The 901100-nt window shown below is 61.6% G+C and carries 870 protein-coding genes, 14 tRNA genes, 9 pseudogenes and 2 riboswitches (2 of these 895 running past the window's edge); of the genes and pseudogenes, 373 read left to right on the forward strand and 520 right to left on the reverse strand.

Annotation, left to right across the window (positions count from 1 at the left end; all coding sequences use genetic code 11):
• The 6 genes from ABIE33_RS00810 to ABIE33_RS00835 all read right to left on the reverse strand — a co-directional run.
• A protein-coding gene (locus ABIE33_RS00810) for a lysophospholipid acyltransferase family protein (RefSeq protein ID WP_429120233.1) crosses the window boundary here: on the reverse strand, positions 1–402 show its beginning. It extends 438 nt beyond the left edge of the window; only the first 402 of its 840 coding nucleotides appear in the window; the start codon lies at positions 400–402; the stop codon falls past the left edge of the window.
• A gap of 183 nt (positions 403–585) precedes the next feature.
• On the reverse strand, positions 586–2568 hold the full coding sequence (gene thrS, locus ABIE33_RS00815) for a threonine--tRNA ligase (protein ID WP_429120236.1): 1983 nt from the start codon (positions 2566–2568) through the stop codon (positions 586–588).
• A 128-nt stretch (positions 2569–2696) separates the two neighbouring features.
• Positions 2697–3236: a DUF1697 domain-containing protein gene (locus tag ABIE33_RS00820; RefSeq protein ID WP_429120239.1), complete on the reverse strand. Its 540-nt coding sequence runs from the start codon at positions 3234–3236 to the stop codon at positions 2697–2699.
• A gap of 18 nt (positions 3237–3254) precedes the next feature.
• Positions 3255–3683 (reverse strand): DUF2267 domain-containing protein, encoded by a 429-nt coding sequence (locus ABIE33_RS00825; protein WP_429120242.1) that lies wholly within the window; start codon positions 3681–3683, stop codon positions 3255–3257.
• The gene (gene yidD, locus ABIE33_RS00830; RefSeq protein WP_429120245.1) at positions 3680–4054 is read right to left on the reverse strand and encodes a membrane protein insertion efficiency factor YidD; all 375 of its coding nucleotides are present in this window, start codon (positions 4052–4054) and stop codon (positions 3680–3682) included. The genes ABIE33_RS00825 and yidD overlap by 4 nt, the downstream gene beginning before the upstream one ends.
• A gap of 3 nt (positions 4055–4057) precedes the next feature.
• On the reverse strand, positions 4058–4504 hold the full coding sequence (locus ABIE33_RS00835; protein WP_429120247.1) for an iron-sulfur cluster assembly scaffold protein: 447 nt from the start codon (positions 4502–4504) through the stop codon (positions 4058–4060).
• Between the two features lie 342 nt (positions 4505–4846).
• On the opposite strand from ABIE33_RS00835, the gene folE reads away from it, so the two are divergent.
• From folE to ABIE33_RS00850, 3 genes are all read left to right on the forward strand, one after another.
• Positions 4847–5464 carry a GTP cyclohydrolase I FolE gene (folE, locus tag ABIE33_RS00840; protein ID WP_429120250.1) on the forward strand — a complete coding sequence of 206 codons (618 nt, stop codon included), beginning with the start codon at positions 4847–4849 and terminating at the stop codon, positions 5462–5464.
• Between the two features lie 23 nt (positions 5465–5487).
• Positions 5488–5940: a phosphoribosyl-AMP cyclohydrolase gene (hisI, locus tag ABIE33_RS00845; RefSeq protein ID WP_429120252.1), complete on the forward strand. Its 453-nt coding sequence runs from the start codon at positions 5488–5490 to the stop codon at positions 5938–5940.
• A 404-nt stretch (positions 5941–6344) separates the two neighbouring features.
• Positions 6345–7310, forward strand: coding sequence for a patatin-like phospholipase family protein (locus ABIE33_RS00850; RefSeq protein ID WP_429120255.1), 966 nt, complete (start codon positions 6345–6347; stop codon positions 7308–7310).
• A gap of 156 nt (positions 7311–7466) precedes the next feature.
• Here ABIE33_RS00850 and ABIE33_RS00855 read toward each other — a convergent pair whose 3' ends face one another.
• Both ABIE33_RS00855 and ABIE33_RS00860 read right to left on the reverse strand, forming a co-directional pair.
• Positions 7467–7895 (reverse strand): CBS domain-containing protein, encoded by a 429-nt coding sequence (locus ABIE33_RS00855; protein WP_429120257.1) that lies wholly within the window; start codon positions 7893–7895, stop codon positions 7467–7469.
• Positions 7896–8158: 263 nt separating this feature from the next.
• Positions 8159–8890, reverse strand: a complete 732-nt coding sequence (locus ABIE33_RS00860; protein ID WP_429120259.1) for a rhomboid family intramembrane serine protease — start codon at positions 8888–8890, stop codon at positions 8159–8161.
• Between the two features lie 344 nt (positions 8891–9234).
• Here ABIE33_RS00860 and ABIE33_RS00865 point away from each other — a divergent pair, with 344 nt between their 5' ends.
• The 6 genes from ABIE33_RS00865 (at position 9235) to ABIE33_RS00890 (ending at position 15015) form a co-directional block, all read left to right on the forward strand.
• Positions 9235–9843, forward strand: a complete 609-nt coding sequence (locus ABIE33_RS00865) for a PAS domain-containing protein (RefSeq protein WP_429120262.1) — start codon at positions 9235–9237, stop codon at positions 9841–9843.
• A 109-nt stretch (positions 9844–9952) separates the two neighbouring features.
• Positions 9953–10561: a PilZ domain-containing protein gene (locus ABIE33_RS00870; RefSeq protein ID WP_429120264.1), complete on the forward strand. Its 609-nt coding sequence runs from the start codon at positions 9953–9955 to the stop codon at positions 10559–10561.
• A gap of 733 nt (positions 10562–11294) precedes the next feature.
• Entirely contained in the window at positions 11295–11903 is a 609-nt protein-coding gene (locus ABIE33_RS00875) for a transglutaminase-like cysteine peptidase (RefSeq protein WP_429120267.1), read from the forward strand.
• Positions 11904–12233: 330 nt separating this feature from the next.
• Positions 12234–12968, forward strand: a complete 735-nt coding sequence (locus tag ABIE33_RS00880; protein ID WP_429120270.1) for a hypothetical protein — start codon at positions 12234–12236, stop codon at positions 12966–12968.
• Between the two features lie 184 nt (positions 12969–13152).
• A complete protein-coding gene (locus tag ABIE33_RS00885) occupies positions 13153–14670 on the forward strand; it encodes an SPOR domain-containing protein (protein ID WP_429120273.1) in 1518 nt (505 codons plus the stop codon).
• 75 nt (positions 14671–14745) lie between these two features.
• Positions 14746–15015, forward strand: coding sequence for a hypothetical protein (locus ABIE33_RS00890; RefSeq protein ID WP_077498392.1), 270 nt, complete (start codon positions 14746–14748; stop codon positions 15013–15015).
• A 148-nt stretch (positions 15016–15163) separates the two neighbouring features.
• Here the strand turns inward: ABIE33_RS00890 and ABIE33_RS00895 are convergent, their stop codons facing one another.
• Positions 15164–15601 (reverse strand): DUF1489 family protein, encoded by a 438-nt coding sequence (locus ABIE33_RS00895; protein ID WP_429120276.1) that lies wholly within the window; start codon positions 15599–15601, stop codon positions 15164–15166.
• A gap of 77 nt (positions 15602–15678) precedes the next feature.
• Complete coding sequence (locus ABIE33_RS00900) at positions 15679–17079, reverse strand: L-serine ammonia-lyase (RefSeq protein WP_429120279.1); 1401 nt, start codon at positions 17077–17079, stop codon at positions 15679–15681.
• A gap of 690 nt (positions 17080–17769) precedes the next feature.
• Between ABIE33_RS00900 and ABIE33_RS00905 the strand changes: the two genes are divergently transcribed.
• The 3 genes from ABIE33_RS00905 (at position 17770) to ABIE33_RS00915 (ending at position 20080) form a co-directional block, all read left to right on the forward strand.
• On the forward strand, positions 17770–18462 hold the full coding sequence (locus tag ABIE33_RS00905) for a DUF599 domain-containing protein (RefSeq protein WP_429120280.1): 693 nt from the start codon (positions 17770–17772) through the stop codon (positions 18460–18462).
• 133 nt (positions 18463–18595) lie between these two features.
• Positions 18596–19603 (forward strand): DUF1624 domain-containing protein, encoded by a 1008-nt coding sequence (locus ABIE33_RS00910; RefSeq protein ID WP_429120282.1) that lies wholly within the window; start codon positions 18596–18598, stop codon positions 19601–19603.
• 3 nt (positions 19604–19606) lie between these two features.
• Positions 19607–20080, forward strand: coding sequence for a methyltransferase family protein (locus tag ABIE33_RS00915; RefSeq protein WP_429120284.1), 474 nt, complete (start codon positions 19607–19609; stop codon positions 20078–20080).
• Between the two features lie 78 nt (positions 20081–20158).
• Here ABIE33_RS00915 and ABIE33_RS00920 read toward each other — a convergent pair whose 3' ends face one another.
• Positions 20159–20545 carry a MerR family transcriptional regulator gene (locus ABIE33_RS00920; RefSeq protein ID WP_025426710.1) on the reverse strand — a complete coding sequence of 129 codons (387 nt, stop codon included), beginning with the start codon at positions 20543–20545 and terminating at the stop codon, positions 20159–20161.
• Between the two features lie 69 nt (positions 20546–20614).
• Entirely contained in the window at positions 20615–22036 is a 1422-nt protein-coding gene (mgtE, locus tag ABIE33_RS00925) for a magnesium transporter (RefSeq protein ID WP_429120286.1), read from the reverse strand.
• A 288-nt stretch (positions 22037–22324) separates the two neighbouring features.
• Between mgtE and ABIE33_RS00930 the strand changes: the two genes are divergently transcribed.
• The 4 genes from ABIE33_RS00930 (at position 22325) to ABIE33_RS00945 (ending at position 24942) form a co-directional block, all read left to right on the forward strand.
• Entirely contained in the window at positions 22325–22834 is a 510-nt protein-coding gene (locus ABIE33_RS00930) for a peptide deformylase (protein WP_429120288.1), read from the forward strand.
• A 120-nt stretch (positions 22835–22954) separates the two neighbouring features.
• Positions 22955–23215 carry a hypothetical protein gene (locus tag ABIE33_RS00935; RefSeq protein WP_429120290.1) on the forward strand — a complete coding sequence of 87 codons (261 nt, stop codon included), beginning with the start codon at positions 22955–22957 and terminating at the stop codon, positions 23213–23215.
• A gap of 161 nt (positions 23216–23376) precedes the next feature.
• Positions 23377–23664, forward strand: a complete 288-nt coding sequence (locus ABIE33_RS00940) for a hypothetical protein (RefSeq protein WP_429120293.1) — start codon at positions 23377–23379, stop codon at positions 23662–23664.
• A 504-nt stretch (positions 23665–24168) separates the two neighbouring features.
• Entirely contained in the window at positions 24169–24942 is a 774-nt protein-coding gene (locus ABIE33_RS00945; protein WP_429120295.1) for an adenylate/guanylate cyclase domain-containing protein, read from the forward strand.
• 66 nt (positions 24943–25008) lie between these two features.
• On the opposite strand, the gene ABIE33_RS00950 is transcribed toward ABIE33_RS00945, so the two are convergent.
• Positions 25009–25560 carry an AAA family ATPase gene (locus ABIE33_RS00950; RefSeq protein WP_429120297.1) on the reverse strand — a complete coding sequence of 184 codons (552 nt, stop codon included), beginning with the start codon at positions 25558–25560 and terminating at the stop codon, positions 25009–25011.
• Positions 25561–25876: 316 nt separating this feature from the next.
• Here ABIE33_RS00950 and ABIE33_RS00955 point away from each other — a divergent pair, with 316 nt between their 5' ends.
• Entirely contained in the window at positions 25877–27643 is a 1767-nt protein-coding gene (locus tag ABIE33_RS00955; protein ID WP_429120300.1) for a peptidoglycan D,D-transpeptidase FtsI family protein, read from the forward strand.
• A gap of 23 nt (positions 27644–27666) precedes the next feature.
• Positions 27667–28263: a cation transporter gene (locus ABIE33_RS00960; RefSeq protein WP_429120303.1), complete on the forward strand. Its 597-nt coding sequence runs from the start codon at positions 27667–27669 to the stop codon at positions 28261–28263.
• A gap of 140 nt (positions 28264–28403) precedes the next feature.
• Here ABIE33_RS00960 and ABIE33_RS00965 read toward each other — a convergent pair.
• Positions 28404–28488: transfer RNA gene (locus ABIE33_RS00965), tRNA-Leu, on the reverse strand.
• A 194-nt stretch (positions 28489–28682) separates the two neighbouring features.
• On the opposite strand from ABIE33_RS00965, the gene lipB reads away from it, so the two are divergent.
• A complete protein-coding gene (lipB, locus tag ABIE33_RS00970) occupies positions 28683–29402 on the forward strand; it encodes a lipoyl(octanoyl) transferase LipB (RefSeq protein ID WP_429123017.1) in 720 nt (239 codons plus the stop codon).
• Between the two features lie 92 nt (positions 29403–29494).
• On the opposite strand, the gene ABIE33_RS00975 is transcribed toward lipB, so the two are convergent.
• The gene (locus ABIE33_RS00975; RefSeq protein ID WP_429120304.1) at positions 29495–30439 is read right to left on the reverse strand and encodes a DMT family transporter; all 945 of its coding nucleotides are present in this window, start codon (positions 30437–30439) and stop codon (positions 29495–29497) included.
• 248 nt (positions 30440–30687) lie between these two features.
• Here ABIE33_RS00975 and ABIE33_RS00980 point away from each other — a divergent pair, with 248 nt between their 5' ends.
• The 9 genes from ABIE33_RS00980 to ABIE33_RS01020 all read left to right on the forward strand — a co-directional run bounded on the left by ABIE33_RS00980 (position 30688) and on the right by ABIE33_RS01020 (position 37240).
• Positions 30688–31086, forward strand: a complete 399-nt coding sequence (locus tag ABIE33_RS00980; protein ID WP_429120306.1) for a helix-turn-helix domain-containing protein — start codon at positions 30688–30690, stop codon at positions 31084–31086.
• 81 nt (positions 31087–31167) lie between these two features.
• Positions 31168–32295 carry an S-(hydroxymethyl)glutathione dehydrogenase/class III alcohol dehydrogenase gene (locus ABIE33_RS00985; protein ID WP_077498405.1) on the forward strand — a complete coding sequence of 376 codons (1128 nt, stop codon included), beginning with the start codon at positions 31168–31170 and terminating at the stop codon, positions 32293–32295.
• Between the two features lie 80 nt (positions 32296–32375).
• A complete protein-coding gene (locus ABIE33_RS00990; RefSeq protein WP_429120309.1) occupies positions 32376–32816 on the forward strand; it encodes a YaiI/YqxD family protein in 441 nt (146 codons plus the stop codon).
• A gap of 40 nt (positions 32817–32856) precedes the next feature.
• Positions 32857–33504 (forward strand): DUF1345 domain-containing protein, encoded by a 648-nt coding sequence (locus ABIE33_RS00995; RefSeq protein ID WP_429120312.1) that lies wholly within the window; start codon positions 32857–32859, stop codon positions 33502–33504.
• Between the two features lie 25 nt (positions 33505–33529).
• The gene (gene fghA / locus ABIE33_RS01000; protein WP_429120314.1) at positions 33530–34363 is read left to right on the forward strand and encodes an S-formylglutathione hydrolase; all 834 of its coding nucleotides are present in this window, start codon (positions 33530–33532) and stop codon (positions 34361–34363) included.
• Between the two features lie 26 nt (positions 34364–34389).
• Positions 34390–34767 carry a fluoride efflux transporter CrcB gene (gene crcB, locus ABIE33_RS01005; RefSeq protein ID WP_429120317.1) on the forward strand — a complete coding sequence of 126 codons (378 nt, stop codon included), beginning with the start codon at positions 34390–34392 and terminating at the stop codon, positions 34765–34767.
• 37 nt (positions 34768–34804) lie between these two features.
• Positions 34805–35797 carry an RluA family pseudouridine synthase gene (locus ABIE33_RS01010; RefSeq protein ID WP_429120320.1) on the forward strand — a complete coding sequence of 331 codons (993 nt, stop codon included), beginning with the start codon at positions 34805–34807 and terminating at the stop codon, positions 35795–35797.
• Positions 35797–36462, forward strand: a complete 666-nt coding sequence (locus tag ABIE33_RS01015; protein ID WP_429120323.1) for an HAD-IA family hydrolase — start codon at positions 35797–35799, stop codon at positions 36460–36462. Before ABIE33_RS01010 ends, ABIE33_RS01015 begins: the two co-directional genes overlap by 1 nt.
• Positions 36455–37240, forward strand: coding sequence for an ATP12 family chaperone protein (locus ABIE33_RS01020; protein ID WP_429120326.1), 786 nt, complete (start codon positions 36455–36457; stop codon positions 37238–37240). Before ABIE33_RS01015 ends, ABIE33_RS01020 begins: the two co-directional genes overlap by 8 nt.
• Before the next feature lie 60 nt (positions 37241–37300).
• On the opposite strand, the gene sugE is transcribed toward ABIE33_RS01020, so the two are convergent.
• From sugE to ABIE33_RS01035, 3 genes are all read right to left on the reverse strand, one after another.
• A complete protein-coding gene (gene sugE / locus ABIE33_RS01025; protein WP_429120329.1) occupies positions 37301–37615 on the reverse strand; it encodes a quaternary ammonium compound efflux SMR transporter SugE in 315 nt (104 codons plus the stop codon).
• A 226-nt stretch (positions 37616–37841) separates the two neighbouring features.
• Entirely contained in the window at positions 37842–39149 is a 1308-nt protein-coding gene (locus ABIE33_RS01030; RefSeq protein ID WP_429120332.1) for a replication-associated recombination protein A, read from the reverse strand.
• On the reverse strand, positions 39146–40543 hold the full coding sequence (locus ABIE33_RS01035; protein WP_429120335.1) for a DegQ family serine endoprotease: 1398 nt from the start codon (positions 40541–40543) through the stop codon (positions 39146–39148). The genes ABIE33_RS01030 and ABIE33_RS01035 overlap by 4 nt, the downstream gene beginning before the upstream one ends.
• Before the next feature lie 198 nt (positions 40544–40741).
• On the opposite strand from ABIE33_RS01035, the gene msrP reads away from it, so the two are divergent.
• Together msrP and msrQ are read left to right on the forward strand one after the other, a co-directional pair.
• Positions 40742–41689, forward strand: a complete 948-nt coding sequence (msrP, locus tag ABIE33_RS01040; protein WP_429120338.1) for a protein-methionine-sulfoxide reductase catalytic subunit MsrP — start codon at positions 40742–40744, stop codon at positions 41687–41689.
• A gap of 2 nt (positions 41690–41691) precedes the next feature.
• Positions 41692–42354, forward strand: coding sequence for a protein-methionine-sulfoxide reductase heme-binding subunit MsrQ (gene msrQ, locus ABIE33_RS01045; RefSeq protein WP_429120341.1), 663 nt, complete (start codon positions 41692–41694; stop codon positions 42352–42354).
• Positions 42355–42394: 40 nt separating this feature from the next.
• Here msrQ and rplQ read toward each other — a convergent pair whose 3' ends face one another.
• The 31 genes from rplQ to rpsL form a co-directional block, all read right to left on the reverse strand.
• Positions 42395–42820 (reverse strand): 50S ribosomal protein L17, encoded by a 426-nt coding sequence (rplQ, locus tag ABIE33_RS01050; protein ID WP_025426687.1) that lies wholly within the window; start codon positions 42818–42820, stop codon positions 42395–42397.
• 44 nt (positions 42821–42864) lie between these two features.
• A complete protein-coding gene (locus ABIE33_RS01055) occupies positions 42865–43875 on the reverse strand; it encodes a DNA-directed RNA polymerase subunit alpha (protein WP_025426686.1) in 1011 nt (336 codons plus the stop codon).
• 103 nt (positions 43876–43978) lie between these two features.
• Positions 43979–44368 (reverse strand): 30S ribosomal protein S11, encoded by a 390-nt coding sequence (gene rpsK / locus ABIE33_RS01060; RefSeq protein WP_003536496.1) that lies wholly within the window; start codon positions 44366–44368, stop codon positions 43979–43981.
• Between the two features lie 228 nt (positions 44369–44596).
• On the reverse strand, positions 44597–44965 hold the full coding sequence (rpsM, locus tag ABIE33_RS01065) for a 30S ribosomal protein S13 (RefSeq protein WP_429120344.1): 369 nt from the start codon (positions 44963–44965) through the stop codon (positions 44597–44599).
• A 231-nt stretch (positions 44966–45196) separates the two neighbouring features.
• Positions 45197–45775 (reverse strand): adenylate kinase, encoded by a 579-nt coding sequence (locus tag ABIE33_RS01070; RefSeq protein WP_429120346.1) that lies wholly within the window; start codon positions 45773–45775, stop codon positions 45197–45199.
• Positions 45772–47112: a preprotein translocase subunit SecY gene (gene secY / locus ABIE33_RS01075; RefSeq protein WP_429120348.1), complete on the reverse strand. Its 1341-nt coding sequence runs from the start codon at positions 47110–47112 to the stop codon at positions 45772–45774. The genes ABIE33_RS01070 and secY overlap by 4 nt, the downstream gene beginning before the upstream one ends.
• Before the next feature lie 233 nt (positions 47113–47345).
• Positions 47346–47816 (reverse strand): 50S ribosomal protein L15, encoded by a 471-nt coding sequence (gene rplO / locus ABIE33_RS01080; RefSeq protein ID WP_025426682.1) that lies wholly within the window; start codon positions 47814–47816, stop codon positions 47346–47348.
• Positions 47817–47829: 13 nt separating this feature from the next.
• Complete coding sequence (gene rpmD / locus ABIE33_RS01085) at positions 47830–48033, reverse strand: 50S ribosomal protein L30 (protein WP_025426681.1); 204 nt, start codon at positions 48031–48033, stop codon at positions 47830–47832.
• Positions 48034–48045: 12 nt separating this feature from the next.
• Positions 48046–48615 (reverse strand): 30S ribosomal protein S5, encoded by a 570-nt coding sequence (gene rpsE, locus ABIE33_RS01090; protein WP_025426680.1) that lies wholly within the window; start codon positions 48613–48615, stop codon positions 48046–48048.
• A 128-nt stretch (positions 48616–48743) separates the two neighbouring features.
• Positions 48744–49106 (reverse strand): 50S ribosomal protein L18, encoded by a 363-nt coding sequence (gene rplR / locus ABIE33_RS01095; RefSeq protein WP_429120351.1) that lies wholly within the window; start codon positions 49104–49106, stop codon positions 48744–48746.
• A 12-nt stretch (positions 49107–49118) separates the two neighbouring features.
• Positions 49119–49652 carry a 50S ribosomal protein L6 gene (gene rplF, locus ABIE33_RS01100; protein ID WP_429120354.1) on the reverse strand — a complete coding sequence of 178 codons (534 nt, stop codon included), beginning with the start codon at positions 49650–49652 and terminating at the stop codon, positions 49119–49121.
• A 40-nt stretch (positions 49653–49692) separates the two neighbouring features.
• Entirely contained in the window at positions 49693–50091 is a 399-nt protein-coding gene (rpsH, locus tag ABIE33_RS01105; RefSeq protein ID WP_025426677.1) for a 30S ribosomal protein S8, read from the reverse strand.
• Positions 50092–50103: 12 nt separating this feature from the next.
• On the reverse strand, positions 50104–50409 hold the full coding sequence (gene rpsN, locus ABIE33_RS01110) for a 30S ribosomal protein S14 (protein WP_025426676.1): 306 nt from the start codon (positions 50407–50409) through the stop codon (positions 50104–50106).
• A gap of 34 nt (positions 50410–50443) precedes the next feature.
• A complete protein-coding gene (gene rplE / locus ABIE33_RS01115; RefSeq protein WP_077498423.1) occupies positions 50444–51001 on the reverse strand; it encodes a 50S ribosomal protein L5 in 558 nt (185 codons plus the stop codon).
• Complete coding sequence (gene rplX, locus ABIE33_RS01120; RefSeq protein WP_025426674.1) at positions 50994–51305, reverse strand: 50S ribosomal protein L24; 312 nt, start codon at positions 51303–51305, stop codon at positions 50994–50996. Before rplX ends, rplE begins: the two co-directional genes overlap by 8 nt.
• A 14-nt stretch (positions 51306–51319) precedes the next feature.
• On the reverse strand, positions 51320–51688 hold the full coding sequence (gene rplN, locus ABIE33_RS01125; protein ID WP_003536525.1) for a 50S ribosomal protein L14: 369 nt from the start codon (positions 51686–51688) through the stop codon (positions 51320–51322).
• 178 nt (positions 51689–51866) lie between these two features.
• Entirely contained in the window at positions 51867–52103 is a 237-nt protein-coding gene (rpsQ, locus tag ABIE33_RS01130; protein WP_077498424.1) for a 30S ribosomal protein S17, read from the reverse strand.
• A 12-nt stretch (positions 52104–52115) separates the two neighbouring features.
• On the reverse strand, positions 52116–52316 hold the full coding sequence (gene rpmC, locus ABIE33_RS01135) for a 50S ribosomal protein L29 (RefSeq protein ID WP_025426672.1): 201 nt from the start codon (positions 52314–52316) through the stop codon (positions 52116–52118).
• 12 nt (positions 52317–52328) lie between these two features.
• Positions 52329–52742, reverse strand: coding sequence for a 50S ribosomal protein L16 (gene rplP / locus ABIE33_RS01140; protein WP_011975175.1), 414 nt, complete (start codon positions 52740–52742; stop codon positions 52329–52331).
• Between the two features lie 38 nt (positions 52743–52780).
• A complete protein-coding gene (gene rpsC / locus ABIE33_RS01145) occupies positions 52781–53494 on the reverse strand; it encodes a 30S ribosomal protein S3 (RefSeq protein ID WP_053247115.1) in 714 nt (237 codons plus the stop codon).
• Complete coding sequence (rplV, locus tag ABIE33_RS01150; RefSeq protein ID WP_025426669.1) at positions 53494–53883, reverse strand: 50S ribosomal protein L22; 390 nt, start codon at positions 53881–53883, stop codon at positions 53494–53496. Before rplV ends, rpsC begins: the two co-directional genes overlap by 1 nt.
• Before the next feature lie 2 nt (positions 53884–53885).
• A complete protein-coding gene (gene rpsS, locus ABIE33_RS01155; RefSeq protein ID WP_025426668.1) occupies positions 53886–54164 on the reverse strand; it encodes a 30S ribosomal protein S19 in 279 nt (92 codons plus the stop codon).
• 15 nt (positions 54165–54179) lie between these two features.
• On the reverse strand, positions 54180–55019 hold the full coding sequence (gene rplB / locus ABIE33_RS01160; RefSeq protein ID WP_025426667.1) for a 50S ribosomal protein L2: 840 nt from the start codon (positions 55017–55019) through the stop codon (positions 54180–54182).
• A gap of 43 nt (positions 55020–55062) precedes the next feature.
• Positions 55063–55356, reverse strand: a complete 294-nt coding sequence (locus ABIE33_RS01165; RefSeq protein ID WP_025426666.1) for a 50S ribosomal protein L23 — start codon at positions 55354–55356, stop codon at positions 55063–55065.
• A complete protein-coding gene (gene rplD, locus ABIE33_RS01170) occupies positions 55353–55973 on the reverse strand; it encodes a 50S ribosomal protein L4 (protein WP_025426665.1) in 621 nt (206 codons plus the stop codon). The genes ABIE33_RS01165 and rplD overlap by 4 nt, the downstream gene beginning before the upstream one ends.
• A gap of 12 nt (positions 55974–55985) precedes the next feature.
• Entirely contained in the window at positions 55986–56672 is a 687-nt protein-coding gene (gene rplC, locus ABIE33_RS01175; protein ID WP_025426664.1) for a 50S ribosomal protein L3, read from the reverse strand.
• A gap of 140 nt (positions 56673–56812) precedes the next feature.
• Positions 56813–57121, reverse strand: a complete 309-nt coding sequence (gene rpsJ, locus ABIE33_RS01180) for a 30S ribosomal protein S10 (protein ID WP_003507767.1) — start codon at positions 57119–57121, stop codon at positions 56813–56815.
• A 315-nt stretch (positions 57122–57436) separates the two neighbouring features.
• Positions 57437–58612 carry an elongation factor Tu gene (gene tuf, locus ABIE33_RS01185; protein WP_077498427.1) on the reverse strand — a complete coding sequence of 392 codons (1176 nt, stop codon included), beginning with the start codon at positions 58610–58612 and terminating at the stop codon, positions 57437–57439.
• Between the two features lie 72 nt (positions 58613–58684).
• Positions 58685–60784 carry an elongation factor G gene (gene fusA, locus ABIE33_RS01190; protein WP_429120366.1) on the reverse strand — a complete coding sequence of 700 codons (2100 nt, stop codon included), beginning with the start codon at positions 60782–60784 and terminating at the stop codon, positions 58685–58687.
• A 29-nt stretch (positions 60785–60813) separates the two neighbouring features.
• Positions 60814–61284, reverse strand: a complete 471-nt coding sequence (gene rpsG / locus ABIE33_RS01195; protein WP_025426662.1) for a 30S ribosomal protein S7 — start codon at positions 61282–61284, stop codon at positions 60814–60816.
• Between the two features lie 79 nt (positions 61285–61363).
• Positions 61364–61735: a 30S ribosomal protein S12 gene (rpsL, locus tag ABIE33_RS01200; protein ID WP_003507760.1), complete on the reverse strand. Its 372-nt coding sequence runs from the start codon at positions 61733–61735 to the stop codon at positions 61364–61366.
• Between the two features lie 663 nt (positions 61736–62398).
• On the opposite strand from rpsL, the gene ABIE33_RS01205 reads away from it, so the two are divergent.
• Positions 62399–62695 (forward strand): hypothetical protein, encoded by a 297-nt coding sequence (locus tag ABIE33_RS01205; protein WP_025426661.1) that lies wholly within the window; start codon positions 62399–62401, stop codon positions 62693–62695.
• 121 nt (positions 62696–62816) lie between these two features.
• Here the strand turns inward: ABIE33_RS01205 and rpoC are convergent, their stop codons facing one another.
• The 12 genes from rpoC to ABIE33_RS01265 form a co-directional block, all read right to left on the reverse strand.
• The gene (gene rpoC / locus ABIE33_RS01210) at positions 62817–67022 is read right to left on the reverse strand and encodes a DNA-directed RNA polymerase subunit beta' (protein ID WP_429120370.1); all 4206 of its coding nucleotides are present in this window, start codon (positions 67020–67022) and stop codon (positions 62817–62819) included.
• 184 nt (positions 67023–67206) lie between these two features.
• Positions 67207–71346 (reverse strand): DNA-directed RNA polymerase subunit beta, encoded by a 4140-nt coding sequence (gene rpoB / locus ABIE33_RS01215; RefSeq protein ID WP_429120373.1) that lies wholly within the window; start codon positions 71344–71346, stop codon positions 67207–67209.
• Between the two features lie 266 nt (positions 71347–71612).
• Positions 71613–71990 (reverse strand): 50S ribosomal protein L7/L12, encoded by a 378-nt coding sequence (gene rplL, locus ABIE33_RS01220; protein WP_025426658.1) that lies wholly within the window; start codon positions 71988–71990, stop codon positions 71613–71615.
• Positions 71991–72048: 58 nt separating this feature from the next.
• Positions 72049–72567, reverse strand: coding sequence for a 50S ribosomal protein L10 (gene rplJ / locus ABIE33_RS01225; protein ID WP_429120376.1), 519 nt, complete (start codon positions 72565–72567; stop codon positions 72049–72051).
• Between the two features lie 332 nt (positions 72568–72899).
• Positions 72900–73598 (reverse strand): 50S ribosomal protein L1, encoded by a 699-nt coding sequence (gene rplA / locus ABIE33_RS01230; RefSeq protein ID WP_429120379.1) that lies wholly within the window; start codon positions 73596–73598, stop codon positions 72900–72902.
• Between the two features lie 4 nt (positions 73599–73602).
• Positions 73603–74031 (reverse strand): 50S ribosomal protein L11, encoded by a 429-nt coding sequence (gene rplK, locus ABIE33_RS01235; protein WP_429120382.1) that lies wholly within the window; start codon positions 74029–74031, stop codon positions 73603–73605.
• A 208-nt stretch (positions 74032–74239) separates the two neighbouring features.
• Positions 74240–74770, reverse strand: coding sequence for a transcription termination/antitermination protein NusG (nusG, locus tag ABIE33_RS01240; RefSeq protein ID WP_429120385.1), 531 nt, complete (start codon positions 74768–74770; stop codon positions 74240–74242).
• A gap of 16 nt (positions 74771–74786) precedes the next feature.
• The gene (secE, locus tag ABIE33_RS01245; RefSeq protein WP_025426653.1) at positions 74787–74987 is read right to left on the reverse strand and encodes a preprotein translocase subunit SecE; all 201 of its coding nucleotides are present in this window, start codon (positions 74985–74987) and stop codon (positions 74787–74789) included.
• 196 nt (positions 74988–75183) lie between these two features.
• Positions 75184–75259, reverse strand: a tRNA-Trp gene (locus tag ABIE33_RS01250).
• Between the two features lie 464 nt (positions 75260–75723).
• Positions 75724–76899, reverse strand: a complete 1176-nt coding sequence (gene tuf / locus ABIE33_RS01255; protein ID WP_077498427.1) for an elongation factor Tu — start codon at positions 76897–76899, stop codon at positions 75724–75726.
• A 274-nt stretch (positions 76900–77173) separates the two neighbouring features.
• Positions 77174–77247: transfer RNA gene (locus tag ABIE33_RS01260), tRNA-Gly, on the reverse strand.
• A 23-nt stretch (positions 77248–77270) separates the two neighbouring features.
• Positions 77271–77355, reverse strand: a tRNA-Tyr gene (locus ABIE33_RS01265).
• Between the two features lie 218 nt (positions 77356–77573).
• Between ABIE33_RS01265 and ABIE33_RS01270 the strand changes: the two genes are divergently transcribed.
• Positions 77574–78449: a TrmH family RNA methyltransferase gene (locus tag ABIE33_RS01270; RefSeq protein ID WP_429120388.1), complete on the forward strand. Its 876-nt coding sequence runs from the start codon at positions 77574–77576 to the stop codon at positions 78447–78449.
• 266 nt (positions 78450–78715) lie between these two features.
• Here the strand turns inward: ABIE33_RS01270 and ABIE33_RS01275 are convergent, their stop codons facing one another.
• Both ABIE33_RS01275 and ABIE33_RS01280 read right to left on the reverse strand, forming a co-directional pair.
• Positions 78716–79012 carry a hypothetical protein gene (locus ABIE33_RS01275; protein ID WP_429120391.1) on the reverse strand — a complete coding sequence of 99 codons (297 nt, stop codon included), beginning with the start codon at positions 79010–79012 and terminating at the stop codon, positions 78716–78718.
• 130 nt (positions 79013–79142) lie between these two features.
• Positions 79143–79763, reverse strand: coding sequence for an FMN-dependent NADH-azoreductase (locus ABIE33_RS01280; RefSeq protein WP_429120394.1), 621 nt, complete (start codon positions 79761–79763; stop codon positions 79143–79145).
• Positions 79764–79902: 139 nt separating this feature from the next.
• Here ABIE33_RS01280 and ABIE33_RS01285 point away from each other — a divergent pair, with 139 nt between their 5' ends.
• Positions 79903–80844 carry a LysR family transcriptional regulator gene (locus ABIE33_RS01285; protein ID WP_429120395.1) on the forward strand — a complete coding sequence of 314 codons (942 nt, stop codon included), beginning with the start codon at positions 79903–79905 and terminating at the stop codon, positions 80842–80844.
• A 207-nt stretch (positions 80845–81051) separates the two neighbouring features.
• Here the strand turns inward: ABIE33_RS01285 and ABIE33_RS01290 are convergent, their stop codons facing one another.
• Both ABIE33_RS01290 and ABIE33_RS01295 read right to left on the reverse strand, forming a co-directional pair.
• Positions 81052–81276: a hypothetical protein gene (locus ABIE33_RS01290; RefSeq protein WP_429120398.1), complete on the reverse strand. Its 225-nt coding sequence runs from the start codon at positions 81274–81276 to the stop codon at positions 81052–81054.
• Positions 81277–81464: 188 nt separating this feature from the next.
• Positions 81465–81540: transfer RNA gene (locus ABIE33_RS01295), tRNA-Thr, on the reverse strand.
• A 159-nt stretch (positions 81541–81699) separates the two neighbouring features.
• Here ABIE33_RS01295 and ABIE33_RS01300 point away from each other — a divergent pair.
• Together ABIE33_RS01300 and ABIE33_RS01305 are read left to right on the forward strand one after the other, a co-directional pair.
• Entirely contained in the window at positions 81700–82473 is a 774-nt protein-coding gene (locus tag ABIE33_RS01300) for an NAD kinase (protein WP_429120400.1), read from the forward strand.
• A gap of 113 nt (positions 82474–82586) precedes the next feature.
• Positions 82587–83096 (forward strand): hypothetical protein, encoded by a 510-nt coding sequence (locus ABIE33_RS01305; RefSeq protein WP_429120403.1) that lies wholly within the window; start codon positions 82587–82589, stop codon positions 83094–83096.
• A gap of 94 nt (positions 83097–83190) precedes the next feature.
• On the opposite strand, the gene prfB is transcribed toward ABIE33_RS01305, so the two are convergent.
• The 3 genes from prfB to ABIE33_RS01320 all read right to left on the reverse strand — a co-directional run bounded on the left by prfB (position 83191) and on the right by ABIE33_RS01320 (position 88471).
• Positions 83191–84322 (reverse strand): peptide chain release factor 2 gene (gene prfB, locus ABIE33_RS01310; RefSeq protein WP_429120406.1). Its coding sequence is split into 2 segments (ribosomal slippage): positions 83191–84252 and positions 84254–84322, totalling 1131 coding nucleotides; the frame shifts between segments, so codons are not numbered across the junction.
• A gap of 97 nt (positions 84323–84419) precedes the next feature.
• Positions 84420–86873 (reverse strand): penicillin-binding protein 1A, encoded by a 2454-nt coding sequence (locus ABIE33_RS01315; RefSeq protein ID WP_429120408.1) that lies wholly within the window; start codon positions 86871–86873, stop codon positions 84420–84422.
• A 356-nt stretch (positions 86874–87229) separates the two neighbouring features.
• Entirely contained in the window at positions 87230–88471 is a 1242-nt protein-coding gene (locus ABIE33_RS01320) for an N-acetylmuramoyl-L-alanine amidase (protein WP_429120411.1), read from the reverse strand.
• Between the two features lie 760 nt (positions 88472–89231).
• On the opposite strand from ABIE33_RS01320, the gene ABIE33_RS01325 reads away from it, so the two are divergent.
• The gene (locus ABIE33_RS01325; RefSeq protein ID WP_429120414.1) at positions 89232–92051 is read left to right on the forward strand and encodes an Rne/Rng family ribonuclease; all 2820 of its coding nucleotides are present in this window, start codon (positions 89232–89234) and stop codon (positions 92049–92051) included.
• A 163-nt stretch (positions 92052–92214) separates the two neighbouring features.
• Here ABIE33_RS01325 and ABIE33_RS01330 read toward each other — a convergent pair whose 3' ends face one another.
• Positions 92215–93327, reverse strand: a complete 1113-nt coding sequence (locus ABIE33_RS01330; RefSeq protein ID WP_429123020.1) for a pyridoxal phosphate-dependent aminotransferase — start codon at positions 93325–93327, stop codon at positions 92215–92217.
• A gap of 278 nt (positions 93328–93605) precedes the next feature.
• Here ABIE33_RS01330 and ABIE33_RS01335 point away from each other — a divergent pair, with 278 nt between their 5' ends.
• The 5 genes from ABIE33_RS01335 to aat all read left to right on the forward strand — a co-directional run bounded on the left by ABIE33_RS01335 (position 93606) and on the right by aat (position 97406).
• The gene (locus ABIE33_RS01335; protein ID WP_429120417.1) at positions 93606–94373 is read left to right on the forward strand and encodes a DsbA family protein; all 768 of its coding nucleotides are present in this window, start codon (positions 93606–93608) and stop codon (positions 94371–94373) included.
• A gap of 118 nt (positions 94374–94491) precedes the next feature.
• A complete protein-coding gene (gene aroQ / locus ABIE33_RS01340) occupies positions 94492–94938 on the forward strand; it encodes a type II 3-dehydroquinate dehydratase (RefSeq protein ID WP_053247093.1) in 447 nt (148 codons plus the stop codon).
• A 23-nt stretch (positions 94939–94961) separates the two neighbouring features.
• Positions 94962–95426, forward strand: a complete 465-nt coding sequence (accB, locus tag ABIE33_RS01345; protein ID WP_429120420.1) for an acetyl-CoA carboxylase biotin carboxyl carrier protein — start codon at positions 94962–94964, stop codon at positions 95424–95426.
• 12 nt (positions 95427–95438) lie between these two features.
• A complete protein-coding gene (gene accC / locus ABIE33_RS01350) occupies positions 95439–96782 on the forward strand; it encodes an acetyl-CoA carboxylase biotin carboxylase subunit (protein WP_429120423.1) in 1344 nt (447 codons plus the stop codon).
• Positions 96783–96791: 9 nt separating this feature from the next.
• Positions 96792–97406 carry a leucyl/phenylalanyl-tRNA--protein transferase gene (aat, locus tag ABIE33_RS01355; RefSeq protein ID WP_429120426.1) on the forward strand — a complete coding sequence of 205 codons (615 nt, stop codon included), beginning with the start codon at positions 96792–96794 and terminating at the stop codon, positions 97404–97406.
• A 390-nt stretch (positions 97407–97796) separates the two neighbouring features.
• On the opposite strand, the gene ABIE33_RS01360 is transcribed toward aat, so the two are convergent.
• From ABIE33_RS01360 to gatB, 5 genes and pseudogenes are all read right to left on the reverse strand, one after another.
• Positions 97797–98249: a DUF2155 domain-containing protein gene (locus ABIE33_RS01360; RefSeq protein WP_429120429.1), complete on the reverse strand. Its 453-nt coding sequence runs from the start codon at positions 98247–98249 to the stop codon at positions 97797–97799.
• A gap of 128 nt (positions 98250–98377) precedes the next feature.
• Positions 98378–98773, reverse strand: coding sequence for an NADH:ubiquinone oxidoreductase subunit NDUFA12 (locus ABIE33_RS01365; protein ID WP_053247087.1), 396 nt, complete (start codon positions 98771–98773; stop codon positions 98378–98380).
• 108 nt (positions 98774–98881) lie between these two features.
• Positions 98882–99341, reverse strand: a pseudogene (locus ABIE33_RS01370) (GNAT family N-acetyltransferase).
• Between the two features lie 147 nt (positions 99342–99488).
• Positions 99489–99986 carry an N-acetyltransferase family protein gene (locus ABIE33_RS01375; RefSeq protein ID WP_429120432.1) on the reverse strand — a complete coding sequence of 166 codons (498 nt, stop codon included), beginning with the start codon at positions 99984–99986 and terminating at the stop codon, positions 99489–99491.
• Positions 99987–99989: 3 nt separating this feature from the next.
• Positions 99990–101492 carry an Asp-tRNA(Asn)/Glu-tRNA(Gln) amidotransferase subunit GatB gene (gene gatB / locus ABIE33_RS01380; protein WP_429120435.1) on the reverse strand — a complete coding sequence of 501 codons (1503 nt, stop codon included), beginning with the start codon at positions 101490–101492 and terminating at the stop codon, positions 99990–99992.
• Between the two features lie 149 nt (positions 101493–101641).
• Between gatB and ABIE33_RS01385 the strand changes: the two genes are divergently transcribed.
• Positions 101642–101953, forward strand: a complete 312-nt coding sequence (locus ABIE33_RS01385) for a DUF1294 domain-containing protein (protein WP_429120437.1) — start codon at positions 101642–101644, stop codon at positions 101951–101953.
• Positions 101954–102128: 175 nt separating this feature from the next.
• Complete coding sequence (locus ABIE33_RS01390; RefSeq protein WP_429120440.1) at positions 102129–102383, forward strand: YjhX family toxin; 255 nt, start codon at positions 102129–102131, stop codon at positions 102381–102383.
• A 95-nt stretch (positions 102384–102478) separates the two neighbouring features.
• Here ABIE33_RS01390 and ABIE33_RS01395 read toward each other — a convergent pair whose 3' ends face one another.
• The 5 genes from ABIE33_RS01395 to ABIE33_RS01415 form a co-directional block, all read right to left on the reverse strand.
• Entirely contained in the window at positions 102479–103942 is a 1464-nt protein-coding gene (locus tag ABIE33_RS01395; protein WP_429120443.1) for a diguanylate cyclase, read from the reverse strand.
• A 134-nt stretch (positions 103943–104076) separates the two neighbouring features.
• Positions 104077–104580 carry an N-acetyltransferase family protein gene (locus tag ABIE33_RS01400; protein ID WP_429120446.1) on the reverse strand — a complete coding sequence of 168 codons (504 nt, stop codon included), beginning with the start codon at positions 104578–104580 and terminating at the stop codon, positions 104077–104079.
• A 101-nt stretch (positions 104581–104681) separates the two neighbouring features.
• A complete protein-coding gene (gene gatA, locus ABIE33_RS01405) occupies positions 104682–106163 on the reverse strand; it encodes an Asp-tRNA(Asn)/Glu-tRNA(Gln) amidotransferase subunit GatA (RefSeq protein WP_429120449.1) in 1482 nt (493 codons plus the stop codon).
• Between the two features lie 52 nt (positions 106164–106215).
• Positions 106216–106503 carry an Asp-tRNA(Asn)/Glu-tRNA(Gln) amidotransferase subunit GatC gene (gene gatC / locus ABIE33_RS01410; protein WP_053247080.1) on the reverse strand — a complete coding sequence of 96 codons (288 nt, stop codon included), beginning with the start codon at positions 106501–106503 and terminating at the stop codon, positions 106216–106218.
• 110 nt (positions 106504–106613) lie between these two features.
• Positions 106614–107318 carry a metal-dependent hydrolase gene (locus ABIE33_RS01415; RefSeq protein ID WP_429120452.1) on the reverse strand — a complete coding sequence of 235 codons (705 nt, stop codon included), beginning with the start codon at positions 107316–107318 and terminating at the stop codon, positions 106614–106616.
• An 82-nt stretch (positions 107319–107400) separates the two neighbouring features.
• Between ABIE33_RS01415 and ruvX the strand changes: the two genes are divergently transcribed.
• Positions 107401–107889 (forward strand): Holliday junction resolvase RuvX, encoded by a 489-nt coding sequence (gene ruvX, locus ABIE33_RS01420; RefSeq protein ID WP_429120455.1) that lies wholly within the window; start codon positions 107401–107403, stop codon positions 107887–107889.
• Here ruvX and ABIE33_RS01425 read toward each other — a convergent pair.
• Both ABIE33_RS01425 and ABIE33_RS01430 read right to left on the reverse strand, forming a co-directional pair.
• A complete protein-coding gene (locus ABIE33_RS01425; protein WP_429120457.1) occupies positions 107832–108176 on the reverse strand; it encodes a DUF6105 family protein in 345 nt (114 codons plus the stop codon). The genes ruvX and ABIE33_RS01425 overlap by 58 nt on opposite strands.
• Positions 108173–108328 (reverse strand): hypothetical protein, encoded by a 156-nt coding sequence (locus ABIE33_RS01430; RefSeq protein ID WP_161491372.1) that lies wholly within the window; start codon positions 108326–108328, stop codon positions 108173–108175. The genes ABIE33_RS01425 and ABIE33_RS01430 overlap by 4 nt, the downstream gene beginning before the upstream one ends.
• A 242-nt stretch (positions 108329–108570) precedes the next feature.
• Here ABIE33_RS01430 and ABIE33_RS01435 point away from each other — a divergent pair, with 242 nt between their 5' ends.
• Positions 108571–109506, forward strand: a complete 936-nt coding sequence (locus tag ABIE33_RS01435; RefSeq protein WP_429120460.1) for an AEC family transporter — start codon at positions 108571–108573, stop codon at positions 109504–109506.
• On the opposite strand, the gene ABIE33_RS01440 is transcribed toward ABIE33_RS01435, so the two are convergent.
• On the reverse strand, positions 109488–111140 hold the full coding sequence (locus ABIE33_RS01440) for an acyl-CoA dehydrogenase family protein (protein ID WP_429120463.1): 1653 nt from the start codon (positions 111138–111140) through the stop codon (positions 109488–109490). The genes ABIE33_RS01435 and ABIE33_RS01440 overlap by 19 nt on opposite strands.
• A gap of 157 nt (positions 111141–111297) precedes the next feature.
• On the opposite strand from ABIE33_RS01440, the gene ABIE33_RS01445 reads away from it, so the two are divergent.
• The 10 genes from ABIE33_RS01445 (at position 111298) to rpmG (ending at position 123288) form a co-directional block, all read left to right on the forward strand.
• Positions 111298–112239: an aspartate carbamoyltransferase catalytic subunit gene (locus ABIE33_RS01445; protein ID WP_429120466.1), complete on the forward strand. Its 942-nt coding sequence runs from the start codon at positions 111298–111300 to the stop codon at positions 112237–112239.
• Entirely contained in the window at positions 112236–113525 is a 1290-nt protein-coding gene (locus ABIE33_RS01450; RefSeq protein ID WP_429120469.1) for a dihydroorotase, read from the forward strand. Before ABIE33_RS01445 ends, ABIE33_RS01450 begins: the two co-directional genes overlap by 4 nt.
• 27 nt (positions 113526–113552) lie before the next feature.
• On the forward strand, positions 113553–114164 hold the full coding sequence (plsY, locus tag ABIE33_RS01455) for a glycerol-3-phosphate 1-O-acyltransferase PlsY (RefSeq protein WP_429120472.1): 612 nt from the start codon (positions 113553–113555) through the stop codon (positions 114162–114164).
• Positions 114164–115315 carry a DNA-processing protein DprA gene (gene dprA, locus ABIE33_RS01460; protein WP_429120475.1) on the forward strand — a complete coding sequence of 384 codons (1152 nt, stop codon included), beginning with the start codon at positions 114164–114166 and terminating at the stop codon, positions 115313–115315. The genes plsY and dprA overlap by 1 nt, the downstream gene beginning before the upstream one ends.
• Positions 115316–115581: 266 nt before the next feature.
• Positions 115582–118257: a type I DNA topoisomerase gene (gene topA, locus ABIE33_RS01465; protein ID WP_429120478.1), complete on the forward strand. Its 2676-nt coding sequence runs from the start codon at positions 115582–115584 to the stop codon at positions 118255–118257.
• Between the two features lie 2 nt (positions 118258–118259).
• Positions 118260–120629 (forward strand): ribonuclease R, encoded by a 2370-nt coding sequence (gene rnr, locus ABIE33_RS01470; RefSeq protein ID WP_429120481.1) that lies wholly within the window; start codon positions 118260–118262, stop codon positions 120627–120629.
• Between the two features lie 37 nt (positions 120630–120666).
• Complete coding sequence (locus tag ABIE33_RS01475; protein WP_429120483.1) at positions 120667–121128, forward strand: DUF983 domain-containing protein; 462 nt, start codon at positions 120667–120669, stop codon at positions 121126–121128.
• Entirely contained in the window at positions 121125–121829 is a 705-nt protein-coding gene (locus tag ABIE33_RS01480; RefSeq protein ID WP_429120485.1) for an NUDIX hydrolase, read from the forward strand. The genes ABIE33_RS01475 and ABIE33_RS01480 overlap by 4 nt, the downstream gene beginning before the upstream one ends.
• Positions 121830–121842: 13 nt before the next feature.
• A complete protein-coding gene (locus tag ABIE33_RS01485) occupies positions 121843–123027 on the forward strand; it encodes an MFS transporter (protein ID WP_429120488.1) in 1185 nt (394 codons plus the stop codon).
• Positions 123028–123120: 93 nt separating this feature from the next.
• A complete protein-coding gene (gene rpmG / locus ABIE33_RS01490; RefSeq protein WP_003547442.1) occupies positions 123121–123288 on the forward strand; it encodes a 50S ribosomal protein L33 in 168 nt (55 codons plus the stop codon).
• Positions 123289–123847: 559 nt separating this feature from the next.
• Here the strand turns inward: rpmG and ABIE33_RS01495 are convergent.
• Together ABIE33_RS01495 and ABIE33_RS01500 are read right to left on the reverse strand one after the other, a co-directional pair.
• The gene (locus ABIE33_RS01495) at positions 123848–125215 is read right to left on the reverse strand and encodes a PleD family two-component system response regulator (RefSeq protein WP_429120506.1); all 1368 of its coding nucleotides are present in this window, start codon (positions 125213–125215) and stop codon (positions 123848–123850) included.
• A 17-nt stretch (positions 125216–125232) separates the two neighbouring features.
• A complete protein-coding gene (locus ABIE33_RS01500) occupies positions 125233–125604 on the reverse strand; it encodes a response regulator (protein ID WP_025426610.1) in 372 nt (123 codons plus the stop codon).
• Between the two features lie 156 nt (positions 125605–125760).
• Here ABIE33_RS01500 and ABIE33_RS01505 point away from each other — a divergent pair, with 156 nt between their 5' ends.
• The 4 genes from ABIE33_RS01505 to ABIE33_RS01520 all read left to right on the forward strand — a co-directional run bounded on the left by ABIE33_RS01505 (position 125761) and on the right by ABIE33_RS01520 (position 129578).
• On the forward strand, positions 125761–126033 hold the full coding sequence (locus tag ABIE33_RS01505) for a DUF3572 domain-containing protein (protein WP_429120509.1): 273 nt from the start codon (positions 125761–125763) through the stop codon (positions 126031–126033).
• Positions 126030–126677: a hypothetical protein gene (locus tag ABIE33_RS01510; protein WP_429123023.1), complete on the forward strand. Its 648-nt coding sequence runs from the start codon at positions 126030–126032 to the stop codon at positions 126675–126677. Before ABIE33_RS01505 ends, ABIE33_RS01510 begins: the two co-directional genes overlap by 4 nt.
• Positions 126678–126839: 162 nt before the next feature.
• Positions 126840–128132 carry a DNA polymerase IV gene (locus ABIE33_RS01515; RefSeq protein ID WP_429120512.1) on the forward strand — a complete coding sequence of 431 codons (1293 nt, stop codon included), beginning with the start codon at positions 126840–126842 and terminating at the stop codon, positions 128130–128132.
• A 207-nt stretch (positions 128133–128339) separates the two neighbouring features.
• The gene (locus ABIE33_RS01520; RefSeq protein WP_429120515.1) at positions 128340–129578 is read left to right on the forward strand and encodes a L,D-transpeptidase family protein; all 1239 of its coding nucleotides are present in this window, start codon (positions 128340–128342) and stop codon (positions 129576–129578) included.
• Between the two features lie 97 nt (positions 129579–129675).
• Here ABIE33_RS01520 and dnaE read toward each other — a convergent pair whose 3' ends face one another.
• Positions 129676–133173: a DNA polymerase III subunit alpha gene (gene dnaE, locus ABIE33_RS01525; protein WP_429120518.1), complete on the reverse strand. Its 3498-nt coding sequence runs from the start codon at positions 133171–133173 to the stop codon at positions 129676–129678.
• A 241-nt stretch (positions 133174–133414) separates the two neighbouring features.
• A complete protein-coding gene (locus tag ABIE33_RS01530; protein ID WP_429120521.1) occupies positions 133415–133621 on the reverse strand; it encodes a hypothetical protein in 207 nt (68 codons plus the stop codon).
• On the opposite strand from ABIE33_RS01530, the gene ABIE33_RS01535 reads away from it, so the two are divergent.
• The gene (locus ABIE33_RS01535) at positions 133620–134192 is read left to right on the forward strand and encodes a hypothetical protein (protein WP_429120524.1); all 573 of its coding nucleotides are present in this window, start codon (positions 133620–133622) and stop codon (positions 134190–134192) included. The two genes, ABIE33_RS01530 and ABIE33_RS01535, sit on opposite strands and share 2 nt — an antisense overlap.
• Positions 134193–134272: 80 nt before the next feature.
• A complete protein-coding gene (locus ABIE33_RS01540; protein WP_429120526.1) occupies positions 134273–134740 on the forward strand; it encodes a DUF5680 domain-containing protein in 468 nt (155 codons plus the stop codon).
• Between the two features lie 64 nt (positions 134741–134804).
• On the opposite strand, the gene ABIE33_RS01545 is transcribed toward ABIE33_RS01540, so the two are convergent.
• The 25 genes from ABIE33_RS01545 to ABIE33_RS01665 form a co-directional block, all read right to left on the reverse strand.
• Positions 134805–135491 carry an ABC transporter ATP-binding protein gene (locus ABIE33_RS01545; RefSeq protein WP_429120528.1) on the reverse strand — a complete coding sequence of 229 codons (687 nt, stop codon included), beginning with the start codon at positions 135489–135491 and terminating at the stop codon, positions 134805–134807.
• A 16-nt stretch (positions 135492–135507) separates the two neighbouring features.
• A complete protein-coding gene (locus tag ABIE33_RS01550) occupies positions 135508–136818 on the reverse strand; it encodes a lipoprotein-releasing ABC transporter permease subunit (protein ID WP_429120531.1) in 1311 nt (436 codons plus the stop codon).
• A 20-nt stretch (positions 136819–136838) separates the two neighbouring features.
• The gene (proS, locus tag ABIE33_RS01555; RefSeq protein ID WP_429120534.1) at positions 136839–138167 is read right to left on the reverse strand and encodes a proline--tRNA ligase; all 1329 of its coding nucleotides are present in this window, start codon (positions 138165–138167) and stop codon (positions 136839–136841) included.
• Positions 138168–138948: 781 nt separating this feature from the next.
• Entirely contained in the window at positions 138949–139218 is a 270-nt protein-coding gene (locus ABIE33_RS01560) for a DUF1467 family protein (RefSeq protein ID WP_025426599.1), read from the reverse strand.
• Between the two features lie 129 nt (positions 139219–139347).
• A complete protein-coding gene (mce, locus tag ABIE33_RS01565) occupies positions 139348–139752 on the reverse strand; it encodes a methylmalonyl-CoA epimerase (RefSeq protein ID WP_429120538.1) in 405 nt (134 codons plus the stop codon).
• A 168-nt stretch (positions 139753–139920) separates the two neighbouring features.
• Positions 139921–141588, reverse strand: coding sequence for a ribonuclease J (locus ABIE33_RS01570; RefSeq protein WP_429120541.1), 1668 nt, complete (start codon positions 141586–141588; stop codon positions 139921–139923).
• 23 nt (positions 141589–141611) lie between these two features.
• Positions 141612–142379 carry a biotin--[acetyl-CoA-carboxylase] ligase gene (locus ABIE33_RS01575; RefSeq protein WP_429120544.1) on the reverse strand — a complete coding sequence of 256 codons (768 nt, stop codon included), beginning with the start codon at positions 142377–142379 and terminating at the stop codon, positions 141612–141614.
• Positions 142376–143821 carry an NADH-quinone oxidoreductase subunit NuoN gene (gene nuoN / locus ABIE33_RS01580; protein ID WP_429120547.1) on the reverse strand — a complete coding sequence of 482 codons (1446 nt, stop codon included), beginning with the start codon at positions 143819–143821 and terminating at the stop codon, positions 142376–142378. The genes ABIE33_RS01575 and nuoN overlap by 4 nt, the downstream gene beginning before the upstream one ends.
• A gap of 18 nt (positions 143822–143839) precedes the next feature.
• Positions 143840–145351 (reverse strand): NADH-quinone oxidoreductase subunit M, encoded by a 1512-nt coding sequence (locus ABIE33_RS01585; protein ID WP_429120550.1) that lies wholly within the window; start codon positions 145349–145351, stop codon positions 143840–143842.
• Entirely contained in the window at positions 145351–147345 is a 1995-nt protein-coding gene (nuoL, locus tag ABIE33_RS01590) for an NADH-quinone oxidoreductase subunit L (protein WP_429120553.1), read from the reverse strand. Before nuoL ends, ABIE33_RS01585 begins: the two co-directional genes overlap by 1 nt.
• Positions 147346–147352: 7 nt before the next feature.
• The gene (nuoK, locus tag ABIE33_RS01595) at positions 147353–147661 is read right to left on the reverse strand and encodes an NADH-quinone oxidoreductase subunit NuoK (protein ID WP_025426592.1); all 309 of its coding nucleotides are present in this window, start codon (positions 147659–147661) and stop codon (positions 147353–147355) included.
• A 28-nt stretch (positions 147662–147689) separates the two neighbouring features.
• Positions 147690–148304, reverse strand: coding sequence for an NADH-quinone oxidoreductase subunit J (locus ABIE33_RS01600; protein ID WP_429120556.1), 615 nt, complete (start codon positions 148302–148304; stop codon positions 147690–147692).
• A gap of 136 nt (positions 148305–148440) precedes the next feature.
• Positions 148441–148932 carry an NADH-quinone oxidoreductase subunit NuoI gene (gene nuoI, locus ABIE33_RS01605; protein ID WP_025426590.1) on the reverse strand — a complete coding sequence of 164 codons (492 nt, stop codon included), beginning with the start codon at positions 148930–148932 and terminating at the stop codon, positions 148441–148443.
• A 64-nt stretch (positions 148933–148996) separates the two neighbouring features.
• Positions 148997–150040 (reverse strand): NADH-quinone oxidoreductase subunit NuoH, encoded by a 1044-nt coding sequence (nuoH, locus tag ABIE33_RS01610; protein ID WP_025426589.1) that lies wholly within the window; start codon positions 150038–150040, stop codon positions 148997–148999.
• Between the two features lie 20 nt (positions 150041–150060).
• Entirely contained in the window at positions 150061–152142 is a 2082-nt protein-coding gene (gene nuoG, locus ABIE33_RS01615) for an NADH-quinone oxidoreductase subunit NuoG (RefSeq protein WP_429123025.1), read from the reverse strand.
• 104 nt (positions 152143–152246) lie between these two features.
• Positions 152247–152921, reverse strand: coding sequence for an NADH:ubiquinone oxidoreductase (locus tag ABIE33_RS01620; RefSeq protein WP_429120559.1), 675 nt, complete (start codon positions 152919–152921; stop codon positions 152247–152249).
• A gap of 6 nt (positions 152922–152927) precedes the next feature.
• On the reverse strand, positions 152928–154232 hold the full coding sequence (nuoF, locus tag ABIE33_RS01625; protein ID WP_429120562.1) for an NADH-quinone oxidoreductase subunit NuoF: 1305 nt from the start codon (positions 154230–154232) through the stop codon (positions 152928–152930).
• Between the two features lie 11 nt (positions 154233–154243).
• Positions 154244–155371, reverse strand: coding sequence for an NADH-quinone oxidoreductase subunit E (locus tag ABIE33_RS01630; protein WP_429120564.1), 1128 nt, complete (start codon positions 155369–155371; stop codon positions 154244–154246).
• 16 nt (positions 155372–155387) lie between these two features.
• Positions 155388–155642, reverse strand: a complete 255-nt coding sequence (locus ABIE33_RS01635) for a hypothetical protein (RefSeq protein ID WP_429120566.1) — start codon at positions 155640–155642, stop codon at positions 155388–155390.
• A complete protein-coding gene (locus ABIE33_RS01640; protein WP_429120569.1) occupies positions 155642–156832 on the reverse strand; it encodes an NADH-quinone oxidoreductase subunit D in 1191 nt (396 codons plus the stop codon). The genes ABIE33_RS01635 and ABIE33_RS01640 overlap by 1 nt, the downstream gene beginning before the upstream one ends.
• A 57-nt stretch (positions 156833–156889) precedes the next feature.
• A complete protein-coding gene (locus tag ABIE33_RS01645; protein ID WP_429120572.1) occupies positions 156890–157495 on the reverse strand; it encodes an NADH-quinone oxidoreductase subunit C in 606 nt (201 codons plus the stop codon).
• Positions 157496–157513: 18 nt separating this feature from the next.
• A complete protein-coding gene (locus ABIE33_RS01650) occupies positions 157514–158092 on the reverse strand; it encodes a NuoB/complex I 20 kDa subunit family protein (RefSeq protein ID WP_077498495.1) in 579 nt (192 codons plus the stop codon).
• Positions 158083–158448: an NADH-quinone oxidoreductase subunit A gene (locus ABIE33_RS01655; protein ID WP_112809915.1), complete on the reverse strand. Its 366-nt coding sequence runs from the start codon at positions 158446–158448 to the stop codon at positions 158083–158085. Before ABIE33_RS01655 ends, ABIE33_RS01650 begins: the two co-directional genes overlap by 10 nt.
• A 296-nt stretch (positions 158449–158744) precedes the next feature.
• Positions 158745–158821: transfer RNA gene (locus ABIE33_RS01660), tRNA-Asp, on the reverse strand.
• Between the two features lie 75 nt (positions 158822–158896).
• Positions 158897–158973 (reverse strand) — tRNA-Asp (locus ABIE33_RS01665).
• A 471-nt stretch (positions 158974–159444) separates the two neighbouring features.
• Between ABIE33_RS01665 and ABIE33_RS01670 the strand changes: the two genes are divergently transcribed.
• A tRNA-Val gene (locus tag ABIE33_RS01670) sits at positions 159445–159520 on the forward strand.
• Positions 159521–159814: 294 nt separating this feature from the next.
• Here the strand turns inward: ABIE33_RS01670 and ABIE33_RS01675 are convergent.
• The 3 genes and pseudogenes from ABIE33_RS01675 to ABIE33_RS01685 form a co-directional block, all read right to left on the reverse strand.
• On the reverse strand, positions 159815–160213 hold the full coding sequence (locus ABIE33_RS01675; RefSeq protein ID WP_429120577.1) for a (R)-mandelonitrile lyase: 399 nt from the start codon (positions 160211–160213) through the stop codon (positions 159815–159817).
• Between the two features lie 53 nt (positions 160214–160266).
• A pseudogene (locus tag ABIE33_RS01680) lies at positions 160267–163729 on the reverse strand (AAA family ATPase).
• A complete protein-coding gene (locus tag ABIE33_RS01685) occupies positions 163729–165006 on the reverse strand; it encodes a metallophosphoesterase family protein (protein WP_429120579.1) in 1278 nt (425 codons plus the stop codon). Before ABIE33_RS01685 ends, ABIE33_RS01680 begins: the two are co-directional and overlap by 1 nt.
• A 376-nt stretch (positions 165007–165382) precedes the next feature.
• Between ABIE33_RS01685 and ABIE33_RS01690 the strand changes: the two genes are divergently transcribed.
• Both ABIE33_RS01690 and ABIE33_RS01695 read left to right on the forward strand, forming a co-directional pair.
• Positions 165383–167221 carry a HAMP domain-containing methyl-accepting chemotaxis protein gene (locus ABIE33_RS01690; RefSeq protein WP_429120582.1) on the forward strand — a complete coding sequence of 613 codons (1839 nt, stop codon included), beginning with the start codon at positions 165383–165385 and terminating at the stop codon, positions 167219–167221.
• A gap of 183 nt (positions 167222–167404) precedes the next feature.
• The gene (locus ABIE33_RS01695; protein ID WP_429120585.1) at positions 167405–167878 is read left to right on the forward strand and encodes a MarR family winged helix-turn-helix transcriptional regulator; all 474 of its coding nucleotides are present in this window, start codon (positions 167405–167407) and stop codon (positions 167876–167878) included.
• Positions 167879–167968: 90 nt separating this feature from the next.
• On the opposite strand, the gene ABIE33_RS01700 is transcribed toward ABIE33_RS01695, so the two are convergent.
• The 9 genes and pseudogenes from ABIE33_RS01700 to ABIE33_RS01740 all read right to left on the reverse strand — a co-directional run bounded on the left by ABIE33_RS01700 (position 167969) and on the right by ABIE33_RS01740 (position 180178).
• Positions 167969–170176: an esterase-like activity of phytase family protein gene (locus ABIE33_RS01700; RefSeq protein WP_429120588.1), complete on the reverse strand. Its 2208-nt coding sequence runs from the start codon at positions 170174–170176 to the stop codon at positions 167969–167971.
• Positions 170177–170260: 84 nt separating this feature from the next.
• Positions 170261–170431, reverse strand: a pseudogene (locus ABIE33_RS01705) (EamA family transporter); the annotation flags it as partial.
• A gap of 259 nt (positions 170432–170690) precedes the next feature.
• A riboswitch (FMN riboswitch) is annotated at positions 170691–170945 on the reverse strand.
• A gap of 121 nt (positions 170946–171066) precedes the next feature.
• Complete coding sequence (gene hupB, locus ABIE33_RS01710; protein ID WP_034803616.1) at positions 171067–171342, reverse strand: DNA-binding protein HupB; 276 nt, start codon at positions 171340–171342, stop codon at positions 171067–171069.
• 222 nt (positions 171343–171564) lie between these two features.
• Positions 171565–173985 (reverse strand): endopeptidase La, encoded by a 2421-nt coding sequence (gene lon, locus ABIE33_RS01715; protein WP_429120591.1) that lies wholly within the window; start codon positions 173983–173985, stop codon positions 171565–171567.
• A 378-nt stretch (positions 173986–174363) separates the two neighbouring features.
• Positions 174364–175641, reverse strand: coding sequence for an ATP-dependent Clp protease ATP-binding subunit ClpX (gene clpX, locus ABIE33_RS01720; RefSeq protein ID WP_025426570.1), 1278 nt, complete (start codon positions 175639–175641; stop codon positions 174364–174366).
• 293 nt (positions 175642–175934) lie between these two features.
• Positions 175935–176567 (reverse strand): ATP-dependent Clp endopeptidase proteolytic subunit ClpP, encoded by a 633-nt coding sequence (clpP, locus tag ABIE33_RS01725; protein ID WP_025426569.1) that lies wholly within the window; start codon positions 176565–176567, stop codon positions 175935–175937.
• Positions 176568–176856: 289 nt separating this feature from the next.
• Complete coding sequence (locus ABIE33_RS01730) at positions 176857–178416, reverse strand: phospholipase D family protein (protein WP_429120593.1); 1560 nt, start codon at positions 178414–178416, stop codon at positions 176857–176859.
• A 22-nt stretch (positions 178417–178438) separates the two neighbouring features.
• Positions 178439–179296 (reverse strand): endonuclease/exonuclease/phosphatase family protein, encoded by an 858-nt coding sequence (locus tag ABIE33_RS01735; RefSeq protein ID WP_429120596.1) that lies wholly within the window; start codon positions 179294–179296, stop codon positions 178439–178441.
• A 234-nt stretch (positions 179297–179530) separates the two neighbouring features.
• The gene (locus ABIE33_RS01740; RefSeq protein WP_429120598.1) at positions 179531–180178 is read right to left on the reverse strand and encodes a VOC family protein; all 648 of its coding nucleotides are present in this window, start codon (positions 180176–180178) and stop codon (positions 179531–179533) included.
• 257 nt (positions 180179–180435) lie between these two features.
• On the opposite strand from ABIE33_RS01740, the gene ABIE33_RS01745 reads away from it, so the two are divergent.
• Positions 180436–181683 carry a cytochrome P450 gene (locus ABIE33_RS01745; RefSeq protein ID WP_429120601.1) on the forward strand — a complete coding sequence of 416 codons (1248 nt, stop codon included), beginning with the start codon at positions 180436–180438 and terminating at the stop codon, positions 181681–181683.
• A 95-nt stretch (positions 181684–181778) separates the two neighbouring features.
• Here the strand turns inward: ABIE33_RS01745 and ABIE33_RS01750 are convergent, their stop codons facing one another.
• The gene (locus tag ABIE33_RS01750) at positions 181779–182597 is read right to left on the reverse strand and encodes an SDR family NAD(P)-dependent oxidoreductase (RefSeq protein WP_429120604.1); all 819 of its coding nucleotides are present in this window, start codon (positions 182595–182597) and stop codon (positions 181779–181781) included.
• Between the two features lie 126 nt (positions 182598–182723).
• On the opposite strand from ABIE33_RS01750, the gene ABIE33_RS01755 reads away from it, so the two are divergent.
• Complete coding sequence (locus ABIE33_RS01755; RefSeq protein WP_429120607.1) at positions 182724–183212, forward strand: MarR family winged helix-turn-helix transcriptional regulator; 489 nt, start codon at positions 182724–182726, stop codon at positions 183210–183212.
• A gap of 10 nt (positions 183213–183222) precedes the next feature.
• On the opposite strand, the gene ABIE33_RS01760 is transcribed toward ABIE33_RS01755, so the two are convergent.
• The 3 genes from ABIE33_RS01760 to ABIE33_RS01770 all read right to left on the reverse strand — a co-directional run bounded on the left by ABIE33_RS01760 (position 183223) and on the right by ABIE33_RS01770 (position 185551).
• The gene (locus tag ABIE33_RS01760; protein ID WP_429120609.1) at positions 183223–183567 is read right to left on the reverse strand and encodes a cupin domain-containing protein; all 345 of its coding nucleotides are present in this window, start codon (positions 183565–183567) and stop codon (positions 183223–183225) included.
• Between the two features lie 55 nt (positions 183568–183622).
• Positions 183623–184906 carry an O-acetylhomoserine aminocarboxypropyltransferase gene (locus ABIE33_RS01765; protein WP_429120612.1) on the reverse strand — a complete coding sequence of 428 codons (1284 nt, stop codon included), beginning with the start codon at positions 184904–184906 and terminating at the stop codon, positions 183623–183625.
• A 216-nt stretch (positions 184907–185122) separates the two neighbouring features.
• On the reverse strand, positions 185123–185551 hold the full coding sequence (locus ABIE33_RS01770; protein WP_429120615.1) for a CoA-binding protein: 429 nt from the start codon (positions 185549–185551) through the stop codon (positions 185123–185125).
• Positions 185552–185750: 199 nt separating this feature from the next.
• Between ABIE33_RS01770 and ABIE33_RS01775 the strand changes: the two genes are divergently transcribed.
• Positions 185751–186587: an EamA family transporter gene (locus ABIE33_RS01775; protein ID WP_429120618.1), complete on the forward strand. Its 837-nt coding sequence runs from the start codon at positions 185751–185753 to the stop codon at positions 186585–186587.
• Between the two features lie 3 nt (positions 186588–186590).
• Here ABIE33_RS01775 and ABIE33_RS01780 read toward each other — a convergent pair whose 3' ends face one another.
• Positions 186591–187412 (reverse strand): enoyl-CoA hydratase, encoded by an 822-nt coding sequence (locus ABIE33_RS01780; RefSeq protein ID WP_429120621.1) that lies wholly within the window; start codon positions 187410–187412, stop codon positions 186591–186593.
• A 171-nt stretch (positions 187413–187583) separates the two neighbouring features.
• Between ABIE33_RS01780 and ABIE33_RS01785 the strand changes: the two genes are divergently transcribed.
• From ABIE33_RS01785 to rpsI, 3 genes are all read left to right on the forward strand, one after another.
• Positions 187584–188015: a PaaI family thioesterase gene (locus ABIE33_RS01785; RefSeq protein WP_429120624.1), complete on the forward strand. Its 432-nt coding sequence runs from the start codon at positions 187584–187586 to the stop codon at positions 188013–188015.
• A gap of 225 nt (positions 188016–188240) precedes the next feature.
• Positions 188241–188705 carry a 50S ribosomal protein L13 gene (gene rplM, locus ABIE33_RS01790; RefSeq protein ID WP_025426557.1) on the forward strand — a complete coding sequence of 155 codons (465 nt, stop codon included), beginning with the start codon at positions 188241–188243 and terminating at the stop codon, positions 188703–188705.
• On the forward strand, positions 188705–189172 hold the full coding sequence (gene rpsI / locus ABIE33_RS01795) for a 30S ribosomal protein S9 (protein ID WP_025426556.1): 468 nt from the start codon (positions 188705–188707) through the stop codon (positions 189170–189172). The genes rplM and rpsI overlap by 1 nt, the downstream gene beginning before the upstream one ends.
• Positions 189173–189226: 54 nt before the next feature.
• Here rpsI and ABIE33_RS01800 read toward each other — a convergent pair whose 3' ends face one another.
• A complete protein-coding gene (locus ABIE33_RS01800) occupies positions 189227–189700 on the reverse strand; it encodes an Lrp/AsnC family transcriptional regulator (RefSeq protein ID WP_429120629.1) in 474 nt (157 codons plus the stop codon).
• A 112-nt stretch (positions 189701–189812) separates the two neighbouring features.
• On the opposite strand from ABIE33_RS01800, the gene ABIE33_RS01805 reads away from it, so the two are divergent.
• Positions 189813–190604: a phenylalanine 4-monooxygenase gene (locus ABIE33_RS01805; RefSeq protein ID WP_429120632.1), complete on the forward strand. Its 792-nt coding sequence runs from the start codon at positions 189813–189815 to the stop codon at positions 190602–190604.
• 183 nt (positions 190605–190787) lie between these two features.
• Positions 190788–191750 (forward strand): agmatinase, encoded by a 963-nt coding sequence (gene speB, locus ABIE33_RS01810; RefSeq protein ID WP_429120635.1) that lies wholly within the window; start codon positions 190788–190790, stop codon positions 191748–191750.
• Between the two features lie 13 nt (positions 191751–191763).
• On the opposite strand, the gene ABIE33_RS01815 is transcribed toward speB, so the two are convergent.
• The gene (locus tag ABIE33_RS01815) at positions 191764–193449 is read right to left on the reverse strand and encodes a sulfatase-like hydrolase/transferase (protein ID WP_429120638.1); all 1686 of its coding nucleotides are present in this window, start codon (positions 193447–193449) and stop codon (positions 191764–191766) included.
• Positions 193450–193749: 300 nt separating this feature from the next.
• On the opposite strand from ABIE33_RS01815, the gene argC reads away from it, so the two are divergent.
• On the forward strand, positions 193750–194682 hold the full coding sequence (gene argC, locus ABIE33_RS01820; RefSeq protein ID WP_429120641.1) for an N-acetyl-gamma-glutamyl-phosphate reductase: 933 nt from the start codon (positions 193750–193752) through the stop codon (positions 194680–194682).
• Positions 194683–194758: 76 nt separating this feature from the next.
• On the opposite strand, the gene ABIE33_RS01825 is transcribed toward argC, so the two are convergent.
• Positions 194759–195862 carry a COX15/CtaA family protein gene (locus ABIE33_RS01825; protein WP_429120643.1) on the reverse strand — a complete coding sequence of 368 codons (1104 nt, stop codon included), beginning with the start codon at positions 195860–195862 and terminating at the stop codon, positions 194759–194761.
• 179 nt (positions 195863–196041) lie between these two features.
• Between ABIE33_RS01825 and ABIE33_RS01830 the strand changes: the two genes are divergently transcribed.
• The 3 genes from ABIE33_RS01830 to ABIE33_RS01840 all read left to right on the forward strand — a co-directional run bounded on the left by ABIE33_RS01830 (position 196042) and on the right by ABIE33_RS01840 (position 198399).
• Positions 196042–196254 carry a DUF2842 domain-containing protein gene (locus tag ABIE33_RS01830; RefSeq protein ID WP_025426549.1) on the forward strand — a complete coding sequence of 71 codons (213 nt, stop codon included), beginning with the start codon at positions 196042–196044 and terminating at the stop codon, positions 196252–196254.
• 16 nt (positions 196255–196270) lie between these two features.
• Positions 196271–197014, forward strand: a complete 744-nt coding sequence (locus ABIE33_RS01835) for a metallophosphoesterase family protein (RefSeq protein ID WP_429120646.1) — start codon at positions 196271–196273, stop codon at positions 197012–197014.
• 137 nt (positions 197015–197151) lie between these two features.
• A complete protein-coding gene (locus ABIE33_RS01840; RefSeq protein ID WP_429120649.1) occupies positions 197152–198399 on the forward strand; it encodes a GNAT family N-acetyltransferase in 1248 nt (415 codons plus the stop codon).
• Positions 198400–198423: 24 nt separating this feature from the next.
• On the opposite strand, the gene ABIE33_RS01845 is transcribed toward ABIE33_RS01840, so the two are convergent.
• On the reverse strand, positions 198424–200616 hold the full coding sequence (locus ABIE33_RS01845) for a GumC family protein (RefSeq protein WP_429120652.1): 2193 nt from the start codon (positions 200614–200616) through the stop codon (positions 198424–198426).
• A 205-nt stretch (positions 200617–200821) separates the two neighbouring features.
• On the opposite strand from ABIE33_RS01845, the gene ABIE33_RS01850 reads away from it, so the two are divergent.
• Genes ABIE33_RS01850 through ABIE33_RS01870 form a run of 5 tightly spaced genes read left to right on the forward strand, consistent with a single transcriptional unit; the run spans position 200822 to position 206621 of the window.
• Positions 200822–201397 (forward strand): polysaccharide biosynthesis/export family protein, encoded by a 576-nt coding sequence (locus ABIE33_RS01850; RefSeq protein WP_025426545.1) that lies wholly within the window; start codon positions 200822–200824, stop codon positions 201395–201397.
• 5 nt (positions 201398–201402) lie between these two features.
• A complete protein-coding gene (locus ABIE33_RS01855; RefSeq protein WP_429120655.1) occupies positions 201403–202575 on the forward strand; it encodes a glycosyltransferase family 4 protein in 1173 nt (390 codons plus the stop codon).
• A 58-nt stretch (positions 202576–202633) separates the two neighbouring features.
• Positions 202634–204196 (forward strand): undecaprenyl-phosphate glucose phosphotransferase, encoded by a 1563-nt coding sequence (locus ABIE33_RS01860; protein ID WP_429120658.1) that lies wholly within the window; start codon positions 202634–202636, stop codon positions 204194–204196.
• Positions 204193–205437 carry an O-antigen ligase family protein gene (locus tag ABIE33_RS01865; protein ID WP_429120661.1) on the forward strand — a complete coding sequence of 415 codons (1245 nt, stop codon included), beginning with the start codon at positions 204193–204195 and terminating at the stop codon, positions 205435–205437. The genes ABIE33_RS01860 and ABIE33_RS01865 overlap by 4 nt, the downstream gene beginning before the upstream one ends.
• Positions 205434–206621: a glycosyltransferase family 4 protein gene (locus ABIE33_RS01870; RefSeq protein WP_429120664.1), complete on the forward strand. Its 1188-nt coding sequence runs from the start codon at positions 205434–205436 to the stop codon at positions 206619–206621. The genes ABIE33_RS01865 and ABIE33_RS01870 overlap by 4 nt, the downstream gene beginning before the upstream one ends.
• A gap of 117 nt (positions 206622–206738) precedes the next feature.
• Here ABIE33_RS01870 and ABIE33_RS01875 read toward each other — a convergent pair whose 3' ends face one another.
• On the reverse strand, positions 206739–207440 hold the full coding sequence (locus ABIE33_RS01875; protein ID WP_429120667.1) for an FkbM family methyltransferase: 702 nt from the start codon (positions 207438–207440) through the stop codon (positions 206739–206741).
• Between the two features lie 262 nt (positions 207441–207702).
• On the opposite strand from ABIE33_RS01875, the gene ABIE33_RS01880 reads away from it, so the two are divergent.
• Together ABIE33_RS01880 and ABIE33_RS01885 are read left to right on the forward strand one after the other, a co-directional pair.
• Positions 207703–208695, forward strand: coding sequence for a glycosyltransferase family 2 protein (locus ABIE33_RS01880; RefSeq protein WP_429123028.1), 993 nt, complete (start codon positions 207703–207705; stop codon positions 208693–208695).
• Between the two features lie 12 nt (positions 208696–208707).
• Positions 208708–209550 carry a glycosyltransferase family 2 protein gene (locus ABIE33_RS01885; protein WP_429120670.1) on the forward strand — a complete coding sequence of 281 codons (843 nt, stop codon included), beginning with the start codon at positions 208708–208710 and terminating at the stop codon, positions 209548–209550.
• Positions 209551–209660: 110 nt separating this feature from the next.
• Here ABIE33_RS01885 and ABIE33_RS01890 read toward each other — a convergent pair.
• Positions 209661–209737, reverse strand: a tRNA-Pro gene (locus tag ABIE33_RS01890).
• Between the two features lie 352 nt (positions 209738–210089).
• On the opposite strand from ABIE33_RS01890, the gene ABIE33_RS01895 reads away from it, so the two are divergent.
• Positions 210090–210323 (forward strand): hypothetical protein, encoded by a 234-nt coding sequence (locus ABIE33_RS01895; protein ID WP_429120673.1) that lies wholly within the window; start codon positions 210090–210092, stop codon positions 210321–210323.
• A 505-nt stretch (positions 210324–210828) separates the two neighbouring features.
• On the opposite strand, the gene ABIE33_RS01900 is transcribed toward ABIE33_RS01895, so the two are convergent.
• The 6 genes from ABIE33_RS01900 to ABIE33_RS01925 all read right to left on the reverse strand — a co-directional run bounded on the left by ABIE33_RS01900 (position 210829) and on the right by ABIE33_RS01925 (position 215358).
• The gene (locus tag ABIE33_RS01900) at positions 210829–211365 is read right to left on the reverse strand and encodes a MerR family transcriptional regulator (RefSeq protein ID WP_176352049.1); all 537 of its coding nucleotides are present in this window, start codon (positions 211363–211365) and stop codon (positions 210829–210831) included.
• A 138-nt stretch (positions 211366–211503) separates the two neighbouring features.
• Entirely contained in the window at positions 211504–211842 is a 339-nt protein-coding gene (locus ABIE33_RS01905; protein WP_025426536.1) for an integration host factor subunit alpha, read from the reverse strand.
• Positions 211843–211934: 92 nt separating this feature from the next.
• Entirely contained in the window at positions 211935–212906 is a 972-nt protein-coding gene (locus tag ABIE33_RS01910; RefSeq protein ID WP_429120676.1) for a beta-ketoacyl-ACP synthase III, read from the reverse strand.
• Positions 212907–212910: 4 nt separating this feature from the next.
• Complete coding sequence (gene plsX, locus ABIE33_RS01915; RefSeq protein WP_429120679.1) at positions 212911–213969, reverse strand: phosphate acyltransferase PlsX; 1059 nt, start codon at positions 213967–213969, stop codon at positions 212911–212913.
• A 201-nt stretch (positions 213970–214170) separates the two neighbouring features.
• The gene (locus tag ABIE33_RS01920; protein ID WP_429120682.1) at positions 214171–214722 is read right to left on the reverse strand and encodes a YceD family protein; all 552 of its coding nucleotides are present in this window, start codon (positions 214720–214722) and stop codon (positions 214171–214173) included.
• A gap of 96 nt (positions 214723–214818) precedes the next feature.
• Positions 214819–215358 carry a ubiquinol-cytochrome C chaperone family protein gene (locus ABIE33_RS01925; RefSeq protein ID WP_429120685.1) on the reverse strand — a complete coding sequence of 180 codons (540 nt, stop codon included), beginning with the start codon at positions 215356–215358 and terminating at the stop codon, positions 214819–214821.
• Between the two features lie 138 nt (positions 215359–215496).
• Between ABIE33_RS01925 and ABIE33_RS01930 the strand changes: the two genes are divergently transcribed.
• Positions 215497–216003 (forward strand): outer membrane protein assembly factor BamE, encoded by a 507-nt coding sequence (locus ABIE33_RS01930; RefSeq protein ID WP_082366698.1) that lies wholly within the window; start codon positions 215497–215499, stop codon positions 216001–216003.
• A 71-nt stretch (positions 216004–216074) separates the two neighbouring features.
• On the opposite strand, the gene ABIE33_RS01935 is transcribed toward ABIE33_RS01930, so the two are convergent.
• The 4 genes from ABIE33_RS01935 to ribH all read right to left on the reverse strand — a co-directional run bounded on the left by ABIE33_RS01935 (position 216075) and on the right by ribH (position 220586).
• Entirely contained in the window at positions 216075–218210 is a 2136-nt protein-coding gene (locus tag ABIE33_RS01935) for a sodium-translocating pyrophosphatase (RefSeq protein WP_429120688.1), read from the reverse strand.
• 198 nt (positions 218211–218408) lie between these two features.
• Entirely contained in the window at positions 218409–219614 is a 1206-nt protein-coding gene (locus ABIE33_RS01940) for an MFS transporter (protein WP_429123031.1), read from the reverse strand.
• 31 nt (positions 219615–219645) lie between these two features.
• Positions 219646–220128, reverse strand: a complete 483-nt coding sequence (gene nusB, locus ABIE33_RS01945) for a transcription antitermination factor NusB (protein WP_025426528.1) — start codon at positions 220126–220128, stop codon at positions 219646–219648.
• Positions 220125–220586, reverse strand: a complete 462-nt coding sequence (ribH, locus tag ABIE33_RS01950) for a 6,7-dimethyl-8-ribityllumazine synthase (RefSeq protein ID WP_429120692.1) — start codon at positions 220584–220586, stop codon at positions 220125–220127. The genes nusB and ribH overlap by 4 nt, the downstream gene beginning before the upstream one ends.
• Before the next feature lie 278 nt (positions 220587–220864).
• Here ribH and ABIE33_RS01955 point away from each other — a divergent pair, with 278 nt between their 5' ends.
• The 5 genes from ABIE33_RS01955 to ABIE33_RS01975 all read left to right on the forward strand — a co-directional run bounded on the left by ABIE33_RS01955 (position 220865) and on the right by ABIE33_RS01975 (position 223499).
• Positions 220865–221578: an HAD family hydrolase gene (locus ABIE33_RS01955; protein ID WP_429120695.1), complete on the forward strand. Its 714-nt coding sequence runs from the start codon at positions 220865–220867 to the stop codon at positions 221576–221578.
• Positions 221579–221751: 173 nt separating this feature from the next.
• Positions 221752–222252 carry a cupin domain-containing protein gene (locus tag ABIE33_RS01960; RefSeq protein ID WP_429120697.1) on the forward strand — a complete coding sequence of 167 codons (501 nt, stop codon included), beginning with the start codon at positions 221752–221754 and terminating at the stop codon, positions 222250–222252.
• A 37-nt stretch (positions 222253–222289) separates the two neighbouring features.
• Complete coding sequence (locus ABIE33_RS01965) at positions 222290–222865, forward strand: GNAT family N-acetyltransferase (RefSeq protein ID WP_429120700.1); 576 nt, start codon at positions 222290–222292, stop codon at positions 222863–222865.
• Between the two features lie 284 nt (positions 222866–223149).
• Entirely contained in the window at positions 223150–223314 is a 165-nt protein-coding gene (locus tag ABIE33_RS01970) for a hypothetical protein (protein ID WP_429120703.1), read from the forward strand.
• Between the two features lie 5 nt (positions 223315–223319).
• On the forward strand, positions 223320–223499 hold the full coding sequence (locus ABIE33_RS01975; protein ID WP_429120706.1) for a hypothetical protein: 180 nt from the start codon (positions 223320–223322) through the stop codon (positions 223497–223499).
• A gap of 80 nt (positions 223500–223579) precedes the next feature.
• On the opposite strand, the gene ABIE33_RS01980 is transcribed toward ABIE33_RS01975, so the two are convergent.
• From ABIE33_RS01980 to ABIE33_RS02010, 7 genes are all read right to left on the reverse strand, one after another.
• Positions 223580–224200 (reverse strand): riboflavin synthase, encoded by a 621-nt coding sequence (locus ABIE33_RS01980; RefSeq protein ID WP_429120709.1) that lies wholly within the window; start codon positions 224198–224200, stop codon positions 223580–223582.
• Positions 224200–225291, reverse strand: a complete 1092-nt coding sequence (gene ribD, locus ABIE33_RS01985; protein WP_429120712.1) for a bifunctional diaminohydroxyphosphoribosylaminopyrimidine deaminase/5-amino-6-(5-phosphoribosylamino)uracil reductase RibD — start codon at positions 225289–225291, stop codon at positions 224200–224202. Before ribD ends, ABIE33_RS01980 begins: the two co-directional genes overlap by 1 nt.
• 18 nt (positions 225292–225309) lie before the next feature.
• Positions 225310–225783, reverse strand: coding sequence for a transcriptional regulator NrdR (nrdR, locus tag ABIE33_RS01990; protein ID WP_003529310.1), 474 nt, complete (start codon positions 225781–225783; stop codon positions 225310–225312).
• 10 nt (positions 225784–225793) lie between these two features.
• On the reverse strand, positions 225794–227089 hold the full coding sequence (glyA, locus tag ABIE33_RS01995; RefSeq protein ID WP_429120719.1) for a serine hydroxymethyltransferase: 1296 nt from the start codon (positions 227087–227089) through the stop codon (positions 225794–225796).
• Positions 227090–227274: 185 nt separating this feature from the next.
• Positions 227275–228600 (reverse strand): L,D-transpeptidase family protein, encoded by a 1326-nt coding sequence (locus tag ABIE33_RS02000; RefSeq protein WP_429120722.1) that lies wholly within the window; start codon positions 228598–228600, stop codon positions 227275–227277.
• A gap of 495 nt (positions 228601–229095) precedes the next feature.
• Positions 229096–229608 (reverse strand): transcriptional regulator LdtR, encoded by a 513-nt coding sequence (ldtR, locus tag ABIE33_RS02005; protein ID WP_025426518.1) that lies wholly within the window; start codon positions 229606–229608, stop codon positions 229096–229098.
• A gap of 130 nt (positions 229609–229738) precedes the next feature.
• Positions 229739–230176 (reverse strand): DUF6163 family protein, encoded by a 438-nt coding sequence (locus ABIE33_RS02010; RefSeq protein WP_429120725.1) that lies wholly within the window; start codon positions 230174–230176, stop codon positions 229739–229741.
• 180 nt (positions 230177–230356) lie between these two features.
• On the opposite strand from ABIE33_RS02010, the gene hemB reads away from it, so the two are divergent.
• The 4 genes from hemB to ABIE33_RS02030 all read left to right on the forward strand — a co-directional run bounded on the left by hemB (position 230357) and on the right by ABIE33_RS02030 (position 233769).
• On the forward strand, positions 230357–231373 hold the full coding sequence (gene hemB, locus ABIE33_RS02015) for a porphobilinogen synthase (RefSeq protein WP_429120728.1): 1017 nt from the start codon (positions 230357–230359) through the stop codon (positions 231371–231373).
• A gap of 102 nt (positions 231374–231475) precedes the next feature.
• Positions 231476–231940 carry an RDD family protein gene (locus tag ABIE33_RS02020; RefSeq protein ID WP_429120731.1) on the forward strand — a complete coding sequence of 155 codons (465 nt, stop codon included), beginning with the start codon at positions 231476–231478 and terminating at the stop codon, positions 231938–231940.
• A 134-nt stretch (positions 231941–232074) separates the two neighbouring features.
• Positions 232075–232863, forward strand: coding sequence for an arginyltransferase (locus ABIE33_RS02025; RefSeq protein WP_429120733.1), 789 nt, complete (start codon positions 232075–232077; stop codon positions 232861–232863).
• Between the two features lie 3 nt (positions 232864–232866).
• A complete protein-coding gene (locus ABIE33_RS02030; protein WP_429120736.1) occupies positions 232867–233769 on the forward strand; it encodes a DMT family transporter in 903 nt (300 codons plus the stop codon).
• A gap of 46 nt (positions 233770–233815) precedes the next feature.
• Here the strand turns inward: ABIE33_RS02030 and ABIE33_RS02035 are convergent, their stop codons facing one another.
• Together ABIE33_RS02035 and parC are read right to left on the reverse strand one after the other, a co-directional pair.
• Positions 233816–234145 (reverse strand): helix-turn-helix domain-containing protein, encoded by a 330-nt coding sequence (locus ABIE33_RS02035; protein WP_429120738.1) that lies wholly within the window; start codon positions 234143–234145, stop codon positions 233816–233818.
• Between the two features lie 249 nt (positions 234146–234394).
• A complete protein-coding gene (parC, locus tag ABIE33_RS02040; protein ID WP_429120741.1) occupies positions 234395–236671 on the reverse strand; it encodes a DNA topoisomerase IV subunit A in 2277 nt (758 codons plus the stop codon).
• Between the two features lie 452 nt (positions 236672–237123).
• On the opposite strand from parC, the gene ABIE33_RS02045 reads away from it, so the two are divergent.
• From ABIE33_RS02045 to groL (ABIE33_RS02065), 5 genes are all read left to right on the forward strand, one after another.
• Positions 237124–238317 carry a hypothetical protein gene (locus ABIE33_RS02045; protein WP_429120743.1) on the forward strand — a complete coding sequence of 398 codons (1194 nt, stop codon included), beginning with the start codon at positions 237124–237126 and terminating at the stop codon, positions 238315–238317.
• A 557-nt stretch (positions 238318–238874) separates the two neighbouring features.
• Positions 238875–240305, forward strand: coding sequence for a cytochrome P450 (locus ABIE33_RS02050; protein WP_429120746.1), 1431 nt, complete (start codon positions 238875–238877; stop codon positions 240303–240305).
• On the forward strand, positions 240295–241302 hold the full coding sequence (locus tag ABIE33_RS02055) for a lysophospholipid acyltransferase family protein (RefSeq protein ID WP_429120749.1): 1008 nt from the start codon (positions 240295–240297) through the stop codon (positions 241300–241302). The genes ABIE33_RS02050 and ABIE33_RS02055 overlap by 11 nt, the downstream gene beginning before the upstream one ends.
• Before the next feature lie 170 nt (positions 241303–241472).
• Positions 241473–241691 carry a hypothetical protein gene (locus ABIE33_RS02060; RefSeq protein WP_025426507.1) on the forward strand — a complete coding sequence of 73 codons (219 nt, stop codon included), beginning with the start codon at positions 241473–241475 and terminating at the stop codon, positions 241689–241691.
• Between the two features lie 118 nt (positions 241692–241809).
• A complete protein-coding gene (gene groL / locus ABIE33_RS02065; protein WP_429120752.1) occupies positions 241810–243435 on the forward strand; it encodes a chaperonin GroEL in 1626 nt (541 codons plus the stop codon).
• 69 nt (positions 243436–243504) lie between these two features.
• On the opposite strand, the gene ABIE33_RS02070 is transcribed toward groL (ABIE33_RS02065), so the two are convergent.
• On the reverse strand, positions 243505–244155 hold the full coding sequence (locus tag ABIE33_RS02070) for a TetR/AcrR family transcriptional regulator (protein WP_429120755.1): 651 nt from the start codon (positions 244153–244155) through the stop codon (positions 243505–243507).
• 66 nt (positions 244156–244221) lie between these two features.
• On the opposite strand from ABIE33_RS02070, the gene ABIE33_RS02075 reads away from it, so the two are divergent.
• Positions 244222–245427 (forward strand): serine hydrolase domain-containing protein, encoded by a 1206-nt coding sequence (locus ABIE33_RS02075; protein ID WP_429120758.1) that lies wholly within the window; start codon positions 244222–244224, stop codon positions 245425–245427.
• 78 nt (positions 245428–245505) lie between these two features.
• Here ABIE33_RS02075 and aspS read toward each other — a convergent pair whose 3' ends face one another.
• On the reverse strand, positions 245506–247293 hold the full coding sequence (gene aspS / locus ABIE33_RS02080; RefSeq protein ID WP_429120761.1) for an aspartate--tRNA ligase: 1788 nt from the start codon (positions 247291–247293) through the stop codon (positions 245506–245508).
• Between the two features lie 314 nt (positions 247294–247607).
• Here aspS and ABIE33_RS02085 point away from each other — a divergent pair, with 314 nt between their 5' ends.
• The 4 genes from ABIE33_RS02085 (at position 247608) to ABIE33_RS02100 (ending at position 252826) form a co-directional block, all read left to right on the forward strand.
• Complete coding sequence (locus ABIE33_RS02085; RefSeq protein ID WP_429120764.1) at positions 247608–248846, forward strand: MFS transporter; 1239 nt, start codon at positions 247608–247610, stop codon at positions 248844–248846.
• Between the two features lie 100 nt (positions 248847–248946).
• Positions 248947–250347 (forward strand): multicopper oxidase family protein, encoded by a 1401-nt coding sequence (locus ABIE33_RS02090; RefSeq protein WP_429120767.1) that lies wholly within the window; start codon positions 248947–248949, stop codon positions 250345–250347.
• A 78-nt stretch (positions 250348–250425) separates the two neighbouring features.
• A complete protein-coding gene (gene rnd / locus ABIE33_RS02095; RefSeq protein ID WP_429120770.1) occupies positions 250426–251577 on the forward strand; it encodes a ribonuclease D in 1152 nt (383 codons plus the stop codon).
• A gap of 172 nt (positions 251578–251749) precedes the next feature.
• On the forward strand, positions 251750–252826 hold the full coding sequence (locus ABIE33_RS02100) for an adenylate/guanylate cyclase domain-containing protein (protein WP_429120771.1): 1077 nt from the start codon (positions 251750–251752) through the stop codon (positions 252824–252826).
• Here ABIE33_RS02100 and ABIE33_RS02105 read toward each other — a convergent pair.
• Positions 252801–253208, reverse strand: a complete 408-nt coding sequence (locus ABIE33_RS02105; RefSeq protein ID WP_429120774.1) for a DUF2000 family protein — start codon at positions 253206–253208, stop codon at positions 252801–252803. The genes ABIE33_RS02100 and ABIE33_RS02105 overlap by 26 nt on opposite strands.
• Between ABIE33_RS02105 and ABIE33_RS02110 the strand changes: the two genes are divergently transcribed.
• Together ABIE33_RS02110 and ABIE33_RS02115 are read left to right on the forward strand one after the other, a co-directional pair.
• Entirely contained in the window at positions 253207–254103 is an 897-nt protein-coding gene (locus ABIE33_RS02110; protein ID WP_429120777.1) for an AraC family transcriptional regulator, read from the forward strand. The genes ABIE33_RS02105 and ABIE33_RS02110 overlap by 2 nt on opposite strands.
• A 205-nt stretch (positions 254104–254308) precedes the next feature.
• Positions 254309–255667, forward strand: coding sequence for an esterase-like activity of phytase family protein (locus ABIE33_RS02115; protein ID WP_429120778.1), 1359 nt, complete (start codon positions 254309–254311; stop codon positions 255665–255667).
• 58 nt (positions 255668–255725) lie between these two features.
• On the opposite strand, the gene ppx is transcribed toward ABIE33_RS02115, so the two are convergent.
• The 4 genes from ppx to ABIE33_RS02135 all read right to left on the reverse strand — a co-directional run bounded on the left by ppx (position 255726) and on the right by ABIE33_RS02135 (position 261351).
• Entirely contained in the window at positions 255726–257249 is a 1524-nt protein-coding gene (gene ppx, locus ABIE33_RS02120; protein ID WP_429120781.1) for an exopolyphosphatase, read from the reverse strand.
• Between the two features lie 11 nt (positions 257250–257260).
• On the reverse strand, positions 257261–259447 hold the full coding sequence (locus ABIE33_RS02125; protein ID WP_429120784.1) for an RNA degradosome polyphosphate kinase: 2187 nt from the start codon (positions 259445–259447) through the stop codon (positions 257261–257263).
• Positions 259448–259512: 65 nt separating this feature from the next.
• Complete coding sequence (gene hdaA / locus ABIE33_RS02130; protein WP_429120787.1) at positions 259513–260202, reverse strand: DnaA regulatory inactivator HdaA; 690 nt, start codon at positions 260200–260202, stop codon at positions 259513–259515.
• 27 nt (positions 260203–260229) lie between these two features.
• Positions 260230–261351, reverse strand: a complete 1122-nt coding sequence (locus ABIE33_RS02135) for an AI-2E family transporter (RefSeq protein WP_429120790.1) — start codon at positions 261349–261351, stop codon at positions 260230–260232.
• A 260-nt stretch (positions 261352–261611) separates the two neighbouring features.
• Between ABIE33_RS02135 and purM the strand changes: the two genes are divergently transcribed.
• Positions 261612–262682 carry a phosphoribosylformylglycinamidine cyclo-ligase gene (gene purM / locus ABIE33_RS02140; RefSeq protein ID WP_429120792.1) on the forward strand — a complete coding sequence of 357 codons (1071 nt, stop codon included), beginning with the start codon at positions 261612–261614 and terminating at the stop codon, positions 262680–262682.
• On the forward strand, positions 262679–263353 hold the full coding sequence (purN, locus tag ABIE33_RS02145) for a phosphoribosylglycinamide formyltransferase (protein WP_429120795.1): 675 nt from the start codon (positions 262679–262681) through the stop codon (positions 263351–263353). The genes purM and purN overlap by 4 nt, the downstream gene beginning before the upstream one ends.
• A gap of 11 nt (positions 263354–263364) precedes the next feature.
• On the opposite strand, the gene ABIE33_RS02150 is transcribed toward purN, so the two are convergent.
• The 5 genes from ABIE33_RS02150 to ABIE33_RS02170 all read right to left on the reverse strand — a co-directional run bounded on the left by ABIE33_RS02150 (position 263365) and on the right by ABIE33_RS02170 (position 271150).
• Positions 263365–264750, reverse strand: a complete 1386-nt coding sequence (locus ABIE33_RS02150) for a virulence factor family protein (protein WP_429120798.1) — start codon at positions 264748–264750, stop codon at positions 263365–263367.
• A complete protein-coding gene (gene mprF, locus ABIE33_RS02155) occupies positions 264747–267356 on the reverse strand; it encodes a bifunctional lysylphosphatidylglycerol flippase/synthetase MprF (RefSeq protein WP_429120801.1) in 2610 nt (869 codons plus the stop codon). Before mprF ends, ABIE33_RS02150 begins: the two co-directional genes overlap by 4 nt.
• Before the next feature lie 103 nt (positions 267357–267459).
• A complete protein-coding gene (locus ABIE33_RS02160; protein ID WP_429120804.1) occupies positions 267460–268056 on the reverse strand; it encodes an NUDIX domain-containing protein in 597 nt (198 codons plus the stop codon).
• Positions 268057–268104: 48 nt separating this feature from the next.
• On the reverse strand, positions 268105–268998 hold the full coding sequence (locus ABIE33_RS02165) for a cation diffusion facilitator family transporter (protein WP_429120806.1): 894 nt from the start codon (positions 268996–268998) through the stop codon (positions 268105–268107).
• Between the two features lie 16 nt (positions 268999–269014).
• Complete coding sequence (locus ABIE33_RS02170; protein WP_429120809.1) at positions 269015–271150, reverse strand: molybdopterin-containing oxidoreductase family protein; 2136 nt, start codon at positions 271148–271150, stop codon at positions 269015–269017.
• A gap of 69 nt (positions 271151–271219) precedes the next feature.
• Between ABIE33_RS02170 and ABIE33_RS02175 the strand changes: the two genes are divergently transcribed.
• The 4 genes from ABIE33_RS02175 (at position 271220) to ABIE33_RS02190 (ending at position 274004) form a co-directional block, all read left to right on the forward strand.
• Positions 271220–272092, forward strand: coding sequence for a 23S rRNA (adenine(2030)-N(6))-methyltransferase RlmJ (locus ABIE33_RS02175; protein WP_429120811.1), 873 nt, complete (start codon positions 271220–271222; stop codon positions 272090–272092).
• Between the two features lie 47 nt (positions 272093–272139).
• A complete protein-coding gene (locus tag ABIE33_RS02180) occupies positions 272140–272586 on the forward strand; it encodes a hypothetical protein (protein WP_429120813.1) in 447 nt (148 codons plus the stop codon).
• A gap of 2 nt (positions 272587–272588) precedes the next feature.
• Positions 272589–273305, forward strand: coding sequence for a ribonuclease T2 family protein (locus tag ABIE33_RS02185; protein ID WP_429123034.1), 717 nt, complete (start codon positions 272589–272591; stop codon positions 273303–273305).
• Positions 273306–273413: 108 nt separating this feature from the next.
• Positions 273414–274004: a glutathione S-transferase gene (locus ABIE33_RS02190; protein WP_429120816.1), complete on the forward strand. Its 591-nt coding sequence runs from the start codon at positions 273414–273416 to the stop codon at positions 274002–274004.
• A gap of 44 nt (positions 274005–274048) precedes the next feature.
• Here the strand turns inward: ABIE33_RS02190 and ABIE33_RS02195 are convergent, their stop codons facing one another.
• Positions 274049–274687, reverse strand: a complete 639-nt coding sequence (locus tag ABIE33_RS02195; RefSeq protein WP_429120818.1) for an outer membrane protein — start codon at positions 274685–274687, stop codon at positions 274049–274051.
• Positions 274688–275051: 364 nt separating this feature from the next.
• Between ABIE33_RS02195 and ABIE33_RS02200 the strand changes: the two genes are divergently transcribed.
• The 5 genes from ABIE33_RS02200 to ABIE33_RS02220 all read left to right on the forward strand — a co-directional run bounded on the left by ABIE33_RS02200 (position 275052) and on the right by ABIE33_RS02220 (position 279381).
• Positions 275052–275816, forward strand: a complete 765-nt coding sequence (locus ABIE33_RS02200) for an SDR family oxidoreductase (protein ID WP_429120821.1) — start codon at positions 275052–275054, stop codon at positions 275814–275816.
• A complete protein-coding gene (uvrC, locus tag ABIE33_RS02205) occupies positions 275813–277837 on the forward strand; it encodes an excinuclease ABC subunit UvrC (RefSeq protein ID WP_429120824.1) in 2025 nt (674 codons plus the stop codon). The genes ABIE33_RS02200 and uvrC overlap by 4 nt, the downstream gene beginning before the upstream one ends.
• A gap of 230 nt (positions 277838–278067) precedes the next feature.
• Positions 278068–278655 carry a CDP-diacylglycerol--glycerol-3-phosphate 3-phosphatidyltransferase gene (gene pgsA / locus ABIE33_RS02210; protein ID WP_429120827.1) on the forward strand — a complete coding sequence of 196 codons (588 nt, stop codon included), beginning with the start codon at positions 278068–278070 and terminating at the stop codon, positions 278653–278655.
• Positions 278652–278912 carry a molybdopterin converting factor subunit 1 gene (gene moaD, locus ABIE33_RS02215; protein ID WP_429120830.1) on the forward strand — a complete coding sequence of 87 codons (261 nt, stop codon included), beginning with the start codon at positions 278652–278654 and terminating at the stop codon, positions 278910–278912. Before pgsA ends, moaD begins: the two co-directional genes overlap by 4 nt.
• A gap of 4 nt (positions 278913–278916) precedes the next feature.
• Complete coding sequence (locus tag ABIE33_RS02220; RefSeq protein ID WP_429123036.1) at positions 278917–279381, forward strand: molybdenum cofactor biosynthesis protein MoaE; 465 nt, start codon at positions 278917–278919, stop codon at positions 279379–279381.
• A 28-nt stretch (positions 279382–279409) separates the two neighbouring features.
• Here the strand turns inward: ABIE33_RS02220 and ABIE33_RS02225 are convergent, their stop codons facing one another.
• Positions 279410–280306, reverse strand: coding sequence for a branched-chain amino acid ABC transporter permease (locus ABIE33_RS02225; RefSeq protein ID WP_429120833.1), 897 nt, complete (start codon positions 280304–280306; stop codon positions 279410–279412).
• 67 nt (positions 280307–280373) lie between these two features.
• Between ABIE33_RS02225 and ABIE33_RS02230 the strand changes: the two genes are divergently transcribed.
• Both ABIE33_RS02230 and ABIE33_RS02235 read left to right on the forward strand, forming a co-directional pair.
• On the forward strand, positions 280374–280937 hold the full coding sequence (locus ABIE33_RS02230; protein ID WP_429120836.1) for a CGNR zinc finger domain-containing protein: 564 nt from the start codon (positions 280374–280376) through the stop codon (positions 280935–280937).
• The gene (locus tag ABIE33_RS02235; RefSeq protein ID WP_429120838.1) at positions 280934–281443 is read left to right on the forward strand and encodes a hypothetical protein; all 510 of its coding nucleotides are present in this window, start codon (positions 280934–280936) and stop codon (positions 281441–281443) included. Before ABIE33_RS02230 ends, ABIE33_RS02235 begins: the two co-directional genes overlap by 4 nt.
• A gap of 74 nt (positions 281444–281517) precedes the next feature.
• Here the strand turns inward: ABIE33_RS02235 and ndk are convergent, their stop codons facing one another.
• Together ndk and ABIE33_RS02245 are read right to left on the reverse strand one after the other, a co-directional pair.
• Positions 281518–281940, reverse strand: a complete 423-nt coding sequence (gene ndk / locus ABIE33_RS02240; protein WP_429120840.1) for a nucleoside-diphosphate kinase — start codon at positions 281938–281940, stop codon at positions 281518–281520.
• A gap of 103 nt (positions 281941–282043) precedes the next feature.
• On the reverse strand, positions 282044–282733 hold the full coding sequence (locus tag ABIE33_RS02245; protein WP_429120843.1) for a glutathione S-transferase family protein: 690 nt from the start codon (positions 282731–282733) through the stop codon (positions 282044–282046).
• Between the two features lie 141 nt (positions 282734–282874).
• Between ABIE33_RS02245 and ABIE33_RS02250 the strand changes: the two genes are divergently transcribed.
• Positions 282875–283387, forward strand: a complete 513-nt coding sequence (locus ABIE33_RS02250) for a DinB family protein (protein ID WP_429120845.1) — start codon at positions 282875–282877, stop codon at positions 283385–283387.
• On the opposite strand, the pseudogene ABIE33_RS02255 reads toward ABIE33_RS02250, so the two are convergent.
• A pseudogene (locus tag ABIE33_RS02255) lies at positions 283328–285987 on the reverse strand (AMP-binding protein). The gene ABIE33_RS02250 and the pseudogene ABIE33_RS02255 overlap by 60 nt on opposite strands.
• A 249-nt stretch (positions 285988–286236) precedes the next feature.
• On the opposite strand from ABIE33_RS02255, the gene ABIE33_RS02260 reads away from it, so the two are divergent.
• On the forward strand, positions 286237–287322 hold the full coding sequence (locus ABIE33_RS02260) for a GGDEF domain-containing protein (RefSeq protein WP_429120848.1): 1086 nt from the start codon (positions 286237–286239) through the stop codon (positions 287320–287322).
• A 22-nt stretch (positions 287323–287344) separates the two neighbouring features.
• Here ABIE33_RS02260 and ABIE33_RS02265 read toward each other — a convergent pair whose 3' ends face one another.
• The 3 genes from ABIE33_RS02265 to ABIE33_RS02275 all read right to left on the reverse strand — a co-directional run bounded on the left by ABIE33_RS02265 (position 287345) and on the right by ABIE33_RS02275 (position 288539).
• Positions 287345–287815, reverse strand: coding sequence for a MarR family winged helix-turn-helix transcriptional regulator (locus ABIE33_RS02265; protein ID WP_429120851.1), 471 nt, complete (start codon positions 287813–287815; stop codon positions 287345–287347).
• 88 nt (positions 287816–287903) lie between these two features.
• Entirely contained in the window at positions 287904–288182 is a 279-nt protein-coding gene (locus tag ABIE33_RS02270) for a hypothetical protein (protein WP_429120853.1), read from the reverse strand.
• A 69-nt stretch (positions 288183–288251) separates the two neighbouring features.
• Entirely contained in the window at positions 288252–288539 is a 288-nt protein-coding gene (locus ABIE33_RS02275) for a hypothetical protein (RefSeq protein ID WP_429120856.1), read from the reverse strand.
• A 325-nt stretch (positions 288540–288864) separates the two neighbouring features.
• Between ABIE33_RS02275 and ABIE33_RS02280 the strand changes: the two genes are divergently transcribed.
• Positions 288865–290754, forward strand: coding sequence for an ABC-F family ATP-binding cassette domain-containing protein (locus ABIE33_RS02280; protein WP_429120859.1), 1890 nt, complete (start codon positions 288865–288867; stop codon positions 290752–290754).
• A gap of 42 nt (positions 290755–290796) precedes the next feature.
• Here the strand turns inward: ABIE33_RS02280 and ABIE33_RS02285 are convergent, their stop codons facing one another.
• Entirely contained in the window at positions 290797–291639 is an 843-nt protein-coding gene (locus tag ABIE33_RS02285) for a GNAT family N-acetyltransferase (RefSeq protein WP_429120862.1), read from the reverse strand.
• A gap of 228 nt (positions 291640–291867) precedes the next feature.
• Between ABIE33_RS02285 and ABIE33_RS02290 the strand changes: the two genes are divergently transcribed.
• Positions 291868–292794, forward strand: coding sequence for a Gfo/Idh/MocA family protein (locus tag ABIE33_RS02290; RefSeq protein ID WP_429120865.1), 927 nt, complete (start codon positions 291868–291870; stop codon positions 292792–292794).
• Positions 292795–292871: 77 nt separating this feature from the next.
• Here ABIE33_RS02290 and ABIE33_RS02295 read toward each other — a convergent pair whose 3' ends face one another.
• Together ABIE33_RS02295 and ABIE33_RS02300 are read right to left on the reverse strand one after the other, a co-directional pair.
• Positions 292872–293321, reverse strand: a complete 450-nt coding sequence (locus ABIE33_RS02295) for a DNA polymerase III subunit chi (RefSeq protein WP_429120868.1) — start codon at positions 293319–293321, stop codon at positions 292872–292874.
• Positions 293322–293362: 41 nt separating this feature from the next.
• Positions 293363–294853 carry a leucyl aminopeptidase gene (locus ABIE33_RS02300; protein ID WP_429120871.1) on the reverse strand — a complete coding sequence of 497 codons (1491 nt, stop codon included), beginning with the start codon at positions 294851–294853 and terminating at the stop codon, positions 293363–293365.
• A 325-nt stretch (positions 294854–295178) separates the two neighbouring features.
• On the opposite strand from ABIE33_RS02300, the gene lptF reads away from it, so the two are divergent.
• From lptF to rsmA, 6 genes are all read left to right on the forward strand, one after another.
• A complete protein-coding gene (lptF, locus tag ABIE33_RS02305) occupies positions 295179–296348 on the forward strand; it encodes an LPS export ABC transporter permease LptF (RefSeq protein ID WP_429120874.1) in 1170 nt (389 codons plus the stop codon).
• Entirely contained in the window at positions 296345–297427 is a 1083-nt protein-coding gene (gene lptG / locus ABIE33_RS02310) for an LPS export ABC transporter permease LptG (protein ID WP_429120876.1), read from the forward strand. The genes lptF and lptG overlap by 4 nt, the downstream gene beginning before the upstream one ends.
• Positions 297427–299775: an LPS-assembly protein LptD gene (locus ABIE33_RS02315; RefSeq protein ID WP_429120879.1), complete on the forward strand. Its 2349-nt coding sequence runs from the start codon at positions 297427–297429 to the stop codon at positions 299773–299775. Before lptG ends, ABIE33_RS02315 begins: the two co-directional genes overlap by 1 nt.
• Positions 299776–299959: 184 nt before the next feature.
• Positions 299960–300901 carry a peptidylprolyl isomerase gene (locus ABIE33_RS02320; protein WP_429120882.1) on the forward strand — a complete coding sequence of 314 codons (942 nt, stop codon included), beginning with the start codon at positions 299960–299962 and terminating at the stop codon, positions 300899–300901.
• A gap of 15 nt (positions 300902–300916) precedes the next feature.
• A complete protein-coding gene (gene pdxA / locus ABIE33_RS02325; protein ID WP_429120885.1) occupies positions 300917–301945 on the forward strand; it encodes a 4-hydroxythreonine-4-phosphate dehydrogenase PdxA in 1029 nt (342 codons plus the stop codon).
• Positions 301945–302772, forward strand: a complete 828-nt coding sequence (gene rsmA / locus ABIE33_RS02330; protein WP_429120888.1) for a 16S rRNA (adenine(1518)-N(6)/adenine(1519)-N(6))-dimethyltransferase RsmA — start codon at positions 301945–301947, stop codon at positions 302770–302772. Before pdxA ends, rsmA begins: the two co-directional genes overlap by 1 nt.
• Before the next feature lie 146 nt (positions 302773–302918).
• Here rsmA and gmk read toward each other — a convergent pair whose 3' ends face one another.
• From gmk to fabD, 7 genes are all read right to left on the reverse strand, one after another.
• Positions 302919–303578, reverse strand: a complete 660-nt coding sequence (gene gmk, locus ABIE33_RS02335) for a guanylate kinase (RefSeq protein WP_429120890.1) — start codon at positions 303576–303578, stop codon at positions 302919–302921.
• Positions 303579–303581: 3 nt separating this feature from the next.
• A complete protein-coding gene (locus ABIE33_RS02340) occupies positions 303582–304469 on the reverse strand; it encodes a YicC/YloC family endoribonuclease (RefSeq protein WP_429120893.1) in 888 nt (295 codons plus the stop codon).
• Between the two features lie 100 nt (positions 304470–304569).
• Complete coding sequence (mltG, locus tag ABIE33_RS02345; RefSeq protein WP_429120896.1) at positions 304570–305757, reverse strand: endolytic transglycosylase MltG; 1188 nt, start codon at positions 305755–305757, stop codon at positions 304570–304572.
• 366 nt (positions 305758–306123) lie between these two features.
• Positions 306124–307389 (reverse strand): beta-ketoacyl-ACP synthase II, encoded by a 1266-nt coding sequence (gene fabF, locus ABIE33_RS02350; protein WP_429120899.1) that lies wholly within the window; start codon positions 307387–307389, stop codon positions 306124–306126.
• Positions 307390–307609: 220 nt separating this feature from the next.
• Positions 307610–307846 carry an acyl carrier protein gene (locus ABIE33_RS02355; protein WP_003531676.1) on the reverse strand — a complete coding sequence of 79 codons (237 nt, stop codon included), beginning with the start codon at positions 307844–307846 and terminating at the stop codon, positions 307610–307612.
• Between the two features lie 336 nt (positions 307847–308182).
• Positions 308183–308920 (reverse strand): 3-oxoacyl-[acyl-carrier-protein] reductase, encoded by a 738-nt coding sequence (fabG, locus tag ABIE33_RS02360; RefSeq protein WP_429120902.1) that lies wholly within the window; start codon positions 308918–308920, stop codon positions 308183–308185.
• A gap of 27 nt (positions 308921–308947) precedes the next feature.
• Entirely contained in the window at positions 308948–309892 is a 945-nt protein-coding gene (gene fabD / locus ABIE33_RS02365; protein WP_429120905.1) for an ACP S-malonyltransferase, read from the reverse strand.
• Between the two features lie 249 nt (positions 309893–310141).
• Here fabD and ABIE33_RS02370 point away from each other — a divergent pair, with 249 nt between their 5' ends.
• The 6 genes from ABIE33_RS02370 (at position 310142) to rplI (ending at position 314474) form a co-directional block, all read left to right on the forward strand.
• A complete protein-coding gene (locus ABIE33_RS02370; protein ID WP_429120908.1) occupies positions 310142–311185 on the forward strand; it encodes an aldo/keto reductase in 1044 nt (347 codons plus the stop codon).
• Positions 311186–311199: 14 nt separating this feature from the next.
• The gene (locus ABIE33_RS02375) at positions 311200–311712 is read left to right on the forward strand and encodes a ClbS/DfsB family four-helix bundle protein (RefSeq protein WP_429120910.1); all 513 of its coding nucleotides are present in this window, start codon (positions 311200–311202) and stop codon (positions 311710–311712) included.
• Positions 311713–311996: 284 nt separating this feature from the next.
• Positions 311997–312443, forward strand: a complete 447-nt coding sequence (gene rpsF / locus ABIE33_RS02380; RefSeq protein WP_025426449.1) for a 30S ribosomal protein S6 — start codon at positions 311997–311999, stop codon at positions 312441–312443.
• Between the two features lie 27 nt (positions 312444–312470).
• A complete protein-coding gene (gene rpsR, locus ABIE33_RS02385; RefSeq protein WP_025426448.1) occupies positions 312471–312719 on the forward strand; it encodes a 30S ribosomal protein S18 in 249 nt (82 codons plus the stop codon).
• Positions 312720–312980: 261 nt separating this feature from the next.
• On the forward strand, positions 312981–313865 hold the full coding sequence (locus tag ABIE33_RS02390; RefSeq protein WP_429123039.1) for a DUF2232 domain-containing protein: 885 nt from the start codon (positions 312981–312983) through the stop codon (positions 313863–313865).
• 33 nt (positions 313866–313898) lie between these two features.
• Positions 313899–314474 (forward strand): 50S ribosomal protein L9, encoded by a 576-nt coding sequence (gene rplI, locus ABIE33_RS02395; RefSeq protein WP_429120913.1) that lies wholly within the window; start codon positions 313899–313901, stop codon positions 314472–314474.
• 72 nt (positions 314475–314546) lie between these two features.
• On the opposite strand, the gene ABIE33_RS02400 is transcribed toward rplI, so the two are convergent.
• The 3 genes from ABIE33_RS02400 to ABIE33_RS02410 all read right to left on the reverse strand — a co-directional run bounded on the left by ABIE33_RS02400 (position 314547) and on the right by ABIE33_RS02410 (position 317779).
• Entirely contained in the window at positions 314547–315611 is a 1065-nt protein-coding gene (locus ABIE33_RS02400; protein ID WP_429120916.1) for an HlyD family secretion protein, read from the reverse strand.
• Between the two features lie 18 nt (positions 315612–315629).
• Positions 315630–317210 carry an MFS transporter gene (locus tag ABIE33_RS02405; RefSeq protein ID WP_429123041.1) on the reverse strand — a complete coding sequence of 527 codons (1581 nt, stop codon included), beginning with the start codon at positions 317208–317210 and terminating at the stop codon, positions 315630–315632.
• A gap of 125 nt (positions 317211–317335) precedes the next feature.
• On the reverse strand, positions 317336–317779 hold the full coding sequence (locus ABIE33_RS02410) for a MarR family winged helix-turn-helix transcriptional regulator (protein ID WP_429120919.1): 444 nt from the start codon (positions 317777–317779) through the stop codon (positions 317336–317338).
• Positions 317780–318109: 330 nt separating this feature from the next.
• Between ABIE33_RS02410 and ABIE33_RS02415 the strand changes: the two genes are divergently transcribed.
• Positions 318110–319612: a replicative DNA helicase gene (locus ABIE33_RS02415; RefSeq protein WP_429120922.1), complete on the forward strand. Its 1503-nt coding sequence runs from the start codon at positions 318110–318112 to the stop codon at positions 319610–319612.
• 18 nt (positions 319613–319630) lie between these two features.
• Here ABIE33_RS02415 and ABIE33_RS02420 read toward each other — a convergent pair whose 3' ends face one another.
• From ABIE33_RS02420 to ABIE33_RS02430, 3 genes and pseudogenes are all read right to left on the reverse strand, one after another.
• Complete coding sequence (locus ABIE33_RS02420) at positions 319631–319936, reverse strand: AzlD family protein (protein ID WP_429120924.1); 306 nt, start codon at positions 319934–319936, stop codon at positions 319631–319633.
• Positions 319933–320589 (reverse strand): AzlC family ABC transporter permease, encoded by a 657-nt coding sequence (locus ABIE33_RS02425; RefSeq protein WP_429120927.1) that lies wholly within the window; start codon positions 320587–320589, stop codon positions 319933–319935. The genes ABIE33_RS02420 and ABIE33_RS02425 overlap by 4 nt, the downstream gene beginning before the upstream one ends.
• 123 nt (positions 320590–320712) lie before the next feature.
• A pseudogene (locus ABIE33_RS02430) lies at positions 320713–321569 on the reverse strand (AraC family ligand binding domain-containing protein).
• Positions 321570–321723: 154 nt separating this feature from the next.
• On the opposite strand from ABIE33_RS02430, the gene alr reads away from it, so the two are divergent.
• The 5 genes from alr to ABIE33_RS02455 all read left to right on the forward strand — a co-directional run bounded on the left by alr (position 321724) and on the right by ABIE33_RS02455 (position 327568).
• Complete coding sequence (gene alr / locus ABIE33_RS02435; protein WP_429120930.1) at positions 321724–322863, forward strand: alanine racemase; 1140 nt, start codon at positions 321724–321726, stop codon at positions 322861–322863.
• A 156-nt stretch (positions 322864–323019) separates the two neighbouring features.
• Positions 323020–324423 carry a DNA repair protein RadA gene (radA, locus tag ABIE33_RS02440; RefSeq protein ID WP_209791167.1) on the forward strand — a complete coding sequence of 468 codons (1404 nt, stop codon included), beginning with the start codon at positions 323020–323022 and terminating at the stop codon, positions 324421–324423.
• A 133-nt stretch (positions 324424–324556) separates the two neighbouring features.
• Positions 324557–325180 carry a CvpA family protein gene (locus tag ABIE33_RS02445; RefSeq protein WP_429120934.1) on the forward strand — a complete coding sequence of 208 codons (624 nt, stop codon included), beginning with the start codon at positions 324557–324559 and terminating at the stop codon, positions 325178–325180.
• Between the two features lie 144 nt (positions 325181–325324).
• On the forward strand, positions 325325–326815 hold the full coding sequence (gene purF, locus ABIE33_RS02450; RefSeq protein WP_429120936.1) for an amidophosphoribosyltransferase: 1491 nt from the start codon (positions 325325–325327) through the stop codon (positions 326813–326815).
• Between the two features lie 12 nt (positions 326816–326827).
• Positions 326828–327568, forward strand: coding sequence for an SDR family NAD(P)-dependent oxidoreductase (locus ABIE33_RS02455; RefSeq protein ID WP_429120939.1), 741 nt, complete (start codon positions 326828–326830; stop codon positions 327566–327568).
• A 77-nt stretch (positions 327569–327645) separates the two neighbouring features.
• Here ABIE33_RS02455 and pssA read toward each other — a convergent pair whose 3' ends face one another.
• From pssA to ABIE33_RS02475, 4 genes are all read right to left on the reverse strand, one after another.
• Complete coding sequence (pssA, locus tag ABIE33_RS02460; protein ID WP_429120942.1) at positions 327646–328521, reverse strand: CDP-diacylglycerol--serine O-phosphatidyltransferase; 876 nt, start codon at positions 328519–328521, stop codon at positions 327646–327648.
• 9 nt (positions 328522–328530) lie between these two features.
• Entirely contained in the window at positions 328531–329229 is a 699-nt protein-coding gene (locus tag ABIE33_RS02465; RefSeq protein WP_429120945.1) for a phosphatidylserine decarboxylase, read from the reverse strand.
• 114 nt (positions 329230–329343) lie between these two features.
• Positions 329344–331254, reverse strand: a complete 1911-nt coding sequence (locus ABIE33_RS02470; RefSeq protein WP_429120948.1) for an ABCB family ABC transporter ATP-binding protein/permease — start codon at positions 331252–331254, stop codon at positions 329344–329346.
• Between the two features lie 202 nt (positions 331255–331456).
• Positions 331457–333232 carry a LysM peptidoglycan-binding domain-containing protein gene (locus tag ABIE33_RS02475; protein WP_429120950.1) on the reverse strand — a complete coding sequence of 592 codons (1776 nt, stop codon included), beginning with the start codon at positions 333230–333232 and terminating at the stop codon, positions 331457–331459.
• 243 nt (positions 333233–333475) lie between these two features.
• Between ABIE33_RS02475 and ABIE33_RS02480 the strand changes: the two genes are divergently transcribed.
• A complete protein-coding gene (locus tag ABIE33_RS02480) occupies positions 333476–334096 on the forward strand; it encodes a TIGR00730 family Rossman fold protein (RefSeq protein WP_429120952.1) in 621 nt (206 codons plus the stop codon).
• A 180-nt stretch (positions 334097–334276) separates the two neighbouring features.
• On the opposite strand, the gene rarD is transcribed toward ABIE33_RS02480, so the two are convergent.
• From rarD to cysS, 8 genes are all read right to left on the reverse strand, one after another.
• Positions 334277–335215 (reverse strand): EamA family transporter RarD, encoded by a 939-nt coding sequence (rarD, locus tag ABIE33_RS02485; protein ID WP_429120955.1) that lies wholly within the window; start codon positions 335213–335215, stop codon positions 334277–334279.
• A 333-nt stretch (positions 335216–335548) separates the two neighbouring features.
• A complete protein-coding gene (gene cimA, locus ABIE33_RS02490; RefSeq protein WP_429120958.1) occupies positions 335549–337165 on the reverse strand; it encodes a citramalate synthase in 1617 nt (538 codons plus the stop codon).
• Between the two features lie 26 nt (positions 337166–337191).
• A complete protein-coding gene (pip, locus tag ABIE33_RS02495) occupies positions 337192–338154 on the reverse strand; it encodes a prolyl aminopeptidase (protein ID WP_429123043.1) in 963 nt (320 codons plus the stop codon).
• A 2-nt stretch (positions 338155–338156) separates the two neighbouring features.
• A complete protein-coding gene (locus ABIE33_RS02500) occupies positions 338157–338654 on the reverse strand; it encodes a GFA family protein (protein WP_429120960.1) in 498 nt (165 codons plus the stop codon).
• Positions 338651–339127, reverse strand: a complete 477-nt coding sequence (locus ABIE33_RS02505) for a GFA family protein (protein WP_429120962.1) — start codon at positions 339125–339127, stop codon at positions 338651–338653. Before ABIE33_RS02505 ends, ABIE33_RS02500 begins: the two co-directional genes overlap by 4 nt.
• Complete coding sequence (locus tag ABIE33_RS02510) at positions 339124–339615, reverse strand: GFA family protein (protein ID WP_429120965.1); 492 nt, start codon at positions 339613–339615, stop codon at positions 339124–339126. Before ABIE33_RS02510 ends, ABIE33_RS02505 begins: the two co-directional genes overlap by 4 nt.
• A complete protein-coding gene (locus ABIE33_RS02515) occupies positions 339612–340007 on the reverse strand; it encodes a VOC family protein (RefSeq protein WP_429120968.1) in 396 nt (131 codons plus the stop codon). Before ABIE33_RS02515 ends, ABIE33_RS02510 begins: the two co-directional genes overlap by 4 nt.
• A 110-nt stretch (positions 340008–340117) precedes the next feature.
• Positions 340118–341509, reverse strand: a complete 1392-nt coding sequence (cysS, locus tag ABIE33_RS02520) for a cysteine--tRNA ligase (RefSeq protein ID WP_429120971.1) — start codon at positions 341507–341509, stop codon at positions 340118–340120.
• A 418-nt stretch (positions 341510–341927) separates the two neighbouring features.
• Here cysS and ABIE33_RS02525 point away from each other — a divergent pair, with 418 nt between their 5' ends.
• On the forward strand, positions 341928–342074 hold the full coding sequence (locus ABIE33_RS02525; protein WP_429120974.1) for a hypothetical protein: 147 nt from the start codon (positions 341928–341930) through the stop codon (positions 342072–342074).
• A gap of 11 nt (positions 342075–342085) precedes the next feature.
• On the opposite strand, the gene ABIE33_RS02530 is transcribed toward ABIE33_RS02525, so the two are convergent.
• On the reverse strand, positions 342086–342865 hold the full coding sequence (locus ABIE33_RS02530) for an SOS response-associated peptidase (protein WP_429123046.1): 780 nt from the start codon (positions 342863–342865) through the stop codon (positions 342086–342088).
• A gap of 58 nt (positions 342866–342923) precedes the next feature.
• On the opposite strand from ABIE33_RS02530, the gene ABIE33_RS02535 reads away from it, so the two are divergent.
• From ABIE33_RS02535 to ABIE33_RS02575, 9 genes are all read left to right on the forward strand, one after another.
• Positions 342924–343394, forward strand: a complete 471-nt coding sequence (locus tag ABIE33_RS02535; protein WP_429123049.1) for an NUDIX hydrolase — start codon at positions 342924–342926, stop codon at positions 343392–343394.
• The gene (locus ABIE33_RS02540; protein WP_429123053.1) at positions 343394–343846 is read left to right on the forward strand and encodes a TIGR02301 family protein; all 453 of its coding nucleotides are present in this window, start codon (positions 343394–343396) and stop codon (positions 343844–343846) included. The genes ABIE33_RS02535 and ABIE33_RS02540 overlap by 1 nt, the downstream gene beginning before the upstream one ends.
• Before the next feature lie 159 nt (positions 343847–344005).
• The gene (locus ABIE33_RS02545) at positions 344006–344275 is read left to right on the forward strand and encodes a hypothetical protein (RefSeq protein ID WP_429120977.1); all 270 of its coding nucleotides are present in this window, start codon (positions 344006–344008) and stop codon (positions 344273–344275) included.
• A gap of 16 nt (positions 344276–344291) precedes the next feature.
• Positions 344292–345062, forward strand: coding sequence for a hypothetical protein (locus ABIE33_RS02550; RefSeq protein ID WP_429120979.1), 771 nt, complete (start codon positions 344292–344294; stop codon positions 345060–345062).
• Between the two features lie 341 nt (positions 345063–345403).
• Positions 345404–346249: a YgfZ/GcvT domain-containing protein gene (locus ABIE33_RS02555; protein WP_429120982.1), complete on the forward strand. Its 846-nt coding sequence runs from the start codon at positions 345404–345406 to the stop codon at positions 346247–346249.
• Positions 346246–346854 (forward strand): YfbR-like 5'-deoxynucleotidase, encoded by a 609-nt coding sequence (locus tag ABIE33_RS02560; protein WP_429120985.1) that lies wholly within the window; start codon positions 346246–346248, stop codon positions 346852–346854. Before ABIE33_RS02555 ends, ABIE33_RS02560 begins: the two co-directional genes overlap by 4 nt.
• A 1-nt stretch (position 346855) precedes the next feature.
• The gene (locus ABIE33_RS02565; protein WP_429120988.1) at positions 346856–347395 is read left to right on the forward strand and encodes a tyrosine phosphatase family protein; all 540 of its coding nucleotides are present in this window, start codon (positions 346856–346858) and stop codon (positions 347393–347395) included.
• Positions 347382–348377 (forward strand): NUDIX hydrolase, encoded by a 996-nt coding sequence (locus tag ABIE33_RS02570; RefSeq protein ID WP_429120991.1) that lies wholly within the window; start codon positions 347382–347384, stop codon positions 348375–348377. Before ABIE33_RS02565 ends, ABIE33_RS02570 begins: the two co-directional genes overlap by 14 nt.
• A gap of 246 nt (positions 348378–348623) precedes the next feature.
• Complete coding sequence (locus tag ABIE33_RS02575) at positions 348624–348872, forward strand: hypothetical protein (protein ID WP_429120994.1); 249 nt, start codon at positions 348624–348626, stop codon at positions 348870–348872.
• A gap of 97 nt (positions 348873–348969) precedes the next feature.
• Here the strand turns inward: ABIE33_RS02575 and nadC are convergent, their stop codons facing one another.
• The 5 genes from nadC to ABIE33_RS02600 form a co-directional block, all read right to left on the reverse strand.
• Positions 348970–349878: a carboxylating nicotinate-nucleotide diphosphorylase gene (nadC, locus tag ABIE33_RS02580; RefSeq protein WP_429120997.1), complete on the reverse strand. Its 909-nt coding sequence runs from the start codon at positions 349876–349878 to the stop codon at positions 348970–348972.
• Between the two features lie 56 nt (positions 349879–349934).
• Positions 349935–351533: an L-aspartate oxidase gene (locus ABIE33_RS02585; RefSeq protein WP_429121000.1), complete on the reverse strand. Its 1599-nt coding sequence runs from the start codon at positions 351531–351533 to the stop codon at positions 349935–349937.
• A 55-nt stretch (positions 351534–351588) separates the two neighbouring features.
• Complete coding sequence (gene nadA / locus ABIE33_RS02590; RefSeq protein ID WP_429121004.1) at positions 351589–352668, reverse strand: quinolinate synthase NadA; 1080 nt, start codon at positions 352666–352668, stop codon at positions 351589–351591.
• 169 nt (positions 352669–352837) lie between these two features.
• Positions 352838–354076 (reverse strand): MFS transporter, encoded by a 1239-nt coding sequence (locus ABIE33_RS02595; RefSeq protein ID WP_429121006.1) that lies wholly within the window; start codon positions 354074–354076, stop codon positions 352838–352840.
• Between the two features lie 106 nt (positions 354077–354182).
• Entirely contained in the window at positions 354183–355049 is an 867-nt protein-coding gene (locus ABIE33_RS02600; protein ID WP_429121008.1) for a helix-turn-helix domain-containing protein, read from the reverse strand.
• 126 nt (positions 355050–355175) lie between these two features.
• Between ABIE33_RS02600 and ABIE33_RS02605 the strand changes: the two genes are divergently transcribed.
• Complete coding sequence (locus ABIE33_RS02605) at positions 355176–356099, forward strand: phytanoyl-CoA dioxygenase family protein (protein WP_429121010.1); 924 nt, start codon at positions 355176–355178, stop codon at positions 356097–356099.
• Positions 356100–356130: 31 nt separating this feature from the next.
• Here ABIE33_RS02605 and ABIE33_RS02610 read toward each other — a convergent pair whose 3' ends face one another.
• The 5 genes from ABIE33_RS02610 to recO all read right to left on the reverse strand — a co-directional run bounded on the left by ABIE33_RS02610 (position 356131) and on the right by recO (position 362149).
• On the reverse strand, positions 356131–356982 hold the full coding sequence (locus tag ABIE33_RS02610; protein WP_429121012.1) for an MOSC domain-containing protein: 852 nt from the start codon (positions 356980–356982) through the stop codon (positions 356131–356133).
• Positions 356983–357061: 79 nt separating this feature from the next.
• Entirely contained in the window at positions 357062–357718 is a 657-nt protein-coding gene (locus tag ABIE33_RS02615; RefSeq protein ID WP_429121015.1) for an HD domain-containing protein, read from the reverse strand.
• A 9-nt stretch (positions 357719–357727) separates the two neighbouring features.
• The gene (locus tag ABIE33_RS02620; protein ID WP_429121017.1) at positions 357728–360559 is read right to left on the reverse strand and encodes a DUF2339 domain-containing protein; all 2832 of its coding nucleotides are present in this window, start codon (positions 360557–360559) and stop codon (positions 357728–357730) included.
• 269 nt (positions 360560–360828) lie between these two features.
• The gene (locus tag ABIE33_RS02625) at positions 360829–361338 is read right to left on the reverse strand and encodes a PaaI family thioesterase (protein ID WP_429121019.1); all 510 of its coding nucleotides are present in this window, start codon (positions 361336–361338) and stop codon (positions 360829–360831) included.
• Positions 361339–361402: 64 nt separating this feature from the next.
• Positions 361403–362149, reverse strand: coding sequence for a DNA repair protein RecO (gene recO, locus ABIE33_RS02630; protein WP_429121020.1), 747 nt, complete (start codon positions 362147–362149; stop codon positions 361403–361405).
• Positions 362150–362385: 236 nt separating this feature from the next.
• On the opposite strand from recO, the gene ABIE33_RS02635 reads away from it, so the two are divergent.
• Positions 362386–363123: a L,D-transpeptidase gene (locus ABIE33_RS02635; protein WP_429121023.1), complete on the forward strand. Its 738-nt coding sequence runs from the start codon at positions 362386–362388 to the stop codon at positions 363121–363123.
• A gap of 16 nt (positions 363124–363139) precedes the next feature.
• On the opposite strand, the gene ABIE33_RS02640 is transcribed toward ABIE33_RS02635, so the two are convergent.
• Positions 363140–363496: a hypothetical protein gene (locus tag ABIE33_RS02640; protein WP_429121026.1), complete on the reverse strand. Its 357-nt coding sequence runs from the start codon at positions 363494–363496 to the stop codon at positions 363140–363142.
• A 13-nt stretch (positions 363497–363509) separates the two neighbouring features.
• On the reverse strand, positions 363510–363992 hold the full coding sequence (locus tag ABIE33_RS02645) for an SRPBCC domain-containing protein (protein WP_429121028.1): 483 nt from the start codon (positions 363990–363992) through the stop codon (positions 363510–363512).
• A gap of 49 nt (positions 363993–364041) precedes the next feature.
• Between ABIE33_RS02645 and ABIE33_RS02650 the strand changes: the two genes are divergently transcribed.
• The 3 genes from ABIE33_RS02650 to rkpK all read left to right on the forward strand — a co-directional run bounded on the left by ABIE33_RS02650 (position 364042) and on the right by rkpK (position 366873).
• Positions 364042–364374 (forward strand): ArsR/SmtB family transcription factor, encoded by a 333-nt coding sequence (locus tag ABIE33_RS02650; protein WP_429121030.1) that lies wholly within the window; start codon positions 364042–364044, stop codon positions 364372–364374.
• Between the two features lie 69 nt (positions 364375–364443).
• Complete coding sequence (locus tag ABIE33_RS02655; protein WP_429121032.1) at positions 364444–365487, forward strand: NAD-dependent epimerase; 1044 nt, start codon at positions 364444–364446, stop codon at positions 365485–365487.
• Positions 365488–365559: 72 nt separating this feature from the next.
• Entirely contained in the window at positions 365560–366873 is a 1314-nt protein-coding gene (rkpK, locus tag ABIE33_RS02660; RefSeq protein ID WP_429121035.1) for a UDP-glucose 6-dehydrogenase, read from the forward strand.
• A gap of 70 nt (positions 366874–366943) precedes the next feature.
• Here rkpK and ABIE33_RS02665 read toward each other — a convergent pair whose 3' ends face one another.
• The 4 genes from ABIE33_RS02665 to ABIE33_RS02680 form a co-directional block, all read right to left on the reverse strand.
• Positions 366944–367261, reverse strand: a complete 318-nt coding sequence (locus tag ABIE33_RS02665; RefSeq protein WP_429121038.1) for a hypothetical protein — start codon at positions 367259–367261, stop codon at positions 366944–366946.
• A 209-nt stretch (positions 367262–367470) separates the two neighbouring features.
• Complete coding sequence (locus ABIE33_RS02670; protein WP_429121041.1) at positions 367471–369777, reverse strand: Tex family protein; 2307 nt, start codon at positions 369775–369777, stop codon at positions 367471–367473.
• A 171-nt stretch (positions 369778–369948) separates the two neighbouring features.
• Positions 369949–371205, reverse strand: coding sequence for a class I SAM-dependent methyltransferase (locus ABIE33_RS02675; protein ID WP_429121044.1), 1257 nt, complete (start codon positions 371203–371205; stop codon positions 369949–369951).
• Between the two features lie 295 nt (positions 371206–371500).
• Positions 371501–372547, reverse strand: coding sequence for a glutathione S-transferase family protein (locus tag ABIE33_RS02680; RefSeq protein ID WP_429121047.1), 1047 nt, complete (start codon positions 372545–372547; stop codon positions 371501–371503).
• 173 nt (positions 372548–372720) lie between these two features.
• Between ABIE33_RS02680 and ABIE33_RS02685 the strand changes: the two genes are divergently transcribed.
• Positions 372721–373353, forward strand: a complete 633-nt coding sequence (locus ABIE33_RS02685) for a hypothetical protein (RefSeq protein WP_429121050.1) — start codon at positions 372721–372723, stop codon at positions 373351–373353.
• Between the two features lie 101 nt (positions 373354–373454).
• On the opposite strand, the gene era is transcribed toward ABIE33_RS02685, so the two are convergent.
• The 8 genes from era to rpoZ form a co-directional block, all read right to left on the reverse strand.
• Positions 373455–374384 carry a GTPase Era gene (gene era, locus ABIE33_RS02690; RefSeq protein WP_429121053.1) on the reverse strand — a complete coding sequence of 310 codons (930 nt, stop codon included), beginning with the start codon at positions 374382–374384 and terminating at the stop codon, positions 373455–373457.
• A gap of 8 nt (positions 374385–374392) precedes the next feature.
• Positions 374393–375109 (reverse strand): ribonuclease III, encoded by a 717-nt coding sequence (rnc, locus tag ABIE33_RS02695; protein ID WP_429123056.1) that lies wholly within the window; start codon positions 375107–375109, stop codon positions 374393–374395.
• The gene (gene lepB / locus ABIE33_RS02700; RefSeq protein ID WP_429121055.1) at positions 375109–375852 is read right to left on the reverse strand and encodes a signal peptidase I; all 744 of its coding nucleotides are present in this window, start codon (positions 375850–375852) and stop codon (positions 375109–375111) included. The genes rnc and lepB overlap by 1 nt, the downstream gene beginning before the upstream one ends.
• A 164-nt stretch (positions 375853–376016) precedes the next feature.
• Complete coding sequence (gene acpS, locus ABIE33_RS02705) at positions 376017–376436, reverse strand: holo-ACP synthase (RefSeq protein WP_429121058.1); 420 nt, start codon at positions 376434–376436, stop codon at positions 376017–376019.
• Positions 376433–376897 carry a DUF2062 domain-containing protein gene (locus tag ABIE33_RS02710; protein WP_429121061.1) on the reverse strand — a complete coding sequence of 155 codons (465 nt, stop codon included), beginning with the start codon at positions 376895–376897 and terminating at the stop codon, positions 376433–376435. Before ABIE33_RS02710 ends, acpS begins: the two co-directional genes overlap by 4 nt.
• Before the next feature lie 284 nt (positions 376898–377181).
• Entirely contained in the window at positions 377182–377334 is a 153-nt protein-coding gene (locus ABIE33_RS02715) for a DUF3563 family protein (protein ID WP_067698885.1), read from the reverse strand.
• Between the two features lie 354 nt (positions 377335–377688).
• On the reverse strand, positions 377689–379914 hold the full coding sequence (locus ABIE33_RS02720; RefSeq protein WP_429121063.1) for a RelA/SpoT family protein: 2226 nt from the start codon (positions 379912–379914) through the stop codon (positions 377689–377691).
• Between the two features lie 103 nt (positions 379915–380017).
• Positions 380018–380425: a DNA-directed RNA polymerase subunit omega gene (gene rpoZ, locus ABIE33_RS02725; RefSeq protein ID WP_025426382.1), complete on the reverse strand. Its 408-nt coding sequence runs from the start codon at positions 380423–380425 to the stop codon at positions 380018–380020.
• Between the two features lie 470 nt (positions 380426–380895).
• Here rpoZ and ABIE33_RS02730 point away from each other — a divergent pair, with 470 nt between their 5' ends.
• Positions 380896–381477, forward strand: a complete 582-nt coding sequence (locus ABIE33_RS02730) for an NYN domain-containing protein (RefSeq protein WP_053246865.1) — start codon at positions 380896–380898, stop codon at positions 381475–381477.
• A 79-nt stretch (positions 381478–381556) separates the two neighbouring features.
• Here ABIE33_RS02730 and smpB read toward each other — a convergent pair whose 3' ends face one another.
• Both smpB and dapA read right to left on the reverse strand, forming a co-directional pair.
• A complete protein-coding gene (gene smpB, locus ABIE33_RS02735; RefSeq protein ID WP_025426380.1) occupies positions 381557–382036 on the reverse strand; it encodes an SsrA-binding protein SmpB in 480 nt (159 codons plus the stop codon).
• A complete protein-coding gene (gene dapA, locus ABIE33_RS02740; RefSeq protein WP_429121067.1) occupies positions 382036–382920 on the reverse strand; it encodes a 4-hydroxy-tetrahydrodipicolinate synthase in 885 nt (294 codons plus the stop codon). The genes smpB and dapA overlap by 1 nt, the downstream gene beginning before the upstream one ends.
• 295 nt (positions 382921–383215) lie before the next feature.
• Between dapA and ABIE33_RS02745 the strand changes: the two genes are divergently transcribed.
• The 3 genes from ABIE33_RS02745 (at position 383216) to ABIE33_RS02755 (ending at position 387003) form a co-directional block, all read left to right on the forward strand.
• The gene (locus tag ABIE33_RS02745) at positions 383216–385282 is read left to right on the forward strand and encodes a transglycosylase SLT domain-containing protein (protein WP_429121070.1); all 2067 of its coding nucleotides are present in this window, start codon (positions 383216–383218) and stop codon (positions 385280–385282) included.
• A gap of 107 nt (positions 385283–385389) precedes the next feature.
• The gene (locus tag ABIE33_RS02750) at positions 385390–385890 is read left to right on the forward strand and encodes a BA14K family protein (RefSeq protein WP_429121073.1); all 501 of its coding nucleotides are present in this window, start codon (positions 385390–385392) and stop codon (positions 385888–385890) included.
• 234 nt (positions 385891–386124) lie between these two features.
• Positions 386125–387003, forward strand: a complete 879-nt coding sequence (locus ABIE33_RS02755; RefSeq protein WP_429121075.1) for an alpha/beta fold hydrolase — start codon at positions 386125–386127, stop codon at positions 387001–387003.
• A gap of 114 nt (positions 387004–387117) precedes the next feature.
• Here ABIE33_RS02755 and ABIE33_RS02760 read toward each other — a convergent pair whose 3' ends face one another.
• From ABIE33_RS02760 to ABIE33_RS02770, 3 genes are all read right to left on the reverse strand, one after another.
• Positions 387118–388158, reverse strand: a complete 1041-nt coding sequence (locus ABIE33_RS02760) for a porin (protein ID WP_429121078.1) — start codon at positions 388156–388158, stop codon at positions 387118–387120.
• 666 nt (positions 388159–388824) lie between these two features.
• A tRNA-Ser gene (locus ABIE33_RS02765) sits at positions 388825–388914 on the reverse strand.
• Positions 388915–389117: 203 nt separating this feature from the next.
• Positions 389118–391337 carry a caspase family protein gene (locus ABIE33_RS02770; RefSeq protein ID WP_429121080.1) on the reverse strand — a complete coding sequence of 740 codons (2220 nt, stop codon included), beginning with the start codon at positions 391335–391337 and terminating at the stop codon, positions 389118–389120.
• A gap of 118 nt (positions 391338–391455) precedes the next feature.
• Here ABIE33_RS02770 and ABIE33_RS02775 point away from each other — a divergent pair, with 118 nt between their 5' ends.
• From ABIE33_RS02775 to ABIE33_RS02785, 3 genes are all read left to right on the forward strand, one after another.
• A complete protein-coding gene (locus ABIE33_RS02775) occupies positions 391456–392016 on the forward strand; it encodes a hypothetical protein (RefSeq protein WP_429121082.1) in 561 nt (186 codons plus the stop codon).
• Positions 392017–392225: 209 nt separating this feature from the next.
• Positions 392226–392600, forward strand: coding sequence for a PilZ domain-containing protein (locus ABIE33_RS02780; RefSeq protein ID WP_429121085.1), 375 nt, complete (start codon positions 392226–392228; stop codon positions 392598–392600).
• Between the two features lie 232 nt (positions 392601–392832).
• Positions 392833–393957, forward strand: a complete 1125-nt coding sequence (locus ABIE33_RS02785; RefSeq protein ID WP_429121088.1) for a pyridoxal phosphate-dependent aminotransferase — start codon at positions 392833–392835, stop codon at positions 393955–393957.
• Between the two features lie 67 nt (positions 393958–394024).
• On the opposite strand, the gene ABIE33_RS02790 is transcribed toward ABIE33_RS02785, so the two are convergent.
• Complete coding sequence (locus tag ABIE33_RS02790) at positions 394025–394291, reverse strand: sel1 repeat family protein (protein ID WP_065787316.1); 267 nt, start codon at positions 394289–394291, stop codon at positions 394025–394027.
• Between the two features lie 594 nt (positions 394292–394885).
• On the opposite strand from ABIE33_RS02790, the gene ABIE33_RS02795 reads away from it, so the two are divergent.
• The 5 genes from ABIE33_RS02795 (at position 394886) to ABIE33_RS02815 (ending at position 397882) form a co-directional block, all read left to right on the forward strand.
• Positions 394886–395227: a DUF2147 domain-containing protein gene (locus ABIE33_RS02795; RefSeq protein WP_429121092.1), complete on the forward strand. Its 342-nt coding sequence runs from the start codon at positions 394886–394888 to the stop codon at positions 395225–395227.
• Positions 395228–395517: 290 nt separating this feature from the next.
• Positions 395518–395691, forward strand: coding sequence for a hypothetical protein (locus tag ABIE33_RS02800; protein ID WP_429121095.1), 174 nt, complete (start codon positions 395518–395520; stop codon positions 395689–395691).
• Positions 395692–395704: 13 nt separating this feature from the next.
• The gene (locus tag ABIE33_RS02805) at positions 395705–395881 is read left to right on the forward strand and encodes a hypothetical protein (protein ID WP_162174731.1); all 177 of its coding nucleotides are present in this window, start codon (positions 395705–395707) and stop codon (positions 395879–395881) included.
• Between the two features lie 93 nt (positions 395882–395974).
• A complete protein-coding gene (locus ABIE33_RS02810; RefSeq protein WP_429121098.1) occupies positions 395975–396295 on the forward strand; it encodes a YnfA family protein in 321 nt (106 codons plus the stop codon).
• A gap of 84 nt (positions 396296–396379) precedes the next feature.
• Positions 396380–397882, forward strand: a complete 1503-nt coding sequence (locus ABIE33_RS02815; protein ID WP_429121100.1) for an AMP nucleosidase — start codon at positions 396380–396382, stop codon at positions 397880–397882.
• Between the two features lie 48 nt (positions 397883–397930).
• Here ABIE33_RS02815 and ABIE33_RS02820 read toward each other — a convergent pair whose 3' ends face one another.
• Positions 397931–398884: a lysylphosphatidylglycerol synthase domain-containing protein gene (locus tag ABIE33_RS02820; protein ID WP_429121101.1), complete on the reverse strand. Its 954-nt coding sequence runs from the start codon at positions 398882–398884 to the stop codon at positions 397931–397933.
• Positions 398885–399031: 147 nt separating this feature from the next.
• Here ABIE33_RS02820 and ABIE33_RS02825 point away from each other — a divergent pair, with 147 nt between their 5' ends.
• Together ABIE33_RS02825 and ABIE33_RS02830 are read left to right on the forward strand one after the other, a co-directional pair.
• Positions 399032–400009 (forward strand): glycosyltransferase family 2 protein, encoded by a 978-nt coding sequence (locus ABIE33_RS02825; RefSeq protein ID WP_429121103.1) that lies wholly within the window; start codon positions 399032–399034, stop codon positions 400007–400009.
• The gene (locus tag ABIE33_RS02830; protein WP_429121106.1) at positions 400002–401486 is read left to right on the forward strand and encodes an ArnT family glycosyltransferase; all 1485 of its coding nucleotides are present in this window, start codon (positions 400002–400004) and stop codon (positions 401484–401486) included. Before ABIE33_RS02825 ends, ABIE33_RS02830 begins: the two co-directional genes overlap by 8 nt.
• Here the strand turns inward: ABIE33_RS02830 and ABIE33_RS02835 are convergent.
• Positions 401476–402387: a diacylglycerol/lipid kinase family protein gene (locus ABIE33_RS02835; protein ID WP_429121109.1), complete on the reverse strand. Its 912-nt coding sequence runs from the start codon at positions 402385–402387 to the stop codon at positions 401476–401478. The two genes, ABIE33_RS02830 and ABIE33_RS02835, sit on opposite strands and share 11 nt — an antisense overlap.
• Before the next feature lie 184 nt (positions 402388–402571).
• Positions 402572–403039 (reverse strand): Lrp/AsnC family transcriptional regulator, encoded by a 468-nt coding sequence (locus tag ABIE33_RS02840; protein WP_429121111.1) that lies wholly within the window; start codon positions 403037–403039, stop codon positions 402572–402574.
• 151 nt (positions 403040–403190) lie between these two features.
• Between ABIE33_RS02840 and ABIE33_RS02845 the strand changes: the two genes are divergently transcribed.
• Positions 403191–404102: a DMT family transporter gene (locus ABIE33_RS02845; protein ID WP_429121114.1), complete on the forward strand. Its 912-nt coding sequence runs from the start codon at positions 403191–403193 to the stop codon at positions 404100–404102.
• A gap of 67 nt (positions 404103–404169) precedes the next feature.
• On the opposite strand, the gene ABIE33_RS02850 is transcribed toward ABIE33_RS02845, so the two are convergent.
• The 3 genes from ABIE33_RS02850 to ABIE33_RS02860 form a co-directional block, all read right to left on the reverse strand.
• Entirely contained in the window at positions 404170–405057 is an 888-nt protein-coding gene (locus ABIE33_RS02850; RefSeq protein ID WP_429121116.1) for an ABC transporter permease, read from the reverse strand.
• Between the two features lie 224 nt (positions 405058–405281).
• Positions 405282–406280 carry an ABC transporter substrate-binding protein gene (locus ABIE33_RS02855; RefSeq protein WP_429121119.1) on the reverse strand — a complete coding sequence of 333 codons (999 nt, stop codon included), beginning with the start codon at positions 406278–406280 and terminating at the stop codon, positions 405282–405284.
• Between the two features lie 391 nt (positions 406281–406671).
• Positions 406672–408336, reverse strand: a complete 1665-nt coding sequence (locus ABIE33_RS02860) for an electron transfer flavoprotein-ubiquinone oxidoreductase (protein ID WP_429121122.1) — start codon at positions 408334–408336, stop codon at positions 406672–406674.
• A 479-nt stretch (positions 408337–408815) separates the two neighbouring features.
• Here ABIE33_RS02860 and ABIE33_RS02865 point away from each other — a divergent pair, with 479 nt between their 5' ends.
• The 5 genes from ABIE33_RS02865 to ABIE33_RS02885 all read left to right on the forward strand — a co-directional run bounded on the left by ABIE33_RS02865 (position 408816) and on the right by ABIE33_RS02885 (position 413110).
• Positions 408816–410114 (forward strand): Hsp70 family protein, encoded by a 1299-nt coding sequence (locus tag ABIE33_RS02865; RefSeq protein ID WP_429121124.1) that lies wholly within the window; start codon positions 408816–408818, stop codon positions 410112–410114.
• Positions 410115–410155: 41 nt separating this feature from the next.
• Positions 410156–411067 (forward strand): uracil-DNA glycosylase, encoded by a 912-nt coding sequence (locus ABIE33_RS02870; RefSeq protein WP_429121127.1) that lies wholly within the window; start codon positions 410156–410158, stop codon positions 411065–411067.
• A 142-nt stretch (positions 411068–411209) separates the two neighbouring features.
• On the forward strand, positions 411210–411386 hold the full coding sequence (locus ABIE33_RS02875; RefSeq protein ID WP_139110001.1) for a hypothetical protein: 177 nt from the start codon (positions 411210–411212) through the stop codon (positions 411384–411386).
• A gap of 65 nt (positions 411387–411451) precedes the next feature.
• Positions 411452–411607, forward strand: a complete 156-nt coding sequence (locus tag ABIE33_RS02880) for a hypothetical protein (protein WP_167590825.1) — start codon at positions 411452–411454, stop codon at positions 411605–411607.
• Between the two features lie 210 nt (positions 411608–411817).
• Positions 411818–413110, forward strand: coding sequence for an MFS transporter (locus tag ABIE33_RS02885; protein ID WP_429121131.1), 1293 nt, complete (start codon positions 411818–411820; stop codon positions 413108–413110).
• Positions 413111–413122: 12 nt separating this feature from the next.
• Here the strand turns inward: ABIE33_RS02885 and ABIE33_RS02890 are convergent, their stop codons facing one another.
• Positions 413123–414061, reverse strand: coding sequence for a DMT family transporter (locus ABIE33_RS02890; protein WP_429121134.1), 939 nt, complete (start codon positions 414059–414061; stop codon positions 413123–413125).
• 421 nt (positions 414062–414482) lie between these two features.
• Here ABIE33_RS02890 and pepN point away from each other — a divergent pair, with 421 nt between their 5' ends.
• Both pepN and ABIE33_RS02900 read left to right on the forward strand, forming a co-directional pair.
• Complete coding sequence (pepN, locus tag ABIE33_RS02895) at positions 414483–417131, forward strand: aminopeptidase N (RefSeq protein WP_429121137.1); 2649 nt, start codon at positions 414483–414485, stop codon at positions 417129–417131.
• Between the two features lie 183 nt (positions 417132–417314).
• Positions 417315–419675: an ATP-binding protein gene (locus tag ABIE33_RS02900; RefSeq protein WP_429121140.1), complete on the forward strand. Its 2361-nt coding sequence runs from the start codon at positions 417315–417317 to the stop codon at positions 419673–419675.
• Here ABIE33_RS02900 and ABIE33_RS02905 read toward each other — a convergent pair.
• From ABIE33_RS02905 to ABIE33_RS02960, 12 genes are all read right to left on the reverse strand, one after another.
• On the reverse strand, positions 419654–422611 hold the full coding sequence (locus ABIE33_RS02905) for a bifunctional [glutamine synthetase] adenylyltransferase/[glutamine synthetase]-adenylyl-L-tyrosine phosphorylase (protein WP_429121142.1): 2958 nt from the start codon (positions 422609–422611) through the stop codon (positions 419654–419656). The genes ABIE33_RS02900 and ABIE33_RS02905 overlap by 22 nt on opposite strands.
• Before the next feature lie 32 nt (positions 422612–422643).
• Positions 422644–424050: a sensor histidine kinase gene (locus ABIE33_RS02910; RefSeq protein ID WP_429121145.1), complete on the reverse strand. Its 1407-nt coding sequence runs from the start codon at positions 424048–424050 to the stop codon at positions 422644–422646.
• Positions 424047–424748: a response regulator transcription factor gene (locus tag ABIE33_RS02915; RefSeq protein WP_429121147.1), complete on the reverse strand. Its 702-nt coding sequence runs from the start codon at positions 424746–424748 to the stop codon at positions 424047–424049. Before ABIE33_RS02915 ends, ABIE33_RS02910 begins: the two co-directional genes overlap by 4 nt.
• A gap of 136 nt (positions 424749–424884) precedes the next feature.
• Complete coding sequence (locus ABIE33_RS02920; RefSeq protein WP_429121148.1) at positions 424885–426441, reverse strand: Do family serine endopeptidase; 1557 nt, start codon at positions 426439–426441, stop codon at positions 424885–424887.
• A 216-nt stretch (positions 426442–426657) separates the two neighbouring features.
• The gene (locus ABIE33_RS02925; protein ID WP_429121151.1) at positions 426658–427113 is read right to left on the reverse strand and encodes a cytochrome c-type biogenesis protein; all 456 of its coding nucleotides are present in this window, start codon (positions 427111–427113) and stop codon (positions 426658–426660) included.
• Positions 427110–429107 carry a heme lyase CcmF/NrfE family subunit gene (locus ABIE33_RS02930; RefSeq protein ID WP_429123059.1) on the reverse strand — a complete coding sequence of 666 codons (1998 nt, stop codon included), beginning with the start codon at positions 429105–429107 and terminating at the stop codon, positions 427110–427112. The genes ABIE33_RS02925 and ABIE33_RS02930 overlap by 4 nt, the downstream gene beginning before the upstream one ends.
• A gap of 62 nt (positions 429108–429169) precedes the next feature.
• Complete coding sequence (gene ccmE, locus ABIE33_RS02935) at positions 429170–429622, reverse strand: cytochrome c maturation protein CcmE (protein ID WP_429121153.1); 453 nt, start codon at positions 429620–429622, stop codon at positions 429170–429172.
• Positions 429619–430767, reverse strand: coding sequence for a c-type cytochrome biogenesis protein CcmI (ccmI, locus tag ABIE33_RS02940; protein WP_429121156.1), 1149 nt, complete (start codon positions 430765–430767; stop codon positions 429619–429621). The genes ccmE and ccmI overlap by 4 nt, the downstream gene beginning before the upstream one ends.
• A gap of 91 nt (positions 430768–430858) precedes the next feature.
• Positions 430859–431302, reverse strand: coding sequence for a hypothetical protein (locus tag ABIE33_RS02945; protein WP_429121159.1), 444 nt, complete (start codon positions 431300–431302; stop codon positions 430859–430861).
• A gap of 163 nt (positions 431303–431465) precedes the next feature.
• The gene (locus ABIE33_RS02950) at positions 431466–432851 is read right to left on the reverse strand and encodes an ATP-binding protein (protein WP_429121162.1); all 1386 of its coding nucleotides are present in this window, start codon (positions 432849–432851) and stop codon (positions 431466–431468) included.
• A complete protein-coding gene (gene feuP, locus ABIE33_RS02955) occupies positions 432841–433512 on the reverse strand; it encodes a two-component system response regulator FeuP (RefSeq protein WP_053246831.1) in 672 nt (223 codons plus the stop codon). The genes ABIE33_RS02950 and feuP overlap by 11 nt, the downstream gene beginning before the upstream one ends.
• 42 nt (positions 433513–433554) lie before the next feature.
• Complete coding sequence (locus ABIE33_RS02960) at positions 433555–433809, reverse strand: hypothetical protein (protein ID WP_429121166.1); 255 nt, start codon at positions 433807–433809, stop codon at positions 433555–433557.
• A gap of 1195 nt (positions 433810–435004) precedes the next feature.
• Here ABIE33_RS02960 and ABIE33_RS02965 point away from each other — a divergent pair.
• Both ABIE33_RS02965 and ABIE33_RS02970 read left to right on the forward strand, forming a co-directional pair.
• Positions 435005–435145 carry a hypothetical protein gene (locus tag ABIE33_RS02965; protein ID WP_429121169.1) on the forward strand — a complete coding sequence of 47 codons (141 nt, stop codon included), beginning with the start codon at positions 435005–435007 and terminating at the stop codon, positions 435143–435145.
• A gap of 312 nt (positions 435146–435457) precedes the next feature.
• A complete protein-coding gene (locus tag ABIE33_RS02970; protein ID WP_429123061.1) occupies positions 435458–435793 on the forward strand; it encodes an MmcQ/YjbR family DNA-binding protein in 336 nt (111 codons plus the stop codon).
• Between the two features lie 65 nt (positions 435794–435858).
• Here ABIE33_RS02970 and ABIE33_RS02975 read toward each other — a convergent pair whose 3' ends face one another.
• Positions 435859–436368, reverse strand: a complete 510-nt coding sequence (locus ABIE33_RS02975; RefSeq protein ID WP_429121171.1) for a GNAT family N-acetyltransferase — start codon at positions 436366–436368, stop codon at positions 435859–435861.
• A 111-nt stretch (positions 436369–436479) separates the two neighbouring features.
• Positions 436480–436947, reverse strand: coding sequence for a YcgN family cysteine cluster protein (locus ABIE33_RS02980; protein WP_429123064.1), 468 nt, complete (start codon positions 436945–436947; stop codon positions 436480–436482).
• A 265-nt stretch (positions 436948–437212) separates the two neighbouring features.
• Here ABIE33_RS02980 and ABIE33_RS02985 point away from each other — a divergent pair, with 265 nt between their 5' ends.
• The 3 genes from ABIE33_RS02985 to ABIE33_RS02995 all read left to right on the forward strand — a co-directional run bounded on the left by ABIE33_RS02985 (position 437213) and on the right by ABIE33_RS02995 (position 440693).
• A complete protein-coding gene (locus ABIE33_RS02985; protein WP_429121174.1) occupies positions 437213–439417 on the forward strand; it encodes a transglycosylase domain-containing protein in 2205 nt (734 codons plus the stop codon).
• Positions 439418–439567: 150 nt separating this feature from the next.
• Entirely contained in the window at positions 439568–440155 is a 588-nt protein-coding gene (locus ABIE33_RS02990) for a DUF1214 domain-containing protein (protein WP_429121177.1), read from the forward strand.
• On the forward strand, positions 440148–440693 hold the full coding sequence (locus ABIE33_RS02995; RefSeq protein WP_429121180.1) for a DUF1254 domain-containing protein: 546 nt from the start codon (positions 440148–440150) through the stop codon (positions 440691–440693). The genes ABIE33_RS02990 and ABIE33_RS02995 overlap by 8 nt, the downstream gene beginning before the upstream one ends.
• 268 nt (positions 440694–440961) lie before the next feature.
• Here ABIE33_RS02995 and ABIE33_RS03000 read toward each other — a convergent pair whose 3' ends face one another.
• The 3 genes from ABIE33_RS03000 to ABIE33_RS03010 form a co-directional block, all read right to left on the reverse strand.
• The gene (locus tag ABIE33_RS03000; protein ID WP_429121183.1) at positions 440962–441135 is read right to left on the reverse strand and encodes a hypothetical protein; all 174 of its coding nucleotides are present in this window, start codon (positions 441133–441135) and stop codon (positions 440962–440964) included.
• Between the two features lie 314 nt (positions 441136–441449).
• The gene (locus ABIE33_RS03005) at positions 441450–441734 is read right to left on the reverse strand and encodes a hypothetical protein (RefSeq protein WP_429121186.1); all 285 of its coding nucleotides are present in this window, start codon (positions 441732–441734) and stop codon (positions 441450–441452) included.
• A gap of 157 nt (positions 441735–441891) precedes the next feature.
• Positions 441892–442635 carry an SH3 domain-containing protein gene (locus ABIE33_RS03010; RefSeq protein WP_429121189.1) on the reverse strand — a complete coding sequence of 248 codons (744 nt, stop codon included), beginning with the start codon at positions 442633–442635 and terminating at the stop codon, positions 441892–441894.
• 449 nt (positions 442636–443084) lie between these two features.
• On the opposite strand from ABIE33_RS03010, the gene ABIE33_RS03015 reads away from it, so the two are divergent.
• Entirely contained in the window at positions 443085–444158 is a 1074-nt protein-coding gene (locus ABIE33_RS03015) for a DUF2336 domain-containing protein (protein ID WP_429121192.1), read from the forward strand.
• Positions 444159–444199: 41 nt separating this feature from the next.
• On the opposite strand, the gene ABIE33_RS03020 is transcribed toward ABIE33_RS03015, so the two are convergent.
• From ABIE33_RS03020 to ABIE33_RS03030, 3 genes are all read right to left on the reverse strand, one after another.
• On the reverse strand, positions 444200–444559 hold the full coding sequence (locus ABIE33_RS03020; protein WP_429121195.1) for a DUF1491 family protein: 360 nt from the start codon (positions 444557–444559) through the stop codon (positions 444200–444202).
• Between the two features lie 248 nt (positions 444560–444807).
• Positions 444808–445773 carry a peptidoglycan-binding domain-containing protein gene (locus tag ABIE33_RS03025; protein ID WP_429121198.1) on the reverse strand — a complete coding sequence of 322 codons (966 nt, stop codon included), beginning with the start codon at positions 445771–445773 and terminating at the stop codon, positions 444808–444810.
• Positions 445745–447316, reverse strand: coding sequence for a sensor histidine kinase (locus ABIE33_RS03030; RefSeq protein WP_429123067.1), 1572 nt, complete (start codon positions 447314–447316; stop codon positions 445745–445747). The genes ABIE33_RS03025 and ABIE33_RS03030 overlap by 29 nt, the downstream gene beginning before the upstream one ends.
• Before the next feature lie 636 nt (positions 447317–447952).
• On the opposite strand from ABIE33_RS03030, the gene ABIE33_RS03035 reads away from it, so the two are divergent.
• From ABIE33_RS03035 to ABIE33_RS03045, 3 genes are all read left to right on the forward strand, one after another.
• Positions 447953–448408 (forward strand): DUF5330 domain-containing protein, encoded by a 456-nt coding sequence (locus ABIE33_RS03035; RefSeq protein ID WP_429121201.1) that lies wholly within the window; start codon positions 447953–447955, stop codon positions 448406–448408.
• A 211-nt stretch (positions 448409–448619) separates the two neighbouring features.
• On the forward strand, positions 448620–449360 hold the full coding sequence (locus tag ABIE33_RS03040) for a hypothetical protein (protein WP_429121204.1): 741 nt from the start codon (positions 448620–448622) through the stop codon (positions 449358–449360).
• A gap of 193 nt (positions 449361–449553) precedes the next feature.
• Positions 449554–449976, forward strand: a complete 423-nt coding sequence (locus ABIE33_RS03045; protein ID WP_429121207.1) for a SufE family protein — start codon at positions 449554–449556, stop codon at positions 449974–449976.
• 208 nt (positions 449977–450184) lie between these two features.
• On the opposite strand, the gene ABIE33_RS03050 is transcribed toward ABIE33_RS03045, so the two are convergent.
• The 9 genes from ABIE33_RS03050 to ABIE33_RS03090 all read right to left on the reverse strand — a co-directional run bounded on the left by ABIE33_RS03050 (position 450185) and on the right by ABIE33_RS03090 (position 457658).
• Positions 450185–450634 carry a helix-turn-helix domain-containing protein gene (locus ABIE33_RS03050; RefSeq protein WP_429121209.1) on the reverse strand — a complete coding sequence of 150 codons (450 nt, stop codon included), beginning with the start codon at positions 450632–450634 and terminating at the stop codon, positions 450185–450187.
• A gap of 252 nt (positions 450635–450886) precedes the next feature.
• Positions 450887–451318 carry a MucR family transcriptional regulator gene (locus ABIE33_RS03055; protein ID WP_429121211.1) on the reverse strand — a complete coding sequence of 144 codons (432 nt, stop codon included), beginning with the start codon at positions 451316–451318 and terminating at the stop codon, positions 450887–450889.
• Between the two features lie 404 nt (positions 451319–451722).
• Positions 451723–452073, reverse strand: a complete 351-nt coding sequence (gene mnhG / locus ABIE33_RS03060; protein WP_025426321.1) for a monovalent cation/H(+) antiporter subunit G — start codon at positions 452071–452073, stop codon at positions 451723–451725.
• A gap of 8 nt (positions 452074–452081) precedes the next feature.
• Positions 452082–452465, reverse strand: coding sequence for a cation:proton antiporter (locus tag ABIE33_RS03065; protein ID WP_429121212.1), 384 nt, complete (start codon positions 452463–452465; stop codon positions 452082–452084).
• Positions 452462–452935, reverse strand: coding sequence for a Na+/H+ antiporter subunit E (locus ABIE33_RS03070; RefSeq protein ID WP_429123070.1), 474 nt, complete (start codon positions 452933–452935; stop codon positions 452462–452464). The genes ABIE33_RS03065 and ABIE33_RS03070 overlap by 4 nt, the downstream gene beginning before the upstream one ends.
• Complete coding sequence (locus ABIE33_RS03075) at positions 452935–454497, reverse strand: Na+/H+ antiporter subunit D (protein ID WP_429121215.1); 1563 nt, start codon at positions 454495–454497, stop codon at positions 452935–452937. The genes ABIE33_RS03070 and ABIE33_RS03075 overlap by 1 nt, the downstream gene beginning before the upstream one ends.
• 7 nt (positions 454498–454504) lie before the next feature.
• The gene (locus tag ABIE33_RS03080; RefSeq protein ID WP_429121218.1) at positions 454505–454882 is read right to left on the reverse strand and encodes a Na+/H+ antiporter subunit C; all 378 of its coding nucleotides are present in this window, start codon (positions 454880–454882) and stop codon (positions 454505–454507) included.
• Positions 454882–455301: a Na(+)/H(+) antiporter subunit B gene (locus ABIE33_RS03085; protein ID WP_429121220.1), complete on the reverse strand. Its 420-nt coding sequence runs from the start codon at positions 455299–455301 to the stop codon at positions 454882–454884. The genes ABIE33_RS03080 and ABIE33_RS03085 overlap by 1 nt, the downstream gene beginning before the upstream one ends.
• Positions 455298–457658: a putative monovalent cation/H+ antiporter subunit A gene (locus ABIE33_RS03090; RefSeq protein WP_429121222.1), complete on the reverse strand. Its 2361-nt coding sequence runs from the start codon at positions 457656–457658 to the stop codon at positions 455298–455300. The genes ABIE33_RS03085 and ABIE33_RS03090 overlap by 4 nt, the downstream gene beginning before the upstream one ends.
• A gap of 568 nt (positions 457659–458226) precedes the next feature.
• On the opposite strand from ABIE33_RS03090, the gene ABIE33_RS03095 reads away from it, so the two are divergent.
• Entirely contained in the window at positions 458227–459843 is a 1617-nt protein-coding gene (locus ABIE33_RS03095; RefSeq protein WP_429121225.1) for an EAL domain-containing protein, read from the forward strand.
• A 201-nt stretch (positions 459844–460044) separates the two neighbouring features.
• Here the strand turns inward: ABIE33_RS03095 and ABIE33_RS03100 are convergent, their stop codons facing one another.
• A complete protein-coding gene (locus ABIE33_RS03100) occupies positions 460045–461154 on the reverse strand; it encodes an endonuclease/exonuclease/phosphatase family protein (RefSeq protein WP_429121228.1) in 1110 nt (369 codons plus the stop codon).
• 161 nt (positions 461155–461315) lie between these two features.
• Here ABIE33_RS03100 and msrB point away from each other — a divergent pair, with 161 nt between their 5' ends.
• Both msrB and ABIE33_RS03110 read left to right on the forward strand, forming a co-directional pair.
• Positions 461316–461723, forward strand: a complete 408-nt coding sequence (gene msrB / locus ABIE33_RS03105; protein ID WP_429121231.1) for a peptide-methionine (R)-S-oxide reductase MsrB — start codon at positions 461316–461318, stop codon at positions 461721–461723.
• Positions 461724–461837: 114 nt separating this feature from the next.
• Positions 461838–462362, forward strand: coding sequence for a hypothetical protein (locus ABIE33_RS03110; protein WP_429121234.1), 525 nt, complete (start codon positions 461838–461840; stop codon positions 462360–462362).
• Between the two features lie 18 nt (positions 462363–462380).
• Here the strand turns inward: ABIE33_RS03110 and trhA are convergent, their stop codons facing one another.
• The gene (gene trhA, locus ABIE33_RS03115) at positions 462381–463043 is read right to left on the reverse strand and encodes a PAQR family membrane homeostasis protein TrhA (protein ID WP_429121237.1); all 663 of its coding nucleotides are present in this window, start codon (positions 463041–463043) and stop codon (positions 462381–462383) included.
• Between the two features lie 240 nt (positions 463044–463283).
• On the opposite strand from trhA, the gene ABIE33_RS03120 reads away from it, so the two are divergent.
• Positions 463284–463763 carry a GNAT family N-acetyltransferase gene (locus ABIE33_RS03120; protein ID WP_429121240.1) on the forward strand — a complete coding sequence of 160 codons (480 nt, stop codon included), beginning with the start codon at positions 463284–463286 and terminating at the stop codon, positions 463761–463763.
• An 82-nt stretch (positions 463764–463845) separates the two neighbouring features.
• Here the strand turns inward: ABIE33_RS03120 and ABIE33_RS03125 are convergent, their stop codons facing one another.
• On the reverse strand, positions 463846–464190 hold the full coding sequence (locus ABIE33_RS03125) for a TraR/DksA family transcriptional regulator (protein WP_429121243.1): 345 nt from the start codon (positions 464188–464190) through the stop codon (positions 463846–463848).
• A gap of 65 nt (positions 464191–464255) precedes the next feature.
• Positions 464256–464678 carry a universal stress protein gene (locus tag ABIE33_RS03130; protein ID WP_429121246.1) on the reverse strand — a complete coding sequence of 141 codons (423 nt, stop codon included), beginning with the start codon at positions 464676–464678 and terminating at the stop codon, positions 464256–464258.
• 305 nt (positions 464679–464983) lie between these two features.
• Between ABIE33_RS03130 and ABIE33_RS03135 the strand changes: the two genes are divergently transcribed.
• On the forward strand, positions 464984–465871 hold the full coding sequence (locus ABIE33_RS03135; protein ID WP_429121249.1) for a VOC family protein: 888 nt from the start codon (positions 464984–464986) through the stop codon (positions 465869–465871).
• 52 nt (positions 465872–465923) lie between these two features.
• Here the strand turns inward: ABIE33_RS03135 and ABIE33_RS03140 are convergent, their stop codons facing one another.
• On the reverse strand, positions 465924–466283 hold the full coding sequence (locus ABIE33_RS03140; protein ID WP_429121252.1) for a winged helix-turn-helix transcriptional regulator: 360 nt from the start codon (positions 466281–466283) through the stop codon (positions 465924–465926).
• Positions 466284–466418: 135 nt separating this feature from the next.
• Between ABIE33_RS03140 and ABIE33_RS03145 the strand changes: the two genes are divergently transcribed.
• Together ABIE33_RS03145 and ABIE33_RS03150 are read left to right on the forward strand one after the other, a co-directional pair.
• Complete coding sequence (locus ABIE33_RS03145; protein ID WP_429121254.1) at positions 466419–467258, forward strand: SDR family oxidoreductase; 840 nt, start codon at positions 466419–466421, stop codon at positions 467256–467258.
• Between the two features lie 279 nt (positions 467259–467537).
• Entirely contained in the window at positions 467538–469694 is a 2157-nt protein-coding gene (locus ABIE33_RS03150; protein WP_429121257.1) for an inverse autotransporter beta domain-containing protein, read from the forward strand.
• 54 nt (positions 469695–469748) lie between these two features.
• Here ABIE33_RS03150 and ABIE33_RS03155 read toward each other — a convergent pair whose 3' ends face one another.
• From ABIE33_RS03155 to ABIE33_RS03165, 3 genes are all read right to left on the reverse strand, one after another.
• Positions 469749–470507: a class I SAM-dependent methyltransferase gene (locus ABIE33_RS03155; protein ID WP_429121260.1), complete on the reverse strand. Its 759-nt coding sequence runs from the start codon at positions 470505–470507 to the stop codon at positions 469749–469751.
• Positions 470508–470662: 155 nt separating this feature from the next.
• Positions 470663–471034: an SH3 domain-containing protein gene (locus ABIE33_RS03160; protein WP_429121263.1), complete on the reverse strand. Its 372-nt coding sequence runs from the start codon at positions 471032–471034 to the stop codon at positions 470663–470665.
• Positions 471035–471259: 225 nt separating this feature from the next.
• Positions 471260–471532, reverse strand: a complete 273-nt coding sequence (locus ABIE33_RS03165; RefSeq protein WP_429121266.1) for a DUF2798 domain-containing protein — start codon at positions 471530–471532, stop codon at positions 471260–471262.
• 149 nt (positions 471533–471681) lie between these two features.
• Here ABIE33_RS03165 and ABIE33_RS03170 point away from each other — a divergent pair, with 149 nt between their 5' ends.
• Positions 471682–472602 (forward strand): LysR family transcriptional regulator, encoded by a 921-nt coding sequence (locus tag ABIE33_RS03170; RefSeq protein ID WP_429121269.1) that lies wholly within the window; start codon positions 471682–471684, stop codon positions 472600–472602.
• 27 nt (positions 472603–472629) lie between these two features.
• On the opposite strand, the gene ABIE33_RS03175 is transcribed toward ABIE33_RS03170, so the two are convergent.
• Positions 472630–473031, reverse strand: a complete 402-nt coding sequence (locus tag ABIE33_RS03175) for a winged helix-turn-helix transcriptional regulator (protein WP_429121271.1) — start codon at positions 473029–473031, stop codon at positions 472630–472632.
• A 135-nt stretch (positions 473032–473166) separates the two neighbouring features.
• Here ABIE33_RS03175 and gstA point away from each other — a divergent pair, with 135 nt between their 5' ends.
• From gstA to ABIE33_RS03200, 5 genes are all read left to right on the forward strand, one after another.
• A complete protein-coding gene (gene gstA / locus ABIE33_RS03180) occupies positions 473167–473781 on the forward strand; it encodes a glutathione transferase GstA (protein WP_429121274.1) in 615 nt (204 codons plus the stop codon).
• Positions 473778–474173: a nuclear transport factor 2 family protein gene (locus tag ABIE33_RS03185; RefSeq protein ID WP_429121276.1), complete on the forward strand. Its 396-nt coding sequence runs from the start codon at positions 473778–473780 to the stop codon at positions 474171–474173. Before gstA ends, ABIE33_RS03185 begins: the two co-directional genes overlap by 4 nt.
• Positions 474174–474183: 10 nt before the next feature.
• Positions 474184–474396: a tautomerase family protein gene (locus tag ABIE33_RS03190; RefSeq protein ID WP_429121278.1), complete on the forward strand. Its 213-nt coding sequence runs from the start codon at positions 474184–474186 to the stop codon at positions 474394–474396.
• Positions 474397–474579: 183 nt separating this feature from the next.
• Entirely contained in the window at positions 474580–476700 is a 2121-nt protein-coding gene (locus ABIE33_RS03195; protein ID WP_429121281.1) for a S9 family peptidase, read from the forward strand.
• Positions 476701–476706: 6 nt separating this feature from the next.
• Positions 476707–477234, forward strand: coding sequence for a DUF1697 domain-containing protein (locus tag ABIE33_RS03200; RefSeq protein WP_429121284.1), 528 nt, complete (start codon positions 476707–476709; stop codon positions 477232–477234).
• 3 nt (positions 477235–477237) lie between these two features.
• On the opposite strand, the gene ABIE33_RS03205 is transcribed toward ABIE33_RS03200, so the two are convergent.
• Entirely contained in the window at positions 477238–477855 is a 618-nt protein-coding gene (locus ABIE33_RS03205; RefSeq protein WP_429121287.1) for a TetR/AcrR family transcriptional regulator, read from the reverse strand.
• A 239-nt stretch (positions 477856–478094) separates the two neighbouring features.
• Between ABIE33_RS03205 and ABIE33_RS03210 the strand changes: the two genes are divergently transcribed.
• Entirely contained in the window at positions 478095–479051 is a 957-nt protein-coding gene (locus ABIE33_RS03210; RefSeq protein ID WP_429121290.1) for a homocysteine S-methyltransferase family protein, read from the forward strand.
• A 159-nt stretch (positions 479052–479210) separates the two neighbouring features.
• Entirely contained in the window at positions 479211–480716 is a 1506-nt protein-coding gene (locus ABIE33_RS03215) for a protein adenylyltransferase SelO (RefSeq protein WP_429121293.1), read from the forward strand.
• Between the two features lie 46 nt (positions 480717–480762).
• Here the strand turns inward: ABIE33_RS03215 and ABIE33_RS03220 are convergent, their stop codons facing one another.
• A complete protein-coding gene (locus tag ABIE33_RS03220) occupies positions 480763–481371 on the reverse strand; it encodes a TetR/AcrR family transcriptional regulator (protein WP_429121296.1) in 609 nt (202 codons plus the stop codon).
• 143 nt (positions 481372–481514) lie between these two features.
• Here ABIE33_RS03220 and ABIE33_RS03225 point away from each other — a divergent pair, with 143 nt between their 5' ends.
• From ABIE33_RS03225 to ABIE33_RS03240, 4 genes are all read left to right on the forward strand, one after another.
• Positions 481515–482075 (forward strand): GFA family protein, encoded by a 561-nt coding sequence (locus tag ABIE33_RS03225; protein WP_429121299.1) that lies wholly within the window; start codon positions 481515–481517, stop codon positions 482073–482075.
• Positions 482059–482358, forward strand: coding sequence for a DUF6958 family protein (locus ABIE33_RS03230; protein WP_429121302.1), 300 nt, complete (start codon positions 482059–482061; stop codon positions 482356–482358). Before ABIE33_RS03225 ends, ABIE33_RS03230 begins: the two co-directional genes overlap by 17 nt.
• A 354-nt stretch (positions 482359–482712) precedes the next feature.
• On the forward strand, positions 482713–485040 hold the full coding sequence (locus ABIE33_RS03235; protein ID WP_429121305.1) for a glucose/quinate/shikimate family membrane-bound PQQ-dependent dehydrogenase: 2328 nt from the start codon (positions 482713–482715) through the stop codon (positions 485038–485040).
• 105 nt (positions 485041–485145) lie between these two features.
• Positions 485146–485616 carry a hypothetical protein gene (locus tag ABIE33_RS03240; protein ID WP_429121306.1) on the forward strand — a complete coding sequence of 157 codons (471 nt, stop codon included), beginning with the start codon at positions 485146–485148 and terminating at the stop codon, positions 485614–485616.
• Between the two features lie 279 nt (positions 485617–485895).
• On the opposite strand, the gene bla is transcribed toward ABIE33_RS03240, so the two are convergent.
• Positions 485896–486786, reverse strand: a complete 891-nt coding sequence (gene bla / locus ABIE33_RS03245; RefSeq protein WP_429121308.1) for a class A beta-lactamase — start codon at positions 486784–486786, stop codon at positions 485896–485898.
• Positions 486787–487179: 393 nt separating this feature from the next.
• Between bla and ABIE33_RS03250 the strand changes: the two genes are divergently transcribed.
• From ABIE33_RS03250 to ABIE33_RS03265, 4 genes are all read left to right on the forward strand, one after another.
• Entirely contained in the window at positions 487180–488046 is an 867-nt protein-coding gene (locus ABIE33_RS03250; RefSeq protein ID WP_429121311.1) for an alpha/beta fold hydrolase, read from the forward strand.
• Between the two features lie 112 nt (positions 488047–488158).
• Positions 488159–488572, forward strand: coding sequence for a MerR family transcriptional regulator (locus ABIE33_RS03255; protein WP_429123072.1), 414 nt, complete (start codon positions 488159–488161; stop codon positions 488570–488572).
• Positions 488573–488833: 261 nt separating this feature from the next.
• Positions 488834–489337, forward strand: coding sequence for a GNAT family N-acetyltransferase (locus ABIE33_RS03260; protein WP_173419327.1), 504 nt, complete (start codon positions 488834–488836; stop codon positions 489335–489337).
• 10 nt (positions 489338–489347) lie between these two features.
• Positions 489348–489929, forward strand: a complete 582-nt coding sequence (locus ABIE33_RS03265) for a DJ-1/PfpI family protein (RefSeq protein ID WP_429121313.1) — start codon at positions 489348–489350, stop codon at positions 489927–489929.
• 180 nt (positions 489930–490109) lie between these two features.
• Here the strand turns inward: ABIE33_RS03265 and ABIE33_RS03270 are convergent, their stop codons facing one another.
• The 4 genes from ABIE33_RS03270 to ABIE33_RS03285 all read right to left on the reverse strand — a co-directional run bounded on the left by ABIE33_RS03270 (position 490110) and on the right by ABIE33_RS03285 (position 493332).
• Positions 490110–490784 carry a nitroreductase family protein gene (locus tag ABIE33_RS03270; protein ID WP_429121316.1) on the reverse strand — a complete coding sequence of 225 codons (675 nt, stop codon included), beginning with the start codon at positions 490782–490784 and terminating at the stop codon, positions 490110–490112.
• A gap of 177 nt (positions 490785–490961) precedes the next feature.
• Entirely contained in the window at positions 490962–491876 is a 915-nt protein-coding gene (locus tag ABIE33_RS03275) for a c-type cytochrome (protein ID WP_429121318.1), read from the reverse strand.
• A gap of 163 nt (positions 491877–492039) precedes the next feature.
• Positions 492040–492486 carry a c-type cytochrome gene (locus ABIE33_RS03280; RefSeq protein ID WP_429121321.1) on the reverse strand — a complete coding sequence of 149 codons (447 nt, stop codon included), beginning with the start codon at positions 492484–492486 and terminating at the stop codon, positions 492040–492042.
• 207 nt (positions 492487–492693) lie between these two features.
• Complete coding sequence (locus ABIE33_RS03285; protein WP_429121323.1) at positions 492694–493332, reverse strand: LysE family translocator; 639 nt, start codon at positions 493330–493332, stop codon at positions 492694–492696.
• 132 nt (positions 493333–493464) lie between these two features.
• Here ABIE33_RS03285 and ABIE33_RS03290 point away from each other — a divergent pair, with 132 nt between their 5' ends.
• Positions 493465–494160 (forward strand): helix-turn-helix transcriptional regulator, encoded by a 696-nt coding sequence (locus tag ABIE33_RS03290; protein WP_429121326.1) that lies wholly within the window; start codon positions 493465–493467, stop codon positions 494158–494160.
• Here ABIE33_RS03290 and ABIE33_RS03295 read toward each other — a convergent pair.
• Positions 494126–495010 carry a metallophosphoesterase gene (locus ABIE33_RS03295; RefSeq protein ID WP_429121329.1) on the reverse strand — a complete coding sequence of 295 codons (885 nt, stop codon included), beginning with the start codon at positions 495008–495010 and terminating at the stop codon, positions 494126–494128. The two genes, ABIE33_RS03290 and ABIE33_RS03295, sit on opposite strands and share 35 nt — an antisense overlap.
• 124 nt (positions 495011–495134) lie before the next feature.
• On the reverse strand, positions 495135–495737 hold the full coding sequence (locus ABIE33_RS03300) for a superoxide dismutase (protein ID WP_429121331.1): 603 nt from the start codon (positions 495735–495737) through the stop codon (positions 495135–495137).
• A gap of 222 nt (positions 495738–495959) precedes the next feature.
• Between ABIE33_RS03300 and ABIE33_RS03305 the strand changes: the two genes are divergently transcribed.
• The 3 genes from ABIE33_RS03305 (at position 495960) to ABIE33_RS03315 (ending at position 497791) form a co-directional block, all read left to right on the forward strand.
• Positions 495960–496295, forward strand: a complete 336-nt coding sequence (locus ABIE33_RS03305; protein WP_429123074.1) for a hypothetical protein — start codon at positions 495960–495962, stop codon at positions 496293–496295.
• A gap of 166 nt (positions 496296–496461) precedes the next feature.
• Complete coding sequence (locus ABIE33_RS03310) at positions 496462–496791, forward strand: hypothetical protein (RefSeq protein ID WP_429121333.1); 330 nt, start codon at positions 496462–496464, stop codon at positions 496789–496791.
• A 118-nt stretch (positions 496792–496909) separates the two neighbouring features.
• On the forward strand, positions 496910–497791 hold the full coding sequence (locus ABIE33_RS03315; RefSeq protein ID WP_429121336.1) for a phosphotransferase family protein: 882 nt from the start codon (positions 496910–496912) through the stop codon (positions 497789–497791).
• Between the two features lie 22 nt (positions 497792–497813).
• On the opposite strand, the gene ABIE33_RS03320 is transcribed toward ABIE33_RS03315, so the two are convergent.
• Positions 497814–498695, reverse strand: coding sequence for a branched-chain amino acid aminotransferase (locus ABIE33_RS03320; protein ID WP_429121339.1), 882 nt, complete (start codon positions 498693–498695; stop codon positions 497814–497816).
• A gap of 160 nt (positions 498696–498855) precedes the next feature.
• Between ABIE33_RS03320 and ABIE33_RS03325 the strand changes: the two genes are divergently transcribed.
• The 4 genes from ABIE33_RS03325 (at position 498856) to tam (ending at position 502199) form a co-directional block, all read left to right on the forward strand.
• A complete protein-coding gene (locus tag ABIE33_RS03325; protein WP_429121341.1) occupies positions 498856–499896 on the forward strand; it encodes a zinc-dependent alcohol dehydrogenase family protein in 1041 nt (346 codons plus the stop codon).
• A gap of 113 nt (positions 499897–500009) precedes the next feature.
• Entirely contained in the window at positions 500010–500570 is a 561-nt protein-coding gene (locus ABIE33_RS03330) for a phosphatase (protein WP_429121343.1), read from the forward strand.
• A 180-nt stretch (positions 500571–500750) separates the two neighbouring features.
• Complete coding sequence (locus ABIE33_RS03335; protein WP_077504090.1) at positions 500751–501413, forward strand: haloacid dehalogenase type II; 663 nt, start codon at positions 500751–500753, stop codon at positions 501411–501413.
• A gap of 12 nt (positions 501414–501425) precedes the next feature.
• On the forward strand, positions 501426–502199 hold the full coding sequence (gene tam / locus ABIE33_RS03340) for a trans-aconitate 2-methyltransferase (protein WP_429121346.1): 774 nt from the start codon (positions 501426–501428) through the stop codon (positions 502197–502199).
• Between the two features lie 62 nt (positions 502200–502261).
• Here tam and ABIE33_RS03345 read toward each other — a convergent pair whose 3' ends face one another.
• On the reverse strand, positions 502262–503155 hold the full coding sequence (locus tag ABIE33_RS03345) for a LysR family transcriptional regulator (protein ID WP_429121348.1): 894 nt from the start codon (positions 503153–503155) through the stop codon (positions 502262–502264).
• 140 nt (positions 503156–503295) lie between these two features.
• On the opposite strand from ABIE33_RS03345, the gene ABIE33_RS03350 reads away from it, so the two are divergent.
• From ABIE33_RS03350 to ABIE33_RS03360, 3 genes are all read left to right on the forward strand, one after another.
• Positions 503296–504477 (forward strand): MFS transporter, encoded by a 1182-nt coding sequence (locus ABIE33_RS03350; protein ID WP_429121351.1) that lies wholly within the window; start codon positions 503296–503298, stop codon positions 504475–504477.
• An 88-nt stretch (positions 504478–504565) separates the two neighbouring features.
• Positions 504566–505402 carry an aldo/keto reductase gene (locus tag ABIE33_RS03355; RefSeq protein ID WP_429121354.1) on the forward strand — a complete coding sequence of 279 codons (837 nt, stop codon included), beginning with the start codon at positions 504566–504568 and terminating at the stop codon, positions 505400–505402.
• 118 nt (positions 505403–505520) lie between these two features.
• Positions 505521–506681, forward strand: a complete 1161-nt coding sequence (locus ABIE33_RS03360) for an MFS transporter (protein ID WP_429121357.1) — start codon at positions 505521–505523, stop codon at positions 506679–506681.
• Positions 506682–506690: 9 nt separating this feature from the next.
• On the opposite strand, the gene ABIE33_RS03365 is transcribed toward ABIE33_RS03360, so the two are convergent.
• Positions 506691–507599 (reverse strand): LysR family transcriptional regulator, encoded by a 909-nt coding sequence (locus ABIE33_RS03365; protein WP_429121360.1) that lies wholly within the window; start codon positions 507597–507599, stop codon positions 506691–506693.
• Here ABIE33_RS03365 and ABIE33_RS03370 point away from each other — a divergent pair.
• From ABIE33_RS03370 to ABIE33_RS03385, 4 genes are read left to right on the forward strand one after another with little or no spacing between them, the layout of a single operon-like run.
• On the forward strand, positions 507598–507738 hold the full coding sequence (locus ABIE33_RS03370; RefSeq protein ID WP_429121362.1) for a hypothetical protein: 141 nt from the start codon (positions 507598–507600) through the stop codon (positions 507736–507738). The two genes, ABIE33_RS03365 and ABIE33_RS03370, sit on opposite strands and share 2 nt — an antisense overlap.
• On the forward strand, positions 507735–508367 hold the full coding sequence (wrbA, locus tag ABIE33_RS03375; protein ID WP_429121365.1) for an NAD(P)H:quinone oxidoreductase: 633 nt from the start codon (positions 507735–507737) through the stop codon (positions 508365–508367). Before ABIE33_RS03370 ends, wrbA begins: the two co-directional genes overlap by 4 nt.
• A complete protein-coding gene (locus tag ABIE33_RS03380; RefSeq protein WP_429121368.1) occupies positions 508367–509575 on the forward strand; it encodes a CynX/NimT family MFS transporter in 1209 nt (402 codons plus the stop codon). The genes wrbA and ABIE33_RS03380 overlap by 1 nt, the downstream gene beginning before the upstream one ends.
• Complete coding sequence (locus ABIE33_RS03385) at positions 509575–510219, forward strand: MBL fold metallo-hydrolase (RefSeq protein ID WP_429121370.1); 645 nt, start codon at positions 509575–509577, stop codon at positions 510217–510219. Before ABIE33_RS03380 ends, ABIE33_RS03385 begins: the two co-directional genes overlap by 1 nt.
• Before the next feature lie 189 nt (positions 510220–510408).
• On the opposite strand, the pseudogene ABIE33_RS03390 reads toward ABIE33_RS03385, so the two are convergent.
• Positions 510409–510807: pseudogene (locus ABIE33_RS03390) on the reverse strand (hypothetical protein); the annotation flags it as partial.
• A gap of 340 nt (positions 510808–511147) precedes the next feature.
• Between ABIE33_RS03390 and ABIE33_RS03395 the strand changes: the two are divergent.
• Positions 511148–512710 (forward strand): helicase HerA-like C-terminal domain-containing protein, encoded by a 1563-nt coding sequence (locus tag ABIE33_RS03395; RefSeq protein ID WP_429121373.1) that lies wholly within the window; start codon positions 511148–511150, stop codon positions 512708–512710.
• Positions 512711–512814: 104 nt separating this feature from the next.
• Positions 512815–513027 (forward strand): alkylphosphonate utilization protein, encoded by a 213-nt coding sequence (locus ABIE33_RS03400; RefSeq protein WP_025426258.1) that lies wholly within the window; start codon positions 512815–512817, stop codon positions 513025–513027.
• Positions 513028–513072: 45 nt separating this feature from the next.
• Here ABIE33_RS03400 and ABIE33_RS03405 read toward each other — a convergent pair whose 3' ends face one another.
• Complete coding sequence (locus tag ABIE33_RS03405; protein WP_429121377.1) at positions 513073–513312, reverse strand: hypothetical protein; 240 nt, start codon at positions 513310–513312, stop codon at positions 513073–513075.
• A 209-nt stretch (positions 513313–513521) separates the two neighbouring features.
• Between ABIE33_RS03405 and ABIE33_RS03410 the strand changes: the two genes are divergently transcribed.
• Entirely contained in the window at positions 513522–513809 is a 288-nt protein-coding gene (locus ABIE33_RS03410) for a DUF1236 domain-containing protein (RefSeq protein WP_429121380.1), read from the forward strand.
• 77 nt (positions 513810–513886) lie between these two features.
• On the opposite strand, the gene ABIE33_RS03415 is transcribed toward ABIE33_RS03410, so the two are convergent.
• A complete protein-coding gene (locus ABIE33_RS03415; RefSeq protein ID WP_429121383.1) occupies positions 513887–514309 on the reverse strand; it encodes an organic hydroperoxide resistance protein in 423 nt (140 codons plus the stop codon).
• 116 nt (positions 514310–514425) lie between these two features.
• Between ABIE33_RS03415 and ABIE33_RS03420 the strand changes: the two genes are divergently transcribed.
• Entirely contained in the window at positions 514426–514902 is a 477-nt protein-coding gene (locus tag ABIE33_RS03420) for a MarR family winged helix-turn-helix transcriptional regulator (RefSeq protein WP_429121385.1), read from the forward strand.
• 146 nt (positions 514903–515048) lie between these two features.
• Here ABIE33_RS03420 and ABIE33_RS03425 read toward each other — a convergent pair whose 3' ends face one another.
• From ABIE33_RS03425 to ABIE33_RS03440, 4 genes and pseudogenes are all read right to left on the reverse strand, one after another.
• Entirely contained in the window at positions 515049–515822 is a 774-nt protein-coding gene (locus ABIE33_RS03425) for a L,D-transpeptidase family protein (protein WP_429121387.1), read from the reverse strand.
• Positions 515823–516003: 181 nt separating this feature from the next.
• Positions 516004–518323, reverse strand: a pseudogene (locus ABIE33_RS03430) (sensor domain-containing protein).
• Positions 518324–518491: 168 nt separating this feature from the next.
• The gene (locus ABIE33_RS03435; RefSeq protein WP_429121390.1) at positions 518492–519868 is read right to left on the reverse strand and encodes a PepSY-associated TM helix domain-containing protein; all 1377 of its coding nucleotides are present in this window, start codon (positions 519866–519868) and stop codon (positions 518492–518494) included.
• Between the two features lie 160 nt (positions 519869–520028).
• Positions 520029–520424, reverse strand: a complete 396-nt coding sequence (locus ABIE33_RS03440) for a hypothetical protein (RefSeq protein ID WP_429121393.1) — start codon at positions 520422–520424, stop codon at positions 520029–520031.
• A 181-nt stretch (positions 520425–520605) separates the two neighbouring features.
• On the opposite strand from ABIE33_RS03440, the gene ABIE33_RS03445 reads away from it, so the two are divergent.
• Positions 520606–521265 (forward strand): glutathione S-transferase family protein, encoded by a 660-nt coding sequence (locus ABIE33_RS03445; RefSeq protein WP_429121395.1) that lies wholly within the window; start codon positions 520606–520608, stop codon positions 521263–521265.
• A gap of 49 nt (positions 521266–521314) precedes the next feature.
• Here ABIE33_RS03445 and ABIE33_RS03450 read toward each other — a convergent pair whose 3' ends face one another.
• The gene (locus ABIE33_RS03450) at positions 521315–522256 is read right to left on the reverse strand and encodes a LysR substrate-binding domain-containing protein (protein WP_429121397.1); all 942 of its coding nucleotides are present in this window, start codon (positions 522254–522256) and stop codon (positions 521315–521317) included.
• Positions 522257–522346: 90 nt separating this feature from the next.
• On the opposite strand from ABIE33_RS03450, the gene ABIE33_RS03455 reads away from it, so the two are divergent.
• Both ABIE33_RS03455 and ABIE33_RS03460 read left to right on the forward strand, forming a co-directional pair.
• Positions 522347–522550, forward strand: coding sequence for a hypothetical protein (locus tag ABIE33_RS03455; RefSeq protein ID WP_429121400.1), 204 nt, complete (start codon positions 522347–522349; stop codon positions 522548–522550).
• A complete protein-coding gene (locus tag ABIE33_RS03460; RefSeq protein ID WP_429121403.1) occupies positions 522520–522933 on the forward strand; it encodes an MmcQ/YjbR family DNA-binding protein in 414 nt (137 codons plus the stop codon). Before ABIE33_RS03455 ends, ABIE33_RS03460 begins: the two co-directional genes overlap by 31 nt.
• A gap of 143 nt (positions 522934–523076) precedes the next feature.
• Here ABIE33_RS03460 and ABIE33_RS03465 read toward each other — a convergent pair whose 3' ends face one another.
• Both ABIE33_RS03465 and ABIE33_RS03470 read right to left on the reverse strand, forming a co-directional pair.
• On the reverse strand, positions 523077–523607 hold the full coding sequence (locus ABIE33_RS03465; RefSeq protein WP_429121406.1) for a GrpB family protein: 531 nt from the start codon (positions 523605–523607) through the stop codon (positions 523077–523079).
• 113 nt (positions 523608–523720) lie between these two features.
• Positions 523721–524299 (reverse strand): dihydrofolate reductase family protein, encoded by a 579-nt coding sequence (locus ABIE33_RS03470; protein WP_429121409.1) that lies wholly within the window; start codon positions 524297–524299, stop codon positions 523721–523723.
• A gap of 236 nt (positions 524300–524535) precedes the next feature.
• On the opposite strand from ABIE33_RS03470, the gene ABIE33_RS03475 reads away from it, so the two are divergent.
• Both ABIE33_RS03475 and ABIE33_RS03480 read left to right on the forward strand, forming a co-directional pair.
• Entirely contained in the window at positions 524536–525462 is a 927-nt protein-coding gene (locus ABIE33_RS03475; protein ID WP_429121412.1) for a bestrophin family protein, read from the forward strand.
• A gap of 128 nt (positions 525463–525590) precedes the next feature.
• On the forward strand, positions 525591–526007 hold the full coding sequence (locus tag ABIE33_RS03480) for a hypothetical protein (protein ID WP_429121415.1): 417 nt from the start codon (positions 525591–525593) through the stop codon (positions 526005–526007).
• 9 nt (positions 526008–526016) lie between these two features.
• Here the strand turns inward: ABIE33_RS03480 and ABIE33_RS03485 are convergent, their stop codons facing one another.
• Positions 526017–526637 carry a glutathione S-transferase family protein gene (locus ABIE33_RS03485; protein WP_429121418.1) on the reverse strand — a complete coding sequence of 207 codons (621 nt, stop codon included), beginning with the start codon at positions 526635–526637 and terminating at the stop codon, positions 526017–526019.
• 140 nt (positions 526638–526777) lie between these two features.
• Here ABIE33_RS03485 and ABIE33_RS03490 point away from each other — a divergent pair, with 140 nt between their 5' ends.
• Positions 526778–527509, forward strand: a complete 732-nt coding sequence (locus ABIE33_RS03490; protein ID WP_429121421.1) for a DUF4198 domain-containing protein — start codon at positions 526778–526780, stop codon at positions 527507–527509.
• A 107-nt stretch (positions 527510–527616) separates the two neighbouring features.
• Here the strand turns inward: ABIE33_RS03490 and ABIE33_RS03495 are convergent, their stop codons facing one another.
• Positions 527617–527988 carry a DUF4406 domain-containing protein gene (locus ABIE33_RS03495; protein ID WP_429121424.1) on the reverse strand — a complete coding sequence of 124 codons (372 nt, stop codon included), beginning with the start codon at positions 527986–527988 and terminating at the stop codon, positions 527617–527619.
• Between the two features lie 93 nt (positions 527989–528081).
• Here ABIE33_RS03495 and ABIE33_RS03500 point away from each other — a divergent pair, with 93 nt between their 5' ends.
• Positions 528082–528834, forward strand: a complete 753-nt coding sequence (locus ABIE33_RS03500) for a DeoR/GlpR family DNA-binding transcription regulator (RefSeq protein WP_429121427.1) — start codon at positions 528082–528084, stop codon at positions 528832–528834.
• Positions 528835–528914: 80 nt separating this feature from the next.
• On the opposite strand, the gene ABIE33_RS03505 is transcribed toward ABIE33_RS03500, so the two are convergent.
• Complete coding sequence (locus tag ABIE33_RS03505; RefSeq protein ID WP_429121430.1) at positions 528915–529922, reverse strand: asparaginase; 1008 nt, start codon at positions 529920–529922, stop codon at positions 528915–528917.
• Positions 529923–529994: 72 nt separating this feature from the next.
• Between ABIE33_RS03505 and ABIE33_RS03510 the strand changes: the two genes are divergently transcribed.
• Complete coding sequence (locus ABIE33_RS03510) at positions 529995–530732, forward strand: DUF3750 domain-containing protein (RefSeq protein WP_429121433.1); 738 nt, start codon at positions 529995–529997, stop codon at positions 530730–530732.
• A gap of 369 nt (positions 530733–531101) precedes the next feature.
• Here the strand turns inward: ABIE33_RS03510 and ABIE33_RS03515 are convergent, their stop codons facing one another.
• The 3 genes from ABIE33_RS03515 to choX are packed head-to-tail and all read right to left on the reverse strand — an operon-like array spanning position 531102 to position 533936.
• Complete coding sequence (locus ABIE33_RS03515) at positions 531102–532112, reverse strand: NAD(P)H-quinone oxidoreductase (RefSeq protein WP_429121435.1); 1011 nt, start codon at positions 532110–532112, stop codon at positions 531102–531104.
• A 37-nt stretch (positions 532113–532149) separates the two neighbouring features.
• Positions 532150–532998, reverse strand: a complete 849-nt coding sequence (locus ABIE33_RS03520) for an alpha/beta fold hydrolase (RefSeq protein ID WP_429121437.1) — start codon at positions 532996–532998, stop codon at positions 532150–532152.
• A 2-nt stretch (positions 532999–533000) separates the two neighbouring features.
• Positions 533001–533936 carry a choline ABC transporter substrate-binding protein gene (choX, locus tag ABIE33_RS03525; protein WP_429121440.1) on the reverse strand — a complete coding sequence of 312 codons (936 nt, stop codon included), beginning with the start codon at positions 533934–533936 and terminating at the stop codon, positions 533001–533003.
• 103 nt (positions 533937–534039) lie between these two features.
• On the opposite strand from choX, the gene betI (ABIE33_RS03530) reads away from it, so the two are divergent.
• Positions 534040–534627, forward strand: coding sequence for a choline-binding transcriptional repressor BetI (betI, locus tag ABIE33_RS03530; protein WP_429121443.1), 588 nt, complete (start codon positions 534040–534042; stop codon positions 534625–534627).
• Positions 534628–534682: 55 nt separating this feature from the next.
• On the opposite strand, the gene ABIE33_RS03535 is transcribed toward betI (ABIE33_RS03530), so the two are convergent.
• From ABIE33_RS03535 to ABIE33_RS03545, 3 genes are all read right to left on the reverse strand, one after another.
• A complete protein-coding gene (locus tag ABIE33_RS03535) occupies positions 534683–536479 on the reverse strand; it encodes an EAL domain-containing protein (protein WP_429121445.1) in 1797 nt (598 codons plus the stop codon).
• Between the two features lie 200 nt (positions 536480–536679).
• Positions 536680–537117, reverse strand: a complete 438-nt coding sequence (locus tag ABIE33_RS03540) for a DUF3995 domain-containing protein (RefSeq protein WP_429121449.1) — start codon at positions 537115–537117, stop codon at positions 536680–536682.
• A 34-nt stretch (positions 537118–537151) separates the two neighbouring features.
• Entirely contained in the window at positions 537152–537553 is a 402-nt protein-coding gene (locus ABIE33_RS03545; protein ID WP_429121452.1) for a hypothetical protein, read from the reverse strand.
• An 85-nt stretch (positions 537554–537638) separates the two neighbouring features.
• Between ABIE33_RS03545 and ABIE33_RS03550 the strand changes: the two genes are divergently transcribed.
• Positions 537639–538220 carry a TetR/AcrR family transcriptional regulator gene (locus tag ABIE33_RS03550; protein WP_429121454.1) on the forward strand — a complete coding sequence of 194 codons (582 nt, stop codon included), beginning with the start codon at positions 537639–537641 and terminating at the stop codon, positions 538218–538220.
• Here the strand turns inward: ABIE33_RS03550 and ABIE33_RS03555 are convergent.
• Positions 538217–538765, reverse strand: a complete 549-nt coding sequence (locus ABIE33_RS03555) for an HdeD family acid-resistance protein (protein WP_429121456.1) — start codon at positions 538763–538765, stop codon at positions 538217–538219. The genes ABIE33_RS03550 and ABIE33_RS03555 overlap by 4 nt on opposite strands.
• Positions 538766–538910: 145 nt before the next feature.
• Here ABIE33_RS03555 and betI (ABIE33_RS03560) point away from each other — a divergent pair, with 145 nt between their 5' ends.
• From betI (ABIE33_RS03560) to ABIE33_RS03585, 6 genes are all read left to right on the forward strand, one after another.
• The gene (betI, locus tag ABIE33_RS03560) at positions 538911–539513 is read left to right on the forward strand and encodes a transcriptional regulator BetI (protein WP_429121458.1); all 603 of its coding nucleotides are present in this window, start codon (positions 538911–538913) and stop codon (positions 539511–539513) included.
• Positions 539510–541045: a choline-sulfatase gene (betC, locus tag ABIE33_RS03565; RefSeq protein ID WP_429121461.1), complete on the forward strand. Its 1536-nt coding sequence runs from the start codon at positions 539510–539512 to the stop codon at positions 541043–541045. The genes betI (ABIE33_RS03560) and betC overlap by 4 nt, the downstream gene beginning before the upstream one ends.
• 1 nt (position 541046) lies before the next feature.
• A complete protein-coding gene (gene betB, locus ABIE33_RS03570) occupies positions 541047–542510 on the forward strand; it encodes a betaine-aldehyde dehydrogenase (protein ID WP_429121464.1) in 1464 nt (487 codons plus the stop codon).
• A gap of 224 nt (positions 542511–542734) precedes the next feature.
• A complete protein-coding gene (betA, locus tag ABIE33_RS03575; RefSeq protein ID WP_429121466.1) occupies positions 542735–544384 on the forward strand; it encodes a choline dehydrogenase in 1650 nt (549 codons plus the stop codon).
• A gap of 234 nt (positions 544385–544618) precedes the next feature.
• A complete protein-coding gene (locus tag ABIE33_RS03580; RefSeq protein ID WP_429121469.1) occupies positions 544619–545515 on the forward strand; it encodes a sigma-70 family RNA polymerase sigma factor in 897 nt (298 codons plus the stop codon).
• 162 nt (positions 545516–545677) lie between these two features.
• Positions 545678–546313 (forward strand): flavodoxin family protein, encoded by a 636-nt coding sequence (locus tag ABIE33_RS03585; RefSeq protein ID WP_429121471.1) that lies wholly within the window; start codon positions 545678–545680, stop codon positions 546311–546313.
• A gap of 8 nt (positions 546314–546321) precedes the next feature.
• On the opposite strand, the gene ABIE33_RS03590 is transcribed toward ABIE33_RS03585, so the two are convergent.
• A complete protein-coding gene (locus tag ABIE33_RS03590) occupies positions 546322–546801 on the reverse strand; it encodes a DUF2214 domain-containing protein (protein ID WP_429121473.1) in 480 nt (159 codons plus the stop codon).
• A complete protein-coding gene (locus ABIE33_RS03595) occupies positions 546798–547187 on the reverse strand; it encodes a DUF6152 family protein (RefSeq protein ID WP_429121476.1) in 390 nt (129 codons plus the stop codon). The genes ABIE33_RS03590 and ABIE33_RS03595 overlap by 4 nt, the downstream gene beginning before the upstream one ends.
• Before the next feature lie 269 nt (positions 547188–547456).
• Here ABIE33_RS03595 and ABIE33_RS03600 point away from each other — a divergent pair, with 269 nt between their 5' ends.
• From ABIE33_RS03600 to ABIE33_RS03625, 6 genes and pseudogenes are all read left to right on the forward strand, one after another.
• A complete protein-coding gene (locus ABIE33_RS03600) occupies positions 547457–547852 on the forward strand; it encodes a hypothetical protein (protein WP_429121479.1) in 396 nt (131 codons plus the stop codon).
• A gap of 77 nt (positions 547853–547929) precedes the next feature.
• Positions 547930–549294: pseudogene (locus ABIE33_RS03605) on the forward strand (methyl-accepting chemotaxis protein); the annotation flags it as partial.
• Between the two features lie 234 nt (positions 549295–549528).
• Positions 549529–550284, forward strand: coding sequence for a phosphoadenylyl-sulfate reductase (locus ABIE33_RS03610; protein WP_429121481.1), 756 nt, complete (start codon positions 549529–549531; stop codon positions 550282–550284).
• Between the two features lie 46 nt (positions 550285–550330).
• Entirely contained in the window at positions 550331–551284 is a 954-nt protein-coding gene (cysD, locus tag ABIE33_RS03615; protein ID WP_429121484.1) for a sulfate adenylyltransferase subunit CysD, read from the forward strand.
• Positions 551284–552789, forward strand: a complete 1506-nt coding sequence (cysN, locus tag ABIE33_RS03620; protein ID WP_429121487.1) for a sulfate adenylyltransferase subunit CysN — start codon at positions 551284–551286, stop codon at positions 552787–552789. Before cysD ends, cysN begins: the two co-directional genes overlap by 1 nt.
• A gap of 148 nt (positions 552790–552937) precedes the next feature.
• Positions 552938–553132, forward strand: a complete 195-nt coding sequence (locus ABIE33_RS03625; protein ID WP_429121489.1) for a hypothetical protein — start codon at positions 552938–552940, stop codon at positions 553130–553132.
• Positions 553133–553163: 31 nt separating this feature from the next.
• Here ABIE33_RS03625 and ABIE33_RS03630 read toward each other — a convergent pair whose 3' ends face one another.
• Together ABIE33_RS03630 and ABIE33_RS03635 are read right to left on the reverse strand one after the other, a co-directional pair.
• Positions 553164–553307, reverse strand: coding sequence for a hypothetical protein (locus ABIE33_RS03630; RefSeq protein ID WP_173419267.1), 144 nt, complete (start codon positions 553305–553307; stop codon positions 553164–553166).
• A 456-nt stretch (positions 553308–553763) separates the two neighbouring features.
• Positions 553764–554723, reverse strand: coding sequence for a bile acid:sodium symporter family protein (locus ABIE33_RS03635; RefSeq protein WP_429121492.1), 960 nt, complete (start codon positions 554721–554723; stop codon positions 553764–553766).
• A gap of 209 nt (positions 554724–554932) precedes the next feature.
• Here ABIE33_RS03635 and ABIE33_RS03640 point away from each other — a divergent pair, with 209 nt between their 5' ends.
• The gene (locus ABIE33_RS03640; protein WP_429121494.1) at positions 554933–555112 is read left to right on the forward strand and encodes a hypothetical protein; all 180 of its coding nucleotides are present in this window, start codon (positions 554933–554935) and stop codon (positions 555110–555112) included.
• A gap of 168 nt (positions 555113–555280) precedes the next feature.
• On the opposite strand, the gene ABIE33_RS03645 is transcribed toward ABIE33_RS03640, so the two are convergent.
• Together ABIE33_RS03645 and ABIE33_RS03650 are read right to left on the reverse strand one after the other, a co-directional pair.
• Complete coding sequence (locus ABIE33_RS03645; RefSeq protein ID WP_429121497.1) at positions 555281–555700, reverse strand: hypothetical protein; 420 nt, start codon at positions 555698–555700, stop codon at positions 555281–555283.
• Between the two features lie 325 nt (positions 555701–556025).
• Positions 556026–556102: transfer RNA gene (locus ABIE33_RS03650), tRNA-Pro, on the reverse strand.
• A 250-nt stretch (positions 556103–556352) separates the two neighbouring features.
• Here ABIE33_RS03650 and ABIE33_RS03655 point away from each other — a divergent pair.
• Positions 556353–556475 carry a hypothetical protein gene (locus tag ABIE33_RS03655; protein WP_429121500.1) on the forward strand — a complete coding sequence of 41 codons (123 nt, stop codon included), beginning with the start codon at positions 556353–556355 and terminating at the stop codon, positions 556473–556475.
• Between the two features lie 380 nt (positions 556476–556855).
• Positions 556856–557290, forward strand: a complete 435-nt coding sequence (locus ABIE33_RS03660; RefSeq protein ID WP_429121502.1) for a hypothetical protein — start codon at positions 556856–556858, stop codon at positions 557288–557290.
• Positions 557291–557646: 356 nt separating this feature from the next.
• Here the strand turns inward: ABIE33_RS03660 and ABIE33_RS03665 are convergent, their stop codons facing one another.
• Both ABIE33_RS03665 and ABIE33_RS03670 read right to left on the reverse strand, forming a co-directional pair.
• The gene (locus ABIE33_RS03665) at positions 557647–558048 is read right to left on the reverse strand and encodes a hypothetical protein (protein ID WP_429121505.1); all 402 of its coding nucleotides are present in this window, start codon (positions 558046–558048) and stop codon (positions 557647–557649) included.
• A gap of 154 nt (positions 558049–558202) precedes the next feature.
• Positions 558203–558277, reverse strand: a tRNA-Gln gene (locus ABIE33_RS03670).
• A 214-nt stretch (positions 558278–558491) separates the two neighbouring features.
• Here ABIE33_RS03670 and ABIE33_RS03675 point away from each other — a divergent pair.
• Genes ABIE33_RS03675 through ABIE33_RS03685 form a run of 3 tightly spaced genes read left to right on the forward strand, consistent with a single transcriptional unit; the run spans position 558492 to position 560184 of the window.
• Positions 558492–558788 (forward strand): cupin domain-containing protein, encoded by a 297-nt coding sequence (locus tag ABIE33_RS03675; protein WP_429121507.1) that lies wholly within the window; start codon positions 558492–558494, stop codon positions 558786–558788.
• A 17-nt stretch (positions 558789–558805) separates the two neighbouring features.
• A complete protein-coding gene (locus tag ABIE33_RS03680) occupies positions 558806–559729 on the forward strand; it encodes an MBL fold metallo-hydrolase (RefSeq protein WP_429121508.1) in 924 nt (307 codons plus the stop codon).
• A gap of 2 nt (positions 559730–559731) precedes the next feature.
• Positions 559732–560184 carry a thiol-disulfide oxidoreductase DCC family protein gene (locus ABIE33_RS03685; RefSeq protein WP_429121510.1) on the forward strand — a complete coding sequence of 151 codons (453 nt, stop codon included), beginning with the start codon at positions 559732–559734 and terminating at the stop codon, positions 560182–560184.
• A gap of 21 nt (positions 560185–560205) precedes the next feature.
• Here ABIE33_RS03685 and ABIE33_RS03690 read toward each other — a convergent pair whose 3' ends face one another.
• Positions 560206–561114 (reverse strand): DUF1499 domain-containing protein, encoded by a 909-nt coding sequence (locus ABIE33_RS03690; RefSeq protein ID WP_429121513.1) that lies wholly within the window; start codon positions 561112–561114, stop codon positions 560206–560208.
• 260 nt (positions 561115–561374) lie between these two features.
• Here ABIE33_RS03690 and ABIE33_RS03695 point away from each other — a divergent pair, with 260 nt between their 5' ends.
• Both ABIE33_RS03695 and ABIE33_RS03700 read left to right on the forward strand, forming a co-directional pair.
• On the forward strand, positions 561375–561764 hold the full coding sequence (locus ABIE33_RS03695) for a hypothetical protein (RefSeq protein ID WP_429121516.1): 390 nt from the start codon (positions 561375–561377) through the stop codon (positions 561762–561764).
• A gap of 361 nt (positions 561765–562125) precedes the next feature.
• Positions 562126–562407, forward strand: a complete 282-nt coding sequence (locus ABIE33_RS03700) for a hypothetical protein (RefSeq protein WP_429121519.1) — start codon at positions 562126–562128, stop codon at positions 562405–562407.
• A gap of 172 nt (positions 562408–562579) precedes the next feature.
• On the opposite strand, the gene ppdK is transcribed toward ABIE33_RS03700, so the two are convergent.
• Both ppdK and ABIE33_RS03710 read right to left on the reverse strand, forming a co-directional pair.
• Positions 562580–565246: a pyruvate, phosphate dikinase gene (gene ppdK, locus ABIE33_RS03705; RefSeq protein ID WP_429121521.1), complete on the reverse strand. Its 2667-nt coding sequence runs from the start codon at positions 565244–565246 to the stop codon at positions 562580–562582.
• 137 nt (positions 565247–565383) lie between these two features.
• Complete coding sequence (locus ABIE33_RS03710; protein ID WP_429121524.1) at positions 565384–566094, reverse strand: hypothetical protein; 711 nt, start codon at positions 566092–566094, stop codon at positions 565384–565386.
• A gap of 165 nt (positions 566095–566259) precedes the next feature.
• Between ABIE33_RS03710 and ABIE33_RS03715 the strand changes: the two genes are divergently transcribed.
• Entirely contained in the window at positions 566260–567309 is a 1050-nt protein-coding gene (locus tag ABIE33_RS03715) for a helix-turn-helix domain-containing protein (protein ID WP_429121526.1), read from the forward strand.
• A 162-nt stretch (positions 567310–567471) separates the two neighbouring features.
• A complete protein-coding gene (locus ABIE33_RS03720; RefSeq protein WP_429121529.1) occupies positions 567472–569292 on the forward strand; it encodes a caspase family protein in 1821 nt (606 codons plus the stop codon).
• Positions 569293–569309: 17 nt separating this feature from the next.
• On the opposite strand, the gene smc is transcribed toward ABIE33_RS03720, so the two are convergent.
• The 3 genes from smc to ABIE33_RS03735 form a co-directional block, all read right to left on the reverse strand.
• A complete protein-coding gene (smc, locus tag ABIE33_RS03725) occupies positions 569310–572771 on the reverse strand; it encodes a chromosome segregation protein SMC (RefSeq protein WP_429121532.1) in 3462 nt (1153 codons plus the stop codon).
• Between the two features lie 102 nt (positions 572772–572873).
• Positions 572874–573710 carry a DsbA family protein gene (locus tag ABIE33_RS03730; RefSeq protein ID WP_429121534.1) on the reverse strand — a complete coding sequence of 279 codons (837 nt, stop codon included), beginning with the start codon at positions 573708–573710 and terminating at the stop codon, positions 572874–572876.
• 120 nt (positions 573711–573830) lie between these two features.
• Positions 573831–574337 carry a DUF721 domain-containing protein gene (locus ABIE33_RS03735; protein ID WP_429121537.1) on the reverse strand — a complete coding sequence of 169 codons (507 nt, stop codon included), beginning with the start codon at positions 574335–574337 and terminating at the stop codon, positions 573831–573833.
• Between the two features lie 93 nt (positions 574338–574430).
• Between ABIE33_RS03735 and mutY the strand changes: the two genes are divergently transcribed.
• A complete protein-coding gene (gene mutY, locus ABIE33_RS03740) occupies positions 574431–575519 on the forward strand; it encodes an A/G-specific adenine glycosylase (RefSeq protein ID WP_429121540.1) in 1089 nt (362 codons plus the stop codon).
• A 24-nt stretch (positions 575520–575543) separates the two neighbouring features.
• Positions 575544–576161, forward strand: a complete 618-nt coding sequence (locus ABIE33_RS03745) for an HAD family hydrolase (RefSeq protein ID WP_429121542.1) — start codon at positions 575544–575546, stop codon at positions 576159–576161.
• A gap of 207 nt (positions 576162–576368) precedes the next feature.
• Here ABIE33_RS03745 and ABIE33_RS03750 read toward each other — a convergent pair whose 3' ends face one another.
• From ABIE33_RS03750 to ABIE33_RS03765, 4 genes are all read right to left on the reverse strand, one after another.
• Complete coding sequence (locus ABIE33_RS03750) at positions 576369–576569, reverse strand: hypothetical protein (protein WP_429121545.1); 201 nt, start codon at positions 576567–576569, stop codon at positions 576369–576371.
• A 393-nt stretch (positions 576570–576962) separates the two neighbouring features.
• Positions 576963–578093: a site-specific DNA-methyltransferase gene (locus ABIE33_RS03755; RefSeq protein ID WP_429121546.1), complete on the reverse strand. Its 1131-nt coding sequence runs from the start codon at positions 578091–578093 to the stop codon at positions 576963–576965.
• A gap of 138 nt (positions 578094–578231) precedes the next feature.
• On the reverse strand, positions 578232–578579 hold the full coding sequence (locus tag ABIE33_RS03760) for an antibiotic biosynthesis monooxygenase family protein (protein WP_429121549.1): 348 nt from the start codon (positions 578577–578579) through the stop codon (positions 578232–578234).
• A 4-nt stretch (positions 578580–578583) separates the two neighbouring features.
• A complete protein-coding gene (locus ABIE33_RS03765; RefSeq protein ID WP_429121552.1) occupies positions 578584–578904 on the reverse strand; it encodes an NIPSNAP family protein in 321 nt (106 codons plus the stop codon).
• A gap of 81 nt (positions 578905–578985) precedes the next feature.
• Here ABIE33_RS03765 and ABIE33_RS03770 point away from each other — a divergent pair, with 81 nt between their 5' ends.
• Positions 578986–579666 carry an ArsR/SmtB family transcription factor gene (locus ABIE33_RS03770; protein ID WP_429121555.1) on the forward strand — a complete coding sequence of 227 codons (681 nt, stop codon included), beginning with the start codon at positions 578986–578988 and terminating at the stop codon, positions 579664–579666.
• Here the strand turns inward: ABIE33_RS03770 and ABIE33_RS03775 are convergent.
• The 3 genes from ABIE33_RS03775 to ABIE33_RS03785 form a co-directional block, all read right to left on the reverse strand.
• Entirely contained in the window at positions 579646–580101 is a 456-nt protein-coding gene (locus tag ABIE33_RS03775; protein WP_429121558.1) for a DUF1284 domain-containing protein, read from the reverse strand. The two genes, ABIE33_RS03770 and ABIE33_RS03775, sit on opposite strands and share 21 nt — an antisense overlap.
• Positions 580098–580691, reverse strand: a complete 594-nt coding sequence (locus tag ABIE33_RS03780) for a biotin transporter BioY (protein WP_429121561.1) — start codon at positions 580689–580691, stop codon at positions 580098–580100. The genes ABIE33_RS03775 and ABIE33_RS03780 overlap by 4 nt, the downstream gene beginning before the upstream one ends.
• Before the next feature lie 225 nt (positions 580692–580916).
• A complete protein-coding gene (locus ABIE33_RS03785; protein ID WP_429121564.1) occupies positions 580917–581585 on the reverse strand; it encodes a GntR family transcriptional regulator in 669 nt (222 codons plus the stop codon).
• A 180-nt stretch (positions 581586–581765) separates the two neighbouring features.
• Between ABIE33_RS03785 and ABIE33_RS03790 the strand changes: the two genes are divergently transcribed.
• Entirely contained in the window at positions 581766–582461 is a 696-nt protein-coding gene (locus ABIE33_RS03790; protein WP_429121567.1) for an HAD family hydrolase, read from the forward strand.
• Between the two features lie 228 nt (positions 582462–582689).
• Positions 582690–583796: an ABC transporter substrate-binding protein gene (locus ABIE33_RS03795; protein ID WP_429121570.1), complete on the forward strand. Its 1107-nt coding sequence runs from the start codon at positions 582690–582692 to the stop codon at positions 583794–583796.
• 96 nt (positions 583797–583892) lie between these two features.
• On the opposite strand, the gene ABIE33_RS03800 is transcribed toward ABIE33_RS03795, so the two are convergent.
• Positions 583893–584441, reverse strand: coding sequence for a hypothetical protein (locus ABIE33_RS03800; protein WP_429123077.1), 549 nt, complete (start codon positions 584439–584441; stop codon positions 583893–583895).
• A gap of 279 nt (positions 584442–584720) precedes the next feature.
• Here ABIE33_RS03800 and thrC point away from each other — a divergent pair, with 279 nt between their 5' ends.
• From thrC to ABIE33_RS03820, 4 genes are all read left to right on the forward strand, one after another.
• Positions 584721–586121: a threonine synthase gene (thrC, locus tag ABIE33_RS03805; RefSeq protein ID WP_429121572.1), complete on the forward strand. Its 1401-nt coding sequence runs from the start codon at positions 584721–584723 to the stop codon at positions 586119–586121.
• A gap of 16 nt (positions 586122–586137) precedes the next feature.
• On the forward strand, positions 586138–587439 hold the full coding sequence (locus ABIE33_RS03810; RefSeq protein WP_429121574.1) for a M16 family metallopeptidase: 1302 nt from the start codon (positions 586138–586140) through the stop codon (positions 587437–587439).
• Positions 587440–587735: 296 nt separating this feature from the next.
• Entirely contained in the window at positions 587736–588347 is a 612-nt protein-coding gene (locus ABIE33_RS03815; RefSeq protein WP_429121577.1) for a GNAT family N-acetyltransferase, read from the forward strand.
• A complete protein-coding gene (locus ABIE33_RS03820; RefSeq protein ID WP_429121579.1) occupies positions 588347–591253 on the forward strand; it encodes an EAL domain-containing protein in 2907 nt (968 codons plus the stop codon). Before ABIE33_RS03815 ends, ABIE33_RS03820 begins: the two co-directional genes overlap by 1 nt.
• A gap of 104 nt (positions 591254–591357) precedes the next feature.
• Here the strand turns inward: ABIE33_RS03820 and ABIE33_RS03825 are convergent, their stop codons facing one another.
• Positions 591358–591951 (reverse strand): YqgE/AlgH family protein, encoded by a 594-nt coding sequence (locus ABIE33_RS03825; RefSeq protein WP_371412230.1) that lies wholly within the window; start codon positions 591949–591951, stop codon positions 591358–591360.
• 180 nt (positions 591952–592131) lie between these two features.
• Between ABIE33_RS03825 and ABIE33_RS03830 the strand changes: the two genes are divergently transcribed.
• Both ABIE33_RS03830 and ABIE33_RS03835 read left to right on the forward strand, forming a co-directional pair.
• Positions 592132–592980 (forward strand): protein-disulfide reductase DsbD domain-containing protein, encoded by an 849-nt coding sequence (locus ABIE33_RS03830; protein WP_429121583.1) that lies wholly within the window; start codon positions 592132–592134, stop codon positions 592978–592980.
• Between the two features lie 142 nt (positions 592981–593122).
• Positions 593123–593608 (forward strand): peroxiredoxin, encoded by a 486-nt coding sequence (locus ABIE33_RS03835; RefSeq protein ID WP_429121586.1) that lies wholly within the window; start codon positions 593123–593125, stop codon positions 593606–593608.
• A gap of 46 nt (positions 593609–593654) precedes the next feature.
• Here ABIE33_RS03835 and rnhA read toward each other — a convergent pair whose 3' ends face one another.
• The 13 genes from rnhA to coxB form a co-directional block, all read right to left on the reverse strand.
• A complete protein-coding gene (rnhA, locus tag ABIE33_RS03840; RefSeq protein WP_429121588.1) occupies positions 593655–594119 on the reverse strand; it encodes a ribonuclease HI in 465 nt (154 codons plus the stop codon).
• A complete protein-coding gene (locus ABIE33_RS03845) occupies positions 594116–595096 on the reverse strand; it encodes a homoserine kinase (protein ID WP_429121591.1) in 981 nt (326 codons plus the stop codon). Before ABIE33_RS03845 ends, rnhA begins: the two co-directional genes overlap by 4 nt.
• A 38-nt stretch (positions 595097–595134) precedes the next feature.
• Positions 595135–596142, reverse strand: coding sequence for a 4-hydroxy-3-methylbut-2-enyl diphosphate reductase (gene ispH / locus ABIE33_RS03850; RefSeq protein ID WP_429121593.1), 1008 nt, complete (start codon positions 596140–596142; stop codon positions 595135–595137).
• A gap of 3 nt (positions 596143–596145) precedes the next feature.
• Positions 596146–596511, reverse strand: coding sequence for a DUF1304 domain-containing protein (locus ABIE33_RS03855; RefSeq protein ID WP_429121596.1), 366 nt, complete (start codon positions 596509–596511; stop codon positions 596146–596148).
• A gap of 54 nt (positions 596512–596565) precedes the next feature.
• Positions 596566–597309, reverse strand: coding sequence for an SURF1 family protein (locus tag ABIE33_RS03860; RefSeq protein WP_429121599.1), 744 nt, complete (start codon positions 597307–597309; stop codon positions 596566–596568).
• Complete coding sequence (locus ABIE33_RS03865) at positions 597302–597685, reverse strand: DUF983 domain-containing protein (RefSeq protein WP_429121602.1); 384 nt, start codon at positions 597683–597685, stop codon at positions 597302–597304. The genes ABIE33_RS03860 and ABIE33_RS03865 overlap by 8 nt, the downstream gene beginning before the upstream one ends.
• Positions 597682–598176, reverse strand: coding sequence for a L,D-transpeptidase family protein (locus ABIE33_RS03870; RefSeq protein ID WP_429121604.1), 495 nt, complete (start codon positions 598174–598176; stop codon positions 597682–597684). The genes ABIE33_RS03865 and ABIE33_RS03870 overlap by 4 nt, the downstream gene beginning before the upstream one ends.
• Positions 598177–598275: 99 nt before the next feature.
• Positions 598276–599154 carry a cytochrome c oxidase subunit 3 gene (locus tag ABIE33_RS03875; protein WP_429121607.1) on the reverse strand — a complete coding sequence of 293 codons (879 nt, stop codon included), beginning with the start codon at positions 599152–599154 and terminating at the stop codon, positions 598276–598278.
• Positions 599155–599218: 64 nt separating this feature from the next.
• On the reverse strand, positions 599219–599818 hold the full coding sequence (locus tag ABIE33_RS03880; protein WP_429121610.1) for a cytochrome c oxidase assembly protein: 600 nt from the start codon (positions 599816–599818) through the stop codon (positions 599219–599221).
• 11 nt (positions 599819–599829) lie between these two features.
• Positions 599830–599970, reverse strand: a complete 141-nt coding sequence (locus ABIE33_RS03885; RefSeq protein ID WP_429121612.1) for a hypothetical protein — start codon at positions 599968–599970, stop codon at positions 599830–599832.
• Complete coding sequence (locus tag ABIE33_RS03890; RefSeq protein WP_429121614.1) at positions 599970–600926, reverse strand: heme o synthase; 957 nt, start codon at positions 600924–600926, stop codon at positions 599970–599972. The genes ABIE33_RS03885 and ABIE33_RS03890 overlap by 1 nt, the downstream gene beginning before the upstream one ends.
• Before the next feature lie 98 nt (positions 600927–601024).
• Positions 601025–602713 (reverse strand): cytochrome c oxidase subunit I, encoded by a 1689-nt coding sequence (gene ctaD, locus ABIE33_RS03895; protein WP_077498062.1) that lies wholly within the window; start codon positions 602711–602713, stop codon positions 601025–601027.
• Between the two features lie 21 nt (positions 602714–602734).
• Positions 602735–603619, reverse strand: a complete 885-nt coding sequence (coxB, locus tag ABIE33_RS03900; protein ID WP_429121617.1) for a cytochrome c oxidase subunit II — start codon at positions 603617–603619, stop codon at positions 602735–602737.
• Between the two features lie 355 nt (positions 603620–603974).
• Here coxB and ABIE33_RS03905 point away from each other — a divergent pair, with 355 nt between their 5' ends.
• The gene (locus tag ABIE33_RS03905; RefSeq protein ID WP_025426170.1) at positions 603975–604505 is read left to right on the forward strand and encodes an invasion associated locus B family protein; all 531 of its coding nucleotides are present in this window, start codon (positions 603975–603977) and stop codon (positions 604503–604505) included.
• Positions 604506–604646: 141 nt separating this feature from the next.
• On the opposite strand, the gene ribB is transcribed toward ABIE33_RS03905, so the two are convergent.
• The 3 genes from ribB to ABIE33_RS03920 form a co-directional block, all read right to left on the reverse strand.
• Complete coding sequence (ribB, locus tag ABIE33_RS03910; protein ID WP_429121621.1) at positions 604647–605747, reverse strand: 3,4-dihydroxy-2-butanone-4-phosphate synthase; 1101 nt, start codon at positions 605745–605747, stop codon at positions 604647–604649.
• 130 nt (positions 605748–605877) lie between these two features.
• On the reverse strand, positions 605878–606978 hold the full coding sequence (gene aroC / locus ABIE33_RS03915) for a chorismate synthase (protein WP_429121624.1): 1101 nt from the start codon (positions 606976–606978) through the stop codon (positions 605878–605880).
• A 121-nt stretch (positions 606979–607099) separates the two neighbouring features.
• Positions 607100–610279: a bifunctional diguanylate cyclase/phosphodiesterase gene (locus ABIE33_RS03920; RefSeq protein ID WP_429121627.1), complete on the reverse strand. Its 3180-nt coding sequence runs from the start codon at positions 610277–610279 to the stop codon at positions 607100–607102.
• 297 nt (positions 610280–610576) lie between these two features.
• On the opposite strand from ABIE33_RS03920, the gene ABIE33_RS03925 reads away from it, so the two are divergent.
• Positions 610577–610837: a DUF1344 domain-containing protein gene (locus ABIE33_RS03925; RefSeq protein WP_053250645.1), complete on the forward strand. Its 261-nt coding sequence runs from the start codon at positions 610577–610579 to the stop codon at positions 610835–610837.
• Between the two features lie 65 nt (positions 610838–610902).
• Here ABIE33_RS03925 and ABIE33_RS03930 read toward each other — a convergent pair whose 3' ends face one another.
• The 4 genes from ABIE33_RS03930 to ABIE33_RS03945 form a co-directional block, all read right to left on the reverse strand.
• Positions 610903–611487: a histidine phosphatase family protein gene (locus ABIE33_RS03930; protein ID WP_429121631.1), complete on the reverse strand. Its 585-nt coding sequence runs from the start codon at positions 611485–611487 to the stop codon at positions 610903–610905.
• Positions 611488–611536: 49 nt separating this feature from the next.
• Positions 611537–612355, reverse strand: a complete 819-nt coding sequence (gene fabI, locus ABIE33_RS03935; protein ID WP_429121634.1) for an enoyl-ACP reductase FabI — start codon at positions 612353–612355, stop codon at positions 611537–611539.
• Between the two features lie 205 nt (positions 612356–612560).
• Complete coding sequence (locus ABIE33_RS03940; protein ID WP_429121637.1) at positions 612561–613619, reverse strand: DnaJ C-terminal domain-containing protein; 1059 nt, start codon at positions 613617–613619, stop codon at positions 612561–612563.
• A gap of 215 nt (positions 613620–613834) precedes the next feature.
• The gene (locus ABIE33_RS03945; protein ID WP_429121640.1) at positions 613835–614287 is read right to left on the reverse strand and encodes an RT0821/Lpp0805 family surface protein; all 453 of its coding nucleotides are present in this window, start codon (positions 614285–614287) and stop codon (positions 613835–613837) included.
• Between the two features lie 140 nt (positions 614288–614427).
• Here ABIE33_RS03945 and pdxH point away from each other — a divergent pair, with 140 nt between their 5' ends.
• Positions 614428–615048 carry a pyridoxamine 5'-phosphate oxidase gene (pdxH, locus tag ABIE33_RS03950; RefSeq protein ID WP_429121643.1) on the forward strand — a complete coding sequence of 207 codons (621 nt, stop codon included), beginning with the start codon at positions 614428–614430 and terminating at the stop codon, positions 615046–615048.
• Between the two features lie 18 nt (positions 615049–615066).
• On the opposite strand, the gene ABIE33_RS03955 is transcribed toward pdxH, so the two are convergent.
• Positions 615067–616116, reverse strand: a complete 1050-nt coding sequence (locus ABIE33_RS03955) for a polysaccharide deacetylase family protein (protein WP_429121646.1) — start codon at positions 616114–616116, stop codon at positions 615067–615069.
• 312 nt (positions 616117–616428) lie between these two features.
• On the opposite strand from ABIE33_RS03955, the gene ABIE33_RS03960 reads away from it, so the two are divergent.
• The gene (locus ABIE33_RS03960) at positions 616429–617688 is read left to right on the forward strand and encodes a serine hydrolase (RefSeq protein ID WP_429123079.1); all 1260 of its coding nucleotides are present in this window, start codon (positions 616429–616431) and stop codon (positions 617686–617688) included.
• A gap of 183 nt (positions 617689–617871) precedes the next feature.
• Here the strand turns inward: ABIE33_RS03960 and ABIE33_RS03965 are convergent, their stop codons facing one another.
• The 3 genes from ABIE33_RS03965 to ABIE33_RS03975 all read right to left on the reverse strand — a co-directional run bounded on the left by ABIE33_RS03965 (position 617872) and on the right by ABIE33_RS03975 (position 621211).
• Positions 617872–618429 carry a hypothetical protein gene (locus ABIE33_RS03965; protein ID WP_429121649.1) on the reverse strand — a complete coding sequence of 186 codons (558 nt, stop codon included), beginning with the start codon at positions 618427–618429 and terminating at the stop codon, positions 617872–617874.
• Positions 618430–618518: 89 nt separating this feature from the next.
• Positions 618519–619934, reverse strand: coding sequence for a metalloprotease TldD (gene tldD / locus ABIE33_RS03970; RefSeq protein ID WP_429121652.1), 1416 nt, complete (start codon positions 619932–619934; stop codon positions 618519–618521).
• Between the two features lie 77 nt (positions 619935–620011).
• Entirely contained in the window at positions 620012–621211 is a 1200-nt protein-coding gene (locus ABIE33_RS03975; protein ID WP_429121655.1) for a winged helix-turn-helix domain-containing protein, read from the reverse strand.
• A gap of 114 nt (positions 621212–621325) precedes the next feature.
• Here ABIE33_RS03975 and ABIE33_RS03980 point away from each other — a divergent pair, with 114 nt between their 5' ends.
• The 5 genes from ABIE33_RS03980 to ABIE33_RS04000 are packed head-to-tail and all read left to right on the forward strand — an operon-like array spanning position 621326 to position 625877.
• Entirely contained in the window at positions 621326–622006 is a 681-nt protein-coding gene (locus ABIE33_RS03980) for an energy-coupling factor ABC transporter ATP-binding protein (protein ID WP_429121658.1), read from the forward strand.
• Positions 622000–622605 carry an energy-coupling factor transporter transmembrane component T family protein gene (locus tag ABIE33_RS03985; RefSeq protein WP_429121660.1) on the forward strand — a complete coding sequence of 202 codons (606 nt, stop codon included), beginning with the start codon at positions 622000–622002 and terminating at the stop codon, positions 622603–622605. The genes ABIE33_RS03980 and ABIE33_RS03985 overlap by 7 nt, the downstream gene beginning before the upstream one ends.
• A gap of 36 nt (positions 622606–622641) precedes the next feature.
• Complete coding sequence (locus ABIE33_RS03990) at positions 622642–623205, forward strand: biotin transporter BioY (protein WP_429121663.1); 564 nt, start codon at positions 622642–622644, stop codon at positions 623203–623205.
• A 4-nt stretch (positions 623206–623209) separates the two neighbouring features.
• Entirely contained in the window at positions 623210–624706 is a 1497-nt protein-coding gene (locus ABIE33_RS03995; protein WP_429121666.1) for a class I adenylate-forming enzyme family protein, read from the forward strand.
• Positions 624690–625877: a thiolase family protein gene (locus ABIE33_RS04000; protein WP_429121668.1), complete on the forward strand. Its 1188-nt coding sequence runs from the start codon at positions 624690–624692 to the stop codon at positions 625875–625877. Before ABIE33_RS03995 ends, ABIE33_RS04000 begins: the two co-directional genes overlap by 17 nt.
• A 12-nt stretch (positions 625878–625889) precedes the next feature.
• Here ABIE33_RS04000 and ABIE33_RS04005 read toward each other — a convergent pair whose 3' ends face one another.
• Positions 625890–626291, reverse strand: a complete 402-nt coding sequence (locus ABIE33_RS04005; protein WP_429121670.1) for an acyl-CoA thioesterase — start codon at positions 626289–626291, stop codon at positions 625890–625892.
• A 16-nt stretch (positions 626292–626307) separates the two neighbouring features.
• Here ABIE33_RS04005 and ABIE33_RS04010 point away from each other — a divergent pair, with 16 nt between their 5' ends.
• From ABIE33_RS04010 to dxs, 5 genes are all read left to right on the forward strand, one after another.
• Positions 626308–627282, forward strand: coding sequence for a zinc-dependent alcohol dehydrogenase family protein (locus ABIE33_RS04010; protein WP_429121673.1), 975 nt, complete (start codon positions 626308–626310; stop codon positions 627280–627282).
• A 63-nt stretch (positions 627283–627345) separates the two neighbouring features.
• Entirely contained in the window at positions 627346–628275 is a 930-nt protein-coding gene (locus ABIE33_RS04015; RefSeq protein ID WP_429121676.1) for a histone deacetylase family protein, read from the forward strand.
• A gap of 2 nt (positions 628276–628277) precedes the next feature.
• On the forward strand, positions 628278–628529 hold the full coding sequence (locus tag ABIE33_RS04020; RefSeq protein ID WP_025426149.1) for an exodeoxyribonuclease VII small subunit: 252 nt from the start codon (positions 628278–628280) through the stop codon (positions 628527–628529).
• A 219-nt stretch (positions 628530–628748) separates the two neighbouring features.
• Positions 628749–629672, forward strand: coding sequence for a pirin family protein (locus ABIE33_RS04025; protein ID WP_429121680.1), 924 nt, complete (start codon positions 628749–628751; stop codon positions 629670–629672).
• A 212-nt stretch (positions 629673–629884) separates the two neighbouring features.
• Positions 629885–631822 (forward strand): 1-deoxy-D-xylulose-5-phosphate synthase, encoded by a 1938-nt coding sequence (dxs, locus tag ABIE33_RS04030; protein WP_429121683.1) that lies wholly within the window; start codon positions 629885–629887, stop codon positions 631820–631822.
• A 138-nt stretch (positions 631823–631960) separates the two neighbouring features.
• On the opposite strand, the gene ABIE33_RS04035 is transcribed toward dxs, so the two are convergent.
• Positions 631961–634174, reverse strand: a complete 2214-nt coding sequence (locus ABIE33_RS04035) for a methyl-accepting chemotaxis protein (RefSeq protein ID WP_429121686.1) — start codon at positions 634172–634174, stop codon at positions 631961–631963.
• A 248-nt stretch (positions 634175–634422) separates the two neighbouring features.
• Here ABIE33_RS04035 and ABIE33_RS04040 point away from each other — a divergent pair, with 248 nt between their 5' ends.
• Both ABIE33_RS04040 and ABIE33_RS04045 read left to right on the forward strand, forming a co-directional pair.
• Positions 634423–635193, forward strand: coding sequence for a TlyA family RNA methyltransferase (locus tag ABIE33_RS04040; RefSeq protein WP_429121689.1), 771 nt, complete (start codon positions 634423–634425; stop codon positions 635191–635193).
• A complete protein-coding gene (locus tag ABIE33_RS04045) occupies positions 635190–636440 on the forward strand; it encodes a class I SAM-dependent RNA methyltransferase (protein WP_429121692.1) in 1251 nt (416 codons plus the stop codon). Before ABIE33_RS04040 ends, ABIE33_RS04045 begins: the two co-directional genes overlap by 4 nt.
• Before the next feature lie 54 nt (positions 636441–636494).
• On the opposite strand, the gene mcpU is transcribed toward ABIE33_RS04045, so the two are convergent.
• From mcpU to ABIE33_RS04060, 3 genes are all read right to left on the reverse strand, one after another.
• Positions 636495–638573 (reverse strand): methyl-accepting chemotaxis protein McpU, encoded by a 2079-nt coding sequence (gene mcpU / locus ABIE33_RS04050; RefSeq protein ID WP_429123081.1) that lies wholly within the window; start codon positions 638571–638573, stop codon positions 636495–636497.
• A 363-nt stretch (positions 638574–638936) separates the two neighbouring features.
• Positions 638937–639689, reverse strand: a complete 753-nt coding sequence (locus ABIE33_RS04055; RefSeq protein WP_429121695.1) for a crotonase/enoyl-CoA hydratase family protein — start codon at positions 639687–639689, stop codon at positions 638937–638939.
• A gap of 11 nt (positions 639690–639700) precedes the next feature.
• A complete protein-coding gene (locus tag ABIE33_RS04060; protein ID WP_429121700.1) occupies positions 639701–641482 on the reverse strand; it encodes an acyl-CoA dehydrogenase in 1782 nt (593 codons plus the stop codon).
• A 198-nt stretch (positions 641483–641680) separates the two neighbouring features.
• On the opposite strand from ABIE33_RS04060, the gene ABIE33_RS04065 reads away from it, so the two are divergent.
• The gene (locus ABIE33_RS04065; protein WP_429121703.1) at positions 641681–642670 is read left to right on the forward strand and encodes a transporter; all 990 of its coding nucleotides are present in this window, start codon (positions 641681–641683) and stop codon (positions 642668–642670) included.
• Positions 642671–642737: 67 nt separating this feature from the next.
• Here ABIE33_RS04065 and ABIE33_RS04070 read toward each other — a convergent pair whose 3' ends face one another.
• Positions 642738–643169, reverse strand: a complete 432-nt coding sequence (locus ABIE33_RS04070; RefSeq protein WP_429123084.1) for a BA14K family protein — start codon at positions 643167–643169, stop codon at positions 642738–642740.
• A gap of 417 nt (positions 643170–643586) precedes the next feature.
• Here ABIE33_RS04070 and ABIE33_RS04075 point away from each other — a divergent pair, with 417 nt between their 5' ends.
• Positions 643587–644648, forward strand: a complete 1062-nt coding sequence (locus ABIE33_RS04075; protein ID WP_429121706.1) for a glycoside hydrolase family 25 protein — start codon at positions 643587–643589, stop codon at positions 644646–644648.
• A 49-nt stretch (positions 644649–644697) separates the two neighbouring features.
• Here ABIE33_RS04075 and ABIE33_RS04080 read toward each other — a convergent pair whose 3' ends face one another.
• Both ABIE33_RS04080 and ABIE33_RS04085 read right to left on the reverse strand, forming a co-directional pair.
• Positions 644698–645795 (reverse strand): 2Fe-2S iron-sulfur cluster-binding protein, encoded by a 1098-nt coding sequence (locus tag ABIE33_RS04080; protein WP_429121709.1) that lies wholly within the window; start codon positions 645793–645795, stop codon positions 644698–644700.
• A 1-nt stretch (position 645796) separates the two neighbouring features.
• Positions 645797–647041, reverse strand: coding sequence for an aromatic ring-hydroxylating oxygenase subunit alpha (locus tag ABIE33_RS04085; RefSeq protein ID WP_429121712.1), 1245 nt, complete (start codon positions 647039–647041; stop codon positions 645797–645799).
• Positions 647042–647147: 106 nt separating this feature from the next.
• Positions 647148–647349, reverse strand: a riboswitch (cobalamin riboswitch).
• A 316-nt stretch (positions 647350–647665) separates the two neighbouring features.
• On the opposite strand from ABIE33_RS04085, the gene ABIE33_RS04090 reads away from it, so the two are divergent.
• From ABIE33_RS04090 to ABIE33_RS04100, 3 genes are all read left to right on the forward strand, one after another.
• Positions 647666–648265 carry a DUF6656 family protein gene (locus ABIE33_RS04090; RefSeq protein ID WP_429121715.1) on the forward strand — a complete coding sequence of 200 codons (600 nt, stop codon included), beginning with the start codon at positions 647666–647668 and terminating at the stop codon, positions 648263–648265.
• A gap of 92 nt (positions 648266–648357) precedes the next feature.
• Positions 648358–649332 (forward strand): L-threonylcarbamoyladenylate synthase, encoded by a 975-nt coding sequence (locus ABIE33_RS04095; protein ID WP_429121718.1) that lies wholly within the window; start codon positions 648358–648360, stop codon positions 649330–649332.
• A 47-nt stretch (positions 649333–649379) separates the two neighbouring features.
• Positions 649380–650813, forward strand: a complete 1434-nt coding sequence (locus ABIE33_RS04100) for an FAD-binding oxidoreductase (protein WP_429121720.1) — start codon at positions 649380–649382, stop codon at positions 650811–650813.
• A gap of 48 nt (positions 650814–650861) precedes the next feature.
• Here the strand turns inward: ABIE33_RS04100 and ABIE33_RS04105 are convergent, their stop codons facing one another.
• Entirely contained in the window at positions 650862–653348 is a 2487-nt protein-coding gene (locus tag ABIE33_RS04105; protein WP_429121722.1) for a DUF1217 domain-containing protein, read from the reverse strand.
• Between the two features lie 289 nt (positions 653349–653637).
• On the opposite strand from ABIE33_RS04105, the gene ABIE33_RS04110 reads away from it, so the two are divergent.
• The gene (locus ABIE33_RS04110) at positions 653638–654204 is read left to right on the forward strand and encodes a DUF6101 family protein (RefSeq protein WP_429121725.1); all 567 of its coding nucleotides are present in this window, start codon (positions 653638–653640) and stop codon (positions 654202–654204) included.
• Between the two features lie 477 nt (positions 654205–654681).
• Here ABIE33_RS04110 and ubiA read toward each other — a convergent pair whose 3' ends face one another.
• The 3 genes from ubiA to ABIE33_RS04125 all read right to left on the reverse strand — a co-directional run bounded on the left by ubiA (position 654682) and on the right by ABIE33_RS04125 (position 657505).
• Entirely contained in the window at positions 654682–655641 is a 960-nt protein-coding gene (gene ubiA / locus ABIE33_RS04115) for a 4-hydroxybenzoate octaprenyltransferase (RefSeq protein WP_429121727.1), read from the reverse strand.
• A gap of 75 nt (positions 655642–655716) precedes the next feature.
• The gene (locus ABIE33_RS04120) at positions 655717–656523 is read right to left on the reverse strand and encodes a MipA/OmpV family protein (protein WP_429121729.1); all 807 of its coding nucleotides are present in this window, start codon (positions 656521–656523) and stop codon (positions 655717–655719) included.
• Positions 656524–656689: 166 nt separating this feature from the next.
• A complete protein-coding gene (locus ABIE33_RS04125; RefSeq protein WP_429121732.1) occupies positions 656690–657505 on the reverse strand; it encodes an AraC family transcriptional regulator in 816 nt (271 codons plus the stop codon).
• A 107-nt stretch (positions 657506–657612) separates the two neighbouring features.
• Between ABIE33_RS04125 and ABIE33_RS04130 the strand changes: the two genes are divergently transcribed.
• The 5 genes from ABIE33_RS04130 to ABIE33_RS04150 all read left to right on the forward strand — a co-directional run bounded on the left by ABIE33_RS04130 (position 657613) and on the right by ABIE33_RS04150 (position 664467).
• On the forward strand, positions 657613–658812 hold the full coding sequence (locus ABIE33_RS04130; RefSeq protein ID WP_429121735.1) for an MFS transporter: 1200 nt from the start codon (positions 657613–657615) through the stop codon (positions 658810–658812).
• A gap of 171 nt (positions 658813–658983) precedes the next feature.
• Entirely contained in the window at positions 658984–660024 is a 1041-nt protein-coding gene (locus ABIE33_RS04135) for a polyamine ABC transporter substrate-binding protein (RefSeq protein ID WP_429121738.1), read from the forward strand.
• On the forward strand, positions 660021–662384 hold the full coding sequence (locus ABIE33_RS04140; protein ID WP_429121741.1) for a putative bifunctional diguanylate cyclase/phosphodiesterase: 2364 nt from the start codon (positions 660021–660023) through the stop codon (positions 662382–662384). The genes ABIE33_RS04135 and ABIE33_RS04140 overlap by 4 nt, the downstream gene beginning before the upstream one ends.
• 150 nt (positions 662385–662534) lie before the next feature.
• Positions 662535–663806, forward strand: a complete 1272-nt coding sequence (purD, locus tag ABIE33_RS04145) for a phosphoribosylamine--glycine ligase (RefSeq protein ID WP_429121744.1) — start codon at positions 662535–662537, stop codon at positions 663804–663806.
• 208 nt (positions 663807–664014) lie between these two features.
• On the forward strand, positions 664015–664467 hold the full coding sequence (locus tag ABIE33_RS04150; protein WP_429121747.1) for a plant virulence effector HPE1-like domain-containing protein: 453 nt from the start codon (positions 664015–664017) through the stop codon (positions 664465–664467).
• A gap of 143 nt (positions 664468–664610) precedes the next feature.
• Here the strand turns inward: ABIE33_RS04150 and ABIE33_RS04155 are convergent, their stop codons facing one another.
• The 5 genes from ABIE33_RS04155 to ABIE33_RS04175 all read right to left on the reverse strand — a co-directional run bounded on the left by ABIE33_RS04155 (position 664611) and on the right by ABIE33_RS04175 (position 671413).
• A complete protein-coding gene (locus ABIE33_RS04155; protein WP_429121749.1) occupies positions 664611–665114 on the reverse strand; it encodes a DUF523 domain-containing protein in 504 nt (167 codons plus the stop codon).
• Between the two features lie 13 nt (positions 665115–665127).
• The gene (gene glyS / locus ABIE33_RS04160) at positions 665128–667293 is read right to left on the reverse strand and encodes a glycine--tRNA ligase subunit beta (RefSeq protein ID WP_429121752.1); all 2166 of its coding nucleotides are present in this window, start codon (positions 667291–667293) and stop codon (positions 665128–665130) included.
• A gap of 113 nt (positions 667294–667406) precedes the next feature.
• Complete coding sequence (locus ABIE33_RS04165) at positions 667407–669347, reverse strand: DUF2207 domain-containing protein (RefSeq protein ID WP_429121755.1); 1941 nt, start codon at positions 669345–669347, stop codon at positions 667407–667409.
• Positions 669348–669501: 154 nt separating this feature from the next.
• Entirely contained in the window at positions 669502–670770 is a 1269-nt protein-coding gene (gene aroA / locus ABIE33_RS04170; RefSeq protein WP_429121758.1) for a 3-phosphoshikimate 1-carboxyvinyltransferase, read from the reverse strand.
• A gap of 94 nt (positions 670771–670864) precedes the next feature.
• Positions 670865–671413, reverse strand: coding sequence for a LemA family protein (locus ABIE33_RS04175; protein WP_429121761.1), 549 nt, complete (start codon positions 671411–671413; stop codon positions 670865–670867).
• A gap of 250 nt (positions 671414–671663) precedes the next feature.
• Between ABIE33_RS04175 and ABIE33_RS04180 the strand changes: the two genes are divergently transcribed.
• On the forward strand, positions 671664–671861 hold the full coding sequence (locus tag ABIE33_RS04180; RefSeq protein ID WP_429123086.1) for a hypothetical protein: 198 nt from the start codon (positions 671664–671666) through the stop codon (positions 671859–671861).
• Between the two features lie 3 nt (positions 671862–671864).
• Here ABIE33_RS04180 and ABIE33_RS04185 read toward each other — a convergent pair whose 3' ends face one another.
• The 6 genes from ABIE33_RS04185 to ABIE33_RS04210 form a co-directional block, all read right to left on the reverse strand.
• On the reverse strand, positions 671865–672419 hold the full coding sequence (locus ABIE33_RS04185; protein WP_429121764.1) for an AAA family ATPase: 555 nt from the start codon (positions 672417–672419) through the stop codon (positions 671865–671867).
• Positions 672416–673378 (reverse strand): glycine--tRNA ligase subunit alpha, encoded by a 963-nt coding sequence (locus tag ABIE33_RS04190; RefSeq protein WP_429121766.1) that lies wholly within the window; start codon positions 673376–673378, stop codon positions 672416–672418. Before ABIE33_RS04190 ends, ABIE33_RS04185 begins: the two co-directional genes overlap by 4 nt.
• 110 nt (positions 673379–673488) lie before the next feature.
• Entirely contained in the window at positions 673489–673680 is a 192-nt protein-coding gene (locus ABIE33_RS04195; RefSeq protein WP_025426113.1) for a membrane protein, read from the reverse strand.
• Positions 673681–673819: 139 nt separating this feature from the next.
• Entirely contained in the window at positions 673820–674686 is an 867-nt protein-coding gene (locus tag ABIE33_RS04200) for a S49 family peptidase (protein WP_429121769.1), read from the reverse strand.
• 76 nt (positions 674687–674762) lie between these two features.
• A complete protein-coding gene (locus tag ABIE33_RS04205; protein WP_429121772.1) occupies positions 674763–675554 on the reverse strand; it encodes a tRNA1(Val) (adenine(37)-N6)-methyltransferase in 792 nt (263 codons plus the stop codon).
• Positions 675555–675591: 37 nt separating this feature from the next.
• On the reverse strand, positions 675592–675813 hold the full coding sequence (locus ABIE33_RS04210) for a DUF2007 domain-containing protein (protein ID WP_429121775.1): 222 nt from the start codon (positions 675811–675813) through the stop codon (positions 675592–675594).
• A gap of 108 nt (positions 675814–675921) precedes the next feature.
• On the opposite strand from ABIE33_RS04210, the gene ABIE33_RS04215 reads away from it, so the two are divergent.
• The 4 genes from ABIE33_RS04215 (at position 675922) to moaB (ending at position 680398) form a co-directional block, all read left to right on the forward strand.
• Positions 675922–676938, forward strand: coding sequence for a polyprenyl synthetase family protein (locus tag ABIE33_RS04215; protein ID WP_429123089.1), 1017 nt, complete (start codon positions 675922–675924; stop codon positions 676936–676938).
• A 164-nt stretch (positions 676939–677102) separates the two neighbouring features.
• A complete protein-coding gene (locus ABIE33_RS04220; protein WP_429121778.1) occupies positions 677103–678935 on the forward strand; it encodes a tetratricopeptide repeat protein in 1833 nt (610 codons plus the stop codon).
• Between the two features lie 7 nt (positions 678936–678942).
• Positions 678943–679854, forward strand: a complete 912-nt coding sequence (locus ABIE33_RS04225; protein WP_429121781.1) for a 4-(cytidine 5'-diphospho)-2-C-methyl-D-erythritol kinase — start codon at positions 678943–678945, stop codon at positions 679852–679854.
• Position 679855: 1 nt separating this feature from the next.
• On the forward strand, positions 679856–680398 hold the full coding sequence (moaB, locus tag ABIE33_RS04230; protein WP_429121784.1) for a molybdenum cofactor biosynthesis protein B: 543 nt from the start codon (positions 679856–679858) through the stop codon (positions 680396–680398).
• Between the two features lie 440 nt (positions 680399–680838).
• On the opposite strand, the gene ABIE33_RS04235 is transcribed toward moaB, so the two are convergent.
• Positions 680839–681366, reverse strand: coding sequence for a glycosyl transferase (locus tag ABIE33_RS04235; RefSeq protein ID WP_429121786.1), 528 nt, complete (start codon positions 681364–681366; stop codon positions 680839–680841).
• 197 nt (positions 681367–681563) lie between these two features.
• On the opposite strand from ABIE33_RS04235, the gene ABIE33_RS04240 reads away from it, so the two are divergent.
• Both ABIE33_RS04240 and ABIE33_RS04245 read left to right on the forward strand, forming a co-directional pair.
• Positions 681564–682721, forward strand: a complete 1158-nt coding sequence (locus ABIE33_RS04240) for a PA0069 family radical SAM protein (protein ID WP_429121788.1) — start codon at positions 681564–681566, stop codon at positions 682719–682721.
• A gap of 430 nt (positions 682722–683151) precedes the next feature.
• Positions 683152–683802 (forward strand): ribonuclease HII, encoded by a 651-nt coding sequence (locus tag ABIE33_RS04245; protein ID WP_429121791.1) that lies wholly within the window; start codon positions 683152–683154, stop codon positions 683800–683802.
• Positions 683803–684177: 375 nt separating this feature from the next.
• Here ABIE33_RS04245 and ABIE33_RS04250 read toward each other — a convergent pair whose 3' ends face one another.
• The 12 genes from ABIE33_RS04250 to ABIE33_RS04305 form a co-directional block, all read right to left on the reverse strand.
• A complete protein-coding gene (locus tag ABIE33_RS04250) occupies positions 684178–684663 on the reverse strand; it encodes a F0F1 ATP synthase subunit B (RefSeq protein ID WP_429121793.1) in 486 nt (161 codons plus the stop codon).
• A 13-nt stretch (positions 684664–684676) separates the two neighbouring features.
• On the reverse strand, positions 684677–685294 hold the full coding sequence (locus tag ABIE33_RS04255; protein WP_429121794.1) for a F0F1 ATP synthase subunit B: 618 nt from the start codon (positions 685292–685294) through the stop codon (positions 684677–684679).
• A gap of 76 nt (positions 685295–685370) precedes the next feature.
• Entirely contained in the window at positions 685371–685598 is a 228-nt protein-coding gene (locus tag ABIE33_RS04260) for a F0F1 ATP synthase subunit C (protein ID WP_025426100.1), read from the reverse strand.
• Between the two features lie 82 nt (positions 685599–685680).
• Positions 685681–686433, reverse strand: coding sequence for a F0F1 ATP synthase subunit A (locus ABIE33_RS04265; protein ID WP_429121797.1), 753 nt, complete (start codon positions 686431–686433; stop codon positions 685681–685683).
• 60 nt (positions 686434–686493) lie between these two features.
• Complete coding sequence (locus ABIE33_RS04270; RefSeq protein ID WP_025426098.1) at positions 686494–686853, reverse strand: AtpZ/AtpI family protein; 360 nt, start codon at positions 686851–686853, stop codon at positions 686494–686496.
• 298 nt (positions 686854–687151) lie between these two features.
• On the reverse strand, positions 687152–688327 hold the full coding sequence (locus tag ABIE33_RS04275) for a cell wall hydrolase (RefSeq protein WP_429121800.1): 1176 nt from the start codon (positions 688325–688327) through the stop codon (positions 687152–687154).
• A gap of 343 nt (positions 688328–688670) precedes the next feature.
• A complete protein-coding gene (locus ABIE33_RS04280; RefSeq protein WP_429121803.1) occupies positions 688671–690572 on the reverse strand; it encodes a potassium transporter Kup in 1902 nt (633 codons plus the stop codon).
• Between the two features lie 17 nt (positions 690573–690589).
• Positions 690590–691567, reverse strand: a complete 978-nt coding sequence (locus ABIE33_RS04285; protein ID WP_429121806.1) for a magnesium transporter CorA family protein — start codon at positions 691565–691567, stop codon at positions 690590–690592.
• 424 nt (positions 691568–691991) lie between these two features.
• Complete coding sequence (apbC, locus tag ABIE33_RS04290) at positions 691992–693152, reverse strand: iron-sulfur cluster carrier protein ApbC (RefSeq protein WP_429121809.1); 1161 nt, start codon at positions 693150–693152, stop codon at positions 691992–691994.
• A 432-nt stretch (positions 693153–693584) separates the two neighbouring features.
• Positions 693585–694340 (reverse strand): LuxR family transcriptional regulator, encoded by a 756-nt coding sequence (locus ABIE33_RS04295; RefSeq protein WP_429121812.1) that lies wholly within the window; start codon positions 694338–694340, stop codon positions 693585–693587.
• Positions 694341–694509: 169 nt separating this feature from the next.
• Positions 694510–695250: a helix-turn-helix transcriptional regulator gene (locus ABIE33_RS04300; RefSeq protein ID WP_429121814.1), complete on the reverse strand. Its 741-nt coding sequence runs from the start codon at positions 695248–695250 to the stop codon at positions 694510–694512.
• A gap of 194 nt (positions 695251–695444) precedes the next feature.
• Positions 695445–696257 carry an IclR family transcriptional regulator gene (locus ABIE33_RS04305; RefSeq protein ID WP_429121816.1) on the reverse strand — a complete coding sequence of 271 codons (813 nt, stop codon included), beginning with the start codon at positions 696255–696257 and terminating at the stop codon, positions 695445–695447.
• A gap of 167 nt (positions 696258–696424) precedes the next feature.
• Between ABIE33_RS04305 and ABIE33_RS04310 the strand changes: the two genes are divergently transcribed.
• From ABIE33_RS04310 to ABIE33_RS04330, 5 genes are all read left to right on the forward strand, one after another.
• Positions 696425–697195: an SDR family NAD(P)-dependent oxidoreductase gene (locus ABIE33_RS04310; protein ID WP_429121820.1), complete on the forward strand. Its 771-nt coding sequence runs from the start codon at positions 696425–696427 to the stop codon at positions 697193–697195.
• The gene (locus ABIE33_RS04315) at positions 697195–698112 is read left to right on the forward strand and encodes a 2-dehydro-3-deoxygalactonokinase (protein WP_429121823.1); all 918 of its coding nucleotides are present in this window, start codon (positions 697195–697197) and stop codon (positions 698110–698112) included. Before ABIE33_RS04310 ends, ABIE33_RS04315 begins: the two co-directional genes overlap by 1 nt.
• 16 nt (positions 698113–698128) lie before the next feature.
• Positions 698129–698764, forward strand: coding sequence for a 2-dehydro-3-deoxy-6-phosphogalactonate aldolase (locus ABIE33_RS04320; protein WP_429121826.1), 636 nt, complete (start codon positions 698129–698131; stop codon positions 698762–698764).
• Complete coding sequence (locus tag ABIE33_RS04325; RefSeq protein ID WP_429121829.1) at positions 698764–699648, forward strand: SMP-30/gluconolactonase/LRE family protein; 885 nt, start codon at positions 698764–698766, stop codon at positions 699646–699648. The genes ABIE33_RS04320 and ABIE33_RS04325 overlap by 1 nt, the downstream gene beginning before the upstream one ends.
• A gap of 81 nt (positions 699649–699729) precedes the next feature.
• Positions 699730–701454: an IlvD/Edd family dehydratase gene (locus ABIE33_RS04330; protein WP_429121832.1), complete on the forward strand. Its 1725-nt coding sequence runs from the start codon at positions 699730–699732 to the stop codon at positions 701452–701454.
• A 62-nt stretch (positions 701455–701516) separates the two neighbouring features.
• On the opposite strand, the gene ABIE33_RS04335 is transcribed toward ABIE33_RS04330, so the two are convergent.
• Entirely contained in the window at positions 701517–702614 is a 1098-nt protein-coding gene (locus tag ABIE33_RS04335; protein WP_429121835.1) for a hypothetical protein, read from the reverse strand.
• A 366-nt stretch (positions 702615–702980) separates the two neighbouring features.
• Here ABIE33_RS04335 and ABIE33_RS04340 point away from each other — a divergent pair, with 366 nt between their 5' ends.
• On the forward strand, positions 702981–703619 hold the full coding sequence (locus tag ABIE33_RS04340) for a PRC-barrel domain-containing protein (RefSeq protein WP_429121838.1): 639 nt from the start codon (positions 702981–702983) through the stop codon (positions 703617–703619).
• Positions 703620–703676: 57 nt separating this feature from the next.
• Here the strand turns inward: ABIE33_RS04340 and ABIE33_RS04345 are convergent, their stop codons facing one another.
• Positions 703677–705725: an NAD(P)-binding protein gene (locus ABIE33_RS04345; RefSeq protein WP_429123092.1), complete on the reverse strand. Its 2049-nt coding sequence runs from the start codon at positions 705723–705725 to the stop codon at positions 703677–703679.
• Positions 705726–705821: 96 nt separating this feature from the next.
• On the reverse strand, positions 705822–707372 hold the full coding sequence (locus tag ABIE33_RS04350; RefSeq protein WP_429121841.1) for a trimethylamine methyltransferase family protein: 1551 nt from the start codon (positions 707370–707372) through the stop codon (positions 705822–705824).
• A gap of 90 nt (positions 707373–707462) precedes the next feature.
• Here ABIE33_RS04350 and ABIE33_RS04355 point away from each other — a divergent pair, with 90 nt between their 5' ends.
• Positions 707463–708395, forward strand: a complete 933-nt coding sequence (locus ABIE33_RS04355; protein WP_429121844.1) for a LysR substrate-binding domain-containing protein — start codon at positions 707463–707465, stop codon at positions 708393–708395.
• Positions 708396–708416: 21 nt separating this feature from the next.
• On the opposite strand, the gene ABIE33_RS04360 is transcribed toward ABIE33_RS04355, so the two are convergent.
• Positions 708417–709763 (reverse strand): putative bifunctional diguanylate cyclase/phosphodiesterase, encoded by a 1347-nt coding sequence (locus ABIE33_RS04360; protein ID WP_429123095.1) that lies wholly within the window; start codon positions 709761–709763, stop codon positions 708417–708419.
• A 265-nt stretch (positions 709764–710028) separates the two neighbouring features.
• The gene (locus tag ABIE33_RS04365; RefSeq protein WP_429121847.1) at positions 710029–711753 is read right to left on the reverse strand and encodes a response regulator; all 1725 of its coding nucleotides are present in this window, start codon (positions 711751–711753) and stop codon (positions 710029–710031) included.
• Positions 711754–712161: 408 nt separating this feature from the next.
• Between ABIE33_RS04365 and mutL the strand changes: the two genes are divergently transcribed.
• Positions 712162–713970: a DNA mismatch repair endonuclease MutL gene (mutL, locus tag ABIE33_RS04370; protein WP_429121850.1), complete on the forward strand. Its 1809-nt coding sequence runs from the start codon at positions 712162–712164 to the stop codon at positions 713968–713970.
• Positions 713971–714065: 95 nt separating this feature from the next.
• A complete protein-coding gene (locus ABIE33_RS04375) occupies positions 714066–714299 on the forward strand; it encodes a DUF2093 domain-containing protein (protein ID WP_053250845.1) in 234 nt (77 codons plus the stop codon).
• Between the two features lie 187 nt (positions 714300–714486).
• Here ABIE33_RS04375 and lpxK read toward each other — a convergent pair whose 3' ends face one another.
• Positions 714487–715527, reverse strand: coding sequence for a tetraacyldisaccharide 4'-kinase (lpxK, locus tag ABIE33_RS04380; RefSeq protein WP_429121853.1), 1041 nt, complete (start codon positions 715525–715527; stop codon positions 714487–714489).
• A gap of 159 nt (positions 715528–715686) precedes the next feature.
• Positions 715687–716352, reverse strand: coding sequence for an ArsR/SmtB family transcription factor (locus tag ABIE33_RS04385; RefSeq protein WP_429121856.1), 666 nt, complete (start codon positions 716350–716352; stop codon positions 715687–715689).
• Between the two features lie 122 nt (positions 716353–716474).
• Here ABIE33_RS04385 and ABIE33_RS04390 point away from each other — a divergent pair, with 122 nt between their 5' ends.
• Positions 716475–716969, forward strand: coding sequence for a DUF2938 domain-containing protein (locus ABIE33_RS04390; RefSeq protein WP_429121859.1), 495 nt, complete (start codon positions 716475–716477; stop codon positions 716967–716969).
• A gap of 59 nt (positions 716970–717028) precedes the next feature.
• Here the strand turns inward: ABIE33_RS04390 and ABIE33_RS04395 are convergent, their stop codons facing one another.
• The 5 genes from ABIE33_RS04395 to ABIE33_RS04415 all read right to left on the reverse strand — a co-directional run bounded on the left by ABIE33_RS04395 (position 717029) and on the right by ABIE33_RS04415 (position 721683).
• A complete protein-coding gene (locus ABIE33_RS04395) occupies positions 717029–717733 on the reverse strand; it encodes an HAD family hydrolase (RefSeq protein WP_429121862.1) in 705 nt (234 codons plus the stop codon).
• A 25-nt stretch (positions 717734–717758) separates the two neighbouring features.
• Positions 717759–719072 carry a lipid IV(A) 3-deoxy-D-manno-octulosonic acid transferase gene (gene waaA, locus ABIE33_RS04400; protein ID WP_429121864.1) on the reverse strand — a complete coding sequence of 438 codons (1314 nt, stop codon included), beginning with the start codon at positions 719070–719072 and terminating at the stop codon, positions 717759–717761.
• 91 nt (positions 719073–719163) lie between these two features.
• Positions 719164–719400, reverse strand: a complete 237-nt coding sequence (locus ABIE33_RS04405) for a DUF4170 domain-containing protein (protein WP_053250851.1) — start codon at positions 719398–719400, stop codon at positions 719164–719166.
• A gap of 58 nt (positions 719401–719458) precedes the next feature.
• Positions 719459–720274, reverse strand: coding sequence for a 3'(2'),5'-bisphosphate nucleotidase CysQ (locus ABIE33_RS04410; protein WP_429121866.1), 816 nt, complete (start codon positions 720272–720274; stop codon positions 719459–719461).
• A 62-nt stretch (positions 720275–720336) separates the two neighbouring features.
• A complete protein-coding gene (locus tag ABIE33_RS04415; protein ID WP_429121868.1) occupies positions 720337–721683 on the reverse strand; it encodes a TldD/PmbA family protein in 1347 nt (448 codons plus the stop codon).
• Positions 721684–721833: 150 nt separating this feature from the next.
• Between ABIE33_RS04415 and ABIE33_RS04420 the strand changes: the two genes are divergently transcribed.
• Complete coding sequence (locus ABIE33_RS04420; protein ID WP_429121870.1) at positions 721834–723669, forward strand: monovalent cation:proton antiporter-2 (CPA2) family protein; 1836 nt, start codon at positions 721834–721836, stop codon at positions 723667–723669.
• A gap of 24 nt (positions 723670–723693) precedes the next feature.
• Here ABIE33_RS04420 and ABIE33_RS04425 read toward each other — a convergent pair whose 3' ends face one another.
• From ABIE33_RS04425 to ABIE33_RS04435, 3 genes are read right to left on the reverse strand one after another with little or no spacing between them, the layout of a single operon-like run.
• Positions 723694–724578, reverse strand: coding sequence for a patatin-like phospholipase family protein (locus ABIE33_RS04425; RefSeq protein ID WP_429121872.1), 885 nt, complete (start codon positions 724576–724578; stop codon positions 723694–723696).
• Between the two features lie 60 nt (positions 724579–724638).
• Complete coding sequence (gene rsmD / locus ABIE33_RS04430; protein WP_053250856.1) at positions 724639–725199, reverse strand: 16S rRNA (guanine(966)-N(2))-methyltransferase RsmD; 561 nt, start codon at positions 725197–725199, stop codon at positions 724639–724641.
• A gap of 6 nt (positions 725200–725205) precedes the next feature.
• On the reverse strand, positions 725206–727197 hold the full coding sequence (locus ABIE33_RS04435) for a pseudouridine synthase (protein WP_429121875.1): 1992 nt from the start codon (positions 727195–727197) through the stop codon (positions 725206–725208).
• Positions 727198–727270: 73 nt separating this feature from the next.
• Here ABIE33_RS04435 and ABIE33_RS04440 point away from each other — a divergent pair, with 73 nt between their 5' ends.
• Positions 727271–727720, forward strand: coding sequence for a nucleoside deaminase (locus ABIE33_RS04440; protein WP_429121878.1), 450 nt, complete (start codon positions 727271–727273; stop codon positions 727718–727720).
• Between the two features lie 12 nt (positions 727721–727732).
• Here ABIE33_RS04440 and ABIE33_RS04445 read toward each other — a convergent pair whose 3' ends face one another.
• The 5 genes from ABIE33_RS04445 to ABIE33_RS04465 form a co-directional block, all read right to left on the reverse strand.
• Positions 727733–728212, reverse strand: a complete 480-nt coding sequence (locus tag ABIE33_RS04445) for an N-acetyltransferase family protein (protein ID WP_429121880.1) — start codon at positions 728210–728212, stop codon at positions 727733–727735.
• A gap of 3 nt (positions 728213–728215) precedes the next feature.
• Positions 728216–728836, reverse strand: coding sequence for a hypothetical protein (locus ABIE33_RS04450; RefSeq protein WP_429121882.1), 621 nt, complete (start codon positions 728834–728836; stop codon positions 728216–728218).
• 128 nt (positions 728837–728964) lie between these two features.
• Positions 728965–731874 (reverse strand): isoleucine--tRNA ligase, encoded by a 2910-nt coding sequence (gene ileS / locus ABIE33_RS04455; protein WP_429121885.1) that lies wholly within the window; start codon positions 731872–731874, stop codon positions 728965–728967.
• 342 nt (positions 731875–732216) lie between these two features.
• Entirely contained in the window at positions 732217–733200 is a 984-nt protein-coding gene (locus tag ABIE33_RS04460) for a bifunctional riboflavin kinase/FAD synthetase (protein ID WP_429121888.1), read from the reverse strand.
• 13 nt (positions 733201–733213) lie between these two features.
• Positions 733214–734062 carry a TIGR01459 family HAD-type hydrolase gene (locus ABIE33_RS04465; RefSeq protein WP_429121890.1) on the reverse strand — a complete coding sequence of 283 codons (849 nt, stop codon included), beginning with the start codon at positions 734060–734062 and terminating at the stop codon, positions 733214–733216.
• A 491-nt stretch (positions 734063–734553) separates the two neighbouring features.
• Between ABIE33_RS04465 and groES the strand changes: the two genes are divergently transcribed.
• The 3 genes from groES to ABIE33_RS04480 all read left to right on the forward strand — a co-directional run bounded on the left by groES (position 734554) and on the right by ABIE33_RS04480 (position 737658).
• Positions 734554–734850 (forward strand): co-chaperone GroES, encoded by a 297-nt coding sequence (gene groES / locus ABIE33_RS04470; RefSeq protein WP_004675403.1) that lies wholly within the window; start codon positions 734554–734556, stop codon positions 734848–734850.
• Positions 734851–734912: 62 nt separating this feature from the next.
• Positions 734913–736550 carry a chaperonin GroEL gene (gene groL, locus ABIE33_RS04475; RefSeq protein WP_053250862.1) on the forward strand — a complete coding sequence of 546 codons (1638 nt, stop codon included), beginning with the start codon at positions 734913–734915 and terminating at the stop codon, positions 736548–736550.
• Between the two features lie 661 nt (positions 736551–737211).
• On the forward strand, positions 737212–737658 hold the full coding sequence (locus ABIE33_RS04480) for a hypothetical protein (protein ID WP_429121894.1): 447 nt from the start codon (positions 737212–737214) through the stop codon (positions 737656–737658).
• 167 nt (positions 737659–737825) lie between these two features.
• Here the strand turns inward: ABIE33_RS04480 and ABIE33_RS04485 are convergent, their stop codons facing one another.
• From ABIE33_RS04485 to ABIE33_RS04495, 3 genes are all read right to left on the reverse strand, one after another.
• Complete coding sequence (locus tag ABIE33_RS04485; RefSeq protein ID WP_429121897.1) at positions 737826–740618, reverse strand: bifunctional diguanylate cyclase/phosphodiesterase; 2793 nt, start codon at positions 740616–740618, stop codon at positions 737826–737828.
• Between the two features lie 218 nt (positions 740619–740836).
• Positions 740837–742060 (reverse strand): NAD(P)/FAD-dependent oxidoreductase, encoded by a 1224-nt coding sequence (locus ABIE33_RS04490; protein ID WP_429121900.1) that lies wholly within the window; start codon positions 742058–742060, stop codon positions 740837–740839.
• A gap of 93 nt (positions 742061–742153) precedes the next feature.
• Positions 742154–742861, reverse strand: coding sequence for a glutathione binding-like protein (locus ABIE33_RS04495; protein WP_429121903.1), 708 nt, complete (start codon positions 742859–742861; stop codon positions 742154–742156).
• Between the two features lie 187 nt (positions 742862–743048).
• Between ABIE33_RS04495 and ABIE33_RS04500 the strand changes: the two are divergent.
• A pseudogene (locus ABIE33_RS04500) lies at positions 743049–743099 on the forward strand (hypothetical protein); the annotation flags it as partial.
• A gap of 26 nt (positions 743100–743125) precedes the next feature.
• Positions 743126–743248, forward strand: a complete 123-nt coding sequence (locus ABIE33_RS04505) for a hypothetical protein (RefSeq protein WP_429123161.1) — start codon at positions 743126–743128, stop codon at positions 743246–743248.
• A gap of 43 nt (positions 743249–743291) precedes the next feature.
• Here ABIE33_RS04505 and hisG read toward each other — a convergent pair whose 3' ends face one another.
• The 3 genes from hisG to hisS are packed head-to-tail and all read right to left on the reverse strand — an operon-like array spanning position 743292 to position 746646.
• Entirely contained in the window at positions 743292–743987 is a 696-nt protein-coding gene (hisG, locus tag ABIE33_RS04510; protein WP_429121906.1) for an ATP phosphoribosyltransferase, read from the reverse strand.
• A complete protein-coding gene (locus ABIE33_RS04515; protein WP_429121909.1) occupies positions 743984–745126 on the reverse strand; it encodes an ATP phosphoribosyltransferase regulatory subunit in 1143 nt (380 codons plus the stop codon). The genes hisG and ABIE33_RS04515 overlap by 4 nt, the downstream gene beginning before the upstream one ends.
• A 5-nt stretch (positions 745127–745131) precedes the next feature.
• A complete protein-coding gene (hisS, locus tag ABIE33_RS04520) occupies positions 745132–746646 on the reverse strand; it encodes a histidine--tRNA ligase (protein WP_429121912.1) in 1515 nt (504 codons plus the stop codon).
• A 448-nt stretch (positions 746647–747094) separates the two neighbouring features.
• Between hisS and copM the strand changes: the two genes are divergently transcribed.
• Complete coding sequence (gene copM / locus ABIE33_RS04525) at positions 747095–747475, forward strand: CopM family metallochaperone (protein ID WP_429121915.1); 381 nt, start codon at positions 747095–747097, stop codon at positions 747473–747475.
• Between the two features lie 24 nt (positions 747476–747499).
• Here the strand turns inward: copM and ABIE33_RS04530 are convergent, their stop codons facing one another.
• Complete coding sequence (locus ABIE33_RS04530) at positions 747500–748135, reverse strand: DNA-3-methyladenine glycosylase I (protein WP_429123098.1); 636 nt, start codon at positions 748133–748135, stop codon at positions 747500–747502.
• A 251-nt stretch (positions 748136–748386) separates the two neighbouring features.
• Between ABIE33_RS04530 and ABIE33_RS04535 the strand changes: the two genes are divergently transcribed.
• Both ABIE33_RS04535 and ABIE33_RS04540 read left to right on the forward strand, forming a co-directional pair.
• Positions 748387–749157 carry a L,D-transpeptidase gene (locus ABIE33_RS04535; RefSeq protein WP_429121918.1) on the forward strand — a complete coding sequence of 257 codons (771 nt, stop codon included), beginning with the start codon at positions 748387–748389 and terminating at the stop codon, positions 749155–749157.
• Positions 749158–749338: 181 nt separating this feature from the next.
• On the forward strand, positions 749339–750034 hold the full coding sequence (locus tag ABIE33_RS04540; protein ID WP_429121920.1) for a L,D-transpeptidase: 696 nt from the start codon (positions 749339–749341) through the stop codon (positions 750032–750034).
• Positions 750035–750086: 52 nt separating this feature from the next.
• On the opposite strand, the gene glcF is transcribed toward ABIE33_RS04540, so the two are convergent.
• The 4 genes from glcF to ABIE33_RS04560 all read right to left on the reverse strand — a co-directional run bounded on the left by glcF (position 750087) and on the right by ABIE33_RS04560 (position 754564).
• Positions 750087–751382: a glycolate oxidase subunit GlcF gene (gene glcF / locus ABIE33_RS04545; protein WP_429121923.1), complete on the reverse strand. Its 1296-nt coding sequence runs from the start codon at positions 751380–751382 to the stop codon at positions 750087–750089.
• 120 nt (positions 751383–751502) lie between these two features.
• Positions 751503–751883, reverse strand: coding sequence for a DUF4870 family protein (locus ABIE33_RS04550; protein WP_429121926.1), 381 nt, complete (start codon positions 751881–751883; stop codon positions 751503–751505).
• Between the two features lie 33 nt (positions 751884–751916).
• Positions 751917–753128: a glycolate oxidase subunit GlcE gene (gene glcE, locus ABIE33_RS04555; protein ID WP_429121927.1), complete on the reverse strand. Its 1212-nt coding sequence runs from the start codon at positions 753126–753128 to the stop codon at positions 751917–751919.
• Positions 753125–754564, reverse strand: a complete 1440-nt coding sequence (locus ABIE33_RS04560; protein ID WP_429121930.1) for an FAD-linked oxidase C-terminal domain-containing protein — start codon at positions 754562–754564, stop codon at positions 753125–753127. Before ABIE33_RS04560 ends, glcE begins: the two co-directional genes overlap by 4 nt.
• A 106-nt stretch (positions 754565–754670) precedes the next feature.
• Between ABIE33_RS04560 and ABIE33_RS04565 the strand changes: the two genes are divergently transcribed.
• On the forward strand, positions 754671–755567 hold the full coding sequence (locus tag ABIE33_RS04565; RefSeq protein WP_429121933.1) for a LysR family transcriptional regulator: 897 nt from the start codon (positions 754671–754673) through the stop codon (positions 755565–755567).
• A 3-nt stretch (positions 755568–755570) separates the two neighbouring features.
• Here the strand turns inward: ABIE33_RS04565 and ABIE33_RS04570 are convergent, their stop codons facing one another.
• A complete protein-coding gene (locus ABIE33_RS04570; RefSeq protein WP_025426040.1) occupies positions 755571–756845 on the reverse strand; it encodes a DUF3422 family protein in 1275 nt (424 codons plus the stop codon).
• 185 nt (positions 756846–757030) lie between these two features.
• Between ABIE33_RS04570 and ABIE33_RS04575 the strand changes: the two genes are divergently transcribed.
• From ABIE33_RS04575 to ABIE33_RS04600, 6 genes are all read left to right on the forward strand, one after another.
• Positions 757031–757819 (forward strand): FadR/GntR family transcriptional regulator, encoded by a 789-nt coding sequence (locus tag ABIE33_RS04575; RefSeq protein ID WP_429121935.1) that lies wholly within the window; start codon positions 757031–757033, stop codon positions 757817–757819.
• A 205-nt stretch (positions 757820–758024) separates the two neighbouring features.
• A complete protein-coding gene (locus ABIE33_RS04580) occupies positions 758025–758531 on the forward strand; it encodes an NUDIX hydrolase (RefSeq protein WP_429121938.1) in 507 nt (168 codons plus the stop codon).
• 114 nt (positions 758532–758645) lie between these two features.
• Positions 758646–760151 carry an inorganic phosphate transporter gene (locus tag ABIE33_RS04585; protein ID WP_429121940.1) on the forward strand — a complete coding sequence of 502 codons (1506 nt, stop codon included), beginning with the start codon at positions 758646–758648 and terminating at the stop codon, positions 760149–760151.
• 13 nt (positions 760152–760164) lie between these two features.
• Positions 760165–760902: a 16S rRNA (uracil(1498)-N(3))-methyltransferase gene (locus tag ABIE33_RS04590; protein ID WP_429121943.1), complete on the forward strand. Its 738-nt coding sequence runs from the start codon at positions 760165–760167 to the stop codon at positions 760900–760902.
• 145 nt (positions 760903–761047) lie between these two features.
• Positions 761048–762421 (forward strand): glutamate--cysteine ligase, encoded by a 1374-nt coding sequence (locus ABIE33_RS04595; protein WP_429121944.1) that lies wholly within the window; start codon positions 761048–761050, stop codon positions 762419–762421.
• Positions 762422–762513: 92 nt separating this feature from the next.
• On the forward strand, positions 762514–763341 hold the full coding sequence (locus ABIE33_RS04600; RefSeq protein WP_429121947.1) for a DUF937 domain-containing protein: 828 nt from the start codon (positions 762514–762516) through the stop codon (positions 763339–763341).
• 353 nt (positions 763342–763694) lie between these two features.
• Here the strand turns inward: ABIE33_RS04600 and ABIE33_RS04605 are convergent, their stop codons facing one another.
• A complete protein-coding gene (locus tag ABIE33_RS04605) occupies positions 763695–763991 on the reverse strand; it encodes a DUF1127 domain-containing protein (protein WP_429121949.1) in 297 nt (98 codons plus the stop codon).
• A gap of 208 nt (positions 763992–764199) precedes the next feature.
• On the opposite strand from ABIE33_RS04605, the gene ABIE33_RS04610 reads away from it, so the two are divergent.
• Positions 764200–765150, forward strand: a complete 951-nt coding sequence (locus ABIE33_RS04610) for a LysR substrate-binding domain-containing protein (RefSeq protein WP_025426032.1) — start codon at positions 764200–764202, stop codon at positions 765148–765150.
• A gap of 223 nt (positions 765151–765373) precedes the next feature.
• Here the strand turns inward: ABIE33_RS04610 and ABIE33_RS04615 are convergent, their stop codons facing one another.
• The 5 genes from ABIE33_RS04615 to ABIE33_RS04635 all read right to left on the reverse strand — a co-directional run bounded on the left by ABIE33_RS04615 (position 765374) and on the right by ABIE33_RS04635 (position 770936).
• Complete coding sequence (locus tag ABIE33_RS04615; protein ID WP_429121952.1) at positions 765374–766249, reverse strand: dienelactone hydrolase family protein; 876 nt, start codon at positions 766247–766249, stop codon at positions 765374–765376.
• A 140-nt stretch (positions 766250–766389) separates the two neighbouring features.
• Positions 766390–767418, reverse strand: coding sequence for an alcohol dehydrogenase AdhP (gene adhP, locus ABIE33_RS04620; RefSeq protein WP_429121955.1), 1029 nt, complete (start codon positions 767416–767418; stop codon positions 766390–766392).
• Positions 767419–767722: 304 nt separating this feature from the next.
• Positions 767723–768139, reverse strand: coding sequence for an MAPEG family protein (locus tag ABIE33_RS04625; RefSeq protein WP_429121958.1), 417 nt, complete (start codon positions 768137–768139; stop codon positions 767723–767725).
• Positions 768140–768246: 107 nt separating this feature from the next.
• Positions 768247–769749 (reverse strand): IMP dehydrogenase, encoded by a 1503-nt coding sequence (guaB, locus tag ABIE33_RS04630; RefSeq protein ID WP_429121961.1) that lies wholly within the window; start codon positions 769747–769749, stop codon positions 768247–768249.
• Between the two features lie 194 nt (positions 769750–769943).
• Entirely contained in the window at positions 769944–770936 is a 993-nt protein-coding gene (locus tag ABIE33_RS04635) for an MBL fold metallo-hydrolase (RefSeq protein ID WP_429121965.1), read from the reverse strand.
• 281 nt (positions 770937–771217) lie between these two features.
• On the opposite strand from ABIE33_RS04635, the gene ABIE33_RS04640 reads away from it, so the two are divergent.
• Positions 771218–772627, forward strand: a complete 1410-nt coding sequence (locus ABIE33_RS04640) for a DHA2 family efflux MFS transporter permease subunit (RefSeq protein ID WP_429121968.1) — start codon at positions 771218–771220, stop codon at positions 772625–772627.
• Between the two features lie 25 nt (positions 772628–772652).
• Here the strand turns inward: ABIE33_RS04640 and ABIE33_RS04645 are convergent, their stop codons facing one another.
• From ABIE33_RS04645 to ABIE33_RS04655, 3 genes are all read right to left on the reverse strand, one after another.
• Positions 772653–773036 carry a VOC family protein gene (locus ABIE33_RS04645; RefSeq protein WP_429121971.1) on the reverse strand — a complete coding sequence of 128 codons (384 nt, stop codon included), beginning with the start codon at positions 773034–773036 and terminating at the stop codon, positions 772653–772655.
• Between the two features lie 3 nt (positions 773037–773039).
• A complete protein-coding gene (locus ABIE33_RS04650; protein ID WP_429121974.1) occupies positions 773040–773777 on the reverse strand; it encodes an RlmE family RNA methyltransferase in 738 nt (245 codons plus the stop codon).
• Positions 773778–773889: 112 nt separating this feature from the next.
• Positions 773890–775437, reverse strand: coding sequence for a Ppx/GppA phosphatase family protein (locus tag ABIE33_RS04655; protein ID WP_429121975.1), 1548 nt, complete (start codon positions 775435–775437; stop codon positions 773890–773892).
• A gap of 329 nt (positions 775438–775766) precedes the next feature.
• Between ABIE33_RS04655 and ABIE33_RS04660 the strand changes: the two genes are divergently transcribed.
• A tRNA-Gln gene (locus ABIE33_RS04660) sits at positions 775767–775840 on the forward strand.
• A 246-nt stretch (positions 775841–776086) separates the two neighbouring features.
• On the forward strand, positions 776087–776893 hold the full coding sequence (locus tag ABIE33_RS04665; RefSeq protein ID WP_429121978.1) for a hypothetical protein: 807 nt from the start codon (positions 776087–776089) through the stop codon (positions 776891–776893).
• Positions 776894–777099: 206 nt separating this feature from the next.
• Here the strand turns inward: ABIE33_RS04665 and ABIE33_RS04670 are convergent, their stop codons facing one another.
• Positions 777100–777738: a class I SAM-dependent methyltransferase gene (locus ABIE33_RS04670; protein WP_429121981.1), complete on the reverse strand. Its 639-nt coding sequence runs from the start codon at positions 777736–777738 to the stop codon at positions 777100–777102.
• A gap of 189 nt (positions 777739–777927) precedes the next feature.
• Here ABIE33_RS04670 and ABIE33_RS04675 point away from each other — a divergent pair, with 189 nt between their 5' ends.
• Positions 777928–778110, forward strand: a complete 183-nt coding sequence (locus ABIE33_RS04675; protein WP_025426020.1) for a YegP family protein — start codon at positions 777928–777930, stop codon at positions 778108–778110.
• 124 nt (positions 778111–778234) lie between these two features.
• Here the strand turns inward: ABIE33_RS04675 and ABIE33_RS04680 are convergent, their stop codons facing one another.
• Complete coding sequence (locus tag ABIE33_RS04680) at positions 778235–779374, reverse strand: fumarylacetoacetate hydrolase family protein (RefSeq protein WP_429121985.1); 1140 nt, start codon at positions 779372–779374, stop codon at positions 778235–778237.
• A 253-nt stretch (positions 779375–779627) separates the two neighbouring features.
• Between ABIE33_RS04680 and ABIE33_RS04685 the strand changes: the two genes are divergently transcribed.
• Positions 779628–780002, forward strand: a complete 375-nt coding sequence (locus tag ABIE33_RS04685; RefSeq protein ID WP_429121987.1) for a hypothetical protein — start codon at positions 779628–779630, stop codon at positions 780000–780002.
• A 189-nt stretch (positions 780003–780191) separates the two neighbouring features.
• Here ABIE33_RS04685 and ABIE33_RS04690 read toward each other — a convergent pair whose 3' ends face one another.
• Positions 780192–780821 (reverse strand): TetR/AcrR family transcriptional regulator, encoded by a 630-nt coding sequence (locus ABIE33_RS04690; protein WP_429121990.1) that lies wholly within the window; start codon positions 780819–780821, stop codon positions 780192–780194.
• A gap of 99 nt (positions 780822–780920) precedes the next feature.
• Between ABIE33_RS04690 and ABIE33_RS04695 the strand changes: the two genes are divergently transcribed.
• Positions 780921–781667: an SDR family NAD(P)-dependent oxidoreductase gene (locus tag ABIE33_RS04695; RefSeq protein WP_429121993.1), complete on the forward strand. Its 747-nt coding sequence runs from the start codon at positions 780921–780923 to the stop codon at positions 781665–781667.
• Positions 781668–781836: 169 nt separating this feature from the next.
• On the opposite strand, the gene ABIE33_RS04700 is transcribed toward ABIE33_RS04695, so the two are convergent.
• The 3 genes from ABIE33_RS04700 to ABIE33_RS04710 all read right to left on the reverse strand — a co-directional run bounded on the left by ABIE33_RS04700 (position 781837) and on the right by ABIE33_RS04710 (position 783982).
• On the reverse strand, positions 781837–783090 hold the full coding sequence (locus ABIE33_RS04700; RefSeq protein WP_429121995.1) for an NAD(P)/FAD-dependent oxidoreductase: 1254 nt from the start codon (positions 783088–783090) through the stop codon (positions 781837–781839).
• 60 nt (positions 783091–783150) lie between these two features.
• Positions 783151–783654: a TIGR00645 family protein gene (locus ABIE33_RS04705; RefSeq protein WP_429121997.1), complete on the reverse strand. Its 504-nt coding sequence runs from the start codon at positions 783652–783654 to the stop codon at positions 783151–783153.
• Between the two features lie 163 nt (positions 783655–783817).
• The gene (locus ABIE33_RS04710; RefSeq protein WP_037105882.1) at positions 783818–783982 is read right to left on the reverse strand and encodes a DUF1328 domain-containing protein; all 165 of its coding nucleotides are present in this window, start codon (positions 783980–783982) and stop codon (positions 783818–783820) included.
• A 210-nt stretch (positions 783983–784192) separates the two neighbouring features.
• On the opposite strand from ABIE33_RS04710, the gene ABIE33_RS04715 reads away from it, so the two are divergent.
• Positions 784193–784387: a hypothetical protein gene (locus tag ABIE33_RS04715; RefSeq protein WP_429122000.1), complete on the forward strand. Its 195-nt coding sequence runs from the start codon at positions 784193–784195 to the stop codon at positions 784385–784387.
• Between the two features lie 112 nt (positions 784388–784499).
• Here ABIE33_RS04715 and ABIE33_RS04720 read toward each other — a convergent pair whose 3' ends face one another.
• A complete protein-coding gene (locus ABIE33_RS04720; RefSeq protein ID WP_429122003.1) occupies positions 784500–784697 on the reverse strand; it encodes a CsbD family protein in 198 nt (65 codons plus the stop codon).
• Positions 784698–784764: 67 nt separating this feature from the next.
• Positions 784765–785094, reverse strand: coding sequence for a hypothetical protein (locus tag ABIE33_RS04725; RefSeq protein WP_429122006.1), 330 nt, complete (start codon positions 785092–785094; stop codon positions 784765–784767).
• Between the two features lie 531 nt (positions 785095–785625).
• On the opposite strand from ABIE33_RS04725, the gene ABIE33_RS04730 reads away from it, so the two are divergent.
• Positions 785626–785874 carry a glycine zipper domain-containing protein gene (locus tag ABIE33_RS04730; protein ID WP_173419074.1) on the forward strand — a complete coding sequence of 83 codons (249 nt, stop codon included), beginning with the start codon at positions 785626–785628 and terminating at the stop codon, positions 785872–785874.
• Positions 785875–785932: 58 nt separating this feature from the next.
• On the opposite strand, the gene ABIE33_RS04735 is transcribed toward ABIE33_RS04730, so the two are convergent.
• A complete protein-coding gene (locus ABIE33_RS04735; RefSeq protein WP_429122009.1) occupies positions 785933–786139 on the reverse strand; it encodes a NepR family anti-sigma factor in 207 nt (68 codons plus the stop codon).
• Between the two features lie 177 nt (positions 786140–786316).
• On the opposite strand from ABIE33_RS04735, the gene ABIE33_RS04740 reads away from it, so the two are divergent.
• Positions 786317–787114 carry a response regulator gene (locus tag ABIE33_RS04740; RefSeq protein ID WP_429122011.1) on the forward strand — a complete coding sequence of 266 codons (798 nt, stop codon included), beginning with the start codon at positions 786317–786319 and terminating at the stop codon, positions 787112–787114.
• A gap of 19 nt (positions 787115–787133) precedes the next feature.
• On the opposite strand, the gene ABIE33_RS04745 is transcribed toward ABIE33_RS04740, so the two are convergent.
• The 8 genes from ABIE33_RS04745 to ABIE33_RS04780 all read right to left on the reverse strand — a co-directional run bounded on the left by ABIE33_RS04745 (position 787134) and on the right by ABIE33_RS04780 (position 794708).
• Entirely contained in the window at positions 787134–788264 is a 1131-nt protein-coding gene (locus tag ABIE33_RS04745; protein ID WP_429122014.1) for an AI-2E family transporter, read from the reverse strand.
• A 57-nt stretch (positions 788265–788321) separates the two neighbouring features.
• Positions 788322–788492, reverse strand: a complete 171-nt coding sequence (locus tag ABIE33_RS04750) for a hypothetical protein (RefSeq protein ID WP_429122016.1) — start codon at positions 788490–788492, stop codon at positions 788322–788324.
• Between the two features lie 276 nt (positions 788493–788768).
• Entirely contained in the window at positions 788769–789116 is a 348-nt protein-coding gene (locus ABIE33_RS04755; RefSeq protein ID WP_060516475.1) for a RidA family protein, read from the reverse strand.
• A 177-nt stretch (positions 789117–789293) separates the two neighbouring features.
• Positions 789294–790121: a dipeptide ABC transporter ATP-binding protein gene (locus ABIE33_RS04760; protein ID WP_429122019.1), complete on the reverse strand. Its 828-nt coding sequence runs from the start codon at positions 790119–790121 to the stop codon at positions 789294–789296.
• A complete protein-coding gene (locus ABIE33_RS04765; protein WP_429122022.1) occupies positions 790118–790972 on the reverse strand; it encodes an ABC transporter ATP-binding protein in 855 nt (284 codons plus the stop codon). Before ABIE33_RS04765 ends, ABIE33_RS04760 begins: the two co-directional genes overlap by 4 nt.
• A gap of 2 nt (positions 790973–790974) precedes the next feature.
• Complete coding sequence (locus ABIE33_RS04770) at positions 790975–791883, reverse strand: ABC transporter permease subunit (RefSeq protein WP_429122025.1); 909 nt, start codon at positions 791881–791883, stop codon at positions 790975–790977.
• 10 nt (positions 791884–791893) lie between these two features.
• Entirely contained in the window at positions 791894–792898 is a 1005-nt protein-coding gene (locus ABIE33_RS04775; RefSeq protein WP_429122027.1) for an ABC transporter permease subunit, read from the reverse strand.
• A gap of 214 nt (positions 792899–793112) precedes the next feature.
• Complete coding sequence (locus tag ABIE33_RS04780; protein WP_429122030.1) at positions 793113–794708, reverse strand: ABC transporter substrate-binding protein; 1596 nt, start codon at positions 794706–794708, stop codon at positions 793113–793115.
• A gap of 658 nt (positions 794709–795366) precedes the next feature.
• Between ABIE33_RS04780 and ABIE33_RS04785 the strand changes: the two genes are divergently transcribed.
• Together ABIE33_RS04785 and ABIE33_RS04790 are read left to right on the forward strand one after the other, a co-directional pair.
• The gene (locus tag ABIE33_RS04785) at positions 795367–796080 is read left to right on the forward strand and encodes a helix-turn-helix transcriptional regulator (protein ID WP_429122033.1); all 714 of its coding nucleotides are present in this window, start codon (positions 795367–795369) and stop codon (positions 796078–796080) included.
• A 158-nt stretch (positions 796081–796238) separates the two neighbouring features.
• On the forward strand, positions 796239–796628 hold the full coding sequence (locus ABIE33_RS04790; RefSeq protein ID WP_025425999.1) for a response regulator: 390 nt from the start codon (positions 796239–796241) through the stop codon (positions 796626–796628).
• An 87-nt stretch (positions 796629–796715) separates the two neighbouring features.
• On the opposite strand, the gene rirA is transcribed toward ABIE33_RS04790, so the two are convergent.
• Entirely contained in the window at positions 796716–797180 is a 465-nt protein-coding gene (gene rirA, locus ABIE33_RS04795; RefSeq protein WP_429122037.1) for an iron-responsive transcriptional regulator RirA, read from the reverse strand.
• 192 nt (positions 797181–797372) lie between these two features.
• Between rirA and ABIE33_RS04800 the strand changes: the two genes are divergently transcribed.
• Positions 797373–798413, forward strand: a complete 1041-nt coding sequence (locus ABIE33_RS04800) for a Fe(3+) ABC transporter substrate-binding protein (protein ID WP_429122039.1) — start codon at positions 797373–797375, stop codon at positions 798411–798413.
• A gap of 105 nt (positions 798414–798518) precedes the next feature.
• Here the strand turns inward: ABIE33_RS04800 and ABIE33_RS04805 are convergent, their stop codons facing one another.
• The 3 genes from ABIE33_RS04805 to ABIE33_RS04815 form a co-directional block, all read right to left on the reverse strand.
• A complete protein-coding gene (locus ABIE33_RS04805; protein WP_429122042.1) occupies positions 798519–799574 on the reverse strand; it encodes a M48 family metallopeptidase in 1056 nt (351 codons plus the stop codon).
• Positions 799564–800670, reverse strand: coding sequence for a YjgN family protein (locus ABIE33_RS04810; RefSeq protein WP_429122045.1), 1107 nt, complete (start codon positions 800668–800670; stop codon positions 799564–799566). The genes ABIE33_RS04805 and ABIE33_RS04810 overlap by 11 nt, the downstream gene beginning before the upstream one ends.
• Positions 800671–800975: 305 nt before the next feature.
• On the reverse strand, positions 800976–802472 hold the full coding sequence (locus tag ABIE33_RS04815) for a CoA-acylating methylmalonate-semialdehyde dehydrogenase (RefSeq protein ID WP_429122047.1): 1497 nt from the start codon (positions 802470–802472) through the stop codon (positions 800976–800978).
• 116 nt (positions 802473–802588) lie between these two features.
• Between ABIE33_RS04815 and ABIE33_RS04820 the strand changes: the two genes are divergently transcribed.
• Positions 802589–803470 carry a LysR family transcriptional regulator gene (locus ABIE33_RS04820; protein WP_429122049.1) on the forward strand — a complete coding sequence of 294 codons (882 nt, stop codon included), beginning with the start codon at positions 802589–802591 and terminating at the stop codon, positions 803468–803470.
• 98 nt (positions 803471–803568) lie between these two features.
• Here ABIE33_RS04820 and ABIE33_RS04825 read toward each other — a convergent pair whose 3' ends face one another.
• The 4 genes from ABIE33_RS04825 to ABIE33_RS04840 form a co-directional block, all read right to left on the reverse strand.
• A complete protein-coding gene (locus ABIE33_RS04825; RefSeq protein WP_429122051.1) occupies positions 803569–804249 on the reverse strand; it encodes a peroxiredoxin-like family protein in 681 nt (226 codons plus the stop codon).
• A 300-nt stretch (positions 804250–804549) separates the two neighbouring features.
• The gene (locus tag ABIE33_RS04830; RefSeq protein WP_429122054.1) at positions 804550–806313 is read right to left on the reverse strand and encodes an adenylate/guanylate cyclase domain-containing protein; all 1764 of its coding nucleotides are present in this window, start codon (positions 806311–806313) and stop codon (positions 804550–804552) included.
• A 389-nt stretch (positions 806314–806702) separates the two neighbouring features.
• Positions 806703–806779: transfer RNA gene (locus ABIE33_RS04835), tRNA-His, on the reverse strand.
• Positions 806780–806927: 148 nt separating this feature from the next.
• Positions 806928–807377 (reverse strand): phasin, encoded by a 450-nt coding sequence (locus tag ABIE33_RS04840; protein ID WP_429122057.1) that lies wholly within the window; start codon positions 807375–807377, stop codon positions 806928–806930.
• 230 nt (positions 807378–807607) lie between these two features.
• Here ABIE33_RS04840 and ABIE33_RS04845 point away from each other — a divergent pair, with 230 nt between their 5' ends.
• The gene (locus ABIE33_RS04845; protein WP_429122060.1) at positions 807608–811243 is read left to right on the forward strand and encodes an ATP-binding protein; all 3636 of its coding nucleotides are present in this window, start codon (positions 807608–807610) and stop codon (positions 811241–811243) included.
• A gap of 202 nt (positions 811244–811445) precedes the next feature.
• Complete coding sequence (locus ABIE33_RS04850) at positions 811446–813128, forward strand: ABC transporter permease (RefSeq protein WP_429122063.1); 1683 nt, start codon at positions 811446–811448, stop codon at positions 813126–813128.
• Positions 813129–813494: 366 nt separating this feature from the next.
• On the opposite strand, the gene ABIE33_RS04855 is transcribed toward ABIE33_RS04850, so the two are convergent.
• Positions 813495–815447, reverse strand: a complete 1953-nt coding sequence (locus ABIE33_RS04855) for an acetoacetate--CoA ligase (RefSeq protein WP_429122066.1) — start codon at positions 815445–815447, stop codon at positions 813495–813497.
• Between the two features lie 176 nt (positions 815448–815623).
• Between ABIE33_RS04855 and ABIE33_RS04860 the strand changes: the two genes are divergently transcribed.
• Entirely contained in the window at positions 815624–817447 is a 1824-nt protein-coding gene (locus ABIE33_RS04860; protein WP_429122069.1) for an AsmA family protein, read from the forward strand.
• Positions 817448–817499: 52 nt separating this feature from the next.
• Here the strand turns inward: ABIE33_RS04860 and ABIE33_RS04865 are convergent, their stop codons facing one another.
• The 4 genes from ABIE33_RS04865 to ABIE33_RS04880 form a co-directional block, all read right to left on the reverse strand.
• Positions 817500–818315, reverse strand: a complete 816-nt coding sequence (locus tag ABIE33_RS04865; RefSeq protein ID WP_025425984.1) for an ABC transporter permease — start codon at positions 818313–818315, stop codon at positions 817500–817502.
• A 3-nt stretch (positions 818316–818318) separates the two neighbouring features.
• Complete coding sequence (locus tag ABIE33_RS04870; RefSeq protein WP_429122071.1) at positions 818319–819230, reverse strand: ABC transporter permease subunit; 912 nt, start codon at positions 819228–819230, stop codon at positions 818319–818321.
• Between the two features lie 4 nt (positions 819231–819234).
• Positions 819235–820377: an ABC transporter ATP-binding protein gene (locus ABIE33_RS04875; RefSeq protein WP_429122073.1), complete on the reverse strand. Its 1143-nt coding sequence runs from the start codon at positions 820375–820377 to the stop codon at positions 819235–819237.
• Between the two features lie 102 nt (positions 820378–820479).
• Positions 820480–821574, reverse strand: coding sequence for a polyamine ABC transporter substrate-binding protein (locus ABIE33_RS04880; RefSeq protein WP_429122075.1), 1095 nt, complete (start codon positions 821572–821574; stop codon positions 820480–820482).
• A gap of 340 nt (positions 821575–821914) precedes the next feature.
• Between ABIE33_RS04880 and ABIE33_RS04885 the strand changes: the two genes are divergently transcribed.
• A complete protein-coding gene (locus tag ABIE33_RS04885) occupies positions 821915–822868 on the forward strand; it encodes a fatty acid desaturase family protein (RefSeq protein WP_429122077.1) in 954 nt (317 codons plus the stop codon).
• On the opposite strand, the gene ABIE33_RS04890 is transcribed toward ABIE33_RS04885, so the two are convergent.
• A complete protein-coding gene (locus ABIE33_RS04890; RefSeq protein WP_429122079.1) occupies positions 822862–824271 on the reverse strand; it encodes a helix-turn-helix domain-containing protein in 1410 nt (469 codons plus the stop codon). The two genes, ABIE33_RS04885 and ABIE33_RS04890, sit on opposite strands and share 7 nt — an antisense overlap.
• Positions 824272–824499: 228 nt before the next feature.
• Between ABIE33_RS04890 and aceA the strand changes: the two genes are divergently transcribed.
• The 3 genes from aceA (at position 824500) to ABIE33_RS04905 (ending at position 827490) form a co-directional block, all read left to right on the forward strand.
• Positions 824500–825789, forward strand: coding sequence for an isocitrate lyase (gene aceA, locus ABIE33_RS04895; protein WP_429122080.1), 1290 nt, complete (start codon positions 824500–824502; stop codon positions 825787–825789).
• Between the two features lie 82 nt (positions 825790–825871).
• A complete protein-coding gene (locus ABIE33_RS04900) occupies positions 825872–826111 on the forward strand; it encodes an SMc00767 family acetate metabolism repressor (RefSeq protein ID WP_053250421.1) in 240 nt (79 codons plus the stop codon).
• A 272-nt stretch (positions 826112–826383) separates the two neighbouring features.
• Positions 826384–827490, forward strand: coding sequence for a helix-turn-helix transcriptional regulator (locus tag ABIE33_RS04905; RefSeq protein WP_429122082.1), 1107 nt, complete (start codon positions 826384–826386; stop codon positions 827488–827490).
• A 5-nt stretch (positions 827491–827495) separates the two neighbouring features.
• On the opposite strand, the gene ABIE33_RS04910 is transcribed toward ABIE33_RS04905, so the two are convergent.
• Positions 827496–828365, reverse strand: coding sequence for a LysR family transcriptional regulator (locus tag ABIE33_RS04910; RefSeq protein WP_429122084.1), 870 nt, complete (start codon positions 828363–828365; stop codon positions 827496–827498).
• Between the two features lie 88 nt (positions 828366–828453).
• Between ABIE33_RS04910 and ABIE33_RS04915 the strand changes: the two genes are divergently transcribed.
• Positions 828454–828666 (forward strand): hypothetical protein, encoded by a 213-nt coding sequence (locus tag ABIE33_RS04915; RefSeq protein ID WP_429122086.1) that lies wholly within the window; start codon positions 828454–828456, stop codon positions 828664–828666.
• Positions 828667–828695: 29 nt separating this feature from the next.
• On the opposite strand, the gene ABIE33_RS04920 is transcribed toward ABIE33_RS04915, so the two are convergent.
• From ABIE33_RS04920 to ABIE33_RS04930, 3 genes are all read right to left on the reverse strand, one after another.
• Positions 828696–831221: a methyl-accepting chemotaxis protein gene (locus ABIE33_RS04920; protein ID WP_429122087.1), complete on the reverse strand. Its 2526-nt coding sequence runs from the start codon at positions 831219–831221 to the stop codon at positions 828696–828698.
• 351 nt (positions 831222–831572) lie between these two features.
• A complete protein-coding gene (locus tag ABIE33_RS04925) occupies positions 831573–831719 on the reverse strand; it encodes a hypothetical protein (RefSeq protein ID WP_429122089.1) in 147 nt (48 codons plus the stop codon).
• Between the two features lie 233 nt (positions 831720–831952).
• The gene (locus tag ABIE33_RS04930; RefSeq protein ID WP_429122091.1) at positions 831953–833137 is read right to left on the reverse strand and encodes an NAD(P)/FAD-dependent oxidoreductase; all 1185 of its coding nucleotides are present in this window, start codon (positions 833135–833137) and stop codon (positions 831953–831955) included.
• A gap of 123 nt (positions 833138–833260) precedes the next feature.
• Between ABIE33_RS04930 and ABIE33_RS04935 the strand changes: the two genes are divergently transcribed.
• The 5 genes from ABIE33_RS04935 (at position 833261) to edd (ending at position 840278) form a co-directional block, all read left to right on the forward strand.
• Positions 833261–834697: a glutamine synthetase family protein gene (locus ABIE33_RS04935; protein ID WP_429122092.1), complete on the forward strand. Its 1437-nt coding sequence runs from the start codon at positions 833261–833263 to the stop codon at positions 834695–834697.
• Between the two features lie 16 nt (positions 834698–834713).
• Complete coding sequence (locus tag ABIE33_RS04940; protein ID WP_429122094.1) at positions 834714–836000, forward strand: NAD(P)/FAD-dependent oxidoreductase; 1287 nt, start codon at positions 834714–834716, stop codon at positions 835998–836000.
• Between the two features lie 98 nt (positions 836001–836098).
• Entirely contained in the window at positions 836099–837574 is a 1476-nt protein-coding gene (gene zwf, locus ABIE33_RS04945; protein WP_429122095.1) for a glucose-6-phosphate dehydrogenase, read from the forward strand.
• Positions 837575–837581: 7 nt separating this feature from the next.
• Positions 837582–838280, forward strand: coding sequence for a 6-phosphogluconolactonase (gene pgl, locus ABIE33_RS04950; protein ID WP_429122096.1), 699 nt, complete (start codon positions 837582–837584; stop codon positions 838278–838280).
• Positions 838281–838457: 177 nt separating this feature from the next.
• Positions 838458–840278 (forward strand): phosphogluconate dehydratase, encoded by a 1821-nt coding sequence (gene edd / locus ABIE33_RS04955; RefSeq protein WP_429122099.1) that lies wholly within the window; start codon positions 838458–838460, stop codon positions 840276–840278.
• A 97-nt stretch (positions 840279–840375) separates the two neighbouring features.
• Here the strand turns inward: edd and ABIE33_RS04960 are convergent, their stop codons facing one another.
• The 7 genes from ABIE33_RS04960 to ABIE33_RS04990 all read right to left on the reverse strand — a co-directional run bounded on the left by ABIE33_RS04960 (position 840376) and on the right by ABIE33_RS04990 (position 847895).
• The gene (locus ABIE33_RS04960; RefSeq protein ID WP_429122102.1) at positions 840376–840741 is read right to left on the reverse strand and encodes a GFA family protein; all 366 of its coding nucleotides are present in this window, start codon (positions 840739–840741) and stop codon (positions 840376–840378) included.
• A gap of 152 nt (positions 840742–840893) precedes the next feature.
• The gene (locus ABIE33_RS04965; RefSeq protein WP_429122104.1) at positions 840894–841304 is read right to left on the reverse strand and encodes a hypothetical protein; all 411 of its coding nucleotides are present in this window, start codon (positions 841302–841304) and stop codon (positions 840894–840896) included.
• A 126-nt stretch (positions 841305–841430) separates the two neighbouring features.
• A complete protein-coding gene (locus ABIE33_RS04970; RefSeq protein WP_429122107.1) occupies positions 841431–842519 on the reverse strand; it encodes an ABC transporter ATP-binding protein in 1089 nt (362 codons plus the stop codon).
• Between the two features lie 35 nt (positions 842520–842554).
• Positions 842555–844207 (reverse strand): alpha-glucosidase family protein, encoded by a 1653-nt coding sequence (locus tag ABIE33_RS04975; RefSeq protein ID WP_429122109.1) that lies wholly within the window; start codon positions 844205–844207, stop codon positions 842555–842557.
• Positions 844208–844236: 29 nt separating this feature from the next.
• Positions 844237–845385, reverse strand: coding sequence for a carbohydrate ABC transporter permease (locus tag ABIE33_RS04980; RefSeq protein WP_429122111.1), 1149 nt, complete (start codon positions 845383–845385; stop codon positions 844237–844239).
• Position 845386: 1 nt separating this feature from the next.
• Positions 845387–846397 (reverse strand): carbohydrate ABC transporter permease, encoded by a 1011-nt coding sequence (locus ABIE33_RS04985; protein WP_429122115.1) that lies wholly within the window; start codon positions 846395–846397, stop codon positions 845387–845389.
• 139 nt (positions 846398–846536) lie between these two features.
• On the reverse strand, positions 846537–847895 hold the full coding sequence (locus ABIE33_RS04990) for an ABC transporter substrate-binding protein (RefSeq protein WP_429122118.1): 1359 nt from the start codon (positions 847893–847895) through the stop codon (positions 846537–846539).
• 290 nt (positions 847896–848185) lie between these two features.
• Between ABIE33_RS04990 and ABIE33_RS04995 the strand changes: the two genes are divergently transcribed.
• Positions 848186–849217, forward strand: coding sequence for a LacI family DNA-binding transcriptional regulator (locus ABIE33_RS04995; protein WP_429122121.1), 1032 nt, complete (start codon positions 848186–848188; stop codon positions 849215–849217).
• A gap of 151 nt (positions 849218–849368) precedes the next feature.
• On the opposite strand, the gene folD is transcribed toward ABIE33_RS04995, so the two are convergent.
• Positions 849369–850268, reverse strand: coding sequence for a bifunctional methylenetetrahydrofolate dehydrogenase/methenyltetrahydrofolate cyclohydrolase FolD (gene folD, locus ABIE33_RS05000; protein ID WP_429122124.1), 900 nt, complete (start codon positions 850266–850268; stop codon positions 849369–849371).
• A 197-nt stretch (positions 850269–850465) separates the two neighbouring features.
• The gene (locus tag ABIE33_RS05005) at positions 850466–852493 is read right to left on the reverse strand and encodes a GumC family protein (protein WP_429122127.1); all 2028 of its coding nucleotides are present in this window, start codon (positions 852491–852493) and stop codon (positions 850466–850468) included.
• A gap of 141 nt (positions 852494–852634) precedes the next feature.
• Between ABIE33_RS05005 and ABIE33_RS05010 the strand changes: the two genes are divergently transcribed.
• Positions 852635–853930 carry a lipopolysaccharide biosynthesis protein gene (locus ABIE33_RS05010; RefSeq protein ID WP_429122129.1) on the forward strand — a complete coding sequence of 432 codons (1296 nt, stop codon included), beginning with the start codon at positions 852635–852637 and terminating at the stop codon, positions 853928–853930.
• 13 nt (positions 853931–853943) lie between these two features.
• Here the strand turns inward: ABIE33_RS05010 and ABIE33_RS05015 are convergent, their stop codons facing one another.
• Genes ABIE33_RS05015 through ABIE33_RS05025 form a run of 3 tightly spaced genes read right to left on the reverse strand, consistent with a single transcriptional unit; the run spans position 853944 to position 856878 of the window.
• Complete coding sequence (locus tag ABIE33_RS05015) at positions 853944–854840, reverse strand: DUF6492 family protein (protein ID WP_429122132.1); 897 nt, start codon at positions 854838–854840, stop codon at positions 853944–853946.
• Positions 854834–855649 (reverse strand): WecB/TagA/CpsF family glycosyltransferase, encoded by an 816-nt coding sequence (locus ABIE33_RS05020; RefSeq protein WP_429122135.1) that lies wholly within the window; start codon positions 855647–855649, stop codon positions 854834–854836. The genes ABIE33_RS05015 and ABIE33_RS05020 overlap by 7 nt, the downstream gene beginning before the upstream one ends.
• Positions 855646–856878 carry a glycosyltransferase family 4 protein gene (locus ABIE33_RS05025; protein WP_429122138.1) on the reverse strand — a complete coding sequence of 411 codons (1233 nt, stop codon included), beginning with the start codon at positions 856876–856878 and terminating at the stop codon, positions 855646–855648. The genes ABIE33_RS05020 and ABIE33_RS05025 overlap by 4 nt, the downstream gene beginning before the upstream one ends.
• A gap of 159 nt (positions 856879–857037) precedes the next feature.
• Here ABIE33_RS05025 and ABIE33_RS05030 point away from each other — a divergent pair, with 159 nt between their 5' ends.
• Positions 857038–858027, forward strand: coding sequence for a glycosyltransferase family 2 protein (locus tag ABIE33_RS05030; RefSeq protein ID WP_429122141.1), 990 nt, complete (start codon positions 857038–857040; stop codon positions 858025–858027).
• 7 nt (positions 858028–858034) lie between these two features.
• Here ABIE33_RS05030 and ABIE33_RS05035 read toward each other — a convergent pair whose 3' ends face one another.
• The 21 genes from ABIE33_RS05035 to ABIE33_RS05135 all read right to left on the reverse strand — a co-directional run bounded on the left by ABIE33_RS05035 (position 858035) and on the right by ABIE33_RS05135 (position 877093).
• Positions 858035–858601, reverse strand: a complete 567-nt coding sequence (locus ABIE33_RS05035; RefSeq protein ID WP_429122143.1) for a hypothetical protein — start codon at positions 858599–858601, stop codon at positions 858035–858037.
• Positions 858601–858969 carry a hypothetical protein gene (locus ABIE33_RS05040; protein ID WP_025425950.1) on the reverse strand — a complete coding sequence of 123 codons (369 nt, stop codon included), beginning with the start codon at positions 858967–858969 and terminating at the stop codon, positions 858601–858603. Before ABIE33_RS05040 ends, ABIE33_RS05035 begins: the two co-directional genes overlap by 1 nt.
• 14 nt (positions 858970–858983) lie before the next feature.
• Positions 858984–859535 carry a rod-binding protein gene (locus ABIE33_RS05045; RefSeq protein WP_025425949.1) on the reverse strand — a complete coding sequence of 184 codons (552 nt, stop codon included), beginning with the start codon at positions 859533–859535 and terminating at the stop codon, positions 858984–858986.
• Between the two features lie 113 nt (positions 859536–859648).
• A complete protein-coding gene (locus ABIE33_RS05050; protein ID WP_429122146.1) occupies positions 859649–860062 on the reverse strand; it encodes a hypothetical protein in 414 nt (137 codons plus the stop codon).
• Positions 860063–860066: 4 nt separating this feature from the next.
• Positions 860067–860819: a flagellar biosynthetic protein FliR gene (gene fliR, locus ABIE33_RS05055; protein ID WP_429122149.1), complete on the reverse strand. Its 753-nt coding sequence runs from the start codon at positions 860817–860819 to the stop codon at positions 860067–860069.
• A complete protein-coding gene (flhA, locus tag ABIE33_RS05060) occupies positions 860816–862903 on the reverse strand; it encodes a flagellar biosynthesis protein FlhA (protein ID WP_429122151.1) in 2088 nt (695 codons plus the stop codon). Before flhA ends, fliR begins: the two co-directional genes overlap by 4 nt.
• A 112-nt stretch (positions 862904–863015) precedes the next feature.
• The gene (gene fliQ, locus ABIE33_RS05065) at positions 863016–863282 is read right to left on the reverse strand and encodes a flagellar biosynthesis protein FliQ (protein ID WP_025425945.1); all 267 of its coding nucleotides are present in this window, start codon (positions 863280–863282) and stop codon (positions 863016–863018) included.
• Positions 863283–863289: 7 nt separating this feature from the next.
• Positions 863290–863706, reverse strand: a complete 417-nt coding sequence (gene flgD, locus ABIE33_RS05070) for a flagellar hook assembly protein FlgD (protein WP_429122154.1) — start codon at positions 863704–863706, stop codon at positions 863290–863292.
• On the reverse strand, positions 863697–864146 hold the full coding sequence (flbT, locus tag ABIE33_RS05075) for a flagellar biosynthesis repressor FlbT (RefSeq protein WP_025425943.1): 450 nt from the start codon (positions 864144–864146) through the stop codon (positions 863697–863699). The genes flgD and flbT overlap by 10 nt, the downstream gene beginning before the upstream one ends.
• A complete protein-coding gene (flaF, locus tag ABIE33_RS05080; protein WP_025425942.1) occupies positions 864143–864490 on the reverse strand; it encodes a flagellar biosynthesis regulator FlaF in 348 nt (115 codons plus the stop codon). Before flaF ends, flbT begins: the two co-directional genes overlap by 4 nt.
• A 35-nt stretch (positions 864491–864525) precedes the next feature.
• A complete protein-coding gene (locus ABIE33_RS05085; protein WP_429122157.1) occupies positions 864526–865578 on the reverse strand; it encodes a flagellar hook-associated family protein in 1053 nt (350 codons plus the stop codon).
• A 2-nt stretch (positions 865579–865580) separates the two neighbouring features.
• Positions 865581–866996, reverse strand: a complete 1416-nt coding sequence (gene flgK, locus ABIE33_RS05090) for a flagellar hook-associated protein FlgK (protein ID WP_429122160.1) — start codon at positions 866994–866996, stop codon at positions 865581–865583.
• Between the two features lie 23 nt (positions 866997–867019).
• Positions 867020–868231, reverse strand: a complete 1212-nt coding sequence (locus ABIE33_RS05095; protein WP_429122163.1) for a flagellar hook protein FlgE — start codon at positions 868229–868231, stop codon at positions 867020–867022.
• A gap of 91 nt (positions 868232–868322) precedes the next feature.
• The gene (gene rem, locus ABIE33_RS05100; protein ID WP_429122166.1) at positions 868323–868994 is read right to left on the reverse strand and encodes a transcriptional activator Rem; all 672 of its coding nucleotides are present in this window, start codon (positions 868992–868994) and stop codon (positions 868323–868325) included.
• A 270-nt stretch (positions 868995–869264) separates the two neighbouring features.
• Positions 869265–869822 carry a transglycosylase SLT domain-containing protein gene (locus tag ABIE33_RS05105; RefSeq protein ID WP_429123101.1) on the reverse strand — a complete coding sequence of 186 codons (558 nt, stop codon included), beginning with the start codon at positions 869820–869822 and terminating at the stop codon, positions 869265–869267.
• Positions 869773–871233 carry a flagellar hook-length control protein FliK gene (locus ABIE33_RS05110; protein ID WP_429122169.1) on the reverse strand — a complete coding sequence of 487 codons (1461 nt, stop codon included), beginning with the start codon at positions 871231–871233 and terminating at the stop codon, positions 869773–869775. The genes ABIE33_RS05105 and ABIE33_RS05110 overlap by 50 nt, the downstream gene beginning before the upstream one ends.
• Positions 871230–872540, reverse strand: a complete 1311-nt coding sequence (gene motC, locus ABIE33_RS05115; RefSeq protein ID WP_429122172.1) for a chemotaxis protein MotC — start codon at positions 872538–872540, stop codon at positions 871230–871232. Before motC ends, ABIE33_RS05110 begins: the two co-directional genes overlap by 4 nt.
• Before the next feature lie 5 nt (positions 872541–872545).
• Entirely contained in the window at positions 872546–873760 is a 1215-nt protein-coding gene (locus ABIE33_RS05120; RefSeq protein WP_429122175.1) for a MotB family protein, read from the reverse strand.
• Entirely contained in the window at positions 873757–874410 is a 654-nt protein-coding gene (locus ABIE33_RS05125) for a hypothetical protein (protein WP_429123104.1), read from the reverse strand. Before ABIE33_RS05125 ends, ABIE33_RS05120 begins: the two co-directional genes overlap by 4 nt.
• 454 nt (positions 874411–874864) lie before the next feature.
• A complete protein-coding gene (locus ABIE33_RS05130; RefSeq protein ID WP_429122177.1) occupies positions 874865–875833 on the reverse strand; it encodes a flagellin in 969 nt (322 codons plus the stop codon).
• A 333-nt stretch (positions 875834–876166) separates the two neighbouring features.
• Entirely contained in the window at positions 876167–877093 is a 927-nt protein-coding gene (locus ABIE33_RS05135; protein WP_429122180.1) for a flagellin, read from the reverse strand.
• A 27-nt stretch (positions 877094–877120) separates the two neighbouring features.
• Here ABIE33_RS05135 and ABIE33_RS05140 point away from each other — a divergent pair, with 27 nt between their 5' ends.
• A complete protein-coding gene (locus ABIE33_RS05140; protein WP_429122183.1) occupies positions 877121–877357 on the forward strand; it encodes a hypothetical protein in 237 nt (78 codons plus the stop codon).
• Here the strand turns inward: ABIE33_RS05140 and ABIE33_RS05145 are convergent.
• Together ABIE33_RS05145 and ABIE33_RS05150 are read right to left on the reverse strand one after the other, a co-directional pair.
• The gene (locus ABIE33_RS05145) at positions 877354–878274 is read right to left on the reverse strand and encodes a flagellin (protein ID WP_429122185.1); all 921 of its coding nucleotides are present in this window, start codon (positions 878272–878274) and stop codon (positions 877354–877356) included. The two genes, ABIE33_RS05140 and ABIE33_RS05145, sit on opposite strands and share 4 nt — an antisense overlap.
• A 260-nt stretch (positions 878275–878534) precedes the next feature.
• On the reverse strand, positions 878535–879464 hold the full coding sequence (locus tag ABIE33_RS05150; protein WP_429122188.1) for a flagellin: 930 nt from the start codon (positions 879462–879464) through the stop codon (positions 878535–878537).
• A gap of 393 nt (positions 879465–879857) precedes the next feature.
• On the opposite strand from ABIE33_RS05150, the gene ABIE33_RS05155 reads away from it, so the two are divergent.
• A complete protein-coding gene (locus ABIE33_RS05155) occupies positions 879858–881783 on the forward strand; it encodes a glycosyl transferase (protein WP_429122191.1) in 1926 nt (641 codons plus the stop codon).
• A gap of 371 nt (positions 881784–882154) precedes the next feature.
• Here the strand turns inward: ABIE33_RS05155 and fliP are convergent, their stop codons facing one another.
• From fliP to ABIE33_RS05225, 14 genes are all read right to left on the reverse strand, one after another.
• A complete protein-coding gene (gene fliP / locus ABIE33_RS05160) occupies positions 882155–882892 on the reverse strand; it encodes a flagellar type III secretion system pore protein FliP (RefSeq protein ID WP_053250460.1) in 738 nt (245 codons plus the stop codon).
• A gap of 8 nt (positions 882893–882900) precedes the next feature.
• Positions 882901–883398 carry a flagellar basal body-associated FliL family protein gene (locus ABIE33_RS05165; RefSeq protein ID WP_429122194.1) on the reverse strand — a complete coding sequence of 166 codons (498 nt, stop codon included), beginning with the start codon at positions 883396–883398 and terminating at the stop codon, positions 882901–882903.
• A gap of 18 nt (positions 883399–883416) precedes the next feature.
• Positions 883417–884127 (reverse strand): flagellar basal body L-ring protein FlgH, encoded by a 711-nt coding sequence (gene flgH / locus ABIE33_RS05170; RefSeq protein ID WP_429122197.1) that lies wholly within the window; start codon positions 884125–884127, stop codon positions 883417–883419.
• The gene (locus ABIE33_RS05175) at positions 884124–884660 is read right to left on the reverse strand and encodes a MotE family protein (protein ID WP_429122199.1); all 537 of its coding nucleotides are present in this window, start codon (positions 884658–884660) and stop codon (positions 884124–884126) included. The genes flgH and ABIE33_RS05175 overlap by 4 nt, the downstream gene beginning before the upstream one ends.
• Positions 884657–885772, reverse strand: a complete 1116-nt coding sequence (locus ABIE33_RS05180) for a flagellar basal body P-ring protein FlgI (protein WP_429122202.1) — start codon at positions 885770–885772, stop codon at positions 884657–884659. The genes ABIE33_RS05175 and ABIE33_RS05180 overlap by 4 nt, the downstream gene beginning before the upstream one ends.
• Positions 885769–886281 carry a flagellar basal body P-ring formation chaperone FlgA gene (flgA, locus tag ABIE33_RS05185; RefSeq protein ID WP_429122205.1) on the reverse strand — a complete coding sequence of 171 codons (513 nt, stop codon included), beginning with the start codon at positions 886279–886281 and terminating at the stop codon, positions 885769–885771. The genes ABIE33_RS05180 and flgA overlap by 4 nt, the downstream gene beginning before the upstream one ends.
• Positions 886282–886298: 17 nt before the next feature.
• Positions 886299–887087 carry a flagellar basal-body rod protein FlgG gene (gene flgG, locus ABIE33_RS05190; protein ID WP_112808902.1) on the reverse strand — a complete coding sequence of 263 codons (789 nt, stop codon included), beginning with the start codon at positions 887085–887087 and terminating at the stop codon, positions 886299–886301.
• Between the two features lie 11 nt (positions 887088–887098).
• Positions 887099–887440: a flagellar hook-basal body complex protein FliE gene (locus ABIE33_RS05195; protein WP_429122208.1), complete on the reverse strand. Its 342-nt coding sequence runs from the start codon at positions 887438–887440 to the stop codon at positions 887099–887101.
• The gene (gene flgC / locus ABIE33_RS05200; protein WP_429122211.1) at positions 887440–887859 is read right to left on the reverse strand and encodes a flagellar basal body rod protein FlgC; all 420 of its coding nucleotides are present in this window, start codon (positions 887857–887859) and stop codon (positions 887440–887442) included. The genes ABIE33_RS05195 and flgC overlap by 1 nt, the downstream gene beginning before the upstream one ends.
• A 5-nt stretch (positions 887860–887864) precedes the next feature.
• Positions 887865–888245 carry a flagellar basal body rod protein FlgB gene (gene flgB / locus ABIE33_RS05205; RefSeq protein ID WP_429122214.1) on the reverse strand — a complete coding sequence of 127 codons (381 nt, stop codon included), beginning with the start codon at positions 888243–888245 and terminating at the stop codon, positions 887865–887867.
• Between the two features lie 174 nt (positions 888246–888419).
• Entirely contained in the window at positions 888420–888977 is a 558-nt protein-coding gene (locus tag ABIE33_RS05210; protein ID WP_429122217.1) for a flagellar protein, read from the reverse strand.
• On the reverse strand, positions 888977–890377 hold the full coding sequence (fliI, locus tag ABIE33_RS05215) for a flagellar protein export ATPase FliI (protein ID WP_429122220.1): 1401 nt from the start codon (positions 890375–890377) through the stop codon (positions 888977–888979). The genes ABIE33_RS05210 and fliI overlap by 1 nt, the downstream gene beginning before the upstream one ends.
• Before the next feature lie 18 nt (positions 890378–890395).
• Complete coding sequence (gene flgF / locus ABIE33_RS05220; RefSeq protein ID WP_429122222.1) at positions 890396–891121, reverse strand: flagellar basal-body rod protein FlgF; 726 nt, start codon at positions 891119–891121, stop codon at positions 890396–890398.
• A 2-nt stretch (positions 891122–891123) separates the two neighbouring features.
• Positions 891124–891903 (reverse strand): DUF1217 domain-containing protein, encoded by a 780-nt coding sequence (locus tag ABIE33_RS05225; RefSeq protein ID WP_429122225.1) that lies wholly within the window; start codon positions 891901–891903, stop codon positions 891124–891126.
• Between the two features lie 184 nt (positions 891904–892087).
• On the opposite strand from ABIE33_RS05225, the gene motA reads away from it, so the two are divergent.
• The 6 genes from motA (at position 892088) to ABIE33_RS05255 (ending at position 897430) form a co-directional block, all read left to right on the forward strand.
• Positions 892088–892966 (forward strand): flagellar motor stator protein MotA, encoded by an 879-nt coding sequence (gene motA / locus ABIE33_RS05230; protein ID WP_053250472.1) that lies wholly within the window; start codon positions 892088–892090, stop codon positions 892964–892966.
• A gap of 4 nt (positions 892967–892970) precedes the next feature.
• Positions 892971–893918: a FliM/FliN family flagellar motor switch protein gene (locus tag ABIE33_RS05235; RefSeq protein WP_429122228.1), complete on the forward strand. Its 948-nt coding sequence runs from the start codon at positions 892971–892973 to the stop codon at positions 893916–893918.
• Between the two features lie 60 nt (positions 893919–893978).
• A complete protein-coding gene (gene fliN / locus ABIE33_RS05240) occupies positions 893979–894608 on the forward strand; it encodes a flagellar motor switch protein FliN (RefSeq protein ID WP_429122230.1) in 630 nt (209 codons plus the stop codon).
• Positions 894609–894637: 29 nt separating this feature from the next.
• Entirely contained in the window at positions 894638–895669 is a 1032-nt protein-coding gene (fliG, locus tag ABIE33_RS05245; protein WP_025425910.1) for a flagellar motor switch protein FliG, read from the forward strand.
• Positions 895670–895904: 235 nt separating this feature from the next.
• Positions 895905–896984, forward strand: a complete 1080-nt coding sequence (gene flhB / locus ABIE33_RS05250) for a flagellar biosynthesis protein FlhB (RefSeq protein WP_429122234.1) — start codon at positions 895905–895907, stop codon at positions 896982–896984.
• 5 nt (positions 896985–896989) lie between these two features.
• On the forward strand, positions 896990–897430 hold the full coding sequence (locus ABIE33_RS05255; protein WP_025425908.1) for a hypothetical protein: 441 nt from the start codon (positions 896990–896992) through the stop codon (positions 897428–897430).
• Between the two features lie 114 nt (positions 897431–897544).
• On the opposite strand, the gene visR is transcribed toward ABIE33_RS05255, so the two are convergent.
• From visR to fliF, 3 genes are all read right to left on the reverse strand, one after another.
• Positions 897545–898285, reverse strand: a complete 741-nt coding sequence (gene visR / locus ABIE33_RS05260; protein ID WP_429122237.1) for a transcriptional regulator VisR — start codon at positions 898283–898285, stop codon at positions 897545–897547.
• Between the two features lie 12 nt (positions 898286–898297).
• A complete protein-coding gene (visN, locus tag ABIE33_RS05265) occupies positions 898298–899038 on the reverse strand; it encodes a transcriptional regulator VisN (RefSeq protein WP_429122240.1) in 741 nt (246 codons plus the stop codon).
• Positions 899039–899873: 835 nt separating this feature from the next.
• Positions 899874–901100, reverse strand: partial view of a flagellar basal-body MS-ring/collar protein FliF gene (gene fliF, locus ABIE33_RS05270; RefSeq protein ID WP_429122243.1) — the 3' portion only. 450 nt of this gene lie beyond the right edge of the window; only the last 1227 of its 1677 coding nucleotides appear in the window; its start codon lies off the right edge, out of view; its stop codon occupies positions 899874–899876.

The raw sequence follows: 901100 nt of genomic DNA on the forward strand, positions 1-901100 counted from the left end.
TTCCTTCGTTTCCTCGAAAGACACCGGCAGCGAATAGGGCGCCATCTCCGGCACCTTCAACAGTTCGTTGTTGATCAGCACCCGAAACGGCCGGCCGAGTTGTTCGGCAAGCGCCAGAACGGCAATGCCATCGCCGATGCCGAAGGGATGATTGGCAACGATAACCAGAGGGGTGTCCGGCAGATGCCGCGGTGGCCATTCGCCCTGTAGCCGCAGGCGCACATCGATCAGCTGCAGCATCTCGGCGAAGATCCGGTCGCTCTTGCCGACGATGTCGCACCGCCACCGCGCATAAAGCTTGGCGTATCGGTTGCGACCCGCCAAGCCCTCCATGGAGCGGATGAGCCAGCGCTTTAGGCGCCGGTCATTTTCGTTTGCGTAAGACAGCTCTTTGAACTGCACGGAAGTCTCCGATGGATGGCCTACTGCATGTTTCCTTAAATCGTACCCGCTTTGAGGATAAAAACATGCAGCAACTCAAGGTACTACAGCGGCCTTTGCGCGTCTGATAAGACGCGCGGCGCTGTAGTACCCGGATATTCCGCTAATATGACAGTTTGCAGACAGAGCGAAGGTCCCGGGGTCTTAACCCCGGGCTTTCTTTTCAGCCTTGCGCTTGAGATCAGGCGCCGTGGCCTCAGCCGAGAGCGAAGCGATCGCCTCGTCGAGCGACATCGCCGTCTGGGCCTGCGAGCCGAGACGCCGGATGTTGACCGAGCGCTCTTCCGCCTCGCGCTTGCCGCAAACGACGATGACCGGGACCTTGGTCACCGAATGCTCACGAACCTTGTAGTTGATCTTCTCGTTGCGGAAGTCGGTCTCGACGGTAAGTCCGGCATCACGCAGGAGCTCCGCGACCTCGCGGCCATAGTCGTCTGCCTCGGAGGTAATCGTCGCGACGACGACCTGCAGCGGCGAAATCCACAGCGGCATATGGCCGGCGAAGTTTTCGATCAAAATACCGAGGAAGCGTTCCATCGAACCGCAGATCGCCCGGTGGATCATCACCGGCTGACGCTTCTCGGAATCCTTGTCGATATAGAAGGCGCCAAAGCGCTCCGGCAAGTTGAAGTCGACCTGCGTCGTGCCGCACTGCCATTCGCGGCCGATCGCGTCCTTCAGCGTATACTCGAACTTCGGACCGTAGAAGGCGCCCTCGCCCGGCAGAATGCCGGTCTTGATGCGGCCTTCGGACTGCGCCTCGATCGTCTTCAGCACGTCGGTCATGACGCTTTCGGCGCGATCCCAGAGCTCGTCGGAACCGACGCGCTTGTCCGGACGGGTCGACAGCTTGACGACGACTTCCTTGAAACCGAAGTCTTCATAGACCGAGAGGATCAGATCGTTGATGCGCAGGCATTCGGCCGCCATCTGCTCGTCGGTGCAGAAGACGTGGGCATCATCCTGAGTGAACCCGCGCACGCGCATCAGCCCGTGCAGCGCGCCGGACGGCTCATAACGATGGACGTTGCCGAACTCGGCCAGACGTACCGGCAATTCACGGTATGACTTCAGGCCATGCTTGAAGATCTGGATATGGCCCGGGCAGTTCATCGGCTTCAGCGCGAAGACACGCTCGTCATCGGTGTCGTCGCCGGCAACCGTCACCTTGAACATGTTGTCGCGGTACCAACCCCAGTGACCGGAAGTTTCCCACAGCGACTTGTCGAGCACCTGCGGCGCGTTGACTTCCTGGTAGGTGTTGGCGAGCCGGCGGCGCATATAGGCCGTCAGCGTCTGGAACAGACGCCAACCCTTCCCGTGCCAGAAGACGACGCCCGGACCCTCTTCCTGGAAATGGAAGAGATCCATCTCGCGGCCGAGGCGGCGATGGTCGCGCTTTTCCGCTTCGGCCAGGATGTGCAGGTACTGGTCAAGCTCTTCCTGCGTATGCCAGGCCGTGCCGTAAATGCGGGTCAGCATCGGGTTGTTGCTGTCGCCGCGCCAATAGGCTCCGGCAACCTTCATCAGCTTGAATGCCGTGCCGATCTGACCGGTGGAGGCCATGTGCGGTCCACGGCAGAGGTCGAACCAGTCGCCCTGATAGTAGATCTTGAGATCCTGACCTTCCGGGATAGCGTCGACCAGCTCGACCTTGTAGGCCTCGCCCTTGTCGGCGAAGATCTGGCGTGCCTTTTCGCGCGGCCACACTTCCCTGGTGAACGGTTTGTTGCGAGCGATGATCTCCTTCATGCGCTTCTCGATGACCGGCAGGTCGTCGGGCGTGAAGGGTTCGTTCTTGGCAAAGTCGTAGTAGAAGCCGTTGTCGATCACCGGACCGATGGTCACCTGCGTGCCCGGCCACAGCTCCTGAACGGCTTCCGCCATCACGTGCGCAGCATCGTGGCGGATCAGCTCAAGCGAACGCTTGTCGTCGCGGGTGACGATCTCGATGCGGCCATCAGCAATGGTATCGGACAGGTCGCGCAGCTCGCCATCGAGCGCAATGGCGACAGCCTTCTTGGCCAGCGACTTCGAAATCGACTCGGCGACATCGCGCCCGGTCGTGCCCGGGGCGTATTCGCGGACAGAGCCATCAGGAAATGTAAGGGAAACGGGATTCGACATCATGATCTCCTATCCAGTCCCGCCAACGAATGCGGGTGGTATGGTGTGGTATGACTGACCGGCTTCCGCCGGTTATTTGACGCAGGCCTGATAGAGGTTTTTCGAAGCGGAGTAAAGGCAAGGACAGCCTAGGTGCTGAGCATCGCGGCAAGGCCCTTCACCGTGTTCCAGTTGCGAAACGTGCCGATGCCGAGACGTTTTTTGGTCAAGACCCCGAGCAGTTTCGATTCGTTTGCCTGGCCGGTGAAATGAACCCAAAGGTCGCCATCGACGACCGCCAGACGCTCGCCCGCGCTGCAATAGCGTTCGAAATCAGAGGTAATCTTGCCGGAAAGTGGCTCGCGCATCACGCGAACATGAACGCGGCTGCCATCCTCCTCGCCTTCAACGTGAAACGGATTGGATGCGGCGAGCCTCAGCCAATCGGAGCCGGGACGAACGATGATGTCGACATGCCGGCCGAACGTCGCGGCGAATGCCGCCTCGAGCGTCGCCTCCAGCTCTCCGACGGCGACCCTTTCCGCTTCGAACAGCAGGTTGCCCGTGGCGACGAGTGTGCGCGGTGACCGGTGACCAAGCCGCTCGGCCATGGCTTTCAGATCAGCCATGACAACGCGCCGCCCTTCGCCGAGCACGATACTATGGAGCAGCGCGACGTAGCTGTTCACTCAGGGGAACTCCTTGGCTCATGCACGCCAGAAGTCGGCGGCACCGGCCGGCAAGTGGGCCAATACGCGATCGAGCTTCGCTCCGTCGATGTTCTTCCGCAAGGCGGCCGCCACATCGGCAATCGCCGTATCCGGCGAAATATTGTGGTCTCCACGCAGCGCCTGCACTTCGAGCGTCATAGCCGTCCTTCCCGAAAATGGGCTTGTGGGCTCTTCGAGATCCCACTCGGCGATGAAAACCGCTCTTAGAACCGGCGGCAGCACGTCGGCAAACAGGATCGCATCCTCGACATCCAGCCGGCGGCGAAAGGTCTGCAGCACCGCCTGAACCATCGTATAAGCCTGGTTCGTCGTCTGGAGTCCTGCGATATCGCGGGCATCGACGATGAAGCGGTCGAAATCGACCGAAGCCTGCCGATATTCCATCGGGATCGTCATCGTGTTCATCCGCCCTTGGGCCGCGGCTGCCAGTAGCGCCACGGTGCATACCAAAGATGCCTGTCCTTCAGGCGCTCGGGAACCGGGTCGAACCCATGGGTGCCGCCCGGGCCACAACGTGCGACGCGGAAAAGCGTCATCCAACCGCCGGCCCACAGGCCGTGGCGTGCGATTGCCTCATAGCCATATTCCGAACAGGTCGGCAGGTGCCGGCAGGCATTGCCGATGAAACTGGACAGGGTCAACTGATAGGCGCGGATAAAGGCCATGCCAAGCAGGCGCCCCGGTGTCTTGCGGAAAGGACCGGACCAATTGCGCCCGCCGCCCACAGACGCAGAACCGGCCGCTGGCGGATGTTCGCAATGCGGATCCCGGCACATGGCTCAGACGGCCGTCGCCAGACGCCTGGCCTCGATCTGGCCAATCGCATCGACGACAGCATCGAAAGTGAGCATGGTCGAGGCATGCCGGGCCTTGTAGTCCTTCACCGGCTTCAGGAAGCGCATATCCTCGAAACGGCCAGAGGGACCCTCGCCGTCGGCCTTCAGCATCGCCAGCATCTCATCGCGGGCCCTTCGGATTTCGCCCACCTGCGCGCCGACGACATGACGCGCCATGATCGACGACGATGCCTGCCCGAGCGCGCAAGCCTTGACGTCATGGGAAAAATCCGTGACCACGTCGCCATCCATCTTCAGCCAGATCCGGACCTTCGAGCCGCAAAGCTTCGAATGCGCAACCGCTTCGGCATCGGCATTTTCCAGAACCCCGATACGCGGGATATTACCGGCGAAGTCGAGAATACGATTGTTGTAGATGTCATCCATCATTTGACGCGATCCGGCTGATTTTTCGCGGTTTTGGGTGATCGGCGCATGATTTTCTCCTGTAGGCAGGAAAAAAGCACGACGCAGTCCCCTCGGCCTCTTTCATCTCTATGGCACCATACTATATGCTATGTCGTGTTGGGGCGACAGTTCCGCAAGAGGATCAAATGTCGCCTGTTGTTTGGGAAACCGTGCCGGACGGTCCATTGCACTGCTAAGCAAGGACCAGAAAGCCCCGGAGCCCGCCGACGGAACCCAAGCCTGCAGGGTTAGGCGAATGGCCAGTGGCGAGTTGTCCGAAAGATAAAACGTCAAGCAATCCCCGTATTGCGCAAAGAGGCCATTATGGATGCCATAGTGAAGAATTTCCCCGTGCTCGACAATGCGAGCGACCGGCCGACGCAAAAAGAGGCCGAGGACGCCGTGCGCGTTCTGCTGCGCTGGGCAGGTGAGGATCCGAGCCGCGAAGGTCTGCTGGATACGCCGGCCCGCGTAGCCAAATCCTATCGTGAGCTTTTCAGCGGTTACGATCTCGCAGCCGAAGACGTGCTTGGCCGTACCTTCGAAGAGGTTGCCGGCTACGACGACATGGTGCTGGTGAAGGACATTCCGTTCTATTCCCATTGCGAACACCATATGGTGCCGATCATCGGCAAGGCGCACGTCGCCTATCTGCCGAATGGAAGAGTGCTTGGGCTTTCGAAGATCGCCCGCGTGGTCGATATCTATGGTCGCCGGCTGCAGACGCAGGAATCGATGACCGCCCAGATCGCCAAGGCTATCGACGAATCGCTGGCGCCCCGCGGGGTTGCGGTGATGATCGAGGCTGAACATATGTGCATGGCGATGCGCGGCGTTCAGAAGCAAGGCTCGACAACGCTGACCACCACATTTACGGGTACGTTCCAGACCGAACCGGCCGAACAGGCCCGTTTCATGACGATGCTGCGGGGCTTCAAGTAAGGCTCCTGCCAACGGAGCCTTTCATGACGCTCACATTCGAGACCCCCTCCTCCAACAAGGCCGAACTGGAAAACGGTCCGGCCTTCACGCCCCGGTTCGATGAAAAGGGGCTGATCACCGCCGTCGTCACCGACGCGCGCGACGGCGAGTTGCTGATGGTCGCGCACATGAACGCGGAAGCGCTGGCGCTGACGATCGAGACCGGCGTCGCCCATTACTACAGCCGCTCACGCAAGAGCCTCTGGAAGAAGGGCGAAAGCTCCGGCAACCTGCAGACGGTGAAGGAAATACGCACCGATTGCGACCAGGACGCCATCTGGCTCAAGGTTTCGGTCGCCGGACACGACGCCACCTGCCACACCGGACGCCGCTCCTGCTTTTATCGCACCGTCGGCGTCGATGGTGGGCGGGCCACGGTTACCATCACCGACGACCACCAGCATTTCGACCCGGCCGAGGTCTATGACAAAAATTAAGCATTGCGCACCTTTTTGAGGCGGGTGCATACTGCGTTTATATTTTGGTAACCCAGCGGGCGCCTAATCCTTAGCAAGGATGCAGTTTTCCTGGGGACGGCGGCAAGCCGGGCAGTATTGCAGACTGTAGCGAATGTTTATCGACCCCGCCGCGCTCGGCGACAGGATCGATGATAATCTGAGTAACGGTGCCAGTCTTTCAGCGATGAATGAGGACAAGGCCGGCACCAGCGCTGGCTTGGCAGGTTTTCCTCCAGACAAGAGCGCTCATAACTATTGCGTGGTTCCAGGATCGAATCAGGTCTTCGGAAGTTTGAGTTAATGCATGGAGTGCCACGACGCCCTTCGCGCATTCTGAAGGACGTGTTGCGCTGCCAAGTGTTCGGCGGTGTTGGAGGTGCCGGATGTTGAACTGGACTTTTACGCGTAGCAGCCAAATTGCCGACCTGACCGACCCGGACGGGTCATCACTCTCGACAACACCATCAGAACCCGCCGTACCGCCCAGGCCGCCCAAGATCGCAATCGCGCTTGGCGGCGGCGCCGCTCGCGGCTGGGCACATATCGGCGTGCTCAGAGCGCTTGACGAGGAGGGCATCGAAGTCGGCATGATCGCCGGCACGTCCATCGGCGCCCTTGTCGGCGGCTGCTATCTCGCCGGCAGGCTCGACGAGCTTGAGACCTTCGCCCGCTCGCTGACCGTACGTCGGATTGCCGGCCTACTCGATTTCGCCATCGGCGGCGCCGGCCTTTTCGGCGGGCTGCGCCTGACCAAGCGCATGCAGGAACACCTGCAGGGCCTGAGCATCGAAAACCTCGACCGACCCTTTATAGCCGTTGCAACCGAAGTGCACAGCGGCCACGAGGTCTGGCTGGAAAAGGGCTCTCTGATCACCGCCATCCGCGCATCCTATGCTCTTCCCGGTATCTTCGAACCGATCAAGGCCAACGGCCGGACATTGATGGATGGCGCGCTCGTCAATCCGGTGCCTGTCTCAGTCTGCCGCGCGCACGAGCAGCAACTCGTCGTCGCCGTGAACCTCAACTACGACCTCTATGGCCGCTCTGCCGTCGTCAAGCACAGCGCCGGCAACGAGACCCAGGATATGCCGATCAACAAGGAGCCGACGCACCACTCCGCGCGCATGGGCATGACCAGCGTGATGGTTCAGGCCTTCAATATTATCCAGGACCGCATCTCGCGGGCACGCCTTGCCGGCGACCCTCCGGATCTAGCCTTGCATCCGAAGCTCAACGACATCGGGCTCTCGGAATTCCACCGTGCCGGAGAAGCGATCGATCGCGGCTATCAGGAAGCGAAAGCCAAGCTTGCCGAAATCCGCCGGATGCAGGAAGTCCTGGTCCGCTGACAACGGCGCAACGCCAGGATTTCGCGCGGCCCCAAGGGCCACCGTAACGGTCGCATATTTCGCGATGGCAAAAAGTGTTGTCGCGCGCTCGGCACGGCTGTTCGAGATTGTGCCGAAGACGGGTGACAAAAGGGCGGCAGAAACCGCCCCTTTCAATTATCCAGCTATATAGGCCTTGATGTGCTCGGCCTCCTGCTCCATCGCGCGAATGTGATGCTTGATCACGTCACCGATCGAAATAATGCCGGCCAGATGCCCATTCATTTCTACTGGCAGATGACGGGCTCGCAACTTGCTCATCATTTCCATCAGCGTATCGACGGACATTTCCTCGGTGCAGCAATAGACGTTCTGCCACATGACGGCCGAAACCGGCTTCTCCAGACAGGCTGCGCCGTGTTTGGCGATGGCGGCGACGATATCGCGCTCCGTCAGGATGCCGGCGATCTGATCATCCGCATCGATGATGATCACCGCGCCGATATGATTGTCACGTAGAAGGACTGCGGCCTGTTGAACCGTCATGCGAGGACCAACGGTCACGACGTTCCGGCCCTTTTCATTGAGTATCGCTTTTACTGACATGCGCACTTCTCCCCGTTGCGACGACGCCGGGTCGGCGGGGAAGGTTCCAGCCTGTCGTGTGCGGCACAGTCGGGCAACGGAACCTATACCCATCCGGTGACTGCAAGGCTGACGCGCCGCTCCTCAGAGACGCACTATACCTATGAGCACCCGGCCTTCACGGGCCGCACCGTCGATGGACGATATCGGCCGTTTCAAATGGTGCGCCAGCGTTCCGGGGAAATCAAGCGTTCTGACAATGATCGCAACAGGATCGCGCGTTATCAATCGCGTGGGTCGAACAACGCGAACAGGAGGAATCCAAAGAGGAAACCGCCGATATGCGCTTCCCACGCCACGCTGTCGGCGCCGCCAGGCGTGAACATGCCGAACCCGACGAGGAAATTCGTCAGGAACCAGATGCCACTGAAAACGACGACTGAGCGATTGGAGAGCGCCTCGCTGACGGAAAGCCTGCGGTTGAGGTGGGCAAACTGGCGGCTGATGCGGCCGCTTGGCGAAAACACGAATCGCGCCGCACCACCCATGAAGCCCGAAACGACCCCCGAGGCGCCGACCACGACGATCATCTCGCCCCAGTGAAAAACCGTGTGAAGCGCGACGGCAGCGGCGGCCGAAAGAGCCCAGAAGACAGCCAGTCGCGCCATGCCGATGCGCCGGACCACCGGTGCACCAAAGGCAACCATCCAGAAGATATTGAAGATCAGGTGCTCCCAGCTGCCGTGCAGGAACGAATACGTCACCGGGCTCCAGAGCCACGCGAGACTCTGCTCAGCAAGCGGATGATCATAGCGCGCCGGAAGGAAGGCGAAGTTCAGGATAATTTCCTGGTCGAGACCGTTCGAGAAGACATAGGTGCGAAGCGCATGAATGGCGACGAGGAACAATAGGATGCACGTCAGCCCCGCCGGTAGGTTGAACGCGGGCTCGCGCGTGCGCTGGACGGCGCCTTCCCGCTCCGCCTCCGGTGGCGTCGCTGCCTGATCTCGTTCCATGGTTGCTGCTCTCTTCCGTCCGCATGTCCGTTTCAATCCGACCCAGTCGGCCGGGCAATTGTGCATCGCCGGACAGCGCGCCCAGCCATAAGCAAACAAAAAAAGACCGTCCAGTAAAAACTGAACGGTCGGTGAGCTCCCAATACCCCGAGCTCGAAATCTGTGCCTAAGGCAATCCTTCGTGAAGTGATGTTCATTCAAGTGCCAGCCCGCTGCGGCCGAAGCAATCGAAACCGTTTGTTAACCTTAATTTCCAGGTGGCACGGAATTCGCTCTGTCATCGGCACAACCGGAATGAGCGGTCGATTTTGTGCCGGATCGACACACAGATCGCGCGAAATGGAATGAACGACATCATGCGCAGCAAGACATCAACGCAGTTGTTCCAGTATTGGAACCTCATTCGTGGCGACCGTGAACTACCGCGTCGCGACGAAATCGAACCGTCGGCCATCCGCACACTCCTGCCTGACCTCTTCATCCTTGAGCGGGACCGTTTCGGCAGTATAAAATTCCGCCTTGCTGGAACGCATGTCTGCGCCCTCTTCGGCCAGGAACTGCGCGGCCAGCAGTTCGGCACACTCTGGTTCGGGACCCAGGCTGGTAGAACGCTTCAGGTCAGCCGGCAAGTGATGGCACGACACGTGCCCGTCATGCTGTCGGCGATGGCACTGACCGAAGACAGGAGAGAACTGGAGATCGAGGCGCTGCTCCTTCCCCTCGCCTCCAACGAAGGTCACAGTGACCGCATTCTCGGTTCTCTCTCGCCATTGTCGCGCCCGTACTGGTTGCACGCCGCACCCGTCAGCGGTCTCGATGTTAGGGGCCTCAGGGTGCTCGATCCCGATCGAACGGCGGCGCTCCTAAGGGAACCGGCCATGGACGATGCATTTCCTCCTGGAATCCGGCGGGTGCAGCACCTGCGCGTCTTTGAAGGCGGCCGCGACGCCTGAGACCACACACCTGTGTCAAGACCGGCGCAGACACCAACCGCAGGGCGAACATTCTATTAACCGGATCGCACTATGCTTCGCGTGCCAAGATACGCCATGCAGAGTGATCATGTTCTCGTTCCAGCAAGCTCAAAATACCGGTCCGAAGCCGCACCAGGAAGGCGCATTTCAGCGCGTTTCGGTGAATCTCACCGGGCGACTGATGCTTGCCAACCACGACGAATTCGACTGCACCGCCGTCGACATGTCACCCGGTGACGTGCTTTTGTCGTCGCCAGCCCGCCCGCGTGCCGGCGAACGCATCATTGCCTACATTGATCACGTCGGTCGGCTCGAAGGCACCGTGTCTCGGCTTGCCGAAAACGCCTTCGTCATCCAGCTCAACGCCACGGAACGCAAGCGCGAGAAGCTTGCGGCGCAATTGACGTGGATTGCCAACAAGCACGAACTCGGCCTTCCGGAAGATCGCCGCCACGATCGCCTTGCTCCGCGCAAGACGCTGACCGAGCTGACGCTCGATACCGGCGCCAAATATCCCTGCCGCATCATCGACCTTTCGATGTCCGGCGCTGCGGTGGATATTGAAAACCGCCCCCCGATCGGCACGCAGATCAAGCTCGGCAACATGAAGGGCAAGATTGTCCGTCATTTCCAGGAAGGCGTCGCCATCGAATTCTCGGGCGTCCAGTCCCGCGAAGCCCTGACGGAATTCCTCTAAACCGCATCGCGGCCCCTTCGCGGACTGCGCTTCAAACTCTAGTGATGCGCATGACAGTATCGCAAAGTCCCTGCGTCCTTTTGCACGTAGGCTTTGGGCGGACTCCGGTCGCCTCCTCAACGGCATTGCCGCCCCTCAATCGTGACAATTCGTCCTCGGCGGCATCCGTATGCGGCCGACCATAATCGGTAACGTCGGAGCGGTAAACCGCCCCGGGCCAGGGCCATTCCGGCCCCACACTCTCAACGATCGAAGTGATGTTTCCGCGCGTCCGCTCCGACCGCGGCGCCTTGTTGCTCCATTTCAGCACAGCCCGTATTCGCTTTACCGATTTTCGGGCACAACTTTTTTCAAATATTTTTTCTCAATATTTTCGCTCCTCGCGTTGATTTCACGTTGAAACCAAGCATCGGGGCCGAACGTAAAGTGGGGAAATTGCCCTTCCCCGGCACATCCCGCTGCCGCCATGCACCCACGCATCGGCACGCTATCCGTCGATATGGGCCCGCAAAACGCCATCCTTGCAACCATTTGGATACTTAACAGATTTCAGTTCTGTGATCGACGGCCGATCAAGATCGATAAAATTTGAATCAAATTCGACTAAAATATATCTCAAAATCTATTCTTATTTTATTCTGATACGATTTTCATTTGTACTTTGTTTTACCTCGCATGTTCGCCGGCGGTAAAAATGTCCGTGCCATTGTCGAACCATAACGGGGAGACAATCATGCTCAAGACAATCACCAAGATGATCGCTGTCGCCGCACTTTTCACCGGCGGCCTGATCGAAGGCGCAATGGCCCTTCCGGCGAACATGACCGTGACCGGTGCGACCAACCCGCCGATCGGCCACTATGAGTTCTGCAAGATCAATCCGGGCGAGTGCCGCTCGAACGGCGGCGATCGCGGCCCGATGGTTCTGACGCGGGAAGGCTGGCAGAAGATTCTCGAGGTCAACTACGACGTCAACCAGGCGATCACGCCAATGACCGACATGGAAATCCACGGCGTCGAAGAAAAGTGGTCCTATCCGGACAGCGTCGGCGACTGCGAAGACTACGTTTTGCTGAAGCGTCGCAAACTCATCGAAAGCGGCTTCTCCGCCTCTGACCTTCTGATCACCGTCGTCCTTCAGCCGAACGGCGATGGCCATGCGGTGCTGACCGTCCGCACCGATCGCGGTGACTTCATCCTCGACAACATGCGCAACAAGGTGCTGCTGTGGTCGGACACCGAATACACCTACCTCAAGCGGCAGTCGACAGAACATGCCGGCCGTTGGGTCAAGCTGCAGGATGGCCGTACGGTCGCGGTCGGCAGCGTCCGCACCCAGTAAGCCCTCATGGAACAAGCCGTGGCGCGGTTGGGTGATTTCCCGCGCCACTCTCAGCTATCCGGGCTTCGGTCAGTCCCATCCCCGTTTCAGATCAGGCCCTGGCCGGTTCCGCTGCCCCTCGGAACCGGCCTTTTCTATTCTCGGCTGCCCCACTGAGCCAAGATCAAATTCAAGTCGGCGGAAGACGTGTGCTGATTTCATCGAAAATTAACCGTCTTCGACCAGCGTCAGGCAAGTAAACCCTGCCAGAGTCCAACTGACGCTACCGACCGACCACCGGCAGCTGAACCGCCACATATCGCGCGGCTACCACAACGGGACGCCCCCTCGATGAGCACCTCTTCCAACGGGAACTCGGAGCCGGAATTCAGCCCGCTTCTATCAGGACGCTTCGTCTACAAAATCACCGCGGCAGTTGTCGCGCTCGCCGCAATCACCGCGGCACTTTCGCTCTCGGGGCGTTGGTTCGGTGAAAACCTCGCGCTGGCCGGCCACACGTCGAGCCTCACGCCCTACGATATCTTCATCGGCCAGGATCACCTGCGCCTGCCCGCAAACGTCATCCGTTTTGAAACCCAGCGGGCGACCTCGATCGCCGAACGCGTCGACATCTATCTGACCTGGCCAGCGCTCGAAGGCTACAGCGACGACAACCGCCAGCTCTTCAATGACCTCAATCGTCCGGAGACCCTGATCTTCCTGCAGATCTCGCAGAGCACGATGTCGCGCGACATGTCTGGCCGGCTCGAGCCTATCTACACCCAGGTCTTCGGCGGCGCAGCAAGTCCCGGCCCCAACGGGCTGACCCGGCACGACGTCAAGGCGACGTCGAGCTATGCCGGCGAGGCTTTCTTCACTGCCGCGCGCGAAAAGGAGCCGCCCTATGTCGTACGCTGCCTGGAGCCCGGCGCAAACGAGATCCCCACGAGCGCGGACTGCCAGCGCGATATCCATGCCGGCAAGGACCTGGTCGTTCTTTACCGCTTCTCCCGCAATCTGCTGCCGCAATGGCGCGAAATCGACAAGGCTGTGGGTGGCTTCGTGAAAAGCCATCTCGTGCCCTGATTTCGTCCAAGTGGTGTGGTGCTGGCTTCAGCGCCGCACCATTGCGCTACACCGGTATCACCTCTGTACAAATGCGTCGGATCCCGGAAACCAATCATTCATCATAAACCGATTGGTAACGCTATGCCGATACTGTCTCAGGAACGGTCGTTCCCGGAGGCGGCGTCCGGACAACACCCATGACATGAGAATGAAGAGTAGCGTAGTGTCCCAATCAGGTTTTCTTGATCTCGCGAAACGCCCGTTCGGCGCTTTTTCAAAGATGGTAGGACGGATCGTCCTTGCGGGCGCCGTCGCATCGGTTGCCTTCGCAGCACCCGCTTTGGCCAACCCGAAATATTCGGGCATCGTCGTTGACGCGAAGACCGGCAAGGTTCTCTACGGCGAAGATGCCGACGAGTTGCGCTACCCCGCTTCGCTGACCAAAATGATGACGCTCTATCTGGCGTTCGAGGCGCTCGAAGCCGGTCGGATCAGCAAGTCGACGCCGGTTCCCTTCTCGAAAAATGCCTCCGCCGAACCGCCATCGAAACTCGGCGTGCGCGCGGGGCAGTCGATCACGGTCGAGCAGGCGATCCTGTCGCTCGTCACCCGTTCCGCCAACGACGCCTCGACGGCGCTCGGCGAACTGCTGGGTGGCTCGGAGCAGCGTTTTGCCCGCATGATGACCAACAAGGCGCGTGCGCTCGGCATGACCCGCACCACCTATCGCAACGCCAACGGCCTGCCGAACACCGAACAGCGCACGACGGCGCGCGACCAGGCACGCCTCGGTCTCGCGCTTCGCCAGCATTTTCCGCAGTATTACGATTACTTCTCCACGCGCAGCTTCCGCTTCGGCAAGCAGACGATCGGCAACCACAATCGCCTGCTCGGCAATGTGCGTGGCGTCGACGGTATCAAGACCGGTTATACCCGCGCCTCGGGCTTCAATCTGGTGACCTCGGCCCAGCTCGAGGGTCGCAGCATCGTCGCTGTCGTCATGGGCGGTAGCTCCGGCGCCAGCCGTGACGCCCAGATGCGGCGCCTGGTGGCAAAATACATGCCGGCCGCATCGCGCCGCGGCGGTGGCAACCTGATCGCCGAAACCGCACCGACGCCGGCCGCCCCCGTGGCCGAACAGCCGATCGCTGTCGCACAGGTCGCGGAAACACCGGTCGCCAGCCCGGTCGCAGCCGCCGCCGGCCTCGACCTGCCGAACACCGGACCGGTTCCGGCCGTGCGCTACGATGGCGAAAATACCAATAGTGTGCAGATGGCCTATGCCGGGACCAAGCGCGCATCGGACAACCCGGTCCTCTCGCCGAAGATCGTCCCCAATACGCTCGACGCCCAGAGCATCAAGCTGTCGCGCCAACCGGTCGCTGCAGGCATGGTCGACGCCCAGATCACCAATTCCGTTCCCAAGCGCGAGCCGGTTGCTGCCGAAGCCGAACCTCAAACTGTTCCGCAGCCTCAGGGTTGGGTCATCCAGATCGGTGCGACGCCGGATAAGGACCAGGCCATGACGCTGCTCGGCAACGCCAAGGACAAGGGTGGCAAGGCGCTTAGCAAGGCCACGCCCTTTACCGTCGCCTTCAGCAATGGCGGCGCTCAGGTCTACCGTGCGCGCTTTGGCGGGTTCGACGACCAGAATGCGGCGGTCAACGCATGCAGGGCATTGAAGAAGAAAGGTATTTCCTGCTGGGCCGCCCAGCAGTAGACGGCATCTAGTTTCGGTGGCCGATCTGTTAGTCCGGCCACCCTCCTCGGTTTTGTAAAGCGTACGAGGTTAGTTATGGCAATGAACGAGAATGTTCCGGGTGTCACTCCCTTGCCGGGGCGACGGGCGAAACCGTCGCGCATCAATCTGCATCCGCTGCATGAAGCAGCGATGCGCATTGCCGATCTCGGTCTGAACCGCCCGAAAGCGAAGACCAAGGATCTGGTGGGCATGCTGCTGACACATGGCGCAAGGGCCTGGCGCTCGACACAGCCACGCGCCGGCATCCATCTTCACGTGACGGCGCCCGGTCGTCGCCAGCCGCTGAAGATGCGCATCCTCTGAATATTCTGAGATTGAAAGGCGGCTTCGGCCGCCTTTTTCGTCTGGCTAGAGCACTTCCGTCTTAAACGGAGTCATTGAAGCGTTCAATTTCTTTGGTTTTTCGCATTTCCTTGCGGAAAACCGCTTCGCACTTTTCCTGGAAAGGCTCTTAGAGCAGGCCGAGTTCCGCGAGCTCGCGCCGGAGTTCGAGAGGCATTTCGGCTCCATCGCCCGAAAGCGACGCCAGATCTCGAGGCGCTTCGTTAGCCTTGAGATAGCGCCAGCCCTGGAATGCCCGCCGCGGCTGCAACTCCGTTTCAACGACTTCGGGCCCGAGCAGCAGATTGCAGCGACCGATCCCCTCACCGTCCGTAAAGGTCTCGATGCCGATCAGCGGCTGGCGCGCCTGAACCTGGCCTTTGATGACCCAATAGAGCGAGCCGCCTTCCAGCAGCTCGTCCGTTCGCTTCGGGACCATGCGCGTCGTATGGTACGAATGCGGTTCAAGGCCGGCGGCAATCGCGGTCAAGGCCTTGCGCGAAACCCATTCGCGCAGATCCTCGATCGATTCCGCTCCGACGCAGAGCTTTATGAGATGCAGAGACATGGCTGTTTTTGAACACCCGTCCGGCCGTCACGGTCAAGCGAATTGCGCAGCGTCATCCACAATCACTCGTGCGCCACTCAACATTCGACGACATTGACCGCCAGGCCGCCGGTCGAGGTTTCCTTGTATTTCTCGTTCATGTCGACGCCGGTCTGGCGCATGGTTTCGATGCAGGCGTCAAGCGGCACAAAGTGCTGACCATCGCCCTTGAGCGCCAGCGACGCTGCGGTTACGGCCTTGACGGCGCCGAGCGCGTTGCGTTCGATACAAGGCACTTGCACCAGACCGGCGACCGGATCGCAGGTCATGCCGAGGTGGTGCTCAAGCGCGATCTCAGCCGCGTTTTCGATCTGCTCGGGCGAACCGCCCATGACGGCGGCAAGTCCCGCTGCCGCCATGGCCGAGGCGGAACCGACCTCGCCCTGACAGCCGACTTCGGCGCCCGAAATCGACGCGTTGTGTTTGATGATGCCGCCGATGGCAGCTGCCGTCAGCAGATAGTCGCGAACGCCGTGCTGATCGGCATCGTCGTGGAAATGCATGTAGTAGCGGATGGTCGCTGGAACAACGCCGGCGGCACCGTTCGTCGGCGACGTCACCACGCGCCCGCCAGCCGCGTTTTCTTCATTGACCGCCATGGCGTAGACGCTCAGCCAATCGTTGGCGAGCAGCGGGTTGATCTTGTTGGAGCGCCATTCTTCTTGCAGCTTGTCGTGAATGGAACGGGCGCGGCGGCGCACCTTCAGACCACCCGGCATGATACCATCCTGGCTGAGGCCACGATCGATGCAGCTGCTCATGGCGCCCCATATACGGTCGAGCCCCTCATTCAGTTCCTGGGGCGACATGGTGCATTCTTCGTTTGCCCGCTTCATCTGCGCGATCGTCATGCCCGACCGAGCCGCCATATCCAGCATTTCCTGGGCGGTGCTAAACGGGAACGGCACCTTGACGCCGGCAGGCTTGTTCTTGGAAGCACGCATGGCGTCGAGTTCCGTGTCGGTCACAACGAAACCGCCACCGATCGAATAATAGATGCGCTTGAGCAGAAGGCGGCCGTCCTTGTCGAAGGCCGAGAACGACATGCCGTTGGCGTGGCCCGGCAACGGCACCTTCTTGTCGAAGATCAGATCGGTCTTCGGCTGAAATTCATAAGACGGATGGCCCGGCGGCGTTATGCGCCCGGTGCGCTCGACTTCATCGATCAGCACATCCATGCGGTCGGGATCGACGCGATCGGGACGCTCACCGACCAGCCCGAGCACAACTGCCCTGCCCGAGCCATGGCCGATGCCCGTGTGGGCAAGCGAGCCGTGCAGGCTGACCTTGATGGCGGCGACGGAGGCATGCGACGGACGCGGCCATTCGTCGGACAGGATGAGTTCGAGAAAACGATTGGCGGCCGACATCGGGCCCATCGTATGCGAACTCGAAGGACCAATGCCGATCTTGAAGACGTCGAAGACGGAAAGAAACATGAATTGCCTGCCCGGAGCCTGAACATATGCCGCCCAGCCCATCGCCGGATGCCGTCATATGCATGATTGCACAGTCGATACAAACCTCGATCTCTCAGGACCGAAGCAGTACCCTCACCCTTAGATATAGGATCAAACCCTAAGCCATCCTATCCCTGTCGATCAGGCGATCAACCGACATCTGATCCCGTTGGTGCGACATTGCCCTGGCGAACTGGGCAGCAGCCACCGGGCCTGACGATACGATCGCCGGAATCAAAACAGCGCGGCTTCTGCGAAGCCGCGCTGTCAATCAGAGGACTTTTGGGTATCAAAGGCCGCCGAAAAGATAAGCAAGAACAAGAACGCCAGCGAAACCGGCTACGGCGCGAGCAGTCACGCCCCAGCAAGACTTCTGTATTGTATTGTCCATGATGTCTCCGAAAAACTCTCAACGGCTGCGGGCCACACATCAAGGGCCCGTGCATGGCGCCACCCATACTGAAGAAAGTGTAAAGACGCAACGGTGAAATATGGCGGAAAGGTGACAGGGAGGCATCCGCTCTCCAGCCAACACAGCAAACGTTGGAGTTCGCGCATTTTTGCCGGAAGAAATTCCGCCGCAATTTCATCACACTAGTTGATGCGGCGCCGATTCTACACAGGCTCGCCGACCTTGCAATTTCCAAAAGCCATGCCAAAAACACGTGTATGACCTTCGAAGATTACATAGCACTTACCGTGTTCATCCTGCTGTGGGCCGGCTTCAGCTGGGCGACAGACGGTACCCGTGGCTTCAAACGCATCAGTCTCACGCGACTGATGAACGAGCACCGTGGCCGGTGGATTCGCAATTCTCTCAACCGCGACCTGAAGATGATCGATACGCAGATCATTGCAGGGCTGCAGGCTGGAACCGCGTTCTTCGCCTCGACAACGATCTTCGCGCTCGGCGGTTGCTTCGCTCTCCTGGGCGCGACCGAGCAGGCACAGATGATCTTCGCCGACATGCCCTATGTCTTTCACGGGGGCCGGACGGCCTTCGAGCTGAAGGTCGCAGGGCTCACCTGCCTCTTCGGCTATTCCTTCTTCAAGTTCGGCTGGTCCTATCGCCTGTTCAACTACTGTTCCATCCTCATGGGCGGCATACCGATGACGGCAGACATGATACGCGACCGGCACGCCGCCGAAATTGCGGCCGAACGCGCGGTGCGCATGAACGTACTGGCGGCCAAGCACTTCAATGCCGGCCTCAGGGCAATCTTCCTGTCGATCGGCTATCTCGGCTGGTTCATAAGCCCCTACGCGTTCGTCGGCCTGACAGTCTTCGTCATCTTCGTTCTGACGCGCCGGCAGTTCTTCTCCGAGGCGCGCGCGGCCCTGTTGGAAGATGCCGCCCGCTAAGCTACCGCTGCGATACGCCCCGGACATCCCAGGACGGGGATCCAGGCGCAATCTCATTTTCCAAGCAATCAAAGCCGGTCTGGCGCAAGCCTGACCTGCCAGTCTCATTTGCGCCAACAGGATGGCGAACACCATGTCCGATACCAACATGAGCTCAACCGTTGAACCGCAGCCGACGACCAGCGCCCGTCGCCGACTCGTCTTTATCGATGTGGCGCGCGGCCTGGCGCTGGTGGCCATGGCGCTCTACCATTTCGTCTGGGATCTGGAATTCTTCGGCTATGTCGCGGCCGGGACCGCCGGCACCGGTGGATGGAAGATGTTTGCGCGCCTGATCGCCAGCAGCTTCCTGTTTCTGGCTGGTTACAGCCTGGTGCTCGGGCAACGGCCGAGGATCCGTTTCGATGCCTTCATGCTTCGTTTTGCCAAGATTGCCGGCGCTGCCGCACTGATCAGCATTGCGACCTGGTTCGCCTTCCCTAACACCTTCATATTTTTCGGCATCCTCCATTCTATTGCCGCGGCGAGCCTTGTCGGCCTCCTCTTCCTCCCCCTTCCGGCGATCGTTTCGTTCGCGGCCGCAGCGGCCGCCTTTGCCGCTCCGCTCTATCTCCGCTCCGCGATCTTCGACGCGCCCTATCTCTGGTGGGTCGGCCTTTCCGAAACGATCCCGCGCTCGAACGACTATGTGCCGCTGCTGCCGTGGCTCGCACCTTTTCTCCTCGGCCTCGGCACCGCAAAACTGGTGCATGCGCGCCTGGCAACAGCCCTTGCAAAGCGCCCGACCGACGACGGAAAGACACGGCTGTGGACGAAAGCACTGGTCTTCGGAGGACGTCACAGTCTGGCCATATACCTCCTCCACCAGCCGCTGCTTATCGGATTGGTCTATCTCTTCTCGCTGATCTCACCGCCGACACTGCCGGATCCCAAGCAAGCCTACCGCACGAACTGCGTCGAGGCATGCAGCCGTGGCAATCCGGCCGTGCCCTGTGACGCCTTCTGCGGATGCACCCTCGACCAGCTGGTGGAACAGAACCTGTTCGACGACCTGAACAGGGGAAAGATCAACGTGAACACGGATGAACGCATTGCGCGAATCGCCGGCCAATGCACAATGGACGTGCAATCAGGGGACTAGGACATGAATGCCTATCGTGCCAAGCCGCTGAGTTTCCCATGGCCGGCCCTGCTCTACGGGACCGCCACCATCGCAGCCTTGCTGCTTGCACGATACTCACCCATCCCGGTGGCTCATGGCCACGGCTGGGTACCCTGGATTTCAGGCGGCATCCTTATCGCGACAGCAATCTGGCTTGATCTGTGGGCTGTCAAGACGCTGCTGGACCGCCACACGGCCGTGCTTCCGCACCGATGCGCCACGTGCCTCGTCACTTACGGACCGTTCCGCTTCACCCGCAATCCGATCTATCTCGGCTACACGCTGATGATGATCGGCTTCGGCCTGATCACGCTCAATCCGTGGTTCTTCATCATGGCAGTTGCAGCGGTGATGCTCACAACGATCTTCGCCATCCGCCACGAAGAGCGGCATCTGCTTTCGCGTTTCGGCTTCGAGTTCGAGCGCTACTGCCGGCATACGAGCCGCTGGATCTGATCGGCCAAGCCAAGGCAACAAAAAAGGCGGCCAAGAGCCGCCCTTCTCAATCCCTAAACCTGCTGACGAGGCACTCGATCAGGTGCCGACGCCAATCTCGGCGAGACGCGTCAGACATGCCTCCTCGACATTGTCGAGTTCGGTGAGCGTGTCCTCGATATCCTTGCGCTTCTGCCGTAGCTCTTCGCGCTTGGCCTCGACGCGGCTCATCAGCAACTGCAACTGACCGAGTTCGCCCGGTGGGTCCTTGTAGACCTGAATGATCTCGCGAATTTCGGCGATCGTGAAACCGATGCGGCGGCCCCGGAGAATCTCCTGTATCAGCCGGCGATCCGCCGGTCGAAACATGCGGGTCCGTCCGCGACGCTCCGGGTGAATGAGGCCCTCGTCCTCATAGAACCGCAGCGTTCGGGTCGAAATGCCGAATTCCCGCGTCAATTCGGTAATGCTATAGTACTTATTCACGCTGCCATTCCATGATTTCTTGACATTCACTATCGTTGACCTTGACGTAAAAGTCAAACAACCGCGATGTCACGTGACGTGAAACCACCATGTGGCGATGCCGAGAAAACTGGAGAAGCCGGTAATATCGGTAATCGCCGTCACGAACACGGCGGAAGACACCGCGGGGTCGGCCCCGAAACGTTCCAGAAGCAGCGGAACCATGATGCCGGCAAGCGCTGCGGCCATCATGTTGATGAGCATGGCGGTCGCGATGATGCCGCCGATATTCGGATCCTGAAACCAGAGGCCGGCCAGAAGGCCGATCAACGTGCCGAAAATCATGCCGTTGAGCAGGCCTACCCCCGCTTCACGCCGGATGATTCTCGGTGCGTTGTGAATGTCGAGGCCGCGGGTCGCAAGCGCGCGGACCGTCACGGTCATGGTCTGCGAGCCGGCATTGCCGCCCATGCCGGCGACGATCGGCATCAAAATGGCAAGCGCCACGATCTGCTGGATCGTCGCATCGAAAATGCCGATAACCGAGGCGGAGATACACGCCGTCATCGAATTGATGAACAGCCACGGCACGCGTGAGCGCGAAGCCTCGGCGACCGAGTCCGACAACTCCTCATCGCCGACGCCGCTCAGACGCAGCAAGTCTTCCTCCGCCTCTTCCTGGATGACGTCGACGACATCGTCGATGGTCAGAACCCCGACGAGCCGGCCGTTGTCGTCGACTACGGCTGCCGAGAGAAGATCGTATTGCTCGAAAAGCTGCGCTGCCTCTTCCTGGTCCATCTCGGCCGGAATGGCATGGCTGGTGTCGCGCATGATGGCGTCGACCTTGATCGAGCGCTTGGAGCGCAGAACCTTGTCGAGATCAACGGCGCCCAGGAGCTTGAAGGTCGGATCGATGACGAAAATCTGCGTGAAACTCTCCGGAAGGTCCGCGTCCTCACGCATGTAGTCGATCGTCTGGCCGATGGTCCAGAACGGCGGCACCGCGACGAACTCCGTCTGCATGCGCCGGCCGGCTGTGCTCTCGGGATAGTCCAGCGAACGGCGCAAGCGAACGCGTTCGGTAAAAGGCAGCTTCGCCAGGATCTCGTCCTGGTCCTCCTGATCGAGATCCTCGAGAATGTAGACGGCATCGTCCGAATCCATCTCGCCGAGCGCCTCGGCGATCTGCTCGTTGGGCAAATGCTCGACGATGTCGAGGCGGATGGCCTCATCGACTTCGGTCAGCGACGAAAGGTCGAAGTCCTTGCCAAGCAGCGAGACGAGCGCCAGGCGCTGGTCCGGCTGGATCGCCTCAAGCAGGTCGCCCATTTCCGACGAATGCAGGCCGGCGACATGTTGGCGTAGATAGATGGTATCGCGATCGGCAATCGCCGCACCGACATGCATCAGGAAGTCGGAACGCACCGAACCATCGTCGGCATAGATGTCCGCCCCGTCATAGGCGGGGATTTCTTCGGAACCGCGGTCGTCGTCGCCGGTATTGCTCATGAGCGCGCCCTCGAAACGATTGCCAACTTTCCAGCCCGCGATGCGCGGGCTCGGAAAGGGTACATCACTGTCGGTTTTGCTGCCCAGATCCTCCTCTAGGAATTGGGCCTTACAGCCCTGCTAGCGCAAAGCCTTGCCAAGGTCCACATCGCAGACGCAGACGTCGCCGCTGTGGCAACAGATTTATTCAAGCTGTTGCAAATACATGGGAAACGCTCATACGCGTCAACAGTCGACATCAACGGGGCGATCGGATAGCACTATGCGGCCGCAGCCGAGGAGCTTCAGATGGCGATCCGCCCCATTCTTCGTTTTCCAGATCCGTTGCTGAGCCGGGAAGCAAAGACCGTCGAGCAGTTCGACTCCGCCTTGCGCGCGCTCGCGGACGACCTTCTCGACACGATGCGCGCAGCGCCGGGGATCGGTATCACTGCGCCGCACATCGGCATCCTGCAACGCTTGACGGTGATCGAGCTCGACCGCGAAAGCGGTGTGCGTATCTTCGTCAATCCCGAGATCGTCTCGCGCTCGAACGACATGGTGAAACACGCCGAGGGTAGCGTTTCTATGCCGGGAATTTCCGAAGATATCGAGCGCCCTGGAGCCGTCCGCATTCGATATCAGACGCTCGATGGCGCCACGGTCGAAGAAGACGCGGATGGCCTGATGGCGATCTGCCTCCAGCATGAAATCGACCAACTCGACGGTATCTTCTGGACACAGCGCCTGTCGCGGCTAAAGCGGGAGCGCGCCATTAAGAAGTTCGAGAAGGCCACGAAGGAGTTGGCGCGAAACTAAGATGCCAAGCGCCCGCGTTCAGCAGGTCGAGCGGCGGGCAGGTTGTCGACCGAAGCCCGGATCTTCTGCTCGAAGAGAGCACGGCTAACTTCAAACACAGTTCAATTAAAGGATCAGCCTATGAGACCGACGCATGTCGCTATCGTCACCCTTCTCGCGCTCGCGGGATGCAACAGCGCATCCCCTAATCTGGAGCCGCTACCGGGCAGCCTCACCTACGGTGAGACCGGTCCAATGCGTAAGACGATAGCGGCGCCGGGCACTATGATCCAGAACCGCTTTATGCATCAGGGCACGATGGTCTTCGAGACATACGAAGTTCAGCCTGACCACACATATAAACTCCTGCGCCGGACAGTGGCCGATACCTGGTCGAACTGAAAACGCGGCTTTCTCGTAGAATGACAGAGGACGCCGGATCGCCAATTCGTTGGCATTTCGGCTTCTCTCATGCTTCGCAAACGCGGCTGCGATTTTGCCTCAAGATGGAACATTGTCGTTCGAATCCCGTTGTTTACGATGGCAACAACGGAGGTCATCCAATGAGCAAGAATCTGGATGAACGAGGCGATCCCAGCTCAGCAACACATGGCGCCGATCGGGAGAGTTTCACGGCGCGCGAAAGCCGTCAGGGTCCGCTGGGCGTGCGTGTTCTGGCAATCCTCGGTGCCGGCCTGTTCCTGGCGCTGCTTGTCTGGGGTGGCGCCGAAATCTGGGGCGAGAACAACGACAACGACCGGACCACGGCAGTCGATCAGGTCCAGCCACTACCATCGCCGGAACAGACCGGCAGTATCGAACAAGCAGGGCCGGGTCGTGGCACCGACTGACACCGCGCCGACCGCTGGTTCAAGCACTGGCGGTGAAACACAACAGGTTTCGCCCGACGGCACGGTTAAATGACAGAAGGTGCCCGTTCGGCTTTTCGCTGAGTAATGAAGATACCCCAACGCGCGCCCATCCTCGAAACGGAAGCCCGAAGACCGGTTGAAGCGCGATAAGCGAAAGCTTGGGGAAACTGGACAATGAACAATCCAGCTTTCGATAGGCGGAGAGCGCCGCGTCTCCGCCGGTCAGCCACCCCTTGCGCAGATCGCCAATGGGCAAACGCATCCGCCGCCTCCCTCTCCCCCTCGCACTCTTCGGTTCGCCAACGAAAACGGCTGTTTAGCGGGCAGCGGCAGACTGACTTTGCGGCGCCAGACATGCAGCAGAATGGGCAGCGTCTTTATTGCCGCCTGATTCAAACCCATGAGTTGCCAAAAGCAACTGAATATTAGAAGTTTATTGGCGCGCGACCATAAGGTTTCCGCGGCCTGACGAGATTGCAGGGCATGACGACTGCCTCTTTCCCCGAGCCTGCCCATCACAGCAACGCCAACATCTGCCGGGGCTGCTGGGATCAGATGCGTGTGCCTATTCCAATCCGCGGTCCGCTTGCCCTTCCCTTCCGCGCATTCGGCATCACCCGAAGCAAGATGAACCCGAACATCTGCACGATCTGCGAACGCTCCTTCCGCTACGTCAAGAAGCAACGCCACATAACCACCCGCGCCACCATCCTGTTTGCGGATATGCGGGGGTTCACGCACCTGTCGGAACGGATCGAAGCGCTTGAACTGAGCGAAATTGTCAGCCTTTTCCAGGATCGCTGCGCGCAGGCGGTTTGGGCCCATGACGGCATCGTCAACAAGCAGATGGGCGACGGCCTGATGGCGATCTTCAATTTCCCGATCGAGATAAAGGACCATGCTCGTGCTGCGATAAAGGCGGCGATGGACATTCAGCGATATCACGCTGCTAGGCTGGACGGCTCGAACCTGGCCCTCGAGGGCACACTTGGTCATACGCTCGGCGTTGGTGTCGGCATACATACCGGCGATGTCGAGATTGGCGAATTCTCAAGCTTCCGCAGCGATTTCACCGCAATCGGCGGCACCGTCAATCAAGCTGCAAGGCTCGAATCCCAGGCCGGGGCCGGCGAGATCCTTGTATCAGCGGAGACGGCGGCCCAAGCGCCGGACTTCCTCGACGGATCCGAGACCCGCTTGCTTTCGCTGAAGGGTATAGAACACCCGGTGCAGGCGAACGTACTTAAAACGAGTTGATCGTCGGCCGTGCGGTTTTCCGCATTTCCTGGCGCAAAACCGCCTCGCACTTTTTCCGGAAAGGCTCTACTTCGGCTGCTGACCGGCACTCAACCAGCCAATTAAAACCGCTTCCGCAAGCTCCTGCGGCGACTTGCCGTCCGTGGGCACAACGACTAGGCCCTCGGCGTCTTCACCCGCAATGCGCCTTGCCTGTCGAAGGGAGCGCTCCATCTGACCTTCCGCGCCGGCACCGATCTCTCGCTGTGCCAGCCGCGCCAGCAAGGCAGGTTCGCTCGCAATCAGGCGGACGACGGTGATCTGTGCGTCCGGTATGGCTGCAAGTATCCACCGCCGGTCAAAGCGCAAATGCGTCATCACGCCGGACATGATCAACCGCGAATGCCCTAGTTTTTGGTATGTCGACCAGATGGTGGCGAGGTTGATGCTGCTGACATCAGTGGTGCCGGGCTGGATTTGATCCAGTTCACCGGAACTGGGCTTAGGGAACACCCGATCGAGTTCGTCGCTTTCGATTACCGCATGAGCGATTTTTGCCTCAGCAAGTTGTGCACTCAATTCCCATGACAGCGTGGATTTGCCAACGCCTGCCGCCCCCGTGATCAGCAAAAGCTCCATGTCACCTCGATCATCCCATTCGACGCGCGGAACTTGCCGCGAAGCGCATGCGTTGACAAGCTCAGTGCTCCGATCGATTTCATCTGGGCGCGATCACTCTGCTCCAACCAAATTGCCATCAATCGACGCTTGTGAATCCAGCTCGAAGGAGTGCTTCAAATTAATCCGTCGTTAAGGATTGTAATGCAACGTTTGATTGCATTCAGCCATCCACAAAAGCTCTCGTTAACGTCGGATTTTACCGAGTGCTGACTTGTTCAGCGGCTGACAGACCGTCCAGATGCGCTTGCGGCTGGCATATGTGGATTTGTTCGAAATGACGATGATATCCCTTGCCGTACGGCTCAGGAGCCGCGCGCATTTTTCACTGAAGGGCAACATCAGTTCAAAGCCTGGGGCCATTATTGGCACCAGCGTCGGACGTCGAAATCAGGAAAGGCAACGGATCAGCATACTGATCGCCGCTTTCGCTGTGGTCTTTCTCGTGGTCGGTGCGCGGCTCACCCAATACGGGCTAGCGGAACCTATCGCGGCGGCATCGATCGGCAAGAGCACAGACGCCTTCGCATCGCGTCCCGACATCCTCGACCGCCACGGCGAATTGCTCGCGACCGACCTCAACATGGTCTCACTTTATGCGGAGCCGCGAAAGATCGTTGATGCTGATGAAGTCGTCGAGAAGCTCGCAACTGTTATTCCCGATCTCGACTGGCGCGATACGCACAGGAAGCTGCAATCCGGTTCCGCGTTCCAGTGGCTCAGACGACAGCTCAGTCCGCGCCAGCAGGCGGATATTCTGGCACTAGGCATTCCCGGCATTGGATTTCGGCCGGAGAAGCGACGTTTCTATCCCGGTGGCCCAACGGCGGCGCATATTGTCGGCCACGTGAATGTCGACAACCAGGGCCTGGCAGGCATGGAGCGCTACATTGACCAAGAGGGCCTTGCCGACCTTCGCGCGGCAGGAATGACGAGTGAGACGCCGCTTGAACCGATAAAGCTGTCGATCGACCTTCGTGTTCAGAATATTGTTCGCGAAGCCGTCGCGCGGGCGATGAGTGCCTATCAGGCTGAAGCGGCTGGTGCCGTGGTTCTGGATGTGGAGACCGGCGAGGTTCTCGCCATGGCCTCGGTGCCTGACTACGATCCGAACGAACCCTCCCGAACACTGCCCGATGGCAAGGTCGACAAGGCATACGAGAACGGCTGGTTCAACCGGATGAGCAATGCGACGTTCGAGATGGGCTCGACGTTCAAGAGCTTTACCCTTGCCATGGGCCTGGACGCCGGCAAGATCAACCTCAACTCGGTCGTGGACGCATCACGTCCCATCCGCATGGGCGGATTCACCATCAAGGACTTTCGCGGGAAATATCGGCCGCTGACTATCCCGGAGGTCTTTCAATACTCCTCCAATATCGGAACCGCAGCGGTTGCCGACATGGTGGGTATCGCGGGCCATCAGGCATTTCTGACCAGGCTTGGACTTCTGTCCAAAATGGAAACGGAGCTACCGGGAGTGGCCACCCCCACACAGCCGCGCACCTGGAAGAAAATCAATTCGGTCACCATTTCGTTCGGTCATGGTGTGGCAACGACACCGCTGCAAACCGCGGTTGCCGCAGCCGCCCTCTTGAACGGCGGCGAGCTTATATCGCCGACCTTCCTCCCGCGGTCCCGCGACGAGGCAAAGGCGAATGCCCAACAAGTCATACAGGCGACGACCAGTGCCGACATGCGTTATCTCTACAATCGAAATGGCGTGATGGGCTCTGGTCGAAGTGCCCAGGTTCCGGGCTTCCATGTCGGCGGCAAGACCGGCACTGCCGACAAGGTGATAAACGGGAGGTATGCCACGGACCTGAATTTCAATGCCTTTCTGGCGGGCTTCCCGATGGACAAGCCGCGATACATCGTCCTTTCAATCATCGACGCGCCGCTGACGGGCGAGAAAGGCGGACGCCAGGCGGCGTACACCGCAGCGCCGATCGTGAGAGAGATCATCGGCCGCGCCGGTTCATTCCTTGGCGTTCAACCGCGCTTCGGCCCGGAAACGGCCCCTCAATTGCTTGCCGACTTCTGAGGGGAGCATGTATCTCGGCAGCTATGAGGGACCGCTTAGTGGATAACAATCTACGCCGCGTCGTGCTTGTCGTCGCCTTATTGAATCTAGGCTACTTCGGGGTTGAATTCCTCGTTGCGCTTGCCATCGGCTCTGTATCCCTCTTCGCCGATAGTGTCGATTTCCTCGAAGACGTGTCCGTGAATATCCTGATTTTCTTTGCGCTGGCCTGGACGGCGCGGAGCCGCGCACGGGTCGGTATGGCGATGGCATTCATTCTTCTTGTTCCCGCGCTGGCCTTCTTATGGACGGCTTGGGCGAAATTCATGGAGCCAATCCCGCCTGAGGCCTTTGCACTATCCCTGACTGGCTTTGGCGCGCTCCTGGTCAACCTATTCTGTGCATACCTTCTCGCCGCGTACCGCCATGGAAGCGGCAGCCTCACGCGGGCGGCATTCCTGTCTGCTCGCAATGATGCCTTTGCCAATGTCGCCATCATCGGCGCGGGTCTGGCGACGGCTTACCTGTGGCAGTCAGCTTGGCCGGATTTAATTGTTGGGCTGGGAATCGCACTGATGAACCTGGATGCAGCGCGGGAAGTCTGGGAAGCTGCGCGCGAGGAACACGACGCCGTGGCGTAATCATCCGATTTGAAGCCGCACACTCGCGCTCGGCGCGATGGAACGAATAGATGTGTCCCACGCATGGTCCGGATGCGGGACACCTTTTTGCGCTAAGCATAGGATATAAAACAAAAAAACCTGCCGAAGCAGGTTTTCTTTGGTGCGGTCGAGAAGACTCGAACTTCCACGGGTTGCCCCACAGCGACCTCAACGCTGCGCGTCTACCAATTCCGCCACGACCGCATCGTGGTAGGCGCCGAATTGCTCCGGCGGGGCTGCATGTAGCAAAAGCCCCTGGGGTGCACAAGGGCATGACGACAGAAATTTGACGGGAAAAGAAACTATTTCAACACCCTCCTCGCGAAACCCTGCAAACGCTGGACTCTTGCCGCGCGCCGTCCCATGTACAGGGGACAAAAACAGGAATGCAGACGGAAATGCAGCGCGAAAATCTGAGCCAGGACATGTTCGCCCCCCCGGAATCACCCCCGGTTCGCTGGCGGATCGCCCATCACCTTGTCGATTATCCACAGGCAGTTGAAACGATGGAGCGCGAAGCCGCCGCCATTGCCGCCGGCACCGCCGACGAACTCGTCTGGCTGGTGGAACACCCGCCGCTTTATACCGCGGGCACCAGCGCCGACGCGGCCGACCTGGTGATGCCCGACCGCTTCCCGGTGTTTGCGACCGGCCGCGGCGGCGAATACACCTATCACGGCCCCGGCCAGCGGGTCGTCTATGTCATGCTGGATCTCAAGCGCCGGCGACAGGACGTACGCGCCTTTGTCGCCGCGCTGGAAAGCGTTGTTATCTCGACGCTCTGTTCGATGAACGTCAAAGGCGAACGGCGCGAGGATCGCGTCGGTGTCTGGGTTCGCCGACCGGAAAAACCATCACTCCCCGATGGGTCGATGGCCGAAGACAAGATCGCGGCGATCGGCATTCGCCTGCGCCGCTGGGTGAGCTTTCACGGCTTCTCGCTCAACGTCGATCCGGAACTCGACCACTTCGGCGGTATTGTTCCCTGCGGCATCCGCGGCTACGGCGTGACCAGCCTCGTCGATCTCGGCCTGCCGGTCATGGTTCCGGATGTGGACATGCGCCTGCGCGAAGCTTTCGAGACGGTCTTCGGCCCGACCCGCAACGACGAAGCGTGAGGCTGGGCATATGAGAACCCGGATCACGCGATCTGCGTTAGCCCCTTGAGACGCGCCTTCTGAAACCGCGGCGCGCCTTTGATCTACATCTGTCAGGGCGCCTCGATGGGTCGCTCGCCGGCCTGTCGCTCGCGCCAGATCATGAACAGCCCCGACACGACAATGATCGCGATGCCGAGCCATTTCGAGATCGATGGAAAATCGCCGAAGATGAGATAGCCAAGCGCCGTCGCGGTGACGATCTCGAAATAGGCAAACGGCGCCAACAGGGAAACGGGTGCGGCCTGGAAGGCCTTGACCACCAGCAGGTGGCCATAGCCGGAAAGCGAGCCGAGGATAACGACGAGCAGCCAGCCGAGCGCCGTCTTTGGCAAGGACGGCTCGAAATCCGCGACGCCCATGCCGTCGCCGATCGCAATCACGCCCACCATGAACAGCGTTCCGCCGATACCGGCGATCGTTTGCATCGTCAGCGGGCTGTCGGCCGTTCCGACCGCGCGATTCAAAAGGAGATAGAACGCAAAGACAGTGGCGCAGGCGACCGGCAGCAATGATGTTGCACCGAAGGCTGCGAAGCTCGGCTGGATGACGATCATCGCGCCGGCAAAGCCGATGGCGATCGCCAGCCAGCGGCGCCAGTCGACCCTCTCGCGCAGGATCAGCGCGGACAGGCAGGTCAGGATGAACGGCTCGACGAAATAGATCGCAAACACGTCTGCGAGCGGCATGTACTTCACCGAAATGAAAAAGAACAAGGCGGCTGCCGCCAGGAGAACGCCGCGCAGCAGATTGAGCCACAGCCGTTTCGGACGCAGCGCCCGGACACCCCCGACCGTGATGAGCAACGGCAGCGTCGCAACAAGCTGGAAGAAGAACCGATAGAACGTCACCTGGGCCGGCGCCATGCCCTCGACGACGGCCATATACTTGGCGATTACATCCATGCCCGGCAGGATCACCATGGCAAAGAGCATGATGGCAACTCCCTGCATCACCGTGTTCTGAGAAGTGGCTGCTGTCGATACCGGCGCGGTCATGGGGCTGTTCCGATTTGGATGCGCCACCTTAGAACGTTGGCGGGACTTTTCAACGCATGCGGGCCCACACGAAAAAGCGCATTTCATGGCCCGAGCCGCTTTTAACCGTGTTTTTGCCGCTCCGGGGTGGTCCACGACAGGCCGAATGCCTATAAGCTCACTCATCTTCCGCCCCGGAGGAGAAGCTCTCTCACTTCTCCGATCAGAAACCGGGACCTTTGAACGTGACCGTGGCAAAGGAGATATCCATGCGCTTGTCCACCGAAACGATGATTGCCCGCCTGCGCGATACCGGCGACGGAGATACGCTGGGCGGACGCATCTGGCGCGCGCGCGACGCGGCCAATCTTTCGACCAAGGACCTTGCCGATCAGCTCGGCGTCCGGGTGGAAACGGTCGCCGCCTGGGAACGCGACCGGGCGGAGCCGCGCACCAACCGCCTGTTCATGCTCGCAGGTGTGCTCGGCGTCACCCCCGCCTGGCTGATCGCCGGTATGGGCCGCGCGCCTGATGATGAGACAAAGACCGCTTCGGGCGAAAGCCTTCGCGAGCAGCTCGCACTCGTCAAGAAATTGCACGAACAGACCGGCAAGGCCATTGCCGCTCTTGAGATGGACCTCAATCGCGTTCAACAGACTATTCGTTAGTTCATTGCCGATTCCAACGGACGACATTGGCCGATGCACCGATGCCGCCCGAAATCATTGTTAGTTCAAGGGAGAAAATAGATGGATGTACGCGCCGCCGTCGCCGTTCAGGCAGGCAAGCCGCTGGAAGTGATGACCGTTCAGCTCGAAGGCCCGCGGGCCGGCGAGGTGCTGATCGAAGTCAAGGCTACGGGCATCTGCCACACCGACGATTTCACGCTGTCCGGCGCCGACCCCGAAGGCCTGTTCCCGGCGATCCTCGGCCATGAGGGTGCCGGTATCGTCGTCGATGTCGGCCCGGGCGTAACCTCGGTCAAGAAGGGCGACCACGTCATCCCGCTCTACACCCCTGAATGCCGCTCCTGCCCGTCATGCCTGTCGCGCAAGACCAATCTGTGCACGGCAATCCGCTCGACCCAGGGCCAGGGCCTGATGCCCGACGGCACCTCGCGCTTTTCGATCGGCAAGGACAAGATCCATCACTATATGGGCTGCTCCACCTTCGCCAATTATACCGTGCTGCCGGAGATCGCCGTCGCCAAGGTCAATCCCGACGCGCCGTTCGACAAGATCTGCTACATCGGCTGCGGTGTCACCACCGGCATCGGCGCTGTGATCAACACGGCCAAAGTCGAGATGGGGGCGACCGCGATCGTCTTCGGCCTCGGCGGCATCGGCCTCAATGTCATCCAGGGCCTGCGTCTTGCCGGTGCCGACATGATCATCGGCGTCGATCTCAACAACGACAAGAAGGCCTGGGGCGAACGCTTCGGCATGACCCACTTCGTCAATCCCAAGGAGGTCGGCGACGACATCGTGCCTTACCTCGTCAACATGACGAAGCGTGGCGCCGACCAGATCGGCGGCGCCGACTATACGTTCGATTGCACCGGCAACACCAAGGTGATGCGCCAGGCGCTCGAGGCCTCGCATCGCGGCTGGGGCAAATCGGTTGTCATCGGCGTTGCCGGTGCTGGCCAGGAAATCTCCACCCGTCCGTTCCAGCTCGTCACCGGCCGCAGCTGGATGGGCACCGCCTTTGGCGGCGCCCGCGGCCGCACCGACGTGCCGAAGATCGTCGACTGGTACATGGAGGGCAAGATCGAGATCGATCCGATGATCACCCACACAATGCCGCTCGAAGACATCAACAAGGGCTTCGAGCTGATGCACTCCGGCGAGAGCATCCGCAGCGTGGTTCTCTACTAAGCTTAAAATCCGATTCAGGAAGGCGCCGGAATCGATTGTATTCCGGCGCTTTTTCGACCCTTTTGAGAAGCTGATTCAAGATGATTTATGTCGATGCCGATGCCTGCCCGGTGAAGGCGGAAGTGCTGAAGGTGGCCGAGCGCCACGGCTTCGAGGTGACTTTCGTCGCCAATTCGGGCCTGCGGCCTTCGCGCGACCCGATGGTCCACCATGTCATCGTCTCGGCGAGCTTCGACGCCGCCGACGACTGGATCGCCGAACGCGCGCATGAGGGCGATATCGTCGTGACCGCCGACGTGCCGCTCGCGGCTCGTTGCGTGGCCGCCGGCGCCTTCGTCACCGGCCCGTCCGGACGCGTCTTCGACAAGAGCAATATCGGCATGGCGTCTGCCATGCGCGACCTTGGCCAGCACCTGCGCGAGACCGGCGAAAGCAAGGGTTATAATGCCGCCTTCACCCAGCGCGACCGCTCGACTTTCCTCGAGACACTTGACCGACTCGCACGCCAGACGAAAAAGTGAGGCGCGGCGCCAATCCGCGAGGGATTGCAAGGGCATTCCGATGACAGCGACGACAAGGCTCAGGCACTGGCCGTTCTACACCGCGTCGCTGTGCGCCTTCGCCAGCCTGCCGGTGACGTGGTTTCTCGCGCCAAGCTATGGTCTCGAGGTGGCGGCGATCACCTTCTTCTGCGTCTATCTCGTCATGAGCGGCCGAAGGCTCAGGATGATGACCGGCAAGCACCTGAAGACGCACGCGCGAAACACCGACGAACCCGAAGCGGTGATTTTCCTGGTCACCTTCGGAGCGGCCGCGACTTCGCTCATCTCCCTGTTCTTCGCGCTCAACGGACAGGGTTCAGGGCCGACGCTCGAGTTGGGGCTGGCCTTTGCCTCGGTCGTTCTTGGCTGGGCGACGATCCACGTGATGGCGGCCATGCACTATGCCCATGTCTATTGGGTGCCTGACGACAGCGGGCAAACCCCTGCCCCGCAGCGCGGCCTCGATTTTCCCGAGACGCCGGAACCCGGCGGCTACGATTTCCTCTATTTTTCCTTCGTGATCGGCATGACCGCCCAGACGTCTGATGTCGCCATCACCACTACGGCGATGCGGCGCATCAACATGATGCACGCCATCGTTTCGTTCTTCTTCAACACCGTGCTTGTCGCCGCTGCGGTCAACGCGGCCGTGCAACTCGCCGGCTGACCCCTCGATACCCAAGGAGCATTTGATGAAAGTCCTTTCTCAGAACACCGCATTCGGCGGCATGCAGGGCGTGTTTTCGCACGAGTCCACGGCCTGTAAGGGGGAGATGACTTTCGCCGTCTTCGTGCCGCCGCAGGCGATCAAGGAGCCGCGGCCGGTGCTATGGTATCTCTCGGGCCTCACCTGCACCCATGCCAACGTGATGGAAAAGGGCGAATACCGCCGCATGGCGGCCGAGCTCGGGCTGATCGTCGTCTGCCCCGACACCAGCCCGCGTGGCACGGATGTGCCTGACGAACTCACCAACTGGCAGATGGGCAAGGGCGCCGGCTTTTACCTCGACGCCACGCAGACGCCGTGGGCCGAGCACTATCAGATGTACAGCTACATCACCGAGGAGCTGCCGGCCTTTGTCAGCCAGCACTTCCGCACGGATATGAGCCGTCAGGGCATTTTCGGCCATTCGATGGGCGGTCACGGCGCATTGACCATCGCGCTCAAGAACCCGGACCGCTTCCGCAGCTGCTCGGCTTTTGCACCGATCGTCGAGCCGTCGACGGCCGACTGGTCCATCGGCGCCTTCGAGAAGTATCTCGGCGAGGATCGGGCCGCCTGGCGGCAATACGATGCCTGCGCACTGGTTAAGGACGGCGCCCGTTTCCCCGACTTCCTCATCGACCAGGGCAAGGCGGACAGCTTCCTCGACAACGGCTTGAGGCCGTGGCTCTTCGAGGAAGCGATCAAGGGAACCGACATCGATCTGACGCTGCGCATGCATGAACGCTACGATCACTCCTATTACTTCATCTCGACCTTCATGGACGATCATCTGAAATGGCACGCCGAGCGGCTGGCCTAATCCACGGGAAACGGCTGGAGTCTGCGATGTCGCATCTTCTCCTCGTCGGCGCCGGCGGCGCCATCGGATCGATAGCCCGATATCTCCTGGGCCTCTGGACGCTTCAGCGCTGGGGGCCGAGCTTTCCCTGGGGAACGCTTGGCGTCAACGTCACCGGCTCGTTCCTGATCGGCTTGCTTGCCGAGCTGATCATGCGCAAGTTCGGTGCTTCGGCGGAGATGCGGCTGTTCCTGATCACCGGCGTGCTCGGCGGCTACACCACCTTCTCGGCCTTTTCGCTGGACGCGATCATGCTGCTCGAGCGTGGCAATGCTGCACTTGCCATCACCTATATCGCGGCGAGCGTCGTGCTTTCGATCCTGGCGGTCTTTGCCGGGCTGGCCCTGATGCGCGCAATGGTCTAAAGGCTGCCTCTAAAGAACAGGAAGCAGGTTCGCTGAGATGGCAGGCATAGAACACAAGCAGGTGGACGGCGACGAGGCAGGCATGCGCCTCGATCGCTGGTTCAAGGTACATTTTCCCGGACTGGGTTTCGGTCCGCTGCAGAAACTACTGCGCTCTGGCCAGATCCGTGTCGACGGCGGTCGCGTCAAATCCGACACGCGCCTGCAGCCGGGCCAGACGGTCCGCATCCCTCCCCTCGGCGTCGACGCCAAGGAGATAAAGACCGGCCCGATCGCCGGACGTGACCTTCGCCACTCGCCCGACGGGGAATTGCTGTCGCGCATGGTGCTGCATGAGGACGCGAAGGTGATCGTGCTGAACAAGCCGGCTGGGCTTGCCGTACAGGGTGGCTCCGGCGTCAACCGGCACATCGACAAGATGCTCGAGGCATGGACCAACCAGCGTGGCGAAAAGCCTCGTCTGGTCCATCGTCTCGACCGCGACACCTCGGGCGTCCTGGTGATTGCCCGCACGCGTGGCGCCGCGCAGAAGCTGACGGCCGCCTTCCGCGAGCGCGACACGAAGAAGACCTATTGGGCGCTGGTGAAGGGCGTCCCGCGCAAGCGCGAAGACCGCATCTCGACCTGGCTGGTCAAGGAACAGACGCCAGATGGCGACCGTATGCGCATCGCCAAACACGGCGAAGACGGCGCTGACCACGCCATATCCTACTACCGCATTCGTGAGCAGGCGGCACAGAACCTCGCCTGGCTGGAGATGGAGCCCTATACCGGCCGGACCCATCAGCTGCGCGTGCATGCGCTGCACATCGGCCATCCTATCCTCGGCGACCCCAAATATTTCGACGCCGATATCAACTGGAGCCTGCCCGGCGGCATGCAGAACCGGTTGCATCTTCACGCCCGCCATATCGATATCCCGCATCCGGACGGCGGTCGCCTGCGGGTGACCGCGCCGCTGCCGCCGCACATGGTCCAGAGCTGGAACCTGCTTGGCTTCGAAGAAAACGAGCCTGGCGAGGACGACTGATGAAACTGGCGCTTTTCGATTGCGACGGCACGCTGGTCGACAGCGGCGGCCTGATCCACGAAGTGATGGCACGAACGTTCGAAGCCTTCGACCTCGATCGGCCCGAACTTTCCGCGACCAAGGGCATCATCGGCCTGACCCTCGACATCGCCATTGCCCGCCTGCTCGGACACGAGCATGTCGACGATCAGGCGCTGGCGATGACGGCGCACTACAAGGCGAGTTTTGCCGGCGTGCGTGGCGAAGCCGGCTTTCAGGAGCTGCTGTTTCCCGGCATCGCAGAGATGATGCAGACGCTTTCCGGCCGGGACGAGCTGCTGATTGGCGCGGTCACGGGCAAATCGCGCCGTGGCCTGACGCACATCGCCGCGACCCACGGCTTCGACCGGACGTTTTTCGTGTCGCGCACCGCCGACGATTGCCCTTCCAAACCGCATCCGGCGATGGTGATGGAATGCTGCTCGGAAGCCGGCATCGGTCCGCGCGATACTGTCGTTATCGGCGATGCGATTTATGATATGCAGATGGCGAAGGCCGCCGGCGCTGCCGCCATCGGTGTTGCGTGGGGCTATGCCGGCGTACCCGATCTCGTTAAGGCGGGAGCCGATTACATTGCACGGACGCCGGCCGACATCATTGAGTGGATGGAACAGTATCATGCCTGATATTCGCGATGAACTCATCGGCGCGTTGAGCCACGAGGACCCGGTCCGGCGCGCGCAGATCCAGATGCTGAAGCCGCTGCCCAAGCGCTTCTACAAAGACGTCGGCATCGGCACTTCGGAAGATGGCGGCCACAGTGTCCTGCTCGACGGCCGAGCGGTACGCACGCCGGCGAAAAATCCACTTTCGGTCCCGACCCTGAAGCTTGCTGAAATGCTGGCGGCTGAATGGGATGCACAGATCGAGGTCATCGATCCCGCCAGAATGCCGGTGACCCGTATCGCCAACACGGCGCTTGACGGCGTGGCGAAGGACCAGCGTTCGGTTTTCGAGGACATTCTGCGCTTTGCCGGAACCGATCTGCTCTGCTACCGCGCCGACAGCCCGGAAGGGCTGGTCGGACGGCAGAACGCGGTCTGGAATCCGGTGCTCGAATGGGCCGCACAGTCGCTGGGTGCCCGCTTCATTCTGGCCGAAGGCGTCATTCACCAGGAGCAGCCTGCCGAGGCAATCACGGCTTATGCCGAAGGTCTGCGCGCCTTTGCGACGCCGCTTGGTCTGACCTGCCTGCACACGATCACCACCTTGACGGGCTCGGCCCTGCTTGCGGTTGCGTTCGCCTCCGGCCGGCTGACTGCCGAACAGGCCTGGACGGCTGCGCATGTCGACGAGGACTGGCAGATCGAGCATTGGGGCACGGACGAGGAAGCGTTCAAGCGCCGCGAGCTGCGCTGGCAGGAAATGCAGGCCGCAACGGCAGTTCTCGACGCGCTGCGATAGCGGCGCGCGGGAACACGTTGCGAAAGTCAGTTGCTCCCGCGAGAGACTTCCGACGCCACGTTAGGCGGAAAGCTTCAGTCCGGCGATTCCGGCGACGATCAGCGTGATGCAGCCGAGGCGGACGAATGTTGCCGGCTCGGCAAAGAGGACGATGCCGAGGATGACGGTGCCGACGGTGCCGATGCCGGTCCACACGGCATAGGCCGTGCCGAGCGGCAGGGTTCTGACCGCCAGACCAAGCAAGGCGATGCTGACAATCATCGAACCGACGGTCAGGATCGTCGGCGTCAGCCGCGTGAAGCCATCAGTGTATTTGAGGCCGATTGCCCAGCCGATTTCGAGGATGCCTGCAAGCAGAAGGATTAACCAGGCCATTTCAAACTCCTAGAGGATGGAGCGAGGCCGTCCCCGCGGATGTTCGGTGTCGAAAGTCTCAAAACCGTGCAGCCGTCTGCAACGCGGCTTCTATCTCACGGTTCGCTGACGGCAGCAAGATATGCCCGGGCAAATCAGCCCTGCACGACCGGCAAGGCTCAAGCATTTCCAGGAAAAGTACGAAGCGGTTTCCCCTCAGGAGATGCGTCGCGACCGAGAGATAAAGTCAGCTCCGCTCCCGGCGCAGCTTCGCCCACCATTCCAGCCGCTTGCGGATCTCGCGCTCGAAGCCGCGTTCCGGCGGATCATAAAAGGTCTTACGTCCCATCTTTTCGGGGAAATAGTCCTGACCGGAGAACGCATCAGGCTCGTCGTGGTCATAGCGATAACCGTCGCCGTAACCTTCGCCCTTCATCAATTTGGTCGGCGCATTGAGAATATGTTTCGGCGGCAGAAGCGAACCGTTTTCTTTGGCTGCCCGCATCGCCGCCTTGTAGGCCATGTAAACGCCATTCGATTTCGGTGCGGTCGCGAGGTAGACGCAGGCCTGGGCAAGCGCCAGTTCCCCTTCCGGCGAACCGAGATAATCGTAGGCGTCCTTGGCGGCATTGCAGATCGCCAGCGCCTGCGGATCGGCAAGGCCGATATCCTCCACCGCCATGCGAACGAGCCGCCGCCCGAGATAGAGCGGATCCTCGCCGGCATCGAACATCCGGCAGAGATAATAAAGTGCCGCGTCCGGGTCGGAGCCGCGCACCGATTTGTGCAGCGCCGAGATCAGGTTGTAGTGACCGTCCTGCCCCTTGTCGTAGACGGGCGCCCGCCGCTGCACGATCTTCTGCAGCGCCTCGACGTCAAAGATCTCGTCGCGCCGCGCGGCGCGCCAGACCTCCTCGGCGAGCGTGAGCGAGGCGCGGCCGTCGCCATCGGCCATGCGGATCAGGCTGGCCCGGGCATCCGCGTCGAGCGGCAGGGGTTTGCCTTCCGTTTCCTCCGCGCGCTTCAGCAACTCCTGTAGGCTCTCTTCTCCATGCGGCTTGAACGTCAGCACACGGGCGCGGGACAAGAGAGCGGCGTTGAGCTCGAAGGACGGATTTTCCGTCGTCGCCCCCACCAGGATGACCGTGCCATCCTCCATGACAGGCAGGAAGCTGTCCTGCTGGGCACGGTTGAAGCGATGGATCTCGTCGACGAAGAGCAAGGTCTGGCGGCCGGACATCCGTCGCGCCCGTGCCGATTCGAAAACCTTCTTGAGGTCGGCGACACCGGAAAAGATCGCAGAGATCTGCTCGAAGGCCAGCCCCGCCTCGCCTGACAACAGCCGGGCAACCGTCGTCTTCCCGGTACCAGGCGGCCCCCAGAAGATCATCGAGCCTAGCGAGCCCGATGCGATCATGCGCGTCAACACGCCATCCTCACCCGTCAGGTGCTCCTGACCAGTGACTTCGGACAGCGTGCGCGGGCGCAGCCGATCGGCGAGCGGTCTTGCCGAAGTCATTTCCGGCGGCTCGGAGGATGAGAAGAGATCACTCATCGGAAGAACTGACGGATGATCTGGCCGTCTCGCTCGATCTCGACGCGCCAGAAGGAGGCGCCCTCAGCCATGACGGTCTCCAGGGTCTTCGAACTATCGATCGCTGCGCCGTTGACGGAGCGGATGATATCCTTCGGCGCCAGGCCAATGCGTGCAGCGGGCGAGCCGCGGTTGATTTCGGTCACGACGACGCCCTGCAGCGAGGTCGATATGCGCAGTTCCTCTGCCAGCCGCGGAGAGAGATTTGCCACCACCGCACCGGCAAACGGATTGCGGCCCTCGATGAGGCGCTCATCGCGGGGTGACGTCTCCGGTGCGCGGTCGAGCTTCAGGCTGACATCGTACGGCTTGCCGTTTTCCGAAACCGTGACGCGTGCCTCGTGGCCGATGCCGACCGTGGTCAATCGATAGCCGAGGGCATCGGGATGTTCGACGGCGATGCCGTTGACGGCCGTAATCACCTGCCCCGGCTTGATGCCGGCCGAGGCTGCCGGTCCGCCATTGACAACGGCGGTCACCAGCGCACCACGCGCACGCTCGAGCCCGAGCGCTTCTGCGACTTCCGACGTCACAGGCTCGAAGGACGCACCGATGAACGGACGCACGAAGGAGCCATTGCCGCCCTCGGCGGATGCGACGAAAACCTTCACCAGATTGGCAGGGATGGCAAAGCCGACGCCGTTCGAGCCGCCGCCCTTGGAGAAGATCGCAGTGTTGATGCCGATCAGTGCACCGTTCATGTCGATCAGGCCGCCGCCGGAATTGCCCGGGTTGATGGCAGCATCGGTCTGGATGAAGAAGCCGAAATCGCCTGATGATATCTGATTGCGGGCGAGGGCCGAGACGATACCGCTGGTCACCGTCTGGCCGACACCGAAGGGGTTGCCGATCGCCAGAACGATGTCGCCGACTTCGACCGCATCGGAATCGCCGATCGGGATGATGTTGAACGGGCCTTCGGACTGGATCTTCAGGACCGCGAGATCGAGGCGATCGTCCTTGAGCATGACCTTGCAGGGATATTCGCGGCCATCGGCAAGCGCCACCTTGATGTCGTCAGCGCCTTCGATGACGTGGTTGTTGGTGACGACGATGCCGTTCTTGCCGACGATCACGCCGGATCCGAGCGACGACTGCTTCTCGCTGCGGTTCGGCATGCGCTGCCCGAAGAACTCCTCGAAGAAGGGATCGCCTGAGAAGATCGATCGGCGCTCGACTACACGCTCGGCATAGACGTTAACGACGGCATTGGCCGTCTGCTTGACCAGCGGCGAGAAGGAAAGCTGCATCTCGGTGCGTGACTGGGGCACGACCTTGGCATCCTGCGCCATCGCCGGACAGGACAGGGAAACAGCAAGAATGAGCGTCGCAAGCGCTCTTTGACCAAAGATCATATGAAGCATTCTCCTATTCGTCGCGGCTACGTTCAGATAGGATTTCGCAGGAAAAAAGGCAAATGTCGCCGCGACATACACAAAGTCGGCACCATCACGTCCAACGCACGAAAACGTGGTTGTCCGCCTCTTTCTCAGTGATCGAAACTCTGGTCAGTTTGAGCAGACAAGACCCACACCTTCAAAGCGGAAAAGATCATGCCGGCTTATCGTCCACCGAGAATCGCATCGTCCGAAATCACACCGGAGGGCTGCTTTCTCTCACGCCGCGCTTTTCTGGCGACGACGGCTGGTGGTTTCCTGATTGCAGGCGCCGGCGCCGGCACTGCCCAAGCGGCCGCCCTTGCGGCACCCAAGGGCAAATACACCGTGGACGAGGATCTGACGCCGGAAGCCGACGTCACGGGCTACAACAATTTTTATGAGTTCGGGACCGGCAAGGCCGACCCTGCAGCGAACTCAGATACCTTCAAGCCGACGCCATGGACCGTGAAAGTCGACGGACTTGTCGCCAAGCCAAAGGACTTCGGGCTGGAGGAGCTTCTGGCACTTCCACTCGAAGAGCGCGTCTACCGGATGCGTTGCGTCGAGGCCTGGTCGATGGTCATCCCCTGGACCGGGTTTCCGCTCGCAGCCCTGCTCGACAAGGTCGAACCACTCGGCAATGCCAAATATGTCTCATTCGAAACCGTGGTGCGCCCCGAGCAAATGCCCGGCCAATCCGGCTTCTTCCAACCTTTGCCCTGGCCCTACCGAGAGGGCCTGCGCCTCGACGAGGCGCGTCATCCGCTGACCATTCTCTCAGTCGGCGTCTACGGCAAGACCCTGCCTAATCAAAACGGCGCACCGATCCGGCTGGTCACGCCTTGGAAATACGGCTTCAAGGGCATCAAGTCGATCGTGCGCATCTCGCTCACGGAAACACCGCCGCCTTCGACATGGAACCTGTCAGCACCTAATGAATACGGCTTCTATGCCAATGTTAACCCGGCGGTCGACCATCCGCGCTGGAGCCAGGCAACCGAAAACAGGATTGGCGGCGGCGGCTTCTTTGGTGCTAACCGGCGCGATACCCTGCCCTTCAACGGCTACGCGGACGACGTCGCCGGCCTCTATGCCGGCATGGACCTGAGAGCGAATTTCTGAGCATGCCCAAGCTGCCCGCCTTGCCGAAACGCTTTCACTCCGCGTCCGTCTGGGCACTGTACGGGCTGGGCCTCTGTCCGGCGCTTGCCGCTTTCTATCTCGGCGCCACCGGACGCCTGCCGGGAAATCCCGTCAAGGAATTCGAGCATCTGCTTGGCATCTGGGCGCTGCGCTTTCTGGTCGCCGCGTTGGCGATCACACCGATCCGCGATCTCCTCGGCATCAACTGGCTGCGCTATCGGCGCGCGCTCGGGCTGCTCGCGTTCTACTATGTGGTGATGCACTTCCTCGCCTATTTCCTGCTAGACCAGGTCCTGAACATCCCCGCCATCCTCGCTGACATCGCCCGGCGCCCCTTCATCACCATCGGGATGGCCGGTCTGGTTTTGCTGATCCCCCTGGCGCTGACATCGAACAATTGGTCGATCCGCCGGCTCGGCAGCAGGTGGAACCAGTTGCACAAGCTCACCTACATCATTGCCGCGGCAGGAGCGCTGCATTTCGCTATGTCGGTCAAGGTGGTTGGCCTCGAGCAGATGACCTATCTGGCTTTGGTCACCCTGCTTCTGTGCTGGCGTCTGGTGCGCAAACCCTATCTGAAGCACAAGCGGCAAGTCGGTGGCAGACCGATACGAGCGGCTGAAACAGAAAAAGCGGCCGGGTGACGAACACCCGGCCGCTTTCAAATTAGCTTACCTGAAAAGATCAGGCTGCTTCGGCAGCGTCAGCTTCAGCTGCGACGCGAGCGCGATCCTTCGCACCCTTTGCATCGGTGTCGCGGTCAACGAATTCGATGACAGCGAGAGCAGCATTATCGCCCTGGCGGAAGCCGGCCTTCATGATACGCAGGTAGCCGCCGTTGCGGGTGGCATAACGCGATGCAATCGTGTCGAACAGCTTCGAAACGACAGCGGCGTCGCGGATCTGCGAGATCGCCTGACGGCGAGCATGCAGGTCGCCGCGCTTGCCGAGGGTGACGAGCTTTTCAACGATCGGGCGGATTTCCTTAGCCTTCGGCAGGGTCGTAACGATCTGCTCGTGCTCGATCAGCGAAGCTGCCATGTTGGCAAACATCGCCTTGCGGTGGCTGGCGGTTCTATTCAGCTTGCGGCCGGCTTTACCGTGGCGCATTGCTATTCTCCTTCACTTGCAGGCATCTGCCCGCAGTCTAATGGTTAGTATTGGTCTTCGTAACGCTTGGCGAGATCTTCGATGTTCTCAGGCGGCCAGGACGGCACTTCCATGCCGAGGTGCAGGCCCATGGAAGCGAGAACTTCCTTGATTTCGTTCAGCGACTTGCGACCAAAATTCGGCGTGCGGAGCATTTCTGCTTCGGTCTTCTGAATGAGGTCGCCGATGTAGACGATGTTGTCGTTCTTCAGGCAGTTGGCCGAACGGACGGAGAGTTCCAGTTCGTCGACCTTCTTGAGAAGCGCCGGGTTGAAGGCGAGTTCGGTGACTGCCTCTTCCTCTGCTTCCTTCTGCGGCTCGTCGAAGTTGACGAAAACCGACAGCTGGTCCTGAAGGATGCGGGCCGCAAATGCGATCGCATCTTCACCGGTGACGGAGCCGTCCGTCTCGATGGACATCGTCAGCTTGTCATAATCAAGAACCTGGCCTTCGCGGGTGTTTTCCACCTTGTACGAGACCTTCTTGACCGGCGAGTACAGGCTGTCGACCGGGATGAGGCCGATCGGAGCATCTTCCGAACGGTTACGGTCAGCCGGAACGTAGCCCTTGCCGTTGTTGACGGTGAACTCCATGCGGATCTCTGCGCCCTCGTCGAGGGTGCAGATCACATGATTCGGGTTGAGGATTTCGATATCGCCAACCGTCTGGATGTCACCGGCGGTTACAACGCCTGGACCCTGCTTGCGCACAACCATGCGCTTTGCGTCGTCGCCATCCATCTTGATGGCGATTTCCTTGATGTTGAGCACGATGTCCGTCACGTCTTCCCGAACGCCCGGGATAGAGGAGAACTCGTGCAGGACGCCGTCGATCTGCACCGCGGTGACAGCAGCACCGCGAAGCGACGACAGCAGCACGCGGCGAAGCGCGTTGCCGAGCGTCAGACCAAAGCCGCGTTCAAGCGGTTCCGCGACCAACGTTGCCTTGGTGCGGCCCGAGGAGATGAACTCCACCTTGTTCGGCTTGATCAGTTCCTGCCAATTTTTCTGGATCATATTTTCTGCCTTCCGTTCGTTGTCACCATCCAATCGTGACAACCGAGCCCCGAAGTCCGGGAGCGCGCCGAAGCGCCCTCACCGGCATTTTGAACGCAAATGATCAGACGCGGCGCTTCTTGCGCGGGCGGCAACCGTTGTGCGGGATCGGGGTCACATCGCGGATCGAGGTGATCATGAAGCCCGCAGCCTGCAGCGCGCGAAGAGCGGATTCGCGGCCGGAACCCGGGCCGCAAACTTCAACTTCAAGCGACTTCATGCCGTGTTCCTGGGCCTTCTTGGCGCAGTCTTCAGCGGCGATCTGAGCGGCAAACGGGGTCGACTTACGCGAGCCCTTGAAACCCTTGGCACCGGCAGACGACCAGGCAATTGCGTTGCCCTGTGCGTCGGTGATGGTGATCATGGTGTTGTTGAACGACGAATTGACGTGCGCAACGCCAGACGTGATGTTCTTGCGTTCGCGACGGCGAACGCGGGTGGCTTCCTTGGCCATAGGATCCCTTTCTTAGATCTCTGCACCGCCGTAATTCCAGCGGCTCCACCGGGAAAGGAATTTTCGTCCCCTGCCCTGCTTCTTCGGTTTCATCCAGTACCGGCGGAACCGGTACTGCAGGCATTTCACGAAACCGATCAGGCTCCGCAACGGTCGGGCAACGCCCTTCCCAAACTGCAAAAGGAGGCCGGCGCGTGCGCCAGCCTCCCAATCTCCCTATTCGGGAAATTACTTCTTCTTACCGGCGATCGCCTTTGCCGGACCCTTGCGGGTGCGGGCATTGGTGTGGGTACGCTGACCGCGCACCGGCAGGCTGCGGCGATGACGCAGGCCACGGTAGCAGCCAAGGTCCATCAGACGCTTGATGTTCATCGACGTGTCGCGACGCAGGTCACCTTCAACCTGGTAGTCGCGGTCAATCGCTTCACGGATCTGAAGGACTTCAGCGTCCGTCAGCTGATGCACGCGGCGATCAGCCGGGATACCGACCTTCTCGACGATTTCCTGTGCGAATTTCGGTCCGATCCCGTGAATGTAGGTCAGCGCGATAACAACGCGCTTTGCCGTCGGGATGTTGACGCCAGCGATACGTGCCACGTCTATTCTCCTTGCGTTCCAGTTGCCATCCGGCAATAGGTGCTTCGTTACGCGACCTCAAGAGCCGCACGTTGATTGAGGTTCGAGACACGTCGAAAACGACCGTACCCGGACTTCGTTTCGTTGAAGACCGCGCCGATCGCTCCCATGTCGCGAGTTGGCGCTGTCTTTGGCGGAATCAGCCGGAAAAGTCAACTCCCCGGCGGTTCCTTTTCGGCAAAGACCCAAGGTCTAAGCCAGAATCTTCTCGATCTGTGCAGTCACGGCGTCAACATCGGCCATGCCGTCGACCGTCTTCAGTTCACCGGTGCCCGCATAGTGCTCCGACAAGGGTGCGGTCTTTTCCCGATATTCCGTCAGCCGACGCTTGAAGGCTTCCGGATTGTCGTCCGATCTAACCGAGCCGCCCGCAGCGATGGTTTCCGCTACGCGATTCTCCATGCGCTTTACAAGCGCAGTCTCATCGACCTTGAGCTCGATCACCGCATCGAGCCTCAAGCCCTTGCCCTCGAGCATCTTGCCGAGAGCGACCGCCTGCGGAACCGTGCGCGGATATCCATCGAGGATAAAGCCGTTGGCACAATCCGGGGCGTCGATCCGGTCCGACACGATCTCGTTGACGATTGCGTCAGAGACGAGCTGGCCGGCGTCCATGACAGCCTTGGCACGCTTGCCGACGTCGGTCGCCTGGGCGACGGCCGCCCGCAGCATGTCACCTGTGGAAAGCTGCGGAATACCGTACCTCTCCGTCAGAAGCTTGGCTTGCGTCCCCTTGCCAGCTCCGGGCGGTCCCAAAAAAATCAGTCTCATCGTCCCCTCTTTCCTCCGCGCAGCTTCGACTTCTTGATCAGCCCCTCATACTGCTGAGCAATGAGGTGACCCTGGATCTGTGCTACCGTATCAAGGGTAACGCTGACAACAATCAAAAGCGACGTACCACCAAGGTAGAACGGCACGCCGGTCTGCGCGATGAGGATTTCAGGCAGGATACAGACGAAGATCAGGTAGATCGCGCCGAGCACGGTGATGCGCGTCAGAACGTAATCGATGTATTCAGCCGTGCGCTCACCCGGGCGGATGCCCGGAATGAAGCCGCCATGCTTCTTCAGATTGTCGGCCGTGTCCTTCGGATTGAAGACGATGGCCGTGTAGAAGAAGGCGAAGAACGCGATCATGCCGCCGTAGAGCACCATGTAGAGCGGCTGGCCGTGACCGAGCGCGCTGACGATCGATGTCGCCCAATCCGGCAGCGCTGCGGTGTTGGCAAAGCCAGCGAGCGTCGCCGGCAGCAGCAGCAGCGACGATGCAAAGATCGCCGGGATGACGCCCGCGGTGTTGAGCTTCAGCGGCAGGTGCGACGTGTCGCCCTGGAACATGCGATTCCCGACCTGGCGCTTCGGATACTGGATCAGAAGACGACGCTGGGCCCGTTCGACGAAGACGATGAGCGCGATTACGCCAACAATCATGACGATGATCGCCAGGATCAGCGGGGTCGAAAGCGCGCCGGTGCGGCCAAGCTCGAGCGTTCCGGCAAGAGCCGTCGGCAGATGGGCAACGATGCCGGCGAAGATGATCAGCGAGATGCCGTTGCCGATACCGCGCGAGGTGATCTGCTCGCCAAGCCACATCAGGAACATCGTGCCACCGAGCAGCGAGATAACCGTGGAAATGCGGAAGAACCAACCCGGATCGTTCACGAGGCCGTTGCCGCTCTCAAGGCCGACTGCAATGCCATAGGCCTGCATGACGCCGAGAAGCACCGTGCCGTAGCGGGTGTACTGGTTGATGATCTTGCGACCCTGCTCGCCTTCCTTCTTCAGCTGTTCCAGCGCCGGAACGACGGAGGTCATCAGCTGAACGATGATCGAAGCAGAGATATAGGGCATGATGCCGAGCGCGAAGATCGCCATGCGCTCCACTGCACCGCCCGAAAACATGTTGAAGAGGCCGAGGATGCCGCCGCTCTGGCCCTGGAAGGCCTGCGCAAACGCGTCCGGGTTGAGGCCGGGCAGCGGGATATAGGTGCCAAGACGGTAGACCAAAAGCGCACCAAGCGTGAACCACAGTCGTTTCTTCAGATCTTCCGCCTTGGCGAAAGTCGAGAAATTCAGGTTCGAGGCGAGCTGTTCCGCTGCAGAAGCCATGCAATTCTCCGCGTACCAAATCTCGGAATCAGCGGGAGTACCCTGTCCGTTCCGGAAGGACTAACTTTTCGTCTTGAAAACCGGACGCGAGGCGATTGTGTCTGCAATCGGATGCCTCACCGTGGTTTCCGCTATGTCCGCCGAGGCGAGCGATTCGCCATCGCGGACGTGAGGCTCACATATGGGAGCAAAACCGCCCGGAGTGAAGCACCCCGGGCGGTCGATCAGTAATATTATTCGGCAGCAGCCGAAAGCAGCTTGATGGAGCCGCCAGCCTTCTCGATCTTTTCGATCGCCGGCTTGGAAGCACCTGCAACTTCGAGCGAGATCTTCGCCTTCAGTTCGCCATCGGCCAGAACGCGAACGCCGTCCTTTTCGCGACGAATCACGCCGGCAGCCTTGAGAGCTGCTGCATCGACGGTCTTCGAAGCGTCAAGCTTCTTGGCGTCGATCGCTGTCTGGATGCGGCCGAGCGACACGACAACAAACTCCGAAGCGAAGATGTTGTTGAAGCCGCGCTTCGGCAGACGACGGTAGATTGGCATCTGGCCGCCTTCGAAGCCGTTGATGGCAACGCCCGAACGAGCCTTCTGACCCTTCACACCGCGACCGGCAGTCTTGCCGGAGCCGGAACCGATGCCACGACCAAGACGCTTACGGTTCTTGGTCGAGCCTTCGTTGTCCTTGATTTCATTCAGTTTCATGAGCTTATCCCCCTCACTTCTCGTCGACGACGCGAACGAGGTGCTGGACCGACCGGATCATGCCGCGAACAGCTGGGGTATCTTCCAGCGTGCGAACCCGGTGCATCTTGTTGAGGCCCAGGCCGATGAGCGTCTGACGCTGTACGGCCGGACGGCGAATGGGGCTACCGATCTGCTCGACGGTAACCGTCTTCGCAGCGTTTTCTTTCTTAGCCATCTGTCAGCTCCCTTATTCTTCGGAAGCAGCGCCGGAGGAAACACGACGAGCCTGGAGCGTGGCGTACTTCATGCCGCGCTGAGCTGCGATGTCCTTCGGGTGCATCTGGTTCTTGAGGGCGTCGAACGTTGCACGAACCATGTTGTACGGGTTCGACGAGCCGGTCGACTTAGCGACGACGTCATGAACGCCGAGCGTTTCGAAGACGGCGCGCATCGGGCCGCCAGCGATGATACCGGTACCGGCCTTGGCCGAACGCAGGAGCACCTTGCCGGCGCCATGACGGCCGTGAACGTCGTGATGCAGGGTACGACCACCACGCAGCGGGACGAAGATCAGGTCGCGCTTGGCGGCTTCCGTTGCCTTGCGGATGGCTTCCGGCACTTCGCGCGCCTTGCCATGACCGAAGCCAACACGGCCCTTCTGGTCGCCAACGACGACGAGAGCTGCGAAACCGAACCGACGACCGCCCTTCACCACCTTGGCGACGCGGTTAATTGCTACGAGCTTGTCGACAAATTCGCTGTCGCGCTCTTCGCGGTTCTGGCGATCTTCGCGAGAACCCCTTCTTTCCTGTGCCATTGTCCTTTTCCTTTTTCTTTTCCGGGTGCAATCGGCAGATTGACAAAAGTCGCCCCCGTCACATGGATCGGAAGCGACCGGAAACTCATGAAGGTGCCAGGCGGACACAAGGCCCGCCTGGCAACCGATCAGAAGTTCAGACCACCTTCACGTGCAGCTTCGGCCAAAGCCTTGATGCGACCGTGATAGATGAAGGCGCCACGATCAAAGACAACGTCCTTGATGCCAGCCTTTACGGCGCGCTCAGCGATGAGCTTGCCGACGGCAGCAGCAGCTGCCGCGTCAGCGCCCGTCTTCAAAGACGAGCGCAGATCGGTGTCGAGCGTGGAGGCAGACGCAAGCGTCTTGCCGGCCACGTCGTCGATAACCTGTACGTAGATGTTCTTCGACGAGCGATGAACCGACAGGCGCGGACGGCCATTCGCGACCGCCTTGATTTGACGGCGCACGCGGTTGGCGCGACGCACAAGAGTATCTTTCCTGCTAGCCATTTCGCGTGATCCTTACTTCTTCTTGCCTTCTTTGCGGACAATCCGCTCTTCGGCATACTTGACGCCCTTGCCCTTGTAGGGCTCGGGGCCACGGTATTCGCGGATTTCCGCTGCAACCTGGCCGACCTGCTGCTTGTTGATGCCGGAGACGATGATTTCCGTCGGCTTCGGGACAGCGATCGTGATGCCTTCAGGCGTCTGGTAGACCACGTCGTGGCTGAAACCGAGCGCCAGCTGCAGGTTCTTGCCCTGCAGCGAAGCACGGTAACCAACGCCGTTGATTTCGAGCTTGCGCTCGTAACCGTCTTTAACACCCTTCAGAATGTTCTCGATCATCGTGCGGGACATGCCCCACTTCGAACGAGCATCCTTGCTCTGGTTGAGCGGTTGAATAACAACCGCATTGTCTTCGAGCGCTACCGATACTTCGTCGTTTGCAACAAAGAACAGTTCGCCCTTAGGGCCCTTCGCCGTTACCTTCTGGCCATCCACGCTTGCCGTGACGCCTGCAGGAACTTGAACGGGCTTCTTACCGATACGAGACATTTTTATACCTGTCTGTTCGCTATGGAGATCATGTTACGTCTTAGAAGACGGAGCAAAGAATCTCGCCACCAACATTCTGTTCGCGTGCCTGATGATCGGCCATCACACCCTTCGGGGTCGAAAGGATGGTGATGCCGAGGCCGTTCGCGACCTGCGGAATGGACTTAACCGAGACATAAACTCGGCGGCCCGGCTTGGAAACGCGTCCGATCTCACGGATTACGGAAGCGCCTTCGTAGTACTTCAGTTCGATATTCAGCTCGGCCTTGCCGTTGCCAAATACGACTTCAGAGTATCCACGGATGTAGCCTTCAGCCTGAAGGACATCCAGAACACGTGCGCGAAGCTTCGAAGCCGGCGTGGAAACGCTCGACTTGCGGCGTGCCGCGCCGTTACGGATACGGGTGAGCATATCGCCCAGCGGATCAGTCATTGCCATGTGCCCGTCTCCTTACCAGCTCGACTTGACAATACCCGGCACGCGGCCGGAATTGCCCAGTTCGCGAAGCGCAATACGCGACATGCGAAGTTTACGATAGTAGGCGCGCGGACGGCCCGTAACTTCACAACGGTTGCGGATGCGGGTCTTGGATCCATCACGCGGCAGTTCAGCCAGCTTGATGGTTGCCTTGAACCGCTCTTCGATCGGCAGAGACTGGTTCATGATGATTGCCTTAAGAGCGGCGCGCTTAGAGGCTTGCCCGGCAACCAGTTTGCGGCGGCGCTTGTTCTTTTCAACTGCGCTCGTTTTCGCCATAACAGTTATCCTTCTTTACGCTTGTCGTTACGGATTACTGACGGAACGGGAAGTTGAACTCTGTGAGCAGAGCGCGTGCTTCGTCGTCGTTAGTAGCCGTCGTGCAAACGATGATGTCCATGCCCCACATCTGATCAACCTTGTCGTAGTTGATCTCAGGGAACACAATGTGCTCCTTGACGCCCATGGCGAAGTTGCCACGGCCATCGAAGGACTTCGGGTTGAGGCCACGGAAGTCGCGAACGCGCGGAAGAGCGATGTTCACGAGACGATCCAGGAACTCATACATCCGAACGCCGCGCAGGGTAACCTTGGCACCAATCGGCATGTCTTCGCGAAGCTTGAAGCCAGCGATGGAGTTGCGAGCGCGGGTGATTACCGGCTTCTGACCAGCAATCGCAGCAAGGTCGGCAGCTGCGACAGTCGGCTTCTTGGAGTCGCCGGTCGCTTCGCCAACACCCATGTTGATGACGATCTTGTCGAGACGCGGGATCTGCATTTCGTTGGCGTAGGAGAACTTCTCCTGCATAGCCGCACGAATACGCTCGACATATTCCTTCTTGAGCCGGGGCTCGTAAGCGGACTTAGCCATCGATCACTACTCCCGAACGCTTGGCCACGCGGACCTTCTTGTCGCCATCGATCTTGAAGCCGACACGGGTCGGCTTGCCGTCCTTCGGATCGGCAATCGCGATGTTCGAAAGATGGATCGAGGCTTCCTTGTTGATAATGCCGGCTTCCTGGCTCTGGGTCTGGCGCTGGTGACGCTTCACCATGTTCACGCCACGCACTACAGCCCGATCTTCCTTCGGCATTACCTGTACGACTTCGCCGGTACGGCCCTTGTCCTTACCGGTGAGAACGACGACCTTGTCGCCTTTACGAATCTTTTGCATCTCTCAACGCTCCCTTAGAGTACTTCCGGAGCCAGCGAGATGATCTTCATGTGGTTCTTGGCGCGAAGTTCGCGCGGAACCGGTCCGAAGATACGGGTGCCGATCGGCTCTTTCTTGTTATCGATAAGAACGGCTGCGTTTGTGTCAAAACGAATGACGCTGCCATCCGCACGGCGGATGTCTTTCGCGGTGCGAACGACAACAGCCTTCATGACATCACCCTTCTTCACGCGGCCGCGCGGAATGGCTTCCTTGATCGAAACGACGATGATGTCGCCGATCGACGCGTACTTACGCTTGGAGCCGCCCAGCACCTTGATGCACATGACACGACGTGCGCCGGAATTATCCGCCACGTCGAGGTTTGTTTGCATCTGAATCATGTCAGGTCGCCTTCTTGTTGTTACCAGGCCGGTTGGGTCGGAACCCCCTCGCCCGGCTTATTGTGCCTATCTCAAAGCAAAAGAACGCCCGGACTCGAGCGTTCCTTTACTTCAATTGCGTGCTTCATACAGATATTTGCCCAAGACGCAAGGGTCTCGCGGTCAAATCCCGCAGAAATCAAGCCTGGGCGGCAACCACCGTCCAGCGCTTATCCTTGGAGATCGGCGCGCATTCCTCGATGGAAACAACGTCACCAACCTTGTACTGGTTGCTTTCGTCGTGCGCCTTGTACTTCTTCGAACGGCGAACGGTCTTCTGGAGAATCGGGTGCGCAAAGCGGCGCTCGACTCTGACGACGACGGTCTTGTCGTTCTTGTCGCTGACGACTGTGCCCTGCAGAATGCGTTTCGGCATATTTTGTGGTCCTTAGGCCTTGGCTTCTGCCGCCTTCTGGCGGGCAATTGTTTTGACGCGTGCGATGTCCTTACGGACTTCGTCAATACGCGACGACTTTTCGAGCTGGCCGGTTGCCTTCTGGAAACGCAGATTGAACTGCTCTTTCTTCAGCTTGGCAAGCTCTTCGTTGAGTTGATCGGCGCTCAGAGCGCGAACATCTGCGGCTTTCATGAGATTCACTCCTTACTCTGCGATACGCTGCACGAAGCGCGTCTTGACAGAGAGCTTGGCAGCACCAAGACGAAGTGCCTCACGGGCGAGTTCTTCGCTGACACCATCGATCTCGAACATCATACGACCAGGCTTGACCTTGCATGCCCAGTATTCAACCGAGCCCTTACCTTTACCCATGCGGACTTCGGTAGGCTTGGCGGTGACCGGAACGTCAGGGAACACACGGATCCAGACGCGGCCGGCACGCTTCATATGGCGGGTGATCGCGCGGCGGGCCGCTTCGATCTCGCGCGCATTGACGCGGTTTGGTTCTTGAGCCTTCAGGCCGAATTCACCAAAGGCGAGATCAGATCCGCCCTTGGCTACGCCCTTGATGCGGCCCTTGAATTGCTTGCGATACTTCGTACGCTTTGGCTGCAACATTTTTTTAATTCTCCGATATTGGCTGCCACGCGCGCATGTTACGCGTTTTCGCGACGACGATCTCTGCTGCTGCCGCCCTGGTTGTCACTCTCGATCGCGCGACGCTCGGAAGCCATCGGATCGTGCTCAAGGATCTCGCCCTTGAAGATCCAGACCTTGATGCCGCAGATACCGAAAGCGGTTTCGGCTTCAGACGTACCGTAGTCGATGTCCGCACGCAGAGTGTGCAGCGGAACGCGACCTTCGCGGTACCATTCCGTACGAGCGATTTCGGCACCACCGAGACGACCGGCGCAGGTGATCTTGATGCCTTCGGCGCCAAGACGCATGGCCGACTGAACAGCGCGCTTCATCGCACGGCGGAAAGCCACGCGGCGCTCGAGCTGCTGGGCGATCGACTGGGCAACGAGCGTTGCGTCAACTTCCGGCTTGCGCACTTCAACGATGTTGAGGTGGGTTTCGGAGTTGGTCATCTCGGAAAGCTTCTTGCGGAGCTTCTCGATGTCCGCACCCTTCTTGCCGATGATCAGACCCGGACGAGCCGAGTGGATCGTTACGCGGCACTTCTTGTGCGGACGCTCGATCACGACCTTGGCAATGCCGGCGGCCTTGAGCTCTTCCATCAGGTAAGCGCGGATCTTCAGGTCTTCATGAAGAAGCTGACCGTATTCCGCGTTATCAGCGAACCAACGGCTATCCCAGGTCCGGTTGATGCCGAGACGGAAACCGATCGGATTAATCTTCTGGCCCATTATGCGGCCTCCCCTTTGGCTTCCACTTCACGAACGACGATCGTCAAGTGAGAGAACGGCTTTTCAACACGCGATGCACGGCCGCGACCACGAGCGTGGAAGCGCTTCATCACAATCGACTTGCCAACATACGCCTCAGCGACGATGAGCGAATCAACGTCGAGGTCGTGGTTGTTCTCAGCGTTTGCGATCGCGGATTCAAGCGTCTTCTTGACCGTCTCGGAGATCCGCTTGCGCGAGAACTCGAGTTCGGCCAGAGCGCGCTCGACCTTCTTGCCGCGGATCATCGCGGCAACCAGGTTGAGCTTCTGGGGGCTGACGCGGATCGTGCGCGCAATTGCCTGCGCTTCATTATCCTTCAGCCGGCGTTCGGCTTTTGCCTTGCCCATTGTTACTTCCTCTTTGCCTTCTTGTCCGCACCATGACCGTAATAGGTCCGGGTCGGAGAGAATTCACCGAACTTGTGTCCGACCATTTCTTCTGACACCGAAACGGGAACATGCTTGTTGCCGTTGTAGACGCCGAAGGTGAGACCCACGAACTGCGGAAGGATCGTGGAGCGACGGCTCCACATTTTGATCACTTCGTTACGACCGCCGTCACGAACCTTCTCAGCCTTCTTGAGAAGATAGCCGTCAACAAACGGACCTTTCCATACTGAACGAGCCACTTGAGACTTCCTCTCTTACTTCTTGCGCTGGTGACGCGACCGCATGATGAACTTGTCGGTCGACTTGTTGGAGCGCGTCCGCTTGCCCTTCGTCGGCTTGCCCCAAGGGGTAACCGGGTGGCGACCACCGGACGTACGGCCTTCACCACCGCCGTGCGGGTGGTCAACCGGGTTCATGACGACGCCGCGAACGTGCGGCTTCTTACCGCGCCAGCGCGAACGACCAGCCTTACCGTCATTGATGTTGCCGTGATCGGGGTTCGATACAGCACCGATGGATGCAAGGCAAGAGCCGTGCACGAGGCGCTGTTCGCCCGAGTTCAGGCGAAGGATCGCCATGCCCTGGTCACGACCAACGAGCTGCGCGTAGGTACCGGCGGAGCGAGCCAGCTGGCCGCCCTTGCCCGGCTTCATTTCCACGTTGTGGATGATGGAGCCGACCGGGATGAACTGCAGCGGCATGGTGTTGCCGGGCTTGACGTCGACCGCTGCCTTTTCCGAAGCGATGACCTTGTCGCCGGCAGCGAGGCGCTGCGGAGCGAGGATGTAGGCCTGTTCGCCATCGGCGTAGGTTACCAGCGCGATGAACGCCGTGCGGTTCGGGTCATATTCCAGACGCTCGACGGTGCCTTCTACGTCGAACTTGCGACGCTTGAAGTCGACCAGACGGTAGGTCCGCTTGTGACCGCCGCCCTGGAAGCGAACGGTGATACGGCCGAGGTTGTTGCGACCGCCCTTGGAGTGCAGACCTTCAGTCAGCGCCTTTACCGGCTTGCCCTTGTAGAGGCCGGACCGGTCCACGATGACCAGCTGGCGCTGGCTCGGGGTCGTCGGATTGAAACTTTTCAATGCCATTTTATTGTTCCCTTTTGGGTTTTTACCCTAATGGGCCTATCCGTTAGAGACCGGTGGAGACGTCGATGGACTGACCGTCGGCGAGCGTGATGATCGCCTTCTTCACGTCCTTCTGCTTCCCGGTAAAGCCGCGGAAGCGCTTGGTCTTGCCCTTGCGGACGAGCGTGTTCACGGCAGTAACCTTGACGCCGAACAGAGCTTCGACAGCAGCCTTGATTTCAGGCTTCGAAGCGCCCTTGGCGACGTTGAAGACGATCTGGTTCTGTTCGGAAACCAGCGTCGACTTTTCAGTGATCGAGGGGGACACGATCACGTCGTAGTGGCGAAGATCCGTCATTTGAACCGCTCCTCCAGAGCTTCCACGGCAGCCTTGGAAAGCACGAGCTTGCCACGGCGCAGAATGTCGTAAACGTTGATGCCCTGAACCGGCAGAACGTCCACATTCGGGATGTTCTGGGCGGCGAGCTTGAAGTTGTTCTCGATTTCGGCGCCGCCGATGATCAGAGCATTGGTCAGACCGAGCGAGGCGAATACGCCAGCGAGGGTCTTGGTCTTTGCTTCTGCGGCAACGAGATCATCGAGAACGATGATGTTTTCAGCCTTCAGCTTGGCAGACAGAGCGTGGCGAAGGCCGAGTGCACGAACCTTCTTCGGCAGGTCATGGGCGTGGCTGCGAACAACCGGGCCATGAGCCTTACCACCGCCACGGAACTGCGGAGCGCGAGCGGAGTGGTGGCGGGCGCGGCCCGTACCCTTCTGCTTGTACATCTTGGCGCCGGTGCGCGAAACTTCTGCGCGGCCCTTGGCCTTGTGTGTGCCCTGCTGCTTCTTGGCGAGCTGCCAGCGAACGACGCGGGCGATGATGTCTTCACGGGGTTCGAGACCGAAAATGGCGTCCGAAAGGGAAACCTTTCCCGCGTCCTTGCCCTCGAGGGTTTTGACGGTGAGATCCATTATTCGGCTCCCTTACTTCGATGCTTCGGCGCGCACGGCCGCGGGGCGCGGTGCGCCTTCCGGGGTGCCCGACTTGATGGCGTCACGAACGACGATCCAGGCACCCTTGGAGCCGGGGACAGCGCCCTTGACCAGGATCAGACCGCGGTCTTCGTCGGTCGATACGACTTCGAGGTTCTGCGTGGTGACGCGCGTCTGGCCCATGTGACCAGCCATGCGCTTGCCCTTCCAGACGCGACCCGGATCCTGGTTGGAGCCGGTCGAACCATGCGAACGGTGCGATACGGAAACGCCGTGCGTTGCACGCAGACCGCCGAAGTTGTGGCGCTTGATGGCGCCGGCAAAGCCCTTACCGATCGTGGTACCGGTGACGTCGACGAGCTGGCCCGCAACGAAATGGTTGGCGGTCAGTTCGGAGCCGATGTCGATCAGATTGTCCGCGGAAACGCGGAATTCGACGAGCTTCGCCTTCGGTTCGACGTTGGCGGCAGCAAAGTGGCCGCGCATCGCCTTCGGCGTGTTCTTGACCTTGGCAGTGCCGGCGCCCAACTGGACAGCGGTATAGCCGTTCTTGTCGTCCGTGCGCTGGGCTACCACCTGGCAGTTTTCCAGCCGCAATACTGTTACCGGGATATGCTCGCCGGCGTCGTTGTAGACGCGCGTCATTCCCACTTTCTGTGCAATCACACCTGAACGCATCGGTTCATTCCTCTTGAGAGTTAACGTCGGGGCGAGCCCCTCCGCATCTCTTGTTTAAGGTCTCCCTCTGCTCCTTGCGGAACGTCGGGTCGCCCGTTTCTGGAAGCCGTTGGACCGAAGCCCACGTACCTTCCTTGTTATTAAAGCTTAATTTCCACGTCGACGCCGGCAGCGAGGTCGAGCTTCATCAGCGCGTCAACGGTCTGCGGAGTCGGATCTACGATATCGAGAAGGCGCTTGTGGGTACGCATTTCGAACTGCTCGCGGCTCTTCTTGTCGACGTGCGGCGAGCGGTTGACCGTAAACTTTTCAATGCGCGTCGGCAGCGGTACTGGACCGCGCACGCTTGCACCGGTGCGCTTGGCCGTCGACACGATTTCGCGCGTCGAGGCATCGAGGATCCGGTGATCAAACGCCTTGAGGCGGATGCGGATGTTCTGGCCGTTCATACGACTTATCCTTGTTCATGTTAGTTGCGATTTCCGTGGAGAAACACGCATTGAACTTCGTTTGATGTTCGGCCAGTCCGCTAATTTTTCAAAGATCGGAGGGACAAGGTTTCCCCTGCCCCTTCCTATTTGAGCGGCCGTGGCCGGCCTGTACTTTCGTGATCGCACTATGCCAACGCACCGTGCAAATCACGCTTGCGCGCCATTTGCACTATTTCGGCGTCGTCGGCAAGCCGTGCGACCAACTAAATCATGCTGGGCGGCTATGTCCGAGGCGCATAACGATGCGCCTCGTCTCATTCCGCCCGTCGCCGATTACTCGACGATCGAAGCGACGATGCCGGCGCCGACGGTACGGCCGCCTTCGCGGATAGCGAAGCGCAGCTTTTCTTCCATCGCGATCGGAACGATCAGCTCAACGGCAACCGTGACGTTGTCGCCAGGCATAACCATTTCCGTGCCTTCCGGAAGCGTGACGATACCCGTCACGTCCGTCGTGCGGAAGTAGAACTGCGGACGGTAGTTCGTGAAGAACGGCGTATGACGGCCGCCTTCTTCCTTCGTCAGGATGTAGGCTTCGGCCATGAACTTCTTGTGCGGCTTGACCGAACCCGGCTTGCACAGGATCTGGCCACGCTCAACGCCATCACGGTTAACACCACGGATCAGCGCGCCGATGTTGTCGCCGGCCTGGCCCTGGTCGAGCAGCTTGCGGAACATTTCAACGCCCGTAACCGTCGTCTTCGACGTGTCGCGGATGCCGACGATTTCAACTTCTTCGCCAACCTTGACGATGCCGCGCTCAACGCGACCGGTCACAACCGTACCACGGCCCGAGATCGAGAACACGTCTTCGATCGGCATCAGGAACGGCAGGTCGATCGGACGCTCAGGCGTCGGGATGTAGGCGTCAACAGCAGCCATCAGCTCGCGGATCGCGTCTTCGCCGATCTTCTTGTCCGAATCTTCAAGAGCAGCAAGTGCCGAACCCTTGATGATCGGAATGTCGTCGCCCGGGAATTCGTAGGACGACAGAAGTTCGCGAACTTCAAGCTCGACGAGCTCGAGAAGCTCGGCGTCGTCAACTTGGTCGACCTTGTTGAGGAACACGACAATTGCCGGAACGCCAACCTGGCGAGCAAGCAGGATGTGCTCGCGGGTCTGCGGCATCGGGCCGTCAGCAGCCGAGCAAACCAGGATCGCGCCGTCCATCTGCGCTGCACCGGTGATCATGTTCTTGACGTAGTCGGCGTGGCCGGGGCAGTCGACGTGCGCGTAGTGGCGGTTCGGCGTCTCATACTCAACGTGAGCCGTCGAAATCGTGATACCACGGGCCTTTTCTTCCGGAGCAGCGTCGATCTGGTCGTACGCCTTGTACTCGCCGAAGTACTTCGTGATCGCTGCCGTCAGCGACGTCTTGCCATGGTCAACGTGGCCAATCGTGCCAATGTTAACGTGCGGCTTGTTGCGCTCAAATTTGCTCTTTGCCATTTTCGGCTCTCCGTTTCCTGTCCCCTATCGGGGAAATCTTATCTAACTGTTTTCAGCGAAAGGGTATTCCGGTCACTTCTGACCGGAATACTTTGCCTGAATTTCCTGTGCGACGTTCGACGGGACCGGCGAGTAGTGATCGAAGGTCATCGTGTACTGGGCGCGGCCCTGAGACATCGAGCGCAGGTTGTCCACGTACTTGAACATGTTCGCCAGCGGGACGTTCGCGTTGATGACGACAGCAACACCGCGTGCTTCCTGGCCCTGGATCTGGCCACGACGCGAGTTCAGGTCGCCGATAACGTCACCGACGTAATCTTCCGGCGTTACGACTTCGACCTTCATCATCGGCTCGAGGAGCTGAGCGCCGGCCTTCTTGGCTGCTTCGCGGAAGCAAGCACGCGAAGCGATTTCGAACGCCAGAACCGACGAGTCAACGTCGTGGAAGGCACCGTCGATGAGCGTCGCCTTGACACCCAGCATCGGGAAGCCAGCCAGCGGACCCGAAGACAGAACGCTTTCGATGCCCTTCTGAACGCCCGGGATGTATTCCTTCGGAACAGCACCACCAACGATCTTGGACTCGAACTTGAACTCTTCGCCATCCGGGTTCGGTTCGAAGACGATCTTGACGCGCGCGAACTGGCCGGTACCACCGGACTGCTTCTTGTGCGTGTAGTCTTCTTCGTGCTGACGCGTGATGGTTTCGCGGTAGGCAACCTGCGGCGCGCCGACGGTTGCTTCGACCTTGAATTCGCGACGCATGCGGTCAACCAGGATGTCGAGGTGAAGTTCACCCATGCCTGCGATGATCGTCTGGCCGGACTCTTCGTCGGTCTTGACGCGGAACGACGGGTCTTCAGCAGCCAGGCGGTTGAGCGCGAGGCCCATCTTTTCCTGGTCGCCCTTGGTCTTCGGCTCGATCGCGATCTGGATGACCGGCTCCGGGAATTCCATGCGCTCGAGGATAACCGGCTTCAGCGGGTCGCAGAGCGTATCGCCAGTGGTGGTTTCCTTGAGGCCAGCCAGAGCCACGATGTCGCCAGCAAAGGCTTCTTCGATGTCTTCACGGCTGTTGGAATGCATCTGAAGCATACGACCGACGCGCTCGCGCTTTTCCTTGACCGTATTCATGACCGACGTGCCCTTTTCGAGCTTGCCGGAGTAGATGCGGGCGAAGGTGAGCGAACCGACGAAGGGGTCGTTCATGATCTTGAAGGCGAGCATCGAAAGCGGCTCGCTGTCGTCAGCATGACGCTCGGTCTCGGATTCCGTCTTGACGTCGATACCCTTGATCGCCGGGATGTCCAGCGGCGACGGCAGGTAGTCGACAACGGCGTCGAGAAGCGGCTGAACGCCCTTGTTCTTGAACGCGGTACCGCAGAACATCGGATGGAACTTCACGTCGATGGTGCCACGGCGAACGAGCGCGCGGATCTGCTCGTTGTCGGGCAGGTTGCCTTCCAGGTACGCTTCAGTGGCGGCTTCGTCGATCTCGACAACGGTCTCGATCAGAAGTTCGCGGTACTTCTGCGCTTCTGCCTTCATATCTTCCGGGATCTCGACGACGTCCCACTGAGCGCCGAGCGATTCGTCGCGCCAGATGAGTGCGTTCATCTCGATCAGGTCGATGACGCCCTTGAACTCGGTCTCAGCGCCGATCGGCAGCTGCATGACGACCGGGATCGCACCGAGGCGCGACTTGATCATCGAGACAGAGCGGTAGAAGTCAGCGCCGGTCTTGTCCATCTTGTTGCAGAAGATCATCCGCGGGACATTGTACTTCTCAGCCTGACGCCAGACGGTTTCCGTCTGCGGCTCAACACCGGCGTTGGCGTCGAGCAGCGCGATGGCGCCGTCGAGAACGCGCAGCGAACGCTCGACTTCGATGGTGAAGTCGACGTGGCCGGGGGTGTCGATGATGTTGAAGCGGCGGGTCTTGCCGTCACGGCCCTTCCAGAAGGTCGTGGTCGCAGCAGACGTGATGGTGATGCCGCGTTCCTGCTCCTGCTCCATCCAGTCCATGGTAGCGGCGCCGTCATGGACTTCGCCGATCTTATGGGACTTACCGGTGTAGTAGAGAATGCGTTCGGTCGTCGTCGTCTTGCCGGCGTCGATGTGCGCCATAATACCGAAATTGCGGTAGTCTTCGATTTTGTATTCGCGAGCCATAGGGACTCCCTTTCGAAATTGGTCGTCGATTACCAGCGGTAGTGCGAGAATGCACGGTTGGCGTCGGCCATCTTGTGCGTGTCTTCGCGCTTCTTGACGGCGCTGCCACGGTTGTTCGCAGCGTCCATGAGTTCGCCGCAGAGGCGATCAACCATGGTCGTTTCGTTGCGCTTGCGGGCAGCAGCAATCAGCCAGCGGATGGCGAGCGCCTGACGGCGTTCCGGACGAACGTCGACGGGAACCTGGTAGGTTGCACCACCAACGCGACGCGAACGGACTTCTACGTGCGGAGCAATGTTGTCGAGGGCCGAATGGAACACGGCAATCGGCTCCTGCTTCAGCTTGCCCTGAACGGCATCGAAGGCACCGTAAACGATGCTTTCAGCAACCGACTTCTTGCCATGAAGCATGATGGCGTTCATGAACTTGGTGACAACCAGATCGCCGAACTTCGGGTCCGGGTTGATCTCGCGCTTTTCTGCACTGTGACGACGTGACATACGTTTTGTCTCTCAACTGTTGACTGGCGCCTTAACACGCGGAGAACCTCGCGCAGCGCCGAATTCGTGAAACCCGAAATTACTTCGGACGCTTCGCACCATACTTGGAGCGGCGCTGCTTGCGGTTCTTGACACCCTGCGTATCGAGAACGCCACGGATGATGTGGTAACGGACACCCGGAAGGTCCTTTACGCGGCCGCCGCGGATCATAACAACCGAGTGTTCCTGAAGGTTGTGGCCTTCACCCGGGATATAGCCGATGACTTCAAAGCCGTTGGTCAGGCGAATCTTGGCGACCTTACGCAGAGCCGAGTTCGGCTTCTTCGGGGTCGTCGTGTAGACGCGGGTGCAAACACCACGCTTCTGCGGGTTTTCCTGCAGAGCAGGAACCTTGTTGCGCTTTACCTGTGCCTGACGCGGCTTGCGGATCAGCTGGTTTACGGTAGGCATGTAACCATCCCTTGCAAAATCTTGTCTCGTTACCCTTGCGGGCGGATCGTTGCCGTCGCCGGCGGTACGAACGCCTGTAAAATGCGCAAACGAGGACCGATCCGCTTTATCGCGGATGGCCCTACAAAAAGCAGAGGACACACCATTTCGCGCGTCATGCGTGCAGCATTTTTTGTAGTCAGCGTGCGTTTCGAACCTTGTTTGAGGCGAACTCCAGAACGCGACGTTCCGAACCAGCCAGCCTCACATGGGCTCCGATGCGGCGGGGTGTACTGATTTCAAGGCCGACAGTCAAGGGCAATTAACAAATATTCTCCGGCCAACAGGCCCGCCATGCCCGGAAAACAAGGGTTTGGCGCCTCTCGCGGTGGGTCAGGTTGACCCCACTGCACTTGAACACAGGCAGCTTCCGACAGGCTTAAGGAATCGGCAACCAGTTTGTGACGGTTTTCCACCGCCATGATTCTGCTCTACGGCGCCGCGCATCCAGCATGACGCGCAAAGGACGCTGTGGCGCCTTAAACTCGTTGCATAATTCCGTCCTTCAATCGATTTCGATCTATGGGATTCTGCAGTCGCCAAAGCCTGTGATCTTATAGCTATTTCTTTCGCACTGCACTGAAAAGGGCGCTAAAGTCAGCCACGCACTCGAAAGGATATTCAATGAGCGTCACGCCTGACAACGACAATGCACCGGACGAGCCGATGGTCTTTATCATCATCGGCAAGGCCTATGAGACCGACGGAGACGACGAAGGCGTCGACATTCACGTGATGTTGCGCGCACCCGACGACGATACGGCCGTGCGTGAGGCGCTGAACGCGCTCGCCGAGGAAGGCTTCCTGGAGGCCGACCTCGATCAGATCGGCACACTGACCGACGTGCCGAACGAGGAGCCGCATGCCTCGGCCTACCAGGGCGCCCTCGAAGGCGAAGTTGCGATCATCCGTTTCAGCTGAGGCCGTCGACGCCTGAGCGTCGCCTCCCCTTCCAGCCTTCCCCAATGAAAAAGCCGCCCGGATCGCTCCGGGCGGCTTTTTTTTGATTTGAGGAAACGAGGGCGAGAACGCCCTCCTCCCATTATTCGGCCGCTGCGTTTTCCTTCGCGAGATCGGCGAGCATCGGGGTTGCAACATCTGCGCCCGTGCCCTTGCGACGCTCTTCGAGAATCATCTCGTCGCGCGCCGTCGCGATGCGGCGGATCTGGGTCATCGTTCCGCCTGTACCAGCCGGGATCAGACGGCCGACGATGACGTTTTCCTTCAGACCCTGCAGACCGTCGACCTTGCCGGCGATCGCCGCCTCGGTCAGGACCTTGGTGGTTTCCTGGAACGACGCCGCCGAGATGAACGACGGTGTCTGCAGCGAGGCCTTGGTGATGCCGAGCAGGACCGGATCGCCGTATGCCGGCTTCTTGCCCTGTTCGATCAGGCCATCGTTGACGTCTTCGAGCTCGATGCGGTCGACATTGTCACCGACGATGTAGGTCGAGTCGCCGGCATCGGTGATTTCCACCTTCTGCAGCATCTGACGAACGATGACTTCGATGTGCTTGTCGTTGATCACAACGCCCTGCAGTCGGTAGACTTCCTGGATTTCGTTGACCAGGTAGGAAGCGAGTGCTTCCACGCCCTTGATCGCCAGGATGTCGTGCGGCGCCGGGTTGCCGTCGAGGATGTAGTCGCCCTTTTCGATGTAGTCGCCATCCTGAAGATGGAAAGGCTTGCCCTTCGGGATCAGGTATTCGACCGGCTCGACACCGTCTTCAGCAGGCTCGATCAGAACGCGACGCTTGTTCTTGTAGTCGCGGCCGAAGCGGATCGTACCATCAATCTCAGCGATGACGGCATGATCCTTCGGACGACGAGCTTCGAACAGTTCGGCAACGCGCGGCAGACCACCGGTGATGTCCTTGGTCTTGGCGCTTTCCAGCGGCGAACGTGCAAGCACGTCACCCTGGGAAACCTTCGTACCAGGCTCGACCGACAGAATGGCGTCGACCGAGAGCATGAAGCGGGCGTCGCCACCACGCGACAGCTTCATGACCGCACCGTTCTTGTCCTTGATGACGATCGCCGGCTTCAGGTCGGTACCGCGCGGCGTCGAACGCCAATCGATAACCTGACGCTTGGTGATGCCGGTGGACTCGTCGGTCGCTTCGAGCACGGAGATGCCGTCGACCACGTCTTCGAAGTGAACGGTACCTTCCACTTCCGTCATCATCGGACGGGTGTAGGGGTCCCACTCGGCAAGACGCTGACCGCGCTTCACCTTGTCACCATCGTCGACGAAGATCTTCGAACCGTAGGCGACACGCTGCGAGGAGCGCTCGACACCACGTTCGTCGAGGATCTGGACGGCCATGTTACGACCCATGGCGACGAGAATGCCGTCAGAGTTGCGCAGCATGTTGCGGTTCTTGATCTGAACCGTGCCTTCGTAGGACGCTTCCAGGAACGACTGGTCAACCACGGTCGCCGTACCGCCCAAGTGGAAGGTACGCATGGTGAGCTGGGTGCCCGGTTCACCGATCGACTGTGCCGCGATAACGCCAACCGCTTCGCCCATGTTGACCGGCGTACCACGTGCCAGGTCGCGGCCGTAGCAGACGCCGCAAACGCCCGTCTGGATTTCGCAGGTCAGCGCCGAACGGATGCGGATCGACTGGATGCCAGCCTTTTCGATCTCGATGACGTCGGGTTCCAGGATCATCCGGCCGGCGTCGACGAGACGAACGCCCGTGACCGGGTGATCGATGTCGTCCAGAGCCGTACGGCCAAGAATACGAGCGCCAAGCGAAGCCACAACCTGACCGGCATCGACGATCGCCGTCATGGTGAGGCCGTTTTCGGTGCCGCAATCGACGGAGTTGACGATGCAGTCCTGCGCCACGTCGACGAGACGACGGGTCAGGTAACCCGAGTTCGCGGTCTTCAAGGCGGTGTCGGCCAGACCCTTACGGGCACCGTGGGTCGAGTTGAAGTACTCGTTAACGGTCAGACCTTCCTTGAAGTTCGAGATGATCGGCGTCTCGATGATTTCACCCGACGGCTTGGCCATCAGGCCGCGCATGCCGCCCAGCTGACGCATCTGGTTCGGAGAACCACGGGCGCCGGAGTGCGACATCATGTAGATCGAGTTCATCGGCTTCTGACGGCCGTTGTCGTCGAACTCCACCGCCTTAATGCGGGCCATCATTTCGTCGGCGACCTTTTCAGTCGCCTTACCCCAGGCGTCGACAACCTTGTTGTACTTTTCGCCCTGGGTGATGAGGCCGTCATTGTACTGCTGCTCGTATTCCTTCACGAGCGCTTCAGTATCGCCGACGATCTTCACCTTGGTGTCCGGAATGACCATGTCGTCCTTGCCGAACGAAATGCCAGCGCGGCAAGCATGGGCAAAGCCGAGCTGCATGATGCGGTCACAGAAGATGACCGTGTCTTTCTGACCGCAGTGACGGTAGACCGTGTCGATCATCTTGGAGATGTTCTTCTTGGTCATTTCCTGGTTGCAGGTCTCAAACGGCACGTTGACGTTGCGCGGCAACAGTTCGCCGATGATCATACGGCCAGGCGTGGTTTCGTAGATCTTCGAAACCGGGTTGCCCTCGGCGTCGACGGTCTTGAAGCGGCCACGGATCTTGGCGTGCAGTGTCACGGACTTGGTTTCGAGCGCGTGATGCAGCTCGCCCATGTCCGAAAACGCCATACCTTCGCCCGGTTCGTTCTGGTTCAGGATCGACAGATAGTAGAGACCCAGAACCATGTCCTGCGACGGAACGATGATCGGCGCGCCGTTAGCCGGGTGCAGAATGTTGTTCGTCGACATCATCAGCACGCGTGCTTCGAGCTGCGCTTCAAGCGACAGCGGCACGTGAACAGCCATCTGGTCGCCGTCGAAGTCGGCGTTGAAGGCCGTGCAGACAAGCGGGTGCAACTGGATAGCCTTGCCTTCGACCAGGGTCGGTTCGAAGGCCTGGATGCCCAGGCGGTGCAGCGTCGGTGCGCGGTTCAACAGAACCGGATGCTCGCGGATGACCTCGTCGAGGATATCCCAGACTTCCGGCTTTTCCTTTTCGACGAGCTTCTTGGCCTGCTTGACGGTCGAGGAATAACCCTTGGCGTCGAGGCGGGCGTAGATGAACGGCTTGAACAGTTCGAGCGCCATCTTCTTCGGAAGACCGCACTGGTGCAGCTTCAGTTCCGGACCGGTCACGATGACCGAGCGGCCGGAATAGTCGACGCGCTTGCCGAGCAGGTTCTGACGGAAGCGGCCCTGCTTGCCCTTGAGCATGTCGGACAGCGACTTCAGCGGACGCTTGTTGGCGCCGGTGATGACGCGGCCACGACGGCCGTTGTCGAACAGCGCGTCCACAGATTCCTGCAGCATGCGCTTTTCGTTGCGGATGATGATGCCCGGTGCGCGCAGTTCGATCAGACGCTTCAGACGGTTGTTACGGTTGATCACGCGGCGATAAAGATCGTTCAAATCCGACGTCGCGAAACGGCCGCCATCCAGCGGCACGAGCGGACGCAGATCCGGCGGGATCACCGGAACGACCTTCATGATCATCCATTCCGGACGGTTGCCGGAATCCATGAAGTTCTCGACGATCTTCAGCCGCTTCATCAGCTTCTTCTGCTTCAGATCCGAGGTGGTCTCGGCCAGATCCGAACGCAGATCGCCAGCGATCTTTTCGAGGTTCATCGAAGCGAGCATTTCATAGATCGCTTCAGCACCGATCATCGCGGTGAACTGATCTTCGCCGAACTCATCGACGGCGAGCATGTAGTCTTCTTCGCTGAGGAGCTGGTTTTCCTTCAGCGACGTCAGACCAGGCTCGGTGACGATGTAGTTCTCGAAGTAGAGAACGCGCTCAACATCCTTCAGCGTCATGTCGAGCAGCGTCGAAATGCGTGATGGCAGCGACTTCAGGAACCAGATGTGGGCAACGGGAGCAGCGAGCTCGATATGACCCATGCGCTCACGGCGAACGCGCGACAGCGTGACTTCGACGCCGCACTTTTCGCAGATGATGCCCTTGTACTTCATGCGCTTGTACTTGCCGCACAGGCATTCGTAATCCTTGATCGGACCGAAGATACGTGCGCAGAAAAGACCATCGCGTTCCGGCTTGAACGTGCGGTAGTTGATCGTCTCCGGCTTCTTGATCTCACCGTAAGACCAGGAAAGAATCTTCTCCGGCGAGGCGATCGAAATCCGGATGGAATCGAAAGTCTGTGCAGGCACCTGCGGATTGAAAAGATTCATGACCTCTTGGTTCATGCCTGTCTCCTTTACGGGCTTAACGCCCTGAGCTTGGCGAGGGTGCCGACAAATCCCGGGCGCCGGCCCCTGCCCCATAAACAGCTAAAACCGCATTTGATGCGGCCCCGTTCCTCTCGCTTGCCAATGAAGCCTTGCGGAGGAAGCGGTGCGCGCCGCGACGCGGCACGCACCTTGATGTTTCTTATTCGGCTGCGTCGGGCAGCTGTGCTGCACCGAGTTCGTCGACCTTGGTGTTCTCGAGTTCGACCGAGAGGCCCAGCGAGCGCATTTCCTTGACGAGAACGTTGAAGCTCTCCGGAATACCCGCTTCGAAGGTGTCGTCGCCACGGACGATCGCTTCGTAGACCTTTGTACGACCGGCCACGTCGTCCGACTTCACCGTCAGCATTTCCTGCAGGGTGTAGGCGGCGCCGTAGGCTTCGAGAGCCCAGACTTCCATTTCCCCGAAGCGCTGACCGCCGAACTGCGCCTTGCCGCCCAGCGGCTGCTGGGTAACGAGCGAGTAAGGACCGATCGAACGGGCGTGGATCTTGTCGTCGACAAGGTGGTTCAGCTTCAGCATGTAGATGTAGCCGACGGTCACCTGGCGGTCGAACTGATCGCCGGTACGGCCATCATAAAGCGTCGACTGACCGGTTACCTTCAGGCCCGCCTGCTCCAGCATCTCGTTGACGTCGGCTTCGACAGCACCGTCGAAGACCGGCGTTGCGATCGAAACGCCGCGACGGGTCTGCTCGGCAAGCCGTACGATCGACTCATCGTCGTACTGCTTGATCGGCTCACCCTTCGGGCCCGACCCGATGACGCTGTCGATGGTGTCGCGCAGCGGCTGGATATCGGCACCTGCCTTGTAGGCATCGAGCATCGCGCCGATCTTCTTGCCCATGCCGGCGCAAGCCCAGCCAAGATGGGTTTCGAGGATCTGGCCGACGTTCATGCGCGAAGGCACGCCGAGCGGGTTCAGAACGACGTCGACGTGCGTACCATCTTCCAGGAACGGCATGTCTTCGATCGGCACGATACGCGACACGACACCCTTGTTGCCGTGACGGCCGGCCATCTTGTCGCCCGGCTGGATCTTGCGCTTAACAGCGACGAAGACCTTGACCATCTTCATAACGCCCGGAGGCATTTCGTCGCCGCGCTGGACCTTTTCGACCTTGTCCATGAAGCGCTGTTCAAGGCGCGACTTGGATTCGTCGTACTGGGCGCGAAGCGCTTCGATCTCGCCCTGAGCCTTTTCGTCTTCGATGGCAAACATCCACCACTGCGAGCGGGGATATTCGCTGACGACGAGGTTGGACAGCTCAGTGCCCTTCTTGAAGCCCTTCGGACCTGCAACCGCGGTGTGACCGCGCAGCATGTCGACGAGACGTGCGTAGACGTTACGATCCAGGATCGCCTGTTCGTCGTCGCGGTCCTTGGCGAGGCGTTCGATTTCCTCGCGCTCGATCGCCATCGCGCGCTCGTCTTTCTCAACGCCGTGGCGATTGAAGACGCGAACTTCGACGACGGTGCCGAACGTGCCCGGAGGCATGCGCATGGACGTGTCGCGGACGTCGGACGCCTTTTCACCGAAGATGGCGCGCAGAAGCTTTTCTTCCGGTGTCATCGGGCTTTCGCCCTTCGGCGTGATCTTGCCGACCAGGATATCGCCCGGCTGAACTTCAGCACCGATGTAGACGATGCCGGCTTCGTCGAGATTACGCAGCGCTTCTTCCGAAACGTTCGGAATGTCGCGGGTAATTTCTTCCGGGCCGAGCTTGGTGTCACGCGCCATCACTTCGAATTCTTCGATGTGGATAGAGGTGAACACGTCGTCGCGCACGATGCGTTCCGAGAGCAGGATCGAGTCTTCGTAGTTGTAGCCGTTCCACGGCATGAACGCGACGAGCGCGTTGCGGCCGAGTGCCAGATCGCCGAGATCGGTCGACGGACCGTCAGCGATAATGTCGCCCTTGTTCAGGACGTCACCGACGGTGACCAGCGGACGCTGGTTGACGCAGGTGTTCTGGTTGGAACGCTGGAACTTCTGCAGACGGTAGATATCGACGCCCGACTTCGACGGATCGAGGTCTTCGGTGGCGCGGATAACGATACGCGTCGCATCGACCTGGTCGACGACACCGCCGCGGCGGGCTGCGATAGCAGCGCCGGAGTCGCGGGCAACGACCGGCTCCATGCCGGTACCGACGAACGGAGCTTCGGCGCGCAGCAGAGGCACGGCCTGACGCTGCATGTTCGAGCCCATCAGTGCGCGGTTGGCGTCGTCGTTCTCGAGGAACGGAATGAGCGCCGCGGCGACCGAAACGAGCTGCTTCGGCGAAACGTCCATCAGGTTGATGTTGTCGCGCGGTGCCAGCATAACTTCGCCGGAATGGCGGCAAACGACGAATTCTTCCGAGAACGAACCATCGTTCTCGAGAACCGAGTTTGCCTGGGCGACGTGGTACTTCGCTTCTTCCATCGCCGACAGATAGACGACGTCGTTCGTCACCTTGCCGTCAACGATCTTGCGGTACGGGCTCTCGATGAAGCCGTACTTGTTGACGCGGGCAAAGGTTGCAAGCGAGTTGATCAGACCGATGTTCGGGCCTTCCGGCGTTTCAATCGGGCAGATACGGCCATAGTGCGTCGGGTGAACGTCGCGGACTTCGAAGCCTGCGCGCTCGCGGGTCAGACCACCCGGGCCAAGTGCCGAAAGACGGCGCTTGTGGGTGATTTCCGAAAGCGGGTTCACCTGGTCCATGAACTGCGACAGCTGCGACGAGCCGAAGAATTCGCGGACGGCTGCTGCAGCCGGCTTGGCGTTGATCAGGTCCTGCGGCATGACGGTGTCGATTTCGATCGACGACATGCGTTCCTTGATCGCGCGCTCCATGCGCAAGAGACCGAGGCGGTACTGGTTTTCCATCAGTTCGCCGACAGAACGAACACGGCGGTTGCCGAGGTTGTCGATGTCGTCGATTTCGCCCTTGCCGTCACGCAGTTCGACCAGCATCTTGACAACAGCCAGGATGTCTTCCTTGCGCAGGATACGGACGGTATCGGCCACTTCAAGGTCGAGACGCATGTTCATCTTCACGCGGCCGACGGCCGAGAGATCGTAGCGCTCGGCATCGAAGAACAGCGTGTTGAACATGGCTTCCGCAGAATCCATGGTCGGCGGTTCGCCCGGACGCATCACGCGGTAGATATCGAACAGAGCGTCCTGACGGTTCTCGTTCTTGTCTACGGTCAACGTGTTGCGGATGTAGGCGCCGACGTTGATATGGTCGATGTCGAGAACCGGGATTTCGTCGAAGCCGGCCGACAGAATGACGGGAAGCGTCTTCTCGTCGATCTCGTCGCCTGCCTCGAGGTAGATTTCGCCGTTCGCGAAGTTGACGATATCTTCGGCAAGGTAGTTGCCATAGAGGTCGTCATCGGTCGCCTTGAGGGCCTTCAGGCCCTTATCCTGCAACTGGCGAAGCAGGCGCGGCGTCAGCTTCTTGCCAGCTTCGACAACCACTTCACCGGTGTCGGCGTCGACCATCTCGGTGATCGCCTTCTGGCCCTTCAGCGCATCCGGCTGGAACGGCACGCGCCAGCCTTCGCCGTCGCGCTGGTAAAGCGACTTCGTGTAGAAGGTGTCGAGGATTTCCTCGCCGTCCATGCCAAGCGCCATCAAAAGCGAAGACACGGGGATCTTGCGGCGGCGGTCAATACGGGCGTGGACGATGTCCTTGGCGTCGAACTCGATGTCGAGCCAGGAACCACGATACGGGATCACACGGGCCGCAAACAGCAGCTTGCCGGAAGAATGGCTCTTGCCCTTGTCGTGGTCGAAGAACACGCCCGGAGAGCGGTGCATCTGCGAAACGATAACGCGCTCGGTGCCGTTGACGATGAAGGTACCGTTGTCGGTCATGAGCGGCATGTCGCCCATGTAGACGTTCTGTTCCTTGATGTCCTTGATCGACTTCGCGCCGGTATCCTCGTCAATATCGAACACGATCAGGCGCAGGGTCACCTTGAGGGGTGCCGCGTAGGTCAGATCGCGCTGACGGCATTCTTCGACGTCGAACTTCGGCTGTTCGAATTCGTAGGAAACGAACTCGAGCATCGAAGCGCCGGAGAAATCCTTGATCGGGAAAACCGACTTGAAAACGGCTTGAAGGCCCTCATCAGGGCGTCCGCCCTTGGGCTCTTCAACCATCAGAAACTGGTCGTAGGATGCCTTCTGAACCTCGATGAGGTTCGGCATTTCTGCGACTTCTGGAATTTTACCAAAAAACTTGCGTACGCGCCTGCGACCGTTAAACGAAAGGGTCTGAGCCATCGTCGCTCCTTGTCAATCTTGCATCCGGGCCTGCAACGGACGGGAACCGATGGCCAGTCGATCCCGTCAATCAATGAGTCGTTCAATCTCGTCTAACTAGCGGAAAACGCCCAGCGCGGATTGCTGTGCTGAATCCCGTTCGAGACCATCCTCTTGAAGAACCCATTACCCAAAAGCCGTTTTGCGACAGGCCTTTGGGTAATATGTTCTAAAAACGGTCAAAGAGAGGCGGCCAGAATGGCCACCTCCCCTTGCAAAATGCCGAATTACTTGACGTCAACCTTGGCGCCAGCGTCTTCGAGCTTCTTCTTGAGGTCAGCAGCTTCAGCCTTGGAAACTGCTTCCTTGACCGGCTTCGGAGCGCCTTCGACCAGGTCCTTGGCTTCCTTGAGGCCGAGACCGGTGATCGCGCGGACTTCCTTGATGACGTTGATCTTGTTGGCGCCAGCGTCAACGAGGATAACGTCAAACTCGGTCTTTTCTTCTTCGACCGGAGCAGCAGCGCCAGCGCCGCCAGCAGCAGCAACAGCTACGGGAGCAGCTGCAGAAACGCCCCACTTCTCTTCGAGCAGCTTGGAAAGCTCAGCAGCTTCCAGGACGGTCAGCGAGGAGAGGTCTTCAACGATCTTTGCGAGATCAGCCATTTTACTTTTCCTTTTGTTCGGTTCGAACTGGTTTTAAATACAACAGCGAAAATCCGCCTTAGGCGGCTTCGTCCTTCTTGGCATAGGCGGCGAACACGCGGGCAAGCTGGCTTGCCGGTGCTGCAACAACCGTAGCAATGCGGGTTGCCGGGGCATTGAGAAGGCCCAGCAGCTTTGCACGCAGCTCGTCCAGCGAAGGCAGGGTCGCAAGCGACTTGACTGCTTCGGCGGTGAGCGTGGTTGTTCCCATGGAGCCACCGAGCACAACGAGCTTGTCGTTGGTCTTGGCGAAATCCATGACGACCTTAGGAGCCGTGATCGGGTCTTGGCTGAATGCGATCAGCGTCTGACCCTTGAAGAGATCTGTCATCCCTTCCGACTCGGTGCCCTGAAGAGCGATCTTGGCCAGGCGGTTTTTCGCGACTTTGACGGTGCCGCCAGCAGCGCGCATCTTCGAACGGAAGTCGTTCATCTGCGCAACTGTGACACCAGCATAGTGGGCCACGACAACCGAACCGGAAGCCTTGAAGACTTCGTTCAGCTCCGTGACGAATTCGCGTTTTTCCGCTCTTTCCACTGTCTGTCTCCAGTTGACAGGGTTGCATGAACTGCAGCCCCTGCCGGGTTTGCCTTTGTCACCAGGGATCTCAAAAAAGATCCCAAGTAACGCTTGAGGATCCTGTCCCTTGGCGTTCCCGGAAAGCCGGGTCTGACACAAGGCAAGCGAGGCTCGAACCGAATTTCGACGCCTCCGGCGTCATTGTGAAATTCAGATCTTACCCGTCTCATGCAGGCCGAAGTGATTAAGGTAAAACCACCCGCAATCTCGGACAGGAGTTCCGGATCGAAATCCGGATTTCCGGCCCCGAAGGGCCGGAAATTCTGTCTCGGGCCGAAGCCCGAAATTCGTTAGGCGACGCTGAGCGTTGCCGGGTCGATCTTCAGGCCCGGGCCCATGGTCGACGAAATCGCTACGCGCTTGACGTAGTTGCCCTTGGCGCCGGCCGGCTTGGCCTTGACGACCGCGTCAGCGAAGGCGCGGATGTTTTCTTCCAGAGCCTTGACGTCGAACGAGGCCTTGCCGATACCGGCGTGGATGATACCAGCCTTCTCGACGCGGAACTCGACAGCGCCGCCCTTGGATGCCTTGACGGCACCGGCAACGTCCATGGTGACCGTTCCAACCTTCGGGTTCGGCATCATGCCGCGCGGGCCGAGAACCTTACCGAGGCGGCCGACGAGCGGCATCATGTCCGGAGTCGCGATGCAACGATCGAAGTCGATCTTGCCGCCCTGAACGATTTCGACGAGCTCTTCAGCGCCGACGATGTCTGCACCGGCAGCCTTGGCTTCGTCAGCCTTGACGCCACGTGCGAACACGGCAACGCGAACCGTGCGGCCCGTGCCATTCGGCAGGTTGACGACGCCGCGAACCATCTGGTCGGCGTGGCGCGGGTCAACGCCGAGGTTCATCGCGACTTCAACAGTCTCGTCGAACTTGGCAGTTGCACGTTCCTTGACCAGCGAAACGGCTTCGGTGAGGCCGTAGATCTTGGTCGGGTCAATGCCCTCGCGGGACTTCTGTACACGCTTTGCAATCTTCGCCATGGTCTTAGCCCGCCACTTCCAGGCCCATGGAGCGGGCAGAGCCCTCGACCATCGCCATTGCGCCTTCGATATCGGCCGCGTTGAGGTCCTTCATCTTGGCCTCTGCGATCGTGCGGATCTGAGCCTTGGTGATCGAGCCAGCTTTGGCCTTACCTGGGGTCTTCGAACCGGAGGTGATCTTCGATTCCTTCTTCAGGAAGTAGCTGACCGGCGGCTGCTTCATGATGAAGGTGAACGACTTGTCCTGGTAATAGGTGATGACGACCGGGATCGGCATACCCTTTTCCATTTCCTGCGTGGCGGCATTGAACGCCTTGCAGAATTCCATGATGTTAATGCCACGCTGACCGAGTGCAGGACCGATCGGCGGGGACGGATTGGCCGACCCTGCCTTCACCTGCAGCTTGAGCTGGCCTGCAACTTTCTTAGCCATTTCTCTCTGCCTCTCATTGCCCCATCTCGACGGATCGAAACGAGGAACTGTTGCGCCGGTTTCCCGACATTCTGCCGATCAAGGATCGGCGGCTGCGGTTGCGTGGTACGGACCCTTCGTCCCGGCTAAGGCCGACGTCCTTCCACGCGCATGCGGATCTCTCCGCCAGGGCAGGCCGAAACGACTTGCCCAACCTCTTTTGATCTTCTCAGACCTTCTCGACCTGGCTGTATTCCAGTTCGACCGGGGTCGCACGGCCGAAGATCGATACCTCGACCTTCAGGCGCGACCGCTCCTCGTCGACATCCTGAACGATGCCGTTGAACGAGGCGAACGGACCATCCGAGACGCGAACCTGCTCGCCGATCTCGAAGGAGACGGACGGCTTCGGACGCTCGACACCATCCTGGACCTGGCCGAGGATACGATCGGCTTCATGGTCCGGGATCGGAACCGGTTTGCTGTCGGTGCCGAGAAAGCCAGTGACCTTCGGCGTATTCTTGATGAGGTGATACGCCTCATCCGTCAGGTTGGCGCGCACCAGGACATAGCCCGGAAAAAACTTGCGCTCGGCATCAACCTTGCGGCCGCGACGAACCTCAACAACCTTCTCGGTCGGAACGAGGATCTTCTCGAACAGGTGCTGAAGGCCCTTCTGCTTGGCCTTTTCCTCGATCGATTCAGCAACCTTCTTTTCGAAATTCGAATAGGCGTGAACAATATACCAGCGTGCAGCCATACTACCCTCCACCCAATCAAGCGCCAGCGTTGAGGACTAGGCCAATCAGCCAACCCATCAACTGGTCCGCAGCAAAGAAGAAGGCAGCGGCAAAAAAGACCATGACAAAAACCATCAGCGTCGAGATCATCGTCTCGCGCCTGGACGGCCAAGTTACTTTCGACGCCTCTGAGCGAACCTGCTGCAGAAACGTAAACGGATTCGTTTTGGATGCCATGTAATGCTCACGCCATTACGGCGCGTAAAGCCGATGATTCAGCCCCACGCACCGCGTGTCTGTTTGGACCCTACATAAAGACCGATTCCATAAATCACAAGAGGCATTCGGTCTTTTCTGTGAATTTCGATGGTCGGCTTATCCGACCTCCTTCCACCCTACCCGGCTTCAAGCCGCTTGCAAAGGTCGAAGGCAATGGCAGGGGCAGCCGGGCTTGAACCGACGACCTGCGGTTTTGGAGACCGCCGCTCTACCAACTGAGCTATACCCCTAGATCGCTCCAGCCGGCCATTTTCGAACCGGTCAGTGCATCAAGTCAGCGGCTTATTATTCAGTTTATCGGGCGATGACAAGCGTCTTTGACGGAAAAGATTCAAATTCTTGTGGCAAAAACGGCAACAACGCGCGATGCGCCTTTTCATTCTGCGCCGTACTATCCGTAGCGCGCAATGCGCGCGTCGTTCCTTACGGCCGCGGCGACTTTACGACCGCGCTACGATGCATTGACAGGGCCGCGCGTCGTGCCGGCGGCTAAGCCTCGCGCCGCACGAACTTGCGGCAGGCGCGCCCCACCCGATGCCGCGATACCCTTCCTCATGCCTTCCCTCCCGCAGAGTTCACGCAGACTTAAGGGGGGGGCTCGCCCCTGCCCCACACGTTTGGCAGTAGGCCCTTTCAAACGCAAGAAGCCCCGCCGTTTCCAGCGGGGCCTTTTTGAAGCGAGATAATCCAGGGATTACTCGACGATCGAAGCGACGATGCCGGCGCCGACGGTACGGCCGCCTTCGCGGATAGCGAAGCGCAGCTTTTCTTCCATCGCGATCGGAACGATCAGCTCAACGGCAACCGTGACGTTGTCGCCAGGCATAACCATTTCCGTGCCTTCCGGAAGCGTGACGATACCCGTCACGTCCGTCGTGCGGAAGTAGAACTGCGGACGGTAGTTCGTGAAGAACGGCGTATGACGGCCGCCTTCTTCCTTCGTCAGGATGTAGGCTTCGGCCATGAACTTCTTGTGCGGCTTGACCGAACCCGGCTTGCACAGAATCTGGCCACGCTCAACGCCATCACGGTTAACACCACGGATCAGCGCGCCGATGTTGTCGCCGGCCTGGCCCTGGTCGAGCAGCTTGCGGAACATTTCAACGCCCGTAACCGTCGTCTTCGACGTGTCGCGGATGCCGACGATTTCAACTTCTTCGCCAACCTTGACGATGCCGCGCTCAACGCGACCGGTCACAACCGTACCGCGACCCGAGATCGAGAACACGTCTTCGATCGGCATCAGGAACGGCAGGTCGATCGGACGCTCAGGCGTCGGGATGTAGGCGTCAACAGCAGCCATCAGCTCGCGGATCGCGTCTTCGCCGATCTTCTTGTCCGAATCTTCAAGAGCAGCAAGTGCCGAACCCTTGATGATCGGAATGTCGTCGCCCGGGAATTCGTAGGACGACAGAAGTTCGCGAACTTCAAGCTCGACGAGCTCGAGAAGCTCGGCGTCGTCAACCTGGTCGACCTTGTTGAGGAACACGACAATTGCCGGAACGCCAACCTGGCGAGCAAGCAGGATGTGCTCGCGGGTCTGCGGCATCGGGCCGTCAGCAGCCGAGCAAACCAGGATCGCGCCGTCCATCTGCGCTGCACCGGTGATCATGTTCTTGACGTAGTCGGCGTGGCCGGGGCAGTCGACGTGCGCGTAGTGGCGGTTCGGCGTCTCATACTCAACGTGAGCCGTCGAAATCGTGATACCACGGGCCTTTTCTTCCGGAGCAGCGTCGATCTGGTCGTACGCCTTGTACTCGCCGAAGTACTTCGTGATCGCTGCCGTCAGCGACGTCTTGCCATGGTCAACGTGGCCAATCGTGCCAATGTTAACGTGCGGCTTGTTGCGCTCAAATTTGCTCTTTGCCATGGGTACGTTTCCTGTGGTCAAGTATGATTGATCAGCCGGCGGGGCCGGTTTGTGGAGCCGTTTAAGGGTTTCAAGGGATTTGCGCAAGACTTAATTGCGTGCGCCCGGACCGGCCACGGCGGCCTTTTCCTACCGTCATGTAAGAACGGCGCATCGAAGATGCAATTTGGGCAGTTTTCCGAATCATTTCGCGACGCGGCGAAAGAACAAACAACGACTTACGAAGAGCGGTTGAAGTGCAGCATTAAGAATGTGGAGAGGGGATCAGCGCTGCTGGAGCGGGTAGCGGGAATCGAACCCGCGTATTCAGCTTGGAAGGCTGCTGCTCTACCATTGAGCTATACCCGCGGGCCTTCGATCCAGAAGCAGAATGGTGGAGGGAGTTGGATTTGAACCAACGTAGGCTGAGCCAACGGATTTACAGTCCGTCCCCTTTAACCACTCGGGCATCCCTCCATTATTCTGTCGGGATCAAGTCGACCAAGCATTTGAGATCGTGAGACATCCAGCGATTTGTCGTTGCCGCCTCTCGATCTGCGCCGGGTATATGACGGCCCGCCTTGCTCCTGTCAACACGCCTAAACGGAAATTTTGCGAAATTCTCCACAGGTCCGCTTTATCCACTACCATCGAATTCCGTTCCCAGGCCAGGCGAAGCGCTCTATAAGGCAGGCATGAGCAAAGATGACACGGGCGACAAGAGCGCCAAGAACACCCATTACGCCACTCTCAGACGCGCCCACCGCGATGCCAAGCGCGAGCGCGGGGAGATTCCGACGCCCAAGCAGGATCGCTGGCGCAAGCAACCAGGCGACTGGAAGCCGCCGGCACTCGCGCCCGAGCAAGTGCTGCTCTATGGCCTGCATACGGTTCGCGCAGCGCTCGACAACCCGGCGCGCAAGATCGTTCGCCTGTGCGTGACCCAGAACGCCGCGGCTCGGCTGGAACTCGACGAACTCTCGGAGCTCCCCTTCCCGGTCGAGACGGTGGCGCCACAGGATCTCGATAAGATTCTCGGTCCCGACGCCATCCATCAGGGTGTGATGCTCGAAACCAAGCCGCTGCCGCTGCGCAAGCTCGAAGCACTCAGCGAATGCCAGCTCATTCTCGTGCTCGACCAGGTCACTGATCCCCACAATGTCGGCGCGATCATGCGGTCGGCCGTCGCATTCGATGCCGGCGCCTTGATCACCACCATCCGCCACAGCCCGACCGAATCAGGCGTTCTTGCGAAATCCGCTTCCGGCGCCCTGGAAATGATCCCCTATATCCAGATCACCAATCTTTCTGACACGATCGAGGAACTGCACCGCCTCGGCTTCCACACGATCGGGCTCGATTCGGAGGGGCCGGCGCAGCTCGAAGGCACCTTTACCGGCGGCAAGGTCGCGCTGGTGCTTGGATCCGAGGGCAAGGGTCTCAGGCAGAAGACACGATCGACCGTCAAGGCGCTCGCCCGCCTCGACATGCCCGGCGCAATCAAGTCGCTCAACGTTTCGAATGCGGCTGCGATCGCCATGTATGCAGCGCGTCAGTTCCTGAGCAAATAAATCGGCCACCGACGAACACCTGTGAAGCTTTCCAGCTGCTCGCAACCGGAAAGCTTCACAGGTGCCGTAGGTGATGACTGGATTCGCCTAAGAATCTTGGCGCCGTTGCTGTGCGACGCAATCGCCGCCTACTGCATGTTTCCTTAAATCCTATTCGATTTAAGGACAAAAACATGCAGCAGTTCAAAGTGATACAGCGACCTTTGCGCGTCTGATAAGACGCGCGACGCTGTAGCAGCCGATTGCCGCGCAGGCCGTCGCGGTCGTCAGAAACGCGTGGCTATATCCTTGTTCACTCGAAGCCATAGGGTTTGATTGCTCGCCGTCGGGCATCCGTCGCGAAGCTTCTTCCAGGTGGTGACGTTGAGGTTCATTTCGCAGCGTGCGAGATAGGACATTCCGTCGACACGCAGGCAGGCTGTCTGGCCGAGCTCGTATTTCGAGCCGTCCCGGTTGCGGCAAGTGCAGCGCGTATCCGGCGGCGACGCATATCCGACATCGGCGGCCACCATGGCGACCACCGCAGCGATGACAGCCAAGGGCCTTCTCCGCCGGTCTCTCATGAGCACATCATAATACAGATTCGCTCACTCGAAAACGGACAATGCCGGCTGCATGGGCAACCGGCACCGTCCGCAATGGGGGCCAACGCCCCTTCATCGGACCACCGAGGCGATCCGGTGAACTCTTGTTTTAGCTGGCCAGACGAAGGACAGTGCCTTCGGCAATGGTCTTTTCGGCCTCGGCGATCGCGAACTGCTTGGAGTCGGCGCTGAGGTTCAGGCCCTCGGCGCGCACAAATTCAACGTCTGTGATCCCGAAGAAGCCGAAGACCGTCTTCAGGTAAGACTCCTGGTGATCCATCGCCGAAGCCGGGCCGGCGGAATAGTGGCCGCCGCGGGTCGAAGCGATGATGACCTTCTTGCCCTTGGCGAGGCCTTCCGGGCCAGATTCGGTGTAACGGAAGGTCTTGCCGTTGACGGCGAGACGGTCGATCCAGGCCTTGAGCTGGCTCGGAATGGAGAAGTTGTACATCGGCGCGCCGACGACGACAGTGTCGGCAGCCAGGAATTCTTCGAGCATTTCACGGCCGATCTTGACTTCGGCAGCCAGGTCGGCATCAACACCTGCGAGATCGGCAGGCGCCATGATCTGGGCGCCGGTCAGATGCGGGATCTGGCTGGTGGCGAGATCGCGGTAGGTAACTTTGGCATCCGGACGGTCTGCCTTGATCTGGGCGGTGATCGCCGCGGTCAGGCGACGGGAAACGGAGTGATCACCCAGGATACCGGAGTCGATGTGAAGGACGTTCATGTGAAGCACCTTTGTGTTGGCGTTGCGGTGCATCACATATGATTGGAAAACAATCGCGCGATAAGTCAGCGGTTATTTGACATACTGTTTCCAGATGGAAACAGTGAGACCGCGATCGGGCGATGGGAGACGGAAACAGATGCAGGACCTGAACGACCTCGCCCTCTTCGCGGCCGTCGTGCGCAACAACGGCTTCAGTGCTGCCGCGCGCGATCTGAATATCCCCAAATCCAAGCTGAGCAAACACGTGGCACGCCTCGAAGAGCAGCTCGGCGTCCGGCTGCTGGAGCGCTCGACCCGCAAGCTGCGTGTCACAGAGATCGGGCAGGTGTTCTACGAACATTGCCAGGGCTTGCTCGATGGCGTCGCCCTGGCGGAAGCCGAGATCGCCGCCGTCAAGGCCGAGCCGACCGGTACGGTCCGCCTTGCCTGCCCGCTCGGCTTCACGCCGATGCTGGCCGACATCCTGCCCGCCTTCCATCGCCGCTATCCCGGCGTTCGTCTGCTGATTACCACCACCAACCGGCGGATCGATCTGATCGAGGAGCGGATCGACGTGGCGTTGCGCGCCCGCGATCAACTGGACACTGACAATCAGCTGATCATTCGCAGGTTCGGAGAAGTGCGTCAGAGGTTGGCGGCCAGTCCCACCCTGCTCGCCCGCTTCGACGACGTCGCGATCGACAATCTCAGCGAGATGCCGACACTGTCGATGAACGAGCAGCACGCCACCGACGTCTGGCGTCTGGTCGATGGCGAAGGTAACACCGCCGAAATTTCACACCGGCCGATCATCGGCTGCAGCGATTTCCTCATCCTCGAGCGCGCAGCCATCGAGGGCATGGGCGTGGCACTCTTGCCCGACCACATCTGCGAGCGTGCCTTCCGGGCCGGCGTACTTATCCCTGTGCTGCCGGAATGGACCTCGGGCGACGTTGTCGTCCATCTCGTCTTCCCCTCGCGCCACGGCATGCTGCCGGCGACCCGCGCCCTCATAGACTATCTCGCCGACAATCTCCTGAACGCCATGCAAAAATGCCGAGAGATTATCCCGAAGGGAGCCGGATCGTTCGAGATCTGAACAGGGCAGTCACGCGAGACCCCGCAGGATCGGGCGTGTCGGGATGCCTGACGCTGGCAGACCATCAGCACGTTGCCATCGGGATCACGCAGCGTGAGCCAGTGGTCGGCCTGTATGGGCACGATCTCGACGCCAGGATCGAGCGCGTGCCGATAGGACGTGTCGATGCCCGACGTATCAAAAAGGATGAGCGGCGGATCGCGACAGTTATCCGGTACCAGACCGTCGCATCGAGAACCAGGCGACTGTCCCGGCCGCAAGAAAGACGGCCAGATACCCGTGCTGGCTTTCCGGCTGTCGCCCGTGCTGGCTTTCCGGCACTGTCGAAAGACCGAACGGTCGCGCATACCAGGCTTTGGCGCGCTCAGTGTCCGCTACTGGAACGAAGACTGCCCCACTTTGGATCGTAACGCCGACATTCTTAATCTTCACGAAGGATTTCCACGCGACCCCAGCCATACAAGGCGCGGTAGGCGATTGCCGCGAAGCAAGCCCCTCGCGAGATCAGATCAGTCAAGGCATGGCCAAGATACGGCGAACTCGCCCTGCCGGCGTCCGCCAAACATCACGCATGCGCCGGACCGAAGTGGCGCGAAAACAAATGCTTTCCTGGAAAAAAGTGGTGCCCCCAGAGAGACTCGAACTCCCGACCCTCTGATTACAAATCAGATGCTCTACCAACTGAGCTATAAGGGCACTTTCAGCGGTGGGAGTTATCATAATCTCACAGCGTGTAAAGCAAAATTGCGAATTCTCCCAATTTTTCAGATGCGTTTAGGGTCAGGCCGTGCCAGAAACGAAGCCTAGGCTCGGCCATCGCGGCGATGCTCAACATGTTGAACGGACTGAAAATTCATGGCCCGAACGTTCACTTCTCTCGCATTCCTTGCCTCTCCAGCAGAAGAGGCGCAAAAGGCGGCGGCTGATCTGAAGGCGATCTACGGCGATCATGATGCCGACAAGGCCGACGTGATCGTCGCGCTCGGCGGCGATGGCTTCATGTTGCAGACGCTGCACCAGACGATGAATTCGGGCAAGCTCGTCTATGGCATGAACCGGGGATCGGTCGGGTTCCTGATGAACCGCTACAGCACCGAAAATCTGACGGCGCGTATCTGCAATGCCGTCGAAAATGCCTTTCACCCACTGGAGATGCAGACCACCGACGGTGAAGGCGCGACATTCAAGGCGCTCGCCATCAACGAGGTCTATCTGTTCCGGCAATCCTACCAGGCGGCCAAGCTGCGTGTGGTCATCGACGGCAAGACCCGGCTCGAAGAGTTGACCTGCGACGGGTTGCTGCTGGCCACGCCCGCCGGCTCCACCGCCTACAACCTCTCGGCGCACGGACCGATCCTGCCGCTGGAGGCGCCGCTTCTGGCGCTGACGCCCGTCAGCCCATTCCGTCCACGGCGGTGGCGTGGTGCCCTGCTGCCAAACCACGTCACCGTCGAGATCGAGATCATCGAGGCCGAGAAGCGCCCGGTCAACGCCGTTGCCGACCACCAGGAAGTCAAGTCGGTGACGAAGGTGCGCATCGCCGAATCGGAAAACATGACCGCCCGCATTCTCTCGGATCCCGATCATTCCTGGTCGGACCGCATCCTGGCCGAGCAATTTTCCAATTGAGCCGACGTTCTCGACGCGCGATATGGTATAATTTCGGTAATGGCCGGCCGATCGGCCACGGACCAATTTTGCAGCAAGCGCCGCGTCGCGGTTCGAACGGGAAATCAAAAGCGATGCACAAGCCTCTCCTCCTTGCGCTTCTTCTCGCCATGGCCGGCGTGAACGCCCATGCCGAGGACGCGAACGTGGTTTCGCCCGAAGTGACCTTCGTCACCAGCACCGGCTACTGGGAGGAAAGCGGCGATCCGCTTTCGGCACTGGACCCGAACGGCACGCAAGCGGATGCACCTACCGAACCGAAGAGTGCCGACGGCGCACGGCGCGGCTACTATAAGCTGATCGCCCTTCGGCAACCGGATGGCACCGCGCAGATCCACCTGCAGCAGATCGAGGCGACACCCACTGGACCGGAAGTCGTCTCCTCCGCCGAACTCGAGGAATTCTCGTCGCTGAAGGCCTATGTCACGGACATCAGACCGGAAACGTCGACGGGCGTGACCGCGCAGCCCGGCATGTTCGCGACCGTCTATCTGAAAACCGATCCCGCCGCCCGCGAGCCGGAGAGCTGGACCGTGTTGATCGACGATCTCGGCGATATCAAAGTCGAGCGGGCCTCGAACTAAGCCCAAAAAGAAAGGCCGGACGAAACCATCCGGCCTTTTTTGATTTTCGCATGCTCAATTCATGCCGGCAGGCAAAGCCCCGCCTCAATCACTGCTAGTTCAAGTCATCGACCACGGCATCTGCACCGCCGCTGACGCGGTGGGCAAGTGCGGCTTCCATGAACTCGTTCAGTTCGCCGTCCAGAACGTCGCCCGGCGCCGTGCTTTCGACACCGGTGCGCATGTCCTTCACCAGCTGGTAGGGCTGCAGCACGTAGGAGCGGATCTGGTGGCCCCAGCCGATATCGGTCTTCGATGCCGCTTCGGCGTTGGCCGCGTCCTCGCGCTTCTTAAGCTCGGACTCGTAAAGACGGGCGCGCAGCATGTCCCAGGCCTTGGCCCGGTTCTTGTGCTGAGAGCGCTCCTGCTGGCACTGCACGACGATGCCGGACGGCATGTGCGTGATGCGCACGGCCGAGTCGGTGGTGTTGACGTGCTGGCCGCCGGCGCCCGACGAGCGATAGGTGTCGATGCGGCAATCGCTCTCGTTGATGTCGATTTGGATCGAATCATCGACAACAGGGTAGACCCAGATCGACGAGAACGACGTATGGCGACGCGCGTTGCTGTCGTAGGGCGAGATACGCACCAGACGGTGCACGCCCGATTCCGTCTTCAGCCAGCCATAGGCATTGTGGCCCTTGACCAGCAGCGTCGCCGACTTGATACCAGCCTCTTCGCCGTCCTGAATTTCCATCAGTTCGACCTTATATCCCTGGCGCTCGGACCAACGGGTGTACATGCGCAACAGCATGTTCGCCCAGTCCTGGCTCTCGGTGCCGCCGGCACCGGAATGCACTTCGAGATAGGTGTCGTTCTGATCGGCCTCGCCGGACAGCATCGCCTCGACCTGCTTCTTGGCCGCTTCGTTGCGCAGCTCGCGCAGCGCCTGCTCGGCATCGGCAACGATGGCGGCGTCGCCCTCTTCTTCGCCAAGTTCGATCAGTTCGATGTTGTCGCTGAGCTGCTGTTCGAAATGGCGCAGGCCGTTGATGCCATCGTCGAGCTGCTGGCGCTCGCGCATCAGTTTCTGCGCTTCGGCCGCATCATTCCAGAGCGACGGATCTTCCGCCTTGTTGTTCAACCAGTCCAGTCGTCTTACCGCCTGATCCCAGTCAAAGATGCCTCCTCAGCAGGCTTATGGCCTGCTTGATTTCGTCGACAATGTTCTCGATTTCGCTGCGCATGATCCTGCTTCTTGTGAACCCGATTTAACGTGAGCGTCAAATAGCGATGCCCGCCGCTGATGTAAAGCCGGCGGGCATTGGGAGGCTGGGAAAGGGTCTAGAACAGGCCGTTAGAGCCGGAAGTGACGGCCTGGTTTGCCTGCGGGGAATTCTTCAAAATTTCCTCCGGCGGCACGTATTGGTCGAGGCCGCCGATGACCGAGAAGGTATCGGCCGGGCCGGTGCCGGGCTTGAAGGCCTCGATGATCGTGTCCGGCTCGCCTTCGTAGGCGGCCATGCCGGTCTTGCGGTTGACGGCGATCATGTTCATGCCTTCCGGCACCACAAACTTGCCGGGACGCGAGCCCTTGATGGCTTCCTGCATGAAGTTGTTGAAGATCGGCACGGCAAGGCTGCCACCGGTCGCGCCGCGACCGAGCGGGGCCGGGTTATCAAAGCCGAGGTAGAGGCCGGCGACGAGATCAGGCGTGTAGCCGACGAACCAGGCGTCCTTCTCATCGTTGGTGGTACCGGTCTTGCCGGCAACCGGGCGATCGAGCTTGATCTTACCGGCAGCCGTGCCCCGCAGAACCACACCCTCCATCATCGAGGTGATCTGATAGGAGGTCATCGGGTCGAGAACCTGTTCGCGATTGTCGGTAAGCACAGGCTCTTCCTGGTTGCCCCAATCAGCCGCGTTGCAGTTGTCGCAGGTCCGGTCCTCGTGACGGAAGATCGTCTTACCGTAGCGGTCCTGGATCCGGTCGATCAGCGAAGGCTTGATCTGCTTGCCGCCATTGGCAAGAACCGAATAAGCCGAAACCATGCGCAGGACCGTCGTTTCGCCCGAGCCCAACGACATCGCCAGTAGTGGTGGCATCTTGTCGTAGATGCCGAAACGTTCAGCATATTCGGCAACGATGTTCATGCCCATGTCGTTGGCGAGGCGAACCGTCATCAGGTTACGCGATTTCTCGATGCCGAGGCGCAGCGTCGACGGGCCTGCCGAGCCGCCGCCGTAGTTCTCCGGGCGCCAGACCTGGCCGCCGGCGACGATTTCGATCGGCGCATCGAGAATAACGGATGCGGGCGTATAGCCGTTGTCGAGCGCGGCAGCATAAACGAACGGCTTGAACGAGGAGCCCGGCTGGCGCATCGCCTGGGTTGCGCGGTTGAATTCCGACTGACCGTAGGAAAAGCCGCCGACCATTGCCAGCACGCGGCCGGTCTGCGGATCCATCGCGACCAGGCCACCTTGGACTTTCGGCGGCTGACGCAGGCGGTATTCGCCCTTTTCTGCCAGCGGCTCTACATAGACGACGTCGCCCGGGCCGAGGACACCTTCCGGCGACTTGGCGGATTTGCGTTCGCCACCGGCCGAGCGATAGGCCCACTGCATATTCTTTGCGGAGATATGACCGGTCACGCGTTCTGCGATGATCTTGCCGGACGCTTCCTTGTTCGGCTGGATGCCGATCTCGACACCCTGGCCATCGGCCGAAAGCACGACAGCCAGCTTCCATTCCGGCACGTCGGCCAAGGAAACGACCTTGCCGAGCGGCTCGCCCCAGTCGCCGCCGATCTCGATCGCCTTGACCGGACCATGGAAACCGCGACGCTCGTCATAGCTGAGCAGCCCTTCCTGCAGCGCCTTGCGCGCAGCGATCTGCATGCGCGGATCGAGCGAGGTGCGAACCGAAAGACCACCCTCATAAAGGGCGTTATCGCCGTACTTCTGGATAATCTGCCGACGCACTTCCTCGGCAAAGAAATCGGAGGCAAAGAGATGCGCGCCACCGCGGCGCGGATTGACGCCAAGCGGCTGCCGCTTGGCGTCTTCGCCGTCGGCCTTGGTGACGTAGCCGTTCTCGACCATGCGATCGATGACCCAATTGCGCCGCTCGATCGCGGCATCCGCCTTGCGGAAGGGATGGTAGTTGGCCGGGCCCTTCGGCAGAGCCGCAAGGTATGCGGTTTCGGCGATGGTCAGTTCCGTAACCGATTTGTCGAAATAGGTGAGCGCTGCGCCGGCGATCCCGTAGGCGTTGAGGCCGAAGAAGATCTCGTTCAGGTAGAGTTCGAGAATACGATCCTTGCTATAGGCCTGCTCGATGCGGAAGGAGAGGATCGCTTCCTTGACCTTACGATCGATCGTCTGGTCCGACGAGAGCAGGAAGTTCTTGGCGACCTGCTGCGTGATCGTCGACGCGCCGACGGGGCGGCGACCCGATCCGAAATTCTGAAGGTTGACGGTGATGGCACGCGCGAGACCGGTGATGTCGACGCCCGGGTGCTGATAGAAGTTCTTGTCTTCGGCCGAGATGAACGCCGCCTTGACACGGTCCGGGATCGCCTGGATCGGCAGATAGAGACGCCGCTCGCGGGCGTACTCCGCCATCAGCGCGCCGTTACCGGCGTGGAAGCGCGTGGTGACCGGCGGTGAATACTTCGCCAACACCTCGTAATCCGGCAAATCTTTGGTAACGCTGCCGAGATAGATGGCAACTGCTGCGGCGACACCGAGCAGCAAGAACGCACCAATGCCGAAGAAATATCCAATCAGTCTGATCATCAGTCAGATACCGGTACCTTATTATCGTCCAATCGCCAGGCCACACAAACCGATCGAGACGCTTTCCGTCCCAACGGTCCGCATTTCGTCGGCCTGGCCAAACGCTTCTATCAGAAATCGTCTGGCGCTGCGGCTACACGCGCCACCCGGTTCCTCATATGGCGAGGGGCACCGGGCATCAACACTGTTTCCCAACAAATCCGGGCGCAATTCGGGTTAGGTCCCGGATTGTGCGTAAAATAGGGCTTGTTTCCGATTATCGAGTGCGCATCCTGTTGAAAAGCATATCGCTGTTACCGAGGGGACACAAATCACTTCGTATGCTGCGCCGTCAAACAGATCATGGCGACCGGATCTCAACCGCCGTTTGCGACGGCCTGTTCGCGGTAGCGCTTCACGGCAACGGCAAGCAGACCGGACACTTTCTTGCGCCATTCGGGATCGAGCAGCAGCTTCTCATCGTCCTTGTTAGACATGAACCCGAGCTCGAGCAGGATCGACGGTACATCCGGCGCCTGCAAGACACGGAAGCCCGCGTGACGGTGCGGATTGTTGATGAGGTTGATCTGCCCCTCGAAGGACGACACCACCGTGCGTGCCATGTTGACCGAGAAAGCCTGGGTCTCACGGCGTGTCAGATCGATCAGGATATCGGCGACTTCTGCCGGCTCGCTCTGGAGCGGTACGCCAGCGATCTCGTCGGAAAGGTTTTCGCGCTGCGCCAGGTCGGCCGCCAGATGGTCGGACGCCTTGTCGGAAATCGTATAGACGGTCGCGCCGCGAATGTCCTTCTGTCGCACTGTGTCCGCATGGATCGAAATGAACAGGTTGGCGCCGTTGTTACGGGCGATCTGCACGCGTTGCGGCAACGACAGGAACACGTCCTTGTCGCGGGTCAGAAAGGCCTCGATGCCGTTTTCCCGGTTGAGCGTGGCGACAAGCTCCTGCGCGAAGGCAAGCGTGACATGCTTTTCCTCGGTCCTCGTGCCGCTGCCGATCGCGCCGGTATCGATACCGCCATGGCCGGCATCGATCGCAATCACGAATGCGCCGGTCTTTTCCGCCGGCGCGATTGTCGGCCGATCCGTTTTTGCCGAGACCACCGAGCCCGTCCATTGCTGGTCACCCAGAAGTGTGTCGAACCGGGTCTGGTCGACCTTCTCGGCATCGATGACCAGGCGAAAACTCTTACCGCCCTCCTCCTCGATGACTTCGGCATGGGTGACCGCAACCGGCCCCTTTGCCGATAGGACGACACGAGAACTGCCGGCGCCCATGCCGCCGTAGCGGATGGCCTCGAACAATCCCCGCGGCTCGAGGCTCTCGGCCTTCAGGCCAAAGGCGGTCTCCGGCAGATCGACCACGACCCGCACGGGGTTTGCCACGTAATGAATGGAAAAGTCGGGTTTGCGGTCGAACTCGACGACGACGCGCGTGCGTGCATCGTCACCGGCGACGCGTGCACCGAATGCCAGCAACGGCGCGGGCTCGGCGGCGTATGCCATCGGTCCGGTCACCATCAAAACGCCTGCAACGAACACTGAAGCCGCGACGCGCGCGCCGCCGCGCAGCAGTGTCGACAACAGTGAAGCGTGCATATGATTAGCCGAAGGCTTCACCCCGGTCTCTCCGTCAATCCACGAAATCCTAACGGTCAACGCGCCGGGCGCCTGCCCGCGCGCACCGCGACATCCCTTGATCAATGAACCCTTATGGTTAACCAAAGCTTGACAGCGCTCCTTAAGCAACGCGGCCAAGGCATACGATTCGCCGTTCCCCGACCTACTCTACCGGGGCAAGCGAATCGATCATTATTGTGGCGGCACAGGCTTTTCCCTTGCCAATGTGACATAGAAAACATAAAAGCATCACAAGGAGAAAGTGTTGACGGGATAGAATCGTCGGCCGGGCAGCCGGAGCTTTCCAGAGCTTGGCGCCAGGGAGTGATCGAGCCGGAATTGCCGGTTGCAACCGTATCATCTTTCCGCGGCCGCAAGGTGTTCATCCGCCGTCGCTGCATTTCCTCCCCGTACACTGGATCGTAAATTTCCGGCGGTGGCCGGAGTTCTTAGCGGTGATTTTTCACCGGCAAGCCCGCAAGCGGGCGCATTCATCGGGTCTTTTTGGGACCTTTGACATTGGCATTCTTGTTTGGTCATTGATGTTGACTCAGCGGTATCGGTCAGAAGTAGAGAGGCCCCGGAACGTAACCGTTCCGGCTGCCATCTGGCTGCTGCACCATCACCTGCACCAGACAGGACCTTTCACATCCGGCGCAACCTCTGACGCGAGTGGCAGTCTTCCCAAGGAAGAACGTCTGCCGCCCGTTCCGTTGTCGCGCCGAGGAGCACAACTTAGATGGCAGAGAAAATGCTTATCGATGCGTCTCACTCAGAAGAGACGCGCGTCGTTGTCGTTCGCGGGAACCGCATAGAAGAATTCGACTTCGAATCGGAACACAAGAAACAGATCCGCGGCAACATCTACCTGGCAAAGGTAACGCGAGTGGAGCCTTCGCTCCAGGCGGCCTTCGTCGACTATGGCGGCAATCGCCACGGGTTCCTGGCCTTCGCCGAAATCCACCCCGACTACTATCAGATCCCCCTCGCCGACCGTCAGGCGCTGTTGAAGGCGGAAGCCGAAGAAGCGCGCCGCGACGACGATGTCGAGCACGTCGAAACGGCAACGCCGACCCACAGCGCGCTCAGCGTTCCGGTCGATCTGGAAATCGCCGCCGAAACGGAAGTCGTCGCGGAAGTTACCGAGACGGCCGCTGACGCTATCGTCGAAGCCGACGTGCCCGCCGAAAAGCCCAAGGCAAAGCCAAAGCGCCCGCGCCGCACGAAGGCGAAAATCGCCGAAGAGGCCGCCGCAGCTGCAGCAACCGAAGATGCGGATGCCGGCGAAGAAGGCAATGGCGGCGAGATGGCCGCCATGGTCGACACCGATTCGATCTCCGAAGACGTCGATAGCCGTCGTCGCCGCGATGACGACGACGATGATGACGACAGCCACGACGGCGAGAAGGAAATCATCGAGTCGGTCGGCGCCGAAGACGCGATGGAAGAGGTTCCGGATCGTCACGTTCGCAAGCCGCGCAAGCAGTACCGCATCCAGGAAGTCATCAAGCGCCGCCAGATCCTGCTCGTTCAGGTCGCCAAGGAAGAACGCGGCAACAAGGGCGCAGCGCTGACAACCTACCTGTCGCTCGCCGGTCGCTACTCGGTGTTGATGCCGAACACGGCACGTGGTGGCGGCATTTCCCGCAAGATCACCAACCTGCAGGACCGCAAGCGCCTGAAGGAAATTGCGCGTGGGCTCGAAGTACCGCAGGGCATGGGCGTCATTCTGCGCACCGCCGGCGCCAACCGCACCAAGGTCGAAATCAAGCGCGACTTCGAATATCTGATGCGCCTTTGGGAGAACGTCCGCACCCTGACGCTCAACTCCACGGCCCCCTGCCTCGTTTACGAGGAAGGCAGCCTGATCAAGCGCTCGATCCGCGACCTTTACAACAAGGACATCAGCGAGATCATCGTTTCCGGCGAGGAAGGCTACAAGGAAGCCAAGGGCTTCATGAAGATGCTGATGCCGAGCCACGCGAAAGTGGTTCAGCCTTACCGCGACGTGCATCCGATCTTCTCGCGCTCCGGGATCGAGGCGCAGCTGGACCGCATGCTGCAGCCGCAGGTGACGCTGAAGTCGGGCGGCTACATCATCATCAACCAGACGGAGGCCCTGGTTTCGATCGACGTGAACTCCGGTCGCTCGACCCGCGAGCATTCGATCGAGGACACGGCGCTTCAGACCAATCTGGAGGCCGCCGAAGAAGTCGCCCGCCAGTTGCGCCTTCGCGACCTTGCTGGCCTCGTCGTCATCGACTTCATCGACATGGAAGAAAAGCGGAACAACCGCTCCGTCGAGAAGAGGCTGAAGGATTGCCTGAAGAACGATCGCGCCCGCATCCAGGTCGGCCGCATCTCGCACTTCGGTCTGCTCGAAATGTCGCGCCAGCGCATTCGCGCTTCGGTTCTCGAATCGACGATGCAGACCTGCCCGCATTGCAACGGCACGGGTCACGTCCGCTCGCAGTCTTCGGTCGCGCTGCATGTCCTGCGCGGTATCGAAGAGCACCTGCTCAAGAACACCACCCACAACATCACCGTTCGCACGATCCCCGATATTGCGCTCTATCTGCTCAACCAGAAGCGCGGCACGATCATGGATTACGAACAGCGCTTCGGCGTCTCGATCATCATCGAGGCTGACGCCCATGTCGGCGCGCAGCACTTCGCGATCGATCGCGGCGAGCCGGTCGAAAACCCCGTCAAGATCGAACAGATCCTGCACTTCGAGCCAGAGCCCGAAGAAGACGACGATATCGTGATCGAAGAGGATCTCGACGAGGAAGAAGCAGAAGAAGTTGTCGTCGAACAGCGCCAGGAGCAGCCGAAGCCCGCCGCTCAGGCCGACGACCAGAACGGCCGCAAGCGCAAGCGTCGCCGCCGTCGGCGTGGCAAGGGCAGCCAGCAGGCAGAGGGTGCTACCGCACTGGACGCCGATGCTGCAGACGAGACCGATGACGCCGCCGAGAGCGATGGCGATGAGGACGAAAACGATACGGATGCGCTGACCGCCGACGGCGAACAGAAGCGCAAGCGTCGCCGTCGCGGCAAGCGCGGTGGCCGTCGCAACCGTCCGGAACTGGGCGAAGGTGAAGTCGAAGGCGAGGAGCAGGCTGCTGCATCCGGCGATGGCGAAACCGGCGAGCAGCGCGGCGTGGAAGCACCGGCGGAAGCCGAGGTTGAAGCGGTAGCCGTGATCGCCGAGGCCGAGATCGTCGCGGAAGAGGTGGAGCCCGTCGTCGAGAAGGCAGCCAAGCCGAAGCGCACACGCAAGAAGGCCGTCAAGGCCGAGGAGCCGGTCGTCAGTGCCGACGAGGCAGCGCAGACCGCGGTCGAAGCACAGCCGGAAGCGGCTGAGCCGGTGCCGGCACCGATCGAAGAGGCCGCCGCTGACCTCGAAGAAGGCAAGCCCGCACGTGCGAACCGCGACCTTTCGACGATCGCAACGGAGCCGGTGCTGACCTCGACAGTCACGAACAAGAACGAAGGCACCGAAGAAGACCAGTCCAAGCCCAAGAAGGGCGGATGGTGGCAGCGCCGCGGCTTCTTCTAAGCCGCGCCTGAACTTCGGACGAACAGAAAAGCCCGGACCTTGGTCCGGGCCTTTTCATTTCAGCTTCGAGACGTTCGCAAGCGAATATCCAGCTGCGAGTTTGAATCAAGCGCTTGTCAAAAAGAGTCCGGCAAAGGCCGCAACCTGCTGAAACCACAGAGGATCAGGCGATCCAGCGGGCGATCCGATCCATCGCTTCGCTCATGTCGGCTGTCGATCCGGCATAGGAGAACCGCATCGTACGATGCCCTTCGAGCGGATCGAAATCGAAGCCGGGCGTTGCCGCCACGTTGATTTCCGCCAGCATCCGGCGGGCAAACGCCATGCTGTCGTTGGTGAAGCGACTGACATCCGCATAGGCATAGAAAGCACCGTCCATCGGTGACGCGATCGAAAATCCGATCTCCGACAGTCGCTTCAGCAGCATTTCGCGATTGGCCGCGTAGGCCGCCTTGTAGCCATCGAGCTCAATCTGCGCACCGAGTGCCGCCTCCGCCGCGATCTGTGACAGCTCCGGCGGCGAGATGTAGAGGCTCTGGGCGATGCGCTCGAAGCCGCGAACCTGTGCTTCCGGCAGCACCATCCAGCCGATCCGCCACCCGGTCATGCAATAATATTTGGAGAAGGAGTTGATGACGAAGACATCGTCTGTCACCTCCAGCGCGCTTGTCTCTTCACCGGCGAAGGTCAGCCCGTGATAGATCTCGTCGGAGATGAAGGCGATGTTTTCGGCGCGGCAATAGTCGGCGAGCGCCTTGAGACCTGCCCTGCCCGTGACCGTACCCGTCGGGTTGGCCGGGCTTGCCAGAAGCACACCCTTCAACGGGCGGCCTATCTTCGCGGCAGCACGCGCCAGGTTCTCTGGCGTCAAAGTGAAACCGCTCTCGGCATTGGCTTCCACCTCCACGACCGTCAGGCCAAGCGCTGCGAGAATGTTGCGATAGGCGGGATATCCGGGCCGCGCGATCGCCACGCAATCGCCGGGATCGAAGAGCGCGAGGAAGGCAAGATTGAATCCGGCCGAGGACCCGGTGGTCACCGCAATGCGTTGCGGGTCGAGCGCGATACCGTGGCGCTTCTGATAGTGCCGGGCGATAGCGGTTCTGAGAGACAACGTGCCAAGCGCGTCGGTGTAGCCGAGCCGACCATGCTCGAGCGCCTTGCGCGCCGCATCCAGGGCCGCCTTCGGCGCAGGGTGCGCCGGTTGGCCGACGGCCATCGAAATCACCGGGTGTCCGGCATCGCGTCGGCGCGTTGCTTCTGCCAGAACGTCCATGGCATGAAAGGGTTCGACGGCGCTGCGGTTCGACAATTCTACCAAGGCAATATCCTCAAGAAGCGGCTAACTTCGGCCCCTTTGCCCGATCGCTGAAAGCTTCACAAGTGCGCGAGCGCCGTATTTCCGCCGATTTTGCCGTTTCGTTTCACCGGGGCCCACCCTATGCTGCCCGCGTGTTGCGGTGCTGGAGATTCCTGTTGTCTTTTGCAAGCGCGCATTGACGCCGTATCGCGACATGGACGACAGACAGGGCAGGCAGAGACAACGAGGTAGAAATGAATTTCAGCACGAAAATGATTGCCGCCGGAACGCTGGCCGCGTTCATGGCAGGGGTCAGCTTGCCGCAAAGCGCACTGGCGCTCGACCAGACACAGAAGGAAGAGTTTGGCGCCTTCATCAAGGAATATCTGCTCGCCAATCCTGAGATCATGCTTGAGGTCCAGGAAGCGCTGGCCACCAAGCAGCGCGCCAAGCAGCAGGAAGCGGCTGAAGGTGCGATCACCGAAAACAAGAAGGCGATCTTCAACTCCGACTATGACATGGTGCTTGGCAATCCTGATGGAGACGTCACGGTCGTCGAGTTCTACGACTACAACTGTGGCTACTGCAAACGTGCGCTGACGGACATGGACGAGATCCTGTCGAAGGACAAGAACATCCGCTTCGTGCTGAAGGAACTGCCGATCCTCGGCCCGGATTCGCTGGCTGCCCACAAGGTCAGTGCCGCATTCCGTCTGGTCGCGCCCGAGAAGTACGGCGAGTTCCACCGAGCCCTGCTCGGCGGCGAGGACCGCGCAACCGAGGAAACGGCGATTGCCGTTGCCGGCAAGCTCGGCGTCACCGAAAAGCAGCTGCGTGCCAAGATGGAGAAAGAGCCGCATGACGCGGCCGTGCGTGAGGCCTACACCCTCGCCAACGATCTCGGCATCACCGGCACGCCCTCCTACGTGATCGGCAACGAGGCGGTGTTCGGAGCCGTCGGCGCCGAGGAAATCAGCACCAAGGTGTCCAATATGCGCAGCTGCGGCAAGACCGCCTGCTGACCCCCTGCATTGGACAGCCTGTCCCAACTGTGGACAAATCCCGCGAGGACCCAAAGGGCTTTTCCTCGCGGGACCATCAGTCTATAGGTAACCCTCTATCACTGGACCGGAATCCCGCATGCCCACCAAAATTTTCGTGCTGAACGGCCCCAACCTCAATGCGCTCGGCAAGCGCGAACCGGGGATCTATGGCGGCCAGACACTCGCCGACATCGAGGCGATGTGCACCACGGAAGGCAAGGCACTAGGGCTGGAGGTCGACTTTCGGCAATCCAACCATGAAGGCACGCTCGTCGACTGGCTGCATGAGGCCGGCGAAAAGGCGGCAGGCGTCGCGATCAATCCGGCGGCCTACGGCCACACGTCGATCGCGCTGCACGATGCCATCCGCGCAATCGGCATCCCGGTGGTCGAACTGCATCTTTCCAACATCCACGCGCGCGAAGAATTCCGCCACAAGTCGATGATCGCCCCGGCGGTCAAAGGCGTCATCTGCGGTTTCGGTGCGCAGAGTTACATTCTGGCGCTGCATGCGCTAAAGAACCTGACAGAAACGTCGAAATAAAAAGAACACGAGGCTCATATCCCATGGCTGACAAGAAACCCGGTATCGACCAGGCGCTGATCCGCGATCTCGCCAATATCCTGAACGACACGGATCTCACCGAGATTGAAGTGGAGCAGGAAGACCTTCGCATTCGCGTATCGCGCGCCGGCACGCCCGTCGCCGTCTCGATGCCGACCTACCAGGCCCAGCCGGCAGTCCACGCTGCGCAGCCCGTCGCGGCTGCCGCTCCGGCAGAGACCAGCCGCAACTCCAAGAACGCGGTCACGGCTCCGATGGTTGGCACGGCCTACCTCGCGCCGGCTCCGGGCGCCCGCCCGTTCATCGAGGTCGGTACCGTGGTCAAGGAAGGCCAGACGGTTCTGATCATCGAAGCGATGAAGACCATGAACCAGATCCCTGCCCCGCGTTCGGGCAAGGTGACCGAAATCTTCGTACAGGACGCAGCCCCCGTCGAGTATGGCGAGCCGCTGATCGTAATCGAATAAGGCGGCGCTGCGATGATCTCGAAAATTCTCATTGCCAATCGCGGCGAAATCGCCCTTCGCGTGCTGCGCGCCTGTAAGGAGCTCGGCATCGCGACTGTGGCCGTCCACTCCACGGCCGACAGCGATGCCATGCACGTGCGCCTCGCCGACGAAAGCGTCTGCATCGGTCCTCCGCCGTCGCGCGATAGCTATCTGAACATTCACCAGATCGTCGCCGCCTGCGAAATCACCGGCGCTGACGCCGTGCACCCGGGCTACGGCTTCCTGTCGGAAAACGCCAAGTTCGCCGAAATCCTCGAAGCGCACGACATCACCTTCATCGGACCGACGGCGGAACATATCCGCATCATGGGCGACAAGATCACCGCCAAGAAGACGGCGCAGGAACTTGGCATCCCCGTGGTTCCAGGCTCGGACGGCGAAGTGAGGCCGGAAAATGCGCTCGAAGTCGCGCGCCAGATCGGTTTCCCGGTTCTGATCAAGGCGACTGCTGGCGGCGGCGGTCGCGGCATGAAGGTCGCAAGGACCGAGGCTGACCTCGACGAGGCTGTGTCAACCGCTCGTTCCGAGGCGCTCGCGGCCTTCGGTAATGACGCGGTCTATATGGAGAAGTTTCTCGGCAGGCCGCGCCACATCGAAATCCAGATCGTCGGCGACGGCGAAGGCAATGCGATCCATCTCGGCGAGCGCGACTGCTCCTTGCAGCGTCGCCACCAGAAGGTCTGGGAAGAGGCGAACTCGCCCGCCCTTAACGTCGAACAGCGCATGAAGATCGGCCAGGTTTGTGCCGATGCCATGAAGAAGCTGAAGTACCGCGGCGCAGGCACGGTCGAGTTTCTCTACGAGAACGGCGAGTTCTATTTTATCGAAATGAACACCCGTCTTCAGGTGGAGCATCCGATCACCGAGGCGATCACCGGCATCGATCTGGTGCATGAACAGATCCGTGTCGCATCGGGCGGCGGGCTTTCGGTCAAGCAGGAAGACGTCGTATTTTCCGGCCACGCGATCGAGTGCCGTATCAATGCCGAGGATCCGCGTACCTTCGTCCCCTCGCCGGGCACGATCACGCATTTCCACGCTCCGGGCGGTCTCGGCGTTCGCGTCGATTCGGGTGCCTATCAGGGCTACCGTATCCCGCCCTACTACGACAGCTTGATCGGCAAGCTCATCGTCCATGGCCGCACACGTGTTGAATGCATGATGCGCCTTCGTCGTGTGCTCGACGAATTCGTCATCGACGGCATCAAGACGACGCTGCCGCTGTTCCAGGACCTGATCAACAATCAGGATATCGCGAACGGCGAATACGACATCCATTGGCTGGAGCACCATCTGGCCACGACGTCCGAATAGGACCGTGCATTGAAAGGGACGCGCAGCAAGCAACCCGACGTAACACCGGATATGCTGCTGCGCGCCTATTCCATAGGCCTGTTTCCGATGGCCGATTCGGCTGACGATCCGGAGCTTTTCTGGGTCGAGCCGGAAATCCGCGGCGTCATTCCGCTTGATGGCTTTCACGTCTCGCGCAGTCTCTCAAAGACAATCCGCAAGAGCCACTTCGACATCCGCTTCAACACCGCCTTCGAGGCCGTGATGGAAGGCTGCGCAGCGCCGGCGCCGGATCGTCCGACCACCTGGATCAACAACAAGATCCGCTCGCTCTACGCCACACTTCACTCGATGGGCTACGCACACAGCGTCGAAGCCTGGGAGGACGATGCGCTGGTCGGCGGTCTCTATGGCGTCTCACTCGGCTCGGCATTCTTCGGCGAAAGCATGTTTTCCAGGCGCACCAACGCGTCCAAGATCTGCCTCGTGCATCTGGTGGAGCGCTTGCGCGCCAAGGGCTTTGAACTGCTCGACACCCAGTTCACCACCGAGCATCTGAAATCCTTCGGCGCGATCGACGTGCCGAAGGCCGAGTATGAGATCATGCTCGCCAATGCGATGAACTCGCCCGATCTTTCGTTTTGAGCGAATAGCGGATATTGGGCATACCCATTGGGCCTGTATTTCGCAAACCCTTTCATCCAAGCTCAGATTTTTCGAGCGGTGTTGCAGCGTCGCCTGCCAAATAGAGCGCTTCCGCTCTTAAACAGAGTCACGCACGCCCTCTATCTCTTTGTTTTTATGCATTTATTGATGGAGAGCCGCTTTGCGCTTCCTTCGCACGGTGCGGCTGGGCTGTGCCGTTCGAGGAAGGCCTCTGAGACACCAGCAAGGCGATACGCCGCATCCCGTTAAGGACCGCTCGCCTCCCCGCACGCACGGATGTGACAGCTGCCGATGCTTCAAAGGCTGAGCAAACACAGGAGTATTCAATGGAGGATATCGCTGCCGCCTTCGAGTGCGGCAACCACGACGCTATTTCTTGGAAGCCGTATCCGGTGGCGGCAGGTCTGACGTCGCCTTGCAGGATTGCAGCCAGACGTCGTAGACCGGGTGCTCGACGGCATTGAGGCCGGGGCTGTCGGCAAACATCCAGCCGGTAAAAATCCGCCTGATCTTGCGGTCGAGCGTGATCTCGTCGACCTCCACGAAGGTGGTGATCTTCTGGGCTTCGGTGTCGTCCCTGTTATAGCAGACGCGTGGCGTTACCTGCAGGGCGCCGAACTGGACGGTCTCGCCGATATAGACGTCAAAGGTGGTGATGCGGCCAGTGATCTTGTCTATGCCGGAAAACACGGCGACGGCGTTGTTGATCCGCGCGGCCTCGGCCGTACCGGTCGAGGCAGTCATCGGCAACGCGGCTAGCGCGGCGACACCGAGCCGGCTCGATACCTGGCCGATTGTTTTCCGCAGATAAGAACCCGCCATTCCCGCCTGTCTCCCGCGCGCCTTGCATTCACCGTTGATGGATATCAGGCGCTAAACATGAAATGTGGCCGCCCCGTGGTCACTGGACCATTTCGCGAGGCGGCGCGCCTTGTCCGACGACAAGCGTCTCAGGAACCCGGCGTCCAGGCGTCATAGTCGCCCGTCACACGCGGACGAGCGCCAGCGCCGGCGATCGAACCCTGCGGCCGGTAGGCGTTGGCCGTGCCGGTCGGGTTCGGGCGATGCGGCTTCTGCCACTCGCGAGCGACGTATTTTTCGTCCGCCGGCGAAACGTCGGTGCGGTGATGCATCCAGCCGTGCCAGCCGGCCGGAATGGCAGAGGCTTCGGCGTAACCGTTGTAAATCACCCAGCGGCGCGTCCGGCCTTCGGAGTCCTTGCCACCCTGATAGTAGACGTTGCCGAGTTCGTCTTCGCCGACACGTTGACCGTTACGCCAGGTATGAAACCGCGTTCCGATCGTCTGTTGGTTCCACCAGGTGAAAATCTGCAGCAGGAGCTTCATGGATGCCGTCCTCAACCGACCGTTGGGAAGGCGGCCGGATACCAAAACTATGTTCCCGCTTATGCCCCGCCACTCCAGTCTTGTCCAGTGATTCCGAGGCAAGCACGGTCATTTCAACGGCATGTGAAAGCCGACATGGCTGCGAACAAAACCGAGACGCTCGTGCGTCCGTGCGCGTCGCATTCGAAGAGAGTTGGACCTTTGCAGCCCCCTCCTCACGCGCACACTCGATAGCGTGGCGCATCATGCGCGCGCCAATGCCGCGGCCGCGCAGGTCATTACGGGTTTGCACGGCCTCGATCACCAGTCTTGGCTGACCGGGCCCAGGAAGCGACGTCAACAATGTCGTCTGGAAAGTGCCGACCACTTCTTCTCCGAGGCGGGCGACGTAAAGGGCTTGAAGTGGTGACGCTTCGATCCGCGCAAAAGCGGCGAGATAATCCGCGAAAGCCTCAGGCTCGGTCGTGTCTCCATGTCCGCCTACCTCGTCGGCGGCAAAGAGCGCGATGATCGCCGGAAGATCCGCCAGTTCGGCCTTGCGGATATCGAAGTCAACCGTCGCGTCCATGTGTCCTCCCCCGGCTCGGCAATCAGCGCTAAGCGTCAATCATCACAAGGCTACAGTTTCGTGACAGCCAACACCGGTCGCGGCTTTTTCCACAGCGCATGATAATTACGGCCAATCGCAAGCACCTGAATCCGTGGAAACAACGTGTCAGACGAGCGGTTTTTCAAGGATGAGTGCCGGAAGCCCCGACTGGTCGCCGCCGCAATCGCTGGTCTGGCCGACTTCTGAAAATCCATGAGCCCGATAGAATGCGAGCGCGTGAAGGTTCTGCGGTTCGACTTCGACCCGCATGCGTTCCGCATCCGGGAAGCATGTTTCGAGTTCGGCGAAAATATCGCGTCCGATCCCCTGCCTCTGGAATTTCGGCAAGACGTAAAGCTGGTGGAGCACCGCGGTCTTCTTCAGCGTATCGGACATGGACGCATAGCCCATGCCGCCGATGTTGCGGCCATCGTCGGCGACGAGAAACTCCGCGTTCTTGCGCTCCAGCCGGCTCTTAAGCGCCGGCAGCGAATGCCAGCGCCCCGTCAGTTCGTTGACCTTCTCGACACCATAGAAGGTGTCATAGGTCGCGTGCCACGTCTCGACGAGCAGCGCGCGAACCTTTTCCAGATCGCGCTCGCTCGCCGTGCGGACGAAGAACATCGCTTATTCCTCGATGCCGAGCTTGGCCTTGACCAGCGCCTGAACGGCCTGCGGATTGGCCTTGCCACCGGTCGACTTCATCACCTGGCCAACGAACCAGCCGGCCAGCGACGGCTTTGCCTGGACCTTGGCAACCTGATCCGGGTTGGCAGCGATGATCTCATCGACCGCCTTCTCGATGGCGCCGGTGTCCGTCACCTGCTTCATGCCGCGCGCTTCGACGATTTCGGCGGGATTTCCGCCTTCGTTCCAGACGATTTCGAAGAGGTCCTTGGCGATCTTGCCGGAGATCGTCTCCGCCTTGATGAGATCGATGATGCCGCCGAGCTGGGCGGGGGAAACCGGAGTCTCTTCAATGGTTTTGCCGGCTTTGTTCAAGGCGCCGAGCAGGTCGTTGATCACCCAGTTTGCGGCAATCTTGCCGTCACGGCCTTCGGCCACGGCCTCGAAATAGTCGGCAATCGACTTTTCGGATACGAGCACAGAGGCATCATAGACCGACAGGCCCATGTCGCCGACAAAGCGTTCTTTCTTGTAGTCAGGGAGTTCCGGCAGGTCGGCCTTCAGCGCATCGACGAAAGCCTGGTCGAATTCGAGCGGCAGCAGATCCGGATCCGGGAAATAGCGGTAGTCGTGCGCATCTTCCTTGGAGCGCATGGAGCGCGTCTCGCCCTTGTTCGGGTCGAACAGGCGCGTTTCTTGGTCGATGGAACCGCCGTCCTCCAGAATGCCGATCTGACGGCGTGCTTCGTACTCGATCGCCTGACCGATGAAGCGGATGGAGTTGACGTTCTTGATTTCGCAGCGCGTGCCAAAGCCCTCGCCGGGGCGACGGACCGAGACGTTGACGTCGGCGCGCATCGAGCCTTCGTCCATGTTGCCGTCACAGGTGCCGAGATAGCGCACGATCGAGCGCAGCTTGGTCATATAGGCCTTGGCCTCGTCGGACGAGCGCATGTCGGGCTTGGAGACAATCTCCATCAGCGCGACGCCGGAGCGGTTGAGGTCGACATAGGACATCGACGGGTGCTGGTCGTGCATCGACTTGCCGGCATCCTGCTCAAGATGCAGGCGCTCGATGCCGATCTCGACGTCTTCGAACTGCCCCTGGCGATCAGGCCCGACGGAAATGATGATCTGGCCTTCGCCGACGATCGGATCCTTGAACTGCGAGATCTGATAGCCCTGCGGCAGGTCGGGGTAGAAGTAGTTCTTGCGGTCGAAGATCGAGCGGTTGTTGATCACGGCCTTGAGGCCGAGGCCGGTGCGAACCGCCTGCTTGACGCATTCCTCATTGATGACGGGCAGCATGCCAGGCATGGCCGCATCGACCAACGACACGTTGGCGTTCGCCGGCTTGCCGAATTCGGTCGATGCACCCGAGAACAGCTTCGAATTGGAAAGCACCTGGGCATGGACCTCCATGCCGATGATGACTTCCCAGTCGCCGGTGGCGCCAGGGATGAAGCGTTTGGAATCGGGAGTGCGGACGTCGACAATGCTCATATCATGCTCTTCTTTGAAGCCTGAATTCTTGGTTTCTCGGTAGAGCAATTGCCGCAATGGTGCAAGTTGTTAGGCGCGATCAGCTGCCCCGTCATGACGTGGCGCACGGTTTAACCGCGGCTTAGCCGCCGCTATGGCAAAAGGTCGATATGCCCATCACCGTTCCCGGTCTCCTGTGTTTCCTTGTCGCGATCAACGTCATGAGCTTCTGCCTGTTCTGGTACGACAAGCATGCGGCGCGATCAGGCTGGCGCCGCATCCGCGAGCGGACATTGCTGCAATCGGCGTTCTTCGGCGGCAGCATCGGCGCGATGGCCGGCAGCCAGGTCTTCAGACACAAGACGCGCAAGGAGCCGTTTCGGACGCGGCTCATTCTGATCGTCCTGCTTCAGACGATTGTAACGGCCGCTTGTGCAATCTTTGCGAGCGGATATCTTGACGCCTTCGCCAGTGTCTTCTAGGAAGCGTTCGTTCGAATGGAGTTTTGATGTTCTCATCGTCTGAGTCCCGGTAAGGGCCCTTGCCCGCTTTCTCCTAAAGATTGCGCGCACGGGCCGGAAACGTAACCCCGCTTTTCCCAAGATTTGCGGAACGTTTTTTTGCGTTCTCACGAACGCCATTCCGGAACATTCAGAAATGGATATCTCACGCGCTGAGCAGCGCATTCTTCATCATTTGGCCCAAGGTGGCCGTATCGAAATTACCCGCGACGACAAAACGATCATCGAAATTCGATGCTTCACACGCGACGGATGGGTCTACCCGGGCTTCAACCTCGAACTCTTCCGCAAACTGAAGCGCAAGAAAGCGATCTCGTCATCGGCCGGCAAACCCTATCGCATCACTGAGCGGGGCTTGCGTCTGGTCCGGTCGGAACTCAACAATCGCTGATCGACAAAACCCAAGAAGATGCCGGTACGACCCGGCATCTTCTTGGGCGCTTCCCGCGAATTTCGAAAAATGTTCGCCCTTCGTAAGCAACTGGTCTAGCGACCTGCCGCCGGGTCCGTTTCTGGGATGCCGTGCGCGTAGGTGCGGATACGGTCGCGCCCGTCCGCCTTGGCGGCATAGAGCGCCTTGTCCGCCTGCGAAAGCAGGCCGTCGAGGCCAGAACCTGCCGGCGGCAGGTCGGCAATGCCGATGCTCGCCGTCACCGAAAGCTTCTCGCCATTTTCAAGATCGATGCTGAGCGCGCGAACAGCGGTCAAAATCCGCTCGGCGACACGAGCGGCTTCCGCAGGCGTCTGCCGGACGAGAAGGATCGCGAACTCTTCGCCACCGAGCCTGCCGATGAGATCGTCGGAGCGGAGCGCCAAGCGGATCGTCAGCGCAACGGCCTGCAAGACATGATCGCCAGCTGCATGACCATGGGTATCGTTGATCACCTTGAAGCGATCGATATCCAGCATCATGGCGAAGACCGGCCCCTTGCGCTTCTCGGTCTCGATCGAGGCCGAGGCACGCGCCATGAATGCCGCGCGGGCGAGACACTGCGTCAGAAAGTCATAATCAACCGCGTGGGAAAGCCTGGCGATCAAGCTTCGGCGCGCAGCGTCGATGCTTGCCACGGTCAAAGGTCCAAGCGCCAGAAGCGTAATGCCGAGCCGCGTCGATGTCAGCGTCGCCTCTGCGAGCCGATCGACCCCGAGATGCAGGATGCCCGAGGCAACGGCGACCTGGGCCAGCATACAGACAGTTGCCATCAGCACGGCCACGACAAACAGACGGTAGGTCAGCGCGCACCAGAGCAACGACGGCACCGGAAAGGCAATTGCGCCCGGCCCGCCGATGAGCAGGGCCGCGACACAGGACAGCACCAAGGAGATGATCGGCCAGGGATTGACACCTGCAGCGGCGGTTGTTGCGGCCACCGGCACGAACCTCTCTCTATCGGCAAGCGCTGGCATCGCCAGGAAAACCGGCAGGATCACGACATAGTTAACCAGTTCCGTCGTCAACCATGCGACAAATGCGCGTGCGATCGGCTCGCCAAAATACTGCGTCACCGCGATCGAACCGACGATCGATGCACTGCCGCCTGCAATGGCCGAGATCGAGAACATGTAGAGCACGGCAAGTGGCCGGCGCAGATGGCGGTGCTCTGTGGAAAGGCGCATGAAGAGGGTGTAGCCGACGCCGACGCCGATCATGTTAGCGGCGTTCAGGATGGCCGCCGCGCCCAGGCTCGAGCCCGTCAAAAGGTCCGCCAGGAGATAGGCCAGTGCGGCGGAGAACCAGCCTGCCGGCGAAGCCAGCGATGGATGGCGGACCAACAGACCGAGCAGGATCGCGTTGGCGGGCCACACCGAAGCAAGCATGCCGAAGGGGCGACTGAAAATGCCGAGCAGGCAGGCGGCAAAGACGGTCAGGCCGAGACCGACAATCCACAGCGGTTGAAAGGATGATCTGGCAAACGCGGATTGCTCGATGGTATTTTCGAATGTCTGCAACGAACGTCCCCTGCGCCGCCACGCAATTTCATAACCCCTAATATTTCATGGGTCAAATGAATGCGCCGTGAATATGCGGCCGGAGCTATGCTGATACGGATGAGGAGCCGTTTTCAAATATCACACTTATTCGGCTAGCGGCCGTAAACCCCTGAATCGGCAACTGCGAGCGGCTTGCTCAGCCCGATGTACTCGACATCACGATCAAGCTTCGGCGCATAGGCGGTCGATAGCCAGCTGACCCCATAGCCGTGTTTCCGGAAGAAGCCGATGGCTGCCGCGTTCTGGGCGTGCGTCTTGGTTTTCGCCGCCTCGAAGCCATCGTTTGAAATGCGAAGCTCGATATCGGCGAGCAAACGACCGCCGAGCCCCTGCCCCTGCGCTTCCGGCTCGATCCACAGGTCGGAGATAATCTCGTCGAAATTCTCGCGGGCCACCCAGCCGCGCGGCCTGCCATCGACCTCGATCAATGAAACGGAGAGCCAGTGATTGGAAAGAAAGCCGGAAAAGGCACTCTCCGCCAGTTGCCTCATCCGGCCGACATCGGCGAGGCCGACAATTGCACCTTCCCAGGCGCGAAGGCCTATGGCGGTGAGAGCACCGACCTCATCCTGACGAGCATGACGGATCAAAGGCACGGCGCGGTTCCCCTCTCCGCGTCACTAAATCATGCGGCCGACTGGTTTGCCAGACGGCGATTGAGGGCGTCGCACGCTTGCGGTGCGACGCCCTCAACCCTTTACCACCACTTGGTGGGCGTGAAGCGGCCGGCCGCCTGTTCGATCACATGGGCGGTCTTGAAGAGGGTCTCTTCCTCGAACGGCTTGCCGATCAATTGCAGACCAAGCGGCAGGCCCTTGTGGTCAACGCCGCCGGGAACGGCGATGCCCGGCAGGCCAGCCATGTTGACGGTCACTGTGAAGATGTCGTTCAGGTACATCTTGACCGGATCGGATGCGAGATCTTCGTCGGCGATACCGAAGGCCGAAGACGGCGTGGCCGGCGTCAGGATCGCGTCGACACCGGCGTGGAAGGCCAGCTCGAAGTCACGCTTGATCAGGGTGCGAACCTTTTGGGCGCGCAGGTAGTAAGCGTCGTAATAGCCGGCGGAAAGCACGTAGGTACCGATCATGATGCGGCGCTTGACTTCCTGGCCGAAGCCGGCGGCACGGGTCTTCTCGTACATGTCGACGATATCCTTGCCGTCGACGCGCAGGCCGTAGCGGACGCCGTCGTAGCGGGCAAGGTTCGAGGATGCTTCGGCCGGGGCGACGATGTAGTAGGCCGGCAGCGCATATTTGGTGTGCGGCAAAGTGATGTCGACGATCTCGGCACCGGCGTCCTTGAGCCAGGCGATACCCTGCTGCCACAGGGCTTCGATCTCTTCCGGCATGCCGTCGACACGGTATTCGCGGGGAATGCCGATCTTCATGCCCTTGATCGACTGGCCGATCGAGGCTTCATAGTTCGGCACCGGCAGATCGACGGAGGTCGTGTCCTTGGCGTCGACGCTTGCCATCGACTTCAGAAGAATCGCAGCGTCACGCACATCACGGGCGATCGGGCCGGCCTGGTCGAGCGACGACGCGAAGGCGACGACGCCCCAGCGCGAGCAGCGGCCATAGGTCGGCTTGATGCCGACGGTGCCGGTAAACGCCGCCGGCTGGCGGATGGAGCCACCGGTGTCGGTTGCCGTAGCACCAGCGCACAGATGCGCGGCCACGGCAGCGGCCGAACCGCCGGACGAGCCGCCCGGGACCAGATCGAGGTTGGAGCCCTTGGCGCGCCAGGGGTTCTTCACGGCACCGTAGTAGGAAGTCTCGTTGGAGGAGCCCATGGCGAACTCGTCCATGTTGAGCTTGCCGAGCATGACCGCGCCATCGTTCCAGAGGTTCTGGGTGACGGTCGATTCGTAGCGCGGGGCGAAACCATCGAGAATATGGCTGCAGGCCTGCGTGTGCACGCCTTCGGTCCCGAAGAGATCCTTGATCCCGAGCGGAATACCTTCGAGCGCGCCGGCCTTGCCGGCGGCGATGCGCGCATCCGAAGCCTTGGCCATTTCGCGCGCCTTGTCGGGCGTGACGGCGATATAGGCATTGATCGCTTCGTTGGCGCTATCGATCGCCGCGATATAGGCGTCGGTCAGTTCAACGGCGGTGATTTCCTTGCCGGCAAGCTTGGTGCGGGCTTCGGCGATCGTCAGGCTGGTGAGTTCGGTCATGGTGAAATCGGGCTTTCGCAAATCGGGTACGTCGGGGCGGCAGGCGGTCGGATTATTCGACGACCTTCGGGACGAGGAAGAAGTTGCGATCGGTATTGGGAGCGTTGGCGACGATATCGTCGGCCTTGCTGCCATCGGACACGACGTCCAGGCGCTTCTTCATCTCCATCGGCGTCACAGACGTCATGGGCTCGACGCCATCGACATTCACTTCGGAGAGCTGCTCGACGAAACCAAGGATGCCGTTGATTTCGCCCACCATCCGCGTGGCTTCATCTTCACTGACGGCGATGCGGGCGAGGCGCGCGACGCGCTTCACGGTGGCAAGGTCTACGGACATGGTCGTCTCCGGTATCTGGAACTTTCCCCCGCTATAATGGTGCGCGGCGAGGCGCGCAACGGGGGAATCGCCCGATCGCTCGCCTGCCGCAGTGTTGACAGCCTTCGCCGTCAGACGGCCACAACGCCGCCGACATCAGGTGTCGCGACTTTGGTCGAGGCGCTGTCCATGCCCACGACGAAGTTTTCCGGTGTCTGATCGATGATCGGGAAGGATCCGTAGTGGCAGGGAATGGCGGTCGAGAACTTGAAATAGCGCTGGCAGGCAAGTGCCGCGACGGCGCCCCCCATGGTGAAGCGGTCGCCGATCGGAACGAGGCCGATCTGGGGCTGGTGCAATTCTTCGATCAGCGCCATGTCCGAGAAGATGTCCGTGTCGCCCATATGGTAGAGCGTCGGTTCGTCCTCGAAATGCAGGACGAGGCCGTTGGCACTGCCGAGCGAATGCGAAACGCCGTCTTCGGTAATCTGCGCCGAAGAATGCAGCGCGTTGACGAAAGTGGCGGAAAAGCCGGATAGATGGATGGTGCCGCCGGTATTGCCGGGCTCCATGGCCGAAACACCCTGGCGGCCGAGCCACATACAGAGATCGAAGTTGGCGACGACTACCGCTCCCGTCTCCTTGGCGATGGCAACAGTGTCGCCGACATGATCGCCATGACCGTGCGTCAACAGAATGTGGGTAAGCCCCGACGTCACCTCCTTGCGCTCGCTGTCGAGGAATGCCGGGTTGCCGGTAAAGAAGGGATCGATCAGGATCTTCGACGTTGCCGTTTCGATGTGAAAGGCGGAATGGCCGAGCCATTTGATCTTCATGACATTCTCCCAGATGATTTGCGCTTTGGAGCAGCTATATGGAACGGATCGAACACCTGCAAAGATCGAATCGGCAAATCAAATGACAATTCTGACTATCGAAGAGCTCGCGAGCCAACTTCAGCCCAACCAGGCCATCGCCGGCCTCGATCTTGGCACCAAGACGATCGGTATTTCCGTCTCTGACCTTGGACGCCGGATCGCGACGCCGCGCGAGGTGATCAAGAGGGTCAAGTTCGGCATCGATGCGGTGACGCTTCTCGCCGTCGCGGAAAAGGAAAGGGTCTCCGCCTTCGTCATCGGTCTACCTGTCAACATGGACGGCAGCGAAGGGCCCCGGTGTCAGGCGACCCGCGCTTTCGTGCGAAACATGGTCGAGAAGACGCCCCTGCCCTTCGTCTACTGGGATGAGCGGCTTTCGACCGTCGCGGCCGAGCGGGTACTGATCGAAATGGACGTATCACGCAAGAAGCGGGCCGAGCGCATCGACTCGGCTGCCGCATCCTTCATTCTTCAAGGTGCGCTCGACAGGCTGGCGTCCCTTGCCAGGGACGGTGCATCGGCCGACTGAGAGACCACGCCACCGAAGCAGCGGCGATACCAGGCTGCAAGCTCGCGACGCTTGCGGAAAGCAATGATGCCGAAAACGATGAAGCTGTCGACAATGATGGCGCGGGCGACGAGCGGCGGAATGCTTTCCGGCGGAATGCCGAGCACGTTGCCATAGATCTGGAAGACCAGGTCATGGGTCTGGCGCGTCAGCATGAAGAAGCCGAAGCTCATGTCGTAGTAGGAAAGGCCGTACCAGGCGGCCAAAAGCATGACGGGGCATGCCCACAGGATCAGAAACCACTTCATGCGGCCCCCCTTTCCGATATGCGTCGATAGAACAGTGGATAGATCGCACGGTCTGCCAGTACCAAGGCAAGCAGCACGATCGCGGGGACCACGATATCGAGCGCCAGTCCGGCGAAAAACATCATCATGATGATCAAAAGACCAGTTCTCACCGAACCGCTCCGTTCCGGATTTCTTTGCGTTACCCAGCCACTGTCCACGCTCACCGCCGATCGCGCAATGTAAACCATTTGTTAAGGTTAATTTTCACAGGCTCATGCCCGGTTGCAGTCAGCGCGGCCATCCGTAAGGCGCCCGCAAAGCCTGAACGTGCCGGACAATTTTCGTCTTAATTTGATTCCGGTTTGAGGGATTATGCAGTAACGGTGGGCCCTCCTCCCGCGCAGGCCCTGCCATGATCATCGTCTTTGAAAGTATCCTTCCCATCTTCCTTCTGGTGCTGCTCGGTGCGTGGCTGAAGCGCACGACGCTCGTCGATCAGGGCCTCTGGCTGGGCCTCGAACAGTTCGGCTATTACATTCTCTTCCCTGCCCTCTTGTTTTCGACGTTGGCCCAGGCCGATTTTTCCGGCATGAAGGCGGATGCTACGGCAATCGCCACGATCGGCAGTGTCAGCCTGATGTCGGTCTTCGTCCTCTTTCTCTGGCCGCTGTTTCGAAACAGAGAGGTTTCGGGCGCTTCCTTCACCTCCGTCTTCCAGACGGCGACACGCTGGAACGGGTTCATGGCACTGGCGATCGCCCAAAAGCTTTACGGGCCGATCGGGCTGACGCTGACGGCACTGGTGATGACGCTCGTGATCATCCCGATCAATCTCTACAACGTCGGCGTGCTGGTTTGGTTCGGCGGTGGCAACCGGGATTTCCGGCGTTTCTTTGCCAAGATCGTCACCAATCCGTTAATTGTCGCCTCGGTGCTGGGCATCGTGTTCAACCGGGCGGGCATAACGGTCTACGGGCCAGTGATGACGACCATCGACATGCTGGCAAGCGCCTCGCTCAGCCTCGGGCTGGTGATGGTCGGCGCCGGATTGCGGGTGTCCGACGCGTTGAAGCCGAGCGGATCGGCGATGCTGGCCGTCGTCCTGAAGCTGATCGTCATGCCGGTATTCATGGTAGGCGCCAGCTTCCTGCTCGGCATCCGCGGCGATGCGCTGTGCGTTATTGCCCTTGGCGCTGCAGTTCCGACCGCAATGAACGGCTATCTTCTGGCCAAGCAAATGGGGGGCGACGCCGAACTCTATGCCGCGGTGGCGACGGTCCAGACCGTCGTCTCCTTCTTCACGATACCGCTGGTGCTGTCCGTGACCGCCTACGTGGCGGCGGGATAGAGCAGATCGAGGATGTAGGCCGAATCAAAGCGCGAATCGAGCATGCCGTAGGTCGATCGCCAGCCGGCGGCAAGGCGAGATTCGAGGAAGGCATCAGCGATGCGGCCGGCACCGAGCCGATAGAGTTCGGCGGCAGCGGCGGCCAGAGCCAGTTGCTCGACCAGCATACGGGCAGCGCCTTCGTCGCGCTCGCAGAGCGACATCGCCGCGCGCAGCACGTCGATTGTCTTGCGCCCGGCGGGTCCGAGATCGCGGCTGAGGACGGCAAACAACTGCTCGAAGAGATCCTTGCGCTTGAGCAGCACGCGCAAGACATCCAGCGCCATGACGTTGCCGGAGCCCTCCCAGATGGCGTTGACCGGCGCTTCGCGATAGTGCCGGGCCAACGCCCGCTCTTCGACGTAGCCGTTGCCGCCGAGGCATTCCATCGCCTCGTAAATCAGCGCCGGGGCGATCTTGCAGCACCAGTATTTCGCAACCGGCGTCATGACGCGCGCATAGGCGGCCTCTTCGGCACTGCCATGAGCCTTGTCGAAGGCGTCCGCAAGGCGGAACGACAAGGCACTGGCGGCAGCGACGTCGAGCGCCATATCGGCGAGAACCCGGGTCATCATCGGCTGGCTGACAAGCGGCTTGCCGAAAACCTTGCGGCCACGCGTGTGGTGGACGGCCTCGGCGAGCGACGCCCGCATGATGCCGGCGGACGCCAGCGCGCAATCGAGGCGCGTTAGCGTTACCATGTCGAGAATGGTGCGGATGCCGGCGTCCGGAGCGCCGAGCACGAAACCGAACGTGTCGGAAAATTCGACTTCGGAGGAGGCGTTCGAGCGATTGCCGAGCTTGTCTTTCAGGCGCTGGAAGCGCAGGCCGTTGGTGCCGCCGTCTTCCAGCAGCCTCGGCACCAGGAAGCAGCCGAGCCCGTCGCGGGTCTGCGCCAGCATCACGAAGGCGTCGCTCATCGGCGCCGACATGAACCACTTGTGGCCGTTGAGACGATAGATGCCCTCACCCACGCGCTCGGCGGTCGAGGTATTGGCGCGCACGTCGGTGCCGCCCTGCTTTTCCGTCATGCCCATGCCGACGGTGACGGCAGACTTCTGCATCCATGGCTTGTTCGACGAATCGTATTTGCGCGACAGGATCTTCGGTGCCCATTCCTTCTGCACGGCGGGCGAGGCGGTGATCGCAGCAAGCGAAGCGCTGGTCATCGTCAGCGGGCAAAGATGGCCGCATTCCAGCTGAGCCGTCAGGTAGAAACGGATCGCTCGCGTCTTGTGCGACTGATTGCGCTCGTCGGCCAAGTTTTCCCAGGCCGATGCGTGCAGACCCGACGTCATGGAGCGTCGCATCAGGGCATGCCAGGCCGGATGAAACTCGACGACATCAAGGCGTTCGCCGCGCGGCCCATGCGTCTTCAGCTTCGGCACGCCCTCGTTCGCCATGCGCGCCAGTTCCTGCGCCTCCGGCGAAGTCACATAACGCCCGAGCGTATCGAACTCGTCGCGCAGGGCCTTCGTCATGCCCGACGTGATGTCCACGACCAGCGGATCGGAACGATAGGCATTGATGCCGGACCAGGGCTTGGGCTGGTTCAGCTCGGCGAGTTTCTGTTCGGTCCGGTTCATCTGATTCATGGGCCGGTTCTAGCGCAACTTTGCCGACCACGAAACGGGGCCAGGGAAAGATAGGATGCCGCACCCAAGTTTTCTGCGGAAGGGCTCGTGCACCGCTTGCCGTGCCGGGGGTCAGGTCTTATAGAGCGAGCCACATTCCAGAGCGCAAGGGCGGCCCATGATCACTTTTCCGCATCGCCACCTGCTCGGCATCAAAGGTCTTACAGAGCAGGACATCACCTACCTGCTCGATCGCGCCGATGAAGCCGTCAAGATCTCCCGTCAGAGAGAGAAGAAGACGTCCACCCTTCGTGGACTGACGCAGATCAACCTCTTCTTCGAGGCATCCACGAGAACGCAATCCTCCTTCGAACTCGCCGGCAAGCGGCTTGGCGCCGACGTGATGAACATGTCGGTCGGCAACTCGTCGGTGAAGAAGGGCGAAACGCTGATCGATACGGCAATGACGCTCAACGCCATGCACCCGGACGTGCTGGTCGTGCGTCATTCCTCGGCAGGTGCGGCAGCACTTCTAGCACACAAGATTTCCTGCTCGGTGGTCAATGCCGGCGACGGCCAGCACGAACACCCGACCCAGGCGCTGCTCGACGCGCTGACGATCCGCCGCATCAAGGGCAAGCTTTCGCGCATCATCGTTGCCATCTGCGGTGACGTGCTGCATTCGCGTGTCGCCCGCTCCAACATCCTTCTGCTCAACCAGATGGGCGCCCGGGTGCGCGTCGTCGCACCGGCGACCTTGCTGCCAACCGGGATCGCCGACATGGGCGTCGAGGTCTATCACTCGATGGCCGAGGGATTGAAGGATGCTGATGTGGTGATGATGCTGCGCCTACAGCGCGAGCGCATGGCCGGCTCCTTCGTGCCGTCGGTGCGCGAATACTTCCACTACTACGGCCTCGATGCCGAAAAACTGAAAGCCGCCAAGGACGACGCACTCGTCATGCATCCGGGGCCGATGAACCGCGGCGTCGAGATCGCGTCCGAAATCGCAGACGGGCCGCAGAGCGTGATCGAGCAGCAGGTCGAAATGGGTGTCGCCGTGCGCATGGCGGTGATGGAAACGCTTCTTCTTTCGCAGAACCAGGGGCCACGCATATGACCAGACCGCTCGTTCTTAGAAACCTTCGTATCGTCGATCCGTCCCGCAACCTCGACGAAACAGGCACGATCATAGTCGGCGACGACGGCCGTATCCTGGCGGCGGGCCAGGATGCCCTCAACCAGGGCACGCCGGATGGTGCCTTCGTCAAGGACTGCGACGGACTGACGGCCGTTCCGGGCCTCGTCGACGCGCGCGTGTTTGTCGGAGAGCCAGGTGCCGAGCACCGCGAAACGATCGAATCGGCATCGCGCGCGGCAGCCGTCGGCGGCGTCACTTCCTTCATCTCGATGCCGGACACGGATCCAGTGATCGACGACATCGCACTTGTCGAGTTCATGCAGAAGACGGCGCGCGACAAGGCGCTCGTCAATGTCTACCCGGCAGCGGCGATGACCAAGGGTCTTGCCGGCGAAGAGATGACCGAGTTCGGACTGCTTCGGGAAGCCGGTGCCGTCTGCTTCACCAACGGACGCAGGGCGATCCACGATACGCTGATGCTGCGCCGGGCCATGACCTATGCCCGCGAGTTCGGCGCCGTGATCGCGCTCGAAACGCGCGACAAGTATCTCGGTAACGGCGTGATGAACGAAGGGCTGCTTGCAAGCTGGCTCGGTCTTGCCGGCGTGCCGCGCGAAGCGGAAATCATCCCGCTCGAGCGCGACCTGCGTATCGCCGGCCTTACCAGGGCCGCCTACCACGCCGCCAAGATCTCGGTTCCCGAATCCGCCGAAGCCGTTCTGACCGCCCGCAACCGCGGCGCCAACGTCACCTGCGGTATCTCGATCAACCATCTGACACTCAACGAGAACGACATCGGCGAGTACCGGACCTTCTTCAAGCTTGCGCCGCCGCTGCGCCGCGAGGACGACCGAGTCGCGATGGCGGAAGCTCTCGCCAACGGCACCATCGACATCATCGTTTCCTCGCATGATCCGCAGGATGTGGACACCAAGCGCCTGCCCTTTTCTGATGCGGAGAATGGCGCGATCGGGCTTGAGACGATGCTTGCCGCAGCACTTCGCCTGCACAACAGCGGCCAGGTTCCGCTGATGCGCCTTATCGATGCGATGTCCACTCGTCCGGCGGCGATCTTCGGACTTGATGCCGGCACCTTGAAGCTGGGCGCCAAGGCCGACATCACCGTCGTCGATCTCGAAGAGCCCTGGGTCCTCTACAAGGAAGCGATCGTTTCGCGGTCGAAGAACACGCCATTCGAAAATGCGCGCTTTACCGGACGGGTTGTGCAAACCTATGTTGCCGGCAAGCTTGTGCATTCGGCATAGGCGACAGCGGTCGCGCGGGAGGAATCGGTGAATCTTTTTTCCTGGCAGCTCGGGCTGCCCTCGACGGTCTTGAGCCTTGCTTTCGGCTATCTGCTCGGCTCGATCCCCTTCGGGCTGATCCTGACGCGCATGGCCGGCCTTGGCGACGTTCGCAAGATCGGCTCGGGAAATATCGGCGCCACCAATGTGCTCAGAACCGGCAACAAGAAGCTTGCCGCGGCAACCCTCCTGCTTGACGCCTTGAAAGGCACCGCCGCTGCCGCGATCGCTTCTCTCTGGGGCGTCGAAGCCGGCATCGCTGCCGGCCTTGCCGCTTTCCTCGGCCATCTCTTCCCGGTCTGGCTCGGCTTCAAGGGCGGCAAGGGCGTCGCCACCTATATCGGCGTGCTGTTCGGCCTCGTGCCGTGGATGGTTCTTGTCTTTGCGGCAATCTGGTTGGCGATGGCAAAAATCAGCCGTTACTCCTCCCTGTCGGCGCTGGTTGCAACTGCGGTCATTCCGGTTGTACTCTATATCTCGGGACACGAGAAAGTCGCTCTGCTGTTTGCGGTCATGACCCTGATTGCGTGGGTGAAACACCGCGCCAATATCCAGCGGCTGCTTGCAGGCACCGAGAGCAGGATCGGAGACAAGGGATGATGTTGGACGTCAGTGCACGACGGACCGGAGTTGCGCTGACCGAACGACAGAAGATTTCCTGGCTGCGGCTGATCCGCAGCGACAATGTCGGCCCCGCCACGTTCCGCGACCTCATCAATCATTTCGGCACGGCCGAAGCGGCACTTGACGCGTTGCCCGAACTATCCCGGCGCGGCGCCGGAGCGCGGACGTTTCGCGTCGCCACCATCGCCGAAGCGGAACGGGAGCTTGAGATTGGACACCGATTCGGAGCGACCTTCGTCGGCATCGGCGAACCGAACTATCCTTTCGCCCTTCGCCAGATCGACGGCGCTCCTCCGCTTCTCGCCGTCAAAGGCAACCTCGACGCCACGACGCGATCTTCTCTCGGCATCGTCGGTTCGCGCAACGCCTCGGTCAGCGGCGCCAAGTTTGCAGCGATGATCGCGCGCGATGCCGGGCGGGCGGGCTACGTCATCACCTCAGGACTTGCGCGCGGCATCGACACCGCCGCCCACCGGGCAAGCCTGGACACCGGCACGATCGCGGTGCTTGCCGGCGGTCTCGACCGACCCTATCCACCGGAGAATGTCGGACTGCTCAATGACATCATGGCGGGTCAAGGCCTGGCAGTCAGCGAGATGCCGTTCGGCTGGGAGCCGCGCGCTCGCGATTTCCCGAGACGCAACCGTCTGATCGCCGGCATCAGTCTCGGCGTGGCGATCGTCGAGGCAGCCAACCGCTCGGGCTCCTTGATCACTGCCCGCTATGCCGCTGATTTCGGCCGCCTGGTCTTTGCCGTTCCCGGCTCGCCGCTCGACCCGCGCTGCCACGGAACCAACGATCTGCTCAAGCAGGGCGCGATCGTCACGACGACGTCCGACGATGTTCTCGGCGCGCTTGCGCCTCTCAGCCAATACAAGCTGCCCTTGCCGGCAGGGGCCGACGAGCCGAGCCATGAGGCCCCACCGAGACGGCCGGCGTCACTTGGCGACGGCGACCGGGCAGCGATCATCGACGCATTAGGCCCGACACCGGCCGAAATTGATGATGTCATCCGCCACACCGGGCTGCCCGCAGCCGAAGTCTACCTGGTGCTGCTCGAGCTTGACCTTGCAGGACGCCTCAACCGCCATGCTGGCGGGCTGGTGTCACTCAATGCGGAGCAATAAAACTTCTTGTTTGCGCCCTATCCAGCTGACAACCGGCGACACAAAAGCACATTCGCCAATACGAAGAAAACACGTGCGACTCAATCACAAGGAGAATTAATTATCTATTCTCTCGATAGCTGCATAACGCAGCGCTGTCGCTATTTTGAATGAAACCCCTTGACCCCGCTCGAATCCCTGTCCATTTCGGGGCATCGATATTCGGCGATGCTCAGTGCAAACAGCGCTGACGCAAGACCAAACCCGGTTGTCTCAGAAAAATGACGATGAATGTTGTAGTGGTGGAATCGCCTTCGAAGGCAAAGACGATCAACAAGTACCTCGGCCCCGGCTACAAGGTTCTTGCCTCGTTCGGCCATGTGCGGGATCTGCCTGCCAAGGACGGCTCGGTTCGTCCTGACGAAGATTTTGAGATGTCCTGGGAGGTCGACGCCGCGTCGGCCAAACGCATGAAGGATATTGCCGATGCCGTGAAGGCATCTGATGGCCTCATCCTCGCGACCGACCCGGATCGCGAAGGTGAAGCGATCTCCTGGCATGTGCTCGATCTTCTCCGGAAGAAGAAGGTGCTGGGCGACAAGCCGGTCAAACGCGTGGCCTTCAATGCCATCACCAAGAAGGCCGTGCTTGACGCGATCGCCCATCCGCGCGATCTCGACATTCCCCTGGTCGATGCCTATCTCGCCCGCCGCGCACTCGACTATCTCGTCGGCTTCAACCTGTCGCCGGTGCTTTGGCGCAAGCTGCCCGGCGCCCGCTCCGCCGGCCGCGTCCAGTCGGTCACGCTGCGGCTCGTCTGCGACCGCGAATCGGAAATCGAACGCTTCATCTCCGAAGAATACTGGAACCTGTCGGCACTCTTGAAAACGCCGCGCGGTGACGAATTCGAGGCGCGACTTGTTTCGGCCGACGGAAAGCGGCTGGCTCCGCGTGCGGTCGGCAACGGCGAGGAAGCCAACCGGCTGAAGTCCCTGCTCGATGGCGCGACCTATGTCGTCGACAGCATCGAGGCCAAGCCGGTCAAGCGAAACCCCTCGCCGCCGTTTACGACATCGACCCTGCAGCAGGCTGCGTCGTCGAAGCTCGGCTTCTCCGCGTCGCGCACCATGCAGGTCGCGCAGAAGCTCTATGAAGGTGTGGACATCGGCGGAGAAACCGTCGGTCTGATCACCTATATGCGTACCGACGGCGTGCAGATGGCGCCGGAATCGATCGAGGCCGCACGTGAGGCGATCGGAAGCCAGTTTGGCGACCGCTACCTGCCGGAAAAGCCGCGTTTCTATTCCACCAAGGCGAAAAACGCCCAGGAAGCGCACGAAGCCATTCGCCCGACAGACTTCAACAGAACACCGGACCAGGTCCGCCGCTTCCTCGACGGCGACATGCTGAAGCTCTACGATCTCGTCTGGAAGCGCGGCATCGCCAGCCAGATGGCCTCCGCCGAGATCGAACGCACGACCGCCGAGATCACCGCCGACAACGGTGGCAACAAGGCCGGCCTGCGCGCCACCGGCTCGGTCATCCGTTTCGACGGCTTCATTGCCGCCTATACCGACGCCAAGGAAGACGGCGAGCAGACTGACGACGGCGACGAAGATGGCCGCCTGCCGGAGATCAACGCGCGCGAAAGCCTGGCAAAGCAGAAGATCAATGCCTCGCAGCATTTCACCGAGCCGCCGCCGCGCTACTCGGAAGCAACGCTGATCAAGAAGATGGAAGAGCTCGGCATCGGCCGGCCCTCCACCTATGCCGCGACGGTAACGACCCTGCTCGATCGCGACTACATCACCAACGACAAGCGCAAGCTCGTGCCCCAGGCCAAGGGGCGGCTCGTCACGGCGTTCCTGGAAAGCTTCTTCACACGCTATGTCGGCTACGACTTCACGGCGTCACTCGAAGAAAAGCTCGACCAGGTTTCGGCGGGCGAGGTCAACTGGAAGGACGTTCTTCGCGACTTCTGGAAGGACTTCTTTGCGCAGATCGAAGAAACCAAGGAACTGCGCGTAACCAACGTGCTCGACGCGCTGAACGAGGAGCTGGCGCCGCTGGTCTTCCCCAAGCGCGAAGACGGTAGCGATCCGCGCATCTGCCAGGTCTGCGGCACCGGCAAGCTGTCGCTGAAGCTCGGCAAGTACGGCGCGTTCGTCGGCTGCTCGAACTACCCCGAATGCAACTTCACCCGCCAGCTTTCGTCTGACGGCAACAGCGACGCCGAGGCTTCGGTCTCGAACGAACCGCAGGCGCTCGGCAAGGATCCGCATACCGGCGAGGAAATCACGCTGCGCAGCGGCCGCTTCGGCCCCTATGTACAGCGCGGCGACGGCAAGGAAGCCAAGCGTTCGAGCTTGCCCAAGGGCTGGACGCCATCCTCCATCGACCATGAGAAGGCTGTCGCCCTGCTCTCGCTGCCGCGCGACATCGGCGCGCACCCCGAAACCGGCAAGATGATTTCATCGGGCCTTGGCCGCTACGGACCCTTCGTGCTGCATGACGGCACCTATGCGAACCTCGAATCGATCGAAGACGTCTTCTCGATCGGCCTGAACCGCGCCGTCTCGGTGATTGCCGACAAGCAATCCAAGGCCGGAGCCGGTCGTGGACGCGGCGCGGCGGTTGCGCTGAAGGAACTGGGTGACCACGCCGAAGGCGGCGCCATCACCGTCCGCGACGGACGCTACGGGCCCTATGTCAACTGGGGCAAGGTCAACGCAACCTTGCCGCAAGGCAAGGATCCGCAGTCGGTAACGGTCGAAGAGGCGCTCGCGCTCATTGCCGAACGTGCCGCCAAGAGCGGCACCGGCAAGGGCAAGGCAACGAAGGCAAAGGCGACGAAGTCGTCCAAGGCTGCGACAGACGGCGCGGCCAAGGCCAAGAAGACGACCAAGCCTAAGGCGCCTGCCAAGGCAAAACCAAAGACGGCCGCGAAGGCCAAGAAGGACTGACCTTGACCAGAATACCGCGCGACCCGACCGAAAGATCCGGAAAAGGTTCCGGCAGGAAAGAGGGCCGCGCGGCAAAGGCCGCGCCGGCGCCGGAGAAAACCTCGATCATCCACGGCGCCGTTCCCCCGCGCGACGTGCTGATGCGCTTCATCGCCGAAAATCCGGAACGCGCCTCCAAGCGTGAAATTGCCAAGGCCTTCGGTTTGAAGGGCGACACCCGCATCGAACTCAAGGCGTTGCTGCGTTCGCTGGAAGCAGACGGGCTAGTCGAGAAGAAACGCAAGTCGCTCGTGCGCCCGGGCGCCCTTCCCCCGGTTACCGTGCTCGATATCACCATGCGTGACGTCGACGGCGAACTGATCGGCCGCCCGGCCGAATGGCTGGACGATGACGGCGTCGCACCGGCAGTGCTGATCAAGCAGTCGACTGTCGGCAAGGACAAGGGCAAGACGCCGGTCGGCGGCCTCGGCGACCGCGTGCTTGCCAAGATCTTCCCGGCCAAGGACCGTGGCGGTCCGGCCTATACCGCGCGTATCATCAAGGTCCTCGACAAGCGTCGGGACGCCGTCCTCGGCGTCTTCCGCGCCACGCCTGGCGGCGGCGGACGCCTGATGCCGATCGAAAAGCGCGGCGAGGAAATCCTTGTTGATCCGGACTTCGTCGGTGACGCGAAGGACGGCGATCTGATCGAAGTTCAGCTCACACGTCTTGGCCGCTACGGCCTGCCGCGCGCCCAGGTTCAAAATGTCGTCGGTTCGGTCGCTTCGGAAAAGGCGATCTCGATGATCGCCATCTATGCCCATGGCATCCCGCATGTCTTTCCGGAACGCGTGCTGAAGGAAGCGGAAGACGCCGGCCCGGCCAGCATGGCGCATCGGGAAGACTGGCGTTCTCTGCCACTGATCACCATCGATCCGGCCGATGCGAAGGACCACGACGACGCTGTTCACGCAGAGCCGGACCCGTCGGAGGACAATCCGGGCGGCGTCATCGTCACCGTCGCGATTGCCGACGTCTCCTGGTATGTCCGGCCGAAATCGGCACTCGACCTCGAAGCGCTGAAGCGCGGCAACTCGGTCTATTTCCCCGATCGTGTCGTTCCCATGTTGCCCGAGCGGATATCCAACGATCTCTGCTCGCTCAAGGAAGGTGTCGACCGGCCGGCGCTCGCCGTGCGCATGCGCTTTTCCAAGGAAGGCCGCAAGGCGGGCCATACCTTCCATCGCATCATGATGAAGAGCGCGGCCAAGCTGTCCTACCAGCAGGCTCAGGCCGCCATCGACGGCAACCCCGACGACAAGACCGGTCCGATCCTCGACACGATCCTGAAGCCGCTCTGGGAGGCCTATCGCACGCTCACGCGTGGTCGTGACCGCCGCCAGCCGCTCGAGCTGAACATGCCCGAGCGCAAGATCATCCTGAAGCCCGACGGCACCGTCGATCGCGTCTTCGTGCCGGAGCGCCTCGACGCGCACAAGCTGATCGAAGAAATGATGATCCAGGCGAACGTCGCCGCCGCCGAGACGCTCGAGCAGAAGCGCCAGGTGCTGATCTATCGTGTGCACGACCAGCCGTCGCTGGCCAAGCAGGAGAGCCTGCGCGAGTTCCTCGCCACGCTCGACATCGCGCTGGTCAAGGGCGGCAACATGCGCTCGAACCACTTCAACGGCATCCTGGCCAAGGCCGAGGGCAAGCCGTTCGAAACGATGGTCAACGAGATGGTGCTGCGCTCCCAGAGCCAGGCGATCTACAGCCCTGAGAATATTGGCCATTTCGGCCTCAACCTCTTGAAATATGCGCACTTCACCTCGCCGATCCGGCGCTACGCCGATCTGATCGTGCACCGGGCGCTGGTCGCCTCGCTCGGGCTTGGCGAAGGCGGTCTCACACCGCCGGAAGAAGCTGTGCTCGACGATATCGCCGCTGAGATCTCCACCTTTGAGCGCCGGGCCATGGCCGCCGAGCGCGACACCGTCGACCGGCTGATCGCCCACCACCTGAACGGCCGCATCGGCGAGGAATTCGAAGGCCGTGTTGCCGGCGTCACCAAGGCGGGACTTTTTGTCACTCTGCCGGCCTATGGCGCCAACGGGTTCGTGCCTATATCTACGCTCGGACGAGACTACTTCATCTATGATGAGGCGCATCAGGCCCTTTCCGGCGAAAAGACCGGCCTCGGCTTTCGTCTCGGCGATCAGGTGCAGGTCAAATTGGTCGAAGCCGTGCCGCTTGCCGGCGCGCTTCGCTTCGAGATGATCAGCGAAGGCCGTAAGATGCCGACCGCCACGCGCTCCTTCCACAAATCGGGGCGCCGCGATCGCTCGGGCCCGCGCAAGACGCCCGGAACACGGCCGCCGCGCGGGAAGCGCTAGGCCACGAGAAGTGGCCAGCGGCTTCGACAAGGAGAGAATGCAGATGACGGCAACGGACAAGGAAACGCTTCATCTCGGAGGCCATGCCACTGAGGAACGTGCCGTCGGCCGGTCGATGCGCCGCGGCTTTCTCGGCACCTGCCCGGCCTGCGGCAGCGGCAAGCTCTTCCGCAGCTACGTCAAAGCCGTCGATGCCTGCGCGGCCTGTGGCGAGCGTATGGACCACCAGCGCGCCGACGACTTTCCGCCCTACATCGTCGTCACCATCGTCGGCCATCTGGTGCTCGGCGGCTACATGATGACCGACATGATCCTGCCGTTGACGACGTGGCAGCACCTGGCCATCTGGACGCCGATTACGCTCATCAGCTCGCTCGCACTGCTGCAGCCGATCAAGGGCGCTGTCATCGGCCTGCAATGGGCATTGAAGATGCACGGATTCGGTGGACAAGAGGACACCCCGGAGGACATCCTGCCTGCGCGAGATCCCTCCGCATGAGCTCAGGACGCGAAAGCGTCGCCCCGGTCTCTGGCGCTCCTGAGCGGCGTGCAAGGCCGCGTGACGCAGCGTCGATCATGCTGCTTGACCGCTCCGGTGGCGACGTGCGGGTGCTGATGGGCCGACGCAGCAGCGCGCATGTCTTCATGCCCGATCTCTACGTCTTTCCCGGCGGGCGCCGAGACCCGACCGACCATCGCCTCGCGTTTTCCAGCGACCTCAACCCTGCCGTTCTCCAGGCGCTGAAAAGCGTCGAGGGGCCACCGGTCAGCGACGCTCGCGCCAGAGCGCTGGCCCTGGCGGCATTGAGAGAACTCTACGAGGAAGCGGGCGTTCCCCTGGGCACGCCCCAGGCAGAGGCGGAAGCCCCATTGCCCTTTCTTCCAGATCTCGCAAACTTGCGCTATATGGCTCGTGCCATTACTCCTCCGGGACACTCGAGGCGGTTCGATACGCGCTTCTTCGCGATCTTCGCGGACGAAGCCGAAGTCGATACATCGCGGGTTCTGGAAAGCCGGGAGCTCCAGGATTTGCAGTGGATCGATGTCAACGACCTCCCCTCTCTCCGGATACCGGAGATCACCGCCATCATCCTTTCGGATTTGAGAAGCGGCCTTAACGCGGACCCATCGCTCCCCTATGAGCGCTCCGTGCCGTTCTATTTCACGCGCCGTGGGCGGCTCATCCGCACGCTTCTCTAAGGACCACCGTCGCATGTCACAGCCGACGCCCGGGTGCCCAGCACCGGTTGAGGAAATTCACTGGCCTTCGCTGATTGCGGCGGTCTCCGCCATCAGCGCCGTCGGCATAGCCATCGGCCTCGGCCTGCCGCTGCTTTCGAGCATCATGGAGAAGCGCGGCATCTCGTCGACGCTGATTGGTCTCAATTCCGCGATGGCCGGCGTGGCCTCCATGGTCGCAGCGTCCTTCACGACCAAGTTCGCACATCGTCACGGTGTTGCGCCGACGATGCTCTGGGCCGTCCTCCTCGCCGCAATCAGCGCTTTCGGTTTCTACTACATTACCAACTTCTGGCTCTGGTTTCCGCTGCGCGTCGTCTTCCATGGTGCCATTACCGTACTCTTCATCCTCTCCGAGTTCTGGATCAATGCCACCGCGCCGCCAGCGAAACGGGGCTTCGTGCTCGGCATCTACGGCACGGTTCTATCGCTCGGCTTCCTGAGCGGGCCGCTGCTCTTCTCGATCCTCGGCAGCGAGGGCGTCTTGCCCTTCGTGGTCGGTGCCAGCGTGATCCTGCTCGCCGCCGTGCCGATCTTCATCGCCCGGGACGAGAGCCCGGTGATCGACGAAAAGCCAGACCGCCACTTCATGCGCTATATCTTCCTGGTGCCGACGGCGACGGCCGCCGTCTTCATCTTCGGCGCAGTCGAATCGGGCGGATTATCGCTCTTTACGGTCTACGGGACACGATCGGGCTTCACCGAATCACAGGCGGCGCTGCTGTTGACCGTGATGGGTGTCGGCAATTTCATCTTCCAGATTCCGCTCGGCATGTTGTCAGACCAGATCAAGGACAAGCGCACATTGCTGTCGGCTATGACCGTCATCGGCCTCATCGGTGCCCTTTGTCTGCCGATGCTGGTGGAAAGCTGGTTCCTGATGGCGATCGTGCTGTTGTTCTGGGGCGGTTGCGTCTCTGGTCTCTACACGGTCGGTCTCAGCCATCTCGGTTCTCGGTTGCAAGGCTCCGATCTCGCAGCCGCCAATGCAGCGTTCGTCTTTTCCTATGCGGTCGGCACCGTTGCCGGGCCGCAGGTCATAGGTGCGTCGATGGATGTGGCCGGCAACAACGGCTTTGCCTGGGCAATTGCCGGGTTTTTCGGTCTTTACGTCGCGCTTTCGGTTGTAAGGATCGTTTTGAATCCAAAACGGTCTTGACTTTTCAGCCGCGATTTGTAGTTTCGCGCCAACCTTGCCCGTGGCCCGCACCCGGTTTTCCACGGCGTTCATTTTCATAAAGGCAGGACGACCATGGCAAAAGCCACCACCATCAAGATCAAGCTGCTGTCGACAGCCGACACGGGTTTCTTCTACGTCACGACCAAGAACAGCCGTACGATGACGGACAAGATGACCAAGACCAAGTACGATCCGGTCGCTAAGAAGCACGTCGAATTCAAGGAAACCAAGATCAAGTAAGATCTGACGTTTCGTGGAATCAAGGGGCGCCAGCCGCAAGGTTTGGCGCCCCTTTCCGTTGGCGCGCCACGAACCGGCCGCCGACAGTTTGACGCCCTGCCTCCCGTCACGCCCGCCCCGACTGCGCGTGCGCACAGGCAAGAATCAAAAAGCGCTGCCCCTTCCGGAACAGCGCTTTGAATGGGGGTCGGCTGGCTACTGACCGCGGCACGAGGATTCCGCAGGTGTCAAAAGCCAACCGACCGACCCCACGACCCAGGAGATGCGGCGGACCTGAGCATCATGGGGTAACCGAAGCTGATGGAAGCTATGCCCCGCATTTATCAGCATCACCTGAAAATAGAAAAAAATCAATGAATTCTTAATGCGCGAAGCGGTGTTGCTCGGCGCATGGTTAATTCTGTCTCACATCGGCACATGTAAATGTTTGCGCGCCGCGGCTACCAAACCCCTCGGTAGCATCGTTGCGACGGAGAATACAACTTTAAAGGCATATCGCAAGAGGGATCCGGAATTTCGCCAAGCCGCCAGCAGGCAACGGGAGGCTCGGTTCTTTCCGTCAGGCTGCAGCCGCCACCACTCTGTTGCGACCCTCTTTCTTCGCCTGGTAGAGCGCCATATCTGCGCGCTTCAGCAAAGCTTCCGTCGTGTCGCCTTCGAGTTTCAGACCGGCAATGCCCATGGACGCGGTAATGACCAGCGCGCCATCCGCATGGGGTATCGAGAATGGCTGGCTCTCAATGATATGGCGCAACCGCTCGGCAACGGCAGCCGCCATCTCGGGCAGTGTGTCGGGCATGACCACGACGAACTCTTCGCCGCCAAAGCGGCAGGCCAGATCGGCGCCGCGCACGGTGGAGCGGATACGGCTGGCAAACTCGCGCAACACTTCATCACCGACATCGTGACCATACGTGTCGTTGACCTGCTTGAACCGATCGATGTCGGTCATGCAAATCGACAACGGACGACCGCGTGCTGCCGCACGATCGAGCAGCAGCTTCAGATGATTATCGAGATAGCGGCGGTTGTGCAGCCCTGTCAGGCCATCGGTGACCGCCAGCTCTATTGTCTGCTGCACGCTCTTTCTCAGCATATCGTTGCAATGCTTGCGCCTGATTTGCGTCAACGAGCGGGCGACAAGCTCATTGGGATCGACCGGCCTGATGATGTAGTCGGTAACACCGAGATCGAGCGCCCGCACGATCATCTCGTCATTCCCCTGATCGGTGATCAGCAAGATCGGAATGAAACGTGTGCGCTCCAGCGACCGCAACTGGGAGCACAGCCGCAGGGGATCGTAGTCGTCGAAATTGGCGTTGACGATGACGAGATCGAAATTGTTCTCCGCCGCTTCGAACAGCGCCGCCTGCGGATCCGAGATGACAGAGACATCTGCAATCGGCTTGAGCGTGCGCTGAAGCCGCTCCTGAGAGGAGCCACGGCCGTCGACCAGAAGGATGCTTCCCGGCTCGTCCGGGCGGTCCTGGCGGGCCAGTTCCTGCAGGCCGATCGTCTGCGCGGTCTGGGCACGCAGCCGCAATTCGTCGCTGACGTTCTTCAGGCGGACGAGGCTCTTCACCCGCGACATCAGCTGCAAATCGTTGACCGGCTTCGTCAGGAAATCGTCGGCGCCGGCCTTCAACCCGCGAACCCGATCGGATGGCTGGTCGAGTGCCGTCACCATGACGACGGGAATATGAGCTGTGCGCGGATTGGCCTTCAGACGCTCGCAGACCTCGAAGCCGTCGATGCCGGGCATCATGATGTCGAGAAGCACCAGGTCGACCGGCGTCGTCTCGCAGAGTGTCAGCGCCGTATGGCCATCACCGGCCGTCAGCACATCGAAATACTCAGCGAGCAGACGCGCTTCGAGAAGCTTAACATTGGCAGGCACGTCATCGACAACAAGAATGCGCGCAGTCATATCAATTTTCCCGCCAGTCAGGCATCGCCAAGGTAGGTCTTGATCGTCTCAATGAACTTTGGCACAGAAATCGGTTTTGAAACATAGGCTTCGCATCCGCCCTGACGGATGCGTTCCTCGTCGCCCTTCATGGCGAAGGCAGTCACGGCGATCACCGGGATGACGTGCAACTCATCATCTTCCTTCAGCCACTTCGTGACTTCGAGCCCGGAGACCTCCGGCAGCTGAATGTCCATCAAAATCAGATCGGGGCGATACTTCCGCGCCAGCTCGAGCGCCTCCATACCGTTGCGCGTCTGGATCGTCGCGTAACCGGAAGCCTCAATCAGGTCGCGGAAGAGCTTCATGTTCAGCTCGTTATCCTCAACAATCATTACCTGTTTGGGCATGTCGATCCCTTGCTGTCCGTCGTCTTCTTGCAAGTCTTCTCAAGACATCTAAGTTGCAGAACCAACGACTCGACCCATTTCCTCAAGTTCACCGATAAACCTATTTGGTTGAAAAATAGGTAATTCCGGGCGTAAAAACAGTAGGAGGCCAAGACATTGAAGAGCGCCGACGAAATCGCCATCGACATCCTCGCCTGGCTTGCCGGCGAGCCGGACCTGCTGTCCCGATTTCTGGCGCTGACCGGCACGGACCCGTCCTCCCTGCGCAATGCGATCGGCGAGCCGGGCTTCATGGGTGGGCTCGTCGCCTTTCTCATGGACCATGAACCGACGCTGATCGCCTTCTGCGAGGCGACGGGGACAGCCCCGCAGGATGTCGCGCGTGCGCATGAGAAACTTTCCGGCGCCGCCGACCTGCAGGACAGCTGAGCGTGAGCAACACCGTCTTCGACGATGAAATCCGCCTCGGCGACCGCCCGCTTGTCGTCAGCGACATCGACGAAGTCGTGCTCGAATTCCTCAGCCCCTTCCGGGCTTTTCTCGAAAGCCGCGACCATGTCCTGCTGCCGCGTTCGTTTCGGCTGACCGGCAACATCATCCATCGCGCAACGGAACACACGGCCAGCGAGGCGGACGTCAAGGAATTGCTCGAAACATTCTACGCCACGCAGGATCGCTGGCAGACCCCGGCTGTCGGCGTTGTCGAAACCCTGCGCGACCTGTCGACCCAGGCTGACATCGTCTTTCTGACAGCCATGCCGCCGCGCCATGCGGCCGCGCGGCGTGCCCTGCTGAACCGGCTGGATCTTCCCTATCCGCTGCTCGCTTCGGAAGACCCCAAAGGGCCGATCGTAAAGCGACTGCATGCCGGCCGGGCCCTTCCCGTTGTTTTCATCGACGACCTCGCGCGCAACCTGCAATCGGTGCAGGCGCACGCGCCGACCTGCCTGCTGATCAATCTGATGGCCAACGCCGAGTTCCGGGCGCTCGCGCCCGCGCCGGACACTTGCGTTCACATTGCCGCGGACTGGGTCGACGCTGCGAATGCCATTCGCGCGCATTTCCAGCGATAGCGGCAGCCGGACCAGCAGATCGAGAGCCGCAAGACGACGCACGAAATCCGGCCAGCGGCTTGGCGTCGGCAACCTGACATGCAAGGCAATTTCCAACGCGGCCTCCCTTGAGACTCGCTAGCGTAGAGCGTAAAGTCGCAATGTTCAACATTTGTTCCAGATATGCTCGACAGCGGTTCTCAAACTCCAGGCTTCTGCCGTGACTGCCTCAGGGAACAGACCGCGACCGCGCGACGCTGCCTTGCCTACGGCAGTCCCCGTCTCTTGCGTCATGCAGAACTTTACGACCTGACCCTCGCCCATATCGATTGTGATGCGTTTTACGCCTCGGTCGAGAAGCGGGACAATCCGGAGCTTGCCGACAAGCCGGTGATTATCGGCGGCGGCAAGCGCGGCGTGGTTTCCACGGCCTGCTACATCGCCCGCATCCACGGCGTGCGCTCGGCCATGCCGATGTTCAAGGCGCTCGAAGCCTGTCCGCAGGCAGTCGTCATCAAGCCCAATATGGAAAAATACGTTCGCGTCGGCCGCGAGGTCCGCATGCTGATGCAGGAGCTGACACCCCTGGTGCAACCGCTCTCCATCGACGAGGCGTTCCTGGAACTGAGCGGCACGCAGAGACTGCACCACGATCCTCCCGCCCGCACGCTCGCCCGCTTTGCCCGCCGTGTCGAACAGGAGATCGGGATTACGGTCTCTGTGGGCCTCTCATACTGCAAGTTCCTCGCCAAGGTTGCCTCCGATCTGCAGAAGCCTCGTGGCTTCTCGGTGATCGGCCAGGCCGAGGCGCTCGAATTCCTGAGAGAAAGGCCAGTGACCTTGATCTGGGGCGTGGGGAAGGCGTTCGCCGCCACGCTGGAGCGCGATGGCATTCGCACGATCGGTCAGCTTCAGATGATGGAGGAAGCCGACCTCATGCGCCGTTACGGCACCATGGGCCAGAGGCTCTACCGCCTGTCGCGCGGCCTGGACGAAAGAACGGTCGAGATCGACGGCGAGGCAAAAAGCGTGTCGTCCGAAACGACATTCAACGACGATCTCGCCCGCTACGACGATCTCGTCATGCACTTGCGCCGACTGAGCGAACAGGTCGCACATCGCCTGCGCAAATCCGAACTCGCTGGCCAGACGGTTGTCTTGAAACTGAAGACTGCCGACTTCAAGACCAGGACCCGCAACCGCCGCCTCGACAGTCCGACGCGGCTCGCAGACCGCATCTTTCGCACCGGGCTGCAGCTTCTGGAGAACGAAGTCGACGGCACGAAGTACCGGCTGATCGGCATCGGCGTCAGCGATCTTTCCAGCCCGGATCTCGCAGATCCCCCCGATCTGGTCGATCCAGCTGCAACCCGTCGCGCCGCCGCCGAGCACGCCATCAACAAGCTGCGCGACAAGTTCGGCAAGGCAAGCGTCGAAACCGGCTACACATTCGGCAGCCGAAAGCGCGATCACTAGTGCGTTATCGGCGGCGGCTTGACGTTTCCTACTGCATGTTTCCTTAAATCGCATTCGATTTAAGGATAAAAACATGCAGTAATTCAAAGTGCTACAGCGACCTTTGCGCGTCTCACAAGACGCGCGGCGCTGTAGGTCCGACCCGGACGAATTCCTTAAATATTTCAGCCTAAGCTCATCGGCCAGTTTACGTGTTGGGATGAGTGTATGGTATCGCGTTTCGCTCTCACGGCCAGCGTCGTCGTCTTCTTGTTTTCGCCTGCAGCCGGCTTTGCCGGCAGCAACGCGCCGCTGCAGATCATCGTCTCGAAGAACCAGCAATCCCTCGTCGTCTACGACGGCGACGCGGTAATCGCGACGTCGGCGGTTTCTACGGGGAAGGCCGGCCATTCCACGCCGACGGGTATCTTCTCGATCCTTGAAAAACGGCGTCATCACAAATCCAACATCTATTCGAACGCGCCGATGCCCTTCATGCAGCGGCTGACCTGGTCAGGCATTGCGCTGCATGGCTCCAATCACGTACCGGCCTATCCCGCCTCGCACGGTTGCGTGCGCCTGCCGAGCAAGTTTGCCGCCAGTCTCTTCAAGATGACGTCGCGCGGCGTGCATGTTCTGATTACGGACCGGCAGGTCAGCCCGACGGAAGTGTCGAGCGCCATGCTCTTTCAGCGCGAACCGGCGCCGGGCGAGAACCCTGCGCCGCTGTCGGATGTGCCCCTCCGCCCGGCGATCAGCCAGACCGAGACCATGCCGGTCGAAGTGGCGATGACCACGGGATCGACCACCACGTCAGTCATCAAAGCAGAAGACCGCGAGCCGATCCGCATGCTGATCACCCGGCGCGGCGAGCGCGATATCAGGCGTGAAGTCCAGTTGGCGCTGAACCAACTCGGCTATGTCGCAGGTGTACCAGATGGCCACATCGGCCCGGACACAGTCGCCGCCATCAGCGCGTTCCAGACCGCCGAGGGACAGACCGTGGACGGCAAGCTGACGTCGGAACTTGCCGGAGCCATCTTCAATAAGGCCGGCCGCGACACTCCCCCCAATGGGGTGATTCTTGTCCGTCAGGGTTTTAAGCCGATTTTCGAAGCCGGCGTCACGATCGAAAAGCCGGAGCAGGCGCTCGGCACGCATTTCCTGCAATTTCAGGAGATCAACGAGGGAAAGAGTGAAGGCAAGTGGTACGGCGTATCGCTCGAAAACCATCTGCCGGCATCGACGAAAAGGCGCCTTGGGATCACCGCCGACGCCGACGCATCCGCCTTCAATGCCATCCAGCGCACGCTTGGCCGTCTGGCGGTCTCCGACGATGTCCGCAAGCGGATCGGCGGGTTGCTTGCCGATGGTTCGTCGCTGTCGATCTCCGATATGGAAAGCGGACTTGAGACCGGCGACGGTACCGATTTCATCACCATCACCCGCGCATCACCACGGGGCTGACGCCCCGTGCACCAGACATGACGCCAAGGAAATGCAGCGACCGCGTCGGACGTGGCGTACCGTCATCGGCGCCGCCGCAAGCATTCATGGCGCGCGGTCAGACGAGTTCGACGTCAACCACCCCCGGGGCCGAGCGGAGCGCCGCTGCGATCTCCGGCGAAATCCGGAACTTCTCGTTGAGCTCGACTTCGATCTCGCGCTGGCCGTTATCCTTGATGACGATGAAGGAAACGAGGCCTTCGCCCCGCGCATTCAAATGGGCGGCGATCGACTTCAGCGGTCCGGAATCGCGGACATAGACGCGCAGCGCCTTCTGCATCTGCAGCGATTCTTCCTCGAGCGAGCGCAGGGTCTGGATGCGAAGACCGATGCCTTCCGGGCGTTCTTCGGCTTGAACCGTCATCACCAGCGATTTGCCGGGCTCCAGCAGGTCGCGATACTGGTGCAGCATTTCCGAAAACAGCACGGCCTCAAACTGGCCGGATGAATCGGAGAAGGCGATGATGCCCATCTTGTTGCCAGTCCGGGTCTTGCGCTCCTGTTTGGAGGTAACGGTGCCAGCAAGACGTCCCGCCGTTGCCCCCTTCTTCACTGCTCCGGCGAAGTCGCCGAAAGTCTGGACGCGCATCTTGGCGAGCAGTGGATTGTAAGTATCGAGCGGATGGGCCGAGAGATAGAAGCCCAGCACCTGAAACTCGCGGTGCAGTTTTTCCGAGGCGAGCCACGGCGTGTAGGCGGGAAGTGCTATCCGTTCCGGTCCGGTTGCAGCCCCTGCGCCGAACATATCGCTCTGTCCGCTCGTCTTGTTTTCCTGCGCACGCTGGGAAAAGCCGAGGATGCGATCGAGACCGCCGACCAGTTCGGCACGGTCATAGCCGAAGCAATCGAAGGCGCCGGCCGCGATCAGGCTTTCGAACACACGCCGGTTGAGCAGCTTCGGGTCGATCCTCAGGCAGAAGTCCTCAAGGCTTGCAAACTCGCGGTCACCGCGAACGGCAACGATGTGCTCGACCGCTGATTCGCCGACGCCCTTGATCGCTGCCAAGGAATAATAGATGCGCTTGTCGCCGGTCTGAAAGTGCCGGAAGGAGGACTGTACCGATGGCGCAATAACCTGGATGCCAAGACGCCCGGCATCCTGACGGAAGTCGTTGACCTTCTCCGTATTGGCCATGTCGAGCGTCATCGATGCGGCCAGGAACTCGACCGGATAATGCGCCTTCATATAGGCCGTCTGGTAGGAGACGATGGCGTAGGCGGCAGCGTGCGACTTGTTGAAGCCGTAGTTGGCGAACTTGGCGAGAAGGTCGAAGATCAGGTCGGCCTGCGGCTTCGACACCTCGTTCTTGACTGCGCCGTCGACGAAACGGGCGCGCTGCTTGTCCATCTCCTCCTTGATCTTCTTGCCCATGGCGCGACGCAGAAGGTCGGCTTCGCCGAGCGAATAGCCCGACAGGACCTGGGCGATCTGCATCACCTGTTCCTGGTAGACGATAACGCCCTGCGTTTCCTTGAGCAGATGGTCGATCTTCGGATGGATCGATTCGATCTCTTCTTCGCCGTGCTTGCGGGCGTTGTAGACCGGGATGTTCTCCATCGGGCCTGGGCGATAGAGCGCCACCAGCGCGATGATGTCTTCGATGCAGTCGGGCCGCATGCCGATCAGCGCCTTGCGCATGCCGGCACTTTCAACCTGGAACACGCCGACTGTCTCGCCGCGCGACAGCATCTCGTAGGTCTTCTCGTCGTCGAGCGGAATGCTGGCGAGATCGACCTCGATGCCGCGCACCTTGACGAAGTCGACCGCGACCTTCAGCACCGTCAGCGTCTTCAGGCCGAGGAAGTCGAACTTCACGAGACCAGCTTGTTCGACCCACTTCATGTTGAACTGGGTCACCGGCATGTCGGAACGCGGATCGCGATACATCGGCACGAGCTTCGACAGCGGCCGATCGCCGATCACGATGCCGGCCGCGTGGGTCGAGGCATGGCGATAAAGGCCTTCGATCTTCTGCGCGATGTCGAGAAGACGGGCGACGACCGGTTCCTTTTCCGCCTCTTCCTGCAGGCGCGGCTCTTCCTCGATCGCCTTTGACAGCGGCGTCGGATTGGCCGGGTTGTTGGGCACGAGTTTGCAGATCTTGTCGACCTGGCCGTAGGGCATTTCGAGCACACGACCGACGTCGCGCAATGCCGCACGCGCCTGGAGCGAACCGAACGTGATGATCTGGGCGACCTGCTCGCGGCCGTATTTCGCCTGGACGTAGCGAATGACTTCTTCGCGCCGGTCCTGGCAGAAGTCGATGTCGAAGTCGGGCATCGATACGCGTTCGGGATTGAGGAAGCGTTCGAACAGCAGCGAGAACCGCATGGGATCGACGTCGGTGATCGTCAGCGCATAGGCGACCAGCGAGCCTGCGCCGGAACCACGGCCTGGGCCAACGGGAATGTCGTGCTGCTTGGCCCACTTGATGAAGTCGGCAACGATCAGGAAGTAGCCGGGGAACTTCATGCGCTCGATGACGCTGAGTTCGAACGCCAACCGTTCGCGGTACTCCTCCTCGGTATAGCCGGGCGCGATGCCGAGCTTGCGCAAACGATCGTCAAGCCCCTCTTCCGCCTGCCGGCGCAATTCGCTGGACTCGGCGCGCTCGGCCTCCTCCGGATCGTCCGAGGCGCCGGTGAAGCGCGGCAGGATCGGCCCGCGCGTCTTCAGCATGAACGAGCAGCGCCGCGCGATCTCGATGGTGTTTTCGAGCGCTTCGGGCAGGTCGGCAAAAAGCGCCGCCATCTCCTTCCGGCTCTTGAGGTAGTGATCCGGTGTCAGCCTGAAGCGGCTGTCATCGGAAACCATGGCGTTATGGGCGACCGCCATCAGCGCGTCGTGCGCATCATAGTCGGATGGCGAGGGAAAGAACGCCTCGTTGGTTGCAACCAGAGGCACATCGAACTTGTACGCTAGGTCGATCATCCGGCTTTCATGTCGGCGATCAAAATTGCCGTGCCGTTGCAGCTCGATGTAGAGCCGATCGCCGAAGAGATCCTTGAGGGCTTCCAGGCGCGCTTCGGCCAAGGCCGCAGAGCCGGATTTCACTGCCATGTCTATCGGGCCGCCGCCGGCGCCTGAAAGCGCGATCAACCCGTCGGTGCCGGCCTCCATGAGCCACGACCGCGTGATCCTCGTGACCTGGCTGCCTTCGCCGCCGAGATAGGCGCGACTGACCAGATCGACCAGTCGCGTGTAACCGTCGTCGGTCGCGGCGATCAGGACGATGGCCGGCAGCTTGGCAAGTTGCTGGGCGTGGCCGCGACGTTCGCCGTCAGCCTCGTCTTCCATGTCGATCGACAACTGACAGCCGGTCAGCGGCTGCAGGCCGTCTTCGGCCGCCTTCTGGGAAAATTCAAGCGCTGCGAAAAGATTGTTGGTGTCGGCGATACCGATCGCCGGCTGGGCGTCGGCTACAGCCTTGCCGATTACCTTCTTAATAGGCAATGCGCCTTCGAGCAGCGAAAAAGCCGAGTGAACGCGCAGATGCACGAACTGCGGGTCTGCAGTCGTCTGATCATTCCGTTCCACGCTGCCCTGATTCGCCATTTCTACACCCTGATTCCTGTCAGGGTGTCAGGATATCCCGTTTATCACCCGCCATGTCCAGTTTTGCATCGTGGGCCGGCGTTCTTTTCACCGGTGCGGTGCCGGGATGGTATCAAGCGACCCCGCATCGGGGTCGCGCCGCATCTTAAATATGCCCTGGGATCAGAGCCCGAGAGCGATGAAGGCAACGCTGGCGACGAACAGGCCCATCGATGTGAAGGCGGCGAGGTCACGAACAAAATCAGTCATAACATGGCTCCTTTTCCGTTATGTTTTTCTTTTGTTCCATTTTTGTTCTCAAGTCAACCGCCGCCAAGCACAGCGCCCGCTTTCCACTGCGCATGGTTAACTGCGTCGACAATGACCGCTCCAGACCATTAAGCGAAACCTTGAGCGGTCCGTCCATCGCGCCTATGACTAAAGCAACCACACGGAGCACCAGCGACATGAATGCACGCCTGACCCTGCCTCTCGTTTTCCTGCTTCCTTCCCTCGCGTTTGCCGCTGAGGCAATCGATCCCGGTCGCATCGTTTCGGCCGCTACCGGCGACTGGGACAAAGACGGTGCAAACGATCTGGCGCTGCTGGTGAAACCTGGCGACGGGACGGACGAGGACAATGCCGTCTACATCTACCTCGCCGGCGAAGACGGCCCGCTAGCGCTCAAGTCAGCCATCCCGAACAAGGTCTGGGGCCAATACGGCCTAGTCGGCCAGGCGCCATCCATCACGGCGCTCCCCAATGGCTCGCTGCTGATTACCACCCACAACGATTCGGTCGGCCGCGACCGCTGGGAACAGAAACTCACCATCGCCTATCGCAATTTCGACTTCGTCGTCGCCGGTTATACCTACTCGTCTTACGACACGCTCGATCCCGGCAACACCTCGCACTGCGATCTGAATGTGCTGACCGGCAAGGGCAAGTCGAATGACAAGCCCGTTAGCGCCAAAGGCGCGCTTGTCCTTCTCAAGGACTGGACCGACGACCGCGGCCAGCACGCCTGCGGCATCTACTAACTGAGCCATTTGTTCCCGTTTTGTTCTTTACATCGACGGGTTATCGCGGCATGCTGCCAGGGAACAAACAGGGTGTTCTCATGGCCAGCATCGAGCAGCTCAAAGACTTCATCGTGGAAGCCAAATCGAAGACGTATGTCGGTGGCGGTGTAGCAAGCCCGTCATCGCGCGCGGGGTCGCGCGATATCGGCTACCAACGCGACCGGTGGCGGTATCTCGACAGTTACTTCGGTGGAACCGACTTCGCCGGACAGGAAACCGTCTGGTTCGAGGACGACACCCGCTGGGCCATGAATTATTTCGGCCGCGTCATTCGGCCTGATCTGATCGATGCGGAACGCGCCGGCGTCGTCATCAAGGCCGCGCTCGAAACCATGTATCGCGAGAAGCAGCACTTTCTCGGAGGAATGGAGTATCGGCACGCCTACGGCACATACATCGATAGCAGTCGTGGCGACACCGGGCACTTTTCCGGACGTGAGGTCATCTTTGTCGACGGCGACGAGGCCTACGAACTCGACTATCGAGGTGGCCTCTTTGTCCCGTAGGCCGAGAGCTCATGCGTCATTTGGGTATCGCCCGCATCATCGAAGACGGGCGCCTTTCTGAGCGTTATTTCAGCTCGACGACCTTGCCGTCCTCGATCGTCACCCGGCGGTCCATCAACGATGCCAGCTCATGATTGTGCGTGGCAATCAGGGCTGCAAGGCCCGACTGGCGGGCCAATGCCTCGAGTGCCTCGAACACATAGCCTGCGGTTTCGGGATCGAGGTTGCCGGTCGGCTCATCGGCCAGCAATACCAAGGGGGCATTGGCAACGGCGCGGGCGATCGCCACGCGCTGCTGTTCGCCGCCTGAGAGCTCCGTCGGGCGATGATCGGCGCGGTGGCCGATACGCATGTAATCAAGAAGCGCCCTTGCCCGTTCTGCGGCCTCAGCCTTGCCGAGCCCGGCGATCAACTGCGGCATCATGATGTTTTCGAGAGCGGTGAACTCAGGAAGCAGATGGTGGAACTGGTAGACGAAGCCGATCTCGTTGCGACGGATAGCGGTGCGCCTGTCGTCGTTGAGACCGTCGCAGGTCACGCCGTTGACCACGACCTTCCCCCCATCCGGGCGCTCCAGCAGGCCTGCAACGTGCAGAAGCGTCGACTTGCCGGTACCGGACGGCGCCACAAGCGCAACGGTCTCGCCGCTTTTCAGCGTGAAGTCCGCCCCCTTGAGGATCGAGAGAAAGGTGTCCCCCTGCCCGTAATTACGCTCGATGCCCGAAAGCTGCAGTGCCACGCGCGCATTCATTCAGATGATGTCCTTGTCATTCGTACCGCAGGGCCTGCACGGGATCGAGACGCGAGGCGCGCCATGCCGGAAAGATCGTGGCAAGGAACGACAGGCTGAGGGCCATGACGACAACGAGGATCGTCTCGTCGGCGTTCATATCTGCCGGCAGCTGGCTCAGGAAATAGAGTTCCGGGCTGAACAGCGTCGTGCCTGATATCCAGGAGAAGAATTGGCGAATGGACTCGATGTTCAGGCAGACGACCACGCCGAGCAGCACGCCGGCGACGGTTCCCGCCACGCCGATCGCAGCTCCGGTCATGAAGAAGATGCGCATGACGGACCCGGAGGTCGCCCCCATCGTGCGAAGGATGGCGATGTCGCTTCCCTTGTCCTTCACCAGCATGATCAGTCCGGAGATGATGTTCAGCGCCGCGACCAGAACGATCAGCGTCAGGATCATGAACATCACGTTGCGCTCGACTTCCAGCGCCGAGAAGAACGTCTTGTTGCGGTCGCGCCAGTCGGTAATGAAGATCTGCCGCTCTGCGGCATCCTCGACCGGCTTGCGCAATTCGTCGACCATATCGGGGTGTTCGACGAAGATCTCGATCTGCTGGGCCAAGCCTTCAGCGTTGAAATATAGCTGCGATTCCTCGAGCGGCATGAAGATGATCGACGCGTCGTATTCCGACATGCCTATCTCGAAGATCGCCGAGACCGTGTAGGCCTTGACCCGCGGGTTCATGCCCATCGGCGTCACGTCGCCGTTCGGCGATGTCAACGTAATGGTACCGCCCACCTGGATACCGAGCTGTTCGGCCATACGCGAGCCGATCGCCACACCGCTGCCGGAAGCGAAGCCGACGAGATCGCCGGATTGAATGTGATCGGAGACCGACTTCATCTTGCCGAGGTCGTCGGCGCGGATGCCACGCACCAGCGCACCGGTCGAGCTGTCGCCGACGCCCTGCGCCAGAACCTGGCCTTCGACCAGCGGGATCGCCATCGTCACACCCTTCACACCGGAAAAGCGCGTGGCGAGATCGGCATAGTTGTTGAGCGGGCCGTCGATCGGTTGCACGATCATGTGACCGTTGATGCCGAGGATGCGCGAGATGAGCTCGGTGCGAAAACCGTTCATCACCGCCATGACGATGATCAGCGTCGCGACGCCGAGCATGATGCCGATGAAGGAGAAGCCCGCGATCACCGAAATGAAGGCTTCCTTGCGCCGCGAACGCAGATAGCGCCAGGCGACCATGCGCTCAAAGGCGGAAAAGGGGCGGCTGGCGGACTTTGCGGACTGGCCAGCAGCCTGCACCTGATCTTCCGTCACGGCGGTCATCCTGCCTCCCCTTGCCTCACTTACTTCGTCGCGATCAGCTTGTTGAGGGCCGCCTCGACAGTCATGGTCTCGCGCTCACCGGTCTTGCGATCCTTGAGCTCGACTTCGCCGTTGGCGATCGAACGCGGCCCGACGATGATCTGGACCGGTACGCCGATGAGATCGGCAGACGCGAACTTGGCGCCGGCGCGGTCGTCCGTATCGTCGAGCAGAGCGTCGAATCCTGCAGCGCCGAGCTTCGAGTAGAGCGTCTCGCAGGCTGCGTCGCAAGCTGCATCGCCCGCTTTCATGTTGATGATCACACCATCGAACGGCGAGATCGACTTCGGCCAGATGATGCCGTTATCGTCATGCGACGCCTCTATGATCGCGGGAACCAGCCGCGTCGGGCCAATGCCGTAGGAGCCCATATGGACCGCGTGTTCCTTGCCATCAGGGCCGAGAACCTTCGCGCCCATCGCCTCGGAATACTTGGTACCGAAGTAGAAGATGTGGCCGACTTCGATGCCGCGTGCCGACAGACGATCGCCTTCGGCGACTTCGTTGAAGGCAGATTCGTCGTGCATCTCGGAGGTGGCGGCGTAGCGCGACGTCCACTTGTCGAAGATCGTCTTCAGACCAGCGACATCATCGAAATTGGTGTCTTCGCCGGGAATGTCGAAGCCGAGGAAGTCCTTGTGGCAGAAGACTTCGGATTCGCCGGTTTCGGCAAGAATGATGAATTCATGGCTGAGATTGCCGCCGATCGGTCCGGTGTCGGCACGCATCGGAATGGCACGCAGCCCCATGCGCGAGAAGGTGCGCAGGTAAGCAGCGAACATCTTGTTATAGGCGTGCTCGGCACCTTCACGATCAAGATCGAAGGAATAGGCGTCCTTCATCAGGAACTCGCGTGAGCGCATGGTGCCGAAGCGCGGACGGATCTCGTCGCGGAACTTCAACTGGATATGGTAGAGATTGAGCGGCAGATTGCGATAGGACTTCACGTAGGAACGGAAGACGTCCGTGATCATTTCCTCATTGGTCGGACCATAGAGCATCGGCCGGTCCTGGCGGTCCTTGATGCGCAGCATTTCCTTACCGTAGGCATCATAACGACCGCTTTCCTGCCAAAGTTCGGCGGACTGCAGCGTCGGCATCAGCAGCTCATTCGCGCCGGCACGGTTCTGCTCTTCGCGAACGATCGCATTGACCTTGTCGAGAACCCGCTTTCCAAGTGGCAACCAGGTATAGATCCCCGAGGACTGCTGCCGGATCATGCCCGTCCGGAGCATAAGACGGTGGGAAACGATTTCCGCTTCCTTCGGATTTTCCTTCAAGATGGGCATGAAAAAGCGGGACAGGCGCATGACGGGTTCCAGAACTTGATGAACGTCGCACTATCGACGGATTCGGGCGAAATGACGTTGAGCTCAGGCACGCCGGTCTCACCGAAAACAGGCAAAGGCGACCATTGCTTCTTGGGGTCGGCTCTCAAATTTCCGTCACCGACAAATCGGCAGGAACCTTTCCGAGCCCTGCGTTCATAGCCGCTTCGCGCCCGGATGAAAACCCTGCTTGCGCCGGGAACAGCACAGAGCGGATCAAGAGATTCGAAGGAGAGGCCGCAAGCCGAAAGCTGCGTCAAAAGAGCACGCTAGTAACAGGATTGCGACGATGCTTGTCAACGGAGAAATTTTATCCAACTGTAGCAAAAATGCAAAAAAACAGAGTGACATCGCCCAATGTTTGGGCTAATTTCGGCTCACAAAACAGGCATGAAGTCTAAATTCTTGCCGATTTTCGCGGTCAAGTCTTGGGAGGATAAGATCTTAGGCGCGCTTCGTCGCTGCCGCCGGAAACGGATTAAAGATCACGCGATACTTGAAAAACAAGGCTTTCAGCCTTGTTTTTTTTTGCCTTTCGCCAAGCCAGCCCCCAGCGAAGCACTCGCACTTTCCTGAACTATGTCGATTTCGGGGCGGTCAATCGTAGGATTGCCCGGGTTTCGCGCGACGAGCCGTTCGAGAGGCCTCTACGGACCTGTGCGGCCCGAAAATTGGCAATACTTGACTGGGGATTGTTGGCAAGCAGACATCAGCGCTCGATACCCGCACGCGCTGGGCGCCCATACGCTGCCCCGCGACCGGCTCAATAGAACTTCGGGTAGAAGCGCGGAATGCTGTCGATGCCGTAACCGAGCCGCACCGATACAATGTACCAGGCAAGCTGGATGACCGCCGCGATCGCCGTCGTCAGCAGAATGACGCGCTTGGCACGGAACCGCGCCGGTGCGCTTTCGACGGTCCCGGGCACGACCTCGTTTTCCTCCGCCTGCGTGCGCACGCCAAGCGGCAGCACCGCAAACAGCGTCAGCCACCAGATAATGAAGTAGATGGCAAAGGTTGAAAAAAGCGGCATTTCCGGCTCCTGATGAAGACCTGTTCGCGAACCGGCTACCGGCCTTCAACGGAACGATCCTCGCGACATTCTGGCCTGCTTATAACGCCACGGGCGCGATCACACAAACCGGCATCACGCGATCAACTGTCACACCTGTTCAAGCTCGATCAACGTGCCTTGAAAATCCTTCGGGTGCAGAAAGAGCACCGGCTTGCCATGGGCGCCGATCTTCGGCTCGCCGTCACCGAGGACACGTGCGCCGGACGCCTTCAATGTGTCACGGACAGCAATGATGTCCTCGACCTCGTAGCAAATGTGATGCATGCCGCCGGACGGGTTCTTGGCAAGGAACGCTGCAATCGGCGAAGCATCGCCGAGTGGCTCCAGCAGTTCGACCTTGGTGTTGGGAAGCGTCACGAAAACGACAGTGACACCGTGCTCGGGCAAGGCTTGCGGCTCGGTGACGGCAGCACCGAGCGTCGCCCGGTAGCTCTCCGTCGCGGATGCCAGATCCGGCACGGCGATTGCCACATGGTTCACACGTCCGAGCATTGCGATCCTCCAACCCTACTGCATGTTTCCTTAAATCGTATTCGATTTAAGGAAACATGCAGTAATTCAAAGTGCTACAGCGACCTTTGCGCGTCTAACAAGACGCGCGGCGCTGTAGTGCCAATATCGAGCCCCCGGACGTCTACAAGGCCGGGGGCTCGAAGAAAATCAGACTTTGGTGACGAAGACGGTCACCACGGGCTTCTTGCCCCAGATCTGGTTGACGGTGCTGCGCACCGCGCGGCGCACCGCCTCCTGCAGCATGGCCAGATCCTTGCGCTTGGCGCGCGGGATGCTCTCCACAGCACCGAGGACGGCGTCATAGAGCGTGTCTTCCATGTCCTCGCCCTCGTCGTCGAACTCGGGCAAGCCGATGGCCACGAGGTCCGGGTCGCCGAGGAAATCGTAGCGATTGTCGAGCACGACGTTGACGGAGACATGTCCGGCAAAGGAGAGCTTGCGCCGTTCGCCGATGCCCATTTCCTCGAAGTCGCCGATCAGCGAGCCATCCTTGTAGATCCGGCCATGCGGCGCGGTATCGATGACTTCGGCCGGGCCTGGCGCCAGCCGCAGCATATCGCCGTTGCGAAGCCGCGGGACGCTGCCGATACCCGACTGCAGGCCAAGCTCGGCATGCGCCGTCAGGTGCGCGGCCTCGCCATGCACCGGAACGAGGATCTGCGGACGGACCCACTGGTACATCTGCTGCAGTTCGCTGCGGCGCGGGTGACCCGACACATGCACCAGCGCTTCACTGTCGGTGATGATGTGAATGCCCTGCTCGATCAGGCCGTTCTTGATGTCGTTGATCGCCTTCTCGTTGCCGGGAATGGTGCGCGACGAAAACACCACCGTGTCGCCGGCGGAGAATGCGACGTTGCGCATCTCGTCGCGGGCGATCTTGGCAAGTGCGGCGCGCGGTTCGCCCTGGCTGCCGGTCAGGATCACCACGACCTTGTCGCGCGGCACATAACCGAACTCGTCTTCGGCGAGGAAAGGCTTGATGCCTTCCATCAGGCCGAGATCGCGGGCCACGGACACGACGCGCTTCATCGAACTGCCGAGAAGCAGCACGTCCCGGCCCGCTTCTTCCGCAGCTTCCGCGATCGAGCGAATACGCCCGACATTGGAGGAGAAGGTGGTGATCGCCACGCGACCCTCCGCCTTGGAGATGATCTGCGTCAGGCTTGCCGAAACTTCCTGCTCCGATGGCGAGACGCCGTCGCGAAGCGCATTGGTCGAATCGCAGACCAGCGCCAGCACGCCCTCGTCACCGATCTTGCGGAAGCGCTGCTCGTCGGTGAGCGGCCCGAGCGACGGCTGAAGATCGATCTTCCAGTCGCCGGTATGAACGACCGCGCCAAGCGGCGTGCGGATGATCAGCGACATCGGCTCCGGGATCGAGTGGTTAACGCCGACCGCCTCAATTTCGAACGGGCCGACATTGATGCGGTCGCCCTGCTTGAAGATCGTTATCGGGATTTCGCCGCGGCTCTTTTCGAAGTCCCGCTTGGCCTCCAGCATGCCCGCCGTAAACGGCGAGGCGTAAACCGGCACATTCAGCCCCGGCCAGAGATCGTTGAGGCCGCCATAGTGATCCTCGTGGGCATGGGTGATGATGATACCCTTGAGATTGCGGCGCTCTTCCGCCAGGAAGCTGATATCGGCCAGAACCAGATCCACCCCCGGAAGTTCGGGCCCCGGGAAGGTGACGCCGCAATCGACCATTATCCACTGTCGATGACCGGGTTTGCCATAGCCGTAGAGGCCGAGGTTCATTCCGATTTCACCGACGCCGCCGAGCGGCAAGAACACCAGTTCTTCTTCTTGCGCCATGTTTTGATGCGCCCTTGTTTTGATTATCCGAAAAATACGTCGCCGGCGGCGATCGTCTGCATCGTGTTCGAGCCCGTATCGAGCATCAACCGGCCGTCCCGATCAATACCGGCAAAGCGGCCGGAAAGCGACCGATCCGGCAGGTTCACCGTAATGGTCTCGCCGATGCCGCGCGCTGCCGCCCGCCATTGGTCTATGATGTGTGCCACACCCCTGCCGCGGTCCCAAACGGATAGCGTTTCGGCCATGGTCAGGAACAGGTGGGCAAACAGTTCGTCCGGCGATACCGACGCCCCTTCGTTGCGAAGTGAAGTCACCGGGTAGAGCGCCTCGTCGGGCATGACGGCAATGTTGATGCCGCAGCCGATGACCAGTGCGCGACGGCCGTCTGCAAGGCTCTCGCCTTCAAGCAGGATGCCGCAGGTCTTTTTGCCGTCTATGAGGATATCGTTCGGCCATTTGATCTCGACCGGAGCGCCGGCAAGCGGCATCACCTGACGGATGGCCCTGTGAACCGCCACGGCGACGGCCAGCGGCAGCGAGTGCAGCAGTTCGACCGGAGCCGGCTCGATCAACAGGAGCGAAGCATAGAGATTGCCGGGCTCTGAAAACCAGGCCCGGCCGCGTCGGCCGCGTCCGCCTGTCTGGCGGGCGGCGGTGATCCAGAGATTTCCCCTGTCTCCCTCGCGCGCCCGCTCAAGGCATTCGCTGTTGGTGGAACCGACCTCATTGAGAGCGACGTGCCGGAAATCGTCGAGCGAAACCCGGCCGCCGCCTTGAAGGCCGATCAAAAGAAGGTCCGAGCCGCGACCTCAGCGGCTTCGCCGAGCGGACCACCGATCAGGACGTATCCAAGCACGAACAGGCCCGAGAGACCGAAGACCAGGCGAAGCTCGCCGGCCGTGCGGGCAAACTCGCCCTTGGCATCGTCGAACCACATCACCTTGATGACGCGCAGGTAGTAGTAGGCGCCGACGACCGATGCGAGCACGCCGATGATGGCAAGTGCATAAAGATGCGCTTCGATGGCCGCCATGAACACGAAGTACTTCCCGAAGAAGCCTGCCATCGGCGGAATGCCGGCGAGCGAGAACATCAGGATGGTGAGGACCGTGGCCATGAAGGGGTTGGTCTGCGACAGGCCTGCGAGATCGTCGACGCTTTCGACGTTCTCGCCGTCCTTGCGGCGCATGGCGAGGATGCAGGCAAAGGTGCCGAGCGTCATGACCATGTAGATGAGCATGTAGAGCAGAACGCCGCGAACGCCCGCCATCGAGCCGGCAGCAAGACCGACAAGAGCGTAGCCCATGTGGCCGATCGAGGAATAGGCCATCAGCCGCTTGATGTTCTTCTGGCCGATCGCAGCGAAGGCGCCGAGCAGCATCGAAGCGATAGAGATGAAGACGACGATCTGCTGCCACTGGACAACGACCGGCTCGAACGCGTTGATGACGATGCGAACGAAGATGGCCATGGCGGCAACCTTCGGAGCAGCGGCAAAGAATGCGGTGACCGGCGTCGGCGCACCTTCATAGACGTCAGGTGTCCACATATGGAACGGCACGGCAGAGATCTTGAAAGCGAGACCGGCAAGAATGAAGACCAGGCCGAAGATAAGGCCGAGCGACGGCGTGCCAGTTGTCGTCAGCGCAGCGGCAATCTCGTCAAAGCCGGTGTGGCCGGTGAAGCCGTAGACCAGCGACATGCCATACAGCAGCATGCCCGAGGAGAGCGCGCCGAGGACGAAGTACTTCAGGCCGGCTTCCGTCGAGCGGATGCTGTCGCGGTTGATGGCGGCTACGACGTAGAGCGCCAGCGACTGCAATTCCAGCGACAGGTACAGCGACATCAGGTCGTTGGCCGAGATCATCAGGAGCATGCCAAGCGTTGCGAGCACCAGCAGCACCGGGAACTCGAAACGATCGATCTGCGCGGAACGGGCATGGCCCACCGTCATCACCATGGCGGTGATCGAACCAATCAGAGCCAGCACCTTCATGAACTTGGCGAAGGGATCGGACAGGAAGGCGCCGCCATAAGCTTCGCCCTCGCCCGTCTTCAGGACGAGCCAGAGACCGGCGATGATGAGCAGGGCAACAGCTAGGCCGGTGACGGTCGAGGCCGACTTTTCACCGGCGAACACGCCGATCATCAGGAGCGCCATCGCGCCGACCGCGAGGATCAACTCGGGGATCGAGAGCTGCAGGCTAGCGAGGAGGGTTTCAGCAGTCATGTCCAATACGTCCTGTGGTCATTGCACCGAAAGCGCAACGTTTTGCGCTGCCTGCAGGGCTGCGGAGTAGTTGTTGACGAGCAGATCCACGGAGGCTGCGGTCGCATCGAAGATCGGCGCCGGATAGACACCGAAGAAGATCGTCAGGATCACCAGCGGATAGAGGATCGCCTTCTCACGAGCCGAAAGATCGAGCAGAGCCTTCAGGCTTTCCTTTTCCAGCGCGCCGAAGATCACTCGGCGATAGAGCCAAAGCGCGTAGGCAGCCGAGAGAATAACGCCGCTCGTTGCAAAGAACGCGACCCAGGTGTTGACGCGGAAGACGCCGACGAGGGTCAGCACTTCGCCGACGAAACCGGATGTACCGGGAAGACCGACGTTGGCCATGGTGAAAACCATGAAGGCGACGGCATATTTCGGCATGTTGTTGACGAGGCCGCCGTAGGCCGAGATCTCGCGGGTATGCAGACGGTCATAGACGACGCCGACGCAAAGGAAGAGCGCGCCGGAGACAATGCCGTGCGACAGCATCTGGAAAATCGCGCCCTGAACACCCTGCGTGTTGGCCGCGAATATACCCATGGTCACGTAGCCCATGTGTGCGACGGACGAATAGGCGATCAGTTTCTTGATGTCGGACTGCATCATCGCCACGAGCGAGGTGTAGATGATTGCGATCACCGACAGCGTGAAGACGAAGGGCGCAAAGTAGTCGGACGCCAGCGGGAACATCGGCAGCGAGAAGCGCACGAAACCGTAGCCGCCGAGCTTCAGGAGGATAGCAGCCAGGATGACCGAACCCGCCGTCGGCGCCTGAACGTGCGCGTCGGGAAGCCAGGTGTGCACCGGCCACATCGGCATCTTCACCGCGAACGACGCGAAGAAGGCAAGCCATAACCACGTCTGCATCTCACGCGGGAAGTTATAGGCCAGCAGTTCCGTGATGTCGGTCGTACCGGCCTGCCAGTACATCGCCATGATGGCGAGCAGCATCAGAACCGAGCCGAGCAGCGTGTAGAGGAAGAACTTGTAGCTCGCATAGACGCGGTCCTTGCCGCCCCAAACGCCGATGATGAGGAACATCGGGATAAGGCCGGCTTCGAAGAACACGTAGAACAGCACGATGTCGAGCGACACGAACACGCCGATCATGAACGTTTCCAGGATCAGGAACGCGATCATGTATTCCTTCAGCCGCTTTTCGACCGACTGCCAGCTTGCAAGCACGCAGAACGGCATCAGGAAAGCAGAGAGAACGACGAAGAGTACGGAAATGCCGTCGACGCCGAGATGGTAGGAGATCCCGGTGCCGAGCCATTCGTGCTTCTCGGTCATCTGGAAGCCCGGGTTCGAGCTATCGAACTGGTACCAGATGTAGACCGACACGGCGAAGGTGAAGATCGTCGTCAGCAGCGATACGTTCAGGATGTTGCGGCGGCCGTAGGCGCTGTCTTCTCTTGTCAGCAAGAGAAGCAGGACGCCGACGAGCGGCATGAAGGTGACCGCGGAAAGTACGGGCCAATCGGTCATCAGAAGGAACTCCCGAGCATCATCCATGTAACGAGCGCTGCGATGCCGATCAGCATGGCAAACGCGTAGTGATAGAGGTAACCGGTCTGCAGCCGGACAACACGATCGGTGACATCAAGCACGCGTGCCGCAATCCCGTTCGGACCGAGGCCGTCGATGACCCGGCCGTCGCCTTCCTTCCACAGGAAGACGCCGAGGCGCTTGGCCGAGCGTACGAACAGGAAGTCGTACAGTTCGTCGAAGTACCACTTGTTGAGCAGGAACTGGTAGAGGCCGCGATGCTGCTCTGCCAGGTACTTCGGCACCTCCGGCCTACGGATATACATGTACCAGGCCGTGAAGAGACCGAGCGCCATGGCGCAGAACGGGCTCCACTTAACCCACAGCGGAACATGGTGGTATTCCTCGAGGATTTCGTTCTCGGCGGACGTGAACAGCGCGCCCTGCCAGAATTCAGCATAGTGGTGGCCGAAGAAGTAGTCGTGGAACAGGAAGCCTGCCACCAGTGCGCCTGCACCCAGGATGTAGAGCGGCACCAGCATGACCTGGGGCGATTCATGGACGTGATGCATGACATCCGAGGACGCGCGCGGCTTGCCGTGGAAGGTCATGAAGGTCAGACGCCAGGAATAGAAGCTCGTGAACAGTGCGGCAATGACCAGCAGCGCGAAGGCGAAGCCCGAGATGACGCTGTGCGAAGCGAACGTCGATTCGATGATGGCATCCTTCGAGAAGAAGCCGGCGGTGCCGATGACGGTGCCGGGGATGCCGACGCCGGTCAGCGCGATCGTGCCGATGAACATCATCCAGTAGGTGATCGGAATGTGCTTACGCAGACCACCCATGTAACGCATGTCCTGTTCGCCATCGACGGCGTGGATGACCGAGCCTGCACCTAAGAACAACAGCGCCTTGAAGAAGGCGTGCGTGAACAGGTGGAAGATGGCAGCACCATATGCGCCGACGCCGAGTGCCACGAACATGTAGCCGAGCTGCGAACAGGTCGAATAGGCGATGACGCGCTTGATGTCGTTCTGGACCAGGCCGACGGTCGCGGCAAAGAACGCCGTGATCGCGCCGATCAGCGTGACGACGGTCAACGCGTTCGGCGACAGTTCAAACAGCGGCGACATGCGGGCGACGAGGAAGACGCCGGCGGTGACCATGGTTGCGGCGTGAATGAGGGCCGAAACCGGGGTCGGGCCTTCCATCGCGTCCGGAAGCCAGGTGTGCAGCAGGAACTGCGCCGACTTGCCCATCGCGCCCATGAAGAGCAACAGGCAGGCAGCGGTGATCGCATCAGCCTTGTCGAGGTGCATGCCGAACAGCGTGACGACCGCCTCCCCTGCTGCGGCACCTTCGGCCGGCAGGTAGGTCTGGGCTGCAGCAAAGATCGTTTCGAAACTGACCGAACCGAACAGCACGAAGACGAGGAAGATGCCAAGCGAGAAACCGAAGTCGCCAACGCGGTTGACGATGAACGCCTTCATCGCGGCGGCGTTCGCCGACGGCTTCTTATACCAGAAGCCGATCAGCAGGTAGGATGCGAGACCCACGCCTTCCCAGCCGAAGAACATCTGCAGCAGGTTGTCCGACGTGATCAGCATCAACATCGCAAAGGTGAACAGCGACAGATAGGCGAAGAAGCGCGGACGATGCGGATCGTGGTGCATGTAGCCGATCGAATAGACATGCACGAGCGTCGACACCGTGTTGACGACCACGAACATGACTGCTGTCAGCGTATCGACCCGGAACGCCCATTCGACATCGAAGCTGCCGGACTGGATCCAGCGCAGCACCGACACCTTGATCAGTTCCTGCTCGCCCATCGCGACGTCGAAGAAGACGTACCACGACAATGCGGCGGCGATGATCATCAGTCCGCAGGTGACGTATTCAGAAGCCTTGGCGCCGATCGAAGTGCCGAAAAGGCCGGCGACCAGAAAGCCGATCAAAGGCAGGAAAACGATAGCCTTGATGATGGTATCCATAGCCCAATCAGCCCTTCATCATGTTGACGTCTTCAACAGCGATCGAGCCGCGGTTGCGGTAGAAGACGACGAGAATTGCAAGCCCGATAGCGGCTTCCGCGGCCGCGACGGTCAGAATGAACAGAGCGAAGACCTGGCCGGTGATGTCGTTCAGGAACGACGAGAAGGCGACCATGTTGATGTTGACCGCAAGCAGGATCAGTTCGACCGACATCAGGATGACGATGACGTTCTTCCGGTTCAGGAAGATGCCGAAGACACCAAGCGTGAACAGGATGGCGCTGACGGTGAGATAGTGGGAAATTCCGATTTCCATTTTTTAGTTCCTCGACCTCGCGTCCGAATTAAATGCCCTGCCCGGGCTTGACCGTGACCACCTCGACGGCGGTCTCGGGCGTGCGGGCAACCTGCTGCGGAATGCTCTGGCGCTTGATGTTCGTGCGATGGCGCAGCGTGAGGACGATGGCGCCGATCATGGCAACCAGCAGCACGAGGCCCGCGATCTGGAAGAAGTAGACATAGTGGGTGTAGAGCACGTCGCCGAGCGCGGCCGTGTTCGTGCGATCGGCAACCGCCGGGATCGGCATCGAGATCCCCTTGGCGATCTCCGGCGAGAAGGTCGCGCCGCCGACAACGATAATGAGCTCGGCAGCCAGGATCAGACCGATCAGCGCACCGACCGGAGCGTATTCAAGCACACCTGCGCGCAGTTCCGCAAAGTCGATGTCGAGCATCATGACGACGAACAGGAAGAGCACCGCCACCGCGCCGACATAGACCACGAGCAGGATCATCGCCAGGAACTCGGCGCCAGCCAGCAGGAACAGGCCTGCCGAATTGAAGAAGGTCAGGATCAGGAACAGCACCGAATAAACGGGGTTCCTGGCCGCAATGACCATAAATGCCGATGCCACCGCGATGAAGGCAAAGAGATAGAAAAAAAGAACCTGCAGACCCATGATCGGTGCCTTTTTCGTCTTGCACGGCGTGAGGCTCTTGCAGCCCCACTCCACTGGCAAAGCCGGACGCTTGTCCGGCCTTTGCCCCAAACTGTTTCACATGTGCCGCCTTGAAGGGCGGCACCACGCTCTGGTCTCAGCGATAGGGCGAGTCCATTGCGATGTTGCGTGCGATTTCCCGTTCCCAACGGTCGCCATTGGCGAGGAGCTTGTCCTTGTCGTAGTACAGCTCTTCACGCGTCTCGGTGGCGAATTCGAAGTTCGGGCCCTCGACGATGGCATCGACCGGACAGGCTTCCTGGCAGAAACCGCAATAGATGCACTTCACCATGTCGATGTCGTAGCGCACCGTGCGGCGGGTGCCGTCGTTGCGGCGTGGGCCGGCCTCGATGGTGATGGCCTGGGCAGGACAGATGGCCTCGCAGAGCTTGCAGGCGATGCAGCGCTCTTCGCCGTTCGGATAACGGCGCAGGGCGTGCTCGCCGCGGAAGCGCGGGCTGACCGGACCCTTTTCGAAGGGATAGTTCAACGTCGCCTTCGGCTTAAAGAAGTAGCGCATCGACAGAAAGAACGCGCCGACGAATTCCTTGAGGAACAGCGAGCTGACGGCTTGCGAAAGACCGGCCATCATTTACCTCCAGACTTGCCGGCCTGGGAGCGGCCAGCGGTATGCAACCGAGCGAAAGCCAACATCATGCGGCTCCCGTCAGCTTGAGAACGAATGCAGTGATCACGACCATTGCGAGAGAGATCGGCAGGAAGACCTTCCAGCCGAGACGCATCAGCTGGTCGTAGCGATAACGCGGAACGAAAGCCTTCACCATCGCGAACATGAAGAACACGAAGGATGCCTTGAGGACGAACCAGATGATGCCCGGGACCCAGTTCAGGAACCAGACGTCGACCGGAGGCAGCCAGCCGCCAAGGAAGAGAATGGTCGTCAGCGCGCACATCAGGCAGATGGCGGCGTATTCGCCGAGCATGAACATCATGTAAGGCGTGGAGCCGTATTCGACCATGAAGCCGGCGACGAGTTCCGATTCCGCTTCCGGCAGATCGAAGGGCGGGCGGTTGGTCTCGGCCAGCGCCGAAATGAAGAACACGATGAACATCGGGAACAGCGCCAGCCAGTGCCAGTCGAGGAAGGACGCCGGCAGGCCCAAGTTCGTGCCGATGCCATTGCTCTGCGCATTGACGATGTCGGTCAGATTCAGCGAGCCGACGCACAGGAGGACGGTGACGATGACGAAGCCGATCGAGACTTCGTAGGACACCATCTGCGCAGCGGAACGAAGCGCGCCGAGGAAGGGGTATTTCGAGTTCGACGCCCAGCCGCCCATGATGATGCCATAAACTTCAAGAGAAGATATGGCGAACACGAAGAGGATGCCGACGTTGATGTTCGCGATCACCCAGCCGGCATTGAGCGGGATCACCGCCCAGGCGGCGAGCGCCAGCGTCACGGAGACGAGCGGTGCCAGCAGGAAGATTGCCTTGTTGGCGCCAGCCGGAATCACCGGCTCCTTGAAGACAAACTTCAAAAGGTCGGCGAAGGACTGGAAAAGACCCCATGGGCCTACCACATTCGGACCACGGCGAAGCTGGACAGCCGCCCAGATCTTGCGGTCGGCCAAAAGAACGTAGGCGATGAAAAGCAGCAGCGCGACCAGCAGCAGCAGCGACTGGGCGACCATAATGATCGCAGGCCAGACATAGGTCGAAACGAAAGCGTCCATGATACTCTATTCCCTCGCGCTCATTCCGCCGCAGCTTTGAAGTTGTTGCGTGCCAAAGCCGAGCATTCGGCCATGACGGCGGATGCGCGCGCTATCGGGTTCGTCAAATAGAAGTCTTTGACCGGAGACGCAAACACGGATTTGCCCATCTCACCGGCTTTTTGAGCAAGTGCGGCAATTTCGTCGCCACTGCCGACGGCAATCGCGTCGACATCGGCGAAATGCCGGTGCGCCGCATAGAGCTTCGAGCGCAATTCGCCAAGCGAATCAAAGGGCAGCTTCTTGCCGAGAACGTCGGAAAGCGCACGGATGATCGCCCAGTCTTCGCGCGCGTCGCCCGGAGCGAAGCCGGCACGGTTGCCGATCTGCACGCGGCCTTCGGTGTTGACCCACGTGCCGGACTTTTCGGTGTAGGTCGCAGCCGGCAGGATGACGTCGGCAGCATGTGCGCCGTTGTCGCCGTGCGAACCGATATAGACCGTGAAGCCGGACCTGCGGCCGGCAAGATCGATCTCGTCGGCGCCGAGCAGGAAGAGAACGTCCAAGGCCGAAACCATTTCGGCGGCCGTCTTGCCGTTCTTGCCCGGAACGAAGCCGAGGTCGAGACCGCCGACGCGGGACGCTGCGGTGTGCAGAACGGCAAAGCCGTTCCAGTCCGCGGTCACTGCACCGACTGTGCCTGCGAGCTTGGCGGCAGCAGCGAGAACAGCAGCACCGCCCTCCCCTGCAACGGCACCCTGGCCGATGATGATCATCGGACGCTGCGCCTTCTTCAGGGTCGCTGCGAACTTGCCCTTGCCGGACACGAGTTCGGCCAGGGTGTCGGTGCCCGCACCGAGATATTCGTATTCGTAGCGCAACTCGCCCGGCTCGCCGATGACGGCGATCGGGAAATTGCCCATCCGGTAACGCTTGCGGATGCGTGCGTTGAGAACCGAGGCTTCGAAGCGCGGGTTCGAGCCGATGATCAGCAGCGCGTCGGCGCTTTCGATACCCTGGATCGTCGGGTTGAAGATGTAGCTGGCGCGGCCGAGCGACGGATCGAGCGCGGCACCATCCTGGCGGCAGTCGATGTTTTCGGAACCGAGCGAAGCAAGCAGCTCCTTCAGGGCGTACATCTCTTCCACGGACGCGAGATCGCCGGCGATAGCGCCGATCTTGTCGCCGGACGTTGCAGCAACGGCAGCCTTCACTGCCTGAAATGCCTCACCCCAGCTTGCTGCCTGCAGACGGCCATCCTTCTTGACATAAGGACGGTCGAGACGCTGAGTCTTCAGTCCGTCCCAGATGAAGCGGCTCTTGTCGGAGATCCACTCTTCGTTAATGTCTTCGTTGACGCGCGGCATGATGCGCATCACTTCCCGGCCACGGGTATCGACGCGGATCGCCGAACCGAGCGCATCCATTACGTCGATGGATTCGGTCTTGTTCAGTTCCCACGGACGCGCCGTGAAGGCGAACGGCTTCGAAGTCAGCGCGCCGACCGGGCAGAGGTCGACGACGTTGCCCTGCAGCTCGGAGGTCATCGCCTGTTCGAGGTAGGTGGTGATCTCGGCGTCCTCGCCACGACCGATCAGGCCGAGCTCGGCAATGCCGGCGACTTCCGTGGTGAAACGGACGCAGCGCGTGCAGTGGATGCAGCGGTTCATCACCGTCTTGACCAACGGGCCGATATACTTGTCTTCGACGGCGCGCTTGTTTTCCTGGTAGCGCGACGAATCAATACCGAAGGCCATCGCCTGGTCCTGCAGGTCGCATTCGCCACCTTGGTCGCAGATCGGGCAATCGAGCGGATGGTTGATCAGCAGGAATTCCATGACGCCTTCGCGGGCCTTCTTGACCATCGGCGTGGTCGTGAAGACTTCCGGCGTCTCACCGTTCGGGCCGGGACGGAGGTCGCGCACGCCCATGGCGCAGGAAGCGGCGGGCTTGGGTGGCCCTCCCTTCACCTCGATCAGACACATGCGGCAGTTACCGGCGACCGACAGCCGCTCATGGAAACAGAAGCGCGGAACCTCGGCGCCGGCCTCTTCGCACGCCTGAAGCAGCGTGAAATGATCCGGGACCTCGATCTCTTTTCCGTCGACTTTCAGCTTTGCCATCTTCGTACTCAATCCTGTCTTCCATCCGTCCACCTTCGAGGCGACGGACAATTCCAACACAGCCATGCTGCTTGCCGGTGGTAACCTCTGCCGGTCACCGCCTCTTATTCTTTTGCGCCTTTCAGCGCCTTTGCCTGCTTTACCCAGTCGTCGCGCAGAATGCGTCCGCTAAAGCCGAGCTCGTCGTCGAAGCGGGCAACGTCGGCATCGCTCCAGGCGGCAATATCAGCGAACCGGCGAATGCCTTTGCTGTTCAGCACCTGCTCGAGCTTCGGGCCGATGCCGGAAATCCGCTTGAGGTCGTCGGCGGCACGGACCTTGGCCCGGGAAGCGACCGGCGCCTTTACAGGCTCTGCCAGTTTCTTCTCAGCCTTCGGCTTTGATACCACGCCTTTCTTGGCAACTGCCGGCTTCACCGTCTCTTGCGGTCTTGCTTCTGCCTGAACCGGAGCAGCTTGGGCGGCAACGACCTCAGCCGCGACGCCCGCCTGCATCTGGCCGGCCAAAGCCGAGCCCTTCTGCAACGCTTCTACGGCGCCCTGCATCGCGCCGAGCATGACGCCGGCGATGTGGCTCGACAGACCGAAACCAAGCGCTGTCGCCGCCGCAACGGCTCCTGCCGGATGCGCCATCAGCGGATGCAGCGGCACCTGCGGCATGTTCTTCACCCATTCGGCCATGCCGAACGGATCGGCCGGATCGCCGCCAAGCGGACGTGCGGGCGAAATGCCGCTCTCGGCCTCTCCCCTCACCTGTCCATCCTTGCGCGTGCCGGCCATGGTCCGTTACTCCGCCGCTTCCAGCACCGCGCCGTGCGACGTCGCGTTGCGGGTGTATTCGTCGATGCGCTTTTCGATCTCGGGGCGGAAGTTGCGGATCAGGCCCTGGATCGGCCAGGCAGCCGCATCGCCCAGAGCACAGATCGTGTGACCTTCGATCTGCTTGGTAACGTCGAACAGCATGTCGATCTCGCGCTTCTGAGCGCGGCCCTGCACCATGCGCTCCATCACGCGCCACATCCAGCCGGTGCCTTCGCGGCATGGCGTGCACTGGCCGCAGCTCTCGTGCTTGAAGAAGGCCGAGATGCGGGCGATTGCCTTGATAATGTCAGTGGAGCGATCCATGACGATGGCGGCAGCAGTGCCGAAGGACGACTTGACTTCGCGAAGCCCGTCGAAGTCCATCGGGCAGTCGATGATGTCTTCGGCCTTGACCACCGGGCAGGATGCGCCGCCGGGGATGACAGCCAGCAGGTTGTCCCAGCCGCCGCGAATGCCGCCGGCATGCTTGTCGACGAGTTCGCGGAAGGTGATGCCCATCGCTTCTTCGACCGTGCACGGCTTGTTGACGTGACCGGACAGCATGAACAGCTTTGTGCCGACATTGTTCGGACGGCCGATCGACGAGAACCAACTGGCGCCGCGGCGCAGGATCGTCGGGGCAACGGCGATCGACTCGACGTTGTTGACGGTCGTCGGGCAGCCATAGAGACCCATGTTCGCCGGGAACGGCGGCTTCAGGCGCGGCTGGCCCTTCTTGCCTTCAAGGCTTTCGAGCAGCGCGGTTTCTTCGCCACAGATGTAGGCGCCGGCGCCGTGATGGACGAAGATGTCCATATCCCAGCCGAGCTTGTTGTTCTTGCCGAGCAGGCCGGCGTCGTAGCATTCGTCGATTGCCGACTGCAGCGCCTCGCGCTCGCGGATATATTCGCCGCGCACATAGATATAAGCGGTGTGCGCACCCATGGCGAAGCTGGCGATGACGCAGCCTTCGATCAGGGTGTGTGGATCGTGACGCATGATGTCACGGTCCTTGCAGGTGCCCGGCTCCGATTCGTCGGCGTTGACGACCAGATAGTGCGGACGCCCGTCGCTTTCCTTCGGCATGAAGGACCACTTGAGACCAGTCGGGAAGCCTGCACCGCCACGACCACGAAGGCCGGAGGCCTTCATCTCGTTGACGATCCAGTCGCGACCCTTTTCAAGAATCTGCTTGGTGCCATCCCAATGGCCGCGGCTCATCGCGCCCTTGAGAGACTTGTCCTTGAGGCCGTAGATATTGGTAAAGATGCGATCTTCATCTCTGAGCATGGTTCACCTCTTTACCGCGGCTTCTTGCCGAAAACTCTGATGTATTCGGCTTCGCCACCCTTGGCGAGCGCCTTGGCCTGCTTGACCCAATCGTCACGTTCGATCCGGCCCTTGAAATTGAGATAGCCGTCGACCCATTCGCGCTCGGCCTTCTTCCACGACGCTACTTGCGCGAACGTGTAGATACCGAGTTCGTGCAGCGTGCCCTCGATCTTCGGACCAACGCCGGAGATCAGCTTGAGATCGTCGACAGCTGCCGGCCTGGCGATGCCTGCCGGACGGTTCTTGTCTTCGAGCGATGGCTTGCCGGAAACGTCGGCGGCCTTGGCAGGCTTCGACTTGTCGGCGGTGTCGCCTTCGATCTTGGCGTTTGCTGCCGCTTCCTTCTTCGCCGTCGCCGGTGTCTTCACGGCGGCGTTGGTTTCGCTGGCATCAGTCTTTGCCCGTGCAGCATTCGACGGCGGCACACTGACAGCAGGCGCGTCACTGACCTTCTTGGTTGTCGCTGGAGCCTTCCTGACCGGTGCATCCGGGGTCGTCAGCGTCGTCGGGCCACCTTCCGGCGCCGAGAAGACACGATCGATCTGCGGACCGGTGGCGACTTCGGCGCCCTTGCCTGCATCGAAGCGGTCGATGATCTGCTCGAGCTGCTCGGGCGTCAGATCTTCATAGGTGTCCTTGAAGATCATGACCATCGGCGCATTCACGCAGGCGCCCTGACATTCCACTTCTTCCCAGGAAAGCGTACCGCTCTCGTTGAGGGTGAAAGGGTCGTGGGCAATCTTGCTCTTGCAGACCCGGATCAGGTCTTCGGCGCCACGCAGCATGCACGGCGTCGTGCCGCAGACCTGAACGTGAGCGCGCGTACCGACCGGCTTCAGCTGGAACTGGGTATAGAAGGTCGCGACTTCGAGCACGCGGATATAGGCCATGCCGAGCATGTCGGCGATCGATTCGATCGCGGCCTTCGTTACCCAGCCGTCCTGCTCCTGCGCCCGCATCAACAGCGGAATGACCGCGGACTGCTCGCGGCCTTTCGGATACTTCTGGATTGTCTTTTGTGCCCAAGCGGCATTTTCGCGATTGAACGCGAATGCAGCCGGCTGGACATTGTCTTCGGCTAGTCGACGAACAGACATTCTTCACGACACCTTATCAGTTAATCGACCCACACCGCGACTTCGTCACCGAAACGAATTCGCAGGCATAGGCTGACTGGTCTTTTTGTAAAAATACGATGTAGCGCGTGCCATTGGCCACGGCTGCCTTGATCTCGTAGCCCTTGGTCACGAGATCGGCCATCGAGCCCCCACGCATCGCGGCGGACGCTTCGCTGTTGACGGAATCCTGTGCGGATGCCGCCGTCGCGAGCAGAAGAAATCCTGCCATAGCCAGGGGCGCGAAACGCATCAGCGGTCCACCTCACCGAACACGATATCGAGGGAGCCCAGCACGGCCGACACGTCGGCAAGCTGGTGTCCGCGACAGAGGAAGTCCATCGCCTGCAGATGCGCGTAGCCCGGGGCACGGATCTTGCAACGATAGGGCTTGTTGCTACCGTCGGAGACGAGGTAGACGCCGAATTCGCCCTTCGGCGCTTCAACGGCTGTATAAACCTCGCCAGCCGGCACGTGGTAGCCTTCGGTGTAGAGCTTGAAGTGGTGGATCAGCGCTTCCATCGAACGCTTCATCTCACCGCGTTTCGGCGGAACGATCTTACCGTCCATCGACGAGACCGGGCCGACCTTGGCATCGCCGAGCAGGCGGTTCACGCATTGACGCATGATCTTGGCCGACTGGCGCATTTCGATCATGCGGATGAGGTAACGATCGAAGCAGTCGCCGTTCTTGCCGATCGGAATGTCGAATTCCATGTCCGAATAGCATTCGTAAGGCTGCGAACGGCGCAGGTCCCACGCCGCGCCGGAACCGCGAACCATCACGCCCGAGAAACCCCAGGCCCATGCGTCTTCCAGCTTGACGACGCCGATGTCGACGTTGCGCTGCTTGAAGATGCGGTTGCCGGTCAGAAGCTCGTCGATATCGTCGACGGTCTTGAGGAACGGGTCGATCCACTTGCCGATATCTTCAACCAGCTCGTGCGGCAGATCCTGGTGCACGCCGCCGGGACGGAAATAGGCCGAGTGCATGCGCGCGCCGCAGGCACGCTCATAGAACACCATCAGCTTTTCGCGCTCTTCGAAGCCCCAGAGCGGCGGCGTCAGCGCGCCAACGTCCATGGCTTGCGTGGTCACGTTCAGAAGATGCGACAGAATACGGCCGATTTCCGAATAGAGAACGCGGATCAGCTGGCCGCGGATCGGCACTTCGGTTCCGGTCAGCTTTTCCACTGCGAGCGCAAAAGCGTGCTCCTGGTTCATCGGCGCGACATAGTCGAGCCGATCGAAATAGGGAATTGCCTGCAGGTAGGTCTTGGTTTCGATCAGCTTCTCGGTGCCGCGGTGCAGCAGGCCGATATGCGGATCGACGCGCTCGACGATTTCGCCATCAAGCTCGAGCACCAGACGAAGAACGCCGTGCGCCGCCGGATGCTGCGGACCAAAGTTGATGTTGAAATTGCGGACGTTATGTTCGGTCATACCGATTGCTCCAGGCCGGACGGCGCCCTCAAAGGGTCGCCGCGGGCCGACTTAGTCTCACCGTGCTTTCGCCTTCTCGTCGCCGGGCAGGACGTATTCCGTCCCTTCCCACGGGGAGAGGAAGTCGAAGTTACGGAATTCCTGCTTCAGTTCGACGGGCTCATAGACGACGCGCTTGGCTTCGTCATCATAGCGAACCTCGACAAACCCGGTAACCGGGAAGTCCTTGCGCAGCGGGTGTCCTTCGAAACCGTAGTCCGTCAGGATGCGGCGCAGGTCCGGATGGCCGGTGAACAGGATGCCGTACATGTCGTAGGCTTCACGCTCGAACCAGTCGGCGCCCGGATAGACCGGCGTTGCCGACGGAACCGGCTCGTTCTCGCCGGTCGAAACCTTGACGCGCATGCGCAGGTTCTGGCGCGGCGACAACAGGTGATAGACGACATCGAAACGGTCCGGCCGCTGAGGCCAGTCGACACCGCAAACATCGACGAAGTTGATGAAGGCGCACTGCACGTCGTCGCGCAGGAACGTCAGCAGCTCGATCAGGTTTGCAGCCGTCGTCGTCAGCGTCAGTTCGCCGTAGTTGATGGCGGCGTCCGAAATCAGCTGGCTGCGCGTCTCGCGCAGATAGGAGGCAAGCTCGTTCAGGGCTTCACTCATGTTAAGAACCCCCTACCCTTAGCGTTCGATCGTGCCGGTCCGGCGGATCTTCTTCTGCAGCAGAAGCACGCCGTAAAGCAGCGCTTCTGCCGTGGGAGGACAGCCTGGCACATAGATATCAACGGGCACGACACGGTCGCAGCCACGGACGACGGAATAGGAATAGTGATAGTAGCCGCCGCCATTGGCGCACGAGCCCATCGAGATCACGTAACGCGGCTCCGGCATCTGGTCGTAGACCTTGCGGAGAGCTGGCGCCATCTTGTTGGTCAGGGTGCCGGCGACGATCATCACGTCGGACTGGCGCGGCGAAGCACGCGGCGCAAAGCCGAAGCGCTCGGCGTCGTAGCGCGGCATCGACATCTGCATCATCTCGACGGCACAGCAGGCAAGACCGAAGGTCATCCACATCAGCGAGCCGGTGCGCGCCCAGGTGATGAGCTCGTCGGTCGAGGTGACCAGAAAACCCTTGTCGGCGAGCTCATTGTTGATCTCGCCGAAGAAAGCATCATTGCTGCCGATCGGCTTGCCGGTCGAGGGATCGATGATCCCCTTCGGCTTGGGCGCAACGAGCGTGGTGCCGGATGCTAGTTCCATTCCAGCGCTCCCTTCTTCCATTCATAGATAAAGCCGATCGTCAGCACACCGAGGAAGACCATCATCGACCAGAATCCGAACCAGCCCAGCTGGTGAAACGAAACGGCCCACGGGAAGAGGAAGGCGACTTCCAGGTCGAAGATGATGAAGAGGATCGACACAAGATAGAAACGAATGTCGAACTTCATGCGCGCGTCGTCGAACGCATTGAAACCGCATTCGTAGGCCGACAGCTTTTCCGAATCAGGCGCCTTGAACGCGACGGCGAAGGGAGCAATCAAAAGGGCCACGCCGATCACAAGTGCGATTCCAATGAAAATCGCGATCGGAACATAGGAACCGAGAAGTTCAGTCATTGTTATCCGTCCCTGCCTGCGGGAGGGCGCATGGGAGAGCGCCAAACAACAAATCTCGCAGGCCGAAAAATATGTTGCAACGCCAGAGTGGTTAGCGCAGCCCGCGCTTGCGCGCAAGCCTTCGAGGGGCATTTAAACCGGTTCGCGACACAGGATTGGACGACGTGCCGCGGCAAAGCGCTGATTTGCAGGGATGGGCAGACTTTACGGTAAAAGCGAAGCTTGAAGGACAGATTGCCGCACTGCAAAAGCAGGCTATTTGCAGTCTTGTTATATCGGAGGGATTAAGGGGTAAATGGCGCGAGTGACGGGGCTCGAACCCGCGACCTCCGGCGTGACAGGCCGGCACTCTAACCGACTGAGCTACACCCGCGCATATGACCCAAGGGGTCAGTATTACCACCATCGGCGCTTCGTGAGAATGCCTCAAGTCAAACCATGTCAAGAATGGCGCGAGTGACGGGGCTCGAACCCGCGACCTCCGGCGTGACAGGCCGGCACTCTAACCGACTGAGCTACACCCGCATCATCTTGAAGTGGCTGGGGCGTTTCCGCCCCGGCACCGAGCGGGCTTGCCCGTTCGATGAGCGGCTAACTAAGCGGTTCGCATTTGGGTGTCAAGCGTGTTTGGAGACAAATCCATGACGGAGCCAATTTTGATCCACAGGCAATGTCAAAGCCGGCTTCTGCCTCCCCATAACAGAGAGCCCCCTGCCCTTTGCGCAAGCGGCAGGTTCTGGCGTGAGGAAAGGCGACGCACAGATACGAGCCACCGACTGAGGGATTCGTGCGAAAGTCGTGGCGCGGCCAATCACCTTTTTCCACAGTCGCCGCTCTCCGCTTTTTTCCACAATGGGAAAACCCGGCAACTCCTGCACTTCTGTCGCCTCGCGCAAAAAAAATCGAAAAAACGACGGAAATGCTCTTGCGGTTTTTTTCGGTTACGCCTAGATCACGGCCACCGACGCGGCGGACACATCCGGTCCGAACGCTGAAGGGCGATTAGCTCAGTTGGTAGAGCGCCTCGTTTACACCGAGGATGTCGGGAGTTCGAGTCTCTCATCGCCCACCATTTTTTCCCCGGAACTGTCACCGCATAGCTTGAGATGCGCATGGGCGTTTAGGCGTTCATTGTCGACAGTACGTGCGGGAATTCTGTGCTACGCGTCTGCTGCCAAATGCTAAGCTACCCGCACCGTCGCCTACGACAAATACGCGCAGCGGGCTTCGCCGAGCGTCCATACGCCTTACGCGCCACTCAACCGAGTCTATTGAGTACCTTACACAGGAGCACACTACGAACGCGCCTCCCGCGGGCGATTCGTCGTCCAATCGAAAAACTGCGATCGACACGCAAAAGAATCAGCTAGGCGCCGCGATACTGTTCGTCGGTCACATGCTCCAGCCAGTCCACCGCCTTGCCGTCGAGCGCTTCCTGAATGGCGAGATGAACCATGGCGGTATCCGGCACGGCACCGTGCCAATGTTTTTCGCCGGGCGGAAACCAGACCACGTCTCCGGCACTGATCTCACGCACCGGACCACCCCAGACCTGGGCCAGGCCCCGGCCGGATGTCACCACCAGCGTTTGCCCGAGCGGATGCGTATGCCATGCGGTGCGCGCGCCGGGCTCGAACGTCACATTCACGGCGCGCACACGGGCCGGCTCTGCCGCTTCGATAACGGGGTCCTGCCTGACCGTACCGGTAAAGTATTCCGCTGAGGGTCGTGTCGACGCTCGCGATCCGCTGGGTATGATCTCCATCTTTCGTTCCTCCGGGTTTCCGCCGTGATAATTCGCCGACAACAATGGCGGTATCATAGCCTGTGGATAGTCACTTCCGGGCACGCGGTTCGGGCAATATCGCAAAGATGCTCGTGGTGCGTCAGGTAGATCACCTGCCCAACGCTGGCCATATCCGCCATCAGCTCGAAGGCGCGACCGGCGCGGCCGTCGTCAAACGTCTCCATGATGTCGTCGGCGATGAAGGGCAAGGTTTCGCGCGCGGCGGCAACCTCATGATAGCCCGCGATCCTGAGCGACAGATAGAGCTGGAAGCGCGTCCCCTTCGAAAGATCGCGCGCCAGCTTGGAGCCGCCTGTTGCGGCGTTGGCAATCAGGAACTCCTGGCCCTTGTCAGCCTGCGCCGCCAGGCTGGAATATTCTCCACCGCTGATGCGGCTGAAGGTTTGCGAGGCGCGCCGCATCATGGCGCTGCGATGGCGCTCACGAAAGAGCCGGAGCGCCTGTTCGGTAGCGATCAGGCCGGCCTTCAGCTTGAGATAGCCGAGCGCCTTGGCCTCGATCTCCAGAAGCAGCGTACGTCGGCGTTGGTCGAGGGCTGCGACGGTGTCGTCGCCGGCGATATTGGAGAGCGCCCCTTCCTTCGTCCGCATGTCAGCGTGCAGTTCGCTGACGTCGCGGTCGCTCTCTTCAAGGAGCGCCTCGACGCGAGCCAGCTCCAGCCGCACGGTTTCGTCATCAAGCGTGACAAGCAAGGCCTCCGCGTCTTCGCTGCTGATGACACCTAGGCGCAAGGCAAGGTCGGCCTCCGATTCGGCGATGCGCTGGCGCAGCCGTTCCTGCTCGCGGGAAGCGTCGAGCAGCAAGCCGGCTTCATCCAATGTCTCGCAGCCGAAGAAATCGAGCACGAGACATTTGCGGGCGACATGGAGATCCTGCTCGGCAGCGACGTTGCGTTTCTCCTCCTCAAGGCGGGCAAGCTCTGCCGACAGCGCCGCGCGCCGATCCTCCTGTTTTTCGGCGTCAGCGACACGCGCCTTCATGGCGGTGAAGGTCGCAAGCGTATCGTTTACGCCCGGCACATCGGCAAGCTCTGCGATCGCCGTCTCAAAGGCCGCCTGATCCTTGCGCATGCCGGCGACACGATGATCGAGATCGGCCCTGCGCAGCGCCAGCTTGTCGAGATCCTGCAAGACCACGAGCATGGGCGCGATCTGATCCGGCAGCGGGCGTTCCTGCCAGCCCGCAAGCCAGGTGGTGGACAGCAGATCATCCCATTGCGCCTGCCAGGAGGACAGGGCGCCCTCGGCACGTGCCAAGGTCGACTGGCGCTGCTCGAGCATCTCACTGGTGCGCCGGGCTGCCTCGCGCGCGGCCTTACCGGCAGAGAAAGCCGCCTGTGCCTGCGCGACAGCATTTTCGGCAAACGCCAGCAGATCATCGAGCCGCTGCGGCAAACGCTCGGTCACGCCAATCTCGGCAAGTGATTCCTTCAGAATATCGCGTGCGTCGTTCTCGTCGGCCCGGGCGCGGTTGAGTTCAAGCCGCGTAGAGCGCTGTTGCGCACGAATATCGAGCGCAACAAGCCGGGCTGCGAGCCAGGCCTCCAGTGGCGTCAACTGCGTGACGTTGGGTAATCCACATGCTGCGGCGGCCGTATTGATAGCCTCTGCCAGCGCCGACGATTCCTCGGCTAGAGAGAGCTGTTGTTTCCGAAGCACATCAAGGCGCGCCCGGCGCTCGGTAATCGACAAAGCCAGCGAGCGCATACCCGCGACCTTTGCCGCCTCGGCAAGCCGCAACGCCGTCGCATCATCGTCGCGACCCAACGCGTCTTCAAAGATCGTCGCAGTCGCCACATCCAACCGGACCTTGTGTTGCTCCCAGGCTTGCTGCCGGTGCTGTCGAAGCTCGGTGGACGCCCGGTCGTCCATGGCGCCGCCCGAAGCAACTAAGGCCGCGAGGCGAGCTTCCTCTCCGGCCAGTTGTTCAGTTTCGCTGGCGACACGGTCGGCAAGGCGCAGACGCCTTTCCTCCTGTGCCGCCAAGTCACGTCGCCAGCCCTCGATCGTGCCAGCAGCGGGCACCGCCAGGCCAAGCAGATCATCGCCGCTGCCGGAATAGGGCCTCAAGGCCTCCAGCTTGTCGGCAAGCTCCGTGTCCAGGCGCTCGAGCGATTGCCTGGCCGCCTGCAGGCGCAGCCCGCAATCATCCTGCCGCAGGCGCCGCAGCCGCTCGACAAGCGCACCCGGATCGACAGCTGGGCCGCCTTCGACCTGCAGCCGCGCCAACTCACTGGCGGCCTCCTGCTCCGCACGCTTTGCTCCATCCACCTCCTGTCGGGCCGATGCGACACGTTCTTGTAGTGCCGAATGTTGCCGAGAGAGTTCCTGCAATCGGACGTTTGTGACCGCCGGCAACAACAGCGCGGCCGGATCCCGATCACTGGGCTCGCCGAGCCTGATCAGGCAGGCGGCAATCTCCGTTTTCGTCCGTGACAATTCCTCGCTTCGTGTCGGCATATCGCGCGCCGCCGTCACATAGCGCGCATCAAGCTCCATCTCCCGCAGCGCGTTCAAACGCTCCATCAGGATGAAAGCCGCCTCGTCGCGCGGCAGGTCCTCCAGTCCCTCCTGCCGATGCCGGATTTCGTCATCGAACTGGCGAAGCTTGGTTACTATTTCGATGTCGCGCCGGCGCAGCGCCGGCAATTCCGTTACCCACTCAGCCGGAGCCAGCGGCAAGGGTGACGCCTTTTCCAGATCGACGCGCAAACCACAAAGGCGCCGGAAGAGCGGCAGGGCATCTATCTGCGCCCTCAGGGCGATCACGCTGCACCCGCAGTTCTACACGGCGCGCCATGGCCGCCTCATGGCGCTCGCGGGCGGCAAGAAGCGTCTTGCGCAGCGACGCATATTCACGCGCATTGACGTCCAGCCCGTTGCGCTCGACTTTCAGCGCGTCGAGTTCGGCCTTCAGCTCGGAAAGCTGATGCTTGCGTGCCTGGGGTCGGTAGAAAGCATCCGCCTCGGCGCGCAGGGCAGACAGGACCGCGGCGCTATCCGGCAGACCTGAACTGGCGGAGAAAAGCAGCGAGCCGAGTTCGCCCTCGCTCTTCAGGATCGCCTCCCCTCCCTGCTCGATGCTGTCGTCGTCGAGCGAGAACATCATGCGATAGGTCGCGCGATCGATCGAGCCAAGCGCGGCGGAAAACAGATTGTCCGGCAATGGTTGTTCGTCGACACCGACCAGCGTGTTGGTCTTGCGCTTTATCCGGAAGGCCTGATGGGAGCGGCCGGCCGCCTCGATCGTACCGCCAACCCGCATGGTCTGATAGGGGTGCAGAAAGCCGTAGGAACTGTAATGCTCGATGCCGAAGAGCAGGTCGAGGAAGCCGGAAAACAGCGTCGACTTGCCGGCCTCGTTCGGCCCGTAGACAATGTGCAGATCGGGTCTGTCCGGTACTGCCGGACCGAAGTCGAGGCGGCGCTCGGTGAATTTGCCGTACCGCACCAGATCGAGTTCGCGCAGCCGCATCAGCGTGACGCCTCGCCGGCGCTGCCATGAAGATGCGCGAGCACCTCCGCTGCGCCGGAGATGCCAGCGTCGAACGCCAGCCTTTCGACCGCCGCCTCATCCGGCGCCAGGGCCTGGCGCAAATCCGGCGGCAGTTGCTGCAGCAACTCCTCGACGGCAGCGCGCATCTCCTGACGGAAGCCATGGGCCGGTAAGACATCGCTCGAGACAAGCGCCGCCAATTCGTCGGCCGGATCGGCCATTGCCACGCCGGTCTCGGCATCGGGAGTGCGGCAATCCAGCTCGATCTTCTCGACCCAGCAGCCGCCGTTGCCGGCGGCCACATTGTCGATCTCGGCCTGGAGCAGGTCGCCATCGCGGCGCAGGCGCCAGGCAAGCGGCGTTGCGCCAGTCAGCGTCAGCCGGAGTATCACGTTGTCGGCAGCGGCCGTCTCCCGCGACTGCAGGAAGGCGTTTCTGACCGCATCGATCATATCGCCCCACTCGGAAACGCCGGTGAGGTCAAGGTTCATCCTCTCGAAGGTGGCAAGGCCGATCGGCCGCTCCTCGATCGACAAGCGCCCTTCGTCGGTCACCGTCACAAGCGTCACGCCCTTGCTGCCGGCTTCGTTGATGTCGCGCCCCTGCGGCATGCCCGGCATGACCACGAAGGGTTCGCTGGCATGGACCTGGCGCTGATGAACGTGGCCAAGCGCCCAATAGTCAAACCCGTGCGCCAGGAGGTCCGCCACGCTGCAGGGCGCATAGAGATCATGGCCGGCAGCGCCGGCGAGGCTTGTGTGCAACATGCCGATGTTGATCGCGTCGGCGGTCGGTGGCTGAAAGGAGGGCAGCAGGCTTTCCGGCGCATGAGCGTTAACAAAGCTCATACCGTGGATGTAAACATCGCGGCCGCTCTCCAGCGTCTTTGCCAGAACAGCCTTGCTGTGGCCCTTGAAGACATGCGCCGACGGCGGCAGCGTCAATTCTTTCGTCACCTGCGATTGTGCATCGTGATTGCCACGGATGATGAAGACCCGGATGCCGGCCCCGTCGAGCCGGCGCAATTCGCCAGCGAGAAACAGCGCGGTGTTCATCGAGGTCTGGCTACCATCATAAAGGTCGCCGGCGATCAGCAACGCATCGACCTCTTCGGCGATACAGAGATCGACGATCCTCACAAGCGCTTGCCTGGTTGCGCCGCGCACGATGTCGGCGAGCTCGGCATTTCGAAGCGCAAGGCTGCGCAGCGGGGAATCAAGATGAAGATCGGCGGTGTGAACGAAGCGGAAGGGCATGGCCGACCATGGCCCGCGGGAGCAGCACCCGTCAATGCGCCGGACACCGTCATCCACGCGGATGCGCCCGTCACTCGCCGTTATTTCAGGGCAGTTAAGTAAAGCCAGCGCTATTAGGTGATGACTGCAGTTTCGACATGAAACGCTCCACTGAAATAAAGCGCGTTCCTATGTGCAAATATCAGATTATACTCACTTTAATCGATTAGCGCTTTTGTAAGAACTTGTTGGCTAGGTTCCGCTCGGCTGCATTTTGCGTGCGGCCAAGCGCAGGAATGACTCCCTGCTTCGGCATCCGCTCCGTCATGACGATCAAGAGCCGGAACGACTTATTCATGCACAAGCTTTTACGGACGCCGTTCCTCCGGAGTTATTCATGTCGCGCCTAAAGATATCACACACCCTTATTGCCCTTTTTCTGATGGTTGGCCTCATCGTCACCGTGCTGGCGGTCGCCTCGCTTGGCGGCATCAAGATGATGAACGAGCGCAACAACGAGATCGCCACCACCTGGCTGCCGCGCGTCTCGCTCTCGCGCGCGCTTGAAACCCAGCTTTCGGACACGCGCATGTCGTTTGCCCGGCACCTGATCTCGCTGACTCCCTTCGAGAAGAAGGCGGCCGAGAAGATCATCGGCGAAACCGTGGATGGCTTCAACAAGCTTTCGGACGAATACGCAGCTCTGATGGTCACCGACGCCGACAAGGCAGCGCTCGAAAAGGTCAAGAGCGCCTACGATGCCTACCTCGCGGTTTCCGCCGGCATGGTCAAGCTCTCCAACAATCTCGAAAACATGAAGGCGCAGAGCGTGTTCAAGGTCGAGATGCGCGAGACGGAACACCAGGTCGATCAGGCAATCAAGGAAATGCGCGCGCTCAATCTGGCCGGCGCCGATGCTGCCGTTGCTGCCAGTTCCACCACGCACGACCAGATCCGTATGATCGAGATGGCTGTCATCGCCGTTGCGGCCCTCGTCGTGCTCGGCGCAATCCTCTACGCAATCCGCGGTATCGCCCGCCCGATCCAGATCATCACCCGCTCGATGGCAGGTCTCGCAAATGGCGATACCGTCACCGCCATTCCCTATGGCGTGCGCAAGGACGAGATCGGCGAGATGGCCCGCGCCGTCGAGGTCTTCCGCCAGGCCGCAATCTCCAATCTGCAGCTCGAGGAAGATGCCAAGGTACAGCGTTCGCAGGCAGAGGCCGAACGTCGGCGCGTCACCGAAGACGCCGAATCCGCCGCACAGATCCGCCTGCAGGAAGCGACAGCCGGCCTTGCAACCGGTCTTCGCCGACTGGCTGCCGGCGACCTTGCTTTCCAGCTCAACGAGCCTTTCGCACCGGACTTCGAACAGCTGCGTCACGACCTCAACCAGGCCGTTGCCCAGCTGGCCGATACGCTGGCAGCCGTCTCCTCCAGCTCGGGCAGCATCGACAGCGGCGCACGAGAAGTCAGCCAGAGCGCCGACGATCTGTCGCGCCGCACCGAACAGCAGGCGGCGTCGCTGGAAGAAACTGCTGCAGCCCTCGACCAGATCACGGTCAATGTCGGCAGCTCGTCCAAGCGCACCAACGAGGCGCGCGCCATTGCCGGCCAGGCAAACGAAAGTGCCCACAAGTCCGGCGCCATCGTCTCCGGCGCGATCGACGCCATGGGCCGCATCGAGCATTCGTCGAGCCAGATCTCCAACATCATCGGCGTTATCGACGAAATTGCCTTCCAGACCAACCTGCTGGCGTTGAACGCCGGCGTGGAAGCCGCTCGCGCCGGCGACGCCGGCAAGGGCTTTGCCGTCGTTGCTCAGGAAGTGCGCGAACTCGCACAGCGTTCGGCCAATGCCGCCAAGGAGATCAAGGACCTGATCCGCAACTCGGCGGTCGAGGTGCAGAGCGGCGTCAAGCTCGTGCGCGAAACCGGCGAGGCACTGCGCACGATCGAAGGCTTCATCGTGACGATCAACCAGCACATGGATGCGATCGCGGTTTCGGCGCAGGAGCAGTCCGCCGGACTTTCCGAGGTCAATACCGCCGTCAACCAGATGGACCAGGTGACCCAGCAGAACGCCGCCATGGTCGAAGAGGCGAATGCCGCAAGCGCGACACTCGCACAGGAGGCCGGTCGTCTGCGCGAGCTTATCGCCCGCTTCACACTGGCCGAGGCGTCGGGCTACGGCTACGCGCCTCCCGCTGGCTCGTCGCGCTGGGCAGCATAGTCCGAATGGGTGAAATTCTTTGAGCTAGAAGTGAAACGGCCTCCGGAAAAGGGGGCCGTTTCTTTCTTGCCGAGGTACTTCCCGTGGAATTGCAGAGGTTTTAGTCGACAAATGTAGCAATTGTAACTATCAATAATGTTGCTGCCATTTGACATGGCACCTCACAATTTTCCAATGATGATCATGAAGAAGACATTCGAAGTTTCCGACAGGCTGTTTGAGCTTTACCACCGCGTTCACCGGCTGGTGAACGAGTCGATGACGGAGGAAGGCGTTTCGCTGGCGCGGAGCAAGTTCCTGTTCTTCCTGAGCAAGCTCGGCCCCTGCCGCTCGACGGATATCGCCTGCGCGCTGAACTTCGCGCCGCGCACGGTCACCGAAGCCATCGATGGCCTCGAGCGCGACCGTCTCGTCATACGCAAGCCGGACCCCGAGGACCGCCGCGCCAAGATCGTCTCGATCACCGACACCGGCCGCGTCATTCTGGAAGCGGCAGAACACCCGCGCAAGCAGCTGATCGAGGAAATCTTCTCGGCGCTCGACGACAAGGAGCTCGATCAGCTCTTCGACATCGTCGGCAAGCTCGTGGACAAGACCGACGAAATCCGCAAGCGCAAGGATGAGGCGGAGGCCGCCCAGATAGCGGTCGCCCGCTAGACGCTTCTTTCCGCCATTAAAGATAGCCGAAACAGAAAGAGGCCGGGACGTCATGTCCCGGCCTCTTCCGTTTTTCTCCTGGCCTGACGCTTACATCGCGTCGATGGCTCCGATGGAGAAGAACAGCGATTCGCCGGAGGAATCGTCGACACCGTCATTGTCGGTGACGACATAGCCATTGCCAGCGGCATCGACGGTAAAGCCTTCGACCTTGTCGACGACGTAACCGTTCAGGGTCTTCAGATCGGGAATGAGGTCACGAACCTCTTCCTTCTTGACGACGGGAAGCTCGCCGCCGAGGGCTGCCGGCTTCAGATCGGCAAGCGCGACACGGTAGAGTTTCTTCAGCTTGGCTGCCTGGCCGATCAGATTGTCGCGTTCGATGATATAGGCATAGTCGCCGTGGACGGAGATTTCCGACAGGCCGACCCAGCCGCCGTCCGCCTTTTCGAGCGGATAGCGGACTGCACCCCATTCCTCGCTCGACGGCTTGTAGGAGACGAGCTTGACGAAGCCCTTCTCGTCATCCTTCCATTCGCGTTGAACGGCCATCCAGAGAACCTGATCTTCGCCTTCGCCGACGACCGTCACACCCTCGAAGCCGAACCGGCTCTCGCCCGCACGCAGTGCTTCAGGCAGGGCGATCTCCTTCTTGATCTCGCCCTTCTTGTTCACGTGCAGCAGCGCGTGGGCATAGAGCTTGTCGGAGTTGCCTTCCGAAGCGAGCCAGAAGCCCCCTTCCCCGTCATTGGCGATGCCTTCGATGTCGAGCTTCTGTGCCGGAGCGCCATCACGGGTAATGCGAAGCGTTTCGGTGATCAGCGCCGGCTTCTGTGTCGCGTCGATGGTGAAGATGGTCGGCTGCGATGCATAGACCGAATCGTTGACGGCGCGCAGGAAGCCCGGCTTGTCGGCAACGGCTGCGAGCCCCGAAAGCGCTCCGAAGCCCACCGGCAGACCATCCTTGTCGGCCGAGCGGATCTGCGGATAGGCAGCTTCGCCTTCGCCGCGCTCGTAGATCATCACATGCGAGCGCGCACCGCCGTCTTCGCCGAGATCAACCTCATTGGCAGTCGCAAGCAGATTGCGGGACGGGATCGCGACGGCACCTTCCGGCGAGATGCCTGATGGCAGCAGTTGCTTCAGTTCCGGCTCGGCGCCGGTGTCCTTGTAGACGCCGACGATCGAAGCGCGTTCGGACAGTACGAAGAACAGATTGTCTTCGCCGAACTTGGCAGCCTCAAGGCCTTCCGGCTCGACGCCCTTGGCCGACGAACGCTTTTCAGGATAGTGGCCGATCGAAGCGATTGCGTGCTCGAAGCTCGCGCCCGATTCGAACAGGACCTTGCCGGTCGTGTCGAAGATGGTGAACCCGCGCGAACCGCCCTCATAGTCGCCTTCGTTGGCAACGATGATACGGCTGTCGTCCAGCCACTTGACCGCGTCAGGCTCGCGCTTGCGACCCTGCTGTTCGTCCTTGAAGGCGATCGCACCGTCACGCTTGGCGTCGATGTTCTTGAGGTCGACTGCGCCAGCGGAGAAATGCGTCTTTACCGTCGCCGACTTGCCGTCGATGATGACGATGTGGTTGTTTTCCTGCAGCGTCAGCGCAATCTCGTCCTTGCCGTTGAAGGAAACGAATTCCGGCTCCGGATCGTCGCCTGCAACTTCGGCAAGACCCGTCAGGGTCACGTGCTTGATCGTCGCGCAATCGGCAACGCCGTCCTTCAGAGACAGGATCACCAGGTCGCCGGCAGGCATCTGCGGGATCTTGCCGTCATTTACCTCTTCATCGCGCTCGTTTTCGATGGCAATCGCAGCAAGGGTCCGGTCCTTGTTGACTGCAACGGAGTCCGGCTGGCCGCCGAGGTCACAGGTTGCCTCAACCTTCTTCGAGGCAACGTCGACGGTGGCGAGGAAGCCGGAAGGCTTGACGAAGCTTTCGCGCGTATTGACGGCTACCAGGGCCTTGGTACCGGAAACGGTCACCGACGTCGGCTCGCCGTCGAACGAAACGATGCCGGCCGCCTTCGGCGTCTTGGCGTCGGTGATATCGATGAGACCGATGCGCTTGCCCGGGCTATCGGAATAGATCAGCGTGTTGCCGTCTTCGGTCGCGGTGATGATTTCCGCGGAAGTCGCGTCCTTGCGGGCATCGCCCTCCGGCAGATTGTCGGCAACGGCGAAGGACGCAATGCGATTGAACACCGGTTCGGCGGCTGCCGGAAAAGCAACGGACGCAAGAAGTATGGCGGCAAGCGCCGTTCTGCATGATGAAATGGTCATGAAATCCCCCATGTCGAATATTCAAAACAAGGGGGTTCTGCGGGATGGCGATGACAGGCGCATGACAATGCCGCGCCTTTGTTGTGCAGCGTTGCCTTACGCGGTGGCGCGCTCGCGTTTCATCTCGTTGCGCATGATGAAAAGCGAGGCGCCGAGGATCAGGACCGCCCCCAGCCAGAGATAGCCGCTCGGCGCATAACCGAAGACGAGCCAGCCGGCGAGAACGTTGAGCGGCAGCTTGAGATCGTCGAAAGGCTGCACGTAAAGACGAGTGCAAATGCATATTGCCAGAAGGCGGTCGAGGTGGCGGAAAAGCCGAGCTGCATCGTCATCCATTGCGTGACGATATTCAGGAGAGCAAAGGCGACGCCGGCCAGTATCATCCAGGCGGCCCCGGCCATGGCACGGGAGGTGAAAAGTGGTTGGGTCGTCTCACTCATGTCCTTCATCCGCAAACGGGGACCAACACAAATCAGGACGCATGAGCGCGGGATGCGACGACGGACAGCCTGTCCTTCGCACCCCCGATCATTCTCTTTCATCCGGACTGTGACCGTCGGCCCCGGAGTTGCACCGGATCTGCTAACCTTCCGACGCAACAACGTCTGAAGTGCTCGCGGGCTTGGGCCTACTGCATGATTCCTTAAATCGAATCCGATTTAAGGAGAAGATCATGCAGCAGCTTTCAAGTGTCACGGCGTCCTTTGCGCGTCATATTTGACGCGCGGCGCCGTGAGCCCTTACCGCCGGTGGGGACTTTCACCCCGCCCTGAGAACAGGCTGAGCCGTAGACCAAAGGCAGGGCGGCTGCAAGGGCAGCCGAAAAGCAAAAGGGTCCGGCGTGAGCCGAACCCTTCAAGACTTGGACTGCCGGCCTCGTGTCCGGCCGTCAAGCAAACTTATCAGCCGTTAACGGCATCCTTCAGGCCCTTGCCGGCCGTGAACTTCGGAACGTTACGTGCCGGGATGTCAACTTCAGCGCCCGTGGACGGGTTGCGGCCCTTGGAGGCTTCGCGACGCGAAACGGAGAAGTTGCCGAAACCGACGAGGCGAATGTCGCCACCGTTCTTCAGTTCAGCCTGGATGGTCTCGAAAACTGCATCAACTGCGGAAGATGCGTCGGTCTTGGAAAGTCCGGCCTTCTCAGCAACGGCAGACACGAGCTCATTTTTGTTCATGTTTCCACCCCTTTCAAAATGGTTCGAAACGACTGTGTTTTTAAGCCGCGGCGGCTTGCGCATCGCCCGCGTCTTGCCATTCCCAATTGCGCCTAATCCCTTGGAATGCAAGGCTTGCGGCATGCTTTTACAACAAAAAAGACCGGCCAGAGGCCGGTCTTCCTTGTTTTTCTGCGAAATGGGCCTGACGGGAGCACAATTGCACCCGCCCTGTCCTGTCAATCAGTGGGCGATGGAAGCACCCGCTTCGTCTTGCGAATCAACCGCGGCGACGGTTGCCGGCTCGTTTGCCGGGTCCCATTCGATCGGCTCCGGCAAGCGGACCAACGCATGCTGCAGCACTTCGCCCATCCGCGAAACCGGGATGATCTCCAGCACGTTCTTCACGTTGTCCGGGATCTCGGCGAGATCCTTGGCGTTCTCCTCGGGGATCAACACCTTCTTGATGCCACCGCGCACAGCCGCCAGCAGTTTTTCCTTCAGACCGCCGATCGGCAGTACGCGGCCGCGAAGGGTGATCTCACCCGTCATCGCGACATCCTTCGAGATCGGAATACCGGTCATCACCGAGACGATCGCCGTTGCCATGGCAACACCGGCCGAGGGGCCGTCCTTGGGCGTCGCGCCTTCCGGCAAGTGGACGTGGATGTCGCGCTTGTCGAACAGCGGCGGCTCGATGCCGAAGTCGATCGCCCGCGAGCGGACATAGGATGCCGCTGCCGAAATCGATTCCTTCATCACGTCGCGCAGGTTGCCTGTGACGGTCATGCGGCCCTTGCCGGGCATCATGACGCCTTCGATCGTCAGCAGTTCGCCGCCGACCTCGGTCCAGGCAAGACCTGTGACCACACCGACCTGATCGTCGCGTTCGGCTTCGCCGTGACGATAGCGCGGTACGCCCAGGTAATCCGGGATGTTCTCCGCGGTAACTGCCACTGCCTTGGCCTTGCCCTTGATGATCTCAGTCACCGCCTTGCGGGCGAGCTTCATCAGTTCGCGCTCGAAGTTACGAACGCCGGCTTCACGCGTGTAGGTCTGGATGATCGCCATCAGCGCACCGTCGGTGACCGAAAACTCCTTCGGCTGCAGCGCGTGATCGCGGATTGCCTTCGGCAGCAGGTGCCGCTTGGCGATTTCCAGCTTTTCCTCTTCGGTGTAACCGGCAATGCGGATCACTTCCATGCGGTCCATCAGCGGCGCCGGAATGTTCAGCGTGTTCGCCGTGGTGATGAACATCACGTTGGACAGATCGTATTCGACTTCCAGGTAGTGATCCATGAAGGTCGAGTTCTGTTCCGGATCCAGCACCTCCAGCAGAGCCGAGGACGGGTCGCCGCGGAAGTCCTGGCCCATCTTGTCGATCTCGTCGAACAGGAAGAGCGGGTTGGACTTCTTCGCCTTCTTCATCGACTGGACGACCTTGCCGGGCATCGAGCCAATGTAGGTGCGGCGGTGACCGCGGATTTCGGCTTCGTCGCGAACGCCACCCAGCGCCATGCGCACGTATTCGCGGCCGGTCGCCTTGGCGATCGATTTGGCAAGCGAGGTCTTGCCGACGCCCGGAGGGCCGACGAGGCACAGGATCGGGCCCTTGATCTTGGTCGAGCGCGCCTGGACGGCGAGATACTCGACGATGCGCTCCTTGACCTTGTCGAGGCCGAAGTGATCGACGTTGAGCACTTCCTCGGCATGGTTCAGGTCGGTCTTGATCTTGGACTTCTTGCCCCACGGCATGCCGAGCAGCCAATCCAGATAGTTGCGCACGACGGTTGCTTCCGCCGACATCGGGCTCATCTGGCGCAGCTTCTTCAGCTCAGCGTCAGCCTTTTCGCGCGCTTCCTTGGAAAGCTTGGTCTTGGCGATACGCTCTTCGATTTCGGCCATCTCGTCGCGGCCGTCTTCGCCGTCGCCGAGTTCCTTCTGGATCGCCTTCATCTGTTCGTTGAGGTAGTACTCGCGCTGGGTCTTCTCCATCTGGCGCTTGACGCGCGAGCGGATGCGCTTTTCCACCTGCAGGACGGAGATCTCACCTTCCATGAAGCCGAGCGCCTTCTCCAGGCGCATCTTCACGCTGGTGGTTTCCAGCATTTCCTGCTTTTCAACGATCTTGATCGACAGATGCGAAGCGACGGTGTCGGCAAGCTTCGAATAATCTTCGATCTGGCTCGCGACGCCGACAACTTCCGGAGAAATCTTCTTGTTGAGCTTCACGTAGCTTTCGAATTCGGAGACGACCGAGCGGCTGAGCGCCTCGATCTCGACCGGATCTTCTTCCGGCTCGTCGAGCCCCTGTGCGGTCGCTTCGTAGAATTCTTCGCGTGGGGTGTAGCTGTCGATCTTGGCGCGCGTGCGCCCTTCGACCAGCACCTTGACGGTGCCATCGGGCAGCTTCAGCAGTTGCAGGACATTGGCAATCGTACCCACCTGATAGATCGCAGAGGCTTCCGGATCGTCGTCCGTCGCGTTGATCTGGGTGGCAAGCATGATCTGCTTGTCGGTCCCCATGACTTCCTCAAGCGCACGGATGGATTTTTCACGGCCGACAAAGAGCGGCACGATCATGTGCGGGAAGACTACAATGTCGCGAAGCGGCAAGACCGGATAGGTCGCGCTTTCAGTCGCCGGAGACGTTTTGCTCGTCATGTCATTTCCTTTCCGTCCCGATTTCGGGCCCGTTCCCGGGAGCCACAGCGGCACTCCCGGCTGTCATATTTTCCACATGAAAGTGGAGTGCTAGAGAGTCCTTTTCAAGGCTCGACGCGACATCCACCATCAATGGCCGGGTCCTTCTGACTACGCTTTATTGCTGTTGCGTACCTTGCGACGGAAAACGAGGCTTCAAGGGTATGCAACGGCCAAGGCCCTTTACTGAATCGTCACATCATTGCGTTGTTAAGACACTTTAGCAACAACCGAATTGTTAAATCGTCCCCCGCGCAAGCCATCTCAACAACTAAGTGTAAGGTCATGAAAAAGCCCGCGCGAGGCGGGCTTTTGCAGATCTGATCTGTGGGCCTGCGATCAGGCCGAAACGTTCGCCTTCTCTTCCGAACGCTCGGAATAGATGTAGAGCGGCCGCGCGGCACCCTTCACCACCTCGTCGGAGATCACGACTTCGCGAACACCTTCAAGCGTCGGCAGCTCGAACATCGTGTCGAGCAGGATCTTTTCCATGATCGAGCGGAGACCACGGGCGCCGGTCTTGCGCACGATGGCGCGACGGGCGATCTCGCGCAGCGCGTCCTCGTGGAAGGTCAACTCGACGTCTTCCATCTCGAACAGGCGCTGATACTGCTTGATCAGAGCGTTCTTCGGCTCGGACAGGATCTGGATCAGCGCGTCCTCATCGAGGTCTTCGAGCGTCGCCAGAACCGGCAGACGGCCGATGAATTCCGGGATGAGACCGAACTTGACCAGATCTTCCGGCTCGAGTTCGCGCAGAACCTCGCCGACGCGACGATCTTCCGGCGAGCGAACCGTTGCGCCGAAACCGATCGACGTCTTCTCGCCACGAGCGGAGATGATCTTGTCGAGGCCGGCGAAGGCGCCGCCGCAGATGAAGAGGATGTTGGTGGTATCCACCTGCAGGAACTCCTGCTGCGGATGCTTACGGCCACCCTGAGGCGGCACCGAAGCAACAGTGCCTTCCATGATCTTCAGGAGCGCCTGCTGCACGCCCTCACCCGAAACGTCACGGGTGATCGACGGGTTGTCGGACTTGCGCGAGATCTTGTCTACTTCGTCGATATAAACGATGCCGCGCTGGGCGCGCTCGACATTGTAGTCGGCGGCCTGGAGCAGCTTCAGGATGATGTTTTCGACGTCTTCACCGACGTAGCCAGCTTCCGTCAGGGTCGTCGCATCAGCCATCGTGAAGGGCACATCGATGATGCGCGCAAGCGTCTGCGCGAGATAGGTCTTGCCGCAACCGGTCGGGCCGACGAGCATGATGTTCGACTTCGCCAGTTCCACATCGCTGCCCTTGGCCGCGTGGGCCAGTCGCTTGTAGTGGTTGTGCACGGCGACCGAAAGAATGCGCTTCGCCTGCTGCTGGCCGATGACGTATTCGTCGAGGACCTTGATGATTTCCTGGGGGGTCGGAACGCCATCGCGGGACTTGACCATCGAGGTCTTGTTCTCTTCGCGAATGATGTCCATGCAGAGCTCGACGCATTCATCGCAGATGAAAACCGTCGGTCCGGCAATCAGCTTGCGGACTTCGTGCTGGCTCTTGCCGCAAAACGAACAATAAAGCGTATTCTTCGAGTCACCGCCGTTGCTACCGCTGACCTTGCTCATTTCCATTTCCTTCCAGCACGCCGGACATCTTCGGAAAGATATCACGGACCACTCAATTCGCCCCGCGCAAAGACCTGCGCCGCATTAAGAGGGCTTCCGGGAGTACCCACCGTATCAGGGCATTTTGCCCAAGATTCGGCCGCAACGACTCTCCCACCTAACTCTGAACCCTATGTCTTCACAGCTCAACATAACATTAAGGGGTCATCTTAGCGGCTTTACCCCCTCGATAAAGCCCTTTCACCATTACAATTGTGTCACAATTGCATCTATCGTGACACAAAAGCGCGTTATCACGCCTGCTCTGCAGCCTCGATCGCTTCGCGCGACGTGATGACCTTATCGATCAGGCCCCAGTCGAGCGCTTCGTCGGAACTCATGAAATGGTCGCGATCAAGCGTCTGTTCAACCTCTTCGTAGGTCCGGCCGCAATGCTTGACGTAAACCTCGTTCAGACGACGCTTCATCTTGAGGATGTCCTTGGCGTGACGCTCGATATCAGAGGCCTGGCCCTGGAAGCCGCCGGACGGCTGGTGCACCATGATGCGCGAATTCGGGGTGGCGAAACGCATGTCCTTGTGGCCGGCAGCCAGCAGGAGCGAACCCATCGAAGCGGCCTGACCGATGCACAGCGTCGAAACCGCCGGCTTGATGAATTGCATGGTGTCGTAGATCGCCATGCCGGCGGTAACGACGCCACCCGGCGAGTTGATGTAGAGAGCGATTTCCTTCTTCGGGTTTTCCGCCTCGAGGAAAAGAAGCTGGGCGCAGACAAGCGTTGCCATCTGATCTTCGACCGGACCGGTCAGGAAGATGATGCGCTCTTTCAGAAGGCGCGAAAAGATATCGTAGGAACGTTCGCCGCGGTTGGTCTGCTCCACAACCATCGGCACCAGCGCCATGGCGGTATCAACTGGATTTCTCATATCGAACCTTCATCAATCTGGCCCGCAATACCTTTGCGAACCGGGAATCACAGGATTAGCCTTCTGCCCCTACATAGAGTGTCAACACCCTTCACTTCAAGTCGCCAACCTCCGATAACCTTAATCGGCGGCGCCCTTCCAGCCTAAGAACAGCGGTCCTCCACACGTGATTGCTGATAGAACATTTTTTCGCCGCCGCCTGTGTTAACGCCCCGGCTTTTGCGCTTTCCGCACAGCATTCGCCACCGCTGAGTAAACGGACGGTAAACGGCGCGCGCCACCACTGACGTCAAAGCTGCGATTCGATCGGCAGGATACGGATGATCCCGGCGATGACGCGCCTCAGCAAGCTCGCATCGGGCTCGCGCCGCAGCCGCCGCTCCGCCCCGTTTGTTCGGTCGCGCCAGACGAGCCGCACACCTTCAAGGCTCAGCCGATAACTGACGGACGGCGCGGTTTCCTCCTCGAACATCGTGGCGAGCTCGCCGGCAAGTGCTGCATCCGCAAAGACGACGCCCATTTCGGTGTTCAACGATGCCGATCGTGGGTCGAAGTTCATCGACCCGACGAAGCCGTTCAGGCCATCGACGACAAAAGCCTTACTGTGCAGGCTCGCATTGCGCCGGCCAAACAGCGACATGCGATGGCTCTCGGCAGTATCGCCCTGCTCTTTCAGTTCGAAAAGTTCGACACCGGCGCGAACGAGGTTTCGACGGTACTTCACATAGCCACCGTGAACAGCCGCGACGTCGGTCGCAGCCAGTGAATTGGTCAGCACGGCCACCCTGGCACCCTTCTTCACCAGGGCTGTCAGTTCGCGCGTCCCGGCCGTGCCGGGAATGAAGTAGGGCGAAATAATGCGGAGATCGTTCTTTGCCGCCTGGATCAGGGGAAAGAGTTCGCGCAGCAGCCAGTTCTGACGTTTCTGCATCAGCGCCTTTTCGGGCGGATCGGCTTCAAGGCGGACGTCGTCGATCCAATGCAGCGTTCGCGAGCCGCTGTAGAACGTCTCTTCCCGCACCGCCTCGGTCACCCGCTCCAGATAGAAACGGGCGGCAGGCGTGCGCGCATGGGCATCAAGTGCATCCCTCAGCGCCGGCAGGTATTGTTTGCGAGGCGTGCGCAGCTTGGCGATCGGCAGCACGGACGTGCTGTTCCAATAACGATCGAACATTGCCGTCGCCTGATCGACCACCGGCCCGATCATCCAGACATCGAGGTCACGAAAGTTTGAAAGCTCCGCCGCGTCGAAATAGGCATCACCGATATTGCGTCCACCGGCGATGGCCAGGCGCGCATCGGAAACCCACAGCTTGTTGTGCATGCGGCGCGTGGCGCTGAAAGCGCGTATGGCCATCTCGAAACCGCGGCGGATACGATCGGTGCGGGCGCGGCTTGGATTAAAGAGCCTGACCTCAATGTTCGCATGAGCATCGAGGGCGATGCACATCCGGTCGTGGATGCCGGCATTGATATCATCGAGCAGCAAGCGCACGTGGACGCCGCGATCCGCTGCCGCCAGAATTTCGCGTGTGAGCAAGAGACCGGTCAGGTCATCCTTCCAGTAGTAGTATTGCAGGTCGAGGCTGCGGCCGGCCCTGCGGGCCGCATGCGCCCTGACGACGAAGGCTTCGATGTTGTCGGAGACCAACGATATGCCGTTCTTTCCGGAGCGGGTGCGAAGCAGAGGGCCGACGGCCCGATCGAGTTCGGTATCGGCGTCGGCGACAGGGAGTGCGGCAGACGGGTCGCCGTGGGGACGCCGACCGAAACGGCCATAGACATAGAAAATCGCTGCGCCGAACGCGCCGCCGATGGCGACAACGGCAACAATGACAAAGGACAACATCGCCTGCCCGCCAGAAAGTGTCTCAGGCCAATCCGGCCCGGCTCACTTCGATCCGTTCGTTGTTATGGTCTTCCCGCTTGCCGACCTTCAGATCGATCGATGCCTTGACCGGCAAATGATCGGAAGCGATGCGGGCCAGGGGAGAATCGTGCACGGCGACCGACGTCACCAGACTGTGTGGATTTCCGAGAACGCGATCGAGCGGCAACAGCGGAAAGCGTGAGGGAAAGCTCGCGACGGTCGCATGCGACGGGTCGAAGACAGGGCTGAGGAAGGACAGAGAAGACCGTTTGCCCATGCGCCACTCGTTGAGATCGCCGATCAAAAGCGTCGGTCGCCCGCCCGCGTCGGACGCAGCCTCGATGATCGCCTCTGCCTGCTGGGCGCGCGAGTGGCGAAGCAATCCGAGATGGGCGGCGATCACCCGCAACGGCCCCATCTTGAGGTCCAGATCGACAACCAGCGCGCCGCGCGGCTCGACCCCCGGCAGCTTCAACTGCTTCACATCGGAAACCGCGCCTTCGCGCAGCAGCAGCACATTGCCGTGCCAGCCATGTCCTTTGGTGGAAAAGCCTGAGATCGGGACGGATACGAGATGCGCCTCGCGCCGCAGATGTTCGAGGTCGAGGAGCCCTGCCCGCTCGCCGAACCGCTGGTCGGCTTCCTGAAGCGCAACGATATCGGCGCCGAGTTCGCCGATCACCTGAGCCGTGCGGCCCGGATCGAAGCGGCCGTCGGTGCCGACGCATTTGTGGATGTTGTAGGAAGCGATGACGATATCACCGCGGCTGACCGCCGCCTCCCGGCTGACGACTGTGGGCCGTCGCTTGCGGATTGCCGCCACGATGCCCGCCGATAGACTGGTCTGGTTTTTTGCCATGCCGCTCCCTGCTTGCTGCCGCATCATGCGCAAATAGGTCGCCGGACGCCACTGGAAAAGGTTCCAGACGAAAACTTGTTCCGTTCGAAATGGCGGCACCGGCGTTTTTCGAACTGCCCCGCAGAGCATCGGCACCACTCTATCCACAAGCCAACGGTAGATTTTTTCGCGCTTTTTTTGGCTGGAGAACGACGGCGAGCGGTGGCGCCGTTCGCCGTCGGACAAATCCGACCGTCAATCCGCCGGTCCAGCAAACAGGATCAGATTGCCGTCGGGATCAAGGACAATGAAGTTCCGCGCACCCCAAGGCTCAGTCCGCAAGGTTTGGTGGAAACGGACGCCGGTTGCCTGATAATCGAGGAACAGGCGCTTGAGCTCATCCGATGTGCCGACGGTCAGCGAGGCGGAAAGCAGATGCTCCCGCTCCCTGATGTCGCCGACGAATACGGGTTCGCAGACCTGGCGCAGTGAAAGCAGCGCATTCTCGCGTTTCACCTGGCCGTAGAAGGGCGGGTCGCCGTAGACGAAGTCGATGGCAAACCCGAGTTTGTCAGTGAAGAAGTCGCAAGACGCCTTGATATCGGCGACGAACAATTGTGCCGAAGTCGATTGCAGAACAAGGCGCGGTGCTGATTGTTTTGCTTGCATGGTCATTGTCAGGGCTCCTGATTTGAGCGCCTGCCAGCCGTCAAACCCCATCTGGCGTGCAACCAGTTCCTGGGCGTCGGCGAGCTTGAAGTCTGCCTTCAATATCTCCCGGTCATCCAGGTCGCGAAAGCGCGGCAAGGCAGACCTGATCTCGGCAGCGACCGGAAAATATCCTTCGCGATGCCATCTCAGATACTGTTTGGCCTGCTTCTTGAGGTTTTCGAGGTTCGGCATGGGCGCAACTAAGGTCTATCTACTGTAGGTGGGCGTTGCCCTTTCGACCTTGCACCGATGCGCCCTACGCAGCTTCGGAACATTGACTCGCAGTGAGCCATCTTGTCAACGCGCCGACACGGCAAGCCAAGGAGCCGTCGCAACAACTGCTTGGTCGCACTGTTGATCGGCCAGGGCTCTGCAACGTGTGCTCTTGCGGGCCGAACCCGGTCGCCCTTAGAAATAGCGGTCGTACCCGCTTTGCAAAGAGCCAGACCATGCCGCCCAAGCCCGCCATCACCATCGACAGCGCCAAACGGCGCGTTTCGATCGACGTGCACAACCCGGATTTTTACCGTTCGCCAATGTCGGCCTACGCGGAAATTCACGCCCACTGCCCGGCATTTTACTGGAGCGAGCGCGAGCAATGGTATTTCGCAGGCTACGACCAGGTGAACGCGCTGCTGCGCGACCGGCGTTTTGGCCGACAGATCCTGCACGTGGCGACACGCGAAGAACTCGGCATGCCGGCCTCAAAACCGCATCTGACGGATTTTGACGCGCTGGAGGAGCATTCGCTGCTCGAGCTCGAACCACCGGCCCACACCAGGCTTCGAACCCTTGTCAACCGCGCCTTCGTCTCCAGGCAGATCGAGCAGTTGCGGCCGGACATCGAGCGGCTGTCGCACGCGATAATCGACGGTTTCGAACAGGACGGCGAAGTCGAGCTGCTGAAGACCTATGCCGAAACGATCCCGGTGACGATCATCGCCCGCATGCTCGGCATTCCCGCCGAAGCCGCGCCAAACCTTCTCGATTGGTCGCATCGCATGGTGCGAATGTACGTCTTCAATCCAAGCCACGAGACTGAACTCGATGCCAACCAGGCATCCGCCGACTTCGCCGACTACCTCAAGACCATCATCGCCGAGAAGCGTTGCAAGCCGGCCGACGATCTGCTGACACATATGATCACGTCCGAAAAGGACGGGGAGCGATTGTCCGAGGCCGAGCTGGTCTCCACGGCCGCCCTGCTTCTCAACGCCGGCCACGAGGCGACCGTCCATCAGATCGGCAACGCGGTCAGAACGATCCTGCAGTCAGGCCACGCGCCTGCAGATCTGTTCGCAACCGAGGCGACGACCGAACTTGCGATCGAGGAGTGCCTCCGATTTGCGGCACCGCTGCACATCTTTCAGCGTTACGCGTTGTCGGATATCGAACTCGGCGAAGGGATCGCGCTTCGCAAGGGCGACAAGATCGGTTTGCTGCTTGGCGCCGCCAATGTCGATCCGCGCAAGTTCAGCGACCCTTACCGCTTCAAGCCTACGCGCGACGAGGGCGTCAACGTCTCGTTCGGCGCGGGCCTGCACTTCTGCATCGGAGCGCCGCTCGCCCGGCTCGAACTCAAGCTGTCGCTGCCGATCCTGTTTCAGCGCCTGCCCGGTATACGACTGAAACACCAGCCGCAGGTGAAGGACAGTTTCCATTTCCATGGCCTGGAGCGGTTGGAACTCGTTTGGTGACAGCACGCCCCGCCCGGTTTGCGCAACGCAAAACGGCTTCGACGCGACCGCCGAAGCCGTTTGAAACCAGTCACAGAAGCGAAATTGCTTGAACGTCAGACGGCGGCCGCCGCCCGTTCGACACCGTAGCGGGCCGCCGGCCTGTCATGCGAAAGGTTGGGCGCCAGCACCAGACGCGCCTTGGTGAAGGCGTGCCAGTCGGCAGCATCGGGTAGCGATGGAATGGTGACCAGTTCGCCCTGGTCGAAACCGGCAAGCGCTGCGTCGACAAGATCGGCGACGTCCATCACCATCGAAGGGTCGAGCCGGTCGATCGAGCCGCCGGCCCGATCGAAGATTTCGGTGCGGGTCAGGCCGGGCAGCACCGCCTGGACCTTCACGCCCTTGCCGGAAGCTTCCGCTTCGATCGAGTGCGTCAGGTTGAGCACGAACGCCTTGGTGGCGTTGTAGGTGCCGTTGAACTGCGCGGGCACCAGCGCCACGACGGAGGCGATGTTGATGATCGCTCCCTTGCCGCGCGCCGCAAATGTCTGTGCCGCCGCGATCGCCAGCCGGTTCACGGCGACAACGTTCAGCTCGATCATGGCTTCGGCATAGTCCAGGTCATCGGTGAGCAGCGGTCCCTTCGGGCCGATCCCAGCATTGTTGACAAGGAGTTCAATCGCCGCGTCTTCGCGCAGCTGTTTCTCGACGACCCTTACGTCATCCCGTAACGTCAAGTCCGCCTTGAGCACATCGACCGCAACGCCATATTGCGCCGACAGCTTGGCGGCGAGGTCGGAAAGACGCTTTTCGTCGCGCGCCACCAGAACGAGGTCATGGCCGCGTTGGGCCAAGCGGTCCGCATAGGTCGCGCCGATGCCCGAAGAAGCGCCCGTCACCAGCGCCTTACCCTTTTTCTCCACTGCACTCATTGTCGGTTTCCTTGTTCTGATTCAATTTAGTGGTATATGCCACTAAATATACGGCAAACTGGACGCTACGCAAGAGTGGCGCTACCAAAGCCGAAAACGGGTGCCGCAGCCCGCGCGGAGGAAGCTATGGACGACGACGCACCCAAGGGTATCTGGGATTTTTGCACCAACAGCGCACTGAAGCGCGCCTCGCGGCAATTGGGTCAGCTCTATGAGGATGTGCTCGCACCGAGCGGATTGCGCGGCACGCAATATTCGCTGCTCAGCCAGATCGCCCACAGCAAGAATGCGTCGCTGCGCACGCTTGCGGATCTGTTGGTGATGGATCTATCGGCGCTTGGCCACACGCTGAAGCCGCTTATCCGCGACGGTTACGTCGAACTCGTGCCCGACGCGTCGGACCGGCGGGTGAAGCGCGTTCAATTGACGCCGCTCGGCGTGAAGAAACAGCGGGAAACGACGGATCTTTGGCGCAAGGCGCAGGCGCGCTTCGAAAATGCCCTCGGCAAACAGGAAGCCGAAGCACTGCAGTTGGCGCTGAACGGCATCTCGGAAACGTCGTTTGCCGAAGCGTTTGCACGGGCGTCGGACAGCACTGAGCCGGTCACAGACTGACAGCGGCAGATCAGAGGCGGATGACGTAATCCTTGCGGGTCGTCTCCACGACCTCCCACGTTCCTTTGAATCCGGGCCTGATGATCATGCTGTCGCCGGCGCGCAGATGTACCGCTACGCCGCCGTCCTCGGTCACGACCGAGTAGCCGGACAGGATATGGAAGTATTCCCATTCGTCATAGGCGATGCGCCACTTGCCGGGCGTGGATTCCCAGACGCCGGCATAAAGCCCACCATCGGCCTCCTCGACGTTCCAGGTGCGGAACCGGGGCGTGCCGGAAATCAGCCGATCAGCCGCAGGCTCGCCGACTTCGGGCCCGACCGCCGCCAGGTCGAATTTCTGCATCTTCACCATCAGGCACCACTCCATAAGGGGACGGGAGATCCGTCCCCTCTTTTTCATCTCAGTATCAGATCTTTGCCAGCGACTGCTCGAGATCGCCGATGATGTCGGAAACGTCTTCGATACCGACAGACAGGCGCACGACATCGGGGCCTGCCCCGGCCGCAACCTGCTGCTCCGGCGTCAACTGACGATGGGTAGTCGAGGCCGGGTGAATGACGAGCGAACGGGTATCACCGATATTGGCGAGGTGAGAGAACATCTCGAGCCCCTCGACGAAACGCTTTCCTGCCTCGTAACCGTCCTTGAGACCGAAGGTGAAGACGGCACCGGCACCCTTCGGTGCATAGCGCTTTTGCAGTCCATTGTTCGGATCTTCCTCAAGCCCGGCATAGTTGACCCAGGACACCTTGTCGTGGCCCTTCAGCCACTTGGCAACAGCGAGCGCATTGTCGCAATGGCGCTGCATGCGCAGCGGCAGCGTCTCGACGCCGGTCAGGATCATGAAGGCGTTGAACGGCGAAATCGCCGGCCCGAAGTCGCGAAGCCCGAGAACGCGAGCAGCAATCGCAAAGGCGAAATTGCCGAAGACCTGATGCAGCACGACGCCTGCATATTCCGGGCGCGGCTCCGACAGCATCGGATACTTGCCGGACTTCGACCAGTCGAAGGTGCCGCCATCGACGATGACGCCGCCCATCGAATTGCCGTGGCCGCCGATGAACTTGGTGAGCGAATGCACGACGATATCGGCACCGTGCTCCAGCGGACGCAGCAGGTACGGTGTCGCCATCGTGTTGTCGACGATCAGCGGCAGGCCATGCTTGTGTGCGACCTCGGCAATCGCGGCGATATCGACGAAGGTGCCGCCCGGGTTGGCGAGACTTTCGATGAAGATCGCCTTGGTGCGCGCATCGATCTTCGCCTCAAAGCTCGAAGGATCGCTTGGATCCGCCCAACGAACCTGCCAATCGAAGGACTTGAAGGCATGGCCGAACTGGTTGACCGAGCCACCGTAAAGCCGGTTGGCGGCGACGAAATTGTCACCCGGGCTCATGATCGTGTGGAATACGAGAAGCTGGGCCGCATGGCCGGAAGCAACCGCCAGCGCTGCAGTACCGCCTTCCAATGCGGCGAGGCGCTCTTCCAGCACCGCCTGCGTCGGGTTCATGATGCGGGTGTAGATATTGCCGAACTGCTGGAGGCCGAAGAGCGCCGCGGCATGGTCGGTGTCGTTGAAGACGAAACTGGTCGTCTGGTAGATCGGCGTCGCCCGGGCGCCCGTCGTCGGATCTGGTTGCGCTCCGGCGTGGATTGCGAGCGTGCTGAAACCAGGATTGTCTTTCGTCATTCATCCCTCCCATGACCAGGGCGCCGCACCTCCCGTGGAGGCGCCAAGGGCACCCTATCGCTTTGATTCCAGACATCTTGCGCGTCGAAGGTCAGCTTCGATTTCGGCCTCATGCGCTGGAGCGGCGGCACTATCCCAGAGCCACCACGCGTGGTCAAAGAAAGATTTTTTCAAAACTGACGGTTGCGCGAAACATCGATGCGGCCCAATGCCGTATCAGCCGATCAGACGGGGATATTCCATCGCCGGACAGCGATCCATGACGACCTTGATGCCGGCGGCCTCCGCCTTGGCGGCGGCTGCGTCATGCCTCACCGACAGCTGGCCCCAGGTCACTTTCGGCAAGGTCGCGAGCGCCAGGATCTCGTCGACGAGTGCCGGCAGTGCATCGGCTGCGCGAAAGACGTCGACCATATCGATCGGCTCCTTGACATCTGCAAGCCTGCCCACGATGGGCTGATCGAGGATCGTTTTGCCGACATGACCCGGATTGATGGGAATGACGCGGTAGCCCTTGCGCAAAAGGAAGGCCATGACCCGATGGCTCGGCCGTTCGGCGTTCGGCGATGCGCCGACGAGGGCGATCGTCTTTGTCGAACGCAGGATGTCGGCGAGGTAATAATCCGGGTAGGCGTCGTGGTTCATGTTCTGGTCCGAACTCATCTGTTAAACGCGTGTATAGTTGGCACGCTGGCGGTGCGTGTCAATCGAGCGCCCGATCACGGCGGCGGACCGGCGGTGCCCATTCATGGGGCATCCTCCCGCCAGTTTCGGGTTGCTTTTCACGTACAGTGGCGCGACAACGCTGGCAACGGCCTGTCCCATTCTCCACCGAGGTTTCATCTTGCCCCTTGATGTCATTGCGCTCGTTCTCTTCGGGGCGCTGTTGCACGCGACCTGGAATGCCCTGGTCAAGGCGGGCTCGGAGAAATCGCTCGATGCGGCAATGATCGCACTCGGCGCGGCGGTCGTTGCCATCCCTTTCCTGCCGTTCCTGCCATTGCCGCAGCCGGAAGCCTGGCCGTTCATTCTGGTTTCGGCGCTTTTCCAGTTCGCCTATTTCCAACTGGTCGCAGCCTCCTATCGCGCTGGCGATATCGGGCTCGTCTATCCCCTGATGCGCGGCGTCGCTCCACTGATCGTCGCTTCGACCAGCAGCGTCATCATCGGTGAACAATTGACCACCGGGGCCATGGCGGGCGTGCTGACGATCAGCGTCGGCGTTTTGACGCTCGCGTTCGAATCACGAAAGGGCGGCAAACACGCGATCATCCTGGCGCTACTCAATGCCTGCGTGATCGCAGGCTATACCTTTGTCGACGGCATCGGCGCCCGGGTTTCGGGCAACGCAATCTCCTACACTTTGTGGATGGCGCTGCTTCCACCGGTGTTGCTGTTTACCTGGGCCTTTGCGCGGCGCGGCATCAAACCGGTCGCCCGCCACGTCTACAAGAACTGGTGGCGCGGCCTCATCGGTGGTGCCGGCTCCATTGGCGCCTATGGTCTGGCGCTCTGGGCGATGACGAAGGCGCCGGTCGCAAGTGTCGCGGCGCTGCGCGAGACCTCGATCCTGTTCGCCGTCGTCATCTCGGTGGTGTTTCTGAAGGAGCGCGTCAGCGTCTGGCGCATTGCCGCGGCTTGCGTGATCGCGCTTGGCGCGCTTCTCCTGAAACTGGCCTGACCGCTACTCTCTGTCCCACTCCGGCATGCGCTTGCCGAGGAAGGCGCCTATGCCGTTTTCGGCGTCACCTGCCAGCATATTTTCGACCATGACGCCGACCGCATAATCGTAAGCCTCGGGAAGGCTCATTTCCGCCTGGCGATAGAAGGCTTCCTTGCCGATCTTCAGCGCCTGCGGCGACTTCGAAGCGATGACGGCCGCATATTTGTCGACGACCTGGCGAAGATATTGCTGCGGCACGATGCGATTGACCAGGCCGAAATCCTTGGCGGTCGATGCATCGATGGTCTCGCCCGTCAGGAGCATTTCCATCGCCTGCTTGCGGTGGGATGCGCGCGACAGCGCCACCATCGGCGTCGAGCAGAACAGGCCGATATTGACGCCCGGTGTGCAGAAGGTGGAGCTGTCGGTGCAGATCGCCAGATCGCAGCTGGCAACAAGCTGGCAGCCGGCCGCCGTCGCAAGACCGTCGATCTCGGCGATGACCGCCTGGGGCAGCCGCGTGATCTTCATCATCAGGTCCGCAGCAAGGCGGATCGTCGTTTCGAAGAACGCCCTGCCCCCATCGGCATCGGCCCGATGCGCCGTCATTTCCTTGAGGTCATGGCCCGCAGAAAACAGCTTGCCGGATGCCGAGAGCACGACAACCCTGATTTCTTTGGAATGGGCAACTGCATGGAGCGCCGAGTGCAGGGCCTCCATCAACTCGATCGATAGCACGTTGGCCGGCGGATTGTTGAGCGTCAGCCGGAGGACCGGCCCCGAAAGCTCGCGCACAAGCAATCCACTCGGTTCTTCTTTCCGAAATGAAACCACGTCCGCCATGCTTTTCTCCTGCTGTCCTGTCTATCCCGGTAAATGGGCATCCGTGGTACGCCGCCGCTTCCAACCTTTCAAGTCAGTGGTAGCTGTCACGGCTTAGACCTTTTTCCGCCTTGCGGAAAAGCACATGTCGGCTTCACTAGGGCGCCAAAGCTTGCGCAAAGGAAAACCCCGATGAAAATCCAGCCCATCATGACGGTCGAGGAACTCAACCAGTTTCTCGACACGGACTTCCCCCAGGTCCACACGGACGGCAAGGTCTTCCACGTCACCGATGCCGGCCCCGGATTTGCGACGATGCGGCTCGACCCGAACGAGCGCCATATCCGGCCGGGCGGCACCGTATCGGGGCCGACGCTTTTCGCGCTGGCGGACGTTTCGGCCTATGTCGCGCTGATCGCCCATATCGGCCCGGTGGCGCTTGCCGTCACCACCAATCTCAACATCAATTTTCTGCGCAAGCCGGAGCCGCAGCCGCTCGAATGCACCTGCCGCATCCTCAAGCTCGGCAAGCGATTAGCCGTTCTCGACGCCTCGATCGCCATGGTTGGCAGCGACGATCTGGTGGCGCATGCGACAGCGACCTATTCGATTCCGCCTCGCTAAATTGAGGTATCAAAATACCACACTATTAAGGCGTTGTTTTCATTAAGCTTTATTTCCTGACCGCAAATTTCTCGTTGTTGACGCCGGTTTAGGGCTTGCGTATAAGCACCCTCAGATCGCGGTCCCTCTCGGGCCGCTTTCTTCTTTTGGCTGAATTTCGGTCAAAACCAAGCAACAAGAAACGCCCAATGGTTCGCCGTTCGGGTCCAAAGAAAGAGTTTTGTTATGGCAACCTTCGTTCAGAAGCCTGCAGAGGTGGAGAAGAAGTGGATCATCATCGATGCCGAAGGCCTCGTTGTTGGTCGCCTCGCTTCCATCATCGCGAACCGCCTGCGCGGCAAGCACAAAGCCACCTTCACGCCGCATGTTGACGATGGCGACAACGTCATCGTGATCAACGCCGAGAAGGCTGTGCTCACGGGCAAGAAGTACACCGACAAGAAGTACTACTGGCACACCGGCTACCCCGGCGGCATCAAGGAGCGCACCGCGCGCCAGATCATCGAAGGCCGCTTCCCGGAGCGCGTCATCGAGAAGGCCGTCGAGCGCATGGTTCCCCGCGGCCCGCTCGGCCGTCGCCAGATGAAGAACCTGCGCGTCTACGCAGGCACGAACCATCCGCATGAAGCACAGCAGCCGGCCGTCCTCGACGTCGCCAAGCTGAACAGCAAGAACACAAGGAGCGCCTAATGGCCGACCTTTCCGCTCTCAAGGAAATCGCCACGACTGCGGAACCGGCAGCTCCGGTTCACGTCAAGAAGGTCGACGCGCAGGGCCGCTCCTACGCGACCGGCAAGCGTAAGAACGCTGTCGCCCGCGTATGGGTCAAGCCCGGCTCGGGCAAGATCACCGTCAACGGCAAGCCGTACCTCGACTACTTCGCTCGTCCGGTTCTGCAGATGATCCTGCAGCAGCCGATCGTCGCAGCTGCCCGTGATGGCCAGTTCGACATCGACGCGACGGTCGCCGGCGGCGGTCTCTCCGGCCAGGCCGGTGCCGTTCGTCACGGCATCTCCAAGGCGCTCACCTACTTCGAACCGGGCCTGCGTCCGGTCCTGAAGAAGGGCGGCTTCCTGACCCGCGACAGCCGTGTCGTTGAACGTAAGAAGTACGGCAAGGCCAAGGCCCGCCGTTCGTTCCAGTTCTCCAAGCGTTAATCGCTGGAAGACACTGCATTTTGGAAGGCCGGGTTCGCCCGGCCTTTTTTTGTGTCAGATCGGCAGCTCGGTCGTCGACTTCAACTCGCGCAGCACGAAGCTTGAAACCACCGTGCGCACATGCGGATTGCGCATGAGATAGCGCGTCATGAACGCGTCATAGCTGTCGACGTCGTTTGCCCGGATCTTCAGCATGTAGTCGAAGGTTCCCGACAGCGCATAACACTCCATGATCTCCGGCCGATCGCGCACGACCGCCGAGAAGGCCGCGATCGCCTCGTCGTGATGATCCTCCAGCGTCACATGGGCGATGATGCACAGCTTCAGATCCAGCTTGCCCGGATCCAGCAGCGCCACCCGCTTGCGGATCACGCCGTCTGCCTCCAGCTCCTGCAGCCGGCGCCAGGCCGAGCTTTGCGACATCCCCGCCCTTTCCGCGAGCTCCGACAAGGACTGGCCGCTATCGGCCTGAATCAGCCGCAGCAGCCTGCGCAATGGTTGGGAAGTTTCCTTCAAATCTGACGACATTCTGAAATTTCCTCCCGCAACAGAGCCCTCCATCGGCAACTGTGAAACAAATACTCGCGCCATTCGCGATACAATTGCAACAACTGGATGTTTTGACGAACGAGGAGACGTCATGCCCAAGGAAAGCAACTACACCGCGAAACTGCCCGAACCGGATGGCAGCTATCACTACACGCCCGAGGAGGATGCGATCTGGGGCGAGCTTTACCAGCGGCAGATGAAGTTGCTCGCGGACAAGGCCTGCGACGAATACCTGGAGGGCGCGCGCAAACTCGGCCTTGGCCCCGACCGCGTGCCGCAACTGCAGGACGTCAACCGCCGCCTGCAGGAAACCACCGGCTTCGGTGTCGAAGGGGTGCCGGCATTGATCCCGCCGTCGCGCTTCTACGAGCTTTTGTCAGAGGGCAAATTTCCGCTCGCGACCTTCATTCGCCGACGCGAGCATATCGACTACATCGAAGAGCCTGATATCTTCCACGAGGTCTTCGGCCATTGCCCGCTCCTGACCAACCAGAGCTATGCCAACTTCGTCCGTCGCTTCGGCGAAAAGGCCGTCGCACTCGGCAAGGGCTATTCCTGGCATATGTTCCGGATCTTCTGGTTCACCGTCGAGTTTGGGCTGATCAACACGCCGCAGGGGCGGCGCTGCTTCGGCGCGGGCATCGTATCGTCGCCGAACGAGACCCGCACGGCGATGGAGCCATCGGCGAGTGAATTTCGCCCCTTCGATCTGATGACCGTGCTGCGCACCCCCTATCGCATCGATATCGTCCAGCCGATCTACTACGTTATCGACAGCTTCGCGCAGCTCGAGGCGATCATCGAAGAGGACATCGGCGCGCGCATTACCGAGGCCAAGGCACTCGGCGACTTCGCGCCGACCTTCGAAGCCAAGGCATCCTGACTGCATTACAGCGCCGCGCGTCAAACATGACGAGCAAATGACGCTGTAACGCTTTGAAACTGCTGAATAATTTTATCCTTAAATCGGAATCGGCTTAAGGAATTATGCATCGGAATTCGCCGGCAGGGACTTGCCTTGCCGGCGACGATTGTCCAACGTCTCGCCATACACGGGAGACGGGATATGGCGAACAGGACGATCGATCACGCGCTGACGGCGCGCTCACTGACATCGGCGGCATCGGACCCGACGCATGCTGGCATTCTCTCCTTCATGCGGCGCAAATATTCGAAGCAGCTGAAGGACGTCGATGCGGTCGTCTGGGGCATCCCCTTCGACGCCGCGACCTCCAACCGTCCCGGCGCCCGCTTCGGACCGCAGGCGATCCGCCGTGCGTCGGCGATCTTCGACAACGATCCGCAATACCCGTTCGAACGCGATCTCTTTGCCGAAATGGCAACGATCGACTACGGCGACTGCCTGCTCGACTACGGCAACCACTCGAAAACGCCGGCAACGATCGAGCGCGAAGCGGCAAAGATCCTGAAGAGCGGCGCCTATCTGCAGACGCTCGGCGGCGATCACTTCGTTACCTATCCGATCCTCAAGGCGCATGCGGCCATCCATGGCCCCCTCGCCCTCGTCCAGTTCGACGCGCACCAGGACACCTGGCCGGATGAACGCGGCCGTATCGACCACGGCTCCTTTGTCGGCCGTGCGGCGCGGGCGGGCCTGATCGATACCGATGCATCGATCCAGATCGGCATCCGCACCCATGCACCCGAGGACTGCGGCATCCGCATTCTCTATGGCTATGATGTCGAGGAAATGAGCGTCACGGACGTCGCCGATGCCATCATCCAGCAGGTCGGGGAACGCAAGGCCTATCTGACCTTCGACATCGATTGCCTCGACCCAGCCTATGCGCCCGGCACCGGAACTCCTGTCGCCGGCGGACCTTCGAGTGCCAAGATCCTTTCGGTTCTACGCAAGCTCGGAGCCCTCACGGTCGTCGGCAGCGATGTCGTCGAAGTCGCGCCCGCCTATGACCATGCCGACATCACCGCCATCGCCGGCGCCACGGTCGCCATGTATATGCTGGGGCTGCACGCCGAAAAGCTGGCGGAGCGTTCGCCCCTCCGCTAACGCTTGGCCGGCATCAATCGAGATCGAGCAGGCCCGCGTCCTGACGCTGGCGGAGATGCTGATCGACGAGCGCGCGATCTGGACACGTGTGGTAGCGCCCCCCGCAGGCATCACGCAGTCGTGCCAGCGCCTCGAAAGTCGGCGATGTCGGCAAGCCCGCAGCCTCGATCAGGCTTGCGGCAAGAAAGCCGACGTCCAACGGTATGGCGAAGGGCCGCATATCGAGGTCGCGCCCATAGGCATGCACGGTGTAATAGGTCTTGTAGGCAATCGATCTCAGGTCGGCAAAGACATTGCTTCCCGGGGTACCGGCGGCAAGGTAGTCCTTGGTGGCAACCGCCTGGTGATCGCCGAAATCGAGCACGATCGTGCCATTGGGGCCTGGCGTCCGTTCGCGCTCGCGCCGAAAATCCTGCAGGTCCTGTTTGGCCAATGCAACACGCCGCAGGTATTCGTCAGCTTGAGCATCCGGAGCGAAAGCCTTTTCCGGCAAGGCGTCCTTCGGCACCAGCGACATGTCGTAAGGACCGTGCGGAAAAAGGGTCTGCATGGCAATGAAGAGCGGTCGCGGATCCTTCTCGCGGTGCTCGCGGACAATGCGCTCGACGACACCGAAATAGAAACGATCGCGCACGAAGTGCGACGCCGGTTTCATTGCGTCGAAATCGACGATCTCCTGGAATCCGATCGAGGTCAGGAACGGCCCTTCATTGACGAAGCTCGCCTGCATCGGCAGCACGGCGACGGTGCGATAGCCGCAGCGTGCCATGAGGCTGGGTAGGCTCGCCTTGACCCGACCTTCCAGGATCTGCGTCACATAGGGGCTCTGCCAGCCGAAATCTGCTCCGGACAGCCCCGTCATCACGGAGAAATTCGTGACCCATGTGCCGCCACCGAACGTCTCGACCTGCATCGGATGCACCCGGCCGTCCTGCGACTGGAACGACGAACTCATCCATTCGGGGACCGTTACCTCAGGGAAATAGCTCGGGCTGGTCTGGCTCTCGCTGAGGACGACAAACAGGTCGGGCTGGCTGGCAGCCGCGCCGCAGCTGACGTCATCGCCGAGCTTCCCCTTTGCCTCGACATTTTCCAGTCGACCGGCAAGGACGATGCGCCCGAGCGGAAACTCAAGATCACCGATCGACACGAAGAAGGACGAGGCGTCATAACCGGAGATGTAATGGACGTAGTCTGGCTCGTCCTTTTTCTGCGGATACAGAGCGACAACGCCGACTGCCGCTACGACAAACAGGCAAGCGCGAACGACAAAAGACCGGGCCGACCGGCGGTCGCTCCGGAATGCCACGGCCAGGAACACGAATGCTGCGACCAGCACAGCCAGTCCGGCAATCAACAAATGGAAGTAGGAGCCGACCAGAAAGAAAAGCGCAGATCTATCGAGGCCGGTAAAGGCGAAATCGAATACGTGAAGAGAAAAGCCCTTGAGGCGGAACTTGACCTCCGACATCGCCGCAATGAGCAATACCGTCATTCCCGCTGCCCAAAGCGAAAAGACCGCGCGGCGCGACAACAGGAACAACAGTGCGGCAATCGCAAGCGTCACGGCGACGAGGAAGGGCACGAACCGCCAGCGCGTATCGAAATAGTGCAGGGCCTGGAGCAGCGCCAGGAACGCCAGCGAGATAGGCAGCGGATGCCTGAGAACGCGCCCAGCCTTCTCAATCACGTTCTTCACCCAACGCTCCCATATGACAGTTCTGTGACAGCACCTCAGATGCAGAATTGCCGGCGATAAGGCAACCTCTGGGTTGTAAATCGCAAGTCATGGTTAAGCTTGCAAAGCTTGCCGCCGCCTCGCCGACCCATTGCTCGTGCGGGCTGCCCGGTTGCGGGCTCCGGCCGCTGCTTATATATGAACACCATCGCGCCACCGGGCGGGCGCTTCACGCGCGAACGGGGCTTTGAGAAACTGAATCAAATCTATGCCAGATTGATTCCGGAATGACTCGTAACCTTCTGGAAGAACGGGAAAAACATGAAACCGAAGATCTTCATTGATGGCGAACACGGCACCACCGGGCTACAGATCCGCACCCGCATGGCCGGCCGCAGCGATCTCGAACTCCTGTCGATACCGGAAGCCGAGCGACGCAATGCCGCGATGCGCGAAGACCTTCTGAACAATGCCGACATTGCCATCCTCTGCCTGCCGGACGACGCGTCGCGCGAGGCCGTATCCATGGTTGCCGGCAACAACCGGGTGCGAATCATCGACACCTCGACCGCGCATCGCATCGCTCCGGACTGGGCCTACGGGTTTGCCGAGATGGACAAGACCCAGCCTGGCAAGATCCGTGACGCCCGCCATGTCGCCAATCCCGGCTGCTACCCGACAGGTGCAATCGGCGTGATCCGGCCGCTGCGCCAGGCCGGCATCCTGCCCGATGGATACCCAGTCACGGTCAACGCCGTTTCCGGCTATACGGGTGGCGGCAAGCAGATGATCGCGCAGATGGAAGACGAGGCGAACCCGGATCACATCAACGCACCGCATTTCCTCTACGGGCTGACGCTCAAGCACAAGCATGTGCCAGAGATGAAGATGCACGGCCTGCTCGACCGCGCGCCGGTATTTGCGCCCTCCGTCGGCAAATTCCCACAGGGCATGATCGTGCAGGTTCCGCTCTATCTCGACGATCTCGCCTCCGGCGCAACGATCGAGAGCATTCATGCGGCGCTCGTCGAACATTATGCCGGCCAATCGATCGTCGAAGTCGTTCCCCTTGCCGCCAGCGAAAAGCTCGGCCGCATCGATGCCACGGAACTTGCCGGTGCAGACACGATGAAGCTGTTCGTGTTCGGCACGCCTGGCGGGACCCATGTGAACCTCGTCGCCCTGCTCGACAATCTCGGCAAGGGCGCTTCAGGCGCCGCCGTCCAGAACATGGATTTGATGCTGTCTGCCTGATCGATTACAGCCATCGCAAATGAAAAGACCCCCGCGAGGTGTTCGCGGGGGTCTTTTTTTGTCCGATTGCCGGATCTCAGCTGCGCAGTTCGATGGCGGTTGGCTTGGGATACTCGCCGATGAAGCCGCGCCAATGGGCGATGGCGAAGCCGAGCACCACCAGCGCGCCGCCCTGATGCAGGACGCCCCAGCCGACCGGTACCTGCAGCAGGAGCGTGGTGATACCGATGATCGCCTGGATGCAGACGAGCACGAACAGCAATACCGAGCGGCGCGCATGGGTCGATTCCGGCGCCGCCCGCATCGAGGCGATCACGTGCATCAACGCCAGCGCAAACAGCGCGTAGGCGCCAATCCGGTGAATGAACTGCACGGTCTTCGGGTTCTCGAAGACATTGATCCACCAGGGGTGCTGCAGGAAAAGATCGGACGGGATCCATGCGCCATCCATCAGCGGCCAGGTATTGAAGCTGAAGCCCGCATCCAGCCCGGCAACCAGCGCGCCGAGATAGATCTGGAACAGGCTCATGATCGCGATGATGGCCGCCATCCGGCGTGAGCGATCCGTCGGCGCCGCATCGCCGGAATGCGGACAAAGGCCGCGCTGGATCCACATGCACGCGGCAAAGATCAGGCAAGCGATGACGAGGTGGGTCGCCAGTCTGTATTGACTGACGTCGGTCCGCTCCACCAGGCCGGACGAAACCATCCACCAGCCGATAAAGCCCTGGAAACCACCAAGCGCCAGAATGCCGAGCAGCGGCCAGCGCAGCCGGCGTTCGACCCGACCGGTCAGCCAGAAGAAAGCGAGCGGCACGGCGAAGATGATGCCGATGGTGCGCGCCAGCAGCCGGTGCGCCCATTCCCACCAGAAGATCGTCTTGAACTCGCCGACGGTCATGCCCTTGTTGATGTGCTGGTATTGCGGAATGCGCTGGTAGAGCTGGAACTCCTCCTCCCACTCCTCTGCCGTGAGCGGTGGGATGACACCATGGATCGGCTTCCACTCCGTGATCGAAAGGCCGGATTCCGTCAGGCGCGTCGCTCCGCCGACAAGCACCAGCGCGAAAAGCGTGAAGAGAACGACGACAAGCCAGCCGCGGATTTGCCGGCGGTTGCGATCGGTCCTGCCGATCTCGCTTCGGAGCATCTGTTCTGTCGCCAATTCGACGCCTGCCATGGCTTTCCCTCTGATATCGCGGGGTTGGCGGCAGGGGAGATCGAGCGGTTCATCGCCGCGCCTGCCGGAAAGCCGTTGATTTGCACCAGAGCAGCATGCAAAACAAGGCCGAACCCTTTGCGGCATGCCGTCGCGGCCGAATGCAGGGTCAGGACCTAGCGCCCTTTGAAAGAAATGAAATGCCAGTACGTCTCAGAAAGCTGATCGGCACGATCCTGATCATCATCCTCGTCATCGTTTATGCGCTCGCCGCCGTCACCTTCGCGTCACTGCTGCTCGGCGCTGCCCCATGGTGGGTGCATCTGATGTACTTCTTCTTTACCGGCCTGCTCTGGGTGCTGCCGGCCATGCTGATCATCAAGTGGATGGAAAAACCTGCAAAGGACCGCTGAGCCAAGGGGGACGTCGATGAAGGTTGCGATCATTTCGGATATCCATGGCAACGACCTCGCGCTCGAGGCGGTGCTTGCCGATATCGACGCGCTGGGGATCGCCGATATTGTCAATCTCGGCGATCATGTCAGCGGTCCGCTCAATGCGGCGCGCGCCGCCGATATCCTGATGGCGCGCAACATCCCCTCGATATCAGGCAATCATGACCGATACCTGCTGACGCTCGATCCTGCCGACATGGGGTTGTCCGACCGCGCGGCCCATGCGGAATTGCAGCCTCGGCATCTTGAATGGCTAGCAACCCTGCCGGCCACCCTCGTCTATCGCGATGCGCTCTTTCTTTGCCATGGCACGCCTGCGAGCGACGAAGCCTACTGGCTCGAAGCATTGACGGCCGAGGGCGTGGTCCATCTGGCAGCACGCGGCGCCATCGAAGCCTTCGCGAAAAGCATCGAACAACCGGTCATTCTCTGCGGGCACACGCACATTCCCCGAGCGATCCGCCTTACGGACGGCCGGCTCGTAGTCAACCCGGGCAGCGTTGGCTGCCCGGGCTATGACGACGACCGTCCGGTCGCCCACAAGGTTGAAGTCGGCTCGCCGGATGCGCGCTACGCCATCGTCGAAAGCGCCGGCGGCGACTGGAACGTCACGTTTCGCATGGTCGCCTACAATCACAAGGCGATGGCACGGCTTGCGGCGGAGCGAAACCGAATGCAATGGGCGGAGGCTCTTGCAACCGGCTTTCTCGGCACGTAGCTGCCCAGCTTCACGCTTTGCTAACTGCATTTGCCGGTTGTCACCCGGAGGCCGCAGTCGTATTTCATGAATTAAGCGGATTGTAGCGGAGTTGCCTTTCAATGGCAGCCGCAACCAGCATCCGGGCGGCCTTGCCGATGACGAACACAGATCTGACTATCGGCCGACCAAGCCATCGAGACGCACACGCTGCGTCCCGATCCGATGCCGCCATGAGCCGGTTCGAGATCTCCATCCACGACACGATGGCGCCGTTGGAGAAGGAATGGCGATCATTGGAAGCGCTGCCTTTCAACTCCCTGCATCAAGGCTACGACTGGTGCGCGGCATGGGCGCAGGCACATGACAGCGCGTTGCTGGTCGTTCGCGGCGCCGTTGCCGGCGAATTACAGTTCATCCTGCCCCTCGAATTCGTGCCCGGTCGCCTGTTCAACACGGCCCGGTTTCTCGGTGCGCCCCACAGCAATCTCAATACCGGACTTTTTGCGGCGGATGCGCTGCCCCTTCCGCGGACCGATTTGGCTGACCTGTTGGCGCACGAACTCAATCATCGACTGCGCCATAAGGTCGATCTCGTAGCGCTCGAAAAGACGCCGCTTAACTGGCGCGGAGCCGCGGGCCCGTTTGCGAGCCTACCAGGCATCAAGAACCAGAATTCCTCGTTTCAGCTGCCGCTGTTTTCGAGCTTCGAACGCACGCTGGCGCAGGTCAATGCCAAGCGGCGGCGCAAGAAGATGCGGATATCCGAGCGACGGCTCGATGCCTTCGGGGGTTACGACTACGTCATTGCACAGAGCCCCTCCGAAGCGCAGTCGTTGCTCGACGTCTTTTTTCGTCAGAAGGCAACCCGTTTTGCAGCACTCGGTCTTCCCGATGTTTTTCATGACGCGCGGACGAGATTGTTCTTTCATACGCTCGCTGGCCGCTGCGGCGAGGCTGACGACAGGCTGCTGGAACTCAATGCCATCCGCCTCAAGGGCGAACGTGGCGGACGGATCGTGGCCGTCGCCGGCCTTTCGCGAAAGGCCGATCATGTCATCTGTCAGTTCGGCTCCATCGACGAGGAGTTGGCAGGCGATGCCAGCCCCGGCGAACTTTTGTTCTACAGAATGATCCAGAGGCTCTGCAGCGAGGGTGCGGCACTCTTCGATTTCGGCGTCGGAGACCAGCCCTACAAGCGCTCGTGGTGCACGATCGAGACGCCACTCAGGGACATCGTCCTGCCGCTGACGGTGCGCGGCCGGTTTGCAGCCGGCTACCATCGGGCATTGGTACAAGCGAAAGTGGCGATCAAGGCCAACAGGGCCGCCTATTCGTTCTTCCAGCGTGCGCGGAGCCGCAAGCAGAAGCCCGCTCGACAGACCGGCGAGATCGATAGCGAATAAGCAGCGGCGTCAGTGCGCCTCGGCTCAGGCCGCGTGGCGGTCGGGATAATCCGGGCCGGGTTCGCCGCGCCCGGTCATCAGCACGACGTCCCTATAGCCGGCCTCGCCGAAGCCGGTCAGGACTTCAACGATTCTCTCTTCGCTGACCGCCGGCGCCGACAGGATGATTTCCGCGCCGTCGCGACGGGCTATCTTGTCGACGGCCCCCTCGTCGGCCGGTCCGCATTCGACCAGCACCAGATCATAGGCGTTGGTCAGCGCATCGATGATCATCTGCAGCCGCTCGATCCCGCGCATCGCGAGCCGCGGATCGGCATCGCCTTGCGGGATGATGTGCGCGTCGGAGAACCGATCGGCATGGATGGTTTCGGTGAACGCCACCTCGCCCGCCAGCAAGTTGGTGATGCCAGGCAGCTGCGCCGAGCGCGCCATCAGGCGGGTCGGGCAGGCAGAGCCCGTCAGATCGATCAACACGACCTTGCGATCTTCTTCGGCGATCAGGCGCGCCAGCATGACGGTCGCCGTCGAACCCTCGTCGCCGCCGGGCGAAACAGAGATTGCGATCCGCACTCCGTTTTCACGCAGGTGATCGGCAACCGCTTCGATCGAGAAATCCGGTTCGGCTGCCTCGCCGCTCGGATCGTCGGCAACATCGTCGTCGTCGGCCGCGGCCAGTGGCGCCAACGGCGGCAGGTCGACGGGGTCGTTCAATGCGGGCGAGATATCGAGCTTCCGCTCATCGAAACCATCCGCAGCAGCGACGGCGGCAATTGCCGGCCGCGAACGGACCGGCGGCCGCTCGGCACCGGCTGACACCGGCCTCAAGGCCCGACCGCTGAACAACTCCCCGAGCATGATGATAATGCAGCTCAGAAGGAAGGTCGCAAGCGCTGCAACGATGGTGATCGGCATAACCTTCGGGAAGCTCGCACCCGTCGGAACGACCGCACTCGAAATGACACGAGCATCGGCAGGTGTCGCATTCTCGACCGTGCGCGACGTCGCCTCGCGGTAGCGCGCCAGATAGGTCTCGAGCAGTTGCCGTTGGGCGGTCGCTTCGCGCTCGAGCGCCCGCAGGCCCACCTCCTCCTCGCCGGCCTGAGCCGATTTGGCCTTGAGTGCGTTGAGCTGCTGCGTCAGCTGTTGCTCGCGCAACTCGCCGACCTTCGCCTCGTTTTCCAGACTGCTGAGGATCTTGCGGGTTTCTGAGCGAATCTGCGCCCTGATACCTTCGACCTGCGATTTCAGGGCCTTCAGCCGCGGATGGCCGTCCAGAAGCGTGGTAGAAAGGTCGGCCACCTGCCCTTGCAGATTTGCTTCCGTCTCCTTGAGACGCTGGATCATCTGCGAACCAACGACGTCGGCGATGGTATCAGCCTCGCGGCCGCTCGCCAGTGCCGCCCGCACACCTTCGGCGCGCGCCGCGGCATTGGCCCGCTCTCCGCGCACGCGGGTCAGCTCGGTCGATATATCCGTGAGTTGCCGGGTTGCAAAATTCGTGGTCTCGCCGGTTGGCAACAGATCGGACGACGAACGATAGGCCGCCACCTTGGCTTCGGCATCCCGCACCTTCTCGCGCAGATTGGCGATCTCCGGCTCAAGCCAACGGCTGGCTTCCGAATTGGTGTCGAGCTTCGCGCCGCTTTGCAGCGAAAGGAAAACCTTTGCCATCTCGTTGGGTATCGCGGCCGCCAGCTGTCGATCCTTCGAGGTAAAGGCGATCGCAATCACGCGCGACTTCTCGACCTGATAGACCTGCAGCTTCGAAGTGAACTCTTTCAGCACTCGCTCTTCTGGCGGCATTTCCAGCGGGTTCTTCTTCAGGCCCAACATGACCATCAGATCGGAAACCGCCGAAGGATCGACCGAAGGATCAAACTCCTTCTGCTCGTATAGCTTCATGTTCCGCGCGACCTGCTTGATCAGGTCGGCCGAACGCAGCACCTGAACCTGGCTCAGAATGCCGGATTCGTCGAAGACGCGGTCGGACCCGGTCTGCGCGTTCTGGTTGGAACCGCTGAATTCAGGCTCTCTCGATTCGATGAGGACGCGCGTCTCGCTCTGATAGTCCGGTGCCATCATCTTCGCGGCGCCAAAAGCAAGCGCTGCAACACACGCCGTGGCGAGCAATACCTTGACGCGTCGATCCCACACGGCGCGGAACAGCCCGCCGAGATCGATATCCACATCCTGTTGTCCGCTGCCGTTTCCCGACATGCTTCTGGCTCCGAACCTTAAAATCTCGCTGGAGGGTAAATGAACATGGTAACGCAAGGGTTAATGGCCGCTCAACCTCTGGGCGATTTCGCCCCTCCTCTGCCGCAGGCGCCCGTTGAAAATTCTACTGCGAGTTTACCAGCTATTAACCCTAACGGATCGATAACGACGAAAGAGGTGGTCGTTTCCGGAGCCCAAGAGCAGCATGTCAACCGCAGGTATGAAGACGGGTCTCGCTATTACGGTGGCAGCACTGTCGATGTTGCTCGGCGGCTGCACAAGCTATCAGCCGGCACCCAAAGCGTTCAGCGAAGCAACGATCCAGCCCTATCGGCTGGATAGCGGCGACCGGCTGCGCATCAACGTATTCGAGCAGGCGGGCCTCAGCGGAACCTATACGGTCGACCAGGCAGGCTACGTTGCCTTCCCGCTCATCGGCACCGTTGCCTCGCGCGGCCACACACTGCCCGAACTCGAAGGCATGATCGCCGCAAAGTTGAAACAGGGCTATCTGCGCGATCCGGACGTTACCATCGAAGTCGATCGTTATCGCTCGGTCTTCATCATGGGCGAAGTCGGCCAGGCAGGGCAATATGCCTATGTGCCGGGAATGACGATACAGAACGCGATTGCGGTTGCCGGCGGCTTCTCGCCGCGCGCCAACCAGGCCAGCGCCGACGTCACGCGCAAGATCAACGGCCGGATCATCACCGGCCGCGTGCCGATTACCGATGCCGTACTGGCAGGAGATACGATTTACATTCGCGAACGGCTGTTCTGATCTCGATGCAGCCGCAGCGTCCCTTGCGCATCATTCACTGCTTCAGATCGCCCGTCGGTGGTATTTTCCGCCATGTGCGCGACCTGGCGGAGGCGCACGCGGCAGCAGGTCATCAGGTCGGTATCCTCTGCGACAGTACCACTGGCGGATCCTATGAGGATTCGCTCTTCGACGGAATCCGGCCCTATCTGGCACTAGGCCTCGTACGCATGCCGATCCATCGCTCGATCGGTCCGAGGGATTTTGCCGCGCTCTGGCGCGGTTATAAGGAAATCAGAAGTTTGCGACCGGATGTGCTGCATGGGCACGGCGCCAAAGGTGGCGCCATAGCCCGCCTCATCGGTTCAGCCTTGCGGGTCAACAGGTATCGCGTAGCCCGCCTCTATTCCCCCCACGGTGGCAGTCTCCACTACAGCCCGAAGTCGTTTGTCGGGCGGATCGTCTTCCCGCTGGAGCGGCTCCAGGAACGCCTCACCGACGCGCTCGTCTTCGTCTGCGATTTCGAACGCCAGACCTATTTTTCCAAGGTCGGCGAGCCGCGCGAGCACTACGAGCTGATCTACAACGGCATCGACGATCGCGAGTTCGAGGCCGTGGAGGCGCGGCCAGATGCGGCCGACTTCCTCTATATCGGCATGATGCGGGACCTGAAGGGTCCCGATCTGTTTGTGGATGCCTTTGCCCGCACAGAGCGGCTTGTCGGACGGCCGCTCTCAGCGTTGATGGTCGGCGACGGCCCACAGCAGCAGGAATACCGCGACCTCACGTTCGAGCAGGGCCTCGGGCGACGGATCACCATGCGCCCTGCCATGAACGCCCGCGAGGCCTTTGCGCTGGCACGAAACATCGTCATTCCATCCCGGGCAGAATCCATGCCCTACATCGTGCTCGAGGCGCTGGCGGCGCAGAAGCCGGTGATTGCCAGCCGCGTCGGCGGTATACCGGAAATCCTCGGCACGCACAGCGCGGCTCTTGCCGAGGCGGCAGATGCGCAGTCACTTGCCACGATCATGGCTTCGGCAATCGTCGAGAAGGACTGGTCCGCGCGCGTGATGCCCGACCCGAAGACATTCAAGTCCCGCTTCGCGGCCTCGGTCATGACGGCGGAGGTGCTGCGGCTCTATCGGGATTTGTGCCGGGACCAATCGGCTCCGATCACGCCTCAGGCTGCAACGTAAGCGTTTCTTAGTGGCTTTCTGCTATCCCGGCTGAGGACTTCAGTGCCGGAAGGAAGCCATGAACGAGTTTAAGCGGTCGGAAGCCTTCGACCCCGAAGCGCTTCGCAAGAAGATTTCGGAGATCCGTACCCGTGCGCCGGACGAAAAGGCCAGCGGCGAGCCGTCGACGGAGCTCAACCCCCTCGCCCGACAGATTGCCGAACAGTTCCGCGCAGACACCTATTCGCCCGCCATGATCATGGGCCTGATGCGCCTTTTCGAATTCTGCGCGCTGTTCGCCATCGGCTATGCCATCAATGCGCTCTATGTGCAGCCCGGCTTCGATCAGCTGCCGCTTTACCTCGCAATCCTCATTGGTGGCTCCGCGCTCGCCGTTGCCGCGATGCAGATCGCCGACACCTACCAAGTCCCTGCTCTTCGCGCCTGGTTGCGCTTCACTCCGCGTATCCTCGCCTCCTGGGCGATTGCATTCGGCGGCATTGCCATCGCGCTTTTCTTTCTCAAGTCCGGTCACCAATATTCGCGTGTGTGGTTCGGCGGCTGGTTCGTCGCCGGCGCGCTCTTCCTCGTGGCAGAACGCGCATTCATTGCCTATTCCATCCGGCATTGGGCCCGCAACGGAACGATGGAGCGTCGTGCCGTCGTCGTCGGCGGCGGACAGCCGGCCAAGGACCTGATCCGCACACTCGAACATCAGACCGACAACGACATCAGGATCTGTGGCATCTTCGACGATCGCGACGAACGTCGGTCTCCGAATGTCATTGCCGGCTACCCCAAGCTCGGGACGGTCGACGAACTGGTGGAATTCGCACGCCTGGCGCGCATCGACATGTTGATCATCTCGCTGCCGTTGACGGCGGAGAAACGCATCCTGCAGCTCTTGAAGAAGCTCTGGATACTGCCGGTCGACATCCGTCTTGCAGCGCACGCCAACAACCTTCGCTTCCGGCCCCGCAGCTATTCCCACGTCGGTGAAGTGCCGATGCTGGATATCTTCGACAAACCGATCGCAGATTGGGATTCCGTCGCCAAGCGCGGCTTCGACATCTTCTTCAGCATCGTCGCCCTGGTGTTGTTGTGGCCGGTGATGCTGGGGGCTGCGATCGCGGTCAAAGCCACCTCGCCTGGCCCCATCATCTTCAAGCAGAAGCGCCACGGCTTCAACAACGAGACCATCGAGGTCTACAAGTTCCGCTCGATGTACACACATTTGAGCGACCCGAGCGCCCGCAACGCGGTGACGAAGGGGGACCCCCGCGTCACCGCGGTCGGGCGCTTCATCCGCAAGTCCTCGATCGACGAGCTTCCGCAGATCTTCAACGTGCTCAAGGGCGAGCTCTCGCTCGTCGGCCCGCGCCCCCACGCCGTGCTGGCGCAGACGCAGAACCGCACCTATTCCGACGTCGTCGAAGGCTATTTCGCCCGTCACCGCGTCAAGCCCGGCGTGACCGGGTGGGCGCAGATCAACGGCTGGCGCGGCGAGATCGACAATGACGACAAGATCCGCCTGCGCACGGCTTTCGACCTCCACTACATCGAGAACTGGTCGCTGCTCTTCGACCTGAAGATCCTGTTCCTGACGCCGTTCCGGCTGCTCAACACGGAAAATGCCTATTGAGCACCGTCGACACACCACCGCCGATCGTCTTTAGACCCCAGCTCGCCGCGCTTTCCCTCTTCGGCTCATGGCTGGTTGCGCTTGTGGTGTTTCTGTCGGGTTTCGTGATTGCCGAACCGGCGCCCTACGAACTGTTCCTGGTGGTCCTCATTGGGCTCTGGGCGCTCTTCGGCCTGAAAATCTCGCGCTATATCGCGCCGCTTCTCACTCTGCTCACCCTGTTCATGATCGGCGGGATCCTGTCGCTGATGACGATGGTCGACCTGAGCAAGGGGCCGATGTATATGGCGGTCTCCGGCTTTCTGGCACTGTCCGCCGTCTTTTACGCCGCCATCATCGAGGATCGCTACCAGCGGCTCCGGCTGATCTTCAACGCCTGGGTCACGGCTGCCGTCCTGACCGCCCTGCTTGGTATTCTCGGCTATTTCGGCGCAATCCCGGGCGCTGAAAACTTCACGCTCTACGACCGCGCCAAAGGCGCCTTCCAGGACCCGAACGTGTTCGGCCCATTCCTGTCGGTTCCCGGACTCTATCTGATCCACGGTTTGCTGACGCAGCCGATCCACAAGGCCCCGCCCAAGATCGCCGCGCTTCTGGTGTTGGCGCTCGGCGTGTTCCTGTCGTTCTCACGTGCTGCATGGGCGCTCAACCTCTTCTGCGTGGTTGCCTTCGTCTTCGTGATGCTGCTCAAGGAGCGCAACGGCCTCTTCCGCTTGCGCATCCTCGTGATCGCGTTGGTCGGCGGTGTCTTCGTCGTCAGCGCCCTGCTGGCCGCGCTACAATCGGAGCAGGTCGCAACGCTCTTTTCCAGCCGCTCGCAACTCGTGCAAGACTATGACGGCGGCCATCTCGGCCGCTTCGACCGCCACCGTATCGGTTTCCTGATGTCGATGGAGAAGCCGCTCGGCATCGGTCCGATGGTCTTCAGCACGATCTTTCCGGAAGACGAACATAACGTCTGGCTGAAGTCGCTGACATCCTATGGCTGGCTCGGTTTCGTCAGCTACGTCACGCTTATCATCTGGACGCTGTCGCTCGGTTTCCGCTTCCTGCTGCTCGAGCGCCCCTGGCAGGCTTATCTGATGATCGCCTGGGTCGCGCTGATCGGTCATGTCGGCGTCGGGAATGTCATCGATACCGATCACTGGCGTCATTTCTACATGCTTCTCGGCATCATCTGGGGATGTGCCGCCCTCGAATACCGCCATCGTCGAACAATGCGGGCCGGATGGCAGCAATGAACATGGAATATCCTTTGCCACATCGCCCCGCCGCGCCACTGCGCCTGCTTGAAGTCCTCGAGCCGAGTGGCGGCGGATCGGGCCGACATTTCATCGATCTCTGCCGCGGCATGCATCTGCGCGGGCATCATGTCGAGGCGGTCTACTCTCCGGTGCGAGCCGAGGAAAGCTTCGTGCGCGAGCTCAAGGCCATTGGCCTTCCCGCCGTCCACGCCGTCGATATGAAGCGTGCCCCGGGGCCTACCGACATCCCAGCCTTCCTGGCGCTGCGTCGGATCATGAGCGATCATGGCCCATTCGATATTGTTCACGGCCACAGCTCCAAGGCCGGAGCGCTGACGCGTTTGCGCTTGCCCGGTCGCCATATGCCACGCATCTACACGCCGCACGCATTCCGTACGCTGGACCCAACGCTCGGCCTCGGCGGCAGGGTGATCTATGGTGCGATCGAATGGGGTCTCGCCTGGTTCTATACCGACCATCTCATCTGCGTTTCCGACGACGAGCGTTCCCACGCCCTGTCCCTGTACATGCCGGAAGAGCGGATGTCGGTGATCGTCAATGGCGTCGCCCCGCCTTCACCCGACATGGCAGCGACCATCCGTGCAAGCTTCGGCATTGGACCGGACGCATTCGTCTTCGGTTTCATCGGTCGGTTGACGACCCAGAAGGCGCCAGAACGGCTCGTTGCCGCCTTTAAGAATATCGCCGCGACGGTGAAAAACAGTCATCTCGTCATGGTTGGTGCCGGCGAGCTCGAAGGCACGGTTCGCAACGCCATTTCCGAGAGTGGCCTACAGAACCGGATGCACCTGACCTCCGCCTTCACAGGTCCGCAAGCGGCCCCTGCCTTCGATGTGCTGGTCATGCCGAGCCGCTACGAGGCGATGTCCTACGTCATGCTCGAGGGGGCGGCGGCCGGAAAGCCGATCATTGCCAGCGATATCGGTGGCGCACGAACCGTGATCGAGGATGGTCACAACGGCTTCATCGTGCAGAACACCGACGATATCTCGGAGCTTGCCAAGACCATGGCCGCGTCCGCTGCGCCAGCCACCTTCAGGAAGCTCGCAGCGGCAGCCGACAGCCTCAAAGAGCGCTTCACGCTCGACGCAATGCTCGACCGGACCGAGATGCTCTATTGGAAGCTGGCGGAACGGCGACGCGCGCGGCTAACTGCCTAATGCACGCCGCCGGAAAGTGCGCAACGGTTCGGGACGACGACATGCATCAAGGCAAGCTCGTAAAGCCGATCGCATGAACCCATTCGCACCGGCCGCATAGCGCTTCGCCGCGAGCCGCTATCGCCTATAGAAATGGAAGGTCTTGCGGTCGCTTTCTCCTTGCTGGAAGCCTTTCTGTTTCAAAAGGTCTTTCAGTTCCTGCACTTTTCCCTCCCCGATGATATGGGGGTGCAGTTCGACCAGAATGTGCCGCACGGAGCCGAAGTCTTCAATGCGCAGCAACTCGTCTTCCGCACCTTCGACGTCCATGATCAGAACATCGGGCGAGTATTGCTTCATCACCATCGGAAACGCATCGCTCTGGGCTTCCACCTTGGTCCCCGGCAGTTCCCTGTCAAAGGTGCTGGAGGAAATGATGTTGTCGCTCTGATAGAAAGTCAGCGTCCTGCCGTCCGATGTCATGGCCTTCATGCGAAGCGTCGGGGTGAGGCCATTTATGCGAAAATTCTCCCTGATCAGAGATTCCAGGGTCGAATTGGCCTCATAGGTCAGAACGTTGTTCGCGCCACAGATACGCGCTGCGAGAAGCGCGATAAATCCAAGGCCCGTTCCCACTTCCAGGACTTTCGATCCCGGCTTCAGCAGCTTTAGCAATATGTTCCGCTCGGTATCCTCATAGACCTCACGGTACATAAGGTCCCTGACCGTCGAGGGAACGCGGGATTGATCAGAAACCAGTTGGATCCCATCAATTGTCACGACGCGTGCATTGGTTGCGTAGCGGAATTTCTTTCGGACGGACCGAAGAAAACGTCTCATGCCTCTCCCCTGTATTGTACTCTTGCTTGTTAATACGATTTTCTCCGCTGCGTAAGAGGCAGTCGACTTCAGAGTGACCAGGGGACAGCCATTCGACCGAGTGGACGGAGGCAGAGGCGCATAACATTCCCTCAACATTGCGAAACCGGAGCTTTTGATCTAAGTCCAAACAGTATCTGGCAGCTGCACTGGGGCGGGAATGGCCGAAATCAACTATCCCTTCAGGGCTCATACCGACGCGACATCCATCGCTGATAGGGGGATGCTTGAACGTCTCTCCACATGGTACGAGACGCTGAAGGTCGAGCGACGCGAACGTCGAAAGGCAACCTCCATCAGCCTGCGCTGCGTCAGCCATCACGGCCAGACGTCACTATATCCCGACGAACTGCCGCTGGTTTTCTTGACGCACAACGACGCAAAGCTGGTTCCCGCATTCGTTTCGCACTATCGGCAGCTAGGTGTAACGCGCTTCATTTGCGTGGACGACGCCTCCACGGACGGAACAAGGGAATTCCTGCTCAAACAGAAGGACGTCGACCTATGGGTTTCTCCCGTTCGGTACAAGGATGCACGCCGCGGCCGAGCGTGGCGCGAGACACTTTTGGGCCTTTACGGAGGCCCGAGATGGTACGTCAACGTCGATTCCGACGAATTCCTTGTCTATGACGGGTTCGAAGCCAGAACACTCTGGCCCGTTATACACTGCCTTGAGAAGGCAGGCGCGCTGAGACTGCCGGCGCCGATGCTCGACATGTATCCCGCTGACCTATCGAAGGCGGACGCCAATCTGCTGAGCTCCCGCGCACCTTGGGAAATCGCCGACCACCTCGATAGCTCCGGGTACACGCTGTCTACCACCAAACGGGCGATTTCAATCAAGGGCGGAGCGCGCAAGCGGGAGTTCGACGCCGACCTCGAGTTGATCAAGTATCCCTTGATATACTGGGACGACGACTGTCGCTTTGGCCCGAGCATACATCAACCGCTGCCCTACCGCAGAAACTTCGCGACCATGATGGGCGCCCTGCTCCATTTCAAATTCTTCTCAGACTATGAGAAGGAAATAAAAGAGGCTGCACGCGACGGGCAATATTTCGACAATGCGGCTGCGTATTCGAAGATGACGGACGTCATCGCGAAAAAAGGGACGCTGCAACTACGGTCCGACGATTCCATGAAGTTTACCGGCTCGCAGCAGTTGCTCGACCTCGGCTTCATTACGCCAATTGCCCCGACTGAGCCTGGACGGTGAACACTTCTAGCCATGCCTGAAAAATCCAAGATCGTCGTCGTCTTTCCGGTCCATAATGGCGCAAAAACGCTCGAGCGGAGTCTGCGGAGCATTGCGGACCAATCCCTGCACGAGTTCAAGGCGCTCATCCTCGAAAATGGCTCGACCGACGACACCTTAGAGATCGCCAGAGCATTTTGCGCAGGAGATCCGCGATTTTCCGTTATTCAGAACGAGAATTTTCTGAGCGCGCTCGAGCAATTTGCCAAAGCGATCAGACTGGGCGCCTGCGAAGGCGAGTACTTCTGCCTTCGCGCGTGCGACGACACGTCAACACCGGATTTCCTGCAGAAACTTGTCGCCTCGCTGGATGAGGATCCGAATAAAATGCTGGCGGTGGGCAACGTCGACCGCATCAACGGCGCAAAAATAACACACGTCAAGCCGAACCAGGACATTTTCCGCTTCAAGGAGCGTTATCTGCGCGGCAGAGTGCCACGGAATCTCATGTATCCATCAGAGTGGATCTATGGCGTCTTCCGCTCTTCTGCAGCCAACGAGATCATTCTCAAGCGATGGTACGAGGGCGCGGTCTGGGCGCTTAGCTCCTATGTCGTCACGGAGTTCGTCGTTCGCGATCTGGTCGCGTACACGGACGGCCCTGCCTATGAATTCACCGAAGGGTCCGGTTCCGATAAAAAATACATGGTGACATCCGTCACGGCAAAAATTCGAGCTCGATGGCAATACACGATCGGCTGCTACAAGCTCAAAGACAAGCTTCCTCCCGCATCCCTCTACAGCCGATTGATGCTGTTCCGTATGTGCTGGAACGATGCCAGGCGTAAGACCAGGTATCGGATACTCGGCCTATGACGCTTAGACGGCGAGTTGGCGGCACCGTATAGCCGCCTAGTTGGCGACAACGGAAAATCAACAAACGAAGGAATTTTATCAATCACCCCTTGGGGGCTTGGTGATTGAAATGGTCGGAGCGGCGGGATTCGAACCCACGACCCCTTGACCCCCAGTCAAGTGCGCTACCGGGCTGCGCTACGCTCCGGACCGAGGAAATCCCTATATTCTCAACGCTTAGAGCGCAAGCGCGAATTTCGGGCTTGGCCGGAAAAAGGAATAAACGGCGTGGATAAGCGGAAAGCGGAGCGAAAAGCCCCACGAAAGTTTCAAGGATGTTTCGAGATCTCCGGTCGGTAGCGCTCGCTGTACCTCAACACAGACTTCGATGCGGACAGGGCTCGGTGCAGAGCGCCCCTGAGGTTCCCTTCGCAAAGCCGACCGCCTTATCCGAAAAGCCATCGGGTCACTCCGCAAGAGACTAATCAGCCTGCCGCAGAACTAAGACGTTGACTTCTCGTCGTCATAGGAACATTTGTAGAACAAATCGGAGTTCACATATGTCAGAGAAATTCATCGTAATGCCCTTCAAGCGCGTTCGCGGTGGCTTGGCGCCAGGCGAGATGCGCGCTGCCACAACGGCGGCCGGCGCAGAGAAGGTCGCGGCGGCCATGGCGCCGAGGCATGTCGGCGTTGCCGCCTATGCCGTCCAGGTGGATGAAGAAAGCGGCGATATGAGCAGCCCTCGCCTATTGGTTCAGTTCGGCGAGATTGCGGATCTGAACGCTGCCTGACATGCGGGGCGGCCTCCCGAGACCGCCAATCTCCTGCGGAATCGAGATCCGGCACCCCAAAGTGTGTCGCGACCGTTCAGTAACGTTGGCTGCGCTTTAAGCGTCTGTGTTTGCGCATGTCGGATTACAAGGCCGCTGCGCACTTTTGTACAAGATGCCTTAGGTCAGGCGGCCTACTCTCTCAATCAGTCAGCCGGCGCTTTCAGGCGGCGCGTCAGGATGACCGTCGAGCAAGGCGACGGTTGAACGCCTCCTGCATAGCCCTTCAAATCGGAGTCGATCAAGCGGTTACACGGTCTATTTAAGGCCAACGTAGAGCACCTGCTTCGGCGAAGTGGCATCGACTATGGGCCGCGATCGAAAACATGTTCGATCGCTTCGGGCCAACTGGCCGCTGCGACCTGCCGGCGGACCGGCAGCGCGATCAAATCAAATCACTCTTGCCGTGTTCTGCGACTCTGGGCCGCAGAGGCCCACCCTTCGCTCTCGAATCAGCAGGCGCCAGTTACCGGGCCTGATCGAGCAAACGCTTGCATTCTAGCAGATCGTAAAGCGCCTCTTGAAGCAGCGCCCGATCTTCCTTGCCGACCGACGATGACTTGCCGAGAGAGATTTCCGGAACGTCGTCGTTGCCGCCGCCGAAGGAGAAAAAGCGGCGGCTGGCTGGCGCCTTGGCGCGACCGACGATCTGATCCTCCTCAGACAGGCCCGCCTTCGGCGGTGGCGGCTCCTCGTTGCTCGAGGCGGCCAATGCCTCGACGGTCGCAAGGTCGCCGCTGGCGATGGCCGCCACGAACTTGTTACCGTTGGTTTTCAGCAGCTTCTGCACACCCTTGATCGTGTAGCCATGATCATAGAGCAGGTGGCGGATGCCCTTTAGCAGGTCGACATCCTCTGGGCGATAGTAACGCCGCCCGCCGCCACGCTTCATCGGCTTGATCTGCTGGAAGCGCGTCTCCCAGAAGCGCAGGACGTGCTGCGGCAGATCGAGATCGTCGGCGACCTCGCTGATGGTGCGAAAAGCGTCGGGGCTTTTTTCCATTTCGTTCCCATTCCATGTCACGCGACTCGGGGCAAGCCTAAGCGCAATGAACCGATGCGCGCGATGATCGCACGAATCGGCTCCATTTCAACGGCTTATGGATGGGTTTTCAACCACATTGTGGTTGCCGCCCCCCGCTTACGATACGGGAGAGGCCGGCTTCAGCTTGGCCTTACGGCTCAGATGCGATTTCAGCACCCGTTGCTTCAGGACGTTGGACGCCTTGAAGGTCATCACCCGCCGCGGCGAAATCGGTACTTCCTCGCCGGTCTTCGGGTTGCGGCCGATGCGCTCGTTCTTATCGCGAACCTGAAAAGTCGCGAAGGAGGACAGTTTCACACTCTCGCCACGCACGATTGCGTTGCATATTTCGTCAATGACGGTTTCCACCAACTCGGCGGACTCTGTGCGAGACAGACCCACCTTGCGAAAAACCGACTCAGCCAAGTCTGCTCGTGTTACTGTTTTTCCGCTCATCTTCCCCCACCGATGTCTGGCACGCCGATCAGCGACCGAAGACTATTGCCCTTGCCTTTTGCGGTCAAGCGCCTGCGTTGCCTCAGCATTTTTTACCAGCGTATCAGAACGGAGCCCCATGTGAAGCCACCCCCCATGGCTTCAAGCAGAACGAGATCGCCCTTCTTGATCCGGCCGTCCGCCGCCGCGGTGTTCAGAGCCAGCGGAATGGACGCGGCAGAGGTGTTGCCATGGAGATCGACCGTCACCACAACCTTATCGAGCGGGATGCCGAGCTTCTTGGCCGAACCATCGATGATACGGCGATTGGCCTGGTGCGGCACGAGCCAATCAATGTCTTCGGCCGTTGTTCCCGTCGCCTCGAAGGCGGCCTCGATCACGTCGGTGATCATGCCGACGGCATGCTTGAAGACCTCGCGGCCTTCCATCTTCAGATGGCCGACGGTGCCTGTTGTCGATGGTCCGCCATCGACATAAAGCTTTTCGCGATGCGCACCATCGGAGCGCAGCTTGGCAGTGAGCACACCGCGATCGGCAATCGTACCCTCGCCTTCCTGGACCTCCAGGATGATCGCGCCGGCGCCATCGCCGAAGAGCACGCAGGTCGTGCGATCGGACCAATCGAGAATACGCGAGAACGTCTCGGCACCGATCACCAGCACGCGCTTTGCCAGGCCACCGCGGATATAGGCGTCCGCCGTCGTCACCGCGTAGATGAAGCCCGAACAGACGGCCTGCAGATCGAACGCTGCGCCGTGGTGCATGCCGAGCCGATTCTGAATGTTGACCGCGGTTGCCGGAAAGGTGTTGTCGGGCGTCGACGTCGCCAGAATGATTAGGTCGAGATCCGCCGCAGTCAGGCCGGCATTGTCCAGCGCGGCGCGCGCAGCGGCTTCGCCGAGCGACGCCGTGGTTTCGCCTTCGCCGGCGATGTAACGCTGGCGGATGCCGGTGCGCTGCACGATCCACTCGTCTGACGTATCGACCTTGGATTCCAGCTCCTGATTGGTGACAACGCGCTTCGGCAACGCTGCGCCGAAGCCGCGAACGACGGAACGGATCATTTATTCAAACCTCATCATTCATGCCGGCGGGAAGCGCGCTCGGCGGCTCGGCGCCATGGTACTTCGCCAGATCGATCTCGATCTTCGCCTTCAGACCATTTTTTACCATGTCATAGCCGACGTCGATCGCGGCGGCAAAGCCTTCGCCGTCGGCGCTACCATGGCTCTTGATCACGACTCCATTGAGGCCGAGAAAGACGCCGCCGTTGACCTTGCGCGGATCCATTTTTTCGCGCAGGCGATCGAAAGCGCCCTTGGCCAGGATGTAGCCGATCTTGGCCATCAGCGTACGCGACATGGCCGCACGTAGATATTCGGCGATCTGTCGCGCCGTTCCTTCGGCGGCCTTGAGCGCGATATTGCCGGAGAAGCCCTCGGTGACGACCACGTCGACGGTGCCGCGTCCGATATCGTCGCCCTCGACGAAGCCGTAATAGTCGAAGCCTTCGATATTGGCATCACGGATGAGGCGCCCGGCTTCCTTGACTTCTTCCTGGCCCTTGATTTCTTCGACGCCGACATTGAGCAGGCCGACAGTCGGGCGTTCGATCTCGAACAGCGCCCGCGCCATCGCGCCGCCCATCAGCGCAAAATCCATGAGCTGCTGCGCATCGGCACCGATGGTGGCGCCGACATCAAGCACGATGCTTTCGCCCTTAAGCGTCGGCCAGATCGCGGCGATCGCCGGGCGCTGGATGCCCTGCATCGTGCGCAGGCAGAAGACCGACATGGCCATCAGCGCGCCGGTATTGCCGGCCGACACGACGACATCGGCCTCGCCGGCGTTGATGGCATCAATCGCCCGCCACATGCTCGACTTGCCGCGGCCGCGCCTCAGCGCCTGGCTCGGCTTCTCGTCCATGCCGACTGCGATCTCGCAATCGTGGAAGGTGCTGTTGGCCTTGAGCTTGGGGTGTTTGGCCAAGATATCGGCGCACTGCGCTTCTATGCCGAACAGGACAAACCGTATGTCCGGATGACGTTCAAGCGCCCTTGCGGCGCCCGGGATGACGACTTCAGGACCATAGTCGCCGCCCATCACGTCAAGAGAAATTCTGACCACGCGTGTCTTATCCTTTTTTCCTGCCACACAACACGTGCTGCCGTGGCGCGCGCATTCGAACGCAACGACGATACATATTGCTTCTGACGCTTGAGCCAGGCACGCGGCAGATCGCTGCGGCGGCTCATTTGGCCGGAGTCGGGCCAAAATACTGCTTTTCGCCCGCGTGACAACCGAATTATAGGGGCGGCTTTGGCGGCCTCAGTCCTTTTTCCAGTCCTTCAGCGCTGCAAACGGGTTCGGCTTCTCGTCGTCGGCCGCCGTGCTTTCGATGCGCGCACCGAAAGTGACCCCCGGCTTGCGCGGATAAGGCTCGATCGCCAGTGCCACATGCTCGCTGACAACGACGCCGGCATCGATCGTATCACCGATAAAGGTATCGGGGATATCGGGGCCGTCGGGGCTGAGGATCATCTCGCCGCCATCGTTGCTGGCCTGGCGGGCGAGCCTCGATCCCTCCGGCACGAAGATAGCCTCGATGGGCTCCCGGATATCCGCCTCGACGGGCTCGAGGGTCACGACGCAGGACTGCACGATCCGAGCGGTAACATCACCCTTGATCTTGACGCCGTCCTTCTTCCAGCGCGCTATCTGCAGATCCGCTGAAAGCGACAGGACTTCGCGCACATCCCAAAGCTCGGCAAGCGCCTGCCGTTCGCTCTCGTTTGCCGAGAGCCGCACGGTCACGGCATTGGCCGAGATATGCCCGACCTTCACCGGGTAGGAGAATGCCGGTCGGCTATCGTCTTTCATGATCAGATCCTTCCTCGCGCGGGCGCCGTTGCCGGCACGCTCTTCGCGGATAGTGCCGCGCGCAGGTTGGCGGCGCACGGGCATCGATGGCGTCTCTTACTCTCCGGCGGCGGGGATGCGCAACTGGCCGGTTTCGACGAGTTCTTCCGGTTCAGCCGCGAGCCGTTCCTCAACAGAGAGGAGATAGACCGCCAGATCATCCATCCCCGGCTCGCCTTCAGCACCGCCAGGATAGAAGTTACGCTTCAGCGCCGCAGCAAGCGCGGACGCGTCTCGACCTTCGAGTGCCGCCGCATAGGATTCGAGCCGGCCATAGAACATTCCGGCCAGTTTCTTCATCTTCTTCGGCACGCCGGCATCACCGACGCCAAGCTCGCGGATCGAGTGGTCGACATCCTCGAAGAAGGCGTCGACAATCTCCTGAGCGATCTCCTGGCCGGGGCGCGCCGACCCGCGCGTGCGCCGGAAATAAAGGATCAGCACCGCCGACAGCATCTCGAAACGCCCCATCACCGTGTCGGGCACGTCGAGGTCCGTATAGAGGTGCGGCTGACGCGCCGCCGAGGTCAACAATGCATATTGCCGTTCGACAATCGCAATATTGCCGCTTTTTCTTTTGAACAGTCCAAAAATCATCACAAAGCCCAGCTTTGGCTTTCTCGAAATGCGCGCAAGCGCCCATGACGTTGTTGCATGATAGCCGAAGCTGGTTTACCGAAGCATGCACGAATTGCAATGGCGGATATGCCATCGTTACTCCAAAGGGAGCTGTCGTTGACGAAGCGGTTTTTCAGAACAAATTTGAAGGTCCTTGGCCGAGCTGCGGCCGTAGCGACTGTTAGCACCATTGCTCTCTCCGCCTGCCAGTCCGCTAATGTCGGTGAAGTTCTCCACCAGGGTTATGTGGTTGATCAGGAAACGCTAAATCTCGTTCCGGTCGGTTCCAGCCGTGAACAGGTCATGCTTTCGCTCGGCACACCGTCGACGACCGCGACCTTCGACAACGAGGTATTCTACTACATCTCGCAGACCCGCAAACGGCCCGTGGCGTTCATGAAGCCGCAGCTCGTCGACCAGTCTATCCTTGCCGTTTATTTCGACAAGGAAGGCACGGTCAGCCAGCTCGCGCACTATACGCTGAAGGACGGCAAGGTCTTCGACATGCTGACCCGCACGACGCCGACTGGCGGCAAGGAAACGAGCTTCCTTGGCCAGCTGCTGACCGGCCCCGGCGCTGGGCAGGCTGCAGCGAGAAGCCTGTTCAAGGACTTCGGCAACTAAATTCACCCCATCGCAAAGAAGAGGCCCGCGGAACGATGTTCCGCGGGCCTCTTGCGTTTCGGGGATAAGGATCAGGCGAGGACTGCCAGAAGCAGCAGCGCCACGATGTTGGTGATCTTGATCGCCGGGTTCACCGCAGGGCCGGCCGTATCCTTGTAGGGATCGCCGACAGTATCGCCGGTCACCGACGCCTTGTGCGCCTCGGAACCCTTGAGATGCCGGGTACCGTTCTTGTCGACGAAACCATCCTCAAAGCTTTTCTTGGCATTGTCCCAGGCACCGCCGCCCGAGGTCATCGAGATCGCGACGAAAAGCCCGTTGACGATGACGCCGAGCAAAGATGCGCCAAGGGCCGCGAAGGCGGATGCCTTCGAGCCGGACAGCAGTAGCACGCCGAAATAGACGACGAGCGGCGCCAGCACCGGTAGCAGCGACGGAACGATCATTTCGCGGATCGCCGCCTTGGTCAGCAGGTCGACGGCGCGGCCATAATCGGGCTTCTCCGTCCCCGCCATGATGCCTGGCTTTTCGCGGAACTGCCGGCGCACTTCCTCGACGATCGAGCCTGCCGCACGGCCGACGGCCGTCATCGCGATGCCGCCGAAGAGATACGGAATGAGGCCACCGAAGATCAGACCGGCAACGACATAAGGGTTCGACAGATCGAAGGAGATCTGACCGACATCGGCGAAGTACGGATACTTGTCGCCATTTGCGGCGAAGTATCTGAGGTCGTTGGCGTAGGCTGCAAACAGAACCAGCGCGCCGAGGCCGGCCGAGCCGATGGCATAGCCCTTGGTGACGGCCTTCGTCGTATTGCCGACGGCATCGAGCGCGTCAGTCGACTTGCGCACCTCCGGCGGCAGATGCGACATCTCCGCGATGCCGCCCGCATTGTCCGTCACCGGACCGAAGGCGTCGAGTGCGACGATCATGCCGGCCAGACCGAGCATCGCGGTCACGGCAATGCCGGTGCCGAACAGACCAGCCAGCTGGTAGGTCGAAATGATGCCGCCGACGATGACAATCGCCGGCAAGGCCGTCGATTCCAGCGAGACGGCAAGTCCCTGGATAACGTTCGTGCCGTGACCGGTGACCGACGCCTGCGCGATGGAGTTCACCGGGCGCTTGTTGGTGCCGGTGTAGTATTCGGTGATGACCACGATCAGTGCGGTGACCACGAGGCCGAGAATACCGCACAGGAACAGGTTCCAGCCGGTGATATCCTGGCCCGCGACCGTGCCGATCGAACCCCAGCCGATCGTCAGCGACGTGGCGGCACCCAGCCCGACGATCGACAGTGCACCCGTCACGATCAGGCCGCGGTAGAGCGCGCCCATGATCGAGTTGTTGCTGCCGAGCTTGACGAAGAAGGTGCCGATGATCGAGGTGATGATGCAGGTCGCGCAAATCGCCAGGGGGTAAGCCATGACGGTCGAGAGCACCGGCGTGCCGGCAAAGAAGATCGCGGCCAGCACCATGGTTGCGACCACCGAGACCGCATAGGTTTCGAACAGGTCGGCCGCCATACCGGCGCAGTCGCCGACATTGTCTCCGACGTTGTCGGCAATGGTAGCAGGGTTGCGCGGATCATCTTCCGGGATACCGGCTTCCACCTTGCCGACGAGGTCGCCGCCGACGTCCGCTCCCTTGGTGAAGATGCCGCCGCCGAGGCGGGCAAAGATCGAGATCAGCGATGCACCGAAGCCGAGTGCCACCAGCGCGTCGATCACTTCACGCGAACCGGGTTCGTGCCCCAGACCCGCGGTCAGGATGAGGTAGTAGACCGACACACCGAGCAGGGCGAGGCCTGCGACGAGAAGGCCGGTGATCGCGCCGGATTTGAAGGCGATATCGAGGCCGGATGCGAGGCTGACCGAGGCGGCCTGCGCGGTGCGCACGTTCGCGCGAACGGAAACGTGCATTCCAATGAAACCGGCGGCGCCCGAAAGCACTGCCCCAACGAGAAAGCCGAACGCGGCCGCGGAAGAAAGAAGAACCCAGGCGCCGATGAAAACGACGACGCCGACGATGGCAATGGCCTTGTACTGACGCGTGAGATAGGCCTGCGCCCCCTCACGAATGTAGCCTGCGATTTCTTGCATGCGGGCGTTCCCCTGGTCGGCGGCAAGCACCGACCGTGTTGCCCAGATGGCATAAGCCACCGCGAGCAACCCGCATGCGATAACGCCCAACAAAATGGTCATTTCGCATTACCCTCCGTTTCAACCCGCGGACTCACTCCCGGCCGCGGGCCCCTCAAATCCGCGAATCACGCACCACCTCCTCAAGCAGCACCCCTCACGGCGCGGCCAGAGTGCGTTTGGAGCGAAAGATCGTCAAGCCCCGGAAAACTAACTACCGGCGGGCCTTTGCAAACGGAAGATTTTGGAAAATGCGGTGGCTCAGGCCGCAACGCTGGCGCGAGAACGCATCAGCAAGAAGAGCAGGAGAAGGCAGACAATCGTCACGGGCCAGACGACTGCGTTCAGCATATCCCAGCCATAGACCGAGAGGACCTTGCCGGAGGCAAAGGACGACAGCGCGACGGTGGTAAACAGGATGATGTCGTGGAAGGCCTGAACCTTGTCGGCTTCTTGTGGGCGATAGCTGCCGGCAACGATGGCAGTCGAGCCGATGAAACCGAAATTCCAACCCAGGCCGAGCAGCACCAGGGCGCCCCAGAAGTTCCAGAGTTCCAGGCCCATATGCGCGACAGCTGCGCAGGCCATAAGCAGCAGCAGCCCGCAGGCGACGATGCGCTCAGCGCCGAAGCGCGTGATCAGCCACCCCGTGAAGAAGCTGGGTGCAAACATTGCGAGCACGTGCCACTGGATGCCAAGCGTCGCAAGTTCGGTGGAAAAGCCGCAGCCGACGACCATGGCGACCGGCGCACCGGTCATCATGAATGTCATCAGCGCGTAGCTGGATATGCCGCAGACCATGCCGGTGATGAAGCGTTGGTTGCGAACGATCTCACTGAGCGAACGGGCGGCCTGGCCGTGATGCTCGCTGGCCACGGTCCCCTGCTCCGGCAGACGCAACGGCGCGAAGAAAAATGCGGCCAGCAGGCAGACCGGCAGCAAGGCGATGAAGGCACCGACAAAGGCGACGGGCGCGAAGAGATCACCGGCGAAAATGACGATCTGTGGGCCGAGAACCGCGGAAACGATGCCCCCGCCCAGGATCCACGATATCGCCTTCGGTTTGTAGAAGGACGGCGCCGCATCGGCGGCCGCGAAGCGCAGCTTTTGGGTAAACCCGTTGGAGGAGCCGAGAATGGCAAGACCGAAGGCAAAGAGCCAGAAGCTCTCGCGGAAGAGCGCAACCGCGGCGATCGCGGCGCCCACCGACGCAATCCCGGTGCCGACCATGAAGGCGAAGCGTCGGCCGATGAGGCGAGAGAGCGTTGCCACGAGAATGACACCGAGCGCCATGCCGACGTTATAGGCGGTCAGGGGCGCGGTCGCCAGCGACTTGTCGTCTGCCAGCAACTGATAGCCGGCAACACCGCCGACGGCAAAGCAGATCGGGCCGACGACGCCAAGGATCGCCTGCGCCGCGGTTAGCAGGAAAACGTTGCGGCGCGCTTCGCGAAGGGCAGAGCCCATGTCATCGACGGCAACCGCAACCATGGCCGCGCTACTTCTTGGGCTCGCCGCGAACCTGCCGGGCAATCCGGTCAAGAACGGCGTTCACCAGCTTCGGTTCGTCGTCTCCGAAGAAAGCCTTGGCAATTTCGACATATTCGGTGACGATCACCGCAACCGGCACGTCCTTGCGCTCCAGCATCTCGAATGTCCCGGCGCGCAAGATGGCACGAACGGTGGAATCGAGCCGCGACAGCGCCCAGTCGTCCTGCAACGCCGAGCCGATCAGCGGGTCGAGCTTGCGCTGATCGCGCACGACGCCTGCAACGATCGACCGGAACCAGGAGGCATCAGCCTTCAGATAGGTATCGCCGTCCAGTTCCTGGCCGAGGCGGTGCATTTCGTATTCCGCGACGACTTCCAGCACGCCGGTGCCGCCGATGTCCATCTGGTAGAGCGCCTGCACGGCCGCCAGGCGCGCCGCGCCGCGTTGGTTGGCCTGCTTCAACGGCTGATCCGAGGGGGTGTTCGTCACTGTTCCGTGCCCAATTTGTTCTTCAGTTCAATCATGGTCAAGGCGGCGCGCGCTGCAAAGCCGCCCTTGTCGCCTTCTGACCGGCGTGCGCGCGCCCAGGCCTGATCGTCGTTTTCGACCGTCAGGATGCCGTTGCCGATGGCAAGGCTTTCGCTGACGGCGAGATCCATGATCGCGCGCGAGGATTCGTTCGCGACGATATCGAAATGATAGGTCTCGCCGCGAATGACCATACCGAGCGCGACGAAGCCGTCATAGGCGGTGCCGCCATCGTCCGCGCCGTCGAGCGCCATGGCAATTGCCGGCGGGATTTCGAGTGCGCCGGGAACCGTCACGATATCATAGGTCGCGGCGGCTGCATCCAGCGCATGTTTGGCGCCATCGAGCAATGCGTCGGCCATATCGTCATAGAAGCGTGCTTCCACAATCAGGATGTGGGCAGCCTTGGTCTTCGCCATGGGTCACCTGTCTTGAGATTTCCGCGCCGGTGCGACCGGCTGAGGCGGCGGTCAAACCATGACCGGCGTCGAATGGCAAGCAAATTCCGCTCTTGGTGCCCTTTTGCCGCGTCGCGCGCCCGTGACGCCCTGTCCGCTCCAGACGGGGCGGCACGCTTGTGTCACGCTTGAGGGGGTAGCCAGGCGTTGCCGACAATGCCAATAATCAGGCCGTATACAACGCCTGGTCGGAAAGAATGCCGGCCCGGACCATGGAAGTCGAGCGAAGGTTGTTCCTAATGCATGATGTCGATCCGTCGATATCTATTCGTCTGCCCCGCATGCCTCAGGCCGTCGTCTTCGACATGGACGGCCTGCTCTTCGATACCGAGGCGCTTTACCGCGACGCGATGCTTATGACCGCGCAGGCGCTCGAGCGGCACTTTCCGCTGTCGCTTTATCTCGCGACCATAGGCCTTTCCGGTGAGGCGACGCGACAATCACTCAGCAGACATTTCGGCGCAGATTTCGATCTCGACCGGTTCTGGCAGCAGGCGGCGGCCACCTTCCATGGTCTGGCGACAACCCAACTGCGGTTGAAGCCAGGCGTGGCCGAACTCATCGGCTCACTGGAAGATCTCGGCATTCCCTTTGCGATCGCCACATCGTCTGGGCATAACGATGTCGAGCGAAACCTCGGCCTTCATGGATTGCTCGATCGCTTCCCTGTCGTCGTCGCCCATGGCGACTATCAAGTGGGCAAACCGCATCCCGAGCCTTTCCTGACGGCTGCCCGACGGCTCAGTGTCGTACCCGAGCTTTGCCTTGCGCTTGAGGATAGCCATAATGGCGTGCGCTCGGCATCATCGGCCGGCATGATGACGATCATGGTGCCGGATCTGCTGGTGGCAACGGAAGAGATCCGCAGCCTTTGCGTCAGCGTCGCCAGCGACCTCGACGAGGTCCACCACGCGCTCCTCTACCACACACGAGGCGCCCATGGCCCTGCCTGATGGCAGCATTGCCACACGCCTTTATCCACCGTTCGAACGCAAATGTTCCCGCAGGAACGGATGGCCGCCGCCGGATACCTGATCGATGGTCGGTTGGCCAAAAAAATAAAGCGCGACACAGAGGACCCGATGCGGTCGCTCCGCGCGACGACGATAGCGCCTGGGAGGAATACATGGCGGACACCAACAAACCCATCGTCAACCCAAGGGACCTTGCCCTCGACCACTGGTCCGAAGGCACCTTCTTCGAGTCCCGTGACACGTCCTTTGGCGGGCGGCTTGGGCTGAAAGACCTCGGCATCGGCTATGGCGAAGTACCGCCGGGGAAATCCGGTTGCCCATTCCACAATCATCATGTCGAAGAGGAACTGTTCATCATCCTCGAAGGGGAAGGCACCTATCGGTTCGGAACCGAGCGCCACGCAGTTGGGCCGGGCGATATCCTGGGCGCGCCAGCAGGCGGGCCCGAGACGGCGCATCACCTGATCAACACCGGATCCGTGCCGCTCAAGTATCTCTCGATCTCGACGATGGCCGCAACGGAGATCTGCGAATATCCGGATTCCGGCAAATTCCTCGCAAAGACGCGCACGGCGGCGGGCGAGCGGCGCTTCCGGTTCGTTGGACGGACCGAGAGTGCCGTCGACTACTGGGACGGCGAGCCTGGTATCTGATCATCCCATCTTCCAAACCAATAGTAGCGGATAAAACATGCACAGTGTTCCTATCATCGAGACCGAACGCCTAGTCCTGCGTCCCTATCGACGGGACGACTTCACTGCCTATGCCGCCCTGTTTGCCGACAGCGAGGTAACGCGTTTCGTTGGCGGCGTTCCCTACACACGAGAGCAATCCTGGACGCGCTTCTTGCGCCAGGTCGGCATGTGGCACTATTTCGGTTTCGGCTTCTTCTCCATTCAGGATCGAGCAACCGGCACCTTTCTCGGGGAAGCCGGTTTTCACGACGTGCATCGGCTGATCACGCCGTCGCTCGAAGGAACCATGGAAACCGGTTGGGCGCTTTCGCCGAGGGCACACGGCCAGGGGCTTGCAACCGAGGCTGTCACCGCCGCGCTCGAATGGGCCGACCGACAGTTTCCGAAGTTGCGGAAGACCTGCATCATCGATGTCGGCAATAACGCTTCGATCCGCGTCGCAGAAAAGCAGGGCTTCAAGGAATTCTGGCGCACGAGCTATCACGGCACCCATGTGATCATGTTCGAGCGACACCAGAAAAATGCCGCCCGGGCGGGAAGCGCCAAGGTCCACGAGCGCTCTGAAACATGAACAATTTTTAATTGTTTTTCAGGGCATTGCGCCATTGAAACGGCCAGATTGCCGCCCAATTTCCTAAGCGTTGGCACGACGCGAGCCCCTGATCCACAAGGGAGACGCCGCCCAACCAGTCGAAACAGTCCAGCATATTTCGCTGCGGGTGACCCCACCCGCAAACGGTATCGGCTGGCCACTGCGACCACGTCCGAGAAAGCCCCCGGAAGCCCGCCAAGGGTCCCGCGTTCGGGTATCAGGCTAACGGATCGCGCGCCGCACCAACTTGAAGGAGCATGACCATGAACCGCATTGCCAAGCTTTCCGTCATCGCTGCCCTGTCCGCCCTGACATTCGGCGGCGTCTCCCACGCTGCCGGCACTGAAATGAATTGGCCGACCCAGATCGACCGAACGGTGCGCGACTTAAGGGTGACAACTTCACCGTCGTCAACGTCGATACGCTGAACCGGATGAGCCAGACCCGGACCTGGATCGACGAAGCGACTCCACAACAGCTTTCAGCCCTGCACGCCGCAGTCGGCGCCAACAAGCCGCTCGCCGCCAAGCTAAGGTCTGAGAACGTGGAGATGAACAACATCGCTGGCGCGGAACAGGCCGCGGACGGCAGTTTGACGTTCTATCTGCGCTGAGCGCAGCAGGAACGCACGGCAAAAATGCAACCGCCCCCGAATGGGGGCGGTTCGCTTTCCGGATCGTATTGGCGGATGATTTACTCTGCCTTCGGCGCGGGAAACTCCGCAAGGCGAGCAGCGTAGCGCGCCATCGTATCGACTTCGAAGTTGACGAAATCACCAGCCTGGCGGTCGCCCCAGGTCGTCACCTCAAGCGAATGCCGGATCAGGAGCACGTCAAACTCGGCGCCATCGACCTTGTTGACCGTCAGCGACGTGCCGTCGAGCGCGACGGACCCCTTGGGCGCAACGAACTTCGCCAGATGCGCTGGTGCACGCAGACGGAACCGGACGGCGTCACCTTCAGATTCGACCGAGAGAATCTCGGCCTTTTCGTCGATATGACCGGAAACGAGATGGCCGCCAAGCTCATCGCCGATCTTCAGCGACCGCTCGAGATTGATGCGCGTGCCCTTCTTCCAGCCGGCGATGGTCGTCAGCCGTAAGGCTTCTTCCCATGCCTCGACCTCGAACCAGCGCTCGTTGCTGCCGCCATCCGGCAAAGCGGTGACCGTCAGGCAAACGCCGGAATGCGCGATGGAAGCCCCCATGTCGATGGTCTTCGGATCGTAATTGGTGGCGACGCGCAGCTTCACGCCTTCCTTCAGCGGCGTGACGGCATCAACGGTACCAATATCAGTGACAATGCCTGTGAACATCAGTTCTCTCTTTCGTATTCTTCGAAAAGGTCGTCGCCGTATCGCGCGGAATTGACGAGTGTGAAGCCGGCGGGCACGGACTTCCGATCAAATGGGGACGCGATGCCGTTTTCGCCAATGCTTTCGGGACCGGTATAAATCTGCATGCGATCGACGCGGCCAGCATCCAGGAATGCGCGAGCGGCAACCGCACCACCCTCGACGAGCAGCGAGGAAATTCCGCGCGAACCGAGTGCCGTCAGCAGATCGGCGACCGATCCGGTTTCCAGCACCTCGACGCCGGCAGCCTCCAGCGCCGCGCGGCGGCCGGCCAGCGGCTCCGGCCCCGACGGCTCACCGGAGACGACAATCACGGGGACCTCGCGTGCTGAGCGCACGAGTTTCGATCCGGGCGAAAGGTCCAAGCGTCGATCGAGAACAATGCGGATGGGCGAGCGGTCTTCCAGTCCCGGTAGACGCACGGTCAATTCCGGATCGTCGGCGGTCGCCGTACCGATGCCCACCAGGATCGCATCGGTTTGCGCCCGGAGGATCTGAACCTGCGCCCTTGAGATCGGGCCGGTAATGCGGACCTGTCCAGCCCCCTTGCGGCCGATCATGCCGTCGGCGGAAACGGCAAGCTTGAGAGTCACATGCGGACGTTTGCTGACCTGCCGCATGAGATAGGCTTCGAGTGCGCGATGCCCCTCCTCCGGCAGAACGCCGATATCGACGGTGATGCCGGCATCGCGCAAGCGCACGACGCCGCGGCCGGCGACGCGTTCATCGGGGTCGAGGATCGAGATGACGACGCGGGCAATGCCGGAGGCGACCAGCGCATCGGCGCAGGGCGGCGTCTTGCCGTGATGCGAGCAAGGTTCGAGGGTGACATAGGCGGTCGCGCCCCGCGCCCGCCCGCCGGCTTCGACAAGCGCCTGAGCTTCGGCATGCGGGCGGCCACTCTTGGCGGTGACCGCGCGTCCGACGACAATGCCATCCTGGACGATCAGGCAGGCGACGGAGGGGTTTGTGGATGTCTGTCCGAGATGATGGCGTGCCAGTCGCAGCGCCGCCGCCATGAACCTCTCGTCCTCACGGGTGGGATTGGCCATGGCGATCCGGGCGCTTTCCTATTCGCCGGGGTCGCGCGCAATCTTGGCGCTGATCTCGGCGATGACCTTCTCGAAATCTTCGGCGTGGGAGAAATCCCGATAGACCGATGCGTAGCGGACGAAAGCGACGTCGTCGAGGCTCTTCAGCGCTTCCAGCACCTGCAGGCCGATCTCCTCCGAAGGGATCTCGGTCTCGCCGGAGCTTTCGAGCCGTCGCACGATGCCGGAAACCGCCCGCTCGATGCGGTCGCGGTCGACCGGGCGCTTTCTCAGCGCGATCTCGAAAGACCGCAGCAGCTTGTCCCGGTCGAAAGGTACCTTCCGACCGGTCTTCTTGATGATCATCAACTCACGCAACTGCACCCGTTCGAAGGTCGTGAAGCGACCGCCGCAATCCGGGCAGATACGGCGACGACGAATGGCATTGCCGTCCTCTGCCGGACGGCTGTCCTTCACCTGGCTGTCTTCGGAACCGCAATAGGGGCAGCGCATGATGAGCCGATCACATGTAGCCGTACATCGGGAAGCGGCCGGTGAGCTTCATCACCTTCTCGCGCACGCCCGCTTCGACGGCAGCATTGCCTTCGTCGGAGTTGGCAACCTTGAGGCCGTCGAGCACTTCGACGATCAGCTCGCCGATTTCCTTGAATTCGGCTTCCTTGAAGCCGCGCGTCGTGCCGGCCGGAGTGCCGAGACGGACACCCGAGGTGACGAACGGCTTTTCGGGATCGAACGGAATGCCGTTCTTGTTGCAGGTGACATAGGCGCGGCCAAGGGCTGCCTCGGCGCGCTTGCCGGTGGCGTTCTTCTTGCGCAGGTCAACCAGCATCAAGTGGTTGTCAGTACCGCCGGAAACGATATCGAGACCGTTCGCCTTGAGTGTTTCGGCAAGCGTGCGAGCGTTCTTGACCACCTGGGCCGCATAGTCCTTGAAGGACGGCTCCAGCGCTTCGCCGAAGGCAACAGCCTTGGCGGCGATAACGTGCATCAACGGGCCACCCTGGAGACCCGGGAAGACCGCCGAGTTGATCTTCTTGGCGATATCCTCGTCATTGGTCAGGATCATGCCACCGCGCGGGCCGCGCAGCGACTTGTGCGTCGTGGTCGTGGCAACGTGGCAATGCGGGACCGGCGACGGATGCTGGTCACCGGCAACGAGGCCGGCAATGTGAGCCATGTCGACCATCAGGTAGGCGCCGATTTCGTCGGCGATCTCGCGGAAGCGCTTCCAGTCCCAGATGCGGGAATAGGCGGTGCCGCCGGCGATAATCAGCTTCGGCTTATGCTGGCGAGCCTTCTCGGCGACAGCGTCCATATCAAGCAGGTGATCGCTCTCGCGAACGCCGTAGGAAACCACGTTGAACCACTTGCCGGACATGTTGACCGGCGAGCCGTGCGTCAGGTGACCGCCCGAATTGAGGTCGAGACCCATAAAGGTGTCGCCCGGCTGCAGGAGCGCGAGGAACACGGCCTGGTTCATCTGCGAGCCGGAATTCGGCTGCACGTTGACGAACTTGGCGCCGAAGAGCTTCTTGGCACGCTCGATCGCCAATTCCTCGGCGATATCAACGAACTGGCAGCCGCCATAATAGCGCTTGCCCGGATAGCCCTCGGCATATTTGTTGGTCATGATCGAGCCCTGGGCCTCGAGCACGGCGCGCGACACGATGTTCTCGGAGGCGATCAGTTCGATCTCGTGGCGCTGACGACCCAGCTCCTTTTCGATCGCACCGAAGATTTCCGGATCGCTGTCGGCGAGAGAGCGGGTGAAGAAGGCGTCATTGTTCTGTGCAAGCATCGGCGCGAGGCTCCTCTCAAAGGTGGCAGTTCTTTAGCTTCCTCGCACGGCGAGAGCAATATCCGCTGTGCGGTTTGCGTCATTTCCCCCATCTGCCGCGCCTAAACACCGCAGCCACTGGATCAACGAAAAAGCCGCGCTGCCAGGGGAAGCGCGGCTTTTGCAAATAATTGTCTCGACTTTGCTTATTGCGGCAAGGCGTCCGACTCGACCGAGCCGGCCGATTGCTCGACGCCATAGGGCGTCTGCAGTGCCAGTTCGGTAGCGCCATCACGCTGGTAGATGTCGTCGCGGAACTGAACGACGCCGTCCGTCGCCGACCAGGCGGTGATGTAGGTGAAGAAGACCGGGACCTCTTCGGCCAGCGTGATCGGCGTGTTGACGCCGGTCTTGATCGTGGCTTCCATCTGCTGACGCGACCAGCCGGGTGTTTCCTTCAAAAGCCAGCTCGAAAGGTCGCGAACGTTCTGAACGCGAACGCAGCCGGACGATTCGAAACGCATCAGCTTGTTGAACAGGCCCTGCTGGGGCGTGTCGTGCATGTAGACCTGATGCTCGTTGTGGAAGTTGATCTTTGTCGACGACATCGCGTTGATCTTGCCCGGATCCTGCCGGAACATCAGGTTCGGCGCTTTCTCGGCATTCCAGTCGACCGTTTCCGGCGACACTTCGCCACCGCTGCCGTCGAACAGGCGAATCGCGTTGCGCTTCAGATAGGTCGAATCCTTGCGCATCAGCGGCATGATATCCTTCTGGATGATCGAGCGCGGTGCGGTCCAATAGGGGTTGAGGATGACCTCGTAGATCTTGGAGTTGAGGATCGGCGACTGGCGATCGATCTTGCCGACGATGGCAGTGTGACGCAGTGCGACGCGGCCGTTCTCCACAGCTTCGATGTAGGCGGCGGGAATGTTGACCATCACGTAGCGCCGGCCGAGATCGCCGGACATCGACTGCAGACGCACAAGGTTGGTCTGCAACTGACCGAGACGGGTGGTCGCCGGAACGTTGATGGCCTTCAGCGTGTATTCGCCGATGACGCCATCTGCCGGCAGGCCGTGACGGGCCTGGAAACGCTTGACCGCACCATCGACATAGGAATCGAACTGCGACGAGATGCCGGCCGATTGCGGCAGGTCGCCGGAAACCATCAGGCGCTGGCGCAACTGCTGCACCGAAGGATCGGTGACGCCGAGCTCAAGCTTGACGCTGGTTGCCACCATCGGCCAGCCGCCGGACGATACGATGTTCTGATAGTCGAAGATGGCTTGCTGGACATGGTTGATCGTTTCCGGGCCGAAGACCGGCGTATTGGACACGACCGTGGTTGCCGTGCGCGATGCCTTGGCATCATACTGGTCGTCCCAGGAGCCGCGGCGTGGCGAATTGATGATCTCGTTCAGGGCGTCCTGTGCGCTTGCGGCTCCCGCCCAAGCGACGGCACCGAAGGTTGCGGCCGAGCGCAGAAATGCCCGGCGCGAGAATGCATCAATACCATTCTTTTTCGACATATTCCTACCATCCCAATGCGTTGGCACGCGCCCTATGCGCAGACACGCATGTTGCCGAAGCCCTAACACGATCGTGGTTAACAAAGGTCAACCAACGAGCCACCCTGCCCTCACATGATTTCACGATACCGCGAGTGAGGACCCTCATTCGGCAGGCGAAACGCGAAACGAATCCACGCTCAAGAAACACGTGGCCGCACCTACCGCATGTCGTCGTCGCTGTCACAGCAATATGGCCAATTCGTGTCTCGGCCAGGTTGAAGGACGACATGGCATGCCTTTTGCTTTTCACGATCAAGGGCAGGTCTGCAGGCAGGCCGCGAGTAGGAACATTTTGATTTCCTAATGTTTTCCCTTCGGAAAACCGGCCCGACCTGGGGAACGGCGCATCGAGCTGATGCGGTTTTTCGGCAACAGCTGACAGCGCCGACAAACGGCAAAGGTCGGACACGCAGGGATTGCGCCCGACCCTTGAACTGGAGGTTTTTGCCTGAATTACAGACGGTACATGATCGAGTCGTTCCAGAAGCGATCGAGACGCTGCAGCAGCTTGTTCATCTGGGTGAACTCGTCCGAACCGATGCCGCCGACCTTCTGGATCGAGCCGATGTGACGCTCGTAGAGCTTGGCGACGGTTTCAGCGATTTCCTGACCGTCTTCCGTCAGGCTGATGCGGACCGAGCGACGGTCGACACGCGAGCGCTGGTGGTTGATGAGGCCGAGATCGACCAGCTTCTTGACGTTATAGGAGACGTTCGAGCCGAGGTAGTAGCCGCGGGAGCGAAGCTCGCCGGCGGTCAGTTCGGAGTTGCCGATGTTGAACAGCAACAGAGCCTGGACGGCGTTGACATCGTCGCGACCCTGACGGTCGAACTCGTCCTTGATGACGTCGAGCAGACGGCGGTGCAGACGCTCGACGAGGTGGAGGGATTCCATGTAGAGACCGCGGATGGTTTCTTCCTGAGGGTCTCGGGGCGCAGCGACCTGCGGCTTCATCTTCGTGTTCATTTGACTGCCTCACTGTTTTGTTTGGCGGTGTCTGTTTGTCTTCCCGCCTTGAGTGAGACCCTATCGAATACGTCTAAAATTCTACTTAAACCGCAGCCTTAACATGAGCTTACCAATCGGCGGATCTGTCTCAGGGTGAATCAACTCTTACCTGTCTCGCCTGCCGGTAGCGTTGATAGAGCAGCGCGGCCCTGAAAAGAACGAAGGTGACGGCGACGGCAACGTGCAGCGCAACCAGCAGCGGACGGGTGCCGAAACTGACGGGATAGAACTCGTACATCGCGATCTCGATCGCTGCCGCCACCACCCAGACCACCGGCCCCCAGGAGACCAGCAGCCACAGCCCCAGGGCAGCGACCGGGTAAACCACGGCAAGCGCCGTAGCCGCCGCCCGCCACTCCGGCGTCAGCAGATCGAAGCGGCCGGCACCGCCATGGGAGAAGCCGATCAGCATCGCCCAATAGTTCAGCGCGAACCAGAAGCACGAGGCCGACACCAGCCGCAGGAACAGACCGAAAAGGATCTCGGTCAGCGATGGTTTCGGCACATGGGCAGAATCATGAAGCATGGGCGGCAAGATAGGGCGGCTCGACGCCATCCGCCAGCACGAAGGAAGCCCCTCCCCTTTGTGTATTGGCGAAAGGGAAGAAATGCCGCAGGCCGGTTGTGCGCGGCGCGGTTTCCAAGCGCGGCCCCCACATGATAAAGCGCATGCCACCTCACAGTTTCCAGAGAAAGGCGCGGCGCGATGAACGACAGGACGAATCTTGTGGACAGGATTACCGGGCACCGCCGCATGCGCCGCAACCGCAAGGCCGATTGGACGCGCCGGCTGGTGCAGGAGAACCGCCTGACGGTCGACGATCTGATCTGGCCGATCTTCATCGTGCCGGGCAGCAACATCGTGCAGCCGATCGATGCCATGCCGGGTGTCAACCGCATGAGCATCGACAAGGCGGTGGAAGCGGTCAGGGAAGCCGCCGATCTCGGCATCCCGGCAATCGCCACCTTCCCCAATATTGATCTGTCGCTGCGCGACGAGATCGGCTCCAACAGCCTCGCCGCCGACAATCTCATCAACCAGGCAACGCGCGCCTTCAAGAAGGCCGTGCCTGAGATCGGCATCATAACCGACGTGGCGCTCGACCCGTTCACCAGCCATGGCCACGACGGCATCCTGCGCGACGGCGAAATTATCAATGACGAAACGGTGGAGACGATCGCCAGGGCTGCTGTCGGCCAGGCCGATGCCGGCGCCGATATCATCGCGCCTTCGGACATGATGGACGGCCGTATCGGCGCGATCCGCGAGGCACTCGACGCGGCGGGCCACCAGAATGTCGGCATCATGGCCTACGCGACGAAATTCGCTTCCGGCTTCTACGGTCCCTATCGCGAAGCGATCGGCACCGGCGGTCTGCTGAAGGGCGACAAGAAGACCTATTACATCGACCCTGCCAACGGCACCGAGGCGATCCGCGACGCCGCCCTCGACGTCGAGGAAGGCGCCGACATGCTGATGGTCAAGCCCGGCCTGCCCTACCTCGACATTTGCTGGCGCATGAAGGAGGCCTTTGGCCTTCCGGTTTTCGCCTATCAGGTGTCGGGTGAATACTCTCAGGTCAAGGCTGCAGCGGCCAACGGCTGGATCGACGGCGAGAAGGTGATGCTGGAAACGCTGCTCGCCTTCAAGCGCGCCGGCTGCGACGGCATCCTCAGCTACTTCGCCATCGAGGTCGCAAGGATTCTGGCCAAGGGACGGTAACGCCCCACCGCTACAAACTGCAGGCAGCGCATGGCGGGCAATCCTTGTTTTGCACGCAATGCCAACCCATATCGAGCTTGCAACCATGCGAGGCCTTTAGAGATGACAATGCACAACGAAGAACTGCGGCTGCCGAGCAATGATTGGCGCGCCTATCAGGGTGTGCTGTCGCGGCGGGTGTTCGCCTTCATTCTCGACTATGTCATCATCGCCCTGTTGTGGATTCCGGCCGCCGTGGTCGTGTTCTTCCTCGGCATCCTGACCCTCGGCCTCGGCTTCCTGCTCTATCCCGTGCTTTTCGCGCTGGTGGCGATGCTGTATTTCGGCGCGACCGTCGGTGGTCGCGAGCAGGCATCGCCCGGCATGCGGATGATGGGACTGGCGATTGCGCGCACGGACGGACGTCCGATGGATTTCCTGACGGCGATCGTGCATCTCGTCATCTTCTGGATCGCCAACGCGCTGTTGACGCCACTGATTCTGCTGATCGGACTGTTCACGGATCGCAGCCGCCTGCTGCATGATCTGCTGATCGGCACCGTAACGGTCCGTCGCGACACCTACTGATCCCCGCCGAAGCAATCGATGACGAACAATCCATGCGCAAGGGGCGACCGCCCCAAACGTGTGAGTTGACGTTTTCCATTCTTCCGCCATGCTACTGTCATGAACAACCGCGCGAAGAGTGACCGCCGCACTCGATGAACACACAGACCACACCGTCTCCGCAATTCTATCTCACTGCGCCGGCAGCCTGCCCTTATCTGCCGAATGAGATGGAGCGAAAGGTGTTTACCCACATGGTGGGCGAGCGCGCACCCGAACTCAACGACCTCTTGACCCAGGGCGGCTTCCGCCGCTCGCAGAACATCGCCTATCGGCCCGCCTGCGAAACCTGTCGCGCCTGCATTTCCGTTCGAATTCTCGCCAACGAATTTTCGCCGAGCCGGTCGATGCGCCGCGTGCTCGCGACCAACAGCGACGTCATCTCGTCGGAATATCCGGCCGAGCCGTCGAGCGAACAGTACAATCTCTTCCGGCGCTACCTCGACCGACGACACCAGAAGGGCGGCATGTCCGACATGTCGGTTCTCGACTATGCGATGATGGTCGAAGACACCCATGTGCACACCAAGATCATCGAATACCGCTTAAGGGTCGAAGGTGACGGCATCAGCGAGAGAGCGCGCGGGCCGCTGATCGCAACCGCGCTGACGGACCGCATGGGCGATGGGCTATCGATGGTCTATTCCTTCTTCGACCCTGCCCATGAAGATCGCTCGCTCGGCACCTTCATGATTCTCGACCACATCCGGCGCGCCAAGGAGCGCGGCCTCCCGCATGTCTATCTCGGCTATTGGGTCAAAGGGTCGCGCAAGATGGGATACAAGACGAAATTTTTGCCGCAGGAACACCTTATGCCGCGCGGCTGGGAGCGTTACGATGGACCTGACGCACCTTCAGAAACGCCTTCCACGGAAACGGATTGAAAATTGAGCCCTTCCACTGATGCCGCGCTGCACCGGCGCGGACTTGCCATCACCGGCCTCGGCGGCCTTGCTCTCTCCTTCGACATTCCGCTCATCCGATCCGCCGGTGGTGAGGTCTGGTCGCTGCTCGCGGTGCGCAGCCTTTCGACCTTCTTCATCGGGCTCCTGACATGGTTCGTGATCAATCGGTTGCTGCGCCGCAAGATCTCGCTCATTCCCGGCAAGGCCGGTCTCGTCGTCGGCCTGTTCTACGGCATCAACTCGTGCACGTTCCTGCTCGCCGTCTTCAACACGTCAACGGCAAACGTCGTCTTCATTCTTGCCTTCACGTCGATGTTCGCGGCACTGCTCTCTTGGATCTTCCTGAAGGAACGCCCTTCCAATGCAACGCTCGTGACCATGGCGACAATGGTTATCGGTGTCGGGCTGATCGTGCAGGAGGGGCTTGAGAGCGGCCATCTGTTCGGCGACGCGATGGCGGCAAGTTCTGCCTTCCTGCTTGCCAGTGCCATCACCATCAGCCGGGCAAGCGGCCGCGACATGGCTTTGGTGCCGTTGGTCACCGCCATCTTTCCGGCGGCCGTTGCACTTCTGCTCCTGCCTACCGGCGGCTTCTCGATCGCGGCTCCGCAGTACATCCTGTTCAACGGGCTGGTGATGATCCCGCTTGCGTTCTTCTGCCTGGCGACCGGGCCGCGGTTCCTGTCGGCGCCGGAAGTGGGCATGTTCTATCTGCTTGAAACCATCCTGGCACCGATCTGGGTCTGGCTGGTCTTTGCCGAAAGCCCGACGACGCAGACACTTGCCGGCGGCGCAATCCTCATTTTTGCGCTTATCGGCCATTCTCTATGGCAGATGCACAGTCGCGCCGTCCGTGCGGCACTGCGCCCTGCCCTGAATAGGTAGCGGCCGCCCGGAAGGCGGCGGAATGGCGATCATCAGGGAAGGCTTGTCAGGCTGACGTTCTGCCGGCCTCCGAAGAGTACGCCACCTGGCTGTGCATCGACCAGAGCGCACGGTTCATGTCGATCCAGGCGGCAGCAACATCAAGAGGTGCGGGATTGCCGCACACGGCCTCGCCATCGCGGGCGGGTAGACGCGAAACCAGGCTGGCTTCCTCGAGGATGCGCAGATGCTGCTCGAGCGCATCCGGCGTCACAGCAACGGCGGCGGCCACCTCGACAATCCGGGTTTCTCCGCCGAGCAATATCTCGAATATCCGCCGGCGAACCGGATTTGCGAGCGCAAGCAGAATGTCGTCAAGGGTGGCAGAATTCGGCATGGTCTTCATCCTGTTGGGACGATTATTGATCCACGACCGCACGTTGCTTTCAAGCGCCGAAAACGGGGTATTCCGCTAAATTTCAGATTGCTTGGGAAGAATATGAGCATCTGCCTGCGCAGCCTACTGCATGTATCCTTAAATCGCATTCGATTTAAGGATAAAAACATGCAGCAATTCAAAGTGCTACAGCGACCTTTGCGCGTCTAATAAGACGCGCGGCGCTGTAGCCGCGCAGGCAGCGATGGATCAGCCTCTGAACTTGCCGCTGCGCGGGAACCCCTTGGGCACGACGCGACCGGCAGAGGCACGATCGGCCAGCCACTCGATCAGCTCGTCCTTGCTCTTGGTAAAGACGCGGCCTGCGCTGTCTTCCCAGACGAGGCCGTCTGCAATTGCAAAGCAGCGGACATCGGAGATGCCGCCATCCTTGTAGCGCTGCAGGCGGACGCCCTTGCCCCGCGCCATTTCCGGGATCTGCACCAGCGGGAAGACGAGCATCTTGCGGTTTTCCCCGACCACCGCGACATGATCGCCCTTAACCGGCAGCACCAGCTTGGCTTCGTCGGGCATGGCGACATTCATCACCTGCTTGCCCTTGCGGGTATTGGCGACGATATCGCCCTCGGCAACGACAAAGCCGTTGCCGGCCGCCGATGAAACGATGAGCTTTCTTGCCGGATCGTGCACGAAGGCCGTCAATACGTCCTGGTCGTTTTCCATATCGACGATGATGCGCAAGGGTTCGCCATGTCCGCGACCGCCGGGCAGCTTGTCACCGCCGAGCGTGTAGACCTTGCCGCCGGTCGTGAAGACGAGAATCTTGTCGGTCGTCTGGGCCGGGAACGCCACCTTGAGCGCATCCCCCTCCTTGAACTGCAACGTCGAGGTATCGGAGATGTGGCCCTTCAGCGCCCGGATCCAGCCCTTTTCCGAGATGACGACAGTGATCGGCTCCTTCTCGATCATTGCCTGTTGGATGGCTTCGATGTCGGCGTCCGGCGCATCGGCAAAGGTGCTGCGACGCTTGCCGATCTCGGTCGCCTTGGCGAACTTTTTCTTCACCTCGCCGATTTCCCAGGCGACGGTCTGCCACTGCTTCTCCTCGGAAGCAAGCAGCGCCTCGATCTCGGCCTTTTCCGTCGACAACGCATCGAACTCGGTACGGATCTCGAACTCTTCCAGCTTGCGCAAGGAGCGCAGCCGCATGTTGAGGATCGACTCGGCCTGGAGGTCGGTGAGCGAAAACCGCTCCATCATCACGGCCTTCGGCTCATCCTCCTCGCGGATGATGCGAATGACCTCGTCGATATTGAGATAGGCGACGAGGTAGCCGCCAAGGATTTCCAGGCGCCGCTCGATTGCAGCCAAGCGGTGGCGCGAACGGCGCTGCAGGACGTCGCGACGGTGGGCGAGCCACTCCGTCAGCACCTCGTTGAGCGCCATGACGCGCGGCACGCGCCCCATCGACAGGACGTTCAAGTTGAGCGGGATGCGGCTTTCGAGCTCCGTCAGCTTGAACAGCGATTCCATCAGGATGCCGGCATCGACCGAACGGCTCTTCGGCACCAGCACGATGCGGATATCTTCGGCCGACTCGTCCCGGATGTCCTCCAGCAGCGGCAGTTTGCGCGCAACGAGCAGTTCGGCAATCTTCTCGATCAGCCGCGATTTCTGGACCTGATAGGGGATCTCGGTGATGACGATCTGATAGCCGCCGCGGCCGAGCTCCTCGGGCACCCAGCGCGCCCGCACGCGAAAGCCGCCGCGACCGGTGCGATAGGACTCCGCCATGCTCGCACGGCTTTCGACGATGATGCCACCGGTCGGGAAATCCGGTCCCTCGATGCCGCCCCTCTGCGGGTTGGCGGGATCGTAGAGCAGGTCCTCGACGGTCGCCTCGGGGTGACGGATCAGATGCAGCGCCGCGTCGCACAGCTCATGGGCGTTGTGCGGCGGGATTGATGTCGCCATGCCGACGGCAATGCCGGTCGCGCCGTTGGCAAGCAGGTTCGGGAAGGCGCCGGGGAGCACGGTCGGCTCCTGGTCTTCCTCGTTGTAGGTGGGACGAAAATCCACGGCGTCCTGATCGATGCCTTCCAGCAGAAGCGAGGCGACGTCGGTCATCTTCGCTTCGGTGTAACGCATGGCAGCCGCGTTATCGCCGTCGATATTGCCGAAGTTGCCCTGTCCGTCCACGAGCGGGTAACGGATGGCGAATTCCTGCGACAGGCGCACCAGCGCGTCGTAAATCGAGGCGTCGCCATGCGGGTGGAACTTACCCATGACGTCGCCGACGATGCGGGCGCATTTCTTGAACGAGGTGTTGGGCCTGAGTCCCATCTCGCTCATGGCATGAACGATGCGGCGATGCACCGGCTTCAGGCCGTCGCGGACGTCCGGAAGCGCACGATGCATGATGGTCGACAAGGCGTAGGCAAGGTAGCGCTCTTCCAGCGCTGCCTTCAGGTCAACCGGCTGAATATGATCATCCCCGCCAGACGGGGGAGTAAGGCTTTGTCCCATATGTTCTTGCTAGCGCAACAAACCCGGAACATCAAGGATTTCAGGGGATCGCGCTGTGGAGAACCACAAGGCGCCGCCGCCGCGCTATCGGACGACGCAGACCGGGCGCCGCAATGTTCATGCAACGCTTAAACGGTTATGGCATGAGTGAGTGATCGCCGTCGGTAACATCCCGGAAAGCATCCGGGCGGGGAAGCTGTGTGATTTCATCGACCGAATATAATTTCGCCCTGTTTCGTATTAGGTTCGGCTGCTGTTGATTTGGATGATTTGCGAGGGGGACATTGCGGGACGCGAGCTGGGGGGAGGATGGAGCCGCGGGCTTGGCATATTTCGTCAGCCGACACGGCTGTCCACCTCAGTTGACGCAGCTTGCCGACATGAACCAGATTAGCGACGCCGCATCTTCGACACAGCTAAACAATCAAATATTTTCACGAAGGAACTCGACAATGATGCATACGCGCAAGATCCGCCTGATGATGGCCAGCGCCGCACTCCTGACCCTGACCGGCCCGGCCCTCGCGCTGGACGGCGCGGACATGATGAAGAAGCTCGATGCGGCGACGAATTCGAACGGCACCACGCTCACCTTCGACAAGGCTGAAGTCAGCGGCGACACGGTGACGGCGTCGGGCGTCCAGATCAAGCTCGCGGGCCAGCCTGGCGACGCGCTGAAGATCGGCGACATCACCTTCGAAGGCGTCGAGGAAACCGAAGGCGGCGGCTACTACGCCGAAACAGTCTCCTTCCCGGACGTCAACGTCACGCAGGACGCGGGCAGCTTCGCCGTCAAGGACATTCTCATTTCGGGCCTGTCTATCCCCGCGAATCCAGCCGGCGGCACGATCAACGATATCCTGCTTTACGAAAGCGCCAGCACGGGCCCGATCACGGTCAGCGCCAAGGGCAAGGAAGTCTTCTCGCTCGAAAGCAGCGAAGCAAACCTCGCCCGCCAGGAAAACGATGCCGGGTTTGACTTCGACGCGACAGCCGCCGGCCTCAAGGCCGACCTTTCCGAAGTCGAAGACCCCAAGACCAAGGACGCTATCGAGAAGCTCGGCCTGACCAAGCTTGATGGCGCCGTGACCATGAAGGGCAGCTGGGAGCTCGAAAGCGGCAATGTCGCGCTCGAAGAATATGCCTTCGACTTCAAGAATGTCGGCCGGCTGAACCTTGCCGTCGACATCTCGGGCTACACGCTCGCCTTCATGAAGTCGCTCCAGGAAGCCATGAAGACGGCCGAAGCCAACCCGAACAAGGAAGAAGCCAATCAGGCGATGGGACTTGCGATGATGGGCCTGATGCAGCAGTTGACCTTCAACAGTGCAGAGGTCCGCTTCGACGACGCCTCCATCACCAAGAAGGCACTCGACTACGCGGGTTCGCAGCAGGGTGTTACCGGCGACCAGCTGGCGCAATCGCTGAAGGGCCTCGTCCCGTTGATGATGGCACAGCTCAACGTGCCGGAACTCCAGAACCAGGTGTCATCAGCGGTCAACACCTATCTCGACGGCCCCAAGAGCCTGACGATCAGCGCTGCACCGGAAAAGCCGGTTCCGTTCCCGATGATCATGGGTGCGGCAATGGGCGCGCCGAACACCATTCCTTCGGTCCTCGGCGTCAAGGTGACGGCAAACGATTGATTGCTAAAGTCATAACCTGACAATCGCCGCCGGCGACTTCGCAAGACCCGACGGTCATCGAAGTCGCCGGCGTTTTAGTATCGGCACTCGGTGCCGGCCTCGCCGGTTGAACGGACTGTTAAACCGACAGTCCCATCCTGGAATACTTGACCGTGCAAGTGTCAATCACTTGTCGCCCCGTGCTTTTCCGTTGAAAACCTGCCTTTCCACCCGCAGATTTATTTCGCGTGCCTTGCTTCCCAAGGTCCGCGCAGCCACTATTACTCGTGCGCCTCTCGCGAACGACTACATATTTTTCAGCATGACTTACCAACATATGACTTGAATGGCGCTTTGCCAGACCATCCCGTACTGCGCGATGTTTTCCACCATATGCCGCTATCGACGGGAGAACAAATCCCACCCCGATCCTATCGAAAACTGCGCCTGAGAAGAACAGCGAAGAATAGAAGCGGCGGGCTTCGTACTTCGGAATACGCCGCCTTGCGGCGAATCCTACTGAACTGAACGTCGAACGCAAAAGTATTTATTCTCCTTTTTCGACAGATCGGACGGCAATGGCTGGGTGGTTCCATCAACCGGTAAAGTTCAGGGAAGAGCTGTCGAAAGAGAAGTTCGAGCCCGCGCGCGCCGATTATTATTCAGGCCCACCGGGCAAGCCCCTCAGACTTCTGCTTCAGGCGAGAACGGATTTCCTGTCGATCTGGCGGAACAACGACTTTACGGAGAAGGTATCCCAGATCCGGCTGATCGGCCGGCAGGTCATTCTGGTCAACTCGCCCGACCTCATCCGCCAGGTGGTCGTCAAGCGTCACGAGAACTTCGAGCGCAAGAGCCCGCAGATGCGCCGGGCGCTCGAGTTCCTGCTCGGGGACGGCCTTTTCATCTCGGACGGCGACACCTGGAAGCAACGACGCCCCCTGGTCGCCGACATCGTGCATGCCAAAAGAGTGCCGGCCTTCGGCCCGGTGATGGAGCGCACGACCAGCGAACTGGTGGTGCGCTGGAACGGCATGGCTGATGGTGCGCAGGTCAACGTCCTGCACGAAATGGCTGGACTGACCGCCGAGATCATTGCGCGAAGCGTCTTTGGAAATCAGCTCGGCGACGATAGCGCGGCGGCGGTCACCGACAGTTTCACGAGCTACCAATCGCTGGTCGATTCGATCAATCTCGGCTACTTCCTCGGTTTCGACGACGGGCTGCCGATCTTGCGGACACCGACGCTTCGCCGCTCGGTCAAGCGTATCCATCAGATCATCGACAAGGTGGTGGAGGACCATCTGGAGGGCCGCGGCGATCACAATTCGATGGTTGAGCTGCTGATCCGTCGGCAGCAACGCAATCCGGAACTGAAGCTCGACCAGGTTGCCCTGCGCAACGAAGCGGCGACAATCTTCATGGCAGGCCATGAGACAACAGCCGCTACACTGACCTGGACCTGGTATCTCCTGTCTCGCGCCAACTGGGTAGAAAAGGCGCTCCATGACGAGATTGGCCGTGTCTGCGGCGATCGCGTTCCGACGATCGACGACGTGCCGCAACTCGAATTGTGCAAGGCGATCATCGAGGAGACACTCCGCCTCTACCCGCCCGTCCCCATTCTTGCGCGCCAAACGCGCCAGGCCGAAATGATCGGTGATATCGCCGCGGAAAGCGGATCGCTCGTTCTGATCGTTCCGTGGCTTCTGCACCGAACGGAGAGCCTGTTTGAGGATCCGCACCATTTCCGTCCGGACCGTTTCATGGGCGGACGCCGCCCGACGCCCTATAGCTACATTCCGTTTGCAAGCGGCCCGCGCGTGTGCCCGGGCCTGCATTTCGGTCTCACCGAAGCAATCCTGTGCCTGGCGATTATCGCGCAGCAGTTCCGGGTGGCCCTCGTCGACGGCCACAAGGTGGAGCCCATCTGCCGCCTGACGCTTCGGCCAAAGGGCGGGCTTCCCGTTACCCTTCATCGACGGCGGAGAGCATCCCATGACCACTGAAGAGCCGCGCGAAGCCGAGAGAATTGCCAAGCGAAAGGCGTGGACCTTCGCAAGCGAGGGACCGCCCTCCTTCGCAGACGCCCTTTCCGGCCGCGAGGGATTCAATGCCTTCTGGCGCTATTGGGTGACGGACAATCTCTGGAACCTCGCGCACCTCACCGGGCATTTCGGCATGAAGCTCCTGCCGATGGACGCCTGCTCCGACCTTGGCGCAGCACTCGGTCTGTTTGCCATGCCGCGCTTCCACAAGGTGGCATCACGACGGGCGCGAGAAACGATCAGCGCACTGCGACCCGATCTCAACGAGGCTGAACTGGAGGCGCTCTTTCGCGAAAACTGCCGGGCACAGGGTCGGCTGATGACCGAATTCTCCGTCGTGAACCGGTTGCAAAACAACCGTGACCGGCTGACATTGCACGGCCTTGAGATCATCGGCGAAGCGGCCAAGGCCGGCCCAGTCATCATCGTCGGCATGCATCTTGGCAACTGGGAAGTCGGCCCGACTGTCCTGCAAAGCATCAATGTCCACCCCCATGCCTTCTACCTCCCGCCCAAGGGCCGCGCCAAAGCCTGGATCGCCGAGCGCGTCCGCAGCAAGGCGGGCTTGCGGTTCCTTCCGCCGGGCGCCGAGGGCATTCGGCCGGCGATCAAGATCCTGAAGAGTGGTGGCGTCGTCAGCACGTTCTGCGACGAAGGTTTCGGCGGCTTCATTCGCGGACCGTTCTTCGACCGCAAGCCGCATCTCGAAGGCAATCTAGCGATTGCCATTCGTCTGGCGCGCATGACCGGCGCAACCATCTGCCCGTGGTACAACCTGCGCACCAAGGGCTTCCGCTTCGAATGCCGCGCGCTGCCCCCGATAAAGCTGCCGCCCGAAGAGCGTCCCGGCGCGCGACAGCTCGACGATATCCTGATGCTGAACAACGCCCTCGAGCCGGTTATCCGGGCAAATCTCGACCAGTGGTACTTTCTCGACAACTCCCTTCGACCGGGGTGACCCGATCGGGCCATGGCAACTACAGCGACTTCCGACGGCCTTTTTCGCGCGCGTGTGTTCCATGTTATGATTGCCGCTGCTTGATGCTCGCGCGCCGTCGCCTATCTACATTTGTCTGAAGACAAGACTCCAGCCCGCATTCCTGACCGATCACACGGAAGGAGAACGCCATGGGACTGAAACATGCTGATATCACCGCCATTCTTGGCCCGGTCGACGAAACGCTGATGGCAGAGCTGCTGGCTACCGGAGCCAGTGCGGCCGAACTCGCCGAAGCAATCGCCTGGGTCAACAATGACGAAGCGCTGATCGGCGAAGGACGACATCTGCCAGCCGGGCGCGTCGCGGCTTTAATCGACATTCTGACGCCGGATGACGGCGAGGAATGATCTATGGGGTGCTGAGGAGACGTCCGAAAAAGCAGATGTGATGACCATCGAGACGTCAGGAGCCATTTCGCGATGGTGGGCCACGTGACTGCGAGTTTCGTGTTGAGGGAGGCCGACAATGACAGCCAAGGAAGTCAAGTTCAGTAGCGATGCCCGCGACCGCATGTTGCGCGGCGTCGATATCCTTGCCAATGCCGTGAAAGTAACGCTCGGGCCAAAGGGACGAAATGTCGTCATCGAAAAGTCCTTTGGCGCCCCGCGCATCACCAAGGACGGCGTGTCCGTCGCCAAGGAGATCGAGCTCGAAGACAAGTTCGAGAACATGGGCGCGCAGATGCTGCGCATGGTGGCGTCACGCACCAGCGATGTTGCCGGCGATGGGACGACGACGGCAACCGTGCTCGCGCAGGCGATCGTCAAGGAGGGCGTCAAGGCGATCGCCTCGGGCATGAACCCTATGGACCTCAAGCGCGGCATAGACCTGGCCGTCGATGCGATCGTCGCTGAACTCAAGGTCCGCGCCCGCAAGATCGCCAACAACGAGGAGATCGCCCAGGTCGGCACCATCTCTGCCAACGGCGACACGGAAATCGGCCGGTATCTCGCCGAGGCAATGGAAAAGGTCGGCAACGAGGGCGTCATCACAGTCGAAGAGGCCAAAACCGCCGAAATCGAGCTTGAGATCGTCGAGGGCATGCAATTCGACCGAGGCTATCTCTCGCCCTATTTCATCACCGACCAGCAGAAGATGCGGGTCGAATTTGAAGATCCGTACATCCTCATCTACGAAAAGAAGCTCTCCAACCTGCAGGCGATGATTCCGATCCTCGAATCGGTCATCCAGGCGAGCCGCCCGCTGCTCATCATTGCCGAAGACGTCGAAGGTGAAGCTTTGGCAACGCTGGTCGTCAACAAGCTGCGTGGTGGCCTCAAGATCGCCGCCGTCAAGGCGCCGGGTTTCGGCGACCGCCGCAAGGCGATCCTCGAGGATATCGCGGTGCTGACCGGTGGCACGGTGGTTTCCGACGACGTCGGCATCAAGCTTGAGAATGTAACGCTGGAAACGCTCGGCCGCGCCAAGCGGGTGATGATCGAAAAGGAAAACACCACCATCGTCGACGGAGCCGGCACCAAAGCCGACATCGGCGGCCGCATCAGCCAGCTCAAGGCGCAGATCGAGGAAACAACCTCCGACTACGATCGGGAGAAACTGCAGGAACGGCTTGCCAAGCTCTCGGGCGGCGTCGCCGTCATCCGGGTCGGCGGCTCGAGCGAGCTGGAGGTGAAGGAAAAGAAAGATCGGGTGGACGACGCGTTGCACGCCACCCGCGCGGCAGTCGAAGAGGGCATTCTACCCGGCGGAGGCGTCGCCCTGCTGCGGGTCATCAGCGCACTCGACGGCATCAAGGTTGCTAACCAAGACCAGCGCGTCGGCGTCGAGATCGTCCGGCGTGCCGTGGAAATGCCGGTGCGCCAGATCGCCGAGAATGCCGGTGCCGAGGGGTCGATCATCGTCGGCAAGCTGCGTGAGAAAACCGACTTCGCCTACGGCTGGAATGCACAGACGGGCGAATATGGCGATCTATTCAAGATGGGCGTCATCGATCCGGCCAAGGTGGTGCGCGCCGCGCTGCAGGATGCAGCCTCCGTCGCTGGCCTCCTGGTGACGACGGAGGCGATGATCGCCGAAAAGCCGAAGGATGGCGCCGCGCAACCGCCCAGCGGTCAGGGCATGGACTTCTAAGGAACGGCCGCAAGTGCCCCAGGCTGCGAGCCGGGGCGGGTCAGGCCGAGAAGCCCGACAGCACCGAGCTCAGGCCGCAGCCCGCCGGTGGCGCGCGACCTCGGCGATGGCAAATTCGGCAATCGCCAACAGGTCCGCCTCCCCGGCCCCGTCCTGCGCCTGCACGGTCATTCCCTGCAGGATCGCGCCGATAAAGCGACCAAGTCCGCTCGCATCCGTGTGCTCGCGCAACTCCCCTTCTTCGATGCCACGGCGAAGCCGCGCCTCCAGGGCCGAGAGCGTCTGGCTGCGAAGAGCGGTCACGTGGCGCGCGATCGCGTCGTTTTCGACAGCGCAGGTCAAGACCGCAGTCGAGATCATGCAGCCTTTTGGTCGGCCCGGCAGCGAAAACTCATGCGCGGAAACCCGAAGCAGCTTGGCAATGGCGTCGACCACATGCCCCTCACCGTTCAGGTTCCGGCCGGCTGCGGCACCCTCCTCCTGCCGGTAGCGCTCAAGCGCCTCGCGATAGAGGTCCGCCTTCGAGACGAAGGCCGCATAGAGGCTCTGTGGCGTGATGCCCATGGCTGCGGTGAGGTCAGCGATCGATGCCCCTTCATAGCCGAGCCGCCAGAAGGTTTCGCCGGCGGCGGCAAGCGCGACATCCCGGTCGAAGGCACGCGGCCGACCGCGTCGACGACTAGGAGATTCCAAGGAATTGCTATTTTCCACAATGATCACTCTAGAATTACGTCCGCACCTGACGTATTCAGGAACGGTCATTGTGATTATAGGAGGTTTTCCACGATGAGTCTCCACCTCAAAAGCGCGGCCCTGCTCTCCGCGCTGCTCGCCTTTCCCGTCCTTGCGGATGATCACGGTCAATCGGCGCTGAAAACCCAGCTCGACCCGGTGATCGATCGCGCGATCGCCGAAAGGCGCATTGTCGGCACCGTCGTTCTCGTCGCTCGCGACGGCGAGCTTGTTTACGCCAGAGCCGCAGGCCTTGCCGACCGCGAGGCGAATCGACCCACGCGCCAGGACGACATCTTCCGCTTTGCCTCCGTGACGAAACCGTTGGTGACAGTGGCTGCGATGCGGCTCGTCGAGCAGGGGCGCATCGAGCTCGACGATCCCATCAGCAAATGGCTGCCGGATTTCCGTCCGAGCTTCGAAGGCAAGGAGGCGGCGATCCTGGTGCGCCACCTCCTCAACCATACTGCCGGGTTGGAATACGGCTTCTTCCAAGCACCGGGCGGTGCCTACGCCAAGGCCGGTGTTTCCGATGGGCTCGATCTCTCCCATATCACCCTCGACGAGAACCTGAAGCGTATCGCCAGCGTCCCGCTCACATCGGGACCGGGCGAGACCTGGCGCTACTCCGTGGCGATCGACGTGCTTGGTAGCGTCATCGAAAAAGCGACTGGCAAGACGCTGGACAAGGCTGTCGACGAACTGGTCGTAACGCCCTTGGCACTGGCCGACACCAGCTTCTCCGTGAAGCCGACGGACAGGCTGACCGCCGCCTATTTCGACGGCTCGCCTGCCCCTGCCCGCATGGAGGGTGATGCCGCAGTGCCGATCGGCGAAGGAAAGATGACCTTCTCGCCCGACCGCATCCTCGACGAAAACGCCTTCCCATCGGGTGGCGCCGGCATGGCCGGTACGGCGAACGATCTGCTGACGTTCCTGGAAACGATCCGCAAGGGCGGCGGCCCGTTGCTCTCGCCGGAGACAGTGAAAACGATGATGCAGGATCAGACCGGCCCCAAGGCGGAGACGCAGGGTCCGGGCTGGGGCTTCGGCTACGGCTGGGCCGTGCTCGTCGATCCCACGGCGGCGGGCACCCCGCAGTCGAAGGGCACGATCCAGTGGGGCGGCGCCTATGGCCACAACTGGTTCATCGATCCGGTCGAGAACATCACTGTCGTGGCGCTGACCAACACGGCGTTCGAAGGCATGTGGGGCCAGTTTACCCGGGACGTCCGCGACGCCGTCTATGCCAAGCCCTGACCCGATCGGTTGGTCAAAAATGAAAAGACCCGGCGGTGGGCACCGCCGGGTCTTTTGTTTCTTCGGTCTTTTCGGACCTTAATCCTTCTTCTGCGGGATCGGGCGAAGCGCCAGTTCACGCAGCTGGGCAGATGTCGCCTCGGATGGCGCGCCCATCAGCAGGTCGACCGCCTGCTGGTTCATCGGGAAAATCGAGATCTCGCGCAGGTTCTTCGCGCCGACCAGCAGCATGACGATGCGGTCGATGCCGAAGGCCATGCCGCCATGCGGAGGCGCGCCGTACTGGAACGCGCGGTAGAGACCACCGAACTGCTCTTCCACTTCCTGCTGCGACTTGCCGGTCAGCTCGAACGCCTTGACCATGACTTCCGGCAGCTGGTTACGGATCGAGCCGGACGCGATCTCGAAGCCGTTGCAGACCATGTCGTACTGGTAGGCCTTGATCGACAGCGGATCTTCGCCGTTCAGCGCCTCAAGACCGCCCTGCGGCATCGAGAAGGGGTTGTGGGCAAAGTCGATCTTCTTTTCGTCTTCCAGCCATTCGTAGAACGGGAAGTCGACGATCCAGCAGAATTCGTAGCGGTCACGGTCGACGAGGTTCAGTTCCTCGCCTGCACGCGTACGGGCTTCGCCTGCAAACTTGTAGAACTTCGACGGGTCGCCGGCGACGAAGAAGCAGGCATCGCCATCATCGAGGCCGAGCTGGCTGCGGATCGCATCGGTGCGCTCCTCGCCGATGTTCTTGGCGAGTGGGCCGGCGCCTTCGAGCTTCTCGCCTTCCTTGCGCCAGAAGATGTAGCCGAGACCCGGCTGGCCCTGGCTCTGGGCCCAGGCGTTCATGCGATCGCAGAACGCGCGCGAACCACCGGTCTTTGCCGGGATTGCCCAGACTTCGACCTTCGGGTTCGAAGCGATCATGTTGGCGAAGACCTTGAAGCCGGAACCGGCAAAGTGCTCGGTAACCGCCTGCATCTCGATCGGGTTGCGCAGGTCCGGCTTGTCGGAGCCGTATTTCCGGATCGCCGTGTCGTAAGGGATGCGCGGAAACTTTTCCGTCACCGGCTTGCCGTCGGCAAACTCGACGAAGATCTCGCGGATGACCGGCTCCATCGTCGACCAGACGTCTTCCTGCTCGACGAAGCTCATTTCGAGGTCGAGCTGGTAGAATTCGCCCGGCAGGCGGTCGGCGCGCGGATCTTCATCGCGGAAACAGGGCGCGATCTGGAAGTAGCGGTCGAAGCCGGCAACCATCAGCAGCTGCTTGTACTGCTGCGGCGCCTGCGGCAGGGCGTAGAAGCTGCCGGGATGGATGCGCGACGGTACGAGGAAGTCGCGTGCACCTTCCGGCGACGACGCCGTCAGGATCGGGGTCGTGTATTCGGTGAAGCCGACGTCGCCCATATGGCGGCGCATCGACGAGATGATCTGCGTGCGCTTGACGATGTTCTTGTGCAGCGTGTCGCGGCGCAGGTCGAGGAAGCGGTACTTCAGGCGCACGTCTTCCGGATAGTCCGGCTCGCCGAATACCGGCAGCGGCAGTTCCTTGGCGGCCGAGAGAACTTCGATCTCCTGGGCATAGAGTTCGATTTCACCGGTCGGCATGCCCTTGTTGACGGTGTCGTCCATACGGGCCTTGACGAGGCCGTCGATACGGACGACCCATTCGCCGCGGACAGTCTCGGCGGCCTTGAAGGCCGGGCTATCGGGATCGGCGACGACCTGGGTGATGCCGTAATGATCACGCAGGTCGATGAAGAGCAGGCCGCCATGGTCGCGGACGCGGTGGACCCAGCCGGAAAGGCGAACGGTGGAGCCGACATCCGACTTGCGGAGGGCGGCACAGGTGTGGCTGCGGTAGCGGTGCATCGTGTTATCCCGGAATTGCAAAGCGCCGCGCAGGCTCGCCGGAACGGCGCGCGGCAACATGATCAAAATCGGGCGGAAAAGCGCATGATGCGCCGGCTTTGTCAAGCCGAGACCTCCGCGCTCTCCGAGGGAAGCGCCGCTCACACCGGACAAATTCGACCCTATTCGCCGGCCTGAGAGGGAGCATTCGCGCAAACGGCGCCAAAAGAACTGATATCGTCACAATTCGCGACTGTGCGCCACCGGAATGCGCCGCTACACATAATGGGTCCGCCTTATCCGACTCGCGAGCACCATTCGGAAGTCGCCTGCCCATGTCGCAAATTCGTCCGCTCATTCCGCTCCTCGTCACCGCAGGCATCCTCATCGGCGGCAATGGACTGCAAGGCACTTTCATCTCGCTGCGGGCGCTCGAAGAGGGCTTCTCGACATCGCTGATCGGCGTCATCGGCACCGGCTATAATATCGGTTTTGCGTTCGGCTGCGTCTACGTGACCCGCATCCTGCGCGCCATCGGCCATATCCGCACGTTCTCGGCCATGGCGGCGATCGCGTCGGCGGCGGCGATCGCCATGGTGCTGATCATCAATCCGTTCATGTGGTTCTTGATGCGGCTTGTGGCTGGCATCTGTTTCGCCTGTCTTTTCGCCACCGTCGAGAGCTGGCTGAACGCCAGCGTCACCAATACGAATCGGGCGCGTACGCTCTCCGTCTACCGTCTCGTCGATCTCGGCTCGGTCACCGCCGCGCAATATGTCATCCCCGGCGTCGGCATCGGCGGGTTCGAGCTTTTCGCCATCATCTCGATGGCATTGACCTTGTCGCTCGTGCCAATTTCTTTTGCCGATCGGTCGAGCCCGGTGGCGCCGGAAGCGATCCGCTTCGACGTCAAGGCGCTCTGGAACATCTCGCCGCTCGCGACCGTCGGCTGCATCGTGGTCGGCTTGACCAACGCCGCCTTTCGATCCCTGGGTCCCATCTATGCGCAGGGAATCGGTCTCTCGGTGACGGCGATTGCCACCTTCATGAGCGCCGGCATCATCGGTGGCGTCGTGCTGCAATATCCGCTCGGTCATTACTCCGACCAGATCGACCGGCGACTGATCATCCTGATTGCCACCTTCGGCTCGCTGCTCGCCGGGCTTTTCCTTGCGTTCGGCGCCGGCAACGACGAGTGGCTCAATTTCGCCGGCATCTTCCTCTTCGGCGCCTTCGCCATGCCGCTATATTCGCTCTGCTCGGCGCACGCCAACGACCACGCGGCGGAAGGCCAGCACGCGCTGGTATCGGCGGGCATGCTGTTCTTCTGGTCGCTCGGCGCCATCATCGGCCCGCTGTTTGCCTCGTTCCTGCTTGAAATTTTCGGTCCGCAGGCGCTGTTCATCTATACTGCCGCGATCCTCTTCCTCTTCATGCTCTACACGGTCAGGCGCATGACAGCGCGTAGCGGCGTTCCCGCGGAAGCGCGCGCCATGCCCTTCCGCAACCTGCTGCGGACCTCGTCCTTCTTCAACAAGCTCGCCGGTGGCAACCACACCCGCAAGGACGACTGAAACGCCTGCGGCAAGATGTGGCTGCGCCGGAGAATTGCTGATTGCGACGATCAGGTTTAGAACCGAGCTGTCGCCCTATTCAGTTGCCGAGATTGCAAAAATGCCCCTGATCAGCCGCCGCACTTTCCTCCAGGGCTCCGCCGCTTTGGGCGGCGCCTTCGCATTCGGAGCCGGCATGGCGGCACGCGCCGGTGCGGCACCGGATCCGCAGATCCTGAGGGCACAATTGACGCGGGCACAGATCGCCTCAGACGGCGCGACGCCCAAGGTCATGACCTACGGGCTGGGCGATGCCGCGAACAACGGCATGCCGCCTGTTTTGCGGATGCGCATGGGCGAACCCTATGCCGCAAGACTGATCAACAGGCTCGATGAACCGACGACCGTGCATTGGCACGGACTTCGCATACCCAACGCCATGGATGGCGTGCCGGAGATGACCCAGCCCTATGTCTATCCGGGCGACCCCTTCGACTATGTCTTCACGCCGCCGGATGCCGGCACCTTCTGGTATCACCCGCACTGCAACACGCTGACCCAGATGGGAAGCGGGCTGACCGGCGTCATCGTTGTCGAAAATCCGGATGACCCGGCATTCGACGCAGAGATCGTGCTGAACCTGCGCGACTGGCGGCTCGGCAAAGGCGGCGCCTTCATTGACCCGTTCAAGCCCAGGGACGCCGCGCGCGGCGGCACCTACGGCACTGTTCGCACCGCGAACTGGCAGCAGGGGCCGAGCTACGACGCGCCCGCCGGCGGCCTCGTGCGCGTCCGCATCGCGGCAACGGATGTCACGCGGATCTATACGGTCGGGCTGGAGGGGGCAGACGCAATGGTCGTCGCGCTTGATGCAAACCCGGTCGACAAGCCCTTCCCGCTCGACCGCTACGACGTCGGCCCGGGCCAGCGCATTGACCTCGTCGTCAGGATTCCCGACAACGAAGGCGCCACGGTGAAACTCGGCAATCTGCGCGGCTCGCACCCCTGGACGATCGCCAGCTTCCGCGCAACCGGCCACTCCTTGAAACGCGACATCCGCGAAGTTTCTCCCCTTCCCGCCAACCCGATCGCCGAGGCGGACCTGTCGGTGGCCACCCGGATCCCGATCGACCTGACGGCCACCGCCGAACACAAGGCAACGCCATCGATCTGCGGTTCGCTCGGCTACACCTTCTGGGCGATCAACAAGGTGCCGTGGCCGGGCGACACGCCCGATCCGATCGCACCGATCGAGGAGATGAAGCTCGGCAAGAGCTATGTCCTGCAGATCGCCAATCGGACGCCGCACGCCCATCCGATCCACCTGCACGGCATGAGCTTCCGCATTCTCAACTCGAACAAGCGGACCTTCCTGCCGCCACCGACGGACACCATCCTGCTTTTGCCCGACGAACAGGCGGAAATCGCGCTCGTTGCCGACAATATCGGCGATTGGGTGTTCCATTGCCACATCATCGAGCACCAGAAGACCGGCATGACCGGTTATTTCAGGGTGGTTTGAGATTTTCGATTGTGACGGATGGCATGAAGGGCTACACGAAAAACATAGCCGCATTTTTGCCACAGTGATTTAAATCCGATGATTGAAACAACCGCAGATCTCGAGGCCGCCTGCCAGCAGCTGGCCCGCTCAAGTTATATTACGATCGACACGGAATTCCTGCGTGAGACCACCTTCTGGCCTGAGCTTTGCCTGATCCAGATGGCGAACCCGGATATGGCCGTCATCGTCGACCCGATGGCCAAGGGCATCGATCTCACGCCGTTCTTTGCGTTGATGGCCAACCCCGACGTGATCAAGGTCTTCCACGCCGCGCGCCAGGATATCGAGATCATTTTCCATCTCGGCAATCTGATCCCGCACCCGATCTTCGACACCCAGGTTGCGGCCATGGTCTGCGGCTTCGGCGATAGCGTCTCCTATGACCAGCTCGTCAACCGCATCAAGGGCGAGCAGATCGATAAGTCATCGCGCTTCACCGATTGGAGCCGCCGGCCGCTGACCGAGAAACAGCTCGACTACGCACTGGCCGATGTCACGCATCTGCGCGACATCTATCAGTACCTGAATGCGCAGCTCGAGCGGGAAGGCCGCTCGCTGTGGCTTTCCGAGGAAATGGCGATCCTCGAAGCCCGCGATACCTACGATCTGCATCCTGATGATGCCTGGCAGCGCCTGAAGATGCGGGTCAAGAAGCCGATCGAACTTGCCGTGCTGCAGAAGGTCGCGGCCTGGCGTGAACGCGAGGCGCGCAACCGCAACGTTCCGCGCGGGCGCATCCTCAAGGACGATGCGATCTACGAAGTCGCGCAGCAGCAGCCGAAGGATTCCGAGGCGATGGCACGGCTGCGAACCATCCCGAAAGGCTGGGAACGTTCGAGCGCCGGAGCCGCGTTGATCGAGGCGGTCAACGAAGCACTTGCCATCCCCAAGACCGAGCTGCCGCGACTGCCGAGGCAGAACCACACACCCGAAGGTGCAGCCGCTGCCACCGAAATGCTGAAGGTGCTCTTGAAGCTCATTGCCGAGAAGCAGGGCGTGGCCGCCAAGATCATCGCCAACAGCGACGATCTCGACAAGATCGCCGCCGAGGGCGAGAACGCCGACGTCGGCGCGCTCAAAGGCTGGCGGCGCGAGTTGTTCGGCGATACGGCACTGAAATTGATCAATGGTGAAGTGGCTCTGCGCTTTGTCGACAAGAAGATCGAAGCGATGGAAATCGGCGACTGAAAAACGGACGGGCGGACAACAACTTTCCGCCCGAATCCGGCTCTAGCCAAGGCCCTGCAGCGGGACTGATTCGCAATCGCGTCGAGCAGACATCAGCGTGCTGACGCGTGACGCCACAACCAGGGTGTCCGACGCGTTCTTTCTTCGCTGTCCGGTTTCGAGGCTTTTCCGCATGCGCTGGCGTTTCTCCATGTTCGAGGGAATTTTGCTGCTGCTGATCGTCAGTAGCGCCGGTGCCGCCTATGCGACGATTGCCTTCGACGGCGGCGGCGGATTGATCGGCGCCACTTACGCATTGTGCGTCTGCGTCCCGATCCTCGCCTTCGAACGGCGCATCATTCTGCGGCGTCTCAATCGCAAGATCCATTCGTTCTCGACACCCGTTTTCTTCCTCGCCTCGATCGCCGTCTATCTGGTGTTTATCGAGCTGGGATTCGGCCTCGCCGGCCTCTTGATGCAGATGACCGGGCACATAGACGAGGATTGGACCGATGCGCTCGTGCCGTCGGGCACGGCCCTTCTGTTCGCACTGGCGGTCTCCGGCTCGATTGTCTTTGCGCTTCGCGTCCGAGAACTTCTCGGTCGTGACGTTTTCATGAGTCTTCTGACCGGCCGCTATCGCAAGCCGATGCAGGAGGAACGCGTCTTCCTGTTCATCGATCTTGCCGGCTCGACCGCCTATGCCGAGCGATACGGCGATCTCAGGATGCAGGAATACCTCAGCAAGCTGTTTGTGACACTTGCCGACCCGGTGCTGCGCTATCGCGGCGCAATCGACGACTATGTCGGCGATGCGGCTGTTATCACCTGGCCCTACGACCGCGCTGTCAACAATGCCGCCTGCGTGCACTGCGTCTTCGACATTCTCGAAGAGATCGAAGCCGGCGCCCACCGTTGGCGCAAGGAGTTCGGCGAGGTTCCGCGGCTAAGGGCAGCGCTTCACGGCGGCACCATCGTCGCAGCCGAAATCGGCGTCGACAAACACAAGATCACCTATTTCGGCGACACGGTGAACACCACCGCCCGCCTTGAAGGCCTGTGCAAGACACTGAACCATCAGGTGCTGATTTCCACCGACCTCGCCCGCAAGATGCGGCTGCCGCACTATGTCCGGGTGCAAGATCTTGGCGAGCATGCCGTCAAGGGACGCGGACAGAAGCTCGGCGTGCTGGCGCTTCGGGCCGGAGGCACGCCGGCCGCCGCACCTGCCGCCGAGCCAAGCCTCACCGATGCAGTTTCGCCCCCTTGATGATCTTGTCGACCAGATTCTTGTCAGCATGAATGGCGATGCCGGCGACCTTCGCATCGTCGGGCCGCGTTTCGGCGAAGACCGCACGGTTGGCGCTGTCATGGCCGGTCGAGAACATGGCATCGACATAAACAGAGGTTTGGATCTCCCTTTCGATCGCGCGGCGTTGAATATTGCCGAGCGTCGCACCATCTGCCGATAACACGATGATCGGCTGAACGCTCAAAGCATTGTAGACGTTGCCGGCGCCATCGCGGTAGGCTTCACCGATAATCGCCGGTTTCTGCCCGGCGATGCCGGTTGCCAGAAATGCGGTGACGTTCAGCTTCTGCCAAGTGGCCAGATCCTCGCGCAACACGATCGCGAACTTGGTGTCGAACATGACGGGTATCTCCATTTCAGGACATCAGGGCGTGCCCGAGGAGGCCTTAGCCGAGGACGCTACCATCGATCTTGAACGATTGTGCGGATCGCCGGGCGACGGGATTCGCGTCGCCGCGCCAGTGGACGGCATAGAGCGCATCGAGGCGCGGCTGCACGGCAAGGTCTTCGAGCCGCATCGCCACGACACCTACGCGCTCGGCGTAACGCTCGGTGGCATCCAGACCTTCCGGTATCGCGGAGAGAGCCGCTACAGCACGCCCGGAAGCATCATCATCATTCACCCCGACGAGCTGCACGACGGCGGCGCGGGAACGGAAGCCACGCTTCGCTACCGGATGATGTATCTGCAGCCGGAGCGATTGATCGCGGCCCTTGGCGACAACGGCGGAGCCTTGCCTTTCATCGCCGCTCCGGTGGTTGGCGACGTGGCCCTGCGCCAGGCAATCGGCGAGGCCGTCATGGATCTCGACGGCGGCATTGACGAACTGGCGCTCGACGACATTCTCACGCGCATAGCGGAAGGCTTGTGCCGCCATGCCGGCACGACGGGCAAGGCTGCCGGCAGGTCGGCAAAGCGGGCGGTCTTCGAGGCGACGGACTATCTCAAAGCCAACCTCGATCGTCCGGTCGGCTCGCAAGAACTCGAAACCGTCAGCGGCCTTGATCGCTTCACGCTCGCCCGCCAGTTCCGCAAGGTTCTCGGCACCAGCCCGCACCGCTACCTCCTGATGCGGCGGCTGGAGCAGGCACGCCGGATGATTGCCACCGGTCACAGCCTGGCCGGTGCTGCGCTCGAAACCGGCTTTGCCGACCAGGCCCATTTCACCCGCCATTTCAAGCGTGCCTACGGCGTGACGCCCGGACGATGGGCGAGCCTGGCGCTCGTCGGCTGAAGTCCGACGCCGCTGGGTTGTTGCGGCACGGAGCCAGTGTCCGGTCGCCCGCGACAATTCGAACTCAGCCAGTTTCCCCGCTCGAGCGCAGCGCCTTTCGCCTGTCATCAAAGCTTCACTAACCTGTAAGCCAAGCATCACCCAACCGTCACCAAAGCCGCCTATCGGGTTCCCGTACTTTGGCATCCAACCCATGGTGACTTTCATGACCAAAACGCTTCTCGCCACTGCGGCGCTCACACTTTTGATGACGACGACCGTCCTGGCTGAGGAAAAGGCCTTTCCTGCAACCCTGAAGGCACACGCGATCCTGCCGGCAAACACGATCCTGGCTGCGCCGTCCGACGCACCGGAATACCTGAAGACATCAGGCAAGTTCACCACCGCGGACCGCAAGCGCGCCGAGGCAATCGGCACCGTGCCCGGCAAGGATGGCGTGCGCCCGACCGGCCTTTCGTTGCCCTTCAACGGCCAGCCGATGCAGGGCTTCTCCGGCATCAAGGCCATGGAAGACGGCACCTTCTGGAGCCTTTCCGACAACGGCTTCGGCAGCAAGTTGAACTCGACCGATGCCATGCTGATGCTCCACCACGTGCAGATGGACTGGGACGCCGGCAAGGTCGAAGCGCTGAAAAGCCTGTTCCTCACCGATCCGGATCGCAAGGCCCCCTTCCCGATCGTCATGGAAGGTTCCGACAAGCGCTATCTGACCGGCGCTGACTTCGACGTGGAGTCGATCCAGCCGGTCACCGACGGCTTCTGGGTCGGAGAGGAATTCGGTCCCTACATCCTGAAGTTCGACCTCGACGGCAAGCTGACCGACGTCATCGCCACTGCGGTTGACGGCAAGCCGGTGATGTCGCCCGACAATCCGACGCTGACACTCCAGGGAGACCCGTCGAAGAAGTCGCCCGCCTTCAACCTGAAGCGTTCCGGCGGCTACGAAGGCATGGCGCTATCGAAGGACGGCGCCAAGCTCTACGGTCTGCTCGAAGGCCCGATCTGGACCGATGGCGAAACCGTCGAGCAGGCCGAGGGCCGTCCGGCGTTGCGCGTCATCGAACTCGATGTCGCCAGCAAGGCCTGGACGGGCCGCAGCTGGCTCTATCCGCTGGCTGAAGGCGGCGAAGCGATCGGTGACTTCAACATGCTCGACGACAAGACCGCTCTGGTGATCGAACGCGACAACGGCGCCGGCACCCTCGACAAGGCCTGCGCCGATCCGAAGGATCCGAAGCCGGATTGCTTTGCCGTCGGCTCGAAGGTGAAGCGTGTCTACAAGATTGCCTTCGATGACAGCAATGTCGGCAAGGCCGTGCGTAAGATCGGTTACATCGATCTCCTGAAGATTGCCGACCCTGATAACAAGAAGCGCCAGGGCGGCGGCGACGGCTATTACGACATGCCGTTCTTGACGATCGAAAACGTCGATCGCATCGATGACACGCACATCATCGTCGGCAACGACAACAACCTGCCGTTCTCGGCCGGCCGTGCGCTTGATAGGGCCGATGACAACGAGTTCGTTCTGCTCGAAGTCGGCGAATTCCTGAAAGCGGAATAATCAAAAAAGGGCGCTCGGATTCTTGTCCGTGCGCCCTTCGTCAAAGATCTGGGTGCGTTCAGTTCTCGAACTGGAATGCCAACCTTCTGCCGGTCAGCTTGCCGAGCTGCTGCAGCCGGCCGTCGAGGCGTTCGCCGGCAAACTCCGAATAGGCTGCAGGCACGACAATCTCCAGATCGACATCCGGCAGAGACGATTTGCGGAAAGTCAGATTCTTCGCCACGCCCGGCATCGAGGCCGAGAATAGGTAGGCGACCCGCAGCAAGCCGCCGAGCAGCTTCGCCAGTTCCAGTAACCGCGGTGTGGTAATGCCGGTCAGCGCACCAGTCGCGCCATCGTCGTTCAGGCCTTCGAAGCGATAGTAGTTGGCAAGCGCGATATAGGCCCGTCCGGCATGGGTGATGCCGGAGAAGGTCGAGTGGGCGATGATGTTCAGCGCCTGCAGTCCACGATAGTCCGGATGGGCGCGCCAGCTGATATCGGCGAGCAGGCAGGCAGCCTGGCGATAGCGGCTTTCCTCTTCGGTTTCCTCAACGCCGAAGAACGGCACCATGCGGCCGGTCCAATCGGCAAGCTCACGCGCGTGCTCGGGCGACCGCGCCCGCAGGATGGCGATCTCGCCGGCAGCGGTCAGCAACGGATCCTGTTCACGCTCGTCTTCTTTCAGCAGCGAGAAGAGATAGCCTTCGCGCACGCCGAGCGCCGAGAACGAAATTCGCTCCGGCTTCATGATCGACAGTGCTTCCTGCATCGCGATGGCACCGAAGGGAAGCAGGCTTCGGCGGCTTTTGGAGATCGTCGCATAGGCCGATGGCTTGATATTCCTCGGCTCGATCACCTCCGGCAGCAGCGCCATCGCCTCGTCGTAGGAGATCTCGTAGCCCTGCATCATGTGCAGGGGATAGTTTCGAATTTCCATGTGCAGCTTGGCGATCGAGCGCCAGGTACCGCCGACGGCATAGAAGGTGCGGCCGGCGCCGGTCTTCAGCACCGGCGAGCTTTTCATGAATTTGCGCACCCAGGTGCGAGCCTTCGGCAGCGAGCCGCCGCTATGCTCGAAGAGGCGGATACCTCCGAGCGGCAGGGTGATGCCCTTGCCGATCTTCTTGCCGCTGAGCTCGACAAGCTCCAGCGAGCCACCGCCAAGGTCACCGACCACCCCGTCGGGATCGTGATAGCCACTGACGATGCCCATGGCGGAGAAATAGGCCTCCTCTTCGCCGGTGAGTATGCGCACCTTGTGGCCGAGGATCGCCTCGGCCTTCTCGATGAAGGCCGGCCCGTTGCTCGCCTCGCGGGCGGCTGCGGTCGCCAGAACATACATGGAGATCGCACGCGCCTGCTGCGACAGCGCATGAAAGCGATGCAGCGCCCGGAGAGCGCGCTCGACGCTCTCCTCGTCCATGCGTCCGGTGGCATCGATGCCCTTGCCCAGACCGCACATGACCTTCTCGTTGAACAGCATGGCCGGAGCGCGGCTCAGGCCTTCGTAGACGACAAGGCGAATGGAGTTGGAGCCGATATCCACAACGGAAACCGGGCGGATGCCGGGCAGGCGCCCCTGCGCTTCAGATTCGACCATGCAATTCCAGTTTACTTGTGCCAGCTGCTCTTCCAGCCGGCAATCAGCTTCGGTGCACTGGACTTCAGGGCTTCACCCCGGCCGGAGAGGCTGGGATTGGTCATGAAATAGTGCTGCGCGTTGAAAGGCTCGGCGTCCTTGCCGACTTCCATCCGGCGAGACGTGCCGTCGGGAAGAATTTCGTAGCTCTGCTGGTTGTCGATGAGATTGCCCAGCATGATCTGCGAAAGTACCTGTTCGTGCACAGTCCGGTTGATAAGAGGCACAAGCGTCTCAACCCGCCGGTCCAGATTGCGCGGCATCATATCCGCCGAGCCGATATAGACAAGCGCATTCTCCGATGGAAGGCCATGACCATTACCGAAGCAGAATATGCGGGAATGTTCGAGGAATCTGCCGACGATGGACTTGACACGAATATTGTCGGAAAGGCCCGGAACTTGCGGCCTCAGGCAGCAGATGCCGCGGACCACGAGGTCGACTTCGACGCCTGCACGGCTTGCCTTGTAGAGCGCGTCGATAATCTCGGGATCGACGAGCGAGTTCATCTTCATCCAGATCGCCGCGGGCCGACCGGCCTTGGCGTGCTCGATCTCCTCCTCGACGTGCTTGAGGATGCGGGGGCGCAGCGTGTGCGGCGAGACCGCCAGCTTCATGCCCGCTTCCGGCTCGCCGTAACCGGTGATGAAATTGAAGATGTTCGCCATGTCGTGGGCGATGACCGGGTTGCAGGTAAAGAATGACAGGTCTGTGTAGATCTTCGCCGTGACCGGATGATAGTTGCCGGTGCCAAGGTGACAATAGGTGCGCAGCCGCCCCTCCTCGCGACGCACCACCATCGACATCTTGGCATGGGTCTTGAGTTCGATGAAGCCGAAGACCACCTGCACGCCGGCGCGCTCCAGGTCGCGCGCCCAGCGGATGTTGGCTTCTTCGTCGAAACGGGCCTTCAGCTCGACCAGCGCCGTCACGGACTTTCCGGCTTCAGCCGCGTCGACGAGCGCACGCACGATCGGGCTGTCGTTCGAGGTTCGGTAGAGCGTCTGCTTGATCGCGACCACTTCAGGATCGCGCGCCGCCTGCAGCAGGAACTGCACCACGACGTCGAAGGATTCGTAGGGGTGGTGGACCACCATGTCCTTTTCGCGGATCGCGGCAAAACAATCGCCGGCATGTTCGCGCACGCGCTCGGGGAAGCGCGGATTGTAGGGTTCGAAGCGCAGATCGTCGCGCGGCGCCTTGGTGATTTCCGACAGTGTATTCAGCGCCAGAAGCCCGGGCAGAACGGCGACGCGGTTTTCCGGAACGCTGAGTTCCTGAACCACGAACTGGCGCAGTGAAGCGGGCATTTCCGAATCGAGCTCGATACGGATCACCGATCCACGGCGACGCCGCTTCAGCGCCGTTTCGAAGAAGCGCACCAGATCTTCGGCCTCTTCCTCGACTTCGATATCGCTGTCTCTGATGATGCGGAACGTGCCCGAGCCGTTGACCTCGTAGCCCGGGAAAAGCCGGTCGATGAACTGGCTGACCATGTCTTCGAGCGTGATGTAGCGGATGACGTTCTTGAAATCGGGTAGGCGGATGAAGCGGTCGAGCGCCACCGGCAGGCGCAACAGCGCCGTCATCGGCTCGCGGCCGTTCTTGCTGATGAGCTGCAGGCCCATCGAGAAGCCGAGGTTCGGGATGAACGGGAACGGATGCGCCGGATCGATCGACAGCGGCGTCAGCACCGGAAAGATCGACTGGTCGAATTCGTTGGCAAGCCAGCTCCGGTCCTGCGCCGACAAGGATGCCGGGCGGACGATGAGGATATCTTCCTTGGCGAGATATTGTTGCAGGACGGCGAGCGAAGCCTGCTGCTCCATCTGCAGGTTGTCGATTTCCTTGAGGATGTCTTCGAGCTGCTCGGCCGGCGTCTTGCCGTCCGGCGACCGCATGGCCAGCCCCTGCCGCACCTGGCCCTCAAGGCCGGCGACGCGCACCATGAAGAACTCATCCAGGTTGGCGGCCGAGATCGACAGAAAGCGGACACGCTCTAACAGCGGATGCGCCGTGTTCAGGGTCTCCTCAAGCACTCGACGATTGAACTGCAGCCACGAGAATTCGCGATTGATGAACCGTTCCGGGCTGGAGAGCAGGTCTAGCTCCTCCGCGGCCTGTTTGTTCTCATTCACCGCAGACGTCGCATTATCCATTACTGGTCAGACCCCATTTCTTCGCCTGCAGGAACTATAACAGTTTGACGACGGAACTGTGACAGTTAATCGGAATGGCGTTGATTTCCAAGCTCTTCCAGGACTTCGGCGGCAAGCGACCGGGTGAGCTTGACACCTCGGGCAAGCGCCAGCCGGTCGATGCGCTCGACGATCGTCTGGGCAGCCTCGAGCGAGCGCTCCATGCGCTGGACGATGTAGCCGACGAGCTTTTCGTCGATGAAAAGCTGGCGATCGGCAAAGAGCTTGATCAGCACCTGCGTCAACAACTCGTCGTCGGGCTCGCCGATCTCGACGACGGTTGCTGCCTTGAGGCGCGAGCGCAGATCGGGGAGCGCGACCGGCCAGGACATGGGCCAGAGCCGCGAGGTCATCAAGAGGCCCGTGCCATGCTGGCGAACGCTGTTGATGACATGAAACAGCGTGGTGTCGTCGAACCCCTGGCGATCGGCATCCTCGAACAGGACGGGACCTTCCGCGGCGATCAACGCCGCATCACTGTCCGCGACCGGGTGGATCGCCCGTGCGCCCGCCCTCTCCTTCCAGATGCTGGCGAGATGCGATTTTCCAGAACCGACCGGGCCGGCGATGATGACAACCGGCGACGGCCAGTCGGGCCAGTGATCGACGATCGCGATCGCCGCGCTCAGCCGATCGGAAACGAGCAGATCCTCACGGCCCGTTGCCGGGTCGTGGTCGAATGCCAGGGGCAGTTGTTCGAAGGGACGTTTTGTCATGCTGTACTCGGGACAAGGATGGGACAATCAGCTGGGCTGATTGCCCTTTGTCTTCTTCGCTGCGACCTTTCCATGTCCATGGTAGAGATCGCTATCAAGGTATCGCTGGATGCCGAAGCGAACAAGCACGCCGATGGCGGCGGCCGCGGGAACGGCCACCAGAAGCCCGACGAAACCGAAGAGGGCGCCGAAGGCAAGCAGCGCGAACATCAACCAGACCGGATGCAGGCCGACGCTCTTGCCCACCAGCTTGGGCTGCAGGATGTTGCCTTCCAGGAACTGGCCGCTGAAGAAGATGGCGGCGACAAGCCCGATCCAGAGATAATCGGGCCAGAACTGGACCAGCGCGACACCCACGGCCAGCACCAGCCCGACCATCGAGCCGACATAGGGGATAAAGCTGATCATACCGGCAAAGAGGCCGATCAGCAGGCCGAAATTGAGACCGACGAGCGACAGGCCGAAACCGTAGTAAAGGCCGAGGATGAGGCAGAGCGACCCTTGGCCGCGAACGAAACCGGCGATCGTCGTGTTCATGTCACGGGCGATCTGGCGTACGACACCGACATAATCGCGCGGAACCCAGCTATCGACCCGATCGACCATGCGGTCCCAGTCGAGCAGCAGGTAGAAGGCGACGACCGGCGTAATGATGAACAGCGACAGAATGTCGAGCAACGCCATGCCGGAGTTCCAGAGCTGCTGAAAGAGCGTGCCGAGGAAGCTTGCGCCCTGCTCCAGCAATTTCGCCGAGTTCTGCTTGATCGCCGTCATCTGTTCGGCGAGCCAATCCGGCAGCAAGGTCGACTGGCTGTCGGTCAACAGCGCCTGTAGCTTGGCGATATAGCCGGGCATCTTCTGGATGAAGTCGGCGGCCTGGGTGAAAATCACCGGAATGATGATCATCAGCGACAAGGCAAAGATCACCACGAATCCGATGAGGATCACCACTGTCGCCATCAACCGGCTGAGGCCGAGGCGTTCTAGGCGGTCGGCGACCGGGTCGAGGAAATAGGCAAGCGCCATGCCCGCCAGGAACGGCAGCAGGATCGAGCTGAAAACCATCAGGAAGGCGATAAAGGCGGCAAGCACCAGCAGCCAGAAAATAACCTGGCGCTGTAGTCCCGAACCGCTGACTTTTATGTCCATGGTGTTCCCCGTAACACGCCAAGCATGCCTTTGCCGCATCATATTCTGTTTGAGGAGATAGGTGGCGTGGCGCGCACCGGTCAAGCCCGCGCGCTTCCGAGCCAGGTAAATTGAGCCCTCCATTCCTTTCTTGCCGGTGGGATATGGGCAAAATGGTGAAAAAAGGCCGAGAAGGCAGGCTCTCGGCTTGCACTCCCTTGCCCGCCGTGCAATTCGCATCCGCAAAATACCTGTCGCGCGACCAGCCTTGGAGAACCAGCATGAGCCAGTCGGGAAAGAACGGCCTCACCTATAGTGACGCAGGCGTGGATATCGATGCCGGCAATCTGATGGTGGAGAAAATCAAGCCGCATGTGCGCTCCACCCGGCGCCCGGGCGCCGACGGCGAGATCGGCGGCTTCGGCGGCCTGTTCGACCTGAAGGCCGCCGGTTTCACCGACCCGGTGCTCGTTGCCGCAAATGACGGTGTCGGCACCAAGCTCAAGATCGCCATCGACGCCAACAAGCATGACACCGTCGGCATCGACCTCGTTGCCATGTGTGTCAACGACCTGGTGGTCCAGGGTGCCGAACCGCTGTTCTTCCTCGACTATTTCGCCACCGGCAAGCTCGACCCCGATCAGGGTGCCGCGATCGTTGCCGGCATCGCCGCGGGCTGCCGCCAATCCGGTTGCGCGCTGATCGGCGGAGAAACCGCGGAAATGCCGGGGATGTATTCCGGCGGCGACTATGACCTTGCCGGCTTCGCTGTCGGGGCCGCCGAACGCGGCCAGTTGCTTCCGGCCGGCGACATCGGCGAAGGCGACGTCATTCTTGGCCTCGCCTCGTCGGGCGTTCATTCCAACGGTTATTCTCTCGTGCGCAAGATCGTCGCGCTGTCGGGTCTTGCCTGGGATGCCCCTGCCCCCTTCGGCGAAGGCACGCTTGCTGACCTCCTGATGACGCCGACGCGCATCTATGTGAAGCCGCTCCTGAAGACGATCCGCGAAACCGGCTCGATCAAGGCGCTGGCGCACATCACCGGCGGCGGTTTCCCCGAGAACATTCCGCGCGTGCTGCCGAAGCATCTGGCAGCCGAAATCGATCTCGACGCCATCAAGGCACCGAAGGTCTTCTCCTGGCTTGCCCAGACCGGTGGTGTCGCGGCCAACGAAATGCTGCGCACCTTCAATTGCGGCGTCGGCATGATCGCTGTCGTTCCGGCTGAAAAGGCGCAGGAAGTGGCAGCCGTGCTCGAGGCCGAGGGCGAAACCGTCTTCACGCTCGGCCGTATGGTCGCCCGCGCCGAAGGCGCGCACGGCACGATCTACAAGGGCAGCCTCGCCCTATGACGAACGACGTGACGGCAGGCAGGAAAAAAGTCGTCGTCTTCATCTCGGGCGGCGGTTCCAACATGCTCTCGCTGGCCAAGGCCGCCGCCGAGCCTGGTTTTCCGGCCGAGATCGTCGCGGTGATTGCCGACAAGGCCGATGCCGGAGGCCTTGCCAAGGCTGCGGCACTCGGTATCCCGACCTATGCGTTCCTGCGCAAGGATTTCGACAGCAAGGATGCGCACGAGGCGGCGATCCTTGCCGAACTCGAGCGGCTGTCTCCCGATATCATCTGCCTTGCCGGCTATATGCGGCTGTTGTCGGCAACCTTTATCCAGCGCCACGAAGGCCGGATCATCAACATTCATCCGTCGCTTCTGCCGCTCTTTCCCGGCCTCCACACCCATCAGCGCGCCATCGACGCCGGGATGAAAGTGGCGGGATGCACCGTGCATTTCGTCACCGAAGGCATGGATGAAGGCCCGATCGTCGCACAGGCAGTCGTTCCGGTTGTCGACGGCGACACCGCCGAGACACTTGCTGCCCGCGTGTTGACGGTTGAGCACCGGACCTATCCGATGGCGCTCCGGCTGCTGGCGGAAGGCAAGGTCTGGATGGAGGGCGGACGAGCAGTCACGCGCGGCGAGACATGGACACAAGCGCAGCCGATGCTGATCTCGCCGGCCGAATAGGCCGAACACACCTACTTTGACGAAGCAAGCCGACGATCGAGTGCGTCGAGCACGCGCCGTGTCAGCGCCGGATAATCTTCGTCGAAATGGTGCCCGCCTTCGATTGCAACGATGTCGACACCCGTGCCCTTCAGGTCGGGGCAGGCATCGTCTTCCTCCTCCGTGCCGTGGATGCATTGCACCAGAGATGGGTCGATGCGCTTGATGTCGTCGAGCGGATCACCGCCATCGCCCTGCCCGGCCGCGCCGAGCCAACCAAGAACCGAGATCTTGTAGTCGACCTGATGCGATAGCGCCATCAGAGTGACCTGCCGCACATGGGCGCGCGCTGCGGGCGGGAGCAGATTGAAGGTGCGAGGCAGGATATCGGCCCCGAAGGAATAACCGATCAAGAGAACGTTGCGGACGTTCCAGCGCTTGCGATAGTAGTCCATCACCTTGGCGAGATCGTCGGCCGTCGCCTGCGGGTCGCGCTCGGACCAGAAATAGCGCAGCGAATCGATGCCGACGACAGGGACGCCCTGCTGCTGCAGGACGTCGCCGACCTGCTTGTCGATGTCGCGCCAGCCGCCATCACCGGAATAGATCACCGCCATGGTGTCGCGTGTCGGCTTGGCGTCGAGCACGGTCAGGGGCAACCCGAATGGATTGTCGGCAGCGGCCTCACTATCGATCAGGTCCGTCAGATGGCCGGAAAGCACCGCATAGGCTACGTCGTCGCTATCTTCCTGCGTGATATCGGGGTGTTTTTCGATGAGTGCTGCCACATGACTTCGGCCGCCGTCGGATGCCGTCGGCGTAAAGACGACGGAGATCGGATCCGGCAGGGCACCGTCCGTCAGGCCGTAGACGATACGATCGCCCTTCAAAGCCTTCTCCGCCGGCGTGCAGAGCTGCTTCGTCAGCGCAACGCCTTCCTCCGGATCGACCGCAAGCGTCTGGCCGATGGTCGCAGCGGGGGTCTGCGCCGCAATCGCCAGTGCCATGACCCCGCCCGCCCCAACGCCGGCGACAATCGGCGGGAGATAGGCATCGCTCTTCAGCGAGCGCTGGACCTGCTGGCTCAACGCCTCGATATCCGACACCGTGTAGATGCAGTCTCCGTCATCCTTGGCGAGCGAAGCAAGATAGGCCTTGAGATCGATGCCGATGACGACCGCCTTGTCGTCGACAAGGGCGCGGGCGACTGCGGCCTCCTTGTCGCTCCAGCCTTCTGCGTTGGACAGCAGAACAACAAGGGCGGATGGCGTGTCCTTCGGGACGAGGATGTGGGGTGCCGGGATCATGCCGGTGTCGTAGGTCGCGGCCTTCTCCTGCGCCGAGGCCGGCACAACCGCAGCGGTCGCGAGAAGGACGGCTCCTACCAGGGGCTTCCAGATATTCGAGATCGACATCATTTCTTCATCACTCCCTTGAGGCCGCCGCCAATCAGAAATGTCGCATCCATCAAGGCAAGGATCGGATTGATGCCGCCGCTCGCCACGAGGTAGCGTGGCTGCCAATGCGGGTGGAACTTCGACTTGAAGGCGCGAAGTCCCTTGAAATTGTAAAAGCGCTCGCCGTGTTCAAAGAAGGTTCGCCCTGCCCGGTCCCAGACCGGTGCGATCTGGCGCGAGGACATGCCCGACAGCGGCGCCATGCCGAGATTGAAGGTACGGTACCCCTCGGCCTTCAGATATTCCATCACCTGCGCGAAGAGGAAGTCCATCGATCCCTTGGGGGCGTCCGGCGAGAAGCGCATGAGATCAACAGTGCCTTCCTGCTTGGTTGCCGTCACCAGGATGTTGGCGAAGGCGACGATCCGCCCCTCGCAGGTGAGGATCGCAACCGGCTGTTCAGCCAGATACTCAGGGTCGAAGGCGCCGAGGGAAAAGCCCTTTTCCTTGGCATTGTGGTGGGCAAGCCATGCATCGGAAATCGCCGTCAGTTCGCCCATGATCGCCGGGACGTCGGCTGGAGCCACCATTTTGAACTCCAGCCCGTCGCGCTGGGCGCGGCTGACCTGCTGGCGCAGATTGGCCCATTTGCCGCCCTTCATCTCGAAACGCGCGAGATCGACATGGGCGAGTTCGCCGAGCCTGAAGGCCCGCAACCCCGCATCGGCGTAGTAGGCGAGCCCAAGCGGCGAAACCTGGTAGAACACGGCACGGCAGCCGCTGCCGCGTGCCTTCTCGATGAACTGCCAGATCAGTTCCGGCCAGGCATCGACCGGCCCGACTGGATCGAACAGCGCGATCCACGAGCGGGCGCGCTGGCCATACATGATGAAGGCGCGACCATCGGCGGAGAACATCAGGCTCTTGTCGCCCATGCGCACCAGATTGGCATCGGACATGTCCTGCGCCTCGACGATCGCCAATGCCCGTTCCATGGCATCGTCGGTTGCCGGTTCTGCGCCTGAAGCCGCCGGACGCATCAGGCTCCAGATGGCAAGAGCGCTGGCGCCGATCGTCACGCCCAGAAGCGCGCGCAGGCCGCGGGGCGCCTCGGCGGAGAATTCGAACTGCCACCAGAGTTCGTGGCTGTATTCGACGTCGCGATAGACGAAAAGCAGGACGACGAGCCCGCCCAGGCAGATGACGCCGAGCGCCGTCAGCCACGGCAGCGTCAGCGCTTGGCCGAAGAGCGAGGCCGGCCGCACGAACAGGCGGCGGCTGGCGACGAGACCGACGAGGAAGAAGGCAAGCATGCCGGCCTCGACCAACGCGATCGCCTTGATCAGCGAAAGCAGCAGTGCCGCCACGGCGATGACGAGAGACGCCCACCAGGCGCCATCGAGCCGTTGCGCTAGGCCGCGCGAGACGATGACGAGAGCGAGGCCGAGCAGGCTTGCCAGGAAATGCGCGCCCTCGACGATCGGCAGCGGCAGCAGGCCCTCGAGAAAAGCAAGGTTTTCATCGGGCGTCGGCGTGACGCTCGACAACACCAGCATGATCGCCAGCACGATGCCGAGTGTTGCCAAGAGAAGCGGCGTGATACGGCCGCCGATCCGGCGCACGCTGGAGGCGACGGGATGGCCGGACAACTGGCGAAGCTCGATGCCGACGACGACCGCGACGGCGATCAAGAGCGGCAGCACGTGATAAATGACGCGGTAGAGAACCAGTGCGCCGAGGATGGTATCGACATCGGCGCTGTGACCGAGCGTGGCGATGATGATCGTCTCGAAGACGCCGAGCCCGGCCGGCACATGGCTGAGCACGCCGATGCCGACGGCGAGCGAATAGATCGCCAGGAAGGCGGGCCAACCGATCGTGCCCGCTGGAAGCAGCACGTAGAGTACCGTCGCCGATGCCGCCAGATCCAGCGCCGTCACAAGGAACTGGCGCGAGGATGTGCGCGAATCCGGCAGACGCAAGGTGATGCGCCCGACGCTGACCTCATGGCCGTCGCGCGCCTTGATGAAGACAGCAAGCACGACGCCGAGAATGGCAACCGCGACCATACGCAGCCAGAAAGGATCAAGCCCGGTCAGGGGCGCCACATATTCGCCGACGGCGAGCAGGCTCAGGCACGTGACCGTCAAAAGCCCGAGACCGAAGGCAAGCGTGACGAAGGCGATGATCCGGGCAATGTTTTCCGGCTCGACGCCCAGGCGCGAATAGGACCGGTAGCGGATGGCACCGCCACTCAAGGCGCCGAAGCCGGCCGTATTGCCAACCGCATAGGCGCAGGCAGCCGTCAACGCAACATCGGCATAGGGGAGCTTGCGCCTGACATAATCGAGCGCGCCGACATCATAGAAAGTGAGCGCGAAGAAACTCAGCGCGGTGAAGAGAACGGCGGCGGCGATGGAGGTCCAACTGGTATCGGCAAGCGCCTGGACCACGTCGTCATATTGCACTTCGGAGGTCAGGTGAAAAATCGCCAACCCGAACAGGGCGATCACCAGCAATGTTGCAAGCGCCTGCAGATAGCGCCGGTTACGGCGCAGAAAGAGCCTCCACCCTGCCTCGATCTGCTGATCGTCGTTGGCTGCACGTTCCGTGAGGGAGGACGTCATGGGTAGCCCATGTCATTGATGAAGACATCAGCGCTGTAGCCTACCGGAGAACGATCAAAAAGTGAAATATCCGTAATGTATTGTTTGCTTACAAAACAAGGCCTTATGGCGTGAGCGAACTGCGGTTCAGCTGGGCCCACTGCAGCAGCATGATCGTCTTGGCATCGCATATCTCGCCGGTCGCGATCATGCCGAAGGCCTCATCGAAGGGAATTTCGAGAACCTCGATATCCTCGCCCTCGTGCGCCAGGCCGCCGCCATTACCAGCTTTTTCGCTGACGTCGATCTGCCCAACGAAGAAGCTCGTGCGCTCGGTGAGCGCGCCGGGGCTCATATAGGCATCGAAGAGGTGCGTGGCCTTGTCGACGTGATATCCGGTCTCCTCCATCGCCTCGCGGCAGATCGCAACCTCCGGCGTATCGTCATCGAGCAGGCCGGCCGGCGCTTCGATCATGTAGGCGGGATCGCCCTGCAGCAGCACGGGCACGCGCAGCTGGCGGACGAGCACGACGCTCGCACGCCTCGGATCGAACAGCAGGATGGTCGCGGCGCTGCCGTGGTCGTGCACTTCACGCTTCAGCGTTGCTGTGCCGCCGTCTGACATGTCCTGCTCAAGCGTGATTTCCTCGAGATGAATGAAACCGTCCGAGAGCGTGCGCCGTTCGATGATCCTGACACGCGGATCGTGGTGTTTCGTCATGGCGGGGTCCTTGGTCGGGAGCGGAAAGGATGCGGTCGCAGTCGACCGTCAATGAATGTGTTCCGAAGGGGCGCAGCTTTCGCGCTCCATCTGCAGGGTCGTGTGGTGAAGATCGAACTCGTCCTGCAGCCGTTGTTCGATCGCACGCCGCACGGTCTCGCCGTCGGCATCCTCGGCCAGAACGACATGCGCCGTCAGCGACGGCTGGCTCTGGGTAATCGCCCAGAGGTGCAGGTCATGCACCGAGGCAACGTCGGGCACGGTGGTGATCGCCGCATGGACATCCGCCAGGCGCATGCCCGGCGGCACGCCTTCCAAGAGAATGTTGACGCAGTCCTTCAACAGTACCCAGGTGCGCGGAAAAACCATGAATCCGATGCCGACAGCGAGCAACGAATCGACCCACTGCCAACCGGTGAACCAGATGATCGCCGCGCCAACGATCACCGCCAGCGATCCGAGCATGTCCGACCAGACCTCGAGATAGGCGCCCTTGACGTTGAGGCTCTCGTCCTTGTGGCTGGTCAGAAGCCGCATCGAGATCAGGTTGACCACAAGGCCGATGACCGCAATCAGCAGCATACCGCCGGACTGGATCTCCTGCGGCAGCGACAGACGCTGCCAAGCCTCGTAGAGGATATAGAAAGCGACGGCGAGCAGCAGCAGAGCGTTGAAGGCGGCCGCGAGAATCTCGAAGCGGGCATAGCCATAGGTGCGCAGCAGATCGGACGGCCGGCGGCCGACATGGATGGCAACCAGCGCAATCGCCAACGCCGCCGCGTCGGTCAGCATATGCATCGCGTCCGAGATCAGCGCCAGGCTGCCTGTCAAAATGCCGCCGACAACCTCGGCCAGCATGAAGCCGCCCGTCAGGCCGAGCGCACCCCAGAGACGCGAGACCGGCGTGTTGCTGACATCCGCATGTTGATGGTCGCCGCTCATGAAGGCATCCGCGTTGCTAGGGGGCCGGCCTCACCCAGACCCTGTTGTCGTGAAAGGCCGCGCCGCCATAGGGCGCGACGGCATCGGCGCCAGTAAGCACATTGATACCCTCCCCGTCGAGATGGGCGCCGTTCGGCCACAGCCCTTCTGCGATCACGACGCCGCGCCGCGCGCCGCCGCCGACCGTGACATGCAGGCGCACCTCGCCGCGTCGATTGCCGAGTTTGACGATGTCGCCGTCGCCGACGCCGAGTGAGGCGGCGTCGTCCGCATGCAGCATCACCATCGGGCGGACTTCCTTCTGGATCGACGACGGGGTCTCGGCGAAGGTCGAGTTGAGGAAGGAGCGCGCCGGCGACGTGGCGAGACGGAAGGGATGGTCCGCGTCAGTGACCTCGATCAGGTCGACATGGTCAGGGAACTCCGGCAACGCCGCATGCGGCCCCTGCAGACCCATCGATTTCGGCGGGCGGTTCGGCGCCGGCGTGCCGGTCCAGTCCGCCTTGAACCGGAATTTGCCGTCGGGATGGCCGAAACCCTTGAGATAATGCGCGTCCTCGAACGCCGGCTGACAGTCGAGCCACTTCTCGCGCTTCATCTCGTCATAGCCGATGCCGTAATTGGCAAGCAGCCGGTCGATATGCTGGCGCTCAGTCAACCCGAACCCGGCATGCTCGGCAACGCCGAGGCGCTTCGCCAGCTCCTCGATGACGAAAAGATTGGTGCGCACGGTCGATGGCGGCTCCACCACCTTCGGCCCGATCAGGATGTGTTGATGGCCGCCGCCGCGATAAAGGTCGTCATGCTCGAGGAACATGGTCGCCGGCAGCACGATATCGGCGAGCTGCGCCGTGTCGGTCATGAACTGTTCGTGCACCGCGACAAACAGATCGTCGCGCAGGAATCCGCGTTTCACCAGGCGTTGTTCCGGCGCGACGTTCACCGGATTGGTGTTCTGGATCAGCATCGCCGTCACCGGGCCGCCATCGCGCAGCGCCTCGGCGTCGCCGGTTAGCACCCGGCCGATCTGCGACTGGTCGAGCATGCGCACATCGGGGTCGTGAAAGGCGGTGCCGACGAGTTCGCGCTTGTCGAGCTTGAAGATGTCGTTGTTCGAATGAAACGCACCGCCGCCTTCATGCTTCCACGAGCCGAGCACCGTGGCGATGGAAGCGGCCGCATGGATCGCGACCGAGCCGTTGCGCTGGCGGGTAAAGCCGTAACCGAGGCGAAAGTAACTTTTCGGCGTCGTGCCGACGAGTTTCGCGAACGCCTCGATTTCCTCGACGGAGAGCCCGGTAATCGCCGACGCCCATTCGGGGTTTCGCGACTTCAGATGTGTCTCGAGCCCTGCCGGATCGTCAGCGAATTCGGCCATGTAGGCACGGTCGGCATAACCGTCACGGAAGGCGACATGCATGACCGCGCAGGCGAGTGCCGCATCCGTGCCGGGTCTCAGCACCAGGCCCATGTCGGCCTGCTTGACCGTGGGGTTGTCGTAAATGTCGATGACGACGATCTTGGCGCCGCGATCCTTGCGGGCCTTGACCGCGTGCGTCATGACGTTGACCTGGGTGGCAACCGCATTTGTCCCCCAGATCACCACGCAATCGGACTTCGCCATCTCACGCGGGTCGGGGCCGCGCAGCGAGCCGGTCGCCATGGAGAAACCGGTCCAGGCCATGTTGGTGCAGATCGAGCCGAAGAAACCGGAATAGCGCTTGGCGTGGCGCAACCTGTCGATGGAATCACGCTGCACCTGGCCCATGGTGCCGGCGTAGAAATAGGGCCAGACGGCTTCGGCCCCATGCTTCTGTTCGGCTTTGACGAACTGGTCGGCGATCTCGTCGAGCGCCGCCTCCCAGGAAATCTCCTGCCAGTTGCCGCTGCCCTTCGCTCCGGCGCGGCGCTGTGGCACCATCAGCCGATCGGGATGATAGATGCGCTCGGAATAGCGCGCGACCTTGGCGCAGATGACGCCGGCGGTATATGTGTTGGCGGCGGCACCGCGCACGCGGCCGATCCGGCCTTCGGCCGTGAGGTCGACTTCGAGTGCGCAGGCGGAGGGACAGTCGTGCGGACAGACGGAGTGGCCGATCGACTTTTCTGCTTTGATGGGGGTCGCAACGTTCATGGCTTTTCTATATGGCATCGACAATCGGGCTCAAAGAGCCAAACTTGCACCCATCGAAACAATTGATCACAGCCATCGGCGGCCCTCATGAACTATCGGCATATCTATCACGCGGGCAATTTCGCCGATGTTCTCAAGCATGCGGTGCTGGCGAGGCTCGTCACCTATCTCCAGCAGAAGGAGAAGGCGTTCCGGGTTCTCGACACCCACGCAGGCACCGGCCTTTACGATCTATCGAGCGAAGAAGCGCAGAAGACCGGCGAATGGCGCGATGGGATCGGCCGGCTGCTCGAGGGCGACCTGCCGGCGCCGGTTGCGGCCATCCTTGAACCCTATCTGGCGACCGTCCGCGAGCTCAATTCCGGTTCGGAGCTCACGCGTTATCCCGGCTCGCCGAAGCTGGTTCGCATGCTCTTTCGCCCGCAGGACCGCCTGTCGGCGATGGAATTGCACCCTGACGATTACGAGACGCTGCACCGGCTCTTCGACGGCGACTTCCAGAGCCGGATCACCGAGCTCGACGGTTGGCTGGCGCTCGGCGCCCACCTGCCGCCCAAGGAAAAGCGCGGCCTGATCCTGGTGGACCCGCCCTTTGAGATCGAGGGCGAATACGAGCGGCTCGCCGATGGCCTCGCCAAGGGCTATCGCCGCTTTGCCGGTGGCACCTTCTGCCTTTGGTATCCACTGAAGAAGAACGCTCCGATCAAGACCTTCCATGAGGCGCTGAAGGCGCTGGAAATCCCGAAGATGCTCTGCGCCGAACTTTCGGTGCGCAGCGACCGTGAAACCACGGGATTGTCGGGCTCGGGCCTGATCATCGTCAACCCGCCTTTCACGCTCAAGGGCGAACTCGACGTGCTGTTGCCCTTCCTGAAGACCCGGTTGGGGCAGGACCGTTTCGCTTCAGCACGGTGCTTCTGGCTGCGCGGCGAAGAAGCTGCAACCCGGGCCCTTGACTGAAAGGCTCAGAAAGCCGCAATCTTGCGAGACGATCCAGGGAGACGCCCATGACTCGCAAGCTCGCCGCAACGCTTCTGGCCTCGCTTTCCTTCGCCACTGTCACGGCGCCCGCCGCCTCGGCGGCCGACTATCTCGGGACCTACCGCGACCAGCCGACATCCTATAGCACGGGTGTGTGCGGCGACGCCTCGGTTCTCGGCTTCATCACCTCGCGGTTCGAGTACAAGGCCGCGAACTATCTGCACGCCAATCTCTCGATCGCCGAGATCCGCAACATGGGTCAGAACCGGCTGGAGTTGCGGGACTACACGCATCGGGTCGAACGCGAATATTGCCGTGCAACCGCCGTCATGACGGATGGTGAGCAGCGGCCGCTCTTTTATCTCATCGAGCGCAATTGGGGCTTTGCCGGCATCGGCCGGAACATCGAGTTCTGCGTCGGCGGCCTCGATCCCTGGTATGTCTACGGCGCGCATTGCGCTTCGCTTCGCTGACCATGCCGAGACATTGCCGACAGCGCCGGCTCCTGCCGGCGCTTTTCGTTGCGCTTGCCCTTGCGGGTTGCAGCGAAGACAGCGCCGAGAAAAAGCCGCTGCCGCAAACCACCGGCCACACGAAGGCGAATGTCGCCGTCCCGATCGGCCAGGGCTTTGATTTTTACGTTCTCTCGCTCTCGTGGTCGCCGACCTGGTGCGACGACAACGACCCATCAGGCAAAACCGGTCAGTGCAAGATCGGCAGCAATCGCGGCCTGATCGTACACGGGCTGTGGCCGCAGAACGACCGAGGGTACCCCGATTTCTGCCCGACGCGCCAATCCGATCGTGTGCCGGAAGCGCTCGGCCGCCAATATCTCGATCTCATTCCCTCGATGGGGTTGATCGGCCATCAATGGCGCAAGCATGGCACTTGCTCGGGCCTCAGCCAGCAGGATTATTTCGCCGTGACACGTGCAGCGCGAGAGCGCATCGCATTGCCGGCGGAACTCAGCGCCGCGCGTCGGGAAAATTCGCTGTCCGTCAGCGCCATCGAGGCCGGGTTCGTGGCCAAAAATCCGGGCATGACGACAAACGCCGTCGCTGTTACCTGCGAGGGTAAGCGGCTGGAGGAAATCAGGATCTGCTTCGACAAGGCGCTGAATTTCCGCCCCTGCCCTGAGGTGGACCGCCAGGCCTGCCGAAGAGACACCGTGACACTGCCGCCTGCATCCTAAGCTGACGCATGGCGGCTGCGATACGGTGCCGCTCCAAGGTTTTGAAACTGCGCCTGATCGTTCGATCATTCGATTTGGGAGATCATGCGCGAAACAGAAAGACGCTCGATGAAGATACTCTACTCGCCAACGTCCCCCTACTCCAACAAGGTCCGCATGGCCGCGCACTATGCAGGGTTTGCTGTTGAGAGCGTGCTAACCGATACCAGTGCCAACTCGCCAGAGCTTATCGGCAGCAATCCGCTCGGCAAGATTCCGACGCTGATTACCGGCGATGGCAAGTCGATCTTCGACAGCCGGACGATCATGCACTTCATGGACCGGGAAACGAAGGGCAAGCTCTACCCGAAGAATGCCGGTAAGCGCTTGGACATCGAAATCCTCGAGGCACTGTGCGACGGCATCTGCGACACGCTGCTGGCGATCGTCTACGAAAAGCGCTTCCATCCGCCGGAAAAGGTGCACCAGCCCTGGATCGATATGCAATGGGCAAAGGTCGAACGCGGCCTCGACCATCTGAACGAAAACATGCCCAAGACGGGAGGCAAGCTGCATGCGGGGCATTTCGCGCTCGCGGCGCTGCTTCGCTATATCGAGTTGCGCTTCAGCGGCGAATGGCAGCGGGGTCGCGCCAAGCTGAAGAACTGGCCGGCAAAGTTCGAAAAGCACTTTCCGGATTATTCCAAATTCAAAGCATAAAAAAAGGCCGGGTCTCCCCGGCCTTTTAGATCTGGCAGAGCCGATCAGAACTTCACGCCCATACCGACGCGAACGCTGTGCTCATCGTAACCGGTGGAGACGCTCGTGCCGCCCATCCGGAAGTCCTTCGAGCCGTAGTCTGTATAACGGTACTCGACGCGGGCGGTGATGTTGTCCGTCACGAAGGTTTCGGCACCGGCGCCAGCTGTCCAGCCGACAAGGGCCTTGTCGTCCGCACCAGCGGCAGTTCTAACCTTGGTATTGCCGACGGCAACGCCGGCCGTGCCGTAAACCAGAACCGGGTTCAGGTCGACACCAACGCGGCCGCGGACCGAGCCGTTGACGCCCTGTGTTACGCTGCGATTGCTGGAGTGGGAGTCGTTGCCTGAGTAACCGATGTCGGCTTCCGCACCGTAGACCATCTGGCCGCTCTGAACGTTGTAGCCGCCATAGAGGCCGCCGCCGAATCCGACCGAGGGGTTGCTGCCGGTCGCATCGGCTTCGCCGTGGCGCCAGTCAGCCGTACCACCGACATAGGCACCCGACCAGTTCTTCGCTGCCGGCTCGGTGTACTCGGCTGCGGGCGCCGCCGGAACTTCATCGATCGCGTCTGCAGCGTGGGCGGCCTGGAAGGCGATGAGGGAAACGGCCGAAGCCATGAGGGTGGTGATGAGCGTACGCATTATATTCTCCTTTACGAACCGATGCCCCGAGGGTTGGGATCCCGCAATGAAACATCGGACAACTTTCAATTAACCCGCCCGGTTGAGCTGAAATTGGCCAGCAAATGAGGATTCACAAGAGCCAAAATGTGAAATTTTGGTGGCACAATCACGCCGAAAATTTGATGTTGCTTTCACGCCACAGGCGTTTTATTAACCATCATTCAAGATTAACGAAAGATATACTATATAACTTCAAAATAATACAAATTACGCGAATTCCATTAATTTTTGCGAAATGAATCGTCAGGGAGAGTTTCAGGGCGACGTTTCTTGCCTATATCTTCGTCCGCTGGCGCGAAGATTCGAAAAGCGGGATAAAACGTTGAAGAAAGCACTGAAGGCGGCACTGGTAACCGGTGGCGCCAAACGGATCGGCAAGGCTATAGTTGAAGACCTCGCGGCGCATGGCTTCGCGGTCGCCATCCACGCCAATGGCTCGCTCGACGAGGCGAAGGCGCTTGCAGCCTCGCTTGCCAAAAAGGGGGTCGTAGCCGTCGCCGTGAAGGCGGACCTTACCGACACGCAGGAAACCTTGGCACTGATGGCGCAAGCCAGCGAGGCGCTCGGACCGATCGACCTGATCGTCAACAATGCCTCGCTGTTCAAGAAGGATAGCCTCGACGCTTTCGACGAAGCCGTCTGGGACCGGCATTTCGCCCTGCATGTAAAAGCACCCTCCCTGCTCGCCCGCGATTTTGCCCGCCAGTTGCCGCGGGGGGTCTCCGGCCTCGTCGTCAATGTGATCGACCAGCGCGTCTGGTCTCCAAACCCGCGTTTTTATTCCTATATGTTGTCCAAGTCCGCGCTATGGACGGCAACACAAACGATGGCTCAGACACTTGCGCCGGATATTCGCGTCAACGGCATCGGCCCCGGGCCGACATTGCCGAACGAGCGGCAGGATCCTCGCGATTTCCAGGCTCAGGTCGATGCGCTGATTCTGAGGCGCGGTCCGGCGCTCGGCGAATTCGGGCGGACGATCCGATTCCTTTTCGACACGCCGTCGATTACCGGACAGATGATCGCGCTGGACGGCGGCCAGCACCTCGCCTGGGAAACGCCTGATATCAGGGAGATAGTGGAATGAACGGACGCGTGCCGACCGACGGCGGCATCCTTTATGACGGCAATGATGCCGAAGACGATGACGACCTGATCGAGGCGCCCGAAGGCGTGCCCGCAGGTCCGGCCATCGAATGGGCAGAGAATCGCAACGAGGTCGTGGGCCTCAAGGGCGCCGAACTGATCCAGGCCTTCGTGAAGCGACTTCCGAACGGTCCCGGCGTATACCGCATGTTCAACGAGGACGGCGACGTTCTTTATGTCGGCAAGGCGCGCAGCCTGAAGAAGCGAGTCGGCAACTACGCACAGGGGCGCGGCCACTCCAACCGTATTTCGCGGATGATTCGCGAAACTGCGAACATGGAGTTCGTCACCACCCGCACGGAGATCGAGGCGCTTCTGCTCGAAGCCAACCTGATCAAACGGCTCCGCCCGCGTTTCAACGTGCTTCTGCGCGATGACAAGTCCTTTCCCTATATTCTGGTGACCGGCGACAGCCGTGCGCCTGCACTTTACAAACATCGCGGCGCACGCAGCCGAAGAGGCGACTATTTTGGCCCCTTCGCCTCGGCAGGCGCCGTCGGGCGCACGATCAACTCGCTGCAGCGCGCCTTCCTCTTGCGAACCTGTACCGACAGCGTCTTCGAGACGCGCACGCGTCCCTGTCTTCTGCACCAGATCAAGCGCTGTTCGGCGCCCTGCACGGGCGAAATCAGCAATGAGGGCTATGCCGAACTGGTGCATGAGGCAAAGGACTTCCTTTCCGGCAAGAGCCAGGCGGTGAAGGCGACGATTGCTGCGGCGATGGGCGAGGCCTCGGAAAACCTCGACTTCGAACGCGCAGCACTTTATCGCGACCGGCTCGCAGCACTCAGCCACGTGCAAAGCCACCAGGGCATCAATCCGGCCGGAGTCGAAGAGGCCGACGTCTTTGCGATCCACCACGAGGGCGGCACTTCCTGCATCCAGGTGTTCTTCTTCCGCACCGGGCAGAACTGGGGCAACCGCGCCTATTTCCCGAAGGCGGATCCTTCTCTGCCCACCGCAGAAGTCCTCTCGGCGTTCCTCGCGCAGTTCTACGACGACAAGCCCTGCCCGCGGCAGATCCTGCTGTGCGAGGCGGTCGCGGAACAGGAACTGCTCGGCCAGGCGCTCAGCGAGAAGTCCGGCTACAAGGTGTCGATCCAGGTGCCGCAACGCGGCGAGAAGAAGGACCTTGTCGATCATGCGCTCGCCAACGCGCGCGAGGCCCATGGTCGCAAGCTGGCGGAAACCGCGTCACAGTCGCGACTGCTCGACGGTTTTGCCGAAACGTTCAAGCTCGAACGCGCGCCGCGCCGGATCGAGATCTACGACAACTCCCACATCATGGGCACCAATGCCGTCGGCGGCATGGTGGTCGCCGGCCCTGAAGGTTTCGTCAAAGGCCAGTATCGCAAGTTCAACATCAAATCGACCGACATCACGCCCGGCGACGACTTCGGCATGATGCGCGAGGTGATGACCCGTCGCTTCTCACGCCTGCTCAAGGAAGAGGGCAAGCCGGACCGGACTGCCGAGATTGCCGAGGATGCCGCATTTCCCGCCTGGCCGGACGTGATCCTGATCGACGGCGGCCAGGGACAGATGACGGCTGTCCGCGCAATCCTGAAAGAACTCGATGTTGAGGACTGCGTGATCGCGATCGGCGTCGCCAAGGGCGTCGACCGCGATGCCGGGCGCGAGCGCTTCTTCGCGCTCGGGCGTGACAGCTTCACGCTGCCGCCACGAGATCCTGTGCTCTATTTCATCCAGCGCCTGCGCGATGAGGCGCACCGCTTTGCCATCGGTTCACACCGCGCACGGCGCAAGAAGGAGATGGTCAAGAATCCGCTCGACGAGATCGCCGGCATCGGGCCGACGCGCAAGCGAGCATTGCTCACCCATTTCGGCACCGCCAAGGCTGTTTCACGCGCCGGTATGAACGACCTGATGGCGGTCAACGGCATTTCCGAAGCGGTCGCCCGGCTGGTCTACGAGCATTTCCATGAGGACGCGGCAAAATGACCTTTGCAGTGCCGCCCGTCTAAGAGGACGCGTGGAAGACGCTGTAAAGGTTCGGGCTTGCCGCATGTTTTCGCCCCTAGATTGATGACAGTTTAAGGAATTAAGCGTTGGCAATTCACCGGGCGTTCAGGTGAGATGCGGCAATTATGACAACCTTCGCACAATGATTTGTTGACCTGAGGTCCGCAAAGTCATTCTGTACCTCCGAGGAAGACAGAGAACCCGAATCCATGCCCACGCCCGTCGCCTACAGCATCCCCAACCTGCTCACCTATTTCCGAATCCTGATCGTGCCGCTGATCGTGCTCTGCTTCTTCATCGAAGGCCGGCTGCACAGTTCGGATTTCGCACGCTGGACGGCGGTCACTCTCTTTGCCATCGCCTCGATCACCGACTTCTTCGACGGCTACCTCGCCCGCATCTGGAAGCAGACCTCCAACATCGGCAAGATGCTCGACCCGATCGCCGACAAGCTGCTGGTCGCGTCGATCCTGCTGCTCGTTGCCGCTGACGGCACGATTGCCGGCTGGTCGATCTGGGCCGCCATTATCATTCTGTGCCGCGAGATCCTCGTTTCAGGCCTGCGCGAATATCTGGCAGCGCTGAAGGTCAGCGTCCCGGTAACCCGCATCGCCAAGTGGAAGACGACCATCCAGATGGTGGCGATCGTCTTCCTGCTGGCCGGCCCCGCTGGCGACAAGATCCTGCCCTATACGACAGAGGCCGGTATCGTTCTGCTATGGATCGCCGCGGCGATCACGCTCTACAGCGGTTACGACTATTTCCGCGCCGGCCTGAAACACGTGGTCAACGAATGAGCACCGTCAATCTCGTCTATTTCTCCTGGGTGCGCGAACGCATCGGCAGGGGTGAGGAAACGCTGGAGGTTCCGGCCGAGGTCATCACCATTGCCGACCTGCTTGCGCACCTGAAGACACTGGGGGAAGAATACGAGACGGCGCTCGAGCACCAGAACGTCATCCGCGCAGCGATCAACCAGGAACATGTCGAGCATGGCGAACCGATCGCCGGCGCGCGCGAGATCGCCCTCTTCCCGCCGATGACCGGTGGCTGACGCCATGGGCGCGCCCGTCAACGTACGCGTGCAGCACGAGGACTTCGATCTTTCGGCCGAGGTTTCCAAACTTTCTTCCGGCCGCCCCGACATTGGGGCGGTCGTGACGTTTTCAGGCCTCTGCCGCGACGAAGCGGGCACGCTGGCCGCTCTCGAACTAGAGCACTACCCCGGGATGGCCGAGGCCGAAATCGAGCGCATCTGCAAGTTGGCAGTCGAACGCTTCCGCCTGCAGGCAGCAACGGCAATCCATCGCTACGGCAAGATCAATCCCGGCGAAAACATCGTGCTCGTGATCACCGCCTCGCCGCACCGGCAGGCAGCCTTCGATGGCGCCAACTTCATCATGGACTTCCTCAAGACCGCTGCGCCCTTCTGGAAGAAGGAGCACCTGACCGACGGCACGGCCGGCGGCTGGGTCAGCGCCAAGGATGCCGACGACACGGCGCGCGATCGCTGGAAGCGCTGATACGCGGGATCGATGCTCCGCGCGCGGATCACGGGATGGCTTTTTCCTGTCGCGTCACCGCGAGCACGATGACGAGGAAGCCGAAGATCGCAAAATCCCGCCAGAGCATCGGACCATAGCCCCCCCAGAGTGTTTCGAGAAGGCCGATGGCGGCGGCGCCGAGCGCGGCGTAAAGCGGCGATGTCTGGCCGCCGATCGCGGCGATAAACAGCACCTTGACCCCGAACGTTAGTCCGGTGCCGAAATCCATGTTGCCATAATAGGACGCCGCCAGGATACCGCAGCAGGCGGCGATCAACGACGCGGCACCGTAGGCGACGATATAGACACGGACTGCATCAATGCCGCAAAGGGCGGCCGCGCCACGATCCTCCGACACCGCTCGCCACGACCGGCCGGCGCTGCTATGTCCCAGAAACCAATGACCAGCCGCAACCAACGCCACCATCAACAGCGTGTTGAGCAACTGGATCATCGTCAGTGTCACCGGGAACCTGGGATCGGACCAGAAGACGATGTTGCCGTTCAGAAACGGCGGCAGCCATAGGCTCTTGGTATCCGACGCCAGTCGCGCCGTTTCCATCAGCACGAGCAAGCTGCCGAGCGACGCGACGACGACAGTGTTTGCCGACGAGAAGGCGAGCGGGCGCATCACGTAACGCCCGGCGACGAGCCCTGCCCCGACACCGAGCGTCAGACCGGCGGCGGCGCCGAGACCGAGCGCTGCCGGCAGCACAAGCCACAGCTGGTTCCAGCCAAAATCGGCAAACAGCACGAACATCTGGCCGGAGAAGGCAAAGAGCGCGCCATAGGTGAGATCAGCCCTGCGGGTCACGGCGAAGGCGATGGCATAGCCAAACGCCAGCGCCGCATAGAGCGCGGCGATCGGAACGGCATTGGCGATCTGCTGCAGGAAATAGAGCATGGCACATCCGGAGCGTGACAACATCAATATAACTGGTAAAATCGTTTTTGCTAGTTAGGAATGACTCATGACCTTCACCTGGACCGCACACCGATTTGCAGGCGGCGCGCTGGCGCTGGATGTCGCCAACTCCGTCATCCTGCGCTTTGATGCCGCAAGGCGTATAGATCGCTTCGCCGACGTTGCAGCACTGGACGCCTTTGCTGACGCCGCTAACCGGTTCGGCGCCGAGAGCACACGGTTTGGCACGCTTTCACCCGTTGCCGAGCAGAACCGCGCAAGGCTTTTGAGGTTGCGCGAGGCGACGGACCGGCATTTTCGGGCGCAGGCCGCAGCCGAGCATCGGGCGGACCTGATGGCCGATCTGCTGGAGGCAATCGCCGCAGTGCTGCGCAGCACCGACCATGGTGGACGCGCCGCCATCGCGCTTGACACCGCAACGGCACATTCCGCGCTCAGCCTTACAGCCAACCCGGAGCCGGAGCGATTGAAGATCTGCCCGAATTGCGGATGGCTGTTTCTGGACAAGAGCCGCAACCGCAGTCGGACGTGGTGCGACATGGCGGTCTGCGGCAACCGCAGCAAGGCCAAGCGCCACTATCACCGCAGTCGGGAGGAGGCACAGGGATGACGAGGACAATCGCAACGCTTGTGGCGATGATGGCGGTGATGCTGATGGCGGGCTGCCAGCGCGAGACTGGCCCTGATCCGCTGAAGCTGACGGGCAAGATGTTCGTCTTCAATTATCGGCTTGCCTATGCTGTCTACACGATCACGCTTCAGAAAACAGAGCCCGTGCCCGAGGGCAGCGTCGTCATCGCCACCTTCGAGAACCCGGTGGGCGGCGAGCCGCTCACGCTGACGCGCAAGCTTTTTCCAAAGCTCGACAGGGTGGTGCTGGAAAGCCCTGATTTGACCTGCGTGAAAAAGGAAAAGCCCTATGCGGTAACGATCGAGGTCAAAGGACCTGCCGGCGAAACGCTGCAGAAACTGGAGACCACAGTCGTATCCGATGTCGATCAGGACATCCTGCCGGCCAAGCCGCTGGTCGAAGGTCCCGCTTATGACAAGAACCCCGAGGTCTTCAAGGACGGCAAGGCGCCTGAGCATTTTGAAACGGCGAAATGCCCGATATGAAAAAACCGGAGCGTTGCCGCTCCGGTTCATTCGAATCATTTCAAGCCGTTATGGCCGGAAATGCAGATACTGAATCAGCCGACGATTTCGGTGCCGGAGAACCAGTAGGTGATTTCTTCGGCGGCCGTTGCCGGAGCGTCCGAACCGTGAACCGAGTTTTCACCGATCGAAAGCGCGTGAACCTTGCGGATCGTGCCTTCGTCAGCGTTTGCCGGGTTGGTGGCGCCCATGATTTCGCGGTTCTTGGCGATGGCGTTTTCGCCTTCGAGAACCTGAACGATGGTCGGGCCGGAGGACATGGACTCGACGAGTTCGCCGAAGAACGGACGCTCCTTGTGGACAGCGTAGAAGCCTTCAGCTTCGCGGCGGCTCATCCAGACGCGCTTGGAAGCGACGACGCGCAGGCCGGCGTCTTCGAGCATCTTGGTGATGGCGCCGGTCAGGTTACGCTTCGTTGCGTCCGGCTTGATCATCGAAAAGGTACGTTCAATCGCCATTGGCTCAATTCCCTTGTTTTCTTGAGAAGTGGCGGTTCATTAGCCGCCAATTCCGCGCAAAACAAGGGGGTTCGCTCACGATTCGCCGCGACCGTTACGGGTTTCACGCCGCTGTCACAGAGCGACCGATGCCATCGTGCAGATCGAGGCAACGCTCGAACCAGCCTGTGACCGGATCGCCTGGGGAAAGCAGGCGTTGCGGCGAAACGATACGCGCCCATTGCAGCGCACCGAAGACGATGTAGTCGGCAAAGAGTGGCCGTTCGCCGCCGAGATAGGGCTGAAATTTGAGCATATGGCGCAGCGGCTCGAGCTTGTCGGTGAAGGTTGCAAGGGCGACAGTGCCGGTTTCAGCGACGGCTTCGAGCGACGTCCCGAAACGCGCCTCCCGGCTTTCGCGAAAATACAACCGATCGACCGGATCGAGGCTGTCGTGAATATCCTTGATGATGATGCGGGCAATTGCCGGATGCAGTGTCGTCTGCGACCAGCCCTCGATGAAGCGGGCCATGGCCATTCCGCCCGGTCCGCCAAACAGCGACGGCCGGTCCGGGTAGTTCTCGTCGAGATAGACGGCAATTTCGAAACTGTCCTGCACCAGCCGGTCGCCGTCACGCAGAAGTGGCACGAGCTTGGTGGCGCCCTCCTCCACCTTGGGGATCTCGGTAAAACCGACCGGCACGACGTCGAAGGCAAGCCCCTTGTGCGCAAGCGACAGCTTGGTCTTCCAGACATGCGGTGAGAAAGGTCGGGCCCTGTCGGCCCCGCACAGCGAATAGAGTTTCCTGCTCACGTGATCTCCTGGCGAGAGTTAGGTCGTCCCGCCCCATTCGACGCCAGACGGACTGGGCGATCAAATGATTAAATTTCATGGGTGGCATTCGCCACATGAATGCGGATCTGCGCTAACCTTGCGAGCTCACGGGGAAAACAGATGCTCGATCATTTTCGCATGTTCGCCGATTACAACAACTGGGCCAACCGCCGGCTCTACGCTGCGGCAGCAGAGCTCCCGGACAGCGAACTGCGGCAGAGCAAGGGTGCCTTCTTCGGCTCGGTGCTTGCGACGCTCAATCATATCCTCGCCGCAGATCGGATCTGGATGAAGCGCCTTACCGGCGAAGGCGACGCCCCGACGGCGCTGGATGCAACCCTTCATGAGGATCTCGCCAGCCTTGCCGGCGCCCGCGAGCGGGAAGATGCGCGGATGATTGCCTGGATCGACGGCCTTGACGAGGCGCGGCTTGCCGCCACCTTCACTTACACGCGGCTTAATACGTCCGCCAGCATCACGCAAAAACTCGGACCGACGCTCGCCCACGTCTTCAACCACCAGACCCACCATCGCGGACAGGCTCATGCGACGCTGACGGCCCTCGGCCGTCCGTCAATTGTGCTGGACCTCGCGTTCTTTTTGTGGACCGACGGCGAGAAGTGGGCGGGCTAGTACAGCCCATCCGGCACTCGTCCTCAGATGATTAAGCGACAGCCCGGCCTGCCTTCCGTTCGCAGCTACTTTAAGCAACTGGCGTTGCAAGAGCCAGACCGCGAGACCAAGCGCCATGCCGCCTGCAATGGACACTGTGGAGAAGAGCACCGGCGGAAGATGTGGCTGCAGCGGCGCCATCAACAGCTCCGGCACGAACCGATGCAGGATGTAGATATGGAAGCCGGCAGCCGATAGCGGCAGCACGATCTTTGCTGCCCAGCGCGGAACGCTGACGCGGGGGGCGTAGACCAGAGCGATGAGCAGGGCGATCAACAGCAGATACTTGATCTTCGTACCGATCCAAACGCCTTCGTAGAGGCCGAAAAACAGGAAAGCGCCAGCTCCCGCGGCCACCAGCAGCAATCGCTGTAGATGCGTTTCAGCGATCGCGGCGCACCACCCGATCACCGCGAGATAGAAGATCCACGGCAAGGTGAAGATCTGCCGGTTGCCCATCGGCCAGAGTATCGGCAGGGCCAGCCTGGCGATCAGCGCCACGCCGAGCAACAGCATGCCCATCGCAAAGGGCTGCCGAGCAGCTAACTGCCGGAAGCGCGGAATCGCAAACAACGACACGAAGACCAGCATCATCTGGCAATAGGCTTCGATGAACCAATAGAGGTAGGGCACCATGCCACGGGTCTCCGGATCGGCGAAACCGAAATTGCCGACAAGGAAGATCGATGCCCAGGGGACTTCGCCCCAAACTGCGGCATAGGCGCCGACAATGAGATAATAGGGCACGAGCATCTGCGTGAGCGGGCGCAGAATGGCAAGGCCACCACCGGCCAGAAGCTGCCCCATCTGGAACCGTGCGAGGCTGAAGCCGGCAAGGATGACCATGGCAGCCGACCCGCCCGGCAGCGGCCACAAGGTCTCGTGGTGAAGAACGACGAGCAATATCGCCAAGGCACGGATGATCAGATCCATTCCGATCCTTGCCGTCGCCGTTTCTCGCCTTTCCAGCGCCGCAAGCGTTGCGATCGGCATGGACTCCCACATTTCCGGCGCTTGCCCGAGCGCCTTTTCGAGACCGACCGAGAGCTGCACGAAACGCAGCGAATCGCCGCCGAGCGAGAGGAAGCTATCCTCCGGCTTCACCCGTGCAGGATAGAACACTTGCTGGAAGAGGCGTTCGATACTTTCGCGATCGCCGTCGGCGGCTGCGGCCTGCTTTGCTGCAAGGCCCAGCGCACCGTAATCTGCTTTACCCGATGGCAACCTCGGGATTTCCGGTACGCGCGTGGCCTTGATATGGGCAAGCGTCAGTCCGCTCGCTGCAACGAGCAGGCGGCGCACGTCCTCTGCTCGGTCCCCGCCCTGGAAAAAGGCATGCAGCCCTTCATCATCGCCGACGATTGCCGCCACCAGACCGCGCCGCTCGAGCACCTGCTCGAGGGCATCATGTCCGATGCGCAGGCCAGCGATCTTGGACATGCGCTTCATGCGCCCAACGATGCGGAAAAGACCATCGGCTTCGCGGATCGCCAGGTCGCCCGTATGCAGTTCCGTAAGGTCACTCCCCCGAGCTAGGTCCTGCCGCGACGAGGCGTAGCCCATCATCACATTGGGGCCGCGGTAGACGAGTTCACCGGCGATGCCGGCACCGGCGATCGCTCGCCCCTCATCATCCTCGATCGCCAGCGTGCCACCGGGAATGGCGATGCCGATCCGGTCTTCATTGCCCTGGAGCCGAGCCGGAGGCACATAGGCGATGCGGGCCGTCGCTTCGGTCTGACCGTACATCACGAAGAAAGCGGCGCCCTGGGCGCGAAGATGCTCGTCATAGGCACGAACGCGCTCCGGCGCCATACGTCCGCCGGCAACCGTCATGAAACGCAGCTGCGGGAACGCACGGTCGCGAAAGCCGACCTTTTCCAGAAGCTCATAGGAATAGGGCACGCCGGAAAGATTGGTGCAACCGCTCGCCGCAAGACCGTCAAGGAACCCCGGGTCAAGGATGGAGCCGTTGGGAATATAGAGGCTGGCGCCCATAGTCAGTGGGCATTCAGGACCGAAAGGCCGTAGGAGTAGTGCAGCGGCAGGATCAGGCACGTGCGATCGTCGGCCCCGAGGTCGAGATACTCGGCAATAGAACGGGCATTGGCCGACATGTTGGCGGCGGACAGCCGCACCGCCTTGCCGCAACCGGTGCTGCCAGAGGTCGACAGCAGGAGGCTGAGGTCCGGATGCAGCGGTTTGTCGCTACCCTCCAGGTGTTCGGTTCGCCAACGGCCGTCGATCCGGCGATAGGCACAGTCCGGTTCGAACATATCGGTCCAGGCTACCGCACCGGCGCCGCGCGGCGCCTGTATGGCAACCACATGTCCGGCCTTCAGCGCCGCGAGGTAGGCAATGATTGCATGTTCGGAGAACTCGGGCTCAAGCGTTACCAGCGCGCGGTTGCGGGGAAACTGAACGGCCTGACGGTCGACCCTTTCGTGCAAGTCGCGGTAGCTTACGAAACGCCGGCCAGGAAGAACCAGAGCGGGACGCTCGCCCCACGCCGCAAGATCCGCGATGAACGAAGGGGGCATTGTCAAACCGTCACTCTGCATTCGAGCCTCCCGCCCGATTTAGCAAGGCGGAATATAATTGCTGACAACCGCCGTCAACTATAAACATGAACTAAAACAGCAACTTTCGACTTTCCCGCCCCGATCGGTTGCGCCAACCTTTCCTTTGGTGGGATTTCGGCAACCATACCGGGCAGATCCGGTCTTGCGCCCGATATCTTCAGACTCCCTTAAACGCAGCGCCGCCATAGTGCTTTCGGATCCCATACAGGCATCGAGGACGATCACGGAATGACCGGGCAAGTTGCCGCGAACATCGGCCGATCGCAGACAAAAAGCGCCGCCATCATTCTGAAGGTGGCGCAATCCATGTCTCAGCTTGGCATCGCGGCACTGCCACGGAATTATGAGCTTGTCTATGAAGCCTTGTCCGGCCGGCTACCGCAGCTTTCGCGCGACCTGGTGGCGCTCGGCCCCACGCCGCAGCAGGACGCCCTCGACGAACTCGGCCTCAAACATCATCTGGTGGCTCACGGTGCACTTGCCGCCGACAGAGCAAGGGCGGCGGCACAGGAGGCACTGAGCGAGCTCGCTCTGCAGCTGAGGCACAGCCTGGCACAAAAGCACGCCTTCAGAAGCCAGCTCGACCGCTTCAAAGACCGGCTGGCCGCCGACCCGGTTGCCGGCCTGTCGGAGTTTGCCGACGACGCAGCAAGGTTGCGGGACGCGGCCGGCCTGCTGATGAATGAAGAACAGGCTTTTCAAACGGCATTGCAGGCAAGCGCCGAGCGCTTCGCAGCGCTGGAAGGCGCGTTCGCCGAAAGCCGCAAACCGTTGACCCGGGATCCCGCCACCGGCCTGCCCAATCGCCTGGCCCTGACGGCACGCTTGAAAACACTGCTTGAAGCCGAAGGCAAATCAGAGCCGGTTGCCCTACTCGTCGTGTCAGTCGAGGGGTTGCGCGGTATCGCCGAGCAGCATGGCGCCGTCACGGCAGAAAAGGCGCTCGGCAAGCTTTCGACGCTGTTTCGCAAGTCGATCAAGAAGAGCGACTTCGTCGCACGCGTCGGCGGCCAGGAATTTGCGTTCCTCTGCAGCGACGTCACGGAGGAGAACGCTGAAGCGATTGCGCAACGCATCCGGCAATCGGTAGAGGCGCTGCGCGTCGCCCTGCCCGGCCGCGCCTTCACGACCGAAACCTTTTCGCTCTCGGCCGGCATCGCGACGGCCCAGCCGATGGCGACGCCAGCCGACTTCATGCAGCAGGCCGAACTGGCGCTTGCGGCCGCCCGAACGGGGTCCCGCTCGGGAATTCTTGCCTATACGGCGGAGCTTGGTGGCAAACGGGTGAAGATCTATTCGCCGCACGCTGCTTAAAGCGCGTCGCGATCTCCAGGGCTCACGCGGCTTCTGACTGCCGCTCATGCACGGCCATCCGGCCCGTGCCGATTTCGCAAGCCTTGTCACCAAGCAGGCCGAGCAGGCGATGAAGATCCGTGCGCTCGTTGTCATCAAGCGCCGAGAAAAGCTCCTCGATCATCTGACGACGTGGCTGTAGAGCCGCTTCGAGACCGGCTCGGCCAAGATCGGTAATCGAGATGATCTTCGCTCGCCGGTCCTCGGGATCCGGCTCGCGGACGACCATCCCGTCGCGCTCAAGTCCGTCGATCGCCTCCGTGACGGTTCGCGGGGCAAAGCTGAGCGCCGAAGCGATGTCCGCGCATCGACACGGCCCGAGTTCGCTGAGATAGAACAGGAACTTGCTGCGCGCGAGCGAGACGCCTTCTTCACTCATGGACGCGTTCACCAGACGATGGACGCGGTGATAGAGTTCAAAGAGCCTTTCTGCGACTTGAATTTTTTCTGTCATGGCAAATCACCTCATTGGCAACGCCAAAACGAGATAACCCGGCCCCGCTTGGCGGGACCGGGTTATCTGGTCGTCCGTTTGGCGTGGGTTATTGACTGTCCTGGCCGGTCTTGCCGAAGGCCTTCGCATGGCCATTGGCAATCGCGCCTGTCGCGGCGGCATCAACCGCCTTGTTCTCGATACCGGCGTAGTAATCGCCGCTATCGACGGCGCTTGCGGACACGCCAGCGCCTGCCGAAGCGGCGGCACGACCGGTAAAGAGCGGCGTCGGGCTGACGCCTTCATAGTAGCTGCCGCCGGCAAATGCGGCAGAGGCGCCGGCCAATGTCGCCGCTGCAACGAGAATTGTTGCGATGGACTTTTTCATGGGAGTTTTCCTAGATGGAGATGGAATGTCATGGGGCCCGAAGCCCCATGACCGGCGACGGAATGCGCCTTAGCGGGAAATGCCCTGATAGTATTCGCCTTCGCCGCCCTGAGCGACCGGCGGTTTGGCGTCGTAATTGTAGACCGAGCCGGTGGAGGTGCGGTCGACATATCCGGCTTCCGAGCCGCGGATGTTTAGCTTGGAGCTACCGGCAGCCTTGGGAGCGCGTTCGGTAAACAGCGGTGTCGGGCTGATGCCTTCGTAATAGCTGCCGCCGGCAAAGGCAGCGGAGGCGCCGCCGAGAACGGCAGTTGCAACGAGGGCTGCGGCGAGTGCGGTGTGGATCGTGGTTTTCATCGTCTTCACTCCTGGGAGGCTCGTTCGCTTGAACGAGTGTTTCATCAAAACTACGTCTGGCCGGATCGGTCTTTCCTAGAACGCGGTGGCCTTGCCGATGGCGTTCAGTCGATCGAGGCGGTCGGAAGAGCCTTTCGCTGCCCTTCGATTAAACAAATGGTCCCTCACGATGAGGATGTGTAGTATCGATTGTCGGAACGCGTTGTTCATGAATTGATAACAATGCCCCCTTGAAAACCGCGAACCAGACCTCCACGCGCCGGGTCGAAACAGCTGTCGTCGCGCACCTCTTGCCTTCCGGCTCAAGTCCGGGCAAAAGGCCGCAATGATCCAGATTTCCGGCCTTTCCGCCCGCATCGCGGGCCGTCTCCTCATCGAAAACGCATCCGTGACGCTGCCGTCAGGCACGAAGGCTGGGCTTGTCGGACGAAACGGCGCCGGCAAATCGACGCTGTTTCGCATCATTACCGGTGAGTTCGCGTCGGAAGCCGGCACGATTTCGCTGCCCAAGAATGCGCGGATCGGCCAGGTCGCCCAAGAGGCGCCCGGCACCGAGGAACCGTTGATCGAGATCGTGCTCAAGGCGGACAAGGAACGCACGGCGCTGGTCGCCGAAGCCGAGACCGCGACCGACCCGCACCGTATTGCCGAAATCCAGACGCGGCTTGCCGATATCGGCGCCCACTCGGCGGAGGCGCGTGCCGCGAGCATTCTCGCCGGCCTCGGCTTCGATCACGAAGCGCAATTGCGCCCTGCCTCATCCTTCTCCGGCGGCTGGCGGATGCGGGTGGCGCTCGCAGGCGTTCTCTTCTCCGAGCCGGACCTGTTGCTGCTAGACGAGCCGACCAACTATCTCGACCTCGAGGGCACGCTCTGGCTCGAGGATTACATTCGGCGCTATCCGCACACCGTCATCATCATCAGCCATGACCGCGACCTGTTGAACACGGCCGTCAACGCCATCGTGCATCTCGATCAGAAAAAGCTCACCTACTATCGCGGGCCTTACGACCAGTTCGAGCGGCAAAAGGCGGAAGCGGACGAGCTGCAGACGAAGGCGAAAGCCAAGAACGACGCCGCACGAAAGCATCTCCAGAGCTTCATCGACCGCTTCAAAGCGAAAGCCACCAAGGCCCGCCAGGCGCAGAGCCGCGTCAAAGCGCTGGAGCGCATGGGTACAATTGCTGCGGTGATCGAGGATCACGTCCAGGGTTTCTCCTTCCCGGACCCGGAGAAGGAAGCAGCATCGCCAATCATCGCCGTCACCGGCGGTACCGTCGGATACGAACCCGGCAAACCGATCCTCAAGCGCTTGAACCTGCGGATCGACACCGACGACCGCATCGCCCTGCTTGGGTCGAACGGCAACGGCAAGTCGACTTTCGCCAAGTTCATTTCCGGGCGGCTTGCGCCCGAATCCGGCGAACTGAAGATTGCGCCGAACCTCAAGGTCGGCTTCTTCGCGCAGCACCAGCTGGATGATCTGATCCCGACCCAGAGCGCCGTCGAGCACGTGCGCCGCCGTATGCCGGAAGCGCCGGAAGCGAAAGTCCGTGCCCGCGTGGCGCAGATGGGTCTGGCGACCGAAAAGATGGAGACGCCGGCCAAGGACCTCTCGGGCGGCGAAAAGGCACGCCTGCTGATGGGGCTTGCCGCATTCGACGCACCCAACCTCCTGATCCTCGATGAGCCGACCAACCACCTGGATATCGACAGCCGCAATGCGTTGATCACCGCGCTCAACGACTATTCCGGCGCCGTCATCCTGATCTCGCACGACCGCCACCTGATCGAGGCGACTGCCGACCGGCTGTGGCTCGTGCGGGACGGAACGGTGACGAGCTACGACGGCGACCTGGAAGACTATCGGAGCCTAATCGTTGGCGGCCCGAAGGCCAAGGAAGACAAACCCAAGGCAGCCGGAGCGGACGATTCCCTGTCAAAGGCGGACCAGCGCAAGGCCAACGCGGACAAGCGCACGTCGCTCGCACCCTTGAGGAAAAAGATCAACGAAATCGAATCGCTGACGGGAAAGCTGGAGAAAGTGATTCAAGCGCTCGACGCTGAACTCGCCGACCCGACGCTTTACGAAAAGTCGCCGGCGAAAGCCGCACAGAAGGCCAAGGAACGCTCCGACGCAGTCGACAAACTTGCGCATGCCGAGGAACAGTGGCTCGAACTCTCGTCCGAATACGAAGAGGCGATGGCCAGTTGATCCGACGCATTTGAACTGGCTGTCCGGGCGTGTGATCGTCGGTCAGCCGAGTTCGAAGGTGCTGATGCCATAGATGCGGGCAAGCGGCAGATCGGGCGCGACGCCCCGATACATCCGCGCCGTTTCGAAAACCGGTTTCATATTGTAGCGCTCGCAGAGCGCCCGCGCCGAGGCATTCGGCTCGGGAATGTCGAGGTAGATCTCCTCGCCCTTCACCGTCGCGGCCAGCTTTCGAAACACCAGGTCGGCCGCCGTCTCGCTTTCGGAAAAGAGCGGACCGATCCTGTAGCCCTGTCGGCAAGCACGCAACGTGCCATAGCCAGAAATCGCACCGTCACGAAGCAGCACGACGCTTCGGCGCGTCCGGCCCGACCTTAGCCATTCGGTGAGAAAGGCGTCGCGCCGGGCCGGCATGAAGCGACGGTCGTACTCGATCAGCATCGGCATGTGGATCGGCGCAACCTCCACCAGATCCGTGCCCGGAGGCTCGACCACGTCGACGATGCCGCCGTAACGGATATTGGCGTGAGCGAGGACGAAGCCTGACCGGCGGTAGTTCTCCTGCTCGACAACGACCCCATCGAGACCGACGATGCGTTGTCCGGCTGTCGACAGGGCCTGCTGCCACATCTGGCTGCCAATGCCCTGCCGGCGAAAATCCGGTGTTGTTATGTAGAAACCGAGAAAGGCATAGTTCTCGTCATAGCGTACCAGCGATATGGCGGCCGCCAGCTTGTCCTCGCGCTCCGCCACCCAGTACCCTTCCGAATCCGCCGCCCAGAATGCCGCCGCATCGTCGAGCCCCGGGTTCCAGCCTTCGCGCGCCGCCCAATCGATAATGGCGTCGAGCTCGTCGCGGCTGGCATGGCGGATTTCGTGGTGCATAATCTCTCCTCGTTCTGCCGGGCACCACGCGTGTCGTGTTTGCTGAACATGTGGACTGGCATCATGGATTGTAGAAGCTAGCGCACAGGAAGCCAGAAAGAATGGGTCTGGTCCTGTTTTGTTTGCCGTTCGGAAAACCGGGCTCGCGTCTCTTCGGCAGTGCTTGCCCGCGCCGCGCAATCTGCTACAAGAACCGACAATAAATCATACTAATATGAGCGAAACACCATGCCTCCCATTCAAATCGCGCTTGTCGGCGTCGGCAAGATCGTTCGTGACCAGCACCTGCCGGCCATTGCCAAAAACGGCGACTACCGCCTGATTGCCGCGGCGAGCCGCCACGGCACCGTCGATGGCATCGATAATTTCAAGTCGATCGAAGCGATGCTGGAGGCCGTTCCCGCCATCGAGGCGGTATCGCTCTGCATGCCGCCGCAATACCGGTATGAGGCAGCGCGCACTGCCCTTGATGCCGGCAAACATGTCTTCCTCGAAAAACCGCCGGGCGCCACGTTGAGCGAGGTCGCAGATCTCGAAGCCCTGGCTGCGTCCAAGGGACTGTCGCTGTTTGCGAGCTGGCACTCGCGCTATGCGCCCGCCGTAGAAGCGGCGAAATCGTTTCTCGCCGCAACGGCAATCCGCGATATGAAAATCATCTGGAAGGAAGATGTGCGCCACTGGCACCCGAACCAGGAGTGGATCTGGGCGGCGGGCGGCCTCGGCATCTTCGATCCGGGCATCAACGCGCTGTCGATCGTGACGCATATCCTGCCGCGGCCGCTGTTCATCACCGCTGCCACGCTGGAATTCCCGGAGAACCGCGACGCCCCGATCGCCGCCACGATCGCCTTCACCGATGCCAACAAGCTGGCCGTTTCGGCGGAGTTCGACTGGCGCCAGACCGGAAAACAGAGCTGGGATATCGTCGCGCAGACCGATGCCGGCGAAATGGTGCTTTCGGAAGGTGGTGCAAAGCTCTCCATCGATGGCAAGATCGCACACGAGGAGCCGGAGCGGGAATATCCGATGCTCTACAAGCGCTTCGCCGAAATCATCAGGGCCAGGACCTCGGACGTCGATCTGGCGCCGCTGCGCCATGTCGCCGATGCGTTCATGCTTGGCCGACGCAAATTCGTCGAAGCCTTTCACGACTAAGCTTTCAGAAACATTGAAAGACAAAGCCCGCGGCTTGCCGCGGGCTTTGTCGTTTTGAAGCAATTCGGTTGCTCCGTTCAGGCTTTCTTTTCCCAGCGGCCGTCGCGGTTCTGTTGCCAATAGGTGAGGTTGTGGCCCTCACCCTTCAGCCGCTTCCAGTGGCCGCGAGCGGCTTCGAGCTGTTCCTGGTCGTAGCCGTCGAACATGAAGACGATCCGCTCATAGGTATCGATCGGTGGCGGATTGGCGCCGTCGATGATGAAGCGGACGGTCGCCGCGTTGTGGTTGCCATCATCCGCCACCAGCAGAACCGGCTGCTCGGCGGCGAGTTCCCCGGCGTCCGTCCCGTGCGGCAGGAAACTTTCGTCCCTGTAAACCCAGAGATGCGTGTCGAGCGCATCCCGCCTCTCGGCATCGACCGTCTGCACCACCACCCTCCAGCCGCGCTCGACGCTCTTGTCGAGCAGCGGTGGAAGCGCATCCTCGAGCTTCGATTCCGTCAGGTGATAGAAAAGGACCTCGGTCATACCGATCTCTCCACGACCTTCACCACGGCTCGCAATGCCGGTCAGGACTCGTAGCTCGCGCGAACCAGCTCGTCGAGAAGGCGAACGCCGAAGCCCGAGCCCCAGGATTGATTGACTTCGTCGGTCGGCGAGCCCATGGCGGTTCCGGCGACATCGAGATGCGCCCAGGGCGTATCCCCAACGAAGCGCTTCAGGAACTGCGCCGCCGTAATCGCGCCGCCATGACGTCCGCCGGTGTTCTTCATATCGGCAAACTTGCTGTCGATCATCTTGTCGTATTCCTTGCCGAGCGGCATGCGCCAGAGGCGCTCCTGCGTGGCAATGCCAGCGGCCAGCAATTGGCCGGCCAGACGGTCATCATTCGAAAACAAGCCGGCGTGATGGGTCGCAAGCGCGACCATGATGGCACCCGTCAGCGTCGCAAGGTCGATTATGGCCTGGGGCTTGAAGCGGTCGTTGCAGTACCAGAGCGCATCGCAGAGGACGAGACGTCCCTCGGCGTCGGTGTTGATGACCTCGATCGTCTGGCCGGACATCGAAGTCACGATGTCGCCTGGGCGCTGCGCGCTGCCATCCGGCATGTTTTCCACAAGTCCGATGATGCCGACGACGTTGACCTTGGCGTGACGCGCCGCAAGCACGTGCATCAAGCCGGTGACGGCCGCGGCGCCACCCATGTCGCCCTTCATCTCTTCCATGCCGGCCGCGGGCTTGATCGAGATGCCACCACTGTCGAACACGACGCCCTTGCCGACGAAGGCAACCGGTCGATCCTTGGACTTGCCGCCCTTCCACTGCATGACGACCAGCCGCGGTGGACGCGTCGAGCCCTGGGCAACGCCGAGAAGCGCGCCCATCCCAAGCTTCTTCATTTCCTTTTCGGTGAGGATTTCCACCTCGACGCCGAGCTTTTCCAGTTCCTTCGCCTTGGCGGCGAACTCCAGCGGACCGAGGACGTTTGCCGGCTCGTTGACCAAGTCACGGGCGAGGAATACGCCCTCGCCGACCGCCTGCGCCGTCGCAAAAGCCTTCTTCGCTGCAATCACCGCGCCGGTAACGATCGTCACTTTCACGGGCTTGCCTGCCGGCTTGGCCTCGTCATCCGCTTTTTTCGTCTTGTAACCATCGAAGCTGTAAGCGTTCATTTCCATGCCGAGCGCAAAGTCGGCCGCCGCCTTGCCGGTAACGTCGAGGTCGGGGACGTCGATGAAGATCGTGGCCTTGTCGGCCCCACGCAATTTTGCAGCCGCTGCGCCGCCTGCCTTCAGCCAATCGTGGTCGGTCAAGGCATCGGTGTCACCGAGGCCAAGAACGACGATCCGGTCCGCCGGCGAGCCGTGCGGGGCAATGATATCGAGGGTGGAGAATGCCTTGCCGCTGAACTTCTTGACCTTTACCGCCTTGGCCAGCACGCCTTCCGGGTCGGCGACATCGGCGCCCGCCGCCTGTCCTGCGGTAGCTTTCAGAAGAACTGCAACACCCCCCGCCGGGCGATGGGACTTGGCGAAGGTGAACTCAAATTTCATAGACATTACAAAACTCCGGGCATTTCTCGGTCTTACGCGCCCCACCCTGTTACCGGGGGGTTACAGTGACAAACATTCGCTGCGCCTACCGCCGTCAAAACTGTGGTCCGCACCCTTCTCGCTTTTCAACGGCTTGGCAAGATGCCCGCAGATGTTTACATGCGGTTAACCGAGGTTCTTCGTCTTAAATTATCCCAGTTGCTTTACGATTTGAGCAGCGCCGGACGTGAGACGGAAGCACGGTTCCCGCTGATGGCGGCGGCAGCAACAGGCGTTTCGATGCGGCGGTGCGGCACAGAAACATGAGCAGGGATTTGGACCGGAAACGGACATGAAGCTGATCGAACGCTACATTTTCCGGCGTGCCCTGACCATGTTCCTCGCGACACTTTTGCCGTTGCTCGGCATCGTGTGGACGACGCAGGCGCTGACCAACGTCAATCTGGTGACCGATAGCGGACAGTCCGTCTTTGCGTTCCTCAAGCTGGCAACGCTCATCCTGCCTTCGGTCGTGCCGATCATTCTGCCGTTCGCTCTGGTGATCGGGGTCACCCAGACGCTGACGACGATGAACACCGATTCGGAGCTGACGGTGTTGAACGCGGCCGGAAGCTCGCGCATGACGATCATCCGCCCGGTCATCCTTCTCGCCGCCGGCCTTAGCGTCCTGTCGTTCGTGGTCGACAATTTTGTCGAGCCCTATTCGCGCGTCGCCGTGCGCAAGATGCTGGCAACGGCCAACGCCGACCTGCTCTCCTCGGTCGTCCAGGAGAACGCCTTCCGCAAGATTACCGACGGCCTCTATGTGCAGGTTGGCGGCCGGCGCGGCGGTGGCGTGCTCGAGGGGATCTTCGTTGCCGATTCGCGCAACCCGGCTTTCGAGCTCGTCTATTATGCCCGCGAAGGTGCTGTGGACGAGAAGAGTTCGGCGCTGGTGATGAAGGACGGCGAAGTTCAACGCAAACTGCCGGACGGCGGCGTGTCGATCATCAAGTTCGATTCCTACGCCTTCGATTTGGCCGACATGACGAAGGCGACGCGCGAAGCGACGATCCGCGCCAAGGACCGCGACCTTCCCAATCTTTTCAATCCGGACCCCAATGATCCTGTTTATCAGGGCAACCCACTTGCCTTCACCGCCGAATTGCACCGCCGCCTGACGGAATGGACGTTCCCGCTGGTGTTCGGCTTGATCGCGCTTGTCTTCTGCAGCGATGCGCGCTCGCACCGCGAGGCGCGTGTCCATCCGATGGTCAGCGCACTCGGCTCTGCCCTCGTCATCCGGTGGATGACGTTCTATGCGGGCAACAGCGCCGAGGATTCCGTCTGGTTCGTTCCGTTGATGTATATCGTGCCCCTTGCGACCGGCGCGCTCGCCATACATCAACTCGTCAGCAACCGTCGCCTCGACATTCCGATGACCTGGCAGGAGAAACTGTCCGAGCTGATGGTCCGCCTTCGACTCGTGCGTCCCACATCCGACGGGAGCAACGCATCGTGATCTTCACCACGCTCGGCCGCTACTTCCTGACCCGCTACGTCGTCACGACCTTCTGGTTTCTGGTCGGCATTTTTTCGCTGGTTTTCATCATCGACTTCAGCGAACAGGCAAGCCGCCTGTCCAATCTTCCGCATTATTCGGTCACCGGCGCGTTGCTGATCAGCGCGTTCCGGATCCCGACCATCCTGCAACAGACCGTTCCCTTCGTGGCACTCTTCTCGGCGATGGCGGCTCTGATCTCGCTCAACCGCCGCTACGAGCTGGTGGTTACCCGCGCCGCGGGCATTTCGGTGTGGCAGTTCCTGCGCCCGTTCGTCCTTGGCGCCTTCCTGTTCGGCGTGCTCGCGGTGCTTGCACTCAACCCGCTCGCAGCCTGGGGCGCGAAGAAGGAAGAGGCCCTGCTCGCCTCCCTGGGCTCATCGCGCACCTCGGATGCCGGTTCGATTCCCTGGCTGCGACAGATCCATGAGGGCACCGATACGATCATCGGCGCACGCTCGGTTCAGGATGGCGGCACCACACTTCTGAACGTCACCGTCATCCACTTTGATCCACAGGGTTCGATCATTCTGAGACAGGATGCCGCCTCCGCTAAACTCGAAGATGGTTACTGGCTTCTTAATGGCGTCACGGAAACAAGCAGCGGACAGCTGCCTCGCCGTCTGCAAACGGCACAACTGCGCACGAATCTGAAGCCGGAGTTTGTTCAGGAAAGGCTTGCGAAGGCTGATTCCATTCAGTTTTTCGACCTTCCGCGGAAGATCGAAGTGGCGCGCTCATTCGGCTTTTCCACCAGCGGCATGGAAACCCAATTCCACTCCCTGTTGTCACTGCCGCTGCTTCTCGTCGCCATGACTCTGATCGCGGCATGTGTGTCACTGAAATTTAGCCGGTTCAACCAATCTCGCTCGGTAATTCTCGGTGGAATCCTATCGGGCTTCGTGCTTTATGTCGTCACCGTGCTTGTCAAAGCATTCGGGAGCAGCGGTATTGTGCCTCCTTTCGTTGCAGCCTGGTTGCCAGTTGTTGTAGCGATGGCGCTGGGCTCGACGATTCTTTTAAATCAGGAGGATGGCTAGTGGCGGTAGGCAACCGCAAACGTACAAAGCTGATCAACGCTGCCCTGCTCGCAGGCGTGGCGCTGCAGACACTTGCCATGGGAATGAGTGCGCCCGCGCTCGCGCAGCAGACTTCGGAGCGCCTTGATTCGCTGCGCCCGAACATGCCGGAAGATGCCAAGCTGCTTCTGTCCGCCAATGAGCTTGTCTATAACAAGGACGCCGAAAAGGTCATCGTGCGCGGCAACGTGCAGATCGACTACGGCGGCTACAAGATGGTGGCCCGACAGGTCGAATACGACCAGAAGTCGGGCCGCATTCATGCCACCGGTGAAATCCAGTTGATCGAGCCGGGCGGCAATATCGTCTATGCTGAAAAGATGGACGTCACCGATGACTTCGGCAACGGTTTCGTCGATGCCATGCGCATAGAGACGACCGATCTGACACGGCTTGCAGCGACCAGCGGCGAGCGGCGGAATGGCGAAGAATTCATCCTCAACGAGGCCGTCTACACCGCGTGCACGCCCTGCACGACGAAGCCCGATCACCGTTCGCTGTGGCACATCAAGGCCCAGCGCGTCATCCAGAATGGACGGACGCGGACGATACGGCTGGAAAATGCCCGCTTCGAGCTTTTTGGCAAGCCCATCGCCTATATTCCGGTGATGGAACTGCCTGATCATACGGTCAAGCGCAAGAGCGGCTTCCTGTTCCCGAAGTTTCAGTACACGCAGAAGCTCGGCGCAGGCGTAGGCGTCCCCTATTATTGGGCAATCTCGCCCTATATGGACGCGACCGCCACCCTGACGGGCCTGAGCCGCCAAGGCTTCCTGCTCGAAGGCGAGTTCCGCCAGAGCTTCCACAACGGCCTTCACACCTTGAGTTTTGCCGGCATCAGCCAGCTCGACAAGAGCCGCTTCACGCCCGGTACGGTCGACGCGCTCGAAACGAACCGCGGCATGGTCGCTTCCAAGGGTGTGTTCGAGATCAACCCGCGCTGGTCCTTCGGCTGGAACGTCCTCGTCCAATCCGACAACAACTTCGCCAAGACCTACGAACTGTCGACTTTCGACGGAACGACTTACGTCAACCAGGCGTATCTGACCGGGCTTGGCAAGCGGAACTACTTCGACCTGCGCGCCTTCTATTTCGATATCCAGGACGCGGACGCCAACAGCATCGCTGAAAACCAGCAGCCTGCCGCGCAGGTTCTGGATTATTCCTACAAGGCTCCAGAGCCGGTATTGGGCGGCGAGCTTTCGGGAACGGTGAACTTCACCAACATCAAGCGCAACCGGCTCGACCTTGATGCCGTTCCAGGCGCCAACAGATTCCGGGGCCTCGAGGGCACGTCGCACCGCCTGACGGCCGAGCTCGAATGGAAGAGGACCTACATCGCTCCGGGCGGGATCGTCCTGACGCCGTTGCTTGCCGCGCGCGGAGATGCGCTCGGCCTGAACATGTCGGATCCGGGTGCCGGCTATACCGGCGACTACCACAACAGTGACGCCGCGACGCGGCGCATGCTGACAGCTGGTCTCGAGGCACGATATCCGATCCTGTTCGTCGGTGACAACAGCAGCCATGTTCTCGAGCCGATCGCCCAGATCTATGCCCGTCCCGACGAACAATATGCTGGCGGCCTGCCCAACGAAGATGCGCAGAGCTTCGTCTTCGACGCGACGAACCTGTTCGATCGCGACAAGTTCTCCGGCTTCGACCGCATCGAAGGCGGCACGCGCGCCAATGTGGGTCTTCGCTATACCGGAACGTTCGACAGCGGCTACGGCCTGCGCGGCATCGTCGGCCAATCCTACCATCTTGGCGGTTTGAACTCGTTCGCAACCGACGATCTGGTCAAGGCGGGAGCGAATTCGGGCCTTGAGAGCACGCGGTCCGATTACGTCGCCATGTTCGGTATCGATGCGCCGTCTGGCCTGATGGCCAGCCTATCCGGCCGTCTCGATGAAAAGGACCTGGCGCTGCGTCGCGCCGATGCTACCGTGGGGTATCTCGGCCTGACCTGGCAGGCGGCAATGACCTATACGCGCATCGAGGCGCAGCCGCTTTATGGCTCGCTCGACGACCAGGACGAAATCCAGACCGCGGCGGCCTACAGGTTCCACGATTACTGGTCTGTCTTCGGCGCGATAACCTACGACATCAACAACGATGTCATCTCGCGTAATGGCTTCGGCATCACCTACGACGATCAGGACACGCTGTTCTCGCTCGTCTACCAGCAGGAACGCGATACCGACAGCACGATTGCGAACGATTGGTCGATCGGCGCCCGCATCAGCTTCCGTACCCTCGGCGACGTCAATGTCGGCGACACGAAGTTCGAAGAGCTGGACTACTATTGATACGCTTCGATCGGAGGGGCATTCGCCACATGTTTGCCCCTCTGCCCGTTATCGGGCCGGCCAAACGGTCTTGTCATCGTTTGGCCGCATGTATTATGCATTCCCTCCGACAAGATAAAACAACGGCGTGAGCCGGGATGCGGATCGAAGCACCAGGCTTCGCCCGCGCGAAGGACAGGAAAATATGATGGGCGGGAAAATGTCGATCTTGAGGACGCTTTCGGCACTGGCTTTGGCCGGCAGCCTGAGCATTGCCGTTTGCGCGAGCGCGCAAGCTGCGAGCCAGGTGAAGGTAACGGTCAACAGCACCGTGATCACCTCCGGCGACATTGCCAAGCGCGTTGCCTTCCTCCGCCTGCAACGCCAGAGTGGTGGTGCAGAAGAAGCCAAGAAGCAGCTCGTCGACGAGGTGCTGAAGCGTGCCGAGATCGCGCGGATCGGCCAGTCGGTCAGTACCCAGGACGTGGATGGGGCCTATGCGCGCTTCGCAGCCGGCAACAAGCTCTCGCCGGAGCAACTCGGCAAGATTCTCGATCAAGCCGGCGTTGGTTCCGACCATTTCAAGCAGTTCATCGCAGTGCAGATGAGCTGGCCGCGCGCCGTCAACTTCCGTTTCGGCAGTTCAAATCGCCTGCAAGGCGCCGATCTCGTCAAGCGCATGATGGAAGGTGGCGGCACCAAGCCGGTCACGACGGAATACTATCTCAAGCAGGTCATCTTCGTCATTCCGGAGAAAAAGCGCGGCGCCATCACCGGCAAGCGTCAAGCGGAAGCCAACGCAGCACGTGGCCAGTTCCCGGGATGCGATACCGCCAAGGTTTTCGCGGCAAACTACCGTGACGTTTCTATCCGCGATCTCGGCCGCATGCTCGTCCAGCAGTTGCCGGACGAGTGGAAGCCGCTCGTCGAGAAGGCCGGCGACGGCAACACGACGGGAACGCGCGTGACCGAAAAGGGCGTCGAATTCCTGGCGATCTGCAAGAAGCGCCAGGTCAATGACGACACTGCAGCCGAAATCGTCTTCCGCGCCGAGGACCTCGGCAAGAAGAAGGCCGGCGGCGAAGACCCGAATAGCGAAAAGTACCTCGAGGAGCTGCGCAAGAAGGCGCAGATCGTCAACAAGTAAGATCAGCGGGCAAAAATGCGTGACACGACCGGTGGGCCCCTCGCCCTGACCATGGGTGATCCTGCCGGTATCGGACTGGACCTTAGCCTGACCATCTGGCTTGGCCGCCGTGAGCGCGCTACCCCGCCATTCCTTTTCATCGGTGACCCCACAGTTCTCGCGGCGCGGGCAGCATTGCTCGGACATACCGTTGCGATCCGCGAGACAGATTGCGTGGATGCCGCCTCGGTTTTTGCCGACGCCTTGCCCGTTCTGCCGGTGCGCTGTCCTTCTCCCGTCGTTGCTGGCGAGGCCGATGCTGCCAACGCACCTGCGGTAACGGGTTCGATCGATACAGCTGTACAGCTGGTCATGGATGGCGAGGCTTCTGCCGTCGTCACGAACCCGATCGCCAAGGCCGTGCTCTACGAAGCCGGCTTCCGCTTCCCCGGCCATACCGAATATCTTGCTGATCTCGCGCAGAAGGCCACCGGCGAGCCTCTGTTGCCGGTGATGATGCTGGCCGGCCCCAAGCTTCGCGCCGTGCCGGTGACCATCCACATCCCGCTGAAAGACGTGCCCGCCCAACTCACGGCAGATCTGATCTATCGAACCTGCATCATTACCGCGGCGGACCTTCGCACACGCTTCGGCATCGACAGGCCAAAGCTGGCAATCGCCGGGCTTAATCCCCACGCAGGCGAAGGCGGTGCACTGGGTCTCGAAGACGATGATGTGATCCGTCCGGTCGTCGAACGGTTGCGCGCGGAAGGCATCGATGCCACCGGGCCTCTGCCCGCCGATACGATGTTTCACGACCGTGCGCGTGCGACCTATGACGTGGCGATCTGCATGTATCACGACCAAGCACTGATCCCCGCCAAGGCACTTGGTTTCGACGACAGCGTCAATGTCACGCTCGGCCTCCCCTTCATCCGCACGTCGCCCGACCATGGCACTGCCTTTAGCCTCGCCGGCAAAGGCATTGCCCGGGATGACAGCCTGCTCGCAGCTCTGAAGCTTGCGGCAGAGCTTTCCAGCAATACCGCAGGAGTTATCGTTTGATGGCCGCTCTTGACGGGCTCCCACCGCTGCGGGATGTAATCCAGCGCCATGGCCTCGACGCCAAGAAGGCGCTTGGGCAGAACTTCCTGCTCGACCTCAACCTCACACAGAAGATCGCCAGGACGGCCGGCCCGCTGGAAGACGTGACCGTCATCGAAGTCGGCCCGGGTCCCGGCGGCCTGACGCGAGCAATCCTGGCGCTTGGCGCAAAGAAGGTCGTAGCGATCGAGCGGGATGCCCGCTGCCTGCCAGCGCTCGCCGAAATCTCCGACCACTACCCTAACCGGCTCGACGTCATCGAAGGCGATGCACTCAAGATCGACTTTGAAGAGATCAGCGGTGGCGGCCCGGTCAAGATCATCGCCAACCTGCCCTATAATGTCGGCACCCAGCTTCTCGTCAATTGGCTCCTGCCAAAGACTTGGCCGCCCTTCTGGCAGTCGCTGACACTGATGTTTCAGCGCGAGGTGGGCTTGAGGATCGTGGCGGACGCCGACGACGACCACTACGGGCGCCTGGGGGTCCTCTGTGGTTGGCGAACGAATGCCCGCATGGCCTTCGACGTGCCGCCGCAGGCCTTCACGCCTCCGCCGAAGGTAACTTCCTCCGTGGTGCATCTGGAGCCGGTCACCAATCCGATCCCGTGCGCAGTGTCCTCATTGGAGAAGGTGACGCATGCGGCCTTCGGCCAACGCCGCAAGATGCTTCGCCAGAGCTTGAAGCCGCTCGGCGGCGAAACATTGCTGGCAAAAGCCGATATCGATCCGCAGCGGCGCGCGGAAACACTTTCGGTGGACGAATTCTGCCGGCTCGCAAACTGCCTTTGAGCATTTCCGGGAAAAGTGCGAAGCGTTTTCCGCTAGGAAATGCGCAATAACAAAGAGATGAGCATTTCTGCGACCCCGTCTAATCCGGAGACGCTCTGGCAGCCGTGCTAAACGGCGGATGGCCGGCATTGCCGGCCACTTTGTTGTCAGAACGGGTTTTCCGTCAGAAGTCCATTGACGAATTCGAACAGGCCCGGGCGGCGGTCCCGGCGTAGGCGCTCGGCCTCGACGATGGCGCGCACCGCCGAAAAGGCGCGATCGAGATCGTCGTTGAGAACGATATAGTCGTACTCGCGCCAATGCTCGATTTCTGAACGCGAGTTGGCCAGACGCGTGGCGATCACTTCCTCGCTGTCTTCGGCGCGGCGATGCAGTCGCGATTGCAGCTCGGCCATCGACGGCGGCAGGATGAAGATCGAGACCACGTCTCCGGCCATCTTCTCCTGAAGCTGTTGTGCGCCCTGCCAGTCGATATCGAAAAGCATGTCGCGGCCTGCGGCCATCGCAGCTTCGACGGCGTCTCGCGGCGTGCCGTAGAAATTGCCGTGAACCTCGGCCCATTCCAAGAGCGAGTCGGTCGCCCGCAATGCTTCGAACTCGCGGATCGACTTGAAATGATAGTGCCGTCCATCAATTTCACTGGGCCGGCGCTGACGCGTGGTCACGCTTACCGAGATGCTCATCTCAGGATCATCTTCAAGCAGATTGCGCGCGATCGTCGACTTTCCCGCACCCGAGGGTGAGGAAATGACCAGCATCAGCCCGCGGCGGGCGATCTTGATGGGCGAAGGGGTCGCCGATTTCATGCGTTACTCCAGATTTTGAACCTGTTCGCGGAACTGATCGATCACAACCTTCAACTCGATGCCGGCAGCGGATACTGCAGCCGCATTCGACTTGGAACAGATCGTATTCGATTCGCGGTTAAATTCCTGTGCCAGGAAATCAAGCTTGCGACCGACCGGCCCGCCTTTCGACAGCAGGTCGCGGGCAGCGACAATATGAGAGCCAAGCCTGTCCAGCTCCTCTCTCAAATCGGCCTTGGTCGCAAGCAGTGCCACTTCGGCATGCAGCCGGTCCCGATCGAGCGAAGAACCGTTGCCCATCACCAGCGCTACCTGCTGCGCCAGCTTTTCGGCAATTGTCGCCGGGCTGCGCGAGGGATCACTCTCGACCGTTGCCGTCAGCGCCTCGATGCTGCCGACCTGCGCCAGCAGGATCTGACAGAGCGCCCCACCCTCCTCAGCACGCATGTCACGCAGGTCGCCCAGGGCGAGCTTGAGGCCCGCCAGAATATCGTCGTCCAGCGCTGCGCGTTGCGCTTCGCTTTCTTCGGGTTCACGGAAGTCGACAATGCCGCGGATCGCCAGCAGCGTGTCGAACTTGAGCGGCGCAGGGTCGACGAGGTCACCAAGCTGCTCGCGCAGGTTCAAGACAGCCGTCAGCGCCGCCTGGTTCACGACCGCTTCAACCGCACTCTCCGCTCCACTGACGGACAGGCTGACCTGCAGATTGCCACGGGAGAAGAATTCCGCGGCGAGCCGGCGCACATCCGGCTCGAACCGCTCAAGTCCCTGCGGCAGGCGAAGCCTGACATCCAGGCCCTTGCCGTTGACGGAGCGCAGTTCCCAGGCCCAGCGATGGCGGCCGATGCTGCCTTCTCTCCGGGCAAAGCCGGTCATCGATTGGAGCGGCATACACACCTCCGTTGCATTTTCTGGAGAAGCAATACGGCGACGGCGCAGTATCCCGCAAGGGATATCCGCGCCGTGATAAGTCCGTCCACAATGCAGGCTGTTACTGAGGCTGAGCCGTCGTTGCCGCGTCCTCAGCGGCCTTTGCCGCCTCGGCTGCCTTTTCGGCTTCCACCTTGCGCCAACGGCGAACATTGGCGTTGTGTTCATCCAATGTCACGGCAAAGACATGGCCGCCCGTGCCATCGGCTACGAAATAGAGCTCTGGCGTGCGCGACGGGTTGGCCACGGCTTCCAGTGCGGCGCGCCCCGGGTTGGCGATCGGCGTCGGCGGCAGGCCCTTGATGATGTAGGTATTGTAGGGCGTATCCTTGTCGAGGTCCGACTTCAGGATCGGCCGGTCCGCCGGTTTCCCGTCACCGCCGAAAATGCCGTAGATGATCGTCGGATCCGACTGCAGGCGCATGCCTTTATCGAGCCGGTTGATGAAGACGGAGGCAACACGCGGGCGCTCGTCGGCGCGCCCGGTTTCCTTCTCCACGATCGACGCGAGGGTCACGAACTCCTCGACGGTCGAGACGGGGAGGTTCGGATCGCGCTTTTCCCAGATCTGGTCGACCAGCGCTTTCTGGGCAGCCGCCATCTGCTGGACGATTTCGACGCGCTTGGTGCCGCGGGTAAACTTGTAGGTGTCCGGCTTCAACGAACCTTCGGCAGGCAGGTCCTGCGGCAAGTCGCCGACCAGAACCCCGTCATCGGACAAGCGATGGAACATCTGCTTGACGGTCAGGCCTTCCGGCAGCGACACGGAATAGAGAATGGACTTGCCGGATTTCAACAGCTGCATAATCTCCTGCATTGAAGATCCAGCCTTGATCTCGTACTCACCTGCCTTCAGCGTGTCGTTGTCAAGGTATGCTTCCGAGACGAACCGGAAGACACGGCCATCGGTGATGATGTTCCCGCGCTCGAGGCCGCTGGCAATCTCGCTGATGCCGGCGCCGCTTCTGACAATGAAGTTCTTGTTGGCTTCGAGCGGTCCCGCTTTTTCGTACTGATGCATCGCATAGTAAACAGTGCCGGCAGCTGCGAGCGCGACGAAGACGATAACGGTCATGACGAAATTCAGGAAGATCACGACCTGGCTGCGCGCCTTGCGCGAACGCTTCGGCGGCTGCGGCGCCTTCTCGGGCCGCAAGGCTTCGCTGGCCGATTTCGGAATGATCGGCCCGTTGTTCCCGGTGTCACTGCGGCCGAATTGCGCCGCGCCGTTCTCGTTTGAGTCGCTCACGATTGTCCCGAACCCGAAATTCGCATCCTCATTCTAGCTGCCGCGGTGCGAATTTCGGCCTGGACCGTGGCAGGTATAAATCAAAACGTTTGAGCCGCAGCCATCCCTTGGGCTGGCAGTGGAATAAATGGTTTCGGCGCGCCCGCCGGTCAACGGCGTTTTCGCTCGAAGACAGCCAGCATGCGCCCGGCAATAGCGATACAACAGACTGTCAGATGTGCCTTGCGCGAACATAGCCGTCAGGCAGCGCCAATCCCTGAAAAGGGCCGACACGTCCTCCTGCTACATGCTTGTAGCGAGCAATGCGGCAAAAGCAGGATCAACGGGCCGGTGACACGCATCGCCCCGTTGATAACCTCGGCAATATCAAACGCCGGTGTAGCGGCGCAGAACCAGCGAAGCATTTGTGCCACCGAAGCCGAAGGAGTTCGACAGAGCGACGTTGATTTCGCGCTTGCGCGCAACATGCGGCACCAGATCGATCTTGGTCTCGACGGAGGGATTGTCGAGGTTCAGCGTCGGCGGTGCGACGTTGTCGCGAATCGCCAGCGCCGAGAAGATCGCTTCCACAGCGCCGGCGGCACCTAGCAGGTGGCCGATCGCCGATTTGGTCGACGACATGGAGATTTTCGAGGCATGCTCGCCAACGAGCCGCTCGACGGCGCCAAGCTCGATCGTATCGGCCATCGTCGAAGTGCCATGAGCGTTGATGTAGTCGACATCTGCCGCCGTCAGGCCGGCGCGCTTCAGCGCCATCTGCATGCAGCGGTAAGCACCGTCGCCGTCCTCGGACGGCGCGGTAATGTGGTAAGCATCGCCGGAGAGACCGTAGCCGACGACTTCGGCATAGATCTTGGCGCGGCGCGCCTTGGCGTGCTCCAGTTCTTCGAGGACCACGATGCCGGCGCCCTCGCCCATGACGAAGCCGTCGCGGTCGATGTCATAGGGACGCGATGCCTTTTGCGGGTCATCGTTGTGCTGCGTCGACAGCGCCTTGCAGGCGGCAAAGCCCGCCAGAGAAATACGGCAGATCGGCGATTCGGCACCGCCGGCCACCATGACATCGGCATCGCCGAGCGCGATCAACCGGCTTGCGTCGCCGATGGCGTGGGCGCCGGTCGAGCAGGCGGTGACGACAGAATGATTGGGACCGCGCAGCTTGTGGCGGATCGACACCTGGCCCGAAGCAAGATTGATCAGGCGGCCGGGGATAAAGAAGGGTGAAATACGCCGAGGACCCTTGTCGCGCAGCGTATAGCCACCCTCGACAATACCTTCGAGACCGCCGATGCCCGAGCCGATCAGAACACCGGTTGCAATCTGGTCTTCATCGTTTTCAGGCTTCCAGCCGGCGTCGGCCAGCGCCATGTCAGCGGCAGCCATCGCGTAGACGATGAAAGGATCGACCTTGCGCTGTTCCTTCGGCTCCATCCAGTCATCGGCATTGAAGGTGTTGTTCGAGCCATCGCCGAACGGAAGGCGGCACGCGATCTTCGCGGGCAGATCCTCGACCTCGAATTCCGTGACCTTGCGCGCAGCATTATCGCCTGCGATCAGGCGCGCCCAAGTTGCCTCGGTTCCGCAACCCAAGGGAGATACCATGCCGGTACCGGTGATAACGACACGTCTCATAGTCCGCGACCCACCCTGACTGTTCAATTTCAGAGCCGGATCGGACCACGCGTGACGAACCCGATCCGTGCATCCATTTTAAGTTCTTGTAGCGACGATCAGAGGGAAATGCGGGACCGCTTTGCTGATCGAAAACCCGCGCTCAGCGCGAGACAGCCCACTTCCCCTGGGCTGGTACGGGCCGCTGAACGCGGCCCGCCAACGGCTTGACCATGAAGGATCAGGCCTGGGCCTTTTCGATGAACTTGACGGCGTCGCCGACAGTCAGGATCGAATCCGCGGCATCATCCGGGATTTCGACGCCGAATTCTTCTTCGAATGCCATGACCAGTTCGACGGTGTCGAGCGAGTCCGCGCCGAGGTCATCGATAAAGCTTGCGCCTTCGCTGACCTTTTCGGCGTCGACGCCAAGATGATCAATAACAATTTTCTTTACGCGTTCTGCGATATCGCTCATGTCGGAGTTCCTCGACCTTCGTTTCTCTGGGCACCTTTCTGGCACCGGTACTCTCAATAAGCCTGATAGACCAAGACGGTCCAACGGGCAATCCATCCAACCAGAACCGCGGCAAACCCAAGGCAGCCAAGGCTGCCGGACACCTGGCGGGGCCGGTCGACTGCTAACAGTCATGGCCCGATTAACACGGTTTAAGTCTGCCGCAAAGTGCGAAAATGCCTGACAATCGCTTGCTCAACATTGAATTTCAGGCATTTGGCAGGTGGTATGCCGGAGCATTGCAGGCCGAGATCACGCCCGTTTCGCGCGCATGGCATGCAAGCCGCGGACACCTCATCAAATCATGGCCATGCCGCCGTTGACGTGAATGGTCTGGCCGGTGACATAGCCTGCTTCGTTCGAAGCGAGATAAACGACGGCAGATGCAATCTCGGCACCAGTGCCCATGCGCCTCATCGGGATCGCTCCCATGATGCCTTCCTTCTGCTTGTCATTCAGCTTGCCGGTCATGGCGCTCTCGATGAAGCCGGGCGCAACGCAGTTGACCGTAACGTTGCGGGTCGCGATTTCCTGGGCGAGCGACTTCGAAAAGCCGATCATGCCGGCCTTCGAGGCGCAGTAGTTGGCCTGGCCGGGGTTACCGGTGACGCCGACGATCGACGTGATGTTGACGATACGGCCGAAGCGGCGGCGCATCATCGGATGGGTCAGCTCGCGGGTCAGGCGGAACACGGCTGTCAGATTGACCTCCAGAACATTGTCCCAGTCCTCGTCGCTCATGCGAACGAAAAGACCGTCCTTTGTAATGCCGGCATTGTTGACGAGGATGTCGACGCCGCCCAGTTCAGCCTCGGCCTTCTCGCCGAGCGCCTTGACTTCGGCACGATCGGAAAGGTTGGCCGGAAACAACTGGACGCGCTCCCCGAGCTCGTTGGCAAGCGCCTCAAGCTTTTCGACGCGCGTACCGTGAAGGCCGACGATTGCGCCCTGAGCGTGCAGCATGCGGGCGATTTCTTCGCCGATACCACCGGATGCACCGGTTACAAGAGCCTTACGGCCGGAAAGATCGAACATCGGATTGATTCCTTATAACTGGAGCACTCAGGCCAGAAGCGCCGAGAGCGCGGTGTCGATATCGGCAGGCGTGTTGACGGTAATGCCGGTGACGGATTTGTCGATCCGGCGGGCAAGTCCGGTGAGCACCTTGCCGGAGCCCACTTCATACAGCGTCGTGACGTTGTTGGCGGCGAACCACTCCACCGTCTCGCGCCAGCGAACCTGGCCGGTGACCTGCTCGACGAGAAGGCGCGCGATCTCCTCGGCGTCGCTGACCGGAGCGGCCAGGACGTTGGCAATAACAGGCACGGACGGGTTGTGCTTTTCGACCTTGGCAAGCGCCTCGCGCATCGCCTCGGCGGCGGGCGCCATCAGGCTCGAATGGAAGGGAGCAGAGACCGGCAGCATCAAAGCGCGCTTGGCACCTTTTTCCGACGCAAGTGCCGCAGCCTTCTCGACGGCCGCCTTCTCGCCGGAAATTACGAGCTGACCGCCACCATTGTCGTTGGCGATCTGGCAGGACCCGAGAGCAGAGGCTTCGCGGCAGATGGCATCGACATCCGCATGCTCGAGACCGATGATGGCGGCCATCGCGCCCTTGCCGACGGGCACGGCCGCCTGCATGGCGTTGCCACGGATGCGCAGCAAGCGCGCCGCGTCGGCGATCGAGAAGGTTCCGGCGGCACAGAGCGCCGAGTATTCGCCGAGCGAATGTCCGGCCACGAACGAAACCTTGCTCTTCAGATCGAGGCCCTTGGCTTCGAGCACACGGATCACCGCCATTGACACGGCCATCAGCGCCGGCTGGGCGTTGGCCGTCAGCGTCAGCGTTTCCTCGGGGCCGTTCCACATGATCTCGGAGAGTTTCTCGCCGAGCGCGTCGTCGACCTCGGCAAACACCGCCGCTGCTTCCGGAAACGCGTCCGCCAGATCCTTGCCCATGCCGACAGCCTGGCTGCCCTGACCCGGGAACGTGAATGCAATACTCATGGGATTGTCCCTTCCCTAGTTTTCCTCTCCATTCACATTCCTGAACGGCGAGTCAAGCGCGCAGGCCCGGCTTTGCGGGCTTCGCACGGCCTTTTGCCCTTGATCTTCGCCAATCAAGGCGTAAGTTTGCCACGCATCGCCGCCCTGCCCGATCGACCTCCCCCTGGGCTTGCGGCCTTCACCCAATTCTGCCGCGGGTACCCCTTTCCTCCCAGGTCGAGGCTCGCTTTTCACAAGGACCATCACTGCATGCGTTACAACACGCTTGGCCGGACCGGCATCAAGGTTTCCGAAATCTGCCTGGGCACAATGACCTGGGGCTCCCAGAACTCCGAGGCCGAGGCGCACGAGCAACTCGACTATGCGTTCGACAAGGGCGTGAACTTCATCGACACGGCCGAACTCTACCCGACAACGCCGCTTTCGGCCGAAACCTACGGCAATACCGAGCGCATCATCGGCGAATGGCTGACGAGGCGTGGCCGTCGCGATGACGTCGTTGTCGCCACCAAGGTGGCCGGCTCGGGCCGACCCTATATCCGCAACGGCGGCCCGATCACCCCCGAAGGTATCGGCGAGGCGGTCGACGCCAGCCTCAAGCGGCTGAAGACTGAATACATCGACCTCTACCAGATCCACTGGCCGAACCGCGGCCACTATCATTTCCGCAACGCCTGGTCCTATGAGCCCGCCAAACAGAGCAAGGCCCATGTCGCAGCCGACCTGAAGGCTATCCTCGAAAAGCTCGGCGAAGTGGTGAAGGCCGGCAAGGTACGGGCGATCGGCCTTTCGAACGATACCGCCTGGGGCACGATGAAGCTGATCGACATGGCGCAGCGGCACGACCTGCCGCGCGTCGCCTCGATCCAGAACGAATACAATCTTCTCTATAGAGCCTACGACCTCGATCTCGCCGAGCTTTCGCATCACGAGGACGTCGGGCTCCTTGCCTATTCACCGCTCGCCGCCGGCCTGCTGACCGGCAAGTATCTTGACGGCGCCAGGCCGACGGGGTCGCGCCTAGCGATCAACGGCGATCTCGGTGGTCGCTTCACGCCGCACCAGGAGCCGGCTGTCGCCGGCTACGTGGCGCTTGCCCGCGAACACGGGATCGACCCGTCGCAACTGGCGATCGCCTTCTGCCTCGCCCGTCCGTTCATGGCTTCCGTCATCATCGGCGCAACTTCGATGGAACAATTGAAGACGGATCTCGGCACCGCCGGCATGACGTTGTCGCAGGACATCATGAACGGCATTCGCCGCCTGCACCGGCTCTATCCCATGCCGATCTGAGCGCGAAACAGCACATGGCCGTGCCCCAAACGAAAGCGGAGCTGCTGAACGCCATCGAGATGGAGTTCGCCAAGCTCGAGCGCGAACTCGACAGCATCGCGCCGGAGCGATTCGCCGAGCCATCGATCGAGGGGCACGCCAAAGGCACGATGATGAGTGTCGGCGACCTCGTTGCCTACCTCATCGGGTGGGGCGAACTGGTGGTCAAATGGATCGAACAGGACGAACAAGGTCTGCCGGTCGATTTTCCGGAGACGGGATACAAGTGGAACGAGCTCGGGCGTCTGGCGCAGAAATTCTATAGCGACTACCGAGCGCTCTCGCCCGCCGAACGCCTGTCTCGCCTTGCAGCTAGCAAGGAGACATTGGTCGCCCTGATCGAGGCGCGCGATGACCAGGCGCTCTGCGGTCAGGCATGGTATGGGAAGTGGCCGCTCGGCCGGATGATCCAGTTCAACACGTCTTCACCCTATGCCAACGCGCGAGGGCGCTTGCGCAAGTGGAAGAAGATCGGGGGAACCGCTTAAAAGGCAAAACCGGGCGAAAAGGCCGCGCAAGCCTTGCCTTTCGCTGAAATATGCGTATAAGCGCGCTGTTCGAAATGCCCGGTCTTCTGGCTGGTGGCTGAACGGAGGGCCGGCTTCCTCGAGGGGAGCCGTTAGGATTGCAAGTCTTTCCGGCCTCCCGTGTCTCCGCTCTCGACCGTCTCGATACAACACTTTCTTGCCGGCTGCCTGTCAGCCATTAAGAACAGTCGTTGAGGCTTAGCCGCCGATGTCCGGGCTGATTAACGCAAGAAAGGTAAGCCACAATGGCTCTTTATGAACACGTATTCCTGGCCCGCCAGGACATCACGCCGCAGCAGGTCGACGGTCTCGTCGAGCAGTACAAGGGCGTGCTCGAAGCAAACGGCGGCAAGGTCGGTCGCGTCGAGAACTGGGGCCTCAAGTCCCTCACCTACCGCATCAAGAAGAACCGCAAGGCTCACTACGTCCTCATGGACATCGATGCTCCGGCAGCGGCTGTTCACGAAATCGAGCGTCAGATGCGCATCAACGAAGACGTCCTGCGCTACATGACGATCGCCGTCGAGAAGCACGAAGAAGGCCCGTCTGCCATGATGCAGAAGCGCGACCGCGACGACCGTCCGCGCCGCGATGGCGACCGTCCGGAGCGCGGCTTCGGCGACCGTGGTCCGCGTCCGGATCGTGGCGACCGCGAAGACCGCCCGCGTCGTCCGCGCGAAGACCGCGCGTAATCAAGAAGCTTTAGGAGATTAAAGACAATGGCTGAAGTTTCTTCCGCTCCGGTTCGTCGCCCGTTCCACCGTCGCCGCAAGACCTGCCCCTTCTCGGGCGCAAACGCTCCGCGGATCGACTACAAGGACATCCGTCTTCTGCAGCGCTACATTTCCGAGCGCGGCAAGATCGTTCCTTCCCGCATCACGGCCGTTTCCCAGAAGAAGCAGCGCGAACTCGCTCAGGCGATCAAGCGCGCCCGCTTCCTCGGCCTGCTGCCCTACGTCGTTTCGTAAGAACGGCTGACGTTCCGTTGGTCGCCTGACTCAACGGAAACCGACTCTAGGGCAAGGCGCTCCCTTGAGGGATCGCCTTGCCCTCTCCCTTCCGCGTTGGGCGCGGATCGGAACCCGCGTGGAAACACGCAGAAATCCCATGTTGGGGCTGCGCTTGGCCATCCCCTAACTGCACGAAGCAGGACAGCGAACGTGAACAAGTTGAACAAGACATCGCTGCTGACCGGCGTTCTCGCCGGCTTTACCGCTGCCCTCCTGTCGATGGGCGCGAACACGCAGTCGTCGCTTGCGATCGTTCTCTATGCCGCTTCGGCGCTCCCCATTCTCATCGCCGGCCTGGGCTGGGGCAATGCGGCTGCGATCACGGCAATCGTCAGCGCCGGCGCCACCGCCGCCGCTCTGGTCTCGCCCTATTTCGCGTTGCTGATTCTCGTCGTGACGCTCATCCCGGCCGGCTGGCTCAGCCATCTCGCCAACCTGGCGCGCCCGGCGACCGAGCTCGGCGGCCCCGACGGCGCGCTTGCCTGGTACCCGCTTTCCGACATTCTCAGCCACCTCGCCGGTCTGGTAACCGCGGGCATGATCATCGTCGGCTTCATCGTCGGATATGATTCTGATGTGTCCGACCGCATGGTCGACATCGTCATCCAGGCAGTGAAAGCGCAGGAACCGCTCTATAACCCGGACGCCGCCGCGATTGCCCAGATCAAGTCGATCTTCACGCTGGCCCTGCCCCTTATCCAGGGCGCCGTCTGGGTGGTTATGCTGTTTTCCGCCTATTACGTCGCCACGCGCATCGTGCAGATGTCCGGCCGGTCGCTGCGCCCGCGCGAGGACATTCCGTCGATGCTGCGCATGCATCGCAATGCGATCTTCATCTTTCTCGGCGGCCTGGTCCTGACCTTCGTGGGCGGCGCGCCGGCCACGATCGGCGCGCTGGTCTGCGGAACCTTCGGCGCGGGCTTCCTGCTCGCCGGTTTCGCATCCTTCCATTTCCGCACGCGCGGCAAGTCCTGGCGGCTTCCCGTGCTGTGGATCGCATACCTGTCGGTGCTCGTGTTCACGATCCCGGCAATCTTCTTCCTCCTCACGGGCCTGACCGATACGCGACGCACCATCGCGGTCACCCCGGTGGAAAAAAACTGACCAACGAAACCTGAACTCTGAAAGGAAACGAACATGCAAGTCATTCTTCTCGAACGTATCGCAAAGCTCGGCCAGATGGGCGAAACCGTAAAGGTTCGCGACGGCTTCGCACGCAACTACCTGCTGCCGCTCGGCAAGGCACTGCGCGCCAACGCTGCCAACAAGGCCCGTTTCGAATCCGAGCGCTCGACGCTCGAAGCCCGTAACCTCGAGCGCAAGTCGGAAGCCCAAAAGGTTGCCGAGAAGCTCGACGGCAAGTCCTTCATCATCGTCCGTTCGGCTGGCGAAACCGGCCAGCTCTACGGTTCGGTTGCCGCTCGCGACATCATCGAAGTTCTGGCTGCAGAAGGCTTCAACATCGGCCGCAACCAGGTCGACCTGAACCACCCGATCAAGTCGATCGGCCTGCACAACGTCACACTGCACCTGCATTCGGAAGTCGAAATCGCAATTGAAGTCAACGTTGCTCGTTCGGCTGAAGAAGCTGAGCGCCAGGCAAAGGGCGAAAGCCTGACCTCGGCCGACGCCATCTACGGCGTTGACGAAGATGCCCTGAAGCCGGAAGACTTCTTCAACCCGGAAGCCGAATTCGAAGGCGAAGAAGAATAAGCCTTACTGGCCATTTAGAATGCGAAAGCCCGGATCCTCGGATCCGGGCTTTTTCTTTGCCATCCGCTTGCTTCAACTGTGGGCCAGCTCAGCCAGGGGCGCGGCATCCTTATCCACACGCACAACGACCGACAGACCGGGCGACAACAGATCGGCGAGCGGCTGGCCGGGATCGACCGCGATCCTGACACCGACGCGCTGCGCGACCTTGGTGAAATTGCCGGTGGCGTTGTCCGGACGGATGATACTGAACTCGGAGCCGGCAGCGGGCGAGAAGCGCTCGATGTGCCCGGTCAGCATGCTCTTTTGCAGTGCGTCGAGCGAAATGGTCACCGGCTGGCCGGCCTTCATGCCGTCGAGCTGCGTTTCCTTGAAATTCGCAAGCACCCACACGTCATGCGGAACGACGGCCAACAGTTGCGAGCCGGCGGTGACATATTGGCCGAGGCGCGCACCGATCTCGCCGAGCTTGCCATCGCGAGGCGCGACGATCCGGGTGTTTTCCAGATCGATCCGCGCCAGTTCGACGGCGGCCTCGGCGCCGGCAACGGCAGCCTGCAGACCGGCACGCGCGCCAAGCGTGGTGGCCAGTGCCTGGCGAGAAACCTCCAAACCTGCCTCAGCCTGGCTGACGGCCGCTTGCGCCTGTTCGAACGCTGCGCGCGACTGGTCGGCTTCGCTGCGCGTCGAGATGCCCTTTTCCGCCAGCGGCCGGATCCTGTCCCAGGAGGCGCTCGCCCTGTTGAACGCAGCTTTCGCACTGTCCAGCTGTGCCGCGCTGGCAGCAATGCCGGCCTTGGCGGACAATTCCTGCTGACGTGAATTGGCGAGCGATGCTTTCTGGGCGGCAAGTGTCGCCTCGGCCTGGGCCAGCTTCTGCGCGTATATGCGATCGTCGATCTTGACGAGCAGTTGCCCTGCCTTGACCTCCTCGTAGTCGTGTACCGGAACTTCGGCGACATAACCGGAGAGCTGCGGGCTCATGATGGTCAGGTAACCCCTGACATAGGCGTTCTCCGTCATCTCCACAGAGCTGTGGAACGGCGGCAAACGCCAGGCATAGAGAACCAAAGCAAGGCCCGAAAAGCCGGCCAGCAACACGATGATCGTGGTGGGTGAGCGCAAGAATTTCAGCATGGTCGTCCACTCTGTTCGTTAATTGGAGAAGGCGGCTGCGGAAGGCGCCATGCGCGCCGCAAGCCGCTTGTAAAGAATATGCACCAGCAGGCCGGCCAGGGCGCAAAGGGCGATGACTGATGCCAGCAGAAAGGCATCGTTGTAGGCGAGGATGTTCGCTTCACGGGTGACCTGCTGCCCCAGCAATGCCACGCCCTCGCCGTTCAACAAGGCCCTGTCGCCGATGACCCGGCCATAGGCGGCTGCCAGTTGGCTGATGCGCTGGGCGATGAGCGGGTTCGACATCACGATCTGCTCGGCCAGCATGTTGGAGTGAAACTTCTCACGCAGGGTGATGAAGCTGCCGAAGGCTGCCGTGCCGATCAGGCCGCCGATGCTCTGGGTGAAGAGGAAGATGACGATGAAGCTGAGAATGTAGCTCGGCCCCTTCATCAACGCCGCCTTGAAGCCACTGGCCATGGCAGGCGGCAGGAAGAGCGCAGTTCCGGCCGCGATCATCGCCTGGCTCAGATACATCTGCTCCGGCCGTGTCAGATTGGTCGCCTGGCTGTCCATGTAGGCTCCGGTCGCCAGAAGGCCGAGCGCCAGGACATGCACGAACTCGGCGTGATCCGGCTTCATCAGCGCGGCGCACAGGATGCCACCAGCGATCGATGCGCCGAGAATGATCCAGTAAAGCGTCGCCACCTGCTCGAACTGCAGCCCGAGCAGCTGGTAGAAGTTTGCCGCGATCGCCGACTGTTCGGAGGCGACAAGGCGAAAGACCAGCAACACCGCGGTAAAATGCAGGATTTCCTTCGAGGCAATCCAGCGAACGTCGATCAGCGGCAGCTCGCGGTTGAGTTCGATCAGCACCACCGTGGTCAAGGCCACGATCGCGACGGCCAGAAGCATGCCCAGCCACGGCGCTTCGAACCACCAGTAGAGCCGCCCCATGGTCAGCACGATGGCGATACAGCCGAAGCCTAAAGCCACCAGCAGGTAGCTCAGGATATCGGTGCGCTGGATTACCTTGGCGTGCGGCACCGGTGTCAGCGGCAGCAGGTAGATGATCGGAAGCGCCATCAGCGCCAGGGCCATCTCGAGCGTATAGAGCCCGTGCCATTGGCCATATTCGATCAGCGTCGGCGAAATCAGCCGGGTGATCGGCGCCGAGATGGTCGTGCATGTCAGCGCCAGGGCAAGCCCGACCGTCAGCTTGCGCGCCGGCGGGAAGGCCTCCAGCATGTAGAGGAAACCGAGCGTCGACATGGGGGCCGCCGCGATGCCGCTGATGAAGCGAACGACGATCGCAGACTGCAGATCGGAAACGAAGACGTTCAGCAGCGAAACGATCACGAAACCAACAATGCCGATTTCGGCGAACCGGCGCAGTCCGTATTGCGCCCGAATTTTGACGAGCGCGATCGAGAGCGAGACATTCGGCGCCATGTAGGCTGCCGAAAGCCAGGCGGCCTCAATCGAGGTGGCCGAGAGTGACCCCTGAAGCTGGGTGAGATTGGCGAGCGCCAGATTCATGCCAAGCCCCTGCGTCAGGAACAGCAGTGCCGAGCAGACCACGTAGATCGCCGACCTGGCAACGCTCATCGGCTGCGGCATGGGCGCCGCTGCGACGGCAGGGGGCTGTGGTTGCACGGGCTCGTCTGCGGGAACCTCCGCCTCTTCGTCGACAAGGGTGGCTCTGTTGTCGTTTGCTGCTGCGCTTGCGGCGGCACTCATCGACGTCATTCCTTCGCCAGCGATTGAACGTTGTCGGCGATGGTGCGCACGACCTTCAGCACCGCTGCAACCTCGCCTTCACCGACACCCTGCAGAACTTCTGCCCGGATCTCATCGGCAAGCTTCAGGATCTCGTCGGCGACGCTGCGCCCAAGCTCGGTCATGTGGATCTGCTTGGCCCTGCGGTCGGACACCTCGACCCGGCGTTCGATGAACCCCTGTTTTTCCATGCCATCGAGGAGGCGCACGATCGTCGGCGTCTCGATATCCAGTTCGTCGGCCAGTTCCCGCTGGTTCAAGCCATCCTTCTTGGTCAGCGCAAACAGCGCCCTCGCCCGCGCCAGGGTCAGACCACGCTCCTTCACCCGGGCGTCGAAGACAGCCCGCAGCTTGCGATTGACCATCGACAAGGCGTCGAACAGTTCGCGATTGACGATAGGCTGATACATAGTACCTTTTCCATATTAGTAGCATGCTAATTATTCTGCCCCTATCTAATCCATCAGACAGTAATTTTCAAGATGGCGTTTTGAGCGGGGCGGCAAACGGCGCTAGAATTGGTGCACTCGCGGGTCGCAGTGATTCGCAGCGTCAACGTCGTTTTTCACGCGGACTTTATTTTTTGCGCTTTTGTGGCGTCAGCCTGTGGATCAGTCGAACAACGGGCAAAGGCGGTGGGCCGTGCCACATGGTCTGCGACTGTGGCACTGCTGCACTTGACCCGCAAAGAAGCAGACAGCAAACCGGGTGCACACCAGAAGAGGCAGAGACGAACGACCATGAACGACGCAGCGCGAAAGCTCGCCCCTATCGGCAAGGACCAATCGGACCAGCATTACCGCGAGGCGCCGAACAACCTTGAAGCCGAACAGGCGCTGCTCGGCGCGATCCTCGTCAACAATGATGCGTTCTACCGCGTCTCGGACTTCCTGAAGCCGGTCCACCTGTTCGAGCCCCTGCACCGCCGCATTTATGAAGTCGCCGGCGACATCATCCGCATGGGCAAGACCGCCAATCCGGTGACGATCAAGACCTTTCTGAAAGCCGACGACAAGGTCGGCGACCTAACGGTCGCGCAGTATCTCGCGCGCCTTGCCGCCGGCGCCGTCTCGATCATCAATGCGGAAGACTATGGCCGCGCTATCTACGACCTCGCCCTGCGCCGTTCGCTGATCACCATCGGCGAGGATATGGTCAATATCGCCTTTGACGCACCGCTCGACATGCCGCCGCAAGGACAGATCGAAGATGCGGAACGGCGCCTGTTCGAGCTCGCCGAAACCGGCCGCTACGACGGCGGCTTCCAGTCGTTCAACGACGCGGTGGCGCTTGCCATCGACATGGCAGGTGCTGCTTTCGAGCGCGACGGCAGCCTGTCGGGCATTTCGACGGGCATCCTGTCGCTCGACGCCCGCATGGGCGGCCTGCAGCGCTCGGACTTGATCGTGCTTGCGGGACGTCCCGGCATGGGCAAGACCTCGCTTGCCACCAACATCGCCTACAACATTGCTGCCGCCTATGACCCGGAAGTCCAGGCGGACGGTTCGTTCAAGGCCAAGAACGGCGGCGTCGTCGGCTTTTATTCGCTTGAAATGTCGTCCGAACAGCTCGCAACCCGTATCATTTCCGAGCAGACCGAAGTTTCCTCCTCGAAGATCCGCCGCGGCGACATCTCCGAAGCCGATTTCGAAAAGCTCGTCGCCTGCTCACAGATGATGCAGAAAGTGCCGCTGTTCATCGACCAGACCGGTGGTATCTCGATCGCCCAGCTTTCCGCCCGTGCGCGCCGCCTCAAGCGCCAGCGCGGCCTCGACTGCCTGGTCGTCGACTATATTCAGCTCATGACCGGCTCGGGCAAATCGAGCGACAACCGCGTGCAGGAAATCACCCAGATCACCACCGGCCTGAAGGCGCTCGGCAAGGAGCTGAACGTGCCGATCATCGCGCTGTCGCAGCTCTCCCGTCAGGTGGAAAGCCGCGAAGACAAGCGCCCTCAGCTCTCCGACCTTCGCGAATCAGGTTCGATCGAGCAGGACGCCGACGTCGTGCTCTTCGTGTTCCGTGAAGAATACTACGTGAAGAACCTCGAGCCCCGCGACGAGTTCGATCCGAAGTACGACGAGTGGAAGATGAAGATGGAGCAGGTCAAGGGCACGGCCGACGTGATCATCGCCAAGCAGCGTCACGGACCGACCGGCACGGTCAAGCTCGCCTTTCAGTCGGAATTCACCCGCTTTACCGATCTGGCCGACCCGTCCTTCACCCAATACGAAGAACACTGAGAAAGTCTGGGGGCGTCTTTACGCCCCCAGCAGCATTCTGAGGATTGCCACGGTGACAACGCCAGCCGCGACTGCGGCGAGCAACGGCAAGCGCTTGGCGACCAGCGCCGTTACCACCGTAGCGATCGTTTCCGCCGGCCCGGTGACCAGCGCCGTCGGTGCGATCACCGCCATCAATACGGCCGGCGGGATCGCCTCCAGGGCTCGCCTCTGCGCTTCTCCGATCGTCACAAAGCGAATGAGCACCAGACCGCCGATGCGGGTGGCAATCGTCGCGATGGCCATCGCGACGATGGCGAGAAGCGTGTTCGGATCGACCGTCATGCGCGGACCTCCTCGTGGCGACTGCCGGTAAAAAGCGCGACCGCGACGCCGGCGGCGGCACCGGCAGCGATATACCAGACCCCGGGCAGAAGCTGATGCGTCAGCACCGCGGCCGCCGCACTGGCTGCCAACACCGCCCCGGTCTCGCGGCCCTTCCAGAAGCCCATAACCAGCACGATGAAGACCGCCGGGAAGGCGAAGTCGAGCCCGGTCATCTTCGGATCGCCGAGAAAAGCGCCCAGCAGGGCGCCGGCAAGGCTCGTCGTCACCCAGACGATATAGAACGGCACGGCCAGCCCTGCGAACCACGCGGGCGTGAGCTTGCCCTCTTTTGCCCGCATCTCAGCCATCGCCCAAATCTCGTCGGCAAGCAAAAGCATCGAGGCGTACTTCACCGGCCCAGAGAACCCTTGCAGCTTGGCTCCGAGCGACGCGCTCATCAACACATGCCTGACATTGACCAGCAAGGCGGAGAAGGCGAGTGCTGCCCAGGAGGCCGGATGCGTCCAGATGTCCATGGCCACGAATTGCGAGCCGCCGGCAAAAACCAGAGCGCTCATCAATGTCACCTCCGCGCCCGATAGCCCCTTGCCTGCCGCAACAGCGCCGAAGACGAGCCCGATCGGCATGACCGCCACGATGAGCGGGGCCATCGCCATGACGCCTGCTCTAAAATCTGGAAAGAATCCCGTGTCGCTCAATGCTCATGCCTCCCGATCGATAACGAACGGAGCACACCTACGCTCGGTTAAGCGAGGTGTATTGAACGAAAGTGATCATCCGGCGCGGAAGGCGCCTGGCGTGACGCCGGTTCGGGCCTTGAAGTGCCGGCTGAAGTGCGCCTGATCGGCAAAGCCGCATTGATAGGCGGTATCGACAGCCGACCAGCCGTGCCGCAACAGCGTCTTTGCCGCCCGCACTCGCTTGTCGGTGAGGAGGCATGCGGCGTGATGTGAAACTGCCGCCGGAAAGCGCGGATCAGATGGGCGCGGCTAAGGCCTGCGACCTTGGCCAGTTCCTCGAGGCCAATGTCCCGCGCATAGTTCTCCGTCAGATAGTCGCGCGCCCGCTGGACCGCAGACTGCTCTTTCGTTTCGACCGGTACGATGATCGTGCTGCCGTGCCGCTCGAACATGGTGGCGAGCACGCCGAACATGCGTTCCTCGGCCTCCAGCGCCCCGGTTGCATTCTCCAGCGCCCTGTGGGCGTGATAGAAAGACTGGGCCAGATCCGGGTCGCGCAGCATGCGCTTCGAAAAGGACGGCGTTCCCTTGAACGGCCGCCCGGTGACGTCTTCGAGAATGTTCACCAGCAATTCCGTGCTCGGATAGACCATGCGATAGCGGTAACCGCTACCACCAGGGTGACCGTCATGGATCTCGTCGGGATTGATGAGGTAGAAATCGCCGGGGCCGGCTTGCGATCGTTCGCCCCTAATCTTGCTGATTTGCGAGCCGGCCTCGATTGCACCGATGCTGAAGGTGTCGTGCGCGTGCGGTGCGAACTCGTGTGTGATGAAGGTCGCGGTCAGGCATTCCATGCCATCGAACCGGGGGTCCCGCCAGAATCGGGTCCGCTCCGCGCCTTCCAGCGGCATGGCATCGATGGCCTGTTCCTGCGATATCGTGTGCATATGCCGATCCTAGCGTCCGCAACGACAAGCGTCTTGCATAAAAGTGCTCTTCACGCTTCCCGCCCAACCAAATGCCGCCATGCGACAGGGCGGCATTTGCGGGCAAGCGTGGTTGGCTGTATTGCTCCTTTATCGTCCACGCAGAGTGCCAGGCATGCTCAGTCCAGAATTCCTCTCCGCCTCCAACCGGCTCACGATCGACCTCAACGCATTGGCAGACAACTGGCGCTCGATGAATGCCCGCTCGGGCAAGGCTCGCGCCGCTGCGGTGCTGAAGGCCGATGCCTACGGCCTCGGCATCGACGAGGCAGCGCCGGCGCTTTACGCCGCCGGCGCCCGCGACTTCTTCGTCGCCAATGCGGAGGAAGGCGCAGACCTGCGGCCGCTGGTGCCCGAAGGCCGTATCTACATTCTCGCCGGCATGTGGCCCGGAAACGAGGCGCTGTTTTTCGACAACGACCTTGTGCCGGTGATCAACTCGGAGGAGCAGCTTGCCGTATTCATGGCGGCGCTATCCGAGCGCGGAGACCACCCTTGCGTGCTGCATATCGATACCGGCATGAACCGCCTGGGGCTGTCGGTCGAGGAAGCCGTCGCTCTCGCCAACGATCCGGCGCGCCCGGCGAGCTTCTCGCCCGTCCTGATCATGAGCCACCTCGCCTGCGCCGATGACCCGGGCAACCCGCTCAATGGCCATCAACTCAAGCGCTTCCGCGAGGCAACGGCCGCGTTCGAAGACGTTGACGCGAGCCTGGCGAATTCCGGCGGCGTGTTCCTGGGCGACGACTACCATTTCAACCTGACGCGCCCGGGCATCGCGGTCTATGGCGGCGAAGCGGTCAATGACGTCGCCAATCCGATGAAGCCGGTCGTGACGGCGGAAGCCCGCATCATTCAGGTCCGCAACGTCGCCTCCGGCGGCCACGCAAGCTACGGCGCGTCTGCGCGTTTCAACCGCGACAGCCGCATTGCGACCGTTGCCGTCGGTTATGCCGACGGCTACCACCGCTCGGTCTCGGGCGGTGGCGTGACCCTGCGGCAGGCAACGCCGTCAGGCGCATTCGGTTTTCTGCATGGCCAGAAGGTGCCGCATGTCGGCCGGGTGACGATGGACCTCAGCCTCTTCGACGTCACCGACCTCCCGGAAAACGCAGTGCGGGCCGGCGATTATATCGAGCTTTTCGGCCGACATATCGCCGTGGACGACGTGGCGCGCGCCGGCGGCACGATCGGCTACGAGATGCTGACCAGCCTCGGCCACCGCTACGACCGCCACTATATCGGCTCCGTCTGATACCGACCTGCGCTGATACTTTACAGTCCGTCACCGAAAATCACCTTTTGTTCCGCGTTTCGCGGCATTATGTGAAGGCAAAAGTGATTCTCCGATCATCGGTAGTGTCGCCATTGGCGATGCGCTGAAGTCTCCGCACTGTGAAAGTCGTTCCCGATGGCGAAAGCCCGCACACAATTCGTCTGCCAAAACTGCGGCACCATCCATACCCGCTGGGCCGGCAAGTGCGAGGGCTGCGGCGAATGGAACACGATCATCGAGGACGACCCGACAGCCGGCATCGGCGGGGGCCCCTCCCGCGCACCGAAAAAAGGGCGCCCGGTTGCGCTGACCACGCTTTCCGGTGAAATCGAGGACGCCCCGCGCATCCAGACCGGCATATCCGAGCTCGACCGGGCCACCGGCGGCGGCTTCGTTCGTGGCTCCGCCCTGCTCATCGGCGGCGATCCCGGCATCGGCAAATCGACAGTGCTGATGCAGGCGGCGGCCGCCCTTGCCCGTCAGAAACACCGGGTCATCTATGTCTCGGGCGAAGAGGCCGTCGCCCAAGTGCGTCTGCGCGCGCAAAGGCTCGGTGCTGCCGACAGCGACGTGCTGCTCGCGGCCGAAACCAATGTCGAGGACATTCTCGCGACGCTTGCCGAGGGCAAGCGCCCCGATCTCGTCATCATCGACTCGATCCAGACACTCTGGAGCGACATCGTCGATTCGGCACCCGGCACGGTCACCCAGGTGCGGACCGGCGTTCAGGCGATGATCCGCTTTGCCAAGCAGACGGGAACCGCCGTGGTGCTTGTCGGCCACGTCACCAAGGAGGGTCAGATCGCCGGTCCCCGCGTTGTCGAGCACATGGTCGATGCGGTGCTCTATTTTGAAGGCGACCGAGGCCACCACTACCGCATCTTGAGAACGGTGAAGAACCGGTTTGGACCGACTGACGAGATCGGCGTCTTCGAGATGTCGGACAAGGGTCTGCGCGAGGTCGCCAACCCATCGGAACTGTTCCTCGGCGAGCGCAACGAGAAATCGCCAGGCGCCGCAGTCTTTGCCGGCATGGAGGGAACGCGGCCGATCCTGGTCGAGGTGCAGGCGCTGGTGGCGCCGACCTCGCTCGGCACGCCGCGCCGCGCCATCGTCGGCTGGGATTCCGCCCGTCTCTCCATGATCCTTGCGGTGCTTGAAGCCCACTGCGGCGTGCGGCTCGGTCAGCACGACGTCTACCTCAACATCGCCGGCGGCTACCGGATTTCCGAGCCTGCCGCCGACTTGGCTGTGGCTTCCGCACTGGTTTCGTCGCTTGCCGGGCTTGCCCTTCCGGCTGATTGCGTCTATTTCGGCGAAGTCAGCTTGTCGGGCGCCATCCGGCCGGTTGCGCATACCGCTCAACGCCTCAAGGAAGCCGAGAAACTCGGTTTCTCGCAGGCTGTTCTGCCAGCTGCCTCGACCGAATTGCCAAAGAACGGCAATGGCCGGTGGAGCGAGTTGGAAAGCCTGCCGGATCTGGTGGCGCGCATCGCGGGATCGCGAAACGCCCTGAGACCGGTAGAGGACGCAGATTGAAGGTGCGGGTGCTGCAAGTGGCTCCACGGGACGCCTTCTGAGCAGGCTCATGACATGCCCTGAGCATCAGGCAGGGCCGACGGCGGATAGGCTTGAGGAGACCCGGACGAACCGGGTTCGGAGTAAGGACAAAATGCCCATTACAATTCTCGACGGTATCGTTCTCGGCGTCGCGCTGTTTTCAGCAATCCTGGCCATGGTTCGAGGCTTCTCGCGCGAAGTCCTGTCGGTCGCCAGCTGGGTGGGTGCTGCGGCAGCGGCCTACTTCCTCTACCCGCATCTCCTGCCCTATGCCAAGCAGTATACCAGCAGCGACACGGTCGCGCTGATCGGCTCGGCGGCAGTGATCTTCCTGGTCGCGCTGATCATCATTTCCTTCATCACCATGCGCGTCGCCGATTTCATCATCGACAGCCGCATCGGCGCACTCGACCGCACCCTCGGCTTTCTCTTCGGCGCGGCACGCGGCATCCTGCTCGTGGTCGTCGCCATGCTGTTCTTCAACTGGCTGGTCGCTCCGCAGCAGCAGCCGGGTTGGGTCACGCAGGCGAAGTCCAAGCCGCTTCTCGACAATCTCGGCAACAAGCTGATCGCGCTTCTGCCCGAGGAAGCCGACGCCACTATCCTCGACCGCCTGCGCGGCAAGGACACGACCGGCGAAGGCGAAGGGGAGGCCCCGGCCGGCACGCCCGGACAGGCACCGTCGGGTTCGCCCGACCAGGCGCCGGTTGACGACGCCCCGGCCACCAACGGTTGAGACATGGAAAAACTGCCGACAAAGCCCGCTGCGCGGGCTTTGTCCTTTTGGGAATAACGCTTGTGTCCGTTTTCAGCTAAGATTGCTTGAAGACGGCGGGCCTGATCACGATATGCGCACCGGCACGGAGCAAAGGCGACTGTGATGACCGATCTGAGATCCACGGAAATCCATGACGAACTCGATGGCGACACCCTGCACGAAGAGTGCGGCGTCTTCGGCATCCTGGGGCACCCGGATGCGGCGGCGCTGACGGCGCTCGGCCTGCATGCGCTCCAGCATCGCGGCCAGGAAGCTGCCGGTATCGTCACCTTCGACGGCAAGCAGTTCTGCACCGAAAAGCGCATGGGCCTCGTCGGCGACCACTACACCGACCCCGCTACCCTCGCGAAGCTTCCGGGTTTCATGTCCATCGGCCACACGCGCTACTCGACGACAGGCGAAGTGGCGCTGCGCAACGTCCAGCCGCTCTTTGCCGAGCTGCATGAAGGCGGCATCGCGATTGCCCACAACGGCAACTTCACCAACGGCCTGACGCTCCGTCGCCAGATCATCTCAGATGGCGCCATCTGTCAGTCGACTTCCGATACCGAAGTCGTCCTCCACCTCATCGCCCGCTCCAAGCACGCTTCGACCACCGACCGTTTCGCCGATGCGATCGCGCAGGTCGAAGGCGGCTACTCGATGCTGGCGCTGACCCGCACCAAGCTGATCGCCGCCCGCGACCCGAACGGCATCCGCCCGCTCGTCATGGGCGAACTCGACGGCAAGCCGATCTTCTGCTCGGAAACCTGCGCACTCGACATCATCGGCGCCAAGTTCGTGCGCGACATCGAGAATGGCGAAATCATCATCTGCGAGATCCAGTCCGACGGCTCGATCTCGATCGATTCTCGCAAGCCGCTGGCTCCGCAACCGGAGCGGCTCTGCCTGTTCGAATACGTCTATTTCGCCCGTCCGGATTCGGTCGTCGGCGGCCGCAACGTCTATGTCGCGCGCAAGAACATGGGCCAGAACCTGGCCAAGGAAGCCCCTGTCGAGGCCGATGTCGTCGTCCCGGTTCCCGATGGCGGCACGCCGGCCGCAATCGGCTACGCGCAGCAGAGCGGCATTCCCTTCGAGCTCGGCATCATCCGCAACCATTATGTCGGCCGCACCTTCATCGAGCCGACCCAGCAGATCCGCGCCTTCGGCGTCAAGCTGAAGCACTCGGCCAACCGCGCGATGATCGAGGACAAACGCGTCGTGCTCGTCGACGATTCGATCGTGCGCGGCACCACCTCGGTCAAGATCGTGCAGATGATCCGCGATGCCGGCGCACGCGAAGTGCATGTGCGCGTCGCCAGCCCGATGATCTTTCACCCGGACTTCTACGGCATCGACACGCCGGACCGCGACAAGCTCTTGGCCAACCAGCACGCCGACCTCGCCTCCATGTGCCGCTTCATCGGCGCGGACTCGCTCGAATTCCTGTCGATCGACGGCCTCTACGAGGCAGTGGGCGGGGTCAAGCGCGATCCCAAGTCGCCGCAGTTCACCGATCACTATTTCACCGGGGACTACCCGACCCGCCTTCTCGACCAGGAAGGCGCCAGCAACGTCCGCAAACTCTCGGTTCTCGCCAGCAACGGATAATCAGACAATAAAATGACGATCAATTTGAAAGACCGGGTCGCCGTCGTCACCGGCGCATCGCGCGGTATCGGCTATTTCACGGCCCTCGAACTTGCCAAGGCTGGCGCTCACGTCGTCGCCTGCGCCCGCACCGTCGGCGGCCTCGAAGAGCTGGATGACGCGATCAAGGCGGCCGGCGGCTCGGCGACGCTCGTTCCCTTCGATCTCGCCGACATGGCTGCGATCGACAAGCTCGGCGGCGCGATCAACGAGCGCTGGGGCAAGCTCGACATCATGGTCGCCAATGCCGGCGTGCTCGGCACCATCTCGCCGATCGGCCACGTCGAGGCCAAGGTGTTCGAGAAGGTGATGACCATCAACGTCAATGCCACCTGGCGCCTGATCCGCACGCTCGAGCCGCTGCTGATCAAGTCCGATGCCGGACGTGCCCTCATTCTCTCCTCGAGCGCCGCCCACAAGTGCAAGCCGTTCTGGGGTCCCTACTCCGCCTCCAAGGCAGCCGTCGAAGCGCTCGCCCGCACCTGGGCCGGAGAGACGCAGCGACTGCCTCTGCGCATCCTCAGTGTCGACCCGGGCGCGACCCGCACCGCGATGCGCGCCCAGGCAATGCCCGGCGAAGATCCGGAAACCGTGCCGCATCCTTCCGAGGTTGCCGCTCAGCTTCTGCCGCTGGTCGGTCCGGACCAGACCGAGACCGGCAAGCTTTACATCGTTCGCGAAAAGAAGATCGTCGATTACCGCCTGCCGGAATAACGGCGGCATTAAAGCCGAAATCGAAAAGGCCACCGTGTTTCCACGGTGGCTTTTATTTTTGTGCTGCTGTTCAAGTCTCAGTCTTTATCGCCCGGCAGGCCGTCGCCGCCATGGGCGGGATGGGCGGGCCAGTCGCCGCCATACTTGCGTTGCCACGAGCGAGCGCCGAACGGCAGCGTGATCAGGTAGCCAAGCGCCGTGACCGCCATTGTCTCCCAGGTGTAGGTCATCAGCGTCGCAACATAGAAGACGACAACGAGAATGACCGGCAGGACCAGATCGCGGCGCACGCGGCTGTTTTCCGACTTGCCCGACCAGACCGGCAGACGGCTGACCAGCAGGAAGGCAATCAGCACCGTGTAACCCGATGCGATCAGCGCAAAGGTGCGCTCGGGTGCCAAGCCCAGCAGGCCGAGATAGACCGGCAGCAGCACCAGCATGGCGCCGGCCGGGGCAGGCACGCCGACAAAATACTCCGACTGCCACGCGGCCTTGGACTGGCGTTCGGCCATGACATTGAAGCGCGCCAAGCGCAGGCCGCAGGCAATCGCGTAGATCAATGCAGCAATCCAGCCGATCGAGCGGGCCTGATCGAGGATGAAGACGTAGAGAACAAGAGCCGGTGCGACACCGAAATTGATGATATCGGCGAGCGAGTCCATCTGACCGCCGAAATTCGACGTCGCCTTCAAAAGGCGGGCGACGCGACCGTCGATGCCGTCGAGAAAGGCCGCAAGCAACACCATGGCAACGGCAAGCTCGATGCGGTTTTCAAAGGCGAGCCGGATGCCGGAGAGACCCGCGCAGATCGCCAGGACGGTGATCATGTTCGGGATCATCAGGCGCAGAGGTATCTCGCGCAGTCGGGGGCCGCGACCGGTGTCGTTTGAACCGTTCGCCTCGCCTGCGGCTTTCGGCGGTTCGGCTGGATTTTCCTGTTGGGGACCTTCCATAGGGGCTCCTTATGCGCGACGGCTGATGACCGGGCCCTTGGCCGAGCCGAATTCGGCAAGCACGGTTTCACCGGCAATCGCGGTCTGGCCGAGGCTGACGCGGGGCTCGACACCTTCAGGCAGGAACACGTCGAGGCGCGAGCCGAAGCGGATGAGGCCAAAACGCTCGCCGGCATCGAGCGAGGCGTTTTCATACTTCCAGCAAATGATGCGGCGGGCAACGAGACCAGCGATCTGCACGACGCCGATGGCGCCATGCTTTGTCTGGATGACGAGGCCGTTGCGCTCGTTCTCGTGGCTGGCCTTGTCGAGCTCGGCGTTGACGAACTTGCCGGCGCGGTAGGCGATGCGGCTGATGGTGCCGGTCACCGGCGCACGGTTCACGTGGCAGTTGAAGACATTCATGAAGACCGAGATGCGCAGCATCGGTTCGGCACCGAGCCCCAGCTCCTCCGGCGGCGTCACCATGGTGATCGACGAAACACGGCCATCGGCCGGGCTGATCACCAGATCGTCGTCGATCGGCGTCATGCGCTCGGGGTCACGAAAGAAATAGGCGCACCAGGCGGTGAGCAGGAAGCCGATCCACATCAGCGGCTCCCACAGCAAGCCCAGCAGCAGCGACACGACGAAGAAGATCGCGATGAAGCGATAGCCTTCCTTGTGCACCGGAACCAGCGTGTTGCGCACCGTATTGACCAAGCTCATGAACTCTACTCCAGATTTGCTGTGGAACGTGACCTAGCGCGAAATGCCGCCCGCGGCAACGCCGCCCGCCCGACAGCGACAAAACGCGTCGCGATCAGCTACAAGACATGGCCGTCATACGGCCGGTTCGCCGCGCGTGACGATACCGAGGTCGTCGCTCTCGCGCACACGCTTCAATTGCTCTTCCGCCTGGGTCGCCTCACGCTGGCGGCTCCACATGGAAGCATAAAGTCCGTCGCGATCGATCAGTTCCCCGTGCGTGCCGCGTTCGGCGATAACGCCGTCCTTGAGCACGATGATCTCATCGGCATTGATTACCGTCGAAAGCCGGTGCGCGATGACCAGCGTCGTGCGGTTGCGGGAAACGACGTCGAGCGCCGACTGGATTTCCTGCTCCGTGCGGGTGTCGAGCGCGGAAGTCGCCTCATCGAGGATGAGGATCGGCGGTGCCTTCAGGATCGTGCGGGCGATGGCGACGCGCTGTTTCTCGCCGCCCGAAAGCTTGAGCCCGCGCTCGCCGACCATCGCCTGGAAACCTTCGGGAAGCGACTGGATGAAGGTGGCAATCTGCGCTGCCTCCGCCGCAGCGACGACCTCCTCCTCGCTCGCCGAGACGCGCCCGTAGCGAATGTTGTAGGCGATGGTGTCATTGAACAGCACCGTATCCTGCGGCACCATGCCGATCACGGCGCGCAGGCTCTTCTGCGTGACATGGCGCACGTCCTGCCCGTCGATGGTGATCGTGCCCTGCTGCACGTCGTAGAAGCGATAGAGGAGCCGCGACAGCGTCGATTTACCGGCCCCGGAAGGGCCGACGACTGCAACGGTCTTGCCGGCGGGCACCTCGAAGCTGATGCCCTTCAGGATCGGTCGCGCCGCATCATAGGCGAAGTGCACGTCCTTGAAAGCGATGGCGCCGTTGGCAATGGCGAGCTGTCGTGCATCCGGGCGGTCGACCACTTCGGCTTCTACGTCGAGCAAATCGAACATGTGTTCGATATCGGTGAGGCCCTGACGGATTTCGCGATAGACGAAGCCGATGAAATTGAGCGGAATGGCAAGCTGGATCAGCATGGCATTGATGAAGACGAAGTCCCCGAGTGTCTGCTCGCCGCGCTGCACCGCAAGCGCGGACATGATCATCATGACGGCCGTGCCAGCACCAAAAATCATCGCCTGGCCGAAGTTGAGCCAGCCGAGCGACGTCCAGACCTGGGTCGCCGCCTTCTCGTAGCGCTCCATCGATCTGTCGAAGCGCTTGGCTTCCATCTCTTCATTGCCGAAATATTTGACGGTCTCGAAGTTCAAGAGCGAGTCGATCGCCTTGGTATTGGCGTCGGTGTCGCTGTCGTTCATGGAGCGGCGGATGGCGATGCGCCAGTCGCTCGCCTTGACCGTAAACCAGATATAGAGCGAGACGGTGATGGCCGTGACCAGCAGGTAGCTGAAACCATAGCCCCACCAGAAGATCACGGCGGTCAGCAAAAACTCGATCAGCGTCGGAACGCTGTTCAGGATGGTGAAGCGGACGATGGTCTCGATGCCCTTGGTGCCGCGCTCGATCACGCGTGACAGACCGCCGGTGCGCCGCTCCAGATGAAAGCGCAGCGACAGCTGGTGCATGTGGACGAAGGTCTTGTAGGCGAGTTGCCTGACCGCATGCTGCCCAACGCTGGCAAACAGCGCGTCGCGCAACTGGTTGAGCCCCGCCTGCAGCAGGCGCGCGAGATTATAAGCAAGCACGAGCATGACCGCGCCGCTCAGGAACTGCGGCAGGAAGCCCAGTGCATCCGGCTTGTTGTTCAGCGCATCCGTCGCCCACTTGAAGAAATAGGGAACGAGGATCAGGACGACCTTGGCAATCACCAGAATGATCGTTGCCCAGACGACCCGAAGCTTCAGATCAGCCCGATCCGAAGGCCACATATAGGGCCACAGGTTGACGATGGTGCGAAACGGGTTGCTCGTATCGGCGGAAATCGTTTTCGTCTGGTTCTGAGGTGCCACGTCTTGATCCGCCTTCATTCTTTCGCAAACACAGGCCGACAGTCATGCCAATCCACCGGCGTCGCGCTATTACGGCTCCGCGCCTCGAACCTTGGGCAAGGACGTCGGGGCACATCGTCACCATCCAATGAAAAGCGGCGTCTCGTTGAAGACGCCGCCTTATTTGACAGATAGGTCTCCGTCGACACCACCGCAATGCGATTGCGCGCCGATAAGCAGCCTATTGTTCGTGTTTCATATGCTTCTTGTGAATTTCCCGCGATTCCTCATCGGAAAGTGCCTGATCGGGAACGCCGAAGACCTGGCCCGGACGGATGCGGTCGGGGTTTTCGATCTGCGCCTGGTTGGCCAGATAGATCGTGGTGTAGCGGAGGCCCGCGCCATAGACACGCCGTGAGATCTGCCAGAGCGTATCGCCGCGACGGATGATCACCGAACTCTTGCTTTCCTTCAGCGGCGCTTGCTCCACCGTTTCCGGCTGGGCCTGCGTTGCAGTGGAGGCCATGGAAGGTTGCGCCGCGGCGACATCAATGGCGATCTCGCTACCGGCACCCTTGACCTTCGACGCGCCGGAAGCCTCCGCGACCTCGCCCGATGCGGCGGGCTGTGCCGCAGCAGCAACCGCCGGTGTGACACTGCCGCGTTCGGCGAGAATCGCACCGACCGAGGCTTCAACCTTGGTCAAGGCTGCAGCGACGCTCGAGGCATCCTGCGGGGCATCCTTCAGCACGGCAAGCGCATCGGCTGCAGCCTTTGCTGTCCGCGCAACTTCATCGGCCAATGCCTGGTCAGAATTGTCGGTCAGCCTGAAGTCGGCCAGCGACTTGAGCGAAAATTCGCTTGCAGAGCGTGCTGCCGCGAGTTGCTCGCCCGTCGGCACCTTGCCGTTGGAGAAAAGTCCCTTCAGCAGCGCCAGCGCCTTGCCGGCTTCGGCGCGCAGCCCGTCGAGGCCGGCCGTAGCGGCGGCCGAAACCGGACCGGCAACGGCAGCGACCTGGCTACCGGCTGGGCGGTCGAAGGGCACCGATGCGCGCATCACGACCTTGCTTGCGTCCTCGCTCAACATATCTGCACGGATGATGTGGCTGCCGACCGAAAGGTCGATCTGACCGTCTACGACAAAGTGGCCCTTGTCATCCGCCTTCATTTCGCCGAGCAGCTTGTCGTCCGCGTAGATGCGAACAAGGGCACCCGGCTTTGCACTACCGGCGACGAACATCTTGGCGCCCTCGATCTCGACGGCGGTCACCTGCAGCCCTGCAGCGCCGTTCGGCTTTGCCGCCGTTGCGTCGCTCGTCGTCTGCGGCGTTGCAGACGCCACGTCGGCGGATGTCGCCGCAGGCGCCTGCGAAGCAGGCGCGTCAGCCGTCTGCGCAGCGCCCGCCAGGGCGTCAGGCGTGGTGAGCAGCCGGCTGGCCGTGCCGGGCTTAGAGACCATGGCAAGCAGTTGGCCGGTCGGGTCCTTTGGTACGGAAACCGTTGCGACCTCTTGCGAATTCTTGGCAACTCCATCTTCGCCGACAGCGCGCAGGGTCAGCTGGTAGTCCCCGGCCGGAAGAGGCTTGTCGAAGACGGCGGCGAAATCGCCGGTCACGCCGACATCGGCTGTTCCGACAACCGTCGTGCCGTTGAGGATTTCGAGCTTGGAGCCCGGTGAGGCGTGGCCGGCAACAACGGTCGAACCATCGGGTTCGACGCGCACGACGTCAAAACCGGGAATGGATGCATCCTCGGCCGGTTGTTTCGCGCCAGCGGCGCTTGCCGCCTGTTGCGGCTCCACCATTTTGGTGGCGTCACCGGACTTCGCCGCGCCCGGAGTAGGCTGAGGCCCGCCGTTCGACGATGCGGCTTCGCCGGTTTGGGCCGGAGCGTTTGCCGTGCCATCGGCCGACGCTTCCTTGCCGCCACGCAAATTCGGTTGAACTACAAAAACCATCAACGCTGTTGCTGCCGCAAGGACAGTAAGGGCCACCCAGCCGGCCTTGTTCTTGATCATGCCACTCTCCACAGGAGCGGAGCGACGCTCCGCGCATGCCCTCTCATCGGCCTAAGGCGCGGGGCTTGCACTATCATTATAGCGCAACTGCGAGCTACCCGCCCAATTTCTTCAATCGATCCCTGAAATTGCTAGCGTTTCCTAGACTAGCAAACAAGAAGCCGCCCTTGTTGCAAGTGCCGTGAACCAAGCTTTCCCCTCATTTTTCTTGACCCTTGCTGCGCTGCAATGTTTTTTGACCGGATGAACACTGAAATCAGCACGATTCGATCCATCTGCGTCTACTGCGGCTCACAGCCGGGGTGCGACCCGATTTACATGGAAGCCGGCCGCGCGCTCGGCCGCTCGATCGCCGACCACGGCCTGCGTCTGGTCTATGGAGGCGGCACGCGCGGCATCATGGGAGCGGTCGCAAGCGGCGTGCTTTCCAATGGCGGCGAGGTCACTGGCATCATCCCGGAATTCCTGATGGACAAGGAAGCGACGCGCCATTCCCTCGGCCAGCTCAACGAACTGATCGTCACCGCAGACATGCATGAGCGCAAGCACACCATGTTCGAGCGGGCGGACGCCTTTGTCGCCCTGCCTGGCGGCATCGGCACGCTCGAAGAGATCGTCGAGATCATGACCTGGGCGCAGCTCGGGCGTCACCGCAAGCCGATGGTCTTCGGCAACATGAACGATTTCTGGAAACCGATGCTGGATCTGCTGCAGCACATGCGCGCTGAAGGCTTCGTTCACACCGCCCACCTCGTCCAGCCGCTTGTCGTGGAGAAGGCCGAGGATATCGTGCCCGCGATCCTTGCCGCGGCCAACGGCGCAAACGGCCGCGAAGGCGAAGCCGAAATCATCTCGCGCCTCTAAAGCATGTCGCGCAAAAGTGCGCAGCGGTTTTGCGATAACGACATGCGCAAGAACAAGAGCTTAAAGCGCAGCCAGCGAATCCTGGAGATCGCGGCGCGCCTCTAGACGCCGATCGTTTTACTCCCCAGAATCAAAAAAGGCGCGCCTGCCGGGCGCACCTTTTCCATTCCTGCCTAGCCTTTACTCGGCCGGACTGACCTGCTCCGCCCGACGGGCACGGCTCTGCGCCAGCATGGCGCCGGAATAGATGACGAGGGCTCCCCAGATCAGCGCGAAAGCGATCAGCTTTGCCGTGCCGAAAGGCTCGTGGAAGACAAAGACGGCGATCAGGAAGATCATCGTCGGAGCGATGTACTGCATGATGCCGATGGTCGAGAGCCGCAGCAGCTTCGCGCCGTTGGCATAGATCATCAGCGGAATGGCGGTAACAATGCCGCAGGACATCAGCCAGAGCACATCGGCCATGCCGGTATCGCCGAAATGTCCCTGGCCGGTGGCCTCGAGCCAGATGATGTAGCCGATCGCCGGGATGCTGAGCAGCAGCACTTCTAGGAAGAAACCCTGGTTCGGACCAATCGGCAGCGTCTTGCGGAAAAAGGCATAGAAACCCCAGGAGAGGCAGAGCCCGATCGACACCCAGGGCAGACCGCCGGCATCGAAGGCAAGGACGCCAACGGCGGCAGCGGCCAGCGCGATCGCCACCATCTGCGCCGGGCTCGGCTTTTCCTTCAACAGCAGTGCGCCGAGGAAGATCGAAAACAGCGGATTGATGTAATAGCCGAGTGCCGTCTCGATCGCCCGGCCGGCACCGATCGCCCAGACATAGATGCCCCAATTGATGGTGATGAGCACGGCCGTGAGAGCCGCCATGCGCAACATGCGTGGTGAACGAAGGGCGACCTTGACGTCTTCCGTGCGCCCAAGCCAGACCAGCACGAGGCCCGCGAGCGGAACCGACCAGACAATGCGGTGCGCAACCACTTCCGGCGCCGGGATATGAGCGATCGCCTTCATGAAGAAAGGCAGAAATCCCCAAAGCAGATAGGCCGTGAGCGCAAAGGCAAAGCCTTTGGCGGAATCGGTGTTTTCTGCGGGTACTTTCGCGTTCGGCTCGGCCATGACATTTTTCCTGATGTATTCGCCGGAGGCTATCGGGGCAATGACGCCCGCTCCGGTCCTAGAGCGTTTCCGTTTTGGACGGAATCGCAGAAACGCTCTATCTCTTTGTTTTACGCATCTCCCGGCGGAAAACCGCTCCGCATTTTTCCTGGAAATGCTCTAGTCAAAGGCGCAGCCTTTTCGGCCGACGAACGCCTTCCATGAGGCGTCGTACTCCAATGACCATCAATGCACCAATTCATTTCCGTGAACGGATGGTGAATTTTGCTCATACTTTAGGCAGGACCGCTCCGGTCACGGGCGCGGCCTGACCTTTCTGCACGGCACGGCGCGCTATTCGGCGGCGATCAACCCGACATGATCGCGATTCTTCAGGAGCTTGAAAATGATGCTATCCATCAGCGCCTGGAACGAGGCATCGATAATGTTGTCGGAGACGCCCACTGTCCACCAGCGCGCGCCCGTGCCATCGGTCGACTCGATCAGAACGCGCGTGATCGCCTCGGTTCCGCCGTTGAGGATACGAACCTTGTAGTCCGCAAGCTCCAGGTCTTCGATCTCGGACTGGTACTTGCCGAGATCCTTGCGCAGCGCCAGATCGAGCGCATTGACCGGGCCGTGGCCCTCGGCAACGGACATCATGGTTTCGCCATCGACGATGACCCGGACGACCGCTTCCGACACGGTTTTCAGCTGGCCGTTGGCGTCGAAGCGGCGTTCGACCATCACCCGGAAGCTTTCGACGTGGAAGAAATCTGGCACCGTTCCGAGGATGCGGCTGGCCAGAAGCGCAAAACTCGCATCGGCGCCCTCATAGGCGTAGCCGGTCGCTTCACGCTCCTTGACGATCGCGATCAACTTGTCGAGCTTGGGATCGTCCTTGCCGACCACGATGCCGCGGCGCTTCAGCGCGTTGATGAAATTCGCCTTGCCGCCCTGGTCGGACACCATGACCTTGCGCAGATTGCCGACACTTTCGGGAGCGATGTGCTCATACGTGCGCGGATCCTTCAGAAGTGCCGAGGCGTGAATGCCGGCCTTGGTGGCAAAGGCCGAGGCACCGACATAGGGCGCCTGCATGTCGGGCGAGCGGTTCAAAAGCTCATCGAAGGCGTGCGAGAGCTTCGTCAACTCCTGCAGGCGGTCGGCATCGATCGCCGTTTCGAATCGGCTCGAATAGATATCCTTCAGCGCCAGAGTGGGGATCAGCGTCACCAGATTGGCATTGCCGCAGCGCTCGCCGATACCGTTCAGCGTTCCCTGTATCTGGCGGACGCCGGCCTCGACGGCGGCGAGCGAATTGGCAATCGCCTGGCCCGTGTCGTTATGGGCGTGGATGCCGAGATTGGCGCCGGGCACACCGGCGGCGATGACCGCCGAAACGATCTCGCGCACTTCGTGCGGCTGTGTGCCGCCATTGGTATCGCAAAGCACGATCCAGCGTGCGCCCGCTTCGAAGGCGGTTTTCGCACAGGCAAGCGCATAGGCGGGGTTGGCCTTGTAGCCGTCGAAGAAATGCTCGCAGTCGACCATAGCCTCGCGGCCGGCACCGACGACGGCTGCGACGGACGCCTGGATGTTGTCGAGGTTTTCCTCATTGGAACAGCCGAGCGCCACCGCCACGTGGTAATCCCAGCTTTTGGCCACGAGACAGATCGCGTCGGTCCTTGCTTCGAGCAGGGCCGCAAGGCCCGGGTCGTTCGAGGCGGAAACGCCGGCGCGCTTGGTCATGCCGAAGGCGACGAAGGATGCCTTCTTCGTGCGCTTGCGCTTGAAGAACTCCGTGTCGGTGGGATTGGCACCGGGATAACCGCCTTCGACATAGTCCATGCCGAAATCGTCGAGCAGCGTGGTAATCGCAATCTTGTCCTCGACGGAAAAGTCGATGCCGGGCGTCTGTTGCCCGTCCCGTAGCGTCGTGTCGAAGAGGTAGATGCGTTCCCTGGTCATGGCTCGTTTCCAATAATGCTCAGTCGTTATTCGGTCTTGCCTGCGAACTTGTCGGCGGCGCGGATCAGCCGGTCGAGAATACCCGGCTCGGAATAGGCATGCCCTGCCCCCTCGATCAGGTGGAACTCCGCCTCGGGCCAGGCCTTGTGCAATTGCCAGGCATATTTGGCCGGGCACGGCATGTCGTAGCGGCCCTGGACGATCACGCCGGGGATGCCGTGCAGACGATGGGCGTCCCGCAGCAACTGGCCATCCTCCATCCAGCCGGCATTGACGAAGAAGTGGTTCTCGATGCGGGCAAAGGCATCGGCGAATTCGTCCTCTTCGAACCGGCCGCTGGTCGACAGCTCCGGCAGCAGCGTAATCGTCTCGCCTTCCCAGATGCTCCAGCTTTTGGCCGCCGCAAGCCGCGTCGCCCGGTCATCGCTGGTCAGCCGCCGGTGATAGGCGTGCATCATCTCGTGGCGCTCATTCTCCGGGATCGGTGCGATGAAACGCTCCCATTTGTCCGGAAACATCTCGGAGACGCCGAACTGATAGTACCAGTCGAGTTCCGCTTTGGTCAGGGTATAGATGCCGCGAAGCACCAGCTCCGTGACCCGCTCCGGGTGTTTCTCCGCATAGGCAAGCGCAAGGGTCGACCCCCAGGACCCGCCGAACACCAGCCACTTCTCAGCCCCTGCCATCTCGCGCAGACGTTCGATATCGGCGACGAGGTGCCAGGTGGTGTTGGCTTCGATCTCCGCATGCGGCGTCGACTTGCCGCAACCGCGCTGGTCGAACAGCGTCACGTCGTAGAGGCTGGGGTCGAACAGCCGGCGATGGTTGGGCGAGATCGTGCCGCCCGGCCCGCCATGCAGGAACACCGCCGGCTTTGCGCCCGGTGTTCCCACCCGTTCCCAATAGACCGAATGACCGTCGCCGACGTCGAGGTGGCCCGACGCATAGGGTTCGATTTCCGGGGAGAGCGTACGCAATTCAGCAGTCATCATCAGTCTTTCATCGGTGGCCAGTGCACCGTATCGTAATCGGGATGCTGGCGGTTTGTTTCGAGCACGAGCAGATGCCGGGTGGCGGAAAGCTCGCTGCCGTCGTCGGTCTGCCTCTCGGGAAGTTTCGCAAGCCGCGAGAACCACACCATGCGCGATTCCACCCCCGACTGATAAACCGGCGGCAGATCGTCCGGATCGTCGAGCGAGCCGAGCACGATGTTGAGGAAGTCCTCATCCGGCATGTCATAGAAGAGCGGCGTTCCGCAATCATGGCAGAAGCCGCGGCGCACCAGATGGGACGAGCGGAACCAGGATGCTTGTCCGCGGGTAATGTCAAATTTGTCGCGCGCAATGTTGGCGAGCGGCATGAAATAATTGCCGGCCGCCTTCTGGCACATCCGACAGTGACAGATATGCGCATCCGCCAGCACGCCTTCGGCGCGGTAGCGGACCGCCCCGCATTGGCAGCCGCCGGTAAAGATGCGCGAAATCGTCATTTGAACGCTCCCGGTTCGTGCCATTGCTCGGTCTCGTGATCGGGGTGCTGGAAGGAAATGATGCTCTCCTGCCGGCTATAGAAATCCGGATCCGTCAGCGCCGGCTGGTCGAAGATGGTCTCGACCCAGGGAAGCCGCGAGGCATAATTAACCTGGATCTGCGGCGCCAGATCGCTGCGGTCGTCGAAGGTGCCGATGGCGATCTCGATGCCGCCGGGATGGCGGTAGATCATCGGCGTGCCGCATTTCGGGCAGAAACCGCGATCGATATTGACCGAAGATTGGAAATAGCTCGGTTCGTCGCGTGTCCACTCGACGCCATCCTTCGGCGCCGTCACCAGGGCCGAGAAGAAGGAGCCGAACTGCTTCTGGCACATGCGGCAATGGCAGATCGACGGACGGCCGAGCTGTCCCCGAATGCGGAAACGCACCGCACCGCATTGGCACCCGCCTGTTCGAACAGTCTCCGTCATCTTTTGTCCTCCGGGGGCCAGGTTTCGGTGTCGTGATCAGGATGCTGGTAGGAAACGAGGTCGGCAAGGAACGCAACAGCGTCGGCATCGGCCAGCGTCTCCTCGCCCGGAAGCGAGTGCACCTTGTCGACATAGGGCAGCTTAGCCTCGATGCCCCACTGGATCGTCGGAACAATCCCCTGAGGCTCATCGAAGGCGGCGATCGCCAATGCCATGCCATCGGGCGCCTCATAGGTCAGCGGCGTGCCGCAGTCGCCGCAAAAGCCACGCCAGCCGAGGTTGGACGACTGGAAACATTTGCGCTCGCCGCGCGTCCAGGTGACGGTGGCTTTACGCACGGACACCAGCGGTAAATAGAAGTTTCCGCTCGCCTTCTGGCACATGCGGCAATGGCAGACGGAAGCATCACCGAGCACGCCCTCGACGCGGAAGCGCACGGCACCGCATTGGCAGCCGCCGGTATGATATGGTCTGTTGTCGAGGCTCATCGCAACGCCTCCTCAGGCCGCGCATGACAGACTGCCTCGATATTGTTGCCGTCGGGATCGAAGACGAAGGCGGCATAATAATCCGGGTGGTAGTGCGGGCGCAGTCCCGGCCTGCCATTGTCGCGGCCGCCGGCAGACAGGGCCGCGTCGTAGAAGGCATCGACTTCGCTGCGGCTGCGAGCGGTGAAAGCATAGTGCCGCCCCGGGCCCGCGACGGCCTCATGCAGCCAGAAGACCGGACGTTCACGACCGTAGCCGCCGACCTTGACACCGCCGGTATGTTCGGCCGGCACTATCATCAGGAAGGATGCTCCAAGCGGGGCGAATGCGCTGTCGTAGAACGACTTCGCCCTGTCGAAATCCGCAACCGAGATGCTAGTATGATCGATCATTGCACGAACTCCTCCTTCATCCGCCTTTCCTCATGCCGCCAGGCTGCGACCGCCGTCCCCTGCCCGGAGACCATCGGCTTCCAGGGGCAATAGGGGACGGCAGGCCGCCTTCACCGCTTCACTTCCCAGGTCGTCACACGTTCGCCGGTCGCCGGATCCTTGCCGTCCTTCAACTGGATGCCCTGGGCGAGCAGATCGTCACGGATCCTGTCGGCCGCAGCGAAGTCCCTGGCCTTCAGCAATTCGAGACGTGCGCGCACGCGGCCATCGACCTCGTGCACGACGGCCTCGTCGAGTTCGACTGCCTGCGGCACGATGCCGAGCAGCGATGCGCTTGCGGCAAAGTTTCCCCTCAGGCTCGGATCGCTGGCAGTTTTTTGAGCCAGCGCATGCAGCGCCTGAACGGCGGCCACTGTGTTCAAGTCGTCGGACAGTGCCGCGACGATGGCCGGATCGACCTCGCCCTTGGCATCGCCCGGCACCGGCCATTTCGACAGCAGATGCTCGGCCTCCTCGAGGCGCTTGATCGAGAAATCGATCGGCTCGCGATAGTGGGTCATCAGCATCGCAAGGCGCAGCACGTCGCCCGGCCATTTCCGACCGCCGAACTTTTCGGTGTGCAGCAGCTCGTAGATGGTGACGAAGTTGCCTTCGGACTTCGACATCTTGCGGCCTTCGACCTGCAGGAAGCCGTTGTGCATCCAGACATTCGCCATCACGTCCGTGCCATGGGCGCAACGCGACTGGGCAATCTCGTTCTCGTGGTGCGGGAAGATGAGATCGAGCCCGCCGCCGTGAATATCGAAGACTTCGCCCAGATAACGCCCGCTCATGGCCGAGCACTCGATGTGCCAGCCCGGACGGCCCCTGCCCCACGGGCTGTGCCAGCCCGGTTCGTTGTCGGCCGAGAGTTTCCAGAGCACGAAATCGCCCGGGTGTTTCTTGTGCGCCTCGACGGCGACGCGGGCGCCGGCCTGCTGTTCGTCGAGATTGCGCTTGGAAAGCTGCCCGTAGTCCGGCATCGATTTGGTATCGAACAGCACCTCGCCACCTGCCTTGTAGGCATGGCCCTTGGCAATCAGCTTGTCGATGATGTCAATCATCTGAGGAATGTTGTCGGTCGCGCGCGGCTGGATGTCAGGGTCAAGGCAGCCGAGCGACTTGGCGTCTTCGAGGAACTGCGTCTCGGTCTTCTCGGTCACATGCCGGATCGCCTCGTTCAACGGCAGGCCGGGATAATCGCGCAAGGCCCGCGCGTTGATCTTGTCGTCGACGTCGGTGATGTTGCGAACATAGGTGACCTTCTGCGGGCCATAGACATGGCGCAGCAGCCGGAACAGGATATCGAAGACGATGACCGGACGCGCATTGCCGATATGGGCGTAATCATAGACGGTCGGGCCGCAGACATACATGCGGACGTTGTCGGGATCGATCGGCCGGAAATCGACCTTCTCCCGCGTCAGCGTGTTGTACAGCTTAAGTGTCGGCACTCCGCCCATTCCAAATCTCCAATACGCATGCGACCGTCAGAAATACGGCGCCCGGGAGGCCCGCGCGTTTGTCATCTTGGATTTCGGGAGACGAAAACGGCCAGGCCAGCGAAGCGCTAGCGAATAATCTTCCGGCAGATAATGCAGGTAACCGTTTTCATGGCCACACTTATCGCGCTTCGCATGGCGCCGGTCAAGTGGCCAGCGGCATGCGAAGCACAGCCAACTATTCAAGCGGAGGCATCGTCATGGATTTGTCATGATTTGGCTTATCTGGGATCGCCACGCGGGAAAGAGATTCGTCGTGCAGCTTGGCCCTGCACCGCGATTCCTGTCTCCGGAGAAATGAGGAGGAGCGTCGTTGTCGCCTAAGCAAGCGAGAGCGAGGAGTTTCCGGTCCAGGGAAAGCATCGAGGAGTGCATGCACGTGCAGACTGCCAAGACCACCGATATCGCCAAGACTTCCGCCGATCTGGTTCAACAGTACCGTCCGCTCGGCCTCAAGGCCGTGCTGGCCGCTGCCCTGCAGGTGAAGGCAAAGCCCGCCGCCAAGCTTAAGAAGCAGCCGGCGTAACGCCCGACAGATCAGAACAGGGACATCTGCCCGTCGTCGGGCCTGTCCCCGTTCTTGTCGTCCTTCGCGGGCGCTTTCGGCGCCAACTGCGGGATGACCGCCTCCTGAATATCGGCCCCCGCATTGGCCACCTTGTTGACCTTGTCGGATACGGGGATCGCTTCGAAAAAGTCCTCCGAAGCCGGCACCATCAGATCGAGGACGTCGCGCGGCTCCTGCGTCTTGCAGTCCAGCCAGCGGGCGAAATCTTCCGGCTGGATCACGACCGGCATGCGGTCGTGAATGGGGGCGATGGCCGGATTGGCGCTGGTCGTTAAGACTGCGGCAGTGTCGACTTCGGAGCCGTCGGCGGAAGACCAAGTCTCCATCAGGCCGGCAAAGGCGACGATGCCGCCCTTGCGTGGACGGATCCAGTAGGCCTGCGAAGCCTCGCCGCTGCCCTTTGCCGGGCGATGCCATTCATAGAAGCCCGATGCCGGGACCAGCACGCGCCGGTGCCGCATCGCGGCGCGAAACGACGCCTTTTCGATTGCCGTCTCGGCGCGGGCATTGATCAGCAGCGGAAAATCCCTGGGGTCCTTGACCCAGCCGGGCGTGAACCCCCAGCGGACGAGAAGGGCCCTGCGCTCCGGCAGGTTGCTTCCCGGCCCAGCTCGGTCTGCGGCGACCACGACGATGATCGGCTGCGTCGGCGCAATATTGAAGCGCGCCGGAAAGTCATCGCTTTCCAGCAAGCCGAACAGCTCCATCAGTTCTTCAGCCGTCGCCGTCAGCGCAAAACGTCCGCACATGACATGGATGTGGCACTTCACGTAGGATGGGTCAACGATACCGATCGAAATTGATTCCATCATGCCGAAACTGCCCGAACTCGCCTCCTCCGTCATTCTCGAACGCGATGGCCGCTACCTCTTGGTGCGACGCGCCAATCCGCCGTCGGCCGACATGTACGCCTTTCCGGGCGGCCGGGCCGAGCCGGGTGAGACCCCAGAGCAGACGGCCCTTCGCGAACTGCAGGAAGAGACAGGCATCCACGCCCACACCCCCGTGCTGTTCGAAACCTACGATCTGCCGGGCAAGGAATCGGAAGGACGGCATTTCTTCCTCTCCGTCTTCCGGGCACAGTCGAACCCGACGGCTGTCGCCGTTGCCGGCGACGACGCGGCGGGCCTCGGCTGGTTCACGCCGGACGAGATCTTTGCGCTTCCCATTCCCGACAGCGTTCGCGAATGCGTGGAAAAACTGGCGGCCCACAGTGCGACAAACGCAAAGTCGGGCGGACGCCTTGAAACAGCCGCCGATTCGGACTTGATGGGATGATGACATTCGGCCCGACCATCATCCGCCTGAGCGTGACAACAGTGCTGCTCGCCACGGCGACGGCCGCGGCGGCGCAGAAAACTGCGGCACCGCCGCAGGACAAGACGCAGGAACAAGCGCCCGCCCCCGCTGTCGTCGAGGAGAAGCCGACGCCATACGACCAACGACTGATTCGCCTCGCCGAGGTTCTCGGATCGGTTCACTATCTGCGCAATCTCTGCGTCAAGGAGCCCGAAGATGTCTGGCGGCGCTCGATGCAGGAGCTGATCGACAAGGAAACGGCCAACGAAGAAAAAAGGCGCGAGCGGATGACCGCCGCCTTCAACCGGGGGTATCGCACCTTCGCCTCAGTCTACACGACCTGCACGCAGCCGGCGATCGTCGCGGAACAGCGATATCGTGCCGAAGGAGCAACACTTGCGTCAGAAATCGTCGCTCGCTTTGGAAATTAGCAATAAATTAACCTCTTTTCTCACGACCCCGTGTCGTTTCGGGAAAAGGCTGCTAAGTTCGTTAAGAGAGTGGTAAGAAGTGACAACCGGGTCACAGTCGTTCAGTTGAGGTTCAGCCAGACGACGTTAAAGTGAGCCACTTGCAGCAATGGAAGTCGCATGGAACGAATGATGGAACCAAGCCTGACCGACATCGATGACATGATCGTCCACGAGAAAATGCAGGCAGCGCTGGAACACCAGAGCGAGGCCTGGGCGGACGGCATGGCTGATGGCATCGAGCCAGAAATCATCGCCGATGCGGCCATCGCTCTAGCCATGCGGGAAACCGTTCGGCTTCATGGTGAAGAAGGTGCGGAAGCGATGCTCAATTCGCTTCGCGAGCGCATGCTCGCCGGTGAATTTTCGCCCCAACGCTCGCTTCAGTAACATCAGGACTGCCCTTATGAGCCGGAACCATGCCAACCGGACCTCTCCGGTTCGCCTTGTTACGCTGCTTCTGGCCGGTGTCGCGCTGAGCGTTCCGGTTACGACGTCGCCCGCATTCGCGCTCAGCGAGTTGCAGGACGAACCCAAAGCAGTCGCGAGCGACCAGAACACCACCCCTCCGCCAGCCGAACCTGTGGATGACGAACCGGATCAGGAAGAAAAGCTCCCGCTCGAAATCCCGATGCCGGACCCGCTGATCAAAAAGACGGTGACGATCACGAAGGAAGATCAGGCCGCCGAAGAGCCGAAGACGGTCGAGCCGGTCGAAGTCCTGAGCGACGTTTCCAAGATACCGGCGCCCGTGGCGCGCATGCGCGAACTGATCGTCGAGGCCGCCGCCTCCGGCGATATCGAGCGGCTGCGACCGCTGCTCGGCAAGGGCCCAACCCAAACCCAGGTCACCGGCGTCAACGCCGACGAAGATCCAATCGCGATCCTGAAAAGCCTGTCGGGCGACCAGGACGGCGTTGAGATCCTGGCGATCCTGCTCGACGTGCTTTCGACCGGCTTCGTCCAGGTCGAGAAGGGTACGCCGCAGGAAGCCTATGTCTGGCCCTATTTCGCCGAAAAGCCGCTGGCTTCGCTGACCGCGCCGGAAAAAGTCGATCTCTTCCGGCTGGTGACGGCGGGCGATTTTGCCGACATGGAAGAATTCGGCAGCTACAACTTCTACCGTGTCGGCATCATGCCCGACGGGAAGTGGAAATTTTTTATCGCCGGCGACTAGAGCGCTCCGTCTTTAAACAGGAGCATTCTGCCGGAAGGAATTTCGGCCAGGACCAAGGCGGCTGGCGAAGAGCGCAGCAGAAGCTGCGGTCAAGACGGCCGCCGCCGGTAATGGCCGAAATTCATCCGGCCCTTCGGGTTGGCTGAAAACGGCCGCCCACTGTGTCGGATGGCTTGCCCGATGGATCCGCATCGCTCCGCGCCATCCTTCGTGTGGAACGGCCGTTTTGAGCCAACAGAATCGCTTCCGCTTAAAGATGAAGCGCTCTAAGCGCCGGCGACACGCTTGCCGTTCATCCCTGAACATCCTACCTGTTCGGCAATGTGAATAGGATTCGAGCCATGCCCAGAGTTCGCCTCGACGACCGCGCGATCGTCTCCGTTTCCGGCAAGGATGCGGAAGATCTTCTCCAGGGGTTGATCACCACCGATCTCGATGCCCTCGCCCCTGATGAGGCGAGACCCGGAGCGCTGCTGACGCCGCAAGGCAAGATCCTGTTCGATTTCATGATTTCTCGCGACGGCGACGCCTTAAGGCTGGAAACCACTGCCGATCAGGCCGAAGCGCTTCTGAAGCGGCTGACGATGTACAAGCTGCGCTCGGCAGTGACCCTTTCACTGGACACATCGACGCCCACTGTCATCGCCTTTAATGAGCCGCAGGCGAGCGGTTACCGCGATCACCGCTTCGAGAAGGCCGGCGCCGCGGTGTTTCGCTCCTATGGGGAAGCTGAGACGGATGCGGCGTCCGCCGCCGACCTCGACCAACTCCGGATCGTCTCCGGCATTGCCGATTCCGGCCCTGATTATGCGCTGCAGGATGCCTTCCCGCACGATGTACTAATGGACAAGAACGACGCTCTCTCCTTCCGCAAGGGCTGCTATGTCGGCCAGGAAGTGGTTTCGCGCATGCAACACCGCGGCACACCGCGCCGTCGCGTGGTGATTGTCGCCGGCGCATCGGCGCTGCCGCCGAGCGGCACGGCGATAACAGCTGATGGCAAGCCGATCGGCACGCTCGGTACGGTGCACGGCACATCGGCCCTGGCGATCGTGCGCATCGACAAGGCCGGCGAAGCGATGGCCAATGGCGTCAACCTGCTCGCCGGCGGCGTGACTGTGACGTTGACCCTGCCGGCATGGACGGGGCTTGCCTTCCCAACCACCGCCGACGAGGCAAGCGCGTGACGTCGGCGCGCGCCTGGCAGCGCATGCTTTCCGGCCGGCGGCTCGACCTGCTCGACCCATCGCCGCTCGATGTCGAGATCAGCGACATCGCCCACGGCCTTGCCCGCGTTGCCCGTTGGAACGGCCAGACGGCCGGCGACCACGCCTTCTCCGTCGCCCAGCACAGCCTCATCGTCGAGGATATCTTTCGCCGCAGCTACAAGTGCAACGCCGACGACTGCCTGTTCGCACTCCTGCACGACGCGCCGGAATATGTGATCGGTGACATGATCTCTCCCTTCAAGGCCGTGGTCGGCGGCGGCTACAAGCTGGTCGAGAAGCGGCTGGAAAGCGCCATCCATTTGCGCTTCGGCCTGCCTGCCCATTGCTCGAAGGAGCTGAAGGACCGGATCAAGAAAGCAGACCATGTTGCCGCCTATTACGAGGCGACTGCGCTTGCCGGCTTCTCGACGGAGGAAGCCCGCAAGTTCTTCGGGCAGCCGCGCGGCATCACCCGCGACAGCCTGCTGATCGACCCCTTGCCGGCCATCGAGGCCCAACGCCTGTTTACCGAACGTTTCGCCACGCTCGAGACGGAACGCGCCGCTGCGAAGGTGGATGCCTGAGATGTCCCGGATAGTCGTGTCGCCGCTTGCCCGCATCGCCGAGATGGCCGCACGCCACGGCTGCACCGAAATGCTGAGCCTTGTTGCCAAGGGCCAGGACTTTCACCGTCCGGCCGTCATCGCCAAGGCACGCCACCTGACGCTCGGGATGAACGATATCAGCTTTGCCGGTACCGGCGGGCTCATCGCCCCGCAGGAAGAGCATGTGCAGCAGATCGTCGCCTTCGCCAAAGGCTGGGACCGCACACGCCCGATGCTCGTTCATTGCTGGATGGGCGTTTCGAGATCACCGGCTGCCGCCCTCATCGCTGCACTTGCGGTGGAGCCCGAGCAGGACGACCGGGAGCTGGTCGAGCGGCTGAGGCTGGCCTCGCCCTATGCGACTCCGAACACCCGGCTTGTCGAAATCGGCGACGCTGTCTTGTCGCGCAGCGGGCGGCTGGTCGCTGCCGTACGCTCGATCGGCCGCGGTGCCGACACGGACGGCAATGTTCCGTTCGTGCTGCCGCTTGTTGCCGAGGGAGCCAATGTTGGTGACTGAGATGCAGGCAGTCACTGTCGAAATCGGTCTCAACGCGGCCATCGTTGCCGTCGTCAACCGCAGCCCGCGCATCCTGGCCGTCAACGAGGCGGATGGCGACGCGAGGGACAGCCTGCCCTTCGGCCCCTTCGACCCTGCGCTTCACCGCACCTTCGAGACCAGCCTGCGTGACCGCGTGGAAAAACGCACGGCGCTCAAGCTCGGCTATATCGAGCAGCTCTACACCTTTGGCGACCGCGGGCGTCAGCGGCTGCCGGGCGAAGAAGGCAAGCACATGGTCTCGGTCGGCTATCTCGCCTTGACGCAAACCGATACCGAAAACACGGAGCGGCTGGCCGAGGCGGGCGCGCACTGGCGCGACTGGTACGGTTACCTGCCGTGGGAGGATTGGCGGCAGGGCCGCCCTGCCATCCTCGACCAAGTGATTTTGCCCGCACTCTCTCGGTGGGAGCTTGGCACGTCGGACGACGAGCGCATGGCGCCAAATGCGCAGCGACGCGCACGCATCCGGCTTGCCTTCGGCCTCGACGACTTCCCCTGGGACGAAGAACGGGTGCTGGAGCGTTACGAGTTGCTCTACGAGGCAGGCCTCGTGCGCGAGGCGGTGATCGACGGCCGCAGCCGGGAGCAGGACAACCCTGCTGCCGGGCAGGCCATGCGCCATGATCACCGCCGCATCGTCGCCACCGCAATTGCCCGCCTGCGCGGCAAGATCAAATATCGGCCGGTCATTTTCGAACTGATGCCGCCCGAATTCACCCTCACCGATCTGCAGGCAACCGTGGAGGCCATTTCCGGCCGCCACCTGCACAAACAGAATTTTCGACGCCTGGTCGAAGGCGCGGAACTGGTCGAGCCAACCGGCATGACGCTGGCATCGACCGGCGGAAGGCCGGCCGCACTCTTCCGCTTCCGTCGCCAGATCCTCGACGAGCGGCCCGCGCCCGGCCTGAAGGTGGGCGGCCGCTCATCCTCCGCATAAAACGCTTCAGCGGAAGCGATCGGGGCGTTATGCTGGCGATCAATTGGCTGGCGCGGTTTAAAGTGCGGGTTCACGCCTAACATTTCGACGCCTACGCGCTACATTGCTTCAAGTGGATAGCGTGCGGGCTATGTTCCGGCCAGGGTGAAAGAGAGTCATAGAAAAGCTATAACTCCTTGTTTTCACGCATTTCCCGGAGGAAGAACGCTCCGCACTTTTGCTGGAAATGGTTCGAAGGAAGAACACATGCTGCTTGCGCTTGCGCTGCTCACCAGCCTGCTGACCGAACAGCCTCTCGTGCCGAACCCGCAGGGGAACAAGGCGATTCCCGACTATTTCAAAAACAGCCCGACTGGCGGCGGCCAGCCCGGGGTGACGATCTGCAACCTCAATGGCCAGGATAGGCGAGGACAGTTCAAGATCTGTCGCTATGACTGCGGCACGGAGATCACCATCGACCAGCGTGTCGTCTGCCCCTTCATTCAGCAACGCTAACGCTGGTTTCGGTTGCGCGGGCGGTCACTGGACAATGCCTTAAACCGAAATCAGTTCATGGATTTGCGCAGGGCGCTTCAAGCTTTGCCGCGGAACTTTAGCGTTTGATCGCAACGTCCAACCCGATATCGAGCGTCGGCGCAGCCATGGTGATCTTGGAGGTCGAGATATAGTCGACGCCGGTCTCGGCGATGGCGCGGACCGTGTCGATCTTGACGTTGCCGGAGGCTTCGAGGCGCGTGCGCCGCGGGTCGGCGGCGTAGGCGTCGGCGCCAAGCTGCCAATGGGCGGCATTGACTGCCACGGCTTCGCGCAGGCCCTCCGGGCCCATGTTGTCGAGCAGGATGACGTCGGGCGAGGCGGTCAGCGCCTCGCGCATCTGGTCGAGACCATCGACCTCGATCTCTATCTTGACCAGATGGCCGCAATAGGCGCGCGCTGCGCGCACGGCGCCGGCAACGCCGCCGGAGACGGCGATGTGGTTGTCCTTGATCAGCACGGCGTCATCGAGACCGTAGCGATGGTTAGAGCCACCGCCGAGACGCACGGCGTATTTCTCCAGCGCGCGCAGGCCGGGAATCGTCTTGCGCGTACAGCAGACCTTCGCGCGCGTATGGGCGATCTCGTCGGCAAATTTCGCGGTGTAGGTGGCAATGCCCGAAAGATGCATAAGAAAATTCAGGCCGACGCGCTCGGCCGACAGAAGCCCACGGGCGCGGCCGGAGATACGAGCAATCGCCGCTCCCGGTGCCACGCGGTCGCCGTCCGAAACCAAGGCCTCGAAGACGATGGACGGATCGACGAGGCGAAAAGCCGTGCGCGCCAGCTCGAGCCCGGCGATCACCCCGGGATCGCGGGCGTTCATGCCGGCCGTTGCCGTCAACGCCGGCCCGATCGTCGACAAGGTGGTAATGTCACCGGCGCGACCGAGATCTTCGAGCAAGGCGGCGCGGACCTGATCCTCGACCATGAGGGCGGGCAGTTCGGGACGGAGGGCTGCAGTCATCTGGTCGCTATTCCTGTCATTATTCGCAAATTACTACCGCGTGCGCGTCGTCATGCTCAGACCGTTTCGGTTTCCGCGACTTCGGCCGCCAGGCGGTTCGCCTCGGCAAGCGTCAGGTACGTGCGGCGGCGCCATTCCGGCTGCTCCGACGGGCAATCGGCACGGTAATGGCCGCCTCGGCTCTCGGTGCGGCGAAGGGCGCCGACTGCGATCAGCTTGGCGGTGGTGATGATGTTGGTGAAGCGCATACGCGCATTGTCGCGCTCAAGCGACGAGATCTCGCGGATCGCCCGCAACAGGCTCTCGCGCGTCCTGACGACGCCGACGCAATCGCTCATCAGACCGCGCAGGACCGTGAGCTGCGGGCTGTCTTCGACCGTGACCGGGTCGTCGTTTTCGCCGGCATTGTCGCCCCATTGGGTGAGCTGCGGCGTCGGCAGGGTACCCTTGATGTTCTCAGCGATGCGGGCGGCAAAGACCACCGCTTCAAGCAGCGAATTGGAAGCAAGGCGATTGGCGCCGTGCACGCCGGTCGACGTCACTTCGCCTGCCGCCCAAAGACCGTCGATTGAGGTGCGACCTTCGGCATCCGTCAGAACGCCGCCCATGTGATAATGCACCGCCGGCACGACCGGGATCGGCTGCGTCACCGGATCGATGCCGGCACCGATGCAGGAGGCGTAGACCGTCGGGAACATGTCCGGGAAATGCTTGCCGACCGCCTTGGTGCAATCGAGAAACGCGCCGCGCCCGGCCTGGACCTCGGCGAAGACGCCGCGCGAGACGATGTCTCGCGGGGCAAGCTCGCCGTCCGGGTGAATGTCGAGCATGAAGCGGTGCCCAGCCGAGTTGATGAGCTGAGCGCCGTCGCCGCGCAACGCCTCGGTCGCAAGCGGCGCCGGGTCCTTGCCGATGTTGATGGCGGTCGGATGAAACTGCACGAATTCCGGATCTGCAATGATCGCCCCTGTCCGCGCCGCCATGCCGAGGCCCTGGCCGCAAGCTTCCCAGGGGTTGGTCGTCACCGCATAGAGGTGGCCGATGCCACCGGAGCACAGAACCACGGCCCGAGCCGGGAACGAAACACGCTTCTTCGACTGGCCGGCATCCGGCCGAGCGATGACGCCCGAAATGAAGCGGCCTTCGCGCACCAACTCTTCGACCACATAGCCTTCGATGACGCGGATTGACGGGGTGTTGCGCACAGCCGTGATCAGCGCTTCCATGATCGCCTTGCCGGCCATGTCGCCCTTGACGCGCACGATGCGGCGTTCCGAATGGGCGGCCTCGCGCGACAGGATCAACTTGCCTTCGAGATCGCGGTCGAAGGGAACGCCATATTCCAAGAGGTCGTGAATGCGCGCCGGGCCTTCGGCCACCATCATGCGCGTCATCTTCTCGTCGACGATGCCGGCCCCGGCCGTCAAGGTGTCGGCGACGTGTTTCTCGAAGGTGTCGCCGGCGCTCATCGCCGCCGCGATGCCGCCTTGCGCCCAGGCCGACGAAGCACCGTGGCCGATCGGTGCGGCGGCGAGAATGGTCACCGGTCGGGGGCTGAGCTTCAGCGCACAGAAGAGGCCTGCAAGGCCCCCGCCGACGATGACGATATCGTCAATCCCGTTGAAGGATTGCGGACGAAAATGATCTCTCAGCATGGTGCGGCTCTCCTCCAGCGCATGCTTGTATGCCGGGCCTTTCGCCCGGCAGGTGTTATTGCTTGAGGTTGACCATGCGTTCGACTGCAAGGCGGGCCCGATCGGCGATCGCCGGATCGACCAGAACCTCTTCCGTCATGGTGAGCAGGCTGTCGAGGATCTTCGGCAGCGTGATACGCTTCATGTGCGGACAGAGGTTGCAGGGCTTGATGAACTCGACACCCTCGATCTCGGCCTGGATGTTCGATGCCATCGAGCATTCAGTGACGAGCAGCACCTTCGAGGGGCGGTTGTCTTTGACGTAATTGATCATGCCCGACGTCGAGCCGGAGAAATCGCAAACCGCGATTACATCCGGATGGCACTCAGGATGGCCGATGATCTCGATACCCGGATTGGCTTCCTTGTAGGCGAGCAGTTCGGCGGCGGTGAAGCGCTCGTGCACTTCGCAATGGCCCTTCCAGGTCAGGATCTTCTTGTTGGTCTGGCGCGCGACGTTCATGGCCAGATATTCGTCCGGGATGCACAGGACCGTGTCCGATGCGAAGCTCTCAACGACCGCAAGCACGTTAGAGGAGGTGCAGCAGATGTCGGTTTCGGCCTTCACGTCGGCAGAGGTGTTGACATAGGTGACGACGGGAACGCCGGGGTAGCGCTGTTTCAGCAGCCGCACGTCCGCACCGGTGATCGATTCCGACAGCGAGCAGCCGGCCTTGCCGTCCGGGATCAGCACCGTCTTTTCCGGGCTCAACAGCTTGGAGGTCTCAGCCATGAAGTGAACGCCGCACTGGATGATGATCTCGGCATCGACCTTGCTGGCATCGCGGGCAAGCTGCAGCGAGTCGCCGACGATATCGGCGACACAATGGAAGATGTCCGGCGTCTGGTAGTTATGCGCGAGGATGACGGCGTTGCGCTCCTTCTTCAGCCGATTGATGGCATGAACATAGGGCGCATAGACCGGCCACTCGATCGCCGGAATGAAGTCCTTGACCTTTTCGTAGAGGTGCTCCGTCTCGCGCGCGACTGCGGGCGTAAAGGCAAGCTCGGGTCTTTCGATGATGCCGAAACGCTGGGCGGCGCTTACGAAAACCGGGGTCGCCACGGCCTGCGTGTGGGAATCAAGGCGCGTCATCGAGATCTCCTCTCCGCCCCTCTCTCGGGCGGCTCTTCAATTATGCTCAACTTGAGCATAATTGAACCAAAACAAAAGCGGCAAAGCCGCATGGGTTGATTTAGAAAGTTTTGTGACAGATTTCAAGAACGGAACGTCGCATTTCGCGACGTCCCGTTCATAGATTTCGTCAGGCCATGGCCGGTCGGGGGACGGCCTTCTCCTCGATTGGCCAGTGAACGACGGCCGCAAACAGGCCGAGTGCCACGCCGAGCCACCACACCGGATCATAGGAACCGAAGCGGTCGTAGAGGTAGCCACCCATCCACACGCCGAGGAACGAACCCACCTGGTGCGAGAGAAAGACGATACCGCGGAGCAGGCCGAGATGGCGTGTGCCGAACATGATGACAACGAGGGCGTTTGTCGGCGGCACGGTCGAAAGCCACAGCAGGCCCATAACGATCGCAAAGATAATGACCGAGGCCGGTGATTGCGGCAGCAGCAGGAATGCGGTGACGGCCACGGACCGGGCAATGTAGATCCAGGCCAGGAAATAGGGCTTGGAATAATGCTGGCCGATGAAGCCGGCCGACAGCGAGCCGATGATGTTGAAGAACCCGATCAGCGCCAGCGCGATCACCGCATATCGGGCGTCGATGCCGATGTCGCCGATATAGGCGGGGAAATGCGCGGTGATGAAGGCCACCTGATAGCCGCAGACGAAGAAGCCCGAGACCAGCAGGAGATAGCTCTTGTGTCCCAGCGCCTCCTTCATCGCCTCGCCGATCGACTGCTTGTACTGCGCTTCGGATTGGATGCCGGAGGACGAGTTGCCACGCAACGGAATGGCAAAGAGCGGCACGAGCAGCATCAGGATGCCCAGATAGACAAGGCTGTCGGACCAGCCATAGGCGGAGATCAGCCCCTGGCTGAGAGGCGCGAACAGGAACATGCCGGCAGACCCTGCCGCCGTGCAGATACCGAAGGCCATGGAGCGCTGATGCGGCGTGACGTTACGGGCGAATGCGGAGAGCAGAATGCCGAACGAGCCGGAGCCCACGGCCATGCCGATCAACACACCACCACCGATATGCAGCCAGATCGGCGCATCGGCATGGGCCATGATGATGAGGCCCGAGGCGTAGAGGAGACCGGACATGGTCAGCACGCGCCAGGTGCCGAACTTGTCTGCGATCGCGCCGAAGAACGGCTGACTCACGCCCCAGCAGAGATTTTGCAGCGCCATCGCCAGACCGAAGGTCGTGCGGTCCCAGCCGGTATCGGCAAGCATCGGCAGCTGAAAGAAGCCCATTGCCGAGCGCGGACCAAAAGTGAGCATGGCAACGATCGAGCCTGCCGCAATGATCAACCAAGGCATTTCCCGGCGGGCGCTCGACGGTGCGGCTGCACCGGATACAACGGACATGGATCTTCTCCAATTGAGGTGCGGCGATCCTACGCGGCAGCTAAAACAGATAAAAGCCAATTAAATTGACGGCGCAATCACCGGAATTGATGAGGATAGAGGCGGCTCATCTGTTTCCCTGGAACCGCTGGCGAAACTGCCGCGGAGTCATGCCCTTCTGTGCCTTGAACTGGCGGTTGAAATTGGCGATCGAGCGATAACCGACCGTCTCCGCCACATGGGCGATGGATTTTCCCGAGCCGGACAGAAGCGCGCAGGCCTCGCCGATCCTCAGCCGCATCAGATACTCGGAGATCGGCATGTCGAGATGGCGCAGGAACAGCCGATGCAGGCCGGAAACGCTAAGCGCGGCAATATCCGAAAGCTCTTCCATGGTCGGGTTTTCGGCATAGGTGAGGTGAATGTGGTCGAGCACGCGGTCAAGGCGACCACGATCGACGGCCCGGCCTGAAGGGGCGACGACCCGGTTCGACAATGGCGTTGCGTGCTCGTCCCGCGCAAGGATCGTCAACAGCGAAAGCACGTCCGGCAAGCGTTCCTCGGGCGCCAGAGTGCGCAACCGCTCGAACAGTGGTCGAACACGGCGAGCGACCTCATCGGAGAAATGCAGACCGGGTGCGGAGCGATCGAACATTGCCCGCACCCGGCCGAGTTCGACGAAACCGTCCTGCATCCGCTCCACCCATTCGGGGTGGAACCAGAGCACCTGTGCCACATGGGGCGCTTCCTCATCGACCTTCGATGCAGAATGCCAGGTGTGCGGCAGGTTCGATCCGACCAGCACAAGATCCCCATCCTCGTAGGCCCCGATGTGGTCGCCAACGAAACGCTGGCCGCGCGAGTTCAGCGTCAAGGTCAGCTCGAATTCCGGGTGATGGTGCCATTGAAACGGGATGCAATCGTCCTGCCGCCGGTCGAGCAGGATGGAGGATGCGTCCGTCGGCCTTGGGATCTTCTGCAGAACTGCCTTCATATTGCGCTTACCCTGATAATGACGCCAGATTAGTATCAATCTTTGCCTTGAGAAAGCAACATGTCAGCCACGGAATGCCTAGTCTTGCACCGACAAACAGACGCAGATGCAGAGGAAGCCACGCGCATGCTCAGAGACAGTCACCCCACCGTCGTCGCCGAAACCCAGCTGAAGGACATCAAGAAGCGCCTGCCGCTGCGCGTGCTCTCGCAAGAGGACTGGCAGCACTGGATCACCAAGGGTTACGTCATCGTCCGGCAGGCCGTCCCGGCAGCCAATGTCGAGAGGCTTGTCGATCTGCTCTGGCGCTTCGACGACAAGGATCCTGCCGATCCTTCGACCTGGTACGCGCCGCAGCGCCGCGAGCACAAGATGAAGGAACTCAACAACACCGGCATGCTGGAGATCTACAATCACCAATATCTCTGGGACAATCGCCAGGAGCCTCGCATCTACGGCGCCTTTGTCGACATCTGGGACCGGGAAGATCTTTGGGTGACGATCGACCGCGCCAACCTCAACCCGCCGAAGAAGGTCAAGGGCAATCCCAACGGCTTCATCCATTGGGACGTCGACACCTCGATCCGACCGCTTCCCATCGGCGTGCAGGGCGTGCTCAGCCTGAAGAAGCAGGATGGCGACGTCGGCGGCTTTCAGTGTGTTCCTGAACTGTTTGAAGACTTCGACACCTGGGAGAAGACCCAGTCGGCGGACAGAGACCCGATGCACCCCGACATGTCAGGTCTTTCGACCGTCAATATCGAGATGGAGGCCGGCGACCTGATGATCTTCAACAGCCTGCTTGCCCACGGTGTGCGGCCCAACCATTCCGATGGAAGGGTCCGCATGGCGCAATATATCTCGATGCATCCAGCCGAGTGGCAGAACAGGGCCGAGCGTGAAGAACGCGTGCGGCTCTGGCGCGAACTCGACCATCCGAAGCGCGACGCCTTTCCGGGCGATCCGCGCGAATGGGAAAAGCACAACGCCACACCCGCCAACCTGTCCGACCTCGGAGCGAAGCTGCTCGGCGTCACGCCCTGGTTCTGACGAACCGGCCGCGTCTTCCGCCTGCGCCGTGTCAGGCGGAGACGCGTACCTTCATCGGCCAACGCTCCCGACGCCGGCCGATAACCCGGGCCTCGTCGCCGAGCTTCAAGGTGCCCTCGCCGCGCGGCACGACGTTCCAACCGAACAGTACACCTGCGACGCGACGGTCGGCCGACATGCGCTTTTCGGCCAGGCCCTGGATCGGATTGCCGCCGATGCGTTCGCCGGTGATCTGGTCCTGGGTGGTCATGATGCAGCGGGCGCAGGGTTTGACGAAATCGAAGCGGATGCCACCGATCTCCAGGCTCTCCCAGAAATCCTCGTCCCAAGCCTCGTCGCAATCGAGCAGGATATTGGTGCGAAAGCGGTCCATGCCGACGGGCTCCTGCCCCTTCTCCGCCAGCGTACGGTTGAGATCGGCAAGCGAGCCTGTGGTGGTGATCAGCACCGGAAAACCATCGGCAAAACCGACGGGCGCTGCCGTTCCGGCCCATTCGGCACCGACGAAGCGCTCCGCCGAAGCATCCATATGGGCAAGCTTGACGGGCCGGCCGAACCAGCCCGACAGCGTCTCGTTTGCCACATCGTCTGCAACGGCCGCATCGACATCGCTTGCCCAGACGCGCACGTCGAGCCGCTGGTCAGGATCGAAGCGGACGGAAAGCGCCTTGTCGCCCATCTTCAGATGCACGCCGCCATCGATGTGGTTCGCCTCGACCTGCGCCAGCGTTTGCAGCTCGCGCTGGGTGATGAAACGTCCATCCGGCTCCACGAGCATGAAACGACGGTCGCCCTCGAAACCATCGAGATTGACGGTGACCGTTTCAAGCGGGATCGCCCGGCCGCTCTTCAGCGGATGAATGTTCAGTCCGGTCACCTTCATCGAAAACGCTCCCCGTTCAGAAATAGATTCAGGCCGTTCGCGATCTGATTCACCGGACGGCGGCAATGGATTGAAAGACTTAGATTTCATCCAGCATCATGGCAAGCACATCGCGCAGTCGTTGCTGGCGTTCGAGCGCCAGCCTGCGACCGGCAGCGGTCTGAAATCCATCGGCCAGCTTGAACAGCTTGGTCTCGAAATGGTCGATGGCAAAGGCCTTGTCGTCGAGCTCTCGATCCTCGGCCAACGGGTCGAGCGGGTCGTAGAGGCCGCTGCCCATGCGTCCGGCGATGTAGAAGCAGCGGGCAGCGCCGACCATGCCGATCGCATCCAGCCGGTCCGCATCCTGCAGGATCTTCGCCTCGATCGTCTCGGGCCTGATGCTGGCCGAAAAGCTGTGCGTGAGAATCGCATGGGCGACGGACGATATGTTCTCAGCCGACCAACCGAGATCGCGCAGGATTTCGGCGGCCTTTTCCGCTGCAAGCCTGGAGGCGTGCGTGCGAAGCGGCGAGTTCTTTTCGACCGAGACACAATCGTGCAGCAGCACGGCCGCGGCAAGGACACCTTCGTCGCCGCTTTCGTCGGCATGGATCCGGGCGGCGTTCTTCCAGACCCGGATCAGGTGGGATGCATCGTGCGAACCGTCATCCGCCGCAAACGCATGCGGCAGGAGAGCGGCGGCGAGTTCAGCATGCGGCGCGAATGCCGCAGCCAGTGCAGAGTTACGTGTCATGACGTCAACCTATTGCGGCTGTGTCGGCGCAGCGGTCGGCTGCCGGGTCACGCCAACGCCCGAAAGGATCTTCTGGTAGAACAAGCCGATGCCGATCAAGACGCCGCCGAGCCCGATGAAAGAGAGCGCGCGCAGGAAGCCTTCGAGATTGGACATGTCGATCAGGAAGACCTTCAGGACGGCAATGAAGACGAGCACTGCGGAGGCGATACGAATGCTCTTGGCATTGAAGCGCGAGCCAAGCACCAAAAGCAGCACGCCGAGCACCAGCCAGACGACCGAATAGGTGTAGGTCTCGCCCTGAAGGAAGCCTTTCCAGTCCACGACGTTCTCCCCCTGCCAGAGGCGCCGGACGGAAAGCGTTGCCCACGCGAAAGCGAGGATCGCGCCGCTGACGGCGAGCGCCATGACATAGGGCAGCGGCCGTTTGCCGCGCGCATACCAGGCAAGGCCGGCATAGCCGATGCCCGGCAGGAGATAGCCGATCAGAAGCAGGTCGAAGAACGGGATGGCCCCCAAGAGTTCGCCGCTGAAATAGGGATTGAGCCCGAAGAGGTGCGCTGAGAGAACCGAGAGCATCGAGAACACGCCAAGCCCCATGCCGCCATAGCGGAAGACTGGGCTTGGCGACTTCATGTCCAGCGTCATGAACACACCCGAGGCGCCGATCGCCAGCAACGTATAGATCGACTGCTCGCCAAGCGTCGGCACGGCGCTGTCGAGCACGCCACCGTTCATGGCATGGCGAACGAGGATTGCCAGCGTCAACAGCACGAAGAGGCTTGCCAGCGCCTGCAGCAGGTTGCGCACGCGCACATCCGGCCAGGATCGCACCAGACAGGCGGAAGCGACAAGCAGGAGCGCGGGAATGCCATAGCCCGGCAACAGCGCATTGAACACCGGCGTGGTGCCGAGGTTTTCAGCGCCGACGATTGTCGGCTCCCAGGCGATACGGCCGAGAACGACGATCGCCGCAGCACCCGTCATCCAGGGCAGGATCGGCCAGGTCCGGACGCGGGTCACACCGGCATAGGCGGTTCCAAGCAGCGCGATCGCCAGGGTAGTGACCAGACCATCGGTCCAGGCGTGCAAGGCGATCACGAAGAGCGCAAAGGAGCCGGTCACCAGAAGGCTCGCGGCGATATCCACGCCCTCTGCTTCGCCATCACGGCGATAGAGCCAATCGGCAAGCGCCAACAGACCACCACCGACAACGAGCGCGAAAAGGCCGTGGGGCAGATCGAAGGCGTAGTTGCCGGTCATCAGGAACGACATTGTCGTGAGAGCAACCGGAACGACGGCGGCAATGCCGGCCCACAGAATGGCGAACTGCGGGTGTTCGCGCAGGCGGCGGGTGAGCACGAATGCGCCGAACAGCACGAACAGCGTTGCCAGCAGCAGTGCTGTCAGCGTCGCGGTTCGGCTGGGCAGAACGATCTCGGGCGCAACACCGGCGAGCGAGGAATCGAGATAGGCAAGCACGCCGCTCAGCGCCGTCAGGCTGCCGATACCGACGATCGCGCCGAGGGCAGACAGCAGCGCCGGATAAACGGCATTCGTTCGCCATGCGCCGAGCGCGGCAAGAGCCGCGACCACGACGAAGAACTCCTTGACGGGATAGTTCACGGCGCTGACGGCCGGGCTGATGAAGATCAGCGCAAGCACGGTCGCCGCGATTGCCGCGGAAACGCTGATGGCGGCATAGGCCGGCGTGAAGAGCTTCTCCCAGGGGCCTGCAACCGCAACCGGGCGGTTCGTCGGCTCAGGCAACGGCTGTTCATCGGCCATGTCCGTGTCCGCCACACCCGGCCAGACCAAGCCGACACCCAGGATCATCACCAGCAGCGCAAAGGCGACCGGCAGCGCGTCGAAGGGTGATACGGCGGTGACATAGGCAAGCCCCCAAAGACCGATGCCGACATTGGCGAGCGTCGGCACCACCATCCAACGCCGCAACCGCGACGCCAGCAGTGTTGCCAACCAGACGACCGACAGGAAGCCGAAGAGAACCCAGGGGCGCGGCTCATCGCTGGAGACCAAGAGCGGTGTGATCAGCGAGGCGAGCAAGCCGAGACCAGCCAGCGCCTGCCCGTGCAGCAGCGACAGGCCGACGGTCGCAAGCGAAATCACCGCCAGCAGGACGAAGGCCGTCGTCGTGCCGATGAAACCATAGATGTCATAGGCCGCGTAGGCGACGCCGAAGAGCGTCACGGCGCCGGCGGCAGTCAGAATGCCCGGGATCATGGCATTCTGGAATTCGTTGGCGATGACCGGCACCGCGCGACGGCGAATAATCTCGCCGGCAACAGCCAGCAGCAGACCGAAAAGTGCGGCCAGCGTCAGCCGGACGGCCGGGCTCAGAAGACCGGCGTCGATCGAGTACTTCACCATGAAGACGCCGCCGAGCGCCAGTGCGATGCCGCCAACCCAGACGGCCCAGCGGGCACCGAGACGGCTTTCCAGGCTTTCCACCTGCCGGGATGGCGCTGCATCGGCGGAGGTCGCCTGCACGCTCGCCGCTACGGCTTCATCGGATGCGGTTTCGGCCTCGGCCGGTTCGGCATTGCCGAAGATCCTTGCCCCTTCGCGGGCGCTTGCCGAGAGCCCTTCGACGCCTTCGTCATCGTCGATTTCCGCATCGACAGAGCGTTCAGAAAGAGCAATCGCCTGCTCCGACGCGATATCGCCTTCGGGCACCGCGAGCCCGGCGGTCGCGCTCAGTCGCGCGATTTCCTTCTTCAGCTCGGCAACTTCGCTGTCCAACCGTTCTGCCGTCTTCCTGCCGCCGAAAAAGGCGGAGAGCGCCAGAGCAAAAGCGACTAAGGCAATAACTTCAATCATGTTTTCCCCTGGCGGCAATATTCGCAGGCCAACCGCGACCATACAGATTTTTGCACGACCGCCAAAGGCATAGACGGTTGAGAAGCCCAATCTCTTCGCGGGAATGTATAAGTTTCATTCACGCGATGCGCAGACGTTGCGACAGCCGAGCGTACTGTCACTTCCCAGCGGATGTGACACAGGCAACTGCATCCACTCGCCTATGCGGCCTCGACCGGCGCCAATATGAGCGCCCGACGATCGCCGCGGCGTCGAAGGAAAGACGGCCGTTATCGGCGTAGGTTGTCGATCGGGAAGATCGCGCAGGTTTCCGTCCCATGGGCCAAGAGCTTGCCGCCAGCATCGCGCAGCCAGGCCTCCGATGTGGCGATGGTCCTGCCGCGGTGGACGACCTTGCCTTCGCAGAAGACCTCGCCCATGCCGGGCAGCAAGGGCCGGACCAGATTCACCTTGAATTCGATGGTGGTGTAGGCCTCGCCGGGCTTCATCATCGTGAAGACCGCGCATCCGAGCGCCGAATCCATCACCGTCGCCGTCCAGCCGCCATGCACGGTTCCAAGCGGGTTCAGATGTTCCTCGGTCGGCAGCCCCTTGAAGACCACCCGCCCCTCCTCGACCTCGGTCAGGCCGAATTTGAGCGTTGCCGACATCGGCGGCGCCGGCAGGTCGCCCTTCAAAAGGTCCTGCATGACCTTGAGGCCGCCGTCGCGCGCGACACGATCCAGCGGAAGCACGCCGATGCCGGATACGGGCATGCCGGGGAAAAGCTCTTGAAACATGCAAAACTCCTTTGGGGTGCGACAGCCTCCTTTACACGCCCGATCGGACGCGCGGCGCTGTCGATCACGCGGCTGAAGAAGAGGGCCTCAATGCCTTGAGCGCCGCGTTGACGAAACCATCGCGCGCGGAGGACACCTTGAGGCCGCGCGGCTCATAGACATGGCGGTTGAGAAAGAAGGCCGTCAGACGGAAAGCGGCGGCAAGGCTGTCATAGTCGGCAGCACTTCGTGCCTCGACTGCGAGAAACTCCGGCAGCACGAGCATGCGGTCGGCATAGGGCATGCCCGCTGCGCGGCAGACCGCCCGGCCCGACTTCGGCGAGACGAAGGCCAGGTCTTCGCGCGCTCCGGTCGCCACGCATTCAGTCAGATCGAGCCCGAAACCGAGGTCGTTCAAGACGGCAAGTTCGAAGCGCACGAACAGTTCACCGGCATCCGCCGGATCCTCGAGGTGATCGACGATGACGGCTAGCGCCTCATAGAGATGGGGATGCGGATCACGCTCCGGCAGCAGGCGCAGCAGCGCGCCCAGCGCCTGGATGCCATAGACGGATGTGGCCGTCTCCATCAGTCGCGCCGCTCTCAGTTCGAGCGGCTCGATGCGGAACTCGCCCATATGTTCGTCGAGCCGCGCCCGCCAGGTCAATTCGACGGTGTTTCCCGGCTGAAGGACGGGCTGCATGGCCCGCGAACGGCCGGACCGCACCATGCCGAGATGCCGACCCCGGGTCGCAGTCATGACTTCGGCGATGGCCGAGCTTTCGCCGTGCCGCCTAATGCCGAGAATGATGGCCTGATCGCTCCATTGCATGAAAAAGGCATACACCCGCGATAGAAAGCGGATCAAGCGATGATGCCCACACGGCATCGGGATGAAGCGCTTTCGTGCCGGCATGCGAACTGTCGCCTTTCGGCTACACTCGCTGATTGCCTCAATTTCGCCATGCTCGCGCCTCCCCGGGGCCATGTTCGGCGTTAGAACGGCGATACACGGCGGCAACGTCCGCTCCTTCCCGAAATGCAATCAGCAGGATCATTGACCCGATTATGTGTGTGTCCCGGAACAGCGCCGGCCGCTTGGCGCAGCTCTTCGCCCTTCTTCTTGCCACGTCCACGCTCGCAGGCTGCGTGACCAGCGGCGGACCGGCGAAGCCGAAGGGACCCGATCCCTACTATGTCGCGATGTACGGGGCGAAGCCGGAAGAAAAATTTCCGCTCGACGCCATCGATATCAGCAAGGTCGACCAGCGCTATCTGCGCCAGCAGGTCGCCTATGCGACGCATGAGCCGCCGGGCACGATCGTGATCGACACGCAGAATCGCTTCCTCTACCTGGTTCAGGACGGGGGCATGGCGATGCGCTACGGCATCGGCGTCGGCAAGGCCGGCCTGGAGTTCGAAGGCGAAGCCCGGATTGGCCGCAAGGCCGAATGGCCGCGCTGGACACCGACCTCCAGCATGGTCGCGCGCGAGCCCGAACGCTACGGCCCGCTTGCCGGCGGCATGGAACCGGGCGTGCGCAATCCACTTGGGCCACGCGCGCTCTATCTCTTCCAGGGCGACCGCGACACCTTGTTCCGCATTCACGGCACCACCGAGGCCTGGTCGATCGGCAAGGCGGTTTCGAGCGGCTGCATCCGGCTCTTCAACCCTGACATTATCGACCTCTACAGCCGCGTGCCGAAGGATTCGCGCGTCGTCGTGCTGCAGGCCGAAGCGCCGATGACCGCGACGCTCGCCCCGATGTCGACGCCGGCAAATACCGGCGAACCGTTCGCCTACTAAACCCGGTGCCGGGCGCCTACCAGGCGTCCGGCGTGCGCACCATGTGCACGATATTGGCCGGGTTCATGATCCAGCCACCGCGAAAACCTTCGCCAAGATCCTCGACCGCGTCGCAGCGCACGACGCCTTTCTTGGCGAGCCCGCCGAGTGCGGCCTCATGGTCGTCGGTGAAGAGCTCGAGCCACACCTCCGCCTGGCTGTAGTTCGGCGCCTCGTCGATCCAAAGCCTGTTGGGGCCGAGGATAAAGCCCTTGGCTGGCGCCTTGCCATCGAAAGGCTCGAGACCGACCGTGTCGCGGTAGAAGGCGACGACCGCCTCATACTGATGCGACGGCACCTTCATCGCGATATTGATACCACCCGTAATCGTCATTGTGTGATCTCCCTTAAAGCTGCGGTTCTGTTGCCGGCTGCCCGGACAATTCGCTGACGTAGTAGCCCTGACGCAGGTTGATGCCGTATTCGAGCCAGGCCTTCATGCAAGCCAGCATCTGTGACCAACCCTCGCAGTTCATGTAGGAACTCTTCTGTCCGCGAGCGTTCTCGCGCCAACCGGTTTCGGCGATCGTCACCATGGTGGCGCCGTCGTCGAGAGGTTTGAAACGCAGCTCGACCTTGGTGCGATAAGGCTCCTCGCCCTTCTCCACCATCGCATCCCAGCGAAAGACGATGCGCTCTGGCGGCTCCACCGCCTCGACCTCGATCGGCACATTGCCCCACCATGTAACCGTTGTTCCGGCGACCAAGGGTCCGCTGACCCCGCCAAGCGTGACGAAATACTTGCTGATCTGATCCGGATTGACCACGGCATCGAAAACCTCGGCGACAGGCCGGTCGATGCGTCCATTCACACGAAATTCGAAAGACATGACCTCTTCTCCCATTGTGCTGACACAGCATATGTTATAAAAATATAACATGTCAATCGATTCGAAAGACGACCTGGTTTTCAAGGCCCTCGCCAACGGCTTGCGTCGACAGATCCTCGATGCCCTCAAGGATGAGCCGCAGACGACCGGCATGCTCTGCGAGCAGTTTGACAGCCTTGATCGCTGCACCGTCATGCAGCATTTGAGAGTTCTCGAGGACGCCGACCTGGTGATCGTTCAGCGCGAGGGCCGCGAGCGCTGGAACCACCTCAACGCCATGCCGATTCAGGCCATCCACAATCGCTGGATCAGCCAATATGCCGGCCAGGCGATGTCGATCCTTTCCGCCTTGCAGCAAGGGCTCGATGGCCCCTCGGAATGACGGTTTCGGCTTTCCATTGCCCTGCTTTCTTCGTATGAACGCGCGACAACGCAATCTGGGGATATCGTCTTGCGCTACCTCATCACCGGCACGGCCGGTTTCATCGGTTTTCATCTTGCAAAGCGACTGATCGACGAGGGACATTTTGTCGTCGGCTTCGACGGCATGACGCCGTACTACGATGTGACGCTCAAGGAACGGCGCCACGCCATCCTCGCGCGCTCGAACGGCTTCAAGGCGGTCGTCGGCATGCTGGAGGACCGGGATGCGCTGAACCATGCCGCCGAGCTTGCCGAGCCGGAGGTCATCATCCACCTGGCGGCGCAGGCGGGCGTCCGCTACAGCCTGGAAAACCCCAAGGCCTATGTCGATTCCAATCTCATCGGCTCCTGGAACATGCTGGAGCTGGCGCGCGAGATCAGCCCCAAGCACCTGATGCTGGCCTCGACCTCGTCGATCTACGGCGCCAACGAAAAGATCCCGTTCGCCGAGACCGACCGGGCCGACGAGCCGATGACGATCTACGCGGCGACGAAGAAATCGATGGAACTGATGGCGCATAGCTATGCCCATCTCTACAAGGTGCCGACGACGGCCTTCCGCTTCTTCACGGTCTATGGCCCCTGGGGTCGACCCGACATGGCGCTGTTCAAGTTCATCGACGCCATCCACAACGACCGGCCGATCGACATTTACGGGGAAGGCCGCATGAGCCGCGACTTCACCTACATCGACGATCTCGTCGAAGGCATCCTCAGGCTTTCCCATGTCGTCCCCTCGGAGGAAAACCGGGTACCGTCCGAAAAGGCCGAAGACACGCTGTCGCGGCAGGCGCCATTCCGCGTCGTCAATATCGGAGGCGGCCAGCCGGTCGAACTGATGACCTTCATCGAAACGATCGAAAAGGCAGTCGGCCGCCCGGCGCTTCGCAACATGCTGCCGATGCAGCAGGGCGACGTGCCACGCACCTACGCGTCTCCGGATCTGCTTGAGGCGCTCACCGATTTCAAGCCGTCGATATCGGTGGAAGACGGTGTCGCGCGCTTTGCAGCCTGGTACGACGAATATTACGGTCAGCCCGAGAAGGCTGGTTCGCCAGCCCGGCAGGCCTGAGGCAGCAATCGGCGACGACTGCCGTCGCCACACTTTGCATAAGCGAAGCTCTCGCAACAAAAGGAAGAGCAGATGAAAGTCACGATGATCGGCGCCGGTTATGTCGGCCTTGTTTCCGGTGTGTGTTTTGCCGATTTCGGCCATGACGTGGTCTGCCTCGACAAGGACGAAAGCAAGATCGACGCCCTGATGCAGGGGCGCATCCCGATCTTCGAACCCGGGCTCGACCATCTCGTTGCAAGCAACGTCCAGTCCGGCCGCCTGTCGTTCACTACGGATCTCGTTTCGGCGGTCGCCGACAGCGACGTGATCTTCATCGCCGTCGGCACGCCGTCGCGGCGCGGCGACGGCCACGCCGATCTCTCCTATGTCTACGCCGCGGCGCGCGAGATCGCCGCTAACCTCAAGGGTTTCACCGTCATTGTGACGAAGTCGACGGTTCCGGTCGGCACCGGCGACGAGGTCGAGCGCATCATCCGCGAAACCAACCCGGACGCCGATTTCGCCGTGGTCTCCAATCCGGAATTCCTGCGCGAAGGTGCCGCCATCGAGGACTTCAAGCGCCCCGACCGCATCGTCATCGGCCTTGCCGACGACGATGCGCGCGCCCGCGACGTCATGACCGAGGTCTATCGTCCGCTCTACCTCAACCAGGCGCCGCTGGTCTTCACCTCGCGTCGCACCTCCGAACTGATCAAATACGCCGGCAACGCCTTCCTGGCGATGAAGATCACCTTCATCAACGAGATGGCCGATCTCTGCGAGAAGGTCGATGCCAACGTCCAGGACGTCGCCCGCGGCATCGGCCTCGACGGCCGCATCGGCGGCAAATTCCTGCATGCCGGCCCGGGTTATGGCGGCTCCTGCTTCCCGAAGGACACGCTGGCGCTGGTCAAGACGGCCCAGGACTTCGATAGCCCCGTGCGCCTGGTCGAGACCACCGTCGCGATCAACGACAACCGCAAGCGCGCCATGGGCCGCAAGGTGATTGCGGCTGCCGGCGGCGATGTACGCGGGCGCAAGGTGGCCGTCCTCGGGCTCACCTTCAAGCCGAACACCGACGACATGCGCGACAGCCCGGCCATCACCGTGGTCCAGACGCTGCAGGACGCCGGCGCTCATGTCGTCGGCTATGACCCGGAAGGCATGGAAAACGCCAAGAAGCTGATGGACGGGCTCGATTTCGCCAACGATCCTTACGAGGCAGCCGCAGACGCTGACGTGCTCGTGATCGTGACCGAATGGAACGAGTTCCGCGCACTCGACTTCCGCCGGCTGAAAACCGTGATGAAGGAACCGGTATTGGTCGACCTCAGGAACATCTACCGGCCGGACGAAGTCGCAAAGCACGGCTTTGCCTATGCCAGCGTCGGCCGGCCGCACTGAGGGCTGCAAGACAGAACATCCCGCGCCGGGCACCTTGCCCGGCGATCGCCCATGACAGGCGGCGACAGGTTCACGCCTTCGGTATCGGCTGGGGTGGCAGTGCCTCCCAGCTTTTGCCGGCAAGGATGACGCAGCTACGGCCGGTGACATCCGTGACGATCAGGGTCCAGGTGCCGCTGTCGGCGGCATAGATCTCCATGACCGCGTGCGGGTTGATCAATCCGATCCCCGCCGGCTTTTCCTGATACTGGCGCAAGAGAAATTCGATCACTTCGGATCGTGCGGCACAGTTCGCGATCGCTTGCGAACTTGCCGGGTTTGGAAGTGCCGTCACCGCGGCCGCCAATATGACGGCTCGAGCGAGGCCACGGATCACATTGCGTCCCATGACGCACCTCCTTTCGCCGGGAAACCCGGCGGAAAAGGAGTTTCCGCTGACCTTGTCCGCCGTAGACCGGCATTGTTATGATCGGCACTTGCTCGCGACACGATACAAGTGCCGCCACGAGATCAGTATGGCGGAGCAATCTGTATATTACAATTGCCTAATTTATAGAGAGCTGCCCGGGAGCCGATACGACTTCCGGGCTACCCGTATTATTTGCGCTTCATCGCTTCCATGAGCGCGACACCGAAAGCGCCTTGCGACGGCTGCTGCGGCTTCTGCGGACGCGCCGGCGCGCTGCGATTGCCGCTGTTGGAGGCCGGTGCCCTCGCCTCCCGGCCCGTATCGGCACCGGCGTCCTTGCGCATGGTCAAGCCGATGCGCTTGCGCGGCACGTCCACCTCGGTCACACGCACCTGAACAACGTCGCCGGCCTTGACCACTTCATGGGGGTCCTTCACGAACCGGTCAGCCAGCTGCGAAACATGAACGAGGCCGTCCTGATGGACGCCGATATCGACGAAGGCACCGAAGGCGGCGACATTGGTCACCGTGCCTTCGAGTTGCATGCCGACCTTCAGATCCTTGATGTCGTCGATACCCTCGGCGAAGGTCGCGGTTTTGAAGCTCGGACGCGGGTCGCGGCCCGGCTTTTCCAGTTCGGCCAGAATGTCCTTCACCGTCGGCAGACCAAAACGGTCGTCGACGAACACACGCGGGTCGAGCTGCTTCAACGCCGCACTGTCACCCATTAGCGAGCGCACGTCGCGTCCGCAGGCCGCGACGATCTTCTTGGCGACGCCATAGGCTTCCGGATGGACGGACGACGCATCGAGCGGCTCCTTGCCATCAGGGATGCGCAGGAAGCCGGCGCACTGTTCGAAGGTGCGAGCGCCGAGGCGCGCTACGTTCAAGAGTTCCTTGCGGCTGGCGAACGGCCCGGCGGCATCACGATGCGCGACGATCGCTTCCGCCGACGACTTGCCGAGACCGGAGACACGCGCGAGCAGCGGTGCAGATGCCGTGTTCACATCGACGCCGACGGCGTTCACCGCGTCTTCTACCACTGCATCCAGCGAGCGGCTGAGCTTCGACTGGTCGACATCATGCTGGTACTGGCCGACGCCGATCGACTTCGGCTCGATCTTGACGAGTTCGGCCAGCGGATCCTGCAGGCGCCGGGCGATGGAAACGGCGCCACGCAGCGAAACGTCGAGGCCGGGGAATTCAAGCGCGGCGGTCTCCGAGGCGGAATAGACCGAAGCGCCGGCTTCGGACACGATGACTTTGGTCGGCTTCGGCGCCGGCAGTTGGGCGAGCATGTCGGCGACAAGCTTCTCCGTCTCACGGCTGCCGGTGCCGTTGCCGATCGCGATCAGCTCGACCTTGTGCTTGCGGATCAGCGATGCCAGTTCGGCCTGTGTGCCGCGAACATCGTTCTTCGGCGGGAACGGATAAACGGTGGTCGTCTCCAGAAGCTTGCCGGTGCCATCGACAATGGCGACCTTGACGCCAGTGCGAATGCCGGGGTCCAGCCCCATCGTGGCGCGCGAGCCGGCGGGAGCGGCCAGCAACAGATCTTTCAGATTACGGGCGAAAACGTGGATCGCTTCCTCTTCCGCCCGCTCGCGCAGTTCGCGCATCAGGTCGAGCGACAGCGACATCGACAGCTTCACGCGCCAGGTCCAGCCGATGACTTCGGAAAGCCATTTATCGCCCGGCAGCTGCCCGCCGATATTGTAGGCGGCCGCAATCATGCGCTCCACCGGCTTGACCGGAGAGGTATCATCCTGATCGACGACGATATCGACGGTGAGCACCTCCTCGTTCCAGCCGCGCAGCATGGCAAGCGCCCGGTGCCCCGGCGTCGTTGCCCAGCGTTCGGAATGATCGAAATAGTCCGAGAACTTGGCGCCGGCCTCCTGCTTGCCATCGACGACCTTGGCCCGCAGGAACGCCGCCCCCTTCATGTGGTTGCGCAAGCGGCCGAGCAGGTCGGCGTTCTCCGTCATGCCTTCGGCGATGATGTCGCGAGCGCCGTCAAGCGCCACTTTCACATCGGGCACATCTGCCGTCAGGAACGCTGCGGCGCGGTCAGCCGGCGCGACCGTCCGGTCGGCGAGAACGGCTTCGGCAAGCGGCCCAAGGCCCCGCTCCCTGGCAATTTCCGCCTTGGTGCGCCGCTTCGGCTTGTAGGGCAGATATATATCCTCGAGTTCGGCCTTGGTTTCGACCGCGGCGATCTTGGCCTCGAGTTCGTCTGTCAGCTTGCCCTGTCCGCGGATGGATTCGATGATCGAGCCCCGCCTTGCCTCCAGTTCGCGCAGATAGGTCAGACGTTCGGCCAGCGTGCGCAGTTGCGTGTCGTCAAGCCCGCCGGTCACTTCCTTGCGGTAGCGCGCGATGAACGGCACCGTCGCGCCCTCATCGAGCAGCTCCACTGCGGCGATAACCTGGGAGGTCGACGCCTTGATCTCGCTGGCAATGGTGGCGGCGATGGGTTTTGCTGGGCTGGCCATGGTGGGATCCGTCTTTCCTGTTTTCAGTCGGCGACCATAAAGGCGCAGGTCTTCAAGGCCAAGTGAAGGCCTGCGCGGCAAACCGGAACTCCACAGAAGAGGTACTCGCCGCCTTTCTTTTCTTAGGATGCCATCGCCCCGAAACCGCGGCGCACTTTCGGGCGACGTGCCTTAGATATCCACCGGTTCCAGCGGCGGGCGGGTCTTTTCGAATTCCATCAGTTCCCGCTCCTTCGCCTCGATGTAGCCGCGTGCGAAGGGCACGGTCTCGAGCGACGGCGACAGCTGCAGCTGGAGGATGAAGTGCTTGTCATGCAGGAAGGCCGTCTCCGACGCGGCGAGATAGAACTCCCACATCCGGAAGAAGCGTTCGTCGAACAGCCTTACCGCCTCTTCGCGCCGCGCGAGAAAGCGCTGCCGCCACGCCCTTAGTGTCCAGGCATAGTGCATCGGCAGGATCTCGATATCCTTGACGAGAAGCCGGGTCTTTTCAACGGACGGCAGAACCTCCGAAAGCGCCGGGATGTAACCGCCAGGGAAGATGTACTTCTCGATCCATGGATTGGTCGCCCAGGGCTTGTAAACCTGCCCGATCGAGTGCAGCAGCATCACGCCATCCGGCTTCAGCAACTCCCTGATCTTACGAAAGAACCGGCCGTAATTGCCGATGCCGACATGTTCGAACATGCCGACGGACACGATGCGGTCGAATTGCCGCCCCTGCATCGTCCTATAGTCCTGAAGCTCGAAGCGGACACGATCGGACAGGCCTCGCTTGGCCGCCCGCTCGCGCGAGATCTTCAGCTGCTCTTCGCTGAGCGTGATGCCCGTCACCTCGACGCCGGAGGATTCGGCAAGATACATCGCCATCCCGCCCCAGCCAGAGCCGACCTCGAGCACCTTCTGTCCGGGCTCGAGCAGCAGCTTGGCAGCGATATGGCGCTTCTTGGCGAGCTGCGCCTCGTCGAGCGAGATGCCCGCCGGCTCGAAATAGGCGCAGGAATATTGCCAGTCCTGATCCAGGAACAGATTAAAGAGTTTGCGATCGAGATCGTAGTGATGGGCGACATTGTGCCGGTTGCGGTTGACCGGCATACGGCTCTTCACCTGCTGGCTCAACACATGTTGAAGAGCAACCAGCGTGTTCGGAACGGTCGCGGCGTTCTCCAGGCCGTTTTCCTTCACAATCGAGAGTACGTCGAAGATGTCACCGTCCTCGACGACGACGCGGCCGTCCATATAAAGCTCGCCGAAGCGAAGACCCGGGTCGATGGCGATCGCCTTTTCAGCTTCCGCATCGGCAATACGGATCGTTGCCGGCTTTCCTGAGCCGTCGCCCAGGATGACCTGCTCACCCGCAGAAAAAAACACCGTCAGGTTGCCCTTGCGCACCAGACGGCGAAGCAAATTCAACAATGCCGCATTCATATTCAACCCCTGCCAGACCGACATGCCTGTTCTGGCGCACGGGCGCGGCGACGGGCCGGTCCTATCGGGGGCTTCCGGAGGGCGTTACGGCATGACACGGAACGCGTGGCGCGACGCGACGTACGTCCGGAAGCGGCGAAAACCGGCTCGGGGCGAGGCCTCACGGCATCCGGCAAAAAGGCTGCGCTCCTCGTGCGCGCGTTACCGGAAATTCGTCAGGCCAGCCGCCATCGGGCTCCTATCCATCAGAACTTCCACTAACTTAGTAAGCTTCCATCGATTGGCAATGGGCTTTTTATGCCCCCTCAAAGATTTGTTTGCTTAGTAAATCTGGCAATGCCTCGTCTGCGCCGACGACCCCGCGACCCGGCAGGGAATGCCGGTCATGCGGGCGGGTGAAATCGAGCAAGGGACCGGCCGGCACGATCCGCGTCGGATTGACGTGGGCGATGCTATAATAGCCTCGCTTGATATGATCGATGCGCACCGTCTCGGCGATGCCGGGCCACTGGTAGATTTCGCGCAGATAGTTGGAAAGAGCCGGATAGTCTTCGATCCGGCGGAGGTTACACTTGAACACTCCATGGTAGGCCGCGTCGAACCGGATCAATGTCACGAACAGACGGATATCGGCCACCGTCAGGTACTCGCCCGCGATGTAGCGATTGGCCGTCAGGTGGCGCTCAAGCTCGTCAAGCATTCCGAACAGGCTCGCGACGGCTTCGTCATAAGCGTCCTGAGTCTTGGCAAAGCCGGCGCGATAGACACCGTTGTTGACGCGCTCGTAAATCGGGTCGTTCCAGCGATCGATTTGCGCGCGCAGCGCTTGAGGGTAAAAATCGAGGCGGTTGCCAGTCACCTCGTCGAAGGCCGAATTCAGGATGCGGATGATGTCGGCGGATTCGTTGTTGACGATGCGCCCTTCCTTCATGTCCCAGAGAACGGGGACCGACACCTTGCCGGTGTAATGGGCATCGCTCGCGGTATAAAGCTCGTGATGATAACGGATCAGACCGACGCGCGCGCCGGCGTCCACTGGCTCGTCGTAGACCCAACCGTCCTCGCCCAGCAGCGGGTTGGAGACGGTGAGACCGATCACGTCCTGTAGTCCCTTGAGATTGCGAAAGGCGATCGTGCGCGATGCCCAGGGGCAGAGATGGGAAACGAACAGGCGATAGCGCCCGGCTTCCGCGGGAAGGCCCGCCTGCCCCTGTGGACCGGCGCCGCCATCAGCGGTAATCCAGCTGCGGAAACGGGTCGGCTCACGGTGGAAGGCGCCGCCCTTCATTTCGCTCGCAGCAACGTCGCCCTTGACCCATTTTCCATCGACGAGATGCGGCATGAATTCTCTCCTGAAGCTGCGGGAACGCCGTCTAACTCTCACGCGTGCGCGCACCGGTCAATTCGGCCGACAGGTGACAGATCGTTCGCAATATGGCGACCACACGCCAAGCGGGCAACATCACGGTGGCGCCACATTGTCGAGCAATCCCGTTCGCGAGAGGGAGAATCAGGATGAAAAGATTCGTCATTGTCGCCGTGCTGGTTGCTGCAGTCGTCTGGCTTCTCAACACGTCCCTGCTGGCAACGCCTCCCGAGGGCGCGCCGAAAATTCTCGCGCACCGCGGCATCCACCAGACCTATCCGAAAGATCGCCAGTTTCTCGTCAATTTCAAGAGCCGCAGGACTGAGGAAGGTTCGGCGCTTGCCGCGCTGCTCGATACCCACTCGGCGTGGCGGCAAGCCGTCTTCGGGGTCTATGGTGGTGGCGAGCCGACGCAGGAAACGTTGAAGCTGGTCGACGGCATGCGCGGTTACGACAGGAACTCGGCAGTCGGTTGCCTTGCCCGCTACATCGCCTATGGCTGGACCGGCGTCGTACCGGCCGCCTGCCAGAACACACTGGTGATCGTTCCGGGAAACTATGCGCCCTGGCTCTGGGGCTGGCCCGACCGCTTTGCACAACGCATGAAATCGGCCGGCAGCGAGATCATCCTGTTTGGCCCCTATGCGGGTGGCGACTTCACCACAGGTATCGACAGCGCGGAAGATGTTGAATTGGTGCCGGAGCGTTTCTCGGGCTACGTCTGGACAAACCGCGCCGAAACGATCGGGCCGATGATCGCAAAAAAACAGCCGGCGTCCTGACGGCGCGGCGAATGCCTGGGAGCCACAGTCCGCGCCTTGAGAGGAGCCGCTCGCCAGCTGAGCTGGCGAGCGGCGTCAACAAATATTGGGAAACCCGCCAATCAACGTGGAAATTCAAGGCCCATTTCGCGGAAGCGTTCCGGGTCGTCGCCCCAGTTTTCACGCACCTTGACGAACAGGAAGAGGTGAACCGGCTGCTCGAGGATCTCGGAGATTTCCTTGCGCGACGCCGTGGAGATCGCCTTGATCGCATCGCCGTTCTTGCCGAGTGCGATCTTCTTCTGGCTTTCGCGCTCGACGTAGATCACCTGTTCGATGCGAACGGAGCCGTCCTTGCGCTCTTCCCACTTCTCGGTTTCGACATGCGAGGCGTAGGGAAGCTCCTGATGCAGGCGCAGGAACAGCTTCTCGCGGGTGATTTCGGCCGCGAGCTGGCGCATCGGCAGGTCGGAGATCTGGTCCTCCGGGTAATACCAGGGACCTTCCGGCAACGTCTCGGCAAGATAATCCATCAGATCCTTGCAGCCCGAACCGGTCAGCGCCGAGATCATGAAGGTACGCTCGAACTTGATCGTCTCGTTGGCCGCGGCTGCGAGCTTCAAAAGATCCTCCGGCCGCACCTGGTCGATCTTGTTCAGAACCAGGATCTTCGGCTGATGGACTTCCTTCAATCCGTTAAGGATCGTTTCCGCATCGCCCTTCAGGCCACGCTCGCTGTCGATCAAGAGCATGATCACGTCGGCGTCCTTGGCTCCGCCCCAGGCTGTCGTCACCATGGCCCGGTCGAGCCGGCGACGTGGCTTGAAGATGCCGGGCGTGTCCATGAATACGATCTGGGCGTTATCGTGGATGGCAATGCCGCGCACGATCGCCCGTGTCGTCTGCACCTTGTGGCTGACGATCGAAACCTTCGCGCCCACAAGGCGATTGACCAGCGTCGACTTGCCTGCATTCGTGGCGCCGATCAGCGCCACGAAACCCGAGTGGGTCGGCGCGCTTTCGGCGGCCGTATCTTTTTCCATATCCGTCATGTTTTCCGTCAATTTCCGGCGGAGACTTTCCGCCACACGCCTTCGCGTTCCAATAATTTCGTCGCGGCCACCTGCTCGGCGCCACGCTTGGATCGATCCGTCCCCGTCTCCGGCGCAACGCCACCGACCTCAACGGTCACGGTGAATCGCGGATCGTGGTCGGGACCGGACCGGTCGTCCGTCCGGTATGTCGGCGCGATGCCAAACTTGGCGTGCGCCCATTCCTGCAATTCGGTCTTGGCATCGCGACGGGCGCCGTCGGCGCGGGTCGCCCGCTCTTTCCAGTGAAGCAGCACGAATTTGCGCGCCGCCTCCAGCCCGCCGTCGAGATAGATGGCGGCGATGAGGGACTCTACCACATCGGCGCGCACATTCATCATCGCCTTGCCGGTGATTTTCTTCACGTCGGAACCGGTGCGGATAAACTGGTGCAGTTCCAGGTCGTCGGCGACCTGGGCGCAGCTCTCGGCGCTGACCAACTGGTTCAGCCGCACCGAAAGCTCGCCTTCGTTAGCATCGCGAAAGGTCTGGAACAGAAGCTCGGAGACGCAAAGCCCCAGCACCCGGTCTCCGAGGAATTCGAGTCGCTGATAGTTCGAGCCCCTGGCATTGCGGGCGCTGGAATGGGTCAGCGCCCGGTCGAGCCGCTCCTTCTCGCTGAATTGATAGCCAATCACGGCCTCGAGCTTGGCCCGATCCTCCGCGCTTAGCGACCGCGCCTTCATCATTCGACCGCCTTGAACAGGCGATCGTAGCGCAGGTTCGCCGGCCACTTCCAGATCTCGCGGAACGAGGTGTCGTTGCCGAGCGAGAAGAAGATCAGGCTTGCGCGGCCGACAAGGTTCTCGACGGGTACAAAGCCGACGTCGAAGCGGCTGTCGGCGGAGTTGTCGCGATTGTCGCCCATCATGAAGTAATGACCTTCGGGCACGATGAACTCGCGGGTGTTGTCGCCGCGCGAATCCGGGAACTGATCGAGCGTGTCATAGGAAACGCCGTTGTCCATGGTTTCGCGGTAGACCGGCACGTCGCCGCCGGTGTCGTACTGATCGTCGGCGCGGAAGACGCCGTCAGGCGCGCGATCGATCGGCTTGTCGTTGACGTAGAGAATGCTGTTGCGGACCTGGATGCGATCGCCCGGCAGGCCGACCAGACGCTTGATGTAGTCGATATCAGGGTTCGGCGGGAAGCGGAAGACGACGATGTCGCCGCGCTCCGGCTCGCTGGCGAAGATTCGGCCCGAGAACAGATCCGGCGAGAACGGCAGAGAATACTTGGAGTAGCCATAAGCGAACTTGTTGACGAAGATGTAGTCGCCGACAAGCAGGGTCGGCATCATCGAGCCCGACGGAATGGTGAAGGGCTGAAAGAAGACGGTGCGAATGACCACGGCCAGGAGCAGCGCCTGGATGATGACCTTCACATTCTCCCAGAGACCGCTCTGCTTCGCTTCTGTCTTTTCTGCCACGCTGCTGTCTTCCTTTGTCATCGGCGCGCTGGATAGGCGTACCGCTCAATCTGTCATTCGCGCTTTCGGTTCCAGCCTCAAAGGTGGATGCGCAGTTTTGTGTCTCGGCTGCAAGAGCGCCTGCCCCCGCAATCGGGCACGCCCGGATTTCTCAACGGAATGCTCTAAACCGTTCCCTCTGGCGGGGCAACGGGGAGTGCCTCGATAATCACGAAGGCCTGCGCCAATGGGAAATCGTCGGTAATCGTCAGATGGATTGCCGCGTGATGCCCCTTGGGCACCATCGCCTGAAGCCGTTCGGCAGCACCACCGCTCAAATGCATGGTGGGCTTGCCACCGGGCATATTGATGACGCCCATGTCTTTCCAGAAGACACCGTGCGCTATTCCGGTGCCGAGCGCCTTGGAACAGGCCTCCTTGGCAGCGAAGCGTTTGGCGTAGGAGGCGGCGCGGTTCTTGCGGCCTTCGGACTTGGCGATCTCCACCTCGGTGAAGCAACGATTGACGAAACGCTCGCCGAAACGCGAGAGCGAGTTTTCGATGCGCCTGATGTCGATGAGGTCGCTGCCAATGCCGATGATCATGATGTGGACCTTGCGCCGGACGAGCGTGCGCGCCTGCGGCGGGACTGGAAAAGACGAGCGGCCTGATAGGCCAGGGGATAAAAGATCAGCGCGCCGGCGGCGGCAAGCGGAACCGATCCGATGAGCATCGGCTTGAACACCGGCCCCCAGAGAGCCGAGAACTCGAGGTGCTCGACCATATGCGCGACCTCCGCGCCGGTTGCGGGACCTGACGCCTGCGGTCCCATGATGACCGTGCCAAGCTCGTAGGACGCGGTCAGGATCATCGGGATCGTTACCGGGTTGGCTAGCGCCGTGGTGATCGCTGCGGCGAGCAGATTGCCGGAAAAGACGGAGGCAACCGCGACTGCGATGATGATATGCAGTCCGAAGAAGGGCGTGAATGAGGACGCGGCACCTGCAGCGACCCCGACCGCAATCGAGTGCGGTGACGACGACAGGCGCAGGATACGCAGCGCCATGTATCGCGGTCCACGCCGAAAGCCCTTGCGCGGCCATACAAGCGCGCGAAGCCTTTCGGATATCGTGACCGGTTTTCTACGTCTGAATAACATTATGCCGTCATGACCGCATCTTGAAACCGCCAGTCGGCACAAGACGGCGTGTCCGCCTGTTTAAAGGCCGCAAGATAGGCGTCATGCCCCTTGCTTGCAACCCGCTGGCGTGTGGTACAGCGATCACGATTGAGCCATTCGCCTGGCGCATGGCTCGCCATTCCCGCCATCATGCGGGAACAGGCAGCAGCTTAGTAGCCGTTGCGGAACAGGCCGCGATCGATTTGGCGCTGACGGTATTCGAGATCGATACGATCGACCGAACCGTTGAGATAGGCGAGCTCGCGCTCTTCCTGAGTGGCGACGCGCAGAGCGCGGGTGATCTTCTTCAACTGATTTAACATGGTAAACCTCTTCGTTTACCTCCCGATGCAGAAGATAGTTTAGAGGTCACTATTCTACCAGAGCCAGGAAGAGACAGCAGCCATGCGCAGCGAGCATGCCTTGCCGCTTTTCAGACCTCGACCTGCCTGATTTCGAGGCAACTGCGCAAAACAGACGCGCATTGCACTTCATTCACAGTCGACGTGGATGTTGCCGGACCGAACGAACAGCTAGTCGGGCGCAGGCAAGAGGAAGAAAGCGCGGACCGTGGTCCGCTTCCCCTAGGCAAAAACGATTGTCCCCGACGGAAGGTGCGGACAATGGCACCAGTGGTGACGGCTCGGCAGCCTTTACGAATGCCGAGCGGTGCCCGTTCATTCGAACAGGCGCTTGACCGTGGAAATGCTCGGCAATTCCTTCAACTGCGTGATCAGGTGGTTCAGCTGCCTCAGATCCCAGACCTCGAGATCGAACTGCAACTCGCTGAAGTCGGCAGCCACGCGCCCCATGGAAAGCGAGCGGATGTTGACATCGCTCGTCGCAATCGACTGCGCCACTTCAGCCAGCGTGCCGGGCTCGTTCAAGGCGCTGATGGCGATGCGCGCCATGAACCGGCTGCTGTTGGCCTCGTCCAGATCCCAGCGCACGTCGATCCAGCGTTCCGGCTCGTCATCGAACTTCTGCAGGATCGGCGACTGGATCGGGTAGATGGTGATCCCCTTGTCCTTCTCCATGATGCCGACGATACGATCACCGGGGACGGCGCCCGCGGCGCTGAAATGCACGCCGGCATTGCCCGAAAGGCCACGGATCGGCAGCGCCTCCGGACCTTCCGCCTGCGCCGGCTCGCCCGCCTCCTTGGATCGACCCGGCAACTTGAACACCATGCCGGCGGCGCTGCGCATGTTGAACCAGCCATCGTCAGCGTTGGGCTTGACGGTTACGCGTTCATCCTGGTGGTCGGGGAACACCGCGCGCAATACGTCAAGTGACGACAGCTCGCCGCGGCCGACGGACGCGATCGCATCCTCGACCTCTTTATGACCCAGCCGATGCAGCGCGGGCTTCAGCGCCTCGCGGGAAAACGTCTTGCCGGCGCGCTCGAAGGTTCGCTCCAGAATGCGGTATCCAAGGCCGGCATATTGCTTGCGGATGGCAGCGCGTGTCGCGCGCCGGATGGCAGAGCGTGCCTTGCCGGTGACGACGATCTCTTCCCACGCCGGTGGCGGCACCTGAATGCCGGAGCGGATGATCTCCACTTCATCGCCGTTGTTGAGCCGCGTCACCAGGGGCATGATGCGCCCGTTGATCTTGGCGCCGACGCAGGTGTCCCCGATGTTGGTGTGGACCGCATAGGCGAAGTCGATCGGCGTCGCGCCCCGCGGAAGCGCGATCAACTGACCCTTCGGCGTGAAGCAGAACACCTGGTCCTGAAAAAGCTCGAGCTTGGTGTGTTCGAGAAACTCTTCCGGGTTGTCGCCTTCGGCCAGCGACTCGATCGTGCGCCGTAGCCAGGAATAGGCATTCGAGGTCGGCGACAGGGCGGTTTCGGTGGAGACCCCCTCGCCGTCCTTGTAGAGCGAGTGGGCGGCGATACCGTATTCGGCGATATCGTTCATCCGCCGCGTGCGGATCTGCAGCTCGATGCGCTGACGTGACGGGCCGACGATGGTCGTGTGGATCGACTGGTAGTCGTTCTGCTTCGGGGTCGAGATATAGTCCTTGAAGCGACCAGGGACCACGCGCCAGCGCGTATGCACGATGCCGAGAGCCCGGTAGCACGACGGAATATCGTCGACGACGATGCGGAAGCCCCAGACGTCGGAAAGCTGTTCGAAGGACAGAGACTTGGACTGCATCTTTCGGAAGACCGAATAGGGCTTCTTCTGCCGCCCCTTGACCTGGGCGCCCTTCAATCCTTCGGTCTGGAGCAGCTCGGTCAATTCGTCTTCGATCTTCTTGATCAGGCCTTCATTGCGCTCGGACAGTTCTTCCAGACGGCGGGTGACGGTTTCGAAGGCCTCCGGGTTGATATGGCGGAACGAGAGGTTTTCGAGCTCCTCGCGCATATCCTGCATGCCCATGCGACCGGCGAGCGGTGCATAGATGTCCATCGTCTCTTCGGAGATGCGTGCCCGCTTCTCGGGAGTCATATGGTCGAGCGTGCGCATGTTGTGCAGACGATCGGCAAGCTTGACCAGGAGGACACGCACGTCGTCGGAGATCGCCAGCAGCAGCTTGCGCAGGTTTTCCGCCTGCTTGGCCTTCTTGGTGACGAGATCGAGCTTCTTGATCTTGGTCAGGCCCTCGACAAGAGCACCGATGTCCTCGCCGAAGAGATCGTCGATCTCCTGCCGGGTCGCGGTCGTATCCTCGATCGTGTCGTGCAAAAGCGCGACCGCAATCGTCGATTCGTCGAGATGCATTTCCGTAAGGATCGCCGCCACTTCCAGCGGGTGGGAAATGTAGGGGTCGCCGCTTGCCCGCTTCTGCTGCCCGTGCTTCTGCATCGCGTAGACGTAAGCCTTGTTCAACAGGGCTTCATTGACGTCGGGCTTGTATTTCTGAACGCGCTCAACGAGCTCGTATTGGCGCATCATTCGCTGGCGGCTCCGTGGGAAAAGACAATAAAAAAAGTGCGCCAATCATACGAGTGGCGCACTGCTTTGAAAACACGCGGGAACGGTTGTTCCGTGACGGATCTCAGTAGTCGTCGCTCTTTTCCGGGGGCACGAGGCCCTCGATGCCGGCCAGCAGTTCCTCCTCCGACATGCGGTCGAAGGTGATTGCTTCCGGCTGATCGTCGTCTTCCGCCGTTTCGGCAAAAGTCGTGTCGGCATCGGCCTGGACCAGCGAAGCCGGATCGGGCTCGGGCTCGTCCACTTCCACATGCTTCTGCAGCGAGTGGATAAGGTCTTCCTTGAGGTCGCCGGGCGAGAGCGTCTCGTCGGCGATTTCGCGCAGCGCCACGACGGGGTTCTTGTCATTGTCGCGATCGATGGTGATCGCTGCCCCCTGCGAGATCAGGCGGGCGCGGTGGCTGGCGAGCAGCACGAGTTCGAAACGGTTGTCGACCTTGTCAATGCAATCTTCGACGGTGACGCGGGCCATTGCCTGTCCTTTTGGGCTCAAAGCGCGGCGATCATCGCCGCAGCACGGATTAACGACACGAGACCGGAACGGCCGCCGGATGACGGCCTCGTCGGCTCCGATTTCTGGAATTAGCCGCCCGGATACAATCAAAACAGCATAAGTTCAAGTTTTTCCTGCACGGAGCGCTCAGATCATCCCATGCCGCATGATAAAATGTCGCGCAGACGGGCTGGACTTCGCACACACACATCCTAGTTGCACATTTAAATACAAAGCAGAAACGCCTGGTAGAAAATGCAGATTTCCGGTGTGGACGAACTGCAGCAACTGCTAAAACTAGCTATATTCGCACGCGGCCGCTTGGAATAATGCAAGTGGTTAACTACATTATTTGCAATATCAGCAATTATTAATGTAATCGCCGTATTTTCGCGCATCCGCCGACGGGCCGCTTACCCGAACGCAAGGCGCACTCAAAAGGAATAACGATGTTTGACCCCCGCGAGAAAATCGCTCTTTTTATCGACGGCGCCAATCTCTACGCCGCGTCGAAGAGCCTCGGTTTCGACATCGACTATCGCAAGCTGCTCAAGGCATTTCAAAAGCGCGGTTACTTGCTACGCGCCTACTATTACACCGCCCTCATCGAAGACCAGGAATATTCGTCGATCCGTCCGCTGATCGACTGGCTGGACTACAACGGTTACAAGGTCGTGACCAAGCCAGCGAAGGAATTCACGGACTCCCTCGGTCGCCGCAAGATCAAGGGCAACATGGACATCGAACTGGCGATCGACGCCATGGAACAGTCAGAAACCGTCGATCATCTGGTGATCTTCTCGGGCGATGGCGATTTCACCACGCTCGTCGAAGCGCTGCAGCGCAAGGGTCGAAAGGTGTCGGTGGTATCAACGATGTCGACCCAGCCGCCGATGATCGCCGATGACCTGCGCCGACAGGCAGATCACTTCATCGATCTCGTCACGCTGCGGGCCGAAATCGGCCGTGACCCATCGGAACGCGTTCCCCGGCAACATGTCGAACCGGTAGCGGACCCCGTTGAGATCTGAGCGAACCAGTCACTCGCCAATTAACGAAAAGAAAGCCTAGGCCAGGCTGCGCACAGGCGGGGCGAGAGTGCGGCTGCGTTCAGCCGCGCTCTTTCAGCAGTCGGCTCTTCTGCCTGTTCCAATCGCGCTCCTTGGCGCTTTCACGCTTGTCGTGCAGCTTCTTGCCCTTGCCGAGCGCCAGCTCGAGCTTCGCCCGCCCCTGATCGTTGAAATAGATCTTGAGTGGAATGAGCGACATGCCTTCGCGATTGACGGCACCCTGCAGCCGGTTGACCTCGCGCTTGGACAGCAACAGCTTGCGACGACGACGGGTCTCGTGGTTGAAGCGGTTCGCCTGCAGATATTCCGGCAGATAGGAATTGATGAGCCAGATCTCCCCGCCCTCGTCGGTGGCGTAGGATTCGGCGATGTTTGCCTTGCCTTCACGCAGCGACTTCACCTCGGTGCCGGTCAGAACCAGACCGGCCTCGTAGGTGTCGACGATCTCGTAGTTGAAGCGGGCCTTTCGGTTTTCCGCGACAATCTTCTTGACCGTGCGCTGGCTTCCCTTGGGTGCCATCAGTTCATCAATCCTGCATGTCTGAGCGCCGCGTCGATTGCGGATTCCGTTGCCGGCTCGAGTGTCGAAAGCAGCGGCGAGCGAACTGCACGACTCATGCGTCTGATACGGTTCAGCGCATACTTGGCGCCGCACAGGCCAGGCTCCATGAAGATCGCCTTGTGCAGTGGCATCAACTTGTCCTGATATTCCAGTGCCTTGGCATAGTCGCCGGCAAGGGTCGCCTGCTGGAATTCGGCGCAAAGCCGCGGCGCGACATTTGCCGTGACCGAAATACAGCCAACACCGCCGTGGGCGTTGAACCCGAGCGCCGTGGCGTCCTCGCCGGAAAGCTGAACGAAATCCTTGCCGCAGGCCATGCGCTGTTCGGACACGCGTTCGATCTTACCCGTGGCATCCTTGACGCCGATGATCGTCGGGTGGGCCTTGGCCAGCGCCGCCATGGTTTCGACGCTCATGTCCACCACGGAACGGCCGGGGATATTGTAGATGACGATCGGCAGCTTCACACTTTCGGCAATCGCCGAATAGTGGGCGAACAGGCCCTTCTGTGTCGGCTTGTTGTAATAGGGTGTAACGACGAGCACTGCGTCCGCACCCGCTTTTTCGGCGTGCTGCGCAAGCTCAATGGCTTCGGTCGTGTTATTGGAGCCGGCACCTGCGATCACCGGCACGCGGCCGGCGGCTGCCTTGATGCAGAGCTCGACGACCTGCTTATGCTCGGCATGCGAAAGGGTCGGGGATTCACCTGTCGTGCCGACGGGCACGAGACCGGAGCTGCCCTCTTTTATCTGCCATTCCACATGCGCGACGAAACCTTCCGCATCCACCGCGCCCGTGGCGGTGAACGGTGTTACGAGAGCGGGAATGGAACCCTTGAACATGCACAACTCCTGACGGCTCAAAGGACGAGCATACACTCACGCTTTGGCCGTAATCGACGGTTAAAAAACTGCCGCACCATAATCATGTGAGGGGGCTGCGGCAAGCGCCGTGACACGGCATTTCATGCCGGTTTTCACGTAAAAGCTTGACGTTCAAGCCACATAATCCTTGAGGCCCGCCACCCGGTGCCAAGGTGGTGGCGGTGCAATTGCTTGATCGATAAACCCCGGTAACCTTTCGTTAGGCAATCCGGCGGCAAATGAGTGTGAGACACGGGGAAACACGGGGCTCTTGATGCGCGGATCAATTCTTCTGCCTGTCGCCGCCATGATCGGCACAGCGCTTCTGGCCTCGTCGGCGCTTTCCTCGGAAACCCCGACCAAAGTGCCGCTGCCGGGCAGCAAACCTTTAATCTCCGACAAGGTTGGACGTATTTCGGAGAAGGACGTCACCGGAGCGATTCCGGCGACGGTGTCGCCCATTCAAGGTGACTTGAAGACCGGCCTGGATTCCCTTTCCGACAAGGATCCGACCAAGGCGATCACCGTTCGAAACGGCATGCGTGAGGGCACGCTCGACCGTCATATTCTGACCTGGGCGATCGCCGTCTCGGGGCAACGTGGCATCCCCTCCTACGAAGTCGCGGACGCCCAGCGCGAGTTGCAGGGGTGGCCGGGCCTCAAATCGCTGCGTGCCAATTCCGAACGCGCGCTTTATCGCGAGAACCCGCCGGCCGCCGACATTCTTGCCGCCTTCGGCCAGACGCAACCCGAAACCACCGAAGGAACGATTATTCTTGCCCGCGCGCTGGTGGCCAAGGGACAAGCGGCGGCCGCAGCAACGCGGCTGCGCGCGCTCTGGTTCAAACAGGGGCTCGACAAGGATGTGGAGGCGCAGATCCTCTCAGAGTTTTCCGGCCTGCTGACCGTTGCAGACCACAGGCGGCGGATGACGATGCTGCTTTATCGCAATCGCGTCGAACAGGCCGAACGCTTCGGCGATCTCGGCAAGGCGCAGTCGCTCTTTCGCGCATGGGCCGCCGTCAGCCGCGGCAGCGCCAATGCCCCTGCGCTGATATCGGCGGTCGACGCCTCATGGCATAAGGACCCGGCCTATCTGTTCATCCGCATCGAAAGCCTGCGCAAGCAGGAAAAATATGCGGAAGCTGCCAAGCTGCTCGCCACGATGCCGAAAGACCAGGGCGCGCTGATCAATCCCGGTGAGTGGTGGACGGAACAAAGGATCGTCAGCCGTGGCCTGCTGGACAAGGGGGATTTCCGCGGCGCCTATCAGGTTGCAGCCAACCACAAGGCAACCGAGGCGACCGATATCGTCGATGCAGAGTTTCACGCCGGTTGGTTCGCGTTGCGCGGTATGGAAGATCCGACCGCGGCATCGCGGCATTTCCGACGGATTCTTGATGTTTCCAACCGGCCGCTTTCGGCGTCGCGGGCCTGGTACTGGCTCGGCCGATCAGCGGAGGCCGGCGCGCCGGGCAACGCCAAGGACTATTTCGCCAATGCCGCCCGGTTTCCAGGCACGTTCTACGGTCAGCTTGCTGCCGCGCGGCTCGGCCGCAAGGCGCTCAATGTTGCCTATCCGGCCCCCTCAGCGGAAGACCGCGCCCGTTTCGAGAGCCGCGAGGCGGTTCGTGCTATTGCGCGGCTCGAAGCGGCAGGGCACGGCTGGCGTGCCGACAGCATCTATCGGGCGTTGGCCGAAGAACTGACAAGCCCCGGCGAACTGGCGATCCTTTCGGCGCGCGCCGAAAAGACCCGCAATCACCAGCTTTCCCTGCAGATCGGCAAGACCGCATTTGGCCGCGGCATCGATGTCGCCGCCCTTGCCTTTCCCGTTGGTGTCATCCCACCGACGGCCAACATCGATGGTTCGGGCAAGGCGCTCGCCTACGCGATCGCGCGCCAGGAAAGCGCCTTCAATCCTGCGGCGGTCTCCACGGCAAACGCGCGGGGCCTGCTGCAATTGCTGCCCGGCACTGCCAAAGGGGTAGCCAGCCGCTACGGCCTTGCTTATTCCAAGGAGCGCCTGACGAGCGATGCCGGATACAACGCCACCCTCGGAGCACATTATCTCGGCGAGCAGATCAACAGCTTCGGCGGCTCCTACGTCCTTACCTTCATCGCCTACAACGCCGGCCCGCGTCGCGTACCGGACTGGCTCAACCGCTATGGCGATCCCCGCGGCAAACCAATCGACGAGGTCGTCGACTGGATCGAGCGCATTCCCTTCCAGGAAACGCGCAACTATGTCCAGCGGGTGATGGAGAACTACCAGGTCTACAAGTCGAGGCTCGGCCAAAACGCAGACATCGTCGAGGACCTGAGGACGGGGCGACAATAGTCTGATCGCCGCGATCAAACAATCGTGATGGTCACCGGCGGCACAAACCACGATCTCAATCATTGTGTTCTTGAAGTTCCATCTTTCCCGAAGGAATGGTGACAGCAATGAAGACGTTGACACTCATCGCCCTATCGTTGGCGACGGCATTCGGCAGCGTTCCGCCTGCACAGGCATTTCCGACCGCTCCAAAGATTGTGTCGCAAGCCACCGATGTCCAACAGGTGCAATTCCCTTCCGAGCGCGGCGAAGCGCGAAAGAGTGGCCGGTGCAATTGGCCCAATTGCGTACGTGGTTCTCGCTACGACAGGCGTGGCTACTACGATGGCCGGCGCGGCTATTATGACGACCGGCGCGGATACCGCCATGATCGGTATCGCCGGTATTACCGAGATGACGATGACGATATAGGTTCGTTTTTCGGCGGGCTTGCGACCGGCGCGATCATCGGCGGCCTGTTGAGCCAGCCAAGATACTACAACGGTCCGAGAGTTGCCGGCGGCAGCCCACATACACGCTGGTGCTACGCGCGATATCGGTCGTATCGAGCCTGGGACAACACGTATCAGCCTTACAACGGTCCGCGGCGGACGTGTTATTCGCCCTAACTGACAAGGCAGGATGAAGAAGCCGCCGCCCCTCGCAACCACCCCGAGGTTTCCGCTGCTCAGATATCGGCGCGAAGACGTGGTTTCAATCTGTGATGCCTGTGACCAGTATTCTCCCGACCCAAAAAGGTAGCGCGAGCGACGAGCGTCCTTCGTCCCCTGAGCGCCGGACTCTGCTTGCCGTTTCCGCTTCAACGGCTACGATCCGACCAGGTGCTAAAATGGAGGGCGAGCATGGTTCGAGGCGCGTTTCGGGAACATCGTTTCCACGGGGTTGGCGGATTGCAGCTCTACGCGCGGGCATACGGACCAGAGCCTCAGCCACAGGCGGCAACTCCGGTCATCTGCCTGCCAGGACTCACTCGCAACAGCCGAGATTTTCACGAACTCGCCACCTTTCTCGCCTCGTCGTCGGGAGGCGGGCATCCCGTTATTTCATTGGACTACCGTGGCCGCGGGAATTCGGAACGCGACGGCGATAAGAACCGCTATACGATTGCAGTCGAAACGGCCGACGTCATCACCGCTTGCGCGTATTTCGCTATTGAAAAGGCAATTTTTATCGGCACCTCTCGTGGCGGGCTGATCCTGCACCATTTGATCAGCCTGGCTCCCCGCTTGATCGCAGCTGTCGTGCTCAATGACATCGGGCCGGTGATCGAAATCGAGGGATTGCTTGGGATCCGGGACTATCTCAACGCAGGGACCGCACCGGCAAGCTGGGCCGCAGCGCCCGACTACCTGAAAGCCATACACGGAGGCGATTTCCCGATCCTTCGCGAAGTCGATTGGCTGCAGTTGGCAACGGCGATCTATCGCGACGAAGGCGGCATTCCTGTCGCCGACTTCGACCTAGCAATTGCTGCGCAACTACAGGCGCTTACCTCGGACATATCACCGCCGGATCTTTGGCCCCAGTTCCACGCCTTTGCCGGGGTTCCGATGATGGTCGTTCGCGGTGAGCATTCCAAACTGCTGTCAAGCGCGACGGTCAATGAGATGAAGAGCAGGCATCCCAACTTGGCGACCGTGACGGCGGCCGGACAAGGCCATGCACCGCTGCTGCATCTCGACGATCCCAGGCATGCCATAGCCGCCTTTGTTCACCGCTAGACGAGCGCATGCCTGCGTTCTCGCCGGAGAATGTCTTTCCTTTACGGAAAGCGCCAAACGAAAAAGCCCGGCTCGAAAGCCGGGCTTCTCTAAACTGACCGAGGTCAGATCAGATTAGAAGTCGCGCTGCAGGCGGACGAAACCAAATACCTGGTCGTCGCCGTTGTCTTCGTCTTCGTACTGAACCGATACGCGTGTAGCGAGGCCTTCGGTGATCTTGTAGTCAACCGTTACGCCAGCGCGCCATGCATCGTCGTTACCGAAGCTGGTGAGCGAATCCTGCAGGCTACCGAAGTACTGAGCGCCCGGAGTGATTGCCAGCTTGTCGGTTGCGTTGAAGCGGTACGAAGCAGCAACGCTCCACTCGGAACGAGCCCAGTAAGCGTTCGGGTTGGAAGCCCAGATACCAGCGAGCTGGAAGACGCCCGGACCGAGGTCAGCCGAGAGCAAGCCGCGAACTGCGCCTTCTTCGAACTCGGTGTCGTAGCCGCCGAGCAGGTCGAAGGATACGCCGCCGAGCGAAGCCGAAACGATACCGGCAATGCCGACGCCGTTAGACTTCGTCGAAGCACCTTCGAGTTCGTCAATCGAGATACCAGCCTGGAAGGTGCCGCCGTCATAGAGGTAGGCGATCGAGTTGAATTCGGTGAAGTTGCCGAGCGTGTCGGTTTCGCCGTTCAGACCCTTATCCCACCAGCTGTAGAAGAAACCAGCCTTGAGGCCGCCGAGCTGGATGTAGGCTTCATCGACGTCGATGAAGTCGCTATCGCCAGCGTCGGTGTCGTTGTCAGCGTTGAATTCAGCGGCGAAGAAGCCGGTGAGCGTGCCGTACTCGGTGTCGCTCTTCGCATCAAAAGCGATGTAAGCGCGGGAGAAGACATCCCAGTCCGACGTGGACTGACCGCCGAAGTCTTCCTGGTTGTAACGGCTGTCGGCAGCGTCACGACCGAACGAGCCCTGAACGCGGATGAAGCCGCTGAGCTTCAGGCAGGTTTCGGTGCCCGGGATGTAGAAGTAGCCAGTGCCGAAAGCGTCGCAAACGCGAACGTATTCCATGGGCTCCGGCTCGGCTGCGACGATTGCGTCGGCTGCCTGTGCGCCGGATACTGCTGCGAGAGCTGCAGCGGAGCCGAGAAGAAGGCTCTTGATGTTCATTTCTGACCTCCAGTCAAAAGTTTCAAACGGGTCTGGGTATTTTGCTGAAGGACAGCGTTCCCTGCCCCATCCCCAACGTTCAAGAAGTCGGACGATCAACCGCCCTTGCTTCCGGATTTGAAAATACAAGACGCGGTCATCGGCGCAACGTCCAACTGGCGAGATCACGTGCTTTGCATCGCCCTTCGCCGAACCCTGTTGCTGAAACGACACAAAATCGCCGCATGCGGCTCGAGAAAATTAACAAATGATTAAGAAAAGCCTTTATTCCCCTAGGCTTAGCATAAGGACAAGTGGCATCTCCTGTTTCAGAAAGAGGCAGAAAGCTGCCCAAATTGGGGGGAAACGCCGATCCGGCTGCCAAATTCCTTGGAAAGAGCGACGTACTGCATCGCCACATTTTGCGGAATCGACATTGCGGGTTGCTCCTCCGACGGCAGGAATCATCAGAATCAATTCGAGAGATTCGCAGTTGATCGTTCGCGACGTCTGATTCTGAGTGGGAGAAAAAAGCCGGGGAGTTTCATGGACATTGGCGCGGATGGCGCTGCGAATGTTTTCCCGCTCGCGCCCAGACTGATGTCACATGGGTAAAGACGAGACCCATCAGCCGGCGAGCGGATGGCTGAGATGCGACGAGTGGGAAAATTCAACCTCGGAAGGTGATGGCGGAGAAGAAGGGATTCGAACCCTCGATACCCTTCCGGGTATACTCCCTTAGCAGGGGAGCGCCTTCGACCACTCGGCCACCTCTCCGTTAGCGCCTGACTAGTGTCAGACCGCAGGCAATGCAAGATTTTTTTGTCGGTTTCCGACAAATGATCGCATTTTCATGTGAGCGCCGGGGGAACCGAGCCCTTCATGCGGCTGAAGACATGTGGGAAGCAGCAGTTCGACTGTGGTTGAGAGCGGCAGCAATGCGAGACGAACAGACCGAGCCTGCCTTCACCAGCACGTTTCTACGACTTTCGCGAAAGCCGATCGATCGCATCGAGCGTTGCCGCGCCGAAGTCGCCATCGACAGGGCCGCTGTAAAGGCCGCGATCCTTCAATAGCGCCTGCATTTCCTTGCGGAAGGCCGGCGTGAAATTGCTCGGCTGGGACTTCAACTCCTGAAGCTTGGCCGGATCTCCGCCCTCAATGCTGGCTGCCGCCCAGCGCACGGCCTCCTTCGCATCCGGCTTGGTACCGAGCCCATAGTCATAAAGACGGCTCAGATTTCCCATGGCGTAGGCGCTGCCGGCATTTGCCGCCATCTCGTACCAGGTGCGGGCCTGGGCATAGTCCTGGGCGACGCCGGTGCCGATATCATAGAACCAGCCGAGCAATGCCATGGAATAGGAATCACCGACATTGGCCGCCTTTTCATACCAGGTCTTGGCTTCGACATAGTTCTGTTCGGTGCCGAGCCCGTTCTGGTAGGCCCAGCCAAGCGACGACATGGCGTTGACGTCGCCGCCCTCGGCGGCCTTCTTGTACCAGGACAGTGACTGCGTCAGGTCCTTGGGCAGGCCAATCCCCTCTCTGTAGAACCAGGCCACCGTCGCCATGGCGTTGGCGTAACCCTGGTCGGCGGCCAGTTGGTACCACCTGGCCGCTTCATGATAATCCTGGGCGACACCGCCATAGCCTTCGCGATAGAGCCAGCCGAGCGATGCCTGGCCGTAGGCATTGCCAGCCTTGGCCGCCTGCTCGAACATCCGCTTGCCCTGATCGACATCTACGGCGCCATCGGTGCCGTAGACGGAGAACCAGGCCAGATTCGTCAACGCATACATGTTACCGCCGTCAGCGGCCTTTTGATAATTGTGGCGCGCCTCGACATAGTCGCGTCCGGCATCCTGTGCCCGGCCCAACATATTGACCAGCATCATGTCGTCGGGGTTCTCGTTGACCGCCTGGGCACAGGCCGTCAGCGCACGAGCGGAATCAAGCTTCAGGAAGTTGACGCCGACGAAACCGGGCATGGACTGCGGCTCGCCGGCCAACAGGTAACAGTCGCGCGAGGCCTGCGTGTCCTTGCCGGTCTGCGAGATGTTGAGGCCCTTTTGCGGTTCGAGGGCGGCAATCTGCTGCTCGGCCTCCACCTTATGCTTGCTGTCGGGATAACGCTCGAGGAACCGAGTGAGCGCGGCAGCGTCGGTCGATTGCTTCAGTGCGTCCCAGGCGATCTCGTCGGGCGTGACGCTCGAGGTCTGCTCGGCCTCTGCCAAGAGCTTCAGCTTCTTCTCCGCCAACATCTTGTAGACGGGATCGGATCCATGCTTGGCGAGAAAGGCGGCGATCAGATCCTTGTCGGCGAGATCGCGAATGTTCTGCCAATCGGCGGCGGCAGCTGACTGGTTGTTCGGCGAGAGCTGCTCGCCGTTGTTGGTGATGTTGATGTTCACTTCCTTTATGTTCAGGAAGATCTGGGCGCCGCCGAGCGATCCGTAGACAAAAGGCTCCTGGCCGCGGTTTGTCACCGAAACCACTTCGTCCCGCACCTTGCCCAGGGCGATGCGCACGTCGACGCCCGGCTCGGTAAGATATTTGGCAAGTGCCGTGGCAAAGGGGCTGTTCTTGCCGTCGCCATCAAGCGCCACCGTTCCGGCCTTGGACGCAAAGGCGACCAGCAGGTCGGCCGATTCCGGCTCTACCCGCGCGAGGCCGCGCGAAACGGCGCGTGTCGAAATCGAGCGTGTCATGCTCTGTTCGAACGGATTGTTCCGGCAGGCGTCGAGAATCACCAGCTTCAGCTTGGTTGCGCCCTCAAGCGCACGCTGAACCCGGTCAAGGCCGATCGCCTCGTCCTCGATATCCTTATCCGTCTTCAATTGCACATCGGTCGGCAGAAGGAAGTTCTGGCCGTTCATTTCCATGCCGTGGCCGGAATAATAGACGATGGCGACATCGGCGCCCGTTGCCAGATCTTCAAAATCGCGCAGCGCCTTGACCATATCCTGGCGCCCGAGGTCGTGGACGGTGGTGACGGAATCGAAGCCGGCCTCCTCGAACGAAGTCTTCATCAGCTCGACGTCATTGGCGGGATTGTTGAGTTGCGAGGTCGCCTCGTACCTCTCGTTGCCGATCAACAGGGCGACGCGCTTTGCGGCCAGCACATCTTCAGGCGCAAAGACGAATACCGTCACGAAAAGAATGACGAACGACCGCCAACGCGACAAATGCCCCGCAACCATGCTCTTCCCTCCGGCGCCACCCTTTATCCATTCGCTCCTTGCGAAGAGGAGATGAGGAGGCGCGCAACCCCATTGATGCCATTTCGGGACGATGCCACCGCCCCATGATCATGCCCAGATGAAACTATTACGTATGAGCCAAGGGCTTTCAATGTCTCGGATCGCCATATTTTTTCGAGACGGCTCGTCTTCAGCGCACCCGCAAGGTCGAAGCAAGTCGCCGATCCTAACTCAGACACCGCATCGCTTGCACCGGGTGATTCCGGCCGGGTCTGATGCGTCTCCTGCGCCAATGAAAGGCCATGCGTTCTCGGGGTTTGCCATGTCGATGAAAATGCACGTCGCGGAAGCGAAGCCAGGCCAGCTGGCAACGACGTATCAACATTACTTCATTGAGCGTCCCTGCCGGATTCTGATCATCGGCCAGCACCTCAAGGCAAAGACCAAATATCAATGCCTGTTGCGTCACATTTCGGTCGCCGGCGCCATGCTCGATTTCAATGCCGCACTGATGGTGCCGAAACACTTCTTCCTCGAGATCGACGGTTTCAAGGAAGAGATCGGCTGCTCTCAGGTCCATCGCAGCGGCGCGGAACTTGGCGTGCGTTTCAACATGCTGCTCGCTCCCGATTTCGTCAGCCGGCTGATCCGCATGCAATTTTCAAGCGGTGGCTTTTGATTGTGACCGGCTCCGGCGCACGGAAAATGACCGATGTTAGATTTTTATCGATCTCCTTCAGGGGATTGCAAACTTCTGCACCGAAACTGCACTCGACTTACCTCGGCATTCACGCGAGGATTAAGCGTGGGCGAATGAGTTGCCCACGGTCGAAGGCCGAGCTTGGCACCGATCGCGTTTCGCGATCCGGCGTTGGTGGAGAATGACAGATGCAGCAGACGATGTATTCCTGCGTGCCCTCGCCGTTCTACGAGCGTCGCTACGAACGTTTTTCCATCGGTCACGCCGCCACCCTGACGACGGTGCAGCCGGGACTTGGCAGCGTGTCCGTCCGAACCTGTCGGATGATCGACATCTCCCGCGGCGGTGCCAGTTTTGCCGTGCAGACCACCATCGGCCTGCCGCAGCACTATTATCTCCATATCATTGGCACATCGCTCCGCATCGGTTGCGCCGAGGTCTATCGCAACGGCGATCGCATCGGGGTGCAGTTCATCAAGCCGATCGAACAGACCTTGCTGCGCGAGATCATCCGGCAGGAGTTCTTTACCGGCCAGAACGCAAAAGCGCCCAAGCGCCGTTAAGGCCTTTGCTGATGGCGCGGCGGGTCGCCAGAACGCAACAATTCGCGTTGGCTTTTTCTCATCAAGGCGATTCCGCATTGCCAATGCATGCCTTACAGCGCCGCGCGTCTGTAGACGCACAAAGGTCGCTGTAACACTTTGAGTTACTGCATAATTCCTTAAATCGATTCCGATTTAAGGAATTATGCAGTAAGTTCCGCGAACTTTGTTCGAACGGGGCCTTATATATAGCATGTCCGCATTCACTCGCTTCACGCCGCTGATCCAATCCCTGCCCTCCACCATTCCCTTCGTCGGGCCCGAGGCCATTGAGCGCCAGCGCGGACGCGCCAGCGCTGCCCGGATTGGCGCCAACGAAAGTGGCTTTGGGCCGGCAGAAAGCGTCGTGCAGGCGATGCGGGAGGCGGCAACGGGAACGTGGAAATATGCAGACCCGGAAAACCATGACCTGAAGCAGGCGCTAGCTGTCCGGCTTGGTGTTTCTGCCGCCAACATTGCGATCGGCGAAGGTATCGACGGGCTGCTCGGACAGATCGTGCGGCTTGTCATCGAACCCGGCATGCCGGTCGTTACATCGCTCGGCGCCTACCCGACCTTCAACTATCACGTGGTCGGCCACGGCGGCCGGCTGGTGACGGTGCCCTATGTCGGCGATCGCGAGGATCTCGGTGGCTTGCTTGCCGCCGTCAAAAAGGAAAACGCCCCGCTCGTCTATTTCGCCAATCCCGACAACCCGATGGGGAGCTGGTGGGATGCAGAGCGCATCGTCGAGTTCGCCAGGGCGCTGCCCGAAACCACACTCTTCATTCTCGACGAAGCCTATTGCGAAACCGCTCCGGCAGGGGCCTTGCCCGCGATCGACGGGTTGATCGACATGCCCAACGTCGTCAGAACCCGGACTTTCTCCAAAGCCTATGGTCTTGCCGGGTCACGCGTCGGTTACGTCATCACCACGCCCGGGACTGCGCAGGCGTTCGACAAGATCCGCAATCATTTCGGTATGAACAGGATCGGCGTGGCGGCGGCAATCGCTGCGCTCGCGGATCAGGATTATTTGAGTTCGGTAACGGCAAAGATCGCGCATTCGCGCGAACGCATCGCGCAGATTGCCGGAAACAACGGCTTGTCGCCGCTCGATTCCGCGACCAATTTCGTTGCGATAGATTGTGGAAAGGACGCGATCTATGCGCGTGCGATCGTCGATACGCTGATGAGCGACCATGGCATCTTCATCCGCATGCCCGGCGTTGCCCCGCTGAACCGCTGCATTCGCGTCAGCACCGGGCCGGAAGCGGAGATGGATCTGCTTGAAGCTGCCCTGCCGCAGGTTCTGGCGAAACTGGTAGGCGGCCAATAGGCCTTCATGTCCGGCGCCTGCTCGCTGGCGGGCGCCGCTGGTGGGGAGCTTCCTCCCGCCTTGTCGCTCAGTGAACGGTCATCCATTCGCGGGCGGCACGAAGCGCTGCTGCGAGGTCGGCCTTGCTCATGGTCATTGAGAGGTCAGCGCGCAGATCGACGGCGCGGTCGCAGCCCTTGATCGCGGCGATGTTCAGCCATTTGTGGGCGGCTACCAGATCGACCGGACGACCGCGGCCGGTCGCATAGGCCAGACCCATCTCGCAGAAAACGTCCGCCTGGTTTTCACCACCCATCGCGGTATTCGAAGCAACCTGCATATCAAAGCGTGCCATTGTCTTGTCCCTGTTTTGCCTGGTTGGTTTTCCGAAGCGGCCCGCCCTTTTGAGGTGGGCCATGCTCCAGATCAGCATTCGTTTTTGGTCCCTGTTCGACCGTGCCTCTTTGTGGGCCTTTCCGAACCGCGCCGTCTTTTGCGGCGTCATCTTCGGTCATCTGGCGGGGTGAATTTCTCCGCTCGTCTTATGGGTCTTACTATGCAGCACGGCCTTCAATACGCGCTTAAAATGCATGATTAATTTGAGACAAACAAAGTTCAAACAGTTGGTAAACTTGAGTTTTTGTTAAACATCGAAAGGCCGGAAATCCGGCGCATTCGCATAAAAATTTACGAAATATTCAACCGCCGATTTCAACCAAACGGTAACCACGAAAAAAGTGCCCGACCTGCCAATGCCGTGTTTCCTCGATTTTTCTCCACCCGAAACCGGCAAAGAAAAAGCATAAACGGCCGCATTCAAGCCAGTTTACCTTTACGTGCGCGTAAGCTATCGTGCGCGCGGCGGTGAGGAGACTGCCTTTCAAACGAGGATATCTGCAGAGATGCCGGCGAAGCGGACCGCGCCGGCAACTTCTATCTGGAGGAATGAATGATTCGTACCCTGTTCATGACCGCGGCTCTCGCTCTTGGCGTCGCCGGAACGGCCGTTGCCGCCGAACCGATCGTCGGCAACTGGAAGACCGCAACCGGCGCGACGGCCGAGATTGCCCCTTGCGGCGGCGCCTTCTGCGTCACGCTGAAGACCGGCAAGCACGCCGGCAAGCGGATCGGCAACCTGTCCGGCACGGATGGCAGCTATTCCGGGGAGATCACCGACCCCGAAACCGACAAGACCTATAGCGGCTCGGGTGCCGTCAGCGGCAACTCGCTGAAGATGAAGGGCTGCGTGCTCAAGATTCTCTGCAAATCGCAGACCTGGTCGCGCCTCTAGGATCGATCACGCACAAAAAGGGTGGCCCTCGGGGTGTCCTAGAGCGTTGACAAACCCGCCGATATTTTGGGCGGGTTTTGTTTTTGAAATGGCAAGCGCATCCGACCGCCCGCCAAAGGCCGCCCATCTGCCGGATCGCTGGCTTGGGCGCGCGCCTGCCCGCGAGAACGGCGGCAACTTCAATCGTAAGATGAACGCCAGATGAACGGCCATATCAGCAAGAGTTCAGTTTGGTTGTGCGAAAACACACTCAATCGATTTGAACCGCCTCCAGACCAACGGACAGAACCATGGACATTCTTGCTCGGCGCCTCACCATTATCAGCCTTTTGATGGTTGTTTTTGCCATGACCCTTGCCGCCGCAGTCAGCGCAGATACCGAACGTCGCCGCGCCAACACCTACCTCGGCTCGCTGACGGATTGCACCGCGCACACGGCGCAATATTGCCAAGCTAAGCTCTAACGGAGACACCGATATGCTCGCCGCCCTTTCCACATCCGCCTTTCTCTCGCTGCGTGTTCTTGCACTTGCCAGCCTGCTGATGGCGCCGGTTGGGGCGCTCGCCTATAGTAAGGCCAATGGCCTCGGCATCGGCAAGCAGGGTGCCGGCCTCGTTCTCTTCGTGACGCTCCAGCGTCAATCCATGAGTTGACCCAAGGCGCCCACGGCGCCTTTTATTTTGCCTGTCTCTCTTGCATCGCCGAGCGCCTTCCTGTCCTTTCACGGCTGAAAGGACCCGCCATCGATGCCAGCCTACGCCATCTATTCCCTTGCCGCCCTTGCCGAGATCGCCGGATGCTTCGCCTTCTGGGCCTGGCTGAAACTGGACAAGCCGATCTGGTGGCTGATCCCGGGCGTCGCGTCGCTGGCGCTGTTTGCCTGGCTGCTGACCTTGATCGACAGCGAGGCCGCCGGCCGCGCCTATGCGGCCTATGGCGGGGTTTATATCGCCGCGTCACTCATCTGGCTGTGGCTCGCCGAAGGCGTTCGGCCCGACCGATGGGATCTGACCGGAATGGCCGTCGCACTGATAGGCAGCGCCATCATCCTTGCAGGCCCACGGTAACCGCTAAAGTTGTTCTGATCGATGTGGTTGTGCATGTCCGCATCTTGTCGTTTGCTTGTCAGAGGCCTCAGCCTATAATGCGACATGAACAAGCGAATCTCTTCACACTCCGTCCTTTCCGTCTCCACCCCCGAGCCGTTCGAGCCGCAGTTCTTCGATGATCCGGCGGCCGCAGTCGATTGCCTGGAGGCGCTTTACGATCGCAATACCCGGTTCCTCACCGAGGCTTTCGAGGGGCTGGGCAGGAACAGCGTCCCGCTGACGCGCTACCGCGCCTGCTATCCTCAGGTCAGCATCGAGACCAGCAGCTTCGGCCATGTCGATTCCCGCCTGTCCTTCGGATATGTCAGCGCGCCCGGCGTCTACACGACGACGATCACGCGGCCCAAACTGTTTCGACACTACCTGAAGGAACAGTTGGGGCACCTGATGCGCAATCACGGCCTCGGCATCACCGTATCCGAATCCTCGACCCCGATTCCGCTGCATTTCGCCTTCGGCGAAGGGGCCCACGTCGAAGCATCGGCCGGCGATGCGATCGATATCCCGCTGCGCGACCTTTTCGATGCGCCCGACCTGACGACGACCGACGACGAGATCGCCAACGGCTCCTACGAGCCGGGTCCGGGAGAGCCCTCGCCGCTGGCGCCGTTCACCGCACAGCGCATCGACTATTCGCTTGCCCGCCTCAGCCACTACACCGCCACGAGCGCGAACCATTTCCAGAACTTCGTGCTGTTCACCAACTACCAGTTCTATATCGATGAGTTCTGCGCCTGGGCACGCCAGCAGATGGCGGAAGGCGGCAACGGCTACACGGCCTTCGTCGAGCCCGGCAACATCATCACTCCCGCCGGCGCAGACAAACCGGAAACGGACTATACGCTCGCACGCCTGCCGCAGATGCCCGCCTATCATCTGAAGAAGAAGGGCCACGGCGGCATCACCATGGTCAATATCGGCGTCGGCCCGTCCAACGCCAAGACGATCACCGACCATATTGCCGTACTGCGCCCGCATGTCTGGCTGATGCTCGGGCACTGCGCCGGGCTCCGGAACAGCCAGCGCCTCGGCGACTATGTTCTTGCCCATGCCTATATGCGCGAAGACCATGTGCTGGACGACGACCTGCCGGTCTGGATCCCCCTGCCCGCGCTTGCCGAAGTCCAGGTGGCATTGCAGGACGCCGTGGCTGAGGTCACCGGCTATCGCGACTACGATCTCAAGCAGATCATGCGCACCGGCACCGTCGCCACCATCGACAACCGCAACTGGGAACTGCGCGACCAGCGCGGGCCGGTCAAGCGCCTGTCGCAGGCGCGCGCCATCGCGCTCGATATGGAATCGGCAACGATCGCCGCCAACGGCTTCCGCTTCCGGGTGCCCTACGGCACGTTGCTTTGCGTTTCAGACAAGCCACTTCACGGTGAGCTGAAGCTTCCGGGGATGGCAACTGCCTTCTACCGGACGCAGGTCAGCCAGCATCTGAAGATCGGCATTCTCGCTTTGCAGAAACTTGCGGCGATGCCGCCTGAGAAGCTGCATTCCCGCAAGCTCAGAAGCTTCTACGAGACGTCGTTCCAGTAATACCAGCCTGCGTTGATATGGGTCTCTTGCGTGGGACTATGAGGGCTTCTACGGCTTTCTCCGCAAAAGCATCGACAGCATCGTGCCCGCCACGGCGGACACGATAATCAGCAGATGCGCGTTGACGCCGACACCGGCTAACTGCTCCAGCGCCGCGCGGTCCGCCCCCGCACCAAAGGAAACCGCACCGGCCGCGATCGCTGCCGGATAGGTGCCGACGCCCGCTGGCGCATGCATCGGCAGCACGGAGGAGAGTTCGCCGCCAAGCGCCCCGCCAAAACAGGCAGCAAGCGGCGCAACGCCCATGATCGCCAGAACCCAGGCGAGAACCACCACCTTGACCGCCCAGTTCAGAATGGTCATCGCCCAGGCCCTGAGAAATGCACCTGTCGTGCCAGGCAGACCTGCATCAAGCTCTTCGACGAGCGCTTCCAGTCTTGCTGGCAGCAACCGCTGCGCCAGGGCGACAACGCGATCCTTCAACAGAAAGAACGGAAGTGGCGCGACAAGCGCCGCGATCCAGAGTGCCCAGGCGGCACCGGACCCACGGCCGAAAACGATGCCGACCGCCGCTACTGTCAACAGGGCGTGCAGGTCGAGCAGCCGCATAACCAGAAGTGCCGAGGTTCCCCGCGCCAGCGGGATCGAGAATTCCGACCGCATCAACAGCGGAAAGCTCGTCTCCCCGGTGCGAAAAGGCAGCATGATGTTCAAGAGGTTGTGGACCTGCGTGACGCGAAACAGCGCCAGAAACCGGCCTGACGTCTCCGTCGGGAAGTAGTCGTAAATGCGATAGCAGCGAATGAAATAGGTCGCGACAAGAAGCGTCAGGGCCGCGAGCCCGGAACCGACGCCGATTTTCGTCCATTGCTCGAGCAGCGTTTGCCAGCCCCAGACCCATTGGACAAAAACGGCATAGGCGACAATCGCTGCTGCCGATATCAGTGTCACGCGGTTGCGCGCCAGCCACGATCGCCGCTCGAACTCGCAGCCAGAATTCATCAGACGCCGATTTCCCGTGTTGAAACGCAACTTTGCACGTTGGTTATCACCGATAACTGTGCAAGAAAATGATCAAGAAAATGATTATTTAAGCGCCCCCCTATTGTTCCGGCACGTGCAAGACGCGCCGAATGCACGAGCGATCCCATGCTGCCCATCGAGTTATCCGTCGTCATCCCAGTCTTCAACGAAGAGGACAGCATTGAGCCGCTCATCACGCGCGTCAGTGACGCCATGGTGAATTTTTCAGCCCCGTGGGAACTGATCCTGGTCGACGACGGCAGCACCGATCGCACTCTGACCAATGCAAGAAAGGCGCTCTGTCGCCCCGATCTTCAGCTGAAGATCATCGAACTGCAGAAGAACTTCGGGCAAACCGCCGCCATGCAATCCGGCATCGACGCGGCGTCCGGCCGGCTGATCGCCACGCTCGACGGTGACCTGCAGAACGACCCGGCCGATATTCCGGTTATGGTCAAAGCAATCGAGGAGCGGCAACTCGACCTGCTCGTCGGCTGGCGCAAGAATCGTCAGGACGGGCTGCTGCTCAGAAAAATCCCGTCGTGGTGCGCCAACCGGCTAATCGGCAAGATCACCGGCGTCCGGCTGCACGACTATGGTTGCAGCCTGAAGGTTTACCGCGGCTCGATCATCAAGCAGGTCAAGCTGATGGGCGAGATGCACCGCTTCATCCCCGCCTGGGTCGCGGGGGTCGTCCCCAGCAGCCGCATCGGCGAAATGCCGGTGACCCATCACGCGCGCCAGCACGGCAAGTCGAAATACGGCATCTCGCGCACCTTCCGCGTGATCCTCGATCTGCTGTCGGTGCTGTTCTTCATGCGTTACAAGGCGCGCCCGGGCCATTTCTTCGGCTCGATCGGGCTTGCAGCTGGGGCGGCAAGCGCCCTCATCCTGCTCTATCTTGCCTTCGACAAGTTCCTTCTCGGCAACGATATCGGCACCCGCCCGATGCTGATCGTCGGCGTGATGCTGTTTCTGTCATCGGTCCAACTCGTGACAACAGGCATTCTCGCCGAGATGATGGCGCGTGCCTATTTCCGCGACGACGAAACCACCAGCTATATCGTGCGCGAGGTCTTTGTACGGGATCAGACGAATGTCTGAGTTCGTCGAGCGGCGACCCAACCTCTTCATCGCCCTGCTCGCCGGCTATTTCCTGCTCTGCATTGGCCTGCGTCTCGCCGTTTCGAATTCGCTCGAAATCGACGAGGCGGAGCAGGCGTTCGTTTCGCAGTTCCTGCGGCTCGGCTACGGTGCGCAACCGCCCCTCTACAACTGGCTGCAGTACGGACTTGGATCCGTTTTCGGGCCGTCTCTCGCAACGATGACGGTGCTCAAGAACCTGCTTCTGTTTCTTTGCTGCCTCTTCTATGGCCTAGCCGCGCGCGAAGTCCTTGCGGAAAAGCGCCTGGCGCTGATCGCCATGCTCGGTGTGCTGACACTGCCTCCGATCTTCCTGCTTGCGCAGCGTGATCTTTCCCATACGGTCGCGGCACTATTTGCCGTATCACTGTTTCTCTACGGCTTCCTGCGGACGTTGGCCCGCCCGAGCCTTGCGGCCTATGTGCTGACCGGGCTTGCCGTCGGCATCGGTCTCATCGCCAAGTACAATTTTGCGCTTGTACCCGCCGCCGCGGTCCTTGCCATTCTGCCGGAACACAAGCTACGCGAGCGCCTTTTCGACTGGCGTGTCCTGGTCTCGCTCGTGGTCGCGGCACTGATCGCTTTGCCGCATGGCTGGTGGGTCCTTGAAAACCTCGGCTCCGCCTCAAACAACACCTTTCTCGAGATGCGCGAGGCCCATTTCGAGGGCCGCCTCGCACAGGCGTTCCACGGCGTGGTTTCGCTCATTGCCGCCACGATCCGCGGCAGCGTCGTGCCGCTCGTCGTGTTCGGACTCATATTCCGCAAGAGCATTCCTGCGATCTGGTCGGCGCAAAGCCAATGGACCCGCGTTGTCGGCCGCATGCTTGCAATCTGTCTCGTGGCAGTCCTACTGATTGTTCTCGGGGTCGGAGCCACGCATATCCGGGAAAAGTGGCTCGTGCTCTTCCTGATTCTCCTGCCGCTCTATCTCTGCCTCAAGGTCGAAGCGGCCGGCGTCGATGTCACGTTTAAACTTCGACCGTTCCTATGGCTCGTTGCCTTCATCGTGCTCACTACGCTCGTAGTGGTTTCCACCCGGGCGATCGTGCGTCCGCTCTTCGGAAAATATTCGCGATTGAGCATTCCCTACGCCACGTTGGCCGAAACGGTCGTTAAGCTTGAAGGTCGCGAACCGGCCCTGATCCTTGCAACGGACAAGTTGATCGCGGGCAACCTTCGCACGCACCTTCAAAATACGCCCGTTCTCACCGCCAGCTATTTTGGCGCAGCGACGGCCAACGCATCGATGCCGCTGCTCGTCGTCTGGAGCGATGACGGCAAGGCGGAGCCGATCCTGCCCGAGACGCTAGCGGATGCGATGAAAATGCGTGGATTTTCGACGACGACGGCGACGCCACAGGTTCTGTCCCTGCCCTATCTGCACGGCAAGACTGAAGACCGCTACACTTTCGGCTATCTCTGGGTCACGAACTAGACCGGTCGGCGCCGACGAGCAGCTTGAGTTCGCCGGGATGGATCCTCAACGCGACGTCGCGGCCCATCGGCAGGAGTTCGCCATCGATCACGCAGTTGATCTTGCGATCGACCTTGGGGAAATGCAGATCCAAAGCATGGCCACTCATCTCGGTAATGACCGGGTTGTCGCGGAACTTGCCACGCAGCACGTCGAGCGCAAGCTTGGCAACGCCGGGCGAGCTCAAGGGAGGGGCGGTGTAGAAGCCGAGATGGCCGGCCGTTACATCGTCCGCATACATCAGAGTATCGCGTCCGAACGGATTGTTCGACACGGACACAGCCGAAACATGCCGACTTTCATGGTGACCATCCACATCGAACTCGATCTCGAAATCCGGCGGATTGAGGATGACACCGAGGGCGGCGCGGGTGCTCGCCGTGATCTTGCCCAAGCGCGATCGAAAACTGAACGATTCGCGGTAGCGCACCATGCGGGCGTGCAGCCCCATCGAGAACTGGTGCACGAAGGCCCGGCCATCGGCGCTGCCGATATCACCATCGATGATCGTACCCTGCGCCAGAACTTCCGGCACCTTCCAGATGTCGAGCGGCAGTTTCAGCGTGCGGGCAAAAAGATTCATCGTCCCGGCCGGCACGACCCCAAGCGGCATGCCTGTTTTCCAGGCGACGCCTGCGGCTGCCGAAATCGTACCGTCGCCGCCGCCGGCCACGATCGCGTCGAGATCGTCGCGCCGGCAGGTCTTTTCCAGAGTCTCCCGCATCTCGGCTCCCGAGACGGTCGCGATCTCGATCTGATGCCCGGCATCGCGAAAGATCGCCTCAACCCTATTGCCATAGGCCGCCATGTCCGTCGTTCGGAAGGTCCCACCGTCCCGATTGAAGATAGCTTTGATTTTCATGAAAGGCTTACTGGCTCCATTGCCGTGGCACAGTGCGTCCACTGCGATGAGATAATCGCAATCGGCGCCGTTTCCAGAGCCTTACCAAAACTTAACTTTGTTCAAGCACCTGGCGGGCGCCCGGTTTCACCGCCGCAGTCCACCCTTGTCTGCGGCACGGCAGCGTTGCCGATCTGCTTCGGCGTCACTCCGGCAGCTTGAGCGGACCACCGGTCTTGATCGAGCGGATGGCAAAGTTGGAGCGGATGTCGGTGACCCCGGGCATGGCCAGCAACGTCTCCGTCAGCAGCGTCTCATAGGCCGAAAGATCTTCGACGACGACCTCGGCCAGAAAATCGGCATTTCCGGAGATCAGGAAGCAGGAGACAACCTCGGGAATGGCAAGCAAGGCCTCCTGCTGGAGCTGGGCATTCTCACGGCTGTGCTGACCGACCTTGATTTCGACGAAGACGGTAAGACCGAGCCCGACCTCCTTGCGGTCGATGTCGGCCCGATAGCCCCGCAGGATCCCCGATTTCTCCAGATTGCGGATGCGCCGCAGGCAGGGCGACGGCGACAGATTGACACGTTCGGCAATCTCCACGTTCGTTGCCCGCGCGTCCTCCTGTAGTATCTTGAGAATCGCGAGATCGAATTTATCGAGATTTGGCATAGTTGATAATCCAGTAAGGCCATGTTGGCATATGATTGCGCACCATAGGCCATATGGAGCATAAATCGCAAGGACATGCCTTGCCCACAGGCAGTAATCTTCTTCCCAGGCCCAGACAATCACGGGCACTCAAGTCGGGAAGGAAAATCAGATGGTTGCGCTCACACTCGATCGCGGCGGCGCCGCACCCGTCGCCACCGGCTATGCCGGCGCCTTCGTCACCGTCCTGATCTGGGCGGGGTGGATTCTTGCAACACGACACACTGCCGGCACCGCGCTCGGTACGATCGACCTTGGCCTTATCCGCTACGGCATCCCGGCGCTGGTCCTTGCGCCGGTGTGGCTGAAAATCGGCCTTCTGCCGCGCAAGCTGCCACTCCTGTTGCTTCTCCTGATGGTCGCTGGTTCCGGCGCGCTGTTCTTCCAGGTCGCAGCCTTCGCCATTCACGCGACCCCCGCCTCCTCCGTCGGCGTGCTGCTCGGCGGCTCGATGCCGCTGGCAACGGCGTTGATCGGCATCGTCATCTTCGGCGAGCGCCCTGACCGCATGCGCATCCTCGGCTTTGGCGCCATCATTGCAGGCGTCGCCCTGCTGCTTGCCCGCAGCCTTGCCGGCACCACGGGCACCGGCTGGACCGGTTACGCGCTCCTTCCCGCAGCGGCCACGCTCTGGGCAATTTACACGCACGCATTCCGGCGCTCCGGTCTCAGTCCGCTCGAGGGCAGCGCACTGATCGCGGTGTGGTCGTTCCTGATCCACTTGCTGCTTGCCGGCGTTTTCGGCAGCACCCTTGCCAGCGTTCCCCTCAAGGAGATCGCGCTGCAGATCACCAGCCAGGGTCTGCTGTCGGGCCTCGTCGCAATGGTTGCCTATGGTGTGGCGGTCCGCAGCCTCGGCGGAACCCAGGCTGCCGCCTTCACCGCACTCACCCCCGTGCTGGCGATGATCGGCGGCGCCGTGCTTCTCGGCGAACAGATCGGCCCGTTCGAGATCGTCGCCGCCATCATCACCGCTGCCGGCGTGGCGCTCTCGACCGGCATCCTTTCGCCGCGTCGAGCCTGAAGGACAGGAACAAAAATGGCCCGGAAGCGAAAGTTTCCGGGCCATTTCATTTGTCCAATCGGCAGTTTCAGCCGTGAATAATCTCGCGATGCTTCTGCAGCCGATGACCATAGGCCTGGCTGACGCGGTCGAAGATGATGGCGATGCCGACGATGGCAAGACCGTTGAAGATACCGAGCGTGAAATACTGGTTGGCGATCGCCTTCAGCACCGGCTGGCCGAGCCCCTGAACCCCGATCATCGAGGCGATGACCACCATGGCCAGCGCCATCATGATCGTCTGGTTGATGCCGGCCATGATCGTCGGCAAGGCCAGCGGCATCTGCACGTTCTTGAGTTTCTGCCAGCCAGAAGAGCCGAAGGCATCCGCCGCCTCCAGCACATCCTTGTCGACGAGGCGGATGCCGAGATTGGTCAACCGGATCATCGGCGGGATCGCATAGATCACCACTGCGATCAGCCCCGGAACCTTGCCGATGCCGAGCAGCATCACTACCGGGATCAGATAGACGAAGCTCGGCATGGTCTGCATCACGTCGAGAATCGGGTTGACGACATTCTGGAACCGGTCCGAACGCGACATGATGATGCCGAGCGGTATGCCGATGGCGATCGACAGCACGGTACAGACGAAGATCATCGAGATCGTCTTCATCGTGTCGTCCCACATGTCGAAATAGCCGATAAGCAGCAGCGTACCGACACAGCCGGCGACGATCTTCCAGTTCCGGCTCGCAAGCCAGGCGAGAACCGCAATCAGCAGGATGATGATCGGCCAGGGTGTGCGCGTCATGAAGCGCTCCGACTGGATCAGAAAGAACTGCAACGGTTCGAAAAACGCTTCGATGCCGTCGCCATAGGCGCGCGTGAAGGTCCGGAAACCTTCGTCGATCGCCTTCTTCAACGCCCGCAGGCGATCATCGTCCATATGCGGAAACTGGGTCAGCCATTCCATTCCATTCCCCTTCACTGCTCCCCAACGGCGGCCCTGATTTTTTGTCTTTTGACCGCCGACCATCACTTTTGAGCGTTTCCGGTTTAAACGGAGTCGCAGAAACGCTCTATCTCATTGTTTTTGCGCATTTCCTGTCGGAAAATCGCTTCGCACCTTTCCTGGAAATACTCCAAGAGGCGGCGCACGAGATCCGCGCGCCGCCCTTTTTTGTCACGCGATGACGATCAAAGCGCGGACTTGACCTTCTCGGCGACATCCGGCGAGACCCAGGTGGTCCAGATGTCGGGGTTTTCCTCGAGGAAGTGTTTTGCGCCTTCCTCACCACTTGCCTGGTTATCGGTCATCCAGGCCATCAGCTTGTTGACGGTGTCGTTGGTCCAGGCACGCTTGTTCAGGTAGTCCATGGCCGGGCCGGCGCGATCGGCAAACGTCTTGGTCACCAGCGTCTGCACCTTGTCCTTCGGCCAGTCGTTCTTCTTCGGGTCCGGGCAGTCGGCAACCGTGTTGCAGCGCTTCCATTCCGCGGCATCCGCCTCGACGCCATGGCCGAGCTTCACCATTTCGTATTTGCCGAGGAGTGCCGTCGGCGCCCAGTAGTAGCCAACCCACCCCTGCTTGCGCTCGTAGGCCTTGGCGATCGAGCCATCGAGGCCGGCAGCCGAGCCGGTATCAACAAGCGTGAAGCCGGCCGCCTCGCCGCCATAGGCCTTGTAGAGCTGCGTCGTGACGACCGTGCCGCCCCAACCCTGCGGGCCGTTGAAGACGGCGCCCTTGCTTGCGTCTTCCGGATCGGGGAACAGTTCCTTGTGCTTGAGCACATCGTCGATCGTCTTGATGTCGGGATTGGCGTCCACGATGTATTTTGGAACCCACCAGCCCTGGACAGCACCATCGGAAAGCGCGACGGCGGCACCGACCAGTTTGCCTTCTTCAAGGCCGCGGTTGACGACGTCGGGCAGGAGATCCACCCAGCCTTCCGGCGCGATATCGGGCTGGCCCTTCTCGATCATCGAGGTGATCGTCGGCACGGTATCGCCGACGACGAGCTCGGCGTTGCAGCCATACCCTTCCGTCAAAATGATCTTGTCGACACTCGCCAGAACCTCGGCGCTCTGCCAGTTCATGTTCGCGATCGTCACGTCGCCGCATTCGGCTGCCGAAGCCGTGCCGGCAAGGCCAAGAAGGCCGGCGGCCAGGCAAGTCGTTGCAAGAAGCTTGTTCATTTCTGTTCCCTTTGTTCTGGCGGTACGTCCCGTCGGACGACCGATCTCACCGCAGTGATCGGTCGCGTGTCAACAGGCTCCGGTCCTACTCAAGAACGACAGGGACCGAACGGCCTGCAGGTCCGTCGACGCGCCTGGCGCGACAACGGCACCCTCAAGGCTATAGGGTCTTTCCGGCAAAGACTTTCCCATTTGCGTCAACGATTGCCTTTCCCAATGTTCCCGCATTTGCCGAGGCGCCGGAGATGCTCGCCGCTGAGCAGGATGACTTGCGCCGAGAAATGCGCGCCACACACGGATCCGCTCGCCTGCTTGAAATGAAAGAGGCGCCGAGCAAGAGCTCGACGCCTCCAAATGTTTCCTGTTGCGCAGCTCACGCAACGGCCCGCCCTCACATGTTGGGATAGACTGGTCCCTCGCCGCCCTGCGGCGGCACCCAGTTGATGTTCTGGTTCGGGTCCTTGATGTCGCAGGTCTTGCAGTGCACGCAGTTCTGCGCGTTGATGACGAAGACCGGCTGGCCGTCCTTCTCCACCCACTCATAGACCCCGGCGGGACAGTAGCGCGTCGACGGACCGGCAAAGACGTCGAGCTCCGAGGTGCGCTGCAGCTCCGGGTTCTTCACCTGCAGATGGATCGGCTGGTCTTCCTCGTGGTTGGTGTTCGACAGGAACACCGAGGACAGCCGGTCGAAGGTCAAAACGCCGTCGGGCTTCGGATAGTCGATCTTCTGGTGCTGCGCTGCCGGCTCCAGCGATTGCGCGTCGGTCTTGCCGTGTTTCAGCGTGCCGAAGAAGGAGAAGCCGAACAGCTGGTTGGTCCACATGTCGAGACCGCCGAGCGCCACGCCGATTGCGGTGCCGAACTTCGACCACAGCGGCTTGACGTTCCTGACCCGCTTCAGGTCCTGGCCGATGGCGCTGTCGCGCCAGCCACGCTCGATTTCGATCGGCTCGTCATTGGCGCGACCGCTGGCGATCGCCGCCGCCAGCTTCTCGGCCGCCAGAATGCCCGACAGCACCGCATTGTGGCTGCCCTTGATGCGCGGCACGTTGACGAAACCGGCCGAACAGCCGATCAGCGCGCCGCCGGGGAACGACAGTTTCGGCACCGACTGGTAGCCGCCCTCGGTGATCGCCCTCGCGCCGTAGGACAGCCGCTTGCCGCCTTCGAAGGTGCCGCGAATGGCCGGATGGGTCTTGAACCGCTGGAACTCCTCGAACGGGAAGAGGTAGGGATTCTTGTAGTTGAGGTGCACGACGAAGCCGACGGCGACCAGGTTGTCTTCGAGATGGTAGAGGAACGAGCCGCCGCCGGTCTTCATGCCGAGCGGCCAGCCGAACGAATGCTGCACCAGGCCGGGCCTGTGGTTCTCCGGCTTGACCTGCCACAGTTCCTTCAGGCCGATGCCGAATTTCTGGACGTCGCGGTCCTTCGACAGATCGAATTTCGAAATCAGCTGCTTGGCAAGCGAGCCGCGCACGCCCTCGCCGATCAGCGTGTATTTGCCGAGGAGCGCCATGCCGCGGGCGAAGTTCGGACCCGGCTCGCCATTGCGCTCGATGCCCATGTCGCCGGTGGCAACGCCGATGACGGCACCGTCGTCGTTATAGAGCACTTCGGTGGCGGCAAAGCCCGGGTAGATCTCGACGCCGAGCGCTTCGGCGTGGCTGGCCAGCCAGCGACAGACATTGCCGAGCGAGACGATGTAGTTGCCGTGATTGTTCATCAACGGCGGCATGGCGAAGTTCGGCAGGCGGATCGAGCCGGCCGGACCGAGCAACAGGAACTGGTCGTCGGTAACCTCGGTCTTGAACGGATGGTCGGCCTCGTCGCGCCAGCCCGGCAACAGCCGGTCGATGCCGATCGGATCGACGACGGCGCCCGACAGGATATGCGCGCCGACTTCGGCGCCCTTTTCCAAAACCACCACCGAGAGCTCGGGATTGACCTGCTTCAGCCGGATCGCCGCCGCCAGACCCGCAGGCCCAGCCCCAACGATCACCACGTCGAACTCCATACTCTCGCGCTCGGGTAGATCCATCGCCTCGCTCATACCGTCTCTCCAGTCTCGCCGGTCTTCTGCCAGCTCAGTTCCCAGGCCATATCATGTCGTCATGGCAAATGCAGTTTGGCTTGTCGAGCCGGGATGCGACAGACGATGCCCGCTTTTGCGCATGAGGTCATGAGTTTAGCACAAATGTCTATATGACGTGAACGTAAACGTAAATATGTGATTTCGCCCATGTCCTTGTGGGTCGTCGCCTTGCAGCCTTGCTTTTGCCGAATAGCCATGTCAGGAGGCCGGGCATTCGACTTTCCGGCGGAAGACGCCGGCAATCCCATCCGCAACCGGCATTTCGGCAAGGCACCCCATGGCGCCGGAACGGCATGCCTTTCGCTCCGTTCCTGGCACCGCCGACCTCCCCGGCACCGGCCCGAAGGCGGCGTGCGGAACAGAGCCGTGTCGCCTTGCGCAGCCCGGATAGGGCATGGCGCAGCGACACCAAAGACACAGACGTCAGGAGACATCACATGGCCAGAGCACTGGGCTTCGATTTCGGCACCACAAACTCGGTCCTCGCGGTTTCGGCAGGCGACACCACCCATTCGATGAACTTCGACAGCATGGCCGGCAGCACCGATGCGATGCGCACGGCACTCTCCTTCATGAAGGATTCCAACCTCGGCGCGTCCGCGCTCAAGGTGGAAGCCGGACAGGCGGCAATTCGCTCGTTCATCGACAATCCCGGCGACTGTCGTTTCCTGCAGTCGATCAAGACCTTTGCCGCAAGCCCGCTGTTCCAGGGCACGCAGATCTATGCCAAGCGCCATAGTTTCGAAGACCTGATGCGGGTGTTCCTGACGAAGCTGCGCGAATATGCCGGTGACGACTGGGCGAGCCAGTATAGCCGCATCGTCGTTGGAAGACCCGTTCGCTTCGCCGGCTCCAGCCCCGATCCGGCATTGGCGCTCGAGCGTTACAGCGCCGCCCTTTCGGAGTTCGGCTTTCCCGAAATCCACTATGTCTACGAGCCGGTGGCGGCGGCATTCTACTTTGCCCAGAACCTCAAGCGCGACGCCACGGTGCTGGTTGCCGATTTCGGCGGCGGCACCACCGACTATTCGCTGATCCGCTTTGAGACCAAGGCAGGGCGCCTGGCGGCGACGCCGATCGGCCACTCGGGCGTCGGCATCGCCGGCGACCATTTCGACTTCCGCATCATCGACAATGTGATCTCGCCTCTCATCGGAAAGGGGAGTCTGTTCAAGAGCTTCGACAAGCTGCTTGAAGTGCCGTCGAACTACTATGCGAATTTCGGCCGCTGGAATCAGCTTTCCATCTTCAAGACATTGAAAGACTTCACGGATCTGAAGAAGCTGGTGCGCCAGAGCCTGGAGCCGGAAAAGCTCGAGGCGTTCGTCGATCTGATCGAGCATGACGAGGGCTATCCGCTCTACCAGGCGATCTCGGCGACCAAGATGCGCCTGTCGCAGGAGGAAGAGACCGAGTTCTATTTCTCGCCGCTTGGCGAGATGTCGCGTCGCACCGTGCGCCGCGCCGATTTCGAAGGCTGGATCGCACCTGAACTTGCGCGCATCGAAGAGGCGCTCGACGAGGTCCTGACGACGACGGAAACGCCGCCGGCAAGCATCGACAAGGTCTTCCTCACCGGCGGCACCTCCTTCGTGCCCGCGGTACGCAACTTGTTCGAGCGGCGCTTCGAAAAGGACCGGATCGAAAGCGGCGGCGAACTGCTGTCGATCGCCCATGGTCTGGCGCTGATCGGAGACCATGAGGATATCGGCCACTGGACTGCGAATGCGGCATAAGTCCATTGGACCACATTTTCTGACGTGCTAGGTTGGCGCCCATGATTTCTGCCGACAACCTCTCCCCTGGCCAACTTGCCGCCCTGCTCGCCTTCCATGCGGATGCGGGTGTCGAGTGGCTGATGGAGGAGGATCCGGTCGATCGCTTCGCCGAGTTCGAAGCGATGAAGGCGGCACGCTCCGATTCGCGCCAACAGGCCGATTCGCGCCATCAGGCGAGCGCAAGCCAGCCGGCGGCGCGCTCGGAGGCTCCGGCTGCAACGCGGCAGCCGGCGAGCCCGGCCGGCGGCCAGGCCCGCGAACCCCGCGCGCCGGCGCCTGCCGTCAACGCCCCGGCGGTCGCCATCCCCGACGCCCAGGCCGTCAAGGAGGCGCAGTTTGCCGCGGAATCGGCGCGCTCGCTTGCCGAGTTGCGATCGGCAATGGAAGGCTTCGTCGGCTGCAATCTCAGAAACAGTGCCCGTAATCTCGTCTTTGCCGAGGGCGATCCGTCAAACGGCATCATGATCGTCGGCCCCATGCCCTATGCGGATGACGATCGCGACGGCCAGCCGTTCTCGGGCCGGCTGGGAGACATGCTCAACCGCATGCTCGCCGGCATCGGACTGTCGCGCGAGAGCGTCCTGCTCAGCAATGTCGTGCCGTGGCGCCCGCCGGGCAACCGCGTGCCGACCGTCCGCGAGGCCGATATCTGCCGCCCCTTCATCGAGCGCCAGGTTGCGCTCGCCGAGCCCAAGCACCTGTTGCTGCTTGGCAATTTCACCGCACGCTTCTTCTTCGGCGGCAGTGACACCATCCACCAGCTGCGTGGCGAATGGCGTGACCTTCAGATGGGCGGACACACCGTCCAGACCCTTGCAACCCTGCACCCGCAGGACCTGGTGACAGCGCCGATCAACAAGCGCTTCGCCTGGCAGGATATGCTTGCCTTCAAGGCCCGCATCAACGGCTGACCGCCGGCTGCCCGTTTCATGAACAAAGTGTGAAGAAAGCCATGCGGTTTGCGCATATCAGTGCAGCGTTCTAGTGCATTGCAAAATCCATGTTGCAGCGCAATATATCGGAACGGGAGGAATGGAATAAGGAACAAGAACCATGACTGCCCGCTTTCGCCCGATCCACAGCAGCTTTGAGACGCTCCGTCACACCGACGCTGCCCGGCGGACGCCGTTCAACCGCTTCGGCACGGCGGCCAACGAGCAGATGACTGCAATCGGCCTTGCCCGGACCACCCGTCCGTCGCAGCTTTTCGCCGACTTCATCCAACGCTGATCCCCACGCGATGCGCCGAACGGCGTGTCGCGCGATTGAGACGACGTAAGACAAGGAACAAGATCATGACCAAGCCCATCGCAAGCCTCAAGGTCCTGTTCGATTCGATCGCAGATATCGGCACCGCCGTTCGTGCCTCGCGTGAATACACCGCGCTCAGCACGACCAAGGACGCCCGCCGCGCCCATCGCTCGGCGATCAGCCCACTGCTGCCGAACTGATAGCGCCCGAGGACGGATCGTTACCGTCTTTTTGCTATCGGCTGTCGCAATCGACAGCGCCTAGAAAACTGGATAGAGCCACACTCGTTTCGAGTTCGAAGCGATAGGTCTATCCGGCATCTCCGTCTGACTGCCCTCGCTCCGCATCGCGCCTCCGTTGCCAACCACCCGGTTGGTCAACTCGGCGCGTGTTTGTTTTCAGGAGCGCCGATGCTGGCCAGTCTCGCTTCCGTCCTCAGCCTGATGCTGTCCACCCTGTTGATGATGGTGGCCTTCGGGCTTCAGAGCTACGTGATCCCGGTCCGATCGGTCGCTGAAAACTGGTCGACACTGACGGTTTCGGTCATTGCCACCGGCTACACGGTTGGCTTCACTGTTTCCTGCATTATTACGCCGAAATTCGTTTTGCGCGTCGGCCATGTCCGCGTCTTCACCGCGCTCATCACCCTGCTCTCGATCGCCATCCTCTTGTGCGGGCTTGTCGTCGACTGGCGCCTCTGGATCGTCTTTCGCGCCATCTCCGGCTTCGCCATCTCCGGCAGCTATCTCGTCATCGAAAGTTGGCTCAATGAGCGGGTGACCAACGAGAACCGCGGCATGCTCTTCTCGCTCTACCTGATCACCACGATGGTCGGCACCATCGGCGGGCAATACATGGTGCCGCTCGGAGACCCGACCACCACATCGCTCTTCATCCTCTGCGGTGTGCTGTTCTCATTGGCGCTGCTTCCGACGGCACTTTCGTCCTCGCCGATGCCGGCACCGCCGGCGCAGGCTCGGTTCGATATTCCCGGGCTGTTTCGTCGCTCCCCCGTTGCCGTGGTCGGCGGCTTTCTCGCAGGCGCGCTTTCGGGCGCCTGGCTGAACCTCGGCGGCGTGTTCACGCAGAAGATCGGGCTGTCGACCGGCGAAGGCGCCACATTGCTGGCATCGCTCCTGACCGGTAGTGCCATTTCGCAGATCCCGATCGGCCGCGCCTCCGATCGCATCGACCGCCGCATCGTCATGGTCGGCTGCGGCATCGTCGGCGTGATCTCCTGCCTGGTCATGTCCGCCTCGATCGGCAGCAGTCCGACGGTGCTCTATGTGATTGCCGCCTTCGTCGGCTCGGTGCTTTTCCCGATCTATGCGCTCAACGTCGCCCACGCCAACGACCTCGCCAAGCCGGACGAATATGTCGAGATTTCTTCCGGCTTGATGATCACCTATGGGCTTGGCACGATCTCCGGCCCGCTGATGGTCGGTCCTGTCATGGACCGGTTCGGACCGGCCGCGCTGTTCATCGTGCTTGCCGTCTACTTCGCGTTCTATGGAGGCTATGCCGCCTGGCGCATCCTGCGACGCGACCAGCACGAGGGCCTCGTTTCCAAGACCGACTTCCAGGCGACCACGGTGCTGCCGACGCCCGGACCCGACGTTACCAGCCCCATCGCCCAGCAGGCATCGCAGGACGGCCTGATCGAGGACGACACGGTGCCGGCGTGGGAGAGACAGCCGGAATAGGCACGGAGAGGGTCAACCCTGTGGCGTGACGTGCTTGCGCGCGCCCTTGCGCTCCAATCCAAGCCGATGCTCGCGCAAGATGATGAAGATGCCGGCGCCGGCGACAATGGCGGTGCCGATCAGCATCGTGCCCGTCGGAATGTCTTCGAACAGAAAATAGCCGATGACCAGGCCCAGCACGATCGAGGTGTATTCGAACGGCGCGATCGTCGACATGTCTGCGTGACGGTAGCTTTCCGTCAACAGGATCTGCGCCACGCCGCCGCAGAAGCCTGCAACCATCAGCAAGACGAAGGCTTCCTGCGAGATGCTTGGCCAGCCGAACGGCAAGGTGGCGAGCGAAAAGACCGAGGCCGAGAGCGAGAAATAGAGCACGATCGTGTGCGTGCGCTCGGCCTTCACCAGCTTGCGTACCAGCACCATGGCGATCGCACCGAGGGCTGCCGACAGCAGCACCGCCGCCGCCCCCAGTGCTTCGGATGAGCCGAGACCGCCTTCGCGGAACAGTGTCAGCCGCGGCCAGGTAATGATCATGACGCCGACCAGACCGATGACGACAGCCGACCAGCGGTAGAGTCGAACGGTCTCGCCGAGAAAGATCGCGGCAAAGGCAACGGCGATCAACGGCATCGCATAACCGATGGCGATCGCCTCGGGGAGCGGCAAGTGGACGAGGCCGTAGAAACCAAAACTCATCGCCAGGATACCGACGAAGCCGCGTGCGATGTGCCCACCGATATCCTTCGTCTTGAAAGCGTCGCGCAACTGCCCGCGAAGGGCGAGATAGCCGAGGATCGGGACCATTGCGAAGGCGGACCGGTAGAAGGTGATCTGGCCAGTGGCGATCTCGCTCCCGGCTGCCTTGATCAAGGTCGACATGCAAACGAAAATGACGACCGAAAGGACCTTGAGCAGGATCCCCTTCATCGGGTTTTCGACTTCGGCATCCATGGAAAGCACTTTTCGAGCCTGAGCGGACAAGGACCGCAACGGCGACAGTTTGGGAGATTTGGGTGAGAGGCTCACCGGAGAACCATGTCACTCTAGCTGCGCCGGGCGCGAAAGTCGGATCAATCTTCTTGATGAACCGACTTTTTTCTTGATGAGTTCATCGAAGCGAAGACAATCGCCGAGATTTCTTTAGCGACGTCGAAAAAAACCTTTCCGGTTTATTTCTTGTTAGTGCCACTTCGATACACGTCAAGGCGATAAGGGAGCGGGAAGAATACCGGAAACCATGTCTTTTCTGCCGGAAGTGCGGTCGCCGGCATCACAATCGTGTGGCATATCCGGCTTTTCGCCCTTTGGCCTTTTCACCATCACAAGCGCCCTCTACAAATCCACCAGTAGCAAGGCGCGAGCGGGACTGACCATGCGGACAAATACTGGCCAGATCATTCATCTGGAAGACTACCGGCCGACCGACTTCGTTCTTGAAAGAGTGGATCTGACCTTCGAGCTTGACCCGAAGGAAACCAAGGTCGAAGCGCGGCTGATCCTGCATCGGCGGGAAGGCGTGGACGCATCAGCCGCCCTGGTGCTTGACGGCGACGAGCTGGTCATGACCGGCCTGCTGCTCGACCAGGAAGAGCTTGCAGCCGCGCTCTACGACGTAACCGATGACACGCTGACGATCCGCGGCCTGCCCGAAACCGCCCCGTTCGAAGTCACCGTCACCACGATGCTCTCGCCAGAGACGAACACCAAGCTGATGGGTCTCTACCGCACCAACAGCGTCTACTGCACGCAGTGCGAGGCGGAAGGGTTCCGCCGCATCACCTACTTCCCTGATCGTCCCGACGTTCTTGCCGTCTATACGGTCAACATCATCGCCGACAAGAAATCCGCTCCGCTTCTGCTCTCCAACGGCAACTATCTCGGCGGCGCCGACATGGGCGATGGCCGACATTTCGCCGCCTGGTTCGATCCGCACCCGAAGCCCAGCTATCTCTTCGCGCTCGTTGCCGGCGATCTCGGCGTGGTCGAAGACACGTTCACTACCATGTCCGGCCGCGGCGTCGCCCTGAAGATCTATGTCGAACACGGCAAGGAGTCGCGCGCGTCCTACGCCATGGATGCGCTGAAGCGCTCGATGAAGTGGGACGAAGAGGTGTTCGGCCGCGAATACGATCTGGACATCTTCATGATCGTCGCCGTCTCCGACTTCAACATGGGCGCCATGGAGAACAAGGGACTAAACGTCTTCAACGACAAATACGTGCTGGCCGATCCGGAAACGGCGACCGACGCCGATTACGCCAATATCGAAGCGATCATCGCGCACGAGTATTTCCACAACTGGACCGGCAACCGCATCACCTGCCGCGACTGGTTCCAGCTCTGCCTCAAGGAAGGCCTGACGGTTTATCGCGACCACGAGTTTTCCGCCGACATGCGTTCGCGCGCCGTCAAGCGCATCGCCGAGGTTCGACACCTGAAATCGGAACAGTTCCCCGAGGATGCGGGCCCCCTCGCCCACCCGGTCCGGCCGACGAAATACCGCGAAATCAACAACTTCTATACGACCACGGTCTATGAGAAGGGCTCCGAAGTCACCCGGATGATCGCGACCCTTCTCGGTCGCGACCTGTTCAAAAAGGGCATGGACCTCTATTTCGAGCGCCACGACGGCCAGGCCGTGACCATCGAGGATTTCGTTGCCTGCTTCGCTGAGGTCAGCGGTCGCAATCTCAGCCAGTTCTCGCTCTGGTACGACCAGGCAGGTACGCCGCTGGTGACAGCGTCGGGCGCCTATGACGCGGCCAAGCAGACCTTCACCCTGTCGCTCGAACAGACCGTGCCACCGACGCCGGGGCAAAGCGCCAAGGAGCCGATGCACATTCCGTTGCGCATGGGCTTGCTGCTCGAAAACGGTGCGGAAGCCGATCTTTCGGGCGTGTCTGGCGCCGATATTACCGGCGACGTGCTGCACCTTGCCGAGCGCAAGCAGACGGTGGTTTTCTCCGGCATCACATCGCGCCCGGTGCCTTCATTCAACCGCGGCTTTTCCGCCCCGATCAACCTGCATATCGAGCAGACCGACGACGATCGGGCTCTGATCGCGCGGCACGAAAGCGATCTCTTCGCCCGCTGGCAGGCACTCAACGCCATTGCGCTTGCCAATCTGGTACCGGCAACGGCCAACGTCCGTGCGGGCAAATCCGTCACCTGCGAAAAGGCGCTGCTCGACGGCCTGATCGCCGCGGCGGCCGACGACAGGCTGGAGCCGGCCTTCCGGTCGCAGGCGCTGTCGCTGCCGAGCGAAGCCGACATCGCCCGCGAGATCGGCGCCGACAACGACCCCGACGCCATCCATGCCGCCCGGCAGCAGATCCTCAAAGCGATCGCGCTTGCGGGCCGCGCGACCTTCCTTCGGCTTGCCGACGAAATGGCCCCGTCGGGTTCCTTCAGTCCGGATGCGGAAAGCGCCGGACGTCGCGCCCTGCGCAATGCAGCACTCACCTATCTCGTCCATGGCGAGGACGATCCGAAGCGGGCAGCCGAAGCCTTCGCAGCCGCCGACAACATGACCGACCTCAGCCATGCGCTGGCACTGCTCGCGCACCGGTTCCCGGACACGCCCGAGACGACGCAGGCACTGGCGACTTTCCGGAAGCGGTTTGCCGACAATGCGCTGGTCATAGACAAGTGGTTCGCGGTGCAGGCCACAATTCCCGGGGCCGGCACGCTGGATCGCGTCAAGGCGCTGATGACCGAACCGCTTTTCAACGGCAGCAATCCGAACCGCGTACGGTCGCTGGTCGGCAGCTATGCCTTCGCCAACCCGACAGGCTTCAACCGCGCCGATGGCGAGGGCTACCGTTTCCTCGCGAAGCAGATCCTCGACATCGATCCACGCAATCCGCAGCTCGCGGCACGCATCCTGACTTCGATGCGCTCCTGGCGGTCGCTCGAAGATACCCGTGCCGACCATGCCCGCAATGCGCTGAAGGAAATCGCTGGCGCGACCAAGCTTTCGGCCGACGTCAGCGACATCGTCGAGCGCATGCTCAAGGCCTGAAAAGGCTGAGAATGCAGGTGTTTCACAAAGGCCGGGCCGCTTACGCGACCCGGCCTATTATTTCCCAACGATAAGAAATGGTTAAGAAATCTTTACCATTACCTCTGGACAAGGCGAATCGCCCTGTGATTCATTGAGTCAGATTCGGGCGAGCGGCGCGCCGAATCATCAGAGGGTTTCACATTGGGTAAGATGGCGGACGCGCGACCAGCGAGCGCAGCCGACGGGCGGTTGCGACTCAAGTTTTCAGGCTTTTCCGGCCTGGAACGCGAGTTCATCTCGCAGGCGAAAATTTTCGCCGAGCCGACGTCGCAGCGTCTTGCGGGCGCGGAACCTATTCTCAAGCGCTCGATCCCCATCCTCATCATCGCATTCCTGATCATCGTCGCCGTTTCGCGCATGTCCGGCATCATGGGCGAACACGCCCGGATGGAAGACAGTTCTCGCCAGACCGTCGGGCTTGCAGCAGCGACAGCCGTAGCGGCGTTTCAGGTCGACGGCATGACGTTGTTCGAAGAGGGCCGGCGTTGGGACGCCGAACAGAGGCTGACGCAGTACCTGCCCACCGCCATGCTCGACCCGGGCATGTTCCTCTTGACCGTGCGCAAGGATGGACGGATCTTCGCCAGCACGCCTGACGGCGTGGCGCTGATCGGCCGGACGCTTGCCTCGGTGGCGCCGGATATCGCAACGCTGCAATATTACGGCGAACATTCCAGTGTCATGAAGACGGCGATCGACGGCGTCGACCATATCGTTGCCCTGGCGCAGCTGCCCGACGCAGCCGGCGTCATCCTGGCGGCTACGCCGGTGACCCAGCTCGAAACAGCGTGGCGCGACGAGGTTTCGCTGAACGTGACGCTGTTTGCCGGCATCTCGGCGATCCTGCTCGTAGTGCTCTATGCCTACTACATTCAGGCAAAGCGCGCCCGCGACGCCGACTCGGTGTTTGCGGAATCGAACCTGCGGGTGGAAACCGCACTGTCGCGCGGCCGCTGCGGTCTCTGGGATTTCGACCTGGCCAACCGGCGGCTGTTCTGGTCGCGGTCGATGTATGAAATGCTGGGCATGCCCGGCGAGAGCAGCGTGCTCTCCTTCGGAGATGCGGCACGGCTGATGCATCCGGATGATCGCGGCATCTATGGCGTTGCGCGGACGATTGCCCGTGGCGATGCGCGCCAGATCGACCAGGTGTTCCGCATGCGCCATGCGGACGGCCATTACGTCTGGCTGCGCGCCCGCGCCGAGATCATCCGCACCGTTTCGGGCCGCGCCCATCTCATCGGCATCGCCATGGATGTCACCGAGCAGCACCGCCTCGCCCAGCGCTATGCGGAGGCAGATCAGCGCCTGGCCGATGCCATCGAATGCACGTCCGAGGCCTTCGTCCTCTGGGACAAGCAGGACCGGCTGGTGATGTGCAACACGCACTACCAGGAGGCCTACAAGCTTCCGGATCATGTGCTGGTGCCGGGCACGGAACGCATTGCCGTTCACGCCGCGGCCGCGCGCCCGGTGGTGGAGCGTCGCATCGCGGATCCGGACCGCAGCAACCACTCGCAAACCACAGAGGTGCAGCTCGCCGACGAGCGCTGGCTGCAGATCAACGAACGACGCACGCGCGACGGCGGCCTCGTTTCGGTCGGCACAGACATCACGCTCTTGAAGCGTCACCAAGTGCGGCTGCGCGAATCCGAGCGCCGGCTGATGGCGACCATCGGCGATCTCTCGGCCTCGCGCATGACCCTGGAGCGGCAGAAGACCGAGCTGTCGATCGCCAACGCCAACTATCAGGCGGAAAAGGAACGGGCCGAGGCGGCGAACCACGCCAAGTCGGAATTCCTCGCCAACATGTCCCATGAGCTGAGGACACCGCTCAACGCCATTCTCGGTTTTTCCGAGATCCTGCAGACGCAGATGTTCGGGCCGCTCGGCTCGGAGAAATACGACGAATACTCGCGCGACATCCACGAGAGCGGCAAACACCTGCTGAACGTCATCAACGACATCCTGGACATGTCGAAGATCGAAGCCGGGCATATGCGCATCAGCCGCGAGACGATCGACCTCGCGCCGTTGATCGAGGAGACGCTGCGCTTCACCACGATCCCGGCGCAGCAGAAGAACATCCATGTGGTGCAGCATATCGCCTCGGGCCTGACCGTCGTTGCCGACCGACGAGCGATGAAGCAGGTGCTGCTCAATCTCTTGTCCAACGCGGTCAAGTTCACCAATGAAGGCGGGCGCATTTCGCTGCGCGCCCGCAAGGTCACGGGCGCAGTGACGCTGACGATCGCCGACTCCGGCATCGGCATCCCGCGCGATGCCTTGCAGAAGATCGGCCAGCCCTTCGAGCAGGTGCAGAGCCAGTATGCCAAGAGCAAGGGCGGTTCCGGCCTCGGGCTTGCCATCTCCCGCTCATTGACGCGCCTTCACGGCGGAACCATGAAGATCCATTCCGCCGAGAACGTCGGCACCATCATTTCATTGCGCATGCCCGATCACGACAGCGACCCGCAGCCCTATCCCGAAACCACCGACTGAAAAATACGCCGAACGGCCTTCGAAAGCCGCTTGATATCGGCCTCCAGCGTTTTCAGGTCGGGATAGTCCCCTGCGCGGCAGACGAGATCGACGAGCCCGGCCGGCGCCTCCTTCGGATCGAACTCTCCCTCGATGCACAGGCGCACGATCTGCGATAGCTCGGTAAAGAGGCTCAGCGCCTCCATCGTCGTATCGAGATCGTTGGGGTTCATCATCGCGGCGCCGAGGACCTTCAAGGCGTCGGCCGTGTGGGCGCCCGCTTCAAGCGGCGGCACGTCTCTGGCCGGCGCGATCAGCGCCAGGTACTGCGCAATAAACTCGATATCGACGAGGCCGCCGGGGATGAGCTTGAAATCCCAGATGTCGCTCGGTGGCTTCTCGCTGTCGATCATCTCGCGCATCGAGATCACGTCGGCGCTGATCTTGGCGACATCGCGCTTCTGCCCGAGCACTTCGGCGAAGATGGCAGCGGCTTGCGCCGTCAGGCTGTCGTCGCCGCAGATGCAGCGCGCCCGCGTCAGAGCCAGATGCTCCCAGGTCCAGGCCTCCTCCCGCTGGTACTTGGCAAAGGCGTTGATGCGGGTCGCGACCGGCCCCTTGTTGCCGGACGGCCTCAGCCGCATGTCGACCTCATAAAGCACGCCTTCGGCCGTCGGCGCCGAGAGCGCGGCGATCAGACGTTGCGTCAGCCGGGTGAAATAGCGCGTGGGATCGAGCGGCTTGCCGCCGTCGGATTCCGAAGCCGCGTCGTCATAGTCGTAGAGCAGGATCAGGTCGACGTCGGAGCCCGCCGTCAGCTCATGGCTGCCGAGCTTGCCCATGCCGACAACGACAATGCGCCCACCCGGGAAATCGCCGTGAACCGAGCGCACCTCGGAAAGCACCGCGTCCACCGCGGCAGCGATGATCAGGTCGGCGAGATCGGTAAAGGCACGGCCTGCCTGCGCGCCCGAAATGGAGCCGGTCAACAGGCGAATGCCGATCAGGAACCGCTGCTCGGCGGCTATGATGCGCAGCCGATCGAGGACCTCTTCATAGTGGCGCGCGCCGGCGACGAAATTGGCGATGCGCGGCGCCAAATAGTCTCGGGTCGGCAGCTCCGCCAGCAGGCCCGGATCGAGCATGCCGTCAAACACATGCGGCCGCGCCGCGATGATCTCGGCAAGCCGTGGCGCCGAGGACATGATGTTGACGATCAATGACAAGAGCCGAGGATTGTTGCCGAGCAGCGAGAACAGCTGGATGCCGGCCGGCAGCCCCGAAATGAAATGGTCGAAACGCAGAAGTGCCTCGTCGGCGCGCCGGCTTTCGCCGAAGACGCGCAGGAGTTGCGGCGTCAGCTCCGTCAGCCGCTCGCGCGCCTCGACCGACTGCGTCGCCCGGTAGCGACCGTAGTGCCAGGTGCGGATCGTGTGCGAGATGTCGGACGGCCGCTGGAAGCCGAGCTTTCTTAGGGTATCGAGTGTATCGGGATCGTCGCGCTGGCCGGTGAAGACAAGATTGCCCGTCTCGCTCGAAAGCTTCGCCTCCTGCTCGAAGAGCTGAGCGTAGCGCCGCTCGACCGTGCGCAGCACCTTCGACAGCGCCTTGGAGAACGTGGCCGTGTCCTCGAAGCCGAGCATGAAGGCAATGCGCTTTAGCTCCGCCTCGGTCTCCGGCAACACATGGGTCTGCTCGTCGCGGACCATCTGGATCCGGTGCTCGACGTCGCGCAGGAACCAGTAGGCCTCGACCAGTTCGTCTGCGGTGGTTTCGTCGATCCAGCCGGCCTTCACCAGCGCGCGCAGCATCGGCTCCGTCGCCTTCAGCCGCAGGTCGGGCATGCGTCCGCCGGCGATCAGCTGCTGCGTCTGGACGAAGAACTCGATCTCACGGATGCCGCCGCGGCCGAGCTTGATATTGTGTCCCTTGACCGCAATCTCGCCGTGGCCCTTGTGGGCGTGGATCTGCCGCTTGATCGAATGAATGTCGGCGATTGCCGCATAGTCGAGATACTTGCGGAAGACGAACGGCGTCAGCTCCTTTAGGAAGGCCTCGCCCGCAGCGATATCGCCGGCAACCGGCCGCGCCTTGATGAAGGCTGCGCGCTCCCAGTTTTGCCCTCTGCCCTCGTAATAGAGCATCGCCGCCTCGACCGGGATTGCCAGCGGCGTCGAGCCGGGGTCCGGGCGCAGGCGCAAGTCGGTGCGAAAAACGTAGCCGTCACCGGTGCGCTCCTGGAGAATGCGGACGAGGCGGCGCAGAAGCCGGCCGAAGGTCTCGGAGGCATCATCGCGATCGACGATGATGCCGGACTGCGGATCGTAGAAGACCACGAGATCGATGTCGGAGGAGTAGTTGAGTTCGAAAGCACCGAGCTTGCCCATGCCGAGCACGACGACGCCGGCACCCTCGCTCGGGGCAACCACGTCTTTGAGCGCAAGCTTGCCGCCCTGATGGCCGCTTAAGAGCAGATGATCGATCGTTGCCGAAACGGCGGCACCGGCAAACTCGCTCAACCAGCGCGTTGTCTCGCGACCGTCGAAGTGCCGCGAGAGGTCCGCAAGCGCTACGGCGAAGGCAAGCTCGCGCTTGGCCCTTCGAAGCCGCGTCATGATCTCGGTATCTGGCAGCGCCACGCCGGGCTCCGCCGGCACCCAGGCATCCCGCGCCCGCCGGACCCTTTCCGTGAGAAACTCCTGCAACGGTTCCGACAGAAGCTGATCGAGTATGCCAGGCTGGCTGCCGCCGGTGTCACGCAGAAACGGCGACAAGGCGAAGGCTGCAACGATGAAGGCCTTGAACGGAGTTTCGGATGCCAGCAGGCGGCCGATCTGGTCATGGCCCTTGGCCATGTCCTTCAGCACCGACAGCGCAGATTTGGCGTCGGCCTGGCTTGCCGGTTTGATCGGCGCCGTCTCGATGCCCCACCAGTGCCCTGCCATCGTATCCTGCATGCCGTTTCCCCTGTTCTCCGAAAACTGGTCTATCAGGTCGCGGACGCCGGGAAAACCATGTGCACCGTCAGTCCCTTGCCGTTATCGGCACCATCAGGATCGGTTGCGGCCAGATCCAAGGCGCCATGATGCATCTCCATCACCGCCTCGACGAGGGACAGCCCGAGCCCGGTTCCGGGCTTCGAGCGGCTTTCATCCAGTCGGACGAAACGCTTGACGACGTCGTCGCGCTTTTCCTCGGGAACTCCCGGGCCGTGGTCGGCAACCGAGAGAATGACCTTGCCGTCGCGCCTGCCGAGCGAAACCTTGATCAGCGGATCAGCGGAGCCTTCAGCGTACTTGATCGCGTTGTCGAGCAGGTTGCCGAGCGCCTGCCCGACAAGTTCGCGATTGCCCGAAATCATCGTGCCCGGCGCAACATCCGCTTCCAGCCGCAGGCCGACGTCTTCCGCGACCGGTTCGTAGAGTTCGACGCAGTCCGCCACGATCTGCGAAAGGTCGATCTCGCTCATCTCTGCGGCAGCCGAACCCGCTTCGACGCGCGAAATCATCAGCAGCGCATTGAAGGTGCGGATCAGCTGGTCAGACTCGCCGATGATTTCTTCGAGCGCACCGCGCTGGCTCGTGCCCTTGCGCGCCAGTGCCGCCTCGGCTTTGTTGCGCAGCCGTGTCAACGGTGTCTTCAGGTCGTGGGCGATGTTGTCGGAGACCTGGCGCAGACCCTCGTTCAGCTTCTCGATGCGTCCGAGCATTGCATTCAGCGATTCGGAAAGCCGGTCGAATTCGTCGCCGGAACCGCTCGTCGGCAGACGCTGCGACAGATCGCCCGCCATGATCTTGGTGCTCGCCTCCGACATGCGGTCGATGCGCTTCAGCGCATTGCGGCCGATGGCAAACCAGATGATCAGAGCACCGAGACCCATGATGCCGAGCGCCACCATCAGCGCCTGGCGCACCAGGGCACGGAATTTCTGCGGTTCCTGCAGGTCGCGACCGACGAGGATGCGCAGGCCGTTGTCGAGCATCAACACATGGGCCAGCGCCACGTGGCTGTCCTTGCGGGTCTCGTCGGTATAGCGCTGGTAAGCGAAGGGCCGCTCCGTCCAGCCTTCGCGATCGAGAAGGCCGGGCTCCAGGCTCGCCACATTGCCGGCGAGGATTTCACCGCTCGGCCCGGCGATCACATAGAGATTGGCGCCCGGTTGGCGCGCGCGTCGTTCAAGCGAGCGCAGCAATCCGTTGATCCCGGCGCGGGTATAGACCTGCTCGATCTGGGTCACCTCTGCCGTCACCGCGTCCCGCGTCTGCTGCTGGAGCAGGCGTTCCGACATGCCGGTGACATAGAAGACGAGGAAGGCGGCGCAGAGCGAGAAAAGGATCAGATAGAGCGCGGACAACCGAACGGCGGTTGTCCTGAACAGGACGCCGAGTTTGCTCATGCGCTGGCGGTCCGGTCATCCTTGATCATATAGCCGGCGCCGCGCACTGTCCGAAGCAGCGGCAGATCGAAGTCCTTTTCGATCTTCGAGCGCAGCCGCGAGACGTGCACGTCGATGACGTTGGTCTGCGGGTCGAAGTGATAGTCCCATACGTTCTCGAGCAGCATCGTGCGGGTCACGACCTGGCCGGCATTCTTCATCAGATATTCGAGCAGGCGGAATTCGCGCGGCTGCAGCGGGATTTCCTTGCCCTGGCGGCGGACCGAGTGCGACAGGCGATCAAGTTCGAGATCGCCGACCCGGTAGACCATGTCCTGTTCCGGCGTGCCCTTGCGGCGGCCGAGCACTTCGACACGAGCGAGAAGCTCGTTGAAGGCATAGGGCTTCGGCAGGTAGTCGTCGCCGCCGGCACGCAAGCCCGTCACCCGGTCATCGACCTGGCCGAGTGCCGACAGAATGAGCACCGGCGTATGGATATCCTTGCGGCGCAGTTCCGAAATCACCGACAGGCCATCGCGGCGCGGCAACATGCGGTCGACCACGAGAACGTCATAGCTGTTTTCGCTGGCCATGAAGAGGCCGCTTTCGCCGTCGCTCGCATGGTCGCAGACGATGCCCGCTTCCCGGAACGCCTTTGTAAGATAGCCGACTGCCTCGATATCGTCTTCAATAATAAGAATCTTCATACGCGTGACCATAGTCCCGGACCCCTGTCTGTCTCAACCGGTTTCGGTCTCTCCGACAACCGGCATGGCGATCACTTCGCCCCAAACGGCGAGCGCCGCGAAATCGATCTGATGTCGCGGCGCCCTGGTCATTCATTCGCTGCCGCGATCAAGTCTGATCGATGGGAAGCGCCACGAAGCGGCTGCCGTTCTCGGCTTCGATCTGGAAGAGCGCCTTGCTGCGGCCGTCCTTCTTGGCAAGGTTGATCACCTTGAGGATATCGTCCGCAGACTTCACTTCCTGATTGTTGACGGAAACGATCTTCTCGCCCTGCTTCAGGCCACGATCGCTGGCATCCGAATCCTCGTCCACCGAAGCAATCGTCACGCCCTTGCCGTCGTCGGAAGGCACAACCGTCATGCCGAGGTCGGCCAGGGCCTGCTCGCTCGAAGGCTGGGTTTCCTCCGACTGAGTGCCCTGATCCTTAGCCGCTTCCTTGTCGTCCTTCGGCAGCGTACCGATCTCGAGCTTGACGGTTTCCGACTTGCCGTTGCGCCACAGCGTGACATCGACCGTGGTGCCCGGGCGCATACCGGCGACCTTGCGGGCAAGATCACGCGGATCCTTGATCGTGTCGCCGTTGAGCGCCGTGACGACGTCGCCCTTCTTGATGCCGGCCTTGTCGCCCGGCGAGCCGGCCTGCGGCTCGACGACGAGTGCGCCGTTAGCCTCGGACAGGCCGAGCGATTCGGCGATATCCTTGCTCACCGGCTGGATCTGAACGCCGAGCCAACCGCGCGACACCGAGCCGTCCTTGATGAGGTCGGCAACAACGTCCCTGGCGACGGATGCCGGAATGGCGAAGGCGATGCCGACATTGCCCCCCGACGGCGAGAAGATCGCGGTGTTGATGCCGACCACTTCACCCGAGAGGTTGAAGGTCGGGCCACCGGAGTTGCCGCGGTTCACGGCTGCGTCAACCTGCAGATAGTCGTCATAGGGACCCGAACCGATATCGCGGCCACGGGCCGAGATGATGCCGGATGTCACCGTGCCGCCGAGACCGAAGGGGTTGCCGACGGCCACGACCCAGTCGCCGACGCGCACCTTGTTGTCGTCGGCCCAGCTGACATAGGTGAACTTGCGCTTGTCATCGACCTTGAGCACCGCGAGGTCAGTGCGGCTGTCCTTACCGATCAGCTTGGCGTCGAGCTCGGTGCCGTCATTGAGGATGACCGTGAACGCAGAACCGTCGGAAACGACGTGATTGTTGGTGACGAGGTAGCCGTCTTCGGAGATGAAGAAGCCGGAGCCCTGCGAAGTCGGGCGCAGGCGACCTTCGCCGTGCGGGCCGCGGCGGCCGGGACCACGTTCGGCACGCTCATCGCCGCGCGGGCCGAATTCCTTGAAGAAACGCTTCAGCGGGTGATCGTCGGGAAGCTCATCCAGACCGCGACCGCCAAAATCGAAGGTGAAGTTGTTGCCCTCGTCGGAAACCGGGTTGGCACGCGACTGGACGCGGACGGAGACGACGGCCGGGGAAACGGCATCGACGACATTGGCAAAGCTCGGCACCGAAGGTGCATCGACCTTGACGGCTTCGGCGAAGGATTGGGTGATCGTTGCCGGCAGGCCGGAGGTCAGCATGACGGCCGCAAGACCCGCAACCGTCGAGGTCTTCAGGACAGTCTTGAGGGAGGGACGCAGGAATTTGGTCGTAAACATCCGTTTTGCCTTTTCTTTCCTTGAAGCTGCGGACAAGCAGCTTCGACATCGTGATTTCGAGGGTCGCCGCGGGGTGGCGATCTCGCTATTGGCTGACTGGAGGAACAGCCGATGACGAAAGATGTAACGGATGGGACCTTACTGAGTTCTGTCCGGAAGATGAATTTTTGGTAATGTTGGTGGCGGGCGTCCGCAACGGCGCGTTGCCCGTCGGATCTACGGCTGAAGCAGCTTCTTCAGCTTTTCCTTCTCGTCATCGGAAAGCGGTGTGCCGCGCGATTGCCGACCGCGCCTGAGTGCCGCCACCAGCAGGGTCGCGGAGCCGACCAGTAGAAGCAGGATCGGCATGCCCCACAGGATCATGGTCTTGGTTTCGAACCGCGGTTTGAGCAGCACGAATTCGCCGTAGCGCGAGACGACATAGTCGATCACCGCCTCGTCGCTGTCGCCATTTGCCAGCCTCTCGCGCACCAGGACCCGCAGATCCTTGGCAAGCTCGGCATTGGAATCGTCGATCGACTGGTTCTGGCAGACCATGCAGCGAAGCTCGGCCGAAATCGCCCGCGCCCGCGCTTCGAGTGCGGGATCGGACAAGACCTCATCCGGATTGACCGCGTAGGTCGGGCCGAGCGACGCCAGAAACAGAAAAAAAGCGAGTAGCAAACGGTTCATTCGGCCGCTCCCACCGGGATCGTCTTCGGCCGCTTGGCGCGCGTCGGTGCGCCGACGCGCAGCCGGCGATCGCTAAGCGAGACGAAACCGCCCGCCATCATGAACAAAGTGCCGCCCCAGATGCACAGGATCATCGGTTTCCACCAGATGCGCACGACGATGCCGCCTTCGCTGATCTGGTCTCCGAGCGATACATAGAGCTGGCTCAGGCCAAAGGTACGGATGCCGGCTTCGGTGGTCGGCATGCGCCGCGCCTGATAGAGCCGCTTCGACGACCAGATGTCGGTGACGACGACGCCACCGCTCATGATGGTGAAGTGGCCGGATTCCTCGGAATAGTTCGGGCCGCTGCCATTGCGCATGCCGTCGAAACGCAGGGTGTAGCCTCCGGCTTCCACCGTCATGCCCGGCTTCATCTCGACGACGGTCTCGGTCTCGAAAGCGGTGACGGCGACGATGCCGATCAGGGTGACCCCAAGACCGATATGCGCAAGTGCGGTGCCGAAGGCCGAGCGCGGAAGACCGGAGAACCGTCGCCAGGCGACGTTGCCCGCGACCTTACCGAGCCCCGAGCGCAGCGCCAGATCCGTCAGCGAGCCGGCGATCAGGTAGACGCCCAGGGCAATGCCGAACAAAGCGAGGATGGGCCCGCCGTTCATGGCATAGTAGTAGATGCAGCCGACGACGAGGCCGAGGGCAACCGCTGCAAACAGCCGCTGGGCCACGCCCATGAGATCGCCGCGCTTCCAGGCAAGCAGGGGACCAAAGGGCACCGCAAACAGAAGCGGCAGCATCAACAGCCCGAAGGTCATGTTGAAGAAGGGCGGCCCGACCGAAATCTTGTCGCCGGTCAGCGCTTCGAGCACCAGCGGATAGAGCGTGCCGGTCAACACGGTCGCGGTCGCCGTCGTCAGGATGAGGTTGTTGAAGACAAGAGCGCCTTCCTTCGAAACCGGCGCGAAGATGCCGCCAGCCTTCAGCCGCGATGCGCGGAAAGCAAACAGCGAAAAGGCGCCGCCGATGAAGAAGACCAGGATCGCCAGGATGAAGATGCCGCGCGTCGGGTCGGTCGCAAAGGCATGAACCGAAGTCAGTACGCCGGAGCGGACCAGGAAGGTGCCGAGCAGCGACAGCGAGAAGGTCATGATCGCCAGCAGCACCGTCCAGATCTTCAGCGCCTCGCGCTTCTCCATGACGAGCGCGGAGTGCAGCAGCGCGGTACCGGCAAGCCAGGGCATGAAGGAGGCGTTTTCGACCGGATCCCAGAACCACCAGCCACCCCAGCCAAGCTCGTAATAGGCCCAATAAGAGCCCATCGAGATGCCGGCGGTAAGGAACGTCCAGGCAGCAAGGGTCCATGGGCGCACCCAGCGCGCCCAGGCGGCATCGATACGCCCTTCGATCAGGGCGGCGATCGCAAAGGAAAAGCAGACCGAAAAGCCGACATAGCCCAGATAGAGAAGCGGCGGATGGATGGCGAGGCCGACGTCCTGCAGGATCGGGTTCAAGTCCTTGCCCTCGCCCGGCGCCGGGATCAGGCGGGCGAAGGGGTTCGACGTCAGGAGGATGAACAGCGTGAACGCCACGGCAATCCAGGCCTGGACGGCAAGCACATTCGCCTTCAGCGTTTCCGGCAAATTGCGTCCGAAGGTGGCGACCAGCGCCGAGAAGAACACCAGGATCAACAGCCAGAGCAGCATCGATCCTTCATGGTTCCCCCACACGCCGGAGATCTTGTAGATCAGCGGCTTCAGCGAGTGCGAGTTTTCCCAGACGTTGCGCACCGAAAAATCAGATGCCACGTAGGCGAAGGTCAGAACCGCGAAGGAGAAGGCGACGAGCAGGAAGCAGGCAATCGCCGCGCTGGAGGCGAGTTCCATGAGGGCGCGATCGTTGAGCCTGGCGCCAATGATCGGCAAGGCCGCCTGCACGAAGGCGGTCGCCAGCGCCAGAACCAGCGCGTAATGTCCGACTTCGACGATCGCAGCCTGCATCTGGGCGAATGTCGCCTGCATCAGGTCGAGCACATAATATGTGCTTTCGGTGATCTCACTGATCATCGAATGGTTTCCTTCCCGCTGAGTTCGACACCCTGCGCCTTCAGGCGGTCGGCGACATCCTTCGGCATATAGGTCTCATCATGCTTCGCAAGCACGGAATCCGCAACGAAGACGGAGCTGCCGCCAACGAACGTACCCTCGGTGACCACGCCCTGCCCCTCGCGGAACAGGTCCGGCAGAATGCCGGTATAGGTCACGGGCACCTGGCCCAGCGTATCGGTGACGGTGAACGTCACCGTCTTGCCGTCGCCGCGCTTGACCGAACCGGCCTCGACCAGGCCGCCAAGACGGATGCGGGTCCCCGGCGGCACGTCGGCCTTCGCGAGATCGCTCGGCACATAGAAATAGGCGATCGCCTGGCTGAAGGCGAACATCACCAGCAGGACGGCCATCGTCAGAAAGCCGACGCCACCGCCGATGATCGCCAGTCGCTTCTGTTTGCGCGTCATTGCGTCTCTCCGTCCGTCTTGATCCCGAGTTCACGGGCCAGCGCAAGCAGCTGTTTTCCCTGTTCGCCATCCGCCGGGAAGGTTTTCAGGCTTTCCTTTAGGGCGGCGGCCGCCTGATCTCTTTGATCAAGCACAACATGCGAGCGGATCAACCGCGCCCAGCCTTCGGCGTTGGCAGGATCTTCTTTGAGGCGGGTCGCCAGGCTTTCGACCATGCCGCGGATCATCTCCTGGCGGTCGCCGGCGTTCATGTCCTGGGCGGCGGCGATATCGTCGGCGCTCGGATTTCCCGGTGCAGCACTCGCAGCATTTCCGACAGCGCCGCCCGAAAGCTCCGCCACGTGCTGCTTGACCAGCGGCACCCAAGGCGCATCCGCCGCAGAGCCGGCGATAAGCCGGTTGAAGGCGGCCAGCGCCTCGTCCTTCTTGCCTTCCTGCTTCAGGCCAAGCGCAAGATAGAATTCGGAACGCGGATCGTTCGGGTCGATGGCAAGCGATCTGCGGAGCGCCGCCTGCGCCTCGGTGGTCACGAGCCCGCCCGACAGCGTGATCAGTGCCTCGGCATAGCCACCCAGCCGCGCCGGCGTCGGCCCGAGCAGGCGCACGGCGTTGTCATACGCGGCGACCGCCTCCTCGACGCGACCATTGCGCATGTAGATCGGCGCAAGCACCTCCCAACCGGCACCATCGTTCGGATTCTGCGCCAGATGGTTTTCGGCGCGCGCGATCAGAATGTTGATATCGGCACCGGGATCGGCAAGACGTGCCGCCAGTGGCTGCGCCGGAACACCCGGACTGCCCGTGAACAGGTAAAGACAGAGGCCAATGGCGGGAAGACAGAGCAGCACGAAGGCCTGCGCCACGATGTTAACGCCGCGGCGCGTCGTTACGACCGGGTCGGCGGCACGGTCGATCTCGCCAGCGGCAAGCAGTCGGCGAGCGACCTCGGCGCGGGCGAGTTCGGCATCGTCGCCGCTGATCAAGCCGCTCTCCTGATCGCGCGTCAACTCATCGAGTTGGTCGCGATAGACTTCGATGTCGTGACTATGGGGAGACGATGCGGGCGCTGCCGCCCGCAAGAGCGGGAGGATGAGCACGACAGCTACAGCCGCCGTCAGCGTGGCGACGATGATCCAGAACAACATGGATGCTCAATACTATGGCACCCATGCCATTCCAACTCGAAAACCTGCGATGACGGAGATTTGAGGCGTTTCGCCGCAACCGGAAATCCGGTCAGCTCAGCGGCGTCCAGCTCCCGTCGGAATTGCGGCAGGCGGCACCACGCGCCGTCGTCGGTTGTCCCTTGACGGTCACGGTGTGGCTGTACTGTCGGCAATTCTGCGAACCCACCTGATAGGGCGCGTTAGCGACGACCGAGCCGGCGACGCTGCGTCCTTGCCAATTTACCGGCTGGCCGCCCGGAGCAGCTTCCAGCGCGCGGTACTCGGCCTCGAGTGCACGCTGGCGGTCCGACGTTCCGATATCGAGATTGCCGAGCCGGCCGATAACGCCACCCTGCAGAGCGGCGATGTAAGTCGTCGAAGACACGCTGCGGGTCGCGGCCGTGCCCAGCCCGGCCGCCGCGGTCTGCCCGCCCGAGGTGGTGCTGCAGCCGGCAAGAGCCACCGCCGACGCGATCACCGCGATCCTGCCGCTGACGACAATCGTTCGTGTCATTTCTGCCTGGTTCCTCATGATCCGCGACATGTACTCTCTACTGCGGGGCTCCGACCGGTGGAGCCGAGCGGAGACTTCCCTTTGATTTTCTTTTGGCATCCCCTGTTGGCAGAGGCAACCGGAAGGGTCGCCGACGCGATACTTTCGCCCGCCAGTGTGACACCTAAACCGCAGCCGGCAGCACGAGCTCGGCGCGCAGCCCGCCCTCCTCCCGGCGCGACAGCGTCAGCGTGCCCTGATATTCCCGTACAATTTCACTGACGATCGACAGACCGAGGCCCGTTCCCGGCTTGCTCTCGTCCAGCCGCTTGCCACGCTTCATCGCCAGCGCGATCTGGTCCGGGTCGAGGCCAGCACCGTCGTCGTCCACGTCGAGAACGATCCAATGGCGCCCGGTCTCCTTGGCGTGCTGCTCGTTGGACGCCGGACGAACGTTCAGCCAGACCTCGCCCTTGGCATGGCGAGCAGCGTTTTCGAGCAGGTTGCCGACGGTTTCCTCGACATCCTGCAACTCCATCGCAAGCACCAGACCCGGCGGGTTGATCGACAGATGAACCTCTTTTTCCGGATTGAGCTTTCGCATCACGCGCACCAGCCGCTCCAGCGCTGGCTGCGCTTCCGTACGGGCGAGAACGGAATCGCGCTGAGCGGCGATCCGCGCGCGGCTCAGATAGGATTGGACCTGCATCTGCATCGCATCGACCTGGGTCCGGACGAGTTCGCCATGCGACGCCTCAAGCACGCGGGCCTCGTTGAGGAGGACCGCGATCGGCGTTTTCAACGAGTGCGCGAGATTGCCGACCTGCATGCGCGCGCGCTCGACGATACGGCGGTTGCTGTCGATCAGCGCATTCACTTCGTTTGCCAGCGGCTGGATCTCGCGCGGAAAGGCGCCATCGAGCCTTTCGCTTTCGCCGGCCCGGATCTTCTCCAGCGAGCGGCGAACCTGATCGAGGGGCCTCAGACCGAAGAGAATCGTCAGCGCGTTCATGCCGAGCCCGCCGAGACCGAAGATGGAAAGCGCGATCGTCAGATTGCGGGTGAAGCGGTTGACGTCCGCCTCCAGCACGTCACGATTGCCTGCAACGCGGAAACGCGCCGTGTGGCCCTGAATGTCGAGAACGACTTCGGTCTCGGCCACTTCGACCTCGTTCCCGAACGGGTCCTTGGTGGTATAGAAACGGACATAGCCGGTATCGAAGGGGACTTCGTCGACGCTTGCGATTGGCAGCTTCGCATTGCCGAGCGAGGTGGAGATCAACGGCGGCGTATCGAACTCGCCGATCGGATCGACGATCCAGTACCAGCCGGTCTGCGGCTGGGAAAAGCGCAGATCGCCGAGCTGGGGGCTGCCGGCCAGCACCGTCTTCTCATTGACCGAAATCGAGTTGACGACGTTGAAAAGCTGGGCGCGCAGCAGATCCTTGAAGCCGCGCTCGGACCCCTGCCGGTAGAGGGCAGAGATGACAACCCCGATCACCACCAGGGCAACGACGGCCCAGACGGTCGAAACCGCCAATACACGGGCCGTGAGAGATCTAATTGCCATTGCCGGGTGCTTGCATGCGGTATCCGAGACCGCGCACCGTCTCGATCAGGTCATTGCCGATCTTCTTGCGCAGCCGGCCGACAAAGACTTCGATCGTGTTGGAATCGCGGTCGAAGTCCTGATCGTACATGTGTTCGACCAGCTCCGTCCGGGATACGACCTGGCCCATGTGGTGCATGAGGTAGGAGAGCAGTCGGAACTCGTGCGACGTCAGCTTCAGCGCCGTCCCGTCGACGGTTGCCTTGGAACCCTTGGTGTCGAGTCGCACCGGGCCGCAAACGATTTCAGAGCTTGCGTGGCCGGCCGCCCGGCGGATCAGCGCGCGGATGCGGGCAAGCACCTCCTCGACATGGAACGGCTTGGCGACATAATCGTCGGCACCGGCATCGATGCCCGCCACCTTGTCGCTCCAGCGATCGCGCGCCGTCAGGATCAGCACCGGCATGGTCTTGCCGCCGCCGCGCCATTTTTCAAGAACGGTGATGCCGTCCATCTCGGGCAGGCCGATATCGAGGATCACGGCGTCATAGGGCTCGGCATCGCCGAGATAGTGCCCCTCTTCGCCGTCATAGGCCTGATCGACGACGTAGCCAGCTTCCTTCAGCACTTCTGCGAGCTGCCGGTTCAGGTTGACGTCGTCCTCGACTATCAGAATGCGCATTCGTACCCACTTCCCCTCTTTCGCACCGTCGTCACGGGCGAATTACATCGGCACCCTTACGGTCACCTTCTTCGGTCGGCCGCCATTGCCCGGCACAAGCACCGTGATCACGCACTGGCCATCGGATGTCGGTTGCGCCGACAGCAGTTCGCCGCCGGTTTCCGAAACGACTTGCTGAGCAGCCGCGCTGCAATCGCCGGCCACACGGACGACAATGTCGGTGGGCATGCTGATCTCAGGCGGAGCAAAGCCCGCAAGGCCTGCGGCAAGCGCGGCTATGATCACTGGTGAAGACATGAACGCACTTTCGACTTGGGAAGCATCATGGCAAAAGCAATAACCGATAGAGGCTGAATGGCAAATGAATGTCGGCTGCCCAGCTCGGCGAACAGCCACCTGTGAATGCCTGCATCCACGGCGACCCGACCGCAGATTGCAACGATTCCCTCGGCGGCGAAACCCGACGGAAGAAAACCTCCACCGGACAACAATCCGTGCCGAACATCGATCCGCGGCATGCGGACGCATCACCCGGCAGGAAGCCTATGTTGTCGGCTTTCCATGTCCAATGCATTCATCGCCGCTCAACGAAAGGCAACCGATCCGGCCCGGGCTTTGACGAGCCATGCCAACCGCGCTCAAAAAAGGTAGGCGGACGCGGTGAGAGGGATACCGCGTCCGCCCGTCGCGCGGCGGCAGCAAAGCGCGCCTGCGCGTTGGCATTACGCAAGTATCTCGGGCGATCCTGAAAAAGGTCTAGCCTCGGCGGCAGCATTAGATCTTGTTCGTGGTGAACGGGCCGAGCGCCGAGCGCGATAGCTGCAGCACCGTGCCAGCCCAAAATCAACGAGACGCATTCCGCGACGCAGCCGCCGCCTCGACGATCAGCCATTTGTTAAGCCCTTCTTGCTATCGTCGGATACTCGCTCGAGAGCCAGATGGGCACAGGCTCGGTGGCTCGGCTTATGGCAAGACTTGAAGTGGGCTCGAATATCCGAGTCCTTTGAGTCTCTTGGCCGCACGTCTTCCAAAGTTGAGTCCGGATCTTGCGGGGTTGAGTGAGCGCGATCGGACGAAGAGTCCGATCCCTCATCTAAGCCTCTGCATCGTTTGGTGTTGCCGCTTCCACATCAAGCCTTCAGGCCGCCTCAAGAGGTCAGATACGTCTCATCTCATATCGCGATTATCGAAACGCCGTTCGCAACTGAACATGCTCGCTTTGCGGTGACGTCGCGTATTCGCGTTATGAACCCGTACAGCGGCTGATCGCCAAAGCCGCTTGCTCAAAAGGCAGCCCTCCCGACTCACCCAGCGCCGAATGGCCCGCTGTCCCCAGTCGATTGAATGCAACTGTGGATCATTGAAAAATTAATCGATTTAAAGATTTTTCAATCGTTTAAATGATTTAAGCCACTGATTTACAAAGCGTTTACGATGTGAAATTGTCCGCCCATCAACTTGTCATGAATTTGCAACAGGCCCGGAGGATCGGATGCAGACGCGCGTAAACAACCAGCCAGCATCTCAGCAGTCCAAGGTACCGCAGTCGCTGCTGGACCGTTTCGAAAGCGAATGGCGCGAAATGCGCACAGCCAGCCAGACAACACCGAAGCCCGTTCAGCCGGCTGAGTAAGCACGCGCTGGCGCGTCGACATTCCTGTGTCAATCAACCTTCAAGTCGCCCGCGGCTAACGCCGCGGGCGACTTTCGTTTGTCGCTTGCCGATCGAGCACAGGCGCAGTTCCTCGCCGGGACGAGCCATGTTTTCAGAGAGGGATCGGGCCGTATCCGACCGCCGGTGCCAGACTTCGCCCTGAGGTCTTTCAACGAAGCCAAAGCCGTGCCGGTGCTGCCGCGAGGGCACTGCAGCGGCCGCTCTTTCGGCCAGCCGTGTGGCGAATTCCCGCCTTTTGGCCAATCGAAAAAACCGTGCTACTCTTTTTCCATGCTGACCGACGAGATCGAAAAACTGGCGCTGAGCCTGCCGGGAACGGAAGAAAATGCCCATTTCGGCACGCGGGACTTCCGCGTGGGCAAGCGCATCTTCATGTCCCTGCCCGAGGCAGGACGTGCGGTTTTCAAGTTCACGCCAGACCAGCAGCGCATGCTGCTGGAAATGGAACCCGGCTTCTGCGCTGCGGTCCCCGGCGGTTGGGGCAACAAGGGCTGGACCTCTCTCTATTTTGTCGAGGCCGACGAGGATCTCATTCGCCAGTCGATGGAAACCGCGTGGCGCAACGTTGCCCCCAAAAGCCTGGTCAAGAAGAACGGCCGCCATTGACGCGCGGCCGGCATCGACGTTTCGGGAGCCGTCTGCGGACGACCTTCCACCCGCTGGCAATCGTCTCAGAGAATATGGTCGAAAAGCGTGACCGGCTTGTCGTGATACTCCGTCTGCGCGAAGGGCCGCATGCCGAGCTTTTCCACGATTCGGATCGATGCCGCATTGGCCGGGCTGACGATGGCGGTTACGCGGCGCCCGGCGTGATGTTCACGCGCCCAGCCGAATGCCGCTTGCGCCGCCTCGCTGGCATAGCCGCGTCCCTGCGCCCCGGGCGCGATTGTCCAGCCGGTTTCCATTGTCCCAGTCAGGGCAGGAGTGATCTCGCGGCGCAGCTCCTGAAAACCGACCTGCCCGACGAAATGCCCGGAGCTTCTCTCTTCGATCACGAAATAACCGAAGCCAAAGAACTGCCAGCCGCCCTCCTGACGCAAGAACCGCGTCCACATCTGTTCGCCGGAAAAGGGGGCCGGTGCGATATGACGAAGGATCTCGGGATCCGACCACATCTGCTGATAGGGTTCGAAATCCTCCAACTGCGGTCTGCGGAGAATGAGGCGGTCGGTGCTGATCATCGGAATGCCTGAGAACGATGGAATAATACCACCGATCTCTAGCTGCTCTCGGCGGCGCCTGCAATGGCGCCCCGTTCCCAAACCGATTCCGCCATGGCAGCTAACTGGCTGTTAACCCGAGCCTTTTTCGCCGACTTCCAGCGGCCAGGTTACGAGGTAATCCTCGTAGTCTTCGATGTCGATGCCGTCTTCCGCAACGGTCCGGCCACGCACCGAAATGCCGGCGGCGTGCACCGTCTCGGCATCGCCGGAGAGCAACGGATGCCACCAATAGAGGTCGCGGCCCTCCGCCACCAGCCGATAGCCGCAAGTCGGCGGCAGCCAGGTAATCTCGCGCACCGCATCCGGCGTCAGCTGAATGCAATCCGGCACCGTTGCCTGACGGTTCGGATAGTCCTTGCACCGACAGCTCTCGCCGTCGAGCAGCGTGCAGCGGATCGAGGTCCAGGCGATCTCGGCCGTTTCCCAATCCTCGAGCTTGTTGAGGCAACAGAGCCCGCAGCCGTCGCAGAGGCTTTCCCACTCCGCGTCGTTCATGTCGTCAAGGCTCTTCGCCTTCCAGAAAGGCATTTCGCCCATCGCCATCACACTTTCGTCAAATCGGTCGCGCTACTGCGCCGCACGTCTTATCAGACGTGCAGAGGTCGCAGTAGCGATTTGAGTTGCTGCATGTTTTGTCCTTTAATCGGCGACGATCAAAGGAAAGATGCAGTAGAAAGATTTCGCAGAAAATTGCCGGTTTTTTAAGGCCACCGGCGCGATATGCAAGTAGATTGGAATTTGACGCCGTGCAAATATCGCGCGGCGCCGGCATGATGCCAAAAGCCTTCAGGACGTTGAGACCGTGCGGGAACCGAGGAAAGACGATAACCGGCCGAAAAAACGGCACATCTTTCTGAGAATCGATTCCTGGATCGATTCGACGGTCTGGAATGCCGGGTTCAAACTCTCACAATGGTGGGAGGATACCACTATTTTTTTCCGCCGCTTCCGCGTCACGGGCTGGAAGAAGGCGGTCTTCGAAGTGCTTGGCGAGGGCATGACCTGGGGTACGGCCGGCTCGGTACTGATGCTGGCTCTCGCACTTCCGGCCTTCGAGGAAACCAAGGGCAACTGGCGGGCGCAAAGCGACTTCGCCGTCACTTTCCTTGACCGCTACGGCAACGAAATCGGCCATCGCGGCATCATTCACGAAGATTCCGTGCCGATCGACGAACTGCCTGATCATCTGATCAAGGCCGTGCTTGCGACGGAAGACCGGCGCTTCTTCGACCACTACGGCATCGATTTTCTCGGGCTTGCCCGCGCCATGACAGAGAATGCGCGCGCCGGCGGTGTTGTCCAGGGCGGCTCGACGCTGACGCAGCAGCTCGCCAAGAACCTGTTCCTGTCAAACGAACGCACGATCGAGCGCAAGATCAAGGAAGCGTTTCTGGCCATCTGGCTCGAATCCAACCTGTCGAAGAAAGAGATTCTGCGGCTCTACCTCGACCGCGCCTATATGGGCGGCGGCACGTTCGGCGCGGCGGCAGCGGCGCAGTTCTATTTCGGCAAGGCGATCACCGACGTCAATCTGGCGGAATCCGTCATGCTCGCGGGCCTCTTCAAGGCACCGGCGCGCTACGCCCCGCACGTCAACCTGCCGGCCGCCCGCGGCCGCGCCAACGAGGTTTTGACAAACCTCGTCCAGGGCGGGCTGATGACCGAGGGCCAGGTGATTGCCGCACGTCTCAACCCGGCAACCGTCATCGATCGCGCCCAGGTGAAGGCGCCCGACTTCTTCCTCGACTGGGCGTTTGACGAAGTGCAGCGCATCGCCCGGCCGTTTGCCCAGCATTCACTGATCGTACGCACGACCATCGACATGGGGCTGCAGAATGCGGCCGAAGATTCGGTCGAGTCCAGCCTTCGGCAATATGGCGAAAGCTTCCATGTGAAGCAGGGCGCGCTGGTGATGGTCGAAAACGGCGGACCTGTCCGCGCCATGGTCGGCGGCCGCGACTATGGCGAGAGCCAGTTCAACCGCGCGACGCGGGCGCTGCGCCAGCCGGGGTCCTCCTTCAAGGTCTACACCTACGCCGCAGCGATGGAAAAGGGCATGACACCGGAAACGATCGTTGTCGATGCGCCGATCACCTGGCGCGGCTGGTCACCACAGAATTATGGCCGTAGCTATGCCGGCCGCGTCACCATCCTGACGGCGATCGCCAAGTCGATCAACACAATCCCGGTGCGCCTCGCCAAGGACAAGCTCGGCACGGAGTTGATCGCGCAGACCGCGAAGAACATGGGCATCGAAACACCGCTGCGCTCCGACAAGACGATGCCGCTCGGCACCTCCGAAGTGACCGTGCTCGACCAGGCGACGGCCTATGCCGTCTTCCCCGCCGGCGGCGTACAATCGCGCCGCCACGGGATCAGCCAGATCCTGAACTACGATGGCGACATTCTCTACGACTTTTCCCGCGACGAGCCGCCGGCCAGGCGCATCCTTTCCGAGCAGGCCAACGCATCGATGAATTCTATGCTGACACAGATCCCCGTGATCGGCACGGCACGCAAGGCAGCCCTCGACAACGGCATCGTTACCGGCGGCAAGACCGGTACAACCCAGGCCTATCGCGATGCCTGGTTCGTTGGCTTTACCGGCGATTACACCACGGCGGTCTGGTTCGGAAACGACGACTATACTTCGACCAACGACATGACCGGCGGTTCGCTGCCGGCCATGACCTTCAAGCGGCTGATGGATTATGCCGAACAGGGCATCGAGCACCGCCAGATACCGGGGATAACGACCCCGGCGCCTGCACCCAGCAAGCAACCGCAGGTCGCCAATGCCAAGCCGGACGAAAATGCCCTGCCTCCACTGGTGCGGCCACGATCGCTATCGGCAGACGTGACGCGGCTCCTGCGTTCGGTCGGCGAAACCTTCGAAAAGGTACCGGCCTTGAAGGCGCCGGAAAGGAGCGGCGGCAAAGTCGCCGTACTCGGCGCCGCCGACGGCAGGTCCTCCCAACAGGCTCTCCCGAATGCCGTCAGCAATTGAACGCGCTCGAAACCTTGAATTGAACGGCCGGATCGATGCCGGTTGCCAGGTCGGCGCAATGATCGCCGTTGCGTCGCGCGCCCGTTTGGGCGAGACATGGGCTGCGCTGCGCCTTGCGCCTGTGCATAACCGTATTCGATAGAGCCGCCCTTGTTCCGAATTCCCCTCCTCGTCGCCCTTGCCCTTGCCATCGCCTTCGGCGGCGGCATCGCGTCGGCCGTCTGGGCGCTGAAGGCGACGGTCGGTTTCGGCTCGATCTCGATCGGCCCGTGGGTCGCCTTCCCTGAGGCACAGACCGAGAATGCCGACCCCTATGCCAAGGCGCATCGCGCCCGGGCTGGCGAACTGCTCTATGGCGGCGCCGAAGGGCTGATGTTCATGGCACAGGTCGACGACAAGGGCGACAAGCTCTCGGCCGCCTGCTCCTACGATGTCTCCGGGCTGACGCCGCAGGCGCGGTTCTGGACGCTCTATGCAGCGAATGCCGATGGCGTGCCGCTGCGCCCCGGCTCGGATCTGCCTTCGGCGATCAACTCGTGGACGGTGCTGCGCGCCGAAGACAGCGCCTTCACCATCCATGTCTCGCCGAACGCCAAGCCGGACAACTGGGTCGCGTTGCGGCATTCCGGAGCCTTCCGGCTTGTCTTGACGCTGCTCGATACACCGACGGCAGGCTCCTCCGGCCTTATCGATCTCGCCATGCCGAAAGTCGTGAAAACGGGATGCGGCGATGCGTAGTGTTCTATTCGCTTCGATCCTTGGTCTCGTGGGCGCAGCACTGCTACACATCATCATCGTGCTGGTGCTGCCGCAATTTACCGGTCGCGACGCCTATACGCGCGTACTCGGTCTTCTCGAGATGGACAGCTTCTTTTCCTTGACGAGCACCCCTGGGCCGACTGGTCTCGCCAACGACGACCCTTATCTGCGCACGGCCGTCTGCAGCTTTTCGATCGCCGACGGTCCGGCGCGGTTCCTCGCCAGAGGCGCGGTACCCTTCTGGTCGCTTGCGGTTTTCGACAGCGCATCGAATGAGGTCTTCAGCATGAACGACCATACGGCCGTCAACGGCAGGCTGGACCTCGTGGTTGCGACGCCGATCCAACTGGTGGAACTGCGCAAGGCGCCGCCGGACGCTTTGGCCCAATCGATCATGGTGGAAATGAAGGAGGAGGATGGATATGCGGTGCTGCGCGCCATGGCGCCGCTCGACAGCTTCGAGGATCAGGTCCGGAACTTCCTGGCGGAATCAAGCTGCGAGCCGTTCCGTCGCTAAAGCTTGTCGCGCTCTCTGGGATTCGCTGACTGCACTTTAAGCTCTTGTTCTTGGCATGGCGTCGTCGCAAAACCGCTGCGCACTTTTGCGCGACATGCCTTAGGCAGCGCAATCGCTTCGGCACGATGTTCAGCCTTCAGCCTTGCCGTTCCTATCTAGATGTTGTGGGGAAGATTAACGCGACCGCAAGGGGCGGAGCGTCCTTGGCACGGGCAATGCCGTGCTCAAGCCGGCCGATGCGGCCGACACATGGGTGGTAGCTATAAGCCTACTGCTTTTTGATCCGACGTCCGTCGGGCGCGGTTGGCTGCGGATCGCGGCCATCGAGTCGCTCGTAGCGGATTCCGGTAAACAGAAGCACTTTCGCTCCGCCCGAGATGGCCGGAGGCCTGCGTGGTGGCATTTGGACCTTGTGGTCCTCAATTCTGATCACGTCTGCCATGCTCGTCTCCATATAGGCTTGAGACGGATGAACTACCGTACAGATTTCACCCTGCCCTTTCGGGGCCAGCGCATTTTCCCGGGCAATGCCCGGACAGGCGCGCTTTTCTCATTTTCTCCTTCTTCCGGTCGCCCGGAGGTTGCTGCTTGCTCAAGTGGTACAGACCAATCATAGCCGGTCCGCTTCGATTGAGCCATAGGCTGGTTAACAGATGGTTAACGCCGCATCTGCACCCCTAACCTGTGGGCAGTATGTCCCCCGGAACAACAAAACACTGTATCCGGGGTAACAGCTTCGGGCGGAACGGGGAATGGCTAGCGCCTGGACAACAGCCCGAACAGGAAGGAAACGCCGGCAACGGTCAGAAGGGTCGAAATCGGCTCTTCACGAACGCGCTCTCGCACCCGCTCCGCCATCAATTCCGCCTCACTCTGAACAACAGCCTTGGCACCGGACCCGATCGCCGACACGCTATCGGTCAGCCGGGCAATCTCGGCGCGCAACTCGGCAATCTGCGCTTCCAGTTCGACGCGAGCGGCCGATGCTTCCACTTCACTCTCGACCGTGTCGCGCACCGCCTGCAGTTTCTTTTCTACCATTGCAACGCTCCTTCTCTTGCCCGGTTTCAACGCATCGCAACGGCAATGGTTCCGACCGAGAGGCGCGAAAATCCGAACGCGAACGAAAACGGGCGGCCCAAGGGCCGCCCGTCCGAAAGCTGCGGCGAAACGCCCGCAACTCATTATCTCACACGCATCACTCCACGCAGGATGGATCCAATGCCTGGCATCGAATCAATGGAGCCGGGCGGGCGGCACCGTAGCCATCTTCGAAGTCCTCACGCACTCGGGTGCCATCACGATCCCGCTGACGTTCCCAGTCGCGGCGGTTATCGCCGCCTGCCTGATCGTCCCAGCGCTCGCCGTCTCTGCGGTCACGTTCCCAGTTCTGGCGGTCGCGATCCCGCTCGCGCTGTTCGCGTGCCTGATCGCGCGTCCAATCGCGCTCCTGCCGGGCGCGGTCGCGTTCCCACTCCCGGCGATCGCGGTCACGCTGACGCTCCCAGTCGCGCGGGCGGCGGTTGTCATCGACCCAATCAGGGCCACGGCGCCACCGGTCACGGTCGCGATAGAAGTCACGGCCGCGATAGTTGCGATCCCAGTAGCGATCGAACTGGAAGACCACAGTCGGGATACCGAGCGGGCGGTAATATTGCGGTTCGACATAGACCCTGTTGCGGCGATAGTTCGCCTGCACATAGCGTCCCGCAACCCAGCCGCGGCCGCCGTAGAAGGAAACGTCGCACCAGGGCAGATCGGCAAGGCAGCCGTGGATTTCGACGGATTCGCCGGCCGGGATCATCGACACTGCCGGATAGCGTGTGCTCGGACCGGACCGCATATTGACGTTGGCGGTTGCAAATCCCTCTGCCGCCTCGGCGATCGCCGGCGCCAGGAAAAGCGCGCATATGGCCACTGCGCGCAACAGTATTTTCTTCACAGTAAGCTTACTCCCATCGGAAGGCCCCTCTTTACCAAGCCTTCTTGTGTCGGCGGGCGTCCGGAACCCTTCACCGTCACCGCGATCACTTAAAGTCGCTTGTGGATTTTTTAAGGCTGGAGACGATCGAGCCCACAGGAATACCAACCTGCATTGATCTTGACCTATGCGCCGGAGCGATTTTGGTTTCCGGCAAGGAGAGACGCGGACTATGCGGCCCGGTGAGGATTAGTGACGCCGCCCGGAGGCCAAAAGCGCACGGCCAATAGGTCAATCAGCGCCGGTTTCCATGAGCACGAGGGCTTTGCGACCTGAAGCGGACAAAATCATCGGCCGCTTGCGCGCCGCAAGCCTGAATAAAGCCCCAACGTCCATAGTTAACAGTGCGCTAACGCTTTTCTTTTATTTTTAGTGACGTGTGCCGTTCCGGGTCGCCGGCAAGGGCAATCATGTTTTGCGTGCAAGGATTTATCGTGACGGATCGCTTTCGTGAGTTGGAAAGGCCACAGACGGGCCGCTTGAAGGACGTGGTCCTGATGGCAACCGTCAGCGGTTTCGAAAGCCTGCGGATCCCTCGCAAGTCCGACATGAAGCAATTTTCCGAATTGTTCGAGCCGCTGTTCCTCGGCTCCAGCAGCGAAGCGCGCCGTCAGGCGGCAGCCGCTCTGTCGCAGTGCCCCCATGTTCCGGAGCCGGTCGCAGCCTTGATCGGCAGTATGCCGATCTCGATCGCCGCCATTTTCCTCACCCGCTCGCAAGCCCTGTCGGACCGCACGCTTATCGGCATCATTCGCCAGCAGGGCTCAGCCCATGCCGGTGCTATCGCCCGCCGCGCAGCGCTGTCGCCATCCGTGATCGATGCCCTTGTCGAGCACCACAACCCCGCCGGCCTTTCCGCCCGCCCGGACGTGCGGCAACGGTCGGTCGCCGAGCCTCCAGCGCCGACCGAGCCGGATGTCGACGCAGCAAGGGCCGCGCGTGAGGAAACGTTGCGCGCCGAGATCAAGGCACTTGCCCGCGCCGGTGCGCACGAAGCGGCTGCTGCCGCATCAACCATTATACCGATCAGCGCCACGCTGATCGCCCTCCTGGTGCGCTTTGCCCGCAGCGGCGAGATCATCCTGTTTTCGCGCGCGCTGGCGACCGCACTTGATACCGGCGGACCGCTGGTCGAGCGCATTCTTCTCGACGTTTCCGGTCAACAGCTGGCGACGAGCCTGATCGCCCTATCGCTGCCAACCGACGACCTCATCTTCGTGCTGCAATCGCTTTATCCGCATCTCGCCGAACGCATCGGCGGCGCCAGCCGCGCGGAAGCCTTGACGGGCACCATGGACCCGACGTCATGCCGCGAACGGCTTGACGCGTGGCTGCTATCGGAAACACGGGACGACGCGCCCGCCGCACGGCACCAGGCCTATCTTGCAGATGACCATGCCAATGACGCACGCCAGCCGACCGTCCGCAAGGTGGCCGGGGCCGTCGGCGGCGCCAAAGGGCAACGCGCCTTCGGCCGCCGGTAGGTCCTGGTCACGACCGAGCCGGTCCAGCTCTCACACATGTTTCAAGAGTGGTTTGCGCCATCTTCCGGCACGACATCGAACAGGTCAGCGCGATCGTCCAGCTCGATCTCGACGATCCAGCAATCCGGATCGAAACGGATTTCACGGGAGAGTGCATGATCCACGGCATCGCCATCCCGATCCTTCAAGCGGATCTCGAACTTGCGACCGGTATCGGCGCCGTCATCGAAGAAGTTCTGCGGCGCCGGCGCGAACAGCGTCTCGGTACCCATTCGTGTGCGCTGACGAATAAAGATCGCGCCAGCATCCTCCGCCCCCTTGCGCAGGACGGCCGCATAACCACCGAGCGCAAAGGCCCGGCGTAGCAATGCGGAGACGAAGATGTGGGACTTGAGACGCATGGAGAGCCTGTACACGGGCGGAGCCAAGCATGCAAATTAGCTGCCACCGCGCAGCCCGCGGTAAAGAAAGCGTTGTGGTTTTCGTGGTGGTCGCTGCGGGCCTTACAGCATTACGCTCAAACATGACGTGTGATGCTACAGCGCTTTAGACTGACTGGATTGCTCCTTAAATCGGATCCGACCTGAGCAGCGATCCAGTAAGCAAATCGCTTTTCAGCAGATCGGAGTGGCAACCGTTAGAAGGCACCTTAGAGCGCACCGATTTCCTTGAGTTTTTTCAGCACTTTCGCATTGGGTTCGCCGGTCTGCGGCAGGCGGTAGTGCTTCTCGAAATGGCGGATTGCCGCGCGCGTCTGGTCACCGGCGACGCCGTCGACGACGATGTCGGCATAGGCGAGATTGCTCAGGCCCTTCTGGATGTTCAGCACCAGTTCGCTCGATACCGGGATTTCCGCGCGCGGAATGAGCATCTTGTCGGTCTCTGCCGAACGAATAGCGGCGGCAACCGGGTCGACATCGGCAACGGCGCGTTTCGGGTCTGCGTAGGGCCGGCTTGCCGGCATTGCAGCGGCCATCTTCTGGCCAGACGTTGTGCGCAGCGCGCGCAGCAGTTCGGCGCTGGCGGTTCCCGTTTCCGTGCGTCCGGCCTGCTTCTCAAATCGCAGGATCGCGGCTGAGGTGCGCGGGCCTGTGCGTCCATCCGGCACGCCATCGTAAAGGCCGATGCGGTTCAGTTCCTTCTGGATATCGGCGACCAGCGGTGAAGCGGACGTCTCCGGCACCGAGGCGACACGTTCGGGCGACGGCTTTTCGGCAGGCGCCTCAGACGAGGCCGCTGCGATCACGTCCCCGACGTTTTCCGTCTCCTTGTCGCCCTCGCGCTTGATGACGAAGGTGGTGACGTTGCGCGGCTCGATCTCGGCGCCCTTGGCGACGGCGATGCGCTCCGCTGTCTCCGGGCTGACAAGCGGCACGCGGGTGCGAAGCAGAGGTGATGGATGGGAACCATGCTGATACCACATGGCGTTGGCGGCGACGAAGGAGAAAACCACGGCAAAGGCAGCCGAACCGCCGGCACCGAGGGGGTGGCGGGCCGCCAGCCGTCCGGCAAGCGCAACCCCGCGGCCGGCGAGAGCCAACCCACGCATGGCAAGGCCGGGCGCGGAACGCGCCGCCTTCTTGCGTTCAGGCTGTTTTCGCTTGCGCGGCGCCATATCCCCGTTCCTCGTTCAAACCCGCCCGTTCGAATCGGTCGCCATCGGCAACCGCCTGCGTGTCGTTATCTCTCAGCCGCGGCGGAAATTCGACGGTCACCGCCGAGCGCGGTTCCTCGCGGTTGGCCTCGACGATGCCGGAGCCGTCGCTGGGCAGCGTGACGGTGATGACCGTGCCCTCGCGCTCACGGCTGCGGATGGCGATCTCGCCGCCATGAAGCGCCACGAGGCCCTTGACCAGCGAGAGACCGAGACCGGTGCCCTCATAACGGCGGGTGTAATCGTTCTGGATCTGGACGAAGGGTTGTCCCAACATCTGTAGTTTGTCTGCAGCAATACCGATGCCGGTGTCGCTGACGGTCAGCTTCAATGCCGGACCGTCAAGCTCGGCGTCGATCGTCACCATGCCGCCATGGTCGGTGAACTTGATGGCGTTTCCGACCAGGTTGATCAGAACCTGCTGGAAGGCACGTTGGTCGGCGTTGATCTCGCCGACGCTGCGGGTAACGCGGCTCGCCAGTTTAACGCCCTTTTCCTGCGCCTGATGCGACAGCATCGCTTCGCAGGCGGCGACCGCTTCCGCCACACGGAAGGGTTCGGGAACCAGCTCGTAGCGGCCCGCCTCGATCTTGCTCATATCGAGCATCGTATTGACGACGGACAGAAGGTGTTCGCCCGACTTGTGGATCAGGCTGACATATTCGCGCTGGCGGTCGTTTTCGAGCTTGCCGAAGTACTCACCGGTCAACACGTCGGAGAAGCCAAGGATGGCGTTGAGCGGCGTGCGCAGCTCATGGCTGACGGCGGCGAGGAAGCGGGTCTTGGCGTCGTTGGCCGATTCCGCTTCCGCAGTTCTCGCCGCCGCTTCGGCGCGCAAGCGTGCTTCCTGCGAGACATCGCGCGACTGCGCCAGGATCGCCGTCAAACCGCCGTCGCGGTCGAGAAGCGGCGCCAGCTCGCAGCACATATGGACGAACTGTTCGCCTTCGGCCGGGAGCGACCGACGTTCGATGCGAATGTTGACGGTCGCCCGCTCGCCGCCCTGGCGCAGGACATCGATTGCGCTCAGGAACGTGATGCGGTCGGAGACGTGGATCTGCTCGATGAAGCCGCGGCCGCCCGGGTCGCGCATCAGGGTCAGATGCTCGGCTGCGTCACGACCATGAATGGAAAGAACATTACCGCGCAGATCGTGCACGGTGACAAGACCGGCGAAAAGGTCGTAGGCGGCGGAGAGGTCCGGAAGATCCGGCGCAGTCGGTTCAAGCGTTTCCGAGGCCTGGTTGCCGCGTCCGCGCGCAATCGCAGCCGCGGCGGCCAGCAGCGATGCGGACGCCCAGAGAGCGGTCCCGAGCGGCAATGCGGAGGAAACAGGCATGGCGAGCGCAAGCGCCAACGGTACAGCCGGAAGCGCGGTCAGGGAGACGGCAGCCACGGTGCGCAGACGCTTGAGGTCCCGACGGCCAACGGCGGAGCCGGCCTCGCGGCGGGGCAACCACAGGGCAGCGGCCTCGTCCACGCGGGACGTCCATCTGCCAGCCATGTCACGCAATACGCTCACGCCTTACCCTGCCACATTTGTTGTTCTTGCGAGACTGCGCGTGACCGATTTCCGCTTCATGCGGGCCGCCATTCGAACTGCCTCGTGACATGTCGGAATCTCGCATCCCCGGCTTAATGAAAGAATAAACGAGACTGTCCCGGAACGGCGCCAAATGCCCGAAAAATCCCGTTTTGAGGCAATTCGAGCGACCTTCATTTCTTGTGGTTAACGGGGCGTAAGCAACGGATTTCCGTGCATTTTCCGCCTCGCGTTAAGGATTTGGGCAAGACGCCCAGGTGCTGTTTCCCACGCTTTCGGGCTTTGCCGGCGGCCCGCCGCCACGATCCTTAACGGCGAAAGCTAAAATGCGACACAAATGCTCGGCAAATCCTCGAAATCGGGAATTTCATTAAAATTCGAAACAAATGCTGCGGGTTTTTGAAAAGCGGTCTTGTGATTCCCTGCCTAATGTCGGTCTCAACAAAGGGCCGGACGACGAAAGACGGCGGTCCCCATGGAAACGACGGCGGGCGTGAACGGGTATCAGGGGATACTGCGGCGCTCCAGGATGCCGAAAGCGGAAAAACCGGTTAGAAGACCGGCGGGCGCGGCAGCCGAATATAGGATGGGCAGAACATGTGGTTTCTCATCAAGGCGACATTCTGGTTTTCGATGGTGCTGGTGCTGCTGCCGTTCCTCGATCCGTCGAGCGCCGAGAAGCTGGAGCACGGACCGAAGGTCGAGCTCGGCGATACCTTCTCGGCCGCCAATGAGGCTTTCCAGTACATCAGCGCCATCTGCATCCAGAAGCCGGAGGTCTGCGAAAAAGGTGCTGAAACCTTCGTCGCTCTTGGTCACCGGGCCCGTGAAGGCGCCCGCATCGCCTATGAATTCCTCGACACCCAGTTTGCCGAAACCGATGCGATCAAGCCCGACGCCAAGGTGACGACCGGCACTGTGGGTCAGGCGACCGAGGCTGCCGCCAAGCTGGTGGCGCCACTCGAACAGACCGCTGCGGAGGCAGCTCCGGTGTTCAAGCGCACCCCGGTTCCGGAGAAGCGCCTCGACCCGAAAGCATCCCTCGCCCAGTAAACGTTTCTTGCCGCGGCAGCAGTTCCTGCGCGACCGCCGCCAAGACATCCTTTGACACTGCCTGACTTGCCGCGTTCTTGCGGCCGCCGCGAGGATCCCATCCCCTCGCGGCGTTTTCTTTTTTTGGCCTGCAACCAAAGGGTGGTCCAGCAACAGGCTCGCACAAGACATGGCTGTTTAGGTCGCGGCACATTCAGCGGAGACCGCCCCGATGCAGATATACGGGTTCTTTTCAAATGCGAGCGCAACGCGTACTCCCACGGCCGGATCGCCGACCGGCATAGATGCCGCACCGCTGGAGCAAAAGAGCGGATCCTCCCTTCTCAATCTTTTGCGGACGGATGATGAAACTGCCGCTAACCGCAAGGCCATTGCCAAGAAGAAGCTGGACGAGCTGAAGCAGCAGATGCAGATGCTGCGGTTCTGGGCCTCGGACCCGGAGACGCTTGCAAGGCTTGCAAAACAGTTGGCCCAGCAGCTTGGAGCAGCCGCACAGCAATTCGCCGGTGGTGGTTCGGCCGGGATGACCGGAGGGGGCGACGCGGCTGCGGGGGCTGCATCCGCAGCAACAACCGCCGCCTCGGCGGCATCAGAAATGATGCAGGTGAGCGCCGATGAGACGGCAAATGACGGCGGCGAAGAAAGCAAGAGCCAAGACAAGACCGGACCATCGTCCTTTGCCGAGCGCGCCTACCGCGAATTCGGCTCCGACAGGTCTGAGGATAGCTCCGACGCAAGAACAATTGCGGAGTTCAAGGCGCTTGCCGAACAGCTCGAGCAAGTACTGAGGAAGGCAGAGCAGGATCTGCGCGCCAAGGGCGCCGCTAGCGACGCGGACGACGCAAGGAAAGCAAGCGCCTCGCTCGGCAAGTCGATTGCATCTCTCGATTCGACAGGGATAGCCGGCATGGCTGCCCGTGCTACCGCAATTCCCACAAGCATTTCGATGTGAAGCTGCTTCCTCGGCCGAATAGAACTCTGATGCATCTGAGTGGTGATTCGCGGTTCTCATCTGTGCTACCATCACCTATATGAGGGTCACGACGATCCCCGGCGCCGCAAGGACTGCCGCAGATCGCAGCCACAAGCATCGATCTCGGGCGACGAAGAGCGCCGCCTGATGGTGTCGACAATCGGACCGGACCATGACCACGCTTGACCAGATCATCGACGACTTCGCCTTCCTCGACGAATGGGAGGATCGCTACCGCTATGTGATCGAACTCGGCAAAGCCCTGCCCGAGATGCCGGAAGCCAAACGCACCAGCGAGAACAAGGTGCAAGGCTGCGCCAGCCAGGTCTGGCTCGCCACCCAGGCGACGGGCGATCTGGAAGATCCGGTATTGGTCTTCGAGGGCGAATCCGACGCTCACATCGTGCGCGGACTGGTCGCCATCGCGCTTGCGATCTATTCCGGCAAGCATGCCTCGGAAATCTCCCGGCTGGACGCAATCGACACTTTCAGCAAGATCGGCCTGATCGAACATCTGTCGACACAACGGGCGAACGGTCTGCGCTCGATGATCCGGCGGATCAAGAACGAAGCAGAGACCCGCCTCGCCGCCTGAGATCGGGCCGTCCCCACACATTCAAGCAATCACCGAGCCGCAAGCGACCGCGAGCACTGCCGGCGGCCTATGCATGTGGTCTAACGCGGCCATTCTGGCGAACACCCGCAGACGATAACCCATGCGCTCGACTTGATGCGCAGCGCCAGGCCGAGCTTCGGAGAGGACTGTGCCCCAGCTAGTCGCAACCAGCGAATACAAGTGTCGGCTATTCATCCTGTTCCGCCTGCGTCGCAAACGCCAATGCCACCAGGCGCTCGATCGTCTCCACGAATGCATCGAAATCGGCAGCATCCCGTCGATCCTCAACGACCGAGCAGGCATGCCGGACGGTCGTCCGGTCTCGCTCGAATGCATTGGCGATATCGCCTTGCGATATCTGCAGGACGACATGGCAAACGTACATGGCGATCTGGCGCACATGGCACCTGGCGCGTCTCTTATCGCGAAGAAGCGGCATCCGGTCTGCAGCCAGATGTACCGCTTCGGCCGTCAGATTTTGCACGAGGCGGCAGGTCAACCGCGTGGATATCTCACGCGCGCCGCTCTGCCCAACCGGCATCGCCGCAACCTGCCCTACCGTCAACGCGGCAGTCTTGAGATGATGGACCACGCCCGATGAGAATTCGTTCGGGCCATCGGCTTCGATAAAGGACATATGAAAACTCCTTCAATAGGAATTAATTCATATACCCATTTCTCAGGAGGGGGATAAGCAAATTTTCTCCACACTTTCCTGCCCGCCTGGCGTCCAGGTGCAGCTACAGCCGAACGTCGCGAATAGGCACATTTTCCCAAGCTGAAAAACACAAAGGCCGGGCAACAGCCCGGCCTTTGTGTTCAGTTGCGCAACGCCCCCTCGAACCAGGCCAGCGCTCAGCGCGGTCATGGCGACAGGCGGCAGGTCGGCTTACTTGCCGCGACGCTTGCGACGCTGGCCGAGGCCCATTTCCTTGGCGAGCCGCGAACGTGCTTCGGCATAGGCTGGGGCAACCATCGGGTAGTCGGTCGGCAGATCCCACTTCTCGCGATATTCTTCCGGCGACAGGCTGTGGTGCGTCATCAGGTGGCGCTTCAACGACTTGAAGGTACCGCCGCATTCCAGGCAGGTGATCTGGTCGTCCTGCACGGACTTGCGGACCGATACGGCCGGCTTCGGTTTTTCAACGGGGACCACAACCGGCGCGGGTGCAGCCGTGTTGTTGAGAGCCAAATGCACGTCGGCGATCAGCGTGGAGAGCTCGGCGGCCGGAACGACATGGTTGCTGACATAAGCGGACACGATCTCAGCCGTCAACTCAACCAGAAGTTCATGGCTCGCGCCAAGCGTTGTTTCAGTCATTTCTTTCTCCTATCGGAATTCAGCACAAGCCCGAAACATGTTTCAGGGAGAGGAATACATGCAACTGCCGTTGGGAAGCCTTCGCTGCCTTGGGATAGACCATCAATCGCACGGCAAGGACAAATTCTTGCCGCAATATCAAGAGTTGGAATTTTGATCACGAAACCTATTGCCGAGTCGCTGGAACAACCAACCCTCAAAGCAACAGCCAATATTCACAACTCAAGCTGGAATTTCAGCTCTAAGTATTTTCCACAACGACACTTTACATTTACTCGATTAACATTGATCAGCCAAAATTCCAAACATAAATTTGCCCGCCATTAGCAACTTTATTTCGAAATTGCTGACGCGGCCTCGTTCTATCGGAATGTTCTGAAATACAAAATCAGAAACGTTGCCGTTCAATGCCGGCGCGGCTCTTCCTTTTGCGGAAGCTGATCTATGACCGACTGTTTCGCCAGCCTGTAACCCGCCTGATGAGCAGCCTTTGCCAAGAGATGGGCAGAAATCGGAGCGGTCAGTACGAAGAAGAAGAACCCCGCCAGCGCCCGAAACAGTATTGCCACATCGAGCGAGTGCAGTCCCGCGGCCAGAAGCAGCAGGCCCGAACCGACGGTGCCAGCCTTGGAGGCTGCATGCATGCGGGTGTAGAGGTCGGGAAAGCGCACGATGCCAATTGCCGCCAGCAGGGAAAAGGTGGCGCCGCCGACAAGCAGGACAGCAACAGAAAGCGTAATGATGGCCTCAAACATCGGTCCCATCAACGCCTCCCTTTGCGTTTGCGTCGGGCAACTTTCGCCTGCGGTGTCCGGCCTCGCTTTCCGGCATCGGGCGCAGCCTGCTCCAGGCTCGCCTTCTCCGGCGAGAGACCGCGGGCCAGAACAAAGCGGGCAAAGGCGACGGTTGCGAGGAAGCCGACCAGGCCAAGGGCAATCGCGATATCGATATAAAGATTGAAGCCAGTGCGGATGGCCACAACCGCAACAAGGCCTATGGCGATCGCCACGAGCATATCGAGACCCAGGACCCGATCAGGCAGCGTCGGGCCGCGGACGATGCGCCACACGGTCACCAGCAGCGCCAGGGACAAGAGTGCGAGCGCGAAAACGGTGGCGCTGCCGAGTATCTGAGCCGGCATCGTCATTCGAAGGCCTCCTTGATACGGCGCTCGAAGCCGTTGGCGATATCGCGCCTGAGGCCACCGGGGTCCGCACAATCAAGCGCGTGAACGTAGAGGGTTTTGCGATCCTCGGAGACGTCGACCGAAAGCGTGCCCGGCGTCAGCGTGATCAGGTTGGCAAGCAGCGCAATCTCGAAGTCGCTCTTGACCGTCAGCGGGTAGGAGAAGATGCCCGGCTTCAACCGCATTTTCGGCTGGACGACCATGAGAGCGACCTTGGTTGCCGCGACGGCCAATTCCCTAAAAAACAATGCGGTCAGCAGCAGGATCTTCAGCGGTCGAACCGGATAGGCAACAGGCTGCAGTTCGCGCCGGACCAGCCACAGGGATAGAGCGCCGACGGCAAAGCCAAGCAGGAGGTTCGGCACACTGAGGCTGCCGCTGATTGCGGCCCAGATCGCGGTGAAGATCAGATTGATCCAGAGGAACTTGATCATCGGGCGGCTCCCGGGAAGACCGAGTTCAGATATCCAGACGGCTCGGAAAGCCCGGCGGCCGCATTCTGGATCGTTGCAAGCAGCGGCTCGGGATAGAGACCGATCGCCAGCGTCAGCATCGTCAGCGCCACAAGCGGCAGAAGAATGGCCGCCGGGATCTGCACCTCGACCGTTGCGGCCTGCCCTTCAGCCGTGTCCCGCCAATAGGCAAGCAGGAAGAAACGGCCGGTCGCGATCGTCGTGAGGAAACCGGTGACGAGCAGCACTGCGGCAAGCCACCAAGCGCCAATGTCGAGTGCGGCCTTGACCAGCATGACCTTCGGCCAGAAGCCCGAGAAAGGCGGCAGGCCGGACACGGCAAAAGCCAGCATCAAGCTGATCGCTGCAAAGCCCGCATGGCGGCGGTAAAGACCGGCAAGCGAGGACAGGGAGAAGCTGCCGCCGAGTTTCGCTGCCACGCCGGAAGCAAAGTAAAGCGCCGTCATCACAAGCATCGAATGCAGCGCATAGAAGATCGCGCCGCCGATGCCACCCGGCCCGCCGACAGCGATGCCGGCGAGGATCGAGCCGATGCCGGAGATCACGAGATAGCCGAGCATGCGGCGGAAATCCGACTGCGCCAGCGCCCCGAACACACCGACCAGCATCGTGAGGGCGCCGACCGCCGCGATGACGAAACTGAGTTCTTCCCGTTCCAGCGGCAACAGCATCACCGTCACGCGGATCAGAGCGTAGATTCCGACCTTGGTCAGCAGACCGGCAAAGAGCGCCGACACGACGACGCGCGGCGTATGATAGGATGCCGGCAACCAGAAATTGACGGGGAATGCCGCAGCCTTCATGCCGAAGGCCAAAAAGAACAATGCGGTCAGCGTCATCAACGGCGCGGTGCCGCGCAGCCCCTCTGCCTTGCGGGCAATGTCGGCCATGTTGAGCGTGCCGAAGCTCGCATAGAGATAACCGGTGGTGATCAGAAACAACGTCGTCGCAACGAGGTTGAGGAAACCGTATTTCACCGCACCGTCGATCTGTTCGCGCTCGGAGCCGAGCACGATCAGGCCGAAGGACGAGATCAACAACACCTCGAACCAGACGTAAAGATTGAAGACGTCGCCGGTCAGAAACGCACCGGAGACGCCGGCCATCAGCAGCATCAGGAAAGGATAGAAACCGTATCGCCGGCCGCTGTCGTTGATGTCGGCAAGCGAGTAGATGCCGCCCGCAAGCGCGACGACGGATGCCGCCAGCGCAAAGAGCGCGCCGGTTAGATCGACCGTAAAGGCGATGCCGAAAGGCGGCAGCCAGCGCCCCATCACCATCGTCACCGGGCCGCTGGCGATCACATGCTGAAGCAGCAGCCCGTCGATCACCACCAGGCCGGCGAGCCCCGCGACCGCGATGAACGGATGCAGGCCGATCGGTCGGCGCAGCATGACGAGCAGTGCGCCAATCGCCAGGCACCAGGCCACCGGAAGGATCACCAGCCAGTCGGCAGCCGCAACCGGCTCGAGAACGAGGGCTGCGGAGAGATCGGCGGGAGGTGAAGTCGAAACGGCCATGGGTCGGTCAGTATCCAAGCGGCGGAGCCGGCTCTTCTTCCGGCTCGGCGACGCGCATCTCGTCGGTATTGTCGGTCGAAAGATCCTCGTAGGCGCGCCAGGCCAGAACCAGCAGGAAAGCGAAGAAGGAGAAGGAGATGACGATCGCCGTCAGGATGAGAGCCTGCGGCAACGCATTCGCCGCCGGCCCGGCGAGCGTATCGGCACTTTCGGAAATGACGGGCGGCACGCCACGCGTCAGCCGGCCACCGGTGAAGATGAGGAGGTTGACGGCATTGCCAAGGATCGCCACGCCGAGCAGAACGCGAATGATGTACTTCGACAGAAGCAGGTAGATTGCAACGGTAAAGAAGATGCCGACTAGCAGCGAGAACCATGCCTCCATCACTCACCTCCCCGCTCTTCGAGCGACAGGGCGATCGAGCTGATGCCACCGACGACGACGAGGTAGACCCCACAGTCGAACAGCATCACCGTCGACAGCGGCACTTCCATACCGAGGAAGGAAGGATAGACCCAGAGCCCGGTCATGAAGGGCACGCGAGCAGCCATCGAGATCAGGCCGGCGATGGTGGCGGCAAACAGGCCCGCCCCGGCAATCGCCATCGGGTGGAAATAGATCGCGCGACGCACGGTCTCGACGCCGCAGGCGATGCCGTAGATCGCCAGCGCCGAAACGGCGATCAGCCCGCCGGTGAAGCCGCCGCCCGGCTCGTTGTGGCCGCGCAGCAGCACGAAGATCGAAAACAGCACCATCAGGCTCGTCAGAAACGGCGCGACGGCGCGGAAGATCACCGATCTCATGCGCGATCCTCCGCATCGGGATCATTGTCGGCGATGCGCCGCAGCGAGCCGGCCCTGAGGCGAACGAGCGACAGGATGGCAAGACCGGTCACCATGACGACGGCGATCTCGCCGAGCGTATCCGTGCCGCGGAAGTCGACGATGATAACGTTTACGACATTGGCGCCGTGAGCGATCGTCTTCGAATAGAGATTGAAGAAATCCGTCAGCAAGGCGTCGAACGGCACGCCCGTGACTTTCAGCAGCATCAGGCCGAAGCCGATGCCGCAGGCAAGCGCAATGGCGAGATCGGGTACTTTCTGGCCGAGCGGCCGGTGGTCCGATGGCGAAAGCTTGAGCCGCGTCATCACCAACGCCAGCACGACGACAGACAGCGTCTCGATCATGAACTGCACGAAGGCGAGATCCGGCGCGCCGTAGAGCAGGAAGATGACGGCGACGGCAAAGCCCTGGATGCCGAGCGAAACGATCGCGGTCAGCCGGTCGGCAGCGAGAACGACGGCAAAAAGCCCTATGACCGCGATGGCCATGATCGCAAGCTCATGCAGCGGCACATCGCCGGCAAAGAACGGTGCGCGCGGCAATTCTCCATAGTAGAGCGGCGCCCCCAGCAGTACGGCGGCCACCAGCACAAACGTCGCCGTCATGTAGACATCAAGGCGACCGGATTGCAGCCGGCGGGTCAGCGCGACGGAGAAGCGGACGAGGCCGCGCATGAACTGATCGAAACCGCGATCCGGCCCCCAGCCGATGTCGTTCAGAACGGTCGCGATGAAGGCACGCAGGCGGGCAAGGTTGAGATAGCAGACCACGCCCAGAGCGACGGTGGCAAAGGACAATGCCAGCGGCATGCCGATATGGGGGGTCGCCGAGATCGTAACCTGCCTGGGCTCGCCGGCAATCGCCGTCGCCATCGGCGTCGACACCAGTTCGTGGGTGAGATTGGACAACAGGGCAGCCGACAGTCCCTTGGCCGCCAAGAGCGCTGGCCCGAGCCAGAGTAGCAGCGGCGCCTCATGCGCGGACTTCGGCGTTTCGACCTTTGCGCCGATGAAGGGCTTGAGCGCGACGGCGAAAGCGACGGCAAACATCAGCGCATTGCCAAGGATGGCAAGTGCTGCAAAAACCATCGCGCGCCGGTCAAGACCAGGCAGCGCGTAGTAGATCTCCTCCTTGGCAAGGAAGCCGAAAAACGGCGGCAGACCGCCCATGGAAAGTGCTGCGGCAAGTGCGATCACGAATGTCAGCGGCATGGCGGAGCGCAGTCCGCCGAGCTTTGTGACATCGCGCGCGCCGGTCTCGTGGTCGATAATGCCGGCGACCATGAACAGCGCGCCCTTGAACAGCGAATGCGCCACCAGATAGAGCGCCGCCGCCTCGATGGCATGCGGGAAACCGAGACCGGTCAGCATCACGAGCAGACCGAGGGATGCCATGGTGGTGTAGGCGAGCATCAGCTTCAGGTCGGTCTGGCGGCAGGCGAGAACTGCGCCGATGATGAGCGTGGCGCCGCCGAAGAGCGGCAGCAAAATCTGCCATTCCGGCGTTCCGCCGAGCACCGGGTTGAGGCGCATCAGCAGATAGACACCAGCCTTCACCATTGTGGCGGAATGCAGGTAGGCCGAAACGGGCGTCGGCGCTTCCATCGCGTTGGGCAACCAGAAATGGAACGGAAACTGGGCTGATTTGGTGAAGGCGCCGCCGAGCACCAGCAGCAACGCCGCGAGATAGAACGGGCTCTCGCGCATCTCCGGACCGAAGGACGTCAGCAGCGAAAGCTGGGTGACACCGGTGACATTCCAGATGATCAGCAGGCCCGCGAGCAGAAACAACCCGCCTCCCCCGGTTACCACAAGCGCCTGCAGGGCGGCGCGGCGGGCGGCTTCCCGCGAATGATCGAAGCCGATCAGCAGGAAGGAAGTGATCGAGGTCAGTTCCCAGAAAACGAAGAGCATAAGAAAGCTGTCGGACACCACGAGGCCGAGCATCGAGCCCATGAACATCAGGATGAACGAGAAGAACCGCCCCTGCTGCGGATGCCCCTTCAGGTAGCCTCCGGAATAAAGCACGATCAGCGTGCCGATACCGGCGATCAGGAGCACGAAGGTCAGGGACAGGCCGTCGATCAGCCAGGAGAAGCTGACATTGAACGATGGTATCCACTGATAGCCGCCGGTGACGACTTCGCCACGAGAAACTTCCGGCCAAAAGCCCATGAAGTGCAGGACGATCGCAGCGGGAAACAGCGCCAGGATCCAAGCCGCATTATGCCCAAGGAGTCGGGTCAGGAGCGGCGCGACGAGTGCCGCGACGAAAGGGAGAGCAAGAGCCAGCAATGTCAGGGCCGCAACATCCATCGTCCGGGCCTGCTCCTTCGCGCTTTGATTGATTGATCGAACGAATACCCGACATAAAAGAAGGGTAAAGGCGCCTCAAGGGTAAATCGGGTAAAATCGACGTTATGCGCTGTTAAGTCCGGCAAATGCCCGGAAAATCTCCGGTTTTTTCGTGAGATTGGTGGTCATGTTCGGCTGACAAGGCAAATCATCCGATGCGGCATCACCGTAGCATACACGCGCGCACAACAGCGGTCATCGCCGCCGATCAACCCGGGCTGGGCGATTAAAGTGTTGTTAGCAACGTCCAGTGGTATCAATCGCAAGACACGCGTCGTATCTGGTATCTCGTCGTGATTGGATGGTATCTCCGACATACGGATATGCAGCGGCACAAAGGGAACGCCGACCTAAGATTGACGCCCTCGCCCGAGAGCTTGAAAACCTTCAAGCGCTTGAATTGTCAGGAGCTCCGGCAGCATTTCACGCTTCCTGCCGGGCGTGGCATGGTCTAGATCGTTCGCTATCGCTGATGGACTGATGCACGGATCGCACAGCGTTTCTCTTGAACTTACTACGAGGTCTGGGTTTGGAACGGTCTCACATTGTGGCGGTGACCAGTGTACTGGCGGCCCTGGGCGCGATCCTTCCGATCGTCGCCGCGTTCTATCTCTCCTGGTCGGTTGCTATCAGCAAGGAGCAGGCCCGCCTCAGCCGTATCGCCGAATATGCGATCATGCGTGCCGACACGGCGTTCGGCGAAGCGACGGCTGCACTCAAGGCTGCGGACGGGTTCAAGCTCACGCCCTGCTCGCAGGAGCATATCGCGGCGATGCGCACACTTGTCGTCACCACGCGCTCCATCGAGGATATCGGTTACTTCGAAGGCGATGAGCTGAAATGCACTTCCTGGGGCAAGCCGGAAACGACGATCGCCCGCCAGCAAGTCGACTTCACCACGGCCAACGACATCGGCGTTACGGCCCAGGTTCATCCGACGGTCAGCGACGGTCGAGCAATGCTGGGATTCCGCTACCGATCCTACAGCGTGCTGACCGATCCGGGCCGATTTGTCGACGTGCTCGCCTCCCCGGATACGCGGCTTGCCGTCGCCAGCGATACCGGGACCCTCGTCAGCGCATTGAACGACCCGGATGCATCGCTGATCAAGCGGCTGGTCGAGCATCCACAGACCGGCAGCGATACGGACAACCTGTTTGCCACCTCAAGCGGCTCCGGCTGGATTGCCATTGCGACATCGTCGCGGGCGTCGCTGCTGGACGATCTCGGCCGCGAACGACTGCTGCTCCTGCCGCTCGGCGCGATTGTCGCCGCATTGATGGTCGGCCTCGTCTACTGGTTGTCACGGCGGCGCCTGTCGCCGCTTGGCGAACTCTCGATCGCCGTGCAACGCCGCGAATTCATCGTGCACTATCAGCCGCTCATCGAGATGAAGACCGGCATCTGCGTTGGCGCGGAAGCGTTGGTCCGCTGGCGCCGACCCGATGGCTCGCTGGTCAGACCCGATACGTTCATCCCGCTTGCCGAGGAAGGCGGCCTGATCCAGGCCATTACCGATCAGGTCATCGACGGCGTCATCAAAGATCTTGGCTCCGTCCTTGTCGCCGACCGTTCACTGCACATCGCCATCAACCTCTCGGCCGACGACATCAAGTCGGGGCGTGTCCTCCCCGTCATCCAGGCAGCGCTTGCAAACTCCGGCATCCTCACCGAGCAGATCTGGCTGGAGGCCACCGAACGCGGCTTCATGGACGTGAAATCCGCCCGGGCAACGATCGAGGAAGCCCGCCGGCTCGGCCATTCCGTGGCGATCGACGATTTCGGCACCGGCTATTCCAGCCTGCAATATCTTCAGGACCTGCCGCTCGACGCATTGAAGATCGACAAGTCCTTTATCGATACGGTGGGTCTCGTCTCGGCGACGAGCGCCGTTACTCCGCACATCATCGACATCGCCAAATCGCTGAACCTCTACATCGTCGCCGAAGGCATTGAACGACAGGAGCAGGCGGACTATCTGCTCGCGCGCGGCGTGCAATACGGCCAGGGCTGGCTCTATTCCAAGGCCTTGCCTGCACCTGAGTTCATCGCATTCTACAAAGACAGCAGACGCGTTCATGGTGCCGGCCCGACCGTGATCCGGCGAGACATTCCCGAGGCGCCGCCGGCCGTCGGCGGCGATTGAAAACGGCGCCCGTAGCGATTGCGGCACGAAGGCAAGCCGGGACTGATCGAGTTTATCTTCGAGATCGACAGCGCGTCGGGGAATTACCCAAATCGCGCTTCTGGCGCGGTGTCGGTCACGCCGTCGACGCATTTCGACTCGTCGCCCTTATCATCGCTGTGGTCGCAAGCTGACGCCGATCGGCCAAAGTGACGGTCGTGGTCAAACGACGAGGCTGTCGAGATAGGCTGCAGCCTCGTTGGTGCCGATGCGGACCCACATCGGTTTGTGGTCGGAGATCTGGTACGTCTTCCAGTCGGGATAGTATTCCTTCAGTTCAGCTTCGGTCTTGTTGCGACCGTTGGTGCTCTTCAGCATTGCCGCGCGGAAATCGGGCTCGTCCGCATTTCGGAAGATCGACGTGTAGATCTCGAAGATACCGGCGTTGCGTTTCAAGGGGTCGTCCGACGGCCGGTCGATGAAGGTGATGAGTTCGGAGCGCGCCTGAAAGGCGATCTGGTCGTAGTATTTGGTCAGGTCGAGGTTGCTCGGCCTGTCCAGACTCTTGGGAATGATGAAGCCAGCCTCCTTCAATTTCAGCATCGTCTCGTGTTCGGGGTGCACGATGTTGAAGTCGCCCAGCAGGATCAGCGCCTTGCCGCGCTTCAGCGCCTCCTCGGCGCGCCTGCCGAAATACTTGGCGATCCGTTCGATCTCCTCGATGCGCTCGCGGAGCGCCGCTCCCGAATCTTCGCCGTAGTAGATGTGCACGGTGCAGATATCGAAACGGAACCAACCGGCCTGGAAGGAGGCGGTGAACGGCGTGCGCCGGAACTGCTTGCCGGCATAGAGGCGCTCGCCACCGATATCGGCGGTCGCTTGCGAGATCAGCATCGAATTCGGCAGGACGATTTCGCCGGCGATATTGCGGAAGCGGACCTTGCGCTTGTCGTAGACGTAGAGCAGCCGCTCGCCATTGCCACCGAGCGCCGTGTCGGTCACATCGGTGGCGATGAAATCGAAATCTGGGCCGAGGATATCCATGATCTCCAGCCATTCGTCGAGCTCGTTGATTTCCTGGACGGCGGCGAAATCAAAACGCGACAGGATCTCGGCGATATAGAACCAGGTTTCCGGCTCACGGCTGCCGTACCCGCGTCGGTTCAGCTTGCCGAGATCGCGGATGTTCCAGGTGGCAAGCAGAAGGCTGTGATCGCTGTCCTTCGTCGGCACGTCGGCGTCGAGCTGGGCCCTGAGCCTCTTCAGGTTTTCGACCACACGCCGACGCTTTTCGAGTTCCCTGAACGCAAATCTCAGCTTGTAATAGCGCATGCCCGCCTCCAAGATCCACTCCGCGACCATACACCATCCTGTGTTGCATTTCCATGTCACGCACAGCCTTGACGCACAGCAACTTCACGGCACGCGTGCGTGATTTGCGGCGCGTCACCGGCGCTCCTATATAGTCGTCGGAAATCACAGGGAGATCTTCGATGAGAGACGCAACGGCGCCGAAAGTGATCAAGACCGATGCGGAGTGGCGCGCGCTGTTGTCGCCCGAACAATATCGCATCACCCGCGAGCACGGCACCGAGCGCCCTTTCACCGGCCCGTTCCTCGCCAACAAGAATGCTGGCACCTACGAATGCGTCTGCTGCGGCCGGGCGCTGTTCCGCTCCGATACCAAGTTCGATTCCGGCTGCGGCTGGCCGAGCTATTTCGCGGCGATCGACGACGAGGCGATCCGCGAGATCGAGGACCGTTCGCACTCCATGGTGCGCACCGAAATCCGCTGCGCCGACTGCGATGCCCATCTCGGACACGTCTTTCCTGACGGTCCGCCTCCGACCGGTCTGCGCTACTGTCTCAACGGCCACGCGATGACGTTTACCGAGGATTGACGCAAACAGACGGAATCCATGGCAAGCTTGGCGCTGTTCCAATAGAAACAGCGATCCGTGCATGGATGTGCTATTTATAGTGAAACCGTCGAAGCAAGCCGGGAGGAGGTCCGCATGCGTCGCATTCTGGCTGCATTCGTTCTTCTGCTTTCGGCTGCCCTTCCCGCGGCGGCAGACAATGACTGGCACCCCTACGCCAATCCGCGCTTCGGCTACATCCTAGACATTCCGCCCGGTTTCGAACTGCAGGGTGAAGCCGACAATGGCGACGGCGTCAGCTTCCATGCCAATGACAATGGCGCCACGCTCTCCGTTTTCGGCAGCGAGCTTGTCGACGGCGATTTCGAGATCGATGTCAACGACCGCATGGCGACCGAGCGGGAAGACCAGTGGCGGATTTCCTACTCACGCGTGACCGCAGCCTGGGCAAGTTTCTCCGGCGTACGCGGCCAAGAGGTGTTTTACACACGCGCCATCGCGCTCTGCGACGGCAGCGCCGCCTATTTCCGCCTGCAGTATCGCAAGAGCTGGTTGACCAGCTTCGATGGCGTCATTTCGCGGATGGCGGAGGCTCTGAGGCCCTCGGAAGGCTGCCAGCAGACGCCAGTGGCGGCAGCCCCCGTAGCCGCCCCGAACTGAGCGCTCGGATTTCTTTGATCAGGAAATCGCCGTACCGCTCAGACAGCTGAGAACGGCCGAATAATGCACTGCGGCGCCGGTGACGACGAAGGAATGCCATATGGCGTTCTGAAACCGCAGCTTTTCCCACACATGGAAGATCACGCCGGCGGAATAGATGATGCCGCCGATCAGGATCAGCACGAACGTGGTTGCCGATAGCGCCGACAATAACGGCCCAACCGCGAGCACGCCGCTCCAGCCCATGGCGAGGTAGAGCAAGATCGCAAGCCGGTCGAAACGGCCGGGGAAGAGGCACTTGATCACCACGCCGAGTGCGGCGATCGCCCAGATGCCGATCAGCATCGCGAACAGGAACGGATCCTCCCAGCCGCGCTGGAGGAAGGGCGTATAGGTGGCGGCGATCAGCACGAAAATAGACGAATGGTCGAAGCGGCGCAGAAACCATTTGGTCCGCGAAACCGGATAGAGATTGTAGAGAAACGAAATCGACAGGGTCGCCAGCAGTCCGGCACCATAGACCGCGGCGGCCGCAAGCTGGCCGCTCGTACTCCAGAGCATCGCGTAGAAGATCAGAGCCGTCACGCCGACGAGTGCCGCCGCAAGGCCGACACCATGCACGATGCCATCGGCAATCAGTTCCGATCGATCGTAGTTCCATTTGACGCCGGCGAATTCCACTCTACCCCGCTTCCGACCTTCATCGCCCCCAAGCGCCGGCCGATTTCTTATGAAGTGCTATCCTGCCACAGCGAGTTGCTACAGCAAAGTGCTCGTCGATCGCGAAAGCATCAACTTTTGCAACGCATTACAACAGAGACATGACGTGTTTGCGAAGACGCAACGTCCCTTGTCTGCAGCACTGGCCGCAACCACATTGTGCGCAGAGGCGGGCGCCTAATGCCTAAGGGGAGCGTATTGATGACGGTGCTGCGCACGCCGGAGCCGCGACAGGCTGCAATTCTGACAGAGCTTTGCCTGCGGTCAAAGGCCGTCTGGGGTTATGACGAGGCCTTCATGGCCGCCTGCCGTCCCGCCCTGACGGTCACGGTGGACGACTGGAAGCAGTCGGATATTCAGATCGCCGTTCAGGACGATAACATCGTCGGCATGGTGCAGGTCATGTGCCGCGGCGAGGTCGCCGAACTCGACAAGCTGTTCGTCGATCCGACCGCGTTGGGCGGTGGCATCGGCCGGAAACTCTTCGATTGGAGCGTGGAAACGGCGCTGCGCAACGGGGCGAAGGTCATGACCGTCGATGCCGACCCGGGCGCTGCCGATTTCTACCGCCGCCTAGGCGCGGTCGATGGCGGAGTGGTCGCCTCGACCGTTATACCAGGGCGGTTCTTGCCCAGATTGAAGCTCGACCTGACGAGCGTCAGGAGATCCCGGATCACCTAATGCGTAGCAGCGAGGCATGCGTCGCAAGCAGCCCCTCGGGGGGCAGGTAACAGTCGCCCCGCGATTGAGGCAAAAAACATCGTCACTTCGCGCCGGCCGCGACCTCAGCGGCGCATTCCTGGCAGAGCGGGGCATGGGGCACGGCATCGAGCCGTTCTGCGGAAATCGACAGGCCGCAGCGCACGCAGGTTCCGAAAGTACCGGCCGCAATGCGGTCGAGGGCCGCGTTGATTGCGCGAATTTCCTCCTGGCCGGCAAGACCAAGACCCTCCAGCACCTCGTCGTTCTCCCGTTCGGTTACCCGATCCGGCACGTCGGCATTCATCGGCTCATCGAGATCGTGCTCGATCTTCACCAGTCGGCCGTAGAGTTCGCGTTTGCGGCTGCTCAGCCGTTCACGAAAGTCGTCAAGCGCAAGCTTGTCCATGGGAAGACTCCTTGAAGTCGTGGCGCTTCAGGCGCGCCACGCTCCTGTTCTTGTTTGTTGGCGGCTCACCGGTCGACGAGAACGGCGCAGGGGCAATGGCTGACGACCCGGCTGGCGGTCGATCCGATGAAATAGTCGATGAGACCGGGCCGGTGCGAGGCGATGATGACGAGGTCGGCGTTTTCTTCCCGGGCGATCGCATTGATCGTGCCGGCGGCACCGCCAGTGCGGATCTCGATGCGTCCGTTGATCCCGTGTTTGGCCTTCATCGCTTCCAGCGTCTTCGTCGCGTGCTTGCGCGATTCCTCGACCATTTCGAGTGGAAAGTCGACGATCATGTAGCCCTGGGCATAGGCATTCAGATCCTCGACGACATTGAGCAGGACAATCTCGCCCCCTTCGTCGACCAGCTTTTCGGCGATGCCGAGCACGGACTCGCCATGCTCCAGCTGATCCATGGCAATAGGGACGATGATCTTCTTGTACATACTGCACTCCTTTACGTTGCCTACCCGGATCGCCGGCGCCGAATGCGGGGGCAAATCCCTCGCATTCGAGACTGAGCCCAGACGGCTCTTCCGGCATTGATTGAAATCAAATCGAAAGCGCCGCGACGCATTGCCCTATACAATTGAGCTAGGGCGACAACGGCCACTGTCAACGCTCGTCGAACACAACATCAAATGACTGAAGGTCTTTCGTGAACGCCGACTTAGGCCCATATTCACGGGGCAGTTTCAACGAAACTGAGGGCCGACAAGCCCAACGGTTTCGCCGCCCCAGGAGGCAATGGATGACGTCCACGCAGAGCACGCCTACCACTGACATCGCCGCCAATCACGCGTTGGCGATGCCGGCGCATGTCGATCATTCGCATCTGGTGGTGGAGGACCTGCCAACCGTATCGCAGTGGTATCAGCGCATCATGGGACTGAAGCCGCTTGAAGCGAGTGCCAGCGGCGAGACGCTGGGCGTTGGCGGCCGCCCGTTGTTGACGCTGACCACGGCCAGCAATGCCGCCAGGGCGCCCCGAAACGCGCCCGGTCTCTTTCATACCGCCTTCCTCGTTCCGAACCGTCAGGAACTCGGACGCTGGCTCGCCCATGCCGCCCACAACAATGTCCGCCTGCAGGGCGCTTCCGACCATCTCGTCAGCGAAGCGATCTATCTCGCCGACCCGGAAGGCAACGGCATCGAGGTCTATCGTGATCGGCCGCGGACCGAATGGAGCTTCAAGCCGGACGGAACCGTCGGCATGGATACGCTGCCGCTCAACCTGCAGGCGCTTTATGACGAGGCGCCGAAAGACGACTGGAACGGCCTTGCCGACGGTACCGGCATCGGCCACATCCATCTGCAGGTGTCCGACATCCCCGAAGCTGATGCGTTCTTCCGCGACGTGCTGGGGCTGGGGCTGATGGCGCGCTACCCGGGCGCAAGCTTCTTCGGCTCGGGCAAATATCACCACCATGTCGCCGCCAACATCTGGAATTCCCGCGGCTCGCCCAAGCGTGAGGACAATATGACCGGCCTCTCCGACTACACGATCCAGTTCAAGGATCCCGCAGAGCTTGCGAAGGCGGTTGGCAAGCTCGACGAGATGGGCATTCAGGTGGACCGAAACGGCACCGCTTACAGTCTCGTCGATCCCTGGGGGATCGGCCTCAGGCTTGCGGCCTGACGCCGCCTGGCAGCCCCTCCTCCATCGCCACCACGGCCAGACGCCGCGTCGCTCACTCCGCGGCGCGGTCGTATTTCTGCTGGGCGGCCAGCACCCTCTCGATATTGTCCTCGGCCCAATGACGCAGCGCATCGACTGTGGCACTCAGGGTGCGCCCAAGCGGCGTGATCGCATATTCGACCGTCACCGGCACTGTGGCAAAAACCTTGCGACTGACCAGCCCATCGCGCTCCAGCTTTTTCAACACCTGCGAAAGCACCTTTTGCGAAATGCCATCGATCTCGCGTTTCAGCTGGTTGAACCGCACGGGCTTGTCGTCAAGCCGGCCGAGCACCAGCACCGCCCATTTATCAGCCAGGCGATCCAGTACCATGCGGGTGGGACAAGTCTGGATATAGACGTCGTATTCCATCGGGCGCATGCTCCAACTGGCGGTTTCCAGGAGGAAACCATGTCACCGGAAGGTGCCTTCTTTACTGCATTTACAGGCACCTATATCTAGTTTCCGTTGTTAACATGGTTTCATACCGATACCAAGGAGACGGATATGGCAGGCAAGATTCTGGTACTCGCAGCAAACGGCACGGTCGGTCGCAAGGTCATTGGCGCATTGGTTTCGAAGGGGGAAAGCGTCAAGGCCGCGACGCGCAAGGCAACGCCGATCGAAGGCACTGAGGCCGTCGCCTTCGACTATCGGGACAGCGCGACCTATGGCTACGCGCTCGACGGCGTCGACCGGATGTTCGTGCTGACGCCGGGTGGATATCTCGATCCGGTCGAACTGCTGACGCCGATCATCACGGCGGCGGCAGCGCGCGGCATCAAGATCGTGCTGATGACCGTCATCGGCGTCGATGCCGACGACAGCATCCCCTACCGCCGGGTCGAACTGCTGGTCGAGAAGACCGGCGTACCGTTCGTCATCCTCAGACCGAACTGGTTCTCCGACAATTTCCAGAGCTACTGGATCGAAGGCGTTCGACATGGCGCGATCGCTGTGCCGGCGGCAGAGGGCAAGACGAGCTTTATCGACACGCGTGACATCGCCGAAAGTGCTGCTGCCGCACTGACCAGCCATGCGTTCGACAACCGTGCCTTCAACCTGACCGGCCCTGACGCACTCAGCTACGGCGAAGCGGCAGCGATCCTGTCGCGCGTCATCGGCAAGCCCGTCACCTACACGCCCGTTGACGACGAGACCTTTGTCGGAATCCTGACCGGTGCCGGCGTGCCCGAAAACTATGCGCGCTTACTTGCCTCGATCTTCCATCCGGTGCGCGAGGGCTGGACAGCCGCACCGACCGAAGACGTCAAAACTCTGACCGGCCACGAACCACGCAGCCTCGAAACCTACGCCCGGGACAACGCCGCGGCGCTTACCTCCTGATTTCTGCCTATCGGTACTGAACTCAAGCCCCGCCCCTTCGACCGACGGGCGGGCTTTTCTCATTCGCTGTAGCTCCTTCGAAATGAGCGGATGCGTCACTCGAGACGAATTCCCCGATTGCCGCCAGGATTGTGAAAACACGGCGCTGGCGCACCCTGCGTCATCACGCCGCTGGAAAGATCTGGGATAATCGATCAATAAACTTGAGTAATACAGTCATATAATCTAACCGCACCGCCAAGGGCGCTCCAACGTCCCAGTGTGTGCGGAGTTAATAATATGAAAAACAACACTATTTTAGCGCTTGCGCTCGCAAGCGGCACGATGTTTTCGTCCCCGGCCCTGGCAGTGGATTTCAGGCCGCAGGCGGAAATCGAAGGCGGATTCTTCAGCGGCGGCTCGGCTGCCAGCGGCGGCTTCTTCCTGCCTTTCGTGCTCGACTCCGGCAATGCCATTTTCATCGATACACGCGGAACGATAGAAAACGATAAGGTCCGGCAGGGTTCTGTCGGCGCCGGTTACCGCTTCCGCGCCAACGACCAGTGGGTCATCGGCGCCTATGGTTACTACGACTACCTGAAGAGCGAACACGGCAACTCGTTCAGCCAGGTATCCTTCGGTCTCGAAGCGCTCAGCGGCGACCTCGAAATGCGCAGCAATCTCTATCTGCCGCTCTCCGGCGCCAAGACGCTGAGCGCCTTCAATGCCGCCTATGTTCGCGACCATGTGCTCGTCATGCAGGAGGGCAAGGAGCGCGGTCGACGCGGGCTCGACGCCGAAATCGGCGGGCGTCTTCCGGTCTTCGACGAAGGATCCGACGTCCAGCTGAAGGTCTTCGGCGGCAGCTACTGGTATGGCGGCAAGAACCTCGGCGACATGTTCGGCGCCAAGCTGCGCGCGGAGTTGACCTTCGCCGACCTGCCCGGGCTTTCCGAGGGATCGACCGTCTCGCTCGGCGTCACTGGCACCTACGACAATGAAGACAAGCTCAAGGGTGCCGTCATGGCACGTCTGCGCGTCCCGTTCGGCGCCACAGCCAAGGCAGGCGATGCCTTTGACCCGATGGTCCAGCGTGTCGAGCGCTCAGCCAAGATCCGCACCCATGCAGGTGCTACCGGCGACGTCGAAGCAGCGCAGTTCGTTTACGACGGCGTCACACCTGGCAAAGTCATCAACCTATCGGCCGCAAACGGCAACGCTGCGAGCATCAACCAAATGCTGGCAGATGCGGGTGCAGGTGCGCTCATTCTCGTAGACGGCAATCTCGGCCTCGAGCAGTCGCTAAACCTTGGTCTCGGGCAGACGCTGCTGGGGGGTGGAGGCGCGCTTGCGGTGCGTGGCGCAAACAGTGGCGCGACCGCCAACTTCGTCAACAGAGGTGCAGCGACGACGTTGACAGGTTTCGACCCCGCTCAGGACGTTGTCACAATGGCGTCCTTCAGCACGGTCTCTTCCGTTGCCATTCGTGGCGGTCGTGCGGGGATTGGCAGCACCGAGACTGAGGGGCTCTGGATCGACAACGTTGATATCGCGAAGACCAGCCACGACGGCATCCGCCTGACGCGCGTGGTCGGTGCGGAGATTGAAGACAGCCGCATTCACGACCTCTACATTTGCGAGAATAACACGCAGTGCGAGTTCACCGTGTACAAGCCCAATGAAGCGCCTTACGCCGCTATCAGCGCGCTTGGAACAAGCAGCCTGACGATCCGCAACACCGATATCGACAAAGTAACCTACGGAATATTCACGGGCAGCGAGATCGATGAGAGCGATTGGCCACCAGTCATCGCCAACGAGGCGAGCAGAATCTATCTCGACAACGTGAAGGTCAGCAATTCGAGGCGCGAGGGACTGCTGATGGTTGCCGCCAACAATGTGCTGATCGAAAACTTCACGATCGACAACTCTAAGCAGGATCGCGACATGGATCTTGTCGTGTTCCAGGGCACATCAGATGTCGATATCAACAACATGACGCTGAAGGGTGGCATCAACGGCCTGATGATGGTCTCGGCATCCACATTGCCGACCACGACTACGGATATCGTCGTCAATGGGCTGAATATCGATGGCACGCGGAATGCAGGCATCTTCCTCAATCCCGTTTCCGATATTACCTTCAACGGCGTAAACATCACCAATGCTGGCAGCTACGGCGCGTTCATCTACGGCAGCGACTACGAATTCCTGGGCGGACCCGTCAGCGATATCGAGTTCAACGGAATGACGGTCGACAAGGCGGCCAAGGCCGGGCTCTATTTCATGGGGCCGTCGATCGATGTGAAGGGCGATGTGACGACAACCAACACGCCGAAGGATTGCATCGCTGACGCCGGATGGACAGCTGGCTCACTGACACAATCACCAGGCTCAGTCCTCACCGTCAACGGCAAGCAGCTCGACCAGTCGAACTTCGCCGCCCGTTGCAGGTAGCGGTTTCAGCCACGCCCTCCAAAGGGGGCGTGGCCTTCTCAGGTAAAGCGCTCGTTATCGCGACCGGTGGCACTCGAAGGTAACAACCTCGTCGCCATCCTTCGGCGCGCGGCCGAAGTTGTAGTTCCCGGAAATGACGAGATCGACATATCCGGCGGCACGCAAGGTCAGTGCCATTTCTTCGATGCCCCACCAGCGCATCGTGAAGAATTCGAGCTCGCTCGACGCCAGCCTCCCCTCGCACCACAGTTCGTATCGCACATGCGAGACCGTCGTCTGGGCGATGAGGTCGGCCTTGATCCGCTGGCTGGTCAGCGTCAGCAGGTCGCCTGCCTCGGTCTCCCAACTACGGATGTTCGGCGTGGCGTCGGCGAAAAGATCGTGCGGATAGAGGTCGAAGATCAGGCGGCCGCCCGGTTGAAGATGATCGAGGAACCGCTTGAGGATCGCGGTCGCCGCGGCATGGTCGGCGATCAGTTGCAGGGAACCGGCGGGGACGGCGACCGCCTCGAAGCGCTCCTCATAGGCAAAGGCCTCGAAGGTCTGCTGCGATAGCGCCGGTGTCAGCGAACGTTGCGCGCAATGCGTCCGGCAATAGCCGAGCATGTCCTGCGAGGCATCGAAACCTCTGACGTTAAGGCCGGCTTCAAGCAGCGGGATCAGCGCTCGACCGTTGCCAACGGCCGGTTCCAGTATCGGCCCGGAACACCCCTTCAAGCGATCGAGATAATACTCGACGTCGCCGAAGGACTTTCCAATATACTTGTCTAAATTATAAACATGAGAAGCAAGCTTACCGTAGGTATTGTTCATCAAACATTCGTCCATGCTGCGGAATAAAGCGAAACGCCTATCTTATACAGCAGCATGCTCCGACGAGGTGTCGTTCATCTGCAACGCTGGTCACTTTTGTCATGCCGCGGGTTTTGCCGATCGCAACGTCTGCGCAAACAACCACAAGAAACTGCCTAGAAGCGCGCGGGCCGGATGAACTTGCCGTAGACCCAGCCTTCCTGCCAGCGGCCGTTCTGCTGCGGATCGTGCCAGATCTGGCACCAGGTGGCGCGCACGGCATTGCTCTGCCGTTGCGCCGACCAGCGGGCTATCCGCTGGAGGTCGACGCCGTTCATGCAGCGGCCGGTCATCTGCAGCCTGGTGCCGTTCGGATAGCCTGCGCGAACAGCTGACGAAGAGGACGGCCACGCGCGCGCATTGAGCACATCGTTCCAGGCGACGCCGGAAACCTCCCAGGCAACGAAGGTGCTGGCCGACGCGGCCTCAGAAGAAAGTCCGACGACCATCACCGCCAGCGAAATCAGAACGCTTCGAAAGCCGATCATCACGAACCCCTCCCAAGAACCATGATCTCAGCATATTAGCACAAGGCTGAATTGTCGCTGAACAGGCGCTTCACCTTACTTTCGCCCATGGCCCGGACGCCGGAATTGCCCCGACAATCAACAGGCCAACCATCTACCGCGTCCTGTAAACCTGGCCTTATCGGCTTCGGGCGATTGACGTCAGCTTGAGATCGCCCGTCCCGGTTTTCCGGGACGGTGCTTTGCTCAGGCCGGCATGCGGCAGACGGCGCCGACGAGCTTCAGCACGAAGGGGCGGACTGTCAGCACGCAAAGGAAGGCGACCGGCATCGCCAGCGCATAGGTGCTCAGCACACGGGCGGGGTAGCCGGCGTCGACGCCGGTGTTGACGCCGACGATGACGCAGCACATCAAAAACGCCATGATCGCCGACATGAAGAAGGCAAAGGCAATCGGCACGGCGCGCGGCGGCAACTTGCGGCTGCGCGCGATCTGCGGCGGGGGTATCGTATCTTCCATGGTGAAGATCTCCATAGATCGTCGAAGGAACCATCCCTTCGTTTCGAGCCGCACTATACCGACCGCGCCGGACTGAAGTAGGCCATTGCAGCCTTGTTCAGAATTAGGCAAAACCATCGAATGAGAACACACATTCGATGGATACCATTATGGATACACTACGCGGCGTCGAGAGTTTCGTCAGGAGCGTCGAGGAAGGCAGCATCGCCGCAGCGGCGCGCAAACTCGGGATCACGCCTGCTTCTGCGAGCCAGAATATCGCCCGGCTCGAGCGGGCGCTCGGCACGAGATTGCTAAGCCGAACGACGCGGCAACTAGGGTTGACTGAAAGCGGCCGGGTCTATTTCGACCGGGTGCGCAGTGTCGTCCACGATCTCGAACTCGCAGCCGTTGCGGTCGCGTCGCTGAGCCCGGAGCCGCGAGGATCGCTGAAGATCGCGTCCTCCGTCGCCTTCGGTCGCCATGTGGTGGCGCCGCTCGTGCCGTCCTTTGCCGAGCGACATCCGGAGGTCTCGATCGAACTCGTCGTCACCGATCGGGAAATCGATCACATCGGCGAAGGCATCGATATCAGCGTGCGCTTCGGCCTGCAGCTGGAGCCGGGACTGATTGCGCGAAAGCTCGCCTCGGTACCGATGGTCATCTGTGCCGCCCCGTCCTACATCGAGCGGCACGGCCGACCCGAGCGACCGGAAGACCTGATCCATCATCATTGCCTCGTCTACCGCTACGCCGGGCACGGGCGGATCTTCCGCTGGGGCTTCGTGCGGGACGGCCTGCGCTTCGAACCGGAGTTGAAGGCTACGATCGTCAGCAACGACATCGATACTCTTGCCGAAATGGCGATCGCCGGTGCCGGCATCACGCGGCTCGGTGCCTTCATCGCCACGGACCTGATCGCGCGCGGCTTGCTGGTGCCGCTGTTCGGCGGCGCACCCTCAGAAGGCGTTGCCAACACCGACCACGAGCCCTTCGACTTCTACGCCTGCTTCGTCGACCGCCAGGCGGAAACCCCAAAAGTTCGCGCCTTCATCGAGCATGCGGCGCAGTCGCTCAAGGGCCGGTGGTAGCCGTCACGATCGCCCCAAGGCCCGCCGTCAGGCGGGCAATGGCTGCGCCGCATTCCCTACGGCGGCTTCCTCTGCGAGCTTTGCTTCGCGGCGAAGCTTGAGCTTGTAGCCGACCTCGACGATCGCGTGGATCGCCGGGACGAATTCCTGGCCGAGATCGCTCAGCCTGTATTCGACCGAAGGCGGTGACGTCGGCACGATCCGGCGCTCGATCGCACCTTTCTCCTCCATATCCTTCAGGCGCGTGCTCAGCACCTTCGCCGATATCCCCGGGATATCGATCTTGAGTTCGCTGAAGCGGCGCGGACCGCCGCTCAGATACCAGATGATGTTGGGCGCCCAGGCGCCACCGAGCATGACCATGCACTCCCCGACCGGGCAGGTCGGCGGCAATGCAGCAGCTCTATTCTTTCGAATTTTCAAGCTCATGAACAAAATTCTCCAGTTACCGTGGGGAAACCGGAAACGTCGGTAACATAAAGTTATCTCATATACAAAAGTTATCGCCTGGGGTTAGGTTCCGCCGTCTTCGACAGAGACAACCATTGCAAAAGGAATTTGGTTATGAAGCTTTATTACGCCCCGGGCGCCTGCTCGCTCTCGCCCCATATCAGCCTGCGTGAAGCCGGCGTCGACTTCGAGATCGTCAAGGTTGACACCGCCACCCACCTCACCGAAAGCGGCGCCGATTTCAAGGCGATCAATCCCAAGGGCTATGTGCCGGCACTGGTGCTGGAAACCGGCGACGTCGTCACCGAAGGTGCGGCCGTCGTGCAGTATATTGCCGACCGCTTCCCGAAAGCCGGGCTCGCCCCCGCCAACGGCACGCTGGAGCGCACCCGCCTGCAGGAGCAACTGAACTTCATCGCTTCCGAACTGCACAAGGCGTTCTCGCCGCTGTTCAGCAAGACGGCAAGCACAGACGCCAAAGAAGCTGCCGCGGCGCAGGTTTCCAAACGGCTCGGCAATGTCGAAGCCCTGCTTTCCGATGGCCGCGCCCATGTGCTCGGAGACGCCTTCTCGGTCGCCGACGCCTATCTCTTCACCGTCGTCAACTGGACCAGCGTCACGGGAATTTCGCTTGCAGCATGGCCTCACCTGACGGCCTACATGCAACGGGTCGGGCAGCGCCCGGCAGTGCAGGCAGCCATGAAGGCGGAAGGGCTGATCGCGGCATGAGCGGCACCCACAGCGACCCGGGCTTTGCCGCCGTAATCGATGTGCTCGGGCGCTACTTCGACGGGCTCTACCACAGCGACACGGCGATCCTGCGCGAGGTCTTTCACCCGAAAGCCCACTACGCCACGGCGACCGAAGGAGAACTGCTCGAACTCGATATGAACAGGTATTTCCCTGTTGTCGAAAAGCGTCCCTCGCCGGCAAGCCGCGGCGAACAGCGCGCCGACAGAATCGTCTCGATCGAATTTGCCGGCCCGGTGACAGCCATCGCCAAGGTACAATGCGCAATCGGCGAGAAGGCGTTCACCGATTTCCTGTCGCTGATCTTCGTCGACGGACGCTGGCAGATCATCGCCAAGGTTTTTCATTACGACATTCGAGAACAAAGCTAAGGAGCCAGCAATGCCCTATGTGAACATCAAGATCACCCGCGAAGGCGCAACCCGCGAACAGAAGGCGGCGCTCATCAAGGGCGTCACCGACCTGCTCGTCACCGTGCTCGACAAGAACCCGGCCACCACCTTCGTCGTCATCGACGAGGTGGCATTCGAGGACTGGGGCGTCGGTGGCCTGCCGGTGGAGGAATATCGAAAGCAACTGAAAGCGAAGAGCTAGCCGCAACCCGACGGCCCTCGCCTGCCCGGCGTACGATCGAACATTGGCCGGGCCGATCTACCCTGCCTTCTCCCTACCAATGGGGAGAAGGCACCTCAGAGCAGCGAAGACCTTTCCGCTTGATCGTCGCAGCCCGGCTCTCTATCTCATTGTCTCCCGCCGCATAAATCCCGGAGACATGCCTTGTCCGTTTTCAAGAACCTGCCCGAAGCTCCCGTCGCCCCGAAAAAACCGGTGACCGACACGCGCCACGGCATCACCCGCACCGACGACTACTCCTGGCTGCGGGACGACAACTGGCAGGCAATGTTCAAGGATCCGTCGATCCTCGACCCTGAAATCCGCAAGCATCTGGAGGCCGAAAACGCCTACATGAATGCTGCCATGGACGACACCAAGGCGCTGCAGAAGACGCTGTTTGCCGAGATGCGCGGCCGTATCAAGGAAGACGACAGCTCGGTGCCGGTGAAGGACGGCCCCTTTGCCTATGGCAGCCTCTACGTGACGGGCGGCGAGCAGCCGCGCTACTTCCGCATTCCGCGCGACGCCGACGGCAAGGACGAGACCATCCGGCATGTCCTGCTCGACGGCGACAAGGAAGCCGAAGGCAAGTCCTATTTCCGCCTCGCGGGCCTCGACCATTCGAGCGATCACAGCCGCGGCCTTTGGGGTTATGACGACAAGGGATCGGAATATTTCACGCTGAAGGTGCGCGATCTCTCGACCGGCGAGGATCTTGCCGACGTGATCGAAAACACCGGCGGCGGCGGCGCCTGGGCACCTGACGGCAAGAGCTTCTTCTACACCGTTCTTGACGACAACCACCGTCCGTCGAAGATCTTTCACCATGTGCTTGGCGCATCTCAGGCCGACGACCGGCTGGTCTATGAGGAGAAGGATCCCGGCTTCTTCATGTCGGTCGGCGGCTCGCTCCTCGACGACGTCATCTACATCGACATTCACGATCACGAGACCAGCGAGTACCGGCTGCTCTCGACCAAGGATCTGACGGCCGAACCGAAGCTGGTGGCCGGACGCGTCATCGGTCTCGAATATGCGATGACCGAAGGCGGCGATGTCTTCTACATCCTCACCAACGCCGACGGCGCCAAGGATTTCAAGATCATGGAAACGCCGGTCAATGCACCGGGCAAGGAAAACTGGCGCGAGGTCGTGCCGCACAAGCCGGGCACGTTGATCCTCAGCCATATGGCCTATGCCCGCCACCTCGTCTGGCTGCAACGCCGCGAGGGCCTGCCGGAAATCGTCATCCGCGATCGCAAGACCGGTGAGGAGCACGCGATCGCCTTTGCCGAAGAAGCCTATGCGCTCGGGCTTTCCGGCGCTGCCGAGTACGACACCGACGTCATCCGTTTCTCCTATTCCTCGATGACGACGCCGTCGCAGCTCTTCGACTACGATATGGCGACGCGTGAGCGCACGCTCTTGAAGACGCAGGAAGTGCCGTCCGGGCACAATCCCGACGACTATGTCACCCGCCGCGTCTTTGCGCCGTCCTGGGATGGAACGAAGGTGCCGGTGACGTTGCTTTATCGCAAGGATACGCCGCTCGACGGTTCGGCACCGTGCCTGCTCTATGGCTACGGCGCCTATGGCATCACCATTCCCGCAGGGTTCAATACCAATTGCCTGTCGCTTGCGGACCGTGGCTTCGTCTATGCCGTCGCCCATATCCGCGGCGGCAAGGACCGGGGCTTTTCCTGGTACGAAGACGGCAAGATGGCCAAGAAGACCAACACCTTCAAGGACTTCATCGCCGCCGCTGACTATCTGAATCAGGAGAAGTTCACGTCCTACGCGAACATCGTCGCCGAAGGCGGATCGGCCGGCGGCATGCTGATGGGCGCAATTGCCAACATGGCGCCGGAGAAATTCACCGGCATCATCGCCGCCGTTCCTTTCGTCGATGTGCTCAACACCATGCTCGATGACACCCTGCCGCTGACCCCGCCGGAATGGCCGGAATGGGGCAACCCGATCGACAGCCGCGAATTCTACGACATCATCGCTGGCTACTCGCCCTACGACAATGTCGAGGCAAAACCCTACCCGGCGATCCTGGCGCTTGGCGGCCTGACGGACCCGCGCGTGACCTATTGGGAACCGGCGAAATGGGTGGCGCGCCTGCGCGAAAAAACCACCGGCAACGCACCGATCCTGATGAAGACCAACATGGACGCCGGCCACGGCGGCGCCTCCGGCCGTTTCCAGCGGCTGGAAGAGATCGCCTTCGAATACGCCTTCGCCATCAAAGTCGCCGGCAAGATGGTGGACGAGGGATAAAAGGCCATGCCCATTCACGTTGCCCTTCTTCGCGCCATCAATGTCGGCGGCGCCGGCATGCTGGCGATGGCCGATCTCCGCACGATCTGCGAGGACCTCGGCTTCAGCGACGTGAAGACCTATATCCAGAGCGGCAACGTGCTGTTCCGCTCGGAATTGCCGGCGCCGGAAGCGGCGGCAAAACTGGACGCGGCCCTTGGCGAGAAGCTCGGCAAGGCGCCCGGCGTGATGATCCGGGACGCCAGGCAGTTGCAGGCGATCGCCAAGAACGCCCCCTTCCCCGATGCCAAGACCAACCTCTTGCATGTGGTCTTTCTGCCGAATGCCGCACCCGCGGACGCGCTCGACAAGCTCGTTGCGCCCGACGGCGAGGAGGTGCAGATCCACGGGCACGAGATCTACGTACACTATCCCAACGGCTCCGGGCGATCGAAGCTTAAACTGCCGGCCTTGAAGCCGGGCACCGCCCGCAACCTCAACACGGTGCGCAAGCTCGCCGAAATGGCGCAGGCGATGGAAGACGACAAAGGCTGACGATCACGTGGCTGCCGGCTGAAACAGCAGCCGGACAAAAGTCCGGAAGATCAGCAGTTGGGCGGGCAGGTTCTTCGGCTCCTTCAGTGCCTTCGACAGAATGATGCCCCCTTCGATCACCGTCGAGACCATATCGGCAAGCTCGTCCACATCCAGCGGTTCACGCGGCTTGTACACCCTCATGATGTCACGGAACATCGCGCCGAAGCGCCGTCGCCACATCAGCGCCGCCTGACGGTTGATCTCCTGGATATCGCGATCGAAGGCGCGCTCGTGGCTGCAGATAACCGCGACCAGACAGCCGGGATGACCATTGGGAAGATCGGAGAGGAGTTCCGACAGCAGCTTGAGGCCGAGCAGAAATGCCTGGAGCGGATCATCCGCAAGCTCGCGCGCCCGGCTGAAGATCTCGTCATAAATCCGCTCGTCGTTCTCGACGTAACGCTCGAGCAGCGCCTTCGCCAGCTCGTTCTTGTCGCGAAAATGATAGAAAAAGCCACTCTTGGTGATACCGGTTTCAGCGATCAATTCGTCGATCGAAGTCCCGCCAAATCCCTTCGCCAATACCGACACTTCGGCTGCGTCGAGGATCTTGGCGCGCGTTTCCTCACCCTTTCGCATTAGCCGTTTCCCTACCGTCGGTACAGTTTCCGCCAATGAATCCACGACGAGCGAGCGATGCTGCGGCAAAACGCAACAGTCAACCCTATGATTTCACTGAGATATTTAAGTATATTAGCAATAGTATACCTTAAGTCGCCTAGTTTAGAAGATGATAAAAAGGCAGAACTTTAACCATCCTTGCGGGAATGGGAGCGCTCCGCCGGGATCCAACGCGACCAAAACGGGTGGAGACCGACATGGCCAAATACCGACGCAGCCTGCCGCTCATGAAGGGTGGAACCTTTCTCAGCGACGGCGGCATGGAAACGACGCTCATCTTTCATGAAGGCGTCGAGCTTCCGCACTTTGCCTCCTTCGTCCTACTGTCGACGTCCGAAGGGCGACGACGACTGCTCAACTACTACACGCGCTATCTCGACATAGCGCAGCGCCATGGCACCGGGTTCGTACTCGACACGGCAACGTGGCGGGCAAGCGCCGACTGGGGCTTGAAGCTTGGCTATGATGCCAGGGCGCTTGCCGAACTCAACCAGGACGCCGTCTATCTGCTGACGGAACTGCGCGCCGAATACGAACGGCCGCAGGCACCAATCGTGCTTAACGGTGCAATCGGGCCGCGTGGTGACGGCTACAGGGCGAGTTGCATGAGCCCTGACGAAGCCGAGGACTATCATGCCGCGCAGGTCGCTGCCTTTGCCGTCAGCGATGCCGATATGATCTGCGCCTATACGATCACCAATATCGATGAAGCGATCGGCATCGCGCGCTCGGCGCAAAGCCACGGCATGCCCTGCGCCATCTCGTTTACGGTGGAGATCGACGGGCGGCTGCCGAACGGCCGCTCACTCAAGGACGCGATCGAAATCGTTGACGCGGCTACCGGCCGGTTCCCGCAATACTACATGATCAACTGCGCCCATCCGGACCATTTCGAGGCCAGCCTCGATACCGGTAGCGCCTGGGTCCACCGGATTGGCGGCATCCGCGCCAATGCCTCGGCGAAAAGCCACAGCGAGCTCGACGAAAGCGAGACGCTCGATGCCGGCGATCCGTCGGATCTGGGGCAGCGCTATCGGATGCTGACCGATCGTTTGCCGCGACTGCGCGTTCTCGGCGGGTGCTGCGGCACCGACCATCGCCATATCGCGGCAATTTGCGAGGCCTGCCTTTCGCCGACGGCACTTAGCGCCTGAGACGAAACCGGTACTCGCCCTCCCGGCCCTCTCGCGAACCCTTCGCGGGAGGGCGCCGCCTTGCCAGCCAACTCTCGCGCAACGAACACGCCTCGTGTAGACTTGGTTCGAAAGGGCGGTGACCGGAATGTCCCGGCAGGAGCCGCTGACCACAGAATCATGAACTACGTGCCTGCTTCGCCGACCGCCGAAACCGACGCCTTTCACTTCGACAACAGTTTTGCGCGGTTGCCGCAGCAGTTCTTCGCCCGTGTCGACCCGACACCGGTCGCCGAGCCCTGGCTGATCAAGCTCAACCGGCCGCTTGCGGAAGAACTCGGCCTCGACGTCGACAGTCTTAAGCGTGACGGCGCCCAGATCTTCGCTGGCAACAGCGTGCCCGCCGGTGCCGCACCGCTCGCCATGGCCTATGCCGGCCACCAGTTCGGCACCTTCGTGCCGCAGCTTGGCGACGGTCGCGCGATCCTTCTCGGCGAAGTCATCGACCGAAACGGACAGAGGCGCGACATCCAGCTCAAGGGACCGGGACAGACACCGTTCTCGCGGCGTGGCGACGGACGGGCAGCGCTTGGCCCGGTGCTGCGTGAGTACATCGTCAGCGAAGCCATGTTCGCGCTCGGCATCCCGACGACCCGCGCGCTTGCCGCTGTCGTGACCGGCCAACCGGTCTATCGCGAGCAGATCCTGCCGGGTGCCGTCTTTACCCGTGTGGCAGCAAGCCACATCCGAGTGGGAACCTTCCAGTTTTTTGCAGCGCGCGGCGATATGGTTTCGGTCCAGGCACTGGCCGATTATGCGATCGACCGCCACTACCCGGAGGTCAGGAATGACGAGCGCCCCTATCTCGCCTTCTTCAAGGCGGTGGTGGCGCGACAGGCGGCACTGATTGCCCGCTGGCTGCATGTCGGTTTCATCCACGGGGTCATGAACACCGACAACATGACCATCTCCGGCGAGACGATTGACTTCGGTCCTTGTGCCTTCATGGATGCCTACGATCCGAAGAAGGTGTTTTCCTCGATCGATCAGTTCGGGCGCTATGCCTATGCCAGCCAGCCGGCAATCGGCCAATGGAACCTGACAAGACTTGCCGAGACGCTGGTGCCGCTCTTCGATCCGGTTGCGGCAACCGCGGTGGACCTCGCCAACGATGCGCTCGGTGACTATGGCGCGATCTTCCAGCGGCATTGGCTCGACGGCATGCGCCGCAAGATCGGGCTCGTCAGCGAGGAGGAAGGCGACCTTGATCTCGTCCAGGCGCTGCTGACGGCGATGCATCAGGGTGAAGCCGACTTCACCCTCGCCTTCCGCAGGCTTTGCGAGTGCGCTGCCGATCCAACCGCCGACGCAGACTTGACTTCCCTGTTTGCCGAACCGGCGGGGTTGACATCCTGGCTTGCCGATTGGCGACAACGTCTAGAGCGGGAACCGGTAACGGCAGGCGAACGCGCCGTGGCCATGAGGGCAGTGAACCCGGCCTATATTCCGCGCAACCATCGCATCGAGCAGGCGATTGTGGCAGCGACGGAAGACGCCGACTTCTCGCTGTTCGAAGCGCTCGTCGACGTGACGTCAAAGCCATACGAGGACCAGCCGCGTTTTGCCGCCTATGCCGATCCGCCGCAGCCGGAAGAGGAAGTGCGGCAAACCTTTTGCGGTACGTGAGGGCAAATCGACAAGCGCATTGCACTTGTCGATCGATGGTCGTTGCCTATGGCTTTCGGCCATAGGCCGAGAGGAATATCCGCACGCTTTCCCTAGCATGCGAACGAAGGGCGCCTGCATCGGGAATCGCCTGATCGCCGAGCAGCATGGCATCGTTGACGGGCTCGCCCATCACCAACCAGTTGAAGAAGGACGCGGCGGCGCGCAGGTCGCCCGCCTCGACGTCGCCGCTCTCGCGGTAGTGGGCAAGGGCTTTCCTCAGCCTGTCGATCGAACGACGCGGGCCCTTCGCATGCAGTCTCTTGCCAAGTTCCGGAAAACGCTCCGCCTCGCCGATCACCAGGCGCCGCAGTTGCATCAGGCGCGGCGTCATGACGATCGCCAGCTGCTGCTCGGCGAAATCCAGTAGGAAATCCTCGATCGGGCGCCCATCGACAGGATCTGCGACCTGCTCCTCAAGTTCATCACCGGCAACGCCTGTCATGCCGGTGACGATGTCAAGGAACAGCGCCTCCTTGGTTCCGAAATGAGCATAGACGGTCTGCTTCGACACGCCAGCCATCGCCGCCACCTCGTCCATGTTCGTCGCGAGGAAACCGCGCTGCAGGAACAGCTCGGTGGCGGCCGCCAGGATCGACTGGCGCTTTCTCGTCATTCGCGTCTCGACAGGGTTCGTCATTCTCAGCCACGACCTCTCACCGAAGCACGCGATAGCACAAGTTCCTGACTAGCACGACCGCATTGACAAATCAAACTGGACGGTACAGTTTGATGCGAAGTGAATGACGGAGATTACGGGTGACCAGGAGCGACAGCGGGACATTGAACGCACGATGCAGCTGCGGGCAGGTGCAGATGCGTGCCGTCGGCAAGCCGATCGTGGCGACCGCCTGTTATTGCGCGAGCTGCCGGAAAGCAGGCGCACTGCTCGAGGCACTGCCCGGTGCTGCGCCGGTGCTCAATAGCGACGGGTCCACGGACTTCGTGCTCTTTCGCAAGGATCGGATAAACTGCGTGCGTGGCGCCGAGCGGCTTCGCGAGCATCGGCTGACGCCGACGTCGAAAACCCGCCGTGTCGTCGCCACCTGCTGCAATGCGCCGATGTTTCTCGAGTTTACCAGCGGCCATTGGCTGACGCTCTACCGGCAGCGTCTCGACGAGGATGCCCGGCCACCCCTGGAGATGCGGGTGATGACGCGGGACCGCCGGGCAGATGTCAGCGTCATGGACGACGTGCCAAACTATGCCGGACATTCCGGAAAATTCATGCTGAAGCTGATCGGCGCCTGGGCGGCAATGGCTTTCCGGTCCCCGGAGGTCGATTATGTGAAGGGAGAGCTTGATGGCCACGGAACGTAAAAAGATCGAGATCCAGAACATCGTTTCCCCCGGACACGTCACACGTGTCGACAAGGTGAAGTACGATGCCATGAAGGACGCGCTTCTCACCGCGCTATCCCGTGAGCAGACCGCCCTCACGGTCGCCGAAGCAAAGCAGAAGCTGCTGCCATTGCTGCCGGACGATCTCTTTCCAGGCGGCGCCAAGGCCGGCTGGTGGCTGAAGGCGGTCCAGCTCGACCTCGAGGCCAAAGGCGTGCTGCGTCGGGAAAACACCAAACTGCTGCGCCTTCGGCTCGCTTAATCGACCGCGTCCGCTCTTCGCGGCCAGGTGGTGAGCCCGCGAAAGCGATAGCCTGCCGCAGGGCTATAGCTGTCCCTCCTGCAGCAAAGCATCACTCGAACCTTCGGCGCGCAACTTCATTGCGGCCACCTGATTTTTTGCGTTGCGAAATTATGGCTATTGAAAGGCAGGGCCGGTGCGTTAGGTGCTAGAGGGCGGGCAGTCGCGCGACTTGCCCCAGCCCGATCTGACGGCCGCGGCCTCCCTCGCGACCGCCGACCCCGAAACCGATTTTTCCCGCGCGGCCGCTCATTCGGGCCGCCCCAATGAAAAAGCCGTGCCACGGCGCCGTTCTTCAATTCGGGAGTTCCCACCATGCTCATTCTGACGGCCATCGTCTTCGCCCTCATCGGCCTTGCGCTCGGCGGCGGCGGAGCCAAGCTCCTGATGCTTGGCGGCAGTCCCTACTATCTCATCGCCGGTATCGGCTTCCTGCTGACGGCCATCCTTCTCTTCATGCGCAAGGCCGCCGCCGTCTGGCTTTATGCCCTCCTCATCCTTGGCTCGCTCGCCTGGGCCGTCTGGGAGGTCGGTTTCGACTGGTGGCAACTGGGGCCTCGTGGCGGCATTATCGTGCTGCTCGGCCTGTGGCTGATGCTACCGGCGGTCCGGCGCCCGCTCGGATTTGAGAGCCCGACAGGCGAACGGTATGCCGCCAGCGCCTGGCCGCTGGCGCTGGCCGTGCTCGTGTCGATCGGCATTGCCGGCTACTCGATGACCCAAGATCCGCACGACATCCGCGGCGATCTGCCGAGCGACGTGGTCGCCGCCGATCTCGGCGGCAACGTGTCGCCCGGAGAATGGCATCAGTACGGGCGCACGCCCTTCGGCCAGCGTTATGCGCCGCTCGATCAGATCACACCCGAAAATGTCGCCAACCTCAAGGTGGCCTGGCAATATCAGACGGGAGACGTCAAACGGCCTGAAGACGTGAGCGAAACCACCTATCAGGTAACCCCGATCAAGGTGAAGGACACGCTTTATGCCTGCACGCCGCACAACTGGGCGATCGCGCTTGATGCTGCGACCGGCGAAGAAAAGTGGAAATATGACAGCAACTCCGGCATGAACCCGGACCGACAGCACCAGACCTGCCGCGGCGTCACCTATTGGGCCGATCCGGCAGCGACCCCCGGCAGCGTATGCGCCGAGCGGGTCTATCTGCCGACATCCGATGCGCGGCTGATCGCGCTCGATGCGGCAACAGGTGCGGTCTGCACCAGCTTTGCCGACAACGGCGTGCTGCAGCTCGAAAAGGGCATGAAATACAATCCGGCTGGCTATTACTACTCGACCTCGCCGCCGGTTGCGGTTGCCGGCAAGCTGATCATCGGCGGCGCCGTCAACGATAACTATTCGACCCAGGAGCAATCGGGCGTCATCCGCGCCTTCGACATCAACACCGGTGCGCTGGTGTGGAACTGGGACAGTGGCAATCCCGATGTGACGACGCCGCTCGCCGAAGGCCAGACCTACAGCACCAACTCGCCCAACAGCTGGTCGGTGTTCAGCTACGACGAGGGCCTTGGCCTCGTCTATATCCCCATGGGCAACCAGGTCCCTGACCAGCTCGGCATGGGGCGCAGCGAACATGTGGAGAAGTATTCTTCCTCCATCGTCGCGCTCGATATCAATTCCGGTGGGGTGCGCTGGGTGCGCCAGACCGTGCACCATGACCTCTGGGACATGGACGTGCCGGCACAACCGGCGTTGCTCGACATCACCAAGGAGGATGGCACGGTCGTACCTGCGCTCGTCGGAGCGACGAAGCAGGGCGACATCTATGTGCTCGATCGACGGAGCGGCGAGCCGATCATCCCGATCGAGGAAGTCGCGGCACCCAAGGGCGCGATCCCGGAAGATTTTACCGCGCCGACCCAGCCGGTCTCCGGCCTGACCTTCATGCCAGCGCCGCTGCAGGAGCGGAACATGTGGGGTGTGACGATGTTCGATCAGCTCGCCTGCCGTATCTCGTTTCGCTCGCTGAAATACGAGGGGCGCTATACGCCGCCCTCGCTTGAGGGAACGTTGGTCTACCCCGGCAATTTCGGCACGTTCAACTGGGGATCGGTCGCGGTCGACCCGGAACGCCAGGTGATGTTCGGCATGCCAACCTACCTCGCCTTCACCTCGCGTCTCGTTCCGCGCGACCAGATCCCGCCGAAGGATCAGGACGAAAAGGGGTCCGAGCAGGGCCTCAACCGCAACGACGGCGCGCCCTACGGCGTCTTCATGGGACCATTCCTCGGCCCGCTGAAGATCCCCTGCCAGGCGCCGCCATGGGGTTACGTCGCCGGTGCCGATCTCAGGACCGGCACGATCGCCTACAAGCACAAGAACGGCACCGTCGAAGACATGACGCCTTTGCCGCTGCCCTTCAAGGTCGGCGTTCCCGGCATCGGCGGACCGATGATCACCAAGGGCGGCGTCGCTTTCCTCGGCGCGGCGGTCGATGACTATCTGCGCGCCTACAACGTGACGACAGGCGAACAGCTCTGGGAAGCCCGCCTGCCGGCGGGCGGCCAGTCGACACCGATGAGCTACACGGTCGGCGACAAGCAATATGTGCTGATCGTCGCCGGCGGCCATGGCTCGGTCGGCACCAAGCCGGGAGACTACGTCATCGCCTATACCCTACCCTAAAACGCGAGAAGGCATCCCTAATTCTCGCTATTGGGTTGCATCCGCAAGCCTCACGCAAGCCATTGGAAGCAGCGTCTCCCGGACAGCAGATTCCGGGGGATTCCCATGAAGATCGATAACAGCATCTCCAACTACTATTTCTCGCAGCGCCGCGCCCATTCGGGAACGGTCATGCCGCTCGAAGAGAAAGCCAGCATTGACGCGCTTCCGCGGCTTTCGCCGACCATAGCGCCGGCATCCGCGTCGGCCTCGGCTTCTCTGTCGAGTGCCCTGTGGAATAGCGCGACCCGGGAAGAAGAAGCCAAGCCGTCGATCAGAACCGACGAAGAAACAGCCTCCGGAGACTCGGTCAGCGACGAGTTCCTGAAGCGCGCCAGGATGAGCCTGGCGGAACAGATCCGCGCGCAAATTCTCGAGGCCCACGGCATCAGCGAAGACGATCTCAAGGCGATGGATCCGAAACAGCGCGAAGCGATTGAGGAGGAAATCCGCAAGGCGATCGAGCGCGCGATGGGCGTCGAAAAACAGCGTGATGATGCCGCGTCCGATATCGCCGACGGAAGCGCCGCAGCCTGAAATAAACTCGCCTGCAATCTTCAATTTTTCCTTATGCCGGGGTCGTCTGCGGCCAGGTGATCGCGATCGCGATCACCTGGCCGCAACAGCTTCATCGATGTCGACGATCAGATCATCCGGCTGAAGAAAAGCGCGTGGCAGAAGGCGCAACGACCAGTGACGAGCCGGCGACCGGCGGTGAGAGCGTTTCCGGTTTAGACGGGGCAGCAGAAACGCTCTATCTCCTTGTTCTTACGTATTTCCTGGCGAAAAGCCGCTGCCCACCTTTCCTGGAAATTCTTAGACCATCTCCGCCGCCATCCGACCGACGTCGGCAAAGACAGTGTTCAATTCGGCGAGTGGCGCCGTGGCCTCGGCAATATAGACCGCAATCAACAACGGCCCCCGCCCTTCCGGCCAAACGATGGCGATATCGGACGCCGAGCCGGTGGAATTCGTTCCCGTCTTGTCGCCGACCTTCCAGCCCTTCGGCAGACCCGCGCGGATGCGAAGGTCGCCGGTGGTGTTGGCAACCATCCACTCGATCAGGATTTTGCGCGACGCTTCGGTGAGCGCCGGGCCGAAGGCGAGATTGCCGAGCGTTTCCAGCATTGCGGCCGGCGTGGTCGTATCGCGCGGATCGCCTTTTGCGGCTTCGTTCAGCGTCGGCTCGTTGCGGTCGAGGCGTGTGGTCTCGTCGCCAATCGTGCGGAGCCAGGCGGTGAGCGCGGCCGGTCCGCCAAAATTTTCCAGCAGCAGGTTTGCCGCTGCGTTGTCGCTTGTCGTCATCGTTGCCGCACAGAGTTCGGCGATTGTCATGCCCTCGCCACCGATATGCTTCTCCGTTACCGGCGAATGGGCGATGATATCCTTCTGCGCCACGACGATGCGGCGATCGAGCTTTTCGGAACCCTGATCCGCGCGGGCGAGAGCGAATCCCGCCGCTAGGGTCTTGAAGCTCGAGCACATGGCGAAACGCTCGTTCTCGCGGCGGCCGAACGACACGTTGGTTTCCATATCGAGAACGGAAACGCCAAGTCGCCCACCGGTGCGCTTTTCGAGTTCGGCGAGCCGTGCCTCGGCGTCGTCGCCCGCGGCAGGGACGGCTTTTGCGACCGAACCGAAGGCGATTGAGGGATAGAGCAGCGCGGAGCCGACAAGCAATTGGCGGCGATTGATGAGCAGCGACATGTGTCCCTCCGTCGAGCGCCGTGCATATGGGCCGACGCTCTAACTGACTGTTGCAAAACATGCATTCGGATCGGCGCTGAGCCGAATCGATTGCTGCGCAGATCGCTAGGCGCCGATTGTGGCGTCCTTGTGCCTCCTTTTCCGAATAAGGCCGACGGCCCGAGCGCCCGGGTTCGTCGCTTGCGGCTCCACCGGATGGAATGGTATGAAGCCGCCGCAAAAAAGGGATAATGATCCGTGCGCCTGATCCGTTAGCGACGCTCACCGGCAAGAAAGAACCACCGACGCCAAAGCCGCCTCGCGGCACCGTTTGGCGTGGGCATTTTTTTGAAGGCCGATGAGAACGCCAACCGTGGAACCCATCGTTCTCCGGCCGTTTGCAGGATCATATCCATGACGACGACCAATTTATCCCTGCCCGAAACCGGTAGCCTGCGCGCTGGCCCGTTCGATCTCGGCTATCGCATTGAGGGCAGCGGTACGCCGCTTCTCGTCGTTGGCAGCGCCGTCTATTATCCCCGGACTTTCTCGGACCGTCTGCGCCAGCGGATAAAGCTTCATTTCATCGATCACTGCGGCTTCGCGCCGGCGCATGCGGCCTATACGCTCGATGATATCGGCTTCGACGTCGTGCTCGGCGATATCGAGCGGATGCGACGGCATCTCGGTCTCGATCGCTTCGCCATCCTCGGGCACTCCGGCCATGGCTACATGGCGCTCGAATACGCCAAGCGCCATCCCCAAAATGTGAGCCACGTGATCATGGTCGGCACCGGACCAAGCCATTCCGCGGACCACATGGCGCTTGCCGACAGCCGATGGGGGGAGATGGCAACACCTGAGCGCAAGGCGATCTTCGATCACGCGATGGCCGCGTTTGGCGCCGATATCGCCGCCCGACCGGAGGAGCGGTTCAAGTCGCTGCTCATCCGCCTTGGCGCCAAGAGCTGGCATCTGCCTGCCTTCGACGCGGCACCGCTATGGCGTGATGTCACCGTCAACAATCCCGTCTTCGACCATCTCTGGCGCGAGGTGTTTCGAGACATCGATATTCGTGACGGGCTCCACCGGCTTGCCATGCCGGTGCTCTTGGCACTCGGGCAATGCGATTATCTCGTTGCGCCGGCCGAGACCTGGGACGCCTATCGCCGGAACTTTCCGGATCTGACTGTCCGGATGTTCGAGAGAAGCGGCCACACACCGCAGCTTGAGGAAAGCGATCTCTTCGACGAGACGCTGCTTGCCTTTCTCGCTCGCTAACCGGGATTGCCAAGGGAAAGGCCCGATCGGGCCTTTCCTCCCACCCACACGTTGACCGGCGCCGGAAAGCGATTATCTAATGCTCCAGAAGCTATAGGTTTGGAGCATGGACATGTATTCGATCGGCGATCTCTCCCGCCGCACGGGCGTAAAAATTCCGACAATCCGCTACTACGAGCAGATGGGGCTGATAGCGGCTCCGGAACGCTCGGAAGGCAACCAGCGGCGCTACGAGAAGGGCGAACTCGAACGCCTCGCCTTCATCCGTCATGCGCGCGACCTGGGGCTTTCGATCGAATCGATCCGCGATCTGCTGGCATTGAGCCAGCATCCGGAGCGCCCCTGTGGCGAAGCGGACCGCATCGCCAAGGAACACCTGATCACCGTGCGCGAAAAAATCGCCCAGCTGCAGAAACTGGAGAGCGAACTCGAGCGCATCGTCGCCTGCAACGGCGACCACACGATCGGCGATTGCTATGTCATCCGTGCGCTTGCAGACCATTCGATGTGCGGCGGCGACCACTGAGCCCCGGCGCGGGGCAGCAGACTGGCGCCGACTTCGAACGGAGGTGAGACCACCCCTTTCCCAGCTCCGCGCAAAAATCACCGTTGACAAAAATGCGGAAACGGACAATCTACGCACATGATCAAGAACGCACCCATCTGCCGCGCGTATTTTTGGCTGTTCCCATAGGAGCGGCCTGCTGATCATTTTCAACAAGGCCGCCATCAGGCGGCTTTTGTTTTTCACGGCACCTGATGGCGAAAGTACCATGAGGAGCCGACAATGCTACAGACCGCCATCCCCTCTCTCCATCCGCTGCCATCGACGCGCCCGCCGATGGTGACGATCCGTTGCGCCAAGCAGCGCGACCTTCCCGAGCTGCGTGAAATGATCGCCGAGCTCGCCGCCCATCATGGCGACGCTGCCCCGATCACCCCGGAACAGCTCGAGCGCGACCTCTTCGGCCGCAGCCCCTGGATCACGGCACTTGTCGCGGAAGCCGGCAACCGGTTGATCGGCTACGCCATCCTCGTGCCTGTCTACCGGGCAGCGGAAGGCGCGCGCGGCATGGAACTGCATCATCTCTTCGTGCGTTCCGACAATCGTGGCACCGGCATCGGCCGCCACCTCGTCGCCAAGGCCCGCGAGCAGGCAAAAATGGCCGGTTGCGATTACCTGTCGGTCAGCGCCGCGACCGGCAATTTCAAGGCACACCATTTCTACGAGTCCGAGCGCTTCGTGCCTCGCCCCGTCACCGGCATGCGCTATATGCAGAAACTTGGCTGAGGAGGAAGCGATGCGGCTTGCGATCGTGCTTCATGAAGGGTTTGCGGATTGGGAATGCGCGCTGTTGATGGCGACGGCGCGCGCTCACCTCGGCGTCGATATCGACGTCGCCACCCCGGACGGCGCGTCGGTGACGTCGATGGGCGGCCTCGACGTCTCCGCGCATCTGTCGATCGACGCGCTCGACCCCGCGGGCTTCGATGGCCTGGTGATCTGTGGCGGCGCGATCTGGGGAACCGCCGACGCCCCCGACCTCTCCGCCACGATTCGCTCCTTTCATCGGCAGGAACGGTTGGTCGCCGCAATCTGCGGCGGCGTCGATGCGCTGGCGGCGAGCGGAATTCTCGACGCCACGGATCACACCGGAAACAGCCCGGACAGCCTTGCCTCACTCCGTGGCTATCACGGCCACGGCTCCTATCGCGATCAACCACAGGCTCTCAGCTACAATCGCGTAGTCACGGCCGCCGGCACGGCACCGGTGACCTTTGCGGTTGAGATCTTTCGCGTGCTCGGCCTCGGCTCGCCCGAACTCGACGGTTATGCGGCGCTTTATGGCCGCGAGCATGCGGCCGCAACGACGGCCGCATGAGCAAATTAAAGCGCTTCGCGATCTCTACTGCATGTTTCCTTAAATCGTAGCCGATTTAAGGAAACATGCAGCAATTCAAAGTGCTACAATGACTTTTGCGCGTCTGATAAGACGCGCGGCGCTGTTGTATCCGCTTGCCGCGCTTCAAGTTCTTGTCTTTTGCGCGACATGCTTCGGCTATCAGAGCCAAGTCGATATGTGCTCAAGCGGCTTCTTCACCTTGCCGGCGACGGGTACGGTCGCGTCGGGCGCGGGATAACCGACCACCAGGATCAGGAACGGCTTTTCGCTGTCCGACCGCCCACAGATCTCGTTGAGGAAATTCATCGGCGCCGGCGTATGGGTCAACGTCGCCAGCCCGGCATGGTGCAGGGCCGTGATCAGAATGCCGGTAGCGATGCCGACGCTTTCGTTGATGTAGTAATTCTTCTTCATGTCGCCCGGGTTGGGGCCACCGCGCTTCTGCGAGAAGATGGTAATGAGATAGGGCGCCGTCTCCAGAAACGGCTTGTCCTCATCGGTGCCGAGAGGCGCGAGCGCGTCGAGCCTTTCCTGCGGTGCCTTCTGCTGATAGAAGACGCGCTCCTCCTCTTCGGCCGCTTCACGCACCCTCGCCTTTATCGCCGGGCTTTCGATGACCGCGAAATGCCAGGGCTGATGGTTCGCACCGCTCGGGGCGGTACCGGCTGCCAGCAGACAGGTCTCGATCACCGGGCGCGGCACCGGACGTTCGCTGAAATAGCGCGTGGTGCGGCGGCGGTTGACGTCCTCGTAGAATTCAGCCGCACGCGCCGCCATCTCCTCGGGGCTGCGCTCGATCCATTGGTCGTGGGGCAAGGTTTCATGGGCACGCATGGCAAGTCTCCTCCTACAGCGCCGCGCGTCTTATCAGACGCGCCAAGGTCGCTGTAGCACTTTGAATTGCTGCATGTTTTTATCCTTGAATCGAATACGTTTTAAGGAAACATGCAGTAGTTCCAGGAGACGTTAGAGCGTGCCGGCCGCCCGGAATCAAGCGACGCGAACTACCCTTCAGAGTGCGGGTACGGCCTTGAGATAAGCGGCAATCGCCTCGCGATCGGCGGCGGTCAGCTTGGCCATATTCTTCTGGACCTCGACCATGGAGCCACCGACGGAATCGAATTCCGGCGTGAAACCGGTTTCAAGATAGGAGGCGATGTCGGAAGCGCTCCAGCCGCCGATACTCTTTGAGCCCGGCGTGATATCGGGGATGCGTCCCTCACCTTCCGGGTTCGGCGCGCCAGCCAGCCACTGGCCCGGCTCGAAGCCACCGAGCGCGTTTCGTGGCGTATGGCACTCGCCGCAATGACCCGGCCCTTCGACCAGATATTGGCCGCGCGCCAGCTTCGGATCGGCGGCATCGATCGCCACGCGTGGCGTGTCGGTGAGGAACAGCAGCTTCCAGCCGCCGAGCGCCAGCCGCATATTATAGGGGAACGGCAACTCGTGGCCCGGCGCGACATCACTGCTCTTCGGCAACGTCTTCATGTAGCGCCAGAGGTCGTTGATATCCTTCGGCGTCATCCGCGCGTAGGAGGCGTAGGGAAAGGACGGATAGAGATGTTCGCCGTTTCGCCCGACGCCCCGCGTCATGGCGTTGCCGAACTCGGCAAGCGACCATCCGCCGATACCGGCTGTTTCATCAGGTGAGATATTCGGCGCGTGGAAGGTGCCAAATGGGCTCTTCAACGGCGGCCCGCCGGCAAGAACCAGCCGGGCGTCGCCCTCGCTGCCGCGCTTTGCATGACAGCTGACGCAGCCGCCGGCCCAGAAAATCTGCTCGCCATTGGCCAGATCCGGTTCGCCGAGACCCTCCCAGTGATCGGCCGCCCAGGGCGCGGGCTTGGTCAGCCACCAAAAGGCCGCACCGCCGACAAGCCCCAGAAACACCAGACCCGAGACCAGCTTTCTAATCCGTCGGCCCATCAAGCTCCCTTTCAGCTGCACCCCTCAACCCGAAAGGTTCGCTCACACTCAAAACAGCGCGGCAAACCGCTACGAGCCTGGCGCGCCCATTATTGTGACAACGCGATGATGCGCCGACAAAGCCGGCGCATCATCTGAGAATTTCGGGGAGAACGACCTATCGTCAGTTCTTCTTCAGGCGATAAGTCTCATGACAGCTGCCGCAATCCTTGCCGAGCACGCCGAGTGCCGCACCGACCCCAGCCTGATCAGCAGGGAGCTGGGCGAGCACGGCGTCGGTGTCAGAACCGAGCTTGGCCGCCTTGGCTTTGAAATCGTCCATGTTCTCCCAGATCTTCGGGCTTGCTTCCGTCTCCAAACCGGTTTCGGAGCCAGCGGGGAAATGGTCCGGGAATACCTTGACCGTCTCGGAGATGGTTGTCAGCGACGCCTTGACGATCCCGGCGTCATAGGGCTTTTCGCCCTTGGCGATTCCACCGAGCGCACCAGCAGCCTGACCAACCTTCTTCATCAGAGCCTGACGAACCGCCTGCGGTTCGTCAGCCGCAGTCACGGCTGTAACGCCAAGCCCAGCAAGGGCGGCAGCAAGCATAATGGCGCGTATCTTCATCATGATCTCCCGGTCATTCGAATCCGCCTGTGCGGCCTTCGTGTTGAATGCGCCGGCATGATGTCATTTTAGCCTTTCGACGGAAGTAACATTTTTTTGATGTCCTTGTCACAACAGCATAATTTGACGCGGCCACGCGATTCTTGATCGTCTCGGCCCCATCATCCTATAACATGACTTCTATAGTCATGTTTGTACTTGGCGACTCTACCGTCTGCCAGCCCACCCCTGCCAGACGGTGAAGGCTGCGACCAGCACCAGAACAATGCCGGCGATGCGGCCGATCAGAACGGTCGCCCCGGGGCTGCCGACGAGAAAGTCGCGACCGCGACCGGCGGCGAGCGCCAAGCCGCCATAGACGGCAAGCTGGGTGGTGGCGATCATCAACGCCATGACGGCCGCCTGTGACCATACCGGCCCGAATTGCGGCTTCAGAAACTGCGGATAGACCGCCAGCATGAAGAGATAGGCCTTGGGGTTCATCAGGCTGGTGAGTGCACCCTGGCGAAAGCTCGCCCAGCGCGACAGCCGTCCGGTGCCGTCGATACCGCCGATGGTGATGGAACTGCGGATGAGGGAAAACCCGATCCAGGCGATATAGGCGGCACCGCCGATGAGCAGCACGTTGAAAAGCTGCGGCACCAGATGAAGGATGACGCTGACCCCGAGGGCCGCATAGAGCGTATGCAGCACACCGCCGGCCATGATGCCTGCTGTCGCCGACAGGCCGGAGGCTCGACCGCCGGTCAGCGAGTTCGCCAGCACGAAGATCATATCCATACCCGGCACGATGATGATGCCGAAGAGAAGGGTGAAGAAAAGCCAGAGATTTTCCGTGTAGCTCATGTCAGTTGTCCGAGATCCGTTCGATCGTTGCCTGAGCGGATTGCTTATTTTTCAATCCGTTGTCCAATGTTATAAGCGTCGTCAACTGACAGGGTCTTGTCAGGAGCGTTTTGGAACGGCGGAGTTTTTTCGATGCGCAAGGCCTCGCGCCTGTTCGAGATCATCCAGATCCTGAGGCTCGCCCGAAAGCCGGTGACCGCCGCTGAAATGGCCGAGGCGCTGGAGGTGACGCCGCGCTCGATCTATCGCGATATCGCTGCCCTTCAGGCCATGCGCGTGCCGATCGAAGGTGGTCGCGGCATCGGTTATATCCTCCGCCCCGGCTTCGACCTGCCGCCGCTGATGTTCTCGATCGAGGAAACCGAGGCGATCGTGCTGGCTCTGGCGCTGCTTGCGCGCACCGGAGACGAGGAGTTGAAGGCGGCAGCCGGCCGCGTCAACCAGAAGATCACCGGCGCGGTGCCAGAACCGCTGCGCCTCGCCTTTCGCTCCCAGGCGCTGCACGCCTGGGGAACGGTGGCGCCCTCGCCCGCCGGCGTCGATCTGGCGCTGGTGCGGCGGGCGATCCGGGACGAACGCAAGCTCGGCATCGACTATCGCGACGAACTCGGCCGCGCCACCGAGCGGAGGATCCGGCCGATCGCACTGATCTATTATTCGGAAACGGCCAACATCGTCGCCTGGTGCGAACTACGCCAGGCGATCCGCAACTTCCGCGCCGATCGGGTCGAACATTGCGAAGCCACTGACGACTTTTTTCCAGGCCAGGGCGAAGGTCTGCGGGACCTCTGGATCAGCGGCTGGCGGACACAGCCAGGCGGGGCGTAACCGTCTCCAACTGGAGTGTTCGATCCGTTTCGCGGCCGTAGCCGCGGATTTCCATTCTATCCGCATGGATCTCGACGATCGCATAGGCTGTCGTATCCGGCGTCTCGACCATGCCCTTGATATTGACGAAATGTGTGCCGTCGAGCAGGCCGTAATTGCCGTCGTGGTTGTGACCGCAGAAATAGGCGACGACGTTTTCGAAACGACCGAAGAGATCAACGATGCGCTGGCTGTCCCACATATTGTGGGCGTTCGCCGGATAGACCGGGTAGTGGCCCATGACGACCACCTGCTCGCCGGCAGCCTCCGCCTGGCGCAACGTCTCTTCCAGCCAGGCGAACTGAACGTCGCCGAGCGCGGCATTCCAGGGATGGGCGTTATCGGCCCCTTGCGATTTCAGCGTCTCGATCCACGTCTCGGCCGCGGTCAGGCGCGGGTCGCTCGCCGGCGGGGCAAAAAGGCTGACCTCATTGCCGTCGATCAGCACAAACCGCCAGCCGGCCGTCGCAAACGCCAGATAGGGGGCGGGCATGCCGACTCGGCCGAAAACCTGTTCGAGCCTCTCCGGATCGACCTGGAAATCATGATTGCCGAGCAGAAAATGCCGGGGATGCCGCAACTTTTCATAGAGCGGCAGAATGGCGTCAAAGCTCTGCCAGTCGCGGTCGATAATATCGCCGAGCGTGACTACGAAGGCCAAATCTTCGCCGTTGAAGGCGTCGACCGCTTCGGAAAGCTTGGCAAGGCTGTTGGCATAATAGCGGCCGAGAACGAGATTGGGTTCTCTGGCGGCATATTGCGGGTCGGCGATGACGCCGAAGCGGAGGAGAGGCGATGTGTTTGCGTGCATGGCGCCTCTCCCTAGCGCCGTGCGATGACACTTTGGTGACGGCGGGCCACCCCAGGCCCGATGCCGCCGCAAACGAAAAGACCCGGCGCAAGCGCCGGGTCTCGAAGTCCATACTAGCGAAGCCTTACTTGGAAGCCGCTTCGTACATTTCGAGCACGTAATCCCAGTTGATCAGGCTGTCGACGAACGCCTCGAGGTACTTCGGACGGGCGTTGCGATAGTCGATGTAGTAGGAATGTTCCCAGACGTCGACGCCGAGGATCGGCGACGCGCCGTGAACGAGCGGGTTCTCGCCGTTCGGGGTCTTGGAGATTTCGAGCTTGCCGTTCTTGACCGAAAGCCATGCCCAGCCCGAACCGAACTGGCCGGTGCCGGCGGCGATGAAATCGGCACGGAACTTGTCGTAGCCGCCGAGGTCCGACTTGATGGCTGCGTCGAGCTTGCCCGGCAGGCTGGTGCCGCCGCCACCCTTCTTCATCCACTTCCAGAAGTGGATGTGGTTGTAGTGCTGGCCGGCATTGTTGAACAGCGGCTGGTTGGTGCCATAGGACTTCTTGACGACTTCCTCCAGCGAGAGGTCGGAGAGACCGACTTCCTCGGCAAGCTTGTTGCCGTTGGTCACGTAAGCGAGATGGTGCTTGTCGTGGTGGTACTCGAGCGTCTCGCGCGACATGTAGGGCGCCAGCGCATCGTAATCATAGGGAAGGTTCGGCAATTCGAAAGCCATGTGGGCATCTCCTCTTGGCATGGGATTTCATCACGGAAATCTGTGAGCGGGAACATAGGCACCGGCCTTGACGGAGGCAACCGATGCAATGCCAAATTTTCCTCAACCCACGGAATATACTTTCAAGATCATTTTGAAAGCGCGAGCGCCCGAGCACATTCGCGCCACGTTTCGCGGGCAGCGTGCGCGCATTGCAACCATTTGAGAATAGGACTGTCCATGCTGCATCGCCCGATCCTGACCCTTGCCCTTGTCGCCGCAACCGGATTTGCCGCGACCGGCGCGCATGCAGCCTCCGGCGATGCCTGGGAAGAATTCCGGGCCGACGTTTCGGAGAAATGCACCGCGGCGGCCCCGTCGCTCGATAAGCCGGTGGTCGTCGTCGACCCGTTCGGCTCCGAGAGCTTCGGGCTGGCGCTGGTCAGCGGCAAGCCGAAGGGTGCGGAAAATGCCGTGACCCAGATCTGCGTTTACGACAAACAGAAGAAGACGGTGGAAATCGGCGGTGAACTGGCAGCCGACACCGTCACCGTCGTCGCACCGGCCGCGGACAAGTAGGCGACCGCCAACGATCATCGGCATTCACGAGCGTTCGCCGACAAGCGGTCCGGCTCCGGCCACCGAGCAACCGAGCAACCGGCCGGAAACCACTTCACCCAGCGCTACAAAGGGTTGCGAATCGCAACCGCTACAATTACCGGCAATTCTCCAGCCGGAGATTGCCATGAAACCGATACGTATTGCTTCTTTCGCCCTCGCCCTTACGACCCTAGCGTCCTGCGCACCAAGCCAGGGCGAGTACGAGAAAATACAGACGGCAGTTCAAGGCAGGCCCGCGCTTCAGCGCGCGATCGTGAAGGATTGCATCAGCAAGAGATGGTCGAAATCCGACCTGGAAACTGGCGCGTTGCTCATGAGCGTTCCGGTCAACAAGGTCCAGGCGCTGACCTGCAAGCGGTTGACGAGCGCTCTGGCATCGGGTCGGCTGAAATATGCTGACGTGCGCCCGGGCCAGCCGACGGTCAACCTCATCAAGATCGTGCAGGGACGCTAGGCAGTCTTTCAAGACCCAAGGGCGCCGATGGCAACCATCGGCGTTCTTCCATCCAGCCATTGCCACCATCGACTGACGAACGAACAGGGAAGCAAAACGTAAGGCGCTAAAGGACATCATGGAACATCAGACACTCGACAGCCTGCGCAAAACGATCCTGACCGCTTTTCCTGATCTTGCGGGGTCGACATTTGCGCTCGCGACCGCCGGCTGGCATTCGACCGCCGTCGATGTCGATGACCGCCTGATCTTCAAGTTCCCGCGGCATGAGATCGCGGAGAAGGCGCTGATCAAGGAAGCGTCCCTGCTTTCGGCAATCCGCCCCAATGTGTCGATGGCCGTCCCGGATCTTAGACTCCACAACGGACCGCCGCTTTTCTCGGTGCACGGCAAATTGAAGGGCGAGCATCTGGTAACAGACGACTATGTCGCCCTCACCGAACCGGAGCGCCGCCGCCTCGGCCGGGACCTCGGACAGTTTTACGCCGAGCTGCACCGGCTCGACGATGGCGAGATTGCGGCTGCGGGCGCCGGACCGGTCGAGCAATGGCAAACGGTGGAGGCGATCCGGGGCAAGGCCTTGCCGGCTCTTCCAACAGACCTTGGCACGCTGGCGGCGGAAACGGTCGAAGCCTTCGAGCGCCTGGGCCCCGACCCTCACGGCTCCACCTACGGCTTCTTCGATGGCCATGGCTGGAACATGGCCTTCGACCATGGGGAGCGCCGGCTCAACGGCATCTATGATTTTGCCGATTCGGGAATTGGCCCGCTTCACCGCGAGTTCATCTATTCGAATTTCATTTCGCCGGATCTGACGGCGCGAATTGTCGAAACCTACGAAGAGCTGACGGGTCGAGCCCTTGACCGGCAGCGCATCGCGGTGCTGACCGGCATGCATCGGCTGTCGGAGCTTGCCGAACTCGTCGACGATCCGGAGCATGCACCGACGATGCTGCGCAGCGTCGAGACCTGGGCCGCAACCATGGCGCGGGTATCGTAACCCGCGCCCGGCGCGGACCTTCTCAGGCGTCCTGGCTTGAATGCGCCCAATCCATGTAGAGATCGCGTGCCTTGGCGCCGATCGGCCCGGCCTGCAGGTCGCGGTCGTCGAGGCGGGTCACCGGCAGGACCTTGGAATAGTTGCCGGATGTGAAGATCTCGTCGGCGGCCTCGAAATCGGCCATCGACAGTGTCGCCTCGACGACCTCGAACCCGGCCTCGCGCAGCAGCGTCATGACGCGGAAGCGGGTGATGCCGGCAAGGAAGGTGCGGTTGGCGGCCGGCGTGAACACGACGCCATCCTTGACCAGGAAGACGTTGGACGAGCCGGTTTCGGCGATATTGCCAAGCATGTCGCGCACCAACGCATTGTCGAAGCCGCGCGACCGCGCCTCCGTCAGGATGCGGGCATTGTTAGGGTAAAGGCAGCCGGCCTTGGCATCGGTCGGCATGGATTCGAGCGTCGGCCGGCGGAACGGCGAGAGCGTCAGAGAAGAGCCGCCATGGCCGTTGCCCATCGGCGCTTCGAACAGGCAAAGCGCAAAGCGGGTCGATTCCGGGTCGATGGCAACGACGCCGGCCGCGCCATGCTCGGCCCAATACATCGGCTTGACGTAAAGCGCGGTCTGGCCGTCAAATTTCTTGGCGCCTTCCCAGGTCAGGGCCTCGATCTCTTCCGGCTTCATCGTTGGCTTCAGTCCGAGCGCCGTTGCCGAGCGGTTGACGCGCTGGCAATGCAGGTCGAGGTCCGGCGCGATACCGTCGAAGAAGCGGGCGCCGTCGAACACGGTCGAGCCCAGCCACATGGCATGGGAGGTCGGGCCGATCAGCGGCGGATTGCCGGACAGCCATTCGCCGTCGACATAGGTCCAGGTCACTGAGCGGGGGGATGTATCGACGGCCATCGGCGTCTCCTTCACGTTTTATCTTCCGTATCTTCCGCCATAACTCGAAAAAGCAGCATGGGGGTGAATGGGTACATCAAAAAATGTCATGGCGTCCATTCTGGAACGGTCGGGGGCCACATGCCAGAATGGCCCTCGACAGCCAAGGAGCCCTGCCCCGATGAAAGCCATGTACTACGACACCTTCGAGAAGACGCCCGAGATCCGCACGCTTCCCGATCCAACGCCGACCGAAAACGGCGTGGTCGTCAAGGTCGAGGCAACAGGTCTGTGCCGCTCCGACTGGCATGGCTGGATGGGGCACGACGCCGACATTCGCCTGCCGCACGTACCGGGCCACGAGCTCGCCGGCATCGTGACCGCCACCGGCCGCGGTGTGATGCGCTACAAGGTCGGCGACCGGGTAACCGTGCCCTTCGTTGCCGGCTGCGGCCGCTGCGGCGAATGCCGCTCGGGCAATCAGCAGGTCTGCGAGGCGCAGTTCCAGCCGGGCTTCACCCATTGGGGCTCCTTTGCCGAATATGTCGCGCTCGATTTCGCCGACCAGAACCTGGTGCACCTGCCGGAGAGCATGGACTTCAAGACCGCCGCCAGCCTCGGCTGCCGGTTTGCCACGTCGTTTCGCGCCGTCGCCGACCAGGCACGGGTCAAGGGCGGCGAGTGGGTGGCGGTTCACGGCTGCGGCGGTGTCGGCCTCTCGGCCATCATGATCGCCGCAGCGCTGGGCGCGCACCCCATCGCGATCGACATTTCCGAAGACAAACTCGCCTTCGCCAAAAAGCTCGGCGCAGTCGCCACGGTCAACGGGCGCGATACGGACGATGTCGCCGGCGCGGTGAAAGAGATCACCGGTGGCGGCGCCCATGTCTCGATCGATGCGCTCGGCCATCCCGTCACCTGCTTCAACTCGATCAAGAACCTGCGCCGGCGCGGCCGCCACGTTCAGGTCGGCCTGATGCTGGGCGATCATGCGACGCCCGAAATCCCGATGGCGCAGGTTATCGGCCACGAGCTCGAGATCTATGGCAGCCACGGCATGCAGGCGTGGCGCTACGACGCCATGCTGTCGATGATCGCCGGCGGCAAGCTGCAGCCGCAACAGCTGATCGGCCGCGAGATCTCGCTCGAAGAGGCGATCCCTGCCCTCGTCTCGATGGACCGCGCTACCGATCTCGGCATCAGCGTGATTACCCGGTTCTGAAGGAGGAAATCCCAAAGCCTGTTTGCTTTTAACTGCGGATGCGATTTTGCCCTTAAGTCAGAACCGGTTTCAGGGCAAAATCACCACAGGAAGAATCACGACGAGGTCCTGTCATGGCGCTAGCGGCAGCTGCCACCGGGGAAGAACTCTACAGCCCTGTTCTCGATGCCAATCCGGCCCATCCGATCGGGTGGCCCATCCGGATGATCATCAGCTCTCAAACCGAGGCCCGGCACAATCGGGTGCTCTGGGCACCGACGCACCTAATCTCGATGCGAGCGCCGGCGAGCCGGCTGCTGTCGATGATCGAACTGCCGCCGGAAAGGCACCTGGAACTCTATTTCGGCGACGCCACTGACCCCGATGCTCCCGATGCCGCCCGGCCGGACGCGATCGAGGCGGCCTTCCGCTTTATCGACGGCCTGCCTGAAGACGCGCATCTGCTGATTCACTGTCTGCGCGGCATCGGTCGCGCCACGGCGCTGAGCCTCGGCATTCTTGCCCGATACATGTCGCCCGAAGAGGCGGCCGCGGCGTTGCATGCGCTGCGACCGGAGGCCAAGCCAAACCGGCATGTGGTCGGGCTCTGCGACACGGCCCTTGGGCTCAAGGGAAAGCTTGCCAAACAGGCCCTGCGTTTCCCCGCGAAGGTCTGGAAACCCGGCAAAGGCTGAGGCCCGGTGGCGCAATGTCGTTGTGCAACGCACAAATCTTTGACATGATCGCGCAAAAGAACGGTATTCGCGGCGTGCCTGCACCGGAACAATGCGATAAGCCTTTGTTTTCGGCCACGCTTTGACGGGATAAGACATCTTGTCCCGCCGTGTGGCCGGGATGACGGACGGGAGGAAAGAATGTCCCACGCGGCCTATGTGTTCGATGCCTATGGCACGCTTTTCGACGTGCATGCGGCGGTTCGGCGCCATGCCGCCGAGATCGGCCCCGACGGACAGGCATTTTCCGAACTCTGGCGTGCCAAGCAGCTGGAGTATTCCTGGGTGCGTTCCCTGATGGGCGCTTATCAGGACTTCTGGCAGTTGACCGAGCAATCGCTCGACTACGCCTTTTCCCGTTTCCCTTCTGCTGACCGCAAGCTGAGGAAACCGCTGCTCGATGCCTATTGGACGCTCGATTGCTACCCCGAGGTTCCCGCTGTTCTGAAAGGGCTGAAGGAGCGCGGAGCGCGGCTCGCCATCCTTTCCAACGGCTCTCCGGACATGCTGGCTGCAGCGGTGCGCAACGCAGCGCTCGAGATCGTCATCGACGACGTCTTCTCCGTCGACACGGTGAAGACCTACAAGGCGGCGCCGGCGGTCTATGACCTCGTCACCACCCGGTACCGGCTTTACCCGCATGCGGTTTCCTTCCAGTCGTCTAACCGCTGGGACATTGCGGGGGCGACGAAGTTTGGCTTCCGCACGGTCTGGATCAACCGGGCCGATATGCCCGACGAATATCGGGATCAGGGGCCGGCGTTGATCCTGCCTTCGCTGGAAAGTCTGCAATTCGGTATCTGAGGATCTGTCTCCATGGCCTGGTCGGCGTCGCAATACCTGAAATTCGAAGACGAGCGCACACGACCGGCACGCGATCTGCTGGCCCAAGTTCCGGACCTGCCGTCGGGCGCGGCGTTCGATCTTGGCTGCGGCCCGGGAAATTCGACCGAACTGATCCACCAGCGGTTTCCGGACGCCTCCCTCTCCGGCCTCGACAGCGACGAAAACATGCTGCTGGCCGCCGCCAAGCGGCTGCCAGGCCTGACCTTCGAGAAGGCTGATCTGGCGACCTGGGTGCCGCCCGAAGGCGTTTCGCTGTTCTTCGCCAATGCCGTCTTCCAGTGGCTGCCCGGTCACCTCGACGTGCTGGAAAGACTGACCGCTTCGCTTGCGCCCGGTGGTACGCTTGCGGTGCAGATGCCCGACAATATCGACCAGCCGACGCATGTGCTGATGGAAGAAACGGCCCGCGGCGCCGACTTCGCCGGTGCCTTCGAGGGCCGAACGATCCGCCGCAATCCGTTGCCGGCACCGTCGGCCTATGTCGAGCGCCTGTCGCGACATGCGCCCCATATCGAGGTTTGGCATACAATCTACTATCACCGGCTGGCGAGCGCCGAAGCGATCGTCGAATGGGTCAAGGGCACGGGGCTGCGCCCCTATCTCGATGCGCTGCCGCCGGAGCGACGTGACGCCTTTGCCGCGGCCTATACCGACCGGATCCGTGACGCGTATCCGGCAATGAGCGACGGCCGGGTGCTGTTGCGTTTTCCCAGGTTCTTCGTCGTCGCCGTCAAGACCGACTGAGGCAGATCAGACAGAACGGCGCCCACACGGATTTCGACCCGGTATACGTCGCGGGCTATGCATCAGATCCGTTCTACCAGGAAGTCGATGAAGGCGCGGATGCGGGCAGCGAGATGTTCGTGGCCGGCGTAGACGGCGTAGACCGTTTCGATCTCGTCGGGCCGATAATCCTCCAGCAAGGCGACCAGCCGGCCTGCGGCCAGATCCGGCTCGGCATGGAAGCGGCCGATCCGGCCGATGCCGACACCGGCGAGACAGAGCTGCTGGACGATCGCGCCGCTCGAGACCTGCAGGTTCCCGACGACGGACAGAAGCTCGACCGCGGTTTGGCCGGGAACACGAAAGGCCCACTCGTCGACGCTGCGGCGGAAATTGAAGCGGATGCAATTGTGATTTTCCAGGTCGGCCGGCGTCTGCGGCACGCCGTGTTTGGCAAGATAGGCCGGCGACGCGATCACCACCGGCCGGCTCTCCATCAGCTTGCGCGCCTTCAGCGACGAATCGCGCAAGGGGCCGGTGCGGATCGCGACGTCGGCGCGTTCTCCAACCACGTCGATCAGGCTGTCCGTCAGGGTCAGATCGAGCCGCACTTCCGGATAGCGCTCGAGAAACTCGGGCGCGAGCGGCAGGATGTAGCGCTCGCCGAAGCCGACCGATGCGTTGACGCGCAGAAGCCCGCGGGGAGATAGCCGGCCGCCGGCTGCGACCAGTTGTTCGGTCTCGGCGATCTCTGTCAGAATGCGTTGGGCGCGTTGCAGGTAGACTTCTCCCTCCGGCGTCAATTGCAGGGTCCGGGTCGAGCGCACAAGCAGACGCGTGCCAAGCCGGTCCTCGATCCGGGTGACCAGCTTGCTGACGGCGGACGGCGATAGCCTCAGCCGCCGGCCAGCGGCGGAGAAACTGCGCGTTTCGCAGACGGCAACAAAGACCTCCATTTCACCGGCGCGGTTGTCCATCAGACACCTTTGAATTCAGTTCACAGTCGTTTATCCGATTATACGGATTATCGCGCAAGCTCTCCACCCTCATATTCCCCCTCGAACACATCAACGCCAAGACGCCCGGTCCTCCCAGCCGGGCGGGAAAAGGTCTTGTCATGCCCATTGCGCTCTTTGCATTGACGATCGCGGCCTATGCGATCGGAACCACCGAGTTCGTCATCGTCGGCCTGCTGCCGACGGTTGCCGACGATCTCCACATCACCCTGCCGCTCGCCGGCCTCATCGTCAGCGCCTATGCGCTCGGCGTCACCTTCGGAGCGCCGATCCTGACAGCGCTTACCGGCCGGATCGAGCGCAAGCCGCTGCTGGTCGGCCTGATGGCACTGTTCATCGTCGGCAACGCCGCAGCGGCGCTATCGCCGAGCTACGAGCCACTGCTTATCGCCCGCGTCATCTCCGCCTTCGCCCACGGCGTGTTCTTCTCCGTCGGCTCGACCATTGCCGCCGATCTCGTGCCCGAGGACCGCCGTGCCTCAGCCATCGCCATGATGTTTATGGGCCTGACGGTCGCCATCGTCACCGGCGTACCGTTCGGCACCTGGATCGGCCAGACCTTCGGCTGGCGCGCAACCTTCTGGGCCGTCACCGGGCTTGGCGTCATCGCTCTTGCCGCCATTGCAGCGCTGCTGCCGAATACGCTGACCAAGGCGCCGCCGGCACGGTTGATCGACCAAGTGCGCGTTCTCGGCTCCGGTCGGCTGCTGATCGTCTTCGCCATGACCGCGCTCGGCTACGGCGGCACCTTCGTTGCCTTCACCTTCCTGGCGCCGATCCTGCAGGAAATCACCGGCTTTTCGGCGGGCGCCGTCAGTCTGATCCTGGTGCTCTACGGGGTCGCGATCGCGATCGGCAACATCGCCGGCGGCAAGATCGCCAATCGCGATCCGGTGAAGGCTCTGGTTGGCCTGTTCCTTGCTCAAGCCGTCGTCCTGATGCTCTTCACCTTCACGGCGACCTCTCAAGCCTTGACGCTGGTGACGCTGGCGAGCCTCGGCTTCCTGTCGTTTGCCACCGTGCCCGGCCTGCAGCTCTATGTCGTACAGCTGGCCAAGCAGCATCGTCCCGGTGCCGTCGATGTTGCCTCGGCCCTCAACATTGCCGCCTTCAACCTCGGCATTGCCATCGGCGCCTGGCTCGGTGGCGTCATCGTTGCCTCGTCGCTTGGCCTTGGCATGACGCCGATGATCGGTTCCGTTCTGGTGGTGGGTGCGCTGCTGCTGACGCTTCTGAGCGGTGCGCTTGATCGCAAGGCAGAAACAGTCGCCCAGCCGGCTTGACCAAGCGGCCGTCTGGCCCACCTATATCCTCGCCTCTTTCCCGCCCGGCTCTTTGGCCGGGCGTTCTTAAAAAACAAGGAGTTCCCACATGCATTCGGTCAATTCCAACGGGGCCAACATCCCCGCGCTCGGCTTCGGCACCTTTCGCATGCCCGGTGCCGATGTGCTGCGCGTGCTGCCGGAAGCGCTGAAGCTCGGCTTCCACCACGTCGATACCGCCCAGATCTACGGCAACGAGGCCGAAGTCGGCGAGGCCATTCACAAATCAGGCATCGCCCGCGCCGATATCTTTCTAACCACCAAGGTCTGGGTCGACAAATATGCCCACCGCGATTTTCTCGCCTCTGTCGACGAGAGCCTGACGAAGCTCAAGACGGATCACGTCGACCTGCTTCTCCTGCATTGGCCGGGCGGCAGCGACGTGCCGATGGCCGAACGCATCGGCGCGCTGAACGAGGTGCAGAAGGCCGGCAAGGTTCGCCACATCGGCGTCAGCAACTTCAACACCGCCCAGATGGAAGAGGCGGTGAAGCTCAGCGACGCGCCGATCGCCACGAACCAGGTCGAATACCATCCCTATCTCGACCAGACGAAGGTGCTCGACACGGCCCGCAAGAACGGCATGTCGATCACCGCCTACTACGCCATGGCCAACGGCAAGATCCCGAACGAGCCGCTGCTGAAGGACATTGGTGCCCGCCACGGCAAGACCGCAGCACAGGTGACCTTGCGCTGGCTGGTGCAGCAGAAGGACGTGATCACCCTGTCGAAAACAGCAACGATCGAGCGACTGAAGGAAAACTTCGACATCTTCGACTTCGCGCTTGGCGACGGCGAGATGGCGGCAATCCATGGCCTCGCTCGTCCGGACGGCCGTATCGTCAGCCCCGAAGGCCTGTCGCCGGTCTGGGACAAGGCCGCCTGACGATAGTTTGCCGATCCGCCGCCGGTTGAGTTCCAAACCGGCGGCGGATGATCTATGCAGATCCCCAAGGGGATCGATGCCAATCTCCCCGGGGACGCGCTGTCGATGGGAGGGGCCGATGACGTCGAAGACCGTTGGGGTGGGCGACTTCGCTCCAGACTGGCCGGCCATCGTCGCCGTCGTGCTGGGTGTTACCGCCTTTTCCGTCGCTCAAGGGCTCACCTATCCGCTGATCTCGCTGTCGCTCGAAGGCCGCGGCGTCTCTGCCGCCACCATCGGGCTCAATGCGATGGGCTTTGCCGCCGGCCTTGCCGCGGCGACCCTTCTGCTCGGGAGACTGACAAAGCTTGCCTCGGCCGACAGGTTGATCATCGCCAGCCTCTGCGGCTGTTCGCTCTGCCTGGCAACGCTCGCATCAACAAGCTCGCTGCCGGTCTGGTTCATCGCCCGCTTCGCGCTCGGTTTCTTCGTCAGCATGGTGTTCATGCTGGGTGAAGCCTGGCTCAACACCGCCTGCCCGGACCGGCTGCGCGGCCGGGTTTCCGGGCTATACGGCGCCGGCATGTGCGGCGGTTTTGCCGCCGGGCCGCTGGCGATCCCGCTTCTCGGCACCAGCGGCGGCCTCGGCTTTGCACTGCTGGCGATCTACATTGCCCTCGTTGCCTTCCTCACCGGCCTTTTGACGATGGGCGCGCGGACGCGGCCGGAACCGTCGTCGACGCGCGATCTCTTCGCGTTCTTCCGGCACGCGCCGATCCTGATCCTGATGGTGCTGATGTTCGGCTTTGCCGATATCGCGGCGATCTCGGCGATGCCGGTCTATTTCGTCAAGACGGGCCACAGCCAGGCCTTTGCGGCGTTGAGCGTGACTGTGCTTGCGGTGCCGACGGCGCTGGCCCAGCCCTTTATCGGCGTGTTGCTCGACAAGTTGCCGCGTCGTCGGGTGGCGATATCAGCAGCCGCGGTGGCGGCAACCGGCTATCTCGCCATTCCGCTGGTCACCTCGGCACCGCTGCTATTGGCGCTGTTCGCGCTGATCGGCGCTGCCAGTTTCGCGCTCTATACGGCGGCGCTGACGATGCTCGGCGAGCAATATCGCGGCAGCATGCTGGTGGCTGGAAGTGCCGCCTTCGCGCTGGCCTATGCCGCCGGCAGTGCGGCCGGCTCGGGTGCCACCGGCTTTCTCATGACGCTGATCAATCCCACCGCCGGTCCGCTCGGCGTCGGCCTGGTGCTGGTCGTCTTCACGCTGATCTTTGCCCTCGCCGGCCGGCGATAGGCACTGCCGTCACCGTCCGCAAAGCCGCGCGAGCGCCTCGCCAAAAACCCGTGCTGCCGGCCCGAGCGGCTCGTCGATCCGATGCACGAGATAGGCCTCGGCAGAGACCTGGCTGTTGCGACCGAGCGAGGCCGTCGGCAAACGGACGAGCCGTCCTTCGGCGAGATCCCGCTCCACCTGCCAGAGCGGCAACCGCCCCCAGCCGAGCCCCGCCAGGATCATTGCATGTTTGGTGTCTTGGTTGCTGACGCGGCAGGTCTGCGGCGAAAGCACGCCGAAGTCGCGCCCCTCGGAACGCTGCGAGGGGTCCGACTGAACGATCTGCAGATGGTCGGCAAGTTCCAAGCTGCCGAGCACCCCGTTGACGGCGTTCAGGCCTAGCGGATGCCGTGCGGCAACCACTGCGATCAGGTGCACGTCCGTCAGCGCCTGCCGGCCGATGGCCGGATCGCGAAAGTCCTCACCGACCATGATGCCGAGCGTGAAGCGCCGTTCGATCAGGCCATCCAGCGGGCCGCCGAGTGGCGAGACGGCGAGCCTGATGGCAACGGAGGGATAGGCCACCCGCATTTCCTTCAATGCAGCGCCGACGGTCGCGATCGGGAACAGCGTATCTACGATCAAGGACAGTTCCAGCTCGACGCCTTCACCGAGGCCGCGCGCACGGGCACGCATGGCATCGACGCGCAGCAGGATGTCGCGCGCGTTGGCAAGCAAGGCTTGCCCTTCTGATGTCAGAACCGGCCGGTGGCCGGAGCGGTCGAACAGGGAAACGCCGAGCCCGGCCTCGAGATTGGCGATGGCGTGGCTGACGGCGGACTGGACGCGCGAAAGCCTGATAGCACCGGAGCGAAAACTGCCGCTTTCGGCAACCACCACGAAAGTCCGCATCTGGTCGAGGGTCAAGGCGTCAAGCATGATCGATTCCATAGATCAGTTTGATGAAAATTATATCACTTTTTCAGATCGGTTAAAGCCTCCATCCTCCCTGACAGCAGCGGCAGCGGCAGCGAACGCGCCGCAAGCCGACGCAAACGAACAAGGGAAACCGAAATGACAAAGATCCTCGTGCTTTACTACTCCTCCTACGGCCACATCGAGACCATGGCCGCGGCCGTTGCCGAAGGTGCGCGCGCGGCCGGCGCCAGCGTTACTGCGAAGCGGGTACCGGAGATCGTACCGGAAGCTGTCGCGATCAATGCCGGCTACAAGCGCGACCAGGATGCACCGGTCGCAAGCATTGCCGAATTGCCCGATTATGACGCGATCATCATCGGCACGCCGACGCGGTTCGGCAACATGGCCGCGCAGATGAAGAATTTTCTCGATCAGGCGGGCGGCATCTGGGCCAGGGATGCACTGGTCGGGAAAATCGGCAGCGTCTTCACCTCGACCGGCAGCCAGCATGGTGGCCAGGAGTCGACCATCCTCGCAACGCATACGGTGCTGCTGCACCTCGGCATGGTGATTGCCGGCCTGCCGTACAGCTTCAAGGGCCAGATGCGCATGGATGAAATCAGCGGCGGCTCGCCCTATGGCGCCTCGACGCTCGCCGACGACGGCAATGGCGGCGACCGGCAGCCAAGCGCCAACGAACTGGACGGCGCACGCTTCCAGGGCGGCCACGTCGCCGAACTGGCGTCAGCGCTGGTCGCCGGCAGGGCACGTGTGGCGGAGATGGCCTGATGTCGGCGGTCGTCGCTTTCGTCCCGGAGAGGACAAGCTGGATTGCAGTCACCGCCGTCGTTGCGGCCGGCATGGTCGCAGCGATGCAGGTCGGCAAGGGGCTGATCGCCGGCCCGCTTTTGCAGGCCGATCTCGGGCTCGACCTGACCGCACTCGGCTGGCTTACCTCCGTCTTTGCCATCGTCGGCGTTGTCGGCGGGATGCCGGCAGGCGCCATGGTCGCAGCCATCGGCGACCGGCGGATGCTCGGCGTCGGCATGGGCACCCTCGTGCTCGGCATCATGATCGGTGCCGCAAGCCCGAATTTCACGCTGCTCATCCTGTCGCGCATCTTCGAGGGGTTCGGCTTCCTGCTCGTTGTCGTTGCCGGTCCGGCAATCCTCATGCGCATTGTCGCCTCGGCGCGGCGCGACCTCGTCTTTGCGCTCTGGAGCTGTTTCATGCCGGCCGGCATGGCGATCGCCATGCTCTCGGGTTCGCTGTTTGCCAGCTGGCAGACGATCTGGTGGATCAACGGCCTCGTCGCGCTCCTCAGCCTGTTGACGGTCATCGCAGCGGTATCGCCCTCGCAGGTTAGGCCTCGCGCATCCGCCGGCGGCTTACTTGCGGACATGACCGCAACGCTGACAAGCCGCGGTCCGGTGCTGCTGTTTGTCCTTTTCGCCCTCTACAGCCTGATGACGTTCACGCTGTTCAGCTTCCTGCCGATCCTGCTCGTCGCGCGCATGAACGTTTCGCTCGGAACTGCCGGTGTGCTCAGTGCCCTCATCACGCTTGCCAACGTCATCGGCAATCTTGCCGCCGGCACCATGCTGTCCCGGGGCGTCGGCCGCGGCCGTCTGGTCATCGCCGCCGCCACACTGATGGGTGCCTCCGGCCTCTGGATCTTCCTTTCGCAATCGGGTGACACGGTAACGTCTGCACTGTGCGTGCTGTTTTCGGCGATCGGCGGGCTGATCCCCGCGACCTTGATCTCGACGGTGCCGATGCTGTCGCCGCGTCCGGCGCTCGCGCCGATGGCGATGGGTCTGCTGATGCAGGGGAGCAATCTCGGGCAGCTCGTCGGCCCGGTGGCCGTCGGAACCGCGATCGAAGCTTACGGCTGGACGTCGGGTGCCGCCTTCATTGGCGCAGGCGCTCTCTTCTGCACCCTCCTTGCGACCACCCTCGATCGCGTCCTTCGCACCAGGGTCGAGGAGAAGGCGTGATGGAGTATCTGTTCGACACCCTCTACGGCGCCGGCGCCGAACGGCTCAGCTTCGCCCCCGATTTCACCGGTCGCGCCTTCGTCCTTCGTCGCCCAGGTGGCAACCTGCTCGTCTACGCCTCGCGGCGACTTGCCGAAGAAGCCGGCAGCCTGCTGTCGGCGGGCGCGACCGTGCGGCAATATATCAACCACCACCATCAGGCGATGCCGTCTTGCGATTGGGCCTCAGGACACCTCGACGCACCGCTGTTCGGGCCGGAACTGGAACGCCGACAGATCCTGGCGCATTGCCGCATGGGCGGCAGCTTTGCCGACCGTGAAGCGCATTTCCCGGATTTCGAAGTGATCCCCACACCCGGGCACACGGCGGGCTCGGCCTGCTTTCTCTGGGACAATGGCCAACATCGGCATCTCTTCTCCGGCGATACGATCTACCTCACGGAAGGGCGGTGGATCGGCGCTGTCTTGCCCAGCAGCGACAGGGTGGCCTATCTCGCCTCGTTGGCGCTGATCAAGACACTCTCCTTCGACGTTCTGGTGCCCAGCCTGGCAAAAGGGCAACCGTTTCACCAAACCGATGCCCGGGAAACGCAAAGCCAGATCGATGCGATGATGCGGCGGCTGGAACGCGGCGCGGATGGTTAGAGCATTTCCAGGAAAAGTGCGAAGCGGTTTTCCGTCAGGAAATGCGCAAAAAACAGAGAGTTGGAGCGTCTCTACGACTCCATCCAAACCGGAAACGCTCTATCGTCGATCGAGGATAGGACACCCAGGCAACAAAAAACCCACCGGCGCGGGCACCGGTGGGTTTTCTTTAGACGCGTCCGAAAGGGATCAGACGAACTGGCTGAGGCCCGGGACCGAAGCGACGACTTCGTCGACCACGTCGGCGCCGGCTTTTTCCTTGGCGAAAGCAATGGTTTCCTTGGCGAGCGAGGTGATCTCGCCCATGCCGAGGCCCTGGCTCATCAGCTGCTGGCCGAGCGCCATGACGCCACCGCCGCCGATCGCCGACATCAGGCCGCCGAGCAGGCCGCCGCCGCCCGTGCCTTCGCCGTTATACTGTGCGATCAGGTCGGTCGCGCCCGGGATCGATTCGATCATCTGGGCAACCGGGCCGTCAGCCGCTTCGCGCTGCAGGAAGCCGAGAATCATCCCGACAGCCTTTTCGGCCGTCGCAGGCTCAAGGCCGACATTCTCCGTTACGCGCGTGACCAGTTCATTCATGGATAACTCCCTCGTTGAATTTTGACGTTGACGTCAAGGTAAATGATCGCTTCCGAAATGACAAGCAATGATGGATGGAATGCGGGGCAATCCACCAGCTTTCAAACAGCCCGTTGCGCATGCCGTCGCAGCGCAATTCTGCAGCTCCAGGGCGATCGTTTCACGCTCGCGACCGCTTGACAATGCGACCGATACGCCGCCGCCAACGCGGCATGTTCCGCAATCGCCTTGTTGCCGGGCGGAGCCGCACCGCCTATAACAGGATCGAGCCACATTTCGATGACGGGCCGCGACAAGCAAGCCGCGAACCGCCCGCTTTCATTGATGAAACGGAGATGAAGCCCACATGGTGGAAGAAGGCAAGCTCTTTATCGGCGCCAGCCGCAAGCCGGACGATACGATCAACAAAGGCGAATATCTCGACCTGAAATTCGGCAACCGCCACGGGCTCATCACCGGTGCCACCGGTACCGGCAAGACCATCACCCTGCAGGTCCTCGCCGAAGGGTTTTCGAACGCCGGCGTTCCGGTATTCTGCGCCGACGTCAAGGGCGACCTGTCGGGCATCGGCGCGATCGGCGAGACCAAGGACTTCATCCTCAAGCGCGCCGAACAGATTGGCCTGCCGACCAACCCCTACGATTTTCAGGAATTCCCGGTGATCTTCTGGGATCTCTACGGGGAAAAGGGCCACCGCGTCCGCACCACCATGTCGGAAATGGGGCCCCTCCTCCTGTCGCGGCTGATGCACGCGACCGATGCGCAGGAAGGCGTGCTCAACATCGCCTTCAAGATCGCCGACCAGGGCGGCCTGCCGCTGCTCGACCTGAAGGACCTGCAGGCGCTGCTCAACTATATGGGCGAGAACGCCACCCAGCTTTCCAACCAGTTCGGCTTCATCTCCAAGGCCTCTGTCGGCTCGATCCAGCGAGAACTTCTGATCCTGGAACAGCAGGGCGCCGAACATTTCTTCGGCGAACCGGCGCTGAAGATCACCGACATCATGCGCACGACCAATGACGGGCGCGGCGCGATCTCGGTGCTTGCAGCCGACAAGCTGATGATGAACCCGCGCCTTTACGCGACCTTCCTGCTCTGGCTCTTGTCCGAGCTGTTCGAGGAGTTGCCCGAAGTCGGCGATCCGGAAAAGCCGAAGCTGGTGTTCTTCTTCGACGAGGCGCATCTACTATTCAACGATGCGCCAAAGGTGCTGACAGAGCGCGTCGAACAGGTGGTGCGCCTCATCCGTTCCAAAGGCGTCGGCGTCTATTTCGTGACGCAGAACCCGCTCGACGTGCCGGAAACAATCCTCGGCCAGCTCGGCAACCGCGTTCAGCATGCGCTGCGCGCCTATACGCCGCGCGACCAGAAGGCGGTAAAGACCGCCGCCGACACCTTCCGTCCGAACCCGGAATTCGACTGCGCCACCGTCATCACCAATCTCGGCACCGGCGAAGCACTGGTCTCGACGCTCGAAGGCAAGGGCGCGCCAACGATGGTGGAGCGCACGCTGGTGCGCCCGCCGCAATCGCGCGTTGGCCCGCTGACGGCGGAAGAGCGTCAGAAGGTCATGGATGTCAGTCCCGTTCGCGGCCAGTATGACGAAGATTTCGACCGTGAATCGGCCTATGAAATGCTGACGGCGCGAGCCAGGAGAGCGGCGGAAGCGCAGCAGCAAGCCGAGCAGGCGCCCGTAGAGGCCAATACCGGCGGCGGCCGGTGGACACTTCCGGGCTTCGGCGACGAGGAGCCGGCGGCCCCAACCGGAAAGCAGGCCCGTCCGCGTTCCTCCGGATATCAACGCGAAACCGTGGTGGAAGCGGCGATGAAATCGGTCGCCCGCACCGTTGCAACCCAGGTCGGCCGCGCCCTGGTTCGCGGCATCCTCGGCAGCCTCAGCAGGCGCTAACACAAAAAAGGCGGCGGGCTGTCGCCAAGACGATACGAATGACGATCTCTGCACGCCCTGATCCGCCGGATCAGGGCGTGCCCGCATCTTGAAAGGAGCATTCCATGGACGTGAAAGATTCGAACGGCGCCATCCTCAACGACGGCGACAACGTCACCCTGATCAAGGACCTGAAGGTCAAGGGCACTTCGACGACGCTGAAGCGCGGCACCGTCGTCAAGGGCATTCGCCTCACCGACAATCCTGACGAAGTCGAATGTCGGGTGGAGAAGATCAAGGGCCTTGTGCTGCGCACGGAATTTCTGAAGAAGGCTTAGGGCCAGCGGCTAGATACCGACACGGCACAGAGGCGACTGGATTGCCTAGTGCCGTGTCTTGGCGACCGCGATACAGCTGGGTGGACGGCTGGTCAGCGCCAAATCACATCGTTGTGCCGAGGCGAATTCGTCCGTCAACTCCAACAGAGCCAACGCGATCTCGTCCCATCGCCATCCCGCCCGCTCCGCGAGATACGTCAACACCTCGAACTCCTCACGCATTGCAAACCTGCATTCGAATTCGCGCTCCGTGGGCGAGCCTATGTTCTTTGGTCCGGCGATCATCCCATTGCTCCTCCTGCACTATCAAACTCCGTTGGGGCGGACCGGGTTCGGTGACAGGGAACTTATTCCCCTCACGACAGGGGCCGTCAGGCAGGCAGGCATAAACCGCCTCTCGTCTTCCACGCCCGTTGGCGGATGCTCCCGGCCGCCCCTGCGTCAATGGAACCAATCGGTTCCTGGTCAGTTGCGGTAACACAGGAGGTACCGTTATGAAGAAACTCATTCTAGCTAGTCTTTTGTCGACCCTTGCTCTCTCCGGCGCCGCCTTGGCCCAGACCACGACCGTCGTGGTGCCGGGTGAGGTCAAAACCTATATCCTTCAACAGACCAGTCCTTCGGTCGTTTATGAAGGCACCGTCGTTGTGGGCGAGCCCCTGCCCGATGCGGTGGAGATTTACCCGATCCCGCAGCAGCCGACTTACGGCTACGTTGTCCTCAATGAGCAAAGGGTACTGGTTGACCCGCAAAGCCGGCGGGTGATCGAGGTTTTGCAATAGATTGAGGGGCCACGTCTCAAAAAAGCCCGGCGGAAGATCCACCGGGCTTATTTCTTTTGGATTACGTTTTGGAGGCCTCAAGCAACCGTCAGCGTGACGTCAATATTGCCCTTGGTCGCATGGCTGTAGGGGCAAACGATATGCGCCTTCTGGACCAGATCCTCGAGAACCGCCTTGTCGACGCCCGGCGACGAGATCTCAAGGGCCGCATCGATGCCGAAGCCGGTGCCGTCCTCACGCGGGCCGATGCCGACCGTGCCCGTCACCTTGGTGTCTTCGGGAAGCTTTACCTTCTCCTTGCCGGCGACGAACTTGAGCGCGCCGAGGAAGCAGGCGGAGTAGCCGGCAGCGAAAAGCTGTTCGGGATTAGTGCCGCGGGCGCCGTCGCCGCCGAGTTCCTTCGGCACGGTCAGCGTAACGTCGAGAACGCCATCGACGCTCTTGGCCTGGCCGGCGCGGCCACCGGTTGCAGATGCAGTGGTACGATAAAGAATGGGCATTGGCGGGGTCTCCTTTGCGTTTCGTTGTCGATGAGAATTACATACTGCAAAATTAAATTGCACGCAAATTAATTTTGCAAATTGCATTTTCGGCCCAAATTTGCGACAATGCTGAGATGACGACCAAAGCGGCACAATTCGACACACTCCCGGACGAGGCGCTGACGCTCGGCAAACAGCTCTGTTTCGCCGTCTATTCTGCTGCTCATGCCTTCAACCGCGCCTACAAGCCGCTGCTCGATCGTTTCGGCCTCACCTATCCGCAATATCTCGTGCTGCTGGCACTCTGGCAACAGGACGGAATGACGGTCAAACGTATCGGCGAAGAGATCGGGCTCGATTCGGGTACGTTGTCCCCTCTCCTGAAGAGGCTGGAGGCGGCAGGCTATGTCGGCCGCCAGCGCGACCCGGGCGACGAACGGCAGGTCATCGTCAGCCTGACGGCGAAAGGCCGCGACCTCAAGACGGAGGCCTTCGGCATTCTCGCTGATATCGGCAAGGCGTCGGGATGCAGCCTGGAGGAAGCCGGTGAAATCAGGGAAACCCTGCATCAGCTGACGCGACGGCTCTCCTCCAGCGAGAGCGAGAGCTGATCGCCACGCCGGTGGCAAATGTCGAAATTTCAAGACTTGAGAAACTTGCCGAGATCGGAGCGGCCGCGCCGATCTTCCCGGCACAAGACCGGGCGCCACAGGTCGGGCACCCGCACTATCTTGACACAGGGCGCTGTACGCGCAGATCAGACGACGAGGATCGGCGCCTTGCCGCGCACGCGGTCATAGAGATCCATGACATCCTGGTTGAGCATGCGCACGCAACCGGACGAAACCGCCTTGCCGATCGACTGCCATTCAGGCGAGCCATGCACGCGGTAAAGCGTGTCCTGCCCGTTCTGGAAGATATAAAGCGCACGGGCGCCCAGTGGGTTGTTGATACCCGGCGCCATGCCGCCATTGCTGGCCGAATACTTCGCCAGTTGTGGCTGGCGCGCGATCATCGAATCGGGCGGCGTCCAGCGCGGCCACGCCTTCTTCCACTGGATGACGCCGCGGCCGGACCAGGCAAAACCCTCGCGGCCAAGGCCGACGCCGTAGCGCAGCGCGCCGCCGCCCGGCTGGATCAGATAGAGGAACCGGTCGCCGGTATCGACGACGATCGTGCCCGGGCGCTCGCCGAAGGGATCGCTCACTTCCTGGCGATAGAAACGCGCGTCGATCTGGCGGTAAGGCACGGCCGGAATCTGGTAGCCGCCATCGTCGACAGCGGCGTAGATGTCGCCATAATAGGCGCTCTGCGGCGGCAGGCCCGTCGGTGACGGACCTTCCAAAATGCCCTCGGCACGCGGATCGACCCAACGCCCTTCAAGAGCAGGATTGCGGAAGACCGGCGCGGTTTCCTGGCGGAAGCGATCGGTGTTCATCGAGGACGTGCAGCTTGCAAGACCTGCCGAGGCAAGCGCGAGGCCGGATGTGCGGAGGAACTGGCGACGGGAGAAAATGACTGAAGAGGACATCGAACTCTGAAAGGCTTGAGTGCGGCGACGAACTGGAGTGCTGCACGAAATTGATTAATGAAACGATTCGCGCAGACCCGCCCAATTTAAGAATGCTGGCATCTACGGCTGGAACGAGGCTTGTGTCAGCAAACGTCGGATCGCGTTTGCGACAGCTTTTTCGGCGCTGCGCCGGCCCGGCTCAAATGCCGTCGGCGTTCAAGCCGGGCTGGCGCAACAGCGCCTCGAAATCCGCCGATGCAAGCGGGCGGCTGAAGAAGTAGCCCTGGATCTCGTCGCAACCGCTGTGGCGCAGGAACTCCACCTGCGCCTGGTTTTCGACCCCTTCGGCAATCACCCGCAGGCCGAGATTCTGTGCGAGCGATATGATCGCGGCGGTGATCGCCTTGTCGTCGACATCGGCCGGAATGTCCTCGATGAAGGAGCGGTCGATCTTCAGTCGACGCACGGGAAACCGCTTCAATGCACTGAGGCTCGAATATCCCGTGCCGAAATCGTCGATTGCCAGATGCACGCCGATCGCCTCCAGTTGGTGCATGGTCGCCAATGCGCCCGGCACGTCCTGCATGATCAGGCTCTCCGTCAGTTCCAGTTCGAGGTAGCACGGATCGAGCCCGACCTCGGCGAGTACGGCGGCGACATGCGCCGCCCAGTTTCGCTCGCGGAACTGCCGTGCAGAAACGTTGACGCTGACGATCAGCAACGGCAGCCCGGCCTCATGCCACGCCTTGCACTGACTGCAGGCGGCGCGCAGCACCCAGTCGCCGATCGGCACGATCAGCCCGGTCTCTTCGGCGAGCGGAATGAAATCGCCCGGGGAAATCATGCCACGCTCGGGATGCCGCCAGCGAAGCAGCGCTTCGGCGGCAAAGACCCGGCCGCTCTCGAGATTAACCTGCGGCTGGAAATGCAGCAGGAACTCTTCCTGCGCGATCGCCTGGCGCAACTCCGCCTGCTTCAACAGCTTTTCGTGGGCCTTGTCGGCCATTTCCTCGGTAAAGACCTGCAGATTGTTGCGGCCGAGTTCCTTGGCCCGGTACATAGCCATGTCGGCATTGGCGAGCAGCTCGCCGACCGTCTTGCCCTGGTTGGGGAAACAGGCGACACCCATGCTGCACGATATCTGCAGGCCGCGGCCGTTGATCTCCACGGGCGCGGCGATTGCCGCTCGAATATCCTCGAGCCGGGCGAGCACGACATCGCGCTCGCAGGGCAGGCCGTTCAGAAGAAGGATAAACTCGTCGCCGCCGACGCGCACGACCATGTCGGACTTGCGCACCGATGCGCGCATGCGCGTGGCCGTCACCTTGAGCAGTTCGTCGCCCGCCGCATGACCCAGCGTGTCGTTGACGAGCTTGAAGTTGTCGAGGTCGAGGAAGGCGAGCACCGCCCATTGCCCCGTTCCGCGCAGCGCCTCCAGGGCTTCGGCGACCTGCTCTTCGAATAGCGCCCGGTTCGGCAAGCCGGTCAGTGCGTCGTGGTGAGCCATGAAGCTGATGCGGTCCTCAGCCTGCTTGCGCTCGATCGCAATGCCCGCCAGGTGGGCGGCCATGGCGATCAGTTCCTTCTGCGGTTCGTCGGGAACGCACACGGTTTCCGAATAGAGGGCAAAGGTGCCGAGCACCTTTCGCTCGCGAGAATGGATCGGCGTCGACCAGCAGGCTCTGAATTCGTAAGGACGTACGATCTCGCGATAGTCCTCCCAGAGAGGGTCGTTGAAAATATCCGCAACGATCACCTGTTCGCCCCGCCAGGCGGCGGTGCCGCAGGAGCCGGCCTTGGGCCCGATCTCCACACCAATAGGCTTCGTCCAGGTTCGGTGCGGCGCCATGCAGCAAGCGGCGGCCGTCGGCCGACAGCAGCAGGATCGAGCCGCGGATGCGTGGCACCAGCGCTTCGATCAGCAGGATCAGCTCACGAAAGAACTCTTCGAGCGGCCGGCCGTTGGCGATCATCTCCAAGAGATGCGCCTGGCCTTCGAGCAGCCGTTCGGCAGCCTTGCGGTCGGAGATGTCGCGAGACACGCCGACGATGCCGACAATCTTGCCACTCTTGTTGCGCAGCGGCACCTTGGAGGTCATCAGCCAGCGATCGCGACCCTTGGTTACCATGGCGCGCTCTTCGATGCCGAAGATCGGCTCGCCCGTCTCGATCACCCGGCGCTCCACGGTGGCAATGACCTCGGCCAGATGTGGCGGATGCAGGTCGAAATCGGTCTTGCCGATGATGTCGCGAAGCGATTCCAGCCCGTTGTCGGCAACAGTGACGTGGTTGGCGATGAGGAAACGGCCCTCGGTATCCTTGGCATAGATGTAGTCGGGCACGTGGTTGATGATCGTTTCCAACCAGTAATGCCGGTCGGCAATGTCAGGGTCGGCGGGAAAGATCCGGCTCATCTCTTCGGCCAGGCGCGTGCTCGCGTCGATCAGGCGACGCGTATCCTCGTTGCCGCCCGCATTGAGGGCCGCATAACGCGGATTGCGGGACGTGTTCTTCGCCAAGCAAGGCCTCCGGAAGCACAATGTCGAGATCGGTCTGACTTCCCCAACCCACGATAGGCGGCCAAAGGTTAGCCGTCCCTAAATAAGACAAGGAAAATCGTGCAGAGGTTGCATTTGGTGCTCAACATAGCCGGAAAGAGGGGGCGGCGCGAGCCGCCCCATGCCAAATCAGGACAGAACCCTGCGCAATGGCGGAACCAGCATCAGTGCCTGGTCGGCAACGATCATCACGACGATTGCGATGCCGGTCAGCGGAAAGGCGAGCCCGAACAGCAGCGCCATCAGCCATAATCCCGCGTAGATGCTGCGGCGCGGCGGCATCGGCGGCACGCCGACGCGTCCGGCCGGGCGCCGTTTCCACCACATCACGACCGCCGAAACCGACACGAATATGATCGCCAGGCAGGCCGTGAGCATCAGCAACTGGTTGAACAGACCCCATTCCTGGCCCTTGTGAACGTTGACGCTCCATTCGATCGCCTTGCCGAGCGGTGGGTATTGGCCAAAGGCAATGTCCACCAGGGGCTCGCCGGAATATTGATCGATGTGCATCGTCCGTTCGCGGGCAAGATCAGCCGGAAAGATCGCCGCGGTGTAGACGCCGGTCTCGTCGCCGGGGATGGCCAGTTCATAGCCGGGAAGCATGCCGGCCTTGTCGGCAATCGCGACGGCCCGATCGAGCCCGATGGACGGCACGGAAGCATTGCTCACGGTCGACGTCGGAACGGGGGCGTTCTCCACCAGCCAGCCGGCCTTCGAGAGCACGTCGGTCGACACCTTCGCCGAGGTCGGAACGTCGTCCCAGAGCTGGGCCGGGTAGCCCATGCCGGCAGCCGTCAGCTTGCCGTTGACGGTCGAGCCCCAATAGCCGGACCAGAGCAGACCGGAAAAGGCGAGAAAGACGATGAGCAGCGCCGAGGCAATGCCCGTGACCGCATGCAGGTCGCGCCAGAACACCCGCCGTGCCGGCGCGCCGCGCACGGTGATCACGCCACCGGTCTGCTGTCGCGGCCACCAGAGATAGATACCGGTGAAGACGAGCAGGATCGCAAAGCCCGCAACGATCTCGATGATCGTTTCCACACGCTTGCCGAAAAAATCGAGGCTGTGCAGGTCCTCGACCACCTGATTGAACTCCTCGCTCGGGGCGACCATGTCGAGAATGTCGGCGGTGTAGGGATCGACATAGACCATCATCCGTCCGGCGCCGACGCCCACCGTCACGCGCGCCGACCGGTCGACGCCACCAGGCGTGCGATAGGCGACTGCCGTGCTGCCCGGCACCGCCTCGACGGCGTTGGCAACGATTGCGGAAGGCTGCAGTGGCACCTCCCCGACTGGAACGATATTGCGGTAGGCAAAGAGCGTGTCGTCGATCTCGTCGTTGAAGAGATAGAGCCCACCGGTCACGGCAAGGCTGATCATGAACGGAATAACCAGAAGGCCGGCGAAGAAGTGCCAGCGCCATATGGCGCGATAGAGTGAAATGCCGCGCGCGACGATATCAGGCAGTCGCGCCGCGCCGGAAAGAGATGCTGTCGTCATGGGTGTCCCCCGCGGGAAAAGCCCGGCGATGACCAGCCGGCGGCTTACCCTTGCTTGAAGTCTGGAAATGGTGGTTGCGCCAACCCCTGGAGTGAACGCGCCGCACGAGAAGCTCGCGTCGACGGCGCTCCGTCCTGGCATTCAACCCTTCAAAGGCAGATCAGGCAGCAAGCCGCGGGGGGGCACGCGGCCCGGAGCCCGCCAGCAGTACCGGTCGGGCAAGCAGAAGCTCCGCTGCGGGCGACGAGAGCGCCAGGAAGACGGACGAAACCTTGACCGGAAACACCTGTGGCGGAGGCAGGGCGACCGGCGCAGCGAGGCAGCAGGATTGGCAACCATGGGCCTTCGTGCCACCCTTGCCATCCGGATCGTCATGGCCGCTGAGGCAGAGGTCGGGAAGCGAGCCGTCGGGCAGGACATAAGCTGCCATCTCGGGTGCTGCCGACATGGCGGCACCCGCTGGCAGCTGAACCAGGGCTGAAACGGCGAAGACCAGCGCGCAGACGATGCGCACTGCCAGGTTCGTCCCGATCCATTCTCGCCGCCGCTGCGCCAAGCAGGCCTCCAAAATCGATGCCGGGATTGCTAAAGCGCGACGTGTTGAAAGACAAGGCGTCTTGCCGTCGCACCGATCGTTTCATCAAAAGATTTCATGCGAGATATCAACGCTTGCGGGTTCTTGTGGTCCCCGCGATTTCCTATGACGAGGACAGGCAAACGGCAGGAGGAAACCGGACATGCTGACGATCTATGGCGTCTATCGCTCGCGCGCATCGCGCAATTACTGGATGGCGGGAGAACTCGGCATTCCTTTCAAATCCGTGCCGGTGATCCAGGCGCGCCGGCTGGCCGATCCGCTGGCCGAAGACGCGCCCATCAACACCAAGTCGGTGCGCTTTCTTGCCGTCAATCCGATGGGATTGATCCCGGCGATCGACGACGACGGTCTTGTTCTCACGGAATCCCTTGCCAACAATCTCTATCTCGCCCGCAAATATGGTGGCTCGCTTGCGCCGGCCGACGTCCGGGAAGAAGGGCTGATGGGCAACTGGACGATGTGGGCGGCAACGGAAGTGGAGCCGCATGCCGTCCGCATCATTCTCACCTATGACGACCGCGCTGAAAATACCGATGAGGGCAAGGCGAAGATCGCGGCCGCCGCTGCAGCATTGGGCAAGGCCTTTGCCTGCCTCGAAAACCATCTCGACGGCCGCGACCATATCGTCGGCGACCGCTTCACCGTTGCCGATCTCAACCTCGCGGAGGTTTTCCGCTACGCCATGAGCCAGACGGAACTGTTCGACCGGCATCCCAAGGTCAAGGCGTGGCTGGCGCGCGGCCAGTCGCGTCCGGCTTTCAAGGCGATGATGGAGGTTCGGTCGAAGGAAGCCGAATAGGCATCGCACCGTAGCGATCGAAGTTAGACCCGGCGCACTCGGGGCGTCGCTAGTCTCTCGCTGGCGATACCCCAAAACGGGCGCGTGGCGCCTTGAGGTCGAGCAGCCGCATGCCCTCTTCGACCTCGTCGCGCACCCAACGCTTGAACGCCGTGGCGGCCTTGCTCTCCCGCCTTGAGGGCGAACTGACGAAGTAGTGGCCGTAGCCGGTTCTTGCGCGAATGCCGAAGGGAACGACGAGGCTGCCCTCGGTCACGGCGAAACCGGCCAGCGTCTGCCAGGCGAGCATCACGCCCTGGCCGGCGATCGCCGCATCGAGCACGAGTGAGGCCTCGTTGAAGGTATGGCGCACGCCCAATTCGGCGCCGGAGAGCCCGACCTCGCGCAGCCAGACCTCCCAGGTAAACATCGAATGGCCATCGATGACCGCCGGCATCTTTAGAATATCTGCAGGCTCGCGCAGGTTTTCAGCCATCGCCGGCGAGCAGACCGGGAAGACCTCCTGCTCCAGCAACAGCTCCGATTTAACCCCCGGCCAGCGGCCCTCACCAACACGAATGCCGACATCGACATCCGACGTATCGAGATTGACCAGCCTGGTGGTCGCATCGATGCGCAGCCTGATATCAGGATGGCGCTCGGCAAAACGGTTGAGCCGGTAGACCAGCCAGCGGGCGGCAAAGACCGGAGCGACGGAGATCGTCAGCACCGATTCGTCCCGCCGACGCGCCGAGGCAACCGCCTCGGCCAGTTCGCCGAACGCATTGCTCAGTCGCGCCAGAAACAGCCGACCGAAGTCCGTGGGCACCAACCCGCGCGATGTGCGCTCGAACAGGATGCGGCCAAGTTGCGCCTCGGTCTTGGCAATCTGCTGGCTGACCGCGCCGGGCGTCACCCCCAGTTCCTCGGAGGCCGTAGCCAGCGAACCCAGGCGACCGGCCGCCTCGACCGCGCGCAAACCGTTCAGGTGAATGGCGTTCAGTTCTCTCATATAGTTTTTCTAAACCTGTCATTCGGCAATCTCAATTGAAATCGTGACCAAACAGGCAGATGCTCTGAAGCATTGAAAGGATGGTCCGCCATGCTGAAGATTTTCTCCCTGCTGAAACCGACCCGATACATGACCAACACCCGACAGGACGCCTCGCTCTCCTGGGCGCGCGACCCGTTGCAGCATCCCGACCTCGAACGAATGGACGGGCGCGAACTCGGCGACCTGCCCTTCCCGGGCTGGCCCTGGCCGCGGACTGGCAATTGCGACTGCGCCTCGGCGGCCAGGCGATGAGCCACCCGCCGGCCAAGCATGATGGACGCCCGAGCGAAGACCTCGACGGCCCTTTTGCCCGCGTCGTGAAACTCGCCGACACCGCCGGTCTGCCGGAGGTGTCGCTCGGCACCTCCTATGGAACGCCCGCTCTGCTGGTGAAGGGCAAGAGCTTCACGCGCATGAAGGATGCAGAAACCCTGGTGGTCATGTGTGCGCTCGAAGAAAAGGAAATGCTGCTGGAACTCGATCCGGCCCTGTTCTTCGAAACCGATCACTACAAGGGGTGGCCGGCGATGCTGGTGCGTCTTGGCGCGATCGACGACGCAAGCCTGACGCAAAGACTGGTCGCCGCCTGGCGCGAAAAGGCGCCACGCAAACTCTCTGCTGGCTTTTCGGCATGAGGGCGCTCGTCAACGTGGCATTACTGACCCGCGAACGCGCACCGTCAACCGTTTAGCCCAACGCCCGGGCGTTACCGATGGATCGGCGGTTCTTGGCCGCTGCCCTCAATACAAGCGAACGTGATCGCACAGCGCAGTTTCGATCAGGAGCGGCGCCACGCCAGGCCCCGCGCCTCGACCGTCTTGATCCACCCGTCCTTGCAATCGCTATAGGCGTGGGAGTCGTCCGAGTGAAGGTCCCGGCATCTGGCCTTCTCATGATCGTAGGCGGCAGCAATCTGCGGATGGCTGCGCAGATAGTCGCGGAAGGCGAGATGGCGCTCGATCTCCGGCGAGCCAGCGCGATAGGCGTGCAACTGAACGAGCCTGCGTCCGGTCGCCGGATCGCTCTTGGTGCAATAGCGGCGACCGGGCAGACCGAGCTCGCCCCACCATTCGTAGCCATGCGCCTCGATCTCCCCGCGACGGCCGTCGAGCTCCGCCAGGTCCGCCACAACTGGCATGAGATCGAGAACCGGCTTGGCGTGGATCGCCGGAATGGCGGTCGAGCCGATGTGATGGACGGCCAGCAGACACGATCCGACGATCGAGGCGAACAACTGCCCTTCTGCCTGCGCATTCTCCGCCCATCGCGGGTCATGCGGCAACAACTCAACTTTGATCGGTGGGGGCAAATCGACACTCCTCGTCACATCGGGCACAGCGGATCATCGGGTTGATACCCGGGAAATGCCGATTCCGCCATGTGCCCAATGCCCCCGACAGTCGAACCGAACAAACGGATCGGTTAACTGCGGACGGCATAAACAAGGCTGACGGTGCCGTCCGGGCGCGATGTCGCGTCGTTGAGCCGCAGGCGATGCCGCTTTGCGATCGTTGCAAACAGCGCCTTGCCCTCCCCCACCACCAGCGGGTGGATCGTCAGGCGCAGTTCATCGATGAGGCCCTGGTCGAGCAGGCTGGACACCGTCTGCGCGCCACCGACGACATAGATCGTCTTGCCCGGTCGCTGCCGCAAGGCGTCGACGTCCGCTGCGTCCCGCAGCACCGTCGTGTTTGCCCAGCGGACACCGTCGAGCGTGTTGGACAGCACATAGTGCGGCGTGTTCAGGGCGAAGTCGGCGTATTCGATTTCCTCTGATGTCGGCAGGCTCCCGCTCAATTCCAGCGCGCCGTGCGGGTCGGCCTTGATCGCGCTCCAATATTGCTCGTAGCCCGAATACATACCGCTCCCGAGCACACACGCGTCGATTTCGGGCAACAGATCGAACGTATCCGACCAGGAATCCACCCAGTCGGCATAGCCATTGGGTCCGTCGATCTTGCCATCGATGGACATTTGCATGCCGGCAACAACCTTGCGCATTTCCGTCTCCTCTTCGGTCCTCTTATCAAGGACGAGCGGGACGCCCGGGCGCCGACAGGGTGTTCGAAATATTGTCTGGCGCCGACGCGACAAGAACCGGCAGCGGGCAGAACGCCAATTGGCGCTTCCGGTGGCGACGTGGGACGGATCCGGGCGTTCACAGACATCGCGCTCTCTTCCAATTTTCGCGCCTCGCCTATACCGATGCTAAATCCTTGCTGCACAGGTACTCCTCGATGATCGTTCGCGACCGCCCCAGCCTTCTCAAGCTCTTCTTCATCCTGCGCGGTTCGGTCATCCAGCGGATCTTCCCGCAGGTGCTGTTCGTCTTCGCGCTGTCGGCTGGTGTTGTCTGGTCGCACCAGGCCTTTCCCGCGATGGTGCCGAGCGTCAACAGTGGACCGTTCGCGCTTTTGGGCATCGCCCTTTCGGTGTTTCTCGGTTTTCGCAACAATGCCTGCTACGACCGCTGGTGGGAGGCCCGCAAGGATTGGGGGCAGCTGATTTTCGTCTCGCGTGACTTTGCCCGCCAGACACTGATCCTCGACGCGAATGGTGCGGAAGACCCAGACGGCGCGCGTGCGCGTCTGCTCAATCTGGTGATCGCCTTTGCACAGACGCTGGTCTGCCACCTGCGGCCAGGCAGCCAGCCGGACAAGGCGTTGAAAAGGTTGCCGGTGGATCTCCTGCCTGCCTACAAGGCCAGCCGCAATGCCCCCGACCTGCTGCTGCGCGAGATCGGTGCTCTGCTTGCCGGACTGCGTGCAACCGACAGGATCAGCGATATTCAATTGATGATGCTGGACGGCACGGTCGGACGCATGTCGGCCGTGCTTGCTGCCTGCGAGCGTATCCGCAACACGCCGGTTCCCTTCGGCTACACGCTGCTTCTGCACCGCACCGCCTATCTCTTCTGTTTCCTCCTGCCCTTCGGTTTTGCCGACGCGCTGGGGTGGGCGACGCCGTTCGTAACCGCACTCGTCGCCTATACTTTCTTCGGCCTCGACGCGCTTGGCGACGAACTGGAGGAACCGTTCGGCACTTTGCCGAATGACCTGCCAATCGTGGCACTCGCCGATACGATCGAGATCAACCTGCGTGAAGCCTTGGGGGAAAACGACCTGCCCGAACTGCCGAAACCGAAGGACTACATGTTGATGTAGCCGGGAGACTTCCTAGGGCCGCACGCTAGCGATGGTCAACACACGCCAGGATGGCTATAACGACATCTCGCAGCTTCTGGATTTATTTCCTACTTGCCATGCAGGGTTTCTAAGAGCGAAGGTTTCAAATGCGGCTCAGCAAGGCATTGAACGGGCTCATCGTCAGCCTCGGCCTCGTCGTTGTTCTCATGCTTGTGATGAATTTCAGGGTGGCCGAATTCGGCCGTGCCTCCAGCGCTGACAGCCTCACCGTCGAGGAGTGGGAGCAGAGGAAACTTGCTCTTCGCGAAGAACGCCATGCCTTTTCCCGTGCAGCGACCGGGTGCAAGCTCGGGATGGAAAAGCGCATTGCCGAGGGCCGGATCGCCAACGTCGACCTAGCGAAGCTGGGGTCTCACTTCGATGTGCGGCTGGCAGAGATTCCGGCAGCCTATTGCTGGCTGTCCGTCCGCGCCATTATCGACGATCAGATCAGCTATGAGGAGTTCGTCGCCTGGGCGGACGAACCCCCGCTCGACCTGCCCGAGAGACTTGCGGGCCGTTAGCCCCGAGCCCTAACCCTTCAGAATCGCCAGAACCCGGGCGACCGCCGGCCGCTGCGTCATGCGGTTGCGGTGATCCAGGATCCTCGGGAACCGTGCGGGGTCCACGCCATCCGGCTCGAGCCAGCCAGCGATGGTGAAGAGGTAGGGGTCGGCGATCGAGTAGGTATCGCCCGCAACGAAGGGACCGGCGAGCATCTTGGTTTCGATCAGTTCGAAGCAATCCGTCATGTTCGAAGCCACCTTGGCTCTCATCGCCTCATGCGCCGCCGGATCGTCCGCCCAGCGCGCACCGCGCCGGCCGTGCGCGTGGGCGACATGCACGGTGGAGCAGAGATAGCTCAGGAAGGACTGGATCCGTGCAAACTCGAAGGCATCGTCGAACGGCGCCAGCTTCGCTTGCGGAACGCATTGAGCGATGTAGGTGAGGATCGCCGGTGTCTCGGTAATCGTGCCGCGATCGGTGACGAGCGCGGGGACGCGCCCCTTCGGATTGACGGCGAGATAGTCGGGCTTGGTCTGTTCCGCCTTGGAAAAATCGACCGGCACGGCCGTGTAATCGATGCCAGTCTCTTCCAGCGCGATGTGCGAGGCCAGCGAGCAGGTCCCCGGGGTGTAGAACAATTTCAGCACATTACTCTCCTTGCCATTCAACGGCGACCCTGGCGCCACTGTTCGGGCCGCAGAAGAAATCAAGTCGCCACGGTTGACAAGCCAAATCCATCTTCAATACAACGTGATTGTTACGTTATAACATTATTTCGGAGTTACTCATGAAAAGCTTCATTTCCTCCCTGCTTGCCGCCGGCCTGCTGGCCACCGCAGCCACGCCGGCATTTGCGCATGGCGCCTGGATCGGCGAGCGCTGGGGCGACCTTGCTGTGATTTACGGCCATGGCCCCGCCGACGAAGCCTATGATCCGGCAAAGGTGAAATCCGTTTCTGCCCTCGGCGAGGATGGCAAGGCGCTGCCTGTCACCATCGAGCCGGCCGGCACCCATGCCCTGCTGAAGTTCGATGGCGAGCCGACCCTGCTCGCGCTCGAATTCGACAACGGCTACTGGAGCGAGGGTGCTGACGGCAAATGGGTGAACAAGCCGAAAAGCGAGGTGCCTGGCGCCAAGCAGGCGAGCCACTCGGTGAAATACAGCATCGCGCTTGTGCATGTGCACGGCGACATGCCGGCGTTCCCGGCCCAGCCGCTGCAGATCGTGCCGCTCGACAATCCGATCGGGCTGAAGCCCGGCGAAAAACTTCGCGTCCGCCTGCTACTTGATGGAAAGCCGCTCGAAGGCAAGGAAATCACCGTCGACTACGCCGGACTGCCGGAGCTCGTTTCCGAAAAAACGGACGCGAAGGGCGAAACCGAAGTGACCTTGCGCAATGCCGGCGTCAACATTCTCGCCGTCAGCCACGCAATTCCGCTCGAAGGCGATACCGCCGCCGACAAGAAGGGGCTGACGGCAACGCTGACCTTCGTCGCCGAGCCGCACGTGCACGAATAAGGTCACGTCTTTTCGGGCAGTCGGCACAAGCGCGACAAGGCACGCCTTGTGACATCCCCACAGCAATCGGCAGCCCGGCGCGTTGCACCCGCCGGGGCTGCTTTCACTCAGGCGACCCGCGCCTCGCTGCAACCGGGCACATCTTCGAGGCTGTAATAGACCGGAATGCCGCGCTCCCGGGCGATACGGACATCGTTGTCCGCCCCCTTGCTGTCGCCCGGCAGACGCAGCACGGCATCGCAGAGTGCCAGCAGCCGTCCAGCGACGGGATGGAAGATCTCCTCATAGAGTTCGTCGCCGATCCTGGCGCCGCCGGCGGCATGCCAGACCGGCAGCGCCACCCACTCCCCGATCATTGGCACATGGCCTGCTTTGAACAGCGCATAGGACGGCTCCTCCAGCCTTTTCAGATTTTCCGCCATCTTGGCCAGATCGTCGCCAGTGCCCGACCGATAGGGACCTGCAATCAGGATCAGCATGATTTTTCCTCATTTTTGCACGATATATCCAGATTATTCTGGAGTATTTATAATACTTCGTGCAATATCGTGAAGAGTCAAGGAGCGGAATGAATGCTGACCACACAGAGACGGACGCTGATCTCGGCACGGCTAAACCGCGACGGCGAGATCGTCGCCAAGCGTCTGGCGGATGAATTGGACCTTTCCGAAGATACGATTCGGCGTGATCTGCGGGAAATGGCGGCCGAGGGGCTGCTCAAGCGGGTGCATGGCGGCGCGCTGCCGCTCGTGCCTGCCCTGCCCGACTTTGCCGCACGTCAGGAGATTGCCAGCGACGTCAAACGCAGGCTCGGACACAAGGCGGCCGGACTTGTCGCCCCGGGGCAAACGATCTTTCTCGACGGCGGCACCAGCAATGCAGAAATCGCCAGAGCGCTTCCGCGCGAGATGCGGCTGACGATCGTCACGCACAGCCCGACCATTGCGGCCGAACTGGAGAGACATGACGCGGATGTAATTCTTATCGGCGGCAGGCTTTACAAGCACTCGATGGTGGCAACGGGTGCCGCCGCCTTGGCGGCCATTGCCGCTATCCGTGTCGACATCTTCTTCCTGGGCGTCACGGCGATCCATCCGGTTCACGGGTTTTCGACCGGCGACTATGAGGAGGCCGCGGTCAAGCGCGCCATCCTCGGCCAAGCCGCCGATACCTTCGTCATCGCCACAGCCGAAAAATTCGACGCCGCCTCGCCGCACCACGTCGCCAACGCCGAAGACATTGCCGGCCTGATCGTGCCGGGAGATATGAACGGCGATACTCTCGGCCCCTATCGCGACAAAGGCATGGCGCTTCTGTCTGCGTGAGACGCGGAGTACTGGTCGCTGCGGGGCGTGTGCGACAACGCGCGGGCGGGGTTCAGCCCCGCGCGTTCTTCCAATGAATATCAGGCGGCGAAGGCCTCCGTCACCCTGACGTCACCGACCGGGATGCCGTTCCAGTTCTTCATGGTGTGATTCGCCTGCGCCATCAGAGCCGCGTGCACGTCAGGCTCGTCCCGGAAGAAGCGGGCAAGCGTGGCGGTGACCATCGCCTCGGCCGCACGGGTGGCACCATCCTCGCATTTGACAGCGATGGCGATGCCCTTTTCCGGGATCGCCGCGCAGAAGACGCCTTCCGCGCCGGTTTTCGCGAAGATCCGGCCGGGTGCCGTTTCCATCAGCCGGGTGCAGCCCCGCTTCGTGCCCGCGACGTAGAAAGGCTCGGCCATGCAGGCTTCGATCAGCCGCTTCGATGCCCGTGCGCGCTCGGGCGCGAGACCGACGCCAGTCGCCATTTTCGCAAAACCATGCGCGAGGCCCTTCAGCGGCACCGCATAGGTCGGGATCGAGCAGCCGTCGACGCCGCAATTGTCGCGGCCGAGGATCGCACCGGTCAGGCTTTCCATGGCACCGCGGATTTCCTGCTGCAGCGGGTGGTCATAACCGACATAGCCCTTCACTTCAGTCCCGGAATGGCAGCAGGCGCAGATGAAGCCGGAATGTTTGCCGGAACAATTGTTGTGAAGCGCGCTCGGCGCCTCCATCGACCGTGCCTGACCGATCAGCGTCTTCTGGTCGGACGACCAGTGAGCGCCGCATTCGAGCGCCGAGACATCGCGGCCGGCAGCAGCCAGCATCTTCGTGGCAAGCGCGACATGTTCCGGCTCGCCCGAATGGGAGGAGCAGGCGAGCGCCAGTTCCCTGTTACCGAAACCATAAGCATCGGCAGCGCCGCTTTCCATCAGCGGCAGCGCCTGCATCGCCTTGCAGGCCGATCGCGGGAACACTCCGCTGTCGGTATCGCCCAACGAAAAGATCGTCCGGCCTTCGCTGTCGACGGCAATAACCAGGCCGCGGTGACGGCTTTCGACCAGATTGCCGCGCGTGACTTCGACGAGAACGGGATTCGACATGCCTTGCCCTCAAATTTCCTAGATTGGTGCATGCATTTAGCAGGAATCGGACAACAGGAAACCGGGGCTTTCATGAAATTCATCCGCAGGCTCGTTGCCGCCTTTCTAGTCATCTACCTCTTGCCGGCTCTGGCCTCTGCCGGATGGTGGTACATGAAGGAGCGTCCCCAGAGCTGGCGCGATGCCGATTGGTCGTCCGCAGGCATCCTGCCGAAACCGGCGCAAAGCCCGGATGCGGCAGTCTACATCTTTTCCGCCACGACGGGCGGCATGAAAGGTGCTGTCGCCAGCCACGCCTGGATCGTCACCAAGGAACAGGGCGCCCAGGCCTATAACCGCTACGACAAGGTCGGCTGGGGCAAGCCGATCCGCAGGAACGCCTATCCGGCGGACGCCCGCTGGTACTCGAACGAACCGCGGCTGGTTGCGACCGCCAGCGGCGCGGAAGCGAGCAGACTGATCCCGAAGATCGAAGCGGCGATTGCTGCCTACCCCTACTCATCCGCCGGCGGCTATCGGATCTGGCCCGGGCCGAACTCCAACAGCTTCGTTGCCCATGTGCTGCGCTCGGTCCCGGAGCTCAATGCGGTGTTGCCGCCGGACGCTGTCGGGCGTGACTATCTGCCGGAGGGCAAGCTGTTCCAGATCGACGCCGATGGCCGCGACCTGCATGCGACGCTCTATGGCCTCGCGGGCATTTCGGCGGGGGTGCGCAGCGGCCTGGAGCTACATTTCTTCGGCCTCGTCGCCGGTTTCGACATTGCCAAACCGGGCATCAAGATCCCGGCTGTCGGGCGTTTCGGTCTTTGACGACATCGCAGGCGTGAGGGCATGCCGGCGCAGAATGCATTTGAAGATCAGGGTGGGAAATGCACGGCGGGCTAGAAATGGAAAAGGGCCGCGCGAGGCGACCCTTCCCTGAGTTTTGGCCAAGTGGCTGGCCCGGGCTTAGGACCCGAAGGAAGGCGGGGATCAGGCCGAAGCTTGCCTCGACGTGTTCACCTCTCCCATGCCCGTCACGACGACCGAAATCTCATTAGACATTGGATCACCTTCCTTTCTGTTCGTTATCGATTTATGCAAGGTAGGAGATTTTCCCGGGATTGCAAGGTCAACGAAGGTCGTAACTTAAGCCGCCGTCACGACGCGTTTTGCATGGTCATGACGAAGTTCGCATTGTCATGACGAACCTCGCATGGACATGACGATCTTGCCGATGTGGTCGCCCTCTTCCATCATCCGATGTCCGTCTGCCACCTGTTCGAACGGCAGCACCGCGTGGATGACCGGGGCGACGTTGCCCGCCTCGAGCAATGGCCAGGCCGTTGCCAGCAGGCCGTCGCGGATCGACTGTTTCTCTGCCGCCGTGCGCGGGCGGAGCGCCGAACCCATGACATGCAGGCGCTTGGACAGGATCGGGGCGATATTGGCTGCCTCGACTTTGGCGCCGCCAAGAAAGGCGATGATCGAGAGCCGCCCGTCCTTGGCAAGCGAACCAATATTGCGGTCGAAGTAGCGGCCACCGACCATGTCGAGGATCACGTCGACGCCCCGACCGCCGGTTTCCTCCAGCACGACCGACTTGAAGTCCTCGTCGCGATAGTTGATCGCCCGCTTTGCACCGAGCGCCTCGCAAGCCCGGCACTTCTCGGTGCTGCCAGCGGTGACGAAGACCTCTGCGCCTGACGCTTTTGCCAGTTGGATCGCCGTCGTGCCGATGCCGCTCGATCCGCCGTGGACGAGGATGGTCTCCCCCGCTTTCAGGCCCGCCATGTCGAAGACATTGGCCCAGACGGTGAAAAAAGTTTCCGGCAATGCTGCCGCTTTCACCGCGTCATACCCTTTTGGCCAGGCAAGCGCCTGCGTCGCCGGCACGGCCGCATATTCGGCGTAACCACCACCGTTGGCAAGCGCGCAGACCTTGTCGCCGATCGAGAAACCTTGCGTCCCCTCGCCTAGAGCCACCACTTCGCCGGCAACTTCCAACCCGAGAATGGGACTGGCGCCGGGCGGCGGCGGGTAGTCGCCCTTGCGCTGGAGCACATCGGGCCGGTTGATGCCTGCCGCTTCGACACGCACCAGAATGTCGCCGGCCTTGAGCGTCGGCAATGGTCCCTTCGACAGCACCATATGTTCCGGCCCGCCCGGGGATGGAAGATCAACGAAGGTCATTTCAGACGGTATTGGCATGGCGCAACCCTTCAAGTTTCACGCGCCATACCTAGCGCTACCCAGGCGCCGCGGAAAGGTCCGATGTCGATCCGGGCTGCCCGAGCTCGTCGCGAAGAAACGAAAGGATCAGTGCTGCGACCTCACCGGGACTCTCCCAATGCGGATTGTGGCCATGGCCCTTGAGCGTGATGGACCGCACGGAGGCGAAGGCGACAGCCAGGGCCCGCCGATCTCCGATGCCGAAAAGCGGATCCTGTGCCCCGGCGATGCACAGCACCGGCGCTTTGACTTGAGCCGCGTGCGATTTGAGGTCCGTTACCGCAAGCGCATCGAGGAGCGATCGCCAAACCGTCGTCGGCATTGCCGCGGCTTCGTGGCGCAGATGCCCCAGGAACGCCATGTCGACAGGCCGGCTGCAGGCATACCAGCGATCGAAGAAGGCGTCGTCGGGACGAAGCGGGTCTTTGAGGGCGCGTATGACTCGGGCCACATCCTTCCTCGGGCCGAAGTCCGGCTTGAGGCTTCCCGAGAGCAGAACCAACGCGCGCACCGCCTGCTGGCGGCGAGCGGCAATCTCGATCGCAATCATCGCTCCCATAGAATGGCCAACAAGCGCAAACTCGTGGACGCCAAGCCGATCGATCAGACAATCGACATCGCGGGCGAAGTCGGCAACCGCCATCCCCTCGGCGGGCATCGAACCGCCATGCCCGCCGAGGTCCGGAATGATGAGACGATATCCGCCGAAGTTAGAGGCGATCAGGCTGAAACTGCGGCTCGTATCGGAATAGCCGTGCAACAGAAGGAGTGCCGGCCCCTGTCCCAGGTCGACATAGGCGAACTGCCGACCGCCGGGCAGTTCTATCCGCCGTTTGACGCCTCCCCACGATTGCTGATCGACCACCATCAAAGACCGAGCGCGGATTTGACCGCGGTCAGCCCCGGCTGCCCGTCGTAGGTTGTCACGCCGGCGAGCCATGTTTCCAGACGCTGCGGTTCTTGCCTGATCGACTTGACCCCTGCCTCGTCGGGCGACAGACCGTCATTCATTAGGTAGCCCATGCCGCGGTTCTCGAATTCGACGTCGAAAACGAGGTTGTTCAACAGCTTGGCGACATTCGGGCACTCCTGCAGGTACCCCTTGCGTACCTGGGTGGACACCGTTGCCGCACCCAAATTCGGACCGTAGAACTTGTCGCCACCTGTCAGATACTTCATCGAAAACACGCTGTTCATCGGATGTGGCGCCCAGCCTTGGAACACGATGAAGGCCTGGTCACGAACCCGGCGCGTCACCTCGGACAACATGCCCTGCTCGCTCGACTCGACCACTTCCCAGCCTTCCAGGCTGAGGTCTGGATCCTTGATGGCATCGAGCATCAGCTGATTGGAGCCCGGCTCGATGCCGTACATCTTCCTTTCGAACTTGTCGGCGAAGGTTTTCAGATCCGCGAAATCCTTGACGCCCGCTTCCCAGACGTAGTCGGGAACGGCAAAGGTGTATTTCGCCCCGTCGAGATTGGTTCGTACCGTCTCGACCGAACCGTCCTCCCGATAAGGCTTGTAGTAGGCGACCATAGCCGGATCCCAGTAGCCGAGAAAAACGTCGAGGTCGTTGCTGCGCAGGCTCGTATAGATGACGTCGATGCCGAGAAGCTTGCTTTCCGGCTCATATCCGAGCGCCTTCAGCAAGGTCAGCCCGACGCCGGTCGTAAAGGCCAGATCGTTCCAGCCCGGTTCCGCCAGCCGCACGCTTTTGCACGCCTGCGGATCACCGGCAAAGGCGGAACTCGTGGCCGCCAGCAGCGCAGCGACAGATATCAGGCCCTTCAAACGTAGCATCACGATCCCCATTTTGTCCGGCTGGACTTTAAATTGACCTACCGGTCAACAATTGATCTTCGTGGAAAGTTTGTCAATATGAGAATCGCTTGGGAGAAGATGCATGCGATTGACGAAGATCAGCGAGATCAGGCGCCACGAGCTGCGGCGGGCGGCCTTCGAGGTCTTGCAGAGAGAGGGAATGGCCGGGGCAACCCTGGAAAAGGTGGCGACGCATGCCGGCGCCTCGAAGGGCATCGTGCTGCACTATTTTGCCAACAAACAGGAACTGTTCGAACACGCCATGCGCGAGGCGAACGCTTCCTTAAAAGAAGCAGTGGTCAAACGGCTGAACCGCGCACGCAGTCCGCTTGAACGGTTAGACGCAATCATCGAGGCCAATTTCGAGGAACGCTTCTTCCAGCCTTCCGTCTGCCATGCCTGGTTGTCGCTTTGTGCCGAGGTGCCGCGCGAACCACAATTGGCGCGGATTCAGAAGATCATTCACGCAAGGATGCGTTCAAACCTGCTGTCGGCGCTGGCGTACATTTTGCCCGCGAACGAGTGCGAAGATGTCGCGCTCGCGATCACATCGCTTATCGACGGCCTCTGGCTACGGCTTGGGCTCCAATCGGAAGGGCTGACGCGGGACATGGCGCTGGCACAGATGCGCGACTATCTCGCGCATCGTCTGCCGGCAGCGGTAAAATAGGGCCGCGGCACTACCGCAGCCTTCTATGGCCGGCCAATCTGCTCGCTACCCGTCGCTAAGCGCCCAGTGCCTCCAGAACAAGACCGCTGGCGCTGCCCTTGGCGCGAGACTTGATCTCCGCGATGCGGGCGCTGACGGCCTGGGCGTCAGAGAAGACGAAGCCTTCCGGTAGCCCAAGCACAGCGATCGAACAGCGCATCAGCGGAAAATCCCTGGCCGTGCCATCGCGACCATGGCCACTGATACGCCCCTCTGCCTGATGCTCCGGCAGATAGAGCTGGCGGACATCGGTGGCGAAGTCGTCAAGCAGACGGTGAAGGACGACCTGCAGTTCATCGACGGTGCAACCGCTGATGCCGACGAAGAAATCGTCACCGCCGACATGGCCGAGGAACTTCTCTTCCCCGATGAAATGCCGCCGCAGCAGAGCGGCAAAAAGCGAGATCGCCAGATCGCCCTTCTGGAAACCGTAGGTATCGTTGAACGGCTTGAAATCGTCGAAGTCGCAATAGCAGAAATAGCGGGGCTGGTCGCCGTCGAGGATCGCATCCTGGACGTAATCACGGATGGCGCGATTACCGGGCAACCCGGTCAGCGGGTTCTGCTCTTGCGCCGTCTTCAACTGCTTCTCGTTGATGATCTTTAGGAGCGACGATGCCGACAGGATGCCGGCGTAACGCATATTCTCGGTCAGGATCACGCAGTCGCTGCCGTCCATGCCGGCAAAGATCTTCAACATCTCGTCGGCCGGCGTATCGAGATCGGCGATCGGCGCCGGGCTTGCGAAATGCGAGATGCGGCGCTGGTAGAGACGGTTCTTCAGGAGGTCGCGGCCGAAGGGATGATAGATCATTTCCTTGACGTGATACTCATGCAGGATGCCGCGCGGCTCGCCATTGGCGTTGAGTACCGGAAAAAAGGGCTGGCGCGGGTTGAGGCGGAAGAGATCGAAGGCGGATTCGAGTTCGTCGCTTTCGCGCACCGTCGGCAATTGTTCGATCTGCTTGCGGATTAGAATGCTGTCGAGCGTCGCCGACGAGCGGTGGCCGCCGCCATTCAACGCCAGGTGCGGATAGGCCGGCTGCAATTCGCTTAAGTGCGTCGTCGGCCGGGCGATGAAATAGCCCTGCACAAGGTCGCAGCCAAGATCGCGACAGGTCTGGAACTCCGCCTCGGTCTCGACGCCTTCGGCGATGACCCGAGTGCCGAGCACATGGGCGGTGTTGACGGTGTGGCGAACAAGGTGGCGCTTGCGCGCATCGGCGTCGATGCCGGAAATGAAGTGCCGGTCGATCTTCACATAATCGACCGGCTGATCGCAAAGCAGCTTCAGGCCATTGAAGCCGGCGCCGAAATCATCGATGGCCAGCTTGAAGCCGGCGAGCCGAAGTTCGCGGACAAGCGCCGAGAAATCCGGCATCTTGCCGCTGTCGAAACGTTCGGACAGCTCGAAGCAGAGCGACGACGGCGCGATATTGGCGCGCTTCAGGTGATTGACGAGACGCTCGACGATCGCGTCTTCGCCGCCGACGAGGCGGGAATCGAAATTCAGGAACAGTGTGCGGGTGGAGAACTCCGGCAAAGTCGCGAAGGCCGCAACGGCACGGCTGTTGACCATATGCTCCAGCGCCAGCAACTGGCCGGCCTCTTCCGCCTTGTCGAGCAATTCCAAAGGCGAGGCAAAGCCCAGCTTCTGAAAGCCGCGCATCAGCGACTCGTAGCCGAAGACGGCACCGGTTGCCGCTTCGACGATCGGCTGGAAGGCGCTTTCGATCACAAGCTTTGCAAGCGTTACGATCTGGTCGTCGCCGAACCGGCGAAGCGAGAGAATTTCGGCGGGGGCGGCGGACATGCCGGGCTCCAGAAACTTGAGAACGGACGATCGGACGGCCGCAGGATGGCGACCAAGAGTCAACGAAGTCTTTCCCCTGTATGAAGCTTTGATGAAAGCTATATGACAGCTCCGCCCGCGCTGACCATTGTCGGACTTGCTAATAAAATCAGTAGTTTCATCAGTTCTTTCGAAACTGCGGCCCCTGTGTCGCGCCAGGTTCAGACGAGAGCAAGAACGAGGACGTAGCCGGTACCGATGACCACGCAGAAGGGGGCGTAGAAATACCGGTCGAGCGTGGCGAACGGCTCCTGCGGATGGCGGCGCCGGAAGATGGCTGTGAATGCAAGGGCGCCGCGGACAAGAAAGATTGCAGCCAGCAGCGCCATTCCCATCCACACCAAGCTCGCAGGCAAGATCGACGGTGAGCCCGAAACCAATATCAGCGGCAACAAGCCTGCCATGAAGACCAAGAACGCGACCATTGCCGTCAATCCGGCAGGCGGCATGGTCTCCAGGCCGGACGCGCCGACGACGGTTTTCGCGAGCGACGCTTCATCGTGACCCGGCCAGAGTCCGCCCCAAGCCCAATAGGCGTGAACGGTGGCGATCACCGAAAGAACAAGACAAATCGCCGAAGCGAGCGTTAGCGATAACATTTCATCCTCCATCGCAAGGTTCTGGCGGCTGTGCTCAGCCGGCCAGTTTGCTGAGGTTCACGGGCGTTGACCGCAATCCCAGCAGTGCCAGCGTGGAGATCAACAGGAACACGGCCCATTGCGGTGTCTGCCAGAGGGTGCCGACATAGCCGAGCCCGTAGCCGATGAAGAGGCCGGCATAGGCGAGATATTGCGCGACGACGGCACCGGCAAGCGCCTGCCGATGACGACGGCTGACCGATGCCCAAAGCAAGGCGACGCTGTTGACGGCAAGAACCGCCGATGTCGCGTGCCAAAGCAGCGACACGTAGACCTTGAGAACCGGCGACAGATCAGCCGCAAGCAATGGATCATGCACGTCGGGACCGCCCGCCAGCACATGAATGCCAGTCGTCACAAAGGAAAGCGCGGCTGCCGAAAGAAGCCAAAGGTTCATGATGTCGTCTCCAAAAACTCACCATACGGTAGCGTATGTACGCATGCTCATTGCACGAGTCAATACGGTGGCGTATGGGTGCGGCATGGCGACAAAGACACCTCTTTCAAGCGACGACTGGGTCAAGGCGGCCTTCCGCGCGCTGTCGACCGGCGGCGTGCAGGCGATCCGGGCAGAGGCGATCGCGCGCGATCTGAAGGTCAGCAAGGGTTCGTTCTACTGGCACTTCAGGGACGTGCCGGATCTGAAGGCGCAGATGCTGGAACACTGGGCGGCCCAAGCCACGGATGCGATCATTGCGGATGTGGAAGCAAACGATGGTTCGGGGCGCGAGCAATTGAGACTGCTGGTCGAGGCGGCGACCGGCGACCGCAATCTCGCCTATGGCGGAGTACAGGCTGAGGGGGCTATCCGCGAATGGGCGCGGTACGACGACGCCGCTGCGGCTGTGCTCAAGGTCGTAGACCAGCGGCGGCTCGCCTATGTCGCGAGACTGTTCGAGCGATGCGGCTTCTTCGCCGCCTCCAGCCGAAGCGGCGCGAACATTCTCTACGGCGCCTTGATCGGGCTTGAGGCGCTCGCCTCGGGCGAGCTTGCCGATCTTCGCACCGACATGCTCGCGCTGCTTTCAGCGCTTCTTGAGCGGGGCGGCGATCAAGGAGCCTAGCCCTTCGCCAGGACCCCGAAGGCGATCAGCGACAGGCCCTGCATCACCAGATCGACCGCCAGGAACAGGCCGAGGATCCAGAGGCTGTTGACCGGCCAGCCGGCGGCAATGATCAGACCGGCGGCAAGCGTGACCATACCGCCGAGCGCGACCCATCCCCAGCCCTGTATCGGCCGAAGTTTGAAGCTGACCCAGATGCGGAAGCAACCGGCAACGATCAGCGCGATGGCCATCAGGACGGTGAGGAAGGACGAGGCCAGCACCGGATTGATGAAGGCAAAGAGCCCGGCGATGGCGTAGCAGGCGCCGCTCAAGACCCAATAGAGCACGCTGTCCCAGCCCTTGACCTGGAAGGCGTGAGCGAGATTGAACAGGCCGCCGATCAGCATGATCAGCCCGACATAATAGACCGAGGCCACCGTCGCCATCAGCAGGTTGCCGAAGGCAAGCCCGCCGCACATGATCAAGAGCACGCCGAGCGCGACGAACCATCCCCATTTGCCGGCAACCGCCGCCTTGCCAGCCGGATCGAATGCATAGGTCATTTCAACCTCCAGTCCTTCGAATATCCAGAACGCTACCATCGGATTGAGCCGGATTTCTCTGCAAAAAGAAAGAGAAAACATCGCAGATTTTTATTGATTGATGAGTCAATCAAAAATAAACTGACCATAGTCAAGGGAGAGACGAATGCCCAAGGTCGGAATGGAACCTGTGCGCCGCAAGGCGCTGGTGGATGCGGCGCTGCGCGTGATCGGCGACCAGGGCACGCTCGCCGTCACCATGTCCGACATCGCCCGCCGCGCCGGCGTCTCCCCGGCGCTTGCCCATCACTATTTCGGCAGCAAGGAACAATTGCTGATCGAGACCGTGCGCAGTCTGCTAAGGCAACTGCGCGACGATACGGTGAAGGCGCTGAGCGCAGCGGCAACGCCGCGCGAGAAGCTGAGCGCGCTGATCCGCGTCTCGTTTCAGGCCAGCCAGTTTGCGCCCGACACCATCGCCGCGTGGCTCGCCTTTTATTCCGAAGCGCAGCGCTCGGAAGACGTCCGGCGCTTCCTCGTCGTCTATGCCCGGCGGCTGCGCTCCAATCTGATGGCGAGCCTCAAGGTGCTTTGCCCTGTCGATGACGCGGAACGCATTGCGGAAGGCGCAGCTGCGATGATCGACGGGCTTTACATCCGCCAGAGTCTGCGCTCCGCGCCGATCGGCATCGAAGCCTCGATCGCGCTGACGGAAGACTACGTCACCTCGCATCTCGACCAGCTCCACCGCCAAGGACGGGCCATATGACCGCCAGACCGAATATCCTGATCATCATGGTCGACCAGCTGAACGGAAAGTTCTTTCCCGACGGCCCGGCGGAATTTCTGCATGCGCCGAACCTGAAGAGCCTCGCCGCCCGCTCGGCCCGCTTTCGCAACAACTACACCTCGTCGCCGCTTTGCGCGCCGGCCCGCGCCTCGTTCATGGCGGGCCAGCTGCCGAGCCGCACCCGCGTCTATGACAACGCCGCCGAATACCAGTCCTCGATCCCGACCTACGCACACCATCTGCGCCGCGCCGGCTACTACACCGCATTGTCGGGCAAGATGCATTTCGTCGGACCGGATCAACTGCATGGTTTCGAGGAGCGCCTGACGACGGACATCTATCCCGCCGATTTCGGCTGGACGCCGGATTATCGCAAGCCGGGCGAGCGCATCGACTGGTGGTACCACAATCTCGGTTCCGTCACCGGCGCCGGCGTTGCCGAGATCACCAACCAGATGGAATATGATGACGAGGTCGCCTTCCTCGCCAACCAGAAGCTCTACCAGCTGTCGCGCGAAAACGACGATGCCGGCCGACGACCCTGGTGCCTGACCGTCTCCTTCACCCATCCGCACGACCCCTATGTCGCCCGCAAGAAATTCTGGGATCTCTACGAGGGTTGCGAGCATCTTCTGCCCGAGGTCGGCATGCTGCCGGAGGAAGATCAGGATCCGCACTCCAGGCGCATCATGCATTCCTGCGACTACGTCAATTTCGACTTGACCGAGGACAATATCCGCCGCTCGCGCCGCGCCTATTTCGCCAACATCTCCTATCTTGACGAGAAGGTCGGCGAACTCATCGACACGCTGACGCGCACCCGGATGCTCGACAACACGTTGATCCTGTTCTGCTCCGACCATGGCGACATGCTCGGCGAGCGCGGCCTGTGGTTCAAGATGAACTTCTTCGAAGGCTCGGCGCGCGTGCCCCTGATGGCCGCCGGCCCCGGCGTGACGCCAGGCCTGCACCTGGCACCAACGTCGAACCTCGACGTGACGCCGACGCTTTGCGACCTTGCCGGTATCTCGATGGACGAAGTGAAGCCCTGGACCGACGGCATCAGTCTGGTGTCTATGATCAACGGCGAAGAGCGCACGGAGCCGGTGCTGATGGAGTATGCGGCGGAAGCGTCCTACGCGCCGCTGATCGCCATCCGCGAAGGGAAATGGAAATATATCCACTGCGCGCTTGACCCGGATCAGCTCTATGATCTCGAAGCCGATCCGCTGGAACTAAGGAACCTCGCGGCAAATCCGGAGACACCAGTGCAGGCGGCAACGCTGAATGCGTTTCGCGACATGTGCGCCGCCCACTGGGACATGGAGGCCTTCGATGCCGCCGTGCGCGAGAGCCAGGCCCGGCGCTGGGTGGTCTACGAGGCGCTGCGGAACGGCGCCTACTATCCCTGGGACCACCAGCCGCTGCAGAAAGCATCCGAGCGCTACATGCGCAACCACATGAACCTCGACAATCTCGAGGAATCCAAACGCTACCCGCGGGGAGAATGACATGAGAGCCCAACCGCAAGCCTCGCACTTCATCGACGGCGACTATGTCGAGGACGTCGCCGGCACCGTCATCGAGAGCATCTATCCCGCAACCGGCGAGGTGATCGCCCGGCTGCATGCGGCAACGCCCGCGATCGTCGAAAAGGCGATTGCTGCAGCTAAGCGCGCGCAGCCGGAGTGGGCGGCCATGAGCCCGACCGCCCGCGGCCGCATCTTGAAGCGCGCCGCCGAAATCATGCGCGAGCGCAACCGCGAGCTTTCCGAGCTTGAAACGCTCGACACCGGCAAGCCGATCCAGGAGACGATCGTTGCCGACCCGACATCGGGTGCCGACAGCTTCGAGTTCTTCGGCGGAGTCATCGCCACTGCGCTCAACGGCGATTACATCCCGCTCGGCGGCGACTTTGCCTATACCAAGCGTGTGGCCCTCGGCGTCTGCGTCGGTATCGGCGCCTGGAACTATCCGCAGCAGATCGCCTGCTGGAAGGGCGCTCCAGCGCTTGCGGCTGGCAACTCCATGGTCTTCAAGCCATCAGAAAACACCCCGCTCGGCGCCCTGAAGATCGCCGAGATCCTGATTGAGGCCGGCCTTCCGAAGGGCCTCTACAACGTCATCCAGGGGGATCGCACGACCGGTCCGCTGCTCGTCAACCATCCCGATGTCGCCAAGGTGTCGCTCACCGGTTCGGTGCCGACCGGCCGCAAGGTCTATGAGGCGGCGGCTGCCGGCCTTCGCCATGTGACGATGGAGCTCGGCGGCAAGTCGCCGCTGATCGTCTTCGATGATGCCGACCTCGAAAGCGCCATCGGCGGCGCCATGCTCGGCAACTTCTATTCCACCGGCCAGGTCTGCTCCAACGGCACCCGCGTCTTCGTGCAGAAGGGCATCAAGGATGCGTTCCTCGATCGCCTCAAGGCCCGCACCGAAGCGATCGTCATCGGCGATCCGATGGATGAGGCGACTCAGCTCGGTCCGATGGTATCGGGCGCGCAGCGCGACAAGGTCTTCTCCTATATCGAAAAGGGCAAAGCCGAAGGCGCGCGTCTCGTCACCGGCGGCGGCATTCCGAACGCCGTCAGCGCCGAGGGCACCTATATCCAGCCGACCGTTTTTGCCGACGTCACGGACGATATGACCATCGCGCGTGAGGAGATCTTCGGCCCCGTGATGTGCGTTCTCGACTTCGAAGACGAGGCGGACGTCGTCGCGCGCGCGAATGCGACCGAGTTCGGCCTGTCGGCCGGCGTTTTCACAGCCGACATCACCCGCGCCCACCGCGTGGTCGACCAGCTCGAAGCCGGCACGCTCTGGATCAACACCTACAATCTTTGCCCGGTCGAGATCCCCTTCGGCGGCTCCAAGCAATCCGGCTTCGGTCGCGAGAATTCGGTGGCGGCGCTCAACCACTACAGCGAGTTGAAGACCGTCTATGTCGGCATGAGCCCGGTGCAGGCACCGTATTGAGGGAGAGCCGCCGTCCTACTGGAAAGCGGCTGCACTCTCCCCTCATCCTCGGGCGAGCGAAAGCGAGTTCCGGGGATCCAGCAGCGCCACGTCGGTGGCGCGAGATTCTTTCAAGCGACAGACGTCGCTTGGCTGGATTCCTGTGACGAGCACAGGAATGAGGGGTGGCGACAGCAGTCGCGGTACCGGCCGCTTCTTGGAGACGCAAGAGAAAGAGCACGACTATGCAGGCAGATTACATCATCATCGGCTCCGGCTCGGCCGGTTCGGCCCTCGCCTACCGCCTGTCGCAGGATGGCAAGCATTCGGTGCTCGTGCTCGAATATGGCGGCTCTGATATCGGGCCGTTCATCCAGATGCCGGCGGCGCTTGCCTGGCCGATGAGCATGGACCGCTACAATTGGGGCTACCATTCCGAACCGGAGCCGAACCTCAACAACCGGCGCATCACCGCGCCGCGCGGCAAAGTCATCGGCGGTTCCTCCTCGATCAACGGCCTTGTCTACGTGCGCGGCCATGCCGAGGATTTCAATCGCTGGGAAGACCTCGGCGCTCGCGGTTGGGCCTATGCGGACGTGCTTCCCTACTTCAAGCGCATGGAACATTCTCACGGCGGCGAGACCGGCTGGCGCGGGACAGACGGTCCGTTGCACGTCAAGCGCGGGCCAGTCACCAACCCGCTGTTCCACGCCTTCATCGAGGCGGGCCAGCAAGCGGGCTTCGAGCTTACCAACGACTACAACGGCAGCAAGCAGGAAGGCTTCGGCCTGATGGAGCAAACCGTGTGGCAGGGGCGCCGCTGGTCGGCGGCAAACGCGTATCTCCGGCCGGCGCTGAAACGGCTGAACGTTTCTCTCCTGCGCTGCTTTGCCCGCAAGATCGTGATCGAGAATGGCCGGGCGACTGGTGTCGAGATCGAACGCGGCGGCAAGATCGAGATCGTCAAGGCGAACCGCGAGGTCATCGTCTCGGCCTCCTCCTTCAACTCGCCGAAGCTCTTGATGCTGTCGGGCATCGGCCCGGCGCAGCATCTGAAGGACATGGGCATCGAGGTGAAGGTCGATCGACCCGGCGTCGGCGCCAATCTTCAGGACCATATGGAGTTCTATTTCCAGCAGGTCTCGACCAAGCCGGTCTCGCTCTATTCCTGGCTGCCCTGGTTCTGGCAGGGGGTCGCAGGCGCTCAATGGTTGCTGTCCAAGGGAGGGCTCGGCGCGTCCAACCAGTTCGAGGCCTGCGCCTTCCTGCGCTCGGCGCCGGGCGTCAAGCAGCCCGATATCCAGTACCACTTCCTGCCGGTCGCCATCAGCTATGACGGCAAGGCGGCCGCCAAGAGCCACGGCTTCCAGGTGCATGTCGGCTACAACCTGTCGAAGTCGCGCGGCAACGTCAGCTTGCGGTCCTCCGACCCGATGGCCGATCCGGTCATCCGCTTCAACTATATGAGCCACCCGGAGGACTGGGAAAAATTTCGCCATTGCGTGCGCCTTACCCGCGAAATCTTCGGCCAGCAGGCCTTCGATCAGTATCGCGGGCCCGAGATCCAGCCGGGCGAGAAAGTGCAGACGGACGATGAGATCGACGCCTTCTTGCGCGAACACCTCGAAAGCGCCTACCACCCCTGCGGCACCTGCCGGATGGGCGCCAAGGACGACCCGATGGCCGTGGTCGACCCGGAGACGCGGGTGATCGGCGTCGACGGTTTGCGCGTCGCGGACTCCTCGATCTTCCCGCACGTGACCTACGGCAATCTCAACAGCCCCTCGATCATGACCGGCGAAAAGGCCGCCGACCATATCCTCGGCAAGCAGCCGCTTGCCCGGTCCAATCAGGAGCCCTGGTTCAACCCGCGCTGGGCCGTCAGCGACAGATAGGATCGCCTGCGCCACGAGGCGCGTTTCGCCTGCATAGACTGCCGCAAAGTCTGCGGCATGTCACATTCACCGACGCTATCTCGTCCTGTCTTCTCAAGAGCCCGAGATGAAGGAGACGAACATGACGGCGAAGCTCGATCCGCTTGTCGCAACCGCTGCGGCAATGCCATCCTGGCTCCGCATGCGCGCTGGCCATTGCTTGGCCGCCTGTAGTGCACCGCAGTGGGGGATGTAATGGCCGAGATGACAGACGAAGACGTCAAGACGACCTTCGACCCGCTGCGTCCGCGACTGATCCGCATTGCCTATCGTATGCTGGGTTCGGTCAGCGAGGCCGAGGATATCGTGCAGGAGGCATTCCTGCGCTGGCTCGACGCCGACCGCGTGGCCGTCAAGGAACCATCGGCGTTCCTGCGCCGGGTCGTGACACGACTTTGCCTCGATCAGTTGAAGTCGGCAAGGCGGCGGCGCGAAACCTATCTCGGGCCGTGGCTGCCGGAACCGATCGTCGAGGAGAGCGACGACCTTGACGACATCACCCTGCCGCTGATGATGGCGTTGGAACGCCTGTCGCCGCTCGAACGGGCAGCCTTCCTGCTGCACGATGTTTTCGGCGTCAGCTTCGATGAAATCGGCGAGACGATCGGCCGCAAACCGGCAACCTGCCGCCAGCTCGCCAGCCGCGCCCGCGTCAATATCCGCAATGCCCGCCGCCGCTTTGCAATGCCACGGGAACGAGGCCTGGAAATCGCCTCCGCCTTCTTCGCGGCGTCGCGTGGCGGCGACATGCAACAGCTTCGTTCCTTGCTTGCGACCGAGGCGATCGTCTACGCCGATGGCGGCGGCAAGACGGTGGCACCAAGACGGCCGATCGTCGGCCTAGACAAAGTGATGAAGCTGCACGCCTCGCTGGCGCTGATCTTTGCCCAGACGATGTCGCGGCTCGTGCGTTACGATTTCATCAATGGGCTGCCCGGTTTCATCACCATCGAAGATGGGGAGATCCTGCAGACCACTGCCCTTGAGATCGAGCAGGATCGGATCACCGCCATCTACGTCACCCGCAATCCGGAGAAGCTTAAACATCTCCCGGAAACGCTGCGACATTTCGGCGGCCATGCCGTTCACTGAACGGCAAATGGCCGCGCCCTGACCGTCGCACTCCAACGCGCAGTTGCTGGAGCCGACAGCTCGCGACCCTGACCAATGCTTCAGCAAGCCTGCCACGCGCCGACGGCGCGCGCCTTTGCTCGCGCGACAAATCCAACACCAAAAACCAATGGAGACCGAACCATGAGCAACACATGCATCGCCGTCATCTACCACAGCGGCTACGGCCACACCGCACGACAGGCAGAAGCCGTCAAAACCGGCATCGAGCGGGTCGACGGCGCGCAATGCCTGCTCTTGACCGTTGAAGAGGCGCCGGCGCGCTGGAGCGATCTGCTCTCGGCCGAGGCGATTATCTTCGGCACCCCAACCTATGTCGGAGGCCCATCGGCCGCATTCAAGTCTTTTCAGGAGGCAAGTTCAAACGCAGTTATGGCCAAAGGTTATCTCTGGAAAAACAAGATCGCCGCCGGTTTCACCAATTCGGGAACCGCTTCCGGCGACAAGCTCGCGACACTGATGCAGCTCGCGCTCTTTGCTGCCCAGCACGGCATGCACTGGATCAATCTTGATCTGCCGCCGGCCAATCACTCCACCACCGGATCGCCTGATGATCTCAACCGGCTGGGTTTCTGGCTGGGCGCCGGCGCGCAGTCGAACATCGACCAAGGGGCCGATCTGGCGCCGCCGCAATCCGATCTCGCCACCGCAAGGCATCTCGGCCAACGCGTGGCCGAGGCGACGCTGCAGTTCGTGCGTGGCAGAACGGTCGAGCAGGCGCCTGCCCTCCCCGCGTGGAGAACGGCAAGCGACCGATAGAGGCGCGATCAGAGAAAGCCGATCCAGCGCCCGGCCAGAAGCGCGCCCAGCCACGCTGTCAACGAGACCGCCGCCGAGACACGAACGCGTCGTGAGACCGGGCCGCCATTTACGGCGGCCCGCCAGGCGCCGCCCAGATGCACACTGACAGCATTGGCGGCGCCGGCCCCGAGCAGACCGATCTTTGCGAGGAACGCAGCGTTCGTGGCATAGGCCGCCGGCCGAACGCTAAAGAGGCAGAGACCGGTCACGATCGCCAGGCACAGACCGACCGCGGCCGCGCGTGACAGAAACGGCCCAAGCACTTCAAGCGAGGTGTTGCCGAAGAAACCGAGCAACCGCAAATCCAACGGCACGATCGCGCCGATCAGAAGCGCGATCGCCAGTATGTGGGCCGCGTTGACGACGAGGTAGAGGATCGCGGATCGCCGCATCGCCGATGCCAGCGGCCACGCGGCGAGCCACTCCAGCAGCTCCGCCGCACTCATCCACCGGTCCGGATACGTTCCGGGTAAATGTCAAAGGTCTTGCCGGCCACCGTCACGCGCACCGCCTTCATGCGCTTCTCGTTCGGGTCGAGCGAGCGATTGCCAAGCGCCACGATCTGGTCGCCAACCTTGGCAACACCTTCGACGAAGCCGGACCGTTCCGTCTGTCTGGGATTGCCCAGCTCAACACGCCAGAGCCCGTCCTTTTCGGTTTCGACCTGAAGCGTCGGGTGCGGCGGCGCCATCGAAATCTCGCGGATCGTGCCGGCGAGTTCGATCTGGTCCGCCTCCGCCCAGGACCAGCCGTGATGGGCGTGGGCGCCTGTGACCAGAAGCAACGTCACCATGCTTCCGACAAGAACGCGCCCAGGAAAGGATGTCATCATCTCCCACTCCCTAATTTGCCTCGGGGCCGCAAGATTGAACCCGAAGCGTCGGATGGGAAAGCATCGCTCGTTCAACAAATCTTGAGCAATCCGGCTGTCAGGCGATGGTGGCATCGCCACGCGCCGCACGGCCGCGAACTGATGGTTGCATTATTCTTGTTCAGCAGCTTACAATTTAGCCATTCTTAATCTCCGGTTGTTATGTCTAGATAAGACGGAGCGAACGCTTGGCGGATGTGCCATGACGGCAATTTGCTGCATGCAATGCGATGACATCGGTTTCCAAACGCACGGAATCCATCGTTGCCGATCGGCTGCTGCCGGTCGATCAGTTGAAGACCGTCTCCGACATGTATGCCGTCGAGATCGTCGACACGACCCACAAGGTGCGAAGCGGCGCACTTGGCTGGGGAGCAGGCAAGGACGCGATCAATGCCGCGCTTTCCACAATCGACGGGCAATGGCGCACCTATGAAGCGACAAGGCTCACGCCGGGAGAAAAGAAGCTCACGGAGACTTTTGACAGAGCCCGCGTCGCAAGCGACGCGTCGATCCGCGGCCTCATGCAGATCATGGAGCAGCAGGACAAGGCCGAGCTCGAACGCTTCGTCGACACCAGGCTCTATGCCTCCGTCGACCCCCTCGCCGCGCCGACAGCGAATTGATCAAGCTGCAGCTTTCCGAGGCAAACAGCGAACTCAAGGCAGCCAGGGCCGAAAAGGACAATCTGGCCCTCTGGCAGACCGTGATCGCCGGCTTCGCCATGGCAATACTCGCAGCAACGGTGTGGTTCGTCATCTCAGGGCTTTTCCGGCCGCTAACGAAGCTGCGCGAAGCCATGCGCCAGCTCGCTGCCGGCAATCTCAAGGCGGCAATCTCAGGCGAAGGGCGCCGGGACGAGATCGGTCAGATGGCCGGGGCCGTTGCCGTCTTCCGCGACAATGCGCTCGAGCGCCAGAGACTGGAGCAGGAAGCCGAGGCAAACCGCTCGCTTTCGGAGCGCGAACGCGAACAGCGCGACGCGCAGAAGGCTCGGGAAACAGCTGAAGTCCAGGCGGCTGTCGAAGCGCTGGCCTTCGGGCTCGGCCGCCTTGCCGAGGGCGACCTTACTTATCGCATCGGCACTGCGCTTGCAGAGCGTCTCGATGCGCTTCGCACCAACTTCAACAGTTCGGTCGGCAATCTCGAGGACGCCCTGCGCTCTGTCGGCGACAATGCCCGCAGCATCAATGCCGGCGCCAGCGAGATCCGCTCGGCGGCGGGCGACCTGTCGAAACGAACCGAACAGCAGGCGGCCTCCGTCGAGGAGACGGCGGCACTCGACCAGATCGCAACGACCGTGGCGGATGCCAGCCGGCGTGCAGAGGAGGCCGGAAACCTGGTGACCAGAACCCGCGGCGCGGCGGAAAAATCCGGCGAGATCGTCGGCAATGCCGTCACCGCCATGAGCGGCATCGAGGCCTCCTCCCGCGAGATCTCCAGCATCATCGGCGTCATCGACGACATCGCCTTCCAGACCAACCTGCTGGCGCTGAATGCCGGTGTCGAGGCGGCCCGCGCCGGCGAGGCCGGTAAGGGTTTTGCCGTCGTCGCCCAGGAGGTGCGCGAGCTTGCCCAACGCTCGGCGCAGGCCGCCAAGGAGATCAAGGTGCTGATTGCCACCTCCGGTGCCCAGGTCAAATCCGGTGTCAACCTGGTCCGCGAGACCGGAACGGCGCTCGAGGGCATCATTGCCGAGGTGCAGGAAATCAGCGCGCATGTGACGGCCATCGTCGAAAGCGCCCGCGAGCAGGCGGCCGGCATCCAGCAGATCAACACCGCCGTCAATTCGATCGACCAGGGCACGCAGCAAAATGCGGCGATGGTGGAGCAGTCGACGGCGGCAAGCCACAGCCTCGCCCGCGAGGCCGGCGCGCTCAACGATCTGCTGATGCGCTTCAAGACCGGCAACGAGCGCCAGGCGCCGATGCATCTCGTGCGCAACGCGTCGGGCGAGCCGCAGGCTCCGTCGCCGGCGCACGGGCTCGGCCGCCGGCTTGCGGCTGCTTATCGCAATCCGGGAGCCGAGCAGGAGAAGGCCGGGCAGAGTTCTGACCGGCATCGTTGACCGATCACCAGTTGAAGCGCGGACCGAAGGGGCCGCGCTTCTTGATGTAAAGGCCGGGCAACGACGCGAAAGGAAGTATAAAGTCTAGTATTTTACTAGCTTATCTTACGTTTTTCACTGCTTTTCGATCTGAGAGGCAGATTTGCTCCAAACGCCCAGCATTAGAAACCGCTATTTCTGTCCCTCGCCACACGCGGCTGCGATATTCCTGACAAGTTGGAACAGGACGCAGCCATGACCACGTCACCCCTCGACGCTACCGCGAAAGCTCTGAACGAAGCGCTTGAAGGCCTGGATCTCGCAGGGCGTCTCGCGCTCGTCGCCGGCCTTGAAGGCCGCGCCGTCTTTACCACATCGCTCGGCATCGAAGATCAGGTGATCACGGCCGTCATCGGCAAGAACCGGCTGGCGGTCGATGTCGCCACGCTGCAGACCGGCCGCCTCTTCAACGAGACGGTGGCGCTGATCGACAAGACGGAAGAGACCTACGGCATCCTGATCAAGCGCTATCATCCGGAAAAGGCAGACGTCGACGCCTATGCAGCGCAATATGGTGCCAACGGCTTTTACGACAGCGTCGAAGCCAGGCATGCCTGTTGTGACGTGCGCAAGCTGAAGCCGCTTGCGCGTGCACTGGAAGGTGCCAGCTACTGGGTGACGGGGCTTCGCCGCGGCCAGTCCGGCAACCGGGCAGCGACCCCCTTTGCCGAGGCAGATACCGAGCGCGACCTCATCAAGATCAATCCGCTGGCCGACTGGGACATTGAAACCATCCGCACCTACGTCGCCACCAACGCCGTTCCGACAAACCCGCTGCATGCGCGCGGCTATCCCTCGATCGGCTGCGAGCCCTGTACCCGCGCCATCAAGCCGGGCGAGCCCGAACGTGCCGGCCGCTGGTGGTGGGAAAACGACGAGAAGCGCGAATGCGGGCTTCACGTCCCGGAGACCGCCAGTTCCATCATCCCGACTTCGAGCAGCGCCGCCTGAGGGCTGGCGCGCTCCTCCCAAGACAAAGATCCTCCCGGAGACTGAAATGCCCCTTACCCATCCGGAAACGGAACTGCACAACCCGCAGAGCACCAAGCCACCGCTTGACCCGCATCTGAAGGCGCTTGAAAACGAAGCGATCCACATCTTCCGCGAAGTGGCCGCCGAGTTCGAACGCCCGGTGATGCTCTACTCGATCGGCAAGGATTCCTCGGTGCTGTTGCACCTGGCGCGCAAGGCTTTCTATCCCGGCCGCGTTCCCTTTCCGCTTTTGCACGTCAACACCGGCTGGAAGTTCGCCGAGATGATCGCGTTTCGCGACGAGATCGTGAAGCGCTACGACCTCGACCTGATCGAGCACGTCAATCCGCGCGGTGCGGCAGAGAACGTCACGCCGTTCAGCCACGGTTCGGCGCTCTATACCGACATCATGAAGACCGAGGCGCTGCGCCAGGCGCTCGACGCCGGCCAATACGACGCCGCCTTCGGCGGCGCGCGCCGCGACGAAGAAGCCTCGCGCGCCAAGGAGCGCATCTACTCCTTCCGCACCCCCGACCACCGCTGGGATCCGCGCAACCAGCGCCCCGAGCTTTGGAACGTCTATAACGGCATGGTGCGTAAGGGTGAGAGCGTGCGTGCATTCCCGCTGTCGAACTGGACTGAGGTCGACATCTGGCGTTACATCCAGGCCGAAGACATTCCGATCGTGCCGCTTTATTTCGCCAAGAAGCGCCCGGTCGTCGAACGCGACGGCATGATGATCCTTGCCGAAGATCCGCGCCTCGAATTGCTGCCGGGTGAAACCAAGCGCGAAGAAGTGATCCGCTTCCGCACGCTCGGATGTTTCCCGCTGACCGGCGCCATCCGCTCCGGCGCCACGTCGCTCGACGACATCATCTCCGAACTCGAAACCGCGACCGTATCCGAACGCCAGGGCCGCGCCATCGACCGTGACCAATCCGGCTCGATGGAAAAGAAGAAACGCGAAGGATATTTCTGATGACCGCACCAGCAACCGCGAATGCCGTTCAGGAAGACGCAGCCGCTCACGTTCTGGCGTTTCCGGCCTTCGAAACGGCGCGCGCAACGCGCGACAGCCGCCCCCTTCGCCTCATCACCTGCGGCTCGGTTGACGACGGGAAGTCGACGCTGATCGGCCGGCTGCTTTGGGACACCAAGGCGGTCAAGGAAGACCAGGCGGCAACGCTGCGGCGCGATTCCAACGGCAAGCAGAACGACCTGGGTCTGCCGGATTTTGCCCTTCTGCTCGACGGCCTGCAGGCCGAGCGCGAACAGGGCATCACCATCGACGTTGCCTATCGTTATTTCTCCACCGACAAGCGCTCCTTCATCGTCGCCGACACACCCGGTCATGAACAATATACCCGCAACATGGCAACCGGTGCCTCGACGGCCGACCTCGCGGTGCTGCTGGTCGACGCCCGTGTCGGTCTGCTGGAGCAGACCCGGCGGCACGCGACGATCGCAACCCTTATGGGCATCAAGCAGTTCGTTCTGGCGGTCAACAAGATCGACCTAACGGACTATGACCGCGCCCGGTTCGACCAGATCAGCCACGAATTTCGTGAGCTTGCGCTGTCGCTCGGCGTGCGCCAGGTCACGGCGATTCCGCTTTCGGCACTAAAAGGCGAGAACGTCGTTTACGACGGCCGCGCTTCGATGCCCTGGTACGAGGGGCCGACGCTCGTCGAAGTGCTTGAACTGGCGACGACACGCTCCTCCCAGACCGTTGGCTTCCGCCTGCCCGTGCAGCGCGTCTCGCGCCCGGGCGAAAGCTTCCGTGGCTACCAGGGAACGGTTGCCGGCGGCGCGGTGAAGCCCGGCGACAGCGTCGTGATCCTGCCCTCGGGCATGGTTGCCAACGTCACCAAGATCGTCACCTTCGATCTGGTACGCAACGCGGCGGTTGCCGGCGATGCCATCACGCTGGTGCTCGACCGCCAGGTCGACGTCTCGCGCGGCGACATGATCGTCGCCATCGACAGTCAGCCGCTGACGGGCCTTGCCTTCGACGCCCATATCGTCGCGCTGCAGCCTGATGGCATCCAGCCGGGCAAGCGCTACTGGCTGAAAAGCGGCAGCCGCCGCCAGCGTGTCCAGGTGCAGCCGGCAAGCCAGCTGGACCTGAAGACGGGCAAGTGGGAGCATGCGGACCAGCTGTCGATGAACGCCATCGGCAAGGTTCACCTTGCCTTCGACGAACAGGCGATTTTCGACCCCTACGAGCAGAACCGCACGACGGGCGCCTTCATCCTGATCGACCCCGACACCAACAACACGGTGGCCGGTGGGATGATCACGGCCAAGCGCTCGGCACTTGGCGGCATCCATACGGAAGATGCCCGCGTGATCCTGTCGCTGCCTGCCGATCTCGCCGATCAGCTTATGGCAACCGAGCTGTTTGCAGGGCGTCGCGAGGATGCCGAAGTGCGTCGCGTCAGCGCTGGCCGGGCAAGCGAGATCATCGACACGATCGACGGCTGATCGCCGATATCCCAAGATCAAAAAGGGCCCACGAGGGCCCTTTTTCGTTTCTGCTGATTTATTTGATGCCTCGCAAGATTGCTCCTACCCCCTCTTCCCGGAACGACCTGCCGCACTACTTCCCAAGCACCGGGAAGGAGGAGCAGCCATGATGCTGGACCATGAACGGGAAGACGTGCCGCGCCGAGGCTTTCTGGGGCGGGCCATGACGATCGAGGCCTTTGCACGAAAGTACCGGCTGGACGCAGAGGAAACAAAACGGCTTCAGAGCCAGTTTGGGCCGACGGCTGGCGAGATCGAACTGCTGCAGACGGCACGGCGCAACGGAATGCCGGAGGAGTAACGCTTCGCGCCGCATCGGCGTGCTGTTGAAATTACGACCGCTGCTCGATGCTCGGAAGCACCATCGTCAGCGGCGCGGGATCCGCGTGCTGCCAAAGCTGGTATCCGACCACGCTGCCGAGGATGGCAGACCATATGGCGATCTCGCGGAATGTGAATATCGGTTCCTTCAACATCTGAGCCTCACTGGGAGAACGATTGTTGAAGATAATATCGCGCTTATTGTTCACCCTGATAAGACATCATTCAATGAACAGGCCGTTTCCAATTGAACAATAGCGATGCCCAACGTAGGCGGGTGCGGCGATGGAGATGCCCCTCACCCGAGGCTTCCGCCATCGCGATAACCATCGGAAAGATGGCCGCACGCGCGACGCCGAAGGCGGGATCGTCCCGAAATGGGACACCTGTCGACATTGCTTCACCTTGATTGGCGGTCGCGAACTACTTGGGTTCAAATTCACCCGGGCATTTGTAAGTTGGCGCGTCGATCATGATGATCGATAGGCCTGTTTCACCGTTTCCGAACGCCGTGGGACAGTCCGCCTGGCCATGGATCCTTTCAGGCTTTGGCCATGCAACAAAAAGGGCCCTTGCGAGCCCTCTCCTGTCATTCGATGCATAGTTGCCGATCAGCGGGTGCTGACCGCGGGCTCGACGTTTTCGTCTTCCGTGCGGCTGGCGAAGTAGTTTGCAAGCAGCGCACCGGAAATGTTGTGCCAGACGCTGAAGATCGCGCTCGGCACGGCAGCCACGGGCGAGAAATAGGCATTGGCCAGGGCCGCGCCGAGCCCGCTGTTCTGCATGCCCACCTCAATCGCGATCGCCTTGCGCTTGGCAAGCGACAGGCCGGCGGCCTTGGCGGCGAAAAAGCCCAGGAGATAGCCGAGGCCATTGTGCAGGACGACGACGGCGAAGATCAGCAGGCCGGAGCTGGCAATCGCGCCCTTGCTGGCGCCGACGACGGCGGCAACGATCAACACGATGCCCGCCACGCTGACCAGCGGCAGTGCCGGCACGGCGGCCTTGACCAGGCCCGGCAACAGCTTCTGCAGGAGAAAGCCCAGCGCCAGCGGCACCAGCACGACCTTGACGATGCTCATGAACATCGCCATCGCGTCAACAGGCAGATACTGGCTGGCAAAGGTCCATACGAGAAACGGCGTAACGACGGGCGCCAGAAGCGTGGTCACGCTGGTGCAGGCTACCGACAGCGCGACATCGCCCTTCGACAGGTACGTCATGACATTGCTGGAGGTGCCGCCCGGGCAGCAACCGACAAGAATGACACCGGCGGCCACTTCCGGTGACATCGGGATGATGGCCGTCAACAGTACCGCCAGCAACGGCATGATCAGAAACTGCGAAATGACGCCGATGCCGACCTCAAACGGGCGCTTGGCGACTTCCTTGAAATCGTCGAGCGAAATGGTGAGGCCCATGCCGAACATGATGATGCCAAGCAGCGTGACAATATAGGGCGTGACCTGCTTGAAAATATCCGGGAAGACGAAGCCGAGAACGGCGAAAAGAATGACCCAGAGCGCGAATGTGCGCCCGACAAATGCGGAAAACGATGCGACAGCCTTCAAAATTTTACTCCTTGGCGTGATGAGGGCTGTCTAGGCGCCGCGACCGGCGGCTTCAACACGCTTCGAACACAAAACTGCCTGTTGTCGCAATTTTGTGCCGATCGCGCCATGACATCAGACACAAACGAGACGCATATGGACATGGGCCGCGTCATGCGGATATCAGGCAGTTCTCACGCGACGACACACAGGATCTCAAGGAGACGAAGATGACCACGGACAAAAAACCGGAGACGACCGTGACCGTCGAAAAGCGCCTGAACGGCAAATGGTGTTTTGTCGTAAAGTATCGCGGCGTCACCCATCCGGCCCAGGGCAACTTCTCCTCGATGCTGCAGGCGCAGGCAATTGGCCAGTCGGTACTGAGGGCCTTGGAAAAACGGGGCTGAAAACGCGGGGTAATCGCATGCCGCTGTGCCGCCACCCAGCGGCACAGTTCGCTTCCACCCTGTACTTGATCGCGCGACGGCGGGGCGCCTGACTGTCCACATGGCCTTGCAGCCGCCATTCCGACTGGAGTTGGTCGCGCAAACGAACGGCCAGCAGCCGCCTGGCGACTACTCCGTCGCCGAGCGAATGATGTTGCAGAGACCGTCGCGCACGATGTCCTTGGAGGTCACTTGCCCGGCCTGGATGTCGAAGATGGCATCGACGCGTGTGCCGGCGCCGCGCTTGCGGGCGACGACCCGCAGCGTCTGGATGCGGCCCGACCCGGTCGTTTCCTGGAATGCGTCGACAGTGCCGAGCGACTTGTTGACCTTGATGCCGGAGAACCCTTCGGCGGCAACGCCCTGGGCAAGCCGCTGCAAAGCGGTGTCGGGTTTCAACTTGGAGAATTCCTGCCAGGTCTTGTAACTGATGGCCGTCACCAGCGGCACCCCGGATACCTTGAAATTCTTTTCGCAGCTCTGCGCCTGTGCCAGTCCGTGGCTCGCCAGAACCAGCGCCGATGCGACTATTGCCCGCTTGATCAACATTCCTTCTCCTCTCGACAACGACGATATAGCGGCCGAAACTACAACCCATAGTTATGATCCAGCAAGTCGAACATCCAGCAATGCACTGATATTCGACGAACGGCGCGATCACGCCTGCGAAGTGCGCGCCGGAAAGGATCGCCGCCGCAATAGAACTTCGAGGAGATATCGAACGGGGCGGAGAGTGGATTAGCGGCCAGCGCCTTCATCAAGTCGTGCGGAGACGAATTTCACAAGCACACGGCTTGCGCGCTTTGAAGGCGTCTGCAATCGGTCCGCACTCAAAACGGGCGGAACAGAATAGGAATTAAGGGATTGATTTAGCTGGTCGGAGTGAGAGGATTCGAACCTCCGACCCCCACGTCCCGAACGTGGTGCGCTACCAGACTGCGCTACACTCCGTGACCAGCGGCGCCTCTATAGAACAGGCATTTGGATTGCACAAGCACCTATTTCGAAAAACCTTCTCGGTCTCACCAAAAAAGCCGGAACAGTGGAAAACCCCGGTCGAAACTGCGATCCGCCTCTTGTCCGACACACCCGTCAGGCACACCAACAATCGACCGAGACTGAAGATGATTGCCGCCGCTTGGAAGGCCCCCCCTGACGGGGATGGCCTGTGTTGATTGCCTGCTGCCTCCGCTGCAGGTCTTTGCCCGCCATTGCCCGTCGCAGCGGCCCGGACAACCTGCTTGATTGCGATGTCTACGACGGCCCGCTGAAGGCGATCGCCGGAAGCGCCACCAAGATCGGCTGCAAGCTGATCGGGGAGTAGACCCACCGGAGCAGCTCTTGCCAGACACAGAGCGCGCCTGCGCAGCAGCAAGAAGCCAGCCTGTCCCTCTGCCCAAAGACTTCGCCCTTCAGGTAACCCTCGCTGCCGAGCGATTCGCACCGCTAAAGACAACGGTTTCCCCTGCCGCAGTGGCACGCGAAGACACCGAGATCTGCCCCAACGGATCACGTTGCCGTGAGGTTTCCGGGGCCAGATAGGGACTTTCTGCAACGCTTCGCATTTTCCTTAAATAGAATGCAGACTGCGGATTTTCTTTGCCGGCTTTTGGCGCTAGAGGCTCAACGGAAAGCGCGCAAACTCAGGGGATTGGGGCCTGCGCGCCACGCCTATTTCAGAACGAGAGCCAAAGGGACGAAAACATGAACTTCCGCATGATGACGGTGGCAGGCCTCGCGCTTGCGCTCGCAGGCTGCACCACGACGACGGGGATTTCCAGAAATGCGGTTGAATCCCGTTGGCTCGGTCAGCCGGCCGGCGGCTTCTTCGCCCAGTATGGTCCTCCCCTCTCCGACGTCGAAAGCGGCAGCTCCACCGTCTACAACTGGAAGGGCGGCTACAAGACTCGCAAGGTTCCGGCCCAGTACGAAACCGGCAAGGACGGCAAGCGCGGTAAGCGTATCTCGTCGGCCCGCACGGAATACCTGAGCTGCTCGGTGCAACTCACCGTCTCGTCGGACTACGTCATCCGTTCGATCCGTCTGGTCGGCGACCACAAGCGCGCCGGCGGCCCGAGCTGGTGCGAAGAATTCCTCGGCGGCGCCAAGGCGGAAAAGCCGGCTGCACAGGCAAGCTGATACCCAGCACATTCAAAGACGGATAGTCGAGACCCGCCAGCGTCCGTTGGCGGGTTTTGTGTTTCGGCAGCGGATAAGCGGAACGGCCGGAGTGAGCGACTGCCGCAACGCGTCGGTATTGATGGTCGAACAGCGCATGGCCGATTGATCTATGCGGAAACAACCCTGGCTGTTCTCGGCGTGGGCCATCTGAGAACATAGACGGGCGCCAAGCCGCTGCGCTGCTTTTGGAAGGTGTAGATCGCGAGGTGCCACGGCGACCCGTGCAACCGACGGTCAACGCGATGACCGCGGCGTGGAAGAAGCGTCGGACCTGAAGAACGAAGCCCGCCGATTTTCGTCGGCGGGCTTCGTTTTTAGACGTTCTTCAAATTCTCGAGTTCGGGGAACGGATACCATTGCAGCAACGGCATGCCGCAGGCAGAGGCGTTCGGGTTTGCGCTTACCGCGCGCGATCCTATTAGCCGAACCGAAATCGTTGAGCGCCCTGTATAGTCTCCCGTAGCATTCTTGGTATTCGCCCTCACGCAAACCAACTGAATCTTGCCGTTCGGCGTAGCGTCCGTGACACTCGAAATCTCCGCATCGCGCACGGAGTATTGATCAATCAGGTAGTCGCGCGCGCCTTTGACTATACTCTGCTTTATGGCGGCAGACGGCTCGCGCTGCGAGGCCATGACCCTATCGACTTGTTCTTGTGACACGCAACCGGACAACGCCAGTCCGCCGATGGCAAGTATGAGCAGTTTGTTTTTCATGGGGGTTCTTCTTATGCGGGGTTACTGACCCGCAACCCTAGTTATGAGGAAGTTGGGTTGCAAGTAAGGTGTTGGCGCCACCGACAACCCAAGATGACAAGACGATTGACCCCGAATGTCCTGCCAGGGGCTGTATCTGTTGTTAAAATAGGAATGGCTGGGGCGCCTGGATTCGAACCAGGGGATGGCGGTACCAAAAACCGCTGCCTTACCGCTTGGCTACGCCCCAACGGAATTGGCGAGAAATAGACTCGCCAAATCGAGCGCCTGATTAGCAAAGCTCGTGCCGCGTCACAATGATTAAGTTTGTGGTTCGAGCGGTTTTGTTGGGCTTTGTATGTCAGCATACACTTCGCCCCTGGCGAAACACCAGCGCCCGGCACCGTAGCGCCCTTCCCTTCCCGTTCGTCCCCTCCTATTGTCCGACGCAAATGGAGACCCCTATGAGCCAGTTTCGCGCCCGCCCGCCCGCCGTGCCCAGCATTCTTGTCGACGACGCGGTGGTGCGCATTACCCGATGGGATTTCGAACCCGGCGCCGATACCGGCCATCATGTCCACGGTCTGGGTTATGTCGTCGTGCCGATGACCGATTGCCAGTTCCTGCTGGAGGAGGAAGGCGGCAACCGCCGGGTGGATATCGCCAAGGGGGCCGCCTATCGGCGCGAGGCTGGCATGGCGCACAATGTCATCAATGCCGGTAGCGAACCGATGTCGTTCATCGAGATCGAATACAAGTGAAGGCCAGGAAGCGACGCATGCAGGGTCCCGACTTCGATCTCGACTTCAAGCCGGCGCATGGCGAGGCGGTGACCGTTGCCGACGGCGTACAGCGCATCACCGTCAACAATCCCGGCCCTTTCACCTTTCACGGCACCAACAGCTATATCGTTGGCAATCGCTCGGTGGCGGTGATCGATCCGGGCCCGGACGACGAGGCGCATTTCCAGGCGCTGATGACGGCGCTGGAGGGGCGCGAGGTTACCCATATCGCCGTCAGCCACACCCACCGCGATCATTCGCCACTGGCGCGGCGGCTGAAGGCCGCTACGGGCGCCGCAATCGTCGGCGAAGGCCCACACCGTGCCGCCAGACCTTTGCATGAGGGCGAGATCAACCCCTTTGCCGAGAGTTCCGATATGGATTTCGCGCCGGACATCATCCTTGCCGATGGCGGACGGATCGAAGGCGACGGCTGGGCGCTGACGGGGCTCGCCACCCCCGGCCACACCGCCAACCATATGGCGTTCGCGCTCGACGGCACCGGCACGGTCTTTTCCGCCGATCACGTCATGGCCTGGGCGACGACGATCGTCGCCCCGCCGGACGGCGCCATGGCAGACTACATGGCCTCGCTGGAAAAGCTGCTGACGCGCGATGACCGGCTCTATCTGCCCGGCCACGGCGGGCCCGTCATCGAGCCGGCCTCGTTCTTGAGGGGGCTGCGCGCCCACCGCCGCATGCGCGAGCGCGCCGTGCTCGAGCGCGTCCGCGCCGGCGACGGCAAGATCCCCGACATGGTTAAGGTTATCTATGCCTCGACCGACGCGCGATTGCATGGCGCAGCCGCCCTCTCCGTGTTGGCGCATCTTGAGGACCTGGTCGAACAGGGGCGCGTTGAGACCGATGGGCCGCCTTCCCTTTTCGGCGACTATCGCCTGACGCCGGGAGGGGCCGGCTGAAGATGCGGCGGCAAGCCCACAGCTACCGCGACGACCCGTCGGTACCGCGCTTTCCCGACGATCGGCCGGTGATCGTCTTTGACGGCGAATGCATCTTCTGCTCGGGCTGGGTGCGCTTCATGCTGCGCCATGACCGGCAGGCGCGCTATCGTTACCTGACGGCGCAATCACCGCTCGGCCAGGCGCTCTACCGGCACTACGGTCTCGATACCGAGAACTATGAGAGCAACATCTTGATCGAGAACGGTGTTGCGCGCTTCAAATCGGACGGATCGATCCGCACGCTTGCGGGCCTCGGCCTGCCATGGTCGCTGGTAAATGTCTGCCGTGTCCTGCCTGCTGCCCTTCGCGACCCGCTCTACGATCTCGTTGCAAGGAACCGCTACCGGATCGCCGGGCGCCGCCAGACCTGCATGGTACCGACCGCGGAAGAGCGCGACCGTTTCATCGCTTGAGACGCACGGTGCTTTGACTGATCAATCGCCGGCGATGCCGAGCAGCTCCGCATCGAGCGCCCGCAGGAACTGGTCGGCGAAGGCGGCGGCGATCCCGAGGTCGTGCTGGCCGTAGCGAGACGCGACACGCAGGTCGACGAAAGTCGTTTCCGCTTCTTCGCGCAGGCGGATCAGCACATCGAAACGAAAACCGGCAATCAGGGTACGCCATTCTCCCTGAAGCACGACATCGCTGGAACGCCGTCCCGGAATGGCGCCTTCCAGCGCCAATTCCGGCCGGGATTCCGGCACGGGTATGTTCTCCGGTTCAGCGGTGGCGTCTGCGCCGGCATTCGGCCGGACCGCCAGATCTTCAAGATCAGCGCGTGTGTTTTCGACGCCGAGTTCCTGCGTGACGCCGACACGCGTTTTCTCGACGACATTGCGCACACCCTGGAAAACGCGGTCGAGCGCACCGTCGTATCGTCGTCCGGTCAGGCCGGGATAGGCGATAATCTGTGCTTCGCGATCTTCGGGCGTCACAGCCGGATTGCGCTTCAGCCAGCTTTCTTCAGTCTGCGGCACCTTCAGCCAAGGTGGGGGCGTCACTGTGTCGGTGCTGACATCGTAGATCGCCGGTCGGGTCAGGTACTGCGCGACGCCGAAACCGATGAAACCGAGCGGCGGCGCGGCATAGACAAGGGCCGAGGCGGAGGCAATGCCGCCGATCGCGGCAACTTGCCAAAGTCGAGCGAGCCCCACCACGGCAAGCAGGACACCGAGCAGCGCAAAGGCACCGGAAAGCCCGACCAGTCCAAGGAAATGCGGCGTCGTCAACGGGCCGAACCGGTGCGCAGCCAAGGACAGGACGAAGATCGCAAAGGCTATGCGGGCAAAGCGGCGCGCCCAATGGGCGGCGTAGGAATAGGGGCGCTCGTACCGGACCATCATATAACGGAATCAATCCCCTGCATCGAAACAGACCAGCATTCTTAGACCATGGCCGGGGCCGTGAAAACAGGCAATAGGATGCGGCTGGAGACCTGTGCCGAGCGCCGGCAGTCACCTGCCGCAAAATCGCCATTCTCGTTAACCACCTATCAGACATCAGGAATATGCCCGCACGGCGGCAAAGACCGCAGTGGATCATCAACCGGAGGCAATGGCCGACGCCTGGGAACGGATCCAGCACGGCAAGATGGAGAGACATCATGGTCGCATCGCAAGCAGCCGTGGCAACAGCCACCCACGCAGCACCGCCTCCGCCGGCTGACGCCGGCATCCCAATGGCGCTGCTGGAGCTGGAGCTTTCCCTCGACGGTTTCTCCGGAAGCAAGGACGATTTCACCGCCTTCATCCGCACGGTGGCCGACAATGTCGGCGGCGAATTTCTCTTTGCCTTGCCTGCCTCCGGCCTGATCGACGATTGCCTGAGCATCGCCGTCCTTCGTCTCGGCGAGACCAAGGGCGACGCGTCGCCAATCCTGTTCGTCTGCCTGGAGGAAGAGGGCTCGACGATCCGGCTCGAGCACCCCGGCGAGAACACGCAGGACCTGAAAAGCTTTGCCGAATCCTTTGTCGGCGTGCTTGAGAGGATGTGACATCCGGGCTTACGGAAAACAGATTGACGGCCGCCTGCCGGCTGTCCCATCATGCCTCCATGCGATTGAATCGTGAATGCGAAATCCGTGTCGTGCGTTTCTACCTTAGGCGCAGAGTTGGGCTTGTGGCTGCGCCGAAGCCTCGACCCGCGATTGCACGATCCACCCTACCGATCTTTACGGCCATACCCGAAAAAATCAGGGTGGACACAACGGCCCGCCATGCGGCAGAGCTCTGTCCTGCAGGCGGCGGTAAAGACCTGAGCGACGCGGTGTGCCCAACAGCCTTCTGACAAGGATGCGGTTCGGGCACAAGCAAAGCCGATCTTTTGCCGAGCCGATCTGCATCCGCTCAGGAGGCATGAATACAATGAAGACCAAACTGCTGACCCTTGCCGCCATCGGGCTCTTGCTTGCGGCCTGCCAGACGATGACGCCCGAAGAGCGGCGCGTCGCCGACGGCAACACCTGCGCCTCCTACGGCTTCCGGCGAGGCACCGATGCGTTCGCCACCTGCCTGCAGCGCATCGAGCTTGACCGCCGCGCAGAGGCGCGCAGCTTCCGCTACGACAATGATATGATGATGTGGGGCTGGAACCGGCCGGTCGTCATTGCCCGCCCGGTTATCGTGCAGGCCAGGTAACTCTGAAACGAGATACCTACAGCGCCGCACGTCTTATTAGACGCGCAAAGGTCGCTGTAGCACTTTGAATTGCTGCATGTTCCTTAAATCGAACACGATTTAAGGAACATGCAGCAGCCCCGGACACATCTTGGCCCGGGGCGTTGACGTTATGGCCGGCATCGATGCCGCCTCACGCCTTGCCGTTGATTGCCGCCTGCGCGGCGGCGAGCCGGGCGATCGGCACGCGGAAGGGCGAACAGGAGACATAGTCGAGGCCCGCTTCTTCGCAGAAGCGGATCGAGGCCGGATCGCCGCCGTGTTCACCGCAGATGCCGAGCTTCAGGCCGTTCTTGGTCCGGCGTCCGCGTTCCGCGGCGATCTGGATCAGTTCGCCGACCCCGTCGAAATCGAGCGAGACGAAGGGATCCTGCTCGATGATACCCTTCTGCTGATAGGTCGCCAGGAACTGCGAGGCGTCGTCGCGCGAAATGCCGAATGTCGTCTGGGTCAGGTCGTTGGTGCCGAAGGAGAAGAAGTCGGCGGCTTCGGCTATCACGTGGGCACGCAGGGCGGCGCGCGGCAGCTCGATCATCGTGCCGACGAGATAGTCGATGTCGATCCCGGCTTCGCCGATCACCGCCTTTGCCACCGCATCGATGCGTTCCTTGACGTAGTCGAGTTCGGCACGCAAGCCGACGAGCGGCACCATGATTTCAGGCACGACCGGAGCACCGGTTTCGCGAGCGGCTTCGACCGCCGCCTCGAAGATGGCACGAGCCTGCATCTCGGCGATTTCCGGATAGGAGATAGCCAGACGGCAGCCACGATGGCCGAGCATCGGGTTGAACTCGTGCAACTGGTCGACGCGCTGGCGCAGGGCCGACGGATCCAGCGACAAAACGCCGGCAACGTCAGCGATTTCCTCATCCGTCTTCGGCAAAAATTCGTGCAGCGGCGGGTCGAGTAGCCGGATCGTCACCGGCAGGCCGTGCATGATGGAAAAGAGTTCGACGAAGTCCGAGCGCTGCATCGGCAGCAGCTTGGCAAGCGCCAGGCGCCGGCCGCCTTCGTCTTCCGCCAGGATCATCTCGCGCATCACATTGATGCGGCCATCCTCGAAGAACATGTGCTCGGTACGGCAGAGACCGATGCCCTCGGCGCCGAAGGAGCGCGCGGCGCGCGCATCGGCCGGCGTTTCCGCATTGGTGCGTACCGTCATGCGGCGGCTGGCATCCGCCCACGCCATGATCTTCCCGAAATCGCCCGACAGTTCGGGCTGAAGCATGGCGATCGCGCCCTTCAGCACCTGGCCGGACGAGCCGTCGATGGTGATTATGTCGCCCTTCTTCAGCGTCACGCTCGGCGTGATCAGCAATTCGTTGCGCAGATCGACACGGATGCTGCCGGCACCGGAAACGCAAGGGGTGCCCATGCCGCGCGCGACCACCGCGGCGTGGCTGGTCATGCCGCCGCGCGTGGTCAGGATGCCTTCTGCGGCGTGCATGCCGTGGATGTCTTCCGGGCTGGTCTCGATGCGTACGAGGATGACCTTGCGGCCTTCCTTGTCGGCCTGGACGGCCTCTTCCGAGGTGAAGACCATCTCGCCTGTTGCAGCCCCCGGCGAAGCCGGAAGGCCGGAGCCGATGATATCGCGGCGCGCATGCGGATCGATCGTCGGGTGAAGCAACTGGTCGAGAGAAGCCGGATCAATGCGGGCGACCGCCTCGTTCTTCGAGATCAGCCCGTCCTCCGCCATGTCGACGGCGATCTTCAACGCGGCCTTGGCCGTCCGCTTGCCGGAGCGCGTCTGCAGCATCCAGAGCGTGCCGCGCTCGATGGTGAATTCTAGGTCCTGCATGTCACGATAATGCCGCTCGAGCTTGTCGCAGATCGCGCGGAACTCGGCAAAAGCCTCCGGCATCAGCTTCTCAAGCGACGGCTTGTCGGAGCCGGACGCAATGCGGGCGGCCTCGGTGATGTTTTGCGGCGTGCGGATGCCGGCAACCACGTCCTCGCCCTGCGCGTTGACGAGGAACTCGCCGTAAAGCTCGTTCTCCCCGGTCGAGGGGTTGCGGGTGAAGGCGACACCGGTCGCCGACGAATTGCCGAGATTGCCGAAGACCATCGCCTGGACGTTGACCGCGGTGCCCCAGGCCGCCGGGATGCTGTGCAGATGGCGGTAGGTGATGGCGCGCGGGTTCATCCAGCTGGAGAAGACGGCGCCGATGGCGCCCCAGAGCTGGATTTCCGGATCTTGCGGAAACGGCTCGCCGAGCGCTTCCTCGATCGCATCCTTGTAGCGAGTGATGACATGCTGCCATTCGACCGCGGAAAGCTCGGTGTCCTGCTCGTGGCCGAGGCGGGCTTTCTCGTCTTCGAGGATTTCCTCGAACACGTCATGGTCGACGCCCATGACGACGTCGCCATACATCTGGATGAAGCGGCGATAGCTGTCCCAGGCAAAGCGCGCATCGCCGGCGTCGTGACCGAGCGCATGCACAGACTGATCGTTGAGGCCGAGATTGAGGACTGTGTCCATCATCCCCGGCATCGAGGCGCGGGCGCCAGAACGCACAGAAAGCAGCAGCGGACGGTTGGTGTCGCCAAAGACCCGGCCGGTGACGTCCTCCATCCGGCGAATGCCTTCGCGGACCTGATCGCGCAGGCCCTCGGGCATTTCGCGGCCATTGTCGAAATAGCTGTTGCAAGCATCGGTGATGATGGTCAGCCCCGGCGGCACCGGCAGGCCGAGACTGCACATTTCGGCAAGGTTCGCACCCTTGCCGCCCAGCCGGTCACGATCACCCGCACGCCCTTCGGCCTTGCCCCCACCGAAGGTGTATACCCATTTCATCATGCCTGCTCTCCACCCAGAAACAGTCTTTTATGACGATTTACAGTATATGCTTCAGCCTGGAAATGCACCCGCCGAAGATTTATGCTGCATCGCATCATTTTTCCGACTACCGAACGCACCGCGGCGGAAGACGAGGCTCAGCGGATCGTCGCTCGAACCATCTCCCCTTCAATGCGAACCTGTGGCTTCGCACCGGGGATCGCCGTTCGCGAACTGTCAATCCAGGAGGCCGTGGCCGTCACCCGATAGTCGATGAAACTGGCGGCATCGAAGCCGAGGTGAATGTCGAGCGCCTTTCCGGATATCTCCACGGTCTCGGACTGCCGGGTCTTCTCATAGATCAGCCGCACCCGCAGGGCGTCCACATCGAGCCTGACCTGTCCGACGTGGCCCTCGATCGAAACATCTGCTGCCTTGCCTTTGAGCGCGACACTCGAAAACTCACCCTGAAGCGTGGCTTGAAACGCCGGTTGCTGCACAGAGATGGACGCTCCTTTTTTCAGGTTGGCGCGAAGCTCGGTCTTGCACTCCTTCAGTTCCGGCCAAGAGGGCGCTGCCACATCGACGTAAAGGGTTGAACCTTCGACGCGCATCCGGGTTTCCGTTAGGCAATCGCTGTAAAACCAGCTGGAATAGAAGGCTGCGAACCACCCGGACCGCCTACTCTCGACCGAGGCGTTGTAGGGCAAGGCATCGTTGCTGGTGAGTTCGATTGCGCTTGCGTCACCCGTCGCGACGATCGCCGTGACACTGGTGATATCGATGTCCCTCGCCGATGTCTCGGCGTTGCTCGCCAGGGCGACGAGAAGGATGGGGGCGAGAACCATTGCTGGCGGTCCGATCAACATTTGACGCTCCATTCGTTGGGTCTGGCACCATCGCCGGACAGGAATAGCTCGCCTGAAATCGATATCGGCCGCGACCTTGATCGCGTTTTGGGTCGACCATGAACGCAATCAAGGGCATCATCCTGACGTTCGCTCCTACCTCCCTTCCGAAGAATTCACCTGCTCATGCTGTTTGTGCCGCTCCCCTTCGTCGTTTCCCTCCTGCTGATGATCGTGATTGTCCGGATGCTTTGGCAACGCGATGAGACCATGACCTTCGAGCAGCGCCTGTTCCTGCTGCTTGTCAGCGCCTATGCGCTGCAATCCGTGCTGATCGGCGTTCGGTGGGGCTACGATATCCGCGCCATACTGCCGGCGCAGGCGATGCTTGCGACGTTCAATGCGGCGCTCGCATGGGTTTGCTTCAGCAGCCTTGCAAACGACGGGTCGCCACGCATGGGGCAAATCGCCTGGCACCTGCTGCCCGCACTCATCGTCGGGGTAATGATGTTTGCCTGGCGCGATGCAGTCGGCACGGCGATCATTCTGTTCTTTCTCGGCTACGGGTTTGCCCTGCTCTGGCTTGCGCGGCTGGGTCCGAACGCACTGGTCGCCTCGCGCCTCGATGGCGTGCTTAGATCATACCGCTCGCTGCAGTTCACCGGATGGGCGCTCGTCGCCTCGGCTCTCAGCGACGTCGCCATCGGCCTCGACCAGACGCGCTATGGTGGCGCCTATTCCGGCGCGATCGTTGCAGCAGGCAACGTGCTCGCCCTGCTCATTCTCGGCACCGCCGCGTCGATCGCCAGCTTAGACGCATCCACAGACAGCGAACGGCAGGGCGCGGCGCCTTTGCCGGAAGAGCGCACTGCGACCGAAGAAGATGCCGAGATTGTGCGGAGCGTCGACGACCTGATGCGCAGGAAAGCGCTCTATAAGGATCTCGAACTCAACCTCTCGCGGATCGCCCGCAAACTCGGCGTGCCGGCACGGCGGATTTCCAACGCCATCAACCGGATCCACGGCATCAGCGTCTCGCAATATGTCAACAACTATCGGGTCGAGGAAGCCTGCCGGCTGCTTTCGGCGACCGACGAGGCAATCACGCAGATCGCCTTCGAGGCCGGTTTCCTGACGAAATCGAACTTCAACCGCGAATTCCTGCGCGTCACCGGCAAGAGTCCTTCCTCCTGGCGCGAACAGCAGCGCGTGCCCGAATTTCGGAACGCCGCTTAGAGCCAAGCCGACGTGTGGCGCTGACGGCTGACACCGTCGGTTCATGACTGCACATTGCAGCATCCATCATCGACATCTAATGTTATGAGGCGATGAGGGGCACATCGGCGAATATCCCATCATGGCGAGCCGTTTCAGTCCTGTAGGCTTGGAGGGCAGGTCATGAAATGTCGTGCGATGCTGAGCTTTTCGGTGCTTTCGTTTCTGGTGCTGTTGTTTGCGGCGAACTCCGTGTTCGCCGACAATGGCGGCAAGCGGCTGGCGCTTATCGTCGGCATGAGCAATTACACGATCGCGGGAACCTTGCCGAACGCATCCCGCGACGCCGAAGCTTTCAGCGGCTTCCTGAAGAGCCAAGGTTTTGAAGCGGATCTGGTGCTGAATGCCGATCGCAAGAGCTTTGCCGAGGCGCTGTCGCGCTTCGCCCGCAAGACCGGGCCGCAGGACATTGCGCTGTTCTATTTTGCCGGCCACGGCATGCAGCTCCATGGCGAGAACTTTCTGATCGGCACGGATGCCAGGCTCGAAAGCGAGTTCGACGTGCCGGCGGAAACCGTGGCGCTGTCCGAGATCATCAATGCACTCGAAAAACGCGCACGGATATCGCTGGTGTTCCTCGACGCCTGTCGCAACAATCCGCTTGCCAACAAGCTGAATGTCGACGTCGATGGCGCCACGCGTGGGGGCGCTACCCGCGGACTTGCGCCGATCGAAACGCAAGGTTCCGGTACGCTGGTCGCTTTTGCAGCCGCGCCGGGACAGGTCGCAGCCGACGGCACCGACGGGCACTCACCGTTCACGCGTGCGCTGATTGCCAATCTGTCCGGCCCCGGGCTCGAGGTCGGCACTGCCTTCAAGCGTGTGGTTCGCGACGTGCGCAAGGATACGGGCGGCAAACAATCGCCGCAGATCCTTTCGTCCCTGTCGCTGGAATTCTACTTCGGACCGGAGGAAACGGCTCCGCAGACCCAGGCGGCCCTGCCGGTGCTACCGGTGCCAGCCACGGACCCCGAAGCACTTGAGGCGGAAAAGGATTTCAAGAAAGCTCTCAGGGTCGGAACGCCGCGGATCTGGCACTTCTTCGTCGAGAAGCATCGCTCAGGCGAATACGCCGAGCTCGGACGCCAGACGCTGGCGCAGATCGAACCCGCAGGGGTGCGTAACCAGTCTCATCTGCCGCAGTCCGTCGAAGCGCGGCTCTTGCCGGACAAAGACCAGCGACGCAACGTCCAGCTGGCACTCGCCGCCAAGGGATTTGCAGCTGGCGTAGCCGATGGCGTTTTCGGCGGACAGACGCGAGAAGCGATCAAGCTCTTCCAGAGCACCAACCGCCAACCGGCCAGCGGTTTCATCACTGAACGCACGGCAGAAACCCTCGGCATAAAGGTCAATGACAGTTCCGAGGGCATCTATAGCTCGCCGAAAGCCCGCCGGTATGACGTTGCCAACCTCGAGGGCCTCGAAACCGACAAGCGCGTGCTGGAGGCGCTGACCTGCCTGCGCCACTTCGAGACGGTCTATGGTGTGTTCGGCGGGCACCTCTATGTCGCCGTCAGAACGGGAACGATCCTGGCGGTGTATGCGCGGGGGATCGCCAGCGGCTGCGGTGCGCACCTTGCAGCGATTTCTTCAGAGGAAGAGAACGCCTTCGTCGCATCGCTTTTCAATGCCGACCAGAGCTTCTTTCAGGTTGGCTACGACGCTTCAGGAAACGTCAGCTACAAGATGGGTCCCTGGATCGGCCTTGCGCAAGATCCGCAAGGAAAGGAGCCGAGGGGCGGCTGGCGGTGGGACAACGGCACGGCGTTGACCTACACGAAGTGGTTCGCCGACATGCCGAACGAAAACAAGAAGGGCGACGATATCGGCATGTACTACGCCCATCGCCGAGGCAAAGTCGACACGAAGTCCGTTTACGTCGACATGTGGGACGATATGGGGGCAACCGACGGAACGGGTGGTCTCATTCTCGAATTCGACTAACCGCCCAGGGCCAGAGCCTAGACCACTTCCCTCAGCCGCTCTGCCGTTTGCAGATCGACCGAGACGAGCTGCGACACGCCCTGCTCCGCCATGGTGACGCCGAACAGGCGGTTCATGCGAGCCATGGTGATCGGGTTATGGGTGATGATGACGAAGCGGGTTTCGGTCGAAGCCGCCATCTCGTCCATCAGATTGCAGTAGCGCTCGACATTGTGGTCGTCGAGCGGCGCGTCGACTTCGTCGAGAACGCAGATCGGCGCCGGATTGGTAAGGAAGACGGCGAAGATCAGCGCCATCGCCGTCAGCGCCTGTTCACCGCCCGACAGCAACGTCATGGTCTGTGGCTTCTTGCCCGGCGGGCGGGCAAGGATTTCTAGGCCAGCTTCCAGAGGGTCGTCGCTCTCGATCAGTTGCAGCTCGGCCGTGCCGCCGCCGAAGAGATGGGTGAAAAGCCGCTGGAACTGGGCATTGACCACGTCGAAGGCGACGATCAGCCGCTCGCGACCCTCGCGATTGAGGTTCTGAATGGCGCTGCGCAGCTTGCGGATCGCCTCGATGACGTCGTCGCGCTCCTTCAGAAGCAGAGCCAGCCGCTCGGAAAGCTCCTTCTGTTCCTCTTCCGCCCGGAGGTTGACGGCGCCGAGGCGCTCGCGCTCGATCTTCAGCCGTTCCAGTTCGCGCTCGACGTTGCGCATATCCGGCAACGCCTCGTCGACCGCAAGCCCGGTCAGCCGCATCACCTCGTGCGGAGCGCAGGCGAGCGCCTCCTGGATGCGGGCCTCGATCTCGACGCGCCGCTCGCGGCTCGACACCAGCCGCTCCTCGGCGCGGCCGCGCTTTTCACGCGATTCCGCCAGCTCCGACAGCGCGGTCGCGGCCATGCGGTCGGCCTCGCGCTGGCGACCCTCGGCCTCGGCCAGGATATCGGCGGCCTCGCGGCGTGACGCCTCGGCCTTCTGCAATTCGTTCATCAGCGCGCGGCGCTTGTCGTCGAACTCGTCGGGCGCATCCATCAGGTCCTCGACCTCGTCGCGCGCTTCGGCCTCGCGATCCCGGAGGGTGGCGATATGCTCGTCGGCGCTCGCCGCCCGCGCCTTCCAGGTCTGACGTTCGCCTGATATCGCCGCAATCCGGCGCTGGCGTGCCTCGTTCTCGCGCGCAAGTCCGTCGTGGGCCGCGCGCCTTTCGGCAACCGCTGCACGATCGGCCGCCACATCCGCCGTTTGCGTGCGCAGCTTCAGCTCGAGTTCGGAAAGATCGGGCGCATCGGCAAGGGCGTCGTTGGCCGTCTCGATCTGTTCGGCGACCTCTTCGAGCTGGCTTTCGAGCTGACTCTTGGTTTCGGCAACAACCGCGCGGCGACGCGAGAGATCGCCCGATGCGCGCTCGGCCGCCGCCAGCGCATCGCGCGCTTCGCCAAGCTGGCGCGTGATCATGCGCTGGGCGTCACGGGCTAGCCGCAGCCGCTCGTCCTCGGCGCGGATGCGCGAGCCGGCAGCGGCAAGATCCGCCTCGGCGCGGCGGAGCGCCTCGCCGGCGTCGTCCGCTTCGGCATCGAGTTCGGCAAGGCGGTTCTTCTGGGCCAGCCTTAGTGCTGCAGCACTTGGCGCTTCGGAACCGGTCACATGGCCGTCCCACCGCCAAACCGAGCCCTGCATCGTCACCAGGCTCTGGCCGGGTTTCAACAGCGGCATCAGCCGCTCGGCCTCTGCCTCGCTATCGACGATGCCGATCTGGCTCAAGGCACGCGTCAGCGCCTGCGGGGCGCGAACGTGCTCGATCAAAGAGCGCGCGCCGTTCGGCAAGGCGGCATCGCCGGAATGGTCGCCCGGTGTACGCCAATGGGCGGGCGCTGCGTTATCGAGCGGCGAATCGAGATCATCGCCGAGCGCTGCTCCAAGCGCCGTCTCGAAGCCGCGATCGACCTTCATCTCCTCGACAACAGCCGGATAAGCGTCACCACCGGCCGCTTCGAGCATGCGACGGATCGTGCGCGCCTCGGTCTCGATACCGTTCAGGACGGCCCGCGCCCGATCGACCGGCGGGCGGGCGTCAGCCTCGGCGCGGCGGGTTTCGGCAAGGGCCTCTTCGATATCAGCGACATTCGCCTCGGCCTCTTCGAGCGCGGCCTCGGCCACTTCGACCTGGCCCTGCTTCTCGTGCGGGTCAGGCAGCGTCGACATCTGCCGGTCGAGTTCGTCAAGATCGCGGGCCTGATCGGCGAGCTGGCGCACCAGGCGGGCCTGCCGCTCCGAGAGATCCCGCAGCGCGCGCTCGAGCTGGTTGCGACCGGCCTGCGCTTCGGCGCGCTCCGCGGTCAGCCGGCTGAGATCGGTCTCGCTCACCGAAAGTTTTTCGTTCGCTTCTTCGAGCCGCTCCCTGGCTTCGGTTGCCCGGTCGTCCGCCTCGGCGAGCAGCTCGCGCAGTTCCTGGTCTTCTTCGTCGAGGCGAGCGAGAATACCGGCATTGTCGGCAACCAGGCGTTCCTCGCGGGCGATATCCTCGGCGAGCTGCGCCAGGCGGCGCTGCAGCTCGTCGCGGCGGCGCAGGATGCGGCCGGCATCTTCCTCAAGCTGCGAACGGGCGATCTGCAGGCGCTGCAATGCGGCTGCCAGCTTCGCCTCGTTCTCGCGCAGCTCCGGCAGTTTCAGGCTGGAAATCGCCTGATCCTTGGCCGCCTGCATCTGGGCCTGCGCCTTTTCGGCAACGAGTGCCGTCACCTGGTTTAGCTGGCTGGTTGCCTCGGCTTCGGCTTCCTTGGCGTGAACCCAGCGGATGTGGAACAGGATCGCCTCGTGCTTACGGATGTCGGCAGACAGCATCTTGAAGCGACTGGCCTGGCGCGCCTGCCGTTTCAGGCTCTCGATCTGGCTTTCCAGCTGCGAGGTAACATCATCGAGGCGCTCAAGATTGGTTTCGGCCGCTTTCAGCCGCAGCTCCGCCTCGTGCCGGCGCGAATGCAGGCCGGAAATGCCGGCAGCCTCTTCAAGAAGCTGGCGTCGCGCCTGCGGCTTTGCCGCAATCAGTTCGCCGATACGGCCCTGGCCAACCATCGATGGCGAGCGGGCGCCTGTGGACGCGTCGGCAAACAAGAGCTGCACATCCTTGGCGCGCGCCTCTTTGCCGTTGATCCTGTAGACCGAGCCCTGTTCGCGCTCGATGCGGCGCGTCACCTGGATTTCGTCGCTATCGTTGAAGGCGGCCGGCGCGGTTCGATCGCTGTTGTCGAGGTAAAGGCCAACTTCGGCGGTGTTGCGCGCCGGCCGATTGCCGGATCCCGAAAAGATCACATCGTCCATGCCGGACGCGCGCATGTTCTTGTAGGAGTTTTCCCCCATCACCCAGCGCAATGCCTCGACAAGGTTCGACTTGCCGCAACCGTTCGGGCCGACGATGCCGGTCAGACCGCGCTCGATGATGAATTCGCTGGGTTCGACGAAGGACTTGAAGCCGAGCAGGCGAAGCTTGTTGAACTTCATGCGGCGGACGCTGGCGCAGAACGCCCCTCGTCATCCAGCTGACGGGCATAAAAAACGGGCGCACGGCTGCTGCCGTCGCCCGTTTTCAGGAAAAGCGAAGGATCAGAGCTTGCTGTCGATGAGGGCCGACATGACGTCAACCGACATATCCCCAGAATAGTGCTCTCCATTGACGAAGAAGGTCGGCGTCGATTGTACGCCAAAGTCCTTTGCGCCCTTCTGCATAACTGCGTTCACATCATCCAGAAGTTTCTGGTTCGTCAAGCAGGACTCGAAGGTCTCCTGTGTAAAACCGGCAAGCTTGGACATCTGCAGCAATGCATCGCGACCATTCTGGGCGGCGGCCCACTGCTGCTGCTGCTTGAACAGCATGGAGATCATCGGGAAGTACTGGCCCTCAGGCGCGCAACGCGCCAGCATGAAGGCGGCAGCCGCACGCGGATCGAACGGAAATTCGCGCAGGACGAAACGAACCTTGCCGCTGTCGATATACTTCGTCTTGATCGCTTCGAAGGTGTTGTTGTGGAAGGCGGCGCAATGCGGGCAGGTCATCGACATGTATTCGACGATCGTAACCGGGGCGTTGGCATCGCCGATCGCCATTTCCGGCAGTGCGCCGGGCTCGAGCAGCTTGGCCATGTCGACGGAGCCTTCCGAGCTCGGCAGCTCGACCTTTGCCGGAGCGGCCGTCGACTGGGCGACTTCGGTGCCGGCTGGCTTGGCTTCCGTGGTCGTTGTCGGAGCAGCCGTCGTCGAAGCGGTCGTCATCGCGTCGGCCGGCTTGGCGTCGGCCTTGGCGGCCGTTTCCGTGGTTTCGGTCGGGGTCGCCGAAGCCTGCTCCTTCTTCTCGTCGCTGCAGGCGGCAAGCACAAGAGCGACGGTCGCGATGGCAATACCGCTGAGCAGGCGTTTGGAAAGGTTCATTGCGGAAGCGGACATGAATTTTACCCGTGTTCGGAGGGAATTGCAGTGCGGATTCGATATCTTGCCGCGCGCGGGGCGGCAAGGGGCAGCGTTTCAACAGAATTCAAAGAATTGTGACCGCCTGATGGTCCTGCCCTAACGCCGGCGTGGCGACATGACTGCGGTCCCGAGCCGCCGCAGTGCCGCCTTCAGCTCTTCGCTCTCGATACCCTCGACCATGGTTTCAAGCCGGCGGGCCGGTTCGCCCGAAAGCGGGCGCGGCGTGCGATTGCGTTTTGGCGGTGGCGACACCGGCTTTTGCACGATCCGCAGTTGCCCGATGGCGTAAAAGCCGAAGAAGCCATTGATGCGCTGGATCAGTTCGCCCTGGGCATGGGTGAGGAAAAGTGCGCGCGCGCCCTCGCAGGCAACCGTGAGCACGCCGGGCTGCTGACCGCCCTCGCCGGCAATTTCCGAGGCGCGGCGCGGCCAGGCGATCTTTTCCGGCCGGGTGCAGTCGGCAAAGTCGGCGCCGGCGATCTCGTCCCAGGAGCCGAGCAGCATGGTGTTGATGCCGGCGCGCTTGGCCAGCACCGGATCGATCAGGCCGTTGGCGACCTCGCTGATCTGGACCACACCCCTGCGGGACTTCTGTTCACTCACGAACGCGACTTTCTGTATGCAATGTCGATTGAGCCTTGATGCGCCGGCTCGCCTTCGCCAAGTATAGGCCGGAAAAGGAACTTCCGGCAAATCATGGCAAATACGATCACGGCGGCGAAGGCCGCCCCGCTTCTTCTTGAATGGTACGACCGGCACCACCGCGACCTTCCGTGGCGGGTCTCGCCGTCGATGGCGCGTCAGGGTGTGGTCGCCAATCCGTACCATATCTGGATGTCGGAGGTCATGCTGCAGCAGACGACCGTGCAGGCGGTGAAGGCGTATTTCGAGAAGTTCCTGACCTTGTGGCCGGCGGTCGAAGATCTCGCCGCCGCCGACAATGAAGACGTGATGAAGGCCTGGGCCGGGCTCGGCTACTACGCACGGGCGCGCAACCTGAAGAAATGCGCCGAGGCCGTGGCGCGCGATCATGGCAGCCGTTTCCCCGACACGGAGGAAGGGCTGAAGGCCCTGCCCGGCATCGGCGACTATACGGCAGCGGCCGTCGCCGCCATCGCCTTCAACCGCCAGAGCGCCGTGCTTGACGGCAATGTCGAGCGGGTGATCTCGCGGCTTTACGCCATCGAAACCCCGCTGCCGGCGGCCAAGCCGGAAATGCGTAGCCAAGTCGCAGCCTTGACGCCCGCCGACAGGCCGGGCGATTTCGCCCAGGCGATGATGGATCTCGGCGCGACGATCTGCACGCCGAAACGCCCCGCCTGTTCGCTCTGTCCGTTCCGGCCGCACTGTCTGGCGCTTTCCATCGCCGATCCCGAGACCTTTCCGCGCAAGGCGAAGAAGAAGGATAAGCCGCTGAGGCTTGGCGCCGCTTTCGTGGCGATCGATGCCCGCGACACCGTCTATCTGCGCAAGCGTGGCGAAACCGGCCTTCTCGGCGGCATGACCGAGGTGCCCGGCACCGGGTGGACTGCGCGGCAGGATGGCGACACTTCGGTCGAGGCGCAGCCCTTTGCCGCTGCCTGGGAAAACTGTGGCACGATCACCCATGTGTTTACGCATTTCGAGTTGCGCCTGTTGGTCTACAGGGCCAATGTCGCGCGCGCCGAGACCGGAAACGACGGCTGGTGGGAGCCGGTCTCTTCGTTGAAAGCCCAGGCGCTGCCGACGGTTATGAAAAAAGCGATCGCCCAGGCGATACCAGATGCCTTCAAAGCCAGTCGCTGAGAAGGTCGAACGAGGAACAGGTTCATGAGCAGCATCGAAATCCGACACATCGTCTTCGACATCGGCAAGGTGCTGATCCATTACGACCCGAACCTGCCCTTCAGCCGCATCATTCCCGACGAGGCGGAGCGGCAATGGTTCTTCGCCAATGTCTGCACCCACGACTGGAACATCGAACAGGACCGTGGCCGCTCTTGGGAAGAAGCCGAGGCGCTGCTGATCAAGGATCATCCCGAACGGGAAGAGCAGATTCGCGCCTTCCGCAAACATTGGCAGGAGATGGTGCCGCACGCCTATGTCGAAACGGTTTCGTTGATGGAAAACCTGATCGCCGAGGGCCGCGACGTGACGATGCTGACCAACTTCGCCTCCGACACGTTCCGCGAGGTGCAGCAGCTCTACCCGTTCCTGACCCTGCCGCGCGGCGTCACCGTGTCGGGCGATGTCGGCCTGATCAAGCCAGATGTCGCGATCTACGAGACCCATGCCCGCAATTTTGACCTCGACCCACCGGCGACACTGTTCATCGACGACAGCATGCCCAATGTCGAGGGCGCACGTCTGGCCGGCTGGCACGCGGTGCATTTCACCGACCCGGAAAAGCTGAAGGCCGATCTCGCCGCCTACGGCATCCAGCGCTGACAATCACGCCGGACAACTCGCCTCGATAGAGGTTTAAATTCCGCCACAAATGCCACTACCACCATAGATTGCATTCGATGCGGAATCGTCCTCGCGTTTCGAGACCGGCCGCATTCGGTCTGGGTGTTTGGGATGCTGTCCGCCGCCTCGGACGGGAGGGCATTGGGGCGGAAAGCCAGTAGTGTCAAGCGCACTCAGGCCGGAACCTCAGACATACTCGACCATCTGCCGCAAAGCAGCGGGATCGGTTATCCCGCTCCGGTACATGCTTATGATTGTTTCAGCTATCCGTTCGGCCTCCTCGCAAGTACGAGGCAGCCGGCGACGAATCAGCGTCTCCTCGAAGATAGCTTCCATCACATTGAGATCGTCAGGGTGAAAAATATTGAGATGCTGTTTCGCGAACATGCGCTATCCCAACTCGACTGGGGCGAAAGCGCGGGGTCTTTCAGGCGCCGGAGCCCTTGTCCAAGTCCGGCGATAGCTCAGTATGTGCTCATTGAGCGGATAAGCAAGAAAGATACGATCCGCTGCGGTGACAGGTTTTTGTGACGCAGAAGGTGTTACAGAAATCTGCTGGCAATTGTTCTTGCGCTCAATGCCAAACGATTTTGCGCGCTACACTGCGCCCTGGCACCGATCCGGCCAACGCATCCGAATAACCGCAGTTCGTCGAGGCGGCGATAAACATACAAACGCCCGGAAGCCTTGCGGATTCCGGGCGTTTAAAGCTCTCCTTCCGGGACTGAAGGTACAAAAACCGGGCAGAGTGCTTTCGAAGGACCTGGCGGAACTGGTTGATCAGTTCAGTTTTGCCAGGTCATTTCGAATGACGGTTCTGAGTTCGTCGATGGGCTTCAGGGTGTTCCCTTCTTCGAAGTGCCAGAATGTCCATCCGTTGCAGGCATCGAGACCCTGGACCTTGGCGCCCAGGCGATGAATGGAGCCGGCCTCGCCACCGGAGGCAAGCGTGCCGTCGGCGCGCACGATCGCGCTGTGACGTCGCTTGGCATCGGTCAGGACGGTGCCGGGCTTGATCAATCCGCTTTCGATCAGCGTATTGAATGCCACACGCGGCTCGGCCTTCTTGCCGGTCATGACCGACAGCATGGCCTTGCCGAGCGGCTCGACAGCGTCGATCCGCGCCGATGCCGCGTCAATATAGTCCTGTTCGCGCTCGATGCCGACGAAGTGGCGGCCGAGGCGCTTGGCAACCGCACCGGTGGTGCCGGAGCCGAAGAAGGGATCGAGGATGATGTCGCCCGGCTTGGTCGATGCCATCATGATGCGGGCGAGCAACGCTTCCGGCTTCTGTGTCGGGTGCACCTTCTTGCCGTCGTCGCCCTTGAGGCGTTCGTGACCCGAGCAGATCGGGAACAGCCAATCGGAGCGCATCTGCACATCGTCATTGGCCGCCTTCATCGCATCGTAGTTGAAGGTGTAGCCCTTGGCGCTGGCGTTCGGCGTCGCCCAGATCAGCGTTTCATGGGCGTTCTGGAACCGGCGGCCCTTGAAGTTGGGCATCGGGTTGGTCTTGCGCCAGATGATGTCGTTGAGGATCCAGAAATGCAGGTCCTGCAGGATCGCACCGACGCGAAAGATGTTGTGGTAGGAGCCGATAACCCAGAGCGTTCCGGTCGGCTTCAGCACGCGACGGCAGGCCAGCAGCCATGCGCGGGTGAAGGCGTCATAGGCTTCGAACGAAGCGAACTGGTCCCATTCGTCAACGACGGCGTCGACGACCGACTGGTCGGGGCGGGTCAGCATGCCGCCGAGTTGCAGGTTGTAGGGCGGGTCGGCGAAAACGACATCGACCGAATTGTCGGGAAGCGCATTGAGCGCTGCCACGCAGTCACCCTTGATGATGGAATCGAGCCAACCCAGCGGACGGGTGGAACGGGAGACTTCGGCAAGCGAAACAACTGATGACATGGACAACTCGCAAATACGCTTACTCGGGACGGACTATGGAGCTTATGGTTACCGAAGATGGTTACCAAAGCCTGAAGGCCATCAGGAAAAATTTCGTAATTGCGTTGCCGGACCAATCGCTTCGCCTGCCGGGAGCCGTCAAGCGGCGTGGAAGGCGCGGCTGTCGACCGGCGCCTGACGCCGCTCGTTCAAGCCATAATCGCGCACCACCGACGCAATGCGTAGACGGTAGTCGGCAAAGACGCCGTGACGACCGGCATCCTGGGCAGCGCGGTGCTCGGCACCATTGCGCCATTCCTTAACGGCCGCCTCGTCGCGCCAGAACGACAACGACAGAACCTTGTTGGGATCGGCGAGGCTTTGAAAGCGCTCTATCGAGATGAACCCGTCGATGCCATCGAGCAGTGGGCGCAGGTCGGCGGCGATGCCGAGATAGGTCTCACGACGGCCCTCGGCCGGCAGCACTTCGAAAATAACGGCGATCATGAGTTCACCCCTTTCCAGCCGGCCACGAAACGTTTTTCAGGAAGATGCGGTCCTCCTTCAGGATAAAACGCTCTTTGCGCGCGAACGCATAGTTTTCTTTGCCCAAGGGGTCGGCGACAAGCCGGGCGCGATAGGCCTCATAGGCGGCAAGGCTGTCGATGTTGTAGACGCCGTAGGCCGTCGTCGCCGAACCTTCGTGCGGTCCGAAGTAACCGATCAGATCGGCGCCGCAGCGCGGAATGGCCTCACCCCAGTTACGGGAATAGGCGGCGAACTCCTCCTTCTTGAAGGGGTCGATTTCGTAGCGGATGAAGCAGGTGATCATCTTGGTCTCCTCTTTCGGTGTTTTTCGACGCGCCCACTATGCCCGCTTGCCGACCCTCAATGCTTCGACTACGATCGAAGTATGAAGGAAGGTCCAGACATCGCTCTCATCGGCTCGCTGATCGGCGACCCCGCCCGCGCCAACATGCTGACCGCGCTGATGGCCGGGCGCGCACTGACGCCGACGGAGCTTGCGACGCATGCCGGCATCACGCTGCAGACCGCCAGTTCCCATCTTTCCAAGCTCGAGGCCGGGGGCCTGTTGAGCCAGCGCAAACAGGGCCGTCACCGCTACTACCAGTTAGCTGAGGACGAGGTCGGTCTGATGCTCGAAAACCTCATGGGGTTTGCCGCCAGCCGCGGCATGAACCGGCATCGACCCGGGCCCAAGGACCCGGCGTTGCGCAAGGCCCGCGTCTGCTACAACCACCTGGCCGGCGACTATGGCGTGCGCATGCTCGACAGCCTGATCGCTGCCAAACAGATCGAGGTCGCAGGCGACGACCTCGCCTTGACGGATGCGGGCCAGATCCGCATCGAGGCGCTCGGCATAAACTACGCATCGCTGAAGAATTCCCGCCGGCCGATCTGCCGAACCTGCCTCGACTGGAGCGAGCGGCGCTCGCATCTTGCAGGCTCGCTCGGCGAGGCGCTGCTGACGCTTTTCATCGACAAGGGCTGGGCAAGACGCGAAGACAACAGCCGCGCCATCCGCTTTACCGATAGCGGCGAAAGGGCCTTTTCAGACCTCTTCCCGCAGTGAACACGATTCCTCGGCTGCCCGCACGAGGGCATCGGTAAAACCGCCATCCGCAACGCGGCTGCAGAGGCCGGCCCATTCGCATTCGGCACAGGCGGCCACGGCTTTTCCCTTGGCAAAGGCTGAACGCAATCGTCGTAGCCTGCCGGCGTCGAGCACCAGCACCGATCCCGGTTCCAAGTGCCGGTCGAGGATGTCTGAGATCGCCGCGAGCGCAAGACTGTCTCGCCGTGTGATCCCGTCTTCCCGGCAATGGGCGCCGGCGTCACACAACATCGGCGCGCAAATGTCGTCCGGGCCGTCGACAACCGTGACGCTTTCGCCGGCGGATAGACGCTCGGCGATCCTGACATAGTTGCGCGTGAACGAGGGCGTATAGCCCTCGCCCACGAAGGTCAGCAGGCACAGCAGATGATGCCCGCGCAGCCGGACCGTCAAATGAGGTCCGTCGGCTTCTGTGCATAGCGCTGGACGGCTTTCAGCACGGCTGCAGCAAGCGCCGACTTCAGTATCGCGCCGAGCACGAATGGCGCGGCACCGAGTGCGATTGCCTGTTCGAAACCGATCAGCGTCGCAAGCCAGGCGGCACCGAGAGCAAGGCACAGCATGTTGGCGGCGAAATGGGCGGCGAAGCTCAGGATGACGCGATCACCGGTCCAACCGCGCTGCGCCAACCAGCCGGCGAGACCTGCGACCAAGGGAAAGGCGGCGAGATAACCGGCAGTCGGTCCGGCGAAATGGGCAAGACCGCCAGCGCCATTGGCCAGAACCGGAAGCCCGAGCATGGCCTCAGTCAGCCAGGCGAGGATGGTGGCGACGCCGAGCCGCCACCCATAGACGACGCCGATCATCGTGACGGCAAAGGTCTGCATGGTCACCGGCACCGGGATCATCGGCACGCTGATCTGCGAGGACAGCGCGAGAAAGCCGGTTCCAAGAAGCACAAACAGTGCCTTGGCCAGCCAGGTTTTGCCGTCGAGGCGGAGCGGATCGAAGAGGGGCGTGTGGGCGGAAGCGAGATTGGACATCTGGGTCTCCGTGAGCTGTTTTCAAATTATAGATAATTTCTGATTCTATCTATAATATCACCTCGACTACCGCTGGAAGACGCCCCGGTCAATCCGCAACGGCACAAGCCGCCACACGAGATCGCCCGTTGACACTCGCAACGGACCGCAAAACAAGGAAAATAAAATTATAGATAATTTACCAACTGCGGCGGCGACTGAAGCGTAACAGCTGCGTTCAAACGCCTATCCGACGATGGAAAACGCCTCTCGCGTCTCGCCGGCAGCGGTCTTGACCGGCGTCTTGCCGATCCAACCGACATGGCGCTCGAGGATTTTCGCCGCCTCGTCGCCCCGCCCTTCCCGCAAGGCGGCAAGGATCGCCCGATGGTCATGATCGGTGCGCGCTTCCCAGCTGGTCCGCCAGGCCGAGAACAGAAAACGGGCGCTGGCCGCATGCAGGTCGTCGATCGAGGCGAGCAGGCGCGGCATGCCGCAGGGCTCCAGGATCAGTCGATGGAAAGCGTGGTTGGCAGCCTCCCAGGAACGGACGTCGCGCGACGTGTCCGCGGCGACCGTGGCCGCCTCGGCACGGTCGAGGATGGCAGCAGTCAGATGCGGGATCGCGTGCCGCAGCGCCAGCACCTCGAGAACCGCACGCATTTCGGCGACCTCGCGGACCTCCTTGAGGTCGAAGGCGGCAACGCGGACGCCGCGACGCGGTTCGCTGACGGCAAGCCCCTGCGCCTCCAGCAACCGGAACGCTTCACGCACCGGCACGTGGCTGGCGCCGAATTCCTCGGCGATGTGATCCTGGCGCAGACGCTCGCCTGGTGTCAGCGCGCCCGAGATGATCCTCTCGGCCAGTGCCCGGCTGATGCGGCTTGCGATCGTATCGTCCCGTTGCTTGTCCATTGGCTACAGATAGAGGTGCCAGCAAGGCCTGTCGAGCAAGCGACAGCGGCCTTTCGACGATTTCCAAAGGTTGAGATTTCGGCCGCCATCGTATAAACCTTCGGCGTACAAAAGCACGCGCCGCGAAAGCGACCCTCCCCCTGCCTGCGGCGCCTCCTTCTCCCAGGGAAACTGACCCAAATGAACGGTATCGACCTCATCATCTTCGATTGCGACGGCGTTCTCGTCGATTCGGAAATCATCGCCTCGGAAGTCGAAGCGACCCTTTTGACCGAAGCTGGCTATCCGATCAGCATCGAGGAGATGGCAGAGCGCTTTGCCGGCATGACCTGGCAGAACACGCTGCTGCAGATCGAAAAGGAAGCGAGCATCCCGCTTTCGGCCTCGCTCATCAGCAAGGTCGACACGATCCTCGACGAACGCCTCGCGCGCGACCTCAAGATCATCGAAGGCGTCAAGCCGATGCTGGCGCAGCTGACGCTGCCGCATTGCATCTGCTCCAACTCGACCTCGGCCCGGCTCGCGATGATGCTCGGCAAGGTCGGGATCAAGGACCATTTCGGCCGCCACATCTATTCCGCCCGCGACCTTGGAGCGGATCGCGTCAAGCCGAAGCCGGATATCTTCCTGCATGGCGCCAAGCAGATGGGCGTCGCCCCTTCCCGCGTCCTGGTCATCGAGGACTCCGTTCACGGCATCCATGGCGCGCGCGCGGCCGGCATGCGCGTCGTCGGCTTTACCGGCGGCTCGCACACCCATCCCTCGCATGCCGACCAGCTGACCGACGCGGGCGCCGAAACGGTGATTTCACGCATGTCGGCACTGCCGGGCGTGATCGCCGCTCTTTCCGAGTGGTCGGAATCGATGACGGCCTGATCCGGCAAAGGCGGGCGCAAGCCGCCTGCAGACCCCTTTCGCCCCGGATTTTCACCGGGGCGGGAAAAAGCTCTCGGCCATCACGGCGGGCGTCCGATTAGGCGCCGAGGGACACGATGTCACATTGATGTGCGATCGCTGTCCCTCCGAAGATCTCCCCGGTTTTCGCACCGCGCACGAGGGCCATATCAAGCAAGCCCCTCAGGGGTATTTCTAGGAGGAAACATCATGCGTCTTTCAATGTTGACGGGCCTAACCCTGGCGGCCAGCGTTGCCTTCGGGCCGCTCGCGTTTGCCGATATCACCGTTGGCGTCATCACGCCGCTCACCGGCCCGGTTGCGGCCTATGGCGAGCAGGTCAAGAACGGCGCGGAAGCGGCCGCAGAAGAGATCAACAAGGCTGGCGGCATCAATGGCGAGAAGATCGTCCTGAAGATGATGGACGATGCCGGCGACCCCAAGCAGGCCGTGTCGGTCGCAAACCAGGCGGCCGGCGAAGGCATCCGCTTCGTCGTCGGGCCGGTCCTGTCAGGGACGTCGATGGCAGCTTCGGACGTTCTCGCCGAAAATGGCATCCTGATGGTGACGCCGACGGCAACCACGCCTGACCTGACCACGCGCGGCCTGTGGAACGTACTGCGCACCTGCGGTCGCGACGACCAGCAGGCCGAGGTCGCGGCAGCCTATGTGGTCAAGAACCTCAAGGACAAGAAGGTCGCCGTGCTGCACGACAAGGCGCCCTACGGCAAGGGCCTCGCCGACGGCTTCAAGAAGGGGATCAACGCCGGCGGCATCACTGAAGTCGTCTACGAAGGTCTCAACCCGGGCGACAAGGACTTCAGCGCCATCGTCACCCGTCTGAAGGCGGAAAATGTCGATGTCGTCTACTTCGGCGGCTATCATCCGGAAGGCGGTCTGCTCGCACGCCAGATGCGCGACCAGGGCGTGACCGCGCAGATCTTCGGCGGCGACGGCCTGTCCAACACCGAGTTCTGGGCGATCGGTGGCGAAGCTGCGACCGGCACGATCTACACCAACGCCAGCGATGCGACCCGCGACCCGGCGTCGGCTCCGGCCGTCGAGGCGCTGAAGGCGAAGAACATTCCGGCCGAAGCCTTCACACTCAACGCCTACGCCGCGGTACAGGTTCTGAAGGCCGGCATCGAAAAGGCCGGCTCCGCCGAGGACGCGACCGCGGTTGCAACCGCGATCAAGTCCGGCGAGGCGATCGACACGGTGCTCGGCAAGCTCACCTACGGCGAAGCCGGCGACCTCACCTCGCAGGCTTTCTCGCTCTACAAGTGGGAAGGCGGCAAGAGCGTCGCTGCCGAGTGATGGCTTAGCGTCGACAAATGAAAACGCCGGGGCAAGCCCCGGCGTTTTTTCGTTTCATGCAGCCGTTACAGCGGCTGATGCCAACCTGCGTTGGTATTACTTCTTGCGCTTTGCCGGCGGACCTTCGTCGAAGCCGACAAAGACCGTGGCGTTGGAACCGGAACCGGCCGGCAGCGTCACGTCCGTCTTGGTGAAGACGAACTGGCTCGAACCGTTTGCCGGGATCTCAACGACGTGCTGCACCAGCTCGGAATAGAGCGTCTTGTCTTCATCGGTTGCCGCCACCCGGATCGGCATGGTGACCTTGCCGGGACCGCCTGCGGGGCCGCTGACGACACGGCCCTGCACCACGACCGTTACCGTCATGGCCGTCTCGCTCAGCACGCATTGCCGGGTCGTATCGGCGAGCGACGCCTGATAGATGACCTTGGTCGGATCGTCCTTGCCGCCCTTGGCATAGGTGCGGAACGACGAGGTGCCTTCTCTCAAAATGACCTGCGGGCATGCTGCCTGGACAACGGCCGGCGTCGGCGTGGCGGCACTGCCGCCCGCATCGATCGCTCCGCCGGATTGCGTTTTGTTACATCCGGCGAGGACCGCGAGAAAGGATATTGCGAGGACAGGCCGGGATACTTTGCCAAACACGTTGAACAACCTCTGCTGAACCGGTTGAAACTCCTTGACCGAAATCTCGGCCGGAAGGCCTTTCATGGCCTTCGGGCATCGTCTATAGCAGCGGCGAATTGAAAAATCGATTGGGTCAGCCATCTCGATCGGAATTTTCCGAAACGACGCTGAGGCCGGAAATTGCACTGGTGACAAGAATGCGTGGGGACTTTGTCAAGGACTGACGCAATAAGACAGACGCGCTGCGGCCGGTTCGCATAGGGTCGCCGCGATCCGAAGGCAAGACGAAGGACTAGGATGGTGAAGTATATCTCGACGCGCGGCGAGGCCGCCCCCCTCGGCTTCTGCGATGCGCTGCTTGCGGGGCTTGCGCGCGACGGCGGTCTCTATCTTCCCAAGGAATGGCCGATTCTGTCGAAGAAAGAAATCCGGGCGCTGCGCGGCAAATCCTACCAGGATATCGCGTTTGCCGTGCTCGAGCCCTTCATCCACGGGGAGATCCCCTCGGCAAAGTTTCGCGAGATGATCGACGAGGCCTATGCCACGTTCCGTCATCCGGCTATCGCGCCCCTCGTCCAGACCGGCCCCAACGCCTTCGTCATGGAGCTGTTCCACGGCTCGACGCTCGCCTTCAAGGACGTGGCGATGCAACTGCTGGCACGCCTGATGGACTATGTGCTCGCCGAGCGCGGCGAACGGGCGACCATCGTCGGCGCGACCTCAGGTGACACCGGTGGTGCTGCCATCGACGCCTTTGCCGGGCGCGAGCGCACCGACATCTTCATCCTCTTTCCGCATGGCAAGGTTTCGCCGGTGCAGCAGCGCCAGATGACGACGTCGAAGGCGGGCAACGTCCATGCCATCGCCGTGAAAGGCAATTTCGACGACTGCCAGAACCTCGTCAAAGGGATGTTCAACGACGCGGCCTTCCGCGATCGCGTCAAACTTTCGGGCGTCAACTCGATCAACTGGGCGCGGATCATGGCCCAGATCGTCTACTATTTCACGACGGCGATCGCACTCGGTGGCCCGGACCGGAAGATTTCCTTCACCGTGCCGACCGGCAATTTCGGCGACATCTTCGCCGGCTACGTCGCCAAGCGCATGGGCCTGCCGATCGACAAGCTGATCGTTGCCACCAACGAAAACGACATTCTCGCTCGCACGCTAAAGACCGGCCGCTATGAAATGCGCGAGGTCAAGGCGACCACCTCGCCGTCGATGGACATCCAGATCTCGTCCAACTTCGAACGCCTCCTGTTCGAAGCGAACGATCGCGACCCGGCCGAAGTGCGCTCGGCGATGGACAGCCTCAAACAATCAGGCTCTTTTGCCATCCGCGAAAAGGCGCTGAAGGCGATCCGCAAGGACTTCCGCGCCGGCCGCGCCTCCGAAAAGGATGTCGCCAAGACCATTGCCAAGACCGTCGAAGAGACGGGCTACCTGCTCGACCCGCACAGCGCCATCGGCGTCTTCGTGGCGGCCAAGCACGAGAAGCCGTCGGCCCCGATGGTCACGCTCGCAACCGCCCATCCCGCGAAATTCCCCGACGCTGTAAAATCGGCAAGTGGTATTGACCCGGCGCTTCCGACGTGGCTTGCTGACTTGATGAACAGGGAGGAGCGTTTCGATATCCTGGATGCTGACCTGAAGAGCGTCGAGACTTTTATTGGCGGCCGTGCCCGTATCCAGGGGTAAGAACGAGAAGAAACGTATGATGAAAGTTGAGTGCACCCGGCTCCCTTCCGGGTTGACGGTGGTAACCGAGCAGATGCCGCACCTTGAAAGCGTTGCGCTCGGCGTGTGGATCAAATCGGGTTCACGCAACGAAACCGTGGGCGAACATGGCATCGCTCATCTGCTTGAGCACATGGCTTTCAAAGGCACCGGCCGGCGCACCGCCCGCCAGATCGCCGAGGAAATCGAGAATGTCGGCGGCGAAGTCAACGCCGCGACCTCGACCGAAACGACGTCCTATTACGCACGCGTCCTCAAAGATCACGTGCCGCTGGCCGTCGACATCCTTGCCGACATTCTCACCGAGTCGAGCTTCGACGAGGAAGAGTTGCGCCGCGAAAAGCAGGTGATCCTGCAGGAGATCGGCGCTGCCGACGACACGCCTGACGACGTCGTCTTCGACCGCTTCGCCGAAACCGCCTATCGCAACCAAACGGTTGGACGCCCGATCCTTGGCACGCCGGAGACGGTGATGTCGTTCTCCGCCAACCAGATTCGCCAGTATCTCGGCCGCAATTACATCACCGACCGGATGTTCGTCGTCGCGGCCGGCGCCGTCGAGCACGAGGCCTTCGTGCGCCAGGTCGAGGAACGCTTCTCGACGCTGCCGCGCACGCCGCTCGCAACGCCGGTTCTCGAAACCGCGATCTACACCGGCGGCGAAAGCCGCGAAACCCGCGACCTGATGGATGCGCAGATCCTGCTCGGGTTCGAAGGCAAGGCCTATCACGCCCGCGACTTCTACTGTTCTCAGATCCTCGCCAACATTCTCGGCGGCGGCATGTCTTCGCGCCTGTTCCAGGAAGTGCGTGAGCATCGTGGCCTCTGCTACTCGGTCTATGCCTTCCATTGGGGCTTCTCCGACACCGGCATTTTCGGCGTGCATGCGGCAACCGGCGGCGAGAACCTGCCGGAGCTGATGCCCGTCATCGTCGATGAGCTGCGCAAGTCGTCGATGAACATCGAACAGCAGGAAATCGAGCGCGCCCGCGCCCAGATCCGCGCCCAGTTGCTGATGGGCCAGGAAAGCCCGGCTGCACGCGCGGGCCAGATCGCCCGCCAGATGATGCTTTATGGCCGGCCGATCCCGAACGACGAACTGATGGAGCGCCTGTCCGGCATCACCATCGAGCGTCTGACCGATCTGGCAGGTCGCCTGTTCTTCGACACCGCCCCGACGCTGTCGGCGATCGGACCGCTCGAGCAGCTGGCGCCGATGAACGACATCCTGTCGTCACTGACAGGAAAAACCACCGTCGCGCACGCCGTCGCAAGCTGATCCGGCGCCCCAGGGCATCCCGCGTTCAAGTGGAATCACCGAAGGCGGATAAGATGCCCTAGAATCAAAGTGCTAGAGCGTCCTTAGTGCGTTCTTCTGAACGCACGGCGCTCTAGGTTCCGGCCGGAACTGCCATGGCCCCCGGGCCGGCGAAGCGTTTGCGACTTTTCGTAAAATCGGATTCGATTTGTGCGCAAAGTTGTGCAACGCTTGGATTTGCGACAGCGCAAAGGGCGCCGTCCGCCGGGCGGTTAAGGATCTTCCGCACGTTCAACTGGAAGGCCTCGGAGGCACATATGACACGATCGGTTTTTCGGTTCCTGTCGCGGCAGCCCGAGACGATCGAGATCGCCAATCAGGATTATCTGCTCCGCCTCCCCCGCTACGCCGATTATCGCCAATGGTACCAGCTCAGAAGCGAGAGCCGCAGCTTTCTCGAGCCGTGGGAACCGACCTGGCGTGCCGACGAAATGACGGAAAGCGCCTTTCGCAGCCGCGTCATCCGCAACGAGCAGGAATTTGCATCCGGCCAGGCCGTGCCGCTCTTTCTTTTCCACAAGTCTGCGGAGACCCTGCTCGGGGGGCTCACCATCGGCCACATCCGTCGCGGCGCCGGGCAAAACTGCATGATCGGCTACTGGATGGGCGAGCGTCATGCCGGCCACGGCCATATGTTTGCCGCCCTCAAGCTTGCGATTCCCTACATCTTTTCGAGCCTTGAGTTGCACCGTATTGAAGCAGCCTGTATTCCGGAGAACTCAAGAAGCATCCGGCTCCTTGAAAAGGCCGGTTTTGAGCGTGAAGGCTACTTAAGACAGTACTTGAGGATTAACGGGCAATGGCGTGACCATGTGCTTTTCTCTCTCCTGTCCGATGATGCCGTACCGAACAGGAAATTGCCCCTTTGATGCCTCTAACCCGATCGCCCTTCGCATGGTCAGCCTCGAAGCTGGCAGCGTTTCTGATCGCTCTCACGACGCTTTTCTGCGCCTTTGGCGGCATTGCCCATGCTCTTGAGCCGGTCAAGATTTCGCGCGAAGACACCGCACTCGACCTGACCGCGACGACCGAGATCTACAGCGGCCGCAGCGAAGCCTTCCAGGTCTCGACGGCGCCGGGCGCCGACGGCATCGTCCGGCGCATCGAGGTGCGTTCCAGCACCGAGAACCATCAGGGCGACTGGGCGGTTTTCGCGCTCGCCAACGTTTCGGGCGAACAGCTCGACCGCGTGATCGTCGCGCCGCATTTCCGCCTGGTGAATTCCAAGCTCTTCTGGCCAGACCTCGGGTCGCAACGCATGCTGTCGATCACGCCGAGCGAGGGCTTTGCGCTCGAACGGTTGCCGAGCGACGATTCGGACGTCTTCCAGATCACGCTCAATCCGGGCGCAGTTATCACCTTCGTCGCCGAGCTCGCGACGCCTGAGCTGCCGCAGATCTATCTCTGGCAGCCGGACGCCTACAAGGACACCGTCAACGCCTTCACGCTTTATCGCGGCATCGTGCTCGGTATCGCCGGCCTTCTCGCCGTGTTCCTGACGATCCTGTTCGTGGTCAAGGGAACCTCGATGCTGCCGGCAACGGCGGCGCTCGCCTGGGCGGTGCTTGCCTATATCTGCGTCGACTTCGGCTTCTTGTCCAAGCTCATCAGCGTCACGGCAGGCGACGAGCGGATATGGCGAGCGGGAACCGAGGTCTTCCTGGCGGCGGGCCTCGTGATCTTCCTCTTCACCTATCTCAACCTCAATCGCTGGCACCAGCATCTGGGCTATGCGACGCTCGCCTGGATCCTCGGCCTCGGCTTGCTCTTCGGCGTTGCCGTCTATGATCCGGCAATCGCATCGGGTATCGCCCGCCTCTCCTTCGCACTGACGGCAACCGTCGGGATCGTGCTGATCGCCTATCTCGGCTTCAACCGCTACGACCGGGCCATCCTGTTGGTCCCCGCCTGGCTGCTCATTCTGGTCTGGCTGTTCGGCGCGTGGCTGACCGTCACCGGCCAGCTAGCAAACGACATCGTCCAGCCGGCGCTCGGCGGCGGCCTTGTCCTGATCGTGCTCTTGATCGGCTTTACGGTCATGCAGCATGCCTTTGCCGGCGGCGCCTACCAGCAGGGCCTGTTCTCCGATCTCGAGCGCCAGTCGCTGGCGCTGACGGGGTCCGGCGATACGGTCTGGGACTGGGACGTGGCGCGCGACCGGGTCGTCACCATTCCCGATATCTCGCTGCAGCTCGGCCTGTCGATGGGCTCGATGCATGGCCCCTTGCGCAACTGGCTGCCGCGGCTGCACCCGGATGACCGCGATCGCTTCCGCGCCACGCTCGACGTCCTGCTCGAACACCGCCGCGGCAAGCTCAACCACGAATTCCGCGTGCGTGCAGAGGATGGCCATTATCACTGGCTGTCGATCCGAGCCCGCCCGGTGCTTGGCGCCAATGGCGAGATCATCCGCTGCGTCGGCACGATCATCGACATCACCGAGCAGCGCAATTCGGTCGAACGTCTGCTGCACAACGCGCTGCACGACAATCTGACCGGCCTTCCCAACCGCCAGGTCTTCCTCGACCGCCTGCAGGCCATCCTGCTGATGGCCGACACGACGACCGCCCGCCCGACCGTGCTGGCGATCGACATCGACCGCTACAAGCAGGTCAACGACCTCCTCGGCATTGCCGCCGGCGACAACATCCTGATCGCACTGACGCGCCGTCTGCGCCGCCTGCTGCGCCCGCAGGATACGCTCGCACGCATCGGCGGCGACCAGTTCGGCTTGATCCTGATGTCGGAGCGTGATCCTGCCAAGGTCGCCGATTTCGCCGATGCGGTCAGCAAGGCGATCATGGTGCCGCTCAACTACGGTAACCGGGAAATCAACCTCACCGCATCCATCGGCCTCGTCTCCTGGCTCGACCAGGAACAGAGCGCTGCCGGCCTGATCGACGATGCGGAGCTTGCGATGTTCCGCGCCAAGAAGGAAGGCGGCAACCGAGTCGAGCCTTTCCGCCCGGCCTTCAGAACCTCCGGCTCGGATCGCATGCAGCTTGAAGCCGATCTCAAGCGCGCCATCGAGCGCAAGGAACTGTCGCTGGTCTATCAGCCGATCGTGCGGCTCAGCGACGCCGAGATCGCCGGCTTCGAGGCTCTGATGCGCTGGGATCACCCCAAGCGCGGCAATGTCTCGCCGACCGAGTTCATCCCGATCGCCGAGAATTCCGACCTGATCAACCAGCTCGGCATGTTCGCCTTCGACAAGGCGACCAGCGACCTCACCGAATGGCAGATCCAGACCGGCGACCTGCCGATCTTCGTGTCGATCAACCTTTCGAGCGCGCAGCTGCTCAACAACGAGCTCTATGACGACGTTCGCGCCGTTCTCAACAAGAACCGCTGCGACCCGGCCAAGGTGAAGATGGAGCTGACGGAATCTCTTGTCATGGAGAACCCGGAACAGGCGCGGCTCGTTCTCGAGAAGCTGAAGGAAGCCGGTTTGAAGCTGGCGCTCGACGACTTCGGCACGGGACACTCGTCGCTCTCCTATCTCACCCGCTTCCCCTTCGATACGATCAAGATCGACAAGGCGCTGGTGCGCGACCCGAGCGACAAACGCGGCATTCTGCTGCGCTCGGTGATCACGATGGCGCGCGAACTCGATATGCAGGTCGTGGCCGAAGGGATTGAGTCCGAGGAAGATGCGATCCAGCTTTCGCAGATGGGCTGCGACTACGGCCAGAGCTTTCTGTTCGGCCCGCCGATCGGTTCGGAGTCGATCCAGCGGCTGTTGAAAGAGCGGTTTCCGTTGATGAAGCGGGCTTAAGGCCCACAAGAAAGGGCGCCCCTGGGCGGCTGCGGATACACCCGCAGCCAAATGTCTCACGCACGGGGCTCGCTGATGAAGTGCCGGATTTTTGGCGCCCGGTATCAGGCGTGGCCGGCCTCGATCGACAGCATCGCAGGACTGACGCCCATCAATGCCAGAGCGCGATCGTATTTGTCGCCTAGAGCCTTGTCGAAGATCAGTTCTTCGCGCGCCGGGCAGGTCAACCAGCCGTTCTGGGTGATTTCCGCCTCGAGCTGGCCGGGACCCCAGCCTGCATAACCCAGCATCATCGTCGCCCGGTGCGGCCCCTCCCCGCGCGAGATCGCGCGGACAATGTCGAGCGTGGCGGTCAGGCAGATGTCGTCGCTGACCGGAATGCTGGAATCGCTCAAATAGTCGTCGGAGTGCAGCACGAAGCCACGCCCGGTCTCGACCGGGCCGCCAGCCTGAATCTGGAAGTCGCGGGTCATCGCCGGCAGACGGATTGCCTCGTCCTCGTCGAGGATTTCGAGGTGCATCAGCACATCGGGAAAGGTCAGCTGCTGCGGCCGGTTGAGGATGAATCCCATGGCGCCGTCGTCCGAATGGGCGCAGATGAAGATGACGGTGCGGGCAAAATTCGTGTCAAACATCCCAGGCATGGCGATCAGGAACTGACCGTCAAGGAAACCGCGTTCCCGTTTCTTCTGTGCCATGGGTATCGCCATAATGCGGACAGCCTACCAATTCGTCGCGAAATGAAAAGCGCTTCAACGTCGCGACCGCCAAATAATGCACGTACCGCGTTTGCCGCGCCATGTGTGATCAAACATTTATGATCTCCGCGCCCAAGGGGCGTCTGGAGCGCTGCCGGTAAAAGCGATATTGCTTTAGCCATGATCAAACGCCCCACATATGAGAACATGGTCCAGCGCATCGGCACGGCAAGCCTTCTCGTCGCATTTTTTCTGCCCGCCGGCGCACAAGCTGCATCCAGCGAATGGATGACATCGGCAGGCGGCATGATCCGCATCGTTGCCGCGCCAATGAGGCAGGACGGGACGATCCCGGCAACGCTCGAGGTCAAGCTGAACCCGGGCTGGAAGACTTACTGGCGCGAGCCCGGCGCCAGCGGCATTCCCCCGCAGATCACCCTCGATCCGGCCGAAGGCGTCGTCCTTGAAAAAATAGGCTTTCCCGTTCCGAAGACCTTCGACGACGGCGTGGTGCGCTATGTCGGCTACGACAAGTCGGTTGCCTTCCCACTCACCCTGAAGCGCCTGCACGGCGAGGGAGACGTTAAGATCCGCGCCTCGGTGTTTCTCGGGATCTGCGAGGACATCTGCATCCCCGTGCAGGGCGAACTGGACCTGACCCTCAAGCACGGCGACTTCGACAATCCGCTCGATGCCGCCCGCATCGACGGTGCGGTTGCCGCCCTGCCGGAGCCTCCCTCCGAGGACTTCAAGGTGACAAAAGCTGTCTATGACGAGCACAAGGCAGCGGTGCAGCTTTCGTTGCGGCTGCCGCCTGATACCGGCAAGGAGCACCGCGAACTGTTTCTTGCCGGCTCCTCCGGCGTTACCTTCGGCAAGCCGGTGATCACTCAGGCGGGAGGCGCAGAGCTACAGGCCGAAATCCCCGCCCGGCTCTCCGGCAAGGACAAGACGCTGAAGGGAAAGGCGGTCATCCTCACCGTGCGCGCCGACGGGCGCAGCATGGAAACGACCCTTGCCTTTGAATGATGCGCCTCTATAGTCCTGCCGGTTTCAGGCGATGGCGTCCGAGGACGCCCGCCGGAGACGCCCGGACGCAAGACAACTCAAGCCGCGACGACGCCCTGCCGGAACGCCGGCCTGGCCATGCGCGCAACGCAAGGAGAATGCCGTGACCATTGCCGTCGGAGACAAACTGCCCACTGCTACCTTCAAGGAAAAGACCGCCGATGGTCCGGTGGAAGTGACGACCGAACAGCTTTTCAAGGGCAAGCGCGTCGTGCTCTTTGCCGTGCCGGGCGCCTTCACTCCCACCTGCTCGCTCAACCATCTCCCCGGCTATCTCGAAAACCGTGACGCCATCCTGTCGCGCGGTATCGACGATATCGCCGTGGTTGCCGTCAACGATCTGCATGTCATGGGTGCCTGGGCGACATCGTCGGGCGGCATGGGCAAGATCCATTTCCTTTCCGACTGGAACGCCGCCTTCACCAAGGCGCTCGGCATGGATATCGACCTCTCCGCCGGCACGCTCGGCGTCCGCTCCAAGCGTTATTCCATGCTCGTCGAAGACGGTGTGGTGAAGACGCTCAACCTCGAGGAAAGCCCGGGCCAGGCGACCGTCTCGGGTGCTGCCGCCATGCTGGAACAGCTCTGAGAGCAGACACCGATTCCAATAGAAACGGGCCGTTGCGGCCCGTTTTTCATTTTGCGAGAGGATCCGGTCGGCGCCCCTTCTTGTAAGGCTCCATGCCCTTGCGGGCGAGTTCGTCGGCGCGTTCGTTTTCCGGGTGGCCGGCATGACCCTTGACCCAGTGCCAGGTAACCTTGTGGCGTCGGTTGGCCTCGTCCAGCGCCTGCCAGAGTTCGCCGTTTTTCACCGGCTTCTTGTCCGCGGTCCTCCAGCCGTTCTTCTTCCAGCCGTGGATCCACTTGGAGATGCCGTCCATCACATATTTGCTGTCGGTATGCAGGTCGACCTCGCAAGCGCTCTTCAGCGCGTCGAGGGCCGAGATCGCAGCCAGAAGCTCCATGCGGTTGTTGGTCGTTTCCGCCTCACCGCCACACAGATCCTTTTCGACTTCGCCGTAGCGCAGCACCGCGCCCCAGCCGCCCGGCCCCGGATTGCCCGAGCAGGCACCGTCTGTGAAGATATCCACGTGTTTCATGCCGAGGCCTCTTCGAGCCGGAGGCCATATTCGGCACTGGAAACGATCGCCCGGTGGAACCGGATCTTCGTCAGGTATTCGAGCGGATCCTTCTTGACCACCAGCGCGCCTGCCGGCGTCATCAGCCAGTCGTAGAGACGCGTCAGGAAGAAGCGCAACGCCGAACCGCGGCAGAGCAGCGGCAAGGCTTCGACCTCATCCGCCGTCAGCTTGCGCACGCTCTCATAGCCCGAAAGCAGCGCCATGCCCTTGGTGATATTGTAGGAGCCGTTCTTCTCGAAGCACCACGAGTTGAGGCAGACGGCCACATCGTAGGCGAGATAATCGTTGCAGGCGAAATAGAAGTCGATCAGGCCGGAAAGCTGGTCGCCGAGGAAGAAGACATTGTCGGGGAACAGATCGGCATGGATGACGCCGTCCGGCAATGACTTCGGCCAATGGCTCTCGAGATGCGAGAGTTCGGCGGAAATCTCGTCCTTGAGACCGGTCTGCACCTCGTCGGCGCGTGCCTCGGAATTGACCCAGAGCGGCCGCCAGCCGCCGACCGAAAGCGCATTGGCGCGCTTCAGGTCAAAGCCCTGCCCCGCGACATGCATCTCAGCCAGTGCCCGGCCGACCTCGCGGCAATGCTTGGCCTCGGGCTTGCGAAGCCACATGCCCTCGAGGAAAGAGATCACGGCGGCCGGACGGCCGGACAATTCGCCCAGAAGCTCGCCATCGGCGCGCGGCAAGGGCAGCGGGCAGGAAAGCCCGCGATCGGCCAGGTGATGCATCAGCCCCAGGAAGAACGGCAGATCACCCGCATTCACGCGCTTCTCGTACAGCGTGAGGATGTAGGCGCCCGTCGTCGTGTGCAGCAGGAAGTTGGAGTTTTCGACGCCCTCGGCGATGCCCTTGTAGGACGTCAGCTGGCCGACGTCATAGGCCTCGAGAAAGGCGCTCAGGTCGTCTTCCGTGATATCGGTGTAAACTGCCACGGTTGTTCACTTTCAAGGTAGGCGGCAAGATATGCGGGTTATTCGCCGTTGACGAAGGCCATGTCGGCGGCGGTCAGCGGCACGTGCCGGATCTCGCGGTTGACGAGGAAGTTCTCGTTTTCCTCGACGGTGTCGGCAAGTTCAACGACGGCGTCGTACCGCTCGCGGAACGCCTCGATGATCTCGTTGACAATCACCTCAGGTGCCGACGCGCCGGCAGAGAGGCCGACGGTGGAGATTTCGCCGATCGAATCCCAGTCTATTTCCGCTGCCCGCTGCACGAGAACGGACTTTTTCGCGCCGGCCTTCAGCGCCACTTCGACGAGGCGCTTGGAATTGGATGAGTTCGGCGCACCGACGACGAGGAACAGATCGCAGCCGGGTGCCGCCTGCTTGACCGCTTCCTGACGGTTGGTGGTGGCATAGCAGATCGAGTCGGCGGCCGGCGCCGTCAGATTGGGGAATCGCTCGTGCAGCCGCTTGATAACGCCCGCCGTATCGTCGACGGAAAGCGTGGTCTGGGTGACGAAACCGAGATTGTCCGGATCCGGCGGCATGTAGACATCCGCATCCTCGATCGTCTCGACGAGGGATACAGCGCCTTCCGGCAACTGCCCCATCGTGCCGATGACTTCGGGGTGGCCGGCATGACCGATCAGCACCACGTGGCGACCCAGCCGATTGTGGCGCATCGCCTGCTTGTGGACCTTGGAGACCAGCGGACATGTGGCGTCGAGGTAGAACAGGTTGCGCGTGTCGGCATCCGCAGGCACCGATTTCGGCACGCCATGGGCGGAAAACACCACCGGCTGCTTGCGATGCTCCGGCGGGATTTCATCGAGTTCCTCGACGAAAATTGCGCCCTTGGCTTCCAGCCCTTCGACCACATAGCGATTGTGCACGATCTCGTGGCGAACATAGACCGGCGCGCCGAATTCCTTCAACGCCAGGACGACGATCTGGATCGCCCGGTCGACGCCGGCGCAGAAGCCGCGCGGCCCGCAAAGGCGAATGGTGATCGGGGATTTTGCCGCGGATGATGCCATGGATCAGGATGCCAGTAGAACGAAAACAAGGGCTGCGATTGCCGGACCGCCCTGGATCAACAGGATGCGCGGCTTGACCGACCACGCGCCATATATAGCGGCAACGATCACGCACACAAGGAAGAACACCTTCAACTCGAAGGCAAATGACGCATCCGGCTGCAGCAGAGACCACAAAAGTCCGGCTGAAAGAAAGCCATTGTAAAGCCCCTGATTGGCGGCAAGCACCCGTGTCGCTTCCGCCTGCTCCGCCGTCATGCGGAACACCGAACGCCCCTCAGGCCTGGTCCACAGAAACATCTCCAGCACGAGAAAGCCGAGATGCAAAAGCGCCGTCAGCGCGATCAGGATCGTCGATATCAAACCCATTCCCCATGTCCCCCAGTTGCGTCGATCAGGGATAGCACGGCGCTGTTGGGCCGCCTACGGCTTGCGCCGCATGACAAAGACACCGCTGACGATGACCAGGGCTCCGGCAAGGCCGTACCAGGTCAGCGCATATTGCAGATGGCTGTTCGGCAGATCGAACTGGGTAACGCCGCCGATCGGAAGTCCGCCCGGATTGGGCGTCGCATCGGCATCGACGAAGAACGGCAGGACCTTGTCGGCGGAAAGCCCGACCGACGATGCCATCGTGTCGAGGTCCTTCCAGTAGAAAATATTCTTGGCGAGGTCGTTGTCCGGGACGATCGAAGACGGCTTTTCGGCGAGCTTCGGCCTTGCGAGGCCGTTGATCGCCACGGAGGCCGGGAGCTCGCCCGCCAGACGGGTCGACGACTCCTTCTGCTCAAACGGGACAAACCCGCGATTGACGAACAGGAAACGGCCGTCATCGAGCATCAGCGGCGTGAAGACATAATAGCCAGTGCGGCCGTTGTAGGTCGCGAAGAAGTGGCGCTCCCGACTGTGGTCGAACCTGCCGGGAACCGAGACGGTGCGGTAATCGATATCCCCGCCTTCGGCTGTGATCTTTTCGATCTCAGCAAGCGTCACCGGCGGTGCCGACCGACGCTCGGCAATTGCTTGAAGCAGGCCCTCTTTCCAGTGCAGCCGCTGCATCTGCCAGGTGCCGAGCGAGACGAGAATGGCGAAGGTGATCGCGAGCAGGATGAAGGCACCGAGGCGCGCAACAAGACTGCCCTTTTTCCGGGTCTCGATCTCAACCACGGTCGATCTCGCCCGGCCGCGCGTTGTTGCGATACTGCAGGTTGATGAGGATGCCCTTCAGCATGCGCGTCAGGCCGAGGCTGAAGACGATCGCCAGCGGTATCCAGAGCAGGAAATGCAGCCAGAGCGGCGGATTGAGGTTGACCTCCATCCAGAGTGCCGCGCCGACAACGATGAAGCCGACTATAAGGATGACGAAAACGACAGGACCATCGCCGGAATCGGCGAAGCGATAGTCGAGATCGCAGCTGGCGCAGGAGGGCTTTACCGTCAGGAACCCGTCGAACAGCTTGCCCTGGCCGCATCGCGGGCACAGGCCCTTGATGCCTGTCATGACCGGGTCGACCGGCGGATAGAGGGCTTTATCGTCACTCACGGATTGATCTCGATCGGGGTGTTGTTGGGAACCATGTCCCAGATTTCATCCATTTCCGCATTGGTAACCGCAATGCAGCCATCCGTCCAATCGAACATCTGCGTCATAAACGCCAGCCAGCCGAAATAATTGCGCTGGCCGTGGATCATGATCATGCCGCCGGGATCGACACCCTTGGCTGCCGCTGCCTTGATATCCTCGGGCCTGGGATAGGAGACGTGCATCGACAGGTGATAACCGCTCTTGTCGTTTCGCCAGTCCAGGACATAGAGACCTTCCGGCGTTCGCCGGTCGCCTTCGCGTTCCTTATGTCCGATGGGATTGCCACCAAGAGCGACCGAATATTGGCGCAGCATCTGACCGCCGCGATAGAGCTGCAGGATGCGCTTCTCCTTGTGCACAACCACGCGGTCCGCGAGATCGGCGGCGGAGGCTGAAAAGCATACCGCCAGAAGCCATGCCGCCGTCACCGCAGCCACGCGAATATTCATCTCAGCTCGCCCCATCGATTCCACCGCCATGCAAACAAAAAATAAGGCGACTGCATGGTCGCAGCCGCCTTATCGAGAAGAGCGTGAGCTCTATTCCTCTTACATGTGAGCGACAGGCGCGCCCCAACCACCCCAGATGTAGATGGAGAAGAAGAGGAAGAGCCAGACGACGTCAACGAAGTGCCAGTACCAGGCGGCCGCTTCGAAGCCGAAGTGCTGCTTCGGCGTGAAGTCGCCACGCAGCGCGCGCAGCAGGCAGACGAGCAGGAAGATCGTGCCGACGAGAACGTGGAAGCCGTGGAAACCGGTCGCCATGAAGAAGGTCGCGCCGTAGATCGAATCCTTGAAGGCGAACGGAGCATGCGCGTATTCGAAGCCCTGGACGTAGGAGAACAGCACGCCGAGCAGAACCGTCAACGTCAGGCCGTAGACCAGGCCCTTGCGGTCGTTGTGCAGCAATGCATGGTGGGCCCAGGTTACCGTGGTGCCGGAAAGCAGCAGGATGACGGTGTTGTAGAGCGGCAGGTGCCAAGGATCGAGAACCTCGATGCCCTTCGGCGGCCAGACGCCACCGGTGAAGGCCGTACGGGTCGCCTGGATGGCTTCGCCGGGGAAGAGGCTCGCGTCGAAATAGGCCCAGAACCAGGCGACGAAGAACATCACTTCCGAAGCGATGAACATGATCATGCCGTAACGCAGGTGCAGCGACACGACGCGGGTGTGGTGACCCTCGTGCGCTTCCTTCACCGTGTCCGACCACCAGCCGTACATGGTGTAGAGGACGACGGCGAGGCCGATGAAGAAGACCCACGGATTGGCAAGCTCTGCGCCGAACAGCTTGAACGAGCCGCCCGAGAGATAGCGCATGTAGCCGACACCGCCGAACGCCATGACGAATGCGCCGATCGAGGCAAGCAACGGCCAGGGGCTCGGGTCGATGATGTGGTAGTCGTGATTCTTCTGATGCGCATCGGCCATGTCAGTAATCCCCGATAGGTCTTTCTCTTGTCGCCCTTCCGGCTTAGCCGAAACGGGCCTCCAGTCAAAGTTTGTTCTCAGTTTCGCCCGTCTTCACCTGTGCGACCGGCTTCGACGGTTCGCGCGGGTAGAAGGTGTAGGAAAGCGTCAGTGTCTTGATGTCCTTGGTCTCGACCGCATTGACCATGTCCGGATCGACGAAGAATACCACCGGCATCTCCATCTCCTCTCCCGGCTGCAGGGTCGTTTCGGTAAAGCAGAAGCATTGAACCTTGTTGAAGTAGGCGCCCGCCTGCATCGGCGTGACGTTGAACGTCGCCTGGCCGGTCGTCGGCTTCGACGAAAGGTTCTTGGCGCGGTACATCACCTGCACCGTCTCGCCGATCCTGACGTCGATGTCGCGCTGGACCGGCTTGAACTCCCAGGGCAGACCGCCCGACGTATTGGCGTCGAAGGTGACCTTGACCTTTTCGTCGAGGATGACGTCGGATGCCTGCTCGACGCGCTGCGTCGTGCCGTTATAGCCGGTAACGCGGCAGAACATGTCGTAGAGAGGCACGGCCGCATAGGCCATGCCGGTCATGCCGACTACGAAGGCAACGCAGGTGCCGACGATGACGCCGTTCGAACGCTGCTTCTCACCGGGGTTCTGAGAGGTCGTCATATCGCGCTTCCTCAGTTGACCATGCCGTTGCCGAACTTGATCAGCGTGACGACGTAAAAGAGGACGACCAGTCCGGTCAGCACGAGACCGAGCGCAATGTTGCGGCCGCGGCGGGATTTCTTCTGGGCTTCGTTCAGCTTGACGGTTTCCATCAGGCAACACTCCCGGCATTCAGCCAGATATTGACGATCAGGTGATCCGCCATCAGGGCGGAGAAGATCACGAACAAATACATGATCGAGAAGGCGAAGAGCTTCTTGGCGGGCAGCATGCGCTCGTCCGACTCGGGCATGCGCAACACGCCGATCGAATACCAGACAAAGCCGAGACCAAGTACCGCTGCAACCGCCCCATATCCGATGCTCGCAAAACCGAGCAAGGTGGGACAGATGCCGATCAGCGCGGTCAGAACCGCATAGATGACGATCTGCTTCTTGGTCGTCGCCTGGCCGGCGACATTGGGCAGCATCGGCACGCCGACTGCGCCGTAATCGCCCATCTTGAACAGCGCGAGCGCCCAGAAATGCGCCGGCGTCCAAAGGAAGGTGATGAGGAAGAGAACGATGCTCTCGACCGATACGCCGCCGGTCACGCAGGCCCAGCCGATCATCGGCGGGAAGGCACCGGCAGCACCGCCGATGACGATGTTCTGCGGCGTCGAGCGCTTCAGCCACATCGTATAGATGACGGCGTAGAAGAAGATGGTGAAGGCGAGCAACCCGGCTGCGAGCCAATTGACGGCGAGCCCGAGGATGATCACGGAAAAGGCTGAGAGCGTCAGACCGAAGGCCAGCGCTTCCTCGGGCAGGATCTTGCCTGCCGGGATCGGACGCTTGGCCGTGCGGGTCATGACGGCGTCGATGTCGGCGTCATACCACATGTTGAGCGCGCCGGAGGCGCCGGCGCCAACGGCGATGCACAGGATGGCGATGAAACCGATGAAGGGATTGATGTGTCCGGGTGCAAGCACGAGGCCTGCAAGCGCCGTGAACACGACGAGCGACATGACGCGGGGTTTAAGAAGCTCGAAATAATCGCGTGCAGAGGCCTCGGACAGGCGCGGTGCACCATCCATGCCAACTGCTTCGTGATTGTCGATGACCGTCATGTCTCGTCCTTGATCGTCTTTTGCCCATACGGGCCGTCTTTTGCCGGTTCTCCGGCGGGGTGAAGCCGCCGGAACCGGCGGCTTCTGTTTCTTTCCCATCACTTGATGCGCGGGAGCTGTTCCCACTGGTGGAACGGTGGCGGCGAAGACAGCTGCCATTCCAGCGTGTTCGCACCCTCGCCCCACGGATTGTCGCCAGCGACGCGCTTCTTTGCGAAGGCTTCGGCAACACAGAAAAGGAAGATCAGCACGCCGACGGCTGCGATGTACGAGCCGTAGGACGACACCATGTTCCAGCCGGCATAGGCATCCGGATAGTCGATGTAGCGGCGCGGCATGCCAGCGAGACCCAGGAAGTGCTGCGGGAAGAAGATCAGGTTCACGCCGATGAACATGACCCAGAAGTGCAGCTTGCCGAGGAACTCGGAGTACATGTAGCCGGTCATCTTCGGGAACCAGTAGTACCAGGCAGCGAAGATCGCGAACACGGCGCCGAGCGACAGAACGTAGTGGAAGTGAGCAACCACGTAGTAGGTGTCGTGCAGCGAACGGTCGAGACCGGCGTTGGCGAGCTGAACGCCCGTGACGCCACCGACGGTGAACAGGAAGATGAAGCCGATCGCCCAGACCATCGGGGTCGTGAAGCGGATCGAACCACCCCACATCGTTGCGATCCACGAGAAGATCTTCACACCGGTCGGAACAGCGATAACCATCGTCGCGAAGACGAAGTAGCGCTGCGTGTCGAGCGACATGCCGACGGTGTACATGTGGTGCGCCCACACGATGAAGCCGACGGCGCCGATCGCGACCATGGCGTAGGCCATGCCGAGGTAGCCGAAGATCGGCTTGCGCGAGAAGGTGGAAACGATGTGGCTGACGATGCCGAAGCCCGGCAGGATCAGGATGTACACTTCCGGGTGACCGAAGAACCAGAACAGGTGCTGGAACAGGATCGGGTCGCCGCCGCCTTCAGGCGCGAAGAAGGCCGTGCCGAAGTTGCGGTCGGTCAGCAGCATGGTGATGCCGCCTGCCAGAACCGGCAGCGAGAGCAGAAGCAGGAAGGCGGTGATCAGAACCGACCAGGCAAACAGCGGCATCTTGTGCAGCGTCATGCCCGGAGCGCGCATGTTCAGGATCGTGGTGATGAAGTTGATCGCACCGAGGATCGACGAGGCACCGGCAATGTGCAGGCCGAGGATCACGAGATCCATCGCCGGCCCGGGCATGCCCGACGTCGAGAACGGTGGATAGATCGTCCATCCGCCCCCCGCACCATAGGCGCCCGCCGGACCTTCGACGAACATCGAAAGCAGAACCAGCAGGAAGGCCGGGATGATCAGCCAGAAGGAGATGTTGTTCATGCGCGGGAACGCCATGTCCGGCGCACCGATCATGATCGGAACCATCCAGTTGGCGAAGCCACCGATCAGCGCCGGCATGACCATGAAGAAGATCATGATGAGCGCGTGCGCGGTCGTGAACACGTTGAACATGTGCTTGCCGCCGTCGATGGCAGCGTCGCCCTCGAAGCCGTAAACCATCTGCGCCAGACCATGGAAGATCTGGATGCCCGGTTCCTGCAGCTCGGCGCGCATGAAGATCGACAGCGTGCCGCCGATGATGCCCGCGAAGATCGCGAAGATCAGGTAGAGCGTGCCGATGTCCTTGTGGTTGGTCGACAGAAACCAGCGCTGAAAGAAGGTCAACGGCTTGTGCGCGTGGTCTGCGTGGCCATGATCGGAATGATCATGGCGTTGGTCGTGATGAGCGGCTGTTCCAGCCATGGGTCGAGCTCCCCTTACCGATTACTGTGCGGCGTTAGCGGCGACGTCAACGGCCTTGGCCGCGCCGTCGATGGACGCCATGAGCGCCTTGTTCGCGTCGCCGATATTGGTTGCGGCGGCAGCGAGCCAGGCGTCGTATTTTTCCTGCGCAACAACGCGGATGGCGATCGGCATATAGGCGTGGTCCTTGCCGCAGAGCTCGGAACACTGGCCGTAGTAGAGGCCTTCGCGGTCAGCCTTGAACCAGGTTTCGTTCAGGCGGCCGGGAACAGCATCGATCTTAACGCCGAAGGCAGGCATTGCGAAAGCGTGGATGACGTCGGCAGCCGTGACGAGCAGACGAACGGTCTTGCCGATCGGAACGACGACTTCGTTGTCGACGGCGAGTAGACGCGGATATTCGACCTTGTCTTCCTTGCCGAGACTCGCACGATCTTCTTCCTTCATCAGCAGACTGTCGAAGGAGAGCGGGCTTTCGCCGACTTCATATTCATAGGACCAGTACCACTGGTTGCCCGTCGCCTTGACCGTCAGGTCCGGATTGGCCGGCGGTGTCAACTGCGCGGTCAGAAGCTGGAAGGACGGGATCGCCAGGAATAGCAGGATGATGACCGGACCAACGGTCCAGACAACTTCAATAGCGGTGTTGTGGCTGGTCTTGGAGGGAACCGGATTGACGCTCTCTCGGAATTTGACCACCACGACAATCAGCAGCAGGAGGACAAAGAGAGTGATCGGAATGATGAACCACAGGGTATAGTGCTCAAACCACGTGATCTCTTCCATAATGCCCGTCGCAGCCGTCTGAAAGTTCGTCTGCCAATCGACAGGCTTGTCAGCGAGGGCGCTCGAAGCAAAAAGCAGACAGGCAAGCGCTGCCATAACTGCATAAGCCTTATTTTTCACAATATGTCTCCCCAATGCGCTTGATCAGGATCAAACCGGAACGCAGAATCCCTGCGATACTGCAGCGCTTCAAACCACAGTTTGCCCAACGCCGCAACATCTGTGCAATCAACCCCATGCGGCATTTTTGCACAAATGCGACTTTTCTCACAGGCACCCCTCGGAACCCCAAGCGAATCGACTTATATGCCTCGATCTGCGCCACTGACGGCGCTATCACGCCGCGTCAGCGCGACAATGGCGTCCCGCGAGCCCAATTTCCGCCATACGGCGCTGGAATGTACCCCACAGGGCTTTTCATTTCCCCCCGCGCGCTTCAAGAATAGCCCTGATGATTCGACGTTTTGAGGTTTACATGGGCCTGCCCCTTTTCTCCCGACTGTCGGCTCTTGCCGCTCTCGGATTTGCCGTCCTCGCCCTTCCTACGGCGAGTGCTGCCCAACAACCCGCTGGCGCGCCCGGAACGGTCAAGTCCAACCACGGTGCATGGTCGATCGTCTGCGATCAGCCGGCAGGTGCGTCAACCGACCAATGCGCCCTGATGCAGAACGTCATCGCCGAAGACCGGCCGGAAGTCGGTCTCTCGGTCGTCGTGCTGAAAACCGCCGACCGCAAGGCGAAGATCCTGCGCGTTCTGGCGCCGCTCGGCGTGCTGTTGCCGAACGGCCTTGGCCTCAACGTCGACGGCAAGGATATCGGCCGCGCCTATTTCGTGCGCTGCTTCTCCGACGGCTGCTATGCCGAGGTCGTGCTCGAAGACGAACTGTTGAAGACCTTCCGCTCCGGCGCAACGGCAACCTTCATCGTCTTCCAGTCGCCGGAAGAAGGCATCGGCATTCCGGTCGATCTCAAGGGTTTTGGCGAAGGCTACGACGCCCTGCCGTAACGGTACCTGTCACCGACTTTTTTAGAAGCCGCGCCTCGTGCGCGGCTTTTTCGTTTCAGCGACCAAGGAACAGGCAAAAAATGGAAAAGCCCGGATGTTCGTCCGGGCTTCCAACACTTGAAGAGCTGCAGTCGTTCAGCTTCAGATGATGTCGGTCGCGGCGATCTTGATGCCGAAGCCTTCGAGGCCGACATAGTGGCGCTCGCGCGAGGCGATAAGCCGGATCGAGCTGATGCCGAGATCCTTCAGGATCTGCGCACCGAGACCGATCTCCAGCCATTCGCTTTCGCGGGCCTGTGCCTCGTCATGGGCTTCGCGGTCGTGCTTGCCCTTGCGGGCGGTCTGCGACACGCCGACGCCAACAGAGCCTTCACGCAGATAGACGATGACGCCCCTGCCCTCTTCGGCCATGCGCTTCATGATCCGGTCGATCTGGCAGTCCTTGCCGAAAACGTCGGCGCCGACGTTTTCAAGGTGCAGGCGAACCGGGATGTCGACGCCGTCCCGGATGTCGCCGAAAACGACGGCGAGGTGCTGCATCGGATCCCAGGGCAACGAGTAGGAATGCCCCTTGGCCATGCCGTAAGGCGTCTCGATGTCGAACGAGCCGCCCTGCTCGATCAGCGTTTCCTTGCGCTGACGGTAGGCTATCAGATCGGCGACCGAGACCTGCTTCAAACCGTGCTTTTCGGCAAACGCGCTGACCTGCGGGCCGCGCGTGACGGTGCCGTCATCATTGACCAGTTCACAGATGACGCCGATCGGCGGCAGGCTTGCGAGCTTGCAGAGATCGACGGCGGCCTCCGTATGGCCCGAGCGCATCAGAACGCCGCCTTCGCGGGCGACCAGCGGGAAGATGTGGCCGGGACGGACGAAATCGGTCGGGCCGACATTGGGGTTGGCGAGGTTGCGCACCGTCAGCGTGCGATCGTCGGCCGAGATACCGGTGGTCGTGCCGTGCTTGAAGTCGACCGAGACGGTAAAGGCGGTGGTGTGCGCCGAGTCGTTCTCTGCCACCATGGCATTGAGATTGAGGCGCTTTGCCTCTTCGCGCGGCATCGGAGTGCAGACGATGCCCGATGTGTGGCGCACGATGAAAGCCATCTTCTCCGGCGTACAATGGACCGCGGCGACGATCAGGTCGCCTTCATTCTCGCGACCGCCATCGTCAGTGACGACGACAATCTCGCCGGCTTCGAAGGCACGGATGGCATCAACGACACGCTTCTGGTCATAGGACATCTTGTTCTTCCCGAACTCTATTTGGGGCCGAATTATTTACAGCGCCGCGCGACTTCAGGCGCGCAAAGGTCGCTGTAACACTTTGAATTTCTGCATAATTTTATCCCTAAATCGATCCCGATTTAAGGAATTATGCAGTAAGGCGGCCGGTCTGGCCGCGATCACGCAGGTAGTGGTCCGCAATCGCGCAGGCAACCATCGCCTCGCCGATCGGCACCGCACGGATGCCGACGCAGGGGTCATGGCGACCCTTGGTGCGCACATCCACCTCGTTGCCGTCACTGTCGATCGAACGACGCTCGGTCAGGATAGAAGAAGTCGGCTTGATCGCAAAGCGGGCAATGACCGGCTGACCGGTCGAGATGCCGCCGAGGATGCCTCCGGCATTGTTGGACAGGAAGACGGGCTTGCCGTCTTCGCCGATGCGCATCTCATCGGCATTTTCCTCGCCGGTGATTTCGGCCGCGCCAAAACCGTTGCCGATCTCGACGCCCTTGACGGCATTGATCGACATCAGGTTTGCAGCGATGTCCTGGTCGAGCTTGGCGTAGATCGGCGCACCGATGCCGGCCGGCACGCCCTCGGCCACCACTTCGACGACGGCGCCGATGGACGAACCGGACTTGCGGATACCGTCCAGATACGCCTCCCAGACCGGCACGATCGCCGGGTCCGGCGCGAAGAACGGGTTGTTGTTGACCTCTGCCCAATCCCAATTGGCGCGGTCGATCTTGTGCTTGCCGATCTGGACGAGTGCAGCACGCACGACGAGGCCCGGCACCACCTTGCGGGCGATACCGCCGGCTGCGACGCGCGCCGCCGTTTCACGCGCCGACGAACGGCCGCCGCCGCGGTAGTCGCGAATGCCGTACTTGATGTCGTAGGTGTAGTCGGCATGCCCCGGGCGATAGCGCTTGGAGATCTCCGAATAGTCCTTCGAGCGCTGGTCGGTGTTTTCGATCAGCATCGAGATCGGCGTGCCGGTGGAGATCATCGTCTCACCGTCCTCATCCAGCATCACGCCGGAGAGAACCTTGACGAGATCGTCCTCACGGCGCTGCGTGACGAAGCGCGACTGACCGGGCTTGCGCTTGTCCAGCCAGGCCTGCAGTTCAGCCAGCGTGAAACGAATGCCGGGTGGGCACCCGTCCACCACGCAGCCGAGCGCGGGCCCATGGCTTTCGCCCCAGGTGGTGACGCGGAAGAGATGACCGAAGGTATTGTGCGACATGAGGCAACCGAACTCTGAGAAGCAACGGACGTACATGTTTCATGTACGGGCGCCACTCTCTTAGTGGAAAGCCGGGACAGGGGAAAGTCTTTCCGACGGGCGCTCCAAATTTGCGACCGGCTCAGGAGGCCAGCCGCAGCCCACGTTCGGTAGCGAACGCCAGGAAATTGTCTGCGCTCAGCGGCTTGGAGAAGGCATAGCCCTGCAGCAGATCGCAGCCGAGAATACCGAGCATCTCGGCGTGCGCCATGGTCTCCACACCTTCAGCCACCGTCTCGATGCCGAGCGAGCGGGCGATATCGATGATCGACCGGATCAACGCCTGCTCGGTGCGGGCGCTGAGAACCGGAACCACGAGCTGCCGATCGATCTTCAGCCGCTTCGGCTTGATCTTGAGCAGGCTGACGATGGACGTATGGCCCGTGCCGAAATCGTCGATCTCGATGTCGATGCCGAGTTTCTTGATGCCCTCGATATTGGCGGTGACGATGTCGTCGCTTTCATCGAGGAAGATCGACTCCACCAGTTCAAAGGAAATTTGCCCCGGCACGATGCTCAGGCCCTCCAGCGAGGCGAGCAGCCGCTCATCCTGCAGGCGCTTGGCCGAGACATTGACGGAGATCTTCGGCACACGCAGACCGGCAGCCGCCCATCGCATCTGGTCGGCCAGCGATTTCTCCAGGACGAGGCGGTCGAGGGCAGCGGTAACGTTCAGTTCATCGGCGATCGCCAGGAACTTGTCCGGCGTCAGAATTCCCTGGCGCGGATGGCGCCAGCGGATGAGCGCTTCCACGCCGGAGAGCGCCAATGTCGAGGCGTCGAACTGCGGTTGGTACCAGGGCACGAACTCGTCGCGCTCGATGCCTTCGAGGATTTCATCGGCGACGCGTTTGGCGGTGACGACTTCGGCCTGGAGGATCTGGGTGAAGAACTGATAGCGGTTGCGGCCGTTTTCCTTCGCCCGGTAGAGCGCCATGTCGGCATTGACCAGCAGCTTGCGTGCGTCGGCATGCGCCTGGCGGGCCACGGCAACACCGATGCTGACGCCGAAGCGACAAGGAAATCCGTTGTAATCGACGGGCTGGCGCATCTCGGCGATGATCCGGTCGCACAGCGCTGCTAGTGCGGCATCGCCGGGCGCGCCGGTGACGACGACGACAAATTCGTCGCCACCGATGCGCGCGACGATGTCACCCGGCGCAATGTTGGAGCGCAGGATCTCCGACGCATGAACCAGCATCGCATCTCCGGCCGCATGGCCGAGCGTGTCATTGATCTGCTTGAAACGGTCGAGGTCGATGTGAAGGATGGCGATGCTCTGGGGCGCATCGGCGCTCTGGCCGGTCAGGTGTTCAAGCGCCTTGTCCAGCATGCGGCGATTGCCAAGGCCGGTCAGCGGATCGTGCAGCGAATTGTGCTCGATGCGGGTCCGCGCCTGTTCGAGCTCGGCATTCTTGGCGTCGGCCATCGCCTTGGCGGCGCGCAATTGCTCGGTCATCACCACGTCGTCGGTCACATCAAGCGCAATGCCGACCAGCTTCCTGCGCCCCTCCGGCGAGACATGCAATTTGCCGACCGAGCGAATGTGCCTGAAGGCACCCTCCGCCAGAATCACGCGGGCCTGGTGCACATAGGTCTCACGGGCGCCGATCGCCGTGTTGACGGCCGATAGCGCGGATCCGCGATCGTCAGGATGCAGCGCGTTGAGCCAAGTCGCTTCGGTCGTTGCGCCGTCGGTGTAGACCAGCCCGTAGAGCTGGTGCATGCGCTCGTCCCAATAGGTAACGTTGCTGTCGAGATCCGCCTCCCACATGCCGCAACGATAGCTGTCGAGCGCCAGATCGAGCCGACGCGACAGCTTCTCCAGATCCTGCTCGCGTTCGTAGAGCCCCTTCAGGGCTTGCTCGAGTTCGAGGTTCTGCTGATCGACCTGCGCCTTGGCAGCTCCCAGCCTTTCGTTCTTGAGCACGTCGTCGGTCACGTCCCAGCTAATACCGGTGATCTTCGAGCGGCCGTCGACCCCCTGATGGCCGGAGCCGACATTGCGGATGTGTCGGATGCTGCCGTCAGCCAACACCACCCGGTACTGCGAACGGTATTCTAGGCCCTCGTCGAGGCTGCGGAAAAGCGCATTGGCGGCAATGCCGACATCCTCGGGGTGCACCGTCGAGCGCCATTCATCGTAGGTCGGCTCGTCATCATGGACGCTGAGCCCATGCAGATGGAACATGCGATCGTCCCAGGAGCGCTCCTGCGTGGCCTGATCGATTTCCCATATGCCGATCTTGGAGGCTTCGAGCGCCAGGTTGAGGCGATGCGAAAGCGTCATCACCTCGCCTTCGCGCGCCCTGAGCTTGGCGATGTTGCGCTGGCGCTCGTTGACCAGGCCGCCGGTCAACAGAATGGGAATGACGACGACGGCGACCGCCGCAGCAATCGCCAGGCGCAGGTCGGTGCTGTTTTCCGGAAGCTGATCCCAGCCACTGATCGGTGTCGCTGCCAGCTCCCAGACGCCGCCTGGGAGAACGAGCTGGCGCTTGGCCGGGGTCGTTCGGAAAACGCGATCATCGCCAAAGAAAGCATCCTGAATGCGCTCGGGTTCCGACACGTCGCGGATCGCGAGATGCACGTCGACATGACGGTGATCGCCCGTGAACTCCGGCGTCTCAACGCCTTCCTCAAGCAGGCGGGCGGATCGATAGAGGGCCTTTTCATCGATGATTGCTTCAACGTAGCCCCACCGCTCCATACGCCCCTGGATCTTGGCGAAGACCGGCAGGAAGAGTTCAAAGCCGTTGCGCCCGCTTGGCAGACGGATCGGCCCGATCATGACCGGTTTCACCGTCGACGACGCCCGCTCAACGGCGCGGCGGGTCGCCCCGAACTTGTTGAAGTCCGTGCCGACGAACCATTGCTGGCTTTCGCGCGGAAACGCGACGCGCACCACGCCACCCGGGGCTGCCGACGCCCGCGCCATCTGCGGGTTCTGCAGCAACAGCTTGGTCGACATGACGGTGAAATCGTCGGCGGTCATCTCAGGATGGACGCCGATGCTGTTGGCGAAACCATTAAGGGCCGCGATATTGGTATTGATCTCCGACTGGAGGCGATTGGCAATGAGGTTCAGTTCATTCTCGACGTCGATCCTGAGATCACTGCGGGAGTTTTCGCGGTTTTGGCGCTCATAGACATGGCCGCCGCTAAAGACGACGATGCCCGCGATGGCGGCCGGTATCAGCGACGGTTTCGCAAATCTGGCTGCCGCCCGAATGCGTTGGCGCAGAACGTCAACAATCTTCACTCTATTCCCCTCGATCCCCAACCAAAGGTAGCGATCGAGTCTTAAGATTGGCTTTCGTCACATTTCTTTGGAAAACCCTACAATTCATGGGGATACAATACGGAAGCACCGCTGGCTCCACCGGCCGAACGCTTGAAAACTGCACGTTTGGCGTTCAGTCTCCCTCAACCGGCCGGGCACTCCCGAAATGGAGGGAAAGCCTGTCAAAAGCTACGGTGCAAGGCAATTTTTGCCACAATCGGGGATCAAAGGGTGATGACAAGAAGAATCGCAGATACATTGAAGAGGGCAAGAAAGATGCGTTTTGTCATTGCCGCGCTCATGGCCACCGCCGGCTTGCTTTCGCCTTTGTCGGCCCTTGCCGAAAGTGCCGATGTAGAGGCTGTCATTACCGGCGTCGATACCGATCGCCTCAGCCTTCAGCTCGACGATGGCAAGAGCTATCAGGCGCCTGAAGAATTCAACTTCGAAGGTCTCACCGCCGGCGTCAAAGTTCTCGTGTTCTACACCGAGGTCGACGGCAAGCGCGTGATCAACGATCTCGAAATCGTTCAGTAAGACTATTCAAGAGCCAAGTCCCGCCCCTTGAGGGGCGGGCTGCTGATGCGGCTCCGCCGAAGCCATCAGATCCAGCCGATGGAATTGCCGGCAATCCTCAACAGACGATCCTGCGGGATGGCAGCGGAAGCCGCCTCATCTTCGTCCATTTCACCAAAAAGCTTGAACAGCGCCCGGATGACACCGCCGTGGCTGACGCAGACTGTCGGCTTGCTCACGTCCTTGAGCCATGCGGCAATCCGCCAGGACAGGATCTCGTAGCTTTCCGCATCATCACCAGGCGGGATGAAATCCCATTTCACCTTGCGTCGCTCGGCGATACGCTCCGGCACGGAACGCTTCAACTCCGGCAGGGTAAAGCCTTCCCAATCGCCGAAGGAGACCTCCTTCAACCGGTCGTCGGTGCGGTAGGCGGTTGGATCCAGACCCATGGCCAGGCGAAGGCGTTCCATGGTTTCACGGGTGCGACCGAGCGGGCTGGCGACGAAATCGAACCGCGCGGCGTCGGCACCGAGGATAGCGCCAAGCGCCATCCCGTTTCCGGTCGCCTGCTGGCGGCCGGTGTCGTTGAGAGGGATGTCCTTCTGCCCCTGAAGGCGGCTTTCCGCATTCCAGTCCGTTTGTCCGTGACGGATCACATAGATCAGCACTACATTTCGCTCCGGGCAGGAGGTTGTTCGGGCCGGTCGGCGGCGCCGATCAATCCTTGATGACGGAGATATCCGGGGCGTCGACAGCCTTCATGCCCACGACATGGTAACCGCTGTCGGCGTGATGGACTTCGCCGGTGACGGAGCGCGACAGGTCCGACAACATGTAGAGGCCGACATCGCCGACTTCCTCGATGGTGACGGTGCGACGCAGCGGCGCGTTGTACTCGTTCCACTTCAGGATGTAGCGGAAATCGCCAATACCGGAGGCGGCCAGCGTCTTGATCGGGCCGGCGGAAATGGCGTTGACGCGAATGTTCTTCGGACCAAGGTCAACAGCGAGATACTTGACGCTGGCTTCGAGCGCAGCCTTGGCAACACCCATGACGTTGTAGTTCGGCATGACCTTCTCGGCGCCGTAGTAGGTCAGCGTCAGCATCGAGCCGCCGTCCGTCATCAGCTTTTCAGCGCGACGGGCAACCGAAGTGAACGAATAGACCGAGATCTGCATCGTCTTGGCAAAGTTTTCCGGCGACGTGTCGACATAGCGGCCGGTCAGCTCGTCCTTGTCGGAGAAGCCGATCGCGTGCACGACAAAGTCGATCTTGCCCCAGTGCTTTTCAAGCGCGGAGAAAACCTCGTCGATGGTGGCTTCGTCGCTGACGTCGCAGTGGCCGGCCAGGAAGCCGTCGATTTCCGCCAACAGCGGCTCGACGCGCTTCTTCAGTGCATCCCCCTGATAGGTCAGCGCAACTTCGCCGCCCTGGGCATGGATCGCCTTGGCGATCCCCCACGCGATCGAACGGTTGTTCGCGACGCCCATGATGACGCCACGCTTGCCCTTCATCAAACCCGATGCCTGAGCCATGCATTGTCCCCAATACTATCTGCCGGCATCGACGACGGCCGACGCCAGACTTCACAAAATTCAAATACGCCAAGCCGGCGCGGTCAGCGCACGTGCGGCAAATTGTCGAGAATTGCCTATGGCATAGCCGCTGCGGTGGTTCAAGCGCGGCCGAGATCAGGAACTGTTAGTCCCCGTAATATTGGGTCAAAGTGTCAGCAAACCGTCACAAATAGAGGCCGTCGCGCAGCGATTTCATCAGATCGGTGACCTTGTCATCCGGCGTGTCGCGCAAAATGAGCCGCAACTCAACCAGCAGATCGCCACGCGCGCCATAGGCGCCCGGCAGCCCGAAGCCTTCGACGCGGATGACCTTGTCCGACCCGGACCAGGCCGGAACGACAACCGCCACCTCGCCGATAGGTGTCGAAACGACATGCTCGCAGCCGAGGACCGCGCTCTGCAGATCGACGGACAGTGTCGTCAACAGATCCAGCCCATTGGTTCGGAACGCACCGCTCTGGTCGACGCGCAGGCTGACGACGACGTCGCCGCGCGTCATGCCGGTGACGCGATACCCCTGCTCGGCCAGACGGACCGTCTGTCCGTCGACGGCACCCGGCGGTATCTGGACCTTGACGGTTTCACCGTCGGGCAGTTCCAGCGATAAGCGCTGACGATCGATCAGGTCCTGGATGGTGACGGTCAGGTCGACAGCGAGATCGGGAACCTTGTCGGCGGTCTTGGCCGCCCGACCGCGAATGCGCCTGACGATGGCGGCCACCAGCTCGGCGGCGGGTGCTGCAGCGCGCTGCATCAGCGGCGGCTCCGCCTTGGCGACGGCCTCCTGCTTCGGCTCGCTGGCAGGTTCGGGTTTTGACTCAGGGGGCGCCGCGGGTCTATCCGCGGCCCTCGCCGCAGCCGGCCTCGGGGCCGGCTTGGCGGTTCTTGCACGCGCCTCCGCTCCAAAAATCTGCGAAACCGCTTCCTCGGCGGTCTCTGCGTCGACGGGCTGCTCCTCCGGTTCAGGGCCGCGCATCTTCGCCTTCATCGCCTCCATGCGGCGCAGCTCGGCTTCGCGCCGGGCATAGTCGTAGCGGCTTCTCAGCTTCGGGTCGCGCAGCAGCTCGTAGGCCTTGCCGGCCTCGGCAAAGCGCTCGGCGGCAGTCGGGTCGTCCTGATTGTGGTCGGGATGGATAGCCTTGGCGACCGAGCGCCACGCCGCCTTGATTTCGTCCTGACCGGCGGTGCGCCGGACGCCGAGGATTGCATAGGGATCACGCATGGTTTGCTACCATCTTCTCTGATCGGCGGCCTCTCCCGGATGCCCGCCTTATGCCTCAAACCAGGGATCAAGCTCAGTTATGGCATGTCCCGTTCAGGGGCGAGGATGGGCAGAACTTGCTAAATATCGGTTAGCCGGGATGACAACGGAGCAGGCCAAAACGACGATCGAACCGTTCCTGCCGCGGTTTGCCGAAATGTGGTTAATGCAGGATTTCAGGCGCGCGGGCCAAAGCTGGTGAGGTACCACTCGCCATCGCCGAGCTTGCAGGTGCTGCCGTCGAACTTGGCAATCCCCTCGTAGGAATGGCGGGTCGTGGTAAAGCGACGGCAAAGCATGCCGCTGGCGTTGTCTTCCTGAATGCTGCTGATGACCCCGGCACTGCCGGAAGTGGCATTGGCCCAGGGGATGGGGTTGAGCGACCCCTGCCCGAGTTCGGCCGAAGTCACCGCGTTGCGAACCAGGACCGCATCGGAAAGGCCATCCGAGGTTTTGGCAACGGGAACGGTACCGGTTGAAACGGTGCGGTCGACGCCGCCACCGAACATGTCGAAACCGGCTCCCATGCAACCAGACAGGATGAGCACCGGCAGGCAAATTGCCGCGCCACGTATCACTGAGAAGGAATACCCCTTCTTGCCATCGATCCACTTTGCTATGTCTTGCACGGCAATCCTGTCAGACTCGCAAGAGCCGCACGTTTCCCGAGGAAGTCAACAAGCAGGCTCTGACATTTTCGATGCGGAAACGCCGATCGGGCTCATCCCGAAGCGTTTCCGCGCCAGACATCACGGCGTTAGAAGGCAATATGGCGGTGAATGAGTTAACAAGCGGTGACTTCACGGAAGCAAATGAGCCCTTTTCCCTTTTCGGCACATGGCTGAAAGACGCGGAAGGCAGCGAGATCAACGACCCCAACGCCGTGGCGCTGGCGACCGTCGACCCCGACGGGCTGCCGAATGTGCGCATGGTTCTGCTCAAGGATTTCGACGCGCGCGGCTTCGTTTTCTACACCAATTTCGAAAGCCAGAAGGGCCGTGAAATTCTCGGCGCCCGCAAGGCTGCCATGTGCTTCCACTGGAAATCGCTCCGGCGTCAGGTGCGGGTGCGCGGGCCTGTCGAGATCGTCTCGGACGCCGAGGCGGACGAATATTTCAAGTCGCGGCCGCGCGGCAGCCGCATCGGCGCCTGGGCGTCGAAACAGTCCCGCCCGCTCGAAAGCCGCTTTGCGCTGGAAAAGGCGGTCGCCGAATATACCGCCCGCCATGCGCTCGGCGAAATCCCCCGCCCGGAATACTGGTCCGGATTCCGCATCCGCCCGACCTCGATCGAATTCTGGCACGACCGACCGTTCCGGCTGCACGATCGCCTGGAGTTTCGCCGGGAGACGCCCGAAGGCGGTTGGGAAAAGGTGCGGATGTACCCCTGACGGGCGGGGATCCGGCAACTAGCTGCGTGCGAGTCGAAACGGAATGCCCGAGGCGAGCGCCGAGACATAACGGGCGCGCTGGAAGTGACCGTTGAGCGAAATGCGCGGCAAGGCGTGCAACGGCGTCGCCGCCGCTATTGTGCCCGGCATCGTGGTGACGGCGACCGTAAAACCCAGATCGGCGACAAGCCTGTGATCGCGCGGCGAGACGGCCGGGCGATCACCATAAGGATAGGCAAAGCTGCGCGGCCTCTGGCCGACGATGGCTTCGACGCGGGCGGCAGAAGCCTCAATCTCTTGGGCTGCCTGTTCATCGCTGAGCCGCGCGAGCGCGCGGTGGCTTATGGTGTGCGCCCCGAGGCTGGCGAGCGGGCTTTCAGCGAGGAGACGGAGACCGGCTTCGTCGAGCGTCAGCGTCTTGGTGATCGCGAACGCATCGATCCCGTGTTCCAGCGCCGTCGCGTCGAGTGCGGCAACCGCGACACCTTCTCCACGACTGTGGATATAGGCGGCCATGCGGCCAAATATCGCCTGCTTGTCCGCAGGGCCTTCAGCGTCGAGCACCTCCATACCGTTACCGAAATCAAACCGGAACCGCCCGGTTGCCGAGAGCAGATCGGCCAGAGTTTCCCACCAGAGCGTATGAGTGCGATCGACGAACCCGCCGGTCACAAAAACGGTGAACGGCACGCCGTGCCGCGTAAAGACCGGAAGGGCATGATCGAGATTGTTGCGGTAGCCGTCGTCGAGGGTGAAGCAGGCGAAGGGCGCACCATCCGTGTCAGCAAGCACCGTCGGCAAATCGTCGAGCGCGATGAAGCGATAGCCGTCCCGCTTCAGTCGGGTGATAGCCGTATCGAGAAACGCCGGAGTGATTTCGAGGTGGGCGTTCGGATCGAAGGCCCGGGCAACCCGCGGGCGGACATGATGCAGGGTGAAGATGGCGCCGCGCCCACGCGCATCCGCCATCAGGCCGGCACGGCTTAGACTGTTCGCCAGTTCGAGCCCGCCTGTTATCACCGCGCGTCGCGCCCTCATCTTAATGCTTGCCGTGATCCCGCCCGCCATATCAGTCCGTTCAAATCAGTTTTATCGCCCACCGCAGAACGTCTTGCGCCTCAATCGGTTTGTGGAGGATTTCAAGCGTTGTGGTGTCCCTGGCGCGTCAGATCTGGCGCACTACCATGGAGGTTAACTGCGCGAGCGTTAAACCTTGCTGAAGGGCGACGGCGTTAATTTTTGGTTTACCACCCCGACGAAAGTCGCAGAGAAAAATCGCATTCTGCCTCAAAGTTGCAGCAAAGACACGGCCTTGTCACAAAACGACACAGCTGCGCGCCTGTTCGACGGCGCTTTTCGATGGGGACACGCATGAAAACTATCCGCCGCCTATTGCTGGCGATGTGCGCTCTCGCCTTGGGCTCTGCGACGGCGTTTGCCGGCAGCGCTTCACTGGTGCTCGATGCACGCACGGGCAAGGTCCTGTCGTCGGAGAACGCAGATACGCAGAACCATCCGGCATCGCTCACCAAGATGATGACGCTGTATCTCACCTTCGAGGCGCTCCGGCGCGGCGACATCAGTTGGGACAGCAAGATCAAGGTATCGAGGGCGGCGGCCGCCAAGCCGCCGATGAAGCTGGGACTTAAGCCGGGCAGCACGATCACCGTGCGCGAGGCGGTCTATGCCATGATCGTCCGTTCGGCCAACGACGCAGCCGCCGCTATGAGCGAAAAGCTCGGCGGTTCGGAGCAGAATTTTGCCAGGAAGATGACGGCCAAGGCGCGCCAGCTGGGCATGAACCGCACCGTCTTCATCAACGCATCCGGCCTGCCGGCAAGCAAGCAGGTGACGACCGCGCGCGATATGTCGACGCTCGCCGTTGCGCTGATGCGCGACTATCCCAGGGAATACCGGCTGTTTGCCACGCCAAGCTTCACCTTTCGCGGTCGTAAGATCCGCGGCCACAACAACCTGATGTATCGTTATGACGGCATGGACGGCATCAAGACCGGCTACACCAATGCCTCCGGCTTCAATCTCGTCAGCGCCGTCAGGGACGGCAACCGGCGCGTCATCGGTGTCGTCATGGGTGGGCGCACGGCGCGCAGCCGCGACAACAAGATGGCGGCATTGCTCAACCGCCATGTCGGCAAGGCGTCCACTGGCCGTCAGCTGGTGGCTGCCGCCAAGATGCGCAGCCCTGCGGCAGTCGAGGTCGCGTCGGCCGCGACGATGTCGGACGTGCCGCTGCCCTACACGGCGCCGCATCGCGCCAAGGGCGACAGCGTTGCAGCCTTGATCGTCGCGTCATCGACAACGGTCGTTCCGGCCGAGCGACCGACGGCCATGGCCGAGGTCGAAAACACCGCTGCCGTTCCAGCCGCCGGGCACTGGCAGATCCAGATCTCGGCCGCACCTTCGGCTGAAGCAGCCCGCGCGCTGCTGGCACAAGCGCAAGCAGCCGGCGGCGACATGCTGGCTGAGGCGTCTCCTTACACCGAAGCCGTCGGCAACGGTGCCGGTACCATCTACCGCGCCCGTTTCGTCGGCTTCAGCAGCCGCGACGCTGCCGCTTCCGCCTGCAGCGCGCTGAAGAAGCGCTCCTACGATTGCATGCTGCTGCCGTCGCGCGGCTAACATTGACCGACGTGGAAAACGCCGCGTCTGGCGTCGCCAAGCGAAGATCGCGGGCAAGTGCCCCGGCCGACTTTGACCAAGTTACTGTTTTCGGCAAGCGCCCGTCGGTCCGACGTCGGAGCAAACTGGTGATTGCGACCTCTCTCATCGAAGCTGCTCGCCTCGTTCGGTCGCCGGCGGGCTCTACTGCGCGTGTCTCTTGCCAAAGCGATTGGCGATCCACCAGTCGCACTGCTCCTCGCTATAGCCGAGCAGCAGACCTTCTTCCCGCTCATCGGCCTCCGTCCATGGACGCCAATGATGATGCAGCGCAAGGCGCTCTCGCTTGAACCGCTCGAACCGCCACTCCTCACCGTTCAAGGCATAGGTGACATAGATGGCTCGCATCTCTTTCTGTCCGCCATTAGTCGTCGGGCACATTTGGGTCAGTTCAAGAACGTCCCGATGGAACCGACCGGAGGCGACGTGCGGTGCAAAGGTTCGTTGCAGATCCTCGAACCAGGCGTTCTCGCCCTCGCTGCAGAAGAAGGCAAACGGTTTTCGACCCTCGAGCATCAACGGCAACTCATACCCGGTGTGCACGAGATAAGGCACGCTTTCGATGCTGTGCGGTCGGCACAGCTCGGCTTCATCGGCCGTATCGGGAAGGGCAATGGCGCAGACCGAAGCGAGCCGCAGCAGCTCGCTTCGGTCGAGACGAAAAGACACGGGATCGAGATCTAAGCCACGCTCCATCCCCATCAAAAACGCGACCTTCTCGGCATCGGCCTCGAAGCGTAGGGGCAGTCGGTCTCCGGCGACAGGAACGACAGCACGAAGACCGCCATCGGTTACGCCTGCGTGCCGCCGACGGTGATCTGGTCCATGCGCAGATGCGGCTGGCCAACGCCGACCGGCACCCATTGCCCGGCCTTGCCGCAGTTGCCGATGCCGGTATCGAGCTTGGTATCGTTGCCCACCATCGTCACGCGCTTCATCGCGTCGGGGCCATTGCCGATCAGCATCGCGCCCTTCACCGGCGCACCGATCTTGCCGTTCTCGATCATGTAGGCCTCGGTGCAGCCGAAAACGAACTTGCCGGACGTAATGTCCACCTGGCCGCCGCCGAAGGAGACGGCATAGATGCCCCGCTTCACCGAGGCGATGATTTCCTCGGGCGTCCTGTCGCCTGACAGCATGTAGGTGTTGGTCATGCGCGGCATCGGCACATGGGCATAACCCTGGCGCCGGCCGTTACCGGTCGGCTGCATGCCCATCAGCCGGGCATTCTGCCGGTCCTGCATGTAGCCGATGAGCTTGCCGTCCTCGATCAGCACGTTGTAGCCCGATGGAGTGCCCTCGTCGTCAATCGAGATCGAGCCGCGACGTGCCTCGATCGTACCGTCGTCGACGACTGTCACACCCTTGGCGGCCACCTGCTCGCCGAGCAGGCCGGCAAAGGCAGAGGTCTTTTTGCGGTTGAAGTCACCTTCGAGGCCGTGGCCGACGGCTTCGTGCAGCATCACGCCCGGCCAGCCCGAGGCCAGCACCACATCCATGGTACCGGCCGGCGCGTCGATCGCATCGAGGTTGACCAGCGCTTGACGCAGCGCCTCGTCGGCACCCTTCTTCCAGTTTTCCTCGGTGATGAAGTCGCCGAAGCCACGACGCCCGCCGATGCCGTAGGAGCCGCTTTCCTGGCGATCGCCATCGCCGGCGACCACCGAGATGTTGATGCGCGTCATCGGCCTGATGTCCTGAACGCGGTGGCCATCGGCGCGCAGAATGTCGACGAGCTGCCAGCTCGCGGCGATCGAGGCCGTCACCTGCCGGACCTTGGGATCCTTGGCACGCAGATAGGCATCGATCTCCTGCAGCAGCGCGACCTTCGCCTCAAAGCTCGGCTCGCCGATCGGGTTTTCGTCGCCATAGAGCTTCTTGTTGGTGCGTTGCGGGGCGGCCGCATACGAACCCGCATAACCGCGCGTCACCTGGCCGACCGCATCGGCGGCACGGCGAAGCGCCGCCAGCGACAGCTCACCGGCATGGGCATAGCCGACCGATTCGCCAGCGACCGCACGCAGGCCAAAACCCTGATCGGTGTTGAAGCTGCCGCCCTTTAGCCGGCCGTTGTCGAAGGAAAGCACTTCGGCCTGGGCATGTTCGAGAAACAGTTCGCCATCGTCGGCGCCGGCAAGCGTCTCCGACAGAACCTTGCGGATCGCCGCCTCATCGGCATCGAAGAGGCTCATCAGATCGGTGTTCATGGTCGTGCGCTCCCGCGTCATAAGTTCGATGGCCTCCATTTAGGAAGGCGAGTGGTTCAAGCCAAGGAAAATATCGATCAAGAGAGCGAAGCGTTCCAGCCATCGAGGCGTTCGATACGCTCGACCCCGGTGAAGCGGGCGACCCGCTCGAGTTCCGCGTCGATGCGCTCCATGCGACCGGAAGACGCCTTGACGCCACGCTCCAGCCAGAGCCGGCGCACAGCAAGACTGCCGCGCTTGCGGTCGGCCTTCATGTCGATACGGCCGATCAGCCGGTCGCCTTCGATCAGCGGGAAGACATAGTAGCCATACTCCCGCTTCGGCTCGGGCACGAAAATCTCGATGCGATAGAAGAACCCGAACAGCCGCTCAGTGCGATTGCGGTCACGCAGCAAAGGATCGAACGGGCTCAGAACACGCACGCGGCCCGGCGGGTCGGGAATGTCGCCAAGCCCATCGGGAAAGCTTGAGAAGGCGTAGGACGATCGCGGCTTGCCGCCATCGATCGGATCGATCGCCACGTCGATCAATTCGTCGCGATGTTCCGCCACCCAGGCCTTCGCTTCATCCGGAGAGACCAGATCCCAGAAGGCGGCGATTTCGCCGTGGGTGGCAAAGCCCAGACGTTCCAGCGCGCTGCGGCAGGCCCAGTCGATGAATTCGTGGTGCTCCACTTCGGCATCATGATGGTGGGGCGGAATGACCCGCTCGGTCAGGTCATAGACCTTCTGGAAATTCTCGCGCCGGGCGATCGCCAGCTTGCCGGTGCGCCACAGGATTTCAAGTGCCGTCTTCGAGGGATGCCAGTTCCACCAGCCGCCCGACGTGTGCTCGGCCTCCTTGAGCTCGCGGGCAAGCACCGGGCCGCCCTCTGCAATGCGCTGATAGGTGTCGTCGCAGCTTTTCTCAAAACCCTCGCCGCGCCACTTGCTCCAGCGGTCGACGATCGTTTCGCCTTCCCATTTGAAGCGGTGCTTCCAATAGCGGTAGAAGCTGCTCGGGATAATCGATGCATCATGGGTCCAGTGCTCGAACAATTCGCCGTCGTCTTCGAGCAGCGATGTCAGGTGTTCCCGGCGGTAGGTCTGGTTGCGCGAAAACAGGATCTGGTGATGGGCGCGTTCCACCGTTGCGATGCTGTCGACCTGCACGAAGCCGATGTCATGGATCAGCTTCAGCAGGCCGTCCTTGCCGAGCGCGCGGTGTGGTGCGCCGGACAGGCCCTGCTTTGCGAGGAAGATGCGCCGGGCATCGCTATTGGAGATCCGAATCGTCATGAGGGAAAGAGTAGGCTTTTATTCCCATATTTCAAACTGAAGCTTGATTCAAACTGCATTGCCCTCGTCCGCCGACTTGGCCTATAGAGCAAACCGCAAACCGCGAGGGACGGGATGGACATCCGCTTTACCGATTGCTCGGTCCGCTTCGGCGAACGGGTGGCACTGCAGCCGCTGACGCTGACGATCACCGAACGGCGTGTCGGCATCATCGGCCTCAACGGTTCCGGCAAGACCACCTTCGCGCGGCTGATCAACGGCCTTGTCAAACCTTCGCTCGGCAGCGTTACCGTCAATGGTTTGGATACGGTCAAGGACGAGCGTGCCGTGCTTTCCGAAGCCGGTTTCATCTTCCAGAATCCGCAGCACCAGCTGATCATGCCTGTTGTTGCCGACGACATCGGCTTCGGCCTGAAGAACCGCGGCCTGAAGGGCGAGGAAATCGATAGGAGAACGCAAGCCGTACTGTCGCGTTTCGGCGTCGAACACCTGGCGCGCCGCCGGGTCCATGAACTCTCCGGCGGCGAGACCCAGCTTATCGCTATGGCGAGCGTCGTCGTCACCGATCCCAAAATCCTGATCCTCGACGAACCGACCAACCAGCTCGACCTGCGCAACCGCCGCCGCGTCGCCGACACGATCGCGTCGCTGGACGAAGATACACTGGTCATCACCCACGACCTGCCGCTGGTCGAAGATGTCGAGCGCCTATTGCTCTTCCACGAGGGACGGCTTGCCGCCGATGGCGCCCCGCCCGAAACGATCCGTCGCTACCACGAGATTGCTGGATGCTGACGAGCTTGCACATCGAGGGCAACAGCTGGCTGCACCGCCTTCCGGTGCGCGCGAAGCTTTTGGCGCTGGTGGCACTCAGCATTCTGCTTTTCCTCACCGGCTCGCTGCTCGTGCACCTGACTGCGTTTGTGATTTCAGGCGGGCTCTACCTCTCGGTCGGCCTTACCTTCCGCGAGGCGCTGAAACGCGTCGGCTTCGTCTTCTTCACGATCTTCTTTCTCGCGGCCGTGAACCTCTTCCTTCTCCCCTTCAACGAAGTCGCCGCGTTGGCCCTGCGGCTGATGGCACTGGTGCTCTTTGCTGCGGCGGTTACGGCAACGACGACGATCGGCGCTTTCATGGACGAGATCACGGTGCTTTTGACACCTCTCGAACGCCTGGGATGGGTGCGCGCTGCCGATGTCAGCCTCGCGCTTGGGCTCGTCCTGCGCTTCGTGCCCGACATTCTCGCGCGCTACCAGGCGATTCGCGAAGCACACCGGGCACGCGGGCTGCCGGTGCGGCCGTTGACGATCATCGGCCCGCTGATCATTCTGACGCTCAAAGATGCGGATACGATTGCCGCAGCGATTGACGCCCGCGGATTTCGACGCCAATAAATTCGCGCACACTAATAAGCAAGGAACTGGAACAGCATGAACACCAGAGACCTCGTCCTAATCGCCCTCTTTGCCGCGATCGTCGTCGTGCTCGGCCTCATTCCGCCGATCACGCTCGGCTTCATACCAGTGCCGATCACCGCCCAGTCCATGGGCGTGATGCTCGCCGGCTGCATTCTCGGCGCCAAGCGCGGCGCACTCGCCTTCCTGCTCTTCCTTCTGCTCGTCGCCATCGGCCTGCCGGTGCTATCAGGCGGCCGTGGCGGTCTCGCCGTGTTTGCCGGCCCGTCCGGCGGCTTTATCCTTGGCTGGGTCGTTGCGACCTTCGTCACAGGCCTGATCGCGCAGCGCTTCGTCCGGGAAGGCCAGGCTGAACTGCGCCAGTTCGTCGGCTTCTTCCTCGCCTCGGTGATCGGCGGCATCGTCGTGCTCTATGCGATCGGCATGCCCTGGGTATCGGCCGTCACAGGCACGCCGCTGCTCGCGGTTGCCACCGGTTCGCTCGCCTTCCTTCCCGGCGACCTGCTGAAGGCCGCGATCGCGACGCTTGCCGCACGCGCCGTCTTTGCCGGCTATCCGCTGCTGCCGGTTCGCGCCTGAACCGATGCCGTTTGCAGCCGCCATTGCACGCCATGCGGAACAAATCCCGCATGTCCCGGCCTTCCGCATGGAAGGCCGGGTTTTCACATTCCGGGAGCTTGCGCTTTGTGCGGGTCAACTGGTTTCCGCGTTCGGGAACCTGACTGCAGACTCCGAGAGTGAAAACGTGCTGCCCGGCACCACGACGCTGATCGCTCTGGAGATCGGCAACCATCCCCTTTTCGCCGCCGCATTCGCCGCTGCAACATCGGGCGGTCATTGCGTGGCACTGATCGACCCGCATCTGCCTGACGCGACCCGTCTAGCAATGCGTGAGCTGCTACGACCCGACGTCCTCGTTCGCGCTGACGGCGACGGGCTGCGGCTCGACGCAACCGCTACCGGCCAAAGCATAACTTTCACGGCCGGTTCCGGCGACGATAGCTCGCCGATCGCCATCGGCGCCGATGACGAGCCGTTTCTCGTCGTCTTCACTTCCGGCACCACGGGCATGCCGAAAGCCATCGTGCGCGATCGCGGCTCCTGGCGGCGCAGCCTGAAGACCGGGCCGGATTTTTTTGGCACCGACGGCAACACGCGCACCTTCGCCCCCGGCCCGTTGGCGCATGGGCTGACGCTCTATGCGCTCGCCGAAACCCTGGTTGCCGGCGCCGAATTCGTCGGCATGGCACATTTCGATGCGGCGCGCGCGTCCGAGACTATCGCCTCGCTGGACGTCAGGCGGCTTGTACTCGTGCCGACGGTGCTGCGGCGACTCTGCACAGCGCCCTCCGCTTCGACCTCAGTGCGGAAGATCACGGTTGCCGGTGCCAAACTGACACCCGCCGATCGTGCGGCCGCTGCGAAAACCCTTCCGCAGGCGGAGATCATCGAATACTACGGAGCATCCGAGCTCGGCTTCATCAGCGTGGCCGGCCCTGGAGACACCGCATCGGCGACCGCCGTCGGACGGGCGTTTCCCGGTGTCGGCCTCATCGTGCTCGACGAGAATGAGAGACCGCTGGCATCAGGTGAAACCGGCACGATCTTCGTCGACAGCGACCTGATCTCGAACGGCTATATCGGTGCCGGGGATGGTGCGGGGCTCAGGCGCGTCGGCCGGCTCGCAACCGTCGGCGACCTCGGCTTCCTCGATGCCGATGGCACCCTGCATCTCGTCGGGCGCTCCGGTGGCATGGTGCTCTCCTGCGGCAACAACATCTACCCGCAAGAGGTCGAAGCGACGCTTTCCGGGCATGCCGACGTGCATGCGGCCTTCGTTCTCGGCCTAGATCATCCCGATCTCGGCAGCGAACTCGTCGCCGTCATCGAGCCGAATGCTGTGACAGTCGACCGAGCATCGATCGACCGTCATCTCAATAATCATCTGCCGCGCTATAAACATCCACGACGGATCTGGCTTTGCCGTGCCTTACCGATGACGCAATCTGGTAAGGTGGCGGCCGGCACTCTCAAGCAATGGATTGTGGACGGACATGACGCCCTTGAGCCCTTCGTCTGACCCATCGCGTACACCGGTGATCGTGGCGGCCCTGCGCACGCCGATCGGGCGTGTGCGCGGCGTGCTCGCGGAAATCGAACCGGCTCGCCTCGCCGCGCCATTGATCACCCGCATTCTCGCCGATGTCGGTCTGGCGGCGGATGCGGTCGACGACGTTATCCTCGGCAACGCCGCCAACTGCGCCGGCAATCTCGGGCGGCTGGCGGCGCTCGAAGCCGGACTTCCAGTGTCGACACCAGGCCTTACCATCGACAGGCAATGCGGTGCCGGGCTCGAAGCCATCACCCTTGCCGCGCGGCTCATTCAGGCGGGCGCCGGGCGCTTCTACCTTGCCGGCGGCACAGAGAGCGCCAGCCGCGCCCATATTCGCCTGAGGCCGCCGACGATCCCCGGCGAAGAGCCTCAACCGATCAAGCGCTCGCGCATGGCGCCGGACGAGATCGGCGATCCTGACATGGGCGTTGCTGCCGAAAACGTTGCGACGGCCTGTGGCATTTCCCGCGAAAGACAGGATGTCTTTGCGCTCGAAAGCCAGCGACGCGCCGTCGCCGCCCAGGGCGCCGGGCGGTTTTTACGCGAAATCGTACCGATCGAAACGACAGCCGGGACCGTCGACACGGACGAATGCCCGCGCGCCAACGCATCGCTCGAAACCCTGCAACGACTGAAACCCGTCTTCGTCAAGGACGGCACGGTGACAGCCGGCAATGCCTGCCCGATCAACGACGGTGCGGCGATGGTTCTGGTCACCAGCCTTGCCGAAGCGCAACGCCTCGGGATTTCCTTTGCGCTTCAGTTCATCGACGCGACGACCGCCGGCGTGCATCCCGATCTGCTTGGGCTCGGGCCGGTGCCGGCGATGGCCAAGCTTAGGGAGCGCAATCCGAAACTCGACGTCGACGCGATCGATTTCATCGAGTTCAACGAGGCCTTCGCCTCGCAGGTGCTCGGCAGCCTCGATCAACTCGACATCGCGCCGGATCGGGTCAATCTCGACGGTGGCGCCATTGCGCTCGGTCACCCCTATGGTGCCTCCGGCGCGATCATGGTGGTGCGGCTTTTCACGCAGATGCTGGCAGCCCCGATAGAAACGGAAGCTTTGGCGATGATGGGCATCGGCGGTGGCATGGGCGGCGTCGCGCTGTTCCGCAGCCTGCGGCCCAACGAATAATTTCCTGATGGTTCAGAGAATGTAGCTGCCGAGCCATTCGCGCGTTGCGGCCGGCACCGGCAGCGGCGTATGCCGCTCGCGATCGACGGCGACCCAGACGATCTCGAGCTCCGCCGCAAGCTGGCCTGCCGCCTCGACGCGCACGGCAAAGCTTACCGAACTTCCGCCGATCTTGGCGACAGTGACGATGAAGCGCGCCGGCTCGTCATAGCGCAGGCCGCGATGGAAGACGCAGGCCGAGCGGCGCACGAGATAGGCGGGCTCATGGACGGCCGACGGCCGATGCCGCCAGAGATGGGAAAGTGCCGCCTCGGCATGGGCATAGTAGGCGGCATTGTGCATGTGGCCATGCATGTCTATATCGCGAAACGGAATGCGGATTTCCGTGACGTTCTCCCGCTCCCTGCCGTCCATGCGAGGTCCTCTTAGAATGCGCTCCACCCTCGTTAGCCAGTTCGGCGATCCGCGACAAGTGATTGCGCTCGTCGATGCCGAGCGCATGCCGCCGGGGCCCGGCGAGGTCGAGGTCGCGCTCTCCCTGTCGGCCATCAATCCCTCCGACCTCATTCCGGTCACCGGCGCCTACAGCGCACGGACCACCCTGCCCTTCGTGCCCGGCTTCGAAGGCGTCGGCACAATTGCCCGCGTCGGCGCCGGCGTTACGACCTTGAAGCCCGGCGATCGCGTGATCCCGATCGGCGCAAGCGGTCTCTGGCAGGAACATCTGGTGCGACCCGCCGAATGGTGCTTTGCGGTGCCTGACGATATCGACGACCGCCAGGCGGCCACCAGTTACGTCAATCCGCTGACGGCACTTCGGCTCATCGAAGCGCTCAAGGCTCATTTCGGATCGATGACCGGCCGCAGGATCGGCGTGACCGCTGCGGGTTCGGCCATCGGCGGCATGCTGACGAAGCTCATCGCGAGCGAAGGTGCAAGGCCGGTCGCGATCGTTCGCAACGAACGCAGCGCCCAGCGGCTGGCTTCCGACGCCGTGGGCGAAATCGTCGTTGCCGACGAGGGTCGTCTCCCTTCGGGCCCTGCTTTCGACGCCATTCTCGACGCGGTCGGCGGGCCGTTTGCCGGCGACCTTATCAGCCGAACGCTGCAGCCAGGAGCCGCGTTCATTCAGTATGGCGCGCTTAGCGGCGTGCCCGTGCCGATACCGGCGATCCAGGCGCGGCCGGACGTGCGCTTCTCCTTTTTGTGGCTGAGAACCTGGGTGCACGCCGCCGGGCGGCAGGCCATCGAAGAGGCTTTCACGCAGAGCTTTGCCGGCCTTCGCACCGGCCCTTTTTCAAGCCGGATTGCGCAAATCTACCCGCTCAGCCGCCTTGATGAGGCTCTGGCGCATCAGGCGGATTCTCGCCGCGACGGCAAGCTGCTCATCGATACGCGCTGTTGAAAATCAGCACTTTCCCTTGGGCGCGCCATGGACCTTGGCGGGATGCAGCACTAGTTTCGGCGCATGACCACGCTGCTCTATGAAAACCCGGTCTTCCTGGAACACGAGGTTCCGGAAGGTCACCCCGAACGGCCGGACCGGCTGAAGGCGCTGAACCTTGCGCTCGAACACCCGAATTTCGCCGACCTCAAGCGCGTAAAGGCGACGAAGGCGAGCGAAGACCTGGTGCTGCTCGTGCATCCGGAGGAGCACCTGCGTACTGTTAAGCGCGCCATCCCCGAAGAGGGTATCGCCAATCTGGAAGCCGATACCTATGCCAGCCCGTTCAGCCTCGAGGCGGCGCTGACCGGCATCGGCGGCGCGGTCGAGGCGGTCGATGCGGTTTTCACAGGCAAGGCCGACAACGCTTTCGTCGCCGCCCGTCCGCCCGGCCACCACGCCGAGAAGAACAAGGCCATGGGCTTCTGTTTCTTCAACACCGTTGCGATCGCCGCCCGCCACGCACAGGTGGCGCATGGGGCAGAGCGCGTCGCGATCGTCGATTGGGACGTGCACCATGGCAACGGCACGCAGGACATTTTCTGGGACGATCCGTCGGTACTTTTCTGCTCGACCCACCAGATGCCGCTTTATCCCGGCACCGGTGCCAAGGACGAAACCGGCGTGAAGGGCAATGTCGTCAACGCACCGCTCTCGCCCAACACCGGCAGCGAGCATTTCCGCGAGGCGTTCCGTTCTCGCGTCCTGTCGGCGCTGACCAATTTTCGACCGGACTTCATCCTGATCTCGGCCGGTTTCGATGCCCACCACCGCGATCCGCTAGCGCAGATCAACCTTGTCGCCGAGGATTTCGACTGGGCGACCGGCCGCCTGCACGAGATCGCCGGCCGCAGCGCCGGCAACCGCATGGTCAGCCTGCTCGAGGGCGGCTATGACCTGCAGGGGCTGGCCGAGTCGGCCGGCATGCATATTCTAAGACTGATGAGAGGGTAACCATGACCACCACCACGCAACCGGACGTTTCGGCCCTCTCCTTCGAGCAAGCCGTCGAGGAACTGGAACGCATCGTCTCGGCGCTGGAACGCGGCGATGTCGCGCTCGACAAGTCGATCGAGATCTACGAGCGCGGCGAAGCGCTGAAGAAGCACTGCGAGGCGCTGTTGAAGGCGGCCGAGGACCGGATCGAAAAGATCAGGCTCGACCGCGCCGGCAAGCCGCAGGGCGTGGAACCGCTCGACGCCGAGTAACCGTCCGGGGATTGGTCAACGTCCGGAAACGCTGCGTCTTCGCCTCGCTCCTACCCGCAACCCGGGTTCGGCGCTACTCCATAATTCCTTAAATCGGAATCGATTTAGGGAGAAAATTATGCAGCAGGTATCAAGCGCTACAGCGTCCTTTGCGCGTCATGTTTGACGCGCGGCGCTGTAGGCTCGCTCAAGACCATACGAACAACGGGAGCGTGCACCATGTCCTTCTTTCCGGGCCCCGACCCGCTCGCCGGCGACAAACCCGCCTGCGATGCCATCGAACACCTGATCATCCCCCGCACCAGCGACATCGGCGGCCTGCAAGTTCGCCGGGCGCTGCCGACCGCCAAGCGGCGGCTTGTCGGGCCGTTCATCTTCTTCGACCGCATGGGGCCGGCGCTTTTGCGCGCCGGTGAAGCCATCGACGTTCGGCCGCATCCGCATATCGGCCTTTCGACCGTGACCTATCTGTTCGACGGCGAGATCAAGCATCGCGACAGCCTCGGCACTGAAATGGTTATCCGCCCCGGCGACGTGAACCTGATGACCGCCGGCCGCGGCATCGTTCACTCCGAGCGCTCTCCGGAAAACCAACGCGGTCACGAACGCTCGATTTCAGGATTGCAGACCTGGCTGGCGCTCCCCGACCACAAGGAAGAGATCGACCCGATCTTCGACCACACCGAGCGGCACATGCTGCCGCAGCTCAGCGACGGCGGTATCGACGCCCGCGTCGTGATCGGCAGCTTCGAAGGGCAGAAATCCCCGGTCTCCGTCTTTACCGACACGATCTATGTCGATCTCAACATTGCGCCCGGCAAGAGCGCACCGTTTGCCGCCAATTGGGAGGAGCGCGCGCTCTATATCCTGTCCGGCGAAGCAATCATTGCCGGCGATCACTTCGCCGACAATCAGTTGCTGGTCTTCCGTCCCGGCGATGAAATCACCGTCACCGCCGGTCCGCTCGGCTGTCACATCATGCTGTTCGGTGGTGCAGCACTCGGCTCGGCCCGCCATATCTGGTGGAATTTCGTGTCGTCGTCGAAGGACCGCATCGAGAAGGCCAAGGAAGAGTGGCGCACTGGCCGCTTCGACATCGTACCCGGCGACGAGGAGGAATTCGTGCCCCTGCCCGCCGGTTGAGGGCACGGGATAACCACGACTGCTTGCCGCTTCGAGTTGCCGCATGTTTCCTTAAATCGATTTCGATTCAGGGAATCATGCGGTAGTGTCTTGGACAACGACGCAGGAAAGCCTAATTTTGCATTCAGCAGCAATTGCGTCTAAAGAGCCGCTTTAACGGTACCACCAACTATCGCGCACCCGATCCCTGCGGTGCGCATGAGGCATGCAGCGTGACACAACTGCCAACCAACCCGATGCCGGCAACCCCCTTGCTCGACAAGGTGACCTTTCCCGACGATCTGAAGAAGATCGACGACAGGGATTTGCCGCAGCTTGCCGGCGAAGTTCGGGCAGAGATGATCGATGCAGTCTCGCGCACCGGCGGTCACCTCGGCGCGGGCTTGGGCGTCGTCGAGTTGACGATCGCCATCCACAAGATATTCAACACGCCGCATGACCGGCTGATCTTCGACGTCGGCCACCAGTGCTATCCGCACAAGATCCTGACCGGCCGTCGCGATCGCATCCGCACGCTACGCCAGGAAGGCGGCCTTTCCGGCTTCACCCGTCGCGCCGAAAGCGAATACGACCCCTTCGGTGCCGCGCACTCCTCTACATCGATTTCCGCCGGCCTCGGCATGGCGGTTGCCGCCGATCTCGACGGCAAGAACCGCAATGTCATCGCCATCATCGGCGACGGCGCGCTTTCGGCCGGCATGGCCTATGAGGCGCTCAACAATGCCGGCGCGCTCGATGCCCGCCTCATCGTCATCCTCAACGACAACGACATGTCGATCGCACCGCCGACCGGCGCCATGAGCGCCTATCTGGCGCGCCTCGCTTCCGGCCGCACCTATATGGGTATCCGCGAAGTCGGCAAGAAACTGACGGCTTACCTCGGCAAGACGGTCGACCGGGCGATCACCCGCGCCGTCGAGCACGCCCGCGGCTACGTCACCGGCGGCACGTTGTTCGAGGAGATGGGCTTTTATCATATCGGCCCGATCGACGGTCACTCGTTCGAGCACCTGCTGCCCGTGCTGCGCAATGTGCGCGACAACGCCAAGGGCCCGGTGCTGATCCATGTGGTGACGCAGAAGGGCAAGGGCTATCCGCCCGCCGAAGCCGCTGCCGACAAGTATCACGGCGTCAACAAGTTCGACGTCATCACCGGCGCGCAGGCAAAGGCAAAGCCGAACGCCCCCGCCTATACCTCGGTCTTCGCCGAAGCCCTGACGCAGGAAGCGGGCTTCGACGACAAGATCGTTGCGATCACGGCCGCCATGCCATCCGGCACCGGGCTCGACAAGTTTGCCCTAGCCCATCCCTCTCGCTGCTTTGACGTCGGGATTGCCGAACAGCATGCGGTGACCTTTGCGGCCGGTCTCGCCTCCGAAGGCTACAAGCCGTTTGCAGCGCTTTACTCCACCTTCCTGCAGCGCGGCTACGACCAGGTCGTCCACGACGTGGCGATCCAGGGCCTGCCCGTCCGTTTCCCGATCGACCGCGCCGGCTTCGTCGGCGCCGACGGGCCGACCCATGCGGGCTCCTTCGACACCACCTACCTCGCCACCCTGCCCGGCTTCGTCGTCATGGCGGCGGCCGACGAGGCGGAACTCAAGCATATGGTGCGCACGGCGGCAGCCTATGATGCCGGCCCGATCTCGTTCCGCTATCCGCGCGGCGAAGGCGTGGGCGTCGAGATGCCGGAGCGCGGCCAGATCCTGGAAATCGGCAAGGGCCGCGTGGTCAAGCAGGGTTCCAAGGTGGCACTGCTCTCCTTCGGCACGCGCCTCGCCGACTGTTTGATGGCCGCCGAAGATCTCGATGCGGCAGGCCTTTCGACGACCGTTGCCGATGCACGCTTTGCCAAGCCGCTCGACCACGATCTCATCCGCCAGCTTGCGCGCCATCACGAAGTGCTGATCACCATCGAGGAAGGCGCCGTTGGCGGCTTCGCCAGCCATGTGCTGCAATTCCTCGCCGAAGACGGGTTGCTCGACGGCGGCCTGAAAGTTCGCCCGATGGTCATGCCCGACATCTGGATGGAGCAGGCAAAGCCTGAAGCGATGTATGCCGCCGCCGGTCTCGACCGCGCCGGCATCGTCTCCACGGTGTTCAAGGCGCTCGGCCAGAAGCAGGATATCGGCATCGGCGCGGCTGGCTAAGGCTACGCGGCCGAAGGCGGAATGTGCGACGGCCGCTATGAGCGGGCAGTCAGAGACACAAAGACCCCGGTGATGAATGAACTGACCCCCGAAAGTTGGCCCTCTAACTTCGGGGGTCTTTGCTTTATTAGGCGACGATCAGAATTCCTGCCAATCGTCCTGCGCCACCGCCGCATTGCCATGCGATACCGGGCGGGTCGCCCTTGCCGAACGCATCGGTGCCGACGGCGCCGCCATCGTGCGTGCCATGGCGCGCAGATCGCTTGCCACAGTCGTGCCATTCGCGCGACCCGGAAGCGTGAAGCGGGTGATGAGCTCGCGCAGGCGGCCGGCCTCACTGGCAAGCTGGGCACTGGCAGCGTTGGCCTCTTCGACCATTGCCGCATTCTTTTGCGTCACCTGATCCATCTGGTTGACGGCGGTGTTGACTTCGCTCAGGCCCACAGACTGTTCGCGCGCCGAAATAGCGATCGCGTCCATGTGCTGGTTGATGGTGGCCACGTGGCCACCGATCGCCTTCAGAGCCTCGCCGGTATCGCGCACCAGCTTGACCCCACCTTCGACCTCGACGCTGGAATTGCGGATAAGCTCCTTGATTTCCTTGGCGGCCTTTGCCGAGCGCTGGGCAAGCTCGCGCACCTCCTGGGCGACGACGGCAAAGCCTTTCCCGGCCTCGCCCGCCCGCGCCGCTTCGACGCCGGCGTTGAGCGCCAGGAGGTTGGTCTGGAAGGCAATCTCGTCGATGACGCCGATGATGTTGGAGATCTGGCCGGAGGAATTTTCGATACGGCGCATCGCCTCCACCGCACTCGCCACCACGACGCCCGATTTGGCCGCGCTCGAATTTGCCTCGCCGGCCACGATGCGCGCTTCTTCGGCACGCCGGGTGGAGCTCGTGACGTTGGCGGTGATCTCGTCGAGAGCCGCCGCGGTCTCTTCCAGCGATGCGGCCTGCTGCTCCGTGCGCCGCGACAGGTCGTCGGCACTTTCGCTGATTTCTTGCGAGCCGCCGTCGATCGAGCCGCTGGTATCGGCGACCGCCGCCAATGCATCGCCGAGCCGGGACACGGCCGAATTCAGGTCATGACGCAGTGGTTCGAAGTCTGGAGCAAAGGGTTCGGACAATTGGAAGGCGAGGTCGCCGGCGGCCAGGCGCTGCAGGCCGCCAGCGAGACCGAAGGTCGCTTGACGAAGGCGGGCCTGGGCGGCAGCTTCAGCTTCCTCCTGCAGGCGTATCCGCTCGGCGTCGGCGCGCGCGCGGTTTTGCGCGGCCTCCTTCTCCAGCCTCTGGTTGGCGATGGCCGCCTGCCGGAAGATCTCGACGGCGCCGGCCATTTCGCCGATTTCGTCCTTCCGGCCGGCATAGGGGATAGCGGACACGGTATCGCCCTCGGCAAGACGCGTCATCGAACGGGTGGTGGCGACGATCGGCCTGGAAATCGTCCGACCGACGAGAAAGACGGTTGCTGCGATGATGGCGATGGCCGCCAGGATCGCGCCGAGTGCGATTTTCTCAGCGAGCTGCTGAATCGCTGCGCTTTCGATCTCGGCGTCAACCTTCTCGGTCTCGATCGCCGTCGCCATCTGCTCGAAGATCGGCTCGACACTCGAAAAAGTCTCCGACATCCGCGTGCGCAAGACCGTCTCGTTTTCGGCCAGTGCGGTGTAATCCGCGAAGGCGATACTGTAATTCTTCAATGCCGCCAGGATCTTGGCCCGGACGTCCTTGCCGCCAAACGCCTCAGCGGGGAAACCACCGAAGGTCTTGACCTCTTCCGCATGCTTCTCGACGTATTTGTGATCGCGCCGCATGATGAAGTCTTTCTCGTGGCGCCGCATCGTCAGCATGCTCGCCTGCAGCCCCTTGTCCGAAACGGACTTCAGCGCTTCCTCGATCGAGTGAACGGCAGCACGCATCGCGCCCTCCTTGCCGGCTGACGGCTCAAGGCCGAGCGTGCGGTTGGCATCGGCAACCGCCACGAACTCACCGAGGTAGCGCTCGTAGCCCTCGGAGATCAGCTTGAGCTGCGACAGCGTCGACTGGCTGTCGAGCAGATTGCCGAGGGCGGCGATCGTCTCATTCGCCTTGGCGGCGATTTCCTGATGCGAGGCAACATATTTCTCCTCCCGCCGCAGCAGGAAGTCCTTCTCCGCGCGACGGTTCTGCAGGAACTGGCTTTCAAGCACCAGAAGCGTGCGGTCCGCGTCCCTATGGGTCTGCACCTGCTGGCGGTAGTCCTCCTCTATGTTCCGCTCCACGACAAAGATGCCGACGATGGCGAGAATGCCGGCGACGGCGATCGGCACAAGCAGGCCAATGCGGTGCGAGAGCCTGAGATGGAAGCGGGACATGCGGGAAACTCCTTGCGCCGGGCGGCGTCAGGTCGAGGGATGATCAGATGCGTCGGGAGGTCCGTCTTGGGGCGGAGATCCTGCATCATGCAGGCTGCGACATCGGCCGAAAGTGCCACTCATCATTTAAGGAGGAGTGAATATTACCCTATCCATTAGAGGTTTTGTTGCCAGGTCTTTCCCGCCGCGCGGCCCGCTCTGCAGCGAGGGGGCTTGCCATAAGGCCGGCAACCCTCCATGAGAAACACATGTCAGAAGAACGCCAGAACGAAGAACACAAGAACAGAGTCCGCCTCGACCAGTTGCTGCTCAATACAGGACTGGTGGCCAGCCGCGCCCGTGCCCGCGACGCGATCCAGCGCGGAACCGTCAAGGTCGATGGCCGTACGGTCACCAAGCCGTCGTTGGCCTTTGCCGAAAGCGTGACCATCACCATCGACGATCCGGCACAGGACTATGTTTCGCGCGCAGCGCTGAAGCTTGCCGCAGCGCTCGATCATTTCGCGCTCGATCCCACCGGTGAAAGCTGCGTCGATATCGGCGCCTCGACCGGCGGCTTCACCGAAGTGTTGTTGAAGCGCGGCGCCGAGCATGTGGTTGCCATCGATGTCGGCCACGGCCAGATCCACCCGCGCATCGCCGGCGATCCGCGCGTCACGAGTATCGAGGGCCTCAACGCCCGTGCGATGACCGAGGACGACATCGAGAACCGCGACGTCACCTTCATCGTTTCCGACGTCTCCTTCATTTCGCTGAAACTCGCCTTGCCGCCGGCACTTGAGATGGCCCTTCCCGGCGCGCACTGCATCCTGCTGGTCAAACCGCAGTTCGAGGCCGGTCGCGATGCGATCAGCAAGGCTGGCCTGCTCAAGGATCCAGACAGCGCGCCGGCGGTTGCCGCCGAACTCGAGCGCTGGCTTGTCGAGGACATGGGCTGGCAGAGCCTCGGCCTCATCCCCTCGCCGATATCAGGCGGCGACGGCAACGTCGAATTCCTGCTGGCCGGGAAAAAGCCATGAGCACCCAGACCTTGACGATTGCCCGCCTCGGCGCGCAGGGCGACGGCATTGCCGAAACCGAGGCGGGTCCCGTCTATGCGCCCTTCACCCTGCCGGGCGAAAGCGCAGCACTGGCGGTCAACAAGTCTCAAGGCACATTGATCTCGCTGCGCGAAGCATCGCCTGATCGGGTCGAGCCGCACTGTCGTCATTTCGGCCCGGATGGTCAGAACGGCACCTGCGGCGGCTGCACGCTGCAGCATGCGGCCGATGGCCTCTACCAGACGTTCAAGCGCGACCTCGTGATCAGCGCCTTGAAGTCGAAGGGGTTGAAGCCTGATGTCGCACCGCTAATCGTCGCCCATCCAGGAGAGCGCCGCCGCGCCGTGTTCACTGCCCGCAAGACCGAGAAAGATCTGCTTCTCGGCTTCAACCAGGCGGAAAGCCACCACATCGTCGCGATATCGGAATGTCCCGTCACGAGCCCGGGTATCGTCTCGCGGCTCGCCACCATCGGCAAGATCGGCTCGGCCATGGCCGTCAACGCCGAACCATTCCGCATAACCGTCCTCGAAACGCTTTCAGGCCTCGATCTCTCGGTCGACGGTATCAAGGGATTTGGCGACCGCGAACGCCGGCGCACCGTCGAGACGGTTCTCGGCGAACGTGGCATTGCCCGCGTCAGCCTCAATGGCGAGATCATCGTCGAACCGACGAAGCCGGTGATCGAGTTCGGCGGTGTCGCGGTCTCGCCGCCCCCCGGCGGCTTCACCCAGGCGACGCTTGCCGCGGAAGAGGCGATGGCGGCGCTGGTGCTCGATCATATCGGTAAGGCAAAGCGCGTTGCCGACCTGTTTGCCGGCAGCGGTACCTTTGCGCTGCGTATGGCCCGCAAGGCCCGCGTGCACGCGGTCGAGGGTGAGGACAAGGCGCTGAAGGCGCTCGACTTTTCCGCCCGCAATACGCAAGGGCTGAAGCCGGTGACGATCGAGAAGCGCGATCTCTTCCGTCGTCCGCTTATGGTTCAGGAACTGAAGGTCTACGACGCTATCGTCTTCGACCCGCCACGCGCCGGCGCCGAGGTACAGTGTCAGGAAATCGCCCGCTCCGGCGTCAAGAAAGTCGTCGCCGTTTCCTGCAATCCGATAACGCTTGCCCGCGATCTCGCGATCCTGGTTGCTGCCGGTTATCGCATCACGTCGGTCACGCCGATCGACCAGTTCCTCTGGTCGGCCCATGTCGAGGCAGTCGCAACGCTGGAAAAATAGAAAAAGGCCCGGTTTTCCGGGCCTTTTCTCATCGTTCGGGTTGATACGGCAGCTTTATGCCGCCCGGCGACGGGACATCGGTGCCGGCGCATAGGCGCTCTGGGTATTGCCGAGGTTGAATTGGGCGAGAAGCGCATTGAGCGAGGCGGCTTCCGAGGCGAGACCGTGGCTTGCCGCCGTCTGCTCTTCCACCATCGCCGCGTTCTGCTGCGTGCCCTGGTCCATCGTGTTGACCGCGGTGTTGATCTCCTGAAGGCCCGTCGACTGTTCGCGCGTCGCGGTCACGATCGCGCTCACATGCTTGTTGATCTCCTGAACCTCGGAAACGATCGTCTCCAGCGCCTTGCCGGTGTCGCCGACAAGCGTCACGCCGCTGCGCACCTGGTTGCCCGAGGTGGTGATCAACGCCTTGATCTCCTTGGCCGCATTGGCCGAGCGCTGGGCAAGCTCGCGCACTTCCTGGGCGACGACGGCAAAGCCCTTGCCGGCATCACCGGCACGCGCCGCTTCAACACCAGCATTCAGCGCCAAGAGGTTGGTCTGGAAGGCGATATCATCGATGACGCCGATGATGTTGGAGATTTCGCCCGAGGACTTCTCGATCGCATGCATCGCCTCAACAGCATTGGCAACGACTTCGCCGGACTTTTCCGCACCGGCCCGGGTGCGGGCGACCAGCGCACCGACTTCCTCGGCGCGGCGGGCGGAATCCTTGACCGTGGTGGTGATCTCCTCAAGCGCTGCTGCCGTCTCTTCGACGGAGGCAGCCTGCTGCTCGGTGCGACGGGCGAGATCGTCGGCGGCCGAGCGGATTTCCGTTGCACCGGCATCGATGCCGCGGGCGTTGGCGCCAACGGCGCAGAGCGTATCGTGCAGCTTGGCGACCGAGTTGTTGAAGTCGGCGCGCAGGCGGTCGAGACGATCGGCAAACGGATTGTCGATGCGGTAGGCAAGATCGCCCTCGGCCAGACGGCCGAGACCGGTCGCCAGGCCGTCGACGGCCTGCTGCACTTCGGCGGCGTCACGGGCATCGCGGGCCTGGCGCTCCAGACGCTCGCGCTCCGACAGCGAGCGGTTCGCGTCCGCTTCGTCTTCGAGACGGGCGCGCTCGACCGCATTGGCACGGAAGACGCCGACGGCCGCGGCCATCGAACCGATCTGGTCGCGGCGGTCTTCGCCGGGAATTTCGACGTTGAGATTGCCGGCCGCAAGCTTCTCCATCGCACCGGTCATGTCGGTGACCGGGCGGATGACCAGGCGGTTGAGGAAGGTTGCGAGGAAGACGAGCATGACGCCGACGGCGAGAATGGTCGCGACGGTGGCGGCAATGCGGAACTGGTCGATCGCCGAATAGGCGACATCGGCATCGATGACGAAGCCGACATACCACTCGACCGAAGGCAGGCCCTGAACCGGGACGAAGCTGACGATCATCGGCTTGCCGTCGAGTTCGGTGTTCATGATGCCGGAGCTGATCGTCGGCGTATCGATCGGGAAGGCCTCCGCGAGCGTCTTGGTGACGAGCTTGGCGTCGGGATGGACGAGGATCTGGCCATCCTTGCTGGCGAGGAAGGCAAAGCCCTCGCCGCCGACGTCGATGCCCTTGACCATCGATACCAGCGTTTCCAGCGAGAAGTCGCTGCCGGTAACGCCGTAAAGCTTGCCGTCGCGCTTGACCGGAACGGCGGCGCTGATGATGAGGTCGCCGGTCGAGGCGTCGACATAGGGCTCGGTCAGGACGCGCGCATCGGCCTTGACGGCCTGCTGGTACCATGGGCGCTGGCGCGGATCGTAGCCGGCCGGCATCGGATTGTCTGGCCAGGTGATGAACTTGCCGCTCTCGTTGCCGACATAGGTCGAGATGAACTCGCTGGTCAGCACGTCGTTCTTGAGGATCGGTTGGACGCCATTGTCATCGGTCGCGCGACCGGCGGCGTCGGCCACCATCGCCGTCAATGTGACGCGGCCGTTGAGCCACTTGGCGACGCTCTGTGCCGCCTGAACGCCGGAGGACGAGATGTTTTCTTCGACCGCCTTGGTGGTGGTATCGTACTGAAGCGTGTCGATATAGACGGAGAAGCCGGCAAAGGCGGTGACAACGACACAGGACGCGGCGACAAGAATGCGCGTCATGAGGTTCGATCGCTTGGACAAGATGGGCTCCTAACAGGGGCCGGCGTGCTTCGCCGGACATGAGCTCTCGATGATTTTCACGCGCAGCATCGCTCACCCGCCGGAATGGCGGTTGGTCAAGCCTCGGGAAAACGTTGAACATGCCAAAAAGGCGGAGCCAGCCATGCCTCATGCGGCCGGGGCCTACCCTCATGAGGGTAGGCCTATCGCGCCGCACGCTAGCGATTGCTATTTAAGAAGCGATTAAAATTGACATGTGCAAGTTCGGGATGCGGGGAGCAACGCGATCTTCACACTGGGGCGGCTAAAAGACCGCCCCCAGCTTTGCTTGTCCCGGCACCGAAAAGGATGCAGGGAATCGCCCTAGCGACGCATGAAGGCCTCGAACGCGGCCCTTGCCTCGGCGCTCTTCAGCTGTGCGGCGAAATGCTTCGCCTCTTCGTCGATGCGCGCAATCACGTCGCTGCGATCACCGCGGACGAGATCGCGGGCGATGCGCAGCGCCTCCGGCGGCTTCTTGGCAAGTCGCGCCGCGAGCGACAGCGTCTCGTCTTCGACGGCATCCTGGCCGACGATCTTCCAGATGAGCCCGGCTTCGAGCGCGTCACGCGCCTCCAGCGGCTCGCCGGCTGCGAGCAGGGCAAAGGCGCGCTGGTGTCCCATGATGCGCGGCGCAATCAGGCTCGATGCCGCCTCCGGCACCAGGGCCAGATCAACGAAGGGTGTCTTGAAGACCGATCGGGCGGAAGAGATCGTCAGATCGCAATGCAAATGGATGGTCGTGCCGATGCCGATTGCCAGGCCGTCGACACCGGAGACAACGGGCTTTGCCGCAGTCGCGAGTGCCTTGAGAAAGTCGATGACCTCATTTCCCATGCTGCCGCCCATGGCGAACGCCAGAAAGTCGGCCATGTCGTTGCCCGCGGAAAAGCAGCCGTCGGTGCCGAGGAAAGCGGTGACGCGAACGGCAGGATCGCTGCCGGCGACCGTCAGCGCGTTGGTCATCTTCGCGTACATGTCACGCGTGATGGCGTTCTTCTTTTCCGGCCGGTTGAAGCGGATGACCTGAACACCCGGATAGGCCTCCGGGCGTTCGACAAGCACCTGGTCGGTCATGATATTTCCCCTCAACCCAAGACGGCGCGCGCGGCAGCAAGGCTGTCGGCACCGGTAACGACGCGATCTTTCAAGGCGGCGGTTTCCGCCAGCATGTTTTCCGCGGCAAAACGGCTGAGAGCGATGCGCTGCTCATCCTTGCCATCAGACGCTTCGGCGAGACCACCCTTGGCGAGGTAGGCACCCGTTAAGGCAAGGCCGAACAGGCGCTGGTAGGCTGTGGCCCCGGCCAGTGCCTCAGAGAGCTTGCCGGCCGACACGGCCGCAAGCAGCCATTCCGTCGCATCGGAGAGATCATCGAGCGCAGCATCGAGGCGCGCCGCCGTCTCGCCAAAACCTTCGCGGTTGGAGGCGCGGACCGCGGCGCCGATTTCACGCAACTCGGCGATGAAGCCGCGAACGTGTTCGCCGCCCGAAAGCGGCAGCTTGCGGGTGACGAGATCGATCGCCTGAATGCCGTTGGTGCCCTCGTAGATCGGGGCGATGCGGGCGTCACGCAAGTAACGGGCAGCACCGGTCTCCTCGATGAAGCCCATGCCGCCATGAACCTGGATGCCGAGCGAGGCGACGTCGACGCCGGCATCGGTGGCAAACGACTTGGCGACCGGCGTCAGAAGGCTGGAGCGCTCCTGCCAGCACGTCGCCTTTTCGCCTTCTGCCGCATGGCCCATGTCCACCGCGTGGGCGCAGGCATAGGCGATGGCGCGTGACCCTTGCGTCAGGGCCTTCATCGTCAGCAGCATGCGCGCTACATCCGGGTGCTCGATGATCGGGCTCATGCCCTGGCCGGACCAGCCGGGCGCCTTGCCCTGCGTGCGCTCTTTGGCAAAGGCGATCGCCTTCTGGGTGGCAGCATCTGCGATTGCAACGCCCTGCATGCCGACCGCAAGACGGGCGTTGTTCATCATCGTGAACATGCAGGCAAGGCCGCGGTTTTCTTCGCCGATGAGGTAGCCGATCGCGCCTTTCTCGGCGCCGAACTTGCCGTCGCCATAGATCATCGCGCAGGTCGGCGAACCGTGGATGCCGAGCTTGTGCTCAAGCGAATGGCAGAACAGATCGTTGCGCTCGCCGAGCGAGCCGTCGGCATTCACCAGGAACTTTGGCACGAGAAACAGTGAAATGCCCCTGGTGCCCGCAGGCGCATCCGGCAGCCGAGCCAGGACGAGATGGACGATATTGTCGGTGAAGTCGTGTTCGCCCCAGGTGATGAAGATCTTCTGACCGAAGATGCGGTAGGTGCCGTCGTCACGGCGCTCGGCCCGGGTCTTGAGAACGCCGAGATCCGAACCGGCATGCGGCTCCGTGAGGTTCATGGTGCCAGTCCATTCGCCGGACACCATCTTCGGCAGGTAGGTAGCCTTGAGTGCCTCGGAACCGTGCTTCTCCAGCGCGTCGACCGCCCCCATCGTGAGCGTCGGCCCGAGCGCAAACGCCATCGAGCCGGCGTTCCACATTTCCATGGCCGCGACATGCAGCATATGCGGCAGGTTCTGGCCGCCGAATTCCTCGGGCGCCGTCAGCCCGTTCCAGCCGCCACCGATCCAGTTGTGATAGAGATCGCGCCAACCGTCCGGTGTCTGAACCTTGCCATCGACGAGGCGCGAGCCCTGCTTGTCGCCGACGTCGCCGAGCGGCGCCACTTCCTCGGTTGCGAACCGTCCGGCTTCCGAAAGAATCGCATCCACGAGATCCTCGCCGAGGTCGCCAAGCGCGCCGCTTTCCAGCGCACCGGCCATTCCGGCCACGTGCTTCAGCGTGAATGCAATCTCGTCAACGGGTGCCTTGTACATGATGATCCTCCCAGACACCGGGCGCTTTCGCAGTTGCCGGCGCATCTTCGTTTGGCCGAACACTATTGATTTTTACGTAAACGTCAACGTCATTTCAGCCCCGCGCGGTGATGGTTGCCGGTGCTGACGGCACCGTAACAAAACTGTCATCAACGGCGCATAGAAGCCAGTAACGATGGCCATCGCCAAGGCGCTCAAATGAACCTGATTTCCCCCGAGATACCCGGCCTGGTCTGGGCCTACCGCTTCCTGCCTGGCGAAAGCCGATGCCAGCGCATCGCCAACGATGCCTCGATCGACGGTCTCATCCAGGGCGACGGCTGGGTCTGGCTGCATCTGGCGCTTTCGGACGCGCGAACGCCGGCGCTCATCGAGCGGATCGGCAACCTGTCGCCAGCCGCAGTCACGACGCTGACCAGCCACGATACCCAGGCCGCCATCACCGTTTCCGACGACATCGTGCACGGAACGCTGGTCGATTTCGAGCGTACTTTCGATGCGGTGACGAAGACGATCGGCTGGCTGCATTTCGCGGTCAGCGACAAGGTGATCATCACCACCCGGCTGCATCCGTTGCGCAGCATCGACCGAGTAAAGGCCGCGGTCGAAAAGAGCACCAAATGCGCGCGGCCGATCGATCTCTTCGAAATGCTGGTGGTTGAATTCCAGCGCACGCTGATCTCGCTGGTACTCGAACTGACCGAAGAGCTGAACGTCATCGAAGATCATGTCTACGGCGAAGCCGGCCACCGGCAGCAGCCGGGCCTGGCGCCGTTGCGCCGGACGGTGGTTCGTCTTCACCGGCATCTGCGCACGATCCTTGCGCTGCTTCGCCGCGCCGGTGCATCTGATGAAGACGAGGTGCCGCCCGGCTTCATCGACGTTACCGAGCGCCTCTACGATCGGCTCGAGGCCGTGGATCGCGACGTCTTCGCGCTCCAGGAACGCGCCAGGCTACTGCACGAGGAAATCGACAGCAAGATTTCGTCCGAAACCAACCGGCACCTCTACATCCTGTCGCTGATGACGGCCTTCCTGTTGCCGCCGACGCTGGTCACCGGCTTCTTCGGCATGAATACGGGCGCCCTCCCCTTCGCCGATGGCAGCGGCACGCTTTACGCGGCGCTGTTCATCGCGCTTTCCATGGGCCTTGCCTGGTGGATTCTCAGGCGGATCGGCATTCTGTAGCCGCAGCCCGACATGAAAAAGGCCGGGAGAATTTCGCGACCTCTCTTGCTTGCCAGCTCTTGCCGCCTCAGCTGTACGGTGAATAGCACTGCCGGCGCGGGGCGCCATAGGGCTGGTAGGTGTTGTCGTAAGCCCTGTAGGAGCGGTAGCGGTCGTAGCACCACTGCACATGGCGGCTGCCATAGGCAGGCGCGGGACGCTCGTAGCGCGGCGGCTGGGCAATGGCTCCGCCGATGATCACGCCGGCACCAAAGGCAGCCATCGGGTACCACCAGCCGTTGTAGTAGCGATAACCCGGACGGCGATAGTTATAACCGCGATAGCCGTTGTAATAGTAGTAATTGCCACGCCGTTCGTAGCCGGGTCGACGGTACTGGATCTCGGTGGCGTCGCTCTGCCGTTCAACACGCGGCGGAGCCGGCATGAAAGCCCGGGACGGCACAGCCGAAGTCATCAAGACCGCGGCAGCAATCACTGCGGAGAACCACTTGCCTGTCATTGTTCTCATATAACTCTCCATAAGAGCACCGTGCGCCTCTTCCGACGCCAGCGAGCCACCATCACAACCGCCAGTTTTGCGCGATTTTATCCCTGTGTCGATACTGATCCCGACTCTTGCTCGATCGAAAGCAACGAAATCCTGGCGCAACGCCTAAGTGACCGGTTTTGTTCCATGTTCCGGCATGCGAAGTCGCGCGTCCGGCCGACGATGCACATGGCGAGAGGCCGCCCTCGTTGTTGTGATAGGTGCTCTGTGGAGTTGCAGATAGCGGGCCGGCCCACGGTAGCGCCGACAACAGAAGAACTCGCTCATATACAGCCGCAAGTCTCTATACATTCGCCACGGTCTCAAGCACAGTCGGCTCGGGGACTGGGATTTACGATCCATTAACTGTAGAGTCGGCAATCTCACTGAATGGCAAAGCGGTATATCTCCACCATACGGATGATTCTGCGCCTCGCGACCCTTCTGGGTCTGGCTTTCGCGGCGGCGAACGCACGCGCCGCCGAGCTCGAGCCCTGGAAGTCGAAATCAAACGCCATCATCGTTGATGCCTATGAGATGAACAGCATCGACTGGGAGGCAATGCTTTCCGACAAGCGCATCTCCGGCTTCATCGGCAAGGCCTCCGACGGCCTGCCGGAAAGCTTTTCCTGCACTGGCGATCACGGCGGCGATACCGTCGCCCACTGCAAGACGATGTGGCGCAAGTACGCGGTCAGCCGCGAGCTGTACCAGACCCGCCGGATGATCGCCCGCGCCCATGGGCTGCTGTGGGGCGCCTACCATCTCGCCCGCCCCGGCAACCCGGTCGATCAGGCCAACCACTTCCTTGACTATGCGACCCCGCGCGACGACGAATTGATGGTGCTCGATCTCGAAGGCATCGACTCGGACAAATACATGTCGCTCGACGATGCGGCGATCTTTGCCGGACACATCAAGACCCGCACCGGCCGCTACCCGATGCTCTATACCAACCACGTCACGGCAAAATACATCGCGGCCAACCGCTCCAAGCATCGGCTGCTGTCGCGTCTGCCGCTCTGGTATGCCCGCTACAAGCCCGATATCCGTCAGGTTTTCCCAATGGGCAACTGGGACAGCTATGCGCTGTGGCAGTTCTCCTCCGGCACCAACTGCGGCAAAAAGCGATGCCCTTACCGTGTGCCCGGTACGCTCGACGACATTGATGTCAATGTCGCAGCAATGAACAGTGCCACCTTGCGATCAATCTGGGCCGGCGGCGCCCTGTTGCCGGAAAAGGCGATGCCGCTCGTTCTCATTGCCAAAGCCGACGACGGGGTCGGCGCGGCCAGCGCTGCCCAGGCGACGGTTAAAATCGAAAGCCAGCCCTTACTCATCAGCCGAGCCGAAGCTGCCAGTGCCGCCGGCGAGGGCGTCGACACGATGGCGACGGGATCGATCGATTTTGGCCGGCATGACCGCACCGTGCGACTGGCGGCCAACCGCTGACGGTTCAGTCGCGGAAAGAGCATCCCTCCCCGCGACCATCACCACACTGTCAGGCTTCGATCTGCACGTCTCCAAGCGGCCGCGAGCAGCAGGCGAGGATGTAGCCCTCGTCGATTTCGTCGTCGAGGATACCGCCGTTGTGGTTCATCTCGACCTCGCCGGCGACCTTCATCACCCGGCACGTACCGCAGATGCCGCCTTCGCAGGCGGCCCCGATCCTGACGCCGTTAGCCCGCGCAGCCTGCAGGATCGTCTGGCCGGGCTTGGCCTCGATCTCCTTGCCGCTCATGGTGAACACTACCTTGGCGCCTTGCGCCTCAGCGTCGGTTGCCGCGCCTGCCCTGACGGCGATCTCCTCGGCTGCCGGTGCCGCCGCCGGCTGGAAGCTTTCCTCGTGGTAACGGCTCATGTCGAAACCGGCCGCCTTCAGCAACTCGCGCACTCCGCGCATGAACGGCTCAGGACCGCAGCAAAACACCGTACGCTCCATGAAGTCGGGCGCAAGCAGCGGCAGCTTGGCACCGTCGATGCGGCCGCGCAGCCCGTGCCATCCGTGCCTTGACTCATGCCCCTCGACCACGAAGCCGAGGTTTAGCCCAGACATCTGGCGCGCCAGCACTTCGAGCTCCGAGCGGAACAGGAGATCATCGGGCCGGCGAGCGCAGGAAATGAAAGTGACATCGGTCTCGGGAACGCAATCCGCCATCCAGCGCGTCATCGACATCATCGGCGTGACGCCGGAGCCTGCCGATATGAACAGGTATTTTTCGCCGGGATGCCGCACGAAGCTGAAATCGCCAAGCGGGCCGAAAGCCTTCAGGCGCATGCCGGGCTTCAGGTGATCGAACATCCAGCGGGTGCCGATACTGTCGGCTTGCGCCTTGACGGTGACAGCAATAGACAACGGCCGCGAGGGCGTCGACGACAGCGTGTAGGTGCGCATCACCGGCTCGTCGTCCGTAACCGGCAGTTCGAGCGTGACGAACTGCCCGGGCAGATAACGAAACCATGCCGGCTTCTCGGCCCGGAACGTAAAGGTCATTACATCGGCGGTCTCGACGACCGCCGATGTGCATTCGAGCATGTGCTGCCTGTCGATCCAGACATGAAGCGCATCGAAGTGATGGAACGAGGATGCCATCTGCATGTCAGGCGACCCGGAAGAGCGGAGCAGCGTCGCCTTGCAGGCGCTGTTCCATGAACTTGCAATACCACTCGACGAACTGCATCACGCCGCCTTCGTGATCGGGCGAATAGGGGCCTGGCTGGTAGGCCGGAGAGCGAATACCGAAAGCGTTCTCCTCGACGATCTGTCGGTCCTGATCGTTGGTCTCGGTCCAGACATGCGTCAGTTCCTCGAGATTGTAGTCGACGCCTTCGACCGCGTCCTTGTTGACCAGCCACTTCGTCGTCACCTGTGTCAGCTCCGGGCCGAGCGGCAGCACACGGAAGGTGATGGCATGGTCGGCCAGCACATGGTTCCAGGTCGATGGATAGTGGAACAGCAGGAGCGTGCCGATATGCTTCTGGCTGACGTCTGCAGACAGCTGCTGCCGCACGGCGCGGGTGCCGGACATGGTGTAGCTCTCGGCGTCGTCGATCAACGGCATGCGCGCCGAGCGGAACTGGCCCGTATCGGACATGCGGAACTCGCTCGGCAGCCCGGCCGCTTCGCACTTGGCCCAGTGCGCGGCAATGACGGGATCATCCTTGGCGCCCTGCACACCGGTCGCCGTCGGCGCCTCGGGATAGGTGCGGCAAAGCTCGGGATGGTTGGCGGCGCAATGGTAGCATTCGCGGTTGTTTTCCCAGACGAGCTTCCAGTTGCCCTTTTCGATGATCGTGCTTTCGAAGGCGACTTTGGTTTCACCCAGGCGATGCGGCGCAAGATAGGGCGCGACCATGTCGCGGAACGGGCCGAAATCCATCGGCTGTTCGGACAGATTGATGAAGATGTAGCCGCCGACTGTCTCGCAGTGGATCGGCTTCAGGCTGTGGGCGGCCTTGTCGAAATCCTCCCCCATCTGGCGGGCAAAGAGCAGCGTGCCATCGAGCTCATAGGTCCACTGATGATAGGGACAGACGAGCTTGGCGGAAGCCCCCTTGTGCTGCGAGCAGACACGCGAGCCGCGATGGCGGCAGGAATTGTGCAGAGCGCGGATCGTGCCCTGTCGGTCACGGACGATGACGAGGGGGTAGTCGCCGACCTGGACGGTGAAATAGTTGCCGGCGCGCGGGATCTCGCAGTCGTGGCCAATGAACAGCCAGTCCTTGTACCAGATGCTCTCGAGATCCTGCCTGTAGTAGTCGGGGTCGATGTAGAAGGCCCGGTCGAGGCTGTAGCCGTCGCGTCGACCCTTCAGCTTGCGGAGCATATCGCCCTTGATGTCCATGTCCTGTCCTCGTTCGCCTTGTTTCGGAGAGGCAGGACTGGAACCCGCGCAGGCGCATTGCCTGTGCGATGACGGCTCCGATCCGGCTGCCCGCCGCAACCCGTTACGGTCTGTTCGTGTCAAGGCTGGTTTCCGGGCTCAGGAGCCGTCCGCAAGGACCAGCCCGGCGCCTTCCCGGACGGAACCGTCCAGTGGCTTTGTGCCGAGGCTTTCGCTCCACCACCGTTGCGGGGGCAGCGCCGGGTTTTGACCGGCTTCCCAATTCTCCGCCTTCCCTAAAAGGCAGCACCTTGAGTAGGCATATCTAATCGCCGAAGCCATCGTCGCAGCTGCCGATTAACGACATCCGATTCCAGAAAGACGACACAGCACATCGAGCGCATCAAACGCCTCGTGACTGGTCATTTTTCAGTGTAAACAATGGGATAGATCAAGGATTAGGCAATTGTCGCTTTTTCCGGCAAGGCTTGCGAGAAAGCGCGGATCCTTCGCCATTTTGCGACATGCCTGTCCGCGCCGCGGAGCCAGGTCCCCCGACGTGAGTGAAATCTTCCATTAACCATAATGCATTAGCGTCGCCTGACGGAGAAACCGGCCGAACCGGCAAACAGCGCATTGAAGTTCATGGCAAAGCTCAAATACTACGACGCCGCAGCCGAGAAGCTGCCAACGATCGCTCCGAAGACAGCGGTCCACACCGAGTTCCTGCGCACCGGCCGCATAGAAAGGCGCCAGTGGTCGCAGCGCGAACGGCGCTATCTGAGCTATGACGAGGTTGCCGAGCGCACCGGCCACAAGCTGAAGACCGCCGGCGAAACGACGCACAAGCGGATGAACGACTTCCATACCTCGATCCAGTTTCCCAAGATGATCTTCCACCGCACGCTCGCTGGCCGGCCGCATCTCGGCTATTGCCACGTGACGGCGGCAAGGACACCTCTTGCCCAATCCAAGGACGTCACCTGGTCGTTCTATTTCGCCAACTTCTTCTGCGACCTCGGCGACGAGAAACACTTCTTCGAACGCATCCAGACCGGCTATTCCCGAATGTACTTTGCCGTTGCCATCGAGCCCGACGCGCAAGAGGGACAGATGACCATCAATCGCAGCGTTCGCGACAACGGGCTGCTCTTTCGCACCGACGATCCGAAAGTCGCGCTCAAGAACGTGCTGATGCTCGGCGCACGCGACGAGGCACTGAGGCGCATCATTCGCAGCCTCTGAAGCGCAGACCCGGCTCCCTGAAGAAAATCGTTCTGTTTTCGCCGTGGCTCCTTTAAGGAAGCCTCGGAAAGGGAAAGGGAAACGGAAGCGACATGGCCGAAATCATCGATACACGGACCGAGCCGGAACGGGCGATCGAGCGCGCTTGTGCGGTGCTTGCCGAAGGTGAGCCCGTCGCCATCCCCACCGAAACGGTCTACGGCCTGGCAGCGGATGCCACCAATCCGGGTGCGATCAGCCGCATCTATGAAATGAAGGGGCGTCCACGCTTCAACCCGCTGATATCGCATGTGTCCGACATGGCGATGGCCGAAGCCCACGTGACATTCGATCCGTTGTCGCGGCGCCTGGCCGAGGCCTTCTGGCCCGGCCCGCTGACGTTGATCCTGCCCCAGCGCACGACAAGCACCGTGCATGCACTCGCCTCGGCCGGCCTCGACACGCTCGGCATCCGCATGCCTGATGGTTTCTCACGTCGTGTGATTGCCCGCTTCGGCGGCCCGCTCGCCGCCCCGAGCGCCAATACTTCGGGCAAGATCAGCCCGACAAGCGCTGCCCACGTGGAAGCCGATCTCGGGCCGCGCCTCAAGCTCATTCTCGACGCCGGTTCGGCGGAGATCGGGCTTGAATCGACGATCATCAAGGTCGAGGATGGCGCGCTGCGTCTGCTGCGTCCGGGCGGTCTCGACGTCCTCGAAATCGAAAGACTGACCGGCCTTGCCGTCTCGAGGCCCGAAAGCGCCGGAGCAACGATCGAGGCCCCGGGCATGCTCGCCTCTCACTACGCACCGGGCGCCGCGGTCCGGCTCGATGCCGCGGACGTGCGCCCGGGAGAAGCCCTGATCCGCTTCGGCAATGCGTCGCTGCCCGGCGAAGAGCACGCCGCGATCGTGCTCGACCTCAGCCCGGCAGGCAGCCTGCGGGAGGCGGCTGCAAATCTGTTCGACTATATGAAGAGGGCGGATGCCAGCAGCGCCGCAACCATCGCCTTCGGCCCCATCCCTTCGGAAGGGTTGGGCGAGGCGATCCTCGACCGGCTGCAGCGCGCTGCAGCCCCCAGAGACTGACCGACAGACACTGAAGCGCCGGCGGGCGCATTTGCGAAGGCAGGGCCATGACCACGACGATCCCCTCTCCCGAACTGATCGCCTCCTTCATCGACATCGTCGGCAGCGCCAATGCACTGACGAACCCCACGGACATTGCCCCGTACCTCGTCGAATCCCGCGGGCTCTACAAAGGAACTACGCCGATGGTGCTTCGCCCCGGTTCGGTCGAGGAAGTGTCGCGCATCATGAAGCTTGCAAGCGCGACCCGGACGGCGATCGTTCCGCAGGGCGGCAACACCGGCCATGTGGCCGGTCAGATCCCGCGCGAGGGCAAGGCCGATATCGTCCTGTCGCTGCAGCGACTGAACCGAATTCGTGACATCGACCCTGTCGGCAATGTCATCGTTGCCGACGCCGGCTGCATCCTTGCCGACATCCAGAAAGCGGCCGACGATAACGATCGGCTGTTTCCGCTGTCGCTGGGGTCGGAAGGCTCGGCCCGCATCGGCGGCAACCTCTCGACCAATGCCGGCGGCACGGCGGTGCTTGCCTATGGCAACATGCGCCAGCTTTGCCTCGGCCTCGAAGTGGTGCTGCCAACGGGCGAGATCTGGGACGGCTTACGCCGGCTGAAGAAAGACAATACGGGCTACGACCTGCGCGACCTGTTCATCGGTGCGGAAGGCACGCTCGGCGTCATCACTGGCGCGGTGCTCAAGATGTTTCCGAAGCCGCTTGGCCACCAGGTGGCCTTTGCCGGCGTCGGCAGCGTTGAGCATGCGCTTGCCCTGTTCGACAAGGCGTCAAGCCTCTGCGGGTCCGCGCTTACCGGTTTCGAACTGATGCCGCGCCTTGGGGTGGAGTTCACGACAAGGCATATTCCTGGCGTGCGCGATCCGATGGAAACCGTTCACCGGTGGTATGTGCTCATCGACATTTCCACCTCCGATTCCGCCGAAAGTGCCGAACGCATGGTGCATGAGCTACTGGAGCAGGGCATCGTCGCCGACCTGGTCGAGAACGCAGTGATTGCGACCAGCGAAGAACAGCGCAAGGCGCTGTGGCACATGCGCGAAAGCATGTCGCCAGCGCAGAAGCCGGAAGGCGGCTCGATCAAGCACGACGTGTCCGTCCCCGTTTCGAGCATTCCCGCCTTCATGAAAGAAGCCGATGCGGCGGTCATGCGGGCAATGCCAGGCGCGCGGATCTGCTCGTTCGGCCATATGGGCGACGGCAACATTCACTACAATATTTCCCAGCCCGTCGGCGCCGACAAACAGGCCTTTCTCGATCGCTGGCGGGAAATGAACGCCATCGTTCATGGCATCGTCGCGAAGTACAACGGCTCGATCTCGGCCGAACACGGCATCGGGCAGTTGAAGCGCGACGAGCTCGCCGAGGTCCGCCCCGAGATCGAAATCGAGCTGATGCGTCGCATCAAGCTCGCCTTCGACCCGGCAGGCATCATGAATCCCGACAAAGTCTTGCGGGCGCGTTAGCGCGTTTCCAGGAAAAAGGGATCGCGACACGCGCGAGCAGCGCGGGGTTTACCGGCCGCCGGCTCTCAGCTGGGCAAGCGAGAACAATGCGTCGGCACTGATGCCACCGCCGCTGCCGCCCGTCAGAATGGCAAGCCCCGGATTGACGTCCGTGTTGTTCTCGACGTCATAAAGCGCCGTAAAGCGCTTCATCAGCTTCTCAAGCTCCTCGGGATCCTGAAGATCCTTGATGTCCATCAGACGCTCGATGTAAGCGGCCTGCGTCTCGATCTTGGCGCTCGACAGGCCCTCGGGCATGCTGTAGGCGGTGCGAACGACCTGCATCAGCGCGTTGTCGGCGAGCAGGTCATAGGGCGTGGTGATCTCCGGCGCCTTGCGCTTGAAATAAAGCGCCAGGCGAACACCGGCATTGTCCTCGCCTTCGCTCTCCTCAAGCGTCTGGTTCAGGTAGAGGTCGAAGGTCATGGTGAGCCCACGCCGCGTCTGTATCTGCCCGGCTTCGCCTGAGACTATCTTTCCGTCCTTGTCGAAATTGAAGGCGGAAACGATCTCCCGATACTTCAAGCCGTTCGGATCGGTGTTGATGAAGCTCTTGCGATCGTTGAGGTCGGACGTGAACATCTGCTTGAGGTAGTCGGTTTTGACGCCCTCCGGGTCAATGCCGGCGCCGATCAGCACGACATCGACGAGGCGCTTGTCCTTGAGGAAATTGTCAAGCGTCTCGATCTTCTGGATCTGCGTCGTATAGTACTTGCTTTCCTCTTCCGCCTTCGTCTTGGCAGCCTTCTTTTCGTCCTCCGTGCCGAAGCGCGATTTCTCGACGATGTAGGCCTTGGCCGTGTTGACGATGTCTGCCTCGTTCTGTGCCAGCTTGGGTGAGCCAAGCGTACCGTCCGGATTGAAATTGAAAGCCTTCACCAGCTTGATATAGCGTTCGTCACGCAGCGAATTGGCGTAGCTCGTCGGATTGTTGAGATTACTGGTCAGAATCTGCTTCAGCTTGCGCGGTGTCAGGTCTTCGTTTTCGAGGCCAAAGGCGCTGAGCACGAAAGACCGCAGTTCGCTGTTGCCGACCAGATCATCGACCGTGCTCATGGTCTTGACCAAGAGCTTGTAGCGGCTGATCTTGCCCTCGTCTGCAGCATCGTCAGCGTCGTTGTAGTGGACCATGTAGCCACTGGTGGTGGTATTGGTCTGTTCGCTCGTCTGTGCCTTGGTGCCCGCCGGCAGCGTCCCGTCCGGCTGGAAATTGAACGCCGCATGCAGAGCCTTGTAGGCCTTGTTGTATTCACCGCCGAACTTGTTGACGTAACTGTTCGGGTCGTTGATGTCGCTGGTGAGAATGTTCTCGATCGTCGCACTCACGGTAGTGGTGGGCAAGCCGAACCCTATTCTGACGTATTCTGCGATGCGCGGGTCGGCCACAAGCTCCGCAACGGTCGTGATCGAACCGATCTTCTGCTCGAAGTAATCCCGGTTAAGGATGGCTCCCGATGGGGTCAGCCGAGGGCTGCTGAAGATATAGGCCTCATTCAGCATCTTCTTCTTTTCGTCGGTGATCGCCTTGCCGCCCGCGGCCACGCTGCCATCGGCTTCGAAGTTGAAGGCGCCGTTCAGTTGCCGATAGGCGTCGAGCATGCTGATCTGCCTATTCAGCATGCTCGCCTCGGTCGAAAGCTGGTTCATCAATGCGGTCGACTCGTTACCGACCGGCGGCAGCTTGGTGTTGAGGTCGGCGATGGTGGCGTTGTTGGCGTCGATTTTCGCCTGTATCGCCGGCTTGTCGGCACTCGGCGCCTCGGCGAGCTCTGAAATCAGCCTGCTGTTGTCGCTCATCGCAGTCGTGCGCGTCTCAAAATCGTTCAGTGTCTTCACGACTTCGGTGCGTCGGGTCTGCGCCGCGGTCTGGGAGTTGGCCAGATCCGCCGGCTCGGCGGTCAGCGCGTACCGCACCTGATCATAGGAATAGTTGCGCGTGTCGATGCCGAAGATGCCGAAGGCATAGGAACGCAACCGTTCATTTCCGAGGAACTGATCGACGTTGGTGACAAGATCCATGGCCGCGTTGAAATAGGTGTTGTCTCCTTTGAGAACAGTGTCGAGATTGGCGACCCGTTCGTTATAGAGACCGATCAGTGCGTCCTGCTGCGCCGTCGTCTGTGCCGCGGCCGACGATGTGCTGAAGCTGAACGCTTCTGCAAAGTTGCTGTAGCGGTCGTCCGTGAGGCGTTTGGCAAAGCTGTTGCTATCCTTGAGATCGCTTTCAAGCACCTTGCGCATGAAGGCCTTGGCATAGGTCATGTCTTCGAGACCATGCGCCTTCATGGCATAGGAATAGAGCCGGTAATCGTCGAGGAATTCGTCGACCGTTTTCACGTTGCCGATATTTTCCTTGTAGTACTGGGCCTCGCGCGCGACCAGCGGCCGGTCGGCAACACGATCGAGGCTGGTCCTCAAGTCGCTCGTGATCCGGCTGTAGTTGAGATAGGTCGAAACCATGCCTGCTGCCCCGTCGCTTACCCAGGGGCGGGTCACACCAATCCCCCGAAACAGAATTCTGACACGGCACGATTGCACGACAGGCTTGTGTGTGGCTTTTCGCCGGCCGCGACCAGGCCATTGCCAAAAATGCGAGCCGCCGCGTTGACGAAATGGAAACCTTGACCGCTCGGCTTTTGCTAACCATCGAAAAACGCAAAGTTTTCTTAACCGCGATTTTTAAGTCGACCGGAAGGGGAGCCGCCTATTCTCCAGCCATAGAGGACGAAAAGTCCCGAAGAGAAGACCGGAAATCGGCTCTCAAGGAAAAACAAGGGCGATTGAAATGCGCAATACACTCTCTCAACCCGCATGGGTCGAAAACACGCTCCGGCTCGACCCGAAGCGTTTTCCTCAGCAGGCAAGCTACGTCCTGCGTGGCCACACAGGCAATGTCACGATCAGCCTGGACGAGCGTGGCGCGGTTCTGCGCAAGGTGCTACCATCAAGCGGCCTGCCGCTTTCGATCGCACTGCCGGCGCGGGCATTCAAAGGGGTCGCGGCACGCGCGATCGACCACGGCGACGGAGACGTTACAGTGACGCTTGAACTTCATCATGACGATCCGGACCTTTGTGTTCCGCTGCTCGTTGCACATGATCTTTCCGACATCGCCGCTGACTGGCGCGCCTGGGCCGAAGCCTATCGCATTCCGATGCTGATGGTCGAAGCCGATGGCGTCGCTCGTGCCCTCGAAGAGCATCTCGGCGAGGTTCGCACCGCTCCACTCAAGCCGCGGCGCCGCCACTCCTTCTTTGCCGACCGCAGGCCGCGCTTCCTCGTGCGCCGCTCCACCGGCCGGCTTGGCGTCCACATGAAAATCGACGGGCGCGAAATCATCGCCCGCAGCTAAGGTTAACCGAAAACCTCCAGTGCAAAAGCCGGCCGTTCCCTGCGGCCGGTTTTTTGTGTGCGGCTACTGCATAATTCCTCAAATCGGATTCGATTTGAGGAATTATGCCGTAAGTCCAAAGTGCTACAGCGTCCTTAGCGCGTCATATTTGACGCGCGGCGCTGCAACGTCGAACCGTTCACGGCCAAATCGCGGTGTTCCTTCGGAAACAGCCGCCTCGCCTTCTTCGTGCCATATCCGGCTCATAGCCAAGGTCACGAAAGAAGGAGATACCCGATGCGCAAGTCCCTCGCCGCCACCATTGACGCAATCCTTGCGATTTTCCGTGCGCGCACCGAGGCGAAGAAGCGCAAGGCGGTGACGGAAGTCAGCTGGGCCTGACTCGTTCGGCTCTTGCCGACGTCTTCGAAAACTCCGAAGACGTGTATCAAGGGATTTGGATAAGCTGCCCGATCCTCCGCCAAGCCGGAGGATTTTTCATATCAGCCGAACGAAAAGGGCGGCGACGAGCCCGGCGAAGATGATCAGCCCCACGACACCGTTGAACTCGAACAATGCCCGGCATTGCAACGGGTCGTGAATGTTCAGCACCAGGATCTGATAGATCAGCAGAACCGACGCGACGAGCAAACCGAGATAGGCAAACGGCCCGGCTCCTGCGGCGAGAAACGCCAGCAGCATCAGCACAATGGCCAGCCCATAGAGCCCGATCAGCCAGGGACGTGGATTATCGCCGAAGCGGCGAGCCGTCGACCGGACGCCGATAAGTTCGTCATCCTCCCTGTCCTGATAGGCGTAGATGGTGTCGTAACCGATCGTCCAGGCGATCGCCGCGCCGTAGAGCAGCACCGCTGCGAACGAAAGCGTCCCGAACTCGGCCGACCAGCCCATGATCGCCCCCCAGGAAAATGCGAGACCGAGGAAGAACTGCGGCCAGTCGGTAAAGCGCTTGGCGAAGGGGTAGATTGCGACAAGCCCCAGCGACAGAATGCCGAGCAAAATGGTGAAGGCATTGAACTGCAGGAGGATCACCAGCCCGACGAGCGCCTGCAGCACCATGAAGGCCTTTGCCTGAAAGCGGGAGACGCGACCGGATGGCAAGGGCCGCGAGCGCGTTCGCGCCACTTCCATGTCAATGTCGTGGTCGACGATATCATTGAAGGTGCAGCCAGCGCCACGCATGGCAATGGCGCCGGCGATGAACAGGAAACTGTGAAGAACGAACCGGCCGAGCGAGAATTGTCCCGCCGCCGCCCCCGTGCCTGCAGCCAGGGCGACCGACCACAGGCATGGCCACATCAGCAATTGCCAGCCGATCGGGCGGTCCCAGCGGGCAAGCTGCGCATAGGGCCAGAGCGCGCGCGGCAGCACGCGATAGACCCAGTTGTTCGACGGCGCGTCGTGGACGCGCCCGGAATCGGCGGAGGACGTGTTCATGCCCCTGTTTGACGCCACACGCCGGGACGGTCAAGCGGTTCGATGCCGCACCACCCCGACGCTTGGCGCCACCGTTCAGGGAAGCGTGAAGTCGAAGCGGTAGGTGGCCGACAGGCCGACGAGGAACTGGTTGCGGCTGCCGCGCTCACGCACGAGGCTGGAGTCGGCGGCCGAGCCCATCAGGCGTCGATATTCGGCATAGGCGCCGGTTTCGAGTTTTTCCGTTGCCTGCCAGTTGATCGCAGCACCGACGCCGGCGGAATGAATGCCGCCATGCGGATTGTAGGTGCTGAGGCCTGATGCTGCCGATTCGGCATCGTTCACACCATAATAGGCGTCGAAATAGTCGCTGGTGGCGGCCGTCATACGCGGACCGGCGGAAATGCGCACATTGCTGCTGATGTCGGTAAAGGCGTCGGCGGTGACATCGGCAACAAGACCGTGGTGGCTGCGAATACCCTGGCGGACTTCCGCGCGTACGCGCAACCAATCGGTCGGATAGACCTCGGCGAAACCGCCGAGCTCTCCGCCGAACTTGACGGGATCGAGCCCCCTAAGATCGCTCGATGTATCTTCGTCGCGTTCGAAGATCAGCTTGCCGGCGACACCGGCGCGGAAGCCGCCCTGGTCCAGCAGCGCATAAGACATATTGTCGTTGCGCGACGAGAAGCGGACGGTGCTGCCCGCCTTGCCGAGCGATATCAGCGGTGCGGCCTGAAACATGCGCTTGGAAGCGCCTTCGTATTTCGGGCCGAGAAAGCCGGTCGCACCGACCTTCAGGTACCAGTCGCCGGACCAGAAATACTGGCCGTCACCTGCCGAGGCGGTGCCTGCGGACAACAAAAGGGTTCCAGAAAGGAGAAGAAAAGAACGGATACGCAAGGAACAACTCCGGAAGAATCATTCGCCGGGGCGAAGTTTGAACCGTGCCCCATGCGCGGAACAGTGGCGCAATCTGGACGGGCACGGGGCGACTTATTGCCCCTTGTTCCTACGATTCCGTTAACCAGGTCAATTCAGCGCCCGTTTGCCATGCCAGCCATGGCTCCTACCGGCCCTGGTACATTTTCAGGTAGTGACTGGGTGCGCTTCCAAGCATGCGCCGAAACATCGTGGTGAAGGCCGCAACGTTCTCGTAGCCGGCATCGAGTGCGACATTGGTGACGGATTCACCGTCCGCAAGGCGCGGCAACGATGCGAAGATGCAGGCCTGCTGGCGCCAGGTGACGAAACTGACCCCTGTCTCGTTGCGAAACAGTCGCGTAAATGTCCGTCGGCTCAAACCAAGACGATCGGCCCACTGGTCGATATTGGCGGTTGCCGATGGCGCCTCCAGGAACTGCCGGCAGAGCAGCGCCAGCTTCTCCTCACGCGGAAAAGGCAGGCCGAGCGGCCGCTCATGCAGAAGAGCGATCTCTTCGAGCAGGAGATCCATGATCAGTTGTTCCCGCCGTTCCGACATGGTCTCGCTCTCGACGCTGACCAGCGCATCGACCAGGCTGCCCGCAAGCGGGGTGATCTCCATCACCATCGGCCGCTCAGCACGCAATAGCGACGGCGTGAAATAGATCGAGTGCATGCGCACATCGCTGATCATCTCGGTCGAATGCTCGACCCCCGCGGGGATGAGAAGCGCGTGTCCCGGCGGGACGAGCCAGCGCCCGTGGGCCGTGCGCACAAGGACAACGCCTTGCCGCGCCCACCACAATTGCGTGCGGGTGTGGCTGTGGAGCGGAACAGTCAGGCCTGCGCCATAATCACGGCCGAGAGCGAGCACGGCCGAGTTTCCGGCCTCTATCCAGTCCAGGTTCCTGAAATGGTCGGCGTCGGGCAGCTCGGGCAAGGTTACTCGATGGATCGGCATTGGCCCACTCGCGAAAGAACTCGACCACATCACAAAAGCAGGCCATGAGCAAGATCAGTAGAGATATCCCTCGCCGCATACAACCATCGAGACGGCAAGGAACATCCATGGCAACGGTTACTTCAACGGGGGGCATAACCCCGGAAAAGACGGCATTTTCCGTCATCCTGGCAGTCAGCTTCTGCCACATGCTGAACGACATCATGCAGTCGCTGCTGACGGCACTCTATCCCTTGCTCAAAGCGAACTATTCGCTCGATTTCGTGCAGATCGGGCTTCTGACCTTTACCTTCCAGCTGACCGCGTCGATGCTGCAGCCGGCCGTCGGCATCATCACCGACCGCTGGGCGCTGCCCTATTCGCTGCCAGTGGCAATGCTTTCCACCTGCTCCGGCCTGATCCTGCTCGCCAACGCCCATGATTTCTCGATGCTGCTTTTGGCTGCAAGCCTGATCGGCGTCGGCTCGGCGATCTTCCATCCGGAATCTTCGCGTATCGCACGGCTTGCCTCGGGCGGACGGCATGGCCTGGCGCAATCGCTGTTCCAGGTGGGCGGCAATGCCGGCAGCGCCATGGGGCCGCTGCTCGCCGCCTTTATCGTCATTCCCTTCGGCCAGGGCAGCCTCAGCTGGTTCTCGATCGTGGCGATCATCGGTTTCTTCGTGCTCTCCTGGGTCAGTACCTGGTACGTGCGCCACCGTCGCTCGTCGATGAGCAAGCCGGCACCGAGCCGCGCGCTGCCGCTGCCGAAGAACCGCGTGATCTGGGCCGTTGCCGTCCTGGTGCTGCTGACAGCCACCAAGAACGTCTACATGGCCAGCATCTCCAGCTACTTCACCTTCTTCGTCATCGAGAAGTTCAGCGTCACCGTTCAGGAAGCACAGTTGATGCTGTTCCTGTTCCTGGGCGCTGCCGCCGCCGGCACTTTCCTCGGCGGTCCGATCGGCGACCGTTACGGCGCGCGCTTCGTCATCTGGTTCTCGATCCTCGGCGTCATCCCCTTCGCGTTGATGCTGCCCTATGCGGACCTCTTCTGGACGGGCGTGCTGTCGATCATCATCGGCTTCATCTTCTCCTCGGCGTTTTCGGCGATCGTCGTTTTCGCGCAGGAACTGGTGCCGGGTCGCGTGGGGTTGATTGCCGGCGTCTTCTTCGGCTTTGCCTTCGGGTTCGGCGGCATGGGTGCAGCCCTTCTCGGCATTTTTGCCGACCGTCAGGGCATCGAATTCGTCTATACCATCTGCTCCTACCTGCCGCTGCTCGGCATTCTGACGATCCTTCTGCCGAGGATGCCCGCGCGGCATTAGGCAGACATCGAACGGCACATTTTTCAACGGGCGCCGCCACGCGGCGCCCGTTCTGTTTTTTCTGACCGACAACGCCTTGCTTCAGCCATGCTATTTCCCGCAGCCCTGCGTAATCATTCATCAATTTTTGCGCGTTACGGTCGCTGGATGGGGCTTGGGCAGGGGTAGACAATGCGAGGGCGATCGGCGATTCCCGCCTTTTTGACGACGTTGCTCATGGCAACGGCGGGGCAAGCCGAAACGCTCAACCTGCTGATCTGGGAATCCTATATCGATCAGGCGATCCTCGATCGCTGGACGGCGATTACCGGCGTCGCAATCCATCAGGTCTACTACGACAACGGCGATACCCGCGACGAAGTGCTCGCCGACCCAAACAGCATCGTCGACCTGGTCGTGACCGGCGAGAACGGCGCCGCGCTCTTTGGGCGCAGAGGCGTCCTGGAGGCGGTCGACGAAACCAATGTCGCCTCCCTCAGGGACTATGACGAAAGCTGGCGAAAGCGCTGCTCGGACCATGGCCTGCCCTATCTGTGGGGCACGATGGGCATTCTCTATCGGTCGGACATGCTGCCTGAAGCGCCGACGTCCTGGCGCGACCTGATGCAGCCGGCTCCGGCGCTGACCAAGCACGTCGCCATGTATGACGATCACAACGAGGCCTTCGTCGCCCCCCTCATGCTGCTCGGCGAGTCGATCAACACCAACGAGCCGGCAACACTCAAGACCGCCTTCAACCTGATGAAGCAACAGGCGCCGGCGGTTCTGACCTACGAATACGTCATCAGCTCGATCCAGAACCAGGCAATCGGCAAGGACATCCATTTGGCGCTTGGCTATAGCGGCGACCAGCATGTCCTGAATGAAAAGGCCGGTACACCGGGCGTCTGGCGCTATGTCGTGCCCAAGGAAGGCACGCTTTCCTGGCTCGACTGCATGTCGGTCGTCGCCAAGTCGCCAAACAAGGCGCGAGCGCTCGCCTTCCTCGACTATATCGGCTCGCCCGGAAGTGCCGCCGCAAACGCGCAAGCGCTCAATATGCCGACGCCGAGCAAGGCCGCCTTTGCGTTGTTGCCGGAGGCGATGCGCGCGGACCAGGCGATCTACCCGTCGCCAGACATTCTGGCCAAGAGTCAGTACCAGCAGGAACTGTCAACGACGTCGGTGCAACTGCGCCGCCGCATCATCAGCACATTGGCGAATTTCCAGTGACCCTCGGCAAGCGCGCACTCATCCTGATCTTTCCCGTGGTGCTGGCCGGCTATCTGCTGGCGGCGATCTCGGTCCATGTCACCCAGAGCCGCTCGATCCGGGCGCTTGAACATGCCAAGCTGTCCCAGCGGCTGGAACATGCCGCCGCCGTCTTCCAGAACGAGATAGGGCGCAGCAAGGGCTTCCTCAATGCGCTCCTGAACAGCAATTCGCTGCGTCAGTACATCTCGGAAACCGACAAGAATTACCGGGCCAATGCGCTCGGCGTCCGGCTGCAGGAAAGCGTCAAGTCGCTTTCCGACGACCCGATGGGCTACGTGTCGCTGGCGATCCTGACATCGAACCTGCAGTCCGAATACTATTTCGAAAACAGCTGGGATCCCTTCGCCGAAATCGACGAGGCGCAACTCAACCTGGCACGGCGACTGATACGCGAAGAAAAGCTCGCCGACTGGACCTACCTCTACGACGCCGCGCACAAGGCCCGGATCGTCTATTCCTACTTCCTCGATCCCGTTACCTTCACGCGGCCGCTGCCGAGCAAGAAATCGGGCGCGCTGCTTGTTCAGGTGGCGATCCAGCCGGATCGTTTCCTCGACATGCAGGAGACCTTGAAACAGGAATACGGCGCCGACGTCGTGCTTCAGCCATGGCCGCTGGCGGTCACCGACGACCTTTCGGCAAGCGTGCATCTCGGGCCGTCGCTTTATGCGACGCTGACGGTTTCGGACAATCATTTCGACCGGCTGATGGCACAACAAAAACTGCTGCTGGCGCTTGGCGCCGTGGCCATGAGCCTGTTTTCGATCTGGCTGATCATCGTTCTCATCCGGCGCTTCATCACCGACCCGATCGCCACCCTCGACGCCAACGTCATGGCCGTCATGGTTGGCGCCCATGACGAGATCCGCAACATGGACGAGAAGGGCGAGATCGGGCGACTGACCGAAAACATCAGAGAGCTGCATCGCCAGTCCGAACAATCGCTCAAGCTGGTGCAGCGCAGCTCCTGGACAGACACGCTGACCGGCATCAGCAATCGCGGTCATTTCAACGCCGTTGCCGCGGGCATCGTTCGTGAGGCCATTGTCTCAGGCGAAAAATGCAGCCTGCTGTTTATCGACATCGACAACTTCAAGTTCGTCAATGACAAGCACGGCCATGAGATCGGCGACGAACTCCTGAAAACCCTGGCAACGCGCATCGCCGAGAATGTCGAAGCGATCACTGAGCGACGCGGCCAGAAGCCGGCGATCCTGGCGCGGCTCTCGGGCGACGAATTCGCGGTGCTGGTCCGCTCTCGACCGGGCGACGGCACCGTGCGGGAAGTCTCCGCCGCCATCCTGGGGCTGTTCGAAGATGGTTTCGAAGTCTCCGGCAAGAGCTATCCGGTCACCGCCAGCATTGGCGCCGCCATCTGCCCGGATGACGCAACCAATCTTGCCGAGCTGATTTCGAATGCGGACGCGGCGATGTATCAGGCAAAGACCAGTGGCAAGAACCGCTCTTCCCGGTTCTCGCGCGCCCTGCACGACAAACGCACGCGCCTGCGCCAGATCCAGGACGAGTTGCGCTCGCTCGATCCGGACGAACAATTCCATCTGGTCTACATGCCGATCGTCGGCACCGACGGGCGAGTGACGGGCTGCGAAGCGCTGCTGCGCTGGTACTCGCCGGTACTCGGCAACGTGACGCCGGACGAATTCGTGCCGATCGCCGAAAGCTCCGGCCTCTTTACCAAGATCGACTGGTGGGTGATCAACCAGGCAATGTCCGACTGCCGGCAGCTGAAAGCGCTGTTTGGCCCCGATACGATCCTGGCGATCAATATTTCCTCCGCCGAACTGCATTCCAAGGCGATTGCCGATTATTTCTCCGATTGCCTCAACCGCCATGGGCTGCAGCCGCAATCCATCGAAATCGAGCTGACCGAGACTTTCGCAGTCAAGTTCAGCGACCAACTCCGCCGCAACATCGACGAGCTTCGCAGTAAGGGCTTCCGCCTGTCGATCGACGATTTCGGAGCAGGCTATACCTCGGTCCAGCAGATCATCGAATACACCGCCGATACGATCAAACTCGACCGGGCGCTCGTCTCGAACCTCACGGCATCGCAATCGCTGCCGGTGCTGAAGGCGTTGATCGCGCTGTGCCACGCCAAGGACGTTGCCGTGGTCGGGGAAGGCGTCGACACGCCAGAGAAGCTCTCGATGCTGACCGCCGCAGGCTGCGATCTCTTCCAGGGCTACCTCATCAGCAAGCCGCTACCGCTCGAGGATCTCGGCATCTGGGCGCTGACGCGCACTGCCCGCTACGGCAATGAGCAGGGTGATCGCAAGAACCAGCAGGCAATCGCCTAATCGCGTGATCGGTGCTCCCACGTTCCAGCACCTGAGAGATGGGATGCCTTCAACAGCGGGAATCGTGCCTCACGACCCCCTGCCCCCTTGACCTGACAGCCGCCTCGCCTTAACCGCAACGCAACAATTTCGGCATGTCGGGGGCAGGCAATGAAGGTTCTTCTGATCGGATCGGGTGGACGCGAACATGCGCTGGCATGGAAGATCGCGCAGTCGCCGAAATTGACCAGGCTCTATGCCGCACCCGGCAATCCGGGCATTGCCGAGGAAGCGACCCTCGTTGCGCTCGACACCGACAACCATGCTGCGGTCGTTGATTTCTGCCTGAAAGAGGCGATCGATTTCGTCGTGGTCGGACCGGAAGGTCCGCTCGTGGCCGGCCTCGCCGACGTGCTGCGCTCTGCCGGTATCGCCGTCTTCGGCCCTTCCGCTGCTGCGGCCCAGCTCGAAGGGTCCAAGGGTTTCACCAAGGACCTCTGCGCCAGATACGATATCCCGACCGGCGCCTACGGTCGCTTCACCGATGCGGAAGCCGCCAAGACCTATGTGCGCGACCAGGGCGCGCCGATCGTCATCAAGGCGGACGGACTTGCCGCCGGCAAGGGCGTGACCGTCGCCATGGAACTCGACGAAGCGCTCGTTGCTATTGACGACTGTTTCGACGGCGCCTTCGGCGCGGCCGGCGCGGAAGTGGTGGTAGAGGCTTATCTCGACGGCGAGGAGGCAAGCTTCTTCTGCCTCAGCGACGGCAAGACCGCGCTCGCGCTCGCCTCGGCGCAGGATCACAAGCGCGTCGGCGACGGCGACACCGGCCCGAACACCGGCGGCATGGGCGCCTATTCGCCAGCACCTGTGATGACACCCGAGATGACCGAGCGCACGATGAAGGAGATCATCGAGCCGACCATGCGCGGCATGGCGGAGAGCGGACATCCCTTCTCCGGCGTGTTCTTCGCCGGGCTGATGATCACGGCCAAGGGGCCGGAACTGATCGAATACAACGTGCGTTTCGGCGACCCGGAATGCCAGGTGCTGATGATGCGCATGAAGAGCGACCTCTTGCCGCTGCTCTATGCTGCCGCGACGGGCACGCTTGCGGGCATGGAAGCCGAATGGCGCGACGAGACGGCACTGACCGTCGTCATGGCATCGAAGGGCTATCCAGGTAATTACGACAAGAACACGCCCATAGCAGCACTTCCGGCAGCCTCGCCTGAGACCAAGGTGTTTCATGCCGGCACAGCGATGAAGGACGGCAGCCTGGTGGCCACGGGCGGGCGGGTGTTGAACATCACGGCGATCGGCGGAAGCGCGAGCATTGCCAAGGACCGCGCCTATTCGGCCGTCGACGGCGTTTCCTGGGACAACGGCTTCTATCGTCACGATATCGGCTGGCGCGCAGTTGCCCGCGAGAAGGTCTAATCGTCATCGGCAAATGCGCCGGATCATTCAATCTTTACCAATTCTCCTGACGGGAAGGTAAGACAGAACGCATATTCTCGCCCACTGCATGGTTCCTTAAATCATTGCCGATTTCAGGACAAAACATGCAGCACGTCAAAGTGCTACAGCGACCTTTGCGCGTCTGATAAGACGCGCGGCGCTGTAGAACAATCTGGGGAGAAGATCGATGCGCCTGTTGCTGATCACCACCGCCGTTGCACTTGCTGCAGGCAGCGCCTGGGCATCGTCGATCGAAGCCGTCGTCTCCGGGGATGCGGTCAATTCCAGCGTGGCGTCCGTCTCCTGCGCACAATGCCCGCCGCTGCAGATCAAGAAGAAGGTCACCTATGTGGTGCCGGAGATCGAGAACGGCAGCGAGAAGGTCGAGCTCAAGCAGATCAACGGCGAGATGAAACTCGTGCGCACCGAAGCCTGGCTCGGCGGCTCGCCCGTTGTTTTCGTCAGCAAACCATCTGAGGACATCCTCAAGGCAGCCGCGAGCGGAACCGAACAGGTTGATATGGCCACCACTGCGGCGGTTCAGACCATCACGCAGCCAGAACAGGCCATCGCGGCATCGATGGCGGCCGAAAGCTCACGGCAATTTGATCCGTCGGCTCTCGAACTTCGGTTAAACTGATTGCCTAATCGGGAAAGTTCCCTGCCCCAGTCAGCCGCCCCTGCATTCAAGGCTGACGGGCAAATTCGCTGAAACAGCGAGAGATTGCGCCCCTGAGAGAAGCAGGGGCGCAATCTTTTTATCTTGCCTTTTGTTTGGGCTTTTTATCTGGTCTCACGTGGGCCATCGATCCGCTCGATCAACGCTTCGATCTCCCTGTCGGAATAAACCTCGATGCCGTTCCTTGCGAGCAGCGCAGCCGTAACCCCCTGCCCCGCACGGCGTGCGCCGGAAAACGTGCCGTCGTAGACGAAACCCGATCCGCAGGACGGGCTGCCGTCGATCAACAGCGCGAAACGACAGTCCGTTTCGCGCGCGAGCGCCAGCGCATTTTCAGCGGCGTCCAGGAATTCGCCGGTGACATTGCGGCCGGTGTTTTCAACGACAGTTGCCCCGCCATCGAGCACGTCAGTGCCGGACATGCCGGACGCGATCTCGGCCGGCGGACGTGGGACCGGCATGCCGGCTGACATTTCAGGACAGATGGTGACGAGCCGGCCCTCTTGGCGCCAGCGGTCGATGGCCGGATGGATGAGCGGCTTCGACGCGCCATCGTAGCGCACCGCATGGCCCATGAGGCAGGCGCTGACGAGGATCTTCGCCGTCATGCGCCCCTCCCCGTCATCCCGCGATCTTGGAGAAATCGGCAACCGTGCCGGTCGCCGAACGGATGAGACCGAGCAGCGCCAGTCGGTTTGCCCGGATCGACACGTCATCGTCATTGACGAGAACGTCGTTGAAGAACTGGTCGACCGGTTCGCGCAGCTTCGACAGGGCCTGCATGGCGGAGCGGAAGTCTTCCTTGGCGATCGCCTCGCTTGCCTCGCCGGAGCCGAGCTGAACCGCGGCGTGCAACGCTTTTTCGGCATCGAGACGCAAGAGGCCAGCGTCGACAGCGTCGGCCACGGCCGTGCCCTTCTTCTCTTCCGCCGCGAGGATCTGCGTCGCGCGTTTGGTACCGGCGAGCAGGTTCTTGCCCTCTTCGTCGGTGATGAAGGCGGTCAGCGCCTCGACGCGGCGGGCGATCATCAGGAGATCGTCTGCATCCGACGTCAATACCGCATCGATCAGGTCGTGGCGGGCGCCGAGATCGCGCAGATAGACCTTGAGACGATCATGGAAGAAGGAGAGCAGGTCTGCCGAGACATCGCTCGTCAGCGCCGGCTTCTGCGCCCTAAGAGCGGTGAGCGCGATCTCGAAGAACGGCGTGAGCGGCAGTCGCGCCTTGCCTTCAAGGATGAGGCGGATGACGCCGAGAGCGGCACGGCGCAGGGCATAGGGGTCCTTAGAGCCGGTCGGCTTTTCGTCGATCGCCCAGAAACCGACGAGCGTGTCGAGCTTGTCGGCAAGCGCTACGGTTACGGCAACGGCGTCGGTCGGCGCGCGATCCGAAGGGCCATTCGGCTTCCAGTGATCTTCGATCGCCGTCGCCACTGAGTTGTCCTCGCCCTGGAGCAGCGCATATTTGCGGCCCATGATGCCCTGAAGTTCGGGGAACTCGCCGACGGCTTCGGTGCGCAGATCGGCCTTTGCCAGCACCACGGCACGATCGACCAACCTGGGGTCGGCGCCGGTCACCTTGGCCAGTTCGGCGGCAAGCGCGCGGATGCGCGCAACACGCTCGCCCTGCGTGCCGAGCTTGGCATGGAAGGTGACGTTCAGCGCATCGAGCTTCGCCATGCGCTGGTCGAGCGGCTTGTTGAGATCGAGAGCGAATTTTTCGGCCGACGGCTTCAATGTTTCGAGATCCGGCAGGTTGCCCTGGTCGCGGTGCCAGAAGTGCGCGGCGTCCGACAGGCGGGCGCGCACGACCTTGCCGTTGCCGTGCACGATCTCCTTACCGCCGTCCTTCGCTTCGATGTTGGAGACGAGGATGAATTTGTTGGAGAGCGTTTCCGCACCTGGCGCGCGGGTCACGAAACACTTCTGGTTGGTCTTGATCGTCAGCCGGATGATTTCCGACGGGATTTCGAGATAGCTCTCTTCAAAGCTTCCCATCAGCACCTGCGGCCATTCGACGAGGCCGGAGACCTCCTCGAGCAGGCCTTCGTCCTCGACGAGTTCGAGGCCGTTGGCAAAGGCGATATTATGTGCGTCCGCCGAGATCATCTGCTTGCGGCGTTCGCCGTCGAGCACGACCTTCGCCCGCTCCAGCTTCTCGGCATAGTCGGCGAAGCGGCGCACGGTGATCGCTTCGGGCGCGTGGAAGCGATGGCCGTAGGTGACGTTGGAAGCGACGATGCCGTCCACCTCAAAGGGGATCGCATGGGTTTCGTCGGTTTCCGAGCCGAAGGTGCAGACAATCGACTGCAGCGGGCGAACCCAGCGCAAGGCGCCCGGCTTGGCCGAGGCGGCACCGGAACGCATCGGCTTCGGCCAGGGAAAGTTGCGGATGATTTCGGGCATCGCCTCGGCGACGAGCTCTTCGGCCGGACGGCCCGGCTTGACGATATGGGCGACGTAGAAATCACCCTTCTTCGGATCGCTATGGACATGCGCCTCGCTGATCGAGGAAAGGCCGGCGCCGCGCAGAAAGCCTTCGATCGCCTTTTCGTTGGCGTCGGTGCGCGGACCCTTGCGGTCTTCGCGCACATCGGCGGACCGGGCATTGAGGCCACGGATGTCAAGCGTCAGCCGGCGCGGCGTCCAGTATTCGCGTGCACCCTCATAGGTCAAACCCGCTTCCACCAATGCGTCGGTCAGCAGCTTCTTGAGGTCGCCGGCCGCCTTGCGCTGCAATCGGGCAGGAATTTCCTCGGAGCGGAGTTCGATAAGAAGATCGGGCATGGGAGATGACTTTTTCTGTTCCGGACGGTTGCGGCCGACTTAGCAAGCTCTGGCGAAAATGTCACCAAGCCCGACGATGAATTTGACTTAGAGGCGGCGGGTCTACGGCGCGATCACCAGCCGCCGCCGCCACCGCCACCACCACCGCCGCCGGAAAAGCCGCCGCCGGTCGAAAAGCCAGATGACGAGGATTTGGGCGGGGGCGGCAGGGAAGAGGTCATAGTATCGGCCATCGAGCCGGCAAAGCCGCCGATCCGATCCCCGAACGTCGTCGAGCCGAAGCCGTCGCCATGGTACCAGGCAGGCTGGTAGGCGGCAGCGGCAGCCGCCCCGGCAGCAGCGGCCAGCAGCCAGCGATCGAAGGTCTCCGTCCACGGTTTCTCCACCCCGAGCGCCACGGCATAGGGCAGCAGCGTCTCGAAATGCCGGGGCGACATCTCCGGTGCTCCTTGCATGTTCATCCGGTCCTTCTCGGCAAGCGTCATGTATTGCCTGAGCCCATCGATGCCGTCCATCATCCGGGTGCCGAGCGGTGTCGGCGCGCCCATCAGGAAGAAGAACAGCACATTGACGAGCACGATGCCGCCGATCGCAAACAGGAGCGGCAGTTCGTCGGTCTCTGTGGCGGAATAGAAGACGACCGCAAGAATGCTCGAAAAGATGGTGAAGGCGACGAAGCCGATGAAAGCGATCACCACGATCGACATGATGCGGCTCATCAGGCTCTTTTCGCGCCGCAGGGATTTGCCGAAGGAAACGGCGAGGATCGAAATGACAAAGGCGATGAAGACGGGAACGATGACCAGCGGGATGCTGTCCTCGCTCAGATCGCCGAACAGGAACACCGCGGCGATCGCCAGAACCGAAAGCAATACGCCGGCGATGATGTAGCCGGTGTTGGCCAGATAGTATTTGCCCCGGTGCTCGCGCTCCATGGCGTTGCGGAAGTCGGCGCCTGTTGCCTGTACCTTGGTGCCATTGGCCCTGTCGATCTTCAGCTTGCCGCCGGCGGCATTGACGGCCTTCATCAGGCTCGCCTCCCCGGTCGGAAGTTTTTCGCTGCGGCCCTTGCCGGTTGCGGCAATGACGATGGCGCTCTTCAGATCCTCGAGGACAACGTGGCCCTTGACCGCGAGGCTGAGTGCCGATGCAGAAAGAGCCGTCCAGCCTTCGCCGGAAAAGCCCCGGTTGTCGATATAGTTGACGAGTGCGGGCGAAATGCCCTCGGGCGCGTCCCAGCGCGGCACCATGACGCCACGTTCCGGATCTCGCCCCACCTTCAGCCAGGCGCGGCCATAGTAGAGCGCCACAAGGACGAGACCCGTTCCGGCGATCAGAAGCGCCATGTGATCACGCATCCACCAGGCGTTCTCCTGGCTCGTGGACGGCTGGTCGATGCTACCCTTCGGCATCTTGACCGCGATCGTCAGCCCTTCCTTCGGCTCCAGCCGCCGGGTGGTCGCAAAGAAAATCTCGCTGCCTTCCTCCGACGCCCGCGCGTCCTTGCCGGTCGCGCCGTAGCCGCCGGTGAAAACGTCGAGCGCCACGGGCCGCACGCCTTCCGGCAGATTGACGGTGGCGCTCGCCTCATCGATCGGGAAGGCCCATTCGGTGCCCGTCACGTTCCAGTAGAGTTCGTCGTGATCCTCGAAGAAACGGATCTGCCGGCTCGTCTCGTAGGTGAACTGAAACGTATGCTCGCCGTGCAGCAGAAACACCTCTGCGGATCCGGTGTAGATGCGGACGCCACCCGAGATCGATTCGGTGCGGTAGGGCTCCTCCTCGCCGTCGCGCTCGACCGAAAGCAGCTTGAAGTCCACTTTGCTGCGGCGGCCCTTAGCGTCGGTGAAGGTCAGCGGCAGGTCACGAAAGATACCCCGCCGGATCTGGTTGCCCTCGGCATTGGCCGTGATCGTTTCGGTGACCGTCAGCGTCCCGTCCTTGGCGACATCGATCACCGAATGATAGGACGAGAACACTTCGTCCGCCCGCCCGACGCCCGCCGTCGCCAACAGGAACAACAACATGCCAAACAGGGCGACAAAGCGGGCCATACGGTCTCAGACCTTTCGATCGATCTCTTGAGCATTTCCATTCTTAAACGGGGTCATGGAAATGCTCTCTCTTTGGGTTTTCGCATTTCCTGGCGGAAAACCGCTTCGCACTTTTCCTGGAAAAGCTTGAGAAGCGGTTTCATCCGGCGCGATATCAAGGACGGTCACCGGTAAAGGCGACGCCGAGCGAGGCAAGTGCATCCCAATAGGCCGGATAGGTCTTGGCGACGCAGCCGGGGTCCTCGATGGCAATGCCGTGGATCTTCAGCCCGGCAAGGGCGAAGCTCATGGCGATGCGATGGTCGGCAAACGTGTCGATCGAAGCCGGCAATGTCTGGCCGGCAAGCCCCGGATCGGAGGAGACGATGAGATCGTCGCCCTCTTCGTGGGCTAGCCCCGGGCGGATGGCAGTCAGGCCGAGAGACAAGGCACGGACGCGGTCGCATTCCTTCACGCGCAGATTGGCAAGGCCGACAAAGCGCACGGGCGTCTCGTTGAAGGCGGCTAGAACCGCGATCGTCGGTATCGCGTCCTGCATCTGCGACCCGTCGATGACGGTGGGAAGATGCGGGAAGCTGGAGATGACGGCGTGGGCACGGGCATCGGGTTGCGAAAAAACGGAAGCCGGCACGCCCAGATCGATAGCCCCTCCGGTCAACACTTCCGCTGCCCAGAGATAGGTCGCGGCCGACGCGTCAGGTTCGATCGCGAAGTCGGCGGCGCGATAGCCCGTCGGCGCGACCTGCCAGACGGATGGGCTCAACTGCTCGACTTCGGCGCCGAAGGCACGCATCGCCGCGACCGTCAGGTCGATGTAGCCGCGCGCGCCGATTTCGTCGCCTGCAAGCTCAATGCGGACAGGGCCTTTTGCGCCGGGAGCAGCCATCAGCAGAGCCGATACGTATTGGCTGGAAAGGCCGGCGTCGATTTCGATCCGTCCGGCGGGAAAGCCGCCCTTGCCATTGACGGTGACCGGCGGGCAACCTGTCTCGGACGTCACCTCGACGCCGAGTGTGCGAAGTGCGTCGACGAGCGGCTTGATCGGCCGCTTGCGCATGTGCTGGTCCCCATCGACGACCACCGGGCCGTCAACGAGAGCCGCTGCGGCCGTCAGGAAGCGCGTAGCGGTTCCCGCATTGCCGAGGAACAGGGGCGCCGACGGCGACGCAAGCCGGCCGGATCCGGTAACGACGAATGTGGTGTCATCCGGCTCACTGACCTCGACACCCATTGCCCGCAAGGCATCGGCCATATAGCGGGTGTCGTCGCTCTTCAGCGCGCCCGTCAGCCGGCTCGTGCCCTTGGCAAGACCCGCAAGAAGCAGCGCCCGGTTGGTGATCGACTTCGAACCCGGCGGGCGAACGTGACCGCGCAGGGGGTGGTCGGTCGGCAGGATGGTCAGCTTCTTCACGGTATCACTCATGCTCGGGTCTCTTTAATGCAAGTAGCGCCGAGGCTGTCGGCCTCGGCAGGCGTGTCTTCTATCAGTCGATGGCGTGATAGGGGATCGTCCCCGATCAGAATTTGACTTGCGGCACCGCTCGGTCCGCCTCGTTGGCGATCTCGAAATAGCCGGCCTTCACGAAGCGGAAAGCGTTGGCGATGAGGTTCGACGGGAAGCTCTCGACCTTGACGTTCAAGTCGCGTGCCGCACCGTTGTAGTAGCGGCGCGACATCTGGATCTCGCCCTCGATGGTCTCCAGCGAGCGCTGCAGTTCCGCGAAGTTCTCGTTGGCCTTGAGATCGGGGTAGGCTTCGGCAAGGGCGAAGAGCTTGCCAAGCGCCTGCGACAGGGCGCCTTCGGCCGCGGCTCGCGCCTCGACATCGCCGATTGGTACGGCCTGGGCGCGATTGCGCATCGCGATGACTTCCTCGAGCGTCGACTTCTCGTGGGCGGCGTAGCCCTTCACCGTCTCGATCAGGTTGGGGATTAGGTCGGCGCGCCGCTTCAACTGCACGTCGATACCCGACCAGGCTTCTTCGGCGATCTGCCGCGCCTTGACGAGGCCGTTGTAGACGAAAACCAGATACAGGATCACGGCGACGGCGATGGCCAGACCAATCATGCGATACCCTCCAAAAAAGCTCGGCAGAGATTAGCACCGGCTTTCCAGCTTCATAGACCTTTCTGCAGCATTCAGGCGGAGAAACGCACTCCTCCCCAAATGCAAGCCGAAGGCGGTGAACACACTGTTCACCGCCAGGGCATATCGCCAGGCCCAAACACCTCGATTCCTGTTCCATCGGGAACCGCAGGGATCCGGACGATGGGCGATAGTCGCGCCATCGAACAACCCCGGATACGAAGTGAAGACCATGAAAACGCTCGCAACTCTCATCAACGTGATCGCCTTTACGGCGCTCTTCGTTGCCTATGCGAACGTTGGTTCTTCCGAGAAACCGTCCGGCGTTCGCAGGGCCCTGCAAACCTACTCCGGCCAACTCTATACCGATACCTATCCGTGCCAGAAGCCGACCTGCAAGAACGGCATCAAGGTCGCCGCGATCGCGTGAGATCTATCCCTTCACGATCCGCGCCGGAATTTCGCTGGCGGCTTCATCGGCGCCGAGACTGCTGACATCGAGCTCGATCAACTGATCGCATTTTCCCTTCAACAGAACATGCCGGCTTCTGAGATCGATCAGCACCTGTGGATCGGTCAGCTTGTAGGCCCTGGAACGCCCCGCCCGCGTCAACCGCTTCAGGTTTTCCTCCACCGAACAGTCGAGAACGACGGCGACCAAACGGGCACGTCGATCGGCAGCCAGTGCCGCATAATCGTCGAATGCCCGGCTGTCGAATTCATCATTGGACAGTGCATCGGTGAAGAGGAAGGATTGCGAAGCCTCGGCCCGGCGCACATGATCGAGCACTGCCGTCCTGACGGTCGCCCGCAGCAACCAATAGAGCGGCGTGCCCCTTGCAAACAGCGCCTCAGCCGGATTGATCAGCGTGTGATTGTCTGCAAGCCTCGCGCCGAGAGGTTCGGCGAGATGGCGTGCGATGGTGAGCTTTCCGGTGCCCGGCCAGCCATTGATGTGAACGATGAGGCTGGCTGGCTCGGCGATCAAGCGGCGTCCCGGTTGAAGTTCGCGCCGCCGGCGTCGGTCAAGAGGAACGCCTCGCCGCAGGCCTTGGCAAGTGTGCGGACGCGCAGAATGTAGCTTTGCCGTTCGGTCACCGAAATCACCCCGCGCGCATCGAGCAGGTTGAAGACGTGGCTCGCCTTGATGCACTGGTCGTAGGCGGGGAAGACGCACTTGTGCAGGTGGTTGTTGGTGCTGTCGGCAGGCGCGCCGGCCGCCAGCAGAGCCTGGCACTCTACCTCGGCATCGATGAAGTGCTGATGCAGCATGGCGGTGTTGGCGTATTCGAAGTTGTAGCGCGAATATTCCTGCTCCGCCTGCAGGAACACGTCGCCATAGCTGATCTTCTCGTCGCCTTCGCGGCCGTTGAAGTTCAGATCATAGACGTTGTCGACGCCCTGGACATACATCGCCAGACGCTCGAGACCATAGGTCAGCTCACCGGCGACCGGCGAGCATTCGATGCCGCAGACCTGCTGGAAATAGGTGAACTGCGACACTTCCATGCCGTCGCACCAGCATTCCCAGCCCAGGCCCCAGGCGCCCAGCGTCGGGCTTTCCCAGTCGTCCTCGACGAAGCGGATATCGTGCAGCAACGGATCGAGGCCGATCGCCTCCAGCGAGCCAAGATAAAGCTCCTGCAGGTTGGATGGGTTCGGCTTCAGGATCACCTGATATTGATAATAGTGCTGAAGACGGTTCGGGTTTTCGCCATAGCGGCCGTCGGTCGGGCGACGGGACGGCTGAACATAGGCGGCGCGCCACGGACGGGGGCCGAGCGCGCGCAGCGTCGTTGCCGGATGAAACGTACCGGCACCGACTTCCATGTCGTAGGGCTGCAGTACAGCGCAACCCTTGTCGGCCCAATAGTTGTGCAGCGTCAGGATCAAAGCCTGGAACGAGCGCTTGGGGTTCATGTGGTCGGGCAGCGAGGCGGTGGTCATGGGGAACGTCCGAATTCTTCACGAAATGAGAGCCGGACAGGTGCCACGCCGGGCGACAGGGGTCAAGCGCTCAGGCCGATCTGCGTGCACGCAAAGGTGCACGAAAAATCTCAGTCGTCTTCGCGCTTAAGCCGGTATTCGCCGGTCTCGGGATCCTTGACGAGGGTTCCGCTGGCGCCGGTCTGCTGCTCGCGGCGCGTTTGATCGCGCTGACGCGTCAGCTTCTGGGCATCCGCAATGAACTTGCGGTAGCCGATCCATAGAACGAAGCCTGCGATCAGGAGCAGGATAAGCTGCGGCATTTTTCCTCCCTACTGCATATTTCATCCTTAAATCGAACTCGATTTAAGGATGAAATATGCAGCCATTCAAAGTGCTCCAGCGACCTTTGCGCGTCTAACAAGACGCGCGGCGCTGTAGGCCCGTCGCGCCGGTCGCGGTTCAAAGCCCGAAACGCGCCCACAATGCCCTTTCCTCTACTGCTTCGGCAAGGCCCGCCATCGCAGAAGCCGCGATCGGCGCGGCGATATCGCCAGCAATCGATGCACCGGTCTGGCGACGCCCGAAAAGACTGCGCGCCGGCTGGATCAGTTCGAGCCGCGCCTTCTCGCCATACCGCTTCTTCACCTCGCCGCGCAGATCGCCAAGACCGTCGATCAGACCCAGCTCCAATCCGCGCCGCCCAGTCCAGAAAAGCCCGGAAAAGACGTCAGGATGGTCGGCCAGCAGTTGCCCGCGGCGGGCCTTCACCATCTGGATGAAAGTATCATGGATATCGAGCTGCAGGCTCTTCAGGAATTCGATATCGCGTTCTTTCTCCGGCTGGAACGGATCGAGCATGACCTTGTTCTCGCCAGCGGTATAAACGCGCCGCTCCACGCCGATCTTCTTCAGCAGTTCCGGAAAGCCGAAGCCACCGGAGACGACGCCGATGGAACCGACGATCGACGTCGGATCGGCGATGATCTCGTCGCCGGCAAGCGCGATCATGTAACCGCCGGAAGCGGCCACGTCCTCGACGAAGACGAGCACGCGTTTCTTCTTCTCCTGGGCGAGATCGCGGATGCGCTGGTAGATCAGCCGCGACTGCACGGGCGAACCGCCGGGAGAGTTGATCGAAATCGCCACGGCCGGAGCCTCCTTCACCGCGAAGGCTTTCTCCAGCAGGGGCGCGGCCGAGGCCAGATTGAGCACTGGGCGAAACTGGCCGCCACCGGCCATGATTGCGCCGTGAAGCCGCACGACGGGGATCGCGATGCCATCCCGCCGAAAACGCCTCGGCATCAGCCTTTTGAAGAACCCGGCCATTTCAGCTCCTGCAATACGAACACGTGTTCCTGCATGTATGCACTGGTCGTCCAAACGCAATGCCGCATACGGTAAATCAACGGCGCCGATAGGCAGCGCGGCCGTTGTTGAGGTCGTCGACATCGCCGGAAAAGCGATGCGCACCCTCCTCGTGCACGATCAGCGGCGCTCGCAGCACCAGCCGCTTGCGGCTCTGCTTGATCGCGGTCACGAGGATGCGCACGGCATTCTCGCCGATGCGCGGATGCAGCGGCGTAATCTCGATGCCACCGAAGCGGCGGCCACAGGCGGCAATGATATCGGCGATCGATTCCGGCCGGGCGATCAGCGACAATTGCCCGCCCGGCTTCATGATCGCGCCCGCCGTCTTGATCCAGATCTCGAACAGGTCGTCACTCATCGCATGCGCCTCGGCCTTGAGGCTGTCCGGCGTGCGCCGGTCGGAGGCATCGTTGAACGGCGGATTCATGATCACGTGATCGAAGGCATCGTCGGGCAACCCGGCGGCGCGGCGTGCCCGGCCGGCAAGCGAGACGTCCGCCTCGATGACCGACACCCGGTCGGCGAAACGGCTGTTCTCAGGAAGCGCGAGGCTTCGGCGCGCAAACGCCGCCATGGTCGGCGAGCGCTCCACCAGCACGACCTCGGCCGGATCGAGCCGCGAGGCGACTGCCATGCCGGCAGCCCCCGCTCCGGCGCCAAGATCAGCCACGCGGCAGGAGCGGTCGCAAGCAACCAGCGAAGCGAGCAACATCGCATCCATGCCGGAGCGATGTCCCTGCCCCAGCGGCTGCACGACATGGAACCTGCCGCGGTGGAATGCATCCACCGTTTCGGTCTCAACGAGCGTCATAGGCCGTTCGCTCATGGCCGATCGTCGCCCGTGGGCACCGGTGAACCGCCGATCATGCCCGCAACTCCGCTTCCAACCCCGCTTCGACGAGGATGCGGCGCGCGGCATCGGCATCGTCGTCCGACACGAGGAAACGACGCGGCAGCAGGCCCAGCGATCCCTCCAGAATGCTCATGCCCTGATCGGCGATCAGGCTGTTAATACCGGCGTCCTTCATCAGGCTCTCGGCAAAAGAGAGCAGAACGACGTCGTTGGTGCGGATCAATTCCTTCATCCAGCGGTTTTTCCTGTCCTATTTCAGCAAGCGGGACAATTCGCCTCTTGCCGCACGTGGCCCCCCTTCCTATTGTCGAAAGCGACAATGAAAACAGGAGTCCCGGTGTTGGGCGTAGTGATACCGCTGGAAGACAGCAAAAACAAACTGGCGTCCGTCAAGCCGCTCGTTGACTTGACGTCTCCCGACATGGAACGCGTCAACCAGCTCATCCTGTCGAGGGCCGGCTCCGACGTCCAGATGATTCCTGAGGTTGCCAACCACCTGATCTCGTCGGGTGGCAAGCGCCTGCGGCCGATGCTGACGCTCGCCTCCGCCTCCATGTTCGGCTACGAAGGCGACGCTCACGTCAAGCTCGCTACCAGCGTCGAGTTCATGCATACGGCAACGCTGCTGCATGACGATGTCGTCGATGAAAGCGATCTGCGCCGCGGCAAATCCACCGCTCGCACCATCTGGGGCAACCAGGCAAGCGTGCTCGTCGGCGACTTCCTGCTCGGCCAGGCCTTCCGCATGATGGTCGATGTCGGCTCGCTCGACGCGCTCGACGTGCTGTCGACCGCCGCCTCGGTGATCGCCGAGGGCGAGGTGCTGCAGCTTTCCGTCGCCAAGAACATGGAGACGACCGAGGACGACTATCTCCAGGTCATCCGCGCCAAGACCGCAGCGCTCTTCGCCGCTGCCGCCGAAGTCGGCCCGATCGTCGCCCATACCAGCAAATCCGACCGCAATGCGCTCAAATCCTACGGCATGAATCTCGGTCTTGCCTTCCAGCTCGTCGATGACGTGCTCGACTATGGCGGTTCGGCCAGCGATCTCGGCAAGAATGTCGGCGACGATTTCCGCGAAGGCAAGATCACCCTTCCGGTGATCCTGTCCTATCGCCGCGGCACGCCGGAAGACCGCGCCTTCTGGCGACAGGCGATCGAAGGCGGCGACAGCAGCGACGCCAACCTTGAAAAGGCGCTCGGCCTGATCAAGCGATATGGCGGCTTAAGCGATACCATCGCCCGCGCTCAGCACTATGGCACGATCGCGCGCGATGCCTTGGCACCGCTCCCGGTTTCGCCGTGGAAATCGGCGCTGGTCGAAGTCATCGACTTCTGCATCGACCGGGTCAGCTGACGCGCCCCTCCGGCCGAAGCTGGACAGCCAAGAGGAATTTCTTGCCGCGTTGCGCCAAAAAAGCCATTCTGTTCCTCAAGAGTTGTGGCAGGCAACACGTGGCTGATTCCAAGACAACCCTCAGTCGTGCGCAAGGCCGAGAGATCGGCAATGAAAGGTTTGACATGCGGCAAAAGACGATCCTCCGCCTTCTCAGCGGCGCTGCACTGATGGCTCTTGTCTCGGTCAGCGCCAGCTATCAGGCTTTCGCCGAGGAAAAGGCCGCCGTGGAGGAGACCGAACCCTTCGACATCACCTCCGTCAACACCTTTGCTGGCGCGTTCCTCGCCGCCCGCACGGCCGACACGGACCGTGATTTTGCCGCGGCCAACGAGCTTTACCGCATCGCCCTGCAGTTCGAGCCGAACAACAACGAAGTCAAACAGCGGCTGATGATCACCCTGCTGATGGCCGGCAAGTTCGACGAAGGCGCCAAGATCGCCGAGCAGTTGAAATCCGATCCGGCGGTCGAACGCATCACCACGGTCATCCGTGCGATCGAGGCAATCCGCAAGCGCGAATATCGCAACGCGCAGAAGCTCCTGAACTATGAGGGCCCGAACGATCTCGACCGGCTGATGAACGGCCTGCTTTCGGCCTGGGCCAAATTCGGCCAGGGCAAGCCCAAGGAAGCGCTGGCGCAGGTCAATGGTCTCGAAGGGCCGGACTGGTTCCGCGTGTTCAAGAACTACCATGCCGGCGCCATTGCCATCGCTTCTGGCGACAAGACGACCGCTCGCGCCAAGCTCAACGATGCGATCCTCGATCGCGAAGGCGGCAGTGCTGCGCCCGACACGTTCATGCGTGCGGTCGAGGCATTGGCGCGCTTCGAGGCACGCGAAGGCAACAAGCAGAAGGCGCTCGACACCATCGCCGTCGGCGAAAACCTCGTCAACAACTACACCCCGCTCGAGGCGCTTCGGAAAAACATCGAGACCGGCATCCCCCAGGAGCAGCAGGTCAAGACCGCACCACAGGGTGCGGCAGCCGTGCTATTTTCCATCGGCGGTGCGCTCAACCGTGACGGCGCCGAAGACATCGTCTCGCTCTATCTGCAGACGGCGCGTCGTCTCGACCCTGACAGTGCCGACATTCTCGTGATGCTGGCCGGCATCGCCGAGAACCTGAAGAAGCCGAAGGAAGCGATCGAGCTTTACCAGAGCGTGCCCGAGGCTTCGCCGATGCGCCGCCTGTCCGAGTTGCAGCTTGGGCTCAGCCTCGCCAGCATCGGGAAGGTGGATGAAGCCAAGAAGCATCTCAAGGCGCTGATCGACGTCGACCCGAAGAACATCCGCAACTATCTCGCCTATGGCAGCGTGCTTTCCGATGCCAAGGACTACAAGGAGATGGGTGAGCTTTACGACCGCGCCGTCGACGCGATCGGCCCCGTGCCGAAGCGTAGCGACTGGACTGTGTTCTTCCAGCGCGGCATTGCTTACGAGCGCCAGAAGCTCTGGGACAAGGCCGAGCCGAGCTTCCGCAAGGCTCTGGAACTCAACCCGGACCAGCCGCAGGTGCTGAACTATCTCGGCTATTCCTGGGTCGACATGAACATCAACCTGGAAGAAGGGCTCGACATGATCCGCAAGGCGGTCGAGCTGAAGCCGGATGACGGCTACATCGTCGATTCGCTTGGCTGGGCCTATTTCCGCATGAACCGCTTCGACGATGCGGTGGTCGAGCTTGAAAAGGCAGCCGAGTTGATGGCCGGCGACCCGACGATCAACGACCATCTCGGCGATGCCTATTGGCGCGTCGGCCGCAAGCTGGAAGCTGTGTTCCAATGGACGCAGACACTTGAGCTGAAGCCGGAGGAAGCCGAGATCCCGAAGATCAAGGCCAAGATCGAAAACGGCTTGCCGCCGGTGAAGGAAGTTGTCCCGGCCTCTGCGGACGCCAAGGAAACCGCGCCGAAGAAGGTCACCCCTGAGGCACCGGCGCCGAACAAGAAGTCCTGATCGTAGCATGCTTAAAGGCGAGATCGCGGGCTTCGCGCTGACGCAGACGGCGCCCGCCAAGATCAATCTGGCACTGCATGTCGTCGGCCAACGGGCCGACGGCCACCACCTTCTAGAAAGTCTCGTCACCTTTGCCGATCGCGGGGATCGGATCGGCCTGACTCCGTCGGATGAAGACCGTTTCACCCTGTCGGGCCCATTCGCCGCCGAATTATCGACGACGGGCGAAGACCAGGGCGGCAATCTCGTGCTCAAGGCGCGGGATCTGCTGCGTCAGGCCCTGGCCTCGCAGAACGTCGACACCGGCCCGGTACACATTCATCTTGAAAAGAACCTGCCCGTTGCCTCGGGCATCGGCGGCGGGTCTGCGGACGCGGCCGCAACCCTGCGCGGGCTTCTCGACCTCTGGCGAACCAGCATCGAACCGGCATTGCTCGCCGCCTTGGCGCTCAAGCTCGGCGCCGATGTGCCGATGTGCCTTGACGGCAGACCGCTTATTGCGAGGGGCATCGGCGAGGAGATCGCGCCCGCCTCAGAGCTTCCCTCCTTTCCGATCGTGCTGGCCAATCCCCTAATCGCCGTCTCGACGCCGGTGATCTTCCGGACGCTGGAAAAGAAGAACAACCCGCCGCTTGCGATCCCGGGTGGTCTCTTATCTCCTGCGGCGTGGCTTTCGGCCATCGCGGCGATGCGCAACGACCTGGAGCCGCCGGCGCGCCTGCTGCAGCCGGTGATCGCCGATGTCTCCGGTGCGCTGGCAACGAGCGGAGCCGCGCTGGTGCGGATGTCCGGTTCCGGCGCCACCTGCTTCGGCCTGTTCGATAGCGACGAAAGCGCGCAGCGCGCCGCCCGCACTCTTTCTGCCGCCCATCCCGAGTGGTACGTTCTCGCCTGCAGAACGGTGGGCAGAGGGAACTAGAATGGCCGGTATCAACGACAATCGTTCTTTCATTCCTGTCGGCATCGCCATTCTGACGGTGTCAGACACGCGCACGCTGGCCGACGACAAATCCGGCGACACGCTTGAGGCGCGGGTGCGCGACGCCGGCCACCGTCTGGAAGCGCGCGCGATCGTGACGGACGATCGGCAAAAGATCCGCGACCAGGTGGAAGCCTGGACGCTCGACGACACCATCGATGTGGTGATCACCACCGGCGGAACCGGCTTTACCGGCCGCGACGTCACGCCGGAGGCGCTCGAGCCGCTGTTCGAAAAGCGCATGGATGGCTTCTCCGAAGTCTTCCACCGGATTTCCTATGAGAAGATCGGCACGTCGACGATCCAGTCGCGCGCGACCGGCGGCGTCGCCAACGCCACCTTCATCTTCGTCCTGCCGGGCTCACCCGGGGCCTGCAAGGACGCGTGGGACGGCATTCTCAAGCAGCAACTCGACTACCGGCACATGCCGTGCAACTTCGTCGAGATCATGCCGCGGCTCGACGAGCATCTGAAACGGGGCTGACCGGGCCTGTGCCGACCCGCATCCGCTGCCGACACGGCGGTAGACTGTGCGAATGTATGACGCAACCGGCCTGTTCCCCAGGGAACTGCGAAGCTCCTATTTGTCTGCTAGACGTTCAACGGTCAGCTCAGATGAGGGATCGCAACGAGACCCGAGCAAGTCCTTCAAACGGAGCAAAGACGAGCCATCGCCGATGTCCCCCGGCGACGGGAACGAAAACATACGACGTGCGGCTCGCCCGGTCGCCCGGACAGGAATTTGCTAGCAAGGATGTTTGGTAGCTGCTTGGAGGTGCCGTCCGCAGGACAGGCACCTTTTTTGTTGGCGTCGAGCGCGCACTGAAGCGCGTCGCGATCCTTCATTTTCGCTTGCTGCGCTTTACGCTCTTGGCTTTGCGCCTGTCGTCCTCACAAAACCGCTACACACTCTCGCGCGACAGCCTAGCCGCCCTGCCTGCTGTCGAGCGCAACCCAGGCCGGAACCAGCTCGGTCGCCAGCTTTCGTACAGCGCGGATATTTGTCATCTCACTCAGCTGCATCTTTCCCCGCGCGACTGCCAGGGCGTCGCGCTTGCGCATGAGGAAACCTGCCTCCAACGGCTTCCCCCGCCGCGCAAGGCGATGCAGAAACGGCTTGCGGTGGAGGCGTGACGGGGAGAAACGGGCTGGGCCTTTGTGAAGCGATACATATTCGACGAGCTCATCCACCCAGCGCCCGATCGGCCGCGCACCGGGCTCAAGCAGCATCAGCCATTCGCCGCGTGCCGAGCGCACGATTTCGCCCAGATCCCAATCGACGCAGAAGCGGCAGCCGGCCGCATCAGCCACGCGCACCGACCCGTCCTTGGAGCCATGATCGAGGATGATGACATCGCTGACCAACCCCTCAACCGCGCCTGCCACGAGCACCGACAGCGTCTGCGCCAGTTCGGCCTCGTTGTCGCGTGTTTCCATGATGATCGTCAACATAGCTGTTCCTACCGCATTGCAGCGTAAAATGCTACATCCCCACGCCGCACCGCTCTCGCATTCTCCCTGGCCTCCGACCCGCCCTGCTATTCTCATTTCAGCGTGCATGATTTTTGTTCTTGAATTGTTCTTGTTTTCGCGATAGGAAAATAATCAGAACAAAACGGGATCAAACACGCGATCCCTCGGAGATTCCGATGAACGAGCTGTCTCAGATCAGGCAGGGTGCGCTCGCACCCGCCAACACGGCAGAGGTTGCCGAAGCATTGATGAGCGGGACTGGTCTCAGGATCGAGGTTGATCGTCGCCGCGGGCGGGGTGCCGGACTGAACATATCGGGCCGCTTCGAGCCGCAGGCGCGCGAGGTTTTCGACGACGGTTGGGAGAGCCTTGAAGACCTCCCTCCCTTCAAGACCGAGGTGCAGGTGGAAAAGCCGCGCTCGGTGATCAGCCGCAACGATTCGCCGGACATTTCCTTCGATCGCTCGATCAATCCTTATCGAGGTTGCGAGCACGGATGTATCTATTGTTTCGCCCGCCCGACGCATGCCTATATGGGACTTTCGGCCGGCCTCGATTTCGAAGCGAAGCTCTTTGCCAAGCCGGACGCTCCGCGCCTACTAGAGCGCGAGCTCGCCCGTTCGGACTACAAGGTGAGGCCGATCGCGATCGGCACCAACACCGATCCCTATCAGCCGATCGAGAAGGAATGGCGGATCATGCGCCAGATTCTCGAAGTGCTGCAGGCCGCCAATCACCCGGTGATGATCGTGACGAAGTCGGCGATGGTGACGCGCGACATCGATCTACTTGCACCAATGGCTGAAAAAGGGCTTGCACGGGTCGGCATTTCGGTGACGACGCTCGACCGAAGGCTGGCGCGCACGATGGAGCCACGTGCTTCGACCCCTTCCAAACGACTGGAGGCGATACGCTCCCTCACCGAAGCCGGCATTCCGACGGGCGTCCTGGTGTCGCCGATCATCCCGGCCCTGAACGATCATGAAATCGAAAGGATCCTGGAAGCTTCCCGGGCGGCAGGAGCGCTGGAAGCCACCTACGTGCTGTTGCGCCTGCCGCTCGAGGTCAGTCCGCTCTTTCGCGACTGGCTGCTGCGAAACTATCCGGACCGCTATCGGCACGTGATGTCGCTCATCCGCTCGATGCGTGGCGGCAAGGATTACGACGCCGAGTTCGGCAAACGCATGAAGGGCGCCGGTCCCTATGCCTGGCAGATCGGCCGGCGGTTCGAACTTGCGGCCAAACGCCTCGGCCTCAACCTCAATCGTCGACAGTTGCGCGACGACATTTTCGTGCCGCCGCTGGGAACCGGCGTACAGCTTTCGCTGCTCTAGCGGCAACCGGTAGTGCGTATGTCGCTGGAGGCGCGAAGTTTTCGGCCACTTAAGCGCTGAATATGCGGGGTATCACTGGCCGGAAGATGCCGGCGGTACCGGTCTTGATACCGTCGCATGGCTCCCTGGTTCGGTATCTCTCTGGGAAGCCGACCCTGCCGTGAGTCTACAGCGCCGCGCGTCTTATTAGACGCGCAAAGGTCGCTGTAGCACTTTGAACTGCTGCATGTTTCCTTAAATCGAAAACGATTTAAGGAAACATGCAGTAGGCAAACAGCGTGTGTTGCGCGTCCTGTCTGGCGCGCGGCGACAGAATTGAATTCCGGCGTCTCCTCCGTGCCTCAGGATGACGCTGGCATACCCCCCGGCTGCCGCCGCACTCAGATCGGGGGACTTGAAGAGAATCGGTCGATCATGCGAGTTTCGCCGCATGACACATCGCAGATCGATCGATTCTCCCCTTTTCCCGGATATTCTCCTTGAGCCCGATTTCAGCTTTGAACTGGCTGCCAGAAAGGACGGCGCGTGGCCTGTCGCCGGCGCCGACGAGGCGGGACGCGGACCGCTTGCCGGCCCGGTCGTTGCGGCCGCCGTCATTCTCGATCCCGACGCCATCCCAGAGGGCCTGAACGACAGCAAGAAATTGAGCGCCGCTGAGCGTGAACGGCTGTTCGACGAGATCCTGGCGAGCGCCACCGTTTCCATCGCCTCATCCTCCGCCACGACCATCGATACCATCGACATACGCAAGGCGAGCCTCGAGGCGATGCGTCGGGCCGTCGACGGCCTGTCCCTGACCGCCCGCTTCGTGCTGGTCGACGGCCGCGATGTGCCGCCCGGCCTTGGGTGCCATGCCAAGGCGGTGGTCAAGGGCGACGCCCGCTCGCTTTCGATCGCAGCGGCATCGATCGTCGCCAAGGTGACGCGCGACCGGATGATGGAACGGGCCGATGTCGCTCACCCCGGCTACGGCTTTGCTGTTCATGCGGGCTACGCGACAGTGGTGCATCGCAAGGCGATCGATGCCAAGGGGCCCTGCCCGCTGCATCGCATGAGCTTCCGTCCGCTACGCAAGGATTGACGTTCGACATCGTTGAAACCTTGGCCGTCTGGATGGGCACAACCGCCGCCGACGGCGCTGCCCCCGAAGGTGCGCTTGACGGCTCAGCGCGTCACAGAGGGCGCAGACGAGCCGTGCCGCTGTGCCGGGCCTTGCTGTGTATCTCCCCGCCCTGTGTCGAGCCACTACGGTCGCCGGATCTGCATTCAACATGCCGACCGCGCCTGACCACCGGCCGGGCCTCCGCGAAGGCTTTCCCTCGGTCGAGCCCAAACAGCTACCCGACGTCACGGAAGACATCCCGGACTGGCGCTCGCACGCCTTGCCCCGGCCTATCCCAAAAACAAAAAGCCCCGCGCGAGGCGGGGCTTTCAAATCGTGTCTTACAGGCGAAGCTTAGTTCAGGCGCGACTTGACTTCGCCAAGTGCCTTCTTGAACAGCTCGCTCTGGGCGCCGGCGTCAGCCTTGGCAGCAACAACCTTTTCGGCAGCGCTTATGGCCAGATCGACGGCAGCCGAACGAACGGCGTTGATCGCGTCGCTTTCGGCCTGCTTGATCTTCTGTTCCGACAGCGCGGTCCGGCGGGCGACGAATTCTTCCGTCTTCTGCTTGGCTTCGGCGGTCAGCATTTCCGCTTCGCGCTGGGCGGCGGCAACGATACCGGCAGCTTCCGCTTCGGCATCCTTGCGCTTGCGCTGGTATTCGGCAACGAGGGCCTGGGCTTCTTCGCGCAGGCGCTTGGCTTCCGCCAGTTCGTTGCTGATCTTGTCAGCGCGTCCGTCGAGCGCCTTGCCGATCATGCCCGGAACCTTGAGGTAGGCAATCAGGACGAAGAACAGGATCAAGCCGACGAGGGCATAGAAGGTCGCATCAAGATGCATGGTTCAGTGCTCCTCAGTTACCGGCCGATGCCTTGACGGCAGCGACGATCTCAGCCTTGGTGACGGTGCCACCAATGAGCTGCTTGACGACGGCGGTCGCAGTTTCCTCGGCGATCACGCCGACGTCTGCAAGTGCCTTGGTCTTGATGTCGGCGATGCGGTCTTCCGCAGCGGCGATCTTCTTGGAAAGATCGGCTTCGACAGTGTTGCGGTCGGCGACAGCCTTGGACTTGGCAGCTTCACGCGCGCCGTCGGCAATCTGATGACCCTTGGCCTTGGCAGTTGCCAATTCCTGCTCATAAGATGCGATGGCGGCGTCAGCTTCGCCCTTCAGGCGCGACGCTTCGTCGAGATCCTGAGCGATCCGGTCGTGACGGGTTTCAAGAATTCCGCCGATGCGCGGAATGATGACCTTCGACATCAAGAGATAGAAGAGGCCAAACGTGATCGCGAGCCAGAGCAGCTGCGATGCGAAATGGGTCGAATCAAAGGGCGGGAACACGCCGGAGCCAGCCTCGCCTTCGTGGGCCACACCCGTTTCGGTGTGCACCTCACCGGCCGCAGCGGCATCGTGTGCTTCGGCGCCTTCAGTGGTGGTTGACTGCTGGGCATAGGCCGCGGTCACAAACATGCTCACCTCCAGGTGCACTCAAGAATATGCGCGGCCGCGACCCTTTGACAGGTCGCGGCCGAAACTCCAGCCGTTATTAGACGGCGAAGAGGAGGAGCAGGGCTACGAGCAGCGAGAAGATGCCCAGAGCTTCCGTAACGGCGAAGCCGAATACGAGGCGGCCGAACTGGCCGTCAGCAGCCGACGGGTTGCGCAGCGCGCCAGAGAGGTAGCTGCCGAAGATGTTGCCGAGGCCGAGAGCCGTGCCGGCCATACCGAGGCAAGCCAGACCTGCGCCGATGTACTTTGCTGCTTCCGCTTCCATGATTGAACTCCTTCGAATGGGTGTTGCGGCTTAGGATTGCGCTTCCGACGGAGGACCGGCCGGAAGCAAGCGACTGTATTCCTTAGTGGCTTCCGGGGTGGACAGCGTCGTTGAGGTACATGCAGGTCAGTACCGCGAAGACATAGGCCTGGAGGAAGCAGACGAGGAATTCAAGACCGGTGATAGCGACGGTCATGATGAGCGGCAGGATCGCACCACCGATGCCGAGCGCGCCAAGGGCGCTGAGCGAGGTGACGAAGCCCGCGAAAACCTTCAGCGTGATGTGGCCGGCCAGCATGTTGGCGAACAGACGGACCGAAAGGCTGATGGGACGGGAAAGGAACGAGATGATTTCGATCGACACGACCAGCGGCAGCAATACGCCCGGCACGCCGTGTGGCACGAAAAGCTTCAGGAAGCCGAAGCCATGCTTGTAGAAACCATAGAACAGCACCGTACCGATGACGAACAGCGCCAAGGCAAAAGTGACGATGATCTGGCTGGTGATGGTGAAGAAGTAAGGGAACATGCCGAGCAGGTTCGCCGTCAGGATGAACATGAACAGCGAGAACACCATCGGGAAGAACTTCATGCCGCCGCTGCCGGCGCCTTCGCGCAGCATCGAAGCGATGAATTCATAGGACATTTCCGAAACCGACTGCATGCGCGTCGGGATCAGCCCGCGCTGCGATGTGGTCAGATAAAGGAAACCGGCAGCGGCACCCACGGTCGCAACCATGAACAGCGATGCATTGGTGAAGGAAAAGTCAATTCCGCCAATTTCGATCGGGACAATCTTGTTGACCAGGAACTGGTGGGTCGGATCGTTTGACACCGCGCTTCTCTTTCGTTCTGCCCGCCTTTAGAGCGGATACCGTGTTTTCAGGGCGACGCCTCAGGCGTCATCTCCGTCCGTCTTGTCATTCCCAGAACTGCGCTTGACCGAGTCGAGTGTTGCCACCATCCCCGCCGAACGCAGTACATTCAACACACCGGCGCAAAAGCCAAGGAGCAGGAAAATGATCATGCCCCACGGCCCTGTACCCGCAAAGTGGTCCAAAAGATAGCCCAGAAACGCCCCAACCACGATGCCAGCGATGAACTCGCTGGAGAGCTTCATGGCCGCCGCATAGCCTTTGCGGCTTTCGGCGGCACGGGCCTCAGCACCATCCGGCTCACTGGGTCGCTTGGACTCAATCTTTTCGCCGAGCTGCTTGAGCCTTGCTTCCAGACTTTCCTCGGGTTTCTCCGTCACGTGGCTCTCCCCTTGTCGTCCTACACGGTCACGACCGTGATTTCGGTCACACAAAAGGCTGCTGTTCAAGCCACGTTTCAGCCCCATTTGAAGTCGCGCGCAACATAGTTTTAGGCATCCGCATAGTCAAGGCGTGCGAAGCGCTTCGCCGTGGACAATATTTTTCAATGATTTCATCAGCTTGATAGCATTCAACGCCATCATACTGGCAGACAAGGCCGGGAATCGGCAGATCGCGAGCCAGAATCTCCGGCCCGCGATCGGTGCTTGTGCGCCAGGGGTCGGCAGCTGAACTGTGTCAGCTCCAGCCGCCGCCGTAGGTCCGGTAGAAGATGTGCAGGCCGATCTTGCCGACACGCTTCATCGTCTTTGCCCAGGCCGGGTTTACATAGGTTGCGTGATAGTGTGTTGCGGAGCCGACTTCGGGCAGCCAGATCTTGCCGGCGGTTACCGCCATGGCAACGTCCTTGGCTTCTTTCCAGTGCGAGCGGGAATAGATCAGGTCGCGGATCATGTCGCAGGCGAAGGAGAACTGGCAGCGGTTGCGCCATGCCTTGTTCTGGTAGACGACGCCGCAGATCGTCTTTGGATAGGTCGGATTGCGCACCCGGTTGAGAATCACCTGTGCGACGGCTGCCTGCCCTTTCAGCGGTTCGCTGCGCGCTTCGAAGTAGATGCCTTCGGCGAGGCATGTCTGCTCGTCCTTACCGAAGACCCCCGCCGGCAGCGGGGTCGCGGCCCAGGCGTGATCCTCGGGAGAGATATCGGGAATGAAGCGTCCAGCATTCTTGTCCTCGCGCAGGATCGAATCGAAGGGCGATTCACGCGCATAGTCCGGCTCGGGCCGGACATACGCAGTCGCGAGAACGTCGGGCTTGTCGTTGGTGACGAGCTTGGCCAGCATCGGCGAGACGCCGGGATCCGTCTTCGGCGGCTTCTTTTTGTAGAAGGCCGTGGCGATCTCGATCTCCTTGCCCTGGATCTTCGGCTTGGCGAAGACCATCTTTTCGGCGCCCTCGAAACCGGGCTCCATCAGCGAGCTCGTGCGCTGCAGGATCGAGCCGGCGGTAAAATCCTTGGGCGGGGTGACGGGGGTGACGGCGACGATGCGGCCCTTCTTGCCCCGACGGTTGACGCGGTCTTCATCCGGCGTGCCGGCGTGCTTGCTTTCCGCGGTCAGAGCGACGCGGCTGCCATCGGGAAGATCGATACCGGCGCCGCCATCGAGCGCGCCCGTCGTGATCGGATCGGCAAAGACCATCTCGACTTCGTGGATCGATCCCGCCGGCGACGGCGTCATATACATCCGCCAGCGTTCACCGCCACGATTGATACCGGACAGGAAGGTCGCAAGGTCCGAATGGGCTGCGACCGTGGGGAGACCGATATACACGGCAAGGCCAATGAGTGCCGGAGCCAGCCAGGCGGAGAAATTCACACCAAATTCGCGACGCAGTTTGCTACTCTTACGCACCAACCGACTCCACGCAACGCTGATCGAAGGCACGGCTCTGCCCTCGCCGGCGATGGGCCAGCGGACAGTTTCCGCGCGGGACGCTACAGCGCCGCGCGTCTTATCAGACGCGCAAAGGTCGCTGCGGCACTTTGAATTGCTGCATGTTTTTGTCCTTAAATCGGCTACGATTTAAGGACAAAAACATGCAGTAGGACAATGAAGCCGCCGGACGCTCTGCCGACGATGCTTCGTTCGAGCCTTGAAAATGAAGCATTAACCTTGATGTTTGGTTAATGCGTCTTCACTGAAGGACAGGACGGGCGACCTTTCGGCTCGCCACCCGCCTTTGCGGCCTGCATCGTCAGATGATGACGTGAGAGCCAAGCTCAACGACACGGTTTGTCGGCAGGCGGAAATAGTCGGAAGGATCGATCGCGGCATTGGCGAGCGCGATGAAAAGGCGGTCCTGCCAATGCGGCATGCCCGACTGGGCGTCCGGCACCAGCTTGCGCCGGCCTAGATAGAACGACGTCGACATGATGTCGAACTTCAAGCCCGACTTGCGGAAGAGCCCCAGCGCCTGCGAGACGTTCTGCGTCTCCATGAAGCCGAAGCGCATTTCGAGCAGGGTGAAGCGTTCGGAAAGCGGCTGCACGCTGACACGTTCGGCCTTTGGTACTTTCGGCGTATTGGCGGTGCGGATCGTCAGGATGAAATTCTGCTGATGCAGCACGTGATTGTGCTTGATGTTGTGTAGCAAGGCCGCGGGCGTCGATTCCGGATCGCTCGTCAGGAACACCGCCGTGCCGGGCACTGAAACCGGCGCATGTTCGCTCTTGCGCTCGATCGACTTGACGAAGCTTGCCAGCGGAATGTCGATGTGGCGCGTCTTGGCATGAAGGATTTCCGTGCCGCGTTTCCAGGTCCACATGATGACGATGAAGGTGGCGGCGATCAGCACCGGCACGTAGCCGCCATCATGAATCTTCAGCATGTTGGCGCCGAGGAAGACAAATTCCAGCGCGAACAGCGGCAGCAGGACGGCGCCGGCCCATAGTGCCGACCAATTCCAGCGCGCGCGCAGGAACTCGAAGGAGAGAACTGTCGTGACAACCATCGCGCCGGTGACCGAGATGCCATAGGCGGTGGCGAGCGATTCCGACGAGCCGAAGACGAAGACCAGTGCCATGACGCCGAACATCAGCAGCGTGTTGACGTTGGGCAGATAAATCTGCCCGGTGTGTGTCTCCGACGTGTGGAAGATCGCCATGCGCGGCAGGAAGCCGAGGTGGATCGCCTGCCGCGTCAATGAGAATGCGCCCGTTATCACCGCCTGGCTGGCAATGATCGTGGCAAACGTCGCGAGGATGACGACCGGAAGCAGCGCCCATTTCGGGAACATCAGGAAGAACGGGTCCGACATCGCCTCGGGGTTATTCAGGATGAACGCGCCCTGGCCGAGATAATTGAGCGTCAGTGCGGGAAAGACGATGAGAAACCAGGCCCACTGAATCGGGCGACGACCGAAATGGCCGAGGTCGGCGTAGAGTGCCTCCGCCCCGGTCACCGTCAGGAATACGGCGCCGAGCACGATGATGCCGACATAGCCCTCATTGAACATGAAGCTGGCGGCATAATAGGGATTGAAAGCCTTGAAGATCGCCAGGTCGTCGGCAATGTGGACGAGACCGATGCCGCCCATGACCAGGAACCAGACCAGCGTAATCGGTCCGAAGAAGTTGGAGACCGCCGCCGTGCCCTTGGACTGCACGGCAAACATCAGCAGCAGAATGACCACGGCAATGGGAACGACATAGTCCGACAGCGCCGGGGTCACGAGTTTCAGACCCTCGACGGCCGAAAGCACGGACAACGCCGGCGTGATCATCGCATCGCCAATGAACAGCGCGGCACCGGCAATGCCCATGAAGAACAGGATGGCCGTGTGGCCATTCCCCGTTTTCATCAGCAGCGCCAGCAGCGAGAGCGTGCCGCCCTCCCCCTGGTTGTCGGCGCGCAGCAGAAACAGCACGTATTTGATCGTGACGATGATCGTCAGCGTCCAGATCATCAGCGAAATCAGGCCGATGATTTCGACATCGGTCACGCCGTCGTGGGAGACCGGGCGCAGCGCTTCGCGAAACGCGTAGAGCGGGCTGGTGCCGATATCGCCATAGACGACGCCGATGGAGCCGAGGCCGAGGACGAGCAGCCGGCGCAGGTCTTTCGACCCTTGTGTGGAAGGGGCATGCGGTTGGGTCATGCGTGTCCTACTGGCTGTTACAGCCAACCTTTCCAGCGAAAGAAGAAAAACGGTATCACGGCGGATATCACCATGGCGGCCAGCGCCCAGGGGTAACCAAGCGGCCATTCGAGTTCCGGCATGACGCGAAAGTTCATGCCGTAGACGGAGGCGACCAGCGTCGGCGGCAACAATACCACCGAAGCGATCGAGAAGATCTTGATGATGGCATTCTGCTCGACATTGATGAGGCCGAGAGAGGCGTCGAGCAGGAAGGTGATGTTGCCGGAGATGAACGAGGCATGTTCCGACAATGTCTGGATGTCGCGCGAGATCGAGCGGCAAAGCTCGCGGCTGTCCTTGTCTGCCTGAACCTCGGGAACCGTATAGACGAAGGTCAACAGGCGCGAGAGCGACGCGAGACTGTCGCGGGTCTTGGCGACCAGCCGGTGATGGCCGGCGACATCGCGCAGGCGCGCTTCCAGAAAATGCGGCGGACGACGTTTGACGACGGCCTTGTCGCCAAAGACCTGCAGCGACAGATCGTCGATCTTGCCCACGGCCTGCTCGAGAATTTCGGCAGTGCGGTCGGCAATCGTTTCGAGCAGCCGGGTCAGCATGACCACACCGTTCGGGCAGCCGCCCGGAATCCGGTGCATCGCCGCCTTGAAGAGCGCGAAAGCCCGCGGTTCGGCGTAGCGAATGGTCACAAGACGCCCGCCATGCAGGATGAAGGCCACGTCGGTGAGATCGGGAATATCGGTTTCCGAGCGATAGACCAGCGACGCCGTCATGAACACGGCATCGGCCTCGGTATAAAGCCGGCTCGACGGCTCGATGTCTTTCAGGTCGTCGCGCGTCGGGATGGAGATGGCCAGAAGCTTCTCCATCATCAGATCCTCGGCCTTGCTCGGCTCGACGAGATCAACCCAAACGATATCTGGGCGCAGGGTACCGGGCTCATCCGCCACCGACAGGGTGACGGTCTCTCCGTTGGAGCAATAGCCCGTGATCATTCAGACGCCCTTCGCGCAGCTGCGGCCCCGGGCGGAGGTGCGAACCCGAGCGAAAGTGAGCAACCGCATCGGCGCCACAGTATTCCCACAATCGAAATCCATCGGATGAAGCGTTCCGCCAGTCAGGACAAAATCCTCAACCCGGTCATCGCGGGAGGACAAGATCTCCAGCGAGAGGGCGCTAAGTTGGGCACCTTCGCAAGTGCGGCACGGCATATGGCGCAACACAGACGCAAAATCAATGCCCCTTTGATACCTGACACAGGCGTCGTCTACCGTTCCGGCGTCACCCTACTGCATGTTCGGCCGAATCGAAATCGGGTCACGGACAAAATTGTGCCGCTATTCCAGGGGGCTGCGGCAGGCGGCCTGCAAGTCGGGATGCCACCGCAGCGATGGCATCGGACGAACTGTGGATGAAGGACTATTCGAAGACGATGCTCGGCATCGCGCGGCTCTTGTCGTCGCGAGCCGCAGACATCTCGGCCCAAACCTTGGTCGCGATGTCGCGGTAGATGCCGGCGATCTCGCCGTCCGGATCGGAAACGACCAACGGCGTGCCCGCATCGGATGTTTCGCGGATGCCCATGGTCAACGGCACTTCGCCGAGGAAGGGCACGCCGATGCGCTCGGCCTCCTTGCGCGCGCCGCCATGGCCGAAAATATCGTAGCGCTTGCCGGTGTCCGGGGCGACGAAGTAGCTCATGTTCTCGATGATGCCGAGCACCGGCACTTCGACCTTGCGGAACATCGCCAGCCCCTTGCGGGCGTCGATCAAGGCCAGGTCCTGCGGCGTCGAGACGATCACCGCGCCGGCGAGCGGAACTTGCTGCGCCATGGTCAATTGCGCGTCGCCGGTGCCCGGTGGCATGTCGACAACCAGCACATCGAGATCGCCCCAGGCGACTTCGCGCAGCATCTGCAGGAGTGCCGACTGGATCATCGGGCCGCGCCAGATCATCGCCACTTCCTCGTCGACGAGGAAGCCCATGGACATCACCTTGAGGCCGTAGTTTTCCATCGGGCGGATCATCCGGCCTTCGATCTGCTGCGGCCGGCCGTGTATATTCAAGAGGCGCGGCATCGACGGGCCATAGATGTCGGCGTCGAGCAGGCCGACCTTCAGGCCGTTGGCCTTCAGCGCCAGCGCCAGGTTGACCGAAGTGGTGGATTTGCCGACACCGCCCTTGCCGGAGGCGACGGCGATGATTGCGCCTACGCCGGGAATGCCTGCCTTGGCGGGCGCGCCGCCGGCCGGCCGCTGGCCATGGGCATGACCGGCATGGGCGCCGGCCGGTTGCGGACGCTGTACCGGGGCAGCCGCAGGCGCGGCCTTGCGATCGGCCGTAAGCGCGACCATCGCTGCGCTGATCCCGGGGATTTCCCGCACCACGCGCTCGGCTGCAGCGCGCATCGGCTCCAGCTCCTTGGCCCGATCGGCCGGCACGGTGATCGAGAAATAGGCCTTGCCATCCGAAATGAAGACATCCGACACGAGCCCGAGCTCGACGATGTTGCCTTCCATGTCCGGTCCGCGGACGGTTCGCAGCTTATCGAGAACCACGTCTCTGGTGACTTCCGGCATCGCGCCCTCTCATTCTCGGTTATCTCTTGGACAACTCTGTTATGCCTTAGATAATCGAGGCTGGGCGCTTCGCCAATGCGACATAACAGAAAAAGCAGGGCCGCCACTCAGCCTGGTGTCCGTACATCCGGGATCACACGAGATTGAGTGGCGGCCCTTTTTGTCGCGACCTTCTTGGGCGCTGTCTTGTTTTTAGTCCCCTCTGGACATGCCTCTAACAATGCAGGATCCGTGCCAGATTCGAGGAAAAACAAAAAAGCGAATATTTGCAAATAGTTAGATTGGAGGTTGCTTGCCCGGCACCCCGAGAGCATCTGCCCAGTTTGTGAGCAATGGTTTCAAATCCGCACAGGATCGGTGCATTTCAGGTCCGCGACACAAGGCGAGGATGCACGTTCGAGCAGCCTCGAATCCGCCGGCACGGAACGTGCGCTAGCTGATGTAGCCCTTCTTCATCGCCTTGACGACAGCCTGCGTCCGGTTCACCGCGTCGAGCTTCTTGGTGACGTGGTTGAGGTAGTGGTTCACCGTGTGCTCGGAGAGGCCAAGAATGCCGGCAATCTCGGCGCTGGTCTTTCCCGCCGCCGTCCAGCTCAGGCACTGGATCTCGCGCTCGGAAAGGGACGCACTGCTGTTCTTCCACACGGAGCCGATCTCGGCCAACCGGTTGTAGACATGGATCGCAATCATCTGCAGTTCCATGGTCACCGTCATCGGCAGCTCGGCTTCCGGCCCCATCAGGATAACGGCGCCGCGGCCGCCTTCGGCATCATGCACCGGAAAGTAGCTGGCCTGAAAGATGCCGTTCTCGCGCAGCATCGCGATGTATTCCCGGGCTGAGTCGGGCTTGCCGCCCTCGCCTTCCCAGGCCTCGAGCGTCACCTGGAACGGCGTCGTCGTTTCCCGCAGCCGCTTTACGCCGGTGCTGAAGCGCAGCATCGACAGGCTGTCATATTTGTTGAGCAGATCGGCCGGCATGTTGGAAATGACCGTGGTTGCCGCCAGGCGCTCGACATCGATGGAAGGGATCGAACAGATGAGAAAGGTCTTGAAGCCAAACATCTGCGTGATCCGCCGCATATAGCGGATGATGTCGAACTGGGTCTCCAGTTTTGCGATCTCGGACGCGAAATCACCGCCCCGGGGCAGATCTGCGTCAGTCGTCCCGGTGGTCATCGTATCCTGCATTCGCGCGTTCCATGGCATTCATCAATTATCAAATAGACCGACCTGCAGGCCAATGCCAACAGATGATCGAGATTCCCTGCCCTACGCGCCCAAAAGCCTGTGTATTTCCCTACAAGCGACCTGCGCCATGCCGCAGCATCCAGCTTTGATGTGCAGAAAGTGCCAATTCTCAGTTGATCAAACCGGCACGCATGGCCTTGGCGACCGTCTGCACGCGGTTGACCGAATCCAGCTTTCGCGTCGCCCGGTTGAGATAGTGGTTCACCGTATACTCCGATAGCGCCAAGATTCGCGCCATCTCGCTCGTGGTCTTGCCGGCGGCGGCCCAGCGCAGGCATTCCACCTCGCGGCGCGACAGGCTTCCCGACCCGCGTCGCTCGCGCTCACGCACCTCGGCCAGCTTGCTGAACAGAATGCCGGCCCACAGATTGAGTTCCTGCATTTCATCGTTCGACACCACGGGGCGGTCGCCGCCAAAGGCAATTGCTGCCCGATGGCCGCCGGCGTCGTGCACGGGAAGATATATGCCGCGGGGCATGCCCGCCTGTTCGAAGACGCAGATCGCCGCATCGCCCTTGCCGTCGGCGCGGCGGCGCGCCAGTTGATGGGCATCATAGGTAAACGGTATGGTGCTGCGGCGCAGGCGCTGGATCACAGGGCTGCCATTGATCAGGCCAGCGCTGTCGTAGCCTTTCAGGAACTCGACCGGATAGGTCGTCATGATGGCGTTGGCCTCAAGGCTGTTGCAGCCGGTATCCGGAACGGCGAGCACAAGGAAACCACGGAAGCCGTAGGCGTCCGCAACCTGCCCGATCACCCGCCTGATATCGTCCTCGCAACAAATCGGCCCTCTCACGGACCGTCCGTCAGGAAGCATCAACGACGCCATATTCGCGCTGAAATCGATCATCTTCCGCCCTTCTCCACATCCAGCTCCGGGGAGGAGCACGGCCGCTGACGCCGCATGAAGATCACGTCAAAATTTCTATCAATGTCATATTCGACTCTGTCCGCGGGAAACCGCAAAGCGAGTCTGATATATTAACGTTATCGAGCTTGGAACACTACGTCCAGTCGAAGTTTCTAATTTACCGTAAAGTGAACTCAAGGTCCACCGCGGCCCGGACCGAGGCGAATCGCGGCCTCCTCCCCGATCGCCGCCGCCGCCGTCCGCACCGCCCCCGACCAGGCGGTCAGTTGCTCCATGCTCACCCGATAGGCCGGTCCCGTAACCGAGATTCCAGCCGTGAGGTCGCTACCCGAAACACGGATCGGCGCAGCCACGCAACGGATCTCTATCTCATGTTCTTCCCGATCGAAAGCGTGTCCGTCGCGGCGAATGTCCGCTATCTCCGTCAGCAACGTTTCGGCCGAGCGATGCGTATGCGGCGTGAACGCGTGGAACGCCATTTTTGCAACAAGCCGCTCCAGTTCCGGTTGCGGCAAAAGCGACAGCGCCGCCTTGCCGATGCCGGTGCAATAGGCGGGCGAGGCTTTGCCGATCTGCGAACTCATGCGCACCGTCTGCCGGCTTTCGACCTTGTCGACATAGACGATCTCGATTTCCCTGAGGATGCCGAGATGCACGGTCTCTCCCGTCAACTCGTGCAGGCTGCGAAGATGTGGTTCGGCAACGTCGCGGAAGCGATTGCCGGACCAGGAGCGATAGGCAAGCGTGAGCAGGCGCAGGCCCGGCTCGTAGCTGAGATCGCGCCGCTGCACGAGCAGCCCTTCCTCGACGAGATGGCTAAGCAGGCGATGCAGAGTGCCGCGCGGCTGCCCCGATCGCGCGAGGATATCGGTGAACCGCTGCGGCCTGTCGGCCATGACCACCGCTTCGAGGACGGCCATGGCCTTGCCGAGCGTGCCGGTACCCGCCGCCTCGCCATCCGCAAACACTGTCGGTTCTAATCTCATGTCGCCCGCTTCATTCCGGCCCCTTGCAGGTCCAAGGCTCGCCATCTGATCTTGACAAGATAACCTTCATCGCCCGATAATTCCATATAATAAAATCAAGTTCCACATATCGGAACGATGAAATCTGCGAGCGCCCCGGAACGGCGCGAATGGGGAGTGCCGGACCGATGCCGTTGCCTGCGGCCCAATTTCATGACCTGAGAGATCGCTGTATCCTTTTAACCGGCGGTGGCGCCGGCATCGGTGCCACGCTCGTCGAAGGCTTTGTTCGCCAAGGCGCCCACGTCGCCTTCGTCGACATCGACGAGGCCGCGAGCCGAGAGCTCGCCGACAGGCTGTCCGTCGAGACCGGATACAGGCCGCTCTTCATTCATGCCGACCTGCGCGACATCGACGCGGTGAGGCGGGCCGCCGAAACGGCCGCGGCATCTCTCGGCGCGATCCACGTGCTCGTCAACAATGCCGCCCGCGACGACCGGCAGCAGCTCGAAAGCGTCACCGAAGAGAGCTGGGACGAAAGCCAGGCCGTCAATCTCAGGCACCTGTTCTTCATGAGCCAGGCGGTGGCGCCGCACATGCGGCGTGCCGGCGGCGGATCGATCGTCAACTTCTCGTCGATCGCCTTCCTGCTCAACATGGGGGAAATACCGGCCTATGCGACGGCCAAGGCGGGCATCATCGGATTGACGAAGTCGCTTGCGGGCAAGCTCGGCCCCGACAACATCCGCGTCAATGCGATCCTGCCCGGCATGATCGTTACCGAGCGTCAAAAGAAACTCTGGCTCGACGAAACGGCGATCACAGCGATGCTGGAGAAACAATGCCTGAAGCGAAGCCTGACCGCCGAGGACCTCGTCGGCCCGTGCCTTTACCTGGCATCCAACTGTTCTATGGGCATGACGGCCCAAACGATGATCATTGACGGAGGCGCACTTTGATGACCGCAGCCTATTATGCCGCAGTCGACTGGGGAACCACGAGCTTCCGGCTCTGGATCATTGCCGAGGACGGCACGGTGCTTGCCGAAAGGCGCAGCGGCGAAGGCATGACCACGGCTGCCAAGACCGGCTTTTCAGCCGTTCTGGAAGCGCACCTGGCGGCGGTTGCCGCACCAACACACCTACCCGTCATTATCTGCGGCATGGCGGGTGCCAAGCAGGGGTGGCTGGAGGCCGGTTATCTCGACACGCCCGCTGCCCTCTCGACAATTGCCGTGGGCGCCGTTGCGGTGCCCGATGTCGGGCGCGACATCCGTATTCTGCCGGGTCTGGCCCAGCGCGACCCGCAACATCCCGACGTCATGCGCGGCGAAGAGACCCAGTTGCTCGGCGTTGCCGGCAGCCTTGGCGACGGCCGGCACCTCGTCTGCATGCCCGGAACCCACAGCAAATGGGTGCGGCTTGATGGCGGCAAGGTCACCGGTTTCTCGACCTTCATGACCGGCGAATTGTTCGACGTGATCTCCAAGCATTCCATTCTCAGCCACTCGGTCGCGGATGCGCAGGTTTTTTCCGGCGACAATCCCTCGTTCCTCGCCGCCGTCGCTGCCGCGTGCGCCAACCCGGCGCTCGCCACCAATCTGACGTTCGGCGTGCGCGCCGGCCAATTGCTGCGTGGCACGACGGCGACCGACGCCAAGGCGACGCTGTCGGGCACGCTGATCGGGCTTGAGATCGCCGGCGCGCTGGCAGCGGCCGGAACCGTCGATAGCGTCTGCCTCGTTGCCTCCGGCTCTCTCGGCGCGCTCTACCGCGCAGCGCTTGCAAGCCTCAATCTTAGCCCGCGGATCGTTGATGCTGACGAGGCCGTGCGCGCCGGCCTTTCGACTGCCGCACAGGCAATCTGGCCCCTCTGACCGAAAGACTGCTGATATGAACCGTATCCCCTTCCCACCGATGAAATATCCGCTGGTCGCCATCCTGCGTGGTCTCAAGCCCGAGGAAACCGAAGGCGTCGTCGGCACGCTGATCGAGGCGGGCTTCACCGCGATCGAGATCCCGCTCAACTCGCCCGACCCGTTCCGATCGATCGAGACCGCCGTGAAGATGGCGCCGGAGGGCTGCCTGATCGGCGCCGGCACGGTGCTGACGACGGCACAGGTCGAGCAGCTTGCCGATGTCGGCGGACGGCTGATGGTCAGCCCCAACGTCGAGCCGTCGGTGATCCGGCTGGCGGCGCAAAAGGGCATGGTGACCATGCCCGGCGTCTTCACCCCGACGGAGGCGCTCGCGGCCGCCGCGGCCGGCGCCACCGGCCTCAAGTTCTTCCCGGCAAGCGTGCTCGGCCCTTCCGGCATCGCCGCTATCCGCACCGTGCTGCCGACCGATGTCGAAGTGGCGGCCGTCGGCGGCGTGTCAGAGGAGAATTTCGCCGATTATGCCAAGATCGGCATCAGAAGCTTCGGGCTCGGGTCAAGCCTCTACAAGCCCGGCATGAGTGCCTCCGACGTCGGCAAGCGCGCCGTCGCGACAGTCAAGGCCTACGACGCCGTCTACGGAGCACGATGATGAGCGATAGCATTCCCTTTTCCGGCAGCATCCTTTGCGAATCGACCTCGATCCTCGGCGAGGGGCCGACCTACGACCCCGGCAGCGGCACCGCCTGGTGGTTCAACATCAAGGGCCAGGAACTGCACGAACTGCATCTCGAAACCGGCCGCAAGACCGTGCACGCGCTTCCGTTCCTCGGTAGCGTCCTTGCCGTCATCGATCCGTCCCGACAACTGATCGCTTCCGATCAGGGGCTTTTCCTGAGAGATACGCAGACAGGCGCGTTCAGTCTCGTAACGACGCTGGAGGACAAGCCCGGCAATCGCTCGAACGACGGCCGCGTTCATGCTTCCGGTTCGCTGTGGATCGGCACCATGGGCCGCAGCGCCGAAAAGCAAGCGGGCGCGATCTATCACGTCGCCGGCACAAAGGTGACGAAGCTCTATGATCGGATCACCATTCCCAACAGCATCTGCTTTTCGCCTGAGGGAACCGTTGCCTATTTCGTCGACACCGATGTCAACCACCTGATGCGCGTCGACATCGATGCGGAGACCGGACTTCCGACGGGCGAGCCCGGCCTGCTCGTCGACAGCAGCGGCGAGGCCGGTGGCATCGACGGCTCGGTTTGCGATGCCGACGGCCTGATCTGGAATGCCCGCTGGGGCAGCGGCACAGTCGACGTCTACAGGCCTGACGGCGTACGCGTCGCGCGCTATGCAGTGCCGACGACGCAGCCGAGCTGCACGGCCTTCATCGGGCCGAAGGCCGACCGCATGCTGGTGACATCGGCCTGGCAGGACCTGGGCGAAGCGGCGCGCGCGGCCGATCCGCATGCCGGCAAGACCTTCGAACTCGGCGTCAGCGTCAAGGGCCGGTTCGAGCCGTCTTTCCGCCTCTGAGCGGAAGCCCTTGGCGAAACGCCAATAAAAAGTCATACAATTCGTCCACGCGATCAATCGCATGGTGAGGAGGAAGCTCGCATGAGCGACAAGAAGAAAGAACTGCGCAGCCGTCATTGGTACGGCGGCACCCACAAGGATGGTTTCATCCATCGCTCCTGGATGAAGAACCAGGGATTTCCGGACCACGTCTTCGACGGTCGTCCGATCATCGGCATCTGCAATACCTGGTCGGAACTGACCCCGTGCAACAGCCACCTGCGCATTCTGGCCGAAGGCGTAAAGCGCGGTGTCTGGGAGGCCGGCGGCTTTCCGGTCGAGTTTCCGGTTTCCTCGCTCGGCGAAACGCAGATGCGGCCGACGGCCATGCTCTTTCGCAACCTGCTGGCGATGGACGTCGAGGAGGCAATCCGCGCCTATGGCATCGACGGCGTGGTGCTGCTCGGCGGCTGCGACAAGACAACCCCCGGCCAGCTGATGGGCGCGGCTTCGGTTGATTTGCCGACGATCGTCGTTTCCTCCGGGCCGATGCTGAACGGCAAGTGGAAGGGCAAGGACATCGGCTCGGGCACCGACGTCTGGAAGTTTTCAGAAGCCGTACGCGCCGGCGAGATGAGCGTTCAGGAGTTCATGGCGGCCGAGAGCGGCATGTCGCGTTCGCCCGGCGTCTGCATGACCATGGGCACGGCCACCACCATGGCGTCGATCGTCGAGGCGATGGGCCTGTCGCTGCCGACCAATGCCGCCCTTCCCGCTGTCGACGCACGCCGCATGGCGCTGGCGCACATGACCGGCAAGCGCATCGTCGAAATGGTGCATGAGGATCTGCGCCTGTCGAAGATCCTGACCAAGAAGAATTTTGAAAACGGCATCATCGCCAACGCGGCGGTCGGCGGATCGACCAATGCGGTCGTGCACATGCTGGCGATCGCCGGCCGTGCCGGCGTCGATCTCTGTCTCGAGGACTTCGACCGCGTCGGCGGTCAGGTGCCGTGCATCGTCAACTGCATGCCATCCGGCAAGTATCTGATCGAGGATCTCGCCTATGCTGGCGGTCTGCCGGCCGTGATGAACCGCATCCAGCACCTGTTGCATGCGGATGCGCCGACGGTGTTCGGCATGCCGATCAGCCGATACTGGGAAGACGCCGAAGTTTTCAACGACGACGTCATTCGCCCGCTCGACAATCCGCTACGGGCAGCCGCCGGCATTCGCGTGCTCAAAGGGAACCTTGCGCCGAACGGTGCGGTCATCAAGCCGTCGGCCGCCAGCGAACATTTGCTGGCGCATGAGGGCCCGGCCTATGTCTTCGAGACGATCGAGGACCTGAAGGCCAAGATCGACGATCCGGACCTGCCTGTGACAGAGGATACGATCCTCGTGCTCAAGGGCTGCGGCCCCAAGGGCTACCCCGGCATGGCGGAAGTCGGCAACATGCCGATCCCGCGCCGGCTGGTCGAAAAGGGTGTGCGCGACATGGTGCGCGTTTCGGACGCCCGCATGTCCGGCACGGCCTTTGGAACCGTGGTGCTGCATGTCAGCCCGGAATCGAACGCCGGCGGACCGCTGGCGATCGTCAGAACCGGCGACCGCATCCGGCTCGATGCGCTGAAGGGCGAACTCAACCTGATGATCAGCGACGAGGAGTTTGCAGCCCGCATGGCCGCCTGGCAGCCGCCGGAGCAGAAATGGACCCGCGGCTACTACAAGCTCTATCAGGATACGGTGCTTCAGGCAGACAAGGGCGCCGACCTCGATTTCCTCGTCGGCGGAAGTGGCAGCGAGGTTCTGCGCGAAAGCCATTGAGGACTGGCGTTGCACCAAGCGGCACTGGCGTGGAAACCCCGTCGTTTCGGCGGGGTTTTCTTTTATCCAGCCATCGATCTGCGACCGATCCGCAACTCTGTGGCCGGCGCCAAGGTGCGCAGGCGCGACCAGGTCTCGTAGCCATGGATGGCGAGACCCACCGCAATGAAGAGTTCCTTATATTCGGTCGGATCCCATATGCGCACGAGTTCGTGCGCCTGAAGCACGAACAGTTCCTGGATCGCCACGATCAGGATGGCGCCGACGGTCAGCACGATGAATTCCCGCCACAACCCACCCCGCAGTGCGAGATCGGCAATCACCAGCAGGATGATCACCGTCATCATCACCATCATCTGGGTCGGCAGCATGCTCCAGTTGTCGCTGTTGAAGGCCGCCATCGGTGCGCTTGCTGCCAGCACCAGGACGCTGGGCGCGAAAGCTTCGAACCGTCCGAGCGCAAACCCTTTGCGAAGGTAAAGCCAGATAAAGGGCGCGAGCGTCAGCAACACGAAGCTGCCGGTGTAATAGAGCAGCTCGGAGAAGCCGGTCGAGATGTTGTGCAGGTTCAATTCCTGCTGCTTGTTGAGACCAAGCAATGCGTCGGGCGTGGAAATGCTGAACACCCGTTGCATCCAGGATATCTCTTCCATGCCGACGACGAAGAGGATGCAGCTGAAGGATGCCGCAGCGCCGGCCACGAGCCATGCGATGCGATCGGCGCCACCGCGCGCCGCGCGCAATTGACCGATGGCCGCTGACGCGAAGAACACGCTCGAGGCAAAAATCAACAGGGCGGAAAGCCACTCGAAGACGTTATCCTCGCGGGCCAGGGCACTGAAGGTCGCGGCATCGACGCTGAAAAGCAGGGCGGCGGCGGCGGCGAAGACCAGCATGGCGATGCAGATCCACAGTTCTCGGCGCGAGGCCAGCCGAAGCACGGGCGCGCCGAGCCAGGATGCATCACGCGTAAACCCCTGAATAGCCGCAAGCGACAGGCTGAGCGCCACCCATGCATGCCAGAGATTGTAGGGTTCGACCTCAGGCACTCGCTCCGAAAAGTAGCGTACGCCGAACAGGCTGCGCTCGATCCCGACAAGGCAGACCATTACCAAAACGGAAAGCAGGGAAACGGAGAGAAATCGCCGCGGCAGAAACATGGAGAACCGTCCAGATCAACAGGACGGAATATCCACAAAGGATACCTTTCGCTGTCCTCCGCAAGTATCGGCAAGAACACTCAAGATTGTATGAATGTAAAGAAGCAATCAATAAATCACTAAAATACGGAGCTGGAGTGATGAAGGTCTGATATCTGGCGAAAGATGAGCCGCCGCCGTCGGCGATATTGATCAGCAGCCATCGGAAGCCGGCGCATGACTGCCGCAGTTACGGCACGATCACTTCAAGTTTTTCTGGAACCGTTTCTGCCGCCGGGCGTTGCTTTGGTATCACCGGTGCGGTGGAAACCTGTCGACCATCAGGACCGCGCCTTGATCGACAACGTCAAGGAAAGGCAGTTTGACATGACCAAGAAACTTGTATCTTCCGTTGCGGCCGGTGCGCTTATCGCGAGTGTTGCGTTCGCGCCGATGACCTTCGCTCAGGACGCTACTCAGCCTAAGCCGGCCGAGCCGCAGACGATGGAAACGCAGCCGGTTCCGGGTGCCGAAGCACCCGCTGATCAGGTGCAGACGACACCACCGGCAACCACCGACGCACCAGCCGACATGGCTCAGTCTGACGGAACGTACCTGACCGAGCAGGCCGCCGACCAGATCGCGACCAGCACCTATGTCGGCCAGACCGTTTTTAACGCCGGCGACGAAAAGGTCGGCGAGATTAACGACCTGATCATCAAGAAGGACGGCGGCGTTGAAGCCGCGGTGATCGGTGTCGGCGGCTTCCTGGGTCTCGGCGAGAAGAATGTTGCGGTCCCGTTCGATCGCATCGAAATCTCCGAGCAGGCCAATACGGATGCCCTAAAGCTGACAACGACGGAAACCGCCGAAACCTTGAAGGCGGCTCCGGAGTTCAAGACCAAGGCGCAGCAGGTTGCCGAACAGAACGCCAACCAGCCGGTTGACACGTCGACGACCTCGTCAACAGGAACGGCCCCGGCTACCCCGATGCAGCCGGCACCGGCTGAGGGTACCCAGCAGTAAGCTGGATTAAGAAACGACCAGGAGACGGAGCGGCGGTTTCACCGCCGCTCTTTTTGTTCACACAAGCACGCCGTAGCGCAGCGCGTCGTAGATGCCGGCATGGATGTTGCGGCTGGCGACGGCATCGCCAATGCGGAACATATCAAAGCCCGCGCCCGGGTTGCGCAACTGGATCGGGTTTTCGCCGCGAAGCAGCGCCTTGTAGTCGATGGCGCCCAGATTGCGAGAAAGCGGCTTCAATTCGCGATAGAGATCGTCCATCGGCACGGTGCCGTGCTCGACCACCACCTGGGCCACGCGGCGCTCGCTCGATGCCATTTCGGAGAAGTCGGATCCGAGCGTCGCCACCAGCCCATTGCCGTCCCGCCGAACCGACCGCAGGCGGGTGTTGATCGTCACACGTACATTGTGATCCGCGAACGCCCTGGCATAGGGCACATGGTTCATACCGCCAACTTCCGGTGCGAACATGCGCTCCGGGGAAACAATCTCAAGCGCGACGCCAGCGCGTGCGATGAGTTCGGCCGCAGTCATGCCGCTATGGGCGCCGTTGTCGTCGTAGAGCAGCACCGGTCCTTCCGGCTTGATAGTACCGGCAATGATATCCCAGCTTGATACGACCAGATCGTCGCCTGCCTCCAGCGCCGGGTTTTGCGCGATGCCGCCGGTGGCGACGACGACAAGATCGGGCGAGCGCTCCAGAATATCGCCTGCGCCGGCAAAGACGTTGTAGTGAACAGGCACGCCAAGCCGCTCCAGTTCCGACAGCCGCCAGTCGACGATGCCGATCAGCTCCCTGCGGCGCGGATTGCGCTGGGCAAGCAGGATCTGCCCGCCCGCTTGCCCAGTTGCCTCCAGGATTTCGACCGAATGGCCGCGCTCGGCAAGCACACGCGCCGCCTCAAGGCCGGCCGGACCGGCACCGACGACCAACGCCTTTCGCTTCGGCCCTTCGCTTCTGGAGATGACGTGCGGCACGATCGCCTCGCGCCCGGTCGCCGCATTGTGAATGCAGAGCGCGCCGCCGCCCTCGTAGATGCGATCGAGACAATAGGTCGCGCCGACGCAGGGACGTATCTCGGCTTCCCTGCCCTCTTCGATCTTCCTGACGATATGCGGGTCGGCGATATGGGCGCGGGTCATGCCGACCATATCGAGCTTGCCCTCGGCGATCGCATGGCGTGCAGTCGCCACATCGGCGATGCGGGCCGCATGGAAAACCGGAAATTTGGTTGCCGCCCTGATTTCACCGGCAAAATCGAGATGCGGCGAGGCCGCCATGCCCTGGATCGGGATCACCTTGGTCAGCGGTGCATCATGGTCGATGTGCCCACGGATGATGTTGAGGAAATCGACCTTGCCGGAGTTTGCCAGACGGCGGGCGATCTCGATGCCCTCCTCTTTCGAAAGGCCTTTATCCCAATCCTCGTCGGCGACCATGCGCATGCCGACGATAAAGTCGGGGCCGACGGATTTGCGGATGGCATCGAGCACCATGTCGGTGAAGCGCAGGCGGTTGTCGAGCGAGCCGCCGAAATTATCGTCGCGATGGTTGGTCGCCGGCGACCAGAAGCCGTCGATCAGGTGGCCGTAGGCCTCAAGCTCGATACCATCAAGGCCGGCCGCCTGCATGCGGGCGGCGGCTGCCGCATAGTCGCCGACGATGCGCTCGATATCCCAATCCTCGATCTCCTTGGGAAAGGAGCGGTGCGCGGCTTCGCGTACCGGCGAGGCGGAGAGAACCGGCAACCAGTCGCCCTTGTTCCAGCCGGTGCGGCGGCCGAGATGGGTGAGCTGGATCATCACCGCGGTATCATGCTCATGACAGTCATCGGCGATCTTCTTCAGCCAGGGCACGATCTCGTCACAATAGGCATGGAGATTGCCGAAGGCAGGCGGCGAATCCTCCGAAACGATGGCGGATCCCGCCGTCATGGTCAGCGCCATGCCGCCCTTGGCCTTTTCAAGATGATAAAGGCGATAGCGATCCTTCGGCATGCCGTCTTCTGAATAGGCGGGCTCATGGGCCGTCGACATGATCCGGTTCTTGAGCGTCAGGTGTTTGAGGCGGTAAGGCTGGAGCAGCGGGTCTTTCGGCAGCGTCATTTCTGTTCCCTTGAGCGCCGCCTGTCCGCCGAGGTCGGCCGGGGGACGCTCCATCATTCTTGTTATGCGCATTCTCAAGGAAGGCTCGGCGTCGGCTCAGTACCAGGCGTCCGCCATGCCATTCTTGCGACGAGAGACATAGTCCGTCAAAGCGTCGTCGATCGCCACGTCCAGCGGCGGCGCTTCGTATTCGGCCAGCGTCTTCTTCCAGCTCCGGTTGGCCCGCACCGCCATGTCGGTTCCGCCCTCTTCCGTCCATTTTTCGAAGGGCTCGTTGTCGGACAGGCCTGAATCCCAGAAGGCGGTCTGATAGTTGCGCATGGTGTGGTCGCAGCCGAGGAAATGGCTGCCGGGCCCGACCTGCAGGAAGGCGTCCATGGCCAGCGTGTTGTCGTCGACGACGACGCCGGCGAGATAGGAATGCAACGCGCCGCAGAAATCCGTGTCCATGACGAATTTTTCGTAGGACATCGCCAGCAGCCCGTCGACGAAGCCGGCCGAGTGCAGGATGAAATTGGCCCCGCAATGCACCGCCGACAGCATCGACATGACGCCTTCCTGCATGGCCTGGGCATCCGGCAGCTTCGAATTCGAGAAGTTGCCGGCACAGCGCAGCGGCAGACCGAGCCGGCGTGCGAGCTGGCCGACAACCATGCTGCCGATCGCCGGTTCCGGCGTGCCAAAGGTCGGCGAACCGGAGCGCAGTGACATGGACGACAGAAAGTTGCCGAAGATGACCGGCGCGCCTTTGCGCTCCAGCTGGGTCAAGGCGCAGCCGGCCAACGTTTCGGCATAGGATTGCGCGATCGCTCCGGCATTGGTGACCGGCCCCATGGCGCCGCCAAGGATGAAGGGGACGATGACCGCAGCCTGGTTTGCCCGCGCATAGGCGCGCAAAGACTTCGTCATGGTGCCGTCCCAGACGAGCGGCGAATTGACGTTGACGTTACCGAGGATGACACAGTTGGCATCAACGAAATCGCGTCCGAAGAGAATGCGCGCCATCTCGATCGAGTCTTCGGCACGGTCTTCCGCGGTGATCGAGCCCATAAAAGCCCGGTCGGAATATTTGATGTGGCTATAGACCATGTCGAGGTGGCGCTTGTTCACCGGAACATCGACCGGCTCACAGATCGTGCCGCCGGAATGGTGCAGCCAGGGGCTCGACTGCGCCAGTTTTATCAGGTTGCGGAAGTCTTCGATCGTGCCGTAGCGCCGGCCGTTGTCGAGATCGGTAACGAAGGGAGAGCCATAGGCCGGCGAGAAAACGACGTTGTTGCCGCCGATTTCGACGCTGTGGGTGGGATTGCGGGCATGCTGGGTGAACTGACGTGGTGCGGAGCGCAAGATTTCCTTCAGCATGCCGGGTTCGAAGGTCACCCGGACGCCATTCAGCTTGGCACCGGCGCGTTTCCAATGCTCGATAGATGCCGGATCGTCGCGAAATTCGATGCCGACTTCGGCAAGGATGCGGTCGGCAATCTTCTCGATCCGGAGCAGGCTTTCCTCGCCCAGGATATCGTAGGTCGGAATGTTGCGGATGATGTAGGGGACGCCAAGGCTCTTGGCGCTGACACCGCCGCGCTGCGGTCTTGAACCCCGTGTCCGTCTCGGTGCTTCACCCGCTGTCGCAGCCACCATTTCCATCGCCGTCCTCCCATCATTCACAGTCATGGTATTGACGAAAAATCACGTTGTAACGCTGGAAAAAATTGAGCCATGCGATAAGCCTAAGTTATGGAAAATCTCCGTCGCCTGCTCCCTTCGGCTGCAAGTCTCATCGTCTTCGAGGCTGCCGGCCGCCATCAGAATTTCACCCGCGCCGCCAACGAGCTCGGCATGACGCAGGCGGCGGTCTCCTACGCCATTCGCGGGCTGGAGGAGCAGCTGGGCGTGCCGCTCTTCCACCGCGTGCATCGCGCCGTAGAGTTGACGGAGGCGGGCGAGAAATTCCATGCCGACGTCTCGGTCGGTCTGTCACGGATCCAGAAGTCGGCAGAAGACATCCGCTCCAAGGGGCGCGAGACCAATGTGACGCTTGCCGCATCGACCGCTTTTGCCTCGATGTGGATGCTGCCGCGCCTCAACCGCATGCGCGAGGATCTGCCGGAGATCGATCTGAGGATACAGACGAGCGTGCGCGATCTCGATCTCGACGAAGAGCCGATCCCGCTTGGCATCCGCGGCGGCGACCCAAGCCATTGGCCACGCTACCATGCGGCGCTTCTGGCCGAGGAGGTCGTCAATGCGGTGGCGACGCCGGCCTATATCGAACAGCATGGACTGCCAAGCAAGCCGGCCGATTTGCTGCACCACAACCTCATTCATCTCGAAGAGCCTGTGCGGCGCGCCTGCGACTGGACCGAATGGTTCGCCAGCGCCGGCCTTGCCTACCCGCCGCAGGCGCGGCGTCTAGCGATCAACGACTATGTCCTGGTGATGCAGGCGGTGCTATCAGGCGAAGGGGTGGCTCTCGGCTGGGAACACCTGACCGATCCGCAGGTTCGCTCCGGCGCGCTGGTGCCGGTCTGCGGTCACGTGCTGAAGACAGGGATGGCCTTTTATGTCGTCTGGCCGCGCTCGCGCGAGCTGAACAACCAGGCGCGACGGGTCAGGGATTGGTTGCTGGCGGAGGGCACGCGAAATCGAGCTGAGGATGCCAAGGACTGAAACCTGCGATTACGGCAGCGTCTAGAGTTGGGCTGCGACACCGCGATAGCGGTCCGAGAGGTAGCGCATCGTCGCAACGGCGTCGGCCGGCTTGCCGTAGAAGTAGCCCTGGCCCATGCCGCAGCCGAGCGCCTTCAACTTCAACGCCTCGGAAAAGTCCTCGATGCCTTCGGCAACGACCTCAAGCTCCAGGCCTTCGCACATCGACACGATAGCCTTGATGATATGCTCGGAGGCCCGGTCGGCCGAAATCCGCGACACGAAGGCCCGGTCGATCTTGACCTTGTCGAAGGAGAAGTCGCGAAGGCGTCCAAGGCTCGACTGCCCGGTGCCGAAATCGTCGAGCGAGACACGCACGCCTGCCGCCCGAAGCTCGGTCACGATCTTCTGGGCGGTCTCAGCATCCGCCATGACGGCGGTCTCGGTAATCTCCAGTTCCAGCCGCCGGGGGTCCAGGCCAATCTGGTTGATGATCGTCAGGAGACGCGCGCTTGTGGCCGGGTCCATCAACTGTGCCGACGACAGGTTGAACGACAGGAACAGCTCCTTCGGCCAGGCGAGTGCCGCATGCGCGGCCTTCCGCAACAGCGTTTCTGCCAGCGATTCGATGAAGCCGCGCTCTTCTGCCAAAGGCACGAAGACAGCTGGCGAAACGTAGCCGAGATCGGCATCGCACCATCTGGCCAGGGCTTCGAAGCCGACGACGGCGTCGTTGCGCAGATCGACGATCGGCTGGAAATGCACGTCGACCTCGTTGGCGATGATCGCGTTGCGCAGCGCCTGCTCCAGCTGCGTCGCCCGTTTCATTTCCTGGGCGATTTCCTGGGAATAGACGGTGATCTGACCGCGGCCGCGACGCTTGGAACGATAAAGAGCCGTATCGGCGCTTTTCAGCAAATCTTCGAAGACCTCGCCAGCAAAGGGATAGACGGCAAAACCAAACGAGGCGGAAAGGCGCACATTGCGATCGCCGAGATCGAAGGGCGCCGACAGCACTTCCTTCAACATCTGCCCGACCTTCTCGGCCCCCTTGCGCTCGAAGACGAGCGGCAGGACGAAGGCGAATTCGTCGTTCTCGGAGCGAATGATTGTCGCGCCTTCAGGCGCGCAGGCTTGCAGCCGATGGGCAACCTGGCAGAGGATCTCGTCGCCGGCGCGTGGGCCGAACAGATCGTTGATCGGCTTGAAACCGTCGATATTGGCCAGACCGATGGTAAAGGGCGCGGGATCGCTGGCGCGCTCTTCGGCAAGATCGCAAACGGTCTTGCGCAGCTGGCGCGCATTGCCGAGCCCGGTCAACGGATCGATCGAGCCGTCGATAGGCGGAGCGTCCCTGCCGATGCGGTGATAGGGGGTTTCGCCCGACATCATCGGCCAAGCCCCCGGATTTCAAAAGAGCCAGCCCGTCCGCGCCGGGCAGCCGACAAGGCAAGCCGGTCCGCGGAGCGATGGCGCGCTTCCGGCAAGGTTCCGACGTTGACGGCTGAGGGGCTGCGATGCATTCCGGAGGGGCTCTACACTTTTTGGCAATACGGTGCAGAAGATCGCAATCGGGGGTTAACAATCCGATATCGGCTCGCTCCAAGATCTGCCATCGACATCCCCAATTCTAGCGAGTTGACACGATTTCCGTTCAACCTGTCGCTCGCATGGCCCTTACCGGCATGAATTTTCGCAGCACGGCCTCGATCATATCGGGGCTGACCGGCTTCATGATGTGATCATCCATGCCCGACGCCTTGCACTGCTGGAGATCGATATCGAGGGCCTGAGCGGTCACGGCGATGATCGGCGTTCTATCGCCTCTCGCCTTTTCCGCTGTTCGAATGGCGACTGCCGCATCGAAGCCGTTCATGACAGGCATGGACACATCCATGAGGACGAGCGCCGGTTGAAGCTCGTGCCACAGCTCGACGGCCTCGCGACCGTTGGCTGCAATACGATGGGAGACACCGAGCCCTTCCAGTATCTGCGCGAAAACGAACTGGTTGATCTGGTTGTCTTCAGCAACAAGGACGTCGACCTGTGAAACCGGCACGGACACTGCGCCCTCGTCCTCAAAGGAGATCGACCAGTCCGATTGCAGCAGTGGCGAGGCTTGCGGGCGCTCGGCGCAAACACGGAAAACCTCGGTCAGAACAGCAGCGGCGTCCTGATCGGCTTCGACGGTGACGACGGGGCAATTGCGCCAGGCGGCCGGAACATGCTGACCGTCCGGAAAGGCGCTGTCGAGGAGCAACACGTCGAGCTTCAGGCCGGCGCTATCGGACGCCATGCCGAAGGCAGTCAATTCGTCGAGGTTGCGCACCGCACAGGCTTCCAGGCCCGAGCCGCGCAGACGCGCGACGAGCCGGTCTTCCGTCAACCGATCGGCCGAGGCAAGCAGAACGCGCAGACCGCGCGCCGGAAGGGTCTCGATCATCGATCCCGCCTCGACCAGTTGCTGCACGTTCAGCGCACGAAACGGATCGTAGAAATTCTGGGCCGGCGCAAAGATGCTGTAGTCGTTGATCTGGAGACCGCCGGAGGGAGCGGAACCGTCCTCGGAGCCATTGTACCAGCCGGCGATATCCGTCACGTCGTTCATGCAGGTCACGACGAAATGGCGGCCGGGCATGCCGACGCGATACTTGCGGGTGAGAACCCAGAGGTCGCTGCCATCGGCGCGGACGATATGCTCCGCCTCCGAATGCGACTTGCCGGTTTCAAGCACGCGCCGATCGGACTGCTCGAACCGTTCGGCAAGTTCGCTGTCGACCAGATCCCAGGCCGAACGACCGAGGATAGCCTCCTGGGAAAGATCATGGATGAGGCAGAAGGCCTTGTTGACGGCGATGTAGTTGAGGTTGCGATCCTTGACGCAGATCGGATTGGGCTGAGCATCGAGGATCTCCTCGGTCAGCTCGACCCGCTCGAGATCCGTCTGCAGTTGCTCGTCGCGCTTCCTCTGATCGGAGACATCGATGATGGACAGGATGCCGATACCGCTGGAGAGACGGCGCTTGCGCATGGAAACCCAGCGCGTACGGCCGGCGCGCTCGACATTCTCGTAGCGCTCGCGCCAGTGCAGCGCCATATGCTCGGCAATCCAGTCCTCGCGGTTCGTCCGACGCCGGCTGTTTTCGGGAACGGTTCCGGGGCGAACGCCGGTGTCGTAGACGGCGCCAAGGAAATCGCGCAATCGCGTTCCCGGCAGCAGCATCTCGGATGGAACGGGGAAATATTGTAGCATGGTGCGGCTGGCAAAGAGGATGGTGTCGTCCCGGCCGCAGACAAGCATCGCTGAGCCGAGCGCATCGCAGCTCGACTCAAGAATGATCCTGTTGATGTCCGCGCCGTTTGGCGCCCCATCGTTCATTGCGCTGTCCTCACTCGCCTACTGCATGTTTACTTAAATCGTCTCCGATTTAAGGGCAAAAGCATGCAGCCAATCAAAGTGCTACAGCGACCTTAGCGCATCCAATAAGACGCGCGGCGCTGTAGCGGCGGTTTCATTTCGGGACATGCTGGGATGGCCTTGGAAGGCGCCTCTTCGAGCGGGGTGACACGACGTCCAGCAACGCCGTAGTGCTCCAAAGACAAAACCCGTGATCATTCAGGTTGTTGTGGAAAATCGCAGCAGAATATTAAGGGGCAATTAAATCTCGGTCTCATTTTTGGGCGCACCAATGGGTTGCATAACCAAAGCCCGATAATAGAAGACGTCAGACGGGGACAGAGCTGTATTTCCGCTTCCGTTCCGTCCCCGAATCCGGGAAAATAGAGCATGGCCATCAAGCAGCTCTCCGAGACCCTCATCAATCAGATCGCCGCCGGCGAAGTCATCGAACGCCCGGCCAGTGCCGCCAAGGAACTGATCGAAAACGCGCTCGATGCCGGTGCGACCAGGATCGAAATCGCCACCGCCGGTGGCGGCAAGACGTTGCTGCGCGTGACCGACAATGGCGCCGGCATGCAGCCGGCCGATCTGGAGCTGGCCGTCAAGCGGCACTGCACCTCGAAGCTCGACGACAACCTGTTCGATATTCGCACGCTCGGCTTTCGCGGTGAGGCCCTGCCTTCGATCGGATCGGTCTCCCGGCTTTCGATCACCACCCGGACGGCTGGTGCCCCCGAAGGCGCCGTCATCTCGATTGCCGGCGGCAGGACGGATCCCGTTCGCCCGTCGCCCGCCAATACCGGTACGGTCGTCGAAGTCCGCGACCTGTTCTTTGCGACCCCTGCCCGGCTCAAGTTCATGAAGTCGGAAAAGGCAGAGGCGTCGGCGATCTCGGATGTGGTGCGGCGCATGGCGATCGCCTTTCCGAAGGTGCGCTTCGTGCTGTCGGGATCGGATCGGACAACACTGGAGTTTCCGGCGACCGGCGACGACCGGCTCGCCCGCATGGCCCAGGTGCTCGGCAAGGACTTCCGCGACAACGCCATCGAGATCGATGCCGCGCGCGAGGACATAAAGCTGACCGGCTTTGCCGGCGTGCCGACCTACAACCGCGGCAACTCGCTGCAGCAATATGTCTTCGTCAACGGTCGCCCCGTCCAGGACAAGCAACTGTTGTCCGCCATTCGCGCGGCCTATTCCGAAACGATCCCGCATGGCCGCTATCCCGTGGCGGTGCTGTCGATCGCGCTCGACCCGGCGCTCGTCGACGTCAACGTGCATCCGGCGAAGTCGGATGTCCGCTTCCGCGATCCAGGCCTCGTGCGCGGGCTGATCATCGGCGCCATCCGCGAGGCCCTGGCGCGGGAGGGCGACCGGGCGTCGACGACAAGTGCAAGCGGAATGATGCAGGCGTTCCGCTCAGGGCAATACCGGCCGCAGCAGCCCTGGAGCGCGGAAAGCTCGCCCTACCGGCCAGCGCATTTCGACACCATGCTTCGCGGTCTGTCCGAGGCACCACAAGCAAGCTTTACCGCTTTCTCGGCTCCGTCGGCTCGCACAGCTTCGCCTTCGGTCGAGCCTGAGCGGGCGATCGCAGACGCGCCGGCACCGCAATCCTTTCCGCTCGGTGCCGTGCGCGCCCAGCTTCACGAAAACTACATCGTCGCACAGACGCAGGACGGCCTTGTCATCGTCGACCAGCACGCCGCCCATGAACGCCTCGTGTTCGAAACCATGCGAACGGCGCTGCATTCAAAGCCGGTCGCCGCCCAGGCATTGCTGATCCCGGAAATCGTCGATCTTTCCGAAGACGATTGCGATCGACTGATGACGCATGCAGACGAGCTGGGTCGCCTCGGCCTCGGCATCGAGCGCTTCGGCCCCGGCGCCATCGCCGTGCGGGAAACGCCGGCCATGCTGGGCGAGATGGATGCCGCAGGCCTCGTGCGCCAGCTTGCCGACGAGATAGCCGAATGGGACACGGCCAACGGGCTTGCAAGCCGGCTTGAATATCTCGCCGCGACGATGGCCTGCCATGGATCCGTCCGTTCCGGCCGCCGGATGCGCACCGAGGAAATGAACGCGCTGTTGCGCCGGATGGAAGCGACGCCCGGGTCCGGCCAGTGCAATCACGGTCGGCCGACCTATATCGAGCTGAAGCTCTCCGACATCGAGCGACTGTTCGGCAGGAGCTGACCCGCGAGGCTCCGGCACGGCGAAATGCGCTGGCATTTTACCGGGAGCCGGGCTAGATCAAACAGCAGACCATGAAGACGGAACGGGCTTAGAAGATGATGAACCGGTTTGAAGGAAGCGCCTCGCGCGAAGCGAAGATCCGTTATCTCGACGGCGACTTTCAGATCGTTCTTGCCGGCTCGCACGTCATCTGCGCGATGACGGGCAAGACCATCCCGGTCGACGAACTGCGCTATTGGAGCGTGGCCCGCCAGGAGCCCTATGTCGACGCGGAAGCGTCGCTCGAGGCCGAAAAGCGCGCAGGCGCCCTGCCGAACCAGCGCCGCTAGATCATTTCATTGCTTCGTTGAAACAGTGGAATGATCGAACTCTTTGCAATGACGCAAAGGACGGAAAACCGTTTCACACTTTTCCTGGAATTGCTGTAAGCTTTTCCAGGAAAGGCACGAAGCGATTTTCCGTCAGGAGATGAGCCTCGCCCGCCATCGTCCTCCGGGGGACGCAGCCCTCACGACCCTATTTTTGTTCCGCTTCCCGCAATTTGCGGGCGCGTGCCGCCGACAGCGCAGCTGTCACGATCTTTGCCGGTGCGGACGGATCATCGAAGTGCACATCGATTTCGACCACCCGGCTTGCCCCAGCCAATTCCGCTGCCCGGCCGTGGCCGGGCTCCAGGCGAACCATGTCCTTGGCCGTGGTCACAAGCGTGCAGCCGAGCGCGGCCGCCTTGTCCAGAAGGTCCGATATCTCGTCCTCTGAAAAGTGATGATGGTCGGGGAAGCTGCGCGTTTCCTCGATGAGCGCGCCGGTTTCACGCACCGTGCGATAGAATTTTTCCGGGTCGGCGATGCCGGCCCAGGCCAGCACCTTGACACCGTTCAGCGAGCCGTCGTCAAGGCGGACAACCTCCGCCTCGTAGATCTGCTTGCCGGCTCGTGCGGCGCGACGGATCAAGGCGTCGGCCTCGGCGCCATTGCCGATCTTCAACAGCGCGGTCGCATGGCGCAGCTGATTGGAGATCGGTGCGCGCACCGGGCCTGACGGCACGAGGTAGCCATTGCCGATGCCACGTCGGGAATCGATGACGAGCAGTGCAAAATCGAAGGCGAGCCGCGCGCTCTGGAAACCATCGTCCATGATGATGATATCGACGCCTTCGGCCACCAGCCGGCGGGCACCATCGACCCGGCGACGGCACACGACCGTCAGTGCCTCACGCGCCAGCAACAGCGGCTCGTCACCGACGTCGCGTGCCCTGTGGTGTTCAGGTTCGACGATCGTCGTCACATCGAGCGAACCGCCATAACCCCGACTGAGGAAACCCGGCTTCAGACCCTTGGCCCTGACGGCACGCGCAAGCGCGATCGCCGTCGGGGTCTTGCCGGCACCGCCGACCGTGAAATTGCCGATGCAGATGATCGGGACCGGCACGGATGCCCGGCGGGCACGATCCATGCGCAAGCCTGCAATACGTCCATAGATCCAGGAAAACGGCCACAAAGCCCGGGCACGCCAATCCGCCTTTGTCCACCAGAACGGCGGCGCTTCCGATACCATCTTTGTTTCCGTCACCCCGTCTGGTCCTTCCGGGAAGGACGATGCACATCTCGGCTGCCGCTGCCCAAAAATGCGGCGGCATGTCTGCCGACAAAAAACGTCAGAACGCGGAAAAAGGCAAGCGGCACAAGACAATGCCGGTTCCGACAGGCTTCCCGTCTAGCTCAGACCCCTGCTTTCCACAGCAAGGCCGGCCGCCTTCCAATCCGGAAATCCGCTCTCGAGGCGGCGGACAGCAAAGCCCCTCTCGTGCAAGACCGTGACCGCATCGAAGGAAAGGGCGCAATAAGGCCCACGGCAATAGGCGACGATCTCGCCCCCGGCGGGCAGTTCGGCAAGGCGTCGTTCGAGTTCCTCGATCGGAATATTGATCGCACCGGGAAGATGGCCCGACGCGAATTCGTCCCGCGGTCGAACATCCAGCAGCGTCACGCCTCCTTCCCGCATCCGCAGCAGCAGTTCGTCGCGCGACATCGCTTCGAGACGGTCTGGCCGGTCCAGACGATCTGCAACGAGTTCGCGGATCTGCGCACGATTGTGCTCGGCATACTGCCGCAGGGCCGAAAGCAGGCCGATCACCGGACCGGTCCCCAGCCGATAGAGCACGCGCTTGCCGTCCCGGCGAGGCTCGACAAAACCGGCACGCCGCAATTGCTGTAGGTGCTGTGACGCATTGGCGATGCTGAGGCCGGACAGTTCGGCAAGGCGCTCCACCGAGCGCTCGCCCTGGGCGATGTGCTCAAGCAAAAGCAGGCGCTGAGCGCTCGCAAGCGTGCGGGCAAGCTCGGCAAACTCCTCGAAGATATGAAGTTGAAGATCGGTCATTGACAGAAGCCTAACACTTCTCCATCAATCATTCAATTGCTCAATTGAATGACATCCTGGTGTGCCGTGGAGCGCGATCGGTCGATGCGGCGGCCATGAACATGATGTGAAAGGATACGGACATGGAAACGGATCTGGTGTTGCGGGCCTTCCTGATCGGCATCGGTGCGACTGCGGTCATGGATCTCTGGGCGGTGGCGCTGAAACGTTTGCTCGACATGCCGTCCCTGGACTATGGCATGGTGGGTCGGTGGATCGGCCATTTTCCGCAAGGCCGTTTCATGCACCAGCGTATCGTAGCGGCGGCCCCCGTTCGTGGCGAACGGCTGATCGGCTGGACCGCCCATTATGCGATCGGCATTGTCTTCGCGGGGCTTTTGTTACTGATCTGGGGACATGACTGGGCGACACGGCCGACGCTTGGCCCGGCACTGATCATCGGCCTCATGACCGTAGTCGCGCCGTTTTTCCTGATGCAGCCCGGCATGGGGGCCGGCATCGCTGCCTCGAAAACGCCGAGCCCGAATATCGCGCGGCTGCGCAGCCTGCTTGCGCATGCGATATTCGGGCTCGGGCTCTATCTGTCGGCGTTGGTTCTATCGATCCTCTGGCGATGATGGGGCCATGTTCGCAACCGTAAGTGCGGCAGCGACGGAAATGCGGCTCAGCGAAAAACCTAGAGGACGGCTTCGAGTTCGGTGATATCGGCCAGGCAATGGTCGGAGGCATCGGCCAGCGACTGGCGCGAGCCGGTGCCCGTGAGCACTGCGACAGTCATGCCGACGCCGGCGTTGCGGCCCATGTGCATGTCGTGATTGTTGTCGCCGACGACCACGACCTGCTGTGGATCGAGCCCAGTGGCTGCGCAGAAGCCGAGCACCATGCCGGGCTCCGGCTTGACACCATAGCCGCTGTCGTAGCCGGCGACGTAATGCAGATAGCCGTCAAACCCGAAGCGCCTGGCGGTTTCGCGGATCGAGCGCTCGTTGTCGCTGGATGCGACACCGAGGCGATACCCCTTGGCATGCAGACCGGCAAAGAACGAACCGAGGTCGGTGACCGGCACCGCATATTCGGCCGAACGGGCAAACAGTCCGTCAAACAGAGTCGTCAAGGCTTCCACGGTAAACGGCGCACCGGCGGTCACGAACCCGGTCGCGATCTCGACCGTGTTGCCGGCGGCAAGCAGGCTGTCGGGCAGCACATGGCCGGTATCCGGATCCATGCCGCCCGCCTTGAGCAGAGCGCGCGCCAGAACCTCGTCGCCCTTGGCGGCGATCTTCGCCAACTCGTAGTTCACCGGCACCCAGCTCTTGGCGTAGTCGAGCAGCGTTCCGTCCTTGTCGAACAGGATACCGGCGATGGCTGTCGGTGCGCTCATGGTGATCTTACGTCTCCCGGTGCGGTCAGAGGTCGCTGCGCGGTTCGAGCCGCGCCTTGACGACGAGCGGATTGATATAGGGCTCGAGCCCCTTCATTGTCGCCGACAGCGCGCCGCGCATCTCTTGCACGGTTTCGAGGCCGGCATCGATCATCGAACGACGCATGTCGTCGTTGACGAGCAGGTAGTTGACGCCCTTGGCCAGCATCTCGGTATCGCGGACGATCTTGGCGCTGCCGTTCTTGGCAAGCATCTGGTAGGTCTCGCGGAAATTCTGGACGTTGCCGCCCGAAAGAACGGCGCAGCCGAGCATTGCCGGTTCCAGCGGGTTCTGCCCGCCTTCGGCAAACAGCGAGCGTCCGACAAAGGCCACCTCGGTCAGGCGCAGATAGAGTCCCATCTCGCCGATCGTGTCGCCAAGGAAAATATCGACGTCTGATGTCAGCGGATCGCGACGGGTGCGACGCGCAACCTTCAGCCCCTTGGCCGTCAGCGCCGCCTCGATCGCATCGCTGCGCTCGGGGTGCCGCGGCACGATGATGGTCAACAGGCCGGTGCGCTCCTTGAGGGCACGATGCACGACGCCAGCGGCACTTTCCTCACCGTCGAAAGTCGAGATCGCCGCCCAGGTTTTGCGCGTGCCGATCTGCTGGCGATATTCTTTCAACGCCTGCGGGTCGTGTGGCGGTGCGTCGGTATCAACTTTCAGGTTGCCCGATACCATCACCGGCAGGGCGCCGAGCGTGCGAAAACGTTCGGCGTCGACATCCGATTGAGCGATGACGAGCGCGAGGTTCTCAAACAGCGCATCGGCGAGCGCCGGCCGCTTCTTCCAGCGCGCAAACGTGCGGTCGGAAAGGCGGCCGTTGACCAGAACCTGCGGGATGTGGCGTCGCCCAAGTTCCAGGATGGTCATCGGCCAGATCTCGGATTCGGCGATGATGGCCAGATCCGGCTGCCAGTATTCGAGGAAACGATTGACCGCCGGCTTGAAATCGAGCGGCACATATTGGTGAATGACCGCCGAGCCGAGGCGCCCGGCCGCGACCCGCGCCGACGTCTTCGTGCCGGTCGTCAGCACGACATTGATGCCGCGACGATGGATTTCCTTGATCAGCGGGATGACCGCATTGGTCTCTCCGACGCTTGCGGCGTGGAACCAGACGAGCGGACCTTGCGGACGCGGCACGCTGGCATATCCGTAACGCTCGCGGCGGCGCGCCGGGTCCTCCTTGCCCTTCGCGGCGCGCAGGGCAAGATAGGACCACACGAACGGATAGATCGCCGAACCAATCCAGCGATAGCTGGAGAGCGCCAGCCGGGCGCGAAAGCTGCTCATGGCCTGGGCCCCTCGCCCAATGGAAAGCTCGGGCGAAGGTCAAATGCGGCGAGCGCGCGGGAACGCGCCGCGCATGCCGACGGCGTCGGCATCAATCGTTTTCCGGATCAAGCAGGCGATGCATGTGAACGATGAAATAACGCATATGCGCATTGTCGACGGTCATCTGAGCCTTCGACTTCCAGGCGATGTGCGCGCTTTCGTAATCGGGATAGATGCCGACGATATCGAGCTTGTCCAGGTCACGGAAATGAACATCGGTGAGCGTGGTCAGTTCACCACCGAAGACCAAATGCAGACGTTGTTTCTTCTCGGAGTCGTGAGCCATTGGAGTTCCATTTTCTTATAGGGTATGGGCGTTGGTTTGCGGCATTCGGCTTGAAAGGTCAATGGCCCTCGAGGGTCCTGGAGGCAGCAAGCAATCCCGGCAATGTCACCTTCGACGCCGCGCAAAGAAGGCCATGAACGACATTGGGGCGATTGTACGACAGGGCCCGAGATTCAAGCGTATTGATCGCCCCGCCTGCCCTTTCGAGAATGAGGTCGGCAGCGGCAAGATCCCAATCATGAGAGTTCTTCTTGACCACCGTGCCGTCGATCCGCCCATCCGCAACCATGGCCAGCCGATAGGCGAGCGAAGGCACATGCGGTACCCGCACGAAGCCGTTGCGATAGGACGGCGCTAGAGCCGAAACGATGTCTTCGGCAACCGCGACATGCAGCGCTTCGCCATCGTGGACGTCGCGCACGCGAATGCTCGCACCGTTCTTCAGCGCCGGGCCATCCACGGTTGCCTGAAAGACCTCGTCGAGCGCCGGCGCATAGAGAACGCCGGCAACCGGCAGGCCACGGTGGACGACAGCGACGCTGACGCACCAGAGATCCTTGCCGGCGATGAAGGCGCGGGTGCCGTCGATCGGGTCGATGACGAAGACGGTCTCACAGGACAGGCGGCTCTCATCGTCGTCGGTCTCTTCCGAGAGCCAACCGTAATTCGGTCGGGCGAGCAGCAGACGTTCCTTGAGAATGTCGTTGGACGCGATATCGGCCTCGCTGACCGGCGAACGTCCCTCGTTCTTCCAGCGCACATCGGGCTCGTTTCGGAAGTAACCAAGAGCCGTTTCGCCGGCGGCGATCGCGGCGGAAAGGATCAGATCCAGATCCTCCTTCCACGTCGCGATCGATGTTGCTTTGTCTGACATTCAAATCCCTATGCGCCGGCACATGGCCGAACGCTTTTGTCTTGGCTATTGACGTCCGCTGCTCACAGGCCGGCGAGCGTCATGCCTTCGATCGCGAGCGTCGGTGCGGCAACGCCAAACTTTCTGTCGATGTCGTCGGCCGGCGTGATCTGCATGAACATCTGCTTGAGGTTCGACGCGATTGTCACCTCGGACACGGCAAAAGACAGCTCACCGTTCTCGATCCAGAAGCCGGACGCGCCGCGGCTATATTCGCCGGTCACCATGTTGACGCCCTGGCCGATAAGCTCGGTCACGTAAAAGCCGGTTCCGACACTGCGGATCAGGTCTTCGCGTGAAACCGAACCCGGTTCGAGCGCCAAATTGGTCGAGGCCGGATTGACCGTCGGGCCACCGCGCACGCCGCGGCCGTTGGTCTCAAGGCCGAGTTCGCGCGCAGCCGAGGTCGACAGGAACCAATGGTTCAGCACCCCATCCTCGACCATCGTCAGCTTCGACCCGCTGACGCCTTCGCCATCGAACGGACGCGAAGACGAGCCTCGCACGATCAGCGGGTCGTCGGTCACCGAAAGTCCCGCCTTCATGACCTGCTTGCCCATCATGTCGCGCAGGAAACTGGTCTTGCGCGCGACAGACGCTCCGTTGATGGCGCCGGCCAGGTGGCCGACGAAGCCGCGCGCCATGCGCGGATCGAAGACGACGGCAACGTTCTTGGCGGTCGGCATCTGGCGGGGGTTGATCCGCGCGACAGCACGCTCGCCCGCCACCCGGCCGATGTCATCGGCCGCACGCAGATCGTCGAAATAGATGCGACTGTCGTAATCGTAGTCGCGCTCCATCTTCGTGCCTTCGCCGGCGATCGCGCTCACCGAACGGCCGAAGCGGGTGGCCATGTAGGAACCGGAGAAGCCCTGCGAGGTCACGAGCACGAGCCCGCCCATGCCGGCCGACGCACCTGCACCGCTGGAATTGGTGACTCCAGAAACCGCAAGCGCCGCCTCTTCCGCGGCGAGTGCCGCCTCGGTCAGGGCTTCCGTCGAAACCTCCCGATTGTCGAAGAGTTCAAGATCCGGGTAGGATTTCGCCAATCGGTCCGGATCGGCAAGCGAAGCGAAAGGGTCCTCCGGCGAGGCCTTGGCCATCGCCACGGCCCGCTCGGCGAGCACCTTCAGATCGAAGCCGGGATTGGCCGAAACGCTGGCGACGCGGTTGCCGACGAAGACGCGCAGCGAGAAGTCGTCGCTTTCGGATGCTTCGGTGGCTTCAACCTTGCCGAGGCGCACCGAGACGGAGCGGGAGCGCCCGCGAACGACGACGGCGTCAGCCGCATCGGCGCCTGCCTTGCGGGCAAGATCCACCAGTTCGGCGGCGCGTTTTTCGAGGGAGGCGGAATCGATCGTTTCTGACATGATGTGGCCTTTCATTCCTGCCCCATTTATTGTGCACTGAAGCATGCATCAAGGGCATTGGCATGATTCCCGCCCATACACCGTAATGTTACTCCCGCCGAAACCTCCGTCTGCCCGAGGCAGGACGACGCAATATCGAAAGCCGCGCGCATGACGACGACACCGATCCTCTACTCCCAGGCGCTGATGCTGCTCGGCGGCGCGGTGCTTGCGGCGCCGCTTTTCAAGCGCCTCGGGCTCGGTACGATCCTCGGCTACCTCGCGGCCGGTATCCTCATCGGGCCGGTCGCCCAGACGATCACCGAAGGCGAGGAGATCCTGCATGTCTCCGAGCTTGGGATCGTCTTCCTGCTGTTCATCATCGGGCTGGAGTTGAAGCCGTCGCGGCTCTGGCAGATGCGGCGCGACATCTTCGGCCTGGGCACCGCACAGGTGATGATGACCGGCGTCATCCTCTCCTATGGGATCGCGCTGACCGGCATGCTCGACCATGCAGGAAGCATCATCGCCGGCTTCGGACTGGCGCTTTCTTCCACGGCCTTTGCAATGCAGATCCTCGAGGAGGGGAACGACCGCAACACACGCTTCGGTCAGCGCGCCTTCTCGATCCTGCTGCTGCAGGATCTGGCCATCGTCCCCCTGCTTGCGCTGATCCCGCTTCTGGCAGCACAGGCGCCGGAGGATACGACGACGCCGCTTGAGGATTTCGCCGTCGCCATCACCGCGATCGCGGTCCTCTTCGCTGCCGGCCGCTACCTGCTCAACCCCCTGTTCCAGATCATTGCCCGCACCGGCGCCCGCGATGTGATGATTGCCGCAGCGCTTCTGGTGGTGATGGGGGCGGCCACGCTGATGCAGATGGCCGGTCTTTCCATGGCCATGGGTGCGTTCCTTGCCGGCGTGCTCCTGGCCGAATCCTCCTATCGTCACGAGCTCGAGGCCGATATCGAGCCCTTTCGCGGCATCCTGCAGGCGCTGTTCTTCATGGCGGTTGGCCTGTCGTTGCAGCTCGGCGTCATCATCGACAAATACCTTGTGATCATCGTCGCCGTGCCGCTGCTGATGCTGGTGAAAAGCTTCGTGCTCTACTGGCTCTGCCGGCTGGCAGGTTCCCATCACAACGACGCGGTGCGCATCAGCCTGCTCCTGCCGCAGGGCGGCGAATTCGGCTTCGTGCTGTTTACGGCGGCAGCCGCTGCCGGCGTCTTTTCGCAGGGCAACGCGTCGCTGCTCGTTGCCATCGTCACGCTTTCGATGGCGCTGACCCCGATCGCCTCCATGCTCGCCCCACGCCTCATGCGCGAACAGGACGAGATGGCAGACGAGATGGAGGAGGATTTCGAAGGTGCGGACGCCGACGTGCTGATGATCGGCTTTTCGCGTTTCGGCCAGATCGCTGCGCAGATCCTTCTTGCCGGCGGTCGCGACGTGACGATCATCGACCACTCGGCCGCCCGCGTTCGCCAGGCGGCGACCTTCGGTTTCCGGATCTACTTCGGCGACGGCAACCGGCTCGATGTGCTGCGTGCCGCCGGCATCGAACGGGCGAAGCTCGTCGCCATCTGCACCCAGAAGAAGGAAACCACCGACCGGATCGTCGACCTTGTACAGGCCGAATATCCGGACGCCCGGATCTTCGCCCGCTCCTACGACCGGCTGCACACACTTGAACTGCGGGCAAAAGGCGTCGACTACGAGCTGCGCGAAACCTTCGAGTCCGGCCTGCTCTTTGGTCGAAAGACGCTGGAGGCGCTGGGCGTCGGCAACGACGAGGCGCTCGCCATCATGGATGACATCCGCAAGCGCGACGAGGCCCGCCTGGTTTTGCAGGAGGCGGAGGGCATTACCGCCGGCCGCGACATGCTGCATTCGCAGCCCGTGCGTCCCGAGCCGCTGGTCAAGCCCAAGCGCGACGTCGACCATTCCTTGGAAACGGGCGAGAGCATCCTGCCGGGGTTGCCGGCTGACGAGCGGGAAAGCGCCTAACAGGGATGGGGACCGGTCAGCGCCTTATCCGGAGACGCCAGTCACCTTCATTCGCTCCTCAAGCGTGCGCTTGAACTGATCCTTGATGCCGGCGGTCGCCGCCAGGACTTCCTTTGCGCGCAGAAAGTCCATCACCCGGTAGCGGCCGACATCCGGCCGCAACATGATATCCGGCGCACCTTCCTTCAGTTTCATGGCGATGATCGACTGCATCATCAACTGGCTGGCGCCGAACAGGCTGTCGATGCGGCTGGGGATCGTCTTGCCATCGCCGTCCGGGCCACCGACGACATCGACGGCGACAACGATCTCGGCGAGGCCGCGCAGATGGTCAAAGGGAATGGGATTGTAGATGCCGCCATCGATCATCACCCGCCCTTCTATCTTCACCGGCATGAAGACCGCAGGCAGAGCCGCCGATGCGGCCAGCGCCTTCTGCAGATCGCCTGTCGCGCAGATGTGCTCCGTCTGACCGTAATAGTCGGTGACGACAACCTTGAGGGGAATATCCAGTTCTGAAAACGTCGCGGGGATGGCTTCGGGCAGGAACGCCTTCAAGACGCGTTCGATGTTGAACTGGCCGAAACGAAAGCCGTTGGTCACCGCTTCAGACCAGCTAGCCGGCCGCAGCTGCCACAAGCGGTTGACGACCTCGCGGCGGTGGCCGACGGTCGCAAGCGTGTGCTCCCGAATTTCCGCGCCGCTGAGGCCCGCCGCCATACCGGCGCCCATGATGGCGCCGATCGACGAACCGGCGATGACGACCGGGCGAATGCCCAACTCGTCGAAAGCCTCGATGACATGAATATGGGCCAGCCCCCGGGCACCGCCGCCGCCGAGCGCCAGCGCGACCGACGGCTCGCTCGCGCTAACCGGCGAAATATCCGCGCTGGAAACGTCCGGTTTCATCAAGCTGCATCCCAAGTTCAGCTGGCAGTCTAACTTTGCAAGCGAATCAAAAGTGTGACGTCAGACGCCGCGGAAGCGGTAGAAATGCATGCGCGTATCGCCGAACACCCTGACGTCCAGCCGCTCGAAAACGGCTGTTGGCGCCGGCTGAACGTCGGCACGCTCCTCCAGCACCACCAGGGCATTCGGAACCAGCCAATTGCCGAGCGCGGCCGACTCCAGCGCCTTCTCTCCCAATCCCTTTGCATAGGGCGGGTCTGCGAAGACCAGGTGGAAGGGCTCCATCGTACCGACGGAACCGAGGCTGGTCGCATCCCTGCGGAAGACTTTGGCGCGGCCTTGCAGGCCGAACGCCTCGATATTGTTCTGCAGCAAGCCCCTGCCCTCGACGCCCTGTTCGACGAAGAGTGCCTGACGGCACCCCCGAGACAGGGCCTCGAGGCCCACGGCCCCGGTGCCGGCGAAAAGATCCAGCACCCGGGTGCCATCGAGAGCCTCCGGATAGGAATGGCTCAGGATGTTGAACAGGCTTTCGCGCGTCCGATCGGTCGTCGGACGGATATCATTCGACTTGGGCGTGGCCAGACTGCGGCCACGGAACTCTCCGCCGACAATGCGCACGACCGCTTAGTTTCCTCTGCCGCGCGGCTTGCCGCCGGCCGGGCGCCCACCGCCACCGGGACGGCCGCCACCACCGGGCCTGCCGCCGCCGCCAGCTGGTTTCCCGCCACCGGGCTTGCCGCCACGCGGACCGCCGGAGCGTTCACCAAAGGATTTGCCGCCGGATGGCTTGCCACCGAACGACTTGCCGCGAGGCTTGTCGCCGAACGGGCGGTCACCGCCTTCGCGGCGTGGCGGACGATCGCCCTCGGCGCGAGGGGCTCTCGGTTTGTCGGAATAGCTGCGTGGACTGCCTTCGGCGCGGGCAGGCCGATCGCCACGTGGGCGGTCGCCATCTTCGCGACGCGCAGGCCGGTCGCCTTCAGCGCGCGGGAACCGCGGCTTGTCGGAATAACTGCGCGGGCCGCCCTCTGAGCGCGCCGGCCGATCGCCACCTTCGCGACGCGGGGGACGATCACCGTGGTCACGCGACCTGCGGTCGCCGGCATCGCCCGACTTGCGCCGGCCGAAGCCGCCATCACGGCCTTCATCCTTGCCCCGACGAGCGGGTTCGCTGGCGCTGATCCATTCGCCCTCTTCGTCCCGACGCTTTACCGGTGCGGCAGACGCCGGACGATCAAAGTCCCTGGGCGCGCCGCCCTTGCGGTCTGGATCGAACTTACCGGATGATTTTGTTGCAAAGCCATCCTTCGTGCGGCCATAGCGTTTGGTATTCGGAGCGCCATCCGGGCGCTCGCGACGGGCCGGCTTTGCCGAGGCATCACCTTCAGCGGACTTGGGCTTCTTCTCGGCCAGCGGACGCGCGCCAGGCGCCATCCAGACATTGGCCGTGCGGGCGCGCTGCGCCGGCGTGCGCTTCGGCCGGTCCTCGAACTTGGCGTCGCCGCGGTCCTCGCGGGGGCCGCCCTTGCCACGGGGGCCTTCCTTGCCACGGCCACCGTCGCGGCGGTCGTCACGACGAGTGTCGAGACGGGAAAGCGCGCGTTCGCGTTTGTCTTCCGGCTTTTCCCAGCGGTTGGCGCGTTCGGGCTTGCGCGTGTCGGAGGCTTCGCCTTCCGGCGCTTCGTTCGCAACGGTTGCCGACTGATCGTTGTACAGCGGCGCGTCGAAGTTCGCCTTGGCGTCTTCGATCAGGCGCGGTCCGAGTTGGTCGCGCAGCGTCCGACCACGGATTTCCTGCACATGGCCCTCCGGCAATTCGCCGAGCTGGAACGGGCCGTAGGAGATACGGATAAGGCGGTTGACGTCGAGGCCGAGCGCGCCAAGCACGTTCTTGATCTCGCGGTTCTTGCCTTCACGCAGACCCATCGTGATCCAGACGTTCGAACCCTGCACACGGTCGAGCGTCGCTTCGATGCCGCCGTAAAGCACGCCGTCGACGGCAATGCCTTCCTTCAGCTTGTCCAGTTCGTCCTGGTCGATTTCACCATGGGCGCGCACCCGGTAGCGGCGCAGCCAGCCGGTCGACGGAAGCTCGAGCACGCGGGCAAGTCCGCCGTCGTTGGTCAGCAGCAGCAGGCCTTCGGTGTTGATGTCGAGGCGGCCGATCGACAGGACGCGCGGCAGTTCGTCCGGCAGGTTGTCAAAGACCGTCGGGCGGCCTTCCGGGTCGGCATTGGTGGTCACCAGTCCGGCCGGCTTGTGGTAGAGCCACAGGCGGGTGCGCTCGATGCCGCGGATCGGATTTCCGTCAACTTCGATGCTGTCGGCGAGCGTCGCGTTGACGACCGGCGTGTCGAGAATGACGCCGTTGAGCCTGACCCGGCCTTCCATGATCATGCGCTCGATATCGCGGCGTGAAGCAACGCCAGCGCGCGCCAGGATCTTGGAGATGCGCTGCGGCTCGTCGCTGCTTGCGGCGGCGGGCTTCGGGCCTGCCTTGGGCGGCCGCGAGGCACCGGCTTCAGGCGCTGCCGCCTTCTTGCCAGCGAATTGAGGTTTCTTGTCCCGGCCAGCGGGCTTGCCGCCAGGCCGCTTGGGCTTGTCTTTGGATGTCATTTGTGTTGCCTGCCTTTTGCGGCTGTCCTATCAGGTCGGAGCCCGTGGGTTAAGAGAAATTATTGTTTGAGCGATGGCTGATACGACACGCTTCATGGATGCGGCCCTCGAAGAGGCCAAAAAGGCCGGCCAACGTGGCGAAGTGCCGATCGGTGCCGTCGTCGTTTTCAATGGCGAGATCATTTCGCGCGCCGGAAATCGAACCCGCGAACTCAACGACGTCACGGCTCATGCCGAGGTCGTCGCGATCCGCGAAGCGTCCATGGTGCTCAACGACGAGCGGCTGGCGGGCGCCGATCTTTACGTCACCCTGGAGCCGTGCACCATGTGCGCGGCGGCGATCTCCTTTGCCCGCATCCGTCGCCTCTATTACGGCGCTGAAGATCCAAAGGGGGGCGCGATCGATAGCGGCGTGCGCTTTTACGGCTCGCCGACATGCCACCACGTGCCCGATGTCTACTCCGGGCTTGCCGAACGGGAGGCCGCAGACATCCTCAGGGATTTCTTTGCCGGGAAGCGCTAAGCGAGCGAACCCTCAGCCGGCTGCGAAGGTCTCAAGCGCGGCACCTGCGAGCCGGTAACGCGTCCACTCCGACATCGGCTCGGCACCAACGGCTTCGTAAACGCGGATTGCCGGCTCGTTCCAATCGAGCACGCTCCACTCGAAACGGCCACAGCCTTCCTCGACGGCGATCTTGGCCAGATGCTTCAACAGCATCTTGCCAGCGCCGGAGCCACGGCAATCCGGCGTCACGTAGAGATCTTCGAGATAGAGCCCCTTGCGCGCCTGCCAGGTGGAATAGTTGTAGAACCACATGGCGAAACCGGCCGGCTTGCCGTCCTTCTCGCAGATCACCGCACGGGTGAGCGCATCCGGGCCAAAGAGCGAGGCCTGCAACTGCGCGACGGTCGCCTCGACTTCGTCGGGCGCCTTCTCATAGATGGCCAGTTCGGTGATGAAACGCAGGATGGTTTCCGCGTCTTCCGGTCGCGCGTCGCGAATGCTGATCGTCATGACTTAGAAGGGCCAGTACCACTTGCTGCCGGAATTCTTGATCTGCGCTTCCTTCTTGCGGCGGCGCTCCTTGAGCTTTTCCGGCTCACCAAGGTCGGCTTCCGAGCCCTCCGGAAGGCGGCGGTATTCGAGCGGCGGATCGCTCAGGAAGCGGCGCTTGTCGGCGTAGGCGCCCATCTCGATCTTGCGCGCATCGCGATAGGCTTGCTGCTGCTCCTTGGCCGAAAGACGTCGGCCATTGGCGCTGGCCTTGGCGAGCGGCGAGACGTAGTTCGGGTTGTTCTTGTTCGCGTCGGCTTCTTCGCGCAGACGGTTGCGCGCTTCTTCCGGAGATTCGACCCACTCCGGATTCGCTTCGCGGCTAGCAAGCGACTTCTGCGGCTCCATGAGGGCGGTCTGCTGGCCGGACGGCGGCAGGACCAGGCCAGGACGTGGCTGATACTTGACCGGATCACGCTTCTGCGGAGCAAGGCTCACAGCGCTTCCGAGATCGTCCATCAGCTGTTCGCCTGCCGTCTTGTCGGTGCCGTAGGTCGGACCGCCGATGCAGCCGGAAAGCACCAGGCCGCTCGTCATAATGGCGGCAACGCTAGCAAACAGTCGCAACTCTCGCGTCATTTCCATGAGATTCCTTCTAGCCGGCCACCGTCACGTGCGCGGCCACTCAGCGCCATGGCGGAAAAATCCGCCAAATTTCGGGCAGGTTTTACCGGATGAATGCGGTAAGCGCAATTCATCCGGTAAATGATCCCTTAAGCCTTGAAGCCAAGTTCCCGTAGTGCGGCAGCATCGCGGGCAGACACCTCAGGGTAGAGCGCGTCCGAACCGACGTCTGTCGTGATCCGCCACGAGCGGGCGCACTTGCGGCCAACGGCCGCCTTCGGGATGACGCTGACCTTGGCGACATCAGGCAGACGGAAGGCATCGGGCGGGCCTTCGCCCGCCTCCACGGAGATCGACGAGGTGATGCAGATCTCGGCGAAATCTTCGCCTTCAAGTGCCTTCAACAGCTCCGGATCGGCGATGTAGACGACGGGAGCCGCCTCCAGCGAAGAGCCGATGCGCTTCTCGCGGCGCTCGATTTCCAGCGCCCCGGTCACGACCGTACGCACTGCGCGGATCTTTTCCCACTTCGCCTCGAGAGCGTCGTTCTTCCATTCCGCCGGGATTGCCGGGAACTGCTCGAGATGCACCGAGACCGCATCGGGCTTGCGCGACAGCCATGCTTCTTCGCAGGTGAAGGGCAGCATCGGCGCAAGCCACAGCACCAGGCAATCGAACAGCTTGCGGATCACCGCAAGTGCCGACCGACGACGAAGGCTCGACGGTGCGTCGCAATAGAGCGCATCCTTACGCACGTCGAAATAGAAGGCGGAGAGTTCGACGTTCGAGAAATCGATCAGCGCGCGGGCGATCCTCTTGAAGTCGAACGCATCATAGCCTTCCCGAACGACCTGATCGAGCTCGGCCAGGCGATGCAGCATCAGCTTTTCCAGCTCGGGCAGATCGGCGTAGGCGATCTCCTCGCCTTTGTCGTGCGCCAGCGTGCCCAGCATCCAGCGGACGGTGTTGCGCAGCTTGCGATAGGCGTCGATGTTGGTCTGGATGATCGTCTTGCCGAGGCGCTGATCTTCCCAATAGTCCGTCGTCATCACCCAGAGGCGCAGGATGTCGGCGCCGGCATCCTTCATCACTTCCTGCGGCGTGACGGTGTTGCCCTTCGACTTCGACATCTTCTCGCCCTTCTCATCCATGGTGAAACCATGAGTGACAACGGCGTTGTAGGGCGCGCGACCACGCGTTGCGCAGGATTCGAGCAGCGACGAGTGGAACCAGCCACGATGCTGGTCGGAGCCTTCGAGGTAGACGTCGGCCGGCCACTTCAGGTCCGGACGATCCTCAAGCGTGAAAGTATGCGTCGAGCCTGAATCGAACCAGACGTCGAGAATGTCCATGACCTGGTGCCACGTCTCGTGGTCGTGGTCATTGCCGAGGAAGCGATCCTTGGCACCTTCGGCAAACCAGGCATCGGCGCCTTCCTGCTCGAAGGCTTCGAGAATGCGGGCGTTGACGGCTTCGTCGACGAGGATCTCACCCTGCTCGTCAGCAAAGATCGCGATGGGCACGCCCCAGGCACGCTGGCGCGAGAGCACCCAGTCCGGGCGTCCCTCGATCATCGCACGCAGGCGGTTCTGGCCGGCGCCGGGCACGAAGCGGGTATCGTCGATAGCCGACAGCGCGCGCGAGCGCAGCGTCGTGCCGTCGCCGAAGCCCTTGTCCATGTAGACGAACCACTGCGGCGTGTTGCGGAAGATCACCGGCTTCTTGGAGCGCCAGGAATGCGGGTAGGAGTGCTTCAGGCGGCCGCGCGCAAACAGCGCGTGTCGGCCGATGAGCGCCTTGATGACGCGATCATTGGCATCGCCCTTCTTGCCCTTGTCGTCGAGTACGCGGCCGGCGCCACCTTCGGCGTCCGGGCCAAAGCCATGGGCGTCTGCGGTGAAGTAGCCGGCGTCGTCGACGGTGAACGGGATCGCCGAGGAGATGCCGCGGGCTTCGAGCGCGCGGGCGCTGTCCATCCAGGCGTCAAAGTCTTCGCGACCGTGACCGGGAGCGGTATGAACGAAGCCCGTACCGGCGTCGTCTGTGACATGGTCGCCATCGAGCAGCGGCACCTTGAAGGCGTAGCCGCCACCGAGGCCATGCAGCGGATGGGCGCAGGTGACCGCTGCCAGCTCAGCGCCCTCGATATCGCGGACGAAATTGAAGGTGAGCTTGGCCTTGGCGGCGGACTCTTCCGCCAGACGCTTGGCGAAGATCAGCTTCTCGCCGGGCTGCGGGCCGAAATCGTTCTCGGCGGTCGCAACCTCGTAAAGGCCATAGGCGTAACGCGAAGAGAAAGCGATGGCGCGGTTGCCGGGGATGGTCCAGGGCGTGGTCGTCCAGATCACGACGAAGGTGCCGGCAAGATCCTGCGGGCCGTCGGTGACCGGGAACTTCACCCAGATCATGTCGCTTTCGACGTCGGCGTATTCGACTTCGGCTTCGGCCAGCGCCGTGCGCTCGACGACCGACCACATCACCGGCTTGGAGCCGCGGTAAAGCTGGCCCATCTTGGCGATCTTCATCAGTTCGCCGGCGATGCGGGCTTCGGCGTGGAAGTTCATCGTCGTGTAGGGATTGTCGAAGTCGCCCTCGATGCCGAGGCGCTTGAACTCTTCCGCCTGGATCTGGATCCACCCCGAGGCGAAGTCGCGGCATTCCTTGCGGAATTCGTTGACCGGAACCTCGTCCTTGTTCTGGCCCTTCTCGCGATACTTTTCCTCGATCTTCCATTCGATCGGAAGGCCGTGGCAATCCCAGCCCGGCACGTAGTTGGCGTCGAAGCCGCGCATCTGGAACGAGCGGTTGATGACGTCCTTGAGGATCTTGTTCAGCGCATGGCCGATATGGATGTTGCCGTTGGCATAGGGAGGGCCGTCATGCAGCACGAATTTCTCGCGACCGGCGGCCGAGGCGCGCAGCTTCTTGTAGAGACCCATCTTCTGCCAGCGGGCAACCGTTTCCGGCTCCTTCTGCGGCAGGCCGGCGCGCATCGGAAACTCCGTCTGCGGCAGGTAGAGGGTGGAGGAATAGTCGATCTTCTCAGCGGTCTCTGTCATGGTCTTTGCAATCATCTTTTCCGCGCGGATCGTCGCGCATGCGAAAGGGTGGTATCTGGCGCCTGATCCCGAAATCCGGATCGATTTTCGGAAGGGATCATGCGCAGCTTCAAAGTTTCAGAGCGACCTTGGCGCGTCCAAGAGACGCGCGGCGCTCTAGAAATGACTGGGGCGTCGGAAACGCCGAAATCCCGGACCTTCCGGCGGCCTAGTGCGCGCGGAAAGCCGGGCCAATAATTCGCTGATCGATGGTCAGTCGACGGTGCCGGGTCATGGTGGCCGGTTGTTTAAGGCGTTTTCGGCCTTTTGAAAAGGTCCGCCGCTTCAGCGCGACGGATTTCTTTAGGCGAAGTTGATCCGGCGATCGATATCGCTCAAGGGTGTGACGCCGGAGAGCAGCGCCCTCGCCTCGTCCTCGTCCTTTCGGATCTGCGCTACCAGCGGGTCGAGCCCTTCGAACTTCAGTTCGTCGCGAAGGTGACCGAAGAACGAAACCGAACAGACCTCGCCGTAGAGATCGCTGGAAAAATCGAAGACGAAGGTTTCAAGCAGCGCCTCGCCGTCGCTGTCGACCGTCGGGCGCTGGCCGAAGCTGGCTACACCATCATAGAGCGAGCCGTCAGGCCGGCGGAAGCGCACAGCATAAATGCCGGCTCTAAGTTCGACCTCCGGCGGCAGACGCATATTGGCCGTGGGATAGCCGAGGGTACGTCCGAGCTTCTTGCCGTCGATCACTTCGGCCTCGACCGTGTAGCGATAGCCGAGCAGGCCAGCCGCGTGAGAAACGTCGCCCTGCCCGAGCAGCGACCGGATGAAGCTCGAGGAGATCACCGAGGCGTTCTCGTCGCGGAAAGCGTCGACAAGCGTCACCCCGAAGCCATTTTCGCCGCCCGCCGCCATCAGGAAGGCAGGACCGCCTTCGCGCCCCTTGCCGAAATGGAAATCGAAGCCGGTGACCACATGCGAGGCATGCAGCCAATCCAGAAGGATCCGATGGATGAAATCGGACGCGGAAAGCTCGGAGAAGGTGCGGTCGAACGGGTATTCAATGACCGCACCAAACCCCATGCCTTCAAGGATACGGGCCTTCAGTGGCGCGGGCGTCAGCCGGAAGACCGGCGTGTCCGGTCGAAAGACGGTGCGCGGGTGCGGCTCGAAGGTCAGAACCAGAGCCGGTACGCCGCGCGCCGCGGCTTCTTCCAGCGCTCGCTCCAGCACCGATTGGTGGCCGCGGTGAACACCGTCGAAATTGCCAATGGCGACTACGCCGCCGCGCAGGCGCTCGGGCAGGGGGTCGCGGGTTTCGTTGCGATGAAAAACCGTCATCTCAGTCTTCCCGTCACGCGAGCCTGGGCATCCACCACTTCGGCGAGGCGCCTTCCTTCTTCAGGAAGGCTGTAAGCTTCGCTTCGTCGGTCCGGCTTTCGTTCATGTATTCCTGCGCATGAATACCGGCGCTTATGTAGAGCAGATCGAAACCGGCATCCTGGGCACCCTTGACGTCGGTCGGCATGCCGTCGCCGACAGCGATGACACGCGACAGATCGAGTGGACCGCGAACGGCCTTGGCTTCCGTCAGCGCTGCGCGGTAGATCGAGATATAGGGTTTTCCGGCGATGCGGGCTTCGCCGCCGAGCTCCTCATAGAGCTTGGCGATGGCGCCGGCGCAGGGGATCAGCCGGTGGCCGCGCTCGACCACCAGATCCGGGTTGGCGCAGATAAACGGAATCTTGCGCTTGGCAAGACCGGTCAGTGTCGCGCGGTAATGCTCCGGCGTTTCGGTTTCATCGTCATAGAAGCCGGCGCAGACGACGGTCTCTGCATCTTCCGACGAAACGATCTCGGTGCCGAGCCCTTCGAGCAACGGCAGATCGCGTTCGGCGCCGATGAAGAAGATCTTCTTGTCGGCTGCAGCGATCAAAGTGCGGGTCACATCGCCCGACGTGACGATGCGATCATAGGCTTCATCGGGAACGCCAAGCCCACGGATCTGTACCTTGACGCTCGGGCTCGGCCGGGGCGAATTGGTGATGAGGACAACCGTCAGGCCTGCGGCACGCGCTTCCGCCAGGGCCTCGCAGGCCGACGCAAACGCCTGAACGCCGTTGTGGAGAACCCCCCAGACGTCACAGAGCACGACGTCATAACGCCCTGAGATTTCCCGAAAACTGTTGATCCTTGCGGCCATGCGGGCTTCCTGCAAACTCGGTTTCCGGCTTGCATGGCAAGGAAGGCCCGAGAATACAAGCCTCGGCCCACGAAAAACGCCGCCATTCCCAAGGATTCGACGTTCGACCACGCTAGCACCGAGGCCGAGGCACACAAGGATCGGACATCGGAGGCGAACCACGTCGCAGTCGGTGGGCCACAGGCCCCAAGGCCCGCGATGCCAACCGGATCGGGCCACCAGACCAGGCAAAACCTTCGAGATCGGATTTGCCCAAATTCCGACCGCTTCATGCAATAGGCAGTCGAACGTCCCGACCCGGCCGCCGTTCGTTGCCTGTCATCAGCCGCAAATAACCATGTCGCCTGAAATTTTTTGAACGGCCAATCCTTGACTCGTCCCGGACCCAGCCTTATCTCGGCCTCGCTAGCACTCGACAAAAGGGAGTGCTAACACCCATCCATCGGGTCGACGAGCGATCCGTAGTGTCATTTGATCGAGGGATTAGACTAATGGCAAGCACCAATTTCCGCCCGCTGCACGACCGTGTTGTCGTCCGCCGCGTCGAGTCTGAGGAAAAGACCAAGGGCGGCATCATCATTCCGGACACCGCTAAGGAAAAGCCGCAGGAAGGCGAAATCGTCGCTGTTGGCTCGGGCGCCCGTGACGAAAGCGGCAAGGTTGTCGCTCTCGACGTCAAGGCTGGCGACCGCGTTCTGTTCGGCAAGTGGTCGGGCACCGAAGTCAAGATCAACGGCGAAGACCTTCTCATCATGAAGGAAGCCGACATCATGGGCATCATCGGCTGATCAGCCGTCGCCCCCACCTTTCCATGACAACCAATGGGCAATGAGCCCGGGAGTTTTCTCAAATGGCTGCAAAAGAAATCAAGTTCGGCCGCACCGCGCGCGAAAAGATGCTGCGTGGCGTCGATATCCTCGCTGACGCCGTAAAGGTCACGCTCGGCCCGAAGGGTCGTAACGTCATCATCGACAAGTCCTTCGGCGCTCCGCGCATCACCAAGGACGGCGTATCGGTCGCCAAGGAAATCGAACTCGAAGACAAGTTCGAAAATATGGGCGCCCAGATGGTCCGCGAAGTTGCTTCGAAGACCAACGACATCGCCGGCGACGGCACCACGACTGCAACCGTTCTGGCCCAGGCGATCGTTCGCGAAGGCGCCAAGGCTGTTGCTGCCGGCATGAACCCGATGGACCTGAAGCGCGGTATCGACCTCGCCGTCACCGAAGTCGTCAAGGATCTCCAGGCCAAGGCCAAGAAGATCAACACTTCGGAAGAAGTCGCACAGGTCGGCACGATCTCGGCCAACGGCGAGCGTCAGATCGGCCTCGACATCGCAGAAGCGATGCAGAAGGTCGGCAACGAAGGCGTCATCACGGTTGAAGAAGCCAAGACCGCCGAAACCGAACTCGAAGTCGTCGAAGGCATGCAGTTCGACCGTGGCTACCTCAGCCCCTACTTCGTCACCAACCCGGAAAAGATGGTCGCTGACCTCGACGACGTCTTCGTTCTCCTCCACGAGAAGAAGCTCTCGAACCTCCAGGCCATGCTCCCGGTTCTCGAAGCTGTCGTTCAGACCGGCAAGCCGCTCCTCATCATCGCTGAAGACGTCGAAGGCGAAGCTCTTGCGACCCTCGTCGTCAACAAGCTGCGTGGCGGCCTGAAGATCGCTGCCGTCAAGGCTCCGGGCTTCGGCGATCGCCGCAAGGCCATGCTCGAAGACATCGCCATCCTGACCGGTGGTACCGTGATCTCCGAAGACCTCGGCATCAAGCTCGAAAACGTCACGCTCGACATGCTCGGCCGTGCGAAGAAGGTTTCGATCTCCAAGGAAAACACCACGATCGTCGACGGTGCCGGCCAGAAGAGCGACATCGAAGGCCGCGTTTCCCAGATCAAGGCTCAGATCGAAGAAACCACTTCTGACTACGACCGCGAGAAGCTGCAGGAACGTCTTGCCAAGCTCGCTGGCGGCGTTGCCGTGATCCGCGTTGGCGGCTCGACGGAAGTTGAAGTGAAGGAAAAGAAGGACCGCATCGACGACGCGCTCAACGCGACGCGCGCTGCTGTTCAGGAAGGTATCGTACCGGGCGGCGGCGTTGCCCTGCTGCGTTCTTCCGTCAAGATCACCGTCAAGGGTGTTAACGACGACCAGGAAGCCGGCATCAACATCGTTCGTCGCGCTCTGCAGGCTCCGGCCCGCCAGATCGCTGAGAACGCTGGTGACGAAGCCTCCATCGTTGTCGGCAAGATCCTCGACAAGGACCAGGACAACTTCGGCTACAACGCTCAGACCGGCGAATACGGCGACATGATTGCCATGGGCATCATCGACCCGGTCAAGGTCGTTCGCACCGCCCTTCAGGACGCAGCTTCGGTTGCTGGCCTCCTCGTCACGACGGAAGCCATGATCGCCGAGCTGCCGAAGAAGGACGCTCCGGCAATGCCGGGCGGCATGGGCGGCATGGGCGGCATGGACATGATGTGATAGGGCGCTAGCCCAATCGCAGCATTGTCCATAAAGCTTCGCCCATGCACTAAGAGCGGTTCAGCGCGTCAAGCGCGCTGAACGGGCGGCATGGACATGATGTGATAGGGCGCTAGCCTTATCGCGGACCTGTTCAAGCAGATCCACGGTGATCCATTCGGATCGGAAAGGGCGACCCTCGGGTCGCCCTTTCTTGTTTTTGCGGCAATCCTGCGGTCGCATCTAACGTGCACGTCAAAGCTGTCCGCAGGAAAAATTACCCGGCAACTGCAACGGCACTAAAAAAGCGTTGAAGTCGAAAAAAAACGAACTATAACACCGCCCCAAGTGGACAGAGATTCACGAGAGACTGGATGGTGGGCCTAAAGCGAGCGAAAAATCGCTCAAACTCTTCATATTAACTGTGTGTCCAAGCTCTCTTTGAGAACATCACGCAAAGCATATAAGTATTTAATCGCAAATTAAGCCGGCCTTTCCTGCGAAATCGTTTCGCTTGGCGAGCTACGTCACAGTTTGGTGACCTTCCCGTACAGAAAGACGCAAACGACTTATCGTGCGTGTTCTTCCTCCTATGGGTCGATGGCTGGCGAGGGTTGTATATTGGGGATGGGCCTGCCTGGTCGGAAGACGACCTTCGCCAGGGGCCGTGCTGGGGTAGACCGTGTTTAAGATCACGAGAACAAATACAGTTCCCCTCGGTGTCCCGGGACAGATGCATTCCGGTCTCCCGCATCAGGAATTCCTGGAACAGTTCTGCGCGTCCGAGGGCTGGTCCGGCGATCTGTCTACGGGCTTGTTCCGATTGGGCGAGAAGGCTTCCGCGATCCACGGCCTCAACGAGAGCGAATGCGGTCTGCTCAACTTCGTGCGCTGCTACGACCCCGCCGATCGCAATCACGTACTGGAGCTTTTCGAGCAGGCGGCGACCACTTGCTCGTCCTTCTGCTTCTCGACGACGATCAGCCTTGAGTCCGGCCACAAGCAGCCGGTGTTCTGCATCGGCGAATCCTCGGGCCTCGAGGAGCGCTATTCAGGTACGATCCACGGCATCTTCTTCTTCCCGCGCTTCCTGGTCGAAGGCACAGGAAAGATGCTTCTGCGCCAATAGGCGCATTCCCGGCCTCAGAGCGCTTCCGGTTTAAACAAAGCCGCACAAGCGCTCTAGCTCTTTGTTTTTACACATTTTCCTGATTGAAAACCGCTTCGCACTTTTCCTGGAAATGCTCTCAATGATGTTTGGCCCTGCCCGCTATATCGCGCGGGCCGTGGCGACCTTCAGGCGGCGGCCACCTTGCCGGTAACAAGGGTCGATATCGGTGCCGGCCTGCCGAGCAGATAGCCCTGCGCTTCGTCACAGCCTTCCGCCTGAAGGATATCGAGCTGCTTCTGCGTCTCGACGCCTTCGGCCAGAACAGGAACGGAGAGGCTCTGGCCGAGAGCGAGAATAGCGCGGACGATCGCCTTTGCCTGCGGGCTTGCTTCCACTTCCGACATGAAGCTCTTGTCGAGCTTGATCTTATCGAACGGGAAGGACCGCAGCGTCTCGAGCGACGAATAGCCGGTGCCAAAGTCGTCGATTGCGATGGTGACTCCAAGCTCCTTGATCTGGCGAAGGGTCAGGAGCGCGCGCTCCTTGTCGTCGATGATCGTCGATTCCGTGATTTCGAGTTCCAGCCGCCTCGGGTCAAGCCCGGTTTCGGCGATGACCTCCTCGACCAGGCTGACGATATCGCCATTGGCAAGTTGCACGGGCGAAAGGTTGACGGCGATCTTGTGGGCGCTTTGCCAGCCCGCGGCTTCGCGGCAAGCCTCGCGCAGAACCCATTCGCCGATCGGCAGGATCGCGCCGCATTCTTCCGCAAGCGGAATGAACTCGTTCGGAGGCACGAGGCCACGCTCGGGATGATGCCAGCGCAAAAGCACCTCATAACCGATGACGTGGCCTGACATCACCGACTTCTGGACCTGGTAGTGTAGGGCCAGCTGCTTCTTCTCGATCGCATCCCACAGATCGTTGGCAAGGCTGCGGCGCTGGCGTGCAGCCTCATCCATCGACACTTCGTAGAAGCAGACGCTCTGGTTCAGCGCTGCCTTGGCGCGGTACATCGCAAGGTCGGCATTGTTGATCAGCGTGTCGGCCGTCTCGGCATCCTGCGGATAGATCGCGACACCCATGCTGCCGCCGGACTTCAACTCGAAGTCGCCGAAGCGCATTTCTTCATGCAGGCTCTTCTCGATGCGTCGGAGGAAATCGTTGAGTTCTGACAGTTCCTCGAAGCGCTTGACGGCCGCGAACTCGTCACCACCGAAGCGGGCCACGAATTCGCCCTCCTGCAGCAGCGACTTCATCCGCTGGGCAATCGTCACCAGCACGAAATCGCCGGCGGCATGGCCGTGCAGGTCGTTGACTTCCTTGAACTTGTTGAGGTCGAGGCCGATCACCGCGACCTTGCGCGAGAACCAGGCGGCCGCGTCGAGCTCTTCCTCCAGATAGCTGTTGAACTGCAACCGGTTCGGAAGGCCCGTCAGGCTGTCATGGCGGGCGAGAAACGAGATCTGCTCCTCGCTGTCGAGGCGCTCGGTGATGTCCTCGTAGGTGCTGACCCAGCCGCCGTCGGCAAGGGTGCGATGCTTGGTCAGGATCGAGCGCCCGTTCGGCAGCTTTTCGACGATGTCGCCACCGCCCTTGCCGACCATGTCGACGCGGTGCTTCTGATAGAGTTCTTCCGATTTCGCCCGGGCGATTGCCGGATCGGAATAGGTGCGGGCAAAAACCTCGTCGAGGATCTGGCGGAACGTCAGCCCCTTTCCGGCCAGCGTCTCCGAGAAACCGAAGATCTCGCGGCAGCGCCGGTTGGATAGCAGCAGGCGGTCGCCGCTGTCGAACAGGCAGATACCCTGCGACATGTTTTCGAGCGCGATGTCGAGATTCTTGCTCACTTCGGCGATGCGATCCGCATCGACCTTCTGCTTGGTGATGTCCTTGACGATCTTGATGAAGCCCGCATGGGTGCCATCCTCATGCAGGAACGGGTCAATCACCACATGCGCCCAGAAGCGCGTGCCATCCCTGCGGTAGCGCCAGCCTTCACACTCGAACTTGCCGTTGGCATAGGCTTCGTCGAGCGCCTGTTGCGGTATCCCTGCCCGCTGATCCTCGGGCGAATAGAAGCATGCGAAACTCTTGCCGACGATTTCGTCTGCAGTATAGCCCTTGTTGGCTTCGGCTCCGGCATTCCAGCTCGCGACATGGCCTTTCGCGTCGAGCATGTAGATGGCGTAGTCCTTGACGCTTTTCACGAAGCGGGCGAATTCGCGCTCGGACGCGGCAGCGGAAAGCTCCGCATGATGCGCAAAGCCCGCGGCAAGCAAGACCATGGTCAGCAGGAAGAAAGCGGTTCCGGCGATGACGAAAGCCAGAAAATGCGGCTGTATCATCCCCTCCGGCGACGGCAACAGCAAATCGGCCTCGATCGTCACCGCACCCATCGCCGTGAAGTGCAAGGCGACGATACCGAGCGTCATGAACAGTGTCGCCAGAATTTTCGCCTTCAGCTGCCGATCGACATGTGTGATGGCCCGCAGGGCGGCGATATCGAACAGCGAACCGGCGACGACGGAGGTGACGACCAGCGTCCAGTCCCAGCGGATGCGGCCTGGAACATCGAGCGCCGTCATGCCGAGAAAATGCATGCAGGCCACACCGAACCCAAGAACGATGCCGCCAGCGATCCAGGCGACAGGTCCCTGCGCATAGGTGGCAATCAGCAGTGCCATCGTCGTCAGAACGACTGCGACGCCGAGCGACAGGACCGTCAGATCGATCTGGTAGCCGAGCACGACGCCTGGGTCGTAGGCAAGCATGGCGATGAAGTGGGTCGCCCAGATGCCGAAGCCGCTGGCGATGCCGGCAGCCACAGCCCATATCGCCTTCGCCTTGCCTGCGGATGCACGTCCTCGCTGAAGCAAGGTCACCGCACCGTAGCTCGACAGGAAGCAGATGAGGGCGGCGAGCACGACCAGCTTTGGATCATGCTCGACCACGAGGCATGTAAGAACCTTAAACATCGCCAAACGCCTAAATGAAATTTCTGGTCCGGAAATGGAACTCCCACTTCCGGTTCATCGCTTCTGTTGGCGTCGTGCCGTTTAAGGAATGGTGAAAGTCAGCGCACAACGTCCGTTTCGAAACAGGACAATGCTTTCGTCCTTAACGAAGGCTGAAATGCCACCGCCTTGTAGTTGAACATTTCGAAGCGCTCTATGACACTGTGACGGTCGCACCGCTAAGCCTGGGCCAGAAGCGCCTTCAGATCCGATTGCGGGTCGGCAATGACGGCCCTGTCCGGATGAATGCCCGTCTCCAGCAGCTTCTTGCCGGTGACGTAGGCCTTGGCGTCGTTGATCGCGTCGACGGCCAGAAGTTTGCCCTCACGGAAGTACCAGACCGAAACGCTGCCCTCGCGCTGACCGGGGCGAACGATGGTTTCGTCGTGGCCGAGGCCAAAGCCGGCGATCTGCAACTTCACATCGTACTGGTCCGACCAGAACCAGGGCTTGGGGGCATAGGGCTCGGCACCGCCGGCAATGACGGCGGCGACCGCCTCGGCCTGATCCACGGCATTTTGAACCGATTCAAGGCGGATGCGCATGTTGTCCCAGGGCTGGACGGCGCAATCGCCCATCGCGAAGATCGCCGGGTCCGCAGTGCGGCCGTGGCTGTCGACAACGATGCCGCCGGCGGTTTCGAGGCCGGCGCCGTGCGCTAGATGATCGTTGGCCGTCACGCCGATGCCGACGATGACCAGGTCGATCCGAAGCACCGACCCGTCGGACAGCTCGACACCGGTCACGCGGCCATTCTCGCCAACCAGCCGGTTGAGCCCCGTTCCTTCGCGAACGTCGACACCGCGCGACCGGTGGATCTCGCGCACGATGCCCGATGTCGCCGAAGAGGCTACGCGTTGCAGGATGCGGTCCGCCATCTCGATCACTGTGACCTCGAGCCCGAGCGTGCGTGCAACGGCCGCCGCCTCGAGACCGATATAGCCGCCGCCGACGACGAGCGCCCGCTTGCCCGGCTTCATCTCTTCAGCCAGCAGATCGGCGTCACTGAAGTCGCGGACGGTGAAAACACCGTCGAGATCGCCGCCGACCGAGGCCGGCAACCGACGGGGGGTGGCGCCGGTTGCAAACGCCAGCGTCTCGTAGTCTAGCGACGTGCCGTCGCTCAGCGTCACGCGCCTGGTGACGCGATCAAGCTCAGTCACCGTGGTCGAGAGACGGATGTCGACATTGTGCTCGCCGTACCAGGCCTCCGGCCTGTAAAGCAGCCGATCGAGGCTCATCTCGCGAAGCAGGTATTTCTTGGAAAGCGGCGGGCGCTGATAGGGCAGGCTCGCCTCGGACGCGACGATGGTGATCGGTCTTTCGTCCTTCAACGCCCGCAGTTTGGCGACCAACGCAAAAGCGGCCTGACCGCCACCGATAACAACAAGTCTTCCGGACACGCTCTCACCCGTCATTTATTCGTTTGTACAATAAGGCGTAGCCTTTCCGCCCGAGCCTCGTCAACTCGAACGACGGCGACAATGACCGACCGGTCAAACCTTGGCCGGGATCTCCATGCCGTTTTGAGCTGCCGGACGCGCCAGTCCGCGCTCGACCCAAGCCATCACATTCGGGAAGCTCTTGTAGTCGAGCACATCGGCGCCGCCATAGAACCTGCGCGCGCCTTCGACCCAGGGATAGGTGGCGATATCGGCGATCGTATACTCGTCGCCCATCAGCCATTGCCGTCCCTGAAGCCGCCCCTCCAGCACGCCGAGCAGCCGTCTCGATTCGTCGCGGTAGCGCTCGACCGGATAGGAATTATTGGCAACCTTGTCGGCAGCGAATTTGAAGAAGTGGCCGAACTGCCCAAGCATAGGGCCGACGCCCCCCATCTGGAACATCACCCAGCAGAGGGTCTCATAACGCCCGGCCGCGTCGGACGGCAGGAGTTTCCCTGTCTTTTCCGCAAGATAGATAAGGATGGCCCCGGACTCGAACAGCCCGATCGGCTTGCCGCCAGGGCCGTTCGGATCGATGATCGCGGGAATGCGGCCGTTGGGGTTGAGCGAAAGGAATTCCGGCGATTTCTGGTCGTTGGTGTCGAAGGAGATCCGGTGCGCCTCGTAGGGCAATCCCAATTCTTCGAGCGCAATGGAGATCTTCACGCCGTTCGGCGTCGGCAAGGAATAGAGCTGGACGATGTCCGGGTTCTTCGCAGGCCAGCGCTTTGTGATCGGAAAGGCGGAAAGATCGGCCATGAAATGCTCCTCGAAACGAATGGCGCAACCGGCCCTGCCGCTTGCGCCGCGTAGATAAGGTCATTCGCACGCATTTGTCAGCCAGTGAGGCAAAATTTACCGCGTTGCGATAATCGCTTCGCCCGGAGTAGACGATGCGCCGTGTTCGCAGGCGCGATCAACGAGGGCGTGGTCACCGGCGACTGGGATGGCCGCGCATGTCTCGCCGATCGGCGCCTATGATGCCAGGCACGACCGCGTGCTGGTGATGGACATCGATCGCGAGTGGTACTGCCCTACTGGACCCCGACCGAAACCCTCTTCAAGCCGATGCAGCGACCGGCGCCCAAGGACCAGGGCGTGCTGGCCGGCGAGACCGGCGGCTGGGTGCACGTCTCGAAAAGCTGATGGCCGCCGCCCGACAGGGCGCGTGAGCGGCGAGACCTAGGCTTCAAAGCGCGTCGCGCACCGCCGAAAGAATGCGACCGACGATCGGGTCGCCGTCATGCGCCGGCTTGCGCGCACGCACCAGGCAGGCCTCCGACCGCAGAATGACGCCGTCGGCAAGGATCTTCAGGTGGTTGGCATGCAAGGTCGAACCGGTCGAGGTGATGTCGACGATGATATCGGCGGAGCCGGAGGCCGGTGCACCCTCGGTCGCTCCGAGGCTTTCGACGATGCGGTAGAGCTGGATGCCGTGGCTGCCCGAGAAATGGTTCTGCGTCAGCCGCCAGTATTTCGTAGCGATCGCCAGCCGTCGCCCGTGGCGGGCGCGGAAGTCGGCAGCGACGTCCCCGAGGTCGGCCATGGTATCGACGTCGTACCAGATCTCCGGAACCGCAACGACGACATCGGCATGGCCGAAGCCGAGGCGGGCGCAGAACTCGACGCGGGCGTCGGCATTGGCAAGCCCCTCACGCACGAGGTCTTCCCCGGTAACACCGAAATCGATCGAGCCGTTACCGAGCTCGCGCGAAATCTCCGAGGCGGACAGGAAGGCGATCTCGACATCGTCCCAGCCTTCGACGCGGCCGCGATAGGAGCGGTCGTTGCCGACGGCGACGATCTTCATGCCGGCGCGTTCGAAGATCGCCGATGCGTCATCCTTCATCCGCCCCTTGGACGGCAGCGCGATGGTGATGGTCATGCGGCACCTCCGCTGGCGGCGATCGCCGCTTCGATCCGGTCGAGCCAGAGCGAGAAGCCGACGGCGGGAATATGCTCGCGCGCGCCAAGCAGGGTCAGGAGCCGGTCGAAGCGGCCGCCACCGGCAAGCACGGCCAGCGTGCCCTCGGCTTCGACTTCGAAGACGAGGCCGGTGTAATAATCGAGCGGGCGACCAAAGGCGGCGCGATAACGAATGGCACCGATGTCGGCGCCGATATTGGCAAGTGCTGCCACGCGCGCGTCAAAACGCGCGAGCGCTCCATCGAGCGTCAGCCCGGTCTTCTCGGCAAAGCGGAAGAGTGCTGCCGGCGCTTCGGCAAGCGGCATGTCGAGCGCCAGGAATTCACGCACAAGGTCCAGCGTTTCCGGATCGAGCCGGGTATTCGCCAGTTCCATCTTTTCCTTGAGCCGGCGGGCAATGTCCTGGGGCGAACGGCTGGCATTGGTCGAATAGCCCGTCGCCTCCATGGTTTCGCCGATATGGGCGACAAGCCGCGCCTCGTCATCAAGCATGCCGGCGATCGCCAGCCGCTCGACTTCGGGACCGAAGACGCCGGCAGCCTTTGGATCGGCAAGCTCGGCAAGCAGCTTCTGCAGATGTTTATGGTCGCCGAAGGCATGGATCAGCCGCTTCTGCCAGCCACCAGGCAGGCCACAGGCACCAACGACCGCTTCGAAGACCGACTGGTCACCGAGCGTGACCGCCAGGCGCCGACCGGGAAGGCGATTGGCAACCACCTGCATGGCATTGCCGATCGCACGTGCGTCTGAGGCGGCGATATCGGTATCGCCGAGATCCTCGATGCCGGCTTGATAGAATTCATTGCCGCCTTCACGGCGCTGGCGGAACACTTCGCCGAGATAGGCATAACGCTTGGGCGTGCCGGTTGCCGTCTCGATGTGGCGAAGGCAGACCGGAATGGTGAATTCCGGCCGCAGGCAGAGGCTCTCGCCGGTCTCGCTCTCGGTCATGAAGATGCGGCGGCGAAGGTCCTCGCCAGCCATGGCGAGAAACGGCTCCGCCGGCTGGATCACCGGGGTATCGACCCGAAGCGTGCCGAGACTTTCGAAGTCGGCAAGCAGCTCTGCGGAGAAGGCGGGAAGGTTGATCAGAGGCATCGCCGTCAGCCAGCCCTCGCCCGGTCCTCGGCCTGTGCCGCGAGCATTTCACGCACCTTTTCGACAAGTTCGCCTACGGGCACGGAGACCTGCGCCACCCGCGCCTCGCGCCATGCCGCATTGTCCTCGATTTCGCCCGACAAGCGCTTGCCCTCGATCAGGTCCTTGATCTGCACCAGACCGGCGGCGCGCTCGTCACCGCCCTGAATGATCGCCAGTGGCGCACTGCGACGGTCGGCATATTTCAGCTGGTCGCCGAAATTCTTCTTGTTGCCCTGGTACATCTCAGCGCGAATGCCGGCATGACGAAGCTGCTGCACGAAGCGCTGGTAGTGGCCCATGCTGTCGATGTCGCGGTCCATGACGCAGACAACGACGGGTGCCACGACTTCGGCCGCTCCGAGCTTGCCGAGGTTCTTGAGCGCCGTCATCAGACGCGACACGCCGATCGAGAAACCGGTGGCCGGCACCGGCTGGCCCATGAAGCGCGACACCAGACCGTCATAGCGACCGCCGCCGCCGACCGAACCGAAGACGACCTTTTCGCCCTTCTCGTTGGTGACGGCAAACTGCAGTTCGGCCTCAAAGACCGGACCGGTGTAATATTCGAGACCGCGAACGACCGAAGGGTCGATCTTGATGCGGTCGGCCTCGTAGCCGGCGCTCACGACCAGGCTGCGGATGGTGTTGAGTTCCTGAACACCCTCGCCGCCCTTGGCCGTGCCGGAAACGAGCGCCGCGAGTTCGTCGGCGCTTTCGGCATAGTTCTGGATACCGACGAAGAACAGAACCTTGTCGATCTGCTCGCCGCTCAGACCGGCGCCCTTGGTGAAGTCGCCGCTTTCATCCTTGCGGCCTTCGCCGAGCAAGAGGCGTACGCCTTCGGCACCGAACTTGTCGAGCTTGTCGATGGCGCGCAGCACCGTCAGGCGGGCATTTGCCTTGTCGTCGCCGCCGAGGCCAATCGCCTCCATGACACCGTCCAGAACCTTGCGGTTGTTGACCCGGATCACGTAGTCGCCGCGCTTGATGCCGAGCGCTTCCATCGTGTCGGCCATCATCATGCACATTTCGGCATCCGCCTGGACGCCGGCGGCGCCGACCGTATCGGCATCGAACTGCATGAACTGGCGGAAGCGGCCCGGACCCGGCTTTTCGTTGCGGAAGACGTAGCCGGCGCGATAGGTGCGGAAGGGAAGCTGGATCTCGTTGAAGTTTTCGGCGACGTGACGGGCGAGCGGCGCCGTCAGATCATAACGCAGCGACATCCACTGGTCGTCGTCGTCGGTCAGCGAAAACACGCCCTCGTTCGGGCGATCGCTGTCGGGCAGGAACTTTCCAAGCGCGTCGGTGTATTCGAACAGCGGCGTTTCGACCGGATCGAAACCGTAACGCTCGTAGACTTCACGAATCTTGGCGATCATCTCGTCGGTCGCGCGAATATCGGCAGCCGTGCGATCGACAAAGCCGCGCGGCAGGCGCGCCTTGAGCTTCTGCGGTTTCTTTTGTTTCTCGGTCATGGGGAGCATTCCGGGCTATCAGCGGGTTTGGAGCTTTCCCTATCGGATCGAGGCATGGGCGGCAAGGGTTTGCGCAGCGCAAAGCGGCTCCCGAAGCGCCGGAAATCAACGATGGGGCCAGCGAGGCGCGGATCGCGTCTTCTCTTGGCCACAGACCATCCTAAGTTAAGCGCATGCGCCTTGCCGCCACCATGCTCCTGTTTGTTGCAGCCCTTTTCTCCGGAGCGCCTTCGGCGATGCGCGATCACGATCGGGCAACGCTCGCCGCCACCCAAGTCCCTCCTGCTTGTGTGACCGTCATCGTCGCTCACCTTCGGGTGCGCTCTCCAGCGGCTCTGACAAAACAAAATTCAACATGACCCGCCGCAAAAACCGGCCGACATTTCGGCGATTGTATGGCGCTGCCCCAGTCGCGCGAGATGACAATGAGATGAGGAAGGAAACCAGCATGTCTTTCAAAACGATCGCAGCAGCCTTGGTGCTGGCCGCGTCCCTCCATGCTCCCACCATCGCTCAGGATCATAGCAGCACGCATCACGGATCAGCGGAAACGGCGGCGCCGGCCGGCGACACCTCCGCTTCCAGCAAGGCCTTCGCCGAGGCGAACGCCCGCATGCACAAGGGCATGGACATCGCCTTTACCGGCAACACCGATGCCGACTTCGTGCGGGGCATGATCGCCCATCACCAGGGCGCGATCGACATGGCCAAGGTCGAGCTCGAATACGGCAAGGACGATCAATTGCGCAAACTGGCGGAGGACATCATCAAGGCCCAGGAGGGCGAGATCGAGATGATGAAAAATTGGCTTGTCAAGAACGGTGGCTAAAGCCGCTCCTGGAAAGATGCAAATTCAAGGTTGCGGGCGCGTAAGCGCCTGCCGCATATCCTCGACCGTCGTGCGACAATGGCAGCCTTCGATATGGTCGTTGACGAGGCCCATCGCCTGCATGAAGGCATAGATCGTCGTCGGGCCGACGAAGGTCCAGCCGCGCTTCTTCAGATCCTTGGAGATCCGCGTCGAGGTTGGCGTCGTCGGATTGGCGGCGATCACCTCGTAACTGACGAATGTCGGCCGCTCGTCCGGGCCGGGTTCGTGCGACCAGAAATAGGCCGCAAGCGAACCGAACTCGACTTTAAGCTCCTGGGCGCGCTTGGCGTTGTTGATGGTCGAGACGATCTTGCCACGATGGCGCACGATGCCGGTATCGCCAAGGCAGCGCTCGATGTCGGCATCGCCGAAGGTCGCGACCTGGTCGAAATCGAAGCCGGCGAAAGCGGCGCGAAAGGCCTCGCGCTTTCTGAGGATCGTCAGCCAGGAGAGGCCGGATTGAAACCCTTCCAGGCAGATCTTCTCGAACAGGCGCCGGTCATCGGTGACCGGCCGTCCCCACTCCTCGTCGTGATACCGCTTATAGTCATCGAGATCGCTCTGCCAGGCGCAACGCCCAAGGCCGTCTTCGCCGATCATTATGCCCTTGGTCGTCATTATCAGCCCCGTTTCATCCTGCTCTTCCGCATTTACCATTCACAAACCAGATTCCTAAAGCGACGGATAACCCTACCCAAAGCTTTATCGGCGCTTCGAGCCTTTCAGGCGCCGCCGTTTACCATTCCGTGGCGCCGCGATGACACGATCGCGGCATTGCCAAGGCGCATGCCGACCGTCCTGGAGACCCGTTCTCCGGCTGGCCGCGCCCCTTTTTGATACGTTTCGGCGAAAGGTAGCGAGTCCGTCCGATGTTGAAAAAATCCCTTCTTGTAGCTGCATCCATCCTCACTCTCGTCGCAAGCCAGGTGGAGGCCCAGGACCGGTACCAGAACCGGCCGCCGGTGATCGTCAGCCCCGACCTGACCGCCCCGTGGGTGATGCAGCTCGGCGGGCAGCCGCAGCAGACACGCCGGGTCATCTACCGCCAGCAGATTCCGACGACCACCCGAAAACAGTATTATCAGGGCCAGACCGTAAAGCCGCAGGCAAAACGCCGTGTCGGCGCACCGCTGGTGCAGCCGGTCAATGCCACCCGCGCCCAGCGGCCCGTCAAGTCGAAGTTCGATCCGCAGTACCTGCCGCAGACGGTTGCCTACGACGGCAAGGAAAAGGCGGGCACGATCGTCATCGATACCAACAACCGCTTCCTCTACCTCGTCACCGGCAACGGCCAGGCGCGACGCTATGGCGTCGGCGTCGGCAAACCGGGGTTCGAATGGGCCGGTGCGCACAAGGTCACCCGCAAGGCGGAGTGGCCGAGCTGGACGCCGCCGAAGGAAATGATTTCGCGCGAAGCCGCCAAGGGGCACTACCTGCCGGCCCGCATGGACGGCGGCCCGGAAAACCCGCTTGGCGCGCGCGCCATGTATCTCGGCTCGACGCTTTATCGCATCCACGGCACCAATGCGCCCTGGACGATCGGCTACGCGGTGTCCTCAGGCTGCATCCGCATGCGCAACGAGGACGTCGTCGATCTCTATGAACGAGTGAATGTCGGCACCAAGGTTATCGTCATATAATTGGCGCTTTGCATAGAATATTCGCCTCCGCCCATACGTCTTCCTGTTGCCGGTTCGTGATCTTCAGGCAACAGGCGGGTCTCAAGATACAAGATCCGCCATCGCGTTGATGTATCCCGGACTTGAACTTCGGGCCGTTTTGCATAGCCTTGATGTAACGAGGGCTGAGAGGGAATCATATATGAAACGTCATGCCAGCAAATTGGCCGCGATCGCCATCGCGGCCAGCACTATTCTTGCCGCCGTCAGTGCTCAGGCTTTCACGCCCGCACCGACATCCGGAACCACTGCCAGGAACAGCGATGTCGTTCTTGTCGCGACACAGAAAAAGCCACCGAAACAATTCTGGCGCACCAAGGTTCGCTTCAGCACCGACGAAGCCCCCGGCACGATCATTGTCGATACCAACAACAAGTTTCTCTACTATATCGACGGCCCGAACCGCGCGACCCGATACGGCATCGGCGTCGGCCGCGACGGCTTCGGCTGGTCGGGCGTGGTGAAGGTGGGACGCAAGGCGGAATGGCCGACCTGGACGCCGCCGGCGGAAATGCGCCGCCGCGAAGCCGCCAAGGGCCGCATCCTGCCGATCACGCAGGAAGGCGGCATCGACAACCCGCTCGGCGCGCGCGCCATGTATCTCTACAAGGGCGGCCGCGACACGATCTTCCGCATCCATGGCACCAACCAGCCGTGGACGATCGGCCAGAACATGTCGTCCGGCTGCATCCGCATGATGAACGCCGATGTCGAGCACCTCTACGACCGGGCCGGCGTCGGGACCAAGGTGATCGTCATCGGCCCCGGCAGCAAGACCGGCGACACCTACTTCAACGATCGCGGCGTCGATATCTTCCGCCAGATCTTCGGCGGCTGATACGCCTGTCAGGGATAGGAATGCCGGCGCCATGGCGCCGGCATTTTTCGTTTCACAGTCCGGCCGGCTTCGCTCCGCCATAGGCCCAGTCAAGCAGTTCGACCGTGTGGACGATCGGGATCGCGGTGCCGGTCGCGATCTGGGTAATGCAGCCGATATTGCCGGTGGCGATCACGTCGGGCTTCGTCGCGGCGAGGTTCCTGACCTTGCGGGCCTTGAGTTTCTGCGAAATCTCCGGCTGCAGAATGTTGTAGGTGCCGGCCGAGCCGCAACAGAGATGGCCTTCTGCCGGATCGCGCACGACGAAACCCGCCTGCTTCAACAGCTGCTTCGGCGCCAGTGTGATCTTCTGGCCATGCTGCATCGAACAGGCGGAATGATAGGTAACCGTCATGCCGCGCGGATCCTGCACCGGAAGGTCGAGCGTCGACAGGTATTCGGTGATGTCCTTCGCCATGGTCGAGACCCTTGCTGCCTTTTCCGCATAGGCGGGGTCGAGGCGCAGCATGTGGCCATAATCCTTGATCGTCGTGCCGCAGCCGGATGCGGTGATGATGATCGCATCGAGACTACCTTCGTCCGCCACGCTCAGCCAGGCATCGACATTGCGCCGCGCCGCGTCGAGCGCCTGATCTTCCCGGCCCATGTGATGCACCAGCGCCCCGCAACAGCCCTCGCCGGCCGAGACGATCACCTCTATGCCGAGACGGGTAAGGAGACGGATGGTCGCCTCGTTGATCTCCGGCTTCAGCACCGGTTGCGCGCAACCGTTCAGCAGCGCGACGCGGCCGACGCGTTTGCCGCTGGCGGCGTGGGTGCCCGGTATCGCTGTCGCAGAAGGCTCCGGCACCGCCTTCGGCGCCAGGTCGAGCATCACGCCGAAGGTCTTGAGGGCGGTCACCCGTTTCAGAACCTTGGCAAAGGGCCTTCCGAGAGCGGCCGCCTTCAAGGCGAGGCGAAAACGCGCGGGATAGGGCAGAACCTGCGCGAGCACCGCGCGGGCCAGCCTGTCCTTCAACGGCCGTTTGTAGGTCTTCTCGATATGGACACGGGCGTGATCGACGAGATGCATGTAGTCGACACCCGACGGGCACGTGGTCACGCAGGCAAGACAGGACAGACAGCGATCTATATGGGTCACGGTTTCCGTGTCGGCCGGCCGACTGTTCTCCAGCATGTCCTTGATGAGATAGATGCGTCCGCGCGGGCTGTCGAGCTCGTCGCCGAGCGTCACATAGGTGGGACAGGTGGCAGTGCAAAAACCGCAATGCACGCATTTGCGCAGAATGGCCTCGGATTCGGCCACATGCGGATCGGCAAGCTGCGCGGGCGTAAAATTGGTTTGCAAGCGGCTACTCCAGTATCGGGGCCCAGCCCCTGACGCGCATCGCGACCCTTCAGGATCGCCTGCGGCACTTCAAGCTCTTGTTTTCGCATGTCGCTATCGCAAACCGCTGCGCGACATGTTTTAGATCATCCAGCTTTCCGGATTGCTGATCGGCTCTTCGCGGGCGGCACGTTGCAGGCCGACGACACAGCGCACGACGATCCAGACCGCAGTGGCGATAAACCCTAGAAACCCGATCAGCAACACCATCAGCAGCGCTGAAATGACGCCAAACAACAGCGCGATCCAGAACGTGCGGATCGCCCAGGTATAGTGCGTCTGGACCCAGGGCGCACCCTTGCCGCGGTTGAAATAGGCGAGCACGACACCGACGACAGACGTGATCCCGACGGCGAAGGCAACGAGATAGAGCACATAGATGACCTGGACGTTGACCTTCCCGGGCTCCAGCCAGCGATCGGTTTCTCTGGGAAGCGGAGCCTGCGGACCATTGTCACTCATCGATACCTCCCTGTCTCGTCATTTCCCCGTGTGTCACGAGACGGCCTGCATCCGGCCGGGATTGAAGATCCGCTGCGGATCGAACTTTTCCCGGACGCGTTCGCTCAATAGCGCCACCGGCGTCGGTTGCGGCTCGAACGATGGAATGGTCGCGCGAAGGCTGTCGCTTGCGCGAACGAGGCTCGCATGTCCGCCGCCGAGCGCCTTGATATAGCGGCGCACCAGCGCTGCCTCGGGATCGGCCTCCATGCGCAGCCACACAAGCCCGCCCTGCCAGTCATAGAAGGCATCGACACCCGTTTGCAGGCGCAAGGCCGCAACCAGCTGATGGCCAGCGGAAGGCGCGACCGAGACGCGCCAAAGCGGCCGATCCGTGCCGTCCGCATAGGGTTTCACATCGCGGATCTCCGACCAGAGCACCGCCGACTGCTCCGCATCGAGCCGCGATACCGCACCGAACCTTTCGAGTGCCTTCGACAGCTTTTCCGCACGGATCGAGACCGAAGCCTGCAGGCCCTCAAGCCGAAGAACGGTTGCCGCACCATCCGGCAGGGCGCCACCGATGAACCGGCCGCGCACGCTCTCGGCCAGATGCGCCGCACCGGAAGCCTCGACCGTTTGCGCCATGGCTTCCGCCATTACCGCCGCCGCTTCGGCGTCGTTCAAACCGGATACCACGACGGTCTCAGAGGCCGGCGGCTTCGGCAGCACGCGGAAGGTCACCTCGGTCAGAATTCCGAGCGTGCCGTGGGAGCCCGCCAGCAGTTTTACCAGATCGAGGCCGGTGACGTTCTTCATCACCCGGCCGCCGGCCTTGATCGCATCGCCCCTGCCATTGACGAAACGGACGCCGAGCAGGCTGTCGCGGGCGGCACCGGCGATGATGCGCCTGGGCCCGGAGACATTCGCCGCGAAGACCCCGCCGATCGTCGGTTCACCGGTCGTTGCAAAGATCGGGCGATGGTCCATCGGCTCGAAGGAAAGCATCTGCCGGTTTTCGGCAAGGGCCGCCTCGATCTCGGCAAGCGGCGTGCCGGCGAGCGCGCTGACGGTCATTTCCGCCGGGTTGTAGCTGATGATACCGGTGAGGCGACGGGTGGACAGCACCCGGTCGGCGCGCACGGGATTGCCGAGGCCGGATCGCGTGCCGCCGCCGATGACGGCAAGCGATGCCCGCTCAGTGGCCATCGCCCGAACGACGGTCGCAATCCCCTCTTCGCTCGCGGGCTCGAAATGCACGATCATGCGGCGGGGCGTCCTTCGAGCGGAAAGACCTTGGACGGGTTCAGGATCCATTGCGGATCGAAGGCGGCACGCGCCGCCATCTGCTGATCGAGATCGGTCTGGGTGAACTGATGCAGCATGAGATCGCGCTTCTCGATACCGACGCCATGTTCGCCGGTCAGGCACCCGCCGGCGTCGACGCACAACTTCAGGATATCATTGCCCGCACTTTCGGCGCGCGCCGCATCTTCGGGGTCGTTGATATTGTAGAGGATCAGCGGATGCATGTTGCCATCGCCGGCATGAAAGACATTGGCGACGCGCAGGCCGTAGGACGCGACGATCTCGCCGGTGCGGCGCAGAACATGCGATAGCTGGCTGAGCGGCACCGTGCCGTCCATGCAGATATAGTCGGCGATGCGTCCGGTCGCGCCGAAGGCCGATTTGCGCCCCTTCCAGATCAGCGCCGCCTCGAGCGCCGACTGGCTTTCCTTGATGGTGGTGACGCCGTGGCGGCGGGCAACGTCGATGATGCTTGCCAGCATCGCATCCATCTCGGCTTCCGAGCCCTCCACCTCGACGATCAGCAGGGCCTCGACATCCAGGGGATAGCCGGCATGGGCAAACGCTTCGCAGATCTCGATTGCCGGCTTGTCCATGAATTCCATGGCGACGGGGATGATACCCGAACCGATGACGTCGGCGACACAGGCGCCGGCCGCCTCGGACGAGGCAAAGCCGAACAGCACCGGGCGGGCGCCCTCGGGCTTGGCGATCAGCCGCACGGTTGCCTCGGTGACGATGCCGAGCTGGCCCTCCGAGCCGCAGACGAGGCCGAGCAGGTCATAGCCGGCGGCATCGAGCGCCTTGCCGCCGAGGTCGATGATCGTGCCGTCGAACAGCACCATCTTCACCCCCAGCAGATTGTTGGTGGTGACGCCGTACTTCAGGCAATGGGCGCCGCCGGAATTCATGCCGATGTTGCCGCCGATGGTGCAGGCGAGCTGCGAGCTCGGATCCGGCGCGTAGAAAAAGCCGTCGGCGGAGACGGCCTCGGAAATATTGAGATTGGTCACACCGGCCTGAACCGTCGCCGTGCGGTTGAAGAAGTCGATATCGAGGATGCGCGACATCTTCGAAAGCCCGATCACGACAGCATCTTCCTGCGGGATCGCGCCTCCGGAAAGAGACGTGCCGGCCCCGCGCGGCACGACGGGAATGCCGTAGCGGCTGCAATATCTAAGCACGGCTGCGACCTGTTCGGTCGTCTCAGGCAGGGCAACGGCGAGCGGCATGCGGCGATAGGCGATGAAGGCATCGGTCTCGAACGGCTTCAATCCTCGCTCGTCGCTGATGAGGCAGCCCGATGGCAGCAGGTCTGCGAGGTCAGCGGCGATCTCGCGGCTGCGGGCTATGACGGCTGGCCTTGGCTGCAGAAAGCCGATCGTTTCCGCCATCAGTTCCTCCGCCCACATGTCAATTGGTTCATTTTCTTTACCACTAGGATAGCCCCCTCGCAAATGCTATTGAGCTTTTCCATTTCGGAAACAGTGGCAACGATTGATGACGAATTTAGGCGATCTTGAGATCTTTGCACGCGTCGTTTCCTCCGGCAGCATGTCGGCCGCCGGGCGGGCGCTCGGTTTTTCGCCGGCGGTCATCTCCAAGCGGATCAAGCGGCTGGAAGATCGGCTGGGCACGCGCCTGTTGCAACGCACCACCCGGCAGATCTCGCTGACCGAGGCTGGCCAGGGCTTCTACGACCGCGTCCTCGGCATCTTGACGGGCATCGAGGAGGCAGAGGCCTATGCCTCGGGACGCTCGTCGCAGGCGCAGGGTGTGCTTCGCATTTCGGCGCCGACCTCCTTTGGCCGCATGCATATCGCCCCGCATCTGACCGGCTTCATGAAGGACCATCTGGACCTCAAGCTGCACATCGTGCTCACCGACGACTTCACCGATATCGTCGCCGAAGGGTTCGACATGGCCGTGCGCATCGGTGAGCTGACCGATTCGAGCCTGGTGGCGCGCAAGCTCGCACCGGTCCGCCGGCTGCTCTGCGCGTCGCCCGAATACATCGCCCGAAACGGCGCCCCGAACGAGATCGGCGACCTCGCCAAGCATTTCTGCCTGCCCGCCCACAACAACGACAACTGGAAGCTCGAGGGACCGGAGGGGTCGCTCGTCTGGCACCCAGAAGGGCCGCTTGTGACCAATTCCTCGGAGATCGTGCGGGCGGCGGTGATCGCTGGCGCCGGCATCGCGTTGCGTTCCACCTGGGATATCGGCCCGGAACTGCGCAGCGGCCAGCTGGTACAGGTGCTGCCGCAATGGGAAGGGTCGAAAAACCTGACGCTTTCGGCCGTCTATCCGAGCCGCCAGTTCCTGCCGGCCAAGGTGCGCCTGTTCATCGATTATCTCGCCACCCTTTACGGGCCGGTCCCCTATTGGGAGCAATAGGCGCTATTTGTGCTCGCCGTCGCCGTGATGGTGGCGGATACGGCGCACGATGAGCCAGACTCCGGCGACGGCGAAGGGAACCGCAAGTCCGGTCAACAGACCGGGATCGATCGGCAGCTCATGGCTGACCGCCTTGGCGAGATAGCCGAACAGGCCGACGACGTAATAGGAGATCGCGGCGACCGACAGGCCCTCGACGGTCTGCTGCAGCCGCAGCTGCAGCTTTGCACGCCGGTCCATCGAATTCAAAAGCGCGCTGTTCTGCCGTTCCAATTCGACATCGACCCAGCTACGCAGGAGCGCGGTGGCGCGCGCCAGCTTGCGCGACAGGTTCGCCTGCCGCTCCTCCACCGACTGGCAGGTGCGCATTGCCGGCGCCAGGCGGCGCTCGAGAAAGGTGCCGATGGTCTCGTAACCAGGGACCGCGGTCTCGGCCAGGGTTCGGATGCGCTCCTGGACGATGCCGTAATAGGCGCGGCTGGCGCCGAAGCGGTAGAGGCTGAGTGCCGCACCTGCCTCCAGATCGGCGGCGAGCCGGGTGATCTCCGCAAGCATGTCGTCCGCCTCTTCACGGACGTTCTCCTTCATGCGCTGGGTGATCGCCGTCAGGCCGTCTTCGGTGCGGCGGATCTCCGGCGACAACGACTGCGCCAGCGGCAGGCCGACCATCGCCAGGGTGCGGTAGGTTTCGATATCAAGCAGGCGCTGGATCAGCGCACCAGTGCCGGCCTCGGTCATGCCGCGGTCGATCACCAGGATCTGCGTCAGGCCGTCGCCGTTCTGGCGAAAATCGGTAACGAGGATCGCCTGGCCGTTTTTCGTCTCGCTGTAACAGAGGCTGGTCGGGTCGAAGGCCTTGATCGCTTCGCGGGTCTCCGGCGAATCGGCGCGGATCTCGAGGCGAATGCCTGAGATGAGCGAGCCGGGTGGCGAAAAGCCGTCGCCGAAGGGGTGGATCGCCACCTCGCCGCCGAAATGTTCCGGCGCCGGGCCATCCCAGAAATAGGTCGAAAATTCCGTATGCCGTTCCCAGCGCAACGTGCCCTGCCCCCAGGCCATGGCATGGTGGTTGGCGTCGCGCCCGGGCGGGGCGATGCCGCGCGAGCGGGACAATTCCGACAGAACGGCATGATCGACGATCGAGCCGCCCTCGGTCATGAAGGCGAGCTGAAAGATCACGCGCGGCGTCGCCACCAGGGCGTAAGGCCGCGAATGGACCTCGCCCAGTGCCTGCGCTCGCATCGGCGCTACCGGAAATGCAAAACTTCCCTTTGCCATGAAGCGCTTTATCCCCCTCACGCGTTCATCATGACTTTCTTATCAACCGAATGAGCAAAAGCAAAAGGACGCATTGCCGCAGTTTGACTTTTGTCAGGCCCAGCAAGTGAGGGTCGGCGAAGTGGACAAGGAAATTGACCAGTTGACTGCCGATGCCTAGATTGCGGCGCATGGGAGACCCAAGCGTGACCGAAGACCAGATCGACCTCTATGCCCGCATCAGCCACAGCCGTACTGCGGACGAGGTCGTCCAACAGATCGAGCTTCTCATTCTCGAAGGCATCCTGCGCGACGGCGATAGGCTGCCGGGCGAACGGGAGCTGTCGAAGCGCTTCGACGTGTCGCGGCCGATCCTGCGCGAAGCGTTGAAGGAACTGGAGACGCGCGGCCTCGTCGAGAGCCGCCACGGCGGCGGCACCTTCGTTGCCGATGTCGTCGGCGAAGTCTTCTCCAAGCCGTTGATCGAGCTGATTGGGCGCCACCACAAGGCGACGCAGGATTATCTCGAATATCGCCGCGAACTCGAAGGCCTGACGGCGGAACTGGCCGCGACGCGCGCCACGGATTTCGACCGCGATATCCTCACGCGCATCATCGAGCGCATGCGAACCGCGCACCACGATGGCGATTTCAACGACGAGCTGGCCTCCGACGTCGAGCTGCACCAGGCGATCGGCGAAAGCGCCCACAACATCATCCTGATGCACACGCTGCGCGCCTGCTATCGGCTGCTGACGCAGGGGATATTCTTTCACCGCAATTCGGTCTTCGATGCGCCGGGCGCCCGCGACCGGCTGCTTTCGCAGCACGAGGCGATCTATGACGCGATCATGGCCGGAGACCCGAAAGCGGCCAAGGCCGCCGCCCAGAGCCATATCGATTTTGTCGCCGCCTCGACCCGCGAGGCGGAGCGCACCGGCGAGTGGGCGCGCATCGCCCGGCTGCGCCTTCAGCAACGCGATCAGGCGAGCTGAAGCCCGGACCAACGCCCGGTTGCCGCCTTGCTGGCAATCCCGGCGCGAAGACACCATATTCTGTCGCATCGGGACCACAGTTTGCAGCGAAGCTGACCGCATATCCGGCAGCCGACGCGGTGCGACGTTTACACGCAACGCGACGCTGGCATACTGGCGGGAACGTCCAACGAACACTGATTCGCTAAGAGGAGAGCAAACGACCTTGAACTTCCTGAACCGGCTCGCATCCGATGTGCAGCTTATGCTGCGTCGACCGGCGCGCATGCAATATGCAGCGCTCTGTTTCCGTGTTCGCAAGAAGTCCAGGGCGCTCGAGATTCTCCTGATCACCAGCCGTGATACCGGCCGCTGGGTCATTCCCAAGGGGTGGCCGATGCAGGGCAAGCGCGCCCACGAAGTGGCCGAACGCGAAGCCTATGAAGAGGCAGGCGTCAAGGGTCGGGTGCAGAAGGCACCGGCCGGCTTCTATCTCTACAAGAAGCGCATGGATCACGGTCTGAAGATTTCGGTCAAGGTTCAGGTCCATGCCCTCGAGGTAGACGATCTCTGCAAGCACTTCCCAGAGGAAGGCGTGCGGAAGCTGGAGTGGGTCAGCTGCGAGGAGGCAGCCAGCCGCGTCGCAGAGCCGACACTGAAGGAGCTTATCCTCGCCTTCGGCCGCCGCGTGGCCGAACCGCCCTCGCCGGCGCCCAAGGCCGTCAACGGCTAGCCGGAGCAGGCGATATCTTTCGCCGCCTCTTGCACAGCTTTGCAGACATCATCAATTCCGCTTGAAAGCGTTTCGCGGTGGCAGTAGTGGCCATGGTGAAAAGGGAGATCACCATTGCCAAAGCCGCGCATGCGCCTTGAAAAGCAAACGCTCGACAAGGACCTCGACAAGTTCAGCCTTGCCGAGGAGGCGTCGCAGCAGGTGATGCGTGGCCTGGCAGCGCCTGGCCTGGCCCTCCTGTTCCTCCTGCTGAGCATGGCATTCGCCGCAAGCTTCGTGACGAACTCGGCAACAGCGCCGATTATTATCGCCGCCGCCGCTATCGCCGGCTACATGGCGATGAACATCGGCGCCAACGACGTGACCAATAACGTCGGCGCAGCCGTCGGTGCCAAGGCAATGTCGATGGTGACGGCGCTCACGATCGCCGCCATCTTCGAAATCGCTGGCGCCATGCTGGCCGGCCGTCAGGTAACGCTGACCGTCGAGGCGGGCATCATCTACGGCGAACATATTCTCGGCCCTGAGACGATCGTCTGGGTGATGATGGCGGCACTCGCCTCATCGGCCGTCTGGATCAATATCGCCACCTATTCCGGCGCACCCGTTTCCACGACACATTCGATCATCGGTGGCATCGTCGGCGCAGGTATCGCCGCTGCTGGCGTCTCCAGCGTGCAATGGTGGTCGCTTGCCGGCATCACCGCCAGTTGGTCGATTTCTCCAATCCTCGGCGGCGGCATCGCCGCTGCCATCCTTGCGTTTCTCAAGGAATTCATCATCTACCGTGAGGACAAGATTGCATCGGCCCGGCGCTGGATGCCGGTGCTTCTCGGGGTGACGGCCGGCAGTTTCACAGCCTATCTCGCGGTCATCGCGCTGGTTCAGGTTGCCGCGATCTCGCTGACATCCGGACTGGGGCTCGGCTTCGTCGTCGGCATCATCGTCTACTTCCTCAGCAAGCCGTGGATCCACCGGCAATCTGAGGGGCTCGACAACCGCAACCAGTCGCTGCGCAAGCTGTTTCGCGCACCGCTGATCCTGGCCGCCGCCCTGCTTTCCTTCGCTCATGGTGCCAACGACGTCTCCAACGCCATCGGGCCCTTGTCGGCAATCGTTTCCGCTCTCGACGGCGTCATCACGACGCAGCGATCGCCAACACCCCTTTGGGAACTTGCCATCGGTGCCATCGGCATATCGTTGGGCCTTTTGCTCTACGGCCCGCGCCTGATCCGCGTCGTCGGCCAGGAAATCACCCGCCTCAATCCGATGCGCGCCTTCTGCGTTGCGCTGGCAACCGCCGTAACAGTGTTGCTCGCCTCGGCCTTCGGCCTGCCGATCAGCTCGACCCATACGGCGGTCGGCGCTGTGTTCGGCGTCGGCTTCTTCCGCGAATGGTATACCCGGCACTCGAAGCGTCGCCTGGAATATGTCCGTCAGAAAACCGGGCACGCAGACTTCATGGGATCGGCTGAAACCAACTTTGCAGAGGTCCGCCGCCGCCGCCTGGTGCGCCGCTCGCATTTCCTGACGATCGTCGCCGCGTGGGTCATCACCGTTCCGGCATCGGCCCTGCTTTCCGCCGTCGTCTATCTCGTTCTTTCCGCCATTTTCATGTGAAGGTGAATTCCACATGCGCGCCAATTTCCGCATGCAGCGACTTTTCGTTGAGCACCCTCTTCTGGCCGGCTCCGGGCAGGAAGCGACCAAGGAGCAGTTCAACTACCTGATCAACGTGCTCCGCTACGAGAAAGGCGCCTCCATCCTCGTCTTCAACGGGCGCGACGGCGAGTGGCGGGCCGAGCTTTCGCTTGCGAGCAAAAAACGCCTGATCCTGACCGCCGTCGAACAGACCCGCCGGCAGCCGGCACCGTGCGATCTCGTCTATCTCTTTGCGCCGCTCAAGGTCGGCCGCCTCGACTATCTCGTGCAGAAGGCCGTCGAGATGGGGGCCGGCGTGCTCCAGCCGGTGATGACACAACATGTCCAGGGCAAGATCGGCAATCTCGACCGGGTGCGCGCCAATGTCATCGAAGCCGCAGAACAGTGCGGCGTGCTCGGCATTCCCAGTGTGGAGGAGCCACGCCGGCTTGAAGACCTGTTGCAAGGCTGGCCCGCGGATCGCCGCATCATCTTCTGCGACGAAGGCAGCGACAGCCAGAATCCGCTGCCGATCCTCAACGGCATCAAGGAGAAGAAGCTGGCGCTGTTGATCGGGCCCGAAGGCGGCTTTTCCGATAGTGAGCGGAGCCTGCTGCGCAGTCTCGATTTCGTCACCGCTATTCCGCTTGGCCCCCGCATTCTCAGGGCCGATACCGCAGCGGTTGCGGCCATGGCCGTCATACAGGCAACGGTCGGTGATTGGCACTAACCGGTCGCCTGCACGCAAGCGCGGCGCATACTTTTTTTGAATAGATCTTGAAAGAAATTGACTTGCACCGCACCTGATTACGGTTCAAGCAGCCACCAACACTTCCGCTGACCGGCGGGAACCGCTCAAGCAAAAGAAGACGCTCATGGCCCGAGATACCACCGACCAGACGCCGGTAACCTCTGTCGCTGACCTGACCGCTTATCTCGCGGCGGGTTCGAAGCCGGAGGAGCGGTTCCGGATCGGAACGGAGCACGAAAAGTTTGCCTTCTTTAAGGCGGATAACAGCCCTGTGCCCTATTTCGGCGACGCCAGCATCCAGGCGCTGCTCAATGGCATGGCTGCAAAGAGCGGCTGGGAACCGATCGTCGACGTGGGCAACATCATCGGCCTTGCCGAGCACTCCGGCAACGGGGCGATCTCTCTGGAGCCGGGCGGCCAGTTCGAGCTTTCCGGTGCGCCGCTCGAAAACCTGCACCAGACCTGCAAGGAATCGAACCAGCATCTCGCCGTCCTGCGTGAAGTGGCAGAGCCGCTCGGCATTCGTTTCCTCGGCATCGGCGGCAGCCCGAAATGGACGTTTGACGAAACGCCACGCATGCCGAAATCACGCTATGGCATCATGAGCCGCTACATGCCCAAGGTCGGCACCAAGGGCCTCGACATGATGTATCGCACCTGCACGATCCAGGTGAACCTCGACTTCTCTTCGGAAGAGGACATGCGCCGCAAGATGCAGGTGTCCTTGAAGCTGCAACCGCTGGCGACGGCCCTGTTTGCAAGCTCACCCTTTACCGACGGCAAGCCGAACGGGCTCCTGTCCTGGCGCGGCGATATCTGGCGCGACACGGACAACCAGCGCTCCGGCCTGCTGCCCTCGGCTTTCAAGCCCGACTTCGGATTTGCCGACTATGTCGAATGGGCTCTCGACGTGCCGATGTATTTCGTCGTTCGCGACGACCACTATCACGACTGTACCCATGTTACCTTCCGCCAGTTCATGGCCGGGGCGCTCAAGGGCGAGATCGCCGACTGGCAGCCGAACATGGGCGACTGGACCAATCACCTCTCGACACTGTTCCCCGACGTTCGCCTCAAGCGCTTCCTGGAAATGCGCGGCGCCGACGGCGGTCCTTGGCGGCGGATCTGCGCGCTGCCTGCCTTCTGGGTAGGCCTCCTTTACGATGGCGACGCCCTCGCGGCCGCAGAAGCGCTCACACGCGACTGGACCTTCGAGGAGGTCGGCGCGCTGCGTGACGCAGTGCCCGCCCAGGCGCTCAACGCAAAATTCCGTGCCGGCAGCCTCTACGATATCGCCCGCGAAGTCGTTTCGATCTCACGCGGCGGCCTGAAGCGACGCAACCGGCTGAACGGCGACGGCATCGACGAAAGCCAGTTCCTGGCGCCACTCGACGAAGTGCTCGCCAAGAAGGCAACGCTCGCCGAGGATCTGCTGTCGCTCTACAACGGCCGCTGGAACGGTTCGGTCGATCCGGTCTTTGCCGAGTACCAATACTGAGACCGTAAGCCTTCGATTAAAAAGCGGTTTCCAGCCCCGGATTTCCCGTTATAGTGCAACGACATGCGTCGTTTGGCCGAAGGGAACCGGGGATGGCACCGCTTTTTGACATGTTCACGCAGGCGCAGAACGGACAGGCCACGGAATTGATGGCCCGGCAATTCGGGCTGGCCCAGGAGCAGATGGCCAAGGCCACAGCAGCACTGCTTCCGGCCTTTTCCGCCGCGTTCAAGCGCAACACCACAAACCCCTACGATTTTGGCGCGCTGCTGACGGCGATGTCCAGCGGCAACTATGCCAAATACTTCGAGGATGTGAGCCAGGCGTTCACGCCGCAGGGCATGGCCGACGGCAACGGCATCCTCGGCCAGCTCTTCGGCTCCAAGGAGATGTCGCGCGCGATCGCGGCCCAGGCGGCCCAGGTCACCGGCATCAGCCAGGAGATCTACAAGCAGATGCTGCCGGCCATGGCCGATACGCTGATGGGCGGGCTGTTCAAGCAGGCGACGGGCCAGTTCGCCGGAGCGAACGGCGCCTTTGCCAACAATCCGATGGCGACGATGATGCAGCAATGGATGGAGGCGACCGGCCTTGCCAAGAAGCCTGAGCCGCAAGCCAACCCCTTTGACAATCCCTTTACGCAGGCGATGCAGGGCTTCTTCGGTGCCGGCAAGAAGGAGGAGGCGACCAAGGCGCCCGACTTCTTTGCCGACAATCCGTTCATGAAGGCGTTCCAGGACATGATGCAGACTGGCGCCGGCGCGACCGCCAAGCCGGCTGCGGACAACCCTGCCGTCGCCCAGTTCTCGCAGATGATGAACAGCATGTTCGACAGCGGGCTGGAGATGCAGAAGGAATATCAGAAGAACATCGAGGCGCTGTTCGACAGCTACAAGACCGGCACTGGTGATAAGACCTGAGCCAGGCTGGAGCATTTCCAGGAAAAGTGCGGAGCGGTTCTCCGCCAGGAAATGCGTAAAAACAAAGAGATAGAGCGCTTCTGCCACCCCGGCTAAGCCGGGAGCGCTCTAGGACGCGCGCCTCACCTATCCGACATCCGCTGAAAAGAAAAAGGCCCGGTACATGTCTTGGTTCATGTACCGGGCCAAGCGGCAGGGTCTATTGGCTCTACCCTGCGGGGAACGTTTGGGCGCGCGATAGAGGCAGCAGCACCGAAACTTTTAAAATTCGTAGCATGACCCGCGTCGGCGGCAGCTTGCGCGGATCATGCTCGACTGGCGCATCTCAAGCGGCGGGACGCGCCATGGGGAAATCAATCGTGGCGGATCCCCTTGTAGAAGAGGCTCACGCGGTTTCGCGACGCACGCGTCAGGTAGCTGGCGGGATTGTCGAAGAAGGGCGAGGTGATCGCCTCGTGCACATCTTCGCGCCGTAGCCCCATATCGAGCAGTTGGCGGTCATCCAGCTCATTCAGGCGCGCGATCTGGCATCGGCTTCGAAACAGGCGCCATGCAGCCGTCATCACGCCGACAACGCCAGCGGCGCGGGAGGCATAGGACTGCTTTCCTGCAACGAGGTCGAGATCGATGACGTGGTCGGTCGTGCGCATGACGGTACTCCTTTTTTCAGGCACGAAGAGACCCGTCCCCTGCGCGAAGTCAAACGCAGGGGTGGGCCAGGGAAGTTGGGAATCGCCGGCAACCTTGCCGGCCGGGATCAATGAAATTTGCCCCTCATAGATCGCAAATCCTTATTGATCAGTCCAACGAATGTTTTTAATGATATTCATCAAACAATCTTATGGGTGTATCACGGCCATGTCCGCACCGCTTGACATCGATCAGCTGCAAACCTTTGTCGCGATCGCCGACACGGGCAGCTTCACCAAAGCCGCCGACCGGGTTTTCAAGACGCAGTCGGCCGTATCCATGCAGATGCGGCGCCTGGAAGAACGCATCGGCAAGCCGTTGTTCATGAAGGACGGTCGCGGCAACCGCCTGACCGTCGAGGGTGACCGGCTGCTCAATTTCGCCCGCCGGATGATCCGCCTCAACAACGAGGCAATGGCCTCCTTCGACGACAATCGGCTGGAAGGCACGCTGCGCATCGGCACGCCCGACGACTATGCCGACCGCTACATGCCGGAGATCATCGTACGGTTCGCCAAGACGCATCCGAACGTCGAGCTCTACATCATCTGCGAACCTTCGGTGGACCTTGCCGAGAAGATGGCGAAGGGCGATCTCGACATCGCGCTGGTCACGCACAATCCGCGTGCGCGGGCCTCTGACGTGGTGCGCACCGAGCCGCTGTGTTGGGTCAGCTCGATCAACCATCCGCTGCCGGAAAATGCCCCGATCCCGCTCGCGGTCGGCCGACGCGATTGCCAGTGGCGGCAGGCCGCCTGTGCTGCGCTCGATGCGACCGGCAAGGAATACCAGATCCTGTTCACCAGCTGGTCCTCGACCGTGGTCGCAGCCGCCGTGCTCGCCGGCATGGCGGTTTCGGTGCTGCCGGAATCGGCGCTGCGTCCGGGCATGAAGGTGCTGACGCTTGCCGACGGCTTTCCGGCGCTCGCTCCGGTGCAGATCGGCATCATGAAGCGGCCGGGTCTCTCGCCGTCGCTGTCGAACGCCATCACCAACCACATCACCGCCTGCCTGGACAACATCACGCCGATCACCGTTAACGACGACATCGATGGCGATATCAAGGGCTTCCCGCGCTATCCGCGTCTGCGGCAAAGCCACATGCTTCCGGGCTGGTAAACATTTCCAAGCTGATCAAAAAAAGGCCGCGCATCCCAAGGGACGCGCGGCCTTTTTCAATGCAGAGACCAGGAGACAGGGGCCATCTGGTCCCTGCCGTGCCCCTGCCGATTGTTCGGCAGCCGTGCTGATCATATCGGCTTCGTTGTCCGGATGGACCAGCTTAAACTGTGCGGGCTGACGCCCGACGATGTTGCCGAGGCCGCCTGATGGCGGGCGCCGCTCAGGCGAGCTTAGCCTTCAGAAACTCCACGGTGCGGCTCCAGGCGAGGTCGGCTGCGGCCTTGTCATAACGGGCGGCCGACGTATCATTGTTGAAGGCGTGGTTGACGCCGTCATAGACATAGATCGTCGCGTCCTTGCCATTGTCCGTCAGCGCCTTGCGATACGCGTCGATGCCCGCATTGATGCGTTCGTCGAGGCCGGCATAGTGCAGCAACAGCGCCGCCTTGATCTTCGGCACGTCCTCGGTCTTGGCCTGCGCGCCATAATAGGCGACACCCGCCTTGAGATCGGGTGCGCTGACCGCAAGCCGATTGACCAGCCCGCCACCCCAGCAGAAGCCGATGGCGCCGACCTTGCCGGTCGACTGCGCATGCTGCTCAAGAAACGCTACTGTCGCCACAGCATCGGCATTGGTTTCGCCGGCATCGAGCGCGCCGATCATCTCGCGTGCCTGGTCTTCGTCGGTCGGAGTGCCGCCCGATGGCGACAGGAAATCCGGTGCAAGCGCGATGAAGCCCTCAAGCGCCATGCGGCGGGCGACATCGCGAATGTGCGGGTTGAGCCCGCGGTTCTCGTGGATGACGATGACGGCCGGCAGCTTTCCGGTCATGTTTGCCGGGCGAACCAGATAGCCCTTCATGTCGCCGTCGGCGCCGGGATAGGAGATGTCCTCGCCGACGATGCGATTGTCGCTGTCTGCGATCATTTCAGCCTTGGCGCTGCTGGCGGCAAGCAGGGGGGCGATTGTCGCTGCGGCCGCCGCAGAGCCGGCAAGCGCCGTCAGCGTTTCCATGAAACGGCGGCGATCCAGACTAAGGTGGGTGTACTCGTCGTAAGCGTCGATCATTGCCTGCGTAATGACAGGTTTGTTCATGACGGCCTCCTTCGGTTTTTCTCCTCTGCGGCAGTCCAACGGAATACCGCCCGCGACAGAATAGGTCAGCGGGCAGTATCGGACATACAAACTTGCGTTACCGCGTGTGAGTGGCGAGGAGCCGCTCAGCGACAGGTCGATCAACTGTTGAGATCAAGGACGATGCGGCCGTCAATCTTGCCCTCTTCCATGCGCTGAAAGATGGCGTTGATGTTCTCGATCTTGTCCCAGGTGAAGTGGGAGGCAACCTTGCCCTCGCCGGCAAACTCCAGCGATTCCTCGAGATCCTGCCGGGTCCCGACGATCGAGCCGCGGATGGTGATGCGCTTCAGCACCGTATCGAAGATCGGCACGCACATCTGGCCCGGCGGCAGACCGACCAGCGCCATCGTTCCCTTGGAGCGAAGCATGTTGAAGGCCTGCTCCATTGCCTTCGGTGCTACGGCCGTCACCAGGGCGCCATGCACGCCGCCGGTCGCCTTCTGCACCTGCTCGACCGCATCCTTGCCGCGCGCATCGACGACGAGATCAGCGCCAAGCTTGCTGGCCAGCGCCAGCTTGTCGGGGAAGATGTCTGCGGCTGCGACATGCATGCCCATGGCCTTGGCATATTGCACCGCCATGTGACCAAGGCCGCCGATGCCGGAGATCAGCGCCCATTCGCCGGGGCGCACTTCCGTTTCCTTCAGACCCTTATAGACCGTGACGCCGGCGCAAAGGATGGGCGCTGCGGGGCCGAACTCGAGTTTATCAGGCAGGCAGCCGACGAAATCCGGGTCGGCGAGACCATATTCTGCGAACGTGCCGTTGACGGAATAGCCGGTGTTCTGCTGGCTGCCGCAGAGCGTTTCCCAGCCGGTCCGGCACGGCGTGCAGCCACCACAGGCGGTGTGCAGCCAGGGTACACCAACGCGGTCGCCCTCCTTCAGCCGCTTGACGCCGGAGCCGACCTTGGCGACATAACCGACGCCCTCATGGCCCGGAATGAACGGCGGATTGGGCTTTACCGGCCAGTCGCCGTTCACCGCGTGCAGGTCGGTATGGCAGACGCCGGTCGCTTGAAACTTGATCAGCACCTGGCCGGGACCGGGCTCCGGAATCGGCATTTCCTCGATCACGAGCGGCTTGCGGAATTCGCGCACCACGGCGGCTTTCATCGTTGCGGTCATATCGATCTCCGATGCTGTCTGTTCGACGTCGGCGCAAGGGCCGGCCGCCGAGCGCGCAAGGCGCCAGCGACAGGGTTACGCTAACAACGGCGAGACTATCCGCAAAGTAGTGACGGGCGTTTGATACGCATCAAAGCGCGAAGATCATCTTCGAAAGTGTCGCAGATTTGCGCCAGTCGTGTCGGAGCGGCACGAGGTCCATAACGCCGCGTGTCTTTTGAGATGCGCAAGGGCCGCTGGAGCGCTCAGGATTGCTAGATGTTTTGTCCTGAAACCGGCGACGACTTCAGGAGACATGCAGTCGTCAGCTCATCGCCATCCAGACGGAAAGCCAGATCCACATGCCACCAAGCGTCGCCACGCCAGCCATGAACAGCGGCCGGCGATAACGGATACGGTTACTGGTGACATGGACGAAGGCATGCAGATAGCGCGAGGCAATGAACAGCCAAGCGAGCCCCAGCGAGACGATGTTATCAGCCTCGGTGATGTAGAGCAGCACGCAGCAGACGTGGAAAAGCACCGGCAGTTCGAACTGGTTGGCGATGCTGTTGCGAACGACCAGGCTTTCGGTCGGCTCATCCCGGTTCTCACGAAACTGCGAGACCTGCACCTTGCCCGCGCGCACAAGGCCGACACGGCGGAACGACAGAAGCGCGTAGAGGACGAAAACGAGCAGCACATGCGCCACCATCGGCCAGAAAATCTCGAAGCCCGTCATCGCTCTTACTCCACGCGAACAATCAACTCAGGAAAAACAAGGGCGCCTGACGACGCCTCACATTAGGAAAAAAACGGGGGCGCCAGAAGGCGCCCCCGTGAAGAAGCTTAGTGCGAGCCCGGATAGTTCGGGCTTTCACGGGTGATAGTGACATCATGCGCGTGGCTTTCACGAAGGCCGGCGCCGGAGATGCGCACGAAGGTGGCGCGTTCCTGATAGTCCTTGATCGTCGCGCCGCCGACATAGCCCATCGACGCCTTGAGACCACCAGCGAGCTGATGCAGGACGCCGGAGACCGGGCCCTTGTAAGGCACCTGGCCTTCGATGCCTTCCGGCACGAGCTTCAGCGTGTCGCGGACTTCGGCCTGGAAATAGCGGTCGGCCGAGCCGCGCGCCATTGCGCCGACGGAACCCATGCCGCGATAGGCCTTGAACGAGCGGCCCTGGTAGAGGAACACTTCGCCGGGGCTTTCGTCGGTGCCGGCAAGCAGCGAGCCGACCATGACGGCGGAAGCGCCTGCAGCGATCGCCTTGGCAAGGTCGCCCGAAAACTTGATGCCACCGTCGGCAATGACAGGAATGTTCGACGCCTGAGCCGCTTCGACGGCAGCCATGATCGCGGCCAGCTGCGGAACGCCGACACCTGCAACGATCCGCGTGGTGCAGATCGAGCCCGGGCCGATGCCGACCTTGACCGCATCGGCACCGGCGTCGATCAACGCCCGGGTGCCGTCAGCGGTCGCGACGTTGCCGGCCATGATGCGAACCGAGTTCGACAGCGTCTTGACGCGGGTGACCGCATCGAGAACACGCTGCGAATGGCCGTGTGCGGTATCGACGACGATGAGGTCGACGCCGGCGTCGATCAGCCGTTCGGCGCGCTCGAAGCCGTCATCGCCGACGGAGATGGCGGCGGCGGCGCGAAGACGGCCCTGCGCATCCTTGGAAGCGTTGGGGTTCAGCTGCGACTTCTCGATGTCCTTGACCGTGATGAGGCCGACGCAACGGCCCTCGCCGTCGACGACCAGCAGCTTTTCGATGCGGTGCATATGCAGCAGGCGCTTGGCTTCCTGCTGGTCAACGCTTTCCTTAACGGTGATGAGGTTTTCACGCGTCATCAACTCGTAGATCTTCTGGTTCGGATCGGAGGCGAAACGCACGTCGCGGTTGGTGAGGATACCGACGAGACGGCCCTGCTTCTGGCCGCCGTTACCGCCGTTTTCGACAACCGGGATACCAGAGATGCCATGAATCTTCATCAGACCGAGGGCGTCCGCCAGCGTCCCATCGGGACCGATGGTCACCGGATTGACGACCATGCCGCTTTCGAACTTCTTGACCTGGCGAACCTCTTCGGCCTGCTCGACCGGCGTCAGGTTGCGGTGGATGACGCCGATGCCACCGGCCTGGGCCATGGCGATCGCCAGACGTCCTTCGGTCACGGTATCCATGGCCGAGGACAGGATCGGGAGGTTGAGGTCGATATCCTGCGCGATGCGGGTCGAGATGTTCGTCTGTCCCGGCATGACTTCGGAATGCCCGGGCTGGAGCAGAACGTCGTCGAAGGTCAGAGCCTCCAGACCGGTTGCCGTTTCGATGATACGCGCCATGGCCAATTCCCTTCAATAACGAAAATCCCCGGGAAACGGGCTGCGATTTGCCCACCGGGTGACTTCAAAGCTTGTCTTGGAAGTTGGCGAGGGCTCGTAACACGGATATGTCAGGATGAAAATAGCAAAGCCCGGGAAATGTCCCGGGCCTCACCCATTGTTGTTGCAGGGCAACATTTTTGGCTGTCTTAAGCTCAGATATCGAGCTGATAGCTCGCCGGCACGAAGCGATAGCCCTGATCCTGCACTTCGACGAAACCGACGGCCGGGAACGGCATGTGATAGCCGATGAAGGGCGACCTTTCGCTGGCGATCATATCGAAGACCTTGCGGCGCGAGGCGGCGGCGGCAGCCTTATCCATGTCGAAACGCACCTCCCAGTCCGGCCGCTGCAGCGACAGGACATAATGGTTGGCGGTGTCGGCCGTCAGCATCATCGCCTTGCCGGCCGATTCGAGACGGAACACCATGTGGCCGGGCGAGTGGCCGAAGGCGGCCATCGCCGAAATGCCCGGCGCAACCTCTGCGCCGTCGCCGATGAATGTCGCCTTTTCGGTAAGCGGCACCACCTTTTCCAGCACGCCCTTGTGGCCACCCTCGGCCGGCGTGCCGACCCGGGCCGGATCCTTCCAGAAGGAGTATTCGGCCTCGCCGATGATGTAGCGGGCATTTTCAAAGGCCGGCTTGCCGCCCTCCATCAGGCCACCGATATGGTCGCCGTGCATATGCGTCAGCACCACCATGGAAACCTGCTCGGGTGCATAGCCAGCCGCACGGATACCTTCGATGAGGCGGCCGGAACCCGCTTCGCGCCCGGCTTCGCCCAGACCGGTGTCGAACAGGATCACCTCGGTGCCGGTATCGACAAGAACAGGCGAATAGCTGTTGAGGAGCGCGTCGGTTGGAAGAAAATTCTGGGCCAGCAGATCGGCTACGGCCTGTTCCGACTGGTTGGTGCCGTAGGTTTCGTGCGGCTTTGCCATGACGCGCGTGCCGTCGCTGATGACAACGACCTTGAACGCGCCGAGTTTGAGAGCCCGGATGGGCGGCTGTGCTGCTTGCATTTCGCGGTTGTCCGTTTTTTCCTGCGCTGCGGCTGACCCCGCCATGATCGAGGGCGCCGCCAATACACCAATTGTCCCCGCCGTCATCAAGGTGCGGCGCTTCATCGACATCTCACTCGTCATCATTTTCTCTCGAAATTGCGGCTTCGTTCCATCACTCGGCCAGAACTACGGCGCCGCGCGTCTTATTAGACGCGCAAAGGTCGCTGTAGCACTTTGAATTGCTGCATGTTTTTATCCTTAAATCGAATACGATTTAAGGAAACATGCAGTAGCGTCTTGACAGCAATGGACAGGCGGGATCACAGGCTTTTGATCTGCAATCGTCGGTTTGGTCCCGACAAAGCCATCGGAAGCGCTAGCTTGGAGCCAAGCTGACGCCGCCCACCCCAAGGCAAATTCGCATGAACCGTATCGTCCCGATGATCCTTGCCGTCGCGCTCTTCATGGAGCAGATGGATTCCACCGTCATTTCCACGTCGCTGCCGGCCATCGCCCGCGATATCGGCGTCGGGCCGATCACACTCAAGCTGGCGCTCACCTCCTACATGGTGGCGCTGGCGGTCTTCATTCCCTTGAGCGGCTGGATGGCCGACCGCTTCGGCGCCAAGAAGATTTTCCGCGCAGCGATCCTCGTCTTTATCGCCGGATCGATCCTCTGCGCCATCTCCAACAGCCTGCTGGCTTTCGTTCTGTCGCGGTTCCTGCAGGGCATGGGCGGCGCGATGATGACGCCGGTCGCCCGCCTCGTGCTGGTGCGCAGTGCGCCGCGCAGCGAACTCGTCTCGGCGATGGCGCTCTTGACGATCCCGGCACTGGTCGGACCGCTCGCCGGCCCACCGCTCGGCGGCTTCATCACCACCTATTTCTCATGGCACTGGATCTTCCTGATCAACGTGCCCGTCGGCATCGCCGGCTATATCCTCTCCGGCATCTACCTGCCGGAGATGGAGCCGCGCAATCCGCCGCCGGTCGACATTGTCGGTTTCCTGCTCGGCGGCATCGCCGCATCCGGCGTCGTCTTCGGCCTGTCGGTCATCAGCCTACCGGCGCTGCCACCGATCATCGGCATCGGTTCGGTCATAACGGGCGTGATCGCCACGCTGCTCTATATCGCCCATGCCCGGCGCCATCCCCACCCGGTGCTTGACCTCAAACTGTTTCACGACAGCGCGTTTCGCGCTGCCCAGATCGGCGGCACGGTGTTCCGGATTTCCGTCGGTGCCGTGCCCTTCCTAATGCCGCTGATGCTGCAGGTCGGCTTCGGGCTCAACCCGTTCCAGTCCGGCATGATCACCTTCATCGGCGCGGTCGGTGCGATCACCACCAAGTTCTATGCGCGCCGCGTGCTCGCCTTCGCCGGCTTCCGCACGACGCTGATCATCGCCGCCATCATTGCTGCGGTCACCACCTTCGCCAACGGCTTCTTCACGCCGGCTACGCCCTATCTCGTCATGATCACCATTCTGCTGATCGCCGGCTTTGCCCGCTCGTTCTTCTTCACCAGCGTCAACGCACTGTCCTTTGCCGATATCGACGATGCCGATGCCAGCAAGGCAACGTCGATGAGCGCGGTGTTGCAGCAGATCAGCCTGGCGCTCGGCGTTGCCGTTGCCGGCGCGATCCTTGAAATCGAGACGTCGCTCCGCGGCGGGCCGCTGCAACTCGACAACTTCCACACCGCCTTCATGATCATCGCGATCGCCAACATTCTGGCGGCAATCCCGTTCCTGACGATGGCGAAGAATGCCGGCGCCTCGGTCTCCGGACACAGGCTGCCCGGGCGCGAAATCGAAACGACGGCCGGAAAGTAATAGTGCCAGCGCAGGTTGGTAAGAGCTATTCCGGCCGTTCGCAGACTGCCGACAGCTTGTTGCCGTCGAGATCACGCACCCAGGCGCCATAGAAATGGGCGTGGAATGGGCGCAGGCCCGGCGCTCCCTCGTCGATGCCGCCCTGGGCAAGGGCTGCCGCGTGGAAAGCATCGACAGCTGCCCGTGTTTCGGCAACGAGCGCGATCGTCGCCCCGTTGCCGAAGGTCGCCGGCTTGCCGTTGAAGGGTGTCACCACCCAGAACCGGCACCTGATATCACCATCGGCACTGTAGCCGATTTCGGTCTCGTCCTGCCGCTGGCGACGGTATCCGAGCGTCGCCAGCACCGGGTCGTAAAACGCGCCCGCGCCGTCAAGATCGTTGGTACCGACCGTCACATAAAGCAGCATGGCTTAATCCGCCGCCTCGTCTTCCGCCGGTTCGTCGGTGTCGGTGGCGCGGCGTCCCTTGAAGCCCTTGGCGAGCAGGAACATTTCCACCGATTCGGCGCGCGAGGAGGCGGGCTTGATGTGAATGACCTGGCGGAAGTTCTGCTTGAGCATGTTGAGCAGATCGCGCTCGGTGCCGCCCTGGAAGGTTTTTGCGAGGAAATGCCCGCCCTCGGCGAGAACGTCGACGGCAAAATGGGCCGCGACTTCGCAGAGATGCATGGTGCGGAAATGGTCCGTCTGTCGGTGCCCCGTCGTCGGCGCCGCCATGTCGGAGATGACCAGATCCGGCGTGCCGCCGATCGCTTCCATCAGCTTTTCGGGTGCCTGCGGATCGAGGAAATCCATCTGCAGGATGCGAACGCCCGGCAGCGGATCCATTTCCAGGAAGTCGATCGCCGCAACACGCGGATCGGTATCCGTCGAGTTGGTCACCTTGGCGGCGATCTGCGACCAGCTGCCGGGCGCTGCACCGAGGTCGATGATGCGACGGGCGCCATTGAGGATCTTGTGCTTCTCGTCGATCTCCAGCAGCTTGAAGGCGGCACGCGCCCGGTAGCCTTCGAGCTGGGCCCGCTGGACATAGGGATCGTTGATATGGCGCTCGATCCAGCGACGGGACGAAGCCTTGAGCTTGCCCTTCTTGACCTTCTGGCCAAGCTTTCGGCCGCTGCGGTTGCCGCCAACAGGAGGTTTCGTCATGCCTTGTTTCCTTCGTGGCGGCTACTGCCGCACATTCCTTCGGGCGCGCTAGCGCTGCCGCATCTGCAGATGTTATCGCACAATTGCCTAAATCGGTTTCCGATTGAAGGAATTATGTGGTTGAGCTGCGCTGGTGCCGGCGTGGCCGAGAGCGCCGCCAGGCGCCGTCGTCCGCCATCATGTCGGTGAGCAGACCTTCGCGAAGCCCTCGATCGGCGACCCGCATGCGCGTCGACGGCCAGCGGCGACGGATCGCTTCGAGGATCGCGCAACCTGCCAAAACCAGATCGGCGCGATCAGGGCCGATGCAGGGGTTTGCCGCCCGTGCGTCAAAATCCCATGAAAGCAGCCGCGCCTGCATGGCGGAAACTTCGTCGTCGGAAAGCCAGAGCCCGTCGACGCGGCGGCGATCATAGCGCGGCAGATCCAGGTGGACGCCGGCAAGCGTGGTCACCGTGCCGGACGTGCCGATCAGGTGGAAGCCGCTGCCGGCAATGCCCGTTGCCAGCGCCTCGACCGGCGGGCTGTCAAAACGCGACAGCATGCCCTCGACTTCCTGAACCATGGCTTCGAAGCTTGCGGGAGTGACATGCTCGCCACCATGGCGCTCGGAAAGGGTCACGACGCCGACCGGCAGCGAGGTCCAGTGAGTGATGTGATTGGCAAGCCGGTTGGATCTGTTGTCGCCGATGCGGATGACAGCGATCTCCGAGGAGCCGCCGCCGATATCGAACAGCACGACCGACCTCGTTTCGCGATCGACCAGCGACGAGCAGCCCGACACGGCAAGCCGCGCCTCGGTCTCGCGGTTGATGATCTCGAGCTCAAGCCCCGTTTCCTTGGCCACGCGCTCAAGGAAGGTCTCACCGTTTTCGGCGGCGCGGGCAGCTTCGGTGGCGATCAGCCGGCGGCGGCGAATCAAACGTCCACCCAGCTTGGTGGCGCAGACCTTTAGCGCCTCGACGGCGCGGTCCATCGCGTCGTCGGACAACCGGCCGCTGGCACCCAGCCCCTCGCCGAGCCTGACGATGCGCGAGAAGGCGTCGACAACCCGGAATTGGCCGGGGCGGGTCGGCTGCGCGATCAGCAGGCGGCAATTGTTGGTGCCGAGATCCAATGCCGCATAAAGCGGCGCCGGCGGCTCGCTGGCGGCGAGGAAGGGTGCACGCGGGTGGTCGGCGCGCGGGCCAGCCTGACCGCCGGGCTGAGGCGCCCCGGGCCTCGACGCGGTTGCACCGTCGTTGGCGCGCGATTGCGTCTGCTGCCGCTCGCCCGAGGTGAGTGGCCGTCCCTGAATGCCGCGGCGATGCCGCACCTTCTTGTTATGCTTGTGCCCCTTCCTGTCGCCCATGGCCGGGTCGACAAGCTGCACGTCGCGACCACCCGCGGATACGGGTGCGGCCTGAGCCTGCTGTTTTGCGGATTTCGAACGACGACGCCGTTTGCGCTTGCGCGCCGGTTCCGCATCGTCTGGTCCTGCGGGACGCCCTGCCACACCGGCACCGCCGGGTTGGCTGGCAATTGCAGACGGCAAAGCAGACGACTTGCGCCGTTTCCGCTTGCCCTTGCCGTTGCGCGGACCCATCTTGTGTCCATCGCTATGGCCTGCTGCCGACGCCCCGGATTCGGACGGCTTTTCGCCGTGATCGGGGTCTTTCACTTGTCTCAACCATCGCGCCGCGCAAAGCCTTTCGGCCGCTCAAGGCGCTTTCTCGATTTTTCGTTGGGGCGACTGTACCAGTGCCGCCCCCATTCGCCAAACTTTTTTTGAGAAACGGCTTGTGCACAACAAAGGGGCCGCGCACCCCTCCCCTGCCCAACGCCCGCAGACAGAACCGGTTGCGGGTTCACCGGCCTGCTCACATCGCCGCCGGAGGAGATCATCGTCACCGCATCTGCGATTTTTTTTTCAAAAGGTATTTGCATCGGCCGCCGATTTGTTTATAAGCCCGCCAACCAACCCGACGGGCTTCGCCCCGACGGCGGCTTTGGGGAATAGGTTAACGGTAGACCCACGGACTCTGACTCCGTTAGTCCTGGTTCGAATCCAGGTTCCCCAGCCAAATTTCTTTTTTCACAAACAAATTCAGTCGCATGGCCGCTTCGACGACTGTAGCGCTCACACGCTTGGTCGCCTCTTTCGAGCGATTCTGGCTCGGTCGAGGCGCCGTACCTTATGCGCAGCAATCAAATACGCCTTTAGATTGCATTAACGATGTCTACTTACTCTTTGGTAGGGTTTCCAAAGGGGTGGGCAGATGTTTCGGACAAGCGGTTTTCTTGTTTTTCTTTTGTCGAGTGCACCTCTCTTGTCGAGTGCACCGCTTGCAGCGGCCGCCGATATCGACGGGCCACTGATCGGGGCAGACGACTATTATGAAGCGCCGGTCGAACAGTCATCGCTGGGCGTGACGGGATATATCGAAGGGGCCTATGGAAGCGTCATCGACTCACCCGGTGATATCGATGCCGACGCCTGGGCGCTGCGCGGGGCCGTCAACTTCGATGCGGGTGGCGGCTTCAATCTCCAGACTGATCTCGGCTACGCCCGCGCCTCGATCGAGAATGCGAACACGAATACGTATAACGGCGCCTTGCATGGTTATTACCGGGACAACCTCTATGCGGCAGGTGTGTTCGTGCAAGCGGCGCGTCTCGATGCAGGCTTCGACAGCCACATCAACGATTATATGGGCGGCATCGAGGGCGCCTATTTCCAGGACACATGGACCATCCACGGTGCAGCCGGCTACGGCCAGGCGAGATGGGAAGGGTTCCACGCAGACCATTACATGGCCGCGCTCGGCGCCCGCGTCTACGCGACCGACAATGTGCGCTTCGATCTCGACGGCGCGCTCGACCGCATTACCGACAGCGGCATCGACTACGATATCCGCAGCCTGAAGCTGACGGCCAACTATCGCCCGGAATCCTTCCCGGTCACATTATTCGGCGGCTACAAATACGCCGACGAGGAGGTTTCCGGTTTCGGCTCGTCGGTGTCAGGCGACAGCAGCACGATCTTCGGCGGCCTGCGATTCTCCTACGGCTCGAACAGCATCAAGGACGAAGAGCGTTTTGGACCGACCTGGTCCAACAACAGCCGGTCGTTTTGATCGCAAGACGTGTGGGCACATGGTCGCCGCATCGTTGTGCGCCGACAGATCGGATGCCGAACATCACCGCGACTTTCCACGGACACCGGTGCGGTCGCGCTGAATGTCTACGACGCGTGGCCTGCCCGCAGACATGCGGCGATGATCAGGCTAGCAAAGGTCGACATCGCAGATCGTCACGAACGCCGCCGCGGTGGCCCGCCACATCATCTCTTGCGCGCGACGATATAGGGACGGTGGTCGTTGCCCTTGGTTGCGTGGTTTTCCGTGGCAAGCACGTCGAAATCGGCGGTATGGATGATCCGACCCAAGTCCGCCGCCCTGAAGATGCCGGCATAGGGCGCCATCCGGAGCGCGCGCATCGCAGGTAGCAGCGCCAGCCGAATGAGCGGGTTCATGTCCCCGACGCAGGGCGTCTTGGAAATGAACAGACCTTGCGGCACCAGCAGGGCGTGAATGTGGCCCAGCGTGCCCGCCAAGTCGCGGACGAGATGGAGATAGTTGAACCCCATGATGACGTCGAACTGCGTTTCTTCGGGCGTCAGCGCCTCGGCGGTTGCGACCCGGAAGGTTAGCTCCGGGATAGGGTCGGCGGCGCGTTTTTCTTCGGCAACCGCGATCATTCCGGTAGAAATATCCGTCGCAAGATAGCTGTGCGCATGGCTCGCGAGCCGGAGCGCCGTTGTTCCTGTTCCGCAGCCAAGCTCCAGAGCCCGGTCGCTTGACCTCAACAGAGCACGGGTTCGCTCCAGCGTGCGCTCATATCCGGCCCGATCGGCAATCTTGCCCATGGCGTATTTCCGCGAACTCCGGTTCCAGAAGCGGGCGTCTGCCTCCGTGCTCATGGTGAGTTTTTGCCTTTCCAATGCGGGCGCCGGGCCGATGTGCCAAGAATTGCCCCATCGACCATGCGAGGATCAAGGTCGGGTGAAGCGGACGTGTAGATTTGAATGAGACCGCCGACACCTTGTCAACGCCGCTTGCAACTGCCACGCTAGTCCCTGCGTGATTCATGGTTACACACGGGAGGGCACATGGCTCATAAGTTCGAGATCTACAAAGATAAGGCCGGCGAATATCGGGTTCGCTTCAAATACAACAGCGAAGTGATGTTTTCGACCGAAGGCTATTCGAGCAAGGCAAGCGCTCAGAACGCCATCGATTCGATCAAGAAAAACGGACCGAACGCCCCTGTTGAAGACAACAGCCAGGCTTGACTAAATTCACATGAGAGGCCCGCCGATGAGGATCGGCGGGCCTTTTCCTTGAAGGTGGGGCACCTTGCCAAGCGCGCAATCTGGGCAGTTGTTTCCGGCTGAATGAGCCGCGGCTACGGCGAGCCTAAATCAGACCACGGCTGGCGAGATTGCGCATCAGCGCGGCCATGCCGAACGTCCAGGGCGGGCAATCCGTCGACAGGCGCACCACGTTGGTCAGACTACCGAGTTCAGCATTTGAAATCGTCACCACATCGCCAATCTTGTGGGTGAAGCCCTGCCCCTTCTGGTCGCGGTCTTCGACCGGGGCAAACAATGTGCCCATGAACAGCATCAGCCCGTCGGGATATTGATGGTGTGGCCCGATCGTCTGGGCGACGAGGTCAAGCGGGTTGCGACTGATCTCCGCCATGCTGCTCGTTCCCTTCAGGCGGTAGCCATCGGCGCCCTCGACCAGCAACTCGAGTTCGGCCCTGCGCACATGGTCGATCGTGTAGGTCTCATCGAACAGGCGGATGAAGGGACCGATCGCACAGGAGGCATTGTTGTCCTTCGCCTTGCCGAGAAGCAGAGCGGACCGGCCCTCGACGTCGCGCAGGTTGACGTCGTTGCCGAGTGTCGCTCCCTTGACGGCGCCGTCAGAGGCAACGGCCAGCACGATTTCCGGTTCCGGATTGTTCCAGCGCGAGATGGGATGAAGGCCGACATCGGCGCCCCAACCAACCGAGGACAACACCTGCGCCTTGGTGAAAACTTCCGCGTCCGGGCCGATTCCGACCTCGAGATATTGCGACCAGACACCCTCCTCGATCAGCGCGGCCTTGACGCGGGCAGCCTCCGGCGAACCGGCCTTCAGGTTTCGCAGGCTGTCGCCGATCACGGCAGTGACGCGCGCGCGGATCGCCTCGGCTCGGGCGGCATCGCCGGCCGCCCTCTCTTCGATGACGCGTTCGATCATCGAACGCGCAAAGGTGACGCCACAGGCCTTCACGGCCTGAAGGTCACAGGGCGCAAGCAGGCGAACGGTCGACCTCTTACGCTCTCCGGTGAGCACGTCCGTCACCGACGCGAGCCGTTCGCCAACCAGTTGATGGATATGGGCGACGGGGTCGGGAAGCTCCAACAGGTCGCGCATGGTGGGCGCCAGTTTCGAGGTGATGTCGACAATCGCGCCATCCCTGACGGTCACGAGCGCCGGTCCATCGATATCAGGTCGCCAGACGCGCCCGACAAAGGTTCCGCTTCCGTATGCCTCAAGCGTCATGATCGCTCCCTCAGAGAGACGACTTTCTTGCAGCGAAAACAGCGGGCTGTAAAGCGCACTCGATCATGGCCGGTTGTACCCGATGGAACATTGCAAGTTTTCGCGCGTTTTCTGTTGCAGAGCGCGTCCAGTCGAGCATGCGAGGTTCGCAACGTTAGTCTGCAACCGCACAACCCGGCCCACTGCCATTGCCGAGGCCGTTCCGGCCAGCAAGCCTCTAGGCCGGAGGACGCCCAGAAAGGATGTGAACGCGATGAATCAACGTGAAGAGTTTAAGGAAAAGCCGCTCATCGACCCGGTGACAGGTCAGCCGACGCCCATGCCGACAGATCCGGCGCCGGTCCGTTCGGGGCGCAGTAGCTGGCCGCTCGTCATCATCCTGCTTGCCGGCCTCGTGCTCGCGCTGATCGCCTGGCTCCCAGCAGAACTGACGCGGGATTCGGCCGAGACGGCAAAGCCACCGGCCACGACCGACCAGTCGACAACCGGCCAGACGGCGACACCGCCGGCAACGGATACGACCACCGCTCCCTCAGGCGGAACGATGACCGCCCCGGAAACGACGCCGCAGCAGGGCACGACCCCGCCGGCGACGAACGGAACGACGCAGCCGGCACCGGCGCAGTAACGGCTCTGTCCTCATGCTTGCCTTTGCCGGAAGTAACCCTTCCGGCAAAGGCCTCGCCTTGCGTCCTTCGCGATGACATCAAGCGGTCCGCGACAGCCTCCGAGAGACGCCAGGAGCAAATGCGGCCAAACGCTACCTGAAGAACAGGCTGGTTGAACCGACGCCCTCAAGGCGGCGTCGACGCCAACATCACCCTTGAGCCCTCTGCGTCGACGCCGCTTTGACCACCGCATCCCACCCCGCAGCACAACAGTCGGCAATCGCCATCAAGGTCTGGCGCGATGCACCGTCGCGCGCATGGATCGACATTCCGTGCTGGATCGACGTGACGTAGGCGGCAATCGCGTCGCAGTCAGTTCCCGCGGGAAGATCGCCTTCCATCACCCCTCGCTCCAGACGGTGCTGCAATGCCGTCTGCTTTTCCAGCCGTCGGGCTTTCAGGCCATCGCACACCGCCGCGTCGCCCCCCTCCATCTGCGGGGCCGAGAGCACGACCATGCAGCCGCGTGGCTCGGCCCCTTGGGTGAAATTCTCGGCCGACCGACGCAATAGGTCGTGCACCGCCTCCCTTGCCGTCGGCGCGCTGTCGAGAAATTCCCAAATGCCGGCGCCATCGGTCCTGCCATAAAGGTCAACGGCCTCCAGGAAAAGCTTCGCCTTGCTGCCGAAGGCGGCGTAGAGGCTCGGCGGATTGAGCCCCATCACCCGCGTCAGATCGGCAAGCGAAGTGTTGTCGAACCCCCTGTCCCAGAAGATTTCCATCGCGCTACTCAGCGCTTCCTCGCGTGAGAAATTGCGCGGCCGGCCACGGCTGGACATCGCATGAACTCCTTTTTTGTATCGATCAATACATAAATGACTTGACAGCGCGAGGCAAGTCGCCACGTATATATGTATCGATCACTACACATATGGAGCGTGAGCGTGTCGAATCTGAGAAACAAGGTAGCGTTGGTGACAGGCGGCGGACGCGGCATTGGTGCGGCGATTGCCAGGCGGCTGGCAAGTGAGGGCGCCATAGTCACCATCACCTACGGTCAGTCACAGGCTAAAGCCGATGCGCTGGTTACCGAAATCGAGCGGGCGGGCGGCCAGGCGCTCGCCGTTCGCGCCGACAATCGGGATGCCAGCGCGGTGGAGGCCGCCGTCAAGACGGTCGTCGAGCGGCACGGCCGCATCGACATTCTCGTCAACAACGCCGGTATTTATGAAGCAGCCGCCATTACGGACGTGACCGCGGAGGATTTCGACCGCACGGTCGACATCAATGTGAAGGCGGTGGTGCTGGCCACAAGCGCTGCGGCAAGACATATGCCGGAAGGTGGGCGCATCGTTTCGATCGGCAGCAATCTGGCGCAGCGCGTTCCCTTTCAGGACATCAGCCTCTATGCGCTCAGCAAGTCGGCGCTCGTCGGCTTCACCAAGGCGGTCGCGCGCGACCTGGGGCCGAAGAGCATCACCGTCAACATCGTCCATCCGGGCTCGACCAATACCGACATGAACCCGCAGGACGGCGAGCATGCGGATCCGCAACGCGGCCTGATGGCGATCCCGCGGTTCAACGATGCCAGCGAAGTGGCGAGCCTCGTCGCCTGGCTTGCCGGGCCCGAGGCGCAGGGCGTGACCGGCACCGAATTCACCATCGACGGCGGCACCAACGCCTAGAGCATCGACAGGAAAAGTGCGAGGCGGTTTTCCGTCAGGAAATGCGTAAAAACAAAGAGATAGAGCGTTTCCGTGCCCCGCGCCTGAACCGGAAACGCTCTAGCCGGCGACCAAATACAGAAGAGGCCGGAAGCGATGCTGCCGGCCTCTTTGGCGATCGGATAAACGATCAGGAGAAGAAGCGCTCCGGACGATAAGGGGCAATGTCGATCACCGTCTTCTCGCCGGTCATGGCTTCGGCCAGCGCCCGGCCGGTGACGGGCCCGAGCGTCATACCATGATGGGCATGACCGAAGGCGAACCACAGGCCCTGGTGACGCGGGGCCTTACCAATGATCGGCATCATATCAGGCGTGCAGGGGCGAGCGCCCATCCACGGTTCTTCGTCGCGGCGTTCGGCCAGCGGGAAGAACTCGCGCGCCACACGCTCGGCGCGGGTCAGCTGCACCGGCGTCTTCGGCGCGTCGCGCCAGGCAAATTCCGCGCCCGTCGTCAGGCGGATGCCGCGCAGCATCGGCGCCAGGAAATAGCCCTTCTCGGCATCCAGCACCCAGTTGTTGAGCTGGGCGCCTTCCTGCATGCCGTAATGCATGTGGTAGCCGCGCTTGACGGCAAGCGGGAAGTGGTAGCCGAGCTTGCGCGTCACGGTATCGGCCCAGGGCCCAAGCGCGACGACGACCTCATGCGCCTCGAGCGGGCCTTCGGGCGTCGCCACCCGCCAGCCCGGACCTTCGAGGATGTGTTCCACCGTTGCCGCATCCCCGGAAACCAGCCGGCCGCCAAGCGAATGGAAATAGGTGAGATAGGCCTTGTTGAGGCTGTGCGGATCGCGGATCGACCAGGGATCGCTCCAGCGCAGGCCGCCGACGAGATCGGCCCTGATCGAAGGCTCAATCGTCTTCAACTCGCTGGTCGAGAGCTTCTGGTGATTGACGCCGAAACCGGTCGACAGTTTCTCTGCATCCTTGTAGGCGGCGTCGCGCTCCTTCTCGGTGCGGAAGACCTTCATCCAGCCGTCCTTGCGGATCAGGTCGCCCGCGCCGGAGGCATTGATGAGATCCTCATGCTCGGCAATCGAGTTTTCGATCAGCGGCGCATACATGTGGGCGATGCGCTGGTGCTGGGTGAAACCCGAATGCCACCAGTAGCGCGCCAGGAACGGCACAAGTCCCGGCAGGGCGCGAACATGGTAGTGCGCGTCGATGGTATTGTTCAGCGCGTAGCGGAACAGTGCCCCGAAATCATGCGGGAAACCGTAAGGAAACACGCCTTCGCGCTGGATCAGACCAGCATTGCCGTAGGACGTCTCTTCGCCTGCGCCGCGACGATCGAGCAGCACCACCGACTTGCCACGCCGCGCCAGATGGATGGCGGTCGATATGCCGACGATGCCGGCGCCGAGAACCACTACGTCAGTCTTCATGTGCAGGTGCCCCGCTACTCGATCGGACCATCAGCAGCGATGCACGCCGCTCGGTCCACGCTACTTCTTTTTCAGCCCATTCATGATCTGCTCGAGGTAACCGAGCAGAACCGCCGACACCACGAAAGCAAGATGCATGATCGTCGCCCACATCAGCTGCTGGCTGGTATATTGCAGGGTGTTGAGGAAGATCTGCAGAAGGTGGATCGACGAGATCGCGACGATCGACGATGCGACCTTGATCTTCAGGCTGCCGGCATCCAGCTTGCCAAGGAAGGAAACCTCGGCATCAGCCTCGTCGAAGCGGCTGACGAAGTTCTCGTATCCGGAGATCATCACCATGACGATCAGGCTCGCCACCAGGGCGGCGTCGATCAGTCCGAGCATCGACAGGATCATCTGGGCATCGTCGTAGACGAAGACCATGCTGGCGATCTTCAGGAACTTGTACATGAACGAAACGCCGTAGAGCGCCAGCGCTGCAACTAGTCCGAGATAGAAAATGACCAGCAGCCAGCGACTGGACAGGATGATCCGTTCTACGAGGAGCTCCAGCGATTTCATGTGTTCCGCATTCCTTTGGTGCGCGTCAGATCCGTTTTGGCATGAATAGCCAAGCACACCTGGGAGGGCAAGGGATGTAACCGGAGCATCGCGACATGCGAAAGGGACGAAGTCTTTCGACGTTCGTCCCTTGTTGATTTCATCAAGCGGATCAGCGCCTGGATCAGGTTCTGCGCATCAGCCCCGCAACCAGCGAGATCACCAGGAAGGCGAGGAACAGGAAGAACAGGATCTGCGCAATACCTGCTGAAGCACCAGCAATACCGCCAAAACCAAGTACACCAGCGATGATTGCCACTACCAGAAAGACGAGTGCGTAGTAAAGCATAGGATATCTCCTTGTATGCGTCGCTGGAAATGAAACGTCATAACTGCCTATTTTGTTCCAACCCAGCCCAAAGCATGAAGGAAAGGATCGAAACTTCCTGTTAACCACGATCGTCAAAACAGTCTCGATTTGGCACGGCCGAGACGAAATTCGCCAGGAACCTTCCTGATAGTCCTACGTTGTTCCCTCAAGGAATGAAGCAGGTTCGACATGAAGATGCCAATGTCACACATTTGGAAGTCCGCAGCTGAAACCGCGCGCCGAAAAACCGAACTGCCGGACAGCAATCTTCACATCGGTCGAACGATGCGTGATCTCTACGCACACAACACAGACAAGCCGAGCCAGAACTTAAACAATCTTCTCGAAAAACTGAAAAAGACCGAGCCGAAACCGAAGAGGTAGTTGTGCAGTGCCGCTCTTTCGCTAAGGGGTCAAAAACCAGAAGCAAACCCCGCGACGGTTGATCACTACAGCAACGTTTGCTTTGGGCCTTCGGCTCGGTCAGGTTCGCTTATCAGTGGCGGGAAGCCCACTCGTCGATCTGGCGCTCGGCTTCGTCGCGGGCGATACCGTAGCGGGCCTGGATACGGCCGGCCAGTTCCTTGCGCCGCCCGTCGATGATATCGAGATCGTCATTGGTCAGCTTGCCCCATTCGGCCTGAGCCTTGCCCTTCAACTCCGCCCATTTGCCCTGGATGATGTCCCAGTTCATGTTTTCATCCTTTCACACAGCAAGAAAATAGGCGCGACGTTGGTCGCCGCGCCTCGCAGTGACAGGTTCAGTTGCGGAATTTCGGCTTTTCGTCCGCGCGCGCAGCAATGGCGTAGGCATAGGCACCCTCGTCAGCAATCACCTTGACTTCGAGCTGGCGTGACGGCGTGATCCGCCACTCGATCGTCGCGTCCTCTACGAAAAGGGCCGGATCCACTTCGGCACATTTGCCGTAGGCGCTCTTGAACGCCTTGCCGACCTCCTCGATCGACGGCGAAAGCAATTCATGACATTCCTCGACTGTCTCGAAACCGACGACCGGTGTCGGGACTTCACGGCAAGCGGCGTCGCCCTGCATGCAACCGACGAGGACCATGATGGCAGCGATATGTTCCATCCGCATGCTCCTTCCATCAAAAACTTCAACAGCAAACGGTTATGAACGGCGCGAAGTTCCATCGGGCCGACTCAAATTTCGTTCGATGCCTTCGCTGGAGCGAGCACTCGACACGGTATTTCATGCCCAGTGGGATGGTTGCGGCTGACGAAACAGGGTCACAGGCGCGCGTGAGAGCAATTGCCGCTGGCCACCCGTCAAAACCCGGGATCGGTGACAGATTCCGGGAAGAATTTGCCCAATGGAACAAATCGGCGTGATCGTCGTTTCCACAGCAATAACAAGCGCCGCACCCGTGGCGATACCACAAGGGAGACATTGATGAGCGGTGCAGATCCGCCCGTTGCGAGCAATCCAAAGGTGGTTAAGATAAGCGCCAAGCCCGGTTCAGGGCTGGCGCCGGCAAGAGGTGTTCCCTTTTGCGAACGGCCTCATTGTCGTCATTCTGTTCGTCCTCAGTCCCCCGCAACCGGTCTCGGTCGAATGCATCCTTCAATGTTCAACGAAGCAAACCTCGGATAGGAACGCGTCATGAAGAAGATACTTATCGTAGCAAGCCTGATCCTCCCCTTGGCGGCATGCACGCAAACGGAGAAGGGCGCGGCGATCGGCGCGACCGGCGGCGCAATCATCGGCGGTGCAGCCACGGGCAATGTCAGAGGCGCTGCAGTTGGCGCAGCCGTCGGCGGTGTCGCCGGCGCGCTCATCGGCAATGCCAATGAACCGGGACGTTGCATCTATCGCGACCGCTACGGCCGCCGCTACGAGGCTGCTTGCTAAGACGAAAGGCAGAGAGATCCAGGGAAACGGGCTTCGGCCCGTTTCTCATGCCTTGGGCCTACAGCTCGGGGCGAACCTTTTCGTCGGCAGGGCTCAGCGCCTCGGCGTCATCCAGTTTTTGCAGAAGATCGATGAAAAGGTCGGGCACCGGCTCCTGTTCGATCGCGCGGTAGAGCGCTTTCAGCTTCGAGCCGATCAAGCCGTTCGGATCTGAGCCTCTCGCAGCCTTCGCCGTTTCTTCTAGCCCTACGCCACGCTCGTCCACAGGATGCTCCATCCCCACAATCCCCAAGCCAGACGGCGCTCGAACCACCTTGAGCACGCGTCGCTGTTGCCTGCTTCCCATAGGCCGAAAAACGTGTTCAAAACATTCACGTCTTTCGCAGGATGCTCATTGTCCTCAGAAAACAAGCGAATCAGATCAGACCCAAGGAAGTACTTGATGTCACTTTCGACCCGTATTGCACCACACCTTCCCTTTCTCCGCCGTTACTCCCGCGCCGTGACTGGCTCGCAGGCTGCCGGCGACGGTTATGTGGCTGCGGTTCTGGAAGCTTTGATCGAGGATATCAGCCTTTTTCCGGAGGGTTCCAACGACCGGATCTCCCTCTACAAGCTGTTCTGCTCGCTGTTCGAGAAGGTCTCCATCGACCGGACGGAGAACGTCTCTCCATTCGCCTGGGAACAGCAGGCTGCCGCCAATCTTTCGCTGATCGCGCCCGCGGCACGGCAGGCTTTTCTGCTCGTTTCGGTCGAAGGTTTCTCGATTGCCGATGCCGCCGAGATCATGGGGCAGAGCCAGGCGGCGTTTTCCAAGCTGCTGACGGTGGCTTCGGAAGATATTTCGCGCCAGGTGGCAACCGAAGTCCTGATCATCGAGGATGAGCCGCTGATCGCACTCGATATCGAAGATATGGTGACGAGCCTCGGCCATCGCGTGACCGGCATTGCCCGCACGCATAAGGAAGCGCTGGATCTTTACCGCAAGACGGCGCCGAAGATGGTTCTCGCCGACATACAACTGGCCGACGGCAGTTCCGGCATCGACGCTGTCAACGAGATCCTGAAGGATGCGGCGGTACCGGTGATCTTCATCACCGCCTTCCCCGAGAGGCTGCTGACAGGCAAGCGGCCCGAGCCCGCCTTCCTCGTGACCAAGCCATTCAACCCGGATATGGTCAAGGCGTTGATCAGCCAGGCTCTGTTCTTCGACGAACACGCCCGCTCGACACGCGGGTAACGCTCACGCGCCGCAAGTATCACGCTGGCAGCTGCCGTTCAGGCTGCTGCTCGCGCACCTCCTCGAAGATCGTCATGGCGATCAGCGACAACGGCAACGCCAACATGGCGCCGACCGCGCCCCACATCCATGTCCAGAAGATGATGGCGACGAAGACGAGGAACGGGTTGACCTCGAGCCTGTTGCCCAGGATCGACGGGATCACCAGATTTTCCATGACCAGATGAACGACGAAGAACGCTGCAGCCGGCGCCAGCGCCAGGAGGATGGCTTCGTGCGTCATCAGCCCGCCACCGAGCAGGGCCAGCGTCATCATGGTCACGCCGAGATAGGGTATGAAGCTGGAGACGAAGGCAAGCAGCCCCCAGAGCGGTGGCATGGCCAAGCCGCCGACCAACGCGATGACCATGGTGACGACGCCGAGCGCCAGATAGATCAGGCTGGCAATCGAGAAGTATTGCGCGAGCGCGTTCTCGATCGCGTTCATGGTCCGGATCGTGCTCAGACGCTGCTCTCGGCTGGTGAAGGCGAGGATGATGGTCCTGCGCAGATGCAGGCGCCCGAGCAGGAAAAGCCCGAGTGCAGCAAGGAAAATCAACGTCTGGACCAATGCCGGTGTCAGCCCGCCGACGACAGCTCCAAGAACCGGGCCAGCGTTCTTCATGACAGTGTCGGCAAGTGCGCCGTTGCCGGTTCCCCGCACCAGCGCCTGCCGCAGCCATTCGAAGCGCTCGATGAAGGGCAGCACGCGCTCGACAACCCCCTCCGCCAACTTCGGCGCCTCCTGCGCCAGTTCCGTCAGAGGGCCGAGCAAGGCGCTGACCACCGAGGCAAGGCCAAGGACGAAGAAAAGTGCCAGCAGCAGCCCACCCATGATCGGCGGCAGGCCGAACTTTGCCAGGCTATCGGCTGCACGGCCGAGCACGATGCCGACGACGACCGCGAGCGTGATTGGCATCAAGATCGTTTCCATCGAGTAGACGGCAGCCGAACCGGCGATGACGAAGAGGCCGATGATGCTCCAGGCGACCATCAGATCGATGCCGTCCCGCTTCGGCTCGGCCGGCAGCGCCGCCTCGACGGACGCCTTCTCCTCTTCGGCAATGCGTTTCAGCTTATGGTAAGCTGCCGTGTGGCCGGATGTGTCCAATGCCGTCCCTCGCCTTCTTTTGTAACGCGCTACGCCTTGTCGGGCGGACCCGATCGTTCAGTGTCGTTCGGGCGGAAACACATGCAAGGTGAGAGACAGAAGTCCAAGACCGAGAACAATGACCAGAAGGGTATGCGCCACATCGGTGGCGGTGTCCGGGACGAAACCAAAGCCGATCAGTAGACCTGCAAAAACAAGCACACAGACCCGCGGCAGCCAGTAGAGCATCGACGTCCCTCCCATTTTTTGTGGAACAGGAGGTAAACGTGCGGGCTGTCGAATGGTTCCTGCGTGGTGCCCGAAGGCGGGACCGACACGACAAAAGAAAACGCCGCCGTGCGTGTAGCACGGCGGCGGAAACCTAACGTCGCGCGAAGCCCATTCGGCTTCGCTGGGCGGCTTAAAGCGCGGCGCGATCTCTCAGATTCGATTACTGCACTTTAAGATCTTGTTTTTGCGCATGTCGTTATCGCAAAACCGCTGCGCACTTTTGCGCGACATGCCTTAGGCGGCGGCTGCGACGACGATCACTTCGACGAGGTATTCCGGCGTTGCAAGCTTGGCTTCACCGGTGGCGCGCGCCGGAGTGTGGCCCTGCGGTGCCCAGGCGTCCCAGACCGAGTTCATCTTCGGGAAGTCGGCCATGTCGGCGAGCCAGATGGTGGCCGAGAGGATGCGGGTCTTGTCGGTGCCGGCGAGCGCCAGAAGACGGTCGACTTCGGCAAGCGCCTGCTTCGTCTGGGTCACGACATCGTCACCGGCATTGCCGACCTGGCCAGCGAGGTAGACAGTGTTGTTGTAAACCACGGCCTGGCTCATCCGGGGGCCGGTTTCGAAACGCTTGATTTCCATGATCGTGTTCCTGAAGTTGGGCCGAACGCTGAATGGTCGGCCGAAATGCGGCTGCCCGCCGCCGGAAGGCGAGAAGTGAATGGCGGCGCGAAAGCTCTACACCATCGGCCCGGCAAGGCCAAGAAGCCGGGGAATTCTTTCCCCCGGCCTCGCTTTGGTCAGACAGCGCCGAGAAGCTCAGGCGGCCTGTTTCCTGGCAAGCCGTGCCTTGATGCTGGAAACGTCGGCGCGGGGCGTCGCCGCAAACAGCGTCTTGGTGTAGCTGTGCTTGGGATCGGCGAAGACCTCGTCGCGGCTGCCGTATTCGACCGCCTCGCCGAAATACATCACCATCACGTCGTCGGCGATGTAGCGCACCACCGAAAGGTCGTGGCTGATGAAGACGTAGGTCAACTGGAACTCGTCCTGCAGGTCCGCGAGCAGGTTCAGCACCTGCGCCTGAACCGACAGATCGAGCGCCGATACCGGCTCGTCCAGCACCAGAAGCTTCGGGTTGAGCATCAGCGCGCGCGCAATGGCGATACGCTGGCGCTGACCGCCCGAGAACATGTGCGGGTAACGATTGTAGTGCCGCTCGTCCAGACCGACCTTCTTCAACATCGCCATCGCCCGCTCGCGACGTTCGTCGGCGGGCGTCTTGGTGTTGATGATCAGCGGCTCGGTCAAGATGTCGCCGATCTTCTGGCGCGGGTTGAGCGAGCCATAGGGGTTCTGGAAGACGATCTGCACCTTGCGGCGCATCTCCGGCGTCAGGTCGCCCTTGGTGATGTCGATCTTGTTGCCATCGATCAGCAGTTCACCCGATGTCGCCGGGTCGATCAGCGTCAGGATGCGGCCAAGCGTCGACTTGCCGCAGCCGCTTTCGCCGACGATCGCCAGCGTCTTTCCCTTTTCGACCGAGAAGCTCACGCCCTTGAGCGCATGCACGGTCTTGGCCTTTTTCATCAGGCCGCCGGGGATATGGTAGTCGCGCACCAGATTGCGCGCTTCGAGAACGACGGTCATCGGGCGGCTCCTTGAAGGCTCGGCTCATCGACGAAAAGCTCGGTGATGGTCGGCAGCCGGTCACCGGTCGCATTGTCCGGCAAGGCCGCCAGAAGCGCGCGCGTGTAGTTGCTCTTCGGCGATTCGAACAGCGACAGCACGTCGGCCTCTTCCATCTTGCGCCCCTTGTACTGCACGACGACGCGGTCGGCGGTCTCGGCGACCACGCCCATATTGTGGGTGATCATGATCAGGCCCATGACATGCTCGGCCTGCAGTCGCATCAGGAGGTCGAGGATCTGCTTCTGGATCGTGACGTCGAGCGCCGTGGTGGGCTCGTCGGCGATCAGGAGCTTCGGATTGCAGGCAATGGCGATTGCGATCATCACCCGCTGGCACTGACCACCCGACATCTGGTGGGGATAGTGCCCCAGCCGTTCGGCCGGATCGGGAATGCCGACCGCCTCGAACAGCTCGATCGCGCGCTTGCGCCGTGCCGCCTTGTCCAGACCGAGGTGAATGCGCAGCACTTCCTCGATCTGGAAGCCAACCGTGAAGCACGGGTTGAGGCTTGCGACCGGCTCCTGGAAAATCATCGAAATGTCCTTGCCGATGATCTTCTTGCGCTCCGCCGACGACATGCCGAGCAGGTCGCGACCGTTGAACGTCAGCTTGTCGGCAGTAACCTTCGCCGTCCAGGGCAGGAGGCCCATGGCCGCCAGCATCGACACGGACTTGCCCGAGCCGGACTCGCCGACGATCGCCAGCACTTCCTTTTCATGAACCTTCATCGACACGCCGTCGACGGCGCGGAAGGGACCGGTGGCCGTCTGGAACTCGACGACCAGGTTTTCGATTTCGAGAAGCGCCATGATCAGGACCTCTTCAGCTTGGGATCGAGTGCATCGCGCAGGCCGTCACCCATCAGGTTGATCGCCAGCACCGTGACCAGGATTGCAACACCCGGAAGCGTCACCACCCACCACTTGCTCTGGATGAACTCACGCGCTTCGGCGAGCATCGTGCCCCACTCCGGTGTCGGAGGCTGGGCGCCCATGCCGAGGAAGCCGAGGGCAGCAGCGTCGAGGATCGCGCTCGAGAACGACAGCGTCGCCTGGACGATCAAAGGCGCCATGCAGTTCGGCAGGATCGTCTTGAACATCAGGCGGCCGTGGCCGGCGCCTGCCACCTTCGCGGCAATCACGTAGTCACGGCTCTTTTCGCTCATGACGGCAGCCCGCGTCAGGCGGACGAAGTGCGGCTGGAAGACCAGCGCGATGGCAATCATGGCATTGGTGAGGCCCGGCCCGAGAACGGCGACCAGCACGAGGGCCAGAAGCAGCGACGGGAAGGCCAGGATGATGTCCATCACACGCATGATGACGGTATCGACCCAACCGCGGAAGTAGCCCGCGATCACGCCGATGAAAATACCGCCGACCAGCGAAAGCGTGGTGACGATGACGCCGACGAACAGCGAGAACTGAGTGCCGTAGATCAGGCGCGAGAGCATGTCGCGACCGACGGCGTCGGTACCGAGCAGGAACTCGGCGCGGCCGCCTTCCTGCCAGACGGGCGGGATCAGCACGGCATCGCGGTACTGGGCGGTCGGGTCATGCGGGGCGATGATCGGAGCGAAGATCGCCAGCAGGACGAGGAACAGGAAGAACACGAGGCCGATGACGGCACCGCGGTTCTCGGAGAAGTAATACCAGAATTCGGCCAGTCGCGCCCGGCGGGACGGATCTGTCGAAACGGCGCTCGTTGCAGCAGCTTGAGACATATCGCCCTCCTTAGTGCCGGATACGCGGGTTGATGAGACCGTAGAGCAGGTCGACGGCGAGGTTCACCAGCATGATGATGCCGGCAATAACCAAGAGGCCACCCTGAATGACGGCGTAGTCGCGCCTAAAGACGGAATCGACCATCCACTTGCCGATGCCCGGCCAGGAGAAGATCGTCTCGGTCAGGATCGCGCCGGCGAGCATGACACCCACCTGCAGGCCGATCGTGGTGATGACCGGGATCATGGCGTTTCGAAGCGCGTGAACGCCGACGACACGAAAGGTCGAGAGGCCCTTGGCGCGCGCCGTGCGCACATAGTCTTCCGAAAGCACTTCAAGCATCGCCGACCGGGTCTGGCGCGCAATCACGGCCAGCGGAATGGTGCCAAGCACGATCGTCGGCAGGATGAGATGGCTCACCGCAGACTTGAAGGCACCCGCCTGCCCCGACAACAACGAGTCGATCAGCATGAAGCCTGTGACCGGCGGGAAGAAGTACATCAGCGAGATGCGGCCCGAAACCGGCGTCCACTGCAGGATGCCCGAGACCAGCATGATCAACAGCAGGCCCCACCAGAAGATCGGCATGGAGAAGCCGACGAGGGCGGTGCCCATGATCGTCTGGTCGACGAAGGAACCGCGCTTGATCGCCGCGATGACGCCGGCGGGAATGCCGAGCACGATCGCGAAGATGATCGCGCAGAGCGAAAGCTCCAGCGTCGCCGGGAACAGTTCGAAGAACTGGTCGATCACCGGCTTCTTCGTCACGATCGACGTGCCGAAGTCGCCCTGAACGACGCCCCAGAGATAATCGAGGTATTGGATCACGATCGGCCGGTCGAAACCGAGCGCGTGTGAAATTTCCGCATGCCGCTCCGGCGACATGACACGCTCGCCCGAAAGCAGGGCGACAGGATCGCCCGGAAGCATGCGAATGAAGGAGAAGGCAATGATGGAGACCCCGATGAAAGTCGGGATCAGGACCGCCAAACGCCCCAAGAGAAATCGAAACATGTTTTACCCCGCGCCACGTTGCCGCGCCGTTGTCTCCCGGCGCTGGCACCACTGCATGTTTCCTTAAACCCTTCGGATTTGAGGGCAAAAACATGCAGCAACTCAAAGTGCTACAGCGACTTTTGCGCGTCTGACAAGAAGCACGGCGCTGTAGTAGATGCAAAGAGGGGCGTTTGCCCGTGGCAAACGCCCCCTTTCGGATCAGTTCATTAGCTTACTCGACAATATCCACGCCGTCGAAGGCAAAATCGCCGAGCGGGCTCTGGACGAAGCCTTCGACATTCTTGCGCATCGGGACGACCGACAGCGAGTGGTCAAGCGTTGCCCAAGGCGCTTCGCGCTTGAACACGGTCTGAGCCTCTTCGTAGAGCTTGGTGCGCTCTGCCAGGTCGGACGTTTCCTTGGCCTTCTTTACCAGGGTGTCGAATTCCTGGTTGCACCACTGAGCGCGGTTGTTGCCGCCGACAGCGTTGCAGCCGAGAAGGGTGTCGAGGAAGTTGTCCGGGTCGCCGTTGTCGCCGGTCCAGCCGAGGATGACGGCACCGTCACGGTCCTTTGCCTTCGACTTGTCGAGGTATTCGGCCCATTCGTAGGACACGATCTCGACCTTGACGCCGATCTTGGCGAAGTCAGCCTGCATCAGTTCCGCAGCGCGGCGGGCGTTGAGCATGTACGGGCGCGAAACCGGCATCGCCCACAGCTTCATCGACAGATCCTTGACGCCTGCGTCTTCGAGCATCTTCTTGGCTGCGTCGAGGTCGTAGGTGTCGTCCTGGAGCGTGTCGTTGTACGACCACATTGTCGGCGGGATCGGGTTGGTTGCCGGCTGGGCAGCGCCCTGGAACACCGCATCGACGATCGCCTGCTTGTTGATCGCCTTGTTCAGCGCCTTGCGCACTTCCGGCTTGTCGAACGGAGCCTGCGTCGTGTTGTAGGCGAGGTAAGCAACGTTCAGACCGGCCTGTTCCATGACCTTAAGGTTCGGATCGGCCTTCATGGCCTGCACGTCGGCCGAGTTCGGGTACGGCATCAGGTGGCATTCGCCGGCCTGCAGCTTCTGGAAGCGAACCGAAGCGTCGGTGGTGATCGCGAAGACGAGGTCGTCGATCTTCTGCTTGCCACCCCAGTAGTCCGGGTTTGCCTTGTAGCGGATGACGGCATCCTGCTGGTAGGCGACGAACGCGAACGGACCGGTGCCGAGCGGCATCTGGTTCATCTGGTTCATCTTGCCTTCGGCCTGCAGCTTGTCAGCATATTCCTTCGACAGGATCGAAGCGAACGGCATGGCGATGTTGGCGAGGAACGGTGCTTCCTTGCGCGTCAGCGTGAACTTGACTGTCAGGTCATCGACCTTCTCGACCGACTTGATGACTTCCGGGAAGCCCATGCCGGCTGCGTATTCCCACGAAGCGCCGGTCACGTACTTGTTCCAGGGATTGTCCGCCTTGAGCTGGCGCTCATACGAGAACACGACGTCGTCAGCGTTCAGCTCGCGAGTGGGAGTGAAGAACTCCGTCGTCTGGAACTTCACACCCGGACGCAGCTTGAACGTGTATTCAAGGCCGTCGTCGGAAATGGTCCAGCTCTCAGCGAGGCCCGGCTCGGTTTCGGTCGTACCCTTCTTGAACTCGAGCAGGCGGTTGTAGACCGTGTGCGCCGCTGCGTCGAACGTCGTGCCGGCGGTGTAGAGGCCCGGGTCAAAACCCTCCGGCGAACCTTCCGAGCAATAAACGAACGTTTTCGACCAGGCGGAGCCGGCCATCAGCGTGGCAAGCGCCGTCGCTGCGAAGAGAGTAGTGAGCTTTTTCATGAACTTTGCTTCCCAGATTTGTTCTTGTTCTCGTATTTTCCTGACGCGGAATGACGTTTGCCCCCGGTCAAGGCCGGATGGAACGACATTTGGCGTCGCATTGCAATAAGTCGCCAAACAAATTTGTCTATGCGAAAAATTCCTCCTACGGCGGAGCCGGAAATCTGTCCACTGTTTTAGAACACCCTGACATTTCCATGTGCTTTTTCGGCCGCTGCCCGGCCGGCGTGCAGCGCCCCGATCCAGTTCATCGTGACGGCGTGACTGATGTGCGACGGTGAAAAGGCGGGAGTGCGGAACGGGTCAGATGTAGCCGACCGAATCCACCATGCACCCGCCCTGCGTGTGTCGGCCCAGCCGGACGATCGGGCGATTCGACGAAATCGCAAGAAATGGTCAATCCCAAGATAGTTGGGTAGAAATCCCCCGTGCGATCGTGCAATAGAACCTAGACAAAATCTCGGGGGAGACAATCGACGTGCCAAAACGTCCTTGGGAGGGGGCGGCATCCGCCTCTCGGCGCTTTCAACATCGCGGCGACGCGACCGCGAGACGACCGCGATGACGCCGATCCGCAATTTCGCCACCGGCTTCATGCGGTTGACTGAGCCGGTCTTGCGAGCAGACTGCCGCCTCGCGACAAAGGGGTAGCGCACGCGTGGCAAGTTTGCTGGAAAATCACAGACGCTACGATCTCCGCGACGATCTGGAGAAAGCGCTCAACCGCGTCGACTTCTTCCGCATCTTTCACATGATGGCATTGCGGTTCGGCTTCAATCATTTCGGCATTCTGCAGCTCGGCAACGAGAACGACGCCTGCATGTTGTCCACCCGGCTCGTGCTGCACGATCTTCCGTCGGGCCTTGCGGAGGAATACGACAAGCGCCATCGGTTCGGCGATTCGCTTTTCTACAAGACCCTGCACACGTCGATCATTTCCTCGGTCTGGAGGTCAGGCGATCCCGGCTGCGCCAATGGTCAGAACCTGCTGGTCCAGCTCGGCTTCGAGCTGCTCTTGAGCGTGCCGGCGCATGCGGCAGCGACAGGCGCGCGATACGCCGTCCTGTTTCTGGGTGACGGCAACGACATCGGCCGCTCCGAGCATTTCGAGCTGACCTATGATGCGGTCTGCGCCTTCGACTATTTCTATCGTATCGCGCTTTCCAACAAGGCCGGTATGGGCCTGACACCGCGCGAGACGGAGATCCTCAAGTGGATCTCGCATGGAAAGACGGCAAGCGAGATCGCGCTGATCGTATCGGTCTCAGAACACACCGTGAATTCGCACACCGCGACGATCCTGAAGAAGCTGGATGTCGTCAATCGGACGCAAATGGTGGCGAAGGCGATACGCGAACAGATCATTCAGTGAAGCCGATCGACGGGGCGATCTGAATCTGGCGGCGTCGCAAGGCGGAACCGCTCACAGCAGACGCCGCAGAAACGATGCAAACTCGCCGCCCCACCCGCTTGCCGATGACAGGCGCGCGCAGCAGAATGGCTCCCGGTCACTCAGGTACTTGGACGATCATGACACAAAAAGCCCATATCCTGCTCGTTGACGACGACCCTGCAGAGAACCTCATTCTGCGCGGGCTGATCAAGAAGGTCAGCACTATCGAGATCGAACTGCATTATTGCCAGACGATCGAAAGCGCGCTCGAATTCCTCCGCTCTGGCAAACCGGTCTCGATGGTGTTGATGGACAACCGCCTTCAGCCGCAGCGCGACTTCCGCGAAACCGTACCGGCGCTCCGGTACCAGGGCTTCATCGGCCCGATCGGCGTGATCTCGGGGTCGCTCGTCGAGCCCTATTTCCAGAGCCTGGAAGAGTACGGCGCAGATTTCCGGATCGACAAGTCCGAGATCGATCCAACGGCAATAGAGTTCATCTTAAGGGAATATCTGGCGCCGAACTGAAGGGGCGGCCGGCAGCCGCTTTGAGCGGCTACATCATGCAAGCGTTACGGCGCCGGGCGTCAGACGCACGGAGCCGTAAAAGCTAGATCAGGCCGCGGTCGTCTGCGGGCGCTTGGTCTCTTCCAGGCCGAGCAGGAAGTTAATCTGCGGACGCGCCTTGACCAGATCGTCGATGGTGTAGCCCTGAAGCACCTCGAAGAACGCGTTCAAAGCCTTGCGCAGAGCGGCATTGAGGCCGCAGCTGTCAACCAACGGGCAATCGATTTCACCAGCTTCAAAGCACTCGGCCATCGCGAAGCTGTCTTCCGTCACCTTGACCACATCGAACAGGGTGATCGCAGAAGCGGGCTTCGGCAGTCGTACGCCGCCGTTGCGGCCACGAACGGTCTCGACAAGGCCGGCGCGTGTCAACGGCTGGAGAATCTTGAACAGAAACAGCTCGGAGACGCCATAGGCCCTGGCGATTTCAGGAACGCGGCTGAGCTTCTCGCCGTTTGCGGCGCAGTACATCAACATGCGAACTGCGTAGTTCGTTTGTTTCGTCAGTCGCATCATTCGCTCCGGAATCGAGAGGTTTATCGAACCTTCATATAGGACGGATCGTAGTTTGGAACAATTCCAAAATACCAAAAAAGTCACATCTGCTTGATCGTTAACCGTTTCCCGGTTGACTGTTTGGCGGCTGCCAATCAAAAAGATGAGCGATTTTGTTAACTTAGCTCACACCAAAAAATGGAGGAAGCCATGTCCGTTTCAAGAGCTGCAATGGGCGTATTGTCTCTTACCGCAAGCCTGTTCGCGTCCACCGCGGCCTGGGCCGATGGCGAGGTCAACATCTATTCCTATCGTCAGCCCGACCTGATCAAGCCGCTGCTCGACGCCTTCACCAAGGAAACCGGTATCACGACGAACGTGCTCTTCCTCGACAAGGGCCTCGTCGAGCGCATCCAGGCCGAGGGCGCCAACTCGCCTGCGGACGTGATCCTCACCGTCGACATCAGCCGCCTCACCGAAGCCAAGGACGCAGGCGTGACGCAGCCGGTCGTCAACGAGACGATCAACAAGGACATTCCGGCACACTTCCGCGACCCCGATGGCAACTGGTTCGGCCTGACCACCCGCGGACGCGTCGTCTACGCCTCCAAGGATCGCGTCGCCGAAAACGACATCACCTATGAAGAGCTCGCCGATCCGAAGTGGAAGGGCAAGATCTGCACCCGTGATGGCCAGCACTCCTACAACATCGGCCTGTTCGCCTCGATGATCGCCCATAACGGCGAAGCCGAGACCGAGAAGTGGCTGACTGGTCTCAAGAACAATCTGGCGAAGAAGCCCGATGGCGGCGACCGCGACCAGGCAAAGGCGATCCTTGCCGGCGAATGCGACCTCGCACTCGGCAACACCTACTATGTCGGTCTGATGCTGACCAACGAGAAGGAGCCGGAGCAGAAGGAATGGGCAGCGGCCATCAAGGTGCTCTTCCCGAACGCCAAGGACCGCGGCACGCATGTGAACATTTCGGGTATGGCGCTCGCCAAGAACGCTCCGAACAAGGACAACGCGCTGAAGCTGATGGAATTCCTGTCGGAAGGCGAAGCGCAGAAGATCTACGCCGAGCAGGTCTACGAATATCCGGTGCTGCCGGGTGCCGAGCCCTCCGACGTGGTCAAGTCCTTCGGCACGATCAAGCCCGACGAGCTGCCGTTGGCCGACATTGCCGCCAACCGCAAGAAGGCATCGGAACTGGTCGACAAGGTCGGCTACAACGACGGTCCGCAGGACTGATCAAAACCATCGCATGAATTGGAAGCAGCGGGCCGTGTGCCCGCTGTTTTCGTTCTGATGACAGCATCGCGCCTTATGTGGCGACGCGGCTCGACGGGCAGAGGCCTACTGACCCTGCGCCCTCAGTTCGCCGGCATAATCGAGGATCGCCTTGCGCCGTTCCGGCGTGCCGGGATGGGTCGCCAAGATGCTGGTATCGGAACTGTCGCCAAGCTCCTTTTCGAGCAGGTCGAAGAACCGTGCGATCGCCGTTGGGTCACGCTTGGCCTTCAGCATCAGTTCCACCGAATGCCGATCCGCCGCCGCTTCCGCGCTACGCGAATAGGAGAGCGTAAGGAGGCCAGCGCCCTGCACCAGAATGTCTTCAACACCGGACCCGATGTCGCCGCCGATCATCATGATCAGCCCGGCGACGCCGGCGGCACGGTAGATCTGCCGCAGGCTATGCTCGAGCTCGACGTGACCGATCTCGTGCGCCAGCACACCGACGATCATTTCGGTATCGTCGCCGGCAAGCTCGATCAGCTCATCGGTGACAATCAGCGTGCCGTCGGGTAGCGCGAAGGCATTCGGGCCGATGGTGCCACCCTTGCGGAAGTTGAGGCTATATCCGCCCTCGCCGCGATCGGACTGGCGCGCGATCGCATTGAACCCGTCACGGATCTTGTTCTGCCGCTCAGCTGCAAGCGCCGACGTGTCGAGCAGCGTTCGATCCATTGTTTCCAAGGTGCTTGCCGACATGATCTTCGGCACGATCGGCGGCGTCACCAGCACGGCGACTTCGACGAGCGCCGGCACGGCATAACGATAGATGGCCACGCCGCAGAGCACGGTCGCCAAAACGACCGCGATCAGGCGCGGGTGGAAACGCTCCCACTCGTGGACGAGACTGGTTTTTCCCTTCCGTTTGAGGAAGCGATCCATGGCGTCGTTGTCGGTCGTCTCGAACAGCGAACCGTCGGGAAACTCGACACGACGCGGAATGGCGCCGACACGCGCGGAAATGTCGACGGCGGCAAGCACGCCGCCTGCAAGTTCGACACCGTCCTCACCCAAGGCCTTGACGCCGCCGCCATCTTCGATCAGCCGCGAGGGCACCGACCGGCTGGAACCGGCCGGATGCCACTCGCCAACAGCAATCTCTGTGACGCTAGAAGCCAAAGTCGAAGCCTTCGAAATCCATGAACTCCGACCCGACGGCCGAACCTTCCTGGGCGATCTTGTCGAATATCTCGCCGACATTACCTTCGAAATGTACACCCGTATGTTCATTGACATAGCGCGTCATGCGCACCGCAGCCCAGGGACGCATCAGGCCCAGCGTGAAGAGGGTGACGATCACGTTGGTGATCGCGATCCAGGCGTAACGGCCCCGCGACAGATCGCTCGTCAACTGATGCTTGCCGTCGAAGGTCGTTGCCGACCAGGCGACGTTGCGAACGCCGGCACGATAGAACAAAGCCGCGACCCCGAAGATCGAGAAGAACGCGATGTAGCCGATGACGAACAACGCAATCATCGAAACCTGCATTTCCGGGGTGGCCACATAGGAACCGTCGAACAGCGTCATGATCACGGCCAGGTTGAGGAAACCGATAAAGGCGATGATCAGCAGGCCAGCAACGATGATGGCCGCCGACAGGAACCAGGACTTGTAGATCGCACCGACCGAAGGATCGGTGGTAAATGCCCTTTGTCCGTAACGCAGGTTGCTACCGATGTAGCGGTAGGACCAGCGGCTGGCGAGCGGCACCAGGATTCCGAGCGTCAGAACCGAGATGACCGGGCCGACGATAAAGGCGAGGAACGCACCGCCGACGCCGCCGACGAAATCGAACCGCACATTGCGATAGCTGGTGACGCGGGCACTGAAGCGCAGGCCTCTGACAACCAGCCACGGCACGAAGGCCACCAGCAGCAGCGCAAGGATGATGCCGGCGATCGGCACGAAGGTCAGCATAACGTTGTAGAAAATCAGGTAGGCGAACACGATCACCCGGCCGATCAGGATCTGCTTGCCCTTCGCATGATATTCGAAGGCGCGCCCGAGCAGCACCGTATTGCCGTAGAAATAGCGGTTGCGGCGGACTTTGGCCCAGGCGGAATAGATGCCGAGCGTGATGATCGTCAGCAGCACGTTGACGATCCAGATGCCAAAATACTCTTTCCCGCTGCCGGTAAACGACAGGCGGTGGAAATTGTCCGGTACCCTCTGCGTCAACGTCCCTTGCATCGACGCCGTTTCGGCCACGACCATGATAAAACCTCTCTCAATGAAATCAGCTTGCGGCGGCCAGCTATCACACAGGCGCCGCGTTGCGACAGAATGACGTCATTTGTGAACCCAGCGAACTGTGGCTATCCCCCCGGATGAGCCTTCCATGCAAAAGAACGGTCGAAATGCCTGCAATATTCGATCAAGGCGCGAATCAATTTACCGCCGCCTCGAGGATATCAAATTAGTTGCAGCGCAACATGGCATGCAACAGGAAGTGCCCGGCAAGCAACAAAAAAGGGCCTCCCGAAGGAGGCCCTTTAGGCGGGAGGATTTTTATCCCGTGTTTACTTCATCGTCGGCATGACGAACTCGGCACCATCCTTAATGCCCGACGGCCAGCGCTCGGTGATCGTCTTGGTCTTGGTCCAGAACTTGATCGAGTCCGTGCCGTGCTGGTTGAGGTCGCCGAAGGACGAGGACTTCCAGCCGCCGAAGGAGTGGTAGGCGAGCGGAACCGGGATCGGAACGTTGACGCCGACCATGCCGATGTTTATGCGCGAGGCGAAGTCACGGGCAGCATCGCCATCGCGGGTGTAGATCGCGACGCCATTGCCGTATTCGTGCTTCATCGGCAGGTCGAGGGCTTCCTCGTAGTTCTTCGCGCGAACAACCGAAAGAACCGGTCCGAAGATCTCGGTCTTGTAGATGTCCATGTCCGGGGTGACGTGGTCGAACAGGCAACCGCCGATGAAGTGGCCGTTTTCATAGCCCTGAAGTTTGAAGTCGCGGCCGTCGACCACGAGTTTCGCACCCTGCTCGACACCGCTGTCGATCAGGCTTCTGATGCGCTGTTCGGCTTCCTTGGTGACGACCGGACCCATGTCGGCCTTTTCGTCGGTGTAGGGGCCGATGCGCAGGCTTTCGACCATCGGCGTCAGCTTCTGGATCAGGCGGTTGGCGGTTTCTTCACCGACCGGAACGGCAACCGAGATCGCCATGCAGCGCTCGCCGGCCGAGCCGTAGCCGGCGCCCATCAGCGCATTGGCGGCCTGGTCCATATCGGCGTCCGGCATGATGATCATGTGGTTCTTGGCGCCACCGAAGCACTGGGCGCGTTTGCCGTTCATGGCAGCGGTGCCGTAGACGTAGCGAGCGATCGGCGTCGAGCCGACGAAGGATACGGCCGAAATGTCGGGGTTGGTGAGGATCGCGTCGACCGCGCTCTTGTCGCCGTTGACGACGTTGAGGATGCCGGCCGGCAGACCTGCCTCGATCATCAGCTCGGCCAGGCGGACCGGAACGGACGGATCACGCTCGGACGGCTTCAGGATGAAGGCGTTGCCGCAGGCGATCGCCGGGGCGAACATCCACATCGGGATCATGGCGGGGAAGTTGAACGGCGTGATGCCGGCGCCGATGCCGACGGCCTGGCGGATCGAGTACATGTCGATGCCCGGGCCCGCACCTTCGGTGAACTCGCTCTTCTGCAAGTGCGGAATGCCGATGACGAATTCGCAGACTTCCAGGCCGCGAACGAGATCGCCCTTGGCGTCTTCGATCGTCTTGCCGTGCTCGCGCGACAGGATTTCGGCCAGCTCGTTCATGTGGGTGTTGAGGAGTTCGACGAACTTCATGAAGACGCGGGCGCGGCGCTGCGGGTTGGTGGCGGCCCACTTCGGCTGCGCGGCCTTTGCACTGGCGACGGCAGCGGCGAGTTCCGCGTCGCTTGCCAGCGCCACGGTGCCCTGCACTTCGCCCGTTGCTGGGTTGAAGATGTTGCTCTTGCGCCCGCTGGTGCCGGCGACGCGCTTGCCATCGATGAAATGACCGAGTTCGTACATGGATGTCTCCTCCTGACCTTGATTGTGGCGGCATGATCGCACTACGATTTGAACAAAGCAATTTCCGATATTCAGCAACCGTTGTGCGCAGATTAAAGTCCATGGAGATCAGAAACATGAATTGGGACGACGTGAGAATGTTTCTGGCGGTCGCGCGCACCGGGCAGATCCTTGCCGCTTCCAAGCGGCTCGGCCTCAACCATGCTACGCTCAGCCGACGGGTGTCCGCCCTTGAGGAAACGCTGAAGACGCGGCTTCTGGTACGCCGCCCGAACGGCTGCGAACTGACGGCCGAAGGTGAAATCTTCCTGGCGGCAGCCGAACGCATGGAAACTGAGATGCTGGCGGCACAGTCGCAGATCGGCCGCATCGACACGGCGATTGCCGGCACCGTGCGCATCGGCGCGCCCGATGGGTTTGGCGTCTCCTTCCTTGCACCGCGCCTCGGCCGGCTGACGGCGCGATATCCGGAACTGAAGCTGCAGCTCGTACCGGTGCCCCGCTCTTTCTCGCTGTCGCAGCGCGAAGCCGATATCGCCATCACCATTGAAAGACCGGAACAGGGACGCCTGGTTTCCTCCAAGCTCACCGATTACACGCTCGGTCTCTACGCCTCTTCGACCTATCTTGCGCAGCACGGCACGCCGCAAACCATCGACGACCTCAAGCACCATCGCCGCATCGGCTATGTCGAGGACCTGATCTTCACGCCGTCGCTCAATTTCTCCGCCGAGATCATGCGCAGCTGGGACGCCGCCTTCGAAATCTCCAGCGCCACTGGCCAGACGGAGGCGGTGCGCTCCAGCGCCGGCATCGGCATCCTGCACAACTACATCGCCCGGCACACGCCCGAACTCGAGCGCATCCTGCCGGAGACCACGATCCGGCGCGCCTATTGGACCACCTACCACGAGAGCGCGCGCGACCTGGTGCGCGTGCGCACAGTAGTGGCGTTTCTGCAGGAACTGGTGACGGCAGAGCACCAGATGTTTGCCTGACCGTGCTCCAGAGCCGGAGGGATTCGGGACGATCACGCCGGCGAATGTCTCTACCCACAGAATCCAACGCGGCGGTCTCGCCAAGCGCGTTTTCGCTGTCAATGTGCGACTTGTGAAGCTGCCGACATCAATTCTTCGGAGTTCAGCGCTTGGCACATATTTCGGCCCCGGCCCTCAACTTCCGTGAAGCTCCAGCGCACCACACCTTCCCGATCGAGCAGGAACTGGCCGACGAGCTGCATATGGCCGGGTATCCTCACCTGCTGATCGGCTTCCGTGATTTCGTACCCATCCTTCTCGCTGAGAAGATCGCCCGCGGTCGCCGGATCCATCGGCTCAGGCAATTCACCCGGCCGATCGACCCGCATCGTCATGATCACGTCCATTCCGACCTTGCGTGGCCAGTCGGTCTCATTCTCCGTGAACTCGACGAGGGGTAAGCCGAAGGCGCGGTGTGAAGCTCGCTCCGGATCCGATGCAGCAAGAAGACCGGGTATCGGATGATAGCGGAAATAGAGTCGCGCGCGCTCGACCGGGGTGTTGACCACCGCCAGAGAATCGACGCCTTTTTCGCGCAGGGCCGCGTTGCACTGTGCCATCGCCGCGACATGGCGTCGGCAGAACGGGCACAGCAGACCCCGAAACAAACCGATCAACAACGGGCGACGGCCGCGAAAATCATCAAGTGCGATCTTCCCCTCGCGTGAGATCGCATCCAGCACAAGGTTCGGAGCCTGGTCGCCCGGTTGTAACGGATGGTCCAGATGATGTGCAGACATGGTCAACCTCCTCGCCCGAAAGACCAGTGAAGAAGAGGCAGCACAACAAGTGCTTCGAGGTCGAGCCCGTACTGGGCGCAAACGTCCTGCTTCGTCGCAGAACGCTCTCGACCTCCGCCACGTTGCGAGGTCGAGATTAAGCGCTGCATGGCCTGACCTCTCGTCTTAGCGTACAGCCAGGATCGACCTGAGAATGGCCTCACATTGACCCACGAGCAAGCAGTAAACAGCGAATCGTCATCCGTGCAAGACGGCACGGCGGCGAGGACGAATGACCTTCCTGACACGCGCCTTGCCTGGTTAGATGGACACTCCGGCCTCGCGGAGTCCGTCCGCCAGTCGATCGAGCACATTGGGATCCCGGTAGGGCAAGGCCCGCCTGAGGTGATCGATGGAAAAGTTCGGATTAACCTCGAATACCTCGCGCCAGTAACGGCGTGCTTCCTCGTGGCGCCCGATGCGACCATACAGGCAGGCGAGATAAAAGCGCGTCATGTCCGATCGCGGCGCAAGCGCCAGCCGCCGCTTGAAGGCGATCTCGGCCTCGCCGAAACGGCCGAGGTTCAACAACGTCCTCCCCAGGAAATGCAGCGACAGGTCGAATTGCGGATCGAGCCGATGCGCCCGTGTGTAGAATGGCAGCGCGTCTTCGTACCGACCTTGGAAATCCCGTATGGTGCCAAGTGCAGCATGGCAGCTCGCGGAATTGGGATCGAGTTCGATCGCCCTTTGAGCGGCACGCTCCGCTTCGTCGAAGCGCCGCATCCAGCAGAGCACGAGCGAGAGAGCGTGATGGCCATGCGGCTCGTTATCGTCGGTATCGATGGCCCTTTGTGTCAGCTCCAAAGCGCGTTCAAGATCGTCGGCCGTCCCGCCGTTCCACCGATTGATGAAATCGGTCAAGGCGATGATCGCGAGAGAAGCGTAGGCAGCCGCAAGCCCCGGATCGATGGCGATGGCACGCTCGAGCATGCTGCGCGCCTCCGCGGACGATATGGCGTTGAACTGCAGAATGGCCTGGCGGGATCGGACCAGCAGATCATAGGCTTCCGGATCGACCTTGCCGGGGCTCTCGCGTCGCTCTTCCTCGTCGGTTGTTAGCTTCACCTTGAGCGCGGTGACGATGGTGCGGGTCACTTCGTCCTGAACCGCGAAGATATCTTCAATTCCCCGATCGTAGCGCTCGGCCCATAGATGACCGCCGGTCGTGCCGTCAATCATCTGGGCATTGATGCGGATTCGATCAGCGGCCCGGCGCACGCTGCCTTCCAGGACATAGCGGACGCCAAGTTCCTGGCTCACCTTGCGGATATCCGGCGCCTTGCCCTTGTAGGCAAAAGAGGAGTTGCGGGCGATCACGAATAGACCGGATACCTTTGAGAGGTCCGTGATGATGTCCTCGGTGATGCCGTCGGCGAAATAACCCTGCTCCGGGTCGCCGGACATGTTGTCAAACGGCAGAACGGCTATCGATGGCTTCTTTGGAAGCTGCGGCGGGGCTTCGGCGACAATCTTGACGGGATCGTTCGTGCGGTCGTCCGGCGACCACGTCCAGATGTGCACCGGGCGTTCAATGTTCTTGACCTCGTGATGACCGCTGTCGACGAAGTCGAGGTCGATGCGACCATGCACATATTCATGAACGCCATCCGAAATGGCCACGCTGCCAGGCCTGGCAAGCGCCTCGATACGGGCCGCCACGTTGACCCCATCGCCGTAGAGATCGCTGTCGGCGACCATGATGTCGCCCATGTTGACACCGACGCGCAGCACGATCGCCGCGTCCGGCGGAACATCGCTGTTGGCGGCTGCCATGGCCCGCTGGAGGGCGGCGGCGCATTCGACGGCGTTGACGGCGCTGGAGAACTCTACGAGCACGCCGTCGCCGGTCCTCTTGAAGACGCGGCCCTGATGTGTGGCGACGAGCGGCTCCAACACCTCTTTCCATCGCGCCATGAGCTGCGTGTAGGTGCTTTTCTCGTCACGCTCCATAAGCCGGCTGTAGCCGACTACGTCAGCCGCCAAAATGGCGGCAAGCCGCCGTGTGATGGGTTCGTTGGCCATGGACAATGGCGCCTTCCTGGGGCGCCTTCCTAGCGCCCATTGGCGAAATTTTACTGGCGTCTTGTTCCCATGTCCATTCGGCTTGAAGCTGGTTGGTCGTTATCCAACATCGTTGCTGGGCGCACCAAGCTCCACCCGTGTGGCGGTTCAAAAAAATGTCGTCTTCAGGGTGCGATCCGGCCCTCGGGAACGACCGCTCGGGTCGATGGCGGAGATGGACACAGCGACATCTGGAATTCCGCGCCTGCCTTAAAGCGGATTCTAGCGCTGGAACAACCAACCCGCACCGTCGATTGTGGTGCATTTGTCGTGCAAATATCCGGAGAACGTCGATAGAGACGGAAGAGGGTGCGCGAAAAGCGCTTAATATCAGATAGATATGGAGAGAATGGTACGGTTGGGGGGTCTCGAACCTCCGACCTCAGGTGCCACAAACCTGCGCTCTAACCAACTGAGCTACAACCGCACATACGAGCGACATCAGTCGCTTGGCGGCTCACATACGGAGACTTCCGCCGCTTTGCAAGCCTAAACTTGAGATTACCCTGCAAAAAGACCGGATGGCAAGCCACCCGGTCCCATTCATGCCCAGCGCGGCCAGGGGCCGGCGCGGATCAGACCTTCTTGAAAGAAGACATCGCCTTTTCAGCGGCTTCCTTGCCAGGCTTTGCAACATTCTCGGCAACCTTCTTGGTTGCTTCCTGCATCAACTTGGTCTGTTCGACGGCAAGTTCAGCCTGCTTGCGGAAGAAAGAGGTCTGCAGTTCGACGAATTCGGACAGCGACTTCACGCCGAGCAGCGCTTCCATGTGCGAAAGCGAGTTTTCGGCATTGGTGCGCAGGGCGTCGATGGCCTTGAGGCCGAGTTCAACGCTACCGGTCTGGGCGCTTTCAAGCGTCGCTTCGACGGTTTTGCTTGCTTCCTCGGCAGCGGTCTTCATCTTGGAATAAGCGTCCTTCGACTGGGCAGCGCCCTTTTCCGCGAAGTCGCGGAAGCTGTCGGCAACCTTTGCCGGATCGAAAGAGGAGAGGGAAAATGCGTCGTCGGTCTTCTTGGTAGCCATGAAAGCGCTCCTTGGTGTCAGGGCCCTCTTTTGAGGCGCCGTTGATTGATGCACGCTATATAATCGATCCGCTTGTGCATTGCAATAAAATTGTGCAGTGCACAAAATCACCGGCGTTAACCCTTCGCAATGAAAGGGGTGAGCGAGAGGCGCGGATTGCTGGACCCTCAGCCGCTCGGCGGGTATTAATAGAGTGTTAACGTACCAGCGATCCGTCAATAGGCCCGTCCATGCCCGCAAGACAGTACCCCTTCATCGACATTGCCGTGCATGAGCGGGTGCGCGAACATTTTGCGCGCGGCGATGCGGCGATCCTGTTTTCGAGGGACCTTAGCCGCGTTCTCTGGGCCAACGATCAGGGTGCCGCCTTCTTCGGCGCAGACTCGATCTACGACTTCATCGACACGGGCCCCAATGCGAACGACCTGTCGGCGCGCCAGTTGAAGGCGGCTGCAACGCAGCTCGGTTCGGTCGGCGACCGTCGTCAGCTTTTGATGCGCATTGCCTCGGGCTTTCGCAGCGTACCGCTCAATACGGCCGTGGAACTGATCCGTGTCCGGCCGGACGAGCTGGGCGTGCTGTTCACCGCACCTCATTCCGGTAAGCCGCTTTCGACGGAGGATCGCGCAGCGCGCATGATCGCCGGCCTCGACGGTCCCGACACGCACATGGCCGTGCTCGATGCCGGCGGCGCGATCGTCGCCCAGTCGCCAGGCTTTGCCAATCTCGGCATGTCCGACGAGACGCGCCGCCAACTCGTTGCCGCCGTTGCCCGCGACCATGACTGGCTGATCAAGCGTCCGGTCGCCACGGCAAAGGGACACCTGCCCGCCGCCATCGGCAAGATCGCCGATGGGCCGGCGCTTCATCTTCTCTTCGCGGTGGAAACCATCTTGGGCAACCTCGATCCGGATGACGCACCGGCGGAAGCTGTCTTGCCGCCAGCAGCCGTTGCGGACGTCGTCGAGGCCGATGTTGTTACCGGCGACGCACCCGCTGTCGTCGAAACGGACGCAGCCGTGGCTGCCGCTGCAGTAGAAACGGTCGACGCTCAATCGGCTCCCGCCGAGTTGGCCTCGACGGATGAGCAGATCGTCGCTGAAAGCGAAATCGAGCAGCCGCTTGCAGAGGCCGACGATGTCGTGGCGGCGGTCGAAGCCAAGAAACTCTCGATCGACCTCATCGCCGACGCCGATGTCGAGACGCCAGTGGAAACAGCGACCGCCGAGGCATCAGATGCAGCCCAGGAACAGACGGACGCCACGCCAGAAAGCGCGGAGCAGTTGCCGTCCTCCGAGACGGCACCTGCCGCCGAGGTAGCGCCTGTCCCCGATGCTACACCGGTTGAACCGCCCGAACACAAAGGCGCCCCTATCGGCGCTCAGTCCGACTTCGCCTTTGCGACCGGCGGGCGGGCGGTGCGGTTCGTCTGGAAAATCGACGCGGAAGGACAGTTCAGCGAAATCTCGGAGGAGTTTTCCTCCGCCGTCGGGCCGAAGGCCGCCGACGTGATCGGTGTTAGCTTCGCCTCGCTTGCCGCGCGCTATGGTCTCGACCCCGACAACAAGATCAACGAACTCTTGCACCGCCGCGACACCTGGTCCGGCAAGACGATTTTCTGGCCGGTTGAAGGCACGAGCCTCAAGGTTCCGGTCGACCTCGCCGCCCTGCCCACCTACTCGCGCTCGCGGGAGTTCGACGGTTTCCGCGGCTTCGGCATCGTGCGCGTTGCGGACGCCATCGCGGACGAAAACGCCAACGGCCTTTCACTCGATCGTGACGAGGATGCGATTGAGGTGGTGGACATGGCCGCCTCGGCTTCGGCGGATGACCTTACAGTCGCTGCAGAGACGACCAACGAGATCCCGATCGCTGGCGAGCGTGACACCGACGAGCCCTCGCCTTTTGCTGACGAGCCGCAGCCGACCGAGACGATAGCGATCGACCAGCCTGCAGCGTCTGCCGATCCTTTCCTCGGCGAGCGGCCGGCGCTTCGCATCGTCGAGACGCCCGGACGGCGTGCTTCTGACAAGATCATCGAGCTCGAGCAACACCGCCCGGCCGGTTCGAGCGCGCTTACCCGCGGCGAACAGGCGGCGTTTCGTGAAATCGCACGCCAGCTCGGCGAGAATTTTGTGGCACGCCCAGAAGCGCAAGACACCCAACCGGACGACGCTTCAGGCGACACCATCCAAGCTGAAACCGAGCAGCAAGCATCTGAAATCCTCGATGAGACAACTCTTGAGGCCGCGTCGAGCGAGCCCGAACTCGAAACGCCGGAGGCTTCGAGTGAAGTGGCGGCAGCCGAGCCTCGATCCGACGAGCTGGCCGAGGCGGGCATGGATCCGGCTGCGATTGCGACCGTCGGCTTCAGCGGCGAGATCCTCGACAGCCTGCCTGTCGGCCTGCTTGTGCATCTCGGCGACGACCTGCTGCACGCCAATCCGGAATTCCTGCGGCTGACGGGCTACGACACGCTCGATGATTTCAAGGAGGAAGGCGGCATCGATGCGCTCTTTGCCAATGACGAAGAGATAGGTGACACGGAGCCCGACGGCACGATGACGCTGATCCGCAAGACCGGGCAGCTCGTTGCGGTGACGGCCCACCTGCATTCGATCCGCTGGGACGGCAAGAGCGCACTGATGCTGGCCCTGGCATCGACCGAAGCCTCGCAGCCGCATGAAAGCGAAGCGAGCCCGGTCGAAACCGCTCCGGTTCCCGTCGCCGACGAGCAGGTCGGCAAGCTCAAGACCGAAATCGACGAGCTGCGCTCGATCCTCGAGACGGCGACCGATGGTGTCGTCATCCTCGGACACGACGGCGATATCCGCTCGATCAACCGCTCGGCGAGCGCGCTCTTCAACTACGATGAGAGCGAAATCCGCGGCAAACCGTTTGCGGCGCTCTTTGCCCATGAGAGCCAGAAAGCGGTCATCGATTATCTGCAGGGCCTGTCCGGATATGGGGTTGCCAGCGTACTCAACGATGGCCGCGAAGTGATCGGCCGCGAGGCGGCCGGCGGTTTCCTGCCGCTGTTCATGACCATCGGCCGTCTGTCGGCGTCCAACGGCTATTGCGCCGTCATCCGCGATATCACCCAGTGGAAACGGACTGAGGAAGAGTTGCGCAACGCCAAGCGCGCGGCCGAGACTGCAAATGCCCACAAGACGGAGTTCCTGGCGCGCGTCAGCCACGAAATCCGCACACCGCTCAATGCGATCATCGGCTTTTCCGACATGATGGCGAGCGAGCATTTCGGCCCGGTCGGTCATCCGCGCTATATCGAATATGCTGGCGACATCGGCCGCTCAGGCCGCCATGTGCTCGATATCGTCAACGACCTGCTCGACATCTCGAAGATCGAGGCAGGCGAGATGGATCTCGATTTCGGCTCCGTCGAAATCAACGATGCGGTTTCCGAAGCGGTGTCGCTGGTGCAGCCGCAGGCAAACAGCCAGCGCGTCATCATCCGCACGTCGCTTTCGACAGCGGTGCCGAGCGTGGTTGCCGACAGCCGCTCGATCAAGCAGATCGCGCTCAACATCCTGGCGAACGCCATCCGCTTCACGCCATCGGGCGGGCAGATCGTGGTGTCGACCTCCTACGAGGCGAACGGCAGCGTGATCCTGCGTATCCGCGACACCGGCGTCGGCATGACGCGCAGCGAACTCGACCAGGCGATGAAGCCCTTCCGGCAGGTGACCACCGGTGGCCGCAAGCGCGGTGACGGCACCGGCCTCGGCTTGCCGCTGACCAAAGCCATGGCTGAAGCCAACCGCGCGCACTTCGCCATCACCTCGGCACCGAACGAGGGCACGCTGGTGGAAATCTCCTTCCCGTCACAACGCGTCTTGGCGAACTGACGACAGATGCTGTAAGGAAATGTTGACTTGGGGACGCCAGTTTGCTGGCATCCTCACGGCCATTTCTACTGCATAATCCTCCCCTTAAAATCGGAGTCGAATTACGGGGAGGATTATGCAGCGAGTTTCAAGTGTTACAGCGTCCTTAGAGCGTCATGTCCGACGCGCGGCGCTGTAACCGTTTCGCTCCGGATCAGATCGATTGCAGTCCACGTCACAAAGCCTCAAGCGGCGCCGCACCGGCGCGAGAACCGGCCTTTCGCATCCGCTACTCGCCGTCTGGGCCGGGGGCGCTTCGTTGATCGTGCTGATGCCGATCCTCGCCATTGCATGGCTGGCGATCTCTGGCGGCGGCGCCGACTGGCCGCATCTCATGCAGAACGTCATCCCGCGCGCCACCATCCGCACGTTGATGCTGATCGCGTTGACCGGTGCCGCCACCGCCGTCGTCGGCATCTTGACCGCATGGCTGGTGGCGAGTTGCGAGTTTCCGCTGCGCCGGTTTCTGTCTGCCGCCCTGGTGCTGCCGCTCGCCATTCCCGCCTATCTCGCGGCCTATGCCTTCGGTGAGCTGTTCACCTTCACCGGGCCGGTGCAGGGGCTGATCCGTGCCATCTTCGGTTTCAAGACCAGCCGCGACTACTGGTTTCCCGATATCCGCTCGCTCGGCGGCGCCGTCCTGGTGCTGAGCTCCGTGCTCTATCCCTATATCTATCTCGCCTGCCGCTCGATGTTCCTGATGCAGGGGCGCGCGGCGGCCGACGTTGCCCGCACGCTCGGCGCCGGGCCACTCAAGGTGTTTTTCCGCATCCAGATCCCGATGGCACGACCGGCGATCATGATCGGCCTGACGCTGGTGGCGATGGAGACGCTGAACGACATCGGCGCCGTCGAATTCCTCGGCGTGCAAACGCTGACATTCTCGATCTTCGACACCTGGCTCAACCGCGGCAGCCTTGCCGGCGCGGCGCAAATCGCCTGCATCATGCTCGTTTTCGTCATCGGCCTGATGATGATCGAGCGGGCGGCGCGGCGCAGGCAGCGCTTCTCCAGCCAGAAGACGACATCGGCAGTCCATGATGCCAGCAGGCTTTCGCTTTCCGGCTGGAAGAAATGGACCGCGACATCGGTCTGCCTGCTTCCGGTCCTCTCCGGCTTCGCAGTCCCGTTCCTGATCCTCGGCAATTACGCGCTGAAGCGGCTCGATCAATTCATCGAGCCGCGCCTGTTGAACGCGCTCTTCCATAGCATTCTGGTTTCCGGTTCCACCGCGCTGGTCACGGTGCTGCTCGGCTTCGTGCTTGCCTATGCGGCGCGCACCGGGCGCTCGCGCTTCACCGACACGGCCGGCCGCCTCGCCTCCTTCGGCTATGGCGTGCCCGGCACGGTTCTGGCCATCGGCGTGCTCTTCCCGCTGGCAGCACTCGACAATCTGGTTGACGCCGGCTTTCGCAGCACCTTCGGCATATCCACGGGCCTCATGATGACGGGAACGGGCTTTGCCATCATCTATGCCTGCACTGTCCGGTTCCTCACCATGGCTGAGGGCACGCTGGAAGCGGGCTTTCAGAAACTGTCGCCGCACCTCGACATGGCTGCACGGGCTCTTGGCCGCACCGGAGGGCAGACGCTGCGCACCGTGCTTCTGCCGATGATGCGCCCGGCCGTCCTGACCGCGGCCCTTCTGGTGTTCATCGAGACCATGAAGGAACTGTCGGCGACGATCATGCTGCGTCCGTTCAACTTCAACACGCTTGCGACGCTTGTCTACGAGGACGCATCGCGTGCGAAGGTCGAGGATGCATCGGTGGCTGCGATGATTATCGTCGTTGCCGGCATGATCCCCGTGATCCTGGTTTCGAGATCGATGGAACGTCGGCCCTAAAGCATTTTCAGGAAAAGTGCGAAGCGGTTTTCCGTCAGGAAATGCGCAAAAACAAAGAGGTAGAGCGTTTCCGCAGCGTCGACCGAAACGTTCTGACGCGCCATCCCGAAGGCAAAAAAAGAGGTGGCTGGGAGGCCACCTCGACAATTCAATGCTAAACCAACAAATGCTCGAGAAGTAATGACATCATGTCTGCGGCGGCATCGCTGCCAGGCGCCGACCACTCATAGGCCGGCCTCAAGTTGGCATGACCATGCGCCCCCAATCGTAAACAAGACCTTACCAGCCGATCCGACAATTTTAGGGATTTATCAGCAAGTCTGAAGCCTTGGTTAATTCCGAAAGCGCGAACAAGTTAACGGCCCCTCAATTTTTGAGGGCATCGAGCCCGGCAAAAAGGTCGAGCGCTTCCGGGTTGGCGAGCGCCTCCTTGTTCTTGACCGGGCGGCCATGCACGACGTCGCGGACCGCCAGTTCGACGATCTTGCCGGACTTCGTGCGCGGAATATCGGCAACGGCGATGATCTTCGCCGGCACGTGGCGGGGCGATGCACCGGTGCGGATACGGTTCTTGATCGCCTTCTCCAATTGCTCATCGAGCGAGGCGCCGGATGCCATGCGCACGAACAGCACGACGCGGACGTCGTCTTCCCAATCCTGCCCGATGCAGAGCGCTTCGGCCACCTCTTCCATCTGTTCGACCTGATTGTAGATCTCCGCCGTACCGATGCGCACGCCGCCGGGATTGAGCGTCGCGTCGGAGCGGCCATGGATGACGATGCCGCCATGCGACGTCCATTCGGCAAAGTCGCCATGGCACCAGACGTTGTCAAAACGTTCGAAATAGGCGGCGCGGTATTTGACGCCTTCGGGGTCGTTCCAGAACATCACCGGCATCGACGGGAATGCCTTGGTGCAGACGAGTTCGCCCTTTTCGCCGCGCACGGAGCGGCCCTCATCATCCCAGACATCCATTGCCAGTCCGAGACCCGGGCCCTGGATTTCGCCGCGCCACACAGGCTTCAGCGGATTGCCGAGCACGAAGCATGAGACGATGTCGGTGCCGCCGGAGATCGACGCAAGCTGGACGTCCTGCTTGATGCCCTCATAGACGAAGGTGAAGCCTTCGGGCGACAGCGGCGAGCCGGTCGAGGTCAAGAGCCGCAGGTGGGAAAGGTCGTGGGTCTTTGCCGGCTCGAAACCGCCTTTGCGGACCGCGTCGATGTACTTTGCCGACGTGCCGAAGACGGCAAACGTTTCTTCCGCCGCATAATCGAAGAGCACGTTTCCATCAGGGTAGAACGGCGAGCCGTCGAACAGGCAAAGCGTCGCGCCGACCGCGAGGCCCGAGGCGAGCCAGTTCCACATCATCCAGCCGCAGGTGGTGAAATAGAAAAGCTTCTCGCCGTCGCCGAGCCCGCAGTGGAAGCGATGCTCCTTCAAATGCTGCAGCAGCGTGCCGCCGGCCGAATGAACGATGCACTTCGGAACACCCGTGGTCCCGGAGGAGAACAACACATAGAGCGGATGGCTGAACGGCAAGCGCTCGAAGGTGAGCGCCTTGGTCTCGAACGGAGCGATGAAGTCTTCTAGCGTCACGCCTTCGGCGATCGAAGCCGCCAGAACTCTGCTTTCGCCCGCATAGGGAACGATGAGGGCCGGAACGCCGAGAGCCGCGGAAACTGCGCGAACCTTGGCATCGACGTCCTGGCGTTTGCCGTTGTACCAATAGCCGTCGCAGGCGATGAACAGTTTCGGCGAGATCTGGCCGAAGCGATCAAGAACACCCTGCTCGCCGAAATCGGGAGAACTGGACGACCAGATCGCACCGATCGACGCGGTCGCCAGCATGAGAGCGATCGTTTCGGGCATATTGGGCATCATGGCGGCGACGCGGTCACCCTTGCCGATGCCGCGCGCTTTCAGCGCCTGCTGCAGCCGCGAGACCAGCGCGCGCAGGTCATCCCAGGAAAGCCGGTAGCTGACCTTGTCCTCGCCGCGGAAAACGAGCGCATCGCCACCGCCGGCGCGCCGCAGCAGGTTCTCGGCAAAATTCAGCGACGCCTCGGGAAAGAACCGGGCGTCGAGCATGCGATCGCCGTTGACCAGAGCCGTCGCGCCACGATCGCCGATGACTTCGCAATGCTCCCAGACCGCCGTCCAGAAATCGCCGCGTTCGGCAACCGACCACGCGTGAAACGCGTCGTAATCGGCAAAGTCTTTGCCGAAGCGCTCACCGCACCAAGCGATGAACTGCGCCATCGGGCTGTGCTCGCGGATCTCTGGACCGGGAACCCACAAAGGTTGCTCAGACTGCATGCTTTCCTCCACTCCTACTCCGCGCCATCTATACCATGCTGCAACGCAAAATAAACAGCAGGGGACCCCGCTCCGGCATCGCATTGGCGACATTTCCATGTCGTCCGCATTTGATTTATGCGGGCCGAAAGCCTATCCAAGCAGCGTGATCCCAAGAGATGGGCAACCTGGCGGAAATGAAAAGAAAAATCCTGCATATGATGGGTAAATCACGCCTTTGGTCACGGCTTCGTCGTCGCCATTTCCTCTGGCCGGCGGCGATCGGCATCGTGCTGGCCCTCGGATACAACGCGGCCCTGCCGCTCGTGATCTCGACGACGGACGTGCGGCCGACAATGGAGCGCATGCTCGACGCCTGGTCGGGTGGCAAGAGCAGGATTACCGGCGAGCCGGACATCCGTTTCTGGCCGAACCCGACGCTGACATTACATGGAGCCACGATCGAGACGACCGACGGCAATCCCCGAACACTCGCCCGGATCGGCAGCATCACGGCAGCCTTCAGCCTCGTTTCCGCGCTTCGCGGCGAACCGGCACTCGAAGACATCCGCCTCATCGAGCCGGTGGTGACGCTGGAGCGTGGGATCGACGGCACGCTCAACTGGGAACGGCCGCGCTGGCTTGCGCCGCTAGAGGCGAAAGCCGACAGCGACGACACACCCTTCGGCGATATCACGATCGAAAATGGCCGCCTGCAGGTCTTCGATCGGACGACCAACTATGCGCGCGAGTTTCCCGGCATATCCGGCACCGTGAAGTGGCCGTCCTTTGCCGGGCGCCTGAATGCGCGACTGTCGAGCATGATCGGCGGGCAGGCCGTGAGCTGGACGTTGGCCTGCGACGAGCCGCTGACGCTTTTGGCCGGCCGCAACACGACGCTAAACACATCGCTGACCTCGCCCCCCCTCAACTTCTCCTTCGAAGGCGTCGGCAACCTGTCGATGAAACCATTCGCCTCCGGCCGGCTCCAGGTTTCAACCGCTTCGCTGCCGGCGCTTGCCGCCTGGTTCGAGGGGGCCTCGCATGAGGAGCTGCCCGAGAGCAGCTTCAATCTCAATGCCAATGTCACGACCGGGGACGCGACGCTGAAGCTGGACGACCTGCAACTGGCGATCGGCGGCGCGACGGCGACCGGCGTGCTCGACGTTGTCGCTCCCGCCGACGACACGCCGCGCGTCGAGGGCACGCTCGCCTTCGACAGGATCGACCTCAACGGACTGCAACCGCTTTTTGCGCAGCTTCCGGTCGATCCCGAAGAACTCGCCAAGCATATGACGGACGCTTTCGCCCGCACCTGGCGCGTCGACGTGCGCCTTTCGACGCAGGAAGCAGCGATTGGCCCATTGCGGCTGACCGACGTGGCGGCCGGCGTCATGGTCGATCACGGGCGGGCGTCACTCGATATCGGCGACAGCACCTATGCCAATGGCAGGCTCAGCGGCCGCCTTGTGCTGTCGGAAGCGGGCTTGACGCGTGGCGGCAAGCTCGAGCTGCTTCTCAAGGACGCGGATCTTGCGGCCGCCGTCGCCGACTTCGGCTTCACAGGCCCCGTGCCGACGGGACGCGGCAACGTCAACCTCGACCTGGCGACCGATCAGCCGTTCTGGACGCCGCAGGCAGCCGACGCATCCGGACGCCTGACCTTGTCGCTTGCCAACGGCAGACTATCCGAATTCGACGCCGATGCCTTCTCGAACCTGGTCCGCAAGGGTGAGTTCTTCTCGCTGTCGCAGGCCAGCAGCGGCACGTTCGATTTTCAGCGGGCCGACATCGAGGCGCGTTTCAGCGACGGATCGGCCCGGTTGAACCGCGCAACCTTTACCGGGCCAACGGGCAGCCTGTCGGTCAACGGCGTCATACCTTATCGCAGCGGCAGCCTGGCTCTTGCCGGAACCTTTACCGACGCAACGAATGCAGCCCAGCGATTGCGGTTCTTCGTCGGCGGCTCCTGGCCGAATGCGGTGATCTCGCCACTTTCCGTTCTCGGCGAGCCCAACTGAAACGGCCGGCGCTTTAAAGTACCGGCCGTTCTCTTGAAAACTGAGCTGAGCTCTACTGCGCGAAAGCGGCGCGCTCGTCCTTCTCCCGTTGGGCCTCACGCTGTTTGGTGACAACAGAGGCAACGACGACGCCGATCGCGACAATGCCGATCAGGATCGTGCAGATCGCGTTGATTTCAGGCGTCACCCCGAGGCGAACCTGACTGTAGATCTTCATCGGCAACGTGGTGGCGCCAGGGCCGGTGGTGAAGCTCGAGATCACGAGATCGTCGAGCGACAGCGTGAAGGCCAGTACCCAGCCGGAAAAGACCGCCGGCGCAATCACCGGCAGAGTGATCGCAAAGAAGGTCCTGACCGGGGTCGCGCCCAGATCCAGTGCCGCCTCTTCGATCGACTGGTCGAAGCTCAGGAGCCGCGACTGCACCACGACAGCAACGAAGCACATGGTGAAGGTGATGTGCGCAAGGGTGATCGTCCAGAAGCCACGGTCGAGCCCGATGGCAACGAACAGCAGCAGCAGCGACAGGCCGGTGATCACTTCAGGCATGACGAGCGGCGCATAGACCATGCCGGAAAACAGCATGCGACCGCGAAAGCGCGTGTAGCGCACCAGCGCGAGCGCCGCCAAAGTCCCGAGCACCGTTGCGCACGTGGCCGAGATCAGCGCGACGCGAATGGTGACCCAGGCCGCATCGAGAAGCGCCTGATTGTGCCAGAGCTGCGCGTACCACTTGGTCGAAAACCCGGCCCATACCGTGACGAGCTTCGATTCGTTGAACGAGAAGATCACCAAAAGCACGATCGGCAGATAGAGAAAGCCAAAGCCGAGCACGATCGAGGCAATGTTGAAGCGTGACCAGTTGCCCATGACCTACCTCCCCTCGCCGTCGGCTTTGGCCTGCGCGTTCTGGAAGAACACGATCGGGATCACCAGGATCAAAAGCAGGATCGTCGCAACCGCCGAAGAGACCGGCCAGTCGCGGTTGGCGTTGAACTCGTTCCACAGCGTCTTGCCGATCATCAGCGTTTCCGATCCGCCGAGCAGATCCGGGATGACGAACTCGCCGACAGCCGGGATAAAGACGAGCAGGCAGCCGGCAACGACACCGGCCAGCGACAGCGGGAACGTGACGCGCCAGAAGGCAGAGAAGGGCGTGCAGCCAAGATCCAGCGCCGCTTCCGTCAGGGTGTGGTCCATCTTCTCCAGCGACGAATAGATCGGCAGCACCATGAACGGCAGGTAGGAATAGACGATGCCGATATAGATCGCCCAGTTGGTGTTGAGGATGATCAGCGGCTGGTCGATGACATTGATGCTCATCAGGAACTGGTTGAGCAGTCCTTCCGGCTTCAGGATGGCGATCCAGGCGTAAACACGGATCAGAAAGCTGGTCCAGAACGGCAGGATCACCAGCATCAACAGCGTCGGGCGGATCGATTTCGGCGCCTTGGCCATGCCGTAGGCAACGGGATAGGCGATCATCAAGGTCAGCACCGTCGAGATGCCGGCGATGATGACGCTCGACACATAGGCGTTGAAGTAGAGAACGTCCTCGGTCAGCCAGACGTAGTTGTCGAGCGAGAACTCCCGCGCCTTTTCCATGATGCCGGAAAGGCCGCCGACGAGATCGAAGACCGGCGTATAGGGCGGCATCGCCACTGCAGTCTGCGACAACGAGATGCGAAAGACGATGAAGAAGGGGATCAGGAAGAAGAACAGCAGCCAGGCGTAAGGGATGATGATGACGAGGCGGCTGAAGAGGGCTGATGCGACTCTCGCCATGGCTTCAATCCTTCAAGACGACGCCGGCGTCTTCGCCGAACGAAATCCAGACCTGCTGGTCGTAGCCGAAGGGATCTTCGACTGCGCGCACCGCATTCAACGACGACGCCTTCACGACCCTTCCATCCTTCAATCTGATGTGGAAGACGGTCATGTCGCCGAGATAGCCGATGTCCCAAATCTCACCCTCGACGGCATTGACCGGCGCGTGCGTCGGTGGCTGCCGGGTGACACGGATCTTTTCCGGGCGAATGGCGACCGCGGCCTTGGCGCCGGCGGCCGGCTTCTCGGACGATGCCATGCGGATGGGAAAGCCGTTGCCGGTTTCAATGCTGAGATAGCCGTTTTCGGCGGTAGCGACGGTTCCGTCGAAGATATTCACGTCACCGATGAAATCGGCGACGAAGCGCGAATTGGGCGCCTCGTAGATTTCCGCCGGCGTTGCCACCTGCGCGACCTTGCCGTGGCTCATGACGGCGATGCGGTCGGCCATCGTCATCGCTTCTTCCTGGTCGTGCGTGACCACGACGAAGGTCAGCCCGAGCTCCTGCTGGAGGTCCATCAGTTCGAACTGGGTTTCCTCGCGCAGCTTCTTGTCGAGCGCGCCGAGCGGCTCGTCGAGCAGCAGCACCTTCGGCCGCTTGGCGAGCGAGCGCGCCAGCGCGACACGCTGACGCTGGCCGCCGGAAAGTTGGTGCGGCTTGCGCTTGGCAAACTTCTCGAGCTTCACCAGCTTGAGCATCTGGCCGACGCGCTCGGCGATGTCGGCCTTCGGCATGCCGTCCTGCTTGAGGCCGAAGGCGATGTTGGTCTCAACGGTCATATGCGGAAACAGCGCATAGGACTGGAACATCATGTTGACCGGCCGCTTATAGGGCGGAATGCCGGCAAGGCTCTGACCGTCGAGGATGATCTCCCCCGAGGTCGGCTGCTCGAAACCCGCCAGCATGCGCAGCAGCGTCGACTTTCCGCAGCCCGATGCACCCAGGAGAGCAAAGAATTCGCGCGTGTAGATATTGAGCGAAAGGTCGTCGACGGCGGTGAAATCGCCGAATTTCTTGGTGACGTTCTTGACGGAAATGAATGGCTTGGAAGCGGGATCCGCCCAGGGGGCGAAAGAGCGCCTGATACTGCCGAGTGACTTCATCATCTATCCCCGAATGATACAGCCGATGGGCACTCTCGTTTTCCCCGGTGCCCCTTTAAGAAAATTGCCCGGATTTTGAGGTCCGGGCAATTCGTTTCGCTCTTACTGGCCGGTGACGACCTTTGTCCAGAGCCGGGTCAGCACCCTCTGCTCCTTCGCCTCAAACGGCGTGACGGTGAAAAGTTTCTGCATCACATCATCAGTGGGGTAGATGGCGGTGTCTTCGAGAACAGCCTTGTCCAGGAACTGCTGCGAAGCCTTGTTGCCGTTGGCGTAGAAGACATAGTTCGACGCCTTGGCGACAACCTCCGGCTTCATCATGTAGTTGACGAACTCATGCGCTTCGGCGACATGCGGAGCGTCTGCCGGAATGGCGAGCATGTCGAACCACATCTGCGCACCCTGCGAGGGGATCGCATAATCGACCGTCACGCCAGCCTTGGCTTCGGCAGCACGGTCCCGAGCCTGAAAGACGTCGCCGGAAAAGCCGACCGCGAGGCAGATATCGCCATTGGCGAGGGCGTTGATATATTCCGACGAGTGAAACTTGCGGATATTGGGGCGAACGCTGGCAAGCAGTTCAGCCGCCTTTTCAAGATCGGCTGCTTCGTGGCTATCCGGATTGAGACCGAGATAGGCGAGCGCCGACGGCATCACGTCCGTCGGAGAATCGAGAACATGGATGCCGCAATCCTTGAACTTGGCGGCCAGTTCCGGCTTGAAGATGACATCCCAGTTGGGCTTCTCGTCGGTGCCGAGAATTTCCTTCATCTTGTCGACGTTGTAGCCGATGCCGGTGGTGCCCCACATATAGTCGACGGCATATTCGTTGCCCGGATCGTACTTGGCCGTACGTTCCATGATCACGTCCCACATATTGGCGAGGTTCGGGAGCTTGGACTTGTCGAGCTTCTGGAACACGCCGGCTGCGATCTGGCGCTGCAGGAAGGTCGCCGTCGGCACGACGACGTCATAGCCCGAGCCGCCCGCGAGCAACTTGGTTTCGAGGATCTCGTTGGAATCGAAGACGTCGTAGACGACCTTGATGCCCGTTTCCTTGGTGAAGTCTTCCAGAATGCTGCTGTCGATGTAATCCGACCAGTTATAGACGTTGACCACCCGCTCCTGCGCCGAAGCGAGCATGGTCGAGCCGGCCAGCATGACCGTCGCCATGGTTGTAACGATGAATTTGGACATGCAGTTCCCTCGTTATTATCGGTCCGGACAAGGCCGCCCCGTGACACGGATCCAGGCCCATTCCGGATCGCTCCGGAGGCGAGGTTAGGCATGTTTCTCGACAACCTCAAGCGCTTTCGTGCCGGAAAGACGCGGCCCTCTTCAACCACTACGTTTTCGCAAGCTGAGGAAAATCGGGCACTTATACCGGCGGGCGCGATCTCCCACACCGACAGGCCCACCCGCGACCGGCGTTAACCATGGCGACAACCAGCCGGAACGTGCACTCGTTTACGATTGATTAACCATAACGGGCATGCAATTTTTCCCCTCGGTTGTGCATCAGGGTCTGAACAGTGTCATGAGTGGACGGAACCGCAGGATCGATCCGAGGGAGCTGAAGCGCCTCTCGATACTTGAGCCGCAGAAATCGCTTGCGGCCATAGCGGCCGACTGGGCGATCATCGCCGCGGTTATCGCCGCCAGCGAGTATGCCGACAACTTCCTCGTCTACCTGCTGGCCGTGGTCGTGATTGCCGGTCGCATGCATGCGTTCGGTTGTCTCGTTCATGAGGCGGCGCACTACCGGATCATCAAGAACCGCAAGCTTAGCGACTGGATGAGCGATCTGTTACTCGCCTGGCCGATGCTGGCGACTGTCGATGGCTACCGGCAGAACCACCTGGCACACCACCAGCATGCCAACACAGACGATGATCCGGACTGGACGGCCAAGCTCGGCATGGCGCAGTTCACCTTTCCGCAGAAGGTCGCGCGTGGCGTGATGCAGTTGCTTGGCTATCTCGTCGCGGTCAACTCGATCCGCGACATGGTGCATATGGCCAAGCGCATGTCGAAGAACGACCGGTCGACGCGGAGCTACAAGATGCTGCGCCTCGGCTTCTATGTTGTTGCCGCCGCGATCTTCACCCTGCTCGGCATCTGGCGCGAATTTGCGCTCTATTGGCTGGTGCCATTCTTCACTTTCTTCTGCCTGTTCCTCTACGTGCGCAGCGTGGCGGAGCATTTCGGCAACATGGACTATAGCGACGAGCTGACGAGTTCACGCACGGTCTATCCGCATGCCTGGGAAAGACTGTTCTTTGCTCCGCACAACATCAACTACCACCTGGAGCACCACCTCTATCCCGGCGTGCCATTCTATAACCTGCCCGAACTGCACGCGATCCTGATGCGCGACAAAGCCTATGCGGACAAGGCGCATATCACACGCGGCTATACGACCGGCTTGCCGGCCGAATGCTTCTCCGCCAGCGCGCCGCTGCTGCCGAGCCAGCACCCCGTCAGCTACTGAAAATCAAACACGCTGAGACCAGTCGCCATCTCGTCGAGCCCAAGCGGCCGTGTGACCGGCGGCTCGGCACGTGCGAGACAGCCCTGCCGCTCGCAGAGGCGACAGGCCGCCCCGACGGCGACCGAGGGCGCGCGCACCACGCCATAGACGACTTCATCGGCAAAGGACGCCTCGCAGCCAATCAACAGCGCGGTGCGGCGAACCCGCTCCTCAAAACCCGCCTGCGGACCATCGAGCGTGCGCGATACCGTCAAGAACGCCGCTCCCTCCGTTGTCTCGATGCGGTCAACCAGGATCTGCCCCGGCACCGAGAAGGCGGCATGGATATTGAGCTTCGGACAGCCGCCGCCGAACCTCGCCTGCGGGAAACCGGATGCGCCGGAACGACGGAGCCGATGCCCGGCATTATCGATCTCCATCAGCAAAAATGGAACGCCGGCGCTACCCGGCCGCTGCAGCATGGTCAGCCGGTTGGCGACCTGCTCGAACGACACTTGAAAACGCGCCCGCAGGATATCGATATCGTATTTCGCCCGGAGTGCTGCCGCATGAAACGCCGCATAGGGCATCATCAATGCGTGGGCGGCGTAGCGGGCGAGTTCAAAGCGGCCAATACGGCGCGCTTCGGCGGTCGACAATCGGAGAGTCTCCAGCTCCTGGGCAATCGCCTCGTGACACGCAATCGAGGCCGCCTCCATGGCGATCTCGCGCAACTGATCATAGGGCGACAGGCGCTCGGAGATAAAGAGCCGCATGGAATGGCGATCGAAGCGGCGGCGCAGATTGGGCATGGCGTGAACAGGCAGATTGCGCACGAACAGGCCGTGCTCCTTCTTCAGCCAGGCTTTCAGTGCGCCGATCAGATCGTCGCCCGGCGAGAGCATCTCGTGAAGGGCCTCGGCCATCTCTTCGATTCGGGCGAAATGATTGGGTCTCGCCTCCAGCGTCTCGCGCACCTCATCCATTGGCAGGCGCGTTCCAGACAGCGCCTCCATGTGCCCCTGCCCTGCCAGGAGGTCGGCAAGGTCCTTCAGCCGCGCCGCCTGCTCGCGATAGGCGCGGTAAAGCTTGACCACACCGCCGGCGGCGTTCGGTGCCGCTTCGGCAACTTCGATCAGTTCCTGATCCCCCGGCAGTTCCGCGGCCAACAGCGGATCGGCAAAGACCTCACGCAATTGCGCCAGTCCACCGCCCGTCTCGCCTTGCAGTTCCTCGAGGTCGACCTTGTAGACCGATGCGAGTTTCAGAAGCAGCTGGACGGTCAGCGGCCGCTGATTGCGTTCGATCAGATTGAGGTAGGACGGCGAGATGCCCAGCGCTTCCGCCATCGCCGTCTGCGTCAGCGAGAGCCCGTTGCGGATCCGCCGGACGCGGGGACCGGCAAAGATCTTGTTCTCAGCCATTTGTCACTACCTTTACAAATCTAATGACGACCACGAATTTACATATTTTACAAATTTACTGTGCACGCCTGTCAAAGGCAAGACAAGATAACCCTTTTGAAAGACCAGGAACTTGAATTTCCATGGCCTTATTGCGCAGCGCAATGTAAAAACTGTCACATCAACTAAAGACGAGGAAAGCCATTCGACAAAAGTCGAATGGTGGATGAGTTCCAGCAGGAGGAAGTAATGACCGATTTTTACAAGCTCGTTCCAGGTGCCCAGCAGGGCCGCTTTGATGGCATCGAACGTCCCTACACCGCCGAAACCGTGAAGCGGCTGCGTGGCTCGGTCGAGATCCGTTACTCGCTGGCCGAAATGGGGGCCAACCGCTTGTGGAAGCTCATTCACGAAGAGGACTTCGTCAACGCGCTCGGTGCGCTCTCGGGCAATCAGGCGATGCAGATGGTTCGCGCCGGCCTCAAGGCGATTTATCTCTCCGGGTGGCAGGTCGCGGCCGACGCCAACACGGCATCTGCGATGTATCCCGATCAGTCGCTCTATCCGGCAAACGCCGCACCGGAACTGGCCAAGCGCATCAACCGCACGCTCCAGCGCGCCGACCAGATCGAGACCTCGGAAGGCAAGGGCCTTTCGGTCGACACCTGGTTCGCACCGATCGTTGCCGACGCCGAAGCCGGTTTCGGCGGCCCGCTCAACGCCTTCGAGATCATGAAGGCTTTCATCGAGGCAGGCGCTGCAGGCGTCCACTACGAGGACCAGCTTGCGTCCGAAAAGAAGTGCGGCCATCTCGGTGGCAAGGTTCTGATCCCGACGGCCGCGCATATCCGCAATCTCAACGCGGCACGGCTTGCAGCCGACGTCATGGGAACGCCGACGCTTGTGATCGCCCGCACCGATGCGGAAGCCGCCAAGCTCTTGACCTCTGATATCGACGAGCGCGATCGCCCCTTCGTCGACTACGACGCCGGACGCACGGTCGAGGGCTTCTACCAGGTGAAGAACGGCATCGAGCCGTGCATCGCACGTGCTATCGCCTATGCGCCGCATTGCGACCTGATCTGGTGCGAAACCTCCAAGCCGGACCTGGAGCAGGCCCGCAAATTTGCCGAGGGCGTGCACAAGGCGCATCCTGGCAAGCTGCTCGCTTACAACTGCTCGCCGTCGTTCAACTGGAAGAAAAACCTCGACGACGCGACGATCGCCAAGTTCCAGCGGGAACTTGGCGCGATGGGCTACAAGTTCCAGTTCATCACGCTTGCCGGCTTCCACCAGCTGAACTTCGGCATGTTCGAACTCGCCCGCGGCTACAAGGCCCGGCAGATGGCCGCCTATTCGGAGCTGCAGGAGGCGGAGTTCGCCGCCGAGGTCAACGGCTACACCGCGACCAAGCACCAGCGCGAAGTCGGCACCGGCTATTTCGACGCCGTGTCGCTGGCCATCACCGGCGGCCAGTCATCGACGACAGCCATGAAGGAATCGACCGAGCACGACCAGTTCCGCCCGGCCGCAGAGTGAAAGGCCGGGGAGCGTGGCAATCCCTGCCCGCCGCGCTCCCCACGCAATAGACGAGAAACCGCTGACACCAAGGAGAACTCCAATGACAGTCCAGACACGCGTCAAGGAAAGGGCCGAGGAACAGTCTTCGGCCATGACCCCGGACCAACAGGCCGCGATCCGCATGGTCGCCAATGACCTGCACCGCCTCAACCAGGCCGTCATGAAAGCCGTCGACGCCGGCGTATCGGTCGAGCTCGTGCGCTCGGCCCGCCACCACGGCGGCGAAGGCAACTGGGGCGACCTGTTGATCCCTGTCATCGTCACCCAGGGACGGTCTTGATGTCGCTGTTGGCGATAGCGGCTGCGACCATGCTGTTCTTGACGACAGCACGATCGGCACGATGGCACTGCAATCTACGTCCGCAATCGCCGGCCGCCGCCTGCCAAAGGCGTAGCGCATTAATCTGCAACAACCCTAACGAGAAAACGGCCGGCAGAAATGCCGGCCTGTAGCATTTCGAGCCAATGCTTCTCGAAGAAATACCATTTCAAGTTGCTTCCTTCATCAGCCCCTGCGTATATTGGCAAGACCATTACCAGCGGGGGGCACGCATGTTCCAGGCAGGAAAGGCGAGTACGGAAGAACTGACAGATCTGATCTATGGCAGCGTATTCGGTGAATGCAGCTGGCAGGACTTTCTGAACAGGCTGGCGACCACAATGCCAAACGGCAAGTCTTCGCTTCATTATCAGGACGTGATTTCCCCGAACGCGCACGTTCCCTATTCGTCCGGGTTCACCGGCGATGACATCGATCGGTACCACGCGCACTTCTTTGCCGTTAACCCATGGATGGCAAAGGCAATGCTGGTGCCGCTGGGTGTGGGTGTACGCGGCGAAGACATGCTAGCACGCGACCGGCTCGTGCGCTCAGAGTTCTACAATGACTTCCTGAAAGGCCAAACCGGCTGCGAGACCAGCGTGGGCATGACAATCATCCGCGAAAAGGGACGCAGCTTCATTCTTTCGACGTATACGTCATCGACGGACGCCGATCTAAATGGGCGCGCCGCCAGCCAGCTCACGGCACTTGCCCCGCATCTCAAACGCGCGTTCGACTTTGTTCGCAAGCGCGACGTCATGACCGCCGACCAGCACTCCGGGCAATCGTTGTTCGACGCCATCGGAGTGGGCTTGATATACGCGGGCGAGAATGGCTGCATCCGCTCTATGAATGAAAGCGCGCAGCGTCTGGCAGCCGCCGGCGCAGCTGTTCGCATCACGCCGAACGGGCGTATTGGCCTGGATTGCCCGCAAACAAGCGCGGCGCTCGATCATATGAGCTTGCGCGCCAACACCCAGGCGCGACCACACATTTCCATTGTCAAAACCGACGACGGAACGGCTTACCGCGTCACGCTGGTGCGGCTGAAATCCGACATCTTTACCGAGTTTTTGAACGGTCCGACGGTGGCGGTCCTCATCGAACCAGCAACGTCGTTGCTTCCGGAGATGCGGCGCGCGCATCTGAAGGAAATACACGGCCTGACACCCGCCGAGATCCGGATTGCATCCAGCCTTGCGGCCGGACTGTCGTTAAGGGAAATCGCCCAGGCGAACGGAGTCGGCTATGAGACCATCCGCACCCAACTGAAGAGCATCTACGCCAAGACCGAGGTGAACTCGCAGGCGGCACTCGTCAGCCTGCTGATGCGCTGACCGCTTCAACTGCGGCGCGGGCGTTTGCCGGCGAAGATGTCGGCATGGCTTTTCAGCAGTTTTGTCATGCGGTCGACGACAGTCCGGATTTCCGAGCGATGGCGGTCCTCGTTGTTCATCACGATCCATTGCCGATGCATAAGCGCAGGGATCTCCTCGCCCGCCCGCTCCAGCAGAGGGTCGAGGTCGCCGACGAAACAGGGCAGCACGGCACAACCGGCTCCCGCCCGGGCGAGATCGAGCAACGACCGAGGGCGCGTCACGGTCGCTACGATACGTCCCGTCGCGTTCTCGTGCGGCCAACGCAGATAGGACGAGATTGCATCCTCCTCGCTGACGGCGACCCATCGGCCGTTTGCCGCCGGCATTGCATTCTTCTGCCGGTAAACGGCATAGGCAACTTCTCCCACCGGGCGTGCAGCCAGGTAGCTCTCCTCCGGTTCAAAGGCCCGGATGCCGATATCGCTCTCGCGATAGGCGAGGTTGGCGCGGGCCTCGCCTATGGTGATGGCCAGACTGAAGCCGTCGCGTTCGGTACAGAGCGCCGGAAAATTTTCGGCAAGCAGCCACGACACCCAGGTTCCGGCCGTGATGCGAACGACCGCCCCCTCGCCCTCCCGTCGCCAGCTCTCGACGCGGCGGGCTGCCGCCTCCATCTCTTGGAGCTGCTCGAACAACAATTGCCCGTCGTCGGTCAGCTGGTAGCCGGTCTGGCTGCGCACGAACAGCGTGCGGCCGGTGCGCTCCTCGATCTCGAGCATGCGCCGGCCAACGGTCGCCGGGCTGGAGCCGAGCGCCTGTGCGGCGCCCGTCAGCCCGCCGGTGCGCGCCACACTCATGAAGCAGCGATAGATGTCCCAATCCATGTCTTTCATCAGTGAAAAACATAGGCCGATATTTCGTGTATGTAAAACAGCTTTTGCTGCATAGAAGAAGAGATGCCACCCAATGAGGAGCATCACCATGGAAACGCTGGCAATGGCCTATCTGGCCGATATGGCAATGAAGAGCCGCGGCTGGGACGAACATTTCGACCCCAAACCACCGGGGCTAGTGAGGCGGATGTTTCGCCGTTGCATTGCTGTGTTTGCGACACGCAGAAGGGTCGAGCCTGTCGAGGCTCCCCCAAAAACGAAATGCACCGCGCAACCGGTGCGTTGCGCGGTGCAGTGCTAGGATGACAAAGCCGTCGCGGTGCTGACCGATCAGGCCGCGCGGTAAGCGTGGATATCGGCTGTTTCCGGCTCGAGCCGGAACTGCTCGACCAGCATCATCAGCGTGTCGGCCTGGTTGGAGAGCGCCAGGCTCGTTGCCGTCGCCTCTTCGACCATCGAGGCGTTCTGCTGGGTCATCTGGTCCATCTGGTTGACCGATCCGTTGACCTCGTTGAGCGCCACCGCCTGGTCGCGGCTGGCGGTCGCGATCATTTCTACATGCTGGCTGACGGTGACGATCTGGGCGCTGATCGAGGCAAGCACCGCACCGGTCTCCTTGACCAGATGCGAACCGGAATTGACCTCGTCGGTCGACTTGTTGATGAGGCCCTTGATCTCACGGGCCGCTTCGGCCGAGCGTTGCGCCAGTTCGCGAACTTCCTGCGCTACGACAGCGAAGCCTTTGCCGGCCTCGCCGGCACGCGCTGCCTCGATGCCGGCGTTCAGCGCCAAAAGGTTGGTCTGGAAGGCGATGTCGTCGATCACTTCGATGATCTGCTCGATCTGGCGTGATGCCTCTTCGATGCGGCCCATCGCGGCGATCGCATTGGTGACGACGGTTGCCGAGCTGTCTGCGCTCTTTTTCGTCTGCGTCACAGCGACGTTGGCTTCGTTCGCCCGCTCCGCCGACGAGCGGACCGTCACGGTGATCTGATCGACCGCAGCAGCCGTCTCTTCCAGCGAGGCTGCCTGAGCTTCCGTCCGCTTCGACAGCGAGTCTGCGGCGTGGTGCATGTCCGAGCCGCTCTGCTGGATCGCCTGCGCATTGGCGCGGATCTGGGCCAGTGTATCCTGCAGCCGGATCAGCGAGCCGTTGAAGTCCGTGCGCAGCTGTTCGAGGCGGCCATGGAACGGAATGTCGATCTGGCGCGACAGGTCGCCCTGCGCCAGTCGGCCAAGGCCGGCGGCAAGTTCGCTGACGGCAAGGTCGATCTGGCGATCGAGTTCGCGTTTTTCTGCGTCATTGCGGCTGCGCTCCACTTCGGCGCGGGCGCGCTGTTCTTCGCTTTCGGCCTCGATGCGCACCTTGGATAGGGCGTTTTCCTTGAAGACGCCCAAGGCGCGGGCCATGTCGCCGATCTCGTCCTGACGGGCGTCGCCATCAATCGACGTATCGAGGCGGCCATCTGCCAGCCGACGCATGGCGGCGGTGATCTGGCCGATCGGCTTCTTCAGCGTCAGCGTCAGGGCGATGCCGGCAAGCAGAGCGATGACGACGCCTGCAACGGTCGCGGCCACGGAGATCTGGTTTGCTTCCTGGCGCTCGGTGCCGGCCGCAACCTTCTGCTGTTCGGCAAAACCGGTCAGATCGCTCCAGATCTGGTTTATCGACTGGCCGGCGGCGTCGAAATCGGCGGTGCGCTTGACGGTGATCTCGACCAGCGTCGCGGCGTCCTTCTTCATCACGGTGATGATCGGCATCAGCGTGTCGGCGATCGCATCGAAGGAGGCACCTTCGCTTGCAACACCGCGCAGCGTTGCCATGTTCTGCTGAACCGCGAGAAACTTGTCGAGCAGCTTCTGGCGATTGCTTTCCGTCGTCGACCCCATGAAGGTCGCGGCGGAAATCTGGATGTCGGTGATCGAGCTCGAAAGCCGGCGCGTGGCGGTCAGCACGGATTCGGTGCTGACGATGAGCTGATCGAGCTCGGCGAAGATCCGCGTGGCTTCGCGCATCTTGCCGACGGAAGCGGCCTCAAGCCGGAAACTTGCGGTGCGGAACCGGTCGACATATTTCGAGATGCCGGCAAGCGTTTCCGGGCCGGCGGGCGCCTTCAAAAGCGCGCCAATCTCGCTCGATGCGGAGGTGATCGTCTCGGTCAGCGACTTCTCTTCCTTCGGCAGCAGCCGGAAGATGTCGCGCTCGGTGCGGCCAATCATCGGGAACCGTTCCTTGACGGCCTTGAGCTTGTCCTCGATCGTCGTCGCCTTGGCGACCTCGGTGCCGAACTCGTTGAAGAAGCGGCTGGCGCGCATCAGCTTTTCAGCTTCGCGCAGCATCGTCTTGGCGGCATTCTCGTTCTTGCGAACGGCATATTGCAGCCGGTTCGACTCGTCGTTGATCTTGGCGCGCTCCACCAGCAGCGCGTCCAGGTTTGCGGCCATCGTGGCGCGCATTTCCTGCTCACCGACATGCAACTTCCAGAGCCCGTCGATGCGGGTTTCGATGTCATTGGTTGCGGCAATGGCAGCCGTCAGCTCGTCCTGGCCGTTCTGGCCGGCCACCTGCGCGGCGGTGTCGGCCAGGACTTCCTTCTGCGCGGAAATCGTGCCCTGCAACGCGTTACGGGTTTCCTCGGTGGTCGAGTGCAGGAAGTTGTTCATCCCCGCATAGACATCCTTGAAGCCGCTCAGCGTCTGCAGGACGCTGTTTGAAATCTCCATCCGGCCCTGAAGCAGGCCGGACGCATAAAGGCCGGTAATGCCGACGGCACAGATGCTGACGACGAAGGGCAGAATGAAGAACAGTACCTTCGTCTGGATCTTGAAGCGGGCAAGAATTCTATCGATGAACATGGAAAACACCTTGGCTCGCAGCTCGCATTCGCCTCCCCCGGCGGCTCGAAACATGTTCCACCTTCAGCGTAACCGCCGAAGGGACGAAACGATCGAGAGCCACCCGATGCGCAAACAGGCTGATGTTTTTCGGAAAAATCATGCGGCGCACACCGCCAGTCCGTCGGCAATCATTGCGGGACCGCGCCACCTCCCCGGTAGCGAAGTCCTGACGGAACTCACTTCGTCGCAATATTCATTTTGAACGATTAAAAATTGTATAAGCGCGGAGCACTCGCCAACGAATTTCCGAAGGCGCTTGCGCGCTGATGCCGCGCTCGAGGTCCGGCCGCCAGCGGCCGGCGGGCAGCATCAATGCCAAAGGGCCGGAAGCGTTGCGAGGGCAGCGACGGCAAAGAAGGCGAGCAGAGCGATGCGGGTCAACGCTACTCTCTGGGCGCGGCTCTCGTCGGTGCGAGCGATCGCGATGGCGCGGGGACGACGGCGTGGCTGGTTCATGACATCCTGTCCTTCTCACTGACCGGCAACGATCGGCCCGGATAAACCGGCTTGCCAGTCCAGATCATATTGCAGCCATGCTGTGGCAGAGAAAAGCCCTAAAAATGGAAACAGTGTGATTTCCGTTTGCGGAACAATTCTTAATCTCGCCAACTGCCGGCTGTGCCGACATCAGAAGAGGTTCAGGCATATCCGTTAACAATGGCTGAAGCGGCGCGCCACAAAACCGGGGATCAGACGTCCTGGCCAGCGGCAAAACCCGATGCCCAGGCCCATTGGAAATTATAGCCGCCGAGCCAGCCGGTCACATCGACGCATTCGCCGACGAAATAGAGACCGGGAACAGTCTTGGCCTGCATCGTCTTTGAATCGAGACCGCTGGTGTCGACGCCGCCGAGCGTTACCTCGGCAGTCCGGTAACCTTCGGAACCGGCCGGCTTGATCGTCCAGGCCTGGATCGACACCGACAGCGCATCGATCGTCTTGTCGGAGAGGTCAGCGAGTTGTCGTCCCGTCAGCTTGGCACCATCGGCAAAGAACTGCGCCAGCCGGCGCGGCAGGATATCGGCGAGCGCCGTCTGGATGGCCTGCTTGCCGTTGGCGCGGCGCGCGCCCTTGAGGATCGAGGCGATGTCGATATCGGGCATCAGCCGCAGAACGATATCCTGCCCCTCGCGCCAATAGGACGATATCTGCAGGATCGCCGGGCCACTGAGACCGCGATGGGTGATCAGCACCGCCTCGCGGAACGCTGTCTTGCCGGAGCGCGCTTCGGCGTCGGCGGCAACACCCGCCAGTTCGCCGATCGTCTCAAGCTGTGCCGGATCGAGCGTCAGCGGCACAAGCCCGGGACGGGTCTCGACGAGCGCCAATCGGAACTGCTCGGCGAGCTTATAGGCAAGCCCGGTCGCACCCATCTTCGGGATGGACTTACCGCCGCTGGCAACCACCAGCGACTGGGCATCGACCGGTCCTTCGTCGGTCATCACCCGGAAACCTGCGCCATGGCGCTCGACACTCTCGACCGTCGTCTCCAGCCGAAGCTCGGCGCCCACATCGCGCATTTCGGTGAGCAACATCCTGATGATGTCCTTGGCCGAGTGATCGCAGAACAATTGCCCCAGCGTCTTCTCGTGCCAGGCGATGCCGTGTTTTTCGACCAGCGCCAGGAAATCGCGCGCGCCGTAACGCGCGAGCGCCGATTTGCAGAAATGCGGATTGGCCGACAGGAAGTTCTTCGGCCCCGCGTGGATATTGGTGAAGTTGCAGCGACCGCCACCGGAGATACGGATCTTCTCACCCGGCGCCTTTGCATGGTCGATGACCAGCACGCGCCGGCCGCGCTTGCCGGCTTCGATGGCGCACATCATGCCGGCGGCACCGGCGCCAATGATCACCACATCCTTCTTTTCAGCCACGAAACACCTTTGAGCTCTTTGCGCATTCCATTCCGGTCACGGAGGCGAAAGTCAATCGTCCCGCTCTAGCCAATTGCCAATCTACGGTTATGATGCGCCATCCGAAGCCAAAACCGGTGATTTATGCCCTCCAAGAGAAGTGCTGCCCAACAAACAACGAAAATCAGCAAAACCTCGAAAATACCCGCCGCCCTGCATTCCCTCCGAGGCGTCAAGACCTGGAAGGAAGCAACGGATTGGCTGAAGATCCGCGGGATCGAAGACATCGAATGCATCACGCCCGACCTTGCCGGCGTCCCCCGCGGCAAGATGATGCCGACCTCCAAGTTCACCTCCAACACCTCGCTTGCACTGCCTTCCGCAGTCTACCGCCACACGATCTCGGGCGAATATCCTGACGAGACCGGACAGTTTCGCTACGATTCCCGCGATAGCGACATCAAGCTCGTCCCCGACCTTTCGACGCTTTCGGTCGTGCCCTGGGAAACCGACCCGACGGCGCAGGTGATCTGCGACATCGTTGGCTCCGAAGGCGAGCAGATCAGCTACACGCCGCGCAACGTCCTGAAGCGCGTGGTCGACCTCTATCGCCAGAAGGGCTGGAAACCGGTCGTCGCGCCCGAGATCGAGTTCTATCTCGTCGCCACCAACGACGATCCCGACTATCCGCTGCATCCGCCGAAGGGGCGCTCCGGCCGCTCGATCCTTGGTGGCCAGGGCTATTCGATTGCCGGCATCAACGAATTCGACGAACTGATCGACGACATCTATCACTTCTCGGAGAAGCAGGGTCTGGAGATCGACACACTGATCCACGAGGAAGGACCGGCGCAGCTCGAAATCAACCTGCGTCACGGCGACCCGATCGAGCTTGCCGATCAGGTCTTCCTGTTCAAGCGCACCATCCGCGAAGCGGCGCTGAAGCACGGCATCTACGCGACCTTCATGGCCAAGCCGATGCAGGGCCAGCCGGGGTCGGCCATGCACATCCACCAGTCGGTGATCGAGATCAACACCGGCCGCAACCTGTTCTCCAATCCTGATGGTTCCGCCTCCAAGGAGTTCTTCAATTTCATCGGCGGAATGCAGCATTATGTGCCGCGCACGCTGGTGATGATGGCACCCTATGTGAACTCCTTCCGCCGGCTGACACCCGACATGTCGGCGCCGGTGAATACGGCCTGGGGCTACGACAACCGCACGACCGCATTCCGCATTCCGGTTTCCGAGCCGGTTGCCCGACGGATCGAGAACCGGCTGCCGAGTTCGGACGCCAACCCCTATCTGGCGCTCGCCGCCTCGCTTGCCTGCGGTTATCTCGGCATCATCGAAGGTCGCGATCCGTCGGCACCGACGGAAGACACGGCCAATGAAGGCGAGATCGAGCTGCCGCGCGGGCTACTCGAAGCCGTCGCCTTGCTCGAATCGGCGCCGTCGCTTGCCGAGGTGCTGAGCCCCGAATTCATCGCCATCTATGCGGGCGTGAAACGCGGCGAGTTCGAAACCTTCATGCAGGTCATCAGCCCGTGGGAACGCGAGTTCCTGTTGCTGAACGTCTGACCTGAAAGGCCATCCGATGCCCTGGCAAAGCCCGATCTCGCCCGGTTACTCCTGGTATGAGGCAACCGTTCCCGATCGACCCGAATTCCCGCAGATGCCGGGGTCCCGGAAGGCTGATGTCGCCGTCATCGGCGGCGGCTATACCGGGCTTCAGGCCGCCTACAACCTCGCCCGCCAAGGCGTCGATGTCACGCTCATCGACGCCTGCCGCTTCGGCGATGGCGCGTCGGGGCGTAACGGCGGCCAGTTCGGCACCGGCCAGCGCGCCTGGGCCGACGAAACCGAGGAAACGCTCGGCCATGAGCGGGCGCAAGCGCTCTTCGATATGGCCGAGAATGCCAAGAAGCATGTGCTCGACTTCGCGGCGGAACATGCCATCGACATCGAGTTCATGCCGGGGCAGCTCTCGGTCGGTCACAAGAAGAGCCTGGAGAAGGACTATCGCGACCACGTCGAGACGATGGCGACACGGTTCAATTATCCGCATCTCTCGTTCATGGAGCGGGAGGAGACGGCAAGCCGCCTCGGGTCGTCCCGCTATCACTTCGGCATCCGCGACGCCGGCACGGGGCATATCCATCCGCTGAAACTGCTGGTGGGGCTTGCGAAGCAGGCAGCCCTTGCCGGGGCCAATCTGTTCGAGCAGACGAAGGCTGAGAAGATCGAGCGCAAGGGATCAGCGATCGTCATCACCACCGATCGCGGCACGATCACCGCTGAGCGGGTGCTGGTCGCCTGCAATGCCTATATCGGCAATCTCGAGCCGGTCAGCGCCAGCCATGTGATGCCGATCCGCTCGTTCATCGGTGCGACCGAAGTTCTTTCTGCTCACCCAAACGTGCTTCCCGGCGGCGAATCGGTCGACGATTCGCGCTTCGTCGTGCGCTATTTCCGTAAATCGAAAGACGGACGGCTGCTGTTCGGCGGACGCGAAGCCTACACCGCCGACAACCCGCGCGACATTTCCACCCATATCCGGCGGCAGATCAGCGAGATCTATCCGGAGCTCGGCACGATCGAGATCACCCATGCCTGGGGCGGCTCCGTCGGCATCACCATGCCGCGCACGCCCTTCTGTCGTGAGGTCATGCCGGGCGTTACTTCGATCGGCGGCTATTCCGGCCACGGGGTGATGCTTTCCAACTATTGCGGCAAGCTTTACGCTGACCTGGCGCTTGGCAAACCGACAGAACTCGACCTGCTGAAAGCCTTGAAAATACCGGCTTTTCCGGGCGGAACGCGCTTTCGTTCGCCGCTTCTGTTTCTGGCGCTCACCTGGTACGCCTTGCGCGACAGGCTCTAGAAAGCGCGTGCGAGAGCATTTTATTGCGTTGCACCCTAGCGCCTTTAAATCGATTAGATTATATGTGTCCCTGACCTGAACAAGATCGAGATTATCCCATGAGCAGCCAGATCATTCCCGTCGAACCGTTTGACTATGTCGTGTTCGGGGGCACCGGCGATCTCGCCGAGCGCAAGCTGCTGCCAGCGCTCTATCACCGCCAGATGGAAGGCCAGATTACCGAGCCGACCCGCGTCATCGGCGCCTCACGCGCGGCGTTGACGCACGAGGAATATCGCAAGTTTGCCGCCGATGCGCTGAAGGAACACCTGAAACCGGCCGAATACAACGAAGAGGAAGTCGCGAAGTTCACCGCGCGCCTCTTCTACGTCTCCGTCGATGCCAAGTCCGACCAGGGATGGGATGCGCTGAAGAAGATCCTGGAAGAAGGCAAGGAGCGTATCCGCGCCTTCTACCTCGCCGTCGGACCGGCGATCTTCGGCGATATCTCCGAGAGGATCCGCGATCACAAGCTGATCACCAAGACCACCCGCATCGTCGTGGAAAAGCCGATCGGACGCGACCTCGCGTCGGCGACCGAACTCAACGACACGATCGGCAAGGTTTTCCGCGAAGAGCAGATCTTCCGCATCGACCACTATCTCGGCAAGGAGACGGTGCAGAACCTGATGGCGCTGCGCTTTGCCAATGCGCTCTATGAGCCGCTGTGGAACTCCGCCCATATCGACCACGTGCAGATCACCGTTTCCGAAGCCGTCGGTCTCGAAAACCGGGCCGGCTACTACGACAAGGCCGGTGCGCTGCGCGACATGGTGCAGAACCACATCCTGCAGCTCGTCTGCTTCGTCGCGATGGAAGCGCCGACCTCGATGGACGCGGAAGCCGTGCGCGACGAAAAGCTTAAAGTTCTGCGCGCGCTGAAGCCGGTCAATGCATCCAATGTCGAGCAGGTGACGGTGCGCGGCCAATACCGTGCCGGCGCTTCCGCCGGCGGCCCGGTCAAGGGCTACCTGGAAGAGCTCGAAGGCGGCGTCTCGAACACCGAGACCTTTGTCGCGATCAAGGCCGAGGTCAGCAACTGGCGCTGGGCCGGCGTGCCGTTCTACATCCGCACCGGCAAGCGACTTGCCGGCCGCATGTCGGAAATCGTCATCACCTTCAAACAGATCCCGCACTCGATCTTCGACAACAGCGCCGGTCGCATCTCGGCCAACCAACTCGTCATCCGCTTGCAGCCCAACGAAGGCGTCAAGCAGTCGCTGATGATCAAGGACCCGGGTCCGGGCGGCATGCGCCTTCGCAACGTCTCGCTCGACATGAGTTTTGCCGAGGCCTTCGACGTGCGCAATGCCGATGCCTATGAGCGCCTGCTGTTCGACGTCGTTCGCAACAACCAGACGCTGTTCGTGCGCCGCGACGAGGTCGAGGCCGCATGGAAGTGGGTCGATCCGATTTTGAAGGCCTGGGAAGAGACAGGCCAACAGGTTCAGGGCTATACCGCCGGCACCTGGGGTCCGAGCCAGTCGATCGCTCTGATCGAGCGCGACGGCCGCACCTGGCACGATGCGATATAGGTTGGCAATGAGCACGACGCTTCACACATTCGACAATGGCGCCGCCCTGGCCGAGGGCTTGGCGGACGCCGTCAGCGCCGCACTTGCTGCCGGCATTGCCGCCCGCGGTGCGGCGAGCATCGCCGTTTCCGGCGGCTCCACGCCCAAGGCATTCTTCCAGGCGCTCTCCAGGAAGGACATCGCCTGGGACAAGGTCACGGTCACGCTGGTAGACGAACGCTTCGTTCCGCCTGAGAGCGATCGCTCCAACCACGCGCTGGTCACGGCGAACCTGCTGCAAGGCTATGCGGCGAAAGCGCATTTCTTGCCGCTTTACCATCCAGCCGCTTCGGCGGAGGATGCTGCCGTATTGGCAAGCAACGAAACCGTGAAGGTCGGTGCGCCCTTCGACGTCGTCGTGCTCGGCATGGGAACGGATGGCCATACCGCGTCGTTCTTCCCGGGCGGAACGCACCTTGCAAGCGCGATCGACGCGACGACGCCGCGTGGCGTGATCACCATGGAAGCGGAAGGTGCCGGCGAACCGCGCCTGACCTTTACCTTCTCCAGCCTTCACGATGCCAGGCTGCTGGTCCTGCACATCGAAGGCGAGGGCAAGAAGGTCGTGCTTGCCAAGGCGGAAGGTCCCGGCGACGAAGCCGAGATGCCGATCCGCACCATGCTGCGCCGTGCAGCCTCGCCGCTGCAGATATACTGGGCGCCATAACGGCCGGGTAACCGGCCGGTTCAGGACACTTTCAACCGGTGGCGCCCCACCGGAACGCGAAGGTGTTGAAAGAGCTCACACCGGGGCGTGGCCTGCACGTTCTCCCAGGCAGGCAACGCTCCGGATCGATGACTGGATGAAGATGAGGAGTCCCAAGACTCCGGAACAGGATTTGCCATGTCCGCCGATTCCCGCATTGCCGCAATCACCGCCCGCATCGTCGAGCGTTCGAAGCCGCACCGAGAGCCCTATCTCGATCGCGTGCGCCGCGCCGCCTCCAGCGGCCCGCATCGCAGCGTCCTCGGCTGCGGCAACCTCGCGCACGGGTTTGCAGTCTGTTCCCCCGCCGAGAAGGTGGCGCTCGCCGGTGACCGCGTCCCCAACCTCGGCATCATCACCTCCTATAACGACATGCTTTCGGCACACCAGCCGTTCGAAACCTATCCGGCCATGATCCGCGAAGCGGCGCACGAGGCAGGCGGCGTCGCCCAGGTTGCCGGCGGCGTGCCCGCCATGTGCGACGGTGTCACCCAGGGCCAGCCAGGCATGGAACTGTCGCTGTTTTCCCGCGATCTGATTGCGATGGCTGCCGGCGTGGGCCTGTCGCACAACATGTTCGATTCCACCGTCTATCTCGGCGTCTGCGACAAGATCGTGCCGGGCCTTGTCATCGCGGCACTCACCTTCGGCCACCTGCCTGCAGTCTTCGTGCCGGCCGGGCCGATGACGACAGGCCTGCCGAACGACGAGAAGGCGCGCGTGCGCCAGCTTTTCGCCGAAGGCAAGGTCGGCCGCGACGAGCTGCTCGAAGCCGAATCCAAGTCCTATCACGGCCCCGGCACCTGCACCTTCTATGGCACGGCCAACTCCAACCAGATGCTGATGGAGATCATGGGCTTCCACCTGCCCGGCGCCTCCTTCATCAATCCCGGCACGCCGCTGCGCGACGCGCTGACGAAGGAAGCAGCGAAGCGGGCGCTGGCGATTACCGCCATGGGCAACGAGTTCACGCCGGCCGGGGAAATGATCGACGAGCGCTCGATCGTCAACGGCGTCGTCGGACTGCATGCCACGGGTGGTTCGACGAACCACACCATGCATCTCGTCGCCATGGCCCGCGCCGCCGGCATCCTGCTCACCTGGCAGGATATTTCCGAGCTGTCGGATATCGTGCCGCTGCTTGCCCGCGTCTATCCGAACGGCCTTGCCGACGTGAACCACTTCCATGCCGCCGGCGGCATGGGCTTCCTGATCAGTCAGCTGCTTCGGGGCGGCCTGCTGCACGACGATGTGCGCACCGTCGTCGGCCAGGGCCTGGAAGCCTACAAGATCGACGTTCGGCTCGGTCTCGACGGCGGCGTCGAACGCGTGCCGACGCCGGTCGAAAGCGGCGACCCGAAGGTGCTCTCCACGATCGATCATCCGTTCCAGCACTCTGGCGGCCTCAAGATGCTGACCGGCAACCTCGGCAAGGCGGTCATCAAGATCTCCGCCGTCAAGCCGGATCGCCACATCATCGAAGCGCCGGCGAAGATTTTTCATGACCAGGGCGAATTGAACGCTGCCTTCAAGGCCGGAAAGCTCGAAGGTGATTTTGTTGCCGTCGTGCGCTTCCAGGGCCCGAAGGCGAACGGCATGCCGGAACTGCACAAACTGACCACCGTGCTCGGCATTCTGCAGGATCGCGGCCAGCGCGTGGCGATCCTCACCGACGGCCGCATGTCCGGCGCTTCGGGCAAGGTGCCTGCCGCCATTCACGTGACGCCAGAAGCCAAGGACGGCGGGCCGATCGCCCGCATCCAGGAAGGCGACATCGTGCGCATCGATGCCGTTACCGGCACGATCGAGGTGCTGGTCGAGGACATCGCGCTGAAGACGCGCATTCCCGCCCATGCCGATCTCTCGGACAACGAGTTCGGGATGGGGCGCGAACTGTTCGCGCCGTTCCGCGCCATTGCCGGCTCGGCCGACCACGGTGCAAGCGTGCTCTTCAACTGAACGAAACCTCGGCGCCACGGCCGGGGATTTGACTTCCACCAAACTCTCGCTGCCGACTATCGCCGTCGGCAGCGAGACAGCCTTGCTAAGACGCACGCTACTTCAGCGGTCCCGGATACATGTCGTTTCGACCGTCATAACGCTCGACTTCCAGCGTGAAGATGTCGATATCCTCAATGCAGCGCGCATTGAGCGAGACGCGATCGTTCGGGTAGCCGCTGCGCATGATGGCGACGCTGCAGGTCGGGCAAAAGTGATGCCCCTCGTTCACGCCACGCCAGACATAAGTCGAGAGACGCCGTTTCTCAGTGATCAGCCGGATCTTGCTGCCATCGACCTTCCAGTGGAGGAAGCCGGTGCGCCGGCATGTCGAGCAATTGCACTCGACCAGCCCCGAGAGCTCCTCATCGACTTCAATGCAGATGTCGCCGCAATGGCAGGAAAGGCGGTAGGGTCGTTTCATCGATCGGTTGCCTCGTTTCAGCGTGCAGCGCCAACAATCCAAGCCTAACGTCCCAAGTCAAGCATAGGTTGCACCGGCCCCGAAAGACGGTCAACTAGTCGCAACGGCGCATCAGGTTCCGGCCCGTTCCGGCCGGGCGGACACTCGCGCGTTCAGCGATAAATGTCGAGCGTGCGGTTCCGGTGGTTCGGATGCGTGCTGTAGACGAAGATGCGATTGAGTTCGCGGTCGGTCAGGAGCCGCAGGAAGCGTGCTTCGATGATGTTGTTGGCGTGCACGCGCTTGAGCAGGCAGCCAACCATCTGGATCCGGGCACTTGGGATGTCGAGGTAAAAATTCTGCGGTAGCTGGTACTTGGTCAGGATGCCGATGACCGCGCCGCTTTTCGACAGCTTGATGATTTCGCAGCGGCGGGAGCTCAGCTGCGTCATGCCTTTTTCCGTATATTCGATGCGCGCCTCGTTCCTCGTGTCCTCCATCGGGAACGTGGTTTCGCGATCGTACATGAAAGATTCTTCCTTGTTCAGGAAGTGTTGCTGCATCACCGGTGCCGCGGTCGTCATTCTACAGGCCTCTTCATATCCCCTGCCCGTCAGGCTAGAGGAAGAAATTTAACAGAGGGTAGATTGAAGGCCTTCGCAAAGAAAAACCCGCCCGAAAATCGGACGGGTTGAAGAGAAAACGATTTGTCAGACGCGGTAACTCTTGCCGCCAGCGTCGAACAGATGCAGCTTGTTCTTGTCGGCCGTGAACCGCACCTTCTCGCCACGATGCACCGGCAGGATGCCCGGGATCTTGGCGATGATCGGCTCCTTCTCCACCAGCCCCTCGATGTAGAGCAGCGTCACTTCACCGAGCGCCTCGACAATCGCGACCGTGCCTTCAAACAGGAAGTCCTCGCCGGACGCCGTCTGCAGATCTTCTGGGCGCACGCCGAAGCTCGCCGTCTTGCCGTTTTCGGACGCGTTCGTGACGATATCGAGCGTCACCGACTTGCCGCCGGCAAGCTTCACCGTCGTCTGCGGCCCGGTGCCCGTGATCGTCGCGGGAATGACGTTCATTGCCGGCGAGCCGATGAAGCGGGCGACGAACAGGTTCGCCGGGCGCTCGTAAAGCTCGAGCGGCGGGCCGACCTGTTCGATATGGCCGGCCGACAGCACAACGATGCGGTCGGCAAGCGTCATTGCCTCGACCTGGTCGTGGGTGACGTAGATCATCGTCGTATCGGCCATCTGCTCGTTGAGCTTGGCGATCTCGATACGGGTGGCCACGCGCAGGGCGGCGTCGAGGTTCGACAGCGGCTCGTCGAACAGGAAGACCTTGGGGTCGCGGCAGATCGCCCGTCCGATCGCCACGCGCTGGCGCTGACCGCCCGAAAGCGCCTTCGGCAGACGATCGAGGTATTTGGTGAGCTGCAGGATATCGGCTGCCGCGCGCACGCGCCGGTCGATCTCCTCCTTCGTCTCCTTGGCGATGCGCATGCCGAAGGCCATGTTGTCGTAGACGGTCATATGCGGATAGAGCGCATAGGACTGGAACACCATGGCGATGCCACGCTTGGAGGGCGGCACGTCGTTGACGCGCTCGCCGTCGATGAACATGTCGCCGCCGGTAATCTCCTCAAGACCCGCGATCATGCGCAGTAACGTCGACTTGCCGCAGCCGGACGGACCGACAAACACGACGAACTCGCCTTGCTTGATGTCGAGATTGATGCCGTGAATGACATCGACCGCACCGTAGGACTTGCGGATATCTTTAAGCGTCAGACCTGTCATCGCACCCTCCCCTTCGTCTCTTGTTTATCGTTGTCTCAGACCAGGCGCGCGAAGAATGCGCTCCAGGCCGGAAGATTGACCTTGTCGTTCTTGACCTCGGCCGTAAAGCCATGACCGTCAAGCGCTTCGACAGGCTCCTTCGGCAAATCAGCCGTAGCAGGCTCACCGCTCATGTTGAAGGCGCAGAAAAGCTTCTCGTTGCCGTGGCTGCGCACGAAAGCCAGTACAGGCGCATCGGTGCCGCGAAACTCAATCTCTCCCTTGGCAAAGGCCGGATGCGCCTTGCGGAACTGCAGGAAGCGGCGATAGTGCTCCATGACGGAGGCCTCATCGCCCTTCTGGGTGGAGACCGCCCGCTTCAGATGCTCGGTCGGTACCGGCAGCCAGGGCTTGGCATCACCGAAGCCGCCGTTAACCGCAGCGCTATCCCAGACCATCGGCGTGCGGCAGCCGTCGCGTCCCTTGAAGTCGGGCCAGAACTGAATGCCGTAGGGATCCTTCAGATCCTCGTAGGCGAGCTCGGCTTCTGTGAGTGCCAGTTCCTCGCCTTGGTAGATGCAGACCGAACCGCGCAGCGACATCAGCAGGCTCGCAAGCAGCTTGGCATGGGCATCGCGATCGGCAACGCCATCGCCCCAGCGGCTGACGTGGCGAACGACGTCATGGTTGGAAAAGGCCCAGCAGGCCCAGCCCTCGGGCGCCGCCTTCTGGAAATCGCGCAGGACCTCGGCGACCCGTGCTGGCGTCAGCGGATCGGGCGCGAGAAACTCGAAGGCGTAGCACATGTGCATCTTGTCGCCGTCCGAGGTGTACTCGCCGGCAATCTCGAGGCCACGCTGGCTGTCGCCGACTTCGCCGACCGCAGCGATTGCCGGAAACTCGTCCATCACCGCGCGGAACCGCTTCAGGAACGCAAGGTTCTCCGGCTGGTTCTTGTCGTAGAGATGTTCCTGATAGTTGTAGGGGTTGACCGCCGGCGCGGTGGAGGCGTTGCGGCGCTCCGGCGCCAGCGCCGGATTGTCGCGCAGCTGCTTGTCGTGGAAATAGAAATTGATGGTGTCGAGGCGGAAGCCGTCGACGCCGCGCTCCAGCCAGAAGCGCTCGACGCCCAAAAGCGCTTCCTGCACATCAGGATTGTGCAGGTTGATGTCCGGCTGCGAGGTCAGGAAGTTGTGCAGGTAGTATTGCAGCCGCGTCGGATCCCAAGCCCAGGCCGAGCCGCCGAAGATCGACAGCCAGTTGTTCGGCGGCGTTCCGTCCGGCTTGGAGTCCGCCCAGACGTACCAATCCGCCTTGGCGTTCGTTCGGCTGGCGCGGCTTTCGACGAACCAGGGATGCTGGTCCGAGGTGTGCGACAGCACGAGGTCGATCATCACCCGGATGCCGAGCCGATGCGCCTCGGCGATCAGCGCATCGAAATCCGCGAGCTCGCCGAAGATGCCGTCGACGTCGGTATAGTTCGAGACGTCGTAGCCGAAATCCTTCATTGGCGAGGTGAAGAAGGGCGAGATCCAGATGGCATCGGCACCGAGCGAGGCGACATGCGGCAGGCGGGCAGTGATGCCCTTCAGGTCGCCGATGCCGTCGCCATTGGAGTCCTGGTAGGAGCGCGGATAGATCTGATAGATCACCGCGCCGCGCCACCAGTCCTTGTCGACCTGCAAAATGGATTCGCTCATTTCAGTCATGCTCATTCCGTTCAGAAGTCCCTGTGAGGTCAGCCGCCCTTGACCGATCCCGCCAGCAGGCCGCGCACGAGGTAGCGCTGCAGGCTGAAGAAGACGATCAGGGGGACGACGATGGTGATGAACGCGGAGGCGGTCAGGATTTCCCAGTTGCCGCCGCGTGAGCCCAGAAGATTGACCAGCCGGCCGGTCAGCACCAGCTCATCCTGGCCGGCGCCGAGGAAGACGATGGCGACCAGCAGGTCGTTCCAGGTCCACAGGAACTGGAAGATCGCAAAGGACGCCAGCGCCGGGAACGACAGCGGCAGGATGATCTTGACGAAGATGTCGAAGTCGCTGGCGCCGTCGACACGTGCGGATTCCATGATCTCGCGCGGCAGGCCGGCCATGTAGTTGCGCAGGAGATAGATCGCCAGCGGCAGACCGAAGCCGGTATGGGCGAGCCAGATGCCGACATAGGTCTTGGCCGGCACGCCGAAGAAGGCGCCGACGCCGTTATAGAGCTTCAACAGCGGGATCAGCGACATCTGCAGCGGCACGACGAGCAGGCCGACGACAACGGCGATCAGGATCGTGCGTCCCGGAAACGGCATCCAGGCGAGCGCATAGGCGGCGAAGGCCGCAATCAGGATCGGGATGATCGTCGAGGGAATAGCCACCGTCAGCGAATTGATGAAGGAGGCGCCGATGCCTTCGGCACTCAGGACCTCGACGTAATTGTCGAAGGTGAAGCGCGGCGGAACGGCGGCGGTGAAGAAGATACGCTGGCCGCGTGCGCCTTCCATCTTCGTGTCCGAGACGATCTCGAAGCTGCCATCGGCTTGCACCGTCAGCTTCTCGCCGTCGCTGAGTTCGGCGGTTTCGCCAGGTTTGAAGGCGGTCGGCTCGCGGCTCGAAAAGCCGAAAGCCGAGACCTCGCCGGCGGCTGTGCCTTCAAGCACGTCACCTGATATCACGAACTTGCCGTCGCGTTCGATCTGAGTATCGGCGCCCGGCGCGCGGGCGACGATATTCTGGGTCGAGGTCGAGAGTGCCGTCCACCAGCCGGAGACCGCCAGCTGATCCTTGTCGCGCAGCGACGAGATCAACAGGCCGGCGGTCGGCAGCGTCCAGAGAGCGACCAGGAGGAGGACCGAGAGGTGTACGGCCCAGGTGAGAGGGGAGCGCGTCGCCGGGTTCATCTCAGTGCCCCTTCATTTCTTTGGCCGCATTGCGGATGTTCCAGACCATGATCGGGATGACGAGGACCATGATGACGACGGCGATCGCCGCACCGCGCCCGAAGTCGCCGCCCCCGCGGAACATCCAGTCGAACATGAGATTGGCGAGCACCTGGCTCTGCCATTGGCCGTTGGTCATCGCCAGAACGATGTCGAACACCTTGAGGACGAGGATGGTGATCGTCGTCCAGACGACGGCGATCGTGCCCCAGATCTGCGGCACCATGATCTTGAAGAAGATCTGCCAGCCATTGGCGCCATCGATCACGGCAGCCTCGACCGTCTCCTCCGGGATGCCGCGGAGAGCGGCCGACAGGATCACCATGGCAAAGCCGGTCTGAATCCAGACCAGAATGGCCATCAGGAAGAAATTGTTCCAGAAGGGCAGCGTGATCCAGGCCTGCGGGTCGCCGCCGAAGGCGACGACGATCGCGTTCAGGAGGCCGATCTGCTCGGTGCCCTCGGCGCGATAGTCGTAGATGAATTTCCAGATGACCGCGGCGCCGACGAAGGAAATCGCCATCGGCATGAAGATCAGCGTCTTGGCGATGTTGCCCCACCAGATGCGGTCGGTCAAAGCGGCGATCACCAGCCCGAAGAAGGTCGCGAGCGCCGGAACCACCAGCAGCCAGAGGAAGTTGTTGAAGATCGACTGGCGAAACTCGCCGTCGTTCAGCATCCAGATGTAGTTGCTGGCACCGACGAAGTTTTGCCCGGCGCGATCATGCAGACTGAACCAGACCGACATGATCACGGGGTAGATGAGGTAGATCGTCAACGCGAACAGTGCCGGGGCGAGAAACAGCCATGGCCGGATGGCATTGGTGATGCGCAGGTTGCGCGACGCTTCGACACCGGATCGCCCCTTCGACGGGAAGATCAGATCGAGAATGAAGCTGGTTCCCCAGAAGTAGGCGGCGCAGCCGAGAACCCCGGCCAGCATCGTTCCTACCGCAAAGACGAGCTGTTGCATGACATGTCCCTCCCCTGAAATGCACTTTGCGTGCAGGGCATGGCGATTGTCGCCGTTCTCGTTGGGGCCTCGCAGCACCGAGCGTTCAGCGGACCCAAAGGACAGGGCGGGCGGCGATTGCGCCGCCCGCCGTCCATCTTTACTTGATTGCGTCCCAGGCCTTCTGAACGCCATCGGCAACGTCGGAGGCGGACTTGCCGCCGACGAAATCGACCATGCCGGTCCAGAAGGCGCCGGCGCCGATCTTGCCGGGCATCAGGTCGGAACCGTCGAAGCGGAATGTCGTCGCGTTCAGCAGGATCTCGCCCTGCTTCTTCAGCGGCGGGTTGCCGTAGGCATCGACGTTCACGCTCTTGTAAGGCGTCAGGAAGCTCGTCTGCGCCATCCAGACTTCATGCGCGATCGGCGTCTTCAGGAACTCGATGAAGGCGCGTGCCGCCGGCGTGTCCTTGGTGATCATCGCCAACGTGCCGGCGCCGAGAACCGGATTGCCGAGGTCCTTCTTGCTTTCGTAAGGCGGCATGTAGAAGAAGTCCGCATCCTCGCCGATCACCGTGCCTTCCGGGAAGAAGGACGGAATGAACGACGCCTGGTGGTGCAGGTAGCACTTCGGCGGCGATGCGAAGAGCCCCTTCGGGCTGTCGCGGAAGTCGGAAGACGCAACCGCTGCCGCGCCGCCGTCGACGAACTTGTCGTTCTTGGCGAACCAACCGAACTCGTCGATCGCGCCGACGACCGCCGGATCGTTGAACGGAATCTCGTTCTTGACCCACTTGTCGTAGACATCGGCCGGCTGCGTGCGCAGCATCATGTCTTCCACCCAGTCGGTGGCCGGCCAACCGGTCGCGCCGCCCGAGCCGAGACCGATGCACCACGGCTTGCCGCCGTCGGCGGCGATCTTCTCGGTAAGCGCCTTCAGCTCTTCCATGGTCTTCGGCACTTCGTAGCCGGCGTCCTCGAAGTTTTCCGGGGAGTACCACACCAGCGACTTCACGTCGATCTTGTAGGGGAATGCATAAAGGGCGGCATTGCCGTCCTTGCCCTTGTAGGTCGAGAGATCGACCCACGACTGGCCGGCCGCATAATTGTCGAGCAGCCACTTTTGGGTGTCATCGCCGAGCGGCGTCAGGTAGCCCTTGGACGCCAGGTCGCCGATGAGACCCGGCTGCGGCAGAACAGAAATGTCGGACGGGCTGCCCGCCTGGGTGTCGATGACGATCTGCTGCTCGTAGTTTTCAGAGGACGAATACTTGATCTCGACGCCCGTCGCCTCGACGAAATAGGCATAGACGCTCTTGAAGAGCGCCTCGTCCTCGCCGCGCCAGGGGCCGAAGATCGTCAGCGTCTGACCCTTGAGGTCGTGACCCTTCTTGAATTCCTCGAAGCTCGCCCAGTTGAATTTGGAATCTTCGCCAGGCTTGAACTTCAGATCCGCAGCGCCGGCAGCGCCCGCAAACAGCGCCAGCGCGGCCACGCTCAACAGAAATGATCTCTTCACGGTGTTCTCCTCCCAAGATGAACCCGGATCCCGCCGGGCAGATCATCAACGCGCAAAATTCAAAGCGCTTTGAGTTTGCTAACAAACCATTGCGACACTCCAGGAGTCAAGAGCTTTCGATTCACCGGCCTTCACGCGACAGTATTTTGCTTTGCGGCAACTTTTTGCAGCGCGAAGCTGGCGAATTCCGCTTTGTATGATGAAAAACGAGTGTTACAGAAATTGAGGGCGCTGGATCAAACCATAAAAATCATACGGATATCCAAAGCGCTTTGGGAGGAAAATTGACCATGGCGGTCAATCTCAAGCAGCTCGCGGAACTGCTCGGCCTGTCGCAGACGACAGTGAGCCGGGCGCTGAACGGCTATCCGGAAGTCAATGCGGAAACCCGCCAGCGCGTGCTGCAGGCCGTGCGCGAAACAGGCTATCGGCCGAACCGGGCTGCCCAGCGCCTCGCCACCGGCAAGGCCTATTCGATCGGCATGGTCATGCCGATTGCGGCCGGCATCGATTCCGACGTGCATTTCGGCGAGTTCCTGGCCGGCCTGGGCGAGGAAGCGGTCAAGCACGACTTTCACTTTGTGCTCAATCCCAGTGCGCCGGAGGATGAAGAGGCGACCTTCCAGCGCCTTGCCGCCAGCGGCAATGTCGATGCGCTATTCCTCGCCTATATGCGCGCCAGCGATCCGCGCATCGCGATGCTGAAATCGCTCTCCATGCCCTTTGTCGTACACGGACGCTCGATCGGCGAGACGCGGGACTATCCGTTCCTCGACATCGACAACACCGGCGCCTTCTATGATGCGACGCGATTGCTGATCCAGCTCGGCCATCAGCGGATCGCGCTGATCAACGGGCCGGACTACCTGAGCTTTTCCATCCGCCGCATGAAAGGCATGGCCCGGGCGCTGGCCGAGCACGGCTTGAACCTCGACGAGGCCCTCGTCCATCACTCGCTGATGACCGACGAACACGGCTATCGCAGCATGCAGCGCTTCCTGCAGCAACCGGACGCACCGACCGCCGTCCTTTGTTCGAGCACCGTGCTGGCGCTCGGCGCAGTCCGGGCCATCAACCAGGCGGGACTTGCGATGGGCCGCGACATCTCGCTGATTGCGCATGACGATGTGTTGCCGATGCTGAAGCCGGAAAACTTCAGCGTGCCGCTGACGACGACACGGTCGTCGCTAAGGGCTGCCGGCGGGCGCATTGCGACCCGGCTGATCGCCGGCATCCTGAAGATTGGCGATTATCCCGACCAGGAACTCTGGCGCGCCGAATTGATCGTCCGCGCCTCAACCGGCCCCGCCCCGCAGAAATGAAAACGCGCCGCTACAGCGCCGCGCGTCAAATATGACGCGCAAAGGACGCTGTAACGCTTGAAACCTGCTGCATAATTTTTCCTTAAATCGATTCCGATTTGAGGAATTATGCAGTAAGCCGGCGCGTCAAATGTCGCGCAAACCTTGCCGATCAGAAGCGCGGCGACTTGCGGCCCGCCTTGCGATAGGCAGCGATGACGGTGTTTGCCATCAGCATGGCGATGGTCATCGGGCCGACGCCGCCCGGTACCGGCGTGATCACGCCCGCGACCTTTTCCACTTCCGCAAAGGCGACGTCGCCGACGAGCTTGGATTTGCCTTCGCCCTTTTCTGGTGCGGACACGCGGTTGATGCCGACATCGATGACGGTCGCGCCGGGCTTGACCCAATCCGCCTTGACCATCTCCGGACGACCGACAGCCGCCACGAGAATATCGGCATTGCGGCAGACCGCCGGCAGATCTTTTGTGCGCGAATGCGCCGTCGTCACCGTCGCGTTGGCGGCAAGAAGCAAGGCCGCCATCGGCTTGCCGAAAAGGTTCGAGCGACCGATGACAACAGCATTCAGGCCCGAAAGGTCTTCGCCATGGGTCTGGCGCACGAACACCATCGCGCCGGCGGGCGTGCAGGAGACCAAACCGCCTTCGAGATCGCCAGTCGCCAGCTTTCCCGCGTTGACGACATGCAGGCCGTCCACGTCCTTTTCCGGCAGGATCGACTGGATGATCGGTTCGGAGTTCAGATGCTTCGGCAGCGGGAGCTGAACGAGAATGCCGTGAATGGTCGCATCTTCATTGAGCTTGGCAACCAATGCCGCCAGATCTTCCTGGGTCGTCTCCTCCGGCAAGGTGTGCTGGACCGACTGGAAGCCGCACTCCTTGGCCATCCTGCTCTTGGAAGACACATAGGCATGGCTTGCCGGATCATTGCCGACGATCACAACCGCGAGACCGGGGCGCACGCCTGCATCGGTTTCGAGCGCCTGTGTTGCGGATTTCACGGCCTCGATGACCGAAGCGGCGACCTGCTTGCCATCAATCACAGTCGTCACGGCATTCCTCCTGGCTTCCTGTTCGCGGCACACTCTAATTCGCCTCGGGAAAGGCGATTGCCTCAAAGCGCCCTATGCTGTCCCAAACGCATAAATGCAAGGGGTCGGCATGGCCAGAGACACGTTTGCGGTGCAGGCCGCGACATTTCCTCTCATCGCTGACAGGCTGCCTTGCTCGCTCCAGCAAGTTCTGTGGCTCAGCGACGCGCGACCTTCTGGCGTGAGTAGCTCTCGACGCGCGACCTGAGCGCACGAAGATCGTCCTGCACTTTGGCGATGCCGAGATCGTCCTCGGGCTCGATAGCCAGGGGCGAAAGTCTTGTCGAGGAAGCCTGCCTTGCCAACTCGCGCGAGGCGAGATAGGCGGCAGTTAGCGACTGCGCATGATGAGCTGCCGGGGAGAATGGTGGCGGCAGATCTGCTTCGCGCCCCCTCTGTTCCTGCTCATTGCGCGTGCTGGGCATCGGGTCCGGGTCGGTGCCCGGCTCCGGTGGATCCGGGTCGACCGTTTCAGGCGGGGCGCCCCTGGGCCCGACAAACAGCCCGTTCAGGCTGCGGTAGATCCCGAGCAGGATGCCGAGGCCGAAACCGGCGAAAAAGCCCGCCATCGTCGCGCCGATGACGATGATCTTGCGCGACGGCCCCTTGGGCTGCAAGGCGGGCTCCGCCCGCGAAACGACGCGGATGTTCTTGGCCGTCAGTTTTTCTTCTTCCCGCGTTTCGCTGGCGCGCTTCAGGAACGATTCGTAGATTTCACGGGTCGCGGCGGCATTTCGCTGCAATTCACGCAGCTCGACCATCTCGCCGGACGAATTGATCTGGCGGGCCTTTTGCGCTGCGAACTGCCGGACCAGATCCTGCTCCGCACGCTCGGCGCGGTCGAGTTCGGTCTGGGCGGTCGCCGCAATGCGCCGCAGTTCATGGGCAATCTCGGCGCGAGAGGATTCGAGCGATTGCACGGCGGCAATACGCTGCGGGTGACGGGGCCCGAGGCTCGCATCGAGCGAGCTCAACTGTGCTCTGGTGGCCGCATATTGCTTGCGCAGCTCGGCGAGCGCCATCGAGCCGACTTCCTCCGGAAAGGCGCCGGTCAGCACGTCATCGAGCCGGACCTTGCCGGACACGTCAGCCTTCGCCTTTGCATCGGCTATTCGGTTGCGCGCCGCCGCGACCTGATCGCTGAGGCTGAGCAGCTGTTTGTCGGCGATCAGTTCTCCGCCGGCGCCGACGATATCGTTGCGCGCCTTGTATTCCTCGATCGCCTTCTCAGCGGTATCGAGTTCGGCCTTGAGTTCGAAGATACGCTGATCGAGCGCCGCGGTGGTCTTCTGGAAGAAGCCGGACTGTGCCGCCGTCTCCTCGCCCAGAAAGGTTTCGACCAGGCGGTTGACGATCAGCGCCGATCTCTGCGGGCTTCTGCTCTGCGCTTCGACGATGACGATGAAGGTCTTGGGATCGCGCCAGACGCGGATGGCGTCGCTCAGTTTCTGCAAGGTGCGCGGCGAGACTTCGCCCTCCGCCGCACCGGTTCCGGAGAATTCAGCATCGTTCTGCAGATCGAGATCGCGCGCGACCTTCTCCATCACGGTGCGGGAGCGCAGAACCTCGAGCTGACTGTCGACCAGCGCAAGAATGGCTTCCGTCGCCAGCGACTGCTTGGAGAGATCGGAATCCGTCAGCCGAACCTCGCGCGGGTCGATATAGAGCCTGCTCTCCGAGAGGTAGATGCTGGGTGTCGACAGGGCGATCGCGACGCCGGCGGCGGCGCCAAGTATCGTCGTGGCTGCAATAACGAAGCGTACCTGCCAGACGGAGCGAAGGACGGCCTTGATGTCGACGAGCGGCCTGTCACCGGACGGCGGCGGCGCGTCTCCACCCGAACCACCGGACGTGTCATCTGCGTCGCGGCCAGCCAGCCAGCGCGCAATCTTGCCGTCCGCGCCGCCAAGGCCGCGCTTCGGCGGGGGCCGGGTAGCCGCACCGCTCGGTACCGATGGTATCTTGGGTTGGGATGCCGGGCGAGCTGCATGCCGCGGCGCGGCATTGCCGGGCTGCGCGGCCATTTGTTCGGCCTCGACAAAGCGGTCGAGCAACGACGAGCCGGCGGATCCGCGGTCTTTGGCATCGGGCTTTTGCGCGCGCGCGGAAACCCGCGGGCTCCCTGCTGCGATATCGAGCAACGATGCACGCGGAACCGGGCGTTTTTCGTCGTCGACGTTGAACATGACTTATCCCGCGGCTGCCGAGATGGCGAATTCCGAATAGTGAATTCAACCTAAGGAAACAGGGAAAACAAATGGTTAATTTTGGAGAAAGAACCAACCCCAGAAACGGTTGATCTCACGCCTTATTAAGCTTTCCCGCCTATGACGGGAGAGACTACTGGAAGTTCGATCGTGCTCCACCGCATCAAAGCGCTTTATCTTCGCCACAGGGCGCTTGTTCACGCCTATCTCTCGATGACGGGAGGCTCGGCGGGACGGCTCGTATTGTCGCTTGCCTATTTTATCGCTGTCGCCAACACGCTCTCCATCTCCGATTTCGGTCTCTTTGCCACGGCATCAGCGGCCGGCATCATGATCTCACGGGTGCTTGCCTTCGGCTTCATGTCGCCGCTCTATCGTGTGGCCACGGTCAAGCCGCTTCTCGTCGGCACCTACAGTGCCGGATTTCTTGTTGGCGCGTTGCTTTCCCTGCCGTTGATCGCGCTGATCTGCGCCGGCACCTTCATCGCGCTTTTTTCACGCGACATGTCGGCAGGCACCTTTGCGGCCTTCATGGCCGCCGAAATCATCTGTTGGCGCGGGCTCGAAACGGCGGTCATCGTTCTCAACGGCCTCGGACGGTTCGGCCGCGGCGCATTGCTTGTCGTCATCGCCACGGCAATCCGCACAGCAGCGGCGCTGCTGTTTGCCCTGCTGCAGGTCAAGACACTTGGCGCTTGGTCGCAATTCTATCTCGTCGCCAACGCCATCAGCCTCGTCGTCGCGCTCGCGCTGTTTTACCCGAGGGTGCGTTTTCGCTGGCAGCCGCGGCTCTATTTTCGCCGCTGGGCCGATTCGGTCTCGGTCGCCGGCGCCGAAATCCTCTTCTACATCCAGTCGGAGTTCGACAAGATCGCTGTGCTGGCGATCGGCGGGCCCGCCGTTTCCGGCATCTACGCGATCCTGATGCGACTTGCCGACCTGACAGCCCTGCCGGTGCGCTCGTTTAACACGCTGCTCGTTCAGCGGATCATGCGCACGCCCGAAGCGATCGCCCGCTGGCCGGTTCGCTTGTCGATCGAGCTTGCGATTGCCGCTGCATCGTTCCTCGCCATCGCTGCAATGGCGGTCTATCTCTACGTTTTCCCGAATGGCCTAGGCCATAACGTCTCGGCCGCCGCACCGATCATGGCGATGATCCTGCTGGTGCCATCATTCCGCAATCTGATCGAGTATCATTCGGAACTGCTCTATGCGACCGGACGCACCGTGCGGCGCATGGCCAACCTGCTGGTCGCGGGCGTGGTGAAAGTGGGGTTGCTTGCGCTGCTGCTGACGACAACCACGGATGTCGCAGAGTGGGCGCCATCGCTCAACCTGATCTTCCTGGTTTTGTATGTGTTATCCGTCGGCCTGACCTATACGGCGCTGAGCACGCCGGCCAGCCGGGTCATCTGACGCGCGGTCGGTATCAGGCCGCGAGTTCGACGACCGCCTTGCGGATGTCGTCCAGATCGTGGCCGACGAACGACTGCACGCCGATGCCGATCTGGTGCGGCGCCATATCCCTAAGGAAGTCCCTCAGGCCGGCAATACCCTGCCGATAGCTGTCGTCGAACCAGAGCACGTGGCAAAGCGCATCGGATGAGGGCCTGTGCCCCTGCCCGCCCAGCACCTCGTCGACGAAGCGGCCATAGATCGTGCATTCGGAAAAGGCGCGTGTTTTTGTCACCGCTCGAACCCAGTTGCGGCCATGCAGCGCTTCGACATGCTCGACGAGCTTGCGGCATGTGTCGCTGCGCCAGGCGATCAACGTATTGATGTAGTCGGGGGCCGGCAGCCCATAGGGGCCGATACCGAGAAGCCGATCGGAATGCGCAAGCCATGCCAGATGATTGGAGCGCATATTCGCGTCGATCGCCGCATCCTTGCGATACAGCGTCAGGCGGCCGTCCCGCCAGAGTATGGCGGGGTCGAAATCGCGAAGGAAGACGACATCGGAATCGACTGCGAACATCGCCGCCTCATCGATATGGCGGGCAAGCGCCAGACGTCGAAGCTGCTGAACGTGCCAGCCGCGAAGCGGCAGGCCGAAAGGGCTGAGCCAGATCTTGCGGCGCCCACCCGAGAGCGGGTCGGTGACGGGACGCAGCCACCAGGGCAGAAGATCGCGCTCGTCGATGACCTGCCGTCGCGATCCTTCGAGTTGCCGGAAAAGCGTGACGTCGAAATGGGCGACGAGCAGATAGTGCACCCAGTCACCCTGCAGGCGGCGATCCATGCTTTCGCACATCAACCGACAACGCTCGAAATCATTGGCGTAGGACGCCGTGACGATCGCGGTTCGCATGGAGGGCTCGGTCAGCATTTTCGCGCTCCGAGGTGCGCGTTGCCGACGCTTTTTCGAGCGCGGCCCGTCAGCTTGTGCAGGAATACATGCAGCAGGAACAGCGGGTTGCCGAGGACATAGCGGCGCCACATGCGCTTCGGCTCAAGAGCCAGCCGGTAGAACCATTCGAGCCGCAGCTTGCGCAGAAGCTTCGGCGCACGCGGGAACTCCTGGGCGACGAAATCGAACAGCGCGCCGACGGTGATCACCAGCCGTGCGTCCTGCGGTCCGACATAGGTATCGACCCATTTCTCCTGCATCGGGCTGCCCATCGCCACAAGCAGAATATCAGCCCTCAGAGCCCGCACGTCGGCCAAAATCTCGCGCGACCGGTTGCGGTCGAAGAACCCGTCCGAAACAGGCAGAAATTCATGCCAAGGCGCGTGCCTGCGAAAATTCTCGGCCGCTCGTGCCAACACGTCCGGCCGGGCGCCGATCATCGCGACCCGCACCGGCCGCTCGAGATAGGTCAGCAACGCCGGAACGAAATCGGTTCCGTTGAGATTGGCCGGGAACATGCGTCCATGGAACAGATAGGAGGCGATATCGACGCCATGGCCATCGGGAAATACGATCTGGCGGCGCAGCACATCCCGATATTCAGTGTCCTTCAACATCAGGTTGGCATTGTTCGCATTGAGAAAGGCAAGGCTCACCTGACCACTCCCGCGAGAAACCGCGTCGCTCGCCAGGGCGAAGGCATTCGCCCAGCCGAGATCGACGACCGGCATGCCCAGGATCATGCGCTGCGATACCGCAATGTTCGAGGCGGCGGCAGATATGGTCACGACCGTCCTCCGTCGTGGATCTTCAATCGTGACCGCACCTGCGGCCCCTCCTGCGCGCTTGTGCCATTTGCAGCAAGGCGGGGCAACACATCCCGCATCACCTGCATCATCCTGGCTTTCTGAGCCCGGTGGAACACCGCGCCGTCCAGGCGCTGCGGAAGACCGGCGCGCGCGCGGTCGACCTTTTCGACCAGCAGGCGGGCAAACTCCCGGGGATCGTCGGTCGGCGCACAATTTCCCGGGATCGTCTCGATGCCACGCAACGAAGCCTGCGTGGCAACCGACGGCATACCGAGCTCGAAAGTCTCGATGCTTTTCAGCTGTACCCCCGTGCCACCACGACTGATCAGCGGCACGACGGCACTGGCCGCAACGAAGGCGCGGGCGTCCGGCACGCGACCGACGAAGCGAATGCCGGGATGCGAAACGACGGGCGTTCCATCCAGCTGTCCGGCGATCGCGATCGACATGTCCTGGGGAAGATGAGGCACGACCTGATCCAGGAACCAGTCCAGGCCGAGCCGGTTCGGCCGCCAGCTCCAGGTGCCGATCAGGCTAAGGTCCTGCTGGCGCTGCACGTCCGGCACAATCGGCGCATCCCAGCCGGTAACCAGCGGCAGCACGAATGCCCGGTCGGAAACGGCACGACCGAAACCGAGACGGTCCGCCTCGGCGAAGGTCCACAATGCGACAGCATTTTGCGCCAGTTGCTGCTCGTAGCGCTCGAGATAGGACGCCTCGCGCCGAAAGAGGAACCGTTCGAGCGCCCCCTTGGCGCGCTCGGCATTCTCCAAGGCGGAATCGGCCTCGACATTGTGAGCGACATAGATCGACGGATAGGGACGGAAAACCTGCGCGAAGGCGGCAGGAAGCTGCACGGAATTGAGCACCAGGCCGTCGAAGGGTGCAAGCCCGCCGAGGATCGACTGGATCCGGCCTGCCGAGACGCCAAGCATCTTGGCTGACGACACCGAGGTGCGATTAAGAAAAGCGGTCGCAAGCCAGCTCAGCTTTTGCAGGCGGCCGACCTTGGCATTGGTCACTTCCAGCTCGCCAAGCAGGTGCATCTCGCAGTCGGGCGCCGGGCTGCGTCCAGGCTGCAGAAAGCCGATGACACTGACCCGATGGCCAAGCGCGAGCAGACCGTCAAGCACCGCACGATTGGCGATATCGAAACCGGAGGCGGGATTGTCTACGGGAACGAGCGAGGAAACCAGGACCAGATGCATTTTGCCACACGTCATGGATGGAGCATTGCCTCTCTCTTTAGCAGCGCGGGGTGAAGGAGCGCTTAAGGCATTCATTCAAAAGTCGTTTTCCCGGTTCAGCATCTGTTTAGGAAGATTTGCTTTAGTACTTGCCAGCAATCCGCTCGCACAGGTTTCACGATGACGTCTATCGGCCAGGATATTTCCGTCTATTTCCGGACCGAGTTGGAAGACGCCGGTGACATCGAACTCGTCGTCGTGCTGCCGACCTTTCGTCGGCCGGAACATGTCATCAAGACCCTGAAAACCATTGTTTCCCAACGGCCCGACGTTGCCTTTGCCACCATCGTCGTCGAGAACGACGATGAAGGTCTGGCAGGTGCGTTAGCGGCGAAGGACTTCTTTCTCGGACACCCGTCCGACTCCATCGTCATCATCGCCCACCAGCGCGGAAACTGCTACGCCTACAACGCCGGCTGGGCGACAGCGCTTGAAAGTTACCCCAACCTGCGCGCCATTGCCATCATCGACGACGACGAGATCGCCGCGCCCGAATGGCTCGATTGCCTCATTACGACACAGGAAGCAACCGAGGCCGACATGGTTGGCGGCCCGCAGCTGCCGGTTTTCGAGGATATGACCGGGCAGAAGTGGAAGCGGCACCCGGTGTTTACGCCCCACTATGAAACGACCGGGCCGGTACCGATCCTTTATTCCTCGGGCAACGTGCTGGTGACGCGTCGGGTTCTCGACGCCATGCCGCGGCCGTTTCTGGACCCGGCCTTCAACTTCATCGGTGGCGGCGACGCCGACTTCTACAGCCGCAGCAAAGAGAAGGGGTTTTCGTTCGCCTGGGCCAAGGAGGCTTGGGTGGCGGAAACGGTTCCGGCACGGCGCACCAGCGCATCATGGATCCGCGCGCGAAGCCTTAGAAACGGAGCGATTTCGACGATGCTCGAACATCGCCGGGATCCAAGCTTCGACGGAAGGGTGAAAACCTTCGGGAAGTCGCTTGCATTGCTCGGCGCCTCGCTCCCGCGCGGCATCAAATTATGGAGAAAGACCGGTCTGTTCTCGGCCGGGCTTTACCACTTCTACGTGGCGGTCGGTCGGCTGATGGCGGAGTTCGGCTTGATCAACGAACAATACCGCAACCCGGAAAAGAACTGATAGGCAATCAGTGGCCGCTGCTGGCGTTGACGGCACCATCCGGCAACTTGTCATTGGCGACGTTGCCGTTCTTGTCGACGATCGCGACCGGCTTTTGACGCGGGACGTTCTGGGCGTTGGCCACGCGCTTGACGTCGTCCTTGGTCAGATATTCGAGCTGTTCGACAAGAACCTCGGTGATCACCTCGCCGCCAAGCTTCTTGTTGAGCCCGTCCTTCACCGTCACCTTGAAGGTCGACAGGTCGAACGTGCCGGTGTCGCCGACATCAATGAACCTTGAGCCGACCAGCATGTCGTAAAGCTGGTCGGTGACCATCTGCCGAAGCGGCGCCCGCAGGTTGTTGATGCCTTCCTTCGTTGCCGAGAAGGATAGCTTGGTCAGAAAATAGCCCTGCACGGCCCCGTCCTTGATGACGGGGACCGTGATCATTTCTCCCGGAACATATTGCTCCGATGCACGCCGCGTTGCTTCCGCATCCGAGACGACGGGCGCCGAGGCGCTCTGCATGGAATAATAGACGGATCCGAGCGTGACGGCGCAGACCCAAACCCCGGTGAGAACGAGCTTCAGCATTAGAAATCGCTATAGCGGAACTGCGCTTCGGAGTAGATGCCGTCGGCATCGGCGTCCTGGGCGGCGGTCTTCAGCAGATCGACGACGGATCGCACGGCGTCGAGGTGGGCTTCGACCTTCTGCGAGTTGATTTCGAGCTTGTCGCGCAGGTGACGGGTCTGCGACGCAAAGGCCGGCGAAAACTCACCCGGCAGCGTATCGCGGTGCAGCATCGTCAGTTCGTAGAGGCAACGGCTCTTGTGCGCGTTCGACGTCTTGATATCGAATTCCGGATCGACACCAATGCGGCTGTTCTCATTGTCGATGATCATTTCCAGCCGGCCGAGCACGTTCTGGATCCGGACGTCGTTGGATGCCACAGCTTCCATAAATGAACTCCCAATTAAGCTTGTTTGTTTTTATCGTCTTCAGTCGTGTAGCCAGTGAGCGTCTTGCGCTCGTATTCCTGCACGAGGCTTGCGGCCAGGTTTCGGCTGTTGCCATCGAGCGAGGCATTGACGCGCTCGCGCGCATCGCCAGCGGCCAGTTGGTCGGCGATGCCGATGCCACCGCTCTTGGAGATGACGTCGCCGATCTGCTCGGCCATCATGCTTTTCCAGATGTCGCCGGACGTGCCCTTGCCGAAAACGTTCTCGCTGTCGTTCGGAAGCATGGATTTCACGAAATTCTGCAGGATCATCGCTTCGAACTTGCGATAGGTCTCGGGGACCTTCTTCTGCTCGACCCGGTTGTTGATGTCGCCGAGACCGCTCGATCCTTCCGAAGAGTTGAGGACGTTGACGGCGGCGGCGAAACCGTTGCCGTTTTCGGCAAGGCTCGTCGCCTGGAAGGCGGCGCGGTTGGCTTTCAGCCGTGCCTGCGCTTCCTGCACCTCGGCCGGATCGGCCGCACGCACGACATCCATCACCAGATCGCTGGGCGGAGAGATAGCCATGACAAATCCTCTCGACAACGGCGGGCACGCCCCAATTCGGGCCGGCACAATCGCGCGTTCAACATCTCGACCGAGCGTCCCACCACATGGGGCGGAGCGTTCCGGATGTCGTACTATCGCCCGTCAACCTTACCGGAAGCTGGCGCTTGGCCGGCAACGTGTTGATCGATCAGGTCATAGACGGAATTGTCGGCCTCTTCCCGGTCTTCCGATTGCCGGGCATCCTTCATGTTTTCCTCGAGCCGGTCGGCCTTGGCCCGCTCCTTCAGCATGCGCGCTTCGTGCGTCTGCTGGATGCCGAACAGCATCTGGTCCTTCTGCACGAGGCGCCCGACCTGCGAGGAATAGTGGCCGGAGAACATCCGGTGCATCGGATGCGCCGACCCCATGGCGTCGACGACCACATCGATCGTCTCGGCCAGCACCTCGCGCTGCCGCACCATCTCGACGAAGTCGGCTTCTGCCATCTGCTCGAGATGGCGCTGGACGGCCACCAGGCGCTTGAGTTTCTGCGACCGCGTCTTCACCTGGCTATCCCCCTTGCATGACCGGCGCAAAGCCGTCGCCGAACAGGCGCAGCATGGCGGCGATACCGAGATAGAGCAGGAACATGCCGCCCATGATCAGATAGGGCTGCGAGATGAAGTAGATCGGGATCTGGGGCGCCAGCTTGTTGACCATGCCGATGGCGACGTTGAACAAAAGGCCATAGATCAGGAAGGGGCTCGCGAGCCTCAACATGATCATGAAGGTCTGCTCGAGCGAATCCGTCAGGGTGATGAGAACGCCCTGCGGATCGAAGGCGCTGCCGATCGGCATGACCCGGTAGGACTGGACGATCGCCTCGAACATCACGTGGTGGAAATCGAGCATGAACAGGATCATCAGCCCGGCAAAGCTGATCATGCTGGTCATCTGGTTTTCCGCCGTGTCTTCGATCACATCCGACGACGGCGGCGGGCTGAAACCCATCAGCATCGTTATCGTCGTGCCGGCGAATTGAAGGCCGAGCACATAGTAGCGCGCGACCAGGCCAATGACCGCACCGACGGCGGTTTCGGCGGCGATCAGGTAGATATAGGTGTGCCCCTTGCCGGTCACCTGCGGATAGATATCGGTCCACATGACGGGCAGGATCGCCATGGAGATGGCGACCGCGATGAACAGCCGGATCTGCATGGGAATGCGCGCGCTCGAGAACCCCGGCATGATCATGATGCACGCCCCGATCCGGCAGAATGCCGCAAACAGTGCGAGCACCGTGCCCTCGGGGTCGGTTATCATGAAATCGAGCCGATGATCTTGATCTCGAGTCCCTTGGCAAGCTCGACATGCGAGAGCACGGGCAAAGTGGCAAAAAGACGTTCGATGATCATGCGGACATAAGAGCGGGATTCGGGCGAACTTACCAGTACGAACGGCATGCCGCGATCGAGATGTTCACGGATAACTTTCGTCGCCTGCTCGCTGAACTCCTCGAGATGACGCGGATCGATATCGAACTCGACGACTTCCCCCTTGGCATCACGCTTCAGCGCCTGGTGGAACACCATGTCCCATTTGTTGCCGAGGCGCAGGACGCGCAGGATGCCGTTGTCGGCAAGGTCGCCGCACAGTTGCTGCGACATGCGCACGCGCACGTGCTCGACGATCTGCTCGGTCTTGCGGACATGCGGCGCGAGTTCGGCCACCGCTTCGAGGATCAGGTGCAGGTTGCGGATCGATACCCGCTCCGCCAACAGCAGCTTCAAAACCGCCTGCAGCCCGGAATAGGACATGTGCGAGGTGCAGATTTCATCTGCAAGCTTGCGGTATTCCGGATCCAGCCGATCGATCAGCACCTTCACGTCCTTGTAGGACAAGAGATGCGGCAGGTTGTTGCGGATCACTTCCGAAAGATGCGTCAGCACCACGGAGACGTTGTCGATCGGGTGGAAGCCTTCGCGCTTCAGGTCTTCGGTAAACGTCTCCAGGATCGAAACCGCCGGCATGCCGAAGGCGGGTTCGCGGATCTCGTCGCCCGGCACACTCGGACGACGGCCGCCGCCGGTGACCACCAGAACTTCACCGACACGCACCGTGTTCGATGCGATCGTCGTGCCGTGGATGCGGACGTGATAGGCCTTGTCCGGGATGCTGATGTCGTCGGAAACCTTGATTTCCGGAATGACGAGACCGTACTGACCGGCAAACTTGCGACGCATCTTGCCGACGCGGAAGGCCAGTTCCTGGTGCGCGCCGAGCAGTCGGGTCGAAACCTGCTTGCCGAGCAGCAATTCGATCTCCGCCGTCTTGAGCACCGACTTGACCGAGTCTGCCTCGCCGTCCTTGGCCTGCTGAGCCGTGGCGGCTTCCTCCACCCGGCGCGCCGCATTCTCCGCCTCGATCTGGCGCGGAATGATCCAGCTGAGGAATGCCATGCCGCCGCCGAGAACGGCAAACGGGAAAAACGGCAGGCCTGGAACCAGCGCAAGCAGGATAATCAGACCGGAGGCGACCATCAAAGCGCGGGGATAGCCCCCGAGCTGCCCGACAACCGCCTGGTCCGTCGAGCCGGCGGTTCCGCCACGCGACACGAGCAGGCCGGCGGCGAGCGAAACGATCAGCGCCGGGATCTGGGAGACCAGACCGTCGCCGACGGAAAGCTTGACGAAGACGTCGGCCGCTTCGCCGATCGGCATGTCATGGCGCAGATAGCCGATAATGATGCCGCCGAAGATGTTGATCGCGGTGATGATCAGGCCGGCGATCGCATCGCCGCGCACAAACTTCGACGCACCGTCCATCGCACCGAAGAACGAGCTTTCCTGCTCAAGTTCGCGGCGACGATGCTGCGCTTCCTTCTCGTCGATCAGGCCGGCCGAAAGGTCGGCGTCGATCGCCATCTGCTTGCCGGGGATGGCATCGAGGGTGAAGCGCGCACCGACTTCGGCGATACGCGTCGCACCCTTGGTGATGACGATGAAGTTCACCGTGATCAGAATGAGGAAGACGATCAGGCCGATGACGAAATCGCCGGACATGACGAGGCTGGCGAAACCGGAGATGACGCCGCCGGCAGCACCATGACCTTCATGACCGTGAGAGAGGATGACGCGCGTCGTTGCAATGTTCAACGCCAGGCGAACCATGGTTGAGATCAGCAGGATCGTCGGAAAGGACGAGAATTCGAGCGGCCGCTGGATCCACAGCGCCACCATCAGGATCAGTACCGAAAAGGCGATCGAGAACGCCAGCCCCATGTCGATCAGGAACGGCGGGATCGGCAGAAAGAGAATTGCCAGGATCGCCACAATCCCGAGCGCAAAGCCGATATCCCGGCCCTTTGGTGCTACTTTCGGGATGATCAACGCTGCTTGCTGTGCCATGTCTCTTCCGTCTCTTCATGAGAGGTCGGGCAGCATTCACACGCGCTGCCCCAATCTTAAGACTGGAGATAAAGGCCCAAGCTTGCGCGAAGGTGGTAGCGCGACGGCGCGATCAGAATCCGGACTGGATACGAGAGAAGACGATATCGGTGAAGATCGAGATCTGGGCGCCGATGAAGGGCGCGGAAACGGCGACCGTGATCATCACGGCAAGGATCTTCGGCACGAAAGTCAGGGTCATTTCCTGAACCTGGGTCAGCGCCTGAATGAAGGCGATGACGACGCCGACGATCATCGCGGCGAGAACGGCGGGCCCCGAGGCCACGATCACGGTCCAGATCGCAGCCTGCACGATATCGAGGGCATCCGCCTCATTCATAAGGGTATCACTTTACCTTGACGCCTGGGCCGATAACGAGCTCCTTGCCGCTATCCAGCACTGCAATGATTCCGTCAGAGTATAGTTTGACTTCCTTGACAACGCCAGTGATCGTACCGTCGGCATTGGTGACAGTTTTGCCGATCACCGCATCCGCCTCGCTGAGCGATGTGCGTTGCAGCAGGCTCTCGAGGTTCTTGTTGGTCTTGATCGTTTGTTCGACCTGCGAGAAGGTCGCGAGCTGCGCGATCTGCTGCGTGGCGTCCATCGGCTGCGTCGGGTCCTGATTCTTCATCTGGGCCACGAGCAGCTTGAGGAAGCTCTCATAGTTCAGCGCCGCGTTATTGGCGTCGTTGCCGGCGTCAGCCCCCGAGACGTTCGGGGTGTAGTCTCTCGTGTTGTTGTTGACGCCGCTTACCGCCATGGTGCGATCTCCTTGCGAATCTGCTCGACCGTGGCCGGCGTGATTTCCTGCGTGTTGAGGATGCGGTCTTCGATGGCGTAGAGCCCGCGGATCGCCTTCAGAGCTTCGAAGGCGCGGCCGTTGGTGACCAGGCCGTCGACCCGCTTCAGCTCGGCGAGAATCTCTTCGTTCTTGAAGCAATTGAGCAGCATGACGACCGATTTGCGGAACATGGCGGTCGATTGCTCCGCACCTTCCGGGTTGATCAGGATCATCTGGGCGATGAAGTAGAGCTGCTTCAGCGGCGTCGTTGCATCTTCCGGCTGAAGCACGTGGTTTTCCAGCAGGAAGGTCACGTCATTCAGGAATTCCACGGCGACCTTGCGGTCAACGCGAAGCACCGCGCCGTTTACAAAAATTCTTTCGCCCGACTTCAGCGAGATACGCAGTGTGCTCTTCATTTCAGTCCATCCCTGATGATGGTGGTAATGTCAATTATGCCCTGGAAGTTGGAGGATTCGCGTTTGCGGATCTTTTCCGTCTCGTTGAGTATCCAGATGGCGATCGAAATCAGATTGGCACGCAGCTCTTCGTTGAGCTGGTTTTCCGGAGCGCGAAGATCCTCGATGAAGCGGATCCAGACGCGGCGGGTAAAATAGATCGCCTCGATGGCTTCTCTCGAATACCCGTTCTGCTGTCTTGCCGCTTCAAGGAGCGCAATCGAGCGATCGAGTACCTGCCGCTCTCGATTTTTGGAGTCGGCAACGCCGTCCTCCATGATCTCGGCATAGGAAAATTGGTACATTCAGACATCCTTCATGTTTGTCCGGTCGCCTCTTCTTAGAGGTAGTTGAGCAAGCTCATCTGCTGCAGTCTCGACGTCAGCGCGTAGGATGTATCGAGCTGGGTCTTCAACATGTTGACGCGCGTCGCCGTTTCTTCCGGATCGATGCCGTTGATGTCGGTGATGTGGGTCTTGACGAGCTTCTCCTGCGCCTCCAGCGAAGTCGTCGCCTTCTTGACGCGCGACTCGGAGATACCGAGCGAGCTGCGCTCCCCGTTCAATCCCGCAATCGCCTGCTCCATGTAGCCGAATGCGGCGTTGTTGAGCGTGCTGCGAACCTGCGAATTGACGTTCTTGTCCATCAGTTCCGTGGAAATGACGCTTGCGAGCGCGAACATCCGGAAGCTCTTGGTGTTGGCGTTGGTCGAGCTTTCGATGACTTCGCTGGCGCTGATGCGGCTCGTCATGTTTTGGTCCGACGCATCAGACCAGTTGGCATCCCAATCCGTGCCCATGAACATCGGCTCGAGCTTGGTGGTAATGAAATCCTGCATCTGCGTCGGCGTAAACTGGCTCATGTCGGTGAGGCTGTTTGCCGTCATGTAGCTGCTGAGCGCAGTATCGAAGGCAGCCTTGGCCGCAGACGGGGGCACCGAATTGTAGTCGGCCAGCGGCTTGACGTCGGTGTTGATGCCCGAAAACAGGAACTCGCCGTTGAAGGAGGTGTTGGCCGCGGATGTGAAGATCTGAAGCGCGCCGTTTACCTCGGACTTCAGGATCTTCATCGCATCGACGCTGTCGTTGCCCTTGTAGGTAACAAGGGTGTCGCGCACCTTTTCGGCCGCCTTCTGCATCGTCTCGAGTGCGCCCTGGGAGGCGGAAAGCCTCTGCGTGACCACGGCGTTGGTGCCCTTCAGGGCGCCCATCCGGTCCAGCTCGCGCTGCAGATTGAGCGACCGCGACGTCGACGCACCAAGCGTCAGACCGATGTCGTAGTGAATGCCGCTCGTGCTTTCCTGGGTGCGTCGCAGCAGCTCGGCTTGAGTCTGCTGAATTGTCAGACGCATGGCGGTCTGAATCGCCAAGTTTGAAACGAAGGACGTCTTCATGATTACCTCACAGCTTCCATAAGGGCCGCCATCATGGCGTCCACGGTGCTGACCAGCTTGGCCGATGCTTTGTAGGATTGTTCGAGATCGAGCAGCAGTGACAATTCCTCGTCGATGCTGACACCCGTCTGCTTGCTCAGAGCTTCCGCCGTGCGCGACAGAAGCGCCGATTTGTTGTCGTCGGCGGTCGATGCCGTCTTGCGGAACTGCTCCAGCCAACCGACCGAACTGGTCGCAAAGTTCAGGATGCTGCTGTTGTTGTCGAGGCCAGTCGCTGGGTCGAACGGCATGTTCTCACCCATCTTGTTGATGAAGCCATCGAGCAAGGCGGTATAGCCTGCATTGCCGGTGGGGTTGTTCGACGTGCCGTCGAAACCACCATCGCGCAGCATCAGCGGATCGGCCTTGGCAAGCGCGTTGACCGTGATCTTGGAAGCCATGCCGGGCACGATACCGACACCAGGAATACCGGGGCTTCCCCAGGTAAACAGGCCTGGCTGGCCACCTTCCTGGAACATCGTCACCAGGCCGCGAGCGATCTCGTCGAGCTGCGACTGGAATTTCGGCCCGACGTCGTCGCGCAGTTGCACCAGCGCGGCAAGCTTGCCCTTGGCCGTAGTATCGGCACCGGTGCCGGCTGCGATCGGCACGCCATCGACGTAGATCTTGTTGCCGACGGTGGTCGCGTCGTACGTGTTCTGCGGGGCAAAGGTGACCGAGCGCGGCATGGTCTCGAACAGAACGGTCCCGTCCGTGGTGAAGATCACGGTATCGTTGTTGCCGCGCGTGGTCGTCGAAATGCCGATGATCTCGGAAACCTGCTTCAGGATCTTGTCGCGCTGATCGAGCGCGTCGTTCGGGTCCGTGCCCTGGGCCGTTGCCGCCTTGACGGCATTGTTGGCCTTTTCGAATTCCGCCAGCAAGCCATTCAGCTTGTCGACCTCCAGCGCGATTTCCTTGTCGGCATTCTCGCGCATGTCCTGAACGGACTTGGAAGCCTTGTTCAGCGAATCCGCCAGGTCCCCGGCGTCGGACACAGCTGTAGCGGCGATCGTCTTGTTGCCGGGGGTCGCGGCGAAGGTCTGAAGGCTGTTGCGGAAGTCGGCGAGCAGCTTGGAAGGCGCCGTCTCGTAGCTGTTGCCACCGAGCGCCGACTTCATCAGTTCCAGCCCTTCCCGCAGCCTTGCCTGACCAGAGGCCTCGCCCATGCCGGCGATGCTCTGTCTGAGCAGCGCCTCGTTCTGGGCACGGTAGATGGATACGACCTGCGCGCCGTTCGCAGTGCTCCCGAGCAGCGCAAGCCGACGCGAGTAGTCCGCGTTGCCCGCGTTTGCGATGTTCTTCGACACGGTTGCGGTTTGCTGCGCCGTGTTGCTGAAGGCCTGTTGTGCGATGGATATTGCGGAGGACAGCGACATGACGCGGACCGTATCTCTTTCAATTACCGTTTCAGGTTGACCAGAACTTCAAGCAGGTCCGACGCGGTCTGGAACACCTTGGAGTTTGCCGTGTAGTTGCGCTGCGCCTCGATCATCGAGGTCAGTTCGTTGGCGATATCGACGTTGGAGTTTTCGAGCGCCTTGGACTGGATGTTGCCGAAAGCGCCGGAGCCGGCAAAACCGGTGACGATGACGCCGGAATCGGTGCCTTGCGAATAGACGTTGCCCGACTGCGGCAGGAGCCTGTCCGGGCTCTGCACAGTCGCGAGCGCAATGCGGAACTTCGGAATGAGGTTGCCGTCACCGTACTTGACGTAGACGACGCCTTCCTTGTCGATCTCGAAGCCCGACATCTTGCTCGGCTTCGAACCGTCGATGCCGCCGCCGCTGCTGGTGAAGTCGCCGCCGAGCTGCGTGGTCTTTGTCGTGTCGATCGTCAGGGCGCCCAGGTTGGCGCCCGTGCCGGGAAGGTTCGTGATGGCGGTCGTCGTCAACGTGGCGGGCGTGGCCGTAAGGCGCTTGCCGGCCGCATCGAACGTCATGGTCTGGGTACCGATAGGGGTGCCCGACGTGCGATCGACGACGTTGAGGCTCCAGGCGTTCGCAGCTGTCTTCGTGTAGGTGAAATCGAGGATGCGGGTATTGCCTTGACTGTCGTAAACGACCATCGAGGTCTTCGATTGATCGTTGATGGCCGCGCCCGAGGGAAGGTTCGCATCCATCGCGCCTTTGGTGGAGCCAGAGGCGACCAGGCCTTCGTCCTTGAGCTTGACTTCCGTCAGACCGTCGAAACCGTTGACCACGACCGTCGGGTCGGCGCCAGCCTTGTATTCGTAACCCATCAGCTTGAAGCCGGCGGTGTTGACAAGGTTGCCGTCCTTGTCGGGAACGAAGGAGCCGGCACGGGTCAGGAAATTCTCGCCGCCGTTGCCCTGCACGATGAAGAAGCCGCCGCCGTTGATCATGAGGTCGCTGCTGGACGTCGTGTAGCTCGTGCCGCCCTGCTGCGAGATGCTGTAGCGCACCTGGGTCTCGACGCCGCCGGAATTGTAGTTGCCGCCGCCCGAAGGCAGGATCATCGATGAGAACTCTGTCGAGGCCCGCTTGTAGCCGGTCGTGTTCGCATTCGCGATGTTTTCAGCCACAGTGCCGAGACGGTTCGACTGAGCGTTCATACCGGAGACGCCCGTTCTCATGCTGCCATAGAGACTCATATCGGATCCTCATTTCCATGTTGCAGCGACACTAGGAAGCGGGCCTTGCGTGAACCTGTCTTAGGCACCGCCTTGGCCGCTCGAGCGCGCCTTAGTTCCAGTCGATGCAGTAGCCAAGGAAACGCTTGGAATCGATCGGGTCGAAGCCGAGCTTCTTGCGCAGTTTCTTGCGCAGCTTGCTGATGTGGCTTTCGACGACGTTCTCCTCGACGTCTTCATCGAAGATGCCGTAAATCGCGTTGAAAATCTGGGACTTGGAGACCCGGCGGCCGCGGTTGGAGACCAGGTATTCGAGAATGCGGCGCTCGCGGCGCGGCAATGCGAACGCGTCGCCGTTGATCTCCGGATCACGTCCGTCAGCAAAGACGCGGATCGGACCGATGTCGGTGTAGTTGTTGATCGCCTTCAGACGGCGGCGGATCGCAGCAACGCGCGCCAGGATCTCGCGGGGATGAACCGGCTTGCGAACGACGTCATCGACGCCGCAGTCAAACAACGCCAGCGTGTTTTCGAGCGAGGGTGTGTCGCTGACGGCGATGACCGGCGCCATCGACCTGTCGCGGATCGCCCTCGGCAACGCAAAGGTGCTGTCGCCCTGGCCGATCAGAAACGCTTCGACCGCGTCGATATCCGAATCTGCCGCCGCATTCACCCACTCGCCGAACTCCTTGGGATCAAAGCCCGTCGAGGGAATTCCTTCACGCCCGAAAAGCGACGTGTAGCCGTCTTTCACGAGTTCTCTATCATCAACCACTACGATCATTCGTCCGCCTCCGAATCAGTATGGCACCGCACTGATTGAGAGGTACGAATCGAGGGATTCATGAACAACTAGAGGAAGTTAATGGGTGGAATTAATAATTGATTAACCATGTCGCGCCGATTTGATCTACATCTAGTGGCTAGACGTTAACGATCACACTAAAATAATGTGGAAAAGTTAACGGCTTGCGACAAAACCACTTGCCGTCACATTCTCCACGCATTGTCGCCACAATGCGGAATGGCCCATAATCAAGCAATCAATGGTTGTTTATTGGCAGAACTGCGTGGCATTCGGCGTCCACTTACCGTAGCCCGTCGCGACCAGATTCGCGATCACCCGACAGACATATTTCTTCTGCGCCGGGTCATTGTTCGGGCCGGCGTGATACCGCGCGACGGCCATTGTCCAGCTCTCATGCTTCGCGCGAAGATTGGACAGGAAGCGCGCGGCATATTCGACATTCTTACGTGGGTCAAGCATCTCCGTCGGCGATGCAAACTGATCGCCATGGAAGTGGTAATTGATCTGCATGCAACCGAGATCGATGAGCTTGGCACCCTGCGCCCGGGCGTTGGCAAATCGAACGAGAACGTCCTGCGTGCTGCTGCCGAAATAGGCCTTGCCCTCGATATTCATCGCGTAAGGTTGCAGCGACCCCTTGCGGCCGGTTTCAGTCAATCCGACGGAATAGAGGATGCCGGCGGGTATGCCGTATTTCGACGCAGCCGAGATGATTTCACGCTCACAGATGCCGGTGCCTGCACTGGCGAACGCGCTACATGTAGACGTGACCAGTGCGAGAACGCTCAGTGCCGGCAACCGCATCATCCGTACCGCCATTGCCAACTCGCCTCTCCGCCACTGAACCCTGGCTGTCGCCACCCTCCCGCTGCCGCCCCTGCCCGCTGCCGTCCTCGGCGCGCTCGCGACCCTGCTGGCCCGCCTGGGCCTGCTGCTGCGAGCTGCCGCCGCCCGTCGACGTATCGCTGCCCGAATTGAACACGACATTGATCTGATCGACCGCGAAACCCTGTGCCCGCAGCGCCTTGACCATTTCGCTCTGGTCGTCGCGCAGCTGGCGGAAGGCTTCGCCGTTCTCCACCTTCAGCTCGACCTGCAGCTCGTCGTCCTTCAACCGCAACGTTGCGGTGACGAGGCCGAGCTCGATCGGATGCATCTGGATCTTGAGCGTGTTCAAGGTCTTGCCAGCCTGCGTCCAGGCGCCCGGCTGGCCGAGGCCTGCGCTCGGCTGCAACGACTGGGCAAAGCCCGCGTCGCCGGTGATCGCATTGGTGACATTGGTGGAATTGGTGTTCATCGAGATGCCAAGATAACGGCGAGCTTCGAGCACGGTGACGTTCTCAGCCTTGGCATTTGACCGCGCTGCGTCAACCGTCGCGCGCTCGCCATCGTTCGAAATGCTCATCGAGATCGCCTGGCCCTTGCCGTCGGCGCGGGCAAAGCGGAACAACCGGTCGGTGCCCTGCTCGCCATCGGCGCCTTCGGCACTCGCATCACGCGCATCGATCATCTCGCCATGTGCAGCGCCCTTCGCTCCGCGTTCACCGAGGTCATGTACGCCAGCGGTGGCCGCCGAGCCACCTTGAGCATCCGGACGCATCGACGGCGTCGCGTTGCCGCCAAGCAAAGTCAGCAGATCGTCCACGCTGGCGCCTGGCGATGTCTTGGCATCAGAGGCCACGGCCGCATCGGTTGGCTCGCCGTTGCCTTCGACACCCTGCGCGCCATTTGCCTGGCCTTTGGCAACCCCACGCGACAGCGCCGCCAGGCGCTCGGCCAGGTCGTCCGTTTCACCTGCTGTGTCGGATGCGCCGGCGTCGTTTCGCGCCTGCGCCGCCTTGGCGGAGGCAAGACGCTTGGCGTCCCTTTCACGCTCCGCAAGCGAAAACCGCTCGCTCTGAGCATTGTGATTGTCGTGCGACGGATCTTCCAGATCCCCAGGCCCACGATTGTGCGCCGGCTTGGAGATCGAGATCGCGGCGTCGCCGCCTTTAATGCCGCTATTGCCAATCAAGGTCGAAGCTCCAGAGTTTTCGCCATCGGCGTTGCCTGCGATCGAACCTTGTCCGCCCTGACCGTTCGCCTTCTGGCGCCCAGCGGTTGCCACGGCATCCTCGAAGGCGCCAGGGGCCTGCTCCTTGCCACCCGCACGTGCGCCCGGCTTGCCCGTCTGGGACTGAGGCGGTGCGCGCAGGCTTTCGTCGAGAGCTCTCATTTGCCTTCCCCCCTTAGCAGCGCATCGATCTCCTCCAACTTGGACCGACCCTTGGCCACGAAACCGTCGTGGGCAGGATCGGAGGCGTCGGCAGTCTCGGCGCTGACCTGTGCCGTCTCGCCAGCCGTCGGGGCCACTGCCTGCGCCGTCGGGTCCCCGAACGGGCTCATGCCGCTTCCCGTTTCCGCACCCTCGATCGGCTCGACTGGTGTGGCTGGTCTAACCGGTCTAGCGGAGAACGCTTGCGTGAGGCTTTCATCGTCCGGTGGTCTGACGACAGCATCTGCAACCGCCTTGGCCGCATCACGCAGGGCGCGATCGCGCGGAGAGAGTTCAGTGTCCGGGATTGCCGCAATGCTCTGGGTCGCGGCGAAGACGTCGGAGGACGGCACCGACGCCAGTCCGGCGTAGAAATTGGCAAGCACGCGCGGCTCGGATGCGCCATCGGCTGCAAGCTGCTCGGCTCTTTCAGAGGCAAGTTTCGCCAGCGACTGCTTGCCGCTGATGGCGGCGCGCCTTGCGACGCGAAGATAGACCTCCCGCTGGCGCGGAGCATCCATGAAGGTCAGGATCTCGGAAATCCGTTCCTGTGCCGCTTCGTCGAAATGGCCAACGGCCAGCTCGACGAAGACATCGGCGAATTGGCTCGCATAGGGCGAGGTCAGGTAGCGGCGGGCATAGTTCAGCGCATAGCGAAAACCCTTGTCGGGCAGGTTCGCCTGGACCGCAAGGAAGACCGAACGACGAAGGGCTGCCTCTTCGATGATCGTTCCCGGAGCGGTCAACCGGGCCCAGTCGTAGAACTTCATCGCCCCGACCGGGTCCTGCTGCGATGTGGCATTGCCGAGAATCAGGAACAGGTAGGGACCGACACGCGAATTCCGGTACTCGGGCGCCGCCTTCGACAGGCTCTCGACGATCAGACCACCCTTGCCGCCGAGATATTGCCTGAGTGCATCAGTGACACGCGTATCGAAATTGCCGTCGGCATCATGGTCGGCGAGATAGTTGAGCGTTTCCGGATTGCCGCCGCTCATGGCGTAGACAAGTGCCGCATCGACATTGCGCGGATCGCGGAACACGGACGCGTCCGCAGCCCTGAGCCGCTTGTCGATCGCACCCAGCATGAAGCGCTGCATCTCGATGGCCGAATGATCGCCGAGCACCACCGAGTCCTGCACGTATTGCAGCGACCGGATCATCTTGAAGGGTGCAAGCTCCTCGAGGTCGTTGGCATGAGCCGTTCCCGCCGCAAGCGGAACGGCCAGTGCCGACATCATCAAGGCGGATCGCAAGCGTCGCAGCATCGGTTCTAGCCCTTTGCCGGCTGCAGCAGGATTTCGATACGGCGGTTGCCGGGCGCATAGGGATCGCCGGGGATCTGCAGTCGCCGGTCGGCAAAGCCACTGATCTGGCTGACACGATCTTCCTTCAGACCGCCGCGAACGAGCATGTAATAGGCGCTCTGGGCGCGCGCTGCCGACAGGCGCCAGTTGTCATAGGTGCCGTCCTTGAACGGACGGCCATCGGTGTGGCCACGGATGGCGACGACGCCCTGGCGCTCAGACAGCAGCCGGCCGATCTTCTCCATGGCCATGACCAGCTCCTTCTGCGGCACGGCCGAACCGACGGCAAACATCTGGGAATCGGTCTGCTCGCTGATCGTCACCAGCAGACCGCCTTCGGCCGGCGTCACGACGAGACCTTCGGCCAGTCTGCCTGCATCGCCTGCGAGTTCCTTCTTGATCTCGGCCTTCAGCTCTTCGGCCTGCGCCGCAGCATCCTGCTTTGCGAGTTCGGCCTTTTCGGCATCGGTCTTGCCGGCCTCGGCCGGCGTCGCACCGCCTTCGGACTTTTGTTCTTCAGCGGTTTTCTGCAGTGGCGCCGCGCCGTTCTCCATCGCTGTCTTGGATGCCAGGGCTACGTCCTTTTCGGACGTATTGCCGGCATCCTTGACTTCGACCTGCTTGGTCCAGAAATCCGGATCGAAGGGATCGCGAAAGGCCTCGCCGCCTTCCGCGCCGGTCGACGGCCCGGATTGCGCCGCACCGCCGTCACCCTTGACGCTGACGTTTGCCTGCTGGCCGACTTCCTGTGCGATTTCCGAAAGCACCGAATACGGGTTCTCGAAGAAATCGGCGTCGGAATATTTCGTTTCCTCGCCCGAGGTCGCAGTCAGTTGGTCGCCGGTCTTGGCCGAGCCACCCGACTTTTCCTGTTCGCCGTCCACCTTCGATCGCTGCTGCGTCTCTTCTCCCTGCGCATCCTTGGCAGGATCCTTCAAGCCTCGCTCGGCAGGCTTCTGGTCGGTCAGCTGCACCGGATTGAAATAGGAGGCGATTGCCGCCTTGGTTTCCTCGTTGGCGGCGTTGATCAGCCACATGACGAGGAAGAAGGCCATCATCGCTGTCATGAAGTCGGCATAGGCGATCTTCCACCCGCCGCCGTGATGACCGTCATGACCGCCACTCACCCGTTTGACGATGATGATTTCGTTCTTGCCGTTGTGGTGGCTTTCGTCGCTCATGCGAGAACCTTCCGGACAGTGTCGGCCCAAGCCGCCATTCTTGTAACGAGGATCGTCTCATCCATTTCGATGGCGAGATCGATGTCGTTGGTTTCAACGTGGCGGAACACCGGCATGTCTTCGCCGAGGCTGCTCTTCAGGGCTTCGAACAGAGGAAGCGGACCCTTGACGGTGATCGCACAGCCTTCGCCGGCAATAATTCCCTGCCGGATCAGCTGGGCCATATCGGCAATGGCGCGCTTCACCAGCGCCTCCTCCATTACCGGTGCAAGCACGCGCGCGGTCTGGTCGCCCAGGGCGACGGCCACTTGCTCCGTCATTTCCTGAAACTGCCCGGCTACCCGGCTTGCGGCCTCCTCTTCCAAGCGCTTGGTCAGAGCCTGGATTTCAGCCGCGTGAGCCGCCTGGAGATCGGCAATCTGATTGCCGTGTTCGAAGGCGAGCTCGGCGGTCGCTTCGGCGCGGCCATGTTCGAAAGCCTCGCGCCGCTCGGCTTCGACATCGATCTGCGGCGCGACCGATCGCAGAGCGAGACGGTCACCGTCGGAATAGTCGGTATCGAGATCGGGGAAATATTTCGGCGGCATCATCGACAGTTCGACTTTCGGCGCGCTGAAATCCTTGAGATAGCGGGACAGCATCGCGCTCATGGCTGGAACCTCGATGCGCGCAGCACGATAGAAGGCGATCCCCGTCTTCCTGACAGGCGCCGCCTTACGGCGCAGAATTCCCATGATCCTGACACTGCTGAAATGTCTCCCTCGGGTCCGGTCGCCGATAGCGTCGAACCCTGCATTCTTGGACTTACAGCGGCCGCGCGCGGGAATTTTCATTCCGGCGGCAGACCGATGCAGGCGGCGGCGCAAATCTCATATTGGCCGGCAGTCAACCGACAGGACTGCGAGGGAAGGCTATTCGGTCAAACTTGTGCGAAAATGAATGTGTTGGACCGCGCCAGGGCAATTAGCGCGGTCCAACCGTTTCCACCGGGTGCCGTGACCGACGACGTGGCAGAACTCAATTCGTGCCGGCATCCACCTCTTCAGCGGATGCGGACGGACGGTCCCAAACCAGCGGCACCGAAGCGCCGCCGGTTTGAAGCCCTTACTGCTGGAAGAGGCGCAGGATATTCTCGGAATTGGTATTGGCGATCGAGAGCGCCTGAATGCCGAGCTGCTGCTGCGTCTGCAGCGCCTTCAGCCGCGTCGATTCTTCATTCATGTCGGCATCCACAAGCCGGCCGACGCCCTTGTCGATCGTATCCATCAGGTTGGCGACAAAGCTTTCCTGCATGTCGATGCGCTTGGTGATGGCACCCAGCGTCGAACCGGCGTCCGTCAGCTGGCCGAGGATCTTGTCGACGACGCGAATCATCGCGTCCATATCGGCCGGCGAGGTCGTTGCAGTCAGTTTGATTTCGGTGCCTGTCGGCGGTGCCGCGGGCGGAGCGACGATCAGGTAGTACGGCGCGGCGGTGCCGGTGGGCGACTGCAGCAGCGCGTCGGCATCATAGGCTCTGGTGAGCAGGCCGCGCGCCGAGCTGCCCGTGTCGATCAGCATCGATTGAGCCGTATCGAAGTCGAGCGTCGTGATCGAAACGTTGCCGTTGCCGTCACGGTTGAACGAGGCAACCACCGATTTCGTGCCGACCGCGGCGCTGTTGGTGTTGTAGAGCCAGTTCTCGCTCGAGAACGACGCCGATTGCGAGGCGGACATGAGCTGGTTCTTCAGCTCGGTGATTTCCTTGTTGATCTTCAGCTTGTCGACACCGGGCTCGCGCGCGGCGACGAGCTTGGTCTTGATTTCGGTGACGACATCGATGGACGCCTTCATTGCCGCATAGGCGGTATCGACCTTGGCCGCACCGAGACCGAGCGCGTCCTGCACGGTGGAAAGCGCGGCGTTGTCGGAGCGCATGGTGGTCGCAATCGACCAATAGGCAGCGTTATCGGCTGCGGTCTGAACGCGATAGCCCGACGAAATCCGGTCCTGCACTTCGGCCATGTTGGTGTTGATCGAGCGTAACGTCTGGAGTGCGGCCATGGCGGCCGTGTTGGTCATGATGCTGGTCATTGGTCACTTGCCCCGAATGATTTTCTGAGAACATTCCGGAGTGAATGACCGGCAGCGACGGGACCAGCGTCATGCGAACCGCCCCTGTTTTGCCCTGGGGGCGACCCTTCGCTCTTAACGAATGTGTAACGATTGTTTGGTTAACAAACGGTTAACGCCATTCATAAGTCGGTAACGAAGGTGAACAAAAATAAGGAAATATGAAGCCGGTGTTAACGCCTGAGGAATGGTTGGGTGTTAACGCAAAAACCGCGCCGCCTTTCGGGCGACGCGGCTTCATCGAGAGAACGGTCATAAGGGGCGAATGAGCGCCCGCCATGTCCCTTGCGCTGATTACTTGAACAGCGAGAGGATGTTCTGCGAGTTGGTGTTGGCGATCGTCAGAGCCTGGATGCCGAGCTGCTGCTGCGTCTGCAGAGCTTTCAGGCGGGTCGACTCCTCGTTCATGTCGGCATCAACCAGCTTGCCAACACCTGATTCGATCGAGTCCATCAGGTTATCGACGAAGTCCTTCTGGAGATCGACGCGCTTGTTGACGGCACCGAGATCGGCGGCCGAGTCGGTCATGGCCTTCAGGACGGTATCAACGCCGCTGAGGTAGTTGGCAAGCGTCGTTGCAGTTACCCCGGTGCTGATGTCGAGGCTCAGAACGCTGACGCCAGAGATAGCCGTGCCGCCGGAGTCCTTGATGTCGGCGGTGAGCAGACCGTTGGTACCGGCGGTGCTGGTTTCGTCGATCAGCATGGTCTTGGTCGTGTCGACGTCGAGCGTCGTCAGGCTGACATTGCCGTTGGCGTCGCGGTTGAACGAACCGACAATCGACCTCGTGCCCGGTGCAGTCGCGCCGGAAGCGGTGTAGAGCCAGTTTTCGCCGGAGAACGACGCCGACTTGACGACGCTTCTCAGCTGATCCTGAAGCTGGTCGATTTCCTTCTGGACCTTCGACTTGTCAACGCCCGGCTCGCTGGCAGCAACGAGCTTCGCCTTGATTTCGTCGACGACCGAGATCGCAGCCTTCATGCCGGTGTAGGCAACGTCGGTCTTGGCAGCGCCGAGGCCGAGTGCGTCCTGAACCGTGCCGAGGGCCTTGTTGTCCGAACGCATGGTCGTTGCGATCGACCAGTAAGCGGCGTTGTCGGAAGCGTTGCCAACCCGGAAGCCGGACGAGATCCGGTCCTGCGTGGTCTCCATCGAGGAATTGATCGAACGCAGCGTGGAGAGTGCGGCCATTGCCGCGTTGTTGGTCATGATGGACGTCATTGGCTGAGTGCCCCTTGGGAAAGCGAGATGAAAGGGACATTCCGGGATTACCGGGAACCGGCGGCCAGCTTCATGCCTGCTAACGCGTTAATCTTGTTGGTTAACCCGCCGTTTCGTTGGCCACAGAAAACACCAAGATGGTTAATGAAGCTTGAAGCCGCATACCCAAAATCGTGTCGGCAAAAGAAAAACCGCGCCTCGAACGAGACGCGGTTTTTCGTGTTGCAGTCCGGGACCGAGGTCGCCGGTGTCTGGACCGATTAACGGAACAGCGAGAGGATGTTCTGCGAGTTGGTGTTGGCGATCGTCAGAGCCTGGATGCCGAGCTGCTGCTGCGTCTGCAGAGCCTTCAGACGGGTCGACTCCTCGTTCATGTCGGCATCAACCAGCTTGCCAACACCTGATTCGATCGAGTCCATCAGGTTATCGACGAAGTCCTTCTGGAGATCGACGCGCTTGTTGACGGCACCGAGATCGGCGGCCGAGTCGGTCATGGCCTTCAGGACGGTATCAACGCCGCTGAGGTAGTTGGCGAGTGTCGTTGCAGTTACCCCGGTGCTGATGTCGAGGTTCAGAACACTGACCGTACCGATCGCCGTACCGTTTGTACCAATCAGGTAATCCGTGAGCAGGCCGTTGGTGGCGTTGGCTTCGTCGATCAGCATGGTCTTGGTCGTGTCGACGTCGAGCGTCGTCAGGCTGACATTGCCGTTGGCGTCGCGGTTGAACGAACCGACAATCGACCTCGTGCCCGGTGCAGTCGCGCCGGAAGCGGTGTAGAGCCAGTTTTCGCCGGAGAACGACGCCGACTTGACGACGCTCTGCAGCTGATCCTGAAGCTGGTCGATTTCCTTCTGGACCTTCGACTTGTCAACGCCCGGCTCGCTGGCAGCAACGAGCTTCGCCTTGATTTCGTCGACGACCGAGATTGCGGCCTTCAAACCGGTGTAAGCAACGTCGGTCTTGGCAGCGCCGAGGCCGAGTGCGTCCTGAACCGTGCCGAGGGCCTTGTTGTCCGAACGCATGGTCGTTGCGATCGACCAATAAGCAGCGTTGTCGGAAGCGTTGCCAACGCGGTAGCCGGACGAGATCCGGTCCTGCGTGGTCTCCATCGACGAGTTGATCGAACGCAGCGTGGAGAGTGCGGCCATTGCCGCGTTGTTGGTCATGATGGACGTCATTGGCTGAGTGCCCCTTGGGAAAGCGAGGTGAAAGGGACATTCCGGGATTACCGGGAACCGGCGGCCAGCTTCATGCCTGCTAACGCGTTAATCTTGTTGGTTAACCCGCCGTTTCGATAGGCATAGAAAACACCAAGATGGTTAATGAAGCTTGAAGCTGCAGAGCCAAAACCGTGTCGACAAAAGAAAAACCGCGCCTCGAACGAGACGCGGTTTTTCGTGTTGCAGTCCGGGACCGAGGTCGCCGGTGTCTGGACCGATTAACGGAACAGCGACAGGACGTTCTGCGAGCTGCTGTTGGCGATCGAGAGAGCCTGGATGCCGAGCTGCTGCTGCGTCTGCAGAGCCTTCAGGCGGGTCGACTCTTCGTTCATGTCGGCGTCAACCAGCTTGCCAACACCCGATTCGATCGAGTCCATCAGGTCGTCAACGAAGTCCTTCTGGAGATCGACGCGCTTGTTGACGGCACCGAGATCGGCGGCGGCGTTGGTCATGCTCTTCAGGACGCTATCAACGCCGCTGAGGTAGTTGGACAGGGTCGTCGAAGTGACGCCGGTACCGCTGATGTCGAGGTTCAGAACGCTGACGCCCGTGATGGCCGTGCCAGTGGAGTCCTTGATGTCGGCGGTGAGCAGGCCGTTGGCACCGCTGGTGCTGGTTTCGTCGATCAGCATGGTCTTGGTCGTGTCGACGTCGAGCGTCGTCAGGCTGACATTGCCGTTTGCGTCGCGGTTGAACGAACCGACGATCGACTTCGTGCCCGGTGCAGTCGCGCCGGAAGCGGTGTAGAGCCAGTTTTCGCCGGAGAAGCCGGCGGACTTGACGACGCTCTTCAGCTGATCCTGAAGCTGGTCGATTTCCTTCTGGACCTTCGACTTGTCAACGCCCGGCTCGCTGGCAGCAACGAGCTTCGCCTTGATTTCGTCGACGACCGAGATCGCAGCCTTCATGCCGGTGTAAGCAACGTCGGTCTTGGCAGCGCCGAGGCCGAGTGCGTCCTGAACCGTGCCGAGGGCCTTGTTGTCCGAACGCATGGTCGTTGCGATCGACCAGTAAGCGGCGTTGTCGGAAGCGTTGCCAACCCGGAAGCCGGACGAGATCCGGTCCTGCGTCGTTTCCATCGAGGAATTGATCGAACGCAGCGTGGAAAGTGCGGCCATTGCCGAGTTGTTGGTCATAATAGAAGTCATGAGACTGTCCCTCAAATTTACAAGGTTACACGGTTGGGGACATACCGGACTGAATACGTCTACCGGCAATGACGGACCGGCTTCATGCCACTCGGCTCCGCTCACTCAAGTGAAGGAAACCAAACCCGTCATGTGAGGGTGAATATCGCCCCCAATGCTTGCGATTTCATTAAGGTGGCAAGATATTTTCTAAGCAAAATCCTATGGTTAACAGGGCGTTACTTTGACTTCATCCCGCTCGGCGCGAATGACTTCAGCGACATCGCATTTATTGGCAAACAATACGCAATTCGCTCAACAATCCCGCCTGGGGCAAGGTTTCTGCTTCAAAACGGTATCTTGGTACATTGACGTTGCACAGGCTCGCGCGGTGACAACGGTTGCGCTTTTCCCATGGAGCTTCCCTTGAACGCCCACACCATCTTCTCTTCCGCTTCGCGGCAGTATCAAAAAGGCCAATACACCGAGGCGCTCGACTCTCTCAATCAGTTGCTCGATCTCACCCGTGACGCCAAGACCTACGCGCTTTTGGCAAAGGTGCTGTTGAAGCTCGGCTTCCGGAGCGATGCCGCGCAAGCCTACCAGTTGGCCGGCGAAGAAGGCGGAGTGCGTTCCGAGCATTTCCTGGCCGAGGCGATGAAGCTGCATTTCGCCTGCGGCAACGACGATCAAGCCCTCAGTCTCGGCCGCCCCCTGCTCGAGCAGGCAAAGACCGATCCCGAACTGGCCTATATCATCGTAACGTTGTTCCTGAAGCGCAGCCAGCCGGAGATTCTCGGCCCGTTCAAATCAACGCTCTCATTGAGCCCCCAGCATGAGCATCAGGTGCTTGCTGCCAAGTTGCTGACGTCCGACATCGGCAACAGTGAAGATCGCGAAATCGTCACCAACCTGTTCCGGCGGACCCCGTCGAACCTGGTGTTGCTTTCGGCTTATCTCGTCTTCATGCAGGAAGTGAACAACTTCGGCGAAATCGACAATTATGCGCAGGCACTGGAGCGCGTCGTCCAGTCGGTCAACCGCAAGTTCTTTCGTGCCGAAACGCCGTTTTACAACATGCATTGGTGCCGCGACGAAGCGCTTAACCGCCTTGCCGGTGCGCTCGATCATCCGTTCGCACCGGGCTGGCCCGCGGAACGCCGCCAGATGCCGCATTCCTGGGGCAAGAAAATACGGATTGGCTATCTTTCGAACGACTTCTGGGCGCCACACGCCACAATGAAGCTGTTGAATGCCGTGCTCACCTCGCACGATCGCGAAAAATTCGACGTTACGCTCTTCTGCTACACGCCGGAGAAGTACCTGCCGCTGGCCGGCGAAGAACGCCAGGCGTGGGGCAAGATCGTGCGTGTCGAAAACCTCTCTGACGAGCAGGCGGCACAGGCGATCCGTGACGAACAGATCGACATCCTCGTCGATCTGAAGGGCCACACGATGCACAGCCGCGTCAGCATCCTCAACCACAAGACCGCCCCGGTGCAGGTCGCCTGGCTCGGCTTCCCCGGTACCACCGTCAATGTCGATCTCGACTACATCATCGGCGACCGCTACGTCCTTCCCGATGGCAGCGAGGAACACTATTACGAGCGGTTCTGCCGCTTGCCCGAAACCTACCAGCCGAACGATCCGGCCGGCCGGCCACGGCCCGCGGTGATGTCTCGCGCCGAAGCGGGCCTGCCCGAAGATGCCTTCGTCTATGCGTCCTTCAATGCCAACCGCAAGATCATCGGCGAAACCATGAAGGCATGGGCCGAAATCCTGCGCAGAACGCCCGACAGCGTCCTTTGGCTGATGCGCCTCAAGCCGGAAGCCCAGGCGCATATCCTGCGCCGTTTCCAGAGCTACGGCATCGCAACGAACCGCATCATCTTCTGCGAAAAGATCGAGTACGAAAAACACATGGCGCGCATCCCGGCCGCCGACCTCGGCCTCGACACCTTCCCCTGCAACGGACACACCACGACATCCGAACAGTTGTGGATGGGCTTGCCGGTGCTGACACCGAAAGGCACCCACTTCGCCTCTCGCGTCAGCGAAAGCCTGCTGCACGCGATCGGATTGCCGGAACTCGTTGCTACTGACGTCGATGACTACATCGAGCAGGCGGTCGCCCTTTACAACAACCGCAGCAAGGTCGCCGCCTACAAGCAGACACTCGAAGACAACCGGCTGCAGATGCCGCTGTTCGATGCCGAACGCTTCTGCCGCCACCTCGAGCACGCCTATGAGGCGATGGCCGATCGCGCAAGAACGGGATTGGAGCCGGCGCTCATCGACGTCCCGGCACTGCCGCCTCGAACGGCTCCTTTCGCACAGTAACCGGCGTCAACCGCCGTCGCACCCTGCCTATCCCCCGAAACCCCGCCCTTCCGGCGGGGTTTTTCGTTTGCCATCAGGGACAGCCCGCGGATTGCGGGCAGCCTCGCGTCATGCATGCGGCGCTTGGAGCCGCGGCCCCAAAGGCTGCCGCATGGTCCTTGAAGCGACGACGATGGAGGATGCCTACGGCTGCTTTAGAGCAATTCCAGGAAAAGTGTGAAACGGTTTTCCGTCCGGAATTGCGTCATTTCAAAGAGCTAGATCATTCCACTGTTTCAACGAAACAATGAAATGATCTAGCCCACGCACACGTGCGGCGCATGCAGCAAATCAGGGCTTTGAATAAAAAGGAGCGACGGGGCGGTGGGTGGTCAGCTGAACGAGCGCACCAGGCTGCCGACGAGCAGGTTCCAGCCGTCGATCAATACGAAGAAGAGGATCTTGAAGGGCAGCGAGATTGCCGTTGGCGGCAGCATCATCATGCCCATCGCCATTGTGATGGTGGCGACGATCAGGTCGATCACCAGGAACGGCAGCATGATGAGGAAGCCGATCTCGAAGCCGCGGCGGATTTCCGAGATCATGAAGGCGGGAACGACGGCGCGCAGGTCGACCTTGTCGTCGACGACGACCGTCTGGCCCTTCTCCTTGGCGATATCGATGAAGAGCTGCAAATCCTTGTCCCGGGTATTGGCGAGCATGAATTCGCGGAACGGCTCGGCGATACGCGGCAGCGCCTCCGTTTCCGTAATCTGGTTCTTCATCAACGGGTCGATGCCGTCGCGCCAGGCACGATCGAAGGTCGGAGCCATGACGTAGAAAGTCATGAACAGCGCCAGCGAAACCATGATCATGTTCGACGGTGTCGTCGCCAGGCCCATGCCGGTGCGCAGGATGGCAAAGGCGATCACGAAGCGCGGAAAGCTGGTGACCATGATCAGGATGCCCGGCGCGACCGAAAGAACGGTCAGAAGGCCGAACGTCCGGATGATCCACGAAGCGGCCGAGCCGTCGATCGGCGTGTTCAGGATGTCAGAGGGAAAACTCTGGGCGCCGGCGATTCCGGACATCGCCATCATGGCGACTATAAAGGCGATGAGCCGGATCATTTAGCGAATCATTGAATGACGAAGGTTCTGAACATAACGTTGGTTACGCGCCCATCCGAGCGCAGGTCAACCCGTTCCTGGATGTCATCCCGGAGATATTGAAAGCCGCGCGGCCCCTGGATCTGCTGCAGCGACACGGTTTTCAGATAGGCGGCGATATCCTGGTGGATCTGCTCGGCCATAGCCGGATCCGGGACACCGTCGAACTGCAGCGCCACCTCAAGCCGGATCCAGTTTTCCGAGGGGTAGGCGAGGTTCGTGGTGATCGGGTCAAGCTGGACGACGCCATTGGCCTCGGTGGCGATCTTCGGCACGCCCTCCTCGCCGGTTGCATTCGGAGCGATGTCCCTGGTCGCCTCCACCTGCTCCTTGGGTGGCGGTGGCGCGAGCATGCCACCGACCAACCAGCCGCCGCCGCCGGCGACGAGCGTCAGGACGGCAACGACGGCGATCGTCATCACCTTCGACGGTGATTTCGCGGGCGCGGCGGTATCGAGTTCTTCCATCTTGCCATTCCCTGCCGATCAGATCGGCGAAATCAGGTCCATGATCTGCTGGCCGTAAGGCGGCTGCTGCACTTCGGTCAGGCGGCCGCGACCACCGTACGAGATGCGTGCCTCGGCAATCCGGTCGTAGGAGATCACGTTCTCGGCGTCGACGTCCTGCGTGCGCACGATACCGGCGACATTGAGGATGCGAAGCTCGTGGTTGACGCGAACCTCCTGCGAACCGCTGATCAGGAGGTTGCCATTCTCGAGCACGCCGGTGACGACCGCTGCGACAAGCAGTTGCAGCTTTTCGGACCGCTCGGTGGTGCCGTCGCCCTCGGTCTTGGTGTTCGAGCCGTATTTCAGATCACCCGACCAGCCGAAATCGCTGGCTTCCGACTGGCCGCTCGCGCCGATGTTGAAGCCGCTGGTGTTCTTGCGGCTGCGATCGGTCTTGTTGTCGAACGATGCCTTATCGTTGATGGCGATCTCGACGGTGAGGATGTCGCCGACATTAAGTGCACGCGCATCCTTGAAGAGAGCCGACTGCTGGTCGTTCCAGAGCGAGAAACCGCTGGCGACGTGGCGCGGCTGCTTGGGATACATCGCAAGCTGCGGCGTCTGGGTATATTGCAGACCGCTGCCGATCGGGCTCATGGAAGGAGCCCGGCCGATCTCGTTGAAGGCCTGATTCTGACATCCTGCGAGGAGGCCTGCGGCCAATACGGCCGTTAGACGCATTTTCATGATGGTTCCTTCGAGGTGTTCGGATCGATGGCACTCGAGATGATGTTGGTCAGGATGGCCGCCTTCTCATCGCTCATCTCGCTGAGGATCAGCGACGACTGGCGCGGCGGCAGGCGCATGACGATCGCGGCCGCAATCTCCGGATTGACCATCTCCAGCTTGCCCGCGGCAGCATCCGGCTTCATCGTCTTGTAGATGCCAACAAGGCCGATCTCGGCCTGCTTGAGGAACTCGTTGCGGCGCTTCAGCCAGTCTTCGTATTCCTCGCGCCGCTTTTCGAGCGTCGCGATTCGGTCGTCGACATTCGCCTGGAGAGCTTCGAGTTCCTTGCGCTGCAGGACGTAGCGCTGGTCGCGGGCAGCATCGGCGATGTTGGTGCAGAACTGCTGGATCTCGTTGGCTGTCGCGTTGCCGGCCGGCGGCGCCGTGACGTCCTGAGCGAAGGCACCAGGCATCGCCAGCATCGACGCGACGGCGACTGATGCGAGCAGGATATTGCGGGATCTTCCGAGAAGGCGGTCTATGTTCATCATTGCAGGACAAGCTCCGCCTGAAGGGCCCCAGCCGTTTTGATGCTTTGCAGGATAGCGATGATGCCGTCCGGCTTGACGCCGATGTTGTTGAGACCGGCAACGAGCGACCGGAGGCTGGACCCGTTGAGAATGGCGACCGTGCCGCCGTCGGACTGGGCCTCGATGGTGGTGTTCGGCTCCATCGCCGTCTGGCCGCGCGAGAACGGCAGCGGCTGAACGACGGTCGGCGTCTCGCTGACCTCCACGGTCAAGGTGCCGTAGCTGACAGCCACCTCGTTGACACGCACGTCCTGACCGATGACGATCGTGCCGGTGCGCTCGTTGATGACGACCCTTGCCGGGACGTCGGTTTCGATGACGATGTTTTCGATATCGGCCATCAGCCGCGCCAGATCCGCCATCTTCGGCTTTTCGACGAGAACGGCCTGCGAATCGCGGGCTTCGGCAATCCGACCGCCATATTGTCCGGCAGCATATTTGTTGATCGCTGCGGCCATGCCGACGGCGGTGGAAAAGTCGGGGTTGCGCAGTTGCAGCACCAGGTTGAAGCCGTCCTTGAATTTCGACGGCAGCTCGCGCTCGATGATGGCGCCGTTCGGCACACGCCCGGATGTCGTGACCCCCTGATTGAGCGTTGCCGCGTCCCCTTGAGCATTGAAGCCGGTGACGACGACCGAGCCTTGCGCGACCGCATAGATCTGGCCGTCGGCGCCCGAGAGCGAGGTCATCACCAGGGTGCCGCCGCGCAGAGAGGTGGAATCGCCGAGCGATCCGACGGTCACATCGACGCGGCTGCCGGGGCTGGCAAAGGGCGGCAGGTTCGCCGTGACGAGAACGGCCGCGACGTTGCGCGTGCGCGATTCTCCGCCCTGGGTCGAGATGCCAAGATTCTGCAGCATGGCGCGCATCGACTGATCGGTAAACGGCGACGAGCGCAGGCTGTCACCCGTTCCCTGAAGACCGACGACGAGGCCGTAGCCGATCAGCTGGTTGTCACGGCCGGCCTGCAGCGAGGCAACGTCCTTGATTCGCGACGCGCCAAAGGCGGGCGTCATCGCCGTGGACAGCGCGACGGCCAGCGTCAGGAACCATTTGCAGGCAAGCATTTTCATTTCGCCACCACATGTATCGTGCCGTCGGCCATCACCGTTCCGGAAACGATAACGCCAGTATCAATGTTGCGAGCCCGGATCAGATCGCCGATCCCGGCGTCCTGAAGCGGCGACCCGGCCGCGCTGATGGTGAGACCACCATTGCTGAAGATCAGACGGACCGTGGAGCCGCGCTCGACCGCGTACTGCTCGCGCAGCGCTGAGGCCAGAATAACGCGGCCGGGAAGCAGTGTGCGCTTGCTGACCTTGCCGTCGATCTCGCTCAACGTCCTGATGTAGCCATCCGTCAGATCGGGGTTGGTCACATCGACAACCTCGAGCCTGCTCGCGTCGATCGCTTCGCCGGGGTAGATCGTCTGCTTGGGGATGACTGCCGTCAGCCGGTCCGCAAAGCCTGCCGAAGGCGACAGGAAAGCGGCGGCAAGCACAACACCCGCCACCACGTGCCGCGCCTTCGGCGCGGAACCGTCTTTCTGAGCTGTCATTCCAGCGGTTCGGCGAAACGTCATGTTTGCCCCCTCTTCCGTTACCTGAGGTTCTTGCTCACCGTAGCCGCCATTTCGTCTGCGGCCTGGATGATCTTGGAGTTCATCTCATAGGCACGCTGAGCCGAGATCAGGTCAGTGATTTCCTTGACCGGATCGACGTTCGACGCTTCGAGATACTTCTGCTTGATCAGCGCGAAGCCCGGATCGGCCGGCGTTCCGACAATCGGCTCGCCGGAGGCCGGCGTCTGCTTGAACAGGTTTTCGCCCTGCGGCTCGAGGCCCGCTTCATTGACGAAGTTGGCAACCGTCAGCTGGCCGATCTCCTGCATCGCCGGATCGCTGCCGATGCGCACCATCACCTGGCCGGAACTGGTGAAGGCGATTTCGGTGGCGTCCTGCGGGACGGTGATGCCCGGCACGACGGTGTAGCCGTCGATGGTGACCAGCTGGCCCTGGGCATTCTTGTTGAAGGCGCCCGCACGGGTATAGACCGTTTCGCCATCCGGCGTTTCGACCTGGAACCAGCCGCGGCCGACCAGTGCGAGGTCGTAATCGTTGCCGGTGCTGACCAGGCTGCCCTGGATATGCAGGTTGCGCACGGCGGCCGTCTGGACGCCGAGACCGATGATCGCACCTTCCGGAACGATCGCCTGGTTGGAGCGGTTCGGCACGCCCTGGGCGCGCTCGGTTTGATAGAGCAGGTCGGAAAACTCTGCGCGAGCACGCTTGTAGCCGGTCGTGTTGATGTTCGCGATGTTGTTCGCGATCACTTCAAGGTTCAGCTGCTGGGCGTTCATGCCGGTTGCGGCAATGGAAAGGGCCTTCATGTCTCGTTCCTTCAGATCTGCATGCGCGCGATTTCGAGGTAGGCGGTCACCACCTTGTCGCGGATCGCGATTGCGGTCTGGAGTGACTGTTCGGCGTTCATCACCGCATCGACGACTTCACGCGTGTTCGCCTGACCGCGGATGCCGTCGAGCGAAGCGCCTTCAGCCTTCTTCATCGCGCCGATGGCGTCGGTCGCCATGTCGCCGAGGACCGAGGCAAAGCTTTGGGATTGCGGCGCCGCCTGGGTGGCTGCGGGCGCACCGAAGACCGACGACGAAGAGGACGTAAGGCGGGTACCTTCGGCCTCTTTCATGACCGAAAATGCGCCGACAGAATTAATTGCGTCGATCATTATTGTGATGCTCTCAACAGGTCGATTGTTTGGGAAACCAGGTCGCGCGACTGCTTGATCGTCTGCAGGTTGGCCTCATAGGCGCGATTGGCTTCGCGCATATCGGCCATTTCGACCAGGATGTTGATGTTCGGCATCTTGACCATGCCCTTTTCGTCGGCGGCCGGGTTGCCCGGGTCGAACTCGATGGTGAAGTCAGAATCATCGGTGCCGAGCCGCTCGATCTCGACGAGCGATGCGCCGCTGGCCCTGTCGACCTCGGCTGCAAAGCTGATGGTTTTGCGCCGGTACGGGTCGGCGCCGGGTGCGTCGCCGGAGGAGCGTGCATTGGCGATGTTTTCGGAAACGATGCGCAGGCGGGTCGATTCTGCTTGCAGACCGGAGGCCGAGACCTTCATGGCCGAAGTCAAAGGATCCATGGTTGTTACTTCCGTACCGTCATGAGCATCATTCGGTGAAACGCCTTGACGAGCCCGGCACTGAGCTCGTAGTCGCGCTTGATCTCACCGGTCTTCATCATTTCCTGCTCGATCGCGACGCTGTTGCCGGATTGCTGGATCTGAACGCCGTCGAGCATGCTGACCTCGGCCACCTGCGAGGCTTCGAGGCTCTCGGTGAAGTGCGCCTTGTTGGTCGCGGCCATCTGGATGCCGGTGTTCTGCAAAACGCTTTCGAACGGCTTGACGTCCTTGGCCTTGTAGTGCGGCGTATTCGCATTGGCGATGTTGCCGGCCACCACGTTCTGGCGGACCGTCAGCCACTGGGCCTGCCGGGACGCGAGTTCGAAAAGCTGAATCGGTTGCATCAAAAGCTCCATGCTTGTTGATGCGAACCTAGGTCGGTAATCTTGCGTGGGACTTGTCGTCGGAAACAAGCTCGTGGCGGGTGCCGGAGCGCGTCCAAAATGCGGACGACATATCCGTTGCGGATCGTGACGAACCCGCAACGGAGAAAAACTTTCGGAAGATGCAATGGCTGGTCAGTCGGCCTGGTAGACGTCGCCGCTCGACGTGATCATCACCCAGCGTCCTTCACGCTCTTCGAGCGTCGCCAGGCGGCTGTTGTCGGGCAGGATCGAACCGATGCGCACGATGTACATGCCGCTCGTATCCTCGATCAGAGCGCGGCCGTTGGCGACATGCATCAGCTTGAAGCCGGATTTTCCCGGGAATGGCTGCTCGAGCCCCTCTTGCGGAGCGGCGCCATCGGCGGCCGGACCGCCGCCAAGGCCTGGAATGGTCGCCGTCGTCAGCTGGTCGATCGCCGCGACGGTTTCTCCGTCCATGTCGGACATCGCCAGGGGCGATACGGACAGGACACCGCGCGCCGGCTTTTCCGGCAGATCGCGCGTCGAGCCCTGCCAGAGCGGCGGCATCGTGAACTTGTCCTGGTTGAAGAAGGCGTACCAGGGAAAGAAGGTCGCGAGAGCCGCCAGCATGATGCCGGTTGCGGCCAACGCCTTGTCGATCATCGGCATGCCGGATTCGCGCTTGCGCTGGCGGATCGTTTCGTCCGCGTCGTAGTCGGTCACACCCATCACCTCGGCCTCATCCCTGCAGCACCCGGCTGATTGCCCATTGCCGCGGCCTTCAGCGCGCCGGCAAGATCGGAAAATGCGTCCTGCGTCGGCGGCTCACTCGCCGTCTGCGTCAGGACGTCGTAGATCACCGGCACCTGCTTGATCGCCATGTCGAGATCGGGGTCGCCACCCGGGCGATAACCGCCGATCAGGCGCAGGTCGCGCGTTTCCTCGAAGCGGTGGATCAGCGATTTCAGTCGCGACACGAGTTTTTCCTGGTCCGGCGTCCAGGCCTTGCGTGCCAGACGGGAGATCGACGCCAGCGGATTGATCGGCGGGTAGCGCCCCTCTTCCGCCAGGCTGCGCTCGAGCACGATGTGCCCATCGAGAATGCCGCGCGTCGAGTCGGCGATGGGATCGTTGTGGTTGTCGCCGTCCACCAGGATCGAGATGATCGCGGTGATGGTGCCCGCGCCCTCGGCGCCCGGCCCTGCGCGCTCAAGCAGGCGCGGCAACTCGGTAAAGACGGAAGCCGGATAACCACGGGCGATCGGCGGTTCGCCGGACGCGGTCGCCACTTCGCGGATCGCATGGGCAAAACGGGTGACGCTGTCGACGATCAAAAGCACATTGTCGCCATTGTCGCGATAGTGCTCGGCAATGGTAACGGCGGTCAGCGGCGCCATCTTGCGCAGCATCGGGCTCTCATCGCTGGTCGCAACAACGGCAACCGATTTGGAAAGGTTGTCGCCGAGCGTATCCTCGATGAATTCGCGCACTTCGCGGCCACGTTCGCCGACGAGCGCGATGACCACCTTGTCGAAAGCGTCGGCGCGCGCGAGCATCGACAGCAGCGTCGATTTACCGACGCCGGAGCCGGCAAAAATGCCGAGGCGCTGGCCGAGGCAGAGCGGCGAAAAGATATCGATCGCCCGCACGCCGGTGCGAAAGCCGTGTTCTACGCGCTTGCGGGTCATCGAGGGCGGGGCCGTGTTGGAAATCGAGCGGCGGACATCGCCCTGCAACAGCGGGCCAAGACCGTCGATCGGCTCGGCAAGCGCGTTGATCGCCCGGCCGCACCATTGGTCGGTCGGCGCGATGCGGAAGGCACCCTTGCGGATGACGGTATCGTGGATGCCGATGGGGTCGCCGGGTTCGATCGGGCAGACAACCACGCGCTCTGGCTCAACCCGCACCACTTCGCCGAGATGCGTTCCAGTCGAACTCTTATGCGCAACGAAATCGCCAAGCCGGACATGTCGCGACAGGCCGGTCACCGTATAGTGGCCCGGAGAAATCGTCTGGACGTGGCCGCCCGGCGCAATCGAGTGTTCAGGTTTGGCGTAGCGTTCGACCAGGCCGGCAAGGGCAGCCAGCGATGTCGATGCGGCGCTCGTCTTCAGGCCTTCGCGTTCCATACCGTTTCCCGTCACGCCTTAGCGGCTGCCACCGAGCGTCTTGATCACTTCGTCGAGCGACCCTTCGCTGTCGCGCATCAGCGCGGTGATGTTGTCGAACGCGCGGGTGACCATGATCAGCTGCGACATTTCCGCGATAGCGTTGACGTTGGATTCTTCGAGGAACCCCTGCATGACGCCGACATCGAAGCGATCGACGACCGGTTCCGGCTGCACATTCGGGAGCACCGCGCTGTTGTCGAGGCGCATGAAGCCCTTACTGAAGTCGGCCTGGTAGAGGCCGAGTGAGGCGACTGCAACGCCGTTCTGGTGGAGGGTGCCGTCGGCGCCGACAGTCACGTCGCCGCCTGAGCCATTGACCTGGATCGGCGCGCCGCCGGCGTCGAGAACCGGATAGCCGCGAATGGTGACGAGCTCACCGGTTTCGGTCAGGGTGAAGCGGCCGTCGCGCGTCAGCGCCGGACCCGACGGCGTGTCGATCTGGAACCAGGCATCGCCCTTGACGGCAAAGTCGAGCGTACCGCCGGTGCGCGTCAGGGAACCGTTGCTGCTATTGAGGAACTCTTCGCCCTTGCTGACGTAGGAAACCTTGGTCGGCTTGGTGTCGCCGAGCATCTGGTTGAACTTCACTTCCGTGCCGCGGAAACCGACGGTGCCCGAGTTTGCGATGTTGTCGGCAAGTGTGTTGAGACGCTTTTCAAGCGCCATCTGCGACGAAATCGCAACGTAAAGACCGGTCTGCACGTTCAGTGTCCCCCGAGTTTCAGGCTGTTGATGGACAGGAGCAGGTCGGAAGAGATGCCGTAGCCGCTCGACGCGCCGAAAACCGCAAGCGGGTCATAACCGTCCGTTGAATTGTTGATTTCCCAGAGAGCGGTAAAGCGATCGAGAAAGTCCGTCAGCTTGGCCGGGTCCTGAAAGTCCTTGAGGTCGATGGCCGTTTCATAGGCGGCCGCCTGACGATCGACCTCGGTTCCGGCGAATTCGTCGGGCAGCTGCAGCGTCGTGCGCACCACCTGCGCCAGCGCCTCGTCGGCAATGATGGCGTAACCGCTGGTGATCGCCGGCGCCATGCGAGCGAAATAGAGCGCGAGCCGCACGCCGGCATTCTCCTCGCCGGCGCTCTGCTCGAGCGTCTGGCGGGCGTATTTGTCGACGACGCCCTTCTGGGCACGATCGAAGGAAGTGGCCGCTTCGCCGTGGCGGGCGAAATTCAGCGATTCGGCCAGTTGCTTGTAGCGGCTGTCGGTCAGCTTGTTGGCGAAGGCATCCTCGTTGTCGACGCCCTCGGTCAGCACCTTGCGCATGAAGGCCTTGGCGTAGCCCATGTCTTCGAGGCCGTGCGCCTTGATCGCGTAGTCGTAGAGGCGCGTGTCGGCGAAAAACTGGTCGATGGTTTTGATGTCGCCGATCTTCGATAGGTAATATTCGGTCTCGCGGGCGACATCCGGCTCTTTGGCGACGCGCTCCAGCGACTTGCCCAAGTCGGCTGTGATCAGCTTGTAGCTCGTATAGGTCGTGGTCACGATCGGTCGCCCTTAGCGGAGTGAGACGGGCGCGACTGGAGAGCCGGCCATACCAAATCCTGACCGGATTGGCTTGCGCGAACCTGTTCCACCGCAATGATTTCCGCCGTTTCGAGGGCCAGCCTCACGCAAGGAAGAAACCTTATCCCGTTAGACGAAAATGGGATCGTGACGGGTATCGAAAATGAACATCATCATCGGGCTTCTTGTGACTTTCGGCTGTATTCTCGGCGGCTACGTAGCCATGGGCGGCCACATGGAAGTCCTCAACCAGCCTTTCGAACTGCTGATTATCGGCGGCGCCGGTATCGGCGGCTTCATCATGGCCAACTCCATGAAGGTGGTGAAGGATACCGGCAAGGCTCTCGGCGAAGCGTTTCGCCATAAGGTTCCCAAGGAGCGGGAGTATCTCGACACGCTCGGCGTTCTCTACTCGCTGATGCGGGACCTGAGAACGAAGTCGCGCAACGAGATCGAAAGCCACATCGACAACCCGGAGGAATCCTCGATCTTTCAGTCGGCGCCGACCGTCCTGAAGAACAAGGAACTGACGGCCTTCATCTGCGACTACGTCCGCCTGATCATCATCGGCAACGCCCGCTCTCACGAGATCGAAGCGCTGATGGATGAGGAAATCCAGACCATTACCCACGACAAGATGAAGTCCTACCACGCACTGACGATCATGGGCGACGCCTTCCCGGCGATCGGCATCGTCGCGGCGGTTCTCGGCGTCATCAAGGCGATGGGCGCGATCAGCGAGGCGCCGGAAGTTCTCGGCGCCAAGATCGCCGCCGCACTCGTCGGCACCCTCCTCGGCGTGTTCCTCTCCTACTCGATCGTCGCTCCGCTGGTCGCCAACATCAAATCCGTCCGCGAGAAACAGAACCGGCTCTATATCATCGTCAAGCAGACGCTGCTTGCCTACATGAACGGTTCGGTTCCGCAGGTCGCGCTTGAATACGGCCGCAAGACGATCTCGGCCTACGAGCGTCCTTCGATCGACGCCGTCGAGCAGGAGATGATGAACCCCGGCGGCGGCAGCGAAAGCAAGGCGGCTTGATCCGATGACATCAGGAACAACCACAAACGTCCATCCCTTCGATAGGAAACTGCTGGCGCGCATGACCGGCGCGCTCGGCGACGACCGCGCGATCGGCCGGGTGGCGCTCGATCTCGGCCAGGTGTTCGGCGAATTCCTTCCGGACATCTGCAAGGCGGAAACCGGCCTCGACATCGCCATCGGCTATGCGGGCTTCCGCACCGGGCTGCGCAACAGCCTGATCGCTGAGCTCGGCAACGGCGTGCTGATCAGCGACATCTGCTTGCGCAACTGGTGCCCCGACTTTCAGATCAGCTGCGACAGCCCGATCATCATCACTATGGTCGAGGCGCTGTTGGGCGCGGAACCGACCGATATCGAAGAGCCGCAGCCACGCACGCTTTCCCCGATCGAAATCGATGTCGCGCAGCCGATCTTCGAGAAGATCGCCGACGTGCTGCGCACCGCCGTCAATGCGTCTGGCGGCTTCGAGCCGATCGTTGCCCGCGCACATAACAGTGCCGCCCGCGGCAAGCCCGACCCGGCGGTCGAGGACGTTCATGCGGCGGCGATCGACATGACGATCGGCTTCGGCCCTGTTTTGTCGACGTTCTCGATCATCGTGCCGCAAAGCGTACTCTTGAAGACGCAGATCGTCTTTCCAAAGGGTGCCGGCCAGAACCGCAAGCAGAAGTCCGAATGGACCGAACAGATGGAGGAGCAGGTTCGTCGCTCCGCCGTCACCATCGAGGCGCGGATCCGGCTGGAAAGCCTGACGCTCGAGACGATCAGCCGCCTTCAGGCCGGCGACGTCATTCCCTTCCACGATGCCCAGGACGTTCGCGTCGACGTGAATGCCAACGGCCGCGACCTCTATGTCTGCGAGTTCGGTCGATCGGGTGCGAAATATACCGTGCGGGTCAAGGACACCCACGGCTCCGAACAGGACATCCTTCGCCACATCATGAGTTAATTCGGCTCGCCGTCGACAGGCAGTAGGCCTGAGGCAAGCTTCAACTGGAATAGTTCGCACATGGCACCCAAGAAAGCACCACTCAACGAACAGGCCGCAGTCGCTGTCGGAGACATGGAACTCGACCAGGCGATCGACGATCTGCGCGGTGTTCTCAAGAAGGATACCGACACGCCGGCTGGCTTCGGCGCTGAGTTCGGCAGCGTCGACACGCTCGGTGGCACCACCGAATTCGGCGGCGACTTCGACGCTCCGGCCGATGGCCTTGGCGCCTTTGGCGGCGACTTCGGCTCGGACACCTTTGGCAGCGACCTGTCGGAGACACCTGCCGCCACCGATTTCGGCGGCGGCAGCAGCTTCGGCGCCAGCGATTTCGGCGCATCGGCCTTCGATGCCGGTGAAACCGCCATCGACACGCCGCCCGGCAGCGGCATGACCGCCAATCTCGACCTGATCATGGACATTCCGATCGATGTTCAGATCGTTCTCGGCACCAGCCGCATGCAGGTATCCGGTCTCATGAACCTGACCGAAGGCGCCACGATTTCGCTCGACCGGCGGATCGGCGAACCGGTCGAAATCATGGTCAACGGCCGGATCATCGGCCGTGGTGAAATTACCGTTCTCGAAGGCGACGACACCCGGTTCGGCGTCAAGCTCATCGAGATCAAGGGCAGCAAGAAGTCATAGAGCCCGATCATTGGGCGAGGGATGAATCCATGATGGATTTCGAAAGTTTTGAGGCTCAGGCACTTTCCAGGCCTCTCAACCAGACCGACAAGGCAGCAGCCGTTCTGCTGGCGATGGGCAAGACCGTCGCCGGAAAGCTGCTGAAGTTCTTCACCCAGAGCGAGCTGCAGGCGATCATCGCTTCGGCGCAGTCGCTGCGGGCCATCCCTCCCCACGAACTGGAAGCGCTGGTCAACGAGTTCGAAGACCTCTTCACCGAGGGCGCCGGCCTCATGGACAATGCCAAGGCGATCGAGAGCATTCTCGAGGAAGGCCTGACCCCGGACGAAGTCGACGGCCTGCTCGGGCGTCGCGCCACCTTCCAGTCCTACGAAGCCAATATCTGGGACCGGCTGCAGGAATGCGACCCGGTTGCGGTCGCGCTGCAGCTGGCCAAGGAACATCCGCAGACCATTGCCTATGTCCTGTCGATGATGCCGTCGAGCTTCGGCGCGAAGGTATTGCTGCAGCTTTCCGAAGAGCAGCGGCCGGATATTCTGAAGCGCGCCGTCAACATGAAGGACGTGAGCCCCAAGGCTGCGTCGATCATCGAGAACCGTGTCATGGAAATGATCGGCGAGATGGAAGCCGAGCGCAACTCCGCCGGCCCGACCAAGATCGCCGAGGTGATGAACGAGCTCGACAAGCCGCAGGTCGACACGCTGCTCGCTTCGCTCGAATCTCTCAGCACCGAATCGGCCAAGAAGGTTCGCCCGAAGATCTTCCTCTTCGACGACGTTCTCTACATGCCGCAGCGCAGCCGCGTTCAGCTCTTCAACGATGTCTCGACCGACATCATCACCATGGCGCTACGCGGTTCGACCTCGGACCTGCGCGAATCGGTTCTCGCCTCCATCGGCGCACGTCAGCGCCGCATGATCGAATCCGATCTTGCCATGGGCGATGCCGGCATCAACCCGCGCGATATCGCCATTGCGCGCCGCTCGATCACACAGGAAGCAATCCGCCTTGCCGCAAGCGGCCAGCTGGAGCTGAAGGAAAAGGAAGCGCAGGCCGCCTGATCCATCCGGCCACCGGGCATTCTTTTAAGGACCGGCGCTAAGCCTGATCGTAGAACCACAACGCGGGCCCTGGGCCCGCGTTTCTGTTTTTGGCGGGATCGACGGCCCCGCATTTCCTGTTGACCCTGCATGATTGCCCCGACAAGGCCCTTGTCTGCCTCGGTTTCCGGGTTCACTACAGGCAGCGCAAGCTCAGCGCTGGCTTGTGGAAACCGGTCGGGAGACTTCCTGTCGCATGTCGGACGATCAGGATAAGGACAGCAAAACAGAGTCCCCGTCGGAGAAAAAGATCTCCGACGCCGCCGACAAGGGTAACGTGCCCTTCTCCCGCGAAGCGACCACGTTTGCCTCGACGGTGGCGATCTACATCTTCTTCGTGTTCTTCCTGACCGACGGTGCCGGCACGGTCGCCGCGGCGCTAAAGGACATTTTCGAGCAGCCGGAAGCCTGGCGACTGAATAACGCCACGGATGTCGTCGCGTTGATGACGCACCTCGCCTGGAAATCGACGGCACTGCTCGTTCCCGTCTTCGTGCTGCTCATCGTCTTCGGCGTCGGCTCTTCCATCTTTCAGAACCTGCCCCGACCTGTGCTCGATCGCATCCAGCCGAAGATGAACCGGATTTCGCCGATGGCAGGCCTGAAGCGCATTTTCGGTGTTCAGGGCCTGGTGGAATTCGGAAAGTCGCTGTTCAAGATCATCGTCGTGTCGATCCTCGTCGTGCTGGTTCTCTGGAACGACTACTTCGCGACGCTCGACCTGATGTTCTCCGACCCGGTGACGATCTTCTCGACGATGACCTCCGATCTCAACCAGGTGATGATCGTCATCATGCTGGCCACGGCCGTTCTGGCGATCGCCGATCTCTTCTGGTCGCGCCATCATTGGTACACCGAACTGATGATGACCAAGCAGGAAGTGAAGGAGGAGATGAAGCAGTCGCAGGGCGACCCGATCGTCAAGTCGCGCCTGCGCTCCATGCAGCGCGATCGGGCGCGCAAGCGCATGATTTCATCCGTGCCAAGGGCGACGCTGGTGATCGCCAACCCTACCCACTATGCCGTTGCGCTCCGTTACGTCCGCGAAGAAAGCGACGCGCCGGTGGTCGTTGCCCTTGGCCAGGACCTCGTTGCCCTGAAAATCCGTGAGATTGCAGAGAAAAACGGCATTCCCGTCTTCGAGGATCCGCCGCTTGCACGCTCCATGTTTGCACAAGTCTCGGTCGATAGTGTGATTCCACCCGTGTTTTACAAGGCAGTTGCCGAACTCATTCACAGGGTGCATGCGCAATCGCAACCAAAACGGATGACGTAACGCCGATGAAAAAGTGCGAATTCTCCGAGAGACGGGAACAGATAGTAGCCGAAGCGATCCGCCCAGTGGCGACCGAATTGCGTCTCATAGACGCTGCGGATTTCATCGCTCTCCTGCGGTTCGAATCCTATGCCAGCCTCGCTGACCTCGTTGAATCGGCCGCCGAGCTCTATTTCCTGCCCGGAACGGTCAATTTCGGTCTCGGCGGAAACTACAATCTGGATTGGGACAGCGAGCCGGAAATCGTGCTCGATCTCGAGCTCAAACCGCGCGGCGTGACCATTTATGTGCGCCTCTCGCTCGGCAACGACACCGCCGGCATCGAGATCAGCCACATCACGTTCCAGAACCCATCGGCGGATCCGGACGAGAACACGGCCTTCCTTGCAAAGAGCCTGACCGAAGCGAAGTTCATCAAATCCTATGAACTGCCTCTGGCATGCTAGAGCGTTTCCGGTCTAAACGGAGTCGCAGAAACACTCTATCTCTTTGTTTCCAAGCATTTCCTGACGGAAAACCGCTTAGCACTTTTCCTGGAAATGCTCCAGGTCGCCCGATCTTCAGCTGATGTAGCCGAGGCGAATAGCCTTGGCGATCGCCTGGATACGGTTGACCGAATCGAGCTTGGTCGTGGCGGCCCCGAGATAGGCGTTCACCGTGTGGACGGAGAGCCCCATCCGTTCAGCGATCTCCTCACTGATATGGCCGTCGCCCGCCATCTGCAGGCAGGCGATTTCGCGATCGCTGAGCGTCTCGGCCTGCACCATGCGCTTCTCGTCTGCCGCCAGAAGGTCGGTCATGATCGTGCAGCTGCGGCCATGCAGATCGACGACCTGCTCGGTCGTCGCATCGACATAGCTGCCGGCGAAGACCACATATCCATTGCCCTGTGCACCGAGCCGCACGGGAAAGGCAAGGCCCGAATAGGGCAGTTTGCGCCCTTTCAGACGGTGAGCGAAGTGTCCGAAATCGGACATCTCGGCCGCCTGGTGTTCGCCCGAGCCGTTCCAAAGCACCGGCAGCAGCGATGTGTCGAGGTGGGCCGTCAACTCCTCGCCGTATTGAGTGATGAGATCATGCGCGTTCGCTTCCGAGGAGATGCCCCAGTTGTCGAGCACGCAGGTCAGCTTGCGCACCGCGCCCATACCCTTGCCGTTGAGGCGCAGCACGGCGAAATGCTTGGCGTTGATCTGACGCTGCATCGCCTGCAATCGTGTGATCAGGGTCGCCGCGCGCGCCGCCCTGCCGCTGCGGCTGTGGCGATCGTCGTCGCTGCGTCCATTGGCGAGGAAATGGGTCATTCGTCTCGCCCCTCAAACCAGGTTGTTTCGGACGGCATAGGCGATCGCTTCGGAGCGGGTTCGCGTGGCCGTTTTTCGCATGACGCTGGTGATGTAGTTGTTGATCGTGTTGCGGGAGATCCCGAGAATGACGGCGATCTCTTCGCTCGTCTTGCCCTCGGCGATCCAGAAGAGGCATTCCAGTTCACGGTCGGTGAGCTCGAAGTCGCGATCGTGCCGCACCTCGGCGCGTGTGGTGAAGCTTGCGAGGTATCCGGCAAGCAGCGTCACATCGCGCAAGCTCTCCTGCGAGAGGATCACATCCTCGGGAACGAGCAGCATCAACGAGAAGCGCAGCCGTCCGACATTGAAGGTGACTGCGCAATATTCGCGGCTGATGCCGCGTGGCAGGTCGATGTCGTCGGGCAGCGAATAAAACATTGGCTGCAGCACCGAGAGGCATTTTTCAAGCTCGGTCGTCTTGGCGTGAAGCCCCGTGACGATGCCCGAAAGGCGTCTGACGATGTCGAATGGCCAATCCGAGCAGACGACGAAATCGAGCCCGTTATCCTGCGAGAGATCGTATCGTGCCAGGAGATAATGGCTCGCGCCGACATATTCGGTCAGGGCCGCAAGCCCACTTCCCAGATTGGCGCGCCCCGCCATCTCGCCCAGCCGCCTGAACAACTGGTCACGCGTAAGCCCACCGCCGCGTAGGCGTGCCGACGCTGTCGGCAAAGGCCAGACAGTTATGTCTGCTTGCGAAATGTCCATGATGTCAGCCCCCGTGCCGGATTCACCGCCCTGGAACCTGCGCTGCACTGTCGCCGCCAACAGCCGGCCCAAGCCGAATATCACCACCAGTCGCAATTCAGGACGCGAATCAACTGTTAAAAATGTACATCCGTCCTAAAAAAAAACCACCGCCATCTTCTCGCTATTTACTTCACCACCCGTTCATGAAACGATTCGTCCAGATGCTGCTTCAGCATTGTCCGATCCCGGCATCGCGCAGCACCTGTTTTGACATAGCGTTGATATTTAAATGAGTTTTGCCGTTCTAATTGTCCCTGCTCCGCTGCCGCACCGATTTTGCGCAGCGCCGGGCACGTCGCTGAGCACAAATCCAGCCCGAATTTCGTCATTCACCAGAGTCAGAAGAAGCTTCGAATAGCGGCGAATTTTACTTTCGACCGACGTCTGTTGCGAAAATGCACCAATTGTTCACTCACACAACTGCAGTCTATCAATATATAAAACTCGAATACGTTACGAATTATTATCGACTAATCCAATTTATATTCCAATTTAACTATGTATTGACGGGAACGGACGCAGTAACCCGACCCGCCTTCCGCACCTGGGCGGCAACGGCGGAATCTAAAAATTAAGATCTCGTTAAAGTATTACAATCGCGGGTCGCACCCATGACTCTGGCGACGGCACAACGATTCTTGCCGCGGATTCAGCGGCCGATACCGGCAACCGCCGAGACTCGCACAATATTTGTACGGAACATGACGGCAAGCGCGCCGCACCCGCAACGCCTGGAAAACGAAAAATCCCGCCGAAGCGGCGGGATTTGTCATATCAGACGATTTCTGTGTGATCAGGCGGCTTTCTCGAGAGCCCATTTGCGCAGGATCTTTGCGGCGCGCTCTTCGCTGATCTCGACCATGCGTGAAAGGCGCCTTTCCGGTCCTTCCTTGACGCGACGGTTGAACGCGCCTGCGTCTTCGCCCATGTTGAGCAGATCGTCGGTGCTGTCGAAGCCGAAGTCGGAGCCGAAGCCGTCCATGAGGGCGCCACCGGCACCTGCAGTCGCAGGAGAGAAATCGGGCAGTTCGAGACCGGCGGATTCGTTGGCGAGCTGGCCGGAGCTTCCACCAAGGCCGAGCTGGCGAGCCAGCGGCCGCATGCCCATCCAGACGACCAGGAAGGCGACGACGACGAAGGCGAGCGCATTGATGATGCCGCCAAGGTTGCGCGTCAGCGTCTCCATGATGCCCGGACCGGCGACGGCCTGGTCGAGCAACTGCGTCTCGACGAAGTCCATGGCGTTCAGCGTCACGACGTCGCCACGGTTCGCGTCGATGCCGGCGGCAGACGATACGATTTTCTGCATTTCCTGAAGGTACGCGTCGATCTTCGCCTGATCGACGGGCTCGCCGACCATGGCCGCAATCCGACCGCGATTGACGACCACGGCAATCGACAGGCGCTCAACCGTGTAGCTGTTCTTCACGGTGGCGATCGTCTTGCTGTTGATCTCGTAGTTGGTCTGCTCTTCCTTTTTCTCGGCCTGGTCGTTCGACTGCGGGCCGGCGCCGCCACGTGGGGCGGCCTGCGGAATGTTCTGCTGAACGGTCGCGGCATTGTCCGGCTGCTGCTGGCTGGACTTCTGCTCTTCCTTGGTCACGCGGGTGGAGCGCTCGACACGCGATTCCGGATCGAACATCGTCTCCTGAATCTGCTGTGTGTCGGTGTTGAGGCGAGCCGTGACGCTGGTGCGGAAGTTGTCCATGCCGAGGAATGGAGCGAGCGCGTTATCGATCTTCTTCTCGAGCTCGGTCTGGACGTTCTGAACGACGCCCAGCGACTGGTTGAGGGCACTGTTGGCCGGATCGTCGCCCGAGGCGAGAAGCTGGCCGGTCGAATCGAGAATGGTGACGTCATCGACGTCGAGCCCCGGTACGGACGAGGCAACGAGGTGGCGGATCGACGCTGCCGCGCTGCGGCCGACCGTGGCGCTGGCGCGGATCATTACCGAGGCGGTCGGGTTCTGGTCTGCTTTACGGAAGCTGCCGCGCTCCGGCATGACGATGTGGACGCGGGC

This window comes from Ensifer sp. 4252 (assembly GCF_050434565.1).
Lineage (GTDB): Bacteria > Pseudomonadota > Alphaproteobacteria > Rhizobiales > Rhizobiaceae > Ensifer.

Excerpts from the sequence above, each read along its gene's own strand:
- thrS (WP_429120236.1), bottom strand. The coding sequence starts at position 2,568 with ATGTCGAATCCCGTTTCCCTTACATTTCCTGATGGCTCTGTCCGCGAA.
- ABIE33_RS00825 (WP_429120242.1), bottom strand. The coding sequence starts at position 3,683 with ATGAACACGATGACGATCCCGATGGAATATCGGCAGGCTTCGGTCGAT.
- yidD (WP_429120245.1), bottom strand. The coding sequence starts at position 4,054 with ATGTGCCGGGATCCGCATTGCGAACATCCGCCAGCGGCCGGTTCTGCG.
- ABIE33_RS00835 (WP_429120247.1), bottom strand. The coding sequence starts at position 4,504 with ATGATGGATGACATCTACAACAATCGTATTCTCGACTTCGCCGGTAAT.
- folE (WP_429120250.1), top strand. The coding sequence starts at position 4,847 with ATGGATGCCATAGTGAAGAATTTCCCCGTGCTCGACAATGCGAGCGAC.
- hisI (WP_429120252.1), top strand. The coding sequence starts at position 5,488 with ATGACGCTCACATTCGAGACCCCCTCCTCCAACAAGGCCGAACTGGAA.
- ABIE33_RS00850 (WP_429120255.1), top strand. The coding sequence starts at position 6,345 with ATGTTGAACTGGACTTTTACGCGTAGCAGCCAAATTGCCGACCTGACC.
- ABIE33_RS00855 (WP_429120257.1), bottom strand. The coding sequence starts at position 7,895 with ATGTCAGTAAAAGCGATACTCAATGAAAAGGGCCGGAACGTCGTGACC.
- ABIE33_RS00860 (WP_429120259.1), bottom strand. The coding sequence starts at position 8,890 with ATGGAACGAGATCAGGCAGCGACGCCACCGGAGGCGGAGCGGGAAGGC.
- ABIE33_RS00865 (WP_429120262.1), top strand. The coding sequence starts at position 9,235 with ATGAACGACATCATGCGCAGCAAGACATCAACGCAGTTGTTCCAGTAT.
- ABIE33_RS00870 (WP_429120264.1), top strand. The coding sequence starts at position 9,953 with ATGTTCTCGTTCCAGCAAGCTCAAAATACCGGTCCGAAGCCGCACCAG.
- ABIE33_RS00875 (WP_429120267.1), top strand. The coding sequence starts at position 11,295 with ATGCTCAAGACAATCACCAAGATGATCGCTGTCGCCGCACTTTTCACC.
- ABIE33_RS00880 (WP_429120270.1), top strand. The coding sequence starts at position 12,234 with ATGAGCACCTCTTCCAACGGGAACTCGGAGCCGGAATTCAGCCCGCTT.
- ABIE33_RS00885 (WP_429120273.1), top strand. The coding sequence starts at position 13,153 with ATGAGAATGAAGAGTAGCGTAGTGTCCCAATCAGGTTTTCTTGATCTC.
- ABIE33_RS00890 (WP_077498392.1), top strand. The coding sequence starts at position 14,746 with ATGGCAATGAACGAGAATGTTCCGGGTGTCACTCCCTTGCCGGGGCGA.
- ABIE33_RS00895 (WP_429120276.1), bottom strand. The coding sequence starts at position 15,601 with ATGTCTCTGCATCTCATAAAGCTCTGCGTCGGAGCGGAATCGATCGAG.
- ABIE33_RS00900 (WP_429120279.1), bottom strand. The coding sequence starts at position 17,079 with ATGTTTCTTTCCGTCTTCGACGTCTTCAAGATCGGCATTGGTCCTTCG.
- ABIE33_RS00905 (WP_429120280.1), top strand. The coding sequence starts at position 17,770 with ATGACCTTCGAAGATTACATAGCACTTACCGTGTTCATCCTGCTGTGG.
- ABIE33_RS00910 (WP_429120282.1), top strand. The coding sequence starts at position 18,596 with ATGTCCGATACCAACATGAGCTCAACCGTTGAACCGCAGCCGACGACC.
- ABIE33_RS00915 (WP_429120284.1), top strand. The coding sequence starts at position 19,607 with ATGAATGCCTATCGTGCCAAGCCGCTGAGTTTCCCATGGCCGGCCCTG.
- mgtE (WP_429120286.1), bottom strand. The coding sequence starts at position 22,036 with ATGAGCAATACCGGCGACGACGACCGCGGTTCCGAAGAAATCCCCGCC.
- ABIE33_RS00930 (WP_429120288.1), top strand. The coding sequence starts at position 22,325 with ATGGCGATCCGCCCCATTCTTCGTTTTCCAGATCCGTTGCTGAGCCGG.
- ABIE33_RS00935 (WP_429120290.1), top strand. The coding sequence starts at position 22,955 with ATGAGACCGACGCATGTCGCTATCGTCACCCTTCTCGCGCTCGCGGGA.
- ABIE33_RS00940 (WP_429120293.1), top strand. The coding sequence starts at position 23,377 with ATGAGCAAGAATCTGGATGAACGAGGCGATCCCAGCTCAGCAACACAT.
- ABIE33_RS00945 (WP_429120295.1), top strand. The coding sequence starts at position 24,169 with ATGACGACTGCCTCTTTCCCCGAGCCTGCCCATCACAGCAACGCCAAC.
- ABIE33_RS00950 (WP_429120297.1), bottom strand. The coding sequence starts at position 25,560 with ATGGAGCTTTTGCTGATCACGGGGGCGGCAGGCGTTGGCAAATCCACG.
- ABIE33_RS00955 (WP_429120300.1), top strand. The coding sequence starts at position 25,877 with ATGACGATGATATCCCTTGCCGTACGGCTCAGGAGCCGCGCGCATTTT.
- ABIE33_RS00960 (WP_429120303.1), top strand. The coding sequence starts at position 27,667 with ATGAGGGACCGCTTAGTGGATAACAATCTACGCCGCGTCGTGCTTGTC.
- lipB (WP_429123017.1), top strand. The coding sequence starts at position 28,683 with ATGCAGCGCGAAAATCTGAGCCAGGACATGTTCGCCCCCCCGGAATCA.
- ABIE33_RS00975 (WP_429120304.1), bottom strand. The coding sequence starts at position 30,439 with ATGACCGCGCCGGTATCGACAGCAGCCACTTCTCAGAACACGGTGATG.
- ABIE33_RS00980 (WP_429120306.1), top strand. The coding sequence starts at position 30,688 with ATGCGCTTGTCCACCGAAACGATGATTGCCCGCCTGCGCGATACCGGC.
- ABIE33_RS00985 (WP_077498405.1), top strand. The coding sequence starts at position 31,168 with ATGGATGTACGCGCCGCCGTCGCCGTTCAGGCAGGCAAGCCGCTGGAA.
- ABIE33_RS00990 (WP_429120309.1), top strand. The coding sequence starts at position 32,376 with ATGATTTATGTCGATGCCGATGCCTGCCCGGTGAAGGCGGAAGTGCTG.
- ABIE33_RS00995 (WP_429120312.1), top strand. The coding sequence starts at position 32,857 with ATGACAGCGACGACAAGGCTCAGGCACTGGCCGTTCTACACCGCGTCG.
- fghA (WP_429120314.1), top strand. The coding sequence starts at position 33,530 with ATGAAAGTCCTTTCTCAGAACACCGCATTCGGCGGCATGCAGGGCGTG.
- crcB (WP_429120317.1), top strand. The coding sequence starts at position 34,390 with ATGTCGCATCTTCTCCTCGTCGGCGCCGGCGGCGCCATCGGATCGATA.
- ABIE33_RS01010 (WP_429120320.1), top strand. The coding sequence starts at position 34,805 with ATGGCAGGCATAGAACACAAGCAGGTGGACGGCGACGAGGCAGGCATG.
- ABIE33_RS01015 (WP_429120323.1), top strand. The coding sequence starts at position 35,797 with ATGAAACTGGCGCTTTTCGATTGCGACGGCACGCTGGTCGACAGCGGC.
- ABIE33_RS01020 (WP_429120326.1), top strand. The coding sequence starts at position 36,455 with ATGCCTGATATTCGCGATGAACTCATCGGCGCGTTGAGCCACGAGGAC.
- sugE (WP_429120329.1), bottom strand. The coding sequence starts at position 37,615 with ATGGCCTGGTTAATCCTTCTGCTTGCAGGCATCCTCGAAATCGGCTGG.
- ABIE33_RS01030 (WP_429120332.1), bottom strand. The coding sequence starts at position 39,149 with ATGAGTGATCTCTTCTCATCCTCCGAGCCGCCGGAAATGACTTCGGCA.
- ABIE33_RS01035 (WP_429120335.1), bottom strand. The coding sequence starts at position 40,543 with ATGATCTTTGGTCAAAGAGCGCTTGCGACGCTCATTCTTGCTGTTTCC.
- msrP (WP_429120338.1), top strand. The coding sequence starts at position 40,742 with ATGCCGGCTTATCGTCCACCGAGAATCGCATCGTCCGAAATCACACCG.
- msrQ (WP_429120341.1), top strand. The coding sequence starts at position 41,692 with ATGCCCAAGCTGCCCGCCTTGCCGAAACGCTTTCACTCCGCGTCCGTC.
- rplQ (WP_025426687.1), bottom strand. The coding sequence starts at position 42,820 with ATGCGCCACGGTAAAGCCGGCCGCAAGCTGAATAGAACCGCCAGCCAC.
- ABIE33_RS01055 (WP_025426686.1), bottom strand. The coding sequence starts at position 43,875 with ATGATCCAGAAAAATTGGCAGGAACTGATCAAGCCGAACAAGGTGGAG.
- rpsK (WP_003536496.1), bottom strand. The coding sequence starts at position 44,368 with ATGGCCAAGGAAGCCACCCGCGTTCGCCGTCGCGAACGCAAGAACATC.
- ABIE33_RS01070 (WP_429120346.1), bottom strand. The coding sequence starts at position 45,775 with ATGAGACTGATTTTTTTGGGACCGCCCGGAGCTGGCAAGGGGACGCAA.
- secY (WP_429120348.1), bottom strand. The coding sequence starts at position 47,112 with ATGGCTTCTGCAGCGGAACAGCTCGCCTCGAACCTGAATTTCTCGACT.
- rplO (WP_025426682.1), bottom strand. The coding sequence starts at position 47,816 with ATGAAACTGAATGAAATCAAGGACAACGAAGGCTCGACCAAGAACCGT.
- rpmD (WP_025426681.1), bottom strand. The coding sequence starts at position 48,033 with ATGGCTAAGAAAGAAAACGCTGCGAAGACGGTTACCGTCGAGCAGATC.
- rpsE (WP_025426680.1), bottom strand. The coding sequence starts at position 48,615 with ATGGCACAGGAAAGAAGGGGTTCTCGCGAAGATCGCCAGAACCGCGAA.
- rplR (WP_429120351.1), bottom strand. The coding sequence starts at position 49,106 with ATGGCTAGCAGGAAAGATACTCTTGTGCGTCGCGCCAACCGCGTGCGC.
- rplF (WP_429120354.1), bottom strand. The coding sequence starts at position 49,652 with ATGTCTCGTATCGGTAAGAAGCCCGTTCAAGTTCCTGCAGGCGTCACG.
- rpsH (WP_025426677.1), bottom strand. The coding sequence starts at position 50,091 with ATGGCAATGACTGATCCGCTGGGCGATATGCTCACCCGTATCCGTAAC.
- rpsN (WP_025426676.1), bottom strand. The coding sequence starts at position 50,409 with ATGGCGAAAACGAGCGCAGTTGAAAAGAACAAGCGCCGCCGCAAACTG.
- rplE (WP_077498423.1), bottom strand. The coding sequence starts at position 51,001 with ATGGCTAAGTCCGCTTACGAGCCCCGGCTCAAGAAGGAATATGTCGAG.
- rplX (WP_025426674.1), bottom strand. The coding sequence starts at position 51,305 with ATGCAAAAGATTCGTAAAGGCGACAAGGTCGTCGTTCTCACCGGTAAG.
- rplN (WP_003536525.1), bottom strand. The coding sequence starts at position 51,688 with ATGATTCAGATGCAAACAAACCTCGACGTGGCGGATAATTCCGGCGCA.
- rpsQ (WP_077498424.1), bottom strand. The coding sequence starts at position 52,103 with ATGCCGAAACGCATTCTGCAGGGCACAGTCGTCAGCGACAAGAACGAC.
- rpmC (WP_025426672.1), bottom strand. The coding sequence starts at position 52,316 with ATGAAAGCCGCAGATGTTCGCGCTCTGAGCGCCGATCAACTCAACGAA.
- rplP (WP_011975175.1), bottom strand. The coding sequence starts at position 52,742 with ATGTTGCAGCCAAAGCGTACGAAGTATCGCAAGCAATTCAAGGGCCGC.
- rpsC (WP_053247115.1), bottom strand. The coding sequence starts at position 53,494 with ATGGGCCAGAAGATTAATCCGATCGGTTTCCGTCTCGGCATCAACCGG.
- rplV (WP_025426669.1), bottom strand. The coding sequence starts at position 53,883 with ATGGGCAAGGCAAAAGCCGAACGCCGGCTGAAGGATAATGAAGCGCAG.
- rplB (WP_025426667.1), bottom strand. The coding sequence starts at position 55,019 with ATGGCATTGAAAAGTTTCAATCCGACGACCCCGAGCCAGCGCCAGCTG.
- ABIE33_RS01165 (WP_025426666.1), bottom strand. The coding sequence starts at position 55,356 with ATGACGGATCTTCGCCACTACGACGTGATCGTGTCCCCCTCGATCACT.
- rplD (WP_025426665.1), bottom strand. The coding sequence starts at position 55,973 with ATGGATCTCACCGTCAAAACCCTCGAGGGCAAGGACGCGGGAAAGGTT.
- rplC (WP_025426664.1), bottom strand. The coding sequence starts at position 56,672 with ATGCGTTCAGGTGTGATTGCACAGAAAGTGGGAATGACGCGCGTCTAC.
- rpsJ (WP_003507767.1), bottom strand. The coding sequence starts at position 57,121 with ATGAACGGCCAGAACATCCGCATCCGCCTCAAGGCGTTTGATCACCGG.
- tuf (WP_077498427.1), bottom strand. The coding sequence starts at position 58,612 with ATGGCAAAGAGCAAATTTGAGCGCAACAAGCCGCACGTTAACATTGGC.
- fusA (WP_429120366.1), bottom strand. The coding sequence starts at position 60,784 with ATGGCTCGCGAATACAAAATCGAAGACTACCGCAATTTCGGTATTATG.
- rpsG (WP_025426662.1), bottom strand. The coding sequence starts at position 61,284 with ATGTCACGTCGTCACAGTGCAGAAAAGCGCGAGATCAACCCGGACCCG.
- rpsL (WP_003507760.1), bottom strand. The coding sequence starts at position 61,735 with ATGCCTACCGTAAACCAGCTGATCCGCAAGCCGCGTCAGGCACAGGTA.
- ABIE33_RS01205 (WP_025426661.1), top strand. The coding sequence starts at position 62,399 with ATGAGCGTCACGCCTGACAACGACAATGCACCGGACGAGCCGATGGTC.
- rpoC (WP_429120370.1), bottom strand. The coding sequence starts at position 67,022 with ATGAACCAAGAGGTCATGAATCTTTTCAATCCGCAGGTGCCTGCACAG.
- rpoB (WP_429120373.1), bottom strand. The coding sequence starts at position 71,346 with ATGGCTCAGACCCTTTCGTTTAACGGTCGCAGGCGCGTACGCAAGTTT.
- rplL (WP_025426658.1), bottom strand. The coding sequence starts at position 71,990 with ATGGCTGATCTCGCAAAGATCGTTGAAGACCTCTCCTCGCTGACCGTC.
- rplA (WP_429120379.1), bottom strand. The coding sequence starts at position 73,598 with ATGGCGAAGATTGCAAAGCGTGTACAGAAGTCCCGCGAGGGCATTGAC.
- rplK (WP_429120382.1), bottom strand. The coding sequence starts at position 74,031 with ATGGCTAAGAAAGTTGCAGGCCAGCTCAAGCTGCAGGTGAAGGCAGGG.
- nusG (WP_429120385.1), bottom strand. The coding sequence starts at position 74,770 with ATGGCTGCACGCTGGTATATTGTTCACGCCTATTCGAATTTCGAAAAG.
- secE (WP_025426653.1), bottom strand. The coding sequence starts at position 74,987 with ATGGCATCCAAAACGAATCCGTTTACGTTTCTGCAGCAGGTTCGCTCA.
- tuf (WP_077498427.1), bottom strand. The coding sequence starts at position 76,899 with ATGGCAAAGAGCAAATTTGAGCGCAACAAGCCGCACGTTAACATTGGC.
- ABIE33_RS01270 (WP_429120388.1), top strand. The coding sequence starts at position 77,574 with ATGAGCAAAGATGACACGGGCGACAAGAGCGCCAAGAACACCCATTAC.
- ABIE33_RS01275 (WP_429120391.1), bottom strand. The coding sequence starts at position 79,012 with ATGAGAGACCGGCGGAGAAGGCCCTTGGCTGTCATCGCTGCGGTGGTC.
- ABIE33_RS01280 (WP_429120394.1), bottom strand. The coding sequence starts at position 79,763 with ATGAACGTCCTTCACATCGACTCCGGTATCCTGGGTGATCACTCCGTT.
- ABIE33_RS01285 (WP_429120395.1), top strand. The coding sequence starts at position 79,903 with ATGCAGGACCTGAACGACCTCGCCCTCTTCGCGGCCGTCGTGCGCAAC.
- ABIE33_RS01300 (WP_429120400.1), top strand. The coding sequence starts at position 81,700 with ATGGCCCGAACGTTCACTTCTCTCGCATTCCTTGCCTCTCCAGCAGAA.
- ABIE33_RS01305 (WP_429120403.1), top strand. The coding sequence starts at position 82,587 with ATGCACAAGCCTCTCCTCCTTGCGCTTCTTCTCGCCATGGCCGGCGTG.
- ABIE33_RS01315 (WP_429120408.1), bottom strand. The coding sequence starts at position 86,873 with ATGATCAGACTGATTGGATATTTCTTCGGCATTGGTGCGTTCTTGCTG.
- ABIE33_RS01320 (WP_429120411.1), bottom strand. The coding sequence starts at position 88,471 with ATGCACGCTTCACTGTTGTCGACACTGCTGCGCGGCGGCGCGCGCGTC.
- ABIE33_RS01325 (WP_429120414.1), top strand. The coding sequence starts at position 89,232 with ATGGCAGAGAAAATGCTTATCGATGCGTCTCACTCAGAAGAGACGCGC.
- ABIE33_RS01330 (WP_429123020.1), bottom strand. The coding sequence starts at position 93,327 with ATGGACGTTCTGGCAGAAGCAACGCGCCGACGCGATGCCGGACACCCG.
- ABIE33_RS01335 (WP_429120417.1), top strand. The coding sequence starts at position 93,606 with ATGAATTTCAGCACGAAAATGATTGCCGCCGGAACGCTGGCCGCGTTC.
- aroQ (WP_053247093.1), top strand. The coding sequence starts at position 94,492 with ATGCCCACCAAAATTTTCGTGCTGAACGGCCCCAACCTCAATGCGCTC.
- accB (WP_429120420.1), top strand. The coding sequence starts at position 94,962 with ATGGCTGACAAGAAACCCGGTATCGACCAGGCGCTGATCCGCGATCTC.
- accC (WP_429120423.1), top strand. The coding sequence starts at position 95,439 with ATGATCTCGAAAATTCTCATTGCCAATCGCGGCGAAATCGCCCTTCGC.
- ABIE33_RS01360 (WP_429120429.1), bottom strand. The coding sequence starts at position 98,249 with ATGGCGGGTTCTTATCTGCGGAAAACAATCGGCCAGGTATCGAGCCGG.
- ABIE33_RS01365 (WP_053247087.1), bottom strand. The coding sequence starts at position 98,773 with ATGAAGCTCCTGCTGCAGATTTTCACCTGGTGGAACCAACAGACGATC.
- ABIE33_RS01375 (WP_429120432.1), bottom strand. The coding sequence starts at position 99,986 with ATGTTCTTCGTCCGCACGGCGAGCGAGCGCGATCTGGAAAAGGTTCGC.
- gatB (WP_429120435.1), bottom strand. The coding sequence starts at position 101,492 with ATGAGCATTGTCGACGTCCGCACTCCCGATTCCAAACGCTTCATCCCT.
- ABIE33_RS01385 (WP_429120437.1), top strand. The coding sequence starts at position 101,642 with ATGCCCATCACCGTTCCCGGTCTCCTGTGTTTCCTTGTCGCGATCAAC.
- ABIE33_RS01390 (WP_429120440.1), top strand. The coding sequence starts at position 102,129 with ATGGATATCTCACGCGCTGAGCAGCGCATTCTTCATCATTTGGCCCAA.
- gatA (WP_429120449.1), bottom strand. The coding sequence starts at position 106,163 with ATGACCGAACTCACCAGCCTGACGATCGCCGAAGCCCGCACCAAGCTT.
- gatC (WP_053247080.1), bottom strand. The coding sequence starts at position 106,503 with ATGTCCGTAGACCTTGCCACCGTGAAGCGCGTCGCGCGCCTCGCCCGC.
- ABIE33_RS01415 (WP_429120452.1), bottom strand. The coding sequence starts at position 107,318 with ATGAAGATCAAATGGCTCGGCCATTCCGCCTTTCACATCGAAACGGCA.
- ruvX (WP_429120455.1), top strand. The coding sequence starts at position 107,401 with ATGACAATTCTGACTATCGAAGAGCTCGCGAGCCAACTTCAGCCCAAC.
- ABIE33_RS01425 (WP_429120457.1), bottom strand. The coding sequence starts at position 108,176 with ATGAAGTGGTTTCTGATCCTGTGGGCATGCCCCGTCATGCTTTTGGCC.
- ABIE33_RS01435 (WP_429120460.1), top strand. The coding sequence starts at position 108,571 with ATGATCATCGTCTTTGAAAGTATCCTTCCCATCTTCCTTCTGGTGCTG.
- ABIE33_RS01440 (WP_429120463.1), bottom strand. The coding sequence starts at position 111,140 with ATGAATCAGATGAACCGGACCGAACAGAAACTCGCCGAGCTGAACCAG.
- ABIE33_RS01445 (WP_429120466.1), top strand. The coding sequence starts at position 111,298 with ATGATCACTTTTCCGCATCGCCACCTGCTCGGCATCAAAGGTCTTACA.
- ABIE33_RS01450 (WP_429120469.1), top strand. The coding sequence starts at position 112,236 with ATGACCAGACCGCTCGTTCTTAGAAACCTTCGTATCGTCGATCCGTCC.
- dprA (WP_429120475.1), top strand. The coding sequence starts at position 114,164 with ATGTTGGACGTCAGTGCACGACGGACCGGAGTTGCGCTGACCGAACGA.
- topA (WP_429120478.1), top strand. The coding sequence starts at position 115,582 with ATGAATGTTGTAGTGGTGGAATCGCCTTCGAAGGCAAAGACGATCAAC.
- ABIE33_RS01475 (WP_429120483.1), top strand. The coding sequence starts at position 120,667 with ATGCAGATGACGGCAACGGACAAGGAAACGCTTCATCTCGGAGGCCAT.
- ABIE33_RS01480 (WP_429120485.1), top strand. The coding sequence starts at position 121,125 with ATGAGCTCAGGACGCGAAAGCGTCGCCCCGGTCTCTGGCGCTCCTGAG.
- ABIE33_RS01485 (WP_429120488.1), top strand. The coding sequence starts at position 121,843 with ATGTCACAGCCGACGCCCGGGTGCCCAGCACCGGTTGAGGAAATTCAC.
- rpmG (WP_003547442.1), top strand. The coding sequence starts at position 123,121 with ATGGCAAAAGCCACCACCATCAAGATCAAGCTGCTGTCGACAGCCGAC.
- ABIE33_RS01495 (WP_429120506.1), bottom strand. The coding sequence starts at position 125,215 with ATGACTGCGCGCATTCTTGTTGTCGATGACGTGCCTGCCAATGTTAAG.
- ABIE33_RS01500 (WP_025426610.1), bottom strand. The coding sequence starts at position 125,604 with ATGCCCAAACAGGTAATGATTGTTGAGGATAACGAGCTGAACATGAAG.
- ABIE33_RS01515 (WP_429120512.1), top strand. The coding sequence starts at position 126,840 with ATGCTCGACAGCGGTTCTCAAACTCCAGGCTTCTGCCGTGACTGCCTC.
- ABIE33_RS01520 (WP_429120515.1), top strand. The coding sequence starts at position 128,340 with ATGGTATCGCGTTTCGCTCTCACGGCCAGCGTCGTCGTCTTCTTGTTT.
- dnaE (WP_429120518.1), bottom strand. The coding sequence starts at position 133,173 with ATGGCGAATCAGGGCAGCGTGGAACGGAATGATCAGACGACTGCAGAC.
- ABIE33_RS01535 (WP_429120524.1), top strand. The coding sequence starts at position 133,620 with ATGAATGCACGCCTGACCCTGCCTCTCGTTTTCCTGCTTCCTTCCCTC.
- ABIE33_RS01530 (WP_429120521.1), bottom strand. The coding sequence starts at position 133,621 with ATGTCGCTGGTGCTCCGTGTGGTTGCTTTAGTCATAGGCGCGATGGAC.
- ABIE33_RS01540 (WP_429120526.1), top strand. The coding sequence starts at position 134,273 with ATGGCCAGCATCGAGCAGCTCAAAGACTTCATCGTGGAAGCCAAATCG.
- ABIE33_RS01545 (WP_429120528.1), bottom strand. The coding sequence starts at position 135,491 with ATGAATGCGCGCGTGGCACTGCAGCTTTCGGGCATCGAGCGTAATTAC.
- ABIE33_RS01550 (WP_429120531.1), bottom strand. The coding sequence starts at position 136,818 with ATGACCGCCGTGACGGAAGATCAGGTGCAGGCTGCTGGCCAGTCCGCA.
- proS (WP_429120534.1), bottom strand. The coding sequence starts at position 138,167 with ATGCGCCTGTCCCGCTTTTTCATGCCCATCTTGAAGGAAAATCCGAAG.
- ABIE33_RS01560 (WP_025426599.1), bottom strand. The coding sequence starts at position 139,218 with ATGCCGCTTTTTTCAACCTTTGCCATCTACTTCATTATCTGGTGGCTG.
- mce (WP_429120538.1), bottom strand. The coding sequence starts at position 139,752 with ATGCTCGGACGTGTGAACCATGTGGCAATCGCCGTGCCGGATCTGGCA.
- ABIE33_RS01570 (WP_429120541.1), bottom strand. The coding sequence starts at position 141,588 with ATGGCGCAAGAAGAAGAACTGGTGTTCTTGCCGCTCGGCGGCGTCGGT.
- nuoN (WP_429120547.1), bottom strand. The coding sequence starts at position 143,821 with ATGACTGCTGAAACCCTCCTCGCTAGCCTGCAGCTCTCGATCCCCGAG.
- ABIE33_RS01585 (WP_429120550.1), bottom strand. The coding sequence starts at position 145,351 with ATGACCGATTGGCCCGTACTTTCCGCGGTCACCTTCATGCCGCTCGTC.
- nuoL (WP_429120553.1), bottom strand. The coding sequence starts at position 147,345 with ATGGATACCATCATCAAGGCTATCGTTTTCCTGCCTTTGATCGGCTTT.
- nuoK (WP_025426592.1), bottom strand. The coding sequence starts at position 147,661 with ATGGAAATCGGAATTTCCCACTATCTCACCGTCAGCGCCATCCTGTTC.
- ABIE33_RS01600 (WP_429120556.1), bottom strand. The coding sequence starts at position 148,304 with ATGGGTCTGCAGGTTCTTTTTTTCTATCTCTTTGCCTTCATCGCGGTG.
- nuoI (WP_025426590.1), bottom strand. The coding sequence starts at position 148,932 with ATGGCCGGTCTTTCGCAAGCCGTCAGCTCGCTGTTCCTCAAGGAATTC.
- nuoH (WP_025426589.1), bottom strand. The coding sequence starts at position 150,040 with ATGGACGCTTTCGTTTCGACCTATGTCTGGCCTGCGATCATTATGGTC.
- nuoG (WP_429123025.1), bottom strand. The coding sequence starts at position 152,142 with ATGGCAAAGCTGAAAGTCGACGGAAAAGAGATCGAGGTCCCGGATCAT.
- ABIE33_RS01620 (WP_429120559.1), bottom strand. The coding sequence starts at position 152,921 with ATGGCCGGCACGCGCAAGGATGGACAGGTGAGGGGAGAGGCCGAGAGC.
- nuoF (WP_429120562.1), bottom strand. The coding sequence starts at position 154,232 with ATGCTCAGAGATGAAGATCGCATCTTTACCAATATCTACGGCCTCAAG.
- ABIE33_RS01630 (WP_429120564.1), bottom strand. The coding sequence starts at position 155,371 with ATGTCTGTTCGTCGACTAGCCGAAGACAATGTCCAGCCGGCTGCATTC.
- ABIE33_RS01635 (WP_429120566.1), bottom strand. The coding sequence starts at position 155,642 with ATGCGTTTCGCGCCCCTGGCTATGGCAGGATTTCTTCTGCTCGCGACG.
- ABIE33_RS01640 (WP_429120569.1), bottom strand. The coding sequence starts at position 156,832 with ATGACCGAACATAACGTCCGCAATTTCAACATCAACTTTGGTCCGCAG.
- ABIE33_RS01645 (WP_429120572.1), bottom strand. The coding sequence starts at position 157,495 with ATGAGTGAAGCCCTGAACGAGCTTGCCTCCTATCTGCGCGAGACGCGC.
- ABIE33_RS01650 (WP_077498495.1), bottom strand. The coding sequence starts at position 158,092 with ATGGAACTAGCATCCGGCACCACGCTCGTTGCGCCCAAGCCGAAGGGG.
- ABIE33_RS01655 (WP_112809915.1), bottom strand. The coding sequence starts at position 158,448 with ATGACTGAACTTCTCGGTTCCTATGTTCCGATCGCGATTTTCATTGGA.
- ABIE33_RS01675 (WP_429120577.1), bottom strand. The coding sequence starts at position 160,213 with ATGGAGATCATACCCAGCGGATCGCGAGCGTCGACACGACCCTCAGCG.
- ABIE33_RS01685 (WP_429120579.1), bottom strand. The coding sequence starts at position 165,006 with ATGCCCTTCCGCTTCGTTCACACCGCCGATCTTCATCTTGATTCCCCG.
- ABIE33_RS01690 (WP_429120582.1), top strand. The coding sequence starts at position 165,383 with ATGTCGCGCCTAAAGATATCACACACCCTTATTGCCCTTTTTCTGATG.
- ABIE33_RS01695 (WP_429120585.1), top strand. The coding sequence starts at position 167,405 with ATGAAGAAGACATTCGAAGTTTCCGACAGGCTGTTTGAGCTTTACCAC.
- ABIE33_RS01700 (WP_429120588.1), bottom strand. The coding sequence starts at position 170,176 with ATGGGGGATTTCATGACCATTTCATCATGCAGAACGGCGCTTGCCGCC.
- hupB (WP_034803616.1), bottom strand. The coding sequence starts at position 171,342 with ATGAACAAAAATGAGCTCGTGTCTGCCGTTGCTGAGAAGGCCGGACTT.
- lon (WP_429120591.1), bottom strand. The coding sequence starts at position 173,985 with ATGACGAGCAAAACGTCTCCGGCGACTGAAAGCGCGACCTATCCGGTC.
- clpX (WP_025426570.1), bottom strand. The coding sequence starts at position 175,641 with ATGAGCAAGGTCAGCGGTAGCAACGGCGGTGACTCGAAGAATACGCTT.
- clpP (WP_025426569.1), bottom strand. The coding sequence starts at position 176,567 with ATGAGAAATCCAGTTGATACCGCCATGGCGCTGGTGCCGATGGTTGTG.
- ABIE33_RS01730 (WP_429120593.1), bottom strand. The coding sequence starts at position 178,416 with ATGTTGTCCTTTGTCATTGTTGCCGTTGTCGCCATCGGCGGCGCGTTC.
- ABIE33_RS01735 (WP_429120596.1), bottom strand. The coding sequence starts at position 179,296 with ATGGCAAAAAACCAGACCAGTCTATCGGCGGGCATCGTGGCGGCAATC.
- ABIE33_RS01740 (WP_429120598.1), bottom strand. The coding sequence starts at position 180,178 with ATGCCGAACCTCGAAAACCTCAAGAAGCAGGCCAAACAGTATCTGAGA.
- ABIE33_RS01745 (WP_429120601.1), top strand. The coding sequence starts at position 180,436 with ATGCCGCCCAAGCCCGCCATCACCATCGACAGCGCCAAACGGCGCGTT.
- ABIE33_RS01750 (WP_429120604.1), bottom strand. The coding sequence starts at position 182,597 with ATGAGTGCAGTGGAGAAAAAGGGTAAGGCGCTGGTGACGGGCGCTTCT.
- ABIE33_RS01755 (WP_429120607.1), top strand. The coding sequence starts at position 182,724 with ATGGACGACGACGCACCCAAGGGTATCTGGGATTTTTGCACCAACAGC.
- ABIE33_RS01760 (WP_429120609.1), bottom strand. The coding sequence starts at position 183,567 with ATGGTGAAGATGCAGAAATTCGACCTGGCGGCGGTCGGGCCCGAAGTC.
- ABIE33_RS01765 (WP_429120612.1), bottom strand. The coding sequence starts at position 184,906 with ATGACGAAAGACAATCCTGGTTTCAGCACGCTCGCAATCCACGCCGGA.
- ABIE33_RS01770 (WP_429120615.1), bottom strand. The coding sequence starts at position 185,551 with ATGAACCACGACGCCTACCCGGATTATTACCTCGCCGACATCCTGCGT.
- ABIE33_RS01780 (WP_429120621.1), bottom strand. The coding sequence starts at position 187,412 with ATGGCGGACGTGGTTTCATTTCGGAAAGAAGAACCGAGTGGATTGCTT.
- ABIE33_RS01785 (WP_429120624.1), top strand. The coding sequence starts at position 187,584 with ATGAAAATCCAGCCCATCATGACGGTCGAGGAACTCAACCAGTTTCTC.
- rplM (WP_025426557.1), top strand. The coding sequence starts at position 188,241 with ATGGCAACCTTCGTTCAGAAGCCTGCAGAGGTGGAGAAGAAGTGGATC.
- rpsI (WP_025426556.1), top strand. The coding sequence starts at position 188,705 with ATGGCCGACCTTTCCGCTCTCAAGGAAATCGCCACGACTGCGGAACCG.
- ABIE33_RS01800 (WP_429120629.1), bottom strand. The coding sequence starts at position 189,700 with ATGTCGTCAGATTTGAAGGAAACTTCCCAACCATTGCGCAGGCTGCTG.
- ABIE33_RS01805 (WP_429120632.1), top strand. The coding sequence starts at position 189,813 with ATGCCCAAGGAAAGCAACTACACCGCGAAACTGCCCGAACCGGATGGC.
- speB (WP_429120635.1), top strand. The coding sequence starts at position 190,788 with ATGGCGAACAGGACGATCGATCACGCGCTGACGGCGCGCTCACTGACA.
- argC (WP_429120641.1), top strand. The coding sequence starts at position 193,750 with ATGAAACCGAAGATCTTCATTGATGGCGAACACGGCACCACCGGGCTA.
- ABIE33_RS01825 (WP_429120643.1), bottom strand. The coding sequence starts at position 195,862 with ATGGCAGGCGTCGAATTGGCGACAGAACAGATGCTCCGAAGCGAGATC.
- ABIE33_RS01830 (WP_025426549.1), top strand. The coding sequence starts at position 196,042 with ATGCCAGTACGTCTCAGAAAGCTGATCGGCACGATCCTGATCATCATC.
- ABIE33_RS01835 (WP_429120646.1), top strand. The coding sequence starts at position 196,271 with ATGAAGGTTGCGATCATTTCGGATATCCATGGCAACGACCTCGCGCTC.
- ABIE33_RS01840 (WP_429120649.1), top strand. The coding sequence starts at position 197,152 with ATGACGAACACAGATCTGACTATCGGCCGACCAAGCCATCGAGACGCA.
- ABIE33_RS01845 (WP_429120652.1), bottom strand. The coding sequence starts at position 200,616 with ATGTCGGGAAACGGCAGCGGACAACAGGATGTGGATATCGATCTCGGC.
- ABIE33_RS01850 (WP_025426545.1), top strand. The coding sequence starts at position 200,822 with ATGTCAACCGCAGGTATGAAGACGGGTCTCGCTATTACGGTGGCAGCA.
- ABIE33_RS01855 (WP_429120655.1), top strand. The coding sequence starts at position 201,403 with ATGCAGCCGCAGCGTCCCTTGCGCATCATTCACTGCTTCAGATCGCCC.
- ABIE33_RS01860 (WP_429120658.1), top strand. The coding sequence starts at position 202,634 with ATGAACGAGTTTAAGCGGTCGGAAGCCTTCGACCCCGAAGCGCTTCGC.
- ABIE33_RS01870 (WP_429120664.1), top strand. The coding sequence starts at position 205,434 with ATGAACATGGAATATCCTTTGCCACATCGCCCCGCCGCGCCACTGCGC.
- ABIE33_RS01875 (WP_429120667.1), bottom strand. The coding sequence starts at position 207,440 with ATGAGACGTTTTCTTCGGTCCGTCCGAAAGAAATTCCGCTACGCAACC.
- ABIE33_RS01880 (WP_429123028.1), top strand. The coding sequence starts at position 207,703 with ATGCTTGAACGTCTCTCCACATGGTACGAGACGCTGAAGGTCGAGCGA.
- ABIE33_RS01885 (WP_429120670.1), top strand. The coding sequence starts at position 208,708 with ATGCCTGAAAAATCCAAGATCGTCGTCGTCTTTCCGGTCCATAATGGC.
- ABIE33_RS01895 (WP_429120673.1), top strand. The coding sequence starts at position 210,090 with ATGTCAGAGAAATTCATCGTAATGCCCTTCAAGCGCGTTCGCGGTGGC.
- ABIE33_RS01900 (WP_176352049.1), bottom strand. The coding sequence starts at position 211,365 with ATGGAAAAAAGCCCCGACGCTTTTCGCACCATCAGCGAGGTCGCCGAC.
- ABIE33_RS01905 (WP_025426536.1), bottom strand. The coding sequence starts at position 211,842 with ATGAGCGGAAAAACAGTAACACGAGCAGACTTGGCTGAGTCGGTTTTT.
- ABIE33_RS01910 (WP_429120676.1), bottom strand. The coding sequence starts at position 212,906 with ATGATCCGTTCCGTCGTTCGCGGCTTCGGCGCAGCGTTGCCGAAGCGC.
- ABIE33_RS01920 (WP_429120682.1), bottom strand. The coding sequence starts at position 214,722 with ATGAAAGACGATAGCCGACCGGCATTCTCCTACCCGGTGAAGGTCGGG.
- ABIE33_RS01925 (WP_429120685.1), bottom strand. The coding sequence starts at position 215,358 with ATGATTTTTGGACTGTTCAAAAGAAAAAGCGGCAATATTGCGATTGTC.
- ABIE33_RS01935 (WP_429120688.1), bottom strand. The coding sequence starts at position 218,210 with ATGACCATTTTGTTGGGCGTTATCGCATGCGGGTTGCTCGCGGTGGCT.
- ABIE33_RS01940 (WP_429123031.1), bottom strand. The coding sequence starts at position 219,614 with ATGGGCTCTGCCCTTCGCGAAGCGCGCCGCAACGTTTTCCTGCTAACC.
- ribH (WP_429120692.1), bottom strand. The coding sequence starts at position 220,586 with ATGGCGAAGACCAAGGCTGCCCACATCCTGATTGTGGAAGCACGCTTC.
- ABIE33_RS01955 (WP_429120695.1), top strand. The coding sequence starts at position 220,865 with ATGCATGATGTCGATCCGTCGATATCTATTCGTCTGCCCCGCATGCCT.
- ABIE33_RS01960 (WP_429120697.1), top strand. The coding sequence starts at position 221,752 with ATGGCGGACACCAACAAACCCATCGTCAACCCAAGGGACCTTGCCCTC.
- ABIE33_RS01965 (WP_429120700.1), top strand. The coding sequence starts at position 222,290 with ATGCACAGTGTTCCTATCATCGAGACCGAACGCCTAGTCCTGCGTCCC.
- ABIE33_RS01970 (WP_429120703.1), top strand. The coding sequence starts at position 223,150 with ATGAACCGCATTGCCAAGCTTTCCGTCATCGCTGCCCTGTCCGCCCTG.
- ABIE33_RS01975 (WP_429120706.1), top strand. The coding sequence starts at position 223,320 with ATGAGCCAGACCCGGACCTGGATCGACGAAGCGACTCCACAACAGCTT.
- ABIE33_RS01980 (WP_429120709.1), bottom strand. The coding sequence starts at position 224,200 with ATGTTCACAGGCATTGTCACTGATATTGGTACCGTTGATGCCGTCACG.
- ribD (WP_429120712.1), bottom strand. The coding sequence starts at position 225,291 with ATGGCCAATCCCACCCGTGAGGACGAGAGGTTCATGGCGGCGGCGCTG.
- nrdR (WP_003529310.1), bottom strand. The coding sequence starts at position 225,783 with ATGCGCTGCCCCTATTGCGGTTCCGAAGACAGCCAGGTGAAGGACAGC.
- glyA (WP_429120719.1), bottom strand. The coding sequence starts at position 227,089 with ATGCTTGCACAGAACAATGACGCCTTCTTCACCCGCTCTCTCGCCGAC.
- ABIE33_RS02000 (WP_429120722.1), bottom strand. The coding sequence starts at position 228,600 with ATGTCGAAAAAGAATGGTATTGATGCATTCTCGCGCCGGGCATTTCTG.
- ldtR (WP_025426518.1), bottom strand. The coding sequence starts at position 229,608 with ATGAACACGAAGATGAAGCCGCAGGTCGCTGCGCCCCGAGACCCTCAG.
- ABIE33_RS02010 (WP_429120725.1), bottom strand. The coding sequence starts at position 230,176 with ATGCTTCATGATTCTGCCCATGTGCCGAAACCATCGCTGACCGAGATC.
- hemB (WP_429120728.1), top strand. The coding sequence starts at position 230,357 with ATGAACGACAGGACGAATCTTGTGGACAGGATTACCGGGCACCGCCGC.
- ABIE33_RS02020 (WP_429120731.1), top strand. The coding sequence starts at position 231,476 with ATGACAATGCACAACGAAGAACTGCGGCTGCCGAGCAATGATTGGCGC.
- ABIE33_RS02025 (WP_429120733.1), top strand. The coding sequence starts at position 232,075 with ATGAACACACAGACCACACCGTCTCCGCAATTCTATCTCACTGCGCCG.
- ABIE33_RS02035 (WP_429120738.1), bottom strand. The coding sequence starts at position 234,145 with ATGCCGAATTCTGCCACCCTTGACGACATTCTGCTTGCGCTCGCAAAT.
- parC (WP_429120741.1), bottom strand. The coding sequence starts at position 236,671 with ATGGGACAAAGCCTTACTCCCCCGTCTGGCGGGGATGATCATATTCAG.
- ABIE33_RS02045 (WP_429120743.1), top strand. The coding sequence starts at position 237,124 with ATGATGCATACGCGCAAGATCCGCCTGATGATGGCCAGCGCCGCACTC.
- ABIE33_RS02050 (WP_429120746.1), top strand. The coding sequence starts at position 238,875 with ATGGCTGGGTGGTTCCATCAACCGGTAAAGTTCAGGGAAGAGCTGTCG.
- ABIE33_RS02055 (WP_429120749.1), top strand. The coding sequence starts at position 240,295 with ATGACCACTGAAGAGCCGCGCGAAGCCGAGAGAATTGCCAAGCGAAAG.
- ABIE33_RS02060 (WP_025426507.1), top strand. The coding sequence starts at position 241,473 with ATGGGACTGAAACATGCTGATATCACCGCCATTCTTGGCCCGGTCGAC.
- groL (WP_429120752.1), top strand. The coding sequence starts at position 241,810 with ATGACAGCCAAGGAAGTCAAGTTCAGTAGCGATGCCCGCGACCGCATG.
- ABIE33_RS02075 (WP_429120758.1), top strand. The coding sequence starts at position 244,222 with ATGAGTCTCCACCTCAAAAGCGCGGCCCTGCTCTCCGCGCTGCTCGCC.
- aspS (WP_429120761.1), bottom strand. The coding sequence starts at position 247,293 with ATGCACCGCTACCGCAGCCACACCTGTGCCGCCCTCCGCAAGTCGGAT.
- ABIE33_RS02085 (WP_429120764.1), top strand. The coding sequence starts at position 247,608 with ATGTCGCAAATTCGTCCGCTCATTCCGCTCCTCGTCACCGCAGGCATC.
- ABIE33_RS02090 (WP_429120767.1), top strand. The coding sequence starts at position 248,947 with ATGCCCCTGATCAGCCGCCGCACTTTCCTCCAGGGCTCCGCCGCTTTG.
- rnd (WP_429120770.1), top strand. The coding sequence starts at position 250,426 with ATGATTGAAACAACCGCAGATCTCGAGGCCGCCTGCCAGCAGCTGGCC.
- ABIE33_RS02100 (WP_429120771.1), top strand. The coding sequence starts at position 251,750 with ATGCGCTGGCGTTTCTCCATGTTCGAGGGAATTTTGCTGCTGCTGATC.
- ABIE33_RS02110 (WP_429120777.1), top strand. The coding sequence starts at position 253,207 with ATGACGGGTATCTCCATTTCAGGACATCAGGGCGTGCCCGAGGAGGCC.
- ABIE33_RS02105 (WP_429120774.1), bottom strand. The coding sequence starts at position 253,208 with ATGTTCGACACCAAGTTCGCGATCGTGTTGCGCGAGGATCTGGCCACT.
- ABIE33_RS02115 (WP_429120778.1), top strand. The coding sequence starts at position 254,309 with ATGACCAAAACGCTTCTCGCCACTGCGGCGCTCACACTTTTGATGACG.
- ppx (WP_429120781.1), bottom strand. The coding sequence starts at position 257,249 with ATGGTCGAATCTGAAGCGCAGGGGCGCCTGCCCGGCATCCGCCCGGTT.
- ABIE33_RS02125 (WP_429120784.1), bottom strand. The coding sequence starts at position 259,447 with ATGGATAATGCGACGTCTGCGGTGAATGAGAACAAACAGGCCGCGGAG.
- hdaA (WP_429120787.1), bottom strand. The coding sequence starts at position 260,202 with ATGACAAAACGTCCCTTCGAACAACTGCCCCTGGCATTCGACCACGAC.
- ABIE33_RS02135 (WP_429120790.1), bottom strand. The coding sequence starts at position 261,351 with ATGGACATAAAAGTCAGCGGTTCGGGACTACAGCGCCAGGTTATTTTC.
- purM (WP_429120792.1), top strand. The coding sequence starts at position 261,612 with ATGAGCCAGTCGGGAAAGAACGGCCTCACCTATAGTGACGCAGGCGTG.
- purN (WP_429120795.1), top strand. The coding sequence starts at position 262,679 with ATGACGAACGACGTGACGGCAGGCAGGAAAAAAGTCGTCGTCTTCATC.
- ABIE33_RS02150 (WP_429120798.1), bottom strand. The coding sequence starts at position 264,750 with ATGATGTCGATCTCGAATATCTGGAAGCCCCTGGTAGGAGCCGTCCTT.
- mprF (WP_429120801.1), bottom strand. The coding sequence starts at position 267,356 with ATGACGTCCTCCCTCACGGAACGTGCAGCCAACGACGATCAGCAGATC.
- ABIE33_RS02160 (WP_429120804.1), bottom strand. The coding sequence starts at position 268,056 with ATGACGAAACACCACGATCCGCGTGTCAGGATCATCGAACGGCGCACG.
- ABIE33_RS02165 (WP_429120806.1), bottom strand. The coding sequence starts at position 268,998 with ATGAGCGGCGACCATCAACATGCGGATGTCAGCAACACGCCGGTCTCG.
- ABIE33_RS02170 (WP_429120809.1), bottom strand. The coding sequence starts at position 271,150 with ATGCCATATAGAAAAGCCATGAACGTTGCGACCCCCATCAAAGCAGAA.
- ABIE33_RS02175 (WP_429120811.1), top strand. The coding sequence starts at position 271,220 with ATGAACTATCGGCATATCTATCACGCGGGCAATTTCGCCGATGTTCTC.
- ABIE33_RS02180 (WP_429120813.1), top strand. The coding sequence starts at position 272,140 with ATGACTCGCAAGCTCGCCGCAACGCTTCTGGCCTCGCTTTCCTTCGCC.
- ABIE33_RS02185 (WP_429123034.1), top strand. The coding sequence starts at position 272,589 with ATGCCGAGACATTGCCGACAGCGCCGGCTCCTGCCGGCGCTTTTCGTT.
- ABIE33_RS02190 (WP_429120816.1), top strand. The coding sequence starts at position 273,414 with ATGAAGATACTCTACTCGCCAACGTCCCCCTACTCCAACAAGGTCCGC.
- ABIE33_RS02195 (WP_429120818.1), bottom strand. The coding sequence starts at position 274,687 with ATGCGTACGCTCATCACCACCCTCATGGCTTCGGCCGTTTCCCTCATC.
- uvrC (WP_429120824.1), top strand. The coding sequence starts at position 275,813 with ATGAACGGACGCGTGCCGACCGACGGCGGCATCCTTTATGACGGCAAT.
- pgsA (WP_429120827.1), top strand. The coding sequence starts at position 278,068 with ATGCCCACGCCCGTCGCCTACAGCATCCCCAACCTGCTCACCTATTTC.
- moaD (WP_429120830.1), top strand. The coding sequence starts at position 278,652 with ATGAGCACCGTCAATCTCGTCTATTTCTCCTGGGTGCGCGAACGCATC.
- ABIE33_RS02220 (WP_429123036.1), top strand. The coding sequence starts at position 278,917 with ATGGGCGCGCCCGTCAACGTACGCGTGCAGCACGAGGACTTCGATCTT.
- ABIE33_RS02225 (WP_429120833.1), bottom strand. The coding sequence starts at position 280,306 with ATGCTCTATTTCCTGCAGCAGATCGCCAATGCCGTTCCGATCGCCGCG.
- ABIE33_RS02230 (WP_429120836.1), top strand. The coding sequence starts at position 280,374 with ATGACCTTCACCTGGACCGCACACCGATTTGCAGGCGGCGCGCTGGCG.
- ABIE33_RS02235 (WP_429120838.1), top strand. The coding sequence starts at position 280,934 with ATGACGAGGACAATCGCAACGCTTGTGGCGATGATGGCGGTGATGCTG.
- ndk (WP_429120840.1), bottom strand. The coding sequence starts at position 281,940 with ATGGCGATTGAACGTACCTTTTCGATGATCAAGCCGGACGCAACGAAG.
- ABIE33_RS02250 (WP_429120845.1), top strand. The coding sequence starts at position 282,875 with ATGCTCGATCATTTTCGCATGTTCGCCGATTACAACAACTGGGCCAAC.
- ABIE33_RS02260 (WP_429120848.1), top strand. The coding sequence starts at position 286,237 with ATGACCGGGCAAGTTGCCGCGAACATCGGCCGATCGCAGACAAAAAGC.
- ABIE33_RS02265 (WP_429120851.1), bottom strand. The coding sequence starts at position 287,815 with ATGACAGAAAAAATTCAAGTCGCAGAAAGGCTCTTTGAACTCTATCAC.
- ABIE33_RS02270 (WP_429120853.1), bottom strand. The coding sequence starts at position 288,182 with ATGAAAAAGTCCATCGCAACAATTCTCGTTGCAGCGGCGACATTGGCC.
- ABIE33_RS02275 (WP_429120856.1), bottom strand. The coding sequence starts at position 288,539 with ATGAAAACCACGATCCACACCGCACTCGCCGCAGCCCTCGTTGCAACT.
- ABIE33_RS02280 (WP_429120859.1), top strand. The coding sequence starts at position 288,865 with ATGATCCAGATTTCCGGCCTTTCCGCCCGCATCGCGGGCCGTCTCCTC.
- ABIE33_RS02285 (WP_429120862.1), bottom strand. The coding sequence starts at position 291,639 with ATGCACCACGAAATCCGCCATGCCAGCCGCGACGAGCTCGACGCCATT.
- ABIE33_RS02290 (WP_429120865.1), top strand. The coding sequence starts at position 291,868 with ATGCCTCCCATTCAAATCGCGCTTGTCGGCGTCGGCAAGATCGTTCGT.
- ABIE33_RS02295 (WP_429120868.1), bottom strand. The coding sequence starts at position 293,321 with ATGACCGAGGTCCTTTTCTATCACCTGACGGAATCGAAGCTCGAGGAT.
- ABIE33_RS02300 (WP_429120871.1), bottom strand. The coding sequence starts at position 294,853 with ATGTCTATGAAATTTGAGTTCACCTTCGCCAAGTCCCATCGCCCGGCG.
- lptF (WP_429120874.1), top strand. The coding sequence starts at position 295,179 with ATGAAGCTGATCGAACGCTACATTTTCCGGCGTGCCCTGACCATGTTC.
- ABIE33_RS02320 (WP_429120882.1), top strand. The coding sequence starts at position 299,960 with ATGATGGGCGGGAAAATGTCGATCTTGAGGACGCTTTCGGCACTGGCT.
- pdxA (WP_429120885.1), top strand. The coding sequence starts at position 300,917 with ATGCGTGACACGACCGGTGGGCCCCTCGCCCTGACCATGGGTGATCCT.
- rsmA (WP_429120888.1), top strand. The coding sequence starts at position 301,945 with ATGGCCGCTCTTGACGGGCTCCCACCGCTGCGGGATGTAATCCAGCGC.
- gmk (WP_429120890.1), bottom strand. The coding sequence starts at position 303,578 with ATGAAATCGGCGACCCCTTCGCCCATCAAGATCGCCCGCCGCGGGCTG.
- ABIE33_RS02340 (WP_429120893.1), bottom strand. The coding sequence starts at position 304,469 with ATGCCGCTCCAATCGATGACCGGCTTTGCCCGGAGAGAAGGCAGCATC.
- fabF (WP_429120899.1), bottom strand. The coding sequence starts at position 307,389 with ATGAGACGTGTCGTTATCACCGGTACCGGCATGGTATCTCCCTTGGGT.
- ABIE33_RS02355 (WP_003531676.1), bottom strand. The coding sequence starts at position 307,846 with ATGAGCGATATCGCAGAACGCGTAAAGAAAATTGTTATTGATCATCTT.
- fabG (WP_429120902.1), bottom strand. The coding sequence starts at position 308,920 with ATGTTCGATCTTTCCGGCCGTAAGGCTCTTGTAACCGGTGCATCCGGT.
- fabD (WP_429120905.1), bottom strand. The coding sequence starts at position 309,892 with ATGAGTATTGCATTCACGTTCCCGGGTCAGGGCAGCCAGGCTGTCGGC.
- ABIE33_RS02370 (WP_429120908.1), top strand. The coding sequence starts at position 310,142 with ATGCGTTACAACACGCTTGGCCGGACCGGCATCAAGGTTTCCGAAATC.
- ABIE33_RS02375 (WP_429120910.1), top strand. The coding sequence starts at position 311,200 with ATGGCCGTGCCCCAAACGAAAGCGGAGCTGCTGAACGCCATCGAGATG.
- rpsF (WP_025426449.1), top strand. The coding sequence starts at position 311,997 with ATGGCTCTTTATGAACACGTATTCCTGGCCCGCCAGGACATCACGCCG.
- rpsR (WP_025426448.1), top strand. The coding sequence starts at position 312,471 with ATGGCTGAAGTTTCTTCCGCTCCGGTTCGTCGCCCGTTCCACCGTCGC.
- ABIE33_RS02390 (WP_429123039.1), top strand. The coding sequence starts at position 312,981 with ATGGGCGCGAACACGCAGTCGTCGCTTGCGATCGTTCTCTATGCCGCT.
- rplI (WP_429120913.1), top strand. The coding sequence starts at position 313,899 with ATGCAAGTCATTCTTCTCGAACGTATCGCAAAGCTCGGCCAGATGGGC.
- ABIE33_RS02400 (WP_429120916.1), bottom strand. The coding sequence starts at position 315,611 with ATGCTGAAATTCTTGCGCTCACCCACCACGATCATCGTGTTGCTGGCC.
- ABIE33_RS02405 (WP_429123041.1), bottom strand. The coding sequence starts at position 317,210 with ATGCCGCAGCCGATGAGCGTTGCCAGGTCGGCGATCTACGTGGTCTGC.
- ABIE33_RS02410 (WP_429120919.1), bottom strand. The coding sequence starts at position 317,779 with ATGTATCAGCCTATCGTCAATCGCGAACTGTTCGACGCCTTGTCGATG.
- ABIE33_RS02415 (WP_429120922.1), top strand. The coding sequence starts at position 318,110 with ATGAACGACGCAGCGCGAAAGCTCGCCCCTATCGGCAAGGACCAATCG.
- ABIE33_RS02420 (WP_429120924.1), bottom strand. The coding sequence starts at position 319,936 with ATGACGGTCGATCCGAACACGCTTCTCGCCATCGTCGCGATGGCCATC.
- ABIE33_RS02425 (WP_429120927.1), bottom strand. The coding sequence starts at position 320,589 with ATGGCCCCGCTCATCGTGGCGGTCATGCCGATCGGGCTCGTCTTCGGC.
- alr (WP_429120930.1), top strand. The coding sequence starts at position 321,724 with ATGCTCAGTCCAGAATTCCTCTCCGCCTCCAACCGGCTCACGATCGAC.
- radA (WP_209791167.1), top strand. The coding sequence starts at position 323,020 with ATGGCGAAAGCCCGCACACAATTCGTCTGCCAAAACTGCGGCACCATC.
- ABIE33_RS02445 (WP_429120934.1), top strand. The coding sequence starts at position 324,557 with ATGCCCATTACAATTCTCGACGGTATCGTTCTCGGCGTCGCGCTGTTT.
- purF (WP_429120936.1), top strand. The coding sequence starts at position 325,325 with ATGACCGATCTGAGATCCACGGAAATCCATGACGAACTCGATGGCGAC.
- ABIE33_RS02455 (WP_429120939.1), top strand. The coding sequence starts at position 326,828 with ATGACGATCAATTTGAAAGACCGGGTCGCCGTCGTCACCGGCGCATCG.
- pssA (WP_429120942.1), bottom strand. The coding sequence starts at position 328,521 with ATGGAAGGTCCCCAACAGGAAAATCCAGCCGAACCGCCGAAAGCCGCA.
- ABIE33_RS02465 (WP_429120945.1), bottom strand. The coding sequence starts at position 329,229 with ATGAGCTTGGTCAATACGGTGCGCAACACGCTGGTTCCGGTGCACAAG.
- ABIE33_RS02470 (WP_429120948.1), bottom strand. The coding sequence starts at position 331,254 with ATGAAGGCGGATCAAGACGTGGCACCTCAGAACCAGACGAAAACGATT.
- ABIE33_RS02475 (WP_429120950.1), bottom strand. The coding sequence starts at position 333,232 with ATGATCAAGAACAAGGCCGGCTGGGTGGCCCTTACTGTCCTTGCGGCA.
- ABIE33_RS02480 (WP_429120952.1), top strand. The coding sequence starts at position 333,476 with ATGAACACTGAAATCAGCACGATTCGATCCATCTGCGTCTACTGCGGC.
- rarD (WP_429120955.1), bottom strand. The coding sequence starts at position 335,215 with ATGGCCGAGCCGAACGCGAAAGTACCCGCAGAAAACACCGATTCCGCC.
- cimA (WP_429120958.1), bottom strand. The coding sequence starts at position 337,165 with ATGACCAGGGAACGCATCTACCTCTTCGACACGACGCTACGGGACGGG.
- pip (WP_429123043.1), bottom strand. The coding sequence starts at position 338,154 with ATGACTGCTGAATTGCGTACGCTCTCCCCGGAAATCGAACCCTATGCG.
- ABIE33_RS02500 (WP_429120960.1), bottom strand. The coding sequence starts at position 338,654 with ATGACGATTTCGCGCATCTTTACCGGCGGCTGCCAATGCGGGGCGGTC.
- ABIE33_RS02505 (WP_429120962.1), bottom strand. The coding sequence starts at position 339,127 with ATGACGGAGACTGTTCGAACAGGCGGGTGCCAATGCGGTGCGGTGCGT.
- ABIE33_RS02510 (WP_429120965.1), bottom strand. The coding sequence starts at position 339,615 with ATGAGCCTCGACAACAGACCATATCATACCGGCGGCTGCCAATGCGGT.
- ABIE33_RS02515 (WP_429120968.1), bottom strand. The coding sequence starts at position 340,007 with ATGATCGATCATACTAGCATCTCGGTTGCGGATTTCGACAGGGCGAAG.
- cysS (WP_429120971.1), bottom strand. The coding sequence starts at position 341,509 with ATGGGCGGAGTGCCGACACTTAAGCTGTACAACACGCTGACGCGGGAG.
- ABIE33_RS02530 (WP_429123046.1), bottom strand. The coding sequence starts at position 342,865 with ATGTGCGGACGTTTTGCGCTGACGGCGACGGCTGAAGAACTGATGGAG.
- ABIE33_RS02540 (WP_429123053.1), top strand. The coding sequence starts at position 343,394 with ATGACATTCGGCCCGACCATCATCCGCCTGAGCGTGACAACAGTGCTG.
- ABIE33_RS02545 (WP_429120977.1), top strand. The coding sequence starts at position 344,006 with ATGGAACGAATGATGGAACCAAGCCTGACCGACATCGATGACATGATC.
- ABIE33_RS02550 (WP_429120979.1), top strand. The coding sequence starts at position 344,292 with ATGAGCCGGAACCATGCCAACCGGACCTCTCCGGTTCGCCTTGTTACG.
- ABIE33_RS02555 (WP_429120982.1), top strand. The coding sequence starts at position 345,404 with ATGCCCAGAGTTCGCCTCGACGACCGCGCGATCGTCTCCGTTTCCGGC.
- ABIE33_RS02565 (WP_429120988.1), top strand. The coding sequence starts at position 346,856 with ATGTCCCGGATAGTCGTGTCGCCGCTTGCCCGCATCGCCGAGATGGCC.
- ABIE33_RS02570 (WP_429120991.1), top strand. The coding sequence starts at position 347,382 with ATGTTGGTGACTGAGATGCAGGCAGTCACTGTCGAAATCGGTCTCAAC.
- ABIE33_RS02575 (WP_429120994.1), top strand. The coding sequence starts at position 348,624 with ATGCTGCTTGCGCTTGCGCTGCTCACCAGCCTGCTGACCGAACAGCCT.
- nadC (WP_429120997.1), bottom strand. The coding sequence starts at position 349,878 with ATGACTGCAGCCCTCCGTCCCGAACTGCCCGCCCTCATGGTCGAGGAT.
- ABIE33_RS02585 (WP_429121000.1), bottom strand. The coding sequence starts at position 351,533 with ATGCTGAGAGATCATTTTCGTCCGCAATCCTTCAACGGGATTGACGAT.
- nadA (WP_429121004.1), bottom strand. The coding sequence starts at position 352,668 with ATGACGCGCCTTGATTCCCACACGCAGGCCGTGGCGACCCCGGTTTTC.
- ABIE33_RS02595 (WP_429121006.1), bottom strand. The coding sequence starts at position 354,076 with ATGTCCGTTGTATCCGGTGCAGCCGCACCGTCGAGCGCCCGCCGGGAA.
- ABIE33_RS02600 (WP_429121008.1), bottom strand. The coding sequence starts at position 355,049 with ATGAAGGCAGTTCTGCAGAAGATCCCAAGGCCGACGGACGCATCCTCC.
- ABIE33_RS02605 (WP_429121010.1), top strand. The coding sequence starts at position 355,176 with ATGCTCAGAGACAGTCACCCCACCGTCGTCGCCGAAACCCAGCTGAAG.
- ABIE33_RS02610 (WP_429121012.1), bottom strand. The coding sequence starts at position 356,982 with ATGAAGGTGACCGGACTGAACATTCATCCGCTGAAGAGCGGCCGGGCG.
- ABIE33_RS02615 (WP_429121015.1), bottom strand. The coding sequence starts at position 357,718 with ATGACACGTAACTCTGCACTGGCTGCGGCATTCGCGCCGCATGCTGAA.
- ABIE33_RS02620 (WP_429121017.1), bottom strand. The coding sequence starts at position 360,559 with ATGATTGAAGTTATTGCCTTAGTCGCTTTTGCTCTGGCGCTCTCCGCC.
- ABIE33_RS02625 (WP_429121019.1), bottom strand. The coding sequence starts at position 361,338 with ATGTTTCAAGAGCTTTTCCCCGGCATGCCCGTATCCGGCATCGGCGTG.
- recO (WP_429121020.1), bottom strand. The coding sequence starts at position 362,149 with ATGCAATGGAGCGATCAGGCCATCATTCTCGGCATTAGGCGGCACGGC.
- ABIE33_RS02635 (WP_429121023.1), top strand. The coding sequence starts at position 362,386 with ATGTGTGTGTCCCGGAACAGCGCCGGCCGCTTGGCGCAGCTCTTCGCC.
- ABIE33_RS02640 (WP_429121026.1), bottom strand. The coding sequence starts at position 363,496 with ATGACGATTACGGGTGGTATCAATATCGCGATGAAGGTGCCGTCGCAT.
- ABIE33_RS02645 (WP_429121028.1), bottom strand. The coding sequence starts at position 363,992 with ATGTCTTTCGAATTTCGTGTGAATGGACGCATCGACCGGCCTGTCGCC.
- ABIE33_RS02650 (WP_429121030.1), top strand. The coding sequence starts at position 364,042 with ATGTCAATCGATTCGAAAGACGACCTGGTTTTCAAGGCCCTCGCCAAC.
- rkpK (WP_429121035.1), top strand. The coding sequence starts at position 365,560 with ATGAAAGTCACGATGATCGGCGCCGGTTATGTCGGCCTTGTTTCCGGT.
- ABIE33_RS02665 (WP_429121038.1), bottom strand. The coding sequence starts at position 367,261 with ATGGGACGCAATGTGATCCGTGGCCTCGCTCGAGCCGTCATATTGGCG.
- ABIE33_RS02670 (WP_429121041.1), bottom strand. The coding sequence starts at position 369,777 with ATGGCCAGCCCAGCAAAACCCATCGCCGCCACCATTGCCAGCGAGATC.
- ABIE33_RS02675 (WP_429121044.1), bottom strand. The coding sequence starts at position 371,205 with ATGAATGCGGCATTGTTGAATTTGCTTCGCCGTCTGGTGCGCAAGGGC.
- ABIE33_RS02680 (WP_429121047.1), bottom strand. The coding sequence starts at position 372,547 with ATGCCGCATCTCGTCGATGGAAAATGGGTCAAGGGCGACGTTGCTGCG.
- ABIE33_RS02685 (WP_429121050.1), top strand. The coding sequence starts at position 372,721 with ATGAAAAGATTCGTCATTGTCGCCGTGCTGGTTGCTGCAGTCGTCTGG.
- era (WP_429121053.1), bottom strand. The coding sequence starts at position 374,384 with ATGACGGATATGGAAAAAGATACGGCCGCCGAAAGCGCGCCGACCCAC.
- rnc (WP_429123056.1), bottom strand. The coding sequence starts at position 375,109 with ATGAAGGCGCGGTCGCTAAGCGCGGAGGATCGGGCCAAGCTCGAGGCC.
- acpS (WP_429121058.1), bottom strand. The coding sequence starts at position 376,436 with ATGATCATCGGCATTGGCAGCGACCTCATCGACATCAGGCGCATCGAA.
- ABIE33_RS02710 (WP_429121061.1), bottom strand. The coding sequence starts at position 376,897 with ATGGCGCTGCGTATCCTGCGCCTGTCGTCGTCACCGCACTCGATTGCG.
- ABIE33_RS02715 (WP_067698885.1), bottom strand. The coding sequence starts at position 377,334 with ATGTTAAATCAGTTGAAGAAGATCACCCGCGCTCTGCGCGTCGCCACT.
- ABIE33_RS02720 (WP_429121063.1), bottom strand. The coding sequence starts at position 379,914 with ATGATGCGCCAATACGAGCTCGTTGAGCGCGTTCAGAAATACAAGCCC.
- rpoZ (WP_025426382.1), bottom strand. The coding sequence starts at position 380,425 with ATGGCCCGCGTCACCGTCGAAGATTGCATTGACAAGGTCGACAACCGT.
- ABIE33_RS02730 (WP_053246865.1), top strand. The coding sequence starts at position 380,896 with ATGTTTGACCCCCGCGAGAAAATCGCTCTTTTTATCGACGGCGCCAAT.
- smpB (WP_025426380.1), bottom strand. The coding sequence starts at position 382,036 with ATGGCACCCAAGGGAAGCCAGCGCACGGTCAAGAAGATTGTCGCGGAA.
- dapA (WP_429121067.1), bottom strand. The coding sequence starts at position 382,920 with ATGTTCAAGGGTTCCATTCCCGCTCTCGTAACACCGTTCACCGCCACG.
- ABIE33_RS02745 (WP_429121070.1), top strand. The coding sequence starts at position 383,216 with ATGCGCGGATCAATTCTTCTGCCTGTCGCCGCCATGATCGGCACAGCG.
- ABIE33_RS02750 (WP_429121073.1), top strand. The coding sequence starts at position 385,390 with ATGAAGACGTTGACACTCATCGCCCTATCGTTGGCGACGGCATTCGGC.
- ABIE33_RS02755 (WP_429121075.1), top strand. The coding sequence starts at position 386,125 with ATGGTTCGAGGCGCGTTTCGGGAACATCGTTTCCACGGGGTTGGCGGA.
- ABIE33_RS02760 (WP_429121078.1), bottom strand. The coding sequence starts at position 388,158 with ATGAACATCAAGAGCCTTCTTCTCGGCTCCGCTGCAGCTCTCGCAGCA.
- ABIE33_RS02770 (WP_429121080.1), bottom strand. The coding sequence starts at position 391,337 with ATGGTTGCGGGGCATTTGTCGCGTTGGCGGTCGTTCGTCATTCTTTTC.
- ABIE33_RS02775 (WP_429121082.1), top strand. The coding sequence starts at position 391,456 with ATGAAACTATTACGTATGAGCCAAGGGCTTTCAATGTCTCGGATCGCC.
- ABIE33_RS02780 (WP_429121085.1), top strand. The coding sequence starts at position 392,226 with ATGCAGCAGACGATGTATTCCTGCGTGCCCTCGCCGTTCTACGAGCGT.
- ABIE33_RS02785 (WP_429121088.1), top strand. The coding sequence starts at position 392,833 with ATGTCCGCATTCACTCGCTTCACGCCGCTGATCCAATCCCTGCCCTCC.
- ABIE33_RS02790 (WP_065787316.1), bottom strand. The coding sequence starts at position 394,291 with ATGGCACGCTTTGATATGCAGGTTGCTTCGAATACCGCGATGGGTGGT.
- ABIE33_RS02795 (WP_429121092.1), top strand. The coding sequence starts at position 394,886 with ATGATTCGTACCCTGTTCATGACCGCGGCTCTCGCTCTTGGCGTCGCC.
- ABIE33_RS02800 (WP_429121095.1), top strand. The coding sequence starts at position 395,518 with ATGGACATTCTTGCTCGGCGCCTCACCATTATCAGCCTTTTGATGGTT.
- ABIE33_RS02805 (WP_162174731.1), top strand. The coding sequence starts at position 395,705 with ATGCTCGCCGCCCTTTCCACATCCGCCTTTCTCTCGCTGCGTGTTCTT.
- ABIE33_RS02810 (WP_429121098.1), top strand. The coding sequence starts at position 395,975 with ATGCCAGCCTACGCCATCTATTCCCTTGCCGCCCTTGCCGAGATCGCC.
- ABIE33_RS02815 (WP_429121100.1), top strand. The coding sequence starts at position 396,380 with ATGAACAAGCGAATCTCTTCACACTCCGTCCTTTCCGTCTCCACCCCC.
- ABIE33_RS02820 (WP_429121101.1), bottom strand. The coding sequence starts at position 398,884 with ATGAATTCTGGCTGCGAGTTCGAGCGGCGATCGTGGCTGGCGCGCAAC.
- ABIE33_RS02825 (WP_429121103.1), top strand. The coding sequence starts at position 399,032 with ATGCTGCCCATCGAGTTATCCGTCGTCATCCCAGTCTTCAACGAAGAG.
- ABIE33_RS02830 (WP_429121106.1), top strand. The coding sequence starts at position 400,002 with ATGTCTGAGTTCGTCGAGCGGCGACCCAACCTCTTCATCGCCCTGCTC.
- ABIE33_RS02835 (WP_429121109.1), bottom strand. The coding sequence starts at position 402,387 with ATGAAAATCAAAGCTATCTTCAATCGGGACGGTGGGACCTTCCGAACG.
- ABIE33_RS02840 (WP_429121111.1), bottom strand. The coding sequence starts at position 403,039 with ATGCCAAATCTCGATAAATTCGATCTCGCGATTCTCAAGATACTACAG.
- ABIE33_RS02845 (WP_429121114.1), top strand. The coding sequence starts at position 403,191 with ATGGTTGCGCTCACACTCGATCGCGGCGGCGCCGCACCCGTCGCCACC.
- ABIE33_RS02850 (WP_429121116.1), bottom strand. The coding sequence starts at position 405,057 with ATGGAATGGCTGACCCAGTTTCCGCATATGGACGATGATCGCCTGCGG.
- ABIE33_RS02855 (WP_429121119.1), bottom strand. The coding sequence starts at position 406,280 with ATGAACAAGCTTCTTGCAACGACTTGCCTGGCCGCCGGCCTTCTTGGC.
- ABIE33_RS02860 (WP_429121122.1), bottom strand. The coding sequence starts at position 408,336 with ATGAGCGAGGCGATGGATCTACCCGAGCGCGAGAGTATGGAGTTCGAC.
- ABIE33_RS02865 (WP_429121124.1), top strand. The coding sequence starts at position 408,816 with ATGGCCAGAGCACTGGGCTTCGATTTCGGCACCACAAACTCGGTCCTC.
- ABIE33_RS02870 (WP_429121127.1), top strand. The coding sequence starts at position 410,156 with ATGATTTCTGCCGACAACCTCTCCCCTGGCCAACTTGCCGCCCTGCTC.
- ABIE33_RS02875 (WP_139110001.1), top strand. The coding sequence starts at position 411,210 with ATGACTGCCCGCTTTCGCCCGATCCACAGCAGCTTTGAGACGCTCCGT.
- ABIE33_RS02880 (WP_167590825.1), top strand. The coding sequence starts at position 411,452 with ATGACCAAGCCCATCGCAAGCCTCAAGGTCCTGTTCGATTCGATCGCA.
- ABIE33_RS02885 (WP_429121131.1), top strand. The coding sequence starts at position 411,818 with ATGCTGGCCAGTCTCGCTTCCGTCCTCAGCCTGATGCTGTCCACCCTG.
- ABIE33_RS02890 (WP_429121134.1), bottom strand. The coding sequence starts at position 414,061 with ATGGATGCCGAAGTCGAAAACCCGATGAAGGGGATCCTGCTCAAGGTC.
- pepN (WP_429121137.1), top strand. The coding sequence starts at position 414,483 with ATGCGGACAAATACTGGCCAGATCATTCATCTGGAAGACTACCGGCCG.
- ABIE33_RS02905 (WP_429121142.1), bottom strand. The coding sequence starts at position 422,611 with ATGCAGGATACGATGGCAGGGCACTGGTGGGGCATCGAGACGGCGCCG.
- ABIE33_RS02910 (WP_429121145.1), bottom strand. The coding sequence starts at position 424,050 with ATGAGCAAACTCGGCGTCCTGTTCAGGACAACCGCCGTTCGGTTGTCC.
- ABIE33_RS02915 (WP_429121147.1), bottom strand. The coding sequence starts at position 424,748 with ATGGTCACGCGTATGAAGATTCTTATTATTGAAGACGATATCGAGGCA.
- ABIE33_RS02920 (WP_429121148.1), bottom strand. The coding sequence starts at position 426,441 with ATGTTTACGACCAAATTCCTGCGTCCCTCCCTCAAGACTGTCCTGAAG.
- ABIE33_RS02925 (WP_429121151.1), bottom strand. The coding sequence starts at position 427,113 with ATGAACCGTTTGCTACTCGCTTTTTTTCTGTTTCTGGCGTCGCTCGGC.
- ABIE33_RS02930 (WP_429123059.1), bottom strand. The coding sequence starts at position 429,107 with ATGCAGGCTGCGATCGTCGAAGTCGGACATTACGCGCTGGTTCTGGCG.
- ccmE (WP_429121153.1), bottom strand. The coding sequence starts at position 429,622 with ATGACGCGCAAACAGAAGCGACTGGCGATCATCGGCGGTGGCGTCGGC.
- ccmI (WP_429121156.1), bottom strand. The coding sequence starts at position 430,767 with ATGTTGTTCTGGATCATCGTCGCCACGCTGACGGCGGCTGTAGCTGTC.
- ABIE33_RS02945 (WP_429121159.1), bottom strand. The coding sequence starts at position 431,302 with ATGACACGAACGATTGTCGTCAGCGGCAGGATCGCGGTGATCGCGTCG.
- ABIE33_RS02950 (WP_429121162.1), bottom strand. The coding sequence starts at position 432,851 with ATGGCAATTAGATCTCTCACGGCCCGTGTATTGGCGGTTTCGACCGTC.
- feuP (WP_053246831.1), bottom strand. The coding sequence starts at position 433,512 with ATGCGCATTCTGATAGTCGAGGACGACGTCAACCTGAACCGGCAGCTC.
- ABIE33_RS02960 (WP_429121166.1), bottom strand. The coding sequence starts at position 433,809 with ATGTCTTCACCAGTGATCATAGCCGCGCTTGCCGCAGGCCTTGCGGGC.
- ABIE33_RS02965 (WP_429121169.1), top strand. The coding sequence starts at position 435,005 with ATGCAGACGCGCGTAAACAACCAGCCAGCATCTCAGCAGTCCAAGGTA.
- ABIE33_RS02970 (WP_429123061.1), top strand. The coding sequence starts at position 435,458 with ATGCTGACCGACGAGATCGAAAAACTGGCGCTGAGCCTGCCGGGAACG.
- ABIE33_RS02975 (WP_429121171.1), bottom strand. The coding sequence starts at position 436,368 with ATGATCAGCACCGACCGCCTCATTCTCCGCAGACCGCAGTTGGAGGAT.
- ABIE33_RS02980 (WP_429123064.1), bottom strand. The coding sequence starts at position 436,947 with ATGGGCGAAATGCCTTTCTGGAAGGCGAAGAGCCTTGACGACATGAAC.
- ABIE33_RS02995 (WP_429121180.1), top strand. The coding sequence starts at position 440,148 with ATGCGTAGTGTTCTATTCGCTTCGATCCTTGGTCTCGTGGGCGCAGCA.
- ABIE33_RS03000 (WP_429121183.1), bottom strand. The coding sequence starts at position 441,135 with ATGGCAGACGTGATCAGAATTGAGGACCACAAGGTCCAAATGCCACCA.
- ABIE33_RS03005 (WP_429121186.1), bottom strand. The coding sequence starts at position 441,734 with ATGGTAGAAAAGAAACTGCAGGCGGTGCGCGACACGGTCGAGAGTGAA.
- ABIE33_RS03015 (WP_429121192.1), top strand. The coding sequence starts at position 443,085 with ATGTTTTGCGTGCAAGGATTTATCGTGACGGATCGCTTTCGTGAGTTG.
- ABIE33_RS03020 (WP_429121195.1), bottom strand. The coding sequence starts at position 444,559 with ATGCGTCTCAAGTCCCACATCTTCGTCTCCGCATTGCTACGCCGGGCC.
- ABIE33_RS03025 (WP_429121198.1), bottom strand. The coding sequence starts at position 445,773 with ATGGCGCCGCGCAAGCGAAAACAGCCTGAACGCAAGAAGGCGGCGCGT.
- ABIE33_RS03030 (WP_429123067.1), bottom strand. The coding sequence starts at position 447,316 with ATGGCTGGCAGATGGACGTCCCGCGTGGACGAGGCCGCTGCCCTGTGG.
- ABIE33_RS03035 (WP_429121201.1), top strand. The coding sequence starts at position 447,953 with ATGTGGTTTCTCATCAAGGCGACATTCTGGTTTTCGATGGTGCTGGTG.
- ABIE33_RS03040 (WP_429121204.1), top strand. The coding sequence starts at position 448,620 with ATGCAGATATACGGGTTCTTTTCAAATGCGAGCGCAACGCGTACTCCC.
- ABIE33_RS03045 (WP_429121207.1), top strand. The coding sequence starts at position 449,554 with ATGACCACGCTTGACCAGATCATCGACGACTTCGCCTTCCTCGACGAA.
- ABIE33_RS03050 (WP_429121209.1), bottom strand. The coding sequence starts at position 450,634 with ATGTCCTTTATCGAAGCCGATGGCCCGAACGAATTCTCATCGGGCGTG.
- ABIE33_RS03055 (WP_429121211.1), bottom strand. The coding sequence starts at position 451,318 with ATGACTGAAACAACGCTTGGCGCGAGCCATGAACTTCTGGTTGAGTTG.
- mnhG (WP_025426321.1), bottom strand. The coding sequence starts at position 452,073 with ATGTTTGAGGCCATCATTACGCTTTCTGTTGCTGTCCTGCTTGTCGGC.
- ABIE33_RS03065 (WP_429121212.1), bottom strand. The coding sequence starts at position 452,465 with ATGACGATGCCGGCTCAGATACTCGGCAGCGCCACCGTTTTCGCGCTC.
- ABIE33_RS03075 (WP_429121215.1), bottom strand. The coding sequence starts at position 454,497 with ATGGCCGTTTCGACTTCACCTCCCGCCGATCTCTCCGCAGCCCTCGTT.
- ABIE33_RS03080 (WP_429121218.1), bottom strand. The coding sequence starts at position 454,882 with ATGGAGGCATGGTTCTCGCTGCTAGTCGGCATCTTCTTTACCGTTGCA.
- ABIE33_RS03085 (WP_429121220.1), bottom strand. The coding sequence starts at position 455,301 with ATGAGATCGGTGATCTTCCGCGCCGTCGCGCCGTTTCTGACGAGCCTG.
- ABIE33_RS03090 (WP_429121222.1), bottom strand. The coding sequence starts at position 457,658 with ATGGATGTTGCGGCCCTGACATTGCTGGCTCTTGCTCTCCCTTTCGTC.
- ABIE33_RS03100 (WP_429121228.1), bottom strand. The coding sequence starts at position 461,154 with ATGCGCTATTACAAGCTGAGATTTGCGTTCAGGGAACTCGAAAAGCGT.
- msrB (WP_429121231.1), top strand. The coding sequence starts at position 461,316 with ATGAGAGACGCAACGGCGCCGAAAGTGATCAAGACCGATGCGGAGTGG.
- ABIE33_RS03110 (WP_429121234.1), top strand. The coding sequence starts at position 461,838 with ATGCGTCGCATTCTGGCTGCATTCGTTCTTCTGCTTTCGGCTGCCCTT.
- ABIE33_RS03120 (WP_429121240.1), top strand. The coding sequence starts at position 463,284 with ATGACGGTGCTGCGCACGCCGGAGCCGCGACAGGCTGCAATTCTGACA.
- ABIE33_RS03125 (WP_429121243.1), bottom strand. The coding sequence starts at position 464,190 with ATGGACAAGCTTGCGCTTGACGACTTTCGTGAACGGCTGAGCAGCCGC.
- ABIE33_RS03130 (WP_429121246.1), bottom strand. The coding sequence starts at position 464,678 with ATGTACAAGAAGATCATCGTCCCTATTGCCATGGATCAGCTGGAGCAT.
- ABIE33_RS03135 (WP_429121249.1), top strand. The coding sequence starts at position 464,984 with ATGACGTCCACGCAGAGCACGCCTACCACTGACATCGCCGCCAATCAC.
- ABIE33_RS03140 (WP_429121252.1), bottom strand. The coding sequence starts at position 466,283 with ATGGAATACGACGTCTATATCCAGACTTGTCCCACCCGCATGGTACTG.
- ABIE33_RS03145 (WP_429121254.1), top strand. The coding sequence starts at position 466,419 with ATGGCAGGCAAGATTCTGGTACTCGCAGCAAACGGCACGGTCGGTCGC.
- ABIE33_RS03150 (WP_429121257.1), top strand. The coding sequence starts at position 467,538 with ATGAAAAACAACACTATTTTAGCGCTTGCGCTCGCAAGCGGCACGATG.
- ABIE33_RS03155 (WP_429121260.1), bottom strand. The coding sequence starts at position 470,507 with ATGAACAATACCTACGGTAAGCTTGCTTCTCATGTTTATAATTTAGAC.
- ABIE33_RS03160 (WP_429121263.1), bottom strand. The coding sequence starts at position 471,034 with ATGATCGGCTTTCGAAGCGTTCTGATTTCGCTGGCGGTGATGGTCGTC.
- ABIE33_RS03165 (WP_429121266.1), bottom strand. The coding sequence starts at position 471,532 with ATGGAAGATACGATACCCCCGCCGCAGATCGCGCGCAGCCGCAAGTTG.
- ABIE33_RS03170 (WP_429121269.1), top strand. The coding sequence starts at position 471,682 with ATGGATACACTACGCGGCGTCGAGAGTTTCGTCAGGAGCGTCGAGGAA.
- ABIE33_RS03175 (WP_429121271.1), bottom strand. The coding sequence starts at position 473,031 with ATGAGCTTGAAAATTCGAAAGAATAGAGCTGCTGCATTGCCGCCGACC.
- gstA (WP_429121274.1), top strand. The coding sequence starts at position 473,167 with ATGAAGCTTTATTACGCCCCGGGCGCCTGCTCGCTCTCGCCCCATATC.
- ABIE33_RS03185 (WP_429121276.1), top strand. The coding sequence starts at position 473,778 with ATGAGCGGCACCCACAGCGACCCGGGCTTTGCCGCCGTAATCGATGTG.
- ABIE33_RS03190 (WP_429121278.1), top strand. The coding sequence starts at position 474,184 with ATGCCCTATGTGAACATCAAGATCACCCGCGAAGGCGCAACCCGCGAA.
- ABIE33_RS03200 (WP_429121284.1), top strand. The coding sequence starts at position 476,707 with ATGCCCATTCACGTTGCCCTTCTTCGCGCCATCAATGTCGGCGGCGCC.
- ABIE33_RS03205 (WP_429121287.1), bottom strand. The coding sequence starts at position 477,855 with ATGCGAAAGGGTGAGGAAACGCGCGCCAAGATCCTCGACGCAGCCGAA.
- ABIE33_RS03210 (WP_429121290.1), top strand. The coding sequence starts at position 478,095 with ATGGCCAAATACCGACGCAGCCTGCCGCTCATGAAGGGTGGAACCTTT.
- ABIE33_RS03215 (WP_429121293.1), top strand. The coding sequence starts at position 479,211 with ATGAACTACGTGCCTGCTTCGCCGACCGCCGAAACCGACGCCTTTCAC.
- ABIE33_RS03220 (WP_429121296.1), bottom strand. The coding sequence starts at position 481,371 with ATGACGAGAAAGCGCCAGTCGATCCTGGCGGCCGCCACCGAGCTGTTC.
- ABIE33_RS03230 (WP_429121302.1), top strand. The coding sequence starts at position 482,059 with ATGGCCACGGAACGTAAAAAGATCGAGATCCAGAACATCGTTTCCCCC.
- ABIE33_RS03235 (WP_429121305.1), top strand. The coding sequence starts at position 482,713 with ATGCTCATTCTGACGGCCATCGTCTTCGCCCTCATCGGCCTTGCGCTC.
- ABIE33_RS03240 (WP_429121306.1), top strand. The coding sequence starts at position 485,146 with ATGAAGATCGATAACAGCATCTCCAACTACTATTTCTCGCAGCGCCGC.
- bla (WP_429121308.1), bottom strand. The coding sequence starts at position 486,786 with ATGTCGCTGCTCATCAATCGCCGCCAATTGCTTGTCGGCTCCGCGCTG.
- ABIE33_RS03250 (WP_429121311.1), top strand. The coding sequence starts at position 487,180 with ATGACGACGACCAATTTATCCCTGCCCGAAACCGGTAGCCTGCGCGCT.
- ABIE33_RS03255 (WP_429123072.1), top strand. The coding sequence starts at position 488,159 with ATGTATTCGATCGGCGATCTCTCCCGCCGCACGGGCGTAAAAATTCCG.
- ABIE33_RS03260 (WP_173419327.1), top strand. The coding sequence starts at position 488,834 with ATGCTACAGACCGCCATCCCCTCTCTCCATCCGCTGCCATCGACGCGC.
- ABIE33_RS03265 (WP_429121313.1), top strand. The coding sequence starts at position 489,348 with ATGCGGCTTGCGATCGTGCTTCATGAAGGGTTTGCGGATTGGGAATGC.
- ABIE33_RS03270 (WP_429121316.1), bottom strand. The coding sequence starts at position 490,784 with ATGCGTGCCCATGAAACCTTGCCCCACGACCAATGGATCGAGCGCAGC.
- ABIE33_RS03275 (WP_429121318.1), bottom strand. The coding sequence starts at position 491,876 with ATGGGCCGACGGATTAGAAAGCTGGTCTCGGGTCTGGTGTTTCTGGGG.
- ABIE33_RS03280 (WP_429121321.1), bottom strand. The coding sequence starts at position 492,486 with ATGAAGATACGCGCCATTATGCTTGCTGCCGCCCTTGCTGGGCTTGGC.
- ABIE33_RS03285 (WP_429121323.1), bottom strand. The coding sequence starts at position 493,332 with ATGAGCTACACGGAAAATCTCTGGCTTTTCTTCACCCTTCTCTTCGGC.
- ABIE33_RS03290 (WP_429121326.1), top strand. The coding sequence starts at position 493,465 with ATGCGCAAGGCCTCGCGCCTGTTCGAGATCATCCAGATCCTGAGGCTC.
- ABIE33_RS03295 (WP_429121329.1), bottom strand. The coding sequence starts at position 495,010 with ATGCACGCAAACACATCGCCTCTCCTCCGCTTCGGCGTCATCGCCGAC.
- ABIE33_RS03300 (WP_429121331.1), bottom strand. The coding sequence starts at position 495,737 with ATGGCTTTCGAATTGCCGAACCTTCCCTATGATTACGATGCGCTGGCG.
- ABIE33_RS03310 (WP_429121333.1), top strand. The coding sequence starts at position 496,462 with ATGAAACCGATACGTATTGCTTCTTTCGCCCTCGCCCTTACGACCCTA.
- ABIE33_RS03315 (WP_429121336.1), top strand. The coding sequence starts at position 496,910 with ATGGAACATCAGACACTCGACAGCCTGCGCAAAACGATCCTGACCGCT.
- ABIE33_RS03320 (WP_429121339.1), bottom strand. The coding sequence starts at position 498,695 with ATGGCCGTCGATACATCCCCCCGCTCAGTGACCTGGACCTATGTCGAC.
- ABIE33_RS03325 (WP_429121341.1), top strand. The coding sequence starts at position 498,856 with ATGAAAGCCATGTACTACGACACCTTCGAGAAGACGCCCGAGATCCGC.
- ABIE33_RS03330 (WP_429121343.1), top strand. The coding sequence starts at position 500,010 with ATGGCGCTAGCGGCAGCTGCCACCGGGGAAGAACTCTACAGCCCTGTT.
- ABIE33_RS03335 (WP_077504090.1), top strand. The coding sequence starts at position 500,751 with ATGTCCCACGCGGCCTATGTGTTCGATGCCTATGGCACGCTTTTCGAC.
- tam (WP_429121346.1), top strand. The coding sequence starts at position 501,426 with ATGGCCTGGTCGGCGTCGCAATACCTGAAATTCGAAGACGAGCGCACA.
- ABIE33_RS03345 (WP_429121348.1), bottom strand. The coding sequence starts at position 503,155 with ATGGACAACCGCGCCGGTGAAATGGAGGTCTTTGTTGCCGTCTGCGAA.
- ABIE33_RS03350 (WP_429121351.1), top strand. The coding sequence starts at position 503,296 with ATGCCCATTGCGCTCTTTGCATTGACGATCGCGGCCTATGCGATCGGA.
- ABIE33_RS03355 (WP_429121354.1), top strand. The coding sequence starts at position 504,566 with ATGCATTCGGTCAATTCCAACGGGGCCAACATCCCCGCGCTCGGCTTC.
- ABIE33_RS03360 (WP_429121357.1), top strand. The coding sequence starts at position 505,521 with ATGACGTCGAAGACCGTTGGGGTGGGCGACTTCGCTCCAGACTGGCCG.
- ABIE33_RS03370 (WP_429121362.1), top strand. The coding sequence starts at position 507,598 with ATGATCGATTCCATAGATCAGTTTGATGAAAATTATATCACTTTTTCA.
- ABIE33_RS03365 (WP_429121360.1), bottom strand. The coding sequence starts at position 507,599 with ATGCTTGACGCCTTGACCCTCGACCAGATGCGGACTTTCGTGGTGGTT.
- wrbA (WP_429121365.1), top strand. The coding sequence starts at position 507,735 with ATGACAAAGATCCTCGTGCTTTACTACTCCTCCTACGGCCACATCGAG.
- ABIE33_RS03380 (WP_429121368.1), top strand. The coding sequence starts at position 508,367 with ATGTCGGCGGTCGTCGCTTTCGTCCCGGAGAGGACAAGCTGGATTGCA.
- ABIE33_RS03385 (WP_429121370.1), top strand. The coding sequence starts at position 509,575 with ATGGAGTATCTGTTCGACACCCTCTACGGCGCCGGCGCCGAACGGCTC.
- ABIE33_RS03395 (WP_429121373.1), top strand. The coding sequence starts at position 511,148 with ATGGTGGAAGAAGGCAAGCTCTTTATCGGCGCCAGCCGCAAGCCGGAC.
- ABIE33_RS03400 (WP_025426258.1), top strand. The coding sequence starts at position 512,815 with ATGGACGTGAAAGATTCGAACGGCGCCATCCTCAACGACGGCGACAAC.
- ABIE33_RS03405 (WP_429121377.1), bottom strand. The coding sequence starts at position 513,312 with ATGATCGCCGGACCAAAGAACATAGGCTCGCCCACGGAGCGCGAATTC.
- ABIE33_RS03410 (WP_429121380.1), top strand. The coding sequence starts at position 513,522 with ATGAAGAAACTCATTCTAGCTAGTCTTTTGTCGACCCTTGCTCTCTCC.
- ABIE33_RS03415 (WP_429121383.1), bottom strand. The coding sequence starts at position 514,309 with ATGCCCATTCTTTATCGTACCACTGCATCTGCAACCGGTGGCCGCGCC.
- ABIE33_RS03420 (WP_429121385.1), top strand. The coding sequence starts at position 514,426 with ATGACGACCAAAGCGGCACAATTCGACACACTCCCGGACGAGGCGCTG.
- ABIE33_RS03425 (WP_429121387.1), bottom strand. The coding sequence starts at position 515,822 with ATGTCCTCTTCAGTCATTTTCTCCCGTCGCCAGTTCCTCCGCACATCC.
- ABIE33_RS03435 (WP_429121390.1), bottom strand. The coding sequence starts at position 519,868 with ATGACGACAGCATCTCTTTCCGGCGCGGCGCGACTGCCTGATATCGTC.
- ABIE33_RS03445 (WP_429121395.1), top strand. The coding sequence starts at position 520,606 with ATGCTGACGATCTATGGCGTCTATCGCTCGCGCGCATCGCGCAATTAC.
- ABIE33_RS03450 (WP_429121397.1), bottom strand. The coding sequence starts at position 522,256 with ATGAGAGAACTGAACGCCATTCACCTGAACGGTTTGCGCGCGGTCGAG.
- ABIE33_RS03455 (WP_429121400.1), top strand. The coding sequence starts at position 522,347 with ATGCTGAAGATTTTCTCCCTGCTGAAACCGACCCGATACATGACCAAC.
- ABIE33_RS03470 (WP_429121409.1), bottom strand. The coding sequence starts at position 524,299 with ATGCGCAAGGTTGTTGCCGGCATGCAAATGTCCATCGATGGCAAGATC.
- ABIE33_RS03475 (WP_429121412.1), top strand. The coding sequence starts at position 524,536 with ATGATCGTTCGCGACCGCCCCAGCCTTCTCAAGCTCTTCTTCATCCTG.
- ABIE33_RS03480 (WP_429121415.1), top strand. The coding sequence starts at position 525,591 with ATGCGGCTCAGCAAGGCATTGAACGGGCTCATCGTCAGCCTCGGCCTC.
- ABIE33_RS03490 (WP_429121421.1), top strand. The coding sequence starts at position 526,778 with ATGAAAAGCTTCATTTCCTCCCTGCTTGCCGCCGGCCTGCTGGCCACC.
- ABIE33_RS03495 (WP_429121424.1), bottom strand. The coding sequence starts at position 527,988 with ATGCTGATCCTGATTGCAGGTCCCTATCGGTCGGGCACTGGCGACGAT.
- ABIE33_RS03500 (WP_429121427.1), top strand. The coding sequence starts at position 528,082 with ATGCTGACCACACAGAGACGGACGCTGATCTCGGCACGGCTAAACCGC.
- ABIE33_RS03505 (WP_429121430.1), bottom strand. The coding sequence starts at position 529,922 with ATGTCGAATCCCGTTCTCGTCGAAGTCACGCGCGGCAATCTGGTCGAA.
- ABIE33_RS03510 (WP_429121433.1), top strand. The coding sequence starts at position 529,995 with ATGAAATTCATCCGCAGGCTCGTTGCCGCCTTTCTAGTCATCTACCTC.
- ABIE33_RS03515 (WP_429121435.1), bottom strand. The coding sequence starts at position 532,112 with ATGCCAATACCGTCTGAAATGACCTTCGTTGATCTTCCATCCCCGGGC.
- choX (WP_429121440.1), bottom strand. The coding sequence starts at position 533,936 with ATGCTACGTTTGAAGGGCCTGATATCTGTCGCTGCGCTGCTGGCGGCC.
- betI (WP_429121443.1), top strand. The coding sequence starts at position 534,040 with ATGCGATTGACGAAGATCAGCGAGATCAGGCGCCACGAGCTGCGGCGG.
- ABIE33_RS03535 (WP_429121445.1), bottom strand. The coding sequence starts at position 536,479 with ATGTCCGCCGCCCCCGCCGAAATTCTCTCGCTTCGCCGGTTCGGCGAC.
- ABIE33_RS03540 (WP_429121449.1), bottom strand. The coding sequence starts at position 537,117 with ATGTTATCGCTAACGCTCGCTTCGGCGATTTGTCTTGTTCTTTCGGTG.
- ABIE33_RS03545 (WP_429121452.1), bottom strand. The coding sequence starts at position 537,553 with ATGAACCTTTGGCTTCTTTCGGCAGCCGCGCTTTCCTTTGTGACGACT.
- ABIE33_RS03550 (WP_429121454.1), top strand. The coding sequence starts at position 537,639 with ATGGCGACAAAGACACCTCTTTCAAGCGACGACTGGGTCAAGGCGGCC.
- ABIE33_RS03555 (WP_429121456.1), bottom strand. The coding sequence starts at position 538,765 with ATGACCTATGCATTCGATCCGGCTGGCAAGGCGGCGGTTGCCGGCAAA.
- betI (WP_429121458.1), top strand. The coding sequence starts at position 538,911 with ATGCCCAAGGTCGGAATGGAACCTGTGCGCCGCAAGGCGCTGGTGGAT.
- betC (WP_429121461.1), top strand. The coding sequence starts at position 539,510 with ATGACCGCCAGACCGAATATCCTGATCATCATGGTCGACCAGCTGAAC.
- betB (WP_429121464.1), top strand. The coding sequence starts at position 541,047 with ATGAGAGCCCAACCGCAAGCCTCGCACTTCATCGACGGCGACTATGTC.
- betA (WP_429121466.1), top strand. The coding sequence starts at position 542,735 with ATGCAGGCAGATTACATCATCATCGGCTCCGGCTCGGCCGGTTCGGCC.
- ABIE33_RS03580 (WP_429121469.1), top strand. The coding sequence starts at position 544,619 with ATGGCCGAGATGACAGACGAAGACGTCAAGACGACCTTCGACCCGCTG.
- ABIE33_RS03585 (WP_429121471.1), top strand. The coding sequence starts at position 545,678 with ATGAGCAACACATGCATCGCCGTCATCTACCACAGCGGCTACGGCCAC.
- ABIE33_RS03590 (WP_429121473.1), bottom strand. The coding sequence starts at position 546,801 with ATGAGTGCGGCGGAGCTGCTGGAGTGGCTCGCCGCGTGGCCGCTGGCA.
- ABIE33_RS03595 (WP_429121476.1), bottom strand. The coding sequence starts at position 547,187 with ATGATGACATCCTTTCCTGGGCGCGTTCTTGTCGGAAGCATGGTGACG.
- ABIE33_RS03600 (WP_429121479.1), top strand. The coding sequence starts at position 547,457 with ATGACATCGGTTTCCAAACGCACGGAATCCATCGTTGCCGATCGGCTG.
- ABIE33_RS03610 (WP_429121481.1), top strand. The coding sequence starts at position 549,529 with ATGACCACGTCACCCCTCGACGCTACCGCGAAAGCTCTGAACGAAGCG.
- cysD (WP_429121484.1), top strand. The coding sequence starts at position 550,331 with ATGCCCCTTACCCATCCGGAAACGGAACTGCACAACCCGCAGAGCACC.
- cysN (WP_429121487.1), top strand. The coding sequence starts at position 551,284 with ATGACCGCACCAGCAACCGCGAATGCCGTTCAGGAAGACGCAGCCGCT.
- ABIE33_RS03625 (WP_429121489.1), top strand. The coding sequence starts at position 552,938 with ATGATGCTGGACCATGAACGGGAAGACGTGCCGCGCCGAGGCTTTCTG.
- ABIE33_RS03630 (WP_173419267.1), bottom strand. The coding sequence starts at position 553,307 with ATGTTGAAGGAACCGATATTCACATTCCGCGAGATCGCCATATGGTCT.
- ABIE33_RS03640 (WP_429121494.1), top strand. The coding sequence starts at position 554,933 with ATGACCACGGACAAAAAACCGGAGACGACCGTGACCGTCGAAAAGCGC.
- ABIE33_RS03645 (WP_429121497.1), bottom strand. The coding sequence starts at position 555,700 with ATGTTGATCAAGCGGGCAATAGTCGCATCGGCGCTGGTTCTGGCGAGC.
- ABIE33_RS03660 (WP_429121502.1), top strand. The coding sequence starts at position 556,856 with ATGAACTTCCGCATGATGACGGTGGCAGGCCTCGCGCTTGCGCTCGCA.
- ABIE33_RS03665 (WP_429121505.1), bottom strand. The coding sequence starts at position 558,048 with ATGAAAAACAAACTGCTCATACTTGCCATCGGCGGACTGGCGTTGTCC.
- ABIE33_RS03675 (WP_429121507.1), top strand. The coding sequence starts at position 558,492 with ATGAGCCAGTTTCGCGCCCGCCCGCCCGCCGTGCCCAGCATTCTTGTC.
- ABIE33_RS03680 (WP_429121508.1), top strand. The coding sequence starts at position 558,806 with ATGCAGGGTCCCGACTTCGATCTCGACTTCAAGCCGGCGCATGGCGAG.
- ABIE33_RS03685 (WP_429121510.1), top strand. The coding sequence starts at position 559,732 with ATGCGGCGGCAAGCCCACAGCTACCGCGACGACCCGTCGGTACCGCGC.
- ABIE33_RS03690 (WP_429121513.1), bottom strand. The coding sequence starts at position 561,114 with ATGATGGTCCGGTACGAGCGCCCCTATTCCTACGCCGCCCATTGGGCG.
- ABIE33_RS03695 (WP_429121516.1), top strand. The coding sequence starts at position 561,375 with ATGGTCGCATCGCAAGCAGCCGTGGCAACAGCCACCCACGCAGCACCG.
- ABIE33_RS03700 (WP_429121519.1), top strand. The coding sequence starts at position 562,126 with ATGAATACAATGAAGACCAAACTGCTGACCCTTGCCGCCATCGGGCTC.
- ppdK (WP_429121521.1), bottom strand. The coding sequence starts at position 565,246 with ATGATGAAATGGGTATACACCTTCGGTGGGGGCAAGGCCGAAGGGCGT.
- ABIE33_RS03710 (WP_429121524.1), bottom strand. The coding sequence starts at position 566,094 with ATGTTGATCGGACCGCCAGCAATGGTTCTCGCCCCCATCCTTCTCGTC.
- ABIE33_RS03715 (WP_429121526.1), top strand. The coding sequence starts at position 566,260 with ATGCTGTTTGTGCCGCTCCCCTTCGTCGTTTCCCTCCTGCTGATGATC.
- ABIE33_RS03720 (WP_429121529.1), top strand. The coding sequence starts at position 567,472 with ATGAAATGTCGTGCGATGCTGAGCTTTTCGGTGCTTTCGTTTCTGGTG.
- smc (WP_429121532.1), bottom strand. The coding sequence starts at position 572,771 with ATGAAGTTCAACAAGCTTCGCCTGCTCGGCTTCAAGTCCTTCGTCGAA.
- ABIE33_RS03730 (WP_429121534.1), bottom strand. The coding sequence starts at position 573,710 with ATGTCCGCTTCCGCAATGAACCTTTCCAAACGCCTGCTCAGCGGTATT.
- mutY (WP_429121540.1), top strand. The coding sequence starts at position 574,431 with ATGGCAAATACGATCACGGCGGCGAAGGCCGCCCCGCTTCTTCTTGAA.
- ABIE33_RS03745 (WP_429121542.1), top strand. The coding sequence starts at position 575,544 with ATGAGCAGCATCGAAATCCGACACATCGTCTTCGACATCGGCAAGGTG.
- ABIE33_RS03750 (WP_429121545.1), bottom strand. The coding sequence starts at position 576,569 with ATGTTCGCGAAACAGCATCTCAATATTTTTCACCCTGACGATCTCAAT.
- ABIE33_RS03755 (WP_429121546.1), bottom strand. The coding sequence starts at position 578,093 with ATGTCATCAGTTGTTTCGCTTGCCGAAGTCTCCCGTTCCACCCGTCCG.
- ABIE33_RS03760 (WP_429121549.1), bottom strand. The coding sequence starts at position 578,579 with ATGATCGCCGTTATTTTCGAAGTGCTGCCGGCCGAGGGCCGTCGTGAG.
- ABIE33_RS03765 (WP_429121552.1), bottom strand. The coding sequence starts at position 578,904 with ATGATCACCTGCTTCATCCGCTACGAAATCGACCCCTTCAAGAAGGAG.
- ABIE33_RS03770 (WP_429121555.1), top strand. The coding sequence starts at position 578,986 with ATGAAGGAAGGTCCAGACATCGCTCTCATCGGCTCGCTGATCGGCGAC.
- ABIE33_RS03780 (WP_429121561.1), bottom strand. The coding sequence starts at position 580,691 with ATGTCCAATCTCGCTTCCGCCCACACGCCCCTCTTCGATCCGCTCCGC.
- ABIE33_RS03785 (WP_429121564.1), bottom strand. The coding sequence starts at position 581,585 with ATGGACAAGCAACGGGACGATACGATCGCAAGCCGCATCAGCCGGGCA.
- ABIE33_RS03790 (WP_429121567.1), top strand. The coding sequence starts at position 581,766 with ATGAACGGTATCGACCTCATCATCTTCGATTGCGACGGCGTTCTCGTC.
- ABIE33_RS03795 (WP_429121570.1), top strand. The coding sequence starts at position 582,690 with ATGCGTCTTTCAATGTTGACGGGCCTAACCCTGGCGGCCAGCGTTGCC.
- thrC (WP_429121572.1), top strand. The coding sequence starts at position 584,721 with ATGGTGAAGTATATCTCGACGCGCGGCGAGGCCGCCCCCCTCGGCTTC.
- ABIE33_RS03810 (WP_429121574.1), top strand. The coding sequence starts at position 586,138 with ATGATGAAAGTTGAGTGCACCCGGCTCCCTTCCGGGTTGACGGTGGTA.
- ABIE33_RS03815 (WP_429121577.1), top strand. The coding sequence starts at position 587,736 with ATGACACGATCGGTTTTTCGGTTCCTGTCGCGGCAGCCCGAGACGATC.
- ABIE33_RS03820 (WP_429121579.1), top strand. The coding sequence starts at position 588,347 with ATGCCTCTAACCCGATCGCCCTTCGCATGGTCAGCCTCGAAGCTGGCA.
- ABIE33_RS03825 (WP_371412230.1), bottom strand. The coding sequence starts at position 591,951 with ATGGCACAGAAGAAACGGGAACGCGGTTTCCTTGACGGTCAGTTCCTG.
- ABIE33_RS03830 (WP_429121583.1), top strand. The coding sequence starts at position 592,132 with ATGATCAAACGCCCCACATATGAGAACATGGTCCAGCGCATCGGCACG.
- rnhA (WP_429121588.1), bottom strand. The coding sequence starts at position 594,119 with ATGAAACACGTGGATATCTTCACAGACGGTGCCTGCTCGGGCAATCCG.
- ispH (WP_429121593.1), bottom strand. The coding sequence starts at position 596,142 with ATGGCATCATCCGCGGCAAAATCCCCGATCACCATTCGCCTTTGCGGG.
- ABIE33_RS03855 (WP_429121596.1), bottom strand. The coding sequence starts at position 596,511 with ATGGGTTTGATATCGACGATCCTGATCGCGCTGACGGCGCTTTTGCAT.
- ABIE33_RS03870 (WP_429121604.1), bottom strand. The coding sequence starts at position 598,176 with ATGAATATTCGCGTGGCTGCGGTGACGGCGGCATGGCTTCTGGCGGTA.
- ABIE33_RS03875 (WP_429121607.1), bottom strand. The coding sequence starts at position 599,154 with ATGGCCGATGCGCATCAGAAGAATCACGACTACCACATCATCGACCCG.
- ABIE33_RS03880 (WP_429121610.1), bottom strand. The coding sequence starts at position 599,818 with ATGACGACCTCTCAGAACCCCGGTGAGAAGCAGCGTTCGAACGGCGTC.
- ABIE33_RS03885 (WP_429121612.1), bottom strand. The coding sequence starts at position 599,970 with ATGGAAACCGTCAAGCTGAACGAAGCCCAGAAGAAATCCCGCCGCGGC.
- ABIE33_RS03890 (WP_429121614.1), bottom strand. The coding sequence starts at position 600,926 with ATGACGGTCATCGACAATCACGAAGCAGTTGGCATGGATGGTGCACCG.
- ctaD (WP_077498062.1), bottom strand. The coding sequence starts at position 602,713 with ATGGCTGGAACAGCCGCTCATCACGACCAACGCCATGATCATTCCGAT.
- ABIE33_RS03905 (WP_025426170.1), top strand. The coding sequence starts at position 603,975 with ATGGGCCTGCCCCTTTTCTCCCGACTGTCGGCTCTTGCCGCTCTCGGA.
- ribB (WP_429121621.1), bottom strand. The coding sequence starts at position 605,747 with ATGTCCTATGACCAGAAGCGTGTCGTTGATGCCATCCGTGCCTTCGAA.
- aroC (WP_429121624.1), bottom strand. The coding sequence starts at position 606,978 with ATGTCGCACAATACCTTCGGTCATCTCTTCCGCGTCACCACCTGGGGC.
- ABIE33_RS03925 (WP_053250645.1), top strand. The coding sequence starts at position 610,577 with ATGCGTTTTGTCATTGCCGCGCTCATGGCCACCGCCGGCTTGCTTTCG.
- fabI (WP_429121634.1), bottom strand. The coding sequence starts at position 612,355 with ATGGCTCAGGCATCGGGTTTGATGAAGGGCAAGCGTGGCGTCATCATG.
- ABIE33_RS03940 (WP_429121637.1), bottom strand. The coding sequence starts at position 613,619 with ATGCGTGATCCCTATGCAATCCTCGGCGTCCGGCGCACCGCCGGTCAG.
- pdxH (WP_429121643.1), top strand. The coding sequence starts at position 614,428 with ATGGCGGTGAATGAGTTAACAAGCGGTGACTTCACGGAAGCAAATGAG.
- ABIE33_RS03955 (WP_429121646.1), bottom strand. The coding sequence starts at position 616,116 with ATGGCGGGCGGGATCACGGCAAGCATTAAGATGAGGGCGCGACGCGCG.
- ABIE33_RS03965 (WP_429121649.1), bottom strand. The coding sequence starts at position 618,429 with ATGGGGATGGAGCGTGGCTTAGATCTCGATCCCGTGTCTTTTCGTCTC.
- tldD (WP_429121652.1), bottom strand. The coding sequence starts at position 619,934 with ATGAACACCGATCTGATGAGCCTCTTCGATGCCGATGAGGCGGCGATC.
- ABIE33_RS03975 (WP_429121655.1), bottom strand. The coding sequence starts at position 621,211 with ATGACGATTCGGATCTCCAATAGCGATGCCCGGCGCATCTTCCTCGCA.
- ABIE33_RS03980 (WP_429121658.1), top strand. The coding sequence starts at position 621,326 with ATGGACATCCGCTTTACCGATTGCTCGGTCCGCTTCGGCGAACGGGTG.
- ABIE33_RS03985 (WP_429121660.1), top strand. The coding sequence starts at position 622,000 with ATGCTGACGAGCTTGCACATCGAGGGCAACAGCTGGCTGCACCGCCTT.
- ABIE33_RS03990 (WP_429121663.1), top strand. The coding sequence starts at position 622,642 with ATGAACACCAGAGACCTCGTCCTAATCGCCCTCTTTGCCGCGATCGTC.
- ABIE33_RS03995 (WP_429121666.1), top strand. The coding sequence starts at position 623,210 with ATGCCGTTTGCAGCCGCCATTGCACGCCATGCGGAACAAATCCCGCAT.
- ABIE33_RS04005 (WP_429121670.1), bottom strand. The coding sequence starts at position 626,291 with ATGGACGGCAGGGAGCGGGAGAACGTCACGGAAATCCGCATTCCGTTT.
- ABIE33_RS04010 (WP_429121673.1), top strand. The coding sequence starts at position 626,308 with ATGCGCTCCACCCTCGTTAGCCAGTTCGGCGATCCGCGACAAGTGATT.
- ABIE33_RS04015 (WP_429121676.1), top strand. The coding sequence starts at position 627,346 with ATGACCACGCTGCTCTATGAAAACCCGGTCTTCCTGGAACACGAGGTT.
- ABIE33_RS04020 (WP_025426149.1), top strand. The coding sequence starts at position 628,278 with ATGACCACCACCACGCAACCGGACGTTTCGGCCCTCTCCTTCGAGCAA.
- ABIE33_RS04025 (WP_429121680.1), top strand. The coding sequence starts at position 628,749 with ATGTCCTTCTTTCCGGGCCCCGACCCGCTCGCCGGCGACAAACCCGCC.
- ABIE33_RS04035 (WP_429121686.1), bottom strand. The coding sequence starts at position 634,174 with ATGTCCCGCTTCCATCTCAGGCTCTCGCACCGCATTGGCCTGCTTGTG.
- ABIE33_RS04040 (WP_429121689.1), top strand. The coding sequence starts at position 634,423 with ATGTCAGAAGAACGCCAGAACGAAGAACACAAGAACAGAGTCCGCCTC.
- ABIE33_RS04045 (WP_429121692.1), top strand. The coding sequence starts at position 635,190 with ATGAGCACCCAGACCTTGACGATTGCCCGCCTCGGCGCGCAGGGCGAC.
- mcpU (WP_429123081.1), bottom strand. The coding sequence starts at position 638,573 with ATGACGCGCATTCTTGTCGCCGCGTCCTGTGTCGTTGTCACCGCCTTT.
- ABIE33_RS04055 (WP_429121695.1), bottom strand. The coding sequence starts at position 639,689 with ATGACCGACCAGGTGCTTGTCGAACGCCCGGAGGCCTATCCGGGTGTT.
- ABIE33_RS04060 (WP_429121700.1), bottom strand. The coding sequence starts at position 641,482 with ATGTACAAGGCACCCGTTGACGAGATTGCATTCACGCTGAAGCACGTG.
- ABIE33_RS04065 (WP_429121703.1), top strand. The coding sequence starts at position 641,681 with ATGAACCTGATTTCCCCCGAGATACCCGGCCTGGTCTGGGCCTACCGC.
- ABIE33_RS04070 (WP_429123084.1), bottom strand. The coding sequence starts at position 643,169 with ATGACAGGCAAGTGGTTCTCCGCAGTGATTGCTGCCGCGGTCTTGATG.
- ABIE33_RS04075 (WP_429121706.1), top strand. The coding sequence starts at position 643,587 with ATGGCAAAGCGGTATATCTCCACCATACGGATGATTCTGCGCCTCGCG.
- ABIE33_RS04080 (WP_429121709.1), bottom strand. The coding sequence starts at position 645,795 with ATGCAGATGGCATCCTCGTTCCATCACTTCGATGCGCTTCATGTCTGG.
- ABIE33_RS04085 (WP_429121712.1), bottom strand. The coding sequence starts at position 647,041 with ATGGACATCAAGGGCGATATGCTCCGCAAGCTGAAGGGTCGACGCGAC.
- ABIE33_RS04090 (WP_429121715.1), top strand. The coding sequence starts at position 647,666 with ATGGCAAAGCTCAAATACTACGACGCCGCAGCCGAGAAGCTGCCAACG.
- ABIE33_RS04095 (WP_429121718.1), top strand. The coding sequence starts at position 648,358 with ATGGCCGAAATCATCGATACACGGACCGAGCCGGAACGGGCGATCGAG.
- ABIE33_RS04100 (WP_429121720.1), top strand. The coding sequence starts at position 649,380 with ATGACCACGACGATCCCCTCTCCCGAACTGATCGCCTCCTTCATCGAC.
- ABIE33_RS04110 (WP_429121725.1), top strand. The coding sequence starts at position 653,638 with ATGCGCAATACACTCTCTCAACCCGCATGGGTCGAAAACACGCTCCGG.
- ubiA (WP_429121727.1), bottom strand. The coding sequence starts at position 655,641 with ATGAACACGTCCTCCGCCGATTCCGGGCGCGTCCACGACGCGCCGTCG.
- ABIE33_RS04125 (WP_429121732.1), bottom strand. The coding sequence starts at position 657,505 with ATGCCGATCCATCGAGTAACCTTGCCCGAGCTGCCCGACGCCGACCAT.
- ABIE33_RS04130 (WP_429121735.1), top strand. The coding sequence starts at position 657,613 with ATGGCAACGGTTACTTCAACGGGGGGCATAACCCCGGAAAAGACGGCA.
- ABIE33_RS04135 (WP_429121738.1), top strand. The coding sequence starts at position 658,984 with ATGCGAGGGCGATCGGCGATTCCCGCCTTTTTGACGACGTTGCTCATG.
- purD (WP_429121744.1), top strand. The coding sequence starts at position 662,535 with ATGAAGGTTCTTCTGATCGGATCGGGTGGACGCGAACATGCGCTGGCA.
- ABIE33_RS04150 (WP_429121747.1), top strand. The coding sequence starts at position 664,015 with ATGCGCCTGTTGCTGATCACCACCGCCGTTGCACTTGCTGCAGGCAGC.
- ABIE33_RS04155 (WP_429121749.1), bottom strand. The coding sequence starts at position 665,114 with ATGACGGCGAAGATCCTCGTCAGCGCCTGCCTCATGGGCCATGCGGTG.
- glyS (WP_429121752.1), bottom strand. The coding sequence starts at position 667,293 with ATGCCCGATCTTCTTATCGAACTCCGCTCCGAGGAAATTCCTGCCCGA.
- ABIE33_RS04165 (WP_429121755.1), bottom strand. The coding sequence starts at position 669,347 with ATGGCCCGCTTTGTCGCCCTGTTTGGCATGTTGTTGTTCCTGTTGGCG.
- aroA (WP_429121758.1), bottom strand. The coding sequence starts at position 670,770 with ATGAGTGATACCGTGAAGAAGCTGACCATCCTGCCGACCGACCACCCC.
- ABIE33_RS04175 (WP_429121761.1), bottom strand. The coding sequence starts at position 671,413 with ATGATTGGTCTGGCCATCGCCGTCGCCGTGATCCTGTATCTGGTTTTC.
- ABIE33_RS04180 (WP_429123086.1), top strand. The coding sequence starts at position 671,664 with ATGAAAACGCTCGCAACTCTCATCAACGTGATCGCCTTTACGGCGCTC.
- ABIE33_RS04190 (WP_429121766.1), bottom strand. The coding sequence starts at position 673,378 with ATGACCACCGCCTCGCTGCCCGACCACATGAACCCCAAGCGCTCGTTC.
- ABIE33_RS04195 (WP_025426113.1), bottom strand. The coding sequence starts at position 673,680 with ATGCCGCAGCTTATCCTGCTCCTGATCGCAGGCTTCGTTCTATGGATC.
- ABIE33_RS04200 (WP_429121769.1), bottom strand. The coding sequence starts at position 674,686 with ATGGCCGGGTTCTTCAAAAGGCTGATGCCGAGGCGTTTTCGGCGGGAT.
- ABIE33_RS04205 (WP_429121772.1), bottom strand. The coding sequence starts at position 675,554 with ATGAGCGAACGGCCTATGACGCTCGTTGAGACCGAAACGGTGGATGCA.
- ABIE33_RS04210 (WP_429121775.1), bottom strand. The coding sequence starts at position 675,813 with ATGAAGGAATTGATCCGCACCAACGACGTCGTTCTGCTCTCTTTTGCC.
- ABIE33_RS04220 (WP_429121778.1), top strand. The coding sequence starts at position 677,103 with ATGCGGCAAAAGACGATCCTCCGCCTTCTCAGCGGCGCTGCACTGATG.
- ABIE33_RS04225 (WP_429121781.1), top strand. The coding sequence starts at position 678,943 with ATGCTTAAAGGCGAGATCGCGGGCTTCGCGCTGACGCAGACGGCGCCC.
- moaB (WP_429121784.1), top strand. The coding sequence starts at position 679,856 with ATGGCCGGTATCAACGACAATCGTTCTTTCATTCCTGTCGGCATCGCC.
- ABIE33_RS04235 (WP_429121786.1), bottom strand. The coding sequence starts at position 681,366 with ATGTTGACGATCATCATGGAAACACGCGACAACGAGGCCGAACTGGCG.
- ABIE33_RS04240 (WP_429121788.1), top strand. The coding sequence starts at position 681,564 with ATGAACGAGCTGTCTCAGATCAGGCAGGGTGCGCTCGCACCCGCCAAC.
- ABIE33_RS04245 (WP_429121791.1), top strand. The coding sequence starts at position 683,152 with ATGACACATCGCAGATCGATCGATTCTCCCCTTTTCCCGGATATTCTC.
- ABIE33_RS04250 (WP_429121793.1), bottom strand. The coding sequence starts at position 684,663 with ATGCATCTTGATGCGACCTTCTATGCCCTCGTCGGCTTGATCCTGTTC.
- ABIE33_RS04255 (WP_429121794.1), bottom strand. The coding sequence starts at position 685,294 with ATGTTTGTGACCGCGGCCTATGCCCAGCAGTCAACCACCACTGAAGGC.
- ABIE33_RS04260 (WP_025426100.1), bottom strand. The coding sequence starts at position 685,598 with ATGGAAGCGGAAGCAGCAAAGTACATCGGCGCAGGTCTGGCTTGCCTC.
- ABIE33_RS04280 (WP_429121803.1), bottom strand. The coding sequence starts at position 690,572 with ATGACCCAACCGCATGCCCCTTCCACACAAGGGTCGAAAGACCTGCGC.
- ABIE33_RS04285 (WP_429121806.1), bottom strand. The coding sequence starts at position 691,567 with ATGATCACGGGCTATTGCTCCAACGGAGAGACCGTCACCCTGTCGGTG.
- apbC (WP_429121809.1), bottom strand. The coding sequence starts at position 693,152 with ATGCCGGAAGTCACCAGAGACGTGGTTCTCGATAAGCTGCGAACCGTC.
- ABIE33_RS04295 (WP_429121812.1), bottom strand. The coding sequence starts at position 694,340 with ATGCAGGATACGATGACCACCGGGACGACTGACGCAGATCTGCCCCGG.
- ABIE33_RS04300 (WP_429121814.1), bottom strand. The coding sequence starts at position 695,250 with ATGATCGATTTCAGCGCGAATATGGCGTCGTTGATGCTTCCTGACGGA.
- ABIE33_RS04305 (WP_429121816.1), bottom strand. The coding sequence starts at position 696,257 with ATGAGATTAGAACCGACAGTGTTTGCGGATGGCGAGGCGGCGGGTACC.
- ABIE33_RS04310 (WP_429121820.1), top strand. The coding sequence starts at position 696,425 with ATGCCGTTGCCTGCGGCCCAATTTCATGACCTGAGAGATCGCTGTATC.
- ABIE33_RS04315 (WP_429121823.1), top strand. The coding sequence starts at position 697,195 with ATGACCGCAGCCTATTATGCCGCAGTCGACTGGGGAACCACGAGCTTC.
- ABIE33_RS04320 (WP_429121826.1), top strand. The coding sequence starts at position 698,129 with ATGAACCGTATCCCCTTCCCACCGATGAAATATCCGCTGGTCGCCATC.
- ABIE33_RS04325 (WP_429121829.1), top strand. The coding sequence starts at position 698,764 with ATGAGCGATAGCATTCCCTTTTCCGGCAGCATCCTTTGCGAATCGACC.
- ABIE33_RS04330 (WP_429121832.1), top strand. The coding sequence starts at position 699,730 with ATGAGCGACAAGAAGAAAGAACTGCGCAGCCGTCATTGGTACGGCGGC.
- ABIE33_RS04335 (WP_429121835.1), bottom strand. The coding sequence starts at position 702,614 with ATGTTTCTGCCGCGGCGATTTCTCTCCGTTTCCCTGCTTTCCGTTTTG.
- ABIE33_RS04340 (WP_429121838.1), top strand. The coding sequence starts at position 702,981 with ATGACCAAGAAACTTGTATCTTCCGTTGCGGCCGGTGCGCTTATCGCG.
- ABIE33_RS04345 (WP_429123092.1), bottom strand. The coding sequence starts at position 705,725 with ATGACGCTGCCGAAAGACCCGCTGCTCCAGCCTTACCGCCTCAAACAC.
- ABIE33_RS04350 (WP_429121841.1), bottom strand. The coding sequence starts at position 707,372 with ATGGAAATGGTGGCTGCGACAGCGGGTGAAGCACCGAGACGGACACGG.
- ABIE33_RS04355 (WP_429121844.1), top strand. The coding sequence starts at position 707,463 with ATGGAAAATCTCCGTCGCCTGCTCCCTTCGGCTGCAAGTCTCATCGTC.
- ABIE33_RS04360 (WP_429123095.1), bottom strand. The coding sequence starts at position 709,763 with ATGTCGGGCGAAACCCCCTATCACCGCATCGGCAGGGACGCTCCGCCT.
- ABIE33_RS04365 (WP_429121847.1), bottom strand. The coding sequence starts at position 711,753 with ATGAACGATGGGGCGCCAAACGGCGCGGACATCAACAGGATCATTCTT.
- mutL (WP_429121850.1), top strand. The coding sequence starts at position 712,162 with ATGGCCATCAAGCAGCTCTCCGAGACCCTCATCAATCAGATCGCCGCC.
- ABIE33_RS04375 (WP_053250845.1), top strand. The coding sequence starts at position 714,066 with ATGATGAACCGGTTTGAAGGAAGCGCCTCGCGCGAAGCGAAGATCCGT.
- lpxK (WP_429121853.1), bottom strand. The coding sequence starts at position 715,527 with ATGGTATCGGAAGCGCCGCCGTTCTGGTGGACAAAGGCGGATTGGCGT.
- ABIE33_RS04385 (WP_429121856.1), bottom strand. The coding sequence starts at position 716,352 with ATGACCGATCTTCAACTTCATATCTTCGAGGAGTTTGCCGAGCTTGCC.
- ABIE33_RS04390 (WP_429121859.1), top strand. The coding sequence starts at position 716,475 with ATGGAAACGGATCTGGTGTTGCGGGCCTTCCTGATCGGCATCGGTGCG.
- ABIE33_RS04395 (WP_429121862.1), bottom strand. The coding sequence starts at position 717,733 with ATGAGCGCACCGACAGCCATCGCCGGTATCCTGTTCGACAAGGACGGA.
- waaA (WP_429121864.1), bottom strand. The coding sequence starts at position 719,072 with ATGAGCAGCTTTCGCGCCCGGCTGGCGCTCTCCAGCTATCGCTGGATT.
- ABIE33_RS04405 (WP_053250851.1), bottom strand. The coding sequence starts at position 719,400 with ATGGCTCACGACTCCGAGAAGAAACAACGTCTGCATTTGGTCTTCGGT.
- ABIE33_RS04410 (WP_429121866.1), bottom strand. The coding sequence starts at position 720,274 with ATGTCAGACAAAGCAACATCGATCGCGACGTGGAAGGAGGATCTGGAT.
- ABIE33_RS04415 (WP_429121868.1), bottom strand. The coding sequence starts at position 721,683 with ATGTCAGAAACGATCGATTCCGCCTCCCTCGAAAAACGCGCCGCCGAA.
- ABIE33_RS04420 (WP_429121870.1), top strand. The coding sequence starts at position 721,834 with ATGACGACGACACCGATCCTCTACTCCCAGGCGCTGATGCTGCTCGGC.
- ABIE33_RS04425 (WP_429121872.1), bottom strand. The coding sequence starts at position 724,578 with ATGAAACCGGACGTTTCCAGCGCGGATATTTCGCCGGTTAGCGCGAGC.
- ABIE33_RS04435 (WP_429121875.1), bottom strand. The coding sequence starts at position 727,197 with ATGACATCCAAAGACAAGCCCAAGCGGCCTGGCGGCAAGCCCGCTGGC.
- ABIE33_RS04440 (WP_429121878.1), top strand. The coding sequence starts at position 727,271 with ATGGCTGATACGACACGCTTCATGGATGCGGCCCTCGAAGAGGCCAAA.
- ABIE33_RS04445 (WP_429121880.1), bottom strand. The coding sequence starts at position 728,212 with ATGACGATCAGCATTCGCGACGCGCGACCGGAAGACGCGGAAACCATC.
- ABIE33_RS04450 (WP_429121882.1), bottom strand. The coding sequence starts at position 728,836 with ATGGAAATGACGCGAGAGTTGCGACTGTTTGCTAGCGTTGCCGCCATT.
- ileS (WP_429121885.1), bottom strand. The coding sequence starts at position 731,874 with ATGACAGAGACCGCTGAGAAGATCGACTATTCCTCCACCCTCTACCTG.
- ABIE33_RS04460 (WP_429121888.1), bottom strand. The coding sequence starts at position 733,200 with ATGACGGTTTTTCATCGCAACGAAACCCGCGACCCCCTGCCCGAGCGC.
- ABIE33_RS04465 (WP_429121890.1), bottom strand. The coding sequence starts at position 734,062 with ATGGCCGCAAGGATCAACAGTTTTCGGGAAATCTCAGGGCGTTATGAC.
- groES (WP_004675403.1), top strand. The coding sequence starts at position 734,554 with ATGGCAAGCACCAATTTCCGCCCGCTGCACGACCGTGTTGTCGTCCGC.
- groL (WP_053250862.1), top strand. The coding sequence starts at position 734,913 with ATGGCTGCAAAAGAAATCAAGTTCGGCCGCACCGCGCGCGAAAAGATG.
- ABIE33_RS04485 (WP_429121897.1), bottom strand. The coding sequence starts at position 740,618 with ATGTTTAAGGTTCTTACATGCCTCGTGGTCGAGCATGATCCAAAGCTG.
- ABIE33_RS04495 (WP_429121903.1), bottom strand. The coding sequence starts at position 742,861 with ATGGCCGATCTTTCCGCCTTTCCGATCACAAAGCGCTGGCCTGCGAAG.
- hisG (WP_429121906.1), bottom strand. The coding sequence starts at position 743,987 with ATGACCATCACCATCGCGCTGCCGTCCAAGGGGCGGATGAAGGATGAC.
- ABIE33_RS04515 (WP_429121909.1), bottom strand. The coding sequence starts at position 745,126 with ATGCCTCTGATCAACCTTCCCGCCTTCTCCGCAGAGCTGCTTGCCGAC.
- hisS (WP_429121912.1), bottom strand. The coding sequence starts at position 746,646 with ATGACCGAGAAACAAAAGAAACCGCAGAAGCTCAAGGCGCGCCTGCCG.
- copM (WP_429121915.1), top strand. The coding sequence starts at position 747,095 with ATGTCTTTCAAAACGATCGCAGCAGCCTTGGTGCTGGCCGCGTCCCTC.
- ABIE33_RS04530 (WP_429123098.1), bottom strand. The coding sequence starts at position 748,135 with ATGACGACCAAGGGCATAATGATCGGCGAAGACGGCCTTGGGCGTTGC.
- ABIE33_RS04535 (WP_429121918.1), top strand. The coding sequence starts at position 748,387 with ATGTTGAAAAAATCCCTTCTTGTAGCTGCATCCATCCTCACTCTCGTC.
- ABIE33_RS04540 (WP_429121920.1), top strand. The coding sequence starts at position 749,339 with ATGAAACGTCATGCCAGCAAATTGGCCGCGATCGCCATCGCGGCCAGC.
- ABIE33_RS04550 (WP_429121926.1), bottom strand. The coding sequence starts at position 751,883 with ATGAGTGACAATGGTCCGCAGGCTCCGCTTCCCAGAGAAACCGATCGC.
- glcE (WP_429121927.1), bottom strand. The coding sequence starts at position 753,128 with ATGATCGTGCATTTCGAGCCCGCGAGCGAAGAGGGGATTGCGACCGTC.
- ABIE33_RS04560 (WP_429121930.1), bottom strand. The coding sequence starts at position 754,564 with ATGGCGGAAACGATCGGCTTTCTGCAGCCAAGGCCAGCCGTCATAGCC.
- ABIE33_RS04565 (WP_429121933.1), top strand. The coding sequence starts at position 754,671 with ATGACGAATTTAGGCGATCTTGAGATCTTTGCACGCGTCGTTTCCTCC.
- ABIE33_RS04570 (WP_025426040.1), bottom strand. The coding sequence starts at position 756,845 with ATGGCAAAGGGAAGTTTTGCATTTCCGGTAGCGCCGATGCGAGCGCAG.
- ABIE33_RS04590 (WP_429121943.1), top strand. The coding sequence starts at position 760,165 with ATGCGCGCCAATTTCCGCATGCAGCGACTTTTCGTTGAGCACCCTCTT.
- ABIE33_RS04595 (WP_429121944.1), top strand. The coding sequence starts at position 761,048 with ATGGCCCGAGATACCACCGACCAGACGCCGGTAACCTCTGTCGCTGAC.
- ABIE33_RS04600 (WP_429121947.1), top strand. The coding sequence starts at position 762,514 with ATGGCACCGCTTTTTGACATGTTCACGCAGGCGCAGAACGGACAGGCC.
- ABIE33_RS04605 (WP_429121949.1), bottom strand. The coding sequence starts at position 763,991 with ATGCGCACGACCGACCACGTCATCGATCTCGACCTCGTTGCAGGAAAG.
- ABIE33_RS04610 (WP_025426032.1), top strand. The coding sequence starts at position 764,200 with ATGTCCGCACCGCTTGACATCGATCAGCTGCAAACCTTTGTCGCGATC.
- ABIE33_RS04615 (WP_429121952.1), bottom strand. The coding sequence starts at position 766,249 with ATGAACAAACCTGTCATTACGCAGGCAATGATCGACGCTTACGACGAG.
- adhP (WP_429121955.1), bottom strand. The coding sequence starts at position 767,418 with ATGACCGCAACGATGAAAGCCGCCGTGGTGCGCGAATTCCGCAAGCCG.
- ABIE33_RS04625 (WP_429121958.1), bottom strand. The coding sequence starts at position 768,139 with ATGACGGGCTTCGAGATTTTCTGGCCGATGGTGGCGCATGTGCTGCTC.
- guaB (WP_429121961.1), bottom strand. The coding sequence starts at position 769,749 with ATGGCGCGTATCATCGAAACGGCAACCGGTCTGGAGGCTCTGACCTTC.
- ABIE33_RS04635 (WP_429121965.1), bottom strand. The coding sequence starts at position 770,936 with ATGACGAGTGAGATGTCGATGAAGCGCCGCACCTTGATGACGGCGGGG.
- ABIE33_RS04640 (WP_429121968.1), top strand. The coding sequence starts at position 771,218 with ATGAACCGTATCGTCCCGATGATCCTTGCCGTCGCGCTCTTCATGGAG.
- ABIE33_RS04645 (WP_429121971.1), bottom strand. The coding sequence starts at position 773,036 with ATGCTGCTTTATGTGACGGTCGGTACCAACGATCTTGACGGCGCGGGC.
- ABIE33_RS04650 (WP_429121974.1), bottom strand. The coding sequence starts at position 773,777 with ATGACGAAACCTCCTGTTGGCGGCAACCGCAGCGGCCGAAAGCTTGGC.
- ABIE33_RS04670 (WP_429121981.1), bottom strand. The coding sequence starts at position 777,738 with ATGAGCACGGAGGCAGACGCCCGCTTCTGGAACCGGAGTTCGCGGAAA.
- ABIE33_RS04675 (WP_025426020.1), top strand. The coding sequence starts at position 777,928 with ATGGCTCATAAGTTCGAGATCTACAAAGATAAGGCCGGCGAATATCGG.
- ABIE33_RS04680 (WP_429121985.1), bottom strand. The coding sequence starts at position 779,374 with ATGACGCTTGAGGCATACGGAAGCGGAACCTTTGTCGGGCGCGTCTGG.
- ABIE33_RS04685 (WP_429121987.1), top strand. The coding sequence starts at position 779,628 with ATGAATCAACGTGAAGAGTTTAAGGAAAAGCCGCTCATCGACCCGGTG.
- ABIE33_RS04690 (WP_429121990.1), bottom strand. The coding sequence starts at position 780,821 with ATGTCCAGCCGTGGCCGGCCGCGCAATTTCTCACGCGAGGAAGCGCTG.
- ABIE33_RS04700 (WP_429121995.1), bottom strand. The coding sequence starts at position 783,090 with ATGAAGACTGACGTAGTGGTTCTCGGCGCCGGCATCGTCGGCATATCG.
- ABIE33_RS04705 (WP_429121997.1), bottom strand. The coding sequence starts at position 783,654 with ATGAAATCGCTGGAGCTCCTCGTAGAACGGATCATCCTGTCCAGTCGC.
- ABIE33_RS04710 (WP_037105882.1), bottom strand. The coding sequence starts at position 783,982 with ATGCTTTACTACGCACTCGTCTTTCTGGTAGTGGCAATCATCGCTGGT.
- ABIE33_RS04715 (WP_429122000.1), top strand. The coding sequence starts at position 784,193 with ATGAAGATGCCAATGTCACACATTTGGAAGTCCGCAGCTGAAACCGCG.
- ABIE33_RS04720 (WP_429122003.1), bottom strand. The coding sequence starts at position 784,697 with ATGAACTGGGACATCATCCAGGGCAAATGGGCGGAGTTGAAGGGCAAG.
- ABIE33_RS04725 (WP_429122006.1), bottom strand. The coding sequence starts at position 785,094 with ATGGAACATATCGCTGCCATCATGGTCCTCGTCGGTTGCATGCAGGGC.
- ABIE33_RS04730 (WP_173419074.1), top strand. The coding sequence starts at position 785,626 with ATGAAGAAGATACTTATCGTAGCAAGCCTGATCCTCCCCTTGGCGGCA.
- ABIE33_RS04740 (WP_429122011.1), top strand. The coding sequence starts at position 786,317 with ATGTCACTTTCGACCCGTATTGCACCACACCTTCCCTTTCTCCGCCGT.
- ABIE33_RS04750 (WP_429122016.1), bottom strand. The coding sequence starts at position 788,492 with ATGCTCTACTGGCTGCCGCGGGTCTGTGTGCTTGTTTTTGCAGGTCTA.
- ABIE33_RS04755 (WP_060516475.1), bottom strand. The coding sequence starts at position 789,116 with ATGGAAATCAAGCGTTTCGAAACCGGCCCCCGGATGAGCCAGGCCGTG.
- ABIE33_RS04760 (WP_429122019.1), bottom strand. The coding sequence starts at position 790,121 with ATGACCGTCGTTCTCGAAGCGCGCAATCTGGTGCGCGACTACCATATC.
- ABIE33_RS04765 (WP_429122022.1), bottom strand. The coding sequence starts at position 790,972 with ATGGCGCTTCTCGAAATCGAAAACCTGGTCGTCGAGTTCCAGACGGCC.
- ABIE33_RS04770 (WP_429122025.1), bottom strand. The coding sequence starts at position 791,883 with ATGTCTCAAGCTGCTGCAACGAGCGCCGTTTCGACAGATCCGTCCCGC.
- ABIE33_RS04775 (WP_429122027.1), bottom strand. The coding sequence starts at position 792,898 with ATGTTTCGATTTCTCTTGGGGCGTTTGGCGGTCCTGATCCCGACTTTC.
- ABIE33_RS04780 (WP_429122030.1), bottom strand. The coding sequence starts at position 794,708 with ATGAAAAAGCTCACTACTCTCTTCGCAGCGACGGCGCTTGCCACGCTG.
- ABIE33_RS04790 (WP_025425999.1), top strand. The coding sequence starts at position 796,239 with ATGACACAAAAAGCCCATATCCTGCTCGTTGACGACGACCCTGCAGAG.
- rirA (WP_429122037.1), bottom strand. The coding sequence starts at position 797,180 with ATGCGACTGACGAAACAAACGAACTACGCAGTTCGCATGTTGATGTAC.
- ABIE33_RS04800 (WP_429122039.1), top strand. The coding sequence starts at position 797,373 with ATGTCCGTTTCAAGAGCTGCAATGGGCGTATTGTCTCTTACCGCAAGC.
- ABIE33_RS04810 (WP_429122045.1), bottom strand. The coding sequence starts at position 800,670 with ATGGTCGTGGCCGAAACGGCGTCGATGCAAGGGACGTTGACGCAGAGG.
- ABIE33_RS04815 (WP_429122047.1), bottom strand. The coding sequence starts at position 802,472 with ATGTACGAACTCGGTCATTTCATCGATGGCAAGCGCGTCGCCGGCACC.
- ABIE33_RS04820 (WP_429122049.1), top strand. The coding sequence starts at position 802,589 with ATGAATTGGGACGACGTGAGAATGTTTCTGGCGGTCGCGCGCACCGGG.
- ABIE33_RS04825 (WP_429122051.1), bottom strand. The coding sequence starts at position 804,249 with ATGTCTGCACATCATCTGGACCATCCGTTACAACCGGGCGACCAGGCT.
- ABIE33_RS04830 (WP_429122054.1), bottom strand. The coding sequence starts at position 806,313 with ATGGCCAACGAACCCATCACACGGCGGCTTGCCGCCATTTTGGCGGCT.
- ABIE33_RS04840 (WP_429122057.1), bottom strand. The coding sequence starts at position 807,377 with ATGGCTACCAAGAAGACCGACGACGCATTTTCCCTCTCCTCTTTCGAT.
- ABIE33_RS04845 (WP_429122060.1), top strand. The coding sequence starts at position 807,608 with ATGCCCGCAAGACAGTACCCCTTCATCGACATTGCCGTGCATGAGCGG.
- ABIE33_RS04855 (WP_429122066.1), bottom strand. The coding sequence starts at position 815,447 with ATGCAGTCTGAGCAACCTTTGTGGGTTCCCGGTCCAGAGATCCGCGAG.
- ABIE33_RS04860 (WP_429122069.1), top strand. The coding sequence starts at position 815,624 with ATGAAAAGAAAAATCCTGCATATGATGGGTAAATCACGCCTTTGGTCA.
- ABIE33_RS04865 (WP_025425984.1), bottom strand. The coding sequence starts at position 818,315 with ATGGGCAACTGGTCACGCTTCAACATTGCCTCGATCGTGCTCGGCTTT.
- ABIE33_RS04870 (WP_429122071.1), bottom strand. The coding sequence starts at position 819,230 with ATGGCGAGAGTCGCATCAGCCCTCTTCAGCCGCCTCGTCATCATCATC.
- ABIE33_RS04875 (WP_429122073.1), bottom strand. The coding sequence starts at position 820,377 with ATGAAGTCACTCGGCAGTATCAGGCGCTCTTTCGCCCCCTGGGCGGAT.
- ABIE33_RS04880 (WP_429122075.1), bottom strand. The coding sequence starts at position 821,574 with ATGTCCAAATTCATCGTTACAACCATGGCGACGGTCATGCTGGCCGGC.
- ABIE33_RS04885 (WP_429122077.1), top strand. The coding sequence starts at position 821,915 with ATGAGTGGACGGAACCGCAGGATCGATCCGAGGGAGCTGAAGCGCCTC.
- ABIE33_RS04890 (WP_429122079.1), bottom strand. The coding sequence starts at position 824,271 with ATGGCTGAGAACAAGATCTTTGCCGGTCCCCGCGTCCGGCGGATCCGC.
- aceA (WP_429122080.1), top strand. The coding sequence starts at position 824,500 with ATGACCGATTTTTACAAGCTCGTTCCAGGTGCCCAGCAGGGCCGCTTT.
- ABIE33_RS04900 (WP_053250421.1), top strand. The coding sequence starts at position 825,872 with ATGACAGTCCAGACACGCGTCAAGGAAAGGGCCGAGGAACAGTCTTCG.
- ABIE33_RS04905 (WP_429122082.1), top strand. The coding sequence starts at position 826,384 with ATGTTCCAGGCAGGAAAGGCGAGTACGGAAGAACTGACAGATCTGATC.
- ABIE33_RS04910 (WP_429122084.1), bottom strand. The coding sequence starts at position 828,365 with ATGAAAGACATGGATTGGGACATCTATCGCTGCTTCATGAGTGTGGCG.
- ABIE33_RS04915 (WP_429122086.1), top strand. The coding sequence starts at position 828,454 with ATGGAAACGCTGGCAATGGCCTATCTGGCCGATATGGCAATGAAGAGC.
- ABIE33_RS04920 (WP_429122087.1), bottom strand. The coding sequence starts at position 831,221 with ATGTTCATCGATAGAATTCTTGCCCGCTTCAAGATCCAGACGAAGGTA.
- ABIE33_RS04925 (WP_429122089.1), bottom strand. The coding sequence starts at position 831,719 with ATGAACCAGCCACGCCGTCGTCCCCGCGCCATCGCGATCGCTCGCACC.
- ABIE33_RS04935 (WP_429122092.1), top strand. The coding sequence starts at position 833,261 with ATGCCCTCCAAGAGAAGTGCTGCCCAACAAACAACGAAAATCAGCAAA.
- ABIE33_RS04940 (WP_429122094.1), top strand. The coding sequence starts at position 834,714 with ATGCCCTGGCAAAGCCCGATCTCGCCCGGTTACTCCTGGTATGAGGCA.
- zwf (WP_429122095.1), top strand. The coding sequence starts at position 836,099 with ATGAGCAGCCAGATCATTCCCGTCGAACCGTTTGACTATGTCGTGTTC.
- pgl (WP_429122096.1), top strand. The coding sequence starts at position 837,582 with ATGAGCACGACGCTTCACACATTCGACAATGGCGCCGCCCTGGCCGAG.
- edd (WP_429122099.1), top strand. The coding sequence starts at position 838,458 with ATGTCCGCCGATTCCCGCATTGCCGCAATCACCGCCCGCATCGTCGAG.
- ABIE33_RS04960 (WP_429122102.1), bottom strand. The coding sequence starts at position 840,741 with ATGAAACGACCCTACCGCCTTTCCTGCCATTGCGGCGACATCTGCATT.
- ABIE33_RS04965 (WP_429122104.1), bottom strand. The coding sequence starts at position 841,304 with ATGACGACCGCGGCACCGGTGATGCAGCAACACTTCCTGAACAAGGAA.
- ABIE33_RS04970 (WP_429122107.1), bottom strand. The coding sequence starts at position 842,519 with ATGACAGGTCTGACGCTTAAAGATATCCGCAAGTCCTACGGTGCGGTC.
- ABIE33_RS04975 (WP_429122109.1), bottom strand. The coding sequence starts at position 844,207 with ATGACTGAAATGAGCGAATCCATTTTGCAGGTCGACAAGGACTGGTGG.
- ABIE33_RS04980 (WP_429122111.1), bottom strand. The coding sequence starts at position 845,385 with ATGAACCCGGCGACGCGCTCCCCTCTCACCTGGGCCGTACACCTCTCG.
- ABIE33_RS04985 (WP_429122115.1), bottom strand. The coding sequence starts at position 846,397 with ATGCAACAGCTCGTCTTTGCGGTAGGAACGATGCTGGCCGGGGTTCTC.
- ABIE33_RS04995 (WP_429122121.1), top strand. The coding sequence starts at position 848,186 with ATGGCGGTCAATCTCAAGCAGCTCGCGGAACTGCTCGGCCTGTCGCAG.
- ABIE33_RS05005 (WP_429122127.1), bottom strand. The coding sequence starts at position 852,493 with ATGTTCAACGTCGACGACGAAAAACGCCCGGTTCCGCGTGCATCGTTG.
- ABIE33_RS05010 (WP_429122129.1), top strand. The coding sequence starts at position 852,635 with ATGACGGGAGAGACTACTGGAAGTTCGATCGTGCTCCACCGCATCAAA.
- ABIE33_RS05015 (WP_429122132.1), bottom strand. The coding sequence starts at position 854,840 with ATGCTGACCGAGCCCTCCATGCGAACCGCGATCGTCACGGCGTCCTAC.
- ABIE33_RS05025 (WP_429122138.1), bottom strand. The coding sequence starts at position 856,878 with ATGCATCTGGTCCTGGTTTCCTCGCTCGTTCCCGTAGACAATCCCGCC.
- ABIE33_RS05030 (WP_429122141.1), top strand. The coding sequence starts at position 857,038 with ATGACGTCTATCGGCCAGGATATTTCCGTCTATTTCCGGACCGAGTTG.
- ABIE33_RS05035 (WP_429122143.1), bottom strand. The coding sequence starts at position 858,601 with ATGCTGAAGCTCGTTCTCACCGGGGTTTGGGTCTGCGCCGTCACGCTC.
- ABIE33_RS05040 (WP_025425950.1), bottom strand. The coding sequence starts at position 858,969 with ATGGAAGCTGTGGCATCCAACGACGTCCGGATCCAGAACGTGCTCGGC.
- ABIE33_RS05045 (WP_025425949.1), bottom strand. The coding sequence starts at position 859,535 with ATGGCTATCTCTCCGCCCAGCGATCTGGTGATGGATGTCGTGCGTGCG.
- fliR (WP_429122149.1), bottom strand. The coding sequence starts at position 860,819 with ATGATAACCGACCCCGAGGGCACGGTGCTCGCACTGTTTGCGGCATTC.
- flhA (WP_429122151.1), bottom strand. The coding sequence starts at position 862,903 with ATGGCACAGCAAGCAGCGTTGATCATCCCGAAAGTAGCACCAAAGGGC.
- fliQ (WP_025425945.1), bottom strand. The coding sequence starts at position 863,282 with ATGAATGAGGCGGATGCCCTCGATATCGTGCAGGCTGCGATCTGGACC.
- flgD (WP_429122154.1), bottom strand. The coding sequence starts at position 863,706 with ATGGCGGTAAGCGGCGTCAACAACAACACGAGAGACTACACCCCGAAC.
- flbT (WP_025425943.1), bottom strand. The coding sequence starts at position 864,146 with ATGAAGAGCACACTGCGTATCTCGCTGAAGTCGGGCGAAAGAATTTTT.
- flaF (WP_025425942.1), bottom strand. The coding sequence starts at position 864,490 with ATGTACCAATTTTCCTATGCCGAGATCATGGAGGACGGCGTTGCCGAC.
- ABIE33_RS05085 (WP_429122157.1), bottom strand. The coding sequence starts at position 865,578 with ATGAAGACGTCCTTCGTTTCAAACTTGGCGATTCAGACCGCCATGCGT.
- flgK (WP_429122160.1), bottom strand. The coding sequence starts at position 866,996 with ATGTCGCTGTCCTCCGCAATATCCATCGCACAACAGGCCTTCAGCAAC.
- ABIE33_RS05095 (WP_429122163.1), bottom strand. The coding sequence starts at position 868,231 with ATGAGTCTCTATGGCAGCATGAGAACGGGCGTCTCCGGTATGAACGCT.
- rem (WP_429122166.1), bottom strand. The coding sequence starts at position 868,994 with ATGATCGTAGTGGTTGATGATAGAGAACTCGTGAAAGACGGCTACACG.
- ABIE33_RS05105 (WP_429123101.1), bottom strand. The coding sequence starts at position 869,822 with ATGCGGTTGCCGGCACTGAGCGTTCTCGCACTGGTCACGTCTACATGT.
- ABIE33_RS05110 (WP_429122169.1), bottom strand. The coding sequence starts at position 871,233 with ATGAGAGCTCTCGACGAAAGCCTGCGCGCACCGCCTCAGTCCCAGACG.
- motC (WP_429122172.1), bottom strand. The coding sequence starts at position 872,540 with ATGCTGCGACGCTTGCGATCCGCCTTGATGATGTCGGCACTGGCCGTT.
- ABIE33_RS05120 (WP_429122175.1), bottom strand. The coding sequence starts at position 873,760 with ATGAGCGACGAAAGCCACCACAACGGCAAGAACGAAATCATCATCGTC.
- ABIE33_RS05125 (WP_429123104.1), bottom strand. The coding sequence starts at position 874,410 with ATGAGCGCGATGCTGTCCCGCTATCTCAAGGATTTCAGCGCGCCGAAA.
- ABIE33_RS05130 (WP_429122177.1), bottom strand. The coding sequence starts at position 875,833 with ATGACCAGCATCATGACCAACACGGCCGCCATGGCCGCACTCCAGACG.
- ABIE33_RS05135 (WP_429122180.1), bottom strand. The coding sequence starts at position 877,093 with ATGACGTCCATCATGACCAACAACGCGGCAATGGCCGCACTCTCCACG.
- ABIE33_RS05140 (WP_429122183.1), top strand. The coding sequence starts at position 877,121 with ATGAAAGGGACATTCCGGGATTACCGGGAACCGGCGGCCAGCTTCATG.
- ABIE33_RS05145 (WP_429122185.1), bottom strand. The coding sequence starts at position 878,274 with ATGACGTCCATCATGACCAACAACGCGGCAATGGCCGCACTCTCCACG.
- ABIE33_RS05150 (WP_429122188.1), bottom strand. The coding sequence starts at position 879,464 with ATGACTTCTATTATGACCAACAACTCGGCAATGGCCGCACTTTCCACG.
- ABIE33_RS05155 (WP_429122191.1), top strand. The coding sequence starts at position 879,858 with ATGGAGCTTCCCTTGAACGCCCACACCATCTTCTCTTCCGCTTCGCGG.
- fliP (WP_053250460.1), bottom strand. The coding sequence starts at position 882,892 with ATGATCCGGCTCATCGCCTTTATAGTCGCCATGATGGCGATGTCCGGA.
- ABIE33_RS05165 (WP_429122194.1), bottom strand. The coding sequence starts at position 883,398 with ATGGAAGAACTCGATACCGCCGCGCCCGCGAAATCACCGTCGAAGGTG.
- flgH (WP_429122197.1), bottom strand. The coding sequence starts at position 884,127 with ATGAAAATGCGTCTAACGGCCGTATTGGCCGCAGGCCTCCTCGCAGGA.
- ABIE33_RS05175 (WP_429122199.1), bottom strand. The coding sequence starts at position 884,660 with ATGATGAACATAGACCGCCTTCTCGGAAGATCCCGCAATATCCTGCTC.
- ABIE33_RS05180 (WP_429122202.1), bottom strand. The coding sequence starts at position 885,772 with ATGAAAATGCTTGCCTGCAAATGGTTCCTGACGCTGGCCGTCGCGCTG.
- flgA (WP_429122205.1), bottom strand. The coding sequence starts at position 886,281 with ATGACGTTTCGCCGAACCGCTGGAATGACAGCTCAGAAAGACGGTTCC.
- flgG (WP_112808902.1), bottom strand. The coding sequence starts at position 887,087 with ATGAAGGCCCTTTCCATTGCCGCAACCGGCATGAACGCCCAGCAGCTG.
- ABIE33_RS05195 (WP_429122208.1), bottom strand. The coding sequence starts at position 887,440 with ATGATCGACGCAATTAATTCTGTCGGCGCATTTTCGGTCATGAAAGAG.
- flgC (WP_429122211.1), bottom strand. The coding sequence starts at position 887,859 with ATGGATCCTTTGACTTCGGCCATGAAGGTCTCGGCCTCCGGTCTGCAA.
- flgB (WP_429122214.1), bottom strand. The coding sequence starts at position 888,245 with ATGCAACCGATTCAGCTTTTCGAACTCGCGTCCCGGCAGGCCCAGTGG.
- ABIE33_RS05210 (WP_429122217.1), bottom strand. The coding sequence starts at position 888,977 with ATGGGTGTGACCGACTACGACGCGGACGAAACGATCCGCCAGCGCAAG.
- fliI (WP_429122220.1), bottom strand. The coding sequence starts at position 890,377 with ATGGAACGCGAAGGCCTGAAGACGAGCGCCGCATCGACATCGCTGGCT.
- motA (WP_053250472.1), top strand. The coding sequence starts at position 892,088 with ATGAACATCATCATCGGGCTTCTTGTGACTTTCGGCTGTATTCTCGGC.
- ABIE33_RS05235 (WP_429122228.1), top strand. The coding sequence starts at position 892,971 with ATGACATCAGGAACAACCACAAACGTCCATCCCTTCGATAGGAAACTG.
- fliN (WP_429122230.1), top strand. The coding sequence starts at position 893,979 with ATGGCACCCAAGAAAGCACCACTCAACGAACAGGCCGCAGTCGCTGTC.
- fliG (WP_025425910.1), top strand. The coding sequence starts at position 894,638 with ATGATGGATTTCGAAAGTTTTGAGGCTCAGGCACTTTCCAGGCCTCTC.
- flhB (WP_429122234.1), top strand. The coding sequence starts at position 895,905 with ATGTCGGACGATCAGGATAAGGACAGCAAAACAGAGTCCCCGTCGGAG.
- ABIE33_RS05255 (WP_025425908.1), top strand. The coding sequence starts at position 896,990 with ATGAAAAAGTGCGAATTCTCCGAGAGACGGGAACAGATAGTAGCCGAA.
- visR (WP_429122237.1), bottom strand. The coding sequence starts at position 898,285 with ATGACCCATTTCCTCGCCAATGGACGCAGCGACGACGATCGCCACAGC.
- visN (WP_429122240.1), bottom strand. The coding sequence starts at position 899,038 with ATGGACATTTCGCAAGCAGACATAACTGTCTGGCCTTTGCCGACAGCG.